The following is a 922,746-nucleotide window of genomic DNA, read 5'->3' as shown; positions in this document are numbered from 1 at the left end:
TTTTCTGCTGTGGCTTCGAAGATCCTCATTACCAAGACGGGTGAGCTTTACAAAACCACTGTCTTCCAATATGCGTCTGAATTGTCCAGTACTATCAACAAATTCTTGGCGTACTTGTGCCTTCAGTGTTTCTTCCGGAACAATTGAGTTCCTAATTAAATTAGAAAATAAGGAACTGGACGTTTTTCTGCCTGCGGGTTTTTTGGTCAGGAAAATATAACACGAATGATCCAGAAATGGTCGTTCATTAAAAAATCGCTCACTGCTGCGGGTCAGAAAACTAGAGTCTTCACTTGTAAAATCCGGCTCAAACTTACTGTCTATAAACCAATCCTGCTTGTGAAACACGCTAAATTTTGGAAGTAACTTTATGGCTTTGAGCCATGCCTGATGGAACGCTTCGTATTCCTGATCCGACAAAGTAAATATTTCGGGCAGTTCTGCTTTGAATACCACTGTTACATCTCCTTGTTTGGATAGGATGCAATCGTGCTCTACATCCATAATCGGTAAAATATCATCTATCATCTTTTCCATCTTCATTTTTATTTACCACTCATTTCATTTTGAGCAAATTTTATTTTCGCATAATAAATACCTTCCTGCTCTGGGATTTCACTGCTTTGAGAACCTGACGTTTTGCGAGTGCTTTCATCATTCCATGTTCGCCGTATTGCTGGCTCATCTTATATATTTTCAAAACCCATAATGTCCCCGAAATACCAATTATTGCTATGCAGATAAGTGAAGGCAGTCCGGCTATGTACATAATGGCAAACAGTATCATGAGCACAATAACACCACCGCCCAAATACCAGATGTATTGTGCTTTTAATCCCTTAAACTGGATACTTTGGTTTATTCCCTTGTTGATTTGATAGACACTGTTTGACATAGTATTTATTTTAAAATTTCATTCTGTTGCTGCGTCTCATTTCCGAAAAAGAGCGCTCCTGCCATTTATCAGTGTTACTTTCGGCAGTTGTGCAACCCTTTGATTCTTCAACGTTCTTTATTGGCAGTTGAATTACCGGCACTGTATCCGTTAATTTGGTTTCATTACTCAGACTAGTATCTTGTGGATTGGCTTCCTTTAATTGGTTCTCCTGAATTTTTAGGGCTATTTCCCTTTCCAAACTAGAGAGATCACTTTTCATTTTTTGCAGCTCATGCTCCTGGCTAAATACTCTTGTGGTTAATTGCTGTAAATCCGGCAGCTGGTTTTCAATATCATTCAGGGACTTTTGATACTTTTCCTTGAGATTTTCCACCTTATCAATTGCATTAAGAAAATGGCGGGCTGCCAATTTTGGATTGTCCACATTTGGAGTTCCTCCATTGGAAGTATATTTAATGCCATCCTCCAAACGTTGCGCGTAAAAGCTGTTAGAATAGCGGTATTGGTACAAACCATCATTTTGAAAGGCTTCACGTTCTCTTTTTATATAGAGTCCAAAATCATATAATTGTCCAATCTGCTTGGCCTGATTTTCACCTTCAGGCGGCTTCCAGTTTTTGTAAAGCAGGATAATTTCTTTGCCGATACTTTCCGGATCTGCTGTCTTGCAGTCATACAACTGTATAGGATTCGCTTTGGAACCATCGGGTTCATATTTCAAACGCTCTTTATAATAGCTGTGATCTGCAGTTAGTTTCTCCAGTGTTTTAGTTGTGATTCCCTTTTCTTCCATTAGGTATTCAACCTGATATTTAGTTCTGGAAATTTCCTTGTAATGGGCTTTTTTAAGGCTTTCCATTACCGTTACTTTTTTCTCCAATTTTGATTTTTCCAGTAAAGAAGTATCTCCTGATAATACTGCGATGTATTCCGAAAAGTTCATTCCGCTCTGCTCATCCATGGCTCCCTCATCAATAGTCCTGACATTAAGTTCACAGTTTTTCATCTGACTGATAAAAGTCTGTTTGTTCTTCAAAAGGTTGAATTTGTAATTGTCTAATGACTTCTCGGTCGCATAGACGAAATTCTTTACTGTATTGCCATAATGCTGTTTGGCAACTTCGTTCCCTTGTCTGCTGCCTCGGCCGTTGCGTTGTCCCAGATCTGATGGTCTCCAGGGAATATCCATATGATGCATAGCTACCACACGCTTTTGTACATTAAGACCCGTTCCTGCTTTTTCTGTACTACCTAAAAGAATACGTATTTCGCCTGTATTCATTTTAGAAAACAATTCTGGTTTCTTTTTATCGGTCCAATCGTGTATATAGGTAATCTCATGAGCTGGGATATTAAAATCCCTTACCAGTTTTTCTTTAAGGGCATCGTACATATTAAAGGCATCCGGCTTCGGCGTGCCTATATCCGAAAAAACAATCTGTGTGCCTTTATGCACCATGGAAGCATGATAAATTTCAGCCACATTTCTGGCGCATGTATTGACTTTATTATTCGGGTGATCACCATATTCTTCATTTATCAGCCTCATATCGGCAGCCATCTTTTTAGCGTAATTAGTAGCGATCAGCATCCTGCCTTTATCTTCCTGTGAAGTAAGAGGTTCTCTATCTATAAGTGTTGCATTACCTGTTTTTGCAAACTGCATGAGCTGGGTAATAAACTCGCTTTGTTCAGGTGTTGGGCTGATATTGACAAGTTGTTCCTTAATTTCAGGTTTATCCAGATCAATATGTTTTGCTGTTTTGTAATCGGTAATCTCATTATAAAACAATGCTAGTTCCGGAACTTTTATAAAATGGCGAAAACGCTCCTTGGCAATAATTTCATTGGTGACCGAAAATTCAAAATCAGTTGTTTTTCTGGCAAAGACAGCTGCCCATCCGTCAAAGTTTTCAATACGCTGACGCTCCATTTCTTTAGGTCGCAGGTATTTGAAAAGCAGGTACATTTCGGTAAGACTATTGGAAATTGGAGTACCCGAAAGAAACGTTACACACAAATCCGAATCGAATTTTTCCTGCAGTGTACGTACCGCAAATAACATATTAAGCGCCTTTTGGCTTCCCTGCATATTTCCAATTCCGGCAACACGGTCATGACGGGTAGTGAAAGTCAGGTTTTTGAATTTGTGAGATTCATCTACAAACAAATGATCAATCCCCATTTCTTTAAAGTTGATACCGCTGTCCTTTTTATCTTCTATATCTTTGAGCAGTGTTTTTAATTTACCGTCCAGATTATTTTTTCGTATTTCAAGACCTTTTAATATTTTTTTGGAGATATCGCCTCCCAGATCTCTGGCCGTATCAAGATCCCGTTCTATATTATCTAGTTCATTTTGTAAGATCTCTTTTTGTATTTCCGGTGACTGCGGAATTTTACCAAACTGATCGTGGGTTAAAATGATACAGTCCCAATTGTTATTTTTAATCTCATGGAAAAGTCTCATTCTTTTGGCCGGAGTAAAGTCATTTTCACCAGGTGCTAAAATCCGGGCATTGGGATAAGCCTTTCGATAGGTTGCAGCAATTTGATTCACATTAGCATTCAATGCCAGTATTGCAGGTTTATGAATAATCCCTAATCGTTTCATTTCACTGGCAGCCACAATCATGGTTAGTGTCTTTCCAAGCCCAACCTCATGATCAATTAAAGCGCCACGGTTTTGAATAATACGCCATGCCGCATTTTTCTGAGAGCTGTATAGGTCTTCAATCTCCAGGGCTTTTTTATCCAGACCGGAAAAGCTCAGATGACTTCCGTCATACTCGCGTAATACATAACAATTGAACGTATTGTTATATAGGCTCTCTAGTTCGTTTTTATCACTTATTGGCAATTCCTGCAGCCACTCAATAAAGCCATTACGAATGTTCTCAATTTTTTGATGTGCAAGTTGTATAGCTTCATTATCCGGCAATCGTATCGGTTTGCCTGATGGTCCATCTACCTCATAGGTAAAAAAGGGAGCTGTATTTTCAAGCGCATGCTCCAATATCGTGTAACCATAAGTGGTTCTTCCGCTTTTGGGAGTTACCGAAAATTCTCTGTCTATTTTGGTATTGTGTCCTGTACTTACTTTAAAGGTATCCAGTGATGGGAAGTAATTAATTTCTGTTGGCTGGTCAAATAATTTTCCGGCAAAACTTTCATAGTATCGGTTGGGAATCCATCGTTCTCCAAGGTTAAAATCGAGCAATTCAAAAGGGATACGCTCTGGTTGTACTTTTTCCAGTGCCTGCAATCCTTTATAATATTGTGTGTTTTCAGGATATAAGTCAACAGCCTGTTTAGCCTGCTGTAGCTTTTCCACGACATTTCCGCTTAAATAGAGGTCTGAAGTTTGCCAATCCTGACCTGTAGGATTCAAGTAGATATGATAGTTCAGACGCTCTATCGCCTCGTTTTCTTCAAGCCCGGTTGCAGCGGTTATAAATCCCAGATCCACACTTCCGATTTCATTCAGACTGCGAGCTAAGGCTTCAATCGGATCGTCTGTGTGATAGCGTTCCTGCTGTTTTACTATAGATTCGCTTAAAATATCGGACTTCGCATAACGTTCTCCTTCTTTGCGTTCCAATGAAGAAAGAATGGTGAAACCAAAAGCAGAATCCTGCATGATTAACCTGCGGTTCTCAGCACCGTTCAGAATACCATAGTGTGAAACAAATTTGATATACTGCTCATCCAGATTTCTCCGAGTTTCATTACTTGCTGTTTTGTCTGATTGCTCTTTCTCAAACAGTTTCAGATAATTATCCCGAATAGAAATATAGGAATCGTAAAATTTCAGATTGCCTTGTGTTGCTAATGGTTGGAAAAAAGCTTGTTTGTGTTCATGATTTATATCACTGATGACTCCAACGGCATCTCCAAGTCGAACCAGTGTTCCTTCTTTGTAAAACGGTTTGAATGAAAGATCTTCTTCATAAAGCTGTCTTTCAAGGTTAAAGGCCGATTCAAGGGTTTGGTCTCCTTCATAAATATACTTGTGTTTGTAATATTGAAGGGTATTGGATAAAGCCAGTAATTCATGTGGCAGTAATCCGCCATTCATCCAATTGGCTGAAAAGCCATCTATTTCTTTTATATTAGAATATAATTTATACAAATACCGATTGGACTTGTTTTGTTTGGCAGCAATTAGCACAACGTTTTCATGTGATGGATTATCAGTGTTGCGTATGGTGCTCAGTATTCGTGCTGTTTTTTTATCTACTACCGTTTCATCAAGAGGATTGATGTAATCCATCGCACGGTTAATGTTCTCCGCAGGTACAGTATCAAATAAGCCAAGTTGGACAGAAATACCGCTTGCTTCACTCTCAGGCATGGGTAAATAAGTGAATTTTGGTCCAATTACTTCAGCGGGCTGAACTATCTCCGTTTTTTGAGCCTTCTCAAAGCTTTCCTGGTTAAAGTTTTCTTTTAGTCCTTTGGTGATATTTTCTCCAAGAAGGTTTCCAATAGAATTAATATCCCCATTTTGTCTTACACTTTGGTGCGCCTGTCCGTATTGGTTTTTACCGGCTTGTATTTCATTTCCAATGATGAGCTCGGGTTTATTATGCAGGTATTTATTAATATTGTATTTTCCAAATTCATTTTCGAGTTCAACAGTTTTTAGCAGCTCATTTTCATGGTCAGATAGCGTTTTTTTATGCTCATTTTTTTGGACAATAATCAAATGATTAGGAGCATCTGTATTTCCTGTTTCTTTCATCAGATTATCAGGCATAACTGCTATACTTACAAAATCTGCATTTTGAAAAAGATACTCGCGGACACTCTGATTGGAAGGACTGTTTAAAAAACCATCTGTCGTTATGTATGCCATAAGACCACCATCAGCGAGTTTATCCAGTCCTTTTGCAAAAAAGTAATTGTGGATTTTTCCTGAAATGGCTTTATCTGGATAGGCTTCGTCATAAACAGAAAAATTACCAAAAGGAATATTGCTGACCACAAGATCATAACTGCCGTTATCATTTATTGGAGCTTCTTCCAGCCTTATTACATGAGTGGTGTTTTTGGTTGAAAGTGTACTGTTTAATGCAGAAAGCACCAGTCCGCTCAATCGGTCTTTTTCGACAGCGGTAATTTGTTCCAAATTTTGGAAAGCCTTTTCTGCTTCAGTAATAAAAATTCCTGATCCTGCTGATGGTTCGTATAACCTTTTAGGATTAATACCTTGTTTTTCCAAAGCAGTGTACAAAGTTTTGGGTACAATATCCGGTGTATAAAATGCCGTAAGCACACTGTTTCGTAGAGAAGAAACAACACCGTTGTAATCCTTTTCAGAATAATGTTCCTGCAACAATTCATGCAGGCGTGTCATCTCTGGATGCAGTTTCAGATCTTCTTTAGTAGCTCCAGATTTTATCCAGTCTTCGGCAGAGCCATGTGGATATAGAATAGCCTTGAGTCCTCCAAAGCCGGTATATGCCTTAAGGGCAGCAACTGCTTCTTCCGATAAAGCATCACCTTGCTGCCATTGCATTGCAATGGTAATCGCCTCAATATTGGCACTTAGTTTTTGGGATAGATTGTAAGCCATAATTACTCCTTTTCATACTTCACACTGCTATAAATAGCTCAAATCACATAGTCAGCAATCTGACCTATAAGGGCATTTCTCAAATTGGGATCTTCTTCATTTTCTTTTGTAAAACCAATGGTTTCAAAAATGGGCTTGCAGCTTTCCATAAGGTTGATTACCTCATAGGTAAGGATACCTGATTCCTGAAAAGCGGCGTAGGTTTTCTCAAACTCATCTGAAAGCAGGGAGCGGATATATAAAAAGCGGGAAGGTCTCAGATCTTCTGTAAGTACATTGAGACAGATTTCTTCGATGATATATTGAGGTGTACCATCAGATAACATATCGTCTAGTATGGATTTCACACTACTTATTTTCTCATTTAGATAATCCAATACACTGTAATCTTCCTGAAGTGTAAACATCAAATCTGGATTATTATGGATAATGTAAAACCATAACTTTTCTTTGAGCAGCTCTTCCATGATGACCGATTTTAGATCCCAAAGAAGGATTTGATTACGGTAGCTACTACCACCAGAAAAACACAGCTTCCAAACCAGGCTGCCGCTACTTTTCCGGTATCGGGATCACCTGCGTTCCATTTTTGATATACTTTCACAGCGCCTATCAGTCCCAATAATGCTCCTACCGCATACATTAGTTCCGTTCCGGCATCAAAATAACTTCGTACTTGTTGGTTGGCTTCATTGATTCCCGCCAGACCATCCTGAGCGTAGGTTTCATAACTGATCACAAAAAGGATTTGTACCAGAAACATACAGATACTATTTGTTTTTTGCTCAATAAACTTTTTAAAATTCCAGTTCCATTTTTTCATCGCACATTATTTTTAAAGTTTAAAAATTCAGATAAAAAACGGAGGTGTAGCCGCTGTCTCAGTTCCACTTTCCTGTTACATCTGCCTTACTGCGCTGGGATGGACAGGGGCAATTCCTCCGTTAAATTGTTTTAGAGTTTATTCCCAAAGGGCTTCTGCTTCCTTCTGAGTTAAATTGATCGATTCGAGTTTGTCACATTCTGAAACTATCAACTCACTTACTGAGGAATTAAAAGGGGAATTTTTCACTGAAGGAAATTCTCTTAGGAGAAGCTGCAGATAATAGGTAAATTCTTTTTGGACTAATTTTTTCTTTGCGGCATCTGCGATAAAAGTTTTTAATCGTGCCACCAAAGCATCAACGTCCTGAAAGGTAGTATCAAACTCTCCGAAGGAAGCTTGTTCTGAAATTTCTTCAGGTAACTCTTGGTCTTTTAATTCAAATTTAGGGTCTTGGTAATTTGGGTTTTCAAAGCCACGAAATTGAAGTTTTCGCTTTCCTGTTATAATTTCTTTGAGTTCATCAAAATAAAATCGAAATCCAACAAATAAATACCAGCTTGCCAATAGCAGAATAACTACAACTATGTAATTACCCCATGAAATGTTTGTAAACATACCTCATCATTTTATCGTTCTACATTAGTTTCTCACAATCCCGATTTCTAAATCTGGATCTTCATCATTACAAGGCAAAGAAACAATAGATAACAAACTGCTACAAGTACAACTTTTTGTTGTACCCTAGTTGTACCCCGTTGTACCCCCAGTAAAATCAAGGATAAAAAATTTAAAAAAAATGCAAAAAAATAAAAAGAAGCCGTCTCAATACAAATTTGAGACGGTTTTTTTATTGGATAATATTTTGATATTTATTGTCTTAATTCTGAGTACAGAAAAAAATTGCCCTTATGCTGCAATTTTCTTTCTTAAGTTGTGACCTAAAGCCATTAATCCGAACTCTAATTCAACTTTTTGAAGTCCTTTTAAAGAAAATCGTCTAAATCCATTATTATGTTTGAGTTGAGCAAATACAGGCTCTACATCGGCAGAGCGTTGTTTTCTTCTTTGTATCCCTATTTCGCTGAGCAGTAATTCTCTTGCTTGTTGTTTATGCCTTTCAAGGTTGTGGTTTCGCTCTATGCTTCTGTTGCCTTTGGCTTTAAAACATTGTCCTCGCAAGAGACAGCCTTCACAGTTTTTGGCTTGATAATGGGATAAGGTCTGAGTATATCCCGCTGCCGTTTTTTTCTCATTCTCATGGGTTTTATGCATTTTCTGTCCCATTGGACATATATAATAGTCTTCTTCCTGATTGTAATATAGATTCTCCTTGCTAAAAGTCTTGTGTTTCTTTTGGTAGTTTTGATCCTGTTCTTTTTCAAAAGTATTATATTTCACAAAAGCCGTTAGCTTTTTTTTCTCCAGATAATCGTAGTTTTCTTCACTTCCATAACCTGCGTCTGTAGTGATCTCTTGTATCTTTTTAAACACTTTTTTGCCGAAGGTCTGCTCCAAATTTTCCAAGTGGGGCTTGAGTGTTTTGGTATCGGTTGGATTTTGATGGATGGTATAGTGAACGATGATCTGGTTTTGTGTAGATATCTGAGTATTATAAGCTGGCTTGAGCTGTCCGTTTAACATATGGTCTTCTTTCATACGCATAAAAGTAGCCTGGGTATCGGTTTTGCTGTAACTGTTTCTTTCTCCTAGAATAGCTTGCTGCTTTTCATATTTTTCTAAGTTAGCAGTAAAATTATTTTTAATATAACGCAATTTGGCTTTTGCTTTGGAGCTAGCCTTTCCATTGCCAGAGAGTTTGGCATCTATTTCAGCTACAGTTTTCTCGATTACTTCTTTGCTGATTTCCTTGAACTCAGTTGGTTCCGGGTTGGGGCCGTCTTCATTATCAATACTTTGGGCATAGTTCCATAATTCTTCCAGCTGAGTCAGCATTTTGGCTTTGTTGGTTTTGATACTGTTGCCCCAGACAAAAGTGTACCTGCCGGCCTGAGCTTCTATCTTTGTTCCGTCTGTATAGATTTGTTTTAGATTGATGAGTCCTTCTGATGCTAACATCAAAACGACCTGTTTGAAGATCTCTTTAAAATTCTCTTTAAGCTTATCACTTCTAAAACGGTTAATAGTATTGTGATCTACAATAGTCATCGAAGTTAGCCACATAAAATTAATATTCTCGCGAAGTGCCAGTTCTATCTTTCGAGAAGAGTATACATTGGTCATATAGGCATACAACATCACTTTGAGAAGCATCTTTGGATGATAACCTGGATTGCCTTCTTTGCTGTAGGCTTTTAAAAGAGGCTGGATGTTAATTGATTCCACAACCTGATCCACTATTCGAACAGGATGTTTCTCTGGAATTAAATCGTCAAACGAATAAGGTAAAAGTATCGTTTGCTGTTGGTCATAATGTTTAAATCTCATCTTTAATCAGCTATTAATCACTGATTAAATTTACAAAATTGCTCCTAAAAAAACAAACTGCAAAAAAAGCTGCCTCTAGTATTGAGACAGCTTCTAATTAAATTATTTCAGAATAGTTGTTACTTTTATAAGATAATTAAAATCAATTTTTAACATAGTAATAAATTGAAAAGTAAATTACCCAATAGAAATAATCTTACCTTCTTAAAGATAATTATAAAGAATCATCGTTTGTTAAATATGCAAATAGAGTCTCTTCAATTTGTTGTAAAAGATTGTTAACATTGTCAAAAATGGGATTTTGACTTTCATGCAATTCTGTTTTCAATATGTTAAGGGAGTTATTCTTGTAATTAGTAGTTTGGTGATTTTCTATAGCACTTGCAGGTTTGTTAAATTCTACACGTAATCTATCTTTGAAATTTTTGTTTTTATTTTCAAAATGCGTAATTATTTCTTGTTGGATTTCATTCATAAGTTAATGTTTTTAAATGAAGATAAGTATTTATATGAATAAGTAAAGCCTAAATTTATTTTGAGTAAAAAAGCTTTAGATACATCTTATGGGTTGTTTTTAGTATCCTAATTAGTTGCTATTACTTAACTCTTTCAGCTATAAATTCCTCCGCTATTATAAAAGGCTGGTTCAAACTGAAATCATTGTCGCTTACATCTTCGTTACCAAAAATTAAAATTTTGGCTTTTGGTTTATCACAATAACCTTTATCTTCTCCTATCAATTCGTTAGTTACATCAAATTCCAAATCGTGTTCTTTGCAAACTTCCGCAAATAAGCTTTTTAAAGATTTAGGAATTCTAATATGCCGTTTAGGATATAGTTTAAAGTTTTCTTCATTATTCCAAAATACTTCGTTTACCTTAATCCAGTTACCAGTTTTTTTCTCCAGCCCGTTACTGATATCACCAACAAATAAATTTAGATTTTTTGGTTTTCCTTTAACTAAACATTCAAGTTGACTTTCATGATACTTTAAAAGCAAAGGATGGGAATCTAATATTTTTATTTTTACATATGGAAGTAATAAGTCCCAAAAGAACCCTTCAAATTGCTCAGTTTTTAAGCAAGTTATTTTCCATTCTTCATATTCAATTGGAATATCATAACTAATTTGATTAATTGAGAAAAACAACTCTAAAGTGTTGGCTGATGTTTTATAATTGTAGGATTCGAGTTTTAAATCAGAATCCTGATAAAATTCTGGGGTATTTGTTTTTCTAATAAGATTTTCAATCATAATTATAGTTCCTTGTTTTTTTATTAATGCTTTGACATCGGTTTGTTTTTTAGAACAATTTCGGATGCTTTAATATGAATATTTTTTTCTTTTTTGTCATATACAAAATCTAATATTGGTTCTAAAAATTCATAAGCGTCTAATACGTCCTCTAAAGCTATATTTCCAATATGACTTCCTTCATTTCCGATTATTTTTATCGCAAATAATAAGTTAGTTATTTTTTTGTTTTTTGTTTTTTTTTCATAGTTTTCAATTCTATGATGCAAAGTTCTGAAAGCTTTCAGTTTATTAGTTTTGGAATCTTTATATTTTTTAGGCGCTTTTAAATCGTCCAATATTAACTCAATGGAATTTCTAATTCTATTTGCACAAGAAGATAAGTCATTGTAAAAATGTGAAAATGACAAATTTAATTGTTGTGCTACTTCTTTCGGTACTTTTTGGGAAATTTCTATTATTTTTAAAGGAGGGAAGAAATATTTGGGATAATATACACTTAAATATTCTTCAACATATTCTCCATTTGGCAACTGATATCCATTATGTATATCCTTCAGAACGTTTCCTATGATTGATAATACATTTTTACAATTACTATTTTTACATACTAATATTCCACTAAAAACATAATCAATTCCATTAGGATAATTATTCATTTCCATTTCATCTTGTCCGGGAATAATTTTAGAATTCAAATTAGTAATATTTAATATTCCAATATTACATTTAGGGCAATTATAGTCTACAGGACTTTTATTTGTAAAATTTCTTTTGCTCCAAATCTCTCTGTTCATATGATTTCTCTGTAAAACGGCTGTTAACACCAGTATTATTATTAAGCAAACTTTTCAAGTTCAGTTATTAACTTGTCATAAAATTCTTTTATACCTGAAATTCTAAGTTGAATTTGTCCATTTAGTTCTTTTATTTTCTTTTCAGCCTCTTCAAGTTCTTCATTGATTGAGTTTTGAGAATTCATTACATATCTATCTCCAATTTTTGTATCTAATTCGTTAAATAAGTCAGGTAATGTTTTAATTAAACTATCTCTAATTTCTTTATTATCAGCCAATACTTCTCTAATTAATTCAGGATTTTCCCTTTTTTCATCTACGATTTTACTAATCAATTCGCCAATCATTTTTTGGTAAGTTTCATTTGTCATTTTTCTTCTTGTATCTGTTTTTTTAATATCAGTGCTAATATTTGGCCTTTTGGCGATGTAGCAGATTAAGGGAGCGTAAATTTTCGCTTAATGATTAATTTTACAAGTATAAAAACATCTTAAAATTCAGCCAAATACCCAAATATCTTGTAGCTGTTAGCTGTAGCTTTTTTTATTGGTAAAAGGATTCTTTAAATTTTTCCATATAAAAATCTGTTCCATTTTCACTTAAAGCAAAATCTAAAAATAATTTCTGTTGCATATTTATAAATCCAAATTCATTTTTGATAATTCTTTCAAATTCAGTTCTTCTTATTAATATTTTTTCAGATACCATTTCAGAATTTCTATATGCAACTTCTGCAATTTTAAAAATTTGGTCAGAATTAAAACAAGCAAAATTCATTTTTGGAAAGTTTTGATTTACTCTTTTTATGTTTTCTGTCAAATCTATTACATCTATTATCCCATCATAGAATAATTTATAGCCATTTACACTATCGTTAAATCCAATTGGGTCAAACGAGCCTGTTATGTAATCATAAGGACAAGGTTCGAAGTGAGGTACTAATTTTGAAATATTGAAACCTTTACAAGCACAAATTGATATCATTGGTTTTTTAGAAGTTGATGTATAAATATCTCTAAAAACAGGTCTTAAGTCTTTCCATTTTGCAAATTCAAGTTTATTTTCATCATTAAATAATCCAATTCCTTCTTCATTTCCGTGTGTGTGAAAATGAATTATTCCATCAATAATGTTGTTGCTTTTTAGTTCATCTAATATTAGATTTAGTTTCTCAAAAAGTTCATCTTTACTTTTTACGTTAAAAAAAGCAGATTCACTTCTTTGATTAATATGTGTATAAATTTGCTCTCCTAAATTTGGGTCTTCAGTCTTTAAAGATTGTATAAAGTAAAATTTTTTCATTATTTTTTGTCGTTTTTTTTTGGATTAAAGTTATAGTTAACTAGTAATAACAGTCATAAAATGGCGTTAATAGAACTTTATTCAGTTATGTCTGTGAAGTAAGTGAGCTTTTCTTTAAGCGAATATAAGAAATATTTTTACTACAATTTTTTAACTTTTTTAAATTGAAGCAAAAATAATTTATAACTTTTATCTCACTGAAATTTTCTCTAAATCATCTGTGAAATTGTTTGCATACAGTATTGTAGGATCAATAAATAGGAAATCTAAGGTAATTTATTTAGATGCCGTTCTTATTGTAACTAACTTGGTAATCACAAAAACCATAAATGATTGTAATAGAATTGTCTAAGTAATTTTAGGATAATTTTCATATTCTAATAAGATAAAAAATCAATCTCTGACTTTTTATCCAACAGCTGCCAGCCATCATCTGTTCGTATAAAATAGACTTTATGAAACAATGTGTCTTTCAATCCGTTTTTAATTGCTGCAGCAAAAACATTTTTTTTTCGAATAGTACTATATTCAACAATTGCCTTATTACCGGAACTCATAATTCTGATTGCTGCAATTGCTCCAAATTCTTCATCGGCTACTTTTACACGTTGAATTTTATGTTTTTTATCTGCTGCAGGCGTTGGCAGTAAGTAAGGTCTTGCTGCAGGGGTAAAACTCACGAAAGCCGTTGTATCACTAATTTTTTTGGTTTGAAGTACTTTTACAAATCCTTTTTCTACGAGTCCGGATTTAAAAATGGTGTAGGCATGCGCGGGATCACCACAGAAAATATCATGGTCTACAATAGTAGGGTAATGATTTTTTTCCAGAATAAGGACGGTAGCCAATTTCTCATCCAGCTTTTTAGGCTGGCAACCTGTTATGGTCAGAATCATAGTGGCTAAAATATAAGATAGATTTTTCATGTTTTTAAGTTTTAAATTATTTAGTTAATATTCTTTAATCTGTTTAATCATGCGCTCCAATGTTTCAATTGCTATTCGTTTATCCCTTTCTTCAAAAATGTAAGCCTTGCTTCGCATGGCATTGTATGAAAGATCCACTTTATTTGGAGTGGATAGAAATGGCACAATTGTTTTAAATAAATGATTCATTGATTTTGAAATAAGAATTTTTAATTCATCAGATGCCCTAAGTATTAAAGCTGTCTGATCTGTCGAAAGCTTACATAAGACTTTATTAGAAGAAGATTCTATAACCGACGACTCATAAATCTTCTTTTCAATAATTGGTAAAGGTTTGTTTAAATAGTTTGCAAATCTGGATTCTACAAAAGTTATTAATTCATCCAAACAAGAAATTAAAGTAGCGGTTACCTCTTTTAGATGTTCTCTATGTTGATCATTACTATTATTTATCTCTGTAATTTTATCTAAAAGAAATAACAGCGATGAATAATAATTTCCAACTAAAATTTTAATCTGTTTCTCCTTGGTAAGCGAAAAGACCTGTACCGTAAACTGTGACTGAATTAAGAATGTTTGCTCGGTCGCTTTTTTAATAATCGCTTTGGATTGAATTGGAGTAATCATAGTAAGATCTGTTTTACCAGGATTAAGGGTTGAGGTAACCGTTAAATCCATCCATTCTAAAAGATAGGTTTGAGTCATTTTTTTTACTTTTACTTAGTAAATATTTCTCTCGACTTGCAATCGACAGTACTCTAAATCAATGCTTATAGAACATTCTTAACCCGGTCAAACATGTATTATAAAGTATTTAATTAGAATTTAATCGTAAACGGTATTCTGAAGGAGACAGGGAAGTATGCCTTTTAAAAAAAGTACTGAAAGCAGAAGAATTACTAAAGTGCAATTCTTCTCCAATATATAAAATGGTTAAATGATTGTTTTGCAGCAAAACTTTTGCTTCAAGGAGAATCGCTTCTTCAATAAATTGCTTCGCCGTTTTTTCTGTAACTTGTTTAACTATTCTACTAAAATGGTCTGTATTAACACCTAACTTATTTGCGTAGTATTTTACACTGTGGTGTTTTCTGCAATTAATTTCTAAAATTTTAAAAAATTGAAGAACTAATTTTTCCCTTTTCGAATGTTGAAGTGATATATGCCAGGATGATCTGTGATAGATACCTGCTAATTCATACAATAACAGATTAAAACTAAAAAGTACTATCTCATCTTTAAAAACATGCGAGCTAGGTCGTAATACTTTGCTATTAAGTAATGTCAATAAATCAATTAGTAATAAAACATCTTTACTTTTTAGAAAGATTTTAGACGATAATTTGGTAATAAAAAATTCAAAATACCTAATATGAGGTCTTCGTATACTATTTTCAATAACAAAGTCTGTAGTAAATGACAGTAAGCAAATTTGTAATTGATCACTCATAATCAAAATTTCAAATAAAGTCTTTATAGGTATCACAAGGATCTCACTTTCGTAGACAGTAACTTCTGTCTTATCTATTAGGATAGATAAAGAACCCGAATTTACAATCAGTATAGAGAAATGGTCTACCTTAAATAATTTACTCAAAGATTTTTTAGATGTAAATTTTTCAAAAATGTAAACTTGCAGACCAATATGAAAATATTTTGATTTTTTACTTACCACGACAATACTCTTTATGAAATTATAATCAGTTAAAATAAATTTTACTTTATTAAAGGCCAAATTGGCAAGCTACTCTGACATCAACCTCGACATCAATGTAACGGTAATAAAAAGTAAATTGGACATGCCGCTCACAAAAAGCAGGTAGGCCAGACTACGTGGACTATCACTTTTTATCTCGCCATTTGTGAGATAGCCAATTATTTCATCATAGGATAATAGATCTATGATGAAATAAAGACTAACAAGATTAAAAAGAATCAAGCACACAGTAAACACGTATACTATTTCTTTTTCGTAGCAATAGATATAATGCATCATCACTCAGATCATTGATTGTATATCATGATTCCTGTTACAAGTGAACGTTTTATTGCCGTACAGGGATCATCAATTGCACCACTAAGCCCTGCAACACGGTGACCAGTAGAAGTATCCCAGTCTTTATCTTTGCGTTCCAGATCATAATACGTTGAATACCTCGCTATGGAAGACGTAGTAAGCATAATTCTCTTATCCTCAATGTTAAATGCCTGATTAGCTATCACAGCTGATTCAAAAGATATTATGTATTGATAAATTTCCTCGTAGGAATCATTTTCCCATAAAAGGATATCATTCATAAAATTCGAAAGATTATCTTTTGCTGCAATTGTCATTGTAGAATTTAAAATAGTCTGATCTAGTTTAGACTGTGGATTATTTATAATCTCTTGTATCACAGTCAGATTGGGAGACAAATTTGTCCCTGAAGTTAAAAGTATTAGATCATTATTTTGAGCCGCTATAGTTTCGATCTGTTGAGAGATTTGTCCTATTGTATTATACTGATAGTTACCTGATAAATAAGTATCAAGAATATCATTATGCAATTTCCCGGAAAAGTCGTAAATATTTGCAGGGTTTTCAGGGGTCATGTTTTGCATCAAACGTGCTGTATTTTCTGTCTTCTTGTTACTGATTTTGCTATCAATACTTTCGATATTATCAATAGTATCAGGTGTACAGGAAATGATTAATAATGGTAAAATTATTAATCGTAATGAAATGGTTTTCATGATTAAAATGTGTTAAATGTGACCGACTACTTTTTTAGTCAGTTCATTTCACCCGGGTAAGCAGAACTTTAATTTAGTACTCTACTAAATATTTTTGCTTTTGAATTCGAAGCAAATCTAAAAGTAGATTTTTTAATTTGCAAAACATTAGTATGTGGATTTCCGAGAATAACAGTATGGATTTTCGGAAAATCCATATACCTTTTTTTAATAAAAATTCGTTCATTATCAATTGTTTACACTATATTTAAGGCGCAATTTTTTGAAATATACTAATGAGTCTTTTTATAAGCCTATTATTTAGCTTTCAGTATGATTTTGTAGAAAAAATAATGTCTCATTTTAATTCAAACTATGATTAGAAAGTATCTTTTTGTACTCTCTCTTTGCTTGGGAGATCAAATCTGCGCACAGGAAATCCATTTTAAAATTCCCGACACACTTCGAAATAAGGATTACGATTATCTATTTGAAAGGATAGAAGAATCTGAAAAAGATAGTATTAAAAAATCCTTATACCTTAAATCCTTTCTAGTAAAATCGAAAGCAGAAAATAATTTGGAAGAGCTCGTAAATGGCTATAAAAACTATGTTCATCACTCGCCGGAAAATCTGAAACTGATCTATGTAGACAGTATGATTTACGCTGCAAAAAAGTCAAAAGATAATGCATTGATAGGTTCAGCTTATCTTTCAAAAGGAATTGTATATTATGCCGCAAAAAAACATAATTATGCATTAGATAATTACCTTATTGCAGATAATTATATCTCTAAAACTAATGATAAGTATTTGATCTATAAGGTAAAATACAATATTGCAAATATAAAATACTATCTGGGATTTTATAATGAGGCAATTTCTTTATTTAAGGAATGTATTGATTACTTTAAAGAAAATAATGATAGGGGCTATCTGAATTCCTTACATTCACTGGGGCTTTGTTACAATCGTATTGGCAGTTATAGTTTATGTACAGAAACAAATGAAAAGGGATTATCAGAAGGAGAAAGATTGTCTAACGGTGAGATGAAAGAATACTTTATTATCTCTGAAGGAGTTAACCAGTATTTTCGAGGCAATTATACTTTGGCTATTAGCAAAATTAACTATTCGCTACCAGTCATTATAAAAAAGAAAGATTTTGCTAATGAAGCTGTTGGCTATTTTTATATTGGAAAAAGTTATTGGGCTCTAAATAATCCACAAGTAGCAATACCTTATTTCAAAAAAGTAGATGCTATTTTTAATAATAAAGGATACATTCGTCCTGATCTTCTCAATAGTTATGAATTATTGATCAGCTACTTTAAATCCCAAAAAAATCTAACGCAACAACTTTTTTATATTGAAAAACTGCTTAAAGTAAATAATATCATGAACAGTAGATACAAATATGTATCGGAAAGAATCTACCAAGACTATAACACCAAAGAATTACTGTCTCAGAAAAATAAAATTGAAAAGTTATTGGAAGAAAGAAAGCGTAATGATTTTATTTTTAAGGGTATAATAGTGTTTTTATTTTTATCTGTGGTCTTTCTTATTTATAATCATAGTAGAAATAAAAAAGTTTATCGGCAAAGATTTTATGATTTAATGACAAAAAGTGAAACTGTATCTAAGTTTGAATCAAAAAACCTAAATAATGGAATTGAAGATATAAATCCGGATACTGTAATGATTATATTGAAACAATTAGAAAAATTTGAAAAGGATAAAAAGTTTTTGGTAAAAGATTTGACGGAAGCAAAACTTGCAGTTTTGTTTGATTCAAATATAAAATATCTCTCAAAAATAATATTGCATTTCAGAGGAAAAAAATTTGTAAAGTACATCAATGACCTAAGGATAGACTATTTGATAGAATTAATGAAAGAGGAAAAAAAAATTCAGAATTACACAAATAAAGCACTATCAGAAGAAGCGGGTTTTAGTAGTAAAGAACGTTTCACAAAAGCTTTTTTTTCCAGAACCGGAATGCCAACCTCATATTTTATGAAAGAGCTTAGAAGACAGGACTTATATGCAACCTTGCTTAAATAAGTTTTAAGCAAGGTTTTTATTAATTAATTGATTAGCAAATTATTCCAATCAATGTTTCTTTATTATTTTTTTAGATTCCTAATAAATCCAAAGAAAAGGTTCTTTTCTTTACACTAGTTTTTTAAAATTATATTTTATAGTTTTCCGTAAATGATTAAAATCACTTCTCAAATCTTTAAATAAAGATTCTTGTTTACTAGTTTTTCTTTCTTAATCACATCATCATCTGCAAGATTCCTCATAACACCAGCAATATCTGCAGATTTAACTTTAATATCTATCTGATTTATTCTGATAAGTTCATCTCTAATTTCTGCAATCGTTTTACCTTCGATTAAAAAAGCAGTATTTACAATATGTTTACGGATTTTTGCAGTTAATTTAGTTGCTTCTTTCCGTTCAGTCGATAATTGATTCAAAGGCTCTAACTTGATTTTGAAATCCACTAAAGTCTCCAATGGATATTCTACAGCTTTTGCATACTCAACATAATTATCGATATTTTTTGCTTCTCCTTTTTCAATCTTCAAAATACTGCTTTTTGATATACTCGTCATATCAATTATATCTCTAACTGAAAAACCTTTCTCGAGTCTAAACTCCCTTAGCTTTAAACCAAGTTTCACTCTATACATTGGCGTTTTACTCTCTTCTTTTTCAAACTTTTGAATCATTAGATTTACATATTTTTAATGTTATTTTGGTTTTATTTTAAAACTTATTTGCATGGTTGGAATATTTTCATATATTTGTATTAGCGAATTGATAATTAGCCTTTTTGGCATAATTAAAACGATGTTTTCTCGACTCAAAATGACCAATTTTATCTTCGAGAATATCGTGAAGTCGCTCCATGTCAAAAAGTTTTTTACTTTTACATATGGCATGTGAGCGGTTCTCACGTTAGCTTTAGAAGATAACTTTTCAATCGAAAGATTTTAAAGACGGGTTTGGTCGCCCATGAGTCTAAAGTGTGAAACCGTTCCGTGCTTTTATTCAAGTACTATTTCATACCACGAAATACATCGTTCCATAACCATAAACCTATAAATTATGAGAACGATTTTTTTATGCACAACAGTTACCAAACCACCGTAGCGCCAAGCTAAAAAGCAAGCAGCCTTTTGTTTCCCAAAGCCAAACAACAATTGTGTTAGAATAGTGAATCAAAGAGAAATACTCTTACCAAATACACTTTCCTAGCCAGAATTTTAGTATGGACGTACGTAACTATACTTTGATATAAAAAAGTAATTATTTAAAACAAAACTTCCTCTTTAATCTAACCTCATCCCAAACATAAAATGCTTTTGGCACTTATATTTAAGCTTTTCATCTTTAAACTACCACTTTAAAAGTATTGCCTTTATTTCTATTTTCCAAAGCGTATGTTAAAATTCTTAAAATTTGTTTTGGAAAGATAATCAAGATGAGTTTTTAAACACCTAAACCCATGCATCTATGATATACTAAAAAGCTCTCTAACCCGCGATCAACAAGTATAGAGAGCTGAATTAATAAAACTTTCGTTTCAAATTAACTAACCCCAAAATTATGAAAACTTTTTCATTAAATAAAGGGTTGGCAGCACTTTGGTATCCGTTTATTTTCGGATTCTATCTCTTTTGCACGCCAGCCTTAGCAAGGAACACCTTGCTGTTTTCCCTTTCACAACAACAAACACAAGTAAGCGGTATCGTAACTGATGGTACTATTCCCATTTCGGGAGTCAGTATTTCAGTAAAAAACCAAAACAATACCGTAGTTACTGATTTTGACGGGAAATTTACAATAATAGTGTCATCCCACGATATTCTTATTTTTACTTACATTGGTTTTAAAACAATTGAAATTCCAGTTGCAGAGCGCTTAGTCATTAATGTACAAATGAAGCAAGATGCCACTTCTCTTCAGGAAGTAAAAGTTAATGCAGGATATTATTCCGTAAAAGAAAGCGAACGCACGGGAAGTATTGCAAGAATTACTTCAAAGGATATCGAAACACAACCTGTTACTAATGTACTTGCCACAATGCAAGGTCGTATGGCAGGTGTAAATATCATACAGACCACAGGAGTGCCCGGCGGTGGTTTCGATATAAAAATCAGGGGACAAAACAGTATTCGTTCCGAAGGCAATGCTCCACTTTATCTCATAGACGGCGTACCCTATGCTTCAGAAACTATAGGATACAATCAGACTTCTACTGTTTATCCATCAACTACAAGTCCTTTAAACAGTATAAATCCTGATACTATTGAAAGTATTGAAATACTCAAAGATGCAGATGCCACTGCTATATATGGTTCAAGAGGTGCTAATGGTGTAGTACTGATCACAACTAAAAAAGGAAAAGCAGGAAAGACAACATTTACAGTCAGTGGTTCAACCGGAACAGGAACTGTGACCAAATTTATGAAACTCATGAATACCGAGCAGTATCTGGCTATGCGAAAACAAGCCTTTGAAAATGACGGAATCCCTTACAATTCATGGGACTATGATATTAATGGAACATGGGATCAAAGCAGATATACTAACTGGCAGAAAAAATTGATCGGTGGTACGGCAAGGATAACCGATCTTCAAACAGCTATTTCAGGGGGATCTGAAAAAACACAGTTTCTGATCAGTGGAAATTATCATACGCAATCCAGCGTATTTCCGGGTGATTTTATCTATAAAAAAGGCGATTCACAATTCAATTTAAGCCACCGCTCAGAAGACAATAAATTCAGGGTAACGCTCTCAGCAGGATATAATAGTCAAAACAATGATCAGCCCGCCTTTGATTTTACCTACGATGCCCGCTCACTCGCTCCTAATGCACCTGCCCTTTATGACGCTAACGGCAATCTAAACTGGGAAAACGGAACTTGGGATAATCCACTGCGGAACCTCAATGCTAAATTTGAAGCCAAAACAAATGATTTGATTGCAAACTCTGTGTTGTCTTACGAGTTATGTCAAGGACTGATAATCAAAAGTAGCTTTGGTTACACCAATTTGAGTACAGTCGAAACCCGTACGGCTCCTTCCTCAGTATACAACCCGGACTATAATATCAGTAGTGCTAATTCTTCGCTGTATGTAAACAACACAGACCGATCTTCCTGGATCATAGAGCCCCAGATCAGCTGGACAAAGGAGTTAGGTTTGGGAAAAATAGATCTTCTTGCAGGGACAACTTTTCAAAATCAGACTACAACCAGATTATTTCAGTCAGGTACGGGATATAGTTCCAATAACCTCATTTATAATCTCGCCTCTGCTAAGTACATTAATGTACTACAAAATGATCAAACCATCTATAAATATCAGGCATTTTTCGGGCGTATTAACTACAATTTAGACAAGCGTTATATCATCAACCTTACAGCAAGACGTGACGGGTCAAGTCGTTTTGGACCCGGCAATCAATTTGCTACTTTCGGAGCTGTAGGTCTGGCGTGGCTTTTTTCAAATGAAAGTTTTTTAAAAAATACCTCATGGTTAAGTTTTGGAAAATTAAGATCTAGTTACGGAACAACCGGGAATGATCAGATTGGCGATTATCAGTTCTTAAATACCTACTCTACTACTGGAGTAAATTATGACGGAACCGTCGGACTTGAACCAACCCGCCTTTACAATGCTGATTTTGGATGGGAAACCAATAAAAAACTTGAAGCTGCACTTGAATTAGGCTTTTTTCACGATAAAATATTTACAACCGTTTCATGGTATCAGAATAGATCATCCAATCAGCTTGTGGGTGTTCCACTGCCCGGAACAACTGGATTTACGGTACTTCAGTCCAATTTGAATGCTGTTGTTCAAAACAGAGGTTTGGAACTGACACTAAGAACCAATAATTTAACCCATGAAAATTTTAGCTGGACAACCAGCGTTAACCTGACCTTTGCAAAGAACAAACTCCTTAGCTTTCCGGGATTAGAAAGTTCTTCTTACAGCCAGAAATACCGTCTTAATGAGCCCTTAAATATTGAACTTGTCTACCAGTATAAAGGAGTCAATGCTCAAACTGGTGTCTTTGAATTTGAAGACATCAATAAAGATGGCAAAATTACTTTTCCTGAAGACAGACAGAAAACCGTTGATCTGAATCCAGAGTATTATGGAGGACTGCAAAATCAACTGCGTTTTAAACGGTGGAATTTCGACTTCTTATTGCAGTTTGTCAAACAAAAAAACAGAATAAGTCCAATGGGCTTTGCAGGTCAGATGTCCAATCAGCCTGTTTATAAAACAGACCGCTGGCAAGAAACCGGAGATCTTTCAGCCTATCAATTGTACACAACGGGTAACAATGGTGATGCTGTAACAGCAGATTATTTATACGACCGTAGCGATGCCTCCATAACGGACGCTTCATTTATAAGACTTAAAAACATTTCACTTTCTTATCAATTACCCCTGCGCTTAAACACAGTGCAATCTAAAATTATACTGCAAGGTCAAAATCTTTTGACTTTCACCAAATTCAAAGACGGCGATCCTGAATTTACTTCCTCCGGATTTCTCCCTCCTTTAAAAGTCATAACTGCAGGTGTCCAATTAACATTTTAAAACACTTTTTATGAAAACATTTTATCATACAGCAACGCAAATGTTGTGGCTAGGCATATTGTCCTTTTTTATGAATTCCTGTGATTCTTTTGTAGAGGTAGATCTTCCTAAATCACAACTTACCACTGTAACGGTATTTGAGGATTATGCCACTGCAGATGCCGCTCTTACCAATATCTACTCAAAAATCAGGGATACGGGTCTGCTCACAGGCAATAACAGAGGACTATCGAATCAGCTTGGAAACTATACCGATGAGATAATTCCTTACGGTACGCCTTCAAATCCAAGTTTGAACTTTTATAACAATAGTCTTTTAGCTGAGAATGCTGATGTTGCGCAGTACTGGAACGACTCTTACAATCAGATTTATGCTGCCAATTCTATCATAGAAGGCACAGAAGCGAGTACTAAGCTTTCAGACCAAAATAAAAAACAACTTAAAGGTGAGGCTCTTTTTATTCGTGCATTACTGCACTTTTATCTGGTCAATCTTTTTGGCGACGTTCCCTACATCACAAGTACCGATTATAAAAAAAATAGTATCGTTAGCAGAATTCCTGCCACTCAGGTATATCAGAATATTATAACTGATATAGAAAGCGCTATTGCATTATTGCAAAATAATTACAGCGAGATGGGACGAATCCGTGCTGACAAATATGTTGCCCGTGCCTTTTTAGCCAGAGTTTATCTGTATTCCAAATCTTATGCTGAGGCGGCCAATGAAGCTTCGGCACTTCTTAACCGGACCGATTTGTTTGCTTTGGAAAGTATAGATGAGGCCTTTTTAGTGAATTCAAAAGAGACAATTTGGCAATTGCAGTCCGCAGAAGCCGGGCAAAATACACAGGAAGCATCAACTTTTATATTCCTCTCTGGCCCGCCTGCACTAGTAGCCTTAAATAATAATCTTGTAAATTCTTTTTCAGCAGCTGATCTTAGACATTCCAATTGGATTAAAGAAGTCAGTGATGGTTCCTCAACATGGTACCATGCCTACAAATACAAAGAGCAAAACTTTACTTCGATCTCTAAAGAATATTCGATTGTCTTTAGACTTGCCGAACAGTATCTCATCAGAGCAGAAGCGAGAGCTGAGCAAGGTGATCTTATTGGTGCCAAGGAAGATCTAAACAAAATCAGGTATCGAGCTGGTCTTGATGATACTTCGGCAATCACTAAAGAAGAAATTCTGGATGCTATCTTAAATGAAAGACGATGGGAGTTCTTTACCGAGTATGGACATCGTTTTTTTGATCTAAAGCGCTTCAATCAAATAGATGTGGTGCTTTCAGGCAGTAAGCCGGGATGGAATGCGCATGATAGTTTATTCCCTCTGCCTCAGAGTGAACTAAGTGCTAACCCTAATCTACGACCTCAAAACGGGGGATATTAAAATCATTTAAGATGCTACATTTCAGCACCAAAAAATATTCCAGTACTGTGAACGGTAATTTATTACTAAATGTCCGTTTACCTATTTTTTTAGTTTTATTTTTTATTTTGCCATTAGTAACCTGTCTCCTGTGGGGGCAGGTGGTGCAAAAAAAAGAGCTCACTACTGCTGACTATCACCTTTGGGGTGCTCTGAGTCTGGAGAAAATATCTCCTGATCAGAATTGGGCCAGCTATACCATGACTTACGAGAATACTATTGACACGTTATTTGTTCGTAATACAGCAAACCTTAAAACATTTTCGTTTGTGAGAGTTCAGCATTCTTTATTTACTATAAACAATACTTTCATATACCTGAATGATCAGGGACTGCAAATTGTAGAATTAAATACAGGCAAGCGCCGAAGTTTAAAATCAGCTGATCATTTCGATTATTCAGCAACCGCCGATCTTCTGATAGTGACAACCAATCTGCCAGAAGACAGAAAGAAACTAACCATTCAAAATCCAAATGGTAAAGTACTCAGAGAAATAGATTGCGTTACAGGTTCTTCTTTAAGTCCTGACCAAAAGCATCTGATTTACGGAACATTTATAAATGGCAAACATTCCGTTATCTTACTTAATCTAAAAAAAGCGGAACGAGAAAAGTTGATTCTGACCAATCACGAAGATAAAAGTTTTGGCTTTACATGGCATAAAGATGGAAATGCAGTGGCTTTTGCAACACAGTCAGATTTGATCACTGGAACATTCTTGTTTTATTATACACTCGAAAATGAAACGTTATATAAGTTTGATCCGGCGCTGCAAGTAAACTTGCCAAAGAATACCTTTATACCTGCAGACTTTACTTTTAAAATGACAGTCTCTGATGATATGCAGAAAGTGTTTTTTACGACAAAAATAAATAGTCCATTACCGGAGAACAAAAACACCACAGCTGTTGAAATATGGAACGCAAATGACAAATCGTTGTATGCTGAAAGGGAAAAAGAAGGTACTCTCTCAACAATTCCAAGGGTTGCACTTTGGCTTCCTTTTTCCAATATTGCCAATCCATTAACAACAAATGAATTGCCTAAGCTCATGCTTTCAGGTGATCAGCAATATGCCTTATTATTTAATCCAAAGGATTATGAGCCTCAGTTTATAATAAAACCCGGTCCAAGTGACATTTATATTCTGAATCTGAAAACACTTGAAAAAAAGCTGTTTTTGAAAAAACATTCTGCTCATTTTTTAGAACTAATACCATCTCCTAAAGGAAGCTATATTTCTTATTTTAAAGACGGCAACTGGTGGGTATATAACATTGCAGCTGATATACATCAAAATATTACAGCGGGAATAAAATCTAAATTTACAGCAGAAGATTTACAGTATTCCATCTCCGCCAAAAACTCAAATGCAGGATGGAGTATGGATGATAAAGAAATTCTGCTATATGACGAGTTCGACCTGTGGGCTATTAAACCCGACGGAACTTCTTTTAGGAGGTTAACACAGGGACGCGAATTAAAAATAAGATACAGACTGGTTAACAGCCCCGACAGGCAACCTTATCTTTTTGTTTATGATGCGCTAAAAGTAGACAACATTGATATTGAAAAAGAATTATTTCTTCACGGTCAGGGAGACGATGGAAAAACGGGTTATTTTAAGTGGAATAAGAAGTCACGTGAAAAGTCAATTATCTATGGTGATCGACATATTGACCAATTAACCTATAATTCTAAAAAACAAAATTTGTTTTACAGGGAACAAAAATTTGACCTTTCTCCACAGCTGATAATTAAAAAGAAAAATTTGAATCCAGTCTCTTTTTTTCAAAGTAATCCACAGCAGAAAAAATACTATTGGGGTACATCAGAACTCATCGAATATGAAAATTCTAAAGGCGTAAAAATGAAAGGGGTACTACGTTACCCTGCGCATTATGATCCTCAAAAAAAATATCCGATGATAGTGCATGTATACCAGAGGCAATATGATCAGCATCACAAATATATAAATCCTACATCACAGATGGAGGATGAAGATAATGATACTGTATGGACCACGCAGGGTTATTTTGTTCTTCTTCCGGATATCATTGTGGAGCATGATACTCTGGGTTATTCAGCCTTGGATTGCGTTTTGGCAGCAGTCAAAAAAGTCCTCGCTAAAGAAATTATAAAACCAGATAAAATCGGACTTATGGGACATTCTTTCGGAGCGTACGAGACTTCGTTTATAATTACGCAAACAAATCTTTTTGCCTCAGCTATCGCAAGTGCCGGTAGTACCGATCTAAATAGTTTTTATTTTACCCTTGCCAAAAACTTCTCTTATCCTAATATGTATCGCTTTGCCAGTGGACAATGGAAAATAAGTCAGAGTCCGTTTGAAGACCCTGAAACCTATCGACGTAATTCCCCCATTACGTATGCCAATAAAGTGAATACACCACTCTTGTTATGGTCGGGAAAAGAAGATTATAATGTTGATCCTTCTCAGACTATGGAATTTTATTTTGCACTTCGTTCTTTGGGTAAAAAATGCATCATGCTTTTATATCCGGACGAAGGACATGGCATTTCAAAACCAGCCAATCAAAAAGATATGACCAGCCGGATTCAACAGTGGTTTGCCTACTATCTGAAAGATGATTTGTCGGCACAATGGATAACCGAAGGCGTGAAATAAATTTTAAAATAAACTAAAAAAGCAATGCAGTTCCACTTTGGAACTGCATTGCCGTTTATCGAAACCTCAAACCGTTAGTTTGCTGGTCGAAACAATACTTCATTACAGTTCCCTTGGGCATTTTTACCAAATGCCTGAGGTCCTGTTGCCCCATTAAGACGACAGGTCTGTGATCCACTGGTATCACAATTTACCGGAATGTTACAAGCGCCTTGAGCATTGAGAGTATATCCAATTTTTGGTGCAAGGTTTTTTTCAGTACTTTGCATGGACATAGTGGCAAATGCTCCGGTAATTCCCAGCGCAATAACTGCTGCTGGCATTACATTTTTAAAAAAAGTTTTCATAATAATAAATATTAAATTAAAAACACGATCTACTTTTTTCTACAGGTGTTCGATCTGGTTTCCTGACATCGGCCAATGTATTTTAATGCTGCTTTTTCATTGCAGCATTTTTATTTCTTTTTTTAGTATATCTCTAAGCTTATAAACAGCCAGCTCATCACTCATCAAAGCATACAAATGAGTATCAGTAACGATAAAGGATTGCAGTTTTTTATCCTCAACATTGTAGATTGCAAAACTCAGTAAATAAGCTTTTTTCTTCAGGTCATATACATCAATTATCGCAGCCTGTTTCCATAATTTCATGTCTTCAAAACGTCCTTGAATTTTGGAGTTTATAAAAAGTAGATTTGAATTTACAGCAAGATTTGCATTTACGGTCATAGGTGGTGTTGCCATTCTTCTCTCTGTATTATTTTTGAGATACGCTACCTTAATCTGAGCATGTGATATGGTATCTATAGTATGACCCCGGTATAATAACTTTAAATTTTCATCTGCAACAATAAATTCATTTCTGTAATAATAGAGATAAATCATTCGTTTGCTTTTCTCATTGTAGACAAGCATACCATCAGTATCGAATACGCCGTCGATCTGTGTCTGCAAAAGTGTATCGTTATAGCTAATTTTTGGTAACCTTTCGGATTTAAAAGTGCTTAAAATATGAGCAGCATTCTTACCATTATTAGACCTGAATAGTACCGAAGCACTATCCACAGGCTCAGCGATTGTAAAATAATGGAGATCTTTTATTTCGCCGATCACTTTCCAATTATTGGTCCTTCCCCAAAAAATGCAGGGAACCGTTCCATCCATCAAATAAAAGTAAGATCCTCTAACTAAAATTTTAATCCTTTTAAAGGGTATATCTTTTGAGTTAAAAGAGATTTTAAATGTTTGTTTAACCTGTAAGGCAGAATCAAATGCAATAATATGCAGTGGATCTGTGTAGTTCCCAAGATATACCTGATTATCTCTGCTTCCGGCAAAATAATACGAATTGAATTTCAGATTTACTGTTTTTTGCAGCATAATAGGATGCTGTGGATACCTTCTGATAAATGGATTTTCATGTTGCATAATATGTTCCGATGATAAAAACAAAACAACAACTGCTATGATACTAAGTGCAACTGAAATTATGGTTGTTTTTATCCCTACAACCGGTTTTGTAAAGGATTCATTTTCTATACGTATATGATGTTCCAACAGAAGAGCCAACAATCCTAACAGCACAAAAACAACATTGAAAATCAGATGTACATCCCAGCTCATTTTCTCCAATATACCACCACAAGAACAAGGGACAAAAGAACTGTAATGCAGTACAATAAAAATATATGCCGTAAACATGGTCATCATACTTACTGAAGCAAGTAGTCCCCAGTTTCGAAATCTTTTAACAACCAGTAGAACAACAATCAATAATTCACTCAGTGGTACTATCCATGAAATCCAGGAAGCAAAAGCGCTTAAAAGTGGAGATTGTCCAAGTTGCACTTGGAAGTTCTCATAGTCAAGTAATTTGCTAACTGCTGCATACACAAATAGAAGTATATACAGTAGACATATTGCGTCCAGAATTACACTCTTAATCTTTACATTCAGTTTCATGTTTTCTATAGATTTAAGCTGATACCATTAGTGAATACTAAATCGGTATCATTCATATGGAAATTTTTATTCTAGTTTTAAATTTTGCTGTTATTCACCTGATAAATTTTAACAGCAAAATTTAAATTCCCTTAAATCCTAAAAAATGAAAAGCATTTTAACTGTGATTCAATTGTTTGGAGTTGAGGCGAAAACAAAATTACAACAGCTTGTTTTATAGTACGTTATCAAAATCCGACATCAATTTGTCAAAATCCGATATTTTAGTTAAAGTTTTAAAAAAACAATGGTAAAATAAATTGGATAATAAAAAAAGGGTTCAAATAAACACTAATTGTTTATTTGAACCTCTTATAATTTCTTGTTTTTTAAATCTTTTATGACTTACCTGTCTCATTTAATGTGTTGAGCTTTTCACTAAGTTCTATAAGCCCTGCTTTTAAAAGACATTCCTCTCCAAACAGTTTTAAATCCTGTAGATTTTCTTCTGAAACACTTGTTAAGAGTATTGATGGTTTATCATCTCCTTTAGCTGTTAACCCACGTTCGATAACATGGTGTAATAATAATACATTTTTTCGTGAAATTTTAAAATCAATCTTCACTACATCATTCATGCTAGGGATACTAAGCACAGTATCAAAAACCTTTGCCACATCATTTGTTGTCATAATCTTCACGTTTTTAATTAATAATTTATTTATACAAAGGTATATAGCTAGTCTTAAAATGTCATGGCCATAATATGTCCATCATAGGTAAAATCCATTTCGCTTACTTAATTTTGTATCTGAAATAACAGGAAAGGTTAAAAGGAACAATCAAAAACCTTCCTTAAAACAGTCAGGATTTTGTTGTTTTAAAATTGGTTTATTGGTTTGAAGGAGCACGTTTTTAAATCTAAAATTGAGAGGATAAATTACCATTTCAGCTAGCCCGTTACAGTAGTTTCAAATTATATGCAGTGTGCACTTTCCTTGAGTTCTAAAAATGAAATAGATTTTATAAAAAAACTAAAATTTTAATGACTGTCTAAATAGTCTATTGAGTTCCAGAAGCAATACAGTTAACATTTCAAATTGTCCAAAAGAAGTAAAAATTGGATATTTTGAATTTTAAAAAGCTTAGGAATGCTAGAATGTCTTAAGAATGTTTAAAGTATCAGGAAGATTGCCACGTTTCTGCAATCGGCAAGATGTCCTGTTGTTAAACAACAGCATTCTTGCTGCTCTACACTCGGGACTCGTGAGCAGTGATACTGAAAGGATAAATAAAGTTTGATAACAATGAAAAAGAGAGATGATGAAAAGAGAAAATTCAAACAGAACACGTATAGTTGGGTTACGCTTTACTCCCGAAGAGTATTCGAAAATTGAGAAAAAATGGAAAGCTAGTACTTGCCGCAAGCTGAGTGATTATATTCGCAGACACCTATTTGAGAAATCTATAACCACCATTTACAGGAATCAGTCTTTGGATGATATGACCCATGAAATGATGCAGTTATTCAAGCACTTAAATGGCATTGGAAACAACTTCAATCAGGCAGTAAAAAAACTACATACACTAAATCAAATTCCCGAATTTAAAGTATGGATTATAAGCGCTGAACTGGATAAAAAAATCCTTTTTGACAAGATGGATGAAATCAAAAATTACATCCGGAAAATCTCCGAAAAATGGTTGCGATCATAAAAACAGGATACGCTATCCATAAGGTTTTCTATTACAATGAAAACAAAGTAAAAGAAAATGAGGCAGAGTGTATAGGTGCCGGAAATTATCCGATTGATGCCGATAAAATGGGACTCACAGTAAAACTGAATCGTTTTTTAAAACAGCTGGAACTAAATGAAAATGTAAAGCGAAACAGTGTACATATTTCGATCAATTTTGATCCTTCAGAAAATCATTCCAAGGAAAAGTTAATGGCTATCGCGGATACTTATATGGAAAAAATCGGATTTGGCCAGCAGCCCTATCTGGTATATCAGCATCATGATTCCGGACATCCGCACATCCATCTGGTCACCATAAATGTTCAAAGGGATGGTACACGAATTGACATGCAAAATATTGGCAAAAACCGATCTGAACCGGCAAGAAAAGAAATAGAAGAACGCTTTGGGCTTGTCAAGGCGCAGGGGAATAAAAACAGTCCTGATTTTACGCTTAAGCCAATCATCTCACAAAAGATTCAATACGGGCGAAGCGAATCGAAAAAGGCTATTACAAATGTACTGGGTCAGGTTCTTTCATTGTATAAATACGCCAGCTTTCCAGAACTCAATGCTGTGCTTAAACAATACAATGTTTTAGCAGACCGAGGCAATGAAGATTCAAAAATGTTTAAAGCAAAAGGATTGATGTATAGAATACTTGATGAAAATGGAAAACCTATTGGTGTACCCATAAAAGCCAGTCTATTTCACAACAAGCCAACACTGAAATTTTTAGAAGAAAAATTTGCGTTTAATAAAACAAATGATGTCTCCGATATAAGAAGGGTAAAAAATGCCATTGATATGGCATTTTTAAGAACTGAAATATCACTCAATCAACTAGTTCTACTACTTGAAAAAGAGGGAATCAATACTGTTTTTAGAAAAAACACAGAAGGATTAATTTATGGAATTACCTACGTTGACCATACCACAAAATGTGTTTTTAATGGCAGTACACTGGGCAAACAATACAGTGCTAAAGCAATACAGGAACGCTGTGCATCCATTAATCCGGCAGAACAGAAAATGACAATTTCAGTTATTGAAAAATCATATGAAATCACATTTGAAGCATCAAAATCGGAAATCATTGCAGCACTATTTGGTGATGACTTCAGGGATAACAAATACATAGGATCCAGCACTGTAATGGGGCAGTTAGCAGAGATGCTCACACAGTCTGAACAAACAGCTGTTTACCTTCCATACGAACTCAGAAACAAAAAGAAAAAAAGAAAAGGACAGTCTAATAATCGATAAAATTTGAAATCATGGCTATGCAGACAGGAGAAAACGAACAGGCACTGAGAAAGATCTTGGATATGACAAGACTTATCAGCATCATTATTTTAGTAATCCATTTTTATTATTACTGCTATGCTGCCTTTCGGACCTGGCATTTGGTCAGCGGGTTTAGTGATAAGATTATGGGCAATATTTACCAGACAGGACTTTTCAGTAATTTTCATAAGTCCAAACTCTTTGCGTTGGGATTTTTAATAATCTCACTAATTGGAGCCAAAGGGCGAAAAGATGAAAAACTGAATTACAAAACAGCTTTTGCTTATATAATTACAGGCATTCTGATTTACTTTATAAGTTATCTTTCAATATACCTGAAAATAGAATTAATGCTCGCTGCAATTGCCTACATGACTATTACTTCCAGTGGCTTTCTTCTGATGCTTTCCGGCGGTACATTATTATCCAGAATTATAAAAAACAGGCTCAACAGCAAGGATATTTTTAATACTGAAAATGAAACTTTCCCCCAGGAAGAAAGGTTCCTGGAAAATGAGTATTCTATTAACCTGCCGGCCCGATACCATTTAAAGGATAAAATAAGGGACAGCTGGATAAACATTATTAATCCTTTTCGGGGACTCTTGGTTTCTGGTACGCCGGGATCCGGGAAATCTTATTTCGTCATACGCCATGTCATTACCCAGCACATCCGTAAAAAGTTTACCATGTTCGTCTATGATTTCAAGTTTGATGACCTGACCAAAATTGTCTATAATACCTGGCTTAAATACAAGCACCTCTATCCTAAATTACCTCAGTTTTATGTCATTAATTTTGACGATCTGACCCGAACCAACAGATGTAACCCTTTAGAGCCATCTGGCATGAGTGACATTACGGATGCTTCAGAATCAGCGCGTACTATTTTGCTCGGACTCAACCGGGAATGGATAAAAAGACAAGGAGATTTTTTTGTAGAATCACCAATTAATTTTCTTTCCGCCATAATATGGTATTTACGAAAATACAAAGACGGCGAATTCTGTACGCTTCCCCATGTAATTGAACTCATGCAGGAAGATTATGATAGTCTCTTTACACTGCTCAGAACCGAAAAAGAAATCGAAGTGCTCATTAATCCCTTTGTGAATGCCTACCTAAATAATGTTATGGACCAATTAGAGGGGCAAATTGCTTCTGCAAAAATTGCCATGGCACGGCTTTCCTCTCCACAATTATATTATGTTTTATCCGGCAGCGATTTCACGTTGGACATCAATAATCCGGATGAACCTAAGATTGTATGCATGGGTAATAATCCGCAGAAAATACAAATATATGGAGCCGTATTATCTCTCTATGTAAACCGATTGGTAAAGCAGGTGAACCAAAAAAACAAACATAAAAGCAGTCTGATATTCGATGAATTTCCAACTATTTACCTCAACAATATGGACAGCTTAATTGCTACAGCCCGGAGCAATAAAGTAGCAACTTGTTTGGGTATTCAAGATTTTAGCCAGCTGCGTAAAGATTATGGACGAGAACAGGCGGATGTGATTATGAATATTGTTGGAAACATAGTAAGCGGACAAGTTACAGGTGATACTGCCAAACAATTGTCAGAGCGTTTTGGAAAAATTATGCAGGACAGGGAAAGCCTTTCCATCAATAGCGGGGATACTTCAATAAGCAGGTCCAAACAATTGGAATCGGCAGTTCCTCCATCCAAAATTTCCGGACTTAGTTCTGGTGAATTCGTGGGTATGGTAGCGGATGACCCTGATTGTAAAATAGAACTTAAAACCTTTCATTGTGAAATAATAAATGACCATGAAGCATTAAAAAAAGAACAGGATGGGTATGTCGATATTCCCATTATTCGCAAAGTTGATAATGCAATGGTACAGCGGAATTATCTGCAGATAAAAAAGGACATCAAGGACATTATTTATGCAGAAAAGGAAAGACTGTTAAATGATATTGAACTAAGTCATTTAGTAATTAAGAAGTGATACTCTCGATTGAAAACAATAAATATATTACGGCTTACACACAGATATTGATTGTGTAAGTAATATTAGCTTAAATTGTTATATTTACAATGCAGATGAATCATTTGTTTTGATTTAAATTTCGTTGATATTGATCTTTTCTTTCTCTTGATAGAACTAAGAAATAAACAATAAAATTACCCGGATGGTTAGTAAACTTAAAATAATGGTATCGTCAACAGTCTACGGATCTGAATCTGACCTTGACCAGATCAAATATATATTAGAAAATTTTGGTTATGAGGTAATCATGTCCAAAGAAGGTAATATCTATGTTCCGATTGGTAGTAATCCGGAAGCAGCTTGTCTTAAAGCTGTAGAAAATTGTGATTTATTTTTAGGAATTATATTTCCGAGATATGGTTCCGGAATTACCCATAAGGAATTTGAGAAGGCTGTAGAACTTGATAAACCCCGCTGGTTTGTTACCCATAAATATATTGAATATACCCGAAAGTTAATGCATCAATTCATGCATGCAGAAGATGGAAAAAGAAATGGATTTGATATAAAATCAACTTCTGTTTTGGATAGTGTTAAAGTTGTAGACATGTATAATATAGCCCGGAAAGATTGGCGCCAGCCCTTTTTTAATACAAGTGAGATACATCTTTTCATTAGTACACAATTTCACGACATATCACTTAGGAAGAAAGCATTACAAAATAGAACAAAATGAACAACGAAGAACTTATAGAGAGCTTAATTAGACAAGGCAAAAGCGATCAACTAGAATTTCTACAAGTTGTCAATAAGGAAACCATTGGTAAAACCATAGGTAGCTTTTTAAATAACGAGGGAGGTCAGTTACTAATTGGTATTGGAGAAAAAAAAGAAGTTCTTGGGATTGAAAATGCAGAAAGATTACAATCAGAATTAACGGAGTATTTGAACACAGAAATAATTCCGGAATCCCCTATTATGATATCAGTTGAACCTCTACAGAATAAGAAGATTATATCAATTAAGGTATGGACTGGTTCCAAACAACCTTATATTTTTAATGGTGGAATTTATTATAGAAAAGGTAACCAAACAATCAAAGCTACATCTACCGAAATTTCAGAACTAATCCACAATCGACAGTCAACGGAACTGCATTGGGAAAGACAGTTGGCAATGGGTACTGATCTCGAAGATTTGGACGTAGATGAAATACAGAAAACAATTAAAGAAACAATAAATAAAACCAAACTAGAAGAATATAAAAAAGAGCCGATTGCTTTTTTAACTCATTTTGGACTTTATCAAAACGGAAGTTTTACCAATGCAGCGGTCATTCTTTTTGCAAAAAATCCAGCTAGGTTTATTCCGCAATCAAGGGTTAGAATTGCATTTTTGCAGCAAGGTAAAACTGGGGACAAATTCCTTGATGATCAACTTTTGGAAGGTAACATTTTTGAAAACATTGGATCGATACTGAAATTTTTGGAAAAGCATTTAACGACTTCAAGTAAATTTAGTGATAACGACTGGAAGCGTAAAGACAATTATATATTCCCTATGTCTGCACTACGGGAAGGTATTATAAATGCATTAGTACATAGGGACTACTTTTCTATTTCCGGATCGGTTTCGATACTAATTTATAAGGATCGTTTAGAAATATCTAATTCCGGAAAATCTCCACTAAAAGCAGCTGAACTTAAAAAAAATCATTTATCCATGCCTGTAAATCCGGATATTGCTCATATTATATTTCTCAGAGGTTTTATGGAAAAGATTGGAAGAGGTACTTTGAAGATATTAGATGCCTGTAAAGAAGCTGGTCTTGGAGAACCAGTATGGAGAACTAATGAAAATGATGTTAAACTTACATTTTTTAGTAATGTTAACTCTAATGGAGATAATGCTACTATTCGTAATCCTAATAAAAAACATGAGGGAGCAATTGAGGGAGCAATTGAGGGAGCAACTAAATCTTTAAAACTAAAGTTAACCCGTTGGGTGTAATTATTTGAAGTAAAATAAATTGATCAGATATTGGTCAAGATACTGAAATTCAGTATCTTGAAGTTGCAAAACAGCCAATATCTATGTCAAATATAGTGAAAAATTATTTTAGAGTTTTAGAAGTTATAAGTTCTTTGAATTGTGAATTAGAATATAAATCAGATGTTGGCAGAAAACAAAAAATGTCTGATTTAGAGGTAGTTGCACTAAGTTTAACGGCTGAATTCATGTCTATCGATAGCGAAAACTCCTTATTTAAAGAGATAAATTGTAAACAGATTTCCAATTTAATTGAGAGAAGTCAGTTCAACAAAAGAAGAAGGAAGTTGTTTTTATTCTTAGAAGAAGTAAGAACAAAATTAGCTTCACGGTTTTTAGAGTTTGAAGATTATTTTATCGTGGATAGTATGCCTTTGGAGATTTGCAAATTTGCCCGTCATAGGAGAATTAAAATCTGTAAAAATGAGTTTGAAACAGCTCCTTCAAAAGGGTTTTGTGCTTCTCAAAACAACTGGTTTTACGGATATAAATTGCACGGGATTTGTTCTGTAAATGGAATTTTTCATTCATTAGACATTACTAAAGCAGAAGTTCACGACGTTCATTTTTTGAAAAATATAAAACATCAAATGTCTGATTGTGTGATTCTTGGCGATAGAGGTTACTTGTCTCAAAGCATTCAATTAGATTTATTTCAAACAGTAAAAATTAGATTAGAAACGCCAAAAAGAGCTAATCAAAAAGATTATAAACCACAACCTTATGTCTTTAGAAAATCAAGAAAAAGAATTGAAACATTATTTTCACAATTATGCGACCAGTTCCGAATTAGAAACAATTATGCTAAAACTTTTGAAGGTTTTAAAACAAGAATTTTAGCAAAAATAACAGCATTAACATTGGTTCAATATATCAATAAATTCATTTTTGATAGACCAATTAATAATATTAAAAATCAAATAATTTAATTACACCCAACGGGTTAAAGTTAGTAATCCTATTAAATGCTATTGCAGAAAATGAAGGAAAAAGAATTCCTGATTATGAAGTACTAACTAAAATAAATAAAAAGACTATTGAGCGTTATATAAGCCAGCTTCGAGATGCGAATTTGGTAGAATTTAAAGGAGAAGCTGCTCAAACTGGTGGATACCATTTAACAGCTATTTTAAAAGAAAAAATCAAAGAGAAATAATAAATGGCTCTATTTAATTTATAGAGGTAATGGATATTATACTTTCATATGAATTCCAATATCACACAAATTATAATCAAAATATACTAATTGTCTTAAAATTAAAAAATAACACTCATATTGAGTGTCGCTTATAACTATAATTACTTTATTGGTTTACATTTTTTTGCCCCTTCTTTATTATTCACTATTTTAATATCAGGAATTAACCTAAATATTACCGCAACATGTAATTTTAGTTTTTTTTCAGAATCGTGGCAAAGCTATTTGAGAAAAACAGAAACTCAGCAATTTCAATATCTGTGTAGTTTAGGTTCGAAACTATATCTGCCCTTAAGCTATTTTTCTTAAATATTTCTTCACAGAAATAACAGGAATTAACATATTGAGAAATATTAATATGATCGCTTATTATTTAAAGTTCATTTTAAAATCCAAAATTAATACTGTCAAAAAAAAGTTTACGAAAAAGTGAATTGCTCAAAAAATATCATTAGATTTTTTCTAAAAAATCAATATTTAGTATATTGAAATCATGAAACATTCTGGTGAAGAAGTATAACATAAAAACATCTAATCATAAATAAATTCAGCAAAAATATAAACATACTAACGATGTACGATAATCTATTGCTTTTAAAAGACATTGTGGATAACACCCCCTTACCAATAGCGGTTTATACAGGTAATGAACTAAAAATAGAATTGGCCAATCCCGCTATAATACAAACTTGGGGCAAAGGAGAACAGGTTATTGGAAAAACATACCTTGAAGTACTTCCTGAGATTCAGAACCAGCAGTTTTTTGAACAGGCATTGAGTGTTTTCCAAACTGGAATAGCTTTTCATGCCAAAGATAAAAAAGTGGATCTGGTAGTCCATGGTGTAGTACAAACCTATTACTTTAACTACAGCTTTATCCCTCTTTTTGATAAAGAAGCGAAAATCTATGGTGTGATGAACACAGGTTCTGATGTGACCGATCTGCATATGGCAAAACAGCAGACCCAAAGTGCAGAGGAAAGGCTAAGAATCGCTATTGACTCTTCAGGCATGGGGACTTATGAAATAGACCTGGCTACCAAAAAAATCAAAACCTCAGGGAATTTCAATACTATCTGGTCCATCGATGAAGAAATTGCAAACGAACAGCTCATCGCAAAACTGCACCCGGAGGATCAGGCACTGCGCGAGAAGGCGCACCAGCAGGCACAAAAAACAGGAAAAATGTGCTATGAGGCCCGAATCATAAATGAAAATGATACTATAAAATGGGTGAAGATCAATGGCAAAATCATCACCGACAACAATGGTAATCCAGCCACTATTATTGGCATTATACAGGATATCAATGAGCAGAAAGAATTTGAAGGCGAATTAAAAAAACAGGTCGAGCAGAGTACTCAGGACCTCAGAAGATCCAATGATGACCTGCTGCATTTCGCTAATGTAGTAAGCCATGACCTAAGAGAGCCGGTGAGAAAAATTAAAACCTATAACACCCTTTTGCGAAATGAAAAAGAAACTGACTTTAGTGAAAATTCTAAAAAATATATCAGTAAAATTGAGCAGTCAACCCAAAGAATGAGCAACCTGATAGAGGGAATACTGGCCTATTCAACCCTGGACAAAACGATGCAGCCTATTGAAAAAATTAATCTTAATGAGGTTATTGAAAATATAAAAACAGATCTGGAACTCATTATAAAAGAAAAAGGAGCTATACTGATTACTTGTGAATTTCCTGAAATTGAAGGCGCTCCTATATTAATCAGCCAGCTTTTCTACAACCTGATACAAAATGCGCTTAAATTCTCCAAAGCAGATGAGCCGCCAAGGGTTATTATCACCTGCTCTGGGGTAAATATTGAAGGCCGGGATTGTGTAGAAATTACAATCAAAGACAATGGTATAGGACTTGATCCGACATTTGCTGAGAAAATTTTTACCGCCTTTGAGAGATTGCATTCCAAAGACAAATACGAAGGTAACGGCCTTGGTCTTGCACTCTGCAGAAAAATAGCAAAAAGACATAATGGTACCATTACTGCAACAGGAGAAAAAGACAATGGAGCGGAATTTAAAGTTACTCTGCCCTTAAAACAAACAGCTAACAGTGTTTAAAATTTTATTATATCCTATTTTATATTCTTGTAAATTTCAATTTTACCTATTACATCAAAATTCAAAGGATAATTAATAGGGAATTCATAATTTTCATCCATCAAGATGATCATTTCAGCCTGATAAATCGAATTACCCAAACTTAGCTTTGGATTTTTGGATAAAATAAGATAATAGGGCAATGCACTTTGAGATAATTCATTATTGATAAGCATATCAAATCCCTCTTTTCTGGTTTCTTGAATAAAACAAGAACCGGGAAAGTTGTGTTGATTTTTATCTATAAAACGCTTAAATACTTCAAGATCTGATTGGTTAAATGAAAGCGCTTGTAAATTTAAATCGCTGAACTTATCAAGTTTAAACCATTTAATATTTACAATTAAATTTTTAGAATCTAGATTGTATTTAAAATAGGCCAGCTGCGTATTTATAGTATACATGGATAATATTTCTAATAAATTATTATAAGACAGTTTATTCGTAATGCTCTACAGCTGGGCATGTATTCCTATTTTAACGGTTGATAAAAAGGTGTTTTTTTAATAGTTATTTTTATACAATGGCTAATTTAGTATGAATTGAAGTAAAAAAACACTCAAACTTAACATTTAGAATCATTCTAATGAGTAAGAAAAAACCTCCAATGCCTATCTATATTTGTTCCTTGTTTTTTAATAGTGCTTTTATCTTTCTACAAGAAAAACTTAAAAGTACTTTCAGATAACACTTACTATTTACAACATTTCTAAACAACCAGTTACCTTAAATATCAAAAGAATAATTAATTATCTTTGAATTGTGAAAAAGCACCTTTCCATATTATTTTTGTCTGTTTACCTGCTGTCTGTGACGCAGTTGACCGAACTCATAAAACTGCCTGTAATGGTGCAACATTATGTGGAACATAAACAACAAAATCCTAGTTTGACAATTCTTGAATTTTTATCCATTCACTACCAGGGACCAGATGTATTTGATGCCGATTATGAAAAGGATATGAAACTGCCTTTTAAATCACACACCAATATCAGTTCTGTTGTATTTTATCCTTTAATTCAAGAATACAAAACCATACAAAAAGTAAATTTTGTGTATAAAAAACAAAATTTATATACCTATTCGTTCTCCTATTCATCTATTTCCCTTTCCTCTATCTGGCAGCCGCCCAGAGACTGTTAATCGTTTTTTACCGGCTTAAAAACTTTCACGTCTAACGGCGCGTGTTTTTGCTATTTCTTATTTTTTTTATAACGACGATTAACAAAACAAACTTATGCTTACTAAAATAATTGAGTTTTCCGTAAGGAATAAACTCATCGTAGGGCTTTTTATAATTGCCCTGATTGGCTATGGCTCATACCAGGCCGCCCGCCTGCCTATTGATGCTGTTCCGGATATCACAAACAACCAGGTACAGATCATAACTATCGCTCCATCATTTGGAGCCACTGATATTGAGCGCCTGGTCACTTTTCCTATAGAACAGGCTAACAGTAATATCTCCGGCATGAAAGAGATTCGCAGCTTTTCCAGATTTGGATTATCGCTGGTTACTATTGTTTTTGATGATGATGTTGATATCTACTGGGCCAGACAGCAAGTTGCTGAACGCCTGCAGCAGGTGCAAAATGAGATTCCGCAAGGCATTGGCTCCCCTACACTCGGGCCTATATCGACAGGACTTGGCGAAATCTACCAATATGTGGTGAAACCCAAAAAAGGGTACGAACAAAAATTCAATGTAACGGACTTAAGAACAATTCAGGACTGGATTGTGAGACGTCAGCTATTGGGCGTCAAAGGAGTGGCTGAAGTGAGCAGTTTTGGCGGTAAACTCAAGCAGTACGAAATCAGTATCAGTCCTGATAAACTTAATGCTTATGGGATAACCATTAATGATGTTTTTACGGCGGTTCAGAACAACAACCAAAATACTGGCGGTTCTTATATAGAAAAAGGCCCAACCGTGCTTTATATCCGAAGCGAAGGCCTTATTGGGAATATAGCGGATATAGAGAATATCGCCATTGTCAATAAAAACAGTGACACTCCATTGTTTATAAGAGATGTAGCTCAGGTAAAAATTGGTTTTGCCACACGTTACGGGGCAATGTGCTACAATGACGAAGGGGAAGTTTCAGGAGCGATTGTCATGATGCTTAAAGGTGCCAATAGTAGTGAGGTGATTCAAAATGTAAAAGAAAAAATTGCCCAAATACAAAAAACACTGCCTGAAGGTGTCGAAATTGAACCTTTTCTGGACCGGACAAAAATGGTCAATAATGCCATTGGTTCAGTGGAGAAAAACTTACTCGAAGGCGCTTTAATTGTGGTATTTGTTCTGGTGCTGTTTCTGGGGAATTTCAGGGCCGGTTTACTCGTTGCATCGGTAATTCCCCTGGCCATGCTCTTTGCTGTTTGCATGATGAATCTCTTTGGTGTAAGCGGAAATTTAATGAGCCTTGGAGCGCTGGATTTCGGATTAATTGTAGACGGCGCGGTCATAATTGTTGAAGCCATTATGCATCATCTCGCCAGTACTGCTAAATATAAGGAACATGCCTCGCTTACTGCTGCTCAAATGGATAAAACCGTTACCAGCTCAGCCAGTAAAATGATGAACAGTGCTGTATTTGGGCAAATCATCATATTGATTGTTTACTTACCCATTTTTACCCTGCAGGGTATAGAAGGCAAAATGTTTAAGCCTATGGCTCAAACCGTTGCTTTTGCTCTGCTGGGCGCTTTTATTTTGTCCCTGACTTATATTCCGATGATGAGCGCTTTTTTTCTAAGTAAAAAAACAAAACACAAAGAGAATTTATCAGACACGGTAATGAAGCGCCTTGAAAACAGCTATCAAAATACTCTAAAAAAGATTCTCCGTTTTCCTAAAGCCGTATTGGGTTCTGTTTTGCTTCTTTTTGTACTGGCTGTTATAACCCTTAGCACTTTGGGAGGCGAATTTATACCTGCTCTTGAAGAGGGAGATTTTGCAGTAGACACACGGGTGCTGACAGGCAGTAACTTAAATACTACTATAGAAAGTACCCAGAAAGCGGCACATATACTCAAAAGCCAGTTTCCGGAAGTATTAAAAGTAGTGACAAAAATAGGCAGCGGCGAAGTTCCTACAGATCCAATGCCAATGGAAGCCAGTGATATGATGGTGATTTTAAAAGATAAAAAAGAGTGGACATCGGCTAAAACTTTTAATGAATTATCGGCTAAGATGAGCAAAGCCTTAGAAAACGTTCCCGGAATCACAACAGGATTTCAATTCCCGGTACAAATGCGTTTTAATGAACTCATGACGGGTGCCAGGCAAGATGTTGTGCTTAAAATATTTGGAGAAAACCTGGATACCTTAGCGGTGACGGCAAACAAACTGGGCAAAATTATTAACAAGGTAGACGGAACTGCCAATTTATTCATAGAACCCGTTGCCGGTATGCCGCAAGTAATTATATCGTATAACCGGCCTGCAATTGCCCAGCATCATTTATCAATAGCCGATATTAATAAAGTCATCAATACCGCTTTTGCAGGACAAAGCACGGGCTTAGTGTTTGAACAGGAAAAAAGGTTTGATCTGGTGGTGCGCCTGAGCGCCAATGAAAGAAAAGATATCCAGGACATTCAAAATCTGCTTATTCCCTCATCAGACGGAAGCCAGATTCCTTTATCACAGCTTGCCGCTGTAGAAATTAAAAACGGTCCCAACCAAATACAGCGTGAGGACACAAAACGCAGGATTGTTGTAGGTTTTAATGTAAAAGGCAGAGATGTGCAAAGTATCGTAAATGAATTACAAGCCAAAGTAGACAAAGAGCTAAAATTGCCTGCGGGGTATTATGTTACTTATGGCGGTGCATTCGAGAATTTAAATCAGGCCAAAAACCGCCTTATGATTGCCGTTCCTGTTTCGCTGGTACTCATTTTTATTTTACTCTTTTTTGCTTTTAATTCCGTGAAGCATGGACTCCTTATTTATACTGCAATTCCGCTGTCGGCAATTGGAGGAATATTTTTCCTGGCCCTGCGCGGTATGCCGTTTAGCATAAGTGCCGGTGTCGGTTTTATTGCTTTGTTTGGAGTAGCCGTTTTAAATGGAATTGTATTAATCGCCGAATTTAACCGGCTTAAAAATAACGGAATGAAAAATCTCTCCCAAATTGTTTTAACAGGAACAAAATCAAGACTTCGTCCTGTATTAATGACTGCTTTTGTAGCTTCGTTGGGCTTTTTGCCAATGGCCTTAAGCAACGGTGCAGGTGCCGAGGTACAACGTCCTTTGGCAACAGTAGTAATTGGCGGTTTGTTAGTAGCTACTTTTCTGACCTTATTTGTACTGCCCCTGCTCTATATCTTGTTTGAAAAAGGCTTTAAAATAAAAAGTTTAACTCAAAAAACAGCATTTGTTCTGGTTTTCTTTTCTGTTTTTTCAGGTGTAAATGCACAGGAAAAAATAAGCATTGAAACAGCACTAAAAATGGCAGCAGAGAAAAATAACAGTATAAAAAACGAAAAGCTGAGAACGGCTTACACGCAAGCGCTCATTAAATCAGGAGCTGATATTCCTAAAACAACCGTCTTTGCAGAAGCTGGACAAATAAACAGTGCGTATGATGATACGAGATTTGGAATTTCGCAGACTATTGTATTTCCTACAATATATAAAAAACAAAAACAGCTCTTATCAGAACAATGGAAAACTTCGGCATTAAATACTTCATTAAAAGAGCGGGAAATTAAAAAGGCTGTAACACAAGTTTTTTATACCTTTCTTTATTATAAAGAAAAAGAAAAGCTTCTGCAAGAGGCCGATACCCTTTTCAATGTTTTTTATGCCAAAGCAAACCTTCGACTGCAAAAAGGAGAAAGCAACATTCTGGAAAAAACCACTGCCGAAAACCAAAGGGCTGCCATTGCCATACAATTGATGCAGCTAGAGCAAGAGATGCAGACCGCATTATTGGAACTTCAGGTACTTTTGAACTCAGAAAACACCGTTATTCCATTTGATAAAAGCCTTAAATGCCCTCTTAGACCAATGAATGATGGAATTGAGAATAATATAATCTTAAAACTCTCGCAGCAGCAAAAAAATAATGCCGCCGCTCAAACGCAGTTAGAAAAGTCAAAATACCTGCCGGATCTCACTATTGGCTACTTTAACAATAGTTTTAAAGGCATGGGACCTGATAATAATTATTATAACGGAAGTAACCGCTTTAGCTCAGTACAAGCGGGACTGGGAATTCCTCTTTTTGGAGGAAGCCAGAGCGCCAAAATACAGGCATCAAAGGTGGGAGAAAGCATTGCAGAAAATGAATATCAAATGCAATTGCAGGTTTTGCAGAATCGGTATAAACAATTAATGGCTGCTCATAAAAGCAATACCGAAATAACACAATATTTTGAAGAATCAGGCATCAAAAACGCTGTGCTGATTAAAGAAACAGCCAATAGACAATTCAGTAACGGTGAGATTAATTTCCTGGATTTTGTAATGGTAATCAATCAGGCCATTAACATACAAAGCAATTATTTAGAAGCTGTAAGAGCGCTGAACCAGAGCAGTATCGAACTTAACTTTATCACTTCAAATTAACACTTAAATGAAAAATATATCCTTGTTTATAAGCATGCTTTTTATACTAAATGCATGCAAAAACACGACCGAAGAACAAGCAGTAACAGAAAAACCTATGAACGAAAATAGTGTAATACTTACTGATGCGCAACTTAAAAATGCCAATATCGCAACTGCCCAATTAACACAGAAAAATATTGCTGGGGTTATAAAACTGAATGGAAAAATAGATGTTCCGCCGCAAAATTTAGTGTCTGTAAATGCTCCCCTTGGAGGATATTTGATAAACAGTAAACTCTTACCGGGAATGCAGGTAAAAAAAGGGGAAGTAATCGCTGTTTTGCAAGATCAGCAATATGTTCAGCTGCAGCAGGATTATCTTACGGCTAAATCTAAACTGCATTTTGCAGAGTTGGAATTCACACGCCAAAAAGATCTTAATCAATCTAAAGCCAGCAGTGATAAAGTAACACAATCAGCAGAATCTGAAGTAAGCAGTCTTCATATAACAGTAAACGCTTTATCCGAAAAACTCAAACTCATTAATATCAATCCGAATCATTTGTCAGCCAATAAAATTTCTAAAAGTATCAGTATTTTGAGTACCATAACCGGTTTTGTAAGCAAGGTCAACATTAATATAGGCAAATATATCGCTCCGGGTGAAGTAATGTTTGAGCTTATAGATCCCAGCGACATTCACTTAAACCTTACTGTTTATGATACCAATATTGCACAGCTTGCCATAGGGCAAAAAGTGATTGCCTACAGTAATGCGGCGCCCAATAAAAAGTACCAATGTAAAATTATCTTAATCAACAAAGACATTAACTCTAACGGAAACACAGAGGTACACTGCCATTTTGTAAAGTATGATAAATACCTTTTACCCGGGATGTACATGAATGCTGAAATAGAAACAACATCGGGTTTGGTCAATGCACTGCCTGAATTAAGTATTGTGAATTTTGAGGGTAAAGACTATGTTTTTACCCAAACCGGAAAGCAGCAATATGAAATCACAGAAGTTGCTCTGGGAGCCAAAGAAAACGGCTATATAAAAATTTTAGATCCTGAGAAATTCAAAAATAAAAAAATTGTTACTAGTGGAGCTTACACCTTACTTATGAAAATGAAGAATAAAGAAGAATAAAATTTAAATAATTTAAAACAAAACATTATGAACGGAGCACATTATCACTTAGTATTGAATCATTTACCTATTATTATGCCTATTATAGGTTTACTGGTTCTCCTTGGCGGATTTATAATAAAATCTGAAATTGTAAAAAGAACGGCTTACTGTATTTTTATACTCGGAGCAATAACGGCATTTGCGGCAATAGCAACAGGCGATGGCGCAGAGGATGTCGTAAAACACATTGACGGAATCTCTAAGAGTTTAATCCATGAACATGAAGAAAAAGCAGAGGTATTTGCTTTATTATCTTATGTATTGGGCATCGGTTCGATAGCTGCTTTGTGGAGCAATTGGAAAAAGAAATCATATGCCAATTATATTGCTTTAGCTATACTGGTGTACGGTCTGGCAGTTTTATACTTTGGTCAGCAGACAGGCACTACAGGGGGAGAAATCAGACATTCTGAAATCAGGTAATATACTAATATACTTTGGCTACTTTATTAAAACAGCTGTTTAAAACAGTTATAATCCACAGAGGTCTGAAAAATTTCATTGAAGTAATAACCAAAGTTTGTATTCTAAAATTTAGAATCATTCTACAGGCTGTAATCCATTATTTTACAACAGGTTGATGTAATTTTATAATAAAAAAAACAAACATTTTAAATATGGGGGGTAATTCTCAACGAGACAAAACTTCATGCTATACTGGAAGAAATAGATTTAGATATTAATAAACTTAATAATCAAAAAATAAAAGCCTTTATAGAATTCTTAGGATTGAAAGACCGTGAGGATATCCCTAAGGATTTTCTTGATTGGAAAAATATTCTTGTGGTGGTGCCAAATCGCAACATGTTAAATGAAATAAAGAAATATAAGGATTCAATATCGCGAATTTCATTTATTACAAACGCAAATGCAAAGCAGATTCATATTTATGATATGAATGACTGGAAAAGCGCTACACAAAACAAAACACAATTTCAAATTAGGGAATTTCTAAAAACCAATTTTGGAGGCGTCCCAAAAACCACTAAAGATCCGGACTGGATTAAACTAATTTAAATTAGAATTATGCACGATGAAAATCATTATATCAACAGAAGCGGATGGCTCAGGGCAGCTGTTCTGGGCGCAAATGACGGAATTTTATCCACTACCAGTTTAACCATTGGCGTTGCGGCTGCAAGTGTTACCAGAGAGCCTATTTTACTGGCTGCAGTAGCGGGCTTAGTAGCCGGTGCGCTTTCTATGGCGGCAGGTGAATACGTATCGGTAAGTTCCCAGTCTGATGTAGAAACTGCCGATTTGAAAAGAGAAAAAACAGCCCTTGAAACCATGCCCGAAGAAGAACTTGAAGAACTAATGGATATTTATATCCAGAGAGGTTTAAATAAAGAACTGGCCAGACAGGTTGCTGTTGAATTAACGGCTCATGATGCTCTAGAAGCTCATGCGCGTGATGAACTCGGCATTAATGAAATTACGCAGGCAAATCCGCTGACAGCAGCTTTTGCATCAGCGATATCCTTTATTATTGGAGGTTTATTACCGCTTTTGGTCGCTATTTTTGCTCCCTTAAAACAAATGGTTTTTTACCAGTACGGTTTCTCAATACTCTTTTTGGCACTATCAGGAATACTTGCTGCTAAAGCAGGCGGATCCCATACTTTAAAAGCAGTATTGCGTATCTGCGTCTGGGGTACTTTTGCCATGGTAATGTCGGCACTCGTAGGATATCTTTTTGGTGTTCAGACTGCGTAGAAAACAGTTATTTAAATTTAAAATTTAATCCAATCTTAAGCAAATACAAAAAATAAGATACCCGACAATTCGTTATTTCGTATATATCTAAAAACAAACTGCAAAATGAAACTAATTACAATGTTCCTTTTAATGACGGTGCTTCCCATCAACTGGGAACCTGACTTTACCAATGCAAAAAAAATAGCAAAGGAAAAGCACGAATTAATTCTACTCAACTTCTCCGGTTCAGACTGGTGCGGGCCTTGTATTGTGCTTCGCAGAGACTATCTGGAAAGTCAAACATTCACAGAAATGGCCAATGACAATCTGGTACTGGTTAATGCTGATTTTCCAAGAAAGAAAAAAAACATTGGAACTCCAGAGCAGATCAAACGTAATGAGGATTTAGCCGAAATCTACAATAAAGAAGGAAGCTTCCCTCTAACACTGCTTTTGGATGCTGATGGAAAAGTATTAAAAACCTGGCACGGAAAACCTGAAACTTCACCTGAGCAGTGGACAGCAGAAATAAAAGCAATCTGTGATAGCAAAAAGTAACATACTTAAAAAACAGAAGTACTCGCAATCCCTTAAACTCATGGGAAACAACTTTACTATTACTGTTGTGGCAGAAAATGAGCATATTGGAAATAAGAGTATTAACCTTGCTATTGAAGAAATCAGACGCATCGAAAAACTTTTGACTACTTATAAAAATGACAGCCAAACCAACCTGATTAACGAAAATGCGGGAACCCGTCCTGTTAAAGTAGACCTGGAAGTTTTTAATCTTATCGAAAGATGTATCGGGATTTCGAAAATTACGCAAGGTGCCTTTGATATTTCTTACGGAAGTATCGATAAAAGTCTATGGAATTTTGATAAAACAATGACCCAATTACCAGATGCCGAAACAGCGCTCAAAATGGTACACCTTATTGATTATAGAAATATCATTTTAGATAAAGAAAACTCAACCGTATTATTGAGAGAAAAGGGAATGCGAATTGGTTTTGGCGGAATCGGAAAAGGATATGCTGCTGAAATGGCGAAGCAGGTGCTCTTAAATCATTATGTTGAAAGCGGAATTATTAATGCCAGCGGAGATCTTTCGGCCTGGGGATTACAGCCCGATGGTAGAAAATGGACGATTGGCGTAGCCGATCCTGATGCTCCAAATGCAGCATTCTCTTATATGGAAATTTCCAATAAAGCAGTGGCAACATCTGGAAATTATGAAAAGTTCGTAACTATTAACGGCAAAAAATATTCGCATACCATTGACCCAAAAACAGGACTCCCGATAACCGGAATTAAAAGTGTCACCATCATTAGCTCAAACGCAGAATTTGCAGATGCAATGGCAACTCCAATAGCGGTTATGGGTATTAAAGCAGGCTTGTTTTTAATAGATCAGATAGCAGATCTATATTGTATTATCATCGACGACAACAATAAAATTTACACCTCCAAAAACATTAACTTGAAATGAAAAAGCCAAAACAAAAAGTGTTCGTACTGTTATGCAGCATTGCTTTTACGGGCATTCTACTCACCTCCTGCACATCGGTAAAAGAATACCAGAAAGGAAAAATCAACGATTCTGAAATGGTCCTTTCCAACAGGAAAATTGAAAAAACAGAACTTAGTTTTCAATCCTACCGTGAAGGAGCTTCCGGAGCAAATGCAGGAAAAAGCGGCGGCGGCTGCGGCTGTAACTAATTTTCATACCATTAAAAAATGAAAAGAATATTCATTACAGGATTTGCCTTATTGGGATTATTTCAGGCAAGAGCACAAAATGTTCCTACAGATTCTACAAGCTATAAAAGCAAAAAACTAAAACTGGATAGAAGTAAATCTGGTTTCCAGTTATTATAAACAAAACGGAGACAATTCAGCCGTTACAGGAGGAATTGGCTCTGAACATCTGACCGATATTGCCAATACCATTGATGTAAAATTGGTAAAATACGGAGAAACCGGAATCAAACATACCTTTGATATTGAAGCTGGTATTGATCATTATACCTCTGCCTCATCAGATATGATTGATTTGAGCGCGAATTCATCTGCATCCTCTTCAGACAATCGCTTTTATCCTTCTTTGACATATCTGAGAGAAAACGAAGCGAAGGGAAGAACACTTGGAATCGGCGTTTCGTCATCGACTGAATTTGATTACCAGTCTTTTGGAGGAAATATCAGTTTTTCGCAAAAAACAAAAGACAGAAACGGAGAATTTACAGCCAAATTCCAAACCTTTATCGATCAGTTAAAACTGATTGAACCTGTTGAGCTTCGCACTTCGAGAGGTGAAGGTTACGGCAGCGCCAATAGAAATACTTTTGCAGGAACTTTAAGCTATTCTCAGATGGTTAATAAAAATCTGCAGGTAATGCTTGTAGGTGATGTTATCAGCCAAAACGGTTATTTAAGCCTTCCTTTTCACAGGGTTTATTTTGCAGACGGATCTGTTCATCAGGAAAAAATGCCCGATACCAGACTCAAAATTCCATTGGGAATCAGGGCCAGTTATTTCCTGGGAGATAATGTAATCATTAGGGCTTATTACAGATATTATACGGATGACTGGAGCCTCAGAGCACATACAGCCGATCTTGAGATTCCTGTAAAATTAACTCAGGCATTATCACTGAGTCCGTTTTACAGGTATTACACCCAAACAGGAACGAAATATTTTAAACCGTATGGCGAACATACTGCAGCCGATGAATATTACACAAGCAACTATGATTTATCTAAATTCGACAGCAGTTTCTTTGGAATGGGAATGAAATTTACTCCTCTTAATGGAATTTTTGGTCTTAAACACTGGAATACTTTAGAGATTCGTTATGGGCATTATACCAGAACAACTAATATGACTTCTGATATTATCAGTATCAATATCAAGTACAAGTAAAAAATTAAGTCATTAAATTGGACCAATTTAAAAAAAACTCGCCCTGGCTATTTTTTCAATATTCGATTATCAAAGTAACAAATAAAATAATAAATAAAATAAACCAAATCAATAAAGGTGATTTATTTGGGTACGAAATTTTTGAATTAAGTTCATCTGAAGCTATCGCAGGATATAAAGTATTAAGCAGATTATCTGGTAAAGGAATAATAAAAAGAGCTAAAAAAGGGTACTACTACAAACCAATATTTTCTGCATTTGGTGAGCAAAAACCTAAAGAGAACTTACTACTTGACCTTTATTTATTTAAAAAAGAGGAACAAGTTGCATATGTAACCGGAATTAGATTATACAATAGATTAGGCTTAATACCCGATACTCCTAGTTTTATCCACATAGCTTCTCTTGATAAACAAATTAAAGGTAAAATAGGCAGTGTAACACTAAAACCATCTAAAAGTTATGTTCAAGTCAGCTCTAATGCTATAAAATATTTAGAGCTGCTCGACGTAATCAAAGATTTAAATATTATCCCAGGGCTTCAAAAAAAAGAGGCACTGGGATATTTAAAAAAAGAATTTCATAATTTCACTACAGTAGAGATAAAAAATCTAATTAATTACGGACTTTCTTATCCTCCAAAAGTCAGAGCATTATTAGGAGCACTATTAGAAGAAATACAAATTGACAGTCAACTGTATACTGATTTGAGAAAATCCATAAAGTCTTCCAGCAACTCCTTTCAATGTGGTATAAATAAAGAATTGCTTTCCACTGCTAATTCATGGAAAATAGCATAAAATTCGGTTCTATCGAATCTGCAATATTAATGTGAAAGAAATCAGCTATCAAAAAATTATCCAGCTAATTTACAATAGGATTTAAAGAAACTCATGCATGGCTCAAGTAAATAATTCTTTCTAAAATATTTACAATGCCAATTCCAACCAGATTCATAAAAAAACCAACAAAGTCATTTGATGATGGTGGTTTATAATTTTAGCTAGTCATTACTTATTTGTTTAGAAATCTTTTTATTCAAAAATTGAACAAAATTTCAAAAAGAACTATTGGTAATTTTTCTATCAATCCTCAACAGGACATCCAAACCAAAATACTGAAGAGATATAAAGACATCCCCAGCATCCTGTAAGCCAATCTCTTCAAATTTTTCACAAAATTTATAGTAATCTGTCCTTTTTGGCTCACCACAGCCAAAAGGCGCCAACTGAACACAATTAGCCTCTCTTTTTATTATCAGCCTTTATTTTTTTTATAGAAGTGTAAAGTTATTTACTTCTTAGTATTTCAATGTTTAGTAGGTAAATTAAAACTTATCATTAATTCACTTAATAAATTAGGGTTATCAGAATCAATTTGGCATACTAATTTAGAATACAAAGAAGGAAAGAAACCTTAAATAATCTGTTTAAATCGATAAGCAAACATCTTTACACCTCTATTTTTTTATTAGTATAAAGAGCCGCAGTACTTAAAAAAAACAAAAATTGAGTATTGATTAGAAATAAAACAATTGGGTTTTACCGCGTAGAATGTGGCGCCGAGTTCTGATGCCCTTCGGATATTTGCAGGATCACTGCTGGTGGAGCGAATTACAATGCCGGCTGCTTTGATAGCCCCGCCCTGCTATTGCAATGGGGACACGGAGCTGCCTTTGCCCGTGAAACAACACACATAAAGTGCCTTTTCTCAAAAGAAAAGCAATGATGCCTATATAAGACAATAAGAGAATCAAAACACGGCTAGCGCCATAAAACAATCATAACCCGTGCGTTTATTTTTGGGAGTGATGCTGTAACTTGATTATTTTTAGATACCTTGCATTGCCGCACTTTACAATTTAAGGATGCTTTTGTAATAATACAAGAGCAGACTAAAACCGCAGCTGTTAAGCATAGTATATTTTTGGTGATGCAGAGCATGCCGATCCTTAAATAGTTTTTTTTAGTGCAAAGCTATTAAAGAACACAGCCCGCAGAGGAGAATTACAGCTCTTTAGATAATTAAGTAAACATAAAATGGAAGATTATGTTTATGGACACCCCGCCTAATGCTTTTTCAGTGTTTGGCGGGTTTTATCCAGATTTCCCAGGCTTGTAAGGGAAAACTCAAACAGTGCTGCAATAACAGCTGTAGATTAATCCTGAAGTAAAAAGAAGTCCAGCAGACACAATTCAAATCAGCATCAATATTTGGGGTTACCTGTAAGCAATCCCAAACTTTAAAAACAATTACAGACAGCTTGAATGATTTCCCATAATGAGCTGCCAGGCGTTACCTGCCGCTTTGAGCAGGGCAAATTCAATTACAGCAGTACCATCACAAAGGGCTTCCAGACCCTTAAGGCGGCCCTAAAGAAATCCAGTTGCTTCAAAGAATGGAAAAATGGCTTTACCAATACCATATGGAGAAAATAAACGATCGAAAAACTTTGGAATCTGAATAAATACTGCCGGGATTCTCAATTCTGACTTCCAATACGGATTACCGATTTATCAGACGCCTATTCGAACCGAAGTAAAGCCAGCCGCAATAGTAGTGTACCGGTATGTCCATTACTGTCAAGTATATCATAACTCATATCCTTTCATCCGCCTGAAAAAAGAATATCTATGAAAGTTTAATTTTGTATTTTTCTTCTACTGGAGAATAAGACCTGTTTGGCGCAAGCTCCCCTATGTGAAATACTTTTTCAATAAATTCAATGCTTTGATCCAGAGAAGTATTTTCATTTTTTAAATGACTTGCAAAATGGTTTGTTAATTTTTGAATAATTCTGGAACTGATCAAATCCATCTGAACATCATCAAAATTAGCTGTTTTCTTTTTTTGGAAAGCAAATTCAGCCGATACAATATCATTTAATTTCGATTTTAATGCATGAATAGTTGGTGCACATTTCCGACCGTTTACCCATGTATTCAATTCTAATTTCATATCATCAATAATAGCTTCTGCAGCAGGAATGTGTTGTTTTCTTCTTTCCAGTGTGTCATCAGTTATTTGAGATAAATTATCCAGATGTATTAAAGTTACACCGGGTATTTCCTCTACATTTGTATTTACATTTCTTGGAATGGATAAGTCCAGAATCAATAAGGGTTTCTTTAAATTAAGAGATGTTTTGTCAATAGTCGGGTTTTGTGATCCTGTAGCTACAACCAGCACATCTGCCTGCTGTAGTTCTTCTTCCAAATCGTCGTAATCTTTTACAATAACATTCAGTTTTCCAGCCAGTAATTCGGCTTTATTTTTTGTTCTGTTTATAAGAGCAATATGACTGTTTTTAGTATGTTTTACTAAGTTTTCGCAAGTATTTCTTCCTATTTTGCCCGTTCCGAATAACAAAATATTTTTATTTCCAATATCTGCTACATTTCGGATAATATACTGCACTGATGCAAAAGAAACCGATGTTGCTCCAGAAGAAATTCTAGTCTCTGTTTTAACTTTTTTGCTCGCCTGAATAACAGTATTTACCAAACGGTCCAGAAAAGTATTTACCAAACCTTCTTGTTTACTATGATTAAAGGCAGTTTTAATCTGGCTGATAATTTCAAAATCACCCAGAATCTGGCTGTCTAAACCTGTTCCCACTCGAAACATATGGTTAACAGCTTCTTCATTCTTATATATATAAGACACTGTTTGAAATTCTTCTACAGAACCATTGCTGTTTTGGCAAAGCAATTTGATGAGCTCATAAGGATGATAGGCAAAACCATAAATTTCAGTTCTATTGCAGGTAGAAGTCACAATCAGTGATTCTATGCCTTCTGCTTTGGCCTGTATCAATAAATCAGATTGTGCTTTAGTATCTAAACTAAACTTTCCTCTTATTTCTGCATCTGCTTTTTTGTAACTTAAACCTAATGCGTAAAAAGTGGCGGATCTGGACATATTAAAGTTTTCCATATTAATGCTCTGCTTAAAAAGTTCAAAAAATTATTACTGGCTAATTTATATAACAGCGCTATAAGGACTTAATTATCGCTGCCGAATAAATTGATTCAAATTGGCGATTTTAAATAATTTCATGCTATTATACACAATATCGGACTTTCAAAATATTTATATAATGATTCTATAAATATTTTAAAGAGTGTGACACTGCAAATAGTATCGAAATATAAAAACGCTGCCTTTTTCAGGCAGCGTTTTGAGAAGAAAATTATTTTTGAACTATAGGAGTTCTCAATGATTCCAAAACAGCAACTATATCAGTATAAAGCTCTGTATTTGAAGCAACGCCGTTTGCATTTGCAGCTGCTCCTACATAACCTTCGAATTTTGTATAATCCGCACTGCTTGATTTTGTTCCCATACGAGGATTTTTTGCAGGATCATGCGCAGCTGACATACTCAAACCTGAATATGTATTTACAGCATTGGTACCTCCTGTGTTAAACGAAAAGAAATCAGTCAGATTATCTGATAATTTAGCAATATTGGTAGCTTGGGTATTTCCCGTTTCTGCTAATAAAGGGGCAAAATGAGCCTGCAGATTTCCTGATGCATTCGATTGAACGTCAGCAACAATTAAGCCTATTGCAGAGTTTACCACTTTGCGGAAACTCAAACGTCCCTGTTCAATCATCTGCCCGGAATTATCCGGATCGGAAACCATTTTAGTCCCGCCTAAGCGTTCATAGATTGATGCCTTTACAGGAGGTGCAGGGGTTTCGTCGTCATTACTGCTGCAGGAAATCATAGCTGCAGATGCAGCAAGTAATACACTAAGTGTAAGTTTTGAGTAAATTTTCATAAATTTAAGGTATTAAAGGGTTAATTAAAAAAACGATTTATTTTTTGAGATAATTTATAACTCAAGCTATTTTGATCCATAGGACACACTTCTTTGTCTGCTAAATTTGCCGGCAGTATATAACGCTGGGCATCATAACGCCCTTTAGCCATCAGTTCATTGAAAACTTTCTCAGAGTTTGTAATTTTATTGTTGTGGAAATACACCACAACATTTCTTTTAACAATAATAGAGTCAGAAGTCAGGCCTTTTATGCTTCTCAGGTCGGCACAAATTTGTCTGGCCTGAAGAGAATCAATATCTGATCTAAAATCGATTCTGCTTACCTGCAGATTTGGACTATCATAAACCGGTGGTTTTGCTGTTATAATGTGAAAAAGCAAAATGGCTGCAAATAGTCCAAATATTCCGCTTAGTATAAAAAGTCCTTTTTTGATTATTTTATTAGTTTTCATAATTTTTTTTATATTTTTAAAATTATCTACGTGTACATCATCGCTGCGGTTTTAGAAATAGCTGCAGATCGATCAATTTAGAATTGTTATAAATACAGAAATAACCTAATAATTTAATTATAAAGCAGATACTAGAAAACCCTGGCAAGATTAAATCCAAAAAATATATCTCCTTTTGTCCAGTCGCCTGTTGTTCTTCCAAGATATCCGGCTTCATCAATTGCCTGTGAACTGGTAAAATGCATTTGAAAAACATGACCGCCGGTTTCCAGATCAAAACCTATAGACAGCGGATTTTTATAAAGAGAATTTGCCGCTCTGTTTAAATGTGCCGCATAATCCATATTTAAAGACCAGCGCTTAGCGAATTTATATCTTCCTCCAAATCCTATAGCATATTGAGTATTGCTTTGGTCAACGTCTTCAACAAAATTCTGATGAAAGAATGACGGCACAATTTCTAAAGACAGCTTTTCAGAAAATTTTCTGGAAATCAGCAGCTGAGCAACATAAGTAAGCCTGTCTTTAAATTGAAGTTTAGGATACAGGCTTTCTTTTAAGGTATTGTTGATAGACAAACTATTAAACCCGGCGATAGTAACAGGAAAACCGTCTTTTATTTGAGGAAACAGCATATATTTTGCTGCAAAATCATAAGCAAATTCACTTCTGGCAGCACTTACATTGAGTCCATTTGTCAAACCGTAAATAAATTTAATCTGCGTATTGGCATTATCCAGTCCGTAAAACCCTTCAAAACCATCTTTAATAGAACCAAACCGGTGTGCAACAACAAAATACAAATCGCCTTTTGCGGCCAATTTTGTAGATTCGAGATTAACAATTTTTAAAGCTTTGAATGCAGAAGTCACTTTTTCGTTCGCAGAAGGAGTTTCTACTCCAGAAAGCAGATCAGTTTGGGAGAAGGTTAACAGCGGAAATAAAAAAAATAATAGAATAAAGTTTTTCATGTGGTTAGTTTTAAATTGTTATTTGTATTAGTGTACAACTGAAGATTGGTCTATTTTAAATTCCTGGAGCAGTTCGTCATATCCTAAAAAACGCCCTTTAATTTTTAGGCTTTTCCCGGATATAATATTTTGCGGCAGACGGTTTTTGAATGTCACAAATACTTTTTCGCTCATAACAATTCCATTACCAGCTTTATCAATACTTGTTACCCGTGCGGATAATTCAATTGTTTTATCCTGATATTTGATGTAAGCCAGGCTGTCGTTTGAGGTAAACTCTCTTTCCAGCTCGTTGACGGTTACAACATAATCGGCAGTTTCCGATTCTATATCCCTATGCCCTTTGTAGAGGTAAAGGCATGCGGAAATTCCCATTATTATAAAAAGTAAAATTGTAATTGGTATTTTTTTTCTCATGATTCGTTTTTAGCATTTGGATTTATCTACGTTAAAAAAAGCCCATTGGATTTAAACCATTAAATATGCCTCCTGCCAAATCTGTATTATTCATTTCATCGTATATGATTTTGAAATGCCTGATGATTCTTAAAAATCATGTACTTATTTATAACTAAAAACCAATCTTATGAATTTAAAAACCCTTTTCGCCCTCTCATCATTAGCTTTAATCTTTGTAAGCTGCGCCAATGATGACCCAAGTACCTTAAGTGACATTACACCGATTAATGGCATGGCAACATACAAGCAAAATGTAAAATCTATAATCGATAATAACTGTGTTGTATGCCATGCAGAAGTTCCTAAAAATGGTGCGCCAATGTCTTTAGTTACTTATGAACAGGTGAAAAATGCCGTTTTAAATCGAGGACTGCTGACACGAATTTCTTTAGAAAACGGGAATAGCTCATTAATGCCGCAAGGTGGCCCAAGACTGCCTCAAACTACCATAGATATTATAAATAAATGGAATCAGGATGGATTATTAGAACAATAATCCAGAACAAGAACATGAAAAAAATCATAATAATGCCAATGATATTGGCTTCTTTTATTGTTTTTTCACAAGAAAAAATAGTAACTAAATCTGCAGTAATAACCCTTGAAGCTTCAATTCCTTCTTTTCAGCCCGTTGCCGGGACCAACAGCAGCGTAACTTTTGTTTTAAATCCCGTAACAGGCGAAGTGGCAAGCCTTGCATTATTGAAAGGATTCCAGTTTGAAATGGCATTGATGGAAGAACATTTTAATGAAAATTACATGGAAACCGATAAGTATCCAAAAGCCATTTTTAGGGGGCAAATTGAAGGGTTCGACATTAAAAGTCTAACAGAAGATTATAAAGATTATATTATAAGAGGAAAATTAGAACTTCACGGTAAATCTAAAGATATAAAAGCCATAGCAAAAATTACCAAGACAGGGCCTCGAATCACCATCATTTCTGATTTTGCAGTAAACGCCAGCGATTTCAGCATTCCAATTCCAGCGCTTATTAAATATAAACTTGACGATAGGGTTAAAGTTCAAATAATTGCAGTTTTAAAATAAGATTAAAAAAAGAATAATTTTATCAGCCAGAAATAACCTAAAAACAAAAATTATGAAAAAAACTTTACTCATTGTAATGCTGTATGTCTGCGCTGTTGGCCTTTCACAAGAAAAAATGATCAGTAAATCAGGAAAAATCACTTTTGAAGCATCTGTAGCTTCTTTTGAAGAGGTCAAGGCCGCAAATACGAATGTTACTTTTGTCCTGAATCCGGCAACAGGTGAAATCGCAAGTTTAGCCCTAATGAAAGGATTTCGATTTAAAATCGCTTTGATGGAAGAACATTTCAATGAAAATTATATTGAAAGCGACCTCTATCCAAAAGCAGTTTTTAAAGGAAAAATAGAAGGATTTGATTTTCAAAGCCTGAGTGTAAATCCTAAAGATTTTATCATTAAAGGTAAATTAGAGCTGCACGGAAAATCTAAAGATATAAGCACCACGGTAAGGATAAACAGATCATTATCGGGAGTTAGTATTTCATGTTGTTTTTCTGTAAATGCCAGTGATTTTAATATTGAAATACCAAGCCTTGTTAAAAGCAAAGTTTCTAACAAAATAAACATTCAAGTTGCTGCAGTCTTAGGATCAAATAGACAATAACAACCCAAAAATAATCTTGAAAAGTTAATTATTGATTATATCAAAAATGGAGGAAGAAATAAAAATTGAAGACGACTTTACCCTTATCCGCTTTCAGAATGACAGTTCAGAGCCTTTTTTTGCACACCGTGAGCTTGGAAGTGCTATGATTCAGTTACACTTCGGACTCAAAGGTAATAGCAGATTTTTATTCAGTAAGTGTAATTATGCTTTAGAATTGAAAGAGGAAAAATCCCTGCTTTTGTACAATCCTAAAAAGCAGACATCACTTCATTTAGAGCTTGCTCCAAATTCTTGGGTGATTTGTGTTATTGTTTCGATTAACAAATTACACGCGCTGTTTTCTGCTCAAGCAGATTATATTACCTTTTTAATCCCTGGTAATAAGGAAAAACAGTATCATATCGAAGGAAATAGCAGTCCTTCTATGGCTATTGTGCTGAGCCAGCTGTTTCATTATAACCTGCATCCTTCTCTAAAAAACCTTTATTATTATAAAGGAAAAGTATACGAACTGCTGAGTTTGTATCTTAACAGGTCTGAGCGTCCAGGTGCCGAACACTGTCCGTTTTTAATTGATCAAGACAATGTTTTGAAAATCAGAAAAGCGAAAGAAATTATTATTGCAAATATGAATGAACCGCCTGGTTTACAGGAATTGGCAGATGAAATTGGCCTTAATGTGAAAAAACTGAAAATGGGCTTCAAACAAATATACGGTGATACTGTTTATGGTTTTCTGTTTGATTACAAAATGGACTGCGCGAGAAAACTGCTTGACAGCGGTTCTTATAATGTAAATGAAGTTGGGTTGAAAATAGGTTACAGTACCGGAAGCCACTTCATTGCGGGATTCAAGAAAAAATTTGCCACAACTCCAAAAAAATATCTGATGTCTATTAATACCAATTTTAAAACAGCATCGATTTTGTAAATTACAGCATAAAAAATAATATTGATCCTATTTCTAAAAGGCAGCAAAATACTATTTTTAGCATAAATTTAAACAACAAATACTTAAAGCCTGAAGCTTAAAGTAAAAAGCAAAAAAAATGAAAGGTGTATTATTAGTAAATTTAGGATCTCCTGAAAGCCCGACACAAAAAGATGTAAAGCCGTATTTAGATGAATTTTTAATGGATAAATATGTGATCGATGTTCCGTATTTACTAAGAGCTTTATTAGTCCGAGGCATCATCTTAAGAAAAAGACCCAAAGAATCGGCACATGCTTATGCAAAAATCTGGTGGGATGAAGGTTCGCCCCTTGTGGTGCTTTCAGAAAGAATGCAGAAAAAAGTACAGCCTTTGGTAAATGTTCCTGTTGCTCTTGCAATGCGTTATGGAACTATGACTATTGAAAAAGGACTGCAGGAACTGCACGAAAAAGGCGTAACGGAAGTACTGCTTTTTCCGCTGTATCCACAATATGCAATGGCTTCAACGTTAACTATTTTGGTTAAAGCAGAAGAAATTCGCAAGAAGAAATTTCCACAAATGACTTTTACCGATGTTCCTGCGTTTTACAATAAACCGGATTATATAAGGAATCTGGCGGATTCAATTCAGAAACATTTATCCGGATTTCAATACGATCATTTGTTATTCTCGTATCACGGAATCCCGGAACGTCACATCCGCAAAACAGATGTAACCAAATCCCATTGCAAAATTGACGGTTCCTGCTGCAGAACACCATCACCGGCGCATGATTTCTGCTATCGCTACCAATGTTATGAAACGACAAAACAAGTAATAAAATTATTAGGTCTTCCAGAAGATAAATACAGCTTAACGTTCCAGTCCCGACTGGCTGGAGATAAATGGCTGGAGCCTTATACCGATATTGAAATTGATAAGATGCCGGCAAAAGGAATTAAAAATCTGGCAGTCGTAACACCTGCTTTCGTTTCGGATTGTTTAGAAACGCTCGAAGAAATCGCCATGCGCGCCAAAGAAGATTTTGAAAAAAATGGAGGAGAAAATTTCCTGGCTATTCCCTGTTTAAATGACGACCAGAAGTGGTGCCGGACTGTTAGCAGCTGGATTAATGACTGGGCTGAATAATACTAAAATAGTCTTTAAATCTTCCATAAAATATATTGTAATTTATCCCCTAGAGGACGCCACAGCCAAAAGACGCCAATTGAAGAAAGCTGGCACCTTTTCTTTATTATATAACCTTCACTGTTTTTATTGTTCCAAAGAGCCCCCTATGCTGTGTTTTGTTCATGAGCCCAAAAAGGTTATTCTCCAGCAAAGCTGAAAAGGCACAGGTCTGTATTTAGGTCTTTCACTTATTGCTGCTCTAAAGCCGTTACACCTATTTATTTTCTGCACCTGCTGTAAATTAGAAATACAACAATTGTGTTCAAATTTATATTTCTTTAAAGACAAAATGGGACCTCTCAGCGGCTCCAGCCACTATAGAAGTGAAATCCTATGTGCCGGGGTTCGGCAAATAGATTGGAACTTATAGCGGGAAGAGCTCCTAAAACCAAAATCTACTGTTTTCATTTATTGACTTGGGAGAATATCAAAATAATATTTTTTGAGATCTAATTTACAGTGCAGCGCTAAAAAGATATAAGACAGCAAAAGTATCTGAGGATGCAGTCCTTAAAGCAATGATAAAAAATGAAAAAGTTTGAAATTAAAAATGCCTATCCAAAAAAATGGCTGGTATTACACAATGAGTTTCCTAAATTTACCTGCCTCTTTGAGCATAAAAAATTTAATGAACAAAGAATCATAACAGGGCTGTCTAACCCTTCATCAGACTTAAATGAAATCCAGCTTCTGCAAAAAATGCAAAAATGGCTTATGCAGTATCATAAAGATAAAATAGACCAATAACGCCTGAGAATTAAGCGGAAAAAGCCGGCACTGCCATTTTTAGAAGACAGATTAAAAACAAACCTTCAACTTTTTCTATGCTTTTTCTCAGCATATTCAACCTGAAACTTCACCTGAAGAGTGGACAGCCGGAATAAAAGCGATCTGTGATAGTAAAAAATATCATAGAGCAAAAGTTCTCACAATCTCTAAAACTGATGGGAAACGATTAAGATAATGCAGTATTAAATAGATCATAGTTAATCGCTGCTGTCCATATATTACTTCAAAAAGACTAATCTGTTTTTTTACTGCAGCAGGCTTTGAACAATATCATGTTTGATCAACTGCTTCCAATCTTTTAGGAGTGAAATTAGAAATGCCATTTTATAAATATATTACTTCTCTGCATCTACATCTGTATTATCTTTGATAAGATGGTATAAAAAATATCAGGCAGCAAATTCGCAATACTCTTTAATTGTATAATGTTTTGCTCCATTTTTATAATTGTACTGTATATGCTTATTCATTAAATGTACTTTTAGCTCTCTAATAACCCCCACAAAAACAAACCCTTACAAAACTTGTAATTGCTTAATGAAGCATTAATATTAAGGGTGTCTTGCTGGAAAATTTAGACATTTTAAACTATAAATCTTACAAGTACAAACAATATATCTAATTTTTTAGATCTGCGAATTTTTCAGTTATGGCGGTGGTCAGTTTCAAAATAAAGTGCTGAAAAGTAATAATACCTATTGAAATTCTATCATCTTTTTAGCTATTTCTATCATTCCTTTTTTCCTGAATTTATTTGGATAAACGAGATAATTGAATCTTGCTTGGGATTCTGCATTTCCGTTTTTCTCCTATTATTTAAGACTCCTTATAAAAGATACTAATAAATTTTAATTAAAGCTTTCACTCCAAACGGACTAAAAGGGCAGCTAAGATAGTGACTTAAGCATGCCCCCTGCGCATAATGTCAGCGTTCCTATTGCCACCCTTCGGGACTTATAGCACTTACGCATCCTTAAGGCACTGGCATCTTGCTTTCTTTTTTCCCGTTTTTTCGTTTTGAAAACAATCTTTGCAGGGGCAGAAAGTAATTTTGTTTAATATTCTAAATTCTACACTACTCTTGGTAACCCTTTTAAGTTTTTAAAATAGAATTATTTTTCATAATTTTAAGTAAAACTATTTTATGTATAACAAGTTTACTATTTCTGAGATGATTCTTAATATACTAGCGCAAAACCCTGAGAAAACTTACCCTTTTGAAGATTTAAATAGTATGCTTATTACTGGTCTGGATCAATCGCTTCAAGAGAGTTTACTTATTCAAAGGTCAAATCAGGCAAAAGTTTTAGATTTACTAATAATGCTCGATAGTGAAGGTTTTATTATTCTAAATTTTGCCACAGATGAAAGCATTATAACTATTAAGGGACTTATAAAAATAAAGTAGTAAAAGATTTATAAATTGATTAACACTCTTTTTGACTTTCTTAAATATATATAAACCATTATTACCTTTGTAAAAGAACTAGTGCTAGTATAAATCATTTATTTGCTAATTCTGCATTTATCACTGCAATATTTCACTTCGTACCATATTTTTTTCAGTTTTTTTCTCCATGCAAATGGTATCTAGCGGACGAGGCTGATTTTAGTGGGTTGGTTTTGTTTTTTAACTTCTCGCATTTTCTTGTTTATTTGTAAACCTCCAAACAATATCACTGGCCTATTTCCGGGTTTCTTCTATGTCAAACTATAGTCTCTGGATAATGTTTACCCATTTCTCATTTGCAAAATTACTACTCAATAAGATTTAATTTGAATGGTTCATGAATTAATTGTGATGCAATTTCAAGTAGTTCAGGAAGCCATTTTTTATAAAAATACCTTCTGAGTCGTGCTGATGTGAGCTTTTTATGGGATTATAAATTCTAATGGTGTTGCCTGTTGTTGTTCCGGCCTGCATCTGCATCTGAGGATAATGAATTTCAGGCTCGTAATCTAAAAACTACCTTGCCAGAAAATGCAATTCAGACCAGCCCTCCTGCCACAAATTAAAGGTAAAAAAGAAAACTATCATCGCGCGCATTCTAAAATTGATATACCCTTTTTTAACTAATCATCGTATGCAGGCATCAACAATAGGAACAAAGGTTTTTCCTTCCTGCCATTCTTTTAAATAGATTTCATTTGTTCCCTATTTCTATAAGACCTCCCAAGGTAAGAACGATAACTTTCCTCTCATCTGCCTGCTGTATTTACCATAATGTTTCCGCACAGTTTGAGACTTCAGTTTAGCAGGGAACCTTATCGAACATTTCTAGCCTTGTATAGTTTCTATCCGTCAGTCCGAGATTTTGCATACTGCTACCTTCAGATTCCACCTAACGATGGACACCCTTTCATTCATCTAACACTTCCCTTTGTAAAGGTGTATTCGGGACTTGCACCCTAGGGTTATCGCCCATGCTAGGCACACCAGCCAAATGGCGCCAATTGAAGACAGTTAGCGACTTTCCTTTATTATATTTAGTGGTCTAAAGAGCCTACATGTAATGTGTTTTCTTTCATGAGCCTACAAAGGTTATTCTCCAGCAAAGTTGAAAGTCATATCCTTGTGTTTAGGTTTTTCATTCATTTATGCTATAAAGCGGTAACACTTATTTATTTGTTGCACCGCCTGTAAATTAGAAATACAAGAATTGGGTTCAAATTTACATTTCTCCAAACACAAAATTTGGCCCGCTGCACGCCATTGCACAATAGCAGTGAAATCCTTGACAGCTGGGTTTCGACCTCAAAGATTGCTTCGCCAGTTTACTGGAGCTCTGGTGGAATGCATAGCAGGAAGAACTTATAAAAGCAATATTAAATACAATCCCGTAATACAAATCGCGTTTTCAATAGCTGCAAGTTTTATAAATTTCCATTGTGAGCAGCCGACAACTAAATTAAAAAAAAAATATCTTTCCTTACAATGTGATAGGTACCCCTTAAATTCTATTTATAAAAAAATATCCCGAAAAGGTCCTCATATCAATACAACAAAAATAAAACTACAAAATCTCTCATATCATAAAAAATTATGCTTGCATGTGGATTTTTGGTCATGTGCGATAAATATTTTGACAAAACGCGTTAAAAATTTCAGGCTCTTCCATTCCTTTAAATGGTAATTGAATCTAAAACCAATAATGTCAGATTAGTGACCGACTTAAAAAACTTAGATTATCACTATGCATGATCAGAAATATCTAATAGTATTTTAAGTAGCTTTTTTTTACAATTTTATATACAACTAAAGATTAATTTAACTATATTTACTTCAGTTTAGTCCTCTAAACAAATTTAAATTTGGAAGATTTGAATTTAAGCGGAAAGTCCTTTACTCTTTGTAAAGGACTTTTTTTTGATATTTATATTTCATAAAGAAATCCTTAAACAATTCCACTTTCGCCAATTTAAAGATTTTCAGGCTTAATTTGAAAAGACGTTTCATGATTCCAACATTTAAATTTAATTATCTAATAATATTCATATTAGGCATAATTATAGCTTCAGTAGTTTCTGCTATATAACGCTGGGCGAAAACCACAATATAGTCATTACTTGCTAACTCAACAGAAGAATTTAAAGGAAGAACTAATAAATCATTAACCGCCAATCCTCGTATTAGTAACGTTTTACAAACTTTTATTTCTCTGGACAGGCTGTTATTACGAATTGCTTTAATTTAGGTATGACTTCGAGACCAATCTCTGCCTTTTCTGGTCAAAACAAAGTCAACCATATTACAAACCTTATCTACGGTCTATACAAATAAACTTTAGTATTGATTTTTGCAAATTTTAAAATTCCATAGATAAAAAGTATTGCCAAATGAAACGTGACCGTCAACTTCACCCTTAAAAAGACAGAAGACAAATTATCTAAAAATCTGTTTTTGAAAGCGCATAGTTCTTTAATTATCACCGCAAAAAAATTACTTACACTCCAGACAATAGCGTGTCAATTATTAAAGATGTCATTGCTGTAAATCGCGCCAATAGAACTGATTTAATAAAACGCCTGAATTTGTTGTAGCAATTTTTATAAAAGACAATGCCTCTTTTATATTACTAAATTGAAAAAATTGTTATTCCACATTTTTCTTGACTTGGAATATTGGTTTAGATGTTAACATCCATCTAAGACGGAAACCTACTTCTGTATATTGAAAACCAGCAGCTGTAGCAGACGCAATATTACTTTTAACACCATAAAAATTAGCCAAAAAACGATCTGAAAATTTACAGCCAAATTTAGCTTGCACACGATAAGTCGATTGCTTGCTATCATTTTCAATGTATTGAAATCCTGTTGCAGCACTTAATGTGTAAAAGATCGTATTGTTTTCAGCCGATTTTTCATCTTTCAAAAAATCAATAAAAATCTCGTAAGCATTAAATTTACTTGGACTAAAATAAATTGTTGGTACTTGCTTTTGAAAGGCAATGAATTGATAATTAAAGCCTGCTTTCAAAATTGGTTTTGATAAAAAATTATAATACAATGATGTAAATAATAAGTTTCGCTGGTTACTATCACTTTGTGTGCTATAAAAATATTGTGTAAACCATCCTAATTTGAAGTTAGTGCCAATATTATAATTGAAATAAAAATTATCAGCTGTTATCTCTCTACTCACCAGATCAGCATTGAAGTTCTGAATATCTCGCTTGTAACCCACTTCTAAATCCTGCAATTTTAAGGGCTTTATTTTGAAAAATGCATCTACTAACAATTGACTATAACTACTAACGAAAGATCGCGCATTACTAGAACCTACTAAAACATTAAAATTTATTTTGGAATGAAATTGCCACTGTGCGCCTAACTTAAAATCATTCGATGTTGCCGAATTTTTAGTGATTGTATTTTCGGTCTTCCTGTATTGATAAGTCCCTAAAAAGGACCATTTCGTCGATATTGGAAAATTCAAAACTGTATTAGTTGCGTAGGCTTCATTCTTACCATTATCAAATGAATAACTGAACTTCTCCTCTACACTTGGTGTGAAATTTTCATTTAATTTTTTTAGAAATCCGACAGCATCTTTTTGGTTTTCAAATATTCTTAAGGTAGTATCTACCGCTTCATAAGCTTTTAATGGCTCGCCATCCGCAAAATAAGCATTCGATATTCCTAAGTTTCCATCGAATGATTTTGCATCGTTCACCAATATATTTTGGTAGTCAGCAATACTTTCTTTAAAATCACTGCGATACATTCCTAAAGTTGCAGAAAGTGCTAATACCCAATTTTCATTGGGATTGCTAATTTGGTATTCCTTAATTTTTGCTGCTGCTTCTTTGTATTTTTTATTCCAAATTAATGCCTGAACATAACGCTCTTTTGTTTCATTTTGTAATTTTACATCCTCAATAAGTTCGCTCTTTTTTAATGCTTTTTCGGCTATGGATAAAGCTTCGCTATCTCTTTCGGCTATATGCGCAACCAATGATAATCCGTTCAAAGAAAACAAACTATCCTTTTTGGTTACTGCTAATTCTTGATATGCCTTGGTTGCATTTTTTTTATCTTTGGTCATTAAATAAATATTAGCTTTATTCATTAATGTTTCCTTGTCTTTCGGAAAATCCTCAAAATTTTCATCTAATAAAGAAAGTGCACTATTATAATCTTGTTGTTGTACCAGTTGATTAGAGTATCCCATGCGTATGTATTTCTTAGAAACCAAGGCGTTTGGATTTTTAACAGAAACTGCCAAAGCTTTATTTACATAAACTAAAGCTTTCTTATATTCTTTTAAATTAGATAAAGTATTTGCATAACCTAACAAAGCCGGAAAACTTTCGGGATGCTTTGCTATCAGACCAAAGTAATACGGTTTTGCCTCAGAAAAATTTTTATTCCATAACAGGCATTCCGCATAATTAAGCTGGATTTCAAAATCATCTGGATAGGTTTTCAGTAGTTCAGAAAAAATCACTGTGGCTTTTTCAGGACTCGAATTTAAACCGACAGCTCTCCCGTAACATAGCTTTGCCGTTTTATTATCTGGATATATCTTTAAAATTTTGCTGAAAAAAATTTCGGCTTGAGCAAATTCTCCTTTTTCTAAATTGGTAAAACCCTCTTGCATATCTTGCGCTTGAATTGATAATCCAAGGAGAAAGCAAAAAACTAAGACTATTTCCTTTTTAATGTTCATTTTTTAACATATAATTTGTAATTAACTGCAAGTTAAGTATAAACATTGATTATTCGTCTACAGTAAAATGCCGATCATCGAAAAAAATAATAAAAAATCTTATAAGCAATGTAAATTTGTATCAGAAATAAGAAACAAAACAATAAAATTAATTATGAATAGCAAAGAAAGAATTTAAGAGCTGTCTGAAAGATGACAGATTAAAAGCGTTTTTTATTTCATTTTTGTCACTGCCTTTATCCTGTTTGCACCAATATTATGCCACTATTGCAGTTACTTCCAGAATTACATTGCCGTTTACTGTTGTACTTTTGCATTTTTAAAAATCAATTTTGAAATTGCCTACAAATTCAAAAAAGACTTGCCAAGTACCAAAAACATGATCGCCTTTTTTGCCTCAAAAACCGTAAGATTTTACCTAATTTAAAATCAGTAAAGGCAATGTAATTCTAGTGAAGTACTATTTTAAAAGTTAATTCAATGTCAAACAAAAGACTAAATTCTTTTTCATTTTAAACTTAAAATCAATAATTTATATATAAAAAAGAAGGTTTGTTTTTTCCTTCAGAATCGATGAATCCAAACTGTTTTTGTTTGTTTTTTATCCACGGCCATTTTCCAGCAACTTTATCTGGAACTTTTGGAAAATCATATAAAGTCCAAGACACAAATGCAAGTTGTTTCTTTTTGAATATAGATTGCATTTTTTTATGATAATCGGCCTGATCCTCTTTTGAATTGCCAAACCAACTCCAAAGTCCACGGTTGGATGAAAGCCCAAATTCTTGCATTACCAAAGGCTTTTTGGTTGCTTTTTCTAAAACAGCAAATTTGTCTTCAAAAAGCGAAATGTCTTCATAATAATGATACGATACAAAATCTACCTTATCTTTTAGTATCTCTCCCGATGCAATATTAGAATATCCAATAGTAACCAAATGATTAGGATCGAATTTTTTGACTGTTGCAATCATTTCTTCCAACCACGGCTTTACATTTTGTTCCCCGCGCGATTGAAAATCTAAATCAGGTTCGTTTTTAATATCCCAAGCAATAACATTTTTGCTGTCCTTAAAAGTCGTTACAATTTTCTCTGCATGCCGATGCGTTAAAGTCCAGCTTTCTGGAGCATAATCTCCGTAAAAATCGAATAATGTAACGATTACAGCTAGTTTTTTTTCTTCGGCCAAGTCTAAAACTATTTTTAACTTGTCTAATTTCTCTTTTGAAACCTCTGCTTTACCAAATTCTTCATAAGGAACAAAAATCCTAATCGTATTGAGTTTTGCTTTTGTAATAAACTCAAAATCAGTAGCTATTGTATCTCTATTAAATTTATTTCCAAACATATCCCAAGCAGAATTTTTAGGATAATAATTAATGCCTTTTATGATATAGGTAACACCATTTTTTAAAATTTCATTTCCTTTTACCGTGTATATTTTTTTATTTAATTCTACAGCAACCAAACTCCTTTCTTTTTGCATCCGAACATAATGTCGAATACGCCAAAAACCATCCTCAAGCAACATTAAAACCTTATAATTTGCGGTATCCCTAACAGAAGTTATAAGCTTGTTATCTTGATAAATATTTTGAAATTCAACTACATTTTTATCGGTAAAAACGACTTGTTGGCCGTCTTCGCTATAAAAATCTAAGGATGCATGATGTTCTATTGTTGTACTCTGGATCGAAATTTTTTTGGCCTTATTATAGGCTATAATTTGTTCTAATTGCTTTCTCGAACTTTCTGTAAAATAATCGTCAATTCCATCATTGACATTGTTTTTAAGAGCATTATTTTTTATTACATAAGAAAACAAATAATGTTTCTCAATTTTCTGGATGGTTTGATTTTCCATTCGTCTACCTTGATTTTTGAAAGTTTCCCACGTTACTTTTGGTAAATATGTATCTGAAGTCTCTTTCTCTAAATGCAGCATCGAACTTCTATCTGCTCCCGAATTTAAGTAGCCCAAAATTTCACTCATTCCAAATAATACCAAAATATTAATCGCAATAAATGAAACTATTAAAATTGCTCGATAATTATTTTTATTATTAATTACTATCATAATTTTTTTCTTCTACTTTTTGAATACTTCCTAAGGTTGAAATTTCAAATGAATATTTTTTTTCTTTATAATATTCAGATGAAATAGTAAAAACAGCATGGCCTTTTACACTATCTTCTTGCAAAGTTGCTACGAGTTGATTATGATGATACACTTTTAGAGTCACTTTAATTCCGTCTGGAACTAACTGATTCATAAAACTACGCAACGGACCGACTATTATAGTGCGCTTATCTTTTGAAAATTCAAATTCAATTTTCGGATTAATCGGTTTGTAGTTAATTGCTATAGAATTACTTTCTGCTATTCCCGTCACATACGCTTTTGCAGTATAAACATCTTGGTGATCAGGATGCAAAATCTGAGCGGTTGCTACTCCGTTTATAGTTGTGCCAAATGATTTTAAAACCATATTACTACTTGTAGAAATCACAAATGACACCATGGTTCCGTCGCTTACAACGTTACCAAATTTGTCTTTAATAATAGCGGTTTTTAAGGTCGTAATTTGATTTCCATCAGCATATTGATGATTTCTACTAAAAGAAATTATGAAATTTGTAGCGATTCCAGGAAAAATTACAGCATCAAATTCTTTAGTAATGGTAGCATTGCATTGAGCAGAGACCAAAACTATTCCAGATTTTGTAGGAGCATCAATTATTTTCCAAGCAATAAGATCTTTCGTTTTTACCGTTTGACTTGTAATAGTATTTAAAAACTGACTTCTAAAAATTACAGGAGTATTTTCTGGTTTCGGATTATCAAAGCCATCTGTCGGAATGGTAACGTACATTACAAAATGACCATCTCCTACCAACGTATTTGGTGGGCCTAAATAATTTTCGATATCCGTTTTAGTGCCGTTATTGGGCAAAATTTCAAAGTTTCCCTGTAGTTTATTTTCTCCGTTTACAACCAAAAACCAATCAATACGACCCGATTTTTTAGCATAACTTTTAGGAAGGGTAAAAGTTAATTTATCATTTTTTATGGCGCCATCTAAAAGTGTTTTTCCTAAAGAATGAATTAAAAACAACTGCGGTCTATTTGACGAATTTACCTTAAAATCTAAAGCTATTTTGGCACCCGCTATAAAGGTGTTCTGTTGGGTCATTAGTACAATAGTACCCGCTTGTTTTTTAGGCAATAAAGTGACTGATACCAATAATATGGTAAATAAACAAAATATAGAGATTTTATTCTTCATTATCTAGGATTTCCAATGTAATTATTGATTTCAATTTTAATAAAAGAATACACTTTATGTCCTTTAACCCTTTGCATTTGTGCACTTTCTTGTTTATTGTTTCTTACCGGAATTACCGCACGAGCAAGAGCTTCTGATTTTAAACCATTTACAAAACAATTTTCTGTTGAAGATTTTATAATAACAGGATTCAAATCTCTTGGCAAATTATAGGTAAAATATTGCTTACGCTGAATGCGAACACCCTCTTTTATAAACTGATGATCAACATAAACCAATTCTTTTTTTTCATTGTAATACGAAATTAAGAGCTCTGGAATGGTTACTTCTTGAATTCCGTAATTGAATAAAGTACCTTTGATCTGGTTGTTATCTATCACTAAATCTGAAATAGCAACCGAATTATACAAGTCTGTGGTTGCCACATTTCCAGCGCTTTGAATATCAAATGTAGTGGGAATATTTTTCAATTCTTTTGGTGTAAATTCATCGGGGTTAAAAGTTGTTGGCTTTACATCAGTTAGCTTTAACCACGCAATATCTTCAAAATTCACCTTAAAACTCGTGACTTCTTTTGGCATCAACTTATGTTTAATAGTATACTTTGCGTTGAATACGGCAATCGATTTATCATTTCGATCATATAAAGTAGCTTTCAATACCACATCTGCAGGAACATTATCTATATTTTGAACTTCACCAATCACGATATATTGACTCTCTATTTTTACCAAACTTGCCGATATAATTTCTAAATCTGGTTGGCGCAGCACATCTTCATGATAGGTCTGTTGGGTAGTTATCTTTCGTCTCCCTTGCTTGTAATACGAATTGATATTGTCTGAAATAAATTCGTCCGGAGGAATATCGGTATCTTTTTTATCTGGAATAATGAACCATTTCCCTTTTATTTTCTGAACGTTATGTGTGTACTTTTTTTCAATTAATTCTAATGGTGTAACCCATTTGGTTGTAGCAATAACTCTGGCTTTGTCTTTACTTTGCTGAACAATTTTAGTTTCTATAGCATCTAACTTGGCATAAGAATTAAGAATACCATCAGAAACAGAAATTTCCAGTATAAACTGAGCCACCGAGTATTCTTTATTAAGAACAACATAAGAGTGCGCTTTATCATAAAACTTAAAATCCAGGGCATCATAATACGCTTTTACAACATTTTCAGGACTAATCTGCGTAGCATTTTTGATGTAAATGCGATATATTCCAAAGCTTATAATTAGCAGTAAAATCACTGCCCAAATGTGTAGAAATTTTATCATCGCTCTTGGAAAATTAGCATAAACAATTCCATACTTATTGAAAGAAGGTTTTTCTAAAGGCTTTATTTTTAAGGCCTGCAACCAAATAATCTGAACATTAAGTATAAAAGCAAGAAGAATTGTTAACATCGGAATAATTCCCCACATTAATTTCAAATAGATCGGTACTTCATCTTTTGGAAGAATTTTAGACAGGGGCTGCACATTTAGTTTTTCCCACACCATTATACCATTTTCTAATTGTGATAATCGATGCCAACCGCAGAAATAGAGAATTGGATCGTAGAATTTATCGTTAGAAAAAACATATTTCAAATTGTATTTTTCAGGAACCGTAAGAAATTGTTGCAAGGAACCAATACCTTCAAGTCCTCGAAATTTGGAGTTTTCCAGCCTTTCTACCGCACGAGAAGTCAATTCTGGTAATCTTCTCGCCGAATGGTAATTTCCATCAACCGTCATTGCCTTGGTTTGTGTTGATAAGTAGGCCATTTGATCGCCAAAACCTAATGGCAGAAACCGCCAATGATCATGCTGATCCTGATTTAAGAAATTGACAATTGGTAAAAAGTTAATTTTTTGCGGTTGCAAGGGTCTAAAATACCCTAACGTCATGGTAAACACTCCAAAAAACAAAAAGCAACCAGCAAATAACCCGCCTACAATCCTCCTATAAACACTCCCAAATTTTACTTGCAAAGCCGTTCTTAAGTCAACTTCAACTAATCGGTACACAAACTCACCAAAAATAGGCAAACTCATTATAGAAGCCCAAAGTGTAAAGCGATCCAAGGTTAGGATATTAAAAGCATTTTCTCCTAAAATTGCTAAGGGAATTGGAGTTGTGCCGCCAGTTCCTAAAACAGTTAGCAAGGTTAAGGATAATCCGAAAAAAATATACCTTTTGCTGTAATATCTATAAAATATATAAGGCAATATAAAAAGTAATATTCCCCAAGGTATTAAAAAGAACATCAAGCCAGAAGAGGTTACTTCTATAAAATTATCGCGACTCCCATGCGGAATAGGAACCTGAGTGATGGGATTGGCTTTAGAATTAATCCAATACGGCAGTATACAAAATACTAGCAGAAAAACGGCGCTACCACAGAAAAGAATAATCCGTTTTAATAATGATAGAAATGTTTTATAGAATATTTTCAATGTGATTTCCTTGAATGAATTGACATTTTCGCGAGCGGTATCCATTACTATCATACCGATTAAAGGCGAAACAAAAAATACCATTCCAAATAAAGGTGTAACATGATGCGAACAAACGGTTACGCCCATCAAAGACAGAGAGGTGAAGTAATATTTCTTTTTGCCCGTTTTGATAAAAATATAAATCTCTGGAAGTGCATGCATTAAAACAGAAACTCCAATAATACTGGGTAGCTGTCCAAAAATATGCAATGTTTCGACAAAAGAAGAAGAAACCACCGCCAGAATAGCAGAATAGCCTGCAACGGTTCGATTTCCAGTTATTAAAAGTGAAAATCTAAAAGCTCCTGTAATGAATAAAATAATTCCAACAATGGCAACAGTAAACATACCAAATTTCAAACCCCCAATTAAAGAAAGTAAACCAATTGTTTGGTGCACTAATGGAGGATAACTCATCACATTAAAACCCGTATACCAACTATAATTCCAAGGTTCAAACCAACTGTGGGCATAATGATTTCCGAAAAACATGTGAATTAGAGCATCGTAAGTACTTTCTAAAGTAAAAAAAATAGCGCTGCCATGGAAAGTCAATCCAAAAAGTAAGGCTACTATCAAATATTTATTAGAAGTCTCTTTCAATCACTCTTGTTTTAGATTATTGTTTTTGTAAATATAGCGATATCGTTCTATAGAAGAAAACAATATAACTGTACAAAATGTCCTTTCATCGAAAGAAACACTACCAAACATCTAAAATATCAAAAAAAGTCATACAAGAGTAATAATTTTAAATCAGAATAATACTCTAAAAATAATTATTACCACAATGATGTAATGAGACCATTTGTAGTGATGTTATTTTATAAAAAAACATTGTGTGCTTAAATATTTTGTCAAGGCGCTGGTTAAAATTACTGTTAAATTTCAAAAATTACAATTCATAATAAATATGTTGGTTTAGTTAATTGTTGCCAAAAAGGAATTTATCAGATAAATTCCTTTTTATTTTTGTTAAACTTTTCTTATTTTCATTACATTTGTTTGTAAGAATCAGCCTTTTAAAATTTTATTATTTATTTAATACCACACACTTGAATTGAATATTAAAAATACTTATAAAAAGATCACTGCGGAGAATTTTTTTATGCTTACAATTTTATTTGTAAATGCAGGCAATTATTTGTACAATCTACTATTAGGAAGGATACTTGGTCCTTCTGGATTTGCTGACGCTGCGATCTTAATAACTTTGCTTTTAGTATTGTCTTTTGTTGGAATGACATTCCAGGTTACTGCTGCTAAATATGCTGTTTTGCTTGAAGGAACGCAATTGCATATTTTTTTAAAATTTATTTTTAAGTATGCACTTCTTTTCGGTGTAATACTGGGATTTACAGTTGTGGTTTTCGGTCATCAATTGCAAGAAATTTTTAAAACCAAAACGTCACTAATGTTCGTTTTGTTTGGTTTTGGACTTCCAATGTATTTTATAATGAGCATTAATAGAGGTTTGTATCAGGGAAAAAATGATCTGAGAAATTTGTCAAAAACCTACTATTTTGAAATGTTATGTCGTTTGATTTTGACACTTTTGTTACTCTACCTTTTACCTCAAATTCAATCTTCTATTATTATCGCACTAGGAATTTTAATTTCTTTTGGATTTGGTTTGATTCCTTTTCAAAAAATAATTAACAGTAAAAACAACCATACTCTAAGTGACAATTTAGACACAAAATCCATTATTACATTTTTCGCTTTAACAGCCTTTTATGAATTAACGCAAATCATCATTAACAATAGTGATATTATGTTGGTTAAACATTATTTTGATAATGAAAAAGCGGGCTTATATGCTTCTTTAGCATTAATAGGTCGGGTGGTGTATTTTGTCGCTTGGATGTTTGTAATGCTCCTTCTGCCCAAAGTAATACAGTTAAAAAAACAGGGTGAAGATACACTTCCGATTCTATTAAAATATGTTTTATATATTGTTTGCTTGTCTACAATAATTGTTCTAAGTGCACTCTTATTTCCAGAAATTGTAGTGCTATTAATGTTTGGCGAGAAATACCTACCCATTGCTTTCTTATTGTGGAAATATGCATTGGCAACTTCAATTTTTGCCATCGCAAATATTTTTACTTACTATTTTCTTTCTATAAATAAGTATGTACCTGTCATAATATCAGCCTTTCTGGGACTTACACAAATAATTCTAATAGTCCTCTATCATGATTCACTCGAACAGGTGGTTATTATGCAAATCATCGCGATGGTGGTATTATTATTATTTCAATTGTTTTTTTTCTTTTTTAATAACAATAAAAAGTAACATTTTAAATATGAAAGTAGCTGTAGTCACTGCATTTCCGCCAAGTAAAGTTACACTAAATGAATATGGTTATCACTTGGTAAAAAACTTTGTTCAAAACTCAGAAGTAGCCGAATTAATTTTATTATCAGATAAAACATCTGAAGCGAAACAATTAGACTTTGACCAGAAAGAAAAGGTAAAAGTAAAAGAATGTTGGAGGTTTAACAGTTATACCATTATTTTTTCTGTTCTAAATGCAGTTCGACAAGAAAAACCAGATGTGATTTTGTTTAATCTTCAGTTTGTGAAATTTGGAGACAAAAAAATACCTTCTGCCTTGGGATTATTGTTACCCATGATTTTGAGAATTTTTGGATACAAAACAGTGGTTTTATTACACAACATTTTAGAACAAGTTGATTTAGAAAAAGCGGGATTCACAAAGAGTAAAATTATGCAGAAGATCTATAATTTTATTGGAACTAGCATTACCCGATGCATTTTGAAAGCCAATAAAGTTGCTGTAACTATTCATAAATATATAGATGTTTTAAATGCTAAATACCATACCAAAAATGTAATGCTAATTCCACATGGAACATTCGAATCAGTCAAAAATCCTAATTTTGAAATTAAATCTGGTCCTAAACAAATTATGGCTTTTGGGAAATTTGGAACCTACAAAAAAGTGGAAATTTTAATTGAAGCAGTCGAAATTGTTAGAAAAACAAATCCAGAAAAATTAGAAGTCGTGATTGCTGGAACAGATAGTCCAAACACACCTGGATATTTAGATGGAGTGCACGAAAAATACAAAAACGTTGAGGGAATAATTTTTACTGGCTATGTTGAAGAAAATAATGTAGAACGAATTTTTACTGATAGCACAATTGTAGTGTTTCCTTATACATCTACTACTGGTAGTTCTGGAGTGTTGCATCAAGCAGGAAGCTATGGCAAAGCAGTTATCATGCCTGACTTGGGTGATTTGGCCTTGCTAATTAAAGATGAAGGGTACAAAGGAGAATTTTTTAATCCAGAAAGTGCAGCATCTTTAGCTATAGCGATTGATAAAATTATTTCAAATGATGCCTATCGAAAAGAATTAGCTATTGCCAATTTTAACGCTGCTAGTGCCCTTTCAATGGACAAAATTATAATGATGTATATACAATGTTTTAAATCAATACAATAAACTTAAATGTAATATTATGAAAATGCTAATAGTAGATGATCAGCAATTGGTTCTGTTGTCTTTAGAAAAATTGCTAAGTGGTTTAGGATATGAAGTTGTAAGTACAGACAATATAATAGATGCCATTACCAAATATGAAAGTGAAAAACCAAATTTAGTTATTGTTGACATTAATATGTCTAATCTTTCTAATACAGAATCTATAAATGAGCATGCGTCTGGTCTAGAAGTAGTCAAGCATATTAAACAAATAAAAAAAGACAACACTCCTGTAATGGTTTTATCTGGTAATACTGACGAAGAAGTCATTATAAAAGGTTTTGATTTAGGTATTGATGACTACATGAAGAAGCCTTTGAGCTTAAGCGAAATTGGCGCAAGAGTAAAAAGATTAATAGGCTCTACCATTGAAAAAAGTGTTACGGAAAAACCCAATTCGAAAGAGCGGTATATCCAAAACAAGTGTATTGGAGTTGTTATTCCGTGTTATAACGAGGAAACTCGTTTGTCTAGTGATGAATTTAAATCTTTTGTACATAAAAATTTAGGATACCATTTGTGTTTTGTAAACGATGGAAGTAAAGACAATACATTAGCCGTCTTGCATGAATTAACAAAAGAAAAAGAAGAATATATTAGCGTATATGATTGCGAAAAAAATGGTGGAAAAGCTGAAGCTGTCCGCCTGGGAATGTTACACTTGGCCAAGCAAAATCAATTTGATTACATCGGTTTTTTAGACGCCGATTTATCCACCAATTTTGATGATTTTCAAGATTTGGCAGATACTATTTATAACTCTAAATACAAATTAGTTTTTGGTTCCAGAATTTCAAGAATGGGAGCTGACATCACCAAACAATCTGCAAGAGCTATCATTAGCAAAACGATAAATTATATCATCAGAAAAATTCTTGGAATGGAAATTAATGATACACAATGTGGCGCCAAAATAATGACAAGAGAAATCATAGAAAAAACTTTTAACGAAAAATTCATAACAAAATGGGTTTTTGATGTAGAGATTTTTATGCGAATGAAAAAAATATATGGCTCTTCAAAAACTCAGGACTTAATTTTAGAAAAACCTTTAAATCGATGGATTCACATGGATGGCTCTAAATTATCATTTAAAGATTCTATAAAAATTATTGGTCAAATTGGCCAGATTGCACTCCATTATAGGTAAAAACTATAATTAATCAATCATAAATTACAGGCCATATTAAAAAAATATTACAACTACTGCCTAACTTCAATCTTATAAATATTGATTATTAGGGGAGCTATTTCAAGCTTAAAAAACCAAAGAGCTAATCTCATTTCAAGCTCTTTGGTATTAGTACTATAATTATCAATTATTTCTACTATTTTTTTATTTAATTGAAAGCACGAAGAACTCACTTCTTCTGTTTAACTGATGTTCATCTTCTGTACAAGCTATATTATCTGAACATTTATTGATTAACTGACTTTCGCCATATCCTTTCCCTGATATTCGGCTTTGGGCAATTCCTCGTTTTACAAACCATTCGATTGTTGCTTTTGCTCTTTTATTAGACAATTTCATATTATATTCCTGAGCCTGTCTACTGTCTGTATGAGAACGAACATCGATTTTCATTTCAGGATATTGTTTCATTACAGCAAGTACTTTCTCTAATTCAAAAGCAGCTTCCTGACGAATAAATGATTTATCCAGATCAAAATAAATAATAGGAATCTCTAAGGTTTTAGCCAAATCTGTCCCTACTTCTTTTGCTTGATTTGTTTATTTAATTTAATATCTACTTCAGGTTTATCATTTGTTGGCTGAATTGTAACCGGACTTTCATTAGTTTCATAATCTTGTTTTGAAACTCTTACATAATAGGTTTGATTGCATTTTACATTAAAATTGTAACTTCCGTTTTTATCCGAAATTATTGTTCCAATTTCATTAAACTTATCGTCAAGCAAAATTACTTTTGCATCGACTAAAGCTTCGTTAGTTTGAGAATCTGAAACAATTCCAAATAATTTTTTTTCACAATCCAGTCTTTTTGTTTCTGTGAATTTATAGATATCATCATTTCCATTTCCGCCTTCTTTGTTGGATGAGAAGTAACCTTTACGTGTATTGCTGTCAATTATAAAAGCAAAATCATCCAACTTGGTATTTACGGGTTCGCCAATATTTTGTACCAGATCAAAAGTAGCATCTTCCTTGATTTTTGCCACAAATACATCAAGTCCGCCTAATCCAGGACGTCCGTCGCTTGAAAAATAAAGTTCATTATCTCCGGATATAAACGGGAATGTTTCTCTTCCTTCGGTATTAATTACAGTTCCTAAATTTTCAGGTTTCCCGAAGGTTCCATCTTCATTAATAATAACACTAAACAAATCTGATTGTCCTAAACTTCCCGGCATATCTGATGCGAAATACAGCTTTTTTTCGTCCAGACTTAAAGCAGGATGTGCAATACTATATTGATCACTATTAAAAGGCAACTCTATAATATTGGTCCATTTATCATTAACAAAATCGGCTTTGTACAATTTCAATAATGTAACTCTTTTATTGTCTTTCCCTTTTTTACCGCCTAAAAAGTTGTTTCGGGTAAAGTACATTGTTTTGCCATCTTTGGTGAAAACCGGAGAAGATTCATTGAATTTAGAATTGATCTTTTTCTCAAACCGAATTGGATTTTCTAAAGTTCCATCCGCTTTTAACTCCGCAGTAAATAAATTCGTAAACGATTTATTAGTCCATTTAAATATTTTTTTAACAACACTTCCAGTATCACGAGCAGAAGCAAATACTAATTTATTATTATAAATTGTACTTCCGTAATCTGATTGTTGCGAATTAATTCCGGCATTTGCGATATCAAATCTTCCTGAATTCGCTTTAATCTGCTCCAGATAATTTTTATTGTTTTGGAATAAAACTCCTCTTGCGTCGGTTTTAATTTTCAAATTAAAAATTTCCAGCATTTTATCTGATTTGGCATAATCACCCACAGATTTCAGTACCTGAGCATATCTATAATAATATTCAGGTTCTTGCTCCTCGTTAAAAGCAAAAAGCGCATCATACCACTTTGCAGCTTTCGGTAATTCGGCATTAAAATAATAGGAGTTTCCTAATCTCTGAAACATTTTTTCATCCTTATATCCGATTTCTGCTACTTTTTCATAAATAGCAATAGCGTCTACAAAAGCATATTGATTGTACTCCTTCTCTGCTTTATTCAAAACTGTTTTTTGAGCTGTTCCGTTAAAACAAAAAGACGACAAAACAGCAGTATAAATTATATTTTTAACTTTCATAATTAGAAAAATCTTGGTGAAGTTATACGTCCATATTTGTTTAAGAATTCAAAACGCAGGAATATTTCGTGGGATCCTGAATTATAATTCACTAATTTGGTTGTTTCACGATCGTAAGCATAACCCAAATACAAACCATCTGTAATTTGAAAACCAGCCAATGCACTTACCGAAGCACTCCATCTGTAAGCCACTCCAATTACCAATTTATCGTTGAACATAAAGTTAGCCGATGCATCTACTTGCAATGGTGAACCTTCGACCACTTTTGTCATTATAGCAGGTTTAAATTTTACGGTTTCATAACCATCTAAATCAAATACATAACCTGCGATAAAATAATAGTTGATTTTGTCCTTGTAAATCGCAACATCATTATCATCATAGCGATTAGTTTCAATAAAATTTGGTACAGAAAGACCAACATATGCCTTATCAGAATGCCAATAGACTCCTGCACCTACATTTGGTGTGATTTTATTTTTAAAATCTTGAAATTTAGGATCTCCCTGATCTTCCGTCGATAATTTAGTTGGATCAAGTTTAAAAATATTTCCAGTTCCTTTTAAGCCAAAAGAAAGTTTAGCATTCTCTGATGTTTGTATAGAATATGACAAATCAATAGATAAATTATTTTCGTTTGTTGGACCAATTTTATCATTAATTAATGAAACTCCTAACCCAACGTTATTACCAACTGGTGTATTTACAGAAAAACTACTTGTTTCCGGCGCTCCATCTAACCCAACCCATTGGGTACGATATAAACCAAAAACACTCAGTACTCCACGTGATCCTGCATAAGCAGGATTCACATTAATGGGATTGTACATGTATTGTGTAAATTGTGCATCCTGCTGTGCAAAACTTGCAGTTGAACAAAACAGTAAAACTAGAATTAACTTTTTCATTTTTTTCATTTTTAATAACAGCTCAACTTCAACAAGCCAATTAATTAGCATAGAATATTATTTGGTCAAGTACAAATAACCCGCTTCCTGATGAGGATTAGATTTAAGGTCTTTATATTTTATGATATAATAATATGTTCCCTCTGGTAATCCATTTGATTCTTTAATGGTAACACGTCCTTCTGAAATTCCTCTAAAGGCAACATCGGTATTATTGTAATGATCTCTTTCAAAAACCAATACACCCCAACGATTATAAATTTGAACTGTGTTGTCAGGATAACATTCTATTCCTTGTATATAGAATCTTTCGTTCATGCTATCACCATTTATTGAAACGGCATTAAAAATTTTGATTACACATCCGCTTAGTAATAAGACTGTTGGATTATCACCTAGATTATTTATGTTATCTGACTTATCCTCAACTTTAATTCCACTTAGAGTACTACCCATTACACTAGCCTGATTACTAACACTTCCATTATTAATATCAATCTGCGTGATGCTATATTGAGCACTAAAAGAAACTTCATCCATAGCATTTACATTCAAATCTATTGGACCTCCTGACATAATAATACCAGCTAATGGATCTGAAACAGTAATATTGTACAAAGGAGCATTTCCAGTATTAGTAACCTTGAAGTTATAAGTTATTGTTTCTCCAGCATCTGCATTTCCATTGCTATTTTCATCATTAAATACCGCTGTCTTAATTATGGCAATTGATGGAACTTCAACGAGAACAAGAACGTTAGCCGTACTGCAGTTAGACGTATTGGTTACTTCGCATATCGTGTAAGTAACCGTATAATTTCCAGCAGGCATATTAGCCGCAACAGTAATTGTTCCGTCTGCATTCAGGGTCAGGCCGGCCGGAACCGTTACTCCTGTCAAGCTTACCTGGCCTGGGCTGGTTCCGATTACTACCGGAATTCCGTCTAATGTATCATTGGCTGCTACACTTGGGGTGCTGTCCCCTGTGGCTACTGCTGCTGGGGTATCGTCAGTGGCAACAATTGCGTTGCTTACAACTACCGTAACAGTTGCCTGATCGCAATTGATTGGGTTGGCCCCCACTTCACAGATCTCATACACTACCGTGTAACTGCCTGATGCCGTGTTGGCGTTCACCGTAATTGTTCCGTCTGCATTCAGGGTCAGGCCGGCCGGAACCATTACTCCTGTCAAGCTTACCTGGCCTGGGCTGGTTCCGATTACTACCGGAATTCCGTCTAATGTATCATTGGCTGCTACACTTGGAGTGCTGTCCCCTGTGGCTACTGCTGCTGGGGTATCGTCAGTGGCAACAATTGCGTTGCTTACAACTACCGTAACAGTTGCCTGATCGCAATTGATTGGGTTGGCCCCCACTTCACAGATCTCATACACTACCGTGTAACTGCCTGATGCCGTGTTGGCGTTCACCGTAATTGTTCCGTCTGCATTCAGGGTCAGGCCGGCCGGAACCGTTACTCCTGTCAAGCTTACCTGGCCTGGGCTGGTTCCGATTACTACCGGAATTCCGTCTAATGTATCATTGGCTGCTACACTTGGAGTGCTGTCCCCTGTGGCTACTGCTGCTGGGGTATCGTCAGTGGCAACAATTGCGTTGCTTACAACTACCGTAACAGTTGCCTGATCGCAATTGATTGGGTTGGCCCCCACTTCACAGATCTCATACACTACCGTGTAACTGCCTGATGCCGTGTTGGCGTTCACCGTAATTGTTCCGTCTGCATTCAGGGTCAGGCCGGCCGGAACCGTTACTCCTGTCAAGCTTACCTGGCCTGGGCTGGTTCCGATTACTACCGGAATTCCGTCTAATGTATCATTGGCTGCTACACTTGGAGTGCTGTCCCCTGTGGCTACTGCTGCTGGGGTATCGTCAGTGGCAACAATTGCGTTGCTTACAACTACCGTAACAGTTGCCTGATCGCAATTGATTGGGTTGGCCCCCACTTCACAGATCTCATACACTACCGTGTAACTGCCTGATGCCGTGTTGGCGTTCACCGTAATTGTTCCGTCTGCATTCAGGGTCAGGCCGGCCGGAACCGTTACTCCTGTCAAGCTTACCTGGCCTGGGCTGGTTCCGATTACTACCGGAATTCCGTCTAATGTATCATTGGCTGCTACACTTGGAGTGCTGTCCCCTGTGGCTACTGCTGCTGGGGTATCGTCAGTGGCAACAATTGCGTTGCTTACAACTACCGTAACAGTTGCCTGATCGCAATTGATTGGGTTGGCCCCCACTTCACAGATCTCATACACTACCGTGTAACTGCCTGATGCCGTGTTGGCGTTCACCGTAATTGTTCCGTCTGCATTCAGGGTCAGGCCGGCCGGAACCGTTACTCCTGTCAAGCTTACCTGGCCTGGGCTGGTTCCGATTACTACCGGAATTCCGTCTAATGTATCATTGGCTGCTACACTTGGAGTGCTGTCCCCTGTGGCTACTGCTGCTGGGGTATCGTCAGTGGCAACAATTGCGTTGCTTACAACTACCGTAACAGTTGCCTGATCGCAATTGATTGGGTTGGCCCCCACTTCACAGATCTCATACACTACCGTGTAACTGCCTGATGCCGTGTTGGCGTTCACCGTAATTGTTCCGTCTGCATTCAGGGTCAGGCCGGCCGGAACCGTTACTCCTGTCAAGCTTACCTGGCCTGGGCTGGTTCCGATTACTACCGGAATTCCGTCTAATGTATCATTGGCTGCTACACTTGGAGTGCTGTCCCCTGTGGCTACTGCTGCTGGGGTATCGTCAGTGGCAACAATTGCGTTGCTTACAACTACCGTAACAGTTGCCTGATCGCAATTGATTGGGTTGGCCCCCACTTCACAGATCTCATACACTACCGTGTAACTGCCTGATGCCGTGTTGGCGTTCACCGTAATTGTTCCGTCTGCATTCAGGGTCAGGCCGGCCGGAACCGTTACTCCTGTCAAGCTTACCTGGCCTGGGCTGGTTCCGATTACTACCGGAATTCCGTCTAATGTATCATTGGCTGCTACACTTGGAGTGCTGTCCCCTGTGGCTACTGCTGCTGGGGTATCGTCAGTGGCAACAATTGCGTTGCTTACAACTACCGTAACAGTTGCCTGATCGCAATTGATTGGGTTGGCCCCCACTTCACAGATCTCATACACTACCGTGTAACTGCCTGATGCCGTGTTGGCGTTCACCGTAATTGTTCCGTCTGCATTCAGGGTCAGGCCGGCCGGAACCGTTACTCCTGTCAAGCTTACCTGGCCTGGGCTGGTTCCGATTACTACCGGAATTCCGTCTAATGTATCATTGGCTGCTACACTTGGGGTGCTGTCCCCTGTGGCTACTGCTGCTGGGGTATCGTCAGTGGCAACAATTGCGTTGCTTACAACTACCGTAACAGTTGCCTGATCGCAATTGATTGGGTTGGCCCCCACTTCACAGATCTCATACACTACCGTGTAACTGCCTGATGCCGTGTTGGCGTTCACCGTAATTGTTCCGTCTGCATTCAGGGTCAGGCCGGCCGGAACCGTTACTCCTGTCAAGCTTACCTGGCCTGGGCTGGTTCCGATTACTACCGGAATTCCGTCTAATGTATCATTGGCTGCTACACTTGGAGTGCTGTCCCCTGTGGCTACTGCTGCTGGGGTATCGTCAGTGGCAACAATTGCGTTGCTTACAACTACCGTAACAGTTGCCTGATCGCAATTGATTGGGTTGGCCCCCACTTCACAGATCTCATACACTACCGTGTAACTGCCTGATGCCGTGTTGGCGTTCACCGTAATTGTTCCGTCTGCATTCAGGGTCAGGCCGGCCGGAACCGTTACTCCTGTCAAGCTTACCTGGCCTGGGCTGGTTCCGATTACTACCGGAATTCCGTCTAATGTATCATTGGCTGCTACACTTGGAGTGCTGTCCCCTGTGGCTACTGCTGCTGGGGTATCGTCAGTGGCAACAATTGCGTTGCTTACAACTACCGTAACAGTTGCCTGATCGCAATTGATTGGGTTGGCCCCCACTTCACAGATCTCATACACTACCGTGTAACTGCCTGATGCCGTGTTGGCGTTCACCGTAATTGTTCCGTCTGCATTCAGGGTCAGGCCGGCCGGAACCGTTACTCCTGTCAAGCTTACCTGGCCTGGGCTGGTTCCGATTACTACCGGAATTCCGTCTAATGTATCATTGGCTGCTACACTTGGGGTGCTGTCCCCTGTGGCTACTGCTGCTGGGGTATCGTCAGTGGCAACAATTGCGTTGCTTACAACTACCGTAACAGTTGCCTGATCGCAATTGATTGGGTTGGCCCCCACTTCACAGATCTCATACACTACCGTGTAACTGCCTGATGCCGTGTTGGCGTTCACCGTAATTGTTCCGTCTGCATTCAGGGTCAGGCCGGCCGGAACCATTACTCCTGTCAAGCTTACCTGGCCTGGGCTGGTTCCGATTACTACCGGAATTCCGTCTAATGTATCATTGGCTGCTACACTTGGAGTGCTGTCCCCTGTGGCTACTGCTGCTGGGGTATCGTCAGTGGCAACAATTGCGTTGCTTACAACTACCGTAACAGTTGCCTGATCGCAATTGATTGGGTTGGCCCCCACTTCACAGATCTCATACACTACCGTGTAACTGCCTGATGCCGTGTTGGCGTTCACCGTAATTGTTCCGTCTGCATTCAGGGTCAGGCCGGCCGGAACCGTTACTCCTGTCAAGCTTACCTGGCCTGGGCTGGTTCCGATTACTACCGGAATTCCGTCTAATGTATCATTGGCTGCTACACTTGGAGTGCTGTCCCCTGTGGCTACTGCTGCTGGGGTATCGTCAGTGGCAACAATTGCGTTGCTTACAACTACCGTAACAGTTGCCTGATCGCAATTGATTGGGTTGGCCCCCACTTCACAGATCTCATACACTACCGTGTAACTGCCTGATGCCGTGTTGGCGTTCACCGTAATTGTTCCGTCTGCATTCAGGGTCAGGCCGGCCGGAACCGTTACTCCTGTCAAGCTTACCTGGCCTGGGCTGGTTCCGATTACTACCGGAATTCCGTCTAATGTATCATTGGCTGCTACACTTGGAGTGCTGTCCCCTGTGGCTACTGCTGCTGGGGTATCGTCAGTGGCAACAATTGCGTTGCTTACAACTACCGTAACAGTTGCCTGATCGCAATTGATTGGGTTGGCCCCCACTTCACAGATCTCATACACTACCGTGTAACTGCCTGATGCCGTGTTGGCGTTCACCGTAATTGTTCCGTCTGCATTCAGGGTCAGGCCGGCCGGAACCGTTACTCCTGTCAAGCTTACCTGGCCTGGGCTGGTTCCGATTACTACCGGAATTCCGTCTAATGTATCATTGGCTGCTACACTTGGGGTGCTGTCCCCTGTGGCTACTGCTGCTGGGGTATCGTCAGTGGCAACAATTGCGTTGCTTACAACTACCGTAACAGTTGCCTGATCGCAATTGATTGGGTTGGCCCCCACTTCACAGATCTCATACACTACCGTGTAACTGCCTGATGCCGTGTTGGCGTTCACCGTAATTGTTCCGTCTGCATTCAGGGTCAGGCCGGCCGGAACCATTACTCCTGTCAAGCTTACCTGGCCTGGGCTGGTTCCGATTACTACCGGAATTCCGTCTAATGTATCATTGGCTGCTACACTTGGGGTGCTGTCCCCTGTGGCTACTGCTGCTGGGGTATCGTCAGTGGCAACAATTGCGTTGCTTACAACTACCGTAACAGTTGCCTGATCGCAATTGATTGGGTTGGCCCCCACTTCACAGATCTCATACACTACCGTGTAACTGCCTGATGCCGTGTTGGCGTTCACCGTAATTGTTCCGTCTGCATTCAGGGTCAGGCCGGCCGGAACCATTACTCCTGTCAAGCTTACCTGGCCTGGGCTGGTTCCGATTACTACCGGAATTCCGTCTAATGTATCATTGGCTGCTACACTTGGAGTGCTGTCCCCTGTGGCTACTGCTGCTGGGGTATCGTCAGTGGCAACAATTGCGTTGCTTACAACTACCGTAACAGTTGCCTGATCGCAATTGATTGGGTTGGCCCCCACTTCACAGATCTCATACACTACCGTGTAACTGCCTGATGCCGTGTTGGCGTTCACCGTAATTGTTCCGTCTGCATTCAGGGTCAGGCCGGCCGGAACCGTTACTCCTGTCAAGCTTACCTGGCCTGGGCTGGTTCCGATTACTACCGGAATTCCGTCTAATGTATCATTGGCTGCTACACTTGGAGTGCTGTCCCCTGTGGCTACTGCTGCTGGGGTATCGTCAGTGGCAACAATTGCGTTGCTTACAACTACCGTAACAGTTGCCTGATCGCAATTGATTGGGTTGGCCCCCACTTCACAGATCTCATACACTACCGTGTAACTGCCTGATGCCGTGTTGGCGTTCACCGTAATTGTTCCGTCTGCATTCAGGGTCAGGCCGGCCGGAACCGTTACTCCTGTCAAGCTTACCTGGCCTGGGCTGGTTCCGATTACTACCGGAATTCCGTCTAATGTATCATTGGCTGCTACACTTGGAGTGCTGTCCCCTGTGGCTACTGCTGCTGGGGTATCGTCAGTGGCAACAATTGCGTTGCTTACAACTACCGTAACAGTTGCCTGATCGCAATTGATTGGGTTGGCCCCCACTTCACAGATCTCATACACTACCGTGTAACTGCCTGATGCCGTGTTGGCGTTCACCGTAATTGTTCCGTCTGCATTCAGGGTCAGGCCGGCCGGAACCATTACTCCTGTCAAGCTTACCTGGCCTGGGCTGGTTCCGATTACTACCGGAATTCCGTCTAATGTATCATTGGCTGCTACACTTGGAGTGCTGTCCCCTGTGGCTACTGCTGCTGGGGTATCGTCAGTGGCAACAATTGCGTTGCTTACAACTACCGTAACAGTTGCCTGATCGCAATTGATTGGGTTGGCCCCCACTTCACAGATCTCATACACTACCGTGTAACTGCCTGATGCCGTGTTGGCGTTCACCGTAATTGTTCCGTCTGCATTCAGGGTCAGGCCGGCCGGAACCGTTACTCCTGTCAAGCTTACCTGGCCTGGGCTGGTTCCGATTACTACCGGAATTCCGTCTAATGTATCATTGGCTGCTACACTTGGAGTGCTGTCCCCTGTGGCTACTGCTGCTGGGGTATCGTCAGTGGCAACAATTGCGTTGCTTACAACTACCGTAACAGTTGCCTGATCGCAATTGATTGGGTTGGCCCCCACTTCACAGATCTCATACACTACCGTGTAACTGCCTGATGCCGTGTTGGCGTTCACCGTAATTGTTCCGTCTGCATTCAGGGTCAGGCCGGCCGGAACCGTTACTCCTGTCAAGCTTACCTGGCCTGGGCTGGTTCCGATTACTACCGGAATTCCGTCTAATGTATCATTGGCTGCTACACTTGGAGTGCTGTCCCCTGTGGCTACTGCTGCTGGGGTATCGTCAGTGGCAACAATTGCGTTGCTTACAACTACCGTAACAGTTGCCTGATCGCAATTGATTGGGTTGGCCCCCACTTCACAGATCTCATACACTACCGTGTAACTGCCTGATGCCGTGTTGGCGTTCACCGTAATTGTTCCGTCTGCATTCAGGGTCAGGCCGGCCGGAACCGTTACTCCTGTCAAGCTTACCTGGCCTGGGCTGGTTCCGATTACTACCGGAATTCCGTCTAATGTATCATTGGCTGCTACACTTGGGGTGCTGTCCCCTGTGGCTACTGCTGCTGGGGTATCGTCAGTGGCAACAATTGCGTTGCTTACAACTACCGTAACAGTTGCCTGATCGCAATTGATTGGGTTGGCCCCCACTTCACAGATCTCATACACTACCGTGTAACTGCCTGATGCCGTGTTGGCGTTCACCGTAATTGTTCCGTCTGCATTCAGGGTCAGGCCGGCCGGAACCATTACTCCTGTCAAGCTTACCTGGCCTGGGCTGGTTCCGATTACTACCGGAATTCCGTCTAATGTATCATTGGCTGCTACACTTGGGGTGCTGTCCCCTGTGGCTACTGCTGCTGGGGTATCGTCAGTGGCAACAATTGCGTTGCTTACAACTACCGTAACAGTTGCCTGATCGCAATTGATTGGGTTGGCCCCCACTTCACAGATCTCATACACTACCGTGTAACTGCCTGATGCCGTGTTGGCGTTCACCGTAATTGTTCCGTCTGCATTCAGGGTCAGGCCGGCCGGAACCGTTACTCCTGTCAAGCTTACCTGGCCTGGGCTGGTTCCGATTACTACCGGAATTCCGTCTAATGTATCATTGGCTGCTACACTTGGAGTGCTGTCCCCTGTGGCTACTGCTGCTGGGGTATCGTCAGTGGCAACAATTGCGTTGCTTACAACTACCGTAACAGTTGCCTGATCGCAATTGATTGGGTTGGCCCCCACTTCACAGATCTCATACACTACCGTGTAACTGCCTGATGCCGTGTTGGCGTTCACCGTAATTGTTCCGTCTGCATTCAGGGTCAGGCCGGCCGGAACCGTTACTCCTGTCAAGCTTACCTGGCCTGGGCTGGTTCCGATTACTACCGGAATTCCGTCTAATGTATCATTGGCTGCTACACTTGGGGTGCTGTCCCCTGTGGCTACTGCTGCTGGGGTATCGTCAGTGGCAACAATTGCGTTGCTTACAACTACCGTAACAGTTGCCTGATCGCAATTGATTGGGTTGGCCCCCACTTCACAGATCTCATACACTACCGTGTAACTGCCTGATGCCGTGTTGGCGTTCACCGTAATTGTTCCGTCTGCATTCAGGGTCAGGCCGGCCGGAACCATTACTCCTGTCAAGCTTACCTGGCCTGGGCTGGTTCCGATTACTACCGGAATTCCGTCTAATGTATCATTGGCTGCTACACTTGGGGTGCTGTCCCCTGTGGCTACTGCTGCTGGGGTATCGTCAGTGGCAACAATTGCGTTGCTTACAACTACCGTAACAGTTGCCTGATCGCAATTGATTGGGTTGGCCCCCACTTCACAGATCTCATACACTACCGTGTAACTGCCTGATGCCGTGTTGGCGTTCACCGTAATTGTTCCGTCTGCATTCAGGGTCAGGCCGGCCGGAACCATTACTCCTGTCAAGCTTACCTGGCCTGGGCTGGTTCCGATTACTACCGGAATTCCGTCTAATGTATCATTGGCTGCTACACTTGGAGTGCTGTCCCCTGTGGCTACTGCTGCTGGGGTATCGTCAGTGGCAACAATTGCGTTGCTTACAACTACCGTAACAGTTGCCTGATCGCAATTGATTGGGTTGGCCCCCACTTCACAGATCTCATACACTACCGTGTAACTGCCTGATGCCGTGTTGGCGTTCACCGTAATTGTTCCGTCTGCATTCAGGGTCAGGCCGGCCGGAACCGTTACTCCTGTCAAGCTTACCTGGCCTGGGCTGGTTCCGATTACTACCGGAATTCCGTCTAATGTATCATTGGCTGCTACACTTGGAGTGCTGTCCCCTGTGGCTACTGCTGCTGGGGTATCGTCAGTGGCAACAATTGCGTTGCTTACAACTACCGTAACAGTTGCCTGATCGCAATTGATTGGGTTGGCCCCCACTTCACAGATCTCATACACTACCGTGTAACTGCCTGATGCCGTGTTGGCGTTCACCGTAATTGTTCCGTCTGCATTCAGGGTCAGGCCGGCCGGAACCGTTACTCCTGTCAAGCTTACCTGGCCTGGGCTGGTTCCGATTACTACCGGAATTCCGTCTAATGTATCATTGGCTGCTACACTTGGAGTGCTGTCCCCTGTGGCTACTGCTGCTGGGGTATCGTCAGTGGCAACAATTGCGTTGCTTACAACTACCGTAACAGTTGCCTGATCGCAATTGATTGGGTTGGCCCCCACTTCACAGATCTCATACACTACCGTGTAACTGCCTGATGCCGTGTTGGCGTTCACCGTAATTGTTCCGTCTGCATTCAGGGTCAGGCCGGCCGGAACCGTTACTCCTGTCAAGCTTACCTGGCCTGGGCTGGTTCCGATTACTACCGGAATTCCGTCTAATGTATCATTGGCTGCTACACTTGGGGTGCTGTCCCCTGTGGCTACTGCTGCTGGGGTATCGTCAGTGGCAACAATTGCGTTGCTTACAACTACCGTAACAGTTGCCTGATCGCAATTGATTGGGTTGGCCCCCACTTCACAGATCTCATACACTACCGTGTAACTGCCTGATGCCGTGTTGGCGTTCACCGTAATTGTTCCGTCTGCATTCAGGGTCAGGCCGGCCGGAACCGTTACTCCTGTCAAGCTTACCTGGCCTGGGCTGGTTCCGATTACTACCGGAATTCCGTCTAATGTATCATTGGCTGCTACACTTGGAGTGCTGTCCCCTGTGGCTACTGCTGCTGGGGTATCGTCAGTGGCAACAATTGCGTTGCTTACAACTACCGTAACAGTTGCCTGATCGCAATTGATTGGGTTGGCCCCCACTTCACAGATCTCATACACTACCGTGTAACTGCCTGATGCCGTGTTGGCGTTCACCGTAATTGTTCCGTCTGCATTCAGGGTCAGGCCGGCCGGAACCGTTACTCCTGTCAAGCTTACCTGGCCTGGGCTGGTTCCGATTACTACCGGAATTCCGTCTAATGTATCATTGGCTGCTACACTTGGAGTGCTGTCCCCTGTGGCTACTGCTGCTGGGGTATCGTCAGTGGCAACAATTGCGTTGCTTACAACTACCGTAACAGTTGCCTGATCGCAATTGATTGGGTTGGCCCCCACTTCACAGATCTCATACACTACCGTGTAACTGCCTGATGCCGTGTTGGCCGCTAGAGTTAAAACTCCGTTAGCATCTACATTTAATGGTCCTGTAGTGATTGGTGTTACATCCGTATTCGCAGCTGTTACTGCTACTCCGTTCAACGTATCGTTGATTGTTACGTTTTGAACTATTATTGGTGTTGATGCTGTTGCAACTATAGCGTTGTCATTTACAGCATCTATTACATTTACTGCAACTGGTACTGGTGTACTGGTGGCGGTATTGTTACCTGGAGTTGGGTCTGCTTCATTTGCTGCGATTGTAGCGGTATTGGCATAACTACCTGTAGCATTTACAGTGGCGGTGATCGTTAAGGTAGCACTTGCCCCATTGGCTAATGCACCTACACTCCATAACCCTGTTCCGCTAGTGTACGTACCTGTGGCTGTACTTGAACTTACAAAGGTATAACCCGATGGTAATAAATCGTTAACCGCTACTCCTGTTGCAGCACTTGGACCTGCATTGCTTGCTGTTAAGGTAAACACTACATTGCTCCCTACATTCGGTGTAGCGTTGTTTACTGTTTTAGCTATACTTACATTGGATTGTGCAACTGGTACTGGTGTACTGGTGGCGGTATTGTTACCTGGAGTTGGGTCTGCTTCATTTGCTGCGATTGTAGCGGTATTGGCATAACTACCTGTAGCATTTACAGTGGCGGTGATCGTTAAGGTAGCACTTGCCCCATTGGCTAATGCACCTACACTCCATAACCCTGTTCCGCTAGTGTACGTACCTGTGGCTGTACTTGAACTTACAAAGGTATAACCCGATGGTAATAAATCGTTAACCGCTACTCCTGTTGCAGCACTTGGACCTGCATTGCTTGCTGTTAAGGTAAACACTACATTGCTCCCTACATTCGGTGTAGCGTTGTTTACTGTTTTAGCTATACTTACATTGGATTGTGCAACTGGTACTGGTGTACTGGTGGCGGTATTGTTACCTGGAGTTGGGTCTGCTTCATTTGCTGCGATTGTAGCGGTATTGGCATAACTACCTGTAGCATTTACAGTCGCGGTGATCGTTAAGGTAGCACTTGCCCCATTGGCTAATGCACCTACACTCCATAACCCTGTTCCGCTAGTGTACGTACCTGTGGCTGTACTTGAACTTACAAAGGTATAACCCGATGGTAATAAATCGTTAACCGCTACTCCTGTTGCAGCACTTGGACCTGCATTGCTTGCTGTTAAGGTAAACACTACATTGCTCCCTACATTCGGTGTAGCGTTGTTTACTGTTTTAGCTATACTTACATTGGATTGTGCAACTGGTACTGGTGTACTGGTGGCGGTATTGTTACCTGGAGTTGGGTCTGCTTCATTTGCTGCGATTGTAGCGGTATTGGCATAACTACCTGTAGCATTTACAGTGGCGGTGATCGTTAAGGTAGCACTTGCCCCATTGGCTAATGCACCTACACTCCATAACCCTGTTCCGCTAGTGTACGTACCTGTGGCTGTACTTGAACTTACAAAGGTATAACCCGATGGTAATAAATCGTTAACCGCTACTCCTGTTGCAGCACTTGGACCTGCATTGCTTGCTGTTAAGGTAAACACTACATTGCTCCCTACATTCGGTGTAGCGTTGTTTACTGTTTTAGCTATACTTACATTGGATTGTGCAACTGGTACTGGTGTACTGGTGGCGGTATTGTTACCTGGAGTTGGGTCTGCTTCATTTGCTGCGATTGTAGCGGTATTGGCATAACTACCTGTAGCATTTACAGTGGCGGTGATCGTTAAGGTAGCACTTGCCCCATTGGCTAATGCACCTACACTCCATAACCCTGTTCCGCTAGTGTACGTACCTGTGGCTGTACTTGAACTTACAAAGGTATAACCCGATGGTAATAAATCGTTAACCGCTACTCCTGTTGCAGCACTTGGACCTGCATTGCTTGCTGTTAAGGTAAACACTACATTGCTCCCTACATTCGGTGTAGCGTTGTTTACTGTTTTAGCTATACTTACATTGGATTGTGCAACTGGTACTGGTGTACTGGTGGCGGTATTGTTACCTGGAGTTGGGTCTGCTTCATTTGCTGCGATTGTAGCGGTATTGGCATAACTACCTGTAGCATTTACAGTGGCGGTGATCGTTAAGGTAGCACTTGCCCCATTGGCTAATGCACCTACACTCCATAACCCTGTTCCGCTAGTGTACGTACCTGTGGCTGTACTTGAACTTACAAAGGTATAACCCGATGGTAATAAATCGTTAACCGCTACTCCTGTTGCAGCACTTGGACCTGCATTGCTTGCTGTTAAGGTAAACACTACATTGCTCCCTACATTCGGTGTAGCGTTGTTTACTGTTTTAGCTATACTTACATTGGATTGTGCAACTGGTACTGGTGTACTGGTGGCGGTATTGTTACCTGGAGTTGGGTCTGCTTCATTTGCTGCGATTGTAGCGGTATTGGCATAACTACCTGTAGCATTTACAGTCGCGGTGATCGTTAAGGTAGCACTTGCCCCATTGGCTAATGCACCTACACTCCATAACCCTGTTCCGCTAGTGTACGTACCTGTGGCTGTACTTGAACTTACAAAGGTATAACCCGATGGTAATAAATCGTTAACCGCTACTCCTGTTGCAGCACTTGGACCTGCATTGCTTGCTGTTAAGGTAAACACTACATTGCTCCCTACATTCGGTGTAGCGTTGTTTACTGTTTTGTTGATAGATATGTTGGCAGTACATGCTGTTGAAATAGCATTATTTGTTACGTTTGTGTAACTCCCCGTATAAGAGGCTGTGGTTACAGTACCTTGCGAGTTTACTGGTGCTACTGCTCCTCCTGATTGACCAAATTGCTGTCCTGAAGCTGCGCTTGTAGCATTGTTATAATACTCATTAGAATCTGAGCAACCATCATTATCTGAATCCAGATCAAGTAAATTCGCAATTCCATCGCCATCAGTATCAACCGCTCGGCACAAAGAGAAAATAAATTCGATACCATCACCTCCAGCACCTTCGGCTCCCTTTCCTGTCCAGTTAAATGTCAATGAAGAATAAACTCCTTCAACCAACAAGGAGCCAGCAGCAGTACCATCTTCCGGCAATGCAGAAGCTTCGGAAGCTACAGCAGGTGCAATCAGTGGATTTACATTCATTTCAGTAACTCTTCTAAAAGTAGTAGGAGTAACATATAGATTACTTGTTCCTGCCAGCTTTTTAAGTGTTGCACCGGGCGTAGTAACCGTAAAAAGAGCAGAATTTGGAGTAACCCCTGAAAGCCCTCCTATCCTGTCTAAATGAATAATAGGGTTGTACACAGGCTGACTAAATGTAAATGTAATCGTTGCCGATCCTTTATCATCATTAGCTTGATCTATGTTGACTATATAGCTTTCAGGGGATGTATCCCAAGTAAAGACTGTTTGAAACGAAGGTAGGTTGTTTACTGCTTCGCTCCAAAAAGTAGGCTGATTGGCAAAAGTACCTGCTGTGTTTGTCACACTGGTATTTGCGGCGTTAGCAACTGTGGCCGTCACATTCACACCATCAAATGTTGAACCAGTAAACGGTCCTGAACCTGAAAAGTTTCCTGTAATTCTGTTGGCTAATACTGCACAAGTATTTTCATCAGTATCAAGAATTCCGTCGTTATCATCATCCAGATCATATCTATCTGAAACAAGATCCCCATCACTATCCAATCCTGCTATCAAACAAGATGTAAATACAGACGCTTGCATAAAATTGTTTATCCCTGAGGTTTGTGCAATAGCGTAATTAATTCCTGCAGCTGCTGTGTCATTCGTTTCTACTAGACTAGATAAACCATTAGCACCATAAGTCCCCCCAATAGTACCTGAACTAGATACGGTTTGAGCACTACCGGCCTCTTGGGCATCATAGCATCCATCCTGGTCAGAATCAACATCAAGATGATCTGGAACTAAATCCCCATCTGTATCCCTATCACAAAATGTTGATGGAGTAATCGTAATTCCCCCAATTGCTCCCCCCGCACCTGTATCAGATCTTCTGATAACTAAACGTGTAACATTTTTCAAATCAATATTCCAAAGATTTGAAGCACTAGCAATATCAATGGTTGAATTAAGTGATATTTTGCCTGGTATTTGTGTAACAGTTAAATTTGCAGTACCTCCTGCTGTATAAGTGGCAGAAATTACTCCAGCATCATATTCAACACTATACTCTTCTACATCGTCAAAAGTATTACCTGTCTGCCAAGTTAAAACAGCATCAATGGGTTTGTTAAATTCATAAGTCACTTCTGCAAATTGTCCTGCTGCAGACCCAGCATTATTTGTAAACTGAACAGATCCATTAGTGGTTAAATCAATTCCAATCTCATTAGTCGTCGCTCCTGTTCTAGCTGACAAGGAAACTCTTGCCGAAGTTTGGTTTGCTTGTGTTGCAGTTGAACCAACTATCCTGTAATCATTAGATATACTTATATTGGTATTATTTACTGCTGCACCTTCCGTAATTGAAGTGGTTTGATTTGGTGTGATATTAGGAGAACAACTTGTGAAACCTTCATCTACATCTCGAATACCATCGTTATCATCATCTATATCAACCACATCAACTACCAAATCTTGATCTGAATCTATACAATTAGCTCCTATGTATATATTATCAACACCCCAATCGTCCCCTGCTGCAGGAGTAGTAGCTGAGAAAGATAAGGCAGCGACATTGTTTGCAGGGGTTTGAGTCCAAGGAATATCAATCCTTATCTGTGAGCTCACTAATCTAAATATTGTTGGCACCACGCCTGCAGTAAAACCAGATATAGTCGCTCCGTTACTTGGGGTAGCTGTTACTGCTCCTGCTCCAGTTGGATTTGTAAATGTAGCGTATATTGTACCTCCAAGAGAAACGGTTAAAGTAGCAGTACTTGCTCCATTTGTATCTCCAGAATTTCCTGCCCAAAGATCAAAATACAAGCTTACTGTACCAGCAACAGGTGTAAAAGAAATACCTCCTACATTTTGAGTCATTGCAGAATTTGTTACTCCATTGAGATTATTAACAGCAATTCCTGTTGTTGTATTAAGTACCCATGCTCCAGTAGCTGGAAGCCATGCTTCATTAGGATTTGCATATTGAATAAAACTTCCTGAAAAAGTACCATTTCGAATGACATTCCTACAACCTGTTTGAGCTTGAAGATGAACACTAAAAATACAAAAAAGAACCAAGCAAAATAGCATTTGAAGCTTTATCGACGGTCTTTGAGAAAGCAATTTAACTGTTGCAAGTATACACGCCATTTTATGATTAAAATTTGCAAATAAATGTTCTTTTAAAAACTTAAGGCAACTAAAAAAAATGTGTAAGGTAAAATTTTCCTTCATAATAAAAATTTTAGATAGACAGTAACAAATCATTTTTTTTTACTCTTCTGCTTTAAACAATTCCTTCTTACATTGATTTTTATCCAAAATACCATTCATAAGATATCGTAAATAAAGAACCTTAAAAAAAAGATAATATTAACAAGGAAAGTAATTTTAAAATTAATGTTTAATTTATTTAATCTTTATGCATTCAAAAATTACAATAACCAAAGTTTCGCAATTGTATAATTATTAAAAATTCTTTCATAAAATATTTGAGAACGATCCATAAAGAAATGTGATTAAAAAACAGTGCACATGATAAATTATAAAATCTTTGAGTAAAGTAACAAATACGCTATATTTTATTAAATTAAACCCTTTTGGTAATTTTTTTTTTGATTTTTGATGTTTCTTATTGATCTATCAAAGATGATTTTATTGATATTGAACTAATTTTAATACTGTTATTTTCTCTAAAATTCTTGTTTTAAAACCTTCAAAAGTTTTAGCATAATTGTTTTTTAATTCCGAAATTATATCATAATTATTAGAATAATATTTCAATTCTTTTTCTTGATTTTCTAAAGATATAAGGTTTTGGTTTACAATCTTTTGAATTAAACCTTTTTTATCTCTCTAATTTATTTTTACAATTTGAAATAAATCTAATTGAATGATTTGAGATAAATAACGACTATGTTCAAAAACAATCAAACATTTATTATTTAATGCTTTCAAAAAATGAACATCGTGAAATTGTGTTTTTGTAATGAATGGAAAATTCCATTTACAAAACAAAATCAGTTCATTTTCCCCCTGTAAGACCGATTATTTTTAGAATCAAAAAACTTTGAAGGATAGGTTTCAAACTCGTTTTTATAGGTTTGATTTTTCCTGCATCGGGCAAATTTAAAAATCTTTCAAAGGCATAGTATCCAAGACAAAATAATTTATAAACTCCAAAAAAACGTTAGGATAATTTTGCTTCTGCCTCCTTAAAAAATAAAAATAATTTTCGTGCTCTTTATTAAACTGACTTCCCCAAATCAAATTAGCAATCTGGTTATTTTTAATTAATTAATTAATGTAAATAATCCATACTATAGAATTTTAATTAAAATTGTTTATTGAAATAAAATATAAATAGTGCAAATAATTATAAAAAACTAAACGCATTGTAAACCTACAAAAAAAAGCAAAAAAAACCTACTAATTTTTATAAAAAAGTTAAAAAAAATTATCCTAGTATATCAAGGATTATTTAATTTAATTAAAAATTATTATGTAATCCTTAATCTTATGCAAGAGAATATTAAAACTTGAAGCTAAATTTAGTCAATTTTCAAAAATTATTTACTATTATTGCTTTCAATAAGGTTTAAACTTTTACCTACACAATAAATAAAATTAAACTTTTTGCATTTTGCAATTAAAAACTTTAAATTAATTTAATAAATAATTTTAACACATATCGATAATTTAAATCTATTATCTAATACGAAAGTTATCATTCTGTTTTTTAAACAATATAACATTTTCGGTAATTCATTAATTTGTTACGGCAAATTACCAAAAAATATAGACAAACGGTTTCTAGCCTCGTGATGTTAAAACAAAAAAATAAAAGAAATTCATCCTTGATATTCAAAGCAACATAGCTTCAGTTCAAATTGAATCATGGTAAATGAAATAATAAAAAATATAGATAATATGGATAGATATCCAATTTACAGCAGTGAAGATTCTTGCCAATTACATCGTAATAAGCATTTTATGACTTAACTTAGTAGAAAAATCGTCTAAAATATTCTAAATTTACAATAGATCAATTTTAGAGGGATATTTTGGCAAAGATTGTTTGGACTCAAAGATTTAAAAATTATCCAAACTATCATTAGTTTAGAAATCAAAATGAAATATTAACAAATCTTAGAAATAAAAGTTGCAAAAAACGGACTATAAATTGCAAAGAAGTTAAAAAAAAGGGAAAATTAATTGAACTTTTATTATAAATTAATCAAAAGAAACTTTTTTCAGAATCTTTTAAAAATTAAAATCTAAAATTCCTATATAAATCTTGAAAAAGTTAATATATTGCTAAAAAAACCAAGATAATTTAAAAAAAGTATCAAAAGGCAGCATTAAATTACGTTTAGTAACTACAATAGACTTCTAAAGAATTGTAATACCTTTTTAAACTATGAATTGCATTATTATTGATGACGAAGAAATGGCAAGATCCATAATAGAAAAAATGATTGAGAATACCTCTCAATTAAACCTTTTACAAGAATTCTCAAATGCTATTAATGCCATAAAGTTCTTAAATAAAAATGAGGTTGATTTAATCTTTCTAGACATACACATTCCTGATTTCACAGGTTTTGATTTTATTAAAACAATTAAAAATCCACCGAAAGTTATCCTAATAACCGGTGATAAAAATTTTGCTATCGAAGCTTTTGAATACGACTGTATTGTTGATTATTTAGTAAAACCAATTAATGAAGATCGCTTTCAAAAAGCAATTAAAAAAGCGAATTCCACACACTTATCTAAAATAATTCTAAACAAAAGTTCTAATGAGGATAATGCAAATGAATTCTATATAAATATTGATCGCCGACTAATCAAAATTGAATTTGCTTTTTTAAATATTGTAGAAGCAAAAGGAGATTATATTCATATCAAAACGGAAAAGAAAAACTATGTAGTTCATTCCACCCTTAAAAAAATTGAAGAAAAATTACCTAAAGATTTGTTTTTGAAAGTGCATCGCTCCTTTATCATTAATACAAAAAAAATTATTGACATTGAAGACAATAGTGTGTTAATTGGTAAGGATGTAATTCCTGTAAGTCGCGCAAATCGACCGGTTTTAATGAAGCGCTTGAATCTACTCTAGCTTTAATAAACTACAATTACTAATTGAAATTAGTTATCATTATTTTAATCGACAGGATTCTCAGAATAATAATCAAACAATAACTAATATTTTTTTACAATGTTAATTAGTTTTTTGATTACTAGAGAAAAAAAACTAAAAATTGCCTTTTGTATATTTTTATCCTTTACTATTTAAATAGATTCCCTTAATTCAATGCATTGTTCCAAGTAAAAAACTCAAATACTTATAATTCATTCACTAATTTAATTTAGCTATATTAAATTGATTTAAGACAAAAAAACATCAAAAAAAACAAAGCTTTATCTTACAATTCATTTACAAAACTTTGTATTAAATGTAAAATACTTTCAAATTGTTCTTCGGAGTGAAGTGTGCCATTTAATAAGTTATTCTCATATTGATGCGCAACATCATAGTTTTTTTCAAGACTTAAAATAGATATTTTATGTTTTAATTTATGAACACAGTCTGCTGCGAGTTTATAATTCTCAGCCTCCATATTTTCATGATATGACGCTATTTCAAGTGGAAGTTCTTTTTTAATAATTGCAATCATTTTGCGCTTAAATGCATCGTCTTCTCCGCAGAGTTGGTCTATATAATTTAAATTAGGCTTTTCCATCGTTTTTAGGTAATGTGAAATAAAATGTTGTTCCAATACTTTCGCTACTTTCAAGCCAGATAGAACCTTTATAATACTCAATAATTTTGTTAACTATAGAAAGCCCTACTCCTGAATTTTGATTGTTGCTTTCTAATTTTGTGAATATTTTAAAAATTTTATCGTGGTATTTTTCAGCGATTCCAATACCATTATCTTTGATATACAATTCAAAATCTTGCTCTTTTTCTGTACAGCCAATTTCAATTTGACCTTGAGCTTTATCGTTATAATGAATGCTATTTTCAATTAAATTTTGCATTAACTGCTTGAATCGCCAAGTATTTCCTTTTATTTTTGGTAAATCATTACTTATCGAAATTTTAATATTTTTCGGAATATGAAGCTCTCTCTTTATTTCTTCAATAACCAGATTAAAGTCAATTAACCTTTCTTCAGATTCTAATTTGTCTACAGTAGAATAATCCAAAATCCCTTTGATTAGCAAATCCATTTTTTCGACATTTAACAGTACCTGATTAAACGAGTTTAAACAGCTTTCGCCCATTGCATCTTTATTGTCCTCAAGAACCCAATTAATCAATGTATCGATATTTCTGAGTGGTGCTTTTAGATCATGAGAAACAGCATGAGCATATTCGTTAAGTTCTTTGTTCTGATTTTCTAAACTTTTTAGCAATTCTTCTCTTTGTTTATTCATGGCCACAATTTCTATAGATTGCTTTTTTAAGAAATCGGACTGATTAAAATCTTTTTCATTGCCCAATTTTTCAGCATCCAAATTCATAGAATTCAATATTTCAGTCAAATTTGAATTTATTTCTTTTAAACTATTAGCTTCCTCACGCAGTTTTTTATTGGCTTGGAAAAGTTCATTAGAACTAATTTTCATAGCGCGCTGCAGCATGCTCATCTGGTCCTCGTTATTAATATAAGATTCATTGACTGCATGCAAAAAATATTTTAAATGTTTTAAATGCTCAGGATTTATAAATTTTGCAATTTGCCTTTTTAATAGGGTATTCATTATTCGCTGATTAGGGTTAAAGTCATGGTTTGGTTATGTAGTTCACAAAACGTATTCCCGCTAAATGGAGCCATTTCACCATAAGAGTAAAATCCAGTAATTGCTACTTCATTTCCAATTATTTCCTGAACGTGCTCAATTTCTTCCTCAACCCGCTGATTCATAACTAATTTTCTTCCTACACAGCTCACTAATAAAGCAAGCTGTGGGTGATTTTTTCTATTTTTCATAGCTAACATGGCCGCTTGTAAAGCTCCTTCTGCGATAGCATCTACAGAGGCCATCATCAACTGCACTTTGGAGTTTTCTGGCACATCTCCAGCTAAAATCATCGACTGATTTTCGGTATTAATATTTAAAATAGTACGAACTACAGCTTCCGTTTTCCCTTCAGGCATAACATTCAAAGGATACAACAGAGAAGCCTGAGGCAATTGATTCGCTTTGTCTCCTAAATATTTTTTATACAAATCTAATGCAGGCTGGCCATCGATTTCATATAATACATTGGCCTCTGACCGGGTAATAATTCTTTCTGGACCAAAAGAACTCCATCCGCCAAAACTGGAAAACGAAATTTCTAAAGTCTCGCCATAAAATCCAATTAAAACGACTTCTCCTTCTTTTGGATTTTCTTTGTAAGAGGCTAGTGTTTTCTCAAATTTTGCATCGTCTCCACACATACCTCCTGAAATTGGTACTTTATTTTGAATGCCATTTTCAAGACCGTCAATAAGGGAGCTTCCGTTTACGAAACTTCCTTCAGAGAGTACAAATAAATGCTTCAAACTTTCTTTAGGCATTTGTTGGTAAAGAGATTGCCCCAAAGCATTCGCATCTTTATTATGGTTAAAAATATTATCGGTCCTAATTTCAAACGTACTTTTTTCAAATTCTATTGCAGTAACTACAATCGAATCATCAAATACATTTGCATCGATGATCTCGCCCGCTGTAGAACCAAATACCAGATGTTCATAAGGAAATTCCTTTCGGATAGCATCAATAACTTCCAGACGCTGTAACTGCATTCTGTTTCCAAAAACAAGTACCAGCGGATTTTTTAATTGCTCTACTTTTGTTAGGTACTCCCAATTTTCATTCTTTTTTTTATAAGCTTGAATTATTTTCATATTTTTTATTTTGGTACTTTAATAAAGAAAGTAGTGCCTTTTGTAAACTCACTTTCTATCCATATTTTTCCGTTATAATTATCGACTATTTTTTTTACTATAGACAACCCAATACCTGTTGATCTTTTATCTGAAGTAAAAGATTGAAATATTTTAAATATTTTTTCCTGATTCTCTTCAGCAATTCCTGGTCCATTATCTTTAACAGCAAAAATATAATGCTTTTTTTCCTCTTCAAAACTTATTTCAATAACTCCGAGAGGCTTATCAATATAATTTACAGCATTACTGATGATATTTAAAAACAACTGTTGCATTCTAAATCGTTCTGCTTTAATTGTTGGCAGTTCATTTTTTACTACAATTTCAATATGCTTTGGAATGTGAATAATATTAATTATTTTGTTGATTTCATCATTCAAATTAATATTTTCAGTAATCATCTCGATATCATCTACTTTAGAATAGGTTAGAATTCCTTCAATCAAATGATCCATTTTCTCTACTTTGTCTTCTATCATATCAAGATATTGAACCGTTTGCGCATTAAACTCTTTATCATTGTCCTCTTTGATCCATGTTACTAGAGAATGTATGCTTTGTAACGGTGATTTTAAATCATGCGACACAATTTGAGCATAATCATTGAGTTGCTCGTTCTGTTTTTCTAATTTTTTAAGCAATTCCTCTTTTTGCAATTCCAGGCTCTTTTGCTGAGTTATGTCTAAATGTATTCCTATTGAACCAATTACTTCACCATTGACATTATAATTGGGAGCACCGCTAATTAACCAATACCTCGTTTCTCCTTTTTTATTAATCGAAGTTACTTCATACGAATCTGACTTACCCTTAACCCGTTCGTTATTTTTAAAAGTAACTAATTTTTTATCTTCAGGATGCAGTAAAATTTCAGAGGATTTATTGCCTAACAAATCAATCAAAGAAAAGCCACTCATATCGCAAAAGGACTGATTAGCCAATTGTATTATATCGTTTTTATCTACTTCCAATAATCCCATATTCATATTGGCAATAATATTTCTATATTTTTCTTTTTCTGCTTCTAAACTTTCTTTGTACTTCTTCTTGATGGTAATATCTTCAAAACTCCACAAATGACCGTCACTTTTGTTACCTTTGGCTATCGGAATAAAGCTCCTCTCATAGACCCGTCCATCCGCCAATTCAATTTCTTCAGAAAAGACGTTTTTTTTGTCTCTCAAAATTTCTTCTACCCTTTCAATAAATTCATCTGGTCTTTTAAAAAAGTGTTTATTTTCTTCAGTAGCCATTTTAGAATCAAAACCTATCATTTCTTCTGGTTCTCCTTTAAAATCGAATAAATTACAAAACCTTTTATTGGCAATTAGAACCTTTCTATCCTCATCTTCTAGTAAAATACCTGATTGAAGATTGGTTATTAACGAAGTCAAACGATTCTCAGAATCTATAAGCTGTTGATTGAATTCTTTTTCTTGACTAATATTTTCTTCAATAGCAAAATACTTAATCACTTCTCCTTGTTTGTTATGCAGCGCCTGTCCTTGGACCTTAACCCAGTATTTTTTTTTAAATTTTGTATAATTTAAGATCTCACAAGTAAAAGGCAGCCCCTGTCTTATTTGATTCTTTAAATAAGCAATTGTTTCTGAATTGGTTGCTTCACCTTGTAATAAACGACCAGGACTCTTACCAATCAATTCTTCGTTGGAGTAACCAGTCATTGTGGTAAAACTACTATTGGCCCACTCAATTTTCCCTTCTTTGTCACAAATAATGACAGCACTAATATTCTTATCAGCTATCGAGGAAAGTAATAAAAGTTGTTCTTCTTTTTGTTTGTCTTCAGAAATGTCCTCTATCATTGCAAAATACTGAATCACTTTTTTGGAGGAATCCAGAATGGACTGTCCCACTGTTTTAGACCAAAAAGTACCACCGTTTTTTTTAGCATGCAAAATTTCTACTTCAAAAGTATTTCCTTCGTAAAAAGCATTGATCATTCTACGAATTTCCTCTTTATTCGATAAAGGATTTGAACCTATTTCAACAGGTGTTTTCCCGATAATTTCATCGTTCTCATATCCTGTCAATTTAAGATATGCATCATTACACCAAAATATCTTTCCATCCGGATAAGTAAATACAATGCCGTTTTTATTCGTTTTTGCCACCAAGGACAACTTATTTAGCTCTTCTTGATCTCTTTTTTGTTCTGTAATATCACGTCCATAGATATTTACGCAGCCCTCTCGTTGCAGACTTTTACAAACAAAAGAATAGCACTTACCATTATTCTCCGCCTCAAACATCCATCTTTCTTTTGTCTTATCAATTTGATGAATGATAAATTTTAAAAAATCCTCAATTTCACAATCAATTCCTTGAAATATAAGATTTTTTAAATGTTCGGCTGCTGGATTCATTTTTAATATATGACCCTCAAAATCAATGCGAATTAATGGATCTGGACTTTGAGTAGTAAAAAGAGTAATATCAACAATTTTCTTATTGGCTTCTTTTAATTGATTTTCTTGTTGATATATTGTATTCAAAGAATTTTGTAATGCTGCATCATAGTGAGCGAAATCATACAGAGAGATTTTTTTTTCTTCAAAATAATTCACAGAAGTATGTGATAGGCTACCTATAAATAAATAGCCATTTTCATAGTTTTCAAATTGTCCTCGAAGCGAAATTTTATCTTTAACAGATTCTATTATTACTAATTGATTGGTGAATTTATAAAAATTGTCAACATTTAGCTCTTCGATAAATGGATTGGTAATTGTAAATGAGCTCAGGAAATATCCTCCGCATTTTAAGTCCGGAAGCACTTTGATTAAACCTTTACCTCGGTCTTGAATAAGTAAGTTGTGGTCTAGCAAAACATAAAAAGGGAAAATCCTATTGAATGTTTCACTATCAAAATGAAATTGAGAATTTCCCATGCTGTTACCTCCTTAGTTTTAAAAATTTCATGAACACGACATCTGAATACATTCTATTATTTAGAATGTTTTTGACTACGAAAAGTAGCTAAGACTACTGCTAAACCCAACTCAAATTCCAGCTATTCAACTCTTTTAGAATTGTAAGGTAAAGTACTACTTTTTTTCTTACTCTACAAATGTTTTAAATCTTAAGTGGTTTTCAATTTGTTTATGACATAAAAAACAAAAAAAATATTTAAAAGCTTTAATTCTTATCTCTAGTACTAGACTCAAAAAATAACACTACTTATTTTTACTGAGAAATTAATTCATTCGTGCTCCAATAATCTAGTATTTTTTTTATCCTATCTACATAATCCTCATATTTCAAGGGCTTTAAAATGTAGCCCGCAATACCTATTTTATAACACTCCATAACGTCTCTATGATTGTTAGAAGTAGTTAAGATAATTGCTGGTATGTATTTTAATACATCATCTGCTTTCAAGATAGACAAAAACTCGATACCGTTTAGTTTAGGCATATTGAGGTCTAAAACAATAATATCTGGTATTATTTCTTTGCTTTTTAATATATCAACTGCCTCTTCACCATTATTTGCTTCGATGATGCGATGATTGAGTTCTAAACTTTTTAGTACTCTATTGAATTTCATTACTTCAATTGCATCATCTTCTATTAATAGTATATTCAACGATTTTGCCATTTTATTAATTTTAAACTTTGATGCATACTTATTCAACTTCAAAGGTATTTTATTCCTTTTAAAGCAAGAGTCATTTTTAGTTAATTCATAATAAAAGTGTAGACAACTGCAAAAAAAGTGTCGACGAATGGTATTTTATATGTAATTCATTCATAAAAAATATCCTGAAGCCATTAAAACGAAATCTAAAAAGGGATCCTAATACTTCAATCTATTTTTTATAGAATAGCCATTGCATCTGATTTTTAAAATTTCTTATAGATAAGTAGAACGTCTGTACCTATATAATAAGTAAACTGAATATTAAAAAAAACAAAAAAAAAGGACGATTTCCATTTTTAATATTCATTTATCGACACAAAATTCATAATCAACTGCAAGTCAAGCACAAAGATTGATTAATAATCGACAGCAAACTGCTATTCATCGAAAAAACAAAAACAATTCTTATAATCGTCTTAGATTTGTATCAGAATTAAGAAACACAAAATCAAAATAAAAATTAATAAAATAATTATTTCCAAAAACAATTTAACAATGTCAGCAGTGATTGCAACTTCGATAGATAATCTATTCGATTTAGTAAACACTCAAAATTAAAACTATTTATTAACAAGAAATGAAGTTTCATTCAAATACCACTGAAAAATGAAAACAGCAATTACTTTAACAAACACAATTCCTACTGGAATCAAATCTGAGCACTATTTACTATTCTCCATGATTATTATAACTCTTGGAAAAAACCTAGAGCCAAAGATCCCTACCGAAGCAAACATTTTGATTATGAATTTTTTAGCCATTTCATTAATCGGAATGACACTTCAAATTGTTAATAACCGTTTAAAAAAGAAAATTTTATTCGATACATTTCAAAAATGGTATTAGTTACCACAAGTTATAGTATCAAGCAAAGAATTTTTTATAAGTCGTTTGAAAAATGACAAACTAAATCTAATTTTTTGTTTCATTTTTGTCACTGCTATTACCCTGTTTGCACCAATATTATGCCACTATTGCAGTTACTTCCAGAATTACATTGCCGTTTATTGTTGGACTTTTGCCCATTTAAAAATCAATTTTGAAATTGCCTACAAATTCAAGAAAGACATGCTAAGTACCAAAAACATGACCGCCTTTTTTGCCCGAAAAGCCCTGAGCTTTTATACAAATTAAAATCAGTAAAGGCGATGTAATTCTAGAGAAGTGCTATTTTCTTGCTTCACAAACAAATTTTCGATACTACTTTTATTAAAAGAAAAAGTAAAATGCTTGTTGTAGGCTTATAAAATCTTCCGTTAAAAATTAACAGTTGTACTCTTTTGGTAAAACAAAACAAAAGCAAGCACCTTTTTTATTATCTTCTCTATTCTTCAAATAAATAGTACCCACTACGCGATCTATTATGGCTTTTATTGTTGACAAGCCAATACCGGCATTTTTATCATATTTTGAATTAACTGTTTCAAACAACTCAAATACTTTTAACCAATATTTTTCTGGTATACCTGGCCCATCATCTTCATAAACAAAAGAATAATTAGTTTCATTTTCTGTTAGTGAAATCCAAACATTACATTCTTCTTTGTCGGTATGTTTCGTTGTATTTGATAAAAGATTTTGAATAATTTGAACAAAACCTATTTTTGAATGCCTTATAAAGGTATCGCAATTCCTAAAATGTATATGAGTCGGAATATGAAAAGCACCATTATTAGCTATATATTGAATAGTGCTTTCGACATTAAAATCTTCAAAACAAATTTGATCGTTACTAACTTTTGTATATTCTAAGATTCCATTAATTAAGAAATCCATGTATTCATTTCGAGAATAAATTAAATCGATGCAAGCTTCTAATTCTGTGTTTTCAAGGAGTGTTTTATAATCTTCTTTTATAAAAATTAATAATGAATTTATACCTCGTATTGGTACTTTTAAATCATGAGTAAGCCGATACGCAAATTGATCCAACTGCACATTTTTTTTAATAATTTTATCATTCAAATCTTCTAAAAACCTATTTTTTTTACGAAGTTCAAATTGGGAAATCACTTGATTGGCCAATGCCTTTAATGATTCTTGTTCGTTCTCTGTAAGACCTTCTCTTGGTTTTGTATCAATAACACAAAGCGTCCCTAAAGAATAACCATCTTTAGTGTTTAAAGGAGCTCCAGCATAAAATATTACGTTCGGGTCTTTAGTGGTTAACGGATTATCATGAAACCGTATGTCCTTAGTAGCATCTGGAATAATAAATAATTCATCCGGTGTGTTTATTGCATGCGCACAAAAAGCAAAATCCCTTGGAGTTTCGGTTGCATTTAAACCGTGATGCGATTTAAACCATTGTCGATTATGATCCACTAAAGTTACTAATGCTATCGGTGTACCACAAATTTGTGCTGCTATTTTGGTTAAGGCATCATACTCTTCTTCTGGTAATGTATCTAGTATTTTATAAGCACCTAAGGCTTCGAAACGAAGATGCTCGTTATCAGGAATTTCAGGTTTGTGCATATAATTGAATTTTTATTTTTTTGTTATTAAACTAAACGTAATTATATCATGAAGTTATAACTTTTAACTATAAAAATAACTGATTTTTCCTCATAATACACCTAATTAAATTAAAAATAGCCATGGGTATTATTATACCGTTAATTAAAACCTTCTTATAGGTTTAAATCTTCATCAACCTATTTAAAAGTTAATTCATTAGTTACATGAAAGTTATTATTTTCAAATTCTTCAAAATCAATAAACTTAATTCCTAAACTTACCGTTAATCTTTAATAAAACTTCTTTCCAAAATTTTCGTATCTAATTCAGGTTAGTTTTTTCAAATACGTTGGGTTTATTGTTCTGAAATACCTTTTACATTTGCATTTTTAGACAAGAAAATAGATACAAAAAATATTTTTCTTCAATTTGAATTTGTTTGTTTTATCAAATATATTGGCAACCTAATATTATTAAATATGATAAAGAAAGTATTTTAACTATTGAGTCTTGGTTGAAATTCACTTAATATGCTAGTTTTTAGATCTAAATGTAAGCAATTTAAACGTATTCAAAAAGTAATAACAATAGAAACTGTAATTTTTTTCTTAAACTGAAATCATTAACTATCTTTAAAATGGTTTAATAGTTTAGTCTTATTTTTACAAAATACCTAGTTAGAGACTGTATTTCTGCATATTTTAATTTAATATTAAATCAAGTCATCTATTAAATCTGTCAATCCGTTTAATAACGAAATTATCAAACAGTTTGATGTCATGAACGATAAAGAGATCGAGAAAAAATTTCAAAAGCAAACGTAACTTTTAAAACTTGGAAAAAAACCGCTTTTAATGTTAGGTCCAAATTATTACATAAAGTGGCATCTATCATGCGTGATAGAAAAAAAGAACTAGGTGCTTTGGCGACATTGGAAATGGGTAAATTACATAGAGAAGCTATACAAGAAGTCTTGCTTAGTCCCGCGATATTTGATTATTACGCTGATAATGGCGAAAAATTCCTGGCCGATAGTCCGCTAGTAACTCCTATCAGATTTGCTTTTCTGAGTTACGAACCGCTGGGTGTTTTGCTTAGTGTGCAACCCTGGTGTTTCCTTTCTATCAAATTAACCGATCAGCAGCGCCCAATATAATGGCCGGTAAAACGATGCTTTTTAAACATGCTTCAAATATACCGCAGTGTGCTCAGCTCATGGAAGATATTTTTTTGGAAGCCTGTGCTCCCGAAGGTGTTTACCAAAACCTATTTATACCGTGTAAAAAAGCGAGTGAACTAGTTGCCAATACGCGTATTAAAGCCGTTACCCTGAGAGGAAGCGAGCCAGCCGGATCAGCCATTGCAGCGACAGCCAGTAAGTATATCAAAAAATCGACTTTGGAACTTGGAGGAAGTTATTCATTTATTGTACTGAATGATGCCAACCATAGATGAAGCAATTGAATCTGCCGTAAATGGTCGTATGTGGAATGCAGGACAGGTATGTACCTCTTCTAAGCGAATTATTGTTAAAGAAAGCATTGGCGGATTCATTTTTGGAAAAAGTCAAAGTGAATTTGACTCTATTAAAGCTCGAGATCCTATGAGTCCTGAAACAACACTTGCCCCTCTTAGTAGCGAGAAAGTCGTGGAAGTTCTTATTAAACAAGTACGCCAAGCAGTAAAGGAAGGGGCTACTTTATTATTGGGAGGTAAACGAATTGATCGCAAAGGTGCTTTTATGGAACCTACCCTCCTTACCAATATAAAACTTGGAAACTTCACTTATATCGAAGAAATCTTTGGTCCGGTATTTATGTTTTATCGTGTTAAGAATGAAGACGAAGCAGTGGCCCTTGCTAATGCAAATAATTTTGGTCTTGGCAGAAGTGTTTTTAGCGGTGATGAAAAAAGAGCCTTAAATGTTGCCCGACAAATAGAAACCGGAATGGTGTACATTAATCATCTTACGGGCATTACGGTACAAAAAAAGCTGCAAGATTACCCGTGCAGCTTTTCATAACAATTTAATTAACTCAACTTTATTAAAAAAGCTAACTCTTTATTACATCGAAACAATGATGAACTCACTTCTTCGATTTGCCTGATGTTCTTCTGTAGTACATTTTACGCCATCAGCACATTTATTCAGCAATTGTGTTTCTCCATATCCTTTTCCAGTTATACGATCAGCAGCTATTCCTTTTTTAACAAGCCATGCCACTGTTGCTTTAGCCCTTCTGTCGGATAGTTTTTCATTGTACGCATGAGTTTGTCTGCTATCAGTGTGCGAGCGGACATCAATTTTCATGCTTGGATTTTGAATCATCACCTGACGGATCTTCTCTAACTCAATGGCAGCCTCTTTTCGAACAATCGATTTACCCAAATCGAAGTAAATCATTTTTATGTGTAAAATTTTCGCCAAATCATCACCCACAATCAATTTTTCAATCGTTTTTTCGGCCACTTTTTGAGGCGTTTTTTTCAAAGGCAATGTCAAACTTGTTTTATCGATTGCTTTAGGCAGTTCATTAGCTTCATAATTTTCTCTTGCAGCGCGAACAAAATATTCTTTATTACAATTTACTTTAAAACTATACTTACCATCAGTACTGGTTATTACTTCTCCTATAACTTGAAGCTGATTATCCAGTAAATTTACTTTAGCATTCTCCAGTACCAAACTTGTTTCGGCATCTATAACAGTTCCTGATAAAATCTCCTCACAAGGCAATTTTCTGGTTTCCGAAAAACGGTATACATCATCGTAACCATGTCCTCCATCTCTATTGGATGAGAAAAAACCTGTCCTGCTTTTACTGTCTAATATAAAACCAAAATCATCCAGTCTTGTATTTATAGGAGCTCCGACATTCTGAACTTCACTAAACGTCAAATCATTTTTAATAGTCGAAACATATACATCAAGTCCTCCTAATCCCGGACGTCCGTCGCTGGCAAAATACAGTTCATTATCTCCTGATATAAAAGGAAAAGTTTCTCTTCCTTCAGTATTTATCTTTTCTCCGAGATTTTCAGGTTTACCAAAACTGCCATCCGTATTAATAATCACACTATACAAATCTGATTGCCCAAAAGTACCTGGCATGTCTGAAGCAAAGTACAACTTTTTTTCATCTACGCTTAATGCCGGATGTGCCACACTGTACTGATCACTGTTAAAAGGTAATTCAACAATATTTGTCCATTTACCCTCTATAAAACTTGCCTTATACAATTTCAGTAAAGTGACTTTTTTGTCGTCTACTCCTTTTTTACCATTCAGAAAATTGTTTCTGGTAAAATACATTGTTAAACCGTCTTTTGTAAAAACTGGAGTCGATTCATTAAATTTTGAATTGACCTTTCTTTCAAAACGCTTCGGAACTCCCATACTGCCATCGGCAAGTAATTCCGCCGCATAAAGATTGGTAAACGATTTGTTGGTCCATTTGAATTTTTCTTTGACAACTCCGCCCGTATCTCTGGCAGAGGCAAATATCAATTTGTTATCTAAAAAAGAACTTCCATAATCGGAGTATTTTGAATTAATTCCGGCATCGGCTATTTCAAATCGCCCTGAATTGTTTTTTATCTGCTCCAAGTAATTTTTGTTCTTTTCAAATAGCAATCCTCTTTTATCAGTACTTGCCTTTTCATTGAAAAGCTCTAATATTTTATTGGCTTTAGCATAATTTCCCGTTGCTTTTAGCGTTTGGGCATATCGGTAATAATACTCAAATTCCTGTTGCTCATTCATTCCAAAAAGAGCTTTGTACCATTTTAATGCCTTCACAAACTCGCCATTAAAATAATAGGCATTACCCAGTCGTTGGAGCATTTTTTCCTCTTTATACCCTTTATCTGCAACCTTTTCGTAAGCAGCAATTGCATCTATGTAAGCATACTGATTGTAATTTTTCTCCGCTTTGTCTAAACCTGACTTTTGTGCCATTCCGCTAAAGAAAACGGAAGACAAAAAGACGGTATATGCTATTTTTTTTATTTTCATAATTAGAAGAATCTTGGTGAAGTTATTCGGCTGTAATTTTTTAAGAATTCAAAACGCAGAAATATCTCATGCGACCCTGAGTTGTAGTTTACCAATCGGGTTGTTTCCCGATCATAGGAATACCCTAAATACATATTATCGGTTATCTGAAATCCTGCCAAAGCACTAAAAGAAGCACTCCATCTGTAAGCAGCACCGATTACAAATTTATCGTTGAACATAAAATTAGCCGATACATCTACTTGTAATGGTGAACCTTCTACCATTTTGGTCATTAATGCCGGTTTGAATTTTATAGTTTCATAACGATCCAGATTAAACACATAACCTGCTATCAAATAATAGTTGATACGGTCTTTGTAAATAGCAGTCTCATTGTCATCGTAACGATTGGTCTGAATAAAATTAGGAACGGATAATCCCACATAGGCTTTATCTGTATGCCAGTACACTCCGGCTCCGATGTTGGGAGAGAATTTATTCTTAAAATCCTGAAATTGTGGATCTCCCTGATGCTCGGGTCTTAATTTTGTCGGATCCAGCTTGAATATGTTGGCCGAACCTTTAAGACCAAAAGAAAGTTTAGCAGTTGCTGATGTTTGTATTGAGTAAGAGAAATCAGCTGACAGATTGTTTTCATTTGTAGGCCCAATTTTATCATTGACTAACGATACTCCTAAACCTACATTATTGTTTATTGGTGTATTTAACGAAAAACTACTGGTTTCGGGTGCTCCATCAAGTCCAACCCACTGGGTGCGATACAATCCGAAAATGCTCATAACTCCGCGAGAACCGGCATAAGCGGGATTTATATTGATGGTATTATACATGTATTGTGTAAACTGCGCATCTTGCTGGGCAAAACCTGCAGTAGAACAAAACAATAAAACTAAAACTAATTTTTTCATTTATTTTATTTTTAAATAATGGCTTAGCCTATTGACTAAGCCATTTTATTAGTACAGAATATTATTTGGTCAGGTACAAATACCCCGCCTCCTGATGTGGATTGGATTGGTTGTCTTTGTATTTAATGATATAATAATAAGTTCCTTCCGGTAATCCATCTGAATCTTTAATTGTAACACGTCCTTCAGAAATACCTCTAAAAACAATATCATTATTATTGTAATGATCACGATCAAAAACCAAAACTCCCCAACGGTTAAAAATCTGAACCGTATTGTCAGGATAACATTCTAATCCCTGGATATAAAATCTCTCGTTCTTACTGTCTCCATTTATAGAAACCGCGTTGTATACTTTAATTACACAACCTTGTAGCGATAAAACAGTTGGTTTATCCCCCAATACACTACTATCATCTGATTTGTCTTTTACCTCAATATGATCAGGACTTGTTCCAAAAACTTCGGCTTGATTCGATATACTTCCCGAATTAATATCAGCTTGTACGATCGAATAAGTTCCTGCAAAGGAAGTACTATCCTCTTCTCCTACAGCTAAATTTATTGGGCCTCCAGTCATAGTAATTCCAGTTAACGGATCTACTATATAAACATTAGTCAACGCTACATTTCCTGTATTGGTTACTATAAAATTATACGTAATGGTTTCCCCTACTTTTGCATAACTGTCACCATCTTCATCATTGAAATGTGCCATTTTCACTACAGCAATACTCGGTTTAGATACTGGTATCATAACACTTACCACAACAGTACTAGATACTGTACTACAGTTAGATGCATTCGTTATTTCACATATTTTATATTCCACTGTATAGTTTCCTGCAGCAGTATTTGGAGCTACAGTTACAGTACCATCTGCATTCAAAGTTAATCCTGCAGGAACAGTTACTGCCGTCAAACTTACTTGACCCGGATTTGTACCTATAACTACTGGACTACCGTTTAAAGTATCATTTGATGTCAAAGAAGTACTATTACCTCCCGTATTTCCATTAATTGATGCTGTAGTCTCTGTCAATGCAACAATTGCTGCTGCACTTACCACAACAGTACTAGATACTGTACTACAGTTAGATGGATTCGTTATTTCACATATTTTATATTCCACTGTATAGTTTCCTGCAGCAGTATTTGGAGCTACAGTTACAGTACCATCTGCATTCAAAGTTAATCCTGCAGGAACAGTTACTGCCGTCAAACTTACTTGACCCGGATTTGTACCTATAACTACTGGACTACCGTTTAAAGTATCATTTGATGTCAAAGAAGTACTATTACCTCCCGTATTTCCATTAATTGATGCTGTAGTCTCTGTCAACGCAACAATTGCTGCTGCACTTACCACAACAGTACTAGATACTGTACTACAGTTAGATGGATTCGTTATTTCACATATTTTATATTCCACTGTATAGTTTCCTGCAGCAGTATTTGGAGCTACAGTTACAGTACCATCTGCATTCAAAGTTAATCCTGCAGGAACAGTTACTGCCGTCAAACTTACTTGACCCGGATTTGTACCTATAACTACTGGACTACCGTTTAAAGTATCATTTGATGTCAAAGAAGTACTATTACCTCCCGTATTTCCATTAATTGATGCTGTAGTCTCTGTCAACGCAACAATTGCTGCTGCACTTACCACAACAGTACTAGATACTGTACTACAGTTAGATGGATTCGTTATTTCACATATTTTATATTCCACTGTATAGTTTCCTGCAGCAGTATTTGGAGCTACAGTTACAGTACCATCTGCATTCAAAGTTAATCCTGCAGGAACAGTTACTGCCGTCAAACTTACTTGACCCGGATTTGTACCTATAACTACTGGACTACCGTTTAAAGTATCATTTGATGTCAAAGAAGTACTATTACCTCCCGTATTTCCATTAATTGATGCTGTAGTCTCTGTCAACGCAACAATTGCTGCTGCACTTACCACAACAGTACTAGATACTGTACTACAGTTAGATGGATTCGTTATTTCACATATTTTATATTCCACTGTATAGTTTCCTGCAGCAGTATTTGGAGCTACAGTTACAGTACCATCTGCATTCAAAGTTAATCCTGCAGGAACAGTTACTGCCGTCAAACTTACTTGACCCGGATTTGTACCTATAACTACTGGACTACCGTTTAAAGTATCATTTGATGTCAAAGAAGTACTATTACCTCCCGTATTTCCATTAATTGATGCTGTAGTCTCTGTCAACGCAACAATTGCTGCTGCACTTACCACAACAGTACTAGATACTGTACTACAGTTAGATGGATTCGTTATTTCACATATTTTATATTCCACTGTATAGTTTCCTGCAGCAGTATTTGGAGCTACAGTTACAGTACCATCTGCATTCAAAGTTAATCCTGCAGGAACAGTTACTGCCGTCAAACTTACTTGACCCGGATTTGTACCTATAACTACTGGACTACCGTTTAAAGTATCATTTGATGTCAAAGAAGTACTATTACCTCCCGTATTTCCATTAATTGATGCTGTAGTCTCTGTCAACGCAACAATTGCTGCTGCACTTACCACAACAGTACTAGATACTGTACTACAGTTAGATGGATTCGTTATTTCACATATTTTATATTCCACTGTATAGTTTCCTGCAGCAGTATTTGGAGCTACAGTTACAGTACCATCTGCATTCAAAGTTAATCCTGCAGGAACAGTTACTGCCGTCAAACTTACTTGACCCGGATTTGTACCTATAACTACTGGACTACCGTTTAAAGTATCATTTGATGTCAAAGAAGTACTATTACCTCCCGTATTTCCATTAATTGATGCTGTAGTCTCTGTCAACGCAACAATTGCTGCTGCACTTACCACAACAGTACTAGATACTGTACTACAGTTAGATGGATTCGTTATTTCACATATTTTATATTCCACTGTATAGTTTCCTGCAGCAGTATTTGGAGCTACAGTTACAGTACCATCTGCATTCAAAGTTAATCCTGCAGGAACAGTTACTGCCGTCAAACTTACTTGACCCGGATTTGTACCTATAACTACTGGACTACCGTTTAAAGTATCATTTGATGTCAAAGAAGTACTATTACCTCCCGTATTTCCATTAATTGATGCTGTAGTCTCTGTCAATGCAACAATTGCTGCTGCACTTACCACAACAGTACTAGATACTGTACTACAGTTAGATGGATTCGTTATTTCACATATTTTATATTCCACTGTATAGTTTCCTGCAGCAGTATTTGGAGCTACAGTTACAGTACCATCTGCATTCAAAGTTAATCCTGCAGGAACAGTTACTGCCGTCAAACTTACTTGACCCGGATTTGTACCTATAACTACTGGACTACCGTTTAAAGTATCATTTGATGTCAAAGAAGTACTATTACCTCCCGTATTTCCATTAATTGATGCTGTAGTCTCTGTCAATGAAACAATTGCTGCTGCACTTACCACAACAGTACTAGATACTGTACTACAGTTAGATGGATTCGTTATTTCACATATTTTATATTCCACTGTATAGTTTCCTGCAGCAGTATTTGGAGCTACAGTTACAGTACCATCTGCATTCAAAGTTAATCCTGCAGGAACAGTTACTGCCGTCAAACTTACTTGACCCGGATTTGTACCTATAACTACTGGACTACCGTTTAAAGTATCATTTGATGTCAAAGAAGTACTATTACCTCCCGTATTTCCATTAATTGATGCTGTAGTCTCTGTCAACGCAACAATTGCTGCTGCACTTACCACAACAGTACTAGATACTGTACTACAGTTAGATGGATTCGTTATTTCACATATTTTATATTCCACTGTATAGTTTCCTGCAGCAGTATTTGGAGCTACAGTTACAGTACCATCTGCATTCAAAGTTAATCCTGCAGGAACAGTTACTGCCGTCAAACTTACTTGACCCGGATTTGTACCTATAACTACTGGACTACCGTTTAAAGTATCATTTGATGTCAAAGAAGTACTATTACCTCCCGTATTTCCATTAATTGATGCTGTAGTCTCTGTCAACGCAACAATTGCTGCTGCACTTACCACAACAGTACTAGATACTGTACTACAGTTAGATGGATTCGTTATTTCACATATTTTATATTCCACTGTATAGTTTCCTGCAGCAGTATTTGGAGCTACAGTTACAGTACCATCTGCATTCAAAGTTAATCCTGCAGGAACAGTTACTGCCGTCAAACTTACTTGACCCGGATTTGTACCTATAACTACTGGACTACCGTTTAAAGTATCATTTGATGTCAAAGAAGTACTATTACCTCCCGTATTTCCATTAATTGATGCTGTAGTCTCTGTCAACGCAACAATTGCTGCTGCACTTACCACAACAGTACTAGATACTGTACTACAGTTAGATGGATTCGTTATTTCACATATTTTATATTCCACTGTATAGTTTCCTGCAGCAGTATTTGGAGCTACAGTTACAGTACCATCTGCATTCAAAGTTAATCCTGCAGGAACAGTTACTGCCGTCAAACTTACTTGACCCGGATTTGTACCTATAACTACTGGACTACCGTTTAAAGTATCATTTGATGTCAAAGAAGTACTATTACCTCCCGTATTTCCATTAATTGATGCTGTAGTCTCTGTCAACGCAACAATTGCTGCTGCACTTACCACAACAGTACTAGATACTGTACTACAGTTAGATGGATTCGTTATTTCACATATTTTATATTCCACTGTATAGTTTCCTGCAGCAGTATTTGGAGCTACAGTTACAGTACCATCTGCATTCAAAGTTAATCCTGCAGGAACAGTTACTGCCGTCAAACTTACTTGACCCGGATTTGTACCTATAACTACTGGACTACCGTTTAAAGTATCATTTGATGTCAAAGAAGTACTATTACCTCCCGTATTTCCATTAATTGATGCTGTAGTCTCTGTCAACGCAACAATTGCTGCTGCACTTACCACAACAGTACTAGATACTGTACTACAGTTAGATGGATTCGTTATTTCACATATTTTATATTCCACTGTATAGTTTCCTGCAGCAGTATTTGGAGCTACAGTTACAGTACCATCTGCATTCAAAGTTAATCCTGCAGGAACAGTTACTGCCGTCAAACTTACTTGACCCGGATTTGTACCTATAACTACTGGACTACCGTTTAAAGTATCATTTGATGTCAAAGAAGTACTATTACCTCCCGTATTTCCATTAATTGATGCTGTAGTCTCTGTCAACGCAACAATTGCTGCTGCACTTACCACAACAGTACTAGATACTGTACTACAGTTAGATGGATTCGTTATTTCACATATTTTATATTCCACTGTATAGTTTCCTGCAGCAGTATTTGGAGCTACAGTTACAGTACCATCTGCATTCAAAGTTAATCCTGCAGGAACAGTTACTGCCGTCAAACTTACTTGACCCGGATTTGTACCTATAACTACTGGACTACCGTTTAAAGTATCATTTGATGTCAAAGAAGTACTATTACCTCCCGTATTTCCATTAATTGATGCTGTAGTCTCTGTCAATGCAACAATTGCTGCTGCACTTACCACAACAGTACTAGATACTGTACTACAGTTAGATGGATTCGTTATTTCACATATTTTATATTCCACTGTATAGTTTCCTGCAGCAGTATTTGGAGCTACAGTTACAGTACCATCTGCATTCAAAGTTAATCCTGCAGGAACAGTTACTGCCGTCAAACTTACTTGACCCGGATTTGTACCTATAACTACTGGACTACCGTTTAAAGTATCATTTGATGTCAAAGAAGTACTATTACCTCCCGTATTTCCATTAATTGATGCTGTAGTCTCTGTCAATGAAACAATTGCTGCTGCACTTACCACAACAGTACTAGATACTGTACTACAGTTAGATGGATTCGTTATTTCACATATTTTATATTCCACTGTATAGTTTCCTGCAGCAGTATTTGGAGCTACAGTTACAGTACCATCTGCATTCAAAGTTAATCCTGCAGGAACAGTTACTGCCGTCAAACTTACTTGACCCGGATTTGTACCTATAACTACTGGACTACCGTTTAAAGTATCATTTGATGTCAAAGAAGTACTATTACCTCCCGTATTTCCATTAATTGATGCTGTAGTCTCTGTCAACGCAACAATTGCTGCTGCACTTACCACAACAGTACTAGATACTGTACTACAGTTAGATGGATTCGTTATTTCACATATTTTATATTCCACTGTATAGTTTCCTGCAGCAGTATTTGGAGCTACAGTTACAGTACCATCTGCATTCAAAGTTAATCCTGCAGGAACAGTTACTGCCGTCAAACTTACTTGACCCGGATTTGTACCTATAACTACTGGACTACCGTTTAAAGTATCATTTGATGTCAAAGAAGTACTATTACCTCCCGTATTTCCATTAATTGATGCTGTAGTCTCTGTCAACGCAACAATTGCTGCTGCACTTACCACAACAGTACTAGATACTGTACTACAGTTAGATGGATTCGTTATTTCACATATTTTATATTCCACTGTATAGTTTCCTGCAGCAGTATTTGGAGCTACAGTTACAGTACCATCTGCATTCAAAGTTAATCCTGCAGGAACAGTTACTGCCGTCAAACTTACTTGACCCGGATTTGTACCTATAACTACTGGACTACCGTTTAAAGTATCATTTGATGTCAAAGAAGTACTATTACCTCCCGTATTTCCATTAATTGATGCTGTAGTCTCTGTCAACGCAACAATTGCTGCTGCACTTACCACAACAGTACTAGATACTGTACTACAGTTAGATGGATTCGTTATTTCACATATTTTATATTCCACTGTATAGTTTCCTGCAGCAGTATTTGGAGCTACAGTTACAGTACCATCTGCATTCAAAGTTAATCCTGCAGGAACAGTTACTGCCGTCAAACTTACTTGACCCGGATTTGTACCTATAACTACTGGACTACCGTTTAAAGTATCATTTGATGTCAAAGAAGTACTATTACCTCCCGTATTTCCATTAATTGATGCTGTAGTCTCTGTCAACGCAACAATTGCTGCTGCACTTACCACAACAGTACTAGATACTGTACTACAGTTAGATGGATTCGTTATTTCACATATTTTATATTCCACTGTATAGTTTCCTGCAGCAGTATTTGGAGCTACAGTTACAGTACCATCTGCATTCAAAGTTAATCCTGCAGGAACAGTTACTGCCGTCAAACTTACTTGACCCGGATTTGTACCTATAACTACTGGACTACCGTTTAAAGTATCATTTGATGTCAAAGAAGTACTATTACCTCCCGTATTTCCATTAATTGATGCTGTAGTCTCTGTCAATGCAACAATTGCTGCTGCACTTACCACAACAGTACTAGATACTGTACTACAGTTAGATGGATTCGTTATTTCACATATTTTATATTCCACTGTATAGTTTCCTGCAGCAGTATTTGGAGCTACAGTTACAGTACCATCTGCATTCAAAGTTAATCCTGCAGGAACAGTTACTGCCGTCAAACTTACTTGACCCGGATTTGTACCTATAACTACTGGACTACCGTTTAAAGTATCATTTGATGTCAAAGAAGTACTATTACCTCCCGTATTTCCATTAATTGATGCTGTAGTCTCTGTCAATGCAACAATTGCTGCTGCACTTACCACAACAGTACTAGATACTGTACTACAGTTAGATGGATTCGTTATTTCACATATTTTATATTCCACTGTATAGTTTCCTGCAGCAGTATTTGGAGCTACAGTTACAGTACCATCTGCATTCAAAGTTAATCCTGCAGGAACAGTTACTGCCGTCAAACTTACTTGACCCGGATTTGTACCTATAACTACTGGACTACCGTTTAAAGTATCATTTGATGTCAAAGAAGTACTATTACCTCCCGTATTTCCATTAATTGATGCTGTAGTCTCTGTCAATGCAACAATTGCTGCTGCACTTACCACAACAGTACTAGATACTGTACTACAGTTAGATGGATTCGTTATTTCACATATTTTATATTCCACTGTATAGTTTCCTGCAGCAGTATTTGGAGCTACAGTTACAGTACCATCTGCATTCAAAGTTAATCCTGCAGGAACAGTTACTGCCGTCAAACTTACTTGACCCGGATTTGTACCTATAACTACTGGACTACCGTTTAAAGTATCATTTGATGTCAAAGAAGTACTATTACCTCCCGTATTTCCATTAATTGATGCTGTAGTCTCTGTCAATGTAACAATTGCTGCTGCACTTACCACAACAGTACTAGATACTGTACTACAGTTAGATGGATTCGTTATTTCACATATTTTATATTCCACTGTATAGTTTCCTGCAGCAGTATTTGGAGCTACAGTTACAGTACCATCTGCATTCAAAGTTAATCCTGCAGGAACAGTTACTGCCGTCAAACTTACTTGACCCGGATTTGTACCTATAACTACTGGACTACCGTTTAAAGTATCATTTGATGTCAAAGAAGTACTATTACCTCCCGTATTTCCATTAATTGATGCTGTAGTCTCTGTCAACGCAACAATTGCTGCTGCACTTACCACAACAGTACTAGATACTGTACTACAGTTAGATGGATTCGTTATTTCACATATTTTATATTCCACTGTATAGTTTCCTGCAGCAGTATTTGGAGCTACAGTTACAGTACCATCTGCATTCAAAGTTAATCCTGCAGGAACAGTTACTGCCGTCAAACTTACTTGACCCGGATTTGTACCTATAACTACTGGACTACCGTTTAAAGTATCATTTGATGTCAAAGAAGTACTATTACCTCCCGTATTTCCATTAATTGATGCTGTAGTCTCTGTCAACGCAACAATTGCTGCTGCACTTACCACAACAGTACTAGATACTGTACTACAGTTAGATGGATTCGTTATTTCACATATTTTATATTCCACTGTATAGTTTCCTGCAGCAGTATTTGGAGCTACAGTTACAGTACCATCTGCATTCAAAGTTAATCCTGCAGGAACAGTTACTGCCGTCAAACTTACTTGACCCGGATTTGTACCTATAACTACTGGACTACCGTTTAAAGTATCATTTGATGTCAAAGAAGTACTATTACCTCCCGTATTTCCATTAATTGATGCTGTAGTCTCTGTCAACGCAACAATTGCTGCTGCACTTACCACAACAGTACTAGATACTGTACTACAGTTAGATGGATTCGTTATTTCACATATTTTATATTCCACTGTATAGTTTCCTGCAGCAGTATTTGGAGCTACAGTTACAGTACCATCTGCATTCAAAGTTAATCCTGCAGGAACAGTTACTGCCGTCAAACTTACTTGACCCGGATTTGTACCTATAACTACTGGACTACCGTTTAAAGTATCATTTGATGTCAAAGAAGTACTATTACCTCCCGTATTTCCATTAATTGATGCTGTAGTCTCTGTCAACGCAACAATTGCTGCTGCACTTACCACAACAGTACTAGATACTGTACTACAGTTAGATGGATTCGTTATTTCACATATTTTATATTCCACTGTATAGTTTCCTGCAGCAGTATTTGGAGCTACAGTTACAGTACCATCTGCATTCAAAGTTAATCCTGCAGGAACAGTTACTGCCGTCAAACTTACTTGACCCGGATTTGTACCTATAACTACTGGACTACCGTTTAAAGTATCATTTGATGTCAAAGAAGTACTATTACCTCCCGTATTTCCATTAATTGATGCTGTAGTCTCTGTCAATGCAACAATTGCTGCTGCACTTACCACAACAGTACTAGATACTGTACTACAGTTAGATGGATTCGTTATTTCACATATTTTATATTCCACTGTATAGTTTCCTGCAGCAGTATTTGGAGCTACAGTTACAGTACCATCTGCATTCAAAGTTAATCCTGCAGGAACAGTTACTGCCGTCAAACTTACTTGACCCGGATTTGTACCTATAACTACTGGACTACCGTTTAAAGTATCATTTGATGTCAAAGAAGTACTATTACCTCCCGTATTTCCATTAATTGATGCTGTAGTCTCTGTCAATGCAACAATTGCTGCTGCACTTACCACAACAGTACTAGATACTGTACTACAGTTAGATGGATTCGTTATTTCACATATTTTATATTCCACTGTATAGTTTCCTGCAGCAGTATTTGGAGCTACAGTTACAGTACCATCTGCATTCAAAGTTAATCCTGCAGGAACAGTTACTGCCGTCAAACTTACTTGACCCGGATTTGTACCTATAACTACTGGACTACCGTTTAAAGTATCATTTGATGTCAAAGAAGTACTATTACCTCCCGTATTTCCATTAATTGATGCTGTAGTCTCTGTCAACGCAACAATTGCTGCTGCACTTACCACAACAGTACTAGATACTGTACTACAGTTAGATGGATTCGTTATTTCACATATTTTATATTCCACTGTATAGTTTCCTGCAGCAGTATTTGGAGCTACAGTTACAGTACCATCTGCATTCAAAGTTAATCCTGCAGGAACAGTTACTGCCGTCAAACTTACTTGACCCGGATTTGTACCTATAACTACTGGACTACCGTTTAAAGTATCATTTGATGTCAAAGAAGTACTATTACCTCCCGTATTTCCATTAATTGATGCTGTAGTCTCTGTCAACGCAACAATTGCTGCTGCACTTACCACAACAGTACTAGATACTGTACTACAGTTAGATGGATTCGTTATTTCACATATTTTATATTCCACTGTATAGTTTCCTGCAGCAGTATTTGGAGCTACAGTTACAGTACCATCTGCATTCAAAGTTAATCCTGCAGGAACAGTTACTGCCGTCAAACTTACTTGACCCGGATTTGTACCTATAACTACTGGACTACCGTTTAAAGTATCATTTGATGTCAAAGAAGTACTATTACCTCCCGTATTTCCATTAATTGATGCTGTAGTCTCTGTCAACGCACATAAATAATTATTAATAATTACTTCTATTGATCCAGACGAACACCCATTAACAGTTACTGTATAATTAAAAGTTGACCCTGCCATTAATCCTGAAATAGTTGTAGAAGATGTACTTCCATTAATATTACCTGGGTTTATTGTCCAATTTCCTACAGGTAAATCATTCAAAACTACACTACCTGTTACGACTACACAAGTAGGTTGCATAATCGTACCTAATGTTGGTGTTGTTGGAATGACATTAACAGTAAATGTAGTGTCTGATGTTGTCTCTGCACAAGAGCCATTGGCTGCAACAGTATAACGAACTGTTACCGAAGTATTAGAAGAAACATCTGCCGGTGTATAAGTAGTTCCTGAAATCGTTCCCCCTCCTGAAACAACTGACCAGGTACCACCTGCTGGTGTAGCTGATAAGGATTTGGTACTGTTCTCACAAATAGCTGTAGTGCTTGTTGTATTAGTTGCTGTTCCTGAAAATACATTAACAGTAAATGTAGCGTCTGATGTTGTCGCTGCACAAGAGCCATTGGCTGCAACAGTATAACGAACTGTTACCGAAGTATCAGAAGAAACATCTGCCGGTGTATAAGTAGTTCCTGAAATCGTTCCCCCTCCTGAAACAACTGACCAGGTACCACCTGCTGGTGTAGCTGATAAGGATTTGGTACTGTTCTCACAAATAGCTGTAGTGCTTGTTGTATTAGTTGCTGTTCCTGAAAATACATTAACAGTAAATGTAGCGTCTGATGTTGTCGCTGCACAAGAGCCATTGGCTGCAACAGTATAACGAACTGTTACCGAAGTATCAGAAGAAACATCTGCCGGTGTATAAGTAGTTCCTGAAATCGTTCCCCCTCCTGAAACAACTGACCAGGTACCACCTGCTGGTGTAGCTGATAAGGATTTGGTACTGTTCTCACAAATAGCTGTAGTGCTTGTTGTATTAGTTGCTGTTCCTGAAAATACATTAACAGTAAATGTAGCGTCTGATGTTGTCGCTGCACAAGAACCATTGGCTGCAACAGTATAACGAACTGTTACCGAAGTATCAGAAGAAACATCTGCCGGTGTATAAGTAGTTCCTGAAATCGTTCCCCCTCCTGAAACAACTGACCAGGTACCACCTGCTGGTGTAGCTGATAAGGATTTGGTACTGTTCTCACAAATAGCTGTAGTGCTTGTTGTATTAGTTGCTGTTCCTGAAAATACATTAACAGTAAATGTAGCGTCTGATGTTGTCGCTGCACAAGAGCCATTGGCTGCAACAGTATAACGAACTGTTACCGAAGTATCAGAAGAAACATCTGCCGGTGTATAAGTAGTTCCTGAAATCGTTCCCCCTCCTGAAACAACTGACCAGGTACCACCTGCTGGTGTAGCTGATAAGGATTTGGTACTGTTCTCACAAATAGCTGTAGTGCTTGTTGTATTAGTTGCTGTTCCTGAAAATACATTAACAGTAAATGTAGCGTCTGATGTTGTCGCTGCACAAGAGCCATTGGCTGCAACAGTATAACGAACTGTTACCGAAGTATCAGAAGAAACATCTGCCGGTGTATAAGTAGTTCCTGAAATCGTTCCCCCTCCTGAAACAACTGACCAGGTACCACCTACTGGTGTAGCTGATAAGGATTTGGTACTGTTCTCACAAATAGCTGTAGTGCTTGTTGTATTAGTCGCTGGTCCTGAAAACACATTAACAGTAAATGTAGCGTCTGATGTTGTCGCTGCACAAGAGCCATTGGCTGCAACAGTATAACGAACTGTTACCGAAGTATCAGAAGAAACATCTGCCGGTGTATAAGTAGTTCCTGAAATCGTTCCCCCTCCTGAAACAACTGACCAGGTACCACCTGCTGGTGTAGCTGATAAGGATTTGGTACTGTTCTCACAAATAGCTGTAGTGCTTGTTGTATTAGTTGCTGTTCCTGAAAATACATTAACAGTAAATGTAGCGTCTGATGTTGTCGCTGCACAAGAACCATTGGCTGCAACAGTATAACGAACTGTTACCGAAGTATCAGAAGAAACATCTGCCGGTGTATAAGTAGTTCCTGAAATCGTTCCCCCTCCTGAAACAACTGACCAGGTACCACCTACTGGTGTAGCTGATAAGGATTTGGTACTGTTCTCACAAATAGCTGTAGTGCTTGTTGTATTAGTCGCTGGTCCTGAAAACACATTAACAGTAAATGTAGCGTCTGATGTTGTCGCTGCACAAGAGCCATTGGCTGCAACAGTATAACGAACTGTTACCGAAGTATCAGAAGAAACATCTGCCGGTGTATAAGTAGTTCCTGAAATCGTTCCCCCTCCTGAAACAACTGACCAGGTACCACCTGCTGGTGTAGCTGATAAGGATTTGGTAATGTTCTCACAAATAGCTGTAGTGCTTGTTGTATTAGTTGCTACAACAGCAGCTGTGGGGACTGGGGTTACAGAAGAAGAATTATTTGTTCCATTTATATCAATAATATCTGCCGATGCTATACTCGCAGTGTTTAAATAAACACCCGACGGCTTTACTGTAGCAACTATCGACAAAGTCGGTGTAGCTCCAATATTTAACACCCCAACATCCCAAACACCATTGATTGAATTATAAGTTCCAACAGACGGCGTAGCAGATACAAATGTATACCCCGAAGGTAGTAAATCTGTAACTTTTGTATTTGTTGAGTTACTAGGTCCAGCATTACTAGCTGTTAATGTAAATGTAACACCACACCCAACTTGCGGAGACATGCTGCTTGTTGCTTTTGTTACACCTAAATCTGCATTTGTTATACCTTCAATTAAATCAACAAAAACAGCTGAATCTAATGATGAATCACCAGCATCTGCAATAACAATTTTAAAAGTATAAGTTGCTCCAGGAGTTAAACCTGTTACGTTCCTAGTTATCAATTTTGTTAAACCATTAAGTTCTACAAAAACTGGAAAAGGACCTGGTTGAGGTTGAGGATTTGTAATGTATCTACCTCCTGAAATCGTAGTTATGTGTCCATTATTAGTATACAAAGCAGATTGCGTACCATCATAAGCCGCGACAGGTGGAAAACCACTAAAACCAGGAACTCCCGAATTCACCTTATTAATTGATGTTGCATTCCCATTTGGCAATGTTGCCATATTTAATGTACCCGCAATGCCAGGACCAGTAATAAAAAAACCAAAGGCATCGTCAAAACTTGATCCTACATAATCAGGATATTCCTCAGAACCAAATTGATATCCAATTTTAAGACCAGAAACAGTAGGCCCCAATGTAATTGTAAACGAGTAAGAAATCAAATCTCGCGTAGCTGTTGCGTCTATTGTTGATAAATTAGGATCTGAAAGAGTAGTTGCACCTGCTGGATTATAAGAACTTTGATTAGCTGTGTTTCTATTTGTTAACTCAAATGGTGCATTTCCAGTAGAAAAATAAGCTCCATTTGTTAACCCCAGTCCTGCTCCCGCAACTCCATTTGTAAATGTAGCAACTTGATTAGACCTTACAGTCGAAATAGCTGCAGCGCCACTCAAAGTCCCCCCAGTGATAACGATTCCTGGACCATTAAGTGCTGAATTAATTTGAGAATTAGTTGGATTTGTAATTATAGTAGCCTGCGAATACAAAAAGAAAGAATTGAGTAGAAAAAAAATAAATAGCGCTCTCCTTATCTCATCAAAGGGTGATAGTAATTTTTTACACATAAAAATTAGTTTAAACTTTGTTGCGAAAATACAAAATTAAAACTACATTTCATTATTGTAAGCTGATTTCTATTAATTTAAATATAAATTTTATCACTCAAACTGAAAAAAGGTTTTGTCACATCTATAAAAATAAAGATAATGATATACCCAGTATACCACATTAAAATCAACCTAAGAACTTCTTAAAATTTGATATTAAATGTTCTTTAGGCATTGACTCAATAAACTCTACAAGATCAGTTATTTTGTATAATGTATCAATGTTTAGAATTAGACCTGAAATGAATGTTAACTCTATATCATTATTTATATATTCTATACCGATCGAAAAAGACGTGTCTTGATATTTGATTGCATATTTTATCTTATATTTTTGTTTCGAATTTGTAATTGATTTTATAGCAAAATCGCTCATGTTTACATATTCTGTAATCCGATTATCTACAGCATTTTTAATATGATTACGTATCTCATTCATGAATTTCCTTTTAAAATAAGGAATAAATGTACCAAAAAATTTAAAGAATTGAAGTATTAGCATAGGAGTATTATTTTAATACAATTAAACAATACTTTGATGATTGAATACGAATTAAATAGAGGCTTAGTAGTGAATTATTGTTTAATTAACCCGTTGGGTGTAATTATTTGAAGTAAAATAAATTGATCAGATATTGGTCAAGATACTGAAATTCAGTATCTTGAAGTTGCAAAACAGCCAATATCTATGTCAAATATAGTGAAAAATTATTTTAGAGTTTTAGAAGTTATAAGTTCTTTGAATTGTGAATTAGAATATAAATCAGATGTTGGCAGAAAACAAAAAATGTCTGATTTAGAGGTAGTTGCACTAAGTTTAACGGCTGAATTCATGTCTATCGATAGCGAAAACTCCTTATTTAAAGAGATAAATTGTAAACAGATTTCCAATTTAATTGAGAGAAGTCAGTTCAACAAAAGAAGAAGGAAGTTGTTTTTATTCTTAGAAGAAGTAAGAACAAAATTAGCTTCACGGTTTTTAGAGTTTGAAGATTATTTTATCGTGGATAGTATGCCTTTGGAGATTTGCAAATTTGCCCGTCATAGGAGAATTAAAATCTGTAAAAATGAGTTTGAAACAGCTCCTTCAAAAGGGTTTTGTGCTTCTCAAAACAACTGGTTTTACGGATATAAATTGCACGGGATTTGTTCTGTAAATGGAATTTTTCATTCATTAGACATTACTAAAGCAGAAGTTCACGACGTTCATTTTTTGAAAAATATAAAACATCAAATGTCTGATTGTGTGATTCTTGGCGATAGAGGTTACTTGTCTCAAAGCATTCAATTAGATTTATTTCAAACAGTAAAAATTAGATTAGAAACGCCAAAAAGAGCTAATCAAAAAGATTATAAACCACAACCTTATGTCTTTAGAAAATCAAGAAAAAGAATTGAAACATTATTTTCACAATTATGCGACCAGTTCCGAATTAGAAACAATTATGCTAAAACTTTTGAAGGTTTTAAAACAAGAATTTTAGCAAAAATAACAGCATTAACATTGGTTCAATATATCAATAAATTCATTTTTGATAGACCAATTAATAATATTAAAAATCAAATAATTTAATTACACCCAACGGGTTTTAATTATATATAAACTATAAATATTAAACAATCATATCATGAGAACCCTTTCAGAACACATTCAAGAAAGTTTCACACCTGTAAAAGAAGAACAACAAACAGTTATAGAGAATCAAACTGACAACCAAGAAGAAGTTGTTAATGAAGATAAATCTGTAGAAAAAGAAAAACCGTCTGAGTAGGACGGTTTTTACATGAATAGCACATATGGCTATTAAAACTTTTAATAACATCTACTCGTGCTATTGTAATAAGAAGATAAACTATAAGATTCGACCGCATCTTTCGTAGAAGCCTTGTTATTATAATATTGTAAAAAATCACGTTCCTTTTCTAAATCCTCAATCTTATTCAATTTTTCTTTTAGTGAATCAAGATTTTGATTGAAGCTTATTTTCTCTTGTTTAGTGAATGTTTCTGAGTCATATCTTTTTTGACCTAACCGATTCAAATATGTGTGTTTCTTAATTATAGCATTGCAAGTATTTACATTTGTCTGTGCCGATTGTAGTAATGCTAAATATTTAGTTTTCCATACTTTGTACTCTTCTGTATTTCCAAGATTCTTGTATTTAATGTCGTCAAGTTCAATTTTTAATTGTCCTATAAATTTATTAGACATAACATAATACATTTCATTTGTACTGGACTTTTCAATTATTGAGAAACCATTAAATTCATCACGTTGATTGCGATATTCATTTGATCGTGAGATTAATTCGTTTTTTACAAATTTGTAAGCTATATCTTCATTGATTAAGGAATATGACTCTGGTAATTCTGTGAAACCTCCTGATAAAGCAGTTAGATCAACAGAGTTTTCTGCTATCACATAAACTGATTTTTTAGAAAGTCTATCTGATAAGACTCTTCCTGTTTCAGTTTTTTGAATTGTAGTTAATTCTTTTTGCGACTCTAAATACGATCTATAATCGTTGGTCTTCTCAGGTTCTTTTATTTTGATTTTTTGAATCTCAGATTGAAAAGTTTTTAGGTCATTTTTACTAGACCGTTTGTCTTTTTCGTAAATCAGAATTTTTCTTGTAGATGTTGGTTGGTTGGAGTTTGAAGTTTTGACGAAATCTCCAAGTTTAATTCTATCATCAGTAACTGATACCTTAATGTCGAATTTATCAGCTAATGACTGGGATTCAATTAACAGCTTTTCTTTCACATCATACTTTTCATTAGAATCTAAGAAAACATTGATGTTGTTTATTATTGCTATTATGGCTTCTTTCTTTTCTTCATTGGTCTTTAAAGCAGTATTATATAAATCAAATGCTGGCTTGTATTGTTCAAGTCGTTTTAATTCTCGTTTATAATCATCAGTTAAGACTTGACCTTCAATATAAGGATAGTAATTAACCTCTTTACTGATTACTGGATAAATTTTGAAGTTTTCCAAATTGTACTTTTCAATAACTTGCTTGGATAATTCAGGAGTAATACTAAGTTTTTCTTGTGCTAATGCTTTTGAAGAAGTCAGAACAAAACAAGAAGTAGAAATAATGGCGTAGGCCAAATGCATGCAGTACTTTCGATAGTGCTTTTTCATTGTGTGGTAATTAGGATTTATAAATGTTTAATGTAAAAAATAGGCGTGGACATTGTACCACACTAAATCCAGGATTACCACACCCTTAAACAAGCAATGATACAAGCCACGCCATGACGGCGTACCTCATATACATTATTTGCTTGTTAAATCGAGAAGCCGTTGAGCTTCAGAGTGGTAATTCGGATTTAGCAATAACGTAATTAAGCACGAATATTTTTACATTACAAAAATAAATAAAAAGGATGACGTGGAACAATGAATGTTATATACATATTCAAAATAAATAAAATTATTTTTTGGAATTATGGATTTCCGTAATGTATAGTTTAAAAAAAAGTTTAAATTCGTCTCATATTTAACTGTCAATCAATTAGTAAAAGTAAAACTATGGGGAATATGTCATATAAGTATGGTAACGAGACTGTGAACATCCAAGAAAATAATGGAAATAGTTGTTTTATTGATTATATTGAAAAGGAAATAGAAGCATATAGATGGGTTTTTAATGATATTAATGATCCTAAAAATTTTATCCCATTAGCAAAAGATCCTCAGTGTAGTTCTGCGCGAAGAAAGTGTGGAGGTTGGGCTTTATCTTTCCACCTTACTGAAGATGCTTCAATAGAAATGTGGCAGAAACTTAATGATATTAAGCCTAATCAGTATAAAAAAATTGGTACTCACATAGCTAAAGGTCAAGTTTCAAAATCAGATGGCAAATGTAGCGAGACTGATGAAGAGTCTCATTTCAATTTAATTGAATATGAAAATGTAGATCTACAAACTAAATTTAAGATAGTTAAGCAAATTGTTTCTGATGAAATAATGGCTTCTTTATAAATTTCTCACAAAAATGGAAAACAATATTAAAACACCCCTTGGGGAGTTAACATATTTAGGTGACTTATTATCAACAGCTTATCCGACAACAGTTCTATATCACAATGATAAGAACGAGCCTATTATTGTTGAATGGCTTGATGAAGTTCTTGAACTTGATTTATATGTTATGTATAAATCAACAGTTGAAGCTCTTGAACAATTCATAAAAGGTATAATATCTCATTTGGAATTAATAAAAGTGGCTGATAAATCGCAGTATTTTCAATTTTATGATTCCATTTTTAATGGCGATTTTCAAAAGATAAAATTCAATAAAATAGATAAAACTTCACTTCCTAAAGAAACAGTATATTTTAATGAAAAACTTTCTTCAGATTATCTTTTAATAGCTGATTTTTTCAATATTGAATTTCAGAGTGATGCTACAAAGAATGAATATTTTAAAGTATTAGAAGCTTTTAGTGAAAAATCAAATACTGGTCTGTTACGCCTTCATTTAAATGAAGGAGAAAATGTTGCGTATGGTACAGTTGATACAAACGTGCTAGGACGGCTATTGATTGGATTTGAAGACTTATACCACGAAACAGCAATTGATGTTATAAGAGGCAATGACAGAAAACCTTTAACAAAAAGATTACCAGAAGATATTTCTATAATAGAAATGTCTTCTACAGAAGTATACATACAAGAAGCAGCATCTTTTTCAATCTATTTAAAGTCAAAAACTGATGCGCAATCTGAGTCAAAAGAATATGAGTATGTAAGTGATGAAATATTCAGTAATATTAATGAATTAATTTGTCTAGCATCAAATAAAAAGAAGTTAGAATCTATTAAATCATCATTTAACTCAAAAGTATTTGATAGTCTTTTAAATTTTTCAGAGATAATTTTAGAAAACAAAGTAACGTTAGATTTAGATTATTTTAATTCAAAGTCTCATAAAAAACTTACTCAATCAATAAAGCCATCTACTGCTCACATAATTCATAACAATATTGTAAGTTCAACAATTGAAAGAAATGACAGCATCAAATTGAGGGGTCGTTTTACTATGTTAAATACGAAAACTGGCTATTTTGTTTTTAAATCTAATGAAAAAATGCAAATTTCGGGGTATGTATCAGAGTTAATTAAAGAGAATATGAATTCTTTTAATTTCAAAAATAAATATGACATTGTAATTCGACAGAACACAATTACAAGGTTAAAAAGCAATAATTTAAAGATAGTAAATACGTTGGAGAGTTGTTTTGTTGCCGATTAGTAATTAAGCAAAATTGTGGTAATTATTTTTCATCCTCTTCTTCATCCCTAAAAGTCATTCGCATTATTCCACTATCTTTAGATGATGTTAGTTTCATTAAATCAGATAAATCTTCGTCAAGAGGTTTTTCTTTGGGAACATCTTTTATGTCTTTATTGTTTAATGACTCTTTAATATGTTGAGTTAATGTTTTCATAGTTTTACTTTTAGATTATGTATAACTATGCAATCAACTCTTTATAACTCAATCTCTCATCACAATTAATCAACGTAAGATTAAATTGTTCACCTATACCTAATTTACTGATATTGTAACGGTATGCAAACTCATCACAATAGAGATGTAGGTGTTTATCACTTGTGTAGTGATACATTCCAATGATACCTCGTTTTAAGAGTCCCCAAAAACCTTCAATTCCATTTGTGTGGTATGCTCCTTTTTTGAAGATTCCTAAGTTATGTTTAATAATTTCATGACTATAATGTTGATCTAGACCTCGATATCCCATCCAACCGTCACTTACTATAGTTGAACCTTGTTTAACTTTTGAATTAATTATTGTTTTTAAAGTTTTACCCTTTGTGTTTTTTACTACTTGAGTATAGACAAGTCCATTATTCAACATTCCAAATACAGGTGTTTTTGTTTTAAGACTTCTTCCTTGAGTGTTTTCTACTTTTTTATTTTTCTTACGATTCTTATTTTTACCACCAACGTAAGTTTCGTCGACTTGCGTAATACCATCAAATTCAAAATCTACTCTCATTTTTATTGAATTTCGAAGTCTACTTAGCATGAACCAAGCTGTTTTTTGAGTTACTCCTATTTCTCTCATTAATTGATGACTGCTTATCCCTTTCTTATTAGTTGTAAAAAAAGAAACTGCCATAAACCATTTTTGTAACGGGATTGTAGATTTTTCAAATATTGTACCAACAGTTACGCTGAAAGGCAATCTACAATCTTTGCATTTATATCTTCCTTTCTCTTCGCCTCTTGTTAAAATTCGGTAGTGATTTTCTCGTTGACTTCCACAATGCGGACAAATTGGTTCTCCATTCCAACGTAATTTCTCAAGGTGTTCACGACATGCTTTTTCTGTGTTTAGAGCCTTTGACATATCATACATAGATTTAAAAATCTGTGATGTATTAAGTTCAATATCAGGATGCTTAGCCATATTTGTTTTATTAAAAATAATACTTTTTGGCGTTACAGGTAATGTTTTTCTTACTTTATTTCGACAAGTTGTTAACAGTTTTATAGGGTCGGGAAACCTTACAGATACTGGTTTTGGAGCTTCTATTTCCCATTGAGAAAGTAATACATATAGAATATCTTCTCCTGTTTCATTAACATCAAAAGGTTCAAAATATTCGTCAAGTTCTTCCGATAATTCTTCGTCAAGTTCGTTCTCACCAAACTGTGAGAAATCATAGGTATCATAGCAAGAATTGAAGTCGTATTTAATAAAAGTCATAATTTTTGAGTTAGTATTATGACGAATTCAACAACATTTGAAAATTAAATGAATTTGAATTGAAAAAGTTTGGAAAACGGAAATTTTGACGACTTGTTATTATGATTTTATAGTTTTATTTTTACAATGTTTAAGTTTTAATAATACGATAGAAATGGGGTTTCCTAAAAAAGTTAAAAATCAGATTTTAGTTTTATGTGCTCGCCATTGTTGTGTTTGTCATAAGAATGTGGGTTTGAATATGGAAATACATCATATCAAACCAGAAGCTGAAGGTGGAGAAAACACATTAGAAAACGCAATTGCTTTATGTTTTAATTGCCATTCTTTTGCAGGTCATAATTATAATAATTTACATCCAAAAGGCATAAAATACTCCCGTGAAGAACTTTTCTTACATAAAGCAAAATGGATAAAAATGGTTGAAGAGAATAAAATATCTTCAAAAGATACATTAGTAGAATTATCAATTACTAATAAAGGTTCATTAAAACCAATTTTTATAAAGGAAATAACAACTTATATTGATAGAGATTCTTGGAAAAGAGTTTATGAGATTCTTGGAAAAAATCCTATGGAACTTATAGATGAAATCAAGTCAAATAGTACTGGAGACTTCTATTACAGAAATATTGTAAACAAAATCGAGACATATGATCAGTATATAGATTTTATGAATGGTGATTTTCCAGAGAAAGATTTTTCAAAAATGCCTGATATTAAAGAAGTCACTAATTGCCAACCATTGAATTATCTTATGCCAAGCATGCTAGGTTATAATTATACCAAAGAGAAAAATTTAAGTAACTGTATTTTAGATTTAAAATTCACAAATTATGGACCTGAAGTCTTAGAAGACTACAAATTGTATATTATTTTTGACGAGGTGGTAGAAATTGATTCTGTTAATAAAAGAAATTCATGGGATGATATTTATAAATATAAATACAATGTTAGATTTATAGAGAGTAATAAAGCTGAATTCGTTCCGGAGCAAAATGTTTTAGTACAAAACGATTCTGTAATTATTGATTCAATTTGTTTTAGGACCGATTATAAAACTAAATACGTAGTAATAAAATGGGAATTATTTGCTAGAAATTTTCAAGATGAAGGATTATTAAAGGTTCCAATTTCACCGACATTTGAAAAATCTGAGCAGACAAGATTTGAAATAAATGCCAAAGGAATGAAACCTAAAACTAGAATCCTTCCTAAAATTGTAACTACTTAATTTCTTTTTAAAGATGGTATACTGGATATATCATTATCAAAATAAAATATAACTATTAAAATAATTTGTAAACCAAAACTGAATATACAAACAAAAACCGGAGAAAAAATTAAACTACATTTTTACAATCAGTTAGTTTATTAAATTCTTCAATTGTTTTAAAGTTCAAAGCCAAATGCCTTCTTTTTTTATTGCACCAAATTTCGATGTACTCAAAAATTTCAAGTCCCATCTGTTCTCTAGAAATTAATTTACTGCCGTAAAACAATTCGTTTTTAAAGATTTGAAAAAACTTTCAGCAACCGCATTATCCCAGCCTTCTCTTTTACGGCCCATACTTCTTGTGCTATTTTTATAGGAGTCAAATACATCAGCATTTTTTTATTTGCATATTGGATTCCTCGGTCAGAATTTGCATATTGATGTAATATAAAAATAATTTTACTCGATTTAAAAAAGTACAGCTTCCTGTAACTATAATCAAATAGAGCATTTAATTGTCGTTGTTAGGGAAACTTTCTAAAAAAAATATTTTATTAACAAATCCTTTTGGAATAATAAAAAAATTAAAATATAAAATTTCCATATTAGGTCTTAAAAAAAGTTATTATCTTTCTAATGCATAAGAAAATTAAAAAAAAAAATAGTTCTACGCTGCAATTTGGGTTTGTGGTTACTTTTAATCCTCCGAAGGGCGTTTATTATAATATCGTCTTAAACTATGAACTGCATTATTATTGATGACGAAGAAATGGCAAGAGCCATCATGGGAAAAATGATTAAGAGTCTCTCCCAGTTAAACTTATTACAAGAGTTCTCAAATGCTATAAATGCCATAAAATATCTTAATCAGAATGAGGTCGATTTGATTTTTCTGGATATCCATATGCCTGATTTTACCGGTTTCGATTTTATTCAAACAATTGAAAGATAATAAACTTGTAATTGTTTTGAATAAAAAAAGTGAATTGCTTGAAATACAATATGGCTGGAAAAATGTGCCGGATGTTAATTTGATAAATTCATCGGGACTCCCTGCTTCTCCTTTTAGAATTCAATTTTAAAGATTAATTTTCAGATGTTTTGAAGTTGAAATTCTGGAATGCGCCTAAAAGTGGTTCTGTCGCATCTCTTAGATAACTATTATATTTAGATCTTAAAAATACATTAAATGAATACCAAAGGTCATTGTTATCCCAAAGCTATTATTTTGCAGGCTGTTTATTTCAAATTACGATTTACATTGAGTTACCGAGATGTTGAGGAAATAATGAAAATGCGAGGAGTAGCAGTTGATCACGCTACAATTCAGCGTTGGGTATTTAAATTTTCACCTCTGATTGACTCGGAACTCAAGAAGAGAAAGAAGAGTGTAGGAGCCAGCTGGCGAATGGATGAAACGTATATAAAAATAAAAGGTGTCTAGTGTTACTTATATCGAGCTGTTGATAAATGGGGTAATACCGTTGATTTTCTATTGACCAGAAGGAGACAGAGAATGAGTGCGCAGTCATTTTTAATAAAAGCGATAAAAAATAACTGCAGGCCAACGGTAATAAATATAACAAAAGTGGCTCTAACACCAGCGCAATAAGGGTTTATAACAAACGATCATTTTCGAATATAAAGATTCGTAAATGTAAATATCTCAACAATATTATTGAACAAGACCATCATTTCATCAAGTGGCGGATACAAAACGGCTTGGGTTTTAAAAGTTTTGCTTCTGCCAAAAGAACCCTGGCAGGAATTGAAGTTGTACACATGTTGAGAAAAAATCAGATGCTTAACCCAGGAACAAGTATCTTCAAATCATTCTGTAAATTAGCTGCATAATTTTGGGATTCCTGATTTATTTCGGATTCACATGGCAGATGCGACAGAGCCGGAATTAGAATCCCCCATTTTTTATGCAATATTCAAATTAATACTCTATAAAGAAATCTATTTATAATACTTTATAACACAAAAAAAATCTAAATAAAGACTAGAATTCAGCACTCGCAGATTAATTTTATCCTCTTAAAATTTATTTTCAACTTCGGCGGCTTGGAGCATTAAATAATGCAGATCGGTATTTTTAACAAAAGGCTTTAAAAGCTCGCTCCCAGGTCCAAACATGGCCAATTCAACATAGTCTGCGGAATGATCCATGCTGATCCATCCGACAGAATTTATTTTTCCCTGCATTTCTGCAAAAGCTCTATAAGGCAGCTTTTTGTAATTATACAAGCCGTCCTCTTTATGTAATCCATCGTAATAACCTAACACGGTTTTAGCCTCTTGGTCAGCAACCGAATGTCCATTCGCTTTTTCGATAATTTCTTTTACTTGTGAAACTGTCGAATCATGCTTAATCTGGTTCAATATCCACTCATTGGTCTGGGTATATTTTTGAATACTGTCAAAGTTATCGTTGGCGTATTTCCCATAAATAATTCCCGGATTTGCATTTCCATGATCTGTTGTGATAATAACTAAAGTTTCTTTGTCTTTCTCAGCAAAATCTATAGCCGCTTTTACAGCCTCATCAAATTCAATCTGATCGTGAATCAAGCCTGCAATATCATTGGCGTGTGCTGCCCAGTCCACTTTTCCGCTTTCAACCTGCAAAACGAAACCATTTTTATGATTCTTCATTCTGTCGATTGCCTTTTGGGTCATTTGAGCAAGACTGGGAATAGTCTTTTTTAAATTTTCATCACTATTTCTATCTACATAATATGGAAGGCCATCATCTGAAAAAACACCTAAAACGGACTCCGAATTGGATGCACTTTCCATTTCAGATTTCGTTTTTACAACCTGATAACCTTTAGCTTTAAAAGCGGCATACATGTCTTTTTTATCTTTTCGCAGTTCCGGACTGAAATAATTTGCTCCTCCGCCCATCATAATATCAAAACCAAGATCCAGATATTGCTGGGCTATATCTTCCTGAGCATTTCTACTTTTGCTGTTCACGCAGAATCCGGCTGGAGTGGCATGAGTAATGGGAACGGTCGTGACACAGCCCGCCATTTTTCCGCCTTTTTTAAATTTTTGCCAAATAGGTAAATGAGGCTCTCCTGTCGGACTTACATTCAGCACACCATTATTGACCCTAAAACCACCTCCCCAGGATGAACTGGCTGCAGATGAATCTGTGACTATGGAACTCGCAGATGCCGTATCCATTAAAGCTCTTGAAACTTTGTTGTCTTTATACAACTGTAACCAATTGGAACCAATGCCATTTTTTCTGCTCAAAAACAAATCAGCCATATTCAATGTTCCGGTACTCATTCCGTCACTGACTAACAGTATAATATTTTTGGCTTTTTTGTTTTTATTAACTTCCTCTAAATCTAAAACATTGGCAGAGCCCTCCAGAGGATTCATCATCACTGCTCCAATTGTAAATAAAGAGCCATTCTTAAAAAACTTCCTTCTGTCCATTTTTTTAATATTTATAAGTGTTTTCAAATATAATCAATAAATTATTTGCTCTATCAGCGACACACAACTCATTACTTTGTCTGTACTATGCTCTTTTACAAGTATTTACACTTTAAACAAACTGCAATCATCTGTAATTTAAATTCCATACGAAGCTAAAGTCTTTGCTGTTCTTCGGTTTTCTTTTTACCTGAATTGACTAATTCTCCCCCAAAATTATATCGTAAGGTTAGGCTTACGCGACGCGAATCAGGTTTCTCATTATAATAATAATTTGTCAGACGACTATTTGAGTATCCTATTTCGCGATAGCTGTTAAATACATCATTTACCGCTATGACAGCATCGAGTCCTTTGATCAAAGTACGCTTTACTCCAAAATCTATAAAAAACACATCACCTGTCACATACACCCCGTAAAGCTCGCTTGAAGTATATTTGATGGAGATATCTGCTGAATAGTGTTCAAGGAATTTAACCTGCTGCTGCAGGGATAAGTTCCAGGCCCATTGCTGCAAATTGCTTTGATAATCTGCCTCAGATATGGGATAAAATATGTAATTAACACCAGTCAATACCTGAAGACCCCAACTGTCAGAAATTTTTAATGGCGTTACAGTATTAAAATCAAAACGGTCATAATTCCTAAAATTAGCACTCTGGGATCTAATTGTTACACCATTGGGATCATAAGAAAGTCTGCGGGATATGTAATTGCTGCTTTTACTGTATTCCATATTAAAAATATATTTATTGGAAAGTACATAGGAGGTTGTGAAAAGCCTAGCCGTCTCTGGAACTAAGTCGGGATTTCCGTAAAAATAAAAATATTCATCATTGTACCACCTTACCGGATTCAGCCCCGAATAAGCCGGCCTGTTGATTCTTTTGCTAACAGCGATATTGATCCTGCTGTCATCCTGAAATTGATGGCTGGCTGAAAAATTAGGAAAGAAACTTGTATAGTTGTTGCTTCTATTAACCATTGCATTGGCAAGATCAATTTCCGAGATCGTATGCTCTATTCGAAATCCCAAATCAAATGAAATTTTAGCAATAGATTTAGACCCAGAAATGTAGCCGGCTATGATCTTTTCGCTGTATTGAAAATGATCGGTCATGTCTTCTATTTCAATATACTGATCCTGATCTAGTTTTTCCGAATGAAAATTATTATCATTACACACCTCTGCAAATTTAAATCCTGTTTTTAAATTAATTTCATCAAAGGGAAGCTCTGCATCGGCCTGTACCGATTTTATTTTTATGGAACCCGGCTGATGTGTCCGAATGACATTGGTAAAAAGGGACTCACCTGCAGCGCCATAATGATCTGCTGTCATAAGCGCATCAGAATAGTTGCGATACGACACATACCGGGCATCTGCAGTAATTTTTTTCCCTGCCGAATCAATTTCAAACAGGTAATCAAAATTGTAAGCATCATAATGGTACGGCTCTGTTAGTTCATAAGTCGAATATACGTTTGAAAGCAAGTTTCCAGCTCCCGCCAATCTTCCAGGTATAGTAATATATCTTAAACGGAATGTTATTTTCTCTGCTTAAAGTGATTTTTTGATCATTTTCTATAATACTGTTTCCGCTTTCACCTGTCCTTTTTCTATGCGGTGTATTATAGTCAAAGGAGGCGTAAGCATTCCATTTATCCTGGTTCATACCTGCTGAGATATTTTGATTGTTCATCCAGAAAGCACCTTTGGATATGCTGCTTCTCAAATTAAGCGCATAGCCTTTTTTCTTGTTTGCCTTTGTTACAATATTGATGAGCCCTGAATTTCCTGAAGCATCAAATGCGGCCGAGGGATTGGTAATGACTTCAATTTTACTGACATCATCGGCGCTGAGCCCCTTTAGGTAAATCGCGAGCTGGTTACCTGTTATATAACTCATTTTGCCATCTATCATTATATTGGCTCCCGAGGTTCCCTTTAGTAGAATGTCGTCATTCTGCCCAATAGTGATACCGGGAATTTTTTTAAGCACTTCGAAAGCCGATATACCGCTGTTGGCCGCATTGCCTGCAACGTTAAAAATCATTTTCCCTTTTTCAGCCTCAATTAAAGCCTTCTTATTTGTTATTACCACTTCATCAAGTGCTTTGGCTGAAATTTCCATCAAAAAGTGATGAACTGCCTTGGGACTGACCGCGCCCAAATCAATGGTATCACTTACTGATATGCCGTACTCCTGACTTTCTGCTGCGACTATATAGCGCCCCTGCTTAATATTGTCAAAACGATAGTATCCCAGACTGTCTGTAAATATGCGCTGCGAGGATACGCTGTTTTGTAAGCCCTTAAGGACTATAGTAATATTTGGTAAAGTAGTATTGTTACTACTTTTTACAAATCCTTCAATAGAGTATACCTGCGCTAAAGACCGCTGTAAAGGGAAAAATGCTAAAAAGAAAAAAACAATTATTCTAAAACTCCAGCTCATTCTATTATTCTATTATTTTGAAAAATCCTGATATGATGCTCTCACCTAGTAGTACAAAATATTATTCGTGCAAAAAAGCTGTTTCGCCTTTAACTCCGGTAGTTCTCTCAATTGGAAAAGGATCTTTATTAGAGAAAAAACCATCCTGCAGATCCATAATTTCATCAGCACTGCAAAGGCAGCTTTCCAATTGTTTTGTTATTTCTTTTTCATCCATCGAAATCCCAATAAAAACCAATTCGTTAAGCCTGTCTCCAAAATCAAGTGTCCAGCGTTCTTCGATGATCTCCTGATTCTCAACAAAACTCTGAAAATTCATTCGCTCACCCAGCGGCATGCTTGCCCACCAGACCCCGGCATTTTCTGCTTTCATAGAGCCTCCGGCCTGGCTCCAGTTGATAGCCTGCTCCGGGCTTGATGCCAGCCAAAATAATCCTTTGCTGCGGATGACTGCGCGGGGAAAATCCTTTGAAATAAAATCCCACAAACGGTAGGGATGAAAAGGTCTTGGATCCCGAAAAACAAATGAACTGATACCGTACTCTTCCGTTTCAGGAGTATGGATACCTTCGAGCTCGCGTATCCATCCTGCTGAAGTTTCAGCGTCCTCGTAGTTGAATAATCCTGTATTTATAATTTCGTTTGGATTTACTTTACCCAGTTCCGAGCAGATAATTTTGGCTCCCGGGTTAAGCTTATGAAGGGAAGCTCTTAAGGTTTCTAATTGGCTTTCTGTCACCAGATCGGTTTTGTTCAGCACAATTACATTGGCAAATTCTACCTGATCTACCAATAGATTTACAATGGTCCTATTATCATTCTCGATGTTGGTTGCCTGAATGTCTGCCAGTGTTTTTGCACTTCCAAAATCTTTGAAAAAGTTGAAAGCGTCAACTACCGTGACCATGGCATCAATATAGCTAAAACGGGACAAGTCAATATTTTCATCTTCATTTATAAAAGTAAAAGTCTGGGCTACAGGAATAGGTTCACTGATCCCTGTACTTTCTATCAGCAGATAATCAAAACGGTTTTCTCTGGCCAGTTTTTCAACTTCTAGCATCAAATCTTCCCTAAGGGTGCAGCAAATACAGCCATTGCTCATTTCAACGAGTTTTTCTTCGGTACGTGATAACGTCATTTCGTTTTTAACTAATCGGGCATCGACGTTAACCTCACTCATGTCATTAACGATTACGGCAACTTTTAAACCTTCCTTGTTGTGCAGGATATGATTGAGCAGTGTGGTTTTTCCTGCTCCAAGAAATCCTGATAATACGGTTACGGGTAATTTTTTCATTTTATGTTTTTTTATTTTTTTTATTCTTCAACTTCGACACTGTTTTTGTCTGTTTCAAAAAGAATGATTTTAAGTTTAATGTCTTTTGGTAATTTTGATTTTAGAATTCCGAAAATAATCCAGGCAAAATTTTCGGTAGAGGCTATTTTGTTTACAAATTCCAGACAATCAAGATTGAGATTTTTATGATCAAAACGGTCTTCGATTTCGTTTTTAATAATAGTTCCCAAGACTTTCATATCCATAACATAACCCGTTTCGGGATTAATTTCTCCTGTTATTTTTACAATAAGCCTAAAGTTATGCCCGTGATAATTGGCATTATTACATATTCCAAATGTTTCTTTGTTTTTTTGGTCAGACCAATTGGGATTGTGCATTCTATGGCAGGCATTAAAATATGCTTCTCTGCAAATGGTAGTTTTCATTGTTCGTTTTTTTAAGCTAATTATAAAATTCCCTCACATTTGGTAACAACCAATCCTTCTACTGGATGAAAATGGACTCCTATTTTCTGATTTTTGAATTCAATCCAAAATGTCACATTCAAAAAATGTCCTTTTTCTTCAATAAAAGTTATTTGTCTAAAAGCAGTCATTAAAGCTGATTTCCAAACTTCTAACGTAGTAGCCTCCATTTTTTGAAGTCTGATTTGCTGTAAAAATTCAGTTTGTAAGCTTGTTTTGTATTGCTCAAATTCAAATTTCTGTGTAATTGCTATCCCTGAATCTTCATCATTAAGTTTAAAAACCAAAGAGGAAGAATCATCAAAAACAAATTCAATAACATCTATAAAATGGTAATGTTCGTCAGGATTTGAAACATTTATCCAATAATAATAGAAAACCGAAAGGATTTTTTCTTTTATATTAAAGTCTTTCAAGTGTTGTATTTCTTCGGGATTCAGGCAGTCTATTTTATGTATCACTAATTTTATTTTACGGGTAAATTTTTATAAATCCTTGAAAGCGGGCGTTTCCAAAATAGAAATATCAAAAGCTTCATCTTCTATTTCATTGGTATTGATTACCTGAAAGTTTCGTACATCTACCATATCATTAAACTCTGGTGATGTGTTGATTATGACACCTCCCAATAAAAAAATACGTTTACACGCAAACTCTTTTTTAGACATTTTGACCAGCAGCTGTATTTTTTTATGAATTTCTTCATAGAAAACTTCCGTGATTTCTTTTTTAGGATTATGTGCTTGTAAAATTCTTTGCTTATAAGGCATTACTGTTCTTTCCAACAATATTTACTGGTAATCCAACTCGGAGTTGATAGGCACATAGACTTCACTTTGTTGCTGTAATCGCTCTAGTCCAAGCATCAAAGCTCCGCAGCTATTAGTTAATTTGCGTTGTCCGGGTCTTCGCATTTCGCCGAGCACTCCTCGGTCAGAAATTCCAATATGTGGGGCATAAAAAATAAAAGCATCACCTCCATCGGGAATATGATGTGCAAATGCAACCATTCCTGTACGGCCTGAGTAGGGCAGTCCACCCAAGCCTCCCATAGAGAAGGGGCGTGCCAAAACTTTTCTAAAATCTGTAGAAACATTAACATCATCCGAACAGAGCGAAGTTGCAAAAAGCATTTTTGTAAGGTCGGATTGGTATTCTTTTTCTAAAAAATTCAAATATTTACTCGTTACGATTTCACCTGTTTCGGCATTGGGATACTCCATTAATACAAATTGATTCATAATGTTTTCAGGATTTTATTTTGACAATTTTCACAAGTTCCTTCTATAAATAAATTCATGCTTTCCATTCTATTCTTACCCAATACTAAAAGATATTCTACAGGTAAATTGGGTAGTGAAACCACAGTCTCACAATCTTTGCATTTAAAATGAGATCTGCCGTCACAATCAGGTTTATGAAGGTTTAAGGTATAAACTGCCGTGCCGGATGCATTACAGAATTTATCCAAAATCCCTTTCTCTGCATAAGCTTTCAGGTTTCTGAAAATACTGGACCGCTCGTGACTGTAATGGAATAATTTTTCCAGATCTGACAACGAAAAAGCCTTTTCAGAACCCAGAAAAACAGCCAAAACATCTATTCTGTTTTGGGTTATTTTGAGTCCATTTTCTTTTAGAATTGCTTTAGCCTTTTGTATCATTGCTAAATCATTTTAAAAAAGTCTTCTCGAATGCGGATACCACCAAACTTCCCCCCATATTCCAGCGTAGTGGTTTTACTGGATTTGTCGTTCACTCCACGGGTAGAAACACACAGATGCTCTGCTTCAACCACCACAATTACATCATCTGTCTGCAGGACCGTTTTCAATTCGTTAAAAATCTGCATTGTCATTCGTTCCTGCACCTGAGGCCTTCGACCATAATATTCTACAATCCTGTTCATTTTTGATAATCCGATGACTTTACCCGACGAAATATAACCTATATGAGCCTTTCCAATTATGGGTAAAAAATGATGCTCGCAGGAAGAATTAAAAGTAATATCACTTTCAATTAGCATTTTGCTGTACTGGTATTTATTGTCAAAAACCGAGATTTTGGGTTTGTTTTTGGGATCCAGTCCTGAGAAAAGTTCTTTAACGTACATCTTTGCCACGCGGTACGGGGTACCGCTTAAGCTGTCATCTGCGAGGTCTAAACCTAATTCCTCCATTATTTTTTGATAATGAAAAGAAATGGTTTCTATTTTTTGGTCGTCAGTTCTAGCGAAAGCATCACTGCGCAAAGGCGTTTGTGCAGATGTTCCGATATGGTTATCGCCCAATATGTCAGCTTGTTCTTGATTATTCATTTTCTAAAAAATATAATTATTGTTTTCTAATCTAATTTCTCTACAAGCAGCCTATCCATTGATGCCTTCAGATTTATGTTGCTGGTCGAATTTCTTTTACTTGTTTTCATTTTCAAGATCCTTAAATAAATAGCTCGGCCGGATTCCATCATTTTTTGATATTTTTCGCTGGTGTACCTTTCAAAATCACCATCGATTGCGTGGTAATAAATTTGGCAAATCTCGACGTTGGGATAAATAATCAAGGGCTGAATTACAAAAATTTCCAGTGTCCAATAGCCCTTAAATACCACATCTCCGAATCCTGCAGTAACATGGATAAACATCCCAAGGCGTCCAATACTCCTTCGTCCTTCCAGCATCGGTAAATAATTATGTGTTTTTGTATACTCTACCGTTCTGCCCAGGTACAGCTTATTGGGTTCTAACAATAACCCTGATTCAGGAATAGTAAGCGGAGTTGTCTTGTTTTCAATCTTCAGGTCTAAAATACTGTGGTTATACACCAGCAAATCTTCATGCAGTCTCAAATTATAACTATTAGGATTGAGTTGCCTTGCGTCAAATGGCTCAATCGAAATGTCTGTTCCGAGCCTTTTCACTATTTCTTTTCCGCTTAAAATCATTTTAGATTATTTTGAGTTCTTTTCTAAAATTTTCAATAAATTCTGAAACCAATACCGCTCCTGTATCACCCTGGCCATGAACGCGAACCGAAACTTTGTTTTCCTCGCTTTCTTTTTCACCCACAATAAGCATATAAGGGATTTTTTGGGTTTCGGCATCCCTGATTTTGCGTCCTATTTTCTCATCCCTTTGATCAACCTCGATCTGCTGATCGAATTCTTCATTGATCTGATCAGCTATTGCCAGGCAATACGGAATATATTTTGCGGCAATAGACAGTACAATAACTTTTGTAGGGGCCAGCCACAGAGGGAAATTGCCACCGGTATGTTCGATTAAAAGGGCAATAAAACGCTCCATTGAACCAAACAATGCCCTGTGGATCATTACGGGCCTGTGTAGGGCATTATCTGTTCCTGTGTAAGTCAGATCAAAATTTTCAGGCATCATATAATCTACCTGAATGGTACCAATCTGCCATTTTCTTCCAATGGCATCGCGGACCATAAAATCGAGTTTTGGCCCATAAAAAGCGGCTTCACCCTCTTTTGTCGTGCTTTTCATTCCACGTTCCTGGGTAGCTTCTATAATGGCATTTTCTGCCAGGCTCCACATTTGGTCTGTACCTAAATATTTTTCTTTATTTGTGGTATCCCGCAGTGAAATTTGGGTATGAAAATCGGTAAAGCCTAATTTTCCGTAAACCAGGTTCACTAAATCAACTACCTTTAAAAATTCGTCTTTAAGCTGGTCGGGTCTGCAATAAATATGGGCATCATCCTGCGTAAACCCACGTACACGGGTAAGTCCGTGCAGTTCCCCGCTTTGTTCATACCGATAGACCGTACCAAACTCGGCATATTTAATGGGCATTTCTTTATAACTTCTGGGTTTTGTTGCATATATTTTGCAATGATGCGGGCAGTTCATGGGTTTGAGAAAGAATTCCTCATTCTCGGCTGGCGTTTTTATAGGCTGAAAAGCATCCTGCCCGTATTTGGCATAATGTCCTGAAGTAATATAAAGTTCTTTTTTACCAATATGCGGACTTGCCACGTGCTGATAACCGGCGCGCATTTGTATTTTTTTTAAAAAACCAATTAAATTTTGTCGCAGCGCTTCTCCTTTTGGAGCCCAAAGCGGCAGGCCCATTCCAACTTGTTCATCAAAATAAAAAAGCTCTAATTCTTTTCCGAGTTTTCGGTGGTCCCGTTGTTTTGCTTTTTCTATTCCCTCAAGATACTGGTCGAGTTCTGCTTTTTTGGGAAATGCAATTCCGTAAACACGTGTCAGCATTTTATTTTTTTCGTTGGCACGCCAATACGCTCCGGCAATTGCGGTAAGTTTTACGGCTTTGATAAATGAAGTATTGGGGATGTGAGGTCCTGCACACAAGTCTGTAAAATCTCCTGTCTCATAAAATGTAATATTCCCGTCGGGCAGATCATCGATCATCTCTAACTTATAGGAATTGAAATTTTGTGTAAAGAAGTCAGCAGCTTGTGCTTTTGAAACTTTTCTTAGAATGTTACCTGATTTTTTTTGAGCCAGTTCCAGCATTTTGTTTTCAACTGCTGTAAAATTAGCATCGGTAAACTTGTGCTTGCCAAAATCAACATCATAATAAAATCCGTTTTCTATCGCTGGTCCTGTTCCAAGCTGAATGCCCGTGTATAATTCCAACAGTGCCGCTCCAAGCAAATGAGCCGAGGTGTGCCAAAAGGCATTTTTGCCTTCATCATCGTTCCAGGTCAGCAAAGTGACTTTCGAATTATTTTCAATGCTGGTGTTTATGTCTATAACTTTTCCATCTACGCTTGCTGCTAAAACTTCTTTTGCTAATGAATTACCAATAGATTGTGCAACATCAAGCAGGTCAACCGATTCTTTGTCAAATGTTTTTTCTGTGTTTGAGGGTAAGAATATTTTAATCATATTTATTTCTTGGGTCTAAAAATTCGAATCTCTGCCGGATTGCATATCATAAAAGGGCCTTCCAATAAATCAATACAATAAGGAATTGCCGGAAAAACAGCTTTCAGGCAAATTTCTATTGCACTGGGTTTGCCGGGAAGATTCACAATTAATGTCTGGTTTCTAATTCCGGCTGCCTGTCTTGATAGTATGGCAGTGGGAACATGGGCAAGGCTTTCTTTTCGCATTAATTCACCAAAACCGGGCAGCATTTTCTGACAGGCTCTTTCAGTAGCTTGGGGCGTTACGTCACGCAGAGCCGGACCTGTTCCGCCTGTTGTTAAAATCAGGCAGCATTTTTCTGTGTCTGATAAGTAAACTAATTTGTCGTATATCAATTCTTCTTCATCAGGAATTATGCAATAGGCAAAATCACAACTGTCGCTGGTCTAATTATCTACAACTCTTCTTATTTCCTGGCCGGAAAAGTCTTCGTATAATCCCTTGCTGGCACGGTCTGAGATGGTTAGTATTCCAATTTTCAACTTTCCCATTTATAGTAATTGGAGGTGTTTATTTTTAATCATATAATTCCTCGAGGCTCTGCCTCGGGGTGAGATGCAAAAGATTCTTATATTTGTTAGATGAGTGAACATATTTTGAAACGTCATAATAAGAGTTTGTTGCTTTATCATTTGGTTTGTCCGATAAAATATCGTCTTAGTGTTTTATCTGAATCTGTTGAGATTAGTTTAGTTGAAGTTTGCGCAAATATTTCAGAACGATATGATATTCATTTTATAGAGATTGGAGCGGATGAAAATCATGTGCATTTTTTGATATAAAGTTTACCAAATATTTCAGTTGAAATTATTGTGAGAACTATAAAAAGTATTACAGCTAAAGAAATTTTCCGATTGCATCCAGGGGTTAAAGTAAAGTTGTGGGGAGGTAATTTTTGGACAAGTGGTTATTATATAAATACAGTTGGTCAGTATGGGAATGAGAATGTGATTCAAAAATATATTCAAAATCAAGGTGATGAAAAAAATGTTTACAAATCATTTAACAAAAATCAATTACGATTATCTTTCGAGTAACACGATACCTCGAGGCTCTGCCTCGGGGTCATTCATTAATTGCACTTTTTGTTATTCGCTCTGCGGTTTTTAATTCTAACTGTTTTCCAATAAAGACCAAGTGGCTTTTTGAAATCAGCTGCTTTTCAGCTGAAGTTATAATCACTGTCTTTCCAGTTGTCTGTACTAAAAAGACTTTATTTTCTGAATTCATAACATATCCTTTTATCCTGTAAATCTGATGATAGTACAAATACAGGTTTCTGAAAATCTCATATTTCAATTTCTGAATATCAAAAAAATCACCTGTTTCATAAAGCACTGTTTTAATTTTGTGAACACTCTCTGAGTTAAAAACACTGGAAGGAATTGCTGTTTTCCGACTGTTCTCTACTTCTAAGTTTAGTCGTTCCAGCGAACCTTCATTGGATAAACTGATATTGGCATAAGGATTTATAGCCTGTATAAATCCCTTTATTTCATTTAGAGTTTCCGTTTCGACAAGACTGTATTTATTAATGACCACCATATCAGCAGCAACGATCTGCTTTTGTACCTCGGTATTTGAATCTTTATAGAAAAGAATATTTTCAGCATCAACTACTGTTACGATCTTTTTTAAACAGAATTCTTCCGCTACAAAAAGAGAGGTAAATCTTGCTGCAATTTCACCTGCATCAGCAATTCCTGTCGTCTCAATAAACAAGTTATCCGGACGGTTTTCTCTAGTCACGATTCTTGCCAAAGTTTCCAGTAATCTGTTGTTCATCGAACAGCAGATACAGCCGTTTGTCAGTTCATAAACGGAGTCGAAACTGCCATTTATCAATGTGGAATCAATATTAATTTTGCCAAACTCATTTTCAATGACTACATTTTTTTCCGCATTAAACTGTCTTAGCAAATCATTGAGAAGTGTTGTTTTTCCAGATCCTAAAAACCCTGAAATTATGTAAACATTTATTTTTTTTGAATCTTTCATTTCTGGCTTTTCCAATTTGATTATATACGCAAGAAGCAGATTACAATTTTACGTAACTACTTAAATAATTAGAATACAAAATTGATGTAGTAAACTTGCTGAGGTTGTAATTCTCGCCGGACAGATTATCCTAAAGAACAATAGTCATTGACTTAAAATGAAATCGAGTGAAAATACTTTTATGGAATAATGGAACAGATGAAATTATCCATACAAGGCAGAACAAAATTTATCAGAAATAATATTTCCTGACACATCAGCCCGCTTGTTTGTAATAAACAAATACAAGACAAGAAAACTGCCTTGCTTTTTTATTATTGATCATTAATCATTAATATTTTCCTTTACGATTTTAAAGGATTGGCGGTGCCCTGAGAGCAAAAAGACTTCCTTTAAAAAAAGAAGAATGCTGCTGGAAGCAATAGATCGGAGAATAATTTTCACTACTGCTTTTATAAAACTGGAAAAGATAAACAGTTAAGGCTGTAAATAAGCTAAGGCTAAAATCACAAGTAAAACATTTCTCAAATGTACTGTGATCGTCGCTTATTTCAGCTTTTTCTTTACAAAGGTGATCATGGTGTTCTTTCTCTTGAATCTGATGGGAATGATGCTCATAAGAATGTATTGACTGAAACAGTATTGAAAACAACACCGTTACAGACAGGATAATACTAATTATGATCCATTTTTTTTTCATTCCTATACACAATAATTAAGCGGACTTAAAAAGAATATGCAAAAATATCTTCTTTGTAATTTAAGTACTGTTTTAATTATTGCAAATATATAAATCTAATTCATAAACGCAACAAAGTTGCATTATTATTTATTGAAAAATGAATCTTTAATTTTCAAATATCGATAGTTCGAAGACTAAATTATGCAAAAAAATTAATGAAATAGAATTGTTATTTTAAGTTCTAATTGCAACAAACAATTATTTATTTCTTACCTTCGTACTTGTAAAGATTTAATATCCTGCAAGTTAAGTGACCCTATAGGTGACCCTTTTTTAATTTATATAACTTAGCCTTTGTATTTCCTGGGATTGACATAAAATCAGCGGAACCTCTTTCTCCGCGGAACTTTTAAAACCTTCAACAAAAGTTGAAGGTTTTTTTTTGTTTTTACTGCATTATGTTTTTGCAATACCAGTTCTTAGGTTGTTTTAAAAAACAAATTTTATTTAAAACCTCCCGTTCTTTCATAAACATAAAATACTTCTTTCTCGTCTCTTAAGACAAAAAAAAATCTCAACCAACCCATTCCAGTTCTCAACATAAAAAAAAAAAACACGATCAATCAAATTTTACCGCCTTAGCAGTAAAAAACCACAAATACGAAGTAAAATCAAAGCTACCTCAGCATAACAGCCATAAATTACCGCCAAAACAGTAAATATTACTATCACATTCCAGAAAATCATTCAGTTCTTCCTGTATTACCATTTTTTAAATCAACACAAAACCCCTTACCATTTTTCACAACAGTAAGGGGTTCTAATTTATCAATCCACCAATTTTTACTTAAAATACACACCAACCAGATTGCCGGCATTATCTCTAAGGTAAACTGAAATTCTAACGTTTTTTTCGCCTCTGTAGTCAATGTAGGCTCTTTGATACAATTTGTTAGCATCTACCCAATCCGATTTTTCAAACTGGATGCTGTTGCTATTTACAACCGTAAGTTCAGAAGAGTCAGATCCTTGACTGGTTGGAGTTCTCCAGGTAAAGAAAATTTGTGAGGCTCCTCCGAATGCTTCAAAATTCTCTCCTTTTAGCTCATGCTTTTCGTTACTGTTAAGAACAATACATCTTACGCCTTCGATTTCTGAAATCATACTTTCCGGTATGGTTATATAAGGTAGTTTTAAATCTTTTACATTAAAATATGCTTTTTTGGTTGTAACAGAACGGTTTCCATAAACTACTTTTAATTTGTAGCTTCCTGCCGGCATATCTTCTTTTTTAGGCATTACTATTTTTAGCCTGTCAGCGTAACCGTTGTCGTTTAACACTTGGGCTTCATCGATACTTAAAGGATACTCTTTCGAACCGTCTTCAGCAACTAGAGAAACTTTATTTTCGTTTTTGTTTTTAGAAAAACCTTCACCAAAAATCGTATAGTCATGTCTAAAACTTGCTTCTATCGGAGTCTCTACGCCTTCTACATTGATTATTGGCTGGAGATAGTTAATTTTTAAGGTGTAGGTTTTCTCAGAACCGTCTTCTGCTTTTACTCTATAAGTTGTTACTTTAACCGGGTCGATCTCGGTTCCGGACAACGGCAGTACTGATGCTTTGTCTGACAGTACAATAGATGGTTTTAATGTCGCAGGAAGTTGTGCATTGCAAGGCCAATTTAATTCAATTGTTGCGCCCTCAATCTTACCGTAAATCTGTTTTCCTTCATGTTCTACTTTAAACTCATTTATATTATTGTATGGTAGCCCATCAGAATTTTCATCATTGGAACAAGAACTTAAAACCATCATTAGAATTAAGCTAATTGTTTGTATTTTAAAAAATAGTTTCATTGTATATACTTTATTATTAAATTCTTAATTATTTTTCTCCTTGCATTTTGATTAACTTAACCGGTCTTTTTAGCAAGACTGATCTGGAGTAATTCTCAACTCTCACCTGATATTCTCCTACAGCCATATTCTCAGGGAAATAAGCATTTATACCCGTTTTGCTGGTGGATATCTTTTTCAGCTCTGTTTCTTTTCCTGTCGCATCTATAAAGAACACTTTTGTTATTTCGATTCCGTTTACTCTTTTTATGATTTGATCAGAGGCAATTCGGATGCTATTTTCTATTACTGTAGGTCCTTCTCCCCAATCTAAAGTTGCTGTTCTCGGATATTCTTTAACCTTTGCGCCTTCGTTATACAATTCTTTCACTACAATATCCGGCTGATAGGTTACAATCTCTAAGGTGTATTTTTTTAATTCTCCTTTTTCATTTTTTAAGGTATAAACAAGCGCTTCTTTTTTGTTTAATAAATAATCACTTACGTCTTGTATCAATTTATTTTCGGATCTATCAACTAACGTATATCCTGTCGCCAATTGAATATCAAGTTCAATCGCAGTAGCTCCTAAATAATACGGCAGGGTTAAAACGATCTTTTTATCGACTTCGCTTACGATAGCATTTATTTGTTCAGGGGTATTTATTACTTTAAAAGAGGCAATACTTTTTTGATAAGACTCCGCTGGTATGGTGTCCTCGTCGCTGGAGCATGCTAATAAAAGGGTTCCTAATGCAAGTAAAAGTGCAAACTTTTTCATATTCAATTATTTTATTTATTTGGTAAATTTTTTTGTTCCGTTTTTCTGAATTGTATATTTAAAACTGATATGTCCCGGCTTATGGCTACGGTTCGGATCCTCAGGATTGTTTTTATATATACTTTGTATACTTAGTTTTACGTAATTTCCTTTATTGGTTTTTATCACAATAATTCTTGGAAGTGCATAAATAACATGCTCCTTATCGCGACCTGCGTTCGGAAACAACCCACCTCCCATGTCGTAAAAGCACCAGCCTTCTTGTCCTCCCATAAACAGGTTCAATCCGATTTCAGACATTGCTGTCATTTCTTTTTCGGCTGGTATTTCTGTTAATTCCTCCAATGCCTTGTCAAATAAACTTCTTTCCGGTGCACGTTTGGGCATCATTTCAATTGGATCAAAGTAGTCTGCTTCGATCTTAGCGCTTTTGTACAAGAATATTTGTGATGTACCTGCTCCCTGATAGCCTGAGGATTTCTTATCCAGCTTGTTGTTTGCTTTTATAGAGGTATTAAAAGCTCCCGACAATTCTATATCCCATTGTGACGTTTGGACTAAAGCTTTGTCAACAACCTTATTTTCATCGAGATTATAATATATAGGATCTGCAATATCGGTATAAGAATCAGATCCGGAATTGCTTAACAGATTGGTTACCGTATAGGTTTCCACTTGCCCTTTTGGTGTTTCTATTATTTTTTCTTCTGTTTCATCACTAGAACACGAACCCAAAATCAGCGCTTGGGCAATAATTAATTTTAAAAAAACTTTACGTATCATTACTTTATTTTTATTTAATCTAATTAATAATTGCAAAGTTATCACCGATAAATATTTAAAAGAGAACGTGTTTATTTAAAAAAAAGACGCGAAATAACACTATCCTGAAATCATTAAATTATCTCGATCGAAGCGCAATTGAATAAAAAAAGTAGCTGGATACAGCTATTCACGTTTAATTTAGAAGACTATTTTGGCGCTATCAAAAATTAAAAAGTTAAATAATTGTGATACTAGCAACACTACTACTATTATGCCTAAGCTTTCTCAATTCGGTATTTATTTTTATTCATTCTAAATAAAAACAATAACTTTGTGCTCTAGAATGGGAATAGATTTTAAACAAATAGCTAAAAAGAAATGGTCTCTAATCAGAAAACTATCTCACTAGTACAAGAATTAAACAATAAAATAGGGATTGATATAAAACAATCTAAATTACAGTCGATAAACACAACATCATCGTCTGTAAATCCATCTTATGGATGTGGGAAAATGTACACTTTTGAAACCAATGGCATTTTTCTGCACATTATAGATATTAAATTAAACAAATGTGTAGATATCGAATTCAACTGTAGTATGAATTCTCTTCTAGCTACTTATATTGTAAATGGTTACTGTTTGTTTAGGTCTAAAAACAATAAAACAGAAACCTTGTACAGACCTTTTATGCAATATCTTCAAATGACAAATGATTCTAATGCAATTGCTAAATTTGGAAAAGAAGAGTCTATTTATATCGTACAAATCGTCTTTTCGGAAGAATATATGAAAAAGTACAATCCTGTTTTCTTATACAATAATGCACAAACTATATTTAATAATACGATCCCGCAAGAAATTATAAGGTCGATTATTGAATTAGGAACGATCACCAAAAAAAAGCTATGTTTCCATCTGTACATTGAATCAAAGTGTATTTCTTTATTGTCGAGTTTAATTGAAAGTTTTACAAGAGATGAATCGACCACACAAAACCAAAACCTCTATCTAAAATATGTCTACGATATTAAAAAATACATCGACAAAAACTTACATCTCAATCATACTTTAGATGAATTAAACAAAAGCACCGGAATTAGTAATTTCATTTTAAACAAAGAATTTTCAAGATTTACGGGAAAATCGGTAGCGAAATACATCAAATCAAAAAAAATGATTCTGGCCAAAGATCTTGTCACTAAAACTTCTTTGCCGGTTTATGAAATCGCAGATCGGATTGGGTATAAAAATGCTACTCATTTCTCCAATGCCTTTAAAAAACATTTTAACACTTGCCCTAAAGATTATCAGGACTAATTTGTTCACGTTGCTAATTCTCTTATCCCTCAAAATCAAACAGATTTCAGCTTATTTTCTGAGTTACGATAATACAAATATTTTTCAATATTAAAAGGTTCATTTTTAATAGCCTTTTGTTTTGGCCTGATGTGATTGAGTTAAGATGATTTTTTACGCGGATTGTGCGGATTTTACTGATTCCGCGGATTTTTTTTATTTCAATCCGCTAAAATCTGCGAAATCTGCGTGAGACTTTTTTTTGACAATCCTTAACTTAGTGATATGTTTTCACGCAGATTCTGCGGATTCTGCGGATTCTGCGGATTTTTTTTATTTCAATCCGCTAAAATCTGCGAAATCTGTGTTAGACTTTTTTTGATAATCCTTAACTTAATGATATGTTTTCACGCAGATTCTGCAGACTCTGCAGATTTTTTTTTATTCAATCTGCTAAAATCTGCGAAATCTGCGTGAGATTTTTTTTTGATAATCCTTAAGTTAGTGATATGTTTTCACGCAGATTCTGCGGATTCTGCGGATTTTTTTTATTTCAATCCGCTAAAATCTGCGAAATCTGCGTGAGACTTTTTTTTGATAATCCTTAACTTAATGATATGTTTTCACGCAGATTCTGCAGATTCCGCGGATTTTTTTTATTTCAATCCGCTAAAATCTGCGAAATCTGCGTGAGACTTTTTTAATAATCCTTAACTTAATCATAGTGGGCTATTTACTCAGCTAAAAAGCTTAAATCAAAGATTCAAAAGTAATGAGGTTAACTTGCAGCTGCGACAGCACTCTATTCTTTAGGTTCTAGGAACCGGTTTTCATGAAATCAAAGCAATCAAAGCTTGATAATAATTTTCTAATAGTTTTTCATCTGCATTAAGAAACAGATAAGGTTCTATTAACTCTATTTCCATTAATTCGAAATTGTTATTTCTTATAACTCCGTCCACTCTTGCATAGAGTACATGCTGCGGGAGGCTATTCACATATGCTGCTGCTTGTTCTATATGTACTGCATTAGGTATTGGATAACTGATGTTACCACCATGATAATGTTGAACTCTAAAATCTCCCTTTTTAGGTGTTTTTAGTGACGAATGACTGTATTTACCATTAAAAAAAAGGAATGACCATTCTCCATTTTTGATTTCATCAACAAACGGTTGTACGATATAATCTTGTTCTTTCAAGAGTTCATTAATTTCAAATAACCTCTCATCATAGTTTTTTTGATCTACTATTAGTGTATTTTGTGCTCCTGCACTTACACAAGGTTTTACAACTAATTTATCGGTATTAAAGAGACTAAAAAAATGCTCGCTGAATACATGTCCCTTTTCTATATATTCGGCAGGAATTACAGGAAGTCCTTTCTTAGCTATATCCTTAAGATAGCCTTTATGACTGTTCCATTTGATAATTTCTACCGGATTAAGCACTTTTACATTTAATTTGGTAATTTCATCCAACCAATTTAAAAATTCAGACAAATGGTTATGATAGTCCCAAGGTGATTTAATAACCGCCACTTCAAAACTGGTCCAATCAACATTTTCATCATTCCATATGGCTGGTACTACATTCAACCTCTTTTTTACTAAGAAATCAATTAATTCCGCATCCTCGTCATTAGTAACCCCTTGAGCAAATTTTTCTTGTTTTTTGTACCCTACTATTGCAATTTTCATATTCCTGTTTATTTATTTTAAAAAATGTTTCTACTTTTATTTTACAAATTTCTTGGTGCCTGCAACACACAAGATTACACCCAGCGTAACTCCCAGCATACTCATGCTTACTTTTTCGTTAAGCAATGAAGCGGCCAATGTCAGACCCAAAAAAGGTTGTAATAACTGCAATTGCCCTACCGTTGCGGTACCTCCCTGAGCCAAACCGCGATACCAAAAAACGAAGCCAACAAACATACTAAATACCGATACGTACCCCAGACTTAACCAGGCACTCCCGCTAATCCCCTCATAAGATGACGGTATATAGAAAAACAGTAACGGCACCATAACGGGTAATGAAAGTAATAATGCCCAGGATATTACCTGCCACCCCCCTAGTGCTTTTGTGAGTTTAGCTCCCTCTGCATACCCCAATGCACAAAGAATAATAGCGGCAACCATAAGCAAATCACCTAAAAGAGAAGTTGTAAGTCCCTGAGCTGCTGCAAAACCTACAACAAGTAAACTGCCCATGATGGAGAAAAGCCAGAATATAGGCAGTGGACGTTCACCGCCACGAATAATACCAAAAACAGCTGTTGCAATAGGCAGTAGCCCTATAAAAACCAATGAATGCGCTGAAGTAATATGTTGTAACGCCAATGCAGCCAATAAAGGAAACCCTACCACAACACCAACGGCAATAATAGCTAGGGGTAAAATTTGTTTCTTCGTTGGTATTTTTGCCTTAAAAAATAACAAAACAACTAGAGCCAATATTCCCGCAATTGTAGCTCTCGCAGTTGTTAAGAATATTGGATTAAATTCCAAAACCGCTATTCTTGTTGCCGGTAACGATCCGCTAAACAATACTACACCGATGAAACCGTTAAACCATCCTTGCGATTTATTATATTTTATTTTTTGCATCCATTTTTCTTTTGTTGTCTATTATTGTGAAGCAAAGTTCGACAAACAGCAACAATAAAAACAGTCACAGTTTTTGATATATCAATAGACACAGTTAGATTTGCAATATGAAAGAAGATTTTTTATATAACCGGATCGCTCAAAATATTGCCAACAAAATTAAGACCGGAGTTTTGAAGACCGGTGAAAAATTACCGTCGGTTAGAATACTTAGTAAAGAGCATGGAATAAGTATTAATACTTCCAAAAAAGTTTTTCTCGAATTAGAATCTCAGTCGTTAATACAGTCGAAACCTCAGTCGGGCTATTTTGTAAGTCCGTTACATTATTTAAAATTGCCATTGCCTGAAACAAGTAAACCTAGTCTTGTTGCTGATAATAGAGAGCCTAATGAACTTATTGATCGTGTTTACTCGAATATGGGCAACCATGAATTAACTCTTTTTTCAATCGGCGTACCTTCTGGCAATCTTCTACCTTTGGCGAAATTGAAAAAAGAAATTGTACTCGCAACAAGGTCATTAAAAGATGGCGGAACCGAATATGAATCTTTGTTGGGCAATCTAAAACTGAGAAGAATGATTGCTGTCCGCTCACTGGCTTGGGGCGGAGCATTAAAAGAAACGGATTTAATAACCACCAACGGCTGTATGAATTCGATAGCTTTATGTCTGATGGCACTGACTAAACCGGGTGATACCATCGCATTAGAAAGTCCTTGTTACCCTGGCATATTGCAGCTTGCGGTGAGTATGGGTTTGAAAGTATTAGAAGTTGCAACACATCCTGTTTCGGGAATAGATATTGATGCATTTGAACAGTTATTACCTGAAATAAACATTTGCTTGCTGGTTCCAAATTTTAATACTCCTTTGGGGTATTGTATGTCTGATGAGAACAAAAAAAGAATCGTAACCCTTCTTGAAAAATATAACATTCCGCTTATTGAAGACGATACTTACGGTGACCTTTATTTTGGTACTGAAAGACCTAAATGTTGCAAATCTTTTGATACAACCGGTAATGTTTTATGGTGTAGTTCTGTTTCTAAAACCCTGGCACCCGGTTATCGTGCCGGTTGGGTTGCACCGGGTAAATACAAAGACCAAATAATAAAATTAAAACTTATACACTCTATATCCTCCTCCGCTATAATTCACGAAGCGGTTGGAAATTTTTTAATGACAGGCAGGCATGATAATCATCTTCGTCGTTTGCGAAAGACTTTACAGCAAAATTACCAACATTATGCGCTTGCCATCGTTGAGTATTTTCCCTTAGGAACAAAGATAAGCAGGCCACAAGGCGGTCTTACCTTATGGATTGAATTTCCGGTAGAAATTGACACCACAGAACTTTATAATCATGCCTTAAAGAATAAAATAAGTATTGCACCGGGAAGGATGTTTTCTTTACAAAATCAATTTCAAAATTGTATGCGGCTTTGTATGGGGTTGCCGTGGACTGAAGATTTGAAATTAAAATTAAAACAACTTGGAAATTTAGCCAAAATGATATAAGCTACTGCATTGCAGCTACCAACAACCTGAACCTGATTCTAAATAAAAAACAACGAGCTATTTTATGATCAAATTCAAAAGTTGTGGATAAAAAAATCTCACAAAGACGCAGAGACGCAAAGTTAAAAAATCAGAATAAAAACTTGGCGACCCTGCGTCTTTGCGAGAAACAACACTTTGAAAATCGACAACAAAACAAACCTCAAGAGCTGTTAAATCTAATAACAGAGCAGATTTACACAAATTACTCCTCGACTTTTGAAACTGATTCCAATTTTAGAAACAGATACAAAAAAAAGGCTGTTTCAAATTAATGAAACAGCCTTTTATATTCTGTAAAAAGAGCCCTAATTTAATTTTTAATATAAATAATTCAGAGCTGTAACGTCGTTACTATTGAAAGCTCCGGTCTCATTTGAACCGAAACAAGCTCTCATATAAGAAGTTGAATCATATCCTGTAGGAGTTCCCGGAATATGAATTGCTCCAACACCAGCTGTTCCTTCATTTGAATTCTGTCCACAGCTTTGACGGCTAAAATAGTCCGTATGACGTAAACCAATACAGTGACCAATTTCGTGTGCAGCTACGTGTGCATTAACATTTGTTGAATAACTTTCTAATCCTGAATATAAAGTAACAGAATTAAAAGGTGCTCCTCCTGAAGGGAAACCAGCTACTCCACCGGCACCTCCAACTTGTCTTCTTACAACAATGTTTGCACCGGAAGTACTTGAGCTAAAAGTTAGTGTAAAGTTAATAGACAATCCTAAATTATTGTATCTGTTTATAGCCGCTTGTAATCCAGCGCGCATGTTTGTAGTCAGAGCAGTTGCGCCTGTTCCCGACAATCCAACAACTTTAATAGTTCTTGGAGCAGATACTAAATTGGTCGTGCGGTATTGTTCTGTTGTAATACCACCGTGAATATCCATTTTGTTTAATTGATCTTGTGTTATAACAATATCTCCTTCGACCAAGAATGCATCTTCAGTTGTACCATCTAACTTCGTATTCTTAATCGCTTGAACATCTGTATTGTTTAATGCAAGTGCACTAATTTTTTTCAACACTTCTGGTGTTACTTTAAGAGATTCTTGATTGGCTTGTTTTGTCTCATCTTCTTTGTTACAAGAGAACAGCGTTAACGCTATAAACGATAAGGCTAAAATTGTTTTTATTTTTTTCATTTAAAAGGGGTTTTGGTTAGTAAAATAAGCTAATATTATAGGGGTTTTTACAAAATATTCGTACTATTTACTGCCAAATCTATATAATTTTACTATTAAAATACTCATAAAAACAATAATTTAACAAAATTAATACTTTTTGTTAAATTATTTTGTTATTATTTTTAATAATATTTATCTGATTATTCCCGCAAGCCCAGTAAAACCAATAATTAAATATAAATCAGCGCGTTACAATAAAAAATAGTACACACTGGTATCCATCTTCAATTTTGTTAAATTGAGTCCTAAAAATGATTTTGCAATTTTTTATTCCATTTAAAATGAAAAAAGGGCACTAAAAAGAGCATTTTACTCTTACAAATTTGAAAGATTCTTGACGAAATAAAAACTCATAAAAATTTTACAAATATTTTAATAACTTTGACTTATCAACAAGAGATAAACATTTCAAATAGAAATCATTAAGAACCAATTTTATTTTTGCTTTATCTAAATTAAGAGGTGATGAGCGGTCACACTAGTCGATTTTTTGTCTAACATGTATAAAAATGACTAAAACTCCCCAAACAACTACAGTAAATGAAGACACAAATTACCTTCCTCCTTTTTATGATAACAACAATTTGTTTCGCTCAAAGTCCTGAGAAATGGAAACACTACATCAAAAAAGAAAAGGAAATAAAATTTGAGAAATATTACTTTACAACTTTAGAAAATGCACAGCAGAACAAATACAAGATTGTAAAAAAACTGGATAGCGCTTTTTGTATTGTTGAAAATGAAAATTTAAAATCTAATCCGTCTTTAAAAAAAACACTTCCAGTTACTAATTTATGGAAATTGCCTTCCAATTTTTCAAATCATAAAAAAGACAAACCGTACATTATAGCGACTGATACCATCGAATCGCTGCTTGCTGATTTGAAATCAATGCATATTTCTGATGTCAAAATACTGGATAACAATCTGGTCATCATAAAAAGTGATTCCAAAAAAATTATTGAGGAGATTATCGATTTAAACAGTGTGTCTTCCATTTCGCAAGAATCGTTACAACCAAAAGGCGAATCTAAAATAACAGATCAAAATTTCAGCATCAATTCTATCAATAAAGCCAATACTAATTTCCCTCTATTAACTGGCGAAAATCAAATTGTAGGGATCAAAGATGATTTTTTTGATGTAAATGATGTTGATCTGTTAAGTAAACATGTTCCTTCCTCAACACAATCTGCTACGGTATCAAGCCACGCAACTGCTATGGCCACTATCGTTTCGGGATTGGGAAATAGTTCTTCCTTAGGAAAAGGAGTCGCTCAAAAAGCGAAGATACAATCGTCAGATTTTTTGAATATCTATCCTGATGAAATAGCTACTTTACAAGGTGTTACCACTCAAAATCACTCGTATGGGACCGTGATTGAGAATTTTTATGGTTCACTCGCTAATGCTTATGACGCTCGATTATTTGCAAATACTAATTTGACACATTGTTTTTCCTCCGGCAATAGTGGGCTCGAAGGGTATAAATCTATTACGGGTAATTTCAAGCAATCCAAAAATAGTATCATGTTAGGTTGTATTGATCAAAACGAGGTAATTATGTCGTTCTCTTCAAAAGGCCCGGCTTATGATGGCCGAATAAAACCGGAACTCGTAGCCTTTAGCACACAAGGAACTTCAAATTCTACAGCAGTGGCGACAGGAATTATTACGCTTATGAAGCAACATTATAAAGCCATAAACAATACCGCTCTGACGAATACACTAACAAAAGCAATCTTAATTAACAGTGCGAAAGATTTAGGCAATGTGGGTCCGGATTTCACCTATGGTTACGGCAATATCAATGCTTATAAATGTCTGAAAACGATCAGCGAAAATAGAATTATTTCGGGTAATTTAACATCGGGTCAGTCCAATTCACACAACATCACGCTTCCGTTAAATGCAAAAAACTTAAAAATCACTCTAGTCTGGAACGATTTAGCAGCTGCCATCAATAGTAACATCAGTTTGGTAAATGATTTAGACCTGGCAGTTATTTCGGCCGACAACACTACTTTTTTACCCTGGATTCTTAATCCCGATGCTCCTCAACAACTCGCTACAAGAGGAAAAGACAAACTCAATAACGTAGAACAAGTGACTGTTGAAAACCCCGCAGCAGGCTCCTACACTATTACTGTTAATGGTGCATACATCTCAAATGCATCTCAGAATTATAGCATTGCCTACGAATATGAATTACAAAATCAATTTGAATGGAATTACCCGGTCAACAATGATAATTTTCCTTATGATGGAAAAACTATCTCCCCATTCAAATGGAATTCGTCTTTTTCCGGTAGTCTTGGTCAATTGTCAATTAGTTACGATAATGGACAGACTTGGGAAATGATCGCAAATGGCATAAATCTGGCTAGTGAACAATTTACTTTTACTCCAACAGAGCAAAAATTCTCAAAAGCAAAATTAAAAATGACCATTAACACTACCGACTACATTTCGGATACCTTTACAATCTCTTATGATTTAAATATCAGTACCAGTCTAGTTTGTGATGGCACAACCGAAATTAATTGGGACAAACCTGCCGATGTTGCTACATTCAATATTTACCAACTGGCAGGTGATCATTTGGAATTTAAAGAACAAACAACAAAAACCAGTTATGTTTATACAGATGAAAAAATCCACACCATTATTCCTGTATTTGACAATAGCGAAGGAATAAAAAGTGAGTCAACCCTACAGTATGCTAAAAACTCCAATTGTTACTTTGAATTGACTTTGGCGGAAGTATTTGAAGAAGACAAAGTTAAAGTTAGTGCCAGTCTTTTTAGTTTGTACAATATCAAAAGAATAGAGTTGGTAAAACTAAATAATACTGCCGAAAGTATTATTAGTACATTAGATGATATCAACTCGAAAACATTCTCTTTTTTAGATGACGCTCCAATAAAAGGCAGCAATAAGTATAAAATAAATATAATTTTAGAAAACAACACGGTAATAAGTTCTCTAATTCTTGATACTAATTATCTAGGCAATGATTCGTTTTTTGTCCACCCCACACTGCTAAGAAAAAATGAAGAATTAAATATTGAAGCCAAAAAAGAGGAAACCGCTACTTTTTATTTGTACAATATGAGTGGACAAAACACTTTTACTTCTTCTTTACTTTCTAAAACCAATAGCTTCAATCTGAGAAATACGGCTTCAGGAATTTATATCTACAAAATAGTAACCAATTCAGGCCAAACACAAACAGGTAAAATTGCCGTTTTTTAAGCTATTCCTGAATATGTTTTTTAAGAAAATCAAACACAAATATTCCCCAGCTCAAAGAAAAAAAATCCATTTAATTCTATCTAACTCTTTTTAAGTTATTAAAAACAAGCTATTTAGACTCCTCGTTTTCATGACCTACTTCATAAATTTACCACGAATTTCACCAATTGGCAAGAACTATTTTTTTGCCACTGATTAAAATGATTTACACAGATTTTGTAAATCATTTTAATCCTTTAATCTGTGGCTTTCTTTGCTCATAGGCCTGTAAATAATGCTAAAATAAAATAGCACGCAGATTCAGCAGATTCAGCAGATTTGGCGGATTTTGCAAAAAACAAGGCTAAAAAAAATCTGCTCAATCTGCCAGATCTGCGTGAAAAAAAAACATACCTTTTTAATCTATTTCTTTATCTCGGTATTTCGGGGCGTTCCATTTTGTATTGTCTGCCCGATAAGGTTTTAATAAATGAAACCAGGGAAACGATTTCATCATCCGTCAGATTCAGGGGCTGCATCAACACATCGGTTTTTGGGAAAAAAGGATCTGCGGCTTTTTCATTTTCATCGGGATCAATCATGTGCATTCCGCTATTGTACATATTCACAACTCCCGTGATATTATCAAACAAACCGTTATGCATCCACGGGCCCGTATACATGACATCCCGCAGAGAAGGGGTTCTGAATTTCCCAACATCTTCCGCTTTTTTGGTAATAGTAAAGAGTCCTAAATCTTCATACTCCCTTTTGTAATACGTAAGTCCTATATTATGAAAGGATTCATCCGTAAAATATTTTCCCGAATGACAATTCATACAACGTGCCTTGGTACGAAAAAGATGTAGTCCCTCGATTTCCTGATCCGATAACTGACTGTAGTCGCCATCTATAAAAGCATCAAAACGGCTTCTTTTACTTTGTATTGTTTTTTGAAAATCGGCCAATGCATGCAGAATTTTGTCGTAGGTAATCGTACTACTTCCGTAAGCCTTTTGAAATAAAATAGCATAACCCTTAACTTTTGCCAGCTTTTTAGCCAGACTTTTAGATTCCATATTCATCTCATGATGGGCTGTAATCGGGCCTTGCGCCTGCTCTTCTAAAGTAGTAGCCCTACCATCCCAAAAGAAAGATTTTCTGGCTCCAATGTTGTACAAAGAAGGCGTATTTCTTTTCCCTCGCAAATGATCATTACCAAGTGACACTTCTCTTGCATCACCCCAAGCTAGCTCAGGATCATGACAACTACTACAGGAAATTTGATTGGAACCAGAGAGTTTTGGATCAAAAAAAAGCATCTGACCTAAAACCACTTTAGGATCGTCTCTGGTTTCGTAATAATTGGTATCAACAGCCAGCGATTCAAATTCCTGCCAAAGAACATCCTTATCGACATTCGGTTTTGGCCATTCCTTTACCGGTTTACTATACAGTTCACGCCAGCTCGAACTTGTAATTGTTTCACTAAGTCTGACACCGAAACTCAAGAGCGAGTACACAATACCAATAGAGAAAATAAAAAAAAATAGTTTTAGTGAAATAGACTTCATTATAAGGTAATAGAAAATTTGAACTACCGGTTAAAATGTCAAACCCAATGACATTTGACCATAAGTATTGTTTATGTTTTTAGAATAATTATAATAATCCAGATCTGCTTTGATAAAAAAGTTAAGATCTGCCTGATATTTATAATCCCATCGTACTGTACCGTTTATTTTGGTGTAAGCAGCCGATAAATAAGCGAAATTATGATCCAGCATTTCAAAAATCTGATTTGTTTTTGTGCGATCCGTTAATTTCATTTTTGCGTCCAAAGCCCAACTGTATTCAAAGGAGCTTGATACACTGATTAGGGATTGTGCTAAAAGTTTTGATATTGAAAAATCCAATTTACCTATACCTTGCTGAATATCGATAGTTCTGAGCGGATCGATGTATTTTTCTGCTGTATTTTTCAAATTAAAACTTGGTGCAACAGACCATGATACTTCAGGATTCGGAACATAATATAATCCCGAAAACACAACCGATGCAACTTCATTTGTATATTTCGTATATTCCGATATTTTGACATAGGATGTTGTGGTTTGGTTGTCAAATATATTTTCTGTTCCTGCACGATCTGTATACGAAACACCAATTTTTGCTCCCCAAACCTGCTCTTCTGTTTTTTTCAAATAAGAAGCCTCTCCTTCAAAACGCTGCTCTGCAATACCCGATGCAATGAGATTTTGAAATTCGGTCATTATCTTCTCATAATCAAAATGATTGTATCCTATTGATAGCGCAAAACCATTTCGATCTTTCGGGAAGAACTGTACATTTGCTCCATATCCCTTTCCATCATAAAAAGAACTCAATTTATTTCCCGTAAGCAAATTATTGTATACGCCAAGCCCGGTCATATGATACACTGCCGGAGCACCTAACTCGCTAAAGAATTTCAAATTATTAGACTGCGTGTATTTTTGGACATTAAAAGACGTTCCAATCGCATAATGATCTCCAATATTTCCTGAAATCCCGGCCGCTACTTTTAGATCCGAAACTGTGTTTTTGGGTCTGGGATCTATATCACGGTATTCCAGTAAGGCGCGGTATTCTGCCGCAATTCCAAGAGTCATTTTTCGGAAAGCTTTAGCATAACCTCCTTTAAAAGAATATTCTTCATACGAAAGATCCCCTCCAATAGAATCGGCCGTTACATAAGGATATATGATTTGATAATCTGAGCTTTCGTTCCATTGGACATTTTTACGTCGGCCATTCTTATAGGAAGCATTTCCAAAAACGGTGTTTTCAGAATCAATTTTATAATACGATTGTGCCTTAATAAGAAACTGACGAATACCATTTCCTAACTGTTCTAAATTGGCTTGCTGAGAGGCCGTGCTATAACTAGCACCGAATTCAGACAAAGAATATCGGTACGCAAATTGTTGGTTCGCCGGATTACTGGAAAATACATTAGAAAAATTGCTTGGGGGAGCTAAATTTTCACGAATACGAATCAGTACCGAAGTGCTGTCTTGCGCGTACATAATACCTGAACCAAAAAGAACAAATAGAAAAAGGGAACGAAAACTCATGATTATTGTATTAATTCATTAAAGAAGGTTTAACCTCTGGGCTAAAATCTAAGGTAGAATTATTGGTATCCTTCAATATTTTTTTTCCGTTTGAAGCGCTTGAAAGCACTTTACGACGAACACTTTTACCATAACGGCTTTGATCTGCATCAACTTTTCCGCAATAGGTCCATCCCATATCTAGAGTCGGAGCAGTAACAATCCATTGAAATTCTGATTGAACACTTAAATTTACAGCATCGATAATCCAGGTATTTGGTATCGAATAAACGCTCTCTCCCATTGGATAACTTTCACCACCAATTACCAAATTATACTCATAGTCGTACGTATTATTAGCCAGAAAAGCGTCTTTAGTTATGGGTAAACGTGCGATTACAAAACTTTTAAAACCTCTGTTATGAATAACCATTGAAGAGAATAAATTCTCCATATTAGGAACAGCCGGATTATCTACATCATCTGCATCTTCTGTATAAAACTCGAAAGCAGCAGTTCTCATATCAATCGAAGCGGAATTGTATTCTTTATGATTGATCGCATCTTCAGCAATAATAAAAAATTCACCCGGAGCAATTGGATAAGTTGTCCCCTTACCCGGAACGATAGCAATATTGGATGCCGCAAATGACTGTGCCATAATATTTGGAGTATAAGCCTGTTTGTCAGTCGTCATAAATTCTGACTGTGCAATCATTAATCCATCGGCGTATAATACTTTGTCAGTATTGTTGTAAATTTTAAAGTATTTATCTCCCCAATATTGTTTCCCTTCAGGAGTTTTGGTTCCTGTAAAAAACACTTCTTCGATGATAAAATCAGATTGTGTTGTTTTCAAGAAAAGATTTAAAGAAACCGCCGCGGTCTGACCGGTAATAACAACCGATTTATTGTAACCGCTAACTGAGGCTTCGGCAGTACTTCCATCCGCCGCGTAACGAATTTTTCCATCAACAGCAATTTCGTAAGACCCTTCACTCAATGTGATAGTAAGTTTATTATTGACAAATGAAGTGCTTTGAGTTACTTTACCGGTATTCAATTCTTTAAAAGAAATCGAAAGATCAGAAAATGAAACACCGCTTAAATCCTCAGGATTAACAAGCGTTAAAGCTATATTGGTTTGTTTATCGCTATAAGTATCATCCTCTTTTGAACAGGATTGTAATAGGGCCATTACGGCTATTGTTAGATAAACGGGGAGTAATTTAATTTTCATGATTGTTTATTATTTGTTGTTAAAAATTCAAGTTTAATTCCATTCCGAAATAAGGAGACGTTAGCCCTCTTCGCTCTATCTTCTGACCATTGATTTCATAATTTTGATAGTAGCTGAAAAGTCGGTTAACGAACATGGAAATTCTAATTCTCTTATAAAAATCTTTCGAGACTTTCAGGTTCATATTCATCGACATGGGGATGGTTCTTTTTTGAAATAAGGCATCATTGTATTTGATATCCAACCATTGCAAAATCGGATCTGATTTATCCCCCTCGAGATAAGGATGCTGTTTTCCCGAAGGATCAATATAAGCAACAGGAGTCCCGTTCATTGGTAAAGCCTGATCACTTCTAAAACACATAAATTGAAAGGAACTCGAAAACTCCAGCCCCAGTGAAGGAACATAGGTGTCAACAATCAAGTTTGCATTTAACTGTTGTTTTTCAGAACCGTCATCCCATTGATAAAGACCTATGTAAGGAAGTCTCTTTCCATCGATAATGATCTCTTTCTGGCCGCTTTTATAAACAGGGCTGCTATTGGTGTAAGTCGTTTTAAACCAGGCACCATTTACGGTAAATCTTGTATTAATCGAAGTAAAACGTTTTGACGAAAATTGGAACTCAACCCCACTCTTCAGCAACTTACTACCATTATTAGTACTGTTGTAGGCCGTTAATAGAGTATCCATCACAAAACTCATTTGAGCAAGATCAGGCTGTGAGGTTAATGTATTTGGATCAATAGAACTACTATCGTATTTTTTATATGAAAGAGCCTGATATCGGGAGCTATTTCGAAATCCGGAGTTTAAGTTTTCCTTAAAAAAAGTAGCCGAAAATCGATTATTGTCATACGAAAAATCAGCCCTAACCTCCCATTTTTTATTCACAGCCGGTGCCAAATCGTAATTAACAGCAGACGTTTTATAAGTCATTAAATTGATTCTTCTGTATTCGGGTGTATTATGATAATAGTTCAATTGTACTAAATCATTATAAACAAAATCAGGATAAAGCTGTGCCAAAGTTGGAAACTTAGTATACTGTCCGATTCCGGCAGTTAATTCAGCTCTCAGAGCCCGATTCCCTATTTTGAAAGACGGAAATACCCATTGTGCATTGATTCGCGGATCAAAATAATACTTACCTTGAATCGCATAAGCGGATGATATATTTAATAATGACGTAGCCCTAACCCCTGCCGCAACATTCAATTCATGAGCTGCAATCGGAATTTTAACGGCATCTTCCGCAAAAAAAGAAATATCTGTGCTTGCCGGAATATCTTTGTAAGATCTTGGACGTGTTGTCATTTCGGGCGATGGCGGATGATTGGTATCATAAACCTGGCCTTTCCCGTTATTTTTAGAATACGTCCATTCTGAACCCATTTTTAAAGTCTGTTGTATTCCAAATAAAGGAATTTCAAAATCACCCATTACTTTTAAGAAAGCATCGAATGGTTTTCCGTCTACTTCAAGATTTGAAATGTACTGCGGCGTTAAAAAAATACCATCCGATTCTCCTTGTTCCCTGTTATTCGGAATTGCAGTTGCACTAGAAACCTGTACCCACTTGGTCTGCCTAATCTTATCAAATTGCTGCCCAACCGATGCGGAGGTATGAATCGATTTCAAGAAACGCGACGTTTTAAAATTTATATCCAAAGAATTCGCAAACGAAAACCGATTAAAATCTGAACTATAGCGGTCTACTTTTGCATAACCAATATCCGGATCGGTTTTTTCATTATCCATTGAACCGCTGTAATCTAAACTCGAATCCCATTGAAACAACTGAGAATCGTTCTCCCATGTTTTTTGTGTCCGAATTGATGTTGTGATTCTTTTGTAATTCTCAAAACTATTTCTCGGATCCGGTTTTGCATCTAAATAATCAAGACCAACATTTAAAACGAATCGTTTTTCTTGCGATTCAAAACCTTTTCCAACATAATATAATTTACTGAATTCGTCTGCTTTAAACCTTGATTCCCAATTACTGCGCCCTCTTTTCCGTTGAATTTTAATAAGTCCACTCGTTAAATCACCATATTCCACAGAAGGAATCCCTCTGACAATTTCTACTTTTTCAATTTGATCTGTCGAAATAGAACGCATATCTACTCCTTTTGATGTTATATTTCTGCGCGTATTGGCATAACCGGAACCTGGTGTAATCTGCACGGTAGGTCCGGTTGTAAATTGCAAATTCGAATCTGTGTTAATGGGAATTCCGTCAACTACAAAAGAAGTTCCGAGAGAAGAAATATCATAATTAGAATCGGCTGTTCCAACTTCTCTTAATTTGATATGATTTGAAGCATTAAATACAGGATCTTTTGATCGTCCACCAGGTAACAATTCCAATAAGTCTGTGAAACTTGACGGTTGCAAATGCTGCATTGCTTTTTTGTCAATAATGGAAGTACTGGTCATACCGCGTGATTCGACTGCTGTAATAACGACTTCGTTTAACTCAATGCTTAAAGGAATCAATTCCAAAGTCAAATGCTGACCCGCTGTAAGTTCCAGTGTTTTTTCAAAAACGGCATAACCTTTATGGGACAGTTTTATCTTGAATTTACCATTTGGAATGGATTTTAGAAAGACAACACCAAAATCATCTGACTGTATCTCATATTGCTGAAATACTCCTTCCACAGTTACCAGAACTCCTCTTATAGGTAATTTACTTTCCGCATCCTTAACAATAAGCTGAGGAGTTACTTTATCAATATTTTGAGTAAAAGCTATATTAGAAACTAAGAAGAGCACTAAAAGAATGATGAATTTAATCCTTTTACTAAGTAGTATTGTGAGACTATTATAAGAAGTCATTGCATTGTATTTGTGGCGGCAGCTATAAAATATATAACAGAAAGGCGATTAAAAGTTGCAAATATAACCTAATTTAGACTAATTAAAAATAATAAAATGTAAAATTACCTGTTATTGCTTTCTATAGTGTCCCGAAAATACTATTAAGTGATATAAAAGTTGTTCCGTTTAGAGCTAGATCACAGCAAACCAATATATAAGGAATCCAAGTAATAATAAAATGCAGTTATTCTAAATAATTGGTTCAAAAAAAGTTTTTATAATCGAAAAAGCGTCTTATATTTGCACTCGCAATCAGCAAATGATAGCAACATACTGGAGAAATGGCAGAGCGGTCGAATGCGGCAGTCTTGAAAACTGTTGACTGTAACAGGTCCGGGGGTTCGAATCCCTCTTTCTCCGCTGAAGGCTTAAAAAAAGACTTTTCAAAGTTTATAAAAAAGGCCAAAAAGAGCGGTAAACCCTGCAAATCTAACGATTCGCAGGGTTTTTTCTTTTATACCGCTTTTCAATATTTATAAAAACACTCAAAAACTTTGTAGCGCATTCGTGACGCATTTTCGTTGTTCTTAAGATGCGAAAAATTATTCTATTTCTAGATTATTTCATTTAAAATATAAGCCCATAAAATAGATTTTTTAAGTTTAATTTATTAATTACGGAATCCCGTAAAAATCCTAAAATAATTTAGCTTATTATTACATTCTAAAAACTCAGGCTCATTTCATTTTCTATTAAAAAATCTGAGATTATTTATTAAAAAACTGATTGGAAAATTAAATGAGTATTTAAGACAACAATTAGTAATTTACATCTAAAAATGAAATTTATCCGCTATTCAAATATATGGTTGCTACACAGAAGCGAAAAGCAGATCAGGAGGCAACACAATGAGCTTTACCTGTCCTTTTTTAAACATCACTGCAAAGCGTGCATAAACCATTTTTGCGACCGGAATAATTGGTTTTCAGTTTTCCTGCTGGTTCTTATCTTTTTTGCTTTTTCCAGTTTTCCAAATTTAGAGATTCTGAATTTCCTTGATTTTAATTCAGTCCTTGCTAAGACTGTCGTCGACCAGCGAACCACCAATATAGCAGCAATAATAAGTATGAGTCTGGTTGTGGTAGGTTTTCTTATTACCAATCTTGCTTTGAAATCACCTACGACCATAAAGCTGCTATTCAAAAAATCCCGACTTTATTTCACCCTTTATCTTACCTTTTCAACCATAAGTTGCTTTATCATGCTGTCGACTTTTAGAGAAACTTTGAATGATTTCGTTTTTACCAGGGCCGTACTTGCAGGAACCTATCTATGCATCATAATCCTGCTTCTTATCGGTTACCTTTTTAGAAAGATCATACATTTCACTGATGACAAACATATCTCTGAGATGCTCAAAAAAGAGTTGCTTGATGAAGCTAAGGAAAAACTGAAACTGCAGCTATTGAAAAAATACAGCCGTGAGATTTACACCCGCTTCGCGTCACGGCGTTGCACGCAATATGAATTCCAGGTCAGTCTGCCTCTACTGCTATCCCAAAATTTTACTGTAGCTCCGGCAAATGACGAGGCGGAGGAAAAAGAAGACTTCAGGGAACTCAAAAACGTTAATCTGTTACTTCTGAAGCTTTACATTCATTTGCAGAAAAAGAAGCAGCAAAGCACCATTTCATTTAAAAGTATGACTCTTAATGAAACCTTCAACTATAACGAGGATCTGCTCTGGGTAAATGACAGAAAGAACGGCTGGTGGTCAAAATGGTTCCTAAAATTTTGTCTACTTACGGCTCCCAATCCTGCAAAAAAAACAGCACTGAATACATATAGGAATGAATTTGACAAAACAATACTAGAAAGCGCTCAGGAAAGCAGGCATGGAAAACTGGAAGTTACCCTTGCAGCCTATCTAGATCTTTACAAGCTGAAGATGCACCACCAAAACTGATTATTTTTTTATGAATGATGATATTACCTACGGAATAAGAAGCACGATAGCCGCTTCTGTCGCTAAAGCAATAGAGAACGACAGTCTGGAAACCTTCACGGTTTTGAATAATTTCATTGGCAAGCTACTTGGTCTGAGCGTTGCCAACAATTCTATCAGCATTTTTAGCGAGTACATTACCCTGCCCGCCTATTACTATCCTTTGAGCTATTCCAAATCCAAGGAAAATATAAAAAATCAAAAACTACATGGTATCGCGACTAATCGAGCGGCAAGTCTCTTATCAAGTCTTTTAAGTTACTCGATCCGATACCCGGACTTCACTACCGAAAGCTACAAAATAGATGAACTGACTGCAGTGAATACCTTCTTCTATTCCGGCTACAATGGCTTCAATAGGCTACTTTATCATATCGTAATGAACAGCGATTTGCAAATGTTTGACAAGGTATTTGTCCAGTTTCAGCAGATCAACTGGTATAACGATACTTCCAACGATCTGAAATGGAATATAAAAAGCAATTTCAACAGGCTGGATAAGGCCCAGCTGAAATCTGCGATGGCACTTTACGGTCAGATAAAAAAGAGAAATGATTATAAAAGGCATGTCATCAGTGGTTTGAACTATTGGATCATCTTTCTGTTTGCAATCGGAAAAATGGAACCTGAAACCGTTGCCCAATTCCTAGAAAAAATGAGGATTCCTGCCGATTCTGAAGAGATTCTGTCTGACATAATCCTTTTCACGTCAAATCCAAATATGGACTATTTGGAGTGGAGCGACTGGGATTATATGGAAAGGCCCGACGGTATTGCCTATTCCCCTCCTTCACCGAATCAATGGCTGACTTACGGGTTCCTTGTTAATCTGATAAGGGATGAGCACTATTATTTCAATCCTGCCAGCCTAGAGGAACAAGAATTATCCCAATCGGTCGGTTTATACGAATCCCTTAAATTGGCGGTGGCTGACATCAGCTCACATTTTGACAAATGGAAACCTATTTTAAATGTTGAAGATCTGGATGCACTAACAAGAAGGACTGAACCGATCCTGCAGAGCTTCAGGAGCATCAAAAAAGAGAGCATCAACGCAAAATACAGCGAAATAGCCGAGGAAAATCTGGATGATGGAAAGATAAGCGAATTCAGGGAACTAATTGGCAAGGCATGGCAGGATGCCGCCTTCATCCGAAATTTGTTCCACAGCAGAAAAAATACGGAAGCTGTTTTCCAAGATTCAAAATTTATAGGCCAGAAAACCTTTTTTGAACAGGCCAAGATTATGTTTATTAACGGCAGGCATTACCAGACAATATACAATATAAGCCAGATCGGAGGCGAAACCGGCAGATGGATTGACGATCGCTTTTTCAGTTCGCTAAATATTAAGGAGCTTCACTATGCAACCGATCAGGACATTTCCGAACTGCTTTCCAAATGCATCAATTCATTGAAAGCCAAAAAAATAACACCTAACGTTATCATCCTGCCGTCCATTTACAGCTATAAGGACGAAAATTTCCTGAATCAGAAAAAATTTATCAGAAAATCAAATCTTCAGGATGTGCACCACAATAACCCTCTTTCAAAATACTTGCTAGGAAGATACGACAGCATTGATGTATATACCTCATTCAGCAATGTGATAAACGATAAAATCATAGTGGCCGATTTTGAAAATTCCTTTAAGATGAAGTACTGCCGCCACAAAGATTGGTACGACGAGGAACTGATGGTGAAAGTAGACGCTGTCACTGATGGGAAAGCCATCGAAAAATTTGAATCCGATCCTCAAAAATGGACCAAAAGGTACGCTGAAGAGCATGACCTTTCGAAAGATGAAGCAATATCTCTGATCAAAAATGCTGTAGAAATTGAGATTGGATCATTTGCAGATTTTGAAATAGTAGACAAGGATTCATTTGTTGTCGGCATAATTCAGAATTCTAACCTTGAATAAACTAGATGTACTAACAAAGATTGGAGAATTAGAAAGCAGAATATAATCTTAAATTACTTTTCAATTCCACCTAACATGGATTAAAGGGTTTCAAAAAATTCTGTATTAGTTCGTCATAAAAATTTGTTCGAATTCCTCTTTCTCCGCTGAACTTTTGAAACCTTCAACTTCTGTTGAAGGTTTTTTCTTTTTATAGTAAAATCGATTCCAGGAACCAATAAATTCCTGAAAACTGATTCTGTTTTTTTTGCATCAGTTGAATCAAAAAATAAAATACCTTCATCCATCAAGACATAGAAAAGAATTGCAAGCTTACTTTTACTATAAGAACTACTGCATTTTTCAGATGATAATAAAGCATTCCAAGATTCATTTATGAGTATTTAAGTTTTCAATATTTTTTAATCTTATATCGAGTTTAAAAAATATCGAAATAGCATTGTACTATAAAAACAATCGAACAAGGAGAACGGGAAGAACAAGAAGAACATAAAACAACCAACAAATGATTGTTATTCCATACAAAATAATTAATTTTGTATGGAATAACAATCATCAGTAGCATCAGTAATATAATATTGAACGTATGAACAGAAAGAAACAAATCATTTATCCTAAATATCAGGAGATGATGGAACAAATGGGAGAAAATATTAAACTGGCAAGAAAAAGACGTAAACTTACTACTGTTCAATTAGCTGAGCGTGCAGATATTGCAAGATCAACATTGTACCTTATCGAACAGGGAAATGCAGGTGTAGCTATTGGTGCTTATTTTAATGTACTTCGTGCCTTAGGGCTTCAGGAAGATTTTCTTAAACTTGCAGCGGATGATGTTTTTGGAAGAAAGTTGCAGGACTTAGAGTTATTATAATTAGAAGAGATGGCACAGAACAAATTTGATATATATGTTTACGCGCATTGGAAGGGTATGCAAAAACCTGAGTTAACAGGCATACTGTCAGCACATTTTGCCAAAGGCAAGAAATCATTCAGCTTCGAATACGATAAAATGTGGATTAATTCTAAAGAACAGATACTTTTTGATCCGGATATTCAGTTTTATTCAGGCCCACAATTCCCAAATAATAAAGAAAACTTTGGTATTTTCCTCGATAGTATGCCTGATACATGGGGGCGAACATTGATGAAAAGACGCGCCAACCAGCAGGCTAAAGGGAACGGAGAAAAAGCACAAACACTTTATGATATAGATTATCTCCTAGGTGTTTATGATGAAAGCCGCATGGGAGCACTGCGTTTTAAGACTGAGCTCGACGGACCATTTTTAGACAATAATAATGCCAGCCCTACTCCACCGTGGTCTTCCGTCCGTGAACTGCAGAACGCTGCAAAAATGCTGGAGAATGATGATGATAAAGAGATCCAAAAATGGCTTTCAATATTAATGGCTCCAGGCTCTTCTCTTGGAGGAGCCAGGCCAAAAGCTAATATTCTTGATGATAATAAGGAACTCTGGATAGCAAAGTTTCCTTCAAAAAATGATACAATTGATAAGGCAGCATGGGAGATGCTTACCTATGAACTAGCTCTTAAAGCTGGAATAAATATGGCGCCAAGCAAGATTGAAAAGATAGCCGGCAATTACAATACTTTTTTCACAAAACGATTCGATCGGGAAAAAGAACAAAGAATACATTTTGCGTCGGCAATGACAATGACTTCTAATAGTGAAGATACAATTCGAGATAATATGCCAAGCTATCTTGACATCGCTGATTTTATTCAAAACTATGGAGTAAAAATTAATGAAAACTTACAGCAGCTATGGCGCAGGATAGTTTTTAATATTGCCGTTTCTAACACTGATGATCACCTAAGAAATCATGGCTTCATATTAACTAACGAAGGATGGATACTTTCTCCAGCTTATGATATTAACCCCTCAATAGATAAGGATGGACTTGCCTTAAATATAGATACTCATAATAACGAGCTTGATTTTAATCTTGCCAAAAGTGTTGGAGAATATTTTCGCCTAGATGACAGCCAAATGGATAAAATCATAAACGAAGTTATTGAAGCTGTGAGTTGCTGGAAAGTAATTGCTAAAAAAATTGGAATCTCAAGAGCAGAACAAGAATTAATGACTGCCGCATTTATAGTATCTTAATACTATCATCAAAAAATATATTTTCTATTTTTATGCAAAAGCGTATAATTTCAAAAACATATGTTTTTTTATATTCAAAAGCGGATAATTAGCTGGATAAAAAAACATTTAGAAATGCCATATAAAAGCGGGATAAGAAGCAATAGTTAAAATCCCTCTTCCTCCGCTGAACTTTTAAAACCTTCAACTTCTGTTGAAGGTTTTTGTTTTTATAGTAAAATCAATTCCATAAACCAATGAATCAATTACAAAAAATATTGATCCACAAAAAGAAAGCAAAAATGGAACGAATTTAAAAGAAATTCATTTGTTATTCATCAAATATTTTTTTTGATAACAACAGTTCCAACTCACGTTAGTAAAAAACATATTCAATGTTATTTTGATGAATTTATCTTTAGGATTAATAGCTCTATTTTTAAAGATACATATTTCACAAAACAATAGAAAGAATGATAAGTGAAATGCATGTTTATCAGAATCAAATAACAAAGAAGCCAAATATATAACTCGGCAATTTTATATACAAGATGAAAAATTAATTCAATCTTATAAACAAACCCTTTATAACATATTGTGTTTGTTTGTTTTAGATTTTACCTCTGAGTCGTTTAAGCTATTTATTTTCAAATACTAATTTTCTTTTCATTTGATTAATTGCACTGTACAAAATACTAAAAATTGCATCTGATGAAAACCCGCCCAATAATGCAAGCAAACTTTTATTGTACAACAAATCTGAAGTTTTCCCATTTAGAAATGGAAATATAAGAATTTCAGACATTAATAAACCAGACATTAATCCTAAAATAATGACTACAGGATAATAAGCTGAATCTTCTGGAATGATTGTAACTTTTCTAATGGAAGAATTTATGCTTCTGAGTAAATAAAACATAACTCCTAAACCAGAAATAGAAATTAAATACCCCAAATTAAATAAAAGAGAGACTCCATGATTGTCCAATACTCCTCTATCCAGTGATTTCATATTGACCATTGAGGAACAACTTATCCCTATAAAAGATATGAGAAAAAGAAAAGATATAATTAATAAATTTTTTGAAAAAGGCATTCGACTAAGAAAACTTGTATTCTTCCAATCAGTAGCTATTTCTTTGTAGAATCTTATAGACTTAGGAGTAACAGGAGAAATATTTGTACATAGTAAATTGTATGCTTCTAGTAAATCGTTTATGCTACTATTTTGGACTAAGATATTAACTTGGGGATTAATTGTTATACCATTATAAGTTGCAAAAGAAATCATACTATTAATATGTTTATTTAATTCGGTGATGACCTCCGTTGAAATACCAAGTTCATTTTGAACATCTGACGATGTAACTAATTTATCATCATTCTGGTTAGTTAGGTGGTTTTCTTTGTTGCTCATTTATTAAAATAATTTTACTTATCATATATTGATAATTAATATTTTGCTATTCACCTGATAAAGGTGGACTTTCTGGAATTAAACGACTAATGTAGCCTATAACTTGTTTTACATCAGACGTTAATATCATTGTGTCTTTTTCAACATTGTCGCTTTTTGGGCTCTCTATTATATTATTTAGTACAAATGTTCCCATACAAACAACGTTTTCTGAGGTTTTTCTATTACTAGAAAGAATTTCTCTATCCGTAGGATCAAAGTTTCCTTCAACTTCAATTCTCGATCCTATTAAAACAGATTGCGGAATTAATGGAAAACTACCTTTATTACCAATTAAACTTCCATTTGAAAAATAGCCTTTATCTAAACCATCAATTTTCCAAGAGTTGTTATTTAAGATTTCAAAGTTTAACCATGAACGATAGAAATCAACGCGAAGAAGTTTTAAATAAATTCTTGTGATTTTAGAATTTACATTTAGTGGTATTTCTGCATAATTTTTATGAGAATCGAATATTTTCCATGATAAATTAGAGTCATTCCCACTCAAAATTAAAAAGTCTTCGGAATTAGCGACAGCATTAGCTAAATCAATCTCTATTTCGACTAAGTTAGAGCCGCTGTCAAGTAACTCAACCCAATCAGACGGTTTAGCTTGCACATTATACCAATCTTCTGGAATTCCTCCAAAACCTGAAAGTTTTGAAAAATTATAAGAATTACGCGCACTTTCAAACACTGCTTGTGAATATTTTGAAAATGCATTTGCATTATTAACAATATTCCCCCAAATTTTAGATACAGAATTAAGACTGTCTACATAAGTAGGAAACAGTAATGGAATAGTATCGGACAATAGTGCAAACTGATAAGCTGCCCTATAATCTCCTGTCGGATTTGCACTAGAATGAGCATTTTTATACTGATTAATTTCAATTACAAAAGGAATCGAATTTAGTTGTAAAATGGTTTGGCCGATAGTTTCATTATTAAGATTCTTTAAAACTGCTTTTTTATCTTTTGCACATTCTAGATTTATTTTTTTTAACAATTCAGAAGCAATCAAAGATGATATATTTCCCATAGATTAATTATTTTAAATCGAAAATGGTATAAAAAATGTACCTCTTTCCGCTCAAAACACAATTTGAACAAAAAGAGAGTTAATTGAATAGGAAACTCCCTTTTTAATAAAACATCTAATTATTTGAATCTAGTTTTGGAGAGAAAGGAACAATTTTACTTACCCAACCAATTATTTGCATACCTGGAATTTTTATTTCTCCATTTTGAAAATCAGAATCAAAACTATCTTCTGTTCTTCCATAACCATAACTTCCACCAACAGAAAATGGACCATAACCAACCGAAATACTAGTTTTAATCGATTCTTTAAAATGTTCTTCTTCTTCGTGACTAAAATCTGCTTTTATTGTAATATCTCTTGCTACAATGAATGCAACGGGATACATTGGTATGTAATTCGATGCATTTGTTGAGTCAATTTTGCCATTAGATATTTCACCCTTCTTGAACAGATTGCTGGACCAATAATTTAAACGAAATAGGGATTCGGAAAACCAAGGACGTTGTATATTTACTTTTGCAATCATTGCCGAAATTTCTACACTATCTTTGTCAGCACTGCTAGTTGAATGTTCGAAACTACCTTCAGCGTTGGCTTTTACCTTAATAAGACCATAATTAACATTAGTATCTACACTAAAACTATGTTCTGTTGATTTTGATCTCAATTTAGTATTACCACCACTTATTTTTAATTCTGTAAAATTTGGATTATTTTCATCAGTCCAATTTGCAGGTGAAGGATAGCTAAACAACCATTTATCTGAAAATCCCAGAGAAGAACTAAATTTTTGATCATCACTAATTGCTTCTCTAGCTCGTTGAATAGTTTGTCTAATTCCATCATTAATCGTAGTATTTAAAATTGCTAATGCTTGTTCAACGTACTTAGCGTTACCAACAGCCAATTTTCTAAACGCGACCTTAATATTGTTTTCTAATATAGGGGCTTTCGCTTGCCAATTTCTATCAGCTGAAAACCTAATTGTATCATCTTTAGACCCTAAATCATCCAAATATAGATTATACGTATTTCTATAAATTATTATTGAAGAAACATAATCATTCATATTTGACTCATAATTCACATAATCTTCACCATTTGTTCTGTTGATTACTACCTCGCCTGTAAATGGATTTTTTTCCTCTCTTAAAGGATGAAGATAATTATAGGCTTTATCATAAATTTCTGCTTGTTTAGTATCCACAGCACTGTTGGAGTTAGCGCTAAGAATTATATCCTCATAATTTTTTGAAAGTGGATTATTTGAATTTTGCCATTCTATAGCCAATGGAGAAATTTGATCTACCATTCTTGAAAATTCTTCGGATGCCTTTAAGTCTCCCAAAGGATTTGATGGAGTTCTGGGATTGGCAAATGATTTAACATCTACTGCTGCATTTTTAGAAAAATGAATAAAAGTTTCCGCTTCTGTAAATGGGTTTGATCCGCTTGCCGGTTGATAAGTAACAGCATCAAATATTCTATCATAAATCGCTTGCAACAATTCTTTTTCTTGTTCTTGTGTCATAGTTTTATTTATTAAATGTTTATTGGGGAGTATAGAAATTGGCGTTATTGCGTTATTTTAATTTAAAAAAGCTAAACTGGAGTTTCATTAATTCCAAGTAAATACCTGAATATGGTTTCAAAAGATATTTTCTTAGATCCTATTTTTTTTCCATTATTTTGGAAGTCATTCAAGTAGGAAATTTTTAAATACAAGACATCAGTTTGTCTTTCTCCATGGTTACTATTTATTAAATCCTTCAAAATATTTCTAAAAGTTACTGTATTAGATAAAACATCAATAATACTATTTCCCGGTATAAAATCTAAAATACTTCTGGTCAATGCATTAATTGCAATATTAACAGGGTAAGTTCCATCGTATCGCTCTTTTTCTATAAATTTAGATATCCCAATATAAATGTCAGGTAAAGTCCTAATTTCGTTTGAAATAAAAACATTTTGGTTCATATAAAAGAAATCCACCAATTCAGAAAGTTTTCCAATTATCACAAGTGGCTGCACACCAGCCCCTTGTTCCGAAAACAAAAAATCTCCTTTTGAGCTTTTAATTGCTTTTTTTAAAACACCTCTATCTAAAACAATTCCTTGCCATGGCACTCTAATCAGTTGCGGGCTAGGTTCTCTGTATAACTCTATCATATTATTTTAAAATTTTTAGTTCATTTTAAAACAATTTTACATCCAATAAATTTATCTTATAAGTCTTTTTTAATAAATGAAGATAATAAATAGATAAGTGGTCCTTTTGATGGAATAAAATAATGCTCCTTTATGGTAAACTTGTTTGATCACTACTATTTATTAATTTACTTATACATGACTACTCCTGAACAAGTTTGGGTTTCTGATCTTACCTACATTGGAAAAAGAGATAATCTGTGTTATTTAAGTTTGATAACTGATGCGTGCTCAAAGAAGAAAATGGGATATTATGTTGCTAAAAATCTAAATACTCAAAGCTGTTTAAAAGCACTAAAGATGGCTCTTAAGCAGAGAATGCAAAACAAACTGCCTTTGATCCATCATTCTGATAGAGGTCTACAGTATTGCTGATGAATATCAAAAAGAGCTGGTAAAAAATACAGTATTATACAGTATGACACAAAACCCAGATCCTTATTAAAATGCAGTAGCAAAAATGATTAACATAATTTTAAAGCAGATATTTATAATGAATTTAGGCCTCATTATTCAAATTACATGCTCACACCAAATCAGATACATTGCCAAATAAAACGAAAATGAGAACTTATAAAAACAAAAAACAGCTACGAGAAAAACTTGTAACCGTCTAATTATTTTATCCAAAAAACTGTATCGTTTATTTAGGACTAGTCATAAAAATCAATTCCAGAAACCAATTCTACACATTTTTTTTCCATCCTATCATTTCGAACAAGATAAAATCTCAAAACAAAAAAACAAAGCTGACAGGTTTTTGAAACCTGTCAGCTTTAATTCACAAAAACGAAGAAAACTATTTCGTGCTGTATTCCTTAAAAAAGCACCTCTTTTACAAGGTTCTTAATCAAATTTAAAACGTTTATAATAAAATTTGAAATACCTTTTTCTTACTCCGGTTTAATTTCGCTTTACAAACATTCAATTTAACTGAATATTATAAAACGAATAAACTATGAAAAAAATCTGCCATCTATTTTTAGCCTTTTCAACTTTAACGTTAAGTTTATCCGCTCAGCCAATGAGGGATGACTCCTCTTCAGCATGGTTTAAAAATACAACAGAAGTAATTCATTCACAATTAAACAAAGCTGCCGAAACTTATCAACCTGGTAAAAATCCACGTTCCATAAATCCTGATGGGACAATACGATTAGCAGGATTAACCGATTGGACAACCGGTTTTTTTCCCGGCACGCTCTGGTACGGGTATGAATTAACCGGGGATAAAGCACTGGCAGAAAAAGCAAAAATATTTACACTTGCTCTTGATTCTATTCGAAATATAAAAAACACCCATGATGTTGGTTTTATGCTTTTCTGCTCTTATGGAAATGCCTACAGAATTACGGGAGACAGGGTTTATCTGCCTGTATTAGCAGATGGCGCTGCTAATCTGTATGCTCGATTTAATCCTAAAGTTGGAACGATTCGTTCCTGGGATTGGTTACACTATCCTGTAATTATAGACAATATGATGAATTTAGAGTATTTATATTGGAGCGCAAATCAATTTAAGAATCCAAAGTACGCTGCTGCAGCTAGTACCCATGCTTTAACAACGATGAAAAATCATTTCAGAAAAGATTACAGTTCCTATCATGTTGTAGATTATGATCCCCAAACGGGTAAAGTTTTACGTAAAATGACACATCAAGGTGTAACAGACGACTCTGCGTGGGCTCGCGGCCAGGCATGGGGACTATATGGTTATACAATGTGTTATGCAAACACTAAAAACCCTCAATTTTTAAAGCAAGCCAAAAACATTGCCTCTTTTATCATGAATCATCCTCGCATGCCAAAAGACAAAGTACCTGTTTGGGATTTTGATGTTCACAACGCAATGGATACAGATGTGCCAGCTCCAAGAGATGCTTCTGCAGCAGCCGTCATTGCTTCTGGTTTATTGGATTTAAGCACACAGGTAAAAGATGGAAAAATATATTTTGATTATGCAGAAGACATTTTAAAATCCTTATCATCCGATGCTTATTTAGCAAAACCGGGAGAAAATGGTTATTTTATATTGAAACATAGCGTGGGTGCATTTTTATACAATTCAGAAATTGACACCCCTCTTGATTACGCCGATTATTATTATCTGGAAGCTCTAAAAAGATATGCTTCGATCAAAAAAATCTAAACCCTTTTTATTAAGAACGAAACCATTAAAAGCCTATTGATTCTCTCTTTCATCTGTTTTACCTAAAATATTTCAGCAGTAAATAAGTCTTATAAAAATATTTTAAACTAGATCGAATTTTGCCAAACTCTTATTCTCATCGCATTGAATACGCTCAGAATAAGATACCGTTTACTTAAAAGAATACATATAAACGCAGTCCTGATACTTACGCTTTATTTAGAAACATCAAAATCAATAATTATGAAAAAAAAATTACTTGCTTTACTTTGTGTGTTTACCTTTTTAGAATCAAATGCGCAAAATTCCAGTTGGACCTATGATTTTGGCAGTACTGCCGCATCGCCTTATATCTCCGGCACTTATAGTTCAACTTATTTACCTGCACCAACGGCCGGCGGTGGCGATGCGAGTGTAAGAGCTTCAACTTCAACGGAAGGTTTTGTAGAACTAACTACTAATGGTTATGCGGGAGGAACTGGAGCTGAACTTAAAATGACCGGTGGAACTACGACAACTGGTGCTAAATTAGGACTGGCTCCCTTTTCCGGTACAGCAGTGGGTACTTTTCAATGCAAAATAAATGTCTTATCCGGAACAAATGGCAGATTCCTGTTCTATTTCGGAAACGGAAGTAATTTCACTAATGGAAGCGGCATAAATATCTCACAAACATTTGCTGCTTTAAGACTATCCCCAACTGCTGCCGGTGTAAATCTTGACTGGCTTACAGCAGCTGCCAGTCCTAACTATACCACAACGGGGCTTACACAAACCACTATTAATAAAAATCAAGTTTATACACTGAAGTTTTTCATGAATAACAGTAATAGTGAAGTTTCCTATACAACTTACAATGGTGCAAATCCAATGGCACATAATCTCCCGGCCGGAGCTTTTGATGTCTGGCTCGACAATACTAAAATCCTCACCAATGCTGACGCCGGAAATGGTCTGCTAACACAAGGCACGGTCCTAAATGGAATGAATTTACTGAACATAGGCGCGGGCTCATCAGCACCTGTGTTGTGTATCGACGATATAAGTTATACTAATTTTTTAGCAGCGGCACCACCACCAAGTATCACCAATACGATTCTGAATGTAGATTACGAAAACGGCACTACTAATTCAGGTATTACAGGTGTAACAGCCACTCATGCATTAGCTTCAGATGCCGTTTATATGGTTCCGAATAGCGCGACAGGTAATTATGCAGTTGCTCACAAAGTTGTCCTTGGCAATTCCGATTATTATTCTGATGGATCCTATCGAAGCGAATCTGATGCGGTTTCCGAAAAACAATTTCGCTATTCTCCTGGAGATGAACGCCGCTATGAATTTAGTGTTTTACTAAAAGATTGGGAGCAATGGAACAGTAACAATCCGGCCTACGGTGATAATATTTTTCAGTTAAAGATGTCAGACGGACAGTTACTGCCTGTTAGGATCCTGACCAGACGTAACTCGATCGTTACTCGTAATTATACGGAACAAAACGATCTGGTGTCTGATTTTCGTCCCTACATTAATCAGTGGATTCGTTTTCGCATTGATGTAAAATGGTCTACAGCTGCTACCGGATATTTAAAAATATACACCAAGCTCCCTGATCAAGCCGATTACAACTTAATGCTGGATAAAAATAATTTTGTCACTTTTACAGGAAATGTCGAAAATGGAAATGTCGGGTATATCAAATGGGGAGTGTATCGAGAAGCAGGAAAAGATGCCAATGGAGATGTAATCACCAGCGACAATGTACTCACTCGTATCGTCTATCATGATGATATTAGAATTTTTGAATTAAATAATGCCAGTGCACCAGTCCAACTTTGGAATAATGCTTTAATTGGTCCTATCGATTTTACCTCATCGATTACTACAGGTAATACTGTAAATCTGAATATTCTCAATGATAGCAGTACTATGCCTGATTTTTTTTATGGTACTAATGGAGGTCTAAATACTGCCGGAGCATTAAGCGGAAGGGTTTTAATAAACGGATGGACAAATAAAACAACTTCTTCAGATCCTGCCACTTCTTTTAACCCGGACCAATATTTTGAGTTCAAACTGCAACCAGCCAATGGCTATAAGGTGATTTTTTCTAATCTTACATTTACGGCTAGAAAAGGAAATACAACAGACCCGGGTACCTATGTTATGAGATCCAGTTTAGATGGTTTTACCACTGATATTACAGCTCCTCAAAATTTTCCCGGCACCTCAGCGACTTCACTTACCTATGATCTGTCTCCATTATCGAATGTAAAAACGCCGATTACCCTACGTTTATACTGGTACGGATCAGATAGAACAAGCGGAATTTCTTTAGTAGGTATTGATGATTTTACTTTCAATGGTCAAACGAAAGCCATTCTTGCTATTCCTAATAAATATGATATAACGAAGAATACCGATCAGAGTTTAGGAACCTACACCGCTAAGGAAAGTGAATTAGACATCACAGCCATTAACAATTGCAGTGCAACTACTTACAGTTATTCGCTCACCGGAAGCACTACAGCTACTGGCACCGGATCTTTAGCAAATAAAATATTTAATACAGGTGAGACTACTGTAACCTGGACAGCAACAGATGACTGCAATAGCGCTTCCACTACATTTAAGATAAAAGTAATAGATTTAGAAAAACCTCTTTTTTCAGAACCTGTAGAAATAACAGTAAATAATGCCCCGAATCAATGTGGAGCACTACTAACATTACTAAAACCTGAAATTTCAGATAATTGTGCCGTTGCAAGCGTGACTAGTGACGCTCCGGATTTTTTTCCTGCAGGAACAACAATCGTAACTTGGACCGCTGTGGATACAAATGGTAATACCGCCATAACAACTCAGAAAATTACTGTTCTCGATGTCAAATCACCTGTACTAAATTCTATCCCTGCTGTTATACTATGTTATGACCAGGGGAATCATTATATACTTCCGGCTGTCACAGCAGTTGATAATTGCGACATTAAATCTATTTTTTATCACATTACAGGAGCGACCAATAGAGATGGAAATGGCCTAAATGTCGATGGTAGTTTTAATGTGGGAGTATCCTCAATTACATGGACCGTTACCGACCATGCCGGAAATAGCAGCACCGCTACTACTACAATTACAATTAACAGTGAGTTCTCGGCAAACATTCCCGATGTTTATGCGGTAAGTCCGGGAGGTAAACCAAATACTATTTATTTAGGTTACGGTCCGTCCTCGCTAACCCTGACTGCAACTACGCTAAACGGAAAAGCGCCGTACACTTATACATGGAATAATGGTGCCACAACAGCCAGTATTTTAGTGAATCCTTCGGTTGAAGGGGTACATCCTTATACCGTTACTGTTACAGATGCCCTTGGATGTTCCTTCACTGTAACAAAAGAAATCACTGTAACCAATATTCTTTGTGCTGGTAAAAAAGTAAGCCTATGCCATACGAGCAGCCCTAATCACGATAAAACACTTTGCATTTCCTCAAATGCAGTTTCGGCTCATTTAGCACACGGCTGTTATCTTGGTAGTTGTGAAAGTGGTTACAGTAAAACCCAAAAAGAAGAAATAACTCTCGCAGAGCAGGAAACCAATGAATTCATCGTAACCGCAATTCCTAATCCATCGAAAGCTGAATTTAATTTAAGCATTACAGGAAAACCCAATCAAACTTATTCTGTAAGTATCTTTGATGTGTTAGGAAGAAAAATAAAGCTTTTAAATGCAAAAAGTGGTGAAACGTTCACCATTGGTCATGAGCTAAAAACGGGTTTATACTTTGCGGAAATAACAGAAGGTCAGAATAAAAAAACAGTTAAGCTAATCAAACAATAGTCAAAATTTCGCATGAAAAATCTAATAAAAACAATCCTTTTTACTTTCGCCATATTGAAAATTTCTTTCGGTAATGCTCAGGAAAAGGAAATTACAAAAACGAGTTTCGACAATGTTAATCTTACTTATCCGGGACTGGAAAAAGTAAATAAACTGTTTGAGGCCGGCAAGTATACTGATGCTGCGAATGAATTATTGACCTATTATCGCACTCGCAAAAATAGTAAGCTCTCTGATTTTAATTTGGGTGATGAAGCTAAATTTAAAGGAAAAGAAATTGGAAAAGCAGATCAGGAAAAGGCAGACAATGCCCTACTACACCAATTTAAACCGCAAAAAGGATATGGCTTTTTTGATTATGGAAAAGACATCAATTGGGATTACTGGCCTGTAAAAGATAACGAAATTCGTTGGCAGCTGCACCGCGTAACGTGGTGGCAAAGTATGGGTATCGCCTACCGCGCCAGTGGAGAGGAAAAATATGCCAAAGAGTGGATTTTTCAGTTTCGTGATTGGGAAAAGAAAAACTATTTAGGACGTTCTATCGAAAACAATCACATTGCGTGGCGTCCTTTAGAAGTTTCTGAGCGTATACAAAGTCTTCCCGGAACGTTTAATTTATTTGTCGTATCGCCTAATTTTACGCCGGCATTTTTAATGGAATTTCTAAACAGCTTTGACAAACAAACCTCTTATATTCCTGAAAATTATAGTAAAGAAGGGAACCACCTACTGTTTGAAGCACAACGTGTTTTGGGCGCCGGCGCTTTTTTTCCAGAATTAAAGAAGGCAGAAGAGTGGCGCAAAAGCGGTATCGAGGTTTTAAATCGTGAAATAAAACTTCAAGTACTTCCTGACGGTGTGCAATGGGAACTATCCCCTACCTATCATATTGCCTGCATTGATATTTTCTTGAAAGCTTATAATTCAGCTAAAATGGCAGGAGTTGAGAAAGAATTTCCAAACACTTACAGCGAAACGATTGAAAAAATGATTACGGCAGTCGCAAATATCTCTTTCCCGGATTATAACAACCCAATGTTTGGTGATTCCTGGCCTGTAGAAAAACGGTTAAGAATGAAACAATTTGCAGACTGGTCAAAAATATTTCCGGAAAATGAATTAATGAAATATTTTGCTACTAATGGCGCTAAAGGTAAAGTGCCTGACTATTTATCAAGTGAATTGCCAAATGCCGGTTTTTATACTTTTAGAAATGGATGGAACGATCAATCGACGGTCTTGATTTTAAAAGCCGGTCCTCCTGCTGAATTTCACGCTCAGCCCGATAATGGAACATTTGAATTATGGGTAAAAGGAAGGAATTTTACACCGGACAGCGGTTCCTACCTCTACAGCGGTGACGCAGAAATAACCAAAAAGAGAAATTGGTATCGCCAGACCAAAGTGCACAGTACTTTGACTTTGAACAATGAGAATATGATCATTACCAAAGCCCAACAAAATAAGTGGAAAACCTCTAAAAACTTAGATATTTTAACCTATACGAATCCTAGTTATACTGATTTAAATCACCAGCGTACCGTTTTCTTCATTGATAAAAAATATTTCGTAATTATAGATCGTGCCATTGGTAAAGCAACCGGGAATTTGGGCATCCATTTTCAATTAAAGGAAGACAGTAAACCCGTTTTTGATACTGCTAAAAATAAGATTTATACCACTTATGCCGATGGCAATAATCTTTTGATACAAGCAATACATTCAGATCATGTAACACTTACTGAAGAAGACGGAAAAGTTTCCTATATATATGCGAAAGAAGTAAAAAGACCCGCCTTTGTATTCGAAAAGATTAAAAACGAAAACAAGAATGAACTATTTGCAACGATCATTTTCCCTTATGGAGGCAGTAAAGCTCCCGAAATAAAGGTAAAACCTAATAGAAACAATGATTTTGAGAAAGGAAACATTGACTTAAACATTACTGTAAATGGCAAGAAAAGCAAAATAACAGCCCAACTAATCGATTGATTTTTTCACCTTATTAAAATGCGCTCTGTAAAACACCTGAAATTATTTAGGTGTTTTTTTTATAATTTTATTTTTTAAAATTTTTCCATTATTTGAAATAAATACCAGATCCTAATCGGTAAAGTCAACCCATTAAATTCCAGATTATAATTAAACCCAAACAGTATTAAAGTTAACCTTACTATACCTTTGATTTAACGCTTACATGGTTATACGATTTGAAAAAGTAAGATAAAAACGCTGTTTTAAAAACCTCAAGAACACTCCTAAATACGGGTTATTTCGTTAAAAATCAACCATTACAAATACACATTAATCAAATTCAATAGCTTTTTAGTTATTTTCAAAACAACCGTTTGTACTCGATTTCTATATTTGTTTTTATCAAATCAAACTTTTAACATGACTAAACCAAAAAAAAATGAATCAACTAACACACCAACCGTTTTTACATCTGGAAGTAAAACATCACAACTCTTTTTTTAAGTTACTAAATCGTTATCCTTTTCTGCTTAAAGAAAAAACCAATACAGCTGTTTTTAGGAAAACCAAACTCTAAAAAAGAAGCAACAGTATTTTATACACTTTTTGAAATTAGTAGCTTCAACTTATCAGGTAAATTAAATGAATCTGAGACAGTAGAATTTAAATTATTCAAAAAGACGGGAATCAACCAAACAATATTAATTAGGGATAAAATTTCAATTTAATTCCTGTTTTACAATAGATTATGAAAAGGACTATATTTTTATTTTTACTGCTTACCACATGTAAGGTTATGTACGGACAGGATGTTATTACTGTAAAAGGTCTGGTAACCGATTCACAGAAGATGCCTATGCCGGGAGCGACTGTCTCTGAAAAAGGAACAACAAACAGTACCACAACATCAATGGATGGGATTTATTCCATTAACGTACATTCTAATGCCATACTGGTCTTTTCTTACATCGGAACCAAAACAAAAGAAGAACCGGTTAAAAACCAAACCAGCATCAATATCAGACTTCAAGATGACACAAATAATCTGGATGAAGTAGTCGTGGTGGGTTATGGAACAAAATCGAGAAAAGATCTTACGGGAGCTGTTTCCTCTATTAAAGGTAATGAACTGGCTAAAATCCCTGTACAAAACGTGGCACAGGCTTTACAAGGGCGTATTGCCGGAATGCAGGTCACCATGTCTGACGGTAGACCGGGTGGAGAGCCTTCTCTAAAAATCAGAGGAGGAACTTCTATTACACAAAGTAATGAACCTTTATATGTCGTTGACGGCGTAGCTCAGACTACCGGATTGGCTTTTTTAGACCCAATGGATATAGAATCTGTAGATGTCTTAAAAGATGCAGCATCCACTTCAATTTATGGGGCTCAGGGAGCAAATGGAGTTGTTTTGGTTACTACAAAACAGGCTAAAGGAGGAAAACTTACCTTAAGCTATGATACTTATGGTGGAATAAAAACATTAGCAAATAAGCTGGACGTAATGAAACCTTACGATTATGTGAAATTAATGTACGAAGGAGCATTAGCCGATCCGGCAAGATTGCAAAAATTCACAAATAATTACGGCACTTTTGAAGAGTTGGAAGGTTTATACAAAAACAGACAAGGTGTCGATTGGCAAGAGGAAGTTTTTGGTAAAGCTGTGGTAAGCCAATATCATAAATTGAGTATTAGTGGTGGCGAAAATGATACTAAATACAATGTCTTTTATTCGAATAATAACGATCAGGGGATTATGCTGGGAAGTGAGTCTATAAAAAATATTGCGAAGCTTTCTGTGACCAATAAAGTCGGCAAGAAATTCACCATTAATTCTATTGTAAATTTTTCAAATCAAAAAATTACAGGCCTGTCTACAGGAGAAGGCGGAAATGCCCGATTAAGTATGCTGCAGGCTTTATTACAATACAGACCAACAATTGGGAAAAACGGTGTCGATGAAGATTTAAAAACTCTGGTAGTTGACCCATTAGACAATCAAGATTCTCCCGTTTTTCAAAGTCCGGTGCTTACTATTGAAAATCAGCAAAGAGAAACCATCAAAAAGACGCTAAATATGAGTTTTCAGCTCTTATACAATATCACACCACATTTGACCTACACCGGATTAATCAATTATTCTGACAATAGTTATAAGTACAAATTATTTAACGGTGCCGAAGGTATTCAAGCAATCAGAAGCGGTGGAGCTAATGGTTCTGTGACACACAATACTACTACACGTCTGAATTATAATAACGTTCTAACCTATAGTACTAAGTTTGGTGAAAAGCATAAATTAGATGTTACCGCAGGACAAGAATATATTTATAATTATGCCGAAGGAATGTCTGCTTCAGCTTCAGCATTTCCGGATGTTAACTTAAGCTGGGATAAATTGCAATTAGGAACGATTGCAGGAATTCCTACCACCTATGCTGAAGATGATAAATTATTGTCTTTTTTCGGAAAAACAAATTATTCTTATAAAAACAGATATCTTTTATCTGCCAGTTTGAGAGCAGATGGATCTTCGAAATTTGGTACTGAAAACCAATGGGGCTTTTTTCCGTCAATCTCTTTAGCATGGCGAATTATTGAAGAAGATTTTATGAGAAGCATCCCTCAGTTTTCGGATTTGAAACTGCGTGTAAGTTATGGTGAAGCAGGAAATAATCGTATTGCAAATTATGCTGCATTAGGTATTTTTGATTCCGGATCTTATCCGCTCAACAATCAGCAGACCGCAACTGCTTATCAAGACAATCTCCCTAATCCGTTCTTGAAGTGGGAAGCAACAAAATCAACCAACATTGGTTTAGACTTAGGTTTTTTTAAACAACGCATCAGCCTGACGACAGAACTTTACGATAATAAATCTCAAGATTTGTTGTACAATACCCGCGTCCCTGCAAGTTCCGGTTTCAGCCAGCAATTTCAAAATATTGGAGCGACTTCCAGCCGTGGACTAGAATTTACGTTAAATACGACAAATATTAAAACGGATCATTTTAATTGGAGTTCCAGTTTTAATATCGCCTTTAATAAAACCAAAGTATTGGAATTAAGCCAAGGTGAAACTTCACTTATTACCAATAGTTATACAACCACTAATGACTACATCTTACAAGTTGGTAAACCGGTCGGTATTATGTACGGTTATGTCAGAGACGGATTATACCAGGTAAACGATTTTGACTACAATCAGGCAACCAATACTTATGCTCTAAAATCAGGTGTGGTAAAAGATAATATTGTGGTACAACCCGGATTTATCAAATTTAAAGATATCAGCGGTCCCAATGGAACACCGGACGGAATTATAAATGATTTAGACCGAACTGCCATTGGTAATTCTAATCCTAAATATACCGGAGGTCTTAACAATACTTTTAGCTACAAAGGAATTGATTTTAGTGTTTTCCTTGATTTCTGTGTCGGAAATGATATCTATAATGCCAACGTATTAAATAACTCAAGACTCAATTTAGAGAATTTAAACACTTTAGATATCTATTCCAACAGATGGATGTCTATAAATTCAGACGGAAATGTTGTCACAAATCCTAACGAGCTTGCTGCTTTAAACCAAGGAAAAACCAATCCTGTTTATAATGGTAATACGACAGGACGTTTGTATAGTGATATTATCGAAGACGGTTCCTTTCTGAGAATCAACAATGTAAGTTTAGGATATACATTACCAAAAAAATGGTTAAATGCGTCTAAAATTTCCAACTTCCGAATTTATTTTACGGCATACAATTTATATGTATTTACTAAATATACAGGCTATGATCCTGAAGTAAGTGTGAGTAATAATGCGATAACCAGAGGAGTAGATTTTAGTGCTTACCCTAGAAGCAAATCCTTTATCACAGGACTAAGTATTTCACTTTAATTTAAAAATTCAGAAAATGAAAAATAAGTTATTTTCCTATAAAAAAATAAGCATCGCGGCTGGAATAGCCTGCTTATTATTCCTCTTAAATTCTTGTGATAACGAATTAGAAGTAACTCCGTATTCTTATTTTACAAGTGCCAATTTTTTCTCTAATACAGATCAGGCTAATATGGCTACATTGGGTGTTTACGAATCAATGTCTTCAAGAGATACTTATGGCTGGTATATTCCTTTTGTCTTTGATGCGGATACAGATATTTTACAAATAAGCGGCTTAGGTTCAGACGACTGGAGAACCATCGCTCATTATCAGGGAATTTCACAAACAAATGCATTATATACGGTTTGGTCTAAATTCTATCAGGGAATTGACCGCGCAAATGTAGTTGTAGAAAAAATCCCTCAAATGGATTTATATACGAATGGTACACAAAACCAAAAAAATCAATTGAACCGCTATATTGGTGAGGCTAAGTTTTTGCGTGGTTTTTATTATTCTGAATTAGTGCGTTTATGGGGTGATGTGCCATTTAAAATTAAAAGTTCACAAACAGGTGATGATCTAAGAGGAGCTCTTGTAGACCGAAAAGAAATATATACTCAAATTATTCAGGATATGCAGGAAGCTGCTGCTCTATTACCTGAAGAAACACCGAAAGATGAACGCGTAAATAAATGGGCAGCAAAAGCCCTATTGGCAAGAGTCGCTCTTTTTGCCGGAGGTTATTCATTAAGTGCAAATGGAACAATGTCCAGACCGGGTAATTACAAAGATTTCTATTTAATTGCTCAGAAAGAAATTAATGATATTATGGCTCAAAATCCATATAAGCTAAATCCATCCTACTCAAAAGTATTTAAAAATCAATGTCAGCATGTTTTAGAGCCAACTGAAAACATTTTTCAAATTGCTTTTTTTAATCCCGCAGGAACTATTGGTAATGCCTCATGGGTTGGTTATTTTAATGCTCCATTAACCGCTGCAAGCAGTTTATATGCAACAACTCCCGGAAGATGTTTAGTGCCAAAACCATTTTACACCAGTTTTAACGCGGCCGACCAACGAAGAGATGTTTCAATTGCAACCTACTCTATTAACACCCTTGGAAACAAAAACCCGCTGTTAACCGCAAGACAAGACGAATCGTGGACAACAGCCAAGTGGAGTCGTGAGTATCAAACTAATTCAACACTCGAACGTTCGTATACACACATTAATTGGGTGGTTATGCGTTATTCGGATCTGCTTTTAATGCGTGCCGAAATAGAAAACGAATTAAACGAAGGTCCAAATGCGATTGCCTATGATGCTATTAATCAAGTGAGAAGAAGAGGCTTTGGCGCAGACATTACAGGAAGCGGAATAAATATCACCTTAGGTAACAAAGGAACAGGATATACAGCGGTTGGTAATGTTCTAATTCAAATCACTGGCGGCGGAGGTACAGATGCAGCTGCAGCAGTAGTCACACTTGCTAACGGAACAATAGGTACCATTGCAATGCTTCGTTCAGGTGATGGTTATACATCGGCACCCACAATAACCATTACAAGTACCGACGGAAAAGGTTCAGGAGCCACAGCTACAGCGACACTTTTGACAAAACCCACAACAACACAAATACATCTTCCTGCCGGATTAAATAAGGATAATTTCTTAAAAGCATTACAACAAGAAAGGGCTTGGGAACTTTCCGGTGAAGGAATGCATCGATCTGATCTGATTAGATGGGGAATTTTATCCGATAAAATAACAGAAACCAGTACTGCAGTTAAAGCCATTCGCTCCAACTATTTCTATCCGGCGGTTACCAATTTTGTAAAAGGAAAACACGAACTCTATCCTTATCCGCAAAATGAAACTGACGTAAATAAAAATATAACACGTCAAAATCCGGGATACTAAAATTTTAAACCATGAAAGCAAACATTCTAACCTTTTTTATAGCGCTCCTTTCTACAGTATCATTTGCGCAGCAACCGCAAAGACCTGCAGATATTTATGAGGCTTCGAAAGTGTATGAATACCCAACTGACCCTTTGGTATTAAAAAAATTAGAAAAATGGCGGGATCAAAAGTTTGGTATCATGATGCATTGGGGAATTTACAGTGTAGAAGGAATTCGTGAATCATGGCTCTTGTGCAACGAACCACGATTTGTACGAGACAGTAATGTCGTTTATGAAGATTATAAAAAGTGGTACTGGAGTCTATCTGAAAAAATGAATCCTACAAAATTTGATCCCGATAAGTGGGCAGAAATTTCTCAGAAGGCTGGAATGAAATACGTTGTTTTTACCACCAAACACCACGATGGTTTTAATATGTTTGATACCAAAGAGTCCGATTATGGAATAACCAAAGGACCTTTTGCTAAAAATCCAAAAGCAGATGTAACCAAATTTATTTTTGAAGCGTATCGAAAAAAAGGAATGATGATCGGGGCCTATTTTTCTAAACCCGATTGGCATTCCGAATATTTTTGGTGGCCTCGTTACGCCACAACGGACAGAAATGTAAATTATGATGGAAATAAAAACCCTTGGCGCTGGAAAAAATTTCAGAATTTCACCTATAATCAAATTAGCGAACTAATGCATCATTATGGAGCGATCGATGTTTTATGGCTGGATGGTGGCTGGGTGCGCCCATTGGAACAAGGTAAAAAAAGACCCGAAGGTTTTTCTCTATACCCTGATTTCAGCCAAGATATAAATATGCCTGAAATAACCCGCATGTCACGTGAGGCTCAGCCTGGTATTTTGATTGTGGACAGAACGGTGCACGGACCCTATGAAAATTACAGAACACCGGAACAATCTATCCCAAAAGAACAAATTAATGACCCTTGGGAGACTTGCATGACACTTGGTAAAGGCTGGGGGTATAGAAAAAACGATAAAATTAAATCCGCTACCCATATCATTCATAAATTGACAGAAGTTGTCGCTAAAGGAGGAAATTTTTTGTTGAATGTTGGTCCTACACCGGAAGGAGAATTTCCTGAAGAAGTGACCGCATGTTTAGAAAAAGTGGGACAATGGCTCAAACAAAATGGAGAAGCGATTTATGCAACGCGAACCTCAGCTATTTATAACGATGAAAATATTTGGTTTACGCAATCCAAAGATGGCAAAGTTAAATACGCTATTGCTTGCCTAAAGGAAGATACTCCAGTTCCCGCAAGTCTTCAATGGAAAGGAATTATACCTACTAAAAGCACCCTAAAATTGCTTTCAACAGGTAAAACTTTAAAATGGAAACAAACGGGAGATAAAATAGAAGTCTCCTTGCCAAAAGATCTGGTCGGAAAAAATATTCCGGCACTTGCATTTTCAATACGATAAAACAGAAATAGAGCAATCGTTTTTAGAATTGTTCTTTTTTTGGACGTTAATGCAGTGCTTAATGTGCTGCATTAATATTCCAAAGAACTATAAAATCAATTCAAAACCATAGCTACTATTCATAAAAGATTTTAGTTAAATTTAATATCATTTTGTACAAATTCAAAACGTTATTAACCTATTGCTACCTAAATTCGTTTTGTGTTTGAGTGCTCTCAAATCAAATAAATAATCTTATAAAGAGATATTATGTTATTTCAAAAAAACAGTCTGGTTGTATGTCTATTGTTATTTTTAAGCATTCCATTAATCACTAATGGGCAAACAACAGAGCGTCCGAATATTCTAATTATAATGACCGATCAGCAAACCGCTGATGCAATGAGCATTGCCGGAAACAAAGATTTGCATACGCCTGCTATGGATAAACTAGCGCAAAATGGAGTTCGCTTTACCAAGGCTTATTGCGCGCAGCCCTTATGTTCTCCCTCACGGAGTGCAATTATGAGTGGTAAAATGCCCCATGAAACCGGTTTTATAGGTAATGCCCTTGAAAAAGACGGACAATGGCCTGAGGATTTGTTAATGATGGGCAAGATTTTTCAAAATGGAGGTTACAAAACGGGTTATGTAGGCAAATGGCATTTACCAGTTCCAACTGCCAAAAAAAGCCAACATGGATTTGAATATATCGAGAATACCGATTTTCAAGATTACAATGACGCCGCAACGCCTTCTTTCTGTGCTCGTTTTATAAAAGAAAATAAAAACACTCCTTTTCTATTAGTCGCATCTTTTTTAAATCCACATGATATTTGTGAATGGGCACGAGACGAGGATTTAAAAATGGATCTGCTAGAAAAAGCACCACCGCCAGATCTATGTCCTGCACTTCCGGAAAACTGGAAAATTCCGGACTTTGAACCTAAAATTGTACGCGAACAGCAAAAAGTAAGTTTTCGCACCTACCCTACCGTTAATTGGAATGGCGATCAATGGCGTCAATATCGCTGGGCATACAACCACTTGGTTGAAAAAGTTGATGTTTATATTGAAATGGTGCTGGCTTCCTTGAAAAAATATAATATTGAAAAAAATACCATTATCGTTTTTACAGCCGATCATGGTGATGGTTACGCAGGCCACAGCTGGAATCAAAAACAAATTTTATACGAAGAAGCGGCCAAAATACCTTTTATTATTTCAAAAATTGGCGAATGGAAACCACGCACCGATGAAATGTTAGTTTGTAATGGCACCGATATTATTCCAACAATTTGCGGTTTTACAGGCGTTAAAAAACCTGCCTATTTGAAAGGTGTTGACCTGAGTAAAAAAATAGCAAATCCTACCCTAAATCTTCGTGATACTTTGGTAATAGAAACTGATTTTGCCGATAATGAAGAACTTTTGGGGATTAGTGGCCGTGCCGTAATTACTAAAAATTTCAAATATATTGTTTATAATAAAGGAGCTATCAAAGAACAACTTTTTGATTTAACCAAAGACCAGGGAGAAATAACAAATCTGGCAGTAGATAAAGTCTACAAAAAAGAACTTATCGCAATGCGCCGCTATTTGAGACAATGGTGTAAAAACAATGGAGACCAATTCGTTTCCGGATTATAAAAAGATTTAGAAAATAAACTAGTAGAAAAAATGATAAAAAAAGGAATAATTATAGTATCGCTTTTACTTCTTACCTTACATACTTTCGGTCAACAGCAACCGGCTATAATCAAATTGAATGCTGAAAAATTGCATTCCAGAGTCAGAGAATGGCCTTATCCCGTAAATGGAATAACGGTGCCAACCAATGCTCCGGCTTTACTTTGGCCTGCTACTAATGGCCAAACAATGGTTAAACCAATGGAAAGCGGAAGCGAAGTACCGGAAGACCCAAATATTGGTAAAGTCCGTTACAAAGTAATGCTGGCCAGTGATAAAAACTTTACCAAAGATTTGCTTACCGGTTCAGAACAAGCCTGGGCGGTTTATCCTTTACATCAGTCTTTAAAACCGGGAAAATGGTACTGGAAATACGCTTATGCATTAAAAGGAAGCAACCAATGGACCTGGTCACCGGTTTATGATTTTGTAATTGATCCTAAATATGCTAACGAAAAAGTATCACCTCCAATAAGCGTCGTTTTAAAAAGAAACCAAGGAGCACATCCCCTTTTATGGGATATGAATCGCATCGGAGCGGATTTTTATAAGAATAATTTAGAAAATCCGGAGGCTAAGAAATTTATTGCTTTCGCAGAAAAACTAATGCTGGCTCCTCTTCCTACCGAAAAACCCCAACGTGTCATTGATACCACCGGTAAAAATAAATTAGAAAAGAAGATTATTGTCGAGCGAATGTATCATGGTTTTGGTGATGCGGTGGGTACTCCCGTTAGAAACTTATGTATTGCTTATCAATTGACTAAAGACAAACGGTTTATTCTTGATGCCAAACGCAGAGCCCTGAATATTGCCAATATGAACCCAAATGGATTGGCGACAGGTGATGATTTTACCAGCGGTGCCGTGCTCGAGGCCTTAGGATGGTTTTATGATGCAGGTTATGACTTTCTGAATGCGCAGGAAAAAGAAATTTTTAAAAATATAATTACCATTAGAGCTAAACGGGTTTACAGCCATTTACCAAATCGTTTTGAGCTACATGTCAGCGACAATCATGTTTGGCAGATTACGCTTCGCAACTTAGCGATAGCCACCGTTGCAGTAATTAATGACGTTCCGGAAGCCAAAGAATGGCTCACCTATATGTACGAAGTCTGGTCGGCACGTTTTCCTGTATTAGGCACCACAGATGGCGGCTGGCACGAAGGAAACGGGTATTTTAGAGTGAATTTTAAATCCATAATTTACTTATCACAGATGTTTGGTGATTTTAGTGGTGTTGATTATTTTAAATTACCATGGATGGAAAACCTGCCGTATTATATGTTATACACACATCCCGTCGACGCTGCTAGCACAGCAACGGGAGATATGTGGGAAAACATTCCTTATATCGTAAAAGGAGAAGCCTGGTTTGCTGAAGCACTTACTTATAAAATGGATAATCCTTATTTAAATTGGTATGTTGAACAAATAAAAAAAGAACATCCCGATTATTTTAAAGGATCCGATGATTATTTGCTTTTCCGTTTATTGAATTATAAACCAAACAAAACCTTAGCCGTTTCCTCACCTGCTGACTTGCCTAAAACGCGGAAGTTTGCCGATATCGGGGTGGTTGCAATGCATGAAAATCTAAAGGATGCTAATAAAACACTGAGCAGTTATCTTATTAGCAGTCCGTTTGGTTCTTCGGGACACGGACATGCTTCTCAAAATGCTTTTACCATTAATTTTAAAGGAAAAGTAATTTTTGGAGGCACCGGGTATTACAGTAACTTTAGTGATAAGCACAATCTTCTGGACTATCGTACTTCTAAGGCTTATAATACTGTATTGGCCGACAGTTTAAATCAAAAAATCGGAGAAGAAGGTTACGGTTGGATTCCAAGGGCAATTTCCGGAAAACATATCCAATATGCACTGGGAGATGCTAGTAATGCTTATGGAGAAATTAAAAGTGATTTTTGGTTAAATCGTTTTAAGCAAATTAATGTAGTCCCTAATAAAACAAATGGTTATGGCGAATCCGGAGTTACCGTATACCGTCGACATATGCTACAGTTAGAAGGAGGTTATATTGTTTTGTATGATGAATTAGAAGCTAAAACTCCTGTCAAATGGACCACACAGTTTCAGTGTCCTTATTATACAATCGAAGCACAAAATACTGAAAATGCGTCAGAACAAAATTTTATTGTCAATAGTGACTTAGGAAATGTAAGCGCAAAAGTAATCGCAAGCAGTCCTTTGAAGATGCAAGTGCACAACAAATTTTTTGAGCCGGCTGTCAATTGGAATAAGGTCACGAATGATGAAGGCCAGATAAAAGATTTTAAAGAACAATGGCACGCCGGAATCACCTCAGAAGCAAAACAAAAATTTAGATTTCTAACGATCATTCAAATTAAAGACGGAAAAACGGAAATTATAAAAAGGCTCAATAGTAATGATGGATTAGCACATTTTCAAGTAGGAAACTGGGAAATACAAGCGCAATTAGACGGAGATCAAGCCAGTGCCTTTCAAGTTTCCAATAAAACGATACAATCCCTATTCAGCTATGGCAATGTTCCGATTAATTTTGAAGGCAAAAACTATATCCCAAAAATTGCCGGCAGCTCTGTATTATTAGAAATGGACAGCAAAAAATGGGATATCACAGAAGCCGTTGATGAACTGCCGGATGTGGTCAAATACGATAAAAAATTAGATTAGAAACCACTCTTATTTTTCTGTAAATTAGTTTTCCAAATTGATTTTTAGACAAACTCGCAATAGAACGCTATTTTAAAAAAACGGAACCGACAAATACCCCTTATGAGAAAAAAACTTACCATCCTCGCTATACTGTGCATTGTTCTTTTTACATCTAAGAATTATGCACAATTACCGGATCGTAATTTCCGTAATATCTCCGTAGACAAAGGTTTGTCACAAAGCTCTGTATTTGCCATACAGCAGGATAAACTGGGATTTATTTGGGTTGGAACTCAAGATGGGTTAAATCGCTACGATAGTAAACGATTTAAAGTATATCGCCCTTTAAAAAGCCAAAAGAACAGTCTGCAGTCCTATTATATCCGCAGTTTATTCTTAGATCACAAAGGGCAATTATGGATTGGAGGAAACAAAGGAGTCAGCATCTACAACTATAACACAGACAGCTTTGTAAATCACAAACTTCCCGGCAGCTTAGGAGAATGGTTTATTTCTTCTATAGCAGAAGATCATTTACATCAAATATGGGCAGTTTCTAATGCCGGAGATGTTTTTTTATTAAGTCCACAAAGCAAAAATTTCACACCCGTAAAATTCAATGCTTCTTCTCATGAGATAAAAAAAATCAATTATGTCGGGATTTGGCAGCAGCAAATTATTTTAGGTACAGATGTTGGTCTGTTTAAACTGAAACCTGCAGTACATCAATTGGTAAAAATTGATTTAGGTAAAAAAAAGCCATATATAAATGATGTATACATTGATAAAAATAAACTCTGGATTGCAACGGAAGGTGACGGAGTACTAACGTACAACACGCAAACCAAACAGATTACTTCGTTACTGCATACGACCAACCCAAACAGTGCCGCAGATAACAATATTAGATGTGTTGGCAAAGATACAGAAGGAAATATTTGGCTGGGCACTTTTAAGGGTCTTACTATTTTTAATCCCAACAATTCCACTTTTAAAAATTATTACCATCAAATAGCACAGCCTTTTACGATTAGTCAGAATTCTGTGCGCTGTTTTTTCAAAGACAAACAAAACGGTATCTGGCTCGGAACGTATTATGCGGGATTAAACTACTACCATAAAAATGATATTAATTTTAATCTTTTAAGTCAAAACTCAGGTAAACCTTCTTTAAATGATGAAGTTATAGGTGTCATTAAACAAGATCCAAAAGGCAACTTTTGGATTGGAACCAATGATAAAGGAATAAATTATTGGAATAAAACGACCAATACCATTACCTATTTTTCTAACAGTGAAAACAATCCAAAAAGTTTAAGTTCTAATAATATTAAGGCAATTGCATTTGATGATAACGGAAATGTATTAGCCGGTACGCATAATGGAGGTTTAAATTTACTTAATCCCAACAGCGGGATGGTAGAGCGTTTTCGTCATGATGAGAACAATCCAAATTCTATTGCAGGAGATTTGGTGTACAGCATTCTTAAAGACTCTAAAAATCGTATTTGGGTAGGTACAAAATCCGGACTGGATCAATTTCATATAGAAAAGAAATCATTTACACATATCCTTCTTGATAAAGCAGGAAAACGACTTGTTTCAGACAATATTAATTTCCTTTTTGAAGACAGCAAACATCGCATCTGGATTGGAACCACAAATGGAGTGACACTATTTTATCCCGATAATTTTTTGTTTGGAGTTGTAGGACACGGCAAACCCAGTGATGATATTATAAATTGTATCACTGAAGATCAAAAACACCGAATCTGGATTGGAACCCGGGAAGGACTTTTATTATACAATGAAGCACAAGAAACCTTCACCAGTTTTAAAACAAGAAAAGATTTTACCGAAGAAACAATCTACGGAATACTTTCAGATGATGATGGAAATCTTTGGATTTCTACCAACCGCGGACTGGTAAAATTCAATCCGGATAAGGGCACTGTTCAAAATTTTGACGAAAGTGATGGACTGCAAAACAAACAATTTAATGAATATTCGTTTTGCAAAGCCAAAGATGGAATGATGCTCTTTGGAGGTATAAAGGGAATTTCCTACTTCTATCCTAAAAAGATCAAACAACGTCCGCTTCCTCTTAAACTTAGTTTTACCGCCCTGGAAGTTTTAAATAAAGTTGTTGCGGTAGCAGATGAAACTGACATTCTGGAAAAGCATATCGATCAGGTAAATGTGTTGGAAATTGGCCCTGAATACAAGCAATTCAGCATCTTTTTCAACACTTTTAATTATATCTCTTCTAATCGTACTTATTATTATTACAAGTTAGAAGGTCAGGATAAAGATTGGCAACGAACGGAAGAATTAAAAATCAGCTACAGCAACTTACCTGCCGGCGATTATAAATTACAAATTAAAGCCGTTGGTCCAAATGGAGAGATGAGTTCGATTAGAACTTTAAAAATTAAAATATTACCACCTTGGTATAAAACATTCTGGTTTTCTTTATTGCTGTTACTAGTAGTATCTACAGCTGCTTATATCGCTTTTCGAATACTAAAAGAAAGGATAAAAGCCTTACAGCAGTTAAAATTAGAGCGCATTGATAAGGAAAAAGCCAATTACATTAATCAGGTTAAAATGGATTTTTTTACCAATGTATCACACGAACTTAGAACCCCCTTAACCTTGATTTTGGCTCCTTTAGAAGAATTATTAAAAATGCCTTTTACCGATAAAATCACAAAAAAGAAACACGAATTGATGTTTATCAATGCAAAACGATTATACAATTTAGTAGATCAACTTTTTGAGTTTAGAAAAACCGAAATGGGGACAAAACAACTTAAAGTAAGCAAAAGTGATATTGTAAGTTTTACTCATGAAATCTATCAGTCCTTCAAACCACTTTCAGAAAAAAACCACATTCATTATACTTTTCATACCAACGAAACCAACCTTACCTTTTTCTTTGATAAGGATGCAATGGAGAAAATTTTATTTAACCTCTTGTCTAATGCCTTCAAATACACCAAAAGCAACCAAACCATACAGATAGAACTTTTAAAAGTTACTGATAGTATAGCCATAAAAGTTACCGATACCGGTGTTGGTATAAGTGAACAGGATTTATCTAAAGTCTTTGATCGCTTTTATCAGGTAAACAATCGCGAAATGAATCTGGGTTCCGGTGTTGGCTTGGCTTTTACCAAACGTTTGGTAGAACTGCATCACGGTAAAATTACGGTCGAAAGTGCAGAAGATAAAGGCAGTACTTTTACAGTTTCTATACCTACAGCAGATTTCATCTATAAAAACGACTCGCAGGCAGAGGATTCCTTATATCAATTATCAATAACCAATGATAGTGAAGTTGATGGTGAAGATGATACTTTTCCGGAGGAAAATGAAATCAAGGAAAGCGGACAGCTTATAAAATTATTGATTGTTGATGATAACGACGAAATCTTAGATTATCTGCGGGACTATTTTAGTACAATCTATGAAGTAAGTACAGCCTCAAATGGTCAAGCCGCCTTAGAATTACTGGAAATACATCCTTTTGATTTGATTATAAGTGATATTATGATGCATGAACTCGATGGTCTGCATTTTTGCAAGAGAGTAAAACAGAACATCAATACCTCTCATATTCCATTGATTTTATTAACAGCACGTACCGAAACCAGCCAACAAATCAAAGGATTAGAAATGGGCGCAGATGATTATGTAACAAAACCTTTTTCAACTCCTTTATTAGCCGCAAAAATAACAAACCTGCTTCGTTCCCGTAAAAGGTTGAAAGAACATTATTCAATTGGTAAAGAAATGATTCCGGAAAACATTGCCTTTAACCCTCTTGATGAAGAATTTCTAAAACAAGCGATCAACATCGTCGAAGAACATCTGGCCAATTCAGAATTTTCAGTAGATCAGTTCAGTAGAGAAATAGGGATGAGCCGTTCCAATCTGTACCTTAAATTCAAAGCTATTACTGGAGAGTCAGCAATCGATTTTATAAAAAGAATCCGTTTCAAAAAAGCGGTAGAATTAATGGAAAGCAGGCGTTATACCATTGCTCAGGTTACCTATATGTGTGGTTTTAATTCTCCTTCTTACTTTTCGACAGCCTTTAAACAGCACTATGGCTGTATGCCAAGCGAATATTTAGCAAAAACAGATGACATAAATGAAAGTGACTAAAAACATAAAAAAATAATATACTATTCCCTTCGTCATTAAACACTTTCCGGCAACGAAGCGTTTAATTATAAATTCAAATTTATCGAAGTTTAATCTCGTCCAAATGGCAAATCATTTGGAAACGAGTACCCTCTCTCGTGCTGTATTTGAACTACTAAAGAAGTGATTTTCATTTAAAAAACTTAAAAATAAATAAAAACAAACCATATGAAATCCATTCAATTGATAGGCCTGATCTTCCTTTTTCCTACGCTCTTTTTTGGGCAAACAAAGGCAATTATTACGATTCAAAACAATTCGGCTATAGCAAGACAAGAAGCTGTGACCGCCATTAAATGGGAAAACATTACAACTGCATTTCCCGAAATAGACACCGCAAATTTTGTGATTATTAATCCAAACACAAAAAAACAGGTTCCGTACCAGTTGGAACATCTTGGTAAATCTTCAATTCAAAATGTATTGATTCAAATCGATGTGAAGCCAAAATCATCTCTAAATCTTATGCTCCAAAAAGGCAAACCCAATTTATTTGAAACCAAAACCTATGCCCGTTATGTGCCGGAACGTAAAGACGACTTTGCATGGGAGAACGATAAAATTGCTTTTCGCGCTTATGGAAAAGCAATAGAAAAATCAAATGAAGATGCCTATGGATTTGATGTTTGGGTAAAACGAACCAAAAAAATGATTCTTAATGAACGCTATAAAACAGGAAATTATCATGTAGACAGCGGCAACGGAATGGATTATTATCATGTCGGTTATTCCTTAGGTGCAGGCAATATGGCCCCCTATATAAACGATACGATTCGTTATTCGGCAAATTATCATCAATACAAAGTTTTAGACAATGGTCCTTTACGCTCCACATTTCAACTTATTTACGATACTTGGGATGCGGGCAAAATTAAAATTAAAGTTACAAAAACCATTTCTATAGATGCCGGATCACAGCTTAACCGAATAGAAAACGTCTACACTTTTGACGATAATAAACCAATTCCTGTTGTAATAGGAATCATAAAAAGAGCTGAGGCAGGTGTAATTTCTTTAAACGAACAACAAGGTATTCTTGCCTATTGGGAACCTACTTTTGCTCAGGATGGTACTACAGGGGTAGGTTCCATATTTAGCAATCCAACCGCCACCATGTGGATTGATAAAACTCAAATATTAGCCAAAACTACCGTTACAAATAACAGTCCAATTGTCTATTATACAGGTGCCTGTTGGGATAAGGCGCAAGAAATCACTAATTCGAAGCAATGGTTTGACTACTTAAATAATTTTCAAGAACAATTAAAAAATCCGTTGACCATTACTATTCGCCAAAACAAACAATAATTACTAACTATAAAATATAAAAAATGTCATTTAATTTATTTGATTTAACGGGAAAGACAGCTCTCATTACGGGAGGAGTTCATGGCTTGGGAATGGCAATGGCCAAAGGTCTTGGACAGGCCGGTGCAAAAATTGTTGTAAACAATCATTCTTCGCAAGTAGCGGTTGATCATGCAATTGCCGAATATAAAGCAGAAGGTATTGAAGCCTATGGGTATCTATTTGATGTAACCGATGAAAAGGCGGTTATCGACGCTATTAATAAAATCGAAACGGAAGTTGGTCCAATCGATATCTTAATAAACAATGCCGGAATTATCAAAAGAACTCCAATAATTGATATGGAAGTTTCCGATTTTGAAGCTGTAATTAAAGTAGACTTAACCGGACCGTTTATAGTTTCTAAAAATATTGCTAAAGGAATGATAACCCGAGGAGGAGGCAAAATTATAAACATGTGCTCTATGATGAGCGAACTTGGGAGAGATTCCGTTAGCGCATATGCAGCTGCTAAAGGAGGCTTAAAAATGCTGACCAAAAATATGGCTACAGAATGGGCCAAACACAATATTCAAATCAACGGAATTGGTCCCGGCTATTTTGCCACCAGTCAAACGGCTCCGATTAGAGTAAATGGACATCCATTTAATGAATTTATCATGCAGCGAACGCCTGCAGGACGCTGGGGAAATCCCGATGATCTGCAAGGTGCTGCCATATTTTTAAGTTCAAAAGCAAGTGATTTTGTTAATGGTCATATTGTTTATGTTGATGGAGGAATTCTGGCTACTATAGGAAAACCATCTAATGAAAACTAATTTATTATTCCTTGATCAAAAAAATATAAAATGATAAAAAGTATAGTAGACAAAGCAACAGGCTTCGAAAAACGATTTGAAAACATCAATACAGTAGTTTTTGAAAATTCTAATGAGGCTTCTAAAGCGGTTGCTCAGGAAATTGCAGCTTTAATTCAATCCAAACAAAAAGAAAATAAACCTTGTATTTTAGGTCTGGCAACCGGTTCTTCACCAAAAGGATTGTATGCAGAGTTAGTACGTCTTCATAAAGAGGAAGGTTTGAGTTTTAAAAACGTAATTAGTTTTAATTTGGATGAATATTATCCAATGGAACCTAATTCGATCAACAGTTATGTTCGTTTTATGAAAGAATTACTGTTTGACCATGTCGATATTTTACCTGAAAACTTCCACGTTCCCGATGGACTTTTAACCAAAGAACAAATTGCAGATTACTGTCATGATTACGAAGCTAAAATTGAAGCTTTAGGTGGAATCGATTTACAGATTCTTGGAATTGGAGGAAACGGACACATTGGTTTTAATGAATCTGGTTCACTTCAAAACTCTAAAACGCGTTTGGTAGCTTTAGACCATATTACAAGAGTTGCCGCAAGTAAAGATTTTTCCGGTTTAAGTAATACACCTAGAACTGCAATTACACTTGGAGTTAAAAAAATCATGGAAGCCAAACAAGTTATCTTGATGGCTTGGGGGGAAGGAAAATCTAATGTGATCAAAAAATCGGTTGAAGATGAGGTGACGAATCAAATTCCGGCTTCGTTTTTACAGGAACACAATAACGCTGTTTTTGTTTTAGACAAAGAAGCATCTTCTAAACTGACCCGAATCAACAGACCTTGGTTGGTAGAAAAAGTAACCTGGAGTGATAAACTAATCCGTAAAGCTGTTTTAGGATTGGCACTTGATCTTAAAAAACCAATTTTAATGCTTACCGATGCCGATTATATCGAAAACGGGATGAGCGATTTATTGGCCGATTCAGGTCCTGCTTATGATATTAACATTAAGATATTCAATAAATTACAAAACACAATTACAGGTTGGCCAGGTGGAAAACCAAATGCAGACGATGCTAACCGTCCTGAAAGAGCGGAGCCAGCCAGAAAACGTGTATTGCTTTTCAGTCCACACCCTGATGATGATATTATCAGTATGGGAGGAACCTTTATGCGTTTGCAAGAGCAAGGTCATGAAGTGCACGTAGCCTACCAGACTTCAGGAAATATTGCCGTTGCCGATGATGAAGCCTTGCGTTTTGCAAGTTTCGTAATTGATTACAATGAGAAATTCGGAATCAAAAGCCCGGAAGCAGATGCAATTTATGAAAAAGCAGTTAACTTCTTAAAAAATAAAAAGAACAGCGAAATTGACATCCCTGAAGTGCGTTATATCAAAGGACTAATCAGAAAAGGAGAAGCAAGAGCAACAAGTCATTTTGTTGGTTTAACAGACGATCAGATTCATTTTATGGAGCTTCCATTTTATGAAACGGGTACCATCGAGAAAAAACCAATCGGACAAGAAGACATTCAATTGACGATGGATTTAATTGAAAAAATTAAACCACATCAAATCTATGCTGCAGGAGATTTAGCAGATCCACACGGAACACATAAAGTATGTTTAGATGCTATTTTTGAAGCCGTGAAAGCCTTAAAACCAAAATCATTTATGGACGACTGTTGGTTATGGTTGTACCGTGGTGCTTGGCAGGAATGGGGTATTGACGAAGTAGAAATGGCGGTACCTATGAGCCCGGATCAGGTTTTGGCAAAACGCCATGGAATCTTCAAACACCAATCACAAAAAGACGGTGTTGTTTTTCAGGGAACCGATGCCAGAGAATTTTGGCAAAGAGCCGAAGACCGAAACCACGAAACAGCAGCTTTGTATCAGCAATTAGGTTTAGCGACTTATGCGGCGATGGAAGCTTTTGTGAGATGGCATTACTAGGTAGAAGGTGCTAAGATTCTGAGCTGCTAAGGTTCTGAGTTAAAAAAAGTTTTAGCCACGAATTACACGAATTTTCGCGAATTTATTTTGGGGATAATTGGTGTGATTCGTGGTCTTTTTTTTTGCCACAGATTAAAAGGATTCTCACAGATTAAAAAAATCATTCTAATCCTTTAAATCTGTGGCTAACTAAAAAAATACAGGGTACGAATTACTTTTTTAATGTGAATTAAAAAAAGTTGGATAAAAAATTAAGGAGGTAAGATGATTTAACTTCCGAGCACACAAAGAAATTAGCGAAAATTCGTGTAATTAGTGGCAAAAAAAATCATTTTAATCCTTTAAATCTGTGGCAAAAAACCAAGAATAATTGCATTTAAAGCGTTTTAATTTTTAAATTAGCGCTGAAACATACCCGTTTTACAAACTAAACAATGCGTTTTTTAGTAGTATTATTCTACAATAAACGCTTCAAAAATACGTTTCAAACTAAATTTAACTTTGCAAAAAATGGAATATTCAAAGAATTACACTGCTGCAGGCGAACACATAGATGTTCAAGGAATTATGGATGGCCTGTACTATCCCTTTTATATGGAAGAATGTCGTCACGCTTACATCAAAGAGGTATTAGGTTTTGATTTTGTACAACAAGCAGAAAACGGCGTATTTATGGTTTTATCCGAATACAGCATCAAATTTATTCGTTCACTTAAAAAAGACGATAATTTTGACGTGACTTGTGCTGTTTTTACAGATCCTAGTGGACTACCAAAATTGCATTTTAAACAATCAATCCTAAAAAATGGAAAAATAATGGCTTCCGCATTATTCACCGGAACCTGTATTCCAGCTACTGGAGGGAGACCCTATTTACCGGAAGAACTCAAAGCTAATTTTACTGATGCCTCGGTATTGGAAATTAAATAATTCTTCCCAATAGAACTAATCCCACTCCATTCAATACACAATCAGCATCTAAATTTAATTCGTATTTTAGCGTAAAGAAACTTATTCGCTACCATAACCTTTTAACTCTAGAACTATGCGCTCAATCCTTTTCTTACTGACGATTCTCTTTTTCACTTCCTGCAAGAATGAAAACAAATCTGAAGCTCTTGCCAATTATTTTACATACAAACCTAACGAATCAATAGAAACTGCAGGTGTAAAAATGATTCCGATAAAAACGCCGGTAGGAGAATTTAAAGTCTGGACAAAACGCTTTGGCAATAATCCAAAAATAAAAGTATTGTTACTACATGGAGGACCAGCCATGACACATGAATACATGGAATGCTTTGAGACATTTTTTCAACGGGAAGGTTTCGAATTTTATGAATACGACCAACTAGGTTCTTACTACAGTGATCAACCAAAAGACAGCACTCTTTGGACAACAGAACGTTTCGTAGAAGAAGTAGAACAAGTTCGAAAAGCTATTAATGCCGACCATACTAACTTTTATGTCTTAGGAAACTCCTGGGGCGGAATTCTGGCGATGGAATATGCATTAAAGTATCAGAAAAACCTAAAAGGTCTCCTTATTTCTAATATGATGGCCAGCGCCCCGGAATATGGTAAATACGCAGATGAAGTTCTGGCAAAGCAAATGAAACCTGAAGTTCTGGCAGAAGTAAGAGCATTAGAAGCAAAAAAAGACTTTGGGAACCCAAGATATATGGAACTTCTTATCCCAAACTTTTACCAAGAACATTTGTGCAGATTAAAAGAATGGCCAGACGGATTAAACCGTGCCATCAAACACACCAATGGAGCAATATACACGATAATGCAAGGTCCAAGCGAATTTGGAATAAGTGGTCGCCTGGCAAAATGGGATATTAAAAATCGCTTGCATGAACTTACAATTCCAACCCTAATGATTGGAGCAAAATACGATACAATGGATCCAAAAGCAATGGAAGAACAAAGTAAACTAGTTCAAAAAGGACGATACTTATATTGTCCAAACGGAAGTCATCTTGCCATGTGGGATGATCAGCAAGTTTTTATGAAAGGAGTAACACAATTCATTACTGATGTTGACACCAATAAATTTTAGCATTAAACACTAATCCAAACAATATAAATAGCAATGTTTATCAGATTTTCTTCATAAAATTACACGACAAAAAATTATACTTATTAATTGTAAAAGAACTTCATTAGAAATAATGGAGTTTTTTTTATAGACGAAAGAATAAATGGAATACGTAATCTTTTTAAACTTTGTGGCTTTGCGAGATTTTTACTGCCTCACAACTTTTGCACCTGATCTAGGACAAATAGAGTATCTAACCCTTTACTTCTCCTCTACTTTTAAACTTAACACAGATAAAAATAAAATGAACTTACATCACCTATATAATAAATTTTGACTTCCCCACAACTTTTGAGTTTGGTCCGTTTTCGTGTTAATCCAGAATAACCGGAGCGTATAACCTTTTTAACTCTGCGACTCTGCGACTTTGCGAGATTTTACAGTCTTAATAAAAAAGCAAATCCCATATTTTTTCCAAAAAAAAACTTCAATTAGCAAAAGCCAATTGAAGTTTTAGTACTCAGAGCGGGACTTGAACCCGCACGAACATTGCTGTTCACTGGATTTTAAGTCCAGCGTGTCTACCAATTTCACCATCCGAGCATTAGTAGTATTTTCTAAAAAGAATAAAAAACCCTGTTTTTCAGAACAGGGTTTTTCAAAAGAAAGGCGACGACATACTCTCCCACATAACTGCAGTACCATCTGCGCAGGCGGGCTTAACTACTCTGTTCGGGATGGGAAGAGGTGAGCCCCGCCGCAATAACCACCTTAAGGTCGTTGTTACTTGAGGTAACGTACAATTAATTAAAAATTTATAATTAATAATTAAATAATTGCAACAATATCTTAACATACTGAGATAAAGAAAGTATTTATTTTAGAAAGTTTCTTCCCCACACCAAAGTGTGGGGAAAAGGGTGTACATAAGCTTACGGATTATTAGTACTACTCGACTATGACATTACTGCCTTTACATCTATAGCCTATCAACGTGGTCATCTTCCACGATCCTTAAAAGAAATCTCATCTTGTGGTGGGTTTCGCGCTTATATGCTTTCAGCGCTTATCCCTTCCAAACGTAGCTACTCTGCGGTGCCCCTGGCGGGACAACAGATACACTAGAGGTTTGTCCAATTCGGTCCTCTCGTACTAGAATCAGATCCACTCAAATTTCTAACGCCCACAGTAGATAGAGACCGAACTGTCTCACGACGTTCTGAACCCAGCTCGCGTGCCACTTTAATGGGCGAACAGCCCAACCCTTGGGACCTTCTCCAGCCCCAGGATGTGACGAGCCGACATCGAGGTGCCAAACCCCCCCGTCGATATGAGCTCTTGGGGGAGATCAGCCTGTTATCCCCGGCGTACCTTTTATCCTTTGAGCGATGGCCCTTCCATGCGGAACCACCGGATCACTATGCTCTACTTTCGTACCTGATCGACCTGTATGTCTCTCAGTCAAGCTCCCTTATGCCATTGCACTCTACGCACGGTTACCAAGCGTACTGAGGGAACCTTTAGAAGCCTCCGTTACTCTTTTGGAGGCGACCACCCCAGTCAAACTACCCACCAAGCAATGTCCCCCACAACGCGGGGTTAGGCCTCAGATAAACAAAGGGTTGTATTTCAACAATGACTCCACAACGCCTAGCGACGCCACTTCACAGTCTCCAACCTATCCTACACATCATTTATCCAAGGTCAATACTAAGCTATAGTAAAGGTGCACAGGGTCTTTTCGTCCCACTGCGGGTAAACGGCATCTTCACCGTTACTACAATTTCACCGAGCTCATGGCTGAGACAGTGTCCAGATCGTTACACCATTCGTGCAGGTCGGAACTTACCCGACAAGGAATTTCGCTACCTTAGGACCGTTATAGTTACGGCCGCCGTTTACTGGGGCTTCAATTCAATGCTTCTCCGAAGATAACATCTCCTCTTAACCTTCCAGCACCGGGCAGGTGTCAGGCCCTATACTTCATCTTACGATTTTGCAGAGCCCTGTGTTTTTGATAAACAGTCGCCTGGACCTCTTCACTGCGGCCAGCTTGCGCTGGCGACCTTTCTCCCGAAGTTACAGGTCTATTTTGCCTAATTCCTTAGCCATGAATCTCTCGAGCACCTTAGGATTCTCTCCTCAACTACCTGTGTCGGTTTACGGTACTGGTACTAATTACCTGAAGTTTAGAGGTTTTTCTTGGAAGCCCTTAGGCGCACTATCTCTTTGTCCGAAGACTCCGAGTACTATCGTATTTCCCCAAGCCGCGTGGATTTGCCTGCGCAGCTTATAGGTAGGTACTTCAACGAACTATTCCGTCAGTTCGCGGCGCTTTCATCACTCCGTCACCCCATCACAGTAATTAGTAGTACGGGAATATTAACCCGTTAGCCATCGACTGTCCCTTTCGGGTTCGCCTTAGGACCAGACTAACCCACAGCTGATTAGCATAGCTGTGGAAACCTTAGTTTTTCGGTGTGCGGGTTTCTCGCCCGCATTATCGTTACTTATGCCTACATTTTCTTTTCTAACCAGTCCAGCATACCTTACGATACACCTTCAACCCTGTTAGAATGCTCCCCTACCACTTACAGTAAACTGTAAATCCATAGCTTCGGTAATATGCTTATGCCCGATTATTATCCATGCTCGTCCGCTCGACTAGTGAGCTGTTACGCACTCTTTAAATGAATGGCTGCTTCCAAGCCAACATCCTAGCTGTCTGGGCAGACAAACCTCGTTCTTTCAACTTAGCATATATTTGGGGACCTTAGCTGATGGTCTGGGTTCTTTCCCTCTCGGACTTGGACCTTAGCACCCAAGCCCTCACTGTTATCAATCATTATATAGCATTCGGAGTTTGTCAGGAATTGGTAGGCGGTGAAGCCCCCGCATCCAATCAGTAGCTCTACCTCTATATAACTAAAATAACGCTGCACCTAAATGCATTTCGGGGAGTACGAGCTATTTCCGAGTTTGATTGGCCTTTCACCCCTACCCACAGGTCATCCGAAGACTTTTCAACGTCAACCGGTTCGGACCTCCACACTGTGTTACCAGCGCTTCATCCTGCCCATGGGTAGATCACACGGTTTCGCGTCTAACACTACTGACTAAAGCGCCCTATTCAGACTCGCTTTCGCTACGGATCCGTGGCTTAACCACTTATCCTTGCCAGCAACGTTAACTCGTAGGCTCATTATGCAAAAGGCACGCCGTCACCCCACGAAAGGGCTCCGACCGCTTGTAAGCGTATGGTTTCAGGATCTATTTCACTCCGTTATTCACGGTTCTTTTCACCTTTCCCTCACGGTACTGGTTCACTATCGGTCTCTCAGGAGTATTTAGCCTTAGCGGATGGTCCCGCCAAATTCAGACAGGGTTTCACGTGCCCCGCCCTACTCAGGATACCACTATCTATTACACTTGTTACCTATACGAGGCTATCACTCTCTATGGCATAACTTTCCAGTCACTTCTAGTTCCTTGTGCATAAAATGTCGTGGTCCTACAACCCCAATCTTGCCGTAACAACATTGGTTTGGGCTAATCCGCGTTCGCTCGCCACTACTTACGGAATCACTTTTGTTTTCTTCTCCTCCGCCTACTTAGATGTTTCAGTTCAGCGGGTTTGCCCACCTATCGGTGTACTATGTCTTCAACATAGTGGGTTGCCCCATTCAGGTATCTACGGATCAATCGGTGTGTGCCCGTCCCCGTAGCTTTTCGCAGCTTATCACGCCTTTCATCGCCTCTGAGAGCCAAGGCATCCCCCATACGCCCTTATTTTGCTTATTGTACCAATCATAAAATCAATTATGACCGTTTTTTTTTGTCTTTTATTATCCGTATTACTACCAATAACAAAAAACGCTTTCTACTTTTTATTATTTCTTATCTCAATATGTCAATGAACTTTTATTTACTACTTTTATAGTAAATCAGTGGAGAATAACGGAGTCGAACCGTTGACCTCCTGCGTGCAAGGCAGGCGCTCTAGCCAGCTGAGCTAATCCCCCATTTTGCAATCTTAGATTGTAGAATTCAGATTTTAGATTTCTTAATTCTTCTCTAATTTCTTTGGTGAATTCCAACTTCTAGAATTTCCTTTTTTTAAGCTTTTCAGTCTTTTTAAGTTACTTTTAATTATAAATTTTTGATTTTTAATTAATTCTCTTTAAAAAGTAGTCCCGGGCAGACTCGAACTGCCGACCCCTACATTATCAGTGTAGTACTCTAACCAGCTGAGCTACGAGACTCTGTTTTACTTAAATTTATTATTTGAACTAACAGCAAGAGTAATAAAATTTCATGATTCAGAAACATTTAGATCTGCATCTTTTTTCCTAACCGTGCAATTGCTTGCTAACACTTAGGCTCTAGAAAGGAGGTGTTCCAGCCGCACCTTCCGGTACGGCTACCTTGTTACGACTTAGCCCTAGTTACCAGTTTTACCCTAGGCAGCTCCTTGCGGTCACCGACTTCAGGCACCCCCAGCTTCCATGGCTTGACGGGCGGTGTGTACAAGGCCCGGGAACGTATTCACCGGATCATGGCTGATATCCGATTACTAGCGATTCCAGCTTCACGGAGTCGAGTTGCAGACTCCGATCCGAACTGTGACCGGTTTTGTAGATTCGCTCCTGGTCGCCCAGTGGCTGCTCTCTGTACCGGCCATTGTAGCACGTGTGTAGCCCAAGGCGTAAGGGCCGTGATGATTTGACGTCATCCCCACCTTCCTCACAGTTTGCACTGGCAGTCTTGTTAGAGTTCCCGACATGACTCGCTGGCAACTAACAACAGGGGTTGCGCTCGTTATAGGACTTAACCTGACACCTCACGGCACGAGCTGACGACAACCATGCAGCACCTTGTAAATTGTCTTGCGAAAAGTCTGTTTCCAAACCGGTCAATCTACATTTAAGCCTTGGTAAGGTTCCTCGCGTATCATCGAATTAAACCACATGCTCCACCGCTTGTGCGGGCCCCCGTCAATTCCTTTGAGTTTCATTCTTGCGAACGTACTCCCCAGGTGGGATACTTATCACTTTCGCTTAGCCACTGAACTTGCGCCCAACAGCTAGTATCCATCGTTTACGGCGTGGACTACCAGGGTATCTAATCCTGTTCGCTACCCACGCTTTCGTCCATCAGCGTCAATATATTAGTAGTAACCTGCCTTCGCAATTGGTATTCCATGTAATCTCTAAGCATTTCACCGCTACACTACATATTCTAGTTACTTCCTAATAATTCAAGTCTAGCAGTATCAATGGCCGTTCCACCGTTGAGCGATGGGCTTTCACCACTGACTTACCAAACCGCCTACGGACCCTTTAAACCCAATGATTCCGGATAACGCTTGGATCCTCCGTATTACCGCGGCTGCTGGCACGGAGTTAGCCGATCCTTATTCTTACAGTACCGTCAAGCTGGTTCACGAACCAGTGTTTCTTCCTGTACAAAAGCAGTTTACAATCCATAGGACCGTCATCCTGCACGCGGCATGGCTGGATCAGGCTTGCGCCCATTGTCCAATATTCCTCACTGCTGCCTCCCGTAGGAGTCTGGTCCGTGTCTCAGTACCAGTGTGGGGGATCTCCCTCTCAGGACCCCTACCCATCGTAGCCTTGGTAAGCCGTTACCTTACCAACTAGCTAATGGGACGCATGCTCATCTTTTACCGTTGTGACTTTAATAATTAAATGATGCCATTCAATTATACTATGAGGTATTAATCCAAATTTCTCTGGGCTATCCCTCTGTAAAAGGTAGATTGCATACGCGTTACGCACCCGTGCGCCGGTCTCAAGCTCCGAAGAACTCTACCCCTCGACTTGCATGTGTTAAGCCTGCCGCTAGCGTTCATCCTGAGCCAGGATCAAACTCTTCATCGTATATTTTTTATATTATATTGCGATGCGTTCTCTATCGGTTCTTTTCGAATCTCTCGATTCCATTACTCTTATTCTTTTGTTTTAACATCTCTGTTAAAACGGCTGTCAATTCAATATGTCTACGAACGTGTGTTTCTGTGTTTCGCTTGTTTCTCAAAGCGGCTGCAAAACTACATCTTTATTTTTAACTGGCAAGAATTTTTTGAAGTTTTTTTTAGAAACTTTTCGTTTCCAATTTTCTTCTTTTCTCAACCAATCTCTCAATGAACTTGCGTGTTTTGCGGGGTGCAAAGGTAAGCAGCGTTTTCAAATCTCACAAGCTTTTTTGAATCTTTTTTTTATTTTGTTCTCTCAAACTTTTCTAAAAAATTAATCCTCTTTTCTTGTCAGTCTATCAGGGAACGTCTGCGTCGTTGCGGGTGCAAAAGTAGTCCCTTTATTCGTTTCTACAAGCTTTTTACTTTGCTTTTTTTGCCTTTTTTTCAATCTTTTTCTTAACTTACTGGTAATGGTGTTTTTATAAAACTTAGACTTTTGTTGCTTTTAGGAATTTTCTTTCTTTTAGTATGGTTTTTACATTACAACAACTTAATCCTGCATCATTTTCAAAGAGTTTTCTACTTCTCTACTGCTTTTTTAAGACTCCTTTACCAGGTCTATTTCTTAATTTTTGCCGTCTTTTGATTTTTTTTCTGCTCATACAGAGTTTTAGCATTCAAAAAAAACTTCCAATCCTATCCCTTCACAAACTGTTTTGACTTTAATAAGCAAAACTAAAAACAAACACCAAACAAAAAATTAAGTTATTGCGTCTTTTTTCCAATACTACAGCTTTAATAAATGAATATGACAATTTCAAAAATTAAGAGCTTAATTTAAAACAGAGTTTTTTTAGCACTGAATTCTATTTTCATCCTCGCAATTTTATCCTTTCAATATTTCTTTTTTCTACAACCAACTTCTTTTTATAAAACTCAAGCAAAAGCTCATACAAACCAGCTTTTTTCACCTACAACTTTAAATTTGTAAAATTACCTGCCCTTACCTAGTCTTCAACCTAGACAACATCTCATAAAAAGACACAATTGAAGACAATAAGTCATCAAACCCAATTAAAGCTTTTTTTCTTATAAAAATATTATATTTTAAAAATTAAGATTTCAGATCAAATTCAAAAGAAGTGAAGTCTTGTGAAAATTTAGACAAACCGCTCTAGTTAGCACTCTAATTTCTTTCTTTGAAACTGACATCGTTTTTATTTTAAATAATACTATTTCTCAATATATAGTTTAACACCTCTTTGCAGCTTCCCTTTTTACAACATCAATTTATCAAGTCTATTTCTTGTAATTCTGTTTTTTTTCAACAAAAGACAAATCTTCATTTTCTTATCTTGTTTTATGGAGTTTCTTGCTGAGATTTACTTCGCCTATTCGCTTTCGCTCGGATTTCCTAGGCCGAAAGGACAAACGTGATGCATATTCTACAAACAAACTAGATTTTCACATCCAACTCTTTAGCACTTCATTCGTTTTGAACTTAACCCCGGAGCTCTTTCAAAGATTGAAATTAAATTTTTACCTGGCTCAAAGTTTATGCCTGTCAAGTTTCCTTCGACTTCGCTCAGGATGACACATGGTAAAAGAATGTAAAGTAAAAGAAATAAGAATAAAACCAGGGATTTTACAATAAATCAAATTCAAAAGTTGTAAAATTCTCATCTGTACTGTTTTTTTTTAACCGCAAAGTTCGTTAGGGGTTTACGTAAAGGACGCAAAGATAAAACTTAACTGAACTTACATCACTTATATGGTTTAAAAAAAACAACAACCAAAAAGTTATATAAAACAAAAAACCCTATCCGATTTGGATAGGGTTTTTCAAAAGAAAGGCGACGACATACTCTCCCACATAACTGCAGTACCATCTGCGCAGGCGGGCTTAACTACTCTGTTCGGGATGGGAAGAGGTGAGCCCCGCCGCAATAACCACCTTAAGGTCGTTGTTACTTGAGGTAACGTACAATTAATTAAAAATTTATAATTAATAATTAAATAATTGCAACAATATCTTAACATACTGAGATAAAGAAAGTATTTATTTTAGAAAGTTTCTTCCCCACACCAAAGTGTGGGGAAAAGGGTGTACATAAGCTTACGGATTATTAGTACTACTCGACTATGACATTACTGCCTTTACATCTATAGCCTATCAACGTGGTCATCTTCCACGATCCTTAAAAGAAATCTCATCTTGTGGTGGGTTTCGCGCTTATATGCTTTCAGCGCTTATCCCTTCCAAACGTAGCTACTCTGCGGTGCCCCTGGCGGGACAACAGATACACTAGAGGTTTGTCCAATTCGGTCCTCTCGTACTAGAATCAGATCCACTCAAATTTCTAACGCCCACAGTAGATAGAGACCGAACTGTCTCACGACGTTCTGAACCCAGCTCGCGTGCCACTTTAATGGGCGAACAGCCCAACCCTTGGGACCTTCTCCAGCCCCAGGATGTGACGAGCCGACATCGAGGTGCCAAACCCCCCCGTCGATATGAGCTCTTGGGGGAGATCAGCCTGTTATCCCCGGCGTACCTTTTATCCTTTGAGCGATGGCCCTTCCATGCGGAACCACCGGATCACTATGCTCTACTTTCGTACCTGATCGACCTGTATGTCTCTCAGTCAAGCTCCCTTATGCCATTGCACTCTACGCACGGTTACCAAGCGTACTGAGGGAACCTTTAGAAGCCTCCGTTACTCTTTTGGAGGCGACCACCCCAGTCAAACTACCCACCAAGCAATGTCCCCCACAACGCGGGGTTAGGCCTCAGATAAACAAAGGGTTGTATTTCAACAATGACTCCACAACGCCTAGCGACGCCACTTCACAGTCTCCAACCTATCCTACACATCATTTATCCAAGGTCAATACTAAGCTATAGTAAAGGTGCACAGGGTCTTTTCGTCCCACTGCGGGTAAACGGCATCTTCACCGTTACTACAATTTCACCGAGCTCATGGCTGAGACAGTGTCCAGATCGTTACACCATTCGTGCAGGTCGGAACTTACCCGACAAGGAATTTCGCTACCTTAGGACCGTTATAGTTACGGCCGCCGTTTACTGGGGCTTCAATTCAATGCTTCTCCGAAGATAACATCTCCTCTTAACCTTCCAGCACCGGGCAGGTGTCAGGCCCTATACTTCATCTTACGATTTTGCAGAGCCCTGTGTTTTTGATAAACAGTCGCCTGGACCTCTTCACTGCGGCCAGCTTGCGCTGGCGACCTTTCTCCCGAAGTTACAGGTCTATTTTGCCTAATTCCTTAGCCATGAATCTCTCGAGCACCTTAGGATTCTCTCCTCAACTACCTGTGTCGGTTTACGGTACTGGTACTAATTACCTGAAGTTTAGAGGTTTTTCTTGGAAGCCCTTAGGCGCACTATCTCTTTGTCCGAAGACTCCGAGTACTATCGTATTTCCCCAAGCCGCGTGGATTTGCCTGCGCAGCTTATAGGTAGGTACTTCAACGAACTATTCCGTCAGTTCGCGGCGCTTTCATCACTCCGTCACCCCATCACAGTAATTAGTAGTACGGGAATATTAACCCGTTAGCCATCGACTGTCCCTTTCGGGTTCGCCTTAGGACCAGACTAACCCACAGCTGATTAGCATAGCTGTGGAAACCTTAGTTTTTCGGTGTGCGGGTTTCTCGCCCGCATTATCGTTACTTATGCCTACATTTTCTTTTCTAACCAGTCCAGCATACCTTACGATACACCTTCAACCCTGTTAGAATGCTCCCCTACCACTTACAGTAAACTGTAAATCCATAGCTTCGGTAATATGCTTATGCCCGATTATTATCCATGCTCGTCCGCTCGACTAGTGAGCTGTTACGCACTCTTTAAATGAATGGCTGCTTCCAAGCCAACATCCTAGCTGTCTGGGCAGACAAACCTCGTTCTTTCAACTTAGCATATATTTGGGGACCTTAGCTGATGGTCTGGGTTCTTTCCCTCTCGGACTTGGACCTTAGCACCCAAGCCCTCACTGTTATCAATCATTATATAGCATTCGGAGTTTGTCAGGAATTGGTAGGCGGTGAAGCCCCCGCATCCAATCAGTAGCTCTACCTCTATATAACTAAAATAACGCTGCACCTAAATGCATTTCGGGGAGTACGAGCTATTTCCGAGTTTGATTGGCCTTTCACCCCTACCCACAGGTCATCCGAAGACTTTTCAACGTCAACCGGTTCGGACCTCCACACTGTGTTACCAGCGCTTCATCCTGCCCATGGGTAGATCACACGGTTTCGCGTCTAACACTACTGACTAAAGCGCCCTATTCAGACTCGCTTTCGCTACGGATCCGTGGCTTAACCACTTATCCTTGCCAGCAACGTTAACTCGTAGGCTCATTATGCAAAAGGCACGCCGTCACCCCACGAAAGGGCTCCGACCGCTTGTAAGCGTATGGTTTCAGGATCTATTTCACTCCGTTATTCACGGTTCTTTTCACCTTTCCCTCACGGTACTGGTTCACTATCGGTCTCTCAGGAGTATTTAGCCTTAGCGGATGGTCCCGCCAAATTCAGACAGGGTTTCACGTGCCCCGCCCTACTCAGGATACCACTATCTATTACACTTGTTACCTATACGAGGCTATCACTCTCTATGGCATAACTTTCCAGTCACTTCTAGTTCCTTGTGCATAAAATGTCGTGGTCCTACAACCCCAATCTTGCCGTAACAACATTGGTTTGGGCTAATCCGCGTTCGCTCGCCACTACTTACGGAATCACTTTTGTTTTCTTCTCCTCCGCCTACTTAGATGTTTCAGTTCAGCGGGTTTGCCCACCTATCGGTGTACTATGTCTTCAACATAGTGGGTTGCCCCATTCAGGTATCTACGGATCAATCGGTGTGTGCCCGTCCCCGTAGCTTTTCGCAGCTTATCACGCCTTTCATCGCCTCTGAGAGCCAAGGCATCCCCCATACGCCCTTATTTTGCTTATTGTACCAATCATAAAATCAATTATGACCGTTTTTTTTTGTCTTTTATTATCCGTATTACTACCAATAACAAAAAACGCTTTCTACTTTTTATTATTTCTTATCTCAATATGTCAATGAACTTTTATTTACTACTTTTATAGTAAATCAGTGGAGAATAACGGAGTCGAACCGTTGACCTCCTGCGTGCAAGGCAGGCGCTCTAGCCAGCTGAGCTAATCCCCCATTTTGCAATCTTAGATTGTAGAATTCAGATTTTAGATTTCTTAATTCTTCTCTAATTTCTTTGGTGAATTCCAACTTCTAGAATTTCCTTTTTTTAAGCTTTTCAGTCTTTTTAAGTTACTTTTAATTATAAATTTTTGATTTTTAATTAATTCTCTTTAAAAAGTAGTCCCGGGCAGACTCGAACTGCCGACCCCTACATTATCAGTGTAGTACTCTAACCAGCTGAGCTACGAGACTCTGTTTTACTTAAATTTATTATTTGAACTAACAGCAAGAGTAATAAAATTTCATGATTCAGAAACATTTAGATCTGCATCTTTTTTCCTAACCGTGCAATTGCTTGCTAACACTTAGGCTCTAGAAAGGAGGTGTTCCAGCCGCACCTTCCGGTACGGCTACCTTGTTACGACTTAGCCCTAGTTACCAGTTTTACCCTAGGCAGCTCCTTGCGGTCACCGACTTCAGGCACCCCCAGCTTCCATGGCTTGACGGGCGGTGTGTACAAGGCCCGGGAACGTATTCACCGGATCATGGCTGATATCCGATTACTAGCGATTCCAGCTTCACGGAGTCGAGTTGCAGACTCCGATCCGAACTGTGACCGGTTTTGTAGATTCGCTCCTGGTCGCCCAGTGGCTGCTCTCTGTACCGGCCATTGTAGCACGTGTGTAGCCCAAGGCGTAAGGGCCGTGATGATTTGACGTCATCCCCACCTTCCTCACAGTTTGCACTGGCAGTCTTGTTAGAGTTCCCGACATGACTCGCTGGCAACTAACAACAGGGGTTGCGCTCGTTATAGGACTTAACCTGACACCTCACGGCACGAGCTGACGACAACCATGCAGCACCTTGTAAATTGTCTTGCGAAAAGTCTGTTTCCAAACCGGTCAATCTACATTTAAGCCTTGGTAAGGTTCCTCGCGTATCATCGAATTAAACCACATGCTCCACCGCTTGTGCGGGCCCCCGTCAATTCCTTTGAGTTTCATTCTTGCGAACGTACTCCCCAGGTGGGATACTTATCACTTTCGCTTAGCCACTGAACTTGCGCCCAACAGCTAGTATCCATCGTTTACGGCGTGGACTACCAGGGTATCTAATCCTGTTCGCTACCCACGCTTTCGTCCATCAGCGTCAATATATTAGTAGTAACCTGCCTTCGCAATTGGTATTCCATGTAATCTCTAAGCATTTCACCGCTACACTACATATTCTAGTTACTTCCTAATAATTCAAGTCTAGCAGTATCAATGGCCGTTCCACCGTTGAGCGATGGGCTTTCACCACTGACTTACCAAACCGCCTACGGACCCTTTAAACCCAATGATTCCGGATAACGCTTGGATCCTCCGTATTACCGCGGCTGCTGGCACGGAGTTAGCCGATCCTTATTCTTACAGTACCGTCAAGCTGGTTCACGAACCAGTGTTTCTTCCTGTACAAAAGCAGTTTACAATCCATAGGACCGTCATCCTGCACGCGGCATGGCTGGATCAGGCTTGCGCCCATTGTCCAATATTCCTCACTGCTGCCTCCCGTAGGAGTCTGGTCCGTGTCTCAGTACCAGTGTGGGGGATCTCCCTCTCAGGACCCCTACCCATCGTAGCCTTGGTAAGCCGTTACCTTACCAACTAGCTAATGGGACGCATGCTCATCTTTTACCGTTGTGACTTTAATAATTAAATGATGCCATTCAATTATACTATGAGGTATTAATCCAAATTTCTCTGGGCTATCCCTCTGTAAAAGGTAGATTGCATACGCGTTACGCACCCGTGCGCCGGTCTCAAGCTCCGAAGAACTCTACCCCTCGACTTGCATGTGTTAAGCCTGCCGCTAGCGTTCATCCTGAGCCAGGATCAAACTCTTCATCGTATATTTTTTATATTATATTGCGATGCGTTCTCTATCGGTTCTTTTCGAATCTCTCGATTCTATTACTCTTATTCTTTTGTTTTAACATCTCTGTTAAAACGGCTGTCAATTCAATATGTCTACGAACGTGTGTTTCTTTTTATTTTCGCTTGTGTTGCAAAGCGGGTGCAAAACTACATCTTTATTTTTAACTGGCAAGACTTTTTTGAAGTTTTTTTTTAGAAACTTTTCGTTTCCAATTTTCTTCTTTTCTTAACCAATCTCTCAATGAACTTGCGTGTTTTGCGGGGTGCAAAGGTAAGCAGCGTTTTCAAATCTCACAAGCTTTTTTGAATCTTTTTTTTATTTTGTTTTCTCAAACTTTTCTAAAAAATTAATCCTCTTTTCTTGTCAGTCTATCAGGGAACGTCTGCGTCGTTGCGGGTGCAAAAGTAGTCCCTTTATTCGCTTTTACAAGCTTTTTACTGCACTTATTTTGCCTTTTTTTCAATCTTTTTCTTAACTTACTGGTAATGGTGTTTTTACAAAACTTAAGTTTTTGTTGTTTTTAAGAATTTTCTTTCTTTTTATAGTTTTATCTTGTTGCTGTTCTTTTGGAAGGGCTGATTTTACTGGGGTTTTGCTCTTTTGAGGGGTTAGACTCTCGGAGTTATTCTTGCTTCTCGGGCTCTCTCTTTACTCTGGATAGTCTCGCAAAGACGCAAAAGCGCTAAGTTTCTTCTTTTTTTGATATTGGGGCTTGTGGACTTAGAATAATAAACCCGACAGGTTTTAAAAACCTGTCGGGTTGAGGGCGTAAAATTAAGGATCTAATTACACCTAATATATTATAGTATCTGATTTAGGGAACCTATAACTTCTTTTGTACGCTGGGTGCTTTTTAATTTTAGGATCTTTAAACAACAAACCCGACAGGTTTTGAAAACCTGTCGGGTTGGGGCTGTATTATTAAGGATCTAATCGCACCTATATATTATAGTATCTGATTTACGGAACCTATAACTTCTTTTGTATGCTGGATGCTTTTTAATATTGGGACCTTTAAACAACAAACCCGACAGGTTTTAAAAACCTGTCGGGTTGAGGGCGTATAATTAAGGATATGATTACACCTATATATTATAGTATCTGATTTAGGGAATCTATAACCTCTTTTGTAAGCTGGATGCTTTTTAATTTAGCTTGATGATTATATATAGGACTTGTCACCATAAGTTCATCAACTCTTGAATAGTCTATGAACTTTTTTAAATCAACTGCTAGTTGTTTTGGGCTTCCGGCAAATGTACAGGCGGTCATCTGATTGACGTGGAAACGTTCTTCCTCACTCATGATATCGTCTAAAGACGGAACTGGTGGCTGTAACCCTTTACGGTCGTTGCGAATCAGGTTTAAAAACATTTGATACAAACTGGTTGACAGTAATTCAGCTTCTTCATCAGTGTCGGCTGCAATGATATTTACGCAGGCCATTGTTTTAGGCTTGTCCAAAACGGCAGAGGCTTGGAAATTCTCCCGATAGAATTCGAAAGCTTGTATCATTTGACGTGGTGCAAAATGTCCTGCAAACGCATATGGTAATCCATAGGCAGCGGCAAGGGCAGCACTTTCCATGCTTGAACCTAAAATCCAGATGGGCACATTTGTACCTTCGGCTGGAAATGCTCTCACTTTTGCAGTGCTATTTTCTTTAGAAAAATAATCCTGAAGCTTGCTTACATTCTGCGGAAATCGTTGCGCTTGTTCAAAAAAATCTTTTCGAATCGCTTCGGCAGTTGGCTGATCTGTTCCCGGTGCTCTTCCCAAACCTAAATCAATTCTGTCCGGATAAAGAGTTTCTAAGGTTCCGAATTGTTCGGCTACTATTAAAGGAGAATGATTCGGCAACATGATTCCGCCCGAACCGACACGGATGTTCTTTGTCTGACTGGCTATATACCCTATTAAAACAACAGTTGCCGAACTGGCTACGTGAGCCATATTGTGGTGTTCAGCAAGCCAAAATCGTTTATATCCTAAACTATCAGCCAGTTGCGCGATGTCTTTTGTTTTTTGAAATGTTTCCGGAGCGTTACTATCCTGAGTAATTATAGCGAGTTCTAATATGGAGACTGAAATTGGTTTTTTCATGTAATAAATTGCTTTTTTACAAAATTACTTCATTTCTGCGAAGCCGTTTATTTTCTAATGTTAATAGAATTATAATCTTTTCACAAACAAACACAAAGCAACAACTAAATGATTTTTTAATAATTAATTATTGTTTTACGATAATTAATTATACATTTGCAATAACAAACCAAACTTCAACTCTAATGAAAACCACACACCTAGTTTCAAAAATACTCTTTTATATTACCCGCTTTTTAGCTGTTCTCTATTTCGCATTAGCGGCTTATTCTGCGTTGGCATTAACAACCGGATGGTTTCTAAACTTCAGAGAAGGTGGTAAATATTTTCAAATTTGTTATCCTTTTACGAATCATCCGCTTATGCTGGGTGACTATAACACACCTTATATCATTTTTGAATTTTTATCGCCATTGAGTCTTTATGGGCTTTTCTTTTTATTAATCAGTAATGTCTTTAAGGTGTTTTTTCAACCTAAATTATTCACTCAAAATGGCATTACACATTTAAGACAGTTTTACTTGGCAAATCTTTTCATTCCCGGTATTGTTATACTTCTGTCTTCTATTTTTGTATCATTGGATAATGAAGTTGCTATTTTTATCGTATTGCACTTTATGCTAGGCATTTTTGCCTATTTTTTAGCTGCCATTTTCAAACAGGGATTAAGCCTTCAAAACGAACAAGACTTATTTATATAATCATGCCAATAATTGTAAACGTTGATGTTATGCTTGCCAAACGCAAGATGCAAAGTAAAGAGTTGGCTGAAAAATTAGGAATTACTCCAGCCAATTTATCTATTCTTAAAACCGGAAAGGCTAAAGGAATCAGATTTGACACTTTAGAATCTATTTGTAAAATATTAGAATGCCAACCTGGTGACATTTTAGAGTACATAAGCGAATAACATTTTTTTAATCTCCATTTAAAAAATCGACTCCCCGAAGTCGACAGGAATACTATTGCCTATTTCTTTCGAGATAAATTATTACAATCAATCATCTAAATCAATCAAAAAATGAACAGTTTATCAATCAAAAACCTCAACAAAACGTATGAGAACGGCACAGCAGCTCTAACGGATGTAACGCTGGAAATTAAAAACGGAATGTTTGGTTTATTAGGACCAAACGGAGCCGGAAAATCAACCTTGATGCGAACTATTGCCACTTTGCAAGAACCAAGCTCCGGTACGGTACTTTTTAATGGTATCGATATTCTTGAGGATCCCTCGTTTATAAGAGAAAATTTAGGGTATTTGCCGCAGGAATTTGGTGTTTATCCTAAAATCTCAGCCTATCGATTGCTGGATCATCTGGCTATTTTAAAAGGAATTGTTTCTAAAAAAGAACGACACGAACAGATTTTATATCTATTACAGCAAACCAATTTGTTGCAATACAAAGATCAAGCTGTTCACTCCTTCTCTGGTGGAATGCGTCAAAGGTTTGGCATAACTCAGGCTTTACTTGGAGATCCGAAAATTATTATTGTTGATGAGCCAACAGCCGGTCTGGATCCTGAGGAGCGAAATCGGTTCAACAACTTGCTAAGCGAAATTGGCGAAAATATTATTGTGATTTTATCTACTCATATTGTGGAAGACGTTCGCGATTTATGCACCAAAATGGCTATTATCTCGAATGGAACTTTAATTCTGGAAGGAAATCCTGAAAAAGAAATTGATTCCTTGAAAGGCAAAGTCTGGATGAAAGTCATCTCTAAAACTGAATTACAGGAATACAAAGATAATTTCAATATCATTTCTTCGAATTTGAATTCCGGAAAACTTCATATTCATGTTTTTTCAGAGCAACAGCCAAATAGCGGTTTCAATTTAATATCCCCTGATTTGAGTGCTGTTTACTTTACTCTTTTATCTCAAAATCAACTTAAAAAATAACGTTATGCTATCCCAATTAATACCCTTCGAATGGCATACTTATACCCGAAGCCGAAGCTTTTATGCCACCTTTTTAATTTATTTGGTTTTGGGCTTTTTTACCGGTGCTTTTGCCAATTTCTCGTTCTCAGGCGCTTATAAAAACAGCCCTTTTGTTCTCACGTACGCCATTGGTTTATTTTCTTTAAGCGTTATATTTTCGATTACATTACAAGTTGCGCAACACTTTCTTAAAGAATATGAAACCAAATTCGATATGATCCTTTTTACAACTCCTGTATCCAAATTCAATTATCTGGGAAGTAAATTTATTGTTGCTTTTGGAGTTGCCGTTGTTTCGTTTGGAACTTTTGTCGTCGGGATGTTAATCGGTCATCAAATGCCTTGGTTGCCAAAAGAGCAAATTGGGCCTTTTTCAATTTTAAATTATAGTTGGCCGTATTTGGTTTTAGTGCTTCCTAACATCCTTTTGTGCCTTTCACTCCTAACTTCTTTGGCTTGGTTAACCCGCAACAAACTACTGGTTTATGTTGGTGGCCTTATGGTGTACATTTTATATATCGCAGGGTCTTTGTTTTCTAACTCCCCTATTTTTGCCAATGCTTCTCCTTCATCAGCCGCTGCCATGTCGTTTGCCGCAAAAATAGATCCTTTTGGTTTGGCTGCTTTTTTAGAACAAACGCGTTATTGGACAGCCATTCAAAAAAACAACAACCTGATCGATTTGTCGGGGAATCTGTTGTACAACCGAATCCTTTGGACTAGTTTCTCCATTCTATTGTCGTTTATTGCTTATCGCTTCTTTTCCTTTCGAAAAGCAAAAACTAAAAAAGTAAAACCGAATAGAATATTAAAAAACGAAACCCTCACTTTTTCAAATGAAACTCCAAAAAACATCGAGTATCGCACTTTAAAACATAATTTACTGGTTCTTAAAAGTTATATCAAAATGGATGTTTCTTTGATTTTAAAAGGAATTCCATTTCTGTTAGTTTTACTTTTATTTTCGGGATTGCTTTTAATTGAACTGTCAGACGAAATTGACGGCGGTATTCGCTTGGCGCAAAACATAACCAATACCGCTCTCATGGTCAGCACCATCATGGATCGACTGCCTTTCATCTTAATTCTGATTCTGCTTTTTTACAGTAACGAATTAGTAACCCGCGGCGAAACGGTACGCTTCGAAATACTTGAAAACACCACACCTTACCAGCAAACTATAGCTTTACTCTCCAAAATAATCTCGCTTTTCACAATTCCGTTTATACTAATCACCTGGAGTATTTTTATAGGTTGTGGCTTTCAAATCATTCATGCCAATGCACCAATAGAATTTAGTCTTTATGCCTCTTTGTATTATTTTCTTGGCTTTCCTGTTGTATTGATTTCGGTCTTAGTTCTTTTTATTCAGACTGTTGTTTCAAATAAATATTTAGGACTTTCGATTGCGATAATTGTAACACTATTAATTAGTTCGGGAATTGGTGAGCAATTAGGAATTTCACATCCTTTATTTAGATTTGGAGATGCTTTTAAAAGAGCGTACTTTGACCTGAACGGTTTCGGGACATATACCATTCCGTTTCATGTTTCGATGGTTTACAATCTTGGATTAGCCCTCATTATGATTGTGGTAACTGGCATTTTATGGAAACGAAATTCTACCCTCCTAAAATCATTTCAAAGACATTCCTTTACTCGTATTCAAAAAGGTATCCTTTCTTTGGGAATTTTACTTTTTACGGGCTTTGGAACTTATCTTTTTTATAAAACCAATATCGAATATCCTTATCTTACAGCGGACGATCAAAACAATTGGAGCGAACGATATGAATTAAACTTAAAAAAGTTCTCGCATCAGCCACAACCGACCATTTTTTCCGTAAAAAGCGATGTAGCCTTATTTCCGGAAGAGAACAGATACGAGGTAAATGGTACGTATCAGTTAATCAATAATTCAAAACAACCGATTGACAGTTTGCTGCTTTATTTAGATCGGAATTCAAAATTGAAATCTGTTACAATTCCAAACGCTAAACCAATTGGAGAGATCTCTGAATTCAATCATTATTGGTATCTTTTAAAGAAACCGCTACAATCGGGGCAGAAAATGACAATTTCTTTTTCATTTGCATCTTCATGGTCACCGTTTAAAGGTCATACTTCTTTTAATTCGATAATCGAAAATGGCTCTTTTATGAGGATCAGTCGTTATTATCCTGTTTTTGGATATCAGAATTCTAATGAAATCAGCAGCAAAAAGGAACGTGTAAAAAGACACTTGAAACCTCAGACTCCACTTAAAAAGTTAGAAGATAAATCGAAAATCGATTCTGATTTTATTGACTATGAAACAACTGTTTCTACTTCAAAAGACCAAACAGCCATTGGTGTTGGTGATTTGATTGCAAAGTGGAAAAAAGACGATCGCAATTATTTCCATTATAAATCAAATGGAAAAATTCCGTTTCGATTTGCTTTTTCGTCAGCAGTGTATCAAATTCAAAAAGTAAATTATAAAGGAATCTTGATTGAAGTTTATTACGACAAAAGGCATTCCCGAAATATAGTCAAACTCCTTAGAAATGTAAAAAACACGTTGGATTACTGCCAAAAAAACTTTGGAAAATATCCTTATAAAACGATCCGATATGCAGAAGTCTCTGCTTTTGCGAATGGTTTTGCTGCAACCTCCTATCCTTCAACGGTATTCATGAAAGAGAATTTTGGTTTTTACAGTGATCTTTCGCAGCATGACAAAGAAGACGTTATCAATCAATTAACGGCTCATGAATTGTCGCATGAATGGTGGGGAAATGCCCAGATTAGTCCGGAGCAAAAAGAAGGCAGCTGGATTTTGACCGAAACCTTGGCGCAATACACCGAATTAATGCTTTACGAAAAGGAACATGGTTTAGAAAAAGCTTTAGAAACACTGAAAATTCATTTGGATTTGTATTTGAGCAGTCGAAGTTATGAACCTGAAACACCACTTTACAAAACCAATTATGAAACGCCCCATTTGCCTTACGACAAAGGAATGTTGGTTATGCATCAGTTGAGATTGTTAATTGGTGAGAAAAAAGTAAATCTGGCATTGAAGAATTTCTTAAATCACTACCGCTACCCCAATCAGATTCCGGATTCTGAAAATTTATTGGATGAAATTTATGCTGTAACTGATCCAAAACTTCATCCGAAATTAGACGAAATGTTCAAACAAATCATCACTTATTCTTCGAATATTACAAGTGTTGAAAGCCAGAAAAAGGATGGATTTTATGAAGTTGCTTTCCGTGCAAATTCAAAGAAATATACTGAAAATGCAACCGGAAAACAAACCTTACTTTCTAATGATGCTCTGATGGACGTTGGCATTTATGATGAAAACGGAAAATTATTCAGTTACCCTTTTTTGATACAAAACAATGTGATCAAAGGTAAAATCAAACTTAAAAGCAAACCTCAACTTCTTGTTATTGATCCTTATCTGAAAAACATCGACACTTTTATAAAGGACAATCAAAAGGAAATCAATTAAGCCAAAAGCACTCTGAGTCTATTTTCAGCGTGCTTTTTTTGCGAAATTGTAGGAGGAATCCAAAAGTCAAATGATTTAAAACCTAAATTTGTATTTCGAAATTATCGATTCGATTTAGCACTACTCTCAAATGACACATAAAATTTTAATCATAGACGACGAAGAAAAACTTAGAAGTCTGCTTGCCCGTATTGTAAAATCAGAAGGATTTGAAGTTCTCGAAGCTAAAGATTTGAAATCGGGATTTAAAAAACTGGAACAAACCGATATTGATGTCGTTTTATGTGATGTAAAATTACCCGACGGCAATGGGGTTGACTTTCTTCAAAACATAAAAGGAAGCTTCCCGCTTACTGAAGTTATTTTATTGACGGCATTCGGAAACATTGCAGACGGTGTTCAGGCCATGAAAAATGGCGCTTTTGATTACATCGTTAAAGGTGACGACAACGACAAAATTATTCCGCTTCTCTATAAAGCGGTCGAAAAAGTGCATTTGCAAAAAAAGGTGCAACAACTTGAGAAACGTATTGGCGATAAATATTCTTTTGCTACTATTATAGGAAAATCAAAAGGCATCGAACAGGTTATTGATCTGGCTAAAAAAGTTGCCAAAACAGATTCGACAGTTTTGCTTACCGGTGAAACGGGAACTGGAAAAGAGGTTTTTGCTCAGGCGATTCACGAAAATAGTACCCGTGTAGGAAAATCTTTTGTGGCGCTAAACTGCAGTACTTTTAGTAAGGAAATTTTAGAAAGTGAGCTTTTTGGTCATAAACAGGGTGCTTTTACCGGAGCTTTAAAAGATAAAAAAGGTTTTATTGAAGAAGCCAATGGTGGTACTTTGTTTTTGGATGAGATTGGTGAAATGCCCATTGAATTACAGGCTAAGTTATTGCGCGTTTTAGAAACCAGCGAATACATTCCGGTTGGTGATACGACTTCAAAAAAATCAAATTTCAGGTTAATTGCAGCGACAAACCGTGATTTGAAAACCGAAAGCGATGCACATCGTTTTCGTTCTGATTTGTATTTCAGATTGAATATCTTCGAAATTAAGCTTCCTCCTTTACGAGAAAGAGTCAAAGATATTGCAGCACTTACGCTTTCATTTGTCAAACAATTTTCTGAAAAGACAAACAAGAAAACTTTAGCAATTTCAGATGATTTTCTTCAGAAATTAGAAAGTTATTCCTGGCCCGGAAACATTCGGGAGCTCAAAAATATTATTGAACGTTCTGTTATTTTAAGCGATACCCTTTTAACTGCTGATGTCCTGCCTTATGAAATGCAGCATCAACCTGAAAAAGCTTCTAAAACCATGTCGGCTTTCTCCATGCAGAGTATCGAAAAACTACACATCCAGAAAGTTTTAAATTATACCAAAGGCAACAAAGCAGAAACTGCTCGTTTACTCGAAATCGGAATCGCTACTTTGTACCGAAAATTAGAAGAATACGGGATTCAATAACAATGTGAATTTGTGAGATGTGAGACTCGGAATTTTGACTTTTTATAAATTACATTTCACTTTCAACTTTCAAATTACCTTATCATTTCAATAAAAGCTTATCATTTTGATAGGCTTTTTTTATGCCTGATTTCTGGCACAGAACCTCAACACTTTTATTGACAAGCCTTTAGCTGCTCCACTACTTTTTCGGAACAGCTTTTGGTATAAGAGGAGAGAACATTAAAATTCTTTCTAATGAAAAATCAAGTCAATTCTATTTACAAACAAGCTGAGCGTTTTGCTGAGATTACCAAAAAGGCTATTATCTCCGGTAATATTGTCCGTGCAAAAAAATGCTTAGCCCTTGCCGAGCGCCTGTTTGTTACCGGAAGTATCGAAACTAAAAACGCCATTTCAAATGTGTATGTTTTCTCTGTTTCTTCTTTTATGGAAGTGCGTCACTGCAATATTTCACATCTTTTTCCTCAAACCCTTAAAGCGGAATATGTCAAACAAATTAATACCTCGGGAGTGTAAAAAGCTGTTTATGGAGTCTGTGAAATGTGAAATGTAAAACGATTCCCCAAATTCATTTTACAAATCACATTTCACATTTCACAATTCACAATTCACAATTCACAATTCACAATTAAATCAATATGATATGTTACTAACTATTCTTTTACTCGCATTGGCCGTTTTGCTCTTTGCTATTTGTTTTAAATCAGTCGAATTCTTCGAAAAAATCTAAATCATGATCGCACTATTTATTGTCTCCATCGCCGTTTTCGCCTATTTGGTTTACGTCTTAATCAAACCCGAAAAATTTTAATAAAGTAAAATGTGAAATCAGGGTTGTGAAATGTGATCTGCAGACAAAAAACAGTTCTCTTTTTACAGACAACCTTCCACATAAAAAATAAAAATTATGAATACAGAATTAGTTGGCATCATCAGTATTTTTATCGTTACGATAGTTTTAGCAATTCCGATAGGGAGATATATTGCTAAAGTATATTCAAACGATAAAACATTCCTTGATCCTATTTTCAATCCAATTGAAAAATTTATTTTTAAAATTAGTGGCATCAATTCCACTGAAGAAATGAACTGGAAACAACATCTCAAAGCACTTTTGAGTGTAAACATGGTTTGGTTCTTTCTTTGCTTTTTTATCTTATTGTTTCAGGGCTCTTTGTTTTTAAATCCCGACAACAATCCGTCGATGTCACCCGATTTAGCTTTTAATACCGCTATTTCATTTGTTGTCAATTGTAATTTACAGCATTATTCAGGCGAAACCGGGGTTTCTTATTTGTCTCAAATGTTCCTAATGTTCTTGCAATTTGTTTCTGCCGGTGTCGGAATGGCTGCCGCAGCAATGATTTTTAATGCCATGAGAGAAAGAGCTACCGATAAACTGGGGAATTTCTATAACTATTTCATCAAAAGCTGTACACGTGTTTTATTACCCCTTTCTGCAGTCGTAGCTGTAGCGTTATTGTTTAGCGGTACACCAATGACTTTTGAAGGAAAAGATACGATTACTACTTTACAAGGTGATCAGGTTGAAGTTTCCCGTGGACCGGCTGCTGCTTTTATTGCCATTAAACATATTGGTACAAACGGTGGAGGTTTCTTTGGAACCAACTCGGCACACCCGTTAGAGAATCCTTCTTATTTTTCAAATGCTGTAGAATTATGGGCGCAATTAATTATTCCGTTTTCTATGATTTTTGCTTTAGGTTTTTATCTAAAGAAAAGAAAATTTGCCTTGGTTGTTTTTGGTGTAATGACCGTTGGTTTTTTACTACTGGTAATTCCAACTGTTATAAGTGAAATTAATGGAAATCCGGCCATCGAAAAAATGGGGATTGCTCAGACAACCGGAGCAATGGAAGGCAAAGAAGTTCGGTTCGGCCCTGCCATTTCAGGATTTTGGAGTATTGCAACTACTGTAATTTCCACCGGTTCTGTAAACAGTATGCACGATAGTTCAATGCCGGTTTCCGGTGCAATGGAATTGCTTGCTATGATGGTAAATGCCTTTTATGGTGGTTGTGGTGTGGGGATCTTAAACTTTTATATTTTCATTATACTGGCAGTATTTATTTCCGGATTAATGGTGGGTAGAACACCCGAATTTTTAGGAAAGAAAATTGAGGCTCGTGAAGTTAAAATCGCTGCTTTTATTGCTATTCTTCATCCTTTATTGATTTTATCAGGAACTGCTTTAGCTTCTTATTTTGCTGCAAATGATACGGCAATGGGATTCTGGTTTGACGGAAATGCTACAGGCTGGTTGAACAACCCTGGACATCATGGATTTTCAGAAATGTTATATGAATATACTTCCAGTGCAGCCAATAACGGTTCGGGTTTTGAAGGACTGGGTGATAACAATCCGTTTTGGAATATTACAACGGGAATTGTTTTGTTGTTAAGTCGTTTCATTCCAATTGTAGGACCATTGGCAATAGCAGGATTATTAGCCAATAAAAAATACATCCCGGAAAGTGCCGGAACATTAAAAACAGATACTACCATTTTTGGCGTAATGGTGTTTGCTGTAATTGCGATTATTGCCGCTTTATCTTTCTTTCCAGCGTTGGCACTTGGTCCTTTAGCGGAATATTTCACCTTAAAATAACAACTCGTTTTTCAATGCTGAACCATCTATTTTAACACATAGAAACATAGATTAATACCATAAAACAGAGTATTAAAGAAAATTCTTTTTTTTACATAGCTATATGCTGTGATATAAATTGAAACATCTTAATCTTAATCTTAATCTCAAAATAAAGAATCTATGTGTCTATGTGTTAAAAAAAAAATGTTTAGCCAAACAAAATAATATACTAAAATGACAACTAATAAATCCAATTCATTGTTTGAAAATAAGCAGGTAAAAGATGCTTTAATACAGTCTTTTGTGAAGCTTAACCCGAAAACAATGTTCAAAAATCCGGTAATGTTTACCGTAGAAATAGGGACTGCGATCATGTTTGTTGTTTGTGCAGCCATCTTATTTGGCGCTCAGGATCAAGGCAGTTTTATCTATAATTTTATAGTGTTTTTGATTTTACTCGCTACGCTTTTGTTTGCCAATTTTGCGGAAGCCATCGCCGAAGCCAGAGGAAAAGCACAAGCTGATAGTTTAAGAAAAACACGCGAAGAAACACCTGCAAGACAACTTTTGCCAAATGGTGAAATCAAGAACATCAGTTCTTCTGAATTAAAAAAAGGCGATGTTTTCATTTGTGAGTCAGGTGATTTAATTGCTACTGATGGTGAAATCATCGAAGGTCTGGCTACAATCGACGAAAGTGCCATCACGGGAGAAAGTGCCCCTGTAATTCGCGAAGCCGGTGGTGATAAATCATCTGTAACCGGAGGAACAAAAGTATTATCCGATAAGATAAAAGTAATCGTAACATCAGAACCGGGAGAGAGTTTCCTTGATAAAATGATTGCCTTGGTTGAAGGAGCAAGCCGTCAGAAGACACCAAACGAAATTGCCTTAACCATTTTATTGGCTGCCTTTACTTTAATCTTTGTGATTGTTTGCGTTACGCTAAAACCATTTGCTGATTATGCTAATGCTCCTATAACAATTGCCGCTTTTATTGCCTTGTTTGTGTGTCTGATTCCAACAACCATCGGCGGATTACTTTCGGCAATTGGAATTGCAGGAATGGACAGAGCTTTGCGTGCCAACGTCATTACAAAATCAGGAAAAGCGGTAGAAACTGCCGGAGATATCGATGTTTTACTTTTGGATAAAACCGGAACGATTACGATTGGAAACCGAAAAGCAACTAATTTTTATCCTGCAAAAGGCATTATTGCAGAAGACTTTATTAAGTCGGCTGTATTGAGTTCACTTGCAGATGATACTCCCGAAGGAAAAAGTATTATTGAACTTAGCAAAACGTTGGATGTAAATGGCAAAATACAATCGGAGATTTCTTTGCTTACAGATAACATTTCACAAACTATCAAATTTACTGCCGAAACCAGAACCTCAGGAGTAATCTTAAAAGACGGTACTAATATTAGAAAAGGCGCTCAGGATGCTGCTAAAAATATTGCGCTTCAAGCAGGTCACAATTTCCCGGAAGATATTGACCAAAGAGTAATTGCTATTTCTTCTAAAGGAGGAACTCCATTGGTGGTGATCAAGAACAGTCAGGTCCAAGGGGTTATCGAATTACAGGATATCATTAAAACAGGAATGAAAGAGCGTTTCGAACGTTTACGCAAAATGGGGGTAAAAACGGTAATGGTTACGGGAGATAATCCTCTAACAGCCAAATTTATTGCTGAAGCTGCCGGTGTAGATGATTTTATTGCTGAGGCGAAACCGGAGGATAAAATGAACTACATTAAAAACGAACAAAATCAAGGCAAACTTGTTGCCATGATGGGTGACGGTACCAATGATGCACCGGCACTTGCTCAAGCTAATGTTGGTGTGGCAATGAACAGCGGAACACAAGCCGCCAAAGAAGCAGGAAACATGGTCGATCTGGACAATGATCCAACCAAATTAATTGAGATCATCGAAATCGGAAAACAGTTATTAATGACTCGAGGAACGCTTACCACCTTCTCTATCGCCAATGACGTTGCTAAATATTTTGCTATTGTCCCTGCCCTTTTTATTACAGCGATTCCTGCTCTTGAAGGTTTAAACATTATGCGACTGCACAGTCCTGAAAGCGCCATTTTATCGGCGGTGATTTTTAATGCGGTTATTATTCCAATATTAATTCCGCTTGCTTTAAGGGGTGTTGATTACAAACCAATTGGTGCAAGTGCAATTCTAAAAAGAAACTTGTTGATTTATGGTTTAGGTGGTCTGATTGTCCCTTTTATCGGAATTAAATTAATTGATTTATTGGTAGCGCTGTTTATGTAACTAAAAAAGATTCTGAGACTCTGAGTTGCTAAGTCACTGAGAACCCAAATCTGCATGTCCCCCGAAAAATTTCAGCTGTTTAGACACTTAGTCTCTTAGAATCTTAAAAAATAAAAAAACAAAATGAAAAATATATTCTCAATACTAAAATTCACTCTTTTAATAGTGGTTTTATTCGCCGTTGTCTATCCTTTGGCTGTTTACGGAATTGCTCAATTTGCTCCAAATCAAGGGAAAGGAGAAACTATTTCGGTTAACGGAAAAGTGGTTGGTTACCAAAAAATAGGTCAGAAATTCGATAAGTCCAATTATTTCTGGGGAAGGCCTTCGGCTGTAGATTATAATGCTGCAGGAAGTGGCGGAAGCAACAAAGCAGCCGATAACAAAGAGTACTTGGCTTTGGTTCAGAAAAGAATTGATACTTTCTTGATTGTACACCCGTACTTAAGAAAATCTGAAATTCCCGCTGATATGGTTACAGCATCCGGAAGCGGACTGGATCCGAATATTTCTCCACAAGGCGCTTTAATTCAGGTAAAACGTATCGCCAAAGAAAGAAAATTGCCTGAAGAAAAAGTAAAGGCCTTGGTTGAATCTAAAATTAATACGGCCGTTGTCGGACCTTCAACAGTTAATGTTCTGGAATTGAATGTAGCTTTAGATGCTTTAAAATAAAAAAACAAATTCTAAACCTGACAGGTTTTGGAAATCTGTCAGGTTTAAAAATTCGAATACCAAATAAAAATAAAATGAAAAAAATAATACTTACCGCTTTAATTGCTTTTGGCTTTACCAATTTACACGCTCAGGAAACATCCAAAAGTCCGTTTACGTTTTCCGGCTATGTTGAGGTTTATTATAGTTATGATTTTGCAAAACCGGAAGATCATACCCGCCCCGGTTTTATCTACAATTACAACAGAAGTAACGAAATAAACCTAAATCTGGGTTTAGCAAAAGTGAATTACAGTAAAGAAAATGTCCGTGGGAATTTTGCTTTGATGGCTGGGACATACGCCCAATATAATCTCTCAGCAGAACAAGACTTATTAAAAAACGTATATGAAGCAAATGTTGGTGTAAAAATTTCAAAAAATCATGACTTGTGGATTGACGCCGGAATCATGCCTTCCCATCTTGGTTTTGAAAGCGCTATTGGAAAAGATTGTGCCAACTTAACCAGAAGTATTTTAGCAGAAAACTCCCCTTATTATGAAGCAGGAGTAAAAATTGGCTATACCTCAGCATCTGGAAAATGGTATTTGGCCGGAATGTATCTGAACGGATGGCAAAGAATCCAGAAAATAGACGGAAATCAAACACCTGCTTTCGGGACACAGGTTACCTACAAACCATCGGACAGAGCAACGCTAAATTGGAGTACTTATGTGGGAAATGAACAACCTGACATTGACAAAAAATGGCGCTACTTTAATAATTTTTACGGACAATTTAAACTAACGGATAAAACAAACCTAACAGCCGGTATTGATGTAGGTTCTCAGCAATCGGCTAAAAACAGTAACAAATACGATACTTGGTTTTCTCCTGTTCTGATTCTACAGTACAAACCAACTGAAAAAATTCAATTGGCAGCAAGAGGTGAATATTACAGCGATGAAAAAGAGGTAATTATCTCGACCAAAACTCCGAATGGTTTTAAAACTTACGGATTTTCAGCTAACTTTGATTACCTGGTTACCGATAATGTAATGTTTAGAATTGAAGCCAGAAATCTTTCGAGTAAAGATGAAATTTTCGCAAAAAATGATCTTCCAACGGATACGAATACGTTTGTGACGACTTCGTTGGCGATTTCTTTTTAGTAAGTATCTGCCACAGATTAAAATGATTAAAATGATTAATAATCTGTGACGCAAAAAATTAGACACGAATTTCACTAATTACACTAATTAATTCGTGCCAATTGGTGAAATTCGTGGCTGTTTTTTTGCACATAGATATACCAGATTAGCAACGCTTTAACAAAGTTCAAAAGCACTTTCTTAAAATATCTGTGGTATAAAAAAAACTTTGCGTCTTAGCGCCTTCGTGGCAAACACTATGAAACAGGAAAAAGAAAATAACGCACAACACTTCCTCGATTTAATTCAGAAATCAAGAAAAGGAAAGTTTAAAGTCTATATCGGCATGAGCGCCGGTGTGGGCAAAACGTACCGAATGCTTCAGGAAGCACATTCGCTATTGAAAAACGGAATTGATGTGAAAATCGGCTATATCGAAACACACCTCCGAAAAGAAACACATGAATTATTATTTGGTCTGCCCCTGATTCCGAGGCGGACTATTTTCTATAAAGGCAAAGAGCTCGAAGAACTCGATGTACAAGCCATCATCAACCTGAGACCCGAAGTCGTAATTGTAGATGAACTGGCACATACCAATGTAGAAGGAAGTAAAAATGAAAAACGTTGGCAAGATGTTTTAGAGATTCTCGAAGCTGGAATCAATGTGATTTCGGCTGTTAATATTCAGCATATTGAAAGTTTAAACGAAGATGTAAAACGCATTACCGGTATTGATGTACAGGAACGAATTCCCGATAATGTTTTGCGAGTTGCAGATGAGGTTGTGAATATCGACTTGACTGCAGAGGATTTAATTGCCCGTTTGAAAGAAGGAAAAATTTATACGGCTGATAAAATTCAGACGGCTTTGACAAACTTTTTTAAATCAGAACAGATTCTCCAACTGAGGGAATTGGCCTTGAAAGAAGTCGCAAGTCAGGTAGTCCGAAAAGTAGAGAATGAAATACCACAATTACACGCACTGAAACATGAAAGACTTCTGGCATGCATTAGTAGTAATGATAAAACAGCCAAAATTGTAATCCGAAAAGCGGCGCGTTTGGCGGGTTATTACAACGGTAGCTGGTGTGTAATGTATGTAGAAACACCTAAAGAAAACCCCATAAAAATCCCTTTAGACAAACAACGTCATCTAATTAATAATTTTAAACTGGCCACACAATTAGGCGCAGAAGTAATTAAAATTGAACATAAAAACATAGCCGATGCCATTCTAATGACAGTTGAACAAAAACAAATTACAACTGTCTGCATTGGAAAACCACATTTGAATTTATTTAAAGTAATTTTGTCAACAACGATTTTCAGACGTTTATTAAATAGTCTGTCATTATCGAATGTTGACCTTGTTATTTTATCTTAAAAAAAATTAAACCATGTAAGTCATATGAACTCGTTCAAGTTTTGTTTTTAAATAGCACTTATATTTACTTACATCACTTATATGGTTCAAAAAAACATAAATCATAAGAATTAAAACCAAATTGAATTTGGCTATTGCAAAAAAAATAAACCACATAAGTCATATGAACTCGTTCAAGTTTTGTTTTTAAATAGCACTTATATTTACTTACATCACTTATATGGTTCAAAAAAACATAAATCATAAGAATTAAAACCAAATTGAATTTGGCTATTGCAAAAAAAATAAACCATATAAGTCATATGAACTCGTTCAAGTTTTGTTTTTAAATAGCACTTATATTTACTTACATCACTTATATGGTTCAAAAAAACATAAGTCATGAGAATTAAAACCAAATTGAATCTTGGAGTTGGATTGTTATTTTTAATGATCATTATACTTTCGCTAGTGAGTGCCTACTCTGTCTTTTTAATAAAACAAGACACCGAAAATATTCTGGAAGACAATTATAATACGCTGGAATATTCCAGAAATATGATTTTGTCTTTAGATGAAGCTGTAGCAGATACGAATAAATCCATTCATAATTTTAAAGGCAATCTCGAAAAACAAACTCAAAATATTACCGAACCCGGAGAAAAAGAGGCAACCGATAGTCTCGAAAAGAATTTTGCTCTTTTAGAAAAAAGCAATTCTGATGAAACAGTCAAAAAACAAATCAGACAGAACATTTTTATGATTATGAAATTGAATCTGAATTCAATTAAGCAAAAAAGTGATATCGCCAAACATACCGCCGAAAATGCCAATATACTAATTGCAGTTGTTGGTACCTTGTGCTTTCTAATTGCTTTTAATTTACTGATTAATCTACCGAATAATATTGCGAATCCGATTAAAGAATTAACACTCAGTATCAAAGAAATTGCCAATAAAAATTATTCCGAACGGGTACATTTCACCAGCCATAATGAGTACGGTGATCTCGCCAAATCGTTTAATACAATGGCGCAGAAACTCGAGGAATACAATAGCAGTAACTTGTACAAGCTTTTCTTTGAGAAAAAACGACTGGAAACACTCATCAATAACATGCACGATCCTATTATTGGTTTAGATAATGAAGGACTGATTTTGTTTGCAAACGATGAAGCCTTGAAAATTGTAGGTTTAAAATCGGAAGATATTATCGGGAAATTGGCTCCCGACCTGGCTTTGTCGAATGATTTAATGCGTTCACTGATTTTAAAAGAACCCGCTAGTGAATTGCAGAAAAAGCAGCCTATGAAAATTTTCGCCAACGGAAAAGAAAGTTATTTTGATAAAGAAACGATCAATATTACGATAACTCCAACAGGGGAAGAAACAGAAATCAATATTGGTGATGTTATTATTCTTCGAAATATTACCCTTTTTAAAGAACTTGATTTTGCCAAAACTAATTTTATCGCAACCGTTTCTCACGAATTAAAAACGCCAATTGCTTCTATAAAACTGAGTCTCCAATTGCTGCAAAATGCTAAAACCGGCGCAATGAATGAAGATCAGAATCAGTTGGTTGAAAGCATTAAAGACGATAGTCAGCGGTTACTGAAAATCACGGGCGAATTACTTAATCTATCGCAATTAGAAACGGGAAATATTCAATTGAATATCGAAAAAAGCAACCCCTACGCTATTGTACATTACGCTACCGAAGCCGTAAAAGTACAAGCCGAGCAAAAGCAGATAAAATTAGTCGTTGAGGCCGATGAAAACTTAAGCGAAGTAAAAGCCGACAGTGAAAAAACGGGCTGGGTTCTGATTAATTATTTATCAAATGCCATTACCTATTCGTCTGAAAAAAGTACCATTACCATCAGACTAAAAAGAGAAAACAACCAAATCGTATTTCAGGTTATCGATACCGGAAAAGGTATTGATGCGAGATACAAAAGCAAAGTTTTCGACAAATATTTTCAAATCCCGGGCAGTCAGAAATCCGGAACGGGATTGGGGTTAGCCATCAGTAAAGAATTTATCGAAGCCCAAAACGGTACCATTGGTGTAGAAAGTAATTTAGGCTTGGGAAGTACTTTTTGGTTTTCACTAAACGCCTAGCCTATTGTTTATTACCATTATTATTCTTACATTGTCGTTTCTATTAGCACCATCGGTCTGATTGAAGCTGAGGATTTCTATGCTTCTAAAGTCCTTATCTCTTACTCGGAATATCATGTATATTTATTCTGTATCCTCCATATAATGCCTCTTTAAAAGCCAATAGATTAATATTCACTTAAGGTTGAATTAAGCGAAAAATAGTTCCCAAAATCATTCGTTATACTTGCAAATCATAAAGACAATCAGCTATGTTTTACAAAACGATTTCCCTGGTATTGTTATTCGGTATTTTTTCTGCTACAGCGCAAAAAACAGATTCTATTGCTGCAATTGACAGCACGGCATCGCACAATCTGAAGTTCAATTACAAGCAATTGATTATTCCGGGTGTTTTAATTGGCTATGGGGTAATTGGTCTGGAAAGTGATCAGCTTTTAAGTTTTAATTCGCAGATCAACAAAGAAGTTACAGAAGACATCGATCAGAAAATTACCATTGATGATTTCTCGCAATACGCGCCTGCTGCTTCGGTTTATGCTTTGAATGCTTTTGGTGTAAAAGGAAAAAATAACATGCGCGACCGTTCTGTGATCTTTGTGACTTCGTATGTTATTATGGCCTCAACTGTTCTGGGTTTAAAATCAATTGTACACGAAGACAGACCTGACGGAAGTTCGAATAATTCTTTTCCCTCCGGCCATACCGCAACTGCTTTTGCGGGAGCCGAATTTTTATGGCAGGAATACAAAGACAAATCTATTTGGTACGGAATTGCCGGTTATGCCGTAGCCACAGGAACCGGACTTTTTAGAATCTACAACAATCGCCATTGGTTAACCGATGTGGCAGCCGGAGCTGGAATCGGAATTCTGAGTACCAAAATCGCCTATTGGATGAATCCTTATATCACAAAAAAACTATTCGGTAAATCAGCTTCTGAACATAATTCGACTTCGATGATTGCTCCCTTCTACAACGGACAACAATACGGATTAAGTTATGTAAAAGTTTTCTAAACCATTTTTCCATTTATACCACCATTGTCAGTCTGAGCGAAGCCGAAGACCCTTCTTCCTAATAAGCCCTTCGACTTCGCTCAGGGGGACACTCCGTTTATCACACACTCATCAAACGAACACTCATCAAAGTAACGCTGTCAGTCTGAGCGAAGCCGAAGACCCATCATAAACAACTGACATTCAAAGCACTTAAAAACCATTCAACGAAAAAAAATTTCAAAAATATTTGCGTAACTCAAAAGTTACATGTAATTTTACGTAACCTTAAAGTTACTTAATTATGAAAACAGAAATCAAACACAAATGGTTTTACAACCAATCTCCCGAAGAAATCTGGCTTTATTTAACCGATGCCGATTTAATCGCACAATGGATCATGCCAAATGATTTTAAACTTGCCTTGGGACACGAGTTTACCTTTCGCACCAATCCGATTCCGAGTTTAGATCTTGACGGAATTATGCACTGTAAAGTTTTAGAAATCATCCCTCATCAAAAACTGGTTTACAGCTGGACAGCCGGCCCCGGAAATAAGGTAATCACACTTGATACCGTTGTAGAATGGACACTCGAAAAGAAAGATAACGGAACCGAATTATATCTTCTCCACACCGGATTTAAAGAAGCCAATATCTCAATCCTTAACGGAATGACCGACGGATGGCTTAAAATCATGGAAAAATTAGTTAATGCTTTAAATACGAAATAATGTCAATCCCAAATTTTGATGCTTTACAAGTAATTGCAGATCCAAGTCGCAGGCAAATTCTGCAATTACTGACCCAAGAGAGTTACAACATAAATGCTTTGGCTGAAAATTTTGATATGAGTCGTCCTGCGGTTTCAAAACATATTAAAATATTACAGCAGGCCGGCTTTATTTCGATTCAGGAAATCGGACGGGAACGCCATTGCATTTTAAACCAAAAAGGGTTTAATGACGTAAAAGCGCTGATCAGTCATTTTGATCAATTCTGGGAAAATAAACTCAGTAAACTGGAAACTATTTTAAACAAAAAGAAAGATTAATTTTAAAATTAAAAATCATGCAAAAAGAAATGCTACTTGCTCTTTTAGATCAAAACCGATCTAATTGTTATGCTACTTTTAAAAACATAAGTGCCGAAAACATTCGTTTCAGATTGAATGAAAAAACAGCTTCTGTCGGATTTATTTACAGACATATTGGAGAAACTGCCCTTATTTTAGGCCAATCTTTCGGGATTGAAACCAACGTAGAGAACACAACCATAGGACAATCCGACACCGGAAAAGAGTACGATTTGCAAACAAGTCGCGCCCTTTTGGAACAAGGATATAAAGCACTCGAAGCTGTAATAGAAAATTCTTCGGACAAAGATTGGTTCGAAGAAACAGAAGCTCCTTTTTTGGGAACGGTATCAAGAATCAGACTATTGTCTATCATTCTTTTTCACAATTCACATCATTGCGGGCAAATTGCTTCGGCTATCGTAAAAGGCAATTAACCTAAAACTTTAACTCCCACTCAGAGTATTACTTTTAATCTCCATGACTTCCCGTTTCACCTCCAAAAGCAATTCTTTCATACTCTGAGTTTCTGTTAATTCATGACGTTTATCGCTGCGGCCAATATTGCATTCGTATTCCCAAATTTCCAAAATATCAGAAGCTTTGACTTCATAATTGGGATAAAAACGATTATCGGATTCTAAAACCAATGCATTTTTTTTGTTTTTATTCAGCCGTTTGTACACCATTCCCTCGTTTTTGGTAATCAGGATATAGGTTTTTCCATCCAACACCTCTCCCAGCCTTTCTACATATCGACCAATGATAATACTTCCGTCTTCATGTGGCGGCATCGAATCTCCTTCTACCGGAAATCCTCTGTGTTTTCCAGGTCCCAAAAAAGGCAATGAAATCTGCTGCAAATTTTCGATATACTCCGGATCTGAATAACCGTTTAAATAACCAGCCTTGGCTTTTTGGGTGACAATTTCGATATAATTTTCTCCAAAATGATCCACCTGAATGGGTAAAATAAGTCGGTTGCCTTCCAGTTTTATCAAATTTTCAATATCAATTTTACGGATATCAACAGACAATAACAAATCAATACTGGTATGAAAATATAAAGCAATCAGCTTTAAGATATCGTACGGCGCTTCAGAAGTTCCGTCTTCATATTTAACATATCTTCCTCTTGTGATACAAAGGTTTTCCGCAAGTTTCTCCTGCGAAATTTTATGCTTTACCCGTAGGGCCCTGATATTATCTGAAAATAAAGACATAATTTATTTTGTTATAATTTGGAACAACAAATATAATCATTTTTGTTACAACCTGTACTAATTTTGTCTTATTCAAAAACAAAAAAATGGCACGGGCAATTGTACACATGGATTTGGACACTTTTTTTGTGTCCTGCGAAAGGCTCACCAATTCTCAATTAGAAGGTATTCCGCTAATTATCGGTGGCGGTGACCGTGGTGTGGTTGCTTCCTGCTCCTATGAAGCACGTCATTTCGGAGTTCGTTCTGCCATGCCCATTTACATGGCGATGAAACTCTGTCCACAAGCCAAAATCATCAAAGGGGATATGGAATTATATTCTCAATTATCACATAATGTCACTCAGGTAATTCAGGAAAAGGCACCTATTATGGAAAAAGCCAGTATCGATGAATTTTATCTTGACATCACCGGTATGGATCGTTTTCATGGAAGTTATAAATGGACGAATGAACTGGCGCAAGCGGTCAATAAAGAAACAGGACTCCCAATTAGTTTTTCTTTATCTGTCAATAAAACCGTCTCTAAAATTGCAACCGGAGAAGGCAAACCAAAAGGAAATTTAGAAATTCCGGAACATGAAGTACAAGCCTTTTTAAATCCATTATCGATTCAGAAAATACCGATGGTTGGTAATGTAACTTTTCAGCTCTTATCCCGAATCGGAATTCGCACGATACAAACCCTCTCCGAAATGCCTGCCGAAGTACTGCAGCGCATGATCGGAAAAAATGGTCTTGATATCTGGAAAAAAGCAAATGGCATTGACAATACTCCGGTGGAACCTTATTCTGAACGAAAGTCGATTTCTACCGAACATACTTTTTCTCAGGACACGATCGATATTCCAAAATTGAGAAGAATACTGATGGGAATGGTCGAAAAACTGGCTTTTCAACTCCGTTCTGAACAATGGTTAACCTCTACAATTACGGTTAAAATACGTTACGCCAATTTTGACACCGAGACCAAGCAATGCAAAATTGCGTACACATCAGCAGATCATATTTTAAATAAAAACGTAAACGATTTATTCGATAAAGTTTATCAGCGTCGTATGCGTCTTCGCTTGATTGGCATTCGCTTTAGCGGACTCGTTCGCGGTACCTATCAAATTGATCTTTTCGAAGATACTCAGGAAATGTTGTCCTTATATGCCGCTATGGATAAAATGAAAAGCCGTTATGGTTTTGATGCCGTTATGCGTTGCGCCGGAGCGTCTATCAAACCCAACACTAAAAATGAAATTTTAAAACGCCACCTCTAATGTATCTCAACTGTCATTCTTTTCATTCGCTGCGTTATGGCACTATTTCTCTTGAGAAACTTCTTGAGCAGGCCGTCGAATGCAATGTAAAAGCCATGGCACTTACCGACATTAATACTGTCACCGGAATTTATGATTTTATAAAAGGCTGTGAACCAAAAGGTATAAAACCTTTAATTGGTATCGAATTTCGTTCGCAACATCAATTACGTTATATCGGTTTGGCAAAAAATGCAGACGGTCTTGCAGAAATGAATCGGTTTTTGACGGCACATAATTTCAGCGGAGAAACGCTGCCTCAAATTGCACCCGAATTTGAAGCTGTCTTTCTTATCTATCCTTTAGAAAATGCACCTCCTGTTCTTCGCGAAAATGAATTTATCGGAATTCGGCCTGAAGATTTACCAAAGCTTTTTCTAAAAGAATGGAAAACTAAAATCCAAAAAATGGTTGTTTTACAGCCCGTAACTTTTCAAACCAAAAAAGAATTTAATCTTCATAAAATTTTACGTGCCATAGACACCAACAACATACTGTCTAAACTTACTGAGGCTGATTATTGCAGTACTTCTGAAGTAATGCTTCCTCTTTCGTCCCTTTTATCTGCTTATGACGATTACCCGGAAATTATTGCCAATACACAAAAGGTTATTGACGAATGTAATTTCACCTACGAATTTAAAACTCCAAAAAATAAAAAGTTTTTTACTACCGATCGCAAGACCGACTTTGCTTTACTAACGGAGCTGGCGCAAAAAGGATTGATTTGGCGCTATGGCGAAAATCATACTTTGGCAAAATCACGCATCGAAAAAGAGCTCAAAGTAATTGACGAACTGGAGTTTAGCGGTTATTTTTTAATCACCTGGGATATCATACAATACAGCAACAGTCAGGGTTTTATGCACATTGGCCGTGGTAGCGGTGCCAATAGTATTATTGCTTATTGTTTAGGCATTACAGATATCTGCCCGATAGAATTGGATCTTTATTTTGAACGTTTTTTAAACCTCAACCGTAAAAGTCCTCCCGATTTTGATATCGATTGGAGCTGGAAAGAACGCGATACCATTCTTCACTATATATTCGATAAATACGGCAGGGATCATGTGGCTTTTTGCGGTACTAACGTCGAATTCAAATACCGCTCCATCTTTCGCGAAGTGGGTAAAGTATTTGGTCTTCCAAAAGAAGAACTTGACAAACTCGCCAAAAATCCAATGAATCTGCACGAACCAAATTCAATTGTAAAACTCGTGCAGGAATACGGTATGCTGCTTGAAAAATATCCCAATCAACGTAGCATGCACTCTTGCGGTATTATCGTATCCGAAGAACCGATAACAAACTACACGCCTCTGGAAATGCCTCCAAAAGGATTCCCCATTGTTCTTTTTGACATGCATACAGCGGAAGATATTGGCTTTGAAAAATTTGATATTCTAAGCCAGCGTGGTATTGGTCACATTGACGATAGTGTGAAACTTATTGAAAAAAACAGAGGCATTAAAGTTGATATTCGCAACACCGCTATTTCTAAAGACGAAGCCGTTTGCAATACCTATCTGGCTCAAGGAAAAACCATTGGCTGTTTTTATATTGAAAGCCCAGCCATGCGTGGTTTATTGCGTCGTTTGAATTGTGATACGTATAAAATTCTGGTAGCCGCTTCCTCTATTATTCGTCCCGGTGTAGCACAATCCGGAATGATGAAAGAATATATTTTTCGCCACAATCACCCCAATCAGTTTGATTATTTTCATGAGGTATTTAAAGAGCAGCTCGGAGAAACCTACGGTATTATGGTGTATCAGGAAGATGTGATTAAAATCGCCCTGCATTACGGAGGTCTTCCTGCTGCCGACGGAGATATCCTGCGTCGTGCCATGTCCGGTAAAGGCAGATCTAAAACAGCGTTACAAAAAGTAAAAGACAATTTCTTTGCCTGTTGTGCCCAAAAAGGGCATCCTCAAGCGCTTAGTGAAGAAATTTACCGTCAGATTGAATCTTTTGCGGGTTATTCTTTTTGTAAAGCACATTCCGCTTCTTATGCCGTAGAAAGTTATCAGAGTTTGTATTTGAAGGTTAATTATCCTATCGAATTTATGGTGGCGGTAATCAACAATCAGGGTGGTTTTTACAGAACCGAAGTTTACGTACACGAAACACGTATGTCGGGAGCAACGATTGAGAATCCTTGTGTCAACAAAAGCGATTACCAAACCACTTTATATGGCACTGCTGTTTATTTAGGTTTTATGCATCTGGAGCGTTTAGAATCAAAAATAACCTTACTCATCATATCCGATCGTGCTAAAAATGGCGATTTTGCCTCTTTGGAGGATTTCATCAATCGCATTCCAATTGGTTTGGAAGGTATTAAAATTTTGATTTTTATTGGTGCTTTTCGCTTTACAGGAAAAACCAAAAATCAGCTTCTGGTTGTAGCCAGTCTGCTTTTAACCAATTTCAAACCCGAAAACAGAAGTCTGATGCTCTTGCAGGAACCAGCCAAAGAATACAAACTTCCGACTTTGGAACGTTCTTTTTTTGAAGATGCTTTTGATGAAATAGAGCTGCTGAGTTTCCCCGTTTCCTGTTCTCCTTTTGATTTATTGCAAACCAAATATCGTGGTGATATCATGGCCAAAGATCTTGTGGTGTATCATAAAAAACAAGTCCGAATGTTGGCGTATTTAATTTCAAGAAAACACGTACCCACTAAAAAAGGAGCCATGTATTTTGGAACCTGGGTGGACAATGAGGGAACTTATTTTGATACGGCACATTTCCCGGATAGTCTGATACAATATCCGTTTCAGGGTGGTGGCTGTTATTTGTTATTAGGTACTGTAGAAGTTGATTATCACTTTCCGACTATTACCATTAACAAAATGGCTAAAATGCCTTTTATTCCTGATCCGCGTTACAGCGATTCGAAAGAGCATCAGTTTAAAACTCAAAATCAAATTAAGGAAGATGTCAGTAATACGCATCGAAAACCTTATCCGCAGGAACATGAAATTCATCTGCCCCGACATCGAATGAAATTTTAAAACAGGAAAACCATTATTTTTTAACAGATAAAAACATAGTCTTTGTAACGCTCACTTATTCAAATAAACATAGCGCCACGTATTAAGCATCTAAATAACAAAAGAAGAATTTACGTTTTATAAAAATGAAAAAGCAGGAATATGCCATAGTAGATATCGAAACCACCGGCGGTAATGCCAGTGGCAGCCGCATTACAGAAATTGCCATCGTTATTCATGACGGTATAAATGTAATCGACCGTTATGAAACACTTGTAAATCCGGAAAGAGAAATACCGGCTGCTATTTTTGGATTAACAGGAATCAATAACGAAATGGTCGCAAATGCACCGGTCTTCGATGCTATTTCAGATAAAGTACTGGAAATGCTTACTGATCGTATTTTCGTGGCACACAATGTCAATTTTGATTATTCGTTTGTACGACACCAACTTGAACAAGCGGGATTCAAATGGACAGCAAGAAAGCTATGCACCGTTCGCGCAGCAAGAAAAATCAAACCCGGATTAAGTTCGTATAGTTTAGGCAATCTTTGTAATTCATTAGATATAGTTCTAGAAAACAGGCATCGTGCCGGCGGAGATGCAGATGCTACTGCCCTTTTATTTTCTTTATTACTTGAATGGGACGATGCCGGAGAAATAGAAAAAATGATTCTAAAAACGGCACAAGACCAACGTTTACCTCCCAATCTGCCTCCTGACGATTTTACTCAATTACCGGAAAAACCGGGAGTCTATTATTTTTATAATCAGGTAAAAAAAGTCATTTATGTTGGTAAAGCCGTGAACATAAAAAAACGTGTTGCTTCTCATTTCAGTGGGCATAACATTAACTCCCAAAGGCAAAATTTCCTGCGGGATATTTACGGGATTTCTTTTGAAATTTGTGCTACTGAATTAATGGCGTTGCTTTTAGAATGTACCGAAATCAAACAATTATGGCCCACCTACAATCGGGCATTAAAACGTTTTGAACCCAAATATGGACTTTATCAATATGAAGCCCGAAATGGTTATAAATATTTAGCAATCGGCAAAGTCAACAAATTTCAGGTTTGTACTTATGAATTTAACAGCCTTTATGATGCCATCAACTTATTGAGAAGTTTATCTGAACAATTTAAAATCGACCAGCGCTTTTGTAAATATTCAAAACCTGAAGAGGGAGTAATTTTTCAAAATAATGACATCGAAGACTCCCCTGATGTCGCACTGCACAACGAACAAGTTGACAATGCAATTGATTTTTTATTAAACCAAAGACCCAGTTTCGCCATTATAGACAAAGGCAGGTCTACTGACGAGCGCAGTTGTATCTGGATTGAAAAAGGGCATTTTTACGGTATGGGATACATTCCTTCAGACGCTTCCATTACAGAACCATCAGAAGTCAAAAATTATGTTACACCTTACAAAAGCAATCAATACATTATGCATTTAATTTTTGCTTACGCAGAAAAGCACCCGAATAAAATTCTATTTAACAAACAGTTCTCAAAACAAGCTTTATCTTAAAAAATTGAGTCATGACACTATTTAACGATACCGAATTATTTACTTCAGGCCTTCGCGGAAAAACCGTATTTGACCTGCCTGACTGCGAACTGATTCTGATTGATAATTTTTTCAGCAAAGAAGAATCGGATCAATATTATGAAAAACTGCTTCATCAAACCAAATGGAGAGAATATGAAATGGAAATGTTTGATAAAACCGTTACGGCACCCAGAATGATTGCCTGGTATGAGGATAAAGAGAATAAGGGTGCAGACCCAAAAGGCCCGGACTGGTCTTATGATTTATTGAGCATCAGAAGCCGGGTAGAAAAAGAAACCCAACTTGATTTTAATAGTCTGCTCCTTAATTTGTATCGAAACGGTAACGACAGTGTAGCCTGGCACAGTGATAAAGAACACCATACCGGTTCAAATCCAATTATTGCATCAGTGACTTTTGGAGATACCAGAATGTTTCGCTTGCGTCATAAGTTTAGAAAAGACATTGGTCAGGTGGAAATTCCATTACATCATGGTTCTTTTTTGTTAATGGCAGGAACCACAAATAGTTTTTGGCAACATCAGGTTCCTAAGACAGCCAAAAACGTATTACCCCGAATCAATCTGACTTTTAGAAGAACCTTCCGAAAGTGATGATTATGACCCAATAAAGTAAATAACACGCTTTTTTACACGTGTATTAGCGTAAGAGATACCTTCCTTCAAAAGTTAAAACGCACACTGTATGAAGCTTTTACTAGATAAACCCGATTTTTTTTGTACTTTTGCAACCCTTTTTTTTATAAATAAAATACCAAAATGGCTTATTCAAACAATGATTTAATGCGCTTTTTAGATGCGCAAAACAAACTTTATCTTACTGCTCTTTCTGAGATTAACAAAGGGAAAAAAGAAACCCACTGGATGTGGTTTATCTTCCCTCAAATCAAAGGATTAGGCAAGAGCGATACTGCAAATTATTATGCCATTAACGACCTGAAAGAAGCGGCTGATTTTCTGGAGCATCCTATATTAGGAAAACACCTTATCGAAATTTCAGAACTATTATTAACGTATAATAGAAAATCTGCCGAAGCTATTTTGGGAGACTTAGATGCTCGCAAATTGCGTTCTTGCATGACACTTTTTTTCCTGGTAGAAAATACGAATCCTATATTTCAGAATGTATTGGATGCTTTTTTCTCCGGCGAAATGGATCCCTTTACAATGTCTATTATTAATTCAACAATAAAATCGTCTGTTGAGCCTGAAGTAGTTTAAGCTACTGCGACAATTGATCATTTGATTTAAACGACACTCTCTTTTCTTAAAGTAGTGTCGTTTTTTTTAGCTTCTAAGGTTCTTAGGTACTGAGGTTCTAAGATTCTGAGCTACAGAGGTAAAAGCTTTATGTCTTTGCGAACAAAAAATTGTGCACCTTAAAAAAGCCTTGCGCTCTTTACGCAAACCCTTTGCGAACCTTGCGGTTAAATTTCTCGCAAAGACGCAAAATCGCAAAGTCTTCCACTTGAAACCTGAGACCTGAAACTTGAAACTTCAAACCTGAAACTTCAAACCTGAAACTTGAAACCTGAAACTTGAAACAAAAAAACTCAGCATCTCAGCATCTCAGAACCTCAGCAACTCCTAGCTAAACCTCTTTCGGTTTCGTTAAATAATACACCGGAATTCCAATTAACATAATCAAGATTCCCCAGCCACAGGTTGAGAATTTTGTGATTAATAGCGAAATACAAATAGCAGTCGCAATTACAATATACAGCAGTGGTAAAAACGGATATCCAAACGCTTTATAAGGTCGCTCTACGTCTGGCATTTTTCTGCGTAGGATAAAGATTCCGTAAATTGTTAAAATATAAAAAATCAAAACGATGATAATTACGAAGTCCAATAAATCTCCGTATTTCCCTGTCAAACACAAAGCCGAAGCCCAGAAACATTGCGCCCAAAGTGCCCATTCCGGAACACTCGATTCGTTTAGAACAGCTGCTTTTTTGAAGAACAGACCATCATTTGCCATCGTATAATAAACTCTTGCCCCAGCCATAATCAATCCATTATTACAGGCAAAAGTCGAGATCATAATCATGATTGCGATAATCAACGTTCCGATATCTCCAAAAATATAATCTGAAGCTACAACGGCTACACGATCTGATTTTGCTGTTGCAATTTCGTTAAGCGGAATTACAGCCAAATACATCAAATTGGTTAATACATAAATAATCGTCACTATAAAAGTTCCAAGAAACAAACTGAAACCAACGTTACGTTTTGGGTTTTTAATTTCTCCTGCAATAAAAGTCACCCCATTCCAAGCATCACTTGAAAATAAAGATCCTACCATCGCCGCAGAGATACCAGTAATCAAAGCCGTTCCGCCAATCGGAAGCCATGAGCCTGTTTCGGCATTATAAGCACGTGTTGTCCAGGCATCCGCCCAGTTGGCATCCCAAACCGAAGCTTTCGCAGCCAGCGTTAATCCAAAAACGATTAAGCCCAACAAGGATAAAATTTTGATAATCGTAAGAACCGTTTGCAGAATCTTTCCGTTTTTTACACCACGGCTATTAATATACGTCAATAAAATAATCGTGAAAATCGAAACAATCTGAGCGGCATTGAGTTTAAAAGCCCCCAATGTAAACAATACATTTTCGTCACTCAAAGGTTCATAAAGATAAGCCGCAAACTTGGAGAAAGCCACTCCTACCGCAGCAATTGTACCGGTTTGTATGACAGCAAAAAAGCTCCAGCCGTACAGAAACGCAATCAATTTATTGTATGCTTCTTTCAGGTACACATACTGTCCTCCCGCTTTTGGAAACATGGCACTCAATTCTCCATAACTCACAGCCGCAATAACTGTAATTAATCCTGAAAGCAGCCAAATCAGTGTCAGCCATCCGGCAGAACCTACTTGTCTGGTAATATCAGCACTTACTATAAAAATCCCTGACCCGATCATAGAACCTACCACAAGCATGGTTCCATCTAATAATCCGAGTTCTCTTTTAAAATGTTCTTGGTTGTCTTCTTGCATTATTCTAATTTTTGGTTGGTTAAAGATATACCTTTTTTGGAAATTTTATAATCTGGTTGTGAAATTCCAAATATTAAAATTCCAAATTCCAAACAGCATGTGGGTTAGTGTAGAACAAATACAGCTTATAAACTTCTTTCATACCTAAGAATATTTTTAACGGTTTCTTTGCGGGTTGAGCTTATCAGTATCTCTTTTGTAGTAAACCCAACACAAAGGGATATCATTCTTATTCCTGATAAAAACGATTCGCTTAATAAATTCAGAATAAAAACTGAGTTTATGGTTTTCCGTAAGATCCGATTAAATCAGCTCTTTAAATTTGAACTAACTTAATTTAAAAACTTTTTTATGAAAAAATTTTTACTGATTGCACTATTGTTTATCTTAAATTCTTGTGCTACAAATTATTATTATGTCAATATCGATGAAGATACTACTATTTACAGTTCAAAAGAAGGAACTCAATCTGTTGCATTAATTCCAAAAGGATCTGGTGCCTATATCAATCGAAGTGATAAAAAACAAAGACAAATAAAATGGGGAGACTATAAAGGATGGGTGATTAATCCTGTATACAATAATAGTTCTTTATCAAGCAGTTCCACTAGACCGGATTCTTCAACACAAAATTATAATCGCTCTTCAACTACAACTTCATCTGGAGGAAGTGTTTCGGTAAAAGGGTATACAAGAAAAGACGGTACTTATGTAAGGCCTCATACCAGAAGCGCTGCCAGAAGACGATGATCATCTTACAAAGGAAATTATCATCCAGAATAAAAAACTAAAAAATAATTCGTACTTGTTTGCATTATTCTGAATTTGGACTTTTTAGCAGAATTTTAATTTGTATTTTAGTTAAGTTGATTTTTATAAACTACAAAACAAAACATCATGACCTGGGATCCAAACAAATACAACGAATTTAAAGAAGACCGTTATAAACCGTTTGGAGACCTTACCAGTCATATCGTTGACAAACCCAATCTAAAAGTTATTGATTTAGGTTGCGGTACCGGTGAATTAACCCAAAAACTGTCTAATCAACTTACGGATCCTGTTGTACTTGGAATCGACTCTTCTGCTGAAATGCTGGCAAAAGCACCTCATCAGGAAAATATACAATTCAGACAATTTTCTATTTCAGAACAACTGGAACAGGAAACCAAATGGGATTTGATCTTTTCGAATGCAGCCTTACAATGGGTCGATCATCATGAGGAGCTTTTCACCAAAATAATATCCCGTATTAAGTCAGGCGGACAATTGGTTATACAAATGCCACAGCAAACGGAAAATGTATTGAACAAAATTTTATTAGATTTAGTACAGGAAGAACCTTATGCTTCTTATTTAAATCATTGGACACGTCCTTCTCCGGTTTTGACTTTGGATCAATATGCTAAAATCCTTTTTGATAATGGCGGGCAAAATTTGGTTTTATACCAAAAAGTATATCCGTTGATTTCAACTCAGCAGGATTCCTTTTTTGACTTTATTTCGGGCTCTGCACTCACAGTTTATCAAGAACGTCTGAAAGACCAGGAATTTCAGGAATTATCAAATGAATTCAAGAAACGAATTAATCTCTATTTTCCGGCAGTTCCTTCAATTTATGCGTTCAAACGATTGCTTATGTATGCGACTTTTTAAGGAAATAGCGATGCTTTACTACTTTTAAAGGGATCAAATTCAAAAGTTGCGGGGAAGTGAAAATCTCGCAGAGTCGCAGAGTCGCAAAGTTTTTTTTCTGTTTTTTTATTAAAACTTGGCGACTTGGCGTCTTTGCGAGATCGTCAAAATGAGAAACTAGGAAATAGCGACTTAAAAAACAGCGATGAAAAAGTATAAGATGCGCTACTTCTAACAAAAGAGAATTTCTAAAAATCACTCCACAACTTTTGGACTTGATCTCTTCTAAATTGTATTAAAAAATATACTGCTTCTATATTACTTTACTGTAAATTCGTGTTCTTATAAAACCAACTATAAAACCATCTTATTAAACCATGAAGAAACTACTTCTATTATTACTTGCTTTTAGTAGCATAACAACCGTTTTTGCACAAGATATCACTGGGCAGTGGAACGGAATTTTAAAAGTGCAGGGGACACAATTGACCGTTATTTTTAATGTAAACAAAAATGAGAACGGATTTAGCTCCACTATGGACAGTCCGGATCAAAAAGCGATCGGAATCCCTACCACCTCAACCAGCTATGAAAATTCGACTTTGAAAATTGCCTTAGCTAATTTCCGAATTGAGTATGAAGGTGTTTTAGGCAAAGACAATACTATTACAGGAATTTTTAAACAAGGTGGACAATCTTTTCCATTGAATTTATCCAAAGAAAAAATTGAAAAAGAAAAGCTCGTGCGTCCTCAGGAACCCGTAAAACCATTTCCATATTATAGCGAAGATGTTGTTTTTGAAAACAAGTCAGCCGGAATAAATTTAGCCGGAACTTTGACATTACCGAAAAAAGAAGGCGTATTTCCTGCTGTAATTTTAATCAGCGGAAGTGGACCACAAAACAGAGACGAAGAACTACTGGGGCACAAACCTTTTCTGGTATTATCGGATTACTTAACTAAAAATGGCATTGCTGTTTTACGTTTTGATGACCGAGGAACTGCGGCTTCAAAAGGAGATTTTAAAACGGGAACTTCATTAGATTTTTCTACAGATGTCGAAGCCGGAGTTCAATTTTTGCTTTCCAGAAAAGAAATCAATAAAAAGAAAATAGGATTAGTGGGACATAGCGAAGGCGGGTTAATCGCTCCTATCCTAGCCAGTAAATCCAAAGACATTGCTTTTATCGTCTTGATGGCAGGGCCTGGATTACAAGGCGATCAATTGCTTCTACTACAGCAAAAATTAATAGCAAAAGCAGGAGGAGCTTTTGATTCTGACATTGAAAGAACAAAAATCATAAATCAAAAAACTTTTGAGATTGTAAATAAATATAAGGACCCACAGGAATTAAAAACGCAGCTAACAACTTATCTAACCGAAGTATCCCAAAATAATCCAGACAAACCCGGAAGTATGACCTTAGAAGATTATGTCAATTTACGAGTTGCTCAAGTAACAAATCCATGGATGGCTTATTTTTTAAGATACAATCCGGAACCGGTATTAGAAAAAGTGAAGTGCCCTGTTTTAGCCCTAAACGGAGAGAAAGATTTACAGGTCGCTCCTAAAGAAAATTTAGAAATCATTCAAAAGGCACTTGCAAAAGGAGGCAATAAAAAGGTAACTATAAAAGAGATCCCAAATTTAAATCACCTGTTTCAGGAATGTCAAACGGGTTCTCCCGATGAATATTCAAAAATAGAACAAACACTTTCTCCAATTGCAATGAACGAAGTCCTGCAATGGATTAAAGTGCAAACGAAATAACTTCTTCTATAAAAAACCAGAAAACTGCAAATTCACCATTTGCAGTTTTTTTTGGCCCCAACTGAACCACGATGGTATTGCAAAAGAGCAGAAAAACAAACCAAAAGATTAAACAAAAAAGGCTACAAAACAGGAATTTTAAGTGATAACCTCTCTTATCAGTCTTTATTCCTAGGTTTATTCTTCAAATTTCAATCCATACAAAAAATTCTTACACCAAAACAAACAATAAACTAAAAACCAACCAGTTACATGTAAATAAATTAAACTAAATATAACAAAAAAGAAATATTTTGTCATTTGTAAAACTTTTCTTTTTTTTTATTAATTTTGAGAGGAGTCACATAAAAGCCCTTAACCTTAAGAATTAATTAACAATTGTTTATTTTTCACCAAATAAACAATCAAGTTCCAAAAGTGTCAATAAAAAACAATGCTGTCAGATACTCATTAAAATAAGGAATCCGAATCAGTAACCTACAAATTAAAAAACTATGTTGAAGGGCCAGGTTTTAAAGAATTTACGTTTTCCAAATGTATTTATACTGCTATTGATTGTATTCATTTCATGCGCTTTATTGATCTGTATTAATTTTTTCACTATCAAAATACTATCTGCCAACAGAGCCTATGTAAATGGGGAATCACATTATTCAAAAGGTCAAAAAGATGCCTCCCGACACCTTATTACTTATCTCTATACCCGCGAAGCTGAACAATGGAAATTATACAATGAAGAATTAAAAGTCCCGCAAGGAGATGGTATTGCCCGTAAAACACTTTTGAAAGCAGGCGATAATATTGCTGCCCGCAAAGGTTTCTTAACAGGTCGAAATCACAAAGAAGACATTGATGATCTTGTTTGGTTGTTTATCCATTTTAAAGAAATTCCTTTTTTAGCAAAAGCCATTCACGAATGGGAACAAGGGGATCAATTAATTGACGAATTATACGTCATTGGAACAGAGATCAATGCAAAAGTCAAACGCAATATCCTTACGCTTCAGGATCAGCAAAAGTACCTGCTTCAAATTAGCCAAATTAGTGACAAGCTCACGATCAACGAACGCAACTTCTCAAACACACTCGGAGAAGGAACCAGAAAAATAAAAACCCTCTTAACGATCACAAATATTTTTTTCATCCTCGTGATCATCTGCAGTGTAAGTTGCTACTACTCGATAATGGTAAGAAGACTGCTTACTTCTAAAAAAGAAATCGAAGTTAAAAACGAAAATCTACTGCTGGTAAATCACGAACTGGATCGTTTCGTTTATAGTGCATCGCACGATTTGAGATCACCCATCACGTCTTTGCAAGGACTTATTGAGATTACACAATTAGAAGACAACATCCATCAGATTAGAGATTATCTGACTTTAATGCACCAAAGTCTTACTAGGCAAGATCAGTTTATTAGCGACATTATAGACTATTCTAAAAACAAACGTAAACTTATTATTATCGAACCGGTAAGCCTTCAGGAAATATTTAATGAAGCCATTGCGCAATTGATGCATATCGAAAATGCCAATCGCATCGAAATCAAAAAAGAACTTTTAATTGACGAGATTCAGAGTGATGGCTTGCGTTTAAAAATTATCATTTCAAATTTACTTTCAAACGCTATAAAATATGCAGACAGTAGTAAACAAGAAATGTTTATTTCTATTAAAACTTATATTTCGGATGGTTTTAATAAAATTGAAATAGCAGATAACGGAATTGGAATTAAAGATGAATTCAAAGAACACATCTTTGAAATGTACTTTGGAACTAACAAAAACAAAGGCTCCGGATTAGGTCTTTATATAGTAAAAGAAGCCGTCGAAAATATTAAAGGTACCATTTTCGTCTCCTCAGAAAATAGTATTGGAAGTAAATTTATTGTAACAATACCAAACTCAAATGGAACATAAACCTGTATTTTTATTAATCGAAGACAATCTGATCGATCAATTGGTCATTAAACAATTGCTAAAAAAGTTTCTTGATGTGACGGAGGTAAACATTACGAATAATGGTCTGGAAGCGCTACAATGGCTTTCTAACCACAAAAACCTGCAACAGTCTCTGATTATTCTATTAGACATTCAAATGCCTGTAATGAATGGCTTTGAATTTCTGAATGCCTACGATAAATTAAGTAGTGAATTTAAAAAAGAAGTTCAAATTTATGTGCTCTCCTCAACTTTAGACCCGGATGAAATCGAACAAATAAATAAAAATAATTATGTAACGGCGTTTTTAAACAAACCACTACCTATTGAAGAATTTAAAAAATCACTTTTTCTAAAGGCATAGTGTTTGTTGAAATTATTTCAGAACACGATTTACCTGTGAAAAATTCCTTCCGTAATACGCCTCTTTAGTAGAAGAAATCATAACTCCGCCATGAGTTGCGGAATGTACAAACTTAATTTCACCATCGGCTACTTCTACCACCATACCAACGTGATTAATACGACGTCTGCCATTGGTTTTAAAGAAAATCAAATCTCCCTTTTGTGCCTCATCAGCGCTAACTCTCATTCCGATGCGAGACTGCTCAATAGAACTTCGGGGTAACTTAATGTCAAAACCACTAAAAGTTGAAATCATTAAACCGGAACAATCGTAACCTGCTCTGGTAGTTCCACCTGAACGATACCGAATTCCGATATTCTGAGTAGCACTTTCAATTAGTTGATTAACTAAATCGGAATAATTACTAACCTTAATAACTGTTGACGAATCGACAACGACAACTGGATTCTCGGTAATCCCACTAGGAGTTGATGTAGGATCTTTTATTTCAGGAGTAGGTTTTAAAGCTTGTAATGCCTCTGCTTTTTCTTTGGAAGTTTTTATTTTAAGCACATAACCGACCTTCAATCTTTTCTTTATCGCTGGATTCTGTTTCTCTAATTCTGCAACAGTAATCCCGAATTCTTTTGCAATTGCGTATTTGGTTTCTTTAGACAAAACTTCTCTGGCAACCTCAACCTCTTCCGGTTTTGCAGCATCAATAGTTTCAATCGGTTTTTCTGCTTCTGCTACTACTTTGGAAGGAATCGCAATCTGTTGTCCTATTTTTAAACCTTCTGTTTCCAAAAACGGGTTGGCTCCCTTTAACTCTTCTACCGAAACATTGTACTTCTTAGCAATACCCCAAAGTGTTTCTTTAGCAAGAATAACATGCAATCCGGGAGTATCAGCAACTACTGGTGTTTCCTTTTTACTGGCAACCGCTTTTTTACTGGCAACTACTTTCTGCTTTTTGTTTGGAATCAACAAAACCGATTTTAATTTTAGTATCTTAGGACTATTCGGATTTGCTTCAATAATTTCTCTGGTTTTTACTCCGTATTTTTGTGCTATTACTGATAAATTCTCACCTTCTGAAATAATATGTTTCGTATATTTCTCCTGTGAAAACGCACTCAAACTAAAAAAAAATAATACAACAGTTAACCTAAAAATCATTATTTGGGGGGATTTTTTTATTCTCAATTTTGTGTTCCATTAGTAAAAAACACAATTCTATTACTTATAGAGCGAATTTAACTTTTTTAAACAAAAAAGCCTAGTTTTTAACACTTGTTTTTACCGAAATTAACAATTTTACATCAAAACGGGCCTTATTTATATCAAATCCATAAAAAAAAAGCTACTTTTTTTTTAGCCGCATCTTCAATTAAGCTTTTAATTCTATTCCATTTTTGTAGTATATTTGAGTAACCGTATTTTCAATGATCAGCAATGGCAACTGTCTCAATGCCTGCAAGACCCTGCTGTAATAAAATACGCAAAAACAAATCCAAATCATTTTGCATCAGATATATTTATGAAATGGTGCGCGTTTTTACAATTTCTAACTTATGGAAAACCCACAGGGACTGGAGCAGGCAATAAAATTGGTTAGCGATACTTATTCTCCTTTAACAGAAAACACCAAGGCAGATTTTAAACAGGCGGCTGAACTTTTTACACTCGAAAAATCCACCGTATTGATAAGAGAAGGGGAACATGTAAGCAAAACCTATTTTATTGTGAAAGGTGCTGCAAGGGCATTTTACCTCAAAGACGGCAAAGACATTACCGATTGGTTTGCTTTCGAAAATGAATTTATTACTTCTATTGATGGCTTTTTTCAGAGCACACCAAGTTCTTATTTTATAGAACTTCTTGAACCCACTACTTTTTTGGAAATATCCATGCAAAATATTAACAAACTATGCAATAAACACCACGATTTTGACCGATTGGGGAGAATGATCACCACTCGAATAATGCTGCAATTGCGGAGTCGTATTGTTTCCATTCAATTTGAATCTGCCCAGCAGAAATACGAAAGTTTACTCAAAATCCGTCCCTATATTACACAAAGAGTTCCGCTCACACATATTGCCTCTTATTTGGGAATCACCCTTGAAACACTAAGCAGAATTCGCAATCCCAAAAAACGAATTTGATTTAAATCAAATGTAATCAGGATTATTAGGCTTTATTTTACAGGAAAAGAAACCGAATGACAATCAAAAAACTACATCGTTTATCCGGAATCACCATCACGCTGTTTGTCGGACTGCATTTATTCAATCACATTTGCAGTATTAATGGCGCAGCAAAACACATTGAAATAATGAACCTCTTGCGGCATTTTTATCGCAATATTTTCGTTGAAACTATTCTATTGACCGCCGTTTTAGTTCAAATTGTTTCAGGTCTTACGCTTTTTAGAAAAAGTCGAAAAACTACGATAACAAACTTTGACAAATTACAGATTTGGACGGGGCTCTATCTGGCTGTTTTTCTTCTTATCCATGTACCCGTTATTCTCATAGGTCGCCTCTATCTGAATCTTGACACCAACTTTTATTTTGGCGCAGCCGGATTAAACACCTTCCCCTTAAACTTATTTTTTATTCCCTATTACAGCCTTGCCATTATTTCATTCTTTGGACATATAGCCGCCATTCACAGCAAAAAAATGAAACAGACTCTTGTTGGCATAACACCAAATAGTCAGGCTATATTAATTTTAATGATTGGAATCTGCAGTACGACATTAATATTATACGGACTGACCAATCATTTTAGCGGAGTTGAAATCCCAAAACAGTATCACATCTTAATTGGAAAATAAAATGAAAGTACTCAACATTCATAAACGAGAAATCAATCAACCTATCGAAGAAGTAGCAAAATTATTAAGCACCTTATCCACCGAAAACGATATGCTATTTGCTAATGAAAAATGGTTCCCGATGAAATTAGACAAAGGATTACAAGTCGGTTCCAAAGGCGGACACGGGCCAATACGGTATTTTGTAACAGAATATCTCCCTGGTCAAACCGTAACATTTCAGTTTGATATGACTGGTTTTGACGGTTTTCACCGATTTGATTTAAAACCCATAACGATCGATAAAACAGAACTTTCTCATACTATTGACATGAGAACCACCGGAAAAACCTCTTTACGATGGGCAATAGCCATTCGTTGGTTACACGATGCCGTAGTAGAAGATTCGTTTGATAAAGTAGAAAATCATTTTACAAAAAACAAAGTAAATACCCCCTGGAGTTTATGGGTAAGAATACTAAGAAAAACAATGTCCCGTAAGCAAAAACAAAGAACAACATGAATATACCTATTTTATTAGCCAACATTCTCACTTTATTCGCATTCCTAATTCACACCTTTATTGGCGACAAAGAATTGAGAACAATAGAACCCAAAGATGGACTTAATGAAAAAGATCTGAAACAGGAAAAATGGACCATGGCAAGGTGTGGATGGCATTGGATTTCGTTTGATTTATTATTTGCCACCATCGGACTCGGACTAATCAATTTTACCGATTTTTTGATTAGCGAAAGAATGTTACTTCAATTAGCAGCCGTTTATTTTCTGGGATATGGAATAGTGTGGCTAATAGGAATCGCAATCTCGAAAAAATTCCCAAACAACTATTTAAAATTAGGACAATGGATTTTACTATGGATGATCAGCGGATTAATTTACTGGGGATTAAACTAAACAATTTTATCACAACTTCACAATTGTGTTTTGTAATCATCCAAAAGATTCAAAAGGATTATCAAAAAAAGTCTCACGCAGATTTAGCAGATTGAAATAAAAAAAAATCAGCAAAATCAGCAAAATCTGCGTGAAAAATTTTCTTAACATAATAACATTGAGAGCAGGAGGCTATTCAAATCATTTGATTGTAGCTATAAAATATTTGTAATCATCCAAAAGATTCAAAAGTATTATCAAAAAAAAGTCTCACGCAGATTTTGCAGATTGAAATAAAAAAAAATCTGCAAAATCTGCAAAATCTGCGTGAAAAATTTTCTTAACATAATAACATTGAGAGCAGGAGGCTATTCAAATCATTTGATTATAGCTATAAAATAACTGAGGCAACTTAAACTATTTTAAATAACCGAAAAAGCTCTTAAATAAAAAACGCACTGTTCACACAGCGCGTTTTTAGTATAATTAAAATCTTAACGATTAAGCTTTTCCGGCAGCAATTAAATTTAGTGCTGAACCTGCAACGAACCAACCTATTTGTCCTTCGTTGTACGTATGGTTTGCCAGAATAGTATCTTTAGTTCCATCTGCATGAACAAATTCTAAGGTTAACGGTTTTCCGGGAGCGAAAGCAACTAAATCCGTAAAGTTAATCGTATCATTCTCCTGAATTTTATCGTAATCTGCTTCGTTAGCAAAAGTCAATCCTAAAAGACCTTGTTTTTTAAGGTTTGTTTCGTGAATACGGGCAAATGATTTTACCAATACCGCCTTAACACCTAAGAAACGTGGCTCCATTGCAGCATGCTCACGTGAAGAACCTTCTCCATAATTATGATCTCCCACAACGATAGACGGAACTCCGGCTGCTTTATAGGCACGAGCTACAGCTGGAACGGCATCGTATTCACCTGTCAATTGATTTTTAACTGAATTTGTTTTTTGATTGAATGCATTTACGGCACCAATCAACATATTGTTCGAAATATTGTCTAAGTGTCCACGGAAACGCAACCACGGTCCTGCCATAGAAATATGATCTGTAGTACATTTTCCGAAGGCTTTGATTAACAATTTAGCACCTGTGATGTTTTTACCATCCCACGCATCAAACGGAGCCAACAATTGCAAACGCTCAGATGTTGGACTTACAACAACCTGAACTCCTGAACCATCAGCAGCGGGAGCTTGAAATCCGGGATCCTCAGCATAGAAACCTTTTGCAGGAAGTTCATCTCCTGTTGGCGCTTCAAGCATTACTTCTTCACCATCTTCGTTGATTAAGGTATCAGTTAACGGATTAAAACCTAAATCACCTGCAATAGCCATGGCAGTTACTAATTCCGGAGAACCAACAAAAGCCAGTGTATTCGGGTTACCATCGGCACGTTTTGAGAAGTTACGATTGAAAGAGTGCACGATTGTATTTCTTTCTTCTTTCTCTGCCCCTTCTCTGTCCCACATACCGATACAAGGTCCGCAGGCGTTGGCAAAAACAGTAGCTCCAATTTTATGAAAAGTTTCAATAAATCCATCTCTTTCAATAGTAGAACGCACTACCTCAGAACCCGGAGTGATTGTAAACTCGGCTTTAGTTTTTAAATTTTTAGCCGAAACTTGTTTCGCTAAAGAAGCCGCACGGGCAATATCCTCATAAGAAGAGTTGGTACAAGAACCTATTAAACCGACTTGAATTTGCAATGGCCAGTTGTTTTTGATGGCTTCTTCTTTCATTTTAGAAATCGGAGTAGCTAAATCCGGTGTAAATGGACCGTTTAAGTGTGGCTCTAATTCCGATAAGTTAATTTCGATCACCTGATCAAAATACTGTTCGGGATTAGCATATACTTCCGGATCTCCTGTTAAGTAAGAAGCTACTTTATCTACGGCATCGGCAACATCTGCTCTGTCGGTAGAACGTAAATAACGTCCCATTGAAGCATCGTAACCAAAAGTTGAGGTTGTCGCTCCAATCTCAGCTCCCATGTTACAAATCGTTCCTTTTCCGGTACAGGACATCGAAGTTGCTCCTTCACCAAAATATTCAACGATAGCTCCAGTTCCTCCTTTTACAGTAAGTATACCGGCTACTTTAAGAATAACATCTTTAGGAGCAGTCCAACCGGATAATTTACCGGTTAATTTTACTCCGATTAATTTAGGGAATTTTAGTTCCCAGGCCATACCGGACATCACGTCAACAGCATCGGCTCCACCAACACCAATCGCTACCATTCCTAAACCACCTGCATTTACAGTATGCGAATCGGTACCGATCATCATTCCACCCGGAAATGCATAATTTTCAAGTACTACCTGGTGAATAATTCCGGCTCCGGGTTTCCAGAAACCAATTCCGTATTTATTTGAAACTGACGATAAGAAATCGAAAACTTCATTACTTTGTGTTTTTGCTCTCGCCAAATCAGTTGCCGCATCTACTTTTGCCTGAATCAAGTGATCACAGTGAACCGTTGTCGGAACTGCCACTTTAGATTTACCGGCATGCATAAACTGTAATAATGCCATTTGTGCCGTGGCATCCTGACATGCTACACGATCGGGTGCAAAATCAACATAATCGATTCCTCTTCCAAACGCCTTAGACGGAGTTCCGTCCCAAAGGTGATTGTACAAAATTTTCTCTGTTAAAGTAAGTGGACGACCAACAATCTTGCGTGCTGCATCAACACGACCCGGCATGTTGTCATACACTTTTCTAATCATTTCAATATCAAATGCCATAATTATAAAATTGTTTTGTTATTTTTTTTTGAACATCCAAGATACGAAAAATAGAGTCGCTATAAAAGAAAAAGCCCGAGTTTGTGACTCGGGCCTTTGAATTATGATTGTTTAATCGTATGCTTATTTCACCAATAACTTGTGAGAAGGTGCAAACTTAGTAAGGTTGATTCCTTCTACAGCTACTTTATATTCTTCGATAGTAGGCGTTCTACCCAAAATTGTAGACAATACTACAACCGGAGTAGAAGAAAGTAAAGACTCTCCTTTTTTACCTTCAGAATCTTCCACAACTCTTCCTTGGAAAAGGCGCGTAGAAGTTGCCATTACAGTATCTCCTTTTGCTGCTTTCTCTTGATTCCCCATACAAAGGTTACATCCAGGACGCTCTAAATACAACATGTTTTCGTATTCTGTACGTGCTGCACCTTTAGGAGCGCTATCGTTAAATTCGAAACCGGAATATTTTTGTAAAACTTCCCAGTCTCCTTCTGCTTTCAATTCATCAACGATGTTATAAGTAGGTGGTGCCACTACAAGCGGCGCCAAGAACTCTACTTTACCGTGTTGCTCTTCAATATTTTTCAACATTTGAGCAAGGATTTTCATATCACCCTTGTGAACCATACAAGAACCAATAAATCCAAGATCTACTTTTTTCACTCCTCCATAAAAAGACAATGGTCGGATGGTATCGTGTGTATATCGTTTAGAAACATCAATATTATTAACGTCCGGATCTGCAATCATTGGCTCAGCAATCACATCAAGATCAACAACAACCTCAGCGTAATACTTCGCATTTGCATCTGGAATTAAAGCTGGTTTCTCTCCAGAAATAATTTCTGTGATTCTCTTATTTGCTTTATCAATTAATCCTTGAAGAACCTGATTTTCATTATCCATACCTTTATCGATCATGATCTGGATTCTGCCTTTAGCAATTTCCAATGATTCAATCAAAGTATAATCTTCAGAAATACAGATAGAAGCTTTTGCTTTCATCTCTGCAGTCCAGTCTGTAAATGTAAAGGCCTGATCTGCATTAAGAGTTCCAATATGAACCTCAATAATTCTACCTTGGAATACATTTTCTCCTCCAAATTTCTGAAGCATTTGAGCTTGTGTAGCATGAACCACATCACGGAAGTCCATGTATCCTTTCATGTCTCCTTTGAACGTTACCTTCACTGATTCAGGGATTGGCATTGAAGCTTCACCTGTAGCAAGTGCAAGAGCCACTGTTCCGGAGTCAGCACCAAAAGCAACACCTTTTGACATTCTTGTGTGTGAGTCACCACCAATAATGATCGCCCACTCGTCTATTGTGATATCATTAAGTACTTTGTGAATTACATCGGTCATAGCATGATAAACACCTTTCGGGTCACGAGCTGTGATCAAACCGAAATCGTTCATAAATTTCATCAATTTTGGAATGTTTGCCTGTGCTTTTTTATCCCAAACCGAAGCCGTATGACAACCTGATTGGTAAGCACCGTCAACGATTGGTGAAATTACGGTAGCAGCCATAGATTCTAATTCCTGAGCAGTCATAAGACCAGTCGTATCTTGTGAACCTACGATATTTACTTCTACACGTACATCTGAACCTGCATGTAACGCTTTATTTGAAATGGTACCAACAGCATTTCTGTTGAAGATTTTCTCAACTGCTGTAAGACCTTGTCCTTCAATAGAAATTTCTTTTGACGGAGCATATACAAGTGGAAAATCAACTCCTAAAGTCTTAGCTGCAAATGTTTGAAGTTTTTTACCAAATACAATCGCGTAGGAACCACCAGCTTTAATGAATTCCATTTTCTGAGGAGTAAATGCCTTAGAAATGTCAATCAGCTCTTGGTCGCCTTTATATAATTTTTTCTCTTTAATATTGATTGTAAGAACCGTTCCTGTTGCTACAGAATACGTTTCTTCTAAAATTGGCTCATCATTCTCATTACGAACGATATTACCATCAGCATCAAGCTTTTTAACCCAGTTTTTAAGGTCAAGACCAATACCACCCGTAACGTCAACCGTAGTTAGGAAAATCGGAGAAATACCGTTTGTTCCCCCAACAATTGGAGCAATATTTACGAAAGGAATATATGGACTTGCTTGTTTACCGGTCCACAGAGCCACGTTGTTTACACCTGACATTCTTGAAGAACCTACACCCATTGTCCCTTTTTCAGCAATCAACATCACACTTTTGTCAGGATGTTGCGCCTGTAGTGCTTTAATTTCCTGTTGTGCCTGAGGCGTGATCATACATTGTCCGTGAAGCTCACGGTCTGAACGAGAGTGCGCCTGATTACCCGGAGAAAGTAAATCTGTTGAAATATCTCCCTCACCGGCAATAAAAGTAACGATCTCTACTTTTTCTGCCACATCCGGAAGTTTTGTAAAAAACTCCGCTTGTACGTAACTTTCAAGAATATCTTTAACTATTTCGTTACCGTTTTTGAAGGCTTCCACTAAACGATCTGTATCTGCTTCGTAAAGGAAAACCTGAGTTTTAAGAACTTTTGCCGCTTCTTTTGCAATAGCAACATCATTACCTAAAGCCAAATCAAGCAATACCTCGATAGAAGGTCCACCTTTCATGTGCGATAATAATTCAAAAGCAAAAGCAGGTGTGATTTCTTTTACTACAGCTTCTCCCAGGATAATCTCCTTTAAAAACTTAGCTTTCTCACCAGCAGCACTAGTAGTTCCAGGTAACGTATTATAAATAAAAAATTGAAGAGAATCTGCTCTATATGGATTCTCCAAATCTTTAATCTGTGCGATGATTTCGCTTACTAATTCAGCACCATCGATAGGCTTCGGGTGAAGACCCTGACCTTTTCTTTCTTCGATCTCTTTAATGTAATCGTTATACGTATTCATAATATATAGAAGTCTTTTTGTTTTTTTGTACGCAAATTTAAATATTAAAGACGAGAATTAAAAAAAATATAATAGAAGTCGGCTTTTCAAAAATTATTATTGCTAAAAAACGATTTTCACTGCCATTTTTTGCTAAAATTTCAATTTTGTATTAAAAAAATGATTTATTACTATTTTAAAATCCTTTCTTTATTAAAGTCGAAATCGGGTGTTGCAGACTAAGGTCATTTTAAAGCCTTTTTAAGTAAAGAACCTTTCTAAATTAGCATCTATAACGTTATAGTAGGTGTTTTTACCCCCTGTCATAAACTTTGAAGAGCAAAACTTTGCAGTATTCTTTTGCTTCTTTTTCTTAAAATCTAATTTTAGAAAAAGAAGGATCAAGTCCGAAACTTGTAGGGAAGTAAAAATCTCGCAGAATTGCAGTAAAGTTAAAAAAGATTAAACGCTCTGATTGTCTTTTCTTCCGACGAAGCAGACGCCAATAAAAACGAATAGACCAAGTAAATCAAACGAGAAATAATATTATATCGCAAAATTGTTTCCTTCCTCTTTACGAATTAAATCTGACAGGTTTTTGAAACCTGTCAGATTTGACTTTTGGGTAATTAATTCTATTTTAAAATTAGATTTAAGGAAAGGTGTCTTTTGTATTGTACGAACTAATTTCATCCGAAATGATATGAGTTCAAAAAATAAGAGCTAAAAAATCGACACTAAAAATAGCGAACCTTCGATACGAAGACCAATTAAACGAAATAGCTCTCACATAGACAAGCCACACGATATAGCAGCTTCCACGAAAAGGTTTTTCCTGCGATACCCCACAACTTTTGGACTTGGTTCCCTGTATTGGCGACATGTAGCCACTAAAACAAAAAGCCCAAACCTGAAATACGTATCGGTTTGGGCTTTTATATTTGTTTTATAAATAAACTACATCAATTTCTGTATGATAATTTCTTCTGTAATTCCTTCGGCATCGGCTTTGTAATTTTTAATAATTCGATGTCTCAGAATTCCGGTTGCAACTGCTTTTACATCTTCAATATCCGGAGAAAATTTACCTTTAAAAGCAGCATGTGCTTTTGCTGCCAAAATCAGGTTTTGAGAAGCTCTTGGTCCTGCTCCCCAATCCAAGTAATTTTTTACAAAATCATTTGACAGAGCATTATCGGGTCTTGTTTTACTCACCAATGTTACGGCATACTCCACAACATTATCCGCTACAGGTATTCTGCGAATCAAATGCTGGAAATCGATTATTTCCTGTCCCGTAAACAACGGATTTATATCTGTTTTAACATCAGATGTTGTACGTTTTACAACTTGTACTTCCTCTTCAAAACTAGGGTATTCTAATTTTATGGCAAACATAAAACGATCCAACTGCGCTTCCGGTAACGGATAAGTACCTTCCTGTTCAATTGGATTTTGAGTTGCTAAAACAAAATAAGGCAGATCTAACTTATGATTTTCACCCGCTATGGTTACCGAACGCTCCTGCATGGCTTCAAGTAAAGCTGCCTGCGTTTTAGGCGGCGTTCTGTTGATCTCGTCAGCCAGAATAATATTAGAGAAAATAGGCCCTTTTATAAATTTAAACTTTCTGTTTTCGTCTAGAATTTCACTTCCCAAAATGTCCGAAGGCATTAAATCGGGTGTAAACTGAATTCTTTTAAAATCCAATCCCAAAGCCTGTGACAAAGTATTAATCAGTAATGTTTTTGCCAATCCCGGCACACCTATTAAAAGTGCATGTCCACCGGAAAAAATACAGATCAAAATCTGATCGATAACTTCATCCTGGCCTACAATAATTTTCGCTATTTCTGTTTTTAGTTCATTTCGTTTTTGAACTAAATTATGAATTGCTGTTACGTCAGACATTTAAATATATTTTAAAATTAAAAAGAGTTAGCTCTATGAATTCATAAAACTAACTCTTTTTCTTTATTTAATAAAAATTATTTTTTCAACCAATTGTTTGTGAAAGTACAATCTCTGTATTCTCCAATAATTTTAATGTACGTGTCTTTAATTTTTGTATCAAACCATTTTGCAATCGCAGTGATTTGTTTTTCTTTTAATGCTAATTCTTTAATCTTAGTGTAATCTTTAGCATAATCAGCGGTATGGGCATCAATTCTGTTCGTTACCGTAATCAACTTGTATGTTTTTTTACCTTTATCGTCTGTATTTAAAAGCGGTTGAGAAATTTCATCATCTTTTAAATTTGAAACCTGACTGTATAACGTCGGGTCCATTTTAGTCAATTCAAAACGAGTATCCTGAGAAGTAGGATTTACTAATGTTCCTCCGTTTGCTCTTGTTTCTTTTTCGTCAGATTCTGTTCTTGCTGCATCTGCAAACGAAATTTCTTTATTTATGATCTTGCTTCTGATATTCGTAATTTTCTCTTTCGCTTCTTTTAAAGCATCTTCAGATACTGTTGGCGAGATCAAAATATGTCTTAATTCTACTTCCTGACCTTTAATTTTATCGATCATAATAATATGAAATCCAAAAGTAGTTTCAAACGGCTCAGAAATCTCTCCTTGTTGCAAACTAAAAGCAACATCTTTAAATTCTTTTACAAAAGGTGTTTTTCTTGTCATTTTGTAATAACCTCCGTTTGGAGAAGACCCTGGATCTTGTGAATACAAAACAGCTTTCGTAGCAAAACTGGAACCTTCTAAGACATCTTTTCTAATTGCATTTAATTTGTCTTTCACTTTTTGTTTATCGGCATCTGAAACTTTAGGTTCGATCACAATTTGTGCTACTTCCATTTCAGCTCCAAAAGTTGGCAACTCGTCTTTAGGGATTTTTTTAAAGAAATTACGAACCTCCTCCGGTGTAATTTCTACCGCATCAACAATCTTTTTAGTCATTTCTGATGCTAACTTTTGCTCTTTTAAGATGTCAGCAAAATAAGTTTTAAACTCTTCTACCGAGTTTTTCTTATAGTAAGCCACTACTTTATTAATGTCACCAACTTGTTGGGTCATATAAGTCAAACGCTCTTCCATCATACTTCTCACTTCGGCATCACTTACGATAATACTATCCTGAACAGCCTGATGTGCGTACAATTTATCTTCTAACAGTTTACCAAGCATCTGGCATCTCGTAATATCTTTTACAGAACCACCCTGAGCACTGATTTCCAGAAACCCTTTATCAATATCTGAATCTAAAACAATATAATCTCCAACAGTAGCAATAATACCATCAATTTTTCGCTTCTGCGTTGAAGGCACTTCAGCTGGTTTTTCAGCCACAACATCTTTAATTATTTCCTGTGCAGAAATGACAGAGTTGAAAAAAAGTAAAAAACACATTGTTAACCCAAATCTGTAATCAATTGTTTTTAGCTGTAATTTTTTTAATAACATTATTTTAAATTTAATTTGAATGTAAAGATCTTGCTTTAGAATTTCATTTTTAAAACAAGGAGTAATCTAACAGTGCTGACCTGAATTTTCAGGAAACACTATCGAATTAGCACCTGGTTTCTTATAACTTATAACGAACAAAAATAACAATTCAATTACATAATACAACTATCAGCTATACTATTAACAAAAAATTATATGATAACTCTTAAATCCAACAACTAAAGTGCTGTTTTTGAAGATAAAAAACCTTCAAAAAAGAGCATAAAAATTACAAATTACGAAACGGGATTATACTTTCGCTCGATTATCCTTAGCAAACCATAAACTACTACTTCACAGCGAAATAAAAAAAAGTTTTCAACACTACAACGTTTTCGCGATATAGATATTTTCATATAATTAAAATCGGAACAAAAAACCCCTACTTTAGATAGATGATTGATAATTTTTGCGCTTAAAAATTACGAATATTTATGTTTTAAGACCCGATAAATTACAATTACAACTTTATTAATCTAACCAAACCAAATCCTTAATTATGAAAAAACCAATCCCAAAAATCTATTCTTTTTTGGCTCTTACAGCGTTTTTGTGTTCTTGCTCGCAAAATGAGACCAATGAAATTGATGCAAAAGCAGAAAGTCAACAATTTAAAATTATCAATGTTACAAACCACGATGGAAAACCTTTTAGTACCGGAGATTCAAAAACAACACGCACCGGAAAATATGTAGACAATCCGGGTGGTGGTGTTATGATGCAGGCCTTCTATTGGGATGTTCCTGCTGGCGGAACCTGGTGGGACACCGTAAATAGCAAAGTAACAGCCTGGTCTAATGCCGGAATTGGCTCTATCTGGCTACCTCCAGCATCTAAAGCTCAAAATGGCGCTTTTTCTATGGGCTACGACCCAACGGATTATTTTGATTTTGGAGATTTCAATCAAAATGGAACTACAGAAACCCGATTTGGATCAAAAACAGAATTAGTAAGTCTGATCACAAAAGCACATACCGAAAACATGAAAGTGTATGCCGATATTGTTATTAATCACAATAGTGGAGGTCAGTCTGAAGCCAATCCGTTTACCGGAACAAATACCTGGACCAACTTTAACGGAGTTGCTTCCGGAAAATTCAAACGTTCGTACAATGATTTTTACAAAAACAGCTACGGCAATAATGACGAAGGCGCATTTGGAGGTTTTCCGGATTTGTGTCATGCAAGTCCTTATGTACAGGATTGGTTGTGGCTTAGAGCGGACGGAGTTGGTAAATATTACAAGAACACCATGAAATTTGACGGCTGGAGATTTGATTATGTAAAAGGTTTTGGTTCTTGGGTCGTACGCGATTGGAATGCCAATGTTGGTGGATTTTCTGTCGGTGAATTATGGGATTCTAACGTAAATACACTAAATGATTGGGCGAACAATGCCAACAGTTCTGTTTTTGATTTTGCGTGTTATTATAAAATGAATGATGCTTTTGACGGAAATAATCTGGCTCTTTTGAATGATGATATGATGTGGAAAAGAAATCCGTATAAAGCTGTTACTTTCGTCAGCAATCACGATACAGATGAAATTTCAAACAAGCTACTTGCCTACTCTTATATTTTAACTCATGAAGGTTATCCGACAATCTTTTACAGGGATTATGAAGAATGGCTGGATAAAAGTAAATTAAACAATCTTATCTGGATCCATAATAACAAAGCTACCGGAAACACTTCCATTTTATATTCGGATAATGATGAGTATATCGCCAGAAGAAACGGTTACAACGGAAACCCGGGACTGGTTGTTTATATTAACAATTCGACTACCTGGCAGGAAAGATGGATTCAGACGAATTGGGCCAATACTCAAATCAAAGATTTCACAGGAAACTCTTCTTGGTACCCGACAACTCAGGGAGATCAATGGGTAAAAATCCAATGTCCGCCTAAAGGATATACTGTTTGGTCAATTAATCAATAATAAACCAGTTGGATGTAATTCAGCTAAAACTTTTTTAACACATAGAAACATAGATTTTAATTTTTTAAAATTGAAACGTCTTTTTTTGAGCTTTATAAACTAGGTCTATATGCGGTAAAAATAAGTACTCCCAATGGGTTAACAATAACAAACAAGGCTGTTCTAAAAAAACAGCCTTGTTTATTCTGCAAAACTTTTATTTTAAACGACAAAGAGTTCCAATTTAAGAAGTGAATATTTTTATTAAGCCGTAATTAATAGTACTTTTGCAACCTATTTATACGAAATATGAGCTTTTTAAAAGAAATACAACGCAGAAGAACGTTTGGAATTATATCGCATCCCGATGCCGGTAAAACCACTTTAACAGAAAAATTACTATTGTTTGGAGGGGCTATTCAAGAGGCTGGTGCTGTAAAAAACAATAAAATTAAAAAAGGAGCAACGAGTGATTTCATGGAAATCGAGCGCCAAAGAGGTATTTCGGTTTCAACCTCTGTCCTTGCTTTTAACTATAAAGACAAAAAAATCAACATTCTTGATACCCCTGGTCACAAGGATTTTGCAGAAGATACTTTTAGAACTTTAACTGCTGTTGACAGTGTTATTGTTGTAATCGACGTTGCAAAAGGGGTCGAGGAACAAACGGAGAAATTAGTTTCTGTTTGTAGAATGCGAAACATTCCAATGATTGTTTTCATCAATAAATTAGATCGTGAGGGTAAAGATGCCTTTGATTTGATGGATGAGGTAGAGCAAAAATTAGGTTTGAAGGTTACTCCTTTAAGTTTCCCAATCGGAATGGGGTACGATTTTCAGGGAATCTATAATTTATGGGAACAAAACATTAATATTTTTAGTGGAGACAGCCGTAAAAATATTGAGGAAACCATTGCTTTCTCAGACGTTCAAAATCCGGAATTAGAAAAAATTATTGGTCAGAAACCTGCTGACAGGCTACGTGAAGAATTAGAATTAATCGACGAAGTATATCCTAAATTTGACCGTCAGGATTATTTAGACGGAAAAATTCAACCGGTGTTTTTTGGTTCTGCCTTAAATAATTTTGGAGTTCGTGAACTTTTAGATTGTTTTGTTGCCATTGCACCATCTCCAAGAGCAAAAGATTCTGAAACGCGTTTGGTTGATCCGAAAGAAGAAAAAATGACAGGATTTGTGTTTAAAATCCACGCTAATATGGATCCGAAACACCGTGATCGTCTGGCATTCATTAAAATCGTTTCTGGAACTTTCGAAAGAAACAAACCGTACTACCACGTTCGTCAGAAGAAAAACTTAAAATTCTCAAGTCCAAATGCGTTTTTTGCTGAGAAAAAAGAAATTGTAGACATCTCTTATCCTGGAGATATCGTAGGTTTACACGATACCGGAAACTTTAAAATTGGTGATACTTTGACAGAAGGTGAAATCATGAGTTTTAAAGGAATTCCAAGTTTCTCTCCGGAACACTTCAGATACATCAATAATGCTGATCCGATGAAAGCCAAACAGCTTGATAAAGGAATTGATCAGTTAATGGACGAAGGGGTTGCTCAGTTGTTTACTTTAGAAATGAACAATCGTAAAGTAATCGGAACCGTTGGAGCGCTTCAATATGAAGTAATTCAATACCGTTTAGAACACGAATACGGTGCAAAATGTACCTATGAAAACTTCCCGGTACACAAGGCATGTTGGGTAAAACCTGATGATGCTAAAAATAATGAATTCAAAGAATTTAAGCGTATCAAGCAAAAATTCCTGGCACATGATAAGTACGGTCAATTGGTATTTTTAGCCGATTCTGACTTTACAATTCAAATGACACAAAATAAATATCCAAGTGTGAAATTATTTTTCACCTCTGAATTTGAGTAATCCCTAATCGAGTTACGAAAAAACAAAAAGGCAGTCTAAAATTTTTAGATTGCCTTTTTTTCTTCATAAAAACCCTGAATAATAATAAACTCTTTATTGTAATTTAAAAAAAAACTACTAGTTAACGCACAGAAACATAGCTACAAAAGAACCTACTAAAGCGTTTCAAGAAAATCACAATTCCCCCCAAAGTCTTATGAATTTTAGTAGTAGCAAAACACCTCTTTTAAGCCTTACCGACTATGTCTCCATGTGTTAAAAGTAATTGCCCCCGCTTTTATTTATCTCTTACTTGAATAATTAATCCCTAATCCTCCGGCAATATAAATTCTGGAAAGTTCCTCTGCAGCTATACTAATGTCCTGCAACAAAACCTTATTCTTAACCGAACTAAAAGTAAAAGGTATCGCTTTTGAAAGATAATAATCGTCTCCTCTTAAAACAATCTCAAGTGTTTTGTCCGTTTTTAAAACGCGCATCGGAACAGAAAACTCCCCTGTTTTTGGATTTACTTTCACTACACTTTCAAAACCATTAATGCTAAGCATCAGATTCGGATAGGTTTTACCATCAAAAGGTTTATTTGTTTTTGTTTCGATTAGTTTTCCTTTCACCAATATTGAAACTTCTTTATCAGCAGTCTTATTAATGGCTATTTTCCCAACTGTGTGAACATTAGGTTTTGGACAACTCACTTCGGTTGCAACCGGTGTTTTTTCTTGTGCCACCAGATTTGACGTCAACAAAACTGATGCTGCTACGGCAGCATATTTTAAAGTATTGATTTTAGAAATCTCATTGTGTTCAAATTCTTCTTCTAACTGAGTCGTTTTTAGTCGCGCACAAATATTTTTATCTTTATTTCCTGCAATGAATTTAGCCACTTCTGAATTTGTTTTGGCACTTAAGTCAATTACATTTTTCATACAAGAATCACAAAATGAACCGTTTGAATTAACTGTCATTTTATCAAAACTTTCAGAACAAGGACTTGCTATTTCTAAGGTGAATTTCTTTTTCATACACTACATTTTTAAATTAAAGCGGTTCATGAATAACCACTTATTTATATAGAGTACATTTTTATCAAAAAGGTTGGGAAGAGCGTGAAATATTTTTTCAATTTTCAACAATCGTATTAGGTTTACCAAAGTCAGAGGTGATTATGCGGCAAGATTCGCAAAGTTTAATTATAGCATTACGACTCCTTTTTTAATTCTATAACTAATTTTTTGCTCGCAGATTTAGCGGATTGCACAGATTTTTCATAAAGGGCAAATAAGATCTGCCTAATCTACTAACAGAGCGATAGCGAACTACCGAAGCAAATCTGCGTGCAAAAGAAAATCTTTAAAAGTCTTGCGTTTAATTTTTTAATCGCAAAGTAAAGGGCAAGATTCGTAAAGTCTAATTATAGCATTACAACTCCTTTTTTAATTCTGTCCCCAATTTTTTTACACGCAGATTTAGCAGATTGCGCAGATTTTTAATAAAGGGTAAATAAGATCCGCCTAATCTGCTAAATCTGCGTGCAAAAGAAAAGCTTTGCGCGTTTTACGATTAGAAAATCAAACGCAAAAAAATTTCACAACAAATACGGCATAAAAAAAGCGCTAATTAAAAAATCAGCGCTTTTTTTTAAATTTGAATTAAACCAACCTTTATTAGTTTCTATATTCTAAAAATAAATCCTTTTATTAGATGTTGCAAATTAAAACAATAGAATCATAACACGAAATTTACTCGATAAACGTAATGAAAATCAGTTAAACTACCTGTACGCAACTTTCATTTCATTCCATAAAAAAAGCCCCATTACTGGGGCTTTTAAAATTTATGCTTGTCCCGCAGGACCAAAATTAAGCGGTATTGGTGCTTGTTCCGTCTCTTTGATCTCGCCGTGGGCTGCTTCAAATCGATGAATATTTTCACCAATTGCTTTTAATAATCTTTTAGCATGTTGTGGTGTCAATACAATTCTTGACTTTACCTTGGCTTTAGGAATACCGGGCATAATGCTCACAAAATCTAAAACAAACTCTGATGAAGAGTGATTGATAATCGCAAGATTAGAATAAATTCCCTCCGCAATTGTTTCGTCTAACTCAATATTAATTTGCTCTTGTTGTTGTTTCGAATTACTCATAGTGTCCTAAATTAATAAATATATTCTTCTTTATTAGCCATCATTTCATTGTAATCGTCTTTAGAACCAACGATAGTGTTATCGTATTCTCTCATACCAGTTCCGGCAGGGATTCTGTGTCCAACAATTACATTTTCTTTCAATCCTTCTAAATCATCTACTTTACCAGCTACAGCAGCTTCGTTAAGTACTTTTGTTGTTTCTTGGAAAGAAGCAGCAGAGATGAATGATTTAGTTTGTAGCGAAGCTCTTGTAATACCTTGTAAAACTGGCGTTGCAGTTGCAGTAATTACGTCTCTGGCTACAACCAGATTTTTATCATTTCGTTTCAACAATGAGTTTTCATCACGTAAATCACGAGGTGTAATAATCTGACCTGGTTTCAATACAGCAGAATCTCCTGAATCTTCAACTACTTTCATACCGTATAATTTATCATTTTGAACGATAAAGTCTTTAGTGTGAATTAATTGATCTTCTAAGAATAAAGTATCTCCTGGATCTTGAACTCTTACTTTACGCATCATTTGACGAATAACTACCTCAAAGTGCTTGTCATTAATTTTTACCCCTTGTAAACGGTATACCTCTTGAATTTCATTTACCAAGTACTGTTGAACAGCAGCCGGTCCTTGAATTCTTAAAATATCGTCCGGTGTAATTGCACCGTCAGACAATGGCACTCCTGCTCTTACGAAGTCATTTTCTTGTACTAAGATTTGGCTTGAAAGTTTAACTAAATACTTTTTAATCTCACCAAATTTAGATTCGATAACAATTTCACGGTTACCTCTTTTGATTTTTCCAAAAGAAACAACACCGTCAATTTCAGAAACAACTGCTGGGTTAGAAGGGTTACGAGCCTCAAGTAACTCGGTAATTCTTGGAAGACCTCCCGTAATATCGCCTGCTTTAGAAGAACGACGTGGGATTTTTACCAATACTTTACCTGCTTTAATTTTCTCACCATTCTCAACCATTAAGTGTGCCCCTACTGGTAAGTTATACGAACGAATCAATTCACCTTCTTTACCGTAAACCAATAAAGTTGGGATTAATTTTTTATTTCTTGCTTCAGAAATTACTTTTTCCTGGAAACCTGTCTGCTCATCGATTTCAACCATGAACGATTGTCCTTGCTCTAAATCTTCGTAAGCAATCTTACCTGTAAATTCAGAAACAATTACACCATTATATGGATCCCACTTACAGATCACAGATCCTTTAGTAACTACTTCACCATCCTTAACGAAAATACTAGATCCGTAAGGAATATTATGTGTATTTAAAACGATTCCGGTTTTCTCGTCAACTAATTTTAATTCTGTTGAACGTGATACCACGATATCAACTGCATTACCTTCGCTGTCTTCTCCTTTAACTGTTTTTAAATCTTCAATCTCAAGTCTACCGTTGAATCTTGTAACAATACTAGATTCTTCAGAAATACCTCCTGCAACCCCTCCAACGTGGAACGTACGAAGTGTTAACTGTGTACCTGGCTCACCAATAGATTGAGCTGCAATAACTCCAACTGCTTCACCTCTTTGTGTCATCTTACCAGTAGCTAAGTTTCTACCGTAACATTTCGCACAAATACCTTTTAAAGCCTCACAAGTTAATGGAGATCTAACTTCTACTCTTTCAATAGGAGAAGCTTCGATAACCTTCATAATTGCTTCAGTGATTTGTTGACCTGATTGAACAATTACTTCATTAGTAAGAGGATTAATAACATCTTGCAACGCAACACGTCCTAAAATTCTTTCTCCTAAAGATTCAACAATTTCCTCATTTTTCTTCAAAGCAGATACTTCAACACCTCTTAAAGTTCCACAATCTTCGATGTTTACAATAACATCTTGAGAAACGTCATGAAGCCTTCTTGTTAAGTATCCGGCATCAGCCGTTTTAAGAGCCGTATCCGCAAGTCCTTTACGAGCACCGTGAGTAGAAATGAAGTACTCAAGGATCGAAAGACCTTCCTTAAAGTTAGAAAGAATCGGGTTTTCAATAATCTCACCACCACCGGCAGTAGATTTTTTAGGCTTAGCCATCAAACCACGCATACCTGTTAACTGACGAATCTGCTCCTTAGAACCCCTCGCTCCAGAGTCAAGCATCATGTATACAGAGTTGAAACCTTGTTGGTCTTCTCTAATATTTTTCATTGCTAATTCTGTAAGCTGTGCATTCGCAGAAGTCCAAACGTCAATAACTTGGTTGTAACGCTCGTTATTCGTGATAAGACCCATGTTATAATTTACAGAAATACCTTCAACTTGCTCTCTGGCATCTGCAATTAATTTTGTTTTTTGTTCTGGAATTCTAATATCACCTAAAGAGAATGATAAACCTCCTCTAAATGCGAATTTATAACCCATGTCTTTCATATTGTCCAAGAAAGCTGCTGTAGTAGGTACATTCGTCACACTTAAAATGTGTCCGATAATATCTCTAAGGTTTTTCTTAGTCAATACGTCATTGATATATCCTGCTGCTTCCGGTACTACTTCGTTAAATAATACACGTCCTGCAGTTGTTTGGATAATTTTATACACCAATTCTCCAGCCTCATTAAAATCTTTTGCTCTAATTCTTACACGAGCATTCAATTCTAATCTTCCTTCGTTTAGTGCAATATTTACTTCTTCAGCAGAATAGAATGTTAAGTCTTGACCTAAAATAATGTGTTCTGGTGTAGAGATACGTTCTTTGGTCATATAATATAGACCCAAGACCATATCCTGAGAAGGTACCGTAATTGGAGCACCATTTGCAGGGTTAAGAATATTGTGAGAAGCCAACATTAATAATTGTGCCTCTAAAATAGCCTCTGGTCCTAATGGCAAGTGAACTGCCATCTGATCCCCATCAAAATCCGCGTTAAATGCCGTACAAACTAACGGGTGTAACTGGATTGCTTTTCCTTCAATTAATTTTGGTTGGAAAGCCTGGATACCAAGTCTGTGCAACGTAGGAGCACGGTTAAGTAATACAGGATGTCCTTTAATTACATTTTCAAGGATATCCCAAACTACCGGCTCTTTTTTGTCTATGATTTTCTTAGCCGATTTTACTGTTTTAACAATACCTCTTTCAATCAATTTACGGATAACGAAAGGTTTGTATAATTCAGCTGCCATATCTTTTGGCAATCCGCATTCGAATAATTTTAATTCAGGACCAACAACAATTACCGAACGAGCAGAATAATCCACACGTTTTCCTAAAAGGTTTTGACGGAAACGTCCTTGTTTACCTTTTAATGAATCTGATAATGATTTTAATGGTCTGTTAGATTCTGTTTTAACAGCAGAAGCTTTACGAGTGTTATCAAATAATGAATCTACAGATTCTTGTAACATACGTTTTTCGTTTCTTAAGATTACTTCAGGAGCTTTAATCTCCATTAATCTTTTCAAACGGTTGTTACGGATGATTACACGACGGTATAAATCATTTAAATCTGAAGTTGCAAAACGACCTCCATCAAGTGGCACAAGCGGACGTAATTCTGGTGGAATAACAGGAACCACTTTCATAATCATCCATTCCGGACGGTTTTCGCGGTTTAAGTTAGACTCACGGAAAGACTCAACAACTTGTAATCTTTTTAATGCTTCAGTTTTACGTTGTTTAGATGTTTCGTTGTTAGCACTGTGTCTTAGTTGGTAAGATAACTCATCTAAGTCAATACGCGCTAATAAATCCATAATACATTCTGCTCCCATTTTGGCAACAAATTTATTAGGATCCATATCATCTAAATAAAGATTTTCTTGTGGAAGAGTATCTAAAATATTCAAATATTCTTCTTCTGTTAAGAAATCTAATCTTTGTAAGGATTCTCCATCTGCATTTTTAGCAATACCAGCTTGAATTACTACGTATCTTTCGTAGTAAATGATCATATCTAATTTCTTAGATGGAAGACCAAGGATATAACCAATTTTGTTTGGAAGAGAACGGAAATACCAGATGTGAGCAATTGGCACAACAAGGTTGATGTGTCCTACTCTGTCACGACGTACTTTTTTCTCAGTAACTTCAACACCACAACGGTCACAGATGATCCCTTTGTAACGAATTCTTTTATATTTACCACAAGCACACTCAAAATCCTTAACAGGTCCGAAGATTCTTTCGCAGAAAAGTCCGTCTCTTTCAGGTTTGTGTGTTCTGTAGTTGATTGTTTCTGGCTTTAAAACCTCTCCTCTTGATTCTTTCAAGATAGATTCAGGTGAAGCTAATCCAATAGAGATTTTATTAAATCTTTTTACCGGATTTTTATCTTTATTATTGTTTCTATTATTCATCATAGTTTTTACTATTGATTTATTTGCAATTAAAAATTGATTTTTGTTTAAGTCGAAAGCCACTGCTGACTTTATGACTGTTAACACTACCTCGGGTTACTTCTCTAAACTTCAAACCTTTAAATTTTGAAGCGCTAGATATAAAACATATTCAGTTTTATAAAAAATCGGAACGGTTTACGGGTATAAATCCTAAAAACTTTAATTTTAGTAAACAGCTACAGTCTCAGTTTTCAGTGTTGAACTGAATACTGAGACTGCGACTGAAAACTTATTTATTCTTCTAAACGAATATCTAGTCCAAGACCTTTTAATTCGTGCATCAATACGTTGAATGATTCTGGTAAACCTGGTTCTGGCATAGACTCTCCCTTAACGATAGCTTCGTAAGTTTTAGCTCTACCAATAACGTCATCCGATTTAACAGTTAAGATTTCTCTAAGTGTACTTGATGCTCCATAAGCTTCAAGTGCCCAAACCTCCATCTCTCCAAAACGCTGACCTCCGAATTGCGCCTTACCTCCAAGAGGTTGTTGCGTAATCAATGAGTATGGTCCGATAGAACGTGCGTGCATCTTATCATCAACCATGTGTCCTAATTTAAGCATGTAAATTACACCCACAGTCGCTGCTTGATGGAAACGCTCTCCAGTACCACCATCATAAAGGTGTGTATGTCCGAAACGTGGAACTCCAGCTTCATCAGTTAATTCATTAATTTGATCTAAAGAAGCACCGTCAAAAATTGGAGTAGCAAATTTTCTACCCAAGTTCATACCGGCCCATCCAAGAACAGTTTCATAAATCTGACCAATGTTCATACGTGAAGGTACCCCAAGTGGATTCAATACGATATCTACCGGTGTTCCGTCTTCAAGGAAAGGCATATCTTCATGACGAACGATTCTTGCAACAATACCTTTGTTACCGTGACGTCCTGCCATTTTATCCCCAACTTTCAATTTACGTTTTTTAGCAATGTAAATCTTAGCTAATTTCAAGATTCCAGATGGTAATTCATCTCCAACTGTGATCGTAAATTTCTCTCTTCTTAAAGATCCTTGTAAGTCGTTTAGCTTAATTTTATAGTTATGAATTAAATCATTCACCATTTTATTTGTAGCATCATCAGCAACCCATTGACCTTTGCTTAAGTGAGCAAAATCTTCTACTGCGTAAAGCATTTTTTGAGTATATTTTTTACCTTTTGGTAAAACTTCTTCACCCAAATCATTCATTACACCTTGAGATGTTTTTCCGTTAACGATCAAGAATAATTTTTCAACCAATCTGTCTTTTAATTCAACAAATTTAGTCTCAAATTCCATTTCTAAAGCGCCTAAAGCATCTTTATCCTGAGTACGTTTACGTTTATCTTTTACGGCTCTTGCAAATAATTTTTTGTCAAGAACTACACCATGTAAAGATGGAGAAGCTTTTAATGAAGCATCTTTTACATCTCCCGCTTTATCCCCGAAGATTGCACGAAGCAATTTCTCTTCCGGAGTTGGATCTGATTCTCCTTTTGGTGTAATTTTTCCGATCAAAATGTCGCCAGGTTTAACCTCTGCTCCAATTCTGATCATACCGTTTTCATCTAAATCTTTAGTAGCTTCTTCAGAAACGTTAGGAATATCGTTTGTTAACTCTTCATTTCCTAACTTAGTATCTCTAACCTCTAATGAATAATCATCAACGTGGATAGAAGTAAAAATATCATCACGAACTACTTTTTCAGAAATTACAATCGCATCCTCAAAGTTATACCCTTTCCATGGCATGAACGCAACTTTTAAGTTTCTACCTAAAGCTAATTCACCATTTTGAGTAGCATATCCTTCTGATAATACTTGACCAAGACTAACTCTGTCTCCTTTTCTTACGATTGGTTTCAGGTTAATACTTGTACCTTGATTGGTTTTTCTAAATTTAATTAAGTTGTATGTTTTCTCATCAGCATCAAAACTAACCATTCTTTCATCTTCAGTACGGTCGTATTTGATAGTAATGATATTAGCATCAACATATTCTACAGTTCCATCTCCTTCAGCATTAATCAATACTCTAGAATCTGAAGCTACTTGACGCTCTAAACCTGTACCAACGATTGGTGCTTCCGGACGGATCAAAGGAACCGCCTGACGCATCATGTTAGATCCCATCAAGGCTCTATTCGCATCATCATGTTCCAAGAAAGGAATCAATGAAGCCGAAATCGAAGCAATCTGGTTAGGAGCAACGTCTGTATAATGTACTGCTGATGGCTCAACAACCGGGAAGTCACCTTCCTCACGCGCAATAACATTGCTCGCTGTAATTTTACCTGTAGCATCCATTTCAATGTTTGCCTGAGCAATCATTTTTCCTTCTTCTTCTTCAGCACTCAAATAAATAGGAGTACTTTCCAAATCAACTACACCTTCAGTAACTTTACGGTAAGGAGTTTCGATGAAACCCATTCCGTTAACTTTTGCATAAACACCAAGAGATGAAATCAAACCAATGTTTGGTCCCTCTGGAGTTTCAATCGGACATAAACGACCATAGTGTGTATAGTGAACGTCACGAACCTCGAAACCAGCTCTCTCTCTCGAAAGTCCACCTGGTCCAAGTGCAGATAATCTTCTCTTGTGTGTAATCTCAGCTAATGGATTCGTTTGATCCATAAATTGAGACAACTGGTTTGTTCCAAAGAAAGAGTTGATAACTGATGATAATGTTTTAGCATTAATCAAATCAATTGGTGTAAACACCTCGTTATCTCTAACGTTCATACGCTCTCTAATAGTTCTAGCCATACGTGCTAAACCTACACCGAATTGTTGAGACAATTGTTCTCCAACTGTTCTAACACGACGGTTAGATAAGTGATCAATATCATCAATCTCTGCTTTAGAGTTGATCAATTCGATCAAATATTTTACAATGGTAATGATATCTTCTTTGGTAAGCACTTGCTTTTCCATCGGGATATCTAAACCAAGTTTTTTGTTCATTCTGTAACGACCTACCTCACCTAAGTTGTAACGTTGATCAGAGAAGAACAATTTATCTATAATACCACGAGCCGTTTCCTCATCAGGCGGTTCAGCGTTACGCAACTGACGGTAAATGTGCTCTACAGCTTCTTTTTCAGAGTTTGTTGGATCTTTTTGTAATGTATTGTGGATAATAGCATAATCTGCTTGGTTATTATCCTCTTTGTGTAACAAAATAGATTTAACGTTAGAATCGATGATCTCTTCCACATTATCTTTGTCGATAATAGTATCACGATCAAGGATGATTTCGTTACGCTCGATAGAAACTACCTCACCGGTATCTTCATCAACGAAATCCTCATGCCATGTATTCAATACACGTGCAGCAAGTCTTCTTCCAATATACTTTTTGATACCTGTTTTAGAAACTTTAATTTCTTCAGCAAGGTCGAAAATTTCAAGGATATCCTTATCTCTTTCGAATCCGATTGCACGGAATAAAGTTGTAACCGGTAATTTTTTCTTTCTATCGATATATGCGTACATAACGCTGTTGATATCTGTAGAAAATTCTATCCAAGAACCTTTAAAAGGAATTACTCTGGCAGAATATAATTTTGTTCCATTTGCATGGAATGATTGTCCAAAGAAAACCCCAGGAGAACGGTGTAGTTGAGATACTACAACACGCTCAGCACCATTAATTACAAAGGTACCACTTGGCGTCATGTAAGGAATTGTTCCAAGATAAACATCTTGTACAATAGTTTCAAAATCTTCGTGTTCCGGGTCTGTACAGTATAGTTTTAACCTGGCTTTTAAAGGCACACTATAAGTAAGTCCTCTCTCTATACATTCTTGAATTGTATAACGTGGCGGGTCTACAAAATAATCCAGGAACTCCAATACAAAGTTATTTCTTGTATCTGTGATTGGAAAGTTTTCCATGAAGGTGTTGTACAACCCTTCGTTGCCTCTCTCGTCAGATTTAGTTTCTAATTGAAAAAAATCTTTAAAGGATTTAACCTGAACATCTAGAAAATCCGGATAGTCAGGAATATTTTTTGTAGAGGCAAAATTCAATCTTTCAGTCTGATTTGTTATCATCAATGAACAAAATTTTGATTAAAAAAAAGTAGTTTTTTGTGTAAAAACACATTGTTTAATGTATACTTTCTTATTGTAATCAATACATCTTTAAAAATAAACCAAGAAAATAAGGCTTAATTTTTTTTCTTCGTATTGATCAAAAACTTTTTCGTATTTTAAACTATTTGATAATAAAACATGCTATATTTTATTATACGAAAAATGGTTTAGGCCATTGAGTTTTGACTCAAGACCTAAACCTAGTTCTTAAAACCGAGTAAACTTATTTAAGTTCAACTACAGCTCCAGCTTCTTCTAATGATTTTTTAAGACCTTCAGCCTCTTCTTTAGAAACACCTTCTTTAACGTTACTTGGAGCACCGTCAACTACATCTTTAGCTTCTTTAAGACCTAAACCTGTAAGTTCTTTAACTAATTTTACAACAGCTAATTTAGAAGCTCCAGCTTCTTTTAATACTACTGTAAATTCAGTTTGTGCTTCTTCAGCAGCACCTTCTCCACCACCAGCAGCAACTACAACCGCTGCAGCAGCAGGCTCGATACCATACTCGTCTTTTAATATTGTTGCTAATTCGTTAACTTCTTTAACTGTTAGGTTAACTAATTGTTCTGCGAATTGTTTCAAATCTGCCATTTTTTCTATCGTTTAAAATGATTTGTAAAATTATAATTTATTTGTGTGTGCGAATTTATCAACACAAGAGACAGTAGCTGTCTTTTGTATTATGCTTCTTCAGTTGCTGCTTCTTCTCCAGCAAATTTGTTTTGAAGTGCAGAAATAATTCTTTGAGCTGGTGATTGTAACAATCCGATAAGCTCTCCAAGAAGTTCTTCTTTAGATTTAATAGTTGCTAACGCATCTAATTGATCATCTCCAATGTAAATTTCAGAATTGATATAAGCTCCTTTTAATAAAGGTTTAGCTGATTTTTTTCTGAAATCTTTGATTATTTTTCCAGGTGCATTTGCAACGTCTGAAATAAAGATAGCGCTGTTACCAGTCAATACTGAAGGTAAATCACCATAGTCATTAGCAGAAGCTTCCATTGCTTTTGCAAGCAAAGTGTTTTTTACAACTTCTAATTTAATACCTGCTTTAAAACAAGCTCTTCTCAAGTTTGAAGTTGTTTCTGCATTTAATCCAGAAATATCAGATACATAAATAATATTTGTACCAGCTAACTGCGCAGTTAAATCTTCAATCGCGATTGATTTTTCTTCTCTAGTCATACTAAAAATTATTAACTACCAATTATACTGCTTTAGGGTCCAAAGCAATTGCTGGACTCATAGTGCTTGTAAGGTGAATACCTTTAATGTAGGTACCTTTAGCAGCAGTTGGTTTAAGTTTGATTAATGTTTGAATAATTTCGTGTGCATTGTCATAAATTTGCTCAGCTCCAAAAGAAACTTTACCAATTCCTGCATGTACGATACCAGTTTTATCAACTTTAAAGTCAATTTTACCAGCTTTAACCTCTGCAACAGCTTTTGCAACATCCATAGTTACAGTACCTGTTTTAGGGTTTGGCATTAAACCTCTAGGTCCTAAAATACGACCTAATGGACCTAATTTACCCATAACAGCTGGCATAGTGATGATTACATCAACATCTGTCCAACCATCTTTAATTTTTTGTAAGTAATCGTCAAGACCTACATAATCAGCTCCAGCTTCTTTAGCTTCCGCTTCTTTATCTGGAGTAACTAATGCTAATACTTTAACGTCTTTACCAGTTCCGTGAGGTAATGTAACTACACCTCTAACCATTTGATTCGCTTTTCTTGGATCAACACCCAAACGAACTGCGATATCAACAGACTCATCAAATTTTGCAGAAGCTATAACTTTAATCAATGCAGCAGCATCTTTCAAAGAGTATAGTTTGTTCTTTTCAATTTTTGAAGCAGCCTCTTTTTGCTTTTTTGTTAATTTTGCCATTTCTTTCTCTTAATTAAAAAGGAGCATCTCCTGATACAGTTATACCCATAGATCTAGCAGTTCCAGCGATCATGCTCATTGCAGATTCGATTGTGAATGCATTTAAATCTACCATTTTATCTTCAGCAATTGCTTTGATAACGTCCCAAGTAACGCTAGCTACTTTTTTACGATTTGGTTCACCTGATCCAGACTTTAGCTTTGCAGCTTCCAATAATTGGACAGCAGCTGGAGGAGTTTTTACAACAAAATCAAATGATTTGTCTTTATACACAGTAATTTGTACTGGGCATATTTTGCCAGGTTTATCTTGTGTTCTAGCATTGAACTGCTTACAGAACTCCATGATATTAACCCCAGCAGCTCCTAAAGCAGGTCCAACCGGTGGCGACGGGTTCGCAGCACCTCCCTTAACTTGTAGTTTAACTACCTTACTAATTTCTTTAGCCATTTTTTAAAAAATTTAACACCATAATCATAGGAAGCAATTATAGTGGTTATTATAGATGTAACAAAAATTATACTTTTTCAACTTGCATAAAGCTCAATTCCAATGGTGTTTTTCTTCCGAAAATCTTAACCATTACTTCAAGTTTACGCTTCTCTTCGTTTATTTTCTCAACCGTACCGTTAAATCCGTTAAAAGGACCATCGATCACTTTTACAGTTTCACCTAAGTTGAACGGAATTGCACGAGTATCTGTATTTACAGCAAGCTCATCTACTTTTCCTAACATACGATTTACTTCAGAAAGTCTCAATGGAACAGGCTCGCCCCCTTTGATCTCTCCTAAAAAACCAATTACACTAGTAATTGACTTAATAATATGAGGTATCTCACCAACCAAGTTGGCTTCGATCATAACATATCCAGGGAAATAAACTTTATCCTTAGACATTTTCTTTCCTTCTTTTACAGTAACTACTTTTTCTGTAGGTACTAAAACTTGGGAAACATAATCACCCATACCTAATCTGGCAATCTCAGTTTCGATATAAGCTTTGACTTTATTTTCTTGTCCGCTTACAGCTCTAACTACGTACCATTTTTTCACATTATTATCTGCCATCACAAAAAAATTATCCTTTTAACCAGTTAAAAAATCCAGCTAAAGCTTTTGCAAAAAATTCGTCTGTTCCCCATGTTGCCAAAGCAAACAGTATCGAAAATACAGCCACAACAATTGTCAATTTCTGAACCTCAGCCCAAGCCGGCCAAGTAACATTTGACTTTAACTCTTCGAAAGCCTCTGATAAATAATTCGTAACTTTTGTCATTTGATATATTTTTTATTGCACGGGCGGAGGGATTCGAACCCCCATCAACGGTTTTGGAGACCGCTATTCTACCCTTGAACTACGCCCGTAATTAAAAGCCAGTGATTTCAGTTAAGAAAATCAACTGGCTTCTTATAATTTTATAGGATTATCCTACGATTTCAGTCACCTGACCTGCTCCTACAGTTCTACCACCTTCACGGATAGCGAAACGTAAACCAACGCTCATTGCGATTGGGCTTAATAAAGCAACATTAATTGTCAAGTTGTCTCCTGGCATTACCATCTCTACTCCTTCTGGTAAAGTAATAACTCCTGTTACGTCAGTTGTACGTACGTAGAACTGTGGACGGTAGTTATTATGGAATGGAGTGTGACGTCCACCTTCTTCTTTTTTCAAGATATAAACCTCAGCTTTGAAAGTAGCGTGTGGTTTTACTGATCCTGGCTTAATGATAACCATTCCTCTTTTGATAGATTCTTTATCAACACCTCTTAACAATAAACCTACGTTATCTCCAGCTTCACCTCTGTCAAGGATTTTACGGAACATCTCAACTCCTGTAATAGTAGAAGTTAATTTGTCAGCTCCCATACCAATGATTTCAACTGCATCTCCAGTATTAGCAATTCCAGTTTCGATACGACCTGTAGCAACAGTTCCACGACCAGTAATTGTAAATACATCTTCAACAGGCATTAAGAAAGGTTTTGCAGTATCACGGATTGGCTCCTCGATCCAAGCATCAACAGCTTCCATTAATTCAATAATTTTAGGAACCCAAGCAGGATCATTATTCAATCCTCCTAAAGCAGAACCTTGAACTACAGGACCATTATCTCCATCATACTCGTAGAAAGATAATAAATCTCTAATTTCCATTTCAACAAGCTCTAACAATTCAGCATCATCAACCATATCCACTTTGTTCATGAATACAACCATTCTTGGAATACCAACCTGACGACCTAAAAGGATGTGCTCACGAGTTTGTGGCATTGGACCATCTGTAGCAGCAACTACTAAGATAGCACCGTCCATTTGAGCAGCACCAGTAACCATGTTCTTTACGTAATCCGCGTGACCTGGACAGTCAACGTGAGCGTAGTGACGGTTAGCTGTTTCATACTCTACGTGTGATGTATTAATAGTAATACCTCTTTCTTTCTCCTCTGGAGCGTTATCGATTTGATCAAACGATTTAGCTTGACAGTAACCAGCGTCAGACAATACTTTTGTAATTGCTGCAGTTAATGTAGTTTTTCCGTGATCTACGTGTCCAATTGTACCTATGTTTAAGTGCGGTTTGGAACGATTAAAATTCTCCTTTGCCATTTTACTTAATTTTTAATCTTAGTTATATATTAATTTTCAATTTCCTACTTACTTGAGCCAACTACGGGAATTGAACCCGTGACCTCTTCCTTACCAAGGAAGCACTCTACCCCTGAGCTAAGTCGGCAGAGAGTTCTGATTTTAGATTTTTGAATCTTAGATTTAAGACTTTCAATATCCTTAACCTACAACCCGAAATCTTAACTTCTTTTTTTGTGGGGAGAGCAGGATTCGAACCTGCGAAGTTCACACAGCAGATTTACAGTCTGCCCTCGTTGGCCGCTTGAGTATCTCCCCGAAATAATTTATGATTTTAGACTTCTGATTTTAGATTAAAACCTAAAATCTTTCTCTGATCATAAATACTTTTTTCAATAATTTAAAAGAACCTGTTTCAAATCGCATTTGAAACTTTTTTTGAGCCGGCGGAGGGACTCGAACCCACGACCTGCTGATTACAAATCAGCTGCTCTAGCCAACTGAGCTACGCTGGCAAACTCATTAAAAAAGTCCGCTATTTCTAACGGACTGCAAATGTAGCTAATTTATCCTTTAATCAAAACATTTTTTGAAAAAAATTTCAATTAAATTCAATTATATATGTGTTCTAATTTTTTCTTTCCTCTTTACAAGCAATCGTTCTAAAGATTCTGCCGAAAGCTCAATCGCCTCTTCAAACGTTTTACACTGCTTTTTAACCAAAAAATCATCCCCAGGAACATTAATCTTTATCTCTACCGCCTTATTCTCCTTATCACTTGTTCTTTCCACTTTCAAAAAAACATCTGCCGAAACCACTCGATCGTAGTATTTTTCCAACTTATCCATTCTTTCCTGAATAAAATCTACCAACTTTCTGTCAACAGTAAAGTTAACTGCATGAACATCTACCTTCATAATATAAATTTTAGGGTTAAACATTTAAGAACTATTATTTATTTCTCGGATGCGCGTCACCATACACTTTCTTCAACTCTGCCAAACTATTATGAGTATAAACTTGCGTAGACGCCAAACTCGAATGCCCTAATAATTCTTTAACTGAATTCAAATCCGCTCCGTTATTTAATAAGTGAGTCGCAAAAGTATGCCTGAGGACATGTGGACTTTTTTTTACCTTTTCAGAGACCCTACTAAAGTATGAATTTATTAAACGATACACAAAAGATTCACTCAATTTTAACCCTTTCCTTGAAATAAAAAAATAATTCTGATCCACTATTTTCTCTAAAGAAGATCTTTCCTTCAAATACAACTCAAACTGCCCTAAAACAACAGGAAGAACCGGAATTATACGCTCTTTATTTCTTTTCCCCAAAACCTTTATCACCCCTGAAGACAAATCCACATTAGAAACCATCAAATTAATCAGCTCCGCTCTTCGAATTCCGGTTGCATAAAACAACTCCACAACAAGCTTGTCCCTGATCTCCTCAAAACCAATCGGACTACTAACCTCCTCCATCAAATCAACAAGTTCTTTTTCAGAAAATGGAATCTGAACAATTTTAGGAGTCTTCAAAGCCTTATGCTTCAACATCGGATTTACTTCTATTTGTTTTGTTTTTAAAAGAAACTTATAAAAAGCCCGCAGAGAAGCCATTTTTCTATTCACAGAAACATTAGAAACACCCTGATCCACCAAAGAGACAATCCAACTTCTAATTTGACCGTAATGAACCTGCTCTATATTCTCCTGTTCAAATTGAGACTGATTAAACATTTCAAAAAACGAGATATCACCCAGATACGCATTAACCGTATGAAGGGAATATTTTTTCTCTAATTGCAGATAATCACGAAATGCCTCTTTATTTGTTTTCATACAAAACCACCGTTATACATCACACCTAATTTGCTCCTCGAAAAAACCAGAAACTAAAGGGAATTAAAATTCCAATTTTTGAAATTCCAAATTCCAAATCTGAACAACAACCTTTTCTACCCCTAATCCAAAACTATTCAGAAACACAAGTTGAAATAAAATCCCAATCTTTGAAATTCCAAATTCCAAATCTGAACGACAAACTTTTCTACCCTTAATCCCAAACTATTCGAAAACACAAGTTGAAATAAAATTCCACTCCTTGAAATTCCAAATTCCAAATCTGAACAACAACCTTTTCTACCCTTAATCCAAAACTATTCGAAAGCACAAGTTGAAATAAAATTCCAATCCTTGAAATTCCAAATTCCAAATCTGAACAACAAACTTTTTTGAAGCTAACCTAAAAGTCACTCAAAAAGAATCATGTCGAAAATTCGACAATCTCAAAATTAGGCATAAAAAAACCGTTAGCATCAAAAAAATATATTTTTGACCGCTAACGGTAATTATTTTGATAAGCTACTACTAACTTTCTAAACCATCTCTCATGTTTTGAATGTAAGCCGCTTTTTGAATTTGAGCTCTTTTGATTACAGAAGGCTTAATAAAAGCAGTACGTGCTCTTAATTGACGAACAGTTCCTGTTTTATCAAATTTTCTTTTATAGCGCTTTAATGCTCTATCGATATTTTCTCCGTCTTTAATTGGTATAATTAACATAATATTGACACCTCCTCTCGTTAAGGCTGCAAAAGTAATTATTAATTATGAGTTATCAGTTATAAATTATGAATTATTTTTCTTTAAATAAAAGAAAAGAGAGAATAGAATATAAAAAACAGACTCAAGCTACGTCAATCCTAACTTAGACCAACAAAACCTACTCTATATTCTATTCTCTTTACTCTATAAATTCTATTCTTTTAGCAAATTTCTAGCAATTACTACTTTCTGAATCTCAGTCGTTCCTTCACCTATCGTACATAATTTAGAGTCACGATAGAATTTCTCAACAGGAAAATCTTTAGTGTACCCGTAACCTCCATGAATTTGAACTGCTTCATTTGCAATTTTAACGCAGGCTTCTGAGGCATACATTTTTGCCATAGCTCCGCTTGTCGTAACCGGTTTGTGCTGCTGCTTTAAGAAAGCTGCTTTATGCAACAATAGTTCTGAAGCTTCAATTTCTGTTGCCATATCAGCCAATTTAAAAGAAATACCTTGAAAACTACTAATAGGTTGTCCAAATTGATGTCTTTCTTTTGAATATTTTAATGCTGCTTCATATGCTCCTTTGGAAATTCCAAGTGACAAAGCTCCGATAGAAATTCTACCGCCATCTAATATTTTCATTGCCTGAACAAAGCCCTGGCCCACTTCTCCTAATCGGTTAGCATCAGAAATACGACAATTGTCAAAAACCAACTCAGCCGTTTCGCTGGCGCGCATTCCTAATTTATTTTCTTTTCTGCCAGACGTAAATCCAGGCATTCCTTTTTCAAAAACAAAAGCCGTCATTCCTTTTGAATCGCCTTTTTCTCCTGTACGAACTATCACAACAGCAACATCACCTGAAATCGCATGTGTGATAAAGTTTTTAGCACCATTGACGATCCAAAAATCACCATCTTTAACGGCAGTGGTATTCATCCCTCCGGCATCAGAACCTGTATTGTGTTCTGTTAAACCCCAGGCTCCTATAAATTCCGCAGTTGCTAATTTTGGCAACCATTTTTTCTTTTGCTCTTCATTTCCAAAAGTCAAAATATGATTCGTACATAATGAATTATGCGCCGCAACGGATAACCCAATAGAAGGATCTACTTTTGAGATTTCTTCTACAACAGTAATATACTCGTGATACCCTAAGCCACTTCCTCCATACTCTTCAGGAACTAAAACGCCCATGAATCCCATTTCTCCTAATTCTTTAAATAAGGCAACAGGGAAAGTTTGCGCTTCATCCCATTCCATTATATTAGGTCTGATGTTTTTGTCCGCAAATTCCTTTATTGACTGCGCAATCATTAATTGTGTTTCGTTATAATCAAAATTCATAGTGGTCAGTTTAATTTTAGAACTCCAAATATAAACTAATTATTTTTGCTTTTTCAACAGGAAAACCGTTAATTTTTGCTAAATCCTCAATATTCTTAAAATCTCCATGCATACTCCTATAGGTAATGACTTGTTTTGCTAATGCAAATTTAAAATAAGGAAACTGGGATAATTCTTTTAAAGAGACCTTGTTTATTGCAATCTTTTTAAGCTTGGGGATTTCAAAAATCTTAAAATGCACATTCAATTCATTAATCACTTCGGGTGAAAGCCCCCAAACTTCCTTTAATTGTTCCATTGAAACAAATCCGCCCAAGATTTCCTTCTGTTTGAGTATTCGTAAGGATAATGCATCACCAACTCCATAAATTTTAATTAAATCTTCCTGAGTCGCTAAATTAAGATCCATCACTGCACTCTTCACTTTTTTTACAAAGGTTGAATTACCATATTTTTCACTTTTATTAAAGTCCCTCTTATTCTCAACAACTCTTTTTTTATTGCTTGCCCATTCCGGAAATTTAAAAAGAGGAGAAATGACATTTAATAACGAATCTGATATTTTTGTAATCTGCTGAAACTCTTCAGCCGAATTTACATACCGATTTTCTTTACGAAAAGCCATCAACCTGTCAATTTCCTGAATAGACATACCTAATTTATAACCTTTGTAATCTGACATATAATTAGGATTGAACAAATAGACTTGTCGCTTGTTCTTGTATTTCTCTATTTTTAAGGAATCAATTTCAGCCTGCAAAGACATCCACTGTTCTTTTTCAGGAACTTTTTTTTCGAGTTCCGTGAAGTTTACCAAAAAGTAAATCATTTGCAACACTATTATTACTCCAAAAAGCAAAATAATTCCGGTTCGTTGCTGATTTGTAAACTTAAAATACCTTACTAACGTCATAAAACTCCTATTCACCTAAAACTTTATACTTTATTACAAGCCTAAATTAATTAAAAAGGTTTAATTTTAAAAGAAAAATCTTACAAATTTATTTTGAGGTCTTTTTTCTGCTTAAATGCCTTCATAGAATTAATTAATGATTTCAAGCATTAACGGATACTTTAAGTGCGATTTATATAAATAGTGAAGATTTTGTCACTTAATATTACATAATTGTTTTTATTTTTTATAAAAAACGATACATTTGGAACTTAATAACAATAAACCACGATTATAGTATGTCAATTATGCGAGTTAAACCAATATCAGCTTTTGAAGCTGATATGAAGAAAAGTGATTTAAAAAGGGTTTTAGGAAAATGGAGCCTTACTGCCATTGGAGTTGGAGCCATTATTGGTGGAGGAATATTTGTTCTTACCGGTACCGGAGCTTACTATCATGCAGGACCGGCATTAGCCCTTTCTTTTATTATTGCAGGTATTGCCTGTGTTTTTGCAGCTCTTTGTTATTCTGAGTTCGCTTCTATTTTACCTGTTGAAGGCTCTGCTTATGCCTATGCCTATGGTACAATTGGAGAAATTTTTGCCTGGGTTATCGGTTGGGGACTTATCCTCGAATATGCGATGGGATCTATGACGGTCGCCGTTTCCTGGTCGGGTTACTTTAATAAATTACTTAAAATGTTTCATATTCACCTCCCTGAATGGCTTACAACTGACCCTGCCAGTTACTCAGGAGAAGGTTTCTCTATGAATCTTCCTGCTTTCTGTATCGTTCTTTTTGTTATTTCAATCCTTATTAAAGGAACAAAAAGTGCTGCAAAAGCGAACAATATGATTGTTATCCTTAAAGTTTCTGCTGTAATATTTGTAATTATTGCGGGACTTTTCTTCATCAATACTGCTAACTGGCATCCATTTATTCCGGAAGCTACTCAAATTATTGAAAAAGAAACTACACATAATGCTTACGGAATAGGAGGAGTTATATCCGGAGCTGCAGCAATTTTCTTTGCTTATGTAGGTTTTGATGCTGTTTCTACTCAAGCTGGTGAGGCTATTAATCCTAAAAAGGATGTTCCGTTTGCCATCATTGCTTCATTATTAATTTGTACTACCTTATATATTCTTGTTTCTTTAGTACTAACAGGAATGATTAACTATAAAGATTTTAACCCACTAGGAAAATACCCTGAAGCTATAAAAGCACCGGTTGCTTATGCATTTGATATTGCAGGACAAGGTTGGGCTGGTTTAATAATTACTATTGCAGCAACTGTTGGTTTGGTTTCTGTATTAATGGTAATGATCATGGGACAATCAAGAATTTTCCTTGGAATGTCTAAAGACGGCTTAATTCCTTCTGTATTCTCTAAAGTTAACCCTATTTCAGGAACGCCAAAAAACAATTTAATGATCTTGGGTGGTATTATCGCTATTGTTGCCGCTTTCACTCCAATCAATAAATTAGCAGAAATGACAAGTTTTGGTACTTTATTTGCCTTTACCATGGTTTGTATTGCGGTTTGGATTCTAAGAGTTAAGCAACCACAATTAACCAGAACTTTTAAAGTTCCTGCTTTACCTGTAATTGCAATTCTTGGTATTTCAATCAATACTTATCTAATGATTAACCTAAGTATAGATGCTCAATTACTTTCACTGGGATGGATGGCTATTGGTATATTAGTTTATTTTGGATACAGTAAGAAAAGATCAAAACTGAATAAAACAGAATAATTTTCAGCATACTATTTCATAAAAAAACTCCAAATTAAATTTGGAGTTTTTTTATGCTTATAAATCAAAAACGGAAGTTCGTTTTGCTCTAATTAAATCTTTTAGCCTTATCCAGAAGGCCAGAGTTAAATAAACTCCAAAACCCAAGCCTACAGTCACAAATGAAATATAAATAAAAAATAACCGTACGCTAGTTACCCGCATACCCAATTTATCTGCCAATCTTGAAGAGACATGAAAACCATATTTTTCAAAAAAGAATTTGAGTTTTACTATTGCTGACATGCGCTTATTTTAGATTTTAGATTGATGACTTTAGATTTTAGATTCTAAACTCCTGACTTCAGATTTTAAAACTTAGATTCTAGACTTTGGACAAAAGTACAAAAATATATAACGAACCTGTTTTCTAATTGCCTTTTAATAATTCTATTCCGATTGCGCATTTTAAACAGGCATTTTGATTGCAGTATTCTTTTTTGAGTTGCAAGAGCGCTTGTGTATCAAAAGCGCTGTTTGATACTACTCCGAAGGATTCAAACTTATCAATAATCGAATTTTTCTCGGGAGCGACCTCCTTCATAAAATCAATTAAATCTTCTGAAATAAATTCCCCTCTCTTTTCTGCGTAAGCAAATTGTAGCGGAATTATTGTATTTAGAATTATTAAATCTATGAATGATTTCGATACTGTTTTTACTTTTTTAGGACTTTCTTTATCGAACTGGTAATGATTCTGCCAGTACAAAGTGGAGGAAACAGCAAACAATTCATACACCTTTTTGATCGATTTTACTTCAATTATTGCAGTGAATAAGTTTTGATGTTTTTTATATAAGGCCGCTAGTTGCGAAAGTCGAATGGTCGGAAAATTATCCGGACGAAGTTTAAAAAACTGAAGTGGATCAATGTACACTTTCGGTAACTGGTATTTACTAATTAGATAAAAATATCTGATTTGTAAATCTGTAAAATAAACATCTTCTTTCTCCGTATCCAGCAAACCCGAAATTCCAAAAAACAAAGCTTCCAGATTTTCTGTTTCGAAACCTTCTTTTCTGACAATTGAAAACGGAATTGACTTCGCGACTTGAAAAAAAGAATCTCCATTTATATTCAAACCGAAATTTTTAGCCAGTAAACAGAATAGAACGGCTTCCCAATCCTGATTTTTTTCCTTCAACAAACTAAAAACAAGTTCAGATTTGCGTTCTAATCGTTCAAAAAAAATACGTTCCAGCCAATTTTTGAAAACAAATTCATCAATCCGAGCAATTTCCCTTTCACAGGGAATCCATGACTTTGGTTTAGTTAAATGCTCATAATTATTTAGTATTTCTAACGAAACATAATCCTTTAATACCAAAACAGAAATTTCAGTATTATCTACCCGAAATATTGCGGTATCGTGCTCCCAAACTACATGCAAAATTACATTTTCATAAGCAATATCGCTTTCATGACCGTGCACATACCAATCGGATGATTTTAGATGAATTTCGACATTCCCAGCCCACTTTTGCTTTCCAATTATAATTTGAGCATTAAAAAAATCAGGTCCCGAAAGTCCCAAATAGTCTCCTGTCTTAATAATTGTTACAGGCTCATTTTGAGTCGTCTTTAAATTTAAGGTTTCAAATTTCTTAAATTTCCACAGGTAATGAAGAAATTCTTCTTTCATTTTTAGGCTTTATATTAATTCATAAACAAACCTAAAAATAAATAAAAATTAGTACTAATCTTACAAATATAACTTAAATTATTTCAACAGATATAATTTAGCACAGGCTCGTGCATCAGAAAGTGCTTCGTGATGGCTCAGCTGAATGTTCATTTCCCGGCAACAATCACTTAATTTCGTCGGCTTTATTCCTTTTGCTTTATACATTTTCACTGTGCATTCCCAACGTGGGGCAATATTGAGCTCTTCATAATCTAAGCCATAAAGCGCCATTGACTTAAATAAAACATTACGATCGAAACTTTCATTATGCGCTACCACTACTCTATTTTTTAATCTTTTTTCGATTTCCGGATAGACTTGCAAAAATGATTTTGCATTTACAGTATCTCGCGGGTAAATTCCATGTACACGAATGGTGAACGGATTGTATTCATTATTGGGAGGTTTTATCAAAGTGACAAACTCGTCTACAATTATCCCGTTTTGTACCGTTACAATTCCAACAGAACAAGGATGGTAAGCAGTTGCCGTTTCAAAATCTATGGCAGTAAAATTCATATTCATTTTATTTTAAAACTAAAAAAATCCATAAATCTAATCTTTACAAATTAGATCTATGGATTACAAAGTTACGAACTAGGTTATTATTTTATAGACCCAATAATATCGTATTTGGTAATAATATGGTGATTGCCATTTCCTAAATCCACTAAGACAGCATCGTTTTCTTTGGTAAATAATCGTGAAACTTCTTCAATTGGAGTTCCTAATTTTACAATCGGGAACGGTTTTCCCATTACTTCTTTTATTGGTTTTTCGGCTACATTTTTGTCTGCCACATAACTTCTGAACAAATCTGTTTCATCAACAGAACCAACAAAACCATTAATATCTACAACTGGAATTTGCGAAATTTTGTACTTACGCATACGCTCGATAGCATGTGAAACCAATTCTTCTGTACGAACAACAATTAATTGTTTGTCGATATGATCTTTGATTACATCTTCTGCTTTTGTTATATTTTCTTCTAAGAATCCACGTTCACGCATCCAGTCGTCATTAAACATTTTCCCTACGTAACGACTTCCTGAATCATGAAAAAGTACCACAACAACATCATCCGGCTTAAAGTGTTCTTTAAGCTGTAACAATCCTTTTATACAAGCTCCGGCAGAATTCCCGACAAAAATAGCTTCTTCAAGAGCAATTTTTCGGGTATAAACAGCTGCGTCTTTATCTGTTACTTTGGTGAATCCGTCGATTAGAGAAAAATCAACATTTTTAGGCAAAATATCTTCACCGATTCCTTCTGTGATATAAGAGTAGATTTCGTTTTCATCAAAAATACCAGTTTCGTGGTATTTTTTAAAAACAGAACCATAGGTATCAATTCCCCAAATTTTGATGTTCGGATTTTTCTCTTTCAAAAATTTACCCACTCCTGAAATGGTACCACCCGTTCCTACTCCAACCACAAAATGCGTGATTTTACCATCGGTTTGTTTCCAGATTTCAGGTCCGGTTTGTTCATAATGTGCCAAAGAATTTGACATATTATCGTATTGATTTACATACCAGGAATTAGGAGTTTCTTCAGCTAAACGCTTTGAAACCGAGTAATAAGAACGTGGGTCCGTAGGTTCTACGTCTGTAGGGCAAACTACCACTTTTGCTCCAACAGCACGAAGAATATCCATTTTCTCTTTTGACTGTTTGTCAGAGATCACGCAGATTAATTTGTAACCTTTAATAATTGCTACAAGAGCAAGTCCCATTCCGGTATTTCCGGAAGTTCCTTCAATAATGGTTCCTCCTGGTTTTAGGCGACCATCGGCCTCAGCATCTTCAATCATCTTTACGGCCATTCTGTCTTTTACAGAATTCCCCGGATTAAAAGTTTCGACTTTTGCCAATACTAACGCATCAATTTCAGCAACAATTTTGTTGAGTTTTACCAATGGTGTATTACCAATTGTCTCTAAAATATTTTTTGAAAAGTCCATTTTATTTAAATTTAATATTTGGTTTTAAAATTAATAAAGAGTCTAAAATTCTATTGGAAGAAATTCCAAACTAAACCAAATCGAATCGCTAAATCACGATATGGATTATTAGGAGCTGAATAATAGTTACTCTGAGAAAAAGCAGCATTAAAGTGTTCTACTTTAAAATAAAATCGCGTCTGACGAATTCTGGCGTTCACAAAAAAATCAAAGTTGGCATAGTTTCCAATCTTCTTATTTTGTTGAACAAAAAATTCACCGATAACAGGATTATAGCTATTACCGAAATATTCAGTAAAATAATTAAATGTAATTCCGCTTTGCATAAATAATGCTTTCTTGAAAAAATAACCTGAATAGTAAAATGTATTTCTGGTTACAAAATCAGGTACATTTAAAATTAAATCCGATTGTTCTACTTTTTGATATAATAATGTATTGTCTAAAGCAAACGGTCCAAATTTAAACTCACGACTTGCTTTTACAGACAAATAATTAATTGCATTACCGTACTGATACGGTCTCACTATCTGAGTTTGAGCGGCAATTTCTACAGCATTGGACTCATCTTTAAAATACAAATGATCTTTTAGAACTGAATATTGAACCTCGGCATTTAACCATGGTGTAAAAACATTAGCGCTAAGCGAATTTATTTTTTCGTTTTTAAAATTATTAGACCAGTTGTATTTTATAAAACTACTTTGGTACAGGTCGTAATTATTATTAGGCAATTTATTAATATTCTGATACCTGAAATCAAATTTGATCTTTTCATTTAGATCATATCTTAATTTGGCATCTAAATCAGAAAGCGACTGATTGGTGATTGATCTGGAATATAAAAAACGGCCGTTCCATTTGTTTTTTTGATATTCGTACTGTCCTCCAACATTATTGATCTGTCTGTAAAGATTGTTTGGAACTACAATAACTCCGGTTGTATCAAGTATAACTCTGTTGTATTCGTAATTTGATCTGTAGTCGTCAATAAAAAAATTGAATTTCCCTAAAAGCGAATTCTCATAGGTAAGGCCAACCTTATTGTACAATTTCTCAAAACGGGTCTGGTCTTTTATACCACTGGTTACATAAGAATCTCCAAATCTATTTACAGGCTTATTATCAACAGTAGAGGTAACAGTAGCCTGATTGTACTCGTAAAATTTGTTTTCGTAATTAAATTGATGCGTCAGATAGGCATTATTATTTCCTTCTTTCGGGTTAATCCTAAAAGCGTGATCAAAAAACAATCGTTTTCCTTTCAAAAAAGATTCCGCATCAAGTAAGTAAACTTGCAATCTTTGGCGGTTCTTAAAATTTTGATCGCCACTTTCAAAATCTGCAGGAGTTGTTATTCCTCCATTTTCTTCATTCAAAATATCCTGATAGGTATAATGTGCATTTAAAACATATCTTTTATCGGTTGTAAAATAACTGGTTGTAAACCTAAAATTTCCTGTACTTGCCAACTGATTTATGTACTTTCCTTCTGAACGCAATCCTCTATATGCAATAGAGAAATTAAGATTTTTTGAGGTGTTTAGTGTGATAAATGAATCTACGTTCTGACCTTTATTAATAGTACTGTTAAAAAACAATTCTGTCAAAGGTGTTGCTACTGAATAATACTTAATTTGATTTGCCTCTAAAAAATTAAAATGTTTCCCTTTAAAACCAAATTCCGGATAGGGTGAAAAATCTGTCAAACTGTATTGCAAAGTATTATACGTCTGTCCAATATTAGAGAATGCCAAAAGTCCAAAATTATCTTTTCTAAGGTAATTATGCTTGTATGCATTTTTCAACGTTAAAGATGTATCGGCATAAGTTGTATCATGCTCAATCGTGATAATCTGATATTGATCTATAGTCGCAATCTTGGCTTTTTTCTTTTTTACGGTATCTGTAATACTTGAATATTTTGTATTCATATCCAAATTGTCTTTAGCAATAGGCTTGGTCTGAGAAAACAACACTGCTGGCACTACCACTAGATATAGAAAAAAGAATATTCTCATTTGATAACTTTATAAATAATTATTTAGGCAAAAATTTGTGGAGCAAAGGTAAAAGATTAAACCGTATAAATAAAAAAACACTTGAAATTATAGCAATACATTAGCTAATAGCACGAAAGAAATTCCAAACTTTTAAATTCCAAATTCCAAAGTGTCAAATGTGAAATGTGAAATGCGTAATCACTTAAATGTTAAACAATCAAAATTAACTACCCCTAAAAAAAAACAAAACAGCTATTTCAAACTTTGCGAACTAAAACTTAAAACCTTCTACTTTTCTCTCGACTACTACAAAGAAATTTTACCGTTGCGTTTTGTGCAAAAAAAAACTGCCCAAAATTAATTGGGCAGTTCTTATTATGAGTTATAAAAATTGATTATCTCTCGTTTTGTTTCACTAATGGGTTAGCATTGATCTCAGCGATTGGAATCAACCATTGCCATCTTTTATCTCCCGCAGGAACAGCGAAAAGACCTCCGGTAATTGACGAAACATGATTCGCTCCGGTTCTGTCTAAAGCAGAATTAGTTCTCTTTAAATCCAGGAATCTAAATCCTTCTCCCCATAATTCGATTCTTCTTTGGAACCAAATTTCATCAACTAAATCCTGTCCTGTTTTCGTAGACAATACATAAGAAGGATTTCTTTCTTTTACAAGATTAAATAAAATCTGTGCAGCATCAGCCTGTCCTAATTTTGCTTTTGCCTCAGCTTCAATTAAGTACATCTCAGCTACACGCATATAAGGCACGTCACATCTACTGTCCGAAGAATTTAAAGAAAGGAATTTCTGACTTGTAAACGCCTTTTTTCTAAAATTACTTCCCAAATTTAATGCAGCATGATTTCCAGTTGGGTCAAATAAAGACGCACGAATATCTGTAGCAGGAATCTGAGCGTATAATTTACTGTTGATCGCTTTAGGACAAGATCTAATTACAGTAGAGCTATAATTACGAGACATATAAGCTCCGAAATTTGCAAATCCCTCAGTTTGAACCTCTACAATATGGCTACCCCATATCCACTCTCTATTCTCATAATCATTAAACCCTTTGGTATACTCCTCTCTAGCCATTAAAGATTTACCAGCTCTTGCTTTAACAGCAAAATCTGCAGCAGCAGCCCAGTTCCCTTGAACTAAATTTATACGTGCTTTTAAACCATAGGCAACTGATACGTCTAAATGAGAGTTATTTGGTCGACCATAACCATTTAATAATACAATAGCTTTGTCAAGATCCGCATGTATTTGTCTATACACATCCTCAACAGAAGATCTTCCTACTCTATCTACTGCATTAAGAATAATTGGCACACCAGCCTCGCTGTTCACTACACCGTTCACATATCTTTTACCGTAAACCTGAACCACTTGAAAATGACTAAAAGCTCTGTAAAAAAGTGCCTGTCCCTTAACAATATCTTTATCTCGCTGATCACCTTTCGCTGCATCAGCACTATTTATGATTGCATTTGCATTTCTAATCAATCTGTAGAATGTTCTATAAATAAATCTAGTATCACCTCCATTTTCATTAGCTATACCTTGCCAGTTATAAACTGACTGATACCATGTGTTATTATATGTATAGACCAAATCCTCTCCGGCAACGTCCATTAATTGCATGAAACCGCCTCCTGCACCTGTTTCTCCCTGGCTTTCGTATCTGATATACATTGAGCGATGTAAGCCGTTTACAGCACCATAAAGTGCTTGTGTTGTACTCAAAGCATCATTCTCATTTACATACTGGGTTGGATCCTGATCCAGGAAATCACTTGAACATGACCCTAACAGCACCATCGATAAAGCTGCTATTATATATTTTGAAATATTAATTTTCATATTTTTTTAATTAAAAGTTTAAGTTAAGACCTAATGAAACAGTTCTTGCAGGAGAAAACCTGTTTTGAGTTGTTCCATTAAAATTCTGCGTAGGATCCAGCCCTTTTCTCTTAGTAAAAAGTACTAAATTCTCCCCATTTACAAAAAATCTCATATTATCCAAACCTAATTTATCTACTAAATTTTTAGGTAAATTATACGCTAAAGTCGCTTGTCTCCATGATAAATAATCTGAATCAACCAACCATCTGTCTGAAGCAGCAGAAAACTGCGAATTTCTTACAGCATCTAATCTCGGAACATCTGTAACATCTCCCGGTTTCTGCCATCTGTTTAAAATATCTGTACTCAGCGCCGATCCTAACGCACTACCTGTATGCATTAAAGAAGCATAATTGGTATCATATGTTTTTCCGCCCAACTGATACGTAAACAAGACACTTAACTCTAATCCTTTGTACTTAAAAGTGTTTGTAAAACTACCGAATAAATCAGGCAAAGCAGAACCTGCGTACTGGTACAACGCTTTATTCTGGTTTGTAGTTACTCTATTTCCATCAACAATTCTTTCGTCTGTCGCTCCAGTTCTGCTCAAATTTGGATCCAAAGTATACAAAGCAGATCCATCTGAAGAATCTACCCCATACCAATCTCTCAACCAATAATCATAAGCTGAACTTCCTACTGAATATTTCTTTGTTCCAGAAATAATCTCTTTCTGTGGTAAAGAAGTAATCTTATTATTAATCGTAGAAGCATTAATATTAAGATCCCAAGAAAAATCAGCTGTCTTGATTATAGTTCCGTTTAACGAAATCTCAATACCATTATTATACATAGATCCAATATTCTCAACTCTATTATCTAAACCAAGTGATAATGGTAGTGGATTCTCGAAAATAAGGCCATCTGTTTTACGGTGGTAGTATTCAACACTACCACTAAATCTGTTTTTAAAGAACGAAAATTCAACAGCAACATCTGACTGAGCATTCTTCTCCCATTGCAAATTTGGTGCTCCAGTAGTGTTAGCTATAAACCCCCCTTCGTTAATATTATCAAAACCTAAAGAATAAAGCGGTTGATTGATGTAAAAATTAAGACCGTCATTGCTAATATGAGAATCGTTACCCACTTCACCATAAGACGCTCTAACTCTTAATTCATTAATCCATGAATTGTTTACTAAGAAACTCTCTTTTGAGATATTCCATGCCCCACCTACAGACCAGAAATTACCCCAACGATTGTCTTTTGCAAATTTAGAAGAACCATCTCTACGGAATGAAGCAGATGCGATATATTTTCCATCATAGTCATATCCTACTCTTGAGAAATAAGCCTCTGTAGTATATCCTCTTGAGTAAGACGTTAAATCTGTAACACCTACAAAATTAATCAATTCTGTATTTAATCCAACATTTTGTTGTTTTTTGTCTCCAGATGTAAATGAAGTACTGTACTCAAAACTTTCATGCCCTAGCATTGCTGTTACATTGTGTTGCCCAAAAGATTTTGAATAATCAAAGATTTGATTGAAAGTAACTCCGGTGAAAACCGTATTCTGTCTACCAGCCGCTCCTGATTGTGCAGCATCACCGATAAGTCCGTTTTGATATGATGAGTTATTTAGCGTACGCTTATCAATAGCATAATTAGTTGTAAACTTAAGATCTTTAGAAAGCCTAAATTCTGCAAATGTTCTTGCATTTAAAGATATTGCCTCGTCGCGATCCTGATTGTATAATGTTTCATATACAATATTACGTCCATTTGCTGCACTTGCTCCTCTTAAAGTAGAATACACTCTTTCTCCTTTCTCATCTAACGTATAAGAGCCATCAGCATTATGGTCAAATATTGGATAAATTGGCCCCATGTATCTAACTGCGCTAAAAGGGTTAACGAAAGCATTCGTATTAGCCACTCCTTCAACAGCCTGTTTAGAGTCTGTTAAAGCTCCGGACAAATTCAAACCAGTTTTAAACCATTCTTTGAATTTTGAATTAATATTAATACGCGCGGTAGTTCTTTCAAAATCAGAATTTATAATATTCCCCTGCTCGTTTAAGTGGCTTAAAGAAACAAAATAGTTAGAAGTCTCACTTCTTCCCTGATAAGAGAAATCAATATTTCTTCTAACACCTACTCTGGTAATTGCTTTTTCCCAATCTAAATCTCCAGGATACAACAATTGAGCATTTGGATTTAATTTACCATCCACCCCTACTATTTGATTATTAGGAACGTTAAACGGATTTACTATCAAATCATCAAAAATCCTGTTAGAGGCATCTTGATTAGCTGCCGCAAGTGTTGTTCCCCCTGATGTTAACAGTCCATTTCTGGCGGCTTCCCACATCAAAGGATAATATTGGTATGCGTTTACTCTACTATACTCCGGAATAGATCTGTTCGACAAACCTGTACTAAGATTTAATGTAAATTTATCTTTTTTAGATTTACCTGTCTTAGTAGTGATAATAACCACCCCATTTGCTGCTTTTGATCCGTACAAAGAAGTAGAAGCAGCATCTTTTAAGATACTCATACTTTCAACGTCTGTACTGTTAATTGTACTGATATCTCCAGCAAAAGGAACACCATCTACAATATATAGAGGTGTGTTTGATCCGTTGATCGAACTAAAACCTCTAATTCTCACCTGAGGTGCCGATCCCGGCTGACCAGCTGAACTTTGAATCTGAACTCCAGATGTCGCACCATCTAAACCAGATAAAACGTTAGTCAAAGCACGATCTTCTAATGCCTCTGCTTTAATAGAAGAAACAGATCCTGTATAACTTCCTTTTTTAGCTTTTCCGTAAGCTACAACTACAACTTCGTTCATTACTTGAGCCTCTGACTCTAAAGAAACGTTTAAAGTATTTGAAGTTCCAACAGTCACTTGTTTGTTACTCAAACCTACGTATGAGAAAACTAAAACATCTCCTGTTTTTGCTTTTACTGAATAACTTCCGTCGAAATCAGTATAAGTACTTACCTTACTTCCTTTAACAACAACATTCACTCCTGGAATGACACCTGTTTGGTCAGACACCTTTCCGGATACAGTTCGCTCTTGTGCAAAAGAAAACTGCATAGATAACGCCACTAATAGCGTAAAAATCCATTGTAATTTTAATTTCATTTTAATTTGTTTTGAATTAGTATGGCGCAAACATCTTAATTATTTCTTAAAATAGCAAAACATTTTTAACAAAACTTATACACATCAATTGACAATACATCAATATTGACCACAAAAAGAGGTATTTATGCGCACTTTTCACAAGATTTAACCTTAAATATTAACATTATTTCATTTAATAAAAAAATAAAACTTAACAATTTAAAAACATGCTACAGGGTGCTATATCGTCAACATTTAACTATACGTGACTAAAAATCAAACACTTACATTTTGTATATTTTTACGAAATCCGAACGCTAATTTTACAAAATCTATAAAAAAAAATTATAATATTTGTCGTTGAAAAAAAAGATCAAAATGCTTGAAAAAAATTTCTCCGGATTTACTTTTGAAACTGGTACAGACGAAGCTGGAAGAGGTTGTTTGGCTGGTCCTGTAACTGCAGCTGCCGTAATTCTGCCTGTTGATTTTTGCAATTCCATTTTAAATGATAGTAAACAGTTATCCGAAAAAATCAGAGAGAAACTAAAACCGATTATAGAACTGGAGGCCATTTGCTTTTCTGTAACACACTTACATCCGAAAGAGATTGATGAAATAAACATTCTGAACGCTTCCATGAAAGGCATGCAGGAATGTATCTTAAAATTAAATCAAACCCCGGAATTTATTATTGTAGATGGTAATCGTGCTTTGAATGCAAAACTGGGTTTAAAAAATACTTTCGGAAAACAATTCTCCAAAACTGAAATAGCCTTATTAAAGTCAATTCCAAATCAAAGTATAATAAAAGGAGATTCTAAATTCTTAAGTATTGCCGCTGCCTCCGTTTTAGCTAAAACGTATCGTGACGAATATATGAATCAAATTCACGAAGAGTTTCCGATGTACAATTGGAAAAAGAACAAAGGTTATCCTACTAAAGAACATCGCGAAGCCATTAAAAAATATGGCCCGACCAAATACCATCGTATGTCTTTTAGATTACTACCGGATCAATTGGAGTTGTTCTAAAAATAGGTCCCTGGTGATTCCAATACTATTAAGGTATACGCACCACTAAAACACTACCATCGGTAAGACGACCTACAAAAAACAAAGAGATAGCAAATCATAAAAACCATAACCACCACTTTATTAAATAATTACACATAAAAAAACAACATTTTCAAGACTTGTATTCTTGTTAAAATCTCCTCACTTTATTATCTTTGATTTTCAAAAAACGAACCAATATGAAAATCAAAACCTTAACCTTAGTCCTAATTGCCTGCATAACCTTTGCATGCAATTCTAATAAAAAACAGAATGATCTGACCGATACCGCAGATTCTCTGGTATCGCCCCCAACTGCTGAGAAACCTGCTGCAGCAATTTCCGCTAATCAATTCGACATTAATTCGATCCCTGTTTCAGACAAACCTCTTGGTGCTTTCCCTTATTTTAATCTGCCTGAAAATTATGAAGGCAATCCAAAAGATAATACTTCTGACTTTGATGTTGCTTATTTTTGGGTAAAAGACCATTTTGAAAAACCGGAGGGGAAAATTTTCTATGCCCGAATTAAGGCCAAAGAAGGAAAATCGTATAGCGATCTTGAAGTAGCACGAAATCTGGAAGAGTTAATTAAAAGTGTTGATGGTGTAAAGGTATCTCAAATGAAAGTACCGGTGGACTCCTCTCATACCGTTCCGGATAATAACCGTGTAAAATATATGAATGGTTATGGTTTTATGGCAAGTGCCGTTACCACAACTTATCTGATTCGCCGTGCCGACAAAAACATTTGGGTACAACTTACGCCTGGTGATGATGCTGTTTCTGCCGGATGGATGGTTCTGGAAACAAAACCATTTAAAATGACGGCTTCTCTTATCAAAGCAGAGGCTATAAAAAACGAACTTGATACTAAAGGACATATAGCGCTTTACATAAATTTCGACACGGATAAAGCCACAATAAAAACAGAATCCATACCGATTGTTGATGAAATCCAAAAATTATTAACGAATAATCCCAACCTTAAAATCGCTATTGAAGGACATACTGACAACAGCGGTATTGCCGCTCGCAATAAAAAACTTTCTGAAGACAGAGCAAATGCCGTAAAAGCTGCATTAACTTCTAAAGGAATAAATGCGACAAGATTACAAACCAAAGGTTGGGGAGCTGATAAGCCTGTCACGGATAACAACAGTGAAGAGAATAAAGCAAAGAACCGCAGGGTAGAAATCGTAAAAGCATAAGTGCTTGTTTAAAATTTATTGAAAAGAATTTTACAGCTTTTTTAATCCGTGTGTGAAATTAAGTTGCGACAGATTGCGTAGAATTGGACGCGGATTATAAGGGTTTGCAATGGCAAAAACGCTGATATAAACGGATTTTTTTATATTGAAAGGCGATATTAATCGAGTACTTTTCGAGATTCCATATTGAATCAAAACAACAAAAGGAAGCAAAAAAACATCTCTTTTGCTTCCTTTTTTATACTCCTTTTAAGATTCTTAAAATTGAAATTTATAACCGAAATCCGGTGAAAATCCAATCTGGTCTTTTTGATTGATACTATTCGTTAATCGATTGTATTCTTTAGTAAAAATGTTGGTGTGATTGGTTACGTTTTGAAAATCGATATAAAACTGGTGGAATCTCTTTTTCTTTTTACTATTAAATTTAATTCCGAACTTAATATCCAATCTCAAATAGGGATCGTATTGTTTACTAAAGGCATTGGCATCATCCCTAATTTCATAACCTGCATCATTGGAAGCTGCCAAATCTACAGGCGTATAATAACGTCCTCCTGCCGTTGTAAACTTAGTATCAATTGAAAAGACATTTTTCTTCTCCCTTCCGATTCTAAATTCTTTTCCTCCCAGAAGATTAACTACATAGCCATTATTAAACGGCGAATTTCGCTCTATACCATCACTGCCTTTGTATTTACTTTCAAAAAATGACGTTGTAAACAAGGCGTAATACCCCTCGCTAAAGAACTTTTCGACTGTAAATTCTATTCCTTGATTGTATCCTTTTCCTTTACTGATCAGCGAAGTTTTATCGATTGAATAACCAAAATCCGCTCCTTCTGTTAAGGAGGAATAACTACTTGGAAAGGATTGCACGGCCGCTTTGTTAATATCCTGGTAATATACCTCTACTTTTCCTCTCCATTTTTTAGCCAGTCGAACATCGTACCCTAAAACATAATGTTTGCTTTCTACTAAATCCAAATTCTTATTGGTCTGCAGTGGGTTTCCATCCACAAATTCATTCAAAAACAAAACAGGAACCGGTACACTTTGATGATGTATACCAAAACCGAAACTAATGGTGTTTTTTGGATTTACCGCATAAGACAAGGCTGTTCTGGGCTCCAAAACAAACTCTTTATTAATCGAAAAATACTGCCCATGAACACCCGCATTAAAAGTCAGTTTTTCAGTCAATCGAAACTGACCCTGAGCAAAGGGTTGCATAATATTATAACTACCATTATTATCGACAACCTGAACAAAATCAGGATAACCATCTCCGTCTGAATCCTGCTGTCTGTCACGCGAAGCCATTTTAGCATCAAGTGTGTAATGTTCAAAAAGTAACCCTGCCCTGAATGTTGTTTTCTTATTTATTTTAGAATTGAACAAGGTTGAGAATGTAATTCTGTTTTCCGAATTTTTGATATCTGTGAAAGACAATTTAGTTTCGTTTGGTGTTTGAAAACCATAATACCGGTCATTTCTATAGGAGTTTTCAGCATTGGAAGCTCCGATAATTGTCTTTAAATAAGATCGGGTTCCAATCTCTAAATTATGTTTTAACCCTATAGAAGCAAATCCCGACTTCACAAAAGCATCTTCATCCTGCGCTGCGAAAGGGTCTTCTTTATCAATTTTACTTCCCAGAAATTTAATATCCGAAGTGCCGTAGATTCCAAAAACAGAGAAGTTTCCGATCTTACTTTTCCCTAAATCCACATTAAAACTAATGTCCCGATAATTAGGCTGAGCATCTGTTCCCGCCAGTCCTAAAACCCCAACAAAACCATATCTTGCAGCTGCAACAAACGAACCTCCTTTTTTGCCCAACGGTCCCTCTGCCATAAATTCTACACCGGGGTAGGCACCTGCACTAATCATATATTCATAGTCATCCGGATTTCCTTTTCGGAAACTAAGGTCAAAAACGCCGCTTATTGCGTTCCCGTATTCAGCAGGAAAAGCCGAGGTCAAAAAGTCAGAATTAGCCAAAAGATTGGGATTTAATGCCGAAATAGGCCCTCCCGTTGTTCCCAAAGTCGAAAAGTGATTTGGACTTGGAACCGGCATTCCTTCTATCCTCCACAACATCCCCGATGGAGAGTTCCCGCGCACTACGATATCGTTTCGACTGTCATCTCCAGTAGATACTCCAGCAAAATTAGACACCAAACGCGCGACATCACTTCTTCCTCCGGCATATCGGTTTACTTCTTCGGTGGTAAATTGTTTGGTTGAAACAAGTGCCATTTTATTGATCGCCTTGGCTTTGCTGGATCCGGAAGTAACAACAATTTCATCCAATGCATTGAACTTTTCAATCATCGAGATGGTCAGCAGATTGTCTTTTCCGGTAGTTACATCCAGATCAGAAACCGAAGTGTTTTCATAACCTGTAAAACTGATCGTAAGATTCTGTCTTCCAATAGGGATATTCAGTAATCTAAAATTACCGTTGTTATCTGTCACTGCCTCAATACTCTCATTTCCGACCAAGGTAACAAGAACGCCGACTAAAGGTTTTTCAGATTGTTTGTCAATTATCTTTCCTTTTACAGCTCCGGTTTGAGCCTCGGAAATAAAGCCAAAAAGGCCAAAAATAATCAGGAATATACGTTTCATTTTTATTTTGCTTTACAGTTACTAAAGCAAAAATAGAGCGGTGAAATTTCTTAAAAATTGACTTAAGTTAAGATTTTACTGTTAATCGTTAATCGGGTTCTGATTCGGCTTAAACTCTCGGGTTTTATTCCCAAATAACTGGCAATGTGTTTTAACGAAACTCTTTCCATTACTTTTGGACAATATTTAATAAACTTCAGGTAACGCTCTTCATTAGACAATAATGACATCATCATATTTCGTCCTGTTAGCCCTTTTATCGTTCTTTCCATCATGACGCGTAAAAAAGAATTAAAGACCGGATATTCTGCTACCAATTTTTCAAAATCATGTTTGTAGGCCAAATAAAATACACAATCTTCTAAGGCCTCAATATTTATTCTGGAGGGTTTACCGTATAAAAAACTTTCAAAATCGGAATACCAATCATTCTCAAAGAAAAAATTCCCCGTGGATTCTACGCCATCAACCAGATAATAATAGCGAATACAACCTTCTGCTACAAAAACGCCAAAATTACAAACCTCCCCTTCGACTAAAAGATGCTGATTTTTTTTCACTTTTTTCAGTTTAAGTATACTTCTAAAAGCAATACTTTCCGCTTCATTAAATTCCATAAATCGCGAGAGATCGGTAATTACACTTTGCATGATTTTTTAGGTTTTAAGAATACTAATTTGTCTTTGGACATCTAAAACAAATAACTCTAATTATTTAAAAAAATTGTCTTAAATTACTATTGCACAGAAATATAACAAATTAAACAACCATTGTATTTTCTTTTAAAAGTGATTTAATCTGATTCCCCCATTCCACACTATTCTCCGAAGAAGCTTTATCGGCTTTATCAAAATAAAAATGCTCTTGAATTTCAAATCCACAATAGGTAAAAATCCCAGTGTCTGAAGTTAAAGCCAGCGCTTTATCCATTCCAATGGCTTCATATTCTTCTTTTGATTTTCCATGCGAATTTACAATGATCGCTTTCTTCCCTGTAAACAATCCTTTTTGAACGCCCTGATCGTATCGGTACGCAAATCCATAACTAAAAACACGGTCAATATAGCCTTTCATTATTGCGGGCATTCCTGTCCACCAAATCGGATAAACAAAAATGATTTGATCCGCCCAAGTTATAAAATCCTGCTCTTTTTGCACTTCTGCGGCTACTTTTCCCATTCTTTGACCCTTCATGTCTTCTAAAGAAAGAACGGGGTTAAAATCGATCTTATTTAAATCGCGAATTTCAACCTCCTGACCTGATTCCTGAAGGCTTTCGATAATCGTTTGTTTAAAAAAATGGCTTAAACTGTCTGAATTTGGATGTGCGTAAATGATTAAGTTTTTCATGTTTTCTATGTTTTTAAGATTGAACATGACAAATGTAGATCGGAAGATAGAATACCAATTGTAAGAAAACGAAATCCGAAATGCTAAAAAAAATTATTGGGTCTTAAAACCACAAATATCGCTCTGGAATTTCAAAAATTTGGTAGGCGAAATATTCATATAATACTTAAAATCATGAATGAGCTGACTTTGATCGTAATAGCTGCATACTTCCACAATAGCAAGCCAGTCTACTTTTCCGGTAGTCTCTACATCTTTCTGAATGTGCTCAATGGCTTTTAGAAAACGCTCGTAACGATTGGCTTCTTTGATGGTATACCCGAAAGCCTTTTTTTGATTGAGCTGAATATTCCGTTCTGTTTGATTGGTTTTGGATGCAATTGTTTTAATCGGATTTAAGGCTTGCTCTTTAAAATCAGTCAAGAGCATCGCAATTGCATTTTGCTCTCTCAAGTATGGCTTACAAAACGCCAATATATGAGCCACACGATCATTTGTATCGGGAATTTGCTGCAACTCTTCCCATAAAGCGGCAAAACAATTGTCCGAAATTAAGTCATCCGGATGTACGGGTAAGGTATGTTTTGCAAGGGCTTTTCCGAAGAATCTGTAAAAAGCATCTTCTTTGAAATTGGCAACCAGAATTTGAGAACCTGATCCCAATGTATAATCAAAAGCCTGTTTTATCGGACCTAAAACAAGACATTTTTCAGCTTCAAGGATATTGTTTTGCTGTGATTTTAAAGAGGTTTTTGCACCAAAGGTAAATACCAGTATCGTCTGAAAACTGGGTATTAGCGTTTTCGTTACCGGAGAATCGGTTTTGTTTTCTGCAAAATAAAAATGAGAAAAAACAGTTTGAAATTCTGAAGGAACAGCAATTTTATAATTGTTATTTTCTTCAGAATTCCCCATGTTTTTTCTCTTTTAAATAGTTTATTTTTAAATGAATTCGGTTTCAAATAATGCAGTCAGATGTTTTAAGATTTTGGCTTTCACTTCTTCTTCATCGACACGCTCTACGCCTAATTCTACGTTTAAAGAGGTAACTCCTTTTCCACGAATTCCACACGGAATAATATTATCAAAATACCCTAAATCTACGTTTACATTTAAGGCAAATCCGTGCATGGTTACCCAGCGCGAAGCTCGTACACCAAGGGCACAAATTTTTCGGGCAAACGGAGTTCCAACACCTAGCCAAACACCGGTTTCGCCTTCGCTGCGTCCGCATTCTAAACCATATTCGGCCAATGTCAGAATAATAGATTCTTCCAGAAAACGTAAATATTTATGAATATCGGTAAAGAAATTCTCCAAATCTAAAATCGGATACCCTACAATTTGCCCTGGTCCGTGATAGGTGATATCACCACCGCGATTGATTTTGTAAAACGTTGCTCCTTTTGCTTCCAGTTGCTTTTCGTTTAACAACAAATTCTCAAAATCGCCACTTTTACCCAATGTATACACATGTGGATGCTCTACAAAAAGCAAATAATTTGGTGTTGCTAAATCGAGTTCTTCTCTTCTGTTTCTTATTTTTAAGTCGACAATATCTTTAAAAAGTTCTTCTTGATATTCCCAGGTCGCTTTATAGTCTTTACTTCCTAAATCTTGAAGTTGAATTTTTTTATTCATTTTTAATTATTTTTCAAACTCTACGTCAAAGTTAAGTTTGTCAGGATTCTCCATATAATCCGTAAAAGGGTATTGAATTGTAATTGTTTTTCGATCTTCACTAAACAAGGCGTCCGGATTAGATACTTTTTTGATTTTTTTCGGGAAATGATATTTTAAAATATAGGTCGATGATGAAAAAATCATTTTAGACATATCTGCGGTACTGTCTTTTACTTTTTCTACCAATTTTTGTTTGTCAATTATGGCTTTACGGGTAAATTTCTTTCCGTCATAGGTGTAACTTAACTTACTGTTATTGTTGCCAAAATCACCTCCAAATGGAGCTGCAGCTCCGCTTTTATCTAACTTTTGGAACGTACTTAGCGTTTGTAATATGTCCTGCAATTCATTTACATTTTTAAAATCGGTTGAGAAAGTCATTAAAAATTCTTTCTTTGCTGAACTCATTTTGGTGTGAACTACAAAGTTTTCTATTTTTTTAAACTCTTTCTGCATTTCCGGCGAAAGCTTAGCGATACTGTCTTTCTTTTCTTCAAACAACTGCTTGAAGGTAAAAGTAGAATCAATGTCTTTTTTAGCCTCGGCTCCCATTTGACTTCCGATTTGGTCTCCCGCCATTGCCATTAAGGAAGAACCGTCCAGGTCTACTGAAAACTTACCGGTTCCGTTGTCATTTACATAAATATTTTCTGTGAAAGTACAGCTTGTCAGTGTTGCTACTAAAAAAGAAAAACTAAGTAATTTGTATAATTTCATTGTGGTATATTTTTTATCAAAGATACGAAGTCTAATTTAAATTGATTAGTCGTTTAATTCTTGATTTTTCATCAATTTTAAAGCAAAAGGTTATTATTCAAGTTCTACTTTAAAACCAAAACCTGCACTCCTTTTTTGAGGGTTTCGCAACGGAATTCCAACAACAAAAAAAACATTACAAACCTCACTATCAAAGCATTTCAAACTGAAATATTTTGATTTTCTCCAGACAATACAAATCCGGAATAGCTGTTCTTTGCTAAAAGTATAGCATTATGCGCTTTTTTTTAAATATATAAATCTATGTCAACCTTTTGATACTTATAGAAGCTTTTTCAAATATAAATTCACTAAAATCAAATATTAATCGAGAGACAAGCATCACTCCTAGATGCATTACTTTTGAATTGTAGTTCTATTCTTACTTTTTTTTAATGTGGCTTAAAAGTTAACAATGTAAATACAGACTTTAAGAGCCTCGTGAAAATATAGTAATAAAACTGACAAAATATGCTTGTCAATCCCAAATCGGAATTACAAAGTATCATCGCTCTCCAGACGAAAAATTAGTTTCTTTATTTCATTAACAATTAACAAAATTAAAGGGCCATTCAATTTGAATTTTCTACTAAGAAAACTTATAAAATAAACCAACAATTTTAATACATATAATTTCCTTCTTATAGAGAAAAATATACTCTCATTAATAAGCATTTCATCTTCGGGAATAGAAGTAATTATACCGAAACAATATGGAATCAAAGCTCTACTAATCTAGCTCAGAGTAACAACTGATTGAATCGTATGGATTAATAGTGTTTGACCAGCCACAAACAAAAAACATACACCAAAAATTAACCTTTAAAATCTACAAAATATGAAAACAACTATGAAATTTTTAATTGAAAATGCAAACAAATCGTTACTGGTTTTAGTACTATTATCCATGCCTTTTAATTGGAGTTATGCCCAATCACGGTTATTGACTTTTGCAGAACTGACAGCAGACAGAACTAACAACTGGACCAACGATGCCAATTTTACAACTACTATTGATGCTAATGACAATTCTCACAATACACCAAGATCATTCAGTTGGTTTATAGGACCAGGATCTACCAACGCTGATTTATTGATGTATCTTACCAAGATTCCCGCTTCCGGAAATGAACTCCATCTTTTTGGTAAGACTGTTATACAAAATCCTACATGGAATGCAAGTTACGACAATCTAACTTCATGGGCTGATAGCGAGACCTCTTATATACAGAGTAATGGTGATGAACAGGGCTTAAAAATTTCGTCCAATACAGGAAATAAAGTATATATAGGTGACAGCAATGATCAGGTTTTTTTTCCCGGCACTAATATTGGGATTGGGATTAATTCTCCTCAATTTAAAGTTCATGCAAATGGAGGATTCGTTAGTGATGTTAATGGTGTTCAAGTTATGATGGGTCCCGGTAAAAATAGTACCGGATGGATTGGCACTCTTTCAAACAGCGGTCTATTTATTGGAACAAATAATACAGGCTCAAATATGTATTTAGACACTAGTGACAATGTATATATTGGGGGTGTACAACCCAACGATATTAAAACTTCAATGAGAAGTTCCTATGATTTATTTGTTCATAATGGCATTTTGAGTGAAGATTATGGAATTGGGCCTAAAACAACATGGGCCGATTATGTTTTTAACGATACTTATGAATTAAAAACACTAAAAGAAATCGATGAGTTTATTTCTGTAAATAAACATTTACCCAATATGCCTTCTCAAAAATCTGTATCCGAAAACGGTTATAATTTACATGAAATGAATGTAACACTTTTAGAGAAAATAGAAGAACTCATGCTTTATACCATTAACCAGCAAAAGGAATTGGATAAACTCAAAGAAGACTATACAGCATTAAAAAAATCCATTCACAATTTGCAGATCAAACCTAATTAAAAACTTAAAACGATGTATAAAACAAATCTTTACGCCAAAAATTTTGGTATAAAATTCTTGGCCTTTTTAAGTCAGTTACTGTTTTTTTTCTCTGTTACCATAGTTGTGGGGCAGACCAACCAAGTTTTAAATACAACAGCTGAAATAAGTTTATTAAATATTTTTGATCCTCATGCAGATTTAACCGGAGGAATAATAGGGGAAACATCTAATAATGGTACTATTCAAATGGAAGTTTGGACTTATGATGAAAGTGATCCTAATAAAAGAGGCGTTTTAGTCTATTTACTAACTACTAGTGCTTCCACAGCTAATTTTGCGGGAGTCCCCTATACTTATGCAAAGAGTACAATACCCAATACTGACGTCAGTTGGTTGTCAAATTATCCAGATAACTGGGCAAGTAATGATATTAAAAGAGCCATATGGGCTATTGATAAATCCCGTTATGGTAAATCTCAAAAAACATCCGTTTATAATTTTTTGTCAACTAAAATTAAATTAAGGATTTTTGTATTTACAACAAATGCAGTTTTTTCTAAAATCAAAGTGCCGGGAATTGGCATTATTAATTCATCAGGAGGAAATGCACAATTTGATTCCAATCATTTTTGTTACAATTTAGATAATTCCGGTGATCCAATTTGCACTATTTGGAGCAAAATTAAATCCCCCAATTTAGAGCAAAAATCTAACTTCATATTTGCTGCACACAGAGGGTATTGGGGATACGACTTAGGTAATGGTCCTCCTGAAAATACTCCTGAAGCTATAAAAGCCGCATTGAAGTACACAACAGTTATAGAATCGGATATTACGCGAACTAAAGATAATTTAATCGTTGTAAGTCACGACTATTACTTACACCGTCTTACAAACTATTCGGGACCAGATACGGATTATATTTATGATAAAAACCTGAATGAATTAAAAACATTAAAGTTAAAAAAGCGCAATGGAACTATCAGTGACAATAATTTCATAACTTTTTCTGACATACTAGATGAAATGATTGCAAACAAAACAGTACTAACCGTTGATATTAAAGGTGCCAAATCGCGAAACGATATGTATACCAAAGAGTGCATAGCAAGGTGTGATTATGACCCTCAACTGAATCCAACAAACGCAGAAAGAATGCAAAAAGAGGATTATATGTTAATATTAAGAAAATGTATTGAAGAAGCCAACACTAAAAATGCCTTACAATATGTAGCATTCAAAGTGGTATATACCTATCAAGACATTGTAGATGCTATGCCACCCGGTTTCGATATTAATTTACTTTCTAAAATCCTATATTTTCCTATTCTGCAACCTGGTGGCGATATCCAGTCTAAAGCTCAATTTATTGACACCTGGTATAGCAATGCCGGCAATAAAATTATGGCTTTTGAAACCAACTTTAAAAGCGAGAGCGAAATTACCAATACCTCTTTTAGAAGAGGAGGTAAATTATATGAGAACTTATTTGAGTATACTTATAAAGTAACTGGATTAAGACCAGGAACTTATACTGAAGAGGCCATGGGACCTAAAGGTAACGTAGACAGATGGGCACAATGGAATATTAAAGATATTCGTGTTGACGTTAGAGGAGATCATTACTACTTAATGAGTATCCCTTATTTTAATATATCCGTCCTGACAACTGACAGACCTGATATCTGGTCCCAAATACAATCCATTTTTTGATTAAATATAAATTTATACGTTATGAAAAATATTTCTCTTTATCCTTTTTCGATAGCACAAACAAAGTTTTTATCCGTACTATTGGTGCTAAATTTTAATATGTCTTTTTCTCAGACAGAGCCTTATTCCTATTTTGCACCTTATGGGAATAATATATTTACAAGCACGTCGGAACCCGATCATAATTCACAGATTATTACTGCGAATCAATTAAATAATTTATCCCAAAATAATGATGGACTAGTAATCATTTGTGATTTTGAAGCACCAAAAAATGGGGATCAATTATTGAGTTTTGAAAACAGTAAAGGGAGATCTTTAGAAATCTACTATCAAAATCAAACCATGATGCTTAGAAGATATCATGAAAATGGTACTCATTACGATTATCTTTTATTTGATCCGTTATTTACTCTAAAAGAGCAGACTCCTGTTGATGCAGTCTGGACAGTACGATACTTTTTTACAGCCCGCTTTATGTGGATTGAAGTACAAATAAAGCAAACTACAATTCCAATTAGCACTCAATATTTGTCAGCAACTTACTTTGGTCTGGATTACAAGTTCAACGATGCTAATTCTCCTATGAATGAATTTTTACAGAAGAATACTGCCGCTAAAATTCGCTTGGGTTCTACTTCTAATAATAGAAAATTTAAAATACCGGGGATACTTAAAATACATGAATTTAAATATTCTGAACTTAAAGATCATATCCAAACTCATTTTTCATATCCACAAAAAGTAAATAACACACAAGAAAAAAGAGAAGTTGCGTCCACACCTAAAACTATTGAAGCTAAGGATAACAAATTAGGGATAGTACAAACAGAGGATTTAGAAACAAATAATGATTTTGAATTTAAAGTGTCCCCAAACCCTTCCACAGCATACTTTAACATAGAAATTAATTCAAAAAGCAATAGTGAAATTAAAGTGCAAATTTTTAATATTCACGGTCAGGAATTGTATTCTAAAGCTAAAAATCTAAATTTAGGTTATAACAAAATTACAATAAACTATAGTGATCTTAGGTCGGGTAGCAATGTGATGTTTTTAAAAATAACCGCAAAAGGCAATATTTATTCTTACAAAATACTGCACAACTAATAATTTGGTACATCCACAATAACACAAACTATCGTTTTACAAAATTACCTTGCAAGAAACAAACCCCGAAATCGCTCAAAAAGAGCCAAAAACGAGGTTTTCTTCAAAGATATGACGACAAAAATATTAGAAAAAAGCTTTAATCAGATAAAATCTGTAGTAATTCTAGATTTTAAGAAAGCGCGTTCGGGACTTTGACAAAAAGTTCCTAATCTTAAAACCTACGAGCAAAAAATAGCACAGATTAAAGAATTAAAAATGATTCGATACTATCTGTGTGAATCTTTTTGTTTTAATTCTATCTAACTCTTTTTAAGTTATTAAAAACAAGCTGTTTAGATTCCTCGTTTTCATAACCTTCTTAATCATTTTGCCACGAATTTCACCAATTGGCACGAATTATTTTTTTGCCACTGATCAAAAGGATTTACACAGATTTTGTAAATCCTTTTAATACTTTAATTCTATCTAATTCTTTTTAAGTTATTAAAAAGAAGTTATTTAGACTCATCGTTTTCATGGCCTTCTTCATCATTTTGCCACGAATTTCACCAATTGACACGAATTATTTTTTTTTGCCACTGATCAAAAGGATTTACACAGATTTTGTAAATCCTTTTAATCCTTTAATCTGTGGCTTTCTTTGCTCATAGGCCTGTAAAGTTAGCGACTCTTTCTCAAAGTTGTAAACCCTCTTTCTTGAAATCAGTGGCAAAAAAAATAATTAGTGACAAACTGTAATTGCTTCGCCTGTTCACCAAGCACGTGTAGCAAAAGATCAAAAAAACACTGAATACAAACGACTTATTTACCAACAAATTAAAAAAAGAGTTATCGAATTAAAAACACTATCCTGAAATTATCGGCAATTTTTTCAACTTACACGCTTTTGGGATAGTATCTTTTCGTCATGAATTCCGCTAATTTAAAGTATGAAGTCTTTTTCTTTTTAGATACTCTAATAATTCTGCCGGCCTGTCGGTTTGTATCATTGTTGCCCCATGCTCTATAACCCATCCCCAATTTGCATTGGGGGAATCTAAAGCACGTTCATCTTCATGACCGGCACACATTTCGCCCCATAAGGTGTTTACCCAAATTCTTCTTCCTCTTTGTTTTATCTTTTTTATTTGTTCAAACATAGGTGATTTTTCAAAAGAATATAGTATCTCGAAGGCGATAGGACGGGTCTTATTGAGGTACTCATCAACAAAAGCATTTAGGTTCGTTTGTTCTTCTTTGACAATGGGAATGTAAAAAATATCATTTAACAGTGAACCATACTTAGCATTCACTTCAGTATAAGAATCTTCTCCTTTGATTAATGCCTGACGAAGTGTTCCCGTTTTCTTTAATACGTCAACAATCTTATCTATATATTCCCAACTCTTATCAACGTTTATCAGTATCTTCCCTTTTGCCGTAAGCATAAATTCTTCAAAAGTCGGAATTCGTTCATAAGTCTTTCTGTTTAGACCACCAGTAAGATAAAATTTCTGTAATTCAGCATAGGTATAATCGGATAATTTCCCTTTTCCGGTGGTGGTACGATCAATGGTCGTATCGTGCATTAATACTAAAACACTGTCTTTTGTAAATCTGACATCTGTTTCCATTATGTCGACTCCCATCTCAATAGATTTTTTTAACGCTTTTATAGAATTTTCGGGAGCATTCCTCCAATCTCCGCGATGCGCAGCCACAAAAATATATTTGCTTCCGGAATCTTCTAAAATACCAATGAGCTTATCGGCATGGGTTTGAGCCTGAATAATATTGGAGAATAGTATCAGCAATACTATGGCTATGTGTATTTTTTTCATTTTGTACTTTTATATTTGGATTTAAATAAATTTGATGATCAGAAAAAAACATAATTTTGACACTTTTTACAATTATCATGCTTCTTTCCTGGTGTTTAATAAAACTTAATAACCCGGATTTTGTTTGATAGCCGGATCCGTGTTTATCTCTGTTAAAGGAATAGGCATTAAGAGATTATGGCTATCAATAGTTATCAATATTCCCTCACTTTTAAACCACTGATTCATTACCGTTATTGCCGTGCCTTTGCGAAGTAAATCAAACCATCTGTCTCCTTCTCCCACTAATTCAAGTTTTCGTTCCAAATCAACAGCACTCCGCATATCCGCCTGATTTACAGCAAAAATATTCGCAAGCCCTGCCCGAGTTCGTATTAAATTTAAGTAAGTTGCTGCCTCAGCAATATTACCTTGTTCCGTTTCTATTTCCGCCAACATTAAAATAATATCTGCATAACGAATAACGACTACATTACTTCCTCCATCTGCAGGAACTGTACTGCTTTTAGTCAGTTTTAGAGAAAAAGGAACTCCTGATACTGTAGTGGTAACGTATTTGCCTTTACGGCTATCTGCGGCTGTATACTCATTATACAGATTTTTGGTCGGAAGGTTATGTCCTTTTGCTCCCGATATTGCTCCTGAAGGGCTAAATATTTGATGCATACTACTTCCTTCACTATTACCATTTATACCGGAAGCAAATTGAACTGAAAATAGTATTTCTTTATTTGTTTCCTTATTACTATCAAAAACATCTGCAATAGGCACTAAATCATGACTATTAGAATCTTTAACTTTTAGTAACCACATTTTAGCTTTTTGCAGATCATGCAGCGTCAAATAGACTTTGCCCAATAAGCCTTGTGCAGCAGTTTTAATAACTTTGCCCGGTTTAGCGGCTTTTACAGGTAAAAGGACTTCGGCTTCTGTAAGGTCTTTTATAATTTGCTCATATACAACCTTAGTAGATGCTCTTCCCTGCCCTAAATAACTATTAGGATTTGTTGTTTCCTTAGTAACTAATGGCACATCTCCATACAATCTTACCAAATTGAAATACAAAAGTGCGCGAATAAATTTCATTTCTCCTATTCGATTATCTTTAGTAACGGCAACTTTAAAGGGAATCTTTTCGATTCTGTTTAACACCACATTAGCGCACTGAATTGCGTTGTAAGAATCTCTCCAGGTTTCACCTATTGAACCGACAATACTTGTAACACTAAAATCATCCAACTTGCCGAACGTACCGTCATCATTTAGTGGAACTTCATCATAAGTCGCATCAGAAGGAATCTCTCCCAGAGCTACCATATTTAGTCCATAAAGGCCATTTAATTGCAAACCATTATAAGTACCGTTAACGGCTTCTTCAATTTCGATTTCTGTACTATAAAATTTAGTAGCCACTTTTGACGTGATAGGATCCTGATATAAATCATCTGTACAGGAAAATTGCATCATCAGGCAGAAAAAACTTATTATTTTTATTCTTTTCATAATAGCTATGGTTAAAAAGTTAAATTAATTCCAAAAATTACAGATTTTGTATTGGGATAAATACGATTATTATTAAATCCCATTTCAAGAATATTGTCTGTTTCTGCTTCAGAATTAAAACCTCTGTATTTCGTAATGTTTATGAGATTATTACCCGAAAGGTAAATTCTTGCCCTTGTTAAACCAATCTTTTTTATGGTTGTCTTAGGTAAATTGTAAGCTATTTGTATGTCTCGAAGTCTTATATAATCTGCATTTGTAAAAGTGTTGCTTGATCCTCTGGCTGCTTGTCTGTTTGACGAAAAATTTCCCGTGTTGGGTTGGCCCAAAAAACCGTTCGGATTATTAACAGGATGATACCTATTCTTAAAATAATAGGTACTTGGCATCGAAAAACCTTCACCGGATTCCAAAAACACAGCCGTCTCTTTAGCGAGTTTTTTTCTGCCCTGAATTCCGTTTATAGAGAAGCTTAATTCAAAATCTTTATAAGCAAAAGAAGAATTAAAACCATAGGTAATCTTAGGAGCATAACTTCCAAAGCCTTTTTTATCTTTGTTGTCAATAATTCCATCCTTATTACTATCTTCCATAATGTAGTCCCCTGTTAGAGTACCTGGTATATGGGGTGTTGCTGCAATTTGTTCATTTGTTTTATAGACTCCCAAGATATTATATCCATAAAGTTCTGCAATAGGGCCTCCGACTTTTGTTCTGTAAGATCCTTGATAACCTGTTATTATTTCATTCTGATTATTACCCAATTTTAATACTTCGCTTTTATTGGTTGTAATATTTCCTCCAAAATTCCATTTTACTTGCCCCAGATTAATTCCATTTCCTTCAAATGAAATTTCAATACCCGAATTTTTTAATTCTCCGGTATTTTGAGTAGAAGTTGTAAACCCTGATTGCTGCGGTACTGGCACATTTAGAAGTAAATCACTGGTAATAGATGTATAAAAATCAGCCGTGAAATTAAACTTTCTATAAATGGTTAAATCCAGTCCCAGATTGGTTGACGCTCTGTTTTCCCATGATAAATCCGGATTAGGGGAACTGGTAGTTGTAAATCCGGGACTTAAATCATTTCCGTATACATAATTTTGAGAATTTACTAACGCAATAGACCCATAAGACCCAATTTGATTATTTCCCGTTTTCCCCCAACTGGCGCGTATTTTAGCAAAAGTAAAAATCGTCGTTTCAGGGAAAAAAGTTTCTTTACTTACTATCCAACCTGCTGCTATCGAAGGGAAAAGACCCCATTTTGAATTAGAACCAAAACGAGAGGAACCATCACGTCTTAAAGTCCCTGTGAGTTGATACTTTTGTTTATAAAAATACTGAGCACGGCCAAGATAGGAGATCAACACCCATGCCTCTTTTGAGCTGGAAACTTTATAAGCACTGGCTCCGGCAATATTTGGGAGATTATCATCTGAGATCCCTGTACCGGTAATATCTGATGAGGTTCCTTCTTCTCTTTGGTACGTATATCCTGCCAATAGTTCTATTTGATGCTCTCCAAAATTTTTAGTATAATTTAATGTATTCTCGGTAATAATATTTTTTGCAATTGAAACCGTTTCAGAAGCTATAGGCGCCTTGGGAGCGGGCATTCGATAATACCCTACTGAGGATGGACTATAGAATTGTTTTAAAGGATTTCTGTAATCTCCACCAAATAATGTTTTAAATTGCAGTCCATCACTAATATCATAGGTAACAAAAGCATTTCCGAACAGCCTGAAATAACGCTCCACATTTGAGTTTAGCTTTATGATCGCAACCGGATTTTCTGCCAAAGCACCGTCTTGAGGAGCATTTGCGGCAAGTTGGTCGCCAATAGCTAAGGAACCATCTTTAGTATAAGGGCTAAAAAACGGATAGGAAATAATAAGTGAGAGAACAGGGTTGGTGTTAAATCCATCATCCTGATCGTACTTATTCTGAACCGAATAAGAAGGGTTCAAGCTAATACCAAATTTAAATTTATCGGATAGTTCCGTATTAAACCGAATCGAAGAAGTATAACGTTCATAATCTGTTTCGATAACGATTCCTTGTTGTTTGAAATAATTTGTAGAAATGTAGTAATTTGATTTTTCATTTCCTCCGGAAATTCCGAGCGAGTAATTCTTCATAAGTGCATCTCTAAAAACTTCATCCATCCAATTGGTGTTTGCTAGTCCTGATAATCCGGGGTTTTTCAGGTAATTAAGTCTAAGCTCACGCTTGCCTGCTCCCTTTGCTATTCTTGTGGCTTCGTCATCATTTTCACTTCGGGTGGCTGGTTTTTTAGAGACATACCCCCAATCCCGGGCTTCATTAAAAAATTGAGCCGCCTGATTTGCATTTACTAATTCTACTCTGGATGCCTGTCTCTGGATACCGGTATAATAATCAAATGATATTGTTGGAGCCCCTTTTTTTCCTTTTTTTGTAGAAACCAGAATAACTCCATTTGCCCCCCTTGAGCCATAAATAGCGGCAGAAGCAGCATCCTTTAGCACATTTATAGATTCAATATCATAAGAATTTATACTGTTTAATGTTGTTCCCTCAGAAAGAGGAACACCGTCTACAACAATAAGAGGATTAGAGCCTGCAGTTAATGTGCCTGTACCGCGAATAATTATCTTTGAAGAGGATCCCGGTTGTCCTGATGTTTCATTCACTTGAACTCCTGCCATTTTTCCACTTAATTGTTGTGCAAAATTGGCTCCTGCGACCTTATTCAGTTCATCTGTTTTTATTTGAACCGAAGCTCCCATTACCTTAGTTTTTGACTGTTTTCCATAACCAATAACTACTACTTCGTCCAGAACTTTAGAGTCTTCCTGAAGTATAATACTAACCGTGTTTTTGTCTGATACTGTAATTGATGTGGTGATATAACTTATACAGGAAATCTCGAGTATATCCCCTATTGAAGCTTCTATATCAAATTTACCTTCGGAATCAGAAATTGTGGTTTTACTGGTTTCCTTATTTTTTATAGTTGCTCCGGCAATGAATAGCCCTTTACTATCTGTAATTATTCCTGTAATTTTCTCCTTAATCTGATCAATCGGTTGATTTACTACATCAATCGAAATCCTTCTTTTTGTATCAAAATCATCTGATTCAAAAACAAAAGAGTACCCACTTTTCTCTTTCAGAATCCCTTCGGTTTCTTTAACACTTATACCACTATAATTCAAACATATAACTCGAGAATAACACGTTAAATTTAGAAAATACAGTGCCATGGTCAACAATGTGACCTTTATTTTGTTATTCATAAAATTGGTTTTTATATTAATTTTTGGATATCTAATCCTGAAGAAGAGATAATTTTTACTTTTATACCTTGTTTCAGAATTTTCTGGCTAGACGGTTCAAAGTATAGAACTCGAAAATGCGGCTATTTTTTGATTTTTTATTTTGATTTTTTTTTAAATACTGCTCCTTTTTTCTCCATAATTTTTGTTTTTAAAATACACTTTCTGTATTTCGAATTAAAACTACATCAATTTATGTATCGCCCTTAATTTGCTTTATTACTGTATACCATAAAACTATAATCGATCATTAGCTTATTATTATTTGTTAAGACAACATGTCATTTCCAAATAATAATAAGCCGCGTGAGTGTCGAATTCTATTGTTACAACAAAAAAATAGCGCTAAGCAGTTGTCATCAGAAGCTGTTCTTTTCTGCCTTTCTCCTCCTATCCAACCACTCCATTTAAAAACGATTTTGGCTAAACCATCTTCAACCGAGATATTCTTTACTTTCTGCAAAAAATATATAATTAGTATAAAATCGAATAGGGTCTATGAAAGAAAATGAACTCCATTGTGAAAAAGTTTGTGCTTATCCTATTGCAATGCTGAACATTACTAATAGTACAGAATAAAGAAAACATTTCATAGAAGTTGGAAATGCTTTCACTATAGATTTTCCGGACGCTTCAGTTCGCTGGAACATGGAAGAAAAAATATTGCAGCATAACGCGCCAGAATTATACTTAACATCTAAGAGAAAAGTTGGATTTTACTTGTATAAAAGAATGCAATTAAGAAACAAATTTCTACCACATTATCAAATCCTTAAAATTTAAATGGGTGAAATATCTTTGTGTTCTTAAAAATTTCAGGCTGTTCTAAAATAATTATATCTTATAGGTTAGGTTAACCTTATTGCTCTAAAATCACTTCCAGATTGGAAGTTTCCGGATTTTGAAGACAATCTGAAAGCTGCAAAACCAGTTTTAGTGACTTTTTATCAGGGCTGACAATTGCCTTTTCATTAGAAACCGTTTTTATTTTCCGGGGAAAATGATACTCCAGATTATAGGTTTGTACTAATTTAAAACCAGAAGTTTTCTTTTTAAATTTCTCAATTTCTTCCTGTTTTTTCTTTAGTTCTTCCGGATTTGTAATTTTTATAACTCTTTTAAAAGTGATACCATCAAAAGTAAAACTGACATGGTAATAATGTTCCTCAGCACTTAAAGCATAATTATGTTTCAAATCATCGGCATATTCTGTTGTTTTATGTAAGTCCGGAATAGCTTCTACTTTGCTAAAATGATACGTAAATGTATTTTTGACTTCTTTCTCAAAGGAACTTTCCTTGAGATGCACTTTGACCTCTTTGTACTGATTAAAAACAGCTTTTTCAGCTGCAGGAAGTTTTGCAAAATTCTCCGCATATTTTGTGATGTATTCCTGAAAAACATAAGTGGTATCCCGGAATCTTTCTTCTCTTGAATAATTCTCACCAGCCAATTGCATATAACTGTGTTCGTCACGAGTTGCTACGGTTTCGATCGTACCGCTTCCGTCTGAGTTCAGGTTTATCGTTTCGGTAATTTGACAGCTTGTAAGGAGAATTATGGGCAAAAGGGCTAGTAATTTTTTCATTTATTTTTTTAGAGATGCTAAGGTACTGAGTGGCTAAGATACTGAGATTTTTAGTTGATTTACTTCGATTTATTTTATGTTTTAAATTTTCACAGTCTTCTTGTAGAAATGCTCGAAAGGCTTCTGAAAATTAAATTTCTGGTTTAGCCCCGATAGCAGCGGCATCCTTTTTCCGGTTTCTTTAACCGGGAAAAGATATAGCGAATAGCGGGACAAATGGTGCTGAAAAACCCTTTTTTTGTGCTCCTGAAAAAACTGGAATTATTTTCAAATTTTGAAATTGTCATTTTTTCAAAATTGACTATCTTTGCCCACTTAAAAAACAGTATATAATGGCCTTATCTGAACAAGAAATCATCCGAAGAGAGAAACTTCAAAACTTACGCAACTTAGGAATCAATCCTTATCCTGCTAATCTTTTTCCTGTAAATCATACTTCAAAGCAAATAAAGGAGTCGTTTGAAGAAGGTAAGAAGGTGATCGTTGCCGGACGTTTGATGAGTGTGAGAGATCAAGGGAAAGCTTGTTTTGCTGAATTGCAGGATAGCGAAGGACGTATACAATTGTACGTAAATCGCGATGTTTTGTGTGAAGGCGATGATAAAACTTTGTACAATACGGTTTTTAAAAAATTGACCGATTTAGGAGATTTTATTGGTATTGAAGGGGAATTGTTTACGACTAAAGTTGGGGCACAATGTATTCGTGTTGACGGATTTACTTTTTTGAGTAAAACGTTACGCCCGCTTCCTTTACCAAAAGTGGATGAAGATGGAAATGTACACGATGCTTTTAACGATGCTGAATTGCGTTACAGAATGCGTTATGTAGATTTAACGGTAAACCAAAACGTAAAAGAGACTTTTATAAAACGTACGAAATTGTTTAACGCCATGCGTGACTTTTTTAATGGTGCGGGTTATCTTGAGGTTGAGACTCCGGTTTTACAACCTATTGCGGGTGGTGCTGCGGCGCGTCCGTTTATTACGCACCATAATTCGCTTGACATTCCGCTATACATGCGTATTGCCAACGAATTGTATTTAAAAAGATTGATTGTTGGTGGTTTTGAAGGTGTTTATGAGTTTTCTAAAAACTTCCGTAACGAAGGAATGGACAGAACGCATAACCCGGAATTTACCGCTATGGAAATATATGTAGCCTACAAAGACTACAACTGGATGATGAACTTTGCCGAAGATCTTCTGGAGCATTGCGCTGTTGCTGTTAATGGTAGTTCTGATGTCGTTTTTGGAGAACACACCATTAATTTTAAGGCTCCATACGCTCGTGTAACCATGACGGATTCGATCAAACATTTTACCGGTTTTGATATCTCAGGCAAATCGGAAGAGGAGCTTTACGAAGCTGCTAAAGGAATGGGAATTGACGTTGATAAAACAATGGGGAAAGGAAAATTGATTGATGAGATTTTTGGAGCAAAATGTGAAGGAAATTATATTCAACCCACTTTCATTACGGATTACCCTAAAGAAATGTCTCCGCTTTGTAAAGAACACCGCGACAATCCTGAATTGACAGAGCGTTTTGAGTTAATGATTTGTGGTAAAGAAGTAGCTAATGCTTATTCTGAATTGAACGATCCAATTGACCAAAGAGAGCGTTTTGAAGACCAAATGCGCTTGTCTGAAAAAGGGGATGACGAAGCAAACGGAATTATCGATGAGGATTTCTTAAGAGCTCTTGAGTATGGTATGCCTCCAACTTCAGGAATGGGAATTGGAATGGACCGTTTGATGATGTACCTGACTAATAATGTGTCTATTCAGGAAGTTTTATTGTTCCCGCAAATGCGTCCGGAGAAAAAACAAATCGCTATTGAATTGACTGACGAAGAAAAATTTATCATCGATCTTTTGAAAGGAAACGAAAATAAAGTTGAGTTAACACAGTTAAAAATAAAAGCTAATCTAAGCGGTAAAAAATGGGATTCTGCAATGAAAGGTTTATCGAAACATGGCTTGACTAAAGTTGCCGTTGAAGGTGATTTTAAAATGGTTGAATTGGTGGAATAATTTTTTATCTGATTTAAATATAAATTCAAACCCGACAGGTTTTAAAAACCTATCGGGTTTGTTTAATTTTATATATCTTTGATTACTCAAAACATATCATAATGAACACCTTAGAGATTAAACTTGAAATATTTGACAAGCTAAAAAACATCGAAGATGTAAATTTATTGGAAAAGATTAGAAGTATTCTAAAAGCCGCAGATACTTCTGAAGTATATCAATTTGAGGAATATGAAATTGATATGCTCAAAGAAAGCGAAGAAGATCTGAAATATGGCAGAGTGATATCACAAGAAGACTTGGATAAGGAAGATCTGGAATGGCTCTCGAAATAATTTGGACTCGTACTGCCGTTCTTCAAAGGAGAAAAATATTGATTTATTGGACAAAAAGAAATAAGTCAACAACCTACTCAAAAAGACTAATTTCTGAAATTGCTGACAGAACTTATTTTCTTTCTAATAACCCTGAAACTTTTATTCAAACTAACCGTTCTGATATCCGAACATCTACTTTAGGTCATTATAATATTTTTTATAAAACAACTCTGAACGAATTGGTTATAATAGCTTTTTGGGATAGTCGTCAAAACCCAAAAACATTAAATAAAATTTTAAAATAATTAAACCCGACAGGTTTTAAAAACCTGTCGGGTTTAATTATTTTATGTATATATTTTTTTAAGTTTCTAAAACGAATACTTCTCCAATTTCCCTGACTGAATATCCAAAATTTTCGGAGAATTTTGAGGTGTTTTTCCTTTCCAAACTTCCTGAACAGAAGGATTAGAAGGATATTTTCCGTTTTTCATTTTCACAAGATGAACACCACTCCCACTATTAACAATAAGATCCTGAAATTTCTCTGAAGAAGTTGCTGCTGTAAGAATAGGAAAATTAGTTACCGTAAACGAATTTAGCACACTTCCGTCATTGTTCAGAATATAACCGGAACAACCTCCGCTTCCGCAAAAGTAGGGATTGGAAAAGCCAACAAAATATTCGTTTCTCTTATCATTATTTAAATCGAAAACTTCGTAATAAAAGAATCGATCGTCTTTTGTCATGGCTTTAAGATCATTTTTCAACAAGACCAGAAGTTGCTTTCTGATCATTTCGACCGCTTTATCATCTTTAGCCGGAACATCTCCTACATCCGCAGAACCTGTAGCGGTCTTTGTTAAGGTATCTTCTGCAATTGTTTTAACGATATTTTCCTTTGCCGGTTTTTCTTTATTCTGGCAAGAATACAGGGCCAAAATTGCACAGGCCATTAAAATTTTATTTTTCATATCTCTATTTTAAATTTATAACATTCTACTTAAAATCAATTAACAACGCAGTTTTAAACCAGTAAAGCAGCTTTGTTTTTAATATCATTTTCAAGCAATAATGACTTAATATTATCAAAAGTAACTAAAGCAATCTGTGTCAATGCTTCGTTAGTAAAAAAAGCCTGATGCGCAGTAACCAAAACATTCGGAAAACTCATTAACCGCTGAATGGCATCGTCCTGAATAATATCTGCGGAAAGATCTCTGAAAAACAACTTTTCTTCCTGCTCGTAAACATCGATCCCTAAATAACCTATTTTACCTTCTTTTAAACCCTCAATAACACTGGCTGTTTCAATCAATCCTCCTCTACTGGTATTGATGATCATCACGTGGTTTTTCATCAAAGTAATTGCGTTTTTATTGATCAGATGTTTCGTTTGTTCATTTAACGGACAATGCAGTGAAATAATATCACTCTCTTTAAAAATAGTTTTCAAATCGGTAAAAACAATACCGTCTTTTTCCATTTCCGGATCCGTTATAATATCATAGGCCACTACTTTACATCCGAATCCTAGGGCAATTTTAGCGAATGCTTTTCCAATATTTCCCGTTCCTATAATTCCGATTGTTTTTCCGAACAAATCGAAGCCTAACAATCCGTTTAAGGAAAAATTCTGTTCCCGAACTCTATTATAAGCTTTGTGTGTTTTTCTGTTTAATGTCAAAATCATTGCCATGGCATGCTCTGCAACTGCTTGTGGCGAATAAGCGGGAACGCGACAAACCTTAAGATTGTATTTTTTTGCTGCTTCTAAGTCAACGTTATTAAAACCGGCACAGCGCAAAGCAATAATCTTTACGTTCTTTTCTGCCAATTGTTTGATAACGGCTTCATTGACAATATCATTCACAAAAACACAAACGATAGCACACTCCTGAATTAAAGTTGCCGTTTGCGGATTGAGTTGGGTTTCAAAAAAATCCAATTCAAAACCAGACTCATTGTATTTATTAAAGAACGTTTTATCGTAAGGCTGCGTTGAAAAGAAAGCTACTTTATTTTCGCTCAAAGATCCTAAATCCATATACTTATTTGTTATTTATTCGCATTTATAAATTTCTTAAATTTAATGATTAATTCCGAATTTTCTTAAAAACAGAAAAGACGCATTTATAAAACAATGAAGCCTAACCTGTTAAATAATCCATAATTATTGACACGCCATTAAACCTAATAAATTTTATAAAGTCTAATTGCTATAACCTTTAAAAAACAAATTATGAAAAAATTACTTATCGCAGCTTTGCTATTCGTTGGAATGGTAAGTTTTGCTCAAGACGCAGATCAAACTTCTAAGCCACAAAGAGAGAAGTTGACACCGGAACAACGCAATGACAAACAATTAAAAAAATTAACATCGGAACTGAATCTGGATGCCAGCCAACAAACTCAGGTAAAACAACTTTTAGCTGACAGAAGTGCCAAAGCACAAAGTTTTAAAGAAGCACGTCAGGCGAAAAAAGACAGTAATATGAAACCAACTGCAGAGGAAAAAGCAGCTTTCAGAAAACAAATGACGGATGAAGTCGAAGCCAATGATGCCAAAATGAAATCGATCTTAAAAGCAGACCAATACACCAAATGGAAAGCAATTCAGGAAGACAACAAGGAAAAATTTAAAGAAAAAAGAAAAGAAAGAAGAGAGAATCCATAACAAAAAAAAAGAGGCCTAAAAGCCTCTTTTTTCGTTAGTATCCTATTTTATTTCGGATTAAGTATCAAATCTATTCTTTTGATACAATCTTCATAGTGGTATTTTGTTTCCGTATTCACAGCTGTTGCTTTTGCTACTGAAAGTGTTTTTCTTAACGCACTTAATTCACCACGAACCAAAGCTCTAACATCAGACTGAGACACATTATAGTAAGTCGCAGATCGATCCGTTGGCTTAATTTCTTCGGTCATCAAAAACCCCATTCGGTCAATGAAAGCACGTTGTAAATTTCTTCTGTAGATCGTTACATTAGCTGCTGTACCTGCTTCTTTCCAAATTCCTTTGCGAATATCTTTAAACAAATCTAAGGCTTTGTACGTATCAGCTCCCAGAATTTCGTTATCCATTAGCCTTCCGATACGTCCTAAACTAAGCAGACTGTTCAATTGTCTCACTTGTATCCCTCTGAATCTTTCTGTATAACCTGCGAAATCTGTATTTTTTAACGTCGTTACATTTACAATCCATGTTGGAGAAGCAAAAGCATTCGTTTGAAGCCAATTCATCGCCTCTATTTGTTTTGCTTTTGGAACTACCTCGTACACATTTCCGGATTGATTTGGGTTTTTAGTATTCTCATAAACACCTCCAACATTGGTAACCACGTGGCCTACATAACGGCTCCAAACGTCTAATAATTCTTTATACAATTCATCTAAATCGTCATAGTTGTTGGTAACATTACTCGTCCATTCGTTTAAATGAGCTGCCACATATTCCAAATTTTTAAGTCCGTATGAACTTGCTTTCATTGAATTATTACCAACATCTTCTGTTTGAGAAGTCGGGTCAAATGAACTGCTTTGTTTCCCGTATTTGTAAACTGGATTTCCTGCTTTTTCCACAATCCACTTATCTAATGTAGGTAATTCGTCTTGTGTCGTTTTTGCATTCGGAATTACTCTGTATCCCCAATTTAAGGCATAATGATCGTAAGCACCCATTTTACGAATAAAACGTATGTTTTTATCACCTGGCTGCGCGATATAGTTGTAACGGGCATAATCCATTATACTTGCTGCAATACCATTTTCCTGCGTAAAATCTCCATTTCTGTAGCTTTCTGTATCGTAAGCACAACTTGCTCCCATATTATGTGGAAAACCTAATGCATGACCTACTTCGTGTGCAATAACCATTCGCATCATTTCTCCCATTTCCTCATCACTTGTTTGTAATGTTCTTGCCGATGGGTTTGCTGCTCCGGTTTCAAGTAAATATCTGTTTCTGTACGAACGTAAATGATTGTGGTACCAAATAACATCACTCTCTATAATTTCTCCCGTTCTAGGGTCTGAAACGCTTGGACCTACTGCATTTCTGGTTGTACTTGCCACATAACGAATTACAGAATAGCGAACATCTTCAGGGCTGAAATCAGGATCCTCCTCTTTTGTTGGAGCATCTTTGGCAATAATAGCATTTTTAAACCCAGCGGTTTCAAATGGTTTTTGCCATTCTTCAATTCCTTGTTTAATATACTTTCTAAGTTTTACCGGAGTTGCCGGATCTAAGTAATATACAATTGGTTTTACAGGCTCAACCAATTCTCCTCTTGCATACGCTTCAGGGTCTTTCGGTTCCATTCTCCAACGACGGATATAAGTTTTAAGATCTGATTTTAATTCATTACTTCCATAATCGTATTGGCTCATTGTAAACCATCCTACTCTTGGATCTGCTAACCTCGGCTTCATAGGAACTTCCGGCAACAAAATCATAGATTGATTCATCTGAACACTAATCGATTCTGTTTCTTCCAGCATTGACGGCTTAGAAGCATTATAAGTCATATCCTGAACTACCTCGATATTCATTGGGAAACTTTTCATCGTATTCACAAAACTTCTCGATTCGTCCAAACCTTTTACTTTGTAAACCTCTCTCATTTCCGGAGATATTCCGCTAATCGCTTTTACGTCTGTACTGTAAAATTTAGTAACATCCACAACGACATTAGCAGAATCTTTACTAAAAGAAACGATATCAAAAGCAAATAATGTAGGGTTGTAATTGTTCGCCTTAACCGAAATACTGATCGGCAAGCTGTCGTTTGCAACTGAATTATAAGACTTTGATTTGATTAAAATCTTATCCTGAAAACGTTGCCAAACCACTAGTTGTTCATTTGTTTCTGAACCTGCGTTTACATAACCTCCGCCCAAATTAGAAGGCAACTTAGACAATCTGCTCACCAGAAGCATGTCTTTATTCAAATATTTATTCGGAATTTCGAAGTAGTATTTTTTATCCACTTTATGTACTGTAAAGAGCCCTTCATCAGAAACGGCATCTTTAGTAATGACTTTACTGTACTCTTTAATAGTTGATTCCGGCTTTTTTTCCGGTGGGGCAACTGCAGCTTCGCCCTTCTTAGATTTCTCTTTTTTAGATTGTGCAAATTGGCTTACAGGAAACAGTAAAAAAACTGTAGTCGCAGCGAAAATGTAAAATTTCTTCATTAATGGTAAATTTAATAGTGATTTGATAAACAAAAATAATTTTTGATGCTAATATTTAAGGATTTATATTTAATTTAACTTTTAATTAACTGTTAAAAATTAAAATACGGCTCATAAAAAAAGCCTGACTTTAGTTTAAAAAGTCAGGCCTAATTGTATATTTCATCTCTAATACTTTGGTTTAGAACGTCTTTGAAACCTTATCAATGGCGTTAATTGTAAAATCTAAATCCTCGTAGCTTAAAGCATCTGTAATAAACCAGGTTTCATAAGCAGATGGTGCGATATAAACACCCTCCTGCAATAATCCATGGAAGAACTTTTTGAAAGTTTCGTTATCTCCTTTTGCAGCCGTTTGAAAATCGGTTACGGGATCTGCATCAAAATGCACCGAAATCATCGAACCTACTCTGTTGATCGTAAATACAACATTATTCGCTTTTAAAACCTTATCAATTCCTGCTTCCAAATAGGCCGTTTTTTCTTCCAAACGATCAAAGATAGCACGATCATTATTTAAGGATTGTAACATTGCCAATCCTGCAGCCATCGCCAAAGGATTCCCTGACAATGTTCCTGCCTGATAAACCGGACCAAGTGGCGCTAAGTAATTCATAATTTCTTCACGTGCAGCGAAAGCCCCAACCGGTAAACCTCCACCAATTACTTTTCCGAAAGTGACAATATCAGCATCAACATTAAACAACTCCTGAACACCACCACGAGCCAAACGGAAACCCGTCATAACCTCATCAAAAATCAATAGAATTCCGTTTGCGGTGCACAGTTCTCTTAAGCCTTGCAGAAAACCTTCATGAGGAGGAATACAGCCCATATTTCCGGCAACTGGCTCGATAATAATAGCCGCAATTTCGTTTTTATTCGCTTCGATTAAAGTCTTTACATTCTCTAAATCATTGTATTTTGCCAACAAAGTATCTTTTGCAGTTCCTTCTGTAACCCCCGGGCTATTTGGAGATCCGAAAGTTACAGCACCACTTCCTGCCTGAATCAAAAACGAATCAGAATGCCCGTGGTAACAACCTGCAAATTTTATAATTTTATCTCTTTTTGTAAAACCGCGAGCCAAACGAATCGCACTCATACACGCCTCTGTTCCTGAGTTTACAAAACGAATTTTATCAATATTCGGAACCATAGAAACGGCCAAAGCAGCGATTTCTGTTTCCAATTCCGTTGGCATTCCAAATGAAGTTCCCAACTTTGCTTTTTCGATTACAGCATCCACAACAGGCTGATAGGCATGACCTAAAATCATTGGCCCCCATGAATTAATGTAATCAATTAATTTATTTCCGTCTTCATCATACAAATAAGCACCTTTGGCACTTTTTACAAAAATTGGAGTCCCTCCAACGGCTTTAAAAGCTCGTACTGGTGAATTTACTCCTCCGGGAATTACTTTTTCTGCTTCAGCAAAAAGCTGACTACTTCTTTTATAAATCATATTTTAGATTTCTGAATTTAGATTTTAGATTTTTTTTTGAATGTTTTATAAACTTAAACTTCGTTCTTTTATAAACTCCTCAAAATATTTTTGTTCGATTTGTTCCTCTTCTGAAAGCTCCTCACTTTTCATATCAGACATTCCTAAAGGAGAATAAAACTTCCATTTCCAAATTGGACGATGTTTTATAAAAAAATGACTTTCCGCAAATTCATCATGATTATAAACTCCACAAAATAGTCTTAAACTTAAAATTAAAGCAAAAGTAAAAACTGTAATCGAAATTTTCTTTTTCAAAGATAAATTTTTACTGAATTATTAATTAACAATCAATTCACTCCAACCGAAAACTGACACTGAGACTGAGACCGAGACCGAGACTAAAAAACTACCTAACTCTCAACTTCTGTCCAATAGAAAGCGCATTATCAGTAAGATTATTTTTCTGCTTCAAATCCTCCACCATTAAATTGAATTTTTTGGAAATCGAATACAAAGTATCTCCTTTTTGTACTTCATATAACGAAGGATCATTGGAATTGGAATTGGAATTGGAATTGGAATTAGAGTTGGGACTAGAACTTGTATTGGTAGAAGAAGTTCTCACCGGAGCCGATTTATTATAAGGCGTATAGGCTTTTCCGGTAACCTGACAATCGTACTGATGCAGATTGTAACGTTCGATATAACTAATTAATTTATCGGGATAATTAGGATCTGTGGCGTAACCCGCTGCCCGTAATCCTTTTGCCCAGGCTTTATAATCGTCTTTTTCGTAAGTAAATAAGGTAGCATATCTGTTTTTTCCAACTAAAAATAAAGCATGATCCCGGTACGATTCTGAAGCTTCTGTATATTTCCTGAAACATTCCTGAGCCGAATCATCGTCATGACGAACACTATCTCCCACCCAATCTTTATGGCATTTTATTCCAAAATGATTATTAGCTTCCAAAGCCAGATCGCCTCTTCCCGCACCCGATTCTAAAATTCCTTGTGCCAAAATAATACTGGCAGGAATACCATATTTCTGCATATTACCTACTGCAATATCCTTGTATTGCAACACATAATTATTGATTAGATCACTGGTAACAACGGTTTTTGAAGTAGACTGAATAACTTCGCTTGTATTATTTTTAGAAGGATTTTTGGCTACTGGTTTAGAATTAGCCGTTTTTCTTGTCGAAGCGGTTCTGGGTTTCTGAATTGCTGCTGCTTTTTTAGTTGTTGCAATAGCAGGTTTGCTGGAAGAACAGCTTGCCAACGCTGCAATTAGAAAGAGTATTATTATTTTCTTAAACATTCGTTTTTAGTATTGGTAATTTTTTCTGCTTCAACTTTAAATTCATTCCATCAATTCCCTGTAGTCCTCCGGTGTGAATGAGTAAAATTTTTGAATGCGCAGGAAAATAGTTTTTATGGATCATATCTATAACGCCAAAAACCATCTTTCCTGTATAAACCGGATCTAAAGGCACTTTATTTTCTTCAAAAAAAGCATTAATAAATTCAACTAATTCCAAATTTATCTTGCCATATCCTCCAAAATGATAGTCAGAAATCAAACTCCAGTTCTCATTTTTGACAAAAATACGAATTTCATCCATTAAAAAGTCACCTTTTAACGCTGGAAACCCTAAAATTTTCTGATTTGGAAAGGCACTATTTATCAATCCTGAAATTGTTCCACCTGTTCCAACGGCACAACAAACGTAATTAAAATCGGCATCTTCGGCGGTTAAAATCTCTTCACAGCCCTTTACAGCCAATTCATTTGTACCACCTTCGGGCACCAGATAGAAGTCACCAAATTTTTGTTTTAAATTTTCTAAGAAAGAAATTTCATTCTTAAGCCGGTAATCTTCTCTGGAAACAAATTCAAATTGCATTCCGTTTTCCTGAGCAAATCTTAAAGTTGGATTTTCTTCTATTTTATCCAAAAGTTCTTCCCCACGAATCACTCCGATTGTTTTGAAACCCTGCTCTTTTCCGGCATAAGCAACCGCAGCAATATGATTGGAAAAAGCACCGCCAAAAGTCAATACTGTTTCTTGATTCTCGGCTTTCGCCTGAAGTAAATTGTATTTTAATTTTCTAAATTTATTTCCGGAAACAAACGGATGGAGTAAGTCTTCGCGTTTTATCGTCAAAGAAATATGATTGGGAAGATCGATATGAATTTGTTGGTTCAAAATCTATTTTTGTTTTAAAGTTAAGTAGTTCCAAAATTGAAAAAAGGAACGGGTTTTTAAATAATTCAAGTCGGTTTCGTTGGCATAGGCTTCTCTTTCAAAACTAATATTTCGATAAGCCCTTTCTGCGTTTTTGTATTGAATTAAGCGTACTACATATTCTAAAAAATACCAGACAAAAAAAGGGATAACAAGCATTTCTAATTGCTGTCGCAAATGAATTTTTTCATGATTTAAAAAAACCTTGTTTCCTTTATCCAAATTATATTTAACAATAACGAATGGAAATACAGCCATGCCGCGATATCCATTCGGAATTAAATATTTAGCAACAATCAGAAACATTAGCTGTAAAATTTATAAATTTGTAAAGGCAAAATTGTTTGTTTTCATTAAAACCATAATCGTAACAGGGCTTTAATAAAAAAACAAATAAACATTGCGTCTAAACAGGATTATGAAAGAGCAAAGTAATGAAAATAAATTAATCGAGGGTGAAGATTTTTATTATACACCCGAAGGTTACAAATGCTTTACGGAAAAACACCATCTAAAACGTGGTTATTGTTGTAAAAGCGGCTGCCGCCACTGTCCCTACGGATATGACAAGCGAACAGGTGAAATTAAAAAAATGAGGTAATGTGACAATTAGAAAATGTGTCAATTAGACAATTTGATAATTAAAAATCAGCAATCAACAATCTAAAATCAACAATCTAAAATCAACAATCTAAAATCAACAATCTAAAATAATTACATGGATATTCTCTTGCGGAAATTTAGGATTAAGATCCACAAATCCTATCACAGGTCGGATATTCGTTATCCCTAGCTTTTTTTTTAATTTAAAATATGTAAATTAAAAAATTGAGAGCTGTTTATTAGTCTTTATTAGGACTTTAGCAACTCCGAATCTTAGCAACTTAGAACCTCAAAAAACAATGACTTTTCAAGAACAAATACAACAAGGAGTTCCTTCTATATTACCCTCAAAAAAAGAATACGATTTAGCGATTAACCATGCGCCAAAACGAAAAGAAATTCTTTCTGTTGAAGAAAAAAAACTGGCTTTAAAGAACGCTTTACGTTATTTTGATCCAAAACACCACGCCGAATTAATTCCTGAATTCTCTGAAGAATTAGAAACATACGGTCGTATTTATATGTATCGTCTGCGTCCGGATTACAGAATGTACGCCCGACCAATCGATGAGTATCCGGGAAAATCAGTACAAGCAAAAGCGATTATGCACATGATTCAGAACAATCTGGATTATGCTGTGGCGCAGCACCCGCATGAGTTAATTACGTATGGCGGTAACGGAGCTGTTTTTCAGAACTGGGCGCAATATTTATTGACTATGCAGTACTTGTCTGAAATGACAGACGAGCAAACTTTAACAATGTATTCAGGACATCCGATGGGTTTATTCCCTTCGCATACCGAAGCACCAAGAGTGGTGGTTACAAACGGAATGGTAATTCCGAATTACTCAAAACCTGACGATTGGGAGAAAATGAATGCCTTGGGTGTTTCACAATACGGACAAATGACGGCCGGAAGTTATATGTACATTGGCCCACAGGGAATTGTACACGGAACTACCATTACCGTTTTAAATGGTTTTAGAAAAATAAAACAAAATCCGGAAGGCAATTTATTCGTAACATCGGGTCTTGGTGGTATGAGTGGCGCGCAGCCAAAAGCAGGAAATATTGCAGGCTGTATTACTGTTTGTGCCGAAGTAAATCCTAAAATCACTAAAATCCGTCACGAACAAGGCTGGATCAATGAAATTGTAACTTCAACCGAAGAATTGGTAAAAAGGGTACATACGGCAAAAGCCAATAAAGAAGTGGTTTCTATTGCTTATTTAGGAAATGTAGTTGACGTTTGGGAGTGTTTCGATAAAGAAAACATCAAAATCGATTTGGGTTCTGACCAGACTTCGCTTCATAATCCATGGGCCGGTGGTTATTATCCGGTTGGAATTTCATTTGAAGAAGCCAACGATATGATGGCTAATAATCCTGAATTATTCAAAGAAAAAGTACAAGAAACATTACGCCGCCACGCAGCAGCAATCAACAAACACACTGCAAAAGGAACTTACTTTTTTGATTACGGAAATGCTTTCTTATTAGAAGCTTCCCGCGCCGGTGCTGATGTAATGGCTGAAAACAACATCGATTTTAAATACCCGAGTTATGTTCAGGATATTATGGGACCAATTTGTTTTGATTATGGATTTGGCCCTTTCAGATGGGTTTGTACCTCTGGAAAACCGGAAGATTTACAAAAAACAGATACTATTGCTTCTGAGGTTTTAGAAGAAATGGCTAAAACTGCTCCGGATGAAATTCAGCAACAAATGCAGGATAATATCAAATGGATTAAAGGAGCGCAGGAAAACAAACTGGTTGTAGGTTCACAGGCTCGTATTCTATATGCAGATGCTGAAGGTCGTATTAAAATTGCAGAAGCATTTAATCAGGCAATTGCTAAGGGTGAAATCGGTACTGTCGTTTTAGGACGTGATCATCATGACGTTTCAGGAACAGATTCTCCGTACCGTGAGACTTCAAATATCTACGACGGTTCGCGCTTTACAGCTGATATGGCCATTCAAAATGTGATTGGAGACAGTTTCAGAGGAGCAACCTGGGTTTCTATTCACAATGGAGGTGGAGTTGGCTGGGGAGAGGTTATAAATGGTGGATTTGGTATGGTTCTTGATGGTTCTAAAGAGGCTTCAAGACGTTTAGCATCAATGCTTTTTTGGGATGTTAACAACGGAATCTCAAGACGAAGCTGGGCTCGAAATGACGAGGCAATTTTTGCAATAAAAAGAGCCATGGAAGTTCAGCCTTTATTAAAAGTTACTTTACCTAATATTGTTGACGAAAGTCTGCTTTAATCTAGAGTTTCTTATTTTAAAATTAGAACATTAAAATTTTATAAATATGAAAACATTCAAATTAGTACCGATTTTTCTGCTTTTAATACTAACCTCTTGCAGTACCGTTAGTGTTTATTCTGATTATGATAAAAACGTAGATTTCACGCCTTATAAAACGTATGCTTTTTTTAAGCCCGGAATTGATAAGGTTGAAATATCTGATTTGGATAAAAGACGTATACTACGTGCCATAGACGAGCAAATGCTAGCCAAAGGTTTTACTAAAAGCGACAATCCGGATGTATTAGTAAACATTTTTACTAAAGCAAGAGAACAGGTAAATGTAAATCAATTTAGTGCTGGCTGGGGTTACGGCTGGGGCTGGGGTTGGAATCCTTACATGATGTACGGAGGACAAACTACAGTTTCTACTTCTACAGAAGGTACTTTATACATTGATTTGATCGACGCCAAAAAGAAAGAAATGATCTGGCAAGGTGAAGGTATTGGAACGCTGACTAAAAACGTGGACAAAAAAGACGAAAAAGTAACCGAGTTTGTTTCTAAAATTTTAGCTCAATATCCTCCGGTTAAAAAAGTAAATAAATAATAAATACAATTTTACGAAACCTCCCAAATCGGGAGGTTTTTTTTATTTTAAATAATTTAAATACAGCTAATTTTTGCCACAGATTTCACAGATTCACACAGATTAAATCTTTCTAATCATTTTAATCTGTGGTAAAAAATAAAACAAAAAAATGGATCTATTTAATGAAGTGCTTACTGCTACCTATTGGAACAGAATCTAGATTTACAACTAAAATTACAATTCAGTACACGCAGATAAAAAAATAATTAATACATTTGTTTTTCAGACAATTAAAAAATGACGAATTTAAATAACATTAGTATCGCTATTATTAACATTATTGCTATTCAGCGATAATGGCGAGGTGTTATATAAAGAAGTAAACAAATACAATTTTATGAAACCTCCCAAATCGGGAGGTTTTTTTATTTTAAATAATTTAAATACAGCTAATTTTTGCCACAGATTTCACAGATTCGCACAGATTAAATCTTTCTAATCACTTTAATCTGTGGCAAAAAATAAAACAAAAAACATGGATCTATTTAACGAAGTACTTGCCGCCAAAAAACAACTCGAAAATGTAGTTGCCGCTACCCCACTGACTCAAAATTTGAATCTTTCAGAAGAATTTAAAGCTACCATTTTATTAAAAAGAGAAGATTTACAAATTGTCCGGTCGTACAAAATCAGAGGGGCTTACAACAAAATTTCTTCGTTAAGCGATCCTGAAAAAGCAACAGGAATTGTATGTGCCAGTGCCGGAAATCATGCGCAGGGCGTTGCTTACTCCTGTAACTTACTGCATATAAAAGGCAAAATTTACATGCCCAAAACAACACCAAAGCAAAAAGTAAAACAAGTACAATTATTCGGAAAATCGTTTGTTGAAATTGTTCTTATCGGCGATACTTTTGATGATGCTTACGCCTCTGCCACAGCTGATGCACTGGAAAACCACAAAACCTTCATCCATCCTTTTGATGACTTAAAAGTGATTGCGGGTCAGGGAACGGTTGGACTGGAAATTCTCGACCATTATAAAAAACCGATAGATTATGTCTTTGTACCGATTGGCGGTGGTGGATTGGCTTCCGGTTTATCTGAAGTTTTTAAACATTTGAGTCCTGATACCAAAATTATAGGCGTTGAACCTCAGGGGGCTCCATCGATGAAAAATTCAATTAAGGAAGATAAAAACACTGCATTAAAAACGATTGATAAATTTGTTGACGGAGCCGCTGTCAAACAAGTTGGTGATCTGACTTTTGAGATCTGCCGCAAAAATCTGGACGATATCATTCTGGTCCCGGAAGGAAAAGTCTGCACTACCATTTTAAGATTGTACAATGAAGAAGCTATGGTTGTTGAACCTGCAGGGGCTTTGACTATCGCAGCTTTAGATTTTTATAAAGACAAAATAAAAAACAAAAATGTCGTTTGCGTGGTGAGCGGAAGTAACAACGACATTGAAAGAACGGCAGAAATAAAGGAACGCTCTTTACTTTACGAAGGATTGATGCATTATTTCATGATTCAATTTCCACAGCGTCCCGGTGCTTTAAAAGAGTTTGTAAATAACATTCTTGGACCGGATGATGATATCACTTATTTCCAGTTTCACAAAAAAAACAACCGTGAAGTAGGGTCTGTTGTTGTTGGTTTAGAATTAAAAAACAAAAAAGATATTATGTCCATCAAATGGAATATGACAGCAAATGGCTTTGAATTTCAATATTTGAATGACAATCAGGATTTATTTACACAGTTGATTGGTTAAAAACAACGTTAAATGATAAATATCACAAAGCAAACCCTTAGTTATATTGTATTTTTGCAGGCGAATTTTACTTTTATAAACATGGCAACTCAAGATATTTCAAGCTTAGGCGATATTAAACTTTTAGTAAATACTTTTTATGCAAAAGTGCAGGATGATGATTTAATTGGGCCTATTTTTAATCAAAAAATGTTAGGAAGATGGCCGGAGCATCTGGAAAAAATGTATTCCTTTTGGCAAACTATTTTATTAGAAGAACACACCTATTCCGGAAGTCCATTTCCGCCACATAAACAATTACCTATAGATCAAGCACATTTTGACCGTTGGATGGAAATTTTCACCACAACAGTCGATTTTTTATTTGCCGGAAAATTAGCTGAAGAGGCAAAAGTCCGTGCCGCCAATATGGCTTACATGTTCAATTACAAAATTGAATACTTCAGGAATTTAGAAGCACAGCAAAAAAATTAGATTTCAGCCAAACGAAACAAATTCACGAATTATAGTTTAGTAAAAGATTCGTGAATTTGTGGCTGATAAAAAACTACAGATACAGATTCTTCATTCCCAAAAAGACCCAATTCTCCTCCCATCCTGGTTGAGAGAACTTTCACAAAAAACAGCAATAAATAATTTTGTACAAAAAGTTGTAACGAATACCAAAAAACGCACTGTAAATTCGTAATTTTACATTTCAAACTACAACGTTTTCGAAATGAACCCAACTATTGAAACAAATCCTTTATTAGAGCGATTGCCTAAACACTTAAAGCAATTTATTAAACCTCAGGACTATAGCGATTACACACCTATCAATCAGGCAGTTTGGCGTTATGTGATGCGTAAAAATGTAGATTATCTGTCTAAAGTTGCCCATCATTCGTATTTAGACGGACTAAGAAAAACTGGAATTGAAGTAGATTCTATTCCAAGCATGTATGGTATGAACCGTATTCTGACTGAAATTGGCTGGGCTGCCGTTGCGGTTGACGGATTCATTCCGCCTAACGCTTTTATGGAATTTCAAGCCTATAACGTTTTGGTTATTGCATCGGATATCAGACAATTAGAACATATCGAATATACTCCTGCACCGGATATTATTCACGAAGGTGCCGGCCACGCTCCTATTATTGCCAATCCGGAATACGCGGAGTACCTGCGTCGTTTTGGAGAAATTGGTTGTAAAGCGATTTCTTCTCACAAAGATTATCAGATGTACGAAGCGATTCGATTACTTTCGATTTTGAAAGAAGCTGAAGATACTCCGCAGGAAAAAATTGACGAAGCAGAAAAAGCAGTTGCCGACTTACAAAACAATATGGGCGAATTATCTGAAATGGCCCAAATCAGAAACCTGCATTGGTGGACGGTTGAATATGGTTTGATTGGCACTGTTGAAAATCCAAAAATATATGGCGCCGGATTACTTTCTTCCATTGGAGAGAGTGCTTGGTGTATGACCGATAATGTAAAGAAAATTCCTTATGATATCTCGGCTGCCAATCAGAATTTTGATATTACACAATTGCAACCGCAGTTGTATGTAACCACAAATTTCTCGTATTTAAGTTTGATTTTAGAGGAATTTGCCAATAAAATGGCTTTACGTACGGGAGGTCTTTCGGGAATCAATAAACTAATCCATTCGAATGCTTTAGGGACTATCGAATTGAGTACTGGTCTACAGATTTCTGGAGTATTTACCAAAGTAATTGAAGACGAAGGAAAACCGGTTTACATTCAGGCAACCGGAAAAACGGCTTTGTCTTACCGTGAAAAAGAATTAGTAGGCCACGGAACGCTAACCCATCCTGATGGATTTGGAAGCCCGATCGGAAAACTAAAAGGCTTCAATTTAGCCATTGAAGACATGAGCCCTAAAGATTTACAAGCCTATAGCATCGTTGAAAATGAAGCTGTAAGACTTGAATTTGAAGGCAATATTATTGTTGAAGGTGAAATCATCACCGGCTCCAGAAACCTGCACGGAGAGATTATTTTAATCAGTTTCAGAAATTGTACCGTAACCCATGGAGAGGAAGTTCTATTCCGTCCGGAATGGGGTAATTACGATATGGCAATTGGTAAAAAAGTGGTTTCGGCATTTTCAGGCCCAGCTGATGTAAATAGTTTTGACTTAATCAATAATGTTCCAAAAACGACCACTATTAAAGCCGTACAGACTGACGAACGTGATGATTTAGAAGCACTATATCAAACAGTACGTACCATTAGAGAAAATAAAAATTCTAAAGCAGAATTGAAATTTGTATTTGAAAAACTAAAAGAAAACCATTCAAACGATTGGTTGCTTTCTGTTGAAATTGCAGAGCTTTTGAAAGATTCAGACGAAACACAGCTTTTACAGGAAGTTTTAGTACACCTGGATCAGTTGAAAACAAAACGTACAGAAGTAGCGCATTTGATTTCGGGCGGTTTGGATTTGATTTTTGATAAGGAAGCTGTTTAGGTTTTTTGCCGCTAAGGCGCTAAGGCACTAAGTTTTTTTACTGCGTGTTTTTACTGCGGTTTTTTAATCTCGCAAAGTCGCGAAATCGCAAAGTTTTTTTTTAATCCTTTTAATTGTGGTATAATAAAAACTTTGCGGCTTTGAGCCTTTGTGGCGCTAACCGTTACATAATCTCGCAAAGTCGCGAAATCGTAAAGTTTTTTTTAATCCTTTTAATCTGTGGCAAAATAAAAACTTTGCGGCTTTGAGCCTTTGTGGCGCTAACCGCTACATAATCTCGCAAAGTAGCGAAATCGCAAAGGTTTTTTTAATCCTTTTAATCTGTGGCATAATAAAAACTTTGCGACTTTGAGCCTTTGTGGCGCTAACCGTTACATAATCTCGCAAAGTCGCGAAATCGCAAAATTTTTTTTAATCCTTTTAATCTATGGCATAATAAAGACTTTGCGGCTTTGTGCCTTTGCGGCGCTAACCATTACAATTTCAAATCCTTATTAAAATCCTTATCCGATTCAATCGTTTTCCCATTATATTGAAGTTTCCACCCCATTGAATTCGTCAAAATTAAAATCTTTGATAATTCACTAATCAATCTGTTTTGAGCATTGGTTTTTAAGGATGATTTTTCGATTTTCTTGGCCAGATTTGCTTTTACCGATTTATTGATTTTATTGTAATCGTCTCCTGTAAACGGATTTAATTTACTTTGTTCCACATCATAAAACTGAATGTCCGGATTGATTGTAATTTCTTCTTTTGGAATATTCAGGATCGTGATTGTTTTATTTTTTTCGTCGATATCGTATTTCATTTGATGTAAATCATACGCTACTGTAACATTGGCATTTACTACAATAAGTGCTTTTTTCTCAAAAGAAACCATGTCCATCAAATACTTCTGCTGGTTTTTATATGTGATGACTTCTGAGAAATGACCTTCGGTGACTACCAATTTCCCAACATTTAAGATTTGCTGCTGGATCAAGTTGGTATTATAACCGATTTCCGGGTCCTCCTCTTTTTTAAACCCACAATATTTAAAAGCCAAAATCACAATGACCACGATTACGGCTACAGCTAAAATTCTCTTTATTAAGTTTTGCATTCGATTAAATTAGTTAGACGAATTTACTTCTTTTTTTTAAGAAGTTTTCTGTTGCTATTTTTTTTTGACACGAATTTCACTAATTCACACTAATCAATCTTTGCGGATAGTGGTCAATTCCACAAATTTTAATTTGATAAATTCAATTTTAAAGCTCCAACCTTCGTGTTAATTCATACAATTCGTGGTAAAAAAAGTTTAACACGAATTGCACTAATTTGCACTAATCTCACTTTGCGGATAGTGGTCAATTACACAAATTTTAATTTGATAAATTCATTTAAAAGACACCAACCTTCGTGTTAATTCGTGTAATTCGTGTTGAGAAAAGGTTTAACACGAATTGCACTAATTTGCACTAATTATTCTTTGTGTTTGCTCCTTCAATTTCACGGATTTTTAATTTGAAAAACACCATTTAAAAGACTCCAACCTTCGTGTTAATTCGTGTAATTCGTGTTGGGAAAATGCTAAAAAGGATATCCTATAGCAATATTAAAAATCAGATTGTCTTTTCTCCAGGAACCACTTCCAAAGTTGATATCGTCGATTACCCATCTTTGGCCTTCGGGCAGGTATGGGATTCTTAGCGGAAAAGCCAAATCGGTTCTTAAAACTAAAAACGATAAATCAAAACGTAATCCGGCTCCGGCTCCTACTGCGATTTGTTTCATAAAATCTTTAGTAATCTCGGCATTAGGTCGATTTGGATCAGCATTTAAAAGCCAAATATTTCCTGCGTCTACAAAAACGGCACCTCTGACAATGCTAAAAAGTTTCGCCCGATATTCAGTATTAAATTCCAGTTTTAAATCGGCGGATTGGTCGGGCACGTAATCACTTGAAGTCACTTCTGCCTTATAACTTCCGGGACCTAACGATCTTGCTCTAAAGGCACGAATACTATTAGTTCCCCCTACTACAAATTGTTTGGATGTAGGCAGGGTGTTTGAATTTCCGTACGCAAATCCGGCACCAAGGATAATTCGGCTTGCCAGTTCGCTTTCTTTACCCAACTTTAAATAATGTCTTAAATCTGCTTTGATTTTTACGTATTGACTAAACGGAACATCAAATATTTTTATCGTATCGTTTTTTTTGATGTTGGCTCCCGTTACCAATCCCGTAATATTCCCTGCTAAATCTAATTCTCCATTAAAATAAAACGTATTCTTTTTACGCTTTTGCATGGTATTGGTGTAGGTGTACGAGTAGGTTGGGCCAAAAATCAATTGTTTTTCAATCACTCTTCCCAAAGACGCATCTTCTTCAATATCCTCTAAATATTCGGGTGTTACATTATTTGGACTTACATAGGTAATATCCACTATATTGAACTGATGTTCTTTGCGAATGTTTTCTTTCCACAAATATCCGAACGAAGTATTAAACGAATTCAGCGCATACAATTGGGTTCTTTTTTGATATTCGTATCGCAAAGTGGCTTTCGTTCTGGGAACAAATTCACTGTTTCCTTCAATGCGGAACGGTGTAATAAATCTTGGCCACGTCAGACTGGTTTCTGCTCCGAGTTTGTAAATGTTTTTTCCGCTGTTTTGTCCCGAAAGCTGGAAATCAGCACCACTAAAAACCGATACGGTAAACAATTCTGCTCCCCGAAAGAAATTCCTGTTGTTCCAATTGGCATTAATCTCTGTTCCGGTATAACTCGCTGAATTGGTTTTGCCCAAAACCTCAACCCGAATAAACTTTTTAGGCAAAAGCGTCAGATAATAATACGAATCTAAAGCGTTTTTTATGCTGTCTGATTCTTTGAATTCATTTTTCACAAAATTAAAAGTACCCAAATTCACAAAACGGTTTAAGGTAAGATTATGATCCTTTCTGTTGTATAAATCCCCCTTTTTGAAATATATCGTTCGGTCAAAAACCCTTGGTTTAAAAGTATCTGCAGTATCAATAATCGTAAAATCATTGTATTGTTTGCGATCTTTATTGCGATATACGGCACTATCGTTGGATAAAGAATAATTCGGATACACCAATATCTTATCTATTTTGTACGCTACAGTTGCTTTTACAGGGGTTTCTTCTTTAATTTTCAATTTAATTTTTACCTCATGATCGCCTTTACTGCTGTCAACCTGAGCCAAAATATAATCCGGATTAAAATAATAATATCCCTTTTCTTTTAATCGTGCATCAATTCGTTCTCGTTCTGCTTTTATAATATCTAAATCATACGGATTACCCACTTTCAACAAACTTCTTCTACTTGTTTTACTGATCACTTTTGCAATTTCCGATGAATCTTGAGGGAAAGTAACGCTCTTAATTTTATATTGTTTTTTAGGAATAACAATGTATTCTGCCGTTACTCTTTTATCCTTAACAGTAGAATCGGCACTTACTCTGGTCTTAAAATAACCGCGATTTTCTGCAAAATTTCGCAAAACGGATGCATTATACTCTAAATCGACTTTGCTGAAAAGCACGGGAGCTTCCCCTACTTTATTTCGAAGCCAATATCTAATTCCTTTTTGCTTTTTGGGTTCTCCGGCAATATTATAAAACCATAATTTGGGTTTTAATCCTAGTATTTGTTTATTGGGCTTTGGGCGCAACAAGGTTTCTAATTCACTCTCCAGCGCTTTTCTGTCTTTCTTATTAAGTATAGTGTCTTTTACTGTTACAGTGCCTCCTGTATACAGCAAATCACCTTTGGGCAGGTATTTTGTGTTGCTACATCCAAAAACAAAAAATAAGGACAGCACGACACAATACCTCATAAAATAGGATTCTATATAGCTATGTTTTTTGCTCATTTCCTTCAATTTGGTTTTTCTCTTTTTCCTTCTCTTCTTTTTCTTCTTTTTCTTTTTGTTTCCTTTTCTCTTTACGGACTTTTTCTTCTTTTATCAATTGCTTTTCGGCTTCAGTGCGGTGAAAGAGTTCACGGAATTTATTATAACTCATCGTAATAACAAAAGCGACACCTGTTTCTACCACCTGGCCTTCAACCGCAACCTGATATTGGTTTTTTCGATACGCACGAACCATATAACGTCCGTCTTTTGTGAGTTGATAGTCTAAGGCAACGTCTCCGGCTATGTTGGTACTTTCTTCGTTGGCCCGCTCCTGCCCTTCTACGCCAAAACTGCTTCCAACAGTAACCTTCAATCGATCATTGAGCAATTTTTTAGAAACAGCCACATTCAGATCTGTTCTGTTTTCCATTGTTCCCGATGTATAATCTTCTGTCGATTCTAAACCAAATTCTAATTGAACTCCTGATATCAATTCTCCCGCAAGATCGTTTAGCTGCTGAGACAGAATTTTACTCACACTTTGTCTTGCTAATGTTCCCGCATTTGTACCGCCACTTTCGCTTGCAAACGGGTTTTCACCCACAAACCGGTTCAGTAATAAAAGAGCAAAAACCTGTTTATTTAGTTCCGCAGGATCTTGTTGCAATTGTTTCAATTTGGTTTTCGTAAGAGAAACGACATCTGAGGAGACATCGTAATTGTCGTCCGGCAATACAATGTCAAAAGAGATTTCGGGTTTCATCAGTTCTCCATTCATCTTTAATAAAGTCTGAAACGGAAGCTTTTGTTTATAGGTGTTTTTTTCTGCCGCCGATTTGCCTGACAATTGATTTCCGAGTAAATCAATTGGTGCCGTGTTAACTTTATAAATGGCTGTAATATTCAAGTCTGCCATTGTTGGTTCGCCATTCCAGACGATATAACTTCCTTTCTTAATATCGAATTTTCGTCGGATTCCATTAAAATTCATTTCGTAAGATCCGTCTGTAAACTCATACTTTCCGGTCAGCGTTGTTTTTCCCGATGGATCAATTCCACCAACAAGCTCTGCTTCTCCCTTTAATTTCAGGTAATCACCGTTTCCTTTATCAATAATCAAAGTAAACTCTGCTTCCTTGTCTATCGCAACTGCAACACTAACATCCATTCCTTTTAACTTCGACTGATCGAGTTTACTTTGCAATTCGACTGTTTGTTTCAGATACTTATTGTCTTCGTCGACAAACTCTACAATTCCCTCTCTGTCTGCAATAGAAGGATCTGATTGCGGCATAACAACCGTAAATTTTGTTTCTTTATTTATTTTGATTGTTCCGTTGACAACAGGATGGTCCAAATCTCCTTTGATATTTAATTTTGAATTTAAAAACAAATCTCCATAAAACAATTCGTTGTCTTTTTCTTTCGAATGTATGGCTCTAAAATCATCTGCCTGAACAAGCAAATCAAAATTAAAGTCTCTAAAATTTAACGATTGGATGTTTCCGTCTACAAAAAGTTCATTGTCATTTTCATCAAAAAGAGAGAATCTGTCAAAAGAAATGGATTCATTATTAAAAGCAATTTTCTCCTTATTTATTTTAAAATACGAATTCAATTGTGTTACTCTGAAGCCGGTATCGTTAAAATTCAATTCTCCGTTAACTCTTGGTGCAGCTGTATTTCCTGTAATTTTGAAATTCCCTGATAAAAACCCCGTTCCGTCTTTAATATTCCCCATACTGAACCCCTGAATGCTTTTTAAATACAATTTATCAAGCACTACATCAAAATCAAAACTGCCTTCTTCAATTTTATAATCACCGGTAAGATTCACATCATTTCCTTCTCCGCTTAGATTTACGTTTGCATTTAGGGTGTTTTCGGTCTTATTGTCCACTTTTACGGTAATATCACCAACTGGTTCTCCTTTAAAAGCAAAAGCATCAATTTTTAAGTCCGAAGTAAAAGTTGGTTTTGTCATTACATTATCAGCCAAAACAGAACCATTAATCAAGCCCTGCATCAATAATTCTTCTTTTTTGACCATATTCAGAATCGTCTCGATTTTGAAATTTACAAACTCCATTTTTAACGGTGCATTGTCCTGAGTTCCTTCGGATTGTATTTTGAGTTCATTCCCTGCATTCTCCAGATTAAACTTGTTCACATACAGTCTTTTGCCTCCAAATTCTATTGCATTTTCAGGATCGATGTTCCACTTATCGTAATTTAGAACAAAGTTATCGGCATCTAATTTCAGTACATTTTTATCGGCATCATGCTGCAATTCTCCGGCAATAAAATACTGTTGTTTTTCTTTCCCGTCTTTTACTTCCAGCGCATATGATAACACATTGTTTTCTACTTTTCCTACTAAACTTGTAAACGGAATTTTCAAAGAAGTACTTTCAACTGAGGCCACAGAAATTTGATATTCTAAAGCATTTTCTTTGGCTTCTATATTAATTCTCCCGTCAGAAATGGTATTTTCTGCATATACAATTCTCGGGAAAGTTCCTTTTACTTCTAATGAATCGACGACATTGTTGTATTTTCCGGTAATTCTAATGGGCTCTAAACTTGTCAGATTTGGAACTAATTGAAACAGAATCGGGTCATTTTCTACACTCAGATTAAATGTTATATTTTGTTCGTCTAAAACCGCTTTTGACTTTGACGTTTGTAAATCAATATATTTCGAAAGTGATTTCTTTAGACTATTTGAAAGCGTTGTCAATTTGTATTTCCCATCCATTTCAGCTTTTAAAAACTGAGAAGAGATTTTGATATTATTATGGTTCTGATCTGCAACAGCAATTACTTTTATAGAGTCTAAAACAATTGGGGTCGCATTCTGCAAGATTTGAATATTCGACAAGAAAACTTTTCCGTTCAAAAAATCAGGATTACTGTTGGCGATATCAGCATCAACGTTTCCTCTTAGTTTCATTGGGCCAGCGTGTAGATTTAGCTTTTCCAGATCGGCAATGTCAAGGTTCAATTTAATCTGTCCCGATGGGTATTGCTCTTTTGTACTTCCGCTTGCATCCAATTCAAAATTCAGATTAGGGTCTTTCATTCCCGCTTTTACAGCAAAAGAGCCTTTTTTTATTTCGCCATTTAAGGCTAAATCCCGATAGGTATATTTATTGTACACCGCTTTTTGAACGATTCCGTCCAAATGGGCTTGTGCTGTTTTCGGATCTAAACCTTTTCCTTTGACTTTCGCTTTAAGCGTAATTTTTCCAACCGAGTCATTTTTAATTAATCTGCCTAAGTCAAAATCCAATAAATAAACCTGAGCATCATATTTTTCTGCTTTCTTTACCCTTTGATCAAATAGGGCATCCACTTTTGCATTTCCGAAACTACTGTTTAAAGTCAGATTGGTTTTGAAATTTTGAACAGAACCTTTAAATTTTCCCTGCACATTAAATTGAGAAGGTAATTGAATACTTTTCGGAATCGTTCCTTTCGGCACAAAGGAGGCTATATCTTTAGCAGAACTTGCCATTTTTTTGATATTCAGATCGAAATAAGCTTTGTCTGTATTTGGCATTCCTTTGATTATTCCGGAAAGTGAAAGTTTGGTTGTTCCGAGTCCGCTCACATCAAATTGATTGATTGTAAGGTCATTTACTTTTCCATTCAAACGAGCATTCAAAAGCAAAACCGCATTTGGGTTTTTCCTGAAAATTTCCTGCTTTTGCAAATCCGGAACAAACAATAAAATGTCTTTAAAGCCCAATTTTGATTGGTTCAAATTGGCATCTAAACTTAGTGTTTCGATATGCTTAGCCACTTTTGCAATCGACGGATATTGTACTTTTATCCCGTCTTTTAAGAGTGTTTGCGGGGTTTTTACATATAGATTTTTCAAGTAAGCATTCTTGGGACCGTAAAAGAAATCTGTTTTGAAAGATTGAAGTTGCAAACCGCTCTTTTCGTTTACCGTAAACGTTTTTATATTTCCCGAAATGGTATCCGTCGTGTAATAGAATTGCTCGGCTTTCAAATTAAACCGACTCAAATCAAGGTGACTGTAATCAATTCCTTTCGAAACGGGTTTTGACTGCATATCGTCAAATTTAAAAGCAACATTTTCTACATCAATATTTTGAAGTTTTACTTTCCAGCCCGCCTGAGCAATAGCTGTTGTATCTAAATCAGGCGTTTTTATTTGCTTGTCTTTTACTCCTAGTTGCAGATTCCCTTTTAAGTTTTTTAATTGAAAAGTATCAAAATCTAACAGTTGTTTTTTCATGTCGATTTTATTGACTTTCAGATTCAGATTTCCCAAAACCAATCCTGAAGCCAATTTCGAATCTTTATTATCGTATAAAACATCAATTTTAGATAAACTGATTTTGTCTAATTTTAAACTGAAATCGCTTCGTTTTGAAATTGTATCGACCGTCTTAACAGAAACTTCAGCGATTTTTTCTACTAAATCCTGATTCAGCACCAATTTAAAACCGTTTAAATTGATATTCGGAATATCAAAATCCATTTTGTCTAAGTCGAATTTCTTGAATTTGGCATCAAAATGAGTCAGTTTTACATGGACATCATTTTTAGAAAAATCGTCTTTAAAATTCAATTTGACATGATCCAGGTTCACTTTTACAACTGCTATTTTAAAAGGTTTAGCGTTTGGATCTGCGGGTTTTTCCTCCTTTGATTCGAAAGCTTTTAAGATGTAATCAAAATTAAAAACGCCTTCTTTGTTTCTTGAAATATTGGCAGTTGTGTTTTTAAGAGCAATAGCATTTATTTCGAGTTCGCTGCTAACCAATTTAAACAAGTCAATATCGAGTTCAAGACTTTTACCACTCAATAAAGTGTCTTTGTTTTGGTCTTCAAAATAAAAACCTTCCAGAACTACTTCTTTGGGAAAATTAATCGCGATTCGGTCTAACGAAACTTTGGTTTTGATCTTTTCCTGCAGATACGTAATCGCTTTATCTTTTGCATAATTCTGAACGGACGGAATCTGAATTAGAATAGTGAAAAGTAACGCTAACACAATAACCGAAACCATGCACCAAAGAAGTACACGAAGTGTTTTTTTTAGAAAATGAATGGGTTTCTTATTCATACGTCAATAAAACACGTTAAGTAATAGCGCAGCTGAATTTGTTCAAATACAAAATTGTAAAAATTATACTTCAACAATTTACATAATTACAGCCAATTATTTTAAAATTTCAGTGATAAATAATTATTTCAAGACTACTTCTAAAAAAATAAAGCCCTGTTTTAAAACTTAATATGGCGTAATTTCGTCTCCAAAGCGGTTATTTTTTGACGCAATTTTAATAAAAAAGCCTGGTGTTGCTCTGATTCGGGATTGAAACTTCTGTGGGTTAATCCTTTTTGAATTTCTGAAACTTCTTTCATAATCGGAATACTTTTTTCAGCAATGAAGTTTTCACTGAATCGCTCCCAGATATAATCAATTGCTACCTGGTTGGGATGTAACATATCTTCGTTATAAAAACGATAATCACGGAGTTCATCCATCATAATTTCATACGAAGGAAAATAGGTTAATTTTAGATTGTTGATTTTAGATTTTAGATTCGCATAAAGTGCCGTAAACAAATGCGATTTACTTAATTGATTTTCTGCAAAACCATCTTTGATGTGGCGCACCGGAGAAATGGTAAAAATGAATTTGATATTTGGATTTAAAGTCAAAACCAGATCGATTGTATTTTGAATACTTTGCTGTAACACTTCAACCGACACTAATTCTTTTGAAAATTGCTTTTGTGGCACTTTGTGACAATTGGCAACAATTTCGTTGCTTTCGTTATGGCGATAAACCCAAGAAGTGCCGTAGGTGATTATAAGGTGTGTTGCTTCTTGTAATCGCTGCTTTGTTGCTTGGAGAGTTTGGTTTAAGTTTTCAATTAATTCTTCTTTATTTGAAGCGCTTAAATCGGAATGTATTTCAAAACAATGCCAGCGTTCGTTATGAAAGAAAACCTCTTTTTCGGTAAACAATTCTTGCTCCGCAACCCTTTTTATAATCCTATCAATCGAAACAGGATTAAAAATAATCCCAAATGGATTACAACTGTTATCAAACTTAAAATAATCCAGTTTTTCTGCCATATTTACTGCAAAACAGGAACCTAAAGACACAATTTTAGAAGTATAGTCGATTGGATTGTTTGTTTGCGAAATTGGGATCTGGGTTCTGAATTGCATAGGATTTTATTAAAACACGAATTTCACCAATTTTCACCAATAAAAAAACCAAATACAGAAGTATTTGGTTTTTGCAATGTTTTAAGATTTTATGTTCTTAGTAGGTGTATTCATGATTTTCTTCCACCTTATTACCAAATCCCAACGATAAGATTCTGGTTGGATACCCTTTATCATTATAAGTAAAATTAATCAAAAAGGTTGTTGGTGTTTTAATATGTTCATTGGTCACAGTTTTTTTTATAACATTATTACTATTTCCAAATCCCGGATAAGAGACATTCAGAAAATTGAAACCTAAAACATTTTTGTGCGGCCTGTTTTTTGTATCATATTCATAAAGTTCTGTAACTATAGGCGTTGTAGAGTTTAATACAAAACTTTGATACTTTATAAGATTTGTTCCATTAAAGGTCATAACAACAGTATCCATTTTTGTCTCTACTTCCGTTTTAAGATTAATTGAATAAGTCACGAGAGCAATTAACTTATCCGAGACATGTGTATATTCTGCTCTGTAAGCATCTTGACCATTAGGTTTTTTTGCATTAAATCCCATCCTTTCTATAGAGGATTTTAATTTTCCATTTTCATAAACACGCAGAACTTCGCTAAATTTTCTTTCTGAGTTATCTGAAAAAACAAGAAACAACTCTTCTTTTACAATTGCATTTCCTTCGTAAGTATATAATGTCTTAAAATTCTCTTCAACACTGCTTACAAGTTTATTCCCGGAAAATGTGTTTGTTATTTTCCTCTTTTGATGATTTGGAAAATCAATATCACCGTCAGAAAATATTTTAGGCAAAATATAATTCTCCTCAGACGAAGAATTATCATCATCATTTGCACATGAAGTAAGCACTATTGTTAAAGCGCTAAATAAGAATAAAAGTTTTTTCACTTTAATAAGTTATATATTAATAATTATCGGCAAATATATACGCACAAATCAGTATTAATCAAAAAAAACAGTTATGTTTTTTAGTACTAAAAAACTTAATTTATTTGTTTTAAAACCTGCTTTTTTACATTTGTTTTTTTAACTCTCTAAGAAACAAACTTGTACTAAATTATACCAATTACCATTCTTCTTAAAATTTGGATAAGTGTTTTATTCACCAACAGCTAAACCGAAATATATTCTTACTTTTAAGTTTCATACTCTGCTATTATTTTCAAAAAAAACAGCATTTTAGAACTAAAAAAAGCCAGACGCAAATACATCTGGCTACATTGTTTGATAAATCCTACTTTATTAATAAAAATAACGACTTATTATAGACGTCGATTCGTCATTACCCTCAAATTTCCCAAACGTTGGAAAATTATCCTTATTATAATTGTAAATAGTAGAATGCGTAAAAGTTGCATTTGAATTAGCTGTTGTTACTGTCATTTTTAACTCATTATTCTTTGAATAACCAAAGCCTGAGTAACCAAAACCTGAATATCCAAAAATCAAATTACCAACTAACAAATTAGCACCTGTAACATTTCTAAAAATACCATTCTTTCTATCGTATTCATAAACTTCAGATCTAGATCCCCATTTATCAGTAGTTTCTTTTCTTATAATATTGCCATTAGCATAGATCCACTTTCCATTTTCCAGAACGCTTTCTACTTTCGTCTCTCGATCAATATTAACTTTAACAAAAGAAACCGTCCCATCATCATTATGGGTACAGGTAGTTTTTGTTGCATAAATTATCACACCATTTTGATATCCTACTTTTACAAGCATGGTTTTCAATTTATCATTCACATAGGTTAATTCAGTTACCGTCAGATAATCCGTTCCGCTCATTTCTTCGCATTTAGTAATTAAATTTCCTGTATAATAATACTTTTTCGTATAATCATAATTTCGCCTGTTATCAAAAAATGAATCATTTGTTCCCACTTCCTTTACCAGCTTTTTACCTTCATAAGTATAATAAGTTGTCGAAATCTCGATTGTATTATCTCGGCCGGTACTCGTTACGACCTTTTTTTTCATTAAAACGTCTGAAGAATTTAAAGAGGAATCCTCCCCCGAGCAAGAGATTAACACTAACATTAAGGCACAAAAAAGAGATAGATTTTTCTTCATATTTAACAGATCAAAAGAGTAATAATAACTACAAATGTATTGCATACAAATTATTGTTTTGAACTAAAAACCGATCGTTTTTAAAAGAAAAAAAAACTAATCTTAGCTACCGAAATCTTAATAAGTATATTTTATCTTTTAACGCTCTAAAAAACAAACTTGTATAAATTACACCAATTGCATTCGTCTCCGAAATTCAAAAAAGAATTTTATCTCTGGCACAACAAATCTATAAAACAATTCTTACTTCATTAAATTCATGTCTTGTTACCCTCTTTTTTCAAAAAATAGAAATCTAAAATTCCACTATATGAAGCATATATAATTTTACAAAAAATTGGCTTTTTAATACTCAAAATTAAGATTAGCGAATCTATCAATTCACTACTTTTACACTTCTAAAATTTTAAATCTAACTATGAAATTACTCTATTCATACATAATCAAACATAAGTTACTGTTGTTTTTCGCCTTAATTATGGCCACAATAAACATCTGTTTTAGCTTATCAGACTCTATTATTACCGGTAAATTAATGCAGGATTGCGGGGTTGGACTGGCGAAATACAAAGGAAATGAAATTGGTTTTATAAAATCTTTGTCCTTCTGGTTAGCGCTTTCGCTGGGTGCTGCAATGATCTCAAGAATCACCAAAAACTTTCAGGATTACTTCACCAATATCGTTATTCAGAGAACAGGAGCTCAAATGTATACTGATGGTATTAAGAAATCACTCGATTTACCTTATGCCGAATTTGAAGACCAACGAAGTGGAGAAACTTTAAGTAAACTGACCAAAGTGCGTTCTGATTCTGAGAAATTAATTACACTTTCGATCTCTTTAATTTTTCAAACCATTATTGGGTTTGTATTCGTGATTTTGTATGTTTCCCGAATCGATTATCGTATTTCCATAATCTTTTTAGTTACGGCGCCAATTATTGCTTTGGTAAGTTCATATCTGGGAAAAAAGATCAAAATCGTCTCTAAGAAAATTGTAAATCAAACCAATGCTCTGGCAGGCTCTACAACTGAAAGTTTAAGAAACATCGAACTTGTAAAAAGTCTTGGACTAACCTATCAGGAAGAAAAACGTCTGAACTTGAACACTTTTAAAATCCTTCAACTTGAATTAGAAAAAGTCCGATTCATCAGAAGTTTAAGTTTCATACAAGGTACTACCGTTCATTTTTTAAGAACCTGTGTTGTTTTTACGTTGTACTATTTCTTGTTTGGAGGAAAAATTATTGTGGGTGATTTATTGACCATGGTCTTTTTTACATTCTTTATTTTTGGTCCGCTTCAAGAGTTGGGGAACTTTATCATTGCCCTAAACGAAACAAAAGTTTCCATGGAAAATTTCAGAGTGCTTTTAAATGCTCCGAAAGAATTCCGTCCAAAAACACCGAAGCATGTTGGAATCATTCAATCCTTGCTTTTTTCTAATGTTAGTTTCAAACATAAAACAGCCAAATTCAAGGCCGTAGAAAATATTAATTTCGAAATTAAACAAGGACAAACTGTCGCTTTCGTCGGGCCATCAGGCTCCGGAAAAACAACTTTGGTAAAACTATTGGTTGGATTATATACTCCGGAAGAAGGTCAGGTGCTTTACAATGATATTGATTCAACCGAAATTGATTTATTGGACTTAAGAAAACAGTTAGGTTTTGTAACGCAGGACGCGCAACTGTTTTCAGGAACAATTCGCGAGAATTTATTATTCGTGAAACCATCTGCAACAGACGAAGACTTATACGACGCCCTAAAAAGAGCCAGTTGTGAGAAACTGTTAAAACGTGCCGAAGATGGCTTAAACACCACAATTGGTGAAGGTGGAATTAAAGTTTCAGGCGGAGAGAAACAACGTTTATCGATTGCCCGAGCTATTTTAAGAAACCCTAATTTATTGATTTTTGATGAAGCTACTTCTGCTTTAGATTCTATAACAGAAGAAGAAATCAACGCAACAATCCGAAACATATCCGACAAAAACAGAATCACGGTTTTAATTGCACACCGTTTATCTACCGTAATGCATGCTGATAAAATATTTGTTTTAGAACAGGGTAAAATTATTGAGCAAGGTAAACATGAGGATTTAATTGTTGAAAAAGGGTTGTATTATGCTATGTGGCGTCAGCAAATTGGAGAGCGTAAATAGAATCTAAAAAATCTCGCAAAGTCGTGGAGTCGCAAAGTTTTTATTTTAAATACTTTACGGCTTTACTTTTTATTTGAATTTTAAAAAACAAAATCTAATTGTTGAAAAAGGGTTGTGTTATACTATATGGCGTCAGCAAATTGGAGAGCGTAAATAAAACCTAAAAAATCTCGCAAAGTCGCGGAGTCGCAAAGTTTTTATTTTAAATACTTTGCGGCTTTATTTTTTATTTGAATTTTAAAAAACAAAATCTAATTGTTGAAAAAGGGTTGTATTATACTATGTGGCGTCAGCAAATTGGGGAGCGTAAATAGAACCTAAAAAATCTCGCAAAGTCGCGGAGTCGCAAAGTTTTTATTTTAAATACTTTGCGGCTTTATTTTTTTCTAAACTCTCAATCTTAAAAAAACTAAAGATTTGAAACTACTCTTTTTATACCAAGTTTAATTATTGGAACATTAAAATTTACCAGTAATCCTAATTTCATTTTTGTAATTTTAAGATAAGTCAAAACTTGTTTCGCATGGATATCAGTAAGTCGTTCAATGGATTTAATTTCTAGAATCACTTTCTTTTCAACAATTAAATCAGCTCTAAAACCAATATCTAAATGTATTTGATCCCAAATAACCGGTAATACTTTTTGTCTCTCAACATTAAGTCCTTTTTTTGTCAATTCGTGATATAGAATAGCTTCATAAACAGACTCTAATAATCCTGGTCCAAGTTTTACGTGTATTTTATAACAAACATCTACAACAACTGCTGAAATTTCATTTTCTGTCATCTTGTCTTTTTACAAATATACAGAAAAAACTTACTTTTTAGTGTTGCAAATAAAAGAGCACTATTGAAATAATAGCTACTAAACAAAAATCTCGCAAAGTAGCAAAGACGCCAAGCTCTATAAAACTTTGCGACTCCGCGACTTCGCGAGATTCAAAAAAAAAAAAAACTTATTTTACAAACTCGATCGCCTTAGCTAAAGCCTCTTTAATCCCAGCTGTATTTTTACCTTTTCCGGATGCAAAGAAAGGTTGTCCTCCTCCATTTCCTTCAATATACTTTCCTAATTCTTTAATAACAGCATTTGCATTCAAGCCTTTACCTGCTACTAATTCTTTAGCTATATAACAGTGAATATTTGGCAAACCGTCTTCTGTTGAAGCTAAAAACACAAACGAATCTGCTTTTGAACTTCCTAAAGCTGAAGCTAGTTCTTTCGTAGAAGCCATGCTTAAATCTACTTGTTTAGCAAGGAAATGTACGCCGTTTACAACTTGAAAATCTTTCTCCAGTTCGGTTTTTAAAGCACCAACTTTTTCTTTAAGCAATTGCTCAATTTGTTTTTTCAGCTTAGCATTATCATCTTGCAAAGTAGCAACCGATTTTAAAATATCCTGTGGATTTTTAAGTGCTTCTTTTATCTCCGTTAACGTATTTTCCTGATTCTCATAGAAATTCTTCACAGCATCACCCGTAATCGCTTCAATACGACGAATTCCTGCTGCAACCGCTCCTTCAGAAATGATTTTGAAATGCCAGATCTCAGCAGTATTTTTCACGTGAATTCCTCCACATAACTCCTTACTGTCACCAAACTCAATCATGCGGACATTATCGCCATATTTCTCTCCAAACAAAGCCATTGCGCCTTTTGCCAAAGCTTCCTGAATCGGAATATTTCTGTGTTCAACTAATTGCAATTGCTCTTCTATCTGAGCATTTACACTTGCCTCAACCTGACGTAATTCAGCATCAGAAACTTTGCTGAAATGCGAGAAGTCAAAACGCAGATAATTTGGATTTACCAATGACCCTTTTTGCTCTACGTGCGTTCCTAAAATACTTCTCAAAGCCAAATGCATCAAATGCGTAGCCGAGTGATTTTTGGACGTTGACGTTCTTAAATCTGTATTTACTTTTGCTGTAAAACCAGCCTCAATATTCTCCGGCAATTGTTTTGCAAAATGCAAAATCAGATTGTTCTCTTTCTTGGTGTCGATGATTTCAATCGTTTCATTTGCAGAAACCAAGATCCCTTTATCGCCAACCTGTCCTCCTCCTTCCGGATAGAATGGAGTGTTGTCTAAAACGATTTGGTAAAGAATTCCATCTTTTTTAGAATCGACTTTACGGATTCTGGTAATTTTTACTTCATTCTCCGTTTGATCATAACCTACAAAAGTTTCTACATTTCCGGGAATTAAAACATTCCAGTCTTCCGTTGAAACTTCAGATGCTGCACGAGAACGCGCTTTTTGTTTTTGCAATTCACTTTCAAACTCCTCTTCGTTGTACGAATACCCTTTTTCTTTCAGAATTAAAGCCGTTAAATCTTTTGGGAATCCAAAAGTATCGTATAATTCAAAAACTTTAGCTCCCAAAACTTCTTTTCCGTTTGTTTCAGAAACTACTTTGTCTAACAATTGTAATCCTTGATCTAAGGTTCTAAGGAAAGAAGCCTCTTCCTCACGAATTACATTGGTAACCAATTGTTGTTGTGCTTTTATTTCAGGGAAAAATTCTCCCATCTGATTCGCTAAAACTTCAACCAATTTATTAATAAACGGCTCTTTTGTATTTAAGAACGTAAATCCGTAACGAATCGCACGACGCAAGATTCTGCGAATTACATAACCTGCTCCTGTGTTTGATGGCAATTGTCCGTCTGCAATAGCAAATGCAACTGCACGTACGTGATCTACAATTACACGAATCGCAATATTAGTTTTATTCTGTTCCTCACTCTCTTCGACTCCGCTCAGAGCGACATCATTCGGTGTATATTTTAAACCTGTGATTTGTTCTACCTTTTCAATAAGTGGCGTAAATACATCTGTATCGTAATTAGATGTTTTTCCTTGTAATGCCATACACAAACGCTCAAATCCCATTCCGGTATCTACGTGTTGCGCAGGAAGTTTCTCCAAAGAACCATCCGCTTTACGGTTGAATTCCATAAATACATTATTCCAGATTTCAACTACCTGTGGATGATCATTGTTTACAAGACTTTTTCCTGTAACCAATGCTTTTTCTTCTTCAGTACGTAAATCAACGTGAATTTCTGAACAAGGTCCACATGGTCCCTGATCCCCCATTTCCCAGAAATTATCCTTCTTGTTTCCAAGAATAATTCTGTCCTCATCGATTAACGTTTTCCAAATATCCCAAGCCTCCTGATCAAATGGCACATTGTCTTCCTTGCTTCCTTCAAATACAGAAACATAAAGATTTTCTTTTGGAATTTTATAAACTTCTGTCAATAAAGTCCAAGCCCAATTGATGGCTTCTTTTTTGAAATAATCTCCAAAAGACCAGTTCCCAAGCATTTCAAACATGGTATGATGGTAGGTATCAAAACCTACATCTTCAAGATCGTTGTGTTTTCCTGAAACACGAAGACATTTTTGCGTATCGGCTATTCTCGGACTTTTTGGCGTTCCATTCCCTAAAAAATACTCTTTAAACTGGGCCATTCCCGAGTTATTGAACATAAGGGTTGGGTCGTCTTTAAGTACAATTGGAGCAGATGGAACAATTAAGTGTCCGTTACTCTTAAAAAAGTCTAGGAATTGTTTACGTACGTCTTGTGATTTCATATTTTTATTAATGCGATATTTTGAAAATGTGTCAATTTGATACTGTGTCGATTAGATAATAAAACAATTAATAATGCTTCATTTAAAATTAAAAATTTACTATTCCAAACAATAAATTATCCAATTACCACATTATCTAATTATCTAATTGATTTCTTTAATTCTTGAAAAAAAGCGGGGAACAACTGAAACATTTATTAAATTTGTTCCACTAACTATTTTACAAGCTGCAAAAATAGGGTATTTTAAAATATGGCGAAAGTAAAATATTATTACGACTCAGAAAATCTGGCTTATACGAAAATAAAAACCAGAAAGAGAATCAAAATTGGTTATGCATTACTGTTTTTGCTGGCTTCAGCGCTGTTTGGATTTTTAATTTTTGTTCTTCTACTCAACACTCCATATTTCGAAACGCCAAAAGATCGCCTACAGGCACGTGAAATTGAAAACTTGAAGTTACATTATTCGATTTTGAATAAAAAAATGGATGAAATTAATGAGGTAACAGAAGCACTCGAAGACCGGGACAACAACATTTACAGAGTTTATTTTAATAAAGCGGAAATTCCGGATTCTATACGAAAATCAGGTTTTAGAGACCTCAATCGATACAAAGACTTAGAAGGATATAATAATTCGCAATTGGTATTGAATACCACCAAACGAATTGATAAACTTTCCAAACAACTGGCGATCCAATCCAAATCATTGGATGAAATTTTAAAATTGGCTAGTGCCAAAGGAAATTTGTTACTGGCAATTCCTGCCATTCAGCCAGTCCGAAATGAAAATTTGAAACGTATTGCTTCCGGTTTTGGATATCGAATCGATCCTTTCACGAAGGTGCGAAAAATGCATAACGGTATGGATTTCACCGCTAATACGGGCGCTCCCGTTTATGCAACAGGTGATGGAGTAATCGCCAGAGCTGACAATACGGCGTCAGGTTTTGGAAACCATGTAGTCATCAGGCACGGTTTTGGATATGAGAGTTTGTATGCACATTTAAGCAAATACAACTGCAGACCCGGACAACATGTTAAAAGAGGCGATATTATTGGATACGTTGGAAGCACCGGAAGATCAGAAGGACCACATTGTCATTATGAAGTTCATAAAGATGGTAAAGTCGTAAATCCTTTGAATTTTTATTACGGAAATATTTCAGCAGTAGAATATGTTGCTATTTCACACATGGCCAATCAGGAAAACCAGTCATTAGATTAATACTGTAAAAAGTAGTAAGTTTGAAGTACTAATAGAAAAATACAAATCATGCATATTGAACTTTCTAAAGATAAAAGATATTACAGCATTGGCGAAGTTGCCAAGGCTTTTAATGTCAATGCTTCTTTGATCCGTTTTTGGGATAGTGAATTCGATATTTTGAAACCCAAAAAGAATGCTAAAGGCAACAGAATGTTTACTCCGGATGATATTACCAATTTACAATTGATTTATCATTTGGTAAAAGAACGTGGTTTTACACTCGAAGGCGCCAAAATCCATTTGAAAGAAGGCCAAAAGAAAACATTAGATAAATTCGAAATAATACGTAAATTAGAGTCGATAAAAATACAATTAACAGAAATTAAGAACGAATTATAACAGCATTTTAAAACTAAACACAAATTTAAATCGAAACAAATATGAAAAAATGGTTAATCCCCGTAGGAATTATTGTAGTACTGGTTGCTATTATAGCTTTTTGGTCAATTGGAATTAAAAACACCGGATTAAAATACAGCCAGGCTGTTAATAAAGAGTGGGGAAATGTGAATACTGCCTACCAAAGAAGAAATGACCTGATCGGAAACTTAGTAAACACGGTAAAAGGTGCAGCTGATTTCGAAAAATCGACTTTGACAGCGGTTATCGAAGCGCGTGCAAAAGCAACCTCAGTAACTATTGACCCAAGTAATGTTACTCCGGAGCAATTGTCTCAATTCAACCAAGCACAAAGTGGCGTGTCTTCTTCTTTATCAAGATTATTGGTTTCTGTTGAACAATATCCAACCTTAAAAGCAAATGAAAATTTCCTAAAATTACAAGATGAGTTAGCCAGTACTGAAAACCAAATTTTAACAGCAAGAACTCGTTTTAACGAATCAGTTCAGGAATACAATGGTTATATTTTATCTATTCCGAACAAATGGTTTTTAGGTGAATACAAAGAAAAACCATACTTCCAAGCTGTTGCAGGTGCTGAAAAACCAGTTGAAGTAAAATTCTAAAAAAGACCCAATATTTTGATTATTGATTTAATTAAAATCTAAAATCAACAATCTAAACTCTAAAATAACTCAAATGTCAAAAGTAGAAGATTTTTTATCCAAAAAAGAAGAACAAGAAATTGTTGAAGCTATTGGTATGGCTGAAAATAATACTTCGGGCGAAATTAGAGTACATATAGAACAAACTACTTCTAAAGTCCATTTTGACAGGGCTTTAGAAGTTTTTCACGAATTAAAAATGGATGAAACACAACTTAAAAATGGTGTTTTATTCTACTTTGCCGTGGCAGATAAAAATTTTGTCATTTGCGGAGATAAAGGTATAAATGACCTTGTATCATCAGACTTTTGGGATTCGACCAGAAACATTATGGTCACTCAATTTAAATCCGGAAACTTCAAACAAGGTATTGTCGATGGCATTTTAAGCGCCGGAGAACAATTAAAAAAATATTTTCCACGATTGGCTGAGGATACTAACGAATTATCAAACGAAATCTCAAAAGGATAAACAATGAATATTTCCAAAAATAAAACTTCAAATTCTAAAGGAATCTTTCATTTATCCTTTCTGTTAATCGCTTTTTTTACCGTTAATTGTGTCTTTGCTCAATTTACTATTCCGGAAAAGCCAAGTTTTCAAACGTCTGTTTACGATTACGCAAACGTTCTGAGTGCAACTGAAAAAACACAGTTAGAACAAAAGCTCATTCGTTATTCAGATTCTACCACTACTCAAATTGTAGTGATTACCATAGAAAGTTTGCAAAATGAAGATGTTAGTCAGCTCGCTACAAAATGGGGACAAACATGGGGAATTGGCGGAACAGCAAAAGACGACAATGGGGTTATTATTTTATTAGCCAAAAAAGAGAAAAAAATTGCCATTAATCCAGGTTATGGTTTAGAAGATCGTCTGACTGCCGGAATTGGTGGTGAAATTATCAGAAATATTATTATTCCCGAATTTAAAGCAGGTAGTTACTACAACGGACTTGACAAAGGAACTGACGCTTTATTTGATGTTTTTAAAGGAAAATACAAAGGTGAACGCAAGCAACAATCAAAAGGAAAAAATTTTCCTATCCTCCCTTTTATTGTTATTGTTGTAATTGTATTATTTTTGATCTCCAGAAACAAAAGAGGTGGCGGAGGAAATTCAGGCAATAACGGTGGAGGACCTAGCCTTATGGACGTTATTATTCTGAGCAGCTTAGGTCGCAGTAGCGGAGGAGGCGGTTTCGGAGGCTTCGGTGGTGGATCATCAGGCGGAGGAGGCGGTTTCGGCGGTGGATTTGGAGGCGGAGGTTTCTCCGGTGGAGGATCTAGCGGAGGATGGTAGAATTTTGGTCGCGGGTTCTAGTCGCAGGAACTGGAGTCGGTTTGAAGTTTCAAGTTTCAAGTTTCAAGTTTCAGGTTTCAGGTTTCAGGTTTCAGGTTTTTTGAAAAGATATTTTAGGTTACATTTTACAAGTCACATTTCACAATTTATAATTCAATTTAAATGTTATCACATAAAGCAAAATACGCCCTTAAGGCCTTACTTTATTTAGCAGAACAAGACGAAAATCACATTTCTAAAACAATAGAAATTGCTGATGGAGCGAACATTCCTAAAAAGTTTTTAGAACAGATTTTATTGGATCTGAAACGAGGACGTTTTGTGAGCAGTAAGCAGGGGAAATTTGGTGGATATTATTTGATAAAATCTAAAAACGATATTACTTTGGCCGAAATTCACCGTTTATTTGACGGTGCAATTGCACTTTTACCTTGTGCTTCATTAAACTTTTACGAACCTTGTTCTGATTGTAAAACAGAGTCAGAATGCAGCTTACATCATGGTTTAGTCCTTATTCGAGACAAAACTTTGAAAGCTATGGAAGGGATCACTATCGCTTCACTGGTGAAGAAATAAAAAAATATTTTTTAAATTCGACTATTTTTATAGAATTTATATATATTTGCAGAAAAAATTAGCAAACCAGTCCAAAATTAAAACCTTATGAAAGTACATTCGAATCGATCAGGTGGATCAAAAAGTTTTTTGCAAAAAAATAGAAATAGTCAATTCACTACTGTGAAAAACAATTCTTTTTGTATGTGTATGTGTTGGTAAAAAAAATTTAATTTAAATTCTACTAATCACATATAATTAATATAAAAATGAAAACTACTATAAAAAATATACTTACAATACTATCCTTTTTAACTTTCTCCATCTCTTTCGCACAAAATATAGAAGGTGTGGTAACAACAGATGAAAACATACCTTTACCAGCCGCTAATGTGGTCATAAAAGGAACTACTTTTAATACTACTACCGATGCCAATGGAAAATTCAGCATAGACACTCAGGGAAGACTTCCTTTGACGTTATTAGTTCAATACGTTGGCTATACAACTGCTGAATTTGCTATCACAACTTTACCAAGCTCTCCGCTATTGGTAACATTAAACGAAGAAAACAAACTTATAGAAGTTGTTGTATCTTCCAGACGTCGTATCGAAAAAGTACAAGATGTACCGATTGCTATTTCGGTAATTACCGGTAAACAAGCAGAGCAAACAGGCGCTTTTAATGTCAATCGTATCAAAGAGCTTGTTCCTTCTGTACAACTCTATTCTTCAAACCCAAGAAATACAGGAATCAACATCAGGAGTTTAGGTTCTCCTTTTGGTCTGACTAATGATGGAATTGATCCGGGAGTTGGTTTTTATGTTGACGGTGTTTATTACGCCCGTCCGGCAGCCACTACTCTGGATTTTATCGATGTAGAACAAATCGAAGTATTACGCGGACCACAGGGATCATTGTTTGGAAAGAATACCACTTCGGGAGCTTTTAACATTACGACCCGCAAACCAAGTTTTACTTCGGGTGCAGACTTTGAAGTTAGTTACGGGAATTTTGCCTTTTTACAGGCCAAAGCATCTATAACAGGAGCTTTAAGTCAAAAAATAGCCGGTCGTTTGTCTTTTTCAGGTACACAACGTGACGGTTTAATCGATAATGTTGCCACTGGAAGAGCTACAAATACCTTAAACAACCAAGGAATTAGAGGTCAATTATTGTATACTCCGACAGCAAATACAAATATTACCCTTGCGGCAGATATTACAACACAGCGTCCTGACGGATATGCGCAAGTTGTAGCGGGTGTTGCCCCTACTCAAAGAGCTCCATACCGCCAATTTAATGCTATTATTGCCGATTTAAACTATCAGCTTCCAAGTCAGAATGCATTTGATCGTAGAATAGATCATGATACACCGTGGCGTTCCGGACAAGACTTAGGTGGTGTATCGCTTAATGTTGATACCAAAATCGGAGGAGGAACACTTACTTCTACAACAGCTTGGCGTTTCTGGAACTGGGATCCGTCAAACGACAGGGATTTTACAGGATTACAAGTACTTGCTAAATCACAAAATCCGACCAGACAAACACAATTCACACAAGAAATACGTTATGCAGGACAACTTAGCTCGAAATTGAGCGGTGTTGTAGGGGTATTTTTTATTGATCAAACTTCAAAAACCAATGGTACTGAGGAATCCGGAAATGCACAATGGAGATTCTCACAAAGCTCAACAAGTCCGTTATGGAAAACTCCGGGTCTTTTTGAAGGATACGGAATCAAAACAGATGCCCGCATAAGATCCTCCAGTGCAGCTGTTTTTGGACAATTAGACTGGGCTGTAACCGAAAAATTGCATGTATTACCAGGTTTACGTTACAACTTTGACAAAAAAGATGCTGATTATACCCGTACTACTTACGGAGGACTTCAGACTACCGATCCTGCATTGCTTGCTTTGAAAAAACAAGTTTACAGCGATCAAGCCTTCACATCAAATACAGATGATACTGATTTCTCCGGAAATATAACAGTTTCTTATAAAGCTACTGACAAAATCAATGCTTATGCTACATTCGCAAAAAGCTACAAACCGGTTGGAGTGAATGTTGCCGGACTTCCGACAAATTCAGCTGGTCAACCCTTACTTAATCTTGCAGTAATTAAACCGGAAGAGGTAAATCATTATGAAGTTGGTGTAAAAACTTCTCCATTTAAAAATTCGATTTTTAACGTGACTTTCTTTAATACTGATATCAGAAATTTCCAGACCAATGTTCAGGCTGCTGAATTGGGGGTAAACAGAGGTTATCTTGCCAATGCGGATAAAGTTCGTGTAAGAGGTGTAGAATTGGACGCCAGTTTTGTAGTAAATCAAAACTTAACGATTAACGGAGCGGCTACGTATACTGATGGTAAATATGTTAAGTTTACCAATGCACCACTTCCATTAGAGGAAACGGGAGCTCCGGTTGCTTATAAAGATGTGTCTGGAACTGATCTGCCGGGCGCATCCAGATGGGCAGGATCTTTAGGAGGGGAACTTTCCGACAATGCAAAATTCTTCGGAAATGCCGGTAAAGTGTTTCTAGCCTTAGATTCTTACGCTCGTTCTGAATTTTCATCAAGTCCTTCTGCTTCGAAATACTTAGTGGTACAAGGTTATGCTATTTTTAATGCTCGATTAGGTTTCCGCGCTACTGATGGTCTATCGGTACATTTCTGGGGACGTAATCTTTTAAACAAGGATTATTATGAGCAATTATTACCTGCAGGAGGAAATACCGGACAATATGCTGGTGTTTTGGGCGACCAGAGAACGTACGGAATCACTTTAAAATATTCTTTATAAAGTGACCCTGCTGTAACGCGTTGCTTTTTTTTAACACATAGAAACATAGATTTAGATGGAATAGATACCAAAACGAGGCCCGCTTTAAGTAGCAGGTCTCGTTTTTTTATTAAAAAAGTTGTTGAAAATCACAAAATTACTTTCAAAGCAAATTTAAAAAACGATCTCAAATTCTATAAATTCGCTCTGATTTATATATATTCGCAGCCTGAATTTATACAGCTTAGATGAAAATCCTCCGAATAGTACTCTTTTTAAGCCTCACAAGTCCCTTTTTGCAGGCTCAGAAAAAAACGGATCAACAAACCCTGACCTGGATTCGGTACTATAATATCTTTCCTTTAACTGAAAAATGGTCCATTCATACGGAACTGGACAATCGAAGTTTTGTCAATCCCATTCATGAGAATCTTTTTGTTGTCCGTGTACAGGGACGTTACAGAGCCAATAAAACAATCGATTTAGGCGGTGGATTTGCCTATTTTAATGTCAATACACAAGATCCGCGTATTGACCCTAATTTTTCGGTTCCGGAATACAGAGGCCAGCAGGATATTACTTTAATCAATGATATAGCGAAAATCACTTTCCACAATCGCTTTCAGATTGAGGAACGTTTTATGCAGAAAGCCAGCAGAACAGAATTACTGGATGACTTTTCTTTTTCGTGGCGATTCAGATACAGACTGCAATCTACTTTTACACTTTGGGAAAAAGACAAACGCAATCTGAAAGGGACTATTTCAGACGAAATTTTACTCAATTACGGAAAAGACAATAAGAGAAATACGTTCGATCAAAATCGAATTTACGCTGCCTTACGTTATCACTTCAACCCTAACATCGGATTAGAATTGGGTTATATGAAAAGCTTTCAGAGACGTGCCAGTGGTGTCGATTTTTACGATCGGGATATTATTCGATTTACGGTTTATCATAAGATTAACCGCAAAACTAAAGCTTAATAGTTACATTTCTCTTTCTCTTCGCCCGCCTCTTTTTTCTTTAGCAGCAAAATTCCCAATTTTATAAGCTACAGAAAACATTAAATATCGTTTTAAAACGGTATTCTCCTCGTCGCGAATTGAGGTTGCCGAAATAGTTCTTGTAGCACTTTGATTTTGATTTAAAACATCGTACACTTTTACTTTCAGGTACATTTTTTTATCGAAAAAACCATAGGACAAACTGGTATTCCAAAGGAAAAAATCTTTTTTGAAATCGTCTGAAATATTAGAATTATAGGTATATCCAAAGTCATTTCCAAAAATCAAATTGGCTGGCCAGTATGTGGTGGTCTGCAAATTAATTTTGTGAATTACATTTGAAGTGGCTTCTCTCGAATAGTTCTTATATTTTGTTTCATTATAAGACAAATCATAAGATGGCGCTATGGTAAGCACATCTCCATATTCATAACTTAAATATACTTTTGGTGTAACTCCAATTGATCTTGCTTCATACATCACTGCATTTGTAAATCCTTTATCAAAAGAATAACTCGAGTTTAATGCTAACCCATATCGTAGCACACTGGCATCCTTTTTCACAGATTGATTCCAATTTGCGCCAACAGAAGTCGTGTACGTTCCTGAAATGTTTGCATAAGTAGTGTTTCGTTTACCACTGTCATCGTAAATCGAAGTAGTAACCACATCATTGTTATAATAATCTGTTTTGGCAAACACACTATACCCCGAACGGGTACGGAAATCAAAATTCCTGAAATTAATGCTCACACTGTTTTTCTCTATCGGATTCAGATTCGGATTTCCAATAATACTATTCAATGGATTGGACAGGTCTATAACCGGTAATAATTGCGTTGCCGTTGGAAGCGCGTTGGAATAATCGTATCTAAAAGTCAGATTTTTAGAACGACTAAATTTATATCTAAGCTGCAAATTCCCAAAAGGCAATACATATTTTTTGTTTAAATCGGTCGCTTTGTTTACATATAAGGAATGGTTGTCATAATCGATAATAGAAGTTTGAGAATTCAAATTAAGAGTAAATTTTCTCTTTTGCCAGGTGATTCCAAACTTAGGACTAATACTGTTCTGACGTGAAGAAATATAATTGGTTAAAGACAAATCTAAGTCGGAATACGAATCGGTACTTGCATTATAATTGAACGTATTTTTATCGTTTACGGTCTTTTCCCAATCAAAATCGGAACCAAATCTGATTCTTAAGGAGTCCGTTATCGGCTCTGTGTACTCCAAATCAACCGTGTAAGAATCCGTCGTAACATTGTTCTTGCTATTCTGGTTTCGTTCGTCATTGGGTTTGCCGCCCTGATAAAAAATGGTTTCGGAACGGTTTAAAACATTCCCGTCACTCCTTGTATTATTATTGTTAAAAACCACACTGAAATTTCGCGCTTCTTTTTCGAAGGTTTTATTAAAATTGATACCGTTTGAAAAATTAGTGTTCTCATTTTTACTATTAGATTCTGAACTACTTTGATTTAAAGCCTGCCCATTTTCATCCTCAGAAAAACTGGTCGAATTCGAACTATTGTCCGATTGGGTTAGATTTAATTTCGGCGCAACAACAAGCCGCATCGTAGGACTGATTTTGTATTCCAATTCGAAATTGGCTTTGTTTCCCGTGTTTTCATTTCTTGTAGTAGCGTCAGACGCTGTCAGAATATTTCCTTTTGGCAAAAAACTAATCTGATTGGCTTTACTGTTGTTCGTAGTATTGGAGTTCGAGAAATTATAACTTCCCATTGCTGCTAATTCTTCAGACCAATCATCGGAATAGTTTATACCGGCGAGATTAGATTGGGTGATTCCTTTACTGGTACTGGCGGAACTGTTGTTGGCGTTTCTTCCGTTACTGTTTCTTCCTCCACCCATATTATCAAATACATCATCCATCGAGAATCCGGTCGAATTAATATTATTCGAAGAAGCCAAAACACTTATTTTCTGTTTATTATTGAAAAAATTCATCATCAGACTACTTTCATAGCGCTCATCAGAACCGTATCCTCCTAGTATTTTCCCAAAGTAACCTTTGTTTTTTTTCTCATCAATTGTCAAATTAATACTCGAATAATCCGAAGTAGATTCTTGTTTTGACAATTCTTCTTTTTTGGTTTTAAAATCCGAAACCTGAACTTTTTTTATGATTTCTGCGGGTAAATTTTTCAAAGCAATTGCGCCGTCTTTATCAAAAAAGGTTTTTCCGTTAACCAAAAACTGCGTTACTTCTCTCCCGTTGACGGTAACTTTCCCATCGTTATTTACATCAAAACCGGGTAATTGTTTTAGTAAAGTTTCAACATTCGAATCCGGGCGGACTTTAAAAGAATTCGCATTAAACTCCAATGTATCTTTTTTAATGGTAATTGGAGGTGCTTCACTTTTCACTACCACATTATTAAGCGCATTGACACTTTCAAGCAGGTATATTTTTCCGAAGTCTTTGCTTTCCGTAAGTCCTTTATGTTCCTCTAAATAAGTTTGATATCCAATATAATTCACCTTTAAAAAAACAGGCTTATCATATTTCTTAATGTTCAGGCTAAAAAAACCATTTTTATCGGTTGTAGTATATTCAATTACTGTAGAATCTCTAACGGTCGTAAAATAAACCGTCGCTAATTCCAAAGGCAACTGCGTATTGATGTCAATAACAGTTCCTTTCACAACAATATCATTCTGTGCATTAGCCGTATAACAGCAAAGCAAGAGCAAAACAAAAGAATATAATTTAATCATAAGGCTTTTAATTATAACAATAAGACTCTAAAAAGACCAAAAGGTTTAGTTGCAATTGGGTACGTTTTTATTTCAAAACACAAAAAAGGGGAAATATGCCCCTGCAAAAACAGTCTTTCTCCTGACTTCTTTTACATCTAAATACAAAACCTTTGTTATCTGTAATTAAAGAAAATAAGGAGAATTCAGAAAATCCTGAAAAGAGCAGGACAGAAAAGTCAAAACTGATTAGAGTAAGCAATTTAAAACGCATTATCATGAAAAATATTTTTAAAGGTTCCTTAAGAGGATTTATATGTGAAGACTGTCTGGAGTCTATCTCTGACGTTGAAATTTTACTGTATCATCCGTACAGAAAAGAAACTGTTGCCGCTAATGCAAATCTAAAAGAAACATTCCGTTTTGTTTCTAAAGAAGAGGTAAAACAAAGAGAGCAATTACTTATCACCAGAAAAAAAACAGATGAGAATGGGAATTTTGAAATTGAATTGGACGAAAGATTTGTAGTTGGTGATTACGATATTGATTTTGTATGCGGAACTGTACCGTTCAAATTTCCAAAACCAAAAAGAGATGAAATCATACAATTTCACCTTACTTCTATTTCAATGCAGTCTGAACTTGAAAAACAGGAAAAAGATCAAAATTACAGATGGAGGTATACTATAGCACATAAATGGTGGTGTTATATAAGAGGTCACTTTTTTGATGCCTGGACGATTTGTGGGCATTTGATGAACTGTGAAACAAATACGCCAATTGCCAACGCAGAAGTAATCGCAATGGATGCTGATCTTCTTACTGATGATACCTTAGGAACCGCAACAACAGATTCTCACGGACACTTTAGAATTGATTATTCTTCGGCCGACTTTAAAAAGACTTTTTTATCGCCGTGGTTCAACATAGAAACAGACCCCTCTTTTCTTTCTTTCAAAAGTGGTCCCGATGTTTATTTTAAAGCTGAACTGGGAGGCACAAAATTAGTTAAAGAGACCAAAGTCAATGCACGCAAAAATGTCGGATACTGTTTGTGTGTGACTTTATGTTCTGAAGTAAAGGTAACAGATCCCGGAGTTTCTTTCCCAAGTGCATGGGCAGGAATTGGATCTCAGTTCACTGCTTCTTACGGATTAGGTCCCAACGCCTTTGACGCTGAAGGTTTTGCAGGTTTAGGTAAACATGTGCTACACAAAACCATAAGAATGACAGGGCAAGCGGCTTTAAGATCGCCACTCGGAAACCCAATAGAATATCGCTTCAGAGTTAGTGAAGTAACAGCTCTAAATAACACCCCCCCTTTAGATAAAGACAACTTCAATATAATTGTAGGCAAAACTGACAATAGCTTATTTGTTCCTAGTACGGTTTCTAAACTGTCCCGAAAAGTTCCTGTTTTTTACCTTGATGATATTTTTGTAGACAGCGCTCAAAGTGATTTTGATCCGGAAGGCTGGTTTGATGTCAACCATGCTATTGAACGAACTTTGATTGCCAATGGTTTAACCCTAGCAGATTTAGATTTATATAATGTCATTGAAGAAGATACACTTATTTCTATCAATACAGCAGAATTAACCAATGCACCGAATGTACCGGACCTCTTTAGTGCCGGACAACCAATTCCTGCAGCAAACGATATTCTGATCGAGAAATTTGCTATTCGTTTTGAAATCAGAGAGGTGATTGATAAAGCTGCAAATAGTTTTGGAATAATTGGAGGCGATGGAAAAACGCTTAATTCTATTGTCATGAACAACAATCCGATCTATAGAAAATTGGCTATTAAAGAGCTTGAAGAAAGTACACTTTGCAGTCCAATAAAAGGTACAATAAATGCCAAATACACGCTTTATCACCCGTATTTAGCTTCCGGTAGCTTGCATTTAAATAATAACAGTTATACTATAAACAGGTACATTTCTGATGGGGTAATAGACTCTGCATTACTAAAACGAATAAAAGACAATTCGCCACTCAACGCTCCACCGAATAATAACCTGACACGTTGTACCTATACGCTGAAACTGGCTTCTTCGACCAGAAAACATAATGGGGATGTTGACGACTCTGACGGAAGTCCAGCATTAGAACAACTTTTCTTCTATGATGAAAACCAACCGTAAAATATGCTTTTGCATTAAACTAAAAAAGCAACCTTTCAAAGTTTGAAAGGTTGCTTTTTTATCTTGTTTAAAAAGAAAATTTTATTTCTCTCTAATATAAATATCAATCGGCACTCCTGCGAAATCCCAATTTTCTCTAATCTTATTTTCAAGATATCTCTTGTATGGTTCTTTAACGTATTGTGGCATGTTAGCAAAGAACACAAACTGAGGTGTTAAAGTTGGTAACTGCATACAATATTTAATTTTCACATACTTTCCTTTTGTTGCCGGTGGTGGATAAGCTTCTATCACTTTCAACATATATTCGTTGAATTTTGACGTTGCAATTCTTTGCTTTCTGTTTTCGAAAACCTGAACTGTAGCTTCCAATGCTTTCAATAAACGTTGTTTCGTCAAAGCCGAAACGAACAAAATTGGCACATCTGTAAAAGGCATTAATTCTTTTTTGATTTTCTCTTCGTAATCTCTCGTAGACATAGTATCTTTTTCTACTAAGTCCCATTTGTTTACCAAGATTACAACCCCTTTACGGTTTTTCTCAGCCAACCAGAAAATACTCTGATCCTGACCTTCAAATCCACGGGTGGCATCGATAACCAATATACAAATATCTGCATGCTCGATCGCACGAACCGAACGCATTACAGAATAAAATTCTAAATCTTCTTTAACTTTCGCTTTACGACGGATTCCCGCGGTATCTACCAAGTTGAATTCAAAACCAAAACGGTCAAATTTAGTATCAATCGCATCACGGGTTGTTCCTGCAATATCGGTTACGATATAACGATCCTGACCAATTAAAGCGTTAATAAAACTAGATTTACCAGCATTTGGACGTCCTACAACAGCAAAACGTGGTAACTCTTCGGTAACTTCAACTACTGGTTTCTCCGGAAATGCATCAATTAAAGCATCTAACAAATCTCCGGTTCCGCTTCCTGAAATACTGGCGAAAGTGAAATAATCTCCTAAACCAAGATTATAAAACTCAATCGCATCTTTCTCACGCATAGCGTTATCAACCTTATTTACAGCCAATAAAACAGGCTTAGTTACTTTACGCAACAATTTAGCCACCGTTTCATCCATTGGTGTAATACCTTCCTCAACATCAACTACAAAAATAATAACATCAGCTTCATCGATAGCAAGCTCTACTTGTTTACGGATTTCACCTTCAAATACGTCATCACTTCCGCGAACGTATCCACCGGTATCAATTACAGAAAACTCTTTTCCGTTCCACTCGCTTTTACCGTAGTTTCTATCTCTGGTAACTCCAGAAACCGAATCTACAATAGCTTCTCTTCTTTGTATCAGCCTATTAAAAAGGGTTGATTTCCCTACATTAGGTCTTCCTACTATCGCAACAATGTTATTCATCTTTTTTTATTTTAGATCCCGGACTTTAGATTTTAGACTCCGGTTTCCCAAAATCACAACTCTTATAAATCCAAAATACTGTATTTTAATTTTTTGCAAAGGTAGTTAAAAAAGTGGCTAAGTCACTATCTAACTTTTTTGCTGTGGTTTTTGTTGTTTTTTTAGTTTCAGGTTTCAAGTTTCAAGTTTCAGGTTTCAGGTTTCACGTTAACGTTCCAAAACGTGAAACCTGAAACTTGAAACTAAAAAAAACAAAATAATTTATTCTCTCAGGAGCTGATTCCTGCTATCCGTTTCAATCTTTTGTTCGCTAAAGAAGCTCGCAAAAGGATTTCCACTGCTATCAGGGCTAGTCCAAAATACAAGAAATTCTCATTTCACATTTCAAACCTCAAACCTGAAACTTGAAACTTGAAACCTGAAACAAAAAAAACTCCTTACTGATTATACCCAAATCGTTTCAACATATTCGCATTACTTCTCCAGTTTTTATTCACCTTAACATAAAGTTCAATGTGAATTTGTTTTCCGAAGAATTTCTCTAAATCGATACGGGAATCCATACCTACTTTTTTAAGAGCTGCTCCTTTATGTCCAATGATAATTCCTTTTTGTGTTTCGCGTTCCACCATAATTACCGAACGAATTCTGATGATTTTTTCATCTTCAAAAAATTCTTCTGTCACAATTTCAACTGCGTATGGAATCTCTTTACTGTAATTCAATAAGATTTTCTCACGGATGGTTTCGTTTACAAAGAAACGTTCCGGTTTGTCTGTCAATTGATCTTTTGGATAATAAGCAGGTGATTCCGGAAGCAACTCAATAATTCTCGAGAAAACTTCAGGCACATTGAAATTCTGCAATGCCGAAATTGGGAAAATCTCCGCGTTTGGCACTTTTGCTGTCCAAAATGCTACTTGCTCCTCTAATTGTTCCTGATTTGAATTGTCAATTTTATTCAACAATAATAAAACCGGAATTTTAGCGTGAATGATTTTATTAAAGAAAGCTTCGTCTTTTAAGTCCTGCTCCCCTATTTCAACCATATAAACCAGAATGTCTGCATCTTCAAAAGCTGACTTCACGAAGTTCATCATCGATTCCTGCATTTCATAAGCCGGCTTGATGATCCCTGGAGTATCCGATAATATAAGTTGAAAATCCTCACCATTTACGATTCCAAGAATACGATGGCGTGTTGTTTGTGCTTTTGATGTAATGATCGATAATCTTTCTCCAACAAAGGCATTCATCAATGTTGATTTTCCAACGTTTGGATTCCCGATGATGTTTACAAAACCTGCTTTATGTGACATTTGTGTATTATTTAATTTTATTCCGTACGGTTCGACCCAAAGGTCTTGGGTGCAAAGGTAGTCATATCAACTCAATACAGAAAATAAAACATTTTTTTAAGTTTTCGTTGGATTTCTCAAAAATCAGCGTATCTTTGCACCCGAAACAACGCGGGATAGAGCAGTAGGCAGCTCGTCGGGCTCATAACCCGAAGGTCACAGGTTCGAGTCCTGTTCCCGCTACTAAGACAAAGCTTCAGAGAAATCTGAGGCTTTTTTGTTTTTGCCATACTCATAGGGGAAATTCCAATATTTTTAAATTCCAAATTCCAACTTTTTGCAAACTCTTTTCTTATTCAATAACAAAAACTTTCAAAATAGAAAACTACTTAAAATCTACAACGGGAAAAGATTTTACTAAAAGTCTAATTTTAAATTATAATCTAGAGGGCTCATATCCGCCACGGCGGACACAGGTTCGAGTCCTGTTCCCGCTACTAGGTAAAGCTTCAGAGAAATCTGGAGCTTTTTTTGTTTTTGGTCATACTCATAGGGAAAATTCCAATATTTTTAAATTCCAAATTCCAACTTTTTTGCGAACCCTTTTCTAGGATCAAGTCCGAAAGTTGTGGGGAAGTAAAAATCTCGCAGAGTCACAAAATCGCAAAGTTTTAATGAAAAAACAGAAAAAACATTGAGACTCTATAATATTTTTAGAAATCCAAACCGAGAAAGTAGAAAGGTGGAACTTAAAAATAGGAAAAAAAACTTAGCGGCTTGGCGTCTTTGCGAGATCGTCAAAGCGAGAAGTTGGAAAATTAGGCACTTAAAAAGCTCTGGCGAAAAAGTATATGATCTGCTACTTCTAACAAAAAGAATTTTCTAAAAATTATTTCACAACTTTTGAACTTGATTCGAAATTACAGAACTACAAGATATTTGTTCCTCCACAATAATATGTCTTGATACCACAGATCCCAAATCTGTTCTAATAAATGAACTATGGATCAACACAAAACCATTCCAGATTCGGATATAATATCTGACAAAAATAATATTTACAGGATATTTTTTTATCTTTGAAATTCAGTCTTTTTAATCCGAATAGCTTTATCTTTGAGCCTTTGGAAAATCAAATTCGTTTATGGAACAGAAAATACATCAGGGAAGAAACGTAAAACGTTTTAGAGAAATGCTTAACATAAAACAGGAAGCATTAGCTTATGATCTGGGAGAAGACTGGAATCAGAAGAAAATTTCTTTACTGGAGCAGAAAGATGTTATTGAAGATAATCTGCTTAAACAAATCTCAGCAGTTTTAAAAATTCCTGTTGAAGCTTTTCAAAATTTTGATGAAGAGCAAGCGATAAATATTATTTCTAATACATTTTCAGATTTTAAAGATGGAGCTTCGGCAATTAATATTCAGCCTACATTTAGCCCTATAAAAGAAGTTTTAAAACTTCACGAAGAAAAAATTGCGTTATACGAGCGTATGCTGAAAGAAAAAGATGAGATGATGCAGAGACTTGAAAAACTGCTCAACAAATAATTATACGTAAAAAGCTTCAGAGAAATCTGAAGCTTTTTTGTTTTCAAAACTTTTATTCGTTGTGTTCACGAGCGAGACGCTAGCGCTAGTGGGGTGTATTGGTGGCAGTTTTTATTTCGTCCGTTTTGCTTCTATCTTATTTCCATTCTGTAATAAAAACAAATTTGAAATTTCTCCTTTTTCGTTCTTTTCAAACTGAATTTGTGCATCTACTACTTTATAGAAAAATAACATTTCACTTTCTACAAATATCGGGAACACATTTTGTCCTGTCAATTGTGAAAATAGTTGGTCTTTATCTAATGAAATTTTGATTTCAAAATCTTTTTCAACTTGATAAGTCCCAACAAACTTTTGAAGTTCTTCAGTTGTAATAATAACTTCTTTTCTGATTTTTTGCACAGGTAATGGTTTATTATATAGAATACTTCTAATTGCTTTTGAAGGAATTGTAACGTTGTTGTGATTTTGAAGTATTATTATTGTTTTATCATTTGTAATATGTCTATCGATAAAAGTTACATAACCGGGCCAACCACCATTATGGTTTGCAATTTTTCCAAAATCAGCATTTTCTTCAATTCCCCAACCAAAACCATAATTTCTTTTAGCTCCGTCTTTCAAAGTTGTTACTTCAAAAACTGCTTTCATTCCCTCTTTTGTGAGTAATTTATTGGTGTATAATGCTCTATCCCAAATCAGCAGATCCTTTACAGTTGAATTAACTGTTCCGTCTCCAACAATACCATCAAGCCAAATAACCATTTTAGTTTCTTTCAATTCGTCTGGTAAAACATATTTTTTCAAACTATCTGAGTAAACATAACCAAAAGCATAATTGTCAATTTTCTTTGGCGATAATCTACGAGTGTACACAAAGGTATTTTTCATTTTCAACGGTTGGAAAATAGCTTTCTTTAGATAGTCAGCGTATGTCAAACCCGATACTTTCTCAATTATTGATGCCAATAGTGCATAGCCCGTGTTGCTATATTCCCATTTAGTATTTGGCTCAAATAATATTTTTGGTTGATGTTTACTAAATATAGTAATTATGTCTTTGTTAGTGGCAATTTTAGATTTGTCAAATAAACTATCCATAAGCTGCATATAGTCTGGTAGACCTCCAGTATGATTTAATAAGTTTCTTACAGTTATACCTTTATAAAAAGAAAGTTCGGGTAAGTATTTTTTGATGTCATCGTCCAAATTCAACTTCCCTTTTTCTTTAAGTATCATTATCCCCATAGCTGTGAACTGCTTTGAACAAGATGCCAATTCAAAAATCGAATTTTCGTTCAATTTATCTTTTGTTGTTTCGTTTGCAAGTCCAAAACTATGGCTATATATAACTTTCCCTTTTTCTGCAATTAGAACATTTCCATTGATTTTCTCTTTTGAATAAAGGGAATTGAGTAAACTGTCAATTTTTTGAATTCTGTCTTGTCCAAATGTAAGGTGTACAATTAAAAGAAGTCCGATTGTAATTGTTAATTTCATTTTTTATTTCTTGTTAATTAATCTAGGTTAGAAGTCTCGCAAAATTGCCACCAACGTATTTATATGTGTGATAAATTTCATATCTTATTTATTTTCAAATATATAATATTTCCACTACAAACTATCAAAAGGATATTAAATTGGATTGATGCTTTTTAGCACTTATAGGAATGGCTATACAAACAAAAAGCATAGAAAAAATTAAGATGCACATGCTAAAATATTGTAATAATACAATATAATCTGGTTAGATATTTAAATGCTTCCCGCTACTAAGAAAAAGCTTAAGAGAAATCTGAGGCTTTTTTGTTTTTGGTAGTACTTGTGGGGGAAATTCCAATATTTTTAAATTCCAAATTCCAACTTTTTACGAACCCAAATCTGCGCTAACGATTGTGGTGACAGATCTACGGGATCGGGTTCACTGAATCATACTAAATACAAAACCAACTTTACATTAAGCTTAATAACCAAATCCTTTGTAATAACTGCTGTGCGTTATTTTTAATTTACACTATAAACTTCCGTTTTCCATCCATTGTATTCAAATACTTCTGTCAAAGTTTCATTTTCGATTTTAAATATCTTTGAGCTACCTTCTCCATTATTTTCCTTGCCTTTGTAAATTGCAATTCTGAAGTATTTTTTATTTTCAGAAAAAACAGGAATTGAAAAACTGAAATAAGATTGATCTTGAATGTTTTTTTCTACATTTTCTATTTTTTCAGTAGCTTTTCTTATTTCCAATGTGGTTTTTTGTTTCCCCCATTTAGGGTTTATTATTACGACAATTGTATTTGGAATGTTTAAATTTATGATGCTATCATATTCTGATTTGTTTTTTACTTCAATTAAATAGCCCGACTTTCTAACCAAATTAATGCAATCGTTTTTAGAATATATTTTACAATTATTCAATTTGAAAGTTTTCCAATTTATACTTTTTTCTTCTTCTTTTGGTGTCGTTATTAATTCAATTGGAAAAAGTGAATCTTTAATAAATATTTCTCTTTTTTCATAATTCTGAATACTATAATCAAATTCTTTTACAATTAAGTTTTCGTCTGCAAGGTTTATATATTTAAAATTACTTGGTGTAATTTCTGTGATTATTAAATTTATAGTTTTTTCCAAATCTATATTCTGCCCATTAATTTGAAACGAGCATAAAAATATAAACAAAATGAGTTTTTTCATTTTAGTAGTTTTTGAGTCAAAATAACACACAACTTATTTACATGTAACAAGCCACGCAAAGCTATCCAAATTAGAGTAGACATATACGATAAGTAATATTGTTTTTTCATCACAATCATCAAAAAAACTAAGACAAATAAATATACTATAATAAGCCTCAAAAACTGGTTAGATATTTTGATGCTTCCCACTACCAAGTAAAACTTTAGAGAAATCTGAAGCTTTTTTTATTTAGACTAAAACATAAAAAGTCAAAAGACTTTTATACAATTTTCCATTAACCAAAAACTTGCGCAAAGTCCACAGAGACATTTGCGCAAGTTTTCATGTAAACACTCCACAGAACGAGTCTATTACCAAATTGTTATTCTATCTTTCTTCGGCAAAAACATTTTATCTTTTGGTTGTACATTAAAGGCGTCGTAAAAAGGTGTCGTATTCATTAGAGGACCATTAACACGCCAATTTGGTGGAGAATGTGGGTTATTGTTAATCAACAAACGCAGGAACTCGTCTTTCATTTTTACTCTCCATATTTTGGCTATAGAAATAAAGAAGCGTTGGTCTGGAGTAAAACCGTCAATTTTTGTATTTCCTTTTCCTTCTTCAGTCATTTTAAAAGCATCATAAGCAACTGCTATTCCGGCAATATCCGCCGTATTTTCGCCAACTGTCATTTCGCCATTAATATGTAGATTGCCTAAAACGGTATAGGTACTGTACAAATTGATAACCTGTTGTATTCTTGATTTAAACTTTGCATAATCCTCTTTTGTCCACCAGTTTTTTAAGTTTCCATCCTTGTCATATTGGGCACCTTGATCATCAAAAGTATGGGTCATTTCGTGGCCTATAACCATTCCAATACCTCCATAGTTAAGCGCATCGTCTGCATTATTATCAAAATACGGGGGTTGTAAAATACCTGCAGGAAAAACAATTTCATTTGCAGTTGGGTTATTATAAGCCGTAACTGTTGGAACTGTAGTATACCATTCTGATTTACCGACTGGTTTGCCCAATTTTGCCAATTGAAATTGATAGGCAACTGTAGCAGCCGAAACTACATTCTCAAAATAGGTGTTCCTCGCTATCTGTACATTGCTATAATCTTTCCATTTGTCCGGATATCCTATTTTCTTAGTCATGGCTGCCAATTTTTCTTTGGCTTTTTGTTTCGTACTTTGACTCATCCATTCCAATTTATCAATTCTTTTGGCATACGCTTTTTGCAGATTATTCACCAGAATCAACATACGCTTTTTGGCATCTTCTGAAAAATATTTCTTTACATACAATTCGCCCAACGCGTCGCCTAAGTAATTATCAAGGACATTCGCCATTATTTCGCCACGTGATTTTTGAACAGCTTGACCGGAAAGTACTTTGGTATATTCAAATGAAGCATCTACAAAAGGCTTACTTAAATCATCTGCATATCTTTCCAGAGAATTTGCTTTCAAGTAAATTTTCCAATTCGCAATGGGAATGGTTTTTAAGAGTTTATTAAGGGCATCGTAATAGGCCGGTTGGCATACATTAATAGAATCGGTTTTTGTACCTAAATTATTTAAAAAAGTAGTCCAACCTATGTTGGGATGTCTTTTTACAAGATCAGTCACAGCCATTTTATTATAATTTGCCAGCACGTCCCTTAGTTCAACTTTTGTTTTATGCGAAACGGCAAGTTGTTTGTCAATATCGTAAACCAAATTAGCATTCTTTATAGCCTCTTTGGCATTGCTGCCTGTTTGCTGAAATAATGCGGCAAGGTATTTTTTGTACGATTTCTGTATGGCAACAGTTGATGAATCTGATTTGAAATAATAGTCCTTGTCAGGCAAACCGATACCCGTTTGGTAGACTTGAGCAATGTTCATACTGCTGTTTTTATCATCGGGTAACACTCCAAAACCTATAATAGAAGAATTGTCCACTTTTACTTCATTAACCACAAAGTTCATTAACGAAGGCACATCGCTAATTGCTTCAATTTTGGCTAATAGAGGTTTGATAGGTGTATAACCGCGTTTATCAATGGTTACAGTATCCATACCTGATGCATAAAAGTCCCCTACCTTTTGTGCTATACTTCCTGCCGAATTCTTGCTTTGCGAAATACTGTCCAATATTCCTTGCAAGCGCATTCGTTGTGGGTAATTCATAAACATACCAGCACCAACTCCGGCTTGAGATGCAGGTATTGGCACAGAATCATACCATTTGCCATTTACATATTTAAAAAAATCATCACCTGGTCGCAGTGTGGAATCTATTCCAGTGATCGCAACATTTTTTTCCCCTTGATGTTTTGAACACGATATAAAAGCTAAGAATGCAATGAAGAGTAGTAATGAATTTTTCATGATTTAGATTATTTCTATTAAAATGAACGGAAAAACATTTGAAGACAGCTATTCTAAAACGTATCTGTTTGGTATATTTAATTTTAGCAGAACAATATACGAATTCAGTTTTTAATTTTAAAGTTTTTGTTAGAAGGCATTCTGGTACTGAAATAAAGTCTTGGTGAAATCTAGAGATTTCTTGTTTTTAGCAATACTTATAGGGGAAAATTCCCATTTTTTAAATTCCAAATTCCAACTTTTTATGAGCTATTTTCCTATTCAGAAGTCGAAACATAATTTCTAATAAACCAAAAAGCTACGCAAAGTTCACAGGACCTTTGCGTAGCTTTTCACGGGAACATTCTAGAGAGCGAGGGTATTACCAAATTGTTATTCTCTCTTTCTTTGGCAAAAACATTTTATCTTTTGGTTGTACATTAAAGGCGTCGTAAAAAGGTGTCGTATTCATTAGAGGACCATTAACACGCCAATTTGGTGGAGAATGTGGGTTATTGTTAATCCACAAACGCAGGAACTCGTCTTTCATTTTTACTCTCCATATTTTGGCTATAGAAATAAAGAAACGTTGGTCTGGAGTAAAACCGTCAATTTTTGTATTTCCTTTTCCTTCTTCGGTCATTTTAAAAGCATCGTAGGCAACTGCTATTCCGGCAATATCCGCCGTATTTTCACCAACTGTCATTTCGCCATTAATATGTAGATCGCCTAAAACGGTATAGGTGCTGTACAAATTGATAACCTGTTGTATTCTTGATTTAAACTTTGCATAATCCTCTTTTGTCCACCAGTTTTTTAAGTTTCCATCCTTGTCATATTGTGCACCTTGATCATCAAAAGTATGGGTTATTTCGTGACCTATAACCATTCCGATACCTCCATAATTAAGCGCGTCGTCTGCATTATTATCAAAATACGGGGGCTGTAAAATACCTGCAGGAAAAACAATTTCATTTGCAGTAGGGTTATTATAGGCCGTAACTGTTGGAACTGTAGTATACCATTCTGATTTATCGACTGGCTTACCCAATTTTGCCAATTGAAATTGATAGGCAGCTGTAGCAGCCGAAACTATATTCTCAAAATAGGTGTTCCTCGCTATTTGTACATTGCTATAATCTTTCCATTTGTCCGGATATCCTATTTTCTTAGTCATGGCAGCCAATTTTTCTTTGGCTTTTTGTTTCGTACTTTGACTCATCCATTCCAATTTATCAATTCTTTTGGCATACGCTTTTTGCAGATTATTCACCAGTATCAGCATACGCTTTTTTGCATCTTCTGAAAAATATTTCTTTACATACAATTCACCCAACGCTTCGCCTAAGTAATTATCAAGGACATTCGCCATTATTTCTCCACGTGATTTTTGAACAGCTTGACCGGAAAGCACTTTGGTATACTCAAATGAGGCATCTACAAAAGGCTTACTTAAGTCATCTGCATATCTTTCCAGAGAGTTTGCTTTCAAGTAAATTTTCCAATTCGCAATGGGAATGGTTTTTAAGAGTTTATTAAGAGCATCGTAATAGGCAGGTTGGCATACATTAATGGAATCGGTTTTGGCGCCTAAATTATTTAAAAAAGTAGTCCAGCCTATGTTGGGATGTCTTTTTACAAGATCTGTCACAGCCATTTTATTGTAATTTGCCTGTACGTCCCTTAGTTCAACTTTTGTTTTATGCGAAACGGCAAGTTGTTTGTCAATATCGTAAACCAAATTCGCATTCTTTATAGCCTCTTTGGCATTGCTGCCTGTTTGCTGAAATAATGCGGCAAGATATTTTTTGTACGATTTCTGTATGGCAACAGTTGATGAATCTGATTTGAAATAATAATCCTTGTCAGGCAAACCGATACCCGTTTGATAGACTTGGGCAATATTCATACTGCTGTTTTTATCATCGGGTGACACTCCAAAACCTATAATAGAAGAATTATCCACTTTTACTTCGTTAACCACAAAGTTCATTAAGGACGGTACATCGCTGATTGCTTCAATTTTAGCAAGTAGGGGTTTGATAGGTGTATAACCGCGTTTGTCAATGGTTACAGTATCCATACCTGATGCATAAAAGTCTCCTACCTTTTGTGCTATACTTCCTGCTGGATTCTTGCTTTCCGAAATACTGTCCAATATTCCTTGCAGGCGCATTCGTTGTGGGTAATTCATAAACATATAAACACCAACTCCGGCTTGAGATGCAGGTATTGGTACAGAATCATACCATTTGCCATTTACGTATTTAAAAAAATCATCACCTGGTCGCAATGTGGAATCTATTCCGGTGATCGCAACATTTTTTTTCCCTTGATGTTTTGAACACGATGTAAAAGCTAAGAATGCAATGAAGAGTAATAATGAATTTTTCATGATTTAGATTATTTCTATTAAAATGAACGGAAAAACATTTGAAGACAGCTATTCTAAAGCGTATCTGTTTGGTATATTTAATTTTAGCAGAACAATATACGAATTCAGTTTTTAATTTTAAAGTTTTTGTTAGAAGGCATTCTGGTACTGAAACAAAGTCTTGGTGAAATCTAGAGATTTCTTGTTTTTAGCAATACTTATAGGGGGAAATTCCAATTTTTTAAATTCCAAATTCCAACTTTTTATAGCCTTTTTTCTATTCAAAAGTAGAAACTATCAAAATAGAAAAACCTATAAAATCCAAATTCCAACTAATGGATAACATAATTAACAATATACAAATCAGAAGATTATTATTTGGCGTCTCCGGCACAGGTTCGCGTCCTATTCCTGCTGCTAAAGTAAAACTTCAGTCAAATCTGAGGCTTTTTTGCTTTCAATCATACTTGTAGGGAAAATTCCAATTTTTTAAATTCCAAATTCCAACTTTTTATGAGCCTTTTTTCTATTCAAAAGCAGAAACTATCAAAATAGAAAAACCTATAAAATCCAAATTCCAACTAACGGATAACATAATTAAACAATTTACAAATCAGAAGATTATTTATCCGACGTCTCTGACATAGATTTGAGTCTTATTCCCACTACGAAAATAAAAGTATCCAAATAAATAAGTCTTATAAGTGATTTTAATCGAAATCTCCTTTATTTTTGCCAAATGTTAGAAATTCTTTACCAAGACGAATATATTATAGCAATCAATAAACCAAGTGGATTGTTGGTTCACAAATCATTTTATGCGCGCGATGCAAAAGTTTATGCTATTCAAGAATTGAGAAATCAGATAGGGCAACACGTTTACCCTGTTCATCGGTTAGACCGAAAAACATCCGGTGTCTTATTATTTGCTTTGGATAAAGAGGTCTTGAAAATTATGAATGATCGTTTTGCTACACGCGAAGTCGAAAAAAAATATTTAGCAATTTTACGTGGTTGGTCACCCGAAGAACTAACGATTGATTATGATCTAACCAATGATGATGACATTAAACAAAATGCAATAACATACTTTCGTCGTTTGCAAAATGCTGAAGTTGAGTTAGAGTTTAACAATAAACCAACGTCACGATATTGTTTGGTAGAAGCGATTCCTGAAACTGGACGTATGCATCAATTACGAAAACATTTCAAACATATTTTTCATCCCATTTTAGGAAGCCGTCCACATGGTTGTAACAAACAAAACAAATTATGGTTGGAGAATTATGAACTGAAAGAAATGATGCTTCATGCACATCAGTTAACTTTTACTCATCCGAAAAAAGAGGAACAACTAATCTTGAACGCAAAGATTAATGAAGAGTTTAGCAGAGTTGGCACTATTCTTAATCTGGATTTGAGTAAATACCAATAGAAATAGTCATTTGTAAATTCTACTATTTTAAATTCCAACTTAATTGATGGTTTGGATTGCAGACCCATACTGTTTAGCGTAAAAAATTCAAACTGTTTTGTCTCTTCGCTATTGCTCAAATCGAAATTATAAATTTTTATAGCTCTTTTTCCGTTCTAAAAACAAAGTTTTGAGAAGAAATTGACAACTAAAGACTGGAATTAATAGAGAACTCATTAAAAGTTACAACAAATAATCATAAGAATATTCTTTAAAAAACAGTTATTTTAAATTTTATGGAAAATTATTTATTTTAATAACGAAAGAAAAAAACGCTCTTCCTCTCTTCCTAACACAAAAACAAACGATTATTAATCAAATAAATACACATTACTTAACTCAATCACTTTACGATTTCTTACTTTTTAATGCCCTGTTTTCAGAAAAACGAAAAAAATAAATTTTCAAAATCTCATTGTGTATTCCAAAAATAGTTGCATTTTTGCACTCGCAACAACAAAGCAGGCCCGTTCGTCTATCGGTTAGGACGCATGGTTTTCATCCATGTAAGAGCGGTTCGATTCCGCTACGGGCTACTAAAGACAAAGCTTCAGAGAAATCTGAAGCTTTTTTGTTATACACTGTTTTTAGAAAAATCAATTGATTCTTTTTGGATCAAGTCCAAAAGTTGTGGAGAAGCTAAATCTTGCAAAGTCGCAAAGCCGCAAAGTTAAAAGGTTACGCTCTCCGTTTGTCCTTTTGACAATTTAGAAATCTTCTTCATCTTTTTTACAGAGATTTTGAATCTAGTCTGTTTTTTATTTTGCTACAGATTAAATGAATTAAAAAACCTTAATCAACTATACTAATTAAATTATGAAGATTAAAACTTTAAACACTGTCCCTTTTGTGATCGCTTATCTGATTTCCTTACCAATTGAAGGATTTATTTTGACCCTTTTAGGATTTAAAGCTCTAACCATTCCATTGCTTGTTTTTAGTATTGCGTCTACCATTTTACTATTCCGTGCATTTACCGGCACATTGCATATTGATTTACAAAATGAAGCAGAAATAATTATAATGGAATGGGACAAAAAACCCTTATTTTCTAAAATGGAAAATCAAACGATTAAGCTATCAGATATTAAAAACTCGAAGTTTTATAGTGGTCGTATTGCCGATAGACTGAAAATATACTTTAATGACAATAGTTCTCTAAAAATAGATTTTAACAACATGATTGACTTCGGAGAAAATGGTAAAAACGCCGAGAAACTGTTGTTTTTTTTAGACACAAAAAATAGTAAATAAGAGTAATCTGAATGTGAAACTGGTACTCAACAATCCTTTGTAGTATTGTTTTTTATTCAACAAATCTGACCAATTTTTAAAAGTTATTAGATTTAATTATTTACGGATTAGTAGTAGATTACAAGGAAAACAAAAGACTTTACGGACGTTTAGTTCAATCTAAAAAGCATAAAAACGAATATTTAGAAAAATCACTAAAAGAAAAATACTCTTTTAAAAGATATAGCGATTCCAAAAAGAATTAACTACTAAGACAAAGCTTCAGAGAAAACTGAGGCTTTTTTTTGCACTAAACACAATTCTTATCTTAATTTTATTCTTTTGAAGTAGCGGAAACCTTTACCGACAACTCCGATTATGTAAGTCCAAAATACTTCCTGAAAACAAAAAGTATCGGAAGGTATTTTTGACTTACTTTTTCGCTTCTTATTCTTATTCAACACTTTACAAACCTAAGTCTACCCGTCCATAACTTTGAAACATCCTACCAGTAATTAAACCCTATATTTTTTTAATAACTGAGTTTGTATTCGTAAAGGTTTTTATAAATTTGCAAACTCAAATTTAACAGTTTTTACTACGCCGTTTTAGGCCGGGTAACCAACTATTATCTTTCATTTTATAATTTACACATTTGCAACCATGATATCCTTTTTTACTTTGAAGGCTACTCTAAAAACTAATCCATTCTTCTTGAAAAGTATACCGCTGCGATCCTAAATTATTAGCCTCTAAAACAACAATAACCTACATATCTATGATTTACAAACAAACACAACAACAAATTACCCTAACTACTTTATTCAAAATTATACTAAAACCGTAATTAAATCCAATGTTTACAAAAAACAAACCCCAAATTTTATTTTTCATTCTTTTTAGCTTATTATTTTCCATTAATACATTTTCTCAAAAAAATATTTATGCCGGAATTGAAATCGGACGTCGTGCGATCAAAGTTTCCGTTTTAGAGATGAATAATATCAAAAAAGCAGAATACGATATTCTATACTTTTCGAATAACAGACTTAGTCTTGCCGATCATATTTCTGCAAACGGTGAGCTTACTCAGGACGACATCAACAAATCGATTAATATAATTGTTGACCAATTACAGAAAATAAAAACTGAATTTAAAATTCGCGAAGATCATATCTTTATCGTAGCGGCTCCCGTTTTCTCCTCTGCCCGCAACGTTGACGTCTTAAAAAATAAGATCAGTACGCTAACCGATAAAAATTTAGATATAATGAATGTTAGCGAAGAGGCTAAAGTATTAGTTAAAGGCGGTATTCCTCCTGCTAATTACTCTAGTGCTCTATTACTGGATATTGGCGCTCAGAGCACAAAAGGGGGATACATTGATGAGCTTGAAGACAATAAATTAGAGTTCATTCCTTTGGAACTTGATTTCGGCACGATGACTCTTACTGATGCCGTACAAAAAACGGTTGTAAATCAAAGTCAGGTTAATGATCTTTCGACATTTCAAGAAAAGTCGTTTGATTATAACACGGTACTGCGTAAGAAGATAAAAGAAATGCTTGATGCTAACCCGCTTTTACTAAAAAAAGATAAAATCTACTTATCGGGTGGCGCTGTCTGGGCTTTTGCAACTCTTTATTATAATGAAAACGTTAAAGATCATTATATTCCTTTGACCTTAGAAGACGTTATCAATTACGATGCTATTGTGAAGAATAATTTCAACAAACTTAATAGCCTTTCTAAAACCAATAAAGAAGCAGCCAGAGTTTTGAGTACCTATGACCAGAAATACCTTATCTCGGCAAACAACATACTATTGTCTTGTCTGGAAAGTATTCCAAGTTTAGAGACCAAAGAAGTGTACTTTGTGAAAGAAGGACAGGTAACTTGGCTTATCTCCTACATTGCAGATCGTTCTAAAAAAGTGAATACTAATTTTTAAGCAACTGCTTTACAGCATTACAAAGCCAATAAATCATAAAAGCCCGATCAAATCTGATCGGGCTTTCATTTTTCTTATTCTATTATTTTTTAATCTCGCTTAAGTGCTCTTGCAGCTTCTTTTTGCAAATCCTGATATTGTTCTTTTCCAACAGAGACACCAACACCCAATATCGTTCCTCCTTTGAAGGTTCCAGGGGTTTTGTACTCTTTACTTACGGCATCACCGCTATCAAACCCTACGCAAAGTCCGTCTCCGGAAAGTGTAAATTTACCGGGTTGCGTTTTCATCGGCCCTGAAGCAACTTCTTTGTCATTGATGTATAATTTCATCTGACCGATTTGTTCTCCGTGTTCACCCGTTTTTTCTCTGATAAACTCCATTCCTAAAGTATATTTACCCGGAGCAAGTGTAGTCGAAGAAACAAATTTTTGTTCAGGTTGAATTCCTAAGAAGTTGTATACGTAATTTAATTTACCGTCTTTTATAAACAAGGTATGTCCGCCAAAACGAGAACCGTGTGCAAAAATTACTCCTGAAGCCTTAGCGTCCTTAATTTCTACATCACCAACAATTTTAAAGGATCTTCCTCTTACGTTTACAGCCACCCCTTCCGGTACTGGAGCTGTTCCTGGATAGTACACGTATTTTTCACGTGGTGCTTCTTCAGAAGGTCTTTCTAATCCAATAATTTCAATTGCGGTTCTGTCATCCAGTGGCAGCACTAAGTTTTTATCTGCTTCGTCGAACCAAGCGTCAATTAATTCTTTTAATTTATCCGGATTTTTCTTTGCTAAATTAGTCGATTCAGAACGGTCAACATTGGTATTGTACAATTCCCATTCGTCTTTATCAAAATGTCCTTTACCGGTTAATGGTGCATGAAGTGCAACTGCTTTCCAGCCGTCTTTCCAGATGGCACGAGAACCTAACATAGCGTAATATTGAATGTGTTTTTCTGTAGCATCATCGGGTTTGGCTGTAAAACTGTATTTCATAGATACTCCCGAAAGTGGATATTGCCCCACCCCATTATGAACCTTTGGCATTTCAAGACCACAGATATCTAAAATAGTAGGAACAATATCTGTCGAATGATGGTATTGATTACGCACTTCACCTCTGGCTTTTATTCCTTTTGGCCATGATATTACCAGTGGATCAGCGGTTCCTCCTGCGTATTCGCTGTAACGTTTAAACATTTTAAATGGAGTAGAAAATGCAGCTGCCCATCCTGTCGGATAATGCTCGTATGTATCAGGGCCACCTAATTTGTCCAGTAATTTTAAATTTTCAGCCAATTCATCCGGATATCCGTTAAAGAATTTATTTTCGTTTACAGAACCATTTGGAGACCCTTCACCAGAAGCACCATTATCAGCTGCATAAATTACAACTGTGTTTTCTAACTGACCTGTTTTTTCCAGATAGTCGACTACTCTACCCACTTGAGCATCTGTATATTCAGAGAAACCAGCATATACTTCCGCTAATTTTGAGAATAATTTTTTCTCTTCCGGTTTTAATTTATCCCAAGGGCGCACATAATCGGCCTCATTGGCAATATTTGGTGGTAAAAAGTTAAGATCCGTTAATTTAGTATCTTTTGGTAAAACACCTTTCGCGATCATACGAGGTAAAACCCATTTACGATACGATTCATATCCGTCATCAAACTTACCCTTGTATTTATCAATATACTCTTGTGGAGCATGGTGTGGCGCGTGATTGGCTCCCGGACAGTACCATAAAAACCATGGTTTCGAAGGGTTCGTCGCTTTTTGATCTCTAATATACTCAATTGATTTATCTGCTAAATCTTTAGATAAATGATAACCTTCTTCCGGGCTGTAAGGCGCTTCGGTAAAATGATTATCTTCTACTAAATCAGGATACCATTGATTGGTTTCTCCTCCTAAAAATCCGTAGTAACGATCAAAACCTAATTGAGTCGGCCATTGTTTACGACTAGCTCCTGAAGCTACATCCTGCTCCGGTACGTTATGATCTTTTCCGATCCAAAAAGTACTCCAACCATTTTCCTGTAGAACTTGTCCAATTGTAGCACATTGTTCCGGAATACGTCCATGAGCTCCCGGAAATCCGTTAGCCGTTTCTGTAATAGCCGCATTACCGGTCAAGTGATGGTTTCTTCCTGTCAATAAAGTAGATCTTGTTGGCGAACATAAGGCTGTTGTGTGCCATTGGCTATAAATCAACCCATTATCTGCCAGTTTTTGCAAGGTCGGCATATTAATAGCTCCTCCATAAGGAGACCATGCCGCCATACCGGTATCGTCATATAAGACAAACAGTACATTCGGTGCTCCTTCGGGTGCCTTTTTTGGAGTATATGGCGCCCAGTCGGCTTTTGAATCTCTTACATCGAGTTTGATAACTCCTTTAAAATTTTCTTTTCTAACTTCTCTTGGATCTGATTGTGCGTGTGCTTTTTGAGAGAGAACAGCAAAAAAGCATACCATAATCAGTAAAAAAATGGGCTTGAGCATCGAATCTTGAATTGTCTTCATAGTTAATAAGGATTAAATTATTATATGTTTCTGAATTTAGAGATGCTGTTATCTTATGCATTTATGAGTAAAAAATTAGTTACTTTCTATCATTGAATTTTTCGAAAAAAAATGAATCTATAACAATTCTTTCAATTGATAAAAACTAAAAAATCTTCATAAAGAAAAGACCAAACATCCTAAAATATGGTATCCTTTCAAATTTCCTGATTTCATTTAAGTCTACCTCTTCAATTAACTCCGATTTGGTTGCAAGTTATAAGATGAAACATGTTTTTCAGCAAAAAAAACCAAACAACACTAGTGGTCAACTACTTTTATTATATTTTTTAAATTTCTTGCCACAAGAAGAAGATCATAAATACAACACTCCTTTTTACTAAAAAAACGACGTAAATTATTCCATTAATGAAGCTCCTGTTTATGGAAAACACAATAAACAAAAAACGATTTTTTAAAACTAAAAAGAACTGCAAATGAAAATAACAGCTTTACTTGTCATCCTGCTCTTAAGTTCATATGTACATGCACAGGAAGAAAATAGCGAACAAAGTGAGAAAGGAAGCCATCGCGTTTCGTTAGGCCTTAGCCATGTAAATATAGCACAAGGCGTAAAAGATTCCGGATCAAAATGGCTTTCGGTACCTGCATGGTCTGTAGATTATGACTACTGGCTTTCTGACCAATGGGCAATTGGTCTACATACCGATATAATTGTAGAAAGTTTTGAGGTAAAAGCAAACTTATCAAGCGAAGAAGAAACCTTGGAACGAAGCTCTCCAATAGCACCTGCAGCGGTCGGCATTTATAAGGCCACGAAACACAGTAGCTTTCTTTTTGGCGTAGGGGCTGAATTTGCCAAAGAAGAAAATCTATTCTTAAACCGCATTGGGTATGAATGGGGCACAGAAATAAGTCCTAAATGGGAACTTGGACTCTCTGCCTGTTACGACTTCAGGTGGAATGCTTATGATAGTTTTTTAATTGGCATTAGTGTTTGTCGAAAATTCAAAACTAAAAAGTAAAAAACTTAAAGTTCTTTTTCCTGAAATAAAAACAAACCAGTAACAAACCGGCAATTTAAAATTTGAAAACAATGGTGAAAAACTGCATTTTAAAAATCTCAATTTTCTTATTTTTCTTTTTTCTAAGTCCTAAAATTTTTGCTCAGCATACTGATTTAGTTGATGATTCGCAGACTCAGATTTTAGCCGACACTACCCGAACTTACTTTATTCCTGATGCCACTCATAAAGGAATGAGGTGGTCCAGATCGCATAACAAATGGTTTTCTACCAAACTGGGATTTGCTCCTATTTTGGATTACAATACCAGTTTTCAAGATCAGGACAGTAAAAATCAGGTAGGTACTCAGGAAAAGAGATTTGATATTAGAAGTGCAAGAGTAATGCTCAGCGGGAAAATCAATTTCAAAAACCCCTGGAAATACTTAATAAGTGTCGAATACAAAGGATTTGACAGAGCTGAAGACGATCCGAATTTTGGAATTACAGATTTGAAATTTGTAATCCCGTTATCTGAAAACAGTGACATAACCGTCGGAAAAATAAAAGAAACCTTTGTGTACGAAATGGTCGGAGATGCTGCTAATCTCCCTCATTTTGAACGATTGCTTAATCCGTTTTTTAACAGTCGGAATATCGGAGCCATTTATCATCATTTTTTTATGAACAATAGATTAGCTGTTGCTGGTGGAGTTTTTAAAGACTTTATAGGCAATGATAAAAGTTTTTCAAATTCAAACAACACTTTTACCACCAGAATCACCGGACTCCCAATATGGAATAACAATGGAAAAGAGTTCATACACATTGGAGTCGGTGTGCGTTACGTTGATGCTAAAAATGATGTTATTCGTTTGAAAGGAAAAAATGAGTCCAATATATCATCCAATTATGTTGACACCGGAAATCTAAATGCTTCTCACCAATGGAACATGAGCTTAGAACAACTTTGGAGCTTAGACAATTTTTCGGTACTAATGGAATACGCACATAACTGGACGGCAACAAAAGACTTTGGCACGGAACAATTTAGTGGTTATTATGTAACTGCCAGTTATGTTGTAAGCGGAGAACAAAGACCCTACGACCAAAAGGCAACTTATGCCCGAAGAATCAAACCAACAGGGAAATATGGTGCATGGGAAATTTTCACAAGGGTTGGGCAAAATGACTTAGAAACAAAAGAAGTCCATGGCGGAACAAACAATCGCTATGATTTAGGATTAAATTGGTGGGCAACGCAATACTGGAAAGCCGGAATGGTATATGGCATAGGTAATTTAGATAAAGGCGGAATCACCGGCATAACCAATAATTTTCAATTCCGACTACAATGGATTTATTAAAAATTTTATTCCTGAATTAGTTAGACAATACACAAGAAGGCTTTAACAAAACAGGAAACAGAATACAATTATCCCTTTATAAACAACAGAAAATACTTTGCTTCTAATCTTCCCAATCCTATAAGTATCGCGTTAATCTCTACTGTATACGGTTGTTTTTTTATCACCCTGTTTAATGATGATTCCCTGTTCAACTGCTTTTTTCAAATCTCTGCTGGCTGTTGCAGACGATAAATCCTTAAAATAGTTCAAATACTCTTTTCTTGTAAACTCTCCTGTGAAATTTTCAAGAAAAACTTGAATTCTATTTTCATCAGAAAGTCTTTTTGTCGAATTTTCCAGAAGTTCACTCAAAGATTGATCTATAATATGCAGCATGTACTCGACGAATTTTGTCGATTTCCCTTCCTTGTCTGAAGCTGACAATGAATCATAATAGGCAATTTGGTTTTTCGAAATTAATGTTTCAAAAGGCAAGAATTCAAAAACAGGATATTCTTCTTTTAAAATTAAAGTCTGCCACAATCTCCCCATTCTCCCATTTCCGTCCATAAATGGGTGGATAAATTCCATCTCATAATGAAAAACACAACTTTTAATTAGTGCTATTTCAGATTTATCTTTTAAATATTGAAACAAATCTTTCATTAAAAACGGAACATTTTCATACGGTGGTGCAATATGTTCCACTTTTGATCCTTTTACAATTCCAACGCTTTTTGTTCTATATTTTCCGGAATTTTCAATAAGATCTTTCATTAGCATTTTATGCGCTTTTAGAAAATCTTTCTCAGAATAATGTTTAAGAAGATTCAAATTTTTATAAACTTCTAAAGCATTCAAAACTTCTATTATATCTTTCTGTGGTCCAACAACCCTTTTGTTTTCAACTATTGCTGTGATTTGCTCTTCAGATAGCGTATTCCCTTCAATACTTAAAGAAGAATATATCGTTTTTATTTGATTTTGCTTTCGTAAGCTTGGATTGGTTTTGATTAAATATCGGACATTTGCTTCTCCAATTTTTTCAGAAATTGAAGAAACATATTTTAACATTAATGACGTTATTTCGTAGGGAGGTTTCATATTTTGATAGTATCAAATGATACTATCAAAAATACAAATTTAATTCAGTGTTTATTACGGAAGTGAAGAAAAAGTACACAACAGTTTCGATGTTTAACTTATCACCTAATTAATTCAAGTTGCTAGTTATTTTTTTTTGAATCTGTTACTATTTGAATAGCCTCCTGCTTTAGCTGGAGGTGAATTATTGAGAAGTGTCTAATTGGCTTTAGCCGAAAGAAGCGCAGTATATTTTGTTTCATTTTAGGGATAACAGAACTAGTAACTTGAATTAATTACTGCGAGTTGAAAATTAGACATAAATAACTGAAGAAACGGGAACGTATAAATCCAGTCAGATAAGTCTGCTTTTCTATTTCTGAAACTGTGAAAATTGTTGAAAATAACATAACAGAAACTGTTTAAGAAAAAATCCTAAAGTGTGATACATTTCTTTCAAATTACAACTATTTTTGATAAACTATTTAAGCAACCAAAATATGAATATATATTTTACAAATTTCCCTGATCTGCCAACCGAAAGATTACACTTAAGGGCGATATCTGAACAAGATGCCGAGGCAATTCATAAACTGCAATCAGATTCTGTTGTCAATGCATTTGTAGGCAGAAACATTACTTCTACTCTTGAAAGTGCAAAAGCCTATGTGTTACGAATGCGTACTTTAGTTCAGAAAAATGAATGTATATATTGGGTAATTGCTTCAAAAGACAACAATACATTTATCGGCAGTGTTTGTTGCTGGAATTTTGATCTCGAAAATGAGATTGTAGAGATTGGCTACGAAATGTTACCTGAATTTCAAGGCAAAGGTTTTATGACGGAAGCCTTAAAAGCAGTAATCGAATATACTTTTGGTACCATTAAAGCCAACCTTATAACCGCTTTCCCATCATCTGATAATAACAATTCTGTTGCGATATTAAAAAAGCTAGACTTTGTTTTTGAAAATGAATCGTACAACAACAAACATCAAAATATAAAAAACCTAACGACTTACACATTGAGACCCCAGACTCACTAAAAACAGAAAATCAGAATTCTTTTTTGCCTCACGTTACTAATTCAAATTTTAAGGTATCAGAAACAAAATCAATGGCTGTTTTATATTTTGCCACAGATTAATGGATTAAACTGATTTGATTCTTTATTCTTTGCTCTATATTCTTTGCTCTATAATTCCTCTCCTAAATCCCCAATCTCCATATATAAGCAATTTGAAAGTTCCCTGAAGCCAAACCTGTACTATTACCATTATTAGTACCATCACTGTCCTGTGAGAAAGAAGAAAATATAAGATTATTGATATAGGACAGTCCGAGTGACCATTTTTCTTTATTGTATCCGGCAGAAATTCTGGGAAAAAAGGTTGGATAAATCTCTATCTTTTTTTTGCCAAAATCATTTATTCTTTCGGTGCCAAAGTTAACACCCGCTGTTATCGATCCACTGGTAAACCATCTTTTACTAATTGCCCAGGTATAAGCATATCCTCCGCTTACCCCAAATTGAAAGTTTCGCAATGAATTTTTAGATTTATGTACAAAAGAACTATCCGAGTCTATTTTTGTAAAATACACCCCTCCGCCCAATAACCAACTCCCGGCAGATTTTAACTGTCTTTCATTTTGATTAAAGGCCGCTTTATAAGAGAATTTTTTATTGTTAAAAATATACTGTCCAAAAGCACCATACTGCTGAATCTTTAAATCGGGATACAATTGTATGTTTTTATTGGAGTTGTCTGCCGTATAAAATCCGCGGTATTTTTGAATGAAAAGATCAACTGTGAACTTACGCCCGTAGTTGTGAAGCTGAAAATCAAAGGCTTTTGTTCTTCCTTTTTTGTCATCTCTCATAAAACCCAAACCATAGCCATAACTGAAATTGATTATAGTATTGTTTACCGTAACTCCCAGACCTAAACTCATAGGAGTGTTCGGCATGAATTTTTTAGTTTCCCCGTTTGTCTCCTGTTCCAGTGAAAGGAATTTCAGAGCTAAATAAGACGACACAGAAAATTTATTCTCGAAGGGTTTTATATACGTCGTGTCAATTTGTGCTGCACAAAAAAAGGGAGACACAAAAATAAGTAAAAGTGAAAGATATAATTTCATTGTGGTATTAAACGGAAAAAAATTACTGCTATTACTTCGGGTACAACTATTTTTTTTAAGGTTATAATCCATTAAAAAACAATCTAACAGAAAACAAAAATAAAGTAAAAACCAAAAAAACTTCAAAGAAATATACATTATTATTGATAAAATAACAGAACCTGTAAATTAGTAAATTTTAGACAAAATACCATCTAATTTGCAACCGGTTACTCAAACAGTGCAAGACAATAGCTATGAAACGCTTTACAAATAACCACCAGAACCCCTACAAAGAGTAGTTTTTTGTACCGTTATTATTTTATATATTCGTTCAACATAAAGAAAACGATTTCGAAAACTAAAAACCACTAATAATCAACTAGTTAATTTTTAAAGTTAACATAAAAATTAAATAAACAATATAATGAAACTAGCATCAATAGATAATAATACAAGAGACGGAGAATTAGTTGTTGTAAATAAAGAATTAACAAAAGCCATCCGCGTTCCTGAAATTGCCTCAACCATGCAACTTGCAATCGATAATTGGGCAGACAACGAAACTAAACTTCAAAATATTTACGAGCAGTTAAACTCAGGTACACTTACAACGGGAACTTTTGATTTTGCAACTGTACGTGTTTTAGCGCCAATTCCAAGAGCTTACCATTGGGCAGACGGAAGTGCTTATGTTACCCACGTTGAACTTGTTAGAAAAGCAAGAAACGCAGAACTTCCTGAGTCTTTTTGGACAGATCCTCTAATGTATATGGGTGCTTCTGATGCTTTTATTGGCGCCCATGATGATATAGAAATTGAAAACGAAGAATGGGGAATCGATTTTGAATCAGAAGTAGCGGTAATCACAGATGACGTTCCGGCTGGAGTAAGTGCTGAAGAAGCACTAAATCACATTAAATTCGTCACTATTATAAACGATGTTTCACTGAGAAATCTAATTCCAAACGAACTTTCGAAACAATTTGGATTCTATCAATCTAAACCTTGGACTTCTTTTGCTCCGGTGATCGTTTCGGTTGATGAATTGAAAAATGAATTTGTCGATGGAAAATTACATTTACCCTTGATATCTGCATTAAACGGAGAAGTTCTTGGAACTCCAAATGCGGGTATTGATATGACCTTTAATTTTGGTGAATTAATCGCTCACGCTGCAAAAACCCGTTCCTTAATGGCTGGTACTGTTATTGGTTCCGGTACAGTAGCCAACCAGGGAAGCCCAACAGGTTCCAGCTGTATTGCCGAAATCAGATGTTTGGAAACCATAAAAGACGGAAAACCTTCTACTCCTTTTATGAAATTTGGAGACCAGATTGAAATCGAAATGAAAAACGCAGTCGGTGCTTCTATATTTGGTAAAATCAATCAAAAGGTAAAAAAGTACGAAAAGAAATAATTTGTACAAGATCATACTATTAAATTTAATGAGCTCGATATTGTATCGGGCTCATTAAATTTTAGTTTTATTCAATCCTTTTGATGTTTAAAATAGTACTGTAATATTTTATCGAACAAGTAATAGCGCTTACTACTATAACTTTACTAAAAAAAGATAGGAAAATAGTCTATTGCAAATAAATTTACTCGTCCCTTTTTCTTCTTTCGTGTTTGATGACACCAATATTTCACAGCAATCCGTTTGAGAAAACTCCTTATTTATCTATCAACGCAAAAATAAAATCAAACAGATTTAGAACGATTCTTTTAAGCCAATTTTTCTTTTTCTCCATTTTATTTTAATGAGTTAAACCTAACAATGCATTCGCTTGAGTTGGCAAAATACCTAAATTGGTTTCAAACATTCAAATAGAAAATGGTTTTTCTTTCCTTATTTTTTAGCTATCCATAAACACACTATAGGAAAGTTAGTTTTCATTTTTTTATTCATTAATAAAAATTTCAATTTCAAATTAAACTTAATATCTTAGCTAAGCGTTTTAAACACTGATTTAAAACCTCTTACCCAACAAACCAAATTTCCTATGACTAAAAAAACAATCATTTTAATTGGGTTTATCATTCTAAAATTTGCTTTACAGTTCGTTTTACTGAGTCCCGAGTATGATTTACAGCGTGACGAATATCTCCATCTCGATCAGGCACATCATTTGGCTTGGGGCTATTTATCGGTTCCGCCTGTCACTTCGTGGATTTCTTATATTATATTTTCACTCGGAAATGGCGTTTTCTGGATTAAGTTTTTTCCTGCTCTCTTTGGTGTTTTAACGCTAATCGTAGTCTGGAAAACTATAGAAGCTCTAAAAGGCAACCTTTATGCTTTGGTTCTAGGAGCAACCTGTATCGTATTTTCCTCCTTGCTGCGAATCAATATGTTGTACCAACCTAATTCTTTAGATGTATTGTGTTGGACCGCTTTTTATTATGTCATAATTCAATACATCACCACCGAAAACACAAAATGGTTTTATATTGGCGCTGTTGTATTTGCTTTTGGTTTTTTAAACAAGTACAACATTCTCTTCCTGCTTATCGGCTTCTTGCCTGCTCTTTTGCTTTCCGGTCAAAGACGGATTCTGACAAAGAAAAAACTTTATTTTGCCCTAGTTCTTGGCTTGTTATTGATTCTGCCCAATCTTTTATGGCAATACAACAATCAGTTTCCTATTATCCACCATATGAAAGAATTAGCCGAAACACAATTGGTTAATGTAGATCGCATTGGTTTTTTGAAAGAACAATTATTGTTTTTTATCGGAGCTTTTCCAGTTATTCTTTTCGCTTTATATGCCCTGCTATTCCATAAACCTTTCTCGAAATACCAATTCTTTTTTACTACAATACTCTTCACATTACTCGTCTTTTTATATTTCAAAGCCAAAGCCTATTATGCCATTGGCCTCTATCCCATTTACATTGCTTTTGGCGCTGTTTTCCTTTCTGATATTCTGAAATCAGGTTGGAAACGTTACTTGCAACCTGTATTTATTCTGATTCCAATATTGTTTTTTATACCGATGTACAATTTAGCTTTTCCAAATAAGAGTCCGGAATACATCGTAAAACATTCAGAAAAACGCAAAAAAATGGGGATGCTGCGTTGGGAAGATGGAAAAGATCATGCACTACCACAAGATTTTGCCGATATGTTAGGCTGGAAAGAACTTGCCCATAAAATTGATTCTGTGTATGCTACTTTACCAAACCAGAAAGAAACGCTGGTCCTTTGTGATAATTATGGACAGGCCGGAGCTATTAATTACTACTCCAAAAAAGGAATCAAAGCGGTTTCGTTTAGTGCCGATTATGTCAATTGGTTTAATCTTGACATCCGGTATAAAAACCTCATCAGAGTGAAAGAATACGAAGAAGAGAACAACGAGTTTAAAGAAACCAGTCCGTATTTTGAAACTTCTCAGATTGCGGGCGAAATCAACAATCTATATGCTCGTGAATATGGGACAACTATCTTTGTATTTACTGGCGCTAAAGTCAACATTAACAAAAGAATTGAACAGGAAATCAAAGAAGAGAAAGATTATAGTAAGTAAAACCCAAATAACTACCAAAAATCTACTCTTATAAACCACTAAAGGCTAGCAAATTATCAGATTCTATTAAATAAAAACAAAAAAAAGCACTAATTCCTTTGCTAAACTGTATTTAGTGTGTATCTTTGCACCCGAAACAACGCGGGATAGAGCAGTAGGCAGCTCGTCGGGCTCATAACCCGAAGGTCACAGGTTCGAGTCCTGTTCCCGCTACTAAAGTAAAGCTTCAGAGAAATCTGAGGCTTTTTTTTTGCTCATACTTAATAGGGGAAATTCCAATATTTTTAAATTCCAAATTCCAACCTTTCACAGACCGAAATCTGGGATTTTTTTTCTTTTGGTCGTACTTATAGTAGAAATTCCAATATCTTTAAATTCCAAATTCCAACCTTTTACAGACCCAAAAATATATTTTATTCATTTCTGTATAAAAATAAAAAATAAAAAAAATGAACATATATTCCACAATAAGAATCGGAGATTACCACCAAAATAATTGTGAAGACCATCTATATATAAATGAATATGGTAAAAATATGATTTTATGTGCTGTTATGGACGGCTGTACAACAGCATTAGAAAGTCACTTTGCATCTACCTTAGTTGGAAAGATATTAAAAAAAATCTGCATAGAAAAAGGCTATAAAGACTTTGTAGATCCTGAAAGTTTAGACGATATTGACGAAAGTTTAAGGTCAATTTTAAAGAATTTACTAGTCGAACTTAAAAATATAAAAAACGCATTAATGCTGGACACCAAAGAATTATTGACAACAATGCTAATAATGTTGATTAATAAAAAAAGTGAGGAAGGAATCATTCTTGCTATCGGCGATGGATTTGCAATTGTAAACGGGAAAAAATACGAATTTGACCAAGACAATAAACCAGATTATTTAGGCTTTCATCTATCGGAAGATTTTGAAAAATTATATGATTCTCTGGAACAAAAAATAAAATTTAACAAAGTACATGACATATCTATTGCAACAGACGGAATATTTACTTTTGAAAAATTAAAACCTGCCAAATCAGAGGAAGTTATTGATACTATAGATTTTTTAACAATTGAAAACACGGATCAAGGTAAAGGTGAAATGCTTCATATAAAACTAAAGAAATTAGAACATAATTATGGCTTAGTTCCTACTGATGATCTCTCTATCGTTCGTATAATAAAAACAGAATGATGAAATTTACACAGTTAAAAAAAAGATGATTAACACTTCGATAAAGTTTATAATCAACAATATATTTGATCAGAGTAAAGCTTCAGAGAAACCCGAGGCTTTTTCTTTGCTCATACTTAATAGGGGAAATTCCAATATTTTTAAATTCCAAATTCCAACCTTTCACAGACCCTTTTTCTATTCAACAATAGAAACTGTCAAAATAAAAAACTATTTAAAATCTGGAACTGGAAAATTTCTAAATTAGAATCCAAAGGGCTCAAAGTCGCCGTCGCGAACATAAGTTCAAATACTATTCCCATTATTAAAGTAAAGCCTTAGATTTATCTGAGACCTTTTTTATATTTTTTTTAATGATTCTCTTTGCCGGAACAGATTACAAACCTGTGCTAATCGAGTTTTTCTCTATTATGTAAGCAACTGGATAAATGCAACAACTCTATTTAAAACCATCTCCGGCACTTCTTTATGTGGAGTATGATAAACATTTGGAATTATAAATTTTTCAGCTTTTCCACTTACTAAATCTAAGGTTTTATTCACTTGTTCTAACGATCCGTATTCGTCATTTTCTCCCTGAACAAACAAAACCGGGCAACTAATTCCTGGTAATAAATATTCGATATTCCATGTTCTGAAATCATCACTGATCCATGTTTCTGCCCAACCTTTAAAAACCATATCTGTTTTATCTTCATGATACTTTTGCAACCTTTGAGGCAAATTTGTGGTATTATAAGCTTCCATTGCTTTATAAATTCCTATGAGCGTTATATCTTCAACAAAAATATGGGCTGCTTCGCATATAATTGATTTAATTCTATCTCCATATTTAGCTGCAGCAATTAAAGCAATGGAACCGCCATCACTATGACCAAACAAAATCGCATTGTCTATTTCTAAATTTTCCAGTAATTCATTTAAAATATCAGCTTCTAGTTCAAGATAATTAACGGGTCTGGACGATGAAGACATAACTTCAGATTTTCCATAACCTAAGCGATCATAAACTAATAAATTACATTGAGAGGCTTTAGCCATTTTTTCAGGAAAGTCTCTCCAAAGTTCTGTGCAACCTAAAGAATCATGCAAAAAAACAAGTGTAGGACGATTTTCCAGATCATTTACATATTCAGCGTAAAGACTCTTTCCATTTATATTCAGTAACATATTTTTATCCTTTGATTTTTATTCTCAGATTAAACTACCTGCTACTTGTTTTTGTTTTTTCGCCTTCGCCAAATTAAGATAAATGATAGCGCCCAGCATTATTGCAATACCAAATAGTTGAAGGAAAGTAATTTTTTCTCCCAAAATAATATGTGCACAAAATACTGCTGCCGGCAATTCTAATGTCAATAAAACAGAGCTTAATCCTGCTCCTATTTTTGGCATGCCTGCAGTAAAACAAATGGGTGGAATCACAGTACCGAAAATAGCCAAAAATGTCCCCCACTGTAATAATCCAAAATCAATATTTGTACTTGTTGTAATCGCTTCCATGTTAATCAAAAATATAATGATTGCCGATCCGCTTGTCATTAATGCGCTCTTTTCAAACATTGGCGTTTCTTTTCCCAGTTTACTGGTAAAAACAACGTAAAGTGTATATAATATGGCTGCTAACAAACTTAAAAAAACACCTTTATAAGAAATATTAAAACTATTCAGATCTAAAAGATTCCCAGCCAAAACAGTCCCAAAAATGATAAAAGCGGCAGATACAACTTCTGTAAAGTTTGGTTTCTTTTTAAAAAATACCCATTCAATCAAAATACTCAACCAAGTAATCTGCATTAATAAAACAATAGCCAACGAAGCCGGAATATACGATACAGAAAGATAATAAGTATAAGCCGAAGACCCCATTGAAGTGCCTGCCAGAAGCAATTTCCAATTAATGGTTAATTTATATATTCCGTTTTTGATATTTCTAAAAATCACCACAGACCATAAAATTATGGTTCCAATTAAAGCCTGCGAAAATGTTATTTCACCCGGAGTATATCCTTGTCCGTATGCAATTTTTGCAAATGAAGAGAGCATTCCAAAACTCAATGCGCCTAAGGCCACAATAATAATGTATTTATTCATTTTTATTTATAATAAATTTCTTTTGTACCGCCAAATATATCAAATATCAAACTACGTACTGTTTTGCAAATTAAATCATGTATTTAATCCTTATTAAACGACTAAATTTAGTTTTTTGTTCTAAATTTGTTTTGCTTTTCACAATTAAACGGGAAAAAATCCAATGGAAGAATTAAACAAACAGGAAATCGAGCTACTCAGAATCCTTCAGAAAAACTCAAGATTTGATATTACTGATCTTACCGAAAAGTTAAATATGTCCAGAACATCTGTTTATGAAAGAATAAAAAAGTTAGAAAACGAAGGATATATTAGCAATTATGTAGCGCTAATTAATCCCAAAAAAGTTGGATTAAACTTTACGGTAATTATCAACGTTTCGTTAATTAGTCAGCGCCTTGAGTTTGTAGAAGAGTTTTCAAAACAAGTAGGGGAATTGGAAGAAGTTGTTGAGGGATATGTAACTGGAGGAATTTTTGACTATGTCCTAAAAGTGGTCGTAAAAGACCCTGAAGCATTTAATGATTTTATTGTCAAAAAACTTTCGATAATACCAAATATAAGTAAAGTTCAAAGTTCATTTGTGATGAGTTACATTAAGCAGTCGACGGCTTTGCATTTTTAAATCTTTACAAACAAAAGGAAAAAAAACACCTATTATTTTCTTAGATTTTACAAACACAATTACTTTTATAAAGTAAATTCCAATCTTTTAAATTCCAAATTCCAACTTGACCGATAACGTTAACGTGGATTTGACCCTGCTAATAAGACAAAGCCTCAAAAGAAATCTGAGGCTTTTTTTGTTTATACAAGTTTACGATTCTCTTTGCACAGATTCTAAATCTTCGCTAATGGAATCCAAATCCTTTTATACTAAGAAAATACAATTATGTTTTTCCATAAAGGACTTTTTTTTAATTAGCTACATTTAAAAATATAAAACCTATCAATTCTTTTCAAGTAAAACTTGTATCGAAGCACTAATATCCTCTAAAGTATTTTGTTTGTTATTTGATACTAAAATAATTGTTAATCCCGGATTACTGACTAACAAAGCTTGATAATTGAAAGCACTCCCATCATGTATATGGCTTATCACTTGGTTTTGTTGAATACTACCTTCTCCAAGGCCTGTTTGATTCCCAGTGGAAAAAGGTTTTAAAAGTTCAATTGTTGATTGGGGTGTGATTAGTTTAAATGAATTAATAGCTTCAGACCATTTGTAAAAATCTTCCAGATTTAATGCTGTCCAACCCGAGATATTATATTTAAGAACATCTTGTTTTCCGCTATTATTAAAAGACTTTGCAAAAAGTTTTTCTGCTTCACCAGGATCTACGACTCCATTTTTTATTCCGATTGGCGGAAATATCTTTTTTTGCACAAAAGAATTGAAAGACATTTTAGTGATTCTTTCTATGATTCTACGTTGTAAAAACACATTATTGTTATTATAATCATATTTTGTTCCCGGTTCAAAATCAAGGGATTTCGTCCTTTTTAATTCTTCCATGTTCTCAGAATCGTTATTGACTTCATTCCATTTTATTTGTGGAAGACCACTTGTATATTGAAGCAAGTGAATGATTTTAATTTTGTTCGCCCAAGAAGGAAGTTCAGGAAGAAATTTTGATATCGTATCGTCAAGTTTTAACTTTCCTTGTTCTTTGAGCATCATAATTCCAACAGCATTAAATTCTTTTGCAATTGAACCTATATGAAAACGATATTTTTTATTTAATTGAATTGCTCCGCTTGCGTCAGCTTGTCCAAAAGCTTTTTCGTATATTATTTTCCCGTTTTTAGCAATTAAAACGTTTCCGTTGAACTCTTTTGATTTATTTGCTTTCAGAAATAAACTGTCCAATTTTGCTTCTTTTTGTGCAGACTGACTATAACAATTAATGCAAATTGTTAGAAAGATAATAAAAAGTAAAACCCTGTTTTTTTTAGTTATATCCATAGTATAAATTTCAATAAATATAAAGAATAATCCTTACTAAAAAACATTGGATTAATTTAGAACAAAAAACAGTCTGCTAATGAAATGCTTCTACACTATTTCTTTGCAAGTATTTAGAGCATTGCAGATTAAATGAGTTTACCCGAATGGCAGCATATTCAGCGAAAAAAAGTTGTTTTTTAACGAGTGGCTCCCAAAATATCGCTCATTCACAAACTCCCACCGCTATTTAAAATTCGTAATAATAAATAAAACCAGTAAAGTTTCCCTTACTGGTTTTTATTTATTCAAAATTGGTTGCTTTATCTTTGAAAGAAGAAGACTTTCTTTTTTTAATCTCCTTCAAAGTTTCGATAACACTTTCAATGATTTTGTCCGGGTAAATTATTCCGGACAAATAAAAGGATAGTGTACTTCACTTATAATTGGCTCGATACCGAAAAAGTCATTCAGGACAGACTCGGCAGTACAAAAAGCACCTTCTACCCAGGCTTGATCATTTGAATAGGTCTCGCCAACGATAAAAATATCGCAATCGGTTTTTGGAATAAGCTGTGATGGCTTTCTGATCTTTCTTTGCACATCGCCTAAATCATAGTGCGATTTGTAGGCATGATAACCTGCGTTAAAAGGAGGCAGTGACCAGTCCATGTATTTTGTTTCTAAAGGTTCCGGTACCGCAGAATAATCAGTTTGTGGACCAAAATGTAAGGATGCCAGCTGTGAGCGAAGCATTTTTACCATTACCGGTGTGGCTGTTCTTGGTCCTATAAGTGGTTGGAGGTCTCTGGACTCCGGAATTTCGCGTGTTGCTTTTGGCCCAAGTTCTAAAGCTTTCCAGAATGTTGTATATAGAATATCATCATAACTGGCCAAAATACCATATACTTTTTCTCCTTTTTCTTTTAAGGCATTATCCCCAAAATAGACCACTTGTCGGATCGGCATATCGGTAATACTTGGACCGATCGTATCTAACTCGGCTACTGCTGAGATTTGACCTTCCTGTTTATAGGTTAAACGCTCTTGAATGGCATTTTCTACCGCAGCTACAAAACTGGCTTTATCGTTAAACGGATTACCTATAATCTCCGGACTTTTAGCTTCTGCTATTTTTTTAAGGTATTCAGCAGGGAACTTCTCTTGTTTTAATTTTGCTATTCCTTCATCCGTTAAAAAGTAACTCGTTAGCTTAGCCGGATAAGTTGGGCCACCTTCCGGAGTTTCTCTCCACCATGGCGTTTTGAAAAACATCCCTACTTTGTAAGAAGGCTCCATAATTACGGATTCTAAGTACAACTGTACTTTTTCATGATTTAATACATCCAAACCTTCTTTGTCGATATATCTGCTGGCCTGAGCTACTAATTCTATTGCCGCTCTTGGCATAGCAAGAAACGCAGCATCACATATTTTACTTTCTGCAAGTTTATCCGGAGCCTTGCGTGTTGCTGTTGTAAAATGTGCTTTGGACTTATCGTGCAAAATAGAACGCAGTCTGGTATTTGGGAAATAACTCAGTGTAATTCCTTTCTTTTTAGCTAATTTTTCAACTTCATTAAATAAGGCATCAAATAAGCTGGAATATCCTTTTATTAAAGTTTTGTATTCTGTACCAGGTGTAAACTCATCATTGACATTAAACGACTGGGCACTATTACTGTTTACTACGTTTGAACTGTAACCATTACCATCGGACAAATAACCGAAACCTTCTTGCCCAAGCATATCATAACCCAGATTCCAATAGCCAATTTCTTTTAGTAAATCTCCTTTTTTAAAGATCGAACTCTCCGGCATTTCGATATTGATTCTTCCTTCGTCATAAAATTTGCACCATTCTCTTCGTGTTGTAGGCCCTGAATCTTGTGTAATCGCTACCGATTGTATCGTTGTAAATCCATCATCCGGTGGAGCGTCTTCACCGTAATTGTTTGCCGCATAGGGAGCGGGCTGATTAGAACTAACAGCGGAGACATACATATTCTTAGCACGCAAAGACATTAAGGGATCAGCGGACTCATTAAAGGGAATTGAATCCTTTTTTAAGTCTAATTTTTCAATGGTTTTAGTAACTACACGATGCCCGGCTCCCATTGGAGTACCGTTCCAGTACGAATACCTCATACCGCCCAATTCCAGATACGAATTGTCTTTATTGTCTTTATAATGCCAGGTACAAACACGTGCTCCCGGTGCTCTGGTCCCCGGATCTTTTTTAGAAAAATCGTATTCCCCCCAATCATAAAGTTCCAATACATCGCCTTTTTCAAGCATTTTTTCGTTTTTCTTAAGCTTGGAAGTTCCGTCCAGCAACCTCCAGGCTGTATAGAGCCCGGCTGCACCTGCTCCAAAAATAGAGTATGTTTTTTTTGTCATTGTCGTATGTTTTATAGTTGTTAATCTTTTGATTTGTAATTGTCTTTATTCCTCTCCCAGCCTTTTCATTTGTCGGGCGAGATCTTTTTCAGGAATTACGATTTCTACTAAACTCGGAAGATTTGTTTTCTTCTTAAGTTTAAGAAGCACTTCGTCTAATTCTGTAACCGTTTCGGCTCGGTAACTGTTTGCTCCAAATGCTTTAGCAAGTGCCTGATAATCCCATTTTGGAAGAATATCAAATGCATCAAACTTATGAGACGGCCCCGGTTTAAAGGCATCCATATCTACATATACCTGCTCTATCGCGTACACTCCGTTGCTCATTACAAAAATTACGGAATTGATATTGTATCTCGCAAGAGTCGAAAGCGACTGTGCGATCATCATAAAACCACCATCACCCGCTACAGTCCAGGCTTGCTTACCACTCCCTAATTGAGCACCGGAAGCTGCACCGGTTTCAAAACCAATACACTGCCACGCAGCCGAGGAGATATAAGCGTTCTTAGATAAACCATAAATATTAGTGGCCACATACATAGACGTACTTACACCATAAGTCATCACAATTTTGTCGAGCATTTTCTGCTTTTCTAAAAAGGAAACGGTATGTTCAAAAAAGCGGTTAAAGGTTATTACCTCGGGTGTTGCATCATATTTCGGATCGGAGTTAGATCTCCAAGGCTCCGGAAATTTTGGTTGAGGTGGTGCCACAACTTTTAAAGGATAAGCAGCAGCTAGTTTAAAACGTTCTGTTAAAGCTTCAATAAAGTCTTTTAAGGTTACGCCATTGTACGTAAAATAACCCACTCGCATTTCCTGCGTAGTAGCCTGAATCATGTCCGAAAATTTATTTTCTACCAACCATAAATAATCATCGGTAATGATCGTACCTAAAGACAGTATACAATCAGATCCTTCAACAAGGCTAATCACTTCGGGTATTGAGGCCTGATCCGAATAAGTTCCTATAAATTTATCTCCTTTCTCATCCAGCACCGTTTTTCCCAGTGACGTTGTCGTGTACAACATCCCACTTTCTTTAATAAGTTTTTCTAACTGGGTAGTTAAATCATGTCGCAAGAGCTCTACACCTGCCAAAATTATAGGCTTTTTTGCCTGTGTAATTTGAGTCCAGGCTTGAGTAACCGCATTATCAAGTGCCGCCGGTTCACTCTTTATGATTTCGGCCTGTAGTTTTTTAGCGGGTGGTTTAGGACAAGGTTCGCCCCACACCTCTTTATAACAGGCTATGTACACCGGACGTTGATAGGTAAGTGCTGCAATAAGTAGTTTATCGATTTTTTCGGGAGCACCTACCGAAGTGCTTAAAGTCTCGGCAGCAACCGTTACCCTTTCGTATACTTCCTGATCTGCGTTGAGGTTACCTGTTGAGTGGTGGTAAAGTACATTATACATACTTCCTATTTGTCGGGCATCTGATCCGGGAGTAGCGCTAATTACCACAACAGGACTACGCTCTACATAAGCACCGGCAATAGCATTCAAAGCACTAAAAGTACTAACCCCATATTGCAAAGACACCGCACCTAAACCTCGGGTACGCGCGTAAGCATCTGCCGCATAGGAAGCGTCTAATTCGTTAGTAGTTCCGATGGTTTCGATGCCATTGAAATCTTCTAAGGCTTGTGTAAAATGTTTTACATAATCACCCGGAATTTGAAAAACTTCGGTAACATTTAATTGTTTGAGTCTAGTGAGCAGATAATCTGCAACTGTAAATTCTTTCTTCGCTTTCATCTTTTTATATTCTAAATTAAAAGTTGTATTTGTCTGTCGGTTAAGGATTTCTTCGTTTTGCTTTTTTGAAGACCTCTCTATTTTTATATTTTACATTTTTATAAGAATCTGTAAACTATCAACCTCATCCGGTCTCCTTTTTTTTACCTGATCGCTAAAAAAACATGTCCTGAAAATAAAGCTAACAGGACTTGTATTTCCTCATAAAAATACAAGGACACAAAAGTTTAAATTGAAAAATAGGTATGAGTACCGGATTCTTATCCGCAGGAAACCGAAATGGCAGTATAAAATCGTTTTTTACATTTTTAGAACATCCGCTTTTATTTAAACATGCCTGATCCCTCTATAAAATTCCTTTTATTACCTTTGTTTAAAACAAAAAAGTATCCATTATTTGATTCTCAAATGTTTTAAAGGAATCAAATGTAGAAGAAATAGACTACATTACACTAAGTATAATTACCCGTTTTATATCTTAATTGTGCATTAAAAAAATTAAAAACAGCAATACTATTTCCCGCCTGTAAAAAATAAAATGGTATTCGAATAATTTTATAAACTACCCCAAAAAAAGAAAGACATACTTCCGGAACTAACAAAGGAGATCACTTCCCTTTATTTCTTTAAGTCTTACACAAAATAGCCCTGAAATTCTCTACAAATAACAAGTCCAATAATTTTAAGAATAACTACTGACTTAAAAATGAACACTTTATAGTTTTTATACTATAATTTTTTAAGGTTTGTAATAAAATACGACGGTTTTATTTTTGTAGAAATTAAAGCTAAAATTCGCAATTACAACTAACTATCTGATAATCAATATTTTATAAAAAATAAATTAAACGAAAAAAGGGTAAAAATACCCTTTTTTGATGCCCTTTCTTTTTTCTAACTTAGACATAACTATCAGCCATACAAACCATTACAATTTTAAAGTAAAATCTACACCCCCCTCTTTTACTTTTTAATCTACGCCTTGGAACTAATCCCTTTTAGTCAAATTTTATATAGTGTTAGTACAATTCGGATGTCATGAAAAAAGCAAAAAAACACTTATTTGATTCCTAAAATAAGGGAATAAATCAAAAACTGAATATCGATTATATCTAAAAAAGTAAGCTCAAAATGAGCATACAAATACTGCTTTTAAACAGTTAGAAATTAGGAATTATACCCTCGCAAAGTAGGTTTGTGTATAAGGCAATCAAATTAGTAATAAGTATAGAATATTTAAACTTTATCCCAAGATGATTTTTGAAGTTATTCAGATAATTACAGAACAAGTAAACAGCTATCTCGAAGAAATTGGGCTGGAGAAAACGATTGTGGCTGAAAATATCGCTTTTTTAGAGTCTCAAAACGAAACCATAGCGACAAATTTAGACGATAAAGTAGCGCTTACGTTAATTAATCTGGACGAGGAAGCTACTTTAAAAAATGTTCCCAATCACGCTATTGAAAATACTAAAACAATATACAAAAACAGTATTATCAATTTAAACCTGTACATACTCTTTAGTGCCAACAGAACGAAATACATCAACTCCCTTAATGACATTTCGAAAATCATTGCCTTTTTTCAAGGGAAAAAACTATTCACGCAAGCCAACACTATTTACAACAGAAATAATGTTGCCATGGCCAATATTGACAATTTCAGATTCACAGTAGAACTCTATACCCCCACTTTTGAGGAATTGAACTATATCTGGGGAACATTAGGCGGCAAACAGCTTCCATCGGCTTTATACAAAGTCAGCATGATACAAATTGAGCGCAATATTGCACAAGGAGAAGGAGAATTGATCAGCAGAATTAAAGGTGTAACAAAAACAAGCGAGCAATCATGAGTTTTAACCTTACATATGGATTGTTATTTGAAGTAACCGTTTTTCACAATTACTTTCTGAACAACGGCGAAGAAACTTTTGCGGCCATGTCGGGCGCTGACAAAGAAAAAATGCTGCAAAATTACAGCGCCGATGACTTTGTAACGATAACGCCAACTTTAGAAACCAATACAACGCTCAAAAACTACAAAATGGTATTCAAAAAAACCAAAACAGGTTTTAGAGTATACATTAAAGTCAAAGAAGCAGACGAATTGGATCCTTTTATACCAACTCCCGTTGATGTGAACTTAAACTTCTTAATAAGTACAAACGACTATCAATTTGAAAATTATACTGATTTAGACTTTGCCTTCGATCAAGTATTTTTATTCAGCAACGTCAGACCTGCGAGCGAGCCGGTCACTTTTGAATACCTTCCAAAAATAAACGACAACAAGTTAATTTCAAATGCCTTTTTAGTATCTGAAGCAACCACTGTCGATTTAATAGCCACACTACACCCATCACAGAAACAAGATGTCTTCGGACTTGTTTCATTGACACTGCAAGGCGACAATGCTCCTGATAATATTATTGATTTGGGCAAATTGAATAGCCCGCACTATAAAATTCATTTTGACAATCGAAAAACGCTTTGGAAATACATCAACCGCAAAGCAGCAACTGAAATTGAAACCAATGCTGCAAAACCACTGACTTACTCGGGTTTTGTTGAAATTGATCCTCTTACCGATTTTACGCCTCCGGAGCCGGCCAGCAGCCATTATCCTAACCCATCCGTAAAATCAATAACAAAAAACAATGGTGATTACTATTCGGAAATATTTATCTAATAATTAAAAACAATCAATTATGGCAACAACTTACAAAACGCCTGGAGTATATGTTGAGGAAATCGTAAAGTTTCCTCCTTCCGTTGCCCAGGTAGAAACAGCGATTCCCGCTTTTATTGGTTATACTGAGAAAGCTACGAACAAGATTAATGGAGATTTGAAATTGAAACCGACAAGAATAACATCTCTCTTAGAATACGAACGCTTTTTCGGCTTTGCAAAACCAGAAACAACCATTAGTGTTACCATTAATGATGTTTCAACTGATACTGGCGACACAAGATCTATTATTGTGGATCAACCGACTTCAAAACAACCTTTCTTGATGTACTATTCCTTACAACTATTTTTTGCAAATGGTGGTGGTCCTTGTTACATTGTATCGGTAGGTCGTTACGGAAATGATTTGGATGATGCAGACAGTCCTGTTATAGCAATCAACAATAGCGTAGCGTTGAACAATGGATTATTAGAATTAGAAAAAATTGACGAACCCACATTAATCCTGTTTCCGGACGCCACAAAAGTATCCGCAATAACAATCACTGATTTCTACGGATTGTACAACAATGCCTTAGCGCAATGCCAAAATCTTCAGGACCGATTTACTTTAATTGATACCTTGAATTACGATGAAACAAGTCCAACAGATACTAATATAGATGATTTAAGAAATAAAATCAGTTCTGAAAAAGACACCATTAAGTACGGAGCCGTTTATTATCCACACTTAGAAACCATATTGGACTATGCTTTTGATACTACCAAAATAATATTAAAACATTACTCGTATACGGCAAAAGCTTATGATAAAATCGCTGCAGCACTTGTACCTATTGAAAGTCCTGTTACGGGAATTGCGGCAACAGTAAACAAACTGGTTAATGAACCTGTTGTAGGAAACATTGCGGGTCAAATAAGTAACATGTTTTTACAGATGTACAATAATGGTCCGAACGATTTTAACCTGGCAGTAAGTTTTACCAGTGACGCTACCAAAAAAACAACGTTTTTAAACAACCTGAATATTTTACTTGCGACCTTAGAAGAATTATCCCTTTTGAGAGATGCATTAAACGATGAAGCAAACGCGGCAATTAGCACAATATCAGACGAAGATATGGTTATTGCAGGTACGATTTCAAGTACTTTGACGGCCTTTAACTTGCTTTTTACGGCGAACAATAAAATTGATTCTGTATATAAAAACTTAAAAACATTAAAGAAAAAAATACAGACTGAGAACGCAACAGCGAAACTGCTAAAAATTGTTCAAACAGATACCGTAAGTTTTGATACCGAATTAAAAAAACTGGTAAACTATACACCTTTGACTACTCAAGTAGCCATTACCGGGCTTACAAGTAGTTTTACAGGTTTTACCGTGGCCTTACCTGCGCTTATAAATGCCATTAAATCCGTTAGTGGAAAAGATTTAAATAATGGTGAATTAAACGGAAGAAAATTAAGCACTTTAGAAAGCATTGACAACGCTACTTACAACAAAATTCTAACAGAGATTTACAACCTGCCGATCACACTTCCTCCAAGTTCTGCTATAGCCGGAATTTACGCCAGAGTAGATAAGGACAGAGGGGTTTGGAAAGCACCTGCAAATGTTAGTTTGAACTATGTTATAAGACCTACCGTTAAAATCACCAATACCATTCAGGACAATCTAAATGTTGATACAGTTGCCGGTAAATCCATCAACGCCATCAGAAGTTTTACTGGAAAAGGAACCTTGGTTTGGGGATCAAGAACCTTGGCAGGTAACGATAACGAATGGCGTTATGTTCCGGTACGTCGCTTCTTTAATATGGCCGAAGAATCCATCAAAAAAGCATCCGAACAATTTGTATTTGAACCTAATGATGCCAATACCTGGATCAGAGTGAGAGCCATGATCGAGAATTTCTTAATTCTTCAATGGCGCGCCGGAGCATTGGCCGGAGCAAAACCTGAACAAGCTTTTTATGTTAGAATCGGACTGGGACAAACCATGTCGGCTATTGACATTCTGGAAGGCCGAATGATTATCGAAATCGGAATGGCAGTAGTGCGTCCGGCAGAATTTATCATTCTACGTTTCTCTCACAAAATGCAGGAATCTTAATTAATATCAACATTAAAAATATATAGATCATGAGTTATCCGCTACCAAAGTTTCATTTCTCAGTTGACTGGGGTGGAACAAAAATAGGATTTACAGAAGTTTCCGGATTAGATGTAGAAACTGAAGTTATCGAATACCGCCAAGGAGCAAGTCCTGAATACAGTAAGATCAAGATGCCGGGCATGCAGAAATTCTCCAACATCACGTTGAAACGAGGAACCTTTGCAAGCGACAATGAGTATTACGCCTGGTGGAACACGGTAAAACTAAACACCATAGAAAGAAGAGATATCACGATCAAATTACTGAACGAAGAGCATGCACCGGTGCTGATCTGGAAAGTAAAAAATGCGTGGCCAACTAAAATTCAATCCACCGATTTGAAAGCTGACGGAAACGAAGTCGCTATCGAATCTATGGAATTGGTGCACGAAGGTTTATCCATTCAAAATGACTAATCATGGCTAACTATTATCCACCTGTCGGTTTTCACTTCTTAGTTGAATTTGAAGGTCTTGGTTCGAAAGAAAAGGACCATCAGTTTCAATCTGTTTCCGGCTTGTCTGTTGACATTGAAACCGAGGAGATTGCCGAAGGTGGAGAAAATAGATTCAAGCACAAACTCCCTGTAAAGACAAAATATCCAAACCTGACTTTAAAGAGAGGAATACTGATTGATTCTGTTGTTATTGATTGGTGCAGAGATGCTATAGAAAACTTTTCTTTCAAACCCGTAAACCTGACCATCAAATTGCTGAATCAAGAACATCAGCCTTTGATTTCATGGAACGTGGTTCATGCCTATCCTGTAAAATGGTCGGTGGAAGATTTTAATGCCGAAGAAAGTAAGCTTGTAGTAGAAAACTTTGAGCTTACCTACAATTATTTCACCTTACTTAAAAGCTAGTTATGCCCATAGAAATAAAAGAGCTTCACATTAAAATAAACGTGAACGAAGGATCAAAACCGGCAACTTCTCCCAGTACTCCAAAAAGTACCGATGAAGATGCGGTAGCCGAATGCGTAGAACAAGTACTGAAAATCATCGAACGTAAAAAAGAACGCTAAGTCATGTTAGGAGAATTAGAAAAACTAAAAGTCGTTGCCTATAGTGACCCGGAATTTAACAACAAAATTTCCGACGGTACCTTTTCTACGCTCATGAATCCGGAAAAGTACACGTATCACTATAAAATCGAAACCGATAAAACGCAGGCTTCAGGAACGAGCACCATCGCTCCAAAATTCAATAAAAAATTACCTGAAAACCTCGAACTCGATTTTGTTTTTGACCGATCCGGCGTAATCAACGGCTACGAAAGTTCCGACGATGGCATCATTGATGACATTGAGAAATTTAAAAAAGTGGTTTTAAATTACAACGGAGACAAACACAAACCCAATTACCTGATTATTTCGTGGGGAACATTGCTCTTTAAAGGAGCTTTGACTGAAATGGATGTAGAATTCAAACTCTTTAAACCCGACGGAACACCCATCAGAGCAGTTGCAAAAGTAAAATTTCAAGGTTTTGTTGAAGACAATTTAAGAGCCGCAAGAGAAAATAATAAGTCACCCGATTTAACGCATTACAGAACGGTAAAAGAGGGTGATACTTTACCCTTGATGTCCTTTCAGATCTACGGCGATTCTAAGTATTATCTCGAAGTCGCCAAAGCCAATAACATTGTCAATTTCAGAAAATTAAAAACAGGGCAAAAACTATTTTTTCCACCCTTACAAAAACAATCTTAATGAACAATAGCGGAGTCATACAAACCAGTAAAAGTGCCGATTTAGTAACACTTAAAATTTTAATTGAAGGCGAAGAATTATCTAAAACCTATCAAGTAAAAAGCATAGTGGTGCAAAATGAAGTCAATCGGATTCCTATGGCTCAAATTGTTCTGGTAGACGGAGAAGCTTCTGAAAGAGAATTCAAATTGAGCAATGAAGATCTATTGATTCCGGGCAAAAAAATTGAAATTCATGCCGGTTATCACAGTGATGAAGAAACCATTTACAAAGGCATCATCATCAAACATTCCATTAAAATAAAAAGCAGTGCTTCTTTGCTGATTATCGAATGCAAAGATGAAGCCGTAAAACTCACTATTGGAAGAAAAAGCAAATACTTTTATGAGGTAAAAGACAGCGAAGCATTTGAAAGCATTATTGATCTTTACGGGCTGGAAAAAGACGTTGAAGCGACTAATTTCAGTCATAAAGAACTCGTTCAATACAATACCTCCGACTGGGATTTTATTGTTTCGAGAGCACAAGCCAATGGCAAACTTTGTTTTGTTGAGAACGGAAAAATTACCATCAGCAAACCTAATGTAACAGCTTCGTCTGTTGAAACGATCACTTTTGGAGCTACTATACTTGATTTTGACGCCGAAATCGATGCCCGAAATCAATTTGCCAAAGTGTCCTCCTACAGTTGGGATTATACCAATCAGGAGTTAGTTGAAATTGAAGCCAATGACCCAAGCGTAAGTTTGAACGGCAATCTTTCGGCTTCCGATCTGTCTGAAATTATCAAGCTTGAAAACCTTGAATTACGTCACGGCGGTACCATTACCGAAGTAGAACTTCAGGATTGGGCCGATGCTAAATTATTGTTTCAACAATTATCTAAAATCCGTGGAAGAGTTAAGTTTCAAGGCATTCCTGCCGTAAAACCGAATACCATAATTACGCTGGAAGGTGTTGGAGATCGCTTTAACGGTGATGCCTATGTCACAGGTGTTTTTCATGAACTGTCAGAAGGAAACTGGACAATCGATGCCCAATTCGGACTAAATCCGGAGTGGTTTTCTGAAACGTTCGACATTCATACGCCAACCGGCTCAGGAATCATTCCCGCCATAAAAGGACTGCATGTTGGAATTGTCACCCAATTAGAGAGTGATCCCAATGGTGAAGATCGCATTTTGGTAAAAATCCCCATCATCAATAACGAAGAACAAGGCATTTGGTGCCGGGTAGCTTCACCGGATGCGGGGGAAAACAGAGGTGTTTTTTTCAGACCTGAAATAGAAGACGAAGTCATTATTGGATTTGTCAACGAAGACCCGAACAATGCCATCGTATTAGGAATGCTTCACAGCAGCGGAAAACCTGCTCCAATTGTAGCTTCCGATGACAACCACCAAAAAGGAATTGTAACCCGAAGCGAAATGAAGGTTTTATTTGACGATGAAAAAAAATCCATCGGAATTGAAACCCCTGCCGGCAAAAAGATCACACTCGATGAAGACAAAGGCGTGATTATAATTGAAGATGAAAATTCAAACGTAATCACCATTGACAGTAAAGGAATAAAAATGGAAAGTGCCGGAAACATTGAGTTAATCGCCACCGGCGATGTAACGATTGAAGGAGCAAATGTTTCCTTAAAAGCAAAAGCACAATACAAAGCAGAAGGAAGCGCAGGTGCCGAAATGTCATCGAGCGCCGTTGCGATTGTAAAAGGAAGTATCGTACAAATAAATTAAAATTATGGGAGCACCAGCCGCCAGAATTTCAGATATGCATGTTTGCCCAATGGTTACCGCAACGGTTCCTCATGTGGGTGGTCCTATTTTACCTCCGGGTTCACCAACCGTATTAATTGGTGGAGTTCCCGCAGCATGTGTAGGCGACATGGCCACTTGTACGGGACCACCGGACAGTATCGTTGCAGGCTCTGCAACGGTTTTAATTGGAGGTAAACCCGCCGCACGAATGGGTGATTCAACTGCACATGGCGGCACAATAGTAGCCGGATTAGCAACGGTTTTAATTGGTTAATTATGGAAACGGAACAAGATTTTTTAGGTATTGGATGGAGTTTCCCTCCTGAATTTAATGCAGGCAGCAAAACAGTCACCATGCTCACTGATGAAAACGACATCAAAAGCAGCCTGGAGATTTTGCTTTCAACCAAAATTGGCGAACGCATCATGCAACCCAAATACGGCTGTAATATGGATGAGTTGCTGTTTAATCCATTGAACCAAACCTTAAAAACGTTTGTTTCTGAATTGATTAGAACAGCCATCCTCTATCACGAACCAAGAATTGACGTTGAAAAAATTGACATTACAAAAGGCGACGATTTGAATGGCGAATTATTAGTACTGATTGATTTTATAGTACGCGCCACCAATTCGAGAATAAATATGGTGTATCCATTTTACAAACAAGAAGGAACCGATTTATAAATTGTTAGAAGATGAGTAATTGTACCAATATAGTGAGTGTTTTGACTTCGAATGGCAGCGACCAAAAGCAACGCTATATCAACGCGTTGCAACCTGAAAACATTCGTCTTAACGATTTCGAACTGACCGACTGGGTTTTATTTGCTTATAATTTTTCTGAGTATGTCAATTATTTCGAAACAGCTAATCCTAAAACCCCTTCAGGTGATTGGAAACCTTTTTTCGACTTTTTTAAATTAACGGGGAAAAATCCATCCATAGAAAATCAATTGTTACTGGATCGGATTAAAAAAGAACTCGTTGATCTGATTACGGAACAAAAACAAGAGTTTGCCATTACACCGCATTTGACTTTGTTTATTACTTTTTTGATGTTGTTGGAAAACAGCAAAAAAAGATACAACAACCTCACCAAACGCCATCTTGATTTTTATTACAATCAAGTTTTACATATTGACAAACTTCCTGCGACACCGGACAAGGTATATCTTGTTTTTGAATTAGCCAAAAATGCGGTTCAGGAAAAAATTGACGCCAAAACAGGCTTCGACGGTGGCAAAGATGCAATCGGAAAAACCAGAACTTATTCTTCAAACAACGAATTGATTGCCAATAAAACGGTTGTTTCTTCATTGAAAAACATTTATAACGACATCCTTTCCAAAAAAATAGTAGCCAGTCCGGTTGCTAATTCTTATGATGGTTTAGGAAAAGCATTTCCCGATAAAAACAACACCCAATGGTGGCCTTTTGGTTATGTGAAAGACGACAGTTTCCCAACAGAATTACCTGATGTTACGCTGGGTTTTGCCATTGCCTCTCCTATTTTTTCATTAGCCGAAGGAAAACGAACCGTACAGATCAGCTTTACCTTTCAAAGCAACATCACTAATATCACTTCTGCTGCCCTGAGAGCTTGTTTAAGCCTGCAGTTAACCACCGCCAAAAAATGGTTTGAAGTGGCTGAAATTTCAGAAGTAGCCCCTATAAAAGTGGGAGAACCTTTCAATACTTCCGTTAACGGAAAAATCATGAAAATTGCTTTTGTGCTCGATGAAAATGCAGACGCCATTACGGGTTATAACCCCAAAGTACACGGCGAAGAATTTGCTACGGATTTACCTCTTGCAAAATTCTATCTCGATACAACAGAAGCCGGTGGCTATGATCTTTACAAATCATTAGCCCAAAACAAATTAGAAACTATCACGATAAACATAGATGTACAAAACATTCAGAATGCTGTTTTAGAAAATGATATGGGTACTATCAATGCGGTAAAACCCTTTTTCCCTTTCTCAACACAACCTGTTATCGGTTCGAATTTTTACATCAAATACGACGAGGCTTTTACAAAAAACTGGAATGCAATCAACACTGAAATTTTTTGGAAAAATACACCTGAAAACTTTAAAGATCATTATAAAGGATATAAAAAAAGCAACTACAAAGTGATTAACCGTGTCAATTTTGCCACAAATGATGCTATTGCAGCCCCAACAGGAGATGTGGTTGACATTGTAGCAGATAAGAATTATTTTAAATACAGCCTTTCCGTTTTAACCAATAACATTTGGAAAAATAACGGATTAGACGCAGTTTTATTTAATGAAATTACACCCATTAGAACAACCTTCACATTTAACAATGCAAGTTACATTACCGAGAAAAACGGACAATTAAAATTGACCTTAACGAATTCTTTTTTGCATGACTTATATGCAAAAACCTATGCACTGGCCATTTCCAATGACATCAAAACGGTCGGAATTCCAAATGCACCTTACACCCCAATGGTGGAGCGTTTTGTTCTGAATTATACCGCTTCAGAGACGACTCGTTTTATCGCCTCGGGAACACAAACCATTGAACAGGCTTATACCACAAACAAAGCCAAATTATTTCATATACATCCTTTCGGACATGCAGAAGAACACTCTTATCTAAAATCAACTTTAGATTATGTAGAAAACAAAAATTCATATTTGCTTCCTACCTATTGCAAAGGCGGAGAATTGTTTATTGGTCTGGAAAATGTACAGGAATTACAGCAAATCACCTTGCTTTTTCAGGTATTGGAAGGAAGCGAAAATACCTTAACCCCATCCTTCACCGCAAAACAGAAAATAGAATGGTCCGTTTTGGGTCATAATGAATGGCGCACGCTTAACTATTCTGATATTTTATTGAATGAAACCGATAACTTATTGCAATCGGGCATCCTGAAATTCAGCTTACCCAAAGAAGCCACTCAAAACAACACCAGACTTCCTAAAAATTATATCTGGCTCAAAGCCAAAATGCATAAAAAATACGATGTCGTTTGTAAAATGATCGGCATTCATTCGCAAGCGGTTTTGGCTACTTTTCAAAACAATTCCAATGAACTGTCACATCTCAAAACCGGACTAGAAGCCGAAACTATTTCCAAACTAATCCAAAGACTGAGTAATGTAAAATCGGTAACACAACCGTACAACAGTTTTGATCACAAACCCGAAGAATCTAACGAAGAGTATTACAGAAGAATAAGCGAACGCCTTCGTCACAAAAACAGAGCGATTACCATGTGGGATTACGAGCATATCGTACTGCAAAAATTTCCGGAATTGTATAAGGTAAAATGCCTGAATCATACTTCTGAAAATTCCTATCAATCGCCCGGCAATGTGACTTTGGTTGTGATTCCGGACACGGTAAACAAAAACGTATTCGACATTTATCAACCCCGAGTAAGTACGGCGACCCTTAACAAGGTCAAAAAACATATCGATCAATTGAACTCGTTGCACGTAACTACTTTTGTCATTAATCCGAATTATGAAGAAGTTAAGGTTGACTTAAAAGTGAAATTCAAACCCGGTTTTGATGAGAATTTCTACTCGCAACAACTCAATACCGATATAATCAAATTTTTATCGCCTTGGGCACTCGACAAAAATAGTCCGATCACATTTGGAGTCAGTATTCACTCGAGTTTGCTCATTAATTACATCGAAAAGTTAGGTTATGTTGATTATCTGCAAGATGTAAAACTATTAAAGAATGGCGCCCTGTCAGATAAAGTCGCGGTTCCATCCAATCCGAAATCGATTTTAGTTTCAGCAAAAAGTCATTTCATCAGCATCGACATCAAACAATGTACTGTTAACACCATAGAAAACAAAGAAGAATGTCAACTGTAAACCAACATATCAGCATCCCGAAAAACGTCAGTTCCAATGATGACATGAGTTTTGACTTCCTTCGAAAAAAGGGAATCGAGTACATTGAATCGTTAGGAAGCCAATTTTGGACCGACTACAATACGCATGATCCCGGAATTACGATTCTGGAAGTGCTTTGTTATGCGATTACCGATTTGGGTATGAGAATCAATTTGCCGATCGAAGATTTGTTAAGCAATAATTCCACCCCAATCGACGAACAGTTTTTTACCGCTGCCGAAATTTTGCCAACACAAGCAGTTACAGCTCTTGATTACCGCAAAATTATAATTGATATTGAACCCGCAAAAATCAAAAATTGCTGGCTTCAAAAAACGACCAAAAAGTTATTTATCAATTGTAAAAAGGGAAAGATTTCGCTCAAAAAAGAAGACTTCGCAGACACCTTGCCTACTTTTATTAAAGAATCTGAAATCAAAGGATACTACAATATACTGGTTGATTTTGAAGAAAGTACAGTTGCCGAGAAAAAGCTGCTTAAAGCTAAAATAATCGAAAAATTTCACGAGAACAGAAACCTTTGCGAAGATATTTTAGAAGTACGCGAAGTAGAAATTCAGCCTATAGCGGTTTGTGCTTTAATTGAAATTATTCCCGAAGCCAATGAAGAATATGTTCATGCTGCAATTACTTTAGAACTCGAAAAATACTTATCGCCAACCATCAGATATTATTCGTTAGCCGAAATGTTTGAGAAAGGTTATTCAAGTGATGAGATCTATGAGGGCCCTTTTCTGAATAACGGATTTATTGATACCACAGAATTAGAAAACTCATCTTTAAAAACAGAAGTACGCCTTTCAGACATTATGCAAATCATCATGAATGTAGAAGGTGTAGCAGTAATTAAAGACATCTCATTGAACAATTGTGATGCTATAGAAGCAGAAGGAAGCGTTTGGAACATCTGCATTCCGACCAATAAAAAACCAAGTCTTTGTTCTAAAAGCACGCTGAACTTCAGCAAAGGAGTTTTGCCAGTTACAGTCAACAAAGTAAAAGCCAAAAAGTACTTAGACGAATTAAAAGAAGACCTTGCCTATTCCCAACAAAAAGCAGCTAAAAACAGGGAACTAAAAATACCGCAAGGCCGAATTGTAGAATCTGATTTTTATACCAGTGTTACCAATAACTTTCCTGAAAATTACGGTATTGGCGAAATTGGTCTGTCAGAATCTGCCAGTGCGGAACGAAAAGCCAAAGCCAAACAACTTAAAGGATATCTACTGTTTTTTGATCAGATTTTGGCCAGTTATTTCAAACATCTGAGCAACATCAAAGAATTGCTTTCTATCAGCAACAATCTGCCAAATACCTATTTTACCCAGCCCATTTCAGATATGACGGGTTTTAACGAAATCGTAAACAATACCTATCTGAATTCAAGCGAAGAAAAACTGGACGAATTATTATTTGGTCATCTGGACGATGCTGTGCAAAGACAAAATGAAATAAAAGACCATCTTATTGCCCGATTTGCAGAACGATTTGCAGAATATGCTTTTTTAATGAAATCACTATACGGTGCTGCTTCTGATGAAATTGTACTACAAAACAAAGCTGATTTTCTAATCAATTACAACACCATAAGCAGTCAACGAGGAAGCGGGTTTAATTACTTCAATCAGCCTGTGTCTAATCTGTGGAATACGTTTAATGTAACGGGATTGGAAAACCGAATTGCGGGTTTATTAGGAATTAAAGGCGATCAAAATCCGTATACAAGCAAAAGAGGAATCAAAAGAAAAAACATCTCTAATTTATTTGTTCAAATCTATGATCCGAGTCCGGCTGTGCTTCCAAATCTTTTTAGATGGAGAATCAGAAACAGTGCGACCAACATACTGTTAACGGCAACCGAAGATTACCCGAATCAATCGACTGCTATTAAGGAAATGTATCTTGCCATCCTGAAAATCTACGAAACCACTGAAAAAGAAATCGAGCACGCGTTTGATGCTCTTATAAAAGACCGAGACAACGGAATTCCTTTTAAAGATACCGTAATGAACACTTTTGAAGTGATTGAATCCAATACGCATAAATATTCGTTTCACATCATCAATCCGGAGTTTGTTAACGATCTCAACAATCCGGACCGAATCATAGCCCGTCAGTACAAATTGCATCTGACTTTAGAGGATGTAAAAGAAGCGATGCTGGATTTACTGACTTTCTTTAAAGAAGAATTCAGCGATGAGGGCATTTTTCTGGTAGAACATATACTGCTGGTTCCCGACCCCAACAAAGTAATTGACGAAAGTTATTATATGCCGATTTGCATAGAGGATTGTTCGGAGGATTGCTGTGTACCCAATCCGTATTCGTTTAAAATCAGTGTGGTTTTACCCGGTTATACCTATCGTTTTGCAGATGTTGACTTTAGGAATTTTGCCGAAAACGTAATCCGGCAAGAAATTCCGTCCCACATTTTGGGTAAAATCTGCTGGATCGGATATCGAAAAGACCATATCACCCCAAAAAACAATGACTTGATGGATTTTGAAGAGGATTTCAAAAAATTCCTGACCGATAAAACGCAAAACAAACAAGATGCTTTGCCGGACTTCATCAAAACATTATCAAATTTAAATTCTATTTATCCAACAGGCACCTTGTACAATTGTGTCGACGAAGAGGAAGAGATTTCAGGAAAAATAGTTTTAGGAAGAACAAATTTAGGAACATTATAAAAATACAAGGTCATGGCAACAAAACTTACTACCATTACAGGGCATTATCATAGTTATGTAGAAGATCAGGTGTTAACCCACTATCAGCTCAATGAAACTATTGATTATTTTGATGACCAAAATCGATTGGATAGAATCTCTCTTACGGGTACAGGAATTGTTTGTGGCTTTCAGCTTTCTGCCAATGCCGACTATTCTACCGTAACCATAACACAAGGAACCGGAATTACGACAGACGGGGATTTGATAAAATTAAAAAAAGAGACAGACAAACCATTGTCCATTCTCCTTAAACAAAAATTGTTTACCGTTGATTTTGCCAAGATCGATTACAAATCCTACCGATTGTTTGATAATGATAAAGGCAAGTACCTTCCTTTTAAAGACATCAACAATGTGATCCTGCCGATGTGGGAATTACTGCCTGAGAAACCACTCGGAACTCCTTTAGAAAGCGGGGAATCTTTATTAACCAGTTTTGTTAATTTAAAAGATCATGTTGTAATACTGTATCTTGAAAATTATACCAAAGATGCCTCTTTGTGTGATGAAATTGATTGTTCTAATAAAGGTGGGGAAGAAATTTTCAATATCAGAGTTCTGGTAGTGAGCCAGGCAAATGCCAATAGCATTATTGGTAAAAATGGTTTTCCGGAAAAAGATAGTCTTTACAATAAATATGATGTTTTTCAAAAATACAGTCAGCTTGACGAATTGGGGGTAAAAAAAGTAATCCCAACCTTTAACAGTACCTCAACAACCAATCAGATCAAACAACTTTTTAATACGGTGGTCAATGATAATTCGTTCCGAATTGACTTAATTGCCAATTTAAGTACTGTTCTTTCGTCCTTTGGTTATTCAGCTCCGCTTTTAAGTATTGTTAATCGCATCAATATCTTATTTACAATTGACCCGAACAATATTCCGGCAGACATTCATTATCGATACGATTTATTAAAAGATATCGTGGCGACTTACAAAGAATTGAAAGACCTTTTCATACAACTCAAATCGGAATGTAATCCATCTATTACTTCATTTCCAAAACATTTATTGCTGGGAGTGGTAACCGATAACAGTCGTTTTAAAAATTACAGACATCAATTTTACAAAGCGTCTCTTTTAGATCAGAATAAAACATTCAGCAATTTTGACTCTTTGGTGCGAAGACTTAAAGGCATTTTAGATAATTATCTGATAACTGCCAACAGCATTAAAATTACCCCTTCCAAAACAATGGGTAAATTAGGAGCTAAATCGGTTCCTTACTACTATAATGTTGATGACAATTTATTGCATGCCTGGGATTTTGAAAAAAGCAATCTTTATATTCATCAAACCAATTTCAGTTACCACACGACTAATCTGTTAAACAACGATTATATTAAAGCACCGTTGGGGTATTGCATAGACGATTATGATTTTTACCGAATCGAAGGTTATCTGAATGATAGCGTTGATGATGTAAAAACGTTTCTAAATGCAAAGAAAATCGAGTACGGATTGGATTTTGATTTTTACATCCTGGACATTGTTGAAAATGCGGCCGATCTAAAAGTTTTATTCAATACCAATTATTCGTTTGAGCATAAAGCCGGTGTAAAAAAAGGAGGAACTTTATTGCTGCTGAAATCAGGAGCCACCTTCATAACCGATTTTGCCATTGAGGGAAAAATAAGTCCCGACAGCGGATTGGGCTGTTGCGCCATTACAGAATGCATGTATCCTTGGATCAGTTCCTTAAAATACATCAATAATTTATCGCGAAGCCTTAAAGGAACACCAAGTAACATCAAGGCAATGCCAACGCATTATATTCTTAATGTGAGAAAGTACAGCATCAACGGGGTGAATTTAATCACCGCTCCGGTCATCGTCAGAATTCCGTTGACCGATGTGTTTTTACGCAGACTTCATGTGGTCATGCAAACACTCAACACTCAATTCCCGACAGGTCTTTTGTTTGATTTTATTGAAGAACAAAAGAAACTCAAAATCATGAAATTGGACAAAGATAAATTTGAATTTGAAGTTCAGGACATCACGCAAAAATCAACTAGTCCTGTCTATAAATTTACGGAAACCGGGGTGACCAGAAATGGCCGAATCTATCGTGCTGAGGGTATTACTTGCTCGGTTCTTAATGCACACAATCAAAACATCTATCGAAAAATTCACAGCAACTATGATCCGATCAATAAGGATGATGATGACTTTGGAAGATTTGATGAAGACTGGAGAAAATGGGAGATCCTTAAAAAACGTTTAATCCGTCATACCGCTATCGCTAACTACCGCAGATTTATTGACAATTTTGAACACTTCGAGAATATTCCAAGCGTAGATGTAAATAAAAGTGTGGGACTTGAATTACGTGAAATTGCACGTGCCCTTCGCGCTGCCGATACAAGAGTTACCGATATTTATATTGGAGGAGACTGGACCAACGGAAACTGGGTAAACAGCACCATGTGCAACTACTATAGTACCATGCCGTGGAGCACCAACGATGATATAGTTTTATTCATCAACCTTAGAAAAAAATTACACAATGAGGATCGTGTGAGCAAATACATGATTCACATCAACAATAATATAAACATAAATGTAAGTCAGTTGGCCGGAGTAATCAGTTTGTATTCTAAAAAAGCGGAGTTTTATTTTCAGAAACCGACAGAAGGAAATTTTATTCAGATACCGGTATAAAAAAAGATAAGCTTCAGACCAAATAAAGCTAGCGAGTCTGAAGCTTATAAGGGGCGGCAAACCATCGAAAACACATGAGAGAGACGAGATAAAAGATACACGAGTGCACCACACGACGCAAACAAAGCAAACAACAGAACAAATGCCCAGTATTCCCACATCGGGAGTATCAAAGATAGAAAAAAAAATCAAATTACCAAATAAAAATGACTAAAAATTCACATAGCATCCAAAAAGTTTTTTTAGAGATAGACACCCATTCTATGGTGATGGCTGATGCTATCAAAAATAACCTTGCTGTGTTTATAGAAAAAGAGTTGGTTCCCATCTTAGAGAAACAACTTAGTCACATTAAAAACCCTGATAATCAAATCATTCAAATAGAAAAACTGGAAATTTCTATCCAGTCCGATACCGAAAAAAATGATGTTTCCTTCTTTACTAGTGAGACCAAAAACGATATAAAAAACCGAATCGAAAAAGAGATTCAAAAGGCTTTACAGGACGTCCAAAAAACGTCTAAAAATGAAGCCGAAGAAGTACCCGAAATGCGCATAATTTCTTCAGACGATAAACAAATCAAAACCTTACTTTATTTCATAGAAAATGGAAGTATGCCCTGGTGGGCTACCAGCGAAGAAGAAATCACTTTTTTTGAAATAGTAAATTCCAATACACTTCAAAATGATCGTTTTAAACTTTCCTTTCACAAATTAATACATCAAAAAAGGGTTCAAAAACGTATTATCAATCAATTCTCTAATTCTGAAATTGCGCTTTTGAGTGCCGTTTTTTTAAGTTCCGAAGTGAATCAAAAAACGCTTTCAAAAAACAGTTTATTAGAAGTACTCTCTAGTCAGTCGCACGAATTTAAAGCTTCGTTTTGGCAAGTGATTTTTGAGATTTGGACCGATCAAAAAGTAGCTTCCCTTATCCCTTTTTATTACAAAAATCAAGCTCTTTTTTCATCAAAAAATACAACACTTGAGCTTTTTATTCAAAGTATAAAAACCTTTTTTCCGCTTCCTATTAATGACGATGAGCTCCTGCAAATAAAGACTGCTTATTTGATTTCTAAAGAAACCAAACCAATTATAAAGTCCTCTCCTTCGAAAGGCAATGACGAAAAAAGCAGGATTAAAGGAAAAGAAAAAGAACAACTTTTTCCTAATACAAATTCGGATACTACTAAAGAAAAATATGCCTCCGAATTGGCATCAGAATCAGTATCAGAAACGTCTTTGATAAAAGAGGAATTATTAATTGAAAAGGAGAACGATGAACTTCAGGAAGACAATAGCGATTTCAAATCCTGTTATGTAAAAAATGCAGGTTTAATCCTCTTGCATCCCTTTTTAAAAGAAATGCTGAAAAGCTGTGATTTGATAGATGATAACAACACGCTTTTAAACAAAGAATTGGCCGCGCATCTTTTGCATTATGCTGCTACCAAAAGAGAAAATGACTACGAACATGCCCTGCTTTTTGAGAAGTTTTTATGCGGAATCCCATTGCAGCAGTCCATACGAAGAGAGGTTAAAATTAACGACAAACACAAACAACAAGTAGAAGAAATGTTAGACTCTGCCGTGTATCATTGGTCGGCTTTAAAGAATACTTCTACGGCTGTTTTAAGAAGCGAATTTCTGCAAAGAGAAGGCAAATTGGACTGGAGTGAATCGAATCCAAAATTGTCTATTGAACGAAAGACGCAGGATCTTTTACTCGAAAAAATTCCGTGGAATATTAGCATTGTCAAAATTCCGTGGATCGAAAAATTAATCTATACCCAATGGTAAAAATTTATAGTTATGAGAGCATTTGAAAAACGAAAAAAAGACAACCCCTCTAACACTACTTTTTTTAGCTCTAAAATTCAAAAAAAGCTAAAAACCGGAAGTGTGGGAGATCAATTTGAAGTAGAAGCGGATCATGTAGCAGATAAGGTGGTGAATAAAAGTTCGGCTGATAGTGGTCTTTTACAATCGAAAGAAGAAGTGCAGCAAAAATCTGTTTCAGAAACGATCTCTTCCGTTCAAAGCAAGGAAATGAAAGAGGAACCTGCACAGAAAAAAGCAGAAGAAAAGGAAGAACCGGTTCAAAAGAAGGCAGAAGAAAAAGAAGAGCCTGTGCAGAAAAAAGCAGAGGAAAAAGAGGAACCGGTACAAAAGAAAGCGGAAGAGAAAGAAGAACCCGTGCAGAAAAAAGCAGAAGAAAAGGAAGAACCGGTACAAAAGAAAGCAGAAGAAAAAGAAGAGCCTGTGCAGAAAAAAGCAGAGGAAAAGGAAGAACCTGTTCAAAAGAAAACAGAAGAGAAAGAAGAACCTGTACAGAAAAAAGCAGAGGAAAAGGAAGAACCGGTACAAAAGAAAGCGGAGGAAAAAGAGGAAAAGAAACCCAAATCCCACGTTGAAAATAATTTAAAAAAAGGAGGCGGAAATCCTCTGGGACGGGAGATCAGACTGGAAATGGAGAATGCTTTTGGAGTTGACTTTAGTGCCATCCGAATCCATACCGACGAAAATGCGGTTACCATGTGCCAGGAAATGGGTGCGCAAGCTTTTACCAATGGTGTGAACATCTATTTTAATAAAGGGAAATACAACCCCAACTCCGGTGAAGGTAAAAAACTATTGGCTCATGAACTGACCCACACCATTCAGCAAGGAGTAACAGGCAAAAAGAAAAAATAAAGTACCAAAACGTAGTTATCATGAGTTCTTTTTCTAAAAAAAATAATTCTCTTTCCAATCGCGCCGTTCCGTCAAAGGAACAGGGGGAAGAGTCTTTTTTTGGAGTTCAGGCAAAACTGAATATCGGGAAATCAAATGATAAATACGAAGTTGAAGCCGATGCTACGGCAGACAAAATAGTTTCAAACAAAAAGAGCAATTCCGAGGGATTCTTTACTCCAACCCAAACTTCTTTAGTTCAAAAACAAGCGGCAAAAGAAGATAATGAAGTACAAAAAAAGGAAGAAAAGGAAGAGAAAGAACCTATTCAGAGAAGCGCTACGAGTGATACGACTCCTACAAACACTTCCGCTTTAGAAAGTAAACTTCAAAGCAGTAAAGGTGGTGGATCTCCATTAGGAAATGCAGCAAAAAAAGAAATGGAATCAGGTTTTGGAACCGATTTTAGCGATGTAAGGATCCACAACGATGCTACCGCCATTCAAATGAATAAAGAATTGGGAGCACAAGCCTTTGCCAGCGGAAACGACGTTTATTTCAATCAGGGAAAATACAATCCGGAATCACAAAGTGGCAAACACCTGCTTGCTCATGAGCTTACCCATACTTTACAGCAAGGCGCTAAACCCGATATCCAAAAACAAGACACGCCAAATTTAGATAGTCTGAATGAAATGTTGGATAGTTTTGATGTGCCAGAAGATGAGGTTATATTGATGTGTTCTCAACTTAACGCCTCAGAAAGAGCCATTGTGTTAAGTGACGGCAGTTATAAAAGAAGAATGGCCAGTGCGCTTGATGTAGCAGAAATGATCAGAGCGGTAAACAATTTAGGATTGCCTCTGAATAAAAAACTGGAATGGGTAAAAGAAGCCGCCACTTTTGGAACTTTCTTTATGGCATACAGTGAGATTAAAGATATGATTACTTCCGCAGATCAGCCGCAGAGAGATGCTTTAAAAACCGATACTTGGAAATCCTTTTTTGTTGATGTTTGCACCGATGCCACTATCATCGAGGCTTTAAACGATTTGCAATTTGATCTGATCACTAAATTAACCTGGCTTAAAGCCGAAGTGATCATCACCAGCTGGGAAGTTGATTATGCCATTATAAAACCTTGGATTACACATGCCAATACCACTCAGACCGAAAGAGATTCACTAAAAACAAATGCTACTGTTGGTTTGAATTTCTTTGTTGATATCTGTACCAATACCACCATGGTCGAAGCTTTAAATGATTTGCAATTTGATCTGGTAACCAAATTAACCTGGCTAAATGCCGAAATGTCCGTAACCAGCTGGGAGCTTGATTACGCCACTATAAAACCATGGATCATTAGCGCCACTCAGGTAGAAAGAGATTCTTTACAAACAAACACCACTGTTGGTATGAACTTCTTTGTTAGTGTCTGTACCAATACCACCATGGTAGAAGCATTAAACGACCTGCAATATGATCTGGTAAATAAATTAACCTGGCTAAACGCCGAAATGATGATAACCCGCTTCGAGCTCGATTATGCCACTATAAAACCATGGATCATACACCCCAATACCTCGCAAGCTCAAAGAGATGCTTTAAAAACAGATCCCTGGAAAGCCTTCTTTGTCACGATATGTACAAATGCCACCATCACTGAAGCGGTAACCGATTTGAATTTCGACGTCCCCACCCAAATGAGTTGGCTGACTGCAGAAGGTCTTGATTTTGTCGCCAGACTCACTTGGCTTATTAATCATACCACAGATTACGATACCATCAGAACTGAAATTATAAGTGTTTCTATCAGTGATAGACAGGCTGCATTGGCCGACGCTTCTATTCGGACTTTAATAAATACAAAACTAACGGCGCCTTTTTCGGTGGGTATTTTCTCCCATCTTCTTTTAGGTTCAATGTATTGGAAAAATCCTGATAATAATGATTTTTTCGCTCACTTTGTAACAAGTGGCGGAAGCGCACCACTACCTGCAACAGCGACAATGAATTGTTGGGAAAGTATTATTTATGCAGCGTTTTTAGCCAATAAAGTAGATGCGGCCTGGATTCAAGCTTTTTACAATACTGCCTCTACTGGACGTGATCCAAATGTACTTATATGGAGTCAATTGGGCTGGAATAGCGCCTTGCCTACCTCTCCGCCTGCAACACCAACTGCAGGACAAATGATTTTTTATACCGAAATTGGTGATCCTTATCCGGGACACGTGGCAATGGCAATCGATGCGACCCATGCCATAAGTCTTTGGTCGCAACCTAAAAACACCTATTTTATACAACGCATAAACATTACAGATCTGACAGGTGTAGTTCAAGTTTCAAACCCTCCATGGTAAAATAATTGAACATGAAAAAGACATTGTTATTATTATTATTTTTAACATTCACTAAATGCAAAAAACCCGTTAACATGAATATTCAAGCCAAAAATGAACTTACTCTTGAAATCGTCTACAGCCAACAGACCGATTCGATTCCGGTTTTGTCAAAAGACAATTCGGGTACTCAAAAGGGTTTTGAATATTCCCGAATTGACATCCCAAATCCTGCCCTTGCATTTCCAAAAACATATCTCGAACTCTTTGGTGCTCCTGAGCATCTTATTGGGCGATACGCTTCTGAAAACGGCAAAAAAGACAATACTTTCTTCACTCTTTTCAATAACAATTTTAAATATGTTGCTGTTGATTCTGATGTTATCGATCTCTTACTTACGGACACCGGAGATTTTTTAAAATTAACTTTCGACTCGATTACTCTGGAAAGAAAAGACGGAACTAAAATTCAATATCCTCTAAGTGGAATGAAAATTATTCCAGCTGAAAATAAAGCTATTTGGGTTATTGGTTTAAACGATACATGGTTAATCGATGCTGATTTTAAAACTATAAAACGCTTTGAGTGGACTGGTGGCATCAACACCATTTCATACAACGATAGTCTTATTTATTTTAATAAATCCCGCGATGCTATTCTTTCGCTGGACAAAAACGGTGTAACAAAATCAGAAAAAACAGCATTAAAATATGGCTACTTTGAAAATTTAGCAGGCTACTGGGGCAACCAATATATTACTTTGGAAGGTACTACTTTGAGATGGTATGATGGTGCCGAATTAAAAGGAGAAATCGGACTGCAATCGGCCGGAGTTTTGAATAATGGTGAAGCTTTTGTTTCCTATACTAAAAACAAAACCACTTATTTACTATCGAACTCCCTATCAAAAAAATGGGCGCTTCCGGAAAATTTCGACAAGCAAATTCTTCCTGTTGTTTTTGAAAAAGAGAATAGTTATTCAGCGTATAATTTATCCAACTATTATGAATTCAGTAAAAATGGAACAACAGCCGAGTCCTTGCATGTTATAAATGAAATGCAATACCAAAAGGATGTTGCCCCTTACAGATGGATAATTGGACAAAGCCACTATTTTAAAATCGTTAATTACAACCAGTTGATTCTATCAATAGCAGGTCCTAAAGAAATAATTTTGTTTGAAATAAACACCCCTTTTTAGATTATGGAATAACAAATGAAACGAAAAGTTTATGAGTACCTTTCCAAAAAAGTCAAATTCTAACTCAAAACATTCCCCTTCGACAGCGGAGAGAGGAGAAGAATCCTTTTTTGGTGTACAGGCAAAACTCAACATTGGCAAATCAAATGATAAATTTGAAGCCGAAGCTGATGCTACAGCGGACAAAGTAGTCTCCAATAAAAAAAACCAATCGAAAGGATTTTTTACCCCACCCCAACCCGCTTTAGTTCAAAAACAAACCGCCAAAGAAGATCAGGAAGTACAGAGCAAGGAAGAAAAAGAGCCACTTCAAAAAAGTGCTACAACGGATACCAATCCTACCAATACCTCAGCATTAGAAGGTAAACTTCAAAGTAGCAAAGGCGGTGGTTCTCCGTTGGCCAATCAAACGAAAGAAGAAATGGAATCGGGTTTTGGAGCCGATTTCAGCGATGTGAAAATTCACAGTGATTCTAACGCCATTCAAATGAATAAAGAATTGGGATCACAGGCTTTTGCCAGCGGAAACGATGTGTATTTCAATCAGGGAAAATACAATCCCGATTCACAAAGTGGCAAACATTTACTTGCCCATGAGCTTACCCATACTTTACAGCAAGGAGGCAATAAACCCAACATTCAAAAAGAAGATCCACCCAACCATCTGGACAGTCTAAACGAAATGCTGGATAGCTTTAACGTTCCCGAAGATGAGGTGATATTGATGTGCTCCCAACTTGAAGAATCGGAACGAGCAACGGTTTTGGCGGATGGTAGTTATAAAAGACGAATGGCCGATGCCCTTAATGTAGCAGAAATGACCAGTGCCGTCAACAATTTAGGGTGGACTCTGGATAAAAAACTCGAATGGGTAAATGCTGCGGCGACTTTCGGAACTACATTTATGAGCTACAGCGAGATTAAAGGAATGGTAATCGCTGCAGACCAACCCCAAAGAGATGCTTTAAAAACCGATACCTGGAGAAGCTTTTTTGTCGGAGTTTGCGACAATACGACTATGGTGGAGGCCTTAGACGATTTACAATTTGATCTGATCACCAAATTAACCTGGCTAAAGGCAGAAATGACCATAACCAGCATGGAACTCAGTTATTCCACTATAAAACCCTGGATCACACACGCCAATACCACTCCGGCAGAAAGAGATTCCCTAAAAACAAATACAGATGTAGGTATGAGTTTCTTTGTTGATGTTTGCGACAATGTTACTATGGTGGAGGCCTTAGACGACTTACAGTTTGATCTGATCAGCAAATTAACCTGGCTAAAAGCAGAAATGACCATAACCAGTTGGGAACTCAGTTATTCTACTATAAAACCGTGGATCATTCACACCAATACAACGCAAGCGGAAAGAGATTCCCTAAAAACAAATACGGATTTAGGCATGAGTTTCTTTGTTGATGTTTGTACCAATGCCACAATGGTCGAAGCCTTAGACGACTTGCAATTTGATCTGATCACCAAATTAACCTGGTTACACGCCGAAATGACCATAACCAGTTGGGAGCTCAATTATCCCACCATAAAACCGTGGATCATTCATGCCAACACCACACAAATTGAAAGAGACTCCTTAAAAACAGAGGAATGGAAAGCCTTTTTTGGCAGCGTTTGCACCAACGTAACGATCATCGAGGCCTTAACCGATCTGCAATTTGATTTAAAAACTAAAATCGAATGGACTCGAACAGAAGCCGGTTTAGAAGAAGTCAAACAAATTATCGAACTCGCCACAAAAGCAGATCGTGATTTGGTATGGAATGATGCCGCCTACCTCGCCTCTCTTCGTTCAGAAGTAGGAGACGACTATTATTTATGGGTAATTATTAAGTTAAGAATGCTGTTTGTTGGAAGTATTGCGCATACTTCTGCTGTAGATGCTGACGCCGCAATTCAAACGCATCTGTCTGCTTATGTAGGCGGTGGAGTGGCAGAAGGACGTCAAATTGAAGGATTTGTAGCCGTTGTTGATACCTTAAACTGGAATATTGCCGGAGAGAACCATTATGGCGCATCAGTATGGGCAACAAAAAACGTAAGTGGTTTTGTAGACAGCGAACGCAGGGTATGGATCGAGCAAAATAGCGGTAACCCCGGTACTATGGTGCATGAGGGAACACACAAATATTCGACGCGGACATTAATAAACCTCAGTCAACCGCTAAATGAAGGAGTGACCGAATATTTTACCAGAATGGTTTGTAACGCAGCCGGAATAAACATTTCAACAAGAACAAATTATCAGGACAATTGGACTACCGCCACAAAATTAGTCGCATTAGTCGGAGAAGCCGTTGTAGCCGCTGCGTATTTTGATGGGGATACAGATACCTTAGAAAGTACTTTTGTTAGTGCCGGAGGTACAGGCTGGAGTACTTTCCTAAATGAAACTAAAAGTGGAAACTGGACTGCTGCCGATGCGTACTTATAAAAAAATAGGGATTTATTGTCTTGTAAGCTTAACACTGGCTACTTGTTCCCGAAAAGACAACAGAAATAATAACCAATTAAAAACAACCAACATGTCAGATTATTTAGAGCATGAAAAAACTAAAATAGACCGTTTAATGCATTCCTTTTCGAAGCCTCTCAAAGAGATTCCTCCTACTCCTACAGCCGATGAAGCAGCTGCCGGGTATGCCGTGAGCTATGAGGTGGTTGATGAAAATGTTAGTTGTGTCATCTATATTTATGAAAATCAGCAAAAACATGAGGATGCTCTAAAATACTTTACCAATAACCCGAATGTCAATCTGAAAAATTCATTATTCAGTTCTAACGGACGGCTCTTTTTTTGGGGATATCAAAAAACAGACGATCCAAAAGAACGATATACTTTAAATGCCTTAGCAGCTGCTTTTGCAGGTGAAGAGTAAATAATCACAGCTTAGAATAAAGGTTCATGGGAGCATTTCACCAAAAAGCAAAAGCAAATCCTTCAAACTCGTCCGGACTAAATTCGAGACAGGGCGAGGATTTTTTTGGTGTACAGGCAAAGCTTAACATCGGAAAATCAAATGATAAATTTGAAGCCGAAGCCGACCATGTAGCGGAAAAAGTAATCTCCAATACGCAAAAGAATACAGCACCGGAACCTTTTTTCAGTCCCTCTCCTATTGCTCAGAAAAAACTAAATGACGTACAGAAAAAAGAAGAAACCGAAAATACTCTTTCTGAAAAACCAATAGCTGAGAACATCAGTCCGGTGGGTCAGTTAAAATCGGAAAAAGAAGAAACAGTCCAAAACAAAGTTGAGGTTGCGACTCCTGAAATAATTCCGTCTGTTGAAAGCAATCCTTCCATTTTGCATTCCAATTCAGAAAAAGAAGAAACGATTCTAAACCAAACAGAAGTTGCTATTCCCGAAACAACAGCAGTAGGAGAAAACAACGCTACTCTTTTTCATTCGAGATCGGAGAAAGAAGAAACCGCTCCAAATAAAATCGAAGTTACAACTCCTGAGGCAACTGCAACTGTTGAAAAAACGCCGACACCAAAGCCATTGATTCAACAAAAGAAAGTCGAAGAAGAAGTTCAATCCAAAGAAGAAGAGGAAACGCAGTCAAAAGAAGAGGAAAATGGACTCCAAATGAGTGCGGGTGCTGATGCAGATCCTACTGATAATTCTGATCTTGAAACCGATTTAAACAATAGCAAAGGTGGTGGTTCTCCGCTTCCGGAAAATGCCAAAACAGAGATGGAATCAGGGTTTGGAGCCGATTTCAGCGATGTAAAAATCCACAATGATTCCAATGCTGTTCAGATGAACCAACAACTGGGCTCTCAGGCATTTGCAAACGGGAATGATATTTATTTTAATGAAGGGAAATTCAATCCCGACTCTCCATCCGGAAAACACTTGCTTGCTCACGAACTGACACATACTGTTCAACAAGGTGCATCAGCTCCCGCCGTTCAAAAAAAGGAAGAAGAACCCAACAGTTCAGCACCGGAAAATTCAGGAACCGAAAACACCTCGTCTGAGAACGCTTCTTCTGAAAACACCTCTTCTGAAGACACTTCAACACAACAAAATCAATCGCCTCAATCCAATAATGGAGGTTCAACTTCTGATAGTACAGCTGCCGATCAAAATACTTCTGGAACCGATTCGACTTCGCAATCGGGTACACCCGCAAATGATACTCAAAACCAATCGGTACCGGGAGCACCCTCAGATTCAACCAACCAGTCAACGACAAATGCAAGCGGAAATGAAGAGGCCAACCAATCAACAGCACCAGCAACAGCAAGCCAAAACAACGAGTCTACCAGCAGTGATTCATCGGGTGGTACCGGTGCAACTTCGTCAGAAACCACCTCAACATCTTCTACCGGTGGTGCAGAAACGGGTGGTGGTTTTGCCAGTTATGATTTGTTTATTGCTTATGTTGAAGAGAAAAAACAAGCCTCTATTACCTATTTCACAAATCAAAAAACAGCACTTACAGACGGAATCAATGAAGAGAAGAGAAAAACCAAAGAGGCTGTTCAAACCGAAATCGACCGATTAAAAGAAACCAAAAGAGCGACTCTTGAAAAAATCAATAAATCCTACGAACAGGCAAGCAATGCTATAAAAGGAAAACGAGACACTGAAATACAACAAGCAAAAGATACCGCCATTGAAGAAATAGCAAGGGTAGATGATGTGATCCTAACCAAAAAAGAGTTACTTACCTCTATCGCCGAAGATAAAGCAAAAAGTGTGACTACTACAGGAACCGAAGAATCTACCAATGCCCTCAAAACTACTTCTGCCAACATTAAGCAGATTGACGCCATTATTCAGCAGAAACAAAGCCAATACAGCGGCAAGGACAATGCCGGCGACATTGTTGAAGCCGCATGGTCCAGCAAGCCTGATACCATTCAGAAAATTCAGGAAGCAGGTGATCTTATTTCTTCCGAAGTCATTTCGCATTCCTTAAAATTAGCCGGCAATTATCGCGAAGATGCGACGAATGTTTGCTCCGAATTCGGTAACAAAAAAGAGGAAGCAATAAAGGCAATCAATGACAAAAAAGACGAAATCATCAAGGCCGTAACCGAATCTGCGGCAAAATCACTCACTTCTCTGGAGGAAGAAACAACCAAGTTAAAAACCGAACTAGGAACCAGCATCACTTCGCAAATTGCCGTACTGGAACTGATCCCGACAAAAATAGATACGGAATTAGACGATATTTTAAAAACCGGAATTTCAAATACTGATAAAAATCAAACAACCACACTGGAAGAGATTGATAAGTTCAAAACCGACATCAGCGAAATTTACTGGTATAACGAAGAAGTGACAGAAGCACAAAATGATTTAGGCAAAGCTATTGACGAACATCATAAAGACGTTGACAAATACATTAAAGACGTCATCAAAAAAGTGTCTGATGTTACAACAGAATTCAAGACTAAATTTATTTCAACTCAGGACACCATTAATACTTCTTTATCTGAAACAGCAAGCGGCTATCAGGAATCTGCCGACAAACTAAAATCAGATACCGTAAAAGAAATTAATGGCAGCGCAAGAGAGGCTGAAACCGATACCAAAACCGTGGCAGATGATTTGGGTTCAGGCTTACAGGAACAAATTGATAAAAGCGAAACCAAATGGAACAGTCAACTTACTGACGACGTCTCTAACATGCACGAAACGGTAAGCAAAGGTCTGGAACAGCAAACAGAAATAGTAAACCAGTTTACCGCCAATCTCGACAGGGAATTCAATCGTTCCAGTTCCTGGTGGGATACGTTCACTGATTTCATATCCGGAATGGCAAGAGGTTTTGTGGAAGGTTTTACCACTTTGATCACTACTATAGGAAAAGCAATGGGAACTTTAATTTTCTGGATCATTGTGATCATTATTGTCATCATAATCCTTGTCCTGATCTTTAAATTCGGAATTGCTTTGGCTGTTATCCTGAAAGTACTGCTGGTTGTCGGAATTGTTATAGCGGCTCTTTTTGCCATCTATTACATCTACAAGGCGGTCACTACAGAAGGTTTAAGTCCTTACGAAAGAGGACGATTATTCGGAAGAGCTCTTTTTGAAATTGCTTTAGCCCTCGTCGGAGCAGGTGTTTATTCCCGATTAGTTGGCTGGTTGGCACGCATCGCAAGAATCTCGGCAATTGTAGCAAGAGTTGGAGGGCTGGCGCGATTCCTCAGAATTGTTGTTCTGGTGGGAGATGTAAAAGCCTTTATTGCCCTGATCGACAGCATGGCCAATATTGAAAGATTGCTGCTATTAATCGAAAAAATTAAAGACGTTAGCGGGCTGATTAAACTACTGACTAGCGCCGATGATGTAGCTCGAATAATTGAAGCATTACTCGCCGTTGGTAAGGCTGACGAATTACTTAGTATTCTGACCAAAGCAGATGATATTGGCCGGGTTTTAGCCCTTATCGAAAAAGGAATAGTAGCCGGTCATGCCGAAAGCCTGATCACCATAATGGGGAAAGCAAAAGAGCTCGTCAAATTAATTACGATACTGGAACGTTCGGGCGATGATATCGGAAGACTAATAAGAGTACTGAACAAAGCAACTGATCTGGACAAAATGATCATTGCTATCGAACGTGTCGGAGCATCCAATCTCGGAAGATTAATCACCTTAATCGAGACCGCCGACGATACTGCAGCATTGCTTCGAATTGTAACCAAAGCCGCAGATTTTGCCACCTTACTAAGAATAGTAGAAGAAGCGACAGAAGTAAATAAAATAGTAGCCCTATTTGACAAAGTTGCCGAATTGGATAAACTGGTTATAGCCTTTGACCGATTTGCAGACACCGATCGCTTACTGGCAGTATTTAACGGGGTAAATGAATTCAACAAGTTGGTTACTGTTCTGGGAAGAAGCACAGCCTTAGATCGTCTAGTTCCTTTCCTCGAAGGATTAGCAGATATAAACGCAGCCCTACCAAAATTAGATGGCTTGGCTGCTGAATTGGATGATTTTGTAAGATTCCTTGACGAAGTGGGAATGACTATTGGCAAACTGGAAAGAATCCTTCATATGGAGAATTTAACCGTAGCCAAATTAAGAAATCTATTGACTCAGGCCGGTGGCATTGTAGATGATTTGATGAGAGTACTAGATGAAATTAAGGATCTTGATAAAATAGCCAACTACATCACTCATTTTGGTAATTTTGCTGATGTACTGGCTGTCGTTGACAAAGCAATTGCATCCGGTTTATCACGTGCTACTTCGGGATCTACTTTTATTCTTGAATTTCTTGACGCCTGTGCGGCACGCGGGTTTAAGAATGTTGGCAAAATAACAGAATTTTTTAATCTGGTGTTAAGCTATCCAGGGGCAAGCCTAACGACCTGGAGACAAACCCTTCAATATGGAATAACTTTCTTAGATGCCGGATGTTTAGGGCGAACCGCTAAAGTGGGCGGAAGAACAGCTCCCGGATCGGGAGGCATAGCTAAAAGAATGCTAACACTCGCTGATGGATCATCACTTGAAGTTACAGTAGAAGCCCATGATATTCTACACATGATCAGCAGGCATACCTGGAAATATTTTGCAATGGTTCTGAATAATTGCAAAGGACAAAACAGCATGTGGCCACTTAATATCGGAGCCAGCGAAGTTAGAGCTTTGGCTACTGATGCTCTAAACTCTGTTGAAGTACAGAATTTAGTACGAACTATGTTACCGGGCGATAGTAAACTTGTTCAAATTGGTGCAAATGAAGTAAGGGTAAATCTAGGACCTAGAGGTATTGTATCTATGTATCCTAAACCCGGTACTCCTGATGTTCCAAAATTACTGATGCAGGCTGCCGTTGCCTTATGGCAAAGTATTTAATATTAATCATTAACTTTACCTGAATAGATTTTTATAAAAAATTATTTTATGATAGAATTCATTTTACAAAATCCAGATAGTGAATACGGAGATTCATCTTCCCAAAACAATATGAATGTTGATCAGTATTTAAAAATCAAGCCCGATTGGGAACCTGCTTTGGAAGATACTACATTAAATTTCCATCCATTATCAATATCTCAAAATTCAAGGTTAAATCCTTTTGGATTCATCGATTTCATTCTACCTCAGTTAACTGAAATAGAACAACGTTTAAAAAACAAGCAATTTGCAATCTTAAAGACCACAGGTGACTGGACACCAACATTCTTTATTTTTGAACCCAAAGACAACATAACCTATTTTTCGGCTTTAGGCCTACTCCCTGAGCCTTTTTCATCCTATTATCCGCTAACCAATTCCCCTATGTTTATCAACGGTGACATAAACCAACAGGAAGAATTATATAATTTCATTCGTTTAAACCCAAATGATATAACTCCTGATGAAAGTTATCCCGACATAAAAAATATTGAATTTAACACCTCGCAACTCATTTTATCTCTTACTGAACAAGTAAAATTAGGAAATGAATTAATTGAATTTTTAAGAAAACCATCATGAAAACACTATTTGAGATTCTAAAAAACCAATTCATCTTTCAGCTTGACACTCTTTTTCAGGTAGAAAATCCAGCGGAAAAATTCATCGTCAGAAAACTGGATGCTACGGGATTTGTGAACGAATTCATCATAGAAAACAACCTGTCCGAAACCGATATTCTGTTACTTGCATTGGCATTGGTTCCCAATATTCATCCCGATTTTTTAAGCTCCATCATAGCCGAATACCTACCCAATGGTGGTGAATTACCCGAATTTGGCGGCATAAAAACAAAGAACCACCGCGGGATTTTACCAACAGGTGAAACTGCTCAATTTTTAATCGCAGGAAACCATCTCGAGGATAGAATCTCCTTTTATAATTACCTGCACAACAAGTCTTTCCTTTATCAAAAAGGAATCATCAAAATAGACTCGGTTAGCAATGGCGAACCCAAACTAAGCGGTTTGCTTGTTTTAGATGATGAATATGTCGAAAAATTCATTACCGGAAAAATCCTGAAACCGCAGCTCAGCAGCATCTTCCCCGCACAATTAATCGAAACTCAATTAGAATGGGGCGACTTGGTACTCAATTCTACTACTTTAAATAACATTAAAGAAATAGAAACCTGGTTGAAATTTAACGACATCATCCTGAACGAATGGAACATGAAATCCAAAATAAAACCGGGATACAGAGTCATGTTTTATGGTGCCCCGGGAACCGGAAAAACACTCACCGCCTCCCTCCTTGGGAAGTATACTAAAAGAGATGTCTACAGAATTGATTTATCGATGGTAATTTCAAAATACATTGGTGAAACCGAAAAAAACCTTTCCTCCCTATTTGACAAAGCCGCCGACAAAGACTGGATCCTTTTCTTTGATGAAGCTGATGCCGTGTTCGGAAAACGAACCAACGTTCGCGATGCCCATGACAAATACGCCAATCAGGAAGTTTCGTATCTGCTGCAACGCATCGAAAACCATCCCGGATTGGTTATTCTGGCTTCGAATTTTAAGGCGAATATTGATACCGCTTTCACCCGCAGATTTCAATCTATAATTGAGTTTGAAGTCCCTTCCTACGGGGAACGCTTGCGTCTTTGGGAAAATAACCTCCCAAGAGGAATTAGAATTTCTGAGGATGTAAACCTAAACGAACTTTCCAAAAAATACGACATTACAGGTGCCAATATTGTAAACATCATTCAATATGCCTGCCTGAAAACATTAGAAGACGAAAACGAAACTATTAACCTCACGCACCTTCTTCAGGGGATAAAAAAAGAGTATGCTAAGGAAGGGAAAATGATGTGATTCAAATACTACTTTATCGAAAACCAAAGATTTAACCCCAGTATGTCCTGATTCAATTGACAGAACAAGGAGGAAATCTGCTCTCCAAATACCTAAACATAATGTGTGGTTTTAACTTATCTTACGCTTAAAAAAAGTATCTGCTTTTATTTCTGATAATTGAACTGAAGTCGCAGGAACACCATAAGTGATCAAGCGGTCAATCAAATTTTCGAGATGTAAACTATCCCGCAAAACACATTCCGCAATCAAACAATATTCTCCCGTAACGCGTTTACAATTGAGAATTTCAGGAAACTTTGACAGATCAGTAATGAATATTTTAAACTCATCGTTTTTGAATTTTAAGCTAATAATTACCTTTAATCCGTAGCCTAGTTTTTCAAAATCTATAACTGTACTGAACTGTTTTATCACCCCATTTTCAACCAAATTTAAAACACGTTCTTTCGTTGCCGATTGCGACAAAGCAATTTTTCTTCCGATTTCAGCATAACTCAATCTTGCATTTTCGTTCAGGATTTGAAGAATTTTATAATCAAAATCGTCTAAAGCTATTTTCATTGCATCTTGTTTAAAATAAAATTAATTTAAGCTAAATTAATAAACATTACCATTAAATCCACTTTGACAAAGAAATCAAAACCTTGAACTTTGATTAACTTAAATTTTGAACAATGACAAGAATTAACTTTGCAGAAAATGGAAAAACTTCTTTTGAAAAACTTATCGGACACAATACTCAAATTCTTGAAAAATGGATTGAATTGGAGGAATCTTTTTGGAAAAAAACGTCCTTAGACAAAGACTTGTTAGAACAAATAAGAAGAGCAATGGCTTTTGAAAATGGTTGTGAATACTGTATGGTAAAAGGAGGAAGACCCAACTTTGATCAAACTAAAATAAAAACTGCTACTGTAACTGCTTTTGTCGAACTGTTTTGTAAAGACCACCAATCCATTTCAAATGTGCATTTTGAAATGCTTAAAGAGTTTTTCTCTGAAAAGGAAATTTCGGAATTGTGTACCTTCATCGCTTTTATCAGTGCTTCACAAAAACTCGGAAAAATTTTCAACTTAACTGAAAATTACCAATTAAATGCAGTGGTACAATTAAAAGACTTAAACTTATAAACGATGCACAACCACTAAGGTTTCGTTGGACTTAAAAAGCCAACGAAAAATCTCTAGTGGACTGTAGTAGTCTTTATTTACTTATCCTCCATATAAAAGCAGCAGATTTTTTAAAACTATGCGTTAGTAGTCCATGCAATAATATAGGAGCCATTTTTTAAATTTGCTATAACTTCATCAATGTCAGCAGGATTTACAGCTAAACAACCTTCTGAGCGACCTGCTCTGCTAGTTCCCTTATAATTTGGGACCACATAATCTGCTTTGTGAATTACAATAGCTCTTGCTCTTACATTTGAATTTACAGCTTCTTGCCCATCTAGTCTTAATGAGAGTCCATGTTCTCCATTATAGGTCTCTGCTGTTTTATATATCCCCAAACTTGATTGGTTAGACCCAATTACATTAGAAAAATTTCTTGCATACGATTCTCCTGAATTCTTTCCGTGGGCAACCAAATAGGATTTGTAATTCTTATTTTTCAAATTAAAGATAAAAAATCTTTTCTCTGAACTTGGTTTATTAAAATCTACTACTGCCCAATAGTTTGCCGTACTTTCGGGATACGAGTCAAATAGTTTTTCAAGTTGCTCCTTCTGTCCTAATTCATTTGCTTTATTTAATGCAATTTCTTTTAGCTCACTCTTTGGTTCAGTAGCTACAATTGGAGCAATTTCTTCTCTTGTGTTTTCAACTAAATTTATCTCATCAGCATTGAATCCATATGTATCAACATACTCTTGTACTTGTTTTAAGAGTTCATTGCAGCTACTATTTATTTCCAACCCTTTTTCGATATCTCCGATATGTTTTACAGGAGCCCAATGATTGGATACATTTCTTAATGCGATAGCAGTAAACTCTATAGAAAATGCAGGACACTCTTTTGATAATTTTTGAAACTCGTAAGCGTCTCCGGCCCCATAATTTTCGGTTTCTTCGGACTTAAACCCTTTTTTGAAATACTCTAAAAAACCATTTGTGTTTGACGATCTGTATGTTTCAAACACTTGTGATAATTTATCTCTTGCAACACTCCTTACATTATAACTGGTTTGAAACAATCCCGCTTCCGTATCATCACCATGATCAAAATTCATGGTAATGTCCCTGCCTGCACAATGTTTTCCGTTACTTTCCATAACACCAAGCCCAAACATAAGAACAAACAGATGCCTTAACCTGTCCTCTTCTCCATTATCATTTTTCATCCCTTTACCAGCAAACACAGTATCAAATCTTTTTAGAGCATCTCTATCACGATCTGAATGAAGTGCCTTTGCCATTTCTTTGACAAGTGGATCTCCATTTTTTAATCTTTTGTATAAAACTGCAAACATAAGTGCCATACCATAATAGTAACCCCAAACAGCCTTCCCTCTATTTTTCCAATCTGTGTTAGTAATATCTTTTCTATCTACGATATCTGTTATCGCAATTTCATGATTATTGTCTTGTCCCACTTTTACTTCTAAATCGAGTTTGGAGAGCGTTGTAGTGTCAATAATTCCTGTATCAGATAAACCAGATGAACTTTGAAATTTTTTAAGCGCCACTGCTGTGCCATTGCCAAAAATACCGTCTACTCCATTAGGGTTAAATCCTAAATCAAGTAGTCTTTTTTGTAGCGTCTCAACATGTATTCCTCTATCCTTATTTTTCGGGATAATTGCTATTTTTTTAGTCATAATATTTAGTATTAAGTTTTTTATACATTTAATTAAGCACTTAAAAGCAAAACAAAAATTGTAAGACATTTTCTTTAATAACAATTAAAAAAAATCAAAATAAAACATTCTAAAAATAAATAAATCAACAACTTAACTCAAAATAAAACATTTACAAACAACTAATGTACGACTATTTTTTAACAAGATTAATCATTTTTTTTACGAAATAATATAGCAGTAAATTTCATTAAATTACCCACTTTCAAAGACTTCTGATAAAACGATGTCCGATAGCTTTTGTTTGTTTTTTAGGATTGCCAGCGAGCATCTTAGTCTCTAAACCAATGCTAACACTAATCTTGTTGCTAACAGCAACAAGAACCCAAACATTCTTCCAAAATTTAGTAAAACAAATTATTTAAAATAAAAAAACATTTTCTCACATACCGATCGGTATTTGTTTCTTATATTTGTCCTACTATTAGTCACAAATCCAAACAAGCCATGAATACTTCTGAATTTATATTGGATAAAATTGCGCCCGTTTTTAATAAACAAGGCTATATTGGAACCAGTTTGTCGGATATTACAAAGGCTACGGGGCTGACCAAAGGGGCTATTTATTGCAATTTTGCCAACAAAGAAGATTTGGCATTGCAAGCCTTTAAACTTAATGTCGGTATTGCTATAATTCCGTTGTTTAAGCTGGTGGCGACTAAGGAAGGTGCTATTAACAAATTACACACTATAACCAACTACCATCGCTCCTATTACGATTTACTCAAGGACAGAGGCGGTTGTCCGATGTTACGGGTTTCTGTTGACACCAAATTTGTAAATCCTCTATTGTTCGAAGCTGCCGAGAAGTTATCTCAAAAATTCATTAATGGACTAACCGATATCATCAGCGAAGGGATTAGCAAAGATGAAATTCAACCGGATACCGATGTAAACAAATATGCACAACTCATTTTAACTATGATAGAAGGCAGTTCTCTTTTGGCATTCACACACAATGACGACTCCTACATTACGCATGCAATGGATTTCATTGATGACATACTAATTAAAAACATAAAAAAGTAAAAAAATTTAACCCTACATATACCAATCGGTATGTGATAATTTAATTAAAAATGGAAAAAGTATTAAAAACAAAAAGAAAAATCAGATTTCAGGATTGTGATCCTTTCAATCATTTGAACAATGCAAAATACCTTGAATATTTCATTAATACCCGTGAAGACCAAATTGCAGAACACTACAATCTTGATATTTTTAAATTGATGAAAACAACCGCGCTGAGCTGGGTTGTAGCTTCCAATCAGATCAGTTATATGAGACCGGCCTCTACAATGGAAACTGTAGTAATCGAGTCTCAATTGATTCAATATACCGATAATGTTTTACTGGTAGAAATGAAAATGTGGAATGAGAATGAAACAGAACTAAAAGCATTGCTTTGGATAAAATTCATTCATTACAACCTTCAAACAACAAAAGTAGCCAATCACGCTGATAATTTGATGCAATTATTCCAATCGGTTGTGGTTCCTGTTGAGCAAACAGTTTTTGAAAATCGTTATATGGAAATCGTTCAGAAAATGAAAAGTTATGCTTAAACTGGAGATAACCGCACGCAAAGTTTAGTTATAGTATTACGAATTCTTTTTAGTTTTATACTTGTTTTTTTGCACGCAGATTTAGCAGATTGCACAGATATTTTTTTGAGAGATAAATAAGATCAGCCTAATCAGCTACCCGAGCGATAGCGAACTGGCGAAGCAAATCTGCGTGTAAAAGAAAATCTTTGCGAGCTTTGCGTTAAAATTTTCCGCAATCCAACTATAAAGAATAAAAAAAGGGCAGAACCATTCTATAAGGTTCTGCCCTTTTTACATTTCACACAATTACAAAAAAGTCTTTCAAGAACTGAATTAAAATTTACTGAGAGCAAGAATTAAATACTATTGTTATTCACATTCTGGCACTATTAATGTTTACACAGTGTTACATCAAAACTTTATTTATAACCAAAAGAAACCAACACATGAAAGAAACCCTTTTTAAAAATCTAACCTTCTCCCTGATCATAACAAATATTTGGACAATTTGTGCTTTCTTCATTTACTTCTTTGAATCACCTGGCTGGTTTCATGGGTTCGAAGTTCTTGATTTTTACCTGAACAGTTGTTGGATTTCCGGGGCAATTGGAGTGATTTTAATACTATTAAGATTCTTTTATTTTAAAAACGATAAGAAGAACAAATTAAGTTTAAGTTTTCTTTATTGCTTTTTCGGCATTTTTAATCTGCTTTTATTTGCACTGTTTTTAATACTTGCTCTCTTTGAAATTACACACGGCGGTTTTTTAGACCTGTTTTTATTTGTCAATCCTATTACTGCAGTTTTTATTCTTTTTGATATTTATAAAACGGTAAAGTCGGACGACTCTAAAAACTACAAAATCATCAAATAAATCCGTTGGATACAATTAATTTTAGCACATAGATTACTAAGCAATAAAAATACGCAATTTTTCTTATCTCTCTTCCATTTGTCAGGCTGAGCGGAGTCGAAGCCCCTTTTACCTAACCAGCCTTCGACTTCGCTCAGGGTGACAATAACTCATAAAAGAACCTTTAATTGATATCTAGAAGGCGTTTTTATGTGTACTAAACTAATCCTATCAAATCAATGATCAGCATTCAAACGAAGTTTATGTACTTCATCGAACAATTCCATTTCATCATCCGGAAGAAGTTTTAAGGCCATATCGAGCAAAGTCGCTATATCTATTTCCTGCTCAGACATACTATCTGATAAATAAGGATCCTCATTTTTAAGTACACTAATACTTGCTTTAAGTAAAGTAGAAACCATTAGGTTTAATTCGCTGTAAGAAGATACTTTTAGCGCTACTTCAAACGAATTATTTGTATTGTCCGGTTTTAGTTTTGTAAAATACCCTCCCTTGTTCATTACTTCTAAAAGTGATACGAACGGTTCTGTGTGTTGTGTTTTCATGTTTTTCCATTTTAATTCAAATTTGACATTATATTTTCTAAAAACGGTTATCATATAAGATACCCAAGAATTATTTAACAAATTTTTCGTACAAAAAAGCACGTAAGCAAAGCAAATTGTCGTAGAATATGGGATGCGATTTCTCCTTCGTCGAAAGAACAAAAGACGCTTATTTTTTTTTGAAATTAACATTAAAAGCACCAAAGAGTTTATTTACATTTGTACGCGCAATGGTTCAACTGCATTTTTCGGTGTAGTTGATTAAAAGGGAATTAGGTGCAAATCCTGAACAAGCCCGTTACTGTAAGTTTCATGCAACATTTTGACAGATTGCTGTTGATTTTTCAAATCTTCAAAATCTAATCTTTTGCCACTGCATTTTTAGAAATGTGGGAAGGTTGCTCAAAATGGAAACAAGTCAGGAGACCTGCCACTGCTTAATAGTTTAAAGTTTTCGTGGAGCAAAACTTTAAGGCCGGACACAAACATCAAATTCAAATTTGGTTTTCGTTTTCGTTTTTTTCGCTTTTAAAGCAAAAACAAGAATAGAAAATAATACTCTTTTCGTTTATGAATAAAATTTTAATTGCATTAGCCACAACTCTATTCCTCACCGGATGTTCCAAAGATGAGACACCTTCCGAAGTGGTATTACCGGAAGTAACATTTGATGAACCAACAAATGGTTTTACAATTGATAAAATGCAATGGTTTCACCTCCAGCCTAAACTTAAAAATCCGGATAACGTGACTTATACCTGGCTGTTAAATGGAAAAATAATTGCGACCACACTTGATCTAATGTACGTGTTTGCACAAGCCGGAACCTATAAAATTGACTTTAGAGTAAAAAACAATTCCGGTGAAATCTTTAAAAAAATCACCGTTAATGTAAATGAAAAAACCTATCTGAACGGAGTCAAAAATGTCTTTGAATTCTTTCCTGCTCCCGGGCAATTTACAAATGCGCTACCCGAAGCAACTGTAAAAGACACTGACGAAACCATGCGAAAAAAAGCAGAAACGACACTTACAACAGGAAGCTTGGTAAGTCTTGGCGGATTTGGAGGTTATATCGTAATGGGATTTGACCACACAATTATCAATAAAGAAGGCAACGATTTTATTGTCCTTGGAAACGCGTTTAGCAATTGGGCCGAACCCGGTATAATAATGGTTTCCAGCGATGTAAACAACAACGGAAAAGCAGATGACGAATGGTACGAAATTGCAGGTTCAGAGCACAATAAACCAACGACCATCAAAAATTACGAGCTGACGTATTACCAACCCAAAAGTGAACCTGAAAACCCATCGGAACCCAATTACATTCGTTGGACTGATAATCAAGGGCAAACGGGTTATATCTCTAAAAATGCTTATCACAGCAATCCTTTCTATCCAACCTGGAAAGGCACCAGCATTACCCTAAAAGGAACTTTCTTAAAAGCCAACCTATTCGATAAATCCGGAACAGGCACGTATTGGGTAAACCCCGCCTACGACTGGGGCTATGCCGACAATTGGTCCAACACCGATGAAAAAGCCCAAATCGATATCAATTGGTCCGTAGATAAAAAAGGAAACCCTGTAAAACTACAAGGAATTAACTTCATCAAAGTCTACAATTCAAACCGTGCCGAAGGTGGATGGCTAGGGGAAGTTTCTACCGAAGTTTCTGGTTTTAAAGATTTGAATTTATAATAGCTTCAAGCTATTGGTTTATACGAGAAACCATCGTGAACTTTATATAAAACCTAGCGCTCTTTGTGGTTATTTTATAGATCATTTGTCTGCTGTTTTTTAACCGCAAAGAGCGCTGAGTTTTTCTTTTTCACGCAGATTTAGCAGATTGAACAGATTTTTTATAAGAGGTAAACAGATCAGCCTAATCTGCTAAATCTGCGTGAAAAAAAATAGGTACAAAATTTAAAAGGATTTACTATACTATAATTAAACTTCGCAACCCTTGCGGTTAAGCCTACACAAGAATCTATATTCCATAAAAAACATACATAACATGTGTGATTTCTCCTTACATCGAAAAGACAAGCATTACGCAGCAAAAAAACATAACCAACAAAATAATTCGTGCCAATTCGTGAAATTCGTGTCAAACATTTTTCTTTGTAAAGCACTAATCCTCCTCTATGAAAACAAAAAAAAGACCATCTCAATAGACAGTCTTCCGTATTTTTACTAAGTAAAATGACCTAAGCCATAAACAAAGCATACTTATTATAATCGTACAAAACCTTATCGTAAGGCACTAATTTAGGATTTATTACTTCAGAAGAAGCATCAAATTTAATCCCGTTATGTTTTCTGAACAAATAGATCTCTTTCAGGCAATTTGATAAACTCTGGTGAATAGACGTGGTAAAAGTTGGCAATTGCTTGTCACCTACCAATAAATCTATTTGATAATTTGAACTGCTTTTAGAAAGGTTATTACCAATGATTCTTATTGTAAATTGTGTCTCCTTTCCGTATTGTTCACCTTTATATTGTACTACCATAATTTTATAATTAAAAGGGTTAATTTAAGATTTTATTTTTCATCCCAACATTGATAACTAAAGTTATGAAAAAAAAGCAAATGAATAAAAAATCGCTTCAAAAATAAATGTTATTTAAATCATGTCCAAAAGTTGCAGCGTCTTTATGAAGATTTCTGTCTAGTCAAAAGCACAAGACCACAAACCAGAAAAATCCTTTTAATCTGTGGCGAAATAAAAAAAAGATCTGCCACAGATTAAAAGGATTGAAAGGATTACTTTTTTCTACAGAGTGACGAAATCTTTCATTCGAGTCTTCTTTTCATACGGATAAAGTTTGACCTAAAAAAAAACACGAATTGCACGAATTAACACGAATTGATTAGTGGAAATTTGTGAGATTCGTGGCTATAAAAACATCCCGATAAAGTCTAACTTAAAAAAAAACACGAATTACACGAATTAACACGAATTGATTAGTGGAAATTTGTGAGATTCGTGGCTATAAAAACATCCCGATAAAGTCTAACCTAAAAAAAAACACGAATTACACGAATTAACACGAATTGATTAGTGAAAATTCGTGTAATTCGTGTTCATAAAAACATTCCATAAAATTTAGCTTCAAAAAAAACGCCACAAATTGCGCGAATTGATTAGTGAAAATTCGTGTAATTCGTGTTCATAACAATTCCTTACTCCAATCACTTTTGGGCAGAAAAAAACCGTAACGAATTACGGTTTTCAACAATTAACTAAATATATTTAATCAACTTTTTAACGAGAGTGAAATTCATTCATAAGCATGATTAATTTTGGGTAACAATTGTAGTTTCTTTTTCATTATTAATTTCTAACAAAACCGGATCTCCGTTTTCGTCAAACATCGTCATATTCAGTGCGTCTAATAACACCAAGTTTTTAGAAACGGTTCCTTCAAATTTATTGTATGAAAGATTCATTTCAGACAAATTATGTAACTTTTCCAGTCCTTTTGGAATTTCACCTCCAAAACTATTGTCAAACAGACTCAGATTTTCAAGAGCAGAAAAATTAAGTATTTCATTACTTAAGTTCCCGGACATCTTATTATTATTGAGCAGCAATACCTTCAATGTCTGAATTTTATATAAAGAACCCGGCAGTTGCCCTTCCAGTTCATTATTAAACAACGACAGTATTTCTAACTGCTTTAATTTTCCAATCTCTATTGGCAATTCTCCTGAAATTTTATTAGCAAAAAGCTCTAAATTTTTCAGTTTTTTTAATTCGCAAATCGAAGCCGGTAATGTTCCTGACAGCTCATTTAATGAAACATCGAGAACTTCAAGCTCCTTCAGATTTTGAATTGCTACAGGAAGTTGTCCTTTCAGTCCATTTTCATGCAAATCGACGGCAATCAGATTTACTAAATCGTAAAACTCACCGGGTAATTCTCCCTGCAAATTATTGTTGGCCAAATTAAGCCCGACAACTTTTCCGTTTTCAGCTGTTACTCCATACCATGTAGCTACTGATAATGACAAATCCCATTTTATTTTCCATTGTGATCCATTAGTAGCATGGTACAACTTAATAAGGGCATCTTTTTCTTTGTCCGAAACAGTATCTGCAAAAATATTTAGAGAAAAAACAAGTGCTAAAAAAAGAGTGATATAACTTTTCATAACAGATTTGGGGGTTTGTTTTCAGGAATAAAATTATACATTTTACAGACATAAAGCACATAATGTCGATAAAGTGTTAATAAGTAATTTATTAACGTTATTTATACTACTTATTACAAATTTCCAAAAGTTTTACTTTATTTGATTAAATTTGACTAACTAATCATAAAAACCTCATATTATGGAAATTAACTTTATTGCACTACTAGTTGCTGCTATCATGACACTTGTCGTTGGTTTTATCTGGTATCATCCAAAAGTCTTTGGAACAGTATGGATGAGAGAAAGTAATCTGACCGAAGAGGTCCTTCGAACCGGAAACATGCTTAAAATTTTCGGATTAACATATGTTTTTTCGCTAATGATTACCATCGTTTTAATGGCATTGACTATTCATCAATCCGGAGCAGTAGGAATGGTCGGCGGCCCTCCGTTGATCGCCAGTGCAAAACCATCGTTTGCCGCTTTTATGGCAGATTACGGAACGGCTTATCGTACTTTTAAACACGGTGCGCTGCACGGTTTTATCTCAGGCCTGTTTTTTGCTTTTCCCGTAGTTGGGATTAATTCGCTATTCGAAAGAAAATCATGGAAATACATTTTGATTCACGCCGGATTCTGGATCGTCACACTGACTTTAATGGGTGGAATCGTTTGTGCATTTGCCTAACCACATAAAAGAACACAACCCGTTTGAAATCAAAAGTCAAACGGGTTTTTCTTAATAATAACTTAAACAGGATTGGTTCTTATAAATATTATCTAATTTTGACAAAATTAGCATCTACTTTTGAGTACAACTTATACTTTCCAACTATACAATAGCGCTTCATCACTGCCTTTAGAATGGGATGCGCTAACCACCGAAAACATCTTTCTGACCCGGAAATATCTCGAAGTACTCGAAAAATCTTCTCCGGCCAATATGCTTTGTCATTTTATCGGAATTTTTAAAAATGACAATCTAATCGGAATCGCTTTAACTCAATTTATTTTCGCAGAAAAACTCGAATCTTTTGGAGAACGGGATCAGTGCTTAAAAACATCAGTTCGTAATTTTGCATTCAAGAATTTTGCTTCGCATGTTTTGTTTGTGGGCAACAATATGCTTACGGGACAAAATGCTTTTTCGATTGCTGAAAATGCAAATCAGGCAAAAGTGATTAAAACACTCCATAAAGCCATCACTGAACTCAAAAAAGAGCTTAGAGCAAAAGGGAAGAAAGTTCATATTACCAGTATAAAAGACTTTACAGAAAGTGAGATTGAGCCTTTAAAAAGTGAATTCAAAAACAACTTTACCTTCTCTACGCAGCCCAATATGATTTTTGAAATCAATTCGAATTGGAAAACGGAACAGGATTATATTGAAGCACTTTCTAAAAAATATCGCGACCAATACAAACGCGCCCGCAAAAAAGCAGAAGGAATCGAAAAACAAAAAATGTCTCTGGAAGACATCATAAAATATGAAGATACGATTTATGATCTCTATTTTCATGTAGCAAAAAATGCGCCTTTCAACACTTTTTTTCTGGCTAAAAATCATTTCCGCACTTTTAAAGAAATCATGAAAGAAGACTTTCTTTTTTATGGTTATTTTTTAGATGAAAAGTTAATCGGATTCAATACTTTGATTCAAAATGGCGCTGTGATGGACACCTATTTCCTAGGCTATGACGAGAGCATTCAGCGTGATAAAATGCTATACCTCAACATGCTTTATGATATGATCGCTTATTCCATCAATCATGGATTTTCGGAAGTTGTATTTGCCAGAACTGCCCTCGAAATAAAAAGTTCCGTAGGCGCTAAACCAGTAAAAATGTACGGTTTAATCACCCACAGCAATGCTTTAATCAATAAAAACATCGGTAAACTATTTGATTACTTAGAGCCTAAAACGGAATGGAAAGAAAGAAATCCTTTTAAATAATTTTAAGGAACGGCTATTTTCATTTGTTTGTGCAGAATATGAATGTCTAAAGAAGTCTGTGCGCCGCAATACTCCCCGTCAATCTGAAAATTAACCGGATAATTGGTTTTAATAGTGGCTTTATCGGTCGAAATGATCACAATATCCTCGGAATCAATGGGCATATTTCCGGTAATAATCTTTCCAAGCAATAATAAATCGAGGCTTTTAAGAATTACCAATTCAAACTTACCGTCGTTCATTGCTCCGTGAGGATTGATCGTAACACCTGTTCCGTATTTCTGAGAGTTCGCAATGACAATCATTCTTGCCGTGTGTTCGCTTGTTTCTTTATTAGTCGTAATTGTGGCAACAAAAGGATCATTGGAATCCACCAGCGTCGTGTAGGCCTGCAAAGCGTAGCCCCAGATGCCTCTCCAATTACTTTCTTCGTAGTTTTTTACTAAATCAGCATTGATTCCAATATCACTCAAGTGAATGCTCTTCTTGCCGTTAATAGAAATCATATCTATTTCCATATACGAATGCAGAAAAGCAATTTCCAGATTCTCTTCTGTTGAATCCGGTAAATTTAAATCGACAGACAAACCATTGGCAGAACCGGCGGGCAAAATACCAATTACAATATCGTATTGCTCCATTGCTTCGGCAACCATTTTTATAGTTCCGTCACCACCAGCCACAACAATTCTTTGGGGACTGCATTGCTCATAAAGCAATTGTATCGCTTTTACATCGGACTGGCCTGTGGTTTCATACACCACCAAATTGAAGTTATTTGTGATCGAAAACTCATAGACAGCCTCCATTAAATCTGACTTATCCAAATCACCCGAAATAGGATTTACAACAAAAACAATATTCTTTTTCAAAATTTAATTTCTAAAACCGATTAAAATAATTAATTTCCAACTTTATATAAAAGTACACAATTAATGAAGCCAATTCTACAATTATACCGGGGTTATGCTAATGATCAGGAATTAATCGTGATGGGGCATGTCTTTAAAACATTGTATGATTATGATTTTCAGAAGAAAAACTTCAAAAACGCTACTTCTATCGTCAACTTATTTCGGATAAAAACCATTCGGAATTTTGATGTCTACCTAAAATTCGGTCATCAGGAAATTCACTCGAAAACACTCGATGATGGTTATTTCAAATTTTGTATTCCAATTCAGGATGAGCCTAATTTTGGGTGGATGGAATATGAGGTCAGCATCCGATACAAATCAGAAACCATAACCGCAAAAGGCAGTTTTATAAGGCCTCACGAAGGCAATCTTGGAATCATATCCGACATTGATGATACTTTTTTGATTTCTCATACGCGAAATGTCTTCCGAAAAATATACATTCTTTTATTTAAAAATGTCAACGACAGAAAGGTTTTTAATGATGTCGTTCCGCATTACCAGGCTTTAAGTTCTGCCGGAAGAAACAATAAAGAAGAAAAAAACGCCTTTTTTTTTGTTTCCAGCAGTGAATGGAATTTATACAATTTCATCGTAAAATTCACCAAAATACACCGACTGCCCAGAGCTGTTATTTTATTGAAGGATATCAAAACCGGAATCACTGATTTTTTTATGAGCGGCAGAGGCAATCACGATCATAAATTTGACAAGATCAAACATGTTTTAGAGTTCTACCCCAATCTACAGTATGTTCTCTTGGGAGATGATTCGCAACATGATCCTGTTTTGTACGAACGCATTTGTAAAATATTTCCCGTAACCGTAAAAGCGGTTTACATCAGACAAACGGGCAAAAATAAAAAAGAAACGACCAAAACCATTCTCAAAAATCTGGAAGGTTTAGACATTGCGGTTTGTTATTTTAAGGACAGCAGCGAAGCTATTATGCATTCTAAATCTATTGGGATTATTAAGTGATTGCGAGATGCTTTTTTTTTATTCGATTGTCACCCTGAGCGAAGTCGAAGGGCTGTTTAGGTAAAAAGGGGGCTTCGACTTCGCTCAGCCTGACAGATGAGAAATCTGTTAAAAAAAAACAGATTTTCTATGAATAATTGTACCATAGAAAATCTGTAAACTAAAACTGTGACTGAGACTGTAAACTGAGACCGAGACTAAAACCTAGACACTAAAATTATCAATCTCTTCCTGAACGATTTCCCAATCTAATAGTAACTGGTCAAGATCTGCTTTTTTCTTGTTGTAAGCCTTAAAAAAGGAAGCATCTTCTATATGTTTGTCGTAATTAGAAGTCAACATTTTATCGTCGTGTTGAATGTCTTTTTCTAATTGTTTGATTTGACTTTCGATTTTACTTAATCTGTTTTGCAGTGCTTTTCCTTTTTTCTGATCTTCGTATGAAGTCTTGTTGTTTTCTTTTGGAGCAGCTACTTTTGCAACGTCTTTTTTCTCGACTTCACGCATGTTTTCAAGATTGCGTTGCTCTAAGAAATAGTTGATATCACCTAGATATTCTTTTATTTTCTGGTCTTTAAATTCATAAACGATATTCGACATTCCCTGAAGGAAATCTCTATCGTGAGAAACCAATAATAAAGTACCACCGAATTTTTGAAGTGCCGCTTTCAGAACGTTCTTAGATTTGATGTCTAAGTGATTCGTCGGCTCATCCATTAACAATACGTTGATAGGCTGTAACAATAATTTACAAAGTGCCAAACGGTTACGCTCTCCTCCTGAAAGTACTTTTACTTTTTTCTCTACATCGTCACCACGGAATAAAAATGATCCTAACATATCACGAACTTTAGAACGGTTCGTATCTGTTGCAGCATCTTCCATGGTTTGAAGTAAGGTGATTTCACCATCCAGATATTCTGCTTGATTTTGGGCAAAATAACCCAACTGAACGTTGTGTCCTAACTTAATATTTCCCTGGTATTCAAATTCATTAACCAATGCTTTGATAAAAGTAGACTTACCTTGTCCATTTTGTCCAACAAAGGCAATTTTACTACCGCGTTCTACCAATAGACTAATCTCTTTTAGGATTACTTTATCGCCATAACTTTTAGTAACATTCTCTGCTTCAACGACTACTTTTCCTGGTTCTTTTGAAACAGGGAAAGAAATATTCATTACTGAATTATCGTCTTCGTCAACTTCGATTCGTTCTACTTTATCTAATTTTTTAATCAACGATTGCGCCATCGAAGCTTTTGAAGCTTTCGCACGGAATTTCTCGATTAATTTTTCTGTTTCTTCAATCTTCTTGGCTTGGTTCTTTTGAGTTGCCAATTGTTTCTCACGGATTTCGTGACGCAATTCCAAATACTGAGAATATGGTTTATTGAAATCGTATGCTTTTCCTAACGAAATTTCGATCGTACGATTGGTCACATTATCCAAAAACATTTTATCGTGCGATACAATTACCACAACTCCCGGATAATTACGAAGGAAACTTTCTAACCAAATGATACTTTCGATATCTAAGTGGTTGGTAGGCTCATCCAGTAACAATACATCATTGGATTGTAATAATAACTTCGCCAACTCGATACGCATTCTCCAACCTCCCGAAAAAGTCTCGGTTTGGTTATTAAATACTTCTCTTTTGAAACCTAATCCTAAAAGAATTTTCTCTGTATCTCCCACATAGTTATAACCTCCTAAAAGGTCAAAACGATGTGTATAATCAGATAAATCTTCAATGATTTGGCTGTATTCTTCACTTTCATAATCGGTTCTGGTCACCAATTGATGATTGATTTCTTCTAACTTTTTTTCTACAATTTTAATCTCAGTAAAAGCTTCATAAGCTTCTTCCAATACGGTTCTTCCTTGTTCGAAATCAATATCCTGGCGTAAAAACCCCATTCGGATATCTTTTTCCTGAGAAATAACTCCTGAATCCGGAGCAAAATCTCTCGCTAACATTTTAAGCATTGTCGATTTACCTGCACCGTTTTTACCAACAAGACCTACGCGGTCTCCTGCTCCTAAACGAAAAGTAACTTCTTCAAATAAAAATGTTCCTCCAAAAGAAACCGACAAATTGTGTATATTAAGCATAATGTATGACTATTGTTGTATGCGACAATGGCTGAATAAACCATTGTTATTTATTAAATTAACGTGTAAACGGGTTGAAAAAACAACCTTTTTTACGATACGTTTTGAAAGTGCAAAAGTATAACAATTAATTGAAGTTTCTACGTTGAAAAACAATAGCTTTTGCAATATTCTCCCGTACAAAAAAACGGATTGAAAATTACATGTAATTTCCAATCCGTTTTTTAATATGTTTATATTCTTTGTGGTTTTAAAAACCTCTTCTTAAAATTAAGCTTCTTTAACCTCCGGTAACATGATCGAAGCCACAACCGAAATTAAAAGAACGCCTCCGATTACCAATAAAGAGTAAACAGAATCGACATGATAGAATGGCGAAATGATCATTTTTACCCCGATAAAAGATAAAATAATTGCCAAACCGTATTGTAATTTACTGAATAAATGAATGAAATTATCCAACAAGAAGAACAATGCTCTAAGTCCTAAAATCGCAAAAATGTTTGAAGTATAAAGAATAAACGGGTCATTTGATATCGCAAAAATTGCCGGAATAGAATCTACTGCGAACAATAAATCGGTAAATTCAATCACCGCAACCACAACTAAAAGTGGTGTTGCTAATTTTTTTCCGTTTTCATACGTGAAGAATTTATCTCCATCGTACTTATCGCTAACACTGAAAAACTTTCTAATCAGTCTTGCTCCTCTTGTATTGTTGTAATCCTCATCTTCGTCCTCATCTCCTGAAGACCATGATTTGATCCCTGCATAAACCAAAAACAATCCGAAAGCGGTCATAATTAGGTTGATATCGTATTTAAATCCTGGGATTCCTGCAAAGCTTAACAATTTATTCAAATAGGTCAATTCGATTAAGAAAGCTCCTGAGAAGATAAAGATGGCTCTTAAAACTAATGCTCCGATAATTCCCCAGAACAAAACTTTATGTTTGTTTTGATTGGCAACATCAAAAAACTTAAATACTAAAATGAAAACAAAAAGATTATCAACAGAAAGTGCTTTTTCAATCCAATAAGCCGATTGAAATTCATAGAATTTTGCCGATCCGGCGAAGTGGTACACTAAACCACTAAAAATCATCGCTAAACTAATCCAAACTAAAGACCAGGTTACTGCTTCTTTATTACTTACTACGTGACTTTTTTTATTGAAGATTCCTAAATCCAACAATAGCATGATGACTACTGCGATCGCAAAAACGATAACCAGACCGGGATGTTCTGAAAAAATTGGGTGTTGATTCATTTTAGATATTAATTAAGTTAAATTTTAAATTTTATGTATTAGCCATTGTTATTACGATCACTCTTCCTCCTTCTTCCTTTGAAAGAAGTATTTTTTTTCCATCGGTAAGTTCTACCATGGTGCCTATTGGAATTTCTTTATCTTCTGTCAAATCTTTCAACGAATTCAACTTCTGATTGACCAATACCCACTTCCCTTTGAAAAAAGTAAAATAACCAACCGGTACTTTTTGCTCCGGGGTCAATTTCTCATTTCTGGCAATATTACGATTAACGTGCCATAGAAACAAATATTGATCATTATAAACCATTAGTCTATGATTCTCGGGCTTCCAAACGGTATCCTGATATTGATAGTACAAGTCTAAAACCGGAAGTGTCCCTTCGTGAGCTGTTCCGCAAAACGGGCATCTTGGACGATTTGTATTGTCAAAAACATACCATTTTTGTTCGCAAGCCGTGTTATGACATTTCTGCATTAAATCGGTTGTTTTTAATAAGGCATTTTCCCACTCTTCTGCATTAGGTCTTTGCATTGGATTGTGTAATCCGTCTATAAAAACTTTATCAAACAATGTTTTTAAATAAGGCCCCGTGATTGCGTATGGCAACTTGGCAATATCTGCCCAAGGCAAATCCCATTTTGAAACCTGATTGAGTTTAGGTCTGTTGGTAACATCCGTCGGGTGCTCGATAAACATTGCCCTCTCTCCCATCGACAACAAATCGTCTTTTTCGGTATCTAAATCATGTACTTTCCCTCCTTTTAATGGATGTCTGTGCAGCAAAAACATATAAATAAGAACGGGCAGTGCATGCAAATCCGTAAGCCTGTTGGGCAATTTTCTATTGGGATCTGTTTTGTCTAAATGTTTGGTAGCAAGTACTTCGGGAGCAATAAATTCTGCCGTACCAATTACTTCTGCCTGAAACACACCAGGTACGACCAATCCGTCTAAATCAATCATACAAGCCGATCGCTCAACGGGATCAATCAAAACATTATTGTACGACAAATCAGAATGCGCCAATCCCATCGCGTGCATCTTTTTTACGCCTCGTGACAGATTTACACAAACCTGAAAATAGCTCAGCCAATCTCCCAATTCCGAATTTGCGACCCGCAACGGGAAGTGTGGGTTTCTGAATTTTGGCCCTGCAAACCATTTTCCGTTTTTTTCTTTTCCTTGAATTAAATCGCTCGTCTGATATCCTTTTCTAAAGAAAAACTTCGAATGATAAACCGGAACAATTATCCCTGTGAGACCATTATACCCGATGACATCGGTTGGCCATCTGAACACTTCATTTAAATAATAATCACTCGCTTCCCCTTCTTTAATCTGAGCAAAATATTTACCGGTTATGCGCTGCAATCTTTCTTTTTGATTGTCGTCTAACTTGTCTCTAAAAATAGCGACCACATATTTTTTATCGGGACTAAAATAAACATCTTTTACCCCACCGCGCATGGGTTCGCCATTATCAACAAATTGATAGGTTTTTGTGGTGTCGTTTATTGATTTTACCGTAACTATACTCATCTTCTAGTAAATTATAGCAAGAGTTCTGTCGTCGTGATTTCCGGGACTCCAAAAATCCATCCAGTTCGAGAGCTGTGTTGCAATAGCTGCATTGTCACGCTCAAAATCGACTTTGGCTTTTTCTGCATTATCGCCTTTCAAATCAGATAGAAATGCCTTCCATTTCTCTATTTTTTCTAAGTTGGCTTCAACCTCAAACTTTGGATCATAGATTCCGTCAGTCATCAATACCAGATAAGAGAAATCATCTACTATTTTAAAGCCAAATCGAGATGAAAAATTCTCGTTTTGAAAGATTTCCGGCATGGTTATAAATCGGGTGCCACCACCAAATTCTCCAGCGTCTATAAGGTTTATTAAGCTTACCTCAGTTAAATCTTTGTTGATCAAATTTATCGGACAATCTCCAACTCCAAAGCTTAAAATAGCATAACCAAAATCATATTTTTTAACCAAAGTAAAAATTAAAGTGGCATGAAAATTTTTCAATTCCTCACCCTGCTCTGTTGCAAATTCTGCTATCTTTTGATTTACAAAATGTGCCGCTTTCGACAAATTAGTACTTACAAAATCGTTTGCTTTTTGAATTGATTCCAGATCTTTTTTAACGTGATAATTTAGCGCCAACTCTTCGAACTTGCTCCAAACTTCAGTATTTAAATGGGTTTCGAAATAGTCAATTATAGCATCACACGCTAATTTTGATCCTTTTCTGGACAGCGCTGCAGAACCTGCTCCGTCTGAAACTGCTAAAACGCTCCATCCGCTTGCTTCGAAATTTCTGAATGCAAAATCGTCTTCTCTAAAAGAACCTACATTAGCATGACTGCGACCTCTTTTGGAAGCGACCACAATATTTTTGTCCAAAAACACAGCTGAAACAGCTACATTGTCTTCTTTACTAAAAGGGGCATTGGGATCACTTTCAATATTTTTCCACAATGACTTTGGATCCGGGTTTATGATCAGCGTAACTATTTTTTCGTTTAATAGCACTTCCTCAGCTTCTCCCTCTATTTTAAAACGGAATTTTATTTTTAAATCGCCGCTTCTTTTTGGGATTCCAAAAAGCAATTTTTCGGCAGTATCAAAATAAAGTCCTGTTTCTTCTAAATTTTCAATTTCGTAAAAAATAATATCTTCCCAACCCAGTTTTATAAAGTCAATTTTTGATTCATATTCTTTATTCACCGTACCGTTGGGCAAGAAAAAAGAATGCTGCATAATATCGTCAATTCTATTCTTTAACTTCCAATTGTCCATAATCAGCTTTTGCTTTTCTTTTATTATTTTTACTGCTGCACTGTTTGTTTCATCACTAATAAAATCTTCAAAAAGCGATTCTTTGCTTTTTGGAATATCGATTTTATTTTGAAATAAAAAAGACTGAAGATATCTTTTGGTCTCTTCCATAAGTGTTATCCTTGGGTTCTGCTGACATCAAAACCACCTTCTCCGTAACCATAAGATCCCTGATTATGACACCACGGACAGGTACTGATCTCTTCGTCTCCAATACAATGTATTTTATCGCAAACACAGACTGCAAAAGCAATTTGGTTCCCGCAACAAGGGCAGGTAGGAAATCCGGTGAGTTCTTCTGTATTTACGGTAGTATTAAAGGTCGATTCGTCTGCCAATTCGAAATAAGAATTATCGACCTGATAAGCGCCAACGAGTTTGTAATTTTTTGAACTCAATTCAACACCTGCATAAATTGACGGCGCAATTGTTTTGCGGTATTTCATCAAATAGGGCCTTTTTGAGTTTTGACATTTACCGTTCAAAACCACATAATTATCATCAACATATTGTCTAATAGGCTCTGCTTTGGTCAAATCTATTTTAGAAAGTGTTTCGCCTTCTAATTTTGCCAATTCAAAACCTGATGAATTATTCTCGACACTAATGCTACTTGTCTTGATCGAATCGGTAACCCATCTGAAAAACTCTTTATACGATTGTACATTGGTGTTTTTAAAATGGAGTACATTTTCTGTCAACTGTCCCAATAGTTTTGTATCGGTTTCGTTTCCGAAAGAAACGGCGATCAAATTAGCGGTTCGTTGCCAATTTTCTTTCCATTCGTTTATAGCGGCCTGACTGTTGTCGGTTGGCACTCCATCTGTAAAAAGGAATACAATTGGCTTCCAGTCTCCCTTTACTTCATAAGTTGTTTTTACAATATTATTTCTTAATTCGTACATCAAATGTCCTAATCCTTTACTCAATGAGGTCCCGCTTCCTACCGGAAATTTAGGCGGATAAAAACTCACGATTTCCTGTAAGGGTACCAATGTTTTAGGCTGACCTGCAAAAACAATAATCGAAACAAAAACCGTTTCCAACGCATGTGGATCTGTTTTTAATGCCTGAATTATAGTGGCTAACCCTTCTTCAACTTGCTGAATGGGTTCTCCAACCATTGATTCCGAGATGTCAATCAAAAAATATATGGGTAATCTTCTCATTTTATGAAGAATTTTAAAACATTAAAAAATAATTATTATAACCTGTTTTGGGGAATTCAGCTAATTTTTTTTTAACACATAGACACATAGGTTTTGAATTTATAAATTGAAACGTTTCAAGAAAATCATATTTTCTTCACATTAGCTTATGCGATTTATTTTAAGTGAAACGTCTTTTTTTATGCTTTGCTAGCTATGTCTCTATGTGTTAAAATTAATTGAAACCAATGAGTTACTATAACCCGCTAGGTGTAATTCTGCTAAATCTTTTTAACACATAGAAACATAGATTTTGAATTTATAAATTGAAACGTTTCAAGAAAATCATACTTTCTTCACATAAGCTTATGCGATTTATTTTAAGTGAAACGTCTTTTTTTATGCTTTGCTAGCTATGTCTCTATGTGTTAAAATTAATTGAACCCAATGGGTTACTATAACCCGCTAGGTGCAATTCTGCTAAATCTTTTTAACACATAGAGACATAGATTTTGAATTTATAAATTGAAACGTTTCAAGAAAATCATATTTTCTTCACATGAGCTTATGCGATTTATTTTAAGTGAAACGTCTTTTTTTATGTTTTGTTAGCTATGATTCTATGTGTTAAAATTAATTGAACCCAATGGGTTATTACAACAACTTATATCCTAATTACTAGACTACTTTGATACGGGTTTTCGAAAAACAAAATAGTAGTAAAATTTACGATTGAAGAAGTCGAAAATTGATTTAAGTATCTTCCGAACTTGTCTTTGTCAGACAACAATTCCAGATGTAAACTTAAAACTGAATTGATCAGGATTAAATGACTACCGTTATTTCGCTTGGTGGTGGTGGCAGCAGTACGCTTTCTCCGGTTCCCTGGCTTTTATTTCCTTGTTCGATCGTTTCAGAGACCCATTTAAAAAATTGTTTTAAAGTCGAGCTGTCAGCTGAGGCCAAATGAACGACATTGGCAGTAAGTTCCTTAAGAATACTGTCATCTGCCATGTGACCGGCTGCACAACCTACAACAGCGCCAAAATTTAACGCTTTAATTTCTTGTGTTTTTTCTCTGTAAAACTGAATATCCGAAGGTTTTCCATCCGTAAAAACAAAAAGTAAAGGTTTCCAGTCTCCTTTTTGAGTCGGGGAACCTTTTATTACTTCTGCGTTTACTTTCTGAATTATAAAATCTAATCCGGCTCCTGTATTGGTAGGACCACTTTGTGGACAAGTAATCTCCGGAAGCTGAAAATGAACCAACTCGGTTAAGGGCACAATCTCCTTTACTTCTCTGTCAAAAGTTACAATACTGATCCAAAGCGAATCTAAAGCTTGTGCATCTGAACGCAGATTATTAATCATACCGTTCAACGCATTATTCAAAGCCTGGATGGGTTCGCCGTACATTGATCCGGACGTATCTAATAAAAAATATACTGGTAATCGTCTCATCGTACTATTTTATTTATAGTGGAATACTAAAGGTATGACGCTACAATTTTATGAATAGTTTGTCCTAAAAAAGTATCTGCTGTCGGGTCACCAATGGCACTAAATTTCCATTCGTTATTTCTTTTGTATAGTTTCCCCATGATGATCGAACGTTTGTTTACGTATTGCGAATCTGCAGAAACGTTATAAGAAGCAAACTCAGAAACCACTCTGGTTGGAGTTCCTTCGTACATTCTGATTTTAGCGTAAGGAATTTGAGAGAAATCTTCCGTCCCGGCATTATTCAGGAAGAAAAATATCTGGTTTACGTTTGCATTAACTTTCGATAAATCAACTGTAATAATTTCGTTATCAAGACCATCATCTCCACCGGTATCTCCGGCAAGATCATCGCCTGTATGTTTTAAAGCCCCGTCAGAGGTTAACAATTTACCTTGTGGCAAACCAAATTGCTGTAAAGCTTCTATTCTGTATAAAGGAGAATACAAATGATCACAAATTTTATTTTGGTCGTCAATAAGCACACAACTTAAATCTAAGTCGATCTCTTTTATGTTTTTAGATAATCCTAAAAAACCTTTAGTTTCGATAGCTCCCCAGTTCACACCAACACAGAAATTGGTTAGTGTTTCACCACTTGATTTTCTTAAATCAATTTTTTGTCCTTTGGTTAAGTTAATTGCCATGTTTGTAAATTGTGTTTAATTAGTTGTATTTATTTAAGTAATCTTGTAAACCACCTTTCATTCCGATACCAACTGCTTCAAATTTCCACTCTTCGTTTCTTTTGTAAATTCTTCCAAATTCAACAGCTGTTTCGATAGAGAAATCTTCATCAAGCTCGTACTTCACCAATTCTACATTAGATTGATCTAAAATTCTGATAAACGAATTTCTGATCTGGCCAAAATTTTGTCTTTTTGTATCGGCATGATGAATGGTAACTACGAAAGAAATCTCAAAAACGTCCGGTGAAATTTTTGACAAGTCTATTTGTATTTTTTCATCGTCTCCGTCTCCCGCTCCTGTTAAGTTATCTCCTGCATGAATAACCGCCTGATCCGGTGATTTTAAGTTGTTGTAATAAATAAAATGATTGTCATTTGGAAGTTTTCCATTTGCACCAACTAAAAATACTGACGCATCCAAATCAAAACTTGTCCCGGTGCTGCTTGCATTACTATCCCATCCTAAACCTACAGTAAATTTAGGCGCATCAATACTTTGTCTTTGTCCTTTCTCTAAGTTAATTGCCATTTTATTCTTTAATTAATATTAATATTCAACATTGTTTTTAAAATATTTGTTTGTTCATCAACGTTCTGTAATTCGTCCAGAAAATCTACTGATGAAATTTTTTCGTGGTATTCTTTTAACACCTCGAGAACTGTTTCGGGCAGCGTTGTTTTTATCGTACTGAGTTCTTTCTTTAACTCGGCATTTTTGGTTTTCAAATCTCTCAAAATGCTTTCTTTGGCAGAACCGTTTTTCGAAATATCAACTCCTAACGTCACTTCTTCATTCCAGAAATAAAACGATTTTTCGTTCGAGACAAAAACAAATTTGTCATTAGAATCTCTAAACTCGTAAATCTCTATGGTCTCGTTGTTGCAAACCAATCCACACAAAAACTTGATTTTAAAATTCAGGATGTTTAACCGTCCTAAAAGTTTCTTTTCAAATTTAGCATGCGCATTTTCGTATACGCTTTTATTGAATTGGGAAAGCTTTTCATATTGCTCAATTGTAATTTCTCTGTAATATTCGGCCTGAATATTTTGAGAAAAAGCCACTATGTCATTCCAATTAAAAAAACTGTCGGTATCTGAAACGAACAACTGATAGAGTTCTTCGATCTTTTTGGACATGTTTTGTGCGTGAAGCTGCATTTGTTTGGCAAACTTGGTCTCACCGATTTCTACTTTTAACTTTGATACAATATCATCATTAATATAAATCTCGTCTGTGATTAAAAGATACTGCTGCTCTTTTGATTTTTTTATTTTTTGAAACAAATCGATCAGACTGTTGGTAAACTGAATATGAAATAATTCTAATTTATTAATGTCTAATATTCGATTGTTTTGAAATAGCGTATGAATGATTTTCGTTCTTACCAAAACCCCAACAAGATCCTTGTGATTAAAGAAATTGGATAACAATTCTAAAATCACAAGTTTTCTGTTACTGTCTTTTATTATTCGAAGATAGCTCTCCTCTTCCTCCTGCATTTATCTAATTTCAAATATTCAATTCTCTAGCTTACGACGCCTTTTTTCAATTCTTGTTCCAGACTTTGTAAACCGGCATCCAATTGTCTTCTGGTTTCTGTACCTTGATCGTGTATTTGTTTTACTTCTGTCAGGGTATCGATCAAAGATTTTGTCGTCATTTTAAGTGTTTCAAGTGAAACGATGGTGTTCTCGTTTTCCCTCGCCACTTCGATACTGTTTTGTTTCAGCATTTCTGCATTCTTTTGCAAAATAGTATTGGTCGTTTCAGACACTCTTCTTTGAATCTCAATATTCTGTTTTTGTCTTTGTAACGCAACGGCCAATGTAAGTTGGTTTTTCCAAACCGGCATTGTAGTGGTCAAAATAGACTGTGCTTTTTCGGCAATAGAGGTATTGTTGTTTTGCACTACTCTAATTTGCGCCAAAGATTGCAACATGATAAAACGCACGATTTTCATATCGGCAAGACGTTTGTCTAATCGATTAATGAAAGTTCTTTTGTCTGAGATTTGATAATCCTGATAATCGGCACTTTTTCCTTCCATTACAGCAAGCTCTTCGTTCAATTCTTTAAATCGAATTTGCCCTGCAATAATGTGTTTTTCCATTTCTTTGATCAGATTCACATTACCGTCAAACATCGTTTGAAGTGCACTGTTATCTTTCACAGAATTGATCATTCCGGCTTTTACCTTATTACTGATTTTATCAATGTTTACCGTAATTCTGTCGTACTCCTGGAATAACTTTTTTACATCGGTAATTAGCTTATTCAACAAAGGAATTTTAGACAAGAACCTTTTAAACGGCCCTTGATCTAACTGATCTACGTCTACATAATTTAATTCGGTCAGTAAATCATTAATCAAAGTTCCTACCTCACCGGAATTATACGTTCTGACATTGGTCAAAAAAGTATCACTTTGTTTGGCGATCGAGTTTTGAATTTCGGCACCATAATTCAGAATCGAATTGGCGTCGTTTTCATTCAACTGATTGGAGATGGCTTTGTAATTGTTTACATCTGCTTCTGTTACAGAAGCCAGATTTACATTTCCGTCTTTATCAATTAAAGCAGTATTCTCCTGAGTAACTAATTGATTTTCTAACATGATTTTATAAGTGGTTCTGTTGAATAGTAACTATCGTTTGCTCCAGTTTTTTATCGTTTGTCGGTACACCCACTGCGCTAAATTTCCAGTCGTCGTTTCTTTTGTAAAAAACACCTAAAACCATAGATACATTTCCGGCAAAAGTGGCATCGTTTGCAATATCGTAACGTGCAAACTCTTCACTTACTCGGGTTGGAGTTCCTTCGTAAATTCTGATAGAAGCAAAAGGAATGTCTTTGAAATCCTGTCCTCTGAAACTGTTTATAAAAAAGGCAACGTGGTTAGCAGACGGTGACAGTTGAGAGAAATCTAACGTAATAACTTCGTTGTCTAATCCGTCATCACCATTTAAATCTCCTGTTAAATCATCTCCACTGTGTTTCACAGCGCGGTCATTAGAAATTAGTTTTCTAAAGTTTACAGAATCAATGTGATTTTTTTTATCATCATAGATCGCACAGCTGGCATCTAAATCTACCGCTTCTTTTTTAGTACCGAAAAATCCTTTTTTCTCAATTGCACCCCAGTTTACACCTACGCAAATATTTTGTAATTTTGTACCGTTACTTTTTTCAAGATTAATACGTTGTCCTTTTTCTAAATTAATTGCCATATCTTAGTTATATTTATTTAAGTAATCTTCTAATCCGCCTTTCATTCCGGCTCCCTTAGCTTCAAATTTCCATTGTCCGTCTTTGTTGTATATTCTTCCAAATTCAACGGCCGTTTCTATAGAGAAATCTTCTTCTAATTCGTATTTAACTAATTCAGTCGTATTCGAATCGTCTACAATACGAATGAATGAATTACGCACCTGTCCGAAATTTTGCTTTCTGTTGTGGGCATCATGAATTGTAACTACAACACAAATTTCTTTTGCTGCTGCATCAATTTTGGTTAAATCTATTTTTACTTGCTCATCATCTCCGTCTCCGTCTCCTGTCAGGTTATCTCCTGTGTGAATAACTGATTCATCCGGTGACTTTAGATTATTGTAGAATATAAAATGAGAGTCTGATAATATCTTACCGTTATCTCCCAGAATAAAAACAGAAGCATCAAGATCAAAACCTGAACCTGTACTACTGTTGTTTGTATCCCATCCTAAACCAATGGTGAATTTTGGCGCATTTATATTTTCTCTTTGTCCTTTTTGCAAATTGATAGCCATAATTTAATCTATTTTTATTACGTTAATATTGCTTTTATATTCTAAAATTTGATGGTAGTTATTACTAATTGCCAGATGAAATAATTCGTTGCTTTTTGCCGTCGGAATGCTGGCTGCCAAAAAAGCAAACTGTTCTGCGTCCAGACTCAAAATAAATTTTACAATTCTGGTATTGTACTGAAAATGCTCACTGTTAATAATAGAAACAATATCTTCTACATTGTGAACTGCAAAATAATTGTAGTGATTTTCGATTTTTGGATGAATTCCTTTGTTTACTAATTCCGCAAAATAAACAAAAACAAAATCTCCTTTTACATCATATTGATCCAGAATCTTTATTACCGTATGCTCATGGCTACCGGTTATCTTGATGTCATCAACAAAAATGCAAAGTTTGCCCTCGATAAAATTACGATCGATGTAGTAGGTATCGTTTGAGATTAATTTAACTCTCTCCTCAAAATCCAAATTTCCATAATCGGTAACATAGGTTTGATTTCTGTAAATTTTAGATTCAATACAGGCCTTTTTACCATTTTTAAACAAAAACCCATTGAGTTCTTTTTTAAAATAGTAGCATAAAAAGTTTGATGCTGTCGGAATGGACAAATAAGGACTTGGTAAAATGACAATCTCTGTATTAGACAAGATTAGGTCTTTAAATTGAACAGCAAATCCTTCAAACAATTCTTTTGCAAATTGCTCTGCATAGAATTTATCTCCAAATTTAAACCTGCTATAGGCTGCCTCCTCAAAGGGGCAGTTTTCTTTTTCTGTTATTTTGTGTAAGCTGTAACTTTTATTCACTTTTAATTTTTTAATAAATGTGCATTAAAACCAAACTCTAATGCTCCATTGTAATCTGCAATAGGATTATCTCCGATATGCAAAACATCTTTTTTTTCTATTTTTTTATAAGTCTCAATTTCATCCAATACCAATTGAAAAATCTGCTGGTTTGGTTTTGAAAACCCAACTTCATCCGAGTAAATATGAAATTTAAAATACTCCGACAACTCGTAATGTTGCAATACCTTTCTTAAAGTTCGACCTTTAATAAAGGCGGTATTGCTCAAAATGTTAATCGTTTTACCCTGATCGGTAACGTCTTTAAACATCTTTTGTATCTCCGGATAAATTAATACCGGTTTAAACTCCAGAAACAATTCTTCTGTATGATCATAAAACTGAGACAGTCGATCTGTTCCGTTTTGATCCATATCTACGTCTAAAGCGCTTAAAATTAAATAATAAATCTCGTATGTATCTAAATTTAATCCTGTTTTTTCGTTAATTGTATTGCATAAAACATCATAATACCGAACTACTTCATTTACTTTTTCAATTCCATGGTTAATTTCAAAGAAATCCTTGAATAACAAGTTCCTTCTTTGCTTAAATTCCGGATTTGATTTTATTAAAGTCAGCCACAAATCAAAAGAAAGGTGACTGTAATTTTTATAATTTATTTCCAAAAGTCTTTATTTAAAAAATGCATATTCTAAACGATATCGTTTACTCAAACCATACCTTACTGTCATAAAGTTAAGAGATTTTTTCACGCAGATTTTGCGGATTTTGCGGATTTTTTTGTTCTGTTAAAATCTACGTGAGACTTTCTTTAAGAATCCTTAATTTAATGACATTGACCCATACTCCAATTGATTCTTACTCTATTTGAAATCCCGGGTTTTATTTAATAATTTCTCCTGAGTAATATTTCTCCAGAAAAAAACTTAAATCGGCTCTATACCCGATACCGGAAGCTTCAAATCTCCAATTACCGTTTCGTTTGTACAACCTGCCAAATTCTACTCCGGTCTCTATAGAAAAATCCTCGTCTAATTCGTACTTGGCAATTTCCTGACCGTTGGCATCATCTACAATTCTGATATAAGAATTTCGCACCTGTCCGAAATTTTGTTTTCTACGTTCAAAATCTTCGATAGTCACTACAAAAAGAATTTCTTCAACAGTAGCATCTAATTTACTGAGGTCTACCTTTATTGCTTCGTCATCATCACCATCACTGTTTCCTCCTGTCGGATCGTCTCCTGTGTGCTCTAATGCTCCATCGGGAGAGTTCAGATTATTGTAAAAGACAAAATAATTTTCTCCTAAAAGCTTACGGTTTGCATTAATCATAATCGCTGAAGCATCTAAGTCAAAATCGTGTCCCGTTCCTTCATTTGGATCCCATCCTAACCCAATTGTAATCTTAAACAAGCCAATATCAATTTTTTGCCCTTTTTGTAAATTTATAGCCATTACGATATTTTAATTAGAATTTCTTAAACTATACAATGATACAAAAAAGCCCCTCATGAAAAATGTGGGAGTACGTAAAAAGAGAAATATTTATCAACAAAATCAACAAAAATCATAGAAAACAACACTATTCTGAATATTCTCCGGCAAACCTATTCAGCCCCAAAGCACTAGCGAAAATGACTCAAAATACAAACAAACGAGATTCCCAATTCCATAAAAAAGACAAACTTTATCACTATATTTACATTGAATTCGAAGCAATCAAAAAAAGACGATCGTTCAGTACGAATTATTAAAATTTTAAATCAAGTCCACACTATTTCATAAATACGCCCCATATAAATGTTCAAAAAAGGATCTAAAATAAATAGTATTTTAACAGGAAGTTGTCCAAAATGTCAAAATGAAAGCATGTATGCAGACCAAAATCCGCTTCATTTGACTAAAGTTCTCAAAATGAATGAGAACTGCAGCCATTGCGGATTAAAATATCAAATTGAACCTTCCTTTTTCTACGGTGCAATGTATGTGAGCTACGGATTAAATGTCGCAGTGGGAATTGCAGCTTTTATTGTTTCGTTCGTGTTTTTTGAGAGTACTATCGAGCAATCGTTTCTGGCTATTATTGTTACTTTAGTAGTGTTATTCCCTTTTGTTTTGCGTCTTTCAAGAAACATCTACATCAATATGTTCGTCTCTTACGATGCAAAAGCAGATCCAAAAGCAAAAAAACAATAAACTACTTATTTTCTTTTTTTATAAAAACGGTAAATATCAATCACCGGATCTAAAGGCGTTTTGTCTTCAATATAAGCAAACAAATCTTTTGCCATTGCCGGTCCGAGCATTACACCACGTGTTCCCAGCCCGTTTAAAAGGTGTAATCGTTGATGTAGGTTATGTGTACCAATAATAGGTCTTCGGTCTTTTACTGTTGGCCTTACTCCACCAAAATGCGATACAATCTCGAAATCACAATTGATGATCTCTTGAATACGCTCTGTTAATTCCGCTCTTCCTTCTGCTGTTGGAGTAGCAGTTTTGTCCTGCCAATTGTAAGTAGCACCCACTTTGTATAAATCATCTCCCAGAGGCAAAATAAAGACGCTGGTGTTCACAATAACATCCAAATCAAGATCCGGTGCTTTTATAATAAACAACTCCCCTTTTGTACCATCAAGCGGCAAATCCTGAAAAAATGGATTGGCGTGCAAACCAAAGCCTTCTGCGAAGATTACATTTCGGGCTTCAATCCCATTATAGGTTACAAAATCTTCTTCAACAATCAATTTAGAATAGTCAAATGATTCCTGTTGCAACAACTTATTCTGAATCAAATACGCCTGATATTTATCCAACAAAAGTCCTGTATCGACATAACCTGTGTGTAATACTTCACCATAATCAAAAGGCGAATCGATTCCTGTATATTTCTTAAAAATCAACTTTGTAGAAAGGAAATTAGCCAACAGTGGTTTATCAGAGGCTAAAAACCAGTTATTCTGCTCTTCAATAGAAAAGAATTTTCTGAGAATAGGAAGCCTGAAATTAAATTTGGTTTCCAATTTAGCTTCCAACTGACTGTAGAATTCATCCATCAAATCTAATTGCTCCTGTGCTTTCCAGACTTCACTAAATCGCTTTAGAATAACGGGATTGTATAAACCTCCCGCCACTCTTGATGATATTTGAGATTTATCATCAATTACTAAAATAGTTTTATGGTTTTGAAGCGCTCGTTCAGCAAACGAAATTCCGGCTAATCCTGATCCGACAATGAGATAATCAATCATATTCAATAATGGTAAAATAAAAAAAACTCTTACTACAAAGGTACTAAGAGTTTTTCTTATAATTTAATTTTACGAGCCTAGTAGGTCCACATATCTTGTTCGAGGTCGCGAATCTTTTCCTTAACCCTTTCAGCCTCCCACAATTGATAGTCGGCATTGTTTTTCATATAATCTTTTATTTCACGATCCCCATAAACGTTTTCTTCTTTGTAGATAACGGCATTAAAACGCCGCGAATTTAAAAGCTGATCGAACGAAATAGGAAGTGCCGAATTTTTATCATTAAAAGCCTTCCCTTCATGTAATACCTCGCGCGCATTGGGAAAGAAAACCCAAAACAATTCAATATAGTCCTTTTCATCACTATTCATCGTATACACATCGGGAGTTACAGGGCAAATACCCAGTAAACGATATTTCAATTCACTCTGACGTTTATCAAAATACCAATACCCTTTTATTTTATATTGGGTCACATCAGCAGCGGTAAGGTCTTGCTTCAAAATATATTCGGCAGGAACAGTTCTCGAAGCCGGAACGGTCTGATCAACATACGTCACGCTTTTCTTTTTACCGGTACCGGTCACCACTTTTTTCTTTACAATACGTGTCCTATAATCGTCCGGATATTGATTAATTAACTCTCTTCCTGCGTCCGTTGTATCAACACGGGATAATGATCCCTGAATGTCTTTCAACGATTTTTTAGTATTGAAATAACTATCCGCATAAACTTCGGTTATTTTACCGTTCCGCATCGCTTTTGTCAAAACATCATATAACGAACGTCTCTCCGAGCCAATATTGGCGGTATCAACCGGAAAGTATAATGGGAAGTTAATTTTTTCATTCAAGTCGATGATCTCCCAGACGGTCTTACCCAACAATACATCTCTGTCGTCAACATAACCATAAGCCAAAGGTTTATCATTATCTGATATACGCTGAGCGGGAGTCTTAAGTCCAATTTGATTCGCCGTTTTCGCATTAAGCAAATTGGATTGTGAGTTTGAAGTAAAACTTCCTGCAATAAAAACAATTGTTACTAAGAAAAATCTAATCTTCATCATGATAAATACTATAAGATATTAAACGTAACTCCGTACACTCACTGAATATGCATCAAGCCTCATTTTCCGCAATGCTGTCAATTTCAAAAAAGGAAAAATCTTTGTTTACTAAGCTCGTTTTTACAGAGCTACTTGTGGAGATTTCTCCTTCGTCGAAAGAACAAACGCTGTCTGTATTTTCAAAACAAACTAAATTATGACATCCAATTTTACTGCTTCACAACTTCAAGACTTGAACCCTGAATATTCTCGACACATTTATTAAAATTACAAAAAAATAACGACAATATCCTACACCACATTGAAAACCACGTATTTACACCTGAAAGCGCCTCAGATACGACCAAAAAAAAACTCTTACTACCAAGGCAGTAAGAGTTTTTCATATAATTTAATTTCAGAAACTTAGTAGTTCCACATATCTTGTTCGAAGTTACGAATCTTCTCTTTTACTCTTTCAGATTCTAACAACTGATTTTGTGCATTGTCTTTCATGTATTCTTTGATCTCACGATCTCCGTACAAGTTTTCTTCTTTGTACAAAATAGCGTTAAAACGTCTTGAGTTTAAAATCTGATCGAATGAAATCGGAAGCGCTGAGTTATTGTCATTAAAAGCTTTTGCTTCGTGCAATGCTTCTCTTGAGTTTGGATAGAAAATCCAAAACAACTCGATATAATCCTTCTCATCACTGTTCATAGTATAAACATCAGGAGTTACCGGGCAAATACCCAATAAACGATATTTCAATTCACTTTGACGTTTGTCGAAATACCAGTATCCTTTTATTTTGTACTGTGTAACATCAGCAGAGGTAAGATCTTGCTTCAAAATATATTCAGCAGGAACGGTTCTGGTAGCACCTACAGTTTCGTCAACATAAGTTACTACTTTCTTTTTACCTGTACCGGTAACTACTTTTTTCTTCACAACGTGAGTTTTGTAGTCATCAGGGTATTGGTTAATTAACTCTCTACCTGCATCAGTTGTATCGATACGTGATAATGATCCTTGGATGTCTTTCAGAGATTTTTTAGTATTAAAATAGCTATCTGAATACACTTCAGTTATTTTGCCATTTTTCATAGCTTTAGTCAAAGCGTCATAAAGAGAACGTCTGTCAGGGCCAATATTAGCCGTATCTACCGGAAAGTATAATGGGAAGTTAATTTTTTCATTTAAATCAATGATTTCCCAAGTAGTTTTCCCCATCAATACATCTCTGTCATCAACATAACCATAAGCTAATGGTTTATCATTATCGGAGATAAGCTGCGCAGGAGTTTTAAGTCCTATCTGATCCGGTGTTTTTGCATTAAGCAAATTCGATTGCGCATTAGAAGCAAAACCTCCAGCGATAGAAACAATAGCTATTAAAAAAATTCTTACTTTCATCATGATACCATTATAAGATATTGAACGTAGTTTTACCTACTTTATTATTGTATTTCGTAAATTACCGGAGCAGTTCTTGGTAATAAATAACTACCAGCTCCAACAAGTTTAGTTTTAATTTCAGAAATAGTAACTTGATCTCCTTTACCTGCTCTTGAAAGAATTTGTTTGCATTGTGCATTTAATCTGTTACCGCTAACTACAACTGTAGGTTGTCCAGTAACTTTTAAATTAAATCCAACAACATCTAAACCAACTTCAAAATCAAAATCAAGTAATTTAGCACCAATAGTAGCAATTTCTAAGTTAGATTTAGGTCCTTTAACAACACCCATCTCACCTCTAATTGTTCCTGTTGGTCCAGGAATACCTTTAATTCTGAATGTTTTCTTGTCTGTTACTTTATCACCGTTTGGCAATGTTCCAGTTACAGAAATTGTAGCTTCAGTACCTTGACCCGGGCTCATGTTATATTTACCTGGTTTACCTGCAGAAACTAATCCAGGAGCACTTGCAACAATTTTGTTTGCATCAACACCAGCGAATGATACAGAGATTGGGTTAACCACTCCTCTATAAACTACATTCATTTTATCTGCAGAAATAGTAGCAGCATTTGGTCTTGGTACTACAACATACTTCCCGGCAAATTTAAGAGGAATGTTTTTTCCGTCTTCCAAGAAAGTAAATTGACCATTAATATCTTGCTCTCCAACACCTCCGGCAGTTAATGAAATAACCGCTTGTCCGTTAACGATTTGTCCAGGACCTTGGAATGAAGTTGGTTTAGTGTTTTCGTCATAACGACCTAAAACTACCTTACCTGTAACTTTTTCTCCTTGGAAGTAAGCATTTTTGTCTAAAACAACAATTGCTTGATAATTGCTATAAGATGCAGCAGCAACCGCAGCCTTACCTAAAGCACTGTTGTAAACATCAGTTTCCAATTTAGTAACATCATTTTGCCAAGCTGAAAGTTTAGCAGCTGATGCGATTGCAGGGAAACCTTTAAAATGATAAGCTAAGTATTTTTCTTTTATACCGTCTTTGTTTTTAACATCAGATACATCAAATTTTTGATCGATCTCTGAAATAATGTTAGCGTATTTTTTATCTGATCCTAAAGCAGCTTTAATGTCTGCTTTGTATTTTTGAATTCTAGCGATAATCTCATTCCCTTTAGCAGTATAACCGTCTCCTGTAAACCAGTCGTCGATATTATCTCCTCTGTCCATAGACTCGTAAGGTAATTTACCCGTTTCTTTATCTGCTTCAAATCCTTTGATAGATTGTGCTTTTAAAGTTCCGATGTAAGCGTAAAAATCTTTTGAAACTGCTTCAATTTTGTGAGCTGTTACTGCAGCGATAGCAAATTCTCCTTTTGCTTCAGCCGCTTTTTGATCTAAGGCTGTTAATAGAGAGGTATTATTTGTAGTTGCTGTAGTGTTAGAAGCTTCGAATTTTTCGTTAAATAAACCAAAACCTGATATTACTTCTTTCGACACGTTCATTGCCAACATTGCGATGAAAACCAAGTACATCAGGTTAATCATCTTCTGTCTAGGGGTTAATTTTCCTCCTGCCATTTTTTTCTAATTAGTTCTTATTAATAATTTTAATATAGTAGTTAAAAACTAATTATCCTTTGTTACTCATTGCAGAAAGCATACCACCGTAAACATTGTTTAAAGAAGCAATGTTTGCAGTCATTGATTGCATTTGTTCTTTTAATTTAGAGGCATTGTCAGCAATTTCTTTATTAGCATCTGCATTTCTTGCAGCGCTTTCTAATTGTACTTTGTATAAGCTGTTTAATGATTCCATTTGTGCAGCAGCCATAGACAATTCTTCGCTGTATTTTTTAGTAGAAGCGATAGAATCTACAGTAGGAGCAATTCCTTTAGCAGCTGATTCGAAATTTTTAATACTGTTTCCTAAACTTGACATTAATTCACCGTCAATTTTAGCTTCTTTCAACATAACGTCTAACTTTTGAGACAACAATCCTTGGGCATCAGAAGGAGTTTCAACTTTATCCGCTTTTTTTCTAGCTTGTCCATTAGCTAATTCAGGGTAAACAAGAGTCCAGTCCAACTCTTCGTCAACAGGTTCGAAAGCAGAAAGTGCAAAGATTAACGCCTCAGTTAACAATCCGATTGATAACATCAATGTTCCTGTTAATGGTCCAATCTCAAAGTGAGTAATTTTGAATAATGCTCCAACGATTACTACTGCCGCTCCCATACCATAAGCGAAATTCATTGCTTTTTTACTTAATAATGCCATAATACTTTTTTTTAGGTTTTAATTTGAAATAGATTTGATTTGGATATTTAATTTATGAAATTACTTCTTTTTGCCAGTTACCTGAGTACCCATATAATCCTGAACGGTACGGAAACCAATATAACTTCTAGCTGAATCTGCGTATTCGTGGTCACGAGTACTTACTTGTAGGAAGTAAGCAACATCTTTCCATGATCCACCGCGAACTACTTTTCTTTGATTGTTTCCATCAATAACGTTAGGGTTCATTGTTGAAACATATTCGTATGCATTTGGATTGTAAGCTGAATCTGTCCACTCTGAAACGTTTCCTGCCATATTGTACAATCCGTAACCATTTACGTCGTAAGATTTAGCTTCAACAGTATACAAAGCCTCATCAGCTGCGTAATCTCCTCTGCTTGGTTTGAAGTTTGCCAAGAAGCAACCTCTGTCACTCTTCGTGTAAGGACCTCCCCAAGGGTATGTAGCAGATTCCAGACCTCCTCTTGCAGCATACTCCCACTCTGCCTCTGTTGGCAATCTGAAAGCATTTACTAAGTCACGTCCTTTTTTCTTAGATTTAATATAACTGTTTTTGTTCAAAGTTCTCCAAGCACAGAATGCTTTTGCTTGTTTCCAAGTAACACCAACTACAGGATAATCTCCATAAGCTTTGTGCCAGAAATAGTCATTGTGCATTGGCTCATTATAAGAGTAAGCGAAATCTTTAATCCAAACCGTAGTATCAGGGTAAACACTTACTTGTTCTGTTTTAACGAAATCTTTTCTTTTACCTACTTTAGCTTTTGCTGCAGCCTGAATATCCATCCAAGAATAACGGAATTTCAATTTATTTACATCAATTGTTCTTAAACCATTGTAAGACTCTTCGATAGGCAAATACATAGAATCCATTACTTCAGTGTAATACTCATCCGGATACGCTTTAGTATCTTTAATTAACTTAACTTTTTTATTCAATTTTCTACCTGCATATGGATCATCTTTCGTTCCTACGCTGTAGTAATTATCATACATATACTTGTCGTAAGCTGTCATTTTTTCAGGATCAGAATCGTTAAATGCATAATCAGCAATACTACCTGCTTTTTTACCTTTACCATCTCCTGCTCCTTTTTGACCTGTTTCGTCAGCTAAAATAGCCAAACGAACTCTCATTGTAGAGTCTTTTACCCACTCCACAAATTGACGGTACTCACTGTTGGTAATTTCAGTTTCGTCCATATAAAACGAACGAACTGTCACTGTTTTAGTTGGAGCATCTTCTACATTAGCCAAATCAGCATCTGATTTACCCATAATAAAAGACCCACCTGGAACCAATGTCATTCCATAAGGTTTTTCAGGATGCCATTTTCCTCCTGTAACACCAACTAACTCACCTTTATCACCTGATTTTCCACAGCCGACAACTAGGGTTAATATTGTTGCAAATGCAATAAACTTCTTCATATAAATTTGGGATTATCTATTCATTATTATAAGTCCGTAAACGTATTTATTATTTAGCTAAAAAACAATACTAGTCACGAAATTTATTTCACCGTTCAAAAATAATGTTAAATAAAATAAAAAAAAAATATTTTATCGATAAACTAACGCAAAAAATCGACGTAAAACGTTATTTTTTATACTCTATAAATTTTTTCCTACTAATGTTTCTTAACTTTTTTCTCACAACTTTAAAAAGTCCTGATTTTCGCTAAAATTTCCGTCTACAAAGCGTTTTTTCGCTGCGCTTTCCACCATCTTTCCGGTAATTCCTGATTGCAAGCAAGCAAATATTCATCGTAAGAACAGGGTAATAACGTATTTCTTTTTAATTTATTGTGACCGTTTGATTCGTAAGGAATTTCAATCCACCAACGATCGGTTTTGTCACTTTTATAAAATATCAATTCTTCCTCTTCTAAAGGAACAATATACTTTAAATAATTCGCCCTGCTTCCAAATGGGTATTCTTTGGATCGGTAGTGATATCCCTCGATAAAATACCAAACAATCTGGCCAATAATTGCCGCTTCCGGTACAGTACTGTTGTGATTAAAAACCCCAAAAGACGAAACTTTATCGCTAATTCCGGCATATCTCGCCAAGGCACAAATCTCTTTTCCATTAAAACCATTCGGCTCAAAAGAAACCATATTCCCCGAAGCCGATGACTTTACCGAATTTAAATCAATACTAACTAAATCAGCATCTCTAAAAACAGGTTCAGCCAAAGCGATTTTATTCGAAATCTCACCTAAACGGTAAGCGTCAAAAAACAGCTTTTCAATTAAATCAATTTCTTCTTGAGAATTGTAATACGTCTGAAATCCAATATTACAATAATTAAAGAGATTATTCGGTTCGTCAATAATAATTTTTGTTAAATAAGAATTCGCAGAAACCGCTTCATCGTCTTTACCAAAATCAAATTTATTATCTACCGAAACCATGTTCACCATTTGCTCCAAATCGTCATAAGCACGATACAAAGCATACGTCAAATCCTGTGAACCTCCTAAAACTATCGGAATCACTTTATTCTTAATTAAAGCTGATGTAACTTTTTTAAGTGCGAAGTACGTATCCTCTACAGAATCTCCTGCAAGGATATCTCCTAAATCTGCTATCGAAGCGTCCCAATTACCGGGAAACATACCATAAAATTTCTTTCGAACAGCTGTCAGATTTACCTCATTAACAACACCACTATTACGGCGATCTTCTAAAACACCAATAATCGCAATAGTGACTTTACTAATATCGGGAAACTGATCCTGAGTATGAAAAACAACCTTACTGCCTAATTCCTGAGAAGACAATGAACTAATGAATTTTAAAATTCCGTCATTAACCGGTTCTAGAAAATCAAATTCCATTTTTTATTTCTTTTTAGCAGCTGGTTTTTTAGCTGGAGCTTTTTTAGTTGTTGTTGCTTTTTTTGCCGGTGTCTTCTTTGCCGGTGCTTTTTTGGCGATCATTTCCTGAACCTCAGCCAATGTCAGCTTTGTAGCGTCAACCTCTTTGCTTAGTTCAATTTTAATCTTACCTTTTGTTATCACCGAACGACCCCAACGTGCTTTTTCAACTAAAATCCCTTCATCCTCCCAATTGTGAAGGACTTTATCTATATTTTTCTGTAATTTATCTTCAATCAGTTCTTCAACATCTGTTTGTGATAAATTATCAAAGTTGTATTTTTTACTTACGTTTATAAAAAGACCATTCCATTTAATGAAAGGACCAAAACGCCCCACACCTTTCTGAACCGGTTCTGCTTTGTAAACTGCAATTGGTGCATCAGCAAGTGCTTTTTCATCAATTAGTTCCTGTGCTCTGTCTTTCGAAACCCCTAATGGATCTTCTCCTCTTGGCAAAGAGATAAAAACACTTCCGTGACGTACATAAGGGCCATAACGACCATTACTCACCTCTACTTCTTCTCCTTTATATTCTCCTAAACTTTTAGGCAATAAAAACAGATTAAGAGCATCTTCTAAAGTGATGTTTCCAATATTCTGATCCGACATCAAACTGGCGAATTTTTTATCTTCATCATCCGCTTCTCCAATTTGAGCCATTGGTCCAAATTTTCCTAAACGAACAGAAACCTGTCTTCCGTCTGCATCTTTTCCTAAAATTCTTTCTCCGCTTTCACGTTCCGCATTCGCTTCCACTTCTTTTACATTCGGATGGAATTTATCGTAGAACTCCTTCATCATGACAGCCCAATCAATATTTCCTTCGGCAATCTCATCAAAATCCTGCTCTACTTTTGCCGTGAAATTATAATCAAGGATGTTTCCAAAATTCTTAACCAGGAAATCTGTTACGATAGTTCCGATATCTGTAGGAACTAATTTCCCTTTATCAGAACCTGTATTTTCTTTTAACAACTTTTCACCAACCTTACTGTTTTGCAAAGTAAGTTGGGTATAATTACGTTCCTGACCTTCAAGAGTTCCTTTTTCAACATAATTTCTGTTGATGATCGTCGAAATAGTCGGTGCATACGTAGACGGACGCCCGATTCCTAATTCCTCTAATTTTTTAACCAACGAAGCCTCTGTATAACGTGCCGGTGGTCTTGAATATCTTTCGGTAGCGGTAATATAATTGTTTGCTAATTTCTCGTTTACTTTTAATGCCGGAAGCATTCCTTCCTGCTCTTCCTCATCATCATCATGTCCTTCTAAATATACTTTTAAGAAACCTTCAAAAAGTAAAACTTCTCCTGAAGCTGTAAAAATTTCGCCGTGATTGTTGGCTTCAATTTTTACATTTGTTCTTTCTAATTGTGCATCGCTCATTTGAGACGCCAATGTTCTTTTCCAGATCAAATCGTACAAACGTGCCTGATCACGATCAATATTTACGGTGTGACGTGACATATCTGTCGGACGAATCGCCTCGTGTGCCTCTTGCGCTCCTTTGCTTTTATTGGCAAAAGTACGTGGCTTAGAGAATTCTTTTCCGTATGATTTGATGATTTCAGCTTCAGCGGCATCCATCGCATCTTTAGAAAGATTCACACTATCGGTTCTCATATAAGTAATAAGTCCCGCCTCGTATAAACGTTGTGCTAATTGCATGGTAATACCAACCGGTAAATACAACTTTCTGGCCGCTTCTTGTTGCAAAGTCGACGTTGTAAAAGGTGCTGTTGGAGATTTTTTGGTAGGTTTCGTTTCTAAATCTGCTACCTTATATATAGAACCGACATTTTGTTTTAAGAAATCTTCGGCTTCTTTTTTTGTATTGAAGTTTTTTGGCAGTTTTGCTTTGAATGTTTTTCCGGCTTCGTTAACAAATTCTGCTACTACAGAATAACTTGCTACAGCGCTAAAATTCTGAATTTCACGTTCTCTCTCTACGATCAAACGAACAGAAACGGACTGTACACGACCGGCAGACAAACCACCTTTAATCTTTCTCCATAAAACCGGTGATAATTCGTACCCCACTAAACGGTCTAAAACACGACGCGCTTGTTGAGCGTTTACTAAATTATAATCAATTTCTCTTGGATTGTCAATTGCTTTAAGAATTGCACTTTTGGTAATCTCATGAAAAACAATTCGCTTTGTCTTTTTGGTATCCAGTTTTAGTTCTTCCGCAAGATGCCATGAAATAGCTTCCCCTTCGCGGTCCTCATCACTCGCCAACCAAACCATTTCGGCATTTTTAGATAGTGTTTTCAGTTTACTTACTAAAGCTTTTTTATCAGAAGAAACTTCATATTTAGGTTTAAATCCATTTTCTACATCTACCCCTATTTCCTTTGATGGTAAGTCGGCTATATGTCCATAACTTGACTCTACCTGAAAATCACTTCCTAGAAATTTCTCTATCGTTTTCGCCTTTGCAGGTGATTCCACTATTACTAAATTCTTTGCCATTGCTCTATTTTTCTGCAACAAAAGTATCTATTTTTTTTAAATATTAACCTTGCTTATTCATTTTTGAAGTATTTTAATAATATGTTTCCAAAAATTACAGATTTATCTGTAAACATCGCGATTACATATATAGGTATAACTTTTAAGGGGTTATACTCCAAAAATAGATGATTTTTAACACTCAAAATCGCATAAGTTACATTAAAACAGATACAATTCTTTGCTCCTTTTTAACAGCAATCATATCTGCTCTCTATTCACTTCCGCTTCATTTGGTTTCGTTATATTTGGTATTCAAAATAAAATCAAACTAAAAAAAGCATAGGATGAAACGAACAGAACAGCTAACAAAACTAAAACAAACTCAGGAATGGGATGTTATAGTGATTGGAGGTGGTGCAAGCGGACTCGGGACTGCCCTTGATGCCGCAAGCAGAGGATACAAAACCGTTTTGGTTGAAGCAGTAGATTTTGCAAAAGGTACTTCCAGCAGAAGCACTAAATTAGTTCATGGCGGCGTTCGTTATCTGGAGCAGGGAAACATCCCTTTAGTACAGGAAGCTTTAAAAGAAAGGGGGTTACTGGCGCAAAATGCAGGTCATTTAGTCAAAAATCAATCCTTTGTGATCCCCAATTACAACTGGTGGGGCGGTTATTTCTACACCATCGGCCTTACGGTTTATGATTTGCTGGCGGGAAGATTAAGTTTGGGACGATCGAAATACATTTCAAAAGAAAAAACCTTAGCACTTCTGCCTACCGTAGAACAAAAAAACCTAACAAGCGGCGTTGTTTATCAAGACGGCCAATTTGATGATTCCCGTCTCGCCATAAACATTGCACAAACTGCAGTAGAAGAAGGCGCTTGTCTTCTAAATTATTTCAAAGTCGTCAATCTGTTAAAAGACGACCACAATCAGGTAACAGGTGTACAGGCAATTGATCATGAAACCGGTATTAAATACGATATAAAAGGAAAGGCTGTCATCAACGCAACCGGTGTTTTCACCAACGCGATAATGAAACTAAACGACACGGTGTACAAAAAATATATTGTTCCAAGTCAGGGCATTCATTTGGTATTTGACAGTTCCTTTTTACCGGGTGATCAGGCCTTGATGATTCCAAAAACAAGTGACGGAAGAGTTTTGTTTGCGGTGCCCTGGCACAACAAAATAGTAATAGGAACGACTGATACTTTAATTAAAAAACACAGCCTCGAACCCATTGCACTCGAAGCAGAAATCGAATTTATTTTAGAAACCGCCCAACGCTTTTTAACAAAAAAACCGACACGTGCCGATGTGCTGTCTGTTTTTGCCGGACTAAGACCCTTGGCCGCACCAAAAGAAGAAGGAAAAAGCACCAAAGAAGTATCCAGAAGTCACAAAATCATTGTTTCTGAAACCGGATTAATCACCATAACGGGCGGGAAATGGACCACCTACAGAAGAATCGCTGAAGACATTATAGACAAAGCCATTGCGGTACATAGTCTACCTAAAAAGAAATGTAAAACAGAACAGCTCTCCATTCACGGAAATATCAAAACGGATTCCGCAGCACGAGCAAATCATTTGTATATATACGGAACTGATATTCCTAAAATAGCAGAATTACAAAACATGGAACCCGAATTAAAAGAAAAACTACATCCGGATTACGACTATACGATGGCAGAAGTTGCCTGGTCTATTCGCTATGAAATGGCCCGAACGATAGATGATGTACTAGCGAGAAGAGTTCGTTTGTTATTTTTAGACGCACGGGCAGCCATTAGCTGTTGCGAAAAAGTAGCGCAGTTACTGGCGAAAGAACTCGGTCATGACGAAATATGGATTCAAAGACAAATAGCCGAGTTCAAACATCTTGCCAACGGATTTTTATTATCCGATTTTCACGAAAAACAAACCTAACCACATATCCACCATTATGCAAAATAAATTAATCTTAACATTGGATCAGGGAACCACTTCGTCGAGAGCCATCGTGTTTAATCATGATGGCGAAATTGTGAGCATTTCTCAAAAACCTTACGAACAGATTTTTCCAAAACCGGGATGGGTAGAACACGATCCAAATGAAATCTGGTCTTCCCAAATCAGTGTTGCAGCCGAAGTGATTGCAAAAGTGGGAATTTCGGGAAGAGAAATCGCGGCAATTGGAATCACGAACCAACGCGAAACCACCATTGTCTGGGACAGAGAAACCAGCGAACCCTTGTACAATGCCATTGTTTGGCAAGATCGCCGAACAGCCAAGTATTGTGATGAATTAAAAGCAAAAGGGCATTCCGATATGATCCAGGAAAAAACAGGACTGATACTGGACGCCTACTTTTCCGGAACCAAATTAAAATGGATTTTAGACCATGTTGAAGGCGCACGTGAAAAAGCTGAACAGGGAAAACTGTGTTTTGGAACTGTAGACACCTGGCTTATTTGGAAACTAACGCGTGGCAAAATGTTCATGACCGATGTTTCTAATGCGAGCAGAACCTTATTATTAAACATTCATACCTTAGAATGGGATGACGAATTACTCGAATTATTTGACATTCCAAGAGCCATGTTACCCGAAGTAAAACAAAGCAGCGAAATATATGGCGAAACCAGCACCACGTTATTTTCCTCAAAAATTCCGATTTCGGGTGTAGCCGGAGATCAGCAGGCAGCCCTTTTTGGACAATTGTGCACCGAACCCGGAATGATGAAAAATACGTACGGCACCGGTTGTTTTATGCTAATGAATACCGGAGACAAACCTGTTTATTCTAAAAACAATCTCTTAACCACCATCGCCTGGAAGATAAACGGCAAAACAACTTATGCGCTGGAAGGAAGTGTTTTTGTAGGCGGAGCGGCCGTACAATGGCTGCGCGACGGTGCAAAAATGATTAACTCATCAGACGAAATCGAAGCCTTAGCGGCAAGTGTTCCGGACAATGGCGGTGTTTATTTTGTCCCTGCCCTGACAGGATTAGGTGCCCCGCATTGGGATCAATATGCAAGAGGAGCTATTTTAGGTATTACCAGAGGAACAACCAGCGCACATATAGCACGTGCCACTTTAGAAGGGATTGCCTATCAGGTATATGATTTAGCAAAATCAATGGAAGCGGACTCGGGAAATGCAGGAACAGAATTAAGAGTCGATGGCGGAGCTGTTGTCAACAATCTAATGATGCAATTCCAATCTGATTTATTTGGTTTTAAAGTAATACGTCCAAAAACACTCGAAACAACAGCACTGGGCGCCGCCTATCTGGCCGGATTAGCCGTAGGGTATTGGAAAAGTGTAGACGAATTACAAAAACAATGGTCGGTTGACAGAGTCTTTTCTCCCGAAATGCCAAAAACAGAAGTAGACCAACTCGTACACAACTGGAACAAAGCCGTGGGACGCACGACTAAATGGATTGAAGATTAATCTACCAACCTCAAAAAACACAAAAATGACCCCATTTACAGCAGAAATAATAGGTACCATGCTTCTTATACTACTAGGAAACGGTGTGGTAGCAAACGTAGTTTTAAAAGACACCAAAGGCAACAACTCAGGATGGATTGTTATTACCACAGCTTGGGCTTTGGCTGTTTTCGTAGGCGTTCAAGTTGCAGGTCCGGTGAGTGGCGCACACTTAAATCCTGCCGTAACAGTTGGTTTGGCCATAGCAGGAAAATTTTCATGGGCATTAGTGCCTTCCTATATTATCGCTCAGCTAATTGGCGCAATGGCAGGAGCATTCTTGGTCTGGCTATTTCATAAAGATCATTTTGCAGCCACAGAAGATGAGGGGGCAAAATTGGCTTGTTTTAGCACCAGTCCCGCAATCAGAAATCCTTTTTCGAATCTTATCAGTGAAATAATCGGCGCTTTTGTACTGGTCTTTGTGATCTTTTATTTTTCCGATCCCAGCATTTCATTAGCCAGTGATCCTTCTGCAAAAATAGGATTAGGTTCGACAGGTGCGATTCCTGTTGCTTTTTTGGTTTGGGGCATCGGCCTGTCCTTAGGAGGAACTACGGGTTATGCGATCAATCCAGCTCGTGATTTAGGTCCTCGAATTGTACACAGCCTTCTTCCCTTCAAAGGAAGTAGCGATTGGAGTTATGCCTGGATTCCCATTGCAGGACCACTTTTGGGTGCTTCTTTGGCCGCATTCTTATTCGGAATTTTAAATTAGTCCATTCAGATCATTAGTTCTCTTATCCCTAATATTAAAAAAATTACACCTTGTTTTCCGAATTAAAATGAGATAAATCTCCAACAAAAATTAAAAGATTTGCAAAAGTATCATTTTGAATTGCCTCTTGCTTTAGCTCAAAGTCATTAAGTTAAGGATTGTCAAAAAAAGTCTCACGCAGATTTCAGCGGAATGGAATCAAAAAAAATCCGCAGAATCCGCAGAATCTGCGTAAAAAAATCTCTTACCTTAATGACATTGAGCTATAAATAAATAGATAAAGAACCATAATTGACTTTAGCCAAACTGGTGCTTATTTTGGCTAAAGCCATTAAACTCTTAAATCAAACTATACTCCTCCAGCTAAAGCAGGAGGCAATTCAAAATAATGCCTCCTGCTTCCTAGAATTACAAAATTTTATACCAATTATTTTTTGCAAAAGTATCATTTTGAATCTACCCCTACTTTAGCTCAATGTCATTAAGTTAAGGATTGTCAAAAAAAGTCTCACGCAGGTTTCAGCGGAATGAAATTAAAAAATCCGCAAAATCCGCAGAATCTTCGTGAAAAAACCTCTTACCTTAATGACATTGAGCTTTAGTCAAACTGGTGCTTATTTTGACTAAAGCCATTAAATCCTTAAATCAAACCATACTTCCCCAGCAAAAGCAAGATGCAATTCAAAATAATGCAATCTATAGTGCCCTTGAAACTGCTTTTTTAAACTCAAAAAAAGCACAAAAACAATGTTAAATCTTCATCTGACATCTTGTCATAATCATTCAAATAATTGTACCTTTGCCACCTTATTAAAATTCACTTCTGAAAGTGCCTTATGGAAAAGATTATTGAAGAAAGCAAACAGGGCGAAAGTCTTGTTTTAGAAAATAAACCTGAGAATACCAAAAAACTTTTTATAGAGAGTTACGGTTGTGCGATGAATTTTTCGGACAGTGAAGTCGTAGCTTCCATTTTATCACAAGGCGGATATAACACCACTTCGGTTTTAGAAGAAGCCGATCTGGTTTTAGTAAACACCTGTTCTATCAGAGACAAAGCCGAACAAACGATTCGCAAACGTCTGGAGAAGTATAATGCTGTAAAACGAATTAATCCAAAAATGAAAGTGGGCGTTTTGGGCTGTATGGCCGAACGTTTGAAAAGTCAGTTTTTGGAAGAAGAAAAAATAGTCGATCTTGTTGTTGGTCCGGATGCTTATAAAGATTTACCAAATCTATTGGCAGAAGTTGAAGAAGGTCGTGACGCTATCAATGTAATTTTATCGAAAGAGGAAACTTACGGAGATATTTCACCCGTTCGTTTAATGAGTAACGGAATCACCGCTTTGGTTTCGATCACACGTGGTTGCGATAATATGTGTACGTTTTGCGTGGTACCTTTCACCCGTGGACGTGAGCGCAGCCGTGAACCGCAAAGTATCATGCAAGAAATTCAAGACTTATGGAGCAAAGGCTTTAAAGAAATTACGCTTTTAGGACAAAACGTTGACAGTTACCTTTGGTATGGCGGCGGTCTAAAAAAAGATTTCGTAAATGCTTCTGAAATGCAAAAAGCAACAGCAGTAGATTTTGATCAATTGCTTGAAATGGTTGCAGTTGGTTTTCCTAAAATGCGTATTCGCTTTTCGACTTCAAATCCACAGGATATGCACGAAAGCATTTTGCACGTTATTGCAAAATACCCGAATATCTGTAAACACATTCACTTACCGGTTCAATCGGGAAGTAACCGAATTCTAAAAGAAATGAATCGTCTGCATTCGCGTGAAGAATACATGGCTTTGATTGATAAAATCAGAGCAATTGTTCCCAATGCATCGATTTCACAAGATATGATTGCCGGTTTCCCAACAGAAACCGAACAAGATCACGAGGATACAATGAGTTTAATGGAATATGTGAAGTATAATTTTGGTTATATGTATTCGTATTCAGAGCGTCCCGGAACTTTGGCAGGAAGAAAAATGGAGGATGATGTTCTCGAAGAAACCAAAGCCCGAAGATTGCAAGAGATTGTTGATTTACAACAAAAACACGCCTGGTTCCGTTCTGAAGAGTTTATCGATCAAACGGTAGAAGTTTTAGTCGAGAAGGTTTCTAAAAAATCAAAAGAAGAATTCTCAGGCAGAAACTCTCAAAGTATCACAGTAGTTTTCCCGAAAGAGAATTATAAAATTGGGGATTTTGTGAATGTAAAAATCACAAGCTGCACCAGCGGAACTCTTAAAGGAGAGGCTGTGGGGTATTCTGGGATGAATTAGATTGTTTCAGGTTTCAGGTTTCAGGTTATTTCCGTAATTTGAGACGTATGATTTAAATTAAATAATCAAGTTGTTAAGAATTTAAAAATGGAATACGAAATCATAATAAAACCAAATTATACGCTCAAGGAATCTTTAAATTTTACATTTAGAAATCTATTTGCGAAATGGAACGTAAAGATTGTATTATTAATCGCTACATTAATTTTATTAATTGATCTTATACATTTATTTCAAATTTCTGAAATTATTATTTTCCCGAATGGAATTCCGCTTTTCAATATACTTTTTCCATTTATTATATTTTTAATTGTTCCTATTTCCATTTATTTGCTTTTAAAAAAAACTATTCGCAATGAATTAAACCAACAAACCCATTATATTTTTAATGTTGATTGCTTTAGAATAAAAAAAGACCTTTCTGACGTAAAAAAACCTTGGAATCTTTACGAATCGATTCTGGAAACTAAAGATTATTTTCTAATTAAACAGAACAAATACCAAACTGATTTTTTTCCAAAACGTTTCTTCTCAGAACAACAAGTAATTGATTTTAGAGAATTAATTAAGACATTAGATATAAAAAAAGTTTAATAAGTTAGGTTTTAGTTACTAAACAAACTTAAAACCTGAAACAAATAAAAACTTGAAACAAAAAATATATGGAGACCGTTCAAGCAATAAAACAACGTTTTGAAATTATTGGAAATGATCCAAAATTAAACCGCGCTATTGAAAAAGCAATTCAGGTTGCTCCTACCGATATCTCCGTAATGGTAACGGGAGAAAGTGGTGTTGGTAAAGAAAATATTCCACGAATCATTCATTCGCTTTCGCACAGAAAGCATGGTAAGTATATTGCCGTAAACTGTGGAGCTATTCCGGAAGGAACTATTGACAGTGAACTTTTCGGCCATGAGAAAGGCGCTTTTACAGGAGCGACGAGCACCCGTGAAGGGTATTTTGAAGTGGCAGACGGCGGAACAATTTTTCTCGATGAAGTGGGTGAATTACCACTAACCACTCAGGTTAGATTACTCCGTGTTCTTGAAAACGGAGAGTTTATAAAAGTAGGATCTTCACAAGTTCAAAAAACCAATGTGAGAATCGTTGCGGCAACCAATGTCAATTTGTTCAATGCAATCGAAAAAGGAAAATTCCGTGAGGATTTGTACTATCGTCTGACTACGGTTGAAATAACCTTGCCGCCTTTGCGTGAAAGAAACGAAGACATCCATTTATTATTTAGAAAATTCGTGGCCGATTTTGCACATAAGTACAAAATGCCGCCTTTGAAATTAGATGATGATGCTGTTCAGTTGCTGCAAAAATTCAGATGGAATGGAAACATTCGTCAGTTGCGAAATGTAGCCGAGCAGATTTCTGTTTTAGAAACCAATCGCGATATTACCTTATCTACTTTACAATCTTATTTACCTACGGAAGGAAGTAATTTACCTTCGGTAATTAGCGATAAGAAAAAAGAAAGTGATTTTAGTACGGAAAGAGACATTTTGTACAAAGTCCTTTTTGATATGAAAAGTGATCTGAATGATTTGAAAAAGCTCACTTTAGAATTAATGAAAAACGGCAGTTCAAAAGTGCAGGATATCAATCCTAATTTAATTCAGAAAATATACGGCTCACAGGAAAATGAAAGTGAAATTGATTTTGAAGAAGAACCAAGAACAGCTGTCATGACACCAACCGCCCGCGAAGACAATTATCGCATGCAGGATGACAACAATTATCTCGATGCCGAAACAATTGAAGAGGAAGAGATTTTACGTCTGGAACAAAAAGAAATCGAAATGATCAAAAAGTCATTAGAGAAAAACAAAGGAAAACGTAAAGCTGCCGCTGATGAATTAGGTATCTCAGAACGAACTTTATACCGAAAAATCAAACAATTCGACTTGTAGATAAAAACTAAATTCCAAAAAATAAATTCCAAATTCCAAATTGGTATATTTGAAAAAAAATTGAAAACTCACAATTCCAAAACGGCTCTCGCCCAGAATTGGAATTTGGAATTTCAAAAAATTGGAATTTTTCAAAAATTATTATGAAAAAAATATATTCTCTCTTAGCTCTAATCAGCCTCTTTTTATTAAGTGGTTGCAATGTTTACAATTTCACAGGAACAGGACAAATTGAAGGCAAAACGTTTCAAGTTAACTTCTTCCAGAATAATGCTGCTCTGATTGAGCCGGGAATCGACAGAGATTTTACTTTGGCTTTACAGGATTTAATTCAAAATCAAACCAATCTAAACTTAGTCAGCACTGGCGGGGATTTGGTTTATGAAGGAGAAATTGTAGATTACAGAACTACTCCAATGACAGCAACCGCCGACCAACAAGCGGCTCAAAACCGTTTAACGATTCGTATCAATGTTCGATTTACCAATAGAAAAAAGGAAGCGGATGATTTTGAAAGAACATTTGAATTCTACAAAGATTATCCGGGAACAGAGCAATTGGTAGGTTCTAATTTAAATTCTGCTATTAAAGAGATTTACGACAGAATTACCCAGGATATTTTTAATGAATCCTTGGCAAAATGGTAGTTTTGGTTCAACCGTCACATCTCTTATTCATTAAAATGATGTAACAATAACCTTCCCGATTAAACAAATAAACAATTCGACGATTAAACAAAAAGAAATGAACGTAACTGATTATACATACCTAATAAACAAACCCGATGCTATTACCGAAAAGCAAACGGAAGGATTAGGCAATGTTCTGAATGAATTTCCGTATTTTCAAAGTGCAAGAGCATTACGATTAAAAGGACTTTATGATCAGAATAGTTTTAAGTATAATTATGCTCTAAAGGTTACTGCAGCTCATACTACAGATCGTTCTGTATTATTTGACTTTATTACTTCTGAGAATTTTGTATCCATTCAAAATGACTATTACGATCAAAAACTGCTGGATCTTTTAAACATTACTGTTTTTGAAAGTGAAATTGTTTTACCCGAAATCCAAAAAGTTCCGGAGATCCGAATCGATCCAATCGAACAATCTATACTGACTTCAATAAGACAGGCTACAACTGTTGTTTTTGAAGAGTCGGTAAAAACAGAAGAGCAACCTGTTATTGAACAGCCTGTTATTATTCCAATAAAAATAGAACCGGAGGTCATTTTTGAAGAACTGATAAAAACCGAAGAACAGCCTGCTATAATTGTTGTTGAGCAACCTTTAACTCCTGCAAAAGAAGAAACCGAAGTTGTTTTTGAAGAATTGGTGAAAACAGATGAACAAACTGTTCCAACCTATATAAAGGAAGAAACCCAAGAGCAAGTTATACCTTCTGCCACAGAACAACCTGTTGCTGTTCCTGTAGAAGAAGAAATACTTACTGTAATTGAAGAACCAATACAAACCGAAGAACAACCTGTTGTAACTTCTACACCGGAAGAGCCTTCAATTGTTGCTGAAGAAACAGTAACAATTCCAGACGTTCGTGTTGAACCTATTGCGGAATCTGACTTTATTTCTTTGAAAGAAGCCACAACCGTTGTTTTTGAAGAGGTAATAATTACGGAAGAATCAGAAGAAACAGAAGCTCGAGAAACCGTAAAAATTGCGGAAGAAAATCTGGAAATCGGAAAACCGTTGGATTTTTCTGTTAACGAAAAACATTCCTTTCAGGAATGGCTGCAACTATCCAGAACAGAACCAATTGACCGAACTAGTGAAGGTCCACAAGAAAACACGGAACCCGTAAGCGAAGTTGAGAAGACTCCTGAACCTGTTGTTGAAGTTACTGTTCCAATTGAAGAAACAGAAACAATAGAGGACGAGAAAAAGAAAAAAGCGGAATTAATTGATAAATTTATCGAAACAAATCCGAAAATCGCACCGGTCAAGTCCGTAGCAGCCACTACCACTACTCAATTTGACATCAATAAGGAAGAGAATCCATACCTGATGACAGAGACTTTAGCCAGAGTCTATTTGGAACAAAAGAAATATACAAAAGCAATCCAAGCATATGAAATATTAATTTTGAAATATCCAGAAAAAATTAGTTTCTTTGCAGACCGCATATCGGATATAAAGATTTTACAACAAAATAACAATAACAATTAAACAATGAGCACATTTTCAATTTTTTTAGTTTTAATCACAATAGTTTGCTTTCTATTGATCGTAGTAATTATGGTACAGAATCCTAAAGGAGGCGGATTGTCTTCTACAATTAGTGGGACTCAAATGCTAGGTGGAGTACAAAAAACGACAGACTTTTTAGATAAAAGTACTTGGACGTTAGCTACTATCTTAATTGCTTTAATTTTACTTTCAAGCTTAAGCTTTACAGGATCATTAAGTGATACTGACTCTAAACTTATTGAGAAAACGGAAGCTCCTGCTGCCAAAACACCAGCTGCTCCGGCTCAACAAACTCCTGCTCCGGCAGCTCCTGCAACAAAATAATAATTTTGATATAAAATTGAAATGCCAGCCTGTCAAAGCTGGCATTTTTTTTAGGAAATAATGTCAGTTTTTGAAGCATGGCATAATTTCTGAAAGTTTTTGAACATTAAAAAGTATAACCTAAATATAAATAAAATTATGGCTTTAAATATTAAACCGCTTTCTGACCGCGTACTTATCGAGCCTGTTGCAGCTGAAACTAAAACTGCTTCAGGAATCTTTATTCCAGATACTGCCAAAGAGAAACCACAAAAAGGTACTGTAGTTGCAGTTGGAAACGGATCTAAAGATCACACTATGACTGTAAAAGTTGGTGACACTGTTCTTTATGGTAAATATGCCGGAACAGAATTAAAACTAGAAGGCACTGATTATTTAATCATGCGTGAAGAAGATATTCTTGCGATAATCTAAAAATAAAAGTAAGTAATAAATAGTAAGAGTGAAGTACTACGGTAACTTGAAACAACTCAAACTTTAAACAAAAAACAAAAAATGGCAAAAGATATAAAATTTGATATTGAAGCACGTGACGGATTAAAACGTGGTGTTGATGCATTGGCAAATGCTGTAAAAGTAACTTTAGGACCTAAAGGTCGTAACGTAATTATCGGGAAATCATTTGGTGGACCAACGGTTACTAAAGACGGTGTTTCTGTTGCAAAAGAAATCGAATTAAAAGACCCATTAGAAAATATGGGCGCGCAAATGGTTAAAGAAGTTGCTTCTAAAACCAATGATTTAGCCGGAGACGGAACTACAACGGCTACTGTTTTAGCTCAGGCTATCGTAAAAGAAGGTTTGAAAAACGTTGCTGCAGGTGCCAATCCAATGGACTTGAAACGTGGTATCGATAAAGCAGTTGAAGCTATCGTTGCGGACTTAGCAAAACAAGCTAAAGTAGTTGGAAGTGATTCTGATAAAATCAAACAAATTGCTTCTATCTCTGCAAACAATGACGAAGTTATTGGTGATTTGATCGCTACTGCTTTCGCTAAAGTAGGTAAAGAAGGAGTAATTACTGTTGAAGAAGCTAAAGGAACAGATACTTACGTTGACGTTGTGGAAGGAATGCAATTTGACAGAGGATACCTTTCTCCATATTTTGTTACAAATCCAGAGAAAATGGAAGTTGAATTAGATTCTCCATACATCTTATTATACGATAAAAAAGTATCTTCTTTAAAAGAATTACTACCAGTTTTAGAGCCAGTTGCTCAATCAGGAAAACCATTATTGATTATTGCTGAGGATGTTGACGGAGAAGCTTTGTCTACTTTGGTAGTAAACAAATTACGTGGAGCCTTAAAAATTGCTGCTGTAAAAGCGCCAGGTTTTGGAGACAGAAGAAAAGCAATGTTAGAAGACATCGCTATCTTAACCGGTGGTACTGTAATTTCTGAAGAAAGAGGATATACCCTTGAAAACACTACTATCGAAATGTTAGGAACTGCAAAAAGAGTTTCTATCGATAAAGACAACACTACAATTGTAAGTGGTGCAGGTGAAGCGGATATCATCAAAAACCGTGTGAACCAAATTAAAGGTCAGATGGAAACTACAACCTCTGATTATGACAAAGAAAAATTGCAAGAGCGTTTGGCTAAATTAGCCGGTGGTGTTGCTGTTCTTTATGTTGGAGCTGCTTCTGAAGTAGAAATGAAAGAGAAAAAAGACAGAGTTGATGATGCTTTACACGCTACTCGTGCTGCTGTTGAAGAAGGAATCGTTGCCGGTGGTGGTGTTGCCTTATTAAGAGCTAAAGCGGCTTTGGCTGACTTAAAAGCAGATAATGCTGACGAGGCTACAGGAATTCAGATTGTATCTCGCGCTATTGAATCTCCACTTAGAACTATCGTTGAAAATGCAGGTCTTGAAGGTTCTGTAGTAGTAGCTAAAGTTGGTGAAGGTTCAGGTGATTTTGGATACAACGCTAAAACAGATGAATATGTAGACATGTTAAAAGCAGGAATTATCGATCCTAAAAAAGTAACTCGTGTAGCACTTGAAAACGCTGCATCTGTTTCAGGAATGATCTTAACTACAGAATGTGCCTTAATTGATATTAAAGAAGAAAACGCTGGCGGAATGCCAATGGGTGGCGGTATGCCGGGAATGATGTAATCGTTCTTAACTTCTAACACTAAAAAACGCCAAATAGAAAATTCTATTTGGCGTTTTTCTTTTATCTATAATCGAAACAACTATATATTTTAATCTTGTTATTTTATGTTTTTAAAAGCTTTGGGAAGAAGTTTTGCGTTGTTTTTTGCCACGAATTACACGAATTCCCACGAATTTCTCTTCAAATCATTGCGCACAGATTAGTGCAAATTGGTCTAATTCGTGTCACTTAAAAAAAATCAATTAGCTCACCACCTTATAAGTTGGATCTTCAATTACATTTACCTTAATCACAGCAGCTGCATTTTTAAGTAATATTCTGCAATCCTCACTTAAATGTTTTAACTCGATTACTTTACCTAATTCGTTGTATTTTCTGGTCAGATTATTTACAGCCTCAATCGCAGACATGTCCGCGATACGGCTTTCTTTAAAATCAATAATCACTCGATTGGGGTCATTTTGTATATCGAATTTCTCCATAAAAGTGGCTATTGAGCCAAAGAACAAAGGACCATAAATTTCATAATGTTTCACACCATCAGCATCCATAAAATGTCTGGCGCGGATTCTTTTAGCGCTTTCCCAGGCAAAAACCAGTGCAGAAACAATTACACCAATCAAGACCGCCAAGGCCAGATTGTGCAGTAAAATAGTAATTACTGCGACCAGAATTCCAACGAAAATATCGTGTTTGGGCATCTTGTTTATAATCCTCAAACTGGACCACTCAAAGGTCGTAATTGCTACCATCATCATAACTCCCACCAAAGCGGCCATTGGCAATTTACCGATTACGGGAGCACCAAAAAGTATGATTACTAAAATGGTTAATGAAGCAATAATTCCCGAAAGTCTGGCTCTGGAACCTGCCGAAAGATTTACCAAAGTTTGCGCAATCATCGGGCATCCTCCCATTCCGAAAAAGAAACCATTCAGGATATTAGAACTCCCTTGTGCAATACATTCCCTATTGCTGTTACCACGTGTTCCGGTGATTTCGTCCACTAGATTAAGGGTTAGCAAACCTTCTGTTAAACCTACCGCTGCCACGATTACGGCGTAGGGAAATATTATTTTAAAAGTTTCAAAAGAAAGTGGAATATTTGGAATATGAAACGGAGGAAATCCCCCCTGAACCGAAGCAATATCCTGAACTGTTTTAGTCTCAATATTAAACACTAAAACAAGGACAAAAACTACCAATATCGCGACCAAAGATGCCGGAACTGCTTTGGTAATTTTAGAAAAAAGCAACACTATACCCACTGTAAGTACCGTCAATCCTGCCATAACATACAAAGAAGTTCCCTGAAGCCAGGTTGTTTGCCCGTTTACAATGGTTTTAAATTGTTCTAACTGTGACATAAAAATAACAACCGCAAGACCATTCACAAAACCAAACATCACAGGTTGTGGAACCAGTCTGATGAACTTTCCAAATTTAAAAAGTCCGATAGCAATTTGTACTACTCCTCCCAGTGCGACGGCTGCAAAAACATATTCTATTCCGTGTGATCTCATCAAGGCGATCAAAACAATCACCGTTGCTCCTGCACCACCCGAAATCATTCCGGGTCTGCCTCCAAAAACAGCTGTCACCAAACCTGCAATAAAAGCTGCGTACAAACCGGCCAAAGGAGGAAATCCGGCGAGAATTGCAAAAGATAATGATTCGGGAATCATCGTCATCGCCACCGTTAAACCTGCTAAAATTTCATTTTTATAATTAACCTTTTGTGAAAAGTCAAAGAGGGAATATGCTTTTTTCATAAGAGCACAAATTTAAAAAATTATGTGCATAAACAGAAGAAACTCTTTCAATCCTGAGAAAAGCCTGAAAAACTCGTATTCCGATGTACCGGTTTTTTTTTAAAATGGATTCAATAACGGAAAGTATAAAACTTAATTACTCTAACGGTACACAAATATACCCCAGACAGTTTACATAATCTATTATGTTTTTGGGCTCTAATTCGATACCTTCAACCCTTAGAATTTTGTCACAGTCCTCCAGATCAAAATTGATTTTATAATCAGGAAACTGGGTCTGGATCACTGCAATTATATAATTTTTGTCTGATTCTTTCTGAACATTTGTTTTAAAAACCTCAACAACCATAACGCTATTTTTAAATAATAAAAAAACTAGAATTTTTAATTTTGTCTAAAAAAGACAGTCCGATATACCAAACCTATATCTAAGTCCGGATATTTTCTTTCTGATCGTAACCATTCGGTTGGTTTGCTCACCTTCTGCTGTCATTTCTGACCTTAACGTTTTTCAAAAAAAACATTTGCCTGAGGTGTAACTCGATATTCCTAAGTAACACCGGATTTAAACTCCAGCTGATTGAACTTAAAAACACCTTTTAAATTTGAGGTGCTTAAAGTTAAGAAAAAACCTTCAGACTCCGATTCGGTTCCAAATTGTTTTTTTACAATGATCAAAAACCAAAGCAAATGTAAATGAGAAGCGCTTATTATAACAGCATAATTACACCAATGGCGTCAAAATTTACACCAATGGCGTTCGTATAATTTTTATTCGCTACGCTATTGTAAATTATAATATTGCCCTAATTTTGTCCTTATGACTATTCTCAAAATTTACCAGAACTTTTTTCTTAGAAACCTCATCCTGAATATCATTTTGTTTGGGCTTATTTTTATCTGTGTTTACGATGAAACAAAATTCACCGGACAGGATTTATCCTTCATTACTACTAAAATTGCTTTAGGCTTTTTTCCTTGTATTATCTGGATTACCTTTTTTAATCTTTGTATCATCAGACCCTTTTTGTTTCAAAAAAAAATAAAGACTTTCTTCTTGCTTCTATTCATCTATTGGACTGCTTTTTATTATTTCATGAATTGGTATTTTCCATTGGTCGGATTAGAAAAATCGAGAACCCTGTCGATTGTATCGCTTATGATAAACGGGATTGCTTTTTACTTTCTTCATATGATTATTATGAAAAAAGTATCTCAGACCAATAAAGACATTATTAATTTCAAATCAGAGCTTTCGTTTTTAAAACAGCAGCTGAATCCGCATTTTTTATTGAATGCCATGAATAATTTATATGGAGAATCCTTGTCTGAACCCGAGAAACTTCCAGACAGAATTCTGAACCTTTCTGATTTATTGCGGTATCAGATTGAAGCGACCAAAAAAGATTTTGTCTTTGTAGCCGAAGAAATAGATTTCATTAAAAAATATATCGAATACTATACGTTCCGGAACGAAAGACTGGGCATTACCCAAAATTATGAAGGTTCATTTGACAACATCGAAATTCCGCCTTTGTTCTTCTTGCCGCTGGTAGAAAATGCTGTGAAATTCTCTGCTGAAACAACCGAACCTTTTATTACAATAGATTTAAAGGTAGACCAACAGAATTTGTTTTTCACTTTAAAGAATAATTATCCCGAAACCGGTTCCCGACTTTCGAGCACAGGAATCGGAATTGAAAACTTAAAACGACGTCTTGAAGTATACGGTTTAAAACACGAATTAACCTGTAAAAAAGAAGCAAACATCTTTAGCGTAACACTAAACCTATGGCACTTACCTACCGCTGTCTGATTATTGATGACGAATCGCCCGCACATAAGGCATTGGCATCACATATTTCTAAATTTGACGATCTGGAGCATTCCGGAAGCGCTTTTAGTGGTATGGAGGCATTAAAAATGCTCAATGAAAATACCTATGACATTATTTTTCTGGACATTAATATGCCGCTTCTTTCGGGTGTTGAACTTATGGAAATACAACCCAAAAGGCCCCTTACCATTGTCACAACGGCCTATTCTGATTTTGCGCTTTCTGCCTATCAAAATGATGCAATAGATTATCTGTTGAAACCCATTTCATTTGAAAAATTCTCGAAAGCTATCGAAAAAGCAAGAACGTATTATTCCGGAAAAAGTCTGAAAAAGGACGATACTACCAACAAAAAAGTGCTTTCCCTACGCGTAAATGGACAAATGACCGATGTGGTAATCAGTGATATTTTATACATCGAAAGTTTGGGAAATTACATGAAACTGTATAGCGCTAAACTCAACTTACCACTGCTTATTTACGGCTCACTTGCCAGTATCACCTCAGAAATTGACAGCACTGACTTTCTTCAGGTACATCGTTCTTATATCGTAAACGTTAATAAAATTAAAGCGGTTACGTTCAAAAACCTAACCATGAATACGAACGAAATTATTCCTGTGGGAAGGAAGTATCAGATTTTATTGAATAGTTTTTTTAAGTAACAATCTGTTCCTCAAAAATACACAAAAGCTCAACTTTAAACAGTTGAGCTTTTTTTTCGTTTTATAATTTGTTAAAAAAAGATAATAACACCTCATCAATATCTTTAATTTAAGCTTACTTTTACTACAAAATAATTTTAACTGCCACCGCTATGATAACCAAAACTACATTAGACACGCTTTATTTAATTAATGATTCCAATCGAATGGTTTCAGTAGAAATAGTAATTGGTGATCAGGGTCAGACCTCTTCTTTGATTGTATCGCTAAACGATGAAGTCATTGTTCCTGACCCTAATAGCAATCCCTCTGAAACGGCCCATAGCGGTAATTTGCCTAAAACAGCCATTAAGGAAAATAAATTACTCCATGGAAAAAATCTTAAAATACAAGCTGTCATAACCGATACCTCTAAAGAAACCAATATAACTTCATTAACTGTAAAATTATCCGGCGGTTTCATAACCAGAACCTATCCCCTATACAAAATGGTCGACAAAGAAGGAGAATCTGCAGATTACTATTGTTATATTGAGTTTACTAACTCTACAAAGTTGTGATTATGAAAAAAATAGCTACCCGATTTATTTTAGTTTTCTTTCTCTTTACAAACCTCGTACTTATAGCCCAGGAAAAAGATAATAGTGAGGAATTTGATTTATTAAAAGCTCCAATTTCTCCCGCTTCCAACCTATTAGGTTTTTCGCAAAGCGACATCGACAAACCAACGGATGTCTCTGCTTTTATGACCTCCCTGCAAACAGCAACAAATTCTTTTTCGCAATTGCCCTCCAATTATGCTATCGATATTGCTCCGTTTTGGTTGTTTAAAAAAGACAATCCGGGTGATATCAGTACCAAAGGCCTGAGTAATTCCTCTGGCGAAAAAGTAGTAAAGCAGACTTTAGTCCTCTCTTTTGCTGTTAAAAATACAGACTCCATTTCGAATAATTTTGACCCTGCAAGCACCTATGCTGCTTTTGGTTTCCGGTTTTCTATTTACAGAGGTGAGTATGACAGCAAAACTAAAAATCAATTAACAGCAATTGCTTTATTGCAGCAGGAAAAGTTAAAATTGATGAAAGATAATCACATAGAGGTGTATGAAAACCTTCCGCTGGAAATTGATAGTCTGAAAAAAGTACGAAAAGCTATTTTTATAGGAATTGATCCTAATGATACATCAGACGACAATACCAAGCTTGTTGAATTATTATATAAAAAAGCAGATAAATTAGACTCCATCATTTCCTTGAAAATACAAATTTTATTGGATGACAATATAAGTTCAAAAACAAAGAATGGTGATAGCGATTTAAACAAATTTAAAAGAATCGACACCAAGATAAAGCAACTGGCAAGTCAATTCCAGCTGGCCAGAGTCAATTTTACATGGGATATTGCGGGTGGTATCAGTGCCGAATTCAGAAATAAAAACTTCAACAATTCAAAAGTTTACAATTCGGGAATATGGACCACTTTTGGTTATACTTGGGAAAAATCGGGTTCCCTGTTAGGCTTAGTACGATATTTATATAATCCGGATAAAATCTTTGCCTTAGACAATCAGGTAAACGAAATGAACAATGTCTCTACTATTGATACCGGAGTCAGGTACATTATAGGAAAATCACAATCTAAATTTAATTGCAGTATAGAGGCCATTTACCGAAGTGCCTTGTCTAAAAACACCACTAACTCTTCCTGGAGGCTTATGGCAAATGCCGATTATGCCATTTTAAAGAATCAGAAATTAACATTCTCTTTTGGACGCAATTATGACGGAACGACTTCTAAAGACGGTAACCTGATAGCTGCCTTAGGCCTTGTCTTTGGATTTGGTAACAGCAGATAAATTAATTTCAGAACATAAAACTTCAATAGTCGAATCCTACCTAAAAAATATTGGTATTTTTGAAAAACTCAGACAATTAAAATTAAACCGGTACTCCCATGGAAACTTTTAAGATTCTCGAAGCATATAAAACCCAATATAAAGATCCTATTGTTTTGCATATAGCCGAAATTGTACATCTGGGAGAAGAGGAAAAAGAAGAAAAATGGAAGGGTTGGATCTGGGCAGAAAGCAAAACCAATAAAGGCTGGATACCGCTGCAGATACTTGAAATTTCGAGCGATAAAAAAACCGGTAAAGTTTTAGAATATTATTCCGCCAAAGAATTAGATGTTGAAAAAGGGGATGACATCGAAAAAATCAAATCCTTAAATGGGTGGACATGGTCCAGAAATGTAAAAACCAATACAGAAGGATGGATTCCTGACGAAATTATCGAATAGAATAATAGTTCATTTTTTGAGAAAAAGTTACGTCGTAAAAACAACAACTATTGGTTGAATTTTTTAGCTTTGCAAGATTATCAAAATTGCTTGAGAAGCAATTTTAAAATCTAAAGACAATGAAAGCCATCACTTCAACATTTTTATTCTTAATGCTTCTTTGTTCAAATTCTTACGCACAATTGAATTCCGATCAAATATTCGACAGCTTTAAACAGGGTGAACGTACCAACTGTTCCTCGATTGCTTTTATTAAGGCTTCTTTAAATGTTTATGGGCTGGATAATCTTTTTGTAACTGAAAAAGTAAACGATAACGGATATAAAATAACATTAAAAAACAATGCTTCATTCACTTTAAAAAATGAAGAACTTGATAAAGCAAGCTTTTCTGCCGGTTTTGTATTTATTAAAGAGAATGAAGAAAACACCAAAATAAAAGACTACGCCGTATTGGCCTATGCTGTAATGGCAAAATACAAACAAATTATTGACAGAGAATCAACTTTTGACAAAGCATTAGAGGATTTAGAAGATGGTGAAGTATATACGCCAACCATTTATAAGTATTTAGGATTCGAAAAAGACAAACAAGTACTGCCGTTAAAACGATTAACAGGAAATGAATATTGTGGTGTAGTAGCATGGTCTACGGCACATGCTGTTTTTGTTTGTGAAGAATATATGGACTACTATGGCAATAAAAAACACATCTGGGGAAAATATCCGGGACGTTTCAGAATCATTAATACAGACGCTATTTCCAAACACTTAGAAAAACCGGATAACGCAAATTTGTAATTCTAATTTTCCGTAGCCTTGTCATTCTTCTGAAAAATGGAATTTTGACCCCAAAATTCCACAATCAAAACAGTCCAAACCTTTGTACCTTTGCCTCTTTGCTACTCAAAAAAAAGAAGCCCACCAAAAATTAAAGTTCCAAATCGAATATGACACGAGAACATTATATTCCCTTCAACAAGGAATTCTTACTCGAGCAACAAATAAGTGTTTTTGCTGAAGACCCACAAAAAAGTGATGCTTTTAAAAAGTTGTTTGACATTGTTGAACATTATTATCATTACGAAGCCTTTAACCTAAACCGCAATCTAAAACAGAACTACGCTTTATTCGACCCCGATTTGAGTCCGAAAGAGCGTGAAGCTTTTGTTGGTAAAAGTGATTTTTTGATTTTTAAAGAAACACTTCATAAGGTTTTAGCCCACGGCAATTATACTCGTATAGATCAGGAAACTTTAGACAGAGCCTTTAAAGAATCTGACTTAATTGGCTTGAATCTTTCTATCGATTTTAATGCTTTTAAAGACTACGAATTGTATGTTCGCGGCCATCATAAAGCAATAGAAAAAGTATCTAAATTTGTTTTCTGGAAAAAGGAAATAGAAGTAGAATACTACGATCGTGTGATGGTTTATCTGAATTACAACGAAGCCGATTATCTGAAAGAGAAAAAAGTCAAGCTAGGAAAAATGCCTGTTGACCCGGGTTCTATCGGGTTAAAAATCTTTAAGCGTGTTCCTAAAAACGATCTCGAAACGATATTTCCAAACGCGATTCCAAGAATGTCAACCCGGGATAAATTATTCTTTTGGGTACCGGGAATCGGAGGTGGTATTTCTTTACTGAGCACAACGGTAATTCCGGCATTGATTGGCATGTACGCTGCGTATCAATCGGGCGAAACAATTGATTTGCTAAACAGTAAAGCTTCCTTAAATCAGGGATTAATTGCACTGGGAATATTGTGTGCTTACTTGTTTCGTCAGTACAGCAACTTTATCAATAAAAAAATCAAATACGGAAAAATGCTATCCGACAGTCTTTATTTTAAGAATCTCGGAAACAACAGCGGTGCTTTTTACTCACTCTTAAACTCTTCGGAAGAAGAAGTGCTTAAGGAAACGATATTGGCCTATGCTTTTTTATACAGAAGCCCTACTCCGCTTACCGAAGATGAACTCGATGCTCAAATTGAATCCTGGTTTCTGACAGAACTCCACACTGACCTGGATTTTGATGTAAAAGATGCTTTAGAAAAATTACAAAATATTGGTCTTGGTATAGAAACCAACGGCAAATGGGAAGTTATCGGACTCGATAATGCACTTGTAAAAATCGACAAATTATGGGATAGTGTTTTTGAGTATAATCAGGAAGTAAAAGAGTACTAGATGCAACCCTTTAAGCGAAACTCAATTTTAGTTGCATCTCTTTTTTTAGCTGCATTTATTTTGACTAGAACTACACAGCAATTCAGAATAGTTGAAAGTCTTAGATGGATTTATCATTTTGGCTGGATTTTCTGCTCCGTTTTTCATTTAGCTTCTTTGGTATTAGCACTAACGAATCTAATAGCACTTCTTAAAAATGAAATTAAGTTCAAAATAAAATATAAATGGTTTTGGCTTATCCTTAGCCTAACTCCATTTATATATTATCTTTTCTTATTCCTTATAAATTAATTATTAAAAACAGAAAAGAGAACAAATTTGTTCTCTTTTCTGTTGTATTATTTTACAAAATTATCACTTTAAACTTCCATAAGATCATCTACAGTCTCTCCCATGTCACCAACGGCAACCAATGCAGGTTTTGAAGCTTTTAAGGTATTGAATCTTTCCAATTGCGCTAATTCTCCTTCTTCACCACTGAAGTACGGGAAAACGTCCATAATCGGAGATTCTGAAATCGCAGGAATCGTATAATCTCCCATCGTGTTTTTCATTACCGTAATCGTATTATCGTAAGCTTCTTTTACATCATTGGCCTGTACCAAAAGATACATATTGGTTTTTCTCTCTTTACCGCTTTCTTCGTCATAAGCCATTAGGGTAACTTTTGATTTGAACCAACGATCGGCGTTTTCAAATGGGTGTATCTCGGCAAAATTTGCCACCTTTATATTCGTGATTTTAAATTCTTCACTAACGTAAGCAGCCATTTCTTCATTGATTCTGCTTTCTGCTTCTGTATAAGATACCGCATCTACCAAATAAGGTTCTGAAGTAACTTTTTGTCCTCCGGTCTCATCGGTTTTTCTATATTTTACTTTGCATTCGTACCAAATTGCGCTCATTTCTTCTGTTTTTAAGGATGCCAAAGATAGATTTTAAAGGGCATAAAAATCGACAATTTAAAAAATAGATATTCACAATTTCCAATGGTCTTCGAATTACTTTTTTACGTTTTGCAGATTATTATTTTTGAGACACTTAGAACTCATTATTCCTATTTTAAATTATAAAAAAACAAATATTATTTAATAGATTTGTTATATACCTAAATTCAAAAGTATGAGAACATTAGAGCAATGGTTTGAAGAATATGCCGTAAGTCATCAAAATCCAAAAAACAAAGCGATCCATTACGTCTGTGTTCCGGCGATCTACTTTTCGATTGTGGGTTTATTAATGAGTATTCCAAGCGGTTTTATTGCCAGTACCCTACAACTCAATGCTCCTATTGTAGAAAATTGGGCGGTTGTCGTATTGATTTTTGTACTGCTCTTCTATATTCGGCTATCGGTTGCAATGGCGTTTAAAATTGCTATTCTTTCAGCGCTTTGTCTGATCGTAAATTATTATATCGGACAAGTTTTACCGCTATGGTTGTTCTCCATCGGTGTGTTTGCAATCGCCTGGGTCGGACAATTCTATGGACACAATATCGAAGGTAAAAAGCCTTCTTTTCTCAAAGATCTTCAGTTTTTAATGATTGGCCCTGCGTGGGTGGTGGAGAATTTGTTTTCTAAGAAGTAGTTTTTTTAGTCGCAGTCGCAGTTTTTAGTCGCAGGCTGAAACTGGGAAGTATAACTGTAAAAATGTCAACTGAAAACTGTGACTGAAAACTGAGACTAAAAATTGAGACTGAAAATTGAGACTGAAAATTGAGACTGAAAACTGCGACTAAAAACCAAGACAGTTCTAAAAACAACAATCAAAGTACCTTTTTCACGCCGGGGATTCGTAAAATAAGTCCTCCCAGACCGTAACTTGCTCCAAGAACAATTGGAGCTACTAAAAGTAATTTTAAGGCAGGATCAACCTCCCAATTTCTTATAGCCAGTGTCAAACCTACAATTACGAGCGGGTGAAAAATGTATACAACAAAATTAAGACGTGCCAATTTACGTAGTACTGCCGATCCGGTGTTCCATTTTGTTCTTCCTTTGATCAAAAATACCGTCAGTATAGAAATTCCGATCCATTGCTCCCAAATGGCATATAACAACGACTGCCAATGAAATCCGCCTGAGTACCATGATATGGGCATGTTTACTTTTGCGCGGATAAGAAAAAATACAGGGAAAAACAGTAAACTTAACACAATTGATTTTAGCAGTCGCTTTTGGGTCAAGTCTGAAAGTTGCGCAAACCAATTGTTTCTGGCTGCAATAATTCCCACGCTAAACAAAGCAATGTATTGTGTGAAATGCCCTAATTGAAAACCAACAGGCTCCAGCACCCATCCGACCGGAAATGCAATTCTAACGACAAAACTGATTATTCCCAATGCAACTGCAAATACTACAATTTGAAATGCTCCCGGTACCGGTACTGATTTCTTAAAATCGATTTTAAAGATGCTTTGCAGAAATACATAAATCAAGCTAAATAATAGCAATGCAGCAACGAACCACATTACTCCAAAATCAATCCAACTGTCGTATCCTGACAGATATTGAAAAATGGTTATATGTTGCCCTTTTGCAAAATAATAAACCAAATAACTTAATAATGGAGAAAGTACAAAGGAGTAAAACAACAACGGAATCCCTAATCTGATCAAACGATCCGTAATAAAATGGAAAGCTCCTTTTTTAGAATAAGACGAACCGGTAAAATAAGCCGCCAGCAAAAAGAAAAAGCCCATGAAAAAGGACTGGTTTATACTCACAAACATCGTCATTGGAATGAGTGCTCCAAAACTACTTGTTTTCTGCACCCAATACCAGCCACCCGGCCCTCCGTAGGCAATAACGGTATGATGAAGAATAACTAATATCGTCAATATGGTTTTAATATTGTCAATATATACTAATTGATCTGACTGATCGGATTTCGGGATTTCTAATGACATGATGACTTGTTCTAAAATTACTTTACACAACCGGCAATCGGTTGACTAAGGCAAACGTACAACAAGATAAAGGCTTCTATGCTTGCCATGTTATGAACAACAAGCTTTTGTGACGAACAACAAGTCTAAGCGATATGGTGCTTTCTGAGCTGTTGATAACAGTTATTAAAATTGTCTAACTGTTTTCTGGAAACGGGGATTTTTTCTTCGGTACCTATAAATGACAATACATATCCCTGCGAATTTCCGGTAACTTTTTCAACCTTGAACATGTTTATTAAGTACGTTCTATGGCATCTAAAGAAATGTGGATAAGCTGAAATTTGCGTTTCGAATTGGCTAAGGGAAATTCTTTTCAATTCTGTTTCGATTTTGTTGTTGGCTGATTTTGTTAATTCGATATAATTCCCATCAGCTTTTACAAACAATAAATCGTCTATATTTAAACTAAAATCATCCTGTTTTACCTGTGTCGTAATAAAAAGCGGAGAGGAAACAACTTTTTCGCCTTCTTCATTTTTGAGTGGCTGAAATTGGAGTACAAATGGCGAACCTTGCTTGGTCTGAAAATAGAAACTAACCACTCTGAGAAAAAAATAAAAGAAGATTCCCGCGACAAAACAATTTCGAATTTCTTCCCATAAATAACGTAGCGACCAATTATAGGCATTGTTGTAAATCAAATCACGCATTAAAAAACTCGCTATACCCGCCAAAATTAAAAAAAGACTCATGTGCAGATATTCCCTAAGCAAACTCCAATTAGGTAACAGCTGTTTTTTTCTTCTAAAATAATTCAAAGTGGAGAAGTAAAGATAAAAAAGCAGCGCAGGTGAAAAGGCATGCAAGGCACAGATAAAAAAATAGTTCATTTTGTGCTCCGGCTCATACACTCCAAAAGGGGTAAACAACAAAAGAAACAGCAAAAGGGTACTAAAAACAACAACGGTACTCTTAAACAAATTCGGTGACTCATACCTAGACGGATACTCAATCTGTTGTTGCAAATGTTCATTGTTGATGTAGAATCGCATAACTGTATAGTACTTTTGACTGCTTAGCGAATATATGAAATAAAAAAGCAGCATTCAAAAATATTGAAATGCTGCTTTTTTTACAAATTGGGTTTAATCTTTTTGATAAAATAAACCGTTTTCAAGCTAATTATCCTAAGTCAATTATTGCTTTATCATCGTATACTTACCAGCTATAACAACCCCATCCTTTGGCAGTGGAGCACCTTCTTTAACAGCAATAGGACCCGTATACCAAATCTTTACTATTATAGCCTCTTTACCGTTAACGTTTGTTTTTCTAATGTCAATTTCTCCTATATGAGGAGATGTCGCTTCGATAAAACCAAGTCTAAGTCTCTTTTCATCTGGTTTGCAGTCTGAACAACCATATACATTTCCCGTCAAAACTCTTTTACCTCTTATATTATTTAAATTACTAGTAGTAGTTAATTGATTTAATGTATTGACCTTTTCAATTCCATTTTCGATTAGCTGATACTCTCCTACTACTAAATCTTCATAAAATTGTCCATTTCTGGAAGTCATAATATTTTTTTGTAATTTAATTTTAAATATCGTAGTGCCACTGGTATAAACGTAAGTACCATCATACCCGTTTAAAATATTCTTAGTGTCTTTATAATAAGCACCTTTTACACCAGTAAAATTTTCTTTTGGTGTCGCTATATCAAGGACAGGACTTTGTGCTACACAGCTGTTTAAAAAAACAAAGAATATAGCTAAATTAATATAGTTTTTCATAATTATTTGTTGTTTAAGCACATGGTGCTGCAACATATTACATTATACATAAATAAACTGCTTCAAAATTAAATTCTGAAGCAGTTTATTTATTTTTATTGTTTTATCATAGTATAAGTACCACCCTTAATAATTGCAAGCTTTGGCTCTGGAGTACCTACTAGCACACCAACGGATCTATACCAAATTTTTACTATTATAGCATCCTTACCACCTACGGTTGTTTTTCTAATATCAATTTCTCCTGTATTTTGAGGCACAGTATCTCTAAAACCAAGCCTTAATCGTTTTTCATCAGGTCTGCAATCGGAACAACCTAATTTTGTTCCTGTTAAAACTCTTGCTCCTCTTATATGGTTAATATTACTTTTTGACGTCAATTCGTTTAATGTATTCACCTTTTCAATCCCATTTTCAATGTATTGATACTCCCCAACAACCAAGTCTTCATAATAAAAATCATTCATAGAGGTCATAACATTTTTTTGCAATTTTATTTTAAATGATGTAGTACCATTAGTATACACATAAGTACCGTCATATCCGTTTAATACATTCTTGGTGTCTTTATAATAAGCCCCTTGAATACCAGTAGAATTTTCTTTTGGTGTCATTATATCAAATACAGGACTTTGCGCCATACAGTTGTTTAAAAGAATAAAGAATATTGCAATATTAAAATAGTTTTTCATAATTGTTTGTTGTTTTATGTACAAGGTACTGGGGTTACTTCTTCCGTTGCTTTATCAATTTGTAATTTTTTCCACTCGGTCAGCAATTCATCTGCTTTATAAAAGGATATCCCGAAAGCGCCAAATTCCTTTAGGAAAGTCTTCTCTAAATCTCCGCTATTCTCATATTTAAGAGCTTGATCTGTATGAATTAAATCAATTTTTTCATCATCATTCTTAGCTCTACTATATTTAGGATTATTCATAATTGAGTTTATACCGTTCTTTAATGCATTAAAATCATTCACTCTCATAGCATAAACACTCACTTTGTTATTATCATCTTTAACAACCACCATTGAAAAAACGTCCGCTTTTATTTCAGGGTTTGCCTTATCATAAGCATCTCCTAAAAATTTTACATCCAAAAAAGAAAACATTGCATAACTATTTTCTGGGTGCGAATGTGCTGTACCGAAAAAATTGAAGCCATATTTCAAATTAGCTGTAAACTGTTCTGTAGACGATACCTGCGTATATTTGAATTTAAAAGTTCCATCAGGATTCTCTATTCTTTCTACTTCCACTCCATGTTCTACTTTATTCACAGAAGCCATTACCTTTCCCTTTAACCAATCAATAAAAGGCTTCATATTACCTGTTTTTGTAACATCTGTAAGGGCTTTCATTTTATCACAGGGATTTGCAGCAGGATTAGCAGTACCGCCACCGCCTCCACCACTACCGCCAGGCGAAGTATAACCGCCCGGAGTTGTGCCGCCCGGAGTCACAGGAGGACGCGGAGTATATACCACTGGAGCCGAGGGGTCAGTTTTTGGGTCATGCTTAGGCCCTGTTATAATAACAGGTCTTAATGGGAATGGGTCGTTACCAATTCCATCACCAGTTCCTGATTGACAGTAACCATCACCAAAATCAACAAAATTACATGGTGCGTCTGGCGGAGCTTTACCTGTCATATTTCTGTTAATTGAAAAAGTAGCAACCCCATCCTCAACGACTAGATTGTTTACAAATTTAGCCGCTCTCACAGCTCCTTTTTTAAAATCCCAAACAGTCATGTAACCCGTAAAATCTCCACCATCAACCGATTGACTCTCTGGTTTAATATTCTGATTGGAATAAGCTTCAAACAATAGGGCACTGTATTTATCTTTATCTGTGTTATAAATATACAATTTTTGTTCCCAAAATTCCCGTTCATCTTTTTTGAGCTCGATAATAGGCACAACAATGGTCGGTGTCCCGTCTTCCGATTTTATAAGACTTGCTCCTGCCCAATCGTATTGTAAATTCTGAACTAATTCAAAATTTTTGCCATTAGATTCATATTCCTTAAACCATGTTTTGGCTGCTAAAATAGTTTTAGTCTGATGTGCCTGTTCATCCATTGCTAACTTTTCGGTTTCGCAATTAACTGTCAGCATAGCAATACTAAAAATAAAAGCAGCTTTAATCGCATTTTTAATTTTCATTCTCATACTTTTTTTACCATTTCATTTCGCATTTTGCTGGGCAGAATTGGATTTGGTTTGTCCCATCTATAATCTAGGTTTGTTAATAGATTCAAATCCTTAATTATTAAATAATGATTCTTTACTACTGGTTTTTGAATCCTTGTAGTATTAATTACTATTTCCTGTAATAGACGGGGCAGCATGTTACAGTTTTTTCTTAAAAAAAACGAAAGTATACATTTTATACATTCAAACCAATTGTAAGAAGTTTTTTATTTTTCAAATCACTAAAAAGCAAACTCACCAGCGGTTTTTAAGCAAAAGATCCTCTTTCTACTGCAAAACAAACCAGTTACAGCTACACTAGTCAGACAAAAGAAGTTGCAAAACTATTGCAATAATATTCCTTTAAAGAACAGGTATAAACACTCCTTGTAAGCAGGTCGACAATTTCGTAACTTGCTTTACACTACACAATTTCAGATAACTACAAACGACTTCGGCCATTTAAGAGAATATACCTCCATCAACTAGTTAGCTGCAATTTTTTTAATAACTTCTAAATTAGAACAGTATGTCTTTTAAAGAAAAACTTATCAGCATCGCAAAAGAAGAATGGAAATTCTTCGGAATGCAAGAAATTCTCAGATACGAGAAAGACAATCACGGTAATCCTCGACCTGTTTTTAAAGAAATTGGACATAGCGAAACGGAAAACGGCTATTATCAAAGAGTTGGTAAATATTGGAAAACCGGTGTTAATAAAAATCTTGATGGTAGAAATGACGACCAGCCATGGTCTGCAGCCTTTATTTCTTATATAATGAAAATAGCCGGAGCCGAAAACCATTTTCTTTACAGTGCACAACATTCTGTTTATATACGAAAAGCAATAACAGCCAAACAAAATAACAATGGAACATATGGCTTTTGGGGCTATCGCCTTACCGATTACAAACCAGAAACTGGAGACCTAATCTGTTATGTAAGGGAAGATTCTGTTGGGCGTATCAATTACGACAGCAACGACAGCAACTACCCTTCGCATTGTGATCTTGTAGTAGAAAAAACAGGAAATATACTAAAAGTAATTGGTGGCAATGTAGAAAACTCTGTAAGCGTAAAACATGTTCAAATAGACAACAATGGATTCTTAATAGACACCTCTAAACCCTGGTTTGTTATTCTAAAAAATAAAATTGCTGACACCAACACAATAGACATCATTCCTCCTGCAAACGCAAAAAACTATTTAGTCACAGGTGACAATGTAAGAATACGAAAAACACCTGAAAGATTAGACAATAACAAAGTAGGTCTTTTATTTAAAGGTGATACGGTAAATTATATTGAAACCTCGCCGAATCAAGAATGGGCAAAAATAAAATTTGGAGAAATAACCGGCTGGACATCCAAACAATATTTGGTTCCCATCGAAGTATCCTAAGGTTACTCTATACATGATGAAACAGCAAAAAACCAGTAGCGGATGCTCTTTATCATTTGTTGGTACTAATGATCGACATAGACAGGTTTGAAAGTTAAAAAACAAAAAAAACGCCTTAAAAATAAGGCGTTTAAAGTAACATAAAGTAAAAATGTGACCACGGAGGAAAAATGCTCCTGAATTACAAATTGCACCCAATAAATAAATGTCGCTAGTTTTGTTTTTAGTAAAAAAGCCGTTGCAAAAATTTGCAACGGCTTTTATCATATTCGAATAATTGCAGATTTTTTTGCGAATCCGGAAAAGCTACAGCTGAGGATCTGATAAAAAAAGTCTACATTTTTTTTCTCTAACTAGTAACTTGAGCTATTTAAGGGCATTATAGTTTACATATTGTTCTTCTTCTTTTTGAATCTTTATTGTTTTAGATTAACGACCACCTTATCTATTTTTCCTTTGAAAGTAAAAGGCACATCATAATCTCTAGTTACCGGCGTACCAAAATCCTCCCCGACATCTAAAGTCTCATCGGCAGAGAAACGACTCGGAACGGTTCTCGCAATATCACCTTTCGCCGCTTCTTTACCATCAACTAAAATGGTTGCTTTTGCCGCTTTTCCTAAGCCCCCGCCTGCATAATCAAAATTCAGTACAATGGTATGTTTGCCTGCAGCTAAAGGCGTTGCCGCTTGTATAGTCCATTTATGATTTGGATAATGAGAAAATGCGTATGAAAAAGTTGGTTTTCCATTTTGCAGCATTAATGCAAAACCTGCAAAATAACCTCCCTGTGTAATAATCATTCCATCATCACCTGCTTTAACTTCAATATCAGCTTTGATGCTAAAAGAAGTATTTTTCAGATTAGGTGCCATGCCTTCGGTGATACGAGAACTACCTTGATAATATACATATTCACTTCTTCCTACATTGAATTTAGGGCGATTCTCCGGATTTACTCTGTCAATATATCTGTCATCAAAAGGGAAAACTTTATATTTTTCAGCTTCTTCCATGAAAGCTTTCTGCATTTCTTTTAGTTTCTCCGGATTTTTTGAAGCGATATCATTCGATTGTGTAAAATCTTTAGTAAGATCGTATAATTCCCATTTATAATCTTTAACAGGGTCTTCTGTTGGTACAGGATGTCCCTGCCATGGTAAATTTTTAGGAGTTGTACTGGCCATCCACCCATCTTTGTAAAAGGCACGGTTGGCAATTACTTCGAAATACTGTGTTTTATGGGTTTCCGGTGCAGTTGCATTATCAAAACTGTACATTAAACTTTTCCCTGCCATTGGCACTTGATCAAATCCGTCCACTTTTTTTGGTTGAGGAATATGAGCTGCTTCCAAAATGGTTGGTGTTATATCGGTAATGTGGGTAAATTGACTGCGTACCTGACCAGTCTGTTTTATTTTAGCAGGCCATGAGATTACCATCCCTGTGCGGCTTCCTCCTAAATGTGAAGCAATTTTTTTATCCCATTGATAGGGAGTATTCATTGCATGTGCCCAGCTGTGTGAATAATGTTCAGCCATCCATGGACCTCCAAATTCATCCAGATTCTTCAGCATATATTCTTCGGTATCTTCTACACCATTAACTAAAACACCAATTTCGCTGGTTAGCCCTTGACCTGTTGGGTCTTCAGCACTAGCACCATTGTCTCCCATAATAAAGATGATCATGGTATTATCTAATTCACCCAAATCTTTAATAGATTGAATTACTCTGCCGATTTGATTGTCACAATAGGCTAGCATAGCAGCATATACTTCCATTTCTCTTGCAGCTACCTTTTTCATTCCAGGCGAAAGAGCATCCCATCTTTGGTATTCTTTGGGAGTAGGTGCTAATTTTGCATCAGCCGGAATAATACCTAAGCGTTTTTGATTTTCATAAGTAGCAATACGTTGTTTGTCAAATCCTTGATCAAACTTTCCTTTGAATTTGGCAATCCATTCTTTAGGAGCCTGATGTGGTGCATGTGCCGTTCCGGGTGTATAATAGGCAAAGAAAGGTTTATTTGGAGAAACGTTTTTCTGAGTTCGAATCCAATGAATCGCATGGTCTGCCAAATCTCTATCCAAAATATAGTCAGCATCTACTTTATCATCTTTCAAATAGGGATCGACAGGTTTGGTGCCTTCAAATAGCGCAGGTCTGAATTGATGCGCATCTGCTCCAAGAAAGCCATAAAAATATTCGAATCCTAATCCGGTAGGCCATAGATTAAAAGGTCCCGCCGGAGTGGACTGCCAGTCCGGTACATTATGATTTTTACCAAACCAAGAAGTACCATAACCATTATCTGTTAAAATTTTACCTATGGTTGCTACACTACGAGGAACCAAACTGTGATAGCCTGGATATGGAGTTGAAAATTCCATAATAATACCAGTTGCAGCGGTATGATGATTGCGTCCCGTAATAAGCGCCGCTCTTGATGGAGAACAAACGGCTGTAGTGTGGAAACGATTGTATTTCAAACCATTTTTTGCTAAATCGTCAAAGTTAGGCGTTGGAATTGGACCACCAAATGTAGAACTGGCTCCAAAACCAACATCATCAATCATAATAAGTAAAACATTAGGAGCACCTTCCGGAGCACTAACTTCTTTTGGCCATTCTATAGGATCTGAGTCTTTTATAGTAGGTGCCACTTTACCAACTTTTTGATAAGGTTCGATTGGTAGAGTTGTTCTGTCCGGCCAATTTTGATTAGCTGCTGGTTGCTGTGCATTACTTATTTCGGATAAGAATAAAGTAAGTGCGACAACAAATAAATAGTTAAAACATTTCATATTTGCTTAAGTTTAAGGTAAACCCTAAATTTAAGATTTAAGAAAATAAAGAATGTTGAATACACCTCTAAAGTATGTTTCATTTTATAAAATGAAACCAATCTTTCAGAATTTCTTTTTGCCTAATCATTTCGTTTTCCCTGAATCCAATTCATTAATTAGAAGCTCCATATTCAATGTCCTGCCCGACGATCTGTAATTGATTTCTATTGTATTGATTTCCGCCAATTTCTTCTCGATTAATAAATTGTAATCTTTAAAACTTTCCTGACTAGCTTTCACACGCTGTTTTTTCTTATCGAAATATTTCAAAACTTCAGACAAATGCAACGAGATTCTTTTCTGAATGTTACTCAAAAAACAACTGTATGTATAACGCACCTGTTCCGTCCGACCTAACGTAATCGTCTTTTATCTTTATTTTATAGGATAACTGCCCACTCATAAATCATGGGCAGTTTGTTGGGCAGTAAATCCCATTATACACGTAAGCAATGTTATTCGGCATAGCTCTAAATTACTAAAGGCGACCAGATTATGACAAACATCATAATCTGGTCGCCCAGTTAAATTCTATTTAGTGACCACGGAGGGGTTCGAACCCCCAACCCTCAGAGCCGAAATCTGATATTCTATCCAGTTGAACTACGTGGTCAAAAAAAAAAAAATCATTTTTTGAAATTCCAAATTCCAATTGGAATTTTTATTTTGGAATTTGGAATTTAAAAAATTTGGAATTTAAAATTACACGAGTAATTTTTTAACGATTGCTGAGATTGTTTTTCCTTCGGCAGTTCCGCCTAATTGTGCAGAAGCTAATCCCATAACTTTCCCCATAGATGCAATTCCTGCAGCTCCGGTTTCAGCGATAATTTTAGCTACTACAGCTTCTACTTCTTCTTCACTTAATTGTGCCGGTAAGAATTTTTCGATTACAGCTACTTGTGCTAATTCAGGCTCAGCCAAATCAGGACGGTTTTGTTCTGTAAAAATTCTAGCACTTTCTTTACGAGTTTTAACTAATCTCTGAAGTAATTTTACTTCATCGTCAGCTGTTAATTCTTCTTTAGAACCTGATGCAGTTGCAGCCAATAACATTTCAGATTTAATGGCTCTTAATGCTTCTAATGCTACGGTATCTTTTGCTCTCATGGCCGTTTTGATCTCGTCCATGATTTGTACTTGTAAACTCATCTTATTTTTTTATTTGAATAAGCAATGCTTATTAAATTGATATTATGCTTGATAATCTATTCATGACTTGTATACTTTTATAACTTATGTCAGGCTGAGCGAAGTCGAAGCCCTCTACATTATAATCAACCTTTGACTTTGCTCAGGATGATGATATTCATTTTATAAACTACTTTTAAAAGTCAAATTTCTAAATTCTGTGCGAAGATAAAAAAAATAACCCGAAAATTAAATCCAATTTTCGGGTTATCCTATTTATTGTGAATATAAAATTAATCTACGTTGTCGTGCAAGAATGAATTATTCGAACGCAACTGCAAATCATTATTACTATCTGTACCAACAGAAATCCTCGAATTCGTTGTATTTGATTGTGTATTTGAAAGATCGATACCTAATCTTTTATAAGCAGGCTCTTTTTCAAGTTCATCAATTCTAGAAACATTATTATGGAATTTATAATTAAATTCTTTTAGTTTCTTTCTTCTTTCTTCGGCTCTCAGACGCAAAGTCTCTTCGATTGTTAATTCCATCGGAGAAACGGAGTCTGTTGTTGTGAAAGCTTGCTCCTGAGCAAAATCAACTCTTGGTTTCAGCGTGATATTCAACTCTTCAGGAACTACATCTTCTACTACTTTTTGAACTGCTTTAGAAGCCGTCAAATCGTTTTCCATCTCCATGTATTCTTCTAGAGAATATTTGATGATTCCATTATCTGAAAGTTCGGTTACCGGAACAAATTGCACCGGCTCGGTAACTTTCATATTACGGGCTTCGTTTGTTAATTCAAACAAAATCTTATTATCTTCTACAACCGCTTCTTTTCTCACTTCCGGCTCTGCTCTGAAAAGAGGCAAGTCGAATGAAAAAGTAGTTTGTTCTTCTTTCTCAATAACTCTTTGCTGAACCGGTTTTATTTCCTGAAAAGCCTGAACTTCGGGAACAGAAATCGTAAAATCGATGTCTGTAATTGGCGAAACGATTTCGAAAGTTACATCCAGATTTTTGATAAACTCTGACATTACCACCAATTCTTCCTGATTGATTGCCGGAGCTACCGGAGCCACTGCAACCGGTGTAGGCAATACGGGAGCAACCGTATCTTCCATCAGATCAAAAACAATTTTCTCTTCTATTTTAGCTGTAACTGTTTCTGCATTTACATCAAATGAAGTAAGTGGTTTATTCGTTAAATTATGAACACTTCTTTGCTCATCTTCTAACGTATGAATGATTTTTTTAGGTTCTGTATTTACAATTTCATTTTGTTGTTCCACATCAAAACCAGTCGCAATGATTGTAACGGCAATAGCCTCACCAAGAGTTTCGTCTTCACCAACTCCCATGATAATATTGGCATTAAATCCTGCTTCTGCCTGGATGTGATCATTGATTTCTCCAATCTCATCAAGTGTAATCTCATCTGATCCAGAAACGATAAGCAACAATACGTTTTTGGCACCTGTAATTTTGTTGTCATTTAACAACGGAGAATCCAATGCTGAAATAATGGCATCTTTTGCTCTGTTTTCCCCTTCGGCAACAGAAGATCCCATGATAGCTGTTCCACTGTTTGACAAAACAGTTTTAGCATCACGTAAATCGATATTTTGAGTATAGTGGTGCGTAATTACTTCAGCAATACCTCTTGAGGCTGTTGCCAAAACTTCATCCGCTTTAGAGAATCCGGCTTTGAAACCAAGATTTCCGTACACTTCTCTTAACTTATTATTATTAATTACAATTAACGAATCGACCTGCTTACGCAATTTTTCGATTCCTAAAAGCGCTTGCTCCTGGCGCACTTTTCCTTCAAATTGAAAAGGAATCGTTACGATACCAACAGTCAAAATTTCTCTTTCTTTTGCTAATTGTGCAATTACCGGAGCAGCTCCTGTGCCCGTTCCTCCACCCATACCGGCAGTGATAAATACCATCTTAGTACCACGCTCTAACACTTTTTCAATGTCGGAAATACTTTCAATAGCAGATTGTTGCCCTACGTCAGGATTTGCTCCTGCCCCAAGACCTTCTGTTAAATTTACCCCTAACTGGATTTTAGTTGGTACAGCACTATTTTGAAGTGCTTGTGAGTCTGTATTACAAACGATAAAATCTACCCCTTTAATACCTTGCTTAAACATGTGGTTTATAGCATTACTTCCGCCTCCACCTACACCTATTACTTTGATTACATTTGACTGATTTTTTGGTAAATCAAATGAAATACTTCCAAATTCTGAGTTGCTCATCATCTTTTTGGTTTTGAAATTCTTATTAAATACATTTTTTACTTCTTGACTTGGGGCAAAAAGTAATTCCTCTTCTTTTTACTACTCTGCGTTGTCTAAAAAATCTTTGATTTTATCGACATATCGGTCAAAAAATGATCTTCTTATTTTTGTCTCCGTAGACTCTTCTTTACTTACGTTGTTCCTGATCTCTCTTGGCTCATCAAAAGTCTCTGCTCTTTCAACGTAATTTTCTTCTACTTCGTATCGTTGTTGTACCTGCTGTTGCATTTGTTGTTGTGCCTGAGGAACAACATTTCTGTAAACTACTTTTGGCTGCTCGTTAACAAACTCCATTCTAACAGCACTTTGTGTACTATTTTCAATGCTGTTCATTACCAAACCTACCGCAGTTGCAAACAATGGACTTGAAATTTCTTCTCCTGAATTTCCTGCCAAATGTTCATTAGGATATCCGATTCTGGTATCCATTCCGGTAATGTACTCTACTAATTGCTTGATGTGTTTTAGTTGAGCTCCACCACCTGTAAGAACAATTCCTGCGATTAACTTCTTGCGAGGATCTTCGTGTCCGTATGCTTTGATTTCTGCGAAAACCTGTTCTACAATTTCCACCACACGGGCATGGATGATTTTAGATAAGTTTTTAAGCGAAATCTCTTTTGGCTCTCTGCCTCTTAAACCCGGAATAGAAACAATTTCATTGTCTTTATTTTCTCCCGGCCAGGCTGATCCGAATTTTATTTTTAAAAGCTCTGCTTGTTTTTCGATAATAGAACAACCTTCTTTGATGTCTTCTGTAATTACATTTCCTCCAAAAGGAATTACAGCGGTATGACGAATAATTCCGTCTTTAAAAATCGCTAAATCTGTTGTTCCGCCACCAATATCAATAAGGGCTACACCTGCTTCTTTTTCTTCCTGACTTAAAACGGCATCTGCAGAAGCTAATGGTTCTAAAGTCAATCCTGATAATTCTATTCCTGAACTCTGAATACATCTGCCTACGTTTCTGATTGAAGATGCCTGTCCCACCACTACGTGAAAACTGGATTCTAATCTTCCGCCATACATTCCGATTGGCTCTTTGATTTCAGACTGTCCGTCAATTTTAAATTCTTGTGGCAAAACATGAATGATTTCTTCTCCCGGTAACATGGCCAATTTGTTAACCTGATCGATCAAAAGTTGAATATCATTTTCGCCAATTACTTCTTCCGGATTGTTACGGCTGATGTAATCTGTATGTTGAATACTTCTGATGTGTTGTCCGGCAATACCCACAACGACATCTTTAATTTTATAACCTGAATTATTCTCTGCTTCGACTATTGCTTGCTGAATAGACTGAATGGTTTGCGTAATGTTGTTTACTACACCTCTCGCAACCCCCAGACTTTTGGATTTTCCAATCCCCAAAATTTCCAGTTTACCATACTCGTTCTTCTTGCCTATCATGGCAACTATCTTTGTCGTTCCAATATCTAGACCTACTGCAATGTTATCTTTTTCCATTTTCTATTATTTTGTGCAAACTACTTGTTCCGTAAACCTAAGGTCAATCTTTGTGTATTTGTATAACGAACTATCTAAAACTGCTTTTTGAAAAAAGGCTTTATAGTTTCTGAATTTTTTATCAACATTCATCGTTCTGCCAAAATCGATGAAGTAATTATAATTTCTATTAAACATTTTTAAGCTACCATTAGGCATAATTTGTATTGCAATGATGTTTTTTTTCAAAAACGCATCGTCATAAATTGTGCGAAATAGGGTAGCTAAATCTTCGTTATTTTTTTCATTTATTGCCCCGGAAACAAGCGGAACTCGCGCCGTAAAATTGTCAGACAAGGGCATTTTATTCCCCTCATAGTCAATATAAAAAGACCTATCACCATCGTAAATACGGGCAATCGGGGTCTTCTGTTTTACGGTCGCTTTTAGAACCCCGTCGATACTTACAAAAACATCTGACTTCTCAATCATGTCTTGCGCATCAAGGGTTTTCTCAATCTTATTCAAATCTAGTTCATCTTTTCGGATACTGGAAGCATCTTTTTTATTTTCTATCAACAATTTATTAACCGTCTCAGGCTTCACAAAAAGCGTATTTTCTCCTACAAAAACAACCGTAGATTTTCTTAAATTTCTATTCCCATTCCGATGCTGAGCGAACGAATACAAAAAAAGTACCAGCCCAAAAATGAGAATTAACCGAATATTTATCCAATTAAATAGTTTCATTTAGCATTTTTTTGATTGATGGAACCATTTCACCAATATCTCCAGCTCCTATTGTTACAATTATTGGCGCATCACTGGCTTTGATTGACGCTAATAAATCATTTTTTGCAACAATTCTTTTGTTCGAATTCGTCATTTTTCCCAACAACCATTCTGACGTAACTCCCTCCATAGGAAGCTCTCTGGCCGGGTAAATATCCATCAATAACACTTCATCAAAAGCCGACAAACTTTCGGCAAATCCATCCGCAAAATCTTTGGTTCTGCTGAATAAATGGGGCTGAAAAATCGCCAATACTTTACGACCGGGATACAACTCCCTAACGGCCTGATGCACTGCATTTATCTCCGTTGGATGATGTGCATAATCGTCTATATAAACCAGTTCGTCTGTTTTGATCTGATATGAAAAACGCCTTCTGATTCCGTTGAATGAGCCAATGGCTCTTGCAATGGAGTCGGTCGGGGTGCCAAAGGTTTTAGCCATTGCAATAGCCATCAATCCATTCATTAAATTGTGTTTTCCCGGCAATCCAAAACGCAGGTCTTTCATTGTTTCAGTTGGTGTTTGCACATCAAAAACATAACTGGCATTTTCTATACGAACATTAAACGCCTTATATACCGCCTCTTCATTTATAGCACATTGAACGCCTTCAAGAGGTAATTCTTTGGTTATAAAGAGATTATTTTTATTTTCCACTTTAGAAGCAAATTCTACAAAAGAAGCTTCGATAGCCTCACTTGTCCCGTAAATATCCAGGTGATCCGCATCCATTGAAGTCACACAAGCGATATCCGGGTGCAAATGCAAAAACGATCTGTCAAATTCATCCGCTTCTACTACCGTTACTGTCTTTCCGTTTCCAATTAAATTCGAGTTGTAGTTTTCCACAATTCCACCCACAAAAGCCGTAACATCAGCACCGCTTTCGTATAAAATATGTCCTAAAATACTTGATGTTGTTGTTTTTCCATGCGTTCCTGCAACAGCAAAACAAAAAGTATCTTTGGTAATAATTCCTAAAACTTCAGCACGTTTTTTAATCACATACTGTCTTTCTGTAAAATAATTCCATTCTGCGTGTGATTTGGGTACCGCCGGTGTAAAAATCACCAACGTATTCTCTACATAATAATCACTCGGAATCAAATTGATATTATCCTCAAAATGAATGTCAATACCACTTTCAATCAACTCATTCGTTAGCATTGATGGCGTTTTATCGTAACCTGAAACCTGTTTCCCGATGTATTTGAAATAGCGGGCCAGGGCACTCATTCCGATGCCTCCAATACCTATAAAATAAACGTTTTGTATTTGATTTAAATTCATTTTAATTCTGCTTTAAGCTTTAGGTTATATGCCTTTAGCTCGATTTTATTATTTGATTAACTTTACGATTTCTGCCACAATATGCTGCGTTGCTTTTGGCATTGCCAATCGTTTTATATTTACACTCAATTGTTTTTGTTTTCCTTCGTCTTTCAATAAAGCTTCAAAAACAATACTAAACTGACTGTCCAATTCTGATTCTTTCAACAAAATAGCGCCTTTAGCCTCTACTATTGCCTGCGCATTTTTAGTCTGATGATCTTCTGCTACATTGGGTGACGGAATAAAAATTACCGGTTTCCCGACAATACACAATTCCGAAACTGATGATGCTCCTGCTCTTGAAATAATCACATCGGCCGCAGCATAGACAAAATCCATTCTTTCAATAAAATCAACCACTTTTACATTGGGCTGATTGTACTTTTTATAGTCTTCGAAGTATAATTTCCCACATTGCCAGATCACCTGAACGCCCTGCGAAAGCATACTTTCTAATTCTTTTTCAATTAACTGATTGACTCTTCTGGCTCCCAGACTTCCGCCTAAAACCAACAGTGTCTTTTTGTTCGGATCTAAACCATAGAAAGCAATCGCTTCGTCTCTCTTACTATGAATATCAATTAAATCCTGACGAACCGGGTTTCCCGTCAGCACAATTTTTTCTTTAGGAAAAAAGCGTTCCAAATTTTCATAGGCCACACAAATTGCACTCGCTTTTTTACTCAATAATTTATTGGTAATCCCGGGAAATGAATTCTGCTCCTGAATCACGGTTGGAATCCCAGCCGAACCCGCCGCCTGCAATAAAGGTCCACTGGCAAAACCTCCGGTGCCTATTACAACATTTGGTTTGAACTTTTTAATTATCTTTCTTGACTCTAGCAAACTTGTTGCCAATTTTAAAGGAAACATCATATTTTGTAATGTTAACTTTCGTTGTAATCCGGCAATCCAAAGTCCTTTTATTTTGTAACCAGCCTGAGGCACTTTTTGCATTTCCATTTTGTCTTTAGCTCCAACAAAAAGAAATTCAGCATCAGGAAATTGTAACTTTAACTCGTTTGCAATCGCAATTGCAGGATAAATATGTCCTCCAGTCCCACCACCACTTAGTATGAATTTATACTTTGTCATATTTTTTAAAAGTTACAACGTTTTAAAAACTATTCTTTTAATTATTTTATCTGTTTAATACTGCATTCATTGGATTTTTAGAATTGTCTTCTATCGAATACATTGGCTCTTCGCGATACATTTCTTCACTTTCCTCATTAGCCAAATTTTCCTCTGCCAATTGTTTATCTATTAACCTTTGCAAGGCTACTTTTCTTCTTTCTTTTTCTTCCTGAACTTCAGCAATTTCTTCCTCTTTCTTTGTTACACTGATAATAATTCCAAGAGAGAAACACGTCATCCAGATCGAACTACCTCCACTACTAATCAACGGAAGTGTTTGTCCTGTCACAGGTAATAATTCAACCGCTACCGCCATATTGATCATCGCCTGAAATATCATCGGAAAACCGAGCCCGACGACGACTAATTTCCCAAATAGGGTAGTCGCTTTATGTGAGGCGATCACAAATCGGAACAACAGCAACAAGTACAAAACCAATATGGAAACTCCGCCCACCAAACCGTATTCTTCTACAACAATTGCATAAATAAAATCGGAAGAAGATTGTGGCAAAAAGTTTTTCTGAACACTTTTACCGGGGCCTAAACCGCCTAATCTTCCGGATGCAATTGCGATTTTTGCTTTCTCAATCTGATAGTCATCTTCATCGGGTTTGTCTGTCGTAAAGTTTTCGATACGACTTCCCCATGTACCTACTCTGCTAAAGAATCTTGAATCCGGAAATGCTTTCGCAATCAAAAGGAAAAACAACAACATCGCAATCCCCGAACCTATAATAAAGGCAATATATTTAATTGGATATTTACCAATGAAAGTCAACATAATTACCATTGAAAAAATCAACGCTGTCGTCGAAAAGTTGGCTGGTAAAATCAAGGCTAACGTAATAAAAACCGGAATCCATAATTGCACAAACGAAACCTGAAAAGGCTCTCCTTCTTCCTTGGTTTTAGACAAATAACGCGCTACATATATAAACAATACGATAGAGGCTAATGTTGATGTCTGAAACGTAATTCCGATAAACGGCACCTGAATCCAACGACTTGCATTGGCACCGGCAATAACCGTTCCTTTCAACAAGGTATAAAGCAATAAAATCCAAACTACCGGAAGCGCTATCTTAGAAATCGCTCTGAAATAATGATACGGTACTCGGTGCACCCAATAGATAATCAAGAATCCGATGCAAATGTGCGCCAAGTGTTTTACCAAATACCCCAACGTATTTCCAGTTCCATGACCAATATACGCCAGATTACTACTTGCACTAAAAACAGGCATAAACGAAAACAGCGCCAATAAAGCCACGAATGACCATATTACTCTGTCTCCTTTTAATTTGTTAACTAGTTCTTTCATAATCAAAATTTTGTTTAACGTTTTTTTGTTTCAGGTTTCAGGTTTCAGGTTTCTCGTTTCAGAACTTGAAACGTGAAACCTGAAACTTTAAACTTTTACAGGTTATGGACGGCTTGCTTAAACTGCTTCCCTCTGTCTTCGTAGCTTTCGAATAAATCGAAACTTGCGCAAGCCGGAGATAATAAAACAGCATCCCCTTTTTCTGTTAGGCGTTGGGCTGTTTTTACGGCATCGTTCATGTTGTTTACTTCTACCATGATATCCACCACATTACCAAACGCTTCTATTATTTTTCTATTGTCAATACCTAAACAGATAATTGCTTTTACTTTCTCACGAACCAATGACATCAATTCGTTATAATCGTTTCCTTTATCAACTCCACCAACAATCCATACCGTTGGAATATTCATACTGTCTAAAGCAAAAAAAGTAGCGTTTACATTTGTTGCTTTTGAATCGTTGATATATTGAACGTTTTGAATTTTCAATACTTTTTCTAAACGGTGTTCAACACCTTGAAAATTAGATAAACTTTCGCGAATCGTTGCATTTCTGATTTGCATCAATTTCGCTACAGAGCTTGCTGCCATTGCGTTTTTCATGTTATGTTTTCCTTCTAACGCAATGTGTTCGGTCTCCATTGTAAACTCTTCTTGGTTAATCTTTATTTCCATTTTGTTGTTGTTTATAGAAGCTCCTTCGTCCACTTTTTTAGTCAATGAAAAAGGAATTAATTTTGCTTTTGTTGTATTGTTCTTTAACCATTCTGCAATTGCCTCGTCGTCTGCATCGTAAATGAGATAATCACTTTCAGTTTGGTTCATTGTTATTCGAAACTTCGAATTGATATAATTTTCATACTTATATTCGTAGCGGTCTAAATGATCGGGACTAATATTTGTAATTATGGCTATATCCGGCCTGTAATCTATAATTCCATCCAGCTGAAAACTACTTAATTCGAGCACATAGGCATCAAACTTATTTTCGGCTACCTGCCAGGCAAAGCTTTTTCCGATGTTACCGCCCAAACCAACATTTAAACCAGCTGATTTTAACAGGTGATGGGTTAACATTGTCGTGGTTGTCTTTCCGTTACTTCCGGTGATCCCAATTGTTAAGGCTTCTGTAAAAGGTTTTGCAAACTCGATTTCCGAAATTACCTTAACTCCTGCTTCGATAAGCTTTTTTACTATCGGTGATTTCTCAGGAATTCCGGGGCTTTTCATGACCACATCGGCATTCAAAATCAGGTTTTCGGTATGTTTCTCCTCTTCCCAGGCAATTCCGTTAATGACAAGAACTTCTTTGTAACTTTCCTTAATCTTTCCGAAATCGGATACAAAAACCTCATATCCTTTTTTCTTACCCAGAATAGCGGTACCTACACCACTTTCTCCTCCACCTAAAACTACTAGTCTCATATGCTGTACAATTAAAAATTGTAAATTAAAAATTAAAAAATCTTCTAAAATCTCAACTTTTAATCGATTTACTATTTTCCTTTTAAGGTTATTATAATTTTCGCCAGTATTCTACAAATTTCATCCGCTTCAGCATAAATACTCTCAAATTCATTTACAGAGATATAATCTGTTGCTTTTAATAATTTTAACCAATAAATTGTTTCTCTTGCTTCTTTATATGAAATTTCAAGCTTAAACAGAAACTCTTTATCTGAACGTCCTCCAATTGATTCTTCAACATTTGCTCCAATCGAAGTGCCACATCTTAAAATTTGTTTACTTAAAACAAATTCCTTTTTTACTGCAGTCAGATGCTTGTACAAGTTGATAATTCGTACTGCAAAAAGAAATTATTTATCCTGAATAACATTTTCTTTCATCCTCAACAACTACATCAATTTTTAATTTTTAATTCTCAATTTTTAATTTAAAATCTATCTTAGTTTTAAAGTAACGATTGATAATATGGCTAACATGATGGCAACAATCCAGAATCGGGTTACAATTTTACTTTCATGATATCCTTTCTTCTGATAGTGATGATGTAAAGGCGACATCAGGAAAATCCTGCGACCTTCACCGAAACGCTTTTTGGTAAACTTAAAATAACTCACTTGTAAAACCACTGAGAAATTCTCTACCAAAAAGATTCCGCACAATAAAGGAATCAGTAATTCTTTGCGAACTGCGATGGCCAAAACAGCAATGATTCCACCAATCGTTAAACTTCCTGTATCTCCCATAAAAACAGAGGCGGGGTACGAATTGTACCAAAGAAATCCGATCAACGCTCCTACAAAAGCAGAAATAAAAACCGTCATTTCTCCCGAATTGGGGATATACATTATATTGAGATAATTTGAAAAAATTATATTTCCCGAAACAAACGTAAATATTCCGAGAGCGAGCACCGAAATCGCTGACGTTCCCGCGGCGAGCCCATCTATTCCATCCGTCAGATTCGCACCATTGGAAACGGCTGTGATAATAAAAATAACTACCGGAATAAAAATCAACCAAGCCCATTTTTCATATCCTTCCCCTGTCCACGCTAAAAGTTCTGCATAATCAAACTCATTATTTTTAACGAAAGGAATGGTGGTTGCCGTTGATTTTTCTTCTACCGGTGTTGGTAAAACTACTGTCGTACCTGCAGTCTTGTAAATGTCCGTTCTTCCGGTATCCGTGCGTACTGTTACGGCAGGATTGAAATACAAAACCGCTCCTACAATAACTCCTAAACCTACCTGACCAATAACTTTAAAAATTCCTTTAAGACCTTGTTTGTCTTTTTTGAATATTTTGATATAATCATCCACAAAACCAATTGTCCCCATCCAAAGAGTTGTTACAATAAGCAATACGATGTAAATATTATGCAAACGTGCAAATAACAAAACCGGAACAAGTGTTGCAAAAATGATAATAAGTCCCCCCATTGTCGGAGTTCCCGCTTTTTCATTCTGACCTGCAAGACCTAACTCACGAACGGTTTCTCCCACTTGCTGATTGCGTAAAAAGTTAATAATTCTTTTTCCGTAAATCGTCGACAAAAGCAATGAAAGCATCAATGCCAAAGCCGATCTGAAAGTGATGTACTGAAAAACTCCCGTTCCCGGTATATCTAACGTTTTGTCTAAATATTCAAATAAATAGTATAACATATCTTTTATTTTAAAATTCAATTTTTAAAATTCCAAATTCCAATAATGGTCTTTTCGAATCCTGAAACTGATTATTATTTGTTTAGTTGACCCAAAATTTCTTTTACAGTTTCCATATCGTCAAAATGATGACGTACCCCATTTATCTCCTGATAGGTTTCATGCCCTTTTCCTGCAATCAGAATAATATCGTTTGGCTGTGCCAATTGACAAGCGGTTTTAATAGCTTGCTTACGATCTGTAATCCTTAATATTTTTTTATAATTATGACCGTCAACTCCTTGTTCCATTTCATCCAAAATCACTTCCGGATCTTCATTTCTTGGATTATCTGATGTTAAAATTGCTTTGTCACTAAGATCTGCAGCAATTTTAGCCATAATAGGTCTCTTTGTTTTGTCTCTGTTTCCGCCACAACCCACAACTGTTATTAGCTGTTCGTTTTTAGTACGGATATCATCAATCGTTTTTAAAACATTTTCCAAAGCATCCGGCGTATGTGCGTAATCTACCACTGCCGTAATATTCGTTTCAGAAACGATGTACTGAAAACGACCCGAAACACTCTCTAAATCAGACAGTAAGCGTAACGCCTCAAGGCTATCCATACCCAATTCAACAGCCGTTCCGTAAATCGCTAAAACATTGTAGGCATTAAAAGTTCCGATTAGCTTTACCCAAACTTCATTGTCGTTTACTTTTAACAGCAAACCGGACAATTGACTTTCTAAAATCTGTGCTTTAAAATCAGCATAAGACTTCAAGGCATAAGTCAACTTTCTCGCCACTGTATTTTGCAACATTACAGCTCCGTTTTTATCGTCAATGTTAGACAATGCGAAAGCTGATTTTGGCAACGAATCAAAAAACGATTTTTTCACATCTCTGTATTCTGCGAAAGTCGGATGATAATCTAAATGATCGTGTGACAAATTGGTAAAAATCCCGCCCACAAAATGCAATGCTTCTGTTCGTTTTTGATGAATCCCATGTGAACTCACTTCCATAAAACAATGTGTCACTCCTGCTTCTGCCATTTCATTCAAATAATGATTAATGGTAATAGAATCCGGAGTGGTATGTGTTGCTTTATATTCTGTTTGATCAACCATGATTTTTACAGTTGACAATAGACCTACTTTAAAACCTGCTTTTTCAAACAATTGAAACAATAAGGAAGCAATCGTTGTTTTTCCATTTGTACCGGTTACCCCTACTAATTTTAACTTCTCAGAAGGATCTCCGAAATAATTAGCCGCCATAAAAGCCAACGCAGTATTAGTGTCAGCTACTTTTATATAGGTAATTCCTTTTTGAAGTTGCTCCGGTAATTCGTCACAAATAATTGCAATAGCACCTAATTCAATCGCTTTTTCAATAAAGTCATGCCCATTAGACAACGATCCGCGAATCGCTACAAAAACATCGTTTTGTTCTATTTTTCTGGAATCAAACTCAATTTTATGTATAGCAATTTCGGTCGAACCTGTTACGGACTCGATCGCTACTTTATATAATATGTCTTTCAGTATTTTCACGATAATTCTAATACTATTGTTTCGTTTTTACTAATATTTTGTCCAGCCTGCAAAGACTGTTTTTTTACTTTCCCTACTCCATTAACCTTTACTTTCAAACCCAGGTTTTCTAACAAGGCAATGGCATCCATTCCCGGCATTCCTTTTAAATCAGGAATCTGTTTTACTTTCTTCTCTGCTTTTGCGTAATACTCATTATAACTGTTATCCTGTTTTGGAATTCTGGAATCCAGTTTTTTGATTTTATTTGTTGAAGGGGCATCTGTAAATATTTTTTGGGCGATTCGTTTAAAAACCGGCCCTGCTACATCTGCTCCGTAATAATTATTTTTTGCTGTATTGGGTTTATGAACGACCACTATACAAGAATATTTAGGGTGATCAGCCGGAAAATAACCCACAAAAGAAGACGCATAATACATTCCCTCTTTTCCTGCTTTACCATAATTGACCTGAACCGTTCCTGTTTTACCAGCCATCGAAAAATCTTTGGAGTACAACTTAGCTCCTGTTCCCCTTTTTACCACATTAAGCATTACTGCTTTTAGCTTCTTAACCGTTTCCTCAGAGCATACTTTTGGATTTATAACTTCAACATCAAATTTTTTGATCGTTTTGTTCCATTCTTTAATTTCGGAAACAAACTGTGGTTTTACCATTACACCATTATTCGCTACTGAATTGTAAAATGTCAAAGTTTGCATAGGCGTAACCGAAACACTATATCCAAAAGCCATCCACGGAAGTGAAACTCCTGACCAATTTTTGTCTCCGGGATGCGGAATAATTGCTCTTCCTTCTCCTTTAAAATGCAATCCTAATGTTTTATGCAATCCGAAATTTTTAATATGATCCACAAATTTCGACGGATTGTTTTTGTAATTGTCATAAACTGCCTGAACCATTACCGTGTTGGATGAAACCTCAAATCCTCTGGCCAGCGAAATTTTCCCGTAACCTCCTCTATGAGAATCACGAACGGCACGACCGTAATATCTGATTTCTCCGCCATGAGTATCGTAAACCGTACTTGTATCGGCTACTTTATCTTCTAAAATCGCCATTAAATCGACCAGTTTAAAAGTAGAACCCGGCTCATGAGACTCTGCTATAGCATAATTGGTCGTTTCATAATACGATCCATCTTCTCCTCTTCCTAAATTGGAAATTGCTTTTACATGCCCCGTTTCAGTTTCCATAACCACAACACAACCGTGATCTGCTTCATAAGTCTCTAACTGTTTCAACAAAGCATGGTGCGCGATATCCTGAATAAAAACATCAATTGTCGAGATTACATCAAAACCGTCCTGAGGATCCACTTCGTTGACATCACGAATAGGTTTCCACTGTCCTTTTGCAATTTTTTGTTTTAAAATTTTACCGTCTTTTCCGTTCAGGTAACTTTTAAAGGCCCACTCAATTCCTTTACCCACTTCTATTCCAGTTGCCGGATCTATTCTGTCGTAACCAATTGTTCTTTCTGCAATTTTCCCGATTGGATGTTTTCTCACAGTTTCCTGCTCAATAATAATCCCTCCTTTGAAAGCTCCTAAATTGAATAATGGAAAACCTTTTATTTTTACATATTCGGTATAACTCAAATTTCGGGCAACCAAATAATAACGGTTTTTATTGGTTCTCGCTTTTCTTAATTCTTTTTCAAAATAGCTGCCGGATTTCCCTAAAACGGTTACTAATGAATCTGATAATGCTTTTACATACTTTTCAAAAGTTTCTGTCTTTGGTGTTTTGGCATCAAATCTAATCTCGTAATTAGGAACTGAGGTCGCCAGCAAACTTCCGTCTGCCGAATAAATATTTCCTTTATTGGCCGGAATTACAAAATTCCTAACGGTACGCTGCTTTGCTAACTTTCTGTAATAATCTCCCTCAACCCATTGAATATTGGTTAATTTAACGACAATAGCAATCGCCATCAAAAAGATGAAAACTGCTACGAGGTAAATTCTGTAGGATATATGTTTATCGTCTACTGCCATATTCTTTTAAGGAAACTTTTTTCTTCTTCTTTTTCGACTTCTATTTTCACAGGAGGAACGGTTGATGGGAAAATTTGCTTCTCGAGCATTTTATCCGATATCGTTGACTCCATTTTCAACTTCATTAGTTCTGAACGTCGATCTACAAATTCGGATCGCAATTCTTTTGCATCGTTACTGAGCTTCGCAATCTCAAAAACCTTTTGTTCGTATCGCTGCGTATTCGCAATCATTATTATGGCAAGCAGTATAATAAAAACGATGAATCTCCAGTTTTTTACTGCATCATCATTTAAAAGAAACCTTGCTTTTAATATGCTAAATACTCCACCTTTCATCTTACCTTATTATTATACCTTTTCAGCAATTCTTAATTTTGCGCTTCTTGCTCTGTTATTTATTTTAATTTCAGCATCATCAGGAACAATCAATTTGCCGATTGTTTTAAACGGAACAGAAAAATTTCCGTAAAAATCACGTTCCGGTTCTCCCTCAAACATTCCGTTTTTGATAAATCTTTTTACCAATCTGTCTTCTAAGGAGTGATACGATATTACTGAGAATCTTCCACCCGGATTTAAAATTTCTAACGATTGCTCGATAAACTCTTTCAAAACATCCATTTCCTGGTTGACCTCAATACGAATCGCCTGATACATTTGTGCCAAAATCTTATGACTCTTATGTGCCGGTAGAAATCTGCCTAAAACAAATTTCAATTGTTCTGTATTTTTAATCGGCTCTATTTCTCTTGCTTCAAGAATAGTTCTTGCAATTGCGGGTGCATTTTTCAATTCACCGTAATCATAAAAAACACGACGCAAGTCCTGTTCATCATATTCGTTTACCACTCGATAAGCATTCAAGTCATTCTTCTGACTCATTCTCATATCCAGTTCAGCATCAAAACGAGTTGAGAAACCTCTTTCCGCAACATCAAACTGATGGGACGAAACTCCTAAATCGGCCAAAATTCCATCTACTCCTTTAACACCATGAAAACGCAAAAACCTTTTTATAAATCTAAAGTTCTCATTAATTAAGGTAAACCTTTCGTCCGGCAATGCATTTGCAAGCGCATCTTCATCCTGATCGAAAGCAAATAATTTTCCGTTCGGCCCGAGTCTTTTCAAAATTTCTTTTGAATGACCACCGCCACCAAACGTAACATCCACATAAATGCCATCAGGTTTAATATTTAAACCATCAACTGTTGGATGAAGCAAAACCGGATTATGATATTCCATTGTCGTCGTCATTAATATTACCCATTACTTCTTCGGCCAGATCTGCAAAATCCATATCTTCGCCGCTTATTGATTTTTCGTATAAATCCTTGTCCCAAATCTCCACTATATTAACCGCCGATGAGAATACAACATCTTTAGAAATACTTGAAAAAGCTACCAAATCTTTTGGAACCAGTAACCTCCCCAATGCGTCAATTTCTACCACTTTAACTCCTGCAGTAAATCTTCTGATGAAATCATTGTTCTTTTTTACGAAACGATTCAACTTGTTGATTTTTTGCATCATCAAGTTCCACTCTTCCATCGGATACAACTCTAAACACGGTTGAAAAACAGAGCGCTTCAAGACAAACCCGTCCTGAAGGGAAGAAGCCAACTGCTTTTTCAAAGGTGCAGGCATCATTAGCCTCCCTTTAGCATCGACTTTACACTCATATGTTCCTACGATTGTGTTCAAAGAAATACTCACTATAGTTATACAGCAAAAATATAAAAAAAAATACCACATTCTACCACTTTGTACCACTTTGTTAATAAGTTTACCCACTTTCACCCCCTTACGCTTAATCACTACACAATCAATACTTTATATATAAAATATCTAACTGACATTATTGTTTAACAATTACAAAAAATACATAGTCTTTATCTTAAAAAACTAACTATTATGCAAAGATTTCAGAATTTGGCTACTACCCCAAAACCACCCCTAAAAGCTGGTAATTAGCCACTTAATAATTCGACAAAAATTATCTAGTTAAAAAAGGCTGGCAAAAATCCATATTTATTTATTTAACCCTATATTTGTCCAAATTGAAATTGGCATTAAATTAAATGGACAAAAACTACAAAAAAGAAGGCAAGTACAGCTATTATGAAGCTGGAGAAGGAACTCCTATCGTTATTTTACATGGTTTAATGGGGGGCCTAAGTAACTTTGATGCTGTAGCGCAATATTTTCCAACAAAAGGATACAAAGTTGTTATCCCTGATTTGCCAATATACACGCAGAGTATTTTAAAAACCAACGTAAAGAGCTTTGCGAAATACGTAAAAGACTTTATCACTTTTAAGGGTTTTGAAGAAGTTATCCTGTTAGGTAATTCACTTGGAGGACATATCGCTCTTTACCACACCAAATTATATCCTGAAAAGGTTAAAGGACTTGTAATCACCGGAAGCTCTGGGCTTTATGAAAGTGCCATGGGTGACAGTTACCCAAAAAGAGGTGACTACGAATACATCAAAAAGAAAGCTGAAGATGTATTTTACGATCCAAAAATAGCTACTCCGGAATTAATTGATGAAGTGTATGCTACGGTAAACGACCGCATCAAATTGATCAAAACACTTACCATTGCCAAAAGCGCCATTCGTCATAACATGGCAAAAGATTTACCAAAAATGACTACGGAAACCTGTATCATCTGGGGTAAAAACGATGCTGTAACCCCTCCAAATGTGGCCGAAGAATTTGACAAATTATTGCCTAATTCAACCTTGTATTGGATAGACAAATGTGGACATGCAGCTATGATGGAACATCCTCAGGAATTCAACACGCTTCTTGAAGATTGGCTTGTGAAAAAGAATTTATAGCACTCAACTTTCGACTTAAAAGAGGTTTTAAAACCAAACAACATGAAAATTAATACCGCCGAATTTATTGTCAGTAATTCTGATGTTACAAAATGTCCTCAGGATTTTTTGCCGGAATACGCTTTTATCGGCAGATCAAACGTTGGTAAATCATCCTTGATTAACATGATTACCAATCATAAAAACTTAGCCAAGACATCCGGAAGACCTGGAAAAACACAATTAATTAATCACTTTAAGATTAATAACAATTGGTTCCTTGTCGATTTACCAGGTTATGGTTACGCTAAAGTATCTAAGAAAACGAAATCGGTTTTTCAGCAATTTATTACGGATTACTTTGAAACAAGAGAACAATTGGTTTGTGCCTTTGTTTTGATTGATATTCGTCACGAAGCTCAAAAAATTGATATTGAGTTTATGTCGTATATGGGTGAAAGCGAAATTCCGTTTTGCATCATCTTCACCAAGGCCGACAAAATCAGTAAAGTAAAAATTGACTCTCACGTTGCTGCTTACAAAAAACAAATGTTCGCCAACAACTGGGCCGAAATGCCACAATATTTCGTAACCTCCTCTACAGAATCGATCGGAAAAGAAGAACTCTTATCTTACATAGACGAAGTAAATCAGGAAGTATTCAAAAACAACTCGGGTTTTTAAAAAAAACTAAATTCCAATAAAAAAAATTCCAAATTCCAAATCCCAAATTCCAACCTATACAATTGGAATTTGGGATTTGGAATTTGGAATTTTTATTTTATAGTTCCTCCGAGTCATCAATTAATTCTGTATCAGAAGCTTTTATTTTATTGTTTAAAGATCTCCATTCTTTAAATATTAAAAATTGATACAAAATATAAAACAAGGAATTAAAAAACCAAAAATCAAGTATAAAGGGTTCCGTAAAAATCACCGAGTCGGTATTACCACTCAGAAAAATGCTCAAACTGCTGGCCAGATAAATTATCAACCCATTGCAGAGATACAAATATTCGTGCTTCGCCCTTTTAAAATTCTTTATTAAAAAGATTAAGGCATATATAATCAGCAATATCGAAGTCATTTCGATTTCAAGAAAATTAAACTCCCAATAAAGCCCGGGTGTCTCATAATACTGTACTATCAAAATCATTAGGACCAATATCAAGCAATAAAGCACTATTCTTTTTAAAATAATATTCCGGAATAAATTATAAAAAAACACACTTAAAGCAATAAACTGAAAGAGAAAGTAATAATGCGAAAGAAAGAAATTAGATCCCGGAGAATAAAACCCAATAATATTACAGCATAATTCTTCTACAAACAAAAGAATCAAATAAACTGTAATTATTTGATACAGAAACCCCTTGTCCTTTCGTGTTCTAAAAAACAGAATACCGTTTATCAGCAAAAAAAATAATCCTGCAAGGCTTATAATAAATGGAAATAGCATACTATTAAAATTTTCTTAGACCGTCAACTATACCAGCGACAAGTTAATTTTACCCTTCTAAAACAACTTACAAAAAAGAAATATCATATAAAGTTAACAATAAATTTCCTCTAAAACCAAAGGTATGGTCTTAAAATTCCAATATCTTAAATTCCAAATTCCAATAAGGAAATCTCAAATTCCAAATCTTAAATTCCAAACTCTAATAAGCAAAAATCCCAAATACCAATCATAGATTTGGAATTTGGGATTTAAGATATTGGAATTTACTTCGTCAGGTTTAGTTTTTCTGCGAAATAATCACAGAAATCTTTCATTGTATCTGCCATTTTTTCGTCGTCCGTAGCACGTTTAAAGGTGTCTGACATCGCGACCAAAGTCTGATGAAAGAAAATTTTCATTTCATCTACAGGCATATCTTTGGTCCATAAATCAATTCGCATGGTCTCTTTGGCTTTACTATCCCAGATTGACAACATAATTGCTTTGGCCTCTTCAGCCTGTACTCCACCGTCCTGAGCGCTCCAGGTTAATTTTTCCGGAACACGGTTTTCGTCTAATTCTATATTGAATCTAATTTCTGAGTTTATTGTATCTGACATTATTTCTTAGGTTTATATTTTGACTTTTCGAAAATTTCTTTTGCATTTGTTTTTAATAATTCCGGCAACGTAACTTTATTATTCTTCATATAAGAGCGCACCATTTGCCAGCCAATCCAAGCTCCGACTCTTCCTGGTGAATCATTATCGATTTCAAGAAAGAATTTTGAAAACGGCGCCGGTGCAATGAAACGGGTGTTTAGTTTTGGATCATCACTGTAGAGCATTTCATTTTCTATAAAATAACGCCACATATAACTTTCGTTTTCTTCACACCATTTTATTTGTTCGGGCGTATACCCCATTCTTTCCGCATCTGTATAACTTGGCAAAAGTAACTCTTTTGCATACAACTGTTTTCCTTCAAAGATCATCTGAGAAAGCAAACTGTGATCCGGTGAAGACGGAATTTTTCTGAAAGCAAAACTGGAAACTACGTCCGGCATGATTTGTCTTTCTTCAAAATTCTGCTTCAGATAATTTGGAAACTCATAAAACTTATGCTCTTTTCCTAAATACAATTCCAACGAGACGATCACCAGACTATCCGCATATATTGCTTTGGCCGTATAATCCATTTCTGCAATTACCGTAATTACTTTAGGGGTTTTAACCTCAGGAAAATAATATTTTATGTGTTGAAACAAACCATTAAACTCTTCTCTTACCGGTTCAAAATTGGAGTATTTTTTCTCTACTTCCGTATATACTTCTCTCCAAATCGGATCCTGCATTTTTTTCAACCACACCGCATCGTCATTACCGGGTGGAAAAAAGAAAGGATATTGTCTTTTTATTTTGGCTAAATCTTCCGGTTTGGTTTCAAAAAACACTTTATCGAAACGTTCTACTTTAATATCAACTGGAATTTCTTCAACTTCTTTTTCGACTTTACTTTTTTGATCACAAGACAAAAAAAACAAGCACAGAAGCAGTACAAAGCGATAAATTTTCATTTTATTTTAATTAGATTTGTGTTGCTGGAATTCAAGCATTATTCATACTTAAAAATAATTCTGCAAATATACTCCTGTATCTTAAAACTTGACCTAATTATGACTAAAAAAAGCACTATTCAGACAGAAAAAGTAAATACTTATATCGTAGAGTGGCTAAAAGATTACGCTAATAAAGCAAAAGTAAACGGATTTGTAATTGGAATTTCGGGCGGAGTGGATTCTGCGGTTACTTCTACCTTATGCGCTCAGACAGGTTTAAAAGTTTTATGTGTTGAAATGCCGATTCATCAGGCAGAAAGTCAGGTTTCAAGAGGAAGAGAACATATTGAACAATTAAAGAAACGTTTCCCAAACGTTTCGAACACCCAAACCGATTTGACTGCAGCTTTTGAAGCTTTTAAAAGTGCTGTACCCCAAACAGAGGACGAAGCCAAGGTAAACTTATCATTGGCCAATACACGTGCTCGTTTGCGCATGTCTTCTTTATATTATTTAGCAGGAATTTACGGCCTTTTAGTTGCCGGAACCGGAAACAAAGTTGAGGACTTTGGTGTAGGATTTTATACCAAATATGGCGACGGCGGAGTCGATTTAAGCCCGATTGCCGACCTAATGAAGTCTGATATTTACGCTCTTGGAGCATTTTTAGCAATTCCGGAGTCAATTTTAACAGCTGCGCCAACAGATGGGTTATTTGGCGACAACAGAACAGATGAAGACCAATTAGGAGCCAGTTATGACGAACTCGAATGGGCCATGTTAGCCGTCGAGTCAGGAAATACGGTAGCTGACTTCACAGGCAGGGAAAAAACCGTGTTTGAAATTTATAAACGTTTAAACACCAGCAACAAGCATAAAATGGATCCAATTCCGGTTTGTTTAGTGCCAAAAACGTTAAAATAAAACTTTTTAACATTTAGCATCAATTAATTACAGAATTTATTTATTAATTTTACCGTTCCAAAAAACATGAACAATTCTAAAAAGGTAAAATTATGATTAAAGTATGTCTAGCAGACAATCATCCTGTGACGCACTTTGGCGTTAAGTCTTATTTTAAAGACCACGATCAAATTTCAATTGTTGCCAATGTCGGCAATTTTTCAATGGTTAGAGATATTCTTCAAACGAAGGAGATTGACATTCTAATTCTGGACTTAGAATTAGAAGGACTTTCAAGCATCTTTGAAGTAAAATCTATCCTAAAAAATTTCCCAAAGACAAAAATTGTGATTTTCAGCGATCTGGCTGAACAAATGTATGCTCCAAATGCTATTAAAGCAGGAGTTTCCGGTTATGTACACAAAACAGAAAAACTTGAAACATTAGGTCTTTCTATTATTAAAGTACACGAAGGAAAAATTATTATCAACGAAACTGTTCGCAAAAACATGGCACTTATTGCTAAACAAAGCAAAAGCGAACGTCTTTACAGAAAACTTTCGAATCGTGAAATTGAGGTTTTACGTTACTTAAGTGATGGTAAGAAAAACAACGAAATCTCTAAAATCTTAAATCTGAACGAAAAAACGATCAGTACTTACAAATTAAGATTATTGACCAAATTAAATGTTACTAATCTGGTTGACTTAGTTAATAAGGCTAAGACTTTAGAAATTATTTAATGGTATCGCGACATTACTCTTCCTAGTTTTTTCGCAAAAGAATTAACCAATTTTGAGTAATCAACGATAGCTGACAAAAGCTCTGTATTATCTGAATTTTCAGGTCGTATAGAGCTTTTTAATTCTTCGATAATTCGATCAACCAAGTACCAACGCATTGACATAATTGTTTCCGTAACATATTGTCCGATACTGGCATGTTTCTCTTTTGCAAAGATATTTTGCCCCTCCCAGTTGTGCAACGTTACTTTTTCGTCTTCCATCAAAATATCGGTTACTTCTTGCGCAAATTCAGGTTGTAGTCGCATTAAATATTGCTCCAAACTAAATTTGCTGTTCTGATTGTAAAAACCAATCAAATCAGTAAAAATATTCTGAAATAATCCATTCGAAAGTTCCACCTCATCTTCCTGTAAACTCAGATAGATACGCTCGAATACTTTATACTCTTTCTTTTCAGAAACCATAATGATTTCGCCTTCCTCATTACTTTTCAGAAGTACATCTTCAAATTCCTCTGTTTTATCTCCGTAAAGCAGTAAAATTTCAATTACTTTTCGTTCTAAACGGTACAGAATATCTACTTTTTCAGAGGGTGGTGGAGGTTGTTCCATGTCTCCCGGAAAAGTAGGATCATCATAATACCTCGGATCATCTGGCGGGTAACTGTTTCGATGAACCTCAAACGCTTTTTGTTCCTGTTTTTGTTTTTTATGGGTATCTGTAATTTCTTTCTGCGTAAGCTGTGCAAGCGTACTCACTAACACCTGCTCGGAAATGTCCATGATTCTGGCACATTCCTGTGTATACACTTCACGCTGAATTCGATCCGGAATCTTAGAAATACTGGTAACCATATCCCGAATCAAATCAGCTTTTTTTATAGGGTCGTTTTTAGCTTCACCCATCAAAATGGAAGCTTTAAACTGTATAAAATCTTTGCTGTTTTCTTCTAAATAAGCTACTAAGGCGTCATGCGAATTCTTTCGGGCAAAACTGTCCGGATCTTCCCCATCAGGAAAACCGCACACCCTTACATTCATTCCTTCCTCCAGAATCAAATCGATTCCACGAATAGAAGCGCGTAATCCCGCCGCATCACCATCAAAAAGAACTGTAATGTTTTTAGTCAGACGATTGATTAATCTAATCTGATCCGGTGTTAAAGCTGTTCCTGAAGAAGCGACAACATTCTCTATTCCCGCTTGGTTAAACTGAATTACGTCTGTATAGCCTTCAACCAAATAACAATTGTTTTGTTTGGCAATTGCTTGTTTGGCCTGAAAAATCCCGTAAAGGACTTTACTTTTATGGTAAATATCACTTTCGGGTGAATTTAGATATTTAGCTGCTTTTTTATCGTTCGTTAAAATACGTCCTCCAAACCCCAAAACACGTCCTGACATGCTTTCGATAGGAAACATTACACGTCCCTTAAAACGGTCAAAAGGCCGGTCTTCTCTTGGAATTGTCAGTCCGGTACTTTCCAGAAATTCCAGTTTGTACCCTTTACCCAAAGCTTCTTTGGTCAGGGCATCCCAGGTTTCGGGTGAATATCCTAAATTAAATTTCTTTATTGTTTCGGCGGTAAACCCTCTTTCTTTAAAGTATGAAAGTCCAATGGCTTTGCCTTCTTCTGAATTTAAAAGTGTTTTATGAAAATATTCTTTTGCAAATTCTGAAACCAAATACATACTTTCACGAACATCTGTAATTGCTTTTTCGGCATCCGTTTGTTCCGTTTCTTCAATTTCAATATTGTATTTTCTGGCCAGATATCGAATGGCTTCGGGATAGGTAAACTGAGAATGTTCCATCAGGAATTTAACCGAGTTCCCTCCTTTTCCGGTACTAAAATCTTTCCAGATTCCTTTTGCGGGCGACACCATAAACGACGGAGAGCGTTCGTCTGAGAAAGGACTCAGTCCTTTAAAATTACTTCCGGCCCGCTTTAAATTGACAAAATCACCAATAACCTCCTCTACACGAGCAGTTTCAAAAACGGTGTCAATTGTATTTTGTGAAATCAAAATGTAATATATTTTAAAAATTTGAAGTCAGTAAAAGTACATAAATCAATCTTTAAATCTGCTGATTTTGCACAAAAAAAGCGTCCCTTCCGAGACGCCTTCCGACTAACTAAACGTAATCTCATACTTAATTCAAATCAAAACGTAATCCTAGCGAAATGTTATTCTCTTTCACTAAGTTATCCTTAAACAACGGATTCAAATCGTATTTTAAATACAAACTGATATCTCGGTATCCGATATAAGAACTTAATCCGTAAATAAAATTATTGACATTATAATCTCCTTTTATAGTTGTTTTATATTTTAAATCTTCTTCTTCGAATTTTAGAATCTGTTTCGATTTTACATTAATTCCGGCATAACCTCCAACACCAAATCGGAAACTTTTATGGGTTCTGAAATAGGTTTTTCCGTCTTTTACTTGAGGTTTGGTAAAATCAAATTCTAAGTGTACCGGCAAAACGATATATACATTTCTAAAGCGGGATTCGCTTAAATTTACGGCATTGATTTCCAGATTGGTCTGATCTCCGTCTACCACAAAACTGCGGTTTTTTGTCGGGCGAATATTGTTGTACATTAATGACAAACCATATTTAGCATGCAATAAATTATCGTTTTTCATCAGTCTGGTGTTATAGGTAAAACCCCATTCATAAAAATGTGAACCTATAAAACTGTAATTCGAATCCTGAAGTTTCCCGTCAATCATCATGTTGTTTAGACCCGTCGCAAATACAAACTGTGACGTTGTTCTCTTTTCACCACGAATTGAATCTTTATTGCATTTGTCTCTTTCCCAACGAATCATATAAATGCGGGACGAATCTTGTTCTTTGATTTTTCCATCTACTTTTTGCTGTACTAAATCGTTAAGTTCGTTCTGCGCCAAAGTCACTTTTTCCTCGATGATTACTGCTCTGGCTTCTGCTAATTCTTTTTTGCGTTTGTCTGCTTGTTCTTGTGTTATCTTTCCTTCAGACAATTGAACGTTTACAGCTTCAACTTCTTCTTTCAGAATTTTCTTTTGTTCTTTGGTGACCCTTTCTATTTTTCTGGCAATACTTGATGCTTTCGATTCAAAAGTTTCCTGTCCCAGCACTTTGCTGACAAATAAAAAAACCAGGATAACGAGGTATAGGGTAAAATTTTTCATGATTGGTGATTTTTGATTGATGATTTTTGATTGATGAATGATGATTGATGATTTTAGATTGATGGCTTTTAAACACCACTAATCCTGTTGATTACGGTTTGCTAATGCTCCTTTTACGGTTTGATAATTTTTATTCACCTTCGTGATTACTTTTTCTCTAAACGAAAGCTCTAGTTCACCATCGACCTGTTGAAGCAAATCATTGGCATTGACTTTTACTTTAGCTTTTGTTTTAGCCGTATTCTCTGCTACAATTGTTTTTTCTGCTGTATTTAACAGCACTTCTACCGCTTCGTTTTTTTGTTTTTCCGAGGCAGGCATTTGGTGATTGACTGCTTGTGATGATTGATTATTGATTGAAGACTCCGCTACTTGTTTTTCATTGTTTTTAGTTATTTTACTTAATTTTTCATTTGAAATTTTCTCTGTGTTTTTTGAATGCTGTGCATTCTGAATTGCCGTTTTTTCTGAGACTACAACTTCTTTTTTATCTAAAGTAGTATTTAGTATATTTTGCTTTTCTATTGTGTCTTTTGGGCTGTTTTGCTCAACAACAACATTCTTAACAGGCGTTTCAACAACACTCTTCTTTTGATTAAAAAAGAATGTCCCTACCAATAAAAAACCGACAATGCTGGCTGCGATATACAGACCTCTTTTCCTCAAAGCCAAAAATGAGTGAGATCGAACTACAGGCTCCTCTTTCTCCGCAACATTCAACATAGCGTCTAATCGATCCCAGGCTTTGTCGCTTGGTTCAATCTTGCGTTGGTTTAGCTTTTCACGGAAATCCTTTTCAAAATTATTCGGTTCCATTGTCTTGTTTTTTTACTATTTTAATTTGTGTTTGCAGCATTTTTCTAGCGTGCGATAATTGCGATTTTGATGTTCCTTCACTAATTCCTAACATCTTCGCTATTTCATTGTGTTTGTATCCTTCGATCGCATATAAGTTGAAAACCATTTTATAACCGTCTGGCAAAGCGTCTATTAAAAACTGGATTTGCTCTATTGAAAACTGGCTGTCTATGGCATTAAAACTTTCTTCTATATAAATCTCGTCTTCAACAAATTTTACTTTTTTCTGAACTCTTAAATACGAGATACATTCGTTGACCATAATCCGTCGGATCCAACCTTCAAAACTTCCTTTGTGCTCAAATTTGTTTAGGTGGGTAAACACTTTCATAAAAGCAGTTATCATTACATCTTCCGCCAACTGAATGTCTTTTATATATTGTCTGCAGACACTCAGCATTTTTGGAGAAAACCTACTGTAAATCTGCTGTTGCGCTTGTCGATTGTTTTCGACAGCTAACTTTATGATTTTGGTTTCTTCCTGATGTAACTGAATAATTTTCATTAATAAGCGTTCTGGTTTTGGTTTTGAAATAGTCTTCTATTAGCATAGACGATTGAAGCTGTAAAATGGTTGCATCGAAATAGTGAAATTTAAATTCCAAACTTTTTAAATTCCAAATTCCAATCTTACAGTGCTTATTTTTAAAGGGATAAGCGTTTTTATTAAATTAAAAAAAAGCTAATTATTTTTTCTTTGTTACTAAAATTCACTTCCAAAGTTAACGCTGAAATTGTAAACTACTTCTTAATTTGGTATTTTTGAATGAGATTCTTGTACCAATCTTGAAAAGACCGGGATGGATTTACAAAAATTCCAAAAAAGAAACACTTTTAAATTTTATGAAAAATAGCACCATTCAAAAAGTAACACTGGAAGATATTGCGCAATTGCAGAAAATTGGAAGACAAACTTTTTCTGAAACTTTTTCGGGAGACAACTCTGAAGAAGACATGACGCAATATTTAGACGAACATTTTTCAACAGAAAAATTGACTAATGAACTCAACAACAAGAACTCCGAATTTTATTTTGCTGTTCTTGACGGTGCCATAATTGGCTATTTAAAACTGAACTTCGGCGAATCCCAGACTGAGTTAAAGGATACTAAAGCAGTAGAAATTGAACGAATTTATGTGCCGAAAGAATTTCACGGACAAAGCGTGGGACAACTACTTTACGAAAAAGCAATTCAGGTAGCCAAACAAAAAGAGGCTGACTATGTTTGGTTGGGGGTTTGGGAAGAAAACAAGAGAGCACTTAGTTTCTATACCAAAAATGGTTTTATAGCATTTGACAAACACATTTTTGTTTTGGGAAATGATCCACAAACCGATATTATGATGAAACTTCAATTGAAATAATACAGGGCAACGCCAATGGATGATTGTTCAAAAAGAAAAAATTTATTTCTTTCTCTCAATAACATAATTCACCATCAAAGTCAAAGCGGCTTTGTATTCAGAGTCTTCAAAATTTTGAAGTAATGAAAGTGCTTCCTGCTGGAATTCGACCATTTTGTTTTCGGCATAAGTCAAGCCATTATGGTCTTTGACAAAGGCAATCACTTCTTTAACCCTTTTCTTGTCTTTGTTGTGGTTTTTGATCGAGTTAATTACCCATTTTTTTTCCTGCGGTGTACAATTATTGAGTACATGAATTAAAGGCAAAGTCATTTTTTGTTCTTTAATATCAATTCCGGTTGGTTTTCCGATGGCTTCTTCGCTATAGTCAAATAAATCGTCTTTGATTTGAAAAGCCATACCGATAAGCTCCCCAAACTTGCGCATGTTTTCTACCTGCGCATCGTCTTCGATTACCGATTTTGCACCAAGTGCACAACAAGCAGCAATAAGTGTCGCCGTCTTCTTTCGGATAATTTCGTAATAAACCTCTTCAGTAATATCGAGTCTTCTGGCTTTTTCGATTTGAAGTAATTCTCCCTCGCTCATTTCGCGAACAGCAACAGAAATAATTCGGAGCAAATCAAAATCACCATTATCAATAGAAAGCAGTAGTCCTTTTGACAGTAAATAATCCCCAACTAAAACCGCGATTTTATTTTTCCAAAGTGCATTGATCGAGAAAAACCCACGACGACGATTACTGTCATCCACCACATCATCATGTACGAGAGTTGCGGTATGAATCAGCTCTATTACCGATGCTCCGCGATAGGTTCTTTCGTTTACAATTCCACCCGAAACCATTTTTGCAGTCAGAAAAACAAACATTGGACGCATTTGTTTTCCTTTACGGTTTACGATATAATACGTAATACGGTTCAGTAATGCGACCTTTGAGGTCATCGATTCATGGAACTTTTTTTCAAAAAGTTCCATCTCGTTAAAAATGGGCTGTTTTATTTGAGAGGTAATATTCATTTCGATTCCAAATATACTATTTTAAATAAAAAAACGTAGCGTATTTTAGATTAGTATGTCAACATTTTATGCACTAATTTTAAAGTTTACGGATGCGAACCGATAAACATTCTGCAACAGAATCTTTTTTTAGCACCAATCCTCAATCGATTTGATTCTGATAGAGGATCAAGTACAAAACCTGTCGAGTAGTAAAAAATTGAATTTGAAAGTTTAATTTATCTAAAAAAAACACCCCGTTTACAAAAAAAACACCCCGCTTGTCATTTCGACGAAGGAGAAATCACACAAGAAATTCCGTAAAGAAAATCGCCAATCTTTGTAGAATATTGGATGTGATTTCTCCTTCGTCGAAAGGACAGAAGTGCAGGAAATAGGGCTTTAACGATTGACAATGTAACGATTAATGCTTCAATAAAATGCTAAACTAGTATTGATTAACACTATTCACTTTCACCACATCTCCTCCATCGAAAGCACAAACGCAGCGATTAAACTTTGTGACTCTGCGACTTTGCGAGATTTTTACTTCTCCACAACTTTTAAACTTGATCTCTGATACACTCTAAAAACCAAAACCTTTTTTGCCAAAAAAAAACATTAAAAACAGATCTAAATCTCGTCTTTAATGCTTTTTTATGCTGTATAATTAAAAAACTATCCTTCTTTATTTGCCAATTGCCCGCAGGCGGCATCGATATCTTTTCCTCTGCTTCGACGTACTTTTACCACTACTCCGATATTCTCTAATGCTTTTATATAAGCTAATATAGATTCTTCTGAAGCTTGTTGAAATTCTCCATCGTCAATTGGGTTGTATTCAATTAAATTTACTTTACAAGGTACATATTTGCAAAACTTAACCAGGGCATCAATTGAGGCTTTATCGTCGTTAATTCCTTTCCAAACCACATATTCGTACGAGATTTTGTTTTTGGTCTTTCTGTACCAATATTCCAAAGCTTCACGCAAGTCTGCCAGCGGGAAATTTTTACTAAAAGGCATGATCTTCGCGCGAATTTCATCAATAGCTGAATGCAAGGAAACCGCTAATTTGAATTTCACATCATCATCGGCCATTTTTTTAATCATTTTCGGAATTCCGGATGTCGAAACCATGATACGTTTTGGTGACATTCCCAGACCTTCTGTAGAGGTAATCATATCGATTGCTTTAATGACATTGTTATAATTCATTAAAGGCTCTCCCATTCCCATAAAAACAATATTCGACAATGGGTGATTGTGATACAAACGACTTTCTTTATCAATAGCTAGAACCTGATCATAGATTTCTCCCGGTTCCAGATTTCGCATTCTTTTTAATCTTGCTGTGGCACAAAAATTACAATCTAAACTGCAGCCCACCTGACTGGAAACACAGGCTGTTGTTCGGGTTTCGGTAGGAATCAAAACGGATTCTACCACCAAACCATCATGTAAACGGACTGCATTTTTTACGGTTCCGTCGCTACTGCGCTGCATAGTATCAACCTTAATGTGGTTGATTACAAAATTATTCTCCAACATGGCCCTTGTAGGTTTGGCTACATTGGTCATATCCTCAAAACTGTGTGCTCCTTTACTCCATAACCATTCATAGACTTGGTTGCCACGGAAGGCTTTGTCGTTATTGGCGACAAAAAAATCCCGTAATTGATCTTTTGATAAGGCTCGTATGTCTTTTTTCTCGATTTGCATGGTGCAAATTTAAGCACTTTTGTTGTTTTTTTCTATTTTTTAAAGTCAATCTTCCTAAATAGCCGTATTTTAGAAAATTACGATCCTCTCCACTTTTATTGTTCTCTAATCTCTAAAGTCTTTTAAATGGCGGTATTTCTTTTTTAAAGCTTCAAAAAAAGCAATTAAAATTCGATAGAGAAACTTCTTTAAAAATTCGATTATTTCAATTCAAAACAGTAAAAACAAGACTCTTACTGAAAAGAGAAACACATCCTCTAATACCGGGTTAATTAGTATAGGACTTTAATACCTTTTTAACCATGACTTTTATCATGCCCGTTTTTAGGTGTTCCCCATACATTTGATCTAAGAAATAAGGGGTCGTTTTCAATACTGCAAAACCTGATCGAGATAGAGATTTCCTTATTTAAAAAGACTAACCAATACATTATTAAAAATGAAGACAATTAAATCAATTTTATTGACCGTACTTTTTACAATCGTATCCTTACAACTCAACGCACAAAAAAACTATCTGGTGGCCAAATCGGCTTTTGAAGTTGCCGGCACTTCAACCGTACACGACTGGGTAATGAAATCTTCGGAAGGAAGCGGTATTGCTAACTTAACTGTTAAAGGTTCTAAATTAACAGAGATTAACAACTTAACCGTTACCCTTCCGGCAGAAAGTATAAAAAGCCCTAAAACAAGTATGGATGAAATCGCCTATGAAACTTTAGAGACCAAAACACATAAAAATATCAAGTATGTTTTAAAATCAGCCACTCAGATAAACGAAACAACCTGGGTATTACTTGGAACTTACACCATTGCCGGGGTGAGTAAAGACTATAAAACCCAGATCAGTACAGCGAGCACTAATGGAAACATTATTTTACAGGGGTCTAACCAAATCACTTTTGCCGATTTTGAAATGGCGCCTCCACAGGCTGCACTGGGAATTGTTAAAGCCGGGAAAAACTTAACTATAATGTTTCGCATTACGCTAAGCCAGGAAGGTCATTTAAGTACTTCTGATTATTTGACACAAGCGAAATAACAACAAAAACACTTAACAGCTTATCGCACAGTCATAAGATCAAATTAGAAACGCTATTCGTCCACTCATCAATTGCAATATCTAAAAAAGCTTTTATAGAATTTTTAGTAAGTTTAAAACTTTGGCACAAGAATTGTCTTTCAGTAAAAAGAAAGATAATCGCACAAAGAGCTCAATCATTTTAAAATTTGTACTTTTATTTTTTCAGCTTTATAACCTTTATAATTTAATCTATTTAAAAATCTAATTAATCATGAAAAAACAAATTTTAAGTTTAGCTGTTGTTGCTCTATTAGCAGTTACTGTACAATCTTGCGGAGACAAAAAAGAAACAAAACCTGAAGAAGAATTAACACTTGGAAACAAGGTAGATTCGTTAACTACAGATCTTGAAGAAGTGAAAGACAGCGCTGTAAGCAAAACAGAAGATGCTGCACAGGACGTAAAAGATGCTACCAAAAAAGCCGCTGATGATGTTAAAGACGCGACTAAAAAAGGAGCAGATAAAGTAGAAGCAGCTGCAAAAGCCGCTAAAGACGGAACTGTAAAAACAGCTAAGGAAGTAGATGCTGCTCTAAAAAAATAGCATTCTATTTCAATTCATAAAAGAACCATTCGCTACAACGAATGGTTTTTTTTTATGGGAAAAAGTTACCCAATATTTTTTGTATTTTTGTTTTTCAACCTTAGAAGAGTATCACATGCATTTTATATCACAGGAATTAGAAGATTACATCGAACAACATTCTGAAAACGAACCGGAATTATTGGCGAAATTAAACAAGGAAACCTACCAGAAAATACTTTTGCCAAGAATGTTGAGCGGGCATTTTCAAGGTCGTGTACTGAGCATGTTGTCTAAATTGATCCGTCCGGTAAACATTCTTGAAATCGGGACTTACACCGGTTATGCTGCTTTGTGTTTGTGCGAAGGAATGCAGGAAAACGGACAATTGCATACGATTGATATTAAAGAGGAGTTAATTGATTTTCAAAGAAAATATTTTGACGCCTCGCCTTGGGGAGAACAGATTTTCCAACATCTGGGAGAGGCTGTTTCTATTATACCAACTTTAGAAGTAAAATTTGATTTGGTTTTTATAGATGCCGATAAAGAAAATTACCTGAATTATTGGGAAATGATTGTTCCAAAAATGAACAAAGGTGGTATTATTTTATCCGACAACGTACTTTGGAGCGGCAAAATCCTTGAACCGCTACATCCAAATGACATTAGCACAAAAGTTCTTTTAGAATACAATACGCTTCTGAAAAACGACCCTAGAGTTGAAACGGTTTTATTACCTATTCGCGATGGATTGACGGTTAGTCGGGTACTTTAGTTTTTAAGTTACTGAGGTTCTGAGGCACTGAGTTGCTGAGTTTTTAAATTCTGACTAAAGCCTTTTTATGTTTTGCTGAATTTTACTCCTTCATCTCAATGTCATTAAGTTAATGATATTTTTTCACGCGGATTCAGTGGATTTTTTTTTCATTCTGCTAAAATCTGCGTGAGACTTTTTTTGACAATCCTTAACTAAATAACATTGCGCTAATGCTGGAAGCTATTGAAAATTGTAATAAATCTACTAACTTCTCGCTAAATTTGGCTCCTCCATTTCTCGGACTAATTACAAACACTTAAAACGAACTCCTAAATGAATTATCTGAACAAAATAGACACTGAAGGTTTTGCTATTATTGATAAGGTATACAACGAGAAGGAAATCAATAAGATAATCTCCTTAATTGAAAATACAACCGAAAACACAACCGAAAATGCCACTTTTAGAAAATCTCAGGATTTATTTGCCATTAGGCAATTTCACAAAGAAATTCCGAAAACTTTAGATTTCATTTTCAATCAAAACTTAAAGGACATTATTGAAAATACTTTTGGGAAAGGTTTTTTTATAACCAAATCGATCTATTTTGACAAACCCGAAAAATCAAACTGGTTTGTTGGGTATCATCAGGATTTGACTATTTCTGTTGACAAAAAAATGGAGATTGAAAACTTCGAAAACTGGACGGTTAAACAAAATCAATTTGCTGTTCAGCCTCCAAAAGAAATTCTCGAAAATAACTTTACGATACGAATCCACATAGACAAAACCACAAGGGAAAATGGTGCTTTGAAAGTGATAAAAAATTCTCATTCTAAAGGTATTCTAAGAATCGAAAATCTCGAAATGGAGGATGAAACGATTTGCGAAGTTGAAAAAGGCGGTATTATGATTATGAGACCTTTGCTTTTTCACGCATCCAGCAAAACAACAAATAACGAAAGAAGACGTGTAATTCATATTGAATTTAGTAAGCAAGAGCTTCCAAACGGTTTGTCGTGGAGTGAAAAAGATTGTATTGAAAATTAACTCAAATATCACGAGCAGCATCCAATACTCTTTCGGCTTGCGCAACATGCCTTTGATTGTGGTAAATTACAAATCTGAAGGTATCTCCTAATTTCAAACGTATTCCTTTTGAGATACTGATGGCTGTTTTTGTTTTAGCAAGACTTACTTCTTTGGCACTATTCAACAATTCGAGCATCTCAATTTGCTGGTTGATAAAATCATCAATAACGGCTTTGTCTAATGTGCTGTTTATGGGATTCATGCTCTTAAAAGTCTTCATTGTATTTAGCTTTTCTTTTGGCATCATACTTTTTGCAAAATAATCTCCCAGCCAGCCACTTTTAAAATACCTTTCCTGTTCTGAACTGGTTTTCTGTATTTGCCCGGTAATTTCAGGAAGATAAAATCTACCGTAGCGATTAAGATGTTCCAAACATTCCAAAATACTCCAGGCCTTAGGGTTTGTTCTGAAATTAAGCACGGCATCACTTTCTGCTTTCAAAGACTCCGCTTTGTCAATAATTAGTTGTGTACTTGCTATTAAGTCTTTTATTAAATCCTCCGATTTTATATTCATGTTGCTGATTTTTGACAAAGTTCCTTAACTTTTGAACAGAAAACATTGATTGAAATCAACGTTTTTTTAGCCTCGACAAAGTTTCGGGGCTCATCCTCAAATAATTTGCAATATGTTTGTTTGGAACTTCCTGAAATAACTGTGGACTTCTTTTCAACACCCTCTCAAAACGTTCTTTGGGCGAACTGATCAGAATGTCTTTTTCCCGTTCAACTTGCTGCAGAACGAGATCTTCTATAATTTTTATCCAAAGCCTGAGATTATCTTCGTTCCGGTTAACAAAGTCCATAAATCCCTTTTTCGGAATAACTTTTACCAGCGTCTTTTTTATAGCCTGAATATAAAAATCCGACGGACTCTCAGACAGAAACGAGTCTATCGAAACCACTATATTGTTTTTATACCCAAAACGAATAATACGTTCTTCATCATCATCCAGTACAAAAATCCGCAGACTGCCCTCCTCTATAAAATAAATATTGGTATCAACACTTCCTTCTACTTTGAGGAATTCATTGCGTTCAATGGCAATTGTATTTTCAACCAGATTATTTTGTTGGATCAAGTGTATGAGGTCACCGGCTTTCATATCGTACTACAGTTTAACAGGATGAATTTAGTTCTTTTTATTTGTACAGGAAGCCATTGGCGCTTATTATTTAACATTAGTACTAAAGCTGCAGAAAGAATAGTGAGTTTTTTGACACTGGTGCTTATACTACTGCAGTTCAAAGACGAATAAGAGTCTGCGAATCACAAACAGAAGCTAGGATTGCTTATCTCTGATCTCTATTATATTCAGCTTCTAAATTTAAAAACTTAGAACCTTAGAATCTCAGTACCTCAAAACCTTATCAACGCTCTAATATTATCCCGGAAAGTACCTGGGTTTCAATTTTCGATACAGCAAATAAATCAATGTCCCAAAAACGGCTCCAACAAAATAGCCGGTAAGAATGTCTCCCGGATAGTGCAATCCCAGATAAATACGGCTATAAGCGAAGACTAACGGCCATAAAAACAAGAATCCTAAATATTTAAAATGGCGTTTTAAGACTAAGTATAAAAAGGTCGCAACAGCCATCGTATTGGCCGCATGACCGGAGAAAAAACTAAATGATTTTCTAACCTGAACAATACGAATAAAAGAGTTGATTTCTGGGTTATTACAAGGACGTAAACGCTGAACGGTATTTTTAACCAGATTGGTAGTTTGATCGGTAAACGCAATTAAAACCGCTATAAAAAGAAGTACATACAAGGTTTGTTTTCCTCCTATCTTTTTATAAATCAGATAAAAAATAAGTAGAAAAAGAGGCGTCCAATTCAATTGATTGGTGATGATCAACCATAATTTATCGTAAGTTTCAGAACCTAAACCATTCAGATACACAAAGAGGTTGGTATCTAATTCTTGTATTTTTTCGAGCATTATCTTTGGCGTTTTACAGGTCCTGAGATAGAGTCAATATCTTCTTTTACTTTTTCGATCTCATTGGTTGTATCGCCAAGCAAATTAGTTGTATCTCCCAGTAAATTAGTTTTTGCATTATTGATTTCAGCATTGATATTTCCAGTGATATCCGTCAAAGATTTAGCGTCAAGACCATTGGCCTCTGCTCCTTTTTGAATTTCACTTTTAATATCGTTTGTAGCATTTTTTAACTGCGCCATTGCTTTACCCATTGTACGTGCGATTTCAGGCACCTTATCTGAACCAAAAAGCATTAGTACTATAAACAGTATGAAAACTAATTCTCCTCCTCCTATACCAAACATATCTTTTATTTTTGTGTAGCTACAAAGATATTAAAATTTGTAGCCGTGAGTTTTAAAATTTACTTAAAAAGAATGTTTAAGCGTTATTTATTTTAACCGCAAGGTACGCAAAGAAAAAACGCAAGGTTCACAAAGTTTTATTATTGCTTTGCGAACCTTGCGTAAACCTTTTGCGGCCCTTGCGGTTAAATTTTTATTCTTAGTCAAACTTTGACTTCACTTCTACTTTTGGCCAGGAATTATTGGTTACATCAATATCAGCAGTCATTAATTTTGGATCTATTTGTATGCTTTTGATTGCTTTTTCTGTTGCATACACTTTTTTAGCTGTGTCGTTATTCTTTCTCCAGATTTGAGCCGGATATTGGAAATTTTGTTGTGTTCCGTCCTCATAAGTAATCTCAACCAAGATTGGCATAATCATACCGCCCGGTTTGTTAAACTCAACTTCGTAGAAATATTTAGGCGATTTTAAACCTGCTTTTTCCTCTGCGGTAAAAGTCTGATCTACATAATCTGCCAACAACTTTACCTCTTCTACTTTTAATGCTTTTTTCTTAGAAGTATTCACTTCAGCATTATCACCAGCTACCAGGTAAACAAATGGTCCTTTATCATATCCGAAACGTCCTTTTTTAACCTTTATGTCTTTGATATCTGCTGTTGGAGTGTCAGAAACATAATATTGTTTTACGTCATTGATTCCGATATCTACAAAATCAGTTGAATAAAACCATCCTCTGAAAAACCAATCTAAATCAACGGCAGAAGCATCTTCCATTGTCCTGAAAAAATCTTCAGGAGTCGGGTGTTTGAATTTCCATCTGTTGGCATATGTTTTAAAAGCATAGTCAAACAATTCTCTTCCCATTACTACTTCTCTTAAAATATTAAGTCCCGTAGCCGGTTTTCCGTAAGCGTTATTTCCAAATTGCTGAATCGTTTCAGAATTAGACATGATTGGCTCTAAAAACTTTTGATCTCCACTCATATATGGAACAATATTTTTTGCAGGACCACGTCTTGATGGAAATTTAGAATCCAATTCCTGTTCTGCCATATACTCCATAAACGAATTTAAACCTTCATCCATCCAGCTCCACTGACGTTCATCTGAGTTTACAATCATTGGAAAAAAGTTATGACCCACTTCGTGAATTACCACACCGATCATTCCGTTTTTAATTTCTTTACTTGTTACCCCGTTTTCATCAGGACGACCATAGTTCCAACAAATCATTGGATATTCCATTCCCTGATCTTCTGCCGAAACAGAAACTGCTTTTGGATAAGGATAATCAAAAGTATGAGAAGAATAACTCTTTAAAGTATGCGCAACAGTCATCGTAGAAGTTTCTCCCCAAAGCGGATTTGCTTCTTTCGGATACACTGATTCTGCCATTACCACTTTGTTATTTAATTGTACAGCCATTGCATCGTAAATGAATTTTCTTGACGAAGCAATTCCAAAATCACGTACATTTTTAGCACTGAATTTCCATGTTTTTTTCTTTTCAGAGAAACCTTTTTCAGCAGCTTCTGCTTCAGCTTGTGTTACAATTACAACCGGTTTGTCAAATGATTTTTGAGCTTGCTCGTAACGTTTCACTTGTTCTGCTGTGAAAACTTCACTTCTGTTCACTAATTCTCCCGTTGCGTCAATAACGTGATCTGCAGGAACGGTAATATTTACGTCAAAATTTCCGAAAGGCAACGCAAACTCTCCGCTACCCCAGAACTGCATATTTTGCCAGCCTTCTACGTCATTGTAAACAGCCATTCTTGGATAAAACTGAGCAATTACATATAATTTGTTTCCGTCTTTTTCAAATAATTCATAACCGGAACGACCTCCACCTTCTTTGCGATAATTATTGATGTTGTACCACCATTTTATTGCCAATGAAATCTTCTCCCCCGGTTTTAAAGGCGTTGCCAAGTTAATACGCATCATGGTTTCGTTGATCGTATAAGACATGGCATTTCCTTTAGCATCTTTAACCTGTTCGATGTTAAAACCACGCTCTAAATCTTTCTTTAAGTACTTGTTCGAAAAACCTTCAAGTGGCAATACCTGATTCATTTTTTCGCTTTCCGCCAAAGAAGTTTGTGTGTTTGCTTTAGCCTGGTTCTGGTCTAACTGAATCCACAGATACTCTAAAGTGTCCGGAGAGTTATTGGAATATGTAATAACTTCAGAACCCGTTAATTTTGATTTTTTATCATCTAATTCTACATCAATTTTGTAGTCTGCCTGTTGTTGATAATAAGCCGGCCCCGGTGCTCCCGAAGCGGTACGAAACATATTAGGTGTAGCCAATAAATCGTACATCTGGCTAAATTTGTTTGTATCGTATTTACCTTGCTGTTTTGGTACAACAGGTGCTGTTTTCTCCTGAGCTATCAACATAGCCGGAAAAAGCAATAATAACGAAAGTGTTTTCATAAGTGTTTTTGGTTTTCTTTGAGGCTGTGAAAATAGCAATTAATCTAATAATTACGCCCTTTCAATTAATATTTTAACACTTCTTTCCTTGAGGATTCTGTAAAGAGAACGCTCTTTTTGGTTCCAAAGGCTGAAATATGTGTAATATTTTGCTGTTCAGAATTCCAATCCACTAAAATGGTATTCGAAATTTCGATGGTCTTAAATTTATCAACGTCTTTTATTCGACAATAACAAACCAAGACATCTCCTGCCTCTACTTCTTTAGATAAAAAAGCAATTGATTTGGACTGACCGTTTATTTTTATTGAAAAATGCTCTGTAAGATACTTTTTCAATAAATCAACATCAGCCTGAGTTTCCTTTTCTGTACCAACGAAGGTTTTTTTGTGGTACTTCTTCTCCAGACCATTATTTAAATCGTCAATAAAAATGCGCGATGTAATTTGAATCATCTTCTTTTCGGCCGCATAATTGACCTGAAAAACACCCACATAAAACTTATGGAAGGTAAAAGCTGAAAGGGATAAAAATAATATCCCGATTAAAGGATAAATTAATCTGTTTTTCATTTTTGATTCACTGCCGCTTTTTTAAACTCTTTATTTTTATTGACCATAAAATCCATCAGAATAAATTTGTCTTCGGGTTTTAGGTATTTTTTAGATTCACCGTCGTTTGAACAGAACATTAAAAAAAGTTCTATTTCGTCCGGTTTTAATTCCAGTGTTTTACTGTAAAAATCAGGAGTAAAATTATCTTTAGCGTAGGCAACAAAAGCGATATCAGAAATCACATCGTCTTTTACATCGTCTTTTTTACGAAGAAGCTTTTTAACGTCTTTAAAAATACGAACAAAGTCAGTTCCATATTTTATAGTTTGATCAGAGTACATTGCGATATTTTTTGCGGTCGATTGTTTATCGTCTACAAACTGCATGTCTACAAATTTCTGCGAACCTCCGTCAAGAGATTTCACTTTTAGATCCTTATGAACAATAACTTCTTTTAATTGATTATTTACCAAATCTAATTTTACCAGAAAAAGGATTTCAGCACAATCTTTCTCTGTCAAAACAACTTTTCTGGATTGAAATGCCAATCCTGAAAACAATAAAGTATCTTTAGGTTTTGCCAAAATATCAAACAATCCGCCAGAACCGATAAACGTTCTTACGTTTGCATTAACATTCATTACATAACCACTTTCAATGGCAAGAAAGTCATTTATTACCTGCCCGTGTAGCGGTTTTCTTGTATTGTTTTGCCCTAAAACGATTTGACAAAATAAGCATGCAATAAGTAGTCCTAATTTATTTTTCATTTTCTAGAATTATTAAGTATTTCCTCGCTAGTTCGGTTATCAAAAACATACTCAGTGTTTTGTTTTTTGTATCCAAAGATACAGCAAATTCGCCATCATCCACACAATATAATTGAAATCCTTTAATGTCTTCGGGTGAAATTTTTAATCTTTCCGTATAATAATTCTCATCAAACATATACTCCATCTTTCTGAAAAGCGCTTCTTTTTTCTCGACATTCACTTCTTTTTTCAACATGGTAGTCCGACCTGAAATTTTATTTAACAATTTATCTATCGAAGTAGACGTTGCTGTATATACTTTTCGCTCTGCAGGGGTGTATTTTTTCTGACCGTACGGAATAATTCCCAGATTCTCGGCAGTAAGATCCGCGTTTTCATTGACAACAACTTCTTTCAACTGAATTTCTTTGACTGTCATCTTTACAACAATTGAATTCAAACTCAGATCATCAGCTGTAATCCTGTGTTTAAGGGGCTCTAAATTAACAGACGAAAAAACCAGAACATCTCCTTCTTTAACCACAATCGCAAACATACCGTTTACATCTGAAACAGTAGCTTGCTGCGTCGTATTATTGATAATATTCACTCCTTCAATTGTTGTAGAACGCTCTACAACCTGCCCCGTGATTTCTTTTGAAACAGGAGCCTGTCCAAAAGTTATTCCGGTAATCAATAAAAGCAGTGCCAGTAAAATATTATTTGTTTTCAATCGCAAGTATTTCTTTGTATTTTACAGCCAGTTCTCCCAGTAGGAATTCAGTAGCTGTTTTATTATCAGAGTTCAAAATAACGGTAAATTTATCATTATCTACTGCATAATATTCAAATCCTTTTACGTATTCAGCAGGGATTTTCAGTCTGTTCACAAAATGATCCATACTAAACATTTTTTCCAAAAGCTTCATAAAAAGTTCCTTTTTCTCTACTGCAACCTCTTTTTTCAACATGGCTGTTCGACCCGATAAAAAATTAAACAACGGATCTGCCGAAACTGATCCGCCTGCCATTAATCCTGCATTTGCAGTAGGATTTAAAGCTGTTGCGGTATGTAATTTCCGCTCTGCTTGTGTATATTTTTTCTGATCACCAGGAATAATCCCTAAAGAAACAGCATTAATTCCGCTATAATTCCGCACAATAACTTCCTGTAAATGATGCATTACCATATTTAATCGTACTGTAAAATTGAGATCAGAAAAATTTTCAGTCGTTAGCAGAACCCTGCTTTCTTTAAATTGTATGGAAGAAAAAACAAGGGTATCTCCAGCTTTAGCCATAATAGAAAAAGCACCGTCTCCACTCGTTGTAGCCATAACTTCTGTTTGAGCGTTTACCACATAAACCCCTTCCAAATCATTGGTATTGGAGGCTATCTTTCCATTAATAGCTATACGCTCCTGACTTTGCCCCCACACCGACTGGCTCAAAACAATAATCAAAACACATAAAAACTTATCGCTCAAAATATAAAGATTAAAATTATTCTTAAAAATGTAAAAATATCTTAATGTCTTCTAAATTTAATACTAACGGCTTGGTAAAAATATGTTAATTAAACTGCGGATTTCCAGAATCGAAAAGGAGTTTTTAATATCTTTAACGGAATCAATTTGAGTCCATATTTTTATGAAAAGCATTATCATTGCCAGCACTTCTACCTTACACGAAGGCAGCTATTTAGCGTATTTATTACCTACATTACAACAACATTTCAAAGATTGCAAAAGCATTTTATTTATTCCATTTGCACGACCGGGTGGAATCACGCACGACGAATATACCGAAAAAGTAACACAGGCATTTGCAACAATTAATATTGCTGTAAAAGGAATTCATACCTGTGAAGATGCAGCAGCTGCTATAAAAAATGCAGAAGGTATTTTTACAGGAGGCGGAAACACTTTTTTGTTAGTTACACAATTGTACCAACATAACATCATGCAAATCCTTTCTGAAACTGTAAAAAACGGAACGCCTTATTTAGGAACCAGTGCAGGAAGCAACATTTGCGGTCTGTCGATGCAGACAACGAACGACATGCCTATCATCTACCCCCCAAGTTTTCAGACTTTAGGATTAATTCCTTTTAACCTGAACCCACATTATTTAGACCCTCAAATCAACTCGACACATATGGGAGAAACCCGCGAAACGAGAATTAAAGAATTCCACGCTTTTAATTCTATACCGGTTTTAGGTTTAAGAGAAGGAAGCTGGCTGGAAGTAAAAGGAAATAAAATCACTTTAAAAGGAGCTTTATCTGCTCGTTTATTTTTAAAAGATCAAAATCCGGAGGAATTAGAAACTGAAACAGACTTAAGCCATCTGAATTAAAAACAAAAAAACCGAAACATAAAATGTTTCGGTTTTTTAAAGAGCGAAAGACGAGGCTCGAACTCGCGACAACCAGCTTGGAAGGCTGGAGCTCTACCAACTGAGCTACTTTCGCATTAACAGGGTGCAAATATAAATAATTAAATCAATTAAAAAAATAAAAATCAAAAATTATTTAGCTTTGTTAAAAAAACCGAAACGATTAAATTCCGGTTTTTTTAGAGCGAAAGACGAGGCTCGAACTCGCGACAACCAGCTTGGAAGGCTGGAGCTCTACCAACTGAGCTACTTTCGCATTACTGTGGTGCAAAGATAGAGAATAATTCAAGTTCAAAACAAGCTTTTTCGCAAAAAAAATCAATAAAAATCAACAATAATTTATAACTTATTTAAAGTTAAAAAGTTACACATCCAATTATTTTTCAAAATTATGAATCTTATTAAAGAAATACCATCAAAAGAAACCTATATCGTCCGTCAACCCGTTTTAAGAAAAGGGAAACCTATAGAAAGTTGTGTCTTTGATGGAGACGATTTAGAGACAACACACCATTTTGGCCTGTTCACAGACGAAAGTTTAGTAGGAATTATTTCCTTATTCACAAAAATCAACACTACCTTTGCCGAAAAAAACCAAGCACAAATTCGTGGGATGGCCGTTTTAGACACTCATCAGAAAAAAGGAATAGGTGAAGCTTTGGTAAAACACTGCGAAGCCTATTGCGTTGAAAATCAAGTTGATTTAATTTGGTTTAATGCAAGAACAGCCGCTGTTGGGTTTTACAAAAAAATGAACTATCAAACTGAAGGAGAAGCGTTTGAGATCACAGATGTCGGGGAACACTATTTAATGTATAAACCATTATAAAATGAACAAATTTTACTTTTTATTAGTACTATGCATCCTGTTTAGCTGCAAAAAGGAAACTCTAAAAGTTCCGGTAAAAAAAGCCGTTCGACCTCCTGCGCTTATACTTACTGACGAAAGAAAAGTACAAATTGACACTGCACTCCTTAATACTTTCAAAAGCGAAACGCTTATACAATTTTATCTTTCCTCAGAAAACAAAACAGTCTGGGGAAATTTAAAAAAGAGAACTTACGTTTTATCCTTATTAAAAAAATCGGATGAACTAGGCTTAAATCCAGACGATTACAAAATAAAAGCATTAGAAAAATTCGAAAAAAAGATAAGCTCTTTAAGCGATACGGACTTAGCCAATTACGACACCTTACTCACTTATAATTTCGAATTGTATTTAACGCATTTGTATAAAGGGAAATTAGATCCTAAAAAACTATATGCCGATTGGGATTTAGAAGAAAAGACATTTGACGTCAATACTGCTCTTGTAAAAGCTTTCAACAAAGACAAATTAGACAGTCTGGCCGAAAATTGTCAGTCAAAATCATATACCTATAAACAACTATTAGCAGCACTTAAAATCATCGATACGTATCCGGATGATAGTGACATAAAAAAAATAGAATCTCCTGATAAAACAAAAATCACATTAAATGATACCAGCAGTGCCTTAATAAACATCAAAAAAAGGCTTTTGTTCTGGAAAGACATGTCGGGAAGAAAAGATAGCCTGACCGAAATTTACGATCAAAAAACATTCGAGTCTGTTAAAAAATTTCAGGAAAGACATGGTTTAGCCGCCGATGGAGTTATTGGCGTAGGAACCATAAGCGCTTTGAACTTTTCTAAAAACAAAAGAAAGGAACAAATTATCGCCAACTTGGAGCGATGGAGATGGTATACCAATGAACTAGCGGAAAACTATTTTATCATCAACATTCCAAATTACAGTTTAAATGTGGTTGAAAAACAGGACACCACTTTGGTTCGAAATATTGTCGTAGGAACCAGTAAGAGAAAAACACCAATTATAACGTCGAAACTCAGAACGATTGTTTTTAACCCGACATGGACTGTTCCTCCTACTATTTTAAAGGAAGATGTTGTTCCGGAAATGAAACGCAATCGAAATTACCTCAGCAAAAAAAACATTACTATATATGACAGCGCCGGAAATGCGGTAGAACCTGCTGCATGGAACGAAAACAATCCGGGGAAATACCGCTACGTACAAAGTCCCGGTTATAACAACTCCTTGGGTGTCATGAAAATTTTATTTCCAAATCATCATAGCGTGTACTTACACGATACGAATCATCGCAATTATTTTGGAAGAAACAATCGTTCGTTAAGTTCGGGCTGCGTTCGTATAGAGAATCCATTGGAATTGGCAGAGCATGTTTTAGACTCTTCCGATGTATCGGTAAGCTGGCCGAAAGAAAAAATTGACTCTATTATTGAAACTAAAAAAACAATCAGTGTTAAAATCAGAAAAAAATATGCTTTATATCAGTGGTATTGGACCGCATGGAGCAAAAAAAATCAGCTCATTTTCAGAGCTGATATTTATAATTTAGATTCGGATTTGTATAGTAAGTTACGAGATTAACTTCTCTTCTGCCGAGAATCCTCTCGACGGATGATAAATATACAAACACGACTTATCTTTTATAACCTGAATAATTTCATTTGTCAATTCAACCGGAAGAGCGGGACAGCCCTGGCTTCTTCCTAATCTTTTATTGTTTCTGATGAACGATTCTGAAACATAATCGGCACCATGAACCACAACTCCCCTTTCGCGGGCATTGTCATTAACTCCTCTTTCTAAACCATCCAAACGTAAGGAAGCTCCGTGTTTTCCTTGGTAAATTTCGCCTGTGGCATAAAACCCTAAACTACTTTTGAAGGATGAATTCGAGTTTGAAAATGCTGATGCAAATTCTTCACCCGTATTCCTGCCATGCGCTACCAAAGATTGAAATAGAATAGTATTAGTTCCCATATCAATCACCCAAAGGCGTTTGACGTTGGATGAAAGACTAAAATCAATTAAAGTCAAAATGTCTTTCTGAACAACACCTCTTTCTTTGAGTAAGTAAAACCCTTTTAAAGCTTCAGAAAAAGTCCTGAGTTCCGGTAACGAAAAATTGTTTGAATTTAAGGCGTGGTATACACTTTCAATTTTAGCATCAACCGTCAGTTTTTCAACTTTGGCAATACTTTTTGTTGTCACCTTTTTTAGTTCGATTGTGTTTTTAGAATCTCTACCAAAAGACAAAAGTAAAAACACCAGTAATGGATAAATTTTGTAAATCATTGAATTTCTTTAGGTTAATAAAAAATTTGGGCATCGCAAATGTATAAAAAAAACCTAGCCAGCAAAATAAAACAATGTTAATCAAGGTCTTTTTGTTTAAATTTTAACAATTCTAAAGGAAAAAATTAGCATAACGGACTAAAAAAATTAATTTTACAAAGAATTTACTGGTAAAAAACTTTTTTTTCGATTCGGTAGTTAAAAAGCACGTATTTTTCGCACCATTTGACTCAAAACTGCCACAATTACAAAAAAATTCCGTCTTTACATAAATCAATTATCACATTTACTCTCTATATAGGTTCCATGAAAAATTTAGTTTTTTTTACCCTTCTTCTCTCCTCTTTTTGGATTTACAGCCAAAAGAAAACTTTGCAGGCACAGCAAATTTCGCAAGGTATTTCTATTGACGGAAAACTGGATGAACCAGCTTGGGAAACGGCAACCGTTGCTTCCGATTTTATCATGTTTGAACCGGATAACGGAAAACCAATTCCCGACACAAAAAAAACCGAAATCAAAGTGCTGTACAATAACGACGCTCTTTATATAGGTGCCATTATGCACGACGATGAACCCAATAAAATACTAAAAGAGATTTCTCAAAGAGATGATTTTGGAACAGCCGATCTTTTTGGTGTTTTTATAAATGGTTTTAATGACGGTCAGCAGAACTTCGAATTTTTTGTATCCGCAGCTGACGTCCAGGCAGATTGTATTATGACGGATGCAAACGGCGAAGATTATTCCTGGGACGCGATCTGGATCAGTAAAGCCGTGCTGACCGATAAAGGATGGGTTGTCGAAATGAAAATTCCCTACGCTGCCTTACGTTTTTCAGAAGGAAAGAAACAAACTTGGGGAATTAACTTTTTCAGAGAAATCAAACGCGAGCGAAAAAAATACACCTGGACCATAATCAATACTAAAATAGGTACTTTCACACAACAAAATGGTAATCTGGAAGGAATTGAAAACATCAAACCTCCTACCCGATTGTTCTTTATGCCTTATGCTTCTTACTATTTAAATGCTGCCGGAAATCAACAAACGTATGGTACAATGAAAGGCGGAATGGATATTAAGTACGGTATAAACGATGCTTTTACACTGGACGCTATTTTGGTCCCCGATTTCGGACAGGCAAAATACGATGATCAGATTTTGAATCTGGGTCCGTTTGAACAACAATTCAATGAAAACAGAGCCTTTTTTACCGAAGGAACAGATCTCTTTAATAAAGGAGAATTGTTTTATTCGAGAAGAATTGGAGGCAAACCAACTATTGAACCGGATCTGGAGGATAATGAGAAGATAATAGAGGACCCGCAGAATGTAAATCTGATCAATGCCCTGAAAATTTCAGGACGAACCAAAAAAGGTCTTGGTATTGGAATTTTAAATGCTGTGACAGAAAAAACATTTGCCACTATAAAAGATACCCTCACAGGAGAAACCAGACGTGTAATTGCCGAGCCGTTAATGAACTACAATGTTCTGGTTTTAGACCAACGTTTTCGTAAAAACTCATCTGTAACCTTCATTAATACGAATGTGACCCGAAATGGTCATTTCAGAGACTCCAATGTTTCGGCTTTGGTTTGGGATTTAAACACTAAAGCCAATACTTATAACTTATCGGGAAATTTCAAATACAGTACCGTCCATGATACAGAAGATAAAAACGGAATATACGCCAACATTGGCTTTGCAGAAACCAGCGGAAACTATCGTTATAGCATAGGCTCCGATTTTGTATCTAAAGATTACGATCCTAATGATTTAGGAATTAATTTCTATACCAATTATTACAACTTTTTTGGAAATGCCAATTATAGAATCCTGAATCCTACGAAACTCTTTAACGCATTTAAAGTCAACCTTAACACCTACACCGAATTCAACAAGGATTCCGGAAAAATTCAGGAGAGCAATATTGCCGTAAATACAAATGTAACTACCATAAAAAACAATTATTACGGTTTCGGTATTTCTTTATACCCTTTTGAGTCTTACGATTATTACGAACCGAGAGCAACCAATAGATATGTCGCTCTCCCAAGAAGATTTGAATCGTGGGCAAGTGTTTCGACCAACTACAATTATAAATTTGCGCTGGATTTCAATCCTACCATTGCCATTATGGATGAACCGGGACGCATAAATTACGGTTTCGATATTGGTCCGAGATACCGTTTTAGTGACAAACTGTTATTAAATTATACTTTTAGTTTCCTTAGAAGAAACAACAACAAAGGCTATATTGACAGTTTTGATCAGGACAACAATCAGGACACTCCAAAGGATATCGTTTTTGCCAATAGAACTGTAATCACTTACTCTAATACGCTAGGCGGGAAATATGCCCTAAACAGCACCATGACCATCAATCTGGCCGTTCGTCAATATTGGTCGTTTGCAGAGAACAAAGAAATACTTCAACTAGAATCTAACGGAACTTTAACTACTTATCCCGAATACACGAAAAACAAAAATTCCAGTTTTTATTCCTGGAATGCCGATTTATCGTACTCCTGGTGGTTTGCGCCTGGAAGTCAGCTTTCTGTTTTATATAGAAACAATGCTTCTAATTTTGAGCGTGTTATTGACAAAGATTACGGATCTAATGTAACCAACCTGCTGAACAATGAGGCTCTAAAACACATTTTTTCTGTAAGTGTCAAATATTTCATTGACTACAATGCCGTCAAAAACAGGCTTAAAAACGGAGTCTAGTCTGAATTAATTTTAAAAAATAAAGGCTTCTATAATTAAATTAGTATTTTTCAATACGGTTCATTTTATTAACTGTAATTGTAACAATGCTTCCTTGCTCCTTTTAGAAATGGTTTATCTTTGTAGAAAACAAAAAATGATGAACAAGAAAGTTATACTAATGATTTTAGACGGATGGGGGAAATCTCCTGATCCTAAAGTTTCTGCAATAGACAATGCAAATGTTCCTTTTATAAACAGTCTTTACCAAAACTACCCAAGCGCCCAACTTAGAACCGATGGCTTAAACGTTGGTCTACCGGAAGGTCAGATGGGAAATAGCGAAGTCGGTCACATGAATCTTGGTGCAGGAAGAATTGTATACCAGGATTTAGCCAAAATAAATCTGGCAGTAGCACATCAAACACTTGCCAAAGAACAAGTGCTTATTGATGCCTTTACTTATGCCAAAGAGAATAACAAAAAAGTACACTTTTTAGGATTAGTTTCTGATGGTGGCGTACACTCTCACACGTCTCATTTACGCGGATTGATTGATGCTTCTCAGGAATATGGTTTGCAAAATGTTTTCATCCATGCTTTCACAGACGGTCGTGATGTGGATCCTAAATCGGGAGCAAAATACATTCATGATTTAGAAGATCACATTAAAGATACTCCTGTAAAAATTGCGTCTATCATAGGTCGTTATTACGCAATGGACCGTGATAAACGTTGGGAACGTGTCAAATTAGCTTATGATTTACTTGTAAATGCACAGGGAAAAACTTCTCAAAATGCGGTTGCAAGTGTGCTTGACAGTTACGCCAACAACATAACCGATGAATTTATCGAACCAATCGTATTAGTTGACGAACAACAGAAACCATTGGCAACTATCGCTGATGATGATGTGGTGATTTTCTTTAATTTCAGAACAGACAGGGGTCGTGAACTTACAGAAGCGCTTTCGCAGCAAGACTTTCACGAGCAAAACATGCACAAGCTGAACCTGTATTATGTTACGCTTACCAACTACGACGAAACGTATCAAAACGTAAAAGTGGTTTACAATAAAGACAACATCACTGAAACTCTTGGTGAAGTTTTAGAAAAAGCCGGTAAAAAACAGATCCGTATTGCCGAAACGGAAAAGTACCCACACGTTACTTTTTTCTTTTCAGGTGGAAGAGAAACTCCTTTTGACGGAGAATCCAGAATTTTAAGAAACTCTCCAAAAGTAGCCACTTACGACCTTCAACCGGAAATGAGTGCCTACGAATTGAAAGATGCTCTTGTTCCGGAATTAAACAAAGGCGAAGTTGATTTTGTATGTCTTAATTTTGCCAATGGTGACATGGTAGGGCATACCGGAATCATGAGTGCTGCAATTCTGGCTTGTGAAGCGGTTGACGCCTGTGTAAAAGGGGTTATCGAAGCGGCTTTGGCAAATGATTATACTACGATTGTAATTGCCGACCACGGAAATTGCGAAACAATGATCAATCCTGACGGAAGCCCAAATACAGCCCACACCACAAACCCGGTGCCTATTATCCTGGTTGACAAAGAACTGAAAAACATTAATGATGGTGTTTTAGGAGATATTGCACCAACAATCTTAGAGCTAATGGGAGTTCAGCAACCGGCAGCTATGACTTGTCATTCGTTATTGTAATAGGTGCTTTTTTTAAACATGGAGTTTATTTTTATATGCTTTGTGTTTGGTTCACCATATAAGTGATGTAAGTTCATTTTACTGGGGGAGCTTAAAAAAGGAGTGGTCTTTAAACATAAAAAAAGGAGTAAAAATCTAATGATTTTTTACTCCTTTTTACATTTTATACTGTTCATAAAATCTCGCGAAGTCGCAGAGTCGCCAAGTTAAAAAATCAAACCAAAAACTTTGCGACTCTGCGACTTTGCGAGAAATGTTTTTTTTTACCCAACAACATTACAGCAAAAACAAAAAAAAGAAACCTTTTCAACACCCCCAGTAAAATGAACTAACATCACTTATATGGTTTAAAAAAAAATCACATAACACTATAATGGTTCCGCAAAAACCAAAAAAAACCTTTTTCAACACCCCCAGTAAAATGAACTAACATCACTCATATGGTTTAAAAAAAATTTCACATAACACTATAATGGTACACCCACTCCACAGCGTAAATGACTAAACCGATCAAACCTCCAACCAAGGTCCCATTGATTCTAATGTACTGAAGGTCTTTTCCGATTTCTAATTCTAGTTTTTCTGAAACCTCTTTTCCGTCCCAGCTTTTTACCGTCGAGGATATTAAATCTCCGATTACTTTTTTATTATTCAAAAGAACGGTCAGCAAATCATTCTTGATAAAATTATTGATCTTATCGATCATCACTGCATCTTCTTTAAGTCCATTTCCGAAACTCTGAACGAGACTTGCGATATTATTTTTTATTGAAGATTCCTCTCCTTTCTCTAAATCATTTGCGATCGATAGTTTTATCTCGTCCCAAATTCCATTAATATAATCCTGAACTTCTTTTTTTCCGGCAAAATCAAGAATCATCGTATTGATTTTGACTCTCATCTCTTCTGAATTTTTGACCTTATCCAGAAAATCATAAACATATTCGTCTATTTTAATCCTAATGGCACTTCCAGGATGTTTGGCTTCGTTTAAAAAATCCTGCAATCCATTAAAAACCCCTTCCGAAATACTTTTATCCGCTAAACCGAAACTCAGAAAAGGAGTCGATGCTTTTACTTTTTTCCGAATTAAATCTTTATTGTTGCTCAATTCTGCGCTCATGAGCGTCAAAAGATTCGTCAGCAATTGGTCTTTTACATTCCCTTTCTGCAAAGGCTCTAAGGCCAGAGCAACCCAATCTCCAAAATTGATTCCGGCTAGTTTTGCTGCAAATTGAACCTGAATAAATCTTTTTATGTCTTCGTCTTTTATCGCCTTTAAAATACCCGGGATTACATTTACCGCTACCAAATCGGCAATTTTACTTGCATTGGCTTCTTGCGACAACCAGTCGGAAGCTTTTTCCGCAAAATTGAATTCTGCTAACTTGATTTCTAATTTCTCCCGATTCAGGAATTCTTCCGAAACAAAATTGCCCAGATTTTCTCCGATCTCATTTTTTTTGGTTGAAATAATCGCCGTATGCCAAATCGGAATTCCTAGCGGGTGCCGAAACAAAGCCACAACCGCAAACCAATCGGCAATTCCGCCAACCATTGCCGCTTCACTAAAAGCCTGCAACATCGGAATCTTAAAATAAACCGCCACTACAAACAAAAGCACTGCCACTCCTAAAAGTGCCAAAGCATTTCTCTTCATGCGTTTCAGTGCCTTTTCTTTTACTCTATTTTCTTGATTTACAACTGACTCCATAACAGCTAAAATGTTTGATACGCTAATTTAAGCTTTTTTATCCAAACTTAATTCAGAGGAATATTCTGTTGTTTTTTACTCTTGCATCAAATTGAAAGTCAACAAACAAAGGCTATGACAGCGATTTAATTGATTAAATAAAAGTTAAAGTTTCACAATTAAAAGTATTACTATTATCTTTGCGTAAAATAATATCGAATTATGAATGCAATATTTTCAAATATAAAAATTCAGGTTAACGAAAAATTATATGTAAAAGATCCGGAAACCTCTGATTTAGGGAAGAAGATTGTGGGAAACAGTATTCTTTTAATTGATCAGATCGGTATCGAGCATTTTACTTTCAAGAAATTGGGAGAACAAATTGGTTCAAATGAAAGTTCGATTTATCGCTACTTTGAAAACAAACACAAACTGGTTGTGTATTTATCGTCCTGGTATTGGGGATGGATGGAATACAAGTTGGTTTTTGCCACCAATAACATCACCAATCCAACCGAAAGACTGCACAAAGCAATTACCATTGTAACGGAAAAAATCACAAATAATCCTGTCACCACACATATTGATGAGGCTATTTTGAACAAAATCATAATTTCAGAATTCACCAAAACCATTTACACCAAAGAGGTCGACGAGGACAACAAAGAAGGTTTCTTTCTGGTTTACAAAAGAGTTATTAACCGAATCATTAGCATCGTACAGGAAGTAAATCCTAATTATCCTTTTGCCAAAAGTTTAGTTTCAAGCATCGTTGAAGGAAGTCTGCATCAGCATTTCTTAAACGAACATTTAAAAACCATAACAGATTGTAACGAACCCGTAACGGTAACTTCCTTTTATCTGGATTTAGTAGACCGAATTCTTTCAAAATAAAAAATAAATCATAATACCAATTTATTTATGACACCCTTAAAAAGATTTTACAACTTACTCGCATTAGACAAAAAAGACATTGTACAAATTTTTTTCTATGCCATTTTCGCAGGACTTATCAGTTTGTCGCTGCCGTTAGGTATTCAAGCCATTATTAACTTTATACAATCGGGTCGCGTTAGTGCTTCGTGGATTGTTTTGATTCTTTTGGTAGTAGTTGGAGTTGCTCTCGTTGGAATTCTGTCTCTTATGCAGCTTAGAATCACCGAAAATTTACAGCAAAAAATATTTGTTCGCTCTTCTTTTGAGTTTGCAACGCGTTTGCCTAAAATAAAATTTGAAGCGCTTTACGCCAACTATCCGCCTGAATTGGCGAATCGCTTTTTTGATACTTTAACCATTCAAAAAGGAACTTCAAAATTACTGATTGATTTCTCGGCCGCTTTATTACAAATTGCTTTCGGAATCATTCTGCTTTCGCTGTATCATCCGTTCTTTATCATATTTGGTATCTTACTGTTCTTTTTATTGTTTTTCATCTTTAAATTCTCGTACCGCACCGGTTTAGAGACCAGTTTGAAAGAATCAAAATTCAAATACAAAGTGGCCAGCTGGTTGCAGGAAATCGCGCGTAATAATTTTAGTTTCAGAAATGAATTGAACTATGAATATGCGTTACACAAAAATGACAACTTGGTTAATGATTATCTGACTTACAGAGAAAAGCATTTCAACATTATTAAAAGACAGTTCATACAATTAATCATTTTCAAAATATTAATAACGGCCAGTTTATTAATCATTGGTGGTTATCTGGTATTGTCGCAAGAAATGAATATTGGTCAGTTTGTGGCAGCAGAGATTATCATTTTATTGGTGATCACTTCTGTTGAAAAAATTATAATTGGTCTGGAAACTTTTTACGACGTTTTAACTTCTGTTGAGAAAATCGGCCAGGTAACCGATATGGGACTTGAAGAAGACAGTAGCGGTTCTTACGACAACTGTTATACCAATATTAGTCTTGAAACTGAAAATCTGACTTTTAAATTTCCGGACACTAAACAAAATACGTTGCGCACCATCAGCCTGAAAATTGAGCAGGGCGAGCATATTTTTGTCGACGGAAAAAACGGTTCGGGAAAAACGACTCTGATTCGTATACTTTCAGGATTGTTACAACCTACAACCGGTTCGTTTTATATTAATGATGATACTTTCAAAAAAATAAATTTAAAACAATACCGCTCTCAGATTGGAAGTATCATTTACGGAGAAACGCTTTTTGAAGGCAGTATTTTAGACAATATTACGTTTAAAGATCCTTCCATTACACAGGAAGATTTAAAATGGGCGATCAATGGCGTACAGCTTACCAATTATATAAAATCGCTTCCGAAGAGTTTAGACACCTTGATTTTTCCGGAAGGAAAGCAATTGTCGTCTTCAAATATTCAAAAAATATTACTAGCCAGAAGTATCATCCACAAACCAAAAGTACTTTTCTACGAAGACCCAACGGACACTATGGATGAAAATGTAGCCAACGAAATTATAGATTTCATTACTGCGAAAGAACATTCCTGGACGATCATCGTTTCGTCCAAAAACCCGTATTGGAAAACCAAAAGCAATCGTGTAATTACGATGCAGGACGGTAAAATAGTACAAGATTCTAAAAATTAAAAAGATGCTACATATTTCAGACAACACTAAACCGGATCAGTCTTTAGCGCGTTTCAAAACGATACAGACGCTAACAAATAAAAAGCACTATAAAATTTTGAATAAAATTATAATAGGCATTTCTATTTTGGGCTTTGGGCTTCTTTTTTTACCGTGGACTCAGAACATTTCGGGTACAGGAGCCGTAACCACATTAAAACCAAATCAACGTCCGCAATCGATACAAAGTGTGATTTCGGGAAGAATTGAGAAGTGGTATGTACAGGAAGGGGATTTTGTAAAAAAAGGAGATACTATTTTATACATTTCAGAGATCAAAGAAGATTATATGGACCCGAATTTGGTTAGCAACACCAAAAATCAGGTGGACGCCAAAAAACAAGCTGTGCAATCTTACGAATCTAAAGTAGCAAGTCTGAGCAATCAATTGAGAGCCATTGAATCTGAGAAAAAATTAAAACTGGAACAGGCTCAAAATAAAATCAAACAAGCGCGCTTAAAAATTAAAAGTGACAGTATTGATTTGATTGCCGTTAACACACAACTCAAAATTGCCAATACGCAATACAACCGTTCTTTGCAATTAAACAAAGAAGGTTTAAAACCAATGACCGATGTTGAGGAAAAACGTTTAAAATTACAAGACGCCGAAGCCAAAATCATCAATCAGGAGAACAAATTATTGAGCAGCAAAAACGATTTCATCAACTCAAAAGTAGAGATCAATCGTATCATTGCGGAATATTCGGAAAAAGTAGCCAAATCTGAAAGTGATCAATTTACCGCCAAAAGCAGTCAATACGATGCATCTGCTCAAGTGAACAAACTTGAAAACCAATATGCCAATTATAGTATCCGTAACAATATGTACTATATCAGAGCGGCACAAAGCGGCTACATTAACAGGGCTTTGCAATCGGGAATTGGTGAAACGATAAAAGAAGGAACCGCCATCGCAACCATTATGCCTTCTGCTTATGATATTGCAGTAGAAACCTATGTTAACCCGGTTGATTTACCTTTAATTCGCAAGGGAGAAAAAGTCAGAGTCTGGTTTGACGGATGGCCAACAATTGTCTTCTCGGGATGGCCAAATGCTTCGTATGGTACTTTTGGTGGTAAGATTGTAGCGGTCGAAAATTTCATCAGCGATAATGGAAAATACAGAATTTTAATTGCACCGGATCCGAACGAACCGAAATGGCCGGCACAATTGAGTATTGGTTCAGGAGCACAAACATTGGCCCTACTAGACACTGTTCCTATGTGGTTTGAAATATGGAGAACCTTAAACGGATTCCCTCCTAATTATTATAAAAAAGACGCAAAACCAACTAAAGAAAAGAAATAATGAAACGACTTTTCTATCTATTATTATTTTTTTCCATTATTACAAATGGACAGGAAACCATCTCAAAAGAGCTGAGCTATAATGAGTTTTTAGGTTATGTAAAAAAATACCATCCATTGGTTAAAAATGCACAACTTGAACTTAATAAAGCCCAAGCAGAACTGATGATGGCCCGCGGTAGTTTTGATCCGAAAATTGACGTTGACTATTCTAAAAAACAATTCAAAGACAAAGAATACTACTCGCTTTTAAACAGTAGCTTTAAAATTCCAACCTGGTATGGGGTTGAAATCAAAGCGGGTTTTGACAACAACGAAGGCTATTATCTGAATCCCGAAAACACCACTCCAAATCAAGGTTTGACTTCTTTAGGAATCAGTGTTCCATTGGGGCAAGGTTTGTGGATCAATAAAAGAATGGCTGATTTACGCAAAGCGAAAATGCAAATAGAATTAAGCAAATCTGAGGTAAAACTAGAAGCTATTACGGTTTTGTATGATGCGTCATTGGCGTATTTTAACTGGAAAAAAAACTACGAAGAAGTAAAACTATACGAAAGCTACAGCACGAATGCCAAAAAACGAAACAGCGGAATTCAATCTTTGATTCAACAAGGAGACAAACCCGCCATCGATAGTGTTGAAGCAGGAATTGCCGTAAAAAACAGACTTTTGAGCTTAGAAGATTCCAGACTTAAACTGGCCAAAGCAAAATTGGAACTATCCAATTACTTATGGCTGGATAATGCCGTTCCAATGGAAATTTCAGACAGTTTAATTCCGGAAGCACAACTCGAAAACACCATTCAGGAAACTTTGCAAACTAATAATTTAACGACAGACGGTTTTTCGATTGAAAACCATCCGAAAATAAATGCTTTACAACGCAAAATTGACATTTTGAATGTAGAACGAAAATTGAATGCCAACGAATTACTTCCAAAAATAGACGTGGGGTATTCTTATTTGTCACAACCCAAATATTTTAATGATTTTCAAACGGATGATTATAAAATTGGTTTGGATTTTTCATTCCCTTTGTTTTTGAGAAAAGAACGCGGAAAATTAAAACTAACGAAATACAAAATTCAGGAAACAGAATATATTTTAGATGTAGAGAAAATGCAGCTTTCGAATAAAATTCAGGCGCAGAACACAGAAATCCTGTCTCTTTCTAAACAGCTAAAGTTAATTAAGGACTTGTCAAAAGACAATCAGACCATGTTGCAGTCGGAAGAACGTTTGTTTTCATTTGGGGAAAGTTCTCTGTTTTTAATCAACACTCGCGAGAACAATTTGATCAGCGCACAACTGGCTCAGATCAATTTGGCGAATCGTTTTTACGTTTCTAACTCCGAACTTTTTAAAATTATGGCAAATCCAAATTAGATTATATTAAAAATTGTACTTTTGCGAACTGAAAATCCGAAATTATGATTATTGTAAAATCACGTGAAGAAATCGAATTAATGCGCGAAAGTGCTTTAATCGTATCTAAAACATTAGGAATGATTGCTTCTGAAATTAAAGAAGGAGTTACCACTTTATATCTTGACAAGTTAGCCGAAGAGTTCATTCGTGATCACGGCGCGACACCAAGTTTCTTAGGTTTATATGATTTCCCGAACTCGCTTTGTATGAGTCCGAATGCACAGGTTGTACACGGAATCCCTAATAATACGCCACTAAAAAACGGTGATGTTATTTCTGTAGATTGCGGTGCTTTTAAAAATGGATATCACGGAGATCACGCTTACAGTTTTGAAATTGGAGAAGTGGCTCCCGAGGTTAAAAAACTTCTGAGAATCACTAAAGAATCTCTTTATGTAGGGATCAGAGAATTTAAAGCCGGAAATCGCGTGGAAGATGTTGGAAATGCGATTCAAAAATATACAGAAGCTCATGGTTACGGTGTAGTTCGTGAATTGGTAGGTCATGGTTTAGGGCAAAAAATGCACGAAGAACCGGAAATGCCAAACTACGGAAAACGTGGTCGTGGAAAACTTTTTGTAGAAGGAATGGTGGTTGCCATCGAACCGATGATCAATCTGGGAACACGAAACATCAAACAACTAAAAGACGGCTGGACAATCCTTACTGCCGACGGAAAAGCAAGTGCCCACTTCGAGCACGATGTAGCTTTAATCGACGGAAAACCGGAAATCTTATCGACATTCGCTTATATCTACAAAGCTTTGGGCATTGAAAGTAATGAGGAAGATGAGTTTAGACAGGTGCCTTTAGTGATATAACACGAATTTCACTGATTTACACAGATTACTGGTTGGTCTAAATTTCACTAATTGGTTTATTTCTGTTGATGATGTAAAATAAATGTGGTAACACGGATTTCACTGATTTACACAAATTAATACTTTGTCTAAATTTCACTGAATGAATACTAGTGGTTTGTTTCTATGATGCTGTACAAGAATTGTCGTAACACGAATTTCACTGATTTACACAGATTAATACTTTGTCTAAATTTCACTGAATGAATACTGGCGGTTTGTTTCTATGATGATGTAAAAGAATTGTCGTAACACGAATTTCACTGATTTACACAGATTAATACTTTGTCTAAATTTCACTGAATGAATGAATGAATGAATGAAATGGATTATGAGTGAATTATATTTAAGTGAAGAGTCTTATAAAATTATTGGAATTTGTATGGAAGTCCATAAAATTCTGGGAAAAGGACACAGTGAAAAAGTTTATGGAGATGCTTTGGAATATGAATTTCAGAAAAATGAAATTCCATATAATAGAGAACTGAGATACAGCATTGCTTATAAAGACATCGTATTGCCAAGTTATTATTTTGCAGATTTTGTTGTTTTCAACGAAATTATTTTAGAACTAAAAGCAATTACAGCATTATCAACAAGCGAAATTAAACAAACATTAAATTATCTGGCTGCATCAAAAAATAAATTAGGTTTACTGATTAATTTTGGAGAAGACAGCCTTAAATACAAAAGAATAATACTATAACCCATATCAAAGGTTCGTGAAATTTCACCACAACATTAATCCGTGTTAATCAGTGAAATTCGTGTTCAAATTTATTTAACCGTGAAGAAACTTTTTAAACTAGTCCTAAATACTATTCCAAGACCTTTATTAATTCGTTTGAGTTATGTAGCACGTCCGATTTTAGCGCTTTCCTTGAAGGGAAGTAAATACACTGATCCGATTGATGGGAGAAGTTTCAGGTCGTTTTTGCCTTACGGATATGGCAAACAACGTAACAATGTGCTTTCGCCGAGTACGCTTTCATTAGAGAGACACCGCTTACTTTGGTTGTATTTAAACGATCAGACTGATTTTTTTACAGCACCGAAGAAAGTATTGCATTTTGCTCCGGAACAGGCTTTTTATAAGAGATTCCGCAAGCAAAAAAACCTTGATTATACTACAACTGATTTACTTTCGCCTTTGGCAGATGTAAAGGCAGATATTTGCAATTTACCTTTTAAAGACAACGAATATGATGTGATTTTATGCAATCACGTTTTAGAACATATTCCGGATGATACGAAAGCGATGCAGGAATTATACCGCGTATTAAAACCAGGCGGAATGGCCATTCTTCAGATTCCTCAGGATTTATCGAGAGCAGTTACTTTTGCCGATGATTCTATTACCGATCAAAAAGAGCGTGCTAAAATATTCGGACAATACGATCACGTTCGTGTTTATGGTCGTGATTATTTTGATAAATTAAGAAGTATCGGTTTTATCGTAATCGAAGAAGACTATACAAATAAAATTGCTCCTGAATTGGTGGAAAAATACTGTTTGGCAAAAGGGGAAATTATTCCGCTTTGCTTCAAGCAGGACAACTAATTTTTTTAACCATATAAGTGATATAAGTTCATTTTAAAACTATATACTAATTTGAAAACAACCTTTTTATTTTCAAATTAGTATATAGTTTTCTACTTTTTAAATTCACGTAGCTTCCCAAATCAAACCAAACCAAATTCCCAATCTTGGAACTTTCAAAATCATTTCAGTTTTGTTTTGACATCAGTTTTGAAAAAAATCTGAATGCCTATATCCCAACCGCGTATATCGTTGAGAACACCAATGACATTAAATATTTAGACAAAAAAGCCACTACCGGTGTCCTTGAGGGTTTTGGAATTGCCTTTGAAAATCTAAATCCCAATACAAAAAGGATACTGACGATCTGTGATTCTTTAAAGCCTGAATTTATCTTCAAGAAATTTAGCGCCAAAATCAAATCGGCTAAAACAATTGCTGATTTGCAAAAAGATTCCAAAATTGACTTTGCAATTCGGCAACATTTAAAATTAAATTTAGGTTTTTTCTACAATTTGATTGTACAGGAACAGTTTCCGTTGTGTCATAACATAGGACCCGAAAAAGATTTTTTCCGTTCCAGAGTGGCTACCGATGTGCTTTCTTTTGAACCTCAAATTCAATTTGACAAACATGCGGACGGAATCACCTATACCCTGTCTTTAAAAGAAAATCAAACTACATTTCTGCCCATGAACAATGAAGTTAGTATTCTTTTAGATGAACCGGGCTGGTTAATTATTGATAAAAAATTAGGGCAATTAAAAGACCTCAACACTAAGAAGCTACAGCCTTTTTTAAAGAAAAAAGCAATTGAAATACCTTCCAAACTAGTGGATGATTATTTTAAAAGTTTTATTCCTGAAATCGCCAAAAAAATAGACATTGAAGCCACCGGTTTTGAAATCGAACATCGTGATACCATTGTTTCCTGTACGATTCAGCCTGTTTATGATTTCTTTAAAAATTGTTATTACCTCAACCTTTATTTTGATTACAACGGATATTCATTTGACGCGGGCAAAACTAAAAAAACACATTCTTTTGTTGATTTCAGCATTGCCAACGAACCCAAGATAATTCAGTTTAAAAGAAGTGCTGATGAGATTTCATACACAGACAAATTACTTGAAATTGGCTTACTAAAAATCAAAAACGAATTATTTGGATTGAATCCCAACGCAGAAGTTCCTGATCCCTACAGCAATATCCAATTTGTTATTGATCACAAAGACGAGTTGGAAAGTTTGGGTTTTACAATTCAAAATTTGAGACTGGAAAGCAAAGAAATCTTTACGCAACAGCATGATATTTTGTTTTCGAAAGAGACAAAAGAAGATTGGTTTGACATCAAAATAACAATTACAATTGGAGCTTTTTCAATCAATTTCAGCGAAATTATTCCCAATATAAAAAGCAAAGAAAGGCTCTTTTTATTGCCTGACGACAGCTATTTTCTGATTCCTTTAGAATGGCTCAGCAAATACAGTTCACTGGCAAAATTAGCCAAAACAGAAAATGGAAATCTTCTTTTACGCAAAAGTAATTTTGCTGCTTTAAACGCGATTCCCGAAATAAAAAATGACGAAACTCCGGCCTATAAAGCTGAATATGTTCCCTCTGACTTATTAAAAGCCACTTTAAGACCGTATCAAATTGAGGGTGTAAAATGGCTATTAGGTCATTTTAATTCGAATTTAGGGGCTTGTCTGGCCGATGACATGGGACTTGGTAAGACTTTACAAACACTTGCCGTTCTCGTTGCCGTACAGGAACAGTTAGGCTTTACAACCAAAACCACCAATTTTGATTTGTTTCAAAATGAAACGGTTATCGAGAGAGAACCTTTAAAAGCATTGATTGTTTTGCCTTCCTCTTTGGTTTTTAACTGGTACAATGAGGCCGGAAAGTTTACGCCACATTTTTCGAAAATGCAATATACCGGTAACGACAGAAAATTAGTTGCGAGCAGATTAGAAACCTCTGATTTGATTTTTACGAGTTACAGCATCATTCATCGTGATATTTCAATTTTAGAAAAATACAATTTCCGTTATTTGATTTTGGACGAAAGTCAATACATAAAAAATAAAAATTCTAAGATTTTCAAAGCCATTAATAAAATAAATACGGGGCATAAAATTGCTTTGAGTGGTACGCCAATCGAAAACTCGCTGGACGATTTATGGTCGCAAATGCAATTTATAAATCCGGATATTCTGGGCAGTTATACTTTTTTCGCAGAAAATTTTAAAATCCCGATTGAGAAAAAACAGGACGAAAATAGTTTGTCTGAATTAAAAAATCTAATTCAGCCGTATATTTTAAGAAGAACCAAAGAGCAGGTTTTAAAAGACTTACCCGAATTATCCGAGCAGATTTATTATTGCAATATGGATCCTGAACAGGAAAAACTGTATGAAAAAGAAAAATCAAAAGCGCGTAATTTTCTACTAAAAACAGACGGATCGGGTCCCGACAAAATTAGCATTATCAATACTTTGATGAAATTAAGACAGCTGAGCAATCATCCTAAAATGATCGATCAGGAATCGGAAATTGATTCAGGAAAATATATCGCGGTTACTAATTATCTAGAAAACTTAGTAAAAGGAAAACAAAAGACTATAATTTTCAGCTCGTTTGTTACCAATTTAAATTTTTACACGAGCTGGTGTAAGGAAAACAAAATAGCGTTCTGTGAAATTACAGGTGAAACTCCTGCTCAAAAAAGAGAACAGCAAGTAAATCTCTTTCAGGAAAAGGAAACCCCTTTGTTGTTTTTTATCTCACTAAAAGCAGGTGGCGTTGGTCTGAATATTACCAAAGCTTCGTATGTTTTGTTCTTAGATCCGTGGTGGAATCCTTTTGCTGAGAAACAAGGAGTGGGAAGAGCACACCGAATTGGACAATTGAACAAAGTAAATGTGATTCGCTTTATTTCAAAAAATACGGTAGAAGAAAAAATAATCAAACTGCAGGAGAACAAAAAACTGTTATCGGATTCGCTTTTAGAAGAAAGTTTTATCAGCGACGAACTCGAAGCAAATCTGGAATTTATTTTGAATTCTTAGCGAATTGTTTTTATAACCAATAAAATAGACTGTTTTTCGTTCTATAAAATTGTTATATTTACAATCTTACAACCTAATAAGATGCCAAAATTTTTATTTCAGTACCTTCTTTTGTTTTTTATTTTTACTTCGGCAACAGCGCAGGAAGTACAAACTGAAGTTGCACCACCTTACAATATAAAAACAGTTGCTTTTGTTCAAAATGGTGCCAATGTTGTTCCAATATTTGAGTTGGGTTCTACCTTTGAATTTCAATTTGATGATTTATTTGGTAATGAAGCCAACTACTATTTTGACATTACACACTGCGATTACAACTGGAAACCGACAGATATCCCTAAAACGGATTACATTACAGGCTTTGATAATCAAAGAATTATGAATTACGCTAATTCTTTCAATACCCTACAGGTTTATTCGCATTATAAACTTCCTTTCCCAAATCAATTTACCAATCAGCTGAGAATCTCAGGTAATTATATCCTGAAAATTCTCAACGAAGACAGAGAAGTTGTTTTTTCGAGAAAATTTATTTTGTACGAAGAACATTCTACCGTAGCAGCTCAGGTAAAGAGAAGCCGAAACCTCAGCAATATCGATTACAAACAGAATCTTGATTTTGCCATACTGTCAAACGATATTGTTTTTCAGACTCCTTTACAAAATGTAAAAGTACTTTTATTGCAAAATGGGGATTTTAGCACTGCTATTAAAAATATCGTCCCACAGTATACCCTCGGAAACCAACTGGTTTACAAATACGATAAAGAGACGCAATTCTGGGCTGGAAATGAATTTTTGTATTTTGAAAACAAAGACATCCGCGCTGCAAACAATAACGTAGGCAAAGTGGGTTCCAGCGGTGATATTTACAATTCTTATCTGTACACCAATCAGGCACGAGCCAATCAGATTTATACGTTGTATCAGGATGTAAACGGGAACTTTGTCGTGAAAAACATAAACGGCTCAAACAACGAAATTGAAGCTGATTATGCCTGGGTTTATTTTTCGCTCTCCGCTCCTACTTTCAGATCGAATCAGGAAGATATTTATGTAACCGGAATGTTCAACAATTACAGTCTGACTCCCGAATACAAAATGGAGTACAATACAGATAAAGGCGTATATGAAAAAGCGATCATGATCAAACAAGGTTTTACCAATTTTGAGTATAAAATTGCAGATAGAAAAGGAAATATTAATTATGAAAATGCAATTGACGGAAACTTCTACCAAACCGAAAACGATTACATAATTTTGGTCTATTACAAACAAAGTTCTGATCGTTATGAGAGAGTAATTGGAAAAGGAAATGCTAACTCCATCAATATCACCAATTAAAAACATTGTTAAAGGATTTCAAACAAACGATTTTTTTTGTAAGTTTGCACGTATAACGCACACATATATACTACGTTAGTTATGGTTTCTCAGATTACACGAGGCATAAAAATATCGGTTTTAACTAGTTTTGAAGGTACCTACTTCAAGAACTATAAGATTCACTTTGCCTTTAGTTATGTAATTACAATCGAGAATCACAGTAAAGATTCTGTTCAGTTAACGTCTCGCCACTGGGAAATTTTCGATTCTCTTAATGACATTGAATTTGTTGACGGAGAAGGTGTTATTGGAAAAAAACCTGTTTTAAAACCCGGAGAAAATCACACCTATAGTTCGGGTTGTTTATTATCCTCTCCTTATGGAGCCATGAAAGGTTATTTTAACATGATTAATTTCACAACCACCAAAACATTCAAAGTAATTGTTCCTACTTTCAGAATGTGTGCTCCTTTTGCTTTAAACTAATTCTGAGTTAAAACTATATTTCTTATAGTTATCTTATTCATAAAATTATCAAATTATTAATTTATCCTTTGTACTTTTGTGCAGCGTTAGATTATTCGTAACAAATCAAATCCTCTAACCATTAAATTGTCTAATTATCTAATTTTAAATAACATGCTAAAAGGATTCTTTCATGTACCAAAAGCGGTAAACGAGCCGGTAAAAGGATACGCACCAAACTCACCAGAAAAAGCAGCTGTTCAGGCAGCTTACACTACCATGTGGAACTCAAAAATTGATGTTCCGTTATACATTGGAAGTGAAGAAATAAAAACTGGAAACACTAAAACAATATCAGCTCCTCACGATCACAAACATATCGTAGGAACGTATCACTTAGCTGAAAAGCAACATATCGAAAAAGCAATTGCTAATGCACTTGAATCAAGAACAGCATGGGCTAACATGGCATGGGAACAACGTGCGGCTATTTTCTTAAAAGCAGCTGAACTTATTGCAGGACCATACAGAGCGCGCATTAATGCAGCTACTATGATTGGTCAGTCTAAAAATATACACCAGGCAGAAATTGATGCTTCTTGTGAATTGATCGACTTTTTACGTTACAACGTAGAATTTATGACACAAATTTACAACGATCAACCAAAATCAGATTCTACAACCTGGAACCGTTTAGAGTACAGACCTCTTGAAGGTTTTGTTTACGCAATTACTCCTTTTAACTTTACTGCTATCGCTGCAAACCTTCCTGCAAGTGCCGCAATGATGGGTAACGTTGTTATCTGGAAACCAAGTGACAGTCAAGTATTCTCTACAAAAATCATTATTGAAGTATTCAAAGAAGCAGGAGTTCCTGATGGCGTTATCAACGTAGTTTTTGGAGATGCTTTAATGATTACTGATACTGTTTTAGCAAGTCGTGATTTTGCAGGAGTTCACTTTACAGGTTCTACTCATGTATTCAAAGACATCTGGGCTAAAATTGGAGCAAACATTCACCACTACAAAACATATCCAAGAATTGTTGGTGAAACAGGTGGTAAAGATTTTATCATTGCACACCCAAGCGCTAATGCAAAACAAGTTAGCACAGGAATTTCTCGTGGTGCTTTCGAATTTCAAGGACAAAAATGTTCTGCAGCTTCAAGAGCTTATATCCCTCAAAGTTTATGGCCAACTGTAAAAGAGCAGTTAATCGCTGATGTAAAATCAATGAAAATGGGCTCTCCGGAAGATTTCGGAAACTTTATTACTGCAGTTATCCACGAAGGTTCTTTTGATAAATTGGCGAGTTATATCGACCAGGCTAAAAAAGATGCTGACGCTGAAATCATCGTTGGAGGAAATTACGATAAATCTGTAGGATACTTTATTGAGCCAACAGTTATTGTAACGACCAACCCAAAATACACTACAATGGAAACCGAATTATTCGGACCGGTAATGACAATTTACGTTTACGAAGATGCTAAATGGGAAGAGACTTTAGAATTGGTTGATACTACTTCTGAGTATGCTTTGACAGGAGCTGTATTTAGCCAGGATCGTTATGCTATTGAAGTAGCAACTACGAAATTGCAAAATGCTGCGGGTAACTTCTACATTAATGATAAACCAACAGGAGCCGTTGTAGGTATGCAACCGTTTGGTGGAGCAAGAGCATCAGGAACAAACGATAAAGCAGGTTCTGCATTAAACTTATTGCGTTGGGCTTCTCCTAGAACAATCAAAGAAACTTTTGTAACTCCGGAAGATTACAAATATCCATTTTTAGGATAATTTGCTCCTTTCGTCTTAGAGCGACACTATTTATAGAAATCCGAATCTTACCTTTAAGATTCGGATTTTTTTTTGCTTCCTATTTTTAAATTGTGGGTAAAAATCAATCCTCCACAATAACAAACTCAATTCTTTTTTCACTTAAAACCCCTTATCTTAAATAAGTTATTTCTGACATTAAAACAACGGCGATTGTTGACTATTAATTCAAACTTTACAAATATTAATTGATTCTCATATTTACGGTTTTTCTTTTATCCTTTGAAGTAAGATTTATAACCACAACTCGCTTGGGTGTAATTAAAAAGTACTATTATCTAACATATGAAAACATAGATTGGGAATATAATATTGTGAGGGGTTTCAATAATATTCTATTTTTTTCGCATCGTCTACTCTGCTTTATTTAAGCTAAAACATTTTTAGACGATGTAAAACCGCAATCTATTTATCAAAAACAATTACACCCAACGAGTTACTATAATCTTACAGTGTTTCTTTGAAAATGCGAAAAAATAAATTCTAAAAGACAGCACCTCATCTATTTTGGATTCCTTAATAGAAACAAGGCACATTACAATGATTTATGGCTCAAACAACATTTAACAATATGAAATTAACTTTACCAAAATAAACATGAAAAATTTAACCAAACCACCAAAAGCAATCAAAAAATCGCATAGCATTGGTCACGCAATTGATTACAAATGGAATGATAAAATCCTATCAACCCTTTTAGACCCAAATGGTGAAAACGATCAACTTGACAAAACATTAAACAAAATTAGTCATAAAGCCTCTTTAGGTCTTACCGCATCATTATTAGAATGGGTGTATTGGCGTTTTAAAGAATACGATAAAATGTCTGATGAAATACACCACCGTATCGAGGCACTATGGTCTTCTATTGAAAATCCTAAAAACACTAAACCGTTAGATTTCGACACTGATCTGAGTTTTCCCGTATCCGGCTTCATAGATGGTCCAATTTGGGTGGCACTAATGAATGTAAGAATGATAGATGTGTTAAGCCGAAAAGGATCTTCTTTAATTCAAAGTGAAGTAACAGGACTGGTTTTAACAGTACGCCATCTTACACCAGAGAAAAAAACATTTGATAAATGGTTTAAAAAAACAATCTCTAAACTAGCCAACCAATTTCCAAATCAGAATGAACAAATTGAATATTCAGAAGATGTTATTTATGATGCATCCTCTGAGCCGGTAATTTGCCGCGAATTTTTCTTTTCGCGATCCTTCAAATACAATCCCGATTCTGCCAAAAAAGCATTAAATAATTTCATTTCGAATATTGACGCTACAAAAAATTCATTTTGCAACGTAAAAAAATCAGTTAACGTATTAAAATGATTTAGCACAACTATACTCTTAGAGTTGCCGGAAAGATAATTTGATTTTCTGAACAGGATACTATTTCGATTATCAATAAAACAGCAATGCTTGTATGAAACAGCTGTCCATTTATCTTTTACTCCGTGGTCATTAAGAATCTAAATTATCATTGCTATTTAATCAAAAAAGGAATAATGAAAAAAAAACAACCCAAAATAATCTGTTTTATCGTCTTTTTATTGTTTTCATCAATATCTGCTCAAGTAACAGACAAACGTGTAAGTAAGAAAGTTTTATCTGAAAGCGGACAACCAAATTTAATTGTTTTTAGCAACAAATCAAGTTATAAAAGCTCCGATTCCGAAAAGGTTTTTGAGGATCAATTGAGTTTGAACAATAACCAATCTTTTCAAAAAATTAAAATCGATTCCGATAAAGAAGGTTTTATTCATGAAAAATTTCAATTATACAATCAGGGAATAAAAGTTGAGTTTGTAAACTACAACCTGCATTCAAAAAAAGGAAAACTGATTTCTATGAATGGTGACTATTATAATCTTGAAAATGTTATAATCAAGCCAACACTTTCAGCCAAAGAAGCTTTTAATAAAGCAATAAACCATATTGGAGCTAAGCAGTATTTATGGGAAACTCCAAATGATGCCAATGCAATAGGCTACAAAAAACCTGCAGGAGAATTGGTTTTATTACCTCTTAAAGGAGAGCAAAATAAATCAAAAGACAAAATTCGTTTGGCCTATAAATTTGATATTTACGCAACAAATCCTCTAAGTCGTGGTGATTTATATATTGATGCTTTAACAGGAGAAGCATTATTTTATAATGCAACTATAAAACATCTTGGTGAAAATAATCCGAAAAAACCAATACACATCAATCCGGAAAATCACAAAGAACCTTTTCGCTATAAAATGGACTATTTGTCTGCTAATGCGGCTACTCGTTATAGCGGCACACAAACAATTCAAACCGCATTACAGGAAGGCTTTTATATTTTAATGGACCAAACTCGAGGCGACGGTATTCAAACCTATGATTGTAAGGGAACAGCAACCTATCCGGAAACAAATTTCACAGATGCTGACAATAACTGGACACAAGCCGAATACAATAACGCTCAAAAAGATAACGGAGCCCTTGATGCGCATTGGGGAGCAGAGATGACCTACGATTACTTTTTGAAAATTCATGAAAGAAATAGTTTTGATAATTTGGGTGCAAAAATCAAAAATTATATCCATTACAGTTTAATTGAAGGCGGATATCCAACAAATGAAAATGCTTTTTGGAACGGAAGTGTTATGACTTATGGTGACGGTAAAGATGCAGGAGGATTTGATATACTAACCTCTTTGGATATTGTTGCTCATGAAATTGGGCATGCCGTGTGTCAAAATACCGCGGGTTTAGTTTATCAATATGAACCCGGAGCAATAAACGAAGGCTTCTCAGATATATGGGCTGCATGTGTTGAATATTATGCAGCGCCTTCAAAATCAATCTGGGAAATAGGTAATGAAGTAAAACCGGGAGGACAAAACGGCATTCGTTCTATGAGTAATCCTAAACTAGAAGAACAACCCGACACCTATGGAGGGACCTATTGGAAAGATACAGAAGGATATTATCCAAGTAGTTCTAATGATTATTGTGGAGTTCATACCAATTCAGGGGTACTTAATCATTGGTTTTATATTTTATCTGTTGGTAAAAAAGGGACTAATGATATCGGAGATCAATATAATGTTACCGGAATTACCATCGATAAAGCGGCAAAGATTGCCTATCGTTTAGAGAGCATATATCTTTCTCCTATCTCAACTTATGCTGACGCAAGAACTTATGCAATACAATCAGCCATAGATTTGTATGGTGATGCTTCACCGGAGGTTATTGCTACAACCAACGCATTTTATGCTGTGGGAGTTGGAGCAATGTACGGGGCGGCTCCACCACCACAAGTGCCCATAAATTTAATTCCATCCGGAACAACAGCTACAACGGTTTCATTATCCTGGACAGCACCAGCTTTTAGCGAAACGCCTATTGTCCGATACAATATCTATAAAGGAACAATTTTTATAGGTTCATGCACAACAACTACCTATACCGTAACTGGCTTAGATGACAATAGCAATTATAGTTTTCATGTCGTTGCAAAAGGAAATGACGGAAGTACCTCTGCAGCAAGTAATATTGTTGATGTAGCCACAAAAAGTGAGTATTGTAAGTCTGAAGGAATAACGGAAAATAGTAATGACGTAATTGGTAAAGTAGAATTTGGTACCATTAATAATGTTTCAACAGAAACAGTAGGTTATGAAAATTTTCTTCATATTTCCAGCGATGTGAATGCGGGGAAAAAATACACTATTACAATCACACCATCTGATGTTTCCAGATTGCCGGCAGAATTTGGATATGGATATGCCGTTTTTATTGATTATAATCAAGATGGTTCTCTTGATGGATATGAAGAAACTGTCTGGACAAAAGAGCCGACCAGAGACGCAGTAGTAACAGGGCAAATTACCATTCCATCGAAAGTTGCAAAAAATGGTATTACAAGAATGAGAATCGTTATGGAATATGCCGAAGTTCCCGGTGCATGTCGCTTTTTTGATGGAGGGCAAGTTGAAGATTATACATTAAACATAATAAACCCAAATCTAATCTATTGCGATTCTGCGGGAAATAACATTGATGAGTCAATCGGTCAGGTTAAATTTGGAACTATTAATAATACATTAGAAAAAAAAGGAGATGCAAATGGGTATGAAGATTTTACGGATCTATCTACCGACGTGGCAATCGGATCCAATTATCCCATTTCAATTACACCTATATGGAAAGATGCGAATATCAGTAATGAAGGGTATTCGGTTTTTATTGACTATAATCATAATGGTTTTTTTAGTGATGTTGGCGAAACAGTTTGGACAAACGACCCCTCCATTACAACTCCCGTACTTGGTAACATTACCATACCCGCTACAGCAATGCTTGGTCCTACAAGAATGAGAGTTTCGATGAGATACAAAGCTATTCCCGGACCATGTGATTATTTTTATTTTGGGCAAGTTCAAGATTATTCCGTAAATGTTACAGCCACACTGTCAACCCCTAATTTAAATAAAACAGACGAAATTTCTGATTTTGAATTGTATCCAAATCCTGTTGATAATGAATTAAATATTTCGTTACCAGAAAAGGATCCATTTATTTTTAAAATTATAAATGCTTTAGGTCAGCAAGTTGCTACAGGAAACTTATCCAAAGGTTGCTCTATTAATGTTAGCCAATTAAGCTCCGGAATATACACGCTGAAACTAAGCAATGGAAAACAACGAATTGCTAAAAAATTTATTAAAAAATAATCTTTAAAAGAAAGACAATGCTATTTTTAAATGTCCTAAAAGAATAATATTTTGATAATCCCAATGCACAATAAAGAAACAATACCAATTAACTCATAGTTGATTTATTTTTTATTCATTGGCTCAATTAAAAAAATCTGAAATCAAAAGCATAGCTCATAACTATTTCTACCTACTTAAACCCGACAGCTTCTTAGAACCTGTCGGGTTTGTCTATTTTTAACCTTCACTCTCTTATTTATTTCCAAATTGGAATTTTCACAAAACTATCCGTATACCATTTTACTTTCAATGGCACTTTTGCGTCTTTTATCGTTTCTTCCGTTACTGTCTTCCCCGTTCCGTAATTCAATTCTGAAAAAGGGTTTTTATTTACATTTAGCACCACAACCAAACGACTGCCTTTGCTCAATTGTTTACTGACCAAATGTGTATTCGAAAAAGGAATTGACGCTATTCGGTTTGGTTTTAATAAATTTCTTTTTGTAGCATCTTTAGCATAACTGGCACGGCCTAAAAAATAAGACAAATGAAAGTATTCGCCATTTGGCATTATTTCATAAAGTGTCACACCAATATCCATGTCTTTTTTATTGATACTCGCTTTTATTTCGCCCGAGAACGAACCATTTATCAACATAGGCTCTTTGAGTACATCACTTATAAAAACAAATCCGTTGCTGGTATTTATTTCTTTTCTAATAATGGGATCGGGATAATACTCATTATTCTGTGTTTGTCGGTCTGCAAAATCAACCTCCTGATACAGATATTTTTTCTGAACTGGTTTTTTATCATTTAAGGCATAAAAATCTCCGAATTTGTTATCCGTCAAATACAACCGAAGGAAACCATTGCTCATTTTGTCAAGCGAAGAGGCACTGCGCCACTCATTTGTGCCCATCACTTCATAGTTGATTTTATCTTTCAGTATTTCGGGTTTTGGGCCGTTTTTCAGAATATAGTCCAACCATTGGTAGGTTATTTTTTTTATATCGATTAACGCTATTGGATCAACCTTATAGTTATACAAATCGGTTTCACCACCAATCTGAGTACCAAAGTGACCATATGGGCCGATAATCACATAAACCGAAGTGTTTTTACTGTATTTCTGAAGTTCTCTTACATAGGACAAACTGGAGTTTTGGGAGTCGTTGTAATAGCCGTCAAAAACTAAAATCGGTATCTTTATTTGAGCGAATTCTTTTCCGTAAGGCGTCATTTTTTGCCAATATTTATCAAACGAAGGATGTTTCAGCCATCTCTGAAAAAGTCGGTTGGGAACACCATCAATACTATCCATTTTTTTATAGGCAACGCCGGTTTCCCACCATTTAAACATCATTTTCCTAAAACGTTGTCTGTCATTTCCTGCAACAGTATCGAGGTATTTTGTACTACCGGCATAAAACGACCATTCGTAATTAGGGTTTACAAAAATGTTGTTTTCCATCGGTAGTCCCATCCCGGCCCTATTGGCGACATAAGGAACTATGGTTTTAAGCGCCGGATGCATTTTCTTGCAAGCCGCCCATTGAGTCAACCCGTTATAGCTTCCGCCATACATTCCTACGCTTCCATTACACCATTTTTGTTTACTAATCCAATCAATCACATCGTAGGCATCATTTCCGTCATTCTCATAAGGAAATACCTCATTGGGGCTAAACCGCTTCCCTCTTGTATAAGCAATGACTCCGACATATCCATTATCTGCTGCTTCTTTTAAAGATTTTATATCCCTTCCTTTATCCCTGACATAAATCGTAAATTGAAGTACTACCGGCTTTGGTGTACTGATTCCTTTTTTTCGAACTACCATTGCCGATATCCATGCACCGTCTCGTGTTTTGACCATCACACTATCTTGAATATCATAGACGCTTTTTAAATCTTCTGATCTTGTTGCACTTGTCTGTTGTGCGAATGCATTTGATAGTATGAAAATAAAAAATGTAAAATTTAAAATTGATTTCATTGCTTGTTTTTTAGTGTGCGTTTTTGAAATTTGATATAGGGCAAAAGAAGCCCATAACGATATCTAAGGATTCGTTTTTCATAACTGTTCTGCGTCTAATACTGGTGTTTTTTAACGGTTCGTTACTTTTGCTGTACATGACAAAAAAACAAAGCCGTTTCTTTTACCAAATCCCGTTGTTGTTTTTAAATTTGACCGATTGACGGTTTGATACTTCTAACAATTCTCCGGTTTTTAGCTTTACTTCTAACCTGCCACTGCTGGTTTGGTTTACTTCGAGGATGTGTTTAATATTTATAATTTTGGTTCTGTTTATTCTAAAAAAGACCGTTTCATCCAATAGTGCTTCCCATTGGCGGAGCGATCGTCTTTGCAGTGCTTTTTTACCTTGAAAATAAAGTCTGGTATAATTTTCCAGTGATTCAATTAAATAAATTTCATCCAATTGAATAAAGAATCGTTTCTCTCCGTCCTTAATGAAAATTTTCTGGTCGCTCGTTACAGCATTAGACAGGTCACTTTTCTGTTTTATGGTATTCCTTATTTTTTCTATTGCTTTTGCAAAACGTTCCTCGCGTATGGGCTTCAACAGATAATCTAAGGCATTTACTTCAAAAGCTTGCACGGCATACTCATTATAGGCGGTAGTAAACAATACGGCCGGCGCATTATCTAAAGATTCTAATAAATCGAAACCGGATTTCTCGGGCATCTGAATGTCTAAAAAAATTAAATCCGGCATTTCTGTTTCGATTAAATCCTTAGCATCATCGGCATTTTCAGCCTCGCCTATAAGAATAAAGTCTTCGTAAATCTTCAATGCTCTTTTCAGCTCTTCTCTGGATGAACGTTCATCATCGACTATGATAACTTTTATCTTTTTCATTTCGACGGTATTAAAAGAGTTGCCAAAACAGTTTCGTTTCCGATCTCTTTAATTTCAAAAGAGGCATTTCCATTATAGTACAAGAGTAGTCTCTCTTTCAGATTATGCAACCCTATCCCCGGATTTTTTCTCTCATTGTGTAATTTTCCCGAATTCTGAACACTAATTTTTATGAAATTATTTTCTTCTTCCACCTTAACAATAAGGAGCCCGCCGTTTTTTCTTTTTTCAATTCCGTGTTTTATTGCATTCTCAACCAGCGACTGGATACTTAAAGGCAAAATCAAATAATCTAATACTGCTTCATTTACATCAATTGTTATTTCCAAACGTTCCTCAAATCGAATCTTTTCCAGCTCCAGATAATCTTTAACAAGGTTCATTTCCTCATTTAAAGCCACTAATTCTCCATTATTAGTCTTTAAGGAATTCCTTAGCAGCTCAGACAAAAGATCAATCGCTCTCCTGGCCGAATGCGGGTTTTCTAGTACGAGGAATTTTATCGTATTCAAGGAATTAAAAAAGAAATGCGGGTTAAGCTGCGCACTAAGATTGTTTAACTGTGCTTCTTTTATTATGATCGACAATCGGGCATTTTCCTTTACCCTTTCTATTTCAAGCCTCGAATAATGATACAAATGATAGGCCAATACCCAGATAGACATTAACCTTGTTCCGGTTATAAAAACCTGCAGCTGTGTCGTTTTAAAAAATGTTATAAAGGAAACCTCCGTATTTTTTAAAAGAAACAAACGCACTAAATAAAGTTTGCCAACAATCAAAAACAAATATAAGAAGGAAAGAATCAAAACACTAAGTACCATTTTGGGAACTAATCTTTTCAGCGTTAATTTATTCCATCCTTTTTTTAAAGCAAAATTTCTGTAAAGATGTGTTATTGCAATGCCAATCGATACATCCAGTATCAAATCTGCAAGGCCTATTTTCCAGATAAAATTACCGGTAAAGAAAGCTGAAAATCCCCAATACAAAGAAGCAGTACTCCAGGCAATGAGCTGAATTTTCCAATAGATCGATATTCTTGTAACTGTTTTCAATATAAAAGTGGTTGTTGCTGTAGTAAAGATATCTCTCTATTACAGATGGCGCAAATAAAAGTACACGAACGAAAAATAATAGTCGACAAACGACATTCTTTTGTTAATTATACGATTCAAACACAAAAAACAGACGACAATTTCTACACTACCACTAAAACGAATACTACATTGACCCTAATAATTTTTATAAATCCTAAAAGAGCACACTGTTCATTTAAAGTCCCAATTCATTTAAAATAATGAATTACAAGATCTTACACCATTAGCAAAATTCATCCGTTATCTTTTGCGAAACAAAAACGAAACATCTTTACTACCCTGTTGATAGTTAACAACATACAAACCACAAAAACCTTATTCTATTACTTTTAAAACTTATCAAAGCCCTTTCAAATTCAGGATATAATAATTTTGTCATTAGGTAAGAACGCATTTATAAAACTATTTAATGTTAATCCAAAACTTAGAAAAAGATGTTAATTATAATCTATTGAAAATGAAAAACATAAAAAATATTCCACCAATAATTATTGAATCAAAATGTATTACCAGTACCCTGGATTACAAATGGAATGATCGGGTAATAGAGAAACTATTCGATCCCCTTCAAACAAATGAAGAATTGGAAATCACACTCAACAGACTGAATCAAAAAGCTTCATTAGCCCTTGCTGCTGCCTTGCTTGAATGGGTCTATTGGCGTTTTAAAAAACATACGATACTGTTTGATGATCTAATGCAACGTATTGAATCTCTTTGGTGCTCTATAGAAAATCACGAAAACACTAAACCGCTAATTTTTGATCCCAATCTAAAATATCTGGCATACAGTTATGTAAAAGGTCCAATATGGGTTGCGCTTGTACATGTAAAAATGATCGATATGAAGTACCGAAAAGGATCTGATTTATTACAAAGTGAATTAGTCGGTTTAGTATTGTTGGTGCGCCACATTACACCTAAACAGAAAGTATTTGACAGCTGGTTTATGAATTCGCTATTTGAACTTACCTCTTTATTTCCAATTGGAAATCACCAAACAGAACGCTCAGAAATGACTCCTTATGATTTTACAACAGAGCCTGTAATTTGCCGTGAATTTTTCTTCAATCCTAATTTTAAATATAGCGATGCCGCTTCAAGACTTGCCTTACGTGAATTTATTTCAAATATTGATTTAATCAAAAACAAGTTCTGTCTTGCTAAAAAGGAACTTGCGACCGCCTGATTAATGGGAATATAGAAAAATCTAACTTTCGAGATTGTAAGTAATCTTTATATAGAGACCACAAGTATTTTAGAGGAAATACTTGTGGTCTTATTTTGAATTTTATTTTAAACCCTCCAAATCAAAACTTGAAATGGTGTGAAAAGGATCTGTTCCGATATTTTTTACTCCTTCAAAAGTATCATAATTCACAACCAGCAATTTGCCTTTGTAAATAATAGTTTCACAAGGATTATCCAATTGCCCGTCTGAACCATCTGCATTTTCATTCTCCCAAATCAAAGAAATAGTATTGGTATTTAAGTTTAATTGATGCACACTATTGTTATCATAATTGGCAATGAAAATAGAGTTTCTGTTCTCATCATAAAAAAAGCCATCACAGCATTTTAACTGATCCGAATCAAAAACAACTTTTTTAGATTTTACTTTCCCATCATTAAAAAACTCAATTTTAGTAATCACACCGTCACCAAAACTACCTCCATACAAATTCCCATTTTTATCAAATGCAATTCCGTCAATTCCGAGTGAGTGTTTTGCAGTCCCGGGTTTTAAAGTAAAAGTACTGATGAGATACTTTTCCTTATTTGAAGCATCCAGTATAATTTTATCTTTGTTTAATTCGTCAAGCGAAAAACTATAAATACCGCTTTCTTCCCCTTTATTAAATGAAGCATCGGTAATGTAAATGCGGTTTTTAGACCACCGAAGTCCATCAGAAAAATTGAATCCTTCCACCAAAACTTCCGCATTGACCGGTTTTCCATTTTTCACTATGACTCTAATTAATCTTGAAGCATCCGCTTGTCTTGCAAAACATTGGTTGTCTACTACATATAGATTCCCGTCCGGACCAAACTCCATTCCCATAGGATGCACCCTTTTTGTCACCGGATGCACTGGTAATTGATCAAACCAGGTCATCGGTTTGTCATTTTTATCAAAAATCAGAATTTTACTTCCGAATTTTTCAAATGAAGTTGGGTTGGTAACAGACAAGTATAAATTCCCATTTTTATCCAAAGCCATTCCGTCCGGAGTGGTGCAGGTTTCTCCTAAGTCTGCAAATAAGATTGGTTTTATTACTTTTGAAGTTTCGCTATACAGTATTCTCTGTTTGGTCCTCTCTGTAGACAAATCGGATCCTTTAAATCTTGCATCTTCACGATACAAAATCTCTTTTCTGTCCTTTTGGGCAAATAAATTTGGAGTTCCCGCTAAAATCAAAACACCAATTGTCGTTGTAATTATTTTTTTCATTCTATTTAAAATTTAATTATTTTCGGCTTTCTAAATTCCGTTTTTATTTTAGTTTACTTCCCAGAAATAAAACTAACAGCAGAATAAACTTGATCATCATTTCTTATTTTAAGCGAATATAATTGCAAAACAATTCCGCTGTTTTTGGTGCTGATGAAAAGACACTTTCTGCATTCAAATAATAAATTTTCAAGGAATGCATCATTCGTACGCTGAAAGTTAATTTTCAGCACCTAAAGGCTATTATTTATCTTAAGAAATCAAGCCCTCCCCTATATTTTAGTATCTTGCCGCAATTAAAACCACCTATGCTTTTTTTGAAGAACCTCGATATAAAAAGAATTCTCCTTCATTGTGTTTATTGGATTTCTTTTTTGCTTTTATACATTAATTCAAAGTCCAACGACACTACTTATTACGATTTTACTTTCGTTTACAGTTGGAAAATTTTAGCACAAGTAATTGTTGCCTATGGCTTAATTTATTGGATTATTCCTCAAACACTTAACAAAAAGAAGTACTTCGTTTTTCTGTTTTGCGCAGTAGGCTGGCTCTATCTTGTTTTTGCCCTTTTGATGATTTTAAAATATTATTATTTAGAGCCTAAATTCCCGGGTTTCTTTGATGATTGGCTCGGACATAAAATGTCAGTTCCGGAAAGATTAACTTCTTTTACACTAATTTTCAGAGAATTCTCTTTTATTACCTATCCGATTATAATTCTGGGATTTATAAGTTTTAATCGAAAACAACAACGCCTGTTAAAACTGGAAGAAGAGAAAAAATCAATGGAACTGAAGGTTTTAAAAAACCAATTGAATCCTCATTTTCTTTTTAATACGTTAAATAATTTATACACTTTAACTTTAAAAAAAGACGATAAAGCACCTGAAGTAATTGCAAAATTATCTGAAATTCTGGATTTTGTTTTATACCGTTGCACTGATGATTATGTTTCGATAGAAAAAGAAATTACTCTAATTGAAAATTACATTGCGCTGGAAAAACTTCGTTACGATGAAAACCGATTAGACATTTCATTTACAAAAGACATCCTTGAAAACAACAAAATTTCTCCCTTAATACTATTGACTTTTATCGAGAATGCCTTTAAACACGGAGTTGTAAATGAAACTCAAAAAGCAAAAATTCAACTTAATTTAGTCTGCAAAAAGAACCAAATTATTTTTTGTATTGAAAACACGAAACCTCAAAATGAGTTCGCATCCGTTTCAAACAAATCTCAAATTGGTTTAGTGAATGTCCGAAAGCAATTGGACTTGTTATACCCTAAAAAACACCAACTGGAAATCGAAGAAACGAAAACTAATTTTAAAGTAAAACTTTGTCTTTATCTTTAGATTTTAAAACCATTTATTCTTTAATTGAATGAAATACAAATGCATAATCGTTGACGACGAACCATTAGCCAGAGAATTAATAACTTCTCATTTGGTCAATTTCGAAAGTTTTGAATTAATAGCCTCTTTCGAAAATGCACTGAAAGCGTATTCTTTTTTAGAAACCAATACCATCGATTTAATTTTTCTGGATATTGAAATGCCTTTACTAAAAGGAAATGATTTTTTGAAGAAATTAAAAAATCCTCCGAAAGTAATTTTTACTACAGCTTACAGAGAATACGCCATAGAAGGTTATGAACTTAATGTGATTGATTATTTGTTAAAGCCAATTACTTTTGATCGCTTCTTTGTTTCAATAGAAAAATTCAAACAGCTACAACTTCCAAAAAAGGAAACAAAACCAACAACAGATAACCACATTTTTGTAGCAAGCGGAAGTAAAAACATCAAGATTGTATTGGATGAAATTTTGTATGTCGAAAGCCTTAAAGATTACATTACCATTCATCTTGAAAACGGAAAATCACATCACATTAAACAGAATATTTCGGTTTTTGAAAAACTGTTGGGTCCAAATTTTGTGCGGATTCATCGTTCTTATATTATTCAAACACAAAAACTAACCGCCTATTCTAAAAATGAAGTAGAGCTAAACGGCACAGAAATCCCAATTGGAAACAGCTACAAAGAAAACTGGCTACATCATCTGGACGCAAACATTCTAAAATAAAAAATCCGGATCGAAACCCGGACTCTTGAAACTTTCAAACCTGAAACTTGAAACTTGAAACTTTTAAAACAAAAAGCCCTAAGCCTTAAACTTCAACGGCAAATGCACTACTTTTTTAGTTTCGAAAAACTCATCTTCAAAAATTGTAGACAAATCATATAAAGTAGCCCCCGGAAAATCTTTCAATTCTTCGGTCAAATCTCCTCCTTTTAGGTAAAGGATTCCATTTTTCAAGGCATGTTTGTGTTGTTTTTTAATTTTATTTTTGATCCAGGAAACAAAATCCGGCATATTGGTTACCGCACGACTCACAATAAAATCGAAATCTCCTTTTGCATTTTCAGCACGTAATTGTTCTGCTTTTACATTTTTTAATTCTAAGGCATCTACAACTCCCTGAACTACTTTTATTTTTTTTGCGATAACGTCAATCAAATAAAAACGGGTTTCGGGAAAAAGAATCGCCAGGGGAATTCCAGGGAATCCACCTCCGGTTCCAACATCCAGAACGGTTGTTCCGGGTTCAAACTTCATGATTTTTGCTATTCCAAGCGAATGCAAAACGTGTTTTGTATATAAGGCATCAATATCTTTGCGCGAAATAACATTGATTTTTTCATTCCAATCGTGGTATAAAAAATCTAATTTTTGAAATTGTTCGATTTGAATGTCGGTCAAATCAGGAAAATATTTCAGAATCTCATCCATTGCTCTAATTTTTTAACAAAAGTAATACTTTACGATTGAAATATTTAACTCAATTTTGTAAATTGAAAATTTATAATAATTACCTTTGAAGCCTATTTAAATTAATTATGAATAACACTGCACCTACTTTTGCAAGGCAAGACAATCTGAAGTTTTTCAGAACCCTTAACTCTCGGGTTAACAATTACTTCAAGGACAACAATATCCAAAAAACCGGAAACTGGAAGCTGCACTTAAAAGCGGTTATTCTCTTTGCTGTATTCCTGACGCCGTATTTTTTAATCCTAACACTAAATATGCCGTTTTGGGTTATGTTACTTCTATCTATCGTGATCGGTATTGGAATGGCAGGTATTGGAATGAATGTGATGCACGACGGAAATCACGGTTCGTACTCTAATAAAACCTGGATCAACAAGTTTATGGGTGGAACTATTTATGTTTTGGCAGGAAACGTTTACAACTGGCAGGTACAACATAATGTTTTACACCATACGTATACGAACATTCCGGGACATGATGAAGATTTAGATGCAGGAAGAATTATCCGTTTTACCAAAGATGCAAAATGGCATAGTTTTCATCGTTTTCAACATTATTATTCTGTCTTCTTATACGGTTTATTGACTTTCAATTGGGCAATCACAACCGATTTCAAACAAATGAAACGTTACCTTAAAAGAAAATTATCTTACGGCGAACTTAAAAACCCTAAAATACTTTGGACTACTTTAATTATCACTAAAGTTATTTATGTTTCCATTTGGATCGTTTTACCGATCGTAATTGGAATTACCTGGTGGAAAGTTTTAATTGGTTTCTTCGTAATGCATTATACAGCCGGATTAATTTTGAGTGTTGTTTTTCAATTAGCGCATGTTGTAGAAGAAACTACAAACCCTTCTCCAAACGAGTTAGGAGAAATGGACAATACCTGGGCCATTCACCAATTGTTTACGACAACTAATTTCGCACCTAAAAATGCTATCGTAAACTGGTACACCGGTGGATTAAATCACCAAATCGAACACCATATTTTTCCAAATATCAGTCACATTCACTATGGTAAAATTGCAAAAATCGTAAAAGAGACTGCCAAAGAATGCAACTTGCCTTATTACGAGTACAAAACAATGACAAGTGCAGTTATTGCTCACTTCAAACATTTGCGTGATCTTGGAATGAAACCTGAATTATCGGTATAAAACTAAAAAAATCTATTAATAATTAACCTTCCTTAACCAGCTTAGAAAATTAAGGATACTCAAAATTTTTATAATGAATCATATTCTTTCGGACAGAATCAACAACTTAGCGACTTCACAAACATTAGCAATGGCTGCTTTAGCACGCGAATTAAAAGCGCAAGGAAAAGATATCATCAGTTTAAGTTTAGGAGAACCTGACTTTAATACTCCTGATTTTATTAAAGAAGCCGCTAAAAAAGCAATAGACGAAAACTACAGTACTTATTCTCCGGTTGACGGATACCAGGAATTAAAAGAAGCTGTTTGCAGAAAATTCAAAAGAGACAATGGTTTAGAATACAAACCTTCTCAAATTGTAGTTTCTACAGGAGCAAAACAATCTTTATACAACATTGCTCAAGTAATGTTAAACGAAGGTGACGAGGTTATTTTACCTGCTCCTTACTGGGTGAGTTATTTCGAAATTGTGAAACTTTCTGGTGGAGTTCCTGTTGAAGTTCCAACGTCTGTAGATACTGATTTCAAAATTACACCTGAGCAATTAGAAGCTGCTATCACGCCAAAAACAAAAATGATGTGGTTCAGTTCTCCTTGTAACCCAAGTGGATCTGTTTACAGCAGAGAAGAGTTAACTGCTTTGGCAAAAGTTTTAGAAAAACACCCTAATATATATGTTGTGGCTGATGAGATTTATGAGCACATCAATTTCTCAGGAACTTTCTGCAGTATCGGTTCAATCCCGGGAATGTTAGAAAGAACAATTACGGTAAATGGAGTTGCAAAAGCATTCGCAATGACAGGATGGAGAATCGGTTACATCGGAGCTCCGGAATTCATCGCAAAAGCATGTACCAAAATCCAAGGACAAGTAACCAGTGGAGCAAACAGTATTGCGCAACGTGCTACAATTACTGCAGTAGATGCTGATCCTAGTGTATTAAACGAAATGGTTCAGGCTTTCCACGGTCGTAGAGATTTAGTGGTTGGATTATTAAAAGAAATTCCAGGTGTAAAAATCAACGTTCCGGAAGGTGCATTTTACGTTTTCCCTGATGTTTCTTCTTTCTTCGGAAAAACTTTAAGAGGAACTGAAATTAAAGATGCAAACGATTTATCAATGTATCTTTTATCAGAAGCAAACGTAGCAACTGTAACAGGTGATGCTTTTGGAAATCCAAATTGTATTCGTTTTTCTTATGCAACAAGCAACGATATTTTAAAAGAAGCCTTACGCAGAATCAAAGAAGCTTTAGCTGCTTAATCACGATTCTAATGCTATAAATGAAGCCTCAGGAAAATTTCCTGAGGCTTTTTTTTGTTAACATTTCATTTGAAAATTAGACAAAATTATAGTCCTATATTTGAAAACAAAATACAAGGACATTCCCTAATCTTAGCCAATTATAATAGGATGCAAGAGCCCTTCCAATACTAACAATCTAAATCTCATAAAACTAAAAACAACAACTAAACCAACCTAACTAACTATGAAACAATCCCTTATTTGTTTTGCCTTATTTTTAATCAGCAGCTATATTTCCGGACAGACCAAACAAGACAGCCTGGCAATAAAAAGAGCTGCTCTTGATTACATCGAATCGCAACAGGTACCAAATCCCAAACAAATGGAACAGGCACTACACCCAAGAATGGTCAAACGAACCTTTTGGAAAGACAAAGCTACCGGCAAAGATTACGTTCGCGAAACCACGACAGAATCTATGGTCCTGCTTGCAGAAAGCTACAACAAAAACGGGGATAAGTTTCCTACTACACCCAAAAAGGAGGTCAGACTGCTTGATGTTTCAGAACGAACTGCTTCTGTAAAATTAATTGCCGATGAATGGATTGATTATATGCATCTCGTTAAAATCAACGGGGTATGGAAGATCATCAATGTGCTTTGGGAATTTAATGACATCAGCAGACAACAATAAAGAACTAACCTCATCAAGACCAAATTACATAAATGGAAGCCTCGGGAATTTTTCTGAGGCTTTTTTTATTCATCTCAAACAAAAAAAGAAAACATGTTATTTTTTAGGACGATAAATCTTATTTTCGCCAATATATAACAACTATAAAATCAAACAAATGACCAAAAATTTTCGTGCTCTTTTTTACATTAGCACCTTACTACTACTATCTTTCAACCAAACCAAAGCTCAAAAAACAGGTAATTTTATTAAAGCATCCATAGGTTTTGCATCCAGCAGTTCTCTATACATAGAAAATTATGGCCAGCAAGATGAAGTAGACGTCATGGGTTCTGGTTTTTATACAGAAGGAGAATATGTTTTTGGAATAACTTCATGGTTTAGCGTAAGACCTTATGCAGGAATTATTTTAACTTCTCCTGATAAAAATCCGGAACTACAAAATCAGCCTCAATACAAAGTAAATACCAGAGCTTTTTTAGTGGGAGGAAAAATTCGTCTATGTGCACCTATTCCCTGGGTAGCTCCTTTTATTGAAACCGGTATTGGTGCCTCTATTGGTTCATTTGAAACTTTTACACCTTCACATAATTTCAATAAAAGCGATGTCCTAATGCACATCCCTATTAACCTTGGATTAGCAGTAGGCCCTAAAAACAATATAGAGATTGCCGTTTCTTTTTACGTGCATCCGGCAGCCAAACAATCTACCGGAGTCTTTGCCGCAGGTTTTTCTTTTCCTATAGATTAATAAAAAATATACTGAAATTAAAAGCAAAAAAGTCTCACGCAGATTTTAGCGGAATGAAATAAAAAAAATCCGCGGAATCTGCGTGAAAAAATCGCTTAACTTAATGACATTGACCTAAAGCGAGAGGCTAATCCAACAACAAAGCCGCTATCTCTCTTGTAAGTGCAGTTGGAGAATTACAATCACAATTACTCAAACCAATTACATAAATTTTGCTAGCCGGCTCATAAACGCCCATCGATTTAAAACCAAAAATACTGCCTCCATGTTCATATACAAGCTTCCCTTTTACCGCATCAATGTGCCATCCATATCCGTAGTCCGTTTTGGTACCGTTATTTAGTTGATAATTCGTGAATACTTTCGCAGTAGTAGCCAGACTAAGCAACGTATGGGCTGCAATTGCATTTTGCCATTTCAACAGATCCTCAACATTTGAAATTATCGATCCCGAAGCATAAGGTATAGAAAAACTGATATAAGGTGCATTTACATAACCCTCTCTATCACGATAACCGGAAGCCCTGTTTTTTATTACCTTCTCATGACTTGCATAATAAGTATTGTTCATGTCTATTTTCTTAAAAATATTCTCATCAATAAACTCCCCAAAAGTTTTACCTGACACCATCTCAATAATATACCCCAAAAGAACATAACCCGAATTACAATACTTATACTGTTCACCCGGCTTAAAATCTACTGGTTCATTCTTAAAAAAATCAACTAGTTCCTTAGGCGACAAATCGCTTTTGGCAATATCTTTAATTGCTTTCATACTTGTAAAATCCTTAATTCCTGAAGTATGTATTAACAAATGATGTATCGTAATACTATTTCCATTGGTTGGATAATCCGGAATAAACTTGGTGATTTCATCATCCAATTTCAGTTTACCTTGTTCAACTAACATCAAAATGGAGACCGCTGTAAATTGTTTGGTCATGGAACCAATTTCAAAAACAAAGTCCGGCTGCATTGCAACATTCAATTCTAAATTAGCCTTTCCAAAAGCTTTCTTGTATATAATCTTTCCCTCTTTAGCAGCTAAAAATGCGCCTCCGGGACCTTCGGGTTTGAATTTTTCATTTAATAACTTATCTATTTTGGCTTCTAAAGTCTGAGCAAAAATAACAGGCTGAAAAATGAAACAGGAAACAATACAAATTTTAAAAATTAATCTCATTTGATACTCTAATTAAGGGTTACTATTTGTTTTGACGACATTGGGAATCATTAGGTTACAAAAAGCAATATCTATCTAAAATCATATTAATCATTTAATTGGCAAAGAGAAATCAGTATAAGAATATCATGTAAATAACTTTGGGAATAAAACATATACAAAGAAACACAGTAACTTCTTAAACATCATCATTCCATATTAGCCATTCATTTCAAAAAAAATCACCGCAGCACTAGCAAACTCAAATTATTTATTAGAACTTTGCACACTTTTTTCCGGGAAAACCACAAAAGCCTAAAGTACTAAAAATGAAGAAGAAGATTGAAATATTAGCCCCTGCTAAAGATTTAATTGGAGGAATTGCTGCCATCAATAGTGGCGCCGATGCAGTTTATATTGGCGCACCATTATATGGAGCACGCTCTAATGCCACAAACTCTATTGAAGATGTTGCAGCATTGGTAAAGTATGCACACTTATTTAACGCTCAGGTTTTTGTCGTTATCAATACCATTTTATATGATAACGAATTAGAAACATGTCGTTTAATGATTTGGGAATTATACAATATTGGAGTTGATGCCTTGATCATTCAAGATATGGCGATTATGGAAATGGACTTACCTCCTATCGTACTTCACGCCAGTACACAAGCCAATAATCGTGATGCCGACAAAATAAAATTCTTAAAAGATGCCGGAATAAAACGTGTCGTTTTAGCACGTGAATTGAACCTGCACCAAATTAAAGAAATCTACGATAAAGCAGATGTTGAATTAGAATTTTTCGTTACCGGCGCCTTATGCGTTTCCTTCAGCGGAAATTGTTATATGAGTGTGGCCAACGGAGAACGTAGTGCCAACCGTGGTTCTTGTGCTCAAAACTGTCGTTTGCCATACAACTTAATCGACGGAAATGGAGAAACTTTAATCAAAAACAGTCACTTGCTTTCTATAAAAGATTTTGATGTTTCAAATGAAATTCCAAATCTGGTTGAAGCAGGAATTGTTTCTTTTAAAATCGAAGGTCGTCTAAAAGATATCGTTTACGTAAAAAATAACGTTTCGTATTTGCGCCAAAAATTAGATGCTTACTTAGAAGGAAGTGATAAATATACCAAAGCTTCTTCGGGAAAATGTACTTACAGTTTTGATTCTGCTTTAGATAAAAGTTTTAATCGTGGTTACACTGACTATTTTGTAAACGAAAGACACAGTTCAATTGGCTCATGGGAAAGTCCAAAATCAAAAGGGCAATACATTGGTAAATTAGTTAAAACAATAGGAAACGCTTACCAAATTGAGAATGGTGAATTATTGAATAATGGTGATGGACTATGTTTCATCAATGAAACCAATGAAGCAGAGGGAATTTATGTCAACAAAGTTGAAAATGGTTTGGCCTATCCTAACGTTTTAAAAGAAATTAAAGACGGTACTTTTATTTACAGAAATAATGATGCCGCTTTCATTAAAATTGTAGAAAGAGAAGACAGTGCCGTACGTAAAATCAGTACCACTTTATTATTGACCGAAAACGAAAATGGCTTTGAATTAATTGCTACTGACGAAGACGGGAACGTAAGTATTGTGACTTTAGTTCACCCGAAAGAACAAACTAAAAACAACGAATCAATCGCAGAAAACTTTAAAATCAATCTGGCAAAAACAGGTTTTACTCCTTATACTGCAGATGAAATTAATGTACTATTTTCTCAAAATTGGTTCCTTCCTATTTCAAAAATCAACGAAATGAGAAGAACCGTTTACGAGCAATTATCCGAAATTCGTTTGGCTAATTACAAACGTGAAGAACATCAGTTGGTAAAAACGTCACACCCTTATCCTGAAACCAAATTGGACTTTATGTACAATGTTTCAAATAAAATAGCGCGTAAATTTTACGAACGCCATGGTGTAACTGAAATTGAAAAAGCATTTGAATTACAATGGGATCCAGGAAAATCTCGTGTAATGACCACCAAATATTGCATCAAATACGAATTAAAAAAATGTCCGATACACCAAAAAGACATTGTAGGTGTCAAAGTAAAAGAACCATTAGTATTAAAACAAGGCGAACTGGAATACAAACTAAAGTTCAATTGCAAACCTTGTGAAATGGAAATTTGGGAAAAAGACGCTGAATTTGAAATTGAGGAAGATCATTTTCATTAGGAGCGTTATTTAACCGCTAGGTCCGCAAAGGTTTACGCAAGGTTCGCAAGGGTTTATTTTAAATCTTTGCGAACCTTTTTTTTGTCGCAATAAGGGTTTAACCGAAAAGGACACAAAGTTTAATTATAGCATTGCGACTTCTTTTTTAATTCTATATCTATTTTTTTACACGCAGATTTAGCAGATTGCGCAGATTTTTTTTGCAAGAGGCAAAGATCAGCCTAATCTGCTAAATCTGCGTGCAAAAGAAAAAATTTGCTACTCCACGAACTAAAATCACGTCCCCTTAAGCCCCTTGTGGTCATTTTATAGCTTTTAATAAAGATAAAAACTCTTCTATTAAGTTAACTTTTTTTATCAAATCCAAAGTAAAGACAAGATACGCTAGGACTTGTTTTAAATCTTTACGGGCTTTTTTATTTTAGGTTCAACCGCAAGGAGTACAAAGCTTTTTTCAATCTTTGCGAACCTTGCGTAAACCTTCGCGTACCTAGCGGTTAAAAAAAACAAACAAAACATCTCCAATGACCAATATTATAGAATGCTTTTTTTTACATTTACTACCCTTATAAGATTCCAAAAATCATAAAAAATTCCCCCATGAAAATACTACTTCTAGGTTCAGGCGAATTAGGAAAAGAATTCACCATTGCCGCACAAAGAATCGGTCAGACCATAATTGCTGTTGACAGTTACGAAAACGCTCCTGCAATGCAGGTTGCTCATGGTTTTGAAGTAATCAATATGCTCGACGGCGAAGCACTTGACCGCATAGTAGCCAAACACCAACCCGACTTTATTGTCCCTGAGATAGAAGCCATTCGTACTGAACGTTTTTACGACTACGAAAAACAAGGTATCACCGTTGTTCCTTCAGCGAAAGCGGCCAATTTTACCATGAATCGCAAAGCTATTCGCGATTTAGCAGCAAAAGAATTAGGCTTAAAAACAGCCAAATACCAATACGCAACTTCGGCAGAAGAATTACAAAAAGCCGTTCAGGAAGTTGGAATTCCATGCGTAGTAAAACCGTTGATGTCGTCTTCAGGAAAAGGACAATCGACCATTAAAAACCAGGAAGATATTCTGAAGGCTTGGGAATATGCCGTTGCAGGTTCCCGAGGTGATGTTATCGAAGTGATCGTCGAAGCTTTTGTAGATTTCAATTCTGAAATTACACTTTTGACAATTACACAAAATAACAATCCAACACTTTTTTGTGCTCCGATTGGTCACCGACAAGAACGTGGCGATTATCAGGAAAGCTGGCAGCCAGCAAAAGTCTCCGATAAAGACTTGTACGAAGCACAGGATATGGCCGAAAAGATTACCGAGGCCCTTGGTGGTGCCGGACTTTTTGGAGTTGAATTTTTCCTGACCAATGACGGCGTTTATTTCTCCGAACTTTCCCCACGTCCGCACGACACCGGAATGGTAACTTTGGCCGGAACTCAAAATTTTAATGAGTTCGAATTGCATTTACGAGCCATTTTAAGCCTCCCAATTTTTGAAATCACTTTAGAAAAAGCCGGAGCAAGCGCTGTAATTTTGGCTTCTGAAGATTCTGCAAACCCAACTTTTACCGGAATCGAAAAAGTAGCTGCTTTACCCAAAACTGATTTCAGACTTTTTGGAAAACCAACCTCAAGACCGTACCGCAGAATGGGTGTTGTTTTAAGTCATGATACTTTAGTCACTCCAATCGAAGAAATAACAGAACGCGCAAAAGCAACTTCAAAACTAATAATTGTAAACTCTTAAAAAATGAAAAAACTAATATTTCTTGCATTATTATTTACCGGCCTTAACATGCAGGCTCAAGACAAAGAAAAAACCGAAAAACCTCAAATTGTAGAAACCGCTTGTGGTGAATGCCAATTCGGAATGAAAGGTGACGCTTGTGATCTTGCCGTTCGCATTGACGGAAAATCCTATTTTGTTGACGGAACAACCATTGACGAACATGGTGATGCTCACGCAAAAGATGGTTTTTGCAATGCAATCCGTAAAGCTGCTGTAACAGGAAAAATAGAAAATGACCGTTTTAAAGTGACTACATTTACTTTAATAAAACAAAAATAATGGCGCTGATTCTTGACAATATTGCCAAGCATGTTGCATTGACTCCGGATGAGCAGGCACTTTTTTTATCCAAAACAGAAACACATACCTATAAAGCCAAGACCATTTTATTAAATGCGGGCGAAATATGTAAACATTCTTATTTTGTGAATTCAGGGATTTTAAGAAGCTTTAACATCAACGATAATATTGTTGAACATGTACTTTCTTTTGCCTGCGAAGGCTGGTGGATGAGTGACATGTACAGCTATTTTTCACAAAAACCCGGACAGCTTTTTATAGAAGCTCTAGAAGAAACGGAAATCGTTTCGTTATCAAAAGAAAATCAGGAGCAATTGTATCTTCAAATTCCAAAATTAGAACGTTTTTTCAGAATTCTAATCGAAAATTCGTTAGTTGCCAATCAGCAAAGACTAATGGACAATCTGAGCTTACCCGCAGAAGAACGTTTTGAAAAATTCTGCGCCAAATATGGAACATTAGTTCACAAAGTCCCTCAAAAACAAATTGCTTCTTTCATTGGTGTTACGCCAGAGTTTTTTAGTAAAATGAAAGCAAGACTTTTGAAGAAATAAATAATATAGCCACAGATTTCACAGATTAAAGTGATTTTTTGGCCACGAATTTCACTAATTCACGTGAGTTTTAATTCCATTATTAAACCAATTAATTCGTGAAATTCGTGGCCATATTTTTTTAATCCTTTTAATCTGTGAAATCTGTGGCAAAAAAAAGAAAAAACACGGCTCAACCAAGAACCGTGTTTTTTTTATGAATTAAAATTGCTCAACCTCCGTAGAATGTTTCATTGCCGTAGTGGTTGACTTACCAATGGTAACCGTATTCTGAACTGCATCAAAATAAGAAGTCCCTACAAAAGCTTGATGTTTTACCGCTCTAAAACCGTTTTTCTGTAAAGCAAATTCTCTTTCCTGTAACTCAGAATAACCTGCCATTCCGCGCTCTTTGTACGCTTTAGAAAGTTCAAACATACTAGTGTTTAAAGCATGGAAACCTGCTAAAGTGATGAACTGGAATTTATACCCCATCGCAGCCAAATCTTCTCTAAAAGTTTCCATTTCTGCCACTGATAATTTTGCAGCCCAATTAAAAGAAGGCGAACAATTATACGCTAACATTTTATCCGGAAATTCTTTTTTCATGGCATCAGCAAATTTTTTCGCATAAACCAAATCAGGATTACTGGTTTCCATCCAAATCAAATCGGCGTACGGTGCGTAGCTCAACCCTCTTGCAATTCCCTGATCGATACCACAGTTTACATAAAAGAAACCTTCATTGGTTTTTTCACCAGTAATAAACTTAGCATCTCTAGGATCTGCATCACTCGTTAGTAAATTAGCGGTATCTGCATCGGTTCGTGCTACAATAAGTGTAGGAACTCCCATAACATCTGCTGCTAATCGAGCCGCAATTAGTTTATTAATCGCCTCCTGAGTTGGTACCAAAACCTTCCCTCCCAAATGCCCGCATTTTTTAGCAGAACTCAACTGATCTTCAAAATGAACCCCAGAAGCTCCGGCCTCAATCATAGATTTCATTAATTCAAAAGCATTTAAATTTCCACCAAAACCTGCTTCGGCATCGGCTACAATGGGCACTAAATAATCTATTTTATCTTCTACTTTATTTACCACCTGAATCTGATCAGCTCGCAATAAAGCACTATTAATTTTTTTCACAACCATTGGTACACTATTTACCGGGTAAAGCGATTGATCCGGATACATTTCTCCAGCCAAATTCGCATCAGCAGCCACTTGCCAACCGCTTAAATAAATCGCTTCCAAACCGGCATCAACTTCCTGAATCGCCTGATTCCCAGTCAAAGCCCCCAATCCAGCTACATAATCCTGACTTTTTAACTTTCTCCATAATTTTTGCGCCCCTATTTTAGCAATAGAGTGCTCAATCTGATAAGAACCCTGAAGCGTCACCACTTCGGTAGCAGTATAAGGACGCTCAACACCTTTCCATCTTGGGTTCGTAATCCAATCGTTAATCAATTCCTGAATTCTGTCTTCTGTTGTTTTCATAAATAATATAGTTAAGTTGGTTAGTAAAAAGTTTGCAGTCTCAGTTTTCAGTTTTCAGCTGAGACTTAAAAAAATAATTAGTATTGAGTTCTTTTAATACATAGGAACATCTCTTTTTTTGTAGATAAGCCGCAACGCTTGTCCTAAAACACATAGCTATGTGCAAAATCAAGATTTCTTAAAATATCCCTTCCTTCAATTTTACATCTATGTTTCTATGTGTTAAAAAAAATTAAGCGCAACAGCCCTTATAAATATTTGTAACATGGAATGGTCAAGAAGTCAACGAAATCAGCATTAACAACTAATCTTTCCAGTACTTTTTCGGCCAAAGGAAATTGTCGTTTTTCGTAGTTTTCTGCTCCCAATTCCGTTTTTATTTTATGGAATTCCTCTAAAGCCAATTCGTGATAATAGGCCAGATTCAACTCTTTATCAGTATCCAAAACCACTTTATTCTGAAGCCACTGCCATAATTGTGATCTCGAAATCTCAGCCGTCGCCGCATCTTCCATCAAATTATGTAAAGCAGCTGCACCTTGACCATTCAACCACGAAGCCAGATACAAAACCCCAACATTGATGTTTTTTCGAACTCCATTTTCAGTAATGATCCCAATTGGTGGTTCAATCAGATCCGCTTCTGTAATTTTGCGGTGTTCTCTTTTGATATGAATCTGGTTTGGAGTTGGCATTCCGGCATCAAAAACTTCTTTCGCTAGCGCTACCAAATCCGGATGTGCTACCCAGGTGCCATCATGACCATTTCGAACTTCACGTTCTTTATCGGTTTTTACTTTTGCAAAAGCAACAGCATTGGCTTCTTCGTTATTTTTAATCGGAATCTGAGCCGCCATTCCTCCAATAGCATGAATCCCTCTTTTATGACATCTCTGAATTACCAAATTCGAATAAGCATTCATAAACGGTGAAGTCATATTTACCTGATCACGATCCGGAACAATAAACTTCGAATTTTTACGGAATTTTTTGATGTACGAAAAGATATAATCCCAACGACCACAATTCAATCCCACTATATGCTCTTTCAATTCGTAGATAATTTCATCCAACTGAAAACTGGCTGTGATGGTTTCTATTAACACCGTAACTTTGATCGTTCCTCTTGCTAATTTTAAATAATCTTCGGTAAAATCAATTACAGTATTCCACCAACGCGCTTCTAAATAATGTTCCAACTTTGGAATATAGAAATAGGGTCCGGAATTATTTTCAAGTAATTGTTTATGATTGTGAAAAACATACAAACCAAAATCCATCAAAGAACCTGAAACCATTTGACCTTCTATCTGAAGGTGTTTTTCTAAAAGATGCAAACCTCTTGGACGAACAATCAAAGTCGCTATTTTTTCATTTAGCTGATAGGTTTTGTTTTTTGAAAGATCCGTATGCGAAATCGTTTTGTTAACCGCATCTATTAAATTAACCTGCCCCTCCATCAAATTTTGCCAAGTTGGAGAAGTACTGTCTTCAAAATCGGCCATAAATGTTTTTGCTCCTGAATTCAAGGCATTGATAATCATTTTGCGATCAACCGGCCCAGTAATTTCAACTCTTCTGTCCAATAAATCTTTTGGTGTTTCACCGGCAGTCCAATTGCTTTCTCTAACCTCTTTGGTCTCTAAAGGAAAAGCAGGCATGACACCTTGATCAAAACCGACTTGCGCTTGGTCTCTTTGCAACAAAAGTAATTTTCGTTGTGATTCGAATTTCTTATGCAATTCTGTTATAAAAGCAATTGCATCATCGGTCCAAATGCTTGGATAAGAAAGCTTTTTTTCGGCTAAAAATTCCATTGCCGTCTCGGTAATCTCAAATTGGTTTTTCATAGCTGCAGATTTTATTTTTAAATAGTTAAATAAGATATTGTCTCAACTGATTCATGCCTTTTAAAACATTTCATCTCTAACAATCTCACCTCTAACTTGTTTTACACTACAATGTTATGAAAAAGTTTTTTACAAAACAAGCGAACGTTCGCTAAATGTGTAAAATATTTTTTTGGCGATTGTTTTTTTATTGGTTACATTTGATACTATGGATATCGAAAAAGACTATATAAAGCTGATTTTTGGGCTAAAACTCAAGCAGGTCCGCACCCAAAAGAACCTTTCGCTTTTTGGCTTAGCCAAATTGACCAACCTTTCAAAATCGTATTTAAACGAAATTGAAAAGGGAAAAAAATATCCCAAAACCGATAAAATTTTACTTTTATGCGAGCATCTCGATGTTTCTTACGACCAAATGGTCTCTTTAAAACTCGACAACAACCTCGCTCCGATTGGTGAAATTTTAAAATCCGGTATTTTAAAAGAGATTCCTTTAGAGCTTTTTGGAATCCAGGAAGCGGATCTAATTGATATTATTGCGAATGCTCCGGCAAAAGTCAACGCCTTTATCAGTACCATAATTGAAATTGCACAACATTATAATTTAAGTCGTGAAAGTTTCTTTTTAGCTGCTTTGCGTTCGTATCAGGAAGCGCACAGTAATTATTTTGAAGATCTAGAAAATAAGGTAATCGCTTTCTCCAAATCCTTTCAAATCAATTTGGATACTAAGATCAGTATTGAAGAATTACAAGCGATTCTAAAAGAAGAATACGAATACACTATAAAAGAAATTGCTTTTACTGATCAGGAAGCATTGGGCGATTTACGTTCCATTTATGTTCCAAAAAGCAAAACATTATTACTTTCCACAGAAATTGACGACCCACAAAAAGCATTTATACTTGCCAAAGAAATAGCCTACAATTATTTAAATCTATCCGACAGATTACTGACTTTCAGTTGGATTAAATTTGATAATTTCGATCAGGTGCTCCATAATTTTTATGCTTCGTACTTTGCCGGAGCTTTATTGCTACCAAGACAATTGGTGGTAGACAAAATCAATGCATTCTTAAATAACGAACAACCTAAACCGGAACAGTTTGTAGCTTTAATTGAAAGTTTCGAAGTTTCACCGGAATCTTTTTACCAGCGATTAACCAATTTATTACCGAAAGACTTTCATCTGAAGAATCTCTTCTTCCTAAGATTATCTCATAAAATTGGTTCTGATTTTTATCAGATAAAAAAAGAACTGCACATTACCAATCAGCAGGAACCACACGCAAACGAAACCAATGAGCATTACTGCCGAAGATGGGTTTCGGTAAAAACGATTGACGAAGCAATCAGACAAAACAAACCTCACTTTTTTGATGCTCAGATTTCGAGTTATGCGAATAGCGGAAATGAGTATTTGGTTTTTTCTTCCGCTACAAAAGATCCGTTTGTTGAGAATTGCATCAGAAGTATTTCTGTTGGTATTTTGATCAATCCAACGATGAAAAAGAAATTCAAATTCATCGACGGAAAACCACTCACCAAACAAATCGTAGGCGTAACCTGCGAAACTTGTGCCGTAAAAGATTGCCTGGAAAGAGCTTCCCCTCCTATTGCATTAGAGAAAAAGAAACGCCATGAAGATACGGATGCCGTTGTGCAGCAGTATATCACGCAGTATAGCTAAAAGATTTTAGATTGCTGATTTTAGATTGCAGATTTTAGATTTTAGATTGAAGACTATTGATTGAAGACTATTGATTGAAGACTGTTGATTGAAGACTGTTGATTGAAGATTGTTGATTGAAGATTATTGATTTTAGATTGTGATTATTGATTTTAGATTTTCTCGCACCTTGTCATTTCGAAGAATGAGAAATCACACTAGAAACTCCGTTTCAATTTTCCGCAAATTTGTCATACTGAGGAACGAAGTATCTTCACGAGATAATCCGTAAAGTGTAGCTCAACAGTATCGATCCAGCAAACACAGATTCATCGTTCCTCAGGATAACAAACCGTACGGAGTTTCTAGTGTGATTTCTCAACTTCGCTCAGAAATGACAAATTAAAATTACTCTTCACTCTTATTACACATAGTCGCAAAGTTCCCCTCCTCAGAACCTTTGTGCCTCTACCCCCATTAAACCTCCCCCCCCAAAAAAAAAACTCAGAACCTTAGCCACTCAGAACCTCAAAACCTTTTCTTAATCTACATTAAGTACATTTCATCTATGTCCGTCGTAAATTTGTACTATAAAAATAACAAAACACATAGCATCATGGAAAATATAGTATTACACAAGGCAGAAACAAGAGGGAATGCAAATCACGGATGGCTAAATGCGTATCACAGTTTTAGTTTTGCAAGCTGGTACAATCCGGAAAGAGTTCAATTTGGAGCATTGCGTGTTTTGAACGATGATACGATTGCAGGCGGAATGGGCTTTGGAACGCACCCACACGACAATATGGAAATCATCACTATCCCGTTGGAAGGTGATTTAGCACACAAAGACAGTATGGGTAATACCGAAATCATCAAAAATGGTGATATTCAGGTAATGAGTGCGGGAACCGGAGTACAACACAGTGAATTTAATCCGAATGCGGATCAGCAGACTAAATTGTTGCAAATCTGGTTGTTTCCAAACCAAAGAAATGTTGATCCACGTTATCAACAAATCTCTTTGAATGTAGAGGACAGACATAACAAATTACAACAAATCTTATCTCCAAATGCAGACGATGCTGGAGTTTGGATTCACCAGGATGCCTGGTTCCATATGGCCAACTTTGACGCTGGAATCGCAACAGAATATCATTTGAAAAAAGAAGGAAATGGCGTTTATGCTTTTATCTTAAAAGGAAATGTAACCATCAACGGACAGGAATTAAACTCCCGTGACGCTCTTGGAATAACCGATTTTGAGACTTTAAACATCAAAGCAAATACTGATGCTGAGTTTCTTTTAATGGAAATTCCGATGAATTATTAATTCACATAAGTAATAAACAAATTCTCATATCAAGAGGTAATATTTTGAATTTCAATTTATTACCTCTTGATTTTTTATCCAAAATTTCATAAAGCCCGAAAGAAAGATTAAATTTATAGTAGAAACTGATCGGTCTTTAACAAAGTAGAAATAACCACTCTAAAATGCTCAATTATGGATCCAAATGACCTTACAAAAGAATATACGAATGGTGAAGTAACTATCGTATGGCAATCCGGAAAATGTATTCATTCTGCCAATTGTGTAAAAAATAATCCCGATGTTTTTCACCCAAAAGAAAAGCCCTGGATACAAGCTAAAAATTCAACCACTAAAAAAATTATTGAAACCGTAAACAAATGTCCATCCGGAGCTTTGACTTTTTACCTGAACAATAAAGACTGATAATCAAAAACTTAATCTATTGTTTTCATTTCTTAATCTAGGTTAAGTGCCCTTCGTTTACTCTCAGCGTAACTTTGCCTTATCAAAATGAAACTATTACAATTTAAAAAAATAAAATTATGGCAACTACAAAATGGTCTATTGACCCAACACATTCACAAATTGGTTTTAAAGTAAAACACATGATGTTTACAAATGTTTCTGGTAAATTCGGAACTTACGATGCAACCGTTACAACTGATGACGAGAATTTCGAAAATGCAGATATCGCTTTTTCCGCAGACATCGCTTCAATTGATACAGCAAATGCAGACAGAGACGGACACTTAAGAAGCGGCGATTTTTTTGATGTTGAAAACCATCCAAAATTAGCTTTCAAATCTTCTTCCTTTAAAAAAGTTGATGATGGTGAATATGAGATCACAGGAGATCTAAACATCAAAGGAGTTTCTAAAACAGTAAAATTTCCGGTAGAATTTAGCGGTATCATGACCGATCCTTGGGGAAATACAAAAGTAGGTTTAAATATCGAAGGAAAAATCAATCGTAAAGATTGGGGACTAAACTGGAATTCTGCCCTTGAAACCGGTGGTGTATTGGTTGGAGAAGAAGTTAAATTAAACATCGAAATTCAATTGGCAAAACAAGCATAATTTGAATTAATCTGATTAATGAGAAGCTCTGTATTCTAAGAAGTACAGGGCTTTTTGTTTGACACAAATTTTCACTAATTGTAAACTGAGAAACTAAAATTTAATTCTTGTTACTTCAGGAAATTCGTGGTAAACACCCTCTTTTTTGTCATTTCGAAGAATGAGAAATCACACTACAAATTCACGCACAGTTTGCGGAATATTGGATGTGATTTCTCATTCTTCGAAATGACAATCTTTGCGCAATAAAAAACCACAACCAACGAATCAATTCGTGACAATTCGTGTAATTCGTGTCAAAAAATCAACGTCCTGTATTATTCCTAAATTCCGTCGGAGAGATTCCGGTTTGTTTTTTAAATACTCTCGAAAAATAAGAGTAGTCTTCATAACCAACAGCATATGCCACCTCGTTTACAGCTAATTGTTTATCGATCAGCATTCTTTTTATTTCGAGAATTACGCGATCCATAATTACTTCGGTTGCTGTTTTTTGCAAAATCTCGTTACATATTCGGTTCAAATGTTTTAAAGTAATATGCAATTGATCCGCATAAAAAGAAGGCAATTTTTGAGTTTTAAAATACTTTTCCAGAAGTACCTCGAAAGCACTAATTTTAACATTATACGAATGCGCCTGACGTGAGTAAGTTTCACCGTATTTACGGGCAATTTCGATATGAATACAATCCAACAAATTGAGCATCTTGTCTAATTGCAATCTATGATTTTGATTGTTTTCCTGAATCAGCAGATTAAAATAAGGCAGGATTTTAGATGATTCTTCCCCTTCAAAAAGAACTTCCGGCTGATTGAGAATCGAATTGTAAAAGTTGTAGTCGTTTATCTTTTTCTGTCCGAAATACAGATTATAAAGTTCCTGTGAAAAGATAATCACATACCCCTCAATATCTTCCGACAAACTCCAATGGTGCATTTGCCCGGGTTGCAAAACAAACAAACTACCCTTTTTTATTTCAAAACGATCAAAATCAACTTCGTGAATTCCCGAACCGTTAGTAAAAAAAACCATTAAATAAGAATCGTGACGATGCGGCTCTTCTACGAAACTGTGACTTTTTAAATGTTCCTTGAAAGTATTGACATAAAAATCACGGTGAACATCGTTACAACTAAAATTCTGAACGCTATAAACAGGGTATTTTTTCATAACAAATGTCTTTATTGTGCTATAAGTAGCGAAGATATAAAAAAGGTTTCAATAGAATCTAAAATACCTTTGTATAAATAAAAAACAACAAAATCATGTCAAGTACACTAGTCCATATTCTGAAAAATGAATGTCCGAATTGTCATAAAGGAAAAGTATTCAAAGACAAAAACATATTCCTAAATATCGGTTTTCCAAAAATGAATGAATACTGTGGTCATTGTAATTATAAGTTCCAAAAAGAGCCAGGCTACTTTTTTGGTGCGATGTATGTAAATTACGGATTGACGGTTGCGCAAGGAATTGCTACTTACTGTATTGCACAATTTTTCTTTGAAAAAACATTTGATCTGAGAATTATTCCCATCATTGCGGTTGTAATTACTTCTTTATCATTTTTCAACCTTCGTTTTTCCAGATTATTATGGATTTATATGTTTAAGGACTATACAAGCTAAAAAAATGTTATTTTTGCCTTTCAATTGAAACTAATTTTCAATTCCAAAAAAATTCAATCTTTAAATTAGACAAATGAAAGCATACGTATTTCCAGGTCAGGGCGCACAGTTTACAGGAATGGGCAAAGACTTATATGAAACATCGGCTTTAGCCAAAGAATTATTCGAAAAAGCTAATGAAATTTTAGGTTTCAGAATTACAGATATCATGTTTGAAGGTACTGCCGAAGAACTAAAAGAAACAAAAGTAACACAACCTGCCGTTTTTTTACACTCGGTTATTTTAGCCAAAACTTTAGGCGAAGATTTTAAACCGGAAATGGTTGCAGGACATTCTTTAGGAGAATTTTCTGCATTGGTAGCTAATGGAACATTATCTTTTGAAGATGGACTGAAATTAGTTTCTCAACGTGCTCTTGCGATGCAAAAAGCATGCGAAATTACACCTTCTACAATGGCTGCCGTTTTAGGTTTAGCAGACAATGTTGTTGAAGAAGTTTGCGCTTCTATTGACGGTGTTGTCGTAGCTGCAAATTACAACTGCCCTGGGCAATTAGTAATCTCAGGAGAAACCACGGCTGTTGAAAAAGCTTGTGAAGCAATGAAAGCTGCGGGAGCAAAACGTGCTTTGATTTTACCTGTTGGAGGAGCATTCCACTCGCCAATGATGGAACCGGCAAGAGAAGAATTAGCTGCTGCAATTGAAGCCACAACATTCGCAACGCCAATTTGTCCGGTATATCAAAACGTAACAGCTAGCGCTGTTTCTGATGCCAATGAAATCAAAAAGAACCTGATCATTCAATTGACTGCTCCTGTAAAATGGACACAATCGGTACAACAAATGATCGCTGACGGTGCTACTTTATTTACTGAAGTTGGACCAGGAAAAGTATTAGCCGGTTTAATTACTAAAATTGACAAAGAAGCAGTTACTGCTAATGCTTAATTTTTAGTTTTCAGCTTGAAATAAAAATCAAAAAATCCCAAATGATCAAATTCATTTGGGATTTTATATTTCTAAAATCTTTACCTTTTTCATCCAAACTAAACCATTAATTATGAAAAAAGCACTTCTAACCGCGGTCTTTTTATTTTTTAGCCTAGCAGGCTTTTCTCAGTCACCTAAATTTGTTGCCCCAAATTACAAAGAAATAGAGTCCAATATAAAAGATAAAAAATCCGTCTATTATTATCCCAATTTGCTTGAAAAATTCAATGTTTCTGACTCTACAATGACACTTGAGCAAAAAAGACATTTGTTTTATGGATTTGTTTTTCAGGAAAAATATACCCCCTATTCTGTATCAGATGATAAAAAATCTTTAAACACTTTAATCAATAAAGAAAACTTAACCAATCAAGACTTCGAAAAGATTATTGAGCTCTCCGATTTAAATCTGAAAGAAAATCCATTTGATTTAAGACCATTGAATTACAAATCTTATGCATTTAAAAAACTAAACAAAGAAGCTGAATCGAAGCTGAACGTAATCAAAACAAACATTATAATGGAAGCCCTTCTTAGCACCGGAAACGGAACTAGTAAAGAATCCGCTTTTTATGTAATTAACACCTCAAATGAATACGACTTGATTAATATGATTGGTTTTCAATTTGGTGGAGAACAAAGTTTAATCGAGCATTATGATTACCTCAAATTAGCAGAGAACAAATACAATATTCCTGGTTTTTACTTTGATATTAGCCCTTGCTTAAATCATATTAAAACAAAAGGTTTTTAAAATTAAAAAATCCCAAATGAATTTGATCATTTGGGATTTTATATTTCTACAGATTTTTTGCTTCAATACAATAATTATTCAGGATACCTGTAATCAAATAATTTTGCTTACTCTTTTCAAAAAAAAACATACCAAGTTGTACGAGAATTAGTTTTATAAAAAATATAATTAGAACCTAAATACAGAAGCATTGTTGGCGTTTTCTTATGCGGAAAACTTGAAATCCCAGAAACAATAAAAGCGACAATTTCATCCACATATTTCTGTGCAGACTGAGGAAAACCAAAATATTCTTTTTCAAAAAGCAAAAAAACCAAATGATCAAAACACTCAAGAACATTGTTCTCAAAAATTATTTTCCCCAAGGATATGCTTTTATTCTCTTAAACATTTCCTCTTTAAATTCCTCTCGAGTCAACCCGTTTGCAAACTCGGCATCAAAATCAAAAGTATCTCTGTCTATTCCTTTAAATTCTGATTTCCGAACCTCATATTCTAATGCTGGTTCTTCAACTTTATTGTCCTTTATTTGTTTTTTCTTCGCATTCATAATAAAAAATTTCATCTAATCCATTTATAACAAATCAACTAAATCAAGATATACCAAATTATCGATTAATCAATTGGAAATTTATATTTCTACAGATTTTTTGCTTCAATACAATAATTATTCAGGATACCTGTAATCAAATAATTTTGCTTACTCTTTTCAAAAAAAACATACCAAGTTGTACGAGAATTAGTTTTACAAAAAATATAATCAGAACCTAAATACCGAAGCATTGTTGGCGTTTTCTTGTGTAGACCCTTTTGTATTTTTTCCGGAACAGCATCGTAGATATTAGAAACATATCTTTCTGCTGCATCTACAGAGCCGAAATACTCTTTTTCATACAACGTAACAACTAAATTATCAAGATATCGAATAACGCCTCGTGTAAAAACAACTTCTATTTTCCCCACCACTCTCTAATTCTCTTAATTGATTCTGCCTTTGCTTCCTCCGGAGTCAACCCCTTTGCAAACTCAGCATCAAAATCAAAAGTATCTCTGTCTATTCCTTTAAATTCTGATTTCTGAACCTCATATTCTACTACTGGTTCTTCGACTTTATTGTCTTTTATTTGTTTTTTCTTCGCATTCATGATCCTTTTTTTTATTGCAATAAATTTACAACAAACTAATCGAACCAAAAGATTCCAATTTATAAATGTATGGTTTTGATCTCTATTTGTTATTGACCGTAGAGACGCACTGCAGTGCGTCTCTACAAATGCGCCTCTACAGATGCAGTGCGTCTCTACAAATGTGGTGAAGATGCACTGCGGTGCATCTCTACGGATGCGGCGTGTCTTCTATTTGTATTCCTTTTTTATTTTATGTGATTTTCTTTCTTCTTATAATTAATAATAAAAACCCCTAAAATAATAAGCACCGTAGCGATGATAAAATCAACGGTGATTTTTTCATCTAAAATCAACCAACCCAGAAAAACAGCTATAATTGTGTTGATGTAAGACAAAATAGAAACTTGCACGGCTGTAACACGTTTTAAAGCATAATTATAACAGAGAAAAGCAATTACAGACCCAAAAACAGACAGATATAAAGAAGCAAAAATACTTCTTGAACTCCACAAGCTTATATCTGGATTTGGTGAAAAAATAAAAGCTAAAACCAATTGTATACAAGAAGCCATCGTAAACTGATAAAACAAATTGAGTGCAATATTACCCGATTTATAAGCGTGCGTTTTGGTATAAATCGTTCCGGCTGCCCAAGCTAAAATTGCCAGCCCCATAAACAGCACTCCGATTTTATAATCTGCATCTAAAAACGACCCGAGTCCTTCTTTGAATATAAAAACAACTCCCGAAAATCCGATTATAACCCCAACGAAGCCTTTTAAACTGGCTTTTTGCAATCCAAACAAAATACTACCTATAAAAATAAGTATTGGCGACATGGCACTAATCACAGACGCCAGTCCGCTGGGTAAAGTCTGTTCGGCAACGGTTGTAAATCCGTTTGCAATTACAATCATTAATACAGATGGAACCAACTGGTGTTTTAAATTTTCCCAGCCAATCCATTTCAGTTCTTTTTTAAACAATAAAACGGTCATAATCATCAGTCCCGCCAATCCTTGACGAATAGAGGTTACAAACCAGGGCGGGATTGTTTCTACAGCAACCCTAATTCCTAAAAATGTGGTGCCCCAAACAACTCCAACCGTTGCTAAGGCAAAAATTAACTTATAATCTAAATTTTGTTTCATGATAATTAAATGCCTTTTTTTTAAATAAAAAAAATCCCAAATTACACTTCGATAATTTGGGATTTTTTCAATGTAGATGCACTGTAGTGCATCTTTACACCATTATGATCGTACTTTTTGTTCCCATTTCCAGGCGCTTGCCATGGCTTCGTCCAACGTTAACTGTGCTTTCCATCCCAAAACATTATTTGCCTTGTCTGTATTTGCATAAGCCTCTGTGATATCGCCCTCGCGGCGTGGCATAATTTTATAAGGTAATTTTTTATCACTGACTTTTTCAAAGCTATTAATCACTTCAAGGACAGAACTTCCTTTTCCTGTTCCTAAATTAAAAGTCTCTACTTTAGACAGATTCTTTTTATTGAATAAACGCTGTAAAGCAATAACGTGTGCTTTTGCCAAATCAACCACGTGAATATAATCTCGAACCGCCGTTCCGTCCGTCGTTGGATAATCATCTCCAAAAACAGATAACTCCTGACGCAATCCGATACCGGTTTGTGTGATAAAAGGCACTAAATTCTGAGGAACTCCAATTGGCAACTCTCCAATCTCTGTCGAAGCGTGAGCTCCAACCGGATTAAAATAGCGCAACAGAATAGCACTGATATTCGTTACTTTAGCCGTATCTGTTATGATTTCTTCTCCTATTTGCTTGGTATTTCCATAAGGAGACATTGCGGTTTGGACAGGAGCATCTTCTGTAATCGGCATATTTTCGGCTTGACCGTAAACCGTACAAGAAGAACTAAAAATAAAACTTGCCTCCGGTTTTTGTTCCAATTGCTGTAACAAATACACCAAAGTGCTGATATTGTTTTCGTAGTACAAAAGTGGATTTTCAACACTCTCGCCCACTGCCTTTGAAGCCGCAAAATGAATAACCCCAGTAACGTCATTGTGTTTTTTAAAGAAATCCTGAACTTTGGACTTCTCCCGTAAATCTATTTTTTCAAACAGCGGAAGTTTTCCCGTAATTTTCTCAATTCCTTTTAAAACATCTTCTGAAGAATTAGAAAGATCATCAATTATTACAACTTCAAAGCCTTCATTTTGCAATTCGACTACTGTATGTGATCCGATAAATCCTAAACCTCCCGTTACTAATACTTTCATTTTGTGGTTATTTTATATGGCTAATAATTAAGTTTACTCTATTTCAAAAATTCAATAACACTATCGGTAATAAATTTAATCTGTTCGTCATCTAATTCTGTATGCATCGGTAAAGCGATTACTTCCTGTACTAATTGATTGGTAACAGGAAACTGCTCTTCTTTATAACGAACATCAACATACGCTTTTTGTGAATGCAAAGGAATTGGGTAGTAAATCGCACAAGGAATTCCTTTGTCCAACAAATGTTGCATTAAACCATTACGGTCCGCATCAATAACTCTTAAAACATACTGATGAAAAACGTGATCGTTTTGATCCACATCAAATTCCGGAGTTATAATCTTTTTATTCCCTGCAAAAGCAGCGTTGTATTTTGTTGCAGCCAAACGACGTGCTGTATTATATTCGTCCAATAAAGGTAATTTCGCATTTAAAACAGCAGCTTGGATACTGTCTAAACGTGAATTCACACCCACAACATCGTGGTGGTAACGCTCGTACATTCCGTGATTTACGATTCCGCGGATAATGTGAGCCAATTTATCATCGTTTGTGAAAATCGCTCCACCATCTCCGTAACAACCTAAGTTTTTAGACGGGAAAAATGAAGTAGCAGCCACGTGACCAATTACTCCAACTTTGCTTTTTACTCCTGACTTAGAAATATAATCCGCTCCAATTGCTTGCGCATTGTCTTCAATTACATATAAATTGTGCTCAGCAGCAATTTCCATGATCGCATCCATATTAGCAGCACGTCCGAATAAATGTACCGGAACAATTGCTTTTGTTTTTGGAGTAATTGCATTTTTAAGCGCTTCGATATCAATGTTCATATTATTCATATCAACATCAACCAAAACCGGAGTCAATTGCAACAAAGCAATCACCTCAACTGTTGCAGCAAAGGTAAAATCTGCTGTAATAACCTCATCTCCCGGTTTAAGATCCAATCCCATCATCGCAATTTGCAAGGCATCGGTTCCGTTTGCGCAAGGAATTACGTGTTTTGCACCTAAATAGTCTTCCAGATTTTTTTGAAACTGATGAACTAATGGTCCGTTTATATAAGTATTTGTATCTAAAACTTCTTGAATCGAAGCATCAACTGTAGTTTTTATTTTCTCGTATTGACTCTTTAAGTCAACCATTTGAATTTTTTTCATTTATCTTTCTTTATTTTAAAACTTAAGATTTGTTTTTGGAATTCAATCTTCAAAACGAAGAACAAAAATAGTTATTTAATACCTTCAAACAATGAAAAATAATGGAAAGAAACGTATTTTAGCACCAAAATTACACACATGCTTTTTCTATACAATTTAGTCGTTTATCTTGCTACGTTTTTTCTGAAAATTGTTTCCTTATTTAGTCCGAAAATTAAGCTTTTTACAGAGGGAAGAAAAAACGTCTTCACGATATTGGAAGAAAAGATAAAACCCACAGACAGAACAATCTGGTTTCACGCTGCCTCTCTTGGAGAGTACGAACAAGGCCTTCCTGTTATTGAAAAAATCAAAGAAAAATACCCTTCACACAAAATCATTGTTACCTTCTTTTCCCCTTCCGGATACGAAGTGCGTAAAAATAACACAGTAGCAGATGTTACCTTATACCTGCCTTTAGACACCAAAAGCAACGCTAAACGTTTTTTAAAACTAGCACATCCCGAACTGGTATTTTTTATCAAATATGAATTCTGGCTTAATTACCTGAAAGAACTCAAAGAAAACAAAACACCTACTTATTTAGTTTCCGGAATTTTCAGAGACAGTCAGATGTTTTTTAAATGGTATGGCGGATTTTATCGTGAAGCTTTAAAAACATTTACTTACTTCTTTGTACAAAATCAAAGTTCAAAAGAAAAGATAGAAGCTCTTGGCTTCCACAATGTGATTGTTTCCGGTGACACTCGTTTTGACCGAGTGAATGCTATTTTAGAAAGAGACAATACGCTTGATTTTATTGAAAATTTCAAAAACAATCAAACCACAATTGTTATCGGAAGTTCATGGCCAAAAGACGAAGCCTTATTAGCCGAATACATCAATCAGGCTCCTGAAAATGTAAAGTTCATTATTGCCCCACATAATATAAAAGCAGATCAGATTGCGAGCCTCACAGCTCAAATTACGAAATCAGCTGTCCTATATTCTGAAAAAGAAAACAGCGACCTACCTACTTATAATGTCTTTATTATTGACACAATAGGCTTATTGACTAAAATATATAGTTATGGAACGATTGCCTACGTAGGAGGTGGATTTGGAAACCCAGGCATTCATAACATTCTAGAACCGGCTACTTTTGGCATTCCAATTGTGATTGGTCCAAACTACGCTAATTTTGCCGAGGCTGTACAATTGGTAACGCTTGGAGGCTGTACCGTTATCAACAACAAAGAGGAGCTAAAACAAAATCTGGATCGTTTGATCTCGGACGAAACTTATTATAAAGAAAAAGCACAAATCTGTAAGTCGTTTATTCAGGACAATAAAGGAGCTACAAACAGCGTTATGGAAATCGTTTCGTAACAACTCCGATTAACAAAAACTAAATTTTGAGTCGTAAATCATAAAAAATACTTTCAAAAAAGGGCATCAATCTATTTGGCGATTATTAAATAATCATCAAAAAGTAAAATAAACCACAATGAAGACCATAAAAAGCGCCCTTTTTCTTATTGAATATGCAGCGATCGATAATTTACGCAAAATATACCACAATACAACACAATTTAACTATTTTGGCATATTTTTTGATAATTAAGATAATCGTGAGCGATGAAAATATTTTAAAAAAAAAATAAAAAAATATTTTACATATTAAAAAATTTATATCTTTGCCACGAATTAATAATTAACCTTTTATAATAAAGTAAGATGAAAAAAGTATTTTTAAGTTTAGCTGTTGTTGCTGTTTTAACTGTTGTATCTTGTAAAAAAGCTGACGCTGCAGCTACTGAAGCTGTAGATTCTACTGCTGTTGCTGTTGATTCTGCTGCTGCTGTAGTTGATTCTGCTGCTGCAACTGTTGATTCTGCTGCTGCAAAAGTTGATTCAGCTGCTGCAAAAGTTGAAGAAGCTGCTGCTCCTGCTAAAAAGTAATTCTAAATTACTCAAAAAATTAAAAAGCTATCTTTTAACAGATAGCTTTTTTTTATACCCAGAAACCAAGGTTCTTGGAAATTCCAACATTTTGAAATTCCAAATTCCAAATCTTGAATTCCAAGCTTCGCTTTGAATTTTAAAATAAAACAAGAACACCTTATAACAAAAAAGGATTAAAGACCGTATTAGATCTTTAATCCTTTTTTTGTTATATATATTTCTCAAATCACTATAGAGGAACCTACCTTTAAAAACACCCCTTCATTCAATCCAACACCACACCACTACTATTAACTATTTTCAATACAGATCTACAAGCCCTATTTTCCAACAATCTTGTTCATTTCGGCACAAGAAATCACAATAACATTTCCACTCAGGAAAGAAAAATCTTTGTCGAGTTACGCGTGCGATTTCTCCTTCGTCGAAATGACAAAAACAAGCCCCTTTTTTTAAAAAACAGTTTCAAAAGTTGGAATTTGGAATTTCAAAATTTTGGAATTTTACCCCTCCATCATCTCTTCATCCAAAACCGCTTCCTCCCCCTCCTCTTCGTCTTCGAAAATCGATTCACTTGATGAGAAGTCCAAAATCTCAGATCGTGAGCCGTACGTAACAATCTCCTTGATTCCTTTCTGCAAAAGCAATTCTGTCGTGTATTTACGGCTTGTCGCAAAATGAAGCTCCCCTAACATCAATTTAAAAAAATACTTTCCTCCTGAGCCTTTAAATTTTAAAAACTTAGCCTGATCCATATTTGCTTTAAATTTCTCAATATCTTCTTCGCACTCAAACTTCAATTCATAACTCAAACTCGTAAATATCACTTTTCCCTTTCTCGAAGTAAAAACAAATTTATACTCGTCGTTAAACCGCTTACTAATTACAAAGGCACCCATTTTTGATTGTTGATTTTAGATTTTAAATTTTAGATTATTGATTGCTGACTTTGATTTTTGATTACCGAATTTAGATTACCGGATATACAAAAAATCACTTTATCATCTCACGTTTAAAAGACATGAGTTTAGACCATAAAAAAAGCCTCTTCAAAAGAAGAGGCTTTAGTACTCAGAGCGGGACTTGAACCCGCACGAACATTGCTGTTCACTGGATTTTAAGTCCAGCGTGTCTACCAATTTCACCATCCGAGCATTATATGGTTTTGAGCGAAAAACGGGGCTCGAACCCGCGACCTCGACCTTGGCAAGGTCGCGCTCTACCAACTGAGCTATTTTCGCATTTCACATTCTAATAAGAACCGCAATACTTGACTTGTTCTGTATTGCGGTTGCAAATTTAGGACATTTATTGAGTTATACAAGCGTTTTTTGAAAATATTTTTCACTTATTTTATAACTTTCTGATAACCTAATCTTTAAATATGAAATTATTTTTTCACTAACATTCTTTTAATCTCATTAAGCTTCATTAACGCTTCAACCGGTGTGATCGCGTTGATATCAAGCCCCATAATTTCTTCTTTTATCTCTTCTAACAAAGGATCATCTAAATTAAAGAAACTCATTTGCATTTCTTCTTCTCCGGATTTGATTCCGTTTAAAGCATCGCTGGAATGATTCTTCTCTAATTTCTTCAATAACTTCTGCGCTTTCAAAATAACAATTTGCGGCATTCCCGCCATTTTCGCTACATGAATACCAAAACTATGTGCGCTACCGCCTTTTACAAGCTTTCTAACAAAAAGAACGGTATCTTTTAATTCTTTTACTGCCACATTATAATTCTGAATCCTCGGCAATGATTCCGTCATTTCATTTAGCTCGTGGTAATGCGTCGCAAATAACGTTTTTGGTCTTGCCGGATGCTCATGCAAAAACTCTGCAATGGCCCACGCAATAGAAATACCATCATACGTACTGGTTCCTCTACCAATTTCATCAAGCAACACCAAACTACGATCTGAAATATTATTCAAAATAGAAGCCGTCTCATTCATCTCTACCATAAAAGTCGATTCTCCCATCGAAATATTATCCGATGCTCCTACTCTGGTAAAAATTTTATCCACGATCCCCATTCTCACACTGTCTGCCGGAACAAAACTTCCCATTTGAGCCAGCAATACAATCAAAGCCGTTTGTCTCAAAATAGCCGACTTACCAGACATATTGGGTCCCGTAATCATAATAAGCTGTTGTGTTTCTCTGTCTAAGAAAACATCATTGGCTATATAAGGCGTTCCAACCGGTAATTGTTTCTCGATAACCGGATGCCTACCGTTCTTAATTTCCAACTCAAAAGTCTCATCAATTTCAGGACATACATACTGATTCTCTATAGCAAGTTGCGTAAACGAACACAAACAATCTAATTGCGCCACCAAATAAGCATTCATCTGAACCGGCTTTATATAAGTCGAAATCCAGGAAACCAACTTCTCAAAAAGATCCGTTTCGATTTTATGAATCTTCTCTTCTGCACCTAAGATCTTTGTTTCGTATTCTTTTAATTCTTCGGTAATATAACGCTCTGCATTTACCAAGGTTTGTTTACGAATCCATTCTGTCGGCACTTTATCTTTATGTGTATTTCGAACTTCAATATAATATCCGAAAACATTATTGAATGAAATCTTCAACGAAGAAATTCCTGTGCGCTCTGATTCTCTTTTTTCAATACCTTCTAAATATTCTTTTCCGGAGGTTGAAATCGCTCTTAAATCATCTAATTCTTCACTGATGCCTTTTGCAATTACATTTCCTTTTGCCACGGCAACAGGCGCATCCTGATTTAAAGTAGTTTTAATTTTTTCTCTTAACAAATCACAGGCATGCAAACTGTCTCCAATTACTTTTACCGCTTCCTGAGGACTATCAAGTGCCAAAGTTTTGATTGGAATGATAGCATCCAGCGATTCTTTAAGATACACAATCTCGCGTGGTGAAATTTTCCCTGTTGCTATTTTTGAAATCAAACGCTCCAAATCTGAAATCTGTTTGATTTGATACTGAATGTCTTGCAGGACTTCCTGATTTAATTTCAAATAAGAAACCACTTCATGACGGTCTTTTATTTTAGTACTATCTTTTAAAGGAAGTGCCAACCAACGTTTCAACAAACGTCCTCCCATTGGCGAAAGGGTTCTGTCAATAACATCCAGAAGCGTAACTGCATTTGGGTTATAACTGTGGTATAATTCTAAATTTCGAATGGTAAAACGATCCATCCAAACATAAGCGTCTTCTGCGATTCGTTGAATTGTTGTGATATGCTGTACGCGGTTGTGTTGTGTTTCCGACAAATAATACAACACCGCTCCCGAAGCAATAATCCCTTCTTTTAACTCTTCAATCCCAAAACCTTTTAGTGAAGAGGTTTGAAAATGCTTGGTAAGGGTCTCTAAAGCATAATCTTCTTTATAAATCCAGTCTTCCAGATAAAAACTATGAAAAGTCTCTCCGAAAGCCTCCTTAAAATCATTTTTATTATTCTTTGGAACTAAAACCTCACTTGGACTAAAGTTCTGCAATAATTTATCAATATACTCTGCATTTCCCTGCGCTGCTAAGAATTCACCCGTGGAAACATCCAGAAAAGAAACTCCGATACTGTTTTTAGCAAAATAAACAGAGGCCAAAAAGTTATTTGTTTTTGACTGTAAAACCTCATCGTTTAAAGAAACACCCGGAGTCACCAATTCGGTAACGCCACGTTTCACGATTGTTTTAGTCATTTTAGGATCTTCCAACTGATCGCAAATTGCTACACGAAGTCCTGCCTTTACTAATTTTGGCAAATAGGTATTAATAGAATGGTGTGGAAACCCTGCCAAAGCTGTTTCGGTTTCAGAACCCGCACCTCTTTTTGTTAGTGTTATACCCAGAATTTTAGAAGCTCTGATGGCGTCTTCTCCAAAGGTTTCGTAGAAATCTCCTACTCTGAAAAGCAAACAGGCATCAGGATATTTTCTCTTGATTTCATTGTACTGTTTCATTAAGGGTGTTTCCTTCACCACTTTCTCTTTCGCTGCCAAATTATTGTATTTTAAATGAAAAAATTTATGACAGCGAATTTATGCTATTTTAAAGAAATATCGAAGAGCTTCAAAAATTAAAATATTTTAAGCTTTTTTTAAGCGCACATATAAGAATTTTATCTAGATTTGTTACTAATTAAATAAGACCCTAAAAAAGATGAAAAAAATAATTTTAATCGCAATGTTGACTGTAGTTGGAATTACAGCTTCTAACGCTCAAAGTACTAAGAAAAAAGCAGCTAAAGTTGAAGGAGCTGGAATGGCTTTCGAAACTGAAACAATTGACTACGGAACTATCGCTCACAATGCAGATGGAAAACGTGAGTTTGTTTTTGTAAACAACGGAAGCAAGCCACTTATCATTACGAACACACAAGGATCTTGTGGTTGTACGGTACCAACTTCACCAAAAGAGCCAATCGCTCCGGGTGCAAAAGGTACTATCGGTGTAAAATATGCTACTGACAGAGTTGGTGCTTTTACAAAAACGGTAACGGTTACTTCTAATGCTGAAGGACAACCAACAAAAGTACTTACCATTAAAGGTACTGTTTTACCAGATCCGGTTAAAAGCTAATCTGAAAAACAATTTAAAATAATCGAAAAAGCTTCCTTATCTTTGGAGGCTTTTTTTATGACCTGAATGCAATGCAAATGAGAAAACTTGAAAATAGTGAACTAGACCGAAAATCAATTGAAGATTTTAAAGAATCCAAAAAAACACCGCTGATTTTAGTATTGGATGATATTCGCAGTTTACACAATATAGGATCTGTATTCAGAACCGCTGATGCTTTTTTGATTGAAAAAATAATCCTGTGTGGTATTACCGCTACTCCTCCCAACAAAGAAATTCACAAAACCGCTCTTGGCGCTACCGAAACTGTAGCTTGGGAACATCATGAAAATGTATTGGAGGTTATTGAAAACTTAAAGAAAGAAAACGTACTGACGCTTGCCATCGAACAAGTAGAAAGCTCTGTTTTTCTTCAGGATTTTGAAGTAAAGAAAGATCAAAAATACGCCTTGGTTTTCGGAAATGAAGTTTACGGAGTTGCTCAGGAAGCTGTTGCTCTTTGCGATGGCTGCATCGAAATTCCGCAATTGGGAACCAAACACTCTTTAAACATTTCTGTAAGTGCCGGAATTGTAGTCTGGGATTTGTTCCAAAAACTTAGCTGGCCGAAATAGATAATGTGGCAATTTGATAATGTGTTAATTTGAAAATGTGTTAATTGGATAATTGCCCTGTTTACCACGTTCAGAATAATTATCAAATTATCAAATTGCCACATTATCTAATTTTAGATCTTCTTGCGTATTTCATCGAGAATAAAAAGGTAGTCTTCGTGTTTTTTTACAAAATCACGGTCTGAGACATCAATAATCAGAACATTTAAATCTGTTTGTGATTTAATATAATCCAAGTAACCGGTATTGATTTTATCTAAATATTCGGCCGAAATATTTTGTTCATAATTTCGTCCGCGTCGTTTGATATTTTCCAGCAATCGGCCTGTATTCTGATACAAATACACATACAAATCGGGCTTTTGCATTTCTTTGTAGATAATATCAAATAAGTTTCTGTACAAACGATATTCATCTTCAGCAAGTGTGATTTTGGCAAAAATCAGCGATTTAAAAATATGGTAATCGGCTACCACAAAATCTTTAAACAAATCAAATTGAGCCAAATCATCTGATAGCTGCTGGTATCGGTCTGCCAGAAAAGACATCTCTAACGGAAAAGCATATCGGTTTTGATCTTTATAAAACTTAGGCAAAAACGGATTGTCTGCAAAACGTTCTAAAACGGTTTTAGCATTAAAATCTTCCGCTATTTTATGTGATAAAGTCGTTTTTCCTGCCCCGATATTGCCTTCAAAAGCAATATAATTAAACTTCTCAAGCGGAATATCTCCCAACGGGTTTTTCAAATCCTGAACAACAGTACAAACACTATCGTCCGGTGTAATTGCAATTAATTCGGATATGGTTTTCTGAAAAACAGGATGTTTCCAATCTAATTTCAAATCCTGCATGGGCAGCAATACAAATTTTCTGTTTTGCATTAACGGGTGCGGAATCTGAAGTTTTTCCGACTCAATAATTTCATCGTCAAAAACAATCAGATCAATGTCAATCGTACGGGCTTGATATCCTTCCTGATTTCCACGGATGCGTCCTAATTGTTTTTCTACTTTCAGCACCTGATTAAGTACTTTCTGTGCAGAAGCATTGGTGTGTAAAATAAGAGCACAATTATAAAAAGCATCACTTTCAAAACCCCAGGCAGGTGTTTCATATAGCTTTGAAACCTGAATTATGGTCCCTACTTCCTGATGTATCAAACGAATACAATCTTCGATGTTTGCTAAACGATTTCCTTCGTTACTTCCTATAGATAATACGACCTGATGCTGTGATTTCATAATAAATGCAAATTAACTAAAACTATTTTAGAATTAACAATATATTTGTAAAACGAGTTCTCAATTTAATTCAGAACTTGTTTTTAAAACTTGTAACATATTGCCTCTTATCGCTACTTATTAAAAAAACATATTTATGAAATTTCTAGGAAATGTAATTGCCACTGTGATTGGTATTTTTGTATTCATTATGCTATTCTTTTTTGGAGTACTTCTAATTGGAGCTATTTTTGGAGGAAGCGAAACCGTTTCTGCCAAAGCTGATTCTGTTATCGAATTAGATCTGAGAAAAATCAGAAATGACTATGCCGGAAAATACAAAGACCCTTGGGTTACCGTTTTTTCAGACCAAAAAGATGTTGGTTTAAGTGATGTTATTAACGCCATTGAAGCCGCTGAAGCTGACGATAATATTAAAGGTATTTCAATCTTAAACGATCAATCTTCGTTGGGACTTGCGCAATGTAAAGATTTAAGGAATGCGCTTGAAAAATTTAAAAAGTCAGGTAAATTTGTTTGGGCTTATGCTAATACTTACTCTCAAAAAGAATATTATTTAAACTCCGTTGCCAATACGGTTTATCTAAACCCTGCGGGAGATTTAGATTTTAAAGGTCTTTCGTCTGAAATCATGTTTTTTAAAGATTTTCAGGACAAATCCGGTATTCACATGGAAGTGATACGCCACGGAAAATACAAAAGTGCTGTTGAACCCTTTTTAGAAAACAAAATGAGCGATGCTAACAGAGAGCAAGTAACCGCTCTTTTAAATTCGATCTGGTCAACGGTTTCTAACGACATCTCAAAAAGCAGAAATATACCGGTAGCCAAACTAAATGAAATTGCAAACGGTCTCTTAGCAAGAACACCGGAAATGGCCAAAGCACAACATTTAGTTGACATTATCGCTTATGAAGATGTTTACCATAATGCCATCAAAAAAGCATTAAAAGTTGCTGATGATGAAGAGTACAACAAAATCTCGATCTTAGACTACACACAAAATAACATTACAACAGCTTTAGCGAATACCTCTAGTGATCAGATTGCTATTATTTACGCTCAAGGCGAAATTCAAAGCGGCGAAGGTGATGTTACGGTAATTGGTGAAGGATCCATGCGTCGTTCTTTGCAGGAAGCCCGAAAAAACAAAGACGTTAAAGCTATTGTTCTTAGAATTGACAGTCCGGGCGGAAGTGCTTTGACTTCTGATTTGATCTGGAGAGAAATTGAAATTACCAAAAAAGTAAAACCTATTGTAGTATCTATGGGTAATTACGCGGCATCCGGCGGATATTACATTGCTTGTAACGCAAATAAAATTTTTGCTGAGAGCAATACAATAACCGGTTCGATTGGAGTTTTTGGAGTATTACCCAATTTTACGCCCTTAGCGACTAAATTAGGAATTAATACTGAACAAGTAAAAACACACGAAAATTCAGCCAATTACAGTCCGTTTGTGCCATTAGACGAAAACTTTAAAGCCTTTACCTTAGAAGGTGTAGAAAACATCTATAAAACTTTTGTAACACGCGTAGCTGAGGGTAGAAAAATGACTTTTGCTCAGGTAGATGCGATCGCTCAGGGAAGAGTGTGGTCCGGTAGTGAGGCTATAAAAATTGGTTTGGTTGACCAAATTGGCGGACTAAACGCCGCTATTGCAGAAGCTGCTAAAATTGCTAAAATAAAATCATACAGCACACAGAATTATCCGGAGTACGAAAAATCATTTGACGATTTATTATCCGGCCTGCCTTTTGCAAAATCAAAAGAAGCTTTCATAAAAGAAGAAATTGGTGAGGAAAATTACAGGATTTTAGAACAGGTAAAAAGATTCCAAAAACAAAAAGGAGTTCAGGCTATGTTGCCTTACGGAATCAACATTCAATAAAAGAAACTTGTTGCATATATTCATTTTTCAACACATAGAATCATAGTTTGCATAGTCTCAAAAAGACGTTTCACTTAAAATAAATCACATAGACTATTCGAAAAAGAAAGGTGATTTTCCTGAAACATCTCTGAGCATTATTTTTGAATCTATCTTTCTACATATTAAACAGTAGTAATTCCATTTTTTGCAAGCAAGGTCAAAAAGAATAAAAATCAACACAACCCGTCTGAGACAAACTCAGGCGGGTTGTTTATTTTAATTAACCAAAAGTTAATTTCTACTTAACATCTTTAACCTGTCATCTTATCTATTTTAGCCGAAAATTACAGCATCCTAGTAAGATCAAAATCAGCCCTTGATAAAGTATTAAAAACATAGAAAATTAATTTATTTTTTTTTGATAGCTTGCCTTAATCGAAATTCGATCGACGGCAGGCTATTGTTTTTTATGAAAATTTTCAAATAAACTCAAGTATAAAAGTCTATTTTTGCAAGTATAGTACATCTCAAATCAGAATCGTAAACCTCAAACTTACAATTAATTATGTTGAAGAAAATTTTAAAAATCTCAGCCATTGTCCTCGTGGTATTTATTGCCGCCTTATTCGCCATTCCCTACTTTTTTAAAGATCAGATTAAAGCAAAAATCTCCGAAGCCATTAACGAAAGTGTAGACGCCAAAGTGAGTTTTGCAGATGCTGATTTAAGTTTGTTCCGAAACTTTCCGAATGCCACTGTTGGAATTGATAAATTAGTTATCATCAACAAAGCCCCTTTTGAAGGAGACACTTTGGTATCATTAGGTAAATTAAATCTAAAGATGAGCATCAAAGAACTTTTCAAAGGAAAAGAGGAACCTTTAAACATCGAGGGAATTAGTTCTGAAAATGGTTTAATCAATATTATTTTTAACAAAGACGGAGTCGGGAACTTTGATATTGCTTTAAAAAACAAAGAAAAAACAGAAAAAACAGAAGCCGGAAAACCTCTTGCTTTAAAAATTCAAAACTACAAAATCGAGAATTTTACTTTTCGATACATTGATCAGGGTTCTAAGATTAAAATGGTAATTGACAGTTTAAATCACGAAGGAACTGGTGACTTCACCAACTCAAAACTGGATTTGACTACCAAATCTACTGCAAAAGTTTCTTTAGACATGGATAAAACCAATTTCATGAATAAAGTATCTCTGACTTTAGATGCTGTTCTTGGCATTGACTTAGAGAAAAGCAAATACACTTTTAAAGAAAACAAAGCTTTAATTAACCAATTGCCACTGGAATTTGACGGATTCATTCAAATGGTTGAAGCGGGTCAGATTTATGATTTAAAATTTAAAACACCTACTTCTTCCTTTACGAACTTCTTAGGTTTAATTCCTTCTGCTTATGCTGCTGGTTTAGACGGTGTAAAAACTACGGGAGACTTTACTGTCACTGGTTTTGCAAAAGGAGAATTAACCGAGACAACGGTACCAAAATTCAATATTGCAATTGCCTCAAACAATGCTTCTTTTCAATATCCGAACTTGCCAAAATCGGTTCAGAACATTGTAATTGACACCAAAATCATCAATGAAACAGGGATTTTAAATGACACTTATGTTAATTTAGACAAACTTTCTTTTAGAATTGACCAGGATGTTTTTAGCGCAAAAGCCAATATAAAAAACATAACAGTAAATCCGATTGTAGATGCGGCTCTAAAAGGAACGATTAACTTGGCTAACCTTTCAAAAGCCTATCCAATCAAATTAGACAAACCTTTGGCCGGTATTTTAAAAGCAGATGTAACTACCAATTTTGATATGGCTTCTGTAGAGAAAAGCCAGTATCAAAACATCAAAAATGCAGGAACAATGCGTTTATCCGGTTTTAAGTATACGGATGAAAACAACAAATCAATGAACATCAGTACGGCTTTGGTCGAATTTAATCCAAGTAAAATCAACCTTAAACAATTTGATGCTACTACAGGAAAAAGCGATATCAGCATCAACGGAGTTCTGGAAAACTTCTATGGTTTTATGTTCAAAAAACAAGAACTTAGAGGAAACTTCAACATGAGTTCTAACCAACTTGCTGTTGATGATTTCATGACTTCGGGCGAGCCGGCAACAGCCACGACGCAAGCAAAACCTACCGAAGCGATGAAGATTCCCGCGTTTTTAAATTGTACCCTAAACGCAAAAGCAACTACAGTTTTATACGATAATTTAAAACTAAAAGATGTTTCGGGAAGATTGATTGTTAAAGACGAAAAAGCAACTTTAGAAAACTTTAAAACGTCTATTTTCGGAGGAACAATTGGATTAAACGGAGCGGTTTCCACCAAATCCAAAGTACCTACTTTTGACATGAATTTAGGTTTTAATCAAGTAGATATTGCTCAGACTTTTACGCAATTGGACATGATGAAAAAAATTGCTCCTCTGGCAGGAATCATCAACGGAAAATTAAATTCTACGATTAAACTAAACGGAAATTTAGATGCCAAAGAATTAACTCCGGACTTAAAATCAATTTCGGGAGATTTACTGGGGCAGTTGCTTTCGAGTACACTAAATGCTAAAAATTCTACGGTATTAAATTCCTTAACTTCAAACATCAAATTCCTTGACGCAAGCAAATTGAATTTAAATGATTTGAAAATGGCTTTGACTTTTGAAAACGGAAAAGTAAATGTAAAACCATTTGACATTAAATACCAGGATATCAAAATCACAGTTGGAGGAACGCACGGTTTTGACCAAACTATGAATTACAATCTAAAATTAGATGTTCCGGCTAAATATTTAGGAAGTGAAGCAAACGCATTGATTGCTAAAATGTCTCCTGCAGATGCCGCAAAACTGGATAATATTCCTGTGAATGCCATGATTACCGGTAATTTCTCTAATCCGAAGGTAACAACCGATATGAAAAGCGCCGTTACCAGTTTGACAACTCAATTAGTGAATCAACAGAAAGACAAACTGACCCAAAAAGGTACATCAGCTCTTACGGATTTGATTAATAAAAACACAAAATCTAAAGATACAACGAAAGCTGCGGCAACTGAAAAAGAGAAAAAGACTCAGGAAGTTACCAAAAAAGCAGGCGACTTGTTGAACGGGTTGTTTAAGAAGAAAAACTAAATAATGTAAAAAAGGTCAATCTCGCGATTGACCTTTTTTTTATCCTTAAACGGCTTTTGAATAAGCTTTTAGCTTTCCGTTATTTAAAATTCCATTCAATATTTTAAAATAATCCTTTAGGGAACAAGTAGTAACATCAACTCCAATGCTACTGTTGTCATAAGGCTCATATTTTTTAAGATCTGAGACCGAAAACAAACCTACTGTCGGGGTCTGAACCGAGCTTGCTAAATGCATCACACCACTATCGGCTCCTATAAAAACCATTGCATTTGCTATTACTGCTCCAATCTTTCTAATGTCTTTACTATAAAATGATGGCGCTTCAAAACCAATCTGTGAGACATTTTCAATTGGCAAGATTTCGATTATGGTATAGTCTGCGTATTGCTGTTTAAGCGTTTGGTAAAAATCCATCCACCAGTCTTGTGACAGACATTTTGTCCCGGTAGCATAGGTAAACAAACAAATTGTTTTTTTCGAACTACCGTCTACTATTTTCTTTAGCGTCTTTTTGCCTTTTTTGAGTTCAGGCTGTGTTAATTTCAGATCTAAAGGCAGAATTATGCTGTTGCTTTTTGCTAATCCCAGTTTTGTTAAGTAGTTCCTGAAATTATAAACGGGATACTTCGCAATATGTTCATAATCACTTTTTACATGCTGATGTTGCTGCTGATCACTTAAATCTCCGTAGAATTTATATTTTGCTCTTGAAAAAATGATCGCCAAACGTCCCGACGAAGAATTCTGATCTACATTGATCGCCATATCGTAGGGCTGTCTTCTTATCGAAATCCAGACTTTACAGTACTTCAGTAAACTTTTAAAAGGTTTTTTAGGTAAATGAATTGTTTTATGGACCGTATCGTAGTTTTTAAAAATAATTGGCGCCAGCGGTCCTTTAACAAATAAATCGATTTTACAATTTGGAAACATTTCTGAGACTTCCTGAACCAGTGGCGTAATCAATAAAAGATTTCCCAGTCGTGCATTGGGTCTGCAAATCAAAATTCGTTTTATTTCTGTTTTATCTACTAAAACAATATCTAAGTCTCTTTTTGATTTCCCAACATTCTTAGTCAGACTGTGCATTACGCGCCTTCTGAAAACATTTATGGCAGTTAAAACACTCATAACTATATAATTTACGTATTAGAAAAAACATCTCTTTACTCAAGAAAAACAACTATAATTTGAAACTGTTCAAATCTAAATTGTTTTGTTCTCTAAAATAAAAATCTTCTAATAAGTAATTATTATAAAATTGTAATCAAATGTATCAACTTTTTCATGCTTTTCGCAGAAAAAACAGCAAGTAACACCAACAGAATAAACTAGTTAGCTAAACAATAAAAAACTAAACTGCAATGGTTACAACATAGCCTTCTGAGCTTCGAACATTAAAAACAGTACCATTTTCAAAGATCAGATACTGCCCTTTTATTCCGGTTAGTTTTCCTCGAAATGTAGGTGTTTTATCTAAATTTAGACTCGTTACTTTTGCAGGGAAATTTAAAACCGGATATTGTAATTCATACAAATCATTTTTTTGACTGTAAAAATACTCGCGCGCTTCTTCCGGAATTAAACTTTCTACTTTTTCTTTCTCTTTAATCAAGTCAAAAGTCTGTGTTTCGTTCTGAAGCATTTTTCGCCAATTGGTTTTGTCTGTATAATGGCTTTTTAAAGCAACTTCGGTAATTCCGGCCAAATAACGATTCGGAACCTCAACAATTGCAATCGCCTGACTCGCTCCCTGATCAATCCAACGGGTTGGTACTTGCGTTTTACGGGTTACCCCAACCTTTATATCACTCGCTACCGCCAGGTACACAATATGAGGTTGCAATTGCACTTTTTGTTCGTATTCCAAATCACGATCTGCAATTCCTAAATGTGCTGTACTCAATTCGGGTCTCATAATCCAATCTCCAACAGCCGCACTTGAATAAAAACACTCATAACAAAATCCCTGTCTGTAGATCTTTTTCTTTTTACCACAATTCAGACATTGATATCCCACAAAACTGACTTCAATTTCTTTATTCAATAATTGATTCATATTGAGAAAACTATCATCAAAAACCAAATAATATTGAATAGGGTTTCCGATTTCTGTTTGCATTTTTGTAAGTACGCCTTGATATGTCATTGGATTTTAGATTGCTGATTTTAGACTTTAGATTTACTTTTAAGGGCAGTGAATTCTACCTTTTAAATTCAAATTTTGAATTAGATTCTTAACTTAAATAAATTGTATTTTGTAAAAAATACACTATTTTTGGTATGACGACAAAGTTAGTATTTGTATATCGATATTCAAATTTTAAATCTTCTGCTTTTTGATACTAAAACGGAAATCTAAAATCTAAAATCTAAAATTATCCATGCCCTTATCAATAATCAACTCGTTTGCATCTTGGGTTCTTAAGCAAAGAATTCATCAAATAGAGCTCTTTCTAAAATACCCGAATGAAGTTCAGGAAGAATTGTTACACAACTTATTGACTGCTTCTGAAAACACGATTATAGGAAAACAATATGAATTTTCGTCCATAAACTCGTATCAGACTTTTGCTGAGCGGGTGCCTATTGCTACTTACGAGGAATTGCAACCTCTAATTGAACGAACGCGCCAGGGTGAACAGGGTGTTTTTTGGGAAACGCCAATCAAATGGTTTGCTAAGTCAAGCGGAACTACTAATGCCAAAAGTAAATTTATACCGGTCAGTAATGAAGCTCTCGAAGATTGTCATTATAAAGGAAGTAAGGATTTGCTTTGTCTGTACCTGAACAACAATGAAGATTCAGAATTGTTTTTGGGAAAAAGTCTTCGTCTGGGTGGAAGCTCTCAGATTTACGAGAACAACAATACTTTTTTTGGAGATCTTTCGGCCATTCTGATCGAAAACATGCCAATCTGGGCCGAATTTAGTAGTACTCCAAGCAACAAAACTTCTTTAATGACCGAATGGGAAGCTAAAATTGCAGCCATCATCAATGAAACCAAAAATGAAAATGTAACCAGCTTTGCCGGAGTTCCGTCGTGGATGTTGGTTCTGATGAATAAAGTTTTAGAAGATACAGGAAAAGGAAGTTTATTGGAGTTATGGCCCAACCTTGAAGTTTATTTTCACGGCGGTGTGAGCTTTTCTCCTTACAAAGAACAATACAAGAAAATCCTACCTAGCAAGGATTTCCAATATTACGAAATATACAATGCCTCAGAAGGCTTTTTTGCAATTCAGGATTTAAATAATTCGAGTGATTTATTATTGATGCTGGATTATGGAATTTTCTATGAATTTATCCCAATGGATACTTTTGGAACTCTAAACCAGAAAGTAATTCGTCTCGCTGACGTTGAATTAAATAAAAACTACGCTATTGTTATTACCACAAATTCAGGTCTATGGCGCTATTTGATTGGTGATACGGTTCGTTTTACTTCTTTAAACCCGTATAGAATCAGAGTTACCGGAAGAACCAAACATCACATCAATGTATTTGGTGAAGAATTAATGGTCGAAAATACCGATCAGGCCATTGCCAAAGCCTGTCAACTTACTCAAACAGAAGTAATCGATTATACGGTTGCCCCTATTTTCATGAAGGACAAAGAAAAAGGAGCACACGAATGGATGATCGAATTCAAGAAAAAACCGGCAGATGTAGGGCTTTTCCAAAAAGTACTGGATGAAACCTTACAGACTTTAAACTCTGATTACGAAGCCAAACGCTACAACAACATGACCTTAAATCCTTTGGTAATTAACATTGCCAGAGAAAATTTGTTTTACGACTGGCTAAAGGAAAGAGACAAATTGGGTGGTCAACATAAAATTCCGAGACTTTCGAATCAGAGAGATTATCTGGAACAGTTGAAGGAAATGTCGTGATTTTTTTGAAATTCCAAATTTTTTAAATTCCAAACTTTTGAAATTCCAAATTCCAACCTGGGGTAAAACTTTGGGGATCTGGAATGATTGAAGGTGCTATAGTTTTTTTGCCACGAATTACTCTAATTATCGCAAATTAAAACCTGCTGTTCTATATTCTCAAACTTAATAAACTCACATTGTCAGGCTGAGCGAAGTCGAAGCCCCTTTATCGCTTAAAAGCCTTCGACTTCGCTCAGGGTGACACCTTAATTGTTACACTATATCAATGTACTTGCGTAAGGTTTAGTTTTGCCACGAATTACACTAATTTTCACAAATTAAAACCTGCTGTTCTATTCGCAGACTTATTGAATCCAACTCCAACTGTCAGGCTCAATAACTCCCATTGTCAGGCTGAGCGAAGTCGAAGCCTACATCATATCAATATACCTGTCGTGATACCCTAACAGATACAAAACACCGTCAAGTCCTAAGCTTGAAATTGAGGTCGCGGCGTTTTCTTTTACTTTTTGTTTGGCGTGAAAAGCGATTCCCAAACCGGCTAAGTTTAGCATCGGTAAGTCATTTGCACCGTCACCCACAGCTATTGTTTGGTTAATATGAATTCCTTCTTTGTCGGCGATAGCTTTTAAATGCTCTGCTTTTTTCTGTCCGTCGATAATATCTCCTAAATATTTACCGGTCAGCTTACCGTCTATAATTTCCAACTGATTCGCGTGAACATAATCAATTCCTAATTCCTTTTGCAAGTATTCGCCAAAATAGGTGAATCCTCCGGAAAGGATTGCTGTTTTATATCCGTAGTATTTTAAGGCTTTCATCAGACGATGGGCTCCTTTTGTTATAGGTAATTTTTCTGCAACAGATCGTAAAACATCTTCACTCAATCCTTCCAATAAAGCCATGCGCTGCTTGAAGCTATCGTTAAAATCAATTTCACCGTTCATGGCCTGTTCTGTAATTGCTCTTACCTGCTCACCTACTCCGTTTAATTCGGCTAACTCGTCAATTACTTCGGTCTGAATCAATGTCGAATCCATATCAAAACAAACCAGACGTCTGTTTCTTCTGTAAATATTGTCTTCCTGGAAAGAAATATCAACATCTAAAGTTCTTGAAATCTGCATAAAACTGGCCGTCATGACAATTTTATCTACAATTTCTCCGGTTACCGCTAATTGTATGCAAGAACGAGGATTTTCTTCTATTTCAATAATAGAAGTTCTGCCCGTTAGTCTTATAATGGAATCAATATTCAGATTTTGATCAGACAATATTTTAGTCACTGCGGCCAATTGTGAAGCGGCCAATTGCTCTCCTAAAATATTAATGATATAACGTTGTCTTGATTGCGATTTTACCCAGGTTTCGTAATCTTCAATAGAAATCGGAGTAAATTTCACTTTGATTTCCAATTCGTAAGCTTTAAACAACAAATCTTTTAAAACAGGTCCGGAACTTGAGCCGGATTCAATTTCGAATAAAATTCCTAATGAAAGTGTATCGTGAATATCGGCCTGACCTATATCTAAAATAACAGCATCATAAGTTGCCAATACCGCTGTTAAACCAGCTGTAACTCCCGGCTTATCATGACCGGAAACTTTTAATAAAATAATCTCTTTGCCTTCTGCTGCCATGTTTTCTTTATTGATTACGAAGCGACAAAAATCGGCAATCTATTGTTGATAAAAAAGAATAATCATTGTTTTTTTAGACCTAAAAAACACAAATCAATGGCTATTTTTTAATTAATTTAACATTTAACACTAATTATTAAAATAAATATACTTTTGGTAACTTCAAACAAAAAATGACTCCATTTTGAGGAATCATTTTTTAGTCTTTTAAAGATAGAATAATTGCTTATCAGTCTTTATTTACTTGGCATATTTTCATCAAAATTTACCATCCAGCTGATGTCAAATTTATCTTTGAACATTCCGAAATAAGCACCCCAAAATGTTTTTTCCATCGGCATATAAACCGCTCCGCCAGCTGATAATCCGTTAAAAATTCGATCTGCTTCTTCTGTACTTGCTACATTAATTGAAACGGAGAAATTTCCACCAACCACTACATCTCCGGATTGTTCGCTGCTATCGCTTCCCATCAAAATAGTATCTCCAATTGGTAAAGAAACGTGCATGATTCTGTCTGCATCTTTTTCTGATGCACCTGTACATCCTTCTTCGCCTTCAGGCATATCTTTAAATTTTCCGATATATGGAAATTCTCCTCCAAAAACTGATTTATAAAATAGGAATGCTTCTTCGCAATTTCCATTAAATATTAAATAAGGGTTTACTGTTGCCATGATATTTTATTGTTTGTTGTTATTATTTATTGTCATTGATCATTTATTCTTATTCTGCTAATTCTTTTACTTTTTCCAATCCTTTTGGAAAAGTCTCTTTGAAGTAATCCAGGTATTTTTCGACTACATCAACGTGAGCCACCAAATCAGTAAATTCGCCGTCAGCTGTTAATCGATACGTTTCCATGGCACCGCTCCATTTTTTTGTTTCCTCATCAATGGGCATTTCCTTAAAATCTTTTAGTTCACCTAAATGTTTAAAAGCCATATATTCGTTAGGAATCTTTGTTTCAATAATGCTATACATTCCTTCACCTCCAGGGGATAAAAAATGTATTGTATCTCCTTCGTTCCAGTTACTTATTGTAGAGGAACCTTCGCAGAAAACTTCAGTCCATTTCTTATAGGTTTCCTCCTCCCATAAAACTGACCATATTTTCTCTCGTGAAGCCTTTATTCTAATTGCAAATTCTAATCTTTCCATATCTAATTTTGTTGTGGTAGTTTACTAAAATCCATATATAAAACATTCCAGCGATGACCGTCTAAATCGGCAAAACCAAAACCATACATCCAACCCTGGTTTTCTGCCGGCGGAGCAAAAACAATCCCTCCGGCTGCTTTTACCTTTTCTGCTAATGCATCTACTTCCTCTTTACTTTCGGCATCAATCGAAATCAGGATTTCTGAACTCGATTGTGTATCTGTAATTTTGTTCTGAGAAAAGCTCTCAAACAAAGCATCTTCAAAAAGCATTACTACAAAATTCTTTTCTCCAACCAACATACAAGTCGAGCTGGGCGTATCCTGTTGCTCATTAAAAGTAAACCCTACTTTCAAAAAAAAGGCTTTTGCTTTTGCTACATTCTTAACAGGTAGATTCAACCAAATTTGTTTTGTCATCTTTGTCCGTTTTAGGTTGCACTTTCTACATAACTTTTAAAACTATCCATAATAGCCTGCCAGCCTCCGCGTTGCATTTCTTCCGAATTTTCTGTTTCAGGGTCAAAACTTTCAACCACTTCTACTCCGTTTGGCGTTTGCTTAAAGCTAATCTCCACTTTACGTCCGTCTGCTATTACATAATTGATGGCTTCGTTTTGTTTGACCAACGTATATTCTCCTTCAAAATCAAAACTCATACTGCCATCTTTTGCAGCCATAGTCGATTTGAATTTTCCGCCCTCTTTTACATCATTTTCAGCATAAGGGGTATGCCAGTCCGGCGAAGGTGTGTTCCATTTTGTAATGTGTTCCGGTAATGTCCAAAATTCCCAAACTTTACTTATCGGTGCGTCAATTGTATTCTTTACTGTAATCATAGTTGTTTAAGTTTATATTGTTAGTTAAAAATTTAATTTGAAGGAGCCTGACTTTCATCCATGAAGAAGATTTCCCAATGATGTCCGTCCGGATCTAAAAAGGCTTTTTGGTACATCCAACCATAGTCTTTTGCCTCCATATATTCTGTTCCTCCGGCTTTTACAACGGCCGCTATTATCTCATCTACTTTTTCACGACTGTCAACGGATAAAGCCGTTAAAAATTCAGTGCTTTTGGAGGTGTCACAAATTTGTTTATTAGTAAAGGTTTTAAAGAACTCCTCCAAGAGAAGCATAGCAAAAATATTTTCGCCAATTTCCAAACAAGCTGCTTTATCATCTGTAAAGTTCATATTGAATGTAAAACCCAATTCTGTAAAAAAATCCATGGACCGTTTTAAATCTTTTACTGGAAGATTTAAGAAAATTTCTGTTTTCATATTTATAAAATTACTAATTATTTAAGACAAATTTAGAATTTTAAACAATCCTTAAGAATACAATAAAAGTCATTTTTAGGGTCATATGAGACAATTTTTATACTTTTGTGTAGAGATTAACTTTCAAAAAGCAACAAACCATGAGCAAAAAAATAGGTCTAATTGTACCGCATGACTATAAATTATTGAGCATTGCAGCGATTTTAGAAGTTTTTGAAACCACTAATAAATTGCATACCGGAATTGAAAAACCTTTTGAGATTATGATCTTTCAATCTTCCGAACAGATCAATCAGGAACACTTGTTTGGATATGAAGTACAACCAATAGAAACTTCTGAAGAACATCCGGAATTGATTTTGATTCCCGCTTTTACTACAGACAATATGAGTGAGGTGATTGCGAAGAACAAAAGTTTTATTCCGTGGTTACAAAAGCAACACAAAAAAGGAGCTGAATTGGCTAGTTTTTGTACCGGTGCGTTTTTGTTTGCTGCTTCAGGTTTACTAAATGAAAAGCTGGCTACTACACATGTAGATGCCTGTAGTGCCTTTACTAAAGCTTTTCCATTAGTCAAACTAAAATCAGAGGAAACTTTAACGGCAGATGGGAGTTTGTATACCAGTGGAGGTTCGACCTCAACCTTTCATTTATTGATTCTATTGGTTCAGAAATATTGCGGAAATGAGATTGCAGTTCAAATCGCCAAGATTTTCTCGATTGATTTAAACCGATACAAACAGAGTTATTTCAGCACGTTCAGACCCAATCATTTGCATAATGACAGTCTGGTTGCCATGCTACAGCAAAAAATAGAGAATCAATACAGTACCATAGAAAAACTGGAAGAGATCACCAAAGATATTCCCACCAGCGCCCGAAACATGACACGTCGTTTTAAACTGGTTACGGGAATTCCGCCTATTGAATATTTACAGAATATAAGAGTAGAGAGTTCAAAGAAATACCTGGAGCAAACGCAGCTTTCAATCTCTGAAATTATAGAAAAAACAGGTTATAATGATCCTAAAGCATTTAGAAAAGTGTTTTATAAAATGGTCGGTATGAAACCTATTGAATATCGCGACAAGTTTAGGGTGCAGTAAATTACGCTTTTTGGAGTAAAAGGCAAAGTCGCAAAAAATTTTAAACCATATAAGTGATGTAAGAAAATATAAGTTTTGAATTCGATTAACTTATAACTCTCCTTGTGACAAATGTCCTGTAAACATTGGAGCTATTTTTCTCGCAAAGACGCAAAAAATTAAACCATATAAGTCATAGAAGAAAATATAAGTTTTGAATTAGATTAACTTAAACTCTCCTTGTGATAAATGTCTTGTAAACATTGGAACTATTTTTCTCGCAAAGACGCAAAAAATTAAACCATATAAGTCATAGAAGAAAATATAAGCTTTAACTTAAGTGAACTTATAATTCTCTTTGTGAAAAATGTCTTGAAACATTGGAACTATTTTTCTTGCAAAGTCGCAAAAAATTAAACCATATAAGTCATAGAAGAAAATATAAGTTTTGAATTAGATTAACTTATAACTCTCCTTGCGACAAATGTCTTGCAAACATTGGAACTATTTCTCTCGCAAAGACGGAAAGTCGCAAAAAATTAAACTATACAACTCATTGAAGAAAATATAAGCATAGAATTAAATGAACTTACATCACTTATATGGTTTAAACCGCCCCTCATTAGCTTAACAACTAAAAGATCAATCTCTTTTTTTTACTGCGTCGAGAATTAAAAAACCACTTTTCAGTCAAAAAAAAAAAAACGCCTCAGATGAGGCGTTTTATAGTATTGTTTTACGAAGCAATTTCCATTCTCTTCAATAAATTTTTGCTTAGTGTATGTTCGGCATACTCTCTGTCAATTGTCAGTGTTTTGTCGTCTGAACTTGGTAATTCATACATCGCATCGGTTAAGATTGCTTCACATAACGAACGCAATCCACGTGCTCCTAATTTGTATTCTAATGCTTTGTCAACAATAAAATCTAAAGCTTCATCCGTGATACTGAATTCAACTTCGTCCATCAAAAATAACTTTTGATATTGTTTGATTAAGGCATTTTTAGGCTGCGTTAAGATTGCACGTAACGTTTCTCTGTCCAAAGGATCCATGTGCGTTAAAACCGGTAAACGACCGATAATCTCCGGAATCAATCCGAAATCTTTAATGTCTTTTGGAATAATATATTGCAACAAATTGTCTTTGTCGATATTGTCTACATTTTTAGAAGTAGAATATCCAACGGCCTGACGGTTTAAACGTTTTGAAATAATACGCTCTACTCCATCAAAAGCTCCACCTGCAATAAACAGGATGTTTTGGGTATTTACTTCTACAAATTTCTGATCCGGATGTTTACGACCTCCTTTTGGTGGTACGTTTACAACTGTTCCTTCCAGTAATTTCAATAATGCTTGTTGTACTCCTTCACCTGAAACGTCACGTGTTATAGATGGATTATCGCTCTTACGGGCGATTTTATCAATTTCATCAATAAATACGATTCCTCTTTCGGCTTTGGTTACATCATAATCAGCGGCTTGTAGCAAACGTGTCAAAATACTTTCAACATCTTCTCCTACGTAACCTGCTTCTGTAAGTACCGTTGCATCCACAATAGCCAAAGGAACGTCTAACATCTTAGCAATCGTTTTTGCCACCAATGTTTTTCCAGTTCCGGTCTGACCTACCATAATGATATTACTTTTTTCGATCTCTACTTCGTCGTCTAATTGCTGTTGCATTAAACGTTTGTAGTGATTGTAAACCGCAACCGACATTACTTTTTTAGTCTGATCCTGACCAATTACATATTGATCCAAGAAAGCTCTAATTTCTTTTGGTTTCTTTAAGATTAAGTCCCCAACTAGTTTTGCACTTCCGCTTGATTTTAATTCTTCTAATACAATTCCGTGTGCCTGTTCAATACACTTATCACAGATATGTGCATTGATACCTGCAATCAATAAATTGGTTTCTGGCTTTTTTCTTCCACAAAACGAACATTCTAATACTACTTTTGCCATTTCTTATGTTTCAAGTTTCAAGTTTCAGGTTCCAAGTTAACAATAGCAACTTAAAACCTGAAACTTTAAACCAATTTTTATCCTCTTCTCAACACCTCATCAATCATTCCGTATTCTTTAGCTTCGTCTGCGATCATCCAGTAATCACGCTCGCTGTCTTTGTGTACTTTATCAAAAGTTTGCCCTGAATGTTGTGAGATGATGTTGTACAATTCATCTTTTAGTTTCAACATTTCACGTAAGTTGATTTCCATATCGGTAGCTACTCCTTGTGCTCCTCCTGATGGTTGGTGAATCATTACTCTTGAATGTGGTAAAGCGGAACGTTTTCCTGCTGCTCCTGCACATAGTAAAACGGCTCCCATAGAAGCTGCCATACCGGTACAAATTGTCGCTACGTCAGGTTTGATGTATTGCATAGTGTCATAAATCCCTAATCCTGCGTAAACGCTTCCTCCCGGAGAATTTAAATAAATCTGAATGTCTTTTGATGCATCAGCACTTTCCAGGAAAAGTAATTGTGCCTGAACGATATTAGCGATCTGGTCGTCGATACCTGTTCCTAAAAAGATAATTCTGTCCATCATTAATCGGGAGAAAACATCTAATTGAGAAATATTCAACTGACGTTCTTCGATAATATATGGAGTCATATTAGTTGGGTTCATTGCCGCTACGATTTTATCATAGTACATGGCATTTACTCCTTGGTGCTTTGTAGCAAATTTTTTAAATTCTTTACCGTAGTTCATATGTATCTGTTCTAAGTTTAAGTTTATTTGATGTCTATTTTAATTTATCAAAGGTCATACCTTTTTATGAATAATGCCAATATGTCGTCTTTTCTCTAAAAAAAGTTTCAGGTTTCAAGTTTCAGGTTTCATGAACTTGAAACCTGAAACCTGAAACAAAAAAAAAGAGCGTCAAAAGAAAATATCAATTGACGCTCAAATATACTTATTTTTTCAGAAATTATTCTCCGTATGATGCAGCAATAAATTCTTCGTAAGTTACTTCTTTAGTTGTTGGATTTGCTTTCTCTTTAAACAACTCTAACAATTTCTCTGCAACAACTTGCTCAGAAAGTCTTTTTACTTCCTCTTGGTTAGATAAAACTCTAGCCACGATTCCTTGTACTTCCTCGTCAGTTGGGTTTGTTTGACCAAATTGAGCCATTTGTTGTCTGATCGCGTTTGTTGTAAAAGCTTTCAAATCTTCAAATGTAATTTGGATATTGCTTTGAGCCATTGCTTTTCCTTCAATCAATTGAAAACGCAATCCTTTTTCAGATCTTGCATATTCTACTTCAGCTTCTTCTGCAGAAAGTTTTTTCTCTCCAACAGTTTGCAACCATTTTTTAAGGAATTCTGACGGTAAATCAAATTTTGTACTTTCGATAAGGAAATCCTGAACGTCTAACAATAATTTTTGATCTGCTTGTTGTGCAAATTGCGCTTCAGCATCTTCTTTGATTTTAGCTTTTAAGTCTTCTAATGAAGCTACTTTTCCTTCACCAAAAAGTTTATCAAATAAATCCTGGTTTAATTCTGCCAATTCAGCTCCGTTGATAGCTTCGATAGTAAAGTTTACTTCGATATCTAAACCGTGAACATTATCATGACCTACTTTTAGGTAGTCCATTAATTGGTGATCATCTTCGAATAAACCTTTTGTGCTTACTGCAACAACGTCTCCTACTTTTTTACCGATGAATTTATCTCCGGCAGCTTTGTTGAAAGTAGCTACAGAAATGGTAGTTGTGTTATTGATTCCGTTTTCTTCATTAGAAAAAGTTCCTGTTAAGTCAGAATCTGCAACAACAGCTTCTTGAGGAATTGCTTTTCCGAATTGTTTTTGGATACGCTCTACCTGACCGTCGATTAATTTAGCATCAGCTGTAACGATATATTTTACGATATCATTTTTAGCTTCTAAATTAATTTCGAAGTTTGGCACTAAACCAATTTCGTATTCGAAAGTTAACTCTTCAGCATCCCAATCGAAGTTTTCGTTTACTTTAGCAAGAGGAGTTCCTAATAGATTTAATCTTTCAGATTGTACAAAACGCTCTAAAGCTAAATCAACTACTTTTTGAATTTCTTCTTGTTTAATACCTTTTCCGTATTGTTTTTCAACAAGGTCTTTAGGTACTTGTCCTTTTCTAAAACCTTTTACAGTTGCTAAAGGCATTTTTTCGTTTATTCTTTTTTGCACCTGCCCTTTGTAGTCCATGTGAACAACGTTCATCACAATCACTTCATTAACAGCGTCTATTGCTACTCTTTTAATATCCATCGTGTTCTTTAATTTACGTAATAAAATTGGGTTGCAAAATTATAAAATTTTTGCAACCCAACCAAGTTTTTAACCTATTGTATTTGAAGCCCTTTTTTATTCGGCTTTGATTTTAGTTTATTTATCGTCTCCTACAATTTTATAAGTAATAGATTGAAGAATAGACAATATAATACTGAAGAATAATGCGGTCCAGAAAGACTCCACTTTAAAACCTCCGACAATATTAGTGCACAGTAGAATAATAATGGCGTTAATCACCAGTAAAAACAAGCCCAACGTCACAATCGTAACGGGAAAAGTCAGAATGACCAATATTGGTTTTATAAAAAGATTCAGCAACCCTAAAACTACCGCAACAATTACAGCGGTGGTAAAACTGGCAACATGAACACCTGGCAAAAAGTGAGCGATCACCAAAACCAAGGCAGCGGTAACAAGAAGTCTGAGTAATAAATTCATAATTGTATGGTTTAAAATTTATTTAAAAGTACTAAAATTTAATAATATAAGCCTTTGCTTAAAATTCCATTGATTGCTTTTTTTTCATGGATAACCAATCGCTCTTTTTCCGTGTCAGAAATAGCATGGACTACTCCGGCATATTCCACGTTATCAAATCCTAAAATTTCATCAAAAATAAGCTTCACTCTTTCTACATGATAGTCAGAAGTAATCACAACAATCGTATTTAAGTGGTGTTTAATCAATATCTTTTTTGCTAATACTGCGTCTTCAACTGTATTAGCAGACAAGGCCGCTTCTAAGAAGTTTTCCGCACTAAGTCCATTCTCTGTTAAATAATTCATTGCATAGTCTGCATGCGGATAAGGCGCTGTATTAAAATGCGCTCCAAAACCTCCTGTACAAATAATATAGTTATCCTTTGGTTCAAAAATATCCAAACAATAATCTAATCGATCCAGCGCTATTTGCTCTAAATTTCCAAGTTCTGAATTTGGAGACCCCAGTACAATTAAAACTTTCATCCTTTAACTTTAATAACAGTAATCATCATCCTCAAAACTTACTCTTTTAAAAATGCCGTTGTCAGTTCAAAAAACAATTTTGGATTTTCAGCATGAAGCCAATGTCCTGCATTAGGTATAGTATCTAATTTCACATCCGGAAAATGCTGACGTATTTCCTCCATATCTTCGTCCTTAATATAACCGGAACTTCCTCCACGTATAAACAAGGTCGGTTTATCAAAAACTAAACCGTCTGCCAACGCTTTTCCTATAGCATCTAAGTTACCATTAAAAACAGCCAGATTAAAACGAAAAGCCAGTTGTCCGGGTTCCTGCCAATATAAATTTTTCATTAAAAACTGACGGGTTCCAAAATCCGGAACATATTGTGTCAAAATAGCCTCTACGTCATTTCTACTTGGCTTTACAGAAAAATCAACTGCATTTAACCCCGCCAAAATATCCTGATGATGCTGGTTGTAAAATCTCGGACCAATATCAGCCACAATTAATTTATCTACTAATTCCGGATAAGTCGTCGCGAAAAGCATCGCTACCTTCCCTCCCATCGAATGTCCTAAAATATCAATTTTGCTTAGCTGATTTGCCTGGCAATATTCGAACACGTCCTTTGCCATTGCTTCATAGGTAAATTCATCGGAATGAAAACTGCGTCCATGATTTCGCAAATCCAAAACATGAACCTGAAAACCTGACGCTGCATATTGCGAAGCAAGCGTTTTCCAGTTATCTGACATTCCTAAAAAACCATGCATGATGACGAAAGGTTTCCCTTCGCCTTCTATTTTTGAATAAAGCATAAAGTCTTATTTTAATTTTTGCAAATACATATTCACCACATTATCCAAACCAAGATAAAGCGCTTCTGAAATTAAGGCATGCCCAATAGACACCTCTAATAATCCCGGAATGTTTTGTTTGAAGAATTGAATATTATCCAAACTTAAGTCATGACCTGCATTAATCCCTAGACCCAATTCGTTGGCTACTTTTGCTGCTTCAACGTAAGGATCAATTCCATTTTTATTTCCTAAACCGTATTGATGTGCAAAAGCTTCTGTATACAATTCAATTCGGTCCGCCCCTGTTTTTTTGGCACCTTCAATTATTTCCAGAACCGGGTCTACAAAAATCGAAGTTCTGATTCCGTTACGCTGAAATTCCTGAATAACCTCACTTAAATAAGATTCATTTTTTATAGTATCCCAACCGGCAGAAGAAGTAATGGCCCCAATTGCATCAGGAACTAAGGTAACTTGTGTTGGTTTACACTCTAAAACCAAATCAATAAAATTATGCTGTGGATTTCCTTCAATATTATATTCGGTATGTACAATGGCTTTTAAATCGCGTGCATCCTGATAGCGAATATGTCGTTCATCCGGACGTGGGTGAATCGTGATTCCTTGTCCTCCGAAATTCTGGATATCTCTCGCCACTTTTAATAAATCAGGAACATTTCCGCCACGGGCATTTCGCAACGTTGCAATTTTATTGATATTTACACTTAATTTTGTCATATAAATAGATAATTAATTCTAGTAACATTATATTTGTTACCACAAAAATACAAAGTAAAAGGTAGCAGTTTTTGCTATTTTTTGATTATTTTGCATCAAATATCCACAATTGATCTATGACAGAAATTACCAACTATATCACAAACGATTTTCGAGCAATCGACAGCCAGGAAACGATAGCGTCGGTTCAGGACTTTTTTGCTGACCTAAGTTTTTCCCATTTTCCGGTTTTAGAGAATGGTATTTACATTGGGAGCATCTCCTCTGATGATGTTGAAACTTTTGATACGGACAAAAAAACAATTGACTATAAATATACGTTTGAACGTTTTTTTGCGCGAAAATCAATGATTTGGTTAGATCTTTTAGAGGTTTTTGCTAAAAATCACACCAACACCGTTCCTGTTCTGGACGAAAACAACACCTATATCGGCTATTATGAAATGGAAGATATAATGAAGTTTTTTAAAGAAACTCCATTTTTAAAAGAACAAGGTGGCATCATTATCGTTCAAAAAGGACTTATAGACTACTCCATGAGTCAGATCACTCAGATTGTAGAAAGCAATAACGGTAAAATTCTGGGTTGTTTTATCTCTGAAGCCGATCTCGAGAATGTTCAGATCACGATAAAAATCGGGTTGGGAGCCATGAATGAAATCATTCAGACTTTCAGAAGATACAATTACGAAATTATTTCAGAACATCAGGAAGACACCTATATCAACAGTTTAAAAGAACGTTCTGACTATCTGGACAAGTACCTTAATATATAATTTAAAATATAACAAGCAGAAAATGAGTCAATCAGATCGTCCCCCAAGACATTGACACATCATCAAATTTTCTCATTATCTAAACAAAAAGAATGAAAGTAGCGATTTACGGACAATATTATCAAAACAGTACGGAACCGATCATAAAAGACATTTTCTTGTTCTTCAATTCGAACAACGTTGAAATGGTAATTGAAGAAAATTTTCTAAAAATGCTTTATGAAAAGCAACTTATTAATGCGGAGTACAACACCTTTTCTTCGACTACTTCTTTAGATGATAGCTTTGAAATGTTGATCAGCATTGGCGGTGACGGGACTATTTTGAGAGCAGCTACTCTAGTTCGGGATTCAGGCGTTCCAATCTTAGGAATAAATGCTGGAAGACTCGGATTTTTAGCCACCGTACAAAAAGAAAAGATTGATAGTTTTTTACAGTTTGTAGTCGACAAAAACTACACGATTTCTGAGAGAACTTTATTAAGCCTGACTTGTGAGCCAAAAAATGATGCTATAGCCGAATTAAACTTTGCCATGAATGAGGTTACCATAAGCAGAAAGGACACGACCTCGATGATTACAGTTGAAACGCATTTGAACAATGAGTACCTGACTTCGTACTGGGCGGATGGTTTAATCATCTCTACACCAACAGGGTCTACAGGATATTCCTTAAGTTGCGGAGGACCATTATTAACGCCAGACGTCAAAAGTTTAGTGATTACCCCTATTGCCCCTCATAATTTAACGGCAAGACCTCTTGTAATTCCAGATGATACCGAGGTAAAACTTCGTGTTTCGGGTAGAGACGATCAATATTTAGTTTCACTGGATTCCAGAGTTGCTTCTGTAAAAAACGAATCCATTTTAACCATAAAAAAGACCAATTTTAAAATAAAAATGGTCGAAATCCCAGGCGAGACTTTCTTGAAAACCTTGAGAAACAAATTGCTTTGGGGAGAGGACAAAAGAAATTAATCTCTTTTCTGATTCACAAGTATACTATTGCGGTACTTTTTCCCGTTCTGCATGTAGCGAATCATCATTAAATGTCTAAAAATCATATCGTAAATTGAAAAAAAAGCACATTTTACTAAAGAAACTTTGATTCGTATTGATAATTATTATATTTGCACGCAATTCTGAATTAAATGAAGAAAATTTTTAATTTATTGTTCTGTTTTTTCCCCTTCTTAACACTAAGTGCTCAAATAAATGAGATTGGTGTTTTCTTGGGTGGAAGTAACTTTGTAGGAGACGTAGGAAAGACCACCTATATCGCTCCTGAAAAACCGGCTTTTGGTATACTGTATAAATGGAACCGAAGCCCACGCCATTCCTACCGTTTCTCTTACACTCAGTCTACCGTAATAGGAAATGACCTTGATTCTAAAGAAACCGGAAGAAGCAACAGAGGTTATAAATTTAAAAACAACATAAAAGAACTGTCGGCTGGTCTGGAATTTAACTTTTTTGATTTTAATCTTCACGATTATCATCCTAAAGTTACACCATATCTGTTTTCGGGATTGAGTTTCTTCAACTATGATGATTTGTATATCTCGGGTGGACAAACCAGAAAAATCAAAAATTCAAATTCGTTTGCAATACCTATTATATTGGGTATAAAATCGAATATAACGCCACATCTGATTTTAGCTGCAGAAGCCGGAGTGCGTTATACCTTTACTGATAATATTGACGGAAGCAATCCCAGCAATGGAAATTTAGCTCCTTTACGTTTTGGAAATTTAAATAATAATGATTGGTATGTATTCTCAGGTGTTACTTTAACGTATACCTTTGGACAAAAACCTTGCTATTGCGCATATTAATACAATGAACTTACTAGACTCTATAGATCAAACAAACTTACCACAACATCTGGCCATTATTATGGACGGAAATGGGCGTTGGGCAAAACAACAAGGCTTCTTAAGAGCATTTGGTCACGAAAACGGAACAAAGTCTGTAAAAAAAACAATTACTACTTGTGCTACACTTGGTATTAAGTATTTAACCTTATATGCTTTTTCAACAGAAAACTGGAATCGTCCAAAACTCGAAGTGGAAGCTTTAATGAAAATTCTAATCAATTCTTTAAAAAAAGAGCTTGGTACTTTACAGGAAAATAACATTAAACTTAATGCTATTGGAAACCTTGATAAGTTACCCAAAAGTGCTCAAAAAGAACTTTTAGATGTAATTGATAAGACAAAAAACAACACCCGCCTTACTCTTACTCTGGCCTTAAGTTACGGATCACGAGAAGAATTGGTAAATACCGTTAGAATCATCAGTGATAAAGTTAAAAATAATATAATTTCAATAGACGCTATTGACGATTCAATTATAAATGAGCATCTTTACACGCAAAATTTACCTGACGTAGATTTATTAATACGAACAAGTGGAGAACATAGAATAAGTAATTTTTTGCTATGGCAAATCGCCTATGCAGAATTATATTTTACTAATGTCTTGTGGCCAGACTTTAAAGATCAAGATTTATATGAGGCTATTATTAGTTATCAAAAAAGAGAACGTAGATTTGGAAAAACCAGTGAACAAATTAAATAATTTTTTAGTGTTACAAAAAAGAATACAACTAGTCCTTACCCTGATTCTAATGGGTAGTTTTTCACAAATAAAAGCACAAGAAAGAGTTCCTTTTGATCAAGGAAAAAAGTACATTCTTGCTAAAGTCTCTGTCGTTGGTAAAATAAGCTTCAATGAACAAACTGTGGTTACTTTCTCTGGCCTTCAAAAAGGACAGGAAATAACGGTACCCGGAGAAGAAATCAGTGGCGCAATTAAAAAATTGGGTAAACTGGGACTTTTTGACGAAATTTCGTTTTATGTAAATAAAATCGAACAAGACAGTATCTATTTAGACCTGAATATTATTGAGCTTCCTAAGCTTAATGAGGTCAAATTTGTCGGTATCAAAAAGAATAAAGTAGAAGGTTTAATTAAAGATAACAATTTGACTAAAAACAAAATTGTTAATGAAAACCTTATTACCACTACCAAAAATTACATCGAAAACAAGTATAAAAAAGACGGTTTTTACACCACCAAAGTCACTATTACTACTACTCCCGATACCACTGCAGGAAATCAGGTAAATATGGTTGTGCGGGTAGATAAAGGCGACAAAGTAAAAATCAGCAGTATCGATTTTGAAGGGAACACCCAACTTAGCGATACTAAACTGAGAGCCGCTATGAAAGACACTAAACAAAAAAATGTCTTCCGCATTCTTAAATCTTCAAAATTTATACCTGAAAAATACAAAACCGACTTAGAAAAAGTTATTTCTACCTATAAAGAAAAAGGATACCGTGATGCACGTATTATTTATGACTCTGTTGCTTACAACAAAGAGAAAAATATGCTTGCCATTAAAATTAAAATGGAAGAAGGAAATAAATATTACTTTGGAAATATTAAGTTTTTAGGAAATACGGTTTATCCTGATCACCTTTTGAATCGCTACTTAGGGATCAAAAAAGGAGAAACATATAACGGTGTTTTACTTGAAAAAAGGATCGCAGACAAAACAAAACCGGATGCAGAAGACATTACCAATTTGTACCAAAACAATGGATATTTGTTTTCAAACATTAATGCTGTAGAGGTAAAAACGGCTAATGATACAATCGATTTTGAGATCAGAATTACAGAAGGTCCAATCGCTTATTTTAATAAAATTACAGTTGTTGGAAACGACAAAACAAATGATCATGTTATTTACCGTGAATTAAGAACTAAACCAGGTGAAAAATACAGTAAAGAACAATTAGTAAGAACGATTCGTGAAATTGGACAATTAGGATTTTTTGATCCTGAGGCGATAGATCCAAAATTCAAGAATGTAGACGCAGGTGCCGGAACAGTAGACATCGAATACCATGTTGTTGAAAAAGGATCAAGCCAGGTTGAACTTCAAGGAGGTTACGGTGGAGGTGGTTTCATTGGAACCTTAGGACTTTCTTTTAATAATTTCTCAGCCAGAAATTTATTCAAGAAAGACTCTTACAAACCTTTACCAATGGGAGACGGACAAAAAGTATCACTTCGTTTACAAGGAAGTACTTATTTCCAAACATATAGTTTATCGTTCTCAGAACCATGGTTTGGTGGAAAAAAACCAGTACAGTTTAGTTCTTCTATCTCTTACAGTAAACAATTCTTAAACAATTTTGTGACAAGAGATGTAGATAAGAGCAAAAGTTTTAACATCTTAACGTTACAAGTTGGTCTTGCTAAAAGACTTACAGTGCCGGATGACTACTTCGTATTGTCACAATCCGTAAGTTACCAACATTATGACCTGAACAATTATAACACAGGATTGTTTACCTTTGGTAACGGCGCGTCAAGAAACCTTGCGTATACTATTGGAATTTCAAGAAGTAATAAAGGGGTCAATCCTATATTCCCAACTTATGGTTCGGAGTTTAGTATTTCTGCAAAAGTTACACCTCCTTACTCTATGTTCAATGGTATTGATTATGGTGATCTAGGCAATCAAAAAGAATACAAAACACAATATACAGGAGAATCTGGAAACGGAATAGATGGTAAACCTCTAAATACTGGTGATTACGTTAAGACTGAAGTAGTAAATGGAAATACCGGATTATCTAGTGTAGGTACAAATTACCAAAATGCAGATACTGACATTGCAAAAGTCGATCAGAAGAAATACAACTGGTTAGAATATTATAAAATTAAATTTAAAGCAGACTGGTATACTAAAGTGTATGGTAAATTAGTTTTAAGAACATTAACCGAATTTGGTTTCTTGGGTGCTTATAATCAAGAACGAGGTGTAGTGCCTTTCGAACGTTTTTACATGGGAGGAGATGGAATGGCCAACTACTCTATGGACGGTAGAGAGACTATTGGATTAAGAGGATATAAAAACAATACGTTGACACCGATTATTGAAGATCCTAAAGATCCTAGATATGGACAGCAAATTGGAGCAACGATTTACAATAAGTTCTCTATGGAGCTTCGTTATCCAGTAACCTTAAAACCATCGGCCTCAATTTATGTTTTAACATTTATAGAAGCTGGAGCTGCTTATCCAACGTTTAAAGCTTACAACCCGTTCGATTTATATCGTTCTGCAGGTCTTGGTGTTCGTGTATTTATGCCGGCGTTTGGACTATTAGGTTTTGACTTCGGGTATGGTTTCGATGCTGCACCGGGAGCAATTAATAACAGACCAAATGGTTGGGAACCACACTTTATTATTGGTCAGCAATTTTAAGAAGATTATATTTGGTTAAAAATTTTCAAATAAAGTAATGTTATGAGAAGACAATTTTTATTTATATTTTTAGCCTTGATTGTAGCAAATACAAGTCAGGCACAGACAAGATCGACAAGGATTGGCTACATAGATATGGAGTATATCTTAGAAAATGTCTCTGATTATAAAGAAGCAAATGCACAATTAGAGCTAAAAGCTCAAAAATGGAAACAAGAAATTGAGACCAAAAAAACGGACATCAATAATCTCAAAGAAAGTCTTAAAGCTGAAAAAGCATTACTGACTAAAGAGCTTATCGATGAAAGAGAAACAGAGATTAAATTTCTGGAAACAGAAATGCTGGATTACCAGCAAAAGCAATTTGGAGCTGACGGAAATTTAATCCGACATAAAGCGGCTTTAGCAAAACCAATTCAAGATCAGGTTTTCACAGCCGTTCAGGATATTGCCGAAGCCAAAAATTATGATTTTGTTTTTGACAAGTCTTCTGATTTAACAATGCTTTTTAGCAATAAAAAGTTTGATATTAGCGATCAGGTTATCCGTATCTTAAACCGAACCGATAAGCGTGAACAATTGACTAAAAAGCAATTGAAAGAACAAGAGAAAAAAGAAAATCTTGAAAACGCTATCGATGAGAATCCTGCCATGAAAGACAGACAAAAAGTACTAGATGACCGAAAAGCAGCAAGAGAGAAATTAATTTTAGATCGAAAACTAGAGCAGGAAGCTAAAAAGAAAGAATACGAAGACAGAAGAAAAGCATTATTAGAAGAAAGAGAGGCCAGAAAAAATGGCACGGTTTCTGAACCAGCAAAAACAGACGCTACTAAAACAAATCCGTCTACTGATAAACCTGCTGCCACGACAGAGCAAAAAACAACAACAGCTCAGCCAGCGGCAACAGAAAATAAAGCAGAAGAAAGACAAAAACTTTACGAGCAGCGTAAAAAAGAATTAGAAGAAAGAAAGAAGAAAATTTTAGAAGAAAGAGAAGCGGCCAAAAAAGCAAAAGAAGCCGCAGCACAGAAAACAAATACGACCAATAATTAATTAATATTTTAAAAATGATGAAACAAATCAAAACTTTACTAATCGCTGCTATGCTAATATTAGGAGCAAGTAACACAATGAACGCACAAGCTAAGGTAGCCCATGTTGATGTTAGCGAGATTATGTCGAAAATGCCTGCAATGCTTGACGCACAAAACCAACTACAAAAATTAAGTGGTACATATGATGCTGAATACAAAAAAATGGTTGACGAATATCAAGTAAAAATCAAAAAGTATGAGGCTGAAGCTGCAACAGTAACAGAAGCTGTAAACGGTGAGCGTTCTAAAGAAGTTCAAGACATGCAAAAAAGAATTGTTGATTACAGAGACAATGCACAAAAAGAACTACAACAAAAAGAAACTGATATCGTAAAACCATTAATGGAAAAAGTAAGAGCTTCTATTCAAAAAGTTGGAAAAGCTAAAGGTTTCCAATACGTATTAGACGGTTCTACTCTTTTATTAGCTGACGGTCCAAACGTTACAGCTGACGTTAAAAAAGACTTAGGATTCTAAGAAACACTTTCTTATTATAAAAAAACGGCTCTGCTTTTTAAGTTGGAGCCGTTTTTTTTATTTTAGAGCAATGACCACAAGGGTTAAATTCCAAGTTTTTGAAATTCCAAATTCCAAACCTACGAGTTATGGATAAGTCAAAGCTGTGCTTGTCTATGTCATTTCGAAGAATGAGAAATCACATTAGCTGCTCCGTTTCTATTTTCCACAATTTTGTCATACTGAGGGACGAAGTATCTTCTCAAGTAATTCCGTAAAGTGAAGCTTAACGGTATCGATTCGACAGACGTAGATCCTTCGTACCTCAGGATGACAAACTGTACGAGGTTTCTATTTTTCTCAATTTTGTCATACTGAGGTACGAAGTATCTTCACAAGTAATTCCGTAAAGTAAAGCCCAACGGTATCGATTCAGCAAACGAAGATCCTTCGTCCCTCAGGATGACAAACTGTACGGAGTTTCTACTGTGATTTCTCGACTTCGCTCGAAATTGACAAACCTCAACATACATTTTACAGATTTCAGAGTACATTTACTACAAGTTTCTACCTTCAGAATCGTTTTAACCAACTACATCCATCACACCTTTTTATTCTTCCTTAAATCTTATTTTTATTTAAAATCCGGATTGTAGAGAAACGCAGAAATATGTAACTTTGCTTTATGACGAATAATAATCCTATAGGTGTTTTTGATTCCGGTATCGGAGGAACTTCCATTTGGAGTGCCATTCATGAACTACTTCCGAATGAAAGAACCATTTACTTAGCCGACAGTAAAAATGCGCCCTACGGTCAAAAAACCAAGGAAGAAATTGTAGCACTAAGCAAAAAGAATGTTGATTTTTTAATCGAAAACAATTGCAAACTAATTGTGGTCGCCTGCAATACTGCTACTACAAATGCTATTCGTGAACTTCGTGCAAGCTACAACATTCCTTTTATCGGAATTGAACCTGCTATAAAACCTGCCGCTACGAATTCGAAAACACAGGTTATTGGGATCCTCGCTACTCAAGGCACACTCAACAGTGAATTGTTTAACAAAACTGCCGAAATGTTTCAGAACACGACCATCATTGAACAAGTAGGCCATGGACTCGTTCAGCTTATTGAAGAGGGTAATCTTAATTCGCCAGAAATGACGCAATTATTAGAAACTTATCTGCAACCAATGATCGAGGCCAATATTGATTATTTGGTTTTAGGATGCAGTCATTATCCATACTTAATTCCGCAGATCAAAAAAATCCTGCCGGAACACATTCGGATCATAGATTCAGGAGAGGCTGTGGCACGTCAGACTCAAAATGTATTACGCGAAAAAGCAGGCTTTACAGCTGCAGAAAAAAGCGAACCTGTCTTTTATGTCAATTCAAATCCATCGGTTTTAAAATCGATCTTAAACGACAAATACGAGGTTATACAAAAGGATTTTTAAGAATAAATCCTTTTGTAAATTATTCTTCGTCTTTAAACCAACCGGAATACATAACATAATTGTTCGAAATACGTTCGATTTCGCCGGCAAAGTCAGATTGATCAATGTCTTTTACCTTTCTCGCCGGAACGCCTGCGTAAATGCTTCCTGAAGTCACAACCGTATTTTGCGTTAAAACAGCACCGGCTGCTACTATAGAGTTGCTTTCGATCACACAGTTGTCCATTACGATAGCGCCCATTCCGATTAAAACATTGTCATGAACCGTGCAGCCGTGAACAATTGCATTATGACCTATTGAAACATTATTACCTATAATAGTCGGATGCTTTTGATAGGTGCAATGAATAACGGCTCCGTCCTGAATATTAACTTTATTTCCGATTTTAATATAATGAACATCACCGCGAATAACAGCATTGAACCAAACGCTACAGGAATCTCCAAAAGTAACATCTCCAACAATAGTTGCATTTTCGGCCACATAACAATCCTCAGGAATTGCAGGTGATTTTCCGTTTACAGATTTAATTAACATAAAAAAGATTTTTAATTAATAGCAGGACAATTACAATCGTAACGTTCCTTTTTACAAAACAAATTGATTCCCAAAGTAATCTGGTGATAACCACCAGTATCAAATTTCACATTTCCGGTAACTTGAGAATAAGTATAGGCAAACATGAAATTTTTATAATTTATACCTATTATAGGTGTAATATATTGTAATTTCTGAGAAGCGACTCCACTTCCCGGGCTATATTCAGCTCCATCAAAACTTCTTCTATAAGACAATGCTGCCCACAAACTTCCAAAATCCATGTTTTTGTAAGCTTTTAAATTTAAATCAATTGATTTTTCCTTGGTCTTATCAAAGTATTGAAATAAAACAGAAGGTTCCCAAGTTACACTCTCTTTCTTTCCAAAAACATACCCTACACTAAGCAGCAACTTTCTCAGGTTATCACTTTCAAGATCACTGTACAATTGTCTTCTGGTCTCCAATAATCCCTGAACAGTAGCATGAGCATAAAAATTCAGATAGTTATAAGAAGCCCCTACATCAACATTAAAATAAGAATCTTTTTGCACAGAACCGAAAATAAGCGGGTCAAAAGTTGTTCCGAATTGTGTTTCATCCAACTGATTCTGAATCAATCCCCCGCTAATTCCAAAAGAAAGCTGATTCAAATCGATTTCGTCTCTCGAGAACATGATATGATGTGCATACGTAAGCTTAAAACCTTTTTGAGAATGGTATCCGTTTTTATCGTTAAAAACAATAATCCCGGCTCCGGATCGCTCTCCTATCCTGCCATTAAAACTTAATGTTTGCAAGGATGGGGCATCTTCCTGGCCAAACCATTGCTTTCTGGCGGTAAGTCTGATTTTAGCACAATTTGCCGCGCCAGCCATCGAAGGGTGGATTAAATAATAATTATCAGACAAGTAATCTGAATACACAGGAATTCCTTCTTGTGAATAAGAATAAAGAGAGCTAATCAAAAAAACAAATAATACTCTGATTCTAAATTCCATAAAGGCAACTTTGCTTAGATATACTTACAACTCTTCGCATTTTATACGATTAATTTGAAAAGAGTCTTAATTATTTTATTAAAAAACCAAATATAGGTATTAGTAGAAAATAACTTTACTAAATTTGCAAAAAAATAAAGCTCATGACAAAAATCACTATAAAAGAAACTCAAAATCCAACGATCTTAAAGTTCGAATTTGAAGATTTCATCACTCAGAATCAAAACTTTGAATTCAAAAATATCGATGACGCACAATCTTCGCCATTGGCGCAGCAATTGTTCTATCTTCCGTTTGTAAAAACAGTTTATATCTCAGGGAATTTTATTGCTATTGAAAGATACAGTATTGTGGAATGGGATGATGTAAAAGACGCTGTTGCAGAACAAATCGAGTCTTTTGTAGACAAAGGTGGTGTGATCATAAAAATTGAGGAAAGCAGTGCTAAAAAACAGCCTATTACGGTTTATGGCGAAACAACTCCAAATCCTGCGGCATTAAAATTCGTAGTTAGCAGAATGCTGACCCGAAATGCTGTTGAATACAAAAACATTGATCAGACTGCTTCTTCTCCATTGGCAAAGGAATTGTTTAAATTTCCTTATGTTAAAGAAGTTTTTATTGATGAAAATTATATTTCGGTAACTAAATATGACATCAATGACTGGCAGGAAATCACACTTGAAGTACGAACTTTCATCAAACAGTTCATTGAAAACGGAGGAACTGTTTTAGATGAAACATTAATCGAAGTGGCTACTAAAAACGACATCACTAAAGATGAAGCTTTTGACAAATTAGATGTTACTTCTCAGCAAATCATTAATATCCTGGAAGAATACGTAAAACCTGCGGTAGCAGCTGATGGTGGTAATATTGCATTTGACTCTTATAATGAAAATGACAAAACGGTAAAAGTAATTTTACAAGGAGCTTGCAGTGGTTGTCCTTCCTCTACTTTTACACTAAAAAGCGGTATCGAAAACATGCTAAAAAGCATGTTAAACGATGAAGCGATTAAAGTAGAAGCTGTAAACGCATAAAACAAAAAAGCATAAAAACAGAAGCGCCTCAATCGAGGCGCTTTTTTTATTTTACCCTATCTCTCTAATTTTCAGTAAATTATTTCAATTATAATACTATAAATTCTGTAGAAATAATTAATATTGTAATATAAACCAATCAAAATCAGAAACTATGGGATTATCTTCGTTTTTCAAGAATTTATTTGGCACCGCCAAAGAATCAGCTACCGATTTGGCCAATCAGGCAGAAAGTACTTTTGAACAGGCTAAAGAAGCTGCTGCACCCTATATAGACCAAGCAGAGACTTTTGCTGAAGAAACGCTGGCAAAAGCCAAAGAAGCTTCGGAACCGCTACTTAATACTGCTGCCGAATATGCCAGTCAGGCCAAAGAAACAGTGAGCGAATACGTTGAAAAAGCTTCTGACTCTATAGGTGAAGTCATTGATTCTGTAAAAGAAAAAGCAGGTGAGCTAACCGGAGAAACCAAAACCGTTATCTCAGATACTGTAGCCGATGTTAATGAAAAAACCGTAATTGCCAAAGATGAGATTGCTGATGAGGCTACAGACAAGGAATAAAAAGCCACATCTTTTCTTATAAAAATAAATATCTTTATATTTGCACCACTAATATACCTTCTCTATTGAGAAGGTTTTTTTATTCTTATAATATGTACATCAATTCAGATCAGATTAGTAATTACGCCAGCAAATTCGTGGACGTATTACTTGATTATTCGCCAAAATTCATTTCGGCATTTGTAATTTTATTTATCGGCTTATACGCCATAAGATTAATAAACAGAATCATTAGAAAGATAATGGTTAAGAGAAATCTAGACCCTACTTTAACTAAATTTCTTGCTGACATTCTACTATGGGCTTTACGAATTTTATTATTTGTAACTTTTATTTCAAAACTTGGAATTGAAACTTCTTCGTTTGTTGCCATTTTAGGAGCAATGGGACTTGCAGTTGGTTTATCCTTACAAGGTTCCCTTTCGAATTTTGCAGGAGGAATGTTGATTATTGTTTTCAAACCCTTTAAAGTTGGAGACACTATTGAAGCACAAGGCGTTATCGCAACTGTAGTTGAAATTCAGATTTTCGTTACCAAGATGTTAACTGCCAACAACCAAACGGTTTTTGTTCCTAACGGTTCATTGTCTAATGGAACGATTATTAACTACTCTATGCAGGGAGAAAGAAGAGCTGATTTAACTTTTGCTGTTTCTTATGATTCAGACATTAAAAAAGCGAAAGAAGTGCTTTTAGAGGTTTTAACTAAAAACCCTAACGTCCTTAAAAATCCTGCTCCTGAAGTTTTTGTTAAAAACCTAACAACAAGTGCCATCGAATTTTCGGTACGTCCGTGGGCAAAGAATGAAAATTATGGTGTTGTTTTCTCTCAAACTCTGGAAAATTGCAAAACAGCTTTAGATGAAGCCGGAATTGCAATTCAACCGTACACCATTCAAAAATAAAAAGTACTTCTTATTTTTTTGATGGCGTAGTCATCATAAAATCTTTTAAGTAATAAGGTTCAAAGTAAGCGACATCTACGGTGTCGCTTTTTTGATACTTATCAAAACTGATTTTACTCATTGCTGCTGCCGAAGGGTATTTGATATTCTCTAAAAAGATAAAATTTTCTTTTGTCAAAACTGTTTTGCCTTTTTCGGCACAATCTCCAACAAAATAGATCGTCTCACTGATGTCTCCAAAAGAATTTTCGTCTATCACTTCTGCCTGAATTGTTCTTTCTACTTCTAATTTAGCATTAAAAATCTCGCTGTACACTTCCATTCTTCTTGCGTCAAGCATTGGGATAATTTTCCCCTCTGTAACCTGAGCCTGAGAAGCCAAAGTCAATAAGGTATCAACCGCAATCAATGGAACGTTTAATGCGTAACACAAGCCTTTTGCAGCCGAAACTCCAATTCGTAAACCGGTATAAGAGCCTGGTCCCTGACTTACCGCTACAGCTGTTAAATCTTGAACAGAAATCCCCGCCTCGGCAATTACTTCTTCGATGAAAACATGTAATTTTTCGGCATGGGAATATCCCTCTTCTGCGATTTCTTTACATAAAATTGTTTCACCATTTTTTGCAATTGCTACAGAACAATTTTTGGTAGCGGTTTCAATATTGAGAATAAAAGACAATGTATTTTTTTTTAAGTTGAATTATTTAACCTGAATTATTTTTTAGAAGTATCTGCTTTTTTAAGCTTCACTTTATCTCCCGAATTTAAATCTTTAGAAACCGTAGTATAAGGCCCCGTAATGACAACATCCCCTGGTTTCAGTCCCGATATTACTTCGATATTCGTATCGTCCTGAATACCTGTTTTGATGATTCTGATTTTGGCCTTATCGCCCGATTTCACAAAAACGCATTCAAATTTCTTATCGCTTTTTGGAGCTGCTTTTTTATCTTCATTAGGATCTTCTACTGTAAAATCCTTTACAGCTGCGGTATCCGATTTGACCACAACAGCACTAATTGGCACTGCTAAAACATTATTCCTCGTCTGTGTACTAATATCAACCGTAGCGGTCATCCCTGGTCTGAAAGGAGAATAGGTGGACGGTTTACCTTCTAATAAATCCTGATAAGATTCTTTTAAAATGCGAACTTTAACTTTAAAATTAGTAACCTGATCTGAAGTCAAAGCAGTACTTGCTGAGTTAGAAATACTCGTCACAACTCCTCTGAATTTCTTTTTCAGATAAGCATCGACTTCAACATTGGCCTCATCACCAATTTTTATCTTTACGATATCATTTTCATTTACATCTACTTCAACCTCCATATTATTGAGGTTCGCCACTCTTAACAACTCTGTTCCTGCCATTTGTTGTGTTCCTAAAACACGTTCTCCCAATTCTACATTTAATACAGAAATGGTTCCATCAGCCGGAGCATAAATAGTAGTACGTCCCAAATTATCCTTTGCCTCAGTTACAGAAGCCGAAGCACTTTGTACGTTATAATAAGCATTTTGTTTGGTGGCTTTCGCTACTTCAAAAGAAGCGACCGCTTTGTCCCAATCTGATTTTGAAATTACGCCTTTATCATACAAGGTTTTATTTCTCTCATAATTTGATTTAGCTTCTTTAAAACTAGCATCAGATTGCGTTAAACCTGCTTTAGATCCCGCTAAGTTAGCCACGGAACGATCTAATCCCGAAGTATATAAATCCGGATTTATTTTAACAAGCAAATCTCCTTTTTTAACAACTTGCCCTTCTTTTACATTTAATGCAATGATTTCTCCCGAGACCATTGAAGCTATTTTCACTTCAATTTCGGGTTGAATTTTACCCGTAGCCGAAACCGTTTCAACAACAGTTGAAGCTACTACTTTTGAAATCTCTACCTCTTTTCCTTTATCCTTATTTCCCAGTACACCCGATTTTGAAAGAAAAACCAAAACTGCGATAACAACCATCGCACCGCCGACTAAGAAATAAATTGTTTTTTTTGACATACTAAATTATTTTGTGATAATTGGGACAATTGGAATTCCGAAATAAAACTCAATTATTTTGATCTTAAACATGTAATCGTATTTAGTCCTGATAACATCTGATTGCGCATTGGTCAACAAGGTTTGCGACTGTGTAAAATCAAATGAATTCATTAAACCTACGTCATATTTTTCTTTTGCATAATTATAAGCTTGTTGTCTTGCTTCTAAAGTTACATTAGACGATTCATACGCATTTAAAGCCCCTTTTGCATCTGTAAAGGCAGTATAAACATTACGCTGCAAATCTAAACTTTTTTGCTCTAAATCTATTTTAGATTTCTCTAAACTTACTTTATTACGTTCTACATTATTTCTAACGGAGAAGCCATTAAAAATCGGCACAGAAAGCTGAAGCCCGAATGACTGTCCTTTATTATCACTAAATTGATCCACAATCGGAGCTGCGTTTCCTAAAACCGGAGTATAGTTATCCTTTAAAACACTTTGATTTGTTCCCTGAACATAACCAATCTGACTTGTAGGATTATCTAAATTAGGAGTTGCACCTACAGGAATTTGCGAATAACTTGCTCTTGTATTAAAGTTATAAAAAGCACTTAATGTAGGTTGGTAAGCACCTCTTGCAATTGCAACATTTTTTTCAGCAATTTCAAGATTAGTCTGTGCTAATTTTAATTCTGTTCTGATTTCTTTTGCTTTATTATAAATATCAGTTGGACTTTGTGCCATGATATTATTTTCATCTTTCGCATTGGTATCATCAATAACATCAAATTCTGTAAATTCCTTAAGCTGTAAAAGTTGTGCTAAACTTAATTTAGAAATCAATAAACTATTTTCGGCAATAATAATATTTTGCTTATCTGTAGCAACTGTAGCCATTAAGTCAAACAAATCACCACGAGGAATTGTTCCCGCATTTACCATTTCTTCAGAGCGGGTAAGTCTTTTTTCATCGATAGACAATTGCTCTGTTTTTACCTTTAGATTTTCTTTATTAAAAAGAATCTGCAGAAAAGCATTGGCAACATTCAATCCAATATCTTCCTGCATTTTTACTAATTGATACTTTGAAGCAACAATAGAAAGATTCGCTTTTCGAAGTGTATTTTGATTCTGTAAACCTTTGTAAATATCTACTCCTACTGAAGCACCAACAGAAGAATATTGTGTGGTCTGATTTTCAAGCAAACCGGTTGTGATATTCTGATTCAAACCAATATTCCAGGAATGTGAAGCATTGGCACTAACGGATGGTAGAAAGTTACCGATTGCCCCTCTTTTATCAATAGCTGCGTTTTTAATATCTAATTCTGTATTTTTAATTGTGATATTATTTTCCATTGCGTATCTCACGCATTCTTCTAAAGTCCATTTTTTTGTTTGCGCCTGACCTGATAATCCAAATCCAAGAAGCATTGTAAAAACAAGAGTGTTGTATTTATTTATTTTCATATATTTTGAATGATAGTATAGCATCAATACTACACAAATTTAACTTATTTTAAAAGCAAAAAACCTACAAATTTTTAAATTATTTCTTCTCCCCCTCTGTTATCAGGCCCTGATTCCAGATTTTAATATTGTCCGTACTCTTAATACCACTCTTAATTTGAACATAAATCCCATCACTTACCCCCAAAACTAAATCTTTTCTTTTAAACTTTTGAGGTGTTGTCTCAATCTCTACATAAGGTTTTTGTGTTTTTTTATCAAATTGAACTAATGATTCTTTAATGGCAAGTACTTTCTCTGCTTTTTCTAAAATGATAGACGCATTTGCACTCAAACCGGCTCTGATAAAAGTTTTCTCTTTATTAGGTAATGATGCTTTAATTTCAAATTGAATTGCTCCATTCTCCACTACTCCTTTTGGCGCTATATCCGTTAAAACAGCCTCAAACTTTTTGTTTTCAATCGCTCCGACTGTAATTTCAATCGCCAAATTTTCTTTTATTTTCCCTACCTCAGATTCGTCAATTTTTCCAATAAAGATCATTCTTCCAACATCGGCAACACTTGCAATTGTAGTTCCTTCATTAAAGTTATTACTTTCAATAACCTGATTCCCCACTTTCACAGGAACAGCCAGAACCATTCCGTTTACAGTAGAACGAATTAGCGTATTAGCATAATTCCCCAAAGAAGTTGTTGTTCCTGTTTTTACAATATCTAAACTTTGTTTGGCTGCCAGATAAGTTTGTTTGGCTTGTGTGTAAGCCAATTGTGCAGCATCAAAATCGTTTGCCGAAATAACATCTTTATCGAATAACGTTTTTTGTCTTTTAAAGATTTTCTCCTGATTGTCTAAAGCAATTTTAGCCGTTTGCACCTGATTTTGTGTACTGCTTACATTAGACACATTGGCTACTACTCTAATTTTCGCAATCATATCACCAGCCTTGATTTTTTCTCCTGCTTTGATATACACTTCTTCGATAATACCCGAAATATTTGGTTTGATTAACACCTCTTCATTCGGTTGAATATTACCTGTCGCTATGGTATTTTTTACAATCGTTTTAATTTCTGCTTTCTCCGTTTTGAAGACGATAGGTGACTCCTGATTTTTAGCGTACAAATAATATAGTGCGCCAAAGAAAACTACAGCAATAAAAATTAAAATAGTTACCGTTACTCCTTTTTTCATTTTGTTTTTGGTTTAATCGATTATTTTTTTGATTGATAATTTATTCTGCTCGTAAAGCATCTACAGGCTTTACATTGATTGCGGTCTGCGCCGGAATAAATCCTGCCAGCAAACCCGATCCAACTAATATTAATAATGCTACAAACACTACTCCTAAATCTACGCTTGGACTGGCAAACATAGTATTACTATCAGGTGGCATAGAATCTAAAACCAGATTCAGAATCGCTATAATTCCGGTTGCTACTGCTATTCCTAACATCCCCGAGATAATAGTTAAAAAGATAGACTCTGATAAAATTTGCCCCCTGATGGCTGCCGGTGTTGCTCCTAAGGCTCTTCGGATTCCAATTTCTTTTGTACGTTCTTTTACTACGATAAGCATAATATTAGAGATCCCAATTACCCCTGATATTAAAACTAAGGTTCCCACAAAATAAGCAATGATTTTTAGAATGTCAAACAAACTTTGCACCTTCTTAAATTGTTCGTACAAGTCAAAATTCCCCACCGCCCTGTCATCTGTAGGATTTACCGAATGCAGTGCTCTGATCAATTCTAAAATTTTTGGTTTTAAATCTGTAATCGACACCTCGTCTCTTGCCGTAAGCGCCATCCAGCCCACTTTATCTCCAAAATTAAAAGCTTGTTGAAAAGTCGTAAACGGAACAAAAATATTTTTCTGTTCCTGTTCTGCATTCCCTCCCTGTTGTTTGGATTTATAAACGCCAATTACCATAAAATTGATTCCGTTTATTTTTACGTAACTCCCGATCGATTCTTCTTCTTTTCCGTACAGTTCCGTGATTACGCCTTTACCAATAACCGCGACTTTTCTTCTTTCGGCAATATCCTGCTGATTTACAAAACGACCTTTTATAATATCCATCGGTTGTTGCTTGATCAACTCCGGATAATCGCCATAAACCGTAAAAGAGGACGTTTTGGTGCCACGAACGACATTATTAGTTCCGTTAAAATCACCCAACTGATTTCTTGGTGAAACATATAACAAATCCGGAAATGCCTGTTTTAAAGCCATAACATCGCTGTTTCTGAAATCGTAACGACGGGTTTTAGGCAAACCTTTATAGGCTTTTGAGGTCGTCTGACTCCACATAAACATGGTGTTGGTCGCAATTCCGTCAAAACCTTTTTTAACTCCGTTTTCTAAACCATTTCCTGCCGCTAGCAGTATTACAAGAATAAATATCCCCCAAAACACCCCAAATGCTGTAAGCACTGTCCTAAAGACATTGGCTGTTAAGGCCTGTAAAATTTCATCCCAATTATCTTTTTTAAACATAATTATTCGTCTCTAAGTGCTACAATAGGTTTAATTTTGGCGGCTCTGTATGCTGGAAAAAAGCCGGCCATCGCTCCTGCAAATACCAGTAAAACCAACGTGGTTAAGGCCACCGTAAAATCAACTTGAGGATTTTGAAAATATTCACTTTGAACCATTGGTCCAACAAATTCCAACAATAATAAACTTGCCAGTAAACCAACAAAACCTGCTATTGTAGTAATAAAAATAGACTCATGAAGGATCATAGAAATAATAGAAAACGGTGACGCTCCCAATGCTTTTCTGATTCCTATTTCTTTTGTTCGCTCTTTTACAATGATCAACATAATATTACTTACCCCCACTACTCCGGCAACAATGGTACAGATACCTACCCACCAAAAGAACAATCTGATGTACAGATTTAAATCATAAACTTGTTTGGCATCTTCAACTGTATTATTCACTCCTATTGCACTATCATCATCAGGTGCAATAATATTTTTACTTTTTAATAATTGCTTCAAATCCTCTGTAAACTTTCTTGATTGTGCCAAAGCTTGATCATAATCATCTGTCTTTTTTAGAGTAAAAAACAAATTACTAATTTTATCTCCTCCTCCAAAAGCTCTTTGCACAGTAGTTAATGGCAGATAAGCTCTTGTTTCCTCTCTTTCACCGGCAGGATCTGTAAAGACCCCTACTACTTTAAAATTAATGTTACTTATTGAAATCTCCTCCCCAAGCGCTTCTTTTCCTTTAAACAAATCCGTTTTAACCTTCATTCCAATAACAGCGACTTTTTCATTTTTAGCAAGATCTCTACTATTTATAAATCGCCCTTCTACAACCGTAACATTTTCTATGTCACCATAATCCGGATCAACCCCTCTATATTGATAAGCCCCCGATTCTTTTCCATATGAAATAACGGCTCCCCAAAAATTAAAGGTTGAAGCTCTTTTATCTAATTTATCTTCAAATTTCTGAATGGATTGTGAGTAATCACTATTTCTAAACTGTATCTGTCTTCCGGGATTTAAACCCTTATACTCTTTTGTTGTTGTATTACTCCAAACTTCAATAATCCCCGCAGCGTCGCGTTCAAATTGTTTTTCAATTCCATTCTGAAGTCCTTTTCCTGCTCCAAGTAAAATCACCAGAATAAAAATTCCTGAAGCCACAGAAATTCCGGTAAGAAAGGTTCTCAACTTGTTTTTGGAAATGGCTTCAAATATTTCGTGCCAACGTTCAATATTAAACATAAGATGTAGCTCTAACTTGTTCTACCATTTTATCGTCGATAATTAATCCGTCTTTCAGGACCACATTTCTTTTGCACATTGCGGCAATGTCGGGCTCATGGGTTACAATCAGGATCGTTTTACCCTCATCGTTAATTCCTTGAATAAGTTCCATTACTTCATACGAAGTTTTGGTATCTAAAGCACCGGTTGGCTCATCTGCCAACAGCACTTTTGGATTTGAGGCTAACGCTCTTGCAATAGCCACACGTTGTTTCTGACCTCCGGAAAGTTCACTTGGCAAATGATGCGAGTGCGTCCCTAAACCTACTTTTTCCAGATATTTCATTGCAATATCATAACGTTCTTTTCTTTTTACTCCCTGATAATACAAGGGCATAGCAACGTTATCAAGTGCCGTTTTATAATTGATCAAATTGAAAGATTGAAAAACAAATCCTAAAAATTTATTCCGATATTTTGAAGCTATCGTTTCGTTCAGTTTTTTGATTGGTGTTTTATCTAAAATATAACTGCCCGAATCTGCCTCATCTAAAATTCCTAAAATATTAAGAAGTGTCGACTTTCCAGAACCCGAGGATCCCATGATAGCAACCAATTCGCCTTCTGCAATATTAAAATTAATTCCTTTTAACACATGTAACTCTGAACTTCCCATCTTATAGGACTTGTGCAAATCTTTGATTTCAATCATGGTATTGTTAAATTTTAAAACAATAATAACATTTTTATTAAGTCAGTTGTGGTAAGAAAACGTTAATAATTCTGCCTTACTATTTCAATAAGACTCCATTTCATATCAATTGTTACACTTTTTTAAGATAATATAATTGTTTTCTTAATTTTGCATTACTAAAAAATCGCACTAATGAAGTTTCTTTCTGCTCTTTCCCTGTTCACGGTACTTAATGTACTTGTTGGATGTTCTTCTACTCAAAAATTAGAAACTTTAAAACCGGAGCCGGATGACGCCAGCCCTTTGGTTTATGAAAGCAATCCATCGTTTATAAACTTACCCATTACGGTAAAACTTCGGGATATAGAAAACCAGACGAATACTATTTTGAATGGTTTAATTTATGAGGATACCAATATAGAAGACGACGATATCGAAATGAAAATCTGGAAACTGGCTCCCATTAAAACTCAAAATGATCCTGCAAATCCCGATAAAAAAATAAAAACTATCCTGCCTCTAAAAGCAACTGTTAAATACAGAATCGGTACCAAGAAATTAGGAGTTGAACTTTACGACATTCGCGAATTTAACCTCAATGGTGTAATCACCTTGTCAAGCGAAGTAGCCCTAACCAATTGGAAACTGAACACCAAAACGGAGTTCAAGTCCCTGGATTGGAACGAAAGTCCTACCATGCTGGTTTTTGGGAAAAGCCTGCCGATTACCTATTTAATTAATCCGGCAATCTCTATTTTTAAATCTAAAATTGAAAAAAGCATAGATGACGCGATCGAAAAATCTATGGATTTTAAACCTAATGTTTTATCTGCTTTAGAAAAGATCTGTACTCCTTTTCAAATGAGCGACACCTACGAAAGCTGGTTGCGCATTGTTCCGATCGAAGTGTATGCTACCAATGCAAAACTTAAAAATGATCAGTTTTTACTGGACATGGGAATGAAGTGCAATATGGAAACCATCGTTGGCAAACAACCGGAATCAAAATTTAATGCCAATAAGATTGTTTTAAAACCTGTCGCTAAAATTCCAAATCAAATTTCGGCCAATATTGCTGCTATTTCAACTTATACCGATGCTTCTAAAATCATGACCAAAAATTTTGCAGGTCAGGAATTTGGATCGGGAAGCAAAAAAATTACGGTAAAAAATGTAGCGATTTGGCATAAAAACGATAAAATGGTCATTGCTCTGGATGTCCTGGGATCTATTAACGGAACTATTTATCTAAACGGATTTCCTCAATACAACCCACAAACCAAAGAAATTTATTTTGACAAACTGGATTATGTTTTAGATACCAAAAGCAAGCTAATGCGCACCGCAAGCTGGTTGGCTCAAGGATACATTCTAAGAAAAATGGAAGAAAGCTGTCGTTATTCTATTCAACCTAATTTGGATGAGGGTAAAAAAAGTATGGCTGCTTATCTTAAAAACTACTCTCCAATGCCGGGTGTTTTTGTAAACGGAAAAATGGAAGACATTCAATTTGATAAAATACAATTGACCAATCAGGCTATTATTGCTTTTATAAAGATAAACGGCACCGTTAATGTTTCGGTTGATGGATTGAAGTAGATTGAGAAGTGACTGTATTATAGTTGTTTTTTAAGGCAAGGTTCGCAAAGTTTAATTATAGTATTACGACTCCTCTTTAATTTTAGAACTAATTTTTTTGCACGCAAATTTAGCAGATTGCACAGATTTTTCACAAGAAACAAATAAAATCAGCCTAATCTGCCAAATCTGCGTGCAAAAAAATCATTGCTAGCTTTGCGTTTTTTCTTTGTGTTTTTCTCACCACAAAGCCCAAAGGATTTACGTAAAGTCCCCAATTTTGAACCTTTGCTCCTTTACCTCTCTAAGCCTTAAAAAAACGATCTCAAAAAAAAAGCCGTCTTATTCAGACAGCTTTGTTTTCTTTTTTGACTTGTACATTTTGTAAATCAGAAAGCCAATTATTACGACCAGCAAATAAGGAATTACCATTAGATAAACAATTCCATCATTTACGGCCTCTGCTTTTTTTATATTTGAATCCCCTGACAAAGCAGCACGACACATGGCGCATTGCGCATTGGCTGAAATTGCCATTAGGAAAAAACAAACTCCAAAAACAAACGTTTGGAATTTGGAATTCGAACTTTGAATTTTATTTTTAGTAAACATAATAAGGAGATATCATTAAATAAACAACCACACCTGTCACAGCAACGTACAACCAAAGCGGAAACGTAATTTTTGCAATTTTTTTATGCCTGTCAAATCGTTTCGCCAAGGCTCTCACATAAGTAATTAACACCAACGGTATAATAGCAATAGACAATAAAATGTGTGTTACCAAAATAAAGAAATACACATAACGTATTACTCCTTCGCCACCAAATTTAGTCGAATCAGAAGTCATGTGATAAGCTACATACATTACCAAAAACGCAACTGATAACGCAATAGCAAACGTCATTAAACCTTTGTGTAGCTTTTGATTTCCATTTTTAATAGCGATTACGGCCAAAACTAAAACAATCGCTGTAATACCGTTTGTTGTAGCATAAATTGGAGGCAAAAATGATAAGGGTTCTACATCGTATCCTAAATCTTTTAATTTAACTCCAAACAAAATAGCTACTACAAGCGGAATTATAATTGAAACTGCAATAATTAACTTACTGTACTTTTTTTCTAATGAATTGTCTTCCATTTTATTCTTCTAATAATATCTTAATATCTTCCTGAATGTCTCTAACGCCTTTTTTGTCTAATCCGTCATAATACAAAATCGGATTCCCGAATTCGTCTTTACGACAACGAATGTTTCCATCTTTGTCAATTAAGGCAAACAAACCGGAATGTTCAAAACCGCCATTTACTTTTGCATTTTCACCTGCATACAGATTAAAGCCTTTATTGGACAAATCCATAATTGTTGCTTTATCACCCGTCAGGAAATTCCAATTAGACGATTTTACTCCAAGTAATTTAGCGTGATCTTTCAAAACCTGAGGTGTATCATGACCTGGGTCAATTGTAATAGAAACGATTCCGAAATTAGGATTCCCGAAGAATGTTTTCTCAATTTCCAACATACTCAAATTCATCTTTGGGCAGATAGAAGGACAGGTGGTGAAGAAAAACTCCAAAACATATACTTTTCCTTTGTACGATTCGTTTGAGATTTTTTTATCCTCCTGATTGGTCAATTCAAACTTAGGTGCCGGTCCTATTGTAAGCAATTTTGCTGCCGATTTTGAATCTTTCAAACCAACATTATCCAAGCGATTTCCTTTAACAATTTCTCCTTTTGTTACCCTGTCCACAATTTTTGGTACAGCGTAAATTCCAAAGATTAAAACAATAAACGAAATTCCGATATATGATTTATTTTTAAACATTATGATTGAAATTTAAAGTTGTTTAGTGGCATTGTGATTCTTTTTAAGAGCGGCACGATATTCATATAAGATAATCTTAAAATCATCTAACATTTCGTTACTCAATTCAGACGGATGAAAAGTATCGTATCCTTCCTTGTAGTCTTTCTTATCTTTTCTGCCTCTCAAATTTCTTTCTTTATCAATGATGTAGACATTAGAAGTCCCTAAGGTATCATCCAGTTTCCCTTTTAAATTGAGTTGCTTGTAAAAGGCTTTGATTTCGTCAGGTGATGCAAAAACAAACTTCCATCCTGACACATCTGTAAAAGGTTTCAGAGCATCTAATACTTTCTGTGCCTCCACTTCGGTACCGGTTGGACAAAGCACCACAAACTGAAGGTCTTCGAAACCGTAGTAGCGTTTGTATATTTTCTCGTTTAAGTTAAAGTAATTACCACGATTGGCTAAGATATCATCGCCGGAAAAACCTAAAACGGTTATTTTTTTATCGAGCGAAACTTTTTTACCGTCTAAAGATTTCCAATCTCCAAAATCCTTGATTTTTGGCGTTATTACGGGAAGTGTAGTAAAACTGTTTACTCCCGAGGCAAAAAATAAATAGGCGACAATTGGCAAAACAAAAAGCACAAAGAGAACTATATTTTTTTTCATTATTTCAGTAGAAGTTATTGAGGTACAAAAATAAAAAAAGCTCCGTTAAACGGAGCCTCTTTTCGAATTAATATCATGTTAAAAATTCCATTTAATAGTAGAATCTTTAAAAACACCATAAATATAATGTCCTTCTGTAAGTAAAATAAATAATAAATATAAAACCAGGAAAATAACCGGTGATACGACAGACCATCTAAGACTACTTGTTTCACCTTCCATGTGCATAAATGCCCATACAATGTAGTATGCCTTGTATATAGTTAAGATATAAAATATCCAGTTCAATAAATTCAATCCTACAAAATGATTAAATTCTAAAACTCCAGGTTTGTAGATCCCTAAGATTACCTCTACAGTAGTTACCATAGACAATAATAGAAAAACAGACCAGATTCTTTTTGTATTTGATACGTGCTCGTGTGACATAATAATTAAAATCTAAAATTAAACTAAGTAGAAAACTGTAAATACAAATACCCAAACTAAGTCGACAAAGTGCCAGTATAAACCAACTTTCTCTACCATTTCGTAGCTTTTTCTTTTCTCGTAAGTCCCTAACAATACATTAAAGAAAATAATGATATTGATGATAACTCCAGAGAATACGTGGAATCCGTGGAATCCTGTAATGAAGAAAAAGAAATCAGCAAACAATTTACTTCCGTATTCATTTCTAGTCAGGTTTGCACCTTCTACTACATATTTCGCAGTACTTAAACGAGCTTCAGATTCAGCTCTGTCTAAAACAGTTTTTTTCTTTTTCTCTGTCAATTTTTCTGTTCTCACCAACAATTCAGGGTGTGCTTTAAAACCAGCCTGAACTTCAGCAACAGAATAAGAAGCTACTGTTTCAGTATCTTCCATGAACCAAGAAGTTTTACTTCTGGTCAAAGCTTCTCTTTGCTCCGGTAATTTAACAGCAAAGTCAGCTAAAGCTACTCTTTTACCATCTTTATCAACGAACTGCAACAAACTTCCTCCTGCTGTTTCAACAGCACCATATTCTCCTTTAATGAAGTTTTTCCATTCCCAGGCTTGTGAGCCAACGAAAATAAAACCTCCAATAATAGTTAAGAACATATAGATTGCAACTTTTGTTTTTTTCAATTGATGACCTGCATCAACCGCTAACACCATAGTTACAGATGAGAAAATCAAAATAAAAGTCATTAAGGCTACATAGTACATCGGAGCCGAAACGCCGTGCATAAATGGAAAGTGAGTAAACACTTCATCAGCCAAAGGCCAGGTTTCAATAAATTTAAATCTTGAAAAACCATAAGCAGCAAGGAATCCAGAGAATGTCAAGGCATCTGACACGATGAAAAACCACATCATCATTTTACCATAACTTGCTCCTAATGGCTGGATCTCATGACCGCCTCCCCAAGTTTTTTCGTCGTTATTTGCAGTAGTAACTGTCGCTTTCATAAAAGATATTCGTTAAAAAGTTCCCAAATTTACGTTTTTTTCTTATTTAAAGAAATATAAAAATAAAAATAATAATACCCATAATAAATCCAAAAAGTGCCAATACATCGCACCTAGTTCTATACCAAGAGTTTGAGTCGAATTGTATTTTTGTTTAAAATGATTATAAATTATAATTAAAAGTGAAATCAACCCTCCAGCCAAGTGTAATAAGTGCGTAACGGTAACTACATAAAGAAAAGTTGTAGTAATAGAACTACCCTGTCCTGTAAAATAATAGCCGCTTTCTACAATCTGTCCAAATCCTACAAATTGCAAAACCACAAACAAAACACCCAACGCTAATGTAGCCAAAAGAAAAGCCGTAGTTGCGCTTCTATTGTCCTTTTGAATGGCTTTTTTAGCCAAGTAAAAAGTAACACTACATCCTATAATTACAGCAGTACTAAAGTAAAATGCTGTTGGAAATTCAAAATTCTTCAACCAATCCGGTCTCGATCTGCTCACTACAAATGCACTTGTAAGACCGCCAAACATCATGGTCATACTTGCCATTGCGAACAACAAAATCAGCTTAGCCGACTTTGATTTTCTTTCTTGTTCTTCACTTATTTTCATTGTCATTTCCATAACTATCTTAAAAATTTATCTACTATATATATAATTTGCAATAACGAAATATACGAAACACTAACCAACATTAGTGTTCTTGCTGCCTTTGCAGTTCGCAATTTGTACAATCGTACCGCATAAAACAACATCCATAATCCTAATAAGAAAACCAAAATTGCGGCAACCGGCGAGATAAACAATTGTCCGGTATACCCTAAACATGGCAATAAAGAAGCTATTATCAACCAAACGGTGTACAACATAATTTGCATGGCCGTTCCTTTGTCTTTTCTTCCTGTTGGAAGCATAAAGATTCCTGCTTTTTCATAATCTTCATACAAAAACCATCCAATTGCCCAAAAATGAGGGAATTGCCAGAAAAACTGAATCAAAAACAAGGTTCCGGCTTCTATACCAAATTCTCCGCTGGCTGCAACCCATCCTAACATAAAAGGAATTGCTCCCGGAAAAGCACCAACAAAAACAGACAATGGTGTCACTGTTTTTAAAGGCGTGTAGATACTGGTGTATAAAAATATAGAAATAGCAGCAAACATAGCCGATTTTGCATTGATGCTATACAGCAACGCAATTCCAACAATAGTTAATAAACTTGCTACAAACAAAGCCATTTTTGGAGACATACGTCCTGAAGGAACGGGACGATTTTTGGTTCGATCCATTAAGGAGTCGATATCTTTTTCGATTACCTGATTGAAAGCGTTTGAAGCTCCGACCATGCAATATCCTCCTATCATCAAAACGATCAGAACACTCCATTTAAAAGGATGCTCGTCATTAACACCTAACAAATACCCCGCAATAGAAGAAAACAAAACACTAATTGCTAAACCAGCTTTAGTGATCTCTTTAAAATCGAGAAACAATGATTTAAATGAAAATGTGTTTTTAGTAGCGTTCAATACGATAATTGTTTTGAATGTTTTTTTTGAGTGGTGCAAATGTACAAATTGATTATAGAATCAGAACCTATAAAATTATATTTTTTTCAATAAAACCTTTACAAAATAAGGTCTTGCAGATTTTTAACACAATCTTTTCGAAAAATCTTATTAAATATCCTAGTAATCAAAATACCAATTAAAGATATCAGAACGCAATCCGATCGTAAACCAGGTAGTACTTTGTTTAAATGTAGTTGCCGTTTCTTGTGTCGGATCAAAATTCCTGTAGATAAAACTTCCGAAGAATTTCAAATTTGTCATCGGGTTAATCAAATATCCTCCTTGTATGTCGGCAATAAAAATACTGGTTTTATTACCCTGCCCTACTTTTACACCAGTGTCATATGGACGTTTTTCGTCGTAACTTTTATAAATATCACCACCGTAATTAAAACTGTCTGCCGTGGTATTAAAATCCAAACCACGTTTCCCGGTTGTAAATTTCGCATCGGCAAAATAACGTCCTTTGTGATAACGCGCGATTGCTACTAATTCCTCAAAATTCCCTCCCCATTGGTGCCCCATACTCTGATTGTTATGACCGTAATTGGTAATAACAGCACTATGCGAATACACATACGGACGCACATGATTGTATTCGACCTGCAACAACAAATCCTTTACTTTGAAGGCATTAAAATACTTGGCTCCTATCTGGTACCCTATTTTATTTTTCCAGCTGTTATCACCCCCTTTTATATCTCCGAATGAAAATTCATCGATTAAAAGCTGCGCATATAAATTAAGTTCATTGTTCCATTTGTATTTTGCAGACATTCCTAAAAGTGCATTACCACTTTTTGATGATGATGTAAACTCGACTGTACGGTAAAAAATAATCGGATTAATAAAATTGACATCAAATCCTCTGTTGTTACTATCGGTCCAGACCACCGATTCGAAGAAACCTAAATTCAGCTTATTTGAAACGTTCCAGCTTAAATAATGATTCGCCATAAATTTTGTTGCATAGGTTTTTTCAACCGTAACATCGGGACGAACGTCTTTTAGCCACATATAGGTATTGGTGTATTTTATCTTCCAGAAAGTGGTATTGATTTTAAAGTAGGGATACGGACTTGGCCCGTCGCTTTCCAACAGCGAACGATATCCGTCTCCAATAAAGTTTCTGCCATAACCCAATTGCAAGTCAAAAAACTTACTTGGAGCAAATGTAATATTGGCTTCCGCTAAAGGGAAATCGTACGCGTCTGTTTTAAATCGTTTTGCAATTCCAACTCCGGGAATAATCGCCGGATTTCCTCCGGACGGCTTTATAGACTCTGCATAATCATTAAAATAACCTGCAAATCGACCCTGACTTTCAAAAATTGTAGTGGTAAAATTAATCTGTTTCCCTAAACCTCCTCTAAAATTCAATGCACGAGTATTCACATAAGTCGAAGGATCAATATCTGATGCCTTACCTACTTGTAAATCAAGAATAGGGTTTAATGCCAACCAATAGTCTTCGCCTTGAATTTGTACTAAATTCTCGTTCCAAAATTTTCTTCCTAACCAGGTCGTTGTTTTTTTCTGAAGCGATTCATTAACTGCTTTTAAGTTATAGTATTTTTTAACCTCATTATAGGTATAAGGCTTAGAAGCGGTGTGATTATTACTTCCAACCTGATTCATTGCTCCATCAAATTGCGCATAATAACTGTGCGAAAACGGAATGTTTAAATGACTTTCAAACTCCGGATTGTTGTATTTTTTATAGACAATACTGTCCAGTTCTGTCATTGGTTTTTCCACCGGTCTTAAAATCTCAGCCGCTGCCAAAGCTTCTGCCGCAATCTGATCTGCACTTTTTAACGGTATTCCAATCACAATGGTGTATTTTGAATAGGTCGGTTTCCCATTATAAGTAGAGGGTTTCACAATAGGAAACTTCCCAAAAACACGCTTTGCTTCTTGCGACAATGCCTCATTCAATGCATTTACATAAAGCACTTTAAACGCCCCTTTTTCATCCACTTCAAAAAGAACTCTTACTTCTCCTTTATACTCTGCTTGTTTTAAATCTTGAGGAACTTCAAAATTATGAAAGACAAAATCCTGCACTTCTTTGTAAAAACAATTTTCCAGTTTTTTAGATTGCAGATTTTCACAATTAGGAAAAACAGGAAATTGCTCTGATGCAAAACCGGGAGTAATGGAAGAATTCGTATTTTCCTGCGAAAAAGCAAACAAGGCGGATAATGTAAAAACGAAGGTTAAAAAAATCTTGTTCACGTAGAATTGGGTTTTCATTTAATATTGATTTGAGGTATTTTCTCCATTGGCAATTGCTTTTGCCGCCGAAGTTCCGATGCGTTTAACTCCTAAACGAATCATTTCTATTGCTTCATCATACGATCGCACTCCACCGGCAGCTTTTACCGATAAAGGGGATGCATTTTCTAACATCATAATTATAGCTGGGACCGTAGCTCCGTTTGGCAAATCATTTTTGGTTTTAAAAAAACCGGTGGATGATTTCACAAAAACTGTAGTATAATTTTCTTCTTTAAAATTTGATATGACCACATTTTTAATCAAAGCCGAAAGCTGAATAATCTCCTTATCCGTCAAAGCAGCCACTTCGATAATCCATTTTACGGTTTTATTGTGCACCAGTCCAACTTGTGTACCGATTAAAACCTCTTCCTTTATCAACGCACTGTCACCATTTTTGAAAGCCTCGTAATTACATACAAAGTCCAAATCGTCGGCTCCGTTTGCTATTGCTTCGTTTGCTTCTTTAATTTTTGTTTCTAAATCTGATTTACCTTCCGGAAAATCGATAACAGTACCAACAAGCAAAGTCGAATTGGCTTCTTGAATCATTTCTTTAGCCAAACTAACTTGTTCAGGACGAATCATAACAAGCTTAAACCCTTCCTCAATTGCTTCGGCAATCGTCTTTTTGACCACAGCAAGATTTGCTGCTTCAGAAAGTCCCGCTTGCGAAGCTGTTTTTAAGTAAGTAGAATCCAAATAGTACTTAACGTTCATGATATTGAGAATTATAATCGGGGACAAAAATACGTTTAAAATTCAGAAAAAAAACACTCCTGAACTGTGCTTCATTTTCGGGCAATAAAAAACCCACCGAAGTGGGTCTTTATATTCTTATATTTTATCGATTTGCTTCTTTAAAGCTATTGCTGTAAATATTGCCGTCGTACTTCCAATTGTATTTGCTAAAACGTCTGCTACATCTGCCGCTCGGGTAGTCGTAAGAACACCTTGCAAAATTTCGATTGTAATTCCGAAGAAAACGGAGAAGATAAACGAAATCAGATAGGCTTTAAAATCATCTGTACTTTTTCCTTTTAATTCTTTTTTAAAAAACAAAATCCAGGAAATCGTAAATCCGAAATGAAAACAAAAATGCACTACTTTGTCAATGCTTGGAAAACTTACCGCAGGAATATTACTGGAATCCGTTAAACAGAAATAACTAATAATTCCGGAACAAATAATGGCCCAGCAAAGCAATATTTGTTTAGGCACCAATTAATTCTTTATAAGCTTCGTCACTTAACAATGAATCAATTTCTGATGCATCAGCAATTTTTATTTTGATCATCCATCCTGCTCCGTAAGGGTCAGAATTTACCGTTTCAGGTGCACTTTCTAAACTATCATTAAAAGCAATAATTTCTCCTGTTAATGGTAAGAACAAATCAGAAACCGTTTTTACAGCTTCAACAGTTCCAAAAACCTCGTCTTTATCTAAGGTTTGGTCTAAAGTTTCTACTTCAACGTACACGATATCACCTAACTCTTTTTGAGCGAAATGAGTAATTCCTACAGTTGCTACATCTCCTTCGATGCTAATCCATTCGTGATCTTTTGTGTACTTTAAATTTGTTGGTATGCTCATAATAGTTATGTTTGAAAATTGATATTTGAATATTTCAGCCACAAATGTAATAATCTTCTAATGAAATCTACTTTAGAAATTCAAAATTAATTTCCGAAATTGTATCGTAGTGTAAATCCGGATCGAATATTAGTTAATGGGAATGATGTTGAAATCACCGCTTTAGAAAACGAGTGGTCGTAATAAAATATAGCGGTTAAGTTTTTACTGAACGAATAATCTGCCGTTACTTTTACCGACCATATATTTTGTCCTGCGGCCAACTGATTGTTATCGTAATCTAAATAACGCACCAAAGTTTCGTTTTTACGCAAAGAGAAATCCGCTTTTATATTAATGTCACTTTTAATAATTCCCGTTGGAGTATCGGCAAGTCTGGAAGAGAAAATAACATCTTTGAAACGGTATCCTAAACCAATTATATATTCCATTCCTTTTACCTCGGTCAATAAATTATTATCAAAACTCATGGACAATGCTCTGTCTTTTTTGATTTCCGTAAGTACTCTCAATGAACTTTTCAATTCAAAATCCACACGAATAAGCGGACTAAACTGCTCTACCAAATTGACATTTGACATCACGGTCTTATTGTAGAAATTGTAATTTACATCCAGTCCATTTGATTGTGGCGGAGGGTTGTAGAAATCAAAATTAGATCTAAATTGATTAATAGTATAAGAAGCACGGTAATTGTGCTGTAGCGAAAAACGTTTAAATTTATCTTTAAAGTACTTATAGCGCATTAATCCATTATACTTAACACTCCAGTTTGGAATTGGAAAACTTCTAAAAATATCGGTAGATACTCCCGAAGCATCTTTGCCGGAATAAGCCGCTAAGAATGATGGTAACAATACAGCCTGATTACTTTTCCCAAATCCTATAGGATATCCTTGATTTGAAGCATATATATCTCTTTTCTTTTTAAATGGATCGTCGGCTGTTGGATCTAACGGTGGCCCCGGAACATCACTAACATTATAACGAGGTATTTCATTCCCGGCTCCATAATAACCCTCTGCCAATCTGTTCGCAATTACCAGACGATTGCTTCTAAAATCATCAAAAGCGGCTGATTGAGTAGCATCACTTGTTGAAAAAGAAGTTCCAATCAATACCGTTGAAATAGAGAACATACCATAACTGTAGCGTGATAAAGGATTATACATTCCGTTTTCACTTACACTATATTGCTCTGAGCTGTTCTGAGAATAAGCCCTGTCCATCGCCAAATCAATCTTTAAATCAGGGAACAAATCCACGTTAGCCGTTACTTTTAAAAGCGTATTGGTTACTTGTGTAAAACTCTGATTGAAATCCTGATAGGTAGTAAGCCATCCACTTTTTGCTGCTTCATAACGCACATCATCCTGACTACCAAAAACAAATCCTAATGTTGGTCTTGAAGTTCCGAAGAAACCAACGCTTGGCGTATACCCGGGTAAAACTGTTCCGCTATTTTTAATATAATTAACCTGAATGTTTTTTACGCTAGTCAGCACACCGATAAGTCCGTCATAAAAAGGACTGCTAGTCGAAACCTGTTTTGGTGTATTTACAATTTTCTCTCCCGGTTTTGGCGGTGCTATCGTCTTAGGTTTTGCCGGTTTTTTACCACCCGGTGTTAAACCAACATATTTATACAACATCCCCATATTAAAGGTTGTTGTCAACGTATTGGAGTTGGCATTTTGAATAGTATTTCCTAAATCATAAACCGATCCATCTGGTGCTTCATACTCAGAAAAGGCCGTTGAAGAACGTTGCCAGCTGTAATCTGCCGTATACGAATAACTTGCTTTTATAAAACTTAAAGCCGGAATTTTGTTGATCGGAATTTCATAATTCAACACTAATTGTTGCATGTGCTGGTTTGGTGTTCCGATGTCCAAATAATCATCCCATATTGTAAAATCTTCTTTTGGCGAATTATCATCATTTAGAAAATTTCTAACAATATTATTAGAGGCTGCCGTATAATTCAGTTTTAGCGATTTTGTCAAATTATACCCAAAACCATATTGATAATTGAAGGCAAAATTTCTTCTGTAAAGTGGTCTAAGTCCAATTCCTTCGACTTCAACTTCTCTAAATTGCTGACGATTACTTTGTCTTAAAATATTAGTATTGAAGGTAACGTTTGAAGGCAGGTAATTGAAATTAATATCACTTAACATCTTCCAATAGTCGCTTTTTTTCATGAACTTGGTCTTCTTAAAAGGGACCACTTCTTTGGGTTGAAAAGTATAGGCATAATTTACCGCAGTACTCGATTGCTCGTCCTGAAACTCTTCAATTTCATAATCATGACGTTCGACCTGATTGTAGGATTGTGAAAATGTAAAATTTTCGACATCATACACATGTGGTTTCTGCTCCGGAGCTCTGTCTTTTCTAACACCAATAAAGTTAATACTTCTTCGTTTTGTATAATCAACAGCACGGGTTCTGATATTTTCTTTTTCAGCCTGATTCGTCGTTTCTCTTAACAACTGATCTAATTTTATATCCTGATTAAAAGGATCATATTCAGGCGTAATTACCTCTTCTCCGATCGCATAATTAAAAGGCAAATTGATTCCCCATTTAGGAGGTAATAACTTTCCTAAATTTAAATTAGTTACAATGTTGTACTGTTGTATGTCTTCTCTGTCTCTTTCATTTGCTCCTTGTTCAAGAGACCCAAAACCAATAGTACTTTTACGTCCGGTAGCCGAAACGGTAGCAAAATCAGCCATATTGGTATCGATGCTTAATACCGCTGCCATCCCTCCTTTATTCTCCAGATCCGCCATACGGAGTTCATTAAACCAGACTTCTCCTTTTATATCTTTATGATCCGCAGCACTTTTTACTCCGACCATTAAATTTCGAACCAAACCAAAATTTGGATTTCCTTTTATACCTAATCGCAGTTTACTATCTCCATCACCATCTGCTACAGTGGCATCATCATCGGGATAATAAACGCCATTAATATCTCTCTTATCCGAATTAATATCGAGTGGCATAGCTTTAATTTTCATACGGGTCAACAACTCCAGTGCCAAATCAATACTGTTTTCATCAAACCAGACATCTTCGGGGGTTACTGCACAAGAACCGGCCGGTCTTGTGACTTTTAAAGGAATTTCAACTTGATAATAGTTCTGCGTAAAGTCGTTACCAAAACGAAGAAATCCGATCATTTCACCATCTTCCAGCTCTCCATTAGGCAATGCTTCAGCATGCAAAAACATTTTTAGTTTTTTGTATTGACGCATGTCAACACTTACATTTTTAAAAACAGCTCTTGAATCCCTGAATTGCAATCCACCACCTGAAACGCGTAAAGCCAGCGACTGCTCATTTTGATTGATAACGGTATTATTATTATACAACTGTTCTCTTCGCACTCCCGGAGGAATTACATAATTAACAGGGCATTTTGTCGCATTCTCCTGTACGTTGACTGCTAAAACATCAAAATCAGTATTATCGTCCTCTGCATTTGTGTCATTAGCATCTAATGTTCCTGTGTACCTTCTCCATTCTCCTCTTACCAAATCCAAGGCTCCAAAACGCACCGTCATTTCATCACTAAAACCAGTCATAAACATACGCATGAATCGAATCGATCTGAAATCGGTAATATTTCCTATTGTATTTTCAGGCTGAGATACCGGAATTTTAAACTGAATCCATCTTGCGTTAGTCGTACTTCCATTAGGCAGATCAGCATTGCTTACCTCACGAATATCAGTAACATAGTTTTGTCCTACCTGCATTCCGGGCTTAATATCAATACTATATTCATAATAAGCATTAATCGTATTCATGGTATTGTCACGATTGATATCTTCGACGTCAGGCAATGTTGTAGATCCACGATTTGGGTCATTGATACTAACAGGTGAATTCCCTTCAACACCATTATAATTTCTATAACGATCTTTAACTCCTCCTTCTCTGTTTAGATAGTAGGTATAATTATCTGCAGCCGGATCCGGTTCAGAAGCATAATTAGAATAAACCTCACTCTCTCTGGAATCCGGTAAACCGTCTAAACCAACGTCCTGATTTCTACGATTCCCTTCATTGGTATCGAAGGCATAAATTAAAGATTGTGATGCCGGAACTTCTCCCCAAAGCGCACGTGGTTTTACCATTAACTGATCCGGTCCTAATCCGTTTTCATATTGTTTTCTTCCGTCTTTTAATACATCTTCGGAAACTTCCCCTAAGTTAAAATAAATTTTTCCTGTATTATTGGCTGGCGACTGCCCCGTTCCTATATAAGGATCGAGTACCCAAAATTGGATGTACTCGACATTTCCTTGTTCAAAATTCGTTGAATTTATCGCACGCATGATCCCTCCAAAATTAGAGGCAGCCGGTTCTGTATTGAACGTTTGATTGTTATTATACGGACCTCTTTCAGACGGATAATAACTTAAATCCAATGTATTAATAACCTGTATTTGCCCCTGGGCTATATCGGTATTTGGATACAACTCTCTGCTATAAATTCTCCTTGTTGTATTTAACGACAGATCATCGTTTGAAATACCGGATGGTTTTGACGAATAAAAAACAGGATCAATGGTATACCAGGATAATTTTGCTCTTCTAAACCCGTACTCTAAAGTACTTGAACTAGCCTTAAACTTATCATCCGCAATCAAATCTGATTTTACAAATGGTGTTGATGCTAAACTCCACGCATAAGCGGAGCGCATATCAATGGTAGATTGTGAACCTTCAAAATCATCAATATATATCGTAGCTTCTCCTTCAAAATCACTGGCTTTTGGAGCATCAGGTCTTAAAAAAGCAACTTCACCACGAATGGAAAGATTAGAAGGAACATCGGTATCAATATTAGGCAGTTTATTTACCAATCTGGTAAAGAAAGGAACTTCTGTTGCATAATTCCCGTTAAACCCAAAAATCGTGTTGTTAACAGATTCCTGACCATAACTTGATTTTTGTGTAAAGGGTCTTTCTGTCATTTTTAAAAAAGTACCTCCAACAACAAATTTGTCTGAAATTTTATGCTCCACATTCACCCCCATAAATCTTCTGGTTTGTTGTCCGAAAATGGAATTATTTTCTAACGAAACCTGAATCGGTGTGTTGGAAGCCTGAAGTGAAGGGTCTAAAATTTGAACTCTTCCTAATTGATAATCGACACTGTAATCAATACCTTCAACCAAAACTCTTCCGCCGGCCGTTACTACAACAGAACCTTGCGGCACATTAAAGGCTCCGATCGGGATACCGTTATTTCCTGTAGATTTGTATTTACCTCTTAATAAGAATTTATTTTTATCCGCATCCTGCAAAGCTCCGGATTGGGTATTTCTATACATGTTTCTAAACACGTATTTCTTTTGATTGTCATTGTATGTATTCGGACTATTATAATCTTCTCCCGCTGCCCCTTTTAATTTTTGGAACAACAGTTCTCCAAAAGGCTCTTTTGTAGTAAAAATAATTCGCCCGTTTTGAGCATCAACGGTGATCCCCGGTATGTAATCGAAAAAACCATCACCGCCCTTCTGAGGGTCATTATTATAATTTAACTTATCAATATCAAAAACATTTAATAAAGGTGTTTTGGTAATATAATAATTAGCCGGATTTGGATTAGCCGGATTGTCATCCGGGAAATGAGTTCCCGCAACCGGACTAATATAATTTATAGGAGACGGATCTGTATAAAGTATATTTAACCTGAAATCATCTTGTTTGATCTGATAAGCCTGAGGAATCTGATAAACGTTTTTCATCATCAAATTCCAAACCGGATTTTTTACGTTTGTCAAACTGCTTTTCAACATTTTCAAAATCAAACTCTGCGTAATAATGGTTTGATTCGGAGTATTATTTCCTGTCACTAAAGTACCATCAACACCATCACTACCAAATTCCCCGACACGGTATATCTTATCTCCAACCGTATATTCAAAAGCTACAGCCAAAATTTCGTCATTGGCCAAACGCTGTTGCAAAGAGATATATCCTAATTGTGCATTAAAAGTATACTCATTTGTGGTTAATTTACGTGCATTTTCCAACACGGAATAATCGACTCCTTCACTTACATCTACATTAAAACCACTTTTTGCCGTTACAATTTCCCTAACCTTTTGATTCAAAAAACCACCAGTACCTATAGTCGCCGGATCGTATTTGTTATTTTTATTATCACTTGGCGTACCGATTCCAGCCACAAAAAAGTTTGCTGTACTCCCTATCACTACCACTTCATTATCCGGAATTCCCTGAATTTGTGCTTCTCCTAAATCCTGAAGTGCGATAACATTACGCAAGTTATTATTAGTTGTACTTACTCTGTTTTGTTTATTGGTTACCCAAACTTCAAGTCTTGTGATCTGAGCACGACTGTCAATAAAGGGATACTTCTTTAAAGAGGCATCGTATTTATTTCTAAAGTATTGAGATAAAAAGAAGTGTCTGTCATTATCATAATCTAAAGCATACAAATCAAAATTCTGAACCGTACCACCACCTTCTGCAACTATACTCTTGGTTTGTGACTTTTGTTCTGAGAAAACTCCGGTAATAGTTGTCTTCCCAAATTGCAGTTGTGCTTTTACTCCAAACAAACTTTGGGCCCCTCTGATTAAAGTACTATTCAGTGGCATGCTAACATTACCAACTTCAATTTTCTGAACAATATCATCCTCTGAAGGCGTATAAGCCAGTTTGAATAAATTTTGAAAAGCAAATGTAGACTGGGTGTCGTAATTAGCATTTACCTCTAATCTCGTTCCCACTTTACCCATTAAACTCATACTAATCCTCTGATCAAAGTCAAAGGTTAGATTGGATCGGTTTCTTGGAGAAAAAGAAGGATTGTCTTGTTTGGTATAGCGAATTCCAAGATCCATTTCAACTGATCCTGTGGGCTTTACATCAATTGTATTACTTCCAAAAATGCTTTCGAAAAGACTTGAATTAATATAATATCGGGGTAGCAAATCCTTTTTGGCGGCTTCACTTCCTGATTTTTTACCATCAATCGCATCCGATTTTTTCCTGAAATAATCTCTTCTGGATTCTTTCAGAACCAAAGCTTCGTACTCTTTTGGCGTTAAGACAATTGGATAATTAATAGAGAACCCATCTACCGATTTGGTATAAATGTATCGGTCTGTAATGGGATCATATTTATAAGCCGAAAGTATACTGGGTGGGTTTTCCAACTCTAATTTCCCGACAGAAAATTGAGTTTTAGTTGTATCTTGAACTGCTGGATTTACTTGCGCCCGCAAAACATTACCGCAAAATAAAACCAGTAAAAAAATACAAATTTTACGCATACAATTCGTTTATATAAATTGAGTTTATAAGCTTTTTAATGCTTTTTTAATGATCGTTTCGACAGTCGCCTCCGGATCTTCTTTTACGATTTTTTCGACTACTTTTTCTGAAGTTTTACGAACAAAACCTAAAACCTCCAAAGCAGATAACGCTTCATCACGGTTTGTATTGTTCTGAACCACTGAAACTTCGTCCAAATCGTACAATTTTAACACTTTTTCTTTTAAATCAAGTATAACTCTCTGTGCCGTTTTGTTTCCAATCCCTTTTATAGATTGTATCACTCCAACATCCCCAGAGGCAATGGCGTTTATAATTTGTTTTGGCTCTATTGAAGATAACATTGTTCTGGCAATATTAGCCCCTATCCCCGAAACGGATAATAACATTCTGAATATTTCTCGTTCTGATTTTTCTACAAAACCAAATAAAGTATGCGCATCTTCTTTGATTTGAAGATGCGTATACAATTTTATAAAATCAGCATTGGGAAGCAAAGAAAATGTATGTAGGGATATATTAACATGATAACCTACTCCACCACAGTCAATTACAACTTCTGTGGGGTTTTTTTCTACCAATTTCCCTTGCAAATGTGCTATCATAGTATAATTTGTTATTGTCAAATATAATAAAAATAAGACAACATTAACAGTTCCTAACTATATATACTACTTAGCTAATTTATTTTTTTTACTTTCTTTTTCCTGAGCATCAATAACCGCAATTGCAGCCATATTAACCATTTCTTCAACACTTGCTCCTAATTGGAAAATGTGAACCGGTTTACCCAGACCCATCATAATCGGACCGATTGAATTTACTTTATACAATTCTTTTAACATTTTATAAGTAATATTCGCTGATTCTAAGTTTGGAAAAATTAAAGTGTTTACTTTTTTTCCTGCCAATTTAGAGAACGGGAATTTTTCTTTAAGCATTTCCGGATTCAAAGCAAAATCTGCCTGAATTTCTCCATCAACGATCATATCAGGATGGTTCTTATGCAAATAAGCTACTGCTTCTCTTACTTTTGAAGCGCTTTCGCTTGTAGAAGAACCAAAATTTGAAAACGAAACCATTGCAATAACAGGCTCAACTCCAAACATTCTGGCCGTTTTAGCAGTCATCACAGCGATATTTACCATATCTTGTGCTGAAGGATTGATATTGATTGCGGTATCAGATAAAAACATTGGTCCACGAGAAGTCAACATCATGTTTGCTGTTGCTACTAATGAAGCTCCTTGTGCTTTTTCTACCAATTGTAACATCGGTTTTACCACACTTGGGTAACTTCTTGAATATCCGGTAACCAAAGCATCAGCTTCACCTTCATTCACCATCATGGCAGCAAAGTAGTTTCTCTCGCGCATGAATTTCTGAGCATCAAGCAATGAAATACCTCTTCTTTCTCTTGTTGTCCAATACGAATTAGCAAATCTGTTTCTTCTTGCTTCTTCTTCCGGAGTTTTAGGGTCAATGATCTCAAGTTCAGCATCAAAACCTAATTCTTCTTTAAGTTCTAAGATTGATTCTTTGTTTCCTAACAAAATAGGGAAACCAATACCATCTTCATAAACAATTTGAGCTGCTTTTAAAACATTTAACTGATCTGCCTCTGCAAAAACAATTCTTTTTGGGTTTAATTTAGCACGGTTTGTAATCAAACGTACCATTTTATTATCATTCCCCATTCTTTCCAAAAGCACCTCTTCATAAGCTGCCCAGTCTGTAATAGGATTTTTTGCAACACCAGATTCCATTGCTGCTTTTGCAACCGCCGGCGCTACTACTGTAATCAATCTAGGGTCAAATGGTTTAGGAATGATATATTCTGTACCGAAACCTAATTTTGTTGCTCCGTATGCCACATTTACTTGCTCCGGAACTGGTTCTTTTGCTAATAAAGCCAATGCTTTAACAGCTGCCATTTTCATAGCCTCATTAATTTTAGTCGCTCTAACATCTAAAGCTCCTCTAAAAATATAAGGAAAACCTAAAACGTTATTTACCTGATTAGGAAAATCCGAACGCCCTGTAGCCATAATAACATCTTTACGGGTCTCAACCGCTAAAGTATAACTAATCTCAGGATTTGGATTTGCCATGGCAAAAACGATAGGATTATCGGCCATAGTCAACAACATTTCTGCCGACATAATATCGCCTGAAGATAATCCTAAGAAAATATCTGCTCCTTTTAAAGCTTCTGCCAAATCGATTGGAGCGATATCAACAGCATATTTTAGTTGTAAGCTTGATAGAGAAGGATTGTCTTTTGTTAAAAGTCCTTTACTATTAAACATTAAGATATTCTCTACTTTTACTCCTAACAAAACATATAAATCAGCACATGCCAATGCAGCCGAACCTGCACCGGAAACTACCATTTTTACATCTTCTGCTTTTTTTCCTGCCAATTCAAGTGCATTGATCAATGCGGCAGACGAAATAATTGCCGTACCATGTTGATCATCGTGCATTACAGGAATATCCAATTCTTCTACCAATCTTCTTTCGATTTCAAAAGACTCTGGTGCTTTGATATCTTCCAGATTAATTCCTCCGAAAGTTGGAGCAATATTTTTTACGGTCTGAATAAATTCTTCTACATCTTTTGTTCCGATTTCAATATCAAAAACATCAATGTCAGAGAATATTTTAAACAACAAACCTTTTCCTTCCATAACTGGTTTAGAAGCTTCCGGACCAATGTCCCCAAGTCCTAAAACGGCTGTACCGTTTGAAATTACAGCAACTAAATTTCCTTTTGCTGTGTATTTGTATACGTCGTCAACATTTTTTGCAATTTCTAAACATGGCTCAGCAACACCTGGTGAGTATGCCAAAGATAGATCTCTTTGAGTTGCATATTTTTTTGTTGGAACTACTTGAATTTTTCCGGGAGTCGGCTTCGAATGATATAATAACGCCTCTTCTCTTTTACTGTCTTTATTCATTGTTTTTAGCTTTTATTCTAGCTTACAAAGATATAAGTCTTCGCTTAAAATGGCATGTTTTTGTTGCTTTCTTTTGTTAAAATAACGTTTTCGTAATCCAAAAAAAAATAGTCCAGCAAGATTTGGACTATTTTTTAAAGTTTATTTTTTGAATTTCACTTACTGCGAAATATACGAATTTAAGTGATTAATAGTATCTTTCTGAATTTCTATAATTGCCTTAACAACATCACTGATAGAAATGATTCCGACTACAATTCCGTTTTCCAAAACCGGTAAATGTCTGATACGCTTTGTGCTCATAAGCTCCATACAATCTTCAATTTTGTTAGAAAGTTGTACCGAAAAAACATTTGTTTCCATAATTTCATGCACAAAGGTCTCTTTTGAAGATTTGTCTTTCAAAACAATTTTTCGGGCATAATCTCTTTCGGATAATATTCCTTTTAAATCGGATCCGTCTATAACCAGAATTGCCCCTATGTTTTTTTCTCCCATTACTTTCAGTGCTTCATAAACAGTCGTCGTTGAAAGCACGGAATAAACATTTTTCCCTTTTGCGTTTAGTATTTGATCTACAGTCATATCTGAAAAATTTTAGTTCTATAAAGTTAAAAAAAAAGGAACAGAAATAACAAATATTGTTATTTTTCACAACACAACCAACTCATTTTAAACATAATACACCTAATTTTTAGATTTTAGATTTTTCCAATAAAGAAGCGGACTATTTCTAAAGTTTTTTTGCAGAAAAGACAAGTTTTTGAAGATTAAGGACTTTTGTTGCGAATTTAACCACAAAGTTCACAAGGTTTTACGCAAGGGGCACGAAGTTAAATTATGGTATAGCAAATCCTTTTAAATTTTGTACCTACTTTTTTTTCACGCAGATTTAGCAGATTAGGCTGATCTGTTTACCTCTTATAAAAAATCTGTTCAATCTGCTAAATCTGCGTGAAAAAGAAAAACTTTGCGCTCTTTGCATCAAAAAAATAACCGTTTTCAAAGTAATAAAAACCTTTGTGAACCTTTCATTTAATTTTTTAATCGCAAAATAAAGAAAAGGGACGTTATTTTTTTTCCTAGCAACAGACAACTGACTTCCTCCTTTTTCTGTCATCTCGACGAAGGAGAGATCACATCCTACTATTCGACAACAATCCTCTCTGTTTGTGTCATCTCGACGAAGGAGAGATCACATCCTATATTCGACAACAGCTCTTCCTTTGTTTGTGTCATTTCAACAAAAGAAAAATCACATCCTATATTCGACAACTGTGTGTGATTTGCTAGTGTGATCTCTCCTTCGTCGAGATGACATTCTAAGGGCGGGTGCTGTTATGATGGAATGTATTTACGGTCGTAGTTTTCAGTGACATTCTTCAGTCGCAGTTTACAGTGGCAGTTAGCAGTGTAAATCTGAAATCATAAAACAGAGCAATCACGGTTTGCAGTCACAGTTTCTACCCAAAAGTTGGAATTTGGAATTTAAAAAATTGGAATTTTTATAAATTTTATTCTAGAAATTTAATATTACGTTTTAGTCCATCAAATTTCGTCCTCTTGATAGGTGAATTTTTAAAGACTGCTCGAAATGTTTCTTCGGTAATTTCAATCCAGTCTTTTTTGGAAAAAGAAAGTACTTCGGGATTGGGGTTAAATAAGGGTTCTGAATGCGGTTTGGAGAACCGATTCCAAGGGCAAACATCTTGGCAGGTATCACAGCCAAATGCCCATTCATCGAATTTACCCTTCATTTCCATTGGGATATTTTCTTTGAGTTCAATCGTATAATACGAAATACACTTACTCCCATCAACCACATATGGAGCCACTATTGCTTGTGTTGGACAAGCATCGATGCAGGCGGTGCAAGAACCGCAATGATCTGTTGCGGCGTGATCGTATTCCAGATCAAGATCTAAAATAAGCTCGGCGATAAAATAAAAGGACCCCACTTTTTGAGTGAGCAGATTACTGTTTTTACCAATCCAGCCCAAGCCACTTTTGGCAGCCCAAGCTTTGTCTAAAACAGGTGCTGAATCAACAAATGCACGACCCGAAACTTCGCCAATATGTTCCTGAATCGAGAAGAGAAACTCTTTTAGCTTTTCTTTTATGACTGTATGATAATCCTGCCCGTAAGCGTATTTTGATATTTTAAAACTTTCCTGATTTTGAACTTCTTCGGGATAATAATTAAGCAAAAGAGAGACAACACTTTTTGCATCATCAACCAATAAGGTCGGATCTAAACGTTTATCAAAATAGTTTTCCATGTAGGCCATCTGACCGTTATGGTTTTTCTTCAACCAATTTTCCAGACGCGGGGCTTCCTGCTCTAAAAAACCAGCTTTAGAGATTCCACAAGATAAGAAACCAAGTCTTTTTGCCTCTTCCTTGATAAATTTTGAATATGTCTCTTTAGAATTAATCATTATCTCTTTGAAAAAACAACTTCTACACCCACCGGTTTTAAGGTAATTAACGGATTAAACTGAACCGTAGTTTCCACGGAAGTAATCTTGTATTTTTTAACGATATGAGCAATTGCCAAACACATTTCGTAGATCGCAAACCCCGCTCCAATACACATTCTGGGTCCGGCACCAAAAGGGTAAAAATAAGGCATTGATTGCTTTTTCTGCTCTCCCAAAAATCGCTCGGGATTAAAGTCATCGGGGTTTTCCCAGTACTTCACATTTCGATGTAACTCATAAAAAGAAACTCCAATTAAGGTTCCTTTTTTTATATTAAATCCCCCTAAAGTATCGTCTTCAACATTTTGCCTGTCTGTAATCCAGGCTGGCGGATACAGTCGCATAGATTCGTTTAAAACGGCATTTGTATAGGTCATTTTCTGAAGCTGCTCGACAACATCTTCTGTTTCAGCTTCGATTTTGAGAATCTCCTCCAAAACTTTCTGCTGTACATCAGGATTATTACCCAAAAGATGTAATGTAAAAGTCAAAGCATTGGCTGTCGTTTCATGTCCTGCCGTAAAAAGAATCTTTATCTCATCTATCAATTGCTGAGTAGACATTCCTTCACCGCTATCTTCATAACGTGTTTCCAGAAGCATATTAAGCAAATCGTTAATTTCGCTTTTAGAAGCCACTCTTTCTTCGATAATTTCCTGAATAATTGTATTATTCTCTTCTGCTAATTCCAGGTGTTTTTTTACCTGACCACTAACCGAAAACCACCAGGCTTTATGAGGAAGCCTAATTTCTTTGATGAGGAAGTTTTGAACTTCTTCAATAATAAATTTTATCCGATCTAATTTCTCTTCCGCAATTGAAAATTGGAATAATGATTTGGCCACGACATTAAATGCCAACTCACTCATTATCGGAAAAAGATCCACTTTTTGTTCTTCAGCCAGACCGTCCATCTCCGAAACAATGGTCTGTCTCATGGTCTCAACAAGCTGATTCATTTTTTGTTTGTGAAAAGCAGGTTGAATAAGTCTTCTTTGTTTTAACCAAAAATCCCCATCAACCGTCAAAAGTCCTTTCCCTAAATACTTCGAAAGATAAACAGACTGAAACCTTGACTTATGGTAATTCTTCTGATTTTTCTGTAATATATATTGGGCAACTTCATTATCTCTTGATAAAATGATATGTTGTGAACGACCAATTTGAATGGAAAAGGAATCACCAAACTTATCAAAGTATCTTTTATGAAACGGAATAGGATTCTTACGAACCCCTTCAGCATCTAAAAAGAACCGGAGAATGGAAAGTTTCTCCGGGTAACTGTATTTTGTATGCTCAGACATTTTCAAAAGAATTAAAATAATCCGCCCTGAATATTTGTATTGATTTTACCTAGATGTTTATACGCTTTATCTGTGACTTCTCTTCCACGTGGCGTACGCATAATAAAACCTTCCTGAATCAGGAAAGGTTCGTATACTTCTTCTATCGTTTCACTACTTTCAGATACTGCTGTTGCCAAAGTAGACAAACCAACCGGACCTCCTTTAAATTTATTAATGATAGTCAGTAAAATTTTATTATCCATTTCATCAAGACCGTGGGCATCGACATGTAATGCTTTCAAAGCATATCGTGCAATCTCTATGTCAATAGTTCCATTCCCTTTTATTTGTGCAAAATCACGAACCCGGCGCAGTAACGCATTTGCAATACGAGGTGTCCCTCTACTGCGTCCGGCAATTTCTATAGCAGCTTCAAGTGAAATCGGCATTTTTAATATAGAAGCACTTCGCTCGACAATAGTCGTTAAAAGTTCGGTAGTATAATATTGTAAACGAGAGGAGATTCCGAAACGTGCACGCATCGGTGCTGTCAGTAATCCGGATCGCGTTGTGGCTCCAATTAAAGTAAAAGGATTCAAATTGATCTGAACGGTTCTGGCATTTGGACCAGATTCAATCATAATATCAATTTTAAAATCTTCCATTGCCGAATACAAATATTCTTCGACAATTGGGCTCAGACGATGGATTTCATCAATGAACAAAACATCTCTTTCATCAAGATTAGTCAGCAAACCGGCTAAGTCTCCGGGTTTATCTAAAACGGGACCCGAGGTGATTTTTATTCCAACCTGAAGTTCATTAGCCAAAATATTAGCCAATGTTGTTTTACCAAGTCCGGGAGGACCATGAAACAAGGCGTGATCTAAAGCCTCGCCACGTTGATTGGCTGCTGCAACAAAAACCTTTAAGTTTTCTAAAACTTGGTCTTGTCCGGCAAAATCATCAAATGACAGGGGACGCAATCTTTTTTCAAGATCTAGCTCTTCCGGGTTGTATCCTTTTGTGGTAGGATCTAGGTTTTCATTCATCTTACAAAGATAAACAAAGTAATCAGTTTGTAAAACAGTTAAATTCCAAATAAAAATCCAAATCCCGACAATGATTGTTATAACGGCGGGATTTGGATGTTGTTATTTTCTCAGTCCTTAAAAAATTAACTTATGAATTTTTAAGTCTATTAATCCTCGGATCTTCAATTATGCCTTTTGAAAAGTCCTGTCTGTATTTTTCTAAGACATATTTTTCAAGAAATCTAAAAGGTTCATTTCTCTTCTAATTATTCTGATCATTACTAATCCAAAGAAAAGTAAAAACCCGAAGCCACTGAACACGATATAAAGATAAAATCCTCTGGAAAAACTCTCTTTAAAAATGGGCAAAAGAAAAGCAAAACCCGCCATATAACTCAGATAAACTATAGGTGTGAAGATATAATGAATTTTCCTTCTCCAATCATAAAACTGATGTGCTTGTTTACTGTATTCTAATAAGGTCACATCTGCTTTTAAGTTTTCTAATTTTCTCGCACTAATCCACTCCAAAACAATTCGAATTAAAAGCATAGAAATCATAATTCCCAATCCTAAACTGAATAGGGTCTGCTTATATGCCCCAATCCAAACATAATAAGCGATTAATACGATTGAAGTCAGACTTAGAATAATTCTCGTCCAAAGATGATTGTGTTTAATTTTTTTTGTGTGTGCCTCTCCTTTTTTAATAATCTCGGAGGCTGTTGGTACTACTTCGGGTGCTGTTTGCTGATCCCAAATATTTTGTAAGTCTTCAAATGTTTTCATTGTTGTACGCATTGAGTTAAACTTTTTTTAATTCGATGAATTCTAACTCGAAGTGTTTCCTCGGTGATCCCGATTACTGCTGCTATCTCCGGATAATCGATTCCGTCTAAGGTCATCAGAATAATCATTTTGTTTGTTTCTTCAAGCTTTTGTATGCATTGATACATTTGTTGAAGTTGCTCTTCTTTTTCATTCGAATAGCTTTCTGAAACAACCTGAGGCAAAATATCGGCTCGAATTTCCTTCCTCGTAGCTGATTTTCGCAAATAAAGAAGACAGGTGTTTACCGCTATCCTATAAATCCACGTACTAATGCTGGATTCATTTCGGAATGTGTCTAAATTCTCCCAAACTTTAATAAAAATTTCCTGAGTGGCATCAGAAGCCAATGCGATATCTCCGCAAAAATAACCTTTGCACAGTCGAAATACTTTAGCGTAATGCTTGTTGTATATATCGTTAAATTGCTCTTTTTTGACCACCTTATTTTATTTCTGATTTAATTTTTTCCATATACCACTCCGGCTGATCGTACATAACAAAATGAGCCGCCTTTTCTGCATAATAAATTTTAACAGACGGCAGATTTTCATACTGCGCTGTATACGTTTTTTGAACTGTACTAAGATCCGGATTTGTGGCAGCTAAAATTACAACCGGAATTTTTATTTTGGCAATTTCTTTTCTCAAATCTAAATTAAGCATATCAATGTAACCGTACACAAAAGTTTTTCTATCGGCAACATTCATCCATTCGTTGATTGTTTTTTGCTTTTCTTTGTTTAGACACATGTATGGAGTCGACTGCGCATTCATCGCTTTAAACGCATTTTGATCCATAGCCAACATCATTTTGCTTTGTGGATTGTTATAAGGAATCACATCTCCTTTGTAATTCGGAATCATCAATGCCGCACTTGCAGGTAAAGCATCGACAATAATTACTTCTTTGAACAGATTCGTTTCTTCTGCTGCTAACCACAAACTTAAAGTTCCTCCCAAACTATGACCTATTAAGGTGGCTTTTTTTAGTTTGTTGGTTTTTACATAAGATACAACTTCGTTTTTTATCGTAGAGAGCCAAGGGGTCTCTATTGGAGGAACATTACCAAATCCCGCAAAAGTAAATATGTGACATTCGTTGGTTTTAGAAAGTTCAGCTACCGTCTCCTTCCAAACTTCTCCCGTACAACCAAAACCAGGGAACAATAAAACAGGGGCTCCTTTCCCTTTTACTTCTACCTTAAAGGCAGTTTGAGAAAAAACAGTTTTAGAAATAAGAAGCATGCATACGATAAGTAAAATTGATTTAGTTTTCATAATGTTTAGTTTTTTAAAGGTTTTCCTTTTGATGCAGTGCTATAGTATTTGTTACATCGAAAAAGTAGTTTTTTCAAAAAAAAGTGACACTAAAAAACAATTCTTGCAAATCAAGTCTGAAAACATACTTTCTCTTTGAAATTTTTAACCATATAAGTTATGTAAGTCCATTTTAGAGTTGGCTTTGTATTCCTTGTCTTTACTTTGGATTTGAAAAAATGTTAAACTACTAAAAGGAATTTTGGATCAAGTGCAAAAGTTGGGGATTAAATAAAAAGTATACTTAAACCATGTAAGTGATTTAAGTTCATTTTAGATTTACTTTAAACTACTTGCCGAAAAAAGATCAAATCTGAAAGCCGTGGGGAAATAAAAACTTCGCTAAATGCCCGTTTAAATTTTATTTGGAAGAATTTTAAATCCGTTTTAATCTGTGTCTTCGTGATAACGAATCTGTTCCATCCCTGTCTGAAATTAAATTGCAACAGCTGTAGACAATCATTTTGTAAAACTTGACGCGGATGATGTGGATTTGCAATAGCAAAAACGCTGACAAAAACGGATTTTTTATATTGAAAAGCAATATGATCGATTAAGATGGAGTGCTTTTATTTTTTACGCCTTTTTGCCCAATTCCTAACTTTTGCACCCGATCCGACTTTTTATCCTAATAAAAAACGCAAAGTCCGCAAAGCTATAACTAAACTTTGCGGACTTTGCGTTTTTCCTTTGCGACCCTTGCGGTTAAAAAAGAGCAAATCTTATATCATGCTCACTAATAAAACTTGTGTAAAACAAAAGAGACTGTCTTTTCAGACAGTCTCTTTAAAATATTTTTAGTGGTGTAAAACTTCTTCACCTTCTTTCATTGGTACATTTTGAGGAACAAAATCTACATCGTGATTCGGGTTACTGTAGTCATATGGCCAACGGTATACATGAGGAATTTCTCCTGGCCAGTTACCGTGGATGTGTTCTACAGGAGTAGTCCACTCTAATGTTGTAGATTTCCATGGATTCTGAACTGCTTTCTTACCGTAGAAAATACTGCTAAAGAAGTTGTATAAAAATACTAATTGGAATACTCCTCCAACAAGAGCAAATGTTGTAATCAATACATTCACATTTTGTAAATCGTCAAATAATGGGAAGTTTGTATTGGTATAATAACGTCTTGGTAAACCAGCTAATCCAATAAAGTGCATTGGGAAGAATACTCCGTAAGCACAAACTGCTGTAATCCAAAAGTGAATATAACCTAAGTTTTTGTTTAACATTCTTCCGTACATTTTAGGGAACCAGTGGTAAATACCAGCAAACATTCCGTAAAGTGCAGAGATACCCATTACTAAGTGAAAGTGAGCAATTACAAAATATGTATCGTGAACGTTAATATCTAAAGTACTATCTCCTAAAATAATTCCAGTTAAACCTCCAGTGATGAAAGTAGAAACCATTCCAATAGAGAATAACATTGCAGGGTTGAATTGTAAGTTACCTTTCCATAAAGTTGTAATCCAGTTAAATGCTTTTACAGCAGAAGGAATTGCAATCAATAAAGTAGTAAAAGTAAATACAGATCCTAAGAAAGGATTCATACCTGAAATAAACATGTGGTGACCCCAAACAATTGTAGATAAAAAGGCAATTGCAAGAACTGACATAATCATCGCTCTGTATCCGAAGATTGGTTTACGAGAGTTCGTAGCCATAATTTCAGAAACAAGTCCCATTGCAGGTAAAATTACAATATATACCTCAGGGTGTCCTAAGAACCAGAATAAGTGCTCAAACAAAACCGGAGAACCTCCTTGGTAATGTAAAACCTCTCCTGCGATATAAATATCAGACAAGAAGAATGAAGTTCCGAAACTTCTATCAAAAATCAATAATAATGCTGCAGATAACAATACCGGGAATGAAATAACACCAATAATAGCTGTTACGAAAAATGTCCAGATTGTAAGAGGAAGTCTTGTCATAGACATTCCTTTAGTTCTTAAGTTGATAACCGTTACAATGTAGTTCAAAGATCCCATTAAAGAAGATGCAATGAAGATCGCCATTGAAACTAACCATAAAGTCATACCTGTACCTGATCCCGGGATCGCTTGTGGTAAAGCACTTAAAGGTGGGTAAATTGTCCAACCTGCAGAAGCTGGTCCAGCTTCAACAAATAAAGAAGACAACATTATTACAGCAGATAAGAAAAACAACCAGTATGAAATCATATTCATAAATCCGGAAGCCATATCTCTTGCTCCAATTTGAAGCGGAATAAGTAAGTTACTAAACGTTCCACTCAAACCTGCCGTCAGTACAAAGAATACCATGATGGTACCGTGAATTGTAACTAAAGCCAAATAAATATCATTAGCCATTACACCGTCCGGTGCAAATTTATCTCCTAATAAAACATTAAATATTTTAAAAGACTCTTCCGGCCAAGCCAATTGCATTCTGAAAAGCAATGACATTGCAATACCGATAATCCCCATAATAATACCTGTAATCAAGTATTGTTTGGCAATCATTTTGTGATCAATACTAAATATATATTTGGTAATGAAAGTGTCCTTATGGTGATGTTCGTGCTCGTGATCGTGTTCGTGTCCGTGATCGTGTGCTTCTGCTGACATATATGTATACTTTAAATTTTCTTAATAAATATTATTTCGTAGCCACTTTAGCAATAACCGCTTTTACAGTATCAATAACTGCTTTTACTGTATCTTTTGCTGTACTATCTGTAGTGTTTGCTTTAGCACCTTCCGCAGGTTTTTCAGCAGCGGCAGCCGCTTTAATATCCTGAGATAAAGTTGTTTTTTCGCTTAACCATTTTTTATAATCTTCAGGAGTATCAACTACCACTTTCATTTGCATGTTGTAGTGTGAAGCTCCACAAATTTTATTACACAATAATAAATAATCAAATGTATAAGGATCTAGAGCGGTACCACCTTTAGCAACTAACTCAAGGCTTTTTTCAGCTCTAAGTTTGTTGATGTGTGCTACTTTTTCAACCATAAATGGCAACTCTCTGTATTCAGCAGTAGTATAAGTAGGAACGAATGCAAATTCAGTAACCATTCCCGGTACACAGTTCATCTGCGCTCTAAAGTGAGGCATGTAAGCGGAGTGTAATACGTCTTGTGAACGCATTTTGAAATGTACTTTTTTACCTTTTGGAATATGCAATTCACTTACAATAATATCATCTTCAGAATTTTTATCTGACATATCAACACCTAAAGTATTAATACCTTCGATCAAACGAACGTTTGCTTTTCCTAAAGTATTATCGTTTCCGGCATATCTTGCTGTCCATTTAAACTGTTGAGCATATAATTCAATTTCAATAACATCTTCATCTTTATCAACAAACATAATGTTGTTCCAAGCATACAATCCGTAAAGGATTAAACAAGCTAAAACTACAGATGGAATAATACTCCACATTGCCTCTAATTTGTTACTGTCAGCAAAAAACAATGCTTTTCTATCTTTATGTCCTCTGTTTTTAAAAGAAAACCAGTATAATAAACCTTGTGTAATAGCCTGAACTATAAAAATTAAAACCCAAGTAATGTTCATTAAACTATCTACTAAAATACCATGCTCAGAAGCAGGTGTATGAAGTGCTAAATTACCCCATTTTAGTAAACCGTATATCGTAAATATATAGATGAAAGCTAAAAAGCCAAACATAATATATCCTTGAATATTATTATCATTATCAGATGCAACCTGAGAATCGTCAGAAGAAGCTCCTACTTGAGTAAGATCAAATATTCTGGTCAATTGCCATAATGCAACTGCTAATAAAACTAAAACTATAATTACCAACAAACTTGTCATCTGTTTATCTCTTTAAATATTAATAATGAAAATGTTTACTTTCTTCTATGAAAGGATTTCTTTTTGCTAACAAAGGAGATTTAGTCAATGCAGTAAATACAGCAAAAATAAACAAACCTAAGAAGAAAAGAATAGATGCAATTTCAGAAACTCCAATAAACCATTTATCTCCAACAGTACCAGGCATAATCATATTAAAGAAATCAAGGTAGTGACCTAATAAGATTACAACACCAGCCATTACGATAACCCAGCTTAGACGTTTGAAATCAGTATTAATTAATATTAACAATGGGAAAACAAAGTTCATAACAACAGCTCCAAAGAAAGGAAGGTTGTATAATTGGATTCTTGTTACGAAATACGTTACCTCTTCAGGAATATTAGCGTACCAGATCAACATGAATTGAGAGAACCATAAGTAGGTCCAGAATACACTGATACCAAACATAAATTTAGCTAAATCGTGAATGTGACTTGTATTTACAAATTCTAAGTATCCTTTAGATTTTAAGTATATAGTAACTAAAGCGATTGTAGTAATACCACTTACAAAGAAAGAAGCGAATACATACCAACCAAACAAAGTACTGAACCAGTGTGGGTCAAATGACATAATCCAATCCCAAGACATGATAGACTCAGATACGATAAAGAAAACTAAAAATCCCGCAGAATAGTTGAAATTCTTTTTGTAGTACAAATCATCATTGGCTTCGTCTTGAGCTAAACAGTTTTTTCTAGAATAGTAACGGTATAAGTTCCATCCTAATAAAAAGATACCTGCTCTAACGATCCAGAAAGGAAAGTTTAAATAACCTGCTTTACCTGCTATAATAGCATCGTAATTCTCGCTCTTAGGATCCGTTACTCCTTCTCCTAACCATACGAAAATATGATTAAAGTGAAGTCCGCATAAAACTAAAATTATAAAGAAAACTACAGAACCTACAGGTAAGTAAGCTGTTATTCCTTGCATAACTCTGAATAAAACCGGAGACCATCCTGCTTGTGCCACTTGTTGGATAGCATAAAATGCTAAAACTCCCATAGAAAGCAACAAGAAGAAAATAGCCGCAACATATAATGCTGACCAAGGTTTGTTTTGCAATTGGTGCAATACGTGTTTTAAATGTTTTTCATGCTCACCGGCACCATCAACTTTAGCATGCTCCCCACCTTCGTGTGAATCATGTGAAGCTTTTGCAACTTCAGGAGAAGCTACTAGAGCTTCTGCGTGTGCAGTATCTGCGTGAGCATCATGTGCTGCTTCTGTAGCTTCATGACCTGCAACTTCAGGAGAAGCTGCGGGAGTTTCTACGTGTGCTGTACCTTCGTGTGAATCATGTGAAGCTGCTGTAGCTTCGTGACCTGCAGCCTCATGAGAAGCTGCCGGAGCTTCTGCATGTGCAGCACCATGAGAACCATGTGCATCTGCAGCTAGTATTTTTTCAACTTCTTGAATATCTTTAGGCGCACTTAAAAAACCATACCCAATCCCTAATAAACCAACGGCCATTAGGATGATAGAAAAAGTTTTTAATTTACTTGAAAATGTATACATATCTATTACGATCAGTTTGTTCAACAATTATAATTGGCTTTTTAGTTTCAGAACATAGTCAGCAACTAACCAACGTTCGTGGGCACTTAATTGATTTGCATGTGAACCCATTGCATTTAAACCATAAGTTTCAACGTGAAAGATACTTCCTTCTGTGATAACTCTGTCTTTATAGCTAGGTACTCCAAGAAATTTTTCTCTTTCAACCAATTTACCTTTACCGTTTCCAGTTGCACCGTGACAACTGATACAGTAAATTTCGAAAAGCTCTTTTCCTTTTTCAGAACTTCTTTCTGCTTCAGTCAAAGGTGATTTTAAATTTGCTTTCGCCAATTCATAACCAGCCGTTGAATTCTCATACTCGTAAGGTTCAAAACCTCTATTGATAGTTCCTTCTACAGGAAGCTGTCCTTCTTTTCCTCCTTTAAATATTTTTGCCTCTGTATATGGCTCGTAAGCCACAGACTCATACATATTAGGGAAATACTGATAGTTTGGTGCCGAATTATTGTGGCATGATGAAACTAAAATAGTTATACCAACTAAAAGTGTTATTTTATATATCCTTTTCATAGCTACAATTAATTCTTTTCAATTACTTTAACTTCAACTGCTCCTGTACCTTCGAAAAAAGAAACTAGTTCTGCTTCGTTATCGTTTACAGCAACTTCCATTAAAAAATGGTCATCTGTTGTTCTTACATCAGGATTTTCAGCTTCTTTAAATGGCCATAATCTACTTCTCATATAAAAAGTAATAACCATTAAGTGGGCAGCAAAAAATACAGTCATCTCAAACATAATAGGCACAAATGCCGGCATATTTTGAATGAAACTGAAACTTGGTTTTCCACCAATATCTTGTGGCCAGTCATGAATCATAATATAACTCATCATTGTTGTTGCAACAGAGATACCAACACAACCGTATAAGAAAGCACAAATTGCTAATCTAGTTGGTGCTAATCCCATAGCTTTATCCAATCCGTGAACTGGGAATGGAGTAAAAACTTCTTCAATATGATGATGTGCAGCTCTGGTTTTCTTTACTGCATCCATCAAAATATCATCGTCATTATAAATGGCGTATATTACTTTATTACTCATGATGTGAATCTTTATTTGCTGCTCTTTCTCTAATATAATTATCTCCTGTTCCTTTCAAAATTGTTTTCACCTCTGCCTGAGCAATTACAGGGAATGTTCTAGAGTATAATAAAAACAATACGAAGAAGAAACCAATTGTTCCGATGAAAATTCCAATATCAACAAATGTTGGTGAGAACATTGTCCAAGAAGATGGAAGGTAATCTCTATGTAAAGAAGTAACAATAATTACGAATCTTTCAAACCACATTCCGATGTTTACTACAATCGAAATAATAAATGAAAACATGATACTTGTTCTTAGTTTTTTGAACCACATAAATTGCGGAGAGAAAACGTTACAAGTCATCATTGACCAATATGCCCACCAGTAAGGTCCGGTAGCTCTGTTTAAGAACGCATATTGCTCATATTCTACACCTGAATACCAAGCTACAAATAACTCAGTGATGTAAGCAACCCCAACGATAGAACCTGTAATCATGATTACAATATTCATTAATTCGATATGTTGAAGTGTAATATAAGCTTCCAAGTTTGAAACTTTTCTCATAATGATCAACAAGGTGTTTACCATTGCAAATCCTGAGAATACCGCTCCAGCAACGAAGTATGGAGGGAAAATTGTAGTATGCCATCCTGGAATTACAGAAGTAGCAAAGTCCATAGATACAATAGTGTGTACAGAAAGTACAAGTGGCGTAGCTAATCCTGCAAGTACCAAAGATACTTCTTCAAAACGTTGCCAGTCTTTTGCTCTACCACTCCATCCAAAACTTAGGATAGAATATACTCTTTTATGGAAAGGTGTTATTGCTCTATCACGTAGCATTGCAAAGTCAGGTAACAATCCAGTCCACCAGAATACTAATGATACCGAAAGGTACGTTGAGATTGCGAATACGTCCCAAAGTAGCGGTGAGTTAAAGTTTACCCATAATGATCCAAATTGATTTGGAATAGGTAAAACCCAGTATGCTAACCATGGACGACCCATGTGAATAATTGGAAATAAACCTGCCTGAACTACTGAGAAGATAGTCATAGCTTCTGCAGAACGGTTAATCGCCATTCTCCAACGCTGACGGAAAAGTAATAATACGGCAGAAATCAATGTTCCTGCGTGACCAATACCAACCCACCAAACGAAGTTAGTGATATCCCAGGCCCAACCAACTGTTTTATTTAATCCCCATGTTCCGATACCGGTAGATACAGTGTAAATAATACAACCTAATCCCCAAAGGAAGGCCGTTAATGCGATTGTAAATACAATCCACCAATGTTTATTTGCTTTACCTTCAACAGGTGCAGCTACATCTACTGTTACATCGTGATAAGATTTATCACCTATAACTAAAGGTTTTCTAATGGGTGCTTCGTAATGAGACGACATAATCCTTTATATTGTTTCTAATTAATAATTATTTTTTACTAAACGTTTCTAACTTTAACATGATAGAAAACGTTTGGTTTTGTACCAACATGCTCTAATAAGTGATACATTCTTTCACTTTCAGCAAGTTTAGCAACTTCACTTTCTTTATCATTAACATCTCCAAAAACCATTGCTCCAGAAGAACAAGCAGCTGAACATGCACAAGTATTATTGAATTCATCTTTCGCTACTACTCTTCCTTCACGTTTAGCTTGAAGAATAACCGCTTGTGTACTTTGAATACAGAAAGAACATTTTTCCATTACTCCACGAGAACGAACGTTTACGTCTGGGTTTAATACCATACGACCTAAGTCATCATTCATGTGGTAATCGAATTCACTGTTTTTGTTGTACAAGAACCAGTTGAAACGACGTACTTTATAAGGACAGTTGTTTGCACAGTAACGAGTACCAACACATCTATTATAAGCCATATGGTTTTGACCTTGACGACCGTGAGAAGTCGCAGCAACAGGACAAACCGTTTCACATGGTGCGTGGTTACAGTGTTGACACATTACCGGTTGGAAAGCCACTTGCGGGTTATCCCCTGGTTTTTCCATTTCGTTAAATGTAGACAATGAACTAGATAAACCAGCTATATTTTCTTTTCTTTCGTTATCACCTTCAAAAGTACTTTCAGAAGAATAGTATCTGTCAATACGCAACCAGTGCATATCACGACTTCTTCTTACCTCTGCTTTACCTACAACCGGTACGTTGTTTTCAGCATGACAAGCAATAACACATGCTCCACATCCAGTACAAGCATTTAAGTCGATAGAAAGATTAAAGTGATGTCCTGTAGAACGATCAAATGACTCCCATAAATCAACTGTTGTAGCTTCAACTTCTTCGTGATCTAAAGATACCATTGGTTGTGGATTCCAATGTTCTGCATCTTCAGTATTAAATACCTTAAGAGTAGTTTCCTTAATAATATCTCCTCTACCCATTAATGTTTTCTGACCTTGAACACAAGCAAACTCATGCTCTCCATTTGCCTTAGCAATAGAGATAGTCTGAACACTATTAAAGTTTTTATATAAAGCGTAAGCGTTTAAACCTACTTGCATTTCTTCTTTTAAAGCCGCTTTACGTCCGTAACCTACAGCCATACCAACTGTACCAACAGCTTGTCCTGGTTGAACAATTACAGGAACATTTTCCAACTTAACACCATCACCTGTTGTAATTGTAGCATAACTACCATTCAAACCACCATTGGCAACGATTTCATTTGTTAAACCTAATTTCTTAGCATCTGCATTCGAAACGGTAACATAGTTATCCCAAGAAACTCTTGTGATTGGATCCGGAAACTCTTGCAACCAAGGGTTGTTCGCTTGTTGTCCGTCACCCATACCCGTTTTAGTGTACAATACTAATTCGAAGTCACCGGCTGCTTTTGATTTAGAAACTGCGGTTGCAGCTGCATTATAATCAAATGAACCAGCAGCTAAAGCAGATGATCCCATTACAAAAACACCATCATGTAAAACTTTGTTCCAAGAAGAACCTACAACAACACCAGCTGAATTAGCTTTGATGTAATCATAGAAAGTTCCGGAAATTCCGTTTAACGATAATAAAACGTCTTGAAATTGTTTTGTATTAAATATAGGACGGATAGTTGGCTGAGTCAAACTATACGTTCCTTTTGTTATCATAACATCACCCCATGCTTCTAAGTAGTGAGCAACAGGAGCAGCAATCTTAACAATAGAAGCTGTTTCGTCTTCTTTTAAAGAAAAAGCAACAGACGTATCTACTTTTTTCAATCCCGAAACAAAAGCAGCAGAATCAGCTAATGTGTAAACCGGGTTAACACCACTCATAATTAAAGTATGAACACTACCTGCATTCATATCTTTGATCAACTGAGCAACAACTGCATTAGAACCTTTTCTAATTTGTCTTGTTCCAGCAGTACTAAAAGCTTCACTAGCCAACACTTGGTTGATAGCTAAAACTAATAACTGAGCATTTTTATCTTCAATTCCAGATACCAAGACTCCTTTTGATCCGGCAGCTTTTAATTGCTGAGCAGCTTTCACTACTTCAGCTTTCACTGTAGGATCCAAAGTAACTCCAATAGAAGCACCTGCAATAACATTATATATTTGAACTAAAGCTTGTTTCTGATTTTCAACTGTCATCGAAATACGCTTATCAGCAGCAGCTCCGGACAATGTCATGTTAGATTCGAACTGGAAATGACGAGACATTTTTCCGTTTTGAGGAATACGTCCTTTTGCATATCCTGAATCGTATCCACCACCTTGCCAATCTCCTAAGAAATCAGCTCCAACAGCAACAATTAAAGAAGCTTTTGAGAAATCATAATCAACTAAAGCTCTTTCACCGTAAACTGTTTCGAATGCATCTAAAGCATCTGATGAAGAAACTGCATCATAAACCACATGCTTAGCATTTGGATTTTTAGCAATAAAATCAGCAATTAATTTTTCAGTAGACGGACTCGCCAAAGTATTTGTCAACAATACCACTTGACCTCCTTTAGCTTTCGCAGCAGCAATCCCTGATTTGATTCTTAAATCAACAGCAGACCAGCTACTATTTTTTCCATCCAATTTAGGTTCTTTCAAACGCATACTGTCATATAACGACAAGATAGACGCGTGAATTCTTGCATTGGCTGAAAACTTAGCTCCGGAAATAGTATTGTTTTCAATTTTAATTGGACGACCTTCACGAGTTTTCACTAAAAGGTTAGCAAAATCAAAACCATCAAAAACAGTAGTTGCATAATAATCTGCAACACCAGGAATGATTTGTTCTGGTTGTAACACATAAGGTATAGACTTGTGAACAGGGCCTTCGCAAGCTGCTAGCGTTACGGCTGCAGTACTAAACCCTACGTACTTTAAAAAGTCACGACGTGAAGTTCCAGATGAAGCTAATGCATCAGCATTACCTAAGAATTCATCTGTTGGAATTTCTTCAACAAATTCGTTATTTCTAAGCGCCTCAACAATAGAACTATTTTCTAGTTCCTCAACACTTTTCCAGTATTTTTTGTTTGATGACATTGTATATAAATATTAAAATCTTAATAATTCGATTAATAGTGGCATTTACCGCATTCTAAACCTCCCATTTGCGCTGCAGTCAATTTCTCTACACCGTATTTTTTAGAAAGTTCAGCATGAATTTTATCATAGTAAGCATTTCCTTCCATCTTAACATCAGTTTTTCTATGGCAATCAACGCACCATCCCATTGTTAATTTAGAGTATTGCTTCATGATTTCAAATTCTTGTACTGGTCCATGACAAGTTTGACACTCAACACCTGCAACAGAAACGTGCTGTGAGTGATTGAAATACACAAAATCAGGTAAATTATGAATACGAACCCATTTTACTGGTTGTGTTTTTCCGGTATAAGCTTGTTTCGCTTTATCCCATCCAACTGCATCATATAATTTTTGAATTTGAGCATCGTAGAAAGCCTTGCTGTACTCAGGAGTAGCAGTAGTTTCAGCAACTTCAGAAATGTTTTTATGACAGTTCATACAAACATTCAAAGAAGGAATACCAGCTGTTTTACTCACACGAGCAGCAGAGTGACAATATTTACAATTGATCTCATTATCACCTGCGTGAATTTTATGAGAATAATGTATTGGCTGAATTGGCTCATAATTCTGATCAACACCTACCTGCATCAGGTAACCGTATACAAAATAACCACTTGCCAATAGCAAAAATATAGAAGTTACTAAAACCAAGAATTGATTTCTGGCAAATGCTTTCCAGATTGGAGTTCTTGCTTCTTTTGGAGCTACTACAATACCATTATTACTTGCTACTTTAGTTAATACTTTGTTCACCATGAACAACATCACAACCAAGATAGCCATCACAAGAGCAAGAGCACCTAAAATAATATTATTTGAAATTCCGCTTCCTTCAACATTTGTCCCAGGAGGCGTGGCAGCTCCACCAGGACCAGGAGCTGGCTCAGCTTTCTTTTCAGAAGTATACGCTAAAATATTATCAATATCACCTTCTGATAATTGAGGAAAAGAAGTCATTACAGACTTGTTGTTTTCTTCAAAAAGTTTTACTGCTACAGCATCACCTGACTTAATCATGTCAGAACTGTTGTGCACCCACTTGTAAATCCAAGCTTTATCATGCTTATCGGCAACTCCCCTCAAAGCGGGACCTGTAGATTTGGCATCTAATTTGTGACATGCAGCGCAATTTGCATTAAAAAGTTCTTTCCCTTTTACTGGATCACCACCTGCAGTTGCAGCCGGAGCAGCAGCTTCAGGCGCTGCAGGAGCAGCAGCATCTTGAGCAAATGAAGTTAGGGAGAAAATCAGCGTTAGCGATAAGCTAAGCATTAATTTTCTTGAGATCGAATTATGGTTACCCACCTTTTTCATATAGTATAAAATTATCTACTAATTTTTTGGTATGATTTTTTCTGTAACAAAAACAGCAAAAACCGAACACCTTCTTTTAAAACTTGCACAAAAATACGACTTATGAACTATTCTCAAAACCTTAAAATACCCTTAAATACCAATTTATATCAATTCTAAATAAAATTAAAATTTTCCACACAAACATTAAATACTATTTTTGCATAAAAACTATCACATTATGAGAATTTTAACTCCCTCCAAAAGAGTCTACCTAACACTAACAATGATCACTTTAGCTTATAACATTAATGCTCAAGACCAAAATTTAACCTTAAATCAGGACCCAAAATTTGAGCAATTACTGAACGACAAACGAAAAATTAACACATCAATAAGTACAAACGACACCTATAGAATTCAAATTTTTAGTGGCAAAAGTGATGAGGCTAAAAAAACACTTACAGATTTCAAGAAAGAATATAACACTATTGACGGAACGATAATTTTCAACACGCCAAACTACAAGGTAATCGTTGGAAATTTCAAAACAAAAATTGAAGCCGAACGCAATTTGGCAGAGATCAAAAAACGATACAAAAGTGTCTTTTTAATCAAACCGGGAAGATAGTAACAGCTAAACAGAAAAAACAAGAAGCCGTCTCAATACAAATTTGAGACGGTTTTTTTATTGGATAATATTTTGATATTTATTGTCTTAATTCTGAGTACAGAAAAAAATTGCCCTTATGCTGCAATTTTCTTTCTTAAGTTGTGACCTAAAGCCATTAATCCGAACTCTAATTCAACTTTTTGAAGTCCTTTTAAAGAAAATCGTCTAAATCCATTATTATGTTTGAGTTGAGCAAATACAGGCTCTACATCGGCAGAGCGTTGTTTTCTTCTTTGTATCCCTATTTCGCTGAGCAGTAATTCTCTTGCTTGTTGTTTATGCCTTTCAAGGTTGTGGTTTCGCTCTATGCTTCTGTTGCCTTTGGCTTTAAAACATTGTCCTCGCAAGAGACAGCCTTCACAGTTTTTGGCTTGATAATGGGATAAGGTCTGAGTATATCCCGCTGCCGTTTTTTTCTCATTCTCATGGGTTTTATGCATTTTCTGTCCCATTGGACATATATAATAGTCTTCTTCCTGATTGTAATATAGATTCTCCTTGCTAAAAGTCTTGTGTTTCTTTTGGTAGTTTTGATCCTGTTCTTTTTCAAAAGTATTATATTTCACAAAAGCCGTTAGCTTTTTTTTCTCCAGATAATCGTAGTTTTCTTCACTTCCATAACCTGCGTCTGTAGTGATCTCTTGTATCTTTTTAAACACTTTTTTGCCGAAGGTCTGCTCCAAATTTTCCAAGTGGGGCTTGAGTGTTTTGGTATCGGTTGGATTTTGATGGATGGTATAGTGAACGATGATCTGGTTTTGTGTAGATATCTGAGTATTATAAGCTGGCTTGAGCTGTCCGTTTAACATATGGTCTTCTTTCATACGCATAAAAGTAGCCTGGGTATCGGTTTTGCTGTAACTGTTTCTTTCTCCTAGAATAGCTTGCTGCTTTTCATATTTTTCTAAGTTAGCAGTAAAATTATTTTTAATATAACGCAATTTGGCTTTTGCTTTGGAGCTAGCCTTTCCATTGCCAGAGAGTTTGGCATCTATTTCAGCTACAGTTTTCTCGATTACTTCTTTGCTGATTTCCTTGAACTCAGTTGGTTCCGGGTTGGGGCCGTCTTCATTATCAATACTTTGGGCATAGTTCCATAATTCTTCCAGCTGAGTCAGCATTTTGGCTTTGTTGGTTTTGATACTGTTGCCCCAGACAAAAGTGTACCTGCCGGCCTGAGCTTCTATCTTTGTTCCGTCTGTATAGATTTGTTTTAGATTGATGAGTCCTTCTGATGCTAACATCAAAACGACCTGTTTGAAGATCTCTTTAAAATTCTCTTTAAGCTTATCACTTCTAAAACGGTTAATAGTATTGTGATCTACAATAGTCATCGAAGTTAGCCACATAAAATTAATATTCTCGCGAAGTGCCAGTTCTATCTTTCGAGAAGAGTATACATTGGTCATATAGGCATACAACATCACTTTGAGAAGCATCTTTGGATGATAACCTGGATTGCCTTCTTTGCTGTAGGCTTTTAAAAGAGGCTGGATGTTAATTGATTCCACAACCTGATCCACTATTCGAACAGGATGTTTCTCTGGAATTAAATCGTCAAACGAATAAGGTAAAAGTATCGTTTGCTGTTGGTCATAATGTTTAAATCTCATCTTTAATCAGCTATTAATCACTGATTAAATTTACAAAATTGCTCCTAAAAAAACAAACTGCAAAAAAAGCTGCCTCTAGTATTGAGACAGCTTCTTTCTTTATAATCAAAAACGGATCTTATAGACTGCAGAATAGTCTCTTTTATTTCAAATTATTAAGCTCGTCTTGCATTCGATCATGCATCACTCCTTTCGGCACACAATCAAATAGAGGTCTTAAATCCATTATTAAATAAAAATCTATGATAGCTTCCTTTTTATTATACATATCGATGTAATCTGCCTCTACTGATGAATAAGGAAAAATAACTGCTTCCATATTAAAAGAATTCTTTGGCGGATTTCGGGCATTGTAAGAGTATTCCCCTTACATCTGTTATGTAAAATTCAAAACAACCATCTGTCATCTGCGCATTACTTAGTGATTTACCTGTTCTTAGATCAAAAATATGCCCAAGGATTGTAACACTTTTTCCTTCTTTCAGCAAAGTATCAACGGTTTCTGCTTTACTTTCGAATAAACCTTTAGTCACAGTATAAGCACCTTTGTTATTGGTCGACATAGTTTCTTTTTTGAAGAAGAACATCCAACCAGAACCAAAATAAGCAACCTAAAATAGTTTTACATTTCTTCATAATAAAAATAATCAACAAGCTGCCTTTTTACCCTTTTCGGCTTTTGACTTTCCTTTCATATCTATACCATGTAACCCGATGTTAACGGTATCGGAAATTCTTTTTCTTTCCACTTCAGGCAGACTGCCGTTTCTTCAAGACCACCCCAAGCCATATCTTGGCAAAACTGATTCTCTAATTCATATCCTTCACTAAGACCATAAAGTTTGTAAAGCAGCATCTACTAAACTTACAGCTTCAGTAATTTCAGCATGTTTCCTTGGTTCAAAGAATATCTTTTACCCCATATTTCTATCATTATTGGATAAATTACATTTCGTATACAAACTATTGTCAAATGGGTGTGAATTGACTCCTGTTGCATTGTTTTTTACCCAAGACAACTCCGTAGCATTAGAAATAAAGAAACACCAAACACTGCTCTAATACCTCTCGTTTCGTTATAGAAACCAGCTAATGCATGTCCGGGAACATCAGGACTTGTCAATCCTTGCTCCATGGTCGAACTATTATTCTGTGATCTTATAAATTGATAACTCATCCTTAAGCATGGATCATTTCCAAGAAGCAGAACAGATCTGCTACGACCAGATATGATAACCTTCCTTAACGGTATAGAATCCGTTACACCAGCCTGCTCCAGATCATAAACCCCGGAAACAGTCCCTTCATCAATTTTAAAACCACTCAGCATCTCACCTTCCAGATTCGTAGTGACATTGGCAATGTTTAATTTAGTAGTTGTATTCGTTAAATCAATTTGCTCTAATAATATCCGATCAATTTTCAAATTACTACACAATAAGTATTTTCTGATAATCAATATATAAACGAGGGACAAAAAAATTATATGTATCACAAAATCGGCAAAATCGGCAAAATCAACACAATCATCATACATCATTAAACAAAAAAAGTCTCAATTTTCATTGAGACTTTAAAATATAAAGGATCCTTTCAAACCAAAAAACAAAATTAGTTGACTACCCTAATTCCATCAGCCAAAAAACGAATTTCCTCTTTTGGAGCCGTAATAGCATCTATTTCCGATTGTGCTTTTTTAGCATCTTTTGCATAATGTTTCAGTTCTTCCACCGAGGTTATTTTCTTCTCAGCAACACCTTCTAAAACAACATTTTTACCTTTCAGACTGGTTGGCACAAAAAAAGCATACTCTTTCATTTTTACAAAAAAGGGAGAGCCGTCTTCTGTTTTAATGGTCAACCAACATCCTCTTTTTTCGCAGACATCAGTCACCAACCCTTTCACAGCAACATTTTCAACCTTTTTCGTATTCTTTAATCCGCTTTCGAGTTTCTCAACCGAGATAGCTTTGCCCTCAGACACTTTAGAAACATTAGCTCCATAATAATCCCCAACTAAAGCATTGCCTGCCGGTGGAGCTTTTTTTTCTACAGCTTCCTGCGAAAAGCACAAGCTGGAAAGACACAAAGAAAGTAGTACTGAATATAGTAATGGTTTCATAGTTAAATAATTTTAGTTAAAAATAACACTAAAATCTGACATAAGGCAAGTATTATTTTAAGTAAAAACCAACTTCAAAAACCGGATTTCTCTTCGGTAAACGCCAAAAAAAAAGTCCCAACAAAAGTTGGGACCTTAAACTATAAGTATTGAATTTTATTTCAATTTCTTTTTGATTGCTACCTCATGGTAAGCTTCAATAACATCTCTTTCTTCGATATCATTGTATCCTTTAATCTGGATACCACAATCGTAACCTTTAGAAACTTCTCTTACATCATCTTTGAAACGTTTCAATGCTACAAGTTCACCTGTATGCACTACTACACCTTCTCTGATAACTCTAATTTTAGAAGTTCTCATGATCTTACCATCCATCACCATACATCCTGCAATAGAACCAACTTTAGAAATTTTGAAAATCTCACGGATTTCTGCAGTTCCTAAAATCTCTTCTTTCATCTCAGGAGCTAACATTCCTTCCATCGCATCTTTCAAGTCATCGATAGCAGCGTAGATAATAGAGTAGTAACGGATATCGATTTCTTCTTTATCTGCAAGTTGTCTCGCATTTCCAGCAGGACGAACGTTAAATCCAATAATGATCGCATCAGAAGCAGAAGCCAACATAACGTCAGTCTCTGTAATTGCTCCAACACCTTTATGAATAATGTTAATTTGAATTTCTTCTGTAGAAAGTTTAGAGAACGAATCTGATAATGCTTCAACAGATCCATCAACGTCTCCTTTAAGGATTACGTTCAATTCTTTAAACTGACCAAGAGCAATACGACGACCAATCTCATCAAGAGTAATATGACGTTGTGTACGTACCGATTGTTCACGCATTAATTGAGAACGTTTAGAGGCAATTTGTTTTGCTTCTTTTTCGTCTTCAAAAACGTTGAATTTATCACCGGCAGTAGCCGCACCATCTAAACCTAAAACAGAAACCGGAGTTGAAGGACCTGCTTGTAAAACAATATGTCCTCTTTCATCATGCATTGCTTTAATCTTACCGTGGTGTTTACCAGCCAACATATAATCTCCTACTTTTAAAGTTCCGTGTTGAACTAAAATGGTAGAAACGTATCCTTTTCCTTTATCTAAGAAAGCTTCTACTACAGTTCCCTGCGCTGCTTTGTTAGGATTAGATTTTAAATCTAAAATTTCTGCTTCTAATAAAACTTTTTCTAATAGTTCTTTTACTCCTGTTCCTACTTTTGCAGAAATATCATGTGATTGAATTTTTCCACCCCAGTCTTCAACAAGTAAATTCATACTAGCCAAACGTTCCTTGATCTTCTCAACGTTCGCATTTGGTTTATCAATTTTATTGATTGCAAATATAATTGGTACTCCCGCAGCTTGTGCGTGAGAAATTGCTTCTTTTGTTTGTGGCATGATATCATCATCTGCCGCCACTACGATAATCGCGATATCGGTAACTTGAGCTCCACGTGCACGCATCGCGGTAAACGCCTCGTGACCCGGTGTATCTAAGAATGCGATTTTCTGACCATTATCAAGAGTTACTCCATAAGCTCCAATGTGCTGTGTAATACCTCCCGACTCACCAGCGATAACATTTTCTTTACGGATATAATCCAGTAAAGAGGTTTTACCGTGATCGACGTGACCCATTACTGTAACAATCGGCGCTCTTGTAACTAAATCTTCTTCTTTATCTTCAACAACTTCTATAGCCTCTTCGATATCAACTGTGATAAACTCAACTTCGTAACCGAATTCATCAGCCACAATAGTTAATGTTTCAGCATCCAAACGTTGGTTCATGGTAACCATGATTCCAAGTGACATACAAGTTCCAATTACTTTGGTAATCGGCACATCCATCATGATTGCAATTTCACCTACTGTAACGAATTCTGTAACTTTAATCGTTTTACTTCCTTCGTCGATAGCTCTTTGCTCATCATCAGATTTCTGACGGTGCGTTTCTCTTTTATCTCTTCTGTATTTAGCAGCTTTCGATTTTCCACCTTTCCCTTGAAGTTTTTCAAGAGTCTCTCTAATTTGGTTTTTTACTTCCTCTTCAGTAGGCTCTACTTTAGCTACAATTGCAGGACGGTTTCCTTTTACGAAACCAGGTCTAGCACTTCTGTTAGCATTAAAACCTCCTCCACCAGTATTTGGTGTAATTTTATTAGGATTTGGTGTTCCTGGTGCATTACCTGTTGCAGGTTTTGGTGCTCCCGGTGTACCTGGCTTAGGTGCAATTCTTTTACGCTTATTTTTGTTAGCGTTATTTCCTGCACCCGGAGCTCCCGGTTTATTAGGCGTTATTTTCGGATCTTCTTTCTTCTTCTTAGGTTTGTTAAATTGAGATAAATCAATTGTCTGACCTGTAAGTGTCGTTCCTGATAACTTTTGATATTGAGTAGTGATTGTCTCTTCTGCAGTTGAAGGATCCGTTGATATAATCGGTTCCTGAGCTACTTTCGGAGCTTCCACTTTCACTTCTTTCACTTCTTTTTTCTCTGTAATAATAGGTTTTTCAACTTTGTTCTCAGAAACTACAGGAGGAGCCACTACTAATGGCTCAGGCTGTACTATTTCTTTTTCTTTCTGAACAGGTTTTTCCTCTTGAGATGGAGTAGCAACAACAACTTTAGGTTCTTCAGCTTTCACTGGTTCCTCTGAAGGAGCAGAAACAATTGCAGGTTTCTCAGGTTTTTTTGGATTCAAATCAATTTTACCCACTTGAACAGGTCCTGTCACAACAGCTCTCGCTTTAATGATCTCTTGTTGTTTTTGACGCTCTTCGTCTTGTCTGCGTTTGTCTTCAATTTCTTTCTCACGCTCTACACGTAATGCTTCTTTCTCTTTTCTCTTCTCTTCTCCTACCTCTTTAGAAGCTTCCTTATTCCCCTTATCGCCCGCAAATTGGCTTTGTAGGATATTAAATTCGCTATCAGAAATTTTTGCATTCGGATTTGCGTCAATAGCAATTCCCTTATCTTTTAGATAATCAACAGCTCTTTCTAACGAAATATTTAATTCCCTTAAAACCTTGTTTATTCTTATTACTCTCTCTTCAGACATATAACCTTTTTATTATTACCTTTTTCGTTGTGTTGTTAGAGCAGATAACTAGCTATCAAACTCTTCTTTTAGTATTTTCATAACATCAAGAATAGTTTCCTCTTCAAGATCTGTTCTTCTTACTAAATCTTCTACTTCTTGTTTCAAAATACTTTTTGCAGTATCTAAACCTATTTTAGCAAATTCTTCAATTACCCAGCCTTCGATTTCATCTGAAAATTCTGTTAATTCAACATCATCTTCATCTGCTGTTGCACCTGCAACGTCTCCTTCACGAATTACATCCAATTCGTAACCTGTCAACTGACCCGCTAATTTTATATTATGACCACCTCTACCGATAGCTTTAGAAACTTCTTCTAATTTCAAGAAAACTTCAGCTCTTTTGTTTTCTTCATCAATTTTGATAGAAGAAACTTTTGCAGGGCTTAATGCTCTTGTAATAAACAATTGAATATTGTTTGTATAGTTGATTACGTCAATATTTTCGTTTCCTAACTCACGAACAATTCCGTGAATACGAGATCCTTTCATACCAACACAAGCTCCAACAGGATCGATTCTGTCATCATAAGAATCTACCGCTACTTTTGCTTTTTCACCAGGAATACGAACTACATTCTTAACTGTAATCAAACCGTCGAATACTTCCGGAATTTCTTGTTCAAATAATTTCTCCAAGAACTTTTCAGAAGTTCTTGACATGATAATTTGAGGCTTATTTCCTTTTAATTCAACGCTTTCAATAATTCCACGAACATTATCTCCTTTACGGAAAAAGTCAGATGGAATTTGTTTTTCCTTCGGAAGTACAATCTCATTTCCTTCATCATCTACCAAGATTACAACTCTTGGACGTACGTGATGTACTTCTGCGGTGTAAATATCGCCAATAATATCTTTAAATTGCTTATAAAGATTTGTATTATCGTGTTCGTGAATTTTAGAGATCAAGTTTTGACGCAAAGCCAAAATAGCTCTTCTCCCTAAATCAATCAATTTAACCTCTTCAGAAACTTCTTCACCAATTTCAAAATCCGCTTCGATCATTCTAGCTTCAGTCAAGGTAATTTCTTCGTTCTCAAAGTCCAGATCTTCATCAGCAACGATTACTCTTCTTCTCCAAATCTCCATATCTCCTTTGTCAGGATTAATGATAATATCGAAGTTATCATCAGAACCGTATTTTTTCTTTAATGCATTTCTAAACACGTCCTCTAAAATTGCCATAAGCGTTACACGATCAATAAGTTTATTATCTTTAAACTCTGAGAATGAATCGATTAATGCTAAATTTTCCATGCGAATTCTTTAATTAAAATGTTACTGTAACAATTGCCTCTTTAATTTCTGTATAAGGTATTTGTTGCTCTTTTTGAACTGTTTCTTTTCCTTTTCCTACTTTTTTCGGTTCTCTTGCTTCCCAAGACAAAATTATAAAAACATCGTTAGCTTCCACTAATTCTGCCTCAATTTTTTCATTATTTGTAGTAACAATCAACGTTCTACCAATATTTTTCTTGTATTGTCTTGTCATTTTCAAGGGTGATCCAACACCAACCGATGCTACTTCAAGAGAAAAATCCTGTTCTTCACGATCCAGATTATTCTCGATTGCACGACTAACATCAATACAATCCTGCAACGCTACTCCATTATCCCCGTCTAAACCTACACTAACCTTGAAAGAATCCGAAATAGACAAATCAATCAAAAAGATTGATGGCTTTTCCTGAAGAGCTTCTGAAATTAATGTGTTTACTTTTTCTTTAAATGTCATAATTTTATAAAAAGAGGGGACACTTAGTCCCCTCATTATTTAGATTTTAATAAATAACGGTGCAAATATAGTGTTTTTTTTATAAATCAAAATAAATAGATTGCTCTAAAAATATTTCTTATCTTTATGTAGCATAAAACACAAGAGATTATTCCTACTATCTAACCCAAAAAACTATGAAACGAATTTTAGTACCTACCGACTTCTCAGAACATGCAGAAGACGCTTTAAAAGTCGCTGCACAAATTGCCAAAAAAAACAATTCGGAAATCATTGTATTACACATGCTCGAGCTGCCGCATCAAATGAATGACGCAATTACAGGGGGCGCAAGCATTCCCGAAACCATGCTCTTCATGAAAAAAGCAAATCAAATGCTCGATGAAATCTCCAACAGACCCTACCTTGACGGAGTTAGTGTGACCGAAATTGTAAAAATGGACAAACCCATCCACGGCATCACACAAGTAAGCAAAGATCACGAAATAGACCTAATCATAATGGGGTCACACGGCTCTTCAGGTGTCGAAGAATTACTAATAGGATCCAACACCGAAAAAGTAGTACGCAATTCCGAAATCCCTGTTTTAGTCATCAAAAAAGACATTTCAAATTTTAATGCAGCAAACATTGTCTTTGCTTCTGATTTTTCTGAAGAAACCAAAAAACCTTTTGAAAAATTCTTAAATTTTACCAAATTCTTTGACTCAACCATCCATTTAGTTACCATTTGCACTCCAAACAGCTTCAGACCAACTCATGTTATTCAAAAAGCGATGAACGAGTTTATCGCCGAATTTAATATGACCAATTACTCCACAAATATCTACAACGATACCAATATCGAAAAAGGAATTTTAAACTTTTCGAACACCAAAAACGCAGATATTATTGCAATGTGCACACACGGAAGAACCGGATTTGCTCATTTTTTCAACGGAAGCATCAGCGAAGGACTAGTCAATCACGCCGTCAGACCCGTTATAACTTTCAAAATCTAAACAGCTCAAAAAAACTAAAGCTGACAGGTTTTAAAAACCTGTCGGCTTTGATCCATAAATTTCTATTGCGATTTACTTCTCCTATTCACTTTCGCTTGAGTCTCCTGCACCAAGAGAACAAACGAAACACCTAATCTTTTTTAAACTTTGCAGCTTTGCAGCTTTGCAGCTTTGCAAGATTTCCACTAAATTTAAACACAACACTAAAAAGCTTCTCACTTGAGCGTTTTTTTTTGAATAAAAACGATAAGTTTTAAATTCTCCATTAAAACCGACCCAAACACCTCAAAAACTAAAGCTGACAGGTTTTAAAAACCTGTCAGCTTTGACGTATAAAAATAATAGTAAACAATTTTGCCGTACAATATTATTTTCGGAAAGAGAAATCACACTGACACTCCGACAAAAACTAGTGCTTTTCTATACCGAATTCCTATTGTGATTTCTCATTCCTCGAAAGAACAAACTGGGCGTGTATCGTACAAACGGAGCGTTTTTTAAAACAGACTAGATCCCCTCCCTATTCCAGACTTGGAATTTGGAATTTCAAAAATTGGAATTTGAGAAAGATTTGGAATTTGGAATTTTGAGATTTGAAATTTCAAGAAATTTTGTTGCATAAAAAAAGCCTCTCAAATTGAGAGGCTTCTTATGTTGGTCTACAAGGACTCGAACCTTGAAAGACTGCACCAAAAACAGTTGTGTTACCATTACACCATAGACCAGCAGTGCTGTTAAGCGAGTGCAAATTTAAAACTTTTTTTAGTTTACACAAACTTTTTTTGAAAAAATTTATTCCATAAAAAAAGCCTCTCGATTGAGAGGCTTTTATGTTGGTCTACAAGGACTCGAACCTTGAAAGACTGCACCAAAAACAGTTGTGTTACCATTACACCATAGACCAGCAGTGCGGTTAAGCGAGTGCAAATTTAGAGCTTTATTTAGTTTGCACAAACTTTTTGGGCAAAAATTTTCATTTTTTTTCGTTTTTTCTCCTTTAAAACCGCTAATGTTTTCGCAAGTATTTCACCAACAACAGATTACTTTAACCAAATAGTTTTCTAGATTTTTTTGTTAATGCTCTATTCTTTACACAAAAAAACATTTTCTTTGTAGGATAGAAAACATCTAAAATTATAACACCTAAATATGGCACAATTCAATTTCAATAAATGGAATACAATTATTGGTTGGTTTGCATTTGCAATCGCTTTAATCACCTACACACTAACTGTTGAACCTACCATGAGCTTTTGGGATTGTGGCGAATATATCGCTACAGCAGCTAAACTAGAAGTTGGTCACCCACCCGGAGCTCCTTTATACCAAATGATGGGTGCGTTTTTTGCCATGTTTGCAACAGATAACCAACATGTAGCCTTAATGGTTAATATGATGTCTGTTTTCTCCAGTGCATTCACGATTCTATTTTTGTTTTGGTCTTCTTCTATGATCCTGAAAAAAATCATAGCCCGTTTTTCCGAAATTAATCAAAATAATTCAATTGTTATCCTAGGAAGCTCTTTTATCGGAGCCCTGGCTTTTACTTTTTCAGATAGCTTTTGGTTTAACGCTGTTGAAGCCGAAGTTTATGCAATGGCCTCTTTGTTAATTGCCTTACTTTTTTGGCTTGGCCTGCGTTGGGAACAAGACATGGACAAACCTAAGGGAAACAAATGGTTATTGGTTATCTCTCTTGTTATTGGTCTTTCTTTTGGAGTCCACTTCATGGCTTTATTAACCATTCCGTCAATAGGATTTCTATACTATTTTAAACATTACGAAAAAGTTACCATCAAGAACTTCTTAATTGCCAATGTTGTAGTTATTGGAGTATTGTTGTTTATTTTCAAATTACTCCTTCCGCTAACCATGGCGTTCTTCGGTAAAACCGAAATATTCATGGTAAACAGCATGGGACTTCCTTTTAACTCCGGAACCATTTTTGTTGCTTTACTTTTAATTGCTTTCTTTTATTTTGGGTTAAAATTCACCAAACAAAAAGGCCTGATTTTCTATAACACCATCATTCTTTGCATCTTGTTTATTTTAATAGGATTCTCAACCTGGATGATGTTACCGGTTCGTGCTAACGCAAATACGGTAATCAACGAAAACAAACCATCAGATGCCACTGAAGTTTTGGCATACTACAATCGTGAACAATACGGTGTAAATCCGTTGTTCTACGGACCACAATACACAGAAGTTTTTGCAGGTTTAGACGCTAAAACACCTTATTTAGACAAAAAACCGAACTACGAAAGAGATTATAAAACTGGTAAATACATCATTACCAACAACTATAAAAACGCAGAACAAAATACGGACGACAATCAAAAAACCATTCTGCCAAGAATGTGGAGTACCGAACCGGGACACATTGAGAATTATATTGGTTTCACACACCCTCCGGGCTTCAAGATAAACCCAAATTATCCTTACGAAGATGATTTGGCAAAATATGGCATAGACGCCAGTCAATTAAGCGAAGAGGAATACAACAAAGCCACTGCTCAATTGCGTAACGAAGTTGAAAAAACGATTTCTGAATTCAGAAAAGCATATGCTCAAAAACAAATTGACAACGAAGGTTATGTAAAATTCCTGAAAAGCTACGGCGATTACTTAATTATCGAGAAACCAACAGCTTCTGACAACTTCTTTTTTATGTTTGAATATCAATTCGGATATATGTACGGAAGATACCTGATGTGGAATTTTGCCGGACGCCAGAACGACGTTCAGGGGAAATACGACAATCTGGACGGAAACTGGATTAGCGGAATCAAAGCCCTTGACTCCATCCACCTTGGCTCTCAGGACAACTTACCTACAGATGTACTAAACAACAAAGGAAGAAATACATACTTCTTCCTGCCTTTCATCCTGGGACTTATCGGACTTATGTATCATGCGAATAGGGACCTTAAAAGCTTCTACGTTCTTTTGGCCTTATTCTTATTTACCGGAATCGCATTAAAAATTTACTTAAACGAGAGACCTTTTGAGCCTCGCGAAAGAGATTATGCGCTGGTAGGATCCTTCTATGTGTTTGCCATCTGGATTGGCTTTGGAGTCTATTCGTTGTACGAGACGATTCAGAAATACATAGCTCCAAAAATCGCCGGACCAATAATTATTGCTGCAACTTTCCTTGCTGCTCCTGTTTTAATGGCTTCTCAAAACTGGGATGATCATGACAGATCAGGTAAATATACTGCTGTAGCAATGGCAAAAGCTTATTTGACTTCCTGCGACAAGAACGCAATTTTATTTACAATTGGAGACAACGATACTTTCCCATTATGGTATGCTCAGGAAATCGAAGGCGTACGAACAGATGTAAAAATTGTCAATACAAGCCTTTTCATGACGGATTGGTACATTGATCAAATGAAAGCCAAATCGTATGAATCTGACCCACTACCAATCTCTTTTACACATGCTGAATATGTAGGTGATAAACTGGATTATGTGGCTCACATTCCAAAAATAGAAACGCGTTGGAACATTAATGACTTCATCAGCTTTATTAAAAATCCAAAATCAACTGTAGGTTTACAAAACGGGCAAACCATTCATTTTTACCCAACTAATAAAATCAGAGTTACCGTTGATAAAGACTTAATTATTAAAAACAAAGTCGTTAATCCAAAATACAATGATTCTATCGTTCCTTATATGGACATTGATATCAAAGGAAGCGCGTTATACAAAAATCGTTTGATGATGTTGGATATCCTGGCTAATAACAACTGGAAAAGACCAATCTACTTTAGTGGTGGTGCTTTTGACAGTGAAGATTACTTATGGCTAAAAGACTATTTACAATTAGACGGAATGGTTTATAAATTAGTTCCGATAAAAAATACTGCTTCAAAAGAAGGCGGACCATTAGACATGGGACAAATTGATGCTGACAAAATGTATGATATTGTAATGAAATGGGATTGGGGCAATAGCGAAAGCAACAAAATCTATCACGATCCTGAAACAAGAAAAAACAGCATCACATACCGCACAAACTTATCTCGTTTAATGAACCAATTGATCGCTGAAGGCAAAATTGACAAGGCAAAAAAAGTCATTAATTTAGCTATGACAAAAATGCCGATCGATAAATTTGGTTATTATTCGTTAGTTGAACCTTTTGCCGGTGGCTATTATAAAGTTGGCGAAACAGCAAAAGCACATGATTTGCTGAATAAGCTAGTACAGAAATACAAAGAAGATCTGAACTATTACGCCACATTAAGCGCTTCTGACCAAACGGACTTAGCTATTGATATTATCACTGATATCGAGCGTTACAGAAGCTTATTGGAGGTTATGAAAAACAACAACGACATCACTTTCTACGAGAAACATAAAGTAACTTTTAACACTTACGTAAATGTTTTCGAACGTTTTGGAAGAGAAAAAGAATAATATACGAAAAATTTAGCAATTAAAAAAATGCAGTGCTGTTTGATAAATAGCACTGCATTTTTTAATTTTACATATCTCTAAATCATTTTACGATGAGCTTTTATTGGGTAAAAACAAATTCATTTATAAAAAGGGTATTTTCTAAATATTGCTGGGACATTCCCAACAACGAAAAGAAGATATACCTCACCTTTGACGACGGCCCTACTCCGGAGATTACAGATTGGGTTTTATCTGAGTTGAAAAAGTTTGATGCCAAAGCCACTTTTTTCTGTATCGGAAAAAACATAAAAGCAAATTTGTCGCTATTTGAGAAATTGATCACAGAAGGACACTCCATTGGAAATCACACGATGAACCACGTAAACGGATGGAAAATTCACACGAATGATTATATCGAAAATGTTAAAAATTGCGCACACGTATTAGAAGAACAGGAAAAAACAGGTAGTCGTCTGCTTTTTCGTCCTCCTTACGGGAAAATCAAAAAAGCGCAATCTAAAATTCTACGCAAACTAGGCTACAAAATAGTAATGTGGGATGTTCTGAGTGCTGATTTTGACCGTTCTATTACTCCTCAAAAATGTTTGGAGAATGTTACGAAAAATGTAAAGTCAGGAAGTGTGATTGTATTTCATGACAGCATAAAGGCTTCACCGAATTTAAAATTCGCCTTGCCTAAAACCTTGCATTTTTTAAAAGAAAATGGATATACGTTTGATATTATTCACTAAATAACAGCAAACCGTGTGTAGTATTACATATCGAATTGTTCCTGCACAATACCAATGATAGTATTTGCATCAAGCTCACCTGACTGCCTCCAAATCATCTGACCTTCTTTATAGATCATCAAAGTCGGAAGTCCTTTTATACGAAGTGCCTCCGCCAGTTCCTGATTTTTATCTACATCAATTTTGATTACTTTGGCCTTATCACCAAGCGCAGCGGCAACATCCTTAATAACAGGATGCATAGAAACTGACGATTCATTCCAATCTGTGTAAAAATCGATTAACACAGGGACCTGAGCATTTATTAGTTCTCCAAATTTTGACATAAAACCAAAAATTTAATTTTTTTAAATCTACTAAAAAGAGATAAATATTTTACAAATGTAGCATTTTTACTTAACTAAGCGACATTGTTACCTTTTTTTAGTTCAATGACCGTTATTTCCGGCATGATACCCACTCTTCCGGGATAAGCGTGAAAACCAAAACCGCGGTTCACATAAACATACCTGCCTACCTCTTCATATAAGCCAGCCCATTGTTTATAAATGTACTGTGCTAAACTCCATTTAAAATATCCCGGTATTTCAATACCAAACTGCATGCCATGTGTATGACCTGACAGTGTTAAATGAAAGTTTTTCGGATGATTCTTTATTTCATATTCCCAATGGCTTGGATCATGACTCATCAGGACTTTAAAATCGTTTTGATCTACGTGCTGTGAAGCTTTGTTCAAATCGCCTGCTTTTTTAAAATTCTTTCCCCAATTCTCAACACCAACTAAAGCGATCCTATCGTCCCCTTTCTGAATAAAAGTGTGCTCATTCAGCAAAAGTTTAAATCCGATCTGGTTGTATAATTCTTTTATCGCATGAAAATTCTCGTCCTTTTCTTTTTCAGAAGGCCAAGTCACGTACTCCCCGTAATCATGATTTCCTAAAACCGAAAATTTCCCGTATTTGTAACTTTTTATTTTATTAAAAGTCTCCAGCCAGGGATGCATTTCTGTTGCATGGGTGTTCACAATATCGCCTGTAAACAAAATCATATCTGCTTCTTGCTCATTGATCAGATCAACCGCATAGCTGATTTTCTCAGGATTGTCAAAACTTCCGCTGTGTACATCTGAAATCTGAGTGATCTTAAAACCATCAAAAGCCTCCGGAAGATCCGGAAAAAAGATGGTCTGTTTGATTACTTTATAATTATACTTTCCTTCGAAAATTCCATAAATCAAAGACAGAAAAGGAACTGCTGCCAACCCTAAACCAATCTGACTGATGAATTTCCGCCTCGAGGGAAGAATATTTGTCTCATTTGAATTTTCCACAAAATAATTAACAGCTCCTGCACCTAATCTAAAAACGTCTTCTCCTAATAAAACCAACGTAATTACAATTTTAGGCACATAAATCAACAACATCAGGCCTGTTGTAAACATGAATTGCTTCGTTTGTCCAACGGAACGATCTACCTGCGAAAAAGAGTAAATGATAAAAATTAAAAGCAGTAAACTTATAATTTGATAACTAACCAAAACCCATCTTAATTTAATTAAAGTACGGATGGCTTGGTAAGAATAGAACTCAATAAATAAAAAAAGAGCGCAAAGAATTACAAAACGAATGATCATTAGTTATAGTTCTAAGCAAAGTAACAAAGAATGGATTTTTTATTGCTTTTTATTATCAAAAATTTAACTCAAATATAAATCAAAAGGCCGACAAATTTCTTTGCCAGCCTTTTAATCTACTTAAAATTTATCCCTATTAACCATTTCACAAACCAAACCAAAAGCCATGAAATTACAATAAAAACGACTTATTATTATTTCATTTCTGTTTTAGACGCTGCTGGTTTAGCTTCTGTTTTTTTCGCTTTTTTATCTGCTTTTTTGTCTTTTTTAGGCGCTTTTGCTTCTTTTACCGGAGCTGTTTGAGCTGGGGTTGTTTGAGCGTTTACCATTCCTACTGTTCCTAAAACTGCTACTGCTAAAATTGCTAATTTTCTCATGACTTTAAATTTATAGATTATTATTATTTGATTATTTATAGACCAAAGATATAATCACTAAATGAAGTTTAAATGAAGATTTGTAGTGTTAAAAAAAATTAACTTTTAATTAAGTTTTGCAGTCTCAGGCAGTAAAAGTTTAAAAGTTGTTCCGGCATTAATTTCTGAAACAACACCGATTTCTATATGATGAAAAGAAGCAATACTTTTTGCAATAGCAAGCCCCAACCCTTGCCCATCCTGATCTGAACTGATTCGGGTAAATCTGTTAAATACTTTTTCAATCTGAGAGGCATCCATACCAATGCCGGAATCTTTGATGGAGATAAAATACTGCCCGTTCAAGAATCCGTCGGAAACAATGATTTCTCCTTTTTCTTTATTGTATTTAATTGCGTTCGTTATTAAATTGTAGATCAGAATATGAATCAGGGTTTTATTTCCTTTAAAACTAAAATCATGCTGCATTTCATTCGAAAAATGAATCTCTTTGTCTTCAATTCTGTCTTGAAGATCTTCCTGCATATCATTTACAATTTCACCAAAATGAATTGCTTCGTCTGTTGCATACTGATTGTTTTCTATTCGGGAAATCAGCAACAGATTATTGATGATCTTTTTGAGCATATCTAAAGTTCTGAGCGAACCCGCAATTTTATCAACCGCCAGATCATCTAAGGACTCATTTTGCAACAGGTTTTCGAACTTATTTTTGAGCAGTGCAATGGGCGTAAGTAACTCGTGGGAAACATTAGAAATAAATTGTTTTTCTTTTTTAAAAAGTTCCGCAATACGATCCATCATTTGATTCAGAACAAAATCAAGTTCTCTGAAATCACGCGATGTTGCTTTTATCGGTGTATGATCAAAAGCTTCGGGTTCATTGACCCGCCTGATTTTGGTATCGATAATTTTATAAAAAGGCTTCAATAAATATTCAATAAAAAAAGTATCTGCTAAAAAAGTAATTAAAAGAATGATCACAAACACAATAATAATAAAGAACCGGATGATAAAAGTAAGGTCTTTTATTTCGGCAAGACTGCTTCCAATCTCCAGTTTATAATTTTCATTGGCATAGGTAAAATGATGCTGTAGAATTCGATATTCATTTTCTTCGCCTTCGATCACCCTGTAAGCATTACTGAAAGTCGTTTTCTTTTGATGGGATTTCGTTGTGGTTCTTGAAAGCACCAGAAATTCGCTGTGCAAAGTTGAAAACTGCGAATACGTATCTGCGGTATCGCCCGTATTCTGGATAAAATTGTTGATTTCTTCCTTGTCCAAATGATCCAGGAATTTTTTCTCCTTTTCGACTAAACTATTGTTGATGTGCCTATAAACTACTTTCTCGACCAAAATAGGCAACATTAACCACAAAATAAAGATCAGCAATAATCTTGACAGTGCGTTAAAAATAGCCAATTGGTGTTTTATTTTCAAAGTCGTTACTTTTTAAACATTAATTCGATATCCGACATTTCTAACGGTTTCAAACCAGCTAATATCGGTATGTTTGTCTAATTTTTTTCTAAGATTTCGAACGTGGACATCAATAAAATTCGAGTCTGAATTTACCTCCAGTATATCTCCCCAAATGTGCTCCGTTAATTGCAATCTGGTAATGACCCGATTTTTATTCAGTACCAAATACTGAAAAATATCAAATTCTTTTTTGGTCAGATTGATCGGGATAGCGTCATAACTTACTTTATAATCCTGCAATTGCAGTGAAAAACCATGCACTACTAAATCGTTTAAAGTAAAACCATGCATTCTCCTGATCACCGCATAAAGACGTGCACTCAGTTCTGTTAAAGCAAAAGGTTTGGTCAGATAATCATCGGCACCCAAATGCAAACCATTTATTCTGTCGTCTAATTCTCCACGAGCCGTAATGACAATAACTGCCATTTTGGATTTTGTTTTGCGCACCGCTGTCAGAATTTCGAAGCCATCTCCGTCCGGCAAACCAAGATCTAACAGCATGGCATCGTACTCATTACAGCCGATTTCCTCTAATGCATCCGCACAATTATGAACCACTTTACAGACATAACCGCCATTGCATAAAAAATCATAGACCTCTACGGCAAGTTCTTTATTATCCTCAACAATTAAAATATTCATAGTTCAAAGTTCTAAAAGCAACTAAATTTAAGCAATTATGAAAAAATTAGCTCCTTATTATTTAAAAAAATTAACGAATAAAAAAAGCTGACAAATTTCTTCATCAGCTTTCTCCATAATTATCCTTTCTGTTTTGCCTCCCTTACAATCCTTAAAAAGCAAAACAAAAACAACTTTTATTTTTTCATGTTTGCTGTTTCTGATTTCGGAGCTTCTTTTTTAGTAGATTTCGCTTTTTTATCCGTTTTGTGTTTTGGATGTTTGGTTGCTTTTGTCTCTTTTGCCGGAGTTGCTTTAATTTCTTTAGCAGGTCCCACTTTTACAGGAGGAAAAGCATTTACCATTGCTGTTGTTCCTAAAATTGCTACGAGTAACATTAAAAAATTTCTCATGATTTCTATAATTTTGAATTAATAACCTTTTTAATTACAGATCAAATTTACTTCGAGAAAATGAAGAGAAAATGAAGAAACGAGACCACTAAAAAATTTTAACTTTAATTTATAAAAAAGCGGCTGAAATGCTCCAGCCGCTTCTTCTATATCAATTTTCGCTATCCTTTTAAAAACCTAATCCTAAAGTCATTGAAGTGACGGCCGGAGAAAAATCAACCGTTTTTGTTGCGGCACCGGTTGTCAGGTTTATTTTGTAAATAGATTGTGTAGTACTAACCGTTAATATAGCAAACGCTTCACCGCTATTTCCTCCTATATCAAAACCATTCATTCCTGTAGTTGTTACCCCCAAAGCTCCCACTGGCACCAAAGTCCCATTATTTGGAGGGGTTTGTAGGTACAAATTATTATTTCCTGAATCAATTACAAACAACTGTGTCGAGGAAGCCTGTGCAAAATTATTGGTATAAGCTGCTGCCGAAACAGAGGGTGTACCCGGATTCAGAAAACTATCTGTACCCACAACTGCTCCTGTGTCAGGATTCAAACGAAGATTTTGTCCCAAATTACTCACCAACCTTATTCGGTCTACGGTTGGATTAAAATCAAATCCGAAATTCTGTCCTGACAATATCGGCGATAATACGGAGCCAACCGCTGTTACCTGACCGTTTGAAGTATTAACCGTTAGCAACCTGTTTTGATTGGTCAGCGCATAAAGAGCTCCGTTTGAAGGTCTGAAATCCAACCCTACTACTTCCTCACTACTATTCATCCCCATCAAAGCAACCGAATTGGAAGTTCCTGTAACGGGATTTAATCGGTATAAAGAATTTGTTGCGCTTGTGGCATAAGCAATAGGTTTTGATTTAAATGCAACTTCAACAATTTGCTGTGTAAAAGTGCCAACCCAAACAGCCTCTCCATTCGTTAAATTAATCGTATAAAGTCTGGATTCACTGCTTTTATTGTTAACCGCGATTCCTAAATTAGAATCCGGCTGTATATCAAACCCTCCAGTTCCTGAAAAATCTACTTTTAAACTTCCTACTTCCTGAAGTTTCCCATCATTTGGCGGATTCTGCAGGTATAGTTTGTCCGTCGTGTAATCAATATCAAATAATTGGGTTGTTGTACTTCCGGAGAAACTATTCGTATAAGCAATGGCATCAACCTGAGTGCTTGCAACTCCATTGAGATTTCCGTCTGTTGACACAACAGTTCCGAGTTCGGGATGTAATCTCAGGTTTTTTCCATTATTAGAAATCAAACGCACACGATCAACCGTTGGATTAAAATCTATAGAAGAGGACGTTCCTTCGATCGCAGGAGAAAAAGAAGCCGCCCCAAGGGGTGTCGCTAATCCTGAATTTTCATTTATACTATACAATCTGCTTGTAGACCCTAAACCATACAATTGTCCCGTTGCCGGTCTGTAGTCAATACTCAGGATACTTTCACCTGACTGCAATCCTGTTATCGTATAGGAACGAATGGGCATTTTTAAATCTTTAGCATTAAAATAAAAGACTTTATTATCATTGGACAAGGCAGTAAAATCTACCGGAGGTGCTGTACTTGGCATTGGCACGGGTTCTGGTTGCTGCACTGGAGTTCTATCGTCATCATTAGAACAGGCTCCAAAAAATGACATTAATCCCATCAATAAAAAGGATCTCGGCGTAAGTAAGGTATCTTTCATAATGTAGTGTTTTAATTAATTATCTACGACAAAAAAAACCTTTTGGTTTTCAAGGCTTTAAAGTTTCCGAAAACCAACAATCCTTCCTTCTACTATTTAGGATTAACAAATAACAAAGCAATTTCTAACTTAATATTATAGTGATATTCGTAACTTTGAAAATTGAATTGATAAATTGTACTTATGTCGTCACAAAAACGCCTTTTTTTACTTGATGCTTACGCTTTAATATTCCGTGGTTATTATGCCTTCATAAAAAACCCAAGAATCAACTCCAAAGGAATGGATACGTCCGCCATTATGGGCTTCATGAATTCCCTTTTGGATGTTATTAGAAGAGAAAAACCGGATCATCTGGCTGTTGCTTTCGATAAAGGAGGAAGTGCACTTCGTAACGAGATATTCCCTGAATACAAAGCCAATCGCGATGTAACACCGGAAGCTATAAAAATTGCAGTGCCTTATATCTGCGAATTACTAAAAGCCATGCATATTCCTATTATTGAAGTGGCAGGTTTTGAAGCCGATGATTTAATTGGAACGATTGCCAAACAAGCCGAAAAACAGAATTACAAAGTTTTTATGGTAACTCCCGATAAGGATTTTGCCCAATTGGTTTCTGAAAACATCTTCATGTACAAACCGGCCCGAATGGGTAACGGAATTGAAATTTGGGGTGTTCCGGAAGTTTTGGCAAAATTTGAAATCGAAAGACCGGAACAGGTAATTGATTTCCTTGGAATGATGGGTGATGCTGCCGATAATATCCCGGGACTTCCGGGTGTTGGTGAAGTAACGGCTAAAAAGTTTTTAAAAGAATTTGGTACAATGGAAAACCTTTTGGCTAATACCGACAAGCTGAAAGGAAAAATGAAAGAGAACATCGAGGCCAACAAAGAAAAGGGATTACTCTCTAAAACTTTAGCCACTATTTTATTGGACTGCCCGGTTACTTTTGACGAAAATGACTACGAGTTAACACGTCCCGATATCGAAAAAACAGATGCTATTTTTCAGGAATTAGAATTCCGAAGAATGGCGGAACAATTTGATAATTTGTTTAAAACAGGTGGAGCACAAACTACAGAAACAACTCCTGATGCCAAATTATACAAGAAAGCGCAACCTAAAAATGAAGACCAGTTTGATCTTTTTGGAGCCGGTGATACCGCCGAAAATCCGGAAGCTGTAAGAACTTCTTTTTATACTACTTTAGAAAACACACCTCACTCCTATCAGGCTATTGAAGGTGATTTAGGTATTAAATTACTTTTACAAAATTTACAAAAACAGACTTCTGTTTGTTTTGATACCGAAACTACCGGTTTAGATGCTTTGCATGCGGAATTGGTTGGTATTTCGTTTTCTTATGAAAAAGGAAAAGGACTTTATGTTCCGTTTCCGGAAAATCAGGAAGAAGCAAAAGCTCTGATTACCAAATTTATTCCGTTTTTTGAAAATGAGAATATTGAAAAAATCGGTCAGAATTTAAAATACGATTTAAAAATTCTTTCTAATTATGGTGTTACGGTAAAAGGAAAACTTTTTGACACGATGATTGCACATTATCTGATTAATCCGGATATGCGTCATAATATGGATATTCTATCAGAAACGTATTTGAAATATTCCCCAAAACCAATTGAAGATTTAATTGGTAAAAAGGGTAAAAATCAAATCTCAATGCGTGATGTTGCTTTGGAAGACATCAAAGAATATGCTGCCGAGGACGCTGATGTAACCTTACAGTTGAAAGAAATCTTCACCACTGAGTTAGACAAAACGGAAACCAAAAAACTGTTTGACGAAATCGAAATTCCGTTAGTAAGCGTTTTGGCTGCTATGGAAACAGAAGGTATTCGTCTTGATGTTGAGTTTTTAAAAGCAATGTCTAAAGAAATGGATGTTGAGATTAAAACTTTGGAGCAAAATATTTACGAAACTGCGGGCGAGAAATTCAATTTGGCTTCTCCAAAACAGTTGGGTGATATTTTATTTGATAAAATGAAAATTGGTGGTGCCAAACAAAAGAAAACCAAAACAGGTCAATACGCTACCGGTGAGGAAGTATTAACTTATTTAGCCAACGACAATCCGATTGTAAAAGAGATTCTGGATTGGCGTCAAATGGTAAAATTACAGAGTACTTATATTCTGGCTTTACCGGAACAAGTAGACAAAAAAACACAACGAGTTCATACCGATTATATGCAGACTGTTGCTGCAACAGGCCGTTTGAGTTCTAATAATCCGAACTTACAGAATATCCCGATTCGTACCGAAAGAGGTCGTCAGATTCGTAAAGCATTTGTAGCCCGTGACGAAAACCACACTTTGATTTCTGCGGATTATTCTCAAATTGAATTGCGAATTATTGCCGCTCTGAGTGGTGAAGAAAACATGATCAAGGCCTTCCAAAACGGAGAAGACATTCACAAAGCAACAGCTGCTAAAGTTTTTGATGTTCCTTTGGATGAAGTGAGTCGCGAACAAAGAAGTAATGCAAAAACAGTAAACTTCGGAATTATCTACGGTGTTTCTGCTTTTGGATTGAGTAATCAGACTTCCCTATCCAGAAGCGAAAGTGCTGCTTTGATTGAAGCGTATTACAAAACATACCCAAAATTGAGATCGTACATTTCAGAGCAAATCGAGTTTGCACGTGAAAAAGGATACGTACAAACCATTTTAGGACGTCGCCGTTACTTAAAAGATATTAATTCTGCCAACGCCGTTGTAAGAAGTGCTGCAGAACGAAATGCCGTGAATGCTCCTATTCAGGGAAGTGCTGCGGATGTGATTAAAATTGCAATGATCAACATTCATAAAAAATTAAAAGAAGAAAACTGGAAATCAAAAATGTTACTTCAGGTGCATGATGAGCTTGTGTTCGATGTTCACAATGACGAACTCGAAAAAATCCAGCCTATGATCAAACACGAAATGGAAAACGCTTTTATAATGGCGGTTCCGTTAGAAGTAGAATTAGGATTAGGTAAAGATTGGCTGGAAGCGCACTAAGATTATTGTAGATTTTAGATTGATGATTTTAGATTTATCAATTTAATAAAATATTAAAAACTCCATTTGCTAGTAGTAAATGGAGTTTTTTTTTGCTTAATTTTTTAACAGTTGAAAAAATACAGATCATCGCTATTTTTATTATTTTTGAAAACATTATCCTACAAAATTAAATCATCACCCTTTAAAAGTATGTAGAATTTTGATGAAATTTTAAAAAAAATACCTCTTGAGATTATAAATCAATCAGGTATTGAATTTTTAAATTATGCAGAAATAATAAACCAATTTACAGATAACTATGAACCTGCTTAAATCTTCAGTTGTATTAGCCTTTTTTTTGCTTTTTTCTCAAACCTCTTTTTCCCAAAACAAGGAAGACTATTATTTAAAGAAAGCCGGTTATACTAAAACTGTAATAACAACAAAAATCGACTCCATTTCTTTTTTAACTTCCATTAGTAACTCCATTTTACCAAAAGCTACGATTTTATTCATCCAAGGTTCAAATCCATTACCTATAATCTTCTATGATGACAAAAGCGTAAATTCAGCTATTCCTTTTGACGTTAAACCTTATCTTGAAAAATTTAATTTTGTAATAATTGCCAGAAAAGGAATTCCTTTAATAGGTTCTTACGAAAGAGATTCTAAAGGATATACAACTGAAAAAGGAAATATTCCCGATGATTACATTAAAAATGATAACCTAAATTATAGAGTTAATCAAGTCACAACCGTTATAGACTATTTATTTAAAAATAATAGCGTTAAAAAAGACTCTCTCTTTGTTGTAGGTCATTCGGAAGGTTATCGTGTAGCAGCAAAAGTAGCGGCAAACAACACCAAAATATCCAAATTAGTTTGCATGTCTGCTGATCCATTTAATAGAATAACGGAATACATATTAAGAGAAAGAGTCCAGTGTTTTAAAAACAATGACGACTCGGAAAGTCAAATTAAAATTGACAAATTAACTAGTGAATATAAAAACATCGAAGAAGACAGTAAAGAATTTAAAGACGACATTGATTTTACCAATTGGGCAAGCTATAACAGAACTTTAAGTTATGAAAGCTTTAAAAAATTCAAGAATCCCATCCTGATAATTTATGGAACAAATGATATTGGATCGGCACACAATGACTTACTCCCTTTTTTACTCCCGAAAAAAAATATTAAAATTAAAGCTTATCCAGATTACGGTCATAATTTCGAAAAACAAGAATTTGATTTAAATAAAAAAGAAACCGAAAGTACTTATCACTGGGATGAAGTTTTCAAGGATATAAAAGCTTGGTTGCTCCAATCACAATAAAATTTTACTACCCCAAAATAGTACCAAGCAAAAAAAATCCATTCGATTTGAATGGATTTTTTTTTGAACTATACTTTGCGGGTTGATTCCCGTTCTTTTAATACTGTTTTGATTACGATGGTTTCATAATCTGACGTTTCTTCTTCGTTTTCTTCGAGTCTTTTGATTAACCTTTTGGCAGCCACTTCGCCAATCTCAATACCGTGTTGGCTTACTGTTGTCAAACTTGGTGATAAACGTCTTGAGGCTAAAATTCCATCTGCAAAACCAATAATAGAAATGTCTTCCGGAACTCTGTATCCTTTTTTCAATCCTACGCGCAGAGCTGCAACGGAATCATTTTCATCCAAAGCAAAAATTCCGTCAATTTTTTGTTCAAAAATAGCATCAATTTTACTTTTCATATCCTCTTCAGAATCGGTTCTGAGAATGATTTTTTCGTTTATCGCAATGTTATTGTTTTCTAAAGCTTTCAAATAACCGTCAGCTCTTAATTTTCCAACACTTAAATTATCAACAGACGAGATTAAGGCAATATTTTTACAACCTAAATTAATCAAATGTTGTGTCGAGTTTAAAGCAGAATCGTAATCGTCTACAACTACTTTATCACATTCTACTCCTTCTGCAATTCTATCAAACATTACGATTGGCGTACCATCATTTATAATTGCCGAAAAATGATTGTATTCCTGTAATTTTTGCGCTTCTTCTGAAACTGATAATATAAAACCATCAATGGTTCCGTTACTCAACATTTCCAGTGTATGAATTTCTTTTTCTAGAGATTCATTAGAAATACAGGTAATTACATTATATCCTTTTTTGTCTGCTACTTTTTCGATACCACTAAAAACCTTCGCAAAAAACGAGTTCAATATATTAGGTATAATAACTCCAATTGTTTTTGTTTTACGATTTTTCAAATTCAAACCAATCACATTCGGTTTGTAATTTTTCAATTTCGCGTATTCTTTAATCTTAATTTTTGTTTGCTCACTAATTTCAGGACTATCATTAAGCGCTTTAGAAACTGTTGATACAGAAACATTGAGTTCTTTTGCGATTTGTTTTAAAGTTGCTTTAGCTTTCATTCTATCATGTTTTATGGAATTAATACAAATATAGTAGAATTACTGAAATTACAACAAAAATCATCGCAGACTACATCAAAATCTTATCATGTTTTCCCTTATGTCTTAAGAGAATTATAAAAAAAATAAAAAATAAATCTAATTTTTAAAACTACTCTGTAAGAAAGCCCGTAAGTAACTTAATATGCAAAAATGCAATTCCTATTAATAACCATTTAAAAAAGTAATAATTATGAAAAACGAAGTACGAGTTCAAGAGGTAGACACTTCATTGAACAACAGAAGGAATTTTCTCAAACTAAGCGGACTAACTATTGCCAGTGCCGGATTACTTATGGCCGGATGTAGTGACAACAATGATAATGATGATCCTATAATAGATAATATGTTACCAGGAGTCAAAAACGGAAAATTCGATTTAGGAGCCGGAGATTTCGGCGTTCTAACCTACGCATATGCTTTAGAACAATTAGAGGCTGATTTTTATACCAAAGTGGTAAACGCTTCCAATTTCAACACCACCTTTAATGCTATAGAAAAACAGGTCCTTACTGATTTATATTACCATGAAGTAGTACACAGAGATTTCTTTAAAGCTGCTTTAACCGGTGGACTACCAGATCCGAGTTCTCAACTACTCCCTACATTAGCATTTAATTACGGCGCTTTAAACTTTAATAGTCGCAACGATGTTCTGGCTACAGCCAAAGCACTTGAAGATACCGGTGTAGCAGCATACAACGGGGCAGGAAAACTGATCAAAAATCCGGATTACTTATTGTTGGCCGGGAAAATTGTTTCTGTAGAAGCAAGACACGCCTCTGCTATCAGAAGTTTAATTAATCCGAATTCTAAAGATTTTGCCGGAGATGACATCATCAATATGACAACCGGATTGGATGACGCAAAAGATCCTTCAAAAATTTTAGCCATTGCAGGCGGATTTATCACAACTCAATTTACTGCTAAATATTTACCTTAAATAATAACCCAATTTAAAAATTAGAAATTATGAATATATTAAAATTTATAGAGTCTTTTACCAATGAGGGTATTATGGCTAGCACAGGTTCAAGAAGAGACAGTTTTACACAATTTGGAAATCTTGGAAAAAATTTAGCATTTGCATCCATTCCATTCGGACTATCCGCATTGGCTAACAAAGCAATGGCAAAAGACATAACCCCAACTCCGGCAACACCAATCGGAGCGTTGCAGTTTGCATTAACTTTAGAATATCTTGAAAATGAATTTTATGCTATGGCATTAGATTCAGGAGTAATTCCCGCATCAGAAAATAGCGGTCGTGATTTGAAAGTATTTCAGCAAATTGCAGATCATGAAGCCGATCACGTAAAATTTCTAATTGCGGGTTTAGGTGGAACAATGAGTCCCAATTTTGTCCCTAAACCTACTTTTGACTTTACAGTTGGAGGCGCTTTTAATCCTTTTGGAGATTATCCGACCTTCTTAGCTTTAGCTCAGGCATTTGAAGATACGGGCGTAAGAGCCTACAAAGGTCAGGCAGCAAATCTGATTTCTACACCTGATTTATTAACAGCAGCACTTCAAATCCACTCTGTTGAAGCACGACATGCGTCTGAAGTAAGACGACTGCGTGGTTTAAAAGGATGGATTTCCAATAGTGAAAGAGGTGCAGGAATGCCGGCCGCAACACAAGCGGTCTATGATGGCGAAGGTCTTACGATGCAGGCAGGATTTAATACATCAACCTTATTTGGCGCCGCAGCAGGATCTGAAGCCTATGATGAACCACTTACTACACAGCAAGTTGTAGATATAGCCAACCTCTTTATAGTATAATTTACTTTTTTATCTGCCTTACTTGAAACCATCTTTACGTACTTTTGTAAAGATGGTTTTTTTATTGTTTTAGATAAAAAAATAGCTCCTGAAAATCAGGAGTTAAAATAATCTTTTCAGGTATTTGGTTTTAAAATAATTAATTGTACTTTTGCATCCCCTTTATTGGGGATGGAATGTTTAATTAAAATAATATTATGGACGCATTAAGCTACAAAACAGTTTCAGCTAGCAAAGCCACTGTAACTAAAGAGTGGATTGTTGTTGACGCTGAGGGTCATAACTTAGGACGTCTTGCTTCAAAGGTTGCAATGATCTTAAGAGGTAAGTACAAACCAAGTTACACACCGCACGTTGACTGTGGAGATAACGTAATTGTTATCAACTCAGAAAAAATTAACCTTACAGGTACAAAAATGAATGACAAAATTTACATGCGTCATACAGGTTACCCAGGAGGACAAAGAACTTTAACTGCTAAAGTATTGCAATCTAAAAACCCTGCATTATTAGTAGAGAAAGCTGTAAAAGGAATGTTACCTAAGAACAAATTAGGAGCTGAACTTTTTAGAAATCTAAATGTTGTTGTAGGAGCTGAGCACAAACAAGGAGCTCAAAAACCTAGAACTGTTAACCTAAACGATCTTAAGTAATGGGAGTTATTCACAAAATCGGTAGAAGAAAAACCGCTGTTGCACGTGTATATGTTTCTGAAGGAACAGGAAAAATCACTGTAAACAAAAAAGAATTCGCAACTTACTTTCCAACGGCAACTTTACAATACAAAGTTTTACAACCAATGTCTATGACAGAAAATGTAAACAACTTTGATGTAAAAGTAAACGTTTACGGAGGTGGTTCAACTGGTCAGGCAGAAGCTGTAAGAATGGCATTAGCACGCGTTATGTGTGAAGTAAATGCTGAAAACAGAGCTATCCTTAAACCAGAAGGTTTATTAACAAGAGATCCAAGAATGGTTGAACGTAAGAAATTCGGTCAGAAGAAAGCTCGTAAGAGATTCCAATTCTCTAAACGTTAATATTACCTGTCTTGTTCATTTGGGACAAGACATGATCAATTATTTATTGAAATTAAAAAACACAGTTGTTGTTGCTCTCCTACCGAGGTAGGAAATAGTTTAGCATCTAAATGTATAAAGCCTGGGAAACCGCCATTTATGCATTGCTAATCAACAGAACGTAAACTAGTACAAAAATGGCAAACAAAATAGAAGTAAAAGACTTACTAGAAGCAGGTGTTCACTTCGGACACATGACTAGAAAATGGGATCCAAATATGGCTCCTTACATTTATATGGAGCGTAATGGTATTCACATTATCAATCTATATAAAACTGCAGCTAAAATTGAAGAAGCTAACGAAGCTTTGAAAAAAATCGCTGCATCAGGTAGAAAAATCTTATTCGTAGCTACCAAAAAACAAGCAAAAGACATCGTTGCTGAAAAAGCAAAAGCTGCAAACATGCCTTACATCACTGAAAGATGGCCTGGTGGAATGCTAACTAACTTTGTAACTATCAGAAAGGCAGTTAAAAAAATGTCTTCTATTGATAAAATGAAGAAAGACGGTACTTTCATGACACTTTCTAAGAAAGAGCGTTTACAAGTTGATCGTCTACGTGCTAAATTAGAGAAAAACTTAGGTTCAATCGCTGATATGTCTAGACTACCTGCAGCATTGTTCGTAGTAGATATCAAAGCAGAACATATCGCAATAAAAGAAGCACAAAAATTAAACATTCCAGTTTTCGCAATGGTTGATACGAATTCTGACCCAAGAGAGGTTGATTACGTTATTCCTGCAAATGATGATGCTTCTAAATCAATTGACAAAATTTTATCTTTAGTAACTGCTGCTGTAATCGACGGTCTTTCTGACAGAGGTTCTGACAAAGAAACTGAAGCTACAACAGAAGATGCTACTGCTGCACCTGCTGCTGTAGAAGCTGCGCCAGCTGTTGAAGCTGCTGCTCCTGCTACTGAAGAATAAATCAAATTTTAAATTCCAAATTTTAAATTCCAAAATCCAAATAAAAATTAAAAACATTATGTTGATAATTTAATAAAATTGGAATTTGGGATTTAAAAGCTGGAATTTTTACTTTTAACATTAAAATTCAAAATATTATGGCAACAATTACTGCTGCAGACGTAAATAAATTAAGACAAACTACAGGTGCCGGAATGATGGACTGTAAAAAAGCTTTAGTTGAAGCTGAAGGAGATTTCGATAAAGCGATACAAAACCTTAGAGAAAAAGGACAAAAAGTTGCTGCTAATCGTTCTGACCGTGAGTCTTCTGAAGGAGCTGCTGTTTCTTTTGTTAATGCTGATAAAACTAAAGGAGCGATCATCACTTTAAACTGCGAAACTGATTTCGTAGGTAAAAATGAAGCTTTCGTAACTTTAGCTAAAGAATTAGTAGAAAGAGCTATTAACTTTTCTTCTAAAGAAGATTTCTTAGCTTCAGATTTCAACGGAATTACTGTTGCTGAAAAACTAATTGAGCAAACTGGTGTTATTGGTGAAAAAATCGAAATCGGTGGTTTTGAAATTTTAGAAGGTGCTTTCGTTGGATCTTATGTTCACGTTAACAAAATTGCTGCATTAACAGCAATCTCTCAATCAGTTGACAACGCTGAAGTTTTAACTAAAGACATCTCTATGCAAGTTGCTTCTATGGGAGCTGATACATTATCTTACAAAGATTTTGATCCTGCTTTCGTTGAATCTGAACTTGCTGCTCGTATTGCTGTAATCGAAAAAGATAATGAAGAAGCAAAACGTTTAGGAAAAACTTTAAAAAATGTTCCTAAATATATTTCTTTCTCTCAATTAACTGAAGAAGTTATTAAACAAGCTGAAGAAGATGCTAAAGCTGAATTAAAAGCTGAAGGTAAACCAGAGCAAATTTGGGACAAAATTATCCCAGGAAAAGTACAACGTTTCATCTCTGACAATACTACTTTAGATCAAGAAAAAGCTTTATTAGATCAAAACTTTATCAAAGATGATAGTAAAAAAGTTAGTGATTATGTTAAAGGATTCAACGTTGAAATCACAGGTTTCAAAAGAGTTACTTTAGGTTAATATATTATTTTTTCAATACAAAAAGCCCGAATATTAATTTATTCGGGCTTTTTTATTGCTTATGCTACTGGTTCTTTTAACCGCAAAGATTTTATGTGAATTGTAAAATGCGATATGCAAAAAATCAGATCTATTTTATCCTTAGACGAACTAAATCATTTCACATTTTACATTTCAAGTCTTACTTCTTATCTGTAATAGGAAAATTTCTCGCTCTCATCAAAGCATCTGACTTAGGCGCTCTTCCTCTGAAGTTTTCATATGCTTTTTCCTGATCAATCGTATTTCCGGTACTAAAAACATTGTCATAAAGTCGTTTGGCAACCTCTTTATCGTAAGGTCCTTTTCCTTCTAAGAAAGCCTCATAAGCATCTGCATTTATAACATCTGCCCACAAGTAACTGTAATATCCTGCCGCATAACCGTCACTTGAAAAAATATGCCCAAACTGTGGGATTCTGTGACGCATTACAATCTCTGACGGCATATTTAGCGCATCTAAGGTTTCTTTTTCAAATTTATGAGGATCAATAGCCTCTGTTGCTAAGTGAAGCTTCATATCAATCAGTGAACTTGAAATCGTTTCAACTGTTGCAAAACCTTCGCCAAAATCGGCTGCTTTCTCTATTCGATCAACTAATGCCTGAGGCAGTGGCTCATTGGTTTTATAATGTAACGCAAATTTATTTAAGACCTCCGGAGTTGCCAACCAGTGCTCTAACAATTGAGAAGGAAACTCTACATAATCTCTTGCAACACTTGTTCCCGACAAACTTGGATAGGTAACATTTGAACATAAACCATGAAGTGCATGGCCAAATTCATGGAATAACGTAGTCGCATCCGACCACGAAATTAAAACCGGCTCGTTTGCAGTTCCTTTAATAAAATTACAATTATTAGATACGATTGTCAGAATATCTCCGTCTAATTTTTGCTGGTCACGGTAAGAATTCATCCACGCACCGGAACGTTTTCCTGAACGCGCATAAGGATCAAAATACCATAATCCCACTACTTTACCTGTTATCTTATTACTCACTTCCCAAACACGCACATCCGGATGATAAACCGGAACATCTGTGATTTGTTTGAATTTTAAATTAAATAATTCCCCGGCAACCCAGAACATTCCTTCACGTAAATTCTCTAATTGCAGATAAGGTTTCACTTCATTTTGATCTAAATCATACTTTGCTTTTCTGACTTTTTCAGCATAATAACGATAATCCCAAGGTTCAATTTTAAATTTTCCACCTTCAGTATCAACAATTTTCTGCATTTCAGCCACATCCTGCTGCACTTTTTCTACCGCAGGTTTCCAAACCGACATCATTAAATCTAATGTTTTCTGTGGGTCTTTTGCCATTTTATTAGACAAACTCCAATGTGCAAAGGATGGAAAACCAAGTATTTTCGCTTTTTCAGTACGCAATTTCAAAATCTCAACTAAAGTCGAATTAGTGTCATTCTCATTTCCGTTATCTCCACGTTTCACAAAAATATCAAATGCTTTTTCTCTTAAATCTCTGCGCGTTGAGAACGTCAAAAAAGGCTCAATCGAAGAACGTGTATTAGCAACACAGCCCATAACGTCTAATTTTCTTTCTTTTGCTTCTGCTATTGCGGCATTTTTTTCTTCAGCCGGAAGACCATCAAAATCAGCTTCTGTTTTTAAAGCCACGTACTGATTGTTTTCTTCTGCTAATAAATTTTGATTAAATCGGGTAAAAAGCGTTGCTAGTTCTTTATTGATTTTAGCTACTTTTTCTTTGTCGGCATTATTTAATTTTGCTCCTTCACGAACAAAATCAGTGTAATACAACCAAATCAATCTTTGTTGCTCGCTGGTAAGTTTTTTACTTTCTTTTGAATTATATAGATCCTCAATTCTTTCGAAAAGCTTTTTATTCTGATTGATTTTATCCGAAAACTCAGAAAATTTTGGAGACATTTCAGTATCCACAACATTAAATTCCGGACTGCTTATGTTAGATCTGTAAATCCCATAGACAGTAGAAATTCTTGTAATCGTTTTACCGGAGCGCTCCAGAGCCGCAATCGTATTATCAAAAGTTGGTGCTTTTGAATTATTTGCAATAGCATCAACTTCATCCAGTTTCTCCTGAATAGCAAACTGAAGTGCCGGTTTAAAATCTGAAACCTTGTACAGATTAAATGCAGGAACTCCGCCATACGGACCTGTCCATTTTTTAAGCAACGGATTTTCAGTATTGGTTTGTGCGTTCGACGCAAAAAAGGTTGTCCCCATAAGAATAATTCCAATTATTTTTTTTGTTATCATCACTTTGTTGTGGTATAAATGAATTTTGTAATTCCTTCAAAAATAACTAAAAACAGCATTGCAAAGAAAATTTTAACTTCTCGTCCATTTTAATGACCTTGGCCTAATTTAAATTCAAACTATCCCAACTTTTAAAGAAATAACTTAAATTTGACCCATCAATTATAAAAACACATGTTTAAAACCAGAAAAGAAATTGTCTTTGTTGTTCTTGCAGGAATTTTTATTACTAATGCAGTCGTCGCAGAACTAATTGGAGGAAAACTAATCCAGATTGGCCCATTTGTAATGAGTATCGGGATTCTACCTTGGCCAATTGTCTTTCTTACTACCGATTTGATCAATGAATATTTTGGAGAAAAAGGCGTTAAAAAACTTTCTTTTATAACAGCCTGCCTGATTGCTTATGCATTCCTGATCTTATTTATGGCGATTGTGGTTCCAGCCGCAAAAGGCATTAGCCCGGTCAACGACGAACAGTTTCAAGCTGTTTTTGGACAGAGTATGTGGATTATTGTCGGAAGTCTTATCGCTTTTATAATTTCTCAACTAATTGATGTTTGGATTTTTTGGTTTTTTAAAAACAGAACAGGCGAAGGAAAAATATGGCTCAGAACCACGGGGTCAACTGTAATCTCTCAATTATTTGATTCTTTTATTGTTCTTGGAATTGCCTTCTGGTTACCCGGAAAAATTGATTTTGATACCTTTATTTCATCAGGATTAACGGGCTACATTTTTAAACTTTCTGTCGCTATTTTACTGACTCCCCTGATTTATCTTGGACATCATTTAATAAAGAAATATCTCGAGCAGGACCCTACTACTGAAGATAAAACCAAGACTATCGAAAAACAATAAGATCACCTTAAAATACTGACTCTTAAAATTTTGATGTGCTAATATTCTAAAAAATAGTTCAAATATCAGAGTTTTGAGAAGCAGAACCATTCCTATTTTATAACCAAAACCAACTAACAAAACCAAAACATGAAATCTAATGAAATTATTACTTTTTTACAAAACCACAATTACACCTACACTTCAAACAATAAAACAATAACGGTTAATCTTGAGCTATCACAAAATGTTCTGATTGATGTTTCAAATCCCGAAAAAATCATACTAAAAGACGAACTTGTTTTCTGGAATTTTTTAACCGGTGCTATCAAAATGAGTTTAAAAAACGCTATCGTATACAATTTTATATTAATTCTCTTTTTTGGCTTTTTATGTCATTATCTGGAATTTACAAATCAAAATTACACCAATTTATTTTTGATCCTTATCAGTTGGATTTTACTGTTCTCTACCTTTTATTTGATCAAATTAGAAAGTTTCAAACTGCAGCTTGCAACAGCAATAAAATAAAAAATCTTTTACAATACTTAAAATCTCAAACCTAAACCGCTTGAGATTTTTTTTTTATATTTGAAATAAAAATGGATTTAATAAGATGTGGCTGGTGTACTTCCAGTGAATTATACAAAAAATACCATGATGAAGAATGGGGTGTTCCCGTTTATGACGATGCATCATTATTCGAATTCTTAATCCTTGAAACTTTTCAGGCCGGTTTAAGCTGGATTACTATATTAAATAAAAGAGAAAATTTCAGAGCTGCCTTTGATCATTTCGACTATAAAAAAATCGCCAATTATCCCGAAGATAAAATCGAATCTTTACTTGAAGATACCGGAATTATTCGCAATAAATTAAAAATTCGTTCCGCCGTTACCAACGCACAGGCCTTTATAAAAATACAGGAAGAATTTGGAAGTTTCTCCGATTATATCTGGAAATTCACCAACGGAAAACCTATAGACAATACCCCAAAAACCTTAAAAGACGTTCCTGCGACCACACCTCTATCTGACGAAATCAGCAAAGATTTAAAAAAAAGAGGCTTTAAATTTGTAGGTTCTACCGTGATTTACGCTCACATGCAAGCCACAGGAATGGTCAATGATCATGTCGGAGATTGTTGGACTCGGGCTTAGTTTTCAGTCGCAGTTCGCAGTCGCAGTCATAAAAACCGTGATTGAGAAATGAGACTGAAAACTGAGACCGAAAACTTTTTTCCCCTCCCCAAATAAAAATTTCTTACATTTGCTTCACACTTTAGGGGTGTCTGCAACATTGCAGGCTGAGATTTTACCCTCTGAACCTGATCTAGTTCATACTAGCGTAGGGAAAAGTAAGATGACTTTCTGATGCACTTTCATGTGCAATTGTAGCCATTCCTAGAGTAAAGAAACGCAGTAATGCCTTTCTTCAACACACTAAATCTAGAAGGAATGGAACTAAAAATCAACCAACAAATCAAACATTTCAATGCTGAAACACTTAGCGTTCAGTCATTGCTCGATCTCGAAATTCCGAACAAACAAAACGGGATTGCCATTGCTATAAACAGCACCGTAATTCCAAAACCTGAATGGGACTCTCATTTTATTCGGGAAACTGATGATATTCTGATTATTTCTGCCACCCAAGGGGGGTAGGAATTAAAATTCCAATTTTTATAATTGTTGTGGGGGTAAATTTCAAATTCCAACCTCTGTGGAGACGCACTGCTGTGCGTCTCTACTGTGCGTCTCTACAATGCGCCTCTACGACAAACCATTTCACATTGCACAACACACATCTTACATAAAAAAAATAAAAAAAATGACAAACGAAGAAAAAATATCCAGAACGCCATTTCCAAATTCCAAAAAAATATATGTGAATGGTGAAATACATCCAATAAAAGTTGCCATGCGTGAAGTGGCATTAAGCGACACGCGACTTTCTAACGGCGGAACTGAAAAGAATCCGGCGATAACTATCTATGACACCTCCGGTGCCTATACCGATCCGGATATCACCATTGACATCCGAAAAGGGCTGCCACGACTAAGAGAGGAATGGATTTTAGAACGAAATGATGTTGAAATCTTATCTGAAATAACATCCGATTACGGGCAAATGCGATTAAAAGATGAAAACTTAAACCATTTAAGATTCGAATATTTACATCAGCCTAAAAGAGCTAAAGAAGGAGCAAACGTAACCCAATTGTATTACGCCAAACAAGGAATCATCACTCCTGAAATGGAATACATTGCGATTCGTGAAAACCAACGTATCGAACTTTTAAACGAACAAACCAAAGCCATGCAATGCCAGCACGCAGGTCATAGTTTTGGAGCAAATACACCGAAAAGTAAAATTACACCTGAATTTGTTCGTAGTGAAGTGGCCATTGGACGCGCCATTATCCCAAACAACATCAACCACCCAGAAAGTGAACCGATGATTGTAGGCCGAAATTTTCTTGTAAAAATAAACGCTAACATCGGAAATAGTGCTGTGACTTCGACTATTGAAGAAGAAGTAGAGAAAGCGGTCTGGGCCTGCCGTTGGGGAGCAGATACGATAATGGACTTATCAACAGGAAAAAACATTCACGAAACCAGAGAATGGATCATTCGTAACTCTCCGGTGCCTATTGGAACGGTGCCTATTTATCAGGCCTTAGAAAAAGTAAAAGGAATCGCTGAAGATTTAACGTGGGAGGTTTTCCGCGATACACTAATTGAACAGGCAGAACAAGGAGTTTCGTATTTTACGATTCATGCCGGGGTTTTACTGCGCTACATTCACTTAACCGCAGAGCGTGTGACGGGAATTGTTTCCCGAGGCGGATCAATCATGGCGAAATGGTGTTTATTTCACCACAAAGAAAACTTTTTATACACCCATTTCGAAGAAATCTGCGAAATCATGAAACAGTATGATGTCGCTTTTTCTTTAGGAGATGGCTTACGTCCCGGTTCTATTGCCGACGCTAATGATGCTGCACAATTTGCCGAGTTAGAAACTTTAGGTGAACTGGCAAAAATAGCCTGGAAACACGATGTACAAGTCTTTATAGAAGGTCCTGGTCACGTGCCGATGCATATGATTAAAGAAAACATGGACAAACAATTAGAACATTGTAACGAGGCTCCTTTTTATACCCTTGGACCTCTAACAACAGATATTGCACCTGGTTACGATCACATTACATCTGCCATTGGAGCAGCTATGATTGGCTGGTACGGTTGTGCGATGCTGTGTTATGTTACACCAAAAGAACATTTAGGGCTACCGAATAAAAAAGACGTAAAAGACGGCGTAATCACCTATAAGATTTCAGCCCATGCTGCTGATTTAGCCAAAGGACATCCGGGAGCACAATACCGCGACAATGCCTTGAGTAAAGCTCGTTTTGAATTCCGTTGGGAAGATCAGTTCAATTTATCATTGGATCCGGACACAGCCAGAGAATTTCACGACGAAACACTTCCTGCTGAGGGTGCCAAAATTGCCCATTTCTGCTCTATGTGCGGACCAAAATTCTGTTCAATGAAAATATCACAGGAAATTCGTGATGTAGCTGCCGCAGAAAAAGGGATGCAGGAAAAATCAGAAGAGTTTATTGAACAAGGAAAAGAAATTTACATCTAAATGTTTATAGTGAAATGTAAAATGTGAAATGCAAAATGAGACAAGTTGTTCTCATTTCAAATCTCACATTTTACATTTAACATTTCACAAAAAGCATCTCACAAAAGAACATTTCACATTTCACAATAATGATCGTTATATCAAATCCAGTTGCGGTAGCAAACGAAATCAGCCTAATCCATTCTCTTTTTGAGGAGGGATTAGCGCTATTTCATATCCGAAAACCGGAGTTTACTGAGATTGAGATGATGCAATTTATTGAGCAAATAAAACCTGAATTCAGGTCAAAATTGGTCCTGCATACACAGCATCAAATTGCCGGTGATTTTGGTATTAGTAAAATTCATTTTTCTGAAAGAGAACGAAATCAGACTTTGCTATTTCCCTTTGCAAACAAAACGGTTTCGACCTCTTCCCACTCGATTGCGGATTTTAACGCTTTAGATTCAAACTTTGAATATGCTTTTTTAAGTCCTGTTTTTAAAAGCATTTCGAAAGAAAATTACGCTTCTGAAATTGATCTTTTTGAAGCAGTAAAATCAAGAAAAAATTTTAGGACAAAGATGATCGCTCTGGGTGGAATTTCTCCTGAAAATAGTAAAACAACGTTAGAAAATGGTTTCGATGGCATTGCCCTTCTGGGAGCGTTATGGAATCATGAAAACCCTGTAAACCAATTTGTATTATGTCAGAAAATCGTCCTTACGTACTCACTATAGCCGGTTTAGACCCCACTGGAGGGGCAGGTATTCTGGCAGATATTAAAACTTTCGAACAACATCAGGTTACGGGTTTTGCTATTTCAACGGCCAATACCATTCAAACCGAAAATCAATTCCATCACATTCAATGGACTGATTTAAGCTTTGTACTTCGTTCTATAGAAACTTTGTTTGAAAACTATAAAATCAAAACCGTAAAAATCGGAATCACACCTAGCTTACCTTATTTAAATCGCATTCTTTCGACTATAAAACTGCTGTCTCCGACAACAAAAATTGTTTGGGATCCGGTTCTGAAATCAACAACAGCATTCGAGTTTATGAAAGTTACCGCTGATTTGGATTTTCATAAAATTCTATCCAAAATTGATTTGATTACACCCAATTACAATGAAATAGAACTTTTGTTTCCCGGATTTTTATCAAACAATCTTTGGATAAAAAACGAAGTTCCAACAACTATTTTACTCAAAGGAGGACACAACCCTACTAAAATCGGAACAGATTGTTTGTTTTTGAAAAATGAAATATTCGAATTGTTGCCTTCTGAAAAAAAATGCTTCGAAAAACACGGTTCCGGCTGTATTCTTTCGGCTGCTATAGCCGCAAATCTCGCATTAAATCAAGATGAAAAAGAAGCTTGTATCAATGCCAAAACCTACATAGAAACATACCTGAGTTCAACTTCAACATTAATCGGATATCATTATGTACAATAAACTACAATACATCTCACAAGGAAATACAATCTCAAAACAATTGTATAACATTCACGAAGCACTTGATAGTGGTTGTGATTGGGTTCAAATGCGTTTCAAAAATCAAAATACTAAAAACTCTTTTGCGCTGGCTGAAGCAGTAAAATTTTTATGCGAAGAATATCTGGCCAATTTTATTGTAAACGACAACGTATATCTGGCACAACAAATTGCTGCCGACGGTGTGCATTTAGGTCTTTCGGACACCAAAATTGAAGAAGCAAGAGCCATTTTAGGAGATACTAAAATCATTGGAGCAACCGCTAATACATTTGAAGATATTCAAAATCACATTACAAACGGTTGTGATTATATTGGTTTGGGACCACTTCGATTCACCACGACAAAGGAAAAATTAAGTCCGGTTCTTGGTTTTGAAGGTTATTTTAAAATCTTTCAAAAATTAAAAGACAACAATTCTGAAATTCCGGTTTATGCTATTGGCGGAGTTATTTCTACCGATATCGACAGATTAATGGAAATTGGTGTTCACGGCATCGCCGTCTCCGGACTCATCACAAAAAGTGATCAAAAAGAAAAACTCATTCAACAATTAAACGAAAAATTATATGCAAACGTCGTTATTTAATATTGGTGATAAAACCTTAACCTCACGCCTGTTTTTAGGAACAGGGAAGTTTGGTTCCAACCTCGAGATGGAACGTGCCATTTTAGCTTCAGAAAGCGAATTAGTAACTGTTGCCTTAAAACGAATTGATTTAGAAACCGATACGGAGACTATTTTAACGCATTTAAAACATCCCGGAATTAATTTGTTACCCAATACATCGGGAGCCAGAAATGCCAAAGAAGCCATATTTGCCGCGCAATTAGCCCGTGAAGCATTAGAAACAAACTGGCTAAAACTCGAAATACATCCGGATCCTAAATACCTGATGCCCGACGCGATTGAGACCTTAAAAGCCACAGAAGAACTGGCAAAATTAGGTTTTATCGTTCTCCCTTACATTCATGCTGATCCCGTTTTGTGCAAACATTTGGAAGATGCCGGAACCGCTGCTGTCATGCCGTTAGGTTCCCCAATTGGAAGTAATAAGGGTTTAAAAACTATCGATTTCTTAGAAATAATTATAGAACAAAGTACTGTTCCCGTAATTGTAGATGCCGGTATTGGTGCACCTTCTCATGCCGCAAAAGCAATGGAATTAGGTGCTGACGCTGTTTTGGTGAATACCGCTATTGCCGTGGCAGGAAATCCTGAATTAATGGCGCAAGCTTTTAAAGAAGCCGTAATCGCAGGTAGAAAAGCTTTTGAAGCCAAACTGGGAAAACAATACAATCACGCAATTGCTTCCAGTCCTTTGACTTCTTTCCTATATGACTAATTTTTTTTATCACGCAGATTTAGCAGATTAAGCGGATTCTTTTATCTGCAAAATCTGCGTGATAAAAACCCACAATAAAAGAAGGAAAATTCTTAATTTCATGTTTTAATAATTTAAACTTAGGAAGATGTTAGAAAATGAAATTTCATATAGAATAAGAGGATCCATTTTTAAAGTATACAACACATTAGGACCAGGGTTGTTAGAATCAATCTACGAAAGTGCTTTATTTTATCAATTGAAAAAAGATGGATTAAAGGTCGTAAAACAAATAGACCTCCCCGTTAAATATGATAGTATTCATTTAGATATTTTATTTCGACTTGATTTGCTGGTTGAAGACAAAGTAATTGTAGAACTAAAATCTGTAGAAGAATTGAAAGCAATTCACTTCAAACAATTAGCTACATATCTAAAGTTAACCAACAAAAAACTCGGTTTACTAGTCAATTTTAATTGCATGAACATTCTAGATAATATTAACAGGGTAGTAAACAAAATCTAATCTGCCCAATCTGCAAAATCTGCGAGCAAAAAACAATAAAATGAAAACATTTAAATCGGTATTTAAAAACTACGATTGGGATACCATTCAATCCAGGATATACCAAACTTCAACTCGTGAAGTCGAACAAGCATTGGCCAAAACCAAACGCAATCTGGACGATTTTCTGGCGTTGATCTCACCCGCCGCATTGCCTTATTTGGAGACCATGGCACAGCAATGTCATGAGCTCACCAAAAAACGTTTTGGGAAAACGATTCAGATGTATGCACCCTTGTATTTAAGTAACGAATGTCAAAATATTTGTACCTATTGCGGTTTTAGTTTAGACAACAAAATCAAACGAAAAACACTCTCAGACGCAGAAATTAAACTTGAAGTAGAAGCTCTAAAAAAAACCGGTTTTGATCATGTTTTACTAGTTACCGGCGAAGCCAATTATACGGTGAATATTAACTATTTTCTAAATGCCATCACCCAGATCAAAGAGCAATTTTCGATCATTTCAGCAGAAGTACAGCCACTTTCTACCGAAGAATACGAACGTTTACATGACGCAGGCGTTTACTCGATTTTAGTTTATCAGGAAACCTATCATCAGGAAGTTTATAAAAAATACCATACTAAAGGTAAAAAGTCAAATTTCGATTTCAGATTAGAGACTCCGGACAGAGTTGGAACGGCAGGAATTCATAAAATAGGATTAGGTGTACTATTAGGTTTGGAAGACTGGCGAACCGATAGTTTCTTTAATGCCTTACACATCGATTATCTTCAGAAAAAATACTGGCAGACAAAATACTCGGTTTCCTTCCCGAGATTGCGTCCTGCGGAAGGAATTATTGAACCTAATTTTATAATGGATGACAAAGACCTGACACAGCTGATCTGCGCTTACCGTTTATGGAATGAGGATCTTGAAATCTCTATTTCAACGCGTGAAAATGAGAAATTCAGAAACAACATCATTCCGATTGGGACAACGAGCATGAGTGCCGGCTCTAAAACCAATCCGGGTGGTTACGTTGTTGATCCGCAATCTCTGGAGCAATTTGAAATCAGTGACGAAAGATCCGCAGAAGAAATAGCTCAAGTCATAAAAAAATCCGGCTATGAACCGGTCTGGAAAGACTGGGACAGAACATTTAGTCAGACGGTCTAAATACATTTTACATTTCACACAAAAATAATGAGCATCATACAAGAATTTCTACGCTATAACAGACAAACTATACTTCCTGAAATCGGCGATGAAGGTCAGGAGAAAATCAAAAACGCAAAAGTATTGGTGATCGGTGCGGGTGGTTTAGGCTGTCCAATTTTACAATATATAGCTACCGCAGGCGTGGGAACAATTGGCATTGTCGATTTTGACACCATCGAGATACACAATTTGCATCGTCAGATTTTGTATACCGAAGATCAGGTTGGACAGGGTAAAGCCCTAACCGCTAAAAAGAAACTTGAGCAATTAAATCCCCTAATTACTGTTGTTGCTTTTGAAGAAAAACTTACTGCCGAAAATGCCATTTCACTCCTCTCCGATTTTGACATTATTGTGGATGGCTCCGATAATTTCACTACCCGTTATTTGGTCAACGATACTTGTGTAAGCTTAGGAAAAACATTGGTTTATGGCAGTATTTTAAAATTTGAAGGACAGCTTGCCGTATTTAACCATATGGGGAGTAAAAACTTACGCGATTTATTCCCCGAAATGCCTGACCCAAAAGAAGTTCCAAATTGCAACCTGAATGGAGTTTTAGGAACATTACCTGGAATTATCGGCACTAAGATGGCCCACGAAACTTTAAAATTAATAATAGGACTACCTACATTAAAAAACGAATTGGTACTCTTTGATACCCTTAACTGGAACTTTACTAAACTGAAGTTTTGAGCAATATTTCCATAAACTCTTCCCTATCAATTTCCCTACAGCCTAAACTTTCTAAATGCGAATTATAAACCTGACAATCGAGAAGTTTGTAATTCGCTCTTTTTAAATATTCAACCAAAGCAATAAAAGCTACTTTGGATGCATTTGACACTTTTGAAAACATACTTTCTCCACAAAAAACATGGTCTAAATCAATTCCGTACAAACCACCTACCAAAACCTCATCCTGCCAAACCTCAACAGATTTTGCAATTCCCATTTCGTTTAACTTACAATAGGCATCAATCATTTCATTTGAAATCCAGGTTCCATTTTGACCGTCCCGTTTTATTTTCTGGCAGTTTGAGATAACGTCTTTAAAATTTTTATTAACGGTAACTTTAAACTGATTTCTGTTCAAAATATTCCGCATACTTTTAGACACTATCAGTTCATCGAGAAACAAAACCATTCGAGGATCGGGTGACCACCAAATAATAGGTTCTCCTTCGTTAAACCAAGGAAAAATTCCACTTTTATAGGCCAATTGCAGGCGTTCCGGGCTTAAATCTCCTCCTATAGCGAGAATTCCTTCTTCGTCGGCTTCTGAAACTGGCGGGAAAAATAAATCTTTAGACATGTAGTACATCTTTTTTTTTATAACTAAATATAATACTGAAATTCCAATACTGAAATTCCAAATTCCAAACTTTGGCGATTTTGTTCCTTTCTGCGAAAGGCGAATTTTATTCCTTCTAAAATGCTAATTTAAATATTGGAAATGCTCTTCTTATGTCATTTCGAGCGAAGTCGAGAAATCACACAAGAAACTCCGTACAGTTTGTCATCCTGAGGGACGAAGGATCTAAGTTTGCTGAATCGACACTGTTGAGCTTCACTTTACGGATTATCTTGTGAGGATACTTCGTTCCTCAGTATGACAAAATTGCTGATAATAGAAACGGAGCAGCTGGTGTGATTTCTCGACTTCGCTCGAAATGACACCAGTTACTCCGTACAGTTTGTCATCCTGAGGAACGAAGGATCTACGTTTACTGAATCGACACTGTTGAGCTTCACTTTACGGAATTACTTGTGAGGATACTTCGTTCCTCAGTATGACAAAATTGCGAAAAATAGAAACGGAGCACCTTGTGTGATTTCTCATACTTCGAAATGACAAAAAAAGGCAATTAATCTAGCTATCAATACAAAAAACAAATTCCAAATTCCAATTGTACGAACGAATTGGAATTTGGAATTTTTCCCGACAACAATCGGGATTGGAATTTAACCTTTTGGATTAACTCTTAGAAAGGTAAATCGTCCGGTTCGTTTTCGTTTATGCTTGTAGCCGGAGCAAAAGTTTCCGCGCTAGGCATTGGTGGTGCTTGTGAAGGTGCTTCGTTACCTACTCTTTCGATTCTCCAACCTTGAATACTATTGAAATATTTAGCTTCTCCTTGTGGATTAACCCATTCTCTTCCTCTTAAATTGATAGAAACTTTTACTGCCTCTCCTTGCTTATAGCTACTTAACAAATCGCATTTATCTTGCGTAAATTCGATTAAAATATGTTGTGGATATTGCTCATCAGTAGTAACAACTAATTCTCTTTTTTTAAATGAGGCACTAACTTGTTGCTCCGGGTTAACCACTTTTACTTTTCCTGTAACTTCCATCTTCGTTTATATTAATTATTGTTTCTTTTCTTATTTCTTAGCCAAAAGCACTTTCCAGGCAGATGTTATATCATCTTCATTTAGGTATTTTTTAGCTTCTAAATGTACTTTTTCCACATCATCAGAGCTTAAAACTCCTTTCACAGAAAAGTTTTCTTTTACAAATATACTAACTTCTTCTGTTGTGGGCAAGGTTTCTATATTTCCGAGTTTGCCCAGATCATTTCCGTCAAAAACATTGCTTTCTTTGATAAAATCCGGAATCATATCTACTCCAATCCCTAGAGTTGTTAGCGGTTTTGGCACTTCAAAAAGTCCTTGGTTTGATCTTGAATACCAATTACTTCCCAATCTTGAAACCAAGTCAATTTTATGTTGATCGATTGCTCCGTTTTCGTCCAAAATAGCTTCGTGGATATGAATTTTCACTACTTCACACAGGATTAGATTTCCTGCTCCACCTTCAGTTCCTAATGGGATAATCTGCGTGACTTTGCACTCAAATTGCACCGGAGATTCTTTTACACGATATGGTTTTACTAAATCTGACGGAATTTGTGTCAATCCGGCCTTTATAAATTCATTTACACCTTCTCCATATTCTGTACTGGAAAGCGAAGTTTGTTGCACCAAATCATAATTCACCACATTGATTACCACCTCACGAGTTGCTTCGGCATTGATTAAAGTATGTTTAATCGTATTGTCGCGCACGCGTCTTGAGGGTGAAAAAACCAAAATTGGCGGATTGGCACTAAACACATTAAAGAAACTAAACGGCGACAGATTCGGAATTCCTTTTTCGCTAATAGTACTTGCAAAGGCAATAGGTCTCGGCCCAACGGCACTCTGCAAATAGCCGTGCAATTTTGCTGTTGGAATCTCTTTTGGGTTAATGGTAATCATAATTTTTTGGTTTTAACCGAATCTCTTTTCCGGCGAGTACAAAAGTATAGAAATCGTTTCTGCCAAAGAAATACTTTAGACTTAAAAACAAAAAAACTTTTGAGCACCACAAAATTTAACTGTGTTTATTTCGTTATATTTATACCACAAAAATTAAAATATGTTTTTTTCTGAAAGAAGAAATACTACCCGTTGGGTTATTATCAGCATCTCCTTTTTAATCATTTCTCTGATTCTCTGGAACACTTATACTTTTTTTCAAATTTTTAAAAATGAGGAAAGGATAAAAATGAAACTATTAGCCAATGCTCAGATTGCATTGATTAATGCGGATGAAAATACGGATCTCGAACTTCCGCTTCAGATTTCCAGTAACAATAATTCTATTCCCGTCATTCTTACGATGTATGACAAAATTCTGACTACAAGAAATGTTCCTGAAACAGTCTTGCAGGACGAGAAAAAATCAATGGCTTTTCTGAATGGTTTAAAAAATGAAAATGAGCCTATTGTCTTTGAATATGCTCCGGGAAAATATCAAAAACTATATTATGGTAATTCGTCTTTACTAAATAAGCTTAAATATTATCCGATTGCTTTATTGCTAATTATCTTTCTTTTTGGCGCTCTGATTTATAATTTTTACAGAAGTACCAAAATGGCCATTCAAAATAAATTATGGGCAGGGATGGCTAAAGAAACGGCACATCAGATTGGTACCCCTTTATCTTCTTTAATTGGCTGGGTTGAAATCTTAAAAACAGAAGAAATAGACCAATCGATCACATCAGAAATCGAGAAAGATGTGGAACGTCTCCAAACCATTACAGATCGTTTTTCAAAAATTGGATCCGTTCCTGTTTTAGAAGTTCACGATATTGTGACAGAGACTTTAAACAGTTACGAATATTTACAATCTCGTTTCTCTAAACAGGTTGCTTTTTCGCATCAGGTTCCAAAAGAGCCTATTTTGGTCTCCATAAACCCGATTCTGCACAGTTGGACTATCGAAAATCTGGTAAAAAATGCCATTGACGCCATGAAAGGAAAAGGAACTTTAGAGCTTCAAATTGAGCAGGACGCCCATCATGTAAAAATAAATGTAAAAGATTCCGGAACAGGAATTCAGAAAAAACAATACAAAACCATCTTCGAACCCGGTTATACGACTAAAAAACGCGGCTGGGGATTGGGACTTTCGCTAACGAAAAGAATCGTAGAAGAATATCACAATGGTAAAATAAAAGTTTTACACTCCGAATTAGGAAAAGGAACTACTTTTCAGATTCAATTAAATAAAAAAGTGCAGTAAAATCTAATTTAACTGCACTTTGAACTATTTTTAAGGCTTATTATAAATTCGCCTGAATACTTTTAGCTAAAGCTTCAAATTCTTCTTTAGAAAGCGATACTTTGTTTTGAAAACGCATCTCATCCATTTCATTCAAAGGAATTAAATGTACATGGGCATGCGGAACTTCTAAACCTACAACAGCGATACCGACTCTTTTGCACGGAACTGTTTTTTCTAAAGCAATCGCAATTTTCTTAGAGAACTTCATTAACCCTAAATACAATTCGTCTTCCATCTCAAAAATCTTGTCGATTTCCTGTTTTGGAATACAAAGCGTATGCCCTTTGGCGTTTGGATTTACATCTAAAAAAGCCAAATAATTATCGTCTTCAGCAATTTTATAAGCCGGAATTTCTCCGTTAACTATTTTGGTAAATATTGACATCGTTTAATTGTTTGTATGGTAAATCGTTTAACCGATTGCACGATTAAACCTTTAAACTTAAAAAAATTAGTCTCTTGAGATTTCAAGAATCTCAAATTTCAAAACACCATTAGGCACTGTGATTTCAGCAACTTCTCCAACCGATTTTCCAAGTAAACCTTTTCCAATAGGAGATGTTACTGAAATTTTTCCGGTTTTAAGATCTGCTTCACTTTCTGCAACTAATGTATATTTCATTTCCATTCCGTTGCTTTGATTCTTGATTTTAACATTTGAAAGCACCAATGCTTTAGAAACATCTAATTGTGATTCATCTATTAATCTGGCGTTCGAATATACTTCTTCTAATTTGGCAATTCTCATTTCCAACAGTCCTTGTGCCTCCTTAGCGGCATCATATTCTGCGTTTTCAGATAAATCTCCTTTGTCTCTTGCTTCTGCTATATCCTGAGATGCCTTTGGACGCATTACACTTTTTAAGTGCTCCAATTCATCTTTTAGTTTTTTTAATCCTTCTGCTGTATAATAAGATACTTTACTCATAACTTCGTCGTTTATATAAATACAAAAAATCCCATCGGGACGGGATTTCTTATTACAAATATACTATTATTTTTTATAGTACATAATTATATGTTAATCATATGGAATTCAAATCTAAATAATTTATTTTTGTTTCACTAATTCAACTTTAAATAATGAAAAAAATCTGGCTATTAACCCTCTTTGTTTCTGTACTTTTTTCTTGTAGCGACAGCGGTAAGAGCAACAAAAACCCGAATCTGCCGAATTATTCTGTTAATGCGTACCTGGACACTAATCTGCCTTTATACAGCAATCTGAAATTTATCAGCAATCCTGTATTTGTTCCCAATTTCGGTGCACAAGGATTAATCGTAATAAAAACGGGCGAAGGAACTTACAATGCTTTTGATGCCGCTTGTCCTAACGAAGCCGCAAATGCTTGTGCTCCCTTGAAAATTGACGGATTAAATGCCGTTTGCTCCTGTGATAAAAGCGCTTACAATCTTTTCTCGGGACTTGGCAACAAAGAATACCCCTTAAAACAATATCGGGCTCAGTTAACCGGAACTGTACTTCATATATACAATTAAAATAAAAAAGCCTGAAAATGTAAAACTTTCAGGCTTTTTTGTTTTTGAATATCTTATTAAAATTTCAACGTTAATCCTACTAAGCAATTAATTCCTGCCTGAGGATAATAACCCGATACATCAAAAGTCCTAACAGCAGAAGTAACAGGGTCTTTTATATCATACGTGTAAAAGAAACCATTACTCTCATACTTTAAATCAAAAATATTATTGACTAATGCTGATAACATAATTGATTTAAAAACTTTTTTAGGTTTAATTTCATAAGAAACATTCAAATCATTTACGAAATAACTATCTAGTTTTGAAACATCCGAATCAATATTTCCCATAAATTGCTCTCCTACAAATTTAGAAAGCAATGAAATTTGCAAGTCTTTAATTGGTATAAAAGTCAAACGATTACCTGCAATTACTTCAGGAGAAAAAGCGATATTGGTTGCACCCAGATTCTGTAAAGCTCCATCTCTGGTAAAATGATAATCCTTGTTTTTGTTTTGACTCAACGTAATATTAGGTTGAATATACCATTGTTCCGACAACTTAAGCGTTGCATCAACCTCAATACCTGCTCGGTAACTATCGCCGCTGTTGGCACGCAAAGGAGCACCTACATCATTTAACTGACCGGTTAAAACAAGTTGGTCTTTATATCCCATAAAATAGAAATTGGTATTCAATTGAACGTTATCTGAATTAAATCTCCAACCCAACTCAAAGTCATTCAATTTCTCCGGTTTTACATTTCCACCTTCATAATCGCTTCTATTTGGCTCACGATTCGCTCTGGCGTATGAAAAGTATAAAATATTCTTATTGTTGATTTCAAAATTCAAACCCGCTTTTGGATTAAAAAAATTAAAATGATCATCAACCAAACCTGTTTCGGCACTATTCGCTTTATAAGTCACTTTTCTGTATTGCAAATCACCATAGAAACTCAATTTATCCGTCAATTGATAATTGGCTTTCGCAAAAATATTTCCGTCCGTTTTTGTCGAAAAATCATCATAGTAACGGTCTCCTAATTCTGTTTGTCCGGCATTTCTTGCCCAGATTACTTTTCCGTAATGACTTCCCTCGTACTTATTCCAACCACCACCAAAGATGACATCCAGTTTTTCGTCTATATACTTTACAGAAAAAGTGGTTCCGTAGAAATCATTATCCAACCATTTCTGACGAATTAAATCTGTTCCGGGAACTAAATCTCCATTATCATTTTCAACCATTTTAGTCGGCAGTATTCCTCCGTAACCCTCAACAGGCTCATCATCTTTATAATTTTCAAAATAACCAAGACCTTTGGTATAATGAAAAGCTAAATTAGTACTCCATTTATCTGAAATCGATTCACTCCAATGCAATTGATAGTGGTCTTGTTTGTAATTGTCCGTTTCATTATCATAAAAACGAGTATTTCCAGCTTCGTCCTCGAACTTTCCGGCAGGATTATAGGTACGATCTTCAATTAATCTTTTTGCGTCAATTCCCTCCCATGATTGATACGTCTTTTCTGTTCCTCCAAAAACTAAGGCTTTGATTAAAGTAGTTTTACCAACATAAGTACCCTGTAAAAAATAAGACTTCAAATCAGAACTTGCTCTGTCTACATATCCGTCAGATTTTAAGGCCGACAAACGTCCGGCGATTTCAAAATGGTCATTAAGAAGCCCGGTACTGAATTTTACGGTATGCTTACGGGAATTAAAACTTCCAAAGGAATTTGAAATTTCTCCATTGGCTTTTGAAGCATATTTATCTGTCAACATATTTAAGCTGGCACCAAAAGCTCCCGAACCATTCGTCGAAGTTCCAACACCGCGCTGCAATTGCAAACTCTCAACCGACGAAGCAAAATCGGGCATATTTACCCAAAATGTTCCCTGACTTTCGGCATCATTGTACGGAATTCCGTTGATCGTAACGTTAACTCTTGTAGCATCACTACCACGTACTCTGATTCCGGTATATCCCATACCATTTCCTGCATCAGAAGTGGTCACGACAGAAGGCAAATAATTCATAAGAATTGGAATGTCTTGGCCCAGGTTTCTAAATTGGATTTCCTTTTTACTCATATTACTAAAAGATACCGGTGTTTTTGTGGTCACACGAACGGCCGAAACCAATACATCGTCAAGCTGATTGACTTTGGTCGAATCTTGTTGTTGCGAAAAAGAAGTCAGAGAAGTAAATAAAGAAAATAAAACAAGGAAAAATGACTTGTAGTGGGTCATTTTAAAAAACTTTGAACTGCTGCTACTTTGAACCTTTGCAGCTGAAATACTTAAAATAGTTTTCATCCGTAAAAAAATTACGAATAAAAGGGGGAATTATTCTTTTGTTAAATTAATAAAATTGTTTCACGACAAAATAGAGTTTATATGCTAAAATTTGTCGTTTTTCCCTTAGCGACATTACTCGCTCAGGTTCTTTGGGTATGATCTCAGCTCGTTATTTAGAGCACCCCTTTGAGACGGGGCAAAGGTAGGACTAAAAAGTTAAAATACAATCTTGAAAAATTAAATTCCAAAACTGAAATTCCAAATTCCAAAACTGAAAATTTAAATACCAAATTCCAAACTTAATCTAAATTTGGTTTTCGGCGGGATTGTTTTATTTCTGAGATGTTCTTTTTGTCTTTGATTCTTTTTTTGATAACGGCTTTTGGAATTTTAGTCGCCTTTCTGACTTTAGGAACGAATAATCCTTTTTTAATGATTTCAAAAAAACGTTTCACAACTAGGTCTTTGTTCTTAATCTGACTTCGGTCTTCATCACAGTTTAAGATCAGCATCCCTTCTGATGTTAAACGAGAAGCCAGATTGGTCTTTAAAAGCATTTTTTCTTCTTCGGATAAAGAATCGGATGCATTTAAATCAAAAGTCAAAACTACCTTTGAAGATACTTTATTTACATTTTGTCCACCGGCGCCACTACTTCTAACGGCTTTAAAATTTAATTCTGATTGTATTTTTTCGGGATTCATTACTGTGGTTGATGTGCTGGTTTCAATAAATCATTTACGGTCTTTACAGGATTAAAAGTTATTAAGGGTACTGCAACAAAAATAGTCAGCCAATTTGCCATTGCACCATTCCATAAACCCGGTAACTCATAACTTTTTACAGCTTTTCCATCAACACTTTTTTCTACTATAAAACCGGCTTTTGAGTCTACAAATTCACCCAGATTGAATTTTTCGTTTTTATAATTCTTTATTCCACAAACCAAATCAACCGGATTAAAGTGTGTTGCCTCAGCTAAGATTTCAAGTTGTTTTTTATTGGTTAAATCGACTTGAGATGCTTCAACTATCTGAAGAGAAATCTTCCCTTTACTGTTCATAACCCAAAATGGCCCTCCTCCGGGTTCCCCTTCATTTTTAACCATCCCGCAAACCCTGATGGGTCTGTTTAGCAAACTTTCAATTTTAATGATTTTATTTTCAAAAGTAAATTTATCAAAATCTTTAGTCATCTGAATGTTGAGCTTTTGAGTTAGAAAAACAACCATCTCCTCAAGCTCGTTTTCTTTTATTTTCTGACTTTCAATCACCTCTAAATAACCAAAAACTTTCTGCTGAATTTCAATTAAAACCCCCGCCAAAGCCTTTTTATATAAGGTAATTTTATCAATATGGTTTTGAATTACGTTATCTATATTTTTTATAAAGATAATATCGGCATCCAATTCATTTAAATTTTCAATCAAAGCTCCATGCCCACCGGGTCTGAAAACCAGTGCGCCTTTACTGTCCCTGACGATCTTGTTTTTAACATCAACCGTAATAGAATCTGTACTTTTGTTTTGATAACTGTAACCAATTTTAATTTGAACTCCTGACGCCTTTTCTACTTTTTCCTTAACCGAAGCAACCGCTTTTTCAAACTGGTTTTGATGAGCTTCCGAAACTGTAAAATGTAAATTTGAAACTTGATTTGCCGTCGCGTAGTGTAAACATTCGTTTAAATGTTCTTCTATCGGATTGGCAATATGGGTGGTATACTGGTGAAAGGGCAAAACTGCTTTTGGTTTGTTTGCAAAATCAAAATAATCACTTGACAGTAATAGTTTTATAAAATAATAGTTTTTGTAATCTCTGTCTAAAGTTTCAAAATCCGGATAAATTTCCCGTAATTTTTTATCTAAAGCTTCAAAAAACGGAAACTTGTCCATTGCTACAATAAAAATAGACAGATTGCTGTCCTTTTTTCTATTTATGTAAGCATTTATAGTTTCAGTTTGTATATCAAAATCATTCAGAAAAGCGGTCAAAAATTTGAACATTCTGCTAGCAGCTCCTGAAGCCGGAACAAATTTCTTTAATTTCAGCGCTGCTTTTTGAAGGTCAAAAAAATTGGCTTTCTCCTCAAAATCCCTTTCCGTAAGACTTAAAATCCCTTTGTTTACTGTTGCGGGACTTATTAAATTACTCTTTGCAATTCCGTTTTTGAAAATTTTCAGTTGTTTTAAAATCTTCTCAAAAGGAATTCCGTGCTCGTAAATCTCCACAAAATCAGCAGATGAAAAACCTTTTTCTTTAGCAATTGTCAGATTATCAATGATGGCTGTAGCTTTTGCTAAACGACTTTCTTTATCCCCTGAAAGCGTAATAAATGGTTTTTTAGCATCAATTAAGGTTTGTTTAAAAACAGAAAACACAGGTTCTCTTCCCTCGGGAGTATCTCTCAAATCGTCTTTTTCCCACGGAACATCAATGTCCGTCAGGAAAAACAAATCGTAATCGTGCTCTAGTGCAGCTTCATTTAAAAGGGCATCACAAAAGCCATAATACATCTCAGAAAAAACTTTAGTAACCATCAGATTTGTATCGCAAAACAAATATTTTTTAGCCACAGAAAGCTTTTGATTCTCTAGCGCTACCTGTCCGTAAGCAATAGGCATCATATCCTCAGCTACGCAAATATGCTGATTCTCTTCCCATTTTTCCTGCAAATAATCACGTGCAAACTCAGGAACCCACTCTGTTTCATAATACTGAGCAAGTTGTTTTGCCAAGGTTGTTTTTCCTGTACTTTCAGGACCAAACAAAGCAATCTTTATGATAGTTGTTTTTTGCTGTCTAAGATTTTTCTCCATTCTAAATAAGCTGAAATAGCTAAAATTGTAAAAATTAAATATTGAAGTGATAACATCCCTAAACCACGATAAGCGTAAAGAGGCACTACAATAATATCACCTATAATCCAAAGTGTCCAGTTTTCGATTTTTTTTCGGGCCATGTACCACATTCCTGAAAAAAATATCCCCGATGAGATCATATCGACATAATTGTCATTTTTGATTTCGTAATCGAAATATTTATAAATTCCGAAAACTACAAAAACAGTTACAAAAAACAATATAACTCCGATTATTTTTTCATTAAAATTAGTTCGTGTAATGGGTAGATTATCCTCAACAGTTCCTCCTTTTGCCCAAACGTACCAGCCATAAATACTCATCACAGAAAAATAACCGTTAATGATCATATCGCCGATATAACCTGCAATATATAAAAGGTAAACAGAAATTACGGTTGCGATTAAACCTGTCGGATAGACCCAAATATTTTCTTTCTTGGCAAACCAAACGCTCAAAATTCCACACACAAAAACTAAAAACTCCAAAGCAATATGCCATTGCGGAACATTTTTATAACTCTCAAGAAAAAAATCAATCATTTTAGCAGGTTGTTTCCGGTTGTTACTTTTTACATTTTAGGCTTCAAAAAAGTGACTGTTATTCTCAAAAGCAGTTCCAATCACTACTAAATCTGCACCTGCGGTATACGCCTTTTGAATTCCTTGCAAATCTACAATTCCTCCGCCAACAATTACCGGAATTTCAACATTTTGAGCAACTAACGTTATCATTTCTAACGGAACAGCTTCTTTTGCTCCGCTTCCTGCTTCCAAATAAACTAATTTATTTCCTAACATTTCCCCAGCCTGTGCCGTTGCCAAAACTAAGTCTAAATCTTGACGATCCAAAGGTTGTGTTTTACTGACTCTTGCTACGGCAGTTTCATTACCACTTTCTATTAAAATATAGCCTGTTGAAATAACCTCAAGATTTGTCTTTTTCAGAATTGGTGCTGCCTGAACCTGATACTCGATGAGATAATCCGCATTTCGTCCCGATAATAATGACAAAAACAAAATAGCATCGGCCTGAGAAGAAATCTGAGACGGATCACCCGGAAATATAACAACGGGCAAGTTTATTTTTTGTTTTAACGCTGTCATTAATTCTTCCAAAATAGTTGCCTGAACAATACTGCCTCCAACAAAAATATGGGTTGCAGGAGATTGTTTAATTTTAAGTAAAAGGTGGTCCAAATTTTCCCAGACAATTTTATCGGGATCCAAAAGAACGGCAAGCAATTTTTGCCCATCAATCTTGGCCTGAATAATTTGTTCGTAGATATTGGCTATTTTTTGTTTCATAATCGGGAGTAAAAGTAAAAGTTTTTTAATCCTGAAGAACTATTTTGAATAAATTATATTTGTGTAATCGCTTTTGACACAAAAGAAACAACTTATGATTGCTAATAGTCTTTTAGAAAAATATGGTGCCGTAAAGAAATTCTACGAAAAAACTGCTACTGTTTTTGAAGAAGGAAAACTACCCACACACTATTATCAAATTGTTTCAGGTGAAATAAAAATGAACAATTACAATGATGATGGACGCGAATTTATTCAGGGTATCTTTTACAAAGACCAGTCTTTTGGCGAACCTCCTTTATTTCTAAATCAAAACTATCCGGCAAGCGCTGTTGCCGTTGCCGATACGGAAATCCTTTGTGTTCCTAAATCCGATTTCATGAAACTCTTGGAAGACAATCCATCCATCAGCCTTAAAATAATCGAGAATTTAGCACAGCGTTTGTATTACAAATCTGTTATGGCGGCAGAAATGTCAACTCAGGAACCCGAGCATCGAATTCTGAAACTATATAGATCACGGAATTGCTTATTTTAATTTTAAAAAAGATACCAATGGGTACTGTATCAATTTCACGAGACAACAGATTGGTGACTTAACGGGACTGCGTGTTGAAACCGTCATCAGAACGATTAAAACTTTAGAAAAAAAGGGACTTTTAAAGATCATTAACAGAAAAGTATACCGCTAAAAAAGTTCTTATTTTATGATTAAAGTCATAAAACCATGGTGTATAGTAGCCGTAAATTTGTTACTATAAAATTATACATCATGACACTTTATAACACAACATTCGAAAATTTTAACAAAAGTTACTTTGGTTCTGCTTCTATGGCAATAATTGGACAAAGCTGTCTTGGAGCAACCGCAGCCATGTTTGTTCTTGCAAACGGGACTTCTGTAACACAAATGATCCAACTGGCAATTATTGTATTTATCAATATATTTGCCAATACTTCTATCTTGGCTCAGATGAGTCACAAAACTGTTTTTAATTTAATTATTACTAGTGTATTCTTTAGCATCTTATTTATAATTATCAACAACATTATAGTATGAGAAAACAAATAGAAAACAGAGCTGATATAGCGATCCTGGTTCATACCTTCTACACTAAAATAAGGGCTGATGCTGAAATTGGTTTTTATTTTAATACGATGATCAAAGACTGGGATGCACATCTGGAGAAGTTGACGGATTTTTGGGAAACAAATCTATTTGCTGTTAAAAAATACAAAGGAAATCCCCATGCCGTACACAATGAAGTTGACACTTACTTTGACGGTAAGATCACTTCAAATGAATTTGGAATCTGGCTCAATTACTGGTTTCAGACTTTAGAAGAACTTTTTGAAGGCGAAAATGCAGAGACCCTGAAAAGACGCGCCAGAAAAATGGGAACGTTTCTTTTTATGAGCATGTTTGAACACCGGAAGAAATTGGCTGAGAATACGATCTACTGCTCAAAAGCATAAACGAGTGTGAATTTTTGTTCTGAAACCTCCGATTGGATCTCTTTATAATGTACCTCGAAATCTTTTATTAAATCATCAAAATGAAGACTGGCTTGTGTTTGGTTTTCTTTTAAAGAGAAAGAATTAACCCGAATATGATCTTTGAAACTGATCCCTTTTTCGTTTCTGATTTTAAAGATCGCTTCTTTTGCTCCCCAGATTACCGTTAGCTTTTTAATATATTTCAGTGTTGAATCGGGTTTTAAATAACTGCATTCATAATCTGTAAATTTATCTGCAATGCGAAGGATTTTTTCGCGTTGCAGTTCCATATCAATCCCCACCGTTTCTTCGCTGATAATGATGGCAGCGAAGTTGTGCGAATGTGTGATCGAGATATAATTCTGACAATAAAAATAAGGCTTTCCAAATTCATCATAATGTAAATCATGATCGGTAAAACCCATTTCCTGAATTAACATACGAACACTCAAAAAAGCACGTTGATGCATTTGAGATTTCATTCCGTTCAACCTCAACTGTGTTTTTTCTTTTAACACGACTTTATCCAGCAGCTCCTCTAAAGATTCTGTTATTTCCCAAATTAAAATTTTGGTCGTTTCGTTGTGCTGTATGGTCTGAAATAAGGGCATTTTTTTTATTATGGATTATAATTTATAAATGTACGTGTTGCAATATTTTGAAATCACAGGATAAAAATTCATCAAATCTGTTAAAAAATCAAAAGTTTTTATAACCCTCCCGATAAGAACAACATCTTTCTGAGACATCCCAATACGTTATCGGGAGCAACAAAAGATACAATAGACAGCAGGATTAGCTTCTTACTTTGATGATGCTTAACAGGTCAACCAAATATTTATCTAAGGCACAAAAGATTAAGCAATTAAACATTTCACAAATCTTACAGAAATTAGTAAAAATTTAAAGTTATTCCGTAAATTTGCCAAAAATTTACAATTACAAATATACTATAAATGAGTACTACAACTACGCCTTTTGTGGCTTTCAAAGTAAAAGACATTTCTCTAGCGGCTTGGGGAAGAAAAGAAATTGAACTGGCTGAAGCTGAAATGCCAGGTTTAATGGCGCTTCGTGCTGAATATAAAGACGAACAACCTCTTAAAGGTGCGCGTATTGCAGGATGTCTGCACATGACCATCCAAACTGCAGTTTTGATCGAGACTTTAATTGCTCTTGGTGCTGAAGTTACTTGGAGTTCTTGTAACATTTTCTCTACTCAGGATCAGGCTGCTGCTGCTATTGCTGCTGCCGGAATTCAAGTTTACGCTTGGAAAGGTCTTGACGAAGAGTCTTTTGACTGGTGTATTGAGCAAACTTTATTCTTTGGTGAAGACAGACAACCATTAAACATGATCTTAGATGATGGTGGAGATTTAACTAACATGGTTATTGACCGTTTCCCGGAATTGGTTCCTGGAATCAAAGGTTTATCTGAAGAGACTACAACTGGTGTTCACAGACTTTACGAAAGAGTAAAAGCCGGAACTTTACCAATGCCAGCTATCAACATTAATGACTCTGTTACTAAATCTAAATTTGATAACAAATACGGATGTAAAGAATCTGCTGTAGATGCTGTACGTCGTGCTACTGACTTAATGTTAGCTGGAAAAAGAGTTATCGTTTGTGGATACGGTGATGTTGGAAAAGGAACTGCTGCTTCTTTCAGAGGTGCAGGATCTATTGTAACAGTTACTGAAATTGACCCAATTTGTGCTTTACAAGCTGCAATGGACGGTTATGAAGTTAAAAAATTAAACACTGTAATTGCTAATGCTGATATCATCATTACTACTACAGGAAATAAAGATATCGTTCTTGGAAGTCATTTCGAGCAAATGAAAGACAAAACTGTTGTTTGTAACATCGGACACTTTGATAACGAAATTGACATGGCTTGGTTGAACAAAAACCACGGTGCTTCTAAAATCGAAATCAAACCACAAGTTGACAAATATACGATCGCAGGAAAAGATATCATCATCCTTGCTGAAGGTCGTTTAGTTAACCTTGGTTGTGCTACAGGTCACCCAAGTTTTGTAATGAGTAACTCATTCACAAACCAAACTTTGGCACAAATCGAATTATGGAAAAATAGTGCTGCTTACAACAATGACGTTTATATGTTACCAAAACATTTAGATGAAAAAGTAGCTGCCTTACACTTAGCTAAATTAGGAGTTGAATTGGAAGTTTTACGTGACGATCAAGCTGCTTATATCGGTGTTGAAGTTCAAGGTCCATTCAAACCGGAATACTACAGATACTAGATAATTTTAGATTTCTGAATTTAGATTTTAGATTTCTTTAAAAAATTGAATATTTAGAAACCCTTGCAGTAATGTGAGGGTTTTCTTTTTCTAATCAGTAAGTAATTGCTGATTATATTTATATATTAGCTAAGAAACTGTCGGGAAATAAATTTTGTTAAACCGATAACCTTCAAAAAATATGATTGAAAAAGTTTTATGTGAACAACATGGTTCACAGGATATGTCTTTTACCTGTATTCACATTGCAATGGCAATAGACAAAAAAAGAAAAGTTGGTTTTTTCTATTCAGAAGCAGAGGAAGATCTTCCTCAAATTGCTTGGTGCGGAGCATGCGAACAATGGTTACTGGATAATGGAGAAGAATGGAACGACGCATTTGAAGCTCAAGCCGATTTTAAAATGTTATGCGCAAATTGTTATGATGAAGCCAAAGAAATTCAGTTTGGCCCTGATATAGCTTAATCAAAAAGTAATTTTACAGTCCCCTCAGCAGGTAAATTGCCCTACTAAGATTTTAGACCCATAAAAACATTCCGGTTCCTAACCTGTTTAAAACATCTAAAAAAACAACTCTTTTTAACATTCACTCAAAAAATTGTACTTTTATAAATAACTACTTATTTTTAAGAACCGAAATAAGTCTCTATTTGTCAGTGACATAAATACTATAACCTTGAAAAAAACATCTTATTTATTTGTCTTCATATTGTTACTAACGCTTCCGCACGTTATTTTTTCTCAGGAGAAGAAACCTAAAGTCGTATTAGTGTTAAGTGGTGGTGGCGCAAAAGGAATTGCACATATTCCGCTTTTGCAAAAACTCGATTCTTTGCACATTGTTCCCGATCTGATTGTCGGAAATAGTATGGGAAGCATCATCGGAGGCTTGTATGCGATGGGATATTCGGGAGATAGTATTGAAAAAATCACCAAAAATATTTATTGGGATAAATTACTTGGTGGAGGTCAGTCCTTAAGAACCGCAAGTGCAGAAGAAAAAAGAGAATTTCAGAGGTATTTAGTTGGAATAGGAATCAAAGAGGGAAAACTAAACAGGGTTGGCTCACTCTTAAACGATCAAAATTTACGAGAATACCTTTCCGAGTTGACCTTTCCTGTTTATAATGTCAAAAATTTCGACAGTTTACCGATTCCCTTTAGAGCCATGGCTACTGATTTGGTCGAAGGAAAAGAAGTCATCTTAAGCAAAGGCAGTTTAGCCTATGCTATGAGAGCCAGTATGTCTTTGCCGGCTATCTTTAAGCCAATGGTTTACGAAAAAACAGTATTAGTTGATGGAGGGGTTTTGAATAATTTTCCAACAGACGTTGCGAAACAAATGGGTGCCGACATCATTATTGGCAGCGATGTAGGGGGAGGAATGCAACCCATTGACAAATTAAATAGTCTTGTGACTATATTGATGCAAACCAGTATGTTTCCAAGTAATATTAAAAATCCGGCAAATAGAGCCCTCTGTACGATCTTAGTTGATCATCCGCCAAACTTACGTTTTTCTACCGCTGATTTTGGAAAAAGTAACGAAATCTACAAAGATGGAAAAATTGCAACCGAACAAAACCTACCTGCTTTAATTGCTCTTGCAGATCAATTAAAAGGATATCCACAACGCATTCACGAGCTGCCGAAAATGCCCCGGGAATTTATTCTTGACACCATTGTTTATAAAAAAATAAGTGCCGAAAACCTTCCTTTAGTGATGGCCCGAGCAAACCTCAAAACACATGTAAAATATACCACCGAAGATTTAATGGCAGGGGTCAACAGAGCCATGGGTACCAATCTTTTTGACGAAATAACGTATCACTACTTCATAAAAAATAAAGACAAACTGGGAATTACAATAATTGGATTTGAACGTGCCAAGAACCAAATCAACATGTCATTACATTATGACACTTATAGAGGTGTCGGGCTTATTTTTAATTACACCGCCAGAAATGTCATTGCCGAATCATCACGCCTTCTTGTAACATTAGATATTGCCGAGCAACCCAAAGCGAGAGTCAATTTTCAGAAAAATTTTGGAAAAAACAAAGACTGGTGGTGGGCAACTGAACTTTATACCTCGTTTTTAAACCAGGAAATTTTTATAGATGGAAAATCCGCAGACAATGTGCTTTTTAATACTTTCGAGTTTAAAAATGAAGCCAATAAAAATTTAAATTCTCTTAAAAGTTACGTCGGTTTTGGTTTAAATTACCAGTACGTACTATTAAAACCAAAATACAATACCGACTATAATCCTAGTATAACGTCTATTGATAATTACAATTTTAATACGATAGAGTTAAACATGCATTATTCTTACAATGACATGGACAAAGTTTTTTTTGCAAACAACGGCACTATAATAAAAGCCAATCTAAGCAGATCGCTACTTTCAGATATCGATGTTTCCTTCAGCGACTCAAACATAACAGCTGTTTCCGGTCCAACAAATGCGTACACCAGATTTGGATTGGGGTTTGAAAAAAGAATATTTTTAACAAAAAGAATAACAGGGATAATAGGGCTTGATGCAAATTTTACATTCCTGGACAAACTTAAAAACAATCAAGAATCCTTTACTGATTTAGGTTATGCCGTAAAGTATTTTTTAGGAGGTGTCACCCCTTCTTCCGGCAGTAATCGTTTTTGCTTTCCGGGACTCCATGAAGACGAAGTCAATCTTACGCAATTTATAGGAATGAATCTTGGTGCTCAAGTAAACCTAATGGGAAAAATATACCTAACCCCTCACTTTAATGTTGCCACTATTGGTTTTGAAGATTTTAACAATTACATCGATAAAGCCTTGACCCCAAAAGGAAATTGGGCTCTAAATGAGGAACCTAGTCTTGTCCTTTCCGGAGGAGCCACTATCTCCTACCAATCCATTTTAGGCCCTATTCATCTTGATACTTCGTGGATAAATAATATCGACAAAGTGAGGTTGTTTTTTAGTGTTGGCTTGTCACTCAATCCGTAAAATTTACAGATCCAACAATAAATCCGATAGATTCTAAAAACTGTCGGGTTTTCTTAACTTTGTAAAAAACAGGAATTATGAAAAACTTTTTATTTTTAGGCATTGCTATTATTTTCGAAATCATTGCAACTTCTGCGTTAAAAAAATCGGAAGAATTCAGCAAATTAATACCTAGTATCATTACGGTTATGGGGTATTGTGGTGCCTTTTATTTTTTGAGTTTTGCCATTAGAACTATCCCTATCGGAATTGCTTATGCCATCTGGTCCGGAGTTGGAATTGTTTTGATCACGATTATCGGAGCTGTTTTTTTCAAACAAATGCCAGATTTACCTGCGATTATTGGGTTACTGTTGATCCTTATCGGAGTCCTTGTAATTAATGTTTTTTCTAAAACTGTCGCACATTAATTAAAATTTTCACTGTGAAAAAACCGCAACAAAGTACGCTTAAATACCAGCCATGAATTTCAGAAAAGCAACGCTCCCGGACTTAAAAGAAATGCAGGAACTATTTGTTGCTACCATTAAATCTGTCTGTCAAAAAGAATATAACGAACAACAAATAGAGGTCTGGACTTCAGGAGTGAACAACACAGAGCGCTGGATTGAAGTTATTGAAAAACAATTTGTTTTATTAGCCCTTATCGAAAATAAAATAGTGGGCTACGGAACGCTGAAAAACGCCAATTATATAGATTTCTTTTACACTCACAAAGATTTCCAAAGACAAGGAATCGCTAATAACCTCTTAACCCGTTTAGAACTCGAAGCCAAAAAAAGAAGTTCAAAAACCATAACCTCCGATATCAGTATAACTGCAAAACCCTTTTTTGAAAAGAAAGGTTTTATAGTAAAAGCCAAACAAAAAAACATCAGATCAGGAGTTGAACTTATCAACTACAAGATGGAAAAGAACCTCGAGTAGAGAAAGTTTTGTTTCAGGTTTCAGGTTTCAAGTTACGCAAAACCTGAAACCTGAAACCTGAAACAAAACCAACAACCCGAGAAACCGAGAAGCCGAGAAAACTTGCGCAAGTTTCGGATTTTATAACCGCAAAACCCTGCCGATATTTGTATTATAAAATTGAACAAGATGAACACACAGGAAAACATCAATTATAATCGCATTGCAGAAGCAATAGACTATATCAAAACCAACTTTCGGGAGCAACCGAATCTTGATGTCGTTGCCGAAAAAGTACATTTAAGTCCGTTTCATTTTCAGCGTTTGTTTACCGAATGGGCAGGAACAAGTCCGAAGAAATTTTTACAATATATAAGTCTTGAACACGCCAAGAAAATCCTGAAAGAAGACAATCAGACTACTTTGTTTGATGCCGCTTATGAAACAGGTCTTTCAGGCACCAGTCGTTTGCACGATTTATTTGTAAACATCGAAGGAATGACGCCGGCAGAATACAAAAACGGCGGAAAAAATCTCTTTATAAACTACAGTTTTGCCGAAAGCCCGTTTGGGAATATCATGGTCGCTTCGACTCCAAAAGGGGTTTGTTTTATGGCTTTCGCCGAAAATGAAGCAATGGGTTTTGGAGATTTAAAACACAAATTCCCCAATGCCACCTTCTCTCGAAAACTAGATTTAGCACAGCAAAATGCTTTGTTTATTTTTCAAAATGATTGGAGCAAACTATCCGAAATAAAACTGCATTTAAAAGGTACCGACTTCCAGTTAAAAGTTTGGGAAACACTGCTAAAAATTCCAATGGGGCAACTTTCAACTTATGGTTCGATTGCAAAACAAATCGAAAAACCAAATGCTTCACGAGCTGTTGGAACTGCAATTGGTCATAATCCTGTAGCCTTTTTAATTCCTTGTCACCGCGTGATTCAATCTACAGGAACATTTGGTGGTTATATGTGGGGAAATACCCGAAAAACGGCCATTATTGGCTGGGAAGGTGTGCAAACCAATCCGGATCTTAACCAAAACACACCGTAGAGACGCACCGTAGAGACGCACTGCTGTGCGTCTCTACTACATATGCGTCTCTACGATGGACCATTTAAAACCATTACCATGAAAAATTTACAATCCAAAATTGCATCTCTTAACTGGGACAGCATCACCGAATCTATGCATGAAAGAGGCTTTGCTCTAATTCCAAAGCTTCTTGAAGACGAACAATGCGAAACTTTAAAAACCGCTTATTCCAACCCTGCTTTGTATCGCAAAACAGTTGTGATGGAGCGCTATCGGTTTGGTTTGGGCGAATACAAATATTTCAATTATCCGCTTCCGGAATTAATTCAAACGATTCGAACTTCTGTTTATCCAAAACTGGCTCCGATTGCAAATGCCTGGATGAAAGCACTGAATATCGATACCATATTCCCTAAAACACATGAAGAACTTTTAGAACAATGTCATCAAAACGAACAACTAAAAGCTACGGTTCTAATCTTAAAATATGGAAAAGGCGGACACAATACTTTACATCAGGATTTATATGGTGATGTCTATTTTCCGATTCAGACGGTGCTTTTCCTAAACGAACCCAACGAAGATTTTAAGGGAGGCGAATTTGTTCTCACACAACAAACGCCAAGAGCACAATCTAAAGCAATTGTTCTTCAACCCAGAAAAGGCGATATGCTTGTTTTTACAACCAATTTCCGTCCGATAAAGGGGACAAAAGGATATTATCGGGTAAATATGAAACATGGTGTAAGCGAGATTCATGAAGGGGAGCGACATACCTTGGGGATTATTTTTCATGATGCATTGTCATAAATTTAAAATTGTGGTCGTAGAGACGCATACGTGAAAACGCCATGTAGAGACGCACAGCAGTGCGTCTCTACGGACGTAATTAACCCAAAACACACAATCATGATACAACACCATAAAATTTCCGATCGTGATCTGCGGAATAAAATTAAAAATGGCGAAATTTGCTTTGGCGGCAACCAAAAACTAAAAATTTACGGAACGCTGAAATGTTCTTCCGGCAAACGAATGAAACGCGAAAATCGGGTTTTCTTCCTTTCCGAAAAAGAAGCCATACAAAAGGGTTTCAGACCTTGTGGACATTGCATGAAAACCGAATATCAAAAATGGAAAAATGGACTTATTTAATCCCGAAACAGACGAAAACACCAATTTATTACCTAAAGATGGCACTGTAAATTATTACGGCAAATTGTTTTTAAGAGAAAAAGCCAACTTCTATCGTGACAATCTCCTGGAAACCATCGAATGGAAAAATGATCAGGCCATTATCTTCGGAAAATTGATTTTAACCAAACGAAAAGTAGCCTGGTATGGCGATCAGGAATTTGAATACACCTACTCTAACACGACCAAAAAAGCCAAACCGTGGACCAAAGAATTACTGGAACTCAAAGCAGCAATTGAAGAAAAAACCGGCGAAACCTTTAATTCCTGCCTGTTGAATTTATATCATAACGGCGACGAAGGAATGGCCTGGCACAGTGATGCCGAAAAAGATCTGAAAAAAAATGGAGCAATCGCTTCTGTAAGTTTTGGCGCTGAACGCAAATTTGCTTTCAAACATAAAGAAACCAAAGAAGTTGTTTCTTTAATTCTCGAACATGGTAGTTTATTAGTGATGAAAGATACGACCCAAACAAATTGGTTGCATCGTTTACCGCCAACAAAAACAACGTCAAAACCCAGAGTGAATCTTACTTTCAGGACTATTGATTTGTAAATTATATCTATAGTACATTTAGAAAATAAGCCCATAAAAATTATTTCAATTACCGTTTATCACTGTTAAAATTAGCATTTCAATTGAAAATAATTTATCTAGATTTCAATAGCCGTTGGTTTTAATCAACGGTCACATATATTTCAATTAATAGGCTTTAGCCAAAATATTGCGCTCAAGATTTTGGCTAAAGCCCGCATCGATACCCTTTTAGATCCGTTGGTTAAAACCAACGGCTACTAAAAAAAATACTTATTGAATGTCTTTTACTAAATATACTAAGGGTAAATTATCTTTTTTTAGGTACTACAGTAGCATAGAAAATTAACAACGCATCTTGAGGCATTTCGGTTGGAACTTTGGCCAGATTTACTATTGCAAATACGATTTATCACCTTGAAAATTAGTCTTTTCAATTGAAAATAATCAATCTAGATTTCAATAGCCGTTGGTTTTAACCAACGGTCACGTATGTTTCAATTAATAGGCTTTAGCCAAAATCTTGCGCTCAGGGTTTTGGCTAAAGCCCGCATCGATGCCTTTTTAGATTCGTTGGTTAAAACCAACGGCTACTAAAAAAATACTTATTAAATGTCTTTTACTAAATATACTACGGGTAAATTATCTTTTTTTAGGTGCTACAGTATTATAGGAAATCGACAAAGCATCCTCAAACATTTCAGTTGGAACTTTGGCAAGATCTACAAATGTCCAACCTTGCTTTCCCCATTTGTTGGGAATGGGGTAAAAAATCATTTCACTTGAGGCACAAAAAACAGATTGGTCTATTTCATTGAATTTAAAAACACCCAGGTTCTTTTTCTCATCAATGGTAGCAAATATTTTTTTCTTTATTCGGAAAGAGATTTTCTCAAAATGAGGCTCTTCTGTTGCTTCGGGAAGTGCCAAAGCTAAAGTCCTAAATGCTTCAATAGTTATCATAATCGTTTATTTTAAAATTAAACTTTTATTCTTACCAACCCTGATTCAATCCGTTTTTAAGGACTTCTTCGTATTTGTCTTTATCAAAAGTATACAAATTTGGGGCTTTGTGCGCAACATTACTTTTCTTTTCGTCGAGTTTCTTAAGGATTCCGATATGGGTTATTTTCCGTAAAAAATTTCTTCTGTCGAGCTTTTTATCCAAAATGGTTTCATACAACTTCTGAAGCTCCGGAATCGTAAATTTTTCGGGCAATAAATTATAGCCAATTGGCATCAAATTCAATTCTATCCGAAGTGTATGCAGGGCTTTATCGAGAATTTCTTTATGATCTAAAATCAGTTCCGGAACTTCTTTGTGATCAATCCATTCTATAATTTCGTGATTATCTTCTTTTTGTGGAATGGCTTTTAGAAAATCGACTAAAGCATAGTATCCGATTGTTACGAACCTTTGTGTAAACCATTGACCGGCGTCTTTTGGAATTTCAAAATAATCCAGCACTGTACTATCAAAATTAGGATCTTTTCGTTTTATACTGCCAAAAGTGGCAAATTGTCTTAAAAAAATCCCCTGCATTCCCGTGCGATCATTCAAGACGGTAACGGCAGCAGTATCGATATCTTCCTTAATTGGTACAAATCCACCCGGCAATGACCATTTGTTATCGTAGGATGTTTTAATCAATAAAACTTTAAGCTGATTGTCATGAAACCCAAAAATAACACAGTCGATCGAGAGACCCGGCTGGTAATTTTCGCTATTTAATAGTATCTCTTTCAATATGTGTTTTCTTAAATCAATACGCTCTTCTTCAAACGAACGTGCAATTTAAACCATTTTTACAAAAGAAAATATTTTTTTACAAATCAGCCCCTAATAACCTCTATTTTCTTAGAAAAACGGAAAAAACTAAATGACTCATAATTTTTACTTAAAATTAAAATCGAATTAAAAAAAGAAGTACATTGCGTCATAATAACACATTTGATAAATAAATTGTTATTATTTGATATAAAAAAGAATACAACTACAAATTGTGTTTGTGTTTGTTGCTTTTACAAGAAGATAAAAAATCAAAAATTAACGCAAGAGTTATGATTACCAATCCGTTAAAAAACATAAATAAAACGATCCAAACTAAAATCTGGACTTCTTTTGGTTTTGTCTCTAAAACTTATCTTTTAGAGGCCTCTTTGAAATATAGTGAAGAACAAGAGCGAATTTTCAACCAAATGATTGTTGAAACGGAAACCAAAAACAAAAAAGAAAAACGCGAAGCTTTTGATAAAGCCTTATATGCATCCTATAAAGGAATTGGCGCTATGGATTTTATAAACACGGTTTTGAAATAATTCAAAAAAGTGGATAATAATCCATAACCCCAATTTTAATTGACTTTAATATACTAATTCAAAGCCAGATTTTAATTTAATATCTGCTGATGAAGCTCCGATCATAACCTCGAAATCTCCCGGTTCAGCATTCCATTCTAATTTATCATTGTAAAAAGAAAGCTTCTCTTTGTCAATTGTAAATTCTATATTTTTAGATTCTCCCGCATTTAATTTTACTTTTTGAAAATCTCTTAGTTCTAAAACAGGTCTTACTACAGATCCAAATTTGTCTTTTATATACAGTTGAACCACTTCTTCTCCGGCAACTTTTCCAACATTTGACAGTTGAAAAGAAACTTTAATTGTTTCGTTATTCTTCATTTTTAAAGACGAAAACTTCAAATCCGAATAATTGAATTTTGTATAACTCAATCCATATCCAAAAGGAAACTTTGGTGAATTTTTTAAATCGATATAGGAAGAAACATAACCTGTCGAATTTTCATTCGGAGCCGGTCTTCCGGTGCTAAAGTGATTGTAATAAATTGGAATTTGCCCTACTTCTCTTGGAAAAGTCATTGGCAATTTTCCGGAAGGATTGTAATCGCCAAACAAAACATCGGCAATAGCATTTCCGGCTTCTGTTCCCAGCCACCAGGTATATACAATAGCAGGAACATTGTCTGCTGTCCAGTTAAAAATAAGCGGCCTACCCGCATTTACCAAAACAACAACCGGTTTCCCCGTAGCCTGAATTGCTTTTACTAAATCTTCCTGAACTCCCGGTAAGTGAAGATCGCTTCGACTTTTGGCTTCTCCGCTCATGTCACGTCTTTCACCAATACTCAGAATAACGACATCGGCCTGTTGGGCAGTGGCAATGGCTTCTGCAAAACCGTCTTTATTCTCTCCGTCTACTTCACAACCTTTGGCGTAAAGCAATTTGGTATTTTTGCCGACTTTATTTTGCAATCCGTCCCATTGAGAAACTACCCATTTATTGTAATCTACATCCGGTAATTCAACCGACCAGAAACCCATATTGGCTTTGTATTCTTTGACCATTGGGCCAATAAATGCAATTGTTTTCAAGTTTTTAGAAAGCGGTAATGTTTCGTTATCATTTTTTAATAAAACGATACTTTTCTGCGCTACTTCTCTGGCTGCTTTTCTATTCTCCGGATTATTTAATACTTTTTCGGCTCTTTTTTCATCTGAATATCGGTACGGATCTTCAAATAATCCCAGTTCGAATTTCTTGCGTAGGATCCGTTTTACAGCATCATCAATCAAATCAACAGCTACCTTTCCTTCTTTTACTAACTCCGCTAAATGATAACGGTATGCATTACTTTCCATATCCATATCACTTCCTGCTGTGATGGCAGAAAGCGCTGCGGCTTTAAGATCTTTTGAATAACCGTGGGCTACCATTTCTCCGATAGAACCCCAGTCAGAAACTACAAATCCTTGAAAATTCCATTTTCCTTTTAAAATATCGCGCTGTAAATGGACATTTCCTGTAGCCGGAATTCCGTTTAAATCATTAAAGGAGTTCATAAACGTTGCTGCTCCTGCATCTAATGCTGCTTTAAAAGGAGGTAAATAGGTTTCAAACAACATTCTTTCGCTCATATCTACCGAGTTGTAATCTCTTCCGCCGGTAGCGGCGCCATAAGCTGCAAAGTGTTTCACACAAGCCATAACAGAATTTAGATCTCCCAATTTGTTGCCCTGAAATCCTTTTACTCTCGCATAAGCAATTTTAGACCCCAAATAAGTATCTTCTCCTGCTCCTTCCATAACTCTTCCCCAGCGTGGGTCACGCCCAATATCAACCATAGGAGCAAATGTCCAATGAATTCCGCTTGCAGCTGCCTCGGTAGCCGCAACTCTGGCCGCTAATTCTATAGCCGCCAAATCCCAACTTGCTGCTTCCGCCAGCGGAATAGGAAAGGTAGTTTTGTATCCGTGAATAACATCCTGACCAAATAACAACGGAATTTTTAAACGGGACTGCATGGCCAATTCCTGATATTGTCGGGTATATTTTGTTCCGACAATATTTAGCATTGAACCTACAATTCCTGCTTTTATTTCGGCTTGTTTGTTTGCGTTGATCGTAATTGGTCCTGTTGCAGCGTTATCCCCTGTGTACTGATTAAGCTGACCAATTTTTTCCTCCAGAGTCATTTTTTTCAATAAATCATTTACTTTCTGATCTATTGACTGTTGTTGCGCTATCGCAAAAAAGGAAACCAGCAACAAACTAATTGTCGTTATTCTGTTCATATTAATTTAATTATCTTCTATTAAAACCGGTAAATGATCTGATGCGTATTTTAAGTTTTTGGAATCAATTAGCACTGCCTGTTTCTTAATTTTTAAATTCTCTCCACAAAATAAACCGCTGACAAAAAACAATATTTGTGTTGAAACAATAGTGTTTATTTTTTCCCTATTAAAAATCTAATTTCTCAAAACTTGTCTTTGTAAGTGCTTTGAGAAAAAAAAATAGTTTAAAAAAAAATGCTAATTATAAATTTCACATCTGTTTTTAATTACTTTTTGAGCGCTTTTTTCTGCTGGCGGCAAACTCTAAATAATTCAAATTGAAATTTCCTTTGTCAAAAACTACTTTGATTTTATTAGTTCCTTTATTCAATTCTACTTCAGACAAAACAATTGTTTTCCAGTTGTTGTTTCCTCCCGTTGAAGGAAGTGAAATACTTTCTGTTTTCTTTCCGTTATCCATTTCCAGATGAAGCTTTCCTTCTTCATTTTCAGATGAATAGCGAATCGAAACCTTATAACTGTTTTGTTTTGCAACTTCGACTGTATACTGCAACCATTCGTCGTTTTCTATAAACGAAACTTGGTAACCATTTGAACCTGAATCGTTGCAAGGCAGAATGTCAACACCATCATTTCGCATGGTATTTCCTTTGTTCCATTCGTCAAATTTCCCTGTTTCAATTCTGTAATTTACAAAATCTTTATCGTAATATGCAAACCCAGTGGTTCCTAAGTCGTAATGTGTTGCCGCAATCTTGCCCGGAATTGCGTTTTTTTTGTAAGGCTTTGTAGCGTTGGTTTGCACCTGTCTGAACATGGCATCAATTACATCCGGCTTCACCGTTAAGTTCTCCATTTTATAATTATCTGCTATTTTCATCAACGTTTTTTTCGCAAAATCGGCCGATGGTTTTTCACCTCCGTCTTTCCAGTATTTTAATAAAACATCGTATTCCGGAATCTTGGCTACTGAAGTTACTCCAGCAATATTTTCGATTTTTTTCATTGGCCAAAAAGCCCACCCAATATTATTTCCTTCCATCAATGTAAGGACATCTTTGAACCATACATTTGAATTTTCACCACTTTCACCCAACCAAATCGGAACATTGTATTGTGTTCGGTAGTTTAGCATTTTCTGAATCGATTCTGTGGTGTTGTAATTCCAATATTTATGAAAGCTCAGAGCCATGTTTTCGTCCCATAAAGGAAAAATTCCGTTGTAGTTATTCCCCCAGCAATTTCCTTCAATGAAAATTAAATGGTTTGTATCTACTTCACGAATCGCTTTAGTAACGGCTACCATCAAATCTCTCAATGGTCCGTTTCCGTTTTCATCACAACCGTTTTTATTGGTTCCTGTGAAATTCCAGTTGGGTTCATTGACAATATCATAAGCCCCGATCCATACATTATCTCTGTAGCGGGCGGCTAACTTTTTCCATAAAGCAATCATTTTTTTCTGATTTGCTTCGCTTTGCCATAAAGATGGTTTGGTAGTGTCATAGTCCGAAATGGCGGCATCATTTCCTTGTCCACCTGGAGCGGCATGCAAGTCTAAAATAAGGTACATTTTGTTTTCGGCACACCATTTCAGTAAGTTGTCGGTCATGGTAAAACCTTCTTCAATCCAGGTAATTTCACCATTTTTCTCAGCTTCAATTGGTGGTGTGTATAAATTATAATGCATGGGCAAACGAATAGAATTAAATCCCCAGGCTGCTAACGAATCAACGTCTCTTTTTGTAATTCCGTTTGCTTTGTAGGCGGCATAAAACTCCTTTGTTCCCTCTTCGCCAATGACATCCTGAATTTTCTGTTTAATAACATATTGCGGACTGGCAAAGGGCTGCGTTTGTAACATATATCCTTCCTGCACCATCCAACCTCCGGTTCCTAGTCCTCGTAATAGTATATTTTTTCCGCTGCCGTCAACAATTTTCTGTCCGTCCCGGTGTAAAAATCCTTGTGCGAATGAAGTGGCGGAAAGCAATAATTGCAATAGTAAAATTATTTTTTTCATATTATAACTGTCTTTGCTTGCTTGATATTTAGATTTAAACCTACAAGGTTTGGGAAACTTTGCAGGTTTAGGTCCTTTTTGGTTATTTAAGTAGAAAATCCTTTTTTAGATTTGAGATTTGAATGGTAAAAGTTCCTTTCTCGGAAATCCATTTTAGATCCTCATTTACAAATTGCAAGTCTTTTTGATTTAAAGTAAACTTTACTGTTTTGGTTTCGTTTGGTTCCAGACTAATTTTCTCAAATCTTTTTAGTGCTTTGACTTCGGGCGTTATCGAAGCAAAATTATCAGACAGATAGAGTAAAACGGCTTCTTTTCCGGCTCTTTTACCTGTATTGGTTACCTCGACAGAAACATTTACTTCCTCTGTATTGTTAATTTCTGTTTTGTCAATTTTTAAATTTGAATAGGTAAAAGTAGTATAGGATAATCCGCTACCGAATTCGAATTGTGGAGAATAGCTTTTCTCATATTTAGCATCGTTATTTTGCTCTTCGTCGGCTAAGCTCTCGGTGTATTTTCTGTTGTATTTTTCTAATGAATTCGGGTATTTTGGGTAATTGTAAGGTAGTCTTCCACTTGGATTTACTTCTCCGTATAAAATATCGACTAACGCTCTTCCTCCTTCATTTCCGGGTAAATAACATTGCACGACGGCGCTCATTTTATCTTCAAAATCACTGATTAATCGTGGTCGGCCTTCATTTAAAACTAAAATAATCGGTTTGTTTACTTTTGCTAATGCCAAAGCCAATTTTATCTGAGACTTACTCATAAAGATATTGCTGATGTCTCCGGGAGTTTCGGTGTAATTTTTCTCTCCAAGACACAAGACAATTTTTGAAGCACTTTTGGCCAACTCTACTGCTTTTTGAATTTCGGCATCGTCTTCTTTTTCAATATCCGCACCAGCGGTGTACAACACATTTTCTTTCCCCAGTTTGGCTTGAAAAGCTTCTAAGATGGTTAATTTTTCGGCTGCGTAGGTATCTGCATTTTCTCCTTGCCAGTTATAAGACCAGCCTCCATTCAGGTTTTTCATGCTGTTGGCAGTTGCTCCTGTTACAAGGATTTTTTCGTTTTTATTTAAAGGTAAAACCGCATTGTTGTTTTTCAATAAAGTAATCGATTCGGCTGCTGTTTTATAGGCTTCCTCAATGTGTTCGGCAGAACCAAATTTTGGATACTCTTTTAGATTTGCTACTGTATTTTGAAACAGATTCAATTCGAATTTCATTCTTAAAATTCTCGATACCGCATCGTCGATACGAGACATTGGTACCTCTCCTTTTTTAACTAAATCAACCAAATCCGTATAAAAGGTAAATTCTTCGGGTACCATGCTCATATCTATTCCGGCCATAACAGCTATACGAACGGCGTCTCTTTTTGTTTCTACTACTTTATGTCTTGTATTGAGATAGATAATATCTTTCCAATCTGTCACTACAACACCTTCAAAACCCAATTCGTTTTTAAGAATATCTGTGATTAAATGTTTGCTTGAATGCACCGGAGTTCCGTTGATTTCTCCGGAACTTACCATCACACTTTTTGCTCCGGCTTTTATAGCAGCCTCATAGATTGTTAGGTCGTATTGTCTTAAAATGCGTTCGGGAATAATACTGGGTGTACGGTCTTTTCCGGTTGTGGTACTTCCGTAACCAATGTAGTGTTTCATACAAGATGCGACACTATATTTAGAGCCTACATTGTTTCTTTCAAAACCATTTACCAAAGCCACAGCCATTTTGGAAGATAAATAGGCATCTTCTCCAAATGACTCCCACATTCTGGACCAAGCGGGATTTCGTGGAAAATCTAAATCGGGAGAAAAAACCCATGGAATTGAAGACGCTCTGGTTTCGTAAGCCGAAATCTCAGCACCACGTTGTACTAAATCGGTATTAAAAGTGGCTGCCAATCCAATTTGTTGTGGAAATAAGGTCGCTCCAGCCGTATAACTTGCTCCGTGTATCGCATCAATACCATATAATATTGGAATTTTAAGCCTCGATTTATTGGCTTCATTTGTAATAGCCGTCATCGTTTCCTGCCACCTTTGTAGTGTTGGCGCTCCTGGATTTGGCACATTCAAAATAGAACCGATGTGGTATTCCTGAATTCCTTGTTTTAATTTGGCGGCATCAAAATATCCCGGTCTTTTTGCATCTTCAAAAACAGTAACCGTAATTTGAGTCATTTGACCCACTTTTTCTTCCAAGGTCATTTTAGACAATAACTCAGAAACTTTAGCATCTATTTCAGCTCTTGTCTTTTTGACTTCCTGACTCCATGTTGCTCCACAAAAAAGGAAGGCAATTACTAGAAACTTTGTATTTTTCATTTGATCTTATTAAATTAATATCTCATTAAAAAATGGGACTAATAGGGATGATTCAAATTAGCCCCTAACTAACTTACAAAATATTAATACACCAGCGTTTGTATAGCATGTGCAGGAATCTTTACAATTGCTTGTTGGGTTGCAATAATAAAGTTGTAGGTAATCTCATTGTCTGTATTGTTCATTACTACAGTCGCCATTTTACCGTCCGTATTCAAAAAAGAAGTACTTGACAGGTAACTACGACTTACCGAAGTACTCACTCTAACCGCATTTGGACGAATAAATTTAGAAAAATGTCCAATGTAATAGTACGAAGGGGTGTAAATTAATTCTCCTGTAGTGGTGTCTGCATGTATCGGTGCGAAGCAAAAATTGCCTACATGATTGGGTCCTCCAAACTGGTCTAAAAGAATGTTCCAGTCTGTCCAGCCCACGGTACCGTTGTTAAAATCATTAATCATAGACAAACCGTATTTTTCTGCATTTGGCCAGAATTGGTATTTTGTCGCGTCAAATTTCTCCACACAACCTTCTGTAAAAATTAATTTTTTATCGGGATAAGCTTCGTGTACTTTCGCTACATTATCAAACATCGGTTTTGCTCCTGTCCAGGTCTCGTACCAGTGAAAACCCATTCCCCAAACATATTTAGAGGCTTCGGGATCAGAGAAAATTACATTTGCTCTTTGTACCATTAAATCACGGTTATGATCCCAGGCGATTAGTTTTACATCACCTAATCCGTCTTTTTTTAATGTTGGTCCAAGAAAATTCTTCAGGAAATCTCTTTCTTCCTCGGCGGTATACAAACAAGATTCCCATGTTTGGGTTGCCATTGGCTCATTTTGAACCGAAGTTGCCCAAATTGGAATTCCTTCTTTGTTGTATTCCTTTATAAATTTCACATAAAAATTAGCCCATGACTGAAAATATTCGGGTAATAACTTCCCTCCTTTTAATACATTTTTATTGCTTTTCATGAAAGCATTCGGCGACCATGGCGCTACATAGGTTATCAATTTTCCACCAGCCGTTTTGATGGCTTCTTTGATCATGGGTATGCGGTATTTGCGATCATGATCAATCGAAAAGGTTTTTAAATCTTTATCACCTTCTTCGATATAAGAATAACTTCCGCTGCTAAAATCAGAACTTTGAATAGTTGTTCTTAGCAATGAATATCCGATTCCTTTTTGAGTATCGTAGTAAGCGTTTAAAAATTCAGTTTGCTTTTCTTTTGATAATTTGGCAAAAATCTCGGCACTGGCGTCTGTAATTGCCCCTCCAATTCCGAGAAAATGCTGAAATTGTTTTGAAGGTTCCACAAAAACAGACAACTCGGTTTCTACGGGTTGTTTTGATACTGTAAAATCTAAATTAGCTGTAGGAGTTAATCTTAATTCTGTATTTGATGCCGTGGTATAAACTGTAATTTTTTTATTCGTAGTTGTAAATTTCTGTTGCTTTTTTTGATCTTTCTGCTGTGGAAAAACAGTTAAAGAAAAACACAAAAACGCAATAATAAAGCCCATTTTTTTCATTGAGTATGTTTTAATCGGTAAGACTTTTATAAAATTCATTCGCCAAATCAGCTCTCATTTGATTTAAAAATAGCCCATACTCATAACGATTATGGGCCATTTCAACAACCGAACTTAAACTAACTTATAGGAGATTGCTTTGAAAAAACAGCTGTTAGACAGCTGTTTCTACTATCAATTCTCAACAGTACTATTATTGTGGATATCCTGTATTCTGAACTATTTTAGTGTTATTGAATTCACTATAAGGAATTGGGAAAGCTTCATTTTTATTCGCCTGAAATCCTTTGAAAGCCAATTTAGCAGCGGCTTCACCCGTTCTAACTAAATCAAACCAACGATGTCCTTCACCTGCCAGTTCTAATCTTCTTTCTGCTAAAATAGCAGGGATAGAAACGGGTACAGCTGTTAATCCCGCTCTTAATCTAACTGCATCTAAAAGTGCCTGAGCTCTTGCTCCTGTTCCTCCTAATGCTTCGGCTTCTAATAAGTAAGTATCTGCTAAACGAATGATATAGGTATTGATCCCAAAATTCAGGAAAGGATTACCCGGTTTGATATCTGCATTAAAAGCGGCATACTTAATAAAATGATAGCCTGTTTCTTGATAACTGTCTTTGTACGTTATAAGCCCATTTACGTCGTCATTATCAACACCTCTTGCAGCAGCGGCATTAAAAATAGTAGAAGCATAACGAGGATCATCTTTCAAAACAGCCACCAACTGAGGTGTCACTACCATGAAACCCCAACCGTTAATATAATTCGGCAAAAGTGCGTCTATCCCTTTAGGTTTTCTTGAGTAATCTCTGATTCCCATTAACTGAGCGGCAACATTTCCTTCATCATCACCTCTTTCAAAATTACCCCAGTCCGCATTCGATTTATCGGTATAGGTAATTTCAAAAATAGATTCTGTATTAAATTTATTGGCGTGGTTCCATAAATCTGCAAAAGCAGGCATCAATTTATATCCGTAGCTACTTGTTCCGCCCGGAGTACCATTAACCTTCGCTAATTCAACAGCGGCTTGTGTTTTTTTGTTATCGTATAAATATACTTTTCCTAAAAGAGCCGTTGCTGCTCCTTTAGTAAATCTTCCTAATTCAGCCGGAGGCAATGTCATTGGCAAATCTGGAATTGCTTCGTTCAAATCTTTTTCGATTTGTACATATACATCCTCTGGTTTGGCTTGCATAACTAACGGAATTTCATCTTTAGTTAGTTGTGTCAATATCAAAGGAATGTTTTTAAACATTCTAACCAGATCAAAATAATAGTAAGCACGTAATGCTTTTACTTCTGCTGCGAATCTTATTTTCTTGGCAGTATCCATTGGAATACCCGGAAGTTTGATCAACATAATGTTACATCTTGCTACCCCTTTGTAATAATCTGCCCAAATTGCCGGTGGAATATTTGCCGGACTTACAGTGTAGTTAGAAGCAACCTGAAGTCCGGGTTGATCGTCTGAACCACCTCCTCCTGCAAAGAAATCATCAGAGGCAGAATTTAAGAATAACAGCGGCGCATTTTCCATTGCTCCTGCGAACTTTCCTAATTTATCGTAAGCGGCAACCAAACCTGAATAGGCTTCGGTTTCATTTCTGTAAAAATTATCTTCATACACTACACCATCACCTTTCACTTCTAATTTTTCATCTGTATCGCAAGCTCCGAGTGTAAGTAGCACTCCGAAAGCAATAAATGATTGTTTAAAACGTATAAGTTTCATAATATTTTCTTTTTTAATTAAAATTGCAAATTAACTCCCAACATGTACGATTTTGCCTGAGGATAATACCCTCTGTCTACTCCTTGTACATTGTTCATCCCGGCTGTAGTAGGGCCACCGATTTCAGGATCGTAACCAGTGTACTTTGTAATTGTCCATAGATTTTCTCCTGTTACATACAATCTCACCTTTTGCAATGAAATGCTTTCGATCCATTCTTTTGGAAATGAATACCCCAATTGAATTGTTTTGAATCTGAAGAAATCTCCTTTTTCTAAATTGAAATCAGACGGGTTCGTAAAGTTTTTATTACTATCTGTTGTAGTGACTCTTGGGTAACTGTTTGTTGATCCCGGTCCTGTCCAACGACCTAAAACGTCTGTTTGGTAATTTGCAGTTGCAATATCAAGTCTTCTTAATCCCTGATAGATCATATTTCCACCAGCACCCTGACCGAATACTAACAAATCGAATCCTTTGTAATCTAAATTTATCGTTAATCCATAAGTGAATTTAGGTAGTGATGTTCCTAAAAAAGTTCTGTCGTTTGCTCCGATTACACCATCTCCGTCTAAATCCTGCCAACGGAAATCTCCCGGTTTTGCATTGGGTTGAATCACTTTTCCGGCAGCATTTTTATAAGAATCAACTTCTGCCTGAGTTTGGAAAATACCATTTGTTTTAAATCCGTAGAAGGAGTTGTAAGCATGACCAACTTGTGTTCTGTTGATTTCGTAAGAGCTCGATTGTACGGTCTCATCTCCAACAATGAAATTAACTCCTTTATCAATATAGGTAATCTCATTTTTGATGTAAGAGAAGTTTCCATTCACAGAAAGATTTAATGCTCCAAATTTTTTGCGGTATCCTAATTCAATGTCGATACCTCTATTTTCCATATCTGCTAAGTTCGCATAGGTGTTCCCTGTTGCTCCAACATATCCCGGAATTGGCACCTTCATTAAGATTCCTTCTGTTTTTTTGTTGAATAAATCTACACTCAAATTGAAATCACGCAAAAGTGTAGTCTCAAAACCAATGTTAAGTTGTTTGGTTTCTTCCCATTTTAAATCAGGATTTGGAATTGCATTTGGACTTTGTCCATTCGCTATTTCCCCGCCAATAGTATAATTTCTTTGAATTCCAACCGTAGAAATGTATAAGAAATCAGGAGATGAATCGTTACCGGTCACCCCGTAACCCCCTCTTATTTTTAACGTATTTACTACATTATTATCTTTCCAAAAACCTTCTTTTGAAGGCACCCATCCTAAAGATACAGAAGGGAAAGTTCCATATTTATGGTTGGGTCCAAAACGTGTAGAACCGTCACGACGAAGAATACCTGTAAAAATATATTTCTCTTTGTAATCATAGTTTAATCTGGAAAACAAGGACTCTACTCGGTGTTCCATCGCTTGTCCATTATAAGCATTGGCTATTTTATCTTTAATTGGAATATCAACATTAAAGGATGCTTCGGCATGTGTTGTTGCCGGAACACCTCTGTACGTGATGTCATTACCGGATGTAATATTATCTACATAAGTTCCTTTACCCAATAAAATACCGAAGTGGTGATTTCCAATTTTCTTATCATAGTTCAACGTATTCTCCCAGTTCCAGCTAAACGATTTTTTGTACGATCGGAACAATTCGTTGACATCTTTTTTGGTAGCTCCATTTAAATAATAAACCGGAGTAAAGTTATCTGAACCGTAATACGCCAGTTTTCCACCTGCAGTAGATTTAAATTTTAAACCAGGCAAAATCTCCGCTTCAATAAAAATATTTCCAACAAAATTATCAGCAAAATCATTATTCCCCAGTCTTGTTTGCGTGTACGCTAATGGGTTTGAAGTTTCCTGAGTTACATTTGTAGAAATACCATAGTAATTTCCGTTTGCATCTCTAAGCGCATTTTTATTTTCGTAAGGAGTACCTGCTCCGGTTAAAGGACCCGGTGCAACAAGTACCGGAGTTAACGGATCTAAATTGATAGCAGATGATAATGGGCCTCCAAATTCATCATTTGTATTACCAATACCTACCGTTTTTTCGTTCGAATATCCTAAAGTCTGACCAATTTTAATATACTTACCCAATTTATGATTAGAGTTTAAACGAATATTTTTTCTGGTATAATTAGAAATATCAGATGTGATAATCCCCTCTTGATCGGTTAAACCAAAAGACATATAAAAGGTAGAAACATCATTACCACCACTAAAACTTAACTCATGAGAATAACGTTGTGCATGATCATTAAAAATAACATCCTGCCAGTTCGTTCCCTTTCCATAATCAATTGGAGACCCCAATGGATTCCCCGGAGTCGGTGCAGTACGTGTTGGGAATAACGCTGGTTTACCACCATTTATATGCGCTTCATTCATGATGGTTACATATTGACTGGCATCTAATAAATCTAATTTTTTTGCCGCCTGTGAAGTTCCTGAGAAACCTGTATAACTTACCGAAATCCTGCCTGCTTTACCTTTTTTAGTTGTTACAAGAATAACCCCTGCAGCAGCACGAGAACCGTAAATAGCACCCGAAGCACCATCTTTCAATACCTCAATAGATTCGATATCAGATTGATTTAAATAGCCTATTCCGCCATTATCAACGATTACACCATCAACTACCCATAAAGGATCATTATTGTTTAAAGTAGTAAAACCACGTATACGGATCGTAGAAGCAGATCCGGGTTGTCCTGCATTTGCAGCAATAGAAACTCCCGAAACTCTACCTTGCAAGGCTTGTTCTACTCTTGTTATAGGAAGACTTTCCAAATCTTTTGCTTTGACACTGGAGATAGAACCTGTTACTACACTTTTCTTTTGTGTACCATATCCTACTACTACAACTTCATTTAAGTTTTGAGATTCAGGTTTTAACCTAATTTCAATTTTACTTCGTCCGTTTACAGTTTCCTGTACGGTCATATAACCTACAAAACTAATTGTCAGAATACCATTTGAAGGAACACTAATTTGAAACTTACCGTCAAAATCAGAGGCAGTTGCCTTAGTAGTGCCTTTAAGTAAGATAGTTGCCCCCGGGACGGGTAACCCACTTTCATCGTTTATAACTCCATTTACCGTCACATCCTGTGCCATTGCGATAACTGAAAACAATAAAGATGAAATACAAAAAATAAGTAATTTTGTTAATTTCATTTTTCTAAAAATTTTGGTTAATTAATTAGTAATTTGATGCAATAATAAAGTTAAATTTCTACTATTTGCATTTTATATTCCCTACAAAAACACATCAAAAGATAAATTACCATATTACAAAAACACATCAAATATTTTTTAAAATACTAATATTAAGCATTTTAAAATATTTTTTATATTGTTATAGAATTGTTAACTAACTAAAATAAACACTACATTTACTTTAAATGAATTATTTTCACTTTTATTAAAAAAATATCCAAAAAACGACACTATCACAATTACTATAATCAGAAAAAAAGTAGATTATAAAACATTACTATTAAAAATACCGTTTTTAAATTATGAAATTCATAAACCACTATATTTCAATTTTCATTCTTTTCATCCTGCCTTTTGCCCTTTTTTCCCAAGTAAAAAACATCGGATTACCGGCAATTAAAAATTATAAACGTTCCGAGTATAAAGGAGGCACTCAAAACTGGAATATTGATCAGGATAAAAATGGCAATATCTACTTTGCAAACAATAGCGGGTTGATTCAATTTGACGGTTCTATCTGGAATAAATATGCGCTTCCAAATAATACCGCAATCAGAAGTTTAAAAATCGATCCGTCAGGAAAAATTTATGTTGGAGGAAATAATGAATTTGGGTTTTTTAAAAGTGATCAGAAAGGTAAACTAAAATACTATTCGTTAACACACTTGATTAGTAAAAACGACAGCAAAAACATCAATTTAATCTGGCGCATACACCTCTATAAAGATGAGGTTGTATTTCAATCTTTCACCAAAGTGTTTTTTTATAAAAACAACAAATTGAAAGTTATAAATGCACCCAAAAAGTTTCAATTTTCTTTTCTTATAAATAACCATCTCTATTTTCAAGACAAGGAATTGGGCATTTTAGAATACCGCAACCATAAATTGATTGCTCTCAAAGGTACTACAGACTTAAACGATAAAGAAATATGGGCCATGTTTCCGCTGCCCAATAACAAAATACTTCTTGCAACACTGGAAAAAGGGCTTTTTGTCTATGACTATAACAGCGTCAAATCCTGGGAAACAGAAGCCAATGCCTTTGTCAAAAAAAATACCTCGTTAGGCGGATCTATTATAAAAAACAAATTTATCGTTCTGAACTCCGTTCTCAGCGGTGTAATAATCTGTGATTTGAACGGGAAAATAATCCAGCATTTAAACAGACAAAAAGGATTACAAAACAACACCGTACTAACCTCTTATGTCGACAATAAAAACAATCTGTGGTTGGGTTTGGATAATGGAATCACATTTGTGAATCAAAACTCACCCTTTACCTTTTTCGATTACAGTTATAATATAGGTACCGTTTATGCTTCGGTTATTTTCAACAAAAATCTATACGTAGCAACCAATCAAGGCCTTTTTTATCATTCCTGGTCCACTCCTTTTAAAGACGAACCGTTTAATCGGGTTGAAGGAACGATTGCTCAAGCCTGGAACATTCAGGTTATTAACAATATTCTGCTGTGCGCCAGTAATAGCGGGGCTTTGGTAATAGATCAAAATCGGGTATCCAAAACTTTAGACAAAAGAGGATACTTTGGTTTTAAAACAATTCCAAGTCATCCGGGCTATATTATTGGAGAAAGTTACGATGGGTTTTCTATATTTAAGAATACCAATAATGAAATCAATTACGTGAACCAGATCGGCGGATTCTACGAAACAACTAACACTTTCGAAATGGAGTTAGACAACAATTTTTTGTGGCTAAAAAAAGATCCCTATCTCTATCAAATGAAACTGTCTGAAGATTTAAAAAGATTCGATTACATAAAAAAACACTCTAACGTTTCCAATTCCAATAAAGGAATTGGAAGTTTACAATCGATTCACAACAAGGTTTACTTTCAGTCTAAAAATCACTTTTATCGATATAGCAATGAACAGGAAGGTTTTTTTGAAGACAAAAAAATAACGGCATTGTTTCATGGAATCCCAACCATCAACACCTTAATAGAAGATCGCGATCATAATTTATGGTATTCTTACAAGGAGTCTCTGGGCGTTTTAGTAAAAACAGCAAATGGCAAGTACCAACGCAAAGAAGCCTTATTTTCAAACCTGACAGGCAATTTGGTAAACAATTACCTCTCTATAAACACCATTGACCCGGGCAACATTTTTATTGGCTTAACGGATGGGTTAGCGCATTATGATTCCAAAATTTCAAACAAATTCATAACCAAACCGAAAGTCTTTTTTGAAAGCTTTTCTTCCTCAACCGACACCATCATAACCGGCAATCTCGAAAAACCAATTACAGAACTTAGAATCCCTTACAACTCGAATCATGTAAAATTTACTTTCTCCTCTCCTACTTACGAAAATCAAGAAAATATAACGTATTCGTACAAACTAGAGCCCTTTGAAGACAACTGGCGCAGTTGGTCCACCGTTTCAGTCAAAGAATACACCAATCTGAGAGAAGGAAATTATAAAATGCAGATCAAAGCAAAGAACAGCTATGGGATCGAATCTGATGTATCACAGATTGATTTTAGAATAGCACCGCCTTGGTACAGGCACTTTTTAGCCTATCTGACTTACTTCTTTTTAATTCTTGCTGGAGTGTATATCATCTCGAACAGAATCAAACTTAAGATTAGAAGAAACAAGTATTATGAAACCATAGAACAAAGAAGATTGTATCTCGAAAAAGAATCCAAAATCAGACACGATCAACACGAGTTAGAAAAAGAAATCGAAAGATTAAAAAGTGATAAACTTCAAATAAAAATCCTTGCCAAAGACAAAGAATTGGTCAGCAATTCGCTTCAGGTCGTGAAGAAAAACAAAGTTTTGAATGGTATTATCCAAAAAATAAAAGACATCGACACCAATACTTTAGACGACTCAACAAAATTTGAATTCAACAAATTACACAAAAGCATTGTCAAAGAAGTAAATACCGATAAAAGCTGGAAAGATCTCGAGAAGCACATTAAAAACGTGCATTTTGAGTTTTTGAAAAGACTAAAAGAAAAATACCCCACCATTTCGCCACGAGAATTGGATTTATCTACCTATTTATTAATGAATATGTCTACCAAAGAGATCGCCGAAATCATGAACATCTCAACAGGAGGAGTAGAACTGGCCCGGTACCGTTTAAGAAAAAAACTGGAACTGAATAAAAAAGAAAATCTGATTGGCTTTTTAATGAGTGTGTAAAAAAAATGCCATCATTAACTGATGGCATTCTCTTTTATTTCTTTAAATATAATCCAAAGTACGCTCCAATGCCATTCCTCTGGAGCCTTTGATCAAAATAGTGTGATCTTCCAGTTTAATCGATTTTAAAAAGTCTGCAAAAGCGTCAAAGGTTTCAAAAAAACGAACCTTCTCGTTTGAAATATTATGCAGATAAAAAGCTTTTCCGATTAAATAACAGACAGATTGATCTTGACCGACTACTGCATCCACAATAATTTTATGTTCTTGCTCACTTTCGTTTCCAAGTTCAAACATATCTCCCAAAATCATTATTTTGTTCTGATTGTCCAGTTGTATGAAATTGGCAATTGCAACGGCCATACTACTTGGATTCGCATTATAAGCATCTAATATAATCTGATTGGATCCCTTTTTTAATAGTTGCGATCTGTTATTGTCGGGTGTATAGGCTTCAATAGCCGATTTTATATCATTATCAGCCACTTTAAAATAAGTACCGATCGCCACTGCAGCATTGATATTATTAGCATTATAAAGTCCAATCAAATTCGATTGGACAGCAAATCCGTCATAACGAATCGCTACAAAAGGATTGGTCTCTACACTCCTGATTTTAATGTCAGCCTGTTCTTTGTTAAGACCAAAAGTAAACGATTGAATAGCCTTAGACTTATCGACCTGAATAGGGTCTTCCAGATTTATAAAAGCTGTTTTTTTATTCTTAACGAGATATTCATACATCTCACTTTTACCTTGTATCACGCCTTCGACTCCACCGAAACCTTCTAAATGCGCTTTCCCAAAATTGGTTATATAGCCATAATCCGGTTGTGCGATTTCACATAAAAATGCAATTTCCTTTTTATGATTAGCTCCCATTTCGACAATCCCGAGTTCTGTTTCCTTTGTAAAGGACAAAATCGTTAACGGAACCCCAATATGATTATTCAGATTTCCGATGGTCGCTTTTGTTTTGAATTTTTTAGACAAAACTACATTTATAAGCTCTTTTGTGGTCGTTTTACCATTACTACCCGTTAAAGCAATAACAGGTAATCCTAAATAAGTACGGTGAAATTTTGCTAATTCCTGCAAGGTTTCCAGGCTATTCTCAACCAGTATTGTTCTTTCGTCAATAAAGTAAGCAGCATTGTCAATAACAACAAACAGAGCTCCTAAATCAAGAGCTTGTTGCGTAAACGTATTGGCATCAAAATTCTCTCCTTTGATGGCAAAAAACATAGAATTTGCTTCAATTTTTCTTGTATCAATTGAAACAGATTTACATTGTAAAAACAAATTATGAATGTCCTGAATATTCATATATAAAATTTTAAGGGTCATAAAAATAGAAAAAAAACATAAAAAAATTCCAAATTCCATACTGAAATATTCAGCATTTGGAATTTGGAACTTTTTATATTGAAATTTCTAAAACTTAGTTTCTAGGCGATTTTCTTTTTTCGGCTTTTGAACCTACTCTAGACATTGCACATCTAAATCCGATGTAATCAGTTGCCATATCCTGAGGGAAATATCTTCTTTGAGCAGGATCTAACCAATACGCTCTATCTCTCCAAGAACCACCTTTGTAAACTCTCACTTTATCGTCGATTAAAGTAGTACGTTTACTAGTGTTGTCATATTTTCTAATCATTTTACCTAAACTATCAGTAGTGATATTATGTTTTGGTGAATTGTACATTGCTTGATCAGCTTTTGCACCAGATTCAGAATCTCCAAAGTCAAAATATTTAGATGATTGTTTATCACCATCTCTATAGTTGATATTGTCGCTTGTACTGAAATTAGTTCTCAAATACGTTTCGTTTTCATCAACTGGTACTTGAGCAATTTCACCAGGAAGGTTTCTTGCTACAACTTTACCATTACTTAAAGTATCGTATTTGATATTCTCTTTCGTAATAATTTCAAGTTTACCGTCTTTACCAATTTTGTTTTTAGCATATTGATTTCCTCTATAGTAGTTAAAATCATTCGCCTCATTATCAATAATAGGTCTGTAAACGTCAGCTACCCATTCTGCAACGTTACCTGCCATGTCGTACAATCCGAAATCATTTGCAGCATAACTTTTCACAGAATTTGTAATATCTGCACCATCATCTGACCAACCAGCAATTCCACCGTAATCACCGTTTCCTTGTTTAAAGTTAGCCAATTGATCTCCTTTATTTTTACGTTTAGAAGAACGTGTATAATCTCCGGACCAAGGATATTTCTTTTGTCCTTTATATATATTGTATTCTCTTTGTCCAACATCAGCTGCAGCAGCGTATTCCCACTCTGCTTCTGTAGGAAGTCTGTACTCCGGTAAAATCACACCTGAAGAACGTTGTGCGTATACATTTTTAGCATCCGGAACTACACCGTCTTTCCCTGCTTTTAATTTTCTACCGCTTGGATTTTTCTTCAACACCAATTCTTCATTACCACCGTAAGTAGTAGATGGTGATGCAAGGTAAGCTTCTGTATTAAACAAACTCTCAGCACTTACATCCTGAGTTTTAGCTCCTTTTTTAAGATATCCGTCTTTTTCTAAAACAGCTTCGTTTACACGGTCTGTTCTCCATTTACTAAATTCAACAGCCTGAATCCAGTTCACACCAACTACTGGGTAGTTTGCATAAGATGGGTGTCTTAAATAGTTATTCGTCATCGTTTCGTTGTATCCTAAACGATTTCTCCATACTAAAGTATCAGGAGATGCTCCTTCGTAAATGTTTTTGTAATTTTCTTCTGTTGGTGGGAAAACCTTCTTAAGCCATTCCAGGTACTCTAAATACATACCGTTGGTAACTTCTGTTTCATCCATATAGAATGACTGAACGTGTTGTTGAGTTGGTGTGTTATTCCAATCGTGCATAACATCATCCTGTACTTTACCCATAGTAAATGTACCTCCTTCAACAAAAACCAAACCAGGACCAGCCTGTTGTTTTTTGCCTGCGTTTCTGGCTGCAGTTCCATTCTGACTATCTACATCCCAACCAGTAGCTCTGGAAGCGTGACTGGAACTCGATTTTTTGCTACAACTAGCCGTGCCTAACATCAATACCATTGACATCATTAATTGCAAGGCTACAATTTTGTTTACTTTCATACTCATTCTTAGGTGATAAATTTAGGTGCTGCAATATAATAATTAACATTTAATTAGCAACATCTGTTCTAATAATTTTATTTAGCTGTTTTTTACCAGAAAATAACCTATAGTTACGAACGCAAAAATATACTTTTTATTATTTACTATAACATGAAATACTATATTTTTACTTACTAAAATATTTTAAAAATAATCACGTTTTTTCAGTCTATGAAACAAGTCTTATTTCTATACCTGCTACTCCTCTCATTTGCCTCATTTTCCCAGACAAACGGGAGCTTTACACTAGATTGGAAAAGCAAAAAAGAGACGGGCATTGGCGACAATAAAATCGTTATTCCTTTCTTTTCAGGAGCGGCATTCCGGTTTGATACTACTAAAAAAAACATAACATTACTTCTTGGTTTAGGAGAATCCAACTACTCAAACACCAATTCGCTTCAGGTTACGAATGTGGTATACGAACCAATTTCGATTTCGGAACTGGGAGATTTAACACTCGAAAACATCCCTGCCAAACTAAACGAAACGCTGGAAATCGCTTCGGCACGTGATAAAAAGCAAGCTTTCATCGCACTTTATCCAATTATAAAAGAAGGAAACAGCTTCAAACGTGTCCGCTCTTTTTCGTATTCAATAAACAACACTACATCCAGAAATAATAACTCTTCTTCCTTTCAAAAATCAAGCGGAATACAAAATTCGGTTTTAGCGACAGGGGACTGGTATCGCTTTTACATCGAAAAATCAGGCATTTACAGCATCTCCAAATCGTTTTTACAAAGCTTAGGTTTTGATGCCGGAAAAGTCGACCCGAGACGAATCAAAATCTACGGAAACGGAGGCAGAATGCTCCCTCTCGCCAACAACATTTACTATCCTGATGATTTAACCGAAAATGCAATTGTGGTTATTGGAGAAAATGACGGTACTTTCGACAATGATGACCACATTCTTTTTTATGGTGAAGGAGTAGACAACTGGAACACGGAAAGCCAAACAAATTCGAATGTCTTTGATACAAAATCGTACTATTATATTACCATTAGCGGTGGAGACGGGAAGCGAATTCCAACTGCCAATCAACCGACAAATAACAGCACCTTAGAATTAAGCACCTATGACGACTATCAATACCATGAAATTGACAAAATAAACATTGCCCACACCGGTCGTCAATGGTACGGAGAAGCATTCGACATCGACACAGAGCAGGAATTCAACTTTAACTTCCCCAATCTTGAAACGACTACTCCTATAAAAATACAGCTAAACGCAGCTTCAGCAGCCTATACAGCCACTTCATTTAAAATTTCTGCAAATGAACAAAACATCGGCACTCTTAACTTTAACAGTTTAGGATCGGATCCTGATTTAAAATTTTTCAGCGCTCAACTTCCTCAAAACACTTCTTTTTTAGGCAGTGAAAATGTAAAAATAAAACTAACGTACATCAATAATGGTGTACCCGGATCAAAAGGATACCTGGATTACATCAACTTAGTAGCCAAAAGAAAACTACTGGGAACCGGAAAACAATTTAGATTTCAATATGATTTAGCCGGTTCAACTGCAGGAATCGTAAATTACACTATTGGCAATGCCGCAGGAATCGCACAAATTTGGGATATTACAGACCTATATAATGTATCGAAAATTGAAAACCCAAATCTGACTAATTTTAGCTTCAAAGCTCCACTGGGAGAAATTCGAAAATACATCACACTTGTTCCTGCCGATTATTACAGTCCTTCAAAAGAAAACCAATCAAAAATCGGCAATCAGAATTTAAAAGGAACTCTTTTAAAGAACAATCAAAATGCTTTCCAGGACATCGATTATGTCATCGTTACGCCACGATTTTTACTTTCACAAGCTGAAAATCTAGCTAATTTTCACCGCAACAATTCCAATCTAAGTGTAAAAGTAATCGCATTAGAAAACATCTATCAGGAATTCTCTTCTGGGAAACAGGATATTGCAGCGATCAGAAACTGCATTAAATACATTTACGATAATGCTTCTTCACCTGAAAAAAAGATAAAATACCTGAATTTATTTGGAGACGCTTCTTTTGATTATAAAAACCGCACCCGAAGCAACAACAATATTGTACCTATATATCAATCTTTAATAAGCAACACAACCGGAGAAGCCTCCTTTGCATCTGATGATTTTTTTGGACTAATGGATCCCAACGAAGGAAACCTGACTTCTTTTGCTAAAGGGATCGATATAGCCGTTGGACGAATGTTGGTTTCCGACAATGGTCAGGCACAGGAAATGGTCAATAAGGTTCTCGACTATCACAACATTAAGTCTTTTGGAAACTGGAGAAATAACTTTGTCCTAATCAGCGATGATGCAGACAAAAGCTCGGACGCCTCTTTACAATCCAGACAAAACAGTCTAGCAGATGTTATTGCAACTGAAAAACCATTTTTTAACATTGACAAAATCTTCCTTGACTCCTATACACAGGAAGCTTCTTCAGGTGGATCGAGATATCCCAAAGCAAGAACAGATTTCTTTAATGCTTTTGAAAAAGGAGCTTTGGTATTTAATTATCTTGGTCATGGTGGAGAAGATGGTCTGGCAAGTGAACGCATTTGGGAAAAAGCAGACGGACAAAACCTAAACAATCAATACAAATATCCCTTATTTATCACCATCACCTGTGACTTCTCCCGATTTGACGACCCTACCAAACCAACGGCAGGAGAATACGTTTTCTGGAATCCTAAGGGAGGTGCCATTTCGATGCTTACCACTATTCGCGCCATTGGTCAATTTAATGCCGAAAACTTCAATGACAATCTGAGCAGAAACTTACTTGCTTACGGATCCAATCAATATACAACCATTGCCGAAACACTGCGAATTTCTAAAAACGACACCCCTAGTTCCTCCAGTAACGTAATTTTATACTTAGGCGACCCGGCTTTGATGTTAGCTATTCCAAAACCTAAAATTAATTTAACAAAAGTAAACGATATTATTATCTCACAACCGATTCCTGATTTAAAGTCCCTTTCAAAAATCAAACTTACGGGTGAAATAACCGATGAAAACAACAATCTGTTAAGCAATTATAACGGAGAATTATCTACCGCTATTTTTGACAAACTAATTACAACCACCACCTTAAACAACGATGGTTTCAGCCCTCCCATGTCGTTTAAAATCCTTGGCGAAACGATTTTCAGAGGAAATGCCTCTGTTAAAAACGGACAATTCGAATTTAGCTTTATCGTACCCAGAGACATCAGAATCCCTGTTGACAATGGCCGAATTAGCTTTTATTCCAAAAAAGAAGGCCTTCCGGAAAACCAAACCGGCTTTAACAATACCATTAAAATTGGTGGTGTAAATGAAAATGCACCACAGGACAATATAAGTCCAAAAGTTAAGTTATATATGAACGATGAAACATTTGTTTCGGGTGGAATTACAAATAGTTCTCCTTTTCTATTGGCGTTTCTGGAGGACGAAAATGGTATAAATACCGCGAGCGGAATTGGTCATGACATTATAGCCATTTTAGATGGCGATGTTAGCAATCCGTTCGTATTAAATGATTACTATCAAACCAAATTAGACGATTATACGAATGGAAACCTGCGTTTCCCTTTACGAAATTTAGCTGCCGGAATGCACACTATAAGCTTTACGGCATGGGACGTTTACAACAATCCCATAACAAGCGAAATACAATTTATAGTAGTTGGAGACGAATCTCTAACACTGTCACACGTTCTTAATTACCCCAATCCATTTTCGACCTACACTCAATTTTGGTTTTCACACAACAGACCTTACGAGCCTTTAGAAGCTCAGGTTCAGGTAATGACTATTACCGGAAAAGTTGTTTGGACAAAAAATCAAATCATTACCACTGAAGGATTTTTATCAAGAGAAATAACCTGGGACGGAAAAGATGATTTTGGCGACAAAATCGGAAAAGGTGTTTACATTTACAAACTGACCGTAAAATCTACCTTAACAAATAAAAAGGCAGAAAAATATGAAAAGCTTGTCATTTTGTAAAAATTTCTATATTTGTATCGTAATCATATTTTAGTTCAATAAATGAAAAAAATAGCGCTCTTCTTAATTTGTTTTTTAGTTCTTTCACAGGTAAAAGCTCAGGAAATTGTTCCAATTACAACTGGAGTTCCATTTTTATTAGTTGCAGCAGATGCCAGAGCAGCCGGTCTGGCGGATCAGGGTGTTGCCACATCAGCTGATGTTTTCTCACAACAATGGAATCCTGCCAAGTATGCCTTTTCAGAAGACAAACAAGGCTTCTCTATCAGTTACACTCCTTATTTAACAGATTTAGCCAACGATATTTCCCTTGGGCAAGTAACGTACTACAACAAAATTAACGAACGAAGTGCTTTTGCCGGTAGTTTGCGTTATTTTGGTTTTGGAGATATTGAACTAAGAGCTAATCCAAATGATGATCCAAATATTGTATCCCCAAATGAATTTGCTTTAGACGGATCTTATTCCTTAAAACTAAGCGATGAATTTTCAATGGCGGTTGCAGCAAGATACATACGCTCTAACTTAAAAATTGCTTCGGAAAATATTGATGCATCAGCAGCAGGTTCATTCGCTGTAGACGTTGCCGGATTTTATCAGTCAGAGGAAATTGCTTACAACACCTTTAACGGAAGATGGAGAGGTGGTTTTAACATGCAAAACATAGGTCCAAAAATAAGCTACGACCATGACAACATAAGCTCTAACTTTTTACCTGCCAACCTGCGTCTGGGTGGTGGTTTCGATTTTATCCTTGATGATTACAATAAAATTGGCGTTAGTGTCGAATTTACAAAACTTTTAGTTCCAACTCCTCCGGGACCCGGAACTCCATTTGACGCTAATGGTGACGGAGACTTTACCGATCCGGGAGACATTGACCAAGCTGAAGCAAACGCTATAAACTATAAAAACTACAACGACATTGGTTGGGTTTCGGGAATCTTTAAATCTTTTGGAGATGCACCGGGTGGCTTTAGCGAAGAATTAAAAGAAATCACCTATAGTATAGCTGGAGAATACCTGTATCAGGATTCGTTTGCCATACGAACAGGTTACTTTCACGAAAGCCCTGAAAAAGGAGGCCGTCAGTTCTTCTCTTTGGGAGCAGGTTTTAAGTATAGCGCCGTAAAAGTTGACGTCTCTTACTTATTTTCAGCTTCAAAAGTTAAAAATCCGTTAGAAAATACACTTCGTTTCTCTTTAACCTTTAACTTTGGTGACAAATACGAAGTATACTAAACGAAAATAAATTAAAAGAATAACAACAATCCAAATTTCTACTTTTAGGAATTTGGATTTTTTTTCCCATAAAAAGAATGAAAGAAATAAACTTTACCTCCTCATTTTTATCTTATGATTCATTTGAAGAACTTCCAACAGACATTCAGGAATTAATGAATCAGGCAGTCGAAATTCGCAAAAAAGCGTATGCCCCTTACTCTCAATTTAAAGTTGGAGCCGCCTTATTACTGGATAACGGAAAAATAGTTCTGGGATCTAACCAGGAAAACGCCGCATATCCGTCAGGATTATGTGCAGAACGTGTGGCTATATTTCATGCGGGGAGTGTTTATCCTGAAGCCAAAATTTTGAAGATAGCAATCTCAGCTGCGTCCGATACGAATCAGACAAAAGCGCCAATTCCTCCTTGTGGGTCTTGCAGGCAATCAATTGCCGAATATGAAATCAAACAAGACACTCCAATCGAGATTTATTTCATGGGTGAAATTGGAGCAATTTACAGATCGGCATCCCTAAAAAACTTACTCCCTTTTATGTTCGATAAAAAGTTCTTGTAAAAAAAGCCCAAAAAGTGCCTTTTAAATTTTAGTTCTTAAACGGAATGTCTTATTTTTGCATCCCGACCTTTTCGGGCGCAAATTTGTGGGAGGAAACTATTTTGCGTTACAGGCACAATCGATAACACAAACAACTTTAGCAAAAGAGAGAATTCAAATGAAAGAAGTTACAAAAGAGGTATATTTAAAGTGGTACGAAGACATGCTGCTTTGGAGAAAGTTTGAGGACAAACTTGCAGCATTATACATTCAACAAAAAGTTAGAGGTTTTCTACACCTATATAATGGTCAGGAAGCTGTATTAGCAGGTGCTTTACACGCTATGGACCTAACCAAAGACAAAATGATCACGGCTTACAGAAACCACGTTCAACCAATTGGTATGGGAGTGGATCCAAGACGTGTAATGGCTGAACTTTTAGGAAAAGCAACAGGAACTTCTAAAGGTATGGGAGGTTCTATGCACATTTTCTCTAAAGAACACCGTTTTTACGGAGGTCACGGAATCGTTGGTGGACAAATTCCTGTTGGAGCAGGTTTAGCTTTCGCAGACAAATATTTTGAAACCGGAGGAGTAACTATGACTTACTTTGGTGACGGAGCTGCAAGACAAGGTTCTTTACACGAAGCATTCAACATGGCTATGTTATGGAAACTACCGGTTGTATTTATCGTTGAAAACAACGGTTATGCAATGGGAACGTCTGTAGAAAGAACTGCCAACCATACAGATATCTGGAAACTTGGTTTAGGGTACGAAATGCCTTGCGGACCAGTTGACGGAATGAACCCGGTAAAAGTGGCTGAAGCAATGACAGAAGCTATCGACAGAGCTCGTCGTGGTGACGGACCAACTTTCCTTGAAATGAAAACGTACCGTTACAGAGGACACTCTATGTCTGATGCACAATTGTACCGTTCGAAAGAAGAAGTTGAAGAGTACAAAAAAATTGACCCTATTACACAAGTTTTAGATGTAATTATGGATCAAAAATATGCTACAGAAGAAGAAATTGAAACAATTGACCAAAGAGTTAAAGATTTGGTTGAAGAGTGTGTGAAATTCGCTGAAGAGTCTCCATATCCTGAATTACAACAATTGTACGATGTAGTTTACGCACAAGAAGACTATCCATTTACACCTCATAAACTATAAAATATTATGGCGATAAAAGTAACAATGCCTCGTTTGAGCGATACTATGACGGAAGGAACGGTAGCAACTTGGCTAAAAAAAGTAGGTGACAAAATTAGCGAAGGAGACATCTTAGCTGAAATTGAAACAGACAAAGCAACAATGGAGTTCGAATCTTTTAACGAAGGAACTCTTTTACATATTGGAATCCCTGCCGGAGAAACTGCTCCAGTAGACTCTTTATTAGCGATCATTGGAAATGAAGGAGAAGATATTTCTGCTCTTTTAGCCGGTGGTGACGCTCCTGCTGCTGAAGCCCCAAAAGCGGAAGCTGCTACTGAAACAAAAACAGAAGCTGCTCCAACAAAAGCTGCAACTGAATTGCCAAAAGACGTTATCGTTGTAACTATGCCTCGTTTGAGTGATACTATGACAGAAGGAACTGTAGCTACCTGGTTGAAAAAAGTAGGTGATGCGGTTGCTGAAGGAGATATTTTGGCAGAAATTGAAACAGACAAAGCTACTATGGAGTTTGAGTCTTTCAATGCCGGAACATTATTATACATCGGAATTCAAGAAGGAAACACAGCTCCTGTTGACAGCTTACTAGCGATCATCGGACCTGCGGGAACTGATATTTCAGGAATTTCTGAAAATTATACTGCCGGAGGTACTGCAAGTGCTCCAGCAACTGAAGAAGCAAAAACAGCTCCTGCTGCTGAAAAAGCACCGGAAGCAGTTGTTGAAACTTCAAACGGAAGAATCTTAGCTTCACCATTAGCAAAGAAAATTGCTTCTGACAAAGGAATTCAATTAAACCAGGTTAAAGGTTCAGGAGAAAACGGACGTATCGTAAAAAGCGATATCGAAAACTTTACTCCAGCTGCTCAACAAGCTACTACTTCGGCACCAGCCGCTAAAGCACAGGAAACTGCTGCACCAGCTGCACCGAAAGTATTTGTTCCTGCGGGAGAAGTTTTCACAGAAGAGATCAAAAACTCTCAGATGCGTAAAATTATAGCAAAACGTTTGGCAGAATCTTTATTTACAGCACCTCACTACAACTTAGTGATCGAAGTAAGCATGGACGACGCAATGCAAGCAAGAGCAACAATCAATTCGGTACCGGACACGAAAGTATCTTTCAACGATATGGTAATTAAAGCTTGTGCTTTAGCCTTGAAAAAACACCCAAAAATCAACTCTCAGTGGAAAGAAGATGCCATTATCATCAACCACCACGTAAATATTGGAGTTGCTGTTGCGGTTGAAGACGGATTAGTAGTTCCTGTATTGAAATTTACAGATGCTATGAGTTTATCTCAAATCGGAGGTAACGTAAGAGATCTTGCCGGAAGAGCTAAAAACAAAAAGCTTGGTCCACAAGAAATGGAAGGAAGCACCTTTACAGTTTCTAACCTTGGAATGTTTGGTATTACTGAATTCAATTCAATTATCAACCAACCTAACTCTGCGATCCTTTCAGTAGGTGCAATTGTAGAAAAACCAGTTGTTAAAAACGGTCAGATTGTAGTAGGAAACACCATGATGTTATCATTGGCTTGTGACCACAGAACAATTGACGGTGCTACCGGAGCTCAATTTTTACAAACATTAAAACAATACATCGAAAGTCCGGTAACTATGTTGGCGTAATTTTGTCAACCTGAACCGAGTCTAAGGTTATTTATATTAAAATCCCGTTTTGAACTTTCAAAACGGGATTTTTTATTTAATTTAGTTTCCTAATTTAATCATCAAACTATGAAAAAAATACTCCTCCTCACTTTATTTTTGACTGCTATTGCGTGTCAAAAAAAAGAAACCACCAAAGAAACGGATAAAGAATCCACCACCATAAAAGACGAACATACGTTTTCAAAACCGGATCTGGCAGTTGTAAAACATTTAGATCTTGATATTAAAGTTGACTTTGACACGCAGACCATTTCAGGAAAAGCCTCTTGGCAAATTGACAATATCAGTAAAGGAACCGAAATTATTTTCGACGAAAACACATTAGACATTACCAAAGTAACTTTAGGCGATGACGAAAAAGAAACCAAATTCGATCTTGGGAAAGAAGTAGAATTTCACGGAAAACCACTTCATGTTACTATTGAACCTAACACTACCAAAGTTACGATTTACTATACCACAAGCAAGGAAGCTATTGCGTTACAGTGGCTAACCCCGCAACAAACAGCGGATAAAAAGAAACCATTCCTTTTTTCTCAAGGAGAAAGCATTTGGTCACGCACCTGGATTCCCTGTCAGGATTCTCCGGGCGTTCGTTTTACTTATAATGCAAAAGTTACTGTTCCTAAAGATTTATTAGCGGTAATGAGCGCTATAAATCCACAGCAAAAAAATGACACCGGAGTTTATACTTTTAAACAAGACAAGGCAATACCGTCTTATTTAATGGCAATTGCCGTTGGAGATCTTCAATTTCAATCTATAGACAACAGAACCGGTGTTTATGCAGAACCATCTGTACTTAAAAAAGCAGCTTGGGAATTTGCCGAACTAGGAAAAATGGTTGTTGCCGCCGAAAAATTATACGGCCCGTATCGTTGGGGACGTTATGATGTATTGGTTTTACCACCAAGCTTTCCTTACGGGGGAATGGAAAATCCAAACCTGACTTTCTTAACTCCGGGTGTTATCGCAGGAGATCGTTCCCTAACAAGCTTACTAGCACATGAACTAGGACACAGCTGGAGCGGAAACTTAGTAACCAATGCCACTTGGGATGATATTTGGTTGAACGAAGGTTTCACCACCTATGTAGAGCACCGCATTGGCGAAGCCATTTTTGGTAAAAAAGAATTCGAGATGCAAAATGTTATCACTCGCAAAGAATTAACAGATAACGTAGCAGAATATGGTGATACAAATCCGGACACCAGACTTAAAGTTAGTTTAACGGGAAGAAATCCTGATGATGGAATTAACCAAATTCCATATGTAAAAGGATATGCTTTTTTAAGAGTAATTGAAAATGCGGTTGGACGCGAAAAATTCGATGTCTTTATTAAAAATTATTTCGACGCACACGCTTTTAAATCCATTACAACAGAAGATTTTGTAAAATATTTAAATGAAAATTTAATCAAAGGTGATAAAGCTTTGGCCGATAAAATACAACTGGAAGACTGGATTTACAAGCCTGGAATCCCGGCTAATATTACACCGGTAAGCTCTCCTGAATTTGATGCAATTGATCAAATCCAAAAAACCTGGAGACAAACAGGAGTAAAAGGATTAAGTCAAAAAATCACAAGTACGCCAGAAAAACAACATTTTATAGACAACCTTCCAACTGATATCACTCCAAAAGAAATGCAGGAACTTGACGCTGAATTTAACTTCACAAAAGGAGGTAATTTCATCATCAAACGTCAATGGTTTGTTCCTTCTATTCGTTATAAATACACTGCAGCTTATCCTGCGATTGAGCAATTTTTACTAACAAGCAGCAGAACAGGATCTGTAATGATGCTTTACAAAGAAATGGCAAAAACTCCGGAAGGAAAAAAATGGGCACAACAGATTTTTGATAAAGCAAAATCCGGTTATCACGCCACGACTATTCAAAGTGTTGAAGACTTACTGAAATAAAGTTTACAGTAACAGTATACAGTTTACATCTTACAAATCCCCGATTACTTCTTGTAATTCGGGGATTTTTTTATTCAAAAACACCAAAGGAAAAATTGTCCATCACATAGCGTAAATTCTCCATGTTCTAAAATCTGCCGCCGTCGCATCTTTGTAATGTCAAAAGACAACAACTTATAAAACAAATTAAAATGGCACGATTAACTGCATTAAACCCGGAAGAAGCAACAGGAAAAACAAAAGATTTATTCAATGCTGTACAAGCTAAATTAGGAGTCATTCCTAATATGATGCGAACAATGGGGAATTCTCCTTCCCTATTAGAAGGTTACTTAAACTTCAGTGGTGCTTTGGGTCAAGGGAAATTGAGTTCAAAAACCGGCGGACTTATCGCTATGGCTGTTTCTGAAAAGAACGCTTGTAATTATTGTTTAGCCGCTCATACTTTTATTGGAGAAAACCTGGCAAAAACAGATCCGGAACTTTTACATGCTGCCAGATCAGGAAATTCATCTGATCCTAAAACGGCAGCCATTTTGCAATTTGCCACTACTTTAACGAATAAAAGAGGCTCAATAAATGATGAAGATGTAAATCTGGCAAAAAACGCAGGTGTTTCTGAAGCAGAATTAGCTGAAACTATAGGACATGTAGCCTTAAATATCTTAACGAACTATTTCAACAACGCTGTCAACACAGAAATTGACTTCCCTGCAGTACAACCTTTAGAACTGCAAAACTAATTGCTAAAAAAAGAATCTCTAACGATAGTCATGATTGATTTCATGACTATCTTAGTATAAAAAAATCATTATGGAACCACAAAGACATCCTTTACCCCCATTCACAATGGAAACCGCCTTGCAAAAAGTGCAAATAGCAGAAGATGCCTGGAACACAAAAGATCCTGAAAAAGTTTCTTTGGCGTATACTATTGATACTGAATGGAGAAATCGAACTGATTTTATCAATGGTCGTGAGGAAGCAAAAGAATTTTTAACCAAAAAATGGCAAAAGGAATTAAACTACAAACTCAAAAAAGAATTGTGGGGATTTAAAGACAACAGAATGGCTGTAAGATTTGAATACGAATGGCACGATCATGCCGGACAATGGTTTCGCAGCTACGGAAATGAACTTTGGGAATTTGATGAAAATGGCTATATGCAAAAACGATTCGCCAGTATTAATGATTTGGCTATTGATGAAGCTGATCGCAAACTTTAACGCTTCCAAATAATGTCCAATCAAAGTGTTTCTACCTTAATAAATCCACAAAATGGCAATCTCGCCTTCAAACTACTTTCGTTTGATGACAACAGCCATTTTGATCATATTCAACGCAATAATTATTTTTCTTTAATTTGGATTACAAAAGGAAAAGGCACCATAAAGGCTGATTTTGCAGAACATCATTTCAACGCGGATTCGCTGCTGGCTTTTTCACCTTATCAACCTTTCATGATTTGCACAAAAGAAGACATTCAAGGAATTGCGATTCATTTTCATCCGGACTTTTACTGTATACTTAAACATCAGAAAGAAGTTTCGTGCAATGGCGTTTTGTTCAATAATGTATATCAGCCTCCTTTTACCGCCGTTACCGATCAGGCAAAAGCCACCTTTCAAATGGTCATTGACCAAATAAAAACGGAGCTTCAAAATACCGCAATCGCACAATACGAATTGCTTATTTCTTATTTGAAAATTTTCCTGATTACTGCCACTCGCTTGAAAACAGATCAATCAGAAGAACCAAAGCCACTCCCCGATTCTAAAGAACCTTTTATACTTCAAAACCTTAAAGACGCAATCGAAGATAATTTCAAAACCAAACATTCCGCCGGACATTATGCCGAGTTACTGAATATTTCCCCTAAGGCTTTGGCTAAATTATCTAAAAACTATTTCAATAAAACACTTACAGACCTCATTGCCGAAAGAATAATCATTGAAGCAAAAAGAGAATTGTATATGACCAACAAAACGGTAAAAGAAATTGCCTACGAATTGGGTTATGATGACGAACATTATTTCAGTCGCTTTTTCAAAACCAATGCGGATGTCTCACCCCAACTGTATCGCGAAACGATAGGATTTGGGAGAATGGTTTAATTTTTATTCTTAGCCTCAATCCACTTTGACATGTATTTGGTGCTTTTTAAGGTATGATGTTGCAACAGACTTCCCATAAAATTATGCAGACGATGGTTCTCTGAATCCACCAGTAAGGCGCTAATTATGTCCACTAATGCCGAAGAAAAGGCCCTTTTTTGGTAACAGTGGTTTATAATTGTAACTCCGTTTTTTTGAGATTGCTTCCACAAATTTTCATCCTGATATAAGGCAATGGCTTGTTTTGCAAAAAATTCCATATCATTTGTAATACATCCGTTCCAAGGTAAATCAGCATGCATAGCCTCTGCCCCGATTTCTGATGTTACGCTGGGTGTTCCGCATTGCATGGCTTCCAGCAACTTTCCTTTTAAACCTGCTCCAAAACGAATTGGAGCCAAAACTACTTTGGCTTTTTTGACAATTTCAGCTGCATCGGCGGCTCTTCCCATAATAAGAAAACCATCTCTTGACTGATGCAATTGCAATGCTTTCTGTGACGGATAAGCGCCGTAAACCTTCAAAATTGCCTCGGGAAATTGTTTTCTGATTAAAGGCCAGATGGCTTCTTTTAAATATTGAACGGTATTCCAATTGGGTTCATGAAGAAAATTTCCGATAAAAACAAAATTTTCACGGTCTTCAAATAAAGGTAAATCCAAAAGGTCCTCTTCTTTCATTTCATCAACCAAAAAAGGCAGGTAAAACAAGAGCCTCGAATCAATTTTAAAGATGCCATTGAGGATCTTCATTTCAAATTGTGAAATAATTAACGACAAATCACATCTTAAAATACTGGCGATTTCGCGCTTTGCCACTTCCTCAGAAAACAAATCAAACGGGCCGAAAGTTCTGTTTTCTCTAAAGGCTTTTTGCCTGGCCGTTCTCAAACTATGTAAATCTTCGGTATCTAATATTCGAATCGCTTTGGGGCAATTTTCAGAAACGCGCCATCCGAACTGCTCTTCGATCATAAAACGATCAAACAAAACGACATCAGGATTTAATTCTTTTATAAAAACATCAAAACTCGAATTATTCAATTCAATGGCTTTTTTCTCAACTCCAAAAGCGGTCAGATCGACCATGAAATCACTGTCTAAAGCAGGGCTTGCAAAAGTAATTTCAAATCCATTTTCTTTAAAAATAGAAATCAATTGCATCATTCTGCCACCTGCTGCTGAGGAATTTGGTTCGGGCCATACGAAACCAATAATTAAAAGTTTTTTTATTTTATTCATTTTAGTTCTTTGAAGCTACAAAATAATGCTTTTTTGAGCGTAATTACGCAATAATTACTCATTTTCGGTTATAAAAAGACTAATTTTGCAGGAAACAATTCTCTTGTAAATTATGTTGGGATTAAAATTAGCCACGGACCCTCGCTGGGTAAATATAGTCGAATCAAATATCGAAGAAATTCTGACGGATCATGCATGGTGCGAGCAGAAAGCGGCTTCAAATGCCATTAGCTTAGTTACTTATAACTCTGAATTAGAGGAATTAGTAACCGAAATGCTGGTGATTGCCAGAGAAGAGCTGGAGCATTTACAAATGGTTCATGACTTAATCAAAAAAAGAGGTTTGACTTTGGGACGCGAAAGAAAGGATCATTATGTGAATGAACTTTTCAAATTTATGAAGAAAGACGGAAGCCGAAAAGACGCACTTTGTGACCGCTTGCTGTTTTCTGCCATGATTGAGGCCAGAAGCTGTGAACGATTTAAAGTTTTATCAGAAAACATTCAAGATCCGGAATTAGCCAAATTCTATCGCGATCTGATGATTTCTGAAGCAGGACATTATACTACTTTTTTAGGTTTTGCCAGAAAATATACTGATAATATAGATATCGATAAACGCTGGAAAGAATGGATTGAATTCGAAGGTTCTATCATTACAAATTATGGAAAAAAAGAAACTGTACACGGATAGTCTACAGTTTCTTTTTCTTTAAATAGTCGCCATTTATAATACCACACCGTCTAACTCTTTTGTTATGTCAAAAAGCAAATTAAAATCCGTCTTACTAAAAATCGCAAAATACACCGGAATAACTTTTGTTGTTATTTTAGGGTTGTTATTTTTAACACCTATTGTTTTTGCAGATCAGATTAAAGATCAAATCAAGAAAACCGCCAATGAAAAATTAAGTGCAGAGCTTAATTATTCGGATGTTTCGATTTCGTTTTTTCATCATTTCCCATCGTTAACTTTAACTTTAAATGATTTAAAACTTAACGGTTCGGCACCTTACAAAAACGAAAAATTCATCACAGCGAAAGAGGTTTCTTTTGGAATCAATGTAGCAAGTTTGATTTTTAGCAAATCGGTAAAAATTGACCAGATCTACTTGTCCGACTCTTTTATTAATGTAAAAGTAAATGAGAAAGGGGAAGCCAACTACAACATCTACAAATCGTCACCGAAGGCTTCAAACCCAAAGGACAGTTCTGAGACGGCCTTAAAATTAGAACATATTGAAATTCAAAACAGCAAGATTGTTTACGATGATAAATCCACTAAGATTCATTTTGACGCTCTGGGTTTTGATTACCTTGGAAAAGGGGATTTGAATAAAGCAGTATTTGATTTATACTCTAAAGCAAAAATTGAAAAGCTGAATATAGTTTATGAAAATGAACCGTATTTAATGAATAAAAAAATAAATGCAGACCTGATTACCAAGGTAAATGTGAACTCATTGTCTTTCTATTTCCAACAAAACGATCTAAAAATCAACGATCTTTTGGTTGATTTTAAAGGAAAATTTGATTTCCTGAAAGACGGTTACAACATGGATTTTGTTATTAAATCAAACAATAGCGATCTGCATGATGTATTTACTGCCTTCCCTCCAAAATACATTACCTGGCTTTCTAAAACAGACATAAAAGGAAACACTAATTTGCTTTTAACGCTAAAAGGAGATTATATTGCCTCACAACACGTTGCTCCAGATTTGAATTTAGATTTAAAAATAGACAGCGGTTTGGTGAATTATAACAAAAGTGCTTTTCCGGTTTCCAACTTAAACTTGCAACTAAAAACGACCGTTCCTTCTTTAAATCCGGATCTTCTGATTGTTGATGCCCAAAATTTATCTTTAAACATCAATCAGGATTATCTGAAGTCAAAATTTTACATAAAAGGCATCAATACGCCGGATATAAAAGGTGACTTTAAAGCCAAAATTGACCTTGAAAAACTAACTAAAGCGCTCGGAATACCTGATTTAACATTAAAAGGAACTTTAGCAGGTGACGTAAAAACAAACGGTAAATTTGATCAGAAAAACAGGATTTTCCCTGTAACTAGTGGTTTTATCAATCTGGATAACGGGTATTTGAAAACCAAATATTACCCCAATCCGATCACTAATATTATTGTCAAATCGAAAATTGAAAACAACAAAGGAACCTTTGATGACTTAAAAGTAAGCCTAAAACCAACGCAGTTTACCTTTGAAGGAAAACCTGTTTTTGTAGAGGCCGAACTAAGTAATTTTGATGATTTAACGTATGACATCAAAGCGAAAGGAGAACTTGATATCAGCAAAATATACAATGTTTTTTCTCAGAAAGGACTTGATTTAGACGGCTCCGTAAAAGCAGATTTAGCCCTAAAAGGAAAACAAAGCGATGCTGAAAAAGGAAATTACAGCAAACTGCACAACAAAGGAACTCTTGAACTTAGAAATATTGCGATTACGTCTGAGTATCTTCCGCAGCGCTTCATTATTAAAGAGGGTATTTTTAAAATCAATCAGGATAAAATGTCCTTTAATAACTTTCTGGCTGCATACGGCCAATCTGATTTTAGAATGAATGGGTATTTGCAAAACGTTTTTAACTACGCAACGACCACTACAGGAATTTTAAAAGGATCGTTTAAAGTTACTTCCCGATATATTAATGTGGATGAATTCATGTCGAATACGGCTGCAAATTCAACAGTAACACCAACGGAAGACCCAAATAAAGCACCTCAAACACAAGCTGTACAAACAGGAGTAATTATTATACCTACTAATTTGAATCTGCAATTACTGGCAAATGCACAAAAAGTATATTTTGACAAATTAAATCTACTGAATGCAACAGGTAATCTAAAAATGAACAAGGGCAAACTAAGCATGCAAAACACCGGTTTCAACTTAATCGGCTGTAATGTTACCATGAATGCAAACTATCAGGCGATTACACCGAAAAAAGCAAATTTTGATTACGCTATCAAAGCAACTGATTTTGATATTAAAAGAGCCTATAACGAAATTGACGTTTTCAGAAAAATGGCCAGTGCGGCAGAAAAAGCACAAGGAATTGTTTCTTTAGACTATCAATTAAAAGGAAGATTAAACAGCAGCATGAGCCCCGTTTACCCTTCTCTCGTTGGCGGCGGAACACTTTCTGTAAAAGATGTAAAAATAAGAGGCTTAAAAATGTTTACTGCCGTAAGTAAAGAAACAAGTTCTGAAGCTATCAAGAATCCCGATGTTTCCAAAGTAGACATCAAAACTACCATCAAGAATAATATTATGACGGTGGAACGTTTTAAATTTAAATTTGCAGGCTTTAGACCCCGAATTGAAGGCACAACAAGCCTGGACGGAAAACTAAACTTAAAAATGCGTTTAGGCCTTCCTCCGCTAGGTATCTTCGGAATTCCGTTGACGGTAACCGGAACTCAAGATAATCCAAAAATAAAACTGGGAAGAAAATCTGACGATCTGGAAGAAACTAAAGATTCTGAATAACATAAAGTAAAATTCCAATTTTTGAAATTCCAAATTCCAATTCTGGAAATGAAAGTATTTGAAAACCTGTTCTTAAGTGAGCAGGTTTTTTTTGTTTAAATTGTAATGTATGAATTTCGAATAACAAATTATACGGAGACTTTTTATTATCAATTGCATTTGTAACTAATATGGAAGGAGACGCACTGCTGTGCGTCTCTACGGAAGTTTCTTGTTGACTTTTATTTTTCCTGTTCACGCCATTTGTGTCATTTCGAGGAACGAGAAATCGCATCCAATATTCGACAACAATGCACCCTTAACTTATGTGATTTCTTGTACCTATAAATAATAAATTCGCTCTTTTCAGAACGGGTTTTGTAATATGGAGGGAGACGCACTGCTATGCGTCTCTACGGAAGTTTCTTATCGACTTTTATTTTCCTTTTCATGCCATTTGTGTCATTTCGAGGAACGAGAAATCGCATCCAATATTCGACAACAGCGCGTCCTTAACTTGTATAATTCTCGTACCTATAAATGACAACTTCGCTCTTTTCAGAACGGGTTTTGTAATATGGAAGGAGACGCACTGCTGTGCGTCTCTACGGAAGCTTCTTGTCAACTTTTATTTTCCTTTTCATGCCATTTGTGTCATTTCGAGGCACGAGAAATCGCACCCAATATTCCACACAGTGTGTGCTCAGCGTGTGTGATTTCTCGTTCCTCGAAATGACACAAATTCGCATCAAAACCTGAAACTTGAAACTTGAAACCTAAAACCCGAAACCCTCCCAAAAACAAAAAACCCGCTCTTTTCAGAACGGGTTTTGTAATAAGTAGTCTAATGAATTATGCTTCGAATGGAAGGATAGATACATAAGATTTGTTATCTCTTTTCTTTTGGAACTTTACAACTCCAGCTACTCTTGCGTGTAGGGTGTGATCTTTACTGATGTAAACGTTTTCACCTGGATTATGTTTTGAACCTCTTTGTCTAACGATGATGTTCCCAGCAATAGCAGCTTGTCCACCAAAAATCTTAACGCCTAGACGTTTTGATTCTGATTCTCTACCATTCTTCGAACTACCGACACCTTTCTTGTGAGCCATGACGTATGAGTTTAAATATTGTTATTATTCTTTAGTAGCTTCTTTTTTTGCTTTTGGAGCTGCTTTTTTCGCTTTTGGAGCTTCTACTTCTTCAGTAGCTGCATCTTCTGCTACAACCGCTTTTTTAGCTGCTGCTTTTTTAGTTCCTCCAGCTGCAGTAATACCTTCAATTACAATTTGAGTAAGATATTGTCTGTGACCATTTCTCTTTTTGTATCCTTTTCTTCTTTTCTTTTTGAAAACGATAACTTTGTCTCCTTTTAAGTGTTGTAACACTTTAGCTTCTACTGAAGCACCTTCTATAGCTGGGGCGCCTAAAGTTACGTTTCCATTATCGTCTAATAAAAGAACTTTGTCAAAAGAAACTTTTGAACCTTCTTCATTAGTCAAACGGTGAACATAAACCTTTAAGTCTTTGCTTACTTTGAATTGTTGCCCTGCTATCTCTACGATTGCATACATACCAAATTGATTTATTGATTTTTAAGGTTGCAAATATACAATTAATAATTTAGTATGCAATCCCTTATTTCAAAAATATTTTCAATGATAGAAGAGCTGTCTTTCAAGGGTTTTTACTCTAATAAATATCATTTTATAGGTTAATTATTACTAAAATCATAATTATTGCAATCTGGTAATTAAAAAAAAGTTATTTTTGATGTAACTAAATCTTAGCTGCCTACACTATTAGGTATATAAAATTATTAATCTTTATGAAAAATGCAATAATGATGTTAAGCGCGGCACTAATGCTTGGCGGAGTAGCTCATGCTCAAAAAGTAGCTTTTGAAGAATACAACTTAGACAACGGCATGCATGTCATTCTGCATAACGATCCTTCGGCTCCTGTTGTCATTACTTCTGTAATGTACCATGTCGGCTCTAAGGACGAGCGACCGGATCGAACGGGTTTTGCCCATTTCTTTGAACATTTATTATTTGAAGGAACTCAAAATATAAAACGTGGCGAATGGATGAAAATCGTCACGGCTAATGGCGGTGTTAACAACGCCAACACTTCTGATGACCGAACGTATTACTACGAGGTTTTCCCATCAAACAACTTAGAACTTGGTTTATGGCTGGAGTCTGAGCGATTAATGCATCCTATTATTAATAAAATAGGAGTTGACACGCAAAACGAGGTAGTAAAAGAGGAAAAAAGAATGCGTTACGACAATCAGCCTTACGGAAATATCCTTCCTGAGGTAAAGAAAAACATATTCAAAAATCACCCGTATCGCTGGACTACTATTGGTTCTATGAAAGATCTTGATGCTGCTACTTTAGAAGAATTTCAAGCTTTCAATAAAAAATTCTATACCCCAAACAATGCTGTTCTGGTTGTTGCCGGAGATTTCGACAAAGCAAAAACCAAAGAGTGGATTCAGAAATATTTTGGACCAATTCCAAAAGGAGAAGACGTAAAAAAACAAACTTTTACCGAGGCCCCTATTACCGAAACTATAAAAGCAACCTATGAAGATCCCAACATCCAGATTCCGATGGTGGTGGCAGCTTACAGAACCCCTTCGATGAAAACAAGAGATGCCAGAGTTCTGGATCTAATATCTTCTTATCTGAGCGACGGAAAAAGTTCCAAATTGTACAAAAAAATTGTTGACGATAAAAAAATGGCGCTTCAAATTGGCGCTGTAGGATTCAGCCAGGAAGATTACGGAACCTATATTTTGTACGGCTTACCAATGGGAATCTACAAAACGACAGATCTTTTAAAAGAAATCGATGAAGAAATCGTAAAAATCCAAACCGATTTGATCTCTGAAAAAGATTATGAAAAATTACAAAACAAATTCGATAACAATTTTGTCAACGCAAATGCAAGCGTTGAAGGAATTGCAGAAAATTTGGCTTCTTACTATTTACTTTATGGAGATGTCAATCTGATCAATACCGAAATCGACCTCTATCACTCTATCACCAGAGAAGAAATCAGAGAGGTTGCCAAAAAGTATTTAAACCCTAACCAGCGTTTAATTTTAGATTATGTTCCTTCAACAAAAGTTCAAAACTAAGAATCGAATCATGAAAAAAATACATACCGTTTTAATCCTTTTATTCCTCACCGGAATTATGCAAGCACAAGATCGTCCACAACCGAAACCAGGAAACTCTCCTGTCGTCAATATCAAAAAACCACAAACCTTTGTTTTGGCAAACGGAATGAAAGTTTTGATAGTTGAAAACCATAAGCTACCCCGAGTAAGCTTCAACCTAAGCCTGGACAACGCTCCTTTCATCGAAGGAAACAAAAAAGGCGTAGATGAACTTACCAGTAGCCTGATTGGAAACGGAACTAAAAAAACAACTAAAGAGGCTTTTAATGAAGAGATCGACTTTTACGGAGCGCAGATCAATTTCAACTCACAGGGAGCCTATGCCAGTTCACTTTCAAAATATTCCGGACGTATTTTAGAGCTTTTAGCAGAAGGCGCGTTACAACCCAATTTCACACAAACCGAATTCGACAAGGAGAAAGCAAAATTATCTGAGGGCCTTAAAACCGACGAAAAAAGCGTTCCCGCAATTGCAAATCGTGTTGTTGATGTTTTGGCTTTTGGAAAAAACCACCCAGCGGGAGAGTACATTTCCGAAGAAACATTAAAAAACGTAACCCTTCCTGATGTGCAGGCAAACTACGCTACCTATTTTGTTCCCGAAAACGCCTATTTAGTTATAATTGGCGATGTAAAATTCAAAGAAACAAAAGCGGCAGTTGAAAAACTTTTTGGCGGATGGAAAAAACAAACTGCTCCAAAAAACACGTATCCGGATCCGGAAAATGTTTCTAAACTTCAAATTGATTTTGTAGATGTACCAAATGCGGTTCAATCTGAAATTTCATTAGTTAATACGCTGAATTTAAAAATGAGCGACCCCGATTTCTTCTCTGCTGTAATAGCAAATCAGATTCTGGGCGGTGATTTTAACAGCTATCTGAACATGAACTTACGCGAGCAACACGCCTGGACCTACGGAGCAAGTTCAAATATTGGAAGCGGAAAATACATCACCAAATTCAGAGCTTCATCCGCCGTACGAAATGCCGTTACCGATAGTGCAGTTGTTGAATTTGTAAAAGAAATAAAAAGAATCCGAACTGAAAAAGTGGCTGATGATGTTTTAAAAAATGTAAAAGCGGGTTATATCGGAAGATTTGTAATGCAGGTTGAAAAACCACAAACAGTCGCACGTTATGCGCTAAACATTGAGACAGAAAAACTTCCTGCAGACTTCTACGAAAAATACATTCAAACGATTAACAATGTTACTCCTGATGATATTTATCGTGTAGCCAACAAATATTTCTTACTGGATCATATGCGTATTGTAATTGCCGGAAAAGGCTCTGAAGTGCTTGCTGGTCTTGAAAAACTTCAGATCCCTATTTACTATTTTGATAAATACGGAAATCCAATTGACAAACCTGTTTCTAAAAAAGAAGCTCCAGCCGGAGTTACTGCACAAACGGTTTTTCAAAATTACATTAAAGCAATTGGTGGCGAAAAAGCGGTTTCTACAGCTAAAACACTTTTCATGACCGGGACTACTACAATTCCACAAGCCCCATCTCCCTTGAGTTTTACTTCGAAATTAGATTCACAAGGAAAAATGATGGTTTCGCTAAACCTTGGTAGCATGCCTTTAATGAAACAAGTTGTAAATGCAAATGGCGCTTATGTTGAACAACAAGGGCAACGCAAAAACTTAGAAGGCGATGATTTAGCCGAAATGAAAGCAAGCGCTACTCCATTTGAAGAGTTACGCCTAAGCAAAAGAACCGATCTAAAAGTGGAGGGAATTGAATCTATAAACGGACAGGAGTCTTACGCTATAAAAGACGGCAAAACTGTTTATTACTATGATGTAAAATCGGGTTTAAAAGTAGCTAAACTTAAAGTAAAAGAACAAAGTGGTCAATCTACCACACAAACCACTTACTTTAATGACTACAAAGAGGTAAAGGGTATAAAAGTCCCTTTCAATATCATTCAAAATGCAGGTTTTGAACTGGATATTAAAATGTCTGATATTAAAATCAACGAAGGTGTTTCTGAAGCGGATTTCAAATAACTCTCAAAAAAAAGAAAGACTGTCAATATTGATAGTCTTTCTTTTTTAAGTTGTAAAGGTTCTGAGGTTCTGAGATTCTGAGATTCTGAGATTCTGAGATTTTTTTTAGCACTTAAAATCTTCAATTTTTATTGCTCTATATTTCACAACTTACATTCCACATTTTACACCCCATAAAGAACCTTTTCGCTTGCAAAATTATTTTTTTGCTGAGAGATAGACTCCAATCAGTATGATAAACGCTCCAAAAAACTGGATCGGCGTGAGCATTTCATTATCTAATAATCCCCAGAAGAAAGCTACTATCGGAATCAGATAAGTTACTGAAGTCGCAAATACAGGTGATGACATTTGGATCAATTTAAAGAAAACAACATTTGCAATTCCCGTTCCCAGAACCCCTAAAACCAACACAAATAAAATAGAATGTTGTGATACTTCAAGACTTACTCTTTGTGTAAAATCGGTTGTACTTAGAATGATTAATGCCGGTACAAGCAAAACAGCAAAATTCCCCGTTGTAATACTTAACGAATTCAAATCAGACAAATATCTCTTGATTAAATTTACATTTATAGCGTAACAAATCGTTGCAATGACTACCAAAACCACATAATAGTAATCTTGTCCGGAATGCGTCATAGCATCACTTAAAACCAGCAGCAAACAACCCACAAAGCCTACAAAAACTCCCAGAATTTGCCTTTTTTGAAATTGAATTCCAAACGCAATCGCACCAAGAATTAAGGTATTTAATGGCGTAAGTGAATTCATAATAGCAACAATCGAACTGTCAACACGGGTTTCTGCAATCGCAAAAAAGAAAGCCGGAATAAAAGTCCCAAAAACGGATGTCAGGGCAATAAATTTCCATTGACGACGCGAAATTTTCTTTAAACTGGAAAATCCGATAATCAGCAAAAATACAGCTGCAAAAATAATTCGGAGGGAACCCACCTGAATTGCCGTCAAACCAATTAAGCCAATTTTGATTAGAATAAAAGAACTTCCCCAGATAAGAGAAAGCAACAGCAAATAAAACCACTTCAATCGTTTTGCATCCATAAATCTTGTTTTTATTACAAATTTGTACTATTTTTATGAATTGACCTTCGCTTTTTTATTAATTTTGCAAAGAATATCAATAATAAACTTAAAAACATATATAGGATGAAATTTACGCAAATCATAGCCACTTTAGCACTAACAGGTTTAATATTCGTTGGATGCAAAAAAACAGAAACTGAAGCCTTAACGACAGCTACAACTGAAGCAAAGGCACCTAAAAAACAAGTTGCCATTGCCGCTGAGAATGTACAAACAGCAAGTTTCACTATCGACGGAATGACTTGCGCTGTAGGTTGTGCAAAAACCATCGAAGAAGAATTGTCGAACCTGGAAGGCGTTGAGAAAGCAGCTGTAGATTTCGACAAGAAAACAGCCACAGTAACGTTTGATAAAACAATCCAAAACCCGGAAAACCTAACTAAAGTAGTTCAAGCAACCGGAGACGGAAAAACCTACAAGGTTTCAAACATAAAATCATAATCACAAAGATTTCAAATAAAAAAAGCATCCAAAGGATGCTTTTTTTATAAAATCTAAAATCTAAAATCTAAAATCTAAAATCTAAAATCTTTATTTCCACTTCAATGTTTCCATCAATTCGCGCATGTCATTTTTAATGTAACTGGCTGCCGGCATTATAGAATCAAAATTAGGTTTTGCGTAAAAATAAACTGATCCTGTAATAAAATGCTTCGTGCTGTCTGTCACATAAAACTGTGAGTTTGTGGCCGCATTTCCATCCACCTGATAAAACATACCGTACACCTTTTTTTCGGGATTCAAATAAGGTTGTTCTAAAATATCATCAGCCTTAATTACGTGCTCATAAGTAAGCTTTTGCGCATCTTTTAGCAATTTATCAATATTGTTATTTACCGGTTTATACGTCAGATAGATTGTCGCTTTCATCTTAGGATACGTAATGGCAAACCCACAATTTTTCTCTCCTTTAATAATTGCACCTTCGTTCATTTCAAAAGTAAACGGGCAATTATTTTCAAATTTTACATATTTCGCTTCCGGGTAATCTAAACGTAAATAACTTGACGGCTTAGGCAATGTTTCATTTTTACAACTTACCATTGTAAAAACCAGTAAAATTATAGTTGTTGAAAATATCTTTTTAAGCATTTTAATCTAATGTTACTTTTATTTGTTTTACACGTTTTTTATCTACTGTTTCGATAGTGAAGACACAGTTTTCAAACGCAATTTTCTGATCCTTTTTAGGGAAATTACCCAGAATTTCCAAAATAAAACCGGCCAGCGTTTCTGCTTCTCCTTTACGAGATTCAAAAGCATCCTCGTTTACTTCTACAATTCTGTAAAAATCTTTCATATTGATCTTTCCTTCAAAGAGAAAATTCTTTTCGTCAATTTGCGAAAAATTCAAATTCTCGTCATCGAATTCATCACTAATATCACCCACAATTTCTTCGATAACATCTTCTAAAGAAACCAAACCGGAGGTTCCTCCATATTCATCAACCACAATTGCCAAATGGCTTTTAAGGCTTTGGAAATCTTTTAGCAAGTTGTCCAGCTTTTTATTTTCAGGAACAAAAAAGGGTTCTCTAATTAAAGACACCCAATCAAATTCTTTTTTATCAAGGTGAGGTAATAAATCCTTAACAAACAAAACACCTTCGATCTGATCAATATTATCTCTGTAAACCGGAATTCTCGAAAATCCTTTTTCGACTATTCTCGAATAAATAGCTTCAAATGATTCTGAAATTTCTAAAGCAAAAATATCAATTCTCGGACTCATTACCTGCTTGGTATCCGTGTTACCAAAAGAGACAATTCCTTCTAATATTTTTTGCTCCTCACTTGATGTCCCTTCAGAATCTGTAAGTTCTAAAGCTTGTGACAATTGATTTACGGAGAAATTGTTTTTCTGCTTCCCTAGTTTATTTTGCAAATATAGGGTAACACTGCGCATAGGCAAACTTATTGGGGAAAGTAATTTATCTAAAACGACTACGGGATAAGCCACCCATTTCGCAAGTTTTATATTGTTACGACTGGCATACACTTTTGGCAAAACTTCACCAAACAATAAAATAAAGAAAGTAACCAGAATAACCTCCAGAATAAATTTTAAAACCGGTGAATCTACATCGGCAAAAATGTTCTTCCCTACAAAGGAGAACAGAATTACAACTCCAATATTTAAAAAGTTATTAGCTACCAGTAATGTTGCTAAAAGCTTTTTGGGGCGGTCTAAAAGAGTGGAAATAATTTTTCCTTTTGGTGAATTTTCCTGTAATGCCTCGTCAATATCCTTTTGCGACAATGAAAAAAGTGCGACTTCTGCACCTGAAACAATTGCCGACAAAAACAGCAAAATAAATATTCCGACAAATCCAATTATTAAATTGACGTCTAAATTTGCATTAAAAAGTAAACTGGGCTCCGGGTCCAAACTGAAAAAAATTAGTTAAACAATCAAAAAGGCAGGTCATTTACAGGCAAGCCTTCGTTAGTCGCGTCAAAGTTAGCATTTTTTGCGGATTCTGACTCGGAATTCGGTTTATGTCCTGTAGTTTCTTTTTTGGTTGTCAGGAAAGTAAACTCCGTCACCTGAATTTCGGTCGTATACTTTGTTGTACCGTCTTCCGCTTGCCACTGGCGTGACTTGATGCGTCCTTCGATATATATTTTATCTCCCTTAGAAAGGTATTTTTCGCAAATCTCAGCTGCCTTATTGCGCACAACCAGATTGTGCCATTCTGTCGAAGTTATTTTTTCGTTCGTAGTTTTATTAATGTAAACTTCGTTTGTTGCCAACTGAAAACGTCCGATGCAGTTTCCTCCATCAAAATAATGCATCTTTACATCATCGCCCAAATGGCCAATGAGCATCACTTTATTTAATGTTCCGTTCATGGTTTAATTGTGGTATTTATCCCAAAGATACATTATTTTAGCAAAAGTTAAATCTAATTTAATAAAGAAAATACTAGATTTAGCATTCAATTCATCAAAGTTAAAAAGAATACCCAATCCCTATATTCACAAAACCTGATAATGAGCTGTATTTCGTTTCTTCAAAATAAGAGTCCCTATTTTCGACTCTTAACCTTACATTGTTTTCTTTTATATTTAAAAGATTTACACCTCTCAATATAATGCTCCATTTTTTAATTTTATAATTAATACTAGGATTTATTTCAAAAATATTTTTTTGTTCTGAAGTATTAGAATTAAAATGAATAAACTTATTTTCAATTTCCCAATTTATTCTTTCATTTAAGACTAAACCATTAAATCTCGCAAAAAAGGAACTTTTTTTCAAACTATTCTCTTCTTTGTTTGAATTATTTTTAGATCTATTAATACTATATTCTGCTCCAAAATTAACATTAAAAACGCTCGATTTAAAGTAAGACAATATATTTAACTCTGTTTTACTCTGAACAGAATTAAAAGTCGTACTTACACTATTTATGAAAGATTCCTGTTCAGAACGAGATTGCATAGTTGCTAATTTTATAGCCCAAGGGATTTTTTTCATCTTTTTTTCAATCGTAAAAAACGAATAGAAAGAATTGTCCAGCTCTATATATTCATACTGCTTAACTGATAAATTATTTGAATTAATCGTATTAAAACCTACTTCTTTTGTTTTACTTGAATACATTGCGCCAAAAAAAGAAATTATATTGCCATCAACATTAGAATACGAACTGTTTAAACTGAAAATATTTTTTGGCAAAATAGCATCGTACAAAATATTTCCATTCTTTAAAACGGTCCTGTAATCCTCCAAATAAAACCCCGAAATTAATTTATCTATCGTTACGTTTGAAAAATCCCTTTTGTAAGCAATATTAACACTTGTGTTTGGCCTGAATTCGTAGTTAAAAGCTGCAAAAGGAAGAAAAACAAATACATTTTCACTCTCAGAATTAAATTGAATTGTTGCTTCCGAGAGTCTAAATCCGAGAGAGTAACCTAAATTACCCTTCTTTTTTTTACTAAAATTCAACCCCAAATAATTCTTTGAAGTTATAAGACTCTGGTTAGAATTGAAACCGGGATTTAATTCATCCAGAAAAAAATCCAATGTCTCAAAATTAGAGATTGAACCTCCATAAAATTTAAATGTCCCAAAATCTTTCTTAGTTAAAAAATCGAAATTAATCCCTACAGAATTCAAACTTCCTTTAGTCTCCCTAAGAACATTAAAAGTATTATTAAAATTCAAACCAAGAAATGGTGCATTTGAATTCAAGAGCAAATCTTTCTTATAACTTGTAAAATCTGTAAATACGTCGTACTGAAAAAGATTTATATCATTTATTTTCAATTTATGAGTAAATAATTGACCAACATTACTACTGAAGTTATTTTTATTTTCCTTAAAAATTGTTCTTTCATTATCTGAACTGTTATCAATCAAGTTATCTTGTTTTTCTTTGTTAAAATTTAAAGAGACAACATAATTGTAATAATTCCTATCATTTGGTTTTGACTCATATTCTATGCGATTAGAATTAAACAGCAAAAGCCCATCTATAATTGACTTTTTATTTACTATGAAATCATTTTTTTCCGAAAAAAAAGTCTGTTTTGATTCTAAAAATTCATTTTGATCAACTTGATTTAAGATAGATAATCCATGAATTTTACTTGTCTTCGAAAGCTTATTACTGAAATTTACAGAATAGAAACGAATATTTTTTTTATGTACATCATCTGCCGAAAACAAAAATGACGGAATATTCTCATCAACCGAAAACGTATTTGATTCATTCTCGTTTTCAATATCGATTTTTACTCCTTTTTTTAATTCTATATAATCATTTACCGTAAAAGAAGGATTATTGGTATTGTTAATATCAGTGATAAGATTTAATTTAACTTTACTTGCAAAATTGTAAATGTTGTTATGTTGACGAAAACGGTTTTTTATTCCATATTCAGCATCAATACTACCCTTAATTGCGTTTTTAAATTCCTCTTTAACAGAAATATTCAATGCTGTTCTTCCCGAATTATCAAAACCAGATATTGAAGATAAGTTTTTAAAGTTTTTTAAAACCTCTATTTTTTCAATTATTTCAGATTTTATATTTTCTGTTGCTAATTGGTGCTGAGTCCCAAAAAATTCATCTCCTTCAATCAGCAAATCATCAATTTTTTTTCCTTTATATTTTATTTTACCATCATTATCAATACTAATTCCAGGAAGTTTTTTCAGAACATCTTTTAGTTTTTGCTCTGAACCATTTAATAATTTTTTAAGATTAAATGTAACTGTGTCATTTCTATCAATAATATCTCTAAAATCAGCTTTAATAATAACTTCTTTCATTTTAAAAACATCTTCTTTTAAGAGGATGTTTTTTTCCAGCAATATTTTTTTTTCCGGGTTTGTAAATTCAAGCAAAAACGGTCTATACCCTATAAAACTTGCTTTAAGTACAAAGTTTTCGATATTAGTTTTGGAAACTAACTCGAATTTCCCAAGACTATCGGATTGTTTGAAATCAACTAGAGAATTATCCGACTTACTGTACAGTCTCACATTAACAAGCTTTACAGGTTTTTGCAGCGAATCTTTAATTGTTCCTTTTATAACCGTTTGTCCTTTTGTCTGAAAAAATGCAAAAGTTAAAATAATCAATAATTTAAATCGCATGGATGTTTTTATATTGTCTAACGAATAACTGTTGTTGTTCTCGTTATTGCAGTATTTCCTTTAACTTCATTAGTAGTACCCGATTTCAACTTACTCACACCTTCTTTTACATATCTTTCTAATTCAGTCATAGTAACTGTATTGCCCGACATTTCCGGTTTTACAATTACAATTGGTTCTTTATTTACTTTTACACTCGTAGCCACATATTCATAATGTTTTGTACCAATATATAAAATGAGCCCCGGAAGTCCATTAAATTTATCCGGACCGGCACTTATAGCAATATCTTCCGTAAACCACGCCGTAAAATAATACCCGAAAGCTTCTGAAGTTGCTTTTCTACATTGGAAACCGTTTATTTCTTTAGTTTCATTTGAAATTTGCCAATTCCATTGCAATAAATGATCTTTCCCATAAAAATCCTTTCCATTATAAACACTAAACAGCAACTCGTCTTTATTAAAATCAGCATAATACCATTTTTCAACAAACTTGTTTGTAACTTTATGAAGAATCTCTTGTTTATTCGAGGATACTTCTTCTTTTGTGCTTTTCGAATCTGATTTCTCTACACTATCAACATTTTTTACTTCTGAATTATTCTTATAAAAAGAAACACCATTACTATATTCCAAAGTATAGTCATAAGTTGCCAGCGCATTCTTTCTAGCGAATTCAGGAATTGCTTCCAGTTTTTCTTTACTAACAATTCTTTTTTCAGTAAAGTTAACTACAACAGATTGAGAATATCCAATAGAATAAAAAAAGAGTATTGATAGTATAAAAGTGAGTTTCATAATTTATTTATTTTTTTAAGTTTCAGCAAACATAGAGACAGTAATTCAAAATATTTAATCTACCTCAAAAACTATGCAGTTAATTATGCCTCCATAATTAACTGCCAGCTCAATAAAGTTTATTTGTTTTTAATAACAAGTAGTAGTGGTTTCAACTTCATATACGTCGTATACTTCACCATCCATCCCCATATAACTTTCCACGTACCATTTACTTGTTCTTGTAAAACAAAAAGGACTCTCTAATTCCTCTGTTTCTAAATTCGCCCCTACAGTTTCAATTTTAACAACACTATTCTTTTCAGCATTAACATTGTTATGTTTCACAACACTTGCGTTAACAAACATAGAAACAAATAAAAAAGCGGGTAATAAAAGATTTTTTTTCATTCTGTAAAATTTTGGTTTATTTTGATTTATGCTGGCAAATATATAGAATAAAAGTTTTATCCTACATTTTTTTCACAGAAACAAAAAATGACTTTTGTAATTCAGAAATAAAAACAACCAGATAGAAACAAAAATCATAACAACTCTACTCACCAGCCATAGTGCTCAATAGTCTTGAATAATTTAAATTTCAGTACAAACAAGAAATAAAATCGAAATCTTTATTTTAATCAATTTTTAAAAACAGAACTTTTTCAATACCCTAAATAACAATTACATCATTCTTTTTTAAAATAAAATTATAAATGGCAATTGGGAAAGGAAACGTTTTCAAATTGTTAGCTTCTATACCGTTTTCAATTCTGTCTTTTATTTTAATTTTCCAGAACTGAATATGTAAATGCTGGTGCGAAAGTTTATGAATAACGGTCGCATCACTACACTCCTCTATACCTATAATAGTATAGGCAGGAAAAATATCATTCGCAGCTGCTTTTGAGACAAAATCAAAACCAACAATCTCCTGCGTTTCTAAAAGCGGAAATTCATAGAGATTGTGCCAGATTCCTTTTAAAGTCCTTTTTTGAATTAAAGTATTCCCTAGATCATCCTCCAGAATCAAGTAATTAAAAAACCGATTCGTCACTTTTATCTTTTTGGATTTAACAGGCAGAACATCGACTTTCTTTTTTTGCAGCGCCGCACAACTATCAGTAAAGACACAAACAGGGCAGTTGGGACTTTTAGGAACACACTGCAAAGCTCCAAATTCCATAATCGCCTGATTAAAGATAGCCGGATTGTCTTTCGGCATTAATTCATGTGCCAGTGCAGTAAATTCTTTCTTAGTCGCAAGCAATGCAATATCGGATTCAACATCAAAGTAACGAGAAAGTACCCGAAATACATTTCCATCTACAACAGGCACTACTTCATTATAAGAAAAAGAAGCTATTGCAGCGGCTGTATATTCTCCAACTCCTTTTAATTTTAGTAAGTCTTTATAGGAAGGAGGAAAAACACCATTCAACTCATTGGCGACGTACTGAGCCGTTTTATGCAGATTTCGGGCACGAGAATAGTACCCTAACCCCTGCCAAAGTTTCAAAACCTGCTCTTCATCGGCATTTGCTAAATCAAAAACAGTAGGAAATTCCTTTGTAAAAGAAAAAAAATAGGGCATTCCTTGCGCAACTCTGGTCTGTTGCAACATAATTTCTGAGAGCCAAATTAGGTATGGATTGGTCGTTTTTCGCCATGGCAGATCACGTTTGTTCTGTAAATACCAATTTATCAATATGTTATGAAAATTCATTGCAAAATACTTAGATTACAAAAGTAAATGTTTATGTAATTAAAATTTAACGATTTAGCTTGATTAATTATTTTTTTAATTCCTATATTTGCAAACTCAAAAAATAGTACACCATTTATAAAATAAAATAGGAAAGAAAATGACGAAAGCAGATATCGTAGCGAAAATTTCAGAGAAACTTGGTCTTGAAAAAGGAGATGTTCAAGCAACAGTAGAAACTTTTATGGAAGAAGTTAAAACTTCACTAGAGACTGGAGATAATGTTTACCTAAGAGGTTTCGGTAGTTTTATTGTAAAAACTAGAGCTGAAAAAACTGGTAGAAACATTTCTAAAAACACCACTATCAAAATTCCAGCACACAACATTCCTGCTTTTAAACCTGCAAAAGTATTTGTAGAAGGGGTTAAAACAAACAACGAAGCTAAATAACATTATTAATTAATCATAAAATCGATACGATATGCCAAGTGGTAAAAAAAGAAAGAGACATAAGGTAGCTACTCACAAAAGAAAAAAAAGAGCGAGAGCTAACCGTCACAAGAAGAAAAAGTAGTTTTAAACTACTTTTTTCTTTTTAAACGTTCATTGAAATTTGGGAAATTTCAAAAATTCCAAAAAATAAAATCCAAAATCCAAAAAAAGAGGAATCTCTATAGATTTCAATTGGAATTTGGAGTTTTAAAACTTGAGATTTAGCTTTTCCCTCCCGGGTTCAATACCTGTTAAAAAAATATTGTTTAATCCATCTGTAAATAAGATTTTAGACCTGAGATTTTAGACTTTAGATTTCTTAAAAAAAATCCATTTTCTTTTCTCTTTCTTCTATTTTCTGAAAAAACAGATAAAAATTTACAGTGTGAATAAAGAATTAATCATTAGATCTAGTTCTGAAGCCGTAGATTTTGCCTTATTAAAAGATGGAAAACTAATTGAATTACACAAAGAAGAAGAGAAAAGCAATTTTCAGGTTGGTGATATATTTATTGCCAAAATACGAAAACCAGTTGCTGGACTTAATGCTGCTTTTGTAAATGTAGGCTTCGAAAAAGATGCCTTTTTACATTATCATGATTTAGGACCTAACTTAGCTTCCCAACTGAAATTCATAAAACTTGTAAGCGCAGGTAAAATAAAAGATTTCTCCCTAAAAACCTTTCAGTTTGAAAAAGAGATTGACAAAGATGGCATCATTACTGATATTTTAAGTGCCAATCAATCTGTTTTAGTACAAGTTGTAAAAGAACCTATATCTACCAAAGGTCCAAGAATAAGCGCTGAGCTTTCCTTGGCAGGAAGATTTATTGTTCTCGTTCCGTTTTCTGACCGTGTTTCTATTTCACAAAAAATAGAAGACAAAAAGGAAAAGGATCGTCTAAAAAAACTTGTATTATCGATCAAACCTAAAGGATTTGGTGTTATTGTTCGCACAGTAGCCGAAGGCAAAAACGTAGCCGAATTAGAAAAAGATTTGCAGAACCTGCTTAGCAGATGGACTGCAATGTGTAAAAAATTACCAACTGCTCATCATCCATCAAAAGTATTAGGAGAGCTTAACAGAGCTTCTTCAATATTAAGAGATGTATTCAATGATACCTTCAGCGGTATTCAGATAGATGATGAAGAGTTGTACCATCAAACAAAGGAATACTTGCAAGAAATTGCACCTTCCAAACAATCGATTGTTAAGTTTTATCAATCAAATGACACTCCAATTTTTGAGAAATACAATATAGAAAGACAAATCAAAACTTCATTTGGAAGAACGGTCTCAATGAGCAAAGGCGCTTATCTGATAATCGAACATACGGAAGCTCTACACGTCATTGACGTAAACAGCGGAAATCGTTCGAATAAAGCGACTAATCAGGAAGACACTGCCATGGAAGTGAATATGATTGCTGCCGCCGAAATTGCCAGACAACTTCGTTTGCGTGATATGGGTGGAATAATCGTAGTTGATTTTATTGATATGTCTAATCCTGAAAATAGGAAGGTCCTGTTCGACTTCTTGCGAGAAGAAATGAGCGACGATAAAGCAAAGCATAAAATCTTACCACCGAGTAAATTTGGGCTAGTCCAGATTACAAGACAACGCGTAAGACCAGAAGTTAACATTAAAACTAGAGAAGAAGATCCAAACAATGAGCATGGTGAAATTGAAGCACCAATTTTAATCATTGATAAAATCACCTCTGATTTAGAAAGAATTTTAAAAACCCACAATAAAGTTGTGCTTAATACACATCCGTTTGTGGCTGCATACCTCAGTAAAGGTTTTCCATCATTACGTTCAAAATGGTTTTTTGAACATAAGAAATGGGTGAAAATCATACCTCGTGACGCTTACACGTACTTAGAATACCATTTCTATGATAAAAAAGGAAATGTTATTTCAGAATAAACAAAAACCGCTTTTCGAAAGATTAGCGGTTTTTTTGTGCCTTTTTTTCAGTGTTTTGCCACGAATTTCGCGAATTGGCACGAATTATTTTTGAAGTCTTTTGTTAAAAAATAGTGCCACAGATTAAACGGATTAAAAAGATTTTCACAGATTTTCTATTATTGCTCTTGCGAAAATCTGCTGCCCGATAGCGAACTGGCGAAGCAAATCTGCATGCTATTTTATTTTCACCACCTTTATGATTCTGCCACGAATTTCACGAATTGGCACGAATTATTTTTTTGCCACTGATTAAAAAGATTTACACAGATTATTTAATCTTTTTAGTCCTTTAATCTGTGGCTTTTTCTTTGCTCATAGGTCAGCTTAGTAACTTTTAGTCTTGATCCGATACTATTCTCTTATTACCTCAACTCTTCTGTTAATTTCATTTCCAGATTCGTCAACAACCGTGATGTAATGAAACCCTGCACTCATCATAATTGGTTTTTCGTGAAAAACTTTAGTGACGCCTTTATAAACGTGATCGACGTACCAAAACAATTGTTTTTCTCTTTGAGAATAGGCCACTTTAAAAATTACGGGCTGTACTTCACTATTAAAATCCTTCGTTAAATAAATTTTACTGTTCGCTTTTGGATAAATAAAGTCCATAGAACCCGTTTGTGTACCGATACAATCTTCTTTAAAAGGAGGTAGCGGAACATACTCAATATGCTTGCTTTTGTAATACCAGGCCATAACAGGAGGCAATACAAACCAGTTTTTAGTAATCATTTTATCGACACTTTCGCAACTGCTGTTTACCTGAAATTGTTCGGTTTGATCTAAATGAATTATTTTATGATACGAACAAACCGTTGTTGTCTTTCCCTTTTTTGTAACTAATTGTTTTATTTTCGGACAACCTTCTTTAGCCAAATGCCCGCTTAAACGACAAACTTCTACTTCATTTAAATCCTCATAAGGAATTTCAAACCACCGCTGTCTCGGTAGCAAATTAAATACATCAAACAAAATTGGTGCAGCACTTGTAACTCCGGTCAAAGTTGGTCTTCCCTCTCCTGTCGCATTTCCGACCCATACTCCCACAACGTATCTGGAATTGGTTCCGATTGCCCATGCATCACGATTACCGAAACTAGTTCCTGTTTTCCACGCAATTTTAAGTGAGCTGTCATAAAATTTCCACGCCTCATCTCCTTCCGGTCGATTTACTTCTTCCATGGCATTGTACGTCAACCAAATTGATCCCGCGCCTAATATGTTCTTCTGCTCGCTTTCTGATCCAAAATCGGGCTTAAAATCGGTGTCGTAATTCAATTCTGCGAATTCTTGGGTTCTATATTTACCGTGGCTTTTATTAAAATAATTTACTGTTGAAGATAAATTGGAATAGGTTCGGCACAAATCCCACAAATTACTTTCGGCACCTCCCAAAATAAGAGACAAACCATAATGATCCGGTGATTTATTAATGTCTTTTAATTTAAACTTTTGCAGCTCCTCATAAAATTTACTGACTCCAAAATCCTGCAACATCAATACCGACGGAATATTTAAAGAACGCGACAAAGCCCGATGTGCCGGAACAGCTCCGTCGAAAGTCAAATTAAAATTCTGAGGGGTGTAACCTGCAATCTGAGTAGGAACATCGGCAACCAGGGTGTTTGGTAACAGTTCTCCATCGTCGAGCATTGCGGCGTACAACAAAGGTTTAAGTATACTTCCTGTACTTCTTGGTGCTCCAATAATATCAACGTCTTTTTGGTGGTCACGATCTGTTGGCGAATTCCCAACGTAACTTATGATACTGCGGTCCTGAACATCAATTACCAGAATTGCCAGGTTATTGACTTCATTTTGCTTGTATTGATTGTAATAAAATTTCGCAATCTGATTGACCCTGTTTTGCAGTGCAACATCTACAGTTGTCTTAACCCGCGTACCTTCTCCGTTCTTTGCCACTCGCTGTAATAAATGTGGGGCAATCTGTGGCAAGTCATATGGTTTTTGAGGCAAGGGTTCTTCAATAGAAAGTTCGTAGGTCTGTTTGTCAATGCTCCCTTCTTTGTGTAGTTTTAGCAATAACCGATTGCGCTTTTCTAACAATTTTATCTGATTTTTTCCCGGGTAAATCAAACTCGGGGCATTGGGTAAAACCGCCAAAGTAGCGCTTTCTGCCCATGATAATTGATTGGATTGCACTCCGAAATAACGCCAGGAGGCCATCTCGAGCCCCACAACATTTCCTCCAAACGGGGCATGTGCGGCATATAATTCGAGGATTTCGTTTTTTGAATACCCTAATTCCAATCGGGTTGCCAGAATGATTTCTATTGCTTTTTCAAAATAAGTTCTCTTTTTTCCTTTTCTGGATAAGCGGATCACTTGTTGTGTAAGTGTACTTCCTCCGCGGACTACTTTTCCGGCTTTTCTATTCTGCTTAATCGCATTTACCATTGCAACCGGATTAAAACCAGGATGTTTGTAGAAATACTCGTCTTCAAAATAAACGATGCACTTTTTAAACTTATCCGGAACACTGTCCTGTGCCGGAAAACGCCATTGTCCATCACGAGCAATTTTAGCTCCTAATAATTCCCCTTCTTTACTTTCTATAATAGTCGAGTAAGGCTCTTTAAATAGAGTTCCGGGCAACGAAAAATAATAAATCACTAACAGCAAAAACGCAATTAGTGATTTAATTTTATTTCTTTTTATCCAATTGACACAGCGCTGAAAAAGCGCTTTAAATTTATTTTTCAATTTTACAATTTTAATATTCTAATCCATTTTTTCAAACCTGACAGGTTTTAGAAACCTGTCAGGTTTAAAAAAAATAATCAATTATTTTACAACTGCTACCCAGAATCCTTTTGTTCTTGCTAGGAACGTATGATCGTACATCGCTTCACATTGTAATCCCGGTAAATAATAACTTCCCAGATAAGAGGCATTAAGTAAAATTTTGAATGTTTTGGTTTCTCCGGCTTTTAAACCAAAATAGAAATTCGTTCTGTCGTCACGAATGTCAATATAATCAGCCGTATTACTTGTTGCTTCACCGTAATCTGTAAAACGCGTGTTTACAATCTCAAATCCGGATGGCAAAATCTGTGACAAGGCTACATTCTGCACATATTCATTTTTCTGGTTTTTAATTGTTACCTCAGCTACAAACTCCGTTCCCTGTGTAATTCTGGAAACATTAATTACACCGCCTTTTCTGTTTTTGAAAACTATTCCGGCAGAAAGATTACTTTGAATCGCATTTTCCTGACCGATTGGTAAAATTCCCGTATTTAACACCCGAACATAAATCGTATTCTTTTTATTGTTTTTTAAAGTAATACTATTGCTTCCGGATTTCACCACCAAACTTCTGTCAGCAACTGTTTTAGCTGTTTTTATTTGCTGCGCTTTTCCATCCTTGCTAAATTGAATATCAATTCCTTTCGGACCATTATTCAATGAAAATTTAGACATTGCATACAAACAATAGGCCGTGGTCTGTGTACTCATCCACTGGTCGCTTGCCATGCTTTTTGCTAATTTTGTTGCCATTAAAAAAGCATTCTCTTTTTGGTTTAACAACAATAAAGTCTCCAGTGCCATTGCTCTGTTTCGATCACCTGATCCATAATAGTAATAGCTGTACTCACCTGAATTATCGTCAATTTTACTATGCAATAACAACGTTAATCCTGCACTTTTCTGACCTGCTAAAACATAAGCCGCAGCCAATCGCAATTTACTTTCGTTTGAAATTCCGGTTGTTTCACGCAGCCTGTTCATAGAAGACAAATCAGGAGAACCGGCTAAGGCTAAGGTATACAAACGGTACGCTTGTGCCATATCATTTCCGTAACGCTGTTCAAAACGCCATTTTTTAGCTTCTTTTTGTTGGTAGGAAATCCATTTTGATTTAAAGTTAATCGGTAAAACATACCCTTTTTTCTCTGCTTCAATTATAAAATGTCCGGCATAAGAAGTTCCCCAATCATCTGCAATTGTATTTCCTTGCCAGTACGAAAGTCCTCCGTTTGGCAATTGAAAACTTCCTAATCTTGTAATCCCCGCTGCTACATTCTTCTGAATAAGCTGTTGACGGGTTGCATCAATATCTGCAACATCAGTCAAAAACAATTGTGGAAAAACAGATGAAGTCGTTTGCTCTACACAACCGTGTGGATACTGAATCAGATATTGCAATCTTCCGTTCAAATTAATCGTTGGCATCGAAGAAACCTCCAGTTTGGCTTTATTACTTCCCGAAACTCCGAAGGTTTTCCAGGCGATAGTCTTAGAACTGTTCGGAGGCAGAATCACATCGGTATAGGTATTGGTCACCGGATTCGGGTTTGTCATATCGATCTCTACCTCATAGGATGATTTTTCTCTGCCCGAAGTAGCTATAATCTGCACTTTTGCAATTCCGGTCTGACTGCCTACTGCCAGATTAAAATACGCCATTTTTTCATCCGGCTGTGCAAAGACTACATTTTGAACGGTACTTCCGATCACCTGCAAGCCATTGCTGGTTTTAATCTGAACTCTTACATTTTTAATATTTTTTTCTGTCGCAAAAACCGTAACCGGAATCGTTACTTTTTCTGACGGAGAAATTTTTCTTGGCAACGAAGCCAACACCATCAGCGGACTGCGAACCGGAGTTGCTTTCTCTGCACTTCCGTAGGCACTTGTTGTTGCATCTCCCGCCACAACCATCGTTCGTACAGAACCAATGTATTTTGGTAATGTAACCTGATGTGTTTTTGTTTGTCCTTTCTCTAATTTGAATGGTCCCAGATAAATTACAACCGGTTTAAAACGATTGGCTTTTTTGGCTTTTCCTCCACCTAAATCCTGATCCCCACCAATACTGAAAATCTGATTTACTTTTCCGCCGTAAGCACCAATCACATCGTCATATACGTCCCAGGTTTTTACACCCAAAGCTTCCCGTACATAGAAACTATCCCAGGCATTTGGGGTTTTGAATCGGGTTAAATCCAACAAGCCTTCATCTACAATAGCAATGGTGTAGGTCATTTCTTTACCGGATTTCTCGCTGACTTTTACAGGAAAGGATTGTTCCGGTCTTAAAACATCGGGCATTATAAGTGTCGGCTCTAATTTGGTATTTTTATCAACAACCCCAATCGGAACAATTCCGTACATACGAATCGGAGAATCGTTTTTGGTCGAGGCATGAGGTTGCAAAAGCGTGATATTAAAATAGACATTGGGAGCCATTGCCGCCGTAATTGGCACCTCTACTTTCGTTTCCCCTTTTTGCGTTTTTACCCAAAGTGTCTGTACTACTCTTGAACCATTTTCGATAGAAACCAAGGCACGTCCACCCTCACTTGAAGGGAAAGAAATCTGCGCTTTTTCTCCTACTGCATACTCTTTTTTATCGGTCGAAAAAACAAGCATATTGGCTGTTGAAGCATCCGTATTTCTGGTTTTTCCGGACCAGATTGGCCAATCGATATTTACTGTTAAGGCTGTTGCATGTCCACCCGTTTCATCCGAAACCCGAATCATATAACGTCCCCATTCTTCGTCTTCCAAAGCAAATTGTATGCTTGCTTTTCCGCTTGCATTTGTACTTACTTTGAATGTTTTGTAGGAAGTGGTTGCTTCTGAAGAATTGTAATTGGATAAATTATCGCTCGAAGCATCCCACCACCAGCGCCATTCTACTTTATAAACTTTTACTTCCAGATCCCTAACCGCTTTTGGTCTTCCGTTTTCATCAACGGTTACAATATCAAAACGATTGTTGGTTCTCGTTTCGAGCATTCCATATCGATTTACTTCCGGTGCTTTTACACCCACATAGGTTTTGTATGGCGAATAGGTTGTCGCCATTGCATCCATACTGAAATCCCCGCCTTCTTCGTATACTTTGGTAATAAAGGAAGCTCGCAACATTCCCGGAGCCTGACCTTGTAATTTCGGATTGATACTTACCGACGCTCTTCCATTGGCATCTAATTTTCCTGAAAATATATTCACCTCTTCTGTACTGAATTTACGTACTAAGTCATCAAAAGTATATTTATCGTAGCCTTTAAAAGTAGTTTTCTGCTCTGAGAATTTGGCTTGCATTTCTACATTCAAATTCTTGGCGATGGCACCATGAAGCCAAGCCACCTCCAGATTACTTGAGTTAGGGTAAGATGACGATAATATGGCTCTTTGGAAGCTGTTTTTAATCTTTAAACGATTTGGTTTTATCGTTTCAATTTTAATGCTTTTATAATATTTAGCTCCTCCAACACTTACCATTGCCTCCCAACTTCCTGTTGGCGCGTCGGGATCTGTTGGTACAATAAAAGCATAATGATTCAATTCATTTGATTTCTGAACGGTTTGATAGGTTACCTTTCCATTTGGATCTGTTAGCCTGAATTTTATCGGATGTGCTTTTGGCAGTTTATTGGCAGCATCATTCAAAATAAAAGACAAATACAAATTATCTCCGGGACGCCAAACACCACGCTCCCCATAAATAAATCCTTTCAGTCCTTTTTGAAGTGTTTCTCCGGCAACATCAAAATTACTTACGGATAACGAGTTTCCGTCATCAAGCTTTACATAAGTCGATTGATCTCCCAAAGTAACGATAGCAAAATAAGCAAATCGATCGATTTGGAAGGATGCTATTCCCTCACTACTCGTGGCCGTTGTAGCGATTTTTTGCTGTTGAAAGTTGTATAAATCTACTCTTGCATTCGAAACCGGATCTGTTGTAAGGATATTGTTTACGACAAACAAATACGATTTATTCTCTCCTCTTTTGGCTATTACTCCCAAATCTGAAGCCAAAATATTGGTCGCAATTCTTGCATTGTAATAATACGATCCTGTACATGGATCTTGGCTTTCTCTCCATTCGTAATCATCGTAGTAATAATCATCGTAAGAGTTTCCACTATAATTCACATCCTTTTCATCAACTTCGTCCTCTTCATTTTCTTCTGTATCACTTTCGGTCGTTTCGCATTTGTATAAAGAATATTTCTTTTTATACGAGAATTCTACTCTGTAAATGGCACCCGGTTCGGGTTTAATAATCTTCGATAAATCTAAGGCAAAAGTGTTCCATTTGCTTAAATTAACCAACGTGTTTTCTTTAAGGTTTATCGTCGTTTTGGCGACGGGCTGAGAAACTCGTTTTAAATTTTGCGCTCCGTTTAATTCATTATTTTGAAGAAATTGCAGTATGTTGTTTTTATAGATTTTATAAACTTTTACATCTACTGCACTCAGGTTTGCCGTTTCAAAATTGAGTTTTAGATTGTTGGAACTTGGTAAAATCGTTCCATTTTTCACAAAACGTACATTTGGTTTTATCTGGTCAAAAGAGATTTTCTGAGAATAACTTTGCTCCATTTTCTTACCGTACTGACTTTCTATTCCCTGAAAAACTTCCAGCAATAACTCTCCGGTTATATTTTGGTCTGATTCGGGCTCTTCTGCTACCACTTCCGGTTCTGCCTCAACAGTTACTTCCGACACGGCTACAGCTGCACTATCTATAACAACACTTGCAGAATCTACGGCAACGGCAGCTGTAATTGTATCTGCTACTACAGCTTCATGAACTACTTTTGGCGCTGCTTTTTCATTACTGAAATATACTTTTAGTACATTTCCTTGTGTCGCAAATTTTAAATTATTCGTATTTTGAATGGCTACCAAACCTGCAAAATCCTGTCCTTTTTCAAGGGGTTCAGAAAAATTGATAGAAACCGACTGATTGTTTTCGTCCGGAATTTCAACCTTTATCACTTTGAATTCGTTTATTCCTGTAATCGGAAAGTCTATTTTCCCTTTCTGATCTATATCGAAATCATTTCCGTCGTAAGCGATTTCAAGTTCACTTGGCTCAGAAAAGCGCTGAATGCTGTCAATGATAAATTTGAATTCTTTACCTGATTTTACTGAATTATCGAACTTGATCTTTAATTTATTTCCTTTTTGACTGGCTTCAACGAGCTTTTGAGCGGTTTCCAAATCAATATCATCTGCGGTTTTCAATACGCAATTCAGATATTGGTATTCTTTACTGTGCGATTGAATGTCCAACGTATTTATCGTAAAATCCTGTTTAATGGTTTTAACGGTAAAATTGAATTTAGAAAGTTCCTTTTCTTCTTCCTTAGGCAATGTAATTAGTTTATCTAAGTTTAAAGTAACTTGATATTCTGTTCCGGGTTTTAGTTTTTTTTCAGGGATAAAGGCAATCGTATTACTCGAAAGCGCGACAACTTTACCATGTACATTTGGCGAGATATCAAATAAATCATCATCCAATTCCTCATTAACCTTCCATTCTTTTTTCTCGAAAGCCAAAACCACGCGTATGTCCGACTGCGACGGGACAATTCCCCCCGTAAAACTAGTGATGTACGCTCTGAATAGTGAAAAATCAGAATTGAAATCTGCAGCTGATTTTCTGCCACACGCCTGAAGAATAAAAAACACAAGAAATACGTAAACTAATCTTTTTGCCTTCACTTGAAATAGAATTAATGGTTAGAAATTTAAGATTCGATATAAGGTCGTAACACTTCACACAACTTAAAGTATAACTGAAGAAATGTTAATTATATTATAGTAAAAGTAGCGTATTTTTATTTTACAATTAAGCAGAAAATTCATTAGAAATAACAATTATCTGAAATTAATGTGAAGATGAAATGGATTTGTTAATGCAAGGACACAGATAGAAAACTCCCTTTTTAATCTTGTTACGGATAGGGACACGGATTATAGGGATTCGCTGGTGCGAAGACGCGGATAGAAACGGATTTTTTTTTATAGGTTCTGCTTAAAATTACTTTATAACACTGTTACGGATACGGACGCAGATGAAACGGATTCGCTGGTGCGAAGACGCGGATAGAAACGGATTTTTTTTATAGGTTCTGCTTAAAATTACTTTATAACACTGTTACGGATACGGACGCAGATGAAACGGATTCGCTGGTGCGAAGACGCGGATAGAAACGGATTTTTCTTTTCGGGCATGCTTAAAATTATTTTATAACACTGTTGCGGATCTGGACGCAGATGAAATGGATTCGCTGACGCGAAGACGCGGATAGAAACGGATTTTTTTATAGGGCATGCTTAAAGTTGCTTTGTCTTTATCATTTTGATAGACACTTAGAAGATTGTTTTACCAAAGTTAAAACAAGTACTAAAAAAAACTCTTGTCATAAAGTATAGAAAAAAAAATAAAATCCGCGTTTATCCGCGTCTTCGCGCCAGCGAATCCGTATAATCCGTGTCCTATCACACTAAATGACTTGTATTATTTTCTCCTTAAAGCAAAAAAACGTTTCATTAAATCGGCTGCTTCATTGGCCATAATTCCTGAAACTACGGTAGTTTTTGGGTGTAATTTTGTGCCCATTGTCATAAAACCGCGCTGTTCATCACGGGCTCCAAAAACAATTTTTGTAATCTGACTCCAATACAAAGCCCCCGCACACATCTGGCAAGGCTCCAGTGTTACGTACAAGGTGCAATCTTTTAAATATTTCCCACCCAGAAAATTTGCCGCCGCGGTAATGGCCTGCATTTCGGCATGGGCGGTAACATCAATAAGCAATTCAGTCAGGTTATGACTTCTTGCTATAACTTTATCCGCTACAACAATTATGGCTCCAACAGGAATTTCACCTTTATCAAAAGCCATTTCTGCCTCTTGTAAAGCTTTTTTCATGAAGTATTCGTCGGTAAAAGGGTTTATCATAAAATTTTTATGCTATAAGTAATTTACAAATTAGTTTCAAAACTATAATCTGTAATTTTTAGGATTTTGAGATACAGAAAAAATATCCAGAATATAAATTTTGCTTTTTTCAATTCTGTAGACTATTTTAAAATTCCATTTAGGAAAAAACCTGATGTCTTTTGAATTGAACAACGGTTCTATTGGATTTTTCTCTGGAAACAAATTGAGTTTTTCACCCAAATCAAATAAAGTTTCTACTACCAAATCCGCATTTTTCGGACTTTGAGAATAAATATAATCATAACTGTTCTGAATCGATTGTATCGCATTTACAGACCAGACAACCGGCTTCATTTCTTTATGATCTTTTTTCTTGCTTCTTCGGTGCTGTAGCCCTGTTCACCGGCATCGGAAAGGTTCATAATTTCATTCAAATGATTTTCATACTCTTTTACTGTTAATGGTTTTCCATTGGTTGAATGGGTATAAATATCATTATTTAGTAAATCTTCAATCTGATTCAATAATTGCACATTTTCAGTATCCAGGATTCTGTGTACAATATTCCTACGTTGCGCTTCTACATTCATATCATTCAGGATTTACTTCAAAGTTATACAATTTTTCTAACTATAAAATTCAATCGTTCTTACCCTTTTCATCAGAACTCGTCGGTAGAAGGGTTTATCATAACGCAAAAATACATCTTTACTCCTTATTTTTATTATATTTAGTCCTTTGTAATTTAAATAATGGAAACAAAATATAAAATCTCTATTCCCGAACCCTGTACAGAAAACTGGGACAAAATGACACCAAAAGACAACGGCAGATTCTGTTTGAGTTGTACTAAAACTGTGGTTGATTTCACTACCATGTTACCCGAAGAGGTTCAGCATTATTTTATTTCAAATCAGAATAAAAGCATTTGTGGCAGGTTTAAAAACACGCAATTGGACGAAATCATTATTCAGATTCCGAATCGCGTATTGTACTCGCAAACTCAATATCACAAAATCTTCTTGTTGGCACTATTTATTGCTATGGGGACTACTTTGTTTAGCTGTTCGGATAAAAATGGAAACAAACAAAAAATTGATACCATAGAAATTGTCGACAATGCTTCGACAGGAAAATCTATTATTAGAAATGATTCCGCTTCAAAGACAGACTCAAAAAAAAGTAACGAAAAATGTTCTCCACGAGCCACAATGGGAATAGTGATTCCGAAAAATGATGAAATCCCACTTAAATATGACATCGTTTTTAACTCCAATGACTTAGATGTTTTGCCTGTTCCGGAAGAGGGGATGAAAAAATTCTATGCGTTTTTCAATAAAAATTATACAGCCCCAGGCACGACAGAAAAATATCGAGGGAAAATATTTATTCTATTTGTAATAGAGAAAGACGGCAGTTTGAATAATTTCAACATAGTTAAAAATACTCCTGTAGAAATCGGAGAAGAAGCTATTAAAATTCTAAAAACCGCTCCCAATTGGATTCCCGGAAAAATAAACAATACGATTGTCCGATCCTCTTACATTTTACCAATCACAATTAAATAATAAAATCTCATAAGCCGCTTTATTGAACTAAATTTTAACTTTAAAATTGTAAATTTGTTTTTTATAGAAAAATGAAAAGCAATCTACTCTCCAACATAAACAATCCGGCCGATTTACGTTTACTCGACGAAACTCAATTACCCCAATTGGCTAAGGAATTACGTGATTTTATTATTGATATTGTTTCGGTAAAAGAGGGGCACTTAGGCGCCAGTTTAGGCGTTATTGAGCTTACAATTGCTTTGCATTATGTTTTTAACACACCCGAAGATTTACTGGTTTGGGATGTTGGACATCAGGCTTACGGACACAAAATCCTTACCGAAAGAAAAGAGAACTTCGATACTAACAGACAGCTTGGTGGCATTTCCGGATTTCCTAAAAGAAGCGAAAGTATTTACGATACTTTTGGCGTAGGACATTCCTCTACTTCCATCTCGGCAGCACTTGGAATGGCCATTGCATCTCACTTAAAAGGAGAAACCGACAAACAACATATTGCTGTAATTGGTGACGCCTCTATCGCATCGGGAATGGCTTTTGAAGGGTTAAATCACGCCGGAGTAACAGACGCTAATCTATTGGTCATTCTAAATGATAATGCGATCGGAATTGATCCCAGTGTTGGTGCTTTAAAAAAATATCTTACTGCGGTAAAAGAAGGGAAAAATCCGAAGAAGAATAACATGATTAAATCGCTGAATTTTGACTATTCAGGACCCATCGACGGTCACGATTTAATTGGATTGATAAAAGAATTAAATCGTTTAAAAAAAATAAAAGGGCCCAAATTTCTTCACATTGTTACAACAAAAGGCAAAGGCCTGCAACAAGCCGAAGAGAATCAGGTAAAATACCATGCTCCCGGAAAATTTGATGCTTCAACAGGGGAAATTCTTTTAAAATCGGAAGAAAACCAGCCACCAAAATACCAGGATGTTTTTGGTTTAACCCTCTTAGATTTAGCCAAAAAGAATCCGAAGATTATCGGAATCACGCCGGCAATGCCATCGGGAAGTTCGCTAAAATTCATGATGGATGAAATTCCGGAACGTGCTTTTGATGTTGGAATTGCAGAACAACACGCCGTAACCCTTGCTGCCGGAATGGCTACACAGGGGATGATCGTGTATTGTAATATTTACTCCACGTTTCTACAACGTGCGTACGACCAGGTAATTCACGACGTAGCTTTACAGAATCTACCTGTAATCTTTTGTTTAGACCGGGCAGGTTTGGTTGGCGAAGATGGGGCAACACATCACGGTGTTTTTGATATTGCCTATCTGCGATCCATTCCGAACCTGATTATTTATGCTCCAATTAATGAAATTGCGTTGCAAGACATTCTTTACACCGCACAATTGGGATTGGATCATCCAATCGCGATCCGATATCCACGAGGAAAAGGGGTTTTGCCCAATTGGAAAGTAGAAAATTTCGGACACTACAAAAATATTGTGATCGGCGCAGCAAATTGCCTTAAAAAAGGAACAAAAAAAGCTGTTTTATCTACCGGAACTATTGGTAATAATGTAATCGCAGCTTTAAATGAATGTTCTAATGCCAGTGAAATAGCTCATTATGACTTTTCATTTATTAAACCATTAGATTACAATGCATTACAAGAAATATTCAATACTTATGAGACTATTTTCACAATTGAAGACGGTACTATAAACGGTGGTTTCGGAAGTGCCATTTTAGAGTTTGCTGCTGCAAATAATTTCACCAATTCAGTGAAAATTTTAGGTATTCCTGACACATTTATAGAACATGGAACTGTTCTTGAATTACAACAGTTGTGTAAAATTGACGTTAAAAATTTGACAAAACTTTTTTCAAATCATTGAAAAGAATTATTTTGCAAGGCCAATACAACCAAAAGTTACGCCTGATGAAATTATTTCGATTCTCCTTATTGTTTTTACTTTTCACTTTCACCACTACAATTTCTGCTCAAAGTATTATCAAAACGACCTTAGAGCCCAATCAAATTCCGGAGGCTCCTTCCAACTGGACTAAAAAAAATCAGCTTGGTTTTGACATTTCCGAAATTGCTTTCGTGAACTGGAGTGCGGGGGGAACGAGTTCTATTTCAGGGTTATTTAAAGGTGAATTTGCCAGAACTTATGCAAAAGGAAACCACAAATGGTTTAACGAGTTAATTGTTAAGTACGGTTTAAACAAACAAGACGGTACGGAACTTAGAAAAACAGATGATGCTCTTTTGCTTAACTCAACTTATGGTTTTAGACAAGACACCTTATCAAATTGGTATTATTCGGCTAAGTTTAATTTTAATACTCAATTTACCAACGGTTACAATTATCCGAACAAAGACATTACTATTTCCAAACCTTTTGCACCGGCTTATGTATTCTTAGGAGCTGGAGCGGAAAATTCAAATAAAGCAAAAAACAGAACCTTCTATTTCTCACCAATCACGTTAAAGACAACGTTGGTATTGGATCAATATTTAGCCGATCAAGGATCTTTTGGTGTTAAAAAAGCCGTCTATGCTCCTGACCCTCTTGATCCGAACAGTAAAATTTTAGTTGAAAGAGGTCAAAAAGTAAAAGCCGAATTTGGCATTTTACTTACCGGATACATGAAAAATGAAATCTTCAAAAACATTTTTTACGAGAACAGACTCAGTTTATATACAGACTATTTGAACCGATTTGGGAATGTCGATGTCGATTACGATACCCGTTTAGATCTTGTTGTAAATGCATATGTAAAAGCGAATATCGGTATTCACTTAGTTTATGATGATGATATTAAAACTAAAAAAGACTTTGTAGACCCAACAACCGGCACAACAAGTCAGGTTAACGATGGCCCTAGAGCGCAGCTGAGACAAGTTTTAGGTGTGGGTCTGGTATATGCCTTTCAGTAGTTAATTCGGTTTTCTTCCGTTAATCATTTCAAATAATTCTAACGCATTTCCGTCTGTTAAAAGAGAAACATAATGGCAAATGTGAAGCAAACGATCGTATAAACTGGTTTTCTCTAAACGGTGTTTTTCAGGAAGCATTTTCAGCAACAATTTATCGTAATTGGATGCTTTTCCTTCATAGTCGTTATTGAAAGCCGTAATAAACTTATCAAGTAAGGTCTGGATAATCTGATATCCCACAATTTCTTTCTCGATAACTTCCCTACTCTGATAGATTTTTTCAACACTTAAGTTGATAATATCCGTCATTTGAGCTTTGTATTTACTTTTATCTGTTAATGCAAATGGGAATTTTCCAGCCAGAATCGCTTCTTCATTTTCAATAAAAACATTTACGGCATCGTTAATTAAAGTACCGATGGCCAATGCTCTCAAATAACTGATTCTGTCTTCTTTTGTGGTTAAAGTTTTGTATTTAGCCACTCCGATATTATCCTTTACCAATTTGATTAAGTATTCCAAAGCATAATCTTCCGAAACCAAACCAAGATTTATTCCGTCTTCAAAATCTATAATGGTGTAGCAAATATCATCTGCTGCTTCTACCAAATAGGCCAATGGATGTCTTTCGAAGCCAACATCCTCACCGGTTTTATTGGCGATCATTCCCATATCCTCCGCTACTTCTTCAAAAAATGCTTTATCGGACTGGAAGAAACCGTATTTTTTATCGGCAATGTTTTGAGTTGGTTTTTTAGGCAGACTTTCTTTTGGATATTTCATAAAAGCGCCTAAAGTGGCATATGAAATTCTCAAACCACCTTCGATCCCCGGACGACTTGCTGTCAGTACCGAAAATCCGTTGGCATTTCCTTCAAAATCAATTAAATCCTGCCATTCTTTAGCAGTCAATTGCTCCTTATATTGTTTTCCGTTTCCGATAGAAAAGTATTCCCCAATTGCTTTTTCTCCCGAATGTCCAAAAGGAGGATTCCCAATGTCATGCGCCAGAGAAGCTGCGGCCACAATAGCCCCAAAATCGTTCATATGATACCCGTGAACTTCTTTCAGATACGGATATTTTTCTATGATTTTTTTTCCAACCAAACGCCCTAATGAACGTCCGACAACGGAAACCTCTAAGCTGTGTGTTAATCTGGTGTGGACAAAATCGGTTTTAGAAAGCGGAATGACCTGCGTTTTATCCTGCAACGATCTAAAGGCTGCCGAAAAGATAATTCGGTCATAATCTACCTCAAAACCTAAGCGGGTATCATCTTGTTCTATACGTAATCTTTTACTTGTGTCGCCTTGTTTCTTAAGAGATAAAAGTTGTTCCCAGTTCATTATAATTATAGATTGGTGATTTTAGATTTTAGATTGAATGCCAAAAATACGCTAATTTTAGGACTTTCTTGGAGTGGTTAACACCTATTAAAACTCCAATGCCGTACTGTGTTTTATTTCGCCCATTACAAAAATACTGTTGGTGTTCCCGATATTTTCGATAGTCGACAGTTTATTCATTACAAAATCCTGATAACTAGTCATATCCTGAACTAAAATTTTCAACATAAAATCATAGTCTCCGGCAATGTTGTAACACTCGATAATTTCTGGAAGCGCCACAATATCTTTCACAAAATTGCTTCCCACGTTTCTGGCGTGTTCTTTTAGACGGACATTACAAAAAACGGTCATCCCACAATTCATTTTTTTCCGGTCTAAAAGTGCTACATATTTTGTAATATATCCGTCACGTTCCAATCTTTTTATACGTTCATAAACGGGTGTAACTGTAAGAAATAACTTCGCAGCGAGGTCTTTTGTATTGATATTGGAGTCTTCCTGAAGGTGTCTAAGGATCTGTAAATCGGTTTTATCTAAGTTTTCCATAGTAATTTTTACGGCTAAAGGTTCGTTTCAAACAATTCATCAGTAATAAAATCTTTAAAAATGCATTTTAAAAACACAATTCACTGAAATAAAACCCAAATCTAAGTATTATAATCCAATGATATAAATTTGTTCAGTAAGAAACACTGAATCAAATGAAAACAAACAACTTAGGTTATCCAAGAATTGGCAGCAATAGGGAATTAAAAAAAGCCAGTGAATTATACTGGGCGGGGAAAATTTCGGTTGATGAGCTTATCGAAGCTGGAAAAGACATTCGTCGCACCAACTGGGAATTACAACACCAAGCCGGAATAGATTTAATTCCTTCTAATGATTTCTCTTTTTATGATCAGGTACTGGATCTTACCCTGACTTTAGGAGCCATCCCGGAACGTTATACTGATTTTGCGAAATCAAATTCCTCTATCGATTTGTACTTTGCTATGGCAAGGGGTGCGCAAAAAAACGGACAGGATGTTGTAGCCATGGAAATGACCAAATGGTTTGACACCAACTACCATTACATCGTTCCTGAGTTTACAAAAAACCAAAAGTTCGCTTTGTTATCAGAAAAAATAATTACTGAATTTAAAGAAGCAAATGATTTAGGCATTGCAACAAAACCAGTTTTAATCGGACCCATTTCGTACTTACTTTTAGGAAAAGAGAAAGAAGAAGGTTTTAATCGTATTGACTTAATCGAAAACTTACTGCCGGTTTACTTTGAAATTTTAGAAAAACTAGAAGTGCTGGGAGCAAAATACATTCAATTTGACGAGCCGTTTTTAGCATTAAATCTAACAGATAAAGAGCGTCATATTTTCACAAAAGTATACAACGAAATCAACAAACGTTTCCCGAATATCAAAGTTATCCTTGCCAATTATTTTGATTGTTTTGGAGAAAATTTAGCTACTGCTTTGGCTTTACCGGTTGACACTTTTCATTTAGATTTAGTTCGTTGTCCTGCTCAACTAGACGATATTTTAGAATCTGGACAATTAGCCGCAAACGTAAATCTTTCTTTAGGTGTTGTTGACGGAAGAAATATCTGGAAAAATGATTTCAAAAAATCTTTGACGATCATCGAGAAAGCGGTAGCAGTCTTAGGCGCAGACCGAATTTTCATCGCTCCTTCCTGCTCTTTAGTTCACTCTCCATGCGATTTGAGTTTAGAAACCAATGACAATACCCTGACTCCTGAGATAAAACAATGGCTGGCTTTTGCTAAACAAAAAATCGAAGAGATCCGTTTATTAAAACAATTCGCCTCTAACGAAGTGGATCGCAATAATTCTGCTGATTTTGCAGAAAATACCTTCGCAAACGAAAACCGTAAAACTTCCAAATTAATTCATAACGAAGTTGTTAAAAATCGTGTTGTCGGAATCAAAAACGGAGACGATCAAAGACAAAACACCTTTGCTACACGTCGTCAGAAACAAATTGAAGCTTTAAAATTACCTTTATTTCCAACTACCACCATTGGATCGTTTCCACAGACTGCCGAAGTAAGAAGCTGGAGAGCTAAATTCAAAAAAGGAGAATTAACCCAAGTTGAATATGATGCTTTACTTGAAAAAGAAACCGAGGAAACCATTCGTTTTCAGGAGCAATCCGGAATTGACGTTTTGGTTCACGGGGAATTTGAGCGCAATGACATGGTAGAGTATTTTGGAGAACAACTGGACGGATTTACTTTTACCAAAAATGGTTGGGTTCAGAGCTATGGTAGCCGTTGTGTAAAACCTCCGGTTATTTATGGTGATGTTTCAAGACCAAAACCAATGACGGTACGATGGGCAAAATTTGCGCAATCTCTAAGTTCAAAATGGGTAAAAGGAATGTTAACCGGTCCGGTTACGATTCTGCAATGGTCTTTTGTTCGAAATGACCAGCCACGTTCTGAAACTTGTACGCAAATTGCCTTAGCGATTCGTGATGAAGTGGTAGATTTAGAAAAAGCGGGAATAAAAATTATTCAAATTGACGAACCTGCTATACGCGAAGGACTTCCGTTAAGAAAAGAAGAATGGGCTGCTTATTTGGATTGGGCCGTTAAAGCGTTCCGAATTTCTGCCAGCGGTGTACAGGATGATACACAAATTCACACCCATATGTGTTACAGCGAATTTAACGACATCATTCAGAATATCGCCGACATGGATGCTGATGTTATTACGATTGAATGTTCCCGCTCACAAATGGAACTATTAGATGCTTTTGCAGATTTCAAATACCCTAATGAAATTGGCCCGGGAGTTTATGATATTCACTCGCCTCGTGTGCCATCAAACAAAGAGATGGTTCATTTATTGGAAAAAGCCGCTGCGGTAATTCCGGCAAATCAACTGTGGGTAAATCCCGATTGTGGTTTAAAAACACGTCATTGGGATGAAACTAAAAAAGCGTTGATCGAAATGGTAGCCGCTGCTCAGGAAATGAGAGCCGCCGTTAAAAACGAAGTTACTTTTTAATTTTATTTTGGATATTTTTGTTTTTTAATGCCAACAAAGTGGAGTCGAAAATCTTGTAGTTATGATTTCTTTCGACTTCGCTTTTGTTGGTTTTATTTTTTATTATTTTTCTTTTGCACAATTGTCATCCTGAGCGAAGTCGAAGGCTATTGCGTTAAAAAGGGGCTTCGACTTCGCTCAGCCTGACAGATGGGAAACTTTGCACCTTTGAGAAATAATTTGTGCCCTAAAGTTTATTTGTTTTAAACACAAAAAGGCACCCCGGTTTTGGGATGCCTCTAAAATTAAAATATATTCCTTGCTAGAAATTCTTCGAAATCCCGAAAGAAAATGCTTGTCCCAGATTAAAATTAAATCGTTTTCTATTCACCTCACTATGCTCATTTTCATTATAATTTAAAGTATCATATTTTAGGCCCCCTATATTGAAATTCAAACCAAAACCCTTACCTACATTTATTAAAAGTGCCGGCGTAAGACCAATATAAAACCCATCTCCTTCATTAACTGTATAAGCAAAATCATTCTGATATGTTTCTTTTCGCTTTTGAAAACCAAGTCCTAAATCAGCATAAACACAAAAAGTCTCACTTAACGGTTTAGAATATCTCAAAAAACCTCCTGTCGAAAGGGTCTTATCTTTATAGTCACTATTACTATTTCCTTGTTTAGAAGTTGAAATTCCAACCTCAATACCGGTTGTCCAGTTTTCATGAAATTGATATCCTACTTTAGGAGTAAAGCCAAAATAATGGCTTTTATTGTCAGATCCCAACTCGGATACCGTTTCTGAATTGTAGTAAACACTTCCCATAACCAAAACAGAACCTTTTTGTGCATTTGCATAGCTAAACATGGCAAATACTACAATAACAAGAATTTTTTTCATAAATGTGATATTAAAATTTTAATAACCTTTTAACAACAACGATGCCGTAATTTTTAACAATTCTAAACCACAAACCAAACACATTCTATACCAACACATTATTAATTAAAATATTTTTTGTTTACTATTTACAATAAAATCTTTTAGCCATACCAAGCAAGTTGAAACAAAAAAAGCACTCCGATTGGAGTGCTTTTTAAGATTGAAAACTAATTTAAGATTAAAAATTCTTAGAAATTCCAATATTAAATGTTTGTCCGAAGTTAAAGTAGAATTTACTAACATCTGCTCCGTTGTTATCGTAGCTTAATGTTTCGTATCCTAAACCACCAATACTGAAGTTTAAACCGAAACCTTTTTTCATATTGATGAAAAGAGCTGGAGTTACACCAACATACATACCATCCGCTTTAGTTTTTGTAGAAAAACCATTATTCTCAATTCTTTTGTTTGTTTGATTTTGGAAACCAGCTCCTAAATCAGCAAAAACAGAAAAAGTTTGGCTCAATGGCACTGAATAACGTACAAATGCTCCAAATCTAGAACTGTTTGTTTTATATTCTGGTGATCCTCCTCCTTGATCGTTTTTTGAAGAAGCAACTGTAAATTCACCTCCAACAGTCCAATTGTCATTAAATTGGTATCCTACTCTAGGAGAAAAGCTAAATTCGCTTTCTTTTGATTCTACTCCTCCAAAATCTGTAGTCTCAGAAGCATAACCAATGTTTCCACCTACTAATACAGTTCCTTTTTGCGCGCTTACAAAACTAGTCATCGCCAAAGCAGCGATAATTAAAAATTTTTTCATAATTTGGGTTTTAATTTAAATTGTATTGTCCCTTAAGCAAGAACGATGCCGTCATTGCTGGGTTTTATATTTATTTTAAGAATTCTTTGAATGCTAATTTTTAGCAATCAAAGTTATTTCTGTTTACTTTTGTAGCAAATAAAAAGTTATGTCGATAGAAGTAAACAGTATATCAAAAAGTTACGGAACGCAAAAAGCGCTTAATGAAGTTTCATTTAAGATTGAAAAGGGTGAAATCGTTGGATTTCTTGGTCCAAACGGAGCCGGAAAATCTACTCTGATGAAAATTTTGACTACTTATTTACTTGCCGATAGCGGCTCAGCCCTTGTAAATGGTCATGATGTCATGACAAACACTAAGGCAGTACAACTTTCTATTGGCTACTTACCGGAGCACAACCCCTTATATTTGGATTTGTATGTTCGTGAGTATTTGGCTTTTAACGCTGATGTTTATCAGGTAGAAAAAGCAAGAATCGAAGAAGTAATACAACTGACAGGACTGTCAGTTGAAAGTCATAAAAAAATAGGTCAGTTGTCAAAAGGATACCGCCAGCGTGTGGGACTTGCCAATGCTTTACTACACAATCCTGATGTTTTGATTTTGGACGAACCAACTACCGGTCTGGATCCTAACCAGTTAATGGAAATCCGAAATGTAATTAAAAATGTAGGGAAAAATAAAACCGTTTTTCTGTCAACGCACATCATGCAAGAGGTCGAAGCCATCTGTGATCGTGTCATAATTATTGACAAAGGACAAATTGTAGCGGATAAAAAGTTAGACAAATTAATTTCTGAAGACAAACAACAGGTAATCGAAGTGGAATTTGATTATCAGGTAGAGCCGCAATTACTAGCCAAACTCGAAAATATCAGCTCTTACGTTAATACGCATGACATGATCTGGGAACTTACTTTTGTTACTGAAAAAGACATGCGCCCTGCCCTTTTTGACTTCGCCAATGAAAATGGGTTAAAAACGCTACAACTAAATCAGAAAAACAAAAACCTGGAGGCTGTGTTTAGAGAAATTACTAAATAAGTTTTCAGTCTCGGTTTTCAGTCTCAGGTTGCACCTTATATATCTTGCTTTGCAAGTTCACAAAATCGCTCTATTATGCTATAGGGCGATTTTTTTGTTTTGAAATCTATTCTTTCCTTTTTTAAAACAACTAACCTTCAGCACTTTGTTATTTTAACAGTCATTTTTATTTTGTTTTTATTTAGACTTGATATAAATAGTATTATATTTGAAGATTGAAACTCCAAAAAAACATCCAATGCCTCCCTCCTTTAGCAATATCAAAAATTTACTTCACCAGTTACTAGAACAAACTTCTCGTTTTAAGCAAAAAATAACGAATCAACTGGAAGAAATTATTCTGCAGTAAAACATCCCTTTTACTTTTCATCGGTATCCGATTGTCTCCTTTTTCGAGCTCCCTGAGTTTACGAAACTATTTATTATGCTCTAATTTAAAATAAATAATATGAAAAATATTATAACCTCCCTTATGCTTGTCTTTTCGGTGTACAGTTATTCGCAAACCGAAAAAGAAACCGATAGTGTTGTCGAAACCACTATTAATGCTTTAGAAGAAATTGTAATCACCAAAAAGAAGGTTTTATATACTCAAAAATCAGATCGACTTGTATTTAATGTCGAAAACAGTATTATTTCTGAAGGAGGAACTGCCTTAGACGTTTTGTCGCGTGCTCCGGGCGTTGTTGTCTCTCAGGATGGCGATTTATCAATAAGAGGACAACAGGGGGTTGCTGTGATGATAAATGGTAAACTGACGCAGCTTTCACAAAAAGAACTTGCCAATTATTTAAAATCTACAGCCTCCTCTAATATCAAACAAATTGAAGTTATTACGAATCCTTCTTCAAAATACGACGCTACAGGAAAGGCCGGAATCATCAATATTGTATTAAAAAAACCAAATTCATCCGGTCTTAAGGGAACAGCTTTTACAAGTTATGCCAGAGGGCGAAAAAACCGAACCAATTCCGGATTTAATTTAAACTACAACAAAGATAAATGGGGTGTTTATGGTAATTACAGTTATACTTTCAGGGGAGAAGAGGAACGCAAAAAATTCAATCAGCTGCAATATACTGATGAAACCCGACAAACGGTTTCTTCTAAAAACCATCAAACTTCTGTGACTGACGAACCGCTTACGTCAAACAATTTCAAAATTGGAACGCAATACGAAATCTCTCCGAAAACGAATTTAGAGGTCTACGTTGATGCTAAAATCGGTCGCTATCAAAATATAGCGGATGGTAGAAATACGCTGTTTAATGCAATGAATCAATTACAATTTGATGCTGCCACTTACAATGACAGCAAAGAAAAATGGAACGATTACACCTATGCATTTTCGGGAGTTCATAAATTCGATACGGAAGGCAAAACGATGTCGTTTGATTTTGAATATGAAACCTCGAAATTCAGATCCAATCAGTTTCAGAGTGCCCAAAATATAGACCCTGCCAGTATGGTTGAAATCGATGACCGCAGGGGTTTTATTCCTTCTCAATTGCGAGTCTTTACAGGAAAAGTTGATTTTGTCAATCCTTTAAAAGAAAAACAAAGCATAGAATGGGGTTTTAAAGGGAGTATAAAAAACAACGACAACCCTTCGATTTATGAATATTCACAGAATAAGGAGTGGATAACCGATCTTAAATCCACCAATCATTTTGAATATAAAGAGCAAATTTACGCCGCATACGTTAACTATAAATATCAATTGGAAAAACTAAATATCCAAGGAGGTATCAGAACCGAATATACGGCTATAAATATTCTGCAAAAAACCATGAATGAGGAACATAAAGACGATTATCTGAAATGGTTCCCAAGTCTTTCGTTAAAATATGAATTCACCGAAAACCATGCGATGCACGCTTCTTACAGCAAAAGAATCAACAGACCAAGCCAGTTTGATCTGAATCCATTCCGATTTTATGATGATTCGTTCAATTATTCACAAGGAAATCCAAATTTAATTCCTGAAATAACGCATGCAGCAGAAATAGGTTATGCCTGGAAAAGCGCTTTTATGGCTACTGTATATTTCAACAAAACTAAAGACGTTTTTACAGAAGTTTACGTCTATAATCCGGCAGATAATACTACCGTGACTTCGCAGATTAACGTTGACAAATCGTATAATTATGGTGTAAATATCACCAATACTGCCGAAATCTACAAATGGTGGTCTGTAAATACGCTTCTTAATGTTTTCGAAAATAAGTTTATGGGGAAAGTCGTAAACACAGAAAAAATCGATCCTATAGTAACGCTAAACATGAACGTTCAGAATTCATTCACCATTACAGAAACCTGGAAAGCGGAAGCAAATGCACAATATCAATCGAAATCAAATCTTGGTATTTACGAGCGCGACAGTTTCTTTGACTTCAGTATCGGAATTTCTAAACAGGTTTTAGCCAATAAAGGAAGCATCAAACTTAATGTTACCGATATTTTCAACACTAATAACTTTTACATCAATTCGGTTATCAGACAAACAAGCATCGATAAAAGATACGATCTTGATAATCGCATTGCAACACTAGCATTCACCTACAGAATCTAAAATTGCCTTTTTTGCCCCCGTAAGAACCCCCATAAAATACTAATTTTATGGGGGTTCTTTATTTTGCATCGATCAGAAATCTGCTTTTACAACTATCACCTCAACTTCAATTGAGTACATAATATCAAATTACTTTTCACATACCACTTATTACTTTTCACTAAAAAAAGCCTTTCGAAAAGAGTTTTACTTCTTTCAAAAGACTTTTTACAACTAACACAAAACAGATCAAAAAATGATTTAAGGCTTACTGGCCACAGGCTTTTTTTTCTTTCTTCCCCACCAGATATAAAATCCGGTAATTGGTAAACTGGCACAGATTAAACTGCCAATAAAATAGATAATTTTGGTTGGCAATCCTCCGATCGCTCCAATATGAAGACTGTAATTAGAACGCATTAACCAATCTGAGAAGCGTTCGTTACTAATATATTTTTCTGATTTTGGAAGCAGCTCTAAGGTTTTTGAATCAAAATATAAATCTCTCCAAATTCCCTTATGCATATCGGTACAGGCGTAAAAATCTTCTTTTGGATCATCGGGAAAATGAATAATCACGGCTTCTTTATTCTCTTTGGCGATTTCGGTACGTACTTTTTTCCAAATAAAATCGGCAGCAGCCAGTTTCGTCATTTGTTGCCCGGATAATGTATCTTTTTTTATTGGTACAGGTTGTTCTTTCTTATCTTTTACATCGGCCCAGCCACCGCTGATCCAATACGTACTTTCTCTGAGCCAATGAAAACTCATCAGCATACCGGTAAAAGAGATAAGGACGGCTAAAACAATCACATAAAACCCCATTACATTATGAAGATCATAATTTAAACGTTTGAGCTTTGCATCCCATTTTATCTTAAAACTATTTTTTACAGTGGTTTTATTCCATTTTTTTGGCAACCAGAGAATAAGTCCGCTGATTAACAAAAAGAAAAAAATAAAGGTTGCCCAAGCTGTGATCTGCGCTCCAATTTCACGCTCTAACCAGAGATTACGATGTCCTTCGTCTACGAAATGGAAAAAGTCTTCATGATGTACAATTCCGGTAATTTTACCATTGTATGGATTTACATAAAGCAATGAATCCGATTCGATATCGACCTTTATTGATTTATCCAAACCATTGTACCATAAACCATGTATTTCTTTTTTCGGTACCGCTTTCTGAACTATGCTGTAAACCTTAGAAGGAGGTAATAATTGCTCTGATTCTTGAGCTTCAACATACAACCACGGCGAAGTAAATTGCCTGATTTCTTCTTCAAAAACCAATATGCAACCCGTAATTCCCATTATAAAAACAATAATTCCGGAAGCAAGTCCCAACCATAAATGCAACCAGGCATTGACTTTACTGAAACGGGATTTTCCTTTTTTTTGTGGTTTGGATGTTTGTTGTTTGATAACGGTCATTCTAAAATATTTTTGCTTGGCGATAAATGGCGTTCCTTGGTAGTTGAAAAAACCATATTACCAATACTTTTGAAGCATTGATAATATGGTTGTTTGGCTATATGAAAAATAGAAATTATTTTCTAGGCTTCAATTTTGTAATCGCTGAGATGTCAGTTCCTCCTCCGGTTACTTTTGCTCCCGCTGTTGCTACACCAGTTTCAAGGTTAATTTTGTATATACGAACCTCCTCTTTTGTTACAAAAGCTTTGTAAGCATTACCTCCTTCAGTGTATAAACTTCCAACACCAAAATAACTATCACCTGCATGTCCAGGCAATCCTGTTACCTGAGTTACTTTTTTAGATGGTAAATCTATAATTGCCGACTTAAATTTATAAGAAGTGTGATTAAGGAATCCCCATGAAGCGGTATCGTCTGCTGTAGGTACATAAACGATATACGCTTTTTCTCCTCCAAGCGGATAGGCAGCTAACACTTTACCTCCAATTGAACTTGCTTCAAGATCAAAGAAATAAGAAGCATCAAATTCTGTTTGACCTTTGTTAATACGAAGAATTCCGGAATGTGACTCTGCTATCGAGTTATAACCTCCTGCTTTAGCATTTGATGAAAAAGTATACACGTTACCTGAATCAGTACGAATAATACCTGTGTTAGTGTAATACATACCAACAGCAGTTGTACGTGGGTCAGCAATTCTTTTCACAAAGTTTAAAGATGGGTAATCGTAAACTCTGATGTACGCCTTTTTTTGATCAATATCCCAATTTTCACTTGCATCTCTGTCAAATACAGATACAAATACTTTATCACCAACTACGGTTACACCTGTAGGGAAATCAAAACGTCCTGTAGTTGTTGTGAAATTATTAAATTTACGACCTGTAATAGCTTCTTTTGCAGGGTCATAAATAATTAATTCATTATCTGTTGAAGTTCCTCCCCAAGAGGCACCAACAATTAATAATTTATTATCATCTGTAACACCGTAAGCAAAAGTAGATTCGATAAAAACACGGTTTCCTGCTACTAACTTACTTGCACTATTTAAATAAAACGGAGCAGCTCCTTCTACTTCATTATCACAAGCAAACATTGTATTGGCAAGAGGAATATAAGAACCTCCTTGCTCAATTCCTTTTCCGGTCATGTCGATAGTTCCTGTCATTAACTGGTCTAATGATTCGAAACTCCACATATAATTACTATTCCAGGTTGCTGTCTGATAACCTAAAACATATTTACTACCATCTTCTGTAGTGGGCACCTGATCTGACTTTGAATCGTCGCTACTACATGAAAATAGTGTAGCAGACAGTAACAATACTGCTAATAGATTTTTACTTTTAATTGTTTTCATATTATTTAAATTTAGTTAATTTCATCTGCCACTACTGACAGATTTAGGATTTGTAGGATTTCAATTTTTGGACTACATGAAGAAATATCTCAACTTCATTGTAAACGATCTTCCCGGTTTTTGCACATTATAGTAATCAAATAACATTACATCGGTAATATCATGACATTCAAAAGCAATATTGTAACGCCCATTTTTAAGGGTATAAGCCAAAGCTGCTGAATAATAAAGTTGTTCCGGAATTTCTTTTTTGTTTTCTCCTCCCAGAGTTGGAGGACGTAAATAATAACTATCAGAATAAGTAGTCGACAAGTTAAAAGTAAGGAAGTCGTCCTTAAATTTCAATTGCTTAAAATGAAACCCTAAATTACCGTTTCCATATAAAATAGGCTCATTCGGCACTTGTGTCTTATATAAATCGTTTCTTTGATTTGTATCCGGCTGAGCGGAATCATCCATATTCAATTTCTTTTGGTAAGTAGCGTTTGCATCGAAAGTAAACCACTCTTTATAGCCATAATGAACAACACCATCAACACCGGTAACCTGAATATTTTTAAAGTTCCTGCTTAAACTTTTAGTAGCATCAGTTGGATCAATCCCGGATTGTATAAAATTATTACCCTGACGGTAAATAAAACTGGTTTCTAATCCTAAAGAGTGTACACCAAAGGTCTTTTTATAAGCAAAACCAAGATTAACATTGTCACTAACTTCTCTTTTAAGATCAGGGTTTGGATTTATTCTATATCCTCCATCACCCAATAATTCAAGAGCCGAAGGCAATCTGAAAGCATGCTCATAAGAAGCTTTAATCTGAAATTCTTCCGGAATAATAAAATAGGCAGCCGCAGTACCATATCCGATATCATTAAACATCGGTTTTGCTATACTCCCGTCTTGTTTTTTAATTTCACCTTTTAAGTCAAACATTTTTGTAAACACAGTATACGAAAACCTATTTTCCAGCGCAGTTAAATTATAAGATAGACCTAGAATATTTTTATTAACAAAAGGCTCTCTGGGAGAATCTTTCTCTGAATACTCATTATCTTCTTTACGCTTGTAGTTTAAAATTGTATAGTTAAAAGCAAAAGCATTATTCTCATTTAACTCGTATTTTAAATTGGCATTACTTTGAAGTGATTTGATATTAAACACCATTAAAGTTTTAACCGAATTAATTTCCCCTCCACTTTCATAACTTTTTATTGAATAATTGCCAGACCAATCATATCGCGCCGATGAAGTATCTACTACACGATCTCGCGAAATGTTATAAGAAGCAGCCAAACTTGCTGTTAAACCTTTAGTAAATAAATTTGTCTTTTTATACTTTAAAGAGGGAACAAAATTCTGGCTATCTGTAAATGCATCACCAACAACTCTTAACATTGTAGCTCCCTGCTGAATTTCTTTTTTATTAGCACTTATAGCTGCTCCGAACATTAAATAGTCTGCATATTTTTTATCTTTAACACCTACTTCGGCCATAACAGCTCCCTGTTTATAACCATCATGAAAATGTTTTAGTTTTTGTACTGGCCCATATACTCCTGAAAAAGAATCGGGAATGCGCGCATCAACTTCAAAACTGTTATCAGAATAATTACCGAAAGCAAGAATATTCGTCACTACACCCTTTTTACTTGTAAATCTGGTATTCACTGAAAATTTATGCGTGTTAAACGAACCAAAACTGTATGAAGCATCCAAGAAACGTTTTACACTTCTGTTGCTAACAATATTTATTGCTCCTCCTAACGCGTCGCCTCCCAACTCAATTGGAACTACACCCTTATAAACATCGATTCGCTCTGCCATCGTTGGAGGAATATTATTCAAGGTAAAGGAAGAACCATAATTATCCATTGGAATTCCATCGAGGAAAAACTTAACTTGTTCACCTGCAAAACCATTCACAGAAAATTTAAATTCTGACCCCATACCTCCTGATTCACGCACACGGATACCCGTAGTTGTGTTTAAAACCTGGTTCAAATCAGCAGATGTATTGTACAATTGTTTTAAATCAACAGAAGAAATATTAAACGCTTGTTCTTTGACACGTTGCACTTTAGATTTTCCGGTCACCTGAACTTCATCCAAAGCAGCGGTATCTTCTTCTATCGTTATACTTGGAGCCTCTTTATTGGATTCTTCCAAGCTTATTTTTGTTAGTTTAGGTTTATATCCAACAAAACTTATTGATAGTGTATAGTTACCCGGTTCGGCAGCAATTTCATATTCCCCTTTTTCATTGGTTAAAGTAGCATAACGCGTTCCCTTTAATGCAACTGAAACACCTTCTGCCGGCTGACCACTTTGTGTTAGAACAATACCCGTTAAGTTTACTTTGTTTTTTTGTGAGAAACCTTGTATTGAAGTCAGGAAAACCAATATCAAGATTACTATTCTATTTATTTGCATCAGTTAAAATTTGTGGTGAATGTTAAAATTTGGCACAAAATTAACTTCAGAAAATGCTATTTCCAAATTATTTTTAATTATTCTAAATAAGGATAGTATTTAACGTTTAAAATGAGAAATTCTTAAAAATTAATCAAATCTTAAGGCAACATTAGTTTAAAATTAGAATATTCTTAAAAATAAATATTAAAAACCGTTAAATTCAAACAAGCTGTTTTATTAAAAAACTTACAAAAAACCAATAAAAAATCCCGTTTACATAACTAAACGGGATTTTTAAAAAGTTAAAAAAATAATACTCTTATATTTCTGACAGCGTAACTCTCATTTCTTCAATTACAATCTTAATATCATTTTCAGTTGTTCTCCAATTGACAAAGGAAGCACGAATTCCTTTTCGGTTTTGGTATACGGTTGGGGTCATAAATACTTTTCCTCCATCATTTAGCAGTGTCAAAAACGACGCTACTTTTTCCTGATTGTGATCTCCTTTTAAAGTAAAACAAACATTATTAAGACGGATCGGTGCCAGGAGTTCAAAACTATCATCTTCGATAAGCGCATTTCCAAAGTGCAGGGCCAATGACGCGCTACTTTCCACAATATCACAGAAACCTTCCTTTCCATAGGCCAATAAAGAAAACCAAACCGGAAGCGCTCTTAAACGACGTGAATTTTCAGGCAACACATTCAAATAATTAAAATTCTCCAACGGATTTCCCAAATAAGGCGCATTAGAATTCTGAAAAGTTTCAATTTGTAAATTCACATGGTCTTTCTTAATCAAATAAAAAGCACTTTCATAAGGTACGTTTAACCATTTATGACAGTCAACGGTAATGCTATCCGCATTTTCCCAACCCTCAACTAAAGGTTTAAACTTATCTGAAACAGCTGCAAAAGCACCAAAGGCAGCATCAATATGCCACCAGAAGTTGTGTTTTTCTTTCAATTCAGCAATAGCCACAAAATCATCAAAATCAGCTGTATTGACTGTTCCGGCACTTGAAATTAAGATAAACGGTTTTCCGTTTAAGGCTTTAATTTTTTCTTCCAGATCGACAACATCGATGGCTTCACGGTTGTCTTCCAACGTTTTAATAACACTATAATTCTGGCTTCCGATTCCGAGCATCGCCAGCGATTTCACAGCAGAAGAATGTGGTGTTGCAGTAAAGATATTTATAGTTTCTGTAATTCCGTTTTTAGCAAAATCTTTCCCAAATTGAGCTCCAAACCATTGCCTTGCCACTCCTAAAGAGGTGAAATTAGACATGGTTGCCCCTGTTACAAATCCACCCATAAAGGATTTTGGCAATCCCAATAACTGCAATAACAAATTTATAGTTTCAAACTCTATTAAAGCTGAAGCGCCTCCTTGTGCTTTTATCGATTGTGCATTTTGATCGTAAACCGAAGCCAACCAATCGCCAACAATAGAAGCCGGAGTAGATCCTCCCGTTACAAATCCCCAATATCTGGGTCCCGGAGAAGCAACCATTAGTGGAGCCATTCGCTCATTGAATTCTTTTAATGCTTCTAAAGAACCTAAACCTAATTCGTTTAAGGTACGATCCGGTTCAATTGTCGCTTTAGTAGATGTCGGGATATTTTCAAGATTATTCAAAAAACCAATCCCGTGTTGTTTTGCTTTTTCAAGTATATTTTCAAAATTGTTTAAATCATGCTGAAGTACTGAATTCATGCTATTGTTATTTATGTCCTCATCTGAAAAAACAGCGCGTAGCGTTTACAGATGGAGCGAATTAATAAAAGATTTTAAACTGGAAATAAGTAGGTTACCATTTGGTTTTTTCGGAAAAACGGGAAATCATCATCGAACAGATTAAATCACCATTGACATTGAGCAGCGTCGCAATCGGATCCACAAGTGTCCCTAAAATCATCGCTACCGGTAAGGCCTGCTCCATTGGAAGTCCATAAACGGTTATGGCTAAAACCTCGCCTATATAACCTCCGTTTGGGATTCCGCCTTCAACAATCGAAACGATTACTGTAATTCCTAATGCTAAAAGAATGGTGGAAGGTTCTGTGAAGTCTTTTCCAAACATGGCAAAAAGAACCGTGATCTTAAGTATAGAAGACATACTCGATCCGTCTTTGTGCAAGGGCGCACCAAGCGGAATGACCAGGTTCCGGACATGATTCGGAATGTTCATTTTTTCTGCCGCTTCCAAATTTGCTGGGATCGTCGCAATACTACTGCAAGTTCCCACTGCCGTCAAAGCGGGTGTTATATTATTACTCCAAAATACCACAAATGCTCTTTTCCCTCCGGCAATAAAGGCGTATAAACTAAAGAATGTAAAGAAATAAAAAATACATGCTCCATAATAAATCCCCAAAGGCTTTGCATAAACACCAAATAACTGCGGACCAAAAACACCAACCTGATAGGCAAAATAAGCCCCCAAACCAATTGGAGCCAGTTTCATAATCAGATTCAATAACTGTTTCATCACTTCATTACCTGAATCTAAAAAACTTCTGAAACTACTTCCCTTCTCACCGGACTGCAAACTTGCAAAACCTATTAAAAAAGAGAAAATTATTAGCGCCAGCATACTTTTTCGGGACAATAATTCAAAGAAATCATTTACCGTAACCAACTGTGCAATTTGCTCGCCAATACTGCCGGATTTTATGTTTTCTAATGGAACTTTGGAAATAATTATATCTTGATGAATCGGAAAAATATAAACGGCTACAATCATTACAATAGCCGAAATCAATAAGGTTCCGAGGAAAACAAGGACCATAATAACAAATAGTCTCCCTAGTTTTTCTGTTTTTTCTAAATTGGCAATTGAAGAAGCGATCGTAAAGAAAATAAGCGGAATAATTGCCGTGAAAAGCAAATTAAGAAAAATGTCTCCCAGTGGTTTGATTACCTCAACATCTTTACCAAACAACAACCCCAAAATACTTCCTGCAATGATACCTCCTAAAAGCAATAGAATACTACTGTAGCTTTTTAGGAAATTGATTTTTTTAACCTCCATAATTTTAAAAAAGTATTAGGGTTCAGAAATAGAAACTCAAAATAGAAAAAGCAATTAAAGTACTCAAAAAAAGAGCGCCAAAAGCAATCGCCTTCTTTTTTGTTATTTTTCTAACACAATAGTTGTAAAAGCTCTGTCGACTAATTCGCCTGTTTTGCTTTTTATTTTTTCGGTCAGCGTTTCTTTGTAGACCATTTTAAAAGCTGTTTTTTCGATTAACTCCTGCGCTTTTTCAGTGCTGTACAGTGTAAATTCATACTCTGTAAACGGAAGTTGTTTCATGAAACTTTCTTCTGCAAAGGTTAAACAGAATGTTCCGTTTGGTTTTAGAACTCTGTAAATTTCTAAAAGTAATTCTTCCGGTTTTTGCCAGAAGTAAATCGTATTTACAGTGAAGATTTTATCAAAAAAGGCGTCAGTAGCCGGGATTACACCTCCATCGTAAAGCAAAAAGAAGGCTTGTTTTTGAGAAACATAATTCCTGTTGATTTGTCTGGCTTCCTGAAACATTAACTCAGACATTTCGAGTCCATAATATACCAGACTCTCCGCTTGGTCCATTAGAAATTCTAAGTGCCCCGCATTTCCGTGACCCAATTCCAGAATTTTATTTTCTTTTGAAACATTCAGATTTTGAATAGAATGGTGCGTCATGTTGATGTTGGTTTCATGCATCATGTTGGCCATTTCAATTCCTTTTTCTCCTGTTGGATGTTTTAACTGAGCGGCTATCGCCTGTAATTCTTCTTGTTTCATAATGTTTAAAATTAAATTCCAAAAATTAAAAATTAAAAATTCCAAACTGGAGTTGTTATTTTAACGAAGGAAACTCAAGTTCCATAGCACCCGATTTACTTCTTCTATTCGTTGTCGCTCGGGTTTCCTTCGTTCAAATTGAAAAGAATATAACAAAATATACTTTTTCTAAAAAATATGACTCGCTATTTGGCGAATATTTTCTGATTTTCCCATTGAATAATAATGCAATACAGGTACTCCGGCCGCTTTTAACTCCAAGGATTGTTGGATCGCCCACTCTACTCCTACTTGTTTGATTTCGGCATTGTTTTTACATTGATCTACGGCATGAATTAAATCTTCCGGAAGATCAATACGAAAAATCTGTGGCAAAATCTGCAAATGCTTTTGTACGGCAATTGGTTTTATCCCCGGAATAATAGGAACTGTAATTCCCATTTCTCTGGCTTTTGCTACAAATTCGAAGTATTTTGCATTGTCAAAAAACATCTGCGTTACTACGTAATCTGCTCCTGCATCTACTTTTTCTTTTAATCTTCTTAAATCAGATTGTAAAGAAGGAGATTCTAAATGTTTCTCCGGATACCCAGCAACACCAATACAAAAATCAGCTTTGTTGTCAATATCCATTACTTCATGCAGGTATTTCCCTTGATTTAACTCATTGATTTGTTTTACTAAATCTATAGCAAAACTATTTCCTCCTGCTTTTGGCACAAAGGATTGTTCGTCCTTCATCGCGTCACCACGAAGCGCCATTAAATTATTGATTCCTAAATAATGACAATCTACCAGCATGTATTCTGTTTCTTCCTGTGTAAATCCGCCACAAAGCAAGTGCGGTACAGTATCAACATTATATTTATGTTTTATAGAAGCGCAAATTCCAAGTGTACCCGGACGCATACGAGTCAGTTTTTTGTCTAAAAGTCCATTCCCTTTATCGATATAAATGTACTCTTCGCGTGAAGTGGTCACATCAATAAACGGCGGATTAAACTCCATCAACGGATCGATATTATCATACAAATCCTGAATACTTTTTCCTTTTTGAGGCGGAATAATTTCAAATGAAAATAATGTTTTTCCCTTAGCGTTTTCTATATGTTCTGTTACTTTCATTTTAAAAATTATGAGTTATGAATTATGAATTTTGAGTAAAATCTAAATCAAAAAACGTAAATCAATTGGCTGCGTTGGTTCTAGGTTTCGTTTGTTTCACGTTTCAAGTTTCACGTTATAGGCGAACCTGAAACCTGAAACCTGAAACCTGAAACAAAAAATAACTTCCCCCTAATCTGCTATGTTTGGATTAAGCCACTTCATGGCATAATCGGTTGGTACACTTCTTCTTTTGGCATAATCAATAACCTGATCTTCTTTTATTTTTCCTAGTCCAAAATATTTACTTTTTGGGTTTCCGAAATAATATCCTGATACAGATGAAGCCGGCCACATCGCCATACTTTCGGTTAAGGTTACTCCAATTTCTTCGGCTACATTTAGAAGTTTCCAAATTGTTGGTTTCTCTAAGTGATCCGGACATGCTGGATATCCCGGAGCCGGGCGAATTCCTTTATAGTTTTCTTCGATCAAATCTTCTTTTGATAAGGTTTCGCCGGGATCATAACCCCAATAAGCCATACGAACCTGCTCGTGTAAATATTCGGCGAAAGCTTCAGCAAAACGATCGGCCAATGCTTTTACCATAATCGAGTTGTAATCGTCTAAATCTCTCTCGAATTCGGCAGCCCACTCGTCTACTCCAAAACCTGTTGTCACACAGAAAGCGCCCATATAATCGGTAACTCCGGAATCTTTTGGCAAAATAAAATCCGACAAAGCAATGTTTGGTGCTCCTTTCGTTTTTTGCGACTGCTGACGAAGTGTTAAGAATTTCTCCAACACTTTTCCGTTTTCATCACGCAATTCAATATCATCATCATCTACCTGGTTGCATGGAAAAATTCCGTAAATCCCTTTTGCAGATAATTTTTTCTCTTCTAAAATTACTTTCAACATGGCCTGAGCATCTGCAAAAACAGATGTTGCTTCTTTTCCAACTACCTCATCGGTTAAAATGGCCGGATATTTTCCGAACAATTCCCAGGTTCTAAAAAACGGTGTCCAGTCAATGTAGGGTACCAAAACGTCCAGTTCTACTTCGACAATTTGTTTACCGATTACTTTTGGCGTTACGGGTTTGTATTCTTCCCAATCCAATTGTAATTTATTTTTACGGGCTTGCTCGATCGTTAAGAAATTTTTGTCTCTTGAACGGTTTAAGAACGTTTCTCTAAAAGAATCGTATTCTGCACGAATATCGCTCGCGTATATTTTTCGGTTATGATCTAACAGATTTCCGGCAACAGTTACGGCTCTTGAAGCATCGTTTACGTGAATTACGGTTTCTCTGTATTGTGGCGCAATTTTCACCGCGGTATGCGCACGTGAAGTCGTTGCTCCCCCGATCATAATCGGAATTTTAATGCCTTGTTTGTCTAACTCTTTTGCCAGATAAACCATCTCGTCAAGCGAAGGCGTAATCAGTCCGCTCAATCCGATAATATCTACATTGTGTTCGATTGCTGCGGCAATGATTTTTTCCGGAGGCACCATTACTCCTAAATCAACAATTTCATAATTGTTACAGGCCAATACGACCGATACAATGTTTTTACCAATATCGTGAACGTCTCCTTTTACGGTTGCCATTAGGATTTTTCCGTTTCCTGATTTGTCCCCGGCTTGTTTACTGGCTTCAATATAAGGCAATAAATAAGCAACGGCTTTTTTCATTACACGTGCCGATTTTACTACCTGTGGCAGGAACATTTTTCCGCTTCCGAATAAATCTCCTACGACATTCATTCCTGTCATCAAATTGATTTCGATAACTTCAATTGGTTTTACGGCTGCTAAACGGGCTTCTTCTACATCTTCTTCAATAAAAGCATCAACTCCTTTTACTAATGAATGCGTAATACGTTCCTGAACGGTTCCTAAACGCCATTCCTGAATTGCTTTTTCGTCGCTTTTTACTTCTCCTTTTACATTTTCTGCAAAATCTAAAAGTCTTTCCGTTGCATCATCACGCCTGTCTAAAATTACGTCTTCTACGTGTTCTAGCAGGTCTTTTGGAATATCATCGTAAATCGAAAGCATTTCAGGATTTACGATTCCCATTGTCATTCCGTTTTTAATGGCATGATATAAAAACACCGAGTGCATGGCTTCCCGAACATGATCGTTCCCTCTAAAAGAGAATGAAACGTTACTAACTCCACCACTGATATGTGCGTGAGGCAAATTATCACGAACCCATTTTGTTCCTCTGAAAAAGTCCAAAGCATTTAAGCGATGTTCTTCCATTCCGGTTGCAACGGGGAAAATATTTAAATCGAAAATGATATCCTGCGGAGGAAAATTGACTTTATTAACTAAAATATCGTACGAACGCTGACAGATTTCGACTCTACGATCAAAATTATCGGCCTGACCCACTTCGTCAAAAGCCATGATGATTGCCGCTGCTCCGTACCGTTTGATTAATTTGGCATGATGAATGAATGCTTCTTCTCCTTCTTTTAATGAAATGGAGTTGACCACACTTTTTCCTTGTACTACTTTAAGACCCGCCTCAATGATTTCCCATTTTGAACTGTCGATCATAATTGGAACTCTCGAAATATCCGGTTCTGATGCTATTAAATTCAGGAATTTTGTCATTGCCTGAACACCATCAAGCATTCCCTCATCCATATTAATATCGATGATTTGTGCTCCACCTTCTACTTGTTGTCTTGCAATATCAAGTGCCTCGTCATATTTCTCTTCCTTGATCAGACGAAGGAATTTTCTTGAACCGGTTACATTCGTACGTTCTCCAATGTTTACAAAAACACTTTGAGGTGTAATAATCAACGGTTCTAATCCTGCTAATACAAGGTCTCTTCTATTTTCTGCCATTTTCTTTTTAAGTTACTGAGGTCCTAAGGTTCTTAGATCCTGAGTTTTTATTCTTTATTTGTGCGCTGCAAGGTTTCCAAAACCTTGTAGGTATCTGTGTTCTAACTATTTTATTTTGGGCGTGTCCTTCGGCCGGGCTATTCGTTACAAGTCCTCGCACTTCCTTCGTCAGGCTTTGGGCTATCCACTTCTATCCCTCACGCAATCTCGGTTTTATAAGAACTTTATGTTTCCACGATTTCAATTATCGTTTTTCAAATCTTTGAACCTAATTATATATTTTGTTCCTCCCGAACTTATTATTCCTTTTTATATTCAATCTGCCAGTTCAGGCTACCTTTTTATCTCTTTTCATTTAACGTTCCAATTGTCACTATAAGAAACGAAGTAATCTCGTCCAACATTTCATACGATCAACTCCTCATTTTTGTCATTCCGACGAAGGAGGAATCTTCGTTAGTTGCTCACATTGCGGAGATTCCTCCTTCGTCGGAATGACAGCCCGCGTTTTATGTCTTTTCTGGCACAAGCAATACGCTTATGTTAGCAAGAAAATTTATGCTTGTTAATTAGGCAATAACCGGTGCTACTCTCGGCTTATACCCCTTCGCAACCTCAGCAATCAATCGAATATGATCCGGAGTTGTTCCGCAACAACCACCGATAATGTTGATCAAATTATCGTCTAAATATTCTTTGATTAAGGCTTGCGTCTGTTCCGGTGTTTCGTCGTATTCTCCAAATGCGTTTGGCAAGCCAGCATTTGGATGTGCTGAAACATTAAACTGTGTATGTTGTGATAATGTTTTTAAATACGGTTTCAATAAATCGGCTCCTAAGGCGCAATTGAATCCTACACTTAACAACGGTATATGTGATACTGAAATCAAAAAGGCTTCTACAGTTTGTCCCGAAAGTGTTCTTCCTGAAGCATCTGTAATCGTCCCCGAAACCATGATCGGAATATCAATATTGCGTTCGTCTTTTACTTCTTCAATAGCAAAAAGTGCTGCTTTTGCGTTTAGTGTATCAAAAATCGTTTCTACTAAAAGCAAATCACATCCACCATCCATTAAGGCTTCTACTTGTTCTTTGTAGGCTATTCGCAAATCATCAAAAGTTACGGCTCTGTATCCCGGGTCATTTACATCAGGTGACATACTTGCCGTTCTGTTTGTTGGCCCGATCGAACCGGCCACAAAACGAGGTTTATCCGGATTTTTAGCGGTAAATTCATCAGCTACTTCTCTGGCAATTTTTGCTGATTCGTAGTTTAATTCGTAAACCAAATCCTCCAGAAAATAATCGGCCATACCAATTGTAGTTCCCGAGAAAGTGTTTGTCTCGACGATGTCCGCGCCTGCTTCATAATAAGCGGCGTGAACATCTCGAATTGCTTGTGGTTGTGTTATGGATAGTAAGTCGTTGTTTCCTTTTAAGGGATGTGGAAAATCCTTGAAACGCTCTCCGCGAAAATCTTCTTCCGAGAAATTATAGCGTTGTAACATGGTTCCCATTGCTCCGTCAAGGATTAGGATATTTTTTTTTATTGCTTCTTGTATTGTTGACATATCGTATTTTATTTAAACCTGACGGGTTTTAAAAACCTTTCAGCTTAGCTTCTTATTAATAATTCCAAAAGTTCACTATTGTGACTCTTTAGCCCCGATTGAAGTGGAAATCCTTTTGTTTTTTCTTTAAAAACAAAAGATTGCAACAGAAAGCGGGAACCCTTGACGGCAAAAAAGACGTCAATGATTCGCTCATGATACCAAAATGAATTCGGTAAAATAATATTATAAGGTTGTCAGGAAAAGTTTTGAGAAATACTTTATGTATTTGTGTTATCTATCTTAAATACCGTGTTTGTTGGTATTAAGTAGAATGTAGCACCTTCTTTATGATAAAGGGTTGCTAAGGTTTCATTGGGTCTTTCCCTCCGCCTTTCGTGATAACTGTCAATAAAATTATGAACAGTGCAAAGTAAAGACATAACCTTAATACTTGCAAGTATTAACGCTATTTTTTTATTTAAGTTTCTAAGGGTCTGAGGAGCTAAGATTCTAAGGGTCTTCGGGTCTAAAACACTACGCTGGAAATTTATTTTTAATCTTTAGGATTCTGTTTTGTTCCTCTAAAATTAATAATTTCTATACGATTTAAATTCTTTACTTATTTTGGAAACTAAGTGCCTATTTAAATTTCATTGGAAAGAATTTTAAATCCGTTTTATCCGTGTCTTCGTGATAACGAATCTGTTCAATCCGCGTGTGAAATTAAGTTGCAATCACCATATGCAAAGATTATGTAGAATTGGACGCGGATTATACGGATTTGAAATAGTAAAAACGCTGACAAAAACGGATTCCTTATGTTGAAATATTGATCGATTAAGATGAAGTACTTTTAATTTTACATGTAAAAATTCAGTGTACTTCTTTCTTCTTTTGCATAATTTAAAAGAGTTTAAAATTTATTCAAAAAAAGATGTAGCTTATTATGTAATGTGTTGCTTTTTATCTCTAAGTTCAAGATTTCTTTTTGCTGTCCATTTGGCTTCCAAGTAATCAACAACACTATTAAAACCTTTAATAGCCTGTGGTGTCCAAATAAATTTTAATGCCATTTTGAAAATCTTTTCATAACCTCTTCATGACTTGTAAATTCTCCGTTATTCACCTGATCCAGTCCAATTTGAATTTCTGCTTGCTCTGCCTCGGATAACGCATCAAACCAATCACTTTGACTTGCTTTCAAAACCGATTCCAGCTTTTCTAAAACACGCTCCTCTTCAACCTTACCCAATTGCTGAATAAACTGATATTTTCTCGCTTCTAAATCCATAATAATTAAACTTTTATATAAACAAAGACACAAATAAAAAAAAAGCTCAAACTATAATTACAAGTTTGAGCTTTACAAATTAAAATCTAAAAATCTCTATCCCACAGCTATCGGGAGAGAAAATCAGTATCATAAACTACACGATTGCCTTAACAACTGCTTTCGGGGCCTCTTTACGAGTTCCGTCAAAACCGTCAACACCGGAAACGGTAGTGTATTTTAAAACGTATTTTTTACCTGGATTAATGATTGCATAAGCCGCTTGACACATTAAAGTCGCTTCGTGGAATCCGCAAAGAATTAATTTTAATTTCCCCGGGTACGTATTAACGTCTCCGATAGCGAAAATTCCGGGAATATTGGTTTGGTAATCTAATGCATTATTTACTTTAATCGCATTTTTTTCAATTTCTAATCCCCAGTCTGCGATTGGTCCCAATTTTGGAGTCAATCCGAAAAGTGGAATAAAATAATCTGTTTCAATTTTACGGTGTGCTCCGTTTTCTTCGATGTCCAAAGATTCAACATGTTCCGCACCATTGATTCCGATTACTTCTGCCGGAGTAATTAATTTAATTTTTCCTGCCGTTTTTAATTCCTGTACTTTTTCTACAGAATCTAAAGCTCCTCTAAATTCATTTCTACGGTGAATTAAAGTTACTTCTGAAGCTACATTGGCCAAGAAAATACTCCAGTCTAATGCTGAATCTCCTCCTCCTGCAATGACAACTTTTTTATCTCTGAATTTTTCCGGATTTTTAATGAAGTATTTTACTCCTTTATCTTCATAAAACTCGATATCTTCTATAAGTGGTTTACGAGGCTCGAAACTTCCTAATCCTCCTGCGATGGCAATTACCGGCGCATGAAATCTGGTTCCTTTGTTTGAAGTAACGATAAAACTTCCGTCTTCTTGTTTTTCGATGGTCTCAGCACGCTCTCCTAAAGTATAACCTGGCTCAAACTGCTTAATTTGCTCCTGTAGGTTATCAATTAAATCCCCTGCTAATACTTCCGGGAATCCGGGAATGTCATAAATAGGTTTTTTTGGATACAATTCTGAAAGTTGTCCTCCTGCCTGTGGCAGTGCATCTAAAATGTGGCATTTTAATTTTAGTAATCCTGCCTCAAAAACGGCAAATAAACCTGTTGGTCCTGCTCCAATAATTAGTATATCTGTTTTAATCATTACACTGTTGTTTATAATCATTCTTAATAATGCAAAGAAACGAATAATTTATTCTATTTTCAATGATTTATATCATTCATTTCTTCTGTTTTTTTTACTCTTTATTTTTTAATGAAGCGGTAATCTCGTTCATCTTTTTAACTTTATCTTCAAAGTTGCCTTTCAGCGTTTTCCTGTATTCATTTAGGTTTTCAACCATCTTATTGATATCGTCCGGAATCACTTCTTCAAAAAGCTCTCTTAGCCTTTTGGCTGTGGTAGGAGACTTTCCGTTGGTCGAAATGGCAATTTTTACATTTCCTTTGGTTACGATTCCGCCTAAATAATAATCACACAAATCCGGAGTATCGGCAATATTGCAAATCAAATAGCGCTTTCTGGATAAATCATATATTCTTTTATTGACTTTTAAATCATCAGTACAGGCGATCACCATATTGCGTTTTTTGAGCATCTTTTTTTTGAACTTCGCCTGGGTCAACTTAAGCGAAGGATGATTTTCTGCCAAAACTTTAATCTCAAGATGAAAGTGTTTTGCCACCACCTCAACATTGGCATTTGGACTCGATTTCAATAAAAAAGAAAGCTTTTCCAGTCCAACATTTCCACCGCCCACAATAAGAACATTCAGATTGTGTAATTTTAAAAATATTGGATATAATTCGTTTTGTTCCATTTTAATTCCTTTACATCGCATGAAAGTACGATGTTTTCTCTTTATTGTGCAATTTCTTTTGGCTTATTGCTCATTTTTGTCGGGTTGAAATCCGACGGTATACATTTATTTCTTTTTTAATTATTACCTTTCATACGTAGGGTTGAAACCCTACGTTACAAATTATTTTTTTTGATTTCTTTTGATAAAAAAAGCTTCTTTGAATCTTTTTTATTTATTGCCTTTCATTTGTCGGGTTGAAACCCGACGCTACAAATTATTTTTTTTTGATTTATTTTGGTAGAAAAGCTTCTTTGAATCTTTTTTTTATTGCCTTTCATTCGTTGGGTTGAAACCCTACGTTACAAATTAATTTCTTTGATTTCTTTTGGCGAAAATAATTCTTTTGATCTTTTTATTTTTTGTCGGGTTGACGCCCTACGCTACATGATGATTTCTTTTGATAGAAATTCTTCGTAGCATCCTTTTAGTTTATTGCTTTCGCGGACAACTTCTCCGAGAACGATAATGGCAGGCGAACTTAATCCTTTTTCTTTTACAATGTTCAAAATAGAATCTACCGTTCCTACGCCTACTTTTTCGTCGGCAGTGGTTCCGTTTTGAATAATCGCAACCGGTAAATTTCCTTTATCTTCTTTTTGAAACAAATGGATAATCTGAGACAATTTATGCATTCCCATCAAAATTACCACGGTTGCAGAAGATTGCGCCGCCAATGCTACATCTGAAGATAATTTCCTGTCTGATGTTGTTCCTGTAATGGCCCAAAAACTTTCTGAAACACCTCTTTTGGTAATCGAAATTCCCTGACTGGCAGGCACCGCAACTACCGATGAGATTCCCGGAACAACAAAAGTTGGGATTCCGAAACTTTCTACAAATTCAATTTCCTCACTTCCGCGTCCGAAGACAAAGGGATCTCCACCTTTCAGACGTACTACATTTCCATACGTTAAGGCATTATCTACAATCAACTGATTGATTTGATCCTGCGTATAGGCATGGTTCCCCATTTTTTTTCCGACAAAAATCGTAATCGCATCTTTTGAAGCGTGAGAAAGAATTTCCTCGTTTGCCAATGCATCATACAAAACCACATTCGCTTCAGCAAGTGCTTTAACGGCTTTTAGCGTAAGCAGATCCGGATCTCCGGGACCGGCGCCTACTAAAGTTACTTTGGGTTTGATTGTATTAAGCATTTTCTAATTCTTGAGCTCTATATTTTTCTATGGTATCAAAAAAAGCAATTCCTTCCTGAATGTATTGTTTTGCAAAAGCTTCTGAAGGCTCTGTCTGATTGATTTGATATACTAATTCTTTGAATGTTGTTGCCAATTTAATTTTAGCCGTTACAACAAATACATTGTCAAACAAATCAACAATTCCTGCGTGATTGTTTGTTTTTTCATTTTCGGAAAGCAATAAGGCTTTTGCCCCATTTACAAATCCTGCATAAGCATGATAAATAGCATCAGACCATTTTCCTTCGTCGAATGATTCTTGTGCGAATGTTAATTTGTCTTTTGCTTCTAATAACAAAGTAGCAACCAAATCTATCACAACACCGGCACATTCTCCAACTCCAACTGCTTTTACATAATTATCTGCATTACCCCAATCTACAAAATCACCTTCTGTTAAATTGGTTACATCTGCTAAAGGTTTTAATATTTCGTAGAAGTATTTTTCTCCTTTTTCATCGTAATAATTTAGAAATTTCTGTCCGTTTGCATGGGTATCAAAATCGTTTAAAATAGTACGCAAGGCATCTGGTCCTCTGCGGCTTGGAATTTTGATTACTTTATCAGCAAAACGTCCTTCTCCATTTCCTAATCTTCCGCCGCCTAATAAAACCTGTAAGGCCGGCGCTACCAATTTACCGGAGTTTATCGACATTCCCTGAAAACCAATGGCTGACATATTATGTTGTCCACAAGCATTCATACAACCACTGATTTTTATTTCAATTTCGCGGTTGTTTCTGTATTGTGGATATTCTGCATTAATCACTCTTTCTAATTCTTCTGCTATCCCGGTACTGCTCGCAATCCCCAAATTACAAGTGTCAGTACCTGGACACGCAGTAATATCCGCCGTAGAATTATAGCCTAAATGAACAAAGTCCAATTTGGCTAATTCCTGATAAAAGAAAGGTAAATTCTCTTCTTTTATATGGCGAAGTACTATATTTTGGCGTAATGAAAATCGCAATTCATTTGCTGCATAATTTTTAATTAAATCGGCTAGTAATCTTGCTTTATCTGTGTAAAAATCACCTAATAAAACTTTGATTCCAATCGAATAATATCCTTTTTGTTTTTGTGCAATTACATTTGATTCTTTCCACAATTCATAAGCAGCCGTATCTTCAATAGCAACTTGCGGAACTTCTAACAAAGGTTCTGGAATTGGACCATCAAAAGCAGTAGTATCAATTTCATAGGTTTGAAAAGCAAGTGCTTTTTTCTCTTTTTCGACTAAATCCAAAAAGACATCTCTACCCATTTCTTTGATCAAAAACTTCATACGTGCTTTCATTCTTTTGGCACGTTCTCCGTATCGGTCAAAAATACGAATGATCCCTTCTGCTGTTGGGATGATTTGGTTTGCCGGTACAAAATCTGAAAGCAATTCAGCGTGAGCTGGCTGTGAACCTAATCCACCACCAAAAACGATTTTAAAACCGCGTTGTCCGTCAACGATTTTTGGAATAAATCCTAAATCATGCAGGTAACTCAAAGCCGTATCTTCGTCAGAAGAAGAGAACGAAATTTTAAATTTACGTCCCATTTCCTGACCAATAGGATTTCTTAACAGGTATTGAAATAAAGCGTGTGCATAAGGCGAAACATCAAATGGTTCGTTTACATCTACACCTGCTAATTCGCTTCCTGTAATATTTCTAACGGTATTACCACAAGCTTCACGCAACGTAATATCATCTTTAGCCAGATTGGCCCAAAGTTCCGGAGTTCGGTCCAGACTTACATAGTGAATCTGAATGTCCTGACGCGTTGTAATATGCAAACGACCTGTAGAATATTCATCTGAAACTTTCGTAATACGTACCAACTGTTCGCTCGTTACTTTACCATAAGGCAATTTAATACGAATCATTTGAACGCCTTCCTGACGTTGCCCGTAAATTCCTCGTGCTAAACGAAGACTACGAAAACGCTCATCATCAATTTTTCCTCCACGGAATAAGTGAATCTTTTTTTCAAGATCGATAATTTCTTTCTGAACTATCGGATTTTCTATTTCTGTTCTAAAACTTTCCATTTTCTTTTTTGCTTTAGGCTTTAGGCTATGCGCTTTGAGCTTTTTTAACTTTGTTTTTTTCGCTTAAGGCTTATTGCTTAAAGCCTAATGCATCTATCGAATAAATCCTACTCCTGCAGTTGTGTTGGTTGCGGTATCAATTAAGATAAAAGCACCGTTTGATTTATTATCGTTATAAGCATCAAAATATAAAGGCTTGCTTAATTTAATGCTTACTTCTCCAATTTCATTTATCGCTAACTGTGTAGCCGGAGTGGTTCCTGAATAATCGGTTGCGATTGTATTTTTGATACTTTCTACCTTTGCCAGAACACGGTTTGTGTTGTGTTGCACAATGTATTTTGTTCCCGGAACCAGTTTTTTACTGTCCATCCAACAAACGGTTGTGTTGATGTCTTTTTCAATTTTTGGAAGTTCTGATGATTTTACAATCATATCACCTCTTGTCACATTGATATCATTTTCTAATTCGATTGTAACCGAAGAACCTGCAACGGCTTCGTCAAATTGTTTATCGAAAAAGTGAATTTTGCTCACTTTTGATTCTGTTAATGAAGGTAAAACAGTTACTGCATCCCCAACTTTAATTGAGTTTCCGTATAATTTTCCGGCATAACCTCTAAAATCGTGGTACTCTTCTGTTTTAGGACGAATCACAGTCTGAACCGGAAAACGTGCTTTTCCAGCTTCGTAAACATCATGAGAATGCAAACCTTCTAAATGCTCCAAAACCGTTTGTCCGTCGTACCAAGTCATATTTTCTGATTTATCGACTACGTTTCCGCCATTGATTGCACTTAATGGAATATAACTTACATTTTGTTCTTTGAAAGTACTTTTAGCATTTAAAGCTTGAAAATCGGTTTTGATTTTATTGAAAACTTCTTCCGAATAATCCACTAAATCCATTTTGTTGATGGCTACGATTACCTCTTTTACACGCAATAAATTATTGATAAAAAAGTGACGGTATGTTTGCTCAATAACACCTTTTCTGGCATCAATTAAAATGATCGAAACTTGTGAAGTCGAAGCTCCCGTAACCATGTTTCTGGTATATTCTACGTGCCCCGGAGTGTCGGCAATAATGTAACTTTTCTTAGCAGTCGAAAAATAAATATGTGCTACATCAATCGTGATTCCCTGCTCTCTTTCTGCCACCAAACCATCTGTTGCTAACGAAAAATCAAGATAATCGTATCCTTTTTGTTTACTGCTTTTTTCGATTGCTTCGATTTTATCTGTTGTCAATGATTTTGTATCATACAATAACCTTCCGATTAAAGTACTTTTCCCGTCATCTACACTTCCTGCTGTTGCTATTTTTAAAACGTCCATTCTGTATTGTTTTGTTTCAGGTTTCAAGTTTCAGGTTCTTCTTAAACTTATAAATCTGTCTGTTTTTTTGAATTTTACTTTTCTCTACTTTTAATTTTTAATTGAATTAAAAGTATCCTTGTTGTTTTCTTTTCTCCATTGCCGCTTCAGAACGTTTGTCATCGATTCTGGCGCCTCTTTCAGAAATAGTAGAAGTTCTGATTTCTCCCACTACTTGCTCAATGGTCTCTGCATAAGATTCAACAGCAGCAGTACAACTCATATCTCCAACGGTTCTAAAACGAACAATTCGTTCTTCGATTTGTTCGTCTTCTTCCTGGTACACAAAAGGAGAATGTGACCAGATCAAACCGTCTCTCAAAAAAACCTTTCTTTTATGTGAGAAATAGATTGATGGGATCTCGATGTGTTCTTTCTCGATATAACTCCAAACATCTAATTCCGTCCAGTTTGAAATTGGGAAAACGCGAACGTTTTGACCATTTTCTATTTTTCCATTCAAAATATCAAATAATTCAGGACGTTGATTCTTCTCGTCCCATTGACCGAAATCATCACGTACCGAAAAAATACGTTCTTTTGCTCTTGCTTTTTCCTCATCACGACGTGCTCCACCAATACAAGCATCAAACTTAAATTCTTCGATTGCATCTAAAAGTGTCGTAGTCTGCAAGCTGTTTCTACTGGAATATTTTCCGGTTTCTTCTACTACTTTTCCTTCGTCAATAGCATCCTGAACATTACGAACAATTAATTCTAATCCTAATTCTTCAACCAATTTATCTCTGAAAGCAATTGTTTCAGGAAAATTGTGTCCTGTATCAACATGCAAAAGAGGAAACGGAATTTTTGCAGGGAAAAATGCCTTTTGCGCTAAACGTACTAAGGTTATAGAATCTTTTCCTCCAGAAAAAAGCAAAACCGGTTTGTCAAACTGTGAAATTACTTCTCTGAAAATGTATATTGCTTCGCTCTCTAAAGCGTTTGTTTTTAATACTGAACTCATTGTATTTTGTTTAATGTTTCAAGTTTCAGGGGTCTGATTACTCCTAAAATCTCGTAAACTATTACTATCTATTCTCTTTATTCTTTGCTCTATTCTCTTTACTCTTTCTTAGCCCCATGCAAACCACACTCTTTATGGCTTGATTCCCACCACCATCTTCCGGCTCTGATATCCTCTCCGGGAAAAATTGCTCTTGTACAAGGCGCGCATCCGATACTTACGAAACCTTCTTTGTGCAGGGCATTTTGTGGGACATTAAATTCTTTCAGATGATTCTCCACTTCTTCTAAAGTCCATTTTAACAGGGGATTGAATTTTATAATTTCGAAACCTCCATCGTATTCAAACAGATTTAAGTCGTGTCTGTTTTCTGACTGCTCAGCTCTTAAACCTGTAATCCAAACTGAATTTCCTGCTAAAGCTTTTCGCAACGGAACCACTTTTCTAATAAAACAGCATTCTTTTCTATTTTCAACCGAATCATAAAAACTGTTTGGTCCTTTTGTCTGAAGTAAATTTTCTACTGCTGCTGCTTCCGGAAAATAAACTTCGATCTGTTTTTTGTATTTTTTTAATGTCCTGTGAAAAACATCGTATGTTTCCTGAAACAATCTTCCGGTATCTAAAGTAAACACCTTGATTGCCACATCATTTTTGAAGATAAAATCAGTTATTACTTGATCCTCCTGTCCAAATGAAGTTGAAAAAATAACTTTCTCCGGATATTCCTCAGCCAGAAAAGCTAATGTTTCTTCCAGTGAAAAATCTTTTGTTTTTGCTTCTAATGACGCTATAATTGCTGTGCTCATATTCTCTTTCCCTTTCTAAAATATTTTACAATAATTTAGACAATGTTTTTAAACTCAATAAAATGATTAGTATTCCCACTGCGATCATCATTGGTTTTCTTTTAATTTTATTGACCAAATAAGCCGCTAATGGAGCAGAAATTACCCCTCCTAAAATTAGTCCTATAATAACCTGCCATCCGTGGATTCCTCCAAAAAGCATAAAAGTAATACCACTTGCAAATGAAACCGCAAATTCGGCAGCATTTACAGATCCAATCGTGTATCTCGGGTTTCTCCCTCTTCCTAATAAGGTAGAAGTTACAATTGGTCCCCAGCCTCCGCCACCTACTGCATCCATGAATCCTCCAAAAGTGGCCAAAAAACCTAATTTTTTAGTTTTCTTTTTAATGATGTTTTTCAACAATGCTTTTCTAATAATAATTATTGCCAAAACGATCATGTAAACGGCGATAAATGGTTTTATAACTTCTCCGTCAATTACATCTGACAATAAATATGCTCCTATAGCTGAACCCAAAACACCCGGAATCAATAAATTCTTTACCAGTTTTTTATTAATGTTCCCAAAACGGTGATGCGAAATAGCTGATGCTCCTGTTGTAAACATTTCGGCAACATGAACTCCTGTACTACTAATTACCGGTGGCACTCCGTAGGCTAATAAAAAAGAAGTGGAAGTCGCTCCGTATCCCATTCCTAAAGTTCCGTCTACCAATTGGGCAAAAACACCAATTAGAAAAAAAACTAAAAGCTCCTGATTAAGACCTTCTACAAATCCATTCCAGGAAAACTCAGCATAGTGATTGTAACCAAGTGTTAGCAGCAGACCTACTAACAATACAACCGGTACAAGCACCCATAATCTTTCTTTTAAAGACACTTCGGCTTTTAATGCAACTGTACGTACTTCTATTCCTTTTTCCATATTTCTTTTAAAAAATCCATTACCCTATCGGCTTACTAGATTACTATGCAAAATTAGTATTTATTTGTAAATAACAAAACAATATTTTGATTTTTTACTTTAATTAACAACCGCATCCCAAACAATTAAAACAAAACTTACTTATTTTGATAAAATAAAGGTAAATTTAAAAACTCTAAAACACGCAAACAATTACAAAACAAAGATTTAACAAGCACTTCTAAAATAGTCTACCACATCGATAGGATTATTATAAATTACTTCTTATTTTTGGCAAAATTTTTTATTTATGGATTTTCAGATAGGTCTTGTAGTGGCAGGTTTATTCGTTGGTTTTGTGGTGGGAATGACTGGTGTTGGCGGCGGTTCGCTCATGACTCCTATTTTATTATGGTTTGGCATTCCACCAACAACCGCTGTAGGTACCGATTTATTGTATGCTGCTTTTACCAAAATGGGAGGGGTATATGTTCACAATAAAAAGAAAAACATCAACTGGAAAATCACCGGCTGGCTTTCTTTAGGCAGTGTACCGGCGGCTTTATTAACTTTATGGATATTGGAAAGCATCAAAACCGATGTTACCGCTTTAAATGCCTTAATCAAATACAGCTTGGGCTGGGCTTTGCTTTTTACTTCGATAGCCATTTTGTTTAAAAAGAAGATCATGCAATTTTCTCAAAAACATGCCGGGGATAAATTTCACTATGAAAGCACTACTCAGAATATTTTAACGGTTGCTATTGGTGTATTATTAGGCGCCACCGTAACACTTACTTCGATTGGTGCAGGCGCACTGGGAACCGTAACTTTATTTTTTCTATACCCGCTTTTGCCAACTCCGAAATTGGTTGGAACTGAAATCGCCCACGCCGTTCCCTTAACTCTTGTTGCAGGAATCGGACATGCCTCAATGGGGAATTTAGATCTGGGACTACTGGGCCAATTACTACTAGGATCCCTTCCCGGAATTTACATGGGAAGCATGTTAAGCGGAAAAGTGCCTGATTTATTCCTTAGAAACGCCATTGCCATAATGTTGTTTATGGTAGGCTACAAATTAGTTTTTTAAGTCTTTTACTATTTCATTTTCCTAAAAATAATAGAAAAAAATTCTCTATACCCAAAAAACCATTTCAGTGAGTCCGCTCAACGAAATGGTTTTTTTATTGATTCCTACTTGGCGATATTAAACCATATAAGTCATGTAAGTTCATTTAAACTAAACTTATATGGTCTTACATCACCTTATATGGTTTAAAAAAAATTATATGTTCCAAACTAGTTTCCTTTGTTTTTATAAATTAAACCTAACAGGTTTTTAAAACCTGTCAGGTTTAGAATTCATCGAAAATAAGTCATGTAAGTTCATTCAAACTAAACTTAATATTAGCTTACATCACTTATATGGTTTAAAAAATTATACGTTCCAAACAAACTAGTTTCCTCCGTTTTTAAAAATTAAAGCTGACAGGTTTTAAAAACCTGTCAGCTTTAGAATTGATCGAAAATAAGTCATATAAGTTCATTTAAACTAAACTTATATTAACTTACATCACTTATATGGTTTAAAAAAATTATGTGTTCTAAAAAGCGATATCCGCCAAGGAATTACTTTCTAATATCTTTAATGTATTATCTCTCACTTCCGTCATTAAACGACGGGCAGCACAGGTAGACTCATCGTCACAATCATCGCATTTTTCGTAGAAATTGTGACTTGCGCACGGAAGTAGTGCAATCGGTCCCTCCAAAATTCGGTATACTTTGGCCATGCTAATATCTTTCGGATCTTTGATAAGATAGTAACCGCCTCCTTTTCCTTTTTTTGCTCCCAAGAAACCGGAATTCCTTAAAAGCAATAATATACTCTCCAGGAACTTAATCGAAATATGTTCGCTTTTTGCAATTTCAGCAATTTGCACAGGATCATTATTCTCGCGTCTTGCTAAAAACGTCAAAGCTTTAATTCCGTATTTTGTTTTCTTTGAAAGCACTTATTAAGATTTTAGAATGTTGATTTTAGATTTTTTGTGCTAAAATGACAGCATATTTTTCAACAGCAAAAATAAGCTATTGCTATAAGAATAACAAAAGAATAAAAAGTATGACGCTGACGAACTTATTATTCGTTTTCCTTAACTCCGATTAATTCAAATTCTTTAAATGTTTTTATGCTTTCTTTTAAAGCCTTATTACCGACTACATAAGTATCTGAAAAAGAATCATGCCAACCTCTGCTGCCTAAAAAAGAAAAAGCATCAAAAGGGATTAAGCGAGATAGACTTCTTTTAAAAATTGCTCCAAAACCCGGTTTTTCACCATTTTCATCAACGACAACAGTTCCCGTGATAAATTTCCCTATTGATCTTCCGAAAAGACCTTCTGTAAACACATAATAAAGTATCGATATTATTACAAAAACAAGTTGTGACTCCAGATCGCTCATGTTAATCAACCATTCATTCAGGCCATCCCATTCTAACAGATTGGACAAAATCGCAAAGATAAAAGTTAAGATAAATGCAGAAAGCATAATAAAAATGATATCTAAAATGTAATTTAAGAAACGACTTCCATTAGAAGCTATTAAATTGTCATCAAGAATATAAGTAGTGTTACTCATGTTATAATTGGTTTTAATTAAGGTTATGTTTTGTTCGCGACAAAAATATACTTTTTGTATAAACAATTATGAAAAAGAAAGAAAAATCAACTTAAAATTCACTGCAAATGACAACCGTATTCTTTTCTATTAAATACAACTGATGCTCTTGATTTTCGAAAACATAATTTGAAACATTCAAATCCGAAAACCATTCAGCATTCGGTTTATTCCGGTCATTCTCTCCAAAATACAACTTGATTTTGCAATTAGGAGTCTCCGTTTCAAAACGCAATCTAGTTGACGAAACCGCAACCAACTGCTTTACTTTTAAACCAAGCAAAGAAGCTTTCCAGCCAATTGTTCCTCCTATGCTAAAGCCTAAAATAGTCACTTCTTCTTTTTCAAAATCCAATAAAGTTTGAACTGCCTTATCAATTCCTCCCTTTAAAAATTGACTGTGAATACCACTTTCATCGCAATCAGAAACATTTATTCCGCCTAATTTCAGAACATCATAATAGTGAACATCAAATTTAGATGCTAAGGTTTTACTATACGGTTTTATCCATTCCGGGCTTTCACCCCCAAATAAATCAGACAAGAGCAACAATCTTGGTTTTACCATAATCATGTTTTAAAAACTAAATTTAAGATACTAAAAAAGGCTATTCATTTGTAAAACAGATAGCCTTTTAGATTTTTAAAATTATAATACTTTTAAGAAAGCGCTTGCTCTAAATCTGCAATTACATCTTTTACGGTTTCTAAACCTACAGAAACACGCACTAAACCTTGTGTAATACCAACTGCCAATTGATCTTCTTCAGACAATTTACTATGCGTTGTTGAAGCCGGATGCGTTACAATTGATCTGGTATCACCGATATTAGCGGAAAGAGAGCAAAGTTTAATTTTGTCCAGAAATTTTCTTCCGGCCTCGATTCCTCCTTTGATTTCAAATGCAATAATATTACCTCCTAAAAGCATCTGTTTTTTGGCGATTTCGTATTGTGGATGTGATTTCAAAAACGGGTATTTCACACTATTCACATTTGGATGCGCTTCTAAAAACTCCGCTACTTTTAATGCATTTTCACAATGTTTTTCTACACGAATTGCAAGCGTCTCTAAACTTTTTGACAAAATCCAGGCATTAAACGGAGATAAAGCAGGACCGGTATTTCTTGAAAACAAATAAATCTGTCTGATTAAATCTTCACTTCCAACGGTCACTCCTCCTAAAACACGACCTTGACCGTCGATTAATTTCGTTGCCGAATGCACTACCAAATGCGCTCCAAACTTAATAGGCTGCTGAAGGTATGGCGTTGCAAAACAGTTATCAATGATTAAAATTAAATTGTGTTTTTTAGCGATGTCACCCAACAACTGCAGATCAATTACATCTACTCCTGGATTTGTAGGCGACTCTGCATATAATATTTTAGTATTCGGTTTAATGAAACTTTCAATTTTTTCCGGTTTATTAATGTCAAAATAAGAAGTTTCAATATTCCATTTCGGGAAATAAGTCATAAATAACGCATGCGTTGAACCAAAAACACTGCTTGCCGACACAATATGATCCCCCGCATTTAATAAAGCCGCAAAAGTAGAATACACTGCTGCCATTCCGGTTGCAAAAGCATAACCGGCTTCTGCCCCTTCCATTTTACACACTTTATCTACAAATTCAGTTGTATTTGGATTACTGAAACGGCTGTAAATATTTCTTTCTTTTTCTTCTGTAAAAGAAGCACGCATGTCCTCTGCATCTTCAAATACAAAACTTGACGACAGGTACAAAGGTACCGAATGTTCTAAATACTGAGATCTCTCTAATTGTGTTCTAATGGCTTGTGTTTCGAAACCAAATTCTTGTTCGTTCATTTTTTTTTGTTTTTCAGAGGACTATTTCACAGCGTCACACAAAGCAAACACTGAGTTGCACCAAAGATTTTAAAATATCTTTCAATAGCCTTTCATTATTTAATAGCTAGTCAAAATTATCTAATTCTCTAATTGACTAATTTTCTAATTCTTTGTCGTTTAAAACAACTTTGTATTTTATTGTTGCAGTAGGCTCAACCGTTTTGGCAACGGAGCAATATTTCTCAAAAGAGAGTTGTGCAGCACGATAGGCCTTTTCCGGATTGATGTCTCCTTTTAAATAAAAAACCACATTGATTTCTTTAAAAGGTTTTGCTTCGTCTATCTGAACGCGAAGTCCTTCTACCTCAGCATCAAAAGAAGTTATTTCCTGACGTTGTTTTTTTAAAATCGAAATCATATCGATAGCACTGCATCCTGCAACACCCATTAAAACAAGCTCCATTGGACTTGCGCCTAAATCACTTCCTCCAAATTCTGCCCTGCTGTCTACATCGATTACATGACCGCGCTCATTTTTTATTTTAAAATGAAATGCGTCATTTACTCTGTTTAAGGTTACTTTCATTTTTTTTTATTTTAATCTTTACTTTAATTATTTTGCTTTCGAAAAGGCCATTTTAATTGCCATTGACGTTAAAACTCCTGCCATAAACCATTTCTGAACCTTTAGCCACATTGGTTTTTTAGCAAAAAAAGAAGCTATTTTTGCTGCCGTTAGTACGATTATAAAATTAATCGTGAAACTCACCAAAACCTGTGTTACACCAAGTTCCAGGCTCTGTGTCATAATCGATCCGTAGGCCGGTTTGATAAACTGAGGAAAAAACGATAAATAAAACACCGCAATCTTAGGATTTAATACACTTGTTAAAAATCCGATACTAAATAGCTTTTTTGGTTTATCTATAGAAAGGTTTTCATTCGGTTGAAAGAGATTCTTTCCGTTTGGTCTCACCGCCTGAAACGCCAAGTACAACAAATAGAGAACTCCTGTAATTTTAAGAATATTATACGCCATCGGAACAGCAAAAAGTAGCGCTGTAATTCCAAAAGAGACCATGATAATATGAACAAAAAAACCAAAAATAATTCCTGCCAACGATAGTATTCCCGCTTTTTTACCTTGAGTAATAGAGCGCGAAATCAAATACATCATATTTGGTCCCGGTGTAATTACAAGTAATAAAGCCGCCAGGATAAAAATAACAAGCTCGTTTAATGGTATCATTTTTTTTCTTTTTTATTTAAATATGTAGTCCGGTCTGTCTTTTCAAAAGAACCTCAGAACTAAACCCAAACCACGAAGCAATTCGCAGCTGTTTTTCAGATCCGTTTTCTACAAACCATCATAATTCTCTATCATAGAAATCGCAACAACTTTCAAAAAACCTAAAGTCTTCAATCTAAAATCAAAAACCTCCGTACTTATTTCTTTTTAGTCTTTGCTTTTGCTTTTGTCTCCTGTACTTTGGCTACTTCTTTTTTATTACAATTATTTGTCTCGTAAAGTTCAATTATACGACCGGCCAAAGTATTCTTTTTGAAATTTTCTTTATTAACCGCTTCCAAAAAAGCAGGACAATCTTTAAACTGAATACCTGCGATATTCCTCACAGCCTTATCCATCCCTACATTCACAGACATCATTGCTGACAACATATAAACATAAAATACACCATCTTCCTTCTCTTTTCCCATGTACAGCATTGTACCGCCACCTGAACCTGTTGAAGTTCCTGTAGCCGGATTGTACCTAAGAGTCGATTGAAGCGCATCTACCGTTAGTTTAATTCCTTTCGAATAAATCACGTACAACCAAGATTTATCGGAGCTTTTTTTTACTCCCTTTTCTCCTTTATCCTGAAGCACAAACAATCTTTCTGCTTCATACTTATTTCCGTCTTTGTCAACGTACTCCACTTTTTTGAGTTCTTCACTCAAAATTTTCTCTGTATCTCCTTTTTCAGTAAGTCTGAATTTAACTTTAGAACTGTTTATTTCAACAAGTTCGGCGAACCCTTTTTTAACGGTTCCGTTTTCAAAAGTCAGAACAGCTTCATAATATTTTGCCTGCATCGTAAAAGAGATCAGACAAAAAAGGAAATAGATTTTTTTCATTTGTATAGGTTAATTCATTTGGGGGCATTCAGAATCTGTAATGTTCAGATTCTTTCTATTCTTTGGCTCGTTGAATGTTATTTAACACATAGAAACATAGATTTTAATTTCCTAAGTATGTCTCTATGTGTTCCAATTAATTCCACGCAACGGGTTATTTTTTATATTTTTTTGTGTTTAATTTTTCTTCTTTGTCGAAATAACAAGTTAGCGAATAAATCTAAAATCTCTTACTCTTTATCTGACAATCTCAAAATATCACCAAAAACGCCTCTTGCGGTAACGGCAGAACCTGCACCGGCTCCTTGTATTACGATTGGTCGGTCTCCGTAAGATTCTGTATAAATTTCAAAGAAAGAATCAGAACCTTTTAATCCGCCTAAAGCAGTATCTGAAGGCACAGAAACTAATTTTACTTCCAGAATCCCCTTGTCATTTTGTAAATCTCCGGACAATTCTCCGATATATCGCAACACATGATTTGGTTTTTGATCGGCTTTAATCTTCTCATAAATCGGATCAAATTCTTTTAGTTTGGTTAAGAAATCAGAAACATTTCCTTCACGTAAATGTTCCGGTATTAAATTTTGAATTGAAATTTCTTCAAACTCATTTTGCAAATCCAATTCTCTAGCCAGGATCAATAATTTTCTACCTACATCATTTCCGCATAAATCCTCACGCGGGTCCGGTTCTGTGTAACCATTATCAATTGCCTCTTGCAAAATCTCACTAAACGGAGCATCTTTTGCAGAAAAATTATTAAACAAATAACTCAAAGTTCCCGAGAATACTCCTTTTATTTTAGTGATATTTTCACCCGAAAGGTGCAATAATTTTATCGTATCAATTAACGGTAATCCTGCACCAACATTGGTTTCATACAAATAATTCTTCTGATTATCTGCCAATGATTTTCTCAATTCTTTATAGAAACCATAACTTAACGTATTGGCCACTTTATTAGACGAAATCAAATCAAAACTGCTCTCAATCAACGAAATATAGTTTTCCACAAAGGTAGCACTCGCCGTGTTATCAATCGCAATTAAGTTCTCTAAATGATGCTTATCTGCATAGGCAATAATGTCATTAATAGTATACGCAACTCCTTTATCCTGAATGTCATTTTTCCAATCTGATGTTACTCCATTTTTATTTAAAAGTACCTTTTTAGAATTGGCAATTGCAAAAACATTCAATTTGATGTCTTTGCGTTTTTCAATAGCAGCAGTAGATTCCAGAATTTGATTGATCAAAGTTCCCCCAACCAATCCATGACCGAAAACGGCAATATTGATTTTTTTGGAAACTCCGAAAATCTCTCCGTGAATTACGTTTAAGGCTTTATGCAATTCTGATTTTTTAACTACCAAACTCACGTTTTTACCCGTAACCGTGTTATTAAACAAAATCGGTACAATTTTATTTTTGATTAAAGCCGTGTAAGGCTTGTGAAAAGTACTCAGATCCTGACCAATAATAGAAATAACCGAAACATTGTCTGTAACTGTAATTTGGTTTACGTCTTTAGAATAAAAATCATTCTCAAACTCTTTTTCCAGTTCGATCATGGCAGTAGTAGCTTTATCTGTTGCAACTACCAAACCAATTCCTCTTTCAGAAGATCCCTGAGAAATAATACTCACACTGATATTGTGATCACCCATTACTTTAAAAATACGGGCATCAACTCCTGATTTCCCAAGTAATCCACGACCTTCAAGGTTTACTAAAGATAAGTTCTCTAAAACAGAAAGTGTTTTAATTCCTTCTTTTGCAGACTCTGAAGTGATTAAAGTTCCGCGATTTTCATGGTTAAATGTATTCAAAATACGAAGTGGAATACTCTTCTCCAACAACGGAATTATTGTTTTGGCATGCAAAATAGTAGCGCCGAAATTGGCCAATTCGTTTGCTTCATTAAACGATAAATATTCGATTTTTTTAGCATCGGCAACCAAATCAGGATTTGCAGTATAAATTCCGTCAACATGCGTAAAGTTCTGAAGCTCTTCTGCATTTAAATAATTTGCCAACAACGAAGCGGTATAATTACTTCCGTTTCTTCCTAAGGTTGTAGTGTCATTATTGTTGTTTGAACCGATAAAACCGGTTACAATATTCACTGTAGATCCGTTATGCTCTTTGAAATAATTGATCACATTTTTCTTAGAAAGCTGTTCCAAAGGCTGGGCATCACCAAATTTCGAATCCGTTTTCAGTAAATCTCTGGTGTCCACAAAATTAGCAGGAACTCCTTTTTCAATCAAAATTGCCGTCAATAATTTAGCCGAAAGCAATTCGCCTTTAGACAAAATCTGGTCTTTGATTTTATTACTGTAATCTCCAATCAGACTTACGCCTTCAAAAAGTTTATCCAAAATACTGAATTCTTCAGACAGATCAACTTGTGGGTAATCTGAAACCTGATACGTTTTAAAACTTTCTAATAACGGTTTATAGTTACCGTTTTTAGAAGCAATACTTAAAATATCTTCTAATTCATCAGTAGCATTTCCGCGGGCAGAAACGACAACGGCAATTTTTTCGCCCTGATTGATTTTATCTGTAATAATGGAAACTACTTTGTTAAGTCCTTCTCCGTTTGATAACGATTTACCGCCAAATTTTAATATTTTCATTTTATTTTTTTATTGTTTCTGCCTTAAAAATATCGGCAAGTAAATAATCTAGTTGTTTGTACTCTATTAAAAAAGCGTCATGTCCGTGTACTGAATCTATTTCGCTATAAAAAACATTGTTTTTGAATTTTATTAATTCCTGATACGTTTCCTTGTTTTCTTTTGCTGTGAAAAACAAATCTGAATTGATTCCGATAATATGAATCGCCGCATCCGTTTTAGATAGCAACGTTTCAAAATCGGCGCTGTTTCTGGTAATATCTATCGTTTTCAACAATTGATTCATTAATTTATACGAAGACAATTGGTATCTTTTTTGCAATCTTTCTCCGTGATGTGCCAGCCAGCTTTCAATATTAAAAATAGAAAGGTCTGAATTCATTGTACGTTGAAATTTTTCTTTGAATGATTCGGGAGAGCGGTAACATAACATAGCGTGAATTCTGGCATCTTCTATTGGTTTTGAAGAATTGTTCAGGATTTGCTCTTGTAAGTAACAATTTGCAATCATCCAGTCTGTCGATTTCCAGTCTGTTGCAATTGGTATTAAGTTTTGTGTGATAGCGGGTTCTAAAGCCAGTATTTCCCATGCAATTCCACCTCCTACAGAGCCTCCTATTATGGTATGAAGCTGCTCTATCTTTAAGAAATCGAGTCCTTTTATAAAAATCCTCGCAATATCCCGGGCTGTAAAATCCTGGTAATTTTCTATTAAGAAAGAATCATTTCCATTTCCGGGAACATTAAACGCTAATACCGTATAGACATTAGTATCAATTGTTTTTCCTTCTCCGATCAGGTCATTCCACCAACCGTTTTCACCTGTTACCTCAGCGTTTCCTGTCAAAGCATGATTAACCAAAACAATAGGCGCGCTATAGAGTGGTAAGCCCGAAATCGTAAAACTTAAGGGTAACGAATGATAAACTGCACCATTTTCGGTGGTGAAATTTTGTATGCTAATAAGGGTTGGTATATTTTCCAATTTCAAATCTGTTGTATTATTGATTTGTATGAGGAAATATTAGAAAGAAAGTCTAGACGAAACTAGAAAAATTCTTATTGTTATCTTTCCACGTTTGGGCGTGGTAGAATGCAGCACCTTCTTCGAATTAACGAAGGGTTGCTAAGGATTCATCGGGTCTAATCCCTCGTCCTTTCTTTATAACATTTCAATACATTTTTGAACTTAACGGTGCAAATTAACTACTATTTTCTTAAACAAGCAAATTTATCTGAACTGAATCTTTTATTTTATGAAAATAGTTTAATCTGAAACTATTATACGCAAAAAATTACCGAACAATATGCCCAGTAAAATTAAGCCGGTTTCACCCTATTTTATGACTCTTTTCGATTTAGATGAAAAGGGTTTCATTCTCTTTAGAATACATTAAAAACAACAATGAATTTGGTGCTTTTTTTTCTGCATTTTTATCCGTTTCGGTAATTCCAAAACTTGGGTGGATCAATTCGTTTGTTGGTGGCGGGTTGTTTCTTTTTGTCCTGCCGTTTTTCAATCTAGAAAATGTTCTTGCTAAGTAGTTTGTTGCACTCATGATATTTAAGTTTTAGTTCAGTTGTGTATTATTATGTTTATTAATCTTTTACTATTTTGTTAAGGCAACCCAATGGAATAAAAAAACCCTTTTGGTTTCAGATGCCAAAAGGGTTATAAGTTTTACAAACTTGTATTTACTTTTGGAATCAACAGACGTATGCGCAAATACTTGCGACATTAAACATCTTATTCATCTGTAACGATTGATTCATCTGTGATTTATTTGTTATCTTAAAAAAATTCTGCATTTCGTATAAATTTAAAAAGCCTCTCAAAAAATTCTGGGAGGCTTTGCTATATTTTTATTGTATTACAATATTAAGCAAAAGACATCCCCACGGTTTTAACCGAAATGACACAAAACATTTTGTAGGCATTTAAATTCATGTGATTAGTAGCTTTTTGGGTTTTACAAATATCAGAATAATAATTTTATTACACAAATGGAAATGAAGAATTTAATTACTAAAAATGTTAAAAAACATTATTTAAATGTTAAAAAATAGCTTCTAAAAGCAAAATTTCTTAAAAAAGCCATAAAGGGCCTTAAAAAATAGGTTTACACACTCCATATCAACTCTGCAAATCAGTTTATCAAAGAACATTTTTCAGTGTTTTAGTTCTTATACTTACAACCAAACAGCTTCTTTATTTCTGATTTTTTCAGCCACTTTCAGGATGTCGGTAATAATGCCGCGCGAAATTGCCTGCTTACAAGCCGAAGCACTTTTAATCACAATCGGCACAGCCGCATAAGATTGGGTATAAATCTCAAAAATCGTATCGGAACCTTTCAATTGTCCGATAGCCGAAGTAATGGGTTCAGAAACCAATTTGACTTCCAATGTATTTTTCTGAACATCAAATTCTCCTATATAGCGAAGCACATGATTGTCTGACTGGGTAATTTTTGCAATTTTGAAATACCGGTCAACCGCTTCTTTATTAAGTGTACCGTTTTTCTCCAGATGCGCCTCTTCAATCAACGGATTGATTTTTATATCCGAAAGTTCAAAGTCCTGCCCTATCTCCCGTGTTAGAATCAATAGTTTCCGTGCTGTATCATTTCCTGATAAATCCTCTTTAAAAGTAGAACGCATCAATCCTAAAAGACTGGCATCTTTTAAAATAGAAGAAAAAGTCGCCTCCTCTGAAGAGAATTGATTAAAAACATAACTCAGATTATCGGAGAAAACACCGCGAATTTTAGTGATTTTTTCTCCTGAGTAATACAAATCTCTTAAAGTCTGCAAAACCGGAACTCCTGTATCTACCGAGGTTTCATACAAAAACTCTTTATCGTACTTTTTAAGATTCTCTCTTATTTCTTTATAAAGCTCAATAGGCAACGTATTGGCTTTTTTATTTACCGCGACAATATTAAATCCGTTTTGAATTAAGGTATTGTAATGGCCTATCAGTTCCTCACTCGCCGTTGCATCAACAGCGATCAGATTTTCAAATTCATTTTCTTTTGCAAATTCAATAATATCTTCCACTCTAAAAGGCACTGCCAATTCTACAAAATTGGTTTCCCACGCGTACCCGACACCTTCTTTTTCAAAAAAAGCTACGGTAGAATTGGTGATAATCGGAAAATGAAAGTCAACATTTTTGTTTTGCAGAAAAAACTCCTGGCTTTCGATAATCTGATTGATTAAGGTACTTCCGATATTACCGATCCCGAAAAGGACAATGTTTATTTTAAGCTTTGACATAATTTTTAATTTTAAAATGACTCAAAAACAGAATTGTTTTTAATTAATTTAACCATATAAGACATTTAAGTTCCTTTTACTATTCGACCTTAGCTTACCTGAACTTATCGTACTTATATGGTTTAAACTTTATATTAAATTTTGTTTTTATAAAAAATCACCTCTAGCAAAAATCATATTGCTAAAGGCAATTTTTCAAACAAAAAACAAAAAAACCTTAATTTTTATTGATGCTGTATGCCTCTTTTTTAACCGTTGCGAAAACGGTTTGCAAATCAGCGATCAAATCCTCAATATCCTCAATTCCAACAGAAAGACGAACCAAGTCTTTAGAAACTCCTGTTTCTGCTTGCTCCTCCTCTGTCAATTGTTGGTGTGTTGTACTTGCCGGATGAATGATTAGGGACTTTGTGTCTCCAATATTGGCCAGAAGAGAAAACAATTTTGTTTCGTCAACTACTTTTTTAGCTGCTTCAAAACCGCCATTCAATCCAAAAGTGATGATTCCGCTTTGTCCTTCAGGCAGGTATTTTTTGGCTAAATCAAAATATTTACTGGACTCTAATCCCGGATAATTTATCCAGGCCACCTCATCTTGTTTCTCTAGCCATTTGGCCAAAGCCAAAGCATTTTCGCTATGTTTTTTGATTCGGATTGGTAATGTCTCTAATCCCTGAATGATCTGAAAGGCATTAAAAGGACTCAAAGCTGAACCAAAATCCCGCAAACCTTCGATTCTCGCTTTTGTGATAAAGGCAGCATTTCCAAGCGCTTCATGATACACCAAACCATGGTAACCCGGAGAAGGTTCTGTAAATTCCGGGAATTTTCCGTTTGCCCAATCAAAAGTTCCGGCATCAATAATAGCGCCTCCTAGCGAAGTTCCGTTTCCGGCAATATATTTAGTCAAAGAGTGAATTACAATATTTGCTCCGTATTCAATTGGTTTTAGCAAATAAGAAGTGGCTACCGTATTATCTACAATAAAAGGTACTTTGAAGTTTTTAGCTTCTTTCGAAATGGCACCCAAATCCAATACATCTAATTTTGGATTCCCTAAAGATTCTACAAAAAAGGCTCTTGTATTTTCTTTTGCCGCTTTGGAGAAATTTTCTGCTTTTGACGGATCAACAAACGTCGTTGTTATGCCTAATCGGGGTAAAGTTACTTTCAACAAATTGTAAGTCCCTCCATACAAACTGTTTGATGCTACTATATGATCTCCGGATTTTAACAAAGTCAGGAACGTTGTTGCGATTGCAGCGGTTCCCGATGCGGTAACGACTGCTCCAATTCCACCTTCGAGCGCCGCTAGTCTTTGCTCTAAAATGTCGTTTGTCGGATTGTTTAATCTGGTGTAAATAAATCCGGCTTCGGCAAGACCGAATAAATTGGCTGCATGATCTGAATTGTTAAAAACATACGATGATGTCTGGTAAATAGGCACGGCTCTTGTTCCTGCATTTTTAGTAACATCGTGTCCAGCGTGTAGTGCGTTTGTTGCAAATTTTTGTGTGCTCATAATTTCTTAGTTTTTAGTGTTGTTAATAGTATTTTAGTTTGTTATTGATTTATTTTTAAAAATAAAGGTCTTCTTCTTCTACTGCATACATTTGAAATAGTAATGATTTGTGTCCTTCCAGGCTCAACTCTTCTTTTACTTGAGTTACTTTCTCTATAATGTTGCTGTTTATTTTAAAATCTGCTTCTATTGCTTTCGAACTTTTAGCTGTGGTTTTCATACTTGTAATTTTTTAAAATGATGAAATAAAAAAAGCCCTTTTGGCTGGCTTACCAAAAGGGCTTATAGTTTAACTATAACAAAGATTTTATCTTTCACTTTTGGCAACAACAGACCGGAACGCATTTACGCATCATACAACACATTATCATTTTGTCTGCTATTGTTTTCATTTTATAAAATTGTATTAATTAAAAACTTTTAGATTTTTTTTAGTTCTACTAGTTTGATAGAGTAAATATAGTAACTATTTTTTAACTACCAAAAAAAAATGTATAATTTAACATTTAAAAAGAATTAAGCTACATAAATTTTGCTCCAATCCTTTGTAAACCCCTTTCAAATCAAGCTTAAAGCAATTTTGAATCTGAAAGGGATTTTTTTATTTTTTATTTAAAACTTGAACCCTAATCGTGCAAAAACAAATCTTCCGTTTAATCCAAATTGCGAAACGGCTCTTGAATAAGCAAATTGATTTGCGTTACTTAAATCGGTACTCGGTGCAGGAGACAAAGTTGGGGTTGTATTGGTAAAGGCAGGTGTTGAAGGATTGTTTCGGTCCGGATATACATCTCCTATATTGTTAACTCCAAGCGTAATTCTGAACTTCTCATTAATCTGATATCCTAAAGACAAATCGGTCACAATTTTTGCGCTGTATTCCGGATGTTCGTACACAGAAGAAAATCCGTCTAAGTTTACATCTGTTGCTCCGGGATCTGTTACCTTTCCGAAATAGCTGTTTCTTAAATAAATATCCAATTTCTTGATATTAAAAGTGGTGGTCAAATTTGCCTTCAACTTTGGAATTGCTTCTTCCAAATAAACTCTGCTTGACTCGGGAAAAAACGAATATTTAAAAGGTTCTCCTCCTGCATCAATAATAGACTGAGGAACATTTAAATCTCCTACTCTTTTGGTTTCATTATAACTGATCGCAAAATCATTTCTGATTGTGAAGTCGGCTACTACATTATATTTCTGAGAAATTACTACATCTATTCCTTTTGTCTCAGAATTGATTCCGTTTGTCCAGAATGAGGCTCTTTCTACTCCTTTTAAATCAAATGCTTCCTGAAACAGGGTCAATGCTTCTGCTTGTTCCGGTGAGGTAGCACCCGTAATTTGTGCGTCTGTTGGTCTTGCATATTGTCCTGTTAAAACAATTCGGTCATCGATTCTTGTAAAATAGGCATCGGTAGAAATGGTGATATTGGCTTCTGGAATTTTAAACGTAAAACCAGTGCTGATACTTTTAGATTTCTCCGGTTTTAAATTTGCTACACCAATGCTTTTTGCCGCATCGGAGTCATTTGTAAAATACCCCACCTGGTATGGAGCACCATTGATAAATTGAGTAGAGCTGGTTTCAAAATATTTTTGTTGCAATGAAGGTGCTCTAAAACCTGTTTGTCCCGAAATTCTCCAATTGATGAAATCATTTAATTTCAAAAGTGAAGCCAATTTAAACGTAACCGTATTTCCAAAATCAGAATAATTTTCGAAACGTGCTGCTCCGTTTAAAAGCCAGTTTTCTGTTGGGTTTAATTCTAAATCTACATAAGCTGCTACACTTTTTCTGTCTTTCTCTTTTGCATCGGTAGCTTGAAATCCTGAGAATCCCTGCGCTCCTGCTCCACGTTTGTTTCCGAAGAAATCAGTCACAATTAATGGTGAAGTTGTTGGCAATGTACCGGAAACAAAATTTCCGTTTACATCATATAATCCATAAGAGGCTTGTTCTCCTGCTTTAATCTGATAGTTTTCATATCTGAATTCTCCACCAAAAGCAACATTCAGTCCTTCTAAAACATCCAGTTTTTTACTAAAATCCAAATTGGTTGTACTTTGTAAAAATGAAACTTTACCGGCATCAAAACTAGATGGAGATTGTGTTCCCAAAGTTGCATTTATCGTATTGTTTGCTCCGTATTTAAAAGAGTTTGTCCCCAGATTTGAACTGAAATCAGTATCAAAACCAAACAATTGCGTTGTAATTCCCGCAGCAGCAGAAGCGTCTACGATGTCTGATTCTATTTCAGGCAAAAATCCATTTGAATATACCTGGGTAAAAGCTCCCGAAGCATTTGGAAGTCTGTTAAAGGCGTATGATTTTCCGTTTCTATAAGACAGTCCTCCAAAGGAATATAAGGAAGTAATCTCAGTCAAAGGATATTTAGCATTGAAATACAACTGTCCTGTTGCCAATTCTGACTGACCTACACTCATATTATAGTCACTTCTTTGCTGTCCTCTGTAATTCAATTCATTATTCGTTACATCAAAATTTAAGGCAGTTTGCATCTGAGCAATTGTGCTCGCAGAAGAAATCGCGGTTTGCTGTGCCGGTGTAAAATAACTTACTTGTGGCGCATATTGCTGTAATGTACTGATGATTTGTCCTGAATTTGGCGTTGCATTAATATTACTGAACAACGAATTGACCTGAACGCCATCTTGAGCCGCTCTGTTTTCGACCGCGTTATAGGCATTAAAAATAGGGTTACTTCTAATTCCAGCACGACTGGTAGCTTGTCTAGTTACGGCACTTCCGGTAACATTCAGATAACTTCCTTGTTTTCCTAAAGAGGTACCGTAGTTTAAGTCTAATTGCAAAGATTGTCCGTCACTTCCTCCTTTAAAATTATTGGAGCCTGAAGATACATTTGCCCCGTACTGAATATCTCCTGAAACGTATTTTGCATTCTTTTTCAATACAATATTGATTACTCCGGCGATGGCATCAGAACCGTATTGCGCGGCAGCTCCATCTCTCAATACTTCTATTCGCTCAATCGCGTAAGACGGAATTGCATTTAAATCAGTTCCGACAGACCCTCTTCCCGGTGATCCGTTTATGTTTACCAAAGCACTTGTATGTCTGCGTTTGCCATTTACCAGAATCAAAACCTGATCGGGACCTAAACCTCTTAATTGTGCCGGATCAACGTGATCTGTTCCATCTGCAGTAGAGGTTGGGTTACTGGTAAAGGATGGTGCAACATAATTTAATATTTGGGTTACACTGGTTTGTGGAGCCCCTTTTGTTATTTCAGCTATATTGAATACATCAACAGGAACAGGTACGTCTGTTTTTACTCTGTTTTTACTTCTTGACCCCACTATTGTGATTTCTGACAGTTCATTGTTTTGTAAAGTATCTTTTTCTTTTTTGTTCTCCTGAGCATACAATCCCGAGATGGTAGCCAAGCCAAAAATTAATAGTAATTTATTTTTCATTGTATTTGAATTAGGTTTTTTTATGCTGTTTGTTATTGAATGTTGCTTGTTATTTTTATTTCGTTTTCGACAAAAAAAAAACCTCTGCAGATTGGCAGAGGTTCTTTATATATAGCTGAAAACATAGTCTACAATAGTCTCTCTGCGGAAGTTTCCGGCATCATACAAGACATATTCTTTGAGATTGATTTCATGTTTATTTTGTTTTCTTTCGTTTTGATGGGGCAAATTTGCGGACTTTTTTTGGAACCACCAAACAAAAACCCAAAATATTTCCATTACCCTATCGAATTAGTATGTTATGTTAAATTTCTGTACAATAAATAAAAAAAACAAAACTTTAATTTGTCAATCAAAATGGTTTTATAACTTTGCACCCGAATACAGAGGAAAAATTTGAACTGATTGCAACCTCTTCATAATGAAATGGTTCGTTATGAATACTGAAATGTTTTGATTTCAGTAGTAAAAAATGCTAAAGCAGGAACTCTCCTTTAGCATTTTTTAGCAATTTTTTTACCTCGCTTAATTTTAATTATCTAATTAATAAATTATTATGGCTTATTTATTTACGTCAGAATCTGTTAGTGAAGGACATCCAGACAAAGTTGCAGATCAAATTTCGGATGCATTAATTGACAACTTTTTGGCATTTGATGCTAACTCAAAAGTAGCATGTGAAACTTTAGTTACAACTGGTCAGGTAATCCTGGCTGGCGAAGTAAAATCCAATACCTATCTTGATGTTCAACAAATCGCTCGTGAAGTAATCCGCAAAATCGGTTATACTAAGAGTGAGTATATGTTTGAAGCAAATTCTTGTGGAATTCTTTCAGCAATTCACGAACAATCTGCAGATATCAATCAAGGTGTTGACAGAGCTAAGCCAGAAGAGCAAGGCGCTGGGGATCAAGGAATGATGTTTGGTTACGCAACTAACGAAACAGAAAATTACATGCCTTTGGCACTTGATTTATCTCACAAATTATTACAGGAATTAGCCATCTTAAGACGCGAAAACAAAGAGATCTCTTATTTACGTCCTGATGCAAAATCACAAGTAACTTTAGAGTACAGTGATGATAACAAACCAACCCGTATTGATGCTATTGTAATCTCAACTCAACACGATGATTTTGATGAGGAGACTGCCATGTTGGCTAAAATCAAAAAAGACATTATTGATATTTTGATTCCAAGAATCATTGCAAAAAATCCAGCTCACGCTCATTTATTCAATGATAAAATCCAATACCACATTAACCCAACAGGAAAATTCGTAATTGGAGGACCTCACGGAGATACTGGTTTAACAGGAAGAAAAATTATCGTTGATACTTACGGTGGAAAAGGAGCTCACGGTGGTGGTGCTTTCTCCGGAAAAGATCCAAGTAAAGTAGACAGAAGTGCTGCTTATGCTACACGTCATATCGCTAAAAACTTAGTTGCTGCAGGTGTTGCTGATGAAATCTTAGTACAGGTTTCTTATGCAATTGGTGTTGCTCAACCAATGGGTATTTTTATCGATACTTACGGAACTTCTAAAGTAAACTTAACGAATGGCGAAATCGCTAAAAAAGTAGAGGCTATTTTTGATATGCGTCCTTACTTTATCGAACAACGTTTGAAATTAAGAAATCCAATTTATAGCGAAACTGCAGCTTACGGACACATGGGACGTAAACCTGAAACGGTAACAAAAACTTTTTCTGCTCCGGGAGGAAACGAAAAAACAGTTACAGTGGAGTTATTTACATGGGAAAAACTTGATTTTGTTGACCAGGTAAAAACTGCTTTTGGATTGTAATTTCAATCTAAAATCTATATAAAAAAAGGCTTTCTAAAAATTTAGAAAGCCTTTTTTTATAGCTGTTTATTTACTTTCTTTAATGTTTAAAATAACAGTTAAAATATGAGTAAATTACCTTCGTTACAAAACGTCATAAAGGCCACACAAAGAACAGTACTTCGGTTCCCTCTGGAAACGCTCACTGCCATTCTCGGAACCATTTTCGCTATAATTCTACAAGAAAAAAAATATGGTGGACCACAGGAGTTTTACATAAAAGCAGTCATGAGCTGCTCGCTTTGTCTGATTTTATTTCTTTCAGTGAGTTTGTATTTCCAAGCTTCAAAAAAAAGCAATTTATTACGTTTTTTAAGCAGTTTTATTCTAGGCAGTTTACTTATTGCGTTTGTTTTTAGTTTCAAAAAAAATATTACGGATGTAGAAGCTCAAGAATTTTTAGTCCTCAATATTGCTTTACACTTACTGGTTTCCTTTGCCGGCTTTTTACCCAAAACTTACCATCAGGAGGAATTTTGGGAATTCAACAAACAACTTTTTCTCCGAATTCTGACTGCTGGGCTATATAGCATGGTTCTTTATTGTGGTTTGGCGTTAGCCATATTGGCGATCGAAAAACTGTTTGGTTTTGAATTTTACGATCGAATTTATCTTTATATCTTCTTTACTATTACGGGCGTTTTCAATACCATTTTCTTTTTAAATGGGGTTCCTGAAACTAATAATCAGGAAAATCCATTACAATTGAGTTATCCAAAAGGTCTTAAAAACTTTACTCAATTTATATTATTGCCCTTGATAAGCCTTTACCTGATAATTCTTATTTGTTACGAAGCCAAAATCCTGATCACACTATCATTACCCGTAGGTTGGGTTTCTTATCTTGTTTTAGTATTTGCTATTTTTGGAATCCTTTCTTTTTTACTGGTACATCCGATTGCAAATGAAAAGGGCAATCTTTGGATGAAAACCTTTAATCGTTGGTTCTACTTTTTATTAATTCCTTTACTGGGGCTATTGTTTTGGGCTATTTTGTACCGAATCAACTTGTATGGTTTCACACACGAAAGGTATTATGTCTTGTTATTGTCAATATGGCTGGGGGTTGTTGTTTTGTATTTTTTAATTCAAAAGCAACCTAAAATTAAATTCATTCCGATAAGCATGTGCCTTGCAGGATTATTTTCTATTGTTGGACCGCAAAGTGCTAATTCGGTTTCAAAAAACAGTCAGCTATCGCGATTTCAATCTTATATTCAAAAAGACAAAGCAAAAAAATTAACCTTTGAACAAGAACAGGATTTCAGCAGTATTGTATCTTTTTTAGAAGAAAATTATGGCGTTGAAATTATGGTTCCTTACGCTGAAAAAGAATTAAAACCACTGCTTAAAAAGGATAAATTCCCAAGTGATTACGAAATAATGAAAGCACTGGGTTATGAATACAGATCAATGTATGAAGAAAAAGAGGATACTTCAATAAATTATTCTTATTATGAAAACGATCAAACTACGGTACAAAATATTCATGGTTTTGATATGTCTTTCCATTTATCAGATAACAGTAAGTTTGAATGTATTGACTGCATAAAAATTGAGAATAAAAGTTATTCACTTTATGCCAAAACAAAAGACTATGGTACTGATTTAACTATTAATGGAGAGGTCATTCCTTTAAAAATTATTCCTTTTATTAATGAAAATACCGGCTTTGGATCGCATCCAACAGATCAAAAAATCACCCAACTAATAGAGACTGATAAATACCGTATTCTGCTTACTTATCTTAATGTCTCCGGAGAATTAGAGAAGAAGAAAAAAGTAATTTCTTATTATCAAATAAAAGTAATGATTGGTGTCAAATAACAATTGTTGGTGGTAGGCAATAAGCTTGAAGCCGAAATCACTAAAAAAACGCGACAGATTTAAGAAACCTGTCGCGTTTTTTTAATAAATTAAGTTCTAATATGTGCCGTTTTGCATTTTTTCCAGAACTGCTTTCATTTCGTTTACTGTCTCTTCGTCCTGAACCGTACCGGAGTATTGCAATGCTTTTTCCTGAGTTTCAATCCCTTTTTCTTTTTGTCCGTCTTTATAATACAACTGCGCTAATGTATCTAAATAGTACGGATTGTTTTTCGTTATAATCAGACTGTATTCAGACCAATCAATTGCGGTTTTTACAAAGTCAATGTTTTCCGGTTCTGAAACTACTTTCCAGGCAGCTGAATTACACAGTTCAGAGTAATATTCTTTTAAGGAATTCCATCCATCAAAAGAATACTCATCAGAAGTATTAAATGTCTGGTACAATCCGTCTAATCTTTCAAACGGATTACCTTTTTCTAATGATAAATACTCTTTAAAGAAACCACCAAACTCTTTCGTATAGGCAGGCTCCTCTTCCAAAATAGCAAAATAACTTTTATAACAAAAAAAGCTACCCTTACCGGATGCGATTAACTTTTTGTAAGTCTTAATGATTTGATTCTTATTTGCTTTCTCCGAACTTTCATCTCCTAAACCAGACCCATTTGTCTGTAAAGCGGTTGAAATTTCATCCGTTAAAAAAACGTTTACCGGTCTGCTATAACCTGTTCCTTCCAGACCTTTTGTCGCTTCAATCGCATCATAATGTTTAATTAAATAATCAATCGCAAGAAAATCAGTACTGTTAAACATTCTGTCTTCATTAAAAAACAACTTATAAAATCCTTGATTCTTAATTTCCTGCAGAATTGTTTCAACCAAAAGCATGTTCGGCTTCGTATCTTTTTGATGTGTTTCGATTAATTTTTTCCAGATTTGTAAAACCTCTTTTTTATTAAAAGTGAATTTGCCCAACTTAAAACCTGTCGAAGCTATTTCATCTATCGTCTCACCACCAGCCTCATAATCCTTCAAAATGGAGACTTGGTTAAAAGCCGAAACCAGATCAGCGTCTGTCGCTTTTTTATTTCTGATTACCTTATTAAAAGTATACAAAGCATTGGCTTTCTCCAGTTTTTTTGGAAACCCATTATAAAAATTAAACTCTGCTTTTTCGTCTTCTAAAGTAGTCTTCGAACTAGTCAAGACAGCACCGTCACCATTTAAAATAACCACAGCAGGATTATTTAACAACTTATTCTTTTTAAGCCAATTTTTATCATCAGCACTCGCTAAGTAGTAATTAAAAACATCAAATTGAGCGTTATAAGCATCGTACATATTAGCTGAAACTTCTGCTTCGCGTTCTTTCACAAAGTGATCAAAATCGGCTTTCGCAAAAGAATTCTTATCGTTTGAATAAACGACCAAAAATTTTGTTTTTGCATTTTTAGTTGCTGCAATAGCATCCTTTAAATTATTTTCGATTTTAAGTTTAAAATCGAACTTCGGAGACTCATATTCATTCTCATTTATACCGGCGATACTATCCGAAGTAACGGCTTCGACACCAAAACCTTCATCAATCAAAGCCTCTTTGCCAGGATAAGTCCAATTAGCAATATTTTGGCTTTCAAGAGCTGTAACTTTTACTTCACTATCTAATTTCTGCTCTTTTTCATTTACAAAAGTCAACGGGTTCTTCCCTCCTTTATCTGATATTCGAAGCCCATTGGTTTTCCTGTCCAAAAATCCGGAAATTTTTAAGTCACCCGAAAGATCCGAATTGTATTTAATGGTTACTTCAGCAACATCCTTTGGCAAAGCGTACTTACAAAGTTTAGTCTCAGTTTCGTGACCTTCTAATACTAAATATAAAAAATCGCTTTTATCAATATCAAATGTGAGGTCCGCCTCTCTCCATTCTGGATCAATTTGGGTCTTAATATCTGAAAGTTTTTGATATTGAATGGCATCATTTCCTTTCTGCGTTCCTATGTAAAAGGGATAAAAAGAAGAATCTATAAATTTAATTTTAATTTTTTTCGCCTTCTTATCCTTTACAAAAGCAAGATCAAAACCTTCCTCTACACTCTTATTTTGAGCGAACAATAAGGAATCTCCTTTTATATTGTAATCACCGGAATACAATATAAATTCGTACTTGTTATTCTCTAATAAATTTAGTTTGATTTTTTGTCCTCTGTTTGTTGATAGGTAACTTCCTTTCTCGATACTTTTTGTTTGAGAAAAAGAGGCCGATATTAAACAAATGAACAGTGAAAAACTCCATATAAAATTGCGCATGCTTCTATTCTTTTTGGATTGTTAATTTTGCGCAAAGATATTTCATTCTTACTCCAATTACAGTCACAAAATTCTATTTTTTAGTGATTAAAATACTACAAAAACTCTATTATCTCAAAAACACTTTATACGTGGCGGAATAGTCTATTTCAAAACAAAACTTAAAGACGTCTAGACCTTTACCCTATCAACTCCTGAAGCTATAGCATAAACAGTAGCATTCTAAAAAGGTTTAGCCGTAAAATCTAATCTCCTACGCTATTTCTACTATAGTTTTTTGTAATTTGGCTCTTAGAAACCAGAGTATCATGAGCCAAACAGTGCGCCGTTTTTTAATAATCTTTTTTATCGCCGGTTACTCCACAGTATTCTTTGCGCAAGGCCAGAAAATAAAGCCTGATACTATTTCTCATTTAAAAATTGATGCTGATGAATTTCTGGGATACGATTCTTTTGGGTATTATTATTTGATAAAAGACAATGTCTTTCGAAAAATTAAAGGCAATGAGGTTTTTGAGTACAAAAATGTTTCTCTGGGAAATTTAACTAAAGTCGACCTGCAAAATCCGCTTAAAATGGTTTTGTTTTACGAAGACTTTAATAGTGTTATATTACTCGATAATCAATTGAATAAAATCACGGAGATTAATTTTTCTCAAAACAATATCCCAATTGTAGTTCCGTTTATAGGTAT

At 35.6% G+C, this 922,746-nt stretch carries 697 protein-coding genes, 20 tRNA genes, 6 rRNA genes, 11 pseudogenes and 4 riboswitches (2 of these 738 cut by a window edge); of the genes and pseudogenes, 324 read left to right on the top strand and 410 right to left on the bottom strand.

Annotation, left to right across the window (positions count from 1 at the left end; translation table 11 throughout):
* From LNP23_RS10915 to LNP23_RS10840, 16 genes are all read right to left on the bottom strand, one after another.
* Positions 1-537, bottom strand: partial view of a TraG family conjugative transposon ATPase gene (locus LNP23_RS10915; protein ID WP_230004905.1) — the beginning only. The gene continues 1,926 nt to the left of window position 1, outside the view; the window shows 537 of its 2,463 coding nt (coding positions 1-537); the start codon lies at positions 535-537; its stop codon lies off the left edge, out of view.
* A 40-nt stretch (positions 538-577) separates the two neighbouring features.
* The gene (locus tag LNP23_RS10910; RefSeq protein ID WP_230004904.1) at positions 578-895 is read right to left on the bottom strand and encodes a DUF4133 domain-containing protein; all 318 of its coding nucleotides are present in this window, start codon (positions 893-895) and stop codon (positions 578-580) included.
* Between the two features lie 10 nt (positions 896-905).
* Entirely contained in the window at positions 906-6,476 is a 5,571-nt protein-coding gene (locus LNP23_RS10905) for an Eco57I restriction-modification methylase domain-containing protein (RefSeq protein WP_230004903.1), read from the bottom strand.
* Between the two features lie 38 nt (positions 6,477-6,514).
* Positions 6,515-6,943, bottom strand: a complete 429-nt coding sequence (locus LNP23_RS10900; protein ID WP_230004902.1) for a DUF1896 family protein — start codon at positions 6,941-6,943, stop codon at positions 6,515-6,517.
* An 11-nt stretch (positions 6,944-6,954) separates the two neighbouring features.
* Entirely contained in the window at positions 6,955-7,299 is a 345-nt protein-coding gene (locus tag LNP23_RS10895; protein ID WP_428979173.1) for a DUF4134 domain-containing protein, read from the bottom strand.
* 138 nt (positions 7,300-7,437) lie between these two features.
* Complete coding sequence (locus LNP23_RS10890) at positions 7,438-7,917, bottom strand: hypothetical protein (RefSeq protein ID WP_230004901.1); 480 nt, start codon at positions 7,915-7,917, stop codon at positions 7,438-7,440.
* 291 nt (positions 7,918-8,208) lie between these two features.
* Positions 8,209-9,747: an IS1182 family transposase gene (locus LNP23_RS10885; RefSeq protein ID WP_230004249.1), complete on the bottom strand. Its 1,539-nt coding sequence runs from the start codon at positions 9,745-9,747 to the stop codon at positions 8,209-8,211.
* Between the two features lie 214 nt (positions 9,748-9,961).
* On the bottom strand, positions 9,962-10,222 hold the full coding sequence (locus LNP23_RS10880; protein WP_230004900.1) for a hypothetical protein: 261 nt from the start codon (positions 10,220-10,222) through the stop codon (positions 9,962-9,964).
* Positions 10,223-10,343: 121 nt separating this feature from the next.
* Complete coding sequence (locus LNP23_RS10875; RefSeq protein WP_230004899.1) at positions 10,344-11,003, bottom strand: hypothetical protein; 660 nt, start codon at positions 11,001-11,003, stop codon at positions 10,344-10,346.
* Positions 11,004-11,026: 23 nt separating this feature from the next.
* Positions 11,027-11,800: a DUF4145 domain-containing protein gene (locus LNP23_RS10870; protein ID WP_230004898.1), complete on the bottom strand. Its 774-nt coding sequence runs from the start codon at positions 11,798-11,800 to the stop codon at positions 11,027-11,029.
* A 41-nt stretch (positions 11,801-11,841) separates the two neighbouring features.
* Positions 11,842-12,171, bottom strand: a complete 330-nt coding sequence (locus tag LNP23_RS10865; protein ID WP_230004897.1) for a hypothetical protein — start codon at positions 12,169-12,171, stop codon at positions 11,842-11,844.
* 172 nt (positions 12,172-12,343) lie between these two features.
* Positions 12,344-13,102 (bottom strand): hypothetical protein, encoded by a 759-nt coding sequence (locus tag LNP23_RS10860; protein ID WP_230004896.1) that lies wholly within the window; start codon positions 13,100-13,102, stop codon positions 12,344-12,346.
* 377 nt (positions 13,103-13,479) lie between these two features.
* Complete coding sequence (locus LNP23_RS10855; RefSeq protein ID WP_230004895.1) at positions 13,480-14,028, bottom strand: hypothetical protein; 549 nt, start codon at positions 14,026-14,028, stop codon at positions 13,480-13,482.
* 24 nt (positions 14,029-14,052) lie between these two features.
* Positions 14,053-14,733: a hypothetical protein gene (locus tag LNP23_RS10850; protein ID WP_230004894.1), complete on the bottom strand. Its 681-nt coding sequence runs from the start codon at positions 14,731-14,733 to the stop codon at positions 14,053-14,055.
* A gap of 109 nt (positions 14,734-14,842) precedes the next feature.
* Positions 14,843-15,703 carry a helix-turn-helix domain-containing protein gene (locus LNP23_RS10845; RefSeq protein WP_230004893.1) on the bottom strand — a complete coding sequence of 287 codons (861 nt, stop codon included), beginning with the start codon at positions 15,701-15,703 and terminating at the stop codon, positions 14,843-14,845.
* 329 nt (positions 15,704-16,032) lie between these two features.
* Positions 16,033-16,761 (bottom strand): hypothetical protein, encoded by a 729-nt coding sequence (locus LNP23_RS10840; RefSeq protein ID WP_230004892.1) that lies wholly within the window; start codon positions 16,759-16,761, stop codon positions 16,033-16,035.
* Between the two features lie 354 nt (positions 16,762-17,115).
* On the opposite strand from LNP23_RS10840, the gene LNP23_RS10835 reads away from it, so the two are divergent.
* On the top strand, positions 17,116-18,807 hold the full coding sequence (locus tag LNP23_RS10835; RefSeq protein WP_230004891.1) for an AraC family transcriptional regulator: 1,692 nt from the start codon (positions 17,116-17,118) through the stop codon (positions 18,805-18,807).
* Between the two features lie 167 nt (positions 18,808-18,974).
* On the opposite strand, the gene LNP23_RS10830 is transcribed toward LNP23_RS10835, so the two are convergent.
* The gene (locus LNP23_RS10830) at positions 18,975-19,481 is read right to left on the bottom strand and encodes a helix-turn-helix domain-containing protein (RefSeq protein ID WP_230004890.1); all 507 of its coding nucleotides are present in this window, start codon (positions 19,479-19,481) and stop codon (positions 18,975-18,977) included.
* Positions 19,482-20,361: 880 nt separating this feature from the next.
* Here LNP23_RS10830 and LNP23_RS10825 point away from each other — a divergent pair.
* From LNP23_RS10825 to LNP23_RS10815, 3 genes are read left to right on the top strand one after another with little or no spacing between them, the layout of a single operon-like run.
* A complete protein-coding gene (locus LNP23_RS10825) occupies positions 20,362-23,376 on the top strand; it encodes a SusC/RagA family TonB-linked outer membrane protein (RefSeq protein WP_230004889.1) in 3,015 nt (1,004 codons plus the stop codon).
* Positions 23,377-23,386: 10 nt separating this feature from the next.
* Positions 23,387-24,775 carry a RagB/SusD family nutrient uptake outer membrane protein gene (locus tag LNP23_RS10820; protein WP_230004888.1) on the top strand — a complete coding sequence of 463 codons (1,389 nt, stop codon included), beginning with the start codon at positions 23,387-23,389 and terminating at the stop codon, positions 24,773-24,775.
* A gap of 11 nt (positions 24,776-24,786) precedes the next feature.
* A complete protein-coding gene (locus tag LNP23_RS10815) occupies positions 24,787-27,465 on the top strand; it encodes a S9 family peptidase (RefSeq protein ID WP_230004887.1) in 2,679 nt (892 codons plus the stop codon).
* A gap of 74 nt (positions 27,466-27,539) precedes the next feature.
* Here LNP23_RS10815 and LNP23_RS10810 read toward each other — a convergent pair whose 3' ends face one another.
* The 3 genes from LNP23_RS10810 to LNP23_RS10800 all read right to left on the bottom strand — a co-directional run bounded on the left by LNP23_RS10810 (position 27,540) and on the right by LNP23_RS10800 (position 30,100).
* Positions 27,540-27,812, bottom strand: a complete 273-nt coding sequence (locus LNP23_RS10810; RefSeq protein ID WP_072959310.1) for a DUF6520 family protein — start codon at positions 27,810-27,812, stop codon at positions 27,540-27,542.
* 96 nt (positions 27,813-27,908) lie between these two features.
* Positions 27,909-29,429 (bottom strand): MauE/DoxX family redox-associated membrane protein, encoded by a 1,521-nt coding sequence (locus LNP23_RS10805; protein WP_230004886.1) that lies wholly within the window; start codon positions 29,427-29,429, stop codon positions 27,909-27,911.
* A 377-nt stretch (positions 29,430-29,806) separates the two neighbouring features.
* The gene (locus LNP23_RS10800; RefSeq protein ID WP_319624919.1) at positions 29,807-30,100 is read right to left on the bottom strand and encodes a hypothetical protein; all 294 of its coding nucleotides are present in this window, start codon (positions 30,098-30,100) and stop codon (positions 29,807-29,809) included.
* 628 nt (positions 30,101-30,728) lie between these two features.
* On the opposite strand from LNP23_RS10800, the gene LNP23_RS10795 reads away from it, so the two are divergent.
* The 7 genes from LNP23_RS10795 (at position 30,729) to LNP23_RS10765 (ending at position 39,724) form a co-directional block, all read left to right on the top strand.
* Entirely contained in the window at positions 30,729-31,124 is a 396-nt protein-coding gene (locus tag LNP23_RS10795) for a plasmid mobilization protein (RefSeq protein WP_230004885.1), read from the top strand.
* Positions 31,109-32,413 carry a relaxase/mobilization nuclease domain-containing protein gene (locus LNP23_RS10790; protein WP_230004884.1) on the top strand — a complete coding sequence of 435 codons (1,305 nt, stop codon included), beginning with the start codon at positions 31,109-31,111 and terminating at the stop codon, positions 32,411-32,413. Before LNP23_RS10795 ends, LNP23_RS10790 begins: the two co-directional genes overlap by 16 nt.
* Before the next feature lie 17 nt (positions 32,414-32,430).
* Entirely contained in the window at positions 32,431-34,413 is a 1,983-nt protein-coding gene (mobC, locus tag LNP23_RS10785) for a conjugal transfer protein MobC (protein WP_230005154.1), read from the top strand.
* 184 nt (positions 34,414-34,597) lie between these two features.
* Positions 34,598-35,131: a DUF4062 domain-containing protein gene (locus LNP23_RS10780; protein WP_230004883.1), complete on the top strand. Its 534-nt coding sequence runs from the start codon at positions 34,598-34,600 to the stop codon at positions 35,129-35,131.
* Entirely contained in the window at positions 35,128-36,405 is a 1,278-nt protein-coding gene (locus LNP23_RS10775; protein WP_230004882.1) for an RNA-binding domain-containing protein, read from the top strand. The genes LNP23_RS10780 and LNP23_RS10775 overlap by 4 nt, the downstream gene beginning before the upstream one ends.
* An 83-nt stretch (positions 36,406-36,488) precedes the next feature.
* Positions 36,489-37,373 carry an IS982 family transposase gene (locus LNP23_RS10770; RefSeq protein WP_428979172.1) on the top strand — a complete coding sequence of 295 codons (885 nt, stop codon included), beginning with the start codon at positions 36,489-36,491 and terminating at the stop codon, positions 37,371-37,373.
* 842 nt (positions 37,374-38,215) lie between these two features.
* Positions 38,216-39,724 (top strand): PAS domain-containing sensor histidine kinase, encoded by a 1,509-nt coding sequence (locus LNP23_RS10765; RefSeq protein ID WP_230004881.1) that lies wholly within the window; start codon positions 38,216-38,218, stop codon positions 39,722-39,724.
* Between the two features lie 14 nt (positions 39,725-39,738).
* Here the strand turns inward: LNP23_RS10765 and LNP23_RS10760 are convergent, their stop codons facing one another.
* Positions 39,739-40,167, bottom strand: a complete 429-nt coding sequence (locus LNP23_RS10760) for a hypothetical protein (RefSeq protein WP_230004880.1) — start codon at positions 40,165-40,167, stop codon at positions 39,739-39,741.
* Between the two features lie 358 nt (positions 40,168-40,525).
* Between LNP23_RS10760 and LNP23_RS10755 the strand changes: the two genes are divergently transcribed.
* From LNP23_RS10755 to LNP23_RS10700, 12 genes are all read left to right on the top strand, one after another.
* Positions 40,526-40,906 (top strand): hypothetical protein, encoded by a 381-nt coding sequence (locus tag LNP23_RS10755; protein WP_230004879.1) that lies wholly within the window; start codon positions 40,526-40,528, stop codon positions 40,904-40,906.
* Positions 40,907-41,000: 94 nt separating this feature from the next.
* Entirely contained in the window at positions 41,001-45,341 is a 4,341-nt protein-coding gene (locus LNP23_RS10750; protein WP_230004878.1) for a CusA/CzcA family heavy metal efflux RND transporter, read from the top strand.
* A 7-nt stretch (positions 45,342-45,348) separates the two neighbouring features.
* Entirely contained in the window at positions 45,349-46,476 is a 1,128-nt protein-coding gene (locus LNP23_RS10745) for an efflux RND transporter periplasmic adaptor subunit (protein ID WP_230004877.1), read from the top strand.
* A 27-nt stretch (positions 46,477-46,503) separates the two neighbouring features.
* Complete coding sequence (locus tag LNP23_RS10740; RefSeq protein WP_230004876.1) at positions 46,504-46,941, top strand: hypothetical protein; 438 nt, start codon at positions 46,504-46,506, stop codon at positions 46,939-46,941.
* 381 nt (positions 46,942-47,322) lie between these two features.
* The gene (locus LNP23_RS10735; protein WP_230004875.1) at positions 47,323-47,535 is read left to right on the top strand and encodes a hypothetical protein; all 213 of its coding nucleotides are present in this window, start codon (positions 47,323-47,325) and stop codon (positions 47,533-47,535) included.
* Positions 47,536-47,544: 9 nt separating this feature from the next.
* Positions 47,545-48,234, top strand: a complete 690-nt coding sequence (locus LNP23_RS10730) for a VIT1/CCC1 transporter family protein (protein WP_230004874.1) — start codon at positions 47,545-47,547, stop codon at positions 48,232-48,234.
* 105 nt (positions 48,235-48,339) lie between these two features.
* Positions 48,340-48,774 carry a thioredoxin family protein gene (locus tag LNP23_RS10725; protein WP_230004873.1) on the top strand — a complete coding sequence of 145 codons (435 nt, stop codon included), beginning with the start codon at positions 48,340-48,342 and terminating at the stop codon, positions 48,772-48,774.
* A 40-nt stretch (positions 48,775-48,814) separates the two neighbouring features.
* A complete protein-coding gene (locus LNP23_RS10720; protein WP_230004872.1) occupies positions 48,815-49,708 on the top strand; it encodes an FAD:protein FMN transferase in 894 nt (297 codons plus the stop codon).
* Positions 49,705-49,938 carry a DUF4266 domain-containing protein gene (locus tag LNP23_RS10715; protein WP_230004871.1) on the top strand — a complete coding sequence of 78 codons (234 nt, stop codon included), beginning with the start codon at positions 49,705-49,707 and terminating at the stop codon, positions 49,936-49,938. The genes LNP23_RS10720 and LNP23_RS10715 overlap by 4 nt, the downstream gene beginning before the upstream one ends.
* Before the next feature lie 18 nt (positions 49,939-49,956).
* The gene (locus LNP23_RS10710) at positions 49,957-50,097 is read left to right on the top strand and encodes a hypothetical protein (protein WP_230004870.1); all 141 of its coding nucleotides are present in this window, start codon (positions 49,957-49,959) and stop codon (positions 50,095-50,097) included.
* Positions 50,098-50,179: 82 nt separating this feature from the next.
* Positions 50,180-51,142, top strand: a complete 963-nt coding sequence (locus tag LNP23_RS10705; protein ID WP_230004869.1) for a DUF3570 domain-containing protein — start codon at positions 50,180-50,182, stop codon at positions 51,140-51,142.
* A gap of 17 nt (positions 51,143-51,159) precedes the next feature.
* Positions 51,160-51,942, top strand: coding sequence for a hypothetical protein (locus tag LNP23_RS10700; RefSeq protein WP_230004868.1), 783 nt, complete (start codon positions 51,160-51,162; stop codon positions 51,940-51,942).
* Between the two features lie 1,831 nt (positions 51,943-53,773).
* Here the strand turns inward: LNP23_RS10700 and hemA are convergent.
* The 5 genes from hemA to LNP23_RS10675 all read right to left on the bottom strand — a co-directional run bounded on the left by hemA (position 53,774) and on the right by LNP23_RS10675 (position 57,771).
* Positions 53,774-55,078, bottom strand: a complete 1,305-nt coding sequence (hemA, locus tag LNP23_RS10695; RefSeq protein WP_230004867.1) for a glutamyl-tRNA reductase — start codon at positions 55,076-55,078, stop codon at positions 53,774-53,776.
* Between the two features lie 256 nt (positions 55,079-55,334).
* Positions 55,335-55,928, bottom strand: a complete 594-nt coding sequence (locus LNP23_RS10690; protein WP_230004866.1) for a globin family protein — start codon at positions 55,926-55,928, stop codon at positions 55,335-55,337.
* A gap of 20 nt (positions 55,929-55,948) precedes the next feature.
* The gene (locus tag LNP23_RS10685) at positions 55,949-56,383 is read right to left on the bottom strand and encodes a hypothetical protein (protein ID WP_230004865.1); all 435 of its coding nucleotides are present in this window, start codon (positions 56,381-56,383) and stop codon (positions 55,949-55,951) included.
* Between the two features lie 131 nt (positions 56,384-56,514).
* A complete protein-coding gene (locus LNP23_RS10680) occupies positions 56,515-57,354 on the bottom strand; it encodes a DUF5777 family beta-barrel protein (protein WP_230004864.1) in 840 nt (279 codons plus the stop codon).
* Between the two features lie 27 nt (positions 57,355-57,381).
* Entirely contained in the window at positions 57,382-57,771 is a 390-nt protein-coding gene (locus LNP23_RS10675) for an OB-fold protein (RefSeq protein WP_230004863.1), read from the bottom strand.
* Positions 57,772-57,940: 169 nt separating this feature from the next.
* Between LNP23_RS10675 and LNP23_RS10670 the strand changes: the two genes are divergently transcribed.
* The 7 genes from LNP23_RS10670 (at position 57,941) to LNP23_RS10640 (ending at position 63,772) form a co-directional block, all read left to right on the top strand.
* Positions 57,941-58,309 (top strand): hypothetical protein, encoded by a 369-nt coding sequence (locus tag LNP23_RS10670; RefSeq protein WP_230004862.1) that lies wholly within the window; start codon positions 57,941-57,943, stop codon positions 58,307-58,309.
* A complete protein-coding gene (locus LNP23_RS10665; RefSeq protein WP_230004861.1) occupies positions 58,279-58,863 on the top strand; it encodes a YceI family protein in 585 nt (194 codons plus the stop codon). Before LNP23_RS10670 ends, LNP23_RS10665 begins: the two co-directional genes overlap by 31 nt.
* A gap of 52 nt (positions 58,864-58,915) precedes the next feature.
* Complete coding sequence (locus LNP23_RS10660) at positions 58,916-59,467, top strand: YceI family protein (protein ID WP_230004860.1); 552 nt, start codon at positions 58,916-58,918, stop codon at positions 59,465-59,467.
* A 46-nt stretch (positions 59,468-59,513) separates the two neighbouring features.
* Positions 59,514-60,401 (top strand): helix-turn-helix transcriptional regulator, encoded by an 888-nt coding sequence (locus LNP23_RS10655; RefSeq protein WP_230004859.1) that lies wholly within the window; start codon positions 59,514-59,516, stop codon positions 60,399-60,401.
* A gap of 118 nt (positions 60,402-60,519) precedes the next feature.
* Positions 60,520-61,533, top strand: a complete 1,014-nt coding sequence (gene hemH / locus LNP23_RS10650; RefSeq protein WP_230004858.1) for a ferrochelatase — start codon at positions 60,520-60,522, stop codon at positions 61,531-61,533.
* Between the two features lie 570 nt (positions 61,534-62,103).
* A complete protein-coding gene (locus LNP23_RS10645) occupies positions 62,104-62,322 on the top strand; it encodes a hypothetical protein (RefSeq protein WP_230004857.1) in 219 nt (72 codons plus the stop codon).
* Between the two features lie 1,186 nt (positions 62,323-63,508).
* On the top strand, positions 63,509-63,772 hold the full coding sequence (locus LNP23_RS10640) for a hypothetical protein (RefSeq protein ID WP_230004856.1): 264 nt from the start codon (positions 63,509-63,511) through the stop codon (positions 63,770-63,772).
* Positions 63,773-63,870: 98 nt separating this feature from the next.
* Here LNP23_RS10640 and LNP23_RS22900 read toward each other — a convergent pair whose 3' ends face one another.
* The 6 genes and pseudogenes from LNP23_RS22900 to LNP23_RS10610 form a co-directional block, all read right to left on the bottom strand.
* Positions 63,871-63,954, bottom strand: coding sequence for a DUF2256 domain-containing protein (locus LNP23_RS22900; RefSeq protein WP_346432764.1), 84 nt, complete (start codon positions 63,952-63,954; stop codon positions 63,871-63,873).
* A 202-nt stretch (positions 63,955-64,156) separates the two neighbouring features.
* Positions 64,157-64,318 (bottom strand): annotated as a pseudogene (locus tag LNP23_RS10630) (FAD-binding domain-containing protein); the annotation flags it as partial.
* A gap of 2,139 nt (positions 64,319-66,457) precedes the next feature.
* Positions 66,458-68,536, bottom strand: a complete 2,079-nt coding sequence (locus LNP23_RS10625) for a tetratricopeptide repeat protein (protein WP_230004855.1) — start codon at positions 68,534-68,536, stop codon at positions 66,458-66,460.
* Between the two features lie 524 nt (positions 68,537-69,060).
* On the bottom strand, positions 69,061-70,614 hold the full coding sequence (locus tag LNP23_RS10620; protein ID WP_230004854.1) for a cellulase family glycosylhydrolase: 1,554 nt from the start codon (positions 70,612-70,614) through the stop codon (positions 69,061-69,063).
* Positions 70,601-71,824: a hypothetical protein gene (locus LNP23_RS10615; RefSeq protein ID WP_230004853.1), complete on the bottom strand. Its 1,224-nt coding sequence runs from the start codon at positions 71,822-71,824 to the stop codon at positions 70,601-70,603. Before LNP23_RS10615 ends, LNP23_RS10620 begins: the two co-directional genes overlap by 14 nt.
* On the bottom strand, positions 71,824-74,916 hold the full coding sequence (locus LNP23_RS10610; RefSeq protein ID WP_230004852.1) for a hypothetical protein: 3,093 nt from the start codon (positions 74,914-74,916) through the stop codon (positions 71,824-71,826). Before LNP23_RS10610 ends, LNP23_RS10615 begins: the two co-directional genes overlap by 1 nt.
* Positions 74,917-75,373: 457 nt before the next feature.
* Here LNP23_RS10610 and LNP23_RS10605 point away from each other — a divergent pair, with 457 nt between their 5' ends.
* Genes LNP23_RS10605 through LNP23_RS10595 form a run of 3 tightly spaced genes read left to right on the top strand, consistent with a single transcriptional unit; the run spans position 75,374 to position 78,978 of the window.
* Positions 75,374-76,612: an MATE family efflux transporter gene (locus tag LNP23_RS10605; RefSeq protein ID WP_319624912.1), complete on the top strand. Its 1,239-nt coding sequence runs from the start codon at positions 75,374-75,376 to the stop codon at positions 76,610-76,612.
* Between the two features lie 10 nt (positions 76,613-76,622).
* Positions 76,623-77,789: a glycosyltransferase gene (locus LNP23_RS10600; protein ID WP_230004851.1), complete on the top strand. Its 1,167-nt coding sequence runs from the start codon at positions 76,623-76,625 to the stop codon at positions 77,787-77,789.
* Positions 77,790-77,805: 16 nt separating this feature from the next.
* Positions 77,806-78,978 carry a response regulator gene (locus LNP23_RS10595; protein ID WP_230004850.1) on the top strand — a complete coding sequence of 391 codons (1,173 nt, stop codon included), beginning with the start codon at positions 77,806-77,808 and terminating at the stop codon, positions 78,976-78,978.
* Between the two features lie 186 nt (positions 78,979-79,164).
* Here the strand turns inward: LNP23_RS10595 and LNP23_RS10590 are convergent.
* The 3 genes and pseudogenes from LNP23_RS10590 to LNP23_RS10580 form a co-directional block, all read right to left on the bottom strand.
* Positions 79,165-81,104, bottom strand: a pseudogene (locus tag LNP23_RS10590) (OmpA family protein).
* 2 nt (positions 81,105-81,106) lie between these two features.
* A complete protein-coding gene (locus LNP23_RS10585) occupies positions 81,107-82,015 on the bottom strand; it encodes a PorP/SprF family type IX secretion system membrane protein (RefSeq protein WP_230004849.1) in 909 nt (302 codons plus the stop codon).
* Positions 82,016-82,072: 57 nt separating this feature from the next.
* A complete protein-coding gene (locus LNP23_RS10580; RefSeq protein WP_230004848.1) occupies positions 82,073-98,113 on the bottom strand; it encodes a T9SS type B sorting domain-containing protein in 16,041 nt (5,346 codons plus the stop codon).
* Between the two features lie 2,269 nt (positions 98,114-100,382).
* Here LNP23_RS10580 and LNP23_RS10575 point away from each other — a divergent pair.
* Entirely contained in the window at positions 100,383-101,087 is a 705-nt protein-coding gene (locus LNP23_RS10575; RefSeq protein WP_230004847.1) for a LytR/AlgR family response regulator transcription factor, read from the top strand.
* A 307-nt stretch (positions 101,088-101,394) separates the two neighbouring features.
* On the opposite strand, the gene LNP23_RS10570 is transcribed toward LNP23_RS10575, so the two are convergent.
* The 5 genes from LNP23_RS10570 to LNP23_RS10550 all read right to left on the bottom strand — a co-directional run bounded on the left by LNP23_RS10570 (position 101,395) and on the right by LNP23_RS10550 (position 107,535).
* Positions 101,395-101,712 carry an Hpt domain-containing protein gene (locus LNP23_RS10570; RefSeq protein ID WP_230004846.1) on the bottom strand — a complete coding sequence of 106 codons (318 nt, stop codon included), beginning with the start codon at positions 101,710-101,712 and terminating at the stop codon, positions 101,395-101,397.
* On the bottom strand, positions 101,699-102,739 hold the full coding sequence (locus LNP23_RS10565; protein ID WP_230004845.1) for a sensor histidine kinase: 1,041 nt from the start codon (positions 102,737-102,739) through the stop codon (positions 101,699-101,701). The genes LNP23_RS10570 and LNP23_RS10565 overlap by 14 nt, the downstream gene beginning before the upstream one ends.
* The gene (locus LNP23_RS10560; protein ID WP_230004844.1) at positions 102,739-103,872 is read right to left on the bottom strand and encodes an FIST signal transduction protein; all 1,134 of its coding nucleotides are present in this window, start codon (positions 103,870-103,872) and stop codon (positions 102,739-102,741) included. The genes LNP23_RS10565 and LNP23_RS10560 overlap by 1 nt, the downstream gene beginning before the upstream one ends.
* A gap of 5 nt (positions 103,873-103,877) precedes the next feature.
* Positions 103,878-106,826: a PAS domain S-box protein gene (locus LNP23_RS10555; protein ID WP_230004843.1), complete on the bottom strand. Its 2,949-nt coding sequence runs from the start codon at positions 106,824-106,826 to the stop codon at positions 103,878-103,880.
* A gap of 295 nt (positions 106,827-107,121) precedes the next feature.
* Complete coding sequence (locus LNP23_RS10550) at positions 107,122-107,535, bottom strand: response regulator (protein WP_089478932.1); 414 nt, start codon at positions 107,533-107,535, stop codon at positions 107,122-107,124.
* Positions 107,536-108,183: 648 nt separating this feature from the next.
* Here LNP23_RS10550 and LNP23_RS10545 point away from each other — a divergent pair.
* Positions 108,184-108,423, top strand: coding sequence for a hypothetical protein (locus LNP23_RS10545; protein WP_230004842.1), 240 nt, complete (start codon positions 108,184-108,186; stop codon positions 108,421-108,423).
* Positions 108,424-108,840: 417 nt separating this feature from the next.
* Here the strand turns inward: LNP23_RS10545 and LNP23_RS10540 are convergent, their stop codons facing one another.
* Positions 108,841-110,055 carry a sensor histidine kinase gene (locus LNP23_RS10540; protein WP_230004841.1) on the bottom strand — a complete coding sequence of 405 codons (1,215 nt, stop codon included), beginning with the start codon at positions 110,053-110,055 and terminating at the stop codon, positions 108,841-108,843.
* A 787-nt stretch (positions 110,056-110,842) separates the two neighbouring features.
* On the opposite strand from LNP23_RS10540, the pseudogene LNP23_RS22950 reads away from it, so the two are divergent.
* Positions 110,843-111,492, top strand: a pseudogene (locus LNP23_RS22950) (aldehyde dehydrogenase family protein).
* Positions 111,473-112,060, top strand: a complete 588-nt coding sequence (locus LNP23_RS10525; RefSeq protein ID WP_230004839.1) for an aldehyde dehydrogenase family protein — start codon at positions 111,473-111,475, stop codon at positions 112,058-112,060. The pseudogene LNP23_RS22950 and the gene LNP23_RS10525 overlap by 20 nt, the downstream one beginning before the upstream one ends.
* A 42-nt stretch (positions 112,061-112,102) precedes the next feature.
* Here the strand turns inward: LNP23_RS10525 and LNP23_RS10520 are convergent, their stop codons facing one another.
* From LNP23_RS10520 to LNP23_RS10505, 4 genes are all read right to left on the bottom strand, one after another.
* Positions 112,103-114,052: an OmpA family protein gene (locus tag LNP23_RS10520; RefSeq protein ID WP_230004838.1), complete on the bottom strand. Its 1,950-nt coding sequence runs from the start codon at positions 114,050-114,052 to the stop codon at positions 112,103-112,105.
* 2 nt (positions 114,053-114,054) lie between these two features.
* A complete protein-coding gene (locus LNP23_RS10515; RefSeq protein ID WP_230004837.1) occupies positions 114,055-114,963 on the bottom strand; it encodes a PorP/SprF family type IX secretion system membrane protein in 909 nt (302 codons plus the stop codon).
* Positions 114,964-115,024: 61 nt separating this feature from the next.
* Entirely contained in the window at positions 115,025-129,613 is a 14,589-nt protein-coding gene (locus LNP23_RS10510; protein ID WP_230004836.1) for a T9SS type B sorting domain-containing protein, read from the bottom strand.
* Positions 129,614-129,782: 169 nt separating this feature from the next.
* On the bottom strand, positions 129,783-130,094 hold the full coding sequence (locus tag LNP23_RS10505; protein ID WP_230004835.1) for a hypothetical protein: 312 nt from the start codon (positions 130,092-130,094) through the stop codon (positions 129,783-129,785).
* A 249-nt stretch (positions 130,095-130,343) separates the two neighbouring features.
* On the opposite strand from LNP23_RS10505, the gene LNP23_RS10500 reads away from it, so the two are divergent.
* Both LNP23_RS10500 and LNP23_RS10495 read left to right on the top strand, forming a co-directional pair.
* Positions 130,344-131,228, top strand: coding sequence for an IS982 family transposase (locus LNP23_RS10500; protein WP_428979172.1), 885 nt, complete (start codon positions 130,344-130,346; stop codon positions 131,226-131,228).
* Between the two features lie 55 nt (positions 131,229-131,283).
* The gene (locus LNP23_RS10495; RefSeq protein WP_230004834.1) at positions 131,284-131,427 is read left to right on the top strand and encodes a hypothetical protein; all 144 of its coding nucleotides are present in this window, start codon (positions 131,284-131,286) and stop codon (positions 131,425-131,427) included.
* Between the two features lie 41 nt (positions 131,428-131,468).
* On the opposite strand, the gene LNP23_RS10490 is transcribed toward LNP23_RS10495, so the two are convergent.
* Positions 131,469-132,803: a hypothetical protein gene (locus tag LNP23_RS10490; RefSeq protein ID WP_230004833.1), complete on the bottom strand. Its 1,335-nt coding sequence runs from the start codon at positions 132,801-132,803 to the stop codon at positions 131,469-131,471.
* A gap of 399 nt (positions 132,804-133,202) precedes the next feature.
* Between LNP23_RS10490 and LNP23_RS10485 the strand changes: the two genes are divergently transcribed.
* Entirely contained in the window at positions 133,203-133,646 is a 444-nt protein-coding gene (locus tag LNP23_RS10485; RefSeq protein WP_230004832.1) for a hypothetical protein, read from the top strand.
* Between the two features lie 13 nt (positions 133,647-133,659).
* On the top strand, positions 133,660-134,919 hold the full coding sequence (locus tag LNP23_RS10480) for a hypothetical protein (protein WP_230004831.1): 1,260 nt from the start codon (positions 133,660-133,662) through the stop codon (positions 134,917-134,919).
* Between the two features lie 22 nt (positions 134,920-134,941).
* On the opposite strand, the gene LNP23_RS10475 is transcribed toward LNP23_RS10480, so the two are convergent.
* A complete protein-coding gene (locus LNP23_RS10475; RefSeq protein ID WP_230004830.1) occupies positions 134,942-135,115 on the bottom strand; it encodes a hypothetical protein in 174 nt (57 codons plus the stop codon).
* A gap of 25 nt (positions 135,116-135,140) precedes the next feature.
* Positions 135,141-136,400, bottom strand: a complete 1,260-nt coding sequence (locus LNP23_RS10470; protein ID WP_230004829.1) for an IS1595 family transposase — start codon at positions 136,398-136,400, stop codon at positions 135,141-135,143.
* 154 nt (positions 136,401-136,554) lie between these two features.
* On the opposite strand from LNP23_RS10470, the gene LNP23_RS10465 reads away from it, so the two are divergent.
* Positions 136,555-137,634 (top strand): HNH endonuclease, encoded by a 1,080-nt coding sequence (locus LNP23_RS10465; protein WP_230004828.1) that lies wholly within the window; start codon positions 136,555-136,557, stop codon positions 137,632-137,634.
* A gap of 109 nt (positions 137,635-137,743) precedes the next feature.
* On the opposite strand, the gene LNP23_RS22945 is transcribed toward LNP23_RS10465, so the two are convergent.
* Entirely contained in the window at positions 137,744-137,902 is a 159-nt protein-coding gene (locus LNP23_RS22945; protein WP_487320892.1) for an IS3 family transposase, read from the bottom strand.
* A 453-nt stretch (positions 137,903-138,355) separates the two neighbouring features.
* Here LNP23_RS22945 and LNP23_RS10460 point away from each other — a divergent pair.
* Together LNP23_RS10460 and LNP23_RS10455 are read left to right on the top strand one after the other, a co-directional pair.
* Positions 138,356-138,562, top strand: a pseudogene (locus tag LNP23_RS10460) (LytR/AlgR family response regulator transcription factor); the annotation flags it as partial.
* Between the two features lie 243 nt (positions 138,563-138,805).
* Positions 138,806-139,470 (top strand): annotated as a pseudogene (locus LNP23_RS10455) (IS6 family transposase).
* A gap of 186 nt (positions 139,471-139,656) precedes the next feature.
* Here LNP23_RS10455 and LNP23_RS10450 read toward each other — a convergent pair.
* The 12 genes and pseudogenes from LNP23_RS10450 to mog form a co-directional block, all read right to left on the bottom strand.
* Positions 139,657-141,072, bottom strand: a complete 1,416-nt coding sequence (locus LNP23_RS10450; protein WP_230004827.1) for an alkaline phosphatase — start codon at positions 141,070-141,072, stop codon at positions 139,657-139,659.
* Positions 141,073-141,227: 155 nt separating this feature from the next.
* Complete coding sequence (locus tag LNP23_RS10445; protein WP_230004826.1) at positions 141,228-142,586, bottom strand: outer membrane beta-barrel family protein; 1,359 nt, start codon at positions 142,584-142,586, stop codon at positions 141,228-141,230.
* Positions 142,540-143,532 (bottom strand): TonB-dependent receptor, encoded by a 993-nt coding sequence (locus LNP23_RS10440; RefSeq protein WP_230004825.1) that lies wholly within the window; start codon positions 143,530-143,532, stop codon positions 142,540-142,542. The genes LNP23_RS10445 and LNP23_RS10440 overlap by 47 nt, the downstream gene beginning before the upstream one ends.
* A gap of 61 nt (positions 143,533-143,593) precedes the next feature.
* On the bottom strand, positions 143,594-144,832 hold the full coding sequence (locus LNP23_RS10435; RefSeq protein WP_230004824.1) for a GTP-binding protein: 1,239 nt from the start codon (positions 144,830-144,832) through the stop codon (positions 143,594-143,596).
* Between the two features lie 20 nt (positions 144,833-144,852).
* Entirely contained in the window at positions 144,853-145,260 is a 408-nt protein-coding gene (locus tag LNP23_RS10430) for a 6-pyruvoyl trahydropterin synthase family protein (protein WP_230004823.1), read from the bottom strand.
* Between the two features lie 20 nt (positions 145,261-145,280).
* Positions 145,281-145,760 carry a hypothetical protein gene (locus LNP23_RS10425; RefSeq protein WP_230004822.1) on the bottom strand — a complete coding sequence of 160 codons (480 nt, stop codon included), beginning with the start codon at positions 145,758-145,760 and terminating at the stop codon, positions 145,281-145,283.
* Between the two features lie 24 nt (positions 145,761-145,784).
* A pseudogene (locus tag LNP23_RS10420) lies at positions 145,785-146,522 on the bottom strand (hypothetical protein).
* A gap of 14 nt (positions 146,523-146,536) precedes the next feature.
* Positions 146,537-146,962, bottom strand: a complete 426-nt coding sequence (locus LNP23_RS10415) for a Fur family transcriptional regulator (protein WP_230004821.1) — start codon at positions 146,960-146,962, stop codon at positions 146,537-146,539.
* A 2-nt stretch (positions 146,963-146,964) separates the two neighbouring features.
* Positions 146,965-147,615 carry a GTP cyclohydrolase I FolE gene (gene folE / locus LNP23_RS10410; protein ID WP_230004820.1) on the bottom strand — a complete coding sequence of 217 codons (651 nt, stop codon included), beginning with the start codon at positions 147,613-147,615 and terminating at the stop codon, positions 146,965-146,967.
* A 26-nt stretch (positions 147,616-147,641) separates the two neighbouring features.
* Positions 147,642-148,241: a dCTP deaminase gene (locus tag LNP23_RS10405; RefSeq protein WP_230004819.1), complete on the bottom strand. Its 600-nt coding sequence runs from the start codon at positions 148,239-148,241 to the stop codon at positions 147,642-147,644.
* 1 nt (position 148,242) lies between these two features.
* Positions 148,243-150,177, bottom strand: coding sequence for a threonine--tRNA ligase (gene thrS, locus LNP23_RS10400; protein ID WP_230004818.1), 1,935 nt, complete (start codon positions 150,175-150,177; stop codon positions 148,243-148,245).
* Positions 150,178-150,179: 2 nt separating this feature from the next.
* A pseudogene (gene mog / locus LNP23_RS10395) lies at positions 150,180-150,581 on the bottom strand (molybdopterin adenylyltransferase); the annotation flags it as partial.
* Between the two features lie 219 nt (positions 150,582-150,800).
* On the opposite strand from mog, the pseudogene tnpA reads away from it, so the two are divergent.
* Positions 150,801-151,256 (top strand): annotated as a pseudogene (tnpA, locus tag LNP23_RS10390) (IS200/IS605 family transposase).
* A 28-nt stretch (positions 151,257-151,284) separates the two neighbouring features.
* On the opposite strand, the gene LNP23_RS10385 reads toward tnpA, so the two are convergent.
* Positions 151,285-152,217 (bottom strand): CobW family GTP-binding protein, encoded by a 933-nt coding sequence (locus LNP23_RS10385; RefSeq protein ID WP_230004816.1) that lies wholly within the window; start codon positions 152,215-152,217, stop codon positions 151,285-151,287.
* A 528-nt stretch (positions 152,218-152,745) separates the two neighbouring features.
* Here LNP23_RS10385 and LNP23_RS10380 point away from each other — a divergent pair.
* Positions 152,746-152,889, top strand: a complete 144-nt coding sequence (locus tag LNP23_RS10380; protein ID WP_230004815.1) for a hypothetical protein — start codon at positions 152,746-152,748, stop codon at positions 152,887-152,889.
* Positions 152,890-153,742: 853 nt separating this feature from the next.
* Here LNP23_RS10380 and LNP23_RS10375 read toward each other — a convergent pair.
* Genes LNP23_RS10375 through LNP23_RS10365 form a run of 3 tightly spaced genes read right to left on the bottom strand, consistent with a single transcriptional unit; the run spans position 153,743 to position 156,302 of the window.
* On the bottom strand, positions 153,743-154,759 hold the full coding sequence (locus tag LNP23_RS10375) for a hypothetical protein (RefSeq protein ID WP_230004814.1): 1,017 nt from the start codon (positions 154,757-154,759) through the stop codon (positions 153,743-153,745).
* A 28-nt stretch (positions 154,760-154,787) separates the two neighbouring features.
* Complete coding sequence (locus LNP23_RS10370; RefSeq protein WP_230004813.1) at positions 154,788-155,519, bottom strand: hypothetical protein; 732 nt, start codon at positions 155,517-155,519, stop codon at positions 154,788-154,790.
* Positions 155,520-155,534: 15 nt separating this feature from the next.
* A complete protein-coding gene (locus LNP23_RS10365; protein WP_230004812.1) occupies positions 155,535-156,302 on the bottom strand; it encodes an HmuY family protein in 768 nt (255 codons plus the stop codon).
* A gap of 360 nt (positions 156,303-156,662) precedes the next feature.
* Here LNP23_RS10365 and LNP23_RS10360 point away from each other — a divergent pair, with 360 nt between their 5' ends.
* The gene (locus LNP23_RS10360) at positions 156,663-157,604 is read left to right on the top strand and encodes a helix-turn-helix domain-containing protein (protein WP_230004811.1); all 942 of its coding nucleotides are present in this window, start codon (positions 156,663-156,665) and stop codon (positions 157,602-157,604) included.
* Positions 157,605-158,413: 809 nt separating this feature from the next.
* Here LNP23_RS10360 and LNP23_RS10355 read toward each other — a convergent pair.
* Positions 158,414-159,283: an ATP-grasp domain-containing protein gene (locus LNP23_RS10355; RefSeq protein WP_230004810.1), complete on the bottom strand. Its 870-nt coding sequence runs from the start codon at positions 159,281-159,283 to the stop codon at positions 158,414-158,416.
* A 36-nt stretch (positions 159,284-159,319) separates the two neighbouring features.
* Positions 159,320-160,195 carry a DMT family transporter gene (locus LNP23_RS10350; RefSeq protein WP_230004809.1) on the bottom strand — a complete coding sequence of 292 codons (876 nt, stop codon included), beginning with the start codon at positions 160,193-160,195 and terminating at the stop codon, positions 159,320-159,322.
* A gap of 107 nt (positions 160,196-160,302) precedes the next feature.
* Between LNP23_RS10350 and LNP23_RS10345 the strand changes: the two genes are divergently transcribed.
* Complete coding sequence (locus tag LNP23_RS10345; RefSeq protein WP_230004808.1) at positions 160,303-161,715, top strand: aminotransferase-like domain-containing protein; 1,413 nt, start codon at positions 160,303-160,305, stop codon at positions 161,713-161,715.
* A 359-nt stretch (positions 161,716-162,074) separates the two neighbouring features.
* Here the strand turns inward: LNP23_RS10345 and LNP23_RS10340 are convergent, their stop codons facing one another.
* On the bottom strand, positions 162,075-162,905 hold the full coding sequence (locus LNP23_RS10340) for a M57 family metalloprotease (protein ID WP_230004807.1): 831 nt from the start codon (positions 162,903-162,905) through the stop codon (positions 162,075-162,077).
* A gap of 582 nt (positions 162,906-163,487) precedes the next feature.
* On the opposite strand from LNP23_RS10340, the gene LNP23_RS10335 reads away from it, so the two are divergent.
* The gene (locus tag LNP23_RS10335; RefSeq protein WP_230004806.1) at positions 163,488-166,202 is read left to right on the top strand and encodes a S8 family peptidase; all 2,715 of its coding nucleotides are present in this window, start codon (positions 163,488-163,490) and stop codon (positions 166,200-166,202) included.
* 410 nt (positions 166,203-166,612) lie between these two features.
* On the opposite strand, the gene LNP23_RS10330 is transcribed toward LNP23_RS10335, so the two are convergent.
* Genes LNP23_RS10330 through LNP23_RS10315 form a run of 4 tightly spaced genes read right to left on the bottom strand, consistent with a single transcriptional unit; the run spans position 166,613 to position 173,361 of the window.
* Positions 166,613-167,755 (bottom strand): cytochrome-c peroxidase, encoded by a 1,143-nt coding sequence (locus LNP23_RS10330; protein WP_230004805.1) that lies wholly within the window; start codon positions 167,753-167,755, stop codon positions 166,613-166,615.
* Positions 167,756-167,785: 30 nt separating this feature from the next.
* Positions 167,786-169,297, bottom strand: coding sequence for a DUF6850 family outer membrane beta-barrel protein (locus LNP23_RS10325; RefSeq protein ID WP_131701553.1), 1,512 nt, complete (start codon positions 169,295-169,297; stop codon positions 167,786-167,788).
* A gap of 10 nt (positions 169,298-169,307) precedes the next feature.
* Entirely contained in the window at positions 169,308-170,516 is a 1,209-nt protein-coding gene (locus LNP23_RS10320; RefSeq protein ID WP_230004804.1) for a DUF4876 domain-containing protein, read from the bottom strand.
* A 19-nt stretch (positions 170,517-170,535) separates the two neighbouring features.
* Positions 170,536-173,361, bottom strand: coding sequence for a TonB-dependent receptor (locus LNP23_RS10315; protein ID WP_230004803.1), 2,826 nt, complete (start codon positions 173,359-173,361; stop codon positions 170,536-170,538).
* 317 nt (positions 173,362-173,678) lie between these two features.
* On the opposite strand from LNP23_RS10315, the gene LNP23_RS10310 reads away from it, so the two are divergent.
* From LNP23_RS10310 to LNP23_RS10290, 5 genes are all read left to right on the top strand, one after another.
* Positions 173,679-173,763, top strand: a tRNA-Ser gene (locus LNP23_RS10310).
* A 418-nt stretch (positions 173,764-174,181) separates the two neighbouring features.
* Positions 174,182-175,309, top strand: a complete 1,128-nt coding sequence (locus LNP23_RS10305; protein ID WP_230004802.1) for an FYVE zinc finger domain-containing protein — start codon at positions 174,182-174,184, stop codon at positions 175,307-175,309.
* A gap of 10 nt (positions 175,310-175,319) precedes the next feature.
* Positions 175,320-177,272, top strand: coding sequence for a hypothetical protein (locus LNP23_RS10300; RefSeq protein WP_230004801.1), 1,953 nt, complete (start codon positions 175,320-175,322; stop codon positions 177,270-177,272).
* 586 nt (positions 177,273-177,858) lie between these two features.
* Positions 177,859-178,146, top strand: a complete 288-nt coding sequence (locus LNP23_RS10295) for a helix-turn-helix transcriptional regulator (RefSeq protein WP_047778161.1) — start codon at positions 177,859-177,861, stop codon at positions 178,144-178,146.
* A 9-nt stretch (positions 178,147-178,155) separates the two neighbouring features.
* Positions 178,156-179,406, top strand: coding sequence for a type II toxin-antitoxin system HipA family toxin (locus LNP23_RS10290; RefSeq protein WP_230004800.1), 1,251 nt, complete (start codon positions 178,156-178,158; stop codon positions 179,404-179,406).
* A 616-nt stretch (positions 179,407-180,022) separates the two neighbouring features.
* On the opposite strand, the gene LNP23_RS10280 is transcribed toward LNP23_RS10290, so the two are convergent.
* The 4 genes from LNP23_RS10280 to LNP23_RS10265 all read right to left on the bottom strand — a co-directional run bounded on the left by LNP23_RS10280 (position 180,023) and on the right by LNP23_RS10265 (position 184,061).
* Complete coding sequence (locus tag LNP23_RS10280) at positions 180,023-180,802, bottom strand: hypothetical protein (protein WP_230004799.1); 780 nt, start codon at positions 180,800-180,802, stop codon at positions 180,023-180,025.
* A gap of 46 nt (positions 180,803-180,848) precedes the next feature.
* On the bottom strand, positions 180,849-181,886 hold the full coding sequence (locus LNP23_RS10275; RefSeq protein WP_230004798.1) for a hypothetical protein: 1,038 nt from the start codon (positions 181,884-181,886) through the stop codon (positions 180,849-180,851).
* A 115-nt stretch (positions 181,887-182,001) separates the two neighbouring features.
* Positions 182,002-183,420: a hypothetical protein gene (locus LNP23_RS10270; RefSeq protein ID WP_047778153.1), complete on the bottom strand. Its 1,419-nt coding sequence runs from the start codon at positions 183,418-183,420 to the stop codon at positions 182,002-182,004.
* 71 nt (positions 183,421-183,491) lie between these two features.
* Positions 183,492-184,061, bottom strand: a complete 570-nt coding sequence (locus LNP23_RS10265) for a hypothetical protein (RefSeq protein WP_230004797.1) — start codon at positions 184,059-184,061, stop codon at positions 183,492-183,494.
* A gap of 132 nt (positions 184,062-184,193) precedes the next feature.
* Here LNP23_RS10265 and LNP23_RS22940 point away from each other — a divergent pair, with 132 nt between their 5' ends.
* The 15 genes from LNP23_RS22940 to LNP23_RS10195 all read left to right on the top strand — a co-directional run bounded on the left by LNP23_RS22940 (position 184,194) and on the right by LNP23_RS10195 (position 214,015).
* Positions 184,194-184,475 carry a DDE-type integrase/transposase/recombinase gene (locus LNP23_RS22940; RefSeq protein ID WP_428979170.1) on the top strand — a complete coding sequence of 94 codons (282 nt, stop codon included), beginning with the start codon at positions 184,194-184,196 and terminating at the stop codon, positions 184,473-184,475.
* 583 nt (positions 184,476-185,058) lie between these two features.
* Positions 185,059-186,249 (top strand): glycoside hydrolase family 88 protein, encoded by a 1,191-nt coding sequence (locus LNP23_RS10260; protein ID WP_230004796.1) that lies wholly within the window; start codon positions 185,059-185,061, stop codon positions 186,247-186,249.
* Positions 186,250-186,492: 243 nt separating this feature from the next.
* Positions 186,493-190,092 (top strand): heparin lyase I family protein, encoded by a 3,600-nt coding sequence (locus LNP23_RS10255; protein ID WP_230004795.1) that lies wholly within the window; start codon positions 186,493-186,495, stop codon positions 190,090-190,092.
* Between the two features lie 12 nt (positions 190,093-190,104).
* Positions 190,105-192,087, top strand: a complete 1,983-nt coding sequence (gene hepC / locus LNP23_RS10250; RefSeq protein ID WP_230004794.1) for a heparin-sulfate lyase HepC — start codon at positions 190,105-190,107, stop codon at positions 192,085-192,087.
* 730 nt (positions 192,088-192,817) lie between these two features.
* Positions 192,818-195,973: a SusC/RagA family TonB-linked outer membrane protein gene (locus tag LNP23_RS10245; protein ID WP_230004793.1), complete on the top strand. Its 3,156-nt coding sequence runs from the start codon at positions 192,818-192,820 to the stop codon at positions 195,971-195,973.
* Positions 195,974-195,989: 16 nt separating this feature from the next.
* The gene (locus LNP23_RS10240) at positions 195,990-197,882 is read left to right on the top strand and encodes a RagB/SusD family nutrient uptake outer membrane protein (protein WP_230004792.1); all 1,893 of its coding nucleotides are present in this window, start codon (positions 195,990-195,992) and stop codon (positions 197,880-197,882) included.
* 11 nt (positions 197,883-197,893) lie between these two features.
* A complete protein-coding gene (locus LNP23_RS10235; protein ID WP_230004791.1) occupies positions 197,894-199,324 on the top strand; it encodes an alpha-L-fucosidase in 1,431 nt (476 codons plus the stop codon).
* A gap of 249 nt (positions 199,325-199,573) precedes the next feature.
* On the top strand, positions 199,574-200,953 hold the full coding sequence (locus LNP23_RS10230; RefSeq protein ID WP_230004790.1) for a sulfatase family protein: 1,380 nt from the start codon (positions 199,574-199,576) through the stop codon (positions 200,951-200,953).
* Positions 200,954-200,983: 30 nt separating this feature from the next.
* Positions 200,984-203,674, top strand: a complete 2,691-nt coding sequence (locus LNP23_RS10225) for a DUF4962 domain-containing protein (protein WP_230004789.1) — start codon at positions 200,984-200,986, stop codon at positions 203,672-203,674.
* A 102-nt stretch (positions 203,675-203,776) separates the two neighbouring features.
* The gene (locus LNP23_RS10220) at positions 203,777-207,826 is read left to right on the top strand and encodes a hybrid sensor histidine kinase/response regulator transcription factor (protein ID WP_230004788.1); all 4,050 of its coding nucleotides are present in this window, start codon (positions 203,777-203,779) and stop codon (positions 207,824-207,826) included.
* A 207-nt stretch (positions 207,827-208,033) separates the two neighbouring features.
* Positions 208,034-209,173, top strand: coding sequence for a BT3233 family polysaccharide utilization protein (locus LNP23_RS10215; RefSeq protein ID WP_230004787.1), 1,140 nt, complete (start codon positions 208,034-208,036; stop codon positions 209,171-209,173).
* 23 nt (positions 209,174-209,196) lie between these two features.
* Entirely contained in the window at positions 209,197-209,991 is a 795-nt protein-coding gene (locus LNP23_RS10210; protein ID WP_230004786.1) for a gluconate 5-dehydrogenase, read from the top strand.
* Positions 209,992-210,021: 30 nt separating this feature from the next.
* The gene (nagB, locus tag LNP23_RS10205) at positions 210,022-211,950 is read left to right on the top strand and encodes a glucosamine-6-phosphate deaminase (protein ID WP_230004785.1); all 1,929 of its coding nucleotides are present in this window, start codon (positions 210,022-210,024) and stop codon (positions 211,948-211,950) included.
* Between the two features lie 510 nt (positions 211,951-212,460).
* A complete protein-coding gene (locus LNP23_RS10200) occupies positions 212,461-212,880 on the top strand; it encodes an acyl-CoA thioesterase (protein WP_230004784.1) in 420 nt (139 codons plus the stop codon).
* Between the two features lie 115 nt (positions 212,881-212,995).
* On the top strand, positions 212,996-214,015 hold the full coding sequence (locus LNP23_RS10195; RefSeq protein WP_230004783.1) for a proline-specific peptidase family protein: 1,020 nt from the start codon (positions 212,996-212,998) through the stop codon (positions 214,013-214,015).
* A gap of 496 nt (positions 214,016-214,511) precedes the next feature.
* On the opposite strand, the gene LNP23_RS10190 is transcribed toward LNP23_RS10195, so the two are convergent.
* The 12 genes from LNP23_RS10190 to LNP23_RS10135 form a co-directional block, all read right to left on the bottom strand.
* Positions 214,512-214,597 (bottom strand) — tRNA-Leu (locus LNP23_RS10190).
* Positions 214,598-214,658: 61 nt separating this feature from the next.
* Positions 214,659-214,768, bottom strand: a 5S ribosomal RNA gene (rrf, locus tag LNP23_RS10185).
* A gap of 148 nt (positions 214,769-214,916) precedes the next feature.
* Positions 214,917-217,795: ribosomal RNA gene (locus LNP23_RS10180) — 23S ribosomal RNA — on the bottom strand.
* Between the two features lie 147 nt (positions 217,796-217,942).
* A tRNA-Ala gene (locus tag LNP23_RS10175) sits at positions 217,943-218,016 on the bottom strand.
* Between the two features lie 166 nt (positions 218,017-218,182).
* Positions 218,183-218,256, bottom strand: a tRNA-Ile gene (locus LNP23_RS10170).
* A gap of 124 nt (positions 218,257-218,380) precedes the next feature.
* A 16S ribosomal RNA gene (locus LNP23_RS10165) occupies positions 218,381-219,894 on the bottom strand.
* Positions 219,895-221,780: 1,886 nt separating this feature from the next.
* Positions 221,781-221,890 (bottom strand): 5S ribosomal RNA (gene rrf / locus LNP23_RS10160).
* Positions 221,891-222,038: 148 nt separating this feature from the next.
* Positions 222,039-224,917 (bottom strand): 23S ribosomal RNA (locus LNP23_RS10155).
* A 147-nt stretch (positions 224,918-225,064) separates the two neighbouring features.
* A tRNA-Ala gene (locus LNP23_RS10150) sits at positions 225,065-225,138 on the bottom strand.
* A 166-nt stretch (positions 225,139-225,304) separates the two neighbouring features.
* Positions 225,305-225,378: transfer RNA gene (locus LNP23_RS10145), tRNA-Ile, on the bottom strand.
* A 124-nt stretch (positions 225,379-225,502) separates the two neighbouring features.
* Positions 225,503-227,016 (bottom strand): 16S ribosomal RNA (locus LNP23_RS10140).
* The 16S, 23S and 5S rRNA genes sit together here with 5 tRNA genes alongside, the layout of an rRNA operon.
* 1,119 nt (positions 227,017-228,135) lie before the next feature.
* Complete coding sequence (locus tag LNP23_RS10135) at positions 228,136-229,146, bottom strand: LLM class flavin-dependent oxidoreductase (RefSeq protein ID WP_230004782.1); 1,011 nt, start codon at positions 229,144-229,146, stop codon at positions 228,136-228,138.
* 185 nt (positions 229,147-229,331) lie between these two features.
* Between LNP23_RS10135 and LNP23_RS10130 the strand changes: the two genes are divergently transcribed.
* The 17 genes from LNP23_RS10130 to LNP23_RS10050 all read left to right on the top strand — a co-directional run bounded on the left by LNP23_RS10130 (position 229,332) and on the right by LNP23_RS10050 (position 248,777).
* Positions 229,332-229,847: a DUF2975 domain-containing protein gene (locus LNP23_RS10130; protein WP_230004781.1), complete on the top strand. Its 516-nt coding sequence runs from the start codon at positions 229,332-229,334 to the stop codon at positions 229,845-229,847.
* Between the two features lie 2 nt (positions 229,848-229,849).
* A complete protein-coding gene (locus LNP23_RS10125) occupies positions 229,850-230,056 on the top strand; it encodes a helix-turn-helix domain-containing protein (protein WP_047777845.1) in 207 nt (68 codons plus the stop codon).
* Positions 230,057-230,167: 111 nt separating this feature from the next.
* A complete protein-coding gene (locus LNP23_RS10120) occupies positions 230,168-231,052 on the top strand; it encodes an ABC transporter ATP-binding protein (RefSeq protein ID WP_230004780.1) in 885 nt (294 codons plus the stop codon).
* Between the two features lie 4 nt (positions 231,053-231,056).
* A complete protein-coding gene (locus tag LNP23_RS10115) occupies positions 231,057-234,596 on the top strand; it encodes an ABC transporter permease/M1 family aminopeptidase (protein WP_230004779.1) in 3,540 nt (1,179 codons plus the stop codon).
* A 130-nt stretch (positions 234,597-234,726) separates the two neighbouring features.
* Positions 234,727-236,067, top strand: coding sequence for a sigma-54-dependent transcriptional regulator (locus LNP23_RS10110; protein WP_230004778.1), 1,341 nt, complete (start codon positions 234,727-234,729; stop codon positions 236,065-236,067).
* Between the two features lie 237 nt (positions 236,068-236,304).
* Positions 236,305-236,586 carry a DUF7674 family protein gene (locus tag LNP23_RS10105; protein ID WP_230004777.1) on the top strand — a complete coding sequence of 94 codons (282 nt, stop codon included), beginning with the start codon at positions 236,305-236,307 and terminating at the stop codon, positions 236,584-236,586.
* 217 nt (positions 236,587-236,803) lie between these two features.
* Entirely contained in the window at positions 236,804-236,881 is a 78-nt protein-coding gene (kdpF, locus tag LNP23_RS10100; RefSeq protein ID WP_210666910.1) for a K(+)-transporting ATPase subunit F, read from the top strand.
* Positions 236,882-236,977: 96 nt separating this feature from the next.
* The gene (gene kdpA / locus LNP23_RS10095) at positions 236,978-238,699 is read left to right on the top strand and encodes a potassium-transporting ATPase subunit KdpA (protein WP_230004776.1); all 1,722 of its coding nucleotides are present in this window, start codon (positions 236,978-236,980) and stop codon (positions 238,697-238,699) included.
* 216 nt (positions 238,700-238,915) lie between these two features.
* Entirely contained in the window at positions 238,916-240,973 is a 2,058-nt protein-coding gene (gene kdpB, locus LNP23_RS10090; RefSeq protein ID WP_230004775.1) for a potassium-transporting ATPase subunit KdpB, read from the top strand.
* Between the two features lie 123 nt (positions 240,974-241,096).
* Complete coding sequence (locus tag LNP23_RS10085) at positions 241,097-241,648, top strand: K(+)-transporting ATPase subunit C (protein WP_230004774.1); 552 nt, start codon at positions 241,097-241,099, stop codon at positions 241,646-241,648.
* 74 nt (positions 241,649-241,722) lie between these two features.
* The gene (locus LNP23_RS10080; protein ID WP_230004773.1) at positions 241,723-242,799 is read left to right on the top strand and encodes a porin; all 1,077 of its coding nucleotides are present in this window, start codon (positions 241,723-241,725) and stop codon (positions 242,797-242,799) included.
* Positions 242,800-243,037: 238 nt separating this feature from the next.
* On the top strand, positions 243,038-244,165 hold the full coding sequence (locus tag LNP23_RS10075; protein ID WP_230004772.1) for a sensor protein KdpD: 1,128 nt from the start codon (positions 243,038-243,040) through the stop codon (positions 244,163-244,165).
* Positions 244,166-244,546: 381 nt separating this feature from the next.
* Positions 244,547-246,268 (top strand): sensor histidine kinase, encoded by a 1,722-nt coding sequence (locus LNP23_RS10070; RefSeq protein ID WP_230004771.1) that lies wholly within the window; start codon positions 244,547-244,549, stop codon positions 246,266-246,268.
* A 251-nt stretch (positions 246,269-246,519) separates the two neighbouring features.
* Positions 246,520-247,287: a phosphatase PAP2 family protein gene (locus tag LNP23_RS10065; RefSeq protein WP_230004770.1), complete on the top strand. Its 768-nt coding sequence runs from the start codon at positions 246,520-246,522 to the stop codon at positions 247,285-247,287.
* Between the two features lie 283 nt (positions 247,288-247,570).
* Positions 247,571-247,999 (top strand): SRPBCC family protein, encoded by a 429-nt coding sequence (locus tag LNP23_RS10060; protein ID WP_230004769.1) that lies wholly within the window; start codon positions 247,571-247,573, stop codon positions 247,997-247,999.
* Positions 247,999-248,319 carry an ArsR/SmtB family transcription factor gene (locus LNP23_RS10055; RefSeq protein ID WP_230004768.1) on the top strand — a complete coding sequence of 107 codons (321 nt, stop codon included), beginning with the start codon at positions 247,999-248,001 and terminating at the stop codon, positions 248,317-248,319. Before LNP23_RS10060 ends, LNP23_RS10055 begins: the two co-directional genes overlap by 1 nt.
* A 17-nt stretch (positions 248,320-248,336) precedes the next feature.
* Positions 248,337-248,777, top strand: a complete 441-nt coding sequence (locus LNP23_RS10050; RefSeq protein ID WP_230004767.1) for a DinB family protein — start codon at positions 248,337-248,339, stop codon at positions 248,775-248,777.
* Between the two features lie 9 nt (positions 248,778-248,786).
* On the opposite strand, the gene LNP23_RS10045 is transcribed toward LNP23_RS10050, so the two are convergent.
* On the bottom strand, positions 248,787-249,563 hold the full coding sequence (locus LNP23_RS10045; RefSeq protein ID WP_047777870.1) for an XRE family transcriptional regulator: 777 nt from the start codon (positions 249,561-249,563) through the stop codon (positions 248,787-248,789).
* An 86-nt stretch (positions 249,564-249,649) separates the two neighbouring features.
* Here LNP23_RS10045 and dinB point away from each other — a divergent pair, with 86 nt between their 5' ends.
* From dinB to LNP23_RS10020, 5 genes are all read left to right on the top strand, one after another.
* A complete protein-coding gene (gene dinB / locus LNP23_RS10040; protein ID WP_047777872.1) occupies positions 249,650-250,831 on the top strand; it encodes a DNA polymerase IV in 1,182 nt (393 codons plus the stop codon).
* A complete protein-coding gene (locus tag LNP23_RS10035) occupies positions 250,831-253,887 on the top strand; it encodes a DNA polymerase III subunit alpha (RefSeq protein WP_230004766.1) in 3,057 nt (1,018 codons plus the stop codon). The genes dinB and LNP23_RS10035 overlap by 1 nt, the downstream gene beginning before the upstream one ends.
* A 125-nt stretch (positions 253,888-254,012) precedes the next feature.
* Positions 254,013-255,404: an exonuclease domain-containing protein gene (locus tag LNP23_RS10030; protein ID WP_230004765.1), complete on the top strand. Its 1,392-nt coding sequence runs from the start codon at positions 254,013-254,015 to the stop codon at positions 255,402-255,404.
* 11 nt (positions 255,405-255,415) lie between these two features.
* Positions 255,416-256,039, top strand: coding sequence for an alpha-ketoglutarate-dependent dioxygenase AlkB family protein (locus LNP23_RS10025; RefSeq protein WP_047777878.1), 624 nt, complete (start codon positions 255,416-255,418; stop codon positions 256,037-256,039).
* A gap of 165 nt (positions 256,040-256,204) precedes the next feature.
* Positions 256,205-256,666: a DUF1810 domain-containing protein gene (locus LNP23_RS10020; RefSeq protein WP_047777879.1), complete on the top strand. Its 462-nt coding sequence runs from the start codon at positions 256,205-256,207 to the stop codon at positions 256,664-256,666.
* A gap of 370 nt (positions 256,667-257,036) precedes the next feature.
* Here LNP23_RS10020 and LNP23_RS10015 read toward each other — a convergent pair whose 3' ends face one another.
* Positions 257,037-258,449, bottom strand: coding sequence for an APC family permease (locus LNP23_RS10015; RefSeq protein WP_230004764.1), 1,413 nt, complete (start codon positions 258,447-258,449; stop codon positions 257,037-257,039).
* Positions 258,450-258,800: 351 nt separating this feature from the next.
* On the opposite strand from LNP23_RS10015, the gene LNP23_RS10010 reads away from it, so the two are divergent.
* The 5 genes from LNP23_RS10010 (at position 258,801) to LNP23_RS09990 (ending at position 264,160) form a co-directional block, all read left to right on the top strand.
* Positions 258,801-259,199: a hypothetical protein gene (locus LNP23_RS10010; RefSeq protein WP_230004763.1), complete on the top strand. Its 399-nt coding sequence runs from the start codon at positions 258,801-258,803 to the stop codon at positions 259,197-259,199.
* 147 nt (positions 259,200-259,346) lie between these two features.
* Positions 259,347-260,105, top strand: coding sequence for a methyltransferase domain-containing protein (locus tag LNP23_RS10005; RefSeq protein WP_230004762.1), 759 nt, complete (start codon positions 259,347-259,349; stop codon positions 260,103-260,105).
* Positions 260,106-260,461: 356 nt separating this feature from the next.
* Positions 260,462-261,856 carry an alpha/beta hydrolase family protein gene (locus LNP23_RS10000; RefSeq protein WP_230004761.1) on the top strand — a complete coding sequence of 465 codons (1,395 nt, stop codon included), beginning with the start codon at positions 260,462-260,464 and terminating at the stop codon, positions 261,854-261,856.
* Positions 261,857-262,350: 494 nt separating this feature from the next.
* On the top strand, positions 262,351-263,775 hold the full coding sequence (locus LNP23_RS09995; protein ID WP_230004760.1) for a sensor histidine kinase: 1,425 nt from the start codon (positions 262,351-262,353) through the stop codon (positions 263,773-263,775).
* Positions 263,765-264,160, top strand: coding sequence for a response regulator (locus LNP23_RS09990; protein ID WP_230004759.1), 396 nt, complete (start codon positions 263,765-263,767; stop codon positions 264,158-264,160). The genes LNP23_RS09995 and LNP23_RS09990 overlap by 11 nt, the downstream gene beginning before the upstream one ends.
* Positions 264,161-264,172: 12 nt before the next feature.
* On the opposite strand, the gene LNP23_RS09985 is transcribed toward LNP23_RS09990, so the two are convergent.
* The gene (locus LNP23_RS09985; protein ID WP_230004758.1) at positions 264,173-265,321 is read right to left on the bottom strand and encodes a C40 family peptidase; all 1,149 of its coding nucleotides are present in this window, start codon (positions 265,319-265,321) and stop codon (positions 264,173-264,175) included.
* Positions 265,322-265,716: 395 nt separating this feature from the next.
* Here LNP23_RS09985 and LNP23_RS09980 point away from each other — a divergent pair, with 395 nt between their 5' ends.
* The 4 genes from LNP23_RS09980 to LNP23_RS09965 are packed head-to-tail and all read left to right on the top strand — an operon-like array spanning position 265,717 to position 267,881.
* Positions 265,717-266,310, top strand: a complete 594-nt coding sequence (locus LNP23_RS09980) for a Crp/Fnr family transcriptional regulator (RefSeq protein WP_230004757.1) — start codon at positions 265,717-265,719, stop codon at positions 266,308-266,310.
* A 56-nt stretch (positions 266,311-266,366) separates the two neighbouring features.
* Positions 266,367-266,984 (top strand): hypothetical protein, encoded by a 618-nt coding sequence (locus LNP23_RS09975; protein WP_230004756.1) that lies wholly within the window; start codon positions 266,367-266,369, stop codon positions 266,982-266,984.
* 1 nt (position 266,985) lies between these two features.
* Entirely contained in the window at positions 266,986-267,486 is a 501-nt protein-coding gene (locus LNP23_RS09970; RefSeq protein WP_230004755.1) for a hypothetical protein, read from the top strand.
* On the top strand, positions 267,483-267,881 hold the full coding sequence (locus tag LNP23_RS09965; protein WP_230004754.1) for a hypothetical protein: 399 nt from the start codon (positions 267,483-267,485) through the stop codon (positions 267,879-267,881). Before LNP23_RS09970 ends, LNP23_RS09965 begins: the two co-directional genes overlap by 4 nt.
* A gap of 480 nt (positions 267,882-268,361) precedes the next feature.
* Here LNP23_RS09965 and LNP23_RS09960 read toward each other — a convergent pair whose 3' ends face one another.
* The 4 genes from LNP23_RS09960 to LNP23_RS09945 form a co-directional block, all read right to left on the bottom strand.
* Positions 268,362-270,626: an aconitate hydratase gene (locus LNP23_RS09960; RefSeq protein ID WP_230004753.1), complete on the bottom strand. Its 2,265-nt coding sequence runs from the start codon at positions 270,624-270,626 to the stop codon at positions 268,362-268,364.
* Positions 270,627-270,749: 123 nt separating this feature from the next.
* Positions 270,750-273,521: a bifunctional aconitate hydratase 2/2-methylisocitrate dehydratase gene (locus LNP23_RS09955; protein WP_230004752.1), complete on the bottom strand. Its 2,772-nt coding sequence runs from the start codon at positions 273,519-273,521 to the stop codon at positions 270,750-270,752.
* A gap of 936 nt (positions 273,522-274,457) precedes the next feature.
* Entirely contained in the window at positions 274,458-275,411 is a 954-nt protein-coding gene (locus LNP23_RS09950; protein ID WP_230004751.1) for an AAA family ATPase, read from the bottom strand.
* A 77-nt stretch (positions 275,412-275,488) separates the two neighbouring features.
* The gene (locus tag LNP23_RS09945; RefSeq protein ID WP_230004750.1) at positions 275,489-276,919 is read right to left on the bottom strand and encodes a peptidylprolyl isomerase; all 1,431 of its coding nucleotides are present in this window, start codon (positions 276,917-276,919) and stop codon (positions 275,489-275,491) included.
* A gap of 541 nt (positions 276,920-277,460) precedes the next feature.
* Here LNP23_RS09945 and LNP23_RS09940 point away from each other — a divergent pair.
* The gene (locus tag LNP23_RS09940) at positions 277,461-278,903 is read left to right on the top strand and encodes an alpha-amylase (RefSeq protein WP_230004749.1); all 1,443 of its coding nucleotides are present in this window, start codon (positions 277,461-277,463) and stop codon (positions 278,901-278,903) included.
* A gap of 288 nt (positions 278,904-279,191) precedes the next feature.
* Positions 279,192-280,781 (top strand): peptide chain release factor 3, encoded by a 1,590-nt coding sequence (locus LNP23_RS09935; RefSeq protein ID WP_230004748.1) that lies wholly within the window; start codon positions 279,192-279,194, stop codon positions 280,779-280,781.
* A gap of 281 nt (positions 280,782-281,062) precedes the next feature.
* Here LNP23_RS09935 and LNP23_RS09930 read toward each other — a convergent pair whose 3' ends face one another.
* The 20 genes from LNP23_RS09930 to LNP23_RS09835 form a co-directional block, all read right to left on the bottom strand.
* Positions 281,063-281,803, bottom strand: coding sequence for a hypothetical protein (locus LNP23_RS09930; protein WP_230004747.1), 741 nt, complete (start codon positions 281,801-281,803; stop codon positions 281,063-281,065).
* An 812-nt stretch (positions 281,804-282,615) separates the two neighbouring features.
* Positions 282,616-282,927, bottom strand: coding sequence for a DUF3467 domain-containing protein (locus LNP23_RS09925; protein ID WP_047777907.1), 312 nt, complete (start codon positions 282,925-282,927; stop codon positions 282,616-282,618).
* An 11-nt stretch (positions 282,928-282,938) separates the two neighbouring features.
* Positions 282,939-287,249 carry a DNA-directed RNA polymerase subunit beta' gene (rpoC, locus tag LNP23_RS09920; RefSeq protein ID WP_230004746.1) on the bottom strand — a complete coding sequence of 1,437 codons (4,311 nt, stop codon included), beginning with the start codon at positions 287,247-287,249 and terminating at the stop codon, positions 282,939-282,941.
* A gap of 272 nt (positions 287,250-287,521) precedes the next feature.
* On the bottom strand, positions 287,522-291,334 hold the full coding sequence (rpoB, locus tag LNP23_RS09915) for a DNA-directed RNA polymerase subunit beta (protein WP_047777909.1): 3,813 nt from the start codon (positions 291,332-291,334) through the stop codon (positions 287,522-287,524).
* 265 nt (positions 291,335-291,599) lie between these two features.
* The gene (gene rplL, locus LNP23_RS09910) at positions 291,600-291,971 is read right to left on the bottom strand and encodes a 50S ribosomal protein L7/L12 (RefSeq protein WP_007807437.1); all 372 of its coding nucleotides are present in this window, start codon (positions 291,969-291,971) and stop codon (positions 291,600-291,602) included.
* 89 nt (positions 291,972-292,060) lie between these two features.
* Entirely contained in the window at positions 292,061-292,567 is a 507-nt protein-coding gene (rplJ, locus tag LNP23_RS09905; RefSeq protein WP_047777912.1) for a 50S ribosomal protein L10, read from the bottom strand.
* Positions 292,568-292,589: 22 nt separating this feature from the next.
* Positions 292,590-293,279, bottom strand: a complete 690-nt coding sequence (gene rplA / locus LNP23_RS09900; protein ID WP_007807440.1) for a 50S ribosomal protein L1 — start codon at positions 293,277-293,279, stop codon at positions 292,590-292,592.
* A 13-nt stretch (positions 293,280-293,292) separates the two neighbouring features.
* On the bottom strand, positions 293,293-293,730 hold the full coding sequence (rplK, locus tag LNP23_RS09895; RefSeq protein WP_007807442.1) for a 50S ribosomal protein L11: 438 nt from the start codon (positions 293,728-293,730) through the stop codon (positions 293,293-293,295).
* Positions 293,731-293,797: 67 nt separating this feature from the next.
* Positions 293,798-294,349, bottom strand: a complete 552-nt coding sequence (gene nusG, locus LNP23_RS09890; protein WP_029273444.1) for a transcription termination/antitermination protein NusG — start codon at positions 294,347-294,349, stop codon at positions 293,798-293,800.
* Positions 294,350-294,359: 10 nt separating this feature from the next.
* A complete protein-coding gene (secE, locus tag LNP23_RS09885) occupies positions 294,360-294,557 on the bottom strand; it encodes a preprotein translocase subunit SecE (protein WP_047777913.1) in 198 nt (65 codons plus the stop codon).
* Positions 294,558-294,575: 18 nt separating this feature from the next.
* Positions 294,576-294,646, bottom strand: a tRNA-Trp gene (locus LNP23_RS09880).
* A gap of 59 nt (positions 294,647-294,705) precedes the next feature.
* A complete protein-coding gene (gene tuf / locus LNP23_RS09875; RefSeq protein ID WP_047777914.1) occupies positions 294,706-295,893 on the bottom strand; it encodes an elongation factor Tu in 1,188 nt (395 codons plus the stop codon).
* Between the two features lie 55 nt (positions 295,894-295,948).
* Positions 295,949-296,020 (bottom strand) — tRNA-Thr (locus LNP23_RS09870).
* Between the two features lie 89 nt (positions 296,021-296,109).
* Positions 296,110-296,190: transfer RNA gene (locus LNP23_RS09865), tRNA-Tyr, on the bottom strand.
* Positions 296,191-296,313: 123 nt separating this feature from the next.
* Positions 296,314-296,387, bottom strand: a tRNA-Thr gene (locus tag LNP23_RS09860).
* Between the two features lie 100 nt (positions 296,388-296,487).
* The gene (gene hpf / locus LNP23_RS09855; protein WP_041517713.1) at positions 296,488-296,790 is read right to left on the bottom strand and encodes a ribosome hibernation-promoting factor, HPF/YfiA family; all 303 of its coding nucleotides are present in this window, start codon (positions 296,788-296,790) and stop codon (positions 296,488-296,490) included.
* A gap of 34 nt (positions 296,791-296,824) precedes the next feature.
* Positions 296,825-297,718, bottom strand: coding sequence for a tyrosine-type recombinase/integrase (locus LNP23_RS09850; protein ID WP_047777915.1), 894 nt, complete (start codon positions 297,716-297,718; stop codon positions 296,825-296,827).
* Between the two features lie 528 nt (positions 297,719-298,246).
* On the bottom strand, positions 298,247-298,441 hold the full coding sequence (rpsU, locus tag LNP23_RS09845; RefSeq protein ID WP_026985791.1) for a 30S ribosomal protein S21: 195 nt from the start codon (positions 298,439-298,441) through the stop codon (positions 298,247-298,249).
* 195 nt (positions 298,442-298,636) lie between these two features.
* Positions 298,637-299,779, bottom strand: a complete 1,143-nt coding sequence (locus LNP23_RS09840) for an acyl-CoA dehydrogenase family protein (RefSeq protein ID WP_047777919.1) — start codon at positions 299,777-299,779, stop codon at positions 298,637-298,639.
* Positions 299,780-299,795: 16 nt separating this feature from the next.
* The gene (locus tag LNP23_RS09835) at positions 299,796-300,461 is read right to left on the bottom strand and encodes a ComEA family DNA-binding protein (protein ID WP_319624873.1); all 666 of its coding nucleotides are present in this window, start codon (positions 300,459-300,461) and stop codon (positions 299,796-299,798) included.
* A 509-nt stretch (positions 300,462-300,970) separates the two neighbouring features.
* Between LNP23_RS09835 and LNP23_RS09830 the strand changes: the two genes are divergently transcribed.
* The gene (locus LNP23_RS09830; RefSeq protein ID WP_230004744.1) at positions 300,971-302,431 is read left to right on the top strand and encodes an APC family permease; all 1,461 of its coding nucleotides are present in this window, start codon (positions 300,971-300,973) and stop codon (positions 302,429-302,431) included.
* Positions 302,432-302,488: 57 nt separating this feature from the next.
* On the opposite strand, the gene LNP23_RS09825 is transcribed toward LNP23_RS09830, so the two are convergent.
* From LNP23_RS09825 to LNP23_RS09795, 7 genes are all read right to left on the bottom strand, one after another.
* Positions 302,489-302,716 carry a PspC family transcriptional regulator gene (locus LNP23_RS09825; protein ID WP_047777924.1) on the bottom strand — a complete coding sequence of 76 codons (228 nt, stop codon included), beginning with the start codon at positions 302,714-302,716 and terminating at the stop codon, positions 302,489-302,491.
* Positions 302,717-302,840: 124 nt separating this feature from the next.
* Positions 302,841-304,112 (bottom strand): DUF2851 family protein, encoded by a 1,272-nt coding sequence (locus LNP23_RS09820; RefSeq protein ID WP_230004743.1) that lies wholly within the window; start codon positions 304,110-304,112, stop codon positions 302,841-302,843.
* A 78-nt stretch (positions 304,113-304,190) separates the two neighbouring features.
* Positions 304,191-304,673, bottom strand: a complete 483-nt coding sequence (locus tag LNP23_RS09815) for a 3'-5' exonuclease (protein WP_230004742.1) — start codon at positions 304,671-304,673, stop codon at positions 304,191-304,193.
* 86 nt (positions 304,674-304,759) lie between these two features.
* Positions 304,760-306,121, bottom strand: a complete 1,362-nt coding sequence (locus tag LNP23_RS09810; protein WP_047777929.1) for a pyridoxal-phosphate dependent enzyme — start codon at positions 306,119-306,121, stop codon at positions 304,760-304,762.
* A gap of 50 nt (positions 306,122-306,171) precedes the next feature.
* The gene (locus LNP23_RS09805; RefSeq protein WP_230004741.1) at positions 306,172-308,142 is read right to left on the bottom strand and encodes a putative porin; all 1,971 of its coding nucleotides are present in this window, start codon (positions 308,140-308,142) and stop codon (positions 306,172-306,174) included.
* A 377-nt stretch (positions 308,143-308,519) separates the two neighbouring features.
* Positions 308,520-309,992: a RagB/SusD family nutrient uptake outer membrane protein gene (locus LNP23_RS09800; protein ID WP_230004740.1), complete on the bottom strand. Its 1,473-nt coding sequence runs from the start codon at positions 309,990-309,992 to the stop codon at positions 308,520-308,522.
* A 10-nt stretch (positions 309,993-310,002) separates the two neighbouring features.
* A complete protein-coding gene (locus LNP23_RS09795) occupies positions 310,003-313,143 on the bottom strand; it encodes a SusC/RagA family TonB-linked outer membrane protein (protein WP_230004739.1) in 3,141 nt (1,046 codons plus the stop codon).
* A gap of 360 nt (positions 313,144-313,503) precedes the next feature.
* Here LNP23_RS09795 and rnhB point away from each other — a divergent pair, with 360 nt between their 5' ends.
* Positions 313,504-314,160: a ribonuclease HII gene (rnhB, locus tag LNP23_RS09790; RefSeq protein ID WP_230004738.1), complete on the top strand. Its 657-nt coding sequence runs from the start codon at positions 313,504-313,506 to the stop codon at positions 314,158-314,160.
* Positions 314,161-314,381: 221 nt separating this feature from the next.
* Positions 314,382-315,392: an OmpA family protein gene (locus LNP23_RS09785; protein ID WP_230004737.1), complete on the top strand. Its 1,011-nt coding sequence runs from the start codon at positions 314,382-314,384 to the stop codon at positions 315,390-315,392.
* Positions 315,393-315,650: 258 nt separating this feature from the next.
* Here LNP23_RS09785 and LNP23_RS09780 read toward each other — a convergent pair whose 3' ends face one another.
* From LNP23_RS09780 to LNP23_RS09755, 6 genes are all read right to left on the bottom strand, one after another.
* Positions 315,651-318,026 carry a TonB-dependent receptor gene (locus LNP23_RS09780; protein WP_230004736.1) on the bottom strand — a complete coding sequence of 792 codons (2,376 nt, stop codon included), beginning with the start codon at positions 318,024-318,026 and terminating at the stop codon, positions 315,651-315,653.
* A 62-nt stretch (positions 318,027-318,088) separates the two neighbouring features.
* Positions 318,089-318,676: a Crp/Fnr family transcriptional regulator gene (locus LNP23_RS09775; RefSeq protein ID WP_230004735.1), complete on the bottom strand. Its 588-nt coding sequence runs from the start codon at positions 318,674-318,676 to the stop codon at positions 318,089-318,091.
* Between the two features lie 109 nt (positions 318,677-318,785).
* Entirely contained in the window at positions 318,786-319,376 is a 591-nt protein-coding gene (locus tag LNP23_RS09770; RefSeq protein ID WP_230004734.1) for an NAD(P)H-dependent oxidoreductase, read from the bottom strand.
* 93 nt (positions 319,377-319,469) lie between these two features.
* Entirely contained in the window at positions 319,470-320,291 is an 822-nt protein-coding gene (locus tag LNP23_RS09765) for a helix-turn-helix domain-containing protein (protein WP_230004733.1), read from the bottom strand.
* Between the two features lie 27 nt (positions 320,292-320,318).
* Positions 320,319-321,017: a lipoyl(octanoyl) transferase LipB gene (gene lipB, locus LNP23_RS09760; RefSeq protein WP_230004732.1), complete on the bottom strand. Its 699-nt coding sequence runs from the start codon at positions 321,015-321,017 to the stop codon at positions 320,319-320,321.
* 6 nt (positions 321,018-321,023) lie between these two features.
* Positions 321,024-321,776 (bottom strand): hypothetical protein, encoded by a 753-nt coding sequence (locus LNP23_RS09755; RefSeq protein WP_230004731.1) that lies wholly within the window; start codon positions 321,774-321,776, stop codon positions 321,024-321,026.
* Positions 321,777-322,653: 877 nt separating this feature from the next.
* Between LNP23_RS09755 and LNP23_RS09750 the strand changes: the two genes are divergently transcribed.
* Genes LNP23_RS09750 through LNP23_RS09740 form a run of 3 tightly spaced genes read left to right on the top strand, consistent with a single transcriptional unit; the run spans position 322,654 to position 326,538 of the window.
* Positions 322,654-323,733, top strand: a complete 1,080-nt coding sequence (locus LNP23_RS09750) for a hypothetical protein (RefSeq protein WP_230004730.1) — start codon at positions 322,654-322,656, stop codon at positions 323,731-323,733.
* A gap of 12 nt (positions 323,734-323,745) precedes the next feature.
* Positions 323,746-325,428: a glycerophosphodiester phosphodiesterase family protein gene (locus LNP23_RS09745; RefSeq protein WP_230004729.1), complete on the top strand. Its 1,683-nt coding sequence runs from the start codon at positions 323,746-323,748 to the stop codon at positions 325,426-325,428.
* Positions 325,429-325,449: 21 nt separating this feature from the next.
* Positions 325,450-326,538 (top strand): T9SS type A sorting domain-containing protein, encoded by a 1,089-nt coding sequence (locus LNP23_RS09740; protein ID WP_230004728.1) that lies wholly within the window; start codon positions 325,450-325,452, stop codon positions 326,536-326,538.
* 920 nt (positions 326,539-327,458) lie between these two features.
* Here LNP23_RS09740 and LNP23_RS09735 read toward each other — a convergent pair.
* From LNP23_RS09735 to LNP23_RS09720, 4 genes are all read right to left on the bottom strand, one after another.
* Complete coding sequence (locus LNP23_RS09735) at positions 327,459-328,361, bottom strand: glycerophosphodiester phosphodiesterase family protein (RefSeq protein WP_230004727.1); 903 nt, start codon at positions 328,359-328,361, stop codon at positions 327,459-327,461.
* A gap of 105 nt (positions 328,362-328,466) precedes the next feature.
* Complete coding sequence (locus tag LNP23_RS09730) at positions 328,467-329,864, bottom strand: RagB/SusD family nutrient uptake outer membrane protein (RefSeq protein WP_230004726.1); 1,398 nt, start codon at positions 329,862-329,864, stop codon at positions 328,467-328,469.
* Between the two features lie 11 nt (positions 329,865-329,875).
* Positions 329,876-333,151: a SusC/RagA family TonB-linked outer membrane protein gene (locus LNP23_RS09725; RefSeq protein ID WP_230004725.1), complete on the bottom strand. Its 3,276-nt coding sequence runs from the start codon at positions 333,149-333,151 to the stop codon at positions 329,876-329,878.
* An 898-nt stretch (positions 333,152-334,049) separates the two neighbouring features.
* Positions 334,050-334,778 carry a hypothetical protein gene (locus LNP23_RS09720; RefSeq protein ID WP_230004724.1) on the bottom strand — a complete coding sequence of 243 codons (729 nt, stop codon included), beginning with the start codon at positions 334,776-334,778 and terminating at the stop codon, positions 334,050-334,052.
* A 332-nt stretch (positions 334,779-335,110) separates the two neighbouring features.
* Between LNP23_RS09720 and lysS the strand changes: the two genes are divergently transcribed.
* From lysS to LNP23_RS09705, 3 genes are all read left to right on the top strand, one after another.
* The gene (gene lysS, locus LNP23_RS09715) at positions 335,111-336,814 is read left to right on the top strand and encodes a lysine--tRNA ligase (protein ID WP_047777948.1); all 1,704 of its coding nucleotides are present in this window, start codon (positions 335,111-335,113) and stop codon (positions 336,812-336,814) included.
* 101 nt (positions 336,815-336,915) lie between these two features.
* Positions 336,916-337,149: a hypothetical protein gene (locus LNP23_RS09710; protein ID WP_047777949.1), complete on the top strand. Its 234-nt coding sequence runs from the start codon at positions 336,916-336,918 to the stop codon at positions 337,147-337,149.
* The gene (locus LNP23_RS09705) at positions 337,134-337,436 is read left to right on the top strand and encodes a type II toxin-antitoxin system RelE/ParE family toxin (protein ID WP_230004723.1); all 303 of its coding nucleotides are present in this window, start codon (positions 337,134-337,136) and stop codon (positions 337,434-337,436) included. Before LNP23_RS09710 ends, LNP23_RS09705 begins: the two co-directional genes overlap by 16 nt.
* Positions 337,437-337,502: 66 nt before the next feature.
* On the opposite strand, the gene LNP23_RS09700 is transcribed toward LNP23_RS09705, so the two are convergent.
* Both LNP23_RS09700 and LNP23_RS09695 read right to left on the bottom strand, forming a co-directional pair.
* Entirely contained in the window at positions 337,503-338,105 is a 603-nt protein-coding gene (locus LNP23_RS09700; protein ID WP_230004722.1) for a hypothetical protein, read from the bottom strand.
* Positions 338,106-338,158: 53 nt separating this feature from the next.
* A complete protein-coding gene (locus LNP23_RS09695; protein ID WP_230004721.1) occupies positions 338,159-339,178 on the bottom strand; it encodes a 2-hydroxyacid dehydrogenase in 1,020 nt (339 codons plus the stop codon).
* A gap of 195 nt (positions 339,179-339,373) precedes the next feature.
* Here LNP23_RS09695 and LNP23_RS09690 point away from each other — a divergent pair, with 195 nt between their 5' ends.
* Positions 339,374-339,808, top strand: coding sequence for a DUF4890 domain-containing protein (locus LNP23_RS09690; protein ID WP_047777954.1), 435 nt, complete (start codon positions 339,374-339,376; stop codon positions 339,806-339,808).
* Positions 339,809-339,855: 47 nt separating this feature from the next.
* Here the strand turns inward: LNP23_RS09690 and LNP23_RS09685 are convergent, their stop codons facing one another.
* From LNP23_RS09685 to LNP23_RS09660, 6 genes are all read right to left on the bottom strand, one after another.
* On the bottom strand, positions 339,856-342,330 hold the full coding sequence (locus tag LNP23_RS09685; RefSeq protein ID WP_047777956.1) for a zinc-dependent metalloprotease: 2,475 nt from the start codon (positions 342,328-342,330) through the stop codon (positions 339,856-339,858).
* Between the two features lie 181 nt (positions 342,331-342,511).
* Positions 342,512-343,798, bottom strand: coding sequence for a glutamate-1-semialdehyde 2,1-aminomutase (gene hemL, locus LNP23_RS09680; RefSeq protein WP_230004720.1), 1,287 nt, complete (start codon positions 343,796-343,798; stop codon positions 342,512-342,514).
* A gap of 45 nt (positions 343,799-343,843) precedes the next feature.
* Complete coding sequence (locus tag LNP23_RS09675; protein ID WP_230004719.1) at positions 343,844-344,095, bottom strand: hypothetical protein; 252 nt, start codon at positions 344,093-344,095, stop codon at positions 343,844-343,846.
* Between the two features lie 91 nt (positions 344,096-344,186).
* Positions 344,187-345,104 (bottom strand): glucosaminidase domain-containing protein, encoded by a 918-nt coding sequence (locus tag LNP23_RS09670; RefSeq protein WP_230004718.1) that lies wholly within the window; start codon positions 345,102-345,104, stop codon positions 344,187-344,189.
* Positions 345,097-345,993: a 1-aminocyclopropane-1-carboxylate deaminase/D-cysteine desulfhydrase gene (locus LNP23_RS09665; protein WP_230004717.1), complete on the bottom strand. Its 897-nt coding sequence runs from the start codon at positions 345,991-345,993 to the stop codon at positions 345,097-345,099. Before LNP23_RS09665 ends, LNP23_RS09670 begins: the two co-directional genes overlap by 8 nt.
* Before the next feature lie 3 nt (positions 345,994-345,996).
* Entirely contained in the window at positions 345,997-346,338 is a 342-nt protein-coding gene (locus LNP23_RS09660) for a hypothetical protein (protein ID WP_230004716.1), read from the bottom strand.
* A gap of 112 nt (positions 346,339-346,450) precedes the next feature.
* Here LNP23_RS09660 and LNP23_RS09655 point away from each other — a divergent pair, with 112 nt between their 5' ends.
* From LNP23_RS09655 to LNP23_RS09630, 6 genes are all read left to right on the top strand, one after another.
* Positions 346,451-346,633, top strand: a complete 183-nt coding sequence (locus LNP23_RS09655; protein ID WP_082210652.1) for a C1orf53 family protein — start codon at positions 346,451-346,453, stop codon at positions 346,631-346,633.
* Between the two features lie 301 nt (positions 346,634-346,934).
* Positions 346,935-348,911, top strand: a complete 1,977-nt coding sequence (gene hutU, locus LNP23_RS09650; RefSeq protein WP_230004715.1) for a urocanate hydratase — start codon at positions 346,935-346,937, stop codon at positions 348,909-348,911.
* A gap of 46 nt (positions 348,912-348,957) precedes the next feature.
* The gene (locus LNP23_RS09645) at positions 348,958-349,503 is read left to right on the top strand and encodes a DUF4136 domain-containing protein (RefSeq protein WP_230004714.1); all 546 of its coding nucleotides are present in this window, start codon (positions 348,958-348,960) and stop codon (positions 349,501-349,503) included.
* A 517-nt stretch (positions 349,504-350,020) separates the two neighbouring features.
* Positions 350,021-351,265 carry a threonine ammonia-lyase IlvA gene (gene ilvA / locus LNP23_RS09640; protein ID WP_047777968.1) on the top strand — a complete coding sequence of 415 codons (1,245 nt, stop codon included), beginning with the start codon at positions 350,021-350,023 and terminating at the stop codon, positions 351,263-351,265.
* 81 nt (positions 351,266-351,346) lie between these two features.
* Positions 351,347-351,739, top strand: a complete 393-nt coding sequence (locus LNP23_RS09635; RefSeq protein ID WP_047778025.1) for a group III truncated hemoglobin — start codon at positions 351,347-351,349, stop codon at positions 351,737-351,739.
* 244 nt (positions 351,740-351,983) lie between these two features.
* Complete coding sequence (locus tag LNP23_RS09630) at positions 351,984-353,741, top strand: aromatic amino acid hydroxylase (protein ID WP_230004713.1); 1,758 nt, start codon at positions 351,984-351,986, stop codon at positions 353,739-353,741.
* A gap of 475 nt (positions 353,742-354,216) precedes the next feature.
* Here the strand turns inward: LNP23_RS09630 and LNP23_RS09625 are convergent, their stop codons facing one another.
* From LNP23_RS09625 to LNP23_RS09600, 6 genes are all read right to left on the bottom strand, one after another.
* The gene (locus tag LNP23_RS09625) at positions 354,217-354,846 is read right to left on the bottom strand and encodes a DUF4230 domain-containing protein (RefSeq protein ID WP_230004712.1); all 630 of its coding nucleotides are present in this window, start codon (positions 354,844-354,846) and stop codon (positions 354,217-354,219) included.
* 470 nt (positions 354,847-355,316) lie between these two features.
* Complete coding sequence (gene tamL / locus LNP23_RS09620) at positions 355,317-357,632, bottom strand: translocation and assembly module lipoprotein TamL (protein ID WP_230004711.1); 2,316 nt, start codon at positions 357,630-357,632, stop codon at positions 355,317-355,319.
* On the bottom strand, positions 357,616-362,715 hold the full coding sequence (locus LNP23_RS09615) for a translocation/assembly module TamB domain-containing protein (protein ID WP_230004710.1): 5,100 nt from the start codon (positions 362,713-362,715) through the stop codon (positions 357,616-357,618). The genes tamL and LNP23_RS09615 overlap by 17 nt, the downstream gene beginning before the upstream one ends.
* A gap of 161 nt (positions 362,716-362,876) precedes the next feature.
* Positions 362,877-363,833, bottom strand: a complete 957-nt coding sequence (locus LNP23_RS09610) for a GSCFA domain-containing protein (RefSeq protein WP_230004709.1) — start codon at positions 363,831-363,833, stop codon at positions 362,877-362,879.
* Positions 363,834-363,930: 97 nt separating this feature from the next.
* Positions 363,931-364,737 (bottom strand): hypothetical protein, encoded by an 807-nt coding sequence (locus LNP23_RS09605; RefSeq protein WP_230004708.1) that lies wholly within the window; start codon positions 364,735-364,737, stop codon positions 363,931-363,933.
* Between the two features lie 354 nt (positions 364,738-365,091).
* On the bottom strand, positions 365,092-365,928 hold the full coding sequence (locus tag LNP23_RS09600) for a hypothetical protein (RefSeq protein ID WP_230004707.1): 837 nt from the start codon (positions 365,926-365,928) through the stop codon (positions 365,092-365,094).
* 418 nt (positions 365,929-366,346) lie between these two features.
* Between LNP23_RS09600 and LNP23_RS09595 the strand changes: the two genes are divergently transcribed.
* Positions 366,347-368,092 (top strand): ABC transporter ATP-binding protein, encoded by a 1,746-nt coding sequence (locus tag LNP23_RS09595; protein WP_047777981.1) that lies wholly within the window; start codon positions 366,347-366,349, stop codon positions 368,090-368,092.
* A 409-nt stretch (positions 368,093-368,501) separates the two neighbouring features.
* On the opposite strand, the gene LNP23_RS09590 is transcribed toward LNP23_RS09595, so the two are convergent.
* Together LNP23_RS09590 and alaS are read right to left on the bottom strand one after the other, a co-directional pair.
* Positions 368,502-368,879 carry a GxxExxY protein gene (locus LNP23_RS09590; protein ID WP_047777983.1) on the bottom strand — a complete coding sequence of 126 codons (378 nt, stop codon included), beginning with the start codon at positions 368,877-368,879 and terminating at the stop codon, positions 368,502-368,504.
* Positions 368,880-369,048: 169 nt separating this feature from the next.
* On the bottom strand, positions 369,049-371,697 hold the full coding sequence (gene alaS, locus LNP23_RS09585; RefSeq protein WP_230004706.1) for an alanine--tRNA ligase: 2,649 nt from the start codon (positions 371,695-371,697) through the stop codon (positions 369,049-369,051).
* Positions 371,698-371,949: 252 nt separating this feature from the next.
* Between alaS and LNP23_RS09580 the strand changes: the two genes are divergently transcribed.
* The 8 genes from LNP23_RS09580 (at position 371,950) to LNP23_RS09545 (ending at position 379,612) form a co-directional block, all read left to right on the top strand.
* Complete coding sequence (locus LNP23_RS09580; protein ID WP_230004705.1) at positions 371,950-372,927, top strand: M23 family metallopeptidase; 978 nt, start codon at positions 371,950-371,952, stop codon at positions 372,925-372,927.
* A 48-nt stretch (positions 372,928-372,975) separates the two neighbouring features.
* Positions 372,976-373,308, top strand: coding sequence for a MerR family transcriptional regulator (locus tag LNP23_RS09575; protein ID WP_047777988.1), 333 nt, complete (start codon positions 372,976-372,978; stop codon positions 373,306-373,308).
* A gap of 41 nt (positions 373,309-373,349) precedes the next feature.
* Positions 373,350-373,934 carry a LemA family protein gene (locus tag LNP23_RS09570; RefSeq protein WP_047777989.1) on the top strand — a complete coding sequence of 195 codons (585 nt, stop codon included), beginning with the start codon at positions 373,350-373,352 and terminating at the stop codon, positions 373,932-373,934.
* A gap of 73 nt (positions 373,935-374,007) precedes the next feature.
* Complete coding sequence (locus LNP23_RS09565; RefSeq protein WP_230004704.1) at positions 374,008-374,445, top strand: TPM domain-containing protein; 438 nt, start codon at positions 374,008-374,010, stop codon at positions 374,443-374,445.
* Between the two features lie 3 nt (positions 374,446-374,448).
* On the top strand, positions 374,449-375,276 hold the full coding sequence (locus LNP23_RS09560) for a TPM domain-containing protein (protein WP_047777992.1): 828 nt from the start codon (positions 374,449-374,451) through the stop codon (positions 375,274-375,276).
* Positions 375,277-375,438: 162 nt separating this feature from the next.
* On the top strand, positions 375,439-375,852 hold the full coding sequence (locus tag LNP23_RS09555) for an RrF2 family transcriptional regulator (RefSeq protein ID WP_047777994.1): 414 nt from the start codon (positions 375,439-375,441) through the stop codon (positions 375,850-375,852).
* 248 nt (positions 375,853-376,100) lie between these two features.
* On the top strand, positions 376,101-378,647 hold the full coding sequence (locus LNP23_RS09550) for a TonB-dependent receptor (RefSeq protein ID WP_230004703.1): 2,547 nt from the start codon (positions 376,101-376,103) through the stop codon (positions 378,645-378,647).
* Positions 378,648-378,874: 227 nt separating this feature from the next.
* Complete coding sequence (locus LNP23_RS09545) at positions 378,875-379,612, top strand: DUF2490 domain-containing protein (protein ID WP_047777998.1); 738 nt, start codon at positions 378,875-378,877, stop codon at positions 379,610-379,612.
* A gap of 3 nt (positions 379,613-379,615) precedes the next feature.
* Here LNP23_RS09545 and LNP23_RS09540 read toward each other — a convergent pair whose 3' ends face one another.
* Positions 379,616-382,378 (bottom strand): outer membrane beta-barrel protein, encoded by a 2,763-nt coding sequence (locus LNP23_RS09540; RefSeq protein ID WP_230004702.1) that lies wholly within the window; start codon positions 382,376-382,378, stop codon positions 379,616-379,618.
* A 257-nt stretch (positions 382,379-382,635) separates the two neighbouring features.
* Here LNP23_RS09540 and LNP23_RS09535 point away from each other — a divergent pair, with 257 nt between their 5' ends.
* The gene (locus LNP23_RS09535) at positions 382,636-384,504 is read left to right on the top strand and encodes a transthyretin-like family protein (RefSeq protein ID WP_230004701.1); all 1,869 of its coding nucleotides are present in this window, start codon (positions 382,636-382,638) and stop codon (positions 384,502-384,504) included.
* A gap of 81 nt (positions 384,505-384,585) precedes the next feature.
* Here the strand turns inward: LNP23_RS09535 and der are convergent, their stop codons facing one another.
* Positions 384,586-385,893: a ribosome biogenesis GTPase Der gene (der, locus tag LNP23_RS09530; protein ID WP_047778006.1), complete on the bottom strand. Its 1,308-nt coding sequence runs from the start codon at positions 385,891-385,893 to the stop codon at positions 384,586-384,588.
* Positions 385,894-386,330: 437 nt separating this feature from the next.
* Positions 386,331-387,212: a GTPase Era gene (gene era / locus LNP23_RS09525; protein ID WP_047778007.1), complete on the bottom strand. Its 882-nt coding sequence runs from the start codon at positions 387,210-387,212 to the stop codon at positions 386,331-386,333.
* Between the two features lie 149 nt (positions 387,213-387,361).
* On the opposite strand from era, the gene LNP23_RS09520 reads away from it, so the two are divergent.
* Positions 387,362-387,434 (top strand) — tRNA-Met (locus LNP23_RS09520).
* Between the two features lie 901 nt (positions 387,435-388,335).
* Positions 388,336-388,743 (top strand): XRE family transcriptional regulator, encoded by a 408-nt coding sequence (locus LNP23_RS09515; RefSeq protein ID WP_230004700.1) that lies wholly within the window; start codon positions 388,336-388,338, stop codon positions 388,741-388,743.
* A 111-nt stretch (positions 388,744-388,854) separates the two neighbouring features.
* On the opposite strand, the gene LNP23_RS09510 is transcribed toward LNP23_RS09515, so the two are convergent.
* From LNP23_RS09510 to LNP23_RS09495, 4 genes are all read right to left on the bottom strand, one after another.
* On the bottom strand, positions 388,855-390,243 hold the full coding sequence (locus LNP23_RS09510; protein ID WP_230004699.1) for a serine hydrolase: 1,389 nt from the start codon (positions 390,241-390,243) through the stop codon (positions 388,855-388,857).
* 504 nt (positions 390,244-390,747) lie between these two features.
* Positions 390,748-391,440, bottom strand: coding sequence for a hypothetical protein (locus LNP23_RS09505; protein WP_230004698.1), 693 nt, complete (start codon positions 391,438-391,440; stop codon positions 390,748-390,750).
* Between the two features lie 353 nt (positions 391,441-391,793).
* Positions 391,794-393,806 carry a M13 family metallopeptidase gene (locus LNP23_RS09500; protein WP_230004697.1) on the bottom strand — a complete coding sequence of 671 codons (2,013 nt, stop codon included), beginning with the start codon at positions 393,804-393,806 and terminating at the stop codon, positions 391,794-391,796.
* Positions 393,807-394,167: 361 nt separating this feature from the next.
* Positions 394,168-396,180, bottom strand: coding sequence for a M13 family metallopeptidase (locus LNP23_RS09495; RefSeq protein ID WP_230004696.1), 2,013 nt, complete (start codon positions 396,178-396,180; stop codon positions 394,168-394,170).
* A gap of 718 nt (positions 396,181-396,898) precedes the next feature.
* On the opposite strand from LNP23_RS09495, the gene LNP23_RS09490 reads away from it, so the two are divergent.
* The 4 genes from LNP23_RS09490 (at position 396,899) to LNP23_RS09475 (ending at position 400,817) form a co-directional block, all read left to right on the top strand.
* On the top strand, positions 396,899-397,594 hold the full coding sequence (locus tag LNP23_RS09490; protein WP_230004695.1) for a pseudouridine synthase: 696 nt from the start codon (positions 396,899-396,901) through the stop codon (positions 397,592-397,594).
* Positions 397,595-398,097: 503 nt separating this feature from the next.
* Positions 398,098-398,169 (top strand) — tRNA-Glu (locus tag LNP23_RS09485).
* A 280-nt stretch (positions 398,170-398,449) separates the two neighbouring features.
* Positions 398,450-398,887 (top strand): hypothetical protein, encoded by a 438-nt coding sequence (locus LNP23_RS09480; protein WP_230004694.1) that lies wholly within the window; start codon positions 398,450-398,452, stop codon positions 398,885-398,887.
* 835 nt (positions 398,888-399,722) lie between these two features.
* Positions 399,723-400,817, top strand: a complete 1,095-nt coding sequence (locus tag LNP23_RS09475) for a Ppx/GppA phosphatase family protein (protein ID WP_230004693.1) — start codon at positions 399,723-399,725, stop codon at positions 400,815-400,817.
* A gap of 89 nt (positions 400,818-400,906) precedes the next feature.
* On the opposite strand, the gene LNP23_RS09470 is transcribed toward LNP23_RS09475, so the two are convergent.
* A complete protein-coding gene (locus LNP23_RS09470) occupies positions 400,907-403,348 on the bottom strand; it encodes an arylsulfatase (RefSeq protein WP_230004692.1) in 2,442 nt (813 codons plus the stop codon).
* A 476-nt stretch (positions 403,349-403,824) separates the two neighbouring features.
* Between LNP23_RS09470 and LNP23_RS09465 the strand changes: the two genes are divergently transcribed.
* Together LNP23_RS09465 and LNP23_RS09460 are read left to right on the top strand one after the other, a co-directional pair.
* Positions 403,825-404,373 (top strand): hypothetical protein, encoded by a 549-nt coding sequence (locus LNP23_RS09465; protein WP_230004691.1) that lies wholly within the window; start codon positions 403,825-403,827, stop codon positions 404,371-404,373.
* A 71-nt stretch (positions 404,374-404,444) separates the two neighbouring features.
* Positions 404,445-405,719, top strand: a complete 1,275-nt coding sequence (locus LNP23_RS09460; protein ID WP_230004690.1) for a porin — start codon at positions 404,445-404,447, stop codon at positions 405,717-405,719.
* Positions 405,720-405,851: 132 nt separating this feature from the next.
* Here the strand turns inward: LNP23_RS09460 and LNP23_RS09455 are convergent, their stop codons facing one another.
* Complete coding sequence (locus LNP23_RS09455; protein ID WP_230004689.1) at positions 405,852-406,805, bottom strand: Fic family protein; 954 nt, start codon at positions 406,803-406,805, stop codon at positions 405,852-405,854.
* Positions 406,806-407,284: 479 nt separating this feature from the next.
* On the opposite strand from LNP23_RS09455, the gene LNP23_RS09450 reads away from it, so the two are divergent.
* On the top strand, positions 407,285-407,830 hold the full coding sequence (locus tag LNP23_RS09450) for a GNAT family N-acetyltransferase (RefSeq protein WP_230004688.1): 546 nt from the start codon (positions 407,285-407,287) through the stop codon (positions 407,828-407,830).
* A 163-nt stretch (positions 407,831-407,993) separates the two neighbouring features.
* Here the strand turns inward: LNP23_RS09450 and LNP23_RS09445 are convergent, their stop codons facing one another.
* On the bottom strand, positions 407,994-408,923 hold the full coding sequence (locus LNP23_RS09445; RefSeq protein WP_047779314.1) for a DUF4421 family protein: 930 nt from the start codon (positions 408,921-408,923) through the stop codon (positions 407,994-407,996).
* A gap of 406 nt (positions 408,924-409,329) precedes the next feature.
* Between LNP23_RS09445 and LNP23_RS09440 the strand changes: the two genes are divergently transcribed.
* The 4 genes from LNP23_RS09440 (at position 409,330) to LNP23_RS09425 (ending at position 413,625) form a co-directional block, all read left to right on the top strand.
* Positions 409,330-410,322: a fumarylacetoacetate hydrolase family protein gene (locus tag LNP23_RS09440; protein ID WP_230004687.1), complete on the top strand. Its 993-nt coding sequence runs from the start codon at positions 409,330-409,332 to the stop codon at positions 410,320-410,322.
* Positions 410,323-410,908: 586 nt separating this feature from the next.
* Entirely contained in the window at positions 410,909-412,435 is a 1,527-nt protein-coding gene (locus LNP23_RS09435) for a glycosyltransferase family 39 protein (protein ID WP_230004686.1), read from the top strand.
* A gap of 140 nt (positions 412,436-412,575) precedes the next feature.
* A tRNA-Met gene (locus LNP23_RS09430) sits at positions 412,576-412,648 on the top strand.
* A 236-nt stretch (positions 412,649-412,884) separates the two neighbouring features.
* Positions 412,885-413,625: a protein phosphatase 2C domain-containing protein gene (locus tag LNP23_RS09425; protein ID WP_230004685.1), complete on the top strand. Its 741-nt coding sequence runs from the start codon at positions 412,885-412,887 to the stop codon at positions 413,623-413,625.
* Between the two features lie 408 nt (positions 413,626-414,033).
* Here LNP23_RS09425 and LNP23_RS09420 read toward each other — a convergent pair whose 3' ends face one another.
* Positions 414,034-414,795, bottom strand: coding sequence for an alpha/beta fold hydrolase (locus LNP23_RS09420; protein ID WP_230004684.1), 762 nt, complete (start codon positions 414,793-414,795; stop codon positions 414,034-414,036).
* 24 nt (positions 414,796-414,819) lie between these two features.
* Entirely contained in the window at positions 414,820-415,719 is a 900-nt protein-coding gene (locus LNP23_RS09415) for an EamA family transporter (protein ID WP_230004683.1), read from the bottom strand.
* 163 nt (positions 415,720-415,882) lie between these two features.
* On the opposite strand from LNP23_RS09415, the gene LNP23_RS09410 reads away from it, so the two are divergent.
* Positions 415,883-416,344, top strand: coding sequence for an Lrp/AsnC family transcriptional regulator (locus LNP23_RS09410; RefSeq protein WP_047779307.1), 462 nt, complete (start codon positions 415,883-415,885; stop codon positions 416,342-416,344).
* Between the two features lie 324 nt (positions 416,345-416,668).
* On the opposite strand, the gene LNP23_RS09405 is transcribed toward LNP23_RS09410, so the two are convergent.
* From LNP23_RS09405 to LNP23_RS09395, 3 genes are all read right to left on the bottom strand, one after another.
* Positions 416,669-417,685, bottom strand: coding sequence for a serine hydrolase domain-containing protein (locus LNP23_RS09405; protein WP_230004682.1), 1,017 nt, complete (start codon positions 417,683-417,685; stop codon positions 416,669-416,671).
* A gap of 384 nt (positions 417,686-418,069) precedes the next feature.
* A complete protein-coding gene (locus LNP23_RS09400) occupies positions 418,070-420,064 on the bottom strand; it encodes a flavin monoamine oxidase family protein (RefSeq protein WP_230004681.1) in 1,995 nt (664 codons plus the stop codon).
* A 45-nt stretch (positions 420,065-420,109) separates the two neighbouring features.
* Entirely contained in the window at positions 420,110-421,828 is a 1,719-nt protein-coding gene (locus LNP23_RS09395) for an alpha-keto acid decarboxylase family protein (RefSeq protein ID WP_230004680.1), read from the bottom strand.
* A 1,253-nt stretch (positions 421,829-423,081) separates the two neighbouring features.
* On the opposite strand from LNP23_RS09395, the gene LNP23_RS09390 reads away from it, so the two are divergent.
* From LNP23_RS09390 to LNP23_RS09285, 22 genes are all read left to right on the top strand, one after another.
* The gene (locus LNP23_RS09390) at positions 423,082-423,684 is read left to right on the top strand and encodes a Pvc16 family protein (protein WP_230004679.1); all 603 of its coding nucleotides are present in this window, start codon (positions 423,082-423,084) and stop codon (positions 423,682-423,684) included.
* A complete protein-coding gene (locus LNP23_RS09385) occupies positions 423,681-424,520 on the top strand; it encodes a hypothetical protein (protein WP_230004678.1) in 840 nt (279 codons plus the stop codon). The genes LNP23_RS09390 and LNP23_RS09385 overlap by 4 nt, the downstream gene beginning before the upstream one ends.
* 19 nt (positions 424,521-424,539) lie before the next feature.
* Entirely contained in the window at positions 424,540-426,636 is a 2,097-nt protein-coding gene (locus LNP23_RS09380; RefSeq protein ID WP_047778579.1) for a phage tail sheath C-terminal domain-containing protein, read from the top strand.
* Positions 426,637-426,665: 29 nt separating this feature from the next.
* The gene (locus LNP23_RS09375) at positions 426,666-427,094 is read left to right on the top strand and encodes a phage tail protein (RefSeq protein WP_047778578.1); all 429 of its coding nucleotides are present in this window, start codon (positions 426,666-426,668) and stop codon (positions 427,092-427,094) included.
* A gap of 2 nt (positions 427,095-427,096) precedes the next feature.
* Complete coding sequence (locus LNP23_RS09370) at positions 427,097-427,543, top strand: phage tail protein (RefSeq protein ID WP_047778577.1); 447 nt, start codon at positions 427,097-427,099, stop codon at positions 427,541-427,543.
* Between the two features lie 2 nt (positions 427,544-427,545).
* Positions 427,546-427,704 carry a DUF5908 family protein gene (locus LNP23_RS09365; RefSeq protein WP_165579391.1) on the top strand — a complete coding sequence of 53 codons (159 nt, stop codon included), beginning with the start codon at positions 427,546-427,548 and terminating at the stop codon, positions 427,702-427,704.
* A gap of 3 nt (positions 427,705-427,707) precedes the next feature.
* Positions 427,708-428,391: a CIS tube protein gene (locus LNP23_RS09360; RefSeq protein WP_230004677.1), complete on the top strand. Its 684-nt coding sequence runs from the start codon at positions 427,708-427,710 to the stop codon at positions 428,389-428,391.
* Complete coding sequence (gene vgrG / locus LNP23_RS09355; RefSeq protein WP_230004676.1) at positions 428,391-430,136, top strand: type VI secretion system tip protein VgrG; 1,746 nt, start codon at positions 428,391-428,393, stop codon at positions 430,134-430,136. Before LNP23_RS09360 ends, vgrG begins: the two co-directional genes overlap by 1 nt.
* A 4-nt stretch (positions 430,137-430,140) precedes the next feature.
* Positions 430,141-430,431, top strand: a complete 291-nt coding sequence (locus LNP23_RS09350) for a PAAR domain-containing protein (protein WP_047778574.1) — start codon at positions 430,141-430,143, stop codon at positions 430,429-430,431.
* A gap of 2 nt (positions 430,432-430,433) precedes the next feature.
* Positions 430,434-430,844 carry a GPW/gp25 family protein gene (locus LNP23_RS09345; protein ID WP_047778573.1) on the top strand — a complete coding sequence of 137 codons (411 nt, stop codon included), beginning with the start codon at positions 430,434-430,436 and terminating at the stop codon, positions 430,842-430,844.
* A gap of 11 nt (positions 430,845-430,855) precedes the next feature.
* Positions 430,856-434,029, top strand: coding sequence for a baseplate J/gp47 family protein (locus LNP23_RS09340; RefSeq protein WP_230004675.1), 3,174 nt, complete (start codon positions 430,856-430,858; stop codon positions 434,027-434,029).
* The gene (locus tag LNP23_RS09335; RefSeq protein WP_230004674.1) at positions 434,017-436,764 is read left to right on the top strand and encodes a hypothetical protein; all 2,748 of its coding nucleotides are present in this window, start codon (positions 434,017-434,019) and stop codon (positions 436,762-436,764) included. The genes LNP23_RS09340 and LNP23_RS09335 overlap by 13 nt, the downstream gene beginning before the upstream one ends.
* 12 nt (positions 436,765-436,776) lie before the next feature.
* Positions 436,777-439,473, top strand: a complete 2,697-nt coding sequence (locus LNP23_RS09330; protein WP_230004673.1) for a hypothetical protein — start codon at positions 436,777-436,779, stop codon at positions 439,471-439,473.
* Positions 439,474-439,679: 206 nt separating this feature from the next.
* The gene (locus LNP23_RS09325; RefSeq protein ID WP_230004672.1) at positions 439,680-441,272 is read left to right on the top strand and encodes a contractile injection system tape measure protein; all 1,593 of its coding nucleotides are present in this window, start codon (positions 439,680-439,682) and stop codon (positions 441,270-441,272) included.
* A gap of 12 nt (positions 441,273-441,284) precedes the next feature.
* Positions 441,285-442,166 carry an eCIS core domain-containing protein gene (locus LNP23_RS09320; protein WP_230004671.1) on the top strand — a complete coding sequence of 294 codons (882 nt, stop codon included), beginning with the start codon at positions 441,285-441,287 and terminating at the stop codon, positions 442,164-442,166.
* Between the two features lie 20 nt (positions 442,167-442,186).
* Positions 442,187-444,508, top strand: coding sequence for an eCIS core domain-containing protein (locus LNP23_RS09315; protein WP_230004670.1), 2,322 nt, complete (start codon positions 442,187-442,189; stop codon positions 444,506-444,508).
* A 74-nt stretch (positions 444,509-444,582) separates the two neighbouring features.
* Positions 444,583-445,689 (top strand): hypothetical protein, encoded by a 1,107-nt coding sequence (locus LNP23_RS09310; protein WP_230004669.1) that lies wholly within the window; start codon positions 444,583-444,585, stop codon positions 445,687-445,689.
* 31 nt (positions 445,690-445,720) lie between these two features.
* Positions 445,721-448,144 (top strand): eCIS core domain-containing protein, encoded by a 2,424-nt coding sequence (locus tag LNP23_RS09305; RefSeq protein WP_230004668.1) that lies wholly within the window; start codon positions 445,721-445,723, stop codon positions 448,142-448,144.
* Between the two features lie 91 nt (positions 448,145-448,235).
* Positions 448,236-448,589, top strand: a complete 354-nt coding sequence (locus tag LNP23_RS09300) for a hypothetical protein (protein ID WP_131701556.1) — start codon at positions 448,236-448,238, stop codon at positions 448,587-448,589.
* Between the two features lie 26 nt (positions 448,590-448,615).
* Positions 448,616-453,544, top strand: coding sequence for an eCIS core domain-containing protein (locus tag LNP23_RS09295; protein WP_230004667.1), 4,929 nt, complete (start codon positions 448,616-448,618; stop codon positions 453,542-453,544).
* Positions 453,545-453,592: 48 nt separating this feature from the next.
* Positions 453,593-454,168: a hypothetical protein gene (locus tag LNP23_RS09290; protein WP_230004666.1), complete on the top strand. Its 576-nt coding sequence runs from the start codon at positions 453,593-453,595 to the stop codon at positions 454,166-454,168.
* Positions 454,165-455,469 (top strand): ATP-binding protein, encoded by a 1,305-nt coding sequence (locus LNP23_RS09285; RefSeq protein ID WP_047778564.1) that lies wholly within the window; start codon positions 454,165-454,167, stop codon positions 455,467-455,469. Before LNP23_RS09290 ends, LNP23_RS09285 begins: the two co-directional genes overlap by 4 nt.
* A gap of 111 nt (positions 455,470-455,580) precedes the next feature.
* Here the strand turns inward: LNP23_RS09285 and LNP23_RS09280 are convergent, their stop codons facing one another.
* Entirely contained in the window at positions 455,581-456,033 is a 453-nt protein-coding gene (locus tag LNP23_RS09280) for an Lrp/AsnC family transcriptional regulator (protein WP_230004665.1), read from the bottom strand.
* Positions 456,034-456,146: 113 nt separating this feature from the next.
* Between LNP23_RS09280 and LNP23_RS09275 the strand changes: the two genes are divergently transcribed.
* Complete coding sequence (locus LNP23_RS09275; protein ID WP_230004664.1) at positions 456,147-456,602, top strand: carboxymuconolactone decarboxylase family protein; 456 nt, start codon at positions 456,147-456,149, stop codon at positions 456,600-456,602.
* 116 nt (positions 456,603-456,718) lie between these two features.
* On the opposite strand, the gene LNP23_RS09270 is transcribed toward LNP23_RS09275, so the two are convergent.
* Entirely contained in the window at positions 456,719-458,290 is a 1,572-nt protein-coding gene (locus LNP23_RS09270; protein WP_230004663.1) for a murein L,D-transpeptidase catalytic domain-containing protein, read from the bottom strand.
* A gap of 486 nt (positions 458,291-458,776) precedes the next feature.
* Here LNP23_RS09270 and LNP23_RS09265 point away from each other — a divergent pair, with 486 nt between their 5' ends.
* A complete protein-coding gene (locus tag LNP23_RS09265) occupies positions 458,777-459,358 on the top strand; it encodes a TetR/AcrR family transcriptional regulator (RefSeq protein ID WP_230004662.1) in 582 nt (193 codons plus the stop codon).
* 50 nt (positions 459,359-459,408) lie between these two features.
* On the top strand, positions 459,409-459,894 hold the full coding sequence (locus LNP23_RS09260; RefSeq protein ID WP_230004661.1) for an acyl-CoA thioesterase: 486 nt from the start codon (positions 459,409-459,411) through the stop codon (positions 459,892-459,894).
* 1,072 nt (positions 459,895-460,966) lie between these two features.
* Here LNP23_RS09260 and LNP23_RS09255 read toward each other — a convergent pair.
* Positions 460,967-461,299 carry a hypothetical protein gene (locus tag LNP23_RS09255; RefSeq protein WP_230004660.1) on the bottom strand — a complete coding sequence of 111 codons (333 nt, stop codon included), beginning with the start codon at positions 461,297-461,299 and terminating at the stop codon, positions 460,967-460,969.
* A 214-nt stretch (positions 461,300-461,513) separates the two neighbouring features.
* Positions 461,514-461,748, top strand: a riboswitch (cobalamin riboswitch).
* Between the two features lie 121 nt (positions 461,749-461,869).
* Here LNP23_RS09255 and LNP23_RS09250 point away from each other — a divergent pair.
* Entirely contained in the window at positions 461,870-463,003 is a 1,134-nt protein-coding gene (locus LNP23_RS09250; protein ID WP_230004659.1) for a PKD-like domain-containing protein, read from the top strand.
* Between the two features lie 509 nt (positions 463,004-463,512).
* Here the strand turns inward: LNP23_RS09250 and LNP23_RS09245 are convergent.
* Together LNP23_RS09245 and LNP23_RS09240 are read right to left on the bottom strand one after the other, a co-directional pair.
* The gene (locus LNP23_RS09245; protein ID WP_047778555.1) at positions 463,513-463,818 is read right to left on the bottom strand and encodes a hypothetical protein; all 306 of its coding nucleotides are present in this window, start codon (positions 463,816-463,818) and stop codon (positions 463,513-463,515) included.
* A gap of 788 nt (positions 463,819-464,606) precedes the next feature.
* Positions 464,607-465,464, bottom strand: a complete 858-nt coding sequence (locus LNP23_RS09240) for a leucine-rich repeat domain-containing protein (RefSeq protein ID WP_230004658.1) — start codon at positions 465,462-465,464, stop codon at positions 464,607-464,609.
* Positions 465,465-465,645: 181 nt separating this feature from the next.
* Here LNP23_RS09240 and LNP23_RS09235 point away from each other — a divergent pair, with 181 nt between their 5' ends.
* Positions 465,646-466,134: a DUF1761 domain-containing protein gene (locus tag LNP23_RS09235; protein WP_230004657.1), complete on the top strand. Its 489-nt coding sequence runs from the start codon at positions 465,646-465,648 to the stop codon at positions 466,132-466,134.
* Positions 466,135-466,254: 120 nt separating this feature from the next.
* Entirely contained in the window at positions 466,255-467,400 is a 1,146-nt protein-coding gene (locus LNP23_RS09230; RefSeq protein ID WP_230004656.1) for a peptidogalycan biosysnthesis protein, read from the top strand.
* Between the two features lie 2 nt (positions 467,401-467,402).
* On the opposite strand, the gene LNP23_RS09225 is transcribed toward LNP23_RS09230, so the two are convergent.
* Positions 467,403-468,272, bottom strand: a complete 870-nt coding sequence (locus tag LNP23_RS09225; RefSeq protein WP_230004655.1) for a diacylglycerol/lipid kinase family protein — start codon at positions 468,270-468,272, stop codon at positions 467,403-467,405.
* A gap of 63 nt (positions 468,273-468,335) precedes the next feature.
* Between LNP23_RS09225 and LNP23_RS09220 the strand changes: the two genes are divergently transcribed.
* Positions 468,336-469,298 (top strand): App1 family protein phosphatidate phosphatase, encoded by a 963-nt coding sequence (locus LNP23_RS09220; protein WP_230004654.1) that lies wholly within the window; start codon positions 468,336-468,338, stop codon positions 469,296-469,298.
* Positions 469,299-469,502: 204 nt separating this feature from the next.
* On the opposite strand, the gene LNP23_RS09215 is transcribed toward LNP23_RS09220, so the two are convergent.
* From LNP23_RS09215 to LNP23_RS09145, 15 genes are all read right to left on the bottom strand, one after another.
* Positions 469,503-471,416: an ABC-F family ATP-binding cassette domain-containing protein gene (locus LNP23_RS09215; protein ID WP_047778549.1), complete on the bottom strand. Its 1,914-nt coding sequence runs from the start codon at positions 471,414-471,416 to the stop codon at positions 469,503-469,505.
* A gap of 270 nt (positions 471,417-471,686) precedes the next feature.
* On the bottom strand, positions 471,687-472,685 hold the full coding sequence (locus tag LNP23_RS09210) for a TerC/Alx family metal homeostasis membrane protein (RefSeq protein ID WP_047778548.1): 999 nt from the start codon (positions 472,683-472,685) through the stop codon (positions 471,687-471,689).
* A gap of 31 nt (positions 472,686-472,716) precedes the next feature.
* A complete protein-coding gene (locus LNP23_RS09205) occupies positions 472,717-474,228 on the bottom strand; it encodes a helix-hairpin-helix domain-containing protein (RefSeq protein WP_230004653.1) in 1,512 nt (503 codons plus the stop codon).
* A 3-nt stretch (positions 474,229-474,231) separates the two neighbouring features.
* A complete protein-coding gene (locus LNP23_RS09200) occupies positions 474,232-475,641 on the bottom strand; it encodes a PP2C family serine/threonine-protein phosphatase (protein WP_230004652.1) in 1,410 nt (469 codons plus the stop codon).
* Positions 475,642-475,646: 5 nt separating this feature from the next.
* Positions 475,647-476,699: a TerY-C metal binding domain-containing protein gene (locus LNP23_RS09195; protein WP_230004651.1), complete on the bottom strand. Its 1,053-nt coding sequence runs from the start codon at positions 476,697-476,699 to the stop codon at positions 475,647-475,649.
* Positions 476,700-477,503: 804 nt separating this feature from the next.
* Positions 477,504-478,139: a vWA domain-containing protein gene (locus tag LNP23_RS09190; protein ID WP_230004650.1), complete on the bottom strand. Its 636-nt coding sequence runs from the start codon at positions 478,137-478,139 to the stop codon at positions 477,504-477,506.
* Positions 478,140-478,165: 26 nt separating this feature from the next.
* Complete coding sequence (locus LNP23_RS09185) at positions 478,166-478,825, bottom strand: TerD family protein (protein ID WP_230004649.1); 660 nt, start codon at positions 478,823-478,825, stop codon at positions 478,166-478,168.
* 19 nt (positions 478,826-478,844) lie between these two features.
* Positions 478,845-479,396 (bottom strand): TerD family protein, encoded by a 552-nt coding sequence (locus LNP23_RS09180; protein WP_047778542.1) that lies wholly within the window; start codon positions 479,394-479,396, stop codon positions 478,845-478,847.
* 8 nt (positions 479,397-479,404) lie between these two features.
* Positions 479,405-480,370, bottom strand: a complete 966-nt coding sequence (locus tag LNP23_RS09175; protein ID WP_230004648.1) for a hypothetical protein — start codon at positions 480,368-480,370, stop codon at positions 479,405-479,407.
* 26 nt (positions 480,371-480,396) lie between these two features.
* Complete coding sequence (locus tag LNP23_RS09170) at positions 480,397-481,485, bottom strand: toxic anion resistance protein (RefSeq protein ID WP_047778540.1); 1,089 nt, start codon at positions 481,483-481,485, stop codon at positions 480,397-480,399.
* Between the two features lie 4 nt (positions 481,486-481,489).
* Positions 481,490-482,098 (bottom strand): TerD family protein, encoded by a 609-nt coding sequence (locus LNP23_RS09165; protein WP_047778539.1) that lies wholly within the window; start codon positions 482,096-482,098, stop codon positions 481,490-481,492.
* Positions 482,099-482,101: 3 nt separating this feature from the next.
* The gene (locus LNP23_RS09160; RefSeq protein ID WP_047778538.1) at positions 482,102-482,656 is read right to left on the bottom strand and encodes a TerD family protein; all 555 of its coding nucleotides are present in this window, start codon (positions 482,654-482,656) and stop codon (positions 482,102-482,104) included.
* 3 nt (positions 482,657-482,659) lie between these two features.
* Positions 482,660-483,466 (bottom strand): phosphoribosyltransferase family protein, encoded by an 807-nt coding sequence (locus LNP23_RS09155; RefSeq protein ID WP_230004647.1) that lies wholly within the window; start codon positions 483,464-483,466, stop codon positions 482,660-482,662.
* 2 nt (positions 483,467-483,468) lie between these two features.
* Positions 483,469-484,134, bottom strand: a complete 666-nt coding sequence (locus tag LNP23_RS09150) for an HAD family hydrolase (protein ID WP_230004646.1) — start codon at positions 484,132-484,134, stop codon at positions 483,469-483,471.
* Between the two features lie 217 nt (positions 484,135-484,351).
* Positions 484,352-484,927: a TerD family protein gene (locus tag LNP23_RS09145; RefSeq protein ID WP_230004645.1), complete on the bottom strand. Its 576-nt coding sequence runs from the start codon at positions 484,925-484,927 to the stop codon at positions 484,352-484,354.
* A gap of 345 nt (positions 484,928-485,272) precedes the next feature.
* On the opposite strand from LNP23_RS09145, the gene LNP23_RS09140 reads away from it, so the two are divergent.
* Complete coding sequence (locus LNP23_RS09140; protein WP_230004644.1) at positions 485,273-485,668, top strand: DUF983 domain-containing protein; 396 nt, start codon at positions 485,273-485,275, stop codon at positions 485,666-485,668.
* A gap of 5 nt (positions 485,669-485,673) precedes the next feature.
* Here LNP23_RS09140 and LNP23_RS09135 read toward each other — a convergent pair whose 3' ends face one another.
* From LNP23_RS09135 to topA, 8 genes are all read right to left on the bottom strand, one after another.
* On the bottom strand, positions 485,674-486,723 hold the full coding sequence (locus tag LNP23_RS09135; RefSeq protein WP_230004643.1) for an NAD(P)/FAD-dependent oxidoreductase: 1,050 nt from the start codon (positions 486,721-486,723) through the stop codon (positions 485,674-485,676).
* Positions 486,724-486,800: 77 nt separating this feature from the next.
* Positions 486,801-487,790 (bottom strand): type IX secretion system ring subunit PorN/GldN, encoded by a 990-nt coding sequence (gene porN / locus LNP23_RS09130; protein WP_230005149.1) that lies wholly within the window; start codon positions 487,788-487,790, stop codon positions 486,801-486,803.
* A gap of 408 nt (positions 487,791-488,198) precedes the next feature.
* Entirely contained in the window at positions 488,199-489,188 is a 990-nt protein-coding gene (porN, locus tag LNP23_RS09125; protein WP_230005148.1) for a type IX secretion system ring subunit PorN/GldN, read from the bottom strand.
* 44 nt (positions 489,189-489,232) lie between these two features.
* The gene (gene porM / locus LNP23_RS09120; protein ID WP_047778529.1) at positions 489,233-490,774 is read right to left on the bottom strand and encodes a type IX secretion system motor protein PorM/GldM; all 1,542 of its coding nucleotides are present in this window, start codon (positions 490,772-490,774) and stop codon (positions 489,233-489,235) included.
* A gap of 52 nt (positions 490,775-490,826) precedes the next feature.
* Positions 490,827-491,474, bottom strand: a complete 648-nt coding sequence (gene porL / locus LNP23_RS09115; protein WP_047778528.1) for a type IX secretion system motor protein PorL/GldL — start codon at positions 491,472-491,474, stop codon at positions 490,827-490,829.
* Between the two features lie 60 nt (positions 491,475-491,534).
* Complete coding sequence (gene porK / locus LNP23_RS09110; RefSeq protein ID WP_047778527.1) at positions 491,535-492,929, bottom strand: T9SS ring complex lipoprotein PorK/GldK; 1,395 nt, start codon at positions 492,927-492,929, stop codon at positions 491,535-491,537.
* 263 nt (positions 492,930-493,192) lie between these two features.
* Positions 493,193-494,344: a formimidoylglutamase gene (locus tag LNP23_RS09105; RefSeq protein WP_230004642.1), complete on the bottom strand. Its 1,152-nt coding sequence runs from the start codon at positions 494,342-494,344 to the stop codon at positions 493,193-493,195.
* 3 nt (positions 494,345-494,347) lie between these two features.
* Positions 494,348-496,864 (bottom strand): type I DNA topoisomerase, encoded by a 2,517-nt coding sequence (gene topA, locus LNP23_RS09100; protein ID WP_230004641.1) that lies wholly within the window; start codon positions 496,862-496,864, stop codon positions 494,348-494,350.
* Positions 496,865-497,190: 326 nt separating this feature from the next.
* Here topA and LNP23_RS09095 point away from each other — a divergent pair, with 326 nt between their 5' ends.
* The 12 genes and pseudogenes from LNP23_RS09095 (at position 497,191) to groL (ending at position 509,907) form a co-directional block, all read left to right on the top strand.
* Positions 497,191-498,780 (top strand): glycerol-3-phosphate dehydrogenase/oxidase, encoded by a 1,590-nt coding sequence (locus tag LNP23_RS09095; protein WP_230004640.1) that lies wholly within the window; start codon positions 497,191-497,193, stop codon positions 498,778-498,780.
* Between the two features lie 16 nt (positions 498,781-498,796).
* Positions 498,797-500,293 carry a glycerol kinase GlpK gene (glpK, locus tag LNP23_RS09090; protein WP_047778523.1) on the top strand — a complete coding sequence of 499 codons (1,497 nt, stop codon included), beginning with the start codon at positions 498,797-498,799 and terminating at the stop codon, positions 500,291-500,293.
* A gap of 25 nt (positions 500,294-500,318) precedes the next feature.
* Positions 500,319-501,050, top strand: a complete 732-nt coding sequence (locus LNP23_RS09085; RefSeq protein WP_230004639.1) for an MIP/aquaporin family protein — start codon at positions 500,319-500,321, stop codon at positions 501,048-501,050.
* 836 nt (positions 501,051-501,886) lie between these two features.
* On the top strand, positions 501,887-503,332 hold the full coding sequence (gene miaB / locus LNP23_RS09080) for a tRNA (N6-isopentenyl adenosine(37)-C2)-methylthiotransferase MiaB (protein ID WP_230004638.1): 1,446 nt from the start codon (positions 501,887-501,889) through the stop codon (positions 503,330-503,332).
* 87 nt (positions 503,333-503,419) lie between these two features.
* Positions 503,420-503,926, top strand: coding sequence for a YcxB family protein (locus LNP23_RS09075; protein ID WP_230004637.1), 507 nt, complete (start codon positions 503,420-503,422; stop codon positions 503,924-503,926).
* A gap of 68 nt (positions 503,927-503,994) precedes the next feature.
* Complete coding sequence (locus LNP23_RS09070; protein ID WP_047778412.1) at positions 503,995-505,254, top strand: sigma-54 interaction domain-containing protein; 1,260 nt, start codon at positions 503,995-503,997, stop codon at positions 505,252-505,254.
* Between the two features lie 143 nt (positions 505,255-505,397).
* The gene (locus LNP23_RS09065) at positions 505,398-505,901 is read left to right on the top strand and encodes an LptE family protein (protein WP_230004636.1); all 504 of its coding nucleotides are present in this window, start codon (positions 505,398-505,400) and stop codon (positions 505,899-505,901) included.
* 97 nt (positions 505,902-505,998) lie between these two features.
* Positions 505,999-506,175: pseudogene (locus LNP23_RS23040) on the top strand (tetratricopeptide repeat protein); the annotation flags it as partial.
* 726 nt (positions 506,176-506,901) lie between these two features.
* Positions 506,902-507,438, top strand: a pseudogene (locus tag LNP23_RS22935) (tetratricopeptide repeat protein); the annotation flags it as partial.
* Positions 507,439-507,441: 3 nt separating this feature from the next.
* Positions 507,442-507,783, top strand: coding sequence for a preprotein translocase subunit SecG (secG, locus tag LNP23_RS09055; protein ID WP_047778410.1), 342 nt, complete (start codon positions 507,442-507,444; stop codon positions 507,781-507,783).
* Positions 507,784-507,921: 138 nt separating this feature from the next.
* Positions 507,922-508,197, top strand: a complete 276-nt coding sequence (locus LNP23_RS09050) for a co-chaperone GroES (RefSeq protein ID WP_047778409.1) — start codon at positions 507,922-507,924, stop codon at positions 508,195-508,197.
* A gap of 81 nt (positions 508,198-508,278) precedes the next feature.
* Positions 508,279-509,907: a chaperonin GroEL gene (gene groL, locus LNP23_RS09045; RefSeq protein ID WP_047778408.1), complete on the top strand. Its 1,629-nt coding sequence runs from the start codon at positions 508,279-508,281 to the stop codon at positions 509,905-509,907.
* 243 nt (positions 509,908-510,150) lie between these two features.
* On the opposite strand, the gene LNP23_RS09040 is transcribed toward groL, so the two are convergent.
* Together LNP23_RS09040 and LNP23_RS09035 are read right to left on the bottom strand one after the other, a co-directional pair.
* Complete coding sequence (locus tag LNP23_RS09040) at positions 510,151-511,680, bottom strand: SulP family inorganic anion transporter (protein ID WP_230004634.1); 1,530 nt, start codon at positions 511,678-511,680, stop codon at positions 510,151-510,153.
* Positions 511,681-511,816: 136 nt separating this feature from the next.
* Positions 511,817-512,029 (bottom strand): hypothetical protein, encoded by a 213-nt coding sequence (locus tag LNP23_RS09035; protein ID WP_047778406.1) that lies wholly within the window; start codon positions 512,027-512,029, stop codon positions 511,817-511,819.
* 471 nt (positions 512,030-512,500) lie between these two features.
* Here LNP23_RS09035 and LNP23_RS09030 point away from each other — a divergent pair, with 471 nt between their 5' ends.
* The 7 genes from LNP23_RS09030 (at position 512,501) to LNP23_RS09000 (ending at position 518,671) form a co-directional block, all read left to right on the top strand.
* The gene (locus tag LNP23_RS09030; protein WP_230004633.1) at positions 512,501-513,496 is read left to right on the top strand and encodes a sensor histidine kinase; all 996 of its coding nucleotides are present in this window, start codon (positions 512,501-512,503) and stop codon (positions 513,494-513,496) included.
* Positions 513,472-514,182: a LytR/AlgR family response regulator transcription factor gene (locus tag LNP23_RS09025; protein WP_230004632.1), complete on the top strand. Its 711-nt coding sequence runs from the start codon at positions 513,472-513,474 to the stop codon at positions 514,180-514,182. The genes LNP23_RS09030 and LNP23_RS09025 overlap by 25 nt, the downstream gene beginning before the upstream one ends.
* A gap of 152 nt (positions 514,183-514,334) precedes the next feature.
* Positions 514,335-514,742, top strand: a complete 408-nt coding sequence (locus LNP23_RS09020; protein ID WP_230004631.1) for a hypothetical protein — start codon at positions 514,335-514,337, stop codon at positions 514,740-514,742.
* Between the two features lie 2 nt (positions 514,743-514,744).
* A complete protein-coding gene (locus LNP23_RS09015; protein ID WP_230004630.1) occupies positions 514,745-516,037 on the top strand; it encodes a hypothetical protein in 1,293 nt (430 codons plus the stop codon).
* A gap of 98 nt (positions 516,038-516,135) precedes the next feature.
* The gene (locus LNP23_RS09010; RefSeq protein ID WP_230004629.1) at positions 516,136-516,480 is read left to right on the top strand and encodes an SH3 domain-containing protein; all 345 of its coding nucleotides are present in this window, start codon (positions 516,136-516,138) and stop codon (positions 516,478-516,480) included.
* Between the two features lie 119 nt (positions 516,481-516,599).
* Complete coding sequence (locus LNP23_RS09005) at positions 516,600-517,280, top strand: hypothetical protein (RefSeq protein WP_047778400.1); 681 nt, start codon at positions 516,600-516,602, stop codon at positions 517,278-517,280.
* Between the two features lie 149 nt (positions 517,281-517,429).
* Positions 517,430-518,671, top strand: coding sequence for a TMEM143 family protein (locus tag LNP23_RS09000; protein ID WP_230004628.1), 1,242 nt, complete (start codon positions 517,430-517,432; stop codon positions 518,669-518,671).
* 359 nt (positions 518,672-519,030) lie between these two features.
* On the opposite strand, the gene LNP23_RS08995 is transcribed toward LNP23_RS09000, so the two are convergent.
* Entirely contained in the window at positions 519,031-519,576 is a 546-nt protein-coding gene (locus tag LNP23_RS08995) for a DUF4494 domain-containing protein (protein WP_230004627.1), read from the bottom strand.
* Positions 519,577-519,793: 217 nt separating this feature from the next.
* Here LNP23_RS08995 and LNP23_RS08990 point away from each other — a divergent pair, with 217 nt between their 5' ends.
* Entirely contained in the window at positions 519,794-520,258 is a 465-nt protein-coding gene (locus tag LNP23_RS08990; RefSeq protein ID WP_230004626.1) for an Mpo1 family 2-hydroxy fatty acid dioxygenase, read from the top strand.
* A 178-nt stretch (positions 520,259-520,436) separates the two neighbouring features.
* Here the strand turns inward: LNP23_RS08990 and LNP23_RS08985 are convergent, their stop codons facing one another.
* The 5 genes from LNP23_RS08985 to LNP23_RS08965 all read right to left on the bottom strand — a co-directional run bounded on the left by LNP23_RS08985 (position 520,437) and on the right by LNP23_RS08965 (position 525,524).
* Positions 520,437-521,579, bottom strand: coding sequence for an acyltransferase family protein (locus LNP23_RS08985; protein WP_230004625.1), 1,143 nt, complete (start codon positions 521,577-521,579; stop codon positions 520,437-520,439).
* Positions 521,580-521,704: 125 nt separating this feature from the next.
* Positions 521,705-522,613, bottom strand: coding sequence for a LytR/AlgR family response regulator transcription factor (locus tag LNP23_RS08980; RefSeq protein ID WP_230004624.1), 909 nt, complete (start codon positions 522,611-522,613; stop codon positions 521,705-521,707).
* Positions 522,614-522,757: 144 nt separating this feature from the next.
* Positions 522,758-523,357: a DUF6705 family protein gene (locus tag LNP23_RS08975; RefSeq protein WP_230004623.1), complete on the bottom strand. Its 600-nt coding sequence runs from the start codon at positions 523,355-523,357 to the stop codon at positions 522,758-522,760.
* A 95-nt stretch (positions 523,358-523,452) separates the two neighbouring features.
* On the bottom strand, positions 523,453-524,049 hold the full coding sequence (locus LNP23_RS08970) for a DUF6705 family protein (RefSeq protein WP_230004622.1): 597 nt from the start codon (positions 524,047-524,049) through the stop codon (positions 523,453-523,455).
* A 14-nt stretch (positions 524,050-524,063) separates the two neighbouring features.
* Positions 524,064-525,524: a hypothetical protein gene (locus LNP23_RS08965; RefSeq protein ID WP_230004621.1), complete on the bottom strand. Its 1,461-nt coding sequence runs from the start codon at positions 525,522-525,524 to the stop codon at positions 524,064-524,066.
* 556 nt (positions 525,525-526,080) lie between these two features.
* On the opposite strand from LNP23_RS08965, the gene LNP23_RS08960 reads away from it, so the two are divergent.
* Positions 526,081-526,953 carry a DUF2272 domain-containing protein gene (locus LNP23_RS08960; protein ID WP_230004620.1) on the top strand — a complete coding sequence of 291 codons (873 nt, stop codon included), beginning with the start codon at positions 526,081-526,083 and terminating at the stop codon, positions 526,951-526,953.
* 416 nt (positions 526,954-527,369) lie between these two features.
* Here LNP23_RS08960 and LNP23_RS08955 read toward each other — a convergent pair whose 3' ends face one another.
* The 18 genes from LNP23_RS08955 to LNP23_RS08870 form a co-directional block, all read right to left on the bottom strand.
* Positions 527,370-529,760, bottom strand: a complete 2,391-nt coding sequence (locus tag LNP23_RS08955; protein ID WP_230004619.1) for an arylsulfatase — start codon at positions 529,758-529,760, stop codon at positions 527,370-527,372.
* Positions 529,761-529,886: 126 nt separating this feature from the next.
* Positions 529,887-530,117 carry a hypothetical protein gene (locus LNP23_RS08950; protein WP_230004618.1) on the bottom strand — a complete coding sequence of 77 codons (231 nt, stop codon included), beginning with the start codon at positions 530,115-530,117 and terminating at the stop codon, positions 529,887-529,889.
* 224 nt (positions 530,118-530,341) lie between these two features.
* Positions 530,342-530,415, bottom strand: a tRNA-Arg gene (locus LNP23_RS08945).
* A gap of 89 nt (positions 530,416-530,504) precedes the next feature.
* Positions 530,505-530,954 (bottom strand): GatB/YqeY domain-containing protein, encoded by a 450-nt coding sequence (locus LNP23_RS08940; RefSeq protein WP_230004617.1) that lies wholly within the window; start codon positions 530,952-530,954, stop codon positions 530,505-530,507.
* Between the two features lie 272 nt (positions 530,955-531,226).
* Positions 531,227-533,209, bottom strand: coding sequence for a cell division protein FtsZ (gene ftsZ / locus LNP23_RS08935; protein ID WP_047778392.1), 1,983 nt, complete (start codon positions 533,207-533,209; stop codon positions 531,227-531,229).
* A 78-nt stretch (positions 533,210-533,287) separates the two neighbouring features.
* Positions 533,288-534,721 (bottom strand): cell division protein FtsA, encoded by a 1,434-nt coding sequence (ftsA, locus tag LNP23_RS08930; protein ID WP_230004616.1) that lies wholly within the window; start codon positions 534,719-534,721, stop codon positions 533,288-533,290.
* 6 nt (positions 534,722-534,727) lie between these two features.
* Positions 534,728-535,450: a cell division protein FtsQ/DivIB gene (locus LNP23_RS08925; protein WP_230004615.1), complete on the bottom strand. Its 723-nt coding sequence runs from the start codon at positions 535,448-535,450 to the stop codon at positions 534,728-534,730.
* Positions 535,437-536,786 (bottom strand): UDP-N-acetylmuramate--L-alanine ligase, encoded by a 1,350-nt coding sequence (gene murC, locus LNP23_RS08920; protein ID WP_047778389.1) that lies wholly within the window; start codon positions 536,784-536,786, stop codon positions 535,437-535,439. The genes LNP23_RS08925 and murC overlap by 14 nt, the downstream gene beginning before the upstream one ends.
* Positions 536,787-536,834: 48 nt before the next feature.
* Positions 536,835-537,923, bottom strand: coding sequence for an undecaprenyldiphospho-muramoylpentapeptide beta-N-acetylglucosaminyltransferase (gene murG / locus LNP23_RS08915; protein ID WP_230004614.1), 1,089 nt, complete (start codon positions 537,921-537,923; stop codon positions 536,835-536,837).
* Positions 537,924-537,969: 46 nt separating this feature from the next.
* Positions 537,970-539,289 (bottom strand): FtsW/RodA/SpoVE family cell cycle protein, encoded by a 1,320-nt coding sequence (locus tag LNP23_RS08910; protein ID WP_047778387.1) that lies wholly within the window; start codon positions 539,287-539,289, stop codon positions 537,970-537,972.
* A 95-nt stretch (positions 539,290-539,384) separates the two neighbouring features.
* Positions 539,385-540,716 (bottom strand): UDP-N-acetylmuramoyl-L-alanine--D-glutamate ligase, encoded by a 1,332-nt coding sequence (gene murD, locus LNP23_RS08905; protein WP_047778385.1) that lies wholly within the window; start codon positions 540,714-540,716, stop codon positions 539,385-539,387.
* A gap of 71 nt (positions 540,717-540,787) precedes the next feature.
* Complete coding sequence (locus LNP23_RS08900) at positions 540,788-541,090, bottom strand: four helix bundle protein (protein ID WP_230005147.1); 303 nt, start codon at positions 541,088-541,090, stop codon at positions 540,788-540,790.
* Positions 541,091-541,192: 102 nt separating this feature from the next.
* Positions 541,193-542,422, bottom strand: a complete 1,230-nt coding sequence (gene mraY / locus LNP23_RS08895) for a phospho-N-acetylmuramoyl-pentapeptide-transferase (protein ID WP_047778383.1) — start codon at positions 542,420-542,422, stop codon at positions 541,193-541,195.
* Positions 542,423-542,496: 74 nt separating this feature from the next.
* Positions 542,497-543,960: a UDP-N-acetylmuramoyl-L-alanyl-D-glutamate--2,6-diaminopimelate ligase gene (locus LNP23_RS08890; RefSeq protein WP_230004613.1), complete on the bottom strand. Its 1,464-nt coding sequence runs from the start codon at positions 543,958-543,960 to the stop codon at positions 542,497-542,499.
* Positions 543,957-545,963 (bottom strand): penicillin-binding protein, encoded by a 2,007-nt coding sequence (locus tag LNP23_RS08885; RefSeq protein WP_047778381.1) that lies wholly within the window; start codon positions 545,961-545,963, stop codon positions 543,957-543,959. The genes LNP23_RS08890 and LNP23_RS08885 overlap by 4 nt, the downstream gene beginning before the upstream one ends.
* Positions 545,954-546,301, bottom strand: coding sequence for an FtsL-like putative cell division protein (locus LNP23_RS08880; RefSeq protein ID WP_047778380.1), 348 nt, complete (start codon positions 546,299-546,301; stop codon positions 545,954-545,956). Before LNP23_RS08880 ends, LNP23_RS08885 begins: the two co-directional genes overlap by 10 nt.
* Before the next feature lie 12 nt (positions 546,302-546,313).
* Positions 546,314-547,222 (bottom strand): 16S rRNA (cytosine(1402)-N(4))-methyltransferase RsmH, encoded by a 909-nt coding sequence (rsmH, locus tag LNP23_RS08875; protein ID WP_205625364.1) that lies wholly within the window; start codon positions 547,220-547,222, stop codon positions 546,314-546,316.
* Entirely contained in the window at positions 547,197-547,670 is a 474-nt protein-coding gene (locus tag LNP23_RS08870; RefSeq protein WP_047778421.1) for a division/cell wall cluster transcriptional repressor MraZ, read from the bottom strand. The genes rsmH and LNP23_RS08870 overlap by 26 nt, the downstream gene beginning before the upstream one ends.
* Positions 547,671-548,047: 377 nt before the next feature.
* On the opposite strand from LNP23_RS08870, the gene LNP23_RS08865 reads away from it, so the two are divergent.
* Both LNP23_RS08865 and yihA read left to right on the top strand, forming a co-directional pair.
* Positions 548,048-548,812, top strand: coding sequence for an alpha/beta fold hydrolase (locus LNP23_RS08865; RefSeq protein ID WP_047778379.1), 765 nt, complete (start codon positions 548,048-548,050; stop codon positions 548,810-548,812).
* 42 nt (positions 548,813-548,854) lie between these two features.
* Positions 548,855-549,475: a ribosome biogenesis GTP-binding protein YihA/YsxC gene (gene yihA / locus LNP23_RS08860; RefSeq protein ID WP_047778378.1), complete on the top strand. Its 621-nt coding sequence runs from the start codon at positions 548,855-548,857 to the stop codon at positions 549,473-549,475.
* Positions 549,476-550,516: 1,041 nt separating this feature from the next.
* Here yihA and gldC read toward each other — a convergent pair.
* Together gldC and gldB are read right to left on the bottom strand one after the other, a co-directional pair.
* Complete coding sequence (gldC, locus tag LNP23_RS08855) at positions 550,517-550,852, bottom strand: gliding motility protein GldC (RefSeq protein WP_047778376.1); 336 nt, start codon at positions 550,850-550,852, stop codon at positions 550,517-550,519.
* The gene (gene gldB / locus LNP23_RS08850; RefSeq protein WP_230004612.1) at positions 550,852-551,808 is read right to left on the bottom strand and encodes a gliding motility lipoprotein GldB; all 957 of its coding nucleotides are present in this window, start codon (positions 551,806-551,808) and stop codon (positions 550,852-550,854) included. Before gldB ends, gldC begins: the two co-directional genes overlap by 1 nt.
* 99 nt (positions 551,809-551,907) lie before the next feature.
* On the opposite strand from gldB, the gene nadE reads away from it, so the two are divergent.
* Both nadE and LNP23_RS08840 read left to right on the top strand, forming a co-directional pair.
* The gene (nadE, locus tag LNP23_RS08845) at positions 551,908-552,714 is read left to right on the top strand and encodes an NAD(+) synthase (RefSeq protein WP_230004611.1); all 807 of its coding nucleotides are present in this window, start codon (positions 551,908-551,910) and stop codon (positions 552,712-552,714) included.
* A gap of 92 nt (positions 552,715-552,806) precedes the next feature.
* Positions 552,807-553,436 carry a response regulator transcription factor gene (locus tag LNP23_RS08840; protein ID WP_026730588.1) on the top strand — a complete coding sequence of 210 codons (630 nt, stop codon included), beginning with the start codon at positions 552,807-552,809 and terminating at the stop codon, positions 553,434-553,436.
* On the opposite strand, the gene dnaG is transcribed toward LNP23_RS08840, so the two are convergent.
* From dnaG to LNP23_RS08820, 4 genes are all read right to left on the bottom strand, one after another.
* Entirely contained in the window at positions 553,433-555,466 is a 2,034-nt protein-coding gene (gene dnaG / locus LNP23_RS08835; protein ID WP_230004610.1) for a DNA primase, read from the bottom strand. The genes LNP23_RS08840 and dnaG overlap by 4 nt on opposite strands.
* Before the next feature lie 127 nt (positions 555,467-555,593).
* A complete protein-coding gene (locus tag LNP23_RS08830; protein ID WP_230004609.1) occupies positions 555,594-556,625 on the bottom strand; it encodes a coiled-coil domain-containing protein in 1,032 nt (343 codons plus the stop codon).
* A gap of 78 nt (positions 556,626-556,703) precedes the next feature.
* Positions 556,704-557,441, bottom strand: coding sequence for a hypothetical protein (locus LNP23_RS08825; RefSeq protein ID WP_230004608.1), 738 nt, complete (start codon positions 557,439-557,441; stop codon positions 556,704-556,706).
* Positions 557,428-557,988 (bottom strand): RNA polymerase sigma factor, encoded by a 561-nt coding sequence (locus tag LNP23_RS08820; protein ID WP_230004607.1) that lies wholly within the window; start codon positions 557,986-557,988, stop codon positions 557,428-557,430. The genes LNP23_RS08825 and LNP23_RS08820 overlap by 14 nt, the downstream gene beginning before the upstream one ends.
* 338 nt (positions 557,989-558,326) lie before the next feature.
* On the opposite strand from LNP23_RS08820, the gene LNP23_RS08815 reads away from it, so the two are divergent.
* A complete protein-coding gene (locus LNP23_RS08815; protein WP_230004606.1) occupies positions 558,327-558,848 on the top strand; it encodes a GNAT family N-acetyltransferase in 522 nt (173 codons plus the stop codon).
* A 42-nt stretch (positions 558,849-558,890) separates the two neighbouring features.
* Here the strand turns inward: LNP23_RS08815 and LNP23_RS08810 are convergent, their stop codons facing one another.
* Both LNP23_RS08810 and rlmN read right to left on the bottom strand, forming a co-directional pair.
* The gene (locus LNP23_RS08810) at positions 558,891-559,868 is read right to left on the bottom strand and encodes a polyprenyl synthetase family protein (RefSeq protein WP_230004605.1); all 978 of its coding nucleotides are present in this window, start codon (positions 559,866-559,868) and stop codon (positions 558,891-558,893) included.
* 657 nt (positions 559,869-560,525) lie between these two features.
* Entirely contained in the window at positions 560,526-561,569 is a 1,044-nt protein-coding gene (rlmN, locus tag LNP23_RS08805) for a dual-specificity RNA methyltransferase RlmN (RefSeq protein ID WP_047778368.1), read from the bottom strand.
* A gap of 439 nt (positions 561,570-562,008) precedes the next feature.
* Between rlmN and LNP23_RS08800 the strand changes: the two genes are divergently transcribed.
* From LNP23_RS08800 to LNP23_RS08785, 4 genes are all read left to right on the top strand, one after another.
* Complete coding sequence (locus LNP23_RS08800) at positions 562,009-562,611, top strand: YceI family protein (RefSeq protein WP_230004604.1); 603 nt, start codon at positions 562,009-562,011, stop codon at positions 562,609-562,611.
* Between the two features lie 253 nt (positions 562,612-562,864).
* Entirely contained in the window at positions 562,865-563,197 is a 333-nt protein-coding gene (locus LNP23_RS08795) for a hypothetical protein (protein WP_047778366.1), read from the top strand.
* Between the two features lie 115 nt (positions 563,198-563,312).
* Positions 563,313-563,954 carry an O-methyltransferase gene (locus LNP23_RS08790; protein ID WP_047778419.1) on the top strand — a complete coding sequence of 214 codons (642 nt, stop codon included), beginning with the start codon at positions 563,313-563,315 and terminating at the stop codon, positions 563,952-563,954.
* 315 nt (positions 563,955-564,269) lie between these two features.
* The gene (locus LNP23_RS08785) at positions 564,270-564,986 is read left to right on the top strand and encodes a phytanoyl-CoA dioxygenase family protein (protein ID WP_230004603.1); all 717 of its coding nucleotides are present in this window, start codon (positions 564,270-564,272) and stop codon (positions 564,984-564,986) included.
* A 1-nt stretch (position 564,987) separates the two neighbouring features.
* Here LNP23_RS08785 and LNP23_RS08780 read toward each other — a convergent pair whose 3' ends face one another.
* From LNP23_RS08780 to LNP23_RS08740, 9 genes are all read right to left on the bottom strand, one after another.
* The gene (locus LNP23_RS08780; protein WP_230004602.1) at positions 564,988-565,545 is read right to left on the bottom strand and encodes a DinB family protein; all 558 of its coding nucleotides are present in this window, start codon (positions 565,543-565,545) and stop codon (positions 564,988-564,990) included.
* Between the two features lie 55 nt (positions 565,546-565,600).
* Positions 565,601-566,134: a Crp/Fnr family transcriptional regulator gene (locus tag LNP23_RS08775; protein ID WP_230004601.1), complete on the bottom strand. Its 534-nt coding sequence runs from the start codon at positions 566,132-566,134 to the stop codon at positions 565,601-565,603.
* 279 nt (positions 566,135-566,413) lie between these two features.
* Entirely contained in the window at positions 566,414-566,977 is a 564-nt protein-coding gene (locus tag LNP23_RS08770; RefSeq protein WP_230004600.1) for a phosphatase PAP2 family protein, read from the bottom strand.
* Entirely contained in the window at positions 566,977-567,324 is a 348-nt protein-coding gene (locus LNP23_RS08765; protein ID WP_047778361.1) for a Sec-independent protein translocase subunit TatA/TatB, read from the bottom strand. Before LNP23_RS08765 ends, LNP23_RS08770 begins: the two co-directional genes overlap by 1 nt.
* A 199-nt stretch (positions 567,325-567,523) precedes the next feature.
* A complete protein-coding gene (locus LNP23_RS08760; RefSeq protein WP_230004599.1) occupies positions 567,524-569,770 on the bottom strand; it encodes a M1 family metallopeptidase in 2,247 nt (748 codons plus the stop codon).
* Positions 569,771-569,835: 65 nt separating this feature from the next.
* On the bottom strand, positions 569,836-570,342 hold the full coding sequence (locus LNP23_RS08755; protein ID WP_230004598.1) for a DUF6702 family protein: 507 nt from the start codon (positions 570,340-570,342) through the stop codon (positions 569,836-569,838).
* Entirely contained in the window at positions 570,339-571,094 is a 756-nt protein-coding gene (gene bamP, locus LNP23_RS08750) for a BamP family beta-barrel-assembly machinery protein (RefSeq protein ID WP_047778358.1), read from the bottom strand. The genes LNP23_RS08755 and bamP overlap by 4 nt, the downstream gene beginning before the upstream one ends.
* Complete coding sequence (locus LNP23_RS08745; protein ID WP_047778357.1) at positions 571,084-571,809, bottom strand: carboxypeptidase-like regulatory domain-containing protein; 726 nt, start codon at positions 571,807-571,809, stop codon at positions 571,084-571,086. Before LNP23_RS08745 ends, bamP begins: the two co-directional genes overlap by 11 nt.
* Entirely contained in the window at positions 571,796-572,563 is a 768-nt protein-coding gene (locus tag LNP23_RS08740) for a hypothetical protein (RefSeq protein ID WP_230004597.1), read from the bottom strand. Before LNP23_RS08740 ends, LNP23_RS08745 begins: the two co-directional genes overlap by 14 nt.
* A gap of 163 nt (positions 572,564-572,726) precedes the next feature.
* On the opposite strand from LNP23_RS08740, the gene pepE reads away from it, so the two are divergent.
* A complete protein-coding gene (gene pepE, locus LNP23_RS08735) occupies positions 572,727-573,434 on the top strand; it encodes a dipeptidase PepE (protein WP_230004596.1) in 708 nt (235 codons plus the stop codon).
* Between the two features lie 42 nt (positions 573,435-573,476).
* On the opposite strand, the gene LNP23_RS08730 is transcribed toward pepE, so the two are convergent.
* Together LNP23_RS08730 and LNP23_RS08725 are read right to left on the bottom strand one after the other, a co-directional pair.
* Positions 573,477-573,549, bottom strand: a tRNA-Gly gene (locus LNP23_RS08730).
* Between the two features lie 107 nt (positions 573,550-573,656).
* Positions 573,657-573,729 (bottom strand) — tRNA-Gly (locus tag LNP23_RS08725).
* Between the two features lie 135 nt (positions 573,730-573,864).
* Between LNP23_RS08725 and LNP23_RS08720 the strand changes: the two genes are divergently transcribed.
* Positions 573,865-574,302 carry a GNAT family N-acetyltransferase gene (locus tag LNP23_RS08720; protein WP_230004595.1) on the top strand — a complete coding sequence of 146 codons (438 nt, stop codon included), beginning with the start codon at positions 573,865-573,867 and terminating at the stop codon, positions 574,300-574,302.
* A gap of 1 nt (position 574,303) precedes the next feature.
* A complete protein-coding gene (locus LNP23_RS08715) occupies positions 574,304-575,908 on the top strand; it encodes a L,D-transpeptidase family protein (protein ID WP_230004594.1) in 1,605 nt (534 codons plus the stop codon).
* Here the strand turns inward: LNP23_RS08715 and LNP23_RS08710 are convergent.
* Positions 575,897-576,619 carry a murein L,D-transpeptidase catalytic domain family protein gene (locus tag LNP23_RS08710; RefSeq protein WP_230004593.1) on the bottom strand — a complete coding sequence of 241 codons (723 nt, stop codon included), beginning with the start codon at positions 576,617-576,619 and terminating at the stop codon, positions 575,897-575,899. The two genes, LNP23_RS08715 and LNP23_RS08710, sit on opposite strands and share 12 nt — an antisense overlap.
* Before the next feature lie 306 nt (positions 576,620-576,925).
* Here LNP23_RS08710 and LNP23_RS08705 point away from each other — a divergent pair, with 306 nt between their 5' ends.
* Positions 576,926-579,355, top strand: coding sequence for a DUF5916 domain-containing protein (locus LNP23_RS08705; protein ID WP_230004592.1), 2,430 nt, complete (start codon positions 576,926-576,928; stop codon positions 579,353-579,355).
* Positions 579,356-579,494: 139 nt separating this feature from the next.
* The gene (gene gpmI, locus LNP23_RS08700) at positions 579,495-581,012 is read left to right on the top strand and encodes a 2,3-bisphosphoglycerate-independent phosphoglycerate mutase (RefSeq protein ID WP_230005146.1); all 1,518 of its coding nucleotides are present in this window, start codon (positions 579,495-579,497) and stop codon (positions 581,010-581,012) included.
* Positions 581,013-581,469: 457 nt separating this feature from the next.
* On the opposite strand, the gene LNP23_RS08695 is transcribed toward gpmI, so the two are convergent.
* Positions 581,470-582,726: a DUF445 domain-containing protein gene (locus LNP23_RS08695; RefSeq protein ID WP_230004591.1), complete on the bottom strand. Its 1,257-nt coding sequence runs from the start codon at positions 582,724-582,726 to the stop codon at positions 581,470-581,472.
* A 201-nt stretch (positions 582,727-582,927) separates the two neighbouring features.
* On the opposite strand from LNP23_RS08695, the gene LNP23_RS08690 reads away from it, so the two are divergent.
* The 13 genes from LNP23_RS08690 to LNP23_RS08630 all read left to right on the top strand — a co-directional run bounded on the left by LNP23_RS08690 (position 582,928) and on the right by LNP23_RS08630 (position 601,885).
* The gene (locus LNP23_RS08690) at positions 582,928-583,602 is read left to right on the top strand and encodes a TetR/AcrR family transcriptional regulator (protein WP_230004590.1); all 675 of its coding nucleotides are present in this window, start codon (positions 582,928-582,930) and stop codon (positions 583,600-583,602) included.
* Positions 583,603-583,629: 27 nt separating this feature from the next.
* Positions 583,630-585,288, top strand: coding sequence for a peptidase domain-containing ABC transporter (locus tag LNP23_RS08685; protein ID WP_047778347.1), 1,659 nt, complete (start codon positions 583,630-583,632; stop codon positions 585,286-585,288).
* A 4-nt stretch (positions 585,289-585,292) separates the two neighbouring features.
* Positions 585,293-586,639, top strand: a complete 1,347-nt coding sequence (locus LNP23_RS08680) for an HlyD family secretion protein (RefSeq protein ID WP_230004589.1) — start codon at positions 585,293-585,295, stop codon at positions 586,637-586,639.
* A complete protein-coding gene (locus LNP23_RS08675; RefSeq protein WP_047778345.1) occupies positions 586,639-588,027 on the top strand; it encodes a TolC family protein in 1,389 nt (462 codons plus the stop codon). The genes LNP23_RS08680 and LNP23_RS08675 overlap by 1 nt, the downstream gene beginning before the upstream one ends.
* 44 nt (positions 588,028-588,071) lie before the next feature.
* Positions 588,072-588,890: a type I methionyl aminopeptidase gene (map, locus tag LNP23_RS08670; RefSeq protein WP_047778344.1), complete on the top strand. Its 819-nt coding sequence runs from the start codon at positions 588,072-588,074 to the stop codon at positions 588,888-588,890.
* 370 nt (positions 588,891-589,260) lie between these two features.
* On the top strand, positions 589,261-589,635 hold the full coding sequence (locus LNP23_RS08665) for a GxxExxY protein (RefSeq protein ID WP_230004588.1): 375 nt from the start codon (positions 589,261-589,263) through the stop codon (positions 589,633-589,635).
* 81 nt (positions 589,636-589,716) lie between these two features.
* Positions 589,717-590,490, top strand: coding sequence for a class I SAM-dependent methyltransferase (locus tag LNP23_RS08660; RefSeq protein ID WP_047778417.1), 774 nt, complete (start codon positions 589,717-589,719; stop codon positions 590,488-590,490).
* A 146-nt stretch (positions 590,491-590,636) separates the two neighbouring features.
* A complete protein-coding gene (locus tag LNP23_RS08655; RefSeq protein ID WP_230004587.1) occupies positions 590,637-593,543 on the top strand; it encodes a DEAD/DEAH box helicase in 2,907 nt (968 codons plus the stop codon).
* 81 nt (positions 593,544-593,624) lie between these two features.
* Complete coding sequence (locus LNP23_RS08650; RefSeq protein WP_230004586.1) at positions 593,625-594,887, top strand: type IX secretion system plug protein; 1,263 nt, start codon at positions 593,625-593,627, stop codon at positions 594,885-594,887.
* 81 nt (positions 594,888-594,968) lie between these two features.
* A complete protein-coding gene (gene apaG, locus LNP23_RS08645) occupies positions 594,969-595,355 on the top strand; it encodes a Co2+/Mg2+ efflux protein ApaG (protein WP_047778341.1) in 387 nt (128 codons plus the stop codon).
* Between the two features lie 153 nt (positions 595,356-595,508).
* On the top strand, positions 595,509-597,134 hold the full coding sequence (gene pruA, locus LNP23_RS08640) for an L-glutamate gamma-semialdehyde dehydrogenase (RefSeq protein WP_047778340.1): 1,626 nt from the start codon (positions 595,509-595,511) through the stop codon (positions 597,132-597,134).
* Between the two features lie 636 nt (positions 597,135-597,770).
* On the top strand, positions 597,771-598,505 hold the full coding sequence (locus LNP23_RS08635; RefSeq protein ID WP_230004585.1) for a hypothetical protein: 735 nt from the start codon (positions 597,771-597,773) through the stop codon (positions 598,503-598,505).
* 176 nt (positions 598,506-598,681) lie between these two features.
* Positions 598,682-601,885: a M4 family metallopeptidase gene (locus LNP23_RS08630; RefSeq protein WP_230004584.1), complete on the top strand. Its 3,204-nt coding sequence runs from the start codon at positions 598,682-598,684 to the stop codon at positions 601,883-601,885.
* 238 nt (positions 601,886-602,123) lie between these two features.
* On the opposite strand, the gene LNP23_RS08625 is transcribed toward LNP23_RS08630, so the two are convergent.
* The 3 genes from LNP23_RS08625 to LNP23_RS08615 form a co-directional block, all read right to left on the bottom strand.
* A complete protein-coding gene (locus LNP23_RS08625) occupies positions 602,124-603,866 on the bottom strand; it encodes a CocE/NonD family hydrolase (protein ID WP_230004583.1) in 1,743 nt (580 codons plus the stop codon).
* Positions 603,867-604,029: 163 nt separating this feature from the next.
* Positions 604,030-604,752, bottom strand: coding sequence for a LytR/AlgR family response regulator transcription factor (locus LNP23_RS08620; protein ID WP_230004582.1), 723 nt, complete (start codon positions 604,750-604,752; stop codon positions 604,030-604,032).
* Positions 604,749-605,810 (bottom strand): sensor histidine kinase, encoded by a 1,062-nt coding sequence (locus LNP23_RS08615; protein ID WP_230004581.1) that lies wholly within the window; start codon positions 605,808-605,810, stop codon positions 604,749-604,751. Before LNP23_RS08615 ends, LNP23_RS08620 begins: the two co-directional genes overlap by 4 nt.
* A gap of 499 nt (positions 605,811-606,309) precedes the next feature.
* On the opposite strand from LNP23_RS08615, the gene LNP23_RS08610 reads away from it, so the two are divergent.
* Positions 606,310-607,041 (top strand): hypothetical protein, encoded by a 732-nt coding sequence (locus LNP23_RS08610; protein WP_230004580.1) that lies wholly within the window; start codon positions 606,310-606,312, stop codon positions 607,039-607,041.
* Between the two features lie 102 nt (positions 607,042-607,143).
* Here the strand turns inward: LNP23_RS08610 and LNP23_RS08605 are convergent, their stop codons facing one another.
* On the bottom strand, positions 607,144-608,304 hold the full coding sequence (locus LNP23_RS08605; protein ID WP_230004579.1) for an SMP-30/gluconolactonase/LRE family protein: 1,161 nt from the start codon (positions 608,302-608,304) through the stop codon (positions 607,144-607,146).
* A gap of 317 nt (positions 608,305-608,621) precedes the next feature.
* On the opposite strand from LNP23_RS08605, the gene LNP23_RS08600 reads away from it, so the two are divergent.
* A complete protein-coding gene (locus LNP23_RS08600) occupies positions 608,622-609,665 on the top strand; it encodes a sensor histidine kinase (protein ID WP_230004578.1) in 1,044 nt (347 codons plus the stop codon).
* 28 nt (positions 609,666-609,693) lie between these two features.
* Positions 609,694-610,398 carry a LytR/AlgR family response regulator transcription factor gene (locus LNP23_RS08595; RefSeq protein WP_230004577.1) on the top strand — a complete coding sequence of 235 codons (705 nt, stop codon included), beginning with the start codon at positions 609,694-609,696 and terminating at the stop codon, positions 610,396-610,398.
* Positions 610,399-610,476: 78 nt separating this feature from the next.
* Here the strand turns inward: LNP23_RS08595 and rsmG are convergent, their stop codons facing one another.
* Positions 610,477-611,106: a 16S rRNA (guanine(527)-N(7))-methyltransferase RsmG gene (gene rsmG, locus LNP23_RS08590; RefSeq protein ID WP_047778333.1), complete on the bottom strand. Its 630-nt coding sequence runs from the start codon at positions 611,104-611,106 to the stop codon at positions 610,477-610,479.
* Between the two features lie 107 nt (positions 611,107-611,213).
* Between rsmG and LNP23_RS08585 the strand changes: the two genes are divergently transcribed.
* From LNP23_RS08585 to LNP23_RS08570, 4 genes are all read left to right on the top strand, one after another.
* Complete coding sequence (locus LNP23_RS08585; protein WP_047778332.1) at positions 611,214-612,311, top strand: fatty acid desaturase family protein; 1,098 nt, start codon at positions 611,214-611,216, stop codon at positions 612,309-612,311.
* 73 nt (positions 612,312-612,384) lie between these two features.
* Positions 612,385-613,575, top strand: coding sequence for a pyridoxal phosphate-dependent aminotransferase (locus tag LNP23_RS08580; protein WP_047778331.1), 1,191 nt, complete (start codon positions 612,385-612,387; stop codon positions 613,573-613,575).
* A gap of 226 nt (positions 613,576-613,801) precedes the next feature.
* Complete coding sequence (locus LNP23_RS08575; protein ID WP_230004576.1) at positions 613,802-614,251, top strand: nuclear transport factor 2 family protein; 450 nt, start codon at positions 613,802-613,804, stop codon at positions 614,249-614,251.
* A 157-nt stretch (positions 614,252-614,408) separates the two neighbouring features.
* Positions 614,409-615,002 (top strand): hypothetical protein, encoded by a 594-nt coding sequence (locus LNP23_RS08570; RefSeq protein ID WP_230004575.1) that lies wholly within the window; start codon positions 614,409-614,411, stop codon positions 615,000-615,002.
* 127 nt (positions 615,003-615,129) lie between these two features.
* On the opposite strand, the gene LNP23_RS08565 is transcribed toward LNP23_RS08570, so the two are convergent.
* A complete protein-coding gene (locus tag LNP23_RS08565) occupies positions 615,130-616,188 on the bottom strand; it encodes a serine hydrolase domain-containing protein (RefSeq protein WP_230004574.1) in 1,059 nt (352 codons plus the stop codon).
* A 308-nt stretch (positions 616,189-616,496) separates the two neighbouring features.
* Here LNP23_RS08565 and LNP23_RS08560 point away from each other — a divergent pair, with 308 nt between their 5' ends.
* The 4 genes from LNP23_RS08560 (at position 616,497) to LNP23_RS08545 (ending at position 621,022) form a co-directional block, all read left to right on the top strand.
* Positions 616,497-618,365, top strand: a complete 1,869-nt coding sequence (locus tag LNP23_RS08560; RefSeq protein WP_230004573.1) for a peptidase U32 family protein — start codon at positions 616,497-616,499, stop codon at positions 618,363-618,365.
* A gap of 585 nt (positions 618,366-618,950) precedes the next feature.
* Entirely contained in the window at positions 618,951-620,126 is a 1,176-nt protein-coding gene (gene purT, locus LNP23_RS08555; RefSeq protein WP_255663874.1) for a formate-dependent phosphoribosylglycinamide formyltransferase, read from the top strand.
* Between the two features lie 3 nt (positions 620,127-620,129).
* Positions 620,130-620,447, top strand: coding sequence for a DUF6370 family protein (locus tag LNP23_RS08550; protein ID WP_230004571.1), 318 nt, complete (start codon positions 620,130-620,132; stop codon positions 620,445-620,447).
* Positions 620,447-621,022: a Crp/Fnr family transcriptional regulator gene (locus LNP23_RS08545; RefSeq protein ID WP_047778320.1), complete on the top strand. Its 576-nt coding sequence runs from the start codon at positions 620,447-620,449 to the stop codon at positions 621,020-621,022. The genes LNP23_RS08550 and LNP23_RS08545 overlap by 1 nt, the downstream gene beginning before the upstream one ends.
* A 201-nt stretch (positions 621,023-621,223) precedes the next feature.
* Here the strand turns inward: LNP23_RS08545 and aceA are convergent, their stop codons facing one another.
* Positions 621,224-622,504 (bottom strand): isocitrate lyase, encoded by a 1,281-nt coding sequence (gene aceA / locus LNP23_RS08540; protein ID WP_230004570.1) that lies wholly within the window; start codon positions 622,502-622,504, stop codon positions 621,224-621,226.
* 248 nt (positions 622,505-622,752) lie between these two features.
* The gene (gene aceB, locus LNP23_RS08535; protein WP_047778316.1) at positions 622,753-624,354 is read right to left on the bottom strand and encodes a malate synthase A; all 1,602 of its coding nucleotides are present in this window, start codon (positions 624,352-624,354) and stop codon (positions 622,753-622,755) included.
* A gap of 208 nt (positions 624,355-624,562) precedes the next feature.
* Between aceB and LNP23_RS08530 the strand changes: the two genes are divergently transcribed.
* The 4 genes from LNP23_RS08530 (at position 624,563) to LNP23_RS08515 (ending at position 628,414) form a co-directional block, all read left to right on the top strand.
* Entirely contained in the window at positions 624,563-626,044 is a 1,482-nt protein-coding gene (locus tag LNP23_RS08530; protein WP_047778314.1) for a helix-turn-helix domain-containing protein, read from the top strand.
* Positions 626,045-626,639: 595 nt separating this feature from the next.
* The gene (locus LNP23_RS08525) at positions 626,640-627,356 is read left to right on the top strand and encodes a pirin family protein (RefSeq protein WP_047773241.1); all 717 of its coding nucleotides are present in this window, start codon (positions 626,640-626,642) and stop codon (positions 627,354-627,356) included.
* Positions 627,357-627,530: 174 nt separating this feature from the next.
* Complete coding sequence (locus tag LNP23_RS08520; protein WP_230004569.1) at positions 627,531-627,761, top strand: (4Fe-4S)-binding protein; 231 nt, start codon at positions 627,531-627,533, stop codon at positions 627,759-627,761.
* Positions 627,762-627,880: 119 nt separating this feature from the next.
* Positions 627,881-628,414 carry a YceI family protein gene (locus LNP23_RS08515; protein WP_230004568.1) on the top strand — a complete coding sequence of 178 codons (534 nt, stop codon included), beginning with the start codon at positions 627,881-627,883 and terminating at the stop codon, positions 628,412-628,414.
* 304 nt (positions 628,415-628,718) lie between these two features.
* Here LNP23_RS08515 and LNP23_RS08510 read toward each other — a convergent pair whose 3' ends face one another.
* Positions 628,719-629,585 carry a helix-turn-helix domain-containing protein gene (locus tag LNP23_RS08510; RefSeq protein WP_230004567.1) on the bottom strand — a complete coding sequence of 289 codons (867 nt, stop codon included), beginning with the start codon at positions 629,583-629,585 and terminating at the stop codon, positions 628,719-628,721.
* A 95-nt stretch (positions 629,586-629,680) separates the two neighbouring features.
* Here LNP23_RS08510 and LNP23_RS08505 point away from each other — a divergent pair, with 95 nt between their 5' ends.
* The 3 genes from LNP23_RS08505 to LNP23_RS08495 all read left to right on the top strand — a co-directional run bounded on the left by LNP23_RS08505 (position 629,681) and on the right by LNP23_RS08495 (position 631,788).
* Entirely contained in the window at positions 629,681-630,043 is a 363-nt protein-coding gene (locus tag LNP23_RS08505; protein ID WP_047773234.1) for a hypothetical protein, read from the top strand.
* A 73-nt stretch (positions 630,044-630,116) separates the two neighbouring features.
* Positions 630,117-630,992, top strand: coding sequence for an ACP S-malonyltransferase (gene fabD, locus LNP23_RS08500; RefSeq protein ID WP_230004566.1), 876 nt, complete (start codon positions 630,117-630,119; stop codon positions 630,990-630,992).
* Between the two features lie 112 nt (positions 630,993-631,104).
* Positions 631,105-631,788, top strand: coding sequence for a DUF4919 domain-containing protein (locus LNP23_RS08495; protein WP_230004565.1), 684 nt, complete (start codon positions 631,105-631,107; stop codon positions 631,786-631,788).
* 116 nt (positions 631,789-631,904) lie between these two features.
* Here LNP23_RS08495 and LNP23_RS08490 read toward each other — a convergent pair whose 3' ends face one another.
* From LNP23_RS08490 to LNP23_RS08460, 7 genes are all read right to left on the bottom strand, one after another.
* Positions 631,905-632,153, bottom strand: a complete 249-nt coding sequence (locus LNP23_RS08490) for a hypothetical protein (RefSeq protein ID WP_230004564.1) — start codon at positions 632,151-632,153, stop codon at positions 631,905-631,907.
* Positions 632,141-632,353: a hypothetical protein gene (locus LNP23_RS08485; RefSeq protein ID WP_230004563.1), complete on the bottom strand. Its 213-nt coding sequence runs from the start codon at positions 632,351-632,353 to the stop codon at positions 632,141-632,143. Before LNP23_RS08485 ends, LNP23_RS08490 begins: the two co-directional genes overlap by 13 nt.
* Before the next feature lie 74 nt (positions 632,354-632,427).
* The gene (locus LNP23_RS08480; RefSeq protein WP_230004562.1) at positions 632,428-632,754 is read right to left on the bottom strand and encodes a hypothetical protein; all 327 of its coding nucleotides are present in this window, start codon (positions 632,752-632,754) and stop codon (positions 632,428-632,430) included.
* Entirely contained in the window at positions 632,739-632,933 is a 195-nt protein-coding gene (locus tag LNP23_RS08475; protein WP_230004561.1) for a hypothetical protein, read from the bottom strand. Before LNP23_RS08475 ends, LNP23_RS08480 begins: the two co-directional genes overlap by 16 nt.
* A gap of 227 nt (positions 632,934-633,160) precedes the next feature.
* Entirely contained in the window at positions 633,161-634,066 is a 906-nt protein-coding gene (locus tag LNP23_RS08470) for a DMT family transporter (protein ID WP_230004560.1), read from the bottom strand.
* A 102-nt stretch (positions 634,067-634,168) separates the two neighbouring features.
* Complete coding sequence (gene galE, locus LNP23_RS08465) at positions 634,169-635,182, bottom strand: UDP-glucose 4-epimerase GalE (protein ID WP_230004559.1); 1,014 nt, start codon at positions 635,180-635,182, stop codon at positions 634,169-634,171.
* Positions 635,183-635,220: 38 nt separating this feature from the next.
* Positions 635,221-636,351 carry a DegT/DnrJ/EryC1/StrS family aminotransferase gene (locus LNP23_RS08460; RefSeq protein WP_230004558.1) on the bottom strand — a complete coding sequence of 377 codons (1,131 nt, stop codon included), beginning with the start codon at positions 636,349-636,351 and terminating at the stop codon, positions 635,221-635,223.
* A gap of 138 nt (positions 636,352-636,489) precedes the next feature.
* Between LNP23_RS08460 and LNP23_RS08455 the strand changes: the two genes are divergently transcribed.
* Both LNP23_RS08455 and LNP23_RS08450 read left to right on the top strand, forming a co-directional pair.
* Positions 636,490-637,719, top strand: coding sequence for a 3-deoxy-D-manno-octulosonic acid transferase (locus LNP23_RS08455; RefSeq protein WP_230004557.1), 1,230 nt, complete (start codon positions 636,490-636,492; stop codon positions 637,717-637,719).
* 348 nt (positions 637,720-638,067) lie between these two features.
* Complete coding sequence (locus LNP23_RS08450; RefSeq protein WP_017497763.1) at positions 638,068-638,292, top strand: PG1828 family lipoprotein; 225 nt, start codon at positions 638,068-638,070, stop codon at positions 638,290-638,292.
* A gap of 506 nt (positions 638,293-638,798) precedes the next feature.
* Here the strand turns inward: LNP23_RS08450 and LNP23_RS08445 are convergent.
* The 4 genes from LNP23_RS08445 to mutS all read right to left on the bottom strand — a co-directional run bounded on the left by LNP23_RS08445 (position 638,799) and on the right by mutS (position 642,292).
* Positions 638,799-639,194, bottom strand: a complete 396-nt coding sequence (locus LNP23_RS08445) for a YegP family protein (RefSeq protein WP_230004556.1) — start codon at positions 639,192-639,194, stop codon at positions 638,799-638,801.
* 169 nt (positions 639,195-639,363) lie between these two features.
* Positions 639,364-639,449: transfer RNA gene (locus LNP23_RS08440), tRNA-Leu, on the bottom strand.
* Between the two features lie 14 nt (positions 639,450-639,463).
* Positions 639,464-639,536: transfer RNA gene (locus tag LNP23_RS08435), tRNA-Gly, on the bottom strand.
* A 149-nt stretch (positions 639,537-639,685) separates the two neighbouring features.
* On the bottom strand, positions 639,686-642,292 hold the full coding sequence (mutS, locus tag LNP23_RS08430; protein ID WP_230004555.1) for a DNA mismatch repair protein MutS: 2,607 nt from the start codon (positions 642,290-642,292) through the stop codon (positions 639,686-639,688).
* 160 nt (positions 642,293-642,452) lie between these two features.
* Here mutS and LNP23_RS08425 point away from each other — a divergent pair, with 160 nt between their 5' ends.
* Together LNP23_RS08425 and LNP23_RS08420 are read left to right on the top strand one after the other, a co-directional pair.
* The gene (locus tag LNP23_RS08425) at positions 642,453-642,872 is read left to right on the top strand and encodes a DUF1573 domain-containing protein (protein WP_047773212.1); all 420 of its coding nucleotides are present in this window, start codon (positions 642,453-642,455) and stop codon (positions 642,870-642,872) included.
* Between the two features lie 77 nt (positions 642,873-642,949).
* Positions 642,950-643,486 (top strand): RNA methyltransferase, encoded by a 537-nt coding sequence (locus tag LNP23_RS08420; RefSeq protein ID WP_047773293.1) that lies wholly within the window; start codon positions 642,950-642,952, stop codon positions 643,484-643,486.
* Positions 643,487-643,599: 113 nt separating this feature from the next.
* Here the strand turns inward: LNP23_RS08420 and folK are convergent, their stop codons facing one another.
* Positions 643,600-644,730 (bottom strand): 2-amino-4-hydroxy-6-hydroxymethyldihydropteridine diphosphokinase, encoded by a 1,131-nt coding sequence (gene folK / locus LNP23_RS08415; RefSeq protein ID WP_047773211.1) that lies wholly within the window; start codon positions 644,728-644,730, stop codon positions 643,600-643,602.
* A gap of 136 nt (positions 644,731-644,866) precedes the next feature.
* On the opposite strand from folK, the gene sppA reads away from it, so the two are divergent.
* On the top strand, positions 644,867-646,624 hold the full coding sequence (sppA, locus tag LNP23_RS08410; protein WP_230004554.1) for a signal peptide peptidase SppA: 1,758 nt from the start codon (positions 644,867-644,869) through the stop codon (positions 646,622-646,624).
* A gap of 547 nt (positions 646,625-647,171) precedes the next feature.
* Entirely contained in the window at positions 647,172-649,766 is a 2,595-nt protein-coding gene (locus LNP23_RS08405; protein WP_230004553.1) for an AsmA family protein, read from the top strand.
* A gap of 45 nt (positions 649,767-649,811) precedes the next feature.
* On the opposite strand, the gene LNP23_RS08400 is transcribed toward LNP23_RS08405, so the two are convergent.
* Together LNP23_RS08400 and LNP23_RS08395 are read right to left on the bottom strand one after the other, a co-directional pair.
* A complete protein-coding gene (locus LNP23_RS08400) occupies positions 649,812-650,900 on the bottom strand; it encodes a glycosyltransferase family 9 protein (RefSeq protein ID WP_230004552.1) in 1,089 nt (362 codons plus the stop codon).
* A 223-nt stretch (positions 650,901-651,123) separates the two neighbouring features.
* Positions 651,124-651,918, bottom strand: a complete 795-nt coding sequence (locus LNP23_RS08395) for a DUF2797 domain-containing protein (protein ID WP_047773202.1) — start codon at positions 651,916-651,918, stop codon at positions 651,124-651,126.
* A 235-nt stretch (positions 651,919-652,153) separates the two neighbouring features.
* On the opposite strand from LNP23_RS08395, the gene LNP23_RS08390 reads away from it, so the two are divergent.
* Positions 652,154-653,665 (top strand): GH3 auxin-responsive promoter family protein, encoded by a 1,512-nt coding sequence (locus tag LNP23_RS08390; protein ID WP_230004551.1) that lies wholly within the window; start codon positions 652,154-652,156, stop codon positions 653,663-653,665.
* A gap of 413 nt (positions 653,666-654,078) precedes the next feature.
* Here the strand turns inward: LNP23_RS08390 and serB are convergent, their stop codons facing one another.
* The 6 genes from serB to LNP23_RS08360 form a co-directional block, all read right to left on the bottom strand.
* Positions 654,079-655,308: a phosphoserine phosphatase SerB gene (serB, locus tag LNP23_RS08385; protein WP_230004550.1), complete on the bottom strand. Its 1,230-nt coding sequence runs from the start codon at positions 655,306-655,308 to the stop codon at positions 654,079-654,081.
* Between the two features lie 236 nt (positions 655,309-655,544).
* The gene (locus LNP23_RS08380; RefSeq protein ID WP_047773196.1) at positions 655,545-655,985 is read right to left on the bottom strand and encodes a VOC family protein; all 441 of its coding nucleotides are present in this window, start codon (positions 655,983-655,985) and stop codon (positions 655,545-655,547) included.
* 49 nt (positions 655,986-656,034) lie between these two features.
* Positions 656,035-656,469 (bottom strand): SRPBCC family protein, encoded by a 435-nt coding sequence (locus tag LNP23_RS08375; protein WP_047773194.1) that lies wholly within the window; start codon positions 656,467-656,469, stop codon positions 656,035-656,037.
* Between the two features lie 2 nt (positions 656,470-656,471).
* Complete coding sequence (locus LNP23_RS08370; protein WP_047773192.1) at positions 656,472-656,888, bottom strand: VOC family protein; 417 nt, start codon at positions 656,886-656,888, stop codon at positions 656,472-656,474.
* Positions 656,889-656,899: 11 nt separating this feature from the next.
* Positions 656,900-657,307, bottom strand: a complete 408-nt coding sequence (locus LNP23_RS08365; RefSeq protein WP_230004549.1) for an SRPBCC family protein — start codon at positions 657,305-657,307, stop codon at positions 656,900-656,902.
* A 32-nt stretch (positions 657,308-657,339) separates the two neighbouring features.
* Positions 657,340-657,747, bottom strand: coding sequence for a VOC family protein (locus LNP23_RS08360; protein WP_230004548.1), 408 nt, complete (start codon positions 657,745-657,747; stop codon positions 657,340-657,342).
* 140 nt (positions 657,748-657,887) lie between these two features.
* On the opposite strand from LNP23_RS08360, the gene LNP23_RS08355 reads away from it, so the two are divergent.
* On the top strand, positions 657,888-658,853 hold the full coding sequence (locus LNP23_RS08355; protein ID WP_230004547.1) for a GlxA family transcriptional regulator: 966 nt from the start codon (positions 657,888-657,890) through the stop codon (positions 658,851-658,853).
* Between the two features lie 715 nt (positions 658,854-659,568).
* On the opposite strand, the gene clpX is transcribed toward LNP23_RS08355, so the two are convergent.
* The 7 genes from clpX to LNP23_RS08320 all read right to left on the bottom strand — a co-directional run bounded on the left by clpX (position 659,569) and on the right by LNP23_RS08320 (position 665,608).
* Complete coding sequence (clpX, locus tag LNP23_RS08350; RefSeq protein ID WP_047773185.1) at positions 659,569-660,801, bottom strand: ATP-dependent Clp protease ATP-binding subunit ClpX; 1,233 nt, start codon at positions 660,799-660,801, stop codon at positions 659,569-659,571.
* A gap of 77 nt (positions 660,802-660,878) precedes the next feature.
* Positions 660,879-661,553 (bottom strand): ATP-dependent Clp endopeptidase proteolytic subunit ClpP, encoded by a 675-nt coding sequence (clpP, locus tag LNP23_RS08345; protein WP_047773182.1) that lies wholly within the window; start codon positions 661,551-661,553, stop codon positions 660,879-660,881.
* Between the two features lie 220 nt (positions 661,554-661,773).
* The gene (locus LNP23_RS08340) at positions 661,774-663,096 is read right to left on the bottom strand and encodes a trigger factor (protein WP_047773178.1); all 1,323 of its coding nucleotides are present in this window, start codon (positions 663,094-663,096) and stop codon (positions 661,774-661,776) included.
* Positions 663,097-663,213: 117 nt separating this feature from the next.
* Complete coding sequence (locus LNP23_RS08335; RefSeq protein WP_047773176.1) at positions 663,214-663,558, bottom strand: phage holin family protein; 345 nt, start codon at positions 663,556-663,558, stop codon at positions 663,214-663,216.
* 38 nt (positions 663,559-663,596) lie between these two features.
* On the bottom strand, positions 663,597-664,085 hold the full coding sequence (locus LNP23_RS08330) for a YdcF family protein (RefSeq protein WP_230004546.1): 489 nt from the start codon (positions 664,083-664,085) through the stop codon (positions 663,597-663,599).
* Between the two features lie 38 nt (positions 664,086-664,123).
* Positions 664,124-664,888, bottom strand: coding sequence for an alpha/beta fold hydrolase (locus tag LNP23_RS08325; protein WP_230004545.1), 765 nt, complete (start codon positions 664,886-664,888; stop codon positions 664,124-664,126).
* A 6-nt stretch (positions 664,889-664,894) separates the two neighbouring features.
* Complete coding sequence (locus tag LNP23_RS08320) at positions 664,895-665,608, bottom strand: pyridoxine 5'-phosphate synthase (RefSeq protein WP_230004544.1); 714 nt, start codon at positions 665,606-665,608, stop codon at positions 664,895-664,897.
* Positions 665,609-665,724: 116 nt separating this feature from the next.
* Here LNP23_RS08320 and LNP23_RS08315 point away from each other — a divergent pair, with 116 nt between their 5' ends.
* From LNP23_RS08315 to murI, 8 genes are all read left to right on the top strand, one after another.
* Positions 665,725-666,384, top strand: a complete 660-nt coding sequence (locus LNP23_RS08315) for a CBS domain-containing protein (RefSeq protein WP_047773171.1) — start codon at positions 665,725-665,727, stop codon at positions 666,382-666,384.
* Positions 666,385-666,476: 92 nt separating this feature from the next.
* Positions 666,477-667,361 (top strand): NAD kinase, encoded by an 885-nt coding sequence (locus LNP23_RS08310; protein WP_047773169.1) that lies wholly within the window; start codon positions 666,477-666,479, stop codon positions 667,359-667,361.
* A gap of 173 nt (positions 667,362-667,534) precedes the next feature.
* On the top strand, positions 667,535-668,218 hold the full coding sequence (porG, locus tag LNP23_RS08305; RefSeq protein ID WP_047773168.1) for a type IX secretion system protein PorG: 684 nt from the start codon (positions 667,535-667,537) through the stop codon (positions 668,216-668,218).
* Positions 668,219-668,222: 4 nt separating this feature from the next.
* The gene (gene uppS, locus LNP23_RS08300; protein WP_047773166.1) at positions 668,223-668,963 is read left to right on the top strand and encodes an undecaprenyl pyrophosphate synthase; all 741 of its coding nucleotides are present in this window, start codon (positions 668,223-668,225) and stop codon (positions 668,961-668,963) included.
* A complete protein-coding gene (locus LNP23_RS08295; protein WP_230004543.1) occupies positions 668,896-671,667 on the top strand; it encodes a BamA/OMP85 family outer membrane protein in 2,772 nt (923 codons plus the stop codon). The genes uppS and LNP23_RS08295 overlap by 68 nt, the downstream gene beginning before the upstream one ends.
* Positions 671,668-671,709: 42 nt before the next feature.
* On the top strand, positions 671,710-672,723 hold the full coding sequence (locus tag LNP23_RS08290) for an OmpH/Skp family outer membrane protein (protein ID WP_230004542.1): 1,014 nt from the start codon (positions 671,710-671,712) through the stop codon (positions 672,721-672,723).
* A gap of 14 nt (positions 672,724-672,737) precedes the next feature.
* Positions 672,738-673,241: an OmpH/Skp family outer membrane protein gene (locus LNP23_RS08285; RefSeq protein ID WP_205625349.1), complete on the top strand. Its 504-nt coding sequence runs from the start codon at positions 672,738-672,740 to the stop codon at positions 673,239-673,241.
* Positions 673,242-673,905: 664 nt separating this feature from the next.
* Positions 673,906-674,682 carry a glutamate racemase gene (gene murI, locus LNP23_RS08280; protein WP_230004541.1) on the top strand — a complete coding sequence of 259 codons (777 nt, stop codon included), beginning with the start codon at positions 673,906-673,908 and terminating at the stop codon, positions 674,680-674,682.
* A 19-nt stretch (positions 674,683-674,701) separates the two neighbouring features.
* On the opposite strand, the gene LNP23_RS08275 is transcribed toward murI, so the two are convergent.
* Positions 674,702-675,220, bottom strand: coding sequence for a gamma carbonic anhydrase family protein (locus LNP23_RS08275; RefSeq protein WP_230004540.1), 519 nt, complete (start codon positions 675,218-675,220; stop codon positions 674,702-674,704).
* 11 nt (positions 675,221-675,231) lie between these two features.
* Positions 675,232-676,221, bottom strand: coding sequence for a PorP/SprF family type IX secretion system membrane protein (locus LNP23_RS08270; protein ID WP_230004539.1), 990 nt, complete (start codon positions 676,219-676,221; stop codon positions 675,232-675,234).
* 143 nt (positions 676,222-676,364) lie between these two features.
* On the opposite strand from LNP23_RS08270, the gene LNP23_RS08265 reads away from it, so the two are divergent.
* The 3 genes from LNP23_RS08265 (at position 676,365) to LNP23_RS08255 (ending at position 678,731) form a co-directional block, all read left to right on the top strand.
* Positions 676,365-677,264 (top strand): NifU family protein, encoded by a 900-nt coding sequence (locus LNP23_RS08265; protein WP_047773154.1) that lies wholly within the window; start codon positions 676,365-676,367, stop codon positions 677,262-677,264.
* 154 nt (positions 677,265-677,418) lie between these two features.
* Positions 677,419-677,826 (top strand): YtxH domain-containing protein, encoded by a 408-nt coding sequence (locus tag LNP23_RS08260; RefSeq protein ID WP_230004538.1) that lies wholly within the window; start codon positions 677,419-677,421, stop codon positions 677,824-677,826.
* A 92-nt stretch (positions 677,827-677,918) separates the two neighbouring features.
* Positions 677,919-678,731, top strand: coding sequence for a mechanosensitive ion channel family protein (locus LNP23_RS08255; RefSeq protein WP_047773150.1), 813 nt, complete (start codon positions 677,919-677,921; stop codon positions 678,729-678,731).
* Between the two features lie 10 nt (positions 678,732-678,741).
* Here the strand turns inward: LNP23_RS08255 and tsaB are convergent, their stop codons facing one another.
* From tsaB to LNP23_RS08220, 7 genes are all read right to left on the bottom strand, one after another.
* Positions 678,742-679,413 (bottom strand): tRNA (adenosine(37)-N6)-threonylcarbamoyltransferase complex dimerization subunit type 1 TsaB, encoded by a 672-nt coding sequence (tsaB, locus tag LNP23_RS08250; RefSeq protein WP_230004537.1) that lies wholly within the window; start codon positions 679,411-679,413, stop codon positions 678,742-678,744.
* 35 nt (positions 679,414-679,448) lie between these two features.
* Entirely contained in the window at positions 679,449-680,741 is a 1,293-nt protein-coding gene (locus LNP23_RS08245; protein ID WP_230004536.1) for an efflux RND transporter periplasmic adaptor subunit, read from the bottom strand.
* Positions 680,742-680,747: 6 nt separating this feature from the next.
* On the bottom strand, positions 680,748-682,199 hold the full coding sequence (locus LNP23_RS08240) for a TolC family protein (protein WP_047773145.1): 1,452 nt from the start codon (positions 682,197-682,199) through the stop codon (positions 680,748-680,750).
* Between the two features lie 79 nt (positions 682,200-682,278).
* Complete coding sequence (locus LNP23_RS08235; RefSeq protein ID WP_047773143.1) at positions 682,279-683,394, bottom strand: efflux RND transporter periplasmic adaptor subunit; 1,116 nt, start codon at positions 683,392-683,394, stop codon at positions 682,279-682,281.
* A gap of 40 nt (positions 683,395-683,434) precedes the next feature.
* Entirely contained in the window at positions 683,435-684,700 is a 1,266-nt protein-coding gene (locus LNP23_RS08230) for an ABC transporter permease (RefSeq protein WP_047773142.1), read from the bottom strand.
* A 2-nt stretch (positions 684,701-684,702) separates the two neighbouring features.
* Entirely contained in the window at positions 684,703-685,947 is a 1,245-nt protein-coding gene (locus LNP23_RS08225; protein ID WP_047773141.1) for an ABC transporter permease, read from the bottom strand.
* Entirely contained in the window at positions 685,940-686,641 is a 702-nt protein-coding gene (locus LNP23_RS08220; RefSeq protein WP_047773140.1) for an ABC transporter ATP-binding protein, read from the bottom strand. The genes LNP23_RS08225 and LNP23_RS08220 overlap by 8 nt, the downstream gene beginning before the upstream one ends.
* Positions 686,642-686,815: 174 nt before the next feature.
* Here LNP23_RS08220 and LNP23_RS08215 point away from each other — a divergent pair, with 174 nt between their 5' ends.
* Positions 686,816-688,222, top strand: a complete 1,407-nt coding sequence (locus LNP23_RS08215) for a DUF4403 family protein (protein ID WP_230004535.1) — start codon at positions 686,816-686,818, stop codon at positions 688,220-688,222.
* Between the two features lie 321 nt (positions 688,223-688,543).
* Here LNP23_RS08215 and LNP23_RS08210 read toward each other — a convergent pair whose 3' ends face one another.
* The 30 genes from LNP23_RS08210 to LNP23_RS08065 form a co-directional block, all read right to left on the bottom strand.
* Positions 688,544-688,813, bottom strand: a complete 270-nt coding sequence (locus tag LNP23_RS08210) for a hypothetical protein (RefSeq protein ID WP_230004534.1) — start codon at positions 688,811-688,813, stop codon at positions 688,544-688,546.
* Positions 688,803-689,345: a DUF420 domain-containing protein gene (locus LNP23_RS08205; protein ID WP_047773135.1), complete on the bottom strand. Its 543-nt coding sequence runs from the start codon at positions 689,343-689,345 to the stop codon at positions 688,803-688,805. Before LNP23_RS08205 ends, LNP23_RS08210 begins: the two co-directional genes overlap by 11 nt.
* Before the next feature lies 1 nt (position 689,346).
* Positions 689,347-690,036, bottom strand: coding sequence for an SCO family protein (locus tag LNP23_RS08200; protein WP_230004533.1), 690 nt, complete (start codon positions 690,034-690,036; stop codon positions 689,347-689,349).
* Between the two features lie 12 nt (positions 690,037-690,048).
* Positions 690,049-690,690 carry a hypothetical protein gene (locus LNP23_RS08195; RefSeq protein WP_047773132.1) on the bottom strand — a complete coding sequence of 214 codons (642 nt, stop codon included), beginning with the start codon at positions 690,688-690,690 and terminating at the stop codon, positions 690,049-690,051.
* A 78-nt stretch (positions 690,691-690,768) separates the two neighbouring features.
* Positions 690,769-691,119, bottom strand: a complete 351-nt coding sequence (locus LNP23_RS08190) for a cytochrome C oxidase subunit IV family protein (protein ID WP_047773130.1) — start codon at positions 691,117-691,119, stop codon at positions 690,769-690,771.
* An 18-nt stretch (positions 691,120-691,137) separates the two neighbouring features.
* Positions 691,138-692,124 (bottom strand): cytochrome c oxidase subunit 3, encoded by a 987-nt coding sequence (locus LNP23_RS08185; protein ID WP_047773128.1) that lies wholly within the window; start codon positions 692,122-692,124, stop codon positions 691,138-691,140.
* 42 nt (positions 692,125-692,166) lie between these two features.
* Complete coding sequence (locus LNP23_RS08180; RefSeq protein WP_047773126.1) at positions 692,167-692,754, bottom strand: cytochrome c oxidase subunit 3; 588 nt, start codon at positions 692,752-692,754, stop codon at positions 692,167-692,169.
* 2 nt (positions 692,755-692,756) lie between these two features.
* Complete coding sequence (cyoE, locus tag LNP23_RS08175; protein ID WP_047773125.1) at positions 692,757-693,659, bottom strand: heme o synthase; 903 nt, start codon at positions 693,657-693,659, stop codon at positions 692,757-692,759.
* 159 nt (positions 693,660-693,818) lie between these two features.
* Positions 693,819-695,957, bottom strand: a complete 2,139-nt coding sequence (locus tag LNP23_RS08170; RefSeq protein WP_230004532.1) for a gliding motility protein RemB — start codon at positions 695,955-695,957, stop codon at positions 693,819-693,821.
* A complete protein-coding gene (deoC, locus tag LNP23_RS08165; RefSeq protein ID WP_230004531.1) occupies positions 695,958-696,701 on the bottom strand; it encodes a deoxyribose-phosphate aldolase in 744 nt (247 codons plus the stop codon).
* A 117-nt stretch (positions 696,702-696,818) separates the two neighbouring features.
* On the bottom strand, positions 696,819-697,202 hold the full coding sequence (locus LNP23_RS08160) for a VanZ family protein (RefSeq protein WP_047773285.1): 384 nt from the start codon (positions 697,200-697,202) through the stop codon (positions 696,819-696,821).
* Entirely contained in the window at positions 697,195-697,575 is a 381-nt protein-coding gene (gene gcvH / locus LNP23_RS08155; RefSeq protein ID WP_047773117.1) for a glycine cleavage system protein GcvH, read from the bottom strand. The genes LNP23_RS08160 and gcvH overlap by 8 nt, the downstream gene beginning before the upstream one ends.
* 86 nt (positions 697,576-697,661) lie before the next feature.
* A complete protein-coding gene (gene sov, locus LNP23_RS08150; RefSeq protein WP_230004530.1) occupies positions 697,662-704,906 on the bottom strand; it encodes a T9SS outer membrane translocon Sov/SprA in 7,245 nt (2,414 codons plus the stop codon).
* A gap of 24 nt (positions 704,907-704,930) precedes the next feature.
* Positions 704,931-705,512, bottom strand: coding sequence for a Holliday junction branch migration protein RuvA (gene ruvA / locus LNP23_RS08145; protein WP_047773113.1), 582 nt, complete (start codon positions 705,510-705,512; stop codon positions 704,931-704,933).
* 66 nt (positions 705,513-705,578) lie between these two features.
* Entirely contained in the window at positions 705,579-707,870 is a 2,292-nt protein-coding gene (locus LNP23_RS08140; protein WP_230004529.1) for an NADP-dependent malic enzyme, read from the bottom strand.
* Between the two features lie 159 nt (positions 707,871-708,029).
* Positions 708,030-708,455, bottom strand: a complete 426-nt coding sequence (locus LNP23_RS08135) for a CBS domain-containing protein (RefSeq protein WP_047773110.1) — start codon at positions 708,453-708,455, stop codon at positions 708,030-708,032.
* A 929-nt stretch (positions 708,456-709,384) separates the two neighbouring features.
* A complete protein-coding gene (queG, locus tag LNP23_RS08130; protein ID WP_230004528.1) occupies positions 709,385-710,308 on the bottom strand; it encodes a tRNA epoxyqueuosine(34) reductase QueG in 924 nt (307 codons plus the stop codon).
* Positions 710,308-711,654 (bottom strand): cytochrome P450, encoded by a 1,347-nt coding sequence (locus LNP23_RS08125; RefSeq protein ID WP_230004527.1) that lies wholly within the window; start codon positions 711,652-711,654, stop codon positions 710,308-710,310. The genes queG and LNP23_RS08125 overlap by 1 nt, the downstream gene beginning before the upstream one ends.
* Before the next feature lie 11 nt (positions 711,655-711,665).
* Positions 711,666-712,688 carry a Holliday junction branch migration DNA helicase RuvB gene (ruvB, locus tag LNP23_RS08120; RefSeq protein ID WP_047773104.1) on the bottom strand — a complete coding sequence of 341 codons (1,023 nt, stop codon included), beginning with the start codon at positions 712,686-712,688 and terminating at the stop codon, positions 711,666-711,668.
* Between the two features lie 201 nt (positions 712,689-712,889).
* Complete coding sequence (locus tag LNP23_RS08115) at positions 712,890-713,459, bottom strand: hypothetical protein (RefSeq protein WP_230004526.1); 570 nt, start codon at positions 713,457-713,459, stop codon at positions 712,890-712,892.
* Positions 713,456-713,941 (bottom strand): RNA polymerase sigma factor, encoded by a 486-nt coding sequence (locus LNP23_RS08110; protein WP_230004525.1) that lies wholly within the window; start codon positions 713,939-713,941, stop codon positions 713,456-713,458. The genes LNP23_RS08115 and LNP23_RS08110 overlap by 4 nt, the downstream gene beginning before the upstream one ends.
* A gap of 1 nt (position 713,942) precedes the next feature.
* A complete protein-coding gene (locus tag LNP23_RS08105; RefSeq protein ID WP_230004524.1) occupies positions 713,943-714,779 on the bottom strand; it encodes an alpha/beta fold hydrolase in 837 nt (278 codons plus the stop codon).
* An 836-nt stretch (positions 714,780-715,615) separates the two neighbouring features.
* A complete protein-coding gene (locus tag LNP23_RS08100; RefSeq protein WP_230004523.1) occupies positions 715,616-717,418 on the bottom strand; it encodes a cytochrome c oxidase subunit I in 1,803 nt (600 codons plus the stop codon).
* Between the two features lie 31 nt (positions 717,419-717,449).
* Positions 717,450-718,637, bottom strand: coding sequence for a cytochrome c oxidase subunit II (locus LNP23_RS08095; RefSeq protein WP_047773095.1), 1,188 nt, complete (start codon positions 718,635-718,637; stop codon positions 717,450-717,452).
* Positions 718,638-718,656: 19 nt separating this feature from the next.
* The gene (locus LNP23_RS08090) at positions 718,657-720,201 is read right to left on the bottom strand and encodes a cation-translocating P-type ATPase (protein WP_230004522.1); all 1,545 of its coding nucleotides are present in this window, start codon (positions 720,199-720,201) and stop codon (positions 718,657-718,659) included.
* A gap of 27 nt (positions 720,202-720,228) precedes the next feature.
* Positions 720,229-720,774 (bottom strand): c-type cytochrome, encoded by a 546-nt coding sequence (locus LNP23_RS08085; protein WP_047773093.1) that lies wholly within the window; start codon positions 720,772-720,774, stop codon positions 720,229-720,231.
* Positions 720,775-720,782: 8 nt separating this feature from the next.
* On the bottom strand, positions 720,783-721,307 hold the full coding sequence (locus tag LNP23_RS08080) for a DUF3341 domain-containing protein (RefSeq protein ID WP_041516373.1): 525 nt from the start codon (positions 721,305-721,307) through the stop codon (positions 720,783-720,785).
* Complete coding sequence (gene nrfD, locus LNP23_RS08075) at positions 721,300-722,703, bottom strand: NrfD/PsrC family molybdoenzyme membrane anchor subunit (protein ID WP_047773090.1); 1,404 nt, start codon at positions 722,701-722,703, stop codon at positions 721,300-721,302. The genes LNP23_RS08080 and nrfD overlap by 8 nt, the downstream gene beginning before the upstream one ends.
* A gap of 38 nt (positions 722,704-722,741) precedes the next feature.
* Complete coding sequence (locus tag LNP23_RS08070; RefSeq protein WP_230004521.1) at positions 722,742-725,801, bottom strand: TAT-variant-translocated molybdopterin oxidoreductase; 3,060 nt, start codon at positions 725,799-725,801, stop codon at positions 722,742-722,744.
* A gap of 32 nt (positions 725,802-725,833) precedes the next feature.
* Positions 725,834-727,165, bottom strand: a complete 1,332-nt coding sequence (locus LNP23_RS08065; protein ID WP_230004520.1) for a c-type cytochrome — start codon at positions 727,163-727,165, stop codon at positions 725,834-725,836.
* 220 nt (positions 727,166-727,385) lie between these two features.
* On the opposite strand from LNP23_RS08065, the gene LNP23_RS08060 reads away from it, so the two are divergent.
* A complete protein-coding gene (locus LNP23_RS08060; protein WP_047773085.1) occupies positions 727,386-727,775 on the top strand; it encodes an SPOR domain-containing protein in 390 nt (129 codons plus the stop codon).
* 116 nt (positions 727,776-727,891) lie between these two features.
* On the opposite strand, the gene LNP23_RS08055 is transcribed toward LNP23_RS08060, so the two are convergent.
* The 9 genes from LNP23_RS08055 to rimP all read right to left on the bottom strand — a co-directional run bounded on the left by LNP23_RS08055 (position 727,892) and on the right by rimP (position 736,397).
* The gene (locus tag LNP23_RS08055; RefSeq protein WP_230004249.1) at positions 727,892-729,430 is read right to left on the bottom strand and encodes an IS1182 family transposase; all 1,539 of its coding nucleotides are present in this window, start codon (positions 729,428-729,430) and stop codon (positions 727,892-727,894) included.
* A 142-nt stretch (positions 729,431-729,572) separates the two neighbouring features.
* The gene (locus LNP23_RS08050; RefSeq protein ID WP_230004519.1) at positions 729,573-729,749 is read right to left on the bottom strand and encodes a hypothetical protein; all 177 of its coding nucleotides are present in this window, start codon (positions 729,747-729,749) and stop codon (positions 729,573-729,575) included.
* A gap of 1 nt (position 729,750) precedes the next feature.
* Positions 729,751-729,993 (bottom strand): hypothetical protein, encoded by a 243-nt coding sequence (locus tag LNP23_RS08045; RefSeq protein WP_230004518.1) that lies wholly within the window; start codon positions 729,991-729,993, stop codon positions 729,751-729,753.
* Between the two features lie 134 nt (positions 729,994-730,127).
* Positions 730,128-730,286, bottom strand: a complete 159-nt coding sequence (locus LNP23_RS08040) for a hypothetical protein (RefSeq protein ID WP_230004517.1) — start codon at positions 730,284-730,286, stop codon at positions 730,128-730,130.
* Between the two features lie 150 nt (positions 730,287-730,436).
* On the bottom strand, positions 730,437-730,970 hold the full coding sequence (locus LNP23_RS08035; protein ID WP_230004516.1) for a hypothetical protein: 534 nt from the start codon (positions 730,968-730,970) through the stop codon (positions 730,437-730,439).
* Positions 730,971-731,041: 71 nt separating this feature from the next.
* On the bottom strand, positions 731,042-731,551 hold the full coding sequence (locus tag LNP23_RS08030) for a DUF4920 domain-containing protein (protein ID WP_047773080.1): 510 nt from the start codon (positions 731,549-731,551) through the stop codon (positions 731,042-731,044).
* A gap of 156 nt (positions 731,552-731,707) precedes the next feature.
* Entirely contained in the window at positions 731,708-734,617 is a 2,910-nt protein-coding gene (gene infB, locus LNP23_RS08025; RefSeq protein ID WP_230004515.1) for a translation initiation factor IF-2, read from the bottom strand.
* 48 nt (positions 734,618-734,665) lie between these two features.
* A complete protein-coding gene (gene nusA / locus LNP23_RS08020) occupies positions 734,666-735,919 on the bottom strand; it encodes a transcription termination factor NusA (RefSeq protein WP_017498147.1) in 1,254 nt (417 codons plus the stop codon).
* Positions 735,920-735,932: 13 nt separating this feature from the next.
* Entirely contained in the window at positions 735,933-736,397 is a 465-nt protein-coding gene (gene rimP, locus LNP23_RS08015) for a ribosome assembly cofactor RimP (protein WP_230004514.1), read from the bottom strand.
* Between the two features lie 176 nt (positions 736,398-736,573).
* Here rimP and LNP23_RS08010 point away from each other — a divergent pair, with 176 nt between their 5' ends.
* Positions 736,574-737,398 (top strand): universal stress protein, encoded by an 825-nt coding sequence (locus tag LNP23_RS08010; RefSeq protein ID WP_230004513.1) that lies wholly within the window; start codon positions 736,574-736,576, stop codon positions 737,396-737,398.
* A 654-nt stretch (positions 737,399-738,052) separates the two neighbouring features.
* Here LNP23_RS08010 and LNP23_RS08005 read toward each other — a convergent pair.
* Together LNP23_RS08005 and LNP23_RS08000 are read right to left on the bottom strand one after the other, a co-directional pair.
* Positions 738,053-738,123: transfer RNA gene (locus LNP23_RS08005), tRNA-Gln, on the bottom strand.
* A gap of 108 nt (positions 738,124-738,231) precedes the next feature.
* Positions 738,232-738,302, bottom strand: a tRNA-Gln gene (locus LNP23_RS08000).
* A gap of 245 nt (positions 738,303-738,547) precedes the next feature.
* Here LNP23_RS08000 and LNP23_RS07995 point away from each other — a divergent pair.
* Positions 738,548-741,829 carry a glycosyltransferase family 117 protein gene (locus LNP23_RS07995; protein WP_230004512.1) on the top strand — a complete coding sequence of 1,094 codons (3,282 nt, stop codon included), beginning with the start codon at positions 738,548-738,550 and terminating at the stop codon, positions 741,827-741,829.
* Between the two features lie 92 nt (positions 741,830-741,921).
* A complete protein-coding gene (locus LNP23_RS07990) occupies positions 741,922-742,563 on the top strand; it encodes a polysaccharide deacetylase family protein (protein ID WP_047773072.1) in 642 nt (213 codons plus the stop codon).
* 23 nt (positions 742,564-742,586) lie between these two features.
* Here the strand turns inward: LNP23_RS07990 and LNP23_RS07985 are convergent, their stop codons facing one another.
* From LNP23_RS07985 to LNP23_RS07955, 7 genes are all read right to left on the bottom strand, one after another.
* Entirely contained in the window at positions 742,587-742,889 is a 303-nt protein-coding gene (locus LNP23_RS07985; RefSeq protein ID WP_047773070.1) for a thioredoxin family protein, read from the bottom strand.
* Positions 742,890-742,963: 74 nt separating this feature from the next.
* The gene (locus LNP23_RS07980) at positions 742,964-744,199 is read right to left on the bottom strand and encodes a metallophosphoesterase (protein ID WP_230004511.1); all 1,236 of its coding nucleotides are present in this window, start codon (positions 744,197-744,199) and stop codon (positions 742,964-742,966) included.
* 194 nt (positions 744,200-744,393) lie between these two features.
* Entirely contained in the window at positions 744,394-744,579 is a 186-nt protein-coding gene (locus LNP23_RS07975; RefSeq protein ID WP_230004510.1) for a hypothetical protein, read from the bottom strand.
* Positions 744,580-744,684: 105 nt separating this feature from the next.
* A complete protein-coding gene (locus LNP23_RS07970; RefSeq protein WP_230004509.1) occupies positions 744,685-746,022 on the bottom strand; it encodes a sensor histidine kinase in 1,338 nt (445 codons plus the stop codon).
* A 12-nt stretch (positions 746,023-746,034) separates the two neighbouring features.
* Positions 746,035-746,709: a response regulator transcription factor gene (locus LNP23_RS07965; protein ID WP_047773066.1), complete on the bottom strand. Its 675-nt coding sequence runs from the start codon at positions 746,707-746,709 to the stop codon at positions 746,035-746,037.
* Between the two features lie 176 nt (positions 746,710-746,885).
* Entirely contained in the window at positions 746,886-747,101 is a 216-nt protein-coding gene (locus tag LNP23_RS07960; protein WP_047773064.1) for a hypothetical protein, read from the bottom strand.
* Between the two features lie 169 nt (positions 747,102-747,270).
* Positions 747,271-748,806: a DUF4394 domain-containing protein gene (locus LNP23_RS07955; protein ID WP_230004508.1), complete on the bottom strand. Its 1,536-nt coding sequence runs from the start codon at positions 748,804-748,806 to the stop codon at positions 747,271-747,273.
* A 183-nt stretch (positions 748,807-748,989) separates the two neighbouring features.
* Between LNP23_RS07955 and polA the strand changes: the two genes are divergently transcribed.
* Positions 748,990-751,827: a DNA polymerase I gene (gene polA / locus LNP23_RS07950; protein ID WP_230004507.1), complete on the top strand. Its 2,838-nt coding sequence runs from the start codon at positions 748,990-748,992 to the stop codon at positions 751,825-751,827.
* Positions 751,828-752,128: 301 nt separating this feature from the next.
* Positions 752,129-753,145, top strand: coding sequence for an alpha/beta hydrolase (locus LNP23_RS07945; RefSeq protein ID WP_230004506.1), 1,017 nt, complete (start codon positions 752,129-752,131; stop codon positions 753,143-753,145).
* A gap of 68 nt (positions 753,146-753,213) precedes the next feature.
* Here LNP23_RS07945 and LNP23_RS07940 read toward each other — a convergent pair whose 3' ends face one another.
* Positions 753,214-754,239, bottom strand: a complete 1,026-nt coding sequence (locus LNP23_RS07940; RefSeq protein WP_047773056.1) for a LacI family DNA-binding transcriptional regulator — start codon at positions 754,237-754,239, stop codon at positions 753,214-753,216.
* Between the two features lie 232 nt (positions 754,240-754,471).
* Here LNP23_RS07940 and LNP23_RS07935 point away from each other — a divergent pair, with 232 nt between their 5' ends.
* The 6 genes from LNP23_RS07935 to tsf all read left to right on the top strand — a co-directional run bounded on the left by LNP23_RS07935 (position 754,472) and on the right by tsf (position 759,173).
* Entirely contained in the window at positions 754,472-755,221 is a 750-nt protein-coding gene (locus tag LNP23_RS07935) for a ferritin-like domain-containing protein (RefSeq protein ID WP_047773054.1), read from the top strand.
* A gap of 29 nt (positions 755,222-755,250) precedes the next feature.
* The gene (locus tag LNP23_RS07930) at positions 755,251-756,063 is read left to right on the top strand and encodes a ferritin-like domain-containing protein (protein WP_047773053.1); all 813 of its coding nucleotides are present in this window, start codon (positions 755,251-755,253) and stop codon (positions 756,061-756,063) included.
* Between the two features lie 197 nt (positions 756,064-756,260).
* On the top strand, positions 756,261-756,716 hold the full coding sequence (gene rplM / locus LNP23_RS07925) for a 50S ribosomal protein L13 (RefSeq protein ID WP_047773051.1): 456 nt from the start codon (positions 756,261-756,263) through the stop codon (positions 756,714-756,716).
* Positions 756,716-757,102: a 30S ribosomal protein S9 gene (rpsI, locus tag LNP23_RS07920; RefSeq protein ID WP_007808909.1), complete on the top strand. Its 387-nt coding sequence runs from the start codon at positions 756,716-756,718 to the stop codon at positions 757,100-757,102. Before rplM ends, rpsI begins: the two co-directional genes overlap by 1 nt.
* A gap of 176 nt (positions 757,103-757,278) precedes the next feature.
* Positions 757,279-758,073 carry a 30S ribosomal protein S2 gene (rpsB, locus tag LNP23_RS07915; RefSeq protein WP_047773049.1) on the top strand — a complete coding sequence of 265 codons (795 nt, stop codon included), beginning with the start codon at positions 757,279-757,281 and terminating at the stop codon, positions 758,071-758,073.
* A 137-nt stretch (positions 758,074-758,210) separates the two neighbouring features.
* A complete protein-coding gene (gene tsf, locus LNP23_RS07910; protein ID WP_047773047.1) occupies positions 758,211-759,173 on the top strand; it encodes a translation elongation factor Ts in 963 nt (320 codons plus the stop codon).
* A gap of 181 nt (positions 759,174-759,354) precedes the next feature.
* On the opposite strand, the gene LNP23_RS07905 is transcribed toward tsf, so the two are convergent.
* Positions 759,355-761,478, bottom strand: coding sequence for a M3 family metallopeptidase (locus LNP23_RS07905; protein WP_230004505.1), 2,124 nt, complete (start codon positions 761,476-761,478; stop codon positions 759,355-759,357).
* A 174-nt stretch (positions 761,479-761,652) separates the two neighbouring features.
* Between LNP23_RS07905 and LNP23_RS07900 the strand changes: the two genes are divergently transcribed.
* The 12 genes from LNP23_RS07900 to LNP23_RS07845 all read left to right on the top strand — a co-directional run bounded on the left by LNP23_RS07900 (position 761,653) and on the right by LNP23_RS07845 (position 771,203).
* Positions 761,653-762,339, top strand: coding sequence for a queuosine precursor transporter (locus tag LNP23_RS07900; protein WP_047773045.1), 687 nt, complete (start codon positions 761,653-761,655; stop codon positions 762,337-762,339).
* Positions 762,340-762,468: 129 nt separating this feature from the next.
* Positions 762,469-762,849: a hypothetical protein gene (locus tag LNP23_RS07895; RefSeq protein ID WP_230004504.1), complete on the top strand. Its 381-nt coding sequence runs from the start codon at positions 762,469-762,471 to the stop codon at positions 762,847-762,849.
* Positions 762,850-762,920: 71 nt separating this feature from the next.
* On the top strand, positions 762,921-763,478 hold the full coding sequence (locus LNP23_RS07890; RefSeq protein ID WP_230004503.1) for a DNA-3-methyladenine glycosylase I: 558 nt from the start codon (positions 762,921-762,923) through the stop codon (positions 763,476-763,478).
* Between the two features lie 113 nt (positions 763,479-763,591).
* Positions 763,592-763,689, top strand: a riboswitch (TPP riboswitch).
* An 86-nt stretch (positions 763,690-763,775) separates the two neighbouring features.
* On the top strand, positions 763,776-763,982 hold the full coding sequence (gene thiS / locus LNP23_RS07885) for a sulfur carrier protein ThiS (protein ID WP_047773278.1): 207 nt from the start codon (positions 763,776-763,778) through the stop codon (positions 763,980-763,982).
* Positions 763,983-764,148: 166 nt separating this feature from the next.
* Positions 764,149-765,972: a phosphomethylpyrimidine synthase ThiC gene (thiC, locus tag LNP23_RS07880; protein ID WP_047773040.1), complete on the top strand. Its 1,824-nt coding sequence runs from the start codon at positions 764,149-764,151 to the stop codon at positions 765,970-765,972.
* 128 nt (positions 765,973-766,100) lie between these two features.
* Entirely contained in the window at positions 766,101-766,691 is a 591-nt protein-coding gene (locus LNP23_RS07875; RefSeq protein ID WP_230004502.1) for a thiamine phosphate synthase, read from the top strand.
* Positions 766,658-767,413 (top strand): bifunctional hydroxymethylpyrimidine kinase/phosphomethylpyrimidine kinase, encoded by a 756-nt coding sequence (locus LNP23_RS07870; RefSeq protein ID WP_230004501.1) that lies wholly within the window; start codon positions 766,658-766,660, stop codon positions 767,411-767,413. The genes LNP23_RS07875 and LNP23_RS07870 overlap by 34 nt, the downstream gene beginning before the upstream one ends.
* Positions 767,403-768,041 carry a thiamine phosphate synthase gene (locus LNP23_RS07865; protein ID WP_230004500.1) on the top strand — a complete coding sequence of 213 codons (639 nt, stop codon included), beginning with the start codon at positions 767,403-767,405 and terminating at the stop codon, positions 768,039-768,041. Before LNP23_RS07870 ends, LNP23_RS07865 begins: the two co-directional genes overlap by 11 nt.
* Positions 768,022-768,798, top strand: coding sequence for a thiazole synthase (locus LNP23_RS07860; RefSeq protein WP_047773034.1), 777 nt, complete (start codon positions 768,022-768,024; stop codon positions 768,796-768,798). The genes LNP23_RS07865 and LNP23_RS07860 overlap by 20 nt, the downstream gene beginning before the upstream one ends.
* 127 nt (positions 768,799-768,925) lie before the next feature.
* Positions 768,926-769,303, top strand: coding sequence for a GxxExxY protein (locus LNP23_RS07855; protein ID WP_230004499.1), 378 nt, complete (start codon positions 768,926-768,928; stop codon positions 769,301-769,303).
* Positions 769,304-769,343: 40 nt separating this feature from the next.
* Positions 769,344-770,465 (top strand): 2-iminoacetate synthase ThiH, encoded by a 1,122-nt coding sequence (gene thiH, locus LNP23_RS07850; protein WP_230004498.1) that lies wholly within the window; start codon positions 769,344-769,346, stop codon positions 770,463-770,465.
* Between the two features lie 27 nt (positions 770,466-770,492).
* The gene (locus tag LNP23_RS07845; RefSeq protein WP_230004497.1) at positions 770,493-771,203 is read left to right on the top strand and encodes a HesA/MoeB/ThiF family protein; all 711 of its coding nucleotides are present in this window, start codon (positions 770,493-770,495) and stop codon (positions 771,201-771,203) included.
* Here the strand turns inward: LNP23_RS07845 and aat are convergent.
* The 3 genes from aat to LNP23_RS07830 all read right to left on the bottom strand — a co-directional run bounded on the left by aat (position 771,187) and on the right by LNP23_RS07830 (position 773,770).
* Positions 771,187-771,831: a leucyl/phenylalanyl-tRNA--protein transferase gene (gene aat, locus LNP23_RS07840; RefSeq protein ID WP_230004496.1), complete on the bottom strand. Its 645-nt coding sequence runs from the start codon at positions 771,829-771,831 to the stop codon at positions 771,187-771,189. The genes LNP23_RS07845 and aat overlap by 17 nt on opposite strands.
* Before the next feature lie 661 nt (positions 771,832-772,492).
* Positions 772,493-772,864, bottom strand: coding sequence for a DUF3127 domain-containing protein (locus LNP23_RS07835; RefSeq protein WP_047773029.1), 372 nt, complete (start codon positions 772,862-772,864; stop codon positions 772,493-772,495).
* Positions 772,865-772,894: 30 nt separating this feature from the next.
* A complete protein-coding gene (locus tag LNP23_RS07830; protein WP_047773028.1) occupies positions 772,895-773,770 on the bottom strand; it encodes a flavin reductase family protein in 876 nt (291 codons plus the stop codon).
* A 160-nt stretch (positions 773,771-773,930) separates the two neighbouring features.
* Between LNP23_RS07830 and LNP23_RS07825 the strand changes: the two genes are divergently transcribed.
* Positions 773,931-775,082: a sensor histidine kinase gene (locus LNP23_RS07825; RefSeq protein ID WP_047773026.1), complete on the top strand. Its 1,152-nt coding sequence runs from the start codon at positions 773,931-773,933 to the stop codon at positions 775,080-775,082.
* A gap of 40 nt (positions 775,083-775,122) precedes the next feature.
* Here the strand turns inward: LNP23_RS07825 and LNP23_RS07820 are convergent, their stop codons facing one another.
* Both LNP23_RS07820 and greA read right to left on the bottom strand, forming a co-directional pair.
* Positions 775,123-775,509, bottom strand: a complete 387-nt coding sequence (locus tag LNP23_RS07820) for an HIT family protein (RefSeq protein ID WP_047773024.1) — start codon at positions 775,507-775,509, stop codon at positions 775,123-775,125.
* A 66-nt stretch (positions 775,510-775,575) separates the two neighbouring features.
* A complete protein-coding gene (greA, locus tag LNP23_RS07815; RefSeq protein ID WP_029271926.1) occupies positions 775,576-776,052 on the bottom strand; it encodes a transcription elongation factor GreA in 477 nt (158 codons plus the stop codon).
* Between the two features lie 155 nt (positions 776,053-776,207).
* Here greA and LNP23_RS07810 point away from each other — a divergent pair, with 155 nt between their 5' ends.
* Positions 776,208-776,624: a Rieske (2Fe-2S) protein gene (locus LNP23_RS07810; protein ID WP_047773023.1), complete on the top strand. Its 417-nt coding sequence runs from the start codon at positions 776,208-776,210 to the stop codon at positions 776,622-776,624.
* A gap of 56 nt (positions 776,625-776,680) precedes the next feature.
* Here the strand turns inward: LNP23_RS07810 and LNP23_RS07805 are convergent, their stop codons facing one another.
* From LNP23_RS07805 to LNP23_RS07785, 5 genes are all read right to left on the bottom strand, one after another.
* Positions 776,681-778,930 carry a TonB-dependent receptor gene (locus tag LNP23_RS07805; RefSeq protein WP_230004495.1) on the bottom strand — a complete coding sequence of 750 codons (2,250 nt, stop codon included), beginning with the start codon at positions 778,928-778,930 and terminating at the stop codon, positions 776,681-776,683.
* 281 nt (positions 778,931-779,211) lie between these two features.
* Complete coding sequence (gene arfB / locus LNP23_RS07800; RefSeq protein WP_230004494.1) at positions 779,212-779,616, bottom strand: alternative ribosome rescue aminoacyl-tRNA hydrolase ArfB; 405 nt, start codon at positions 779,614-779,616, stop codon at positions 779,212-779,214.
* Complete coding sequence (locus LNP23_RS07795) at positions 779,616-781,730, bottom strand: DUF4301 family protein (RefSeq protein ID WP_230004493.1); 2,115 nt, start codon at positions 781,728-781,730, stop codon at positions 779,616-779,618. Before LNP23_RS07795 ends, arfB begins: the two co-directional genes overlap by 1 nt.
* Entirely contained in the window at positions 781,691-782,314 is a 624-nt protein-coding gene (gene pnuC / locus LNP23_RS07790) for a nicotinamide riboside transporter PnuC (protein WP_230004492.1), read from the bottom strand. Before pnuC ends, LNP23_RS07795 begins: the two co-directional genes overlap by 40 nt.
* 36 nt (positions 782,315-782,350) lie before the next feature.
* On the bottom strand, positions 782,351-783,079 hold the full coding sequence (locus LNP23_RS07785; RefSeq protein ID WP_230004491.1) for a phosphoglycerol geranylgeranyltransferase: 729 nt from the start codon (positions 783,077-783,079) through the stop codon (positions 782,351-782,353).
* A gap of 94 nt (positions 783,080-783,173) precedes the next feature.
* Between LNP23_RS07785 and LNP23_RS07780 the strand changes: the two are divergent.
* The 3 genes and pseudogenes from LNP23_RS07780 to LNP23_RS07770 all read left to right on the top strand — a co-directional run bounded on the left by LNP23_RS07780 (position 783,174) and on the right by LNP23_RS07770 (position 784,555).
* Positions 783,174-783,771 (top strand): annotated as a pseudogene (locus LNP23_RS07780) (Crp/Fnr family transcriptional regulator).
* 80 nt (positions 783,772-783,851) lie between these two features.
* Entirely contained in the window at positions 783,852-784,139 is a 288-nt protein-coding gene (locus LNP23_RS07775) for a hypothetical protein (protein ID WP_047773013.1), read from the top strand.
* Positions 784,136-784,555, top strand: coding sequence for a group III truncated hemoglobin (locus tag LNP23_RS07770; protein ID WP_230004490.1), 420 nt, complete (start codon positions 784,136-784,138; stop codon positions 784,553-784,555). Before LNP23_RS07775 ends, LNP23_RS07770 begins: the two co-directional genes overlap by 4 nt.
* Here the strand turns inward: LNP23_RS07770 and LNP23_RS07765 are convergent.
* Positions 784,537-785,187, bottom strand: coding sequence for a 4'-phosphopantetheinyl transferase family protein (locus LNP23_RS07765; protein ID WP_047773009.1), 651 nt, complete (start codon positions 785,185-785,187; stop codon positions 784,537-784,539). The genes LNP23_RS07770 and LNP23_RS07765 overlap by 19 nt on opposite strands.
* Positions 785,188-785,532: 345 nt before the next feature.
* Here LNP23_RS07765 and ahcY point away from each other — a divergent pair, with 345 nt between their 5' ends.
* The 9 genes from ahcY to LNP23_RS07720 all read left to right on the top strand — a co-directional run bounded on the left by ahcY (position 785,533) and on the right by LNP23_RS07720 (position 793,539).
* Entirely contained in the window at positions 785,533-786,849 is a 1,317-nt protein-coding gene (gene ahcY, locus LNP23_RS07760) for an adenosylhomocysteinase (RefSeq protein ID WP_047773007.1), read from the top strand.
* A 181-nt stretch (positions 786,850-787,030) separates the two neighbouring features.
* On the top strand, positions 787,031-787,315 hold the full coding sequence (locus LNP23_RS07755) for a hypothetical protein (RefSeq protein ID WP_230004489.1): 285 nt from the start codon (positions 787,031-787,033) through the stop codon (positions 787,313-787,315).
* 211 nt (positions 787,316-787,526) lie between these two features.
* On the top strand, positions 787,527-789,845 hold the full coding sequence (locus tag LNP23_RS07750; RefSeq protein WP_230004488.1) for a patatin-like phospholipase family protein: 2,319 nt from the start codon (positions 787,527-787,529) through the stop codon (positions 789,843-789,845).
* A 77-nt stretch (positions 789,846-789,922) separates the two neighbouring features.
* Positions 789,923-790,255 (top strand): DMT family transporter, encoded by a 333-nt coding sequence (locus LNP23_RS07745; protein WP_230004487.1) that lies wholly within the window; start codon positions 789,923-789,925, stop codon positions 790,253-790,255.
* Between the two features lie 52 nt (positions 790,256-790,307).
* Complete coding sequence (locus LNP23_RS07740; protein WP_230004486.1) at positions 790,308-790,772, top strand: GNAT family N-acetyltransferase; 465 nt, start codon at positions 790,308-790,310, stop codon at positions 790,770-790,772.
* A 168-nt stretch (positions 790,773-790,940) separates the two neighbouring features.
* Positions 790,941-791,807, top strand: coding sequence for a methylated-DNA--[protein]-cysteine S-methyltransferase (locus LNP23_RS07735; protein WP_230004485.1), 867 nt, complete (start codon positions 790,941-790,943; stop codon positions 791,805-791,807).
* Positions 791,808-791,885: 78 nt separating this feature from the next.
* Positions 791,886-792,599: a 2OG-Fe(II) oxygenase gene (locus LNP23_RS07730; protein ID WP_230004484.1), complete on the top strand. Its 714-nt coding sequence runs from the start codon at positions 791,886-791,888 to the stop codon at positions 792,597-792,599.
* A 99-nt stretch (positions 792,600-792,698) separates the two neighbouring features.
* Complete coding sequence (locus LNP23_RS07725) at positions 792,699-792,944, top strand: Ada metal-binding domain-containing protein (protein WP_230004483.1); 246 nt, start codon at positions 792,699-792,701, stop codon at positions 792,942-792,944.
* Positions 792,931-793,539: an alpha-ketoglutarate-dependent dioxygenase AlkB family protein gene (locus LNP23_RS07720; protein ID WP_230004482.1), complete on the top strand. Its 609-nt coding sequence runs from the start codon at positions 792,931-792,933 to the stop codon at positions 793,537-793,539. Before LNP23_RS07725 ends, LNP23_RS07720 begins: the two co-directional genes overlap by 14 nt.
* 621 nt (positions 793,540-794,160) lie before the next feature.
* Here LNP23_RS07720 and LNP23_RS07715 read toward each other — a convergent pair.
* Both LNP23_RS07715 and LNP23_RS07710 read right to left on the bottom strand, forming a co-directional pair.
* The gene (locus tag LNP23_RS07715; RefSeq protein ID WP_230004481.1) at positions 794,161-794,481 is read right to left on the bottom strand and encodes an MmcQ/YjbR family DNA-binding protein; all 321 of its coding nucleotides are present in this window, start codon (positions 794,479-794,481) and stop codon (positions 794,161-794,163) included.
* A 31-nt stretch (positions 794,482-794,512) separates the two neighbouring features.
* Positions 794,513-795,268, bottom strand: coding sequence for an NUDIX hydrolase (locus LNP23_RS07710; protein ID WP_230005144.1), 756 nt, complete (start codon positions 795,266-795,268; stop codon positions 794,513-794,515).
* Positions 795,269-795,579: 311 nt separating this feature from the next.
* On the opposite strand from LNP23_RS07710, the gene LNP23_RS07705 reads away from it, so the two are divergent.
* A complete protein-coding gene (locus tag LNP23_RS07705; protein ID WP_047773272.1) occupies positions 795,580-795,837 on the top strand; it encodes a hypothetical protein in 258 nt (85 codons plus the stop codon).
* 45 nt (positions 795,838-795,882) lie between these two features.
* Here the strand turns inward: LNP23_RS07705 and LNP23_RS07700 are convergent, their stop codons facing one another.
* The 6 genes from LNP23_RS07700 to LNP23_RS07675 form a co-directional block, all read right to left on the bottom strand.
* Positions 795,883-798,111, bottom strand: coding sequence for a glycoside hydrolase family 3 N-terminal domain-containing protein (locus LNP23_RS07700; RefSeq protein WP_230004480.1), 2,229 nt, complete (start codon positions 798,109-798,111; stop codon positions 795,883-795,885).
* A gap of 265 nt (positions 798,112-798,376) precedes the next feature.
* Positions 798,377-800,137 (bottom strand): cellulase family glycosylhydrolase, encoded by a 1,761-nt coding sequence (locus LNP23_RS07695; protein ID WP_230004479.1) that lies wholly within the window; start codon positions 800,135-800,137, stop codon positions 798,377-798,379.
* Positions 800,138-800,219: 82 nt separating this feature from the next.
* The gene (locus tag LNP23_RS07690; RefSeq protein ID WP_230004478.1) at positions 800,220-802,484 is read right to left on the bottom strand and encodes a glycoside hydrolase family 3 N-terminal domain-containing protein; all 2,265 of its coding nucleotides are present in this window, start codon (positions 802,482-802,484) and stop codon (positions 800,220-800,222) included.
* 83 nt (positions 802,485-802,567) lie between these two features.
* A complete protein-coding gene (locus tag LNP23_RS07685; protein WP_230004477.1) occupies positions 802,568-804,028 on the bottom strand; it encodes a glycoside hydrolase family 30 protein in 1,461 nt (486 codons plus the stop codon).
* A 193-nt stretch (positions 804,029-804,221) separates the two neighbouring features.
* Positions 804,222-805,763 (bottom strand): RagB/SusD family nutrient uptake outer membrane protein, encoded by a 1,542-nt coding sequence (locus LNP23_RS07680; RefSeq protein ID WP_230004476.1) that lies wholly within the window; start codon positions 805,761-805,763, stop codon positions 804,222-804,224.
* 17 nt (positions 805,764-805,780) lie between these two features.
* Positions 805,781-808,948 carry a SusC/RagA family TonB-linked outer membrane protein gene (locus LNP23_RS07675; protein ID WP_047772983.1) on the bottom strand — a complete coding sequence of 1,056 codons (3,168 nt, stop codon included), beginning with the start codon at positions 808,946-808,948 and terminating at the stop codon, positions 805,781-805,783.
* 344 nt (positions 808,949-809,292) lie between these two features.
* On the opposite strand from LNP23_RS07675, the gene LNP23_RS07670 reads away from it, so the two are divergent.
* Complete coding sequence (locus tag LNP23_RS07670; RefSeq protein WP_230004475.1) at positions 809,293-812,172, top strand: triple tyrosine motif-containing protein; 2,880 nt, start codon at positions 809,293-809,295, stop codon at positions 812,170-812,172.
* Positions 812,173-812,214: 42 nt separating this feature from the next.
* Here LNP23_RS07670 and LNP23_RS07665 read toward each other — a convergent pair whose 3' ends face one another.
* Together LNP23_RS07665 and gldJ are read right to left on the bottom strand one after the other, a co-directional pair.
* Positions 812,215-813,498, bottom strand: a complete 1,284-nt coding sequence (locus LNP23_RS07665) for a UDP-N-acetylmuramoyl-tripeptide--D-alanyl-D-alanine ligase (protein WP_230004474.1) — start codon at positions 813,496-813,498, stop codon at positions 812,215-812,217.
* A gap of 115 nt (positions 813,499-813,613) precedes the next feature.
* Positions 813,614-815,299 (bottom strand): gliding motility lipoprotein GldJ, encoded by a 1,686-nt coding sequence (gene gldJ / locus LNP23_RS07660; RefSeq protein ID WP_230005143.1) that lies wholly within the window; start codon positions 815,297-815,299, stop codon positions 813,614-813,616.
* A gap of 213 nt (positions 815,300-815,512) precedes the next feature.
* Here gldJ and porU point away from each other — a divergent pair, with 213 nt between their 5' ends.
* The 9 genes from porU to LNP23_RS07615 all read left to right on the top strand — a co-directional run bounded on the left by porU (position 815,513) and on the right by LNP23_RS07615 (position 828,025).
* Positions 815,513-819,349 carry a type IX secretion system sortase PorU gene (gene porU, locus LNP23_RS07655; protein ID WP_230004473.1) on the top strand — a complete coding sequence of 1,279 codons (3,837 nt, stop codon included), beginning with the start codon at positions 815,513-815,515 and terminating at the stop codon, positions 819,347-819,349.
* A 42-nt stretch (positions 819,350-819,391) separates the two neighbouring features.
* Positions 819,392-820,591 (top strand): type IX secretion system outer membrane channel protein PorV, encoded by a 1,200-nt coding sequence (gene porV, locus LNP23_RS07650; protein ID WP_047772965.1) that lies wholly within the window; start codon positions 819,392-819,394, stop codon positions 820,589-820,591.
* Between the two features lie 77 nt (positions 820,592-820,668).
* The gene (gene cdd, locus LNP23_RS07645) at positions 820,669-821,151 is read left to right on the top strand and encodes a cytidine deaminase (RefSeq protein WP_047772964.1); all 483 of its coding nucleotides are present in this window, start codon (positions 820,669-820,671) and stop codon (positions 821,149-821,151) included.
* A gap of 157 nt (positions 821,152-821,308) precedes the next feature.
* Positions 821,309-822,307 carry a pyruvate dehydrogenase (acetyl-transferring) E1 component subunit alpha gene (gene pdhA / locus LNP23_RS07640; protein WP_047773266.1) on the top strand — a complete coding sequence of 333 codons (999 nt, stop codon included), beginning with the start codon at positions 821,309-821,311 and terminating at the stop codon, positions 822,305-822,307.
* Positions 822,308-822,313: 6 nt separating this feature from the next.
* Positions 822,314-823,942, top strand: coding sequence for a dihydrolipoamide acetyltransferase family protein (locus tag LNP23_RS07635; RefSeq protein ID WP_230004472.1), 1,629 nt, complete (start codon positions 822,314-822,316; stop codon positions 823,940-823,942).
* Positions 823,943-824,050: 108 nt separating this feature from the next.
* Complete coding sequence (locus LNP23_RS07630; RefSeq protein ID WP_230004471.1) at positions 824,051-825,910, top strand: hydrolase/aminopeptidase; 1,860 nt, start codon at positions 824,051-824,053, stop codon at positions 825,908-825,910.
* A 191-nt stretch (positions 825,911-826,101) separates the two neighbouring features.
* A complete protein-coding gene (locus LNP23_RS07625; RefSeq protein WP_230004470.1) occupies positions 826,102-826,653 on the top strand; it encodes a carboxymuconolactone decarboxylase family protein in 552 nt (183 codons plus the stop codon).
* Between the two features lie 70 nt (positions 826,654-826,723).
* A complete protein-coding gene (locus LNP23_RS07620; protein ID WP_047772951.1) occupies positions 826,724-827,137 on the top strand; it encodes a nuclear transport factor 2 family protein in 414 nt (137 codons plus the stop codon).
* 12 nt (positions 827,138-827,149) lie between these two features.
* Positions 827,150-828,025 (top strand): helix-turn-helix domain-containing protein, encoded by an 876-nt coding sequence (locus LNP23_RS07615; protein ID WP_230004469.1) that lies wholly within the window; start codon positions 827,150-827,152, stop codon positions 828,023-828,025.
* On the opposite strand, the gene LNP23_RS07610 is transcribed toward LNP23_RS07615, so the two are convergent.
* Entirely contained in the window at positions 828,022-829,266 is a 1,245-nt protein-coding gene (locus LNP23_RS07610; RefSeq protein ID WP_230004468.1) for a glycosyltransferase family 4 protein, read from the bottom strand. The two genes, LNP23_RS07615 and LNP23_RS07610, sit on opposite strands and share 4 nt — an antisense overlap.
* A 112-nt stretch (positions 829,267-829,378) precedes the next feature.
* On the opposite strand from LNP23_RS07610, the gene LNP23_RS07605 reads away from it, so the two are divergent.
* Together LNP23_RS07605 and LNP23_RS07600 are read left to right on the top strand one after the other, a co-directional pair.
* Positions 829,379-829,960, top strand: a complete 582-nt coding sequence (locus tag LNP23_RS07605) for a MiaE family protein (protein WP_047772945.1) — start codon at positions 829,379-829,381, stop codon at positions 829,958-829,960.
* Between the two features lie 64 nt (positions 829,961-830,024).
* Positions 830,025-832,781: a DUF748 domain-containing protein gene (locus LNP23_RS07600; protein ID WP_230004467.1), complete on the top strand. Its 2,757-nt coding sequence runs from the start codon at positions 830,025-830,027 to the stop codon at positions 832,779-832,781.
* Between the two features lie 831 nt (positions 832,782-833,612).
* Here LNP23_RS07600 and rpmA read toward each other — a convergent pair.
* Positions 833,613-833,873, bottom strand: a complete 261-nt coding sequence (rpmA, locus tag LNP23_RS07595; RefSeq protein WP_035685981.1) for a 50S ribosomal protein L27 — start codon at positions 833,871-833,873, stop codon at positions 833,613-833,615.
* A gap of 24 nt (positions 833,874-833,897) precedes the next feature.
* Positions 833,898-834,335, bottom strand: a complete 438-nt coding sequence (rplU, locus tag LNP23_RS07590) for a 50S ribosomal protein L21 (RefSeq protein WP_047772939.1) — start codon at positions 834,333-834,335, stop codon at positions 833,898-833,900.
* 254 nt (positions 834,336-834,589) lie between these two features.
* Here rplU and LNP23_RS07585 point away from each other — a divergent pair, with 254 nt between their 5' ends.
* Positions 834,590-835,912: a M16 family metallopeptidase gene (locus tag LNP23_RS07585; protein ID WP_047772937.1), complete on the top strand. Its 1,323-nt coding sequence runs from the start codon at positions 834,590-834,592 to the stop codon at positions 835,910-835,912.
* 10 nt (positions 835,913-835,922) lie between these two features.
* Complete coding sequence (locus LNP23_RS07580; protein ID WP_230004466.1) at positions 835,923-837,971, top strand: M16 family metallopeptidase; 2,049 nt, start codon at positions 835,923-835,925, stop codon at positions 837,969-837,971.
* A gap of 198 nt (positions 837,972-838,169) precedes the next feature.
* Here the strand turns inward: LNP23_RS07580 and LNP23_RS07575 are convergent, their stop codons facing one another.
* Entirely contained in the window at positions 838,170-839,036 is an 867-nt protein-coding gene (locus LNP23_RS07575) for a DMT family transporter (protein ID WP_230004465.1), read from the bottom strand.
* A 105-nt stretch (positions 839,037-839,141) separates the two neighbouring features.
* Between LNP23_RS07575 and LNP23_RS07570 the strand changes: the two genes are divergently transcribed.
* Positions 839,142-839,519 (top strand): heavy-metal-associated domain-containing protein, encoded by a 378-nt coding sequence (locus LNP23_RS07570; RefSeq protein ID WP_230004464.1) that lies wholly within the window; start codon positions 839,142-839,144, stop codon positions 839,517-839,519.
* Between the two features lie 90 nt (positions 839,520-839,609).
* On the opposite strand, the gene gldD is transcribed toward LNP23_RS07570, so the two are convergent.
* The 7 genes from gldD to mutY all read right to left on the bottom strand — a co-directional run bounded on the left by gldD (position 839,610) and on the right by mutY (position 847,194).
* Complete coding sequence (gldD, locus tag LNP23_RS07565; RefSeq protein ID WP_047772931.1) at positions 839,610-840,170, bottom strand: gliding motility lipoprotein GldD; 561 nt, start codon at positions 840,168-840,170, stop codon at positions 839,610-839,612.
* 1 nt (position 840,171) lies between these two features.
* Complete coding sequence (locus LNP23_RS07560; RefSeq protein ID WP_230004463.1) at positions 840,172-841,467, bottom strand: gliding motility-associated protein GldE; 1,296 nt, start codon at positions 841,465-841,467, stop codon at positions 840,172-840,174.
* Positions 841,468-841,490: 23 nt separating this feature from the next.
* Positions 841,491-841,931, bottom strand: coding sequence for a single-stranded DNA-binding protein (locus tag LNP23_RS07555; RefSeq protein ID WP_047772927.1), 441 nt, complete (start codon positions 841,929-841,931; stop codon positions 841,491-841,493).
* Between the two features lie 100 nt (positions 841,932-842,031).
* Positions 842,032-844,362 carry a hypothetical protein gene (locus LNP23_RS07550; RefSeq protein ID WP_230004462.1) on the bottom strand — a complete coding sequence of 777 codons (2,331 nt, stop codon included), beginning with the start codon at positions 844,360-844,362 and terminating at the stop codon, positions 842,032-842,034.
* A gap of 344 nt (positions 844,363-844,706) precedes the next feature.
* Positions 844,707-845,489: a GLPGLI family protein gene (locus tag LNP23_RS07545; protein ID WP_230004461.1), complete on the bottom strand. Its 783-nt coding sequence runs from the start codon at positions 845,487-845,489 to the stop codon at positions 844,707-844,709.
* 129 nt (positions 845,490-845,618) lie between these two features.
* Positions 845,619-845,879, bottom strand: coding sequence for a hypothetical protein (locus LNP23_RS07540; RefSeq protein WP_230004460.1), 261 nt, complete (start codon positions 845,877-845,879; stop codon positions 845,619-845,621).
* 262 nt (positions 845,880-846,141) lie between these two features.
* The gene (mutY, locus tag LNP23_RS07535; RefSeq protein ID WP_230004459.1) at positions 846,142-847,194 is read right to left on the bottom strand and encodes an A/G-specific adenine glycosylase; all 1,053 of its coding nucleotides are present in this window, start codon (positions 847,192-847,194) and stop codon (positions 846,142-846,144) included.
* Positions 847,195-847,333: 139 nt separating this feature from the next.
* On the opposite strand from mutY, the gene LNP23_RS07530 reads away from it, so the two are divergent.
* A complete protein-coding gene (locus LNP23_RS07530; RefSeq protein ID WP_007805026.1) occupies positions 847,334-847,624 on the top strand; it encodes an HU family DNA-binding protein in 291 nt (96 codons plus the stop codon).
* 427 nt (positions 847,625-848,051) lie between these two features.
* Positions 848,052-849,596, top strand: coding sequence for an Rne/Rng family ribonuclease (locus tag LNP23_RS07525; RefSeq protein WP_047772924.1), 1,545 nt, complete (start codon positions 848,052-848,054; stop codon positions 849,594-849,596).
* Between the two features lie 393 nt (positions 849,597-849,989).
* Here the strand turns inward: LNP23_RS07525 and pbpC are convergent, their stop codons facing one another.
* The 5 genes from pbpC to LNP23_RS07500 form a co-directional block, all read right to left on the bottom strand.
* On the bottom strand, positions 849,990-852,365 hold the full coding sequence (gene pbpC / locus LNP23_RS07520) for a penicillin-binding protein 1C (RefSeq protein ID WP_230004458.1): 2,376 nt from the start codon (positions 852,363-852,365) through the stop codon (positions 849,990-849,992).
* An 81-nt stretch (positions 852,366-852,446) separates the two neighbouring features.
* On the bottom strand, positions 852,447-858,131 hold the full coding sequence (locus LNP23_RS07515) for an alpha-2-macroglobulin family protein (protein ID WP_230004457.1): 5,685 nt from the start codon (positions 858,129-858,131) through the stop codon (positions 852,447-852,449).
* Between the two features lie 799 nt (positions 858,132-858,930).
* Positions 858,931-859,374 (bottom strand): nucleoside deaminase, encoded by a 444-nt coding sequence (locus tag LNP23_RS07510; RefSeq protein ID WP_230004456.1) that lies wholly within the window; start codon positions 859,372-859,374, stop codon positions 858,931-858,933.
* A gap of 42 nt (positions 859,375-859,416) precedes the next feature.
* Positions 859,417-859,710 carry a type II toxin-antitoxin system RelE/ParE family toxin gene (locus LNP23_RS07505; RefSeq protein ID WP_230004455.1) on the bottom strand — a complete coding sequence of 98 codons (294 nt, stop codon included), beginning with the start codon at positions 859,708-859,710 and terminating at the stop codon, positions 859,417-859,419.
* Complete coding sequence (locus tag LNP23_RS07500; RefSeq protein WP_230004454.1) at positions 859,707-859,946, bottom strand: hypothetical protein; 240 nt, start codon at positions 859,944-859,946, stop codon at positions 859,707-859,709. Before LNP23_RS07500 ends, LNP23_RS07505 begins: the two co-directional genes overlap by 4 nt.
* Before the next feature lie 162 nt (positions 859,947-860,108).
* On the opposite strand from LNP23_RS07500, the gene LNP23_RS07495 reads away from it, so the two are divergent.
* From LNP23_RS07495 to LNP23_RS07485, 3 genes are all read left to right on the top strand, one after another.
* Positions 860,109-860,924, top strand: a complete 816-nt coding sequence (locus LNP23_RS07495; RefSeq protein ID WP_230004453.1) for an energy transducer TonB — start codon at positions 860,109-860,111, stop codon at positions 860,922-860,924.
* A 71-nt stretch (positions 860,925-860,995) separates the two neighbouring features.
* Positions 860,996-862,777, top strand: a complete 1,782-nt coding sequence (locus LNP23_RS07490; RefSeq protein ID WP_230004452.1) for a 1-deoxy-D-xylulose-5-phosphate synthase — start codon at positions 860,996-860,998, stop codon at positions 862,775-862,777.
* A 44-nt stretch (positions 862,778-862,821) separates the two neighbouring features.
* Complete coding sequence (locus tag LNP23_RS07485) at positions 862,822-863,826, top strand: DUF3078 domain-containing protein (RefSeq protein ID WP_230004451.1); 1,005 nt, start codon at positions 862,822-862,824, stop codon at positions 863,824-863,826.
* On the opposite strand, the gene LNP23_RS07480 is transcribed toward LNP23_RS07485, so the two are convergent.
* Both LNP23_RS07480 and LNP23_RS07475 read right to left on the bottom strand, forming a co-directional pair.
* Positions 863,827-865,173 (bottom strand): deoxyguanosinetriphosphate triphosphohydrolase, encoded by a 1,347-nt coding sequence (locus tag LNP23_RS07480; protein WP_230004450.1) that lies wholly within the window; start codon positions 865,171-865,173, stop codon positions 863,827-863,829.
* An 87-nt stretch (positions 865,174-865,260) separates the two neighbouring features.
* Positions 865,261-865,722: an Lrp/AsnC family transcriptional regulator gene (locus LNP23_RS07475; protein WP_230004449.1), complete on the bottom strand. Its 462-nt coding sequence runs from the start codon at positions 865,720-865,722 to the stop codon at positions 865,261-865,263.
* A gap of 155 nt (positions 865,723-865,877) precedes the next feature.
* On the opposite strand from LNP23_RS07475, the gene metE reads away from it, so the two are divergent.
* Positions 865,878-868,202, top strand: a complete 2,325-nt coding sequence (gene metE / locus LNP23_RS07470) for a 5-methyltetrahydropteroyltriglutamate--homocysteine S-methyltransferase (RefSeq protein ID WP_230004448.1) — start codon at positions 865,878-865,880, stop codon at positions 868,200-868,202.
* A 301-nt stretch (positions 868,203-868,503) separates the two neighbouring features.
* Here the strand turns inward: metE and LNP23_RS07465 are convergent, their stop codons facing one another.
* Both LNP23_RS07465 and LNP23_RS07460 read right to left on the bottom strand, forming a co-directional pair.
* The gene (locus LNP23_RS07465) at positions 868,504-869,091 is read right to left on the bottom strand and encodes an outer membrane beta-barrel protein (RefSeq protein ID WP_230004447.1); all 588 of its coding nucleotides are present in this window, start codon (positions 869,089-869,091) and stop codon (positions 868,504-868,506) included.
* A 220-nt stretch (positions 869,092-869,311) separates the two neighbouring features.
* Positions 869,312-869,899 carry an outer membrane beta-barrel protein gene (locus LNP23_RS07460; protein ID WP_230004446.1) on the bottom strand — a complete coding sequence of 196 codons (588 nt, stop codon included), beginning with the start codon at positions 869,897-869,899 and terminating at the stop codon, positions 869,312-869,314.
* A 148-nt stretch (positions 869,900-870,047) separates the two neighbouring features.
* On the opposite strand from LNP23_RS07460, the gene gldA reads away from it, so the two are divergent.
* The gene (gene gldA / locus LNP23_RS07455; protein ID WP_230004445.1) at positions 870,048-870,944 is read left to right on the top strand and encodes a gliding motility-associated ABC transporter ATP-binding subunit GldA; all 897 of its coding nucleotides are present in this window, start codon (positions 870,048-870,050) and stop codon (positions 870,942-870,944) included.
* Positions 870,945-871,392: 448 nt separating this feature from the next.
* Positions 871,393-873,516, top strand: a complete 2,124-nt coding sequence (locus LNP23_RS07450; RefSeq protein WP_230004444.1) for an outer membrane beta-barrel family protein — start codon at positions 871,393-871,395, stop codon at positions 873,514-873,516.
* A gap of 240 nt (positions 873,517-873,756) precedes the next feature.
* Here LNP23_RS07450 and LNP23_RS07445 read toward each other — a convergent pair whose 3' ends face one another.
* The 19 genes from LNP23_RS07445 to LNP23_RS07360 form a co-directional block, all read right to left on the bottom strand.
* On the bottom strand, positions 873,757-874,929 hold the full coding sequence (locus tag LNP23_RS07445) for a PepSY-associated TM helix domain-containing protein (RefSeq protein ID WP_230004443.1): 1,173 nt from the start codon (positions 874,927-874,929) through the stop codon (positions 873,757-873,759).
* A 115-nt stretch (positions 874,930-875,044) separates the two neighbouring features.
* Entirely contained in the window at positions 875,045-876,292 is a 1,248-nt protein-coding gene (locus LNP23_RS07440) for a DUF4374 domain-containing protein (RefSeq protein WP_230004442.1), read from the bottom strand.
* Between the two features lie 72 nt (positions 876,293-876,364).
* Positions 876,365-878,722, bottom strand: a complete 2,358-nt coding sequence (locus tag LNP23_RS07435; protein ID WP_230004441.1) for a TonB-dependent receptor — start codon at positions 878,720-878,722, stop codon at positions 876,365-876,367.
* Between the two features lie 301 nt (positions 878,723-879,023).
* Positions 879,024-880,427 (bottom strand): pyridoxal phosphate-dependent decarboxylase family protein, encoded by a 1,404-nt coding sequence (locus LNP23_RS07430; protein WP_230004440.1) that lies wholly within the window; start codon positions 880,425-880,427, stop codon positions 879,024-879,026.
* Positions 880,428-880,521: 94 nt separating this feature from the next.
* Positions 880,522-881,745: a dicarboxylate/amino acid:cation symporter gene (locus tag LNP23_RS07425; protein WP_047772892.1), complete on the bottom strand. Its 1,224-nt coding sequence runs from the start codon at positions 881,743-881,745 to the stop codon at positions 880,522-880,524.
* 102 nt (positions 881,746-881,847) lie between these two features.
* The gene (locus LNP23_RS07420; RefSeq protein ID WP_230004439.1) at positions 881,848-882,501 is read right to left on the bottom strand and encodes a class I SAM-dependent methyltransferase; all 654 of its coding nucleotides are present in this window, start codon (positions 882,499-882,501) and stop codon (positions 881,848-881,850) included.
* Between the two features lie 168 nt (positions 882,502-882,669).
* The gene (metF, locus tag LNP23_RS07415) at positions 882,670-883,626 is read right to left on the bottom strand and encodes a methylenetetrahydrofolate reductase [NAD(P)H] (protein ID WP_047772889.1); all 957 of its coding nucleotides are present in this window, start codon (positions 883,624-883,626) and stop codon (positions 882,670-882,672) included.
* A gap of 171 nt (positions 883,627-883,797) precedes the next feature.
* Entirely contained in the window at positions 883,798-886,473 is a 2,676-nt protein-coding gene (gene metH / locus LNP23_RS07410; protein WP_053004165.1) for a methionine synthase, read from the bottom strand.
* Between the two features lie 569 nt (positions 886,474-887,042).
* Positions 887,043-888,044: a homocysteine S-methyltransferase family protein gene (locus LNP23_RS07405; protein ID WP_230004438.1), complete on the bottom strand. Its 1,002-nt coding sequence runs from the start codon at positions 888,042-888,044 to the stop codon at positions 887,043-887,045.
* Positions 888,045-888,314: 270 nt separating this feature from the next.
* Positions 888,315-888,431, bottom strand: a riboswitch (SAM riboswitch).
* A 539-nt stretch (positions 888,432-888,970) separates the two neighbouring features.
* Positions 888,971-889,099 (bottom strand): hypothetical protein, encoded by a 129-nt coding sequence (locus LNP23_RS22840; RefSeq protein WP_255663745.1) that lies wholly within the window; start codon positions 889,097-889,099, stop codon positions 888,971-888,973.
* Positions 889,090-889,317 carry a hypothetical protein gene (locus tag LNP23_RS07400; RefSeq protein ID WP_230004437.1) on the bottom strand — a complete coding sequence of 76 codons (228 nt, stop codon included), beginning with the start codon at positions 889,315-889,317 and terminating at the stop codon, positions 889,090-889,092. Before LNP23_RS07400 ends, LNP23_RS22840 begins: the two co-directional genes overlap by 10 nt.
* A 136-nt stretch (positions 889,318-889,453) precedes the next feature.
* Positions 889,454-890,506: an NAD(P)/FAD-dependent oxidoreductase gene (locus tag LNP23_RS07395; RefSeq protein WP_047773255.1), complete on the bottom strand. Its 1,053-nt coding sequence runs from the start codon at positions 890,504-890,506 to the stop codon at positions 889,454-889,456.
* Positions 890,507-890,600: 94 nt separating this feature from the next.
* Positions 890,601-891,182, bottom strand: a complete 582-nt coding sequence (locus tag LNP23_RS07390) for a precorrin-2 dehydrogenase/sirohydrochlorin ferrochelatase family protein (protein ID WP_230004436.1) — start codon at positions 891,180-891,182, stop codon at positions 890,601-890,603.
* Positions 891,183-891,604: 422 nt separating this feature from the next.
* On the bottom strand, positions 891,605-892,381 hold the full coding sequence (gene cobA, locus LNP23_RS07385) for a uroporphyrinogen-III C-methyltransferase (RefSeq protein ID WP_047772884.1): 777 nt from the start codon (positions 892,379-892,381) through the stop codon (positions 891,605-891,607).
* Entirely contained in the window at positions 892,374-894,464 is a 2,091-nt protein-coding gene (locus LNP23_RS07380; protein WP_230004435.1) for a HEPN domain-containing protein, read from the bottom strand. Before LNP23_RS07380 ends, cobA begins: the two co-directional genes overlap by 8 nt.
* A gap of 93 nt (positions 894,465-894,557) precedes the next feature.
* Entirely contained in the window at positions 894,558-895,802 is a 1,245-nt protein-coding gene (locus tag LNP23_RS07375; RefSeq protein ID WP_230004434.1) for a sulfate adenylyltransferase subunit 1, read from the bottom strand.
* Positions 895,803-895,908: 106 nt separating this feature from the next.
* Complete coding sequence (cysD, locus tag LNP23_RS07370) at positions 895,909-896,808, bottom strand: sulfate adenylyltransferase subunit CysD (RefSeq protein ID WP_047772880.1); 900 nt, start codon at positions 896,806-896,808, stop codon at positions 895,909-895,911.
* Positions 896,809-896,906: 98 nt separating this feature from the next.
* The gene (locus tag LNP23_RS07365) at positions 896,907-897,617 is read right to left on the bottom strand and encodes a phosphoadenylyl-sulfate reductase (RefSeq protein WP_047772879.1); all 711 of its coding nucleotides are present in this window, start codon (positions 897,615-897,617) and stop codon (positions 896,907-896,909) included.
* Between the two features lie 25 nt (positions 897,618-897,642).
* On the bottom strand, positions 897,643-898,545 hold the full coding sequence (locus LNP23_RS07360; RefSeq protein WP_230004433.1) for a sulfite exporter TauE/SafE family protein: 903 nt from the start codon (positions 898,543-898,545) through the stop codon (positions 897,643-897,645).
* Positions 898,546-898,834: 289 nt separating this feature from the next.
* On the opposite strand from LNP23_RS07360, the gene LNP23_RS07355 reads away from it, so the two are divergent.
* Positions 898,835-899,617, top strand: coding sequence for a sulfite exporter TauE/SafE family protein (locus LNP23_RS07355; RefSeq protein WP_047772875.1), 783 nt, complete (start codon positions 898,835-898,837; stop codon positions 899,615-899,617).
* A gap of 514 nt (positions 899,618-900,131) precedes the next feature.
* On the opposite strand, the gene LNP23_RS07350 is transcribed toward LNP23_RS07355, so the two are convergent.
* The 15 genes from LNP23_RS07350 to LNP23_RS07280 all read right to left on the bottom strand — a co-directional run bounded on the left by LNP23_RS07350 (position 900,132) and on the right by LNP23_RS07280 (position 916,348).
* Positions 900,132-900,542, bottom strand: a complete 411-nt coding sequence (locus tag LNP23_RS07350; RefSeq protein ID WP_047772871.1) for an RrF2 family transcriptional regulator — start codon at positions 900,540-900,542, stop codon at positions 900,132-900,134.
* 128 nt (positions 900,543-900,670) lie between these two features.
* A complete protein-coding gene (locus tag LNP23_RS07345) occupies positions 900,671-901,171 on the bottom strand; it encodes an RDD family protein (RefSeq protein ID WP_230004432.1) in 501 nt (166 codons plus the stop codon).
* A gap of 91 nt (positions 901,172-901,262) precedes the next feature.
* Positions 901,263-901,778 (bottom strand): alpha/beta hydrolase, encoded by a 516-nt coding sequence (locus LNP23_RS07340; protein WP_230004431.1) that lies wholly within the window; start codon positions 901,776-901,778, stop codon positions 901,263-901,265.
* Positions 901,779-901,870: 92 nt separating this feature from the next.
* A complete protein-coding gene (locus LNP23_RS07335; RefSeq protein WP_230004430.1) occupies positions 901,871-903,043 on the bottom strand; it encodes a trans-sulfuration enzyme family protein in 1,173 nt (390 codons plus the stop codon).
* 136 nt (positions 903,044-903,179) lie between these two features.
* Complete coding sequence (locus LNP23_RS07330; RefSeq protein WP_230004429.1) at positions 903,180-903,611, bottom strand: OsmC family protein; 432 nt, start codon at positions 903,609-903,611, stop codon at positions 903,180-903,182.
* A 27-nt stretch (positions 903,612-903,638) separates the two neighbouring features.
* Positions 903,639-904,274 (bottom strand): LysE family translocator, encoded by a 636-nt coding sequence (locus LNP23_RS07325; protein ID WP_230004428.1) that lies wholly within the window; start codon positions 904,272-904,274, stop codon positions 903,639-903,641.
* A 197-nt stretch (positions 904,275-904,471) separates the two neighbouring features.
* Positions 904,472-905,164, bottom strand: coding sequence for a hypothetical protein (locus LNP23_RS07320; protein WP_230004427.1), 693 nt, complete (start codon positions 905,162-905,164; stop codon positions 904,472-904,474).
* Between the two features lie 230 nt (positions 905,165-905,394).
* Positions 905,395-907,809 (bottom strand): bifunctional aspartate kinase/homoserine dehydrogenase I, encoded by a 2,415-nt coding sequence (gene thrA / locus LNP23_RS07315; protein WP_230004426.1) that lies wholly within the window; start codon positions 907,807-907,809, stop codon positions 905,395-905,397.
* 1 nt (position 907,810) lies between these two features.
* The gene (locus tag LNP23_RS07310) at positions 907,811-908,794 is read right to left on the bottom strand and encodes an alpha/beta fold hydrolase (protein ID WP_230004425.1); all 984 of its coding nucleotides are present in this window, start codon (positions 908,792-908,794) and stop codon (positions 907,811-907,813) included.
* 77 nt (positions 908,795-908,871) lie between these two features.
* Positions 908,872-908,980, bottom strand: a riboswitch (SAM riboswitch).
* A 187-nt stretch (positions 908,981-909,167) separates the two neighbouring features.
* Entirely contained in the window at positions 909,168-909,368 is a 201-nt protein-coding gene (locus tag LNP23_RS07305) for a hypothetical protein (protein WP_047772852.1), read from the bottom strand.
* Between the two features lie 631 nt (positions 909,369-909,999).
* Positions 910,000-911,088: a homoserine dehydrogenase family protein gene (locus LNP23_RS07300; protein ID WP_230004424.1), complete on the bottom strand. Its 1,089-nt coding sequence runs from the start codon at positions 911,086-911,088 to the stop codon at positions 910,000-910,002.
* Between the two features lie 217 nt (positions 911,089-911,305).
* Complete coding sequence (locus tag LNP23_RS07295; RefSeq protein WP_230004423.1) at positions 911,306-912,610, bottom strand: O-acetylhomoserine aminocarboxypropyltransferase/cysteine synthase family protein; 1,305 nt, start codon at positions 912,608-912,610, stop codon at positions 911,306-911,308.
* A 55-nt stretch (positions 912,611-912,665) separates the two neighbouring features.
* Positions 912,666-912,830 (bottom strand): hypothetical protein, encoded by a 165-nt coding sequence (locus LNP23_RS07290; RefSeq protein WP_230004422.1) that lies wholly within the window; start codon positions 912,828-912,830, stop codon positions 912,666-912,668.
* Between the two features lie 392 nt (positions 912,831-913,222).
* The gene (locus LNP23_RS07285) at positions 913,223-916,069 is read right to left on the bottom strand and encodes a TonB-dependent receptor plug domain-containing protein (protein ID WP_230004421.1); all 2,847 of its coding nucleotides are present in this window, start codon (positions 916,067-916,069) and stop codon (positions 913,223-913,225) included.
* Positions 916,070-916,174: 105 nt separating this feature from the next.
* The gene (locus LNP23_RS07280) at positions 916,175-916,348 is read right to left on the bottom strand and encodes a hypothetical protein (protein WP_165579334.1); all 174 of its coding nucleotides are present in this window, start codon (positions 916,346-916,348) and stop codon (positions 916,175-916,177) included.
* A gap of 277 nt (positions 916,349-916,625) precedes the next feature.
* On the opposite strand from LNP23_RS07280, the gene metK reads away from it, so the two are divergent.
* Both metK and LNP23_RS07270 read left to right on the top strand, forming a co-directional pair.
* On the top strand, positions 916,626-917,876 hold the full coding sequence (gene metK, locus LNP23_RS07275; protein WP_047772842.1) for a methionine adenosyltransferase: 1,251 nt from the start codon (positions 916,626-916,628) through the stop codon (positions 917,874-917,876).
* A 105-nt stretch (positions 917,877-917,981) separates the two neighbouring features.
* Positions 917,982-919,742 carry a DUF4153 domain-containing protein gene (locus tag LNP23_RS07270; RefSeq protein WP_230004420.1) on the top strand — a complete coding sequence of 587 codons (1,761 nt, stop codon included), beginning with the start codon at positions 917,982-917,984 and terminating at the stop codon, positions 919,740-919,742.
* 96 nt (positions 919,743-919,838) lie between these two features.
* Here LNP23_RS07270 and LNP23_RS07265 read toward each other — a convergent pair whose 3' ends face one another.
* Entirely contained in the window at positions 919,839-922,052 is a 2,214-nt protein-coding gene (locus tag LNP23_RS07265) for a hypothetical protein (RefSeq protein WP_230004419.1), read from the bottom strand.
* 308 nt (positions 922,053-922,360) lie between these two features.
* Between LNP23_RS07265 and LNP23_RS07260 the strand changes: the two genes are divergently transcribed.
* Positions 922,361-922,746 carry the beginning of a hypothetical protein gene (locus LNP23_RS07260; protein WP_230004418.1) on the top strand. It continues 430 nt past the right edge of the window, so the window shows 386 of its 816 coding nt (coding positions 1-386); the start codon lies at positions 922,361-922,363; its stop codon lies beyond the right edge, outside the window.

Source organism: Flavobacterium cupriresistens (assembly GCF_020911925.1).
GTDB lineage: Bacteria > Bacteroidota > Bacteroidia > Flavobacteriales > Flavobacteriaceae > Flavobacterium > Flavobacterium cupriresistens.
Note: the sequence above shows the minus strand (reverse complement) of the source record. Positions and strands in the feature narration are given on the sequence as shown.

Bases quoted from the DNA above. Each gene is read 5' to 3' on its own strand.
- LNP23_RS10910 (WP_230004904.1), bottom strand. From the start codon at position 895: ATGTCAAACAGTGTCTATCAAATCAACAAGGGAATAAACCAAAGTATC.
- LNP23_RS10905 (WP_230004903.1), bottom strand. From the start codon at position 6,476: ATGGCTTACAATCTATCCCAAAAACTAAGTGCCAATATTGAGGCGATT.
- LNP23_RS10900 (WP_230004902.1), bottom strand. From the start codon at position 6,943: ATGGAAGAGCTGCTCAAAGAAAAGTTATGGTTTTACATTATCCATAAT.
- LNP23_RS10895 (WP_428979173.1), bottom strand. From the start codon at position 7,299: ATGAAAAAATGGAACTGGAATTTTAAAAAGTTTATTGAGCAAAAAACA.
- LNP23_RS10890 (WP_230004901.1), bottom strand. From the start codon at position 7,917: ATGTTTACAAACATTTCATGGGGTAATTACATAGTTGTAGTTATTCTG.
- LNP23_RS10885 (WP_230004249.1), bottom strand. From the start codon at position 9,747: ATGAGATTTAAACATTATGACCAACAGCAAACGATACTTTTACCTTAT.
- LNP23_RS10880 (WP_230004900.1), bottom strand. From the start codon at position 10,222: ATGAATGAAATCCAACAAGAAATAATTACGCATTTTGAAAATAAAAAC.
- LNP23_RS10875 (WP_230004899.1), bottom strand. From the start codon at position 11,003: ATGATTGAAAATCTTATTAGAAAAACAAATACCCCAGAATTTTATCAG.
- LNP23_RS10870 (WP_230004898.1), bottom strand. From the start codon at position 11,800: ATGAACAGAGAGATTTGGAGCAAAAGAAATTTTACAAATAAAAGTCCT.
- LNP23_RS10865 (WP_230004897.1), bottom strand. From the start codon at position 12,171: ATGACAAATGAAACTTACCAAAAAATGATTGGCGAATTGATTAGTAAA.
- LNP23_RS10860 (WP_230004896.1), bottom strand. From the start codon at position 13,102: ATGAAAAAATTTTACTTTATACAATCTTTAAAGACTGAAGACCCAAAT.
- LNP23_RS10855 (WP_230004895.1), bottom strand. From the start codon at position 14,028: ATGAAAAATCTATCTTATATTTTAGCCACTATGATTCTGACCATAACA.
- LNP23_RS10850 (WP_230004894.1), bottom strand. From the start codon at position 14,733: ATGACTCAAACCTATCTTTTAGAATGGATGGATTTAACGGTTACCTCA.
- LNP23_RS10840 (WP_230004892.1), bottom strand. From the start codon at position 16,761: ATGAAAACCATTTCATTACGATTAATAATTTTACCATTATTAATCATT.
- LNP23_RS10835 (WP_230004891.1), top strand. From the start codon at position 17,116: ATGATTAGAAAGTATCTTTTTGTACTCTCTCTTTGCTTGGGAGATCAA.
- LNP23_RS10830 (WP_230004890.1), bottom strand. From the start codon at position 19,481: ATGATTCAAAAGTTTGAAAAAGAAGAGAGTAAAACGCCAATGTATAGA.
- LNP23_RS10825 (WP_230004889.1), top strand. From the start codon at position 20,362: ATGAAAACTTTTTCATTAAATAAAGGGTTGGCAGCACTTTGGTATCCG.
- LNP23_RS10820 (WP_230004888.1), top strand. From the start codon at position 23,387: ATGAAAACATTTTATCATACAGCAACGCAAATGTTGTGGCTAGGCATA.
- LNP23_RS10815 (WP_230004887.1), top strand. From the start codon at position 24,787: ATGCTACATTTCAGCACCAAAAAATATTCCAGTACTGTGAACGGTAAT.
- LNP23_RS10810 (WP_072959310.1), bottom strand. From the start codon at position 27,812: ATGAAAACTTTTTTTAAAAATGTAATGCCAGCAGCAGTTATTGCGCTG.
- LNP23_RS10805 (WP_230004886.1), bottom strand. From the start codon at position 29,429: ATGAAACTGAATGTAAAGATTAAGAGTGTAATTCTGGACGCAATATGT.
- LNP23_RS10800 (WP_319624919.1), bottom strand. From the start codon at position 30,100: ATGACAACAAATGATGTGGCAAAGGTTTTTGATACTGTGCTTAGTATC.
- LNP23_RS10795 (WP_230004885.1), top strand. From the start codon at position 30,729: ATGATGAAAAGAGAAAATTCAAACAGAACACGTATAGTTGGGTTACGC.
- LNP23_RS10790 (WP_230004884.1), top strand. From the start codon at position 31,109: ATGGTTGCGATCATAAAAACAGGATACGCTATCCATAAGGTTTTCTAT.
- mobC (WP_230005154.1), top strand. From the start codon at position 32,431: ATGCAGACAGGAGAAAACGAACAGGCACTGAGAAAGATCTTGGATATG.
- LNP23_RS10780 (WP_230004883.1), top strand. From the start codon at position 34,598: ATGGTTAGTAAACTTAAAATAATGGTATCGTCAACAGTCTACGGATCT.
- LNP23_RS10775 (WP_230004882.1), top strand. From the start codon at position 35,128: ATGAACAACGAAGAACTTATAGAGAGCTTAATTAGACAAGGCAAAAGC.
- LNP23_RS10770 (WP_428979172.1), top strand. From the start codon at position 36,489: ATGTCAAATATAGTGAAAAATTATTTTAGAGTTTTAGAAGTTATAAGT.
- LNP23_RS10765 (WP_230004881.1), top strand. From the start codon at position 38,216: ATGTACGATAATCTATTGCTTTTAAAAGACATTGTGGATAACACCCCC.
- LNP23_RS10760 (WP_230004880.1), bottom strand. From the start codon at position 40,167: ATGTATACTATAAATACGCAGCTGGCCTATTTTAAATACAATCTAGAT.
- LNP23_RS10750 (WP_230004878.1), top strand. From the start codon at position 41,001: ATGCTTACTAAAATAATTGAGTTTTCCGTAAGGAATAAACTCATCGTA.
- LNP23_RS10745 (WP_230004877.1), top strand. From the start codon at position 45,349: ATGAAAAATATATCCTTGTTTATAAGCATGCTTTTTATACTAAATGCA.
- LNP23_RS10740 (WP_230004876.1), top strand. From the start codon at position 46,504: ATGAACGGAGCACATTATCACTTAGTATTGAATCATTTACCTATTATT.
- LNP23_RS10735 (WP_230004875.1), top strand. From the start codon at position 47,323: ATGTTAAATGAAATAAAGAAATATAAGGATTCAATATCGCGAATTTCA.
- LNP23_RS10730 (WP_230004874.1), top strand. From the start codon at position 47,545: ATGCACGATGAAAATCATTATATCAACAGAAGCGGATGGCTCAGGGCA.
- LNP23_RS10725 (WP_230004873.1), top strand. From the start codon at position 48,340: ATGAAACTAATTACAATGTTCCTTTTAATGACGGTGCTTCCCATCAAC.
- LNP23_RS10720 (WP_230004872.1), top strand. From the start codon at position 48,815: ATGGGAAACAACTTTACTATTACTGTTGTGGCAGAAAATGAGCATATT.
- LNP23_RS10715 (WP_230004871.1), top strand. From the start codon at position 49,705: ATGAAAAAGCCAAAACAAAAAGTGTTCGTACTGTTATGCAGCATTGCT.
- LNP23_RS10710 (WP_230004870.1), top strand. From the start codon at position 49,957: ATGAAAAGAATATTCATTACAGGATTTGCCTTATTGGGATTATTTCAG.
- hemA (WP_230004867.1), bottom strand. From the start codon at position 55,078: ATGGAAAACTTTAATATGTCCAGATCCGCCACTTTTTACGCATTAGGT.
- LNP23_RS10690 (WP_230004866.1), bottom strand. From the start codon at position 55,928: ATGAAAATTTACTCAAAACTTACACTTAGTGTATTACTTGCTGCATCT.
- LNP23_RS10685 (WP_230004865.1), bottom strand. From the start codon at position 56,383: ATGAAAACTAATAAAATAATCAAAAAAGGACTTTTTATACTAAGCGGA.
- LNP23_RS10680 (WP_230004864.1), bottom strand. From the start codon at position 57,354: ATGAAAAACTTTATTCTATTATTTTTTTTATTTCCGCTGTTAACCTTC.
- LNP23_RS10675 (WP_230004863.1), bottom strand. From the start codon at position 57,771: ATGAGAAAAAAAATACCAATTACAATTTTACTTTTTATAATAATGGGA.
- LNP23_RS10670 (WP_230004862.1), top strand. From the start codon at position 57,941: ATGAATTTAAAAACCCTTTTCGCCCTCTCATCATTAGCTTTAATCTTT.
- LNP23_RS10665 (WP_230004861.1), top strand. From the start codon at position 58,279: ATGGAATCAGGATGGATTATTAGAACAATAATCCAGAACAAGAACATG.
- LNP23_RS10660 (WP_230004860.1), top strand. From the start codon at position 58,916: ATGAAAAAAACTTTACTCATTGTAATGCTGTATGTCTGCGCTGTTGGC.
- LNP23_RS10655 (WP_230004859.1), top strand. From the start codon at position 59,514: ATGGAGGAAGAAATAAAAATTGAAGACGACTTTACCCTTATCCGCTTT.
- hemH (WP_230004858.1), top strand. From the start codon at position 60,520: ATGAAAGGTGTATTATTAGTAAATTTAGGATCTCCTGAAAGCCCGACA.
- LNP23_RS10645 (WP_230004857.1), top strand. From the start codon at position 62,104: ATGAAAAAGTTTGAAATTAAAAATGCCTATCCAAAAAAATGGCTGGTA.
- LNP23_RS10640 (WP_230004856.1), top strand. From the start codon at position 63,509: ATGTATAACAAGTTTACTATTTCTGAGATGATTCTTAATATACTAGCG.
- LNP23_RS10625 (WP_230004855.1), bottom strand. From the start codon at position 68,536: ATGAACATTAAAAAGGAAATAGTCTTAGTTTTTTGCTTTCTCCTTGGA.
- LNP23_RS10620 (WP_230004854.1), bottom strand. From the start codon at position 70,614: ATGATAGTAATTAATAATAAAAATAATTATCGAGCAATTTTAATAGTT.
- LNP23_RS10615 (WP_230004853.1), bottom strand. From the start codon at position 71,824: ATGAAGAATAAAATCTCTATATTTTGTTTATTTACCATATTATTGGTA.
- LNP23_RS10600 (WP_230004851.1), top strand. From the start codon at position 76,623: ATGAAAGTAGCTGTAGTCACTGCATTTCCGCCAAGTAAAGTTACACTA.
- LNP23_RS10595 (WP_230004850.1), top strand. From the start codon at position 77,806: ATGAAAATGCTAATAGTAGATGATCAGCAATTGGTTCTGTTGTCTTTA.
- LNP23_RS10585 (WP_230004849.1), bottom strand. From the start codon at position 82,015: ATGAAAAAGTTAATTCTAGTTTTACTGTTTTGTTCAACTGCAAGTTTT.
- LNP23_RS10580 (WP_230004848.1), bottom strand. From the start codon at position 98,113: ATGGCGTGTATACTTGCAACAGTTAAATTGCTTTCTCAAAGACCGTCG.
- LNP23_RS10575 (WP_230004847.1), top strand. From the start codon at position 100,383: ATGAATTGCATTATTATTGATGACGAAGAAATGGCAAGATCCATAATA.
- LNP23_RS10570 (WP_230004846.1), bottom strand. From the start codon at position 101,712: ATGGAAAAGCCTAATTTAAATTATATAGACCAACTCTGCGGAGAAGAC.
- LNP23_RS10565 (WP_230004845.1), bottom strand. From the start codon at position 102,739: ATGAATACCCTATTAAAAAGGCAAATTGCAAAATTTATAAATCCTGAG.
- LNP23_RS10560 (WP_230004844.1), bottom strand. From the start codon at position 103,872: ATGAAAATAATTCAAGCTTATAAAAAAAAGAATGAAAATTGGGAGTAC.
- LNP23_RS10555 (WP_230004843.1), bottom strand. From the start codon at position 106,826: ATGGGAAATTCTCAATTTCATTTTGATAGTGAAACATTCAATAGGATT.
- LNP23_RS10550 (WP_089478932.1), bottom strand. From the start codon at position 107,535: ATGGCAAAATCGTTGAATATACTATTAATAGAAGATGATGCAATTGAA.
- LNP23_RS10545 (WP_230004842.1), top strand. From the start codon at position 108,184: ATGAAAACAGCAATTACTTTAACAAACACAATTCCTACTGGAATCAAA.
- LNP23_RS10540 (WP_230004841.1), bottom strand. From the start codon at position 110,055: ATGCACAAACCTGAAATTCCTGATAACGAGCATCTTCGTTTCGAAGCC.
- LNP23_RS10525 (WP_230004839.1), top strand. From the start codon at position 111,473: ATGATGCCAACCATAGATGAAGCAATTGAATCTGCCGTAAATGGTCGT.
- LNP23_RS10520 (WP_230004838.1), bottom strand. From the start codon at position 114,052: ATGAAAATAAAAAAAATAGCATATACCGTCTTTTTGTCTTCCGTTTTC.
- LNP23_RS10515 (WP_230004837.1), bottom strand. From the start codon at position 114,963: ATGAAAAAATTAGTTTTAGTTTTATTGTTTTGTTCTACTGCAGGTTTT.
- LNP23_RS10510 (WP_230004836.1), bottom strand. From the start codon at position 129,613: ATGTGTAAAAAATTACTATCACCCTTTGATGAGATAAGGAGAGCGCTA.
- LNP23_RS10505 (WP_230004835.1), bottom strand. From the start codon at position 130,094: ATGAATGAGATACGTAATCATATTAAAAATGCTGTAGATAATCGGATT.
- LNP23_RS10500 (WP_428979172.1), top strand. From the start codon at position 130,344: ATGTCAAATATAGTGAAAAATTATTTTAGAGTTTTAGAAGTTATAAGT.
- LNP23_RS10495 (WP_230004834.1), top strand. From the start codon at position 131,284: ATGAGAACCCTTTCAGAACACATTCAAGAAAGTTTCACACCTGTAAAA.
- LNP23_RS10490 (WP_230004833.1), bottom strand. From the start codon at position 132,803: ATGAAAAAGCACTATCGAAAGTACTGCATGCATTTGGCCTACGCCATT.
- LNP23_RS10485 (WP_230004832.1), top strand. From the start codon at position 133,203: ATGTCATATAAGTATGGTAACGAGACTGTGAACATCCAAGAAAATAAT.
- LNP23_RS10480 (WP_230004831.1), top strand. From the start codon at position 133,660: ATGGAAAACAATATTAAAACACCCCTTGGGGAGTTAACATATTTAGGT.
- LNP23_RS10475 (WP_230004830.1), bottom strand. From the start codon at position 135,115: ATGAAAACATTAACTCAACATATTAAAGAGTCATTAAACAATAAAGAC.
- LNP23_RS10470 (WP_230004829.1), bottom strand. From the start codon at position 136,400: ATGACTTTTATTAAATACGACTTCAATTCTTGCTATGATACCTATGAT.
- LNP23_RS10465 (WP_230004828.1), top strand. From the start codon at position 136,555: ATGGGGTTTCCTAAAAAAGTTAAAAATCAGATTTTAGTTTTATGTGCT.
- LNP23_RS10450 (WP_230004827.1), bottom strand. From the start codon at position 141,072: ATGGACAGAAGGAAGTTTTTTAAGAATGGCTCTTTATTTACAATTGGA.
- LNP23_RS10440 (WP_230004825.1), bottom strand. From the start codon at position 143,532: ATGAGCTGGAGTTTTAGAATAATTGTTTTTTTCTTTTTAGCATTTTTC.
- LNP23_RS10435 (WP_230004824.1), bottom strand. From the start codon at position 144,832: ATGAAAAAATTACCCGTAACCGTATTATCAGGATTTCTTGGAGCAGGA.
- LNP23_RS10430 (WP_230004823.1), bottom strand. From the start codon at position 145,260: ATGAAAACTACCATTTGCAGAGAAGCATATTTTAATGCCTGCCATAGA.
- LNP23_RS10415 (WP_230004821.1), bottom strand. From the start codon at position 146,962: ATGATACAAAAGGCTAAAGCAATTCTAAAAGAAAATGGACTCAAAATA.
- folE (WP_230004820.1), bottom strand. From the start codon at position 147,615: ATGAATAATCAAGAACAAGCTGACATATTGGGCGATAACCATATCGGA.
- LNP23_RS10405 (WP_230004819.1), bottom strand. From the start codon at position 148,241: ATGATTTTAAGCGGAAAAGAAATAGTGAAAAGGCTCGGAACAGACATT.
- thrS (WP_230004818.1), bottom strand. From the start codon at position 150,177: ATGATTAAAATATTCTTACCCTCAAACACAGAAAAAACATTTGACAAA.
- LNP23_RS10385 (WP_230004816.1), bottom strand. From the start codon at position 152,217: ATGAAAGATTCAAAAAAAATAAATGTTTACATAATTTCAGGGTTTTTA.
- LNP23_RS10380 (WP_230004815.1), top strand. From the start codon at position 152,746: ATGTACTGTGATCGTCGCTTATTTCAGCTTTTTCTTTACAAAGGTGAT.
- LNP23_RS10375 (WP_230004814.1), bottom strand. From the start codon at position 154,759: ATGAAACTATTTTTTAAAATACAAACAATTAGCTTAATTCTAATGATG.
- LNP23_RS10370 (WP_230004813.1), bottom strand. From the start codon at position 155,519: ATGAAAAAGTTTGCACTTTTACTTGCATTAGGAACCCTTTTATTAGCA.
- LNP23_RS10365 (WP_230004812.1), bottom strand. From the start codon at position 156,302: ATGATACGTAAAGTTTTTTTAAAATTAATTATTGCCCAAGCGCTGATT.
- LNP23_RS10360 (WP_230004811.1), top strand. From the start codon at position 156,663: ATGGTCTCTAATCAGAAAACTATCTCACTAGTACAAGAATTAAACAAT.
- LNP23_RS10355 (WP_230004810.1), bottom strand. From the start codon at position 159,283: ATGAAAATTGCAATAGTAGGGTACAAAAAACAAGAAAAATTTGCTCAA.
- LNP23_RS10350 (WP_230004809.1), bottom strand. From the start codon at position 160,195: ATGCAAAAAATAAAATATAATAAATCGCAAGGATGGTTTAACGGTTTC.
- LNP23_RS10345 (WP_230004808.1), top strand. From the start codon at position 160,303: ATGAAAGAAGATTTTTTATATAACCGGATCGCTCAAAATATTGCCAAC.
- LNP23_RS10340 (WP_230004807.1), bottom strand. From the start codon at position 162,905: ATGAAAAAAATAAAAACAATTTTAGCCTTATCGTTTATAGCGTTAACG.
- LNP23_RS10335 (WP_230004806.1), top strand. From the start codon at position 163,488: ATGAAGACACAAATTACCTTCCTCCTTTTTATGATAACAACAATTTGT.
- LNP23_RS10330 (WP_230004805.1), bottom strand. From the start codon at position 167,755: ATGAAGTCTATTTCACTAAAACTATTTTTTTTTATTTTCTCTATTGGT.
- LNP23_RS10325 (WP_131701553.1), bottom strand. From the start codon at position 169,297: ATGAGTTTTCGTTCCCTTTTTCTATTTGTTCTTTTTGGTTCAGGTATT.
- LNP23_RS10320 (WP_230004804.1), bottom strand. From the start codon at position 170,516: ATGAAAATTAAATTACTCCCCGTTTATCTAACAATAGCCGTAATGGCC.
- LNP23_RS10315 (WP_230004803.1), bottom strand. From the start codon at position 173,361: ATGACTTCTTATAATAGTCTCACAATACTACTTAGTAAAAGGATTAAA.
- LNP23_RS10305 (WP_230004802.1), top strand. From the start codon at position 174,182: ATGAAATTTATCCGCTATTCAAATATATGGTTGCTACACAGAAGCGAA.
- LNP23_RS10300 (WP_230004801.1), top strand. From the start codon at position 175,320: ATGAATGATGATATTACCTACGGAATAAGAAGCACGATAGCCGCTTCT.
- LNP23_RS10295 (WP_047778161.1), top strand. From the start codon at position 177,859: ATGAACAGAAAGAAACAAATCATTTATCCTAAATATCAGGAGATGATG.
- LNP23_RS10290 (WP_230004800.1), top strand. From the start codon at position 178,156: ATGGCACAGAACAAATTTGATATATATGTTTACGCGCATTGGAAGGGT.
- LNP23_RS10280 (WP_230004799.1), bottom strand. From the start codon at position 180,802: ATGAGCAACAAAGAAAACCACCTAACTAACCAGAATGATGATAAATTA.
- LNP23_RS10275 (WP_230004798.1), bottom strand. From the start codon at position 181,886: ATGGGAAATATATCATCTTTGATTGCTTCTGAATTGTTAAAAAAAATA.
- LNP23_RS10270 (WP_047778153.1), bottom strand. From the start codon at position 183,420: ATGACACAAGAACAAGAAAAAGAATTGTTGCAAGCGATTTATGATAGA.
- LNP23_RS10265 (WP_230004797.1), bottom strand. From the start codon at position 184,061: ATGATAGAGTTATACAGAGAACCTAGCCCGCAACTGATTAGAGTGCCA.
- LNP23_RS22940 (WP_428979170.1), top strand. From the start codon at position 184,194: ATGGTAAACTTGTTTGATCACTACTATTTATTAATTTACTTATACATG.
- LNP23_RS10260 (WP_230004796.1), top strand. From the start codon at position 185,059: ATGAAAAAAATCTGCCATCTATTTTTAGCCTTTTCAACTTTAACGTTA.
- LNP23_RS10255 (WP_230004795.1), top strand. From the start codon at position 186,493: ATGAAAAAAAAATTACTTGCTTTACTTTGTGTGTTTACCTTTTTAGAA.
- hepC (WP_230004794.1), top strand. From the start codon at position 190,105: ATGAAAAATCTAATAAAAACAATCCTTTTTACTTTCGCCATATTGAAA.
- LNP23_RS10245 (WP_230004793.1), top strand. From the start codon at position 192,818: ATGAAAAGGACTATATTTTTATTTTTACTGCTTACCACATGTAAGGTT.
- LNP23_RS10240 (WP_230004792.1), top strand. From the start codon at position 195,990: ATGAAAAATAAGTTATTTTCCTATAAAAAAATAAGCATCGCGGCTGGA.
- LNP23_RS10235 (WP_230004791.1), top strand. From the start codon at position 197,894: ATGAAAGCAAACATTCTAACCTTTTTTATAGCGCTCCTTTCTACAGTA.
- LNP23_RS10230 (WP_230004790.1), top strand. From the start codon at position 199,574: ATGTTATTTCAAAAAAACAGTCTGGTTGTATGTCTATTGTTATTTTTA.
- LNP23_RS10225 (WP_230004789.1), top strand. From the start codon at position 200,984: ATGATAAAAAAAGGAATAATTATAGTATCGCTTTTACTTCTTACCTTA.
- LNP23_RS10220 (WP_230004788.1), top strand. From the start codon at position 203,777: ATGAGAAAAAAACTTACCATCCTCGCTATACTGTGCATTGTTCTTTTT.
- LNP23_RS10215 (WP_230004787.1), top strand. From the start codon at position 208,034: ATGAAATCCATTCAATTGATAGGCCTGATCTTCCTTTTTCCTACGCTC.
- LNP23_RS10210 (WP_230004786.1), top strand. From the start codon at position 209,197: ATGTCATTTAATTTATTTGATTTAACGGGAAAGACAGCTCTCATTACG.
- nagB (WP_230004785.1), top strand. From the start codon at position 210,022: ATGATAAAAAGTATAGTAGACAAAGCAACAGGCTTCGAAAAACGATTT.
- LNP23_RS10200 (WP_230004784.1), top strand. From the start codon at position 212,461: ATGGAATATTCAAAGAATTACACTGCTGCAGGCGAACACATAGATGTT.
- LNP23_RS10195 (WP_230004783.1), top strand. From the start codon at position 212,996: ATGCGCTCAATCCTTTTCTTACTGACGATTCTCTTTTTCACTTCCTGC.
- LNP23_RS10135 (WP_230004782.1), bottom strand. From the start codon at position 229,146: ATGAAAAAACCAATTTCAGTCTCCATATTAGAACTCGCTATAATTACT.
- LNP23_RS10130 (WP_230004781.1), top strand. From the start codon at position 229,332: ATGAAAACCACACACCTAGTTTCAAAAATACTCTTTTATATTACCCGC.
- LNP23_RS10125 (WP_047777845.1), top strand. From the start codon at position 229,850: ATGCCAATAATTGTAAACGTTGATGTTATGCTTGCCAAACGCAAGATG.
- LNP23_RS10120 (WP_230004780.1), top strand. From the start codon at position 230,168: ATGAACAGTTTATCAATCAAAAACCTCAACAAAACGTATGAGAACGGC.
- LNP23_RS10115 (WP_230004779.1), top strand. From the start codon at position 231,057: ATGCTATCCCAATTAATACCCTTCGAATGGCATACTTATACCCGAAGC.
- LNP23_RS10110 (WP_230004778.1), top strand. From the start codon at position 234,727: ATGACACATAAAATTTTAATCATAGACGACGAAGAAAAACTTAGAAGT.
- LNP23_RS10105 (WP_230004777.1), top strand. From the start codon at position 236,305: ATGAAAAATCAAGTCAATTCTATTTACAAACAAGCTGAGCGTTTTGCT.
- kdpF (WP_210666910.1), top strand. From the start codon at position 236,804: ATGATCGCACTATTTATTGTCTCCATCGCCGTTTTCGCCTATTTGGTT.
- kdpA (WP_230004776.1), top strand. From the start codon at position 236,978: ATGAATACAGAATTAGTTGGCATCATCAGTATTTTTATCGTTACGATA.
- kdpB (WP_230004775.1), top strand. From the start codon at position 238,916: ATGACAACTAATAAATCCAATTCATTGTTTGAAAATAAGCAGGTAAAA.
- LNP23_RS10085 (WP_230004774.1), top strand. From the start codon at position 241,097: ATGAAAAATATATTCTCAATACTAAAATTCACTCTTTTAATAGTGGTT.
- LNP23_RS10080 (WP_230004773.1), top strand. From the start codon at position 241,723: ATGAAAAAAATAATACTTACCGCTTTAATTGCTTTTGGCTTTACCAAT.
- LNP23_RS10075 (WP_230004772.1), top strand. From the start codon at position 243,038: ATGAAACAGGAAAAAGAAAATAACGCACAACACTTCCTCGATTTAATT.
- LNP23_RS10070 (WP_230004771.1), top strand. From the start codon at position 244,547: ATGAGAATTAAAACCAAATTGAATCTTGGAGTTGGATTGTTATTTTTA.
- LNP23_RS10065 (WP_230004770.1), top strand. From the start codon at position 246,520: ATGTTTTACAAAACGATTTCCCTGGTATTGTTATTCGGTATTTTTTCT.
- LNP23_RS10060 (WP_230004769.1), top strand. From the start codon at position 247,571: ATGAAAACAGAAATCAAACACAAATGGTTTTACAACCAATCTCCCGAA.
- LNP23_RS10055 (WP_230004768.1), top strand. From the start codon at position 247,999: ATGTCAATCCCAAATTTTGATGCTTTACAAGTAATTGCAGATCCAAGT.
- LNP23_RS10050 (WP_230004767.1), top strand. From the start codon at position 248,337: ATGCAAAAAGAAATGCTACTTGCTCTTTTAGATCAAAACCGATCTAAT.
- LNP23_RS10045 (WP_047777870.1), bottom strand. From the start codon at position 249,563: ATGTCTTTATTTTCAGATAATATCAGGGCCCTACGGGTAAAGCATAAA.
- dinB (WP_047777872.1), top strand. From the start codon at position 249,650: ATGGCACGGGCAATTGTACACATGGATTTGGACACTTTTTTTGTGTCC.
- LNP23_RS10035 (WP_230004766.1), top strand. From the start codon at position 250,831: ATGTATCTCAACTGTCATTCTTTTCATTCGCTGCGTTATGGCACTATT.
- LNP23_RS10030 (WP_230004765.1), top strand. From the start codon at position 254,013: ATGAAAAAGCAGGAATATGCCATAGTAGATATCGAAACCACCGGCGGT.
- LNP23_RS10025 (WP_047777878.1), top strand. From the start codon at position 255,416: ATGACACTATTTAACGATACCGAATTATTTACTTCAGGCCTTCGCGGA.
- LNP23_RS10020 (WP_047777879.1), top strand. From the start codon at position 256,205: ATGGCTTATTCAAACAATGATTTAATGCGCTTTTTAGATGCGCAAAAC.
- LNP23_RS10015 (WP_230004764.1), bottom strand. From the start codon at position 258,449: ATGCAAGAAGACAACCAAGAACATTTTAAAAGAGAACTCGGATTATTA.
- LNP23_RS10010 (WP_230004763.1), top strand. From the start codon at position 258,801: ATGAAAAAATTTTTACTGATTGCACTATTGTTTATCTTAAATTCTTGT.
- LNP23_RS10005 (WP_230004762.1), top strand. From the start codon at position 259,347: ATGACCTGGGATCCAAACAAATACAACGAATTTAAAGAAGACCGTTAT.
- LNP23_RS10000 (WP_230004761.1), top strand. From the start codon at position 260,462: ATGAAGAAACTACTTCTATTATTACTTGCTTTTAGTAGCATAACAACC.
- LNP23_RS09995 (WP_230004760.1), top strand. From the start codon at position 262,351: ATGTTGAAGGGCCAGGTTTTAAAGAATTTACGTTTTCCAAATGTATTT.
- LNP23_RS09990 (WP_230004759.1), top strand. From the start codon at position 263,765: ATGGAACATAAACCTGTATTTTTATTAATCGAAGACAATCTGATCGAT.
- LNP23_RS09985 (WP_230004758.1), bottom strand. From the start codon at position 265,321: ATGATTTTTAGGTTAACTGTTGTATTATTTTTTTTTAGTTTGAGTGCG.
- LNP23_RS09980 (WP_230004757.1), top strand. From the start codon at position 265,717: ATGGAAAACCCACAGGGACTGGAGCAGGCAATAAAATTGGTTAGCGAT.
- LNP23_RS09975 (WP_230004756.1), top strand. From the start codon at position 266,367: ATGACAATCAAAAAACTACATCGTTTATCCGGAATCACCATCACGCTG.
- LNP23_RS09970 (WP_230004755.1), top strand. From the start codon at position 266,986: ATGAAAGTACTCAACATTCATAAACGAGAAATCAATCAACCTATCGAA.
- LNP23_RS09965 (WP_230004754.1), top strand. From the start codon at position 267,483: ATGAATATACCTATTTTATTAGCCAACATTCTCACTTTATTCGCATTC.
- LNP23_RS09960 (WP_230004753.1), bottom strand. From the start codon at position 270,626: ATGGCATTTGATATTGAAATGATTAGAAAAGTGTATGACAACATGCCG.
- LNP23_RS09955 (WP_230004752.1), bottom strand. From the start codon at position 273,521: ATGAATACGTATAACGATTACATTAAAGAGATCGAAGAAAGAAAAGGT.
- LNP23_RS09950 (WP_230004751.1), bottom strand. From the start codon at position 275,411: ATGTCTGACGTAACAGCAATTCATAATTTAGTTCAAAAACGAAATGAA.
- LNP23_RS09945 (WP_230004750.1), bottom strand. From the start codon at position 276,919: ATGTTATTAAAAAAATTACAGCTAAAAACAATTGATTACAGATTTGGG.
- LNP23_RS09940 (WP_230004749.1), top strand. From the start codon at position 277,461: ATGAAAAAACCAATCCCAAAAATCTATTCTTTTTTGGCTCTTACAGCG.
- LNP23_RS09935 (WP_230004748.1), top strand. From the start codon at position 279,192: ATGAGCTTTTTAAAAGAAATACAACGCAGAAGAACGTTTGGAATTATA.
- LNP23_RS09930 (WP_230004747.1), bottom strand. From the start codon at position 281,803: ATGAAAAAGAAATTCACCTTAGAAATAGCAAGTCCTTGTTCTGAAAGT.
- LNP23_RS09925 (WP_047777907.1), bottom strand. From the start codon at position 282,927: ATGAGTAATTCGAAACAACAACAAGAGCAAATTAATATTGAGTTAGAC.
- rpoC (WP_230004746.1), bottom strand. From the start codon at position 287,249: ATGATGAATAATAGAAACAATAATAAAGATAAAAATCCGGTAAAAAGA.
- rpoB (WP_047777909.1), bottom strand. From the start codon at position 291,334: ATGATAACAAATCAGACTGAAAGATTGAATTTTGCCTCTACAAAAAAT.
- rplL (WP_007807437.1), bottom strand. From the start codon at position 291,971: ATGGCAGATTTGAAACAATTCGCAGAACAATTAGTTAACCTAACAGTT.
- rplJ (WP_047777912.1), bottom strand. From the start codon at position 292,567: ATGACTAGAGAAGAAAAATCAATCGCGATTGAAGATTTAACTGCGCAG.
- rplA (WP_007807440.1), bottom strand. From the start codon at position 293,279: ATGGCAAAATTAACAAAAAAGCAAAAAGAGGCTGCTTCAAAAATTGAA.
- rplK (WP_007807442.1), bottom strand. From the start codon at position 293,730: ATGGCTAAAGAAATTAGTAAGGTAGTTAAACTACAAGTTAAGGGAGGT.
- nusG (WP_029273444.1), bottom strand. From the start codon at position 294,349: ATGGCAGATAATAATGTGAAAAAATGGTACGTAGTTAGAGCTGTAAGC.
- secE (WP_047777913.1), bottom strand. From the start codon at position 294,557: ATGACAAAAGTTACGAATTATTTATCAGAGGCTTTCGAAGAGTTAAAG.
- tuf (WP_047777914.1), bottom strand. From the start codon at position 295,893: ATGGCAAAGGAGAATTTTAATCGTTCCAAACCGCACTTAAACATAGGT.
- hpf (WP_041517713.1), bottom strand. From the start codon at position 296,790: ATGAAGGTAGATGTTCATGCAGTTAACTTTACTGTTGACAGAAAGTTG.
- LNP23_RS09850 (WP_047777915.1), bottom strand. From the start codon at position 297,718: ATGAAAACAAATAAAGAGGCATTTCGTGATTATCTGCAATTAGAGAAA.
- rpsU (WP_026985791.1), bottom strand. From the start codon at position 298,441: ATGTTAATTATACCAATTAAAGACGGAGAAAATATCGATAGAGCATTA.
- LNP23_RS09840 (WP_047777919.1), bottom strand. From the start codon at position 299,779: ATGAATTTTGATTATAACGAAACACAATTAATGATTGCGCAGTCAATA.
- LNP23_RS09835 (WP_319624873.1), bottom strand. From the start codon at position 300,461: ATGTCAGATTACAAAGGTTATAAATTAGGTATGTCTATTCAGGAAATT.
- LNP23_RS09830 (WP_230004744.1), top strand. From the start codon at position 300,971: ATGTCAATTATGCGAGTTAAACCAATATCAGCTTTTGAAGCTGATATG.
- LNP23_RS09825 (WP_047777924.1), bottom strand. From the start codon at position 302,716: ATGTCAGCAATAGTAAAACTCAAATTCTTTTTTGAAAAATATGGTTTT.
- LNP23_RS09820 (WP_230004743.1), bottom strand. From the start codon at position 304,112: ATGAAAGAAGAATTTCTTCATTACCTGTGGAAATTTAAGAAATTTGAA.
- LNP23_RS09815 (WP_230004742.1), bottom strand. From the start codon at position 304,673: ATGAATTTTACTGCCATAGATTTTGAAACGGCAACTGCTTACCATCCT.
- LNP23_RS09810 (WP_047777929.1), bottom strand. From the start codon at position 306,121: ATGGACTTTTCAAAAAATATTTTAGAGACAATTGGTAATACACCATTG.
- LNP23_RS09805 (WP_230004741.1), bottom strand. From the start codon at position 308,142: ATGAGAATATTCTTTTTTCTATATCTAGTGGTAGTGCCAGCAGTGTTG.
- LNP23_RS09800 (WP_230004740.1), bottom strand. From the start codon at position 309,992: ATGAAAATTAATATTTCAAAATATATAATAGCAGCTTTATCGATGGTG.
- LNP23_RS09795 (WP_230004739.1), bottom strand. From the start codon at position 313,143: ATGAAATTAAAATTACAATGGATTTTTACGCTATTAGTGGCGTTATCT.
- rnhB (WP_230004738.1), top strand. From the start codon at position 313,504: ATGCTTGAAAAAAATTTCTCCGGATTTACTTTTGAAACTGGTACAGAC.
- LNP23_RS09785 (WP_230004737.1), top strand. From the start codon at position 314,382: ATGAAAATCAAAACCTTAACCTTAGTCCTAATTGCCTGCATAACCTTT.
- LNP23_RS09780 (WP_230004736.1), bottom strand. From the start codon at position 318,026: ATGAAACGTATATTCCTGATTATTTTTGGCCTTTTTGGCTTTATTTCC.
- LNP23_RS09775 (WP_230004735.1), bottom strand. From the start codon at position 318,676: ATGCAAAGTGTAATTACCGATCTCTCGCGATTTATGGAATTTAATGAA.
- LNP23_RS09770 (WP_230004734.1), bottom strand. From the start codon at position 319,376: ATGAAAAACTTAATCATTTACGCACATCCAAATTCAGACAGTTTAAGC.
- LNP23_RS09765 (WP_230004733.1), bottom strand. From the start codon at position 320,291: ATGGGGAATTCTGAAGAAAATAACAATTATAAAATTGCTGTTCCTTCA.
- lipB (WP_230004732.1), bottom strand. From the start codon at position 321,017: ATGAATAAAAAAATTCAACTTCAAGATTTAGGAAGTAAAGACTATAAA.
- LNP23_RS09755 (WP_230004731.1), bottom strand. From the start codon at position 321,776: ATGAAATTATACAAATTACTTAGTTTTTCTTTTTTAGTAGCAACACTG.
- LNP23_RS09750 (WP_230004730.1), top strand. From the start codon at position 322,654: ATGAAAACAACTATGAAATTTTTAATTGAAAATGCAAACAAATCGTTA.
- LNP23_RS09745 (WP_230004729.1), top strand. From the start codon at position 323,746: ATGTATAAAACAAATCTTTACGCCAAAAATTTTGGTATAAAATTCTTG.
- LNP23_RS09740 (WP_230004728.1), top strand. From the start codon at position 325,450: ATGAAAAATATTTCTCTTTATCCTTTTTCGATAGCACAAACAAAGTTT.
- LNP23_RS09735 (WP_230004727.1), bottom strand. From the start codon at position 328,361: ATGAAAAAAATACACATAGCCATAGTATTGCTGATACTATTCTCCAAT.
- LNP23_RS09730 (WP_230004726.1), bottom strand. From the start codon at position 329,864: ATGAAAAGAATAAAAATAATAAGTTTTTTCTGCCTGATGATGCAATTT.
- LNP23_RS09725 (WP_230004725.1), bottom strand. From the start codon at position 333,151: ATGAATAACAAAATAAAGGTCACATTGTTGACCATGGCACTGTATTTT.
- LNP23_RS09720 (WP_230004724.1), bottom strand. From the start codon at position 334,778: ATGAAAAAATTACTAGCCCTTTTGCCCATAATTCTCCTTACAAGCTGT.
- lysS (WP_047777948.1), top strand. From the start codon at position 335,111: ATGGCCTTATCTGAACAAGAAATCATCCGAAGAGAGAAACTTCAAAAC.
- LNP23_RS09710 (WP_047777949.1), top strand. From the start codon at position 336,916: ATGAACACCTTAGAGATTAAACTTGAAATATTTGACAAGCTAAAAAAC.
- LNP23_RS09705 (WP_230004723.1), top strand. From the start codon at position 337,134: ATGGCTCTCGAAATAATTTGGACTCGTACTGCCGTTCTTCAAAGGAGA.
- LNP23_RS09700 (WP_230004722.1), bottom strand. From the start codon at position 338,105: ATGAAAAATAAAATTTTAATGGCCTGTGCAATTTTGGCCCTGTATTCT.
- LNP23_RS09695 (WP_230004721.1), bottom strand. From the start codon at position 339,178: ATGGATTTAGGATCTTTGAGCGAAAATAAAGTAGCTTTCTTTTCAACG.
- LNP23_RS09690 (WP_047777954.1), top strand. From the start codon at position 339,374: ATGAAAAAATTACTTATCGCAGCTTTGCTATTCGTTGGAATGGTAAGT.
- LNP23_RS09685 (WP_047777956.1), bottom strand. From the start codon at position 342,330: ATGAAGAAATTTTACATTTTCGCTGCGACTACAGTTTTTTTACTGTTT.
- hemL (WP_230004720.1), bottom strand. From the start codon at position 343,798: ATGATTTATAAAAGAAGTAGTCAGCTTTTTGCTGAAGCAGAAAAAGTA.
- LNP23_RS09670 (WP_230004718.1), bottom strand. From the start codon at position 345,104: ATGTTTAAGAAAATAATAATACTCTTTCTAATTGCAGCGTTGGCAAGC.
- LNP23_RS09660 (WP_230004716.1), bottom strand. From the start codon at position 346,338: ATGTTTCTGATTGTTGCTAAATATTTAATTCCGAATGGATATCGCGGC.
- LNP23_RS09655 (WP_082210652.1), top strand. From the start codon at position 346,451: ATGAAAGAGCAAAGTAATGAAAATAAATTAATCGAGGGTGAAGATTTT.
- hutU (WP_230004715.1), top strand. From the start codon at position 346,935: ATGACTTTTCAAGAACAAATACAACAAGGAGTTCCTTCTATATTACCC.
- LNP23_RS09645 (WP_230004714.1), top strand. From the start codon at position 348,958: ATGAAAACATTCAAATTAGTACCGATTTTTCTGCTTTTAATACTAACC.
- ilvA (WP_047777968.1), top strand. From the start codon at position 350,021: ATGGATCTATTTAACGAAGTACTTGCCGCCAAAAAACAACTCGAAAAT.
- LNP23_RS09635 (WP_047778025.1), top strand. From the start codon at position 351,347: ATGGCAACTCAAGATATTTCAAGCTTAGGCGATATTAAACTTTTAGTA.
- LNP23_RS09630 (WP_230004713.1), top strand. From the start codon at position 351,984: ATGAACCCAACTATTGAAACAAATCCTTTATTAGAGCGATTGCCTAAA.
- LNP23_RS09625 (WP_230004712.1), bottom strand. From the start codon at position 354,846: ATGCAAAACTTAATAAAGAGAATTTTAGCTGTAGCCGTAATCGTGGTC.
- tamL (WP_230004711.1), bottom strand. From the start codon at position 357,632: ATGAGCAAAAAACATAGCTATATAGAATCCTATTTTATGAGGTATTGT.
- LNP23_RS09615 (WP_230004710.1), bottom strand. From the start codon at position 362,715: ATGAATAAGAAACCCATTCATTTTCTAAAAAAAACACTTCGTGTACTT.
- LNP23_RS09610 (WP_230004709.1), bottom strand. From the start codon at position 363,833: ATGCAATTCAGAACCCAGATCCCAATTTCGCAAACAAACAATCCAATC.
- LNP23_RS09600 (WP_230004707.1), bottom strand. From the start codon at position 365,928: ATGAAGAAAAATCTATCTCTTTTTTGTGCCTTAATGTTAGTGTTAATC.
- LNP23_RS09595 (WP_047777981.1), top strand. From the start codon at position 366,347: ATGAAATTACTCTATTCATACATAATCAAACATAAGTTACTGTTGTTT.
- LNP23_RS09590 (WP_047777983.1), bottom strand. From the start codon at position 368,879: ATGACAGAAAATGAAATTTCAGCAGTTGTTGTAGATGTTTGTTATAAA.
- alaS (WP_230004706.1), bottom strand. From the start codon at position 371,697: ATGAAATCACAAGACGTACGTAAACAATTCCTAGACTTTTTTAAGAGT.
- LNP23_RS09580 (WP_230004705.1), top strand. From the start codon at position 371,950: ATGGCGAAAGTAAAATATTATTACGACTCAGAAAATCTGGCTTATACG.
- LNP23_RS09575 (WP_047777988.1), top strand. From the start codon at position 372,976: ATGCATATTGAACTTTCTAAAGATAAAAGATATTACAGCATTGGCGAA.
- LNP23_RS09570 (WP_047777989.1), top strand. From the start codon at position 373,350: ATGAAAAAATGGTTAATCCCCGTAGGAATTATTGTAGTACTGGTTGCT.
- LNP23_RS09565 (WP_230004704.1), top strand. From the start codon at position 374,008: ATGTCAAAAGTAGAAGATTTTTTATCCAAAAAAGAAGAACAAGAAATT.
- LNP23_RS09560 (WP_047777992.1), top strand. From the start codon at position 374,449: ATGAATATTTCCAAAAATAAAACTTCAAATTCTAAAGGAATCTTTCAT.
- LNP23_RS09555 (WP_047777994.1), top strand. From the start codon at position 375,439: ATGTTATCACATAAAGCAAAATACGCCCTTAAGGCCTTACTTTATTTA.
- LNP23_RS09550 (WP_230004703.1), top strand. From the start codon at position 376,101: ATGAAAACTACTATAAAAAATATACTTACAATACTATCCTTTTTAACT.
- LNP23_RS09545 (WP_047777998.1), top strand. From the start codon at position 378,875: ATGAAAATCCTCCGAATAGTACTCTTTTTAAGCCTCACAAGTCCCTTT.
- LNP23_RS09540 (WP_230004702.1), bottom strand. From the start codon at position 382,378: ATGATTAAATTATATTCTTTTGTTTTGCTCTTGCTTTGCTGTTATACG.
- LNP23_RS09535 (WP_230004701.1), top strand. From the start codon at position 382,636: ATGAAAAATATTTTTAAAGGTTCCTTAAGAGGATTTATATGTGAAGAC.
- der (WP_047778006.1), bottom strand. From the start codon at position 385,893: ATGAATAACATTGTTGCGATAGTAGGAAGACCTAATGTAGGGAAATCA.
- era (WP_047778007.1), bottom strand. From the start codon at position 387,212: ATGTCACATAAAGCAGGTTTTGTAAACATCATCGGGAATCCAAACGTT.
- LNP23_RS09515 (WP_230004700.1), top strand. From the start codon at position 388,336: ATGGAACAGAAAATACATCAGGGAAGAAACGTAAAACGTTTTAGAGAA.
- LNP23_RS09510 (WP_230004699.1), bottom strand. From the start codon at position 390,243: ATGAAATTAACAATTACAATCGGACTTCTTTTAATTGTACACCTTACA.
- LNP23_RS09505 (WP_230004698.1), bottom strand. From the start codon at position 391,440: ATGAAAAAACTCATTTTGTTTATATTTTTATGCTCGTTTCAAATTAAT.
- LNP23_RS09500 (WP_230004697.1), bottom strand. From the start codon at position 393,806: ATGAAAAATTCATTACTACTCTTCATTGCATTCTTAGCTTTTATATCG.
- LNP23_RS09495 (WP_230004696.1), bottom strand. From the start codon at position 396,180: ATGAAAAATTCATTATTACTCTTCATTGCATTCTTAGCTTTTACATCG.
- LNP23_RS09490 (WP_230004695.1), top strand. From the start codon at position 396,899: ATGTTAGAAATTCTTTACCAAGACGAATATATTATAGCAATCAATAAA.
- LNP23_RS09480 (WP_230004694.1), top strand. From the start codon at position 398,450: ATGAAGATTAAAACTTTAAACACTGTCCCTTTTGTGATCGCTTATCTG.
- LNP23_RS09475 (WP_230004693.1), top strand. From the start codon at position 399,723: ATGTTTACAAAAAACAAACCCCAAATTTTATTTTTCATTCTTTTTAGC.
- LNP23_RS09470 (WP_230004692.1), bottom strand. From the start codon at position 403,348: ATGAAGACAATTCAAGATTCGATGCTCAAGCCCATTTTTTTACTGATT.
- LNP23_RS09465 (WP_230004691.1), top strand. From the start codon at position 403,825: ATGAAAATAACAGCTTTACTTGTCATCCTGCTCTTAAGTTCATATGTA.
- LNP23_RS09460 (WP_230004690.1), top strand. From the start codon at position 404,445: ATGGTGAAAAACTGCATTTTAAAAATCTCAATTTTCTTATTTTTCTTT.
- LNP23_RS09455 (WP_230004689.1), bottom strand. From the start codon at position 406,805: ATGAAACCTCCCTACGAAATAACGTCATTAATGTTAAAATATGTTTCT.
- LNP23_RS09450 (WP_230004688.1), top strand. From the start codon at position 407,285: ATGAATATATATTTTACAAATTTCCCTGATCTGCCAACCGAAAGATTA.
- LNP23_RS09445 (WP_047779314.1), bottom strand. From the start codon at position 408,923: ATGAAATTATATCTTTCACTTTTACTTATTTTTGTGTCTCCCTTTTTT.
- LNP23_RS09440 (WP_230004687.1), top strand. From the start codon at position 409,330: ATGAAACTAGCATCAATAGATAATAATACAAGAGACGGAGAATTAGTT.
- LNP23_RS09435 (WP_230004686.1), top strand. From the start codon at position 410,909: ATGACTAAAAAAACAATCATTTTAATTGGGTTTATCATTCTAAAATTT.
- LNP23_RS09425 (WP_230004685.1), top strand. From the start codon at position 412,885: ATGAACATATATTCCACAATAAGAATCGGAGATTACCACCAAAATAAT.
- LNP23_RS09420 (WP_230004684.1), bottom strand. From the start codon at position 414,795: ATGTTACTGAATATAAATGGAAAGAGTCTTTACGCTGAATATGTAAAT.
- LNP23_RS09415 (WP_230004683.1), bottom strand. From the start codon at position 415,719: ATGAATAAATACATTATTATTGTGGCCTTAGGCGCATTGAGTTTTGGA.
- LNP23_RS09410 (WP_047779307.1), top strand. From the start codon at position 415,883: ATGGAAGAATTAAACAAACAGGAAATCGAGCTACTCAGAATCCTTCAG.
- LNP23_RS09405 (WP_230004682.1), bottom strand. From the start codon at position 417,685: ATGGATATAACTAAAAAAAACAGGGTTTTACTTTTTATTATCTTTCTA.
- LNP23_RS09400 (WP_230004681.1), bottom strand. From the start codon at position 420,064: ATGACAAAAAAAACATACTCTATTTTTGGAGCAGGTGCAGCCGGGCTC.
- LNP23_RS09395 (WP_230004680.1), bottom strand. From the start codon at position 421,828: ATGAAAGCGAAGAAAGAATTTACAGTTGCAGATTATCTGCTCACTAGA.
- LNP23_RS09390 (WP_230004679.1), top strand. From the start codon at position 423,082: ATGATTTTTGAAGTTATTCAGATAATTACAGAACAAGTAAACAGCTAT.
- LNP23_RS09385 (WP_230004678.1), top strand. From the start codon at position 423,681: ATGAGTTTTAACCTTACATATGGATTGTTATTTGAAGTAACCGTTTTT.
- LNP23_RS09380 (WP_047778579.1), top strand. From the start codon at position 424,540: ATGGCAACAACTTACAAAACGCCTGGAGTATATGTTGAGGAAATCGTA.
- LNP23_RS09375 (WP_047778578.1), top strand. From the start codon at position 426,666: ATGAGTTATCCGCTACCAAAGTTTCATTTCTCAGTTGACTGGGGTGGA.
- LNP23_RS09370 (WP_047778577.1), top strand. From the start codon at position 427,097: ATGGCTAACTATTATCCACCTGTCGGTTTTCACTTCTTAGTTGAATTT.
- LNP23_RS09365 (WP_165579391.1), top strand. From the start codon at position 427,546: ATGCCCATAGAAATAAAAGAGCTTCACATTAAAATAAACGTGAACGAA.
- LNP23_RS09360 (WP_230004677.1), top strand. From the start codon at position 427,708: ATGTTAGGAGAATTAGAAAAACTAAAAGTCGTTGCCTATAGTGACCCG.
- vgrG (WP_230004676.1), top strand. From the start codon at position 428,391: ATGAACAATAGCGGAGTCATACAAACCAGTAAAAGTGCCGATTTAGTA.
- LNP23_RS09350 (WP_047778574.1), top strand. From the start codon at position 430,141: ATGGGAGCACCAGCCGCCAGAATTTCAGATATGCATGTTTGCCCAATG.
- LNP23_RS09345 (WP_047778573.1), top strand. From the start codon at position 430,434: ATGGAAACGGAACAAGATTTTTTAGGTATTGGATGGAGTTTCCCTCCT.
- LNP23_RS09340 (WP_230004675.1), top strand. From the start codon at position 430,856: ATGAGTAATTGTACCAATATAGTGAGTGTTTTGACTTCGAATGGCAGC.
- LNP23_RS09335 (WP_230004674.1), top strand. From the start codon at position 434,017: ATGTCAACTGTAAACCAACATATCAGCATCCCGAAAAACGTCAGTTCC.
- LNP23_RS09330 (WP_230004673.1), top strand. From the start codon at position 436,777: ATGGCAACAAAACTTACTACCATTACAGGGCATTATCATAGTTATGTA.
- LNP23_RS09325 (WP_230004672.1), top strand. From the start codon at position 439,680: ATGACTAAAAATTCACATAGCATCCAAAAAGTTTTTTTAGAGATAGAC.
- LNP23_RS09320 (WP_230004671.1), top strand. From the start codon at position 441,285: ATGAGAGCATTTGAAAAACGAAAAAAAGACAACCCCTCTAACACTACT.
- LNP23_RS09315 (WP_230004670.1), top strand. From the start codon at position 442,187: ATGAGTTCTTTTTCTAAAAAAAATAATTCTCTTTCCAATCGCGCCGTT.
- LNP23_RS09310 (WP_230004669.1), top strand. From the start codon at position 444,583: ATGAATATTCAAGCCAAAAATGAACTTACTCTTGAAATCGTCTACAGC.
- LNP23_RS09305 (WP_230004668.1), top strand. From the start codon at position 445,721: ATGAGTACCTTTCCAAAAAAGTCAAATTCTAACTCAAAACATTCCCCT.
- LNP23_RS09300 (WP_131701556.1), top strand. From the start codon at position 448,236: ATGTCAGATTATTTAGAGCATGAAAAAACTAAAATAGACCGTTTAATG.
- LNP23_RS09295 (WP_230004667.1), top strand. From the start codon at position 448,616: ATGGGAGCATTTCACCAAAAAGCAAAAGCAAATCCTTCAAACTCGTCC.
- LNP23_RS09290 (WP_230004666.1), top strand. From the start codon at position 453,593: ATGATAGAATTCATTTTACAAAATCCAGATAGTGAATACGGAGATTCA.
- LNP23_RS09285 (WP_047778564.1), top strand. From the start codon at position 454,165: ATGAAAACACTATTTGAGATTCTAAAAAACCAATTCATCTTTCAGCTT.
- LNP23_RS09280 (WP_230004665.1), bottom strand. From the start codon at position 456,033: ATGAAAATAGCTTTAGACGATTTTGATTATAAAATTCTTCAAATCCTG.
- LNP23_RS09275 (WP_230004664.1), top strand. From the start codon at position 456,147: ATGACAAGAATTAACTTTGCAGAAAATGGAAAAACTTCTTTTGAAAAA.
- LNP23_RS09270 (WP_230004663.1), bottom strand. From the start codon at position 458,290: ATGACTAAAAAAATAGCAATTATCCCGAAAAATAAGGATAGAGGAATA.
- LNP23_RS09265 (WP_230004662.1), top strand. From the start codon at position 458,777: ATGAATACTTCTGAATTTATATTGGATAAAATTGCGCCCGTTTTTAAT.
- LNP23_RS09260 (WP_230004661.1), top strand. From the start codon at position 459,409: ATGGAAAAAGTATTAAAAACAAAAAGAAAAATCAGATTTCAGGATTGT.
- LNP23_RS09255 (WP_230004660.1), bottom strand. From the start codon at position 461,299: ATGAAAACACAACACACAGAACCGTTCGTATCACTTTTAGAAGTAATG.
- LNP23_RS09250 (WP_230004659.1), top strand. From the start codon at position 461,870: ATGAATAAAATTTTAATTGCATTAGCCACAACTCTATTCCTCACCGGA.
- LNP23_RS09245 (WP_047778555.1), bottom strand. From the start codon at position 463,818: ATGGTAGTACAATATAAAGGTGAACAATACGGAAAGGAGACACAATTT.
- LNP23_RS09240 (WP_230004658.1), bottom strand. From the start codon at position 465,464: ATGAAAAGTTATATCACTCTTTTTTTAGCACTTGTTTTTTCTCTAAAT.
- LNP23_RS09235 (WP_230004657.1), top strand. From the start codon at position 465,646: ATGGAAATTAACTTTATTGCACTACTAGTTGCTGCTATCATGACACTT.
- LNP23_RS09220 (WP_230004654.1), top strand. From the start codon at position 468,336: ATGAAGCCAATTCTACAATTATACCGGGGTTATGCTAATGATCAGGAA.
- LNP23_RS09215 (WP_047778549.1), bottom strand. From the start codon at position 471,416: ATGCTTAATATACACAATTTGTCGGTTTCTTTTGGAGGAACATTTTTA.
- LNP23_RS09210 (WP_047778548.1), bottom strand. From the start codon at position 472,685: ATGAATCAACACCCAATTTTTTCAGAACATCCCGGTCTGGTTATCGTT.
- LNP23_RS09205 (WP_230004653.1), bottom strand. From the start codon at position 474,228: ATGAGTATAGTTACGGTAAAATCAATAAACGACACCACAAAAACCTAT.
- LNP23_RS09200 (WP_230004652.1), bottom strand. From the start codon at position 475,641: ATGGAAGAGACCAAAAGATATCTTCAGTCTTTTTTATTTCAAAATAAA.
- LNP23_RS09195 (WP_230004651.1), bottom strand. From the start codon at position 476,699: ATGAGAAGATTACCCATATATTTTTTGATTGACATCTCGGAATCAATG.
- LNP23_RS09190 (WP_230004650.1), bottom strand. From the start codon at position 478,139: ATGAGACGATTACCAGTATATTTTTTATTAGATACGTCCGGATCAATG.
- LNP23_RS09185 (WP_230004649.1), bottom strand. From the start codon at position 478,825: ATGGCAATTAACTTAACCAAAGGACAAAAAATTGATTTAAGAAAATCA.
- LNP23_RS09180 (WP_047778542.1), bottom strand. From the start codon at position 479,396: ATGGCAATTAACTTAGAGAAAGGACAAAGACAAAGTATTGATGCGCCT.
- LNP23_RS09175 (WP_230004648.1), bottom strand. From the start codon at position 480,370: ATGCAGGAGGAAGAGGAGAGCTATCTTCGAATAATAAAAGACAGTAAC.
- LNP23_RS09170 (WP_047778540.1), bottom strand. From the start codon at position 481,485: ATGTTAGAAAATCAATTAGTTACTCAGGAGAATACTGCTTTAATTGAT.
- LNP23_RS09165 (WP_047778539.1), bottom strand. From the start codon at position 482,098: ATGGCAATTAATTTAGAAAAAGGACAACGTATTAATCTTGAAAAAAGT.
- LNP23_RS09160 (WP_047778538.1), bottom strand. From the start codon at position 482,656: ATGGCTATCAATTTGCAAAAAGGACAAAGAGAAAATATAAATGCGCCA.
- LNP23_RS09145 (WP_230004645.1), bottom strand. From the start codon at position 484,927: ATGGCTATAAATTTACAAAAAGGGCAAAAAATTGATATTGGCTTGTTT.
- LNP23_RS09140 (WP_230004644.1), top strand. From the start codon at position 485,273: ATGTTCAAAAAAGGATCTAAAATAAATAGTATTTTAACAGGAAGTTGT.
- LNP23_RS09135 (WP_230004643.1), bottom strand. From the start codon at position 486,723: ATGATTGATTATCTCATTGTCGGATCAGGATTAGCCGGAATTTCGTTT.
- porN (WP_230005149.1), bottom strand. From the start codon at position 487,790: ATGAAGATTAGATTTTTCTTAGTAACAATTGTTTTTATTGCAGGAAGT.
- porN (WP_230005148.1), bottom strand. From the start codon at position 489,188: ATGAAAGTAAGAATTTTTTTAATAGCTATTGTTTCTATCGCTGGAGGT.
- porM (WP_047778529.1), bottom strand. From the start codon at position 490,774: ATGGCAGGAGGAAAATTAACCCCTAGACAGAAGATGATTAACCTGATG.
- porL (WP_047778528.1), bottom strand. From the start codon at position 491,474: ATGGCATTATTAAGTAAAAAAGCAATGAATTTCGCTTATGGTATGGGA.
- porK (WP_047778527.1), bottom strand. From the start codon at position 492,929: ATGAAGAAGTTTATTGCATTTGCAACAATATTAACCCTAGTTGTCGGC.
- LNP23_RS09105 (WP_230004642.1), bottom strand. From the start codon at position 494,344: ATGGAATTTGATTTTCTAGAACCGGTTAATGACGGAATTTTAAAATTC.
- topA (WP_230004641.1), bottom strand. From the start codon at position 496,864: ATGGCAAAGAATTTAGTAATAGTGGAATCACCTGCAAAGGCGAAAACG.
- LNP23_RS09095 (WP_230004640.1), top strand. From the start codon at position 497,191: ATGAAACGAACAGAACAGCTAACAAAACTAAAACAAACTCAGGAATGG.
- glpK (WP_047778523.1), top strand. From the start codon at position 498,797: ATGCAAAATAAATTAATCTTAACATTGGATCAGGGAACCACTTCGTCG.
- LNP23_RS09085 (WP_230004639.1), top strand. From the start codon at position 500,319: ATGACCCCATTTACAGCAGAAATAATAGGTACCATGCTTCTTATACTA.
- miaB (WP_230004638.1), top strand. From the start codon at position 501,887: ATGGAAAAGATTATTGAAGAAAGCAAACAGGGCGAAAGTCTTGTTTTA.
- LNP23_RS09075 (WP_230004637.1), top strand. From the start codon at position 503,420: ATGGAATACGAAATCATAATAAAACCAAATTATACGCTCAAGGAATCT.
- LNP23_RS09070 (WP_047778412.1), top strand. From the start codon at position 503,995: ATGGAGACCGTTCAAGCAATAAAACAACGTTTTGAAATTATTGGAAAT.
- LNP23_RS09065 (WP_230004636.1), top strand. From the start codon at position 505,398: ATGAAAAAAATATATTCTCTCTTAGCTCTAATCAGCCTCTTTTTATTA.
- secG (WP_047778410.1), top strand. From the start codon at position 507,442: ATGAGCACATTTTCAATTTTTTTAGTTTTAATCACAATAGTTTGCTTT.
- LNP23_RS09050 (WP_047778409.1), top strand. From the start codon at position 507,922: ATGGCTTTAAATATTAAACCGCTTTCTGACCGCGTACTTATCGAGCCT.
- groL (WP_047778408.1), top strand. From the start codon at position 508,279: ATGGCAAAAGATATAAAATTTGATATTGAAGCACGTGACGGATTAAAA.
- LNP23_RS09040 (WP_230004634.1), bottom strand. From the start codon at position 511,680: ATGAAAAAAGCATATTCCCTCTTTGACTTTTCACAAAAGGTTAATTAT.
- LNP23_RS09035 (WP_047778406.1), bottom strand. From the start codon at position 512,029: ATGGTTGTTGAGGTTTTTAAAACAAATGTTCAGAAAGAATCAGACAAA.
- LNP23_RS09030 (WP_230004633.1), top strand. From the start codon at position 512,501: ATGACTATTCTCAAAATTTACCAGAACTTTTTTCTTAGAAACCTCATC.
- LNP23_RS09025 (WP_230004632.1), top strand. From the start codon at position 513,472: ATGGCACTTACCTACCGCTGTCTGATTATTGATGACGAATCGCCCGCA.
- LNP23_RS09020 (WP_230004631.1), top strand. From the start codon at position 514,335: ATGATAACCAAAACTACATTAGACACGCTTTATTTAATTAATGATTCC.
- LNP23_RS09015 (WP_230004630.1), top strand. From the start codon at position 514,745: ATGAAAAAAATAGCTACCCGATTTATTTTAGTTTTCTTTCTCTTTACA.
- LNP23_RS09010 (WP_230004629.1), top strand. From the start codon at position 516,136: ATGGAAACTTTTAAGATTCTCGAAGCATATAAAACCCAATATAAAGAT.
- LNP23_RS09005 (WP_047778400.1), top strand. From the start codon at position 516,600: ATGAAAGCCATCACTTCAACATTTTTATTCTTAATGCTTCTTTGTTCA.
- LNP23_RS09000 (WP_230004628.1), top strand. From the start codon at position 517,430: ATGACACGAGAACATTATATTCCCTTCAACAAGGAATTCTTACTCGAG.
- LNP23_RS08995 (WP_230004627.1), bottom strand. From the start codon at position 519,576: ATGAGCGCAATTTGGTACGAATGCAAAGTAAAATATAGAAAAACCGAT.
- LNP23_RS08990 (WP_230004626.1), top strand. From the start codon at position 519,794: ATGAGAACATTAGAGCAATGGTTTGAAGAATATGCCGTAAGTCATCAA.
- LNP23_RS08985 (WP_230004625.1), bottom strand. From the start codon at position 521,579: ATGTCATTAGAAATCCCGAAATCCGATCAGTCAGATCAATTAGTATAT.
- LNP23_RS08980 (WP_230004624.1), bottom strand. From the start codon at position 522,613: ATGCGATTCTACATCAACAATGAACATTTGCAACAACAGATTGAGTAT.
- LNP23_RS08975 (WP_230004623.1), bottom strand. From the start codon at position 523,357: ATGAAAAACTATATTAATTTAGCTATATTCTTTGTTTTTTTAAACAGC.
- LNP23_RS08970 (WP_230004622.1), bottom strand. From the start codon at position 524,049: ATGAAAAACTATTTTAATATTGCAATATTCTTTATTCTTTTAAACAAC.
- LNP23_RS08965 (WP_230004621.1), bottom strand. From the start codon at position 525,524: ATGAAAATTAAAAATGCGATTAAAGCTGCTTTTATTTTTAGTATTGCT.
- LNP23_RS08960 (WP_230004620.1), top strand. From the start codon at position 526,081: ATGTCTTTTAAAGAAAAACTTATCAGCATCGCAAAAGAAGAATGGAAA.
- LNP23_RS08955 (WP_230004619.1), bottom strand. From the start codon at position 529,760: ATGAAATGTTTTAACTATTTATTTGTTGTCGCACTTACTTTATTCTTA.
- LNP23_RS08940 (WP_230004617.1), bottom strand. From the start codon at position 530,954: ATGAGTTTACAAGTACAAATCATGGACGAGATCAAAACGGCCATGAGA.
- ftsZ (WP_047778392.1), bottom strand. From the start codon at position 533,209: ATGATGAGCAACTCAGAATTTGGAAGTATTTCATTTGATTTACCAAAA.
- ftsA (WP_230004616.1), bottom strand. From the start codon at position 534,721: ATGGAAAAAGATAACATTGCAGTAGGTCTAGATATTGGAACGACAAAG.
- LNP23_RS08925 (WP_230004615.1), bottom strand. From the start codon at position 535,450: ATGAAACTATTTAATTGGATAAATATTCGGTTAATTCTCATTTTTGGG.
- murC (WP_047778389.1), bottom strand. From the start codon at position 536,786: ATGAATTTAAATCAAATACAAAACGTTTATTTTATAGGTATTGGAGGC.
- murG (WP_230004614.1), bottom strand. From the start codon at position 537,923: ATGACAAAGTATAAATTCATACTAAGTGGTGGTGGGACTGGAGGACAT.
- LNP23_RS08910 (WP_047778387.1), bottom strand. From the start codon at position 539,289: ATGAAAGAACTAGTTAACAAATTAAAAGGAGACAGAGTAATATGGTCA.
- murD (WP_047778385.1), bottom strand. From the start codon at position 540,716: ATGAGACTAGTAGTTTTAGGTGGAGGAGAAAGTGGTGTAGGTACCGCT.
- mraY (WP_047778383.1), bottom strand. From the start codon at position 542,422: ATGTTATACTATTTATTTGAATATTTAGACAAAACGTTAGATATACCG.
- LNP23_RS08885 (WP_047778381.1), bottom strand. From the start codon at position 545,963: ATGGCAGTAGACGATAAACATATATCCTACAGAATTTACCTCGTAGCA.
- LNP23_RS08880 (WP_047778380.1), bottom strand. From the start codon at position 546,301: ATGAAAGGTGGAGTATTTAGCATATTAAAAGCAAGGTTTCTTTTAAAT.
- rsmH (WP_205625364.1), bottom strand. From the start codon at position 547,222: ATGACGACGACAATGGAATATCATAATCCGGTTTTGCTTCATCCAACA.
- LNP23_RS08865 (WP_047778379.1), top strand. From the start codon at position 548,048: ATGGACAAAAACTACAAAAAAGAAGGCAAGTACAGCTATTATGAAGCT.
- yihA (WP_047778378.1), top strand. From the start codon at position 548,855: ATGAAAATTAATACCGCCGAATTTATTGTCAGTAATTCTGATGTTACA.
- gldC (WP_047778376.1), bottom strand. From the start codon at position 550,852: ATGTCAGATACAATAAACTCAGAAATTAGATTCAATATAGAATTAGAC.
- gldB (WP_230004612.1), bottom strand. From the start codon at position 551,808: ATGAAAATTTATCGCTTTGTACTGCTTCTGTGCTTGTTTTTTTTGTCT.
- nadE (WP_230004611.1), top strand. From the start codon at position 551,908: ATGACTAAAAAAAGCACTATTCAGACAGAAAAAGTAAATACTTATATC.
- LNP23_RS08840 (WP_026730588.1), top strand. From the start codon at position 552,807: ATGATTAAAGTATGTCTAGCAGACAATCATCCTGTGACGCACTTTGGC.
- LNP23_RS08830 (WP_230004609.1), bottom strand. From the start codon at position 556,625: ATGAAAAATTTTACCCTATACCTCGTTATCCTGGTTTTTTTATTTGTC.
- LNP23_RS08825 (WP_230004608.1), bottom strand. From the start codon at position 557,441: ATGGAACCGAATAATTTTGAAAAGGATTTCCGTGAAAAGCTAAACCAA.
- LNP23_RS08820 (WP_230004607.1), bottom strand. From the start codon at position 557,988: ATGAAAATTATTCAGTTACATCAGGAAGAAACCAAAATCATAAAGTTA.
- LNP23_RS08815 (WP_230004606.1), top strand. From the start codon at position 558,327: ATGAAAAATAGCACCATTCAAAAAGTAACACTGGAAGATATTGCGCAA.
- LNP23_RS08810 (WP_230004605.1), bottom strand. From the start codon at position 559,868: ATGAATATTACCTCTCAAATAAAACAGCCCATTTTTAACGAGATGGAA.
- rlmN (WP_047778368.1), bottom strand. From the start codon at position 561,569: ATGCAAATCGAGAAAAAAGACATACGAGCCTTATCAAAAGATCAATTA.
- LNP23_RS08800 (WP_230004604.1), top strand. From the start codon at position 562,009: ATGAAGACAATTAAATCAATTTTATTGACCGTACTTTTTACAATCGTA.
- LNP23_RS08795 (WP_047778366.1), top strand. From the start codon at position 562,865: ATGAAAAAACAAATTTTAAGTTTAGCTGTTGTTGCTCTATTAGCAGTT.
- LNP23_RS08790 (WP_047778419.1), top strand. From the start codon at position 563,313: ATGCATTTTATATCACAGGAATTAGAAGATTACATCGAACAACATTCT.
- LNP23_RS08785 (WP_230004603.1), top strand. From the start codon at position 564,270: ATGAATTATCTGAACAAAATAGACACTGAAGGTTTTGCTATTATTGAT.
- LNP23_RS08780 (WP_230004602.1), bottom strand. From the start codon at position 565,545: ATGAATATAAAATCGGAGGATTTAATAAAAGACTTAATAGCAAGTACA.
- LNP23_RS08775 (WP_230004601.1), bottom strand. From the start codon at position 566,134: ATGAAAGCCGGTGACCTCATACACTTGATCCAACAAAATAATCTGGTT.
- LNP23_RS08770 (WP_230004600.1), bottom strand. From the start codon at position 566,977: ATGCTCGAAAAAATACAAGAATTAGATACCAACCTCTTTGTGTATCTG.
- LNP23_RS08765 (WP_047778361.1), bottom strand. From the start codon at position 567,324: ATGTTTGGTATAGGAGGAGGAGAATTAGTTTTCATACTGTTTATAGTA.
- LNP23_RS08760 (WP_230004599.1), bottom strand. From the start codon at position 569,770: ATGAAAACACTTTCGTTATTATTGCTTTTTCCGGCTATGTTGATAGCT.
- LNP23_RS08755 (WP_230004598.1), bottom strand. From the start codon at position 570,342: ATGAAAAACAGATTAATTTATCCTTTAATCGGGATATTATTTTTATCC.
- bamP (WP_047778358.1), bottom strand. From the start codon at position 571,094: ATGAAAAATAAATTAGGACTACTTATTGCATGCTTATTTTGTCAAATC.
- pepE (WP_230004596.1), top strand. From the start codon at position 572,727: ATGAAAAGCATTATCATTGCCAGCACTTCTACCTTACACGAAGGCAGC.
- LNP23_RS08720 (WP_230004595.1), top strand. From the start codon at position 573,865: ATGAATCTTATTAAAGAAATACCATCAAAAGAAACCTATATCGTCCGT.
- LNP23_RS08715 (WP_230004594.1), top strand. From the start codon at position 574,304: ATGAACAAATTTTACTTTTTATTAGTACTATGCATCCTGTTTAGCTGC.
- LNP23_RS08710 (WP_230004593.1), bottom strand. From the start codon at position 576,619: ATGATTTACAAAATTTATCCATTACTGGTGTTTTTACTTTTGTCTTTT.
- LNP23_RS08705 (WP_230004592.1), top strand. From the start codon at position 576,926: ATGAAAAATTTAGTTTTTTTTACCCTTCTTCTCTCCTCTTTTTGGATT.
- gpmI (WP_230005146.1), top strand. From the start codon at position 579,495: ATGAACAAGAAAGTTATACTAATGATTTTAGACGGATGGGGGAAATCT.
- LNP23_RS08695 (WP_230004591.1), bottom strand. From the start codon at position 582,726: ATGGAGTCAGTTGTAAATCAAGAAAATAGAGTAAAAGAAAAGGCACTG.
- LNP23_RS08690 (WP_230004590.1), top strand. From the start codon at position 582,928: ATGAATGCAATATTTTCAAATATAAAAATTCAGGTTAACGAAAAATTA.
- LNP23_RS08685 (WP_047778347.1), top strand. From the start codon at position 583,630: ATGACACCCTTAAAAAGATTTTACAACTTACTCGCATTAGACAAAAAA.
- LNP23_RS08680 (WP_230004589.1), top strand. From the start codon at position 585,293: ATGCTACATATTTCAGACAACACTAAACCGGATCAGTCTTTAGCGCGT.
- LNP23_RS08675 (WP_047778345.1), top strand. From the start codon at position 586,639: ATGAAACGACTTTTCTATCTATTATTATTTTTTTCCATTATTACAAAT.
- map (WP_047778344.1), top strand. From the start codon at position 588,072: ATGATTATTGTAAAATCACGTGAAGAAATCGAATTAATGCGCGAAAGT.
- LNP23_RS08665 (WP_230004588.1), top strand. From the start codon at position 589,261: ATGAGTGAATTATATTTAAGTGAAGAGTCTTATAAAATTATTGGAATT.
- LNP23_RS08650 (WP_230004586.1), top strand. From the start codon at position 593,625: ATGCCAAAATTTTTATTTCAGTACCTTCTTTTGTTTTTTATTTTTACT.
- apaG (WP_047778341.1), top strand. From the start codon at position 594,969: ATGGTTTCTCAGATTACACGAGGCATAAAAATATCGGTTTTAACTAGT.
- pruA (WP_047778340.1), top strand. From the start codon at position 595,509: ATGCTAAAAGGATTCTTTCATGTACCAAAAGCGGTAAACGAGCCGGTA.
- LNP23_RS08635 (WP_230004585.1), top strand. From the start codon at position 597,771: ATGAAAAATTTAACCAAACCACCAAAAGCAATCAAAAAATCGCATAGC.
- LNP23_RS08630 (WP_230004584.1), top strand. From the start codon at position 598,682: ATGAAAAAAAAACAACCCAAAATAATCTGTTTTATCGTCTTTTTATTG.
- LNP23_RS08625 (WP_230004583.1), bottom strand. From the start codon at position 603,866: ATGAAATCAATTTTAAATTTTACATTTTTTATTTTCATACTATCAAAT.
- LNP23_RS08620 (WP_230004582.1), bottom strand. From the start codon at position 604,752: ATGAAAAAGATAAAAGTTATCATAGTCGATGATGAACGTTCATCCAGA.
- LNP23_RS08610 (WP_230004580.1), top strand. From the start codon at position 606,310: ATGAAAAACATAAAAAATATTCCACCAATAATTATTGAATCAAAATGT.
- LNP23_RS08605 (WP_230004579.1), bottom strand. From the start codon at position 608,304: ATGAAAAAAATAATTACAACGACAATTGGTGTTTTGATTTTAGCGGGA.
- LNP23_RS08595 (WP_230004577.1), top strand. From the start codon at position 609,694: ATGAAATACAAATGCATAATCGTTGACGACGAACCATTAGCCAGAGAA.
- rsmG (WP_047778333.1), bottom strand. From the start codon at position 611,106: ATGGATGAGATTCTGAAATATTTTCCTGATTTGACCGACATTCAAATC.
- LNP23_RS08585 (WP_047778332.1), top strand. From the start codon at position 611,214: ATGAATAACACTGCACCTACTTTTGCAAGGCAAGACAATCTGAAGTTT.
- LNP23_RS08580 (WP_047778331.1), top strand. From the start codon at position 612,385: ATGAATCATATTCTTTCGGACAGAATCAACAACTTAGCGACTTCACAA.
- LNP23_RS08575 (WP_230004576.1), top strand. From the start codon at position 613,802: ATGAAACAATCCCTTATTTGTTTTGCCTTATTTTTAATCAGCAGCTAT.
- LNP23_RS08570 (WP_230004575.1), top strand. From the start codon at position 614,409: ATGACCAAAAATTTTCGTGCTCTTTTTTACATTAGCACCTTACTACTA.
- LNP23_RS08565 (WP_230004574.1), bottom strand. From the start codon at position 616,188: ATGAGATTAATTTTTAAAATTTGTATTGTTTCCTGTTTCATTTTTCAG.
- LNP23_RS08560 (WP_230004573.1), top strand. From the start codon at position 616,497: ATGAAGAAGAAGATTGAAATATTAGCCCCTGCTAAAGATTTAATTGGA.
- LNP23_RS08550 (WP_230004571.1), top strand. From the start codon at position 620,130: ATGAAAAAACTAATATTTCTTGCATTATTATTTACCGGCCTTAACATG.
- LNP23_RS08545 (WP_047778320.1), top strand. From the start codon at position 620,447: ATGGCGCTGATTCTTGACAATATTGCCAAGCATGTTGCATTGACTCCG.
- aceA (WP_230004570.1), bottom strand. From the start codon at position 622,504: ATGAAAACAACAGAAGACAGAATTCAGGAATTGATTAACGATTGGATT.
- aceB (WP_047778316.1), bottom strand. From the start codon at position 624,354: ATGAAAAACCAATTTGAGATTACCGAGACGGCAATGGAATTTTTAGCC.
- LNP23_RS08530 (WP_047778314.1), top strand. From the start codon at position 624,563: ATGGATATCGAAAAAGACTATATAAAGCTGATTTTTGGGCTAAAACTC.
- LNP23_RS08525 (WP_047773241.1), top strand. From the start codon at position 626,640: ATGGAAAATATAGTATTACACAAGGCAGAAACAAGAGGGAATGCAAAT.
- LNP23_RS08520 (WP_230004569.1), top strand. From the start codon at position 627,531: ATGGATCCAAATGACCTTACAAAAGAATATACGAATGGTGAAGTAACT.
- LNP23_RS08515 (WP_230004568.1), top strand. From the start codon at position 627,881: ATGGCAACTACAAAATGGTCTATTGACCCAACACATTCACAAATTGGT.
- LNP23_RS08510 (WP_230004567.1), bottom strand. From the start codon at position 629,585: ATGAAAAAATACCCTGTTTATAGCGTTCAGAATTTTAGTTGTAACGAT.
- LNP23_RS08505 (WP_047773234.1), top strand. From the start codon at position 629,681: ATGTCAAGTACACTAGTCCATATTCTGAAAAATGAATGTCCGAATTGT.
- fabD (WP_230004566.1), top strand. From the start codon at position 630,117: ATGAAAGCATACGTATTTCCAGGTCAGGGCGCACAGTTTACAGGAATG.
- LNP23_RS08495 (WP_230004565.1), top strand. From the start codon at position 631,105: ATGAAAAAAGCACTTCTAACCGCGGTCTTTTTATTTTTTAGCCTAGCA.
- LNP23_RS08485 (WP_230004563.1), bottom strand. From the start codon at position 632,353: ATGAAATTTTTTATTATGAATGCGAAGAAAAAACAAATAAAGGACAAT.
- LNP23_RS08475 (WP_230004561.1), bottom strand. From the start codon at position 632,933: ATGAATGCGAAGAAAAAACAAATAAAAGACAATAAAGTCGAAGAACCA.
- LNP23_RS08470 (WP_230004560.1), bottom strand. From the start codon at position 634,066: ATGAAACAAAATTTAGATTATAAGTTAATTTTTGCCTTAGCAACGGTT.
- galE (WP_230004559.1), bottom strand. From the start codon at position 635,182: ATGAAAGTATTAGTAACGGGAGGTTTAGGATTTATCGGATCACATACA.
- LNP23_RS08460 (WP_230004558.1), bottom strand. From the start codon at position 636,351: ATGAAAAAAATTCAAATGGTTGACTTAAAGAGTCAATACGAGAAAATA.
- LNP23_RS08455 (WP_230004557.1), top strand. From the start codon at position 636,490: ATGCTTTTTCTATACAATTTAGTCGTTTATCTTGCTACGTTTTTTCTG.
- LNP23_RS08450 (WP_017497763.1), top strand. From the start codon at position 638,068: ATGAAAAAAGTATTTTTAAGTTTAGCTGTTGTTGCTGTTTTAACTGTT.
- LNP23_RS08445 (WP_230004556.1), bottom strand. From the start codon at position 639,194: ATGGGTGCCTTTGTAATTAGTAAGCGGTTTAACGACGAGTATAAATTT.
- LNP23_RS08425 (WP_047773212.1), top strand. From the start codon at position 642,453: ATGAAAAAAATAATTTTAATCGCAATGTTGACTGTAGTTGGAATTACA.
- LNP23_RS08420 (WP_047773293.1), top strand. From the start codon at position 642,950: ATGAGAAAACTTGAAAATAGTGAACTAGACCGAAAATCAATTGAAGAT.
- folK (WP_047773211.1), bottom strand. From the start codon at position 644,730: ATGAAATCACAGCATCAGGTCGTATTATCTATAGGAAGTAACGAAGGA.
- sppA (WP_230004554.1), top strand. From the start codon at position 644,867: ATGAAATTTCTAGGAAATGTAATTGCCACTGTGATTGGTATTTTTGTA.
- LNP23_RS08405 (WP_230004553.1), top strand. From the start codon at position 647,172: ATGTTGAAGAAAATTTTAAAAATCTCAGCCATTGTCCTCGTGGTATTT.
- LNP23_RS08400 (WP_230004552.1), bottom strand. From the start codon at position 650,900: ATGAGTGTTTTAACTGCCATAAATGTTTTCAGAAGGCGCGTAATGCAC.
- LNP23_RS08395 (WP_047773202.1), bottom strand. From the start codon at position 651,918: ATGACATATCAAGGCGTACTTACAAAAATGCAAACAGAAATCGGAAAC.
- LNP23_RS08390 (WP_230004551.1), top strand. From the start codon at position 652,154: ATGCCCTTATCAATAATCAACTCGTTTGCATCTTGGGTTCTTAAGCAA.
- serB (WP_230004550.1), bottom strand. From the start codon at position 655,308: ATGGCAGCAGAAGGCAAAGAGATTATTTTATTAAAAGTTTCCGGTCAT.
- LNP23_RS08380 (WP_047773196.1), bottom strand. From the start codon at position 655,985: ATGGCAACAGTAAACCCTTATTTAATATTTAATGGAAATTGCGAAGAA.
- LNP23_RS08375 (WP_047773194.1), bottom strand. From the start codon at position 656,469: ATGGAAAGATTAGAATTTGCAATTAGAATAAAGGCTTCACGAGAGAAA.
- LNP23_RS08370 (WP_047773192.1), bottom strand. From the start codon at position 656,888: ATGACAAAACAAATTTGGTTGAATCTACCTGTTAAGAATGTAGCAAAA.
- LNP23_RS08365 (WP_230004549.1), bottom strand. From the start codon at position 657,307: ATGATTACAGTAAAGAATACAATTGACGCACCGATAAGTAAAGTTTGG.
- LNP23_RS08360 (WP_230004548.1), bottom strand. From the start codon at position 657,747: ATGAAAACAGAAATTTTCTTAAATCTTCCAGTAAAAGATTTAAAACGG.
- LNP23_RS08355 (WP_230004547.1), top strand. From the start codon at position 657,888: ATGAGCAAAAAAATAGGTCTAATTGTACCGCATGACTATAAATTATTG.
- clpX (WP_047773185.1), bottom strand. From the start codon at position 660,801: ATGGCAAAAGTAGTATTAGAATGTTCGTTTTGTGGAAGAAAAAAGCCA.
- clpP (WP_047773182.1), bottom strand. From the start codon at position 661,553: ATGAACTACGGTAAAGAATTTAAAAAATTTGCTACAAAGCACCAAGGA.
- LNP23_RS08340 (WP_047773178.1), bottom strand. From the start codon at position 663,096: ATGGATATTAAAAGAGTAGCAATAGACGCTGTTAATGAAGTGATTGTG.
- LNP23_RS08335 (WP_047773176.1), bottom strand. From the start codon at position 663,558: ATGAATTTATTACTCAGACTTCTTGTTACCGCTGCCTTGGTTTTGGTG.
- LNP23_RS08330 (WP_230004546.1), bottom strand. From the start codon at position 664,085: ATGAAAGTTTTAATTGTACTGGGGTCTCCAAATTCAGAACTTGGAAAT.
- LNP23_RS08325 (WP_230004545.1), bottom strand. From the start codon at position 664,888: ATGCTTTATTCAAAAATAGAAGGCGAAGGGAAACCTTTCGTCATCATG.
- LNP23_RS08320 (WP_230004544.1), bottom strand. From the start codon at position 665,608: ATGACAAAATTAAGTGTAAATATCAATAAAATTGCAACGTTGCGAAAT.
- LNP23_RS08315 (WP_047773171.1), top strand. From the start codon at position 665,725: ATGACAGAAATTACCAACTATATCACAAACGATTTTCGAGCAATCGAC.
- LNP23_RS08310 (WP_047773169.1), top strand. From the start codon at position 666,477: ATGAAAGTAGCGATTTACGGACAATATTATCAAAACAGTACGGAACCG.
- porG (WP_047773168.1), top strand. From the start codon at position 667,535: ATGAAGAAAATTTTTAATTTATTGTTCTGTTTTTTCCCCTTCTTAACA.
- uppS (WP_047773166.1), top strand. From the start codon at position 668,223: ATGAACTTACTAGACTCTATAGATCAAACAAACTTACCACAACATCTG.
- LNP23_RS08295 (WP_230004543.1), top strand. From the start codon at position 668,896: ATGAGGCTATTATTAGTTATCAAAAAAGAGAACGTAGATTTGGAAAAA.
- LNP23_RS08290 (WP_230004542.1), top strand. From the start codon at position 671,710: ATGAGAAGACAATTTTTATTTATATTTTTAGCCTTGATTGTAGCAAAT.
- LNP23_RS08285 (WP_205625349.1), top strand. From the start codon at position 672,738: ATGATGAAACAAATCAAAACTTTACTAATCGCTGCTATGCTAATATTA.
- murI (WP_230004541.1), top strand. From the start codon at position 673,906: ATGACGAATAATAATCCTATAGGTGTTTTTGATTCCGGTATCGGAGGA.
- LNP23_RS08275 (WP_230004540.1), bottom strand. From the start codon at position 675,220: ATGTTAATTAAATCTGTAAACGGAAAATCACCTGCAATTCCTGAGGAT.
- LNP23_RS08270 (WP_230004539.1), bottom strand. From the start codon at position 676,221: ATGGAATTTAGAATCAGAGTATTATTTGTTTTTTTGATTAGCTCTCTT.
- LNP23_RS08265 (WP_047773154.1), top strand. From the start codon at position 676,365: ATGACAAAAATCACTATAAAAGAAACTCAAAATCCAACGATCTTAAAG.
- LNP23_RS08260 (WP_230004538.1), top strand. From the start codon at position 677,419: ATGGGATTATCTTCGTTTTTCAAGAATTTATTTGGCACCGCCAAAGAA.
- LNP23_RS08255 (WP_047773150.1), top strand. From the start codon at position 677,919: ATGTACATCAATTCAGATCAGATTAGTAATTACGCCAGCAAATTCGTG.
- LNP23_RS08245 (WP_230004536.1), bottom strand. From the start codon at position 680,741: ATGTCAAAAAAAACAATTTATTTCTTAGTCGGCGGTGCGATGGTTGTT.
- LNP23_RS08240 (WP_047773145.1), bottom strand. From the start codon at position 682,199: ATGAAAATAAATAAATACAACACTCTTGTTTTTACAATGCTTCTTGGA.
- LNP23_RS08235 (WP_047773143.1), bottom strand. From the start codon at position 683,394: ATGAAAAAAGGAGTAACGGTAACTATTTTAATTTTTATTGCTGTAGTT.
- LNP23_RS08230 (WP_047773142.1), bottom strand. From the start codon at position 684,700: ATGTTTAAAAAAGATAATTGGGATGAAATTTTACAGGCCTTAACAGCC.
- LNP23_RS08225 (WP_047773141.1), bottom strand. From the start codon at position 685,947: ATGTTTAATATTGAACGTTGGCACGAAATATTTGAAGCCATTTCCAAA.
- LNP23_RS08220 (WP_047773140.1), bottom strand. From the start codon at position 686,641: ATGATTGAAATCAAAGATTTGCACAAGTCCTATAAGATGGGAAGTTCA.
- LNP23_RS08215 (WP_230004535.1), top strand. From the start codon at position 686,816: ATGAAGTTTCTTTCTGCTCTTTCCCTGTTCACGGTACTTAATGTACTT.
- LNP23_RS08210 (WP_230004534.1), bottom strand. From the start codon at position 688,813: ATGTTTACTAAAAATAAAATTCAAAGTTCGAATTCCAAATTCCAAACG.
- LNP23_RS08205 (WP_047773135.1), bottom strand. From the start codon at position 689,345: ATGGAAGACAATTCATTAGAAAAAAAGTACAGTAAGTTAATTATTGCA.
- LNP23_RS08200 (WP_230004533.1), bottom strand. From the start codon at position 690,036: ATGTTTAAAAATAAATCATATATCGGAATTTCGTTTATTGTTTTAATC.
- LNP23_RS08195 (WP_047773132.1), bottom strand. From the start codon at position 690,690: ATGAAAAAAAATATAGTTCTCTTTGTGCTTTTTGTTTTGCCAATTGTC.
- LNP23_RS08190 (WP_047773130.1), bottom strand. From the start codon at position 691,119: ATGTCACACGAGCACGTATCAAATACAAAAAGAATCTGGTCTGTTTTT.
- LNP23_RS08185 (WP_047773128.1), bottom strand. From the start codon at position 692,124: ATGAAAGCGACAGTTACTACTGCAAATAACGACGAAAAAACTTGGGGA.
- LNP23_RS08180 (WP_047773126.1), bottom strand. From the start codon at position 692,754: ATGGAAATGACAATGAAAATAAGTGAAGAACAAGAAAGAAAATCAAAG.
- LNP23_RS08170 (WP_230004532.1), bottom strand. From the start codon at position 695,957: ATGAAAACCCAATTCTACGTGAACAAGATTTTTTTAACCTTCGTTTTT.
- deoC (WP_230004531.1), bottom strand. From the start codon at position 696,701: ATGAACGTTAAGTACTATTTGGATTCTACTTACTTAAAAACAGCTTCG.
- gcvH (WP_047773117.1), bottom strand. From the start codon at position 697,575: ATGAGCATACCAACAAATTTAAAGTACACAAAAGATCACGAATGGATT.
- sov (WP_230004530.1), bottom strand. From the start codon at position 704,906: ATGCGTAAAATTTGTATTTTTTTACTGGTTTTATTTTGCGGTAATGTT.
- ruvA (WP_047773113.1), bottom strand. From the start codon at position 705,512: ATGATAGCACATTTGCAAGGGAAATTGGTAGAAAAAAACCCCACAGAA.
- LNP23_RS08140 (WP_230004529.1), bottom strand. From the start codon at position 707,870: ATGAATAAAGACAGTAAAAGAGAAGAGGCGTTATTATATCATTCGAAG.
- LNP23_RS08135 (WP_047773110.1), bottom strand. From the start codon at position 708,455: ATGACTGTAGATCAAATACTAAACGCAAAAGGGAAAAATGTTTATTCC.
- queG (WP_230004528.1), bottom strand. From the start codon at position 710,308: ATGATTAATTCTAAAGAGACATATTCAAAATTTATCAAGGAAGAGGCA.
- LNP23_RS08125 (WP_230004527.1), bottom strand. From the start codon at position 711,654: ATGTCTGAGCATACAAAATACAGTTACCCGGAGAAACTTTCCATTCTC.
- ruvB (WP_047773104.1), bottom strand. From the start codon at position 712,688: ATGAATGAAAACCTAGATCCTACCACAAAAGGATACAACCCGGAAGAG.
- LNP23_RS08115 (WP_230004526.1), bottom strand. From the start codon at position 713,459: ATGAAAACATTTGAAGACTTACAAAATATTTGGGATCAGCAAACAGCA.
- LNP23_RS08105 (WP_230004524.1), bottom strand. From the start codon at position 714,779: ATGAAAACTAAATCAATTTTACTTATCGTATGCATGCTTCTTATTTCT.
- LNP23_RS08100 (WP_230004523.1), bottom strand. From the start codon at position 717,418: ATGTCAGCAGAAGCACACGATCACGGACACGAACACGATCACGAGCAC.
- LNP23_RS08095 (WP_047773095.1), bottom strand. From the start codon at position 718,637: ATGACAAGTTTGTTGGTAATTATAGTTTTAGTTTTATTAGCAGTTGCA.
- LNP23_RS08090 (WP_230004522.1), bottom strand. From the start codon at position 720,201: ATGTATACATTTTCAAGTAAATTAAAAACTTTTTCTATCATCCTAATG.
- LNP23_RS08085 (WP_047773093.1), bottom strand. From the start codon at position 720,774: ATGAAAAGGATATATAAAATAACACTTTTAGTTGGTATAACTATTTTA.
- LNP23_RS08080 (WP_041516373.1), bottom strand. From the start codon at position 721,307: ATGAGTAATAAAGTAATATACGCCATTTATAATGACGATGATATTTTG.
- nrfD (WP_047773090.1), bottom strand. From the start codon at position 722,703: ATGTCGTCTCATTACGAAGCACCCATTAGAAAACCTTTAGTTATAGGT.
- LNP23_RS08070 (WP_230004521.1), bottom strand. From the start codon at position 725,801: ATGTCATCAAACAAAAAATACTGGAAAAGTGTTGAGGAACTAGAAAAT.
- LNP23_RS08065 (WP_230004520.1), bottom strand. From the start codon at position 727,165: ATGAAAAAGGTGGGTAACCATAATTCGATCTCAAGAAAATTAATGCTT.
- LNP23_RS08060 (WP_047773085.1), top strand. From the start codon at position 727,386: ATGAGAATTTTAACTCCCTCCAAAAGAGTCTACCTAACACTAACAATG.
- LNP23_RS08055 (WP_230004249.1), bottom strand. From the start codon at position 729,430: ATGAGATTTAAACATTATGACCAACAGCAAACGATACTTTTACCTTAT.
- LNP23_RS08050 (WP_230004519.1), bottom strand. From the start codon at position 729,749: ATGGAAGCAGTTATTTTTCCTTATTCATCAGTAGAGGCAGATTACATC.
- LNP23_RS08045 (WP_230004518.1), bottom strand. From the start codon at position 729,993: ATGTCGACCAATAACAAAGGTGCTTATACTGTGACTAAAGGTTTATTC.
- LNP23_RS08040 (WP_230004517.1), bottom strand. From the start codon at position 730,286: ATGCTGCTTTACAAACTTTATGGTCTTAGTGAAGGATATGAATTAGAG.
- LNP23_RS08035 (WP_230004516.1), bottom strand. From the start codon at position 730,970: ATGATGTATGATGATTGTGTTGATTTTGCCGATTTTGCCGATTTTGTG.
- LNP23_RS08030 (WP_047773080.1), bottom strand. From the start codon at position 731,551: ATGAAACCATTACTATATTCAGTACTACTTTCTTTGTGTCTTTCCAGC.
- infB (WP_230004515.1), bottom strand. From the start codon at position 734,617: ATGTCTGAAGAGAGAGTAATAAGAATAAACAAGGTTTTAAGGGAATTA.
- nusA (WP_017498147.1), bottom strand. From the start codon at position 735,919: ATGGAAAATTTAGCATTAATCGATTCATTCTCAGAGTTTAAAGATAAT.
- rimP (WP_230004514.1), bottom strand. From the start codon at position 736,397: ATGACATTTAAAGAAAAAGTAAACACATTAATTTCAGAAGCTCTTCAG.
- LNP23_RS08010 (WP_230004513.1), top strand. From the start codon at position 736,574: ATGAAACGAATTTTAGTACCTACCGACTTCTCAGAACATGCAGAAGAC.
- LNP23_RS07995 (WP_230004512.1), top strand. From the start codon at position 738,548: ATGGCACAATTCAATTTCAATAAATGGAATACAATTATTGGTTGGTTT.
- LNP23_RS07990 (WP_047773072.1), top strand. From the start codon at position 741,922: ATGAGCTTTTATTGGGTAAAAACAAATTCATTTATAAAAAGGGTATTT.
- LNP23_RS07985 (WP_047773070.1), bottom strand. From the start codon at position 742,889: ATGTCAAAATTTGGAGAACTAATAAATGCTCAGGTCCCTGTGTTAATC.
- LNP23_RS07980 (WP_230004511.1), bottom strand. From the start codon at position 744,199: ATGATCATTCGTTTTGTAATTCTTTGCGCTCTTTTTTTATTTATTGAG.
- LNP23_RS07975 (WP_230004510.1), bottom strand. From the start codon at position 744,579: ATGAGAAAATTAGCAATTTTAGCAGTAGCAGTTTTAGGAACAGTAGGA.
- LNP23_RS07965 (WP_047773066.1), bottom strand. From the start codon at position 746,709: ATGAATATTTTAATTGTTGAGGATAATAAAGAACTTGCCGTAGAGGTC.
- LNP23_RS07960 (WP_047773064.1), bottom strand. From the start codon at position 747,101: ATGAGAAATTTTTTAATGTTACTCGTAGCAATTTTAGGAACAACAGCA.
- LNP23_RS07955 (WP_230004508.1), bottom strand. From the start codon at position 748,806: ATGAAAGATACCTTACTTACGCCGAGATCCTTTTTATTGATGGGATTA.
- polA (WP_230004507.1), top strand. From the start codon at position 748,990: ATGTCGTCACAAAAACGCCTTTTTTTACTTGATGCTTACGCTTTAATA.
- LNP23_RS07945 (WP_230004506.1), top strand. From the start codon at position 752,129: ATGAACCTGCTTAAATCTTCAGTTGTATTAGCCTTTTTTTTGCTTTTT.
- LNP23_RS07940 (WP_047773056.1), bottom strand. From the start codon at position 754,239: ATGAAAGCTAAAGCAACTTTAAAACAAATCGCAAAAGAACTCAATGTT.
- LNP23_RS07935 (WP_047773054.1), top strand. From the start codon at position 754,472: ATGAAAAACGAAGTACGAGTTCAAGAGGTAGACACTTCATTGAACAAC.
- LNP23_RS07930 (WP_047773053.1), top strand. From the start codon at position 755,251: ATGAATATATTAAAATTTATAGAGTCTTTTACCAATGAGGGTATTATG.
- rplM (WP_047773051.1), top strand. From the start codon at position 756,261: ATGGACGCATTAAGCTACAAAACAGTTTCAGCTAGCAAAGCCACTGTA.
- rpsI (WP_007808909.1), top strand. From the start codon at position 756,716: ATGGGAGTTATTCACAAAATCGGTAGAAGAAAAACCGCTGTTGCACGT.
- rpsB (WP_047773049.1), top strand. From the start codon at position 757,279: ATGGCAAACAAAATAGAAGTAAAAGACTTACTAGAAGCAGGTGTTCAC.
- tsf (WP_047773047.1), top strand. From the start codon at position 758,211: ATGGCAACAATTACTGCTGCAGACGTAAATAAATTAAGACAAACTACA.
- LNP23_RS07905 (WP_230004505.1), bottom strand. From the start codon at position 761,478: ATGATAACAAAAAAAATAATTGGAATTATTCTTATGGGGACAACCTTT.
- LNP23_RS07900 (WP_047773045.1), top strand. From the start codon at position 761,653: ATGTTTAAAACCAGAAAAGAAATTGTCTTTGTTGTTCTTGCAGGAATT.
- LNP23_RS07895 (WP_230004504.1), top strand. From the start codon at position 762,469: ATGAAATCTAATGAAATTATTACTTTTTTACAAAACCACAATTACACC.
- LNP23_RS07890 (WP_230004503.1), top strand. From the start codon at position 762,921: ATGGATTTAATAAGATGTGGCTGGTGTACTTCCAGTGAATTATACAAA.
- thiS (WP_047773278.1), top strand. From the start codon at position 763,776: ATGGAACTAAAAATCAACCAACAAATCAAACATTTCAATGCTGAAACA.
- thiC (WP_047773040.1), top strand. From the start codon at position 764,149: ATGACAAACGAAGAAAAAATATCCAGAACGCCATTTCCAAATTCCAAA.
- LNP23_RS07875 (WP_230004502.1), top strand. From the start codon at position 766,101: ATGATCGTTATATCAAATCCAGTTGCGGTAGCAAACGAAATCAGCCTA.
- LNP23_RS07870 (WP_230004501.1), top strand. From the start codon at position 766,658: ATGTCAGAAAATCGTCCTTACGTACTCACTATAGCCGGTTTAGACCCC.
- LNP23_RS07865 (WP_230004500.1), top strand. From the start codon at position 767,403: ATGTACAATAAACTACAATACATCTCACAAGGAAATACAATCTCAAAA.
- LNP23_RS07860 (WP_047773034.1), top strand. From the start codon at position 768,022: ATGCAAACGTCGTTATTTAATATTGGTGATAAAACCTTAACCTCACGC.
- LNP23_RS07855 (WP_230004499.1), top strand. From the start codon at position 768,926: ATGTTAGAAAATGAAATTTCATATAGAATAAGAGGATCCATTTTTAAA.
- thiH (WP_230004498.1), top strand. From the start codon at position 769,344: ATGAAAACATTTAAATCGGTATTTAAAAACTACGATTGGGATACCATT.
- LNP23_RS07845 (WP_230004497.1), top strand. From the start codon at position 770,493: ATGAGCATCATACAAGAATTTCTACGCTATAACAGACAAACTATACTT.
- aat (WP_230004496.1), bottom strand. From the start codon at position 771,831: ATGTACTACATGTCTAAAGATTTATTTTTCCCGCCAGTTTCAGAAGCC.
- LNP23_RS07835 (WP_047773029.1), bottom strand. From the start codon at position 772,864: ATGGAAGTTACAGGAAAAGTAAAAGTGGTTAACCCGGAGCAACAAGTT.
- LNP23_RS07830 (WP_047773028.1), bottom strand. From the start codon at position 773,770: ATGATTACCATTAACCCAAAAGAGATTCCAACAGCAAAATTGCACGGC.
- LNP23_RS07825 (WP_047773026.1), top strand. From the start codon at position 773,931: ATGTTTTTTTCTGAAAGAAGAAATACTACCCGTTGGGTTATTATCAGC.
- LNP23_RS07820 (WP_047773024.1), bottom strand. From the start codon at position 775,509: ATGTCAATATTTACCAAAATAGTTAACGGAGAAATTCCGGCTTATAAA.
- greA (WP_029271926.1), bottom strand. From the start codon at position 776,052: ATGAGTAAAGTATCTTATTATACAGCAGAAGGATTAAAAAAACTAAAA.
- LNP23_RS07810 (WP_047773023.1), top strand. From the start codon at position 776,208: ATGAAAAAAATCTGGCTATTAACCCTCTTTGTTTCTGTACTTTTTTCT.
- LNP23_RS07805 (WP_230004495.1), bottom strand. From the start codon at position 778,930: ATGAAAACTATTTTAAGTATTTCAGCTGCAAAGGTTCAAAGTAGCAGC.
- arfB (WP_230004494.1), bottom strand. From the start codon at position 779,616: ATGAATCCCGAAAAAATACAATCAGAATTAAATTTTAAAGCCGTTAGA.
- LNP23_RS07795 (WP_230004493.1), bottom strand. From the start codon at position 781,730: ATGGAGAAAAATCTTAGACAGCAAAAAACAACTATCATAAAGATTGCT.
- pnuC (WP_230004492.1), bottom strand. From the start codon at position 782,314: ATGATTGATTTTTTTCTTGAGAGTTATAAAAATGTTCCGCAATGGCAT.
- LNP23_RS07785 (WP_230004491.1), bottom strand. From the start codon at position 783,079: ATGAAACAAAAAATAGCCAATATCTACGAACAAATTATTCAGGCCAAG.
- LNP23_RS07775 (WP_047773013.1), top strand. From the start codon at position 783,852: ATGACACTTTATAACACAACATTCGAAAATTTTAACAAAAGTTACTTT.
- LNP23_RS07770 (WP_230004490.1), top strand. From the start codon at position 784,136: ATGAGAAAACAAATAGAAAACAGAGCTGATATAGCGATCCTGGTTCAT.
- LNP23_RS07765 (WP_047773009.1), bottom strand. From the start codon at position 785,187: ATGCCCTTATTTCAGACCATACAGCACAACGAAACGACCAAAATTTTA.
- ahcY (WP_047773007.1), top strand. From the start codon at position 785,533: ATGAGTACTACAACTACGCCTTTTGTGGCTTTCAAAGTAAAAGACATT.
- LNP23_RS07755 (WP_230004489.1), top strand. From the start codon at position 787,031: ATGATTGAAAAAGTTTTATGTGAACAACATGGTTCACAGGATATGTCT.
- LNP23_RS07745 (WP_230004487.1), top strand. From the start codon at position 789,923: ATGAAAAACTTTTTATTTTTAGGCATTGCTATTATTTTCGAAATCATT.
- LNP23_RS07740 (WP_230004486.1), top strand. From the start codon at position 790,308: ATGAATTTCAGAAAAGCAACGCTCCCGGACTTAAAAGAAATGCAGGAA.
- LNP23_RS07735 (WP_230004485.1), top strand. From the start codon at position 790,941: ATGAACACACAGGAAAACATCAATTATAATCGCATTGCAGAAGCAATA.
- LNP23_RS07730 (WP_230004484.1), top strand. From the start codon at position 791,886: ATGAAAAATTTACAATCCAAAATTGCATCTCTTAACTGGGACAGCATC.
- LNP23_RS07725 (WP_230004483.1), top strand. From the start codon at position 792,699: ATGATACAACACCATAAAATTTCCGATCGTGATCTGCGGAATAAAATT.
- LNP23_RS07720 (WP_230004482.1), top strand. From the start codon at position 792,931: ATGGACTTATTTAATCCCGAAACAGACGAAAACACCAATTTATTACCT.
- LNP23_RS07715 (WP_230004481.1), bottom strand. From the start codon at position 794,481: ATGATAACTATTGAAGCATTTAGGACTTTAGCTTTGGCACTTCCCGAA.
- LNP23_RS07705 (WP_047773272.1), top strand. From the start codon at position 795,580: ATGATTACCAATCCGTTAAAAAACATAAATAAAACGATCCAAACTAAA.
- LNP23_RS07700 (WP_230004480.1), bottom strand. From the start codon at position 798,111: ATGAACAGAATAACGACAATTAGTTTGTTGCTGGTTTCCTTTTTTGCG.
- LNP23_RS07695 (WP_230004479.1), bottom strand. From the start codon at position 800,137: ATGAAAAAAATAATTTTACTATTGCAATTATTGCTTTCCGCCACTTCA.
- LNP23_RS07690 (WP_230004478.1), bottom strand. From the start codon at position 802,484: ATGAAAAATACAAAGTTTCTAGTAATTGCCTTCCTTTTTTGTGGAGCA.
- LNP23_RS07685 (WP_230004477.1), bottom strand. From the start codon at position 804,028: ATGAAAAAAATGGGCTTTATTATTGCGTTTTTGTGTTTTTCTTTAACT.
- LNP23_RS07680 (WP_230004476.1), bottom strand. From the start codon at position 805,763: ATGAAACTTATACGTTTTAAACAATCATTTATTGCTTTCGGAGTGCTA.
- LNP23_RS07675 (WP_047772983.1), bottom strand. From the start codon at position 808,948: ATGAAATTAACAAAATTACTTATTTTTTGTATTTCATCTTTATTGTTT.
- LNP23_RS07670 (WP_230004475.1), top strand. From the start codon at position 809,293: ATGAAATTCATAAACCACTATATTTCAATTTTCATTCTTTTCATCCTG.
- LNP23_RS07665 (WP_230004474.1), bottom strand. From the start codon at position 813,498: ATGAATATTCAGGACATTCATAATTTGTTTTTACAATGTAAATCTGTT.
- gldJ (WP_230005143.1), bottom strand. From the start codon at position 815,299: ATGAAAGTAAACAAAATTGTAGCCTTGCAATTAATGATGTCAATGGTA.
- porU (WP_230004473.1), top strand. From the start codon at position 815,513: ATGAAACAAGTCTTATTTCTATACCTGCTACTCCTCTCATTTGCCTCA.
- porV (WP_047772965.1), top strand. From the start codon at position 819,392: ATGAAAAAAATAGCGCTCTTCTTAATTTGTTTTTTAGTTCTTTCACAG.
- cdd (WP_047772964.1), top strand. From the start codon at position 820,669: ATGAAAGAAATAAACTTTACCTCCTCATTTTTATCTTATGATTCATTT.
- pdhA (WP_047773266.1), top strand. From the start codon at position 821,309: ATGAAAGAAGTTACAAAAGAGGTATATTTAAAGTGGTACGAAGACATG.
- LNP23_RS07635 (WP_230004472.1), top strand. From the start codon at position 822,314: ATGGCGATAAAAGTAACAATGCCTCGTTTGAGCGATACTATGACGGAA.
- LNP23_RS07630 (WP_230004471.1), top strand. From the start codon at position 824,051: ATGAAAAAAATACTCCTCCTCACTTTATTTTTGACTGCTATTGCGTGT.
- LNP23_RS07625 (WP_230004470.1), top strand. From the start codon at position 826,102: ATGGCACGATTAACTGCATTAAACCCGGAAGAAGCAACAGGAAAAACA.
- LNP23_RS07620 (WP_047772951.1), top strand. From the start codon at position 826,724: ATGGAACCACAAAGACATCCTTTACCCCCATTCACAATGGAAACCGCC.
- LNP23_RS07615 (WP_230004469.1), top strand. From the start codon at position 827,150: ATGTCCAATCAAAGTGTTTCTACCTTAATAAATCCACAAAATGGCAAT.
- LNP23_RS07610 (WP_230004468.1), bottom strand. From the start codon at position 829,266: ATGAATAAAATAAAAAAACTTTTAATTATTGGTTTCGTATGGCCCGAA.
- LNP23_RS07605 (WP_047772945.1), top strand. From the start codon at position 829,379: ATGTTGGGATTAAAATTAGCCACGGACCCTCGCTGGGTAAATATAGTC.
- LNP23_RS07600 (WP_230004467.1), top strand. From the start codon at position 830,025: ATGTCAAAAAGCAAATTAAAATCCGTCTTACTAAAAATCGCAAAATAC.
- rpmA (WP_035685981.1), bottom strand. From the start codon at position 833,873: ATGGCTCACAAGAAAGGTGTCGGTAGTTCGAAGAATGGTAGAGAATCA.
- rplU (WP_047772939.1), bottom strand. From the start codon at position 834,335: ATGTATGCAATCGTAGAGATAGCAGGGCAACAATTCAAAGTAAGCAAA.
- LNP23_RS07585 (WP_047772937.1), top strand. From the start codon at position 834,590: ATGAAAAATGCAATAATGATGTTAAGCGCGGCACTAATGCTTGGCGGA.
- LNP23_RS07580 (WP_230004466.1), top strand. From the start codon at position 835,923: ATGAAAAAAATACATACCGTTTTAATCCTTTTATTCCTCACCGGAATT.
- LNP23_RS07575 (WP_230004465.1), bottom strand. From the start codon at position 839,036: ATGGATGCAAAACGATTGAAGTGGTTTTATTTGCTGTTGCTTTCTCTT.
- LNP23_RS07570 (WP_230004464.1), top strand. From the start codon at position 839,142: ATGAAATTTACGCAAATCATAGCCACTTTAGCACTAACAGGTTTAATA.
- gldD (WP_047772931.1), bottom strand. From the start codon at position 840,170: ATGCTTAAAAAGATATTTTCAACAACTATAATTTTACTGGTTTTTACA.
- LNP23_RS07555 (WP_047772927.1), bottom strand. From the start codon at position 841,931: ATGAACGGAACATTAAATAAAGTGATGCTCATTGGCCATTTGGGCGAT.
- LNP23_RS07550 (WP_230004462.1), bottom strand. From the start codon at position 844,362: ATGAAAGAAGTTATTATTAAAGCTGATTTTAGAGATATTATTGATAGA.
- LNP23_RS07545 (WP_230004461.1), bottom strand. From the start codon at position 845,489: ATGAAACTCACTTTTATACTATCAATACTCTTTTTTTATTCTATTGGA.
- LNP23_RS07540 (WP_230004460.1), bottom strand. From the start codon at position 845,879: ATGAAAAAAAATCTTTTATTACCCGCTTTTTTATTTGTTTCTATGTTT.
- mutY (WP_230004459.1), bottom strand. From the start codon at position 847,194: ATGAATTTTCATAACATATTGATAAATTGGTATTTACAGAACAAACGT.
- LNP23_RS07530 (WP_007805026.1), top strand. From the start codon at position 847,334: ATGACGAAAGCAGATATCGTAGCGAAAATTTCAGAGAAACTTGGTCTT.
- LNP23_RS07510 (WP_230004456.1), bottom strand. From the start codon at position 859,374: ATGATAAACCCTTTTACCGACGAATACTTCATGAAAAAAGCTTTACAA.
- LNP23_RS07505 (WP_230004455.1), bottom strand. From the start codon at position 859,710: ATGAAGCCGGTTGTCTGGTCTGTAAATGCGATACAATCGATTCAGAAC.
- LNP23_RS07500 (WP_230004454.1), bottom strand. From the start codon at position 859,946: ATGAATGTAGAAGCGCAACGTAGGAATATTGTACACAGAATCCTGGAT.
- LNP23_RS07495 (WP_230004453.1), top strand. From the start codon at position 860,109: ATGGAAACAAAATATAAAATCTCTATTCCCGAACCCTGTACAGAAAAC.
- LNP23_RS07490 (WP_230004452.1), top strand. From the start codon at position 860,996: ATGAAAAGCAATCTACTCTCCAACATAAACAATCCGGCCGATTTACGT.
- LNP23_RS07485 (WP_230004451.1), top strand. From the start codon at position 862,822: ATGAAATTATTTCGATTCTCCTTATTGTTTTTACTTTTCACTTTCACC.
- LNP23_RS07480 (WP_230004450.1), bottom strand. From the start codon at position 865,173: ATGAACTGGGAACAACTTTTATCTCTTAAGAAACAAGGCGACACAAGT.
- LNP23_RS07475 (WP_230004449.1), bottom strand. From the start codon at position 865,722: ATGGAAAACTTAGATAAAACCGATTTACAGATCCTTAGACACCTTCAG.
- metE (WP_230004448.1), top strand. From the start codon at position 865,878: ATGAAAACAAACAACTTAGGTTATCCAAGAATTGGCAGCAATAGGGAA.
- LNP23_RS07465 (WP_230004447.1), bottom strand. From the start codon at position 869,091: ATGAAAAAAATTCTTGTTATTGTAGTATTTGCCATGTTTAGCTATGCA.
- LNP23_RS07460 (WP_230004446.1), bottom strand. From the start codon at position 869,899: ATGAAAAAATTTTTAATTATCGCTGCTTTGGCGATGACTAGTTTTGTA.
- gldA (WP_230004445.1), top strand. From the start codon at position 870,048: ATGTCGATAGAAGTAAACAGTATATCAAAAAGTTACGGAACGCAAAAA.
- LNP23_RS07450 (WP_230004444.1), top strand. From the start codon at position 871,393: ATGAAAAATATTATAACCTCCCTTATGCTTGTCTTTTCGGTGTACAGT.
- LNP23_RS07445 (WP_230004443.1), bottom strand. From the start codon at position 874,929: ATGACCGTTATCAAACAACAAACATCCAAACCACAAAAAAAAGGAAAA.
- LNP23_RS07440 (WP_230004442.1), bottom strand. From the start codon at position 876,292: ATGAAAACAATTAAAAGTAAAAATCTATTAGCAGTATTGTTACTGTCT.
- LNP23_RS07435 (WP_230004441.1), bottom strand. From the start codon at position 878,722: ATGCAAATAAATAGAATAGTAATCTTGATATTGGTTTTCCTGACTTCA.
- LNP23_RS07430 (WP_230004440.1), bottom strand. From the start codon at position 880,427: ATGAATTCAGTACTTCAGCATGATTTAAACAATTTTGAAAATATACTT.
- LNP23_RS07425 (WP_047772892.1), bottom strand. From the start codon at position 881,745: ATGGAGGTTAAAAAAATCAATTTCCTAAAAAGCTACAGTAGTATTCTA.
- LNP23_RS07420 (WP_230004439.1), bottom strand. From the start codon at position 882,501: ATGAAACAAGAAGAATTACAGGCGATAGCCGCTCAGTTAAAACATCCA.
- metF (WP_047772889.1), bottom strand. From the start codon at position 883,626: ATGAAAGTAACAGAACATATAGAAAACGCTAAGGGAAAAACATTATTT.
- metH (WP_053004165.1), bottom strand. From the start codon at position 886,473: ATGGCAGAAAATAGAAGAGACCTTGTATTAGCAGGATTAGAACCGTTG.
- LNP23_RS07405 (WP_230004438.1), bottom strand. From the start codon at position 888,044: ATGTCAACAATACAAGAAGCAATAAAAAAAAATATCCTAATCCTTGAC.
- LNP23_RS22840 (WP_255663745.1), bottom strand. From the start codon at position 889,099: ATGGCATTAAAATTTATTTGGACACCACAGGCTATTAAAGGTTTTAAT.
- LNP23_RS07400 (WP_230004437.1), bottom strand. From the start codon at position 889,317: ATGGATTTAGAAGCGAGAAAATATCAGTTTATTCAGCAATTGGGTAAG.
- LNP23_RS07395 (WP_047773255.1), bottom strand. From the start codon at position 890,506: ATGATTAAAACAGATATACTAATTATTGGAGCAGGACCAACAGGTTTA.
- LNP23_RS07390 (WP_230004436.1), bottom strand. From the start codon at position 891,182: ATGGAACAAAACGAATTATATCCAATATTTTTAAAATTACACAATCTG.
- cobA (WP_047772884.1), bottom strand. From the start codon at position 892,381: ATGCTTAATACAATCAAACCCAAAGTAACTTTAGTAGGCGCCGGTCCC.
- LNP23_RS07380 (WP_230004435.1), bottom strand. From the start codon at position 894,464: ATGGAAAGTTTTAGAACAGAAATAGAAAATCCGATAGTTCAGAAAGAA.
- LNP23_RS07375 (WP_230004434.1), bottom strand. From the start codon at position 895,802: ATGGACGTTTTAAAAATAGCAACAGCAGGAAGTGTAGATGACGGGAAA.
- cysD (WP_047772880.1), bottom strand. From the start codon at position 896,808: ATGAGTTCAGTATTAAAAACAAACGCTTTAGAGAGCGAAGCAATATAC.
- LNP23_RS07365 (WP_047772879.1), bottom strand. From the start codon at position 897,617: ATGAGCACAGCAATTATAGCGTCATTAGAAGCAAAAACAAAAGATTTT.
- LNP23_RS07360 (WP_230004433.1), bottom strand. From the start codon at position 898,545: ATGGAAAAAGGAATAGAAGTACGTACAGTTGCATTAAAAGCCGAAGTG.
- LNP23_RS07355 (WP_047772875.1), top strand. From the start codon at position 898,835: ATGGATTTTCAGATAGGTCTTGTAGTGGCAGGTTTATTCGTTGGTTTT.
- LNP23_RS07345 (WP_230004432.1), bottom strand. From the start codon at position 901,171: ATGAGTAACACTACTTATATTCTTGATGACAATTTAATAGCTTCTAAT.
- LNP23_RS07340 (WP_230004431.1), bottom strand. From the start codon at position 901,778: ATGGTAAAACCAAGATTGTTGCTCTTGTCTGATTTATTTGGGGGTGAA.
- LNP23_RS07335 (WP_230004430.1), bottom strand. From the start codon at position 903,043: ATGAACGAACAAGAATTTGGTTTCGAAACACAAGCCATTAGAACACAA.
- LNP23_RS07330 (WP_230004429.1), bottom strand. From the start codon at position 903,611: ATGAAAGTAACCTTAAACAGAGTAAATGACGCATTTCATTTTAAAATA.
- LNP23_RS07325 (WP_230004428.1), bottom strand. From the start codon at position 904,274: ATGATACCATTAAACGAGCTTGTTATTTTTATCCTGGCGGCTTTATTA.
- LNP23_RS07320 (WP_230004427.1), bottom strand. From the start codon at position 905,164: ATGAAAAAAATCTATTTCCTTTTTTGTCTGATCTCTTTTACGATGCAG.
- thrA (WP_230004426.1), bottom strand. From the start codon at position 907,809: ATGAAAATATTAAAATTTGGCGGTAAATCGTTATCAAACGGAGAAGGA.
- LNP23_RS07305 (WP_047772852.1), bottom strand. From the start codon at position 909,368: ATGAGTGCAACAAACTACTTAGCAAGAACATTTTCTAGATTGAAAAAC.
- LNP23_RS07300 (WP_230004424.1), bottom strand. From the start codon at position 911,088: ATGTCAAAGCTTAAAATAAACATTGTCCTTTTCGGGATCGGTAATATC.
- LNP23_RS07295 (WP_230004423.1), bottom strand. From the start codon at position 912,610: ATGAGCACACAAAAATTTGCAACAAACGCACTACACGCTGGACACGAT.
- LNP23_RS07290 (WP_230004422.1), bottom strand. From the start codon at position 912,830: ATGAAAACCACAGCTAAAAGTTCGAAAGCAATAGAAGCAGATTTTAAA.
- LNP23_RS07285 (WP_230004421.1), bottom strand. From the start codon at position 916,069: ATGAAAAATAAATTACTATTAATTTTTGGCTTGGCTACCATCTCGGGA.
- LNP23_RS07280 (WP_165579334.1), bottom strand. From the start codon at position 916,348: ATGGAAATATTTTGGGTTTTTGTTTGGTGGTTCCAAAAAAAGTCCGCA.
- metK (WP_047772842.1), top strand. From the start codon at position 916,626: ATGGCTTATTTATTTACGTCAGAATCTGTTAGTGAAGGACATCCAGAC.
- LNP23_RS07270 (WP_230004420.1), top strand. From the start codon at position 917,982: ATGAGTAAATTACCTTCGTTACAAAACGTCATAAAGGCCACACAAAGA.
- LNP23_RS07265 (WP_230004419.1), bottom strand. From the start codon at position 922,052: ATGCGCAATTTTATATGGAGTTTTTCACTGTTCATTTGTTTAATATCG.